The organism is Bacteroides sp. L008 (assembly GCF_040812255.1).
GTDB classification, from domain to species: Bacteria; Bacteroidota; Bacteroidia; order Bacteroidales; family Bacteroidaceae; genus Bacteroides; species Bacteroides vicugnae.
This window is the reverse complement of sequence record NZ_JBFNXO010000001.1, coordinates 403,701-1,326,446: the sequence shown is the minus strand read 5'-3', so window position 1 is coordinate 1,326,446 and position 922,746 is coordinate 403,701. Positions and strand designations below refer to the sequence as shown.

Below are 922,746 nucleotides of genomic sequence, written 5' to 3'. Positions count from 1 at the left end.
AAAAGATGTTTCAAGTAAAACCCAATGTCCTTTTGATTCATTTTCTCAATCACGTTTTTCTATTCGTGATTTTGGTGATTCACCATTAGATATAGATAAAGTTTATGCTGCATTAAAACTTTGTGAACGCACTCCATCAGCTTGTAATAGACAGAGTTGGGTAATTCATGTGTATACAGAAAATAAGTTAGTTGAAAAAATGTTCAAGTTACAAGGAGGGAGCAAGGGGTTTTATGAACAAATGCAATGTGCTATTCTTATATGTGGTGATTTGAGGAATTATGGCTTTTATGAACAAAATCTACCTTTTGTTGATGGAGGACTTTATGCGATGAATCTTCTTTACTCCCTTCATTATAATGGATTAGCTACCATACCATTGACTATGGGACATAAATGGAGAGTCATAAAAAAGATAAAGCAAGAAATGAATATTCCCGGAAATGAGATTCCAGTTCTTTTGATAGGTGTTGGAACGTATAAGGATGACTTTAAAGTTGCAGTTTCGCATCGCTATTCATATAAACAGTATGTAAAATTTAATCAATAAGTGATGAGAATGGGATTACTAACATATCATCATTCTGCAAACTATGGTGCAGTAATGCAAAGTTATGCAACGTGTCGAGCCCTAAAAGAACTAGGTCATGAAGTTGAATTTATAAATTTCCGGCAAGATGAAAAAAGATCGAATAGTTCGATAATCTTTTATTTTAAGATAAAAGCGTTTGATAGATTTATGGAAACATTTTATCCTAGTGAAACAAAGGTGATTCAATCTATGGACGACTTAAATGCAATAGCTTCAAATTATGATTGTTTAATGGTAGGCAGTGATCAAGTTTGGAATCCGGGGATCAGTCAGAGTAAATGCTTGGCATACTTCTTGGATTTTGGAGAATCTGACATTCGAAGAATCTCCTATGCTTCTAGTTTTGGAATTTCAAAATGGCCTGAACAATATCAGAGTTTACTACCGAGCATAAATAGCTCTCTTCATAGATTTTGTAGCATAAGTGTTAGAGAAGAGACTGGAAAATATCTTTTGAATAGCTTATTTAAACTCAACTCACAAGTAGTTTTAGACCCTACGCTATTACATGCTGACTATAATGAAATAACAGGAAGTATAGTGAATAATGATGAGGTGATTTGTTATTTACTCAATAGAGGTAAACTACAATTGGAGAAAACAATCAGGCTATCGAGATCTTTGGGTAAAACACCAAAAATGATTTCAACCATTAGACCTACATTTGGTTTTAGGTATGTTTATCCACCATCGATTGAGAATTGGATTAGGTATATTGCCGGAGCTAAATTTGTAATAACGGACTCTTTTCATGGATTAGCCTTCAGCTTGATTTACAATAAACAGTTTGTTGTGATATCTCCTAGTAATGGGAAAAATAGTAGATTAAAGGATTTACTTAAATCTGTGGGTCTTGAAGATAGATATTTTGATGAAAATGATCCAATTATATACCGTGAACTGCAAAATAAAAAAATAGATTACAATAAAGTGAATTCAAAGCTTGAAATTTTAAAGAAAGTTTCATGGGATTATCTTAAAAATGCTCTTCAATAGAGGTATAGGCTATGGAAAAGAAACGAATTTGCTACTTAGTGTCCTCGCTATGCAACGAAGGACCTGTCAATGTAATGTATAACATCATTAAGAATATTGATTTCTTAAAATTTGAAGTCTCTATTATTACATTTGTTCCAGAGAAAGAAACGACAAGAATGCATGATTTCTCAAAATTACCTATAAGTATATATCAACTTTCGAAGAATAAATTTCTGAATCCAATTTCATTATATTTAAGGCTAAAAGACACTGTTAATGAGATTGAACCGAATGTGTTACATGCTCATTGTCCGCGATCTTTATATCTTATGGCATTTCTTCCAAAGAAATTTATTAAGATATTCACTATTCACAATTATCCAAATGAGTTTCAGATTGTATTATATGGCAAAATTAAAGGTGAAATTGTTATTTTACTTGATCATATTTTCACTCGTTGGATAAAAAATGGGATTTGTTGTGCTCCCAATATTAGAGAAGATTATTTAACTAATAAAGGTTGGGATTTTAAATGTATTCCTAATGGTTCCTCTATGCCTGTTTGGAAGTATAATGACGATGAAAAATCAAAATATCGAAAAGAATTTGGATTGAAAGAGGGGATGAAATATTTCATTTTTATTAGTCGATTCTCACAAGAAAAGAATCCTGATATTATCATCCATGCGTTTCGTTTACTCGACAGATCAGACATTGGACTTGTGATGCTTGGTAAGGGCCCCATGTGGGATGAGCTTAAAAAACAAGAAAGTACAAATATCATAATGCCTGGTTTTTCAAACAGGGTTTATGATTATATAATTGCATCTGATTTTTATATATCGGCTTCCAATACAGAAGGATTGGCGAATACCTTGTTGGAAAGTATGAGTGTTGGACTTCCTATGCTTTTGTCTGATATTCCATCGCATAGAGCAGTAATGAATATGTTGGGAGATGATACAGGTATTCTCTACAATCAACACAATCAGAAAGAGTTGCTTGAAGGGATAACAAGAATACTGGAATTTGATAGTTTAAAGGCTTCAGAAAACATTCAATACGTTTACACTAAAGAGTTTACCTCTGAAGTAATGTCTAGGCGCTATCAAGAAGAATATATAAACCTTTTATAATGAGTAAAAAGTCTAAGAAAATTAATCATATACCTCATTAATGAAAAAGATACTAATTACAGGTGGAAGCGGATTTATTGGTACTAATCTGATAGAACATCTGTTAAAAAAAATAGATGCCGAACTTCTTACTCTCGATATTAATGAGCCTAAAATCGATTCTCACAATAGATTTTGGAAACGCGTGGATATTAGAGAGTATGAAGAGTTGAGGGAGAAAATTGTGGAATACAAACCGGATATAGTGATTCATCTGGCAGCTCGAACAGATTTAAGAGGCTTGACTTTGAAAGATTACGATGCCAATATGACTGGAGTAAGTAACCTGTTGAAAGCAATTGATGAAGCTGGTACAGTCCAAAAAGCAGTGTTTGCTTCATCAATGTATGTGTGTGAACCCGGATACATGCCTAAAGATTTTGAAGACTATGCACCTCATACACTTTATGGAGAAAGTAAAGTTGAAACAGAAAGAAGAATAAAGAAGGCAAATCCGTCTTATACATGGAGCATTATAAGGCCCACATCAATCTGGGGACCATGGTTTGGAGAACCTTACGATAAATTTTTCCATATTGTGATGAATCGTATGTATTTTCATATGGGCAAGAAAGCTTGTAAAAAGACGTATGGATATGTTGACAATGCTATTTATCAAATAGAATCTATCTTGAAGGCGGAGTCTGAAAAAGTGAACAGAAATGTGTATTATCTAGGAGACTACGAAGCCTATTCTATCACAGATTGGGCTAATGAAATAGCAAATATCGAAAGTATTAAAATTCCTCATGTCCCTTATTTTTGCTTCCGATGGATGGGATATGTGGGGGATTGTTTAAAAAAAATAGGAATCGCTTTCCCTATGACTAGCTTCCGACTGCATAATATGACAACGAACAATGTTCATAATTTGGAGCCTATAAAATCAATAGCTCCTCATTTGCCGGTATCTAGGGTAGAGGGTACTAAGGTCACTTTAGATTGGATTCATAAATATGAGTAAAAGAGGCAGTATATGTTTTATTAATGGATAAAGCTATTTTTTATGAAAGTTTCAATTATAACTTCGTGCTACAATCGTGCAGCAACGATTAGGAGTGCTATCGAGAGTGTCTTAGCACAGGATTATAATGACATAGAGTTTATTGTGGTGGATGGCTCCAGTACGGATGGTTCGTTGGATATTATCCGAGAATATGTAGATCGAATTTCGATCATTATATCGGAACCTGACCATGGTATGTATGAGGCTATCAATAAGGGTATTCGTGTGGCTACGGGAGAGATAATTGGATTGCTGCATTCGGATGATTTTTTTTATGATAATGGGGTAATTGGGCGCATTGTAAAACGAATAAAACGGACACATGCTGATTTCTTATATGGTGATGGTCTCTTTGTGAATCCTGATAATACGAACAAAGTGGTGCGCAACTGGATTGGGGGAGGGTATCGTCTTTGGAAAGTGCGTCATGGATGGCTTCCGCTTCATCCCACTTGCTATATACGACGCGATGTAATGATGAGACTGGGGCTTTATAACGAGAGTTATAAAATTGCAGCTGATAGTGACCTATTGGTACGTTATCTGTTGACCGGTGGACTCACGGTGACATATCTCAATGAATATATCGTGCGGATGCGTATGGGTGGGCTTTCTACTGATAGTGCTAAACGTAAGAAGATGTGGGAAGAGGATATTAGGGTGTATGTCTCGCACGGATTATGGCCTACTTTGACCAAATTGGAAAAGATGGCTTGGAAAGTACCGCAATTTGTACTCGCATTACTGAAAAAATAGGTAATTATTCCAGATAAGAATTATAAAAATAAAGTGTATGCAGGAAGTCCAACGTTTTAACAAAGTCCTAAAATCTTTGGTCCTTTTTGGGGATCTTATTTTGCTGAACCTGCTTTTATGGGGATTTAATTTGTTTCTGGGTACCCGTTTCTGGTGTATTCATTGCGGTTCTATCTTTCAGGGTATGACTCTTATCACTCTGTGCTATTTACTTTGTAATATGCATTCAGGTGTTATTCTTCATCGTCCTGTGGTACGTCCTGAACAGATTATGATCCGTGTTTTACGTAACATGGTTCCTTTTGTCTTTTTATCGGTTTGTACGTTGCTTGTTTTTCATTTTCATTTTTCACATTCCCGATATTTCGGACTGTTTTATGTTGCTTTAATAATTGTTATTATCAGCTATCGTTTAATTTCCCGTCACTTTCTGGAGCTTTATCGAAAAAAGGGAGGAAATGTTCGTAAGGTCGTATTGGTTGGGAGCCATGAGAATATGCAGGAACTTTATCATGCGATGACGGATGATCCTACGTCTGGTTATCGTGTACTGGGTTATTTCGAGGATTTTCCTTCGGGTCGGTATCCACAGGAGGTTCCATATTTGGGACAACCCAATGAAGTAAGTGTTTTTTTAGAAAAACATGCGGGAGAGATTAATCAGCTTTATTGTAGTCTTCCTTCTGTGCGTAGTGCGGAGATTGTTCCTATTATTAATTACTGTGAAAATCATTTGGTCCGTTTTTTTAGTGTTCCTAATGTCCGTAACTATTTGAAACGTAGGATGCATTTTGAGTTATTGGGTAATGTTCCTGTGCTTTCCATTCGTTGTGAGCCATTGGAGTCATTGGAGAACCGTATTATCAAGCGTACTTTTGATGTCATTTGTTCAGGGCTATTTCTTATTACAGTCTTCCCGTTCGTTTATATATTCTTCGGAATTGCGATCAAGCTAAGTTCTCCCGGCCCTGTCTTTTTCAAGCAGAAACGCAGTGGTGAGGATGGTCGTGAATTCTGGTGTTACAAGTTTCGTTCGATGAAGGTTAATACGCAATGTGATACTCTTCAGGCCACGGAAAACGATCCTCGTAAAACACGTATCGGAGAGATTATGAGGAAGACTAGTGTGGATGAATTACCACAATTCATCAATGTGTTGAAGGGTGATATGTCTATTGTAGGTCCCCGTCCACACATGTTGAAGCATACGGAGGAATATTCTAATCTGATAAATAAGTTTATGGTTCGTCACTTTGTTAAACCTGGAATAACTGGTTGGGCGCAGGTGACTGGTTATCGTGGTGAGACGAAAGAACTCTGGCAGATGGAGGGTCGCGTGCAACGTGATATCTGGTACATAGAGCATTGGACTTTTTTATTGGATTTATATATTATGTATAAGACAGTGTATAATGCCATACGCGGAGAAAAAGAGGCATATTAAATAATTGACAATAAAAAGACGATAATAAAAACTTAGAAATTAAAGGGCGTTTAATTATGAATTTACGAATTATGATGAGAAGACTTAACAACAGAAATTTATGGCTACTATTGTTGCCATTCCTATTGACTGCTTGTCAGTCTTATAAAAAGGTTCCATATTTTCAAAATGTGGAAGTTGTGAACGAGGTAGAACAACAGGAAAAATTGTATGATGCCAAGATAATGCCAAAGGATTTGTTGACTATTGTGGTATCGTGCACTAGTCCTGAACTTGCGATACCTTTTAACCTGACAGTGGCCAGTAATGCTGGAATAGCTGTGAGTACTTCGTCTTATGTGACTACTCAACCTGTATTACAACCTTATTTGGTAGATAATGAAGGAAATATAAATTTTCCTGTATTAGGAGAATTGAAGTTAGGCGGCTTAACGAAAAGGGAAGCTGAACAGCTGATTATAGATAAATTGAAGCCTTACATGAAGGAGACTCCCATTGTAACGGTGCGTATGGTAAATTATAAAATATCTGTTATCGGCGAAGTTACCAGACCGGGTACTTTTACTATCTCTAATGAGAAAGTAAATCTGTTGGAAGCATTAGCCATGGCAGGTGATATGACAGTATACGGTCTTCGTGATAATGTGAAGTTGATTCGTGAGGACGCAAACGGCAAACAGCAAATTGTAACCTTGGATTTGAATAAGGCCGAAACCATTCTTTCACCTTACTATTGGTTACAGCAGAATGATATTGTTTATGTAACCCCTAATAAAGCAAAGGCTCGAAATTCGGATGTGGGCAACAGTACCAGTCTTTGGTTCTCTGCTACTTCTATTTTGGTATCTATCGTCAGCCTATTAGTAAATATTTTAAAATAATGATTTGCAATGAAAGAAACAGATTTCAACGAAGCACAAGAATCTAAGGAAGAAAATATAGACGTTAAGGAACTACTGTTTAAGTATTTGATCCACTGGCCTTGGTTTGTGGGTGCGGTTGTGGCGTGTTTGATTGCGGCATGGGTCTATCTTTATATATCCACTCCCGTATATAATATTTCCGCTACGGTTTTAATAAAGGATGATAAGAAAGGTGGTAGTGCCGGAATGCTTTCCGGGTTGGAGAGTCTGGGATTGGATGGTATGGTCTCTTCTTCGCAGAATATTGATAACGAGATTGAAGTTCTCCGTTCCAAGACTATCGTTAAAGAGGTGGTTGAAGATTTGGGGCTTTATATTTCCTATACGGATGAAGATGAATTCCCTTCCAGAAACACGTATAAGACTTCACCGGTACAAGTGAGTCTGACTCCGCAGGAAGCTGATTTGTTGGAGGAACCGATGATTGTGGAGATGGCATTGCAACCACAGGGAAGTATGGATGTGAATGTGAAGATTGCCGGTAATAAATATCAGAAACATTTCGAAAAATTGCCGGCTGTTTTTCCTACCGGCAAAGGGACATTGGCTTTTTTCCTGACGCCGGACTCGGTATTATCTTCTAAAAGGACATTGGAAGAAATTACAGATCCGGAAAAGACTACACGTAATATTACAGCAACAATTAATAGGCCTTTGGCTGTAGCGAAATGGTGTTGTAAGAATATGACTATCGAACCTACTTCCAAAACCACTTCTGTAGCTGTCATATCATTGAAAAATTCAAATGTACAACGCGGCAAGGATTTTATCAATAAGCTGTTGGAGATGTATAATATCAATACGAATAATGATAAGAATGAGGTTGCACAGAAAACAGCAGAATTTATCAATGAACGTATTAGTATTATTTCGAAAGAACTCGGTAGTACGGAAAAGGATCTGGAAAGCTTTAAACGTGGGGCAGGTATTACTGATTTGACCAGTGATGCACAGATTGCATTGACCGGTAGTGCTGAATATGAAAAGAAGCGTGTGGAGAATCAAACCCAGATTAATTTGCTGCAGGATTTGCAGAAATATATGCAAAATGAAGGTTATGAGGTTCTGCCCAGTAATATCGGATTGCAAGATGTGAATCTTGCGGCTGCTATCAACCGTTATAATGATGTGCTTGTTGAGAGAAAACGTTTGCTGCGTACATCAACAGAGAATAATCCTACCATCATAAATCTGGATACCAGCATTAGTGCAATGAAAGAGAATGTGCAAGTATCTTTAGACAGGGTGTTACGCGGATTGTTCATCACAAAGGCAGATTTGGATCGTGAAGCGAACCGTTATTCCCGTCGCATCAGTGAAGCGCCTGGCCAAGAACGTGAGTTTGTAAGTATTGCGCGTCAACAGGAGATAAAGGCCGGACTCTATCTGATGCTTCTTCAGAAGCGTGAGGAGAATGCTATCACTCTGGCTGCTACTGCCAACAATGCGAAGATTATAGATGACGCTATAGCGGATGATGCTCCTGTATCTCCTAGAAGTAAAATTACTTATTTGATAGCTTTGATATTAGGAGTCGGAATTCCTGTAGGTGTCATTTATTTGCTCGAATTAACCAAATTCAAGATTGAAGGTCGTGCTGACGTAGAAAGGCTCACTAGTGTACCTATTGTCGGTGATGTCCCATTAACTGATGAAAAGCAGGGAGCTATTGCTGTATTTGAGAATCAAAATAATCTAATGAGTGAAACCTTCCGTAATATTCGAACGAATCTTCAATTTATGCTTGGAAATGATAAGAAGGTGATTTTGGTTACTTCTACAGTTAGTGGTGAAGGTAAATCCTTTATCTCTGGTAATCTAGCTATTAGTCTTTCTTTATTGGGGAAGAAAGTAGTAATCGTAGGTCTTGATATTCGTAAGCCAGGTTTGAATAAGGTATTCAATATATCGAAAAGAGAACAAGGTATAACTCAATATTTGGCCAATCCGGAAAAGAACTTGATGGATTTGGTACAGCTTTCCGATGTCAGTAAGAATCTCTATATTCTTCCTGGTGGAACAGTTCCTCCTAATCCGACTGAATTACTGGCCCGTGATGGATTGGATAAAGCGATTGAGACTCTTAAAAAGAATTTTGAATATGTAATTCTGGATACTGCTCCTGTCGGTATGGTAACTGATACATTACTGATAGGACGTGTAGCTGATTTATCTGTTTATGTCTGTCGTGCAGACTATACCCACAAGAATGAGTATACTTTGATTAACGAACTTGCTGAAAATAATAAATTGCCTAAACTGTGTACTGTAATAAATGGTCTGGATTTAAAGAGAAGAAAGTACGGTTATTATTACGGTTATGGTAAATATGGTAAGTATTATGGTTATGGTAAACGATACGGCTATGGTTATGGATATGGAGAACAATCTGGTAAGGAAGAATAAATCTATTGATAACCAAAATATTTTTAAATTAATAATGTTATAGAGTGGTTTATAATACTTTACACAAAAGTGAGATGAAACATGTAGGTCCCTAACTTCATGCTACACACATGAAGATCCCTACATTTTGTGGTCAGGAAATACACAGCGGTGTATTCCTGATCAACGCCCTCATGTCGGTGTAAATCCGATGTGATTTCTATAATATCAACTGTCTGTGAAGATAGTTGATATTTTTTTTGTAATGCAATGACTGATGGATAATTTTTAGTAGCTTTGTGAAAAATATGATTGATATGGAAGATTTGCAAAGATTATATCCTATCGGGATTCAGACATTCTCGAAGATACGGGAGGGGAATTACCTCTATATTGATAAAACAGCATATGTTTATCGGATGACTCATTCGGCTTCCAGTTATATGTTCTTGAGCCGTCCACGACGTTTTGGGAAATCATTACTTACTTCTACGCTGCATAGCTATTTTTCCGGACGCAAGAACCTGTTTCACGGATTGGCTATGGAGAAACTGGAGAAGGAGTGGACGGAATATCCGGTACTTCACTTCGATATGAGTATGGCGAAACATGTGGATAAAGGAGGATTGGAACGTCTTCTTGATTTTATGCTTGCTGAATATGAACGTACGTTTGCTATTAACACAGTAGAGGGGGATGCCAATCTACGCTTAGTCAATCTTATTAAGCGTGCTTATGAGCAAACAGGTAAGAAGGTGGTAGTGCTTGTTGACGAATATGACGCTCCTCTGCTTGATGTAGTACATGAACGGGAAAATCTGGATGTATTGCGTAACATCATGCGTAACTTCTACAGTCCGTTAAAAGCTTGTGATCCTTATTTGCGTTATGTATTTCTGACTGGTATTACTAAATTCTCACAACTAAGTATTTTTAGTGAGTTGAATAATATAAAGAATATTAGTATGGATGAGCCATACGCTGTTATCTGTGGAATTAGTGAAGATGAGATACGTTTGCAAATGAAGGATGATTTGGAAGGATTGGCAAAGAAATTGGGGATAACACCTGAAGAGGCTTTGATGAAATTGAAAGAAAATTATGATGGTTATCATTTCACTTCTCCTTCGCCCGATATATATAATCCTTTCAGTTTGCTAAATGCTTTTGCAGATGGAAAATTTGGATCTTATTGGTTTGGTAGCGGTACGCCTACGTATCTGATAAATATGTTGAAGAAGTTTGGCGTGGAACCTTCCGAAATTGGAAATAATAGGGTTTCGGTCGAGGATTTTGATGCACCAACAGAAAGGATGACAAGTATTATCCCGCTGCTATATCAAAGTGGCTATATCACTATTAAGAATTATGATGAGGAATTAGACTTGTATACATTGAATATTCCTAATAAGGAAGTGAGAATAGGCCTGATGAAAAGTCTTCTTCCACATTATGTCGGTAGTAAAGCTCCGGAAACCACGACAATGGTGGCGTATCTTTCCCGTGATATCCGTAATGGGGATATGGATACTGCATTACGCCGTTTGCAAACGTTCCTGTCCACTATACCGCAATGCGATAATACGAAATATGAAGGACACTATCAGCAGGTCTTTTATATCATATTCAGTTTGTTGGGGTATTATGTGGATGTGGAAGTTCGTACTCCTCGTGGACGGGTAGATATAGTGCTTCGTACGAAGACTACATTGTATGTGATGGAACTGAAACTGGATAAAAGTGCGGGTGAAGCGATGGAGCAAATTGATTTGAAGAATTATCCGGAACGCTTTGCTTTATGTGGATTGCCTGTCGTAAAGGTGGCTGTCAGTTTTGATAGCGAACGGTGTACGATTGGGGGCTGGGAGATTATAAATGCTTAAGTATGTGAAAAATATGATTGATATGGAAGATTTGCAAAGACTATATCCTATCGGGATACAGACATTCTCGAAGATACGGGAGGGGAATTACCTCTATATTGATAAAACGGAATATGTTTACCGGATGACTCATTCGGCTTCCAGCTATATGTTTTTGAGCCGTCCACGACGTTTTGGTAAGTCATTACTTACTTCCACGCTGCATAGCTATTTTTCCGGACGTAAGGAGCTGTTTCATGGATTGGCTATGGAGAAACTGGAGAAGGAGTGGACGGAATATCCGGTACTTCACTTCGATATGAGTACTGCCAAACATGCGGATAGTGAACAGTTGCTCCAAGAATTGAATCTGAAACTATATGGTTATGAGCAGATTTATGGACGGCTGGAGGAGGAGGTTAATCCCAATCAGCGTTTGATGGGATTGATAAAACGTGCTTATGAGCAAACCGGCAAGAAAGTGGTCGTGCTTATTGATGAATATGATGCTCCTCTACTGGATGTAGTGCACGAATGGGAAAACCTGGATGTATTGCGTAATATCATGCGTAACTTCTACAGTCCGTTAAAAGCTTGTGATCCTTATTTGCGATATGTATTTCTGACTGGTATTACCAAATTCTCCCAACTAAGTATTTTTAGTGAGTTGAATAATATAAAGAATATTAGTATGGATGAGCCATACGCTGCTATCTGTGGAATTAGTGAAGATGAGATACGTTTGCAAATGAAGGATGATTTGGGAGAATTGGCAAAGAAATTGGAGATAACACCTGAAGAGGCTTTGATGAAATTGAAAGAAAATTATGATGGTTATCATTTCACATCTCCTTCGCCCGATATATATAATCCTTTCAGTTTGCTAAATGCTTTTGCTGATGGAAAATTTGGATCTTATTGGTTTGGTAGCGGTACTCCTACATATCTGATTAAGATGTTGAATAAATTCGGAGTGAAACCTTCCGAAATTGGATGTAAACAACTAAAGTCCTCAGCTTTCGATGCTCCTACTGAAACGATGACTGATGCAGTGCCTTTATTGTACCAAAGTGGGTATATCACTATTAAGGATTATAATAAGATGCTAGACCTTTATACGCTGGATATTCCCAATAAAGAAGTAAGGCTGGGACTTATGGAGAGCCTTCTTCCTTATTATGTAAATAACAAGACACCTGAAGCAACTACCATGGTGGCTTATCTTTTTTATGATATTCAGAATGGTGATATGGATGCTGCTTTACACCGTTTGCAGGAATTTCTGTCTACGATTCCCTACTGCGACAATACAAGGTTCGAAGGACACTATCAGCAGGTCTTTTATATCATATTCAGTTTGTTGGGGTATTATGTGGATGTGGAAGTTCGTACTCCTCGTGGACGGGTAGATATAGTACTTCGTACGAAGACTACATTGTATGTGATGGAACTGAAATTGGATAAAAGTGCGGGTGAAGCGATGGAGCAAATTGATTTGAAGAATTATCCGGAACGCTTTGCTTTATGTGGATTGCCTGTTGTAAAGGTGGCTGTCAGTTTTGATAGCGAACGGTGTACGATTGGGGACTGGAAGATTATAGGATGCTGATTATGTTGTTGATTTATAGTTTATTATATACTTAGGTGAATGAAAATAGCTCCGTAAGGGGCTTTTTTCTTTTCTATCCGGAATAAAAGCTTCACCTTTGCATTGTTGATCAACAAAACGTGAATAAATAAACTTGAATTTAAATCTTTAAAAAAACGTAGTATGAGTGTAATTTACAAAGTCATTACGCGGCCAACAGATCCGCGTGTTCCCAATTCTCCTAAGAGATATTATCCGCATCTGATCACTTTAGGTCAGTCTGTCAATCTGAAATATATTGCACAGAAAATGCAGGATCGTTCTTCGCTGTCTGTCGGTGATATTAAGAGCGTAATCCAGAATTTTGTGGAAAAAATGAAGGAACAATTGCTGGAAGGTAAATCAATAAATATCGAAGGTTTGGGTGTGTTTATGTTGACTGCCCGTTCCAAGGGTGCGGAGTTGGCGAAGGATGTTAATGCTAAGAGTGTGGATAGCGTTCGCATCTTTTTCCAAGCCAATAAAGAGTTGCGTGTCACCAAAACTGCTACCCGTGCAGATGAGAAATTAGACCTGATCAGTCTGGATGAATATCTGAAGAAAATTAGTGTTACTGTATCTCCCACAAATCCTGAAAAACCGGGTGAAGGCGAAGATGGTGGAGATGATGGTGATGATGGTGGAGAGGCACCGGATCCCGCAGCTTAATGCCTTGACAATTAATAGTTGACGGTTAGAGTGTGCATTTAGTGTTTAATTTAAAAAAAGAAATGTCTATGAAAAAAACGTGGAGTATTATTTTGAAAGTGATTATTGCTGTTGCCGGTGCGATTGCCGGAGTGGTTGGTGTGCAGGCAGCAACGTTGTAATTGATTATCTTATAAATAGGTATATTTATGAATGAATAACAGGCGGGAGAAATCCCGCCTGTTTGTGTTTAGATATAATAAGAGAGCTACACTTCTTCGCATACTCTCATTTCCATTCCTTTATATACTACAACAATCTTATGCAACTGTGTGGTGCCAATAGCATTTTTTACTGTATCTGTATCAGCATAACGGTTGGTTTGAGCGATACCTTCTAATCGTAATTCATCCACACGATTTTCGGGGTCTTTGTATTTAGCATATTTCAACTCGATTATGTAGCTGTGTTTCATATCCGGATAAATATCTAATAATGGAGATAAGAAGATGTCAGCATATCCTTCTTGTGTATCTGCTTCCGAAATAGGGCGGTAGAACCGGTTTTGTGCAGTCATGGCTAGCGTGAAACCATGCACGAAAAATTCTCCCTTTTGCTTGTCGCGTTGGGAGGCGTAGCGTTTCAGGCAATCAGCTATGTAGTCAAAATAAGCTTTCCAGGTACCTCGATAAGCGAGCGAACTGGATAATTCATTTTTCTCATAATTACTGAAGCTTAAGTTGGCTTCATTGTAAGTGTTCAACAAATAGGTGTAAAGTTGTTCGCGAACTACCTGATTGGGAATGGTGAGTTTGCACTTTCCTTCATGTGTGCCACTAATAGTAAGCATGCCAAAATAATAGAGTAGGCTTATGAAATTGTCCGGATCAATAATACTGGCGGCTGGGAATCCTTTTTTCACTTCTCCAGTGATGTATCCTTGGCTTACTAAAGTCTGTATGATGGAAGCATCGTGCGCAAACTCCTTGTCTTTGCGGATGAGCATACGCAATTTTTCGTAGTCAATACGGATGTTGTCTTCTACCATATCTTTCGGTATTTCACCATATCGAATGTAGTTTTTGACGAAATAAAGTACCATGTTGGAATTGTACATAGTGGTTCGACCATAACATTCTTGTGCAAAGCAGTAATTATCATACCACGGTTTCATAATTTCTATCAATTCATCGATGGTATGGTTGAAGTGTCCTGTGTTAGAATAATAAGTTAACATTTCGCGAACCTCACTTTCTGTGAATCCCATCAGTTCGTTGAATTCTGATGAAAGCGAGTAATTGGTGCCGATATTGAAGCCGCTGGTCAAGTCATCCATTGTCACGGGACTGACACCTGTGATGAAGCAACGTTTAATACTGGAGTCTGTGCCGGATTTTATTTTATTGAAAAAAGCACGTAAATAACCTTCTTTGTGTGTCTCATCAGTGTAACGGTTTAAGCTGTCGACATCAGAGAGTATTGTATTGGTGAAATGGTCGTATTCATCAATGAAGAGATAAATCTTTTGATTGACACGGGCGCACTCCGTAAACAGATATTCGAATTGGCTGACGGCTCCGTCTTTTTCGTCCATTTTTTCTTTGATTCCTTCAGGTAAGTAGTCAGCATAAACGTCGCAGAAATAGTCAAATACGATTCTGCAATGTTCGTCCAGACCTTTGCGGTAGCTGTGTAAATCTCCACTTATTCCCGAGAAATTTAATTTTATTACCAGATAGCTATTGCGATCCTTTGTGGGATGCTTTCCAATATAAAGATCGCCAAACAAAGCGTCAAACTTTTCTTTGGCACGTACATCATAATAATGTTGAAGCATATTCAAAGTCAGACTTTTTCCGAATCGGCGCGGGCGGATAAAAAAGAAAAAACGATCTGATTGCTCTATCAAGGGGATGTAAGAGGTTTTATCCACGTAATAATAATTATCCAAACGGATGTCCTCGAAGTTCATCATACCATAAGGTAACAACTTCCTGTCTGATGATACATATTTCATAATTAATGTCTTTTATATGAATGCACTTTGAATAAGTGTATACAAAGATACTTTCTTTCCGCTATTTTCCCAAACAAACGTTCTTTCTTTTTGTTTCGTGCTATTTGTTAGGAGTATCGCTCTATATTTTAACAAAATAGAAAATCTAATCAAACTCGTTGGCTGAATAGCGGATTTTATCTACCTTTGCACCTTAATTAAATGCGTTATTTTAAGCGAGAAAAAACATGATTCGAAAAATAATAAAAGCTCTTTGGATATTTTTGGCAGTCGTTGTGTTGGCTATTGTTGTCATCTTTGTCTCTATCTCAAAGGGTTGGATTGGCTATATGCCTCCTGTAGAGGAACTTGAGAATCCGAGCTATAAATTTGCAACGGAGATTTTTTCTGAAGATGAGAAAGTGCTTGGTACATGGTCTTACAGCAAGGAAAACCGGGTGTACACGGCTTACAAGGATTTGTCACCCAGCATTATCAATGCTCTTATTGCAACGGAAGATGTTCGTTTTGTCGAGCATTCCGGGATTGATGCCAAAGCGTTGTTCCGTGCGTTTGTGAAACGTGGTTTGATGTTTCAGAAAAATGCAGGTGGGGGTAGTACCTTGTCGCAACAGCTAGCTAAACAGTTGTTTACGGAAAATGTGGCGAGAAATACACTTCAGCGTCTTTTCCAAAAACCGATTGAATGGGTGATTGCAGTGAAACTTGAACGTTACTACACCAAAGAGGAAATATTGAGTATGTATCTCAATAAATTTGATTTTCTGAATAATGCTGTTGGTATCAAAACTGCTGCATATACCTATTTTGGCTGTGAACCGAAGGACTTGAAGGTTGAAGAAGCAGCTACGTTGGTGGGTATGTGTAAGAATCCGTCACTCTACAATCCGGTTCGTTTCAACGAACGTTCCCGTGGCCGTCGTAATGTGGTGCTCGAGCAGATGCGTAAAGCCGGATATATCACAGATGCAGAATGTGATTCTTTGCAGGCTCTTCCGTTGAAACTGACATATAACCGTGTTGACCACAAAGAGGGACTGGCTACTTATTTCCGCGAATATCTCCGTGGCGTCATGACAGCACCGAAACCGGTAAGAAGTGATTATCGTGGTTGGCAAATGCAGAAATTCTATGAGGATTCTATCGCTTGGGAAACTAACCCGTTATATGGCTGGTGTGCGAAAAACAAGAAGAAAGACGGTACAAATTATAACATCTATACAGATGGATTGAAGATTTATACAACTATCAATTCACGTATGCAGCAGTATGCCGAAGATGCTGTAAAAGAGCATTTGGGTGATTATCTGCAACCTGTATTCTTCAAGGAAAAAGAGGGAAGTAAGAATGCCCCGTATGCAAGAGCACTGCCGGAAAAACGAGTGGAAGAGTTGTTGACGAAAGCAATGAAACAAACGGAACGTTATCGCCTCATGAAAGAGGCGGGAGCTTCGGAACAACAGATTCGTAAGGCGTTCGATACACCGGAAGAAATGACTGTCTTTTCCTGGAAGGGTGATAAAGATACGATTATGACACCGATGGATTCAATCCGCTACTATAAATCTTTCTTGCGGACAGGATTTATGTCAATGGATCCGGCAAACGGACACGTGAAGGCTTATGTGGGTGGACCGAATTATGTATACTTCCAGTATGATATGGCGATGGTGGGACGTCGTCAGGTAGGTTCTACTATTAAACCGTATTTATATACATTGGCAATGGAGAACGGATTTTCTCCTTGCGACCAGGCACGCCACGTAGAGCAAACTTTGATTGATGAGAATGGGACTCCCTGGACACCACGTAATGCAAATGATAAGCGTTATGGAGAAATGGTGACTCTGAAATGGGGATTGGCAAACTCCGATAACTGGATTTCTGCATACCTGATGGGTAAGCTGAATCCGTATGATTTGGTACGCTTGATCCATAGTTTCGGTGTACGCAATAAAGCAATTGATCCGGTGGTTTCACTTTGTCTGGGACCTTGTGAAATTTCTGTCGGTGAAATGGTCAGCGCATACACGGCTTTTGCCAATAAGGGAATCCGGGTGGCTCCATTGTTCGTTACTCGCATTGAGGATAGTGATGGCAATGTCATTTCTACTTTTGCACCGCAAATGGAAGAAGTGATAAGCGCGTCGAGCACTTACAAGATGCTGGTTATGCTGCGTGCCGTTATCAATGAGGGAACGGGTGGACGTGTTCGTCGATATGGAATTACCGCCGATATGGGTGGAAAAACAGGAACGACCAATGATAACTCCGATGCCTGGTTTATGGGATTTACTCCTTCACTGGTATCCGGTTGTTGGGTAGGAGGGGACGAACGTGATATTCACTTCGGTAGAATGACCTATGGACAGGGGGCTGCTGCAGCTTTGCCTATCTGGGCGATGTATATGAAGAAAGTATATGATGACCCGACTTTAGGATATGACCAGCAGGAGAGATTCAAACTTCCTGAAGGATTTGACCCGTGTGCCGGTTCGGAAACTCCTGATGGCGAAGTGGAAGAAAGAGGACTGGACGATCTGTTCAATTAAAGAAGTGCACAAGTATATTGTTTGCATAGGGAGTAATTACAATAGGAGAGAGAACCTGACTTTTGCCAGACAGAAGTTGACTGAATCGTTCTCTTCTATTTGTTTTGCTCCCGAACTGGAAACTAAACCTTTGTTTTTTAAGAATCCGGCTCTGTTTTCCAACCAAGTGGCTCTGTTCTATTCCGATAAGGATGAAGAGACGGTGAGGAAAATGCTGAAAAATATAGAACAGAGGTCCGGGCGTCGTCCGGAGGATAAGAAAGAGGAAAAAGTATGTCTGGATATTGACATGCTTTTATATGATAACAAAATATTAAAACCGGAAGATTGGCAAAGGGGATATATACAACAGTCATTATCAGCTTTCCATTCTTCATTATTTATTAAGTAGATGAAATTTCTTGGAATTATACCTGCCCGCTATGCATCCACTCGTTTTCCTGCGAAACCGTTGGCTATGTTAGGCGGAAAAACAGTCATACAACGTGTATACGAACAGGTGGCAGGCGTTTTAGATGACGCTTATGTAGCTACGGATGATGAACGCATTGAAGCTGCCGTTAAGGCGTTCGGGGGAAAGGTTGTGATGACTTCCGTTCACCATAAAAGTGGTACGGATCGTTGTTATGAAGCCTGTACCAAGATTGGAGGTGATTTTGACGTCGTAGTGAATATACAAGGAGATGAGCCTTTTATTCAGCCTTCACAACTGGATGCGGTAAAGGCTTGCTTCGAGGATGTAACCACGCAGATTGCTACATTGGTGAAGCCTTTTACTGCCGATGAACCGTTTGCCGTACTGGAAAACGTGAATTCACCGAAAGTGGTAGTCAACAAGAACTGGAATGCACTTTATTTCAGCCGTTCTATCATTCCTTATCAGCGTAATGCCGAGAAACAGGACTGGTTGAAGGGACATACCTACTACAAGCACATCGGATTGTATGCTTATCGTACAGAGGTGCTGAAAGAGATTACCATGCTTCCACAGTCTTCTTTGGAGTTGGCCGAATCTTTGGAGCAGCTTCGCTGGCTGGAGAACGGATACAAAATAAAGGTAGGTATCAGTGAAGTGGAAACTATTGGAATTGATACGCCGCAAGACTTGGAACGGGCAGAAGAATTTTTGAAGAATAGAAGTTAATCTTATGGATCGTACGATACAACCTGAAATACAAACCCTGAAAAATTTTCGTATACTTCCTCCTGTTCGAATGACGTTGCCAAACGGCATTCCGTTGACTGTTATTAATGCGGGTGAACAGGAAGTGGTACGCATAGATGTGCTTTTTGCCGGGGGACGCTGGCAGCAGTCGCAGAAACTGCAAGCTCTGTTTACGAACCGGATGCTGCGCGAAGGCACGAAAAAGTATACGGCTGCTACCATTGCCGAAAAACTGGATTATTACGGCTCATGGCTCGAATTGTCCAGTTCGTCGGAATATGCATATATCACTGTTTATTCGTTGAATAAGTATTTGGCGAAAACATTGGAGGTGGTGGAATCCATGATTAAAGAACCGCTTTTCCCGGAGAAGGAATTGCATACTATTCTCGATACCAATATCCAACAATATCTGGTTAATACTTCCAAAGTTGATTTTCTGGCACACCGCAGCCTGTTGCAGTCACTTTACGGTGAACAGCATCCATGTGGTAAAATTGTGGTGGAGGAAGATTATCATGCCATCACTCCGGAAGTGCTCCGTGAATTTTATGAACGGTATTATCATTCGGGTAATTGCTCTATATTCTTGTCCGGCAAGGTGACGGAGGATATTATCAGTCGGGTGACAGATACATTCGGCACTTCTTTCGGTCAACATCAGCAGCAGGTGTCGAGATTAAGTTTTCCTTTTACTGCTGTTCCCGAAAAGAGGATTTTTACAGAGCGTGAAGATGCTATGCAGAGTGCTGTGAAGATGGGATATACGACCATTACCCGTAATCATCCTGATTATTTGAAACTTCGGGTATTGATGACTTTATTTGGAGGTTATTTCGGCAGTCGGCTGATGTCTAATATCCGTGAAGAGAAGGGATATACTTATGGTATTTCGGCAGGAATCATGTTTTATCCGGATAGCGGACTGTTGGCTATCTCGACAGAAACGGATAATGAATATGTGGAACCGTTGATACAGGAAGTGTATCATGAAATAGACCGCCTGCATCAGGAACCTGTATCAGCCGAAGAACTGACTATTGTGCGCAACTATATGTTGGGAGAAATGTGCCGTAGTTATGAGTCGCCTTTCTCACTTTCGGATGCGTGGATCTTCATTGCTACTTCCGGGCTGGATGATGACTACTTTTCACGTTCTCTGCTGGCTGTGAATGAGGTTACTTCGATGGAAATACAAGATTTGGCACAGCGCTATTTGTGCAAAGAGACATTAAAAGAGGTCATTGCAGGTAAAAAGTTGTCATAATTTGCTTTCCGAAAGTGGGCTGTTTGGGATAGAAATTGTATCTTTGTCCAAATTGTAATTCTAAAATGAGTAACGACTAAAACCAATGAGGAAATATCTATATACTACACTTTTGCTGGCTCTTCTTGCACAAGAGGGAGTGATGGCACAAGAAAATGAAGGAAAAAAAGGCGGATTTTTCGGAAAAATTAAAGATACATTCTCCACTGAAATAAAGATTGGCAACTATACTTTTAAGGATGGCAGTGTCTATACGGGGGAAATGAAAGGACGAAAACCGAATGGAAAAGGAAAAACTGTCTTTAAAAACGGTGATGTCTTTGAAGGAGAATATGTGAAGGGAAAACGTGAGGGATATGGAATTTATATGTTTCCCGACGGAGAAAAGTACGAAGGACAGTGGTTTCAGGACCAGCAGCATGGAAAGGGTATTTATTATTTTATGAATAATAACCGTTACGACGGTATGTGGTATCAGGATTATCAGCATGGTGAAGGAACAATGTATTATCATAACGGTGATTTGTATGTAGGTAAATGGGTGAATGATAAGCGTGAAGGCGAAGGTACATACACTTGGGCGAATGGTGCCCAATATACCGGTCACTGGAAAAATGATAAGAAGAATGGCAAAGGTATCATGAACTGGGACGACGGCTGTAAGTATGAAGGAGACTGGAAAGATGATGTCCGTCACGGAAAAGGGGTGTTTGAATATACCAATGGAGATAAATACGACGGTGACTGGGCAGATGATATCCAACATGGGAAAGGTACTTACTACTTTCATACGGGCGATCGTTATGAAGGTTCTTATCTCTTAGGTGAACGTACCGGTGAGGGAGTTTATTATCACGCTAACGGTGACAAATATGTTGGTAATTTCAAAAATGGCATGCAAGACGGAAAAGGTACTTTTACCTGGGCGAATGGTGCTGTATATGAAGGAAGCTGGAAAAATAACAAACGTGATGGTAAGGGAGTCTATAAATGGAGCAATGGCGATGTTTATGATGGTGAGTGGAAAGATAACCGTCCCAATGGACAGGGTACTCTGAAAACCGTTGCTGGTATGCAATATAAAGGTGGCTTTGTTGATGGATTGGAAGACGGACAAGGCGTACAAATCGACAAAGATGGTAATCGCTTCGAAGGCTTTTTCAAACAAGGAAAGAAGAATGGTCCCTTTGTAGAAACAGATAAAGATGGGAAAGTGATTAAAAAAGGAACCTATAAATTTGGAAGACTTCAATAGATGATAGGTGATAAATGATAGTGGGCTGCGCATTGCGTAGCCTCTTTTTTATGGTACAAAGAAAAATGGATAATAACCCAAAGCGGTCATTATCCATTTTATAATTTCCTGTTGAAAGTAACTTCAACTATCAACTATCATTTATCACCTATCATCTATTAAATGATGTATTGTGAACTGATAGATTCGTTATTCATCACTCGTTTGATTGTTTCTGCAAACATATCGGCAATGCTTAACTGTTTCACTTTCGGGCATTTCTTTGCGTAAGGGATGCTGTCGGTAAATACCATTTCAGTCAGGGCAGACTCTTGTACACGGAAAGAAGCCGGATCAGACATTACGCAGTGGCTGGCGATAGCACGTACAGATTTGGCACCGGCTTCCAGCATGATGTTGGCTGCTTTGGTGATTGTTCCTGCCGTGTCTACAATATCGTCGATCAATACAACGTTTTTACCTTCTACATCACCGATGATTTGCATAGATGCTACTTCATTGGCTTTTTCACGTGATTTGTTGCAAAGTACCAATGGTACACCGAGGTATTTGGAGAAAGTGCTGGCACGTTTTGAACCTCCTACGTCCGGTGTAGCAATAACCAGGTTTTCCAGTTGCAATGACTGGATGTAGGGGAGGAATACTGCTGATGCATACAGGTGATCTACCGGAATATTGAAGAATCCCTGAATCTGGTCTGCATGCAAGTCCATCGTAATCAGGCGGTCGATACCTGCAACAGATAGCAGGTCGGCTACCAACTTAGCGCCGATAGATACACGCGGTTTGTCTTTTCTATCCTGACGTGCCCATCCGAAATAGGGGATTACAGCCACAACGCTCTTTGCAGATGCACGTTTAGCAGCATCGATCATCAGGAGAAGTTCCATTAAGTTGTCTGAGTTAGGGAAAGTGGATTGAACCAGGAATACGTGTGCGCCACGAATTGACTCTTCATATGAAACAGCAAATTCGCCATCGGCAAAATGGGTAATGTTCATATTTCCCAGAGGACAATCCAGGCTTGCGCAGATTTTTTCTGCAAGATATCTCGAGTTTGTTCCCGAGAATACCATAAAGGGTGCTTTTTCGCTCATTTTGTAATAGATGTTACCTATTTGTTAATTTGCCTGCAAAGGTAGGAATTTCTCTTATTATTTAGAAGGACTTATTGTATAAAAAATATTTTTCTCTCCAACTTATCGGAAATATTTGTAGATTTGCTTTCTGAAAACAGTTAATAGTCAAAAATGAGTTCACGCTTTCCTTTATATATAATAGGTATAGTGTTGTTTGCCTCTTTTTTTTCGTGCACTGATATGGTGCCGACCAAAGAGGTGCGCCTGATTGATTCATTAAACGGGAAAGCGTATGCTTATCGTTATCGAAGCCTGGATTCTTCTTATAAATACGCCAATGAAGCCTATCGGCAGGTGAATTTCTACAAGTCGGGGAAAGCGGAAGCATCCAACAACCTGGGATTCTGTGCTTTTATGGCTATGGACTTTGACCGGGCGGAAGCGTTGCATAAGGAAGTATATAAACTGACTAAAAATGAACTCGAACTGTTGATTGCCGACATCGGACTGATGAAAATCTGTCAGCGGACGGCTATGAACAAAGAATTTTATGATTATCGTAACAGTGCGCTCAAGCGCATGAAACGTATTCGTGAAGAGAGTGACCTGTTTGCTGATCGTCACGAAGCACTCCGGCTGGATTATGCGTTCACCGAATTTTTCATCGTTTCTTCTATTTATTACTACTATCTGCAGCAACGGCAGGAGGCCATCACATCTCTCAACCGGATTCCCGAAGATGAAGCTTTGACAGATACTAATCAGTTGCTTTATTATCATTATATAAAAGGTTCGGCCTCATTGGTAGAAGCAACCAAGCCGGAAGACCGGAAAATGCGTGAGTTCGACCAACTTTATATTACGTGGCGGACAGCTGTTCAGACCAATCATCCTTATTTCGAAGGAAATGGTCTGCAAGGATTGGCTAATCTGATGGTTTCACCCAATAATTTCGAACTTTTCCGGACGAGAAGGGGATATGCGCTGGATCAGTTTGGTTTTCCGGTAGATTCGCTTTTGCCTTTGCGGATGGCACAGCGTGCGCTTGAAAAGTTCCGTGAGTATAATGATTTGTATCAGATTGCCGGTGCGTATGTGTCTATCGGTAAATATATGAATGAGCACGGACGTTATTCGGAGGCATTGGATACGCTTGCAAAAGCGTTGGATTGTGTGAATCAACATCACATGCTCTATTATCATCATGCGGCGGATACATTGGATAAACTATATGTTTTTGTAGAAGGAGATACGACTTATACCGGGGTTCCATGGATTATGCAGGAAGATGTGAGAACGGTACCTGAATGGATTTCAAGGATTCGGGAGCAATTGAGTGTGTCGTATGCGGGGCTCGGGATGAAGTATGCTTCTGACTACAACCGGAATATATATCTGGATATTTTGAATTATACCCGTCAGGATAAGGAGTTGGAGAGCCGTTATCTTTCATTGGAAGCCGATTCACGACAAATGACGCTTGTACTTTCTTTGGTTATTGTCGGACTTGTATTGGTGGTTATTCTTTGGTGGTTTTTCAATAAACGGTCTAAAATAAGGAATCAGGTAGACGTGGAGCGTCTGCAACGGATTCTGACTCTTTGCCGGGACATAACTTCGTCTATTCCGATGAATGTCCCATTAATTCAGCAAGGTATCGATCAATTGTTCGGGAAAGGACGTCTTCAACTGGAAATTTCGGAGGAGGGAAAAGCGGCACTGGTTCCTCTGCATCGGTTGAACCGTGATGAAAAAGCGTTAGTGCATGTGCTTGAACCGTATATTGTTTGGGCTGCGGATAATGAGCAGATGGTGGAAGCGTTGAGTGACGAGCGGATGCAGTTGGAAAAGCAGCGGTATGTTTACGAACAACATATTGCGGGAAATAAACGCCAGAATCTTATAAAGAAGGCTTGTCTGGCCATTGTCAATGGTATTAATCCTTATATCGACCGTATCTTGAATGAGGTGCATAAGTTGACGGAGAGGGGATATATTGATCATGCGAAGATTAAGAAAGAGAAGTATCAATACATTGATGAGCTGGTAACTACGATTAATGAGTACAACGATATTCTGGCTCTTTGGATTAAGATGAAGCAGGGAACGCTTAGCTTGAATATTGAAACTTTCAGTCTTAATGAACTGTTTGAGTTGCTAGGCAAGGGAAGACGTGCTTTTGAAATGAAAAATCAGAAGTTGGAAATTGAACCGACTACGGCTATGGTTAAGGCTGACCGGGCACTGACTTTGTTTATGATTAATACGCTGGCTGAAAATGCCCGTAAATATACTCCGGAAGGAGGAACCATTAAAGTGTATGCTCGTACTACGGAGGATGCCTATGTCGAGATCTCTGTGGAGGATAACGGAAGAGGTATTTCCGAAGAGGATGTGGCGTATATCATTGGTGAGAAGGTGTATGATTCCCGTGTGATCGGAATGAAGAATGCAGCCGATCCGGAAGTGTTGAAAGAGAACAAAGGTAGTGGTTTCGGATTGATGAATTGTAAGGGAATCATTGAGAAGTATAAGAAAACGAATGATTTATTCCGGGGATGCGTCTTTGATGTGGAGAGCGAACTGGGGAAAGGAAGTCGTTTTTATTTTCGTTTGCCTTCGGGAGTGCGTAAAGCGATGGGGGGATTGCTGCTTTGCTTGTTATTTCCGTTAGGGATGGTTTCTTGTCTGCATGATCCGATTCCTCCCATGTTGCAGGATGGCGATTCGATTGTAGTAGTTACGGATTCTGCGTATGAGGATTTGCTGGATGTAGCATCGGATTATGCGAATGCCGCCTATTTTGCTAATGTGGATGAAAATTATGAGTTGGCTTTGCAATATATAGATTCTGCGATGCTTTTTCTGAATGAGCATTATGAAAAATATGCGCGTCCGGATCGTCCACATCGGTATATGAAGCTGGTAGGTGAGGGAACGCCTGCTGAAATCAGTTGGTGGAACGAACTGTTTGATTCGGATTATCATGTAATTTTGGATATCAGGAATGAGGCGTCAGTAGCTTTTCTGGCTTTGAAACAGTTGGATGCATATAGTTATAATAATTCGGCATTTACGGATTTGTATAAGTTGCAGGGAGAGGATCAAACCCTCGAAGCATATTGCCGGCAGTTGGAGCGTTCGAATACCAATAAGACGGTAGGAATTATTTTATGCTTTGTTTTATTGATTATTTCGTTGGTCGGATATTATTTCCTGTACATGAGAAAACGTTTGCAGAATCGTTTGAATCTCGAACAAGTACTTGAGATTAATCAGAAGGTGTTTGCCGCATCTTTGGTGAGACCGCAGGAACAGGAAAACGCAGAGGCGCTTCAACGGGAAGAGAGTACGCTTAAAGAAATTCCACAGCGGATTGTGGATGAAGCATTCAGTTCGGTAAATGAACTACTGACGATTGACCGGATGGGGATTGCTGTTTATAATGAAACGACGCACCGGCTGGAATATGCTTCTCGTCCCGGACAGGAAATGCCGGAGATGGTAGAGCTGTGTTTTAGTTCCGGGAAATATCTTTCCGAACAGCATCTTCAGGCAATTCCGCTGATGGTGGAAGCAGGAGGCGAGCATCAATGTGTCGGTGTGCTTTATCTGGAGCGCAGGGAGGGAACGGAACAGGAGACGGATCGACTGCTTTTTGAACTGGTAGCTCGTTATGTGGCTATTGTCGTGTTTAACGCAGTGGTGAAGCTGGCTACAAAATACCGGGATATCGAGTCGGCACACGAAGAAACACGCCGGGCTTCTTGGGAGGACAGCATGTTGCATGTACAGAATATGGTGCTTGACAACTGTTTGTCGACTATTAAACATGAGACGATTTATTATCCGAATAAGATCAAACAGATTGTAGGACGGTTGAATGCGCAGAATCTTTCGGAAACGGAAGAGCGTGAAGCGGTGGAGACTATGACGGAATTGATTGAATACTATAAGGGAATCTTTACGATTTTGAGTTCGTGTGCTTCCCGTCAATTGGAGGAGGTCACTTTCCGGCGTACGGTGATTCCGGTACAGGAGCTTTTGGATGCTGCCGGAAAATATTTCAAGAAGTTGATGAAGAATCGGCCGGAGAAGATAGAATTGGAAATAGAGTCTATGGAGGCGAAGGTGATAGGAGACGTGAATCAGTTGCGTTTTCTATTGGAGAATTTGATTGATGAAGCATTGACTGTGCGTGAAGATGGAGTGATACGTCTGCAAGCACGCAAGGATAATGAATATATTCGTTTCCTCTTTACGGATACGAGACGCGAGAAGAGTGTGGAAGAGTTGAATCAACTATTTTATCCGAATCTGGCACGTATGACTTCCGGTGAAAAAGGGGAGTTGAGGGGGACGGAATATCTGGTATGCAAGCAGATTATCCGCGACCACGACGAATTTGCGGGACGTAGGGGATGCCGTATCAATGCCGAGCCGGCTGAAGGCGGCGGGTTTACGGTTTATTTCACTATTCCGCGCCGATAGAAGGAAAACACATAAAAGTTATTAGATAAGGAACATGGAAGAACAGAAGTTTAAAGTTATTATTGTAGAGGATGTAAAACTGGAGTTGAAAGGGACAGAAGAAATATTCCGTCATGAAATACCGAATGCGGAAGTGATCGGCACGGCAATGACGGAAAGTGAGTTTTGGCCGTTGATGGAGGCCCAGCTTCCCGATCTGGTATTGTTGGACTTAGGACTGGGAGGTTCTACGACCATTGGTGTTGATATTTGCAAGAATATATTCAAACGTTACAAAGGAGTTCGGGTACTGATCTTCACGGGTGAGATTCTGAACGAAAAATTGTGGGTGGACGTATTGAATGCCGGTGCCGATGGAATCATCCTCAAAACGGGTGAGCTACTGACGAAAACAGATGTACAGGCTGTGATGGACGGAAAGAAATTGGTATTTAACTATCCGATTTTGGAAAAGATTGTAGATCGTTTCAAGAAATCTGTAGCCAACGATGCCAAGCGTCAGGAGGCTGTCATCAGTTATGATATTGATGAATATGACGAACGTTTTCTCCGTCATCTGGCATTAGGTTATACGAAAGAGATGATTGCCAATCTGAAAGGAATGCCTTTTGGTGTGAAATCATTGGAGAAGCGGCAGAATGATCTGATCGGACGTCTTTTTCCGAATGGTGAACGGGTGGGAGTGAATGCTACCCGGTTGGCAGTACGTGCATTGGAATTGCGCATTATTGATCTGGATAATCTGGAGCCTGACGAAGAGTAAATTAAGTATTAGGTATAAAGTATTATATGAAGAATAAATGGCGCATGCCCCATCCCGCTACGATGTTCCTTCTGCTGACAATGGCAGTGGTCTTTCTTTCATGGATATGCGATATCTATGGATTGAAAGTGACATTGCCGCAGACAGGTGAGGATATCCGTGTACAAAGCCTGTTGAGTCCGGAAGGAATCCGTTGGTGGTTGCGGAACGCTATTAAGAACTTTACGGGCTTTGCTCCGTTGGGCATGGTGATTATTGCTATGTTCGGATTGGGAGTGGCACAACATTCCGGTTTTATTGATGCATGTATCCGCATGGGGGTGGGAAACCGGCAGGAAAAGAGGAAAATCATTTTGTGGGTGATTGTGCTTGGTTTGTTGTCGAATGCCATTGGTGATGGTGGATATATCATTTTATTGCCTATTGCTGCTATGCTGTTTCAATGGGTGGGGCTTCATCCGGTTGCAGGGATTGTTACGGCTTATGTTTCCGTTGCGTGCGGGTATAGTGCTAATATTGTATTGAGTACGATGGACCCGTTGTTGGCGCATACCACGCAAGAGGCTGCATTGGCACAAACGGGTTATCAGGGAAATACGGAACCTCTTTGCAATTACTTTTTTATGAGTGCTTCAACAGTAGCCATTACGGCTATTGTGTATTGGATCACTCAAAAATGGCTTCTTCCTACGTTAGGTAAATATGAAGGCAGTATGAAAGTGGTGGCTTACCATCCTCTGTCTCGTAAAGAGCGGCGTGCTATTATGATTTCCATTGTTGTGGCAGCTATCTATGTGGCTCTTATCTTGTGGCTTACTTTTTCTTCTTATGGAATTTTGCGGGGTGTGAACGGTGGCTTGATGCATTCGCCTTTTATTGCCGGTATTTTGTTTTTGCTTTCTTTGGGAGCAGGTATTACGGGAATGGCTTATGGATTCAGTTCCGGGCGGTATCGCACTGACAATGATGTGATTGAAGGACTTACGCAGCCGATGAAGCTTCTTGGAGTGTATTTCGTTATCGCTTTCTTCGCTGCGCAGATGTTTGCCTGTTTTGAATATTCTCATCTGGATAAATGTCTGGCTATCATGGGTGCTGATCTGCTTTCTTCGTTTGAACCGGCTCCTTTGTCTGCTCTTGTCCTGTTTATTCTGTTTACGGCATTGATAAACCTGATTATGGTATCTGCTACTTCCAAATGGGCTTTTATGTCTTTTATCTTTATCCCGATGTTTGCACAGATGGGAATTGCTCCGGATATAGCACAATGTGCTTTCCGTATCGGAGATAGCTCGACGAATGCCATTACTCCTTTCTTATTCTATATGCCTCTGGTGCTTACCTATATGCGGCAGTATGATAAGCAGATTACGTATGGTTCATTGCTGAAATATACCTGGAGATATTCATTAGGCATTTTGGTTGTCTGGACATTGTTGTTTATCGTTTGGTATTTGTTGAAAATACCGATGGGATTGTAGGGCTAAGGAATGATTGCCGGGCTCCGGTTTATCAGATTGGAATTTTGTTTTTCTGAATTAATCGCTATATTTGCACCGTTCCTTAAAGAAAGACAACGAATGAATCTACCAGAAATCTCTGAAAATCTAATTGAACAGTTAAATCACGGTAATACAAAAGCATTTGATAAAATCTATCATACCTACTATCTTTATTTGTGTGCGATAGCCGTTTATTATGTGCATGATAAAAGGGTGGCAGGGGAGATTGTGAATGATGTCTTTGTTGCTTTTTGGCAGAATCGACATCATATTACTCATCCTGCTCTTCCGTATTTGCGGCGTGCCATTCAAAATGCGAGCATCAGTTATCTGCGCTCTTCTTACTTCAACGAAAAACAGATGACGGAACAGATGGAAGAAATCTGGGCTTTTCTCGAAAATCATATTCTTTCTTCCGATAATCCTTTGCAGGCATTGGAGCATAGCGAAATGAATACCATTATCATGAAGAAGGTGGAGGAATTGCCTGCCAAATGCCGTGCCATATTTAAAGCAAGTTTGTATGAGGGGAAGACATATAGTGAAATTGCCGAGGAGCAGAATATTAATGTGACCACTGTAAGGGTACAGATGAAAATAGCATTGACTAAGCTGCGCGAATCACTAGGTACTCCTTATATGATAGCTATTTTGATGTTTCTCTAAAAAAAATCGCTTTTCTTTTAAACGTTTCTTTTTTTATTGCGTATCTAGTTATATACACCCATAGAAAAAGTACGTTTATGAATGACTCTTATCATATAGAAGAATTGGAAATCCGGATAAGCAACTATCTGTCCGGTAACTGCACCGAAGAAGAGAAAGAAGCTCTGCTCGCTTATCTGGCTTCCAATGAAGATGCTGCTAAAATATTTCGGGAGATGTCCGCAGTATGGGCTGTTTCTTCTGTGCCTGCATTTGCGAAAATAGAGGATGCTAATTTATCACAGATAAAAGAAAAAATAGCGGCTGCAGAGATGAAGCCTGTCCGTTCGCGGAAGATAGTTCCTGTGTGGCTGAAGGTGGCTGCTGCAATTATTTTGTTGTTGGGCTGTAATTACTTCTGGTACACTTATACTGAAAATCTTACGGAAGTATATACGAATGCGGATTCTCCTTATGAAATTAAAGTGCCGGCCGGTTCGCGGACGAATATTGTGCTTCCGGATGGAACAGAGGTTTCATTGAATGCGGGTTCTGTGTTGCGCTATTGTCGCGGGTTCGGTATTCGTGAACGTGATGTTACGCTTGATGGCGAAGGATATTTCAAGGTGGCGAAAAATGAGAAGATTCCTTTCTTTGTAACTACGAATGGTGTGCAGGTAAAGGTGGTGGGGACTGTTTTTAATGTCCGTGCTTATGATGACGATAATTATGTAATGGTATCTCTGTTGGAAGGTCGTGTCAATTTAGCCACTTTGTCCGGTTCGGTGATGAAGCTATTCCCTAGCGAACAGGCTTTTTACGATAAGAATACGGGCCGCATGGAGAAAATGAAATCAAATGCTAGTTCTGCCTGTGACTGGTTGGATGGTGGCCTGACATTTGAGGATGCTCCGTTTGCCGACATCGCACACCGTCTGGAGCGCAAATTCCAGGTGAAGATCAGTTTAGAGAGTGAACGTCTGAAAGCGGAACGCTTTTCCGGATGTTTCAATAGTAATCAAAGTATCAATGATATATTGGGAGAAATCAACGTTGAGAAGCAATATACATGGAAAGTTAGTGGAGACACTATCTTTATAACTGACAAGAAAAAGGAGGTAAAATAAGAAAAAGTAAAGTATGATTGAGAACTTAGTCGATAGATATATCGGCGGTTCAGCGTTGTATAGAAAGATATTATGTTAACCTTTAATAGTGAAAAATATGAGATTAATAGTAAAAAGAATATTATTAATGCTTCTGCTTTTGTCTGTAGGAAATGCTTTGACTGGTGGTTTCCAGCTATCGGCACAGGTACAAAGTAAAAGTTTCAGTGTGAAAGTAGATAATATTACTTTAAAAGAAGCCATTGAAGTAATAAAGAAGCAAGGCAATTACTCTTTCCTGATTCGTAATAATGACATTGATTTGAATAGGAAAGTTTCTGTGAATATAAATAACGGTACTATTAATGATGTGATGGGACAATTGCTGGCCGGAACGGACGTCAGGTATGAAGTGAACGGAAACCGGGTGATTATGTTCCATGCAGTGACACCGCAGAAAGAACAGAAAAAAGCGTTTGTCTTAAAAGGACGGATCACTGATCCTACAGGTGAAGGGGTGATTGGGGCAAATGTGAAAGTGGTCGATTCTACGGAAGGTACCATTACGGATATGGATGGCAATTTCTCCTTGATGGTTACTCCGAATGCCCGTTTATCCATATCATATATCGGCTATGCCACACAGGAAGTGGTGGTAAAAGATCAACGTCCTCTCAATGTAACTTTGAAAGAAGATACCCGGTTAATAGACGAAGTAGTAGTTGTTGGTTACGGTGTACAAAAGAAAGCGAACCTGACAGGTGCGGTGAGCAGTGTGAAGATGGATGATGTTTTAGGTGACCGTCCGGTGGTGTCTGTGAGTGACGCTTTGAAAGGGGCAATGCCCGGTTTGCAGATTACAGGTAATTCTGGAAGACCCGGTGAAGAAATGAGTTTCAATATTCGTGGTGTCAACAGTCTGGATAAGAATGGAAAACCGCTGGTACTGGTGGATAACGTGGAGATGGATATTAATATGCTCGATCCGAACGATATCGAATCGGTGACAGTTTTGAAGGATGCGGCATCTTCTGCTATTTATGGAGCACGGGCAGCTTTCGGGGTGATTTTGATTACTACAAAGAAAGGTTCGGATGCAACTAAACTCTCTATTAATTATTCAAATAACTTTTCCTTCAGCAGGCCCGCTAATATGCCTCACAAGGCTACTCCGCTCCAAACGGTACAGGCTTATAAGGACATGGGGACAATCAATTATCAAAGTGGTCAGAACGTAGATACTTGGTTGGGACTTTTGAAGGAATATAATGCTAATCCGTCTGCATATCCGGATGGTTATGCAATGGTGGACGGGCTGCGTTATAGCTTGGCAGAAACTGATCTTTTCGATGATATGATGGAGACTGGTTTCCAGCAAACTCATAATATCTCGGTAGGTGGCGGTACGAAAGATATTTCTTATCGTTTCTCCTTCGGTATGGTGAATGAAAATGGGGTACTGGCTTCGGATAAAGATACGTACAAGCGTTACAATGTGTCTTCTTATCTCCGTTCAGATGTGTTTTCATGGATTACTCCGGAATTGGATATTAAATATACGAATTCCAACTCTTCATTGCCGGAAACTTCCGGAGGATATGGTATATGGGGAGCAGCAGTCGCATTCCCTTCTTATTTCCCTACCGGAACAATGAATATCGACGGTGAAGAATTACCGATCAATACTCCTCGTAATTTGATTGACCTGGCATATCCGACCACTATTCAAAAGAATAATCTTCGTATTTTCGGAAAGGTAACGATCAGTCCTTTGAAGAATGTGAAGTTGATTGGTGAGTACACATTCAATCATCTAAGTAACGAGAAAACGAAATTTGAGAAGAAGTTCTATTATGCACATGGAGGCAATTTTGTGAAAGAGGTTTCCACTGCCAATTCCAAGTATGAATACTCCAATGGTATTACGGATTATAATGCATTGAACTTCTATGCTAACTATAACAACTCATGGGGCAAACATGATGTAACGGTGATGGGAGGTTTCAATCAGGAAAGTAGCGACTACCGCTATGCGGAGATGTCGCGTATGAATATGATTAATGAAGATCTGCCGTCTATCTCGCAGTCGACAGGTGATTATTTTGCTAAAGACAAATTTGAACGTTATACGGTAAGAGGGTTGTTCTATCGCATCAACTATTCGTTTGCCGGCAAGTATTTGCTTGAAACGAACGGACGTTATGACGGTTCTTCCAAATTCCCGAAGAATAGCCGTTTCGGTTTCTTTCCTTCTGTTTCCGCCGGATGGCGTATCAGCGAGGAAGCATTTATGAAACCTTTGAATTCAGTTCTTTCTAACTTGAAATTGCGTGGTTCTTGGGGTAATATCGGAAATCAGAGTATCACTCCTTATGCATATATTCCCGGTATGGATGCTGAACAGGCTTATTGGACTGTTTCCGGTATTAAAGTTACTACTTTGAAACCTGCTGCATTGGTCAGCAATAGCTTTACTTGGGAGAAAGTTACGACAATTGATGTCGGATTCGATCTTGGGCTATTGGATAACAGACTAAATATGGTGTTCGACTGGTATAGAAGAGATACTAAGGGTATGCTTGCTCCGGGTTCTGAACTTCCGGGTGTATTAGGTGCAAGTGCTCCTTTACAAAATACGGCTGACCTTCGTTCTAAAGGATGGGAAGTTTCGGTTGACTGGAATGACCAAATCGGAAAAGTGAAATATAGCTTAGGTTTCAATCTTTACGATTCGAAAACAAAGATTACTAAATACAATAACGAAACAGGATTATTTGGTAAGGACAAGAATGATAATGAAACATATCGTGTAGGAATGGAGCTGGGTGAGATCTGGGGATATGTAACCGATCGTTTGTATACAGTAGATGATTTCGATGCGGAAGGTAAATTGAAACCGGGTATTGCCAAAGTGGAAGGGTATAATCCGAATCCGGGAGATATATTATACAAAGATTTGGATGGTAATAATATTATCAACAGTGGTACCAGTACAACGAAAGATCCGGGAGACCGTAAAATCATCGGTAATAATACCCGGCGTTATCAGTATGGTATTCATGGTAGTGCAAGTTGGAACGGTTTTTCTCTGTCATTCTTGCTGCAAGGAGTTGGTAAACGGGATTTATGGGTGATGAACGATCTGTTTTATCCACATTATGATGCTTGGACTACCGTTTACGATTCACAGTTGAATTACTGGACTCCGGAAAATACGAATAGTTATTTTCCCCGTATTTATGAGAAAGCGGCCGGAAATACAGATGCCAATACACGTGTACAGACTCGTTATTTACAGGATGGATCGTATTTAAGTATTCGTAATATAACACTTTCTTATAATTTCCCGTCCAAGTGGATGAGTAAGATTGGAGTTAATAATCTGGCTGTGTTCTTCAGTGGTGAGAATCTTTATACGTTCGACCACTTGCCGAAGGGACTTGATCCGGAACGTTCTGTCACGGATGATTTAGGACAACGTGGTTTTACCTATCCGTATATGAGACAGTATTCGTTCGGTATAAACCTTTCATTCTGATTGTTTCACAACTTAAAGAGTAATTATTATGAATAAATATATACTATGTGTAAGCGTTAGTTTTTGTTTGTTGATGTCGTCTTGTCTGAATGACGAATTTCTGGAGGTTTATCCTAAAGGACAGCAAACAGAAGCATCGGTCTTTACTACTTATGACAACTTTAAAACGTATACATGGGGATTGTATAACGTGTTCTTCGGATATACGTATGATACAGGGCAAACGGATGAAATTTTCCGTGGTGATTTTGAATCGGATAACATGATAAAAGGATTGGATGGATATGAAGGTCAGTGGGCATATCGCAAAGCAAAGGCTACGGATGAATCTAAAGATTGGGATTACGATTATATCCGCCGTGTTAATCTGATGCTTGATAATATCGATCATTCGGAAATGAATGAAACCGAGAGGGAGCATTGGAGAAGTGTGGGATATTTCTTCCGTTCTTATAAATACTTTCAGATGCTTTCTAAATTTGGTGATATTCCCTGGGTAGAGCATGCTTTGACAGAGGAAAGTCCCGAGCTTTATGGAAAACGTGATAGTCGTGACCTGGTGGCTTCCAATATTCTGTCTAATTTGAAATATGCGGAAACACATATTGGCAGTAATATCGAAGCGGATGGGAAAAATACAATTAATATGTATGTGGTGAAAGCTCTTATTTCCCGTTTTGCTTTATTTGAAGGAACTTGGAGAAAATATCATGGTTTGTCGGGGGCAGATACTTATCTGGAAGAATGTGCCCGTGCTTCTGAAGAGGTGATTAAGCAATATCCGAATGTGCATCCTAAATATGATGAGTTGTTTAATTCGGAAACACTGGATGGAGTGACAGGTATTATTTTGTATAAGGCTTATGAAACCGGACAGTTGATGCATGGTTTGACCCGTATGGTGCGTACAGGTGAATCTTATATTGAGGCAACGAAAGACGCGGTAGACAGTTATCTCTGTACGGATGGACGACCGGTTAGCACGACGACTAGCCATTATGGGGGTGATAAGAATATGTATGGACAATTCCGTGATCGTGATTACCGGTTGTATTTGACGATCTGTCCTCCATATATGGTGAAGAAAGAAAACGGACCCAGTACGGCTGATTGGAAATATACGGATAATGCACAGGACAGAGAATTTATAGATTTAATGGCTACGATTTCCGGTGAAACTTATCATCGTTTGCCGTCTTCCAACTTTAAAGGATTCACTGTGCAAGGACAACCTCACTTTAAGAATATGAACTGGGGACAGGGCTGGAATGCTTCCCAAATGGGCTTCTGGGTATGGAAATATTATAATACACATACTGTAGCTACCAACGCGAATGGGGTGAATACAACAGATGCCCCGCTGTTCCGTATAGGTGAGGTGATGGTAAATTATGCCGAAGCGATGTGCGAATTGAACAAGTTAGACCAGGCTGCTGCGGATAAGTCTATTAACAAACTTCGGGCAAGAGCTAATGTGGCGAAAATGGTGGTAAATGATATTAATGATGCTTTTGATCCGAAGCGTGATCCTTCCGTTCCTGCTCTCTTGTGGGAAGTGCGTAGGGAGAGACGAGTTGAGTTGATGGGTGAAGGTTTCCGTCTGGATGATTTGCGCAGGTGGAAGAAAGGAGACTATGTTAACAAACAACCGCTAGGTGCTTATGTGACAGGGGCTTCGGCCAAGAATTTGAAAGTAACGGGTGGCACAGGTGCTGATGAAGGATATGTTTATTTCTTTGATACCCCGCTTGGATGGCAGGAACATTATTATCTGTATCCGTTGCCTTTGAAGCAATTGGCTTTAAATACGAATCTGGAACAAAATCCGGTATGGACAAAGTAATTTTAAATTAAAATGATGCACAAGACCTGTAATATTTTAGTATATTGCAGGTCTTGAAAATTTAAGGTAGAAAATGAAAAATAGAATATCAGTAAAATATGCGTTTTTTTGTGGAACAGCTTGCTGCATCTCATCTATATTACGGGCGCAACAGGATGTATCTCGAATGAATGTGCTTTTTATAATGGCTGATGATATGCGTCCCGAACTGGGGTGCTACGGGGTGGATGTAGTGAAAACTCCTAATATGGACCGTTTGGCGGCAAGTGGAGTCTTGTTTCAGAATGCGTATTGTAATATTCCGGTGAGTGGGGCATCCCGGGCTAGTTTATTGACGGGGGTATATCCTCATTATCCCGATCGCTTTATTAGTTTTTCCGCCTATGCCAGCAAAGATTGTCCTGAAGCAATACCTATTTCGGGATGGTTCACCCGGAATGGTTATCATACTATTTCGGACGGCAAGGTGTTTCATCATATCAGCGATCATGCGGATTCGTGGAGCGAGGCTCCTTACCGGAATCATCCGGATGGATATGATGTATATTGGGCGGAATATAATAAATGGGAACTTTGGATGAATTCGGAATCGGGAAAAACGATTAATCCGAAAACGATGAGGGGACCTTTCTGTGAATCTGCTGATGTTCCTGATACTGCCTATGATGATGGGAAACTTGCAAACCGGGCTATTCGTGACTTGAAAAGGATGAAGGAGACCGGCAAACCTTTCTTCTTGGCTTGTGGTTTCTGGAAACCTCATTTGCCGTTCAATGCTCCAAAGAAATATTGGGATTTATATAAACGGGAGGAAATACCTTTGGCTACCAATCGTTTCCGGCCTGAAGGATTACCGGAGCAGGTTCGTAATTCGGGCGAGATATATGCGTATGCACGGGTTACGGATACGAGTGATATTGACTTCCAACGGGAGGTAAAACATGGATATTATGCTTGTTTGAGTTATGTGGATGCACAGATCGGCAAGGTATTGAATGCATTGGATGAACTGGGATTATCGGATAATACAATTGTGGTTTTGTTGGGGGATCATGGCTGGAATCTGGGAGAACATGATTTTATAGGTAAACATAATCTGATGGATACTTCTACTCATGTACCGTTGATTGTCCGTGTGCCGGGAATGAAAAAGGGAAAAACAAAATCGATGGTGGAATTTGTTGATTTGTACCCGACTTTATGTGAACTTTGCAAACTTCCTGTTCCCGCTGAACAGTTAAGCGGACAAAGCTTTGCCGGGGTTTTCAAAAATCTGAAAGCTAAGACGAAAGATGAAGTTTATATTCAGTGGGAAGGAGGAGATAATGCTGTTGACCGGCGTTATAGTTATGCGGAATGGATGAAAGGCGACGTGAAGAAAGCCAGTATGCTGTTTGATCATCAGATTGACAGGAAGGAAAACAAGAACCGGGTAGATGAGAAAAAATATAAGAATAAGGTCGAATCATTATCTTCTTTTATCAGAATAAAGAAGTCATCATTAAAGAAATAATATGAGAACAGTTTTTTTACAGTCCAACCGTTTGGTATCGGTTGTTTTATTTATGCTTTATGGTATGTCGATGTTTGCCCAGCGACAGGATATCTTGTTAAATAACGATTGGAATTTCCGGTTCTCGCATCAGGTACAGAAGGGAACAGAAGTAAGAGTTGATTTGCCTCATACTTGGAATGCACAGGATGCTTTGTCCGGTAAGATAGACTATAAACGGGGAATTGGCAATTATGAGAAGAATTTATTTATTCGTTCCGAATGGAAAGAAAAACGTCTTTTTATTCGTTTCGAAGGAGTGAATAACATTGCGGATGTGTTTGTCAATCGTCGTCATATAGGTGAGCATCGTGGGGGATATGGGGCTTTTATCTTTGAGATCACTGGAAAGGTGGAATATGGAAAAGAAAATTCTATATTGGTACGGGTGAATAATGGTGAACAGTTGGATATTATGCCTTTGGTCGGTGACTTTAATTTTTATGGAGGTATTTATCGGGATGTACATTTGCTGATTACTGATGAGACGTGTATTTCTCCTTTGAATTATGCTTCTCCCGGAGTACGTCTGATACAGGATAGTGTAAGCCATAAATATGCTAAGGTGCGTGCTGTTGTTGATTTATCAAACGGAGATAGTGGTAATCGGGAAGTAGAGCTTAATGTACGCCTGTTAGATGGTCAAAGGGTGGTGAAAGAAGGAACAAAGAAAGTGAATCTTTCTGGAAACGCAGCAATGCAGCAGGAATTTACATTTGAAATCGATCAACCTCATTTATGGAATGGCCGTCAGGACCCTTTCCTTTATCAGGCGGAAGTGACTCTTTCCCGGAATGGTCAGATGGTAGATCGCGTCACACAACCGTTGGGGCTTCGTTTTTACCGGATTGATCCTGATAAAGGTTTTTTCCTGAATGGAAAACACTTGCCTCTTCAAGGCGTTTGCCGTCATCAGGATAGGAGTGAGGTGGGCAATGCATTGCGCCCGCAACACCATGAGGAAGATGCGGCATTGATGTTGGAGATGGGAGTGAATGCTGTTCGTCTGGCGCATTATCCGCAGGCTACTTATTTTTATGATCTGATGGATAAGAATGGTATTATTGTATGGGCTGAAATACCTTTTGTGGGCCCTGGTGGATATAATGATAAGGGGTTTGTGGATTTACCTGCTTTCCGTGCCAACGGAAAGGAACAGCTCAAAGAGCTGATTCGCCAACATTATAATCATCCTTCTATTTGTGTATGGGGGCTATTTAATGAGTTGACGGAGTTGGGAGATAATCCGGTTGAGTACATCAAAGAATTAAATGTGCTGGCACATCAGGAAGATCCTACTCGACTTACGACCTCTGCAAGTAATCAAATGGGAGATTTGAATTTCATAACGGATGCTATTGCCTGGAACCGTTATGATGGATGGTATGGTGGCACTCCCGCTGATTTGGGGACATGGTTGGATCGAATGCATAAGGATCATCCGGAAATATGTATCGCTATCAGTGAATATGGTGCCGGCGCAAGTATTTACCATCAACAAGATTCGTTGGTTAAAACTGTACCAACCAGCTGGTGGCATCCAGAAAACTGGCAGACGTATTATCACATTGAAAACTGGAAAACAATCTCTTCCCGCCCTTATGTATGGGGAAGCTTTGTATGGAATATGTTTGATTTTGGCGCTGCACATCGCACTGAAGGAGACCGTCCCGGAATTAATGATAAAGGTTTGGTTACCTTCGACCGGAAAGTTCGTAAAGATGCTTTCTACTTCTATAAAGCTAACTGGAATGGGGAAGAACCAATGCTTTATTTGACAGGCAAACGTAACACGGCGCGTACACAACGTTTGCAAACAATTATTGCTTTCACGAATCAGTCAGGAGCCGAATTGTTTGTAAACGGTAAGAGTTATGGTAAAGCAACACCGGATTCGTATGCTATTCTGGAATGGAAAAATGTGGAGCTACAACCTGGTGAAAATGAAATAAAGGTTGTCTCCACTAATAAGAAGTTACCTTTGAGCGATAGCTTTCATTGTAGATTGTGATAGGTACAATTGCAGCTAAGAGAAAATCAGGCACGTTCTCTCGTACAAATATACGTAATAATTGGGATTTGAGTGCATTGCGTGCTTCATCTGTTGTCCAGGCATTACAGAATATTTATGGTATAAATCCCAAACGCCTGACAGCTGCCGGTCGAGGTGAATTTAATCCGGTAGCCGGTAATGATACGGCAGAAGGAAAAGCTTGTAACCGCCGGAACGAGATTATTATAACTCCTAAACTGGATCAGTTCATGGATTTGATTGATCAGGCTCCTGATAGTTCTTCATCCGATACAATTGCTAATGAGGATGTGAAAGAGTAGAAAAGACCTTCACTTAGAGATAAAATAAAAGCGATGAATTCAAATTCATCGCTTTTATTTTAAGTGGTTAACATAAGATTTTGTAGGATTTGGACTAAATTATAAAACTCATTTTCTTTACAATAAAGTTTAAACATTAAGTAGCACTACTGTATCTGATTGATAGATGAGGTGGTTCAGAGTTGCGGTCCGAAAACGACAAGTGCTTTGGCAGCGTCATTATCGCAATACTGCTTAAAGTTTTCCCTATACATACCAGCCAATTTCTTTGCTTTTTCTTTCCATTCATTGACATCGGTGTAAGTATTACGAGGGTCGAGAATGTCTTCCGATACATTTTTCAATGCTTTGGGTACATTCAGGTTCATGATAGGAATATGAATCGTATCCACTTCATCAATAGAACCATCGATGATGGAGTCGATGATAGCACGAGTGTCTTTGAGAGAAATTCGTTTACCCGTACCGTTCCAACCAGTATTTACAAGATAGGCCTTCGCACCGTGTTCTTTCATCCGGGCAACGAGTGTTTTTGCATACATGGTGGGATGTAATGTCAGGAAAGCTTCACCAAATGCTGGCGAGAATGATGGTATAGGTTCGGTGATGCCCCGTTCAGTACCTGCCAGTTTGGATGTAAAGCCACTCAGCAAATGATATTGAGCTTGGTTCTCGTCAAGGATAGAAACCGGGGGTAATACGCCAAATGCATCGGCAGACAGGTAAACGATTTTTTTTGCATGACCAGCTTTGGAAGGAAGTACAATCTTATTGATATGATAAATCGGATAAGATACACGTGTATTCTCTGTTCTTGATTTATCAGTGAAGTCTACACTTCCATCAGGACGTACCGTCACATTTTCCAACAGTGCATCCCGACGGATGGCACGCCAGATATCTGGTTCACTCTCTTCGCTCAGGTTAATAACTTTGGCATAGCAACCACCTTCATAATTGAATACACCATTTTCATCCCAGCCATGTTCATCATCTCCAATCAGATAACGTTTCGGGTCGGCAGATAAAGTAGTTTTTCCCGTTCCCGACAAACCGAAGAAAATCACCACATCACCTGCCTCGCCCACATTGGCGGAACAGTGCATTGAGGGAATACCTTGCAGCGGCAGGTAATAGTTTTGCATACAGAACATTCCTTTTTTCATTTCGCCACCATACCATGTGCCGCCAATCACCTGCATACGTTCAGTCAGATTAAAGCAGACGAAAACTTCCGAATTCAAGCCTTGTTCTTTCCAATTCGGGTTAACAGTCTTGGAAGAATTTAATACCACAAAATCCGGTTCGCCATAGTTTTTCAAATCATAAAAAGAGGGGCGCATGAACATATTGGTGACAAAATGTGCTTGCCAGGCCACTTCCATAATGAAACGTACTTTCAGGCGGGTATTCTCATTAGCACCGCAGAAAGTATCTACCACATATAACTTTCTTGAAGAAGAAAGTTGTTTTTGAGATAATGCTTTCAAGTCATTCCATATTTCGGTAGAAACAGGCTTGTTTATTACCCCGTCCCACCAAACAGTATTTTCGGTAATAGCATCTTTCACAATATATTTGTCTTTGGGTGACCGTCCTGTGAACTTACCAGTATTCACGGCTACTGCTCCCGTATCAGTCAGATAACCTTTCTCGAAACCTTCATTAGCTGGATTCATTTCGTCCTGAAACAATTGTTCATACGATGGGTTGTGTACAATCTCAAAATTACCGACAATGCCATACTTGCTTAAATCTACATTTTCCATACTTTCAAATATTAATGATTGATATATAAAATTTATTTCTTCATTCCTGATTTATTTATCGACGGCAAAGTTACAGCCTTTCCAAACGATGTCTTATATTTGCATAATTAATACTTTTAATGATATATATCGGAAATAATAATGGAACTGACGCAGCTTAGATATTTTATCCGACTGGCGGAAGTACTCAATTTTACGGAGGCTTCCAAACAATTATTTATCACCCAAAGTACCCTTTCACAAAGTATCCGTCAAACGGAAAGTGAACTGGGAACACCACTTTTTGAACGTATAGGGAAGAAAGTATATTTGACGGATGCCGGGCAGGCATTCTTACCTTATGCTCGGCAGTCGATTATCGAAACGGAAACGGGTATTCAGAAGCTTCGGGATATGCAGCAAATTTATAAAGGTGAGCTCCGTATTGGTGTGATTTACAGTCTGTGTCCCATGCTGGCGGAAAGCATTGTCCGTTTCTCAAAAGAATATCCCGGTATAAAACTGATACTCACACAGTCCACTTCCATTAATGATATGACTACGATGTTGCATAACAATGAGGTAGACTTTGCCTTGGCATATAAGCTGGATGCATTATCGTCATTGACGGAGAAGATAGATTTATGCCCGGACCCTTTGTGTGTGATTGTTCATCGTCGTTCTCCATTAGCTTCACAGCAGAAAATATCAATACAGGCCTTGACACATTATCCGCTCGCTCTGTTAAAGTCTGGGTCATATACCCGCAATGTGATAGAAAATGTAGCATCTCGAAGCGGGATTAGCCTCCAGCCAATGGCGGAAATAAATGATACTAATCTTTTGCTGCAAATGGTGCGCACTGGAGATTGGATTAGTGTTCTTTCACAGCATAGCGTTGATAATCAGCCTGATTTAAAAGCTGTGCCTTTGAAAGAAAAGGGAGGAGAAATGCACGTATACTTGTTTCAATTGAAAGGTAGGTATAAGAAATTGGTTACACGGAAATTTATTGAGATTATTCAAAAAGTAATGTCCCAAAATAACCTTATTCAGGCTTAGTTGGGAATTATATCTGTTCGGAAATGAATGAAACAGTGCGAAAATGAGTGAAACTGTACGGATTCGGTCATACATAGTGGAAAAATATCTATCATATTTATTCTTTTGATAATTAGAATATTACTAAAATAAATGATAGCATGATAGATAGTTTTTTTATTGTGTAATGTTTAGTTTAAACCCCTATACAATGAATTAGTTCAAATCTGGTACGGAAATGAATGAAACACATTCCCCAACTTTTCAAACGGCCTCCGTTTTCGGGGTGACCCTCCAATTGTTTGCATGAAATTCGAGACTCTTTAGATAAAAAGAAAAGGATTGATAATTCTTGAATTATCAATCCTTTAAGTGATTCCGAAGCGATTCGAACGCTTGACCCACGCCTTAGAAGGGCGTTGCTCTATCCAGCTGAGCTACGGAACCAGCCTTATTTGCGGATGCAAAGGTAGTGCTTTTTATGAAAATTCAAAAACTTTCCGGCATTTTTTTATTCATATATTTCTTTGTGACTATGAATCAGTAGTTTATAATAGAGATGAATTTTGTTTATTTATATGGTTTGGGAGTATTAAATAGAAAAACGCCATTTTTACGAAGAATAACGAACGTTATATAGGTTTCAAAAAGCTCAAAAAAATAAAATAGGGTTGTGTTTTTCTATTATAACTTCTACTTTTGAACGATAAACAACTAAAAAACACATAAAGTTATGAAGAAATTGATTTTTTTATTTGCATTTTGTATTGTAGTGACTAATGTTTTTGCACAAACCGACCCAGAGCAATTGAAAAAAGAAGGAAATGATGCATTTAATGCTAAAAATTATCCTGTAGCGTATGCGAAATTCAGTGAATATTTGAAACAAACGAATAATCAAGATTCTGCAACCGCTTATTATTGTGGTATAGCTGCCGATGCTGTGAAGAAGTATCCGGAAGCTGTGAGTCTTTTTGATATAGCAATTCAAAAGAAGTTCAATATCGGAAATGCTTATGCTCGCAAAGCTTTGGCTTTAGATGCACAAAAGAAGACTGCTGAATATGTAGCTACATTGGAAGAAGGATTGAAAGTAGATCCTAAGAATACAACAATGGTAAAGAATTATAGCCTTCACTATTTGAAAGCAGGACTTGCTGCACAGAAAGCCGGAAAAGCAGAAGAAGCAGAAGACTGTTTTAAGAAAGTAATTCCTTTGGATCACAAGCAGTATAAAACAAATGCATTGTACAGTTTAGGAGTTCTGTGCTATAATGATGGCGCTAATATCCTGAAGAAAGCTGCTCCTTTGGCAAATTCTGATGCAGATAAATATGCTGCAGAAAAAGAAAAAGCTGATGGTAGATTTAAAGAAGCATTAGACTATCTGGAAGAAGCTGCTAAGATCTCTCCGGAAAATGAAAATGTGAAGAAGATGCTTCCTCAAGTAAAAGCTGTTATGAAGTAATTTTACCAATCTTATAAATGATAAAGGGTTGCCGATATGACACGTCGGACAACCCTTTTTTATTGCTATCTTTTTCTAATCTATACTTTTTGTGTACATTTGCTTTTTCTAAACGTAGAAGTATTTTATGCACTTATATAATAAGGAACAGGCTATCAAACGAATGAATCAGTTGGGACAACTTCATCGTCCTTTCATTTTCATTATAAATTATCTACAAGATGTGTCTTATATAGAGGAGGTTGCTGCTGTTGATTCTACTGAAGTTTTGTATAATCTGAATGGATTTACCAATCAGACCATATCAGATGAAGATGACATGGCTACTTACTCTGCAAAAGCAATGCCTTCACTACATTGGCAGCCTTTTGCAGAATCTTTCTTTTCCTATCAACGTTCGTTTAATATCGTGCGACAGAACATCCTGGCAGGAAATAGCTTCCTTACAAATTTGACGTGTCGCACTCCGGTAGAGACCAATCTCACTCTGAAAGATATTTATTTTCGCTCAAAAGCGATTTATAAGTTATGGGTTAAAGACCGTTTTACGGTTTTCTCTCCTGAAATATTTATTAGAATTCATCAGGGAAAAATTAGCTCATATCCGATGAAGGGAACCATTGATGCTTCAATTCCCTCCGCTGCTCAATTATTAATGAATGATCCGAAAGAGACTGCCGAACATGCTACCATTGTAGATCTGATTCGTAATGATTTAAGTATGGTTGCCAGCCGAGTGTCAGTTTCCCGGTATCGGTATATGGATAGGTTACAGACTAATCGGGGAGCCATTTTTCAGACGAGTTCTGAAATTCAGGGTATATTGCCCGAAAATTATCAGGAGCATTTGGGAGATATTATTTTCAGATTACTGCCAGCCGGTTCTATTACCGGTGCTCCAAAGAAAAAGACGATGCAGATTATCCAGGAAGCTGAAACCTACGATAGAGGATTTTATACAGGAGTTATGGGATATTCTGATGGCATTGATTTAGATAGTGCTGTTATGATACGTTTTGTAGAACAGGAAGGGGAAAAGATGTATTTTAAAAGTGGAGGTGGGATTACCTGCCAGAGTGATGTGGAAAGTGAGTATAATGAAATGAAACAGAAAGTATATGTACCCATTTATTGAGACTATCCGGATAGAGGATGGACAGATTTATAATCTTGATTATCACACAGAGCGCTTTAATAAAACCCGTGCAGCTTTTTGGAAAGACTGCACTCCGCTGGATTTACGGGAATTTATATCTCCGCCCACTTTAAATGGAATTCATAAATGCCGGATTGTATATGGAAAAGATGTGGAAGAAGTTACGTATGCGCCTTATCAGATGCGACAGGTTTCTTCTTTGCATTTGGTTGTGTCTGATACCATTGATTATACTTATAAAAGTGCGCATCGGGAAGAACTGAATGCTTTGTACGCTCAAAGAGGAATGGCGGATGATGTTTTAATTGTGAGAAATGGCTATCTGACAGATACCTCTATAGCTAATGTTGCTCTCTATGACGGAGATACTTGGTTCACACCGGCTCATCCGTTACTCCGTGGGACGAAACGAAGCGAATTTCTGGACAGGCAGCTCATTGTTGAGAAAGACATTCCGCAAATATGTTTGAAAGACTATTCCCATATCATGTTATTCAACGCAATGATTGACTGGAAACGCATTATATTGCCTATAAATGAGAAACATTTAATTCTATAAACTATAATTAACTGAAATATACAGAGAACTGCTGAACAAATGTCTCTTTTGTACTGTTATATTTATGTGTTTTTCATAGTATTAGATATAAGATTAATTAAAGAGATTGTACTTCACTTGTGAAAGCTAAAGTACGTCAGAGACAGAAGAGTCTGTTTTTTTGATAAATGTGTTAGAGCATCGGTTTTACCAGGCCGATGCTTTTTTTATGTCCTTTTACCCCCTTTTGTAGTTTATATGAAATAAAATTTGTACGTTTGTAGAGTAATAATAGAAAATGATAAAGATGAACATACCCGTTATCTTTCAGTTTTTAAAAGATCTTTCCGCGAATAATAATCGTGAGTGGTTTAATGAGCATAAGGCAGAATATGAAACAGCCCGTGCCGAGTTCGACAACTTTTTGGCAACAGTGATCGCCCGTATTTCCTTGTTTGATGAAACTATCCGGGGGATTCAGCCCAAAGACTGTACTTATCGTATTTACCGGGATACCCGCTTCTCTGCGGATAAAACACCTTATAAAATACATTTCGGAGGTTATATCAATGCCAAAGGAAAGAAGTCCGATCATTGTGGATATTATGTACACTTGCAGCCGGATGGTTCTATGCTTGCCGGAGGAAGCCTGTGCCTGCCTACCAATATCCTGAAAGCAGTGCGACAATCTATCTATGATAATATCGAAGAGTTTGTTGCGATCGTAGAAGATCCGGAGTTTAAGAAATACTTTCCGGTGATAGGAGAGGATTTTCTGAAAACAGCTCCGAAAGGTTTTCCGAAAGATTTCAAGTACATTGATTATTTGAAATGTAAAGAATATGTTTGCTCTTATAATGTTCCCGATAACTTCTTCACCCGACCGGATATGTTGGAACAGATAGACAAAGTGTTCCGGCAATTCAAACGGTTTGCCGATTTTATAAATTATACAATTGATGATTTTGAATAAATAATGCCTAGAATATAAACTTTAAAATTTAACTTATATGGTAGTAGATACTTTAGAAAATCTGGAGAAATATGCGTCTTTAAACCCTCTGTTTGCACAAGCTATTGAATTCTTGAAGTCTCATGACCTCCAAGCCATGGAAGTTGGTAAGACAGAACTGAAAGGAAAAGATCTGTTGGTGAATATTGCACAAACCAAACCTAAAACAAAAGAGGAAGCCAAACTGGAAACTCATAACGAATTTATTGATATTCAAATCCCATTGTCGGGAACAGAAATAATGGGGTATACTGCTGCTAAAGACTGTGTTCCGGCAGATGCACCTTATAACGCAGAAAAAGATATTACTTTCTTCGAAGGATTAGCAGAAACATACGTTGCCGTGAAACCGGGAATGTTTGCTATCTTTTTCCCGCAAGACGGTCATGCTCCCGGTATCACTCCGGATGGTGTGAAGAAAGTAATTGTAAAAGTAAAAGCATAATCCTAATTCAATTCTGATATGGAAAAGACACTTAATCTCATAAAAAACGATCCCTGGCTGGAACCTTTTGCCGGTGCTATTACCGGGCGTCATCAGTATGTATTAGACAAAGAAGCTGAATTGACGAATAAGGGGAAACAAACCCTTTCAGATTTTGCATCGGGGTATCTTTATTTTGGATTGCATCGCACCGATAAGGGGTGGACTTTCCGTGAATGGGCCCCCAATGCTACTCATATTTATATGGTGGGTACATTTAATAACTGGGAGGAGAAAGCTGCTTATAAGCTGGAAAAACAAAAGAATGGCAATTGGGAAATCAATCTGCCGGCAGATGCCATTCATCATGGCGATCTCTACAAACTGAATGTATATTGGGAAGGCGGACAAGGCGAGCGTATTCCTGCATGGGCTACACGTGTGGTACAGGATGAACAGACTAAAATATTCAGTGCACAAGTCTGGGCTCCGGAGAACCCCTATAAATTCAAGAAGAAAACATTTAAGCCCGACACGAATCCGCTGTTGATTTATGAATGTCATATCGGAATGGCACAGCAGGAGGAAAAAGTGGGCACATATAACGAATTCCGCGAGAAAATACTTCCTCGTATTGCTGAAGAAGGATATAATTGTATCCAGATTATGGCTATTCAGGAACATCCATATTATGGAAGCTTCGGCTATCATGTATCCAGTTTCTTTGCTGCTTCTTCGCGTTTTGGTACCCCCGATGAATTAAAAGCACTGATTGATGCTGCTCATGAGATGGGGATTGCTGTGATTATGGACATCGTTCATTCACATGCAGTGAAGAATGAAGTAGAAGGATTAGGAAACTTTGCCGGTGATCCGAATCAGTATTTTTATCCGGGCGCTCGTCGCGAACATCCGGCTTGGGACTCTCTCTGCTTCGATTATGGCAAGAATGAAGTAATCCACTTCCTGTTGTCAAACTGCAAGTACTGGTTGGAAGAATATAAGTTTGACGGATTCCGTTTTGATGGAGTGACTTCTATGTTATATTACAGCCACGGATTGGGTGAAGCCTTCTGTAACTATGGAGATTATTTCAATGGTCATCAGGATGATAATGCGATTTGTTACCTGACACTGGCTAATGAAGTGATTCATCAGGTAAATCCGAAGGCGATAACCATTGCGGAAGAAGTTTCCGGTATGCCGGGACTGGCTGCCAAAGTGGAAGATGGCGGTTATGGCTTCGATTATCGTATGGCTATGAATATTCCGGACTACTGGATCAAGACAATCAAAGAAAAGATCGATGAAGACTGGAAACCTTCCAGCATGTTCTGGGAAGTAACCAACCGTCGCCAGGATGAAAAGACCATTTCGTATGCAGAAAGTCATGACCAGGCATTGGTAGGAGATAAGACGATTATCTTCCGCCTGATTGATGCTGATATGTACTGGCACATGCAGAAGGGAGACGAAAATTATGTTGTCAACCGTGGTATTGCTTTGCATAAAATGATTCGTTTGCTGACCTCTTCGACTATCAACGGAGGTTATCTGAACTTCATGGGAAATGAATTCGGGCATCCCGAATGGATTGATTTCCCGCGTGAAGGTAACGGATGGTCGTGCAAATATGCCCGCCGCCAATGGGATTTGGTGGACAACAAAAATCTGACCTATCACTATATGGGTGATTTTGATAAAGAAATGCTGAAAGTTATCAAGAGTGTGAAAGATTTCCAGGCAACACCAGTTCAGGAAATATGGCATAATGATGGCGATCAGGTATTGGCATACGAACGTAAGGACCTTATATTTGTCTTTAACTTTAATCCGAAGCAGTCGTTCACTGATTATGGATTCCTGGTAACTCCGGGAGCTTATGAAGTGATACTGAACACGGACGATGTTGCATTTGGAGGAAACGGTTTGGCAGACGACTCTGTCGTGCACTTCACTATTACCGATCCGTTGTACAAGAAGGAAAAGAAAGAGTGGTTGAAACTCTATATTCCTGCCCGTACCGCCGTAGTACTTAGAAAGAAAAAATAATTTTATTTTTAAATCAAGAAGCCCCCGCAGATATTCAATAATATTTGTGGGGGCTTTCTCATTTATTACCCTGTTCTATGATTCAGTTCCTAGTTTTCCAGAAAGGTACTTGGCCCGAGAATGTCATACATATCACTAACGTTGCGCGTTTTGAGCAATACCCCTTGTGGAGTATAGAATAACTGATATTTGATGTCAACATTATCTTGCCCTACCTTAATTACTATAATGGCCTGCCATTTGGGAAACTCCACCATTGTCACATTATCTACCACCCAATTTGCGTATGGCCCGGATACAAAGGCATTATAGACTGTTGGGGTGAGCCGGTCGAGACTGACAAGATCTGTCTGCGTCATCACCCATTGTCCCCGGACGTCAAACCACACATTTTTAGTAAATCCATTCATTGGAAAGTTGGCACAATAATATCCATCGTCTTGTGACCAGGCGACGCCATTTGCTTTGGGATACATTTTCTTGAAAGTTGACTGTACATTGCCGGGAGGGGTATCTCCAAAGGCAGATGTAGATAATAGTAGAAACAATGCGATTGCACAAATCATAAATTTCTTCATAAGCTTTGAGTTTAGAGGATTATTTATCTAACTAAACAGCCTTTGAGAATATTTGTTTGAGTGATGTGCATAAAATAATCCCCCGGTCATTCATAAGTGACCGAGGGATGAAGGGTATACAGGTCTTAGTCTTTTTACTTAAAAAGTAATCTTTAAAATCTTTCCGTTATAGCCTCCTACTGAAACATCCGTGGGTTTATAAGGTAATAGGCTGATTTCTTCTTTAGCCCCCGTCATCAAATCAGTGGCCTGATATGATTCCATTTGAGGAATCTGTAAAAAGTCGAAAGCATGTGAAGGCACATTGATAGCAACATCTACCAGTTGACTGTCGAAATTAATAATGAAAAACAGAATCTCATTTTTATATTTTCGCATAAAAGTATATTGCTTATGCTCATTGAAACGCCATCCGTTTATATTGGCATACATTAAGTCAAAGAATACTCCCTTGCTGATTGCCTGCTCTTTGTTACAAATAGTCAGTACTTTTTGGTAGATAGAGTAGAGGTGCTTATGCTCTTCAGTAAGCATCTTCCCGTCAAATTTGCCTCCGTTGCGCCAGCGTCGTATGGTGTCTACGCTCCAATAATCGAATATGGTAGTCCGTCCGTCCCTTCCGCTGAATCCTTCACTATCCATGCCCAGTTCTCCAAACTCCTGACCGAAGTAGATCATCATAGGATTAGTGTTCATACAGGCGGAAACAATCAGTGCGGGAATTCCTTTACGCGGGTTGCCGGCAAAGAAATTAGAAGCGATGCGCTGTTCGTCGTGGTTCTCAAGAAAGTTGAGCATCTTTTTCTCTATTCCATTCAGGCTTTGCCAACAATGAGTGATAGCAGATGCAGATTCATATCCACAAGCTACATTACGTAATGTATCATACAGCCCTACCTTATCATACAGGTAATCAAACTTGCCGCGGAACAGATAGTTGCGGTATTCACCGGGATTGTAAACCTCTGCGATGAAAAGTATTTCAGGATAAGCCTCTTTTACTTGAGGAATAGCCCATTCCCAGAATTCAACAGGAACCATTTCGGCCATGTCGCAGCGGAAACCGTCAATGTCTTTTGATGCCCAGAAAAGAAGAATGTCCAGCATCTTTATCCAAGTATCCGGAGTCGGGGAGAAGTGGCAGGTACCGCCATTCTGGTAATCCACTCCATAGTTTAATTTCACTGTTTCATACCAGTCGGTGATATTGGGAGTAGCATCAAAACGGTTGTTACCGGTGGCTTTCGCCGGGAATTCCCGGTAAGGCTCTGCTGCACCGTCTTTCATATCGAACTGGGCATGAAGTTCCGCTTGCGGAATATAATAGAAATTATTATATGGGCTGAAAGATTGGCTGGAGTCATCATTAGCTCCCAATTCGGTTGTACCGTCCGGTTGTGCATCCGAATGATATTGGCGTGCTACGTGATTAGGTACAAAATCAATAATCACTTTCAGACCTGTGCGATGTGTGCGATGTACCAGATTCTCAAATTCCTTCATACGTCCTTGCACATCGTTAGCCAAGTCAGGATCTACATCATAATAATCCTTGATAGCATAGGGAGAACCCGCTTTTCCTTTTACAACGGCAGGATGATCCGGTCTGATGTTATAACGGCGATAATCCGTTTGAGTGGCATGCTCAATGATGCCTGTGTACCATATATGCGTAGTACCCAGTTTCTTGATTTCACCAAGTGCTTTGAGTGTGAAATCAGCCATTTTCCCACAGCCATTGGTAGCAATGTCTCCGTTGTAGACACAGTGGTTATTATTATTTCCAAACAGGCGGGTGAATACTTGGTAGATAATTATTTTATTTTCGTCATTCATATAGAGTAGATTATTAATATTCGTATTCATTCTTATTTCTGATGGATAGGAGGTTATTTCCATATTTTCCCCTTTTCTTCCAACAGTTGATTAAGTATTTCGTTAGCCATATTATATCCTTGCTCGAAGATTTCTTCAGCTTTCTCCAGTTCTGTGTTACTGTATCCGTATAGGTTGTATGGTTCGATTAATAAATCGCATTTTTCTCTTTCGGGAAAGGTGTTGGCGCGGAACATGAAATGGAATGAGCGCATAGCAATGCTTACAATATTCATTTTGTAATCCTGTGCCATGATGGGACTTACGTTGACAGCTACCACCTTATCGCAAATCCTGCGCAGGGTAGAGACCGGAAGATTCATCATCAATCCTCCATCCACATAGTTAGTGCCTTCTATGTTGACCGGAGAAAACATGACAGGCATACAGCAGGAAGCTGCGACCCGTTCCGCTATGTTTCCCCGATGAAAGTGAACCATGCGACCGTGATCGAGGTCAGTTGCTGTGATAATCAGGGGAAGTTGTAGCTCTTCCAGTTTTTTTGCTTTTAAGTTAGTCCGGAGAAAATCAATAAATTCACAGAGGTCAAATAATCCCTTCTTGGGGATCACCAATTTGGTTAAATCCTGGAATTTATGTCCGGAGAAATAATCAAGTACTTTGTGTGGCTCGTTGCCGTCGGCATAAAAGACACCTGCAAGTGCTCCTGCACTTACTCCAGAGATGATTTCCGGTTTAATATCATGTTCCAGAAGAGCTTGCATGACTCCCAAATGGGCAAATCCTTTAATAAATCCTCCGCTTAGTGCATAGCCAATCTGATATTTCCGGCTATTCCAGTTATTTGTGAATACCTCCATGAATTGCTTTCTTTAGTTCGCCACGAATTTAGTGAATTTATTGAGAGTAGGAGGAATATAATGGATAGTTTTTTTTTAAATCCATACCATCTGTCTTATTCACATTTGAAATAAACCGGCATAGAACATAAAATACGGATGGAAACTCTGCTCCGGCACCATGCCGGTCAGAATCCGAAATCGTCTATCTCAACTTTGTGCTCTTCGCTTTCTTTAAATGGCTTTGCTTCTTTTTGTACAGGATTTCCTTCGATATAGATGGCGCGGAATGGACGGGCGGGGCAAACATATTCACATCCTCCACAACCTACACATATTTCTTGATTTACATGAGGAATTGTCAATCCGTCCTTATACGGCACCATCGCCACTGCTTGCGTGGGACAGTGTTCGGAGCAGGCTCCGCAACTGGTTCCATCAGTATAAACAATGCAATTTTCCTTGATGAAAACAACATATCCCATTTGTGTAAGATGTTTTTGCTCTACACTTATGGGAAGAATTGCTCCATTGGGACAGACATCTCCACAGACAGTACAGTCAAAGTTACAAAATCCTTTCTCAAAGCTAACAGTGGGTTGCATCATGCCTGCCAAGCCATATTCCATGAAAGCCGGTTTCAAGATATGAGAAGGGCATTTGCTGACACAAAGATGACAGGATGTACATTGCTGTTGGAAGTGTCCCCGACTGATAGACCCCGGAGGAGTGATCGGATTCTCCTTTTTGTATGCCTTCTTACCTTCCAGACTTGCTACAGATTCCTTGGCCTGGGAGATGAGTTTGGGGGTTGCTCCGGCAGTAACAAGACCGGCGACCAAAAAACGGCGTTTGGATGAATCCAAATCCGGTGATGATGGTGCAGGAGTTTCTACATCAGACTGTTTTTTGAAAGAAGGGGCGTAGACTAATGCTTTTTGTTTGCATGCTCCCAGACAGTTGAAACAATCTACACAACGGCTATAATCAATAGCGTGTTCTTTGCTATTGATGCAAGCTGCTTTGCATTTGGTGGCACAAAGCCCGCATCCATTACATTTGGCAGTATCAATACGGACTTTGAATAATGAAAATCGACTCAATAATCCCAATATTGTTCCTACGGGACAAATCGTATTGCACCATGTCCGTCCATGTTTCCATGCCATTACAAAGATGATTGCAAGAGTAATAATAGCGATGAGAAGGGAAGAAATGCTCAAGATGGAGGTGTCTACCTGATAAAATGTATAATTGTCAAATCTGGCAAAGAGTGATTCCAGCAGATTATTCCCCAGCATATAGATAGGTTTGAATATGTGCACTACTACACGTCCATACGCACTGTATGGATCGAGCAAACCAACAATAAATGTAAATCCGCATAGAAACCCGATCACTGTCAGTCCGAGCACACCCCAGCGCAATTTGTTTTTTGCAGGACTGTAACTATATCTTTTTTTCTTTTTTCCCGTTGCTTTGGAAATTCGTGCAATCACATCCTGCAAGATACCCATAGGGCAGATTGTAGAACAATATACACGCCCGAATAAAAGCGTTAACACAATGAGAAGTAATAAGATACCTATACTTAGTGAAAGCAAAGCTGGAACAAATTGCAAATGTGCCAGCCGATGGAAACTGTTCGGTAATATTTCTGCGAAATCGAGAAAAAAGAAAGAAATCAGCACAAATAAAAGTGCTGATATTCCAATACGTAGCCTTCTTAACATGGTTGTTTTACATCTTAATTCGCTTGACATTCAATTTGTCAATGTTCATGGTTCCTATTTTCAATGCTTCCCCATTGGCGAGATGTCCTACTGTATCCAGTGGCATCTCACGTACTTGATTGAAGAACTTGGCAGCAGCCGTATCCACGGCTACAATATCCGGTGAGATAAACAATCCTTTTGCCAGTACAACATCGGATGCAGAACGTCCCCGGGGACCGTTTGTTTTCATGATCCGGTAGGCGTCTACTACGTTGAGTACAGCTTTCTTCTGTAATGTACAGATATCTGCGATGCATTGTTGCAAATCGTTCTGGTGGAAGAATCCGCGATCCCACACAATCCCCATGTGATTTTTCATGGAGATAGTCAGATTCGCACCTCCGTGATTCTTCAGAATAGGAACATTGATCCATACATCACAATCCAGAATCGCTTCGTGCACTTTGGCTTTCTTCATCTTTTTGCCTTTCGGCAGATCGATTGGTTTGTAATACGATTCCAGATGTGCAGGCATTACTTTGGCTCCGGCTTTTTTGGCAGCAGCTTCAATACCACTGTTTTTGTAGCATTTCTGCCAATCGTCACAAGTATGGTCGAACACGACCACTTCTTTAGCTCCGGCGGAAAAACATTGTCTGACGATTTCTTCAATCAGTTTCGGATTCGTATTTCCCGCCAGTTCCGGCACTTTGTCCCAACCGATATTAGGTTTTACAACCACTTTCTGTCCCGGTTTGACGAATTGCTTCATACCCCCCAGTTCGCTTATGGCACGGCGGAACATCTCTTCGGGTTCTCCACCCATAACGGCCACCAGATCAGGATTGCTTCCGTTTGCTTTATTGATTGTTTGAGTTAACACCTCCATAGCCTCTGAACGTTGTATAGTCAGGGCGGCTCCGGTGATAGCTACTGTTTTTAAAAAGTCCCTTCTGTCCATCTTTCTATATTAGTTTAGAGTTTTGCAATTGCTTTCAGGAGGGCGTATCCGCCGAACCATTGCAGTAACATTCCCGGAATACCGATACGGAAGTCCTGTACTGCTTCGTAGAAACTTCCGACGATGGCCCATTCAAATGCAGTGCCTATGACCTGATAAGTGAGTACGACACCAAGAATGGCCAGTAATGAAACCGATTTTATAGTACGTGCTGCAAGAGCTGAAGCTCCGGCGAGTAAGGACGATTTGATTAATAGGATGGGAAGTACCGCCTCCGAGGGCATGGCAAACAATAAATGATTGATGACTGGTGAAAGGATAGCAGTCAATAATCCTACAAGAAAACCATATTTATAAGCCGCAATCAGCGTGAAAAAGTAAATAGGTAACAGGGTAGGACCACCATAAGGTATAAGATGGCATAATTGTGGAAGTGCAATGTTACCCACTACGAACAGTAAGGCGAACAGGTAGGTTTTCACATTGCTGTGTTTCAGCGAATAGAGTTTGGCGGATGTTTCCATTTTCGTTGATACTTTAATGTTGAATAGAACGATAATATATTAATAATAAGACTTTTCTCCTGATAAAAGGTTTAATCTGATTGGTATATTATTTTAATCCCGTAGGAAAAGAATTCATTCCCCCGTAGATAACCATAGTTTCCCCGTATGCAAACTGTTGCCTTATGGGAAACTTCCAAAGACAAGCAGGACTACCCATTCATCCTTTCCTTAATCTTTCCCCATGCATGTGTATCAAATAGACAGCTTTTCCGCATTGTCTCATACATCTCTTTAAATCTGGACATAGGTATGGTATAGCTTAGTTTGTCAGCTTCGAAATGAGGGCGAACCGATGGGTCGAAGAAACCGAGGAAAGTACGTTTGCCTCCTTTACGATTCTCTATCGTGGCTTGTGTCACTACGGCACTACAGCCGGAACCAAAGGTAGAAACGACGCAATCTTCTGCGTTATTATCGTAAAAAGCCCAAGTGGTTAATCCCGAAAGCATATCCGGATTTGCCAGAAATACAACTCCTTCCATCTCTTCAAGACTTTCTACCTTATCTATACGTGCAAAATGAAGATACTTTTTTTCTGTTCGGGGAACTCTGATTTGCTGTATAAAGTCGATGACCATTTCGGGAGTCTGTTTGTATTTCTCTTTGAGTGAAACGAAAGTCGGCACATGTTCCGGCATTTCGGTGAAACCAGTATAGAATTTACCGCCGCCACAGCCGATGTTTTCGGCATTCAGGCTGATAATACCACCATCTCTTGCCGTCTTCATACCTTTAAAGAAGCAACCGTTTATCTTTTCTGTCTCTCCTTTTTGCTCATCCGAGTACCAGAAAACAAGAGGCAATTCAGCTTTTTCTCCGAATGCCTCTTTGAAATTTTGAATAAAAGTTTGGATATCCATAAGCTTATCAATTTTAGTTCTGTTGCACGTCTTTCTACAAAGTTAGAATAAAAAAGGATAAGCGCAAGTGATTTATCTTCGTTTTCAATAATAATTACTTATATTTGTCCGGAATGAAATAAGAAGAACCGATATGAAATATTTGTTAATGTGTGCAGGCTTACTTTTCACAGTCTTTCAGTCATGGGGACAGGAGAGGCTTGCAGATAGAATCGCTCCTCCGTCAGGATATGTCAGAGAGACCTGCCCTGCTAATTCGTTTACAACTTATTTGCGCAATTTGCCAATGCTGCCTAAAGGCAGTAAAGTGTTACTCTACAATGGAAAAGAGAAAGCCAATCAGGCAGCTGCATTTGCAGTCGTAGATATGGAGATAGGCAACCGCGATTTGCAGCAGTGTGCCGATGCCTCCTGGCACAAAGCTATATGCCCGCCCAACAAATTCATATCCTGGTCAATCCAACCAGCCGCGACCTTTCTCCCTGGTATGAGCTGACGGAAACGGATACAGGGAAACTATACACTCCGGAATGGATTTTTGAGAAGAAAGACCTAAAGCGTTTTAAATAGGAGAATAGACGTAAATGCAACATAACAAAGAAATAATTAAATCTTTTCTTACTTAATTTTCTATCTTTTCATTATCTTTGGCATTCAACAAACCGTTTTAATCATACAACAACGAAAAACAACCGATTATGAATTATGATTTATCAATGAATGCTAACCAGTTGGTGGCATTCCTTCAAAAACCAACTTCAGAGTTTACAAAAGCTGACATTATCTCATTTATCCAGCAAAAAGATATCCGCATGGTTAATTTTATGTATCCGGCGGGAGACGGGCGTTTGAAAACTCTGAACTTTGTCATCAACAATCAAGCTTATTTGGAAGCTATTCTCACATGTGGAGAACGGGTAGACGGTTCCAGCCTTTTCTCATTTATAGAAGCGGGCAGTAGTGACCTTTATGTGATTCCCCGTTTTTGCACTGCATTCGTTGATCCGTTTGCCGAGATTCCGACGCTGTCCATGCTTTGCTCTTTCTTCAATAAAGACGGCGAACCACTTGAAAGTGCACCAGAACATACTCTTTACAAAGCAAGCAAGACTTTTACAGAAGTTACCGGAATGGAATTTCAGGCAATGGGCGAATTGGAATATTATGTAATAGCCCCGGACACCGGTATGTTTCAGGCAACCGACCAACGTGGTTATCATGAATCGGGTCCTTATGCTAAATTCAATGAATTCCGTACTCAATGTATGTCTTACATCGCACAGACAGGCGGACAAATAAAGTATGGACACTCTGAAGTCGGTAATTTCACGCTGGATGGTTATATCTATGAGCAGAATGAAATAGAATTCCTGCCGGTTCCTGTATCGCAGGCAGCAGATCAATTAATGATTGCCAAATGGGTGATTCGTAACCTGGGATTTAGATATGGATACAATGTAACCTTTGCTCCAAAAATTACGGCAGGTAAAGCCGGTTCGGGCTTGCATGTCCACATGCGTATCATGAAAGATGGAAAGAACCAGATGCTGAAAGACGGTGTTTTGTCGGATACAGCACGCAAGGCAATTGCCGGAATGATGGTACTTGCTCCGTCAATTACTGCTTTCGGAAATACCAATCCTACTTCTTACTTCCGTCTCGTTCCTCATCAGGAAGCACCTACCAATGTTTGTTGGGGAGACCGTAACCGCTCTGTATTAGTGCGCGTACCTCTGGGATGGGCTGCAAAAACAGATATGTGTACATTGGCAAACCCATTGGAAGCTGAAAGTCATTTTGACACCAGTCAGAAGCAGACGGTAGAAATGCGCTCTCCGGATGGTTCGGCAGATTTATATCAATTATTGGCTGGTTTGGCTGTTGCCTGTCGTTATGGTTTTGAGATTGAAAATGCGCTGGATATTGCTGAAAAAACTTATGTAAATGTGAATATCCATCAGAAAGAGAATGAAGATAAACTGAAATCACTGGCGCAACTGCCGGATAGCTGTGAAGCTTCTGCCGATTGCTTGCAACAACAACGGGCAATCTTTGAGCAATATAACGTGTTTAGTCCGGCAATGATTGACGGTATCATCCGCAGACTTCGCAGTTACGAAGATAAAACGTTGCGTGCGGATCTGGAAGGAAAGCCGATGGAAATGCTGGATTTAGTAAATAAGTATTTCCATTGTGGATGATTGAAAGACGATGGTGTGTCGGCGAAATGTGCAGGGTGTTCAGAATATAATTTTGATTGCCAGTGGTAAATCGGCATATTTTCCCCAATTATTGCCGTCACTTTCTACACAATTCCACACTAGTTCTACAATATAATAAATGAGTGTATCTTGTATTTGATTGATTACTAATGATGTATGCTCATTCTGGAACTTTGGTACCTCTTTTGCTACCTATTAAGTGTAAGAAACAAGTTAATAATGATTTAGTAGTTCACACTTAAAAAAATTACGATTATGAAAAAGGTATTAGTAGCAGTAGCATTGGTGATGGGATTGGGTAGCTCTGTAGCATTTGCACAGGAAGTTAGTAACGCTACAACTGTAGAAACTAACGTACAGGCTCCACAGGATGAGTTTACAAAGATTGATGTTAAAGAACTGCCGGAGGCAGTAGTACAGGCGATCGCTAAAAATTATGAAGGTGCTGCCATTACGGAAGCTTATGTCGCTGAAAAAGAAAGCGGTAAGATTTATAAGGTAGTCCTTACTACGGAAGATGTTCAGGTACTGACAGTGCTGATGAACGAAAAAGGTGAAGAAGTAAAAGAATAAAATAAAACTTCGAATGTAGTAATACTCATAAAGAAATCCTGGTTCGTGATGAATCAGGATTTCTGTTTTTATCTGCCAACTTCCCATCCAGTCCGATAAAGTCGTTAAAGGATGATTGGGTTGCGTTCATGATTGATTGTCTTTTATCAATAGTTTTGTATACAGAATGCAGGGTTTCGTCTACAATTTCCCGGCGGTGACTAGTTTTGCTCTATTTTTGTTGCATTCAAACCTAAAAGTAGACAAAAGATGAAGTGTATTTTATTAAGTGCGGTTGTTTTGATTTTATTGTTGCCGGAAGATGCGTATGCGCAAGTGACGGTCAGAACGGGATATATCTCTTCTTCACGATATAAGAATGAAGAGAATCAGGAAACAGACGGTAAAGGCGATATGCGGTTTGTTGAAGGAAACGTCAACATTCCGGTTTCACAGAAAATGAATGAAAGGAGCCAGCCTACTTCTTGGATGTTTTCAGCGGGAGGAAGTTATACAGCTATGAACAATAAGAACCTTCAATCTTATATAGATATAGATCAGATTATAAATTTGCAATTGAGCGTCATTCATATTCGTCCCATCAGCAAGAAATGGTTATTGTTAATGGCAGTTGGCGCAGGAGTCTATACGGCTTCTGATGTAAGACTGAAGAATGTTCTGGGACAGGGGGGAGTTATTTTTATCCGGCAGTTCAAGCCTAATTTATCTCTTGGAGCCGGATTGGCTGTAAATAACACATTCGGTTATCCGATGGTATTTCCGGCTATTTATTTTGATTGGACTACTGAAGGACGCTATCAAATAAAAGTATCTATGTTGAATGCCATGGAAGTGTCGGTCGGAATGAGAATGAATAAATTTCTGAATCTAAGATTGTTGGCGGAAATGAACGGTTCACTGGCCTTGTTGGAGAAGGAGGGGAAAGATACTATGTTTTCCCAGCAATTCATTATTGCAGGTTTACAGCCGGAGTTAAGCATCGGGAACTCTTTTTCTGTTACTGCTACTGCCGGTGTATCGTGCAGCAGAATAGCTTATTACACTACCCGCACTTTAAAAGCCTTTTTCGCAGATATGTCCAGAGAGACTGACCCTTATTTTAAACCGGCAATGTATGTTTCGGTGGGAATGAAGTATAAGTTCTAAAAAAATGGTAACTTTATCGCCTGATGTCAGTTAAGATGCTATTATATACGTTACTGAAGCAAATAGGGATATTTCTTGTAGTCTCCTTTTTAGTGTTCAGAGGCACTTTTGTCGAAAGCGATAGTTTAGGGCTAAATCTTTCTACGGGAGTTAGTCTTTTACTTTCTGTCATCTTATGGGGAATCATAAATCTGCATACTTACTGGTTAATTCCCGGTTATCTGTTTCAGCGTAGATATAAAAAGTATATCATATATTTGAGTTGCCTTGTTGGATTTATGCTGACCGCCATGGTTGGTGCTATTTGTTTTCTAGGGCAATATTATGTTATACCCGAACAGATGCAAAGACTAAACAGTGATCTCCCTTTCTTTCTGTTGATAAATGCATTGGCGCTGATACTCTATTTTCTGGCTTTTTCTTTTACTATTTTTCTGCATCGCTGGGTGGCCTATCAACAACGATTAAACGAATTGGAGAATATTAGCATACAGACTGATCTAAATCATTTGAAAGATCAACTTCAACCGGAGTTTTTTTCGAGAATATTGAATAAGGTGCGAACCTTGTTGGAGGAAGATGGAGAAAAGGCATCATTGCTTATCTTTAAATTAAGCCGGTTGCTTCGATACCAACTTTATGAAAGTGAACGGCAACAGGTATTGTTGGGAGATGATATCGATTTTATGACTGATTATATGAAGTTGGAGAAATTATGCAATCCGGAGTTTAATTTTGAAGTCAACATCCTGAATGAAGTGCGATATATACAAGTTCCTCCTTTATTGTTTATGCCTGTGATAGAATATGTGATTCGGACAACGGTATGTGGAGAGAATGGAAAGGGAGAAAATATAAGGATCGATTTTCAAATGGAAGAGAATCAGCTTCGATTCATTTGTACATACTGTCTGCGAAAAAAGGAAAGTCTGCAAATAGTACCTGCTTTTGACAAGTTACGGCAACGATTGGACTTGTTATATCCGGGAGGTTATCAATTAAAAAGTGGCTATAATGATGGAATGTTGTGTACCATTAGTTTAATGTTGGAATTATGAAAGATACCTGGAATGTATACGATTGGGGGAAGAATCTGGTAAATGACCGTTTCAGGCTTATCAGTAATTTACTATTGCTATTTATTATACTCTTTTTAGGCTTTCAGAATGTATATGGAGATTTTACTGGAGAAGGTTTCCGATATGCATATCCGGTTAGTATATTGGTTTTTGCGTTTCCTATCTATCTGAATATATATTGGTTAGTGCCTCGTTTCCTGTATAAGGCCAAGCGCAAGTTATGGTGTTATTGGATTTCGTTTTTCGGAGTCAATTTGGTGAGTGTATTATTAGGATTTATATTTCTGTCTCCATTATATCAACGATACGGTATTCGTGAGTTTTGTATACAGGATAACCATGCTGTTTCTTTTGATAGTATTGCTTATGGAGTATTAGTACTGCTATTAAGTGCAGGTGGCTGTACGAGCTTTGAACTATTCCGCCGCTGGGTTGTCTCCGATAAAAAGATTCTTGAATTGGAGAAGGCAACTAAGCAGGCAGAATTGCAACAATTAAAGAAACAGATCAATCCGCATTTTCTTTTTAATATGCTGAATAATGCCAATATTTTGGTAAAGGATGCTCCGGATGAGGCTTCACAGATATTAGAGAAACTGGACAATCTACTTCGTTACCAGTTGAATGACAGTACAAGAAGAGAAGTCTTTCTTACTGCAGATATACAGTTTCTCACCAGTTTTCTTGAATTGGAGAAGGTGAGAAGGGATCATTTTGAATATACTATTTTTCAAGAGGGAAATATGGAAAATATCTGTATTCCTCCGTTGTTGTTTATCCCTTTTGTAGAGAATGCAGTGAAACACAATTTGGATAGCGACAATTTATCTTATATTCACCTGTATTTTTCTGTGCATAATAAACAGTTGACGTTTCGTTGCGAGAATTCTAAGCCCCGTGTTCCTGTTAAGCGGGAAGGGGGAATAGGGTTGGCCAATGTGAAACGCAGACTGGATTTACTTTATGAATCACGGTACACGTTACAGATAGAAGATAAAGAAACAACTTATAATGTCAACTTACATCTAAACTTATGAATTGTATTATTGTTGATGACGAGCCGGTAGCTCGCAAAGGTATGAAGTCATTGGTGGAACAGATTCCACAACTGACATTGGTGGGTAGCTTTAATAACGCTATCGCAGCGTCCGCTTATATAAATGAATATACGGTTGATCTGATTTTCCTTGATATTCAGATGCCGGGAATTACCGGAATAGAGTTTGCGCAAAGTATTCCCGTGAATACATTGATTGTCTTTACAACGGCGTATGCGGAATATGCACTCGATAGTTACGAAGTAAGTGCCATTGATTATCTGGTGAAGCCTATTGAAATGAACCGTTTTCTGAAAGCAGTCAATAAGGCAATAGCATATCATAAACTGTTATTGTCGGAAACAGCCGAAAGAGTGGAGGAGATACAGGAAGAATATATTTTCATCAAATCGGAACGACGCTATATCAAGATAAACTTCAGTGATATTCTTTTTATTGAAGGACTAAAGGATTATTCCATTCTCCAATTGGAAGATCAGCGGGTGATAACTAAGATGAATCTGAAAAATATTCATGAGCAACTGCCCGCTAAACAGTTTCTCCGGATAAACAAGTCCTATATTGTCAATACCTCACGGATTGACTCTTTTGATACCAATGATATTTTTATTAAGTCTTATGAGATAGGAATAGGAGGTGGAAACTATAAGAAAACGTTTTTTGAGGAATTTGTAGCGAAGAATCTACAGAAAGACTAATCCGGTAGTTTATATGGAATGGCTTGATATAAAAGAATAAGAACGTTAAGTATTGGCCTATTTTCATAAAAAAGATGTTTTACAAGAAGAAAAAGGAGAGAATATAGTGCAATATCCCCAAATAATGCTTTTCTTTGTACCAACAACAATAAAGAGGTTTATTACGATTTGATTTTTTTACGTGAATCTTCTCATTTATTTGAGCATATCCATCTCTAATTAAGATCTTCCTAAAACTTTCTTATTGAATTATTAATTTTTTATATTTGTATTTTATGAATTTGTACATTGGAAATCTTAGCTATAATGTTAAGGAATCAGATTTGAGACATGTAATGGAAGAGTATGGAACAGTTGCTTCAGTAAAGTTAATCACAGATCGTGAAACTAGAAGATCAAAAGGTTTTGCGTTTATCGAAATGCCGGATGATGCAGAAGCTGCTAAAGCTATCGAACAATTGAACGGTGCAGAATATGTAGGTCGTTCAATGGTAGTAAAAGAAGCATTGCCAAAGAATTAATACTGAATACATATACAGTAATAGAGAAAGGCGCACTAGGAAACTAGCGCGCCTTTCTTCTGTTAATCCTCATTGTTATCTTCTTCATCATCCACCATATTATTGAGTTCCAATTCCAGGTCTACCAGCTCTTGTTCCCATAATTTCAGGATATCCTTCGGTGTATCTTTTGTAGCTTTCTTTATTCTTTCTTGAGCAACAGATACTTCATGCTCTAACTGTCTACGTCTGCTCATATTTCTATTGTTTTGATTATGAAATGATAACAACTCGTGTGTAGAATAGTTCGATAGGATAAAATTAAAAGTAATGGGATGAACTATTCACAAATAAAGGATGTTTTGTAATCTGAAACTTTAAAAAACATACAGTCATGCTCAATTTAATAGCCGTTTTCTTAGTATGTTCAGGTATCGGAATTGCAGTACATATTGCCATAGACCTGACACATCGTCCGCAATCAATGAAGATAATGAATGCAGTCTGGATATTATCTGCATTATGGGGAAGTTATTTAGCTTTATGGGCGTATAATAAGTTTGGACGGAGTGGTCCGATGAAAGTTGAGGATGATGGGATGAAAATGGATATGTCTGATATGAAGGGAATGGATATGTCTGGTATGAAAGATAATATGGCGATGGATATGGTCATGCCGGGAGAAATGTCGATGCAAGGAATGCAACGTCCTTATTGGCAATCGGTAGCTTTGTCAGCGCTTCATTGTGGTGCAGGATGTACATTGGCAGATATCATAGGAGAGTGGTTTACAAACTATGTTCCTGTAACTGTGGCAGGAAGTCAGCTCTTTGGTAATTGGGTACTTGACTTTATCCTGGCTTTGATTATTGGTGTTTATTTCCAATTCTATGCTATTCGGGAGATGGAAAAAATATCGGTAGGTAATGCCTTGGCTCGTGCTTTCAAAGCGGATTTCTTTTCTCTTTTATCCTGGCAGGTCGGAATGTATGGCTGGATGGCGATTGTCTATTTTGTATTGTTCATCAATGAGCCATTACCCAAAGACACATGGATATTCTGGTTTATGATGCAGTTGGCTATGCTTTTCGGCTTCTTCTGTGCATATCCTATGAATGCTCTTCTTATAAAATTAGGTATAAAGAAAGGTATGTAAAATAAATGCAGATTTACTCTAAACGATAAGTATGTAATTACTTATTTGAGGGAGTGAATCTGCATCTATTATGATATGACTACTTTTGTCTTTTATTTCTCTTTTGGATTTTATCTTTTCAATAGCTTCGGTATATCCGAAGGCTCTTGTGCCACCCGGATACCGGCAGCTTTTAAAGATTCAATCTTCTCTTTTGCCGAACCGGAACTTCCTGAAATGATAGCTCCTGCATGTCCCATCTGCTTCCCCGGAGGAGCTGATTGCCCCGCAATAAATGCCACTACAGGTTTGGTTACATTATTGCGGATATATTCAGCCGCTTGTTCTTCTGCGTTTCCTCCAATCTCTCCAATCAGGACGATCGCTTCTGTTTCCGAATCATTTTGAAACATCTCCAGCAGTTGACGGAAATGAAGACCTACAACAGGATCACCTCCGATGCCGATAGCAGTGGATTGTCCCATGCCATTCGCCGTTAAGTGATACACAATTTCGTAAGTAAGTGTTCCGCTACGGCTGATAACTCCGACATTTCCTTCTAAAAAGACCTGTTCCGGTAAAATGCCCACCATACTTTTTCCCGGAGAGATCAGTCCCGGACAGTTGGGGCCGATCAGCATAGCACCTTTTTGTTCGACAAACTGGTGCGCCTTAATCACATCCAGCGTGGGGATTCCTTCAGCAATGCAGGCAATTAACCGGATGCCCGCATCTGCTGCCTCCATAATGGCATCTGCCGCAAAACGTGCCGGAACAAAAATGATAGAAGTATTGGCTTTCGTTTGTTCAACCGCGTCATACATAGTGTTGAATACGGGGATGCCGTCTACATCTGTTCCTCCTTTGCCCGGAGAAGTTCCTCCAACAACATGGGTTCCGTATTCTTTCATCTTCTTGGCATGGAAAAGTCCGTCTCTCCCAGTAATTCCCTGTACAATCAGGCGGGTGGATTTATCTATTAATATGCTCATAATTGCTTTATTTATTAATGATTTGGGTACTTATTACGCTTTCAGAGCCATAAGGGCAGCTTCTTTCATCGTTGTGGCTATTTGGAAACGGCTGTAATTCCGTAACAGTTCCCGTCCGATATGCTCATTAGTGCCTGTAAGCCGTACGATAACAGGTACATTACTGTTTATCTGCTCGAATGCTTGAAGAAGCCCCATTGCTACATCATCACAGTGGGTGATTCCTCCGAAAATATTAATCAGGACCACTTTCACTTTTTCATCCTGCAATAAAAGTTTCATGGCTTCAATTACCTTGACAGGATTGGAACTACCACCAATGTCGAGAAAATTGGCTGGCTGACCTCCATAAAGTTTAATCATGTCCATAGTAGCCATAGCGAGTCCGGCACCATTTACCATACAGCCGATGTTACCATCCATGTGGACATAGCTGAATCCTTTATCTTTAGCGTCTGCTTCTATTTTTTCTTCCTCCGTCGGATCAAATAAAGCATGTACCTCCGGATGGCGATAGAGCGCATTGTCATCAAAAACAATCTTTGCGTCAATAGCCATCAACGTACCTTTCTTGGTTAGTGCCAGCGGATTTACTTCTACTAATGATGCATCATTTTCCATGAAGATCTTATAAAGTTCCTGAAGGATGGCCGCCATTTTACCCGCCTGCTCCATTTGAGGAAAGAGGGAGAAAGCAAAACGCCTTGCCAGATAGTCGGGAAGACCAATAAATGGATGGATTGAATATCGGATGATTTTTTCCGGTGTTTGACGGGCTACCTCTTCGATATCCATACCACCGGATGCACTCATCATCAGAACGACAGAACGTGTATTCCGGTCGATGGTGTAACTGACATAATATTCGGCAGCAATATCTACCGCCTCACTAACCAGTACTTGATTGACCGGAAGACCTTTAATACTCATTCCGAGAATATTCTTAGCTTCCTGATAAGCGTCTTCCGTATTATTTACCAGTTTCACTCCTCCGGCTTTTCCCCGTCCTCCGGTTAATACCTGTGCTTTTATAACCACTCTGTCTGTTCCCATCCTCCGGTAAGCGGCTATGACACCTGCGGCTGTACGGCATAAAGTGTGCCTCTCGACAGGTATTCCGTACTTGGAGAAAATCTCTTTCGCTTGATATTCATGTATTTTCATGGCTCATAAATTTGAGTAAATGATTCCTGTAATAAAAACAATAGCAAGATACGGAAAGTTTGCCGGAAAAGAAAAGTAACGGGGTGTTATACAACATGTTAGTCCGTATGCTATGAATAGGCTTAATATAAAAAAGCGTGTTGGCAATAGTTACCAACACGCTTCATATATTTAAAGATAAACTCTTTCTTACGGATGCTTATGCAATACCGTGAGCGTTGACAGTACCGTCAATTTTCTTAATCAGTCCTTGAAGTACTGCACCCGGGCCACATTCTGTAAAATCAGTAGCACCGTCGGCAACCATATTCTTAACAGACTGTGTCCAGCGTACGGAAGCAGTCAGCTGGGCAACCAGGTTCTTTTTGATTTCTGCAGGATCAGTGTGAGGAAGTGCGTCTACATTCTGATATACCGGACATTTAGGAGTATGAATTTCCGTAGCCTTGATAGCAGCTTCCAACTCAACTTTAGCAGGGTCCATCAATGGAGAATGGAAAGCACCACCTACTTTCAGCGGAAGGGCACGTTTAGCTCCGGCAGCTTTCATCAGTTCGCAAGCTTTTTCGATACCTGGTACAGAACCGGAGATAACGATTTGTCCCGGGCAGTTGTAGTTAGCCGGTACGCAAACTTCACCTTCGGCATTTACTGCTGCGCAGATTTCTTCTACTTTCTCATCAGGTAATGCAATAATGGCAGCCATTGTGGAAGGAGTAACTTCACAAGCTTTCTGCATAGCCATTGCACGAGCATAAACAAGTTTCAGTCCATCTTCAAAACTCAATGCACCGGCAGCTACCAATGCAGAGAACTCACCGAGTGAGTGGCCGGCTGTCATTTCCGGTTTGAAATCATCGCCCATGCAAAGAGCGGAGATAACAGAATGAAGGAATACGGCAGGTTGGGTAACCTTTGTCTGACGGAGGTCTTCATCTGTGCCATCGAACATGATATCTGTAATGCGATATCCGAGGATATCATTTGCTTTTTCAAACAATTCTTTTGCTAAAGCTGAGTTTTCATACAGGTCTTTACCCATTCCTACAAATTGAGCGCCTTGACCGGGAAATACAAATGCTTTCATATTTTTATTATTTAATTGATTTTTAATTGCGGGTGCAAAGTTACGTATTTTTATGATACAACCGCACAAAATGTACACATTTGTGCAACGGAGCCCGGAAAATGCCATAAAGGGCCGTTGCCGTGTCCGACATTCAATTCTTTTCCTGCGATAATAGCTTGCGTGATATACGTTTTAGCATGCTGGATGGATTCTCTCATGGGGTATCCTTTGGCCAGGTAAGTAGCAATGGCAGAGGAGAGGGTACACCCCGTTCCATGCAGGTTATGGCTTTCTATCTTTTTCTCCTCATATATATGGTAGATAGATTCGGACGTGTGCAAAAGGTCGCACATATTGTCTCCCTCCAGATGTCCGCCTTTTAACAAGATGCTAGTATGATAATCGTCCGTCAGCATTTTGGCAGCCGCCTGCATGTCCTGAATGTTGTGAATACTTTTGCCTGTAAGCACCTTCGCTTCGTCGATGTTGGGAGTGATTAATGTCACAAGCGGCAAAAGTTCTTTTTTTATTTCTTCTATAGCTTCATCTGTCATGAGTTTCTTTCCGCTGGTAGACACCATTACCGGATCGTAGACGACGTATGCAGGTGAATATTTTTGTAAACAGTCGGAAATCACACGAACAATCTGAATATCATTTACCATTCCTATTTTGATGGCAACCGGTTGCAGGTCGTCCATCACTGCTTCTATTTGTCCACGAACAATATCAGGGGCGATAGACTGTACGGCACGTACTCCCAGTGTATTTTGTATGGTGATGGCAGTAATAGCCGATGCCGCATAGCCACCTAGAGCGGAGATTGTTTTTATGTCTGCCTGAATACCTGCGCCTCCCGAACAATCGGAGCCGGCAATGGATAAAATGACTGGATGACGTTCCATTTTAGTTTTTTTAATATTTACCCGACAAAGATAGAATAAAAAACGATAAGGTACAAAATGACATATCGTTTAAAATACAATAAGTACCTTTGCCGGTATCTGATGAAGATGATATGAAAAGTACTGATAATAAAGCGTCCATCTAGTTTTTGTACTTTGTACAATTACTCACTCGCGGAAATACTAAAATACATATTGTAATTCGTAAGATAACACTAACTATTCATATTGTAGAATGTATGATATGTATTTATATGAAAAACAATGTTTTATAGCATGGTTCTTATTTTTGTTTTGATGAGTTTTAGCCTCTATATTTGCACCGTATTAAAGAAATGGATATGCAAAATTTACAGAAAAATACACCTTTAGCAAACAATCATATATCAGTGGACTGTGTAGTGATTGGTTTTGACGGAGAACAACTGAAAGTGTTGCTTGTAAAACGTGCAGGTGAAGATAATGGAGAAGTATATCACGATATGAAACTTCCCGGAAGTCTTATATATATGGATGAAGACCTGGATGAAGCAGCGCAACGAGTTTTGTATGAACTGACAGGACTTAAAAATGTGAATCTGATGCAGTTTAAAGCATTCGGTTCTAAAAACAGGACAAGTAATCCGAAAGATGTACGTTGGCTGGAAAGAGCTATGCAGTCAAGAGTGGAACGTATTGTAACTATTGCGTATCTGTCGATGGTGAAGATTGACCGCACACTGGATAAGAATCTGGACGATCATCAGGCTTGTTGGATTGCTTTGAAAGATGTGAAAACATTGGCTTTCGACCATAATCTGATTATTAAGGAAGCAATGACTTATATTCGTCAGTTCGTAGAATTTAATCCTTCCATGTTGTTCGAACTGCTTCCGCGCAAATTTACAGCTGCACAATTAAGAACCCTTTTTGAATTAGTATACGACAAAGCTGTGGATGTACGCAACTTCCATAAGAAAATAGCCATGATGGAATATGTAGTTCCTCTGGAAGAAAAACAACAAGGAGTGGCTCACCGTGCTGCCCGTTATTATAAATTTGATAAGAAGATATATAATAAGGTGAGAAGGTAGACCTTATTCAAGTATTAAGTATCAAGTATTAGGTATTAGGCGTTGAATGTTATAGTATTAATTGTCGGACATTGAGCGTTAAATCGTAAATAGTAAATCGTTTAATCGTAAATAAAATTATGTTTCTATTAGGTTATGACATAGGTAGCTCGTCTGTAAAAGCGAGTTTGGTAAATGCTGAAACAGGCAAATGTGTATCATCGGCATTTTTTCCGAAAACAGAAGCGAATATTATTGCAGTGAATCCCGGATGGGCGGAACAAGATCCGGAAAGTTGGTGGGAAAACTTAAAGTTGGCTACACAGGCTATTATGACCGAATCCGGAGTGAGTGCTGCTGAAATAAAAGCCATCGGTATCTCTTATCAGATGCACGGATTGGTATGTGTCGATAAGAATCAGCGTGTATTGCGTCCTGCTATTATCTGGTGTGACTCCCGTGCTGTGCCATACGGTCAGAAAGCATTTGAAACAATCGGAGAGGAGAGATGTCTTTCTCATTTGTTGAACTCGCCGGGAAACTTTACAGCTTCCAAGTTGGCATGGATTAAAGAAAACGAACCTGCCATCTATGAGCAGATTTACAAGATAATGTTGCCGGGTGATTATATTGCCATGAAGTTGAGTGGAGAGATTTGCACAACCGTTTCCGGACTTTCGGAAGGTATGTTCTGGGATTTTAAGAACAACCGGGTGGCTGACTTCCTGATGGATTATTACGGATTCGACTCTTCTTTGATTGCAGATATTAAACCGACTTTCGCAGAACAAGGACGCGTCAGTGCAATGACTGCCAAAGAACTTGGATTGAAAGAAGGAACACCTATTACTTATCGTGCAGGTGACCAGCCTAACAATGCTCTCTCTCTGAACGTGTTCAACCCGGGCGAAATTGCTTCTACGGCGGGAACATCAGGAGTGGTTTATGGTGTGAACGGTGAAGTGAACTATGATCCGCAGTCACGTGTCAATACCTTTGCCCATGTCAATCATACAATAGACCAGACACGTCTGGGAGTATTGCTTTGCATCAACGGAACAGGTATTCTTAATTCATGGGTAAAACGCAACATTGCTCCCGAAGGAATATCTTATAATGAAATGAATGTGTTGGCTTCCAAAGCTCCTATCGGTAGTGCGGGAATCAGTATTCTACCTTTTGGTAACGGTGCCGAACGCATGCTGAACAATAAAGAAATCGGTTGCAGCATCCGTGGATTGGACTTCAATGCCCATGGCAAACACCACATTATCCGTGCCGCTCAAGAAGGTATCGTATTCTCTTTTAAATATGGCATTGATATCATGGAGCAGATGGGAATTCCCGTGAAGATGATCCATGCCGGACATGCTAATATGTTCTTGAGTTCTATCTTCCGCGATACGTTGGCGGGAGTTACAGGAGCCACTATCGAGCTTTATGATACAGACGGTTCAGTAGGAGCCGCGAAAGGTGCAGGTATCGGTGCAGGCATCTACAAAGATAACAATGAAGCATTTGCTACGCTTGATAAACTGGATGTGATCGAGCCTAATGTGGCGAAACGTCAGGAATATGCTGATGCCTATGCAAAATGGAAATACCGCCTTGAAAAGTCGATGACTGGTAACATACCGGCTCCGGCTCTTTCTTCAGATAAATAATTAACAATCTAAATAATAACCATTTAAAAATAAAAGAATTATGGCAACAAAAGAATTTTTCCCGGGAATTGAAAAGATTAAGTTCGAAGGTAAAGATAGTAAGAATCCGATGGCATTCCGTTACTACGATGCTGAAAAGGTAATCAACGGTAAGAAGATGAAAGATTGGTTGAGATTTTCTATGGCATGGTGGCATACTTTGTGTGCTGAAGGCGGTGACCAATTCGGTGGCGGAACAAAACAATTCCCTTGGAATAGTAATGCTGACGCTATACAAGCTGCAAAAGATAAAATGGATGCAGGTTTCGAATTCATGCAGAAAATGGGTATCGAGTACTACTGTTTCCACGATGTAGACTTGGTTTCTGAAGGTGCAAGCATCGAAGAATACGAAGCTAATCTGAAAGAAATCGTAGCTTATGCAAAACAGAAACAAGCTGAAACAGGCATCAAACTGTTGTGGGGTACTGCCAACGTATTTGGTCATGCACGTTATATGAACGGTGCTGCTACTAATCCTGATTTTGACGTAGTAGCTCGTGCTGCTGTTCAGATCAAGAATGCAATCGACGCAACGATCGAACTGGGTGGCCAGAACTATGTATTCTGGGGTGGCCGTGAAGGCTATATGTCTCTTCTGAATACAGATCAGAAACGTGAAAAAGAACACTTGGCAAAAATGCTGACTATGGCTCGTGATTATGCTCGTGCTCGTGGCTTCAAAGGTACTTTCCTGATCGAACCGAAACCGATGGAACCAACTAAACACCAGTATGATGTAGATACAGAAACTGTAATCGGCTTCCTGAAAGCTCATGGCTTGGATAAAGATTTCAAAGTGAATATTGAAGTAAACCATGCAACCTTGGCTGGCCATACTTTCGAACACGAATTGGCAGTAGCAGTAGACAACGGTATGTTGGGCTCTATCGACGCTAACCGTGGTGATTATCAGAATGGTTGGGATACAGACCAGTTCCCGATTGATAACTACGAACTGACACAAGCTATGATGCAAATTATCCGTAATGGTGGTTTGGGTAACGGTGGAACAAACTTCGACGCTAAAACTCGTCGTAACTCTACTGATCTGGAAGATATCTTCATTGCTCATATCGCAGGTATGGATGCTATGGCTCGTGCATTGGAAAGTGCAGCTGCTCTGTTGAACGAATCTCCATATAAGAAAATGTTGTCTGACCGTTACGCTTCATTCGATGCTGGTAAAGGTAAGGAATTTGAAGATGGCAAGTTGACTTTGGAAGACGTAGTTGCTTATGCTAAAGCAAACGGTGAACCGAAGCAGACTAGCGGTAAACAAGAACTTTATGAAGCAATTCTGAATATGTATTGCTAATAATTAATTCACCACAGAGTAGCACAGGGTCTCGCAGAGTTCATTTTCATTTAATATTGTATTTCTCTGTGAAACTCTGTGTCACTCTGTGGTGAGATTTCCAACTACTACAACACTACTTTATCTACTTATAACCATGATTAATACAACGAACGAGGGTAGTAAACTCTACCTATATTCGATCACCTCTGTCGCCATTTTGGGAGGACTGCTTTTCGGATACGATACAGCCGTTATTTCGGGCGCAGAGAAAGGTTTGGAGGCATTTTTCCTTTCGGCCTCTGATTTTCAATATAATAAAGTAATGCATGGAATCACTTCTTCCAGTGCATTAATTGGCTGTGTACTGGGTGGTGCGATCTCCGGTATATTTGCTTCCCGTTTGGGACGTCGTAATTCCTTAAGGCTTGCTGCCGTACTCTTTTTCCTTTCAGCATTAGGTTCCTATTATCCGGAATTCTTATTTTTCGAATATGGAAAGCCGAACATGGATTTGCTGATTGCTTTTAATCTGTATCGTGTTTTGGGTGGTATCGGAGTAGGACTGGCTTCTGCCGTCTGTCCGATGTATATTGCTGAAATAGCCCCTTCCAATATTCGTGGAACGCTTGTATCATGTAACCAGTTTGCTATCATCTTTGGTATGTTGGTAGTGTACTTCGTGAATTTCCTGATTATGGGCGGTCATCAGAATCCTGTTATTTTGAAAGATGCGGCCGGTGTACTGTCTGTTAGTTCTGAATCTGATATGTGGACTGTGTATGAAGGATGGCGTTACATGTTTGGTTCGGAAGCTTTCCCTGCCGCTTTCTTTGGCCTGTTGTTGTTCTTTGTTCCGAAGACCCCACGTTATCTTGTATTGATACAGCAGGATGAAAAGGCTTACTCAATTCTGGAAAAGATCAATGGTAAGACAAAAGCACAGGAAATCCTTAATGATATTAAAGCTACTGCTCATGAGAAGACGGAGAAAATCTTTACTTATGGAGTGGCAGTAATTGTGATCGGTATTTTGCTTTCTGTATTCCAGCAAGCTATCGGTATTAATGCGGTACTATATTATGCTCCTCGTATTTTTGAAAATGCAGGTGCAGAAGGAGGTGGCATGATGCAAACTGTGATTATGGGTATTGTAAACATTATATTTACACTGGTTGCTATCTTCACTGTAGACCGTTTCGGACGTAAACCACTATTGATAATCGGTTCTATTGGTATGGCTGTTGGTGCATTTGCAGTAGCAATGTGTGACAGCATGGCAATAAAGGGTATCCTTCCGGTACTTTCAGTGATTGTATATGCAGCATTTTTCATGATGTCCTGGGGACCGATTTGCTGGGTGTTGATCTCGGAAATCTTCCCGAATACCATCCGTGGTAAAGCAGTGGCAATCGCCGTAGCTTTCCAATGGATATTCAACTATATTGTATCTTCTACTTTCCCGGCATTGTACGATTTCAGCCCGATGTTTGCGTATAGTTTATATGGCATTATCTGCGTAGCTGCTGCCATCTTCGTTTGGCGTTGGGTACCTGAAACGAAGGGCAAGACACTGGAAGATATGAGCAAACTTTGGAAGAAAGACAAATAAATTAGGTTAGTGTAATTTCATCATGTCATTATGACTTCGGCCTCCTGACATGATTCTGTTGAGATTATGACATCGTACCAATGGTATGGTGTCATAATTGTTTTTATTTGAAGCTTTTAGGAGTAGTTGTAAATTCAGGGGATTTGGTCTAGAGAAACTTTGTCTCATAAGAATATATTCGTAAATGGTACGGATTTGAACTAAACATTACATAATGAAAAAACTATCTATCATGCTATCATTTATTTTAGTAATATTCTAATTATCAATGTAGTATCTATGATAGATAGCTTTTAAAAAATGTATCTATCATACTTTTACCAGTAAAAACGGGTTACCTATCATCTACAAAATAGCCATATAAATATCCTATAAGCATAAAACGGCTTGTTTTTGTCACAATGAAGCCATATAAATCCGAATATCGCAGCTCAAAAATCCCACTTAAACGGCGATAAGTTTATAGCCCACAAGTGTGTGCTGTATAGCCTGCATATGTAGGCTGTATGGTTTACATGCGTGGGCTGTACGGCACACACTTGTGAACTATAGAAATACTGCCGCTCCCCATAGATAATTAAGCTGTCAAATACAGGTTATCATCCTATAAAGTGTGCATTCGTATGTCTTTAAATGGATTATTTCACCTAATGCTACACTAAAATAGATACAGTATAGGAATGATAAATGTAACATCTATCTGTATGACTTAACGGCCAGATATATTCTCCGAAGTTTCGGAGGGTTTGCCGCCCAAGAGCTTTTCCAAGTCACGTAATTGACGTTGATAATCTTGTAACATCTGACTGACAAAACCACGATAGCAAGAAGCTGATATCAGGAAGTTCGACCATTTCGCCCATTCTTCAAAAATCTTTTGACACTCTGTGCGAGGTGAATTTTGTAAAGTAAAAAAATGCAGGCAAGCCTTTTGCATCTCCGGCATCCCATTTTCCCATGGACGGTCGAGGTTGGTCAACGCCTTAATAAAATGCTTGATTTTGTGGTGTAACGCTCCCAGACGTTGTGATTCAGAACGATCGACCGATACGGTAGGGCATAGTCGTCGTGATTGGGCTAAATAAAACTGTTTTAGGTTTTCTTTTTCTTCCAGATTAGGAAATTCTGCTTCCTGCCGATTGCTTCGAACGGCTTTTACAGGTGCACTGTTTTGTTCTTCATGCATGATACAACGGTTTTAAGATAGGCGGGAATAAAAAAACGGTTCCGCCTTTCCCGTTGCATAACACTCCACAGAAGCTGGGGACGCATTAACGTTCCCCACGGGGGTACGAAACCGCGTATCTACGACAGCAACAGGCATAAAAATGCCTGCTACTGGAGTTGAAGCAGGTTCACTGCTTCTGTGAATAAAATGTTATGCGTTGCAAATGTACGATAATTTTTGGAAGTCGCAAATTAAATAGTGCAAGAATCTGTGTAAAAATTATGTGATGTTAAAGCACTGTAGCCATTTCTGAACCGTGTATTAAAATTAAGTATAATGTATTTTCAATTCTGCAATGACAATATATAAAGATAAACAGTACCTTTGCACAGTCTTTATATAAAAACACGTATTGTTATGGAACAACATCCGATTAAAATTAATAAAGTGCAGATACGCAATCTGCAAATAGAAGATTATGTACAGTTATCTCAGTCGTTTACCCGCGTCTATTCAGATGGTAGCGATGTGTTTTGGACTCGTGAGCAGATCCAGAAGTTAATTAAAATTTTTCCGGAAGGTCAGATCGTTACAGTAGTCGATGATAAAATAGTTGGTTGTGCTCTTTCCATCATTGTTGATTATGATAAAGTAAAGAACGATCATACGTATGCACAAGTGACAGGGAAGGAAACATTCAATACACATAATCCTGAAGGAAATATCTTGTATGGCATTGAAGTGTTCATTCATCCGGGTTATCGCGGTTTGCGCCTGGCACGTCGTATGTATGAATATCGTAAGGAGCTTTGCGAAACATTGAACCTGAAAGCTATCATGTTTGGCGGACGTATCCCGAATTATCATAAATATGCTGACAAAATGCGTCCGAAAGAATATATCGAACGAGTGCGTCAACGCGAGATTTATGATCCGGTACTAACTTTCCAACTATCGAATGATTTTCACGTGCGAAAGGTGATGACCAATTATCTGCCGAATGACGAAGAATCGAAACATTACGCCTGTTTGCTTCAATGGGATAATATCTATTATCAGCCACCTACGCAAGAATATATCAGTCCTAAAACTACGGTTCGTGTAGGATTAGTGCAATGGCAGATGCGTAGCTATAAAACGTTGGACGACCTGTTTGAACAAGTAGAATTCTTCGTGGACGCAGTATCCGATTATAAAAGTGATTTTGTTCTTTTCCCGGAATATTTCAATGCTCCTTTGATGTCGAAGTATAATGATAAAGGAGAATCACAGGCTATTCGCGGATTGGCAAAGTATACCGATGAGATTCGGGAACGGTTTATGAATCTGGCTATTAGCTATAATATCAACATTATAACCGGAAGTATGCCATACGTAAAAGAGGACGGACTGCTTTATAATGTAGGTTTCCTTTGCCGACGGGATGGAACCTATGAAATGTACGAGAAATTGCACGTCACCCCCGATGAAATAAAAAGCTGGGGACTGAACGGTGGTAAACTTCTGAACACTTTTGATACGGATTGTGCAAAGATCGGAGTTTTAATCTGCTATGATGTGGAATTCCCCGAACTTTCCCGCCTGATGGCAGATCAGGGAATGCAGATATTATTTGTTCCTTTCCTGACAGATACCCAGAATGCCTACTCCCGTGTTCGTGTTTGTGCGCAGGCGCGTGCTATTGAGAATGAATGTTTTGTAGTCATTGCCGGAAGTGTCGGAAACCTTCCTCGTGTGCACAATATGGATATTCAATATGCTCAATCGGGTGTGTTTACCCCATGCGATTTTGCTTTTCCAACGGACGGAAAGAGGGCGGAGGCAACTCCTAACACAGAAATGATTTTGGTATCGGATGTTGATCTGGATTTGCTGAACGAACTGCATACGTATGGTAGTGTACGTAACTTGAAAGACCGCAGGAATGACCTGTATGAGGTTAGATTCAAAAAATAAAAGAGTGACGCTATACTGTCAAGATAGCGTCACTATGTGCCCTGGATAGCGTCACTATCCGGGGCATATAGTGACGCCCTTTTTATAGAATATTTTTTATTTGGAAGACGTGCCGCTCTCCAATATACTAACGATAGAAAACAGCGTAAAGCATATCGCTCCGAGTCCTGATAACACACGTGCCGGAATGAAGTAATCTGTATTTACAGTGGCAAGCTCGAATACAAAAGCCGCCAAAAACAGACAAGCCAATGCTGTGAATACCGGAATTAAAGGAATACGGTTGGCGAGTTTGAACTCATGCCGCCAAATTTTAGCCAAAAGAATGACTTTACTGGAAATACTGTAACAGACTAAACCTAGTCCAAGCATGATATATCCGGTAGTACCGTTGGCACTGCCTGAATCGGCTAAGATTATAAAAAATCCCCAGATAAAAGAAATGGATCCCATCAATAAAACGAGTTTGGGCCATTGTGAACGTTCTTTTTCCGAATATACATTGCGTATCTGACGGGCTATGGTAGCTACCAATGCGATCAGACTGGTACAAATGCAGGCAAGCCCTGCCATTACATGACCAGCTACAAAATATGCCGGATGCACATGACTGTTAGCCAATAAAACAAACGCCCATATCCATGCGATAAGAGAAATGAGAATGACAATGATTTCCAATGCCCGTTCCTGACCTAAAGTAAATGCTCCTTCAGGAACTTCATTACCCGTGCCTCTGGAGTTTCCCGGAATCAAAGAAAAACGGGTAGAGGAGGTGGCAGCAGTGGCTACACAACCTGTAATAAAACCTACGCCGGTTATTACATGGCCTGCCACAAAAGCTGAAGTACCGTCTGCATTACTGAAAACACAGATACCTCCGATTATAGTCACTATAGCTGCCAGATAGCCGAGTATTGGTAAACCGTACTTCACAGCTTGATTATATGTATGTATGATTTGCCGGATAATAGTGGCAGCCGTGCAGAACAGCGCAATGCATATCATACCTAATGAGAATATCACAGGGCCTGCTACAACACGACCGCCGGCATCTCCATAATCATAAATGAACGCTCCGTATCCGAAGCAAAAAACAGCCATCAACAAAGGGATTGCCCTGAATAAAATACTAATTCCATAATTCATAAGTTAAGTGTTTTTAGGTTTCCCACTAAAACAAGGAGATACCTGTTTTGTTTAGGCTGTAGGCGGTTTATAATCGTTAACTTCACACGAATCCGATTAAAAGTCTTAGCTTTTTGCTCAACTAAACAAATGTTTTTGTAAATTTGCACCCTTAAAAATGGGGATACCCCTCAAATTGTAAATTGTAAATAGTAAAATCGTAGACAGCTATGGGTAAGAGATTTACTGAATATTCGCAGTTTGACCTTTCGCAGGTGAACAAAGATGTGCTGAAGAAATGGGACGAGAACCAGGTTTTCGCCAAGAGTATGACAGAACGTGATGGCTGTCCTTCGTTCGTGTTTTTCGAAGGACCTCCCTCGGCTAATGGTATGCCGGGCATTCACCATGTAATGGCTCGTACCATTAAGGACATTTTCTGCCGCTACAAAACGATGAAGGGTTATCAGGTGAAGCGTAAAGCCGGATGGGATACGCACGGACTGCCTGTGGAACTAAGTGTAGAAAAAGCATTAGGTATCACAAAAGAAGATATTGGTAAGAAAATCTCTGTTGCCGACTACAATGCGGCTTGCCGGAAGGACGTGATGAAATATACCAAGGAGTGGGAAGACCTGACTCACCAGATGGGATACTGGGTGGACATGAAGCATCCTTATATCACGTATGACAATCGTTATATTGAAACACTGTGGTGGCTATTGAAGCAACTGCATAAAAAGGGATTATTATATAAAGGATATACGATCCAACCGTATTCACCGGCTGCAGGAACAGGATTGAGCTCACACGAGTTGAATCAGCCGGGCTGTTACCGAGATGTAAAAGATACAACGGCCGTTGCCCAATTTAAAATGAAGAATCCTAAACCGGAAATGACGGAATGGGGAACTCCTTATTTTATTGCCTGGACAACTACTCCGTGGACATTGCCCTCAAATACGGCACTCTGCGTAGGACCGAAGATCGATTATGTGGCTGTACAGTCTTACAACGCCTATACCGGAGAACCTATTACTGTTGTTCTGGCTAAAGCTTTATTGAATGTACACTTCAATGCAAAAGCGGCGGATTTGAAGTTGGAGGATTATAAAGCCGGAGATAAACTTGTGCCGTTTAAAGTGATTGCCGAATATAAAGGCACTGATCTTATCGGTATGGAATATGAGCAGTTGATTCCTTGGGTAAAACCTGTCGAAGTATCTGAAGACGGTACTTGGAAAGCTAGTGATAAAGCTTTCCGTGTAATACCGGGTGATTATGTAACTACAGAAGATGGTACGGGTATCGTTCACATTGCACCGACATTTGGTGCGGACGATGCGAATGTGGCACGTGCTGCAGGAATTCCGTCACTATTCATGATCAATAAGAAAGGTGAAACTCGTCCGATGGTGGACCTGACCGGTAAATTCTATCTGTTGGATGAGCTGGATGCTACTTTCGTAAAAGAATGTGTGGATGTAGACAAATACAAGGACTATCAGGGCGCATGGGTGAAAAATGCCTATGATCCTCAATTCATGGTAGATGGAAAATATGATGAGAAAGCTGCGCAGGCTGCCGAATCTTTGGATATTGTCATTGCCATGATGATGAAAGCAGACAACAAGGCTTTCAAAATAGAGAAACATGTCCACAACTACCCGCATTGTTGGCGTACAGACAAACCGGTACTTTATTATCCGTTGGATAGCTGGTTTATCCGTTCTACCGCTTGTAAGGAACGTATGATAGAACTGAACAAGACTATCAACTGGAAACCGGAATCTACCGGAACCGGCCGTTTCGGTAAGTGGCTGGAAAATCTGAATGACTGGAACCTTAGCCGTTCCCGTTATTGGGGTACTCCGTTGCCTATCTGGCGTACGGAAGATAATACGGATGAGATATGTATCGAATCTGTAGAAGAGCTTTATAATGAAATCGAGAAATCGGTAGCTGCCGGATTTATGAAATCCAATCCATACAAGGATAAAGGTTTCGTTCCGGGCGAATACACCGAAGGAAATTATGATAAGATTGATCTTCACCGTCCTTATGTAGACGACATCATATTGGTATCAAAAGATGGTCAGCCGATGAAGCGTGAATCAGACTTGATTGATGTATGGTTCGATTCGGGTGCTATGCCTTATGCGCAGATACATTATCCGTTCGAAAATAAAGAACTGTTGGATAGCCGTCAGGTATATCCGGCCGACTTTATCGCAGAAGGGGTAGACCAGACACGTGGTTGGTTCTTTACCTTACATGCTATCGCTACGATGGTATTTGACAGTGTGTCATACAAAGCTGTTATTTCTAACGGTTTGGTGCTCGATAAGAACGGTAACAAGATGTCTAAACGTCTGAATAATGCTGTCGATCCGTTTACTACGATTGAAAAGTATGGTTCCGACCCGTTGCGTTGGTACATGATAACCAATTCTTCTCCGTGGGATAACCTGAAATTTGACGTTGAAGGAGTGGAAGAAGTTCGTCGTAAATTCTTCGGCACTTTATATAATACGTATTCATTCTTTGCACTTTATGCAAATGTAGACGGATTTGAATATAAAGAAGCGGATGTGCCGATGGCAGAACGTCCGGAGATTGACCGTTGGATCTTATCTGTATTGAATACATTGATAAAAGAGGTAGATACTTGCTATAATGAATATGAACCGACAAAGGCAGGACGTCTGATTTCTGATTTTGTGAATGATAATTTGTCCAACTGGTATGTTCGCCTGAATCGTAAACGTTTCTGGGGTGGTGAATTTACACAGGATAAATTGTCTGCTTATCAGACATTGTATACTTGTCTCGAAACAGTTGCTAAATTGATGGCTCCTATATCTCCGTTCTATGCAGACCGGTTATATACGGACTTGATTACAGCAACAGGTCGTGACAGTGTCGTTTCTGTCCACCTTGCCGAATTCCCGAAATATCAGGAAGAAATGATAGACAAGGAATTGGAAGCCCGTATGCAAATGGCACAGGATGTTACATCCATGGTGTTGGCATTGCGTCGTAAGGTGAATATCAAGGTGCGCCAACCGCTGCAGTGTATCATGGTTCCGGTGGTGGATGAGGAGCAGAAAGCTCATATCGAAGCTGTGAAGAACCTGATTATGAACGAAGTGAACGTGAAAGAAGTCAGATTCGTTGATGGCGCGGCCGGTGTATTGGTGAAGAAAGTGAAATGTGACTTTAAGAAACTGGGTCCGAAGTTCGGCAAGCAGATGAAAGCGGTGGCCGCTGCGGTTGCAGAAATGTCACAGGAAGCAATCGGTGAATTGGAGAAGAACGGAAAGTATACGTTAAATCTGGATGGTGCAGAAGCTGTTATCGAAGCATCAGACGTTGAGATCTTTAGTGAGGATATTCCGGGATGGTTGGTTGCCAATGAAGGTAAACTGACTGTAGCACTTGAAGTTACTATTACCGAAGAGTTGCGTCGTGAGGGTATTGCCCGTGAATTGGTGAACCGTATTCAGAATATACGTAAGTCAAGCGGCTTTGAGATTACAGACAAAATAAAAATAACAATCTCGAAAAATACGCAAACAGATGATGCGGTAAATGAATATAATACTTATATTTGTAACCAAGTTTTAGGCACATCTCTGGAACTTGTAGATGAAGTGAAAGACGGAACAATGCTGGAGTTTGATGACTTCTCGCTGTTTGTGAATGTGATAAAAGACTAATACTATATTGATTAACCTTTTTAAATTGTAAAATTATGGCAGAAAAGACTAGATATTCGGATGCGGAACTCGAGGAATTCCGTGCCATTATTATGGAGAAACTGGAATTGGCACAACGTGACTATGAACAGTTGAAAAAAAGTTTGATGGGACTGGACGGTAATGATACCGATGATACATCTCCTACATATAAAGTATTGGAAGAAGGAGCTAACACGCTCTCCAAGGAAGAAACAACCCGCCTGGCACAACGTCAGCTGAAGTTTATCCAAGGATTACAAGCTGCTTTGGTACGTATTGAGAATAAAACGTATGGCATCTGCCGTGAAACCGGAAAGCTGATTCCGGCAGAGCGTTTGCGTGCTGTTCCTCACGCTACGTTAAGCATTGAAGCAAAGAACAGTGGTAAAAAATAACAGATAGCAATAGGCTACAGGTAACGGGCTACAAGTAGCTGCGCAAAATTTACGCACGGCACTTGTAGCTCGTTATGTTTAATTTATAATAAACACATGAAGAAACTATTCACAAAGGGAAGAATTGCCCTGTTCGTTATCTTTTCCGTATTGATTATTGACCAGATCATCAAAATCTGGATTAAAACTCATATGTACTGGCATGAAAGCATACGTGTGACAGATTGGTTTTATATCTATTTCACCGAAAATAACGGAATGGCTTTCGGTATGGAAATTTTCGGCAAGCTGTTCCTGACAACATTCCGTATTGTTGCGGTGGCATTGATAGGATGGTATCTTTATAAAATAATAAAGAAAGGGTTCAAAACAGGCTACATTGTTTGTGTGGCTCTTATTCTGACCGGTGCTTTAGGAAATATCATAGACAGTGTGTTCTATGGAGTTTTCTTCAATGAAAGCACTCATTCGCAGATTGCCAGCTTTATGCCCGAAGGCGGTGGATATTCTACCTGGTTTTATGGAAAAGTAGTGGATATGTTTTACTTTCCGATTATAGATACAAACTGGCCTACATGGATGCCGTTTGTGGGCGGAGAGCATTTTATATTCTTTAGTCCGATCTTTAATTTTGCAGATGCCGCTATCAGTTGTGGTATCATTGCCCTGTTACTTTTTTATAGTAAATATTTGAATGAGTCATATCATTCGTTGGATAAAGATAAAAAGGAAGCTACAGATCATGAAAAGTAAATTTCGGTTTCATCTGTGTCTCATCTGCATGTTCGCTTTTGCAGTAGCCGGGTGTAAAGTGAAAAGACCCAGTGATGTAATCTCGGAATCGAAGATGGAGAATTTGCTGTATGATTATCATGTGGCAAAGTCTATGGGAGATAATTTGCCTTATAGTGAGAACTATAAGAAAGCATTGTATATCGACGCCGTTTTTAAGAAATACGGGGCTACGCAGGCTGCATTTGACTCGTCTATGGTTTGGTATACACGTAACACAGAGATTTTATCGAAAATTTATGATAAGGTGAAGAAGCGTTTGAAAGATGAACAGGAACTTGTGGGTGACCTGATAGCCAAACGTGATAAGAAACCGAAAATGACTAAGCAGGGTGACAGTATTGATGTCTGGCCGTGGCAGCGTATGATTCGTTTGACCGGTGAAATGATGAATAATCAATATGTATTCACTTTGCCGACCGACTCTAACTACAAAGACCGTGATACGCTGGTATGGGAAGTACGCTATCGATTCCTCGAACCGATGCTTGCCGACTCTTTAAGAGGCGTTACGATGGCCATGCAGGTGATTTATGAGAAAGATACGATCAATCATTGGAAAACGGTGACTGAACCGGGTGTGCAACAGATTCGTTTGTTTGCAGATACATTAGGTCCAATGAAAGAAATAAAAGGCTTCATTTATTATCCGGGAGATAGTCTGGAAAAGGGAGGAGCATTATTGGCTGACCGTTTCATGATGACTCGTTATCATTGTACGGACACAGTTTCGTTTGCTGTCCGCGATTCTTTGAACAAGATAAAAGCTTTGAAAGCGGATTCTTTGAAGAAGATATCTGCTAAAGAAAATGCCGACTCTTTGCATAAGATCATAGACAAAGAGAAAGATGACATGCAGCGTCTGACACCGGAAGAAATGAACCGTCGTCGTACGGGAACTCATCGCGAGAAGAAACCGGAACAGATTGAAGTGGAACAACATATCCAGAAGGAAAGAATGGAGCAAAGAAAGGAGCGTCAGATGAATCAACGCAGGCAGCAACAACAAAGACGTCAAAATCGCTGATTGTAATGAAACGTTTTGCTTCTCATTATTTGCTGATACCTGCTGTAGGATTTATGAAGCAGCAGGTGGTGGAGATCACCGGTGAGGGAATTGTCCGAGATGTATTTCCACTGACTGAAGAGATTGAGTCGGTCGAATGGATGCCGGGAGTGATTGCCCTGCTTTCTGAAAACCAAATGGAAGAAATAAAAAACACTAGGATGATTTTTAAAAACATCCCAGTGTTTTCATCCAATCTTCCCAATGTTCCGAATCAATCTTCCCAATGTTTGATGGAGTATCTGCATGAAGCGGAAAAGAAGGGGGAAGCCCTATTTCCTTACTTATTTTATCCTTTTGATTTTACTTCCATGCAGCCTGTCGACGGAACTCGGCACAGATTACTGCGGTAGCGATGGCTACATTAAGAGACTCGGATGTCTCCTGACCTTCCGGATAATTGGGAATATATAATTTTCTGTTAATCAATGCAGCGACTTCTTTTCCTATACCATTCCCTTCATTTCCCATTACTATCAGGCCATTGGCAGACAATGGTTGTTCATACATATTTTTTCCGTCCAGAAAAGTTCCGAATATAGGAGTGTCTCCGAGTGAACGGATAAAATCGGGGAGGGAAGTATAGTGCACTTTCACGCGGGTAATTCCTCCCATTGTGGCTTGTATGGTTTTAGGGTTATATACGTCTACCGTATTCTGTGAGCAGATAATATGTTCGATGCCAAACCAATCGGCCAAACGGATAATAGTACCGAGGTTTCCGGGATCTTGCACATCATCCAATGCAAGGCAAAGTGATTGGCGCACGACTTCCGGATTCAACGTATAGGATGGTTGTTCGAAAATGGCAAGTACCTGTTGGGGAGTTTTCAATAAACTGGCCCGTGAAAGATCTTCCTGTGAAACTTCTACCAGTTCACTTGCATCTATATCGGGATGTTTTTGAAGCCACGAGGAAGTGGCTGCTAAAAAACGACAAGGAAAATGTCCGAGTAAATCACCTACCAATTTAGGACCTTCAGCCAGAAATACTCCCTCTTCTTTGCGTATTTTCTTCAGTTCCAGCGAGTGGATATACTTTATTTTGTTTTTACTTAGTGATGCCATAAATTTGATATTCTTTTGCAAAGCTATAAAGATATTTCCAATCTATCCTTACTTTCCTCTCTTTTTCTTAATTTATTTTTCCCGTCAGAAAATATAATTTATCTTTGTAAGCGCATTTTTTATGCTATCGATGTAAAACCGTATGAGGAGAAATTTTCTTTATTTACTTGCTTCTGCTGCTGTCTTGTCACTTGCTTCGTGTACTACCACTAAGTTTGTGCCGGATGGTTCTTATTTGCTGGATGAAGTTAAAATTCGTACGGACCAGAAAAACATACGGCCTTCTTCCTTACGTATGTATGTTCGGCAAAATCCTAATGCCAAGTGGTTCAGCCTGATAAAGACTCAACTTTATGTCTACAATCTGTCGGGACGTGATTCAACCAAATGGGGAAACAAATTTTTAAGAAGGATAGGGGATGCTCCTGTAATATATAGCGAGGACGAAGCGAAACGCTCTGAAGAAGAGATCACTAAGGCGGTGCATAATATGGGATATATGGCGGCAACCGTGAAGCGTTCGACCAAAATAAAAAAGAAAAAGATTAAGCTGTATTATGATGTAACGGCAGGCAAACCTTACGTTGTTCAATCTATCAAATATGATATTTATGATCCTAAAATAGCCTCTCTTCTCAAACAGGATTCTGCTAGAAGCTTGCTGAAGGAAGGAATGTATTTGGATGTGAATGTATTGGATGCGGACAGGCAACGCATCACGAATAAGTTGCTTCGGAATGGCTACTATAAATTTAATAAGGATTATATCGGATATACGGCCGATACGGTTCGTAATACTTATAATGTAGATTTGACTCAACATTTGCAGATGTATAAAGTGCATGCGAGTGATTCGGCAAGGGCACATCAGCAATATTGGATCAATAAGATTAATTTTATTACGGATTATGACGTTTTGCAGTCTTCTGCTTTGAGTAGTGTGGATATTAATGATTCGGTTCATTATAAGGGATATCCGATTTACTATAAGGATAAGCTCTATTTACGTCCTAAAGTGCTTACGGATAACCTCCGGTTTGCTTCCGGCGATTTGTTTAATGAGCGTGATGTGCAACAAACCTATTCCAGTTTCGGGCGTTTGTCTGCATTGAAATATACGAATATCCGTTTTATCGAGACTCAAGTTGGAGATTCAACAATGCTCGATTGTTATGTGATGTTGACTAAGAGCAAACATAAATCGGTATCTTTCGAGGTAGAGGGAACCAATTCTGCCGGTGACTTGGGAGCGGCGGCTTCCGTTTCTTTCCAGAATAGGAATCTCTTTCGCGGATCGGAAACGTTTATGATAAAATTCCGTGGAGCGTATGAGGTTATTTCCGGGCTTCAAGCTGGTTATTCAAATAATAACTATACGGAGTATGGGGTGGAAACGAGTATCAACTTTCCTAATTTCCTGTTCCCATTCATTTCCTCTGATTTTAAACGGAAAATCAGGGCTACAACAGAGTTTGGTTTACAGTATAATTATCAGTTGCGACCGGAGTTCTTGCGCACGATGGCTTCTGCTAACTGGAGTTACAAGTGGACGCAGCGTCAGAAGATACAACACCGTATTGATTTGATAAATATTGCTTTCCTTTATTTGCCCCGTATCTCTGAAAGGTTTAAGGAAGACTATATAAATAAGGGACAGAACCATATATTCCAGTATAATTATCAGGATCGGCTGATTATAAATATGGGATATAGCTATAATTATAATAGTGTAGGAGGATCGATTATCAATAATACGATTGCTTCTAATTCATATTCCATCCGTTTTAATTTCGAATCGGCGGGAAATGTAATGTATGCTCTGTCAAAGGCTGCAAACATCCGGAAGAACAGTGATGGTGAATATGCTATTCTAGGGATTCCATATGCTCAATATCTGAAGGGAGAGTTTGATTTTGCTAAGAATATCAGAATTGATTATCGTAACTCTTTTGCGTTTCATGCCGGTGTGGGAATAGCTGTACCTTATGGAAATGCGAAGACTATTCCGTTTGAGAAACAATATTTCTCCGGTGGAGCCAATAGTGTCCGCGGATGGAGTGTTCGCGATTTGGGACCGGGCTCTTTTGCAGGAAATGGGAATTTGCTCGATCAATCCGGAGATATTAAACTGGATGCCAGTATTGAATACCGAAGCAAGTTATTCTGGAAGTTTCAGGGGGCGGTATTTATTGATGCCGGTAATATCTGGACCATCCGGAGTTATGCCAATCAACCTGGAGGGGTTTTCAAGTTTGATAAGTTTTATAAGCAAATAGCAGTGGCCTACGGATTGGGTCTTCGCTTGGATTTAGATTTCTTTATTCTGCGCTTTGACGGAGGTATGAAAGCTGTCAACCCCGCCTATGAAACGAGGAAAGAGCATTTCCCCATCATCCATCCTAAATTCAGTCGTGACTTTGCTTTCCATTTTGCTGTGGGATATCCTTTCTAATCAGCCATTTATTATTTACTCTTACTAACTCGAGCGTATCTTGCAGGGAACTTACGTATTCCATTTTTCCTCCGATAGGATGAATGACGAATGCATTTTTGATTTGGCAGACAACTGACGCTTCTTCTAAATTAGCATCTACCTCACTTGAAATAACAGAAACTTTTGCAGCGCCTCGTGTCTTGAGTTGCTCCAGATGGGGTTGACCGACATTGGATGCCAAGAAACTAAGATAAGATTGGGAAGAAGGCGTGCTCCATTCTTTGGCGACCGGATAATTGAAATTATAAAAGGCTTCGCAGAAATCAATGGCTGTCTGTTCTATTTGAGTTTGAGGAGTTTGTTGCTGACAAGATAGGCAGGTGAAGATTAGAACAGAATAGATAAGTGTATGTAGTTTATTCATAGTACAAAAGATTCTTGATAGAAGAAGATAAGATTGAAAAAGGAGATGAAACTCCCGTATGATGTTTCATCTCCTTCGTATTTGTTTTTATTTTTAGCGGGCGGCAAACATAAGATTGCTCATTGTAGCCTGGCGTGCTGCCAGCATGCCTTGAGCATCCAACGTTACATTCATCTTTTCGCCATTTGGCAAGAACAAATCAGCAGTGCCATCATTGTTCATTTTTACTAATTCAGCGCTTTTACCGTTTGCAACGACATTCCATGTATTGGCTTCTTTGTTGTAGATCAGGTCCATTGAAGCAGTTTCGCCCTCTTTAGTAATGGAATATCCATTCTCAAGAGTTTTCACCATGTAGTTGCCGTTTTCTCCTTTTACTTTCTTTACATCACCTACATTAGCCATCGGATTGGAGCCACTCCAGAATTCGATTGAGTTGATAACTAAAGCATCAGCCAGGTAAGCTACACCATAAACCGGAATAATGTTGAAAGCAAGGAATACGAGTTCGTTTACAAACTTGTTTCCAACTGATTGATTCCAGGAAGACAGGCGGTTGAATAAACCGAATGATCCTACACAAGAACTGAATAATAAGCTACCGCTAAGTACTACTGCGACTAAAGTCAGTTTCCCTTTTTTCATGTTAAAATGTTTTTGATTAATAAAAAATATTGATAATTTCTCTCTTATGTGTATGCAAATATAATATTTTTTAATTAATCGGGGCTATTATTTCTAATTTTTGTATGCTCTTGACTTCCGCCGTGACAATTCGTTTCCTATGATATGGTCTATTGAAAATTTACCGGGACCGGCAATATACATCAATATAAATACGACCAAATAGATGAAAGCTAGCTCTTTAACTGCAAAAACGTCATTTGCATGAACTACAAAGAAGGCTACTATCATTGTGAAAATCATCGGGATCATTGCCAAGCGATACAGGAATCCGATGATAAATGCCATCGAACATACGAGTTCGCCAAAAATTGCTAATCCGAGAGATAGGGGACTTCCTATTCCAAGCGGATCAGGAAACACTGCTGACATCTCCTGGAAGTTACTCCATTTCTGGATACCATGGTTCATTAATAATATACCGAAGATGATCCGGACAGCCAATAGCAACAAAGATACCTTCGTTGTATTCGATTTTGTGGGAAATAAAAAACTATAAATCATAAGTTGTTCTATTTTTAAGTTTATATCTATTTATATAAACATAAAAAATCTTGAATTTGTTCTTTATTGATAGCAAAATTTGTTTGGACCTTATTCCTTATTTAAAACATAATGGTCTGCAAGTTCTCCGGTTATTTCTTGTTTATCCATTGTTAGCTTGCGTAAATGATTTTCTCCCACTTTATAATAAGAAAGTTCTCCGCCTTCTTCTTTAAGAGTCAACAGATTGTCTTTTAAAATATATGTACCTTTCTCGTCAAATGAGCTGTCTCTATCGATATATACGGAATGGAGGCTGAATGTTTTGTCCGGATTTAATGTCAGGGTTATTTCAATGCCCGGACAATCGGCAGCAGGGAAAACTCCTTTATAAGTCCCTTCGTAATCAAGTGAATTTTCCGCATTATGGATATCGGTTGCTTCGATTGAGGTGCTGTCTGTACCGGCACTCTTGTTTGTTTTCGCGCTATTGTTGCAGGCTGCCAAAAGGGCACATGAACATACTAAAATGAAAAATTTCTTCATAATTATTGCTTCTATTAGTTAGTCTAATTGAGTATATTGGACGTAAAGGTATAAATTTAAAATGGAATCTTTATAGTAAAAAGAAACGAACAACTTTATTTATGAATAAATAAACTTTGTATCTTTGCGGAAAATTCTAAAGAGATGGCACAACATACTTATGACAATGAAGCTGTTCAGGAATTATTGAACTGGGCAAAAAAGATGATTGAGACAAAGAATTATCCAACAGAAAGATATCAGGTCAATAAATGTACTACCATTATTGATGGTAAATCGTATTTGGAATCTTTGATTGCAATGATTTCGAGAAACTGGGAGAATCCGACTTTTCATCCTACTATTGAGCAATTATGGGAGTTTAGGGAAAAGTGGGAAAATAAAGAAGCATAGTAAATTGCGATTCAATGTTGAATGATAAATCATTTATGAATATGAAAATGCACTCTTATCTGACATGATTAGAGTGCATTTTTATTTATTAATTTGATATTTATCAGCTTCCTAGAAAGGCAGCCATCTTTTCTTCTTTTTTAGGGATGTTTTTTCTTCTTCTCCGCTTTGGCTATAGACATCTGCAAACGTCTTTTTCTCTTTGATCATTTCGTAAATGACTCCCCAGTCCGGCAAACCACCCAGGTTTCGGTCGTCAATGAACATATCGGCTTTCAACTTTCGAGAGAATCCCTGATGGTCTTTCTGCTCTTCAGGATAGTCCTTATTAACGGCATAAAATTCTAAACCTCTGGCTTTACACCATTCGACAGCTTCGTCCAAAAGTGCTCCTTCACGCACACTCCATAGTATTAAACGATGCTTTTCTTGTTGCAATAACTTCAATGTGTCAATAGCGAATGGAATCTCTTCACCAATGCGTGGATAACGATGTTCTACAATCGTTCCGTCAAAATCAACAGCTATAATCATAGTTTTTAATTACCTAATTTGGAACAAAGATACGGACAGTAAGCCAAAAAAACGTATCTTTGTCTCAAATTAACATTTTAATAAAAATATAAATACATGAACAATTCCCCTCAGCGTGCTGCTAAAGGCTTTACGAGAGCATTTTGGGTCAGCAACACAGTCGAACTGTTTGAGCGTATGGCATATTATGCCGTTTTTATCGTTCTCACTATTTATCTATCTTCCATTTTAGGTTTTAATGATTTCGAAGCAAGTATGATTTCCGGGCTTTTTTCCGGTGGATTGTATCTGCTTCCTATTTTTTCCGGTGCTTATGCTGACAAGATCGGTTTCCGGAAATCAATGATTATAGCATTTTCCTTATTATCCATCGGATATTTAGGGTTGGGTGTACTGCCCACTTTGCTGGAAGCTGCCGGTTTGGTTAGCTATGGTGCCACTACTCAATTTAATGGTTTGCCTGATAGCTATACCCGGTGGATTATCGTGCCGGTTTTGTTTGTACTTATGGTGGGAGGTTCTTTCATTAAGTCCATTATCTCTGCTTCTGTGGCTAAAGAAACAACGGAAGCAACTCGTGCCCGTGGTTATTCCATATTTTATATGATGGTAAATGTGGGGGCTTTCACCGGTAAAACGATTATCGATCCTTTGCGTAATGTCATTGGTGAGCAAGCGTATATCTATATTAATTATTTCTCCGGTGCGATGACAATAGTTGCTTTACTTGCTGTTATTCTTCTTTATAAATCGACGCATACGGCAGGTGAAGGAAAAAGCCTCCATGAGATTGGACAGGGATTTATGCGAATCATCACAAACTGGCGTTTATTGATTCTTATTTTGATTGTTACTGGTTTCTGGATGGTGCAGCAGCAGCTTTATGCCACTATGCCTAAATATGTGATTCGTATGGCTGGCGAGACGGCAAAACCGGGTTGGATTGCCAATGTGAATCCGTTTGTGGTGGTTTGTTGCGTTAGTTTTATCACCCGTTTGATGGCCAAACGCAGTGCGATTACTTCGATGAATGTGGGAATGTTTTTGATTCCTATTTCGGCATTACTGATGGCATGTGGAAATCTGCTGGGTAATGATCTTATTACAGGCATGAGTAATATTACTCTGATGATGATTGCGGGTATAGTTGTACAGGCGCTTGCCGAATGTTTCATTTCACCGCGTTATCTGGAATATTTCTCTTTACAGGCTCCTAAAGGAGAAGAAGGAATGTATTTAGGATTCAGTCATTTGCATTCATTCCTTTCCTCCATTTTCGGTTTTGGTCTGGCGGGAATTCTGCTCACTAAATATTGTCCGGATCCGGCTTTGTTCGAGACGAGGGAAGCATGGGAGGCAGCTAGTGGAAATGCCCATTATATATGGTATTACTTTGCTGCTATAGGTCTGATTGCCGCTGTAGCGCTACTATTATTTGCAAAAATCACCGAATCCATCGACAAAAAGAAGGAAGCTTCTCGGTAATTCTCTGCTTTTTTATGTATATTTGCCGTCACTTTGCTGTAAAAGTTGACGGCATTTTGCATTTTAATAAAGAGGATAAAACATGAAAGTAAAATTTATAAGCCTGGCGAGTGGCAGTAGTGGGAACTGTTATTATCTGGGCACTGAAACCTATGGGATACTGATAGATGCCGGAATCGGCATACGTACTATCAAAAAATCACTGAAAGATTATAATATCTTGATGGATAGTATTCGTGCGGTATTTATAACGCACGATCATGCCGACCATATTAAAGCAGTGGGTAATCTGGGAGAAAAAATGAATATTCCTGTTTATACAACTGCACGTATTCATGCTGGAATCAATCGTAGCTATTGTATGACGGAGAAACTTAGCTCGTCAGTTCGGTATCTGGAAAAGCAAGAGCCTATGACGCTGGAAGATTTTCACATCGAATCTTTTGAAGTGCCACACGATGGAACGGACAATGTGGGATATTGCATTGAAATTGACGGCAAAGTCTTTTCTTTCTTAACCGACCTTGGAGAAATTACTCCTACAGCTGCTTATTATATCAGTAAAGCCCATTATCTGATACTTGAAGCTAACTATGATGAGGAAATGCTCAAAATGGGCCCTTATCCTCAATATCTGAAGGAACGGATTGCAAGTAAAACCGGACACATGAGTAACTCTGATACTGCAGAGTTTCTGGCGGAAAATATCACTGAACATTTGCGATATATCTGGTTATGCCATTTAAGTAAAGACAATAATCACCCGGAGTTGGCTTATAAAACGGTGGAGTGGAAATTAAAGAACAAAGGTGTTATTGTAGGCAAAGATGTGCAACTGCTTGCTTTAAAGCGAAATACGCCTTCCGAGCTTTATGTGTTCGAATAAAGACGAAAAAAAGATAGTAAAAAAGCTGCATGATTGTTTGGTCAAATAAAATAAAAGACCTACTTTTGCAACCGCAAACGAGGAATTAAGCACTCTTAGCTCAGTTGGTAGAGCAACTGACTCTTAATCAGTGGGTCCAGGGTTCGAATCCCTGAGGGTGTACAAATTCGATGTTGCAATAAAATGTTGCACTCTTAGCTCAGTTGGTAGAGCAATTGACTCTTAATCAATGGGTCCAGGGTTCGAATCCCTGAGGGTGTACAAAGATTATTAAAAGGAGAACTTAAAAAGTTCTCCTTTTTTGTTTTGTTGAGAGTCTTTTGTTGTTACAGTTCAGTTGTGGGAATAAAAAATGGGACAGTCCGAAAAAATACCGCTACTCAAAGCTATATTCGGCTTTGGGCAGCGGTATTTTTATAGTGTAACTACTGTCTGTTAGAACTTGAAGAAGTTCTTGGCATTGTTGTAGCTGATATCTTCAATCATTTGGTTTACACGATCCATTTCAGATGCCGGAATTTCTCCGTTTTCTACGTCGCGTCCTACCAGGTTACACAATGTACGGCGGAAATATTCATGACGCGGGTAGGATAGGAAGGAACGAGAGTCTGTCAACATACCTACGAAGCGGCTCAAAAGACCGAGTACTGACAAAGCATTCATTTGTTTTTCCATACCATCTTTCTGGTCAAGGAACCACCATCCGGAACCAAATTGGATTTTTCCCGGGATAGAACCATCCTGGAAGTTACCCAGCATTGTTGCAATCACTTCGTTAGCGCATGGGTTCAAGTTGTAGAGGATTGTTTTAGTCAATTTGCCATTAGTGTTCAGGCGATCAAGGAATTTAGCCATTGCTTTGGCAGTTGTGAATTCACCGATAGAATCGAAACCTGTATCAGCACCCAGTAATTTAAACATCTTCGTGTTATTGTTACGAATAGCGCCGTAATGGAATTGTTGAGTCCATCCTTTTTCCCAGTCCATTTCACCGAAGATCACAAGCATTGCCGATTTGAATTTCAGAATTTCTTCCTTGGTCAATTCTGCACCACCATATACCTTATTAAAGATGGCTTTGATTTCAGCATCTGTGTAATCTTCTGCGTAGAATTCTTCAATACCATGGTCAGACAGACGGCAGCCTTGTTCTGCGAAGAAGTCATGACGTTTGCGCAAAGCAGCGATCATATCATCAAAGTTGGAGATGGTAACACCGCTTACCTCTGCCAGTTTTTCTACATAACTGCGGAAATCTGCAGGGACTTCTACAGCCATAGCCTTATCAGGACGCCATGTTGGTAACATCTTGATTTCAAATCCGCTTTCGCGTGTTTTGATATGATATTCCAATGAATCGATAGGATCATCCGTTGTGCAAACAGTTTCTACATGATAACGACGCATCATTCCACGAGCTGAATATTCGGGTTGAGCCAGTTTCTCGTTACATTCATCGTAAATTTCACGTGCGGTTTGTGGATTCAATATTTTATTGATACCAAATGCAGTTTTCAGTTCGAGATGAGTCCAGTGGTACAATGGATTGCGGAAAGTGTAAGGTACTGTTTCCGCCCATTTTTCAAATTTTTCCCAGTCTGTGGTATCTTTTCCCGTACAGAAACGTTCGTCTACACCGTTTGTACGCATTGCACGCCATTTGTAGTGGTCACCGCCCAGCCAGATTTCAGTCAGTGATTTAAACTTGTAGTCGTCAGCTACCATTTGAGGGATAAGGTGACAGTGATAGTCGATAATCGGCATTTTAGCCGCATGCTCGTGATACAACTTTTGCGCAGTTTCTGTTTGCAGCAAGAAGTTTTCGTCCATGAAGTTCTTCATTATTACTGTGTTTTAAGTATATAAAATTATTACTTTCTGTATTTATACCTATATAGTATTGATTTTAAAGCTAATAGGCGTAAATCTCGTTTTAGTTTTATTAACCGTTATCGAACACAAAAATAGAAAATTTACTTGGAGTAACAAAATAATTCGTATATTTGCAGCGATTATTTATAATATTTAAGTTTTAGCACTATGGAGGACCAGAACTATACCATTAAAGACATTGCCCGTATGGCCGGTGTTTCCGCCGGAACGGTTGACAGGGTGTTGCACAATCGCGGTGACGTGTCTCCCAAAAGCAAAGCCAAAGTACAAAAGGTGTTGGATGAGATTCATTATCAGCCCAATGTGTTTGCTATCGGTTTGGCTGCTAAAAAGAAATATTCTTTCCTCTGTTTGATACCTTATTATATAGAGCATGATTATTGGCATTCGGTAGTAGGGGGGATTGAGCGTGCCCGGCAAGAGTTGCGTCCTTTTAATGTGAGTATAGATTATCTGTGCTATCACCATGGGGATGAGAAGAGTTATCAGAAAGCCTGCCTTTCCATAAAAGAAAAGAATGTGGATGCGGTATTGATTTCTCCGAATTTTCGGGAAGAGACATTGGCGCTGACAGCTTATTTACAGGAAAATAAGATCGCTTATGCTTTTGTCGATTTCAATATGGAAGAAGCGAAAGCATTGACATATATCGGGCAGGATTCATATAAGAGCGGATATATCGCAGCGAAAATATTGATGCGCAATTATTCGGCAGGAGAAGGCCAGGAGTTGGTTTTGTTTTTAAGTAACAATAAAGATAATCCGGCTGAAATACAGATGCAACGCCGTTTGGATGGTTTTATGAGTTACATTGCCGAAGAATATAATAACTTGGTAATCCACGAGGTAGTACTCAATAAATCCGATCAGGAAAGTAACCAACAGACATTAGATGAGTTTTTTCAGGCACATCCAAAGGCTTTACTGGGAGTTGTATTTAATTCCAGAGTGTATCAGTTGGGAGAGTATCTTCGTCATGCGGGACGTAGCATGAAAGGACTGATAGGATATGACCTTCTGAAAGCAAACGTAGATTTATTAAAATCCGGTGATGTGCATTATTTAATCGGGCAACGTCCGGGTTTGCAAGGATATTGCGGGGTGAAGGCTTTGTGCGACCATGTCGTGTTTAAGAAGTCTGTTGAACCTGTAAAATACATGCCTATTGATATCCTGATAAAGGAAAACATTGATTTTTATTTTGAATTTGTATAATATCAACTTTATAAATTACAACTAACATGAAAGCATTAAACAAAGAAACTGCTCCTAAAACACAACGTCCGGAGCGTATTATCCAATTTGGCGAAGGTAACTTTTTGCGTGCATTTGTAGATTGGATTATTTATAACATGAACCAGAAAGCTGATTTCAACAGCAGTGTAGTAGTGGTTCAACCGATTGATAAAGGGATGGTCGATATGCTGAATGCACAAGATGATCTTTATCATGTAAACCTTCAAGGATTGGATAAAGGAGAGGCGGTTAACAGTTTGACAATGATTGATGTAATCAGCCGCGCTTTAAACCCATATACTCAAAATGACGAGTTTATGAAGTTAGCAGAGCAACCTGAAATGCGTTTTGTTATTTCAAACACTACAGAGGCTGGCATTGCTTTTGATCCGGCTTGTAAACTTGAAGATGCTCCTGCTTCATCTTATCCGGGTAAGCTGACTCAATTACTGTATCATCGTTTTAAAACATTCAATGGTGATAAGACAAAAGGTTTGATTATTTTCCCTTGCGAGCTTATTTTCCTGAATGGTCATAAGTTGAAAGAAACAATTTATCAATATATTGAATTGTGGAACCTGGGTAATGAGTTTAAAACTTGGTTTGAAGAAGCTTGTGGTGTATATGCAACATTGGTAGACCGTATTGTTCCGGGATTCCCGCGCAAGGATATTGCTGCTATCAAAGAAAAACTGCAATATGATGATAATCTGGTTGTTCAGGCTGAAATTTTCCATTTGTGGGTGATTGAAGCTCCGCAGGAAGTTGCCAAAGAGTTTCCGGCTGACAAGGCAGGCTTGAATGTATTGTTTGTACCGTCAGAAGCTCCTTATCACGAACGTAAGGTTACTTTGTTGAATGGCCCGCATACTGTTCTTTCTCCGGTTGCTTATCTCTCGGGAGTGAATATTGTGCGTGATGCTTGCCAGCACGAAGTGATTGGTAAATATATCCACAAAGTAATGTTTGACGAACTGATGGAAACTTTGAACTTGCCGAAGGATGAGTTGGAGAAATTTGCAAATGATGTATTGGAACGCTTCAACAATCCGTTCGTGGATCATGCAGTAACCAGTATCATGCTGAATTCTTTCCCTAAATACGAAACTCGTGATTTGCCGGGATTGAAGACTTATCTGGAACGTAAAGGTGAACTTCCTAAAGGACTGGTGCTTGGTTTAGCTGCTATCATTACTTATTATAAAGGTGGTGTACGTGCTGATGGTGCTGAAATTGTTCCGAATGATGCTCCTGAAATCATGAACCTGCTGAAAGAACTTTGGGCAACAGGTTGCACAAAGAAAGTTGCCGAAGGTGTTCTGGCTGCAGATTTTATCTGGGGAGAAGATTTGAATAAGATCCCGGGATTGACAGAAGCCGTAAAAGCTGATTTGGATTCTATTCAGGAAAAAGGAATGCTTGAAACTGTGAAAGGTATTCTGTAATTAGAAGACTAAATAAAAAATAGCGCCACTTGTTCAGAGAACAGTGGCGCTATTTTTTATTATCAGTTATTTATAGTTCTTGTTCAGCCGTATGCAAAATAAATGTAGTAGCTCCAATTGTCACAATAGCGCCATCTTCAATACGTACACGGTCTTTATCTCCCAGAATTTCATTCATAAGGAAAGTGCCTGTGAGGCTAGGAGCATCTCGTAATGTGTAGACTAGCTTTCCTTGCTTATTACGCTTTATATTAATGATGCAATGGCGTCGATCCATGCTCATATCACCGCTTTCAATGGGAGTATTAATGTTTGTTCCTACGCAACGGCGGCCTATGACATTGTCACCTTCCTGCAAGGGAAGTAACTGTTTAAAACCAAATACATTTTCGATTACAGTGATATATCCGAACTCTTCTTTATGAGATTCAGCTTCTTCTTCCAGGTTTTCTTCCTTTCTAAGAGCCTTAACTTTACTTTTTCCTAGCCGGATACTGAATTGCTTGCCACAATGTTCGCATTCAAATACCAGTGATTGGCCTTCACTATACTTGGTTTCATCAAAATAAAGATAATTCTCACATTTAGGACAAAGAACTCGTTTCATGCTTTTTAAAAGGGATTTTTATTTAGCCAGTAACCAGGCATTCTTATAAGTTTCGTTTTTTCTTAGCTCAAGTAATTGCTTGGTCGCTTCATCACGGTTGTTGAATGAACTGATACTGACACGTACTTTGCCATCAGTGTTCAGAGCTTTTGCATCTGCAAATCCTTTTGATTTTAATTGGTTCGCAATAACTTCTGCATCTTTCAGGCTGATTCCTCCTGCCACTATGATATGAAAAGGATGATTTGCACTTTCTTGAAATTTCACCGCAGGAGCAGGAGTCGCTGTTTCCTGTTTTACCACTTTCACTTCTCTTACTGTGATCGGTTTGGAAGTCTTGGCTTTATCCGTTGTATGCTTTTTAGCAGAAGAAGTTTTGGTTGAAGCGGAAGAAGCAGAAAGCTTCTTTGCTTGTTGCGCAGCATCGTTCTTAACATAAACAGGAGTTACTGCAACCGATTGCTTTTCTATTTGCTCAAAAAGCTCGCTGGGCAATAACTGTGCATAATTGTTCTTTTGAACGTCGGTATTCTCTACCGGAGTTGAAAAGGCAAAGAACAGTACGATGGCAGCAATCATTGCTGCAGCATTGCGGAGATACGCGCGGTTGATACTAATTTCAAAAGTCTTCTTTTCCTTTTCCTGATAAGTCGGTACCAATACTTTTTCTTTCTGCTGCAGAGCCGAAAGTTCATGTATTTCAAAAGAGTCGAGACCATATAATGAAGGAGTTGTTATCTTATAATCATAAGGTACGAACTCGTAGTTGCCATAAATATTATAATGAATCTCGCCTATATTATCCAGATGGGCTTTCCCTTCTTCATGAAGGAGACCGATAAATTCGTTTACTTCTTTTTCTACTATACGGCTGGCGTCAGCAAAACTTGTGTCGTATACTGACATATAAGATTGCACCAATACACCGTCATTTAGTTTTAATTGAGGATTAAAACCGATTGTACGGGTAGGAGGTAAAAATATATTTTCTTCCTTTACGCGGGTTGCAGGCGAATAATGTGCTACAAAACCACCAAATCCCGGAACAATGACGCAGTCGTTTTCCAGTAGTAAAGTCTCTATATGTTGTGCCAATTCAATCATGTCTGCAAAATTAAGAGATAAATTGAATATATCCCAGAAAACTTCGAAAAATTCACTACTTTTGCATCGTTTTATTTATCACTATCAATAATGAACTATATACAGACAGAAATAGACGGAGTATGGCTGATTGAGCCTAGAGTTTTCTCCGATGAACGGGGCTATTTTATGGAAGCCTATAAGAAAGAAGAGTTTGAAGCTAATATTGGTCCCGTAAACTTTATACAGGACAACGAGTCGAAATCGTCTTTTGGTGTATTGCGCGGATTGCACTATCAAAAAGGAGAACATAGTCAGGCGAAATTGGTTCGTGTTCTTAAAGGAGAAGTGCTGGACGTTGCCGTTGATTTGCGTAAATCATCGCCTACGTTTGGAAAGCATGTTTGTGTATTGCTTAGTGAAGAAAACAAGAGACAATTTTTTATTCCCCGCGGTTTTGCTCATGGATTTGCAGTTTTGAGTGAAGAAGCTGTTTTTACATATAAGGTAGATAACAAGTATGCTCCGCAGGCAGAAGCCTCTATTTTATATAATGACGAAACATTGGGGATCGACTGGCCGTTGGCAGAGTCGCAAATGTTACTATCTGCGAAAGACAGAGAGGGAACTGCTTTCAAAGACGCCGTTTATTTTGAATGAATTTCTAAACAAACAATAGATTAAGTATGAAAATTGCAATCGTGGGAACAGGGTATGTGGGGCTGGTGTCAGGCACATGTTTTGCCGAAATTGGCGTGAATGTAACGTGCGTAGACACGAACAAAGAGAAAATTGAATCTTTGCAAAAGGGGAACATCCCAATTTATGAAAATGGATTGGAAGAGATGGTACTCCGTAATATGAAGGCAAAGCGATTGAAGTTTACTACCTCATTGGAAAGTTGTTTGGATGAAGTGGAAGTTATATTCAGTGCAGTTGGGACTCCTCCGGATGAAGATGGCAGCGCTGATTTGAAATACGTATTGGAGGTGGCCCGTACCATTGGTCGCAACATGAAACAGTATAAATTGGTAGTTACCAAAAGCACCGTTCCGGTAGGCACTGCCAGTAAGGTTCGTGCGGTTATTCAGGAAGAACTGGATAAGAGAGGCGTGAAGGTTGATTTTGATGTGGCTTCTAATCCGGAATTCCTTAAAGAAGGAAATGCTATCAGTGACTTTATGAGCCCGGACCGCGTGGTAGTGGGAGTGGAGTCGGCACGTGCGGAGAAATTGATGTCCAAACTATATAAACCATTCTTATTGAATAATTTCCGTGTGATTTTCATGGATATTCCGTCTGCGGAAATGACTAAATATGCGGCAAATTCGATGCTGGCAACCCGTATAAGCTTTATGAATGATATTGCAAACTTGTGCGAGATTGTTGGTGCGGATGTGAATATGGTGCGTAGCGGAATAGGTTCGGATACCCGTATCGGACGTAAGTTTCTGTATCCGGGCATCGGATATGGTGGTTCTTGTTTCCCAAAAGATGTGAAGGCATTGATTAAAACGGCAGAACAGAATGGTTATACCATGCGGGTACTTACAGCTGTGGAAGAAGTGAATGAGAACCAAAAAAGCGTCTTGTTCGAAAAGCTAGTGAAGCAGTTTAATGGTGATTTGCAAGGTAAGACAGTTGCTTTGTGGGGATTGGCATTTAAACCGGAAACGGATGATATGCGTGAGGCTCCGGCATTAGTCCTGATTGATAGATTGCTCAAAGCTGGTTGTAAAGTACGTGCATACGATCCGGCTGCCACGCAAGAATGTAAGCGTAGGATTGGCGACACCATCTATTATGCTTGCGATATGTACGATGCCGTACTGGATGCTGATGTGTTGATGCTGGTTACCGAATGGAAAGAATTCCGTCTGCCTTCATGGGCCGTTATCAAGAAAACGATGTCCCGGCAGATTGTGTTGGACGGGCGTAATATATATGATAAAAAAGAGATGGAAGAACTCGGATTTATTTATCACTGTATTGGTAAATAAAAAAATAAGAGTATCTTTATACAAAACTAAAATAGATGATGAAAAATGTGGCTGTATCGTTAATGGCAATCTTTTTCGCGGCATGTAGCGGCAATAAGAATCCCCATTCTCTTCAACAAGAGAAGGAGGATCTTAGTGCAAAAGGGCTACTGCAGGGAATTTGGCTGGACGATGAAACGGAGAGCCCGTTGATGCGTGTAGAAGGAGATACGATCTACTATGCAGATGTGCAAAGTACTCCCATTGCATTTAAAATAATACGGGATACTCTTTATACTTATGGAAATGATACTACTTATTACAAGATTGATAAGCAGGCAGAACATATATTCTGGTTTCATTCCATAACGGATGATGTGATTAAGCTACATAAATCCGAAGATGCCAATGATTCAATCTATTTTGTCCGTCAGGAATTAGTAATTCCGGCATATACGGAAGTAACCAAACGTGATAGTGTGGTGACTTATAATGGCACTCGCTATCGTGCATACGTATATATTAATCCTTCTAAAATGAGAGTCATCAAGACGACTTATTCCGAAGACGGGATTAGCATGGATAATGTATACTATGATAATGTGATGCACATTTGTGTGTATGAAGGTAAAAAGAGCCTGTTTGCCAGCGATGTTACCAAACAGATGTTTGACAAAGTACTTCCTGTCGATTTTCTGGAGCAATCCATCCTGTCAGATACAAAGTTTGTGAAAGTAGACCGGAACGGTTTTCATTATCAGGCTGTCTTGGCCATTCCGGAAACTTCCATATATAGCATTGTAAATATGGAAGTAAGTTTTAAAGGAGATTTGACTATCATTTCATCCAAATAAAAAAAGCACCATACATTCAGATCGTATAGTGCCGGATTAAAAAGCCTTGCTTTAATTTTGTCTGGGGGGAGACGGACGGTTATTTCTCTTTCCTCCGTTATTATTATTCCTTTTTCCCCGGAAATCTTTTCTTTTGTAGTTGCCACCCTTGCCCTTGCTAAAAGAACGTGGCTTGTATTCCGGAGCTTCTCCCAATTCTTCAGGAATAGGAATTTTATAAATCTCTTTTTCCAGGAAGTTCTCAATACTTTTGAAGTTGCTTTGCTCTTTCTCGCTGATAAACGTAAGTGCTACACCATCGTTATTGGCACGTGCCGTACGTCCGATGCGGTGTACATAATCCTCGCTATCGTGAGGCACGTCGAAGTTGATAACCAGTCGAATATCATCAATGTCGATACCACGTGCAACGATATCCGTAGCTACCAATATATTGATTCGTCCGGCTTTAAACTCGTGCATAACAGTTTCCCGTTGAGCCTGTTCCAGATCCGAATGCATTTCCCCTACATTCAGTTTCATGGACTTCAAGGCCTTAGCCACTTCTTTGACTTTGATTTTGGAAGAAGCAAAGACGATCACACGCTCCGGAACTTCATCCATAAAAAGACTGCGTATAATTCCCAACTTTTGATTCTCGTAACAAACATATGCCGCCTGAATAATCTTTTCTGCAGGTTTAGAAACTGCAAGCTTTATCTCTGACGGATTATTTAAGATTGTGTTTGCCAATTGCTGAATCTTTGCAGGCATTGTTGCAGAAAACATGATTGTCTGTCGTTCCTTCGGCAGATATTTCGCAATTTGCATGATATCTTCATAAAATCCCATGTCGAGCATCCGGTCTGCTTCATCCAGAATAAAATAAGAAACCTTGGAAAGATCTACATATCCAAGGCTTAAATGGGCGATCAGACGTCCGGGAGTAGCAATAACAACATCAGCTCCTAAAGTGAGTCCTTTTTTCTGTTGTTCGAACAATACTCCATCATTTCCACCGTATACGGCAACACTCGATACCGGCATGAAATAAGAAAACCCTTCCATTTGCTGGTCAATCTGTTGGGCCAATTCCCGGGTAGGAGACATGATGACACAATTAATCGCATCTTCCGGATGTTTACCTTCAGATAATTTATTCAATACAGGCAGTAGAAATGCAGCCGTTTTACCTGTTCCTGTCTGTGCTACTGCGATCAAATCTTTACCCTCAAGTATGATTGGAATTGCCTGCTCCTGTATAGGCGTACATTCGTCAAATCGCATGGCATCAAGCGCCTCAAGCACATTTGCATTTAATTGTAGTTCGGAAAACTTCATTCTTTTATTTAATTTGTCAGCAAAGATAATCTATTTTTTTGTCTAATTACATATTCAAGTAAGAATCTTTGAATCCGAGGAAATAGAGCACCCCATCCAGTCCGATGGTGTTGATCGATTGCTTGGCATTTGCCACCACTTTAGGCTTTGCGTGGAAGGCGATTCCCAGTCCGGCAACCCCTAGCATAGGGAGGTCGTTAGCTCCGTCTCCTACAGCGATGGTCTGTGCAATATCCACCTTTTCCACTTGTGCAATGAGGCGGAGCAATTCAGCTTTCCGTTTTCCGTCTACTACATCTCCCAGGTAACGTCCGGTCAGTTTGCCATCAATAATTTCCAGTTCGTTGGCATAGACGTAATCTATACCGTATTTTTTTTGCAGGTATTGACCGAAATAAGTGAATCCTCCCGAAAGGATGGCGATTTTGTAACCGTACTTCTTCAATACATACATCAGCCGCTCTACACCCTCTGTGATAGGCAAGCTCTCGGCTATTTCCTGCATTACCGATTCGTCCAGCCCTTTCAATAGTGCTACACGGCGGGTAAAGCTCTCTGTAAAGTCTATTTCTCCACGCATGGCGCTTTCTGTGATGGCCTTTACTTCGTCGCCTACACCGGCACGGATAGCCAGTTCGTCAATCACCTCTGTTTCGATTAATGTAGAGTCCATATCAAAACAGATTAGACGGCGCATACGACGGTACATATTATCCTGTTGGAAAGAAAAGTCCATTTCCAATTCGCTGGCCAACTTCATCAGCTTCTCCTGCATCGCAATGCGATCTTTCGGAGTACCTCTCACTGAAAACTCAATGCAAGCCCTGGTACGTGTATCTGCCTGACATTCATCCAACGGGATACGACCTGTCAGACGTTTAATAGCGTCGATATTCATGCCCTGCTCGGCTAAGATGCTTGTAGCGGCAGAAATCTGTCGGGCGGAAAGCTTGCGTCCCAGAACCGTCAGGATATAACGGTTTTTCCCTTGCATACCTACCCAGTTTTCATATTGCTCGGTGGTGATAGGTTCAAACCGGATGGTCACTCCCAGAGAAGAAGCCTTGAACAACAGTTCCTTCATAATGAATCCGGAATGTCTTTCTTCACTCTTGAACAGGATACCCAGCGATAATGTATTATGAATATCTGCCTGGCCGATATCGAGAATCGTGGCATCATATTTGGCAAGGATTTCGGTCACGGAAGCAGTCAGTCCCGGGCGATCTTCGCCGGTAACTCGAATCAGAATCAATTCAGTATTTGATGGTTGCATAAAAAATAGACTTTAACTCTGCAAAAGTAGAGAAAAAAGTTCGTTTTTATGCTAAATAACATAAAAAGTTATACCCCAAAAGTGAGATTTTTGCTTATTTGCTTGGAAGTTAATTTAATATTTACTTACCTTTGCACCCGGTTTCAAAAATAAAGGCTCTGATAATCAGCGGATTCCTCTTCGCCTGATGCCTGAAAAGACAACGTTTCGGGAAGAAACCACTGTTTAAGGACAGGCCCGGATAGTATTAACTAAAACCTAATTACATGAAGCATGTAAAATGGATTTTTGTTGTATTACTGATTTGTTCCTTGACCGCTTTCGTTGAGAAAGACAAACCTACCGGAGGTTTGAGTGAGGGTGACGTAGCCCCTGATTTTAAAATCGAATCTACGTCAGACGGGCAACCCGCCTTTAAATTGGGAAATTTGAAAGGTAAATATGTGTTGCTAAGTTTTTGGGCAAGTTATGACGCGCAGTCCCGGATGCAAAATGTAAGTTTGAGCAATGCGCTTCGTTCTTCTCATAATGTGGAAATGGTTTCTATTTCATTTGACGAATATCAGTCAATATTTAAGGAAACCGTTCGTAAGGATCAAATAGTTACGCCCACTTGTTTCGTGGAAACAGAAGGCGAGGATTCCGGCTTATTTAAGAAGTACCGTTTAAACCGGGGATTCACTAACTATTTATTGGATGGAAATGGTGTAATTATAGCCAAAAACATCTCTGCTGCAGATCTTTCTGCTTATGTAAAAGAAGTCGGTTAACGATTTTAAGAATGTAAGGAGAAAGAGGGATTTTCCAAATCACCGTCAGGTGAAAACAATGGAGAATAGACAAAAGAGGAAATGGATACAACAAAAAAGTTCCGCCTGCACTTGCATTAGCAAGAATAGGCGGAACTTCTCTTTTATACTTTTCGTTTATCCGGTGCATCCAAAACACTAAGATCTTGTATCTTAAAATACTATTTCTTAAATGAAAAAGCCGTGGGTAAGGAATCAGAAAACTTACAGAAATTATCTGCCAAACAAAATATTTCAATAACTTTGCATTCTGTAAATATAGTGATAAAGGTTTGGTATGTGTTTATAATTAGACACTATAAATATGCTACTTTTATTGTTATTCTCCAAATAATCAAATAATTATAATTCGTCGAACTGACGTTATATACGAAAAGGTATGAAATCTAATGACTCCACCCTCTCTGCATGGGAAAAGATGCAACTTGACATGATTTACGATGACTTCGATGAAGATTTGTTTAAACGCCGTGTAGAGGCAAAAAACATCTTCAAGAAGTTCAATCAAACAACCGATGAACAACCCGAAGAGCGTAAGCAGCTGTTGAAAGAGCTATTTGGTAGTATTGGAGAAAATGTGTATATTGAGCCAAACTTTATTTGTGAGTTTGGTAAGAACATTTACATCGGCAATGACGTTTACATCAACTTCGGTGCTGTGTTACTTGATTGCTCACGTATCACCATCGGCAACCATGTTCTCATAGGTCCTAATGTAGGTATGTACAGTGCCAACCACAGTCTTGATCCCGAGGAGCGTGCTCTGGGAGCACTCATAGGCGGTCGCATCACCATTGGTGACAAGGTGTGGATAGCCGGCAATGTAAAAATCATGGCAGGTGTAACTATAGGCGAAGGAGCCGTCATCGGTTGTGGAAGCATCGTCACGCATGATATTCCTCCCCGTACCCTTGCTGCAGGCAATCCTTGTCGTATCATCAAGCAAATAACCGAAGCGGACAAGGTTGGATTCGTGAAATAACGTTCATAAGAAGAAACTGAATGCACCAGATGATAAAGTAAAGGCACGAATCCGTGAAGACTGTGGAAGGCTTGCCTACCTTTTATTTAGGCGCCTTCTGGTACAAGAAGAATGCGATACCCGCATAAAGGATATTAGGAATCCAGACTGCAATGGCAGGCGGCACATTTCCGTTCACGGCAAAGGTAGAAGTAATCGTCTGGAACAGAATATAAGAGAAACTTAATCCTAATCCGATACCCAGATGAAGTCCCATACCACCTTTCGTTTTTCGGGACGAAAGCGATACACCGATGATGGTAAGGATGAAAGAGGCGAACGACATAGCGATTCGTTTGTGATATTCAATCTCAAACTCCTTGATGTTGGCAAATCCTCTTCGTTTCTGTTTGGCGATATAATCGCTCAATTCGGGACTGGTCAGCATTTCCTGCTGATTTTTCATGATAAGAAAGTCAGAAGGTTCCATGTTGATGATAGAGTCTATTCGGTCTCCCTTAGTGATATTTTCCTTTAAACCATCCAGTTCGCGTACCATATAATCGTGGATCGTCCATTTATGAACGGTGGTGGTGTCGTAGGTAATCCGTCGTGCAGTTAAATGCGAAACTAATTTTTTATCCACAAATTTATCCAATGAAAAGCGGTTACCGGTTTTCATTGCGTTGTTATAGTTGTCGATATATGCAATCACTCCGCTATCCACTTCCAGCTGCACATTGCTTACCGAGTTTTGTTTCTTTGGTTTGATATACCGATCTTCAAAATTCAGACGCGTAACACTTCCTTTCGGAATCACATACGAACTTAGTGTGAAGGTGACCAATGCGATGATAGCGGCAGAAATCATATAAGGGCGCATCATCCTTTTAAAGCTCATACCGGTGGAGAACATCGCGATAATTTCGGAGTTTTCTGCCAGTTTGGAGGTAAAGAAAATAACAGCAATGAATACGAACAATGGACTGAACAGATTGGAGAAATAGGGGATAAAGTTCATGTAGTATTCAAAGATGATTTTATCCCATGGAGCTTCATGCTCCATTAGTTTGTCCATCTTTTCGTTGAAGTCGAATACCACTGCAATAGAAATGATTAGTGCAATAGCAAATACGTATGTCCCCAAGAACTTCTTGATGATATACCAGTCCAGCCGTTTTATAAATCGATTGCTTTTCATTTCTTATAATCTAGTTGATACTCTTTTAACCATCATCGGCTTCCAGGTCGAGAAATCTCCGGCAATAATGTGCTTTCTTGCTTCCCCTGCCAGCCACAGATAGAATGCCAGATTGTGTATGGAAGCGATTTGCATAGCCAGTAGCTCTTGTGCATGGAAAAGATGGCGCAAATAAGCCTTGCTGTACAATGTATCCACGCAAGAGGCTCCGTCGGCTTCAATAGGAGAGAAGTCTGTTTCCCATTTTTTGTTCCGCATATTGATAATGCCATCTTTGGTGAACAACATGCCATTTCGTCCGTTTCTTGTAGGCATAACGCAGTCGAACATATCCACGCCGCGTTCTATTCCTTCAAGAATGTTGACAGGAGTTCCGACCCCCATCAGGTAACGGGGTTTGTCTTTGGGAAGTATTTCATTGACAATCTCGATCATTTCATACATCTTGTCTACCGGTTCACCTACCGCCAAACCGCCGATAGCATTCCCGTCAGCACCTTTGGACGCTACAAACTCTGCAGATTGCTTGCGCAGGTCAGGATAAACGCATCCCTGGACGATGGGGAAGAGAGACTGGTTGTAACCGTATTTAGGTTCTGTCTCATTAAAACGTTGTATACAACGGTCGAGCCACCTGTGGGTTAATCCTAATGACTTTTTGGCATACTCGTAATCCGAGTCGCCCGGAGGACATTCGTCAAAAGCCATCATAATATCCGCACCGATAGTCCGTTCAATGTCCATCACCTTCTCCGGAGTGAAGATGTGCTTGCTTCCGTCGATATGCGAACGAAATTCAGCTCCTTCTTCACGCAGCTTTCTGATTCCGGCTAATGAAAATACCTGAAAACCACCGCTGTCAGTCAGCATGGGGCGGTCGAAACCGTTAAAGCGGTGCAGTCCGCCTGCTTTCTCGATCACGTCCAATCCCGGACGCAAATAGAGGTGATAGGTATTACCCAGAATAATCTGTGCCTGAATGTCTTCTTTTAATTCGGTCAGATGTACTCCCTTTACAGTGCCCAGTGTGCCCACCGGCATGAAGATAGGTGTTTGTATCTGCCCGTGGTCTGTTGTTATCAGACCGGCACGGGCATTACTTTTAGTGTCTGTATATTGTAACTCAAATGTCATTCCTGGCTGGGTTTCTTAACAGATAAATCAATAGGATCCGTTACTTTTTCGTTGGTCAATGCAATAGCGAATACCTCTTTTATATCGTTTACATAGTGGAAAGTCAGTCCTTTCAAATAAATATCCTGAATTTCATCTATGTTCTTTTTGTTCTCGGCACTCATGATGATTTCCTTGATTCCGGCACGTTTGGCTGCCAATATCTTCTCCTTGATGCCACCCACAGGAAGCACTTTGCCGCGAAGAGTGATTTCTCCCGTCATGGCAATGTTGGCTTTCACTTTTCTTTGAGTCAGGGCAGAAGCCAGTGAAGTGGCCATCGTGATACCTGCTGATGGACCGTCTTTCGGAATAGCCCCTTCAGGAACGTGGATATGGATATTCCAGTTGTCAAAGATCTCTTCGTCCAGACTAAGGACAGAAGCATGCGCCTTGATATATTCAAGTGCCAGCATGGCAGATTCTTTCATCACATCTCCCAAGTTACCGGTCAATGTAAGACGTCCGCCCTTGCCGCGGCTCAAACTGGTTTCTACAAATAAGATTTCGCCTCCGACAGCTGTCCATGCCAATCCGGTGACTACACCTGCGTAATCATTTCCCTGATACTTGTCGCGTGTATATTCGGGTGCTCCGAGGAAATCATACAAATCTGTCGGTTTGATTTCCGTCTTAGCGAAATAACCGTCCGTAGCATATTGGCGAGCCGATTTGCGAAGAATCTTACCGATCTTCTTTTCCAGTTCGCGAACGCCGCTTTCACGGGTATATGACTCGATTATAGCTTCCAGCGTATCTTTAGGAAGCTTGATATCCGTTTTTTTGAGTCCGTTGGCTTCCAATTCTTTGGGTAGCAGATGCTTGCGGGCAATCTCGACTTTCTCTTCCGTGATATATCCGCTTACTTCAATCAATTCCATACGGTCCAGCAACGGACCGGGGATTGTGTTCAGGTTGTTGGCTGTTGCAATAAACAATACCTTGGAGAGATCGTAGTCTACATCTAGGAAGTTATCATGGAAAGAAGTATTCTGTTCCGGGTCGAGCACTTCCAGCAATGCAGAAGAAGGGTCCCCCTGACGGTCGGCACTGACCTTGTCTATTTCATCCAAGATGAAAACAGGATTGGAAGCACCGGCTTTTATCAAGCTCTTGATGATTCGTCCGGGCATAGCACCGATATAAGTCTTACGATGACCACGAATCTCCGCTTCGTCATGCACACCACCTAAAGACATACGTACATATTTCCGTTTGAGCGCAGATGCGATGGATCTTCCAAGAGATGTTTTACCCACTCCCGGAGGGCCATACAAGCAGATAATCGGTGATTTCATATCACCTTTCAGCTTCAATACGGCTAAGTGTTCCAAAATACGTTCTTTTACTTTCTCCAGTCCGTAATGGTCTTTGTTCAACGTCTTTTCTGCGTTTTTAAGGTTCAGATTGTCAGTTGTATAAGTACCCCATGGGAGATTGAGCATCGTTTGCAGATAGTTGAGCTGTACGCTGTAATCCGGAGATTGCGGGTGAGTACGCTCCAGTTTGGCAAGTTCTTTCATGAACGTGTCTCTGACTTCTAAATTCCAGCGCATTCTTTCTGCCTTCTGGCGCATTTCCTCTATTTCCTGCTCTTGGCCGCCGCCACCCAGTTCATCCTGAATAGTCTTGATCTGCTGTTGCAGGAAGTATTCGCGTTGTTGCTGGTCGATATCTTCACGGGCACGCATTTGGATGGATGCCTTGATTTCTGCCAACTGCACTTCACGGTTCAGAATTTCCAGTAAGTGATAAGTGCGTTCACGCAATGAGTTGATGCTCAACAAGTCCATCTTCTCATCTTTCTTGAACGGCAGGTTTGAGCAGATGAAATTGACCAGGAACATTGGGTTGTTGATGTTTTTAATAGCAAACGACGAATCCTGATGCATCACATCTGACGATTTGATGTATCTCATTGTCAAGTCCTTGCAAGTTTCCACCAAGGCTTGAAACTCTTTATCATCTTTGCCTGGGACATCTTCCTCCAAAAGTTGTATTTCACCTTTCAGGTACGGATGAGTTTCGATGATGTTTGTCAGACTTAAACGTTTCATTCCCTGAAGAATGACAGTTGTTGTCTGATCGGGCATTTCCAATATCCGCACAATTCGTCCTACGGTACCGATATTGTGTAAATCCTCCAGTTTCGGATCTTCTGTATGTGCCGATCTCTGGCATACTACTGCAATATCTTTATGTTTCTTGTCGGCATCTCGTACGAGTTTCAGAGAAGACTTGCGGCCTACCGTGATCGGCAGGAATACTCCAGGAAACAACACCATATTACGTAAGGGGAGTACTGGAAGAATTTCACCAGATTTCACATTTACATCAAATGCTTGTTCATCGTTCCCATCATAGTCTGTGATTAGCGAGAAGCTGTTATCGCCTCCATCTTCCAATAAATATCTTTCTTTCATCTTTTCGTTTTAATTTAGTTTATGTCATACTGATATGCATAAATCGTTTGCAAAGTTAATTGATTCTCTCTAATAATAAAGCACTGCGCAGAATAAAAACACAAAAACAATGCCAAAATATCGGCTTATAAAGGGAGTATTCCATAATTATTATTTATTTTTGGCGATTTGCAATAAAATAATAGTATAAAACGGCTTTAAGATAAACGGATAAAATGTCGAATCCTTATTTTAAATTTAAGCAATTTACGGTATGGCATGATAAATGTGCCATGAAAGTCGGTACGGATGGAGTACTTCTGGGGGCTTGGACTCTCGTTGAGAGTGCGCACCGGATTCTGGACATTGGGACGGGAACTGGGTTGGTGGCTTTAATGTTGGCGCAACGCAGTTTGCCGGATGCAAATATTGTAGCGTTGGAAATAGACGAAGCGGCTGTCGGGCAAGCCAGGGAAAATATCATTCGTTCGCCTTGGAAGGAGCGGGTAGAAGTGGTGCAGGCTGATTTTAAGAAATACAGGTCTTCGGATAAATTCGACGTAATTGTTTCTAATCCTCCTTATTTTGTCGATTCGCTGGAATGTCCGGATCGTCAGAGAGCCGCGGCTCGTCACAATGATTCTTTGACTTATGAAGATTTGTTGGAAGGAGTAAGCGGATTATTGGCAGAAGACGGATTTTTCACAATGGTGATTCCGGCAGATGTAGCTGAACGGGTAAAAAAGATAGCTTATATGAGAAAGCTATATGCAGTCCGTCAACTGAATGTAATCACTAAGCCCGGCGGTATTCCGAAACGTGTTTTGATTACTTTTTCTTTTTCCAATCAAGAGTGTATTGTAGAAGAACTATTGACAGAACTGGCTCGTCATCAATATAGTGAGGAATATATGACGCTAACCCGGGATTATTATTTGAATATGTAAAAGGGTGACGCTATCCGGTAAAGATAGTGACGGTATATGACAGCGATACCGTCACTATCGCGAGCATATACCGTCACTCTTTCAAAGCTGGTTCAAATACGCTATTTTGAGATCTTTGTTTTGTTCTTTTCTAACTCATAATTCAAGAGAGTAATTTCTAGCTTTTGAACACTATTTTTTAGCAGTACTTTCTGAAGTTGCTCTCGAAGTGAAATTATTATTTTGTCTTTTGATAGTCTTAAATTCAATAAGCTGCTGCAATAACTAAACTACTCTCTTAAATTATTTGTTTTGTATATGCTTTATTTTAAATTCTTTCAGTGACTTTTCTATCTTTTGATAAAGGTCTGTCGTTTTTGTTGAGTATGTAGATAAAGAGCCCCTAGGCTCATCTGCAAATCTGAATAATTCATCTGCATCTGCATATATTGATACTAACTCATTATAAGCATCTTTACAATTTGAAGGATAATCATTTAGTTGTGGCATTATAGCCTCAATTGAATCTTTCTTTTGTTTGAGCCTCTTATAGGTGTCTGTTGTGATTATAAACTCCTGATGCTTCGCTAAGGCTTCATTGAAATCAGTACAATATTCTCCATTGTATTCATGATCATAAATCACTTTTCTCCAAGTATCACAATAATGAAGAGCTATTGCTTCACTTAAATCAGCTTCTTTCTCAATCATGGAAGCGGTATTAGAGAGCTTTGCTATATACTCCTTTTCTGAATTACATGAAACCAAAACGATGGCTAGTATCGCACTCAAATAAAAAAACTTTTTCATCATATCGTTACTTTTGTTATACAATCAATTTATTGGAATCCTGTTTGTAATACTGTATTAGAGTATTACAAGGTTGATATTTTATATTCAAAAAAAACATCTATTTTATTACTTGAAGAATATCCAATGATACGCTTATTTGATTTTTCTGGAATTCTAAAATTCAGAAAGGGACTTTGTGAATGCGAATATAATGAAATGAAAATAACAACGAGCATCAGCAGAGTTTTCTTCATGTGTTTAAGTATTTTGTTTGTTATCGTTTTCTCTATAAACAATGTTTGTATTTCCGCTATAAAGTTAACGCAAAACATTGATAACGCCAAAATAAAAGGGGAATAAAGTTAACAAAATAGATTTTTACTCTAAATTAAATAAAAAAATGAAGATAATGCTAGGAATCTGTTCAAAGATATTTCAAAGAATTGCCCTTTTTATTTGTCCCCAAACAGGGATAATTGCACTTATCCTATATATAATAAAAAAGCCAATACTAATTGTACTGGCTTTATTTTGTGAATCTTGACTTGATTTTCTTCGTCGGGGTAGCGGGATTCGAACCCACGACCCCCTGCTCCCAAAGCAGGTGCGCTAACCGGACTGCGCTACACCCCGAAAAACTTTGAACTTAATAACCCTCTTTTTGTAGTCGGGGTAGCGGGATTCGAACCCACGACCCCCTGCTCCCAAAGCAGGTGCGCTAACCGGACTGCGCTACACCCCGAAAACTTTGGGGTTATTATTTCCAAAAGCGGTGCAAAGATAGGGAGTATTTTTTAATTAACAATAGCTAAGCGAATGTTTTTTATTTATTATTTTTCAATACCTTGAATCTCATTGCTTTGCGGCTTCACTTTTTTTTCTTGGCAGAGATCAGAAGCATCATGGGGCGTCGTAGTTCATCTTTCATTCCCGGAATAGTATCCAACAACTTTTCGTCGGGTTGTGGCTCTATCAGTTCGCATATCTCAAATCCGGTTTGAAGGAGGCTGTTTATATAGGTAGTCAATGTTTTGTGGTATTTGACCACTTCTTCGCCCAGAAAGACTGCCGTGCGTTTACCTTCTGTAAAATAACGATCTACCGGCCAATGGATAGGATTCCTCTCCTGGTCGTAATGCCAATCCTGATTGCCGTAAGCTGTAAATATAGGATGCTCGACAGAAAAGACAAAAGCCCCTCCCGGAGTTAAGCAATGATTAATTTTCCGGCATATATCTATAAAAGATTCGAGGTAATGGAAAGTTAATGAGCTGATAACTATATCATAAGAATCCGGCTGAAAATCAAAGTCCTCAATAGCCATACATTGATATTCAATGAGTGGAGACGGGTTTCTTTTCCGGGCTTCTTCGAGCATTTTTTCAGAAATATCAATTCCGGTAACGTGTGTCGCTCCATGTTCTATTGCATAAATGCAATGCCATCCGAATCCACAGCCTAAATCCAACACCCTTTTTCCTGCAAAATTGGGGAGCATTTTCTGTAATACGTGCCATTCTCCAGCACCTTTCAAACCTTCCACCGAACGGGACATTTGCGAATATTGACTAAAGAAGCGATTATTATCGTATTTGTTTTCTTTCATAATTTATTAAGAGGATAAGTGGAATGAAAGCACAAATATAAGATTTAGTTTGTATATGACGGAAAAGATATACATAAATAATCTGCGGGTATGAACCATCTTTCGCTGTTTTCTGTTCTCTAAATAAGAAATTTAAAATGAAAAGTCTTATGAAAACAAAAAAACAAAACGAAGCAAGTGAAAAAGAAGTGCACTTGTTAGAGCAAAAAGGATATGAAAGAATGGTGAATGAGATTGTCCCCGTACAACAGGGGGAAGCATACCGCAAGCCGAGTAACAAAGCAGTCAAAGAGGCTGTAAAGGAGCTGAATCCCGATGCGAATAGCCTGGGTAGCAGAGGATAATTCCTCTGCTGTTACCCTGATTATTACATCAGTCCCAAAGGTTCAGAGGCTTTCAGTGATTCTCATTTAGGGAAAGTAAGAATAAAATAACTTCCTTTCCCTGATTCCGATTTTATATTGATACTTCCGTCATGCAAAGTTATGATTTGTTTGCACAGGCTCAATCCGATGCCCGAACCGGATGTTTGGGTAGTAGAGTATTGGATAGGAGGGGTGAGGTAAAAAACAGAGGTTCCGTTTGCTTGAAACGAAGCCTCTGAATGTATCAAACGGAGCCTCTTCCGCACAGGTTTGGAGCCTTCATTTAGGGGATAAAAAAAGCGTCTTTTTTCTGAACGCATTGCGAAGGACACGGAAAATATTCCGTCGCAAATTGCGAGAACGGTTTGAAGCCATTGATGATGTAGGTTTCCGTGCCTGTTTTGTCTTCTTTCATTATAAATAATTAAATTGTATATCAAACCTGTATTGTCGGCTTAATTTCCCGCAAAAGTATGAAAAGGAATTGATTTATAACTGTAAAATAAATTGATTTTTAAGGACGTGAATTAGGTGTGTCAAAATCTATTTTTAGTTTTGTTTTGTCGAATAAATTCGGCTGTTAAATCAGTAAACAATAATTATTAAAAAAGCTGATGAAGAAAGAAGATTTGGTTTCGTTTATGAAAGAAATCGCTGTCTTGATAAGTTCAACGAGTTTAAAGTGGACAGCGAAAAATATGAACTCACACTAGCGCTTAACGTGAAAAAGGGTGATTATGCCGCTATCAAGGCCGAGCTGACCAGCAGTAAAGGAATGGAAGTAGCTATTGTAAAAGTTACCACTCGTGCAGCTGCTACTCCCTGGGGTGTAGAACTTACCAGTCCGACATTCAAAGAAGATAAGACGATTGATGTTAACGCTAAGGTAACTTTCTCCTACCGGCAAATACAGTCTGCCAGATGGTCGTTAATAAACCCTGCTGCCTGCAAGTGAGCATAACAAATCGTAGCTCCAAAGAATTTAAATCCTCGTTTCTTCATATCCTTGCTCATGGCATCAGATTCGGGAGATGATACCGGAATCTCACTCAATGACTGAAAGGTATTGATGATCGGTTTTCTTTCGGGAAAGAACGACAGTGTATAGTCGTAAAAACTACCGAATTCTTTTTGTATGGCTAAGAACTGTCTTGCATTTGTAATTGTCGCTTTGATTTTCAGACGGTTTTTCACAATGCCATCAAATTGCATCAGTCGTTCAATATCTTCATCGTTCATTTGTGCCACTCGTTCAGGGTCGAAATCACAAAAGGCTTTGCGATATCCCTCTCGCTTTTTAAGGATAGTTATCCAACTCAATCCTGCTTGAGCACTTTCCAGCACAAGAAACTCAAACTGTGTCTTGTCGTCGGTCACTAACTTTCCCCACTCCTGATCGTGGTATTTCACATACAGTTCGTCAGTTCCGCACCAACCGCAGCGTCCGTTTACTATATCTTGCATAATCACACATATTGTTGTAGGCGTAAAGATAATAAAAAAGTCTGATACATTACTGTACCAGACTTTTTTAGATGATTTATATAAATCGGATTATAAAATATCCAGTGCTTTAAATGCCTTAACCAGCTTCTCTACAGCGCGGTCAATTTGATCTTTTGTATGAGTAGCCATCAATGCCACACGCACCAAAGTATCTTGCGGTGCACATGCCGGAGGAATAACAGGATTGATAAATACACCCTCGTCGAAAGCCAATTTAGTGACCATGAATGTTTTCTCCGTGTCACGTACATAAAGAGGAATGATAGGTGATTCTGTTGCACCGATTTCAAAACCTGCTTCACGGAAACGCTTTAATGCATAGTTGGTAGCTTCCCACAGCGCTTCAAGTCTTTCCGGTTCATTCTGGATGATGTGGAGAGCTTCAAGAGCAGATGCGGTAGCAGCCGGAGTGTTGGATGCACTAAATATATAAGTACGTGCGTTGTGACGTAACCAGTTGATGATAGAAGAATCAGCAGCAATGAATCCACCGATAGAAGCCAGCGATTTGCTGAAAGTACCCATAATCAGGTCAACTTCGTGAGTCAGACCGAAATGGTCGCAAACGCCACGTCCTTGTTTTCCAAATACCCCCAATCCATGAGCTTCGTCTACCATGATAGTAGCGTTGTATTTATGTTTCAAGCGTACGATTTCGGGCAAGTTTGCCAGGTCGCCTTCCATAGAGAACACGCCGTCTACTATGATGAGCTTCACTGAATCCGGGTTGCACTTTTGAAGTTGCTTTTCCAGATCCGCCATATCGTTATGCTTATATTTCAGTTGTTGAGAGAAGGAGAGGCGACGGCCATCTACGATAGATGCATGGTCGCGGTCGTCACAAATGATATAATCATTGCGATCTGTCAAAGCAGGAATAACTCCGGAATTCACCGTAAAACCGGTTGAGAAGCAGAGTGCTTCATCTTTGCCTACAAAGGCAGCCAGTTCTTTTTCCAATTGAACGTGCAGGTCAAGTGTACCATTCAAGAAGCGCGAACCTGCGCATCCGGAACCATATTTATGCATGGCCTTGACACCTGCTTCAATCACTCTTTCATCTCCCGTAAGGCCAGTGTATGCATTGGAACCGAACATCAACACTTCGTGTCCGCCCATTTCTACCTCTGTACCCTGTTTTCCTTCTATCTCACGGAAATATGGGTAAACGCCCTGTGCCATAAACTTTTGTGGCAGGTCGTACTTAGCTAACTTCTCTTGTAATAATCCCATGAATTATAATTTATTATACTCATAATCAGATCGTTCGCTGACGATCTAGCATCTTTTTATCTTAACAAGTGTTTAAAAACAGGGGGCAAAGATAACAAAATTTGCTTTTATCTGTTCTTTTTAAGAGAAAAAAGTTGCTTGCATGTGATTAGAAACCTCTAATAGATTAAAATTTAAGATATTTATATTACTTTTGTCGTCTACAATTGACAAAAATGGCATGAACGAAAGGATGAAAAAAATAAAATTCGTCGTCAACCCTATTTCGGGAACACAAAGTAAAGAATTGATTCTTAACTTGCTGGACGAAAAAATAGACAAGGCGAGATACTCTTGGGAAGTAGTGTATACGGAAAGAGCCGGTCATGCAGTAGAAATAGCTGCCAAAGCTGCCGAAGAGAAAACTGATATAGTAGTGGCTATCGGCGGGGACGGGACAATCAATGAAATAGCTCGTTCGTTGGTGCATACTGATACCGCACTGGGAATTATTCCTTGCGGATCGGGCAATGGACTGGCGCGGCATTTGCATATACCGATGGAACCGAAAAGGGCGCTGGAAGTGCTGAATGAAGGTTGCATGGATGTTATAGATTATGGTAAGATTAATGGTGTGGATTTTTTCTGCACTTGCGGATTGGGGTTCGATGCTTTTGTTAGTCTGAAGTTTGCGCATGCCGGTAAACGCGGGCTGTTGACTTATCTGGAAAAGACCCTGCAAGAGAGTCTTAAATATGAACCGGAAACGTATGAACTGGAAACGGAAAACGGAGTTTCCAAGTATAAGGCTTTCCTGATTGCCTGCGGAAACGCGTCGCAATATGGAAACAATGCTTATATCGCCCCGCAAGCTACGCTGACGGATGGCTTGCTGGATGTGACCATTCTTGAACCATTCACCGTATTGGATGTCCCCTCATTGGCTTTCCAGTTATTCAATAAGACAATCGATCAGAATAGCCGTATCAAGACTTTCCGTTGCAAGCAGTTGTGTATCCGCCGCACTTCTCCGGGAGTAGTGCACTTTGACGGCGACCCCATGGAAACGGACGCTAATGTGAACATTGAGTTGATCCAAAGGGGATTGCGCGTAGTGGTGCCGCAAGCGTCGGAAAAGGATGCTGCCAATGTGCTCCAAAGAGCGCAGGAATATATGAATGGCATCAAATTGATGAATGAAGCCATCGTTGACAATATAACAGACAGAAACAAGAAAATATTGAAAAAGCTGACAAAGAAAGTCTGATAAAATAACGGATTACTGACTACGAATTACAAATTATTGCGTACTTTTGCGCAGTTTTGGTTCAATCAAAATAAAAACGCGAGTGATAATCGTTTAAATAAAAAATATATGTTCAGAACGCACACATGTGGAGAACTAAGAATCTCTGATGTAAACAAGCAAGTTACGCTGTCCGGATGGGTACAGCGCAGCCGTAAAATGGGAGGAATGACTTTTATTGACCTCCGCGACCGTTACGGAATTACCCAGTTGGTCTTTAACGAAGAAATTAATGCTGAACTCTGTGAACGTGCTAATAAATTGGGACGTGAGTTCGTCATTCAAGTGACAGGAACGGTTAATGAACGTTTCAGCAAGAATGTAAACATTCCTACCGGAGACATTGAAATTATCGTTTCCGAACTGAACGTACTAAATACTGCAATGACTCCCCCGTTCACCATTGAGGATAATACGGATGGTGGTGATGATATCCGCATGAAATATCGTTACCTGGATTTGCGTCGTAACGCTGTCCGCTCTAATCTGGAACTGCGCCACAGAATGACGATTGAAGTTCGCAAATATCTGGATAGTCTGGGCTTCATCGAAGTGGAAACGCCTGTTTTGATCGGTTCTACTCCTGAAGGTGCACGTGACTTCGTGGTGCCGTCACGTATGAATCCGGGACAGTTCTACGCACTTCCGCAATCTCCGCAGACATTGAAGCAATTGCTGATGGTTTCCGGTTTCGACCGTTACTTCCAGATCGCAAAATGTTTCCGCGATGAGGACTTGCGTGCTGACCGTCAGCCGGAATTTACGCAGATTGACTGCGAAATGAGCTTCGTTGAGCAGGAAGATATTATCACTACTTTCGAAGGAATGGCTAAACATTTGTTCAAAACACTGCGTGGTGTGGAACTGGCTGAACCGTTCCAGCGTATGTCTTGGGCGGATGCCATGAAATATTATGGTAGCGACAAACCGGACTTGCGTTTCGGCATGAAATTCGTGGAATTGATGGATATTATGAAAGGTCACGGATTCTCTGTTTTCGATAATGCTGCTTATGTGGGTGGTATCTGTGCCGAAGGTGCTGCAACCTATACCCGTAAACAACTGGATGCATTGACGGAATTCGTAAAGAAACCGCAGATTGGTGCAAAAGGTATGGTATATGCCCGTGTAGAAGCGGACGGAACTGTGAAATCGAGCGTGGATAAATTCTATACGCAGGAAGTGCTTCAGCAAATGAAAGAGGCATTCGGTGCTAAACCGGGTGACTTGATTCTGATCCTGTCCGGCGACGATGTGATGAAAACACGTAAACAACTTTGTGAGCTTCGTCTGGAAATGGGCGCTCAACTGGGATTGCGTGATAAGAATAAGTTTGTTTGCCTTTGGGTGATTGACTTCCCGATGTTCGAATGGAGCGAGGAGGAAGGCCGTCTGATGGCTATGCATCATCCGTTTACTCATCCGAAGCAGGAAGATATTCCTATGTTGGACACTGATCCGGCAGCTGTACGTGCAGATGCTTATGATATGGTAATTAATGGTGTGGAAGTTGGCGGCGGATCTATCCGTATCCACGATGCGAAATTACAGGCGAAGATGTTCGAGATTCTTGGATTCACTCCGGAGAAGGCAGAAGCACAGTTTGGCTTCCTGATGAATGCCTTTAAGTATGGTGCACCTCCTCACGGTGGTTTGGCATACGGACTCGACCGTTGGGTATCTTTGTTCGCTGGTTTGGATTCTATCCGCGACTGTATTGCGTTCCCGAAAAACAATTCCGGACGTGATGTGATGCTGGATGCACCGTCTGCAATCGACCAGACTCAACTTGATGAACTGAATTTGATCGTTGATCTGAAAGAGGGCGAGTGAAAGAATCTGTACGTATATTCCGTTTTATAGTCATCGGTACAATGAACGCCTTAATTATGGCGTTGGTTGTATGGTTAATGATGAAAGAAATGTCATTCGACGGTGACTATATGGTGGCTAATATAACAGCGTATCTGATAGCTCAAATCCATAACTTTATCTGGTGCAAATACTGGATATTCCCCGTAGAAAATAAAAAGAATAGTATCTGGAAACAGATACTGCTCTTTTGTTCTGCTTTTGCCGTGGCTTACACCGCACAGTTCTTATTTCTTGTGTTATTGGTAGAAGGATTGGACGTGAATGAATATCTGGCCCAATTCCTGGGATTGTTTATTTATGGAGGGGCTAATTTTCTAGCCAACAAAAAAATAACGTTTCAATGAAATAGTTATTTATGATAATATATTGAAAGGGCACAGAGTTCTAAAATTAGATTTGAACTCTGTGCCTTTCTTTTTTTCTTTATTAGATAAACTTTATATAGGAAACTTTATGTGATAAAATTCAGGCAATAAATTTCCTGTAATAAACTTCCTACAATAAACTTTTTGCAGTAAAGTTATGTTGGAGCAATCTTTAATCCAGAAAGCGTTTGGTTAGCCCATCATATTCGTCAATCCGGCGATCACGAAGGAAAGGCCACCAACGGCGAACGTTTTCCGAACGTTCCATATCTATTTCCACTACCATGTTTTCCGGGTGATCGTTTCCGGCTTGTGCCAGAAATTCCCCTTGTGGTCCCGCTACAAAACTGTTTCCCCAGAATAAGATACCGTTTGTTTGTCCGGATGGATCAGGCTCGTGTCCTACACGGTTGACGGAGATAACAGGAAGTCCATTGGCAACGGCATGAGCGCGTTGTGAAATAATCCAGGCATTGAGTTGACGGGCTTTTTCATCGTCCGTATCGCTGCTTTCCCAGCCAATGGCGGTAGGATAAATTAAAAGTTCTGCACCTTTCAGTGCCATCAGACGGGCAGCTTCCGGATACCATTGATCCCAGCATACTAATACGCCCAGTTTTCCTAAGGAAGTTTGAATCGGTTCAAAGCCGATGTCTCCCGGAGTGAAATAGAACTTTTCGTAGTAAGCCGGATCATCGGGAATATGCATTTTCCGGTATTTTCCTGCAATGCTTCCGTCGCGGTCGAATACGACAGCGGTGTTATGATAAAGTCCGGGAGCACGTTTCTCAAAAAGAGAGGTGACAAGGACTACTTCATTAGCTGCTGCCAACTCGGAATAAAAGCCTGTGGAAGGCCCGGGAATTGGTTCGGCAAGATCAAACAGGTTAGTGTTTTCTGTCTGGCAGAAATAAAGTGAATTGTGTAACTCCTGGAGCACAATCAGTTGTGCGCCGTGGGCGGCACAAGCCTCGATACTCTTTGCGAGGTTCATCAGATTGGCTTTAATATCTGCGGTATTGGATTGTTGGATGATTCCGACTTTTATCTTTCTCATGATGAATAATTAGTGGGTTGATTCATTCATTATTTTATAATTCCTTTATAGCTTCTTTGTAATTCTTTTATGACTCCTTTATAACACCCAGCGGATATTGCATGGTGACGCAGTGTAGGGAACCGTGCTGTTTAATCAGGGCGCGACAGTCTATTCCAATTATTTGATAATCTGGAAATGCCTGTTGCAATACTTCTCCTGCTTTTTTGTCATTCGCCGGCTGATTGTATGTCGGGTAGAGAATAACGTCGTTCATAATCAGGAAATTGGCGTAAGTTGCAGGCAGGCGTTCGCCGCCTTCTTCTATCTTGTCTGCCATGGGTAAGGCCAATAGGCGATAGGGTTCTCCTGCTAAGGTGCGGAATGTTTTCAGCTGTTCTTCCATTGCGAGCAGTGCTTCGTAATGTTCATCTTCTTTGTTTTCACATTTCACGTAAGCAATGGTGTCCGTAGAACAGAAGCGTGCCAAAGTGTCGATGTGGCTGTCGGTATCATCACCGGCCAGATAACCGTGATCTAACCAAAGCACCTTTTGCAGGTGGAAGGTTGATTTCAGGTATTCTTCTATCTCTACCTGGTTCAGTTGTCCGTTTCGTTGGGGGGAAAGCAGACATTCGGAAGTGGTGAGCAATGTACCCATTCCATCGCTTTCGATAGAACCTCCTTCAAGAACGAAGTCAAGATGGTCTATATACTGGCCTTTCAAGGCTCCGGCTTCTACGGCATGCTTGGTAATTTGATTATCCAGTTCGGAAGCAAATTTCAGTCCCCAGCCGTTGAAGGTGAAGTCGAGCAGGGAAGGGGTGCCGGTATCTATCATTGTAATGGCTCCGTGGTCGCGTGCCCATGTATCATTAGTGGCACATTCCAGAAAGCGGACGTTATTCATATTGACAGTGGCAGCTATCTGCTTTTTCACTTCTTCCGGTTCGGGAGTGACAATCAATAATAATTCACGCTTTGCTATTTCCCTGGCAATATTGATAAAACACTCTTGCACTTCCGCCAGCATGTAGGCCCAATCTGTACCGGCATGTGGCCATGTCAACTGTATACCGCTTTGCATATGCCATTCGGCAGGCAAATGAGGTGCTCTCATTTCTACCTGTACGGTCATATTTTTGCCGAAGTTCAACTGCAAATCTTTCTCCGAGCCGCTTGGGCTGGGGAGTCCAACCATGATTCCCATTAGACTATATATATTTAGTTATTTATAAAATCAGTTTATTGTCTGCATCTAAAATCTGTTTGTTTTCTGCATCGATGTGACTGTTATACATTGGTTTCCTGCTTCGGTTTCCGGTCAAAGAACGGATTCTTGGAGGATGCGCTTATGGGGATTGCCATTACCATCTTGCAGTCTTTCAGCCAGTTCAGGCGTTGTGCTGCCAATCCGGCGGAGAACATGACGCGTGTGTCTACGCGTAAATCGGCTGCCGTGGCGCATGCGGAACCTATGGCGATACCTACATCTATGCTGTTCAATGCGCAGGGAACTCCATCAGTACGTCCGGCACAGGTAGCAAATCCGCAATGGCCGCAATTCAAGCCCTGTGTCTGCTCGCGTGTTCCTATCAGTACAACACATTCGGCACTTAGGATGTTGTCGGCATCACGAAGGAAGAATTTCATTCCGTGTTCTTCTACCATAGTTATCATAGTGTCCGATAATTGTTTAATCTCTTCATCAGTGATGAGGGCCACTTCAATAATATCGATTCCTTTTCCTTTCGGAGCAGTGCGTGCAGCCGTCATCATCTGACGTGCTACCTGCAATATATGCTCGTGACGAGCGTCTCTTTCGTTCAGTATCATAACTTTCTTGAATTAATTAGTAAGGCAAAGATAAATGAAAATTGGCAAAATTACACTAGATGATGAAATAAATAGGAGTATTAGCAATATTGTTAGTCATGGACTTAGTAGTGTTGTTAGTGATGAACTTAGCACTGTTATTATTAGTGGTGCATTTGAGGCTGTTGTTAGTAGTGAATCTGATTCTGCTATTATACGAATTAAAGGACCTGTTGTATAGATAGATATAAGTACTGATGTTGATAATAATGATGGAGTTGATAGTAGTGTTGTTGATAGAACTTAGAATTCTGCCGTATTTTCTTGTTTTTGTAATCATTTACGCTTAAAATGAGTTGTAATATACTGGTATGTAGTGAATTAAAATAAATATTGCACTATCATTTTGAATTGACATATATAGTGCTATTTTTGTCAAGAAGTCAATTGAGTGACTTCTTGATATAACTATTAATTTAAATATTTATTATTATGGCTATACGCTATAGAAAGAAAAAAATCGTGCTGAACTTTGATAAGGAGAACAAGCAAGAGAAGTACGTTGCTGCTAATGTTCTTATTGGTAGTATTAGTTATGAAAAACTATGTAATGAAGTAAACCAGAGAACTGGTATACATCGTGCCATGGTAGATGTCATACTAAAAGGTGCAGAAGATACCATGATTACTTTCTTGGAAGAAGGTTTCTCTGTGAGGTTTGGTGAGTTCGGTTCATTTCGCCCTGCTATTAATGCTGCGAGCAAGGATAAAGAGGAGGATGTAAATGCTGCTACTATTATTCGAAGAAAGATTGTATTTACTCCTGGAACCAAATTCAAAACAATGCTTGGTAATGCAAGCATTGAATTGTTCTCAGATAGAGAAGTAAGTGCAAGTGCTGGTGACGAAGATGAAACCGGAGGCGAAAAACCAGATGGAGGTGGAGGCTCTGGTGGCGAAGCACCCGATCCGGCAGCGTAGTTTTTATTCTAATCTTTATGAAACAGGGAAAGTCAATAAACTTTCCCTGTTTTTTTGCAATTTTGCATAGAATATGCAAAATTGCCGTTGGCTGACGAACAATTTCCCATTAGGCAATGACGATTTCGCCGTTGCCTAATGGGAAATTGTTTTATAATCAATGGGTGTTGAAGATAGTTGTCTACATAAATATTTTTATAAACCATCATTGTTTTTTAGATGTGACAAAAATATAATTAATAACTAGATTAGTTTATACTTTTTTCATTATATTTGCATCGTTTTCCACGCCGATGCCTTTTCATAAGGTGGATGGGGTGGGGGAATTATTATATTAAAGAAAGACGTTTACTTGACGTTTTGTCTTTGGCTTATCAAAACTTCGAACACTTTGAGCAGCAGTCAAAAACAAAGCAACAGTAGGTGTCTACGGGATATGTTTATATCTATTCAATGTACCTTTTGTATAAAAGGTATGTTAAGTTTATACATATCGGCGTGGGCTTCTGCGTTGCTCGTTCAGACTACTGCGGGCAGTTCGAAGGCCTTGATAAGCGGGACGAGTAACAGGTACAGATTCCCGCGCTTTTTCTTTTTATAATAAATACTTTTCTAAAAATGAATCGTTCGATTCGGGAATCTGCGGGCAAAAAAATAAAGTGATATGCAACATTATTTATTACGAGGGCATATTTTGGATTCTAAAAGAATAATAGTGCCAGTTCAAATGTTTTGGCTATTTGAAAAAGAGAATATATATCCAAAAGAAAACCGGGCATTTAGATTACTCTTAATGTATTATTGGGATCAAATTGCCCAATATCCTAATGTAGAGGAATTTAGAATATCAGAAACTGAGTCAATAAATTATTATTATGCAGTAAAACGTGCCTTAGATTGTAAAGAGAGCGCTTTTATTAACGATATGTATAATATTTGGCGTATCTTGAAAGTAAATGCTTTAAAGTCAAACTTAAGTTCTTATGGAATTGATGTTGAAGATGCATGTGATATTTATGACTTAATAATATCTCAATTGAGAAGTGTTGTATATGATCAAAAAATAGAAATGTTTTGTCGATATTGTCATGAAGACTTTTATAACGAAGCTACTAAAATAATAGAAATAATAAAAAAAATACGTTACGACAATAAAGAAACATGTTTGAAAAAATGGCCGTATATTGGTGCGATAGCTTATTATTGGGATCTCGTATTTAAAAGACCAATGGATTTGAAAAACGAAAAAGAAATAACTAATGAATATGTCTCTTTTAAACAACATTACGAACGCTACGATGATTCTGATTTTTTAGATTTTCAAATTATAAATATAAATCAGAATTATTCTACTTTAAAAGTAAATATGAGTCCTCATGAATTAGAATTTATCAAAGATATACTTTATGCTTTGAGAGATATTAAATTTCATTGAATTATGCGTACAACAAATCTGTTGGATTTACTAAAATCGAGTAAAGAGCTTACTTCAGGTATGATAGCAAGCTCACAATTAGTAGAAAAACTAGAAGTTTACGGTTTTATTCCATGTGCGGAAAATACTAATCCAATACCATTGGATATGAGATTAGGTATCATTGCCTCAGATCGTATTTTATTTTCTGTAGAACAAACCTCTTTGCTTGATCTATCTGCCAAAAAGGAATCTGCAATTTTGCCTATTTATAGAAAGCTGGTCTGTGATAAAGCAGAACATAGCCTCTTATTAGAAAATTTATATATACATGCTTTGAGTACTAATCATTATTATAAAGAATTCAGAAATAGAAAGCAAATAAATCTTCAACAATTAAAAAAGGCATCTTCCCAAATATTCATAGACGATTCTTCAAAGGTTCATTATAGAACATTACCAGAAGAAATATTGATGTATAAAAAAACATCATATTCAACAGATTGTGTATCTGCAGTAACTTCTTGTTTTTTAGTTGTATGTCGCTTTGTAAACTCTGTGACAGGAAATGTGTCATATGTTGTATATTCTCCAGAGGATTTGTTCTTTTCAGCAAAATAGAAAATATGGCATACTTTGAGCATATGGATGATGAGTTCGATTTTGGTAAATATAAAGGTTTGTCGTTGAGTGATGTAATGGATATAAATCCAGAATATATTATTTGGTGTATGCTGAATATTTGCAACAATCGATATTGTAGATTTATTATATCTGATGAAGCTATGGAAGAGTTGAAAGCCATTTACATTAATTTTCCTGTAATTAGACGCATTGAGGATATAAGGGAGAATTATATGTTGTCCGATTATTATTCTAATACTGATGAAATGAGATATGATAATGAATCTTTAATAGAATCCAGTACATATGATCGGTATAGTGGTTCTTATGCTCAGGATGAAATGGGATATAGTGACGATGAGATTGATACTATATTTGATGGCGATCCAAATGCATATTGGAATATTGATTAATGATTTTATGTTAAGTATTTAAATTATTAGATTATGGATAAAATTTCAGAAATAGCTATAGAAGCTGTTAGATATTATGAGAATCGTGATTTATATCACTGTATGGGAGTATTGGGAAATTTGTATAATGTAACAGCGCGTGCTGGTAGCATGGCATTGATTCAAGTGGAAGATAAATTTAAGGTTGGTAAAGCTTTTGCTTTATTTACAATTATGGCTAACGTGCAAGATAAAGATTTGTTAAGTGTAGCAGCCGAAAATGCTTTCTTTTTCCTCTATAAGACTTGCAAAGAGAATGAGGGAGAAATCAAAGCTGTTTCTGCTTATTATATTTGGACAATTCTACAATATTCTCCCGAAACTTTACAAGATAAAATGATAGAGGTATATATTGAGAATTATTCGAGCCATGGTGTTCGTAATTTTAAACCTGGTTTTGGTTTTATGAATCCGTATAATGACAAATCGATTATTGATAATACAATACAATTCATTGTATTTATGAAATCATATTTTATGACTCTGTTCTATAATCCTAATAGTCAACAATTACTATTTAAAGAAAAAGGAATAGTAATGGATGAAGTTTTAGAAAAAGTAATATCAGAATATAAAATGTTACCTATTGAAAAACAAAGTATAGGAGTTACTTTTTCTCAACAATTATTCGATGAAATAGAAGATACTGTGCTTAAGGATTATTCATCTCAACATTAATAATAAAATCATGAATATATTTGATTATTTATTTGGAAATAAAGAAAGTGAGGACAAAATCGATTAAACTCAACTTCAAAGTGCCCAGTCTGAAAAGCCACTAGAATATTCAGACCCAGTCGAGCAGTATGTTATAGAAAGTGTTTCAGATCTGAAGAAAAAAGGTGTGCCAATTGGGACTAAAGAATTAGAAGCAGAAGCTATTTATTTAGCTGCATTTCTGTATATGAAAAATGATCATGAGATTGATTTTGATGTTGACTATTTTTCTGAAGGCTTATTAGATAGTTACCCAGTAAAAACTATCAAGTAGCAGATAAAGTTTTTTTATATATGAATCGACATTATCCATCTTTTTATGGAATAAGTGAGAAAGAGTATGGAATGCAAGGTTATAAAATGAATATCCAATTGGCTTCTAATTATAGCTCCTATATTAAAAAGTATTTTATTCATGTTCATAAGATAAATTCGGGAGAAGATTATCTTTTATTTTCTTCTCCTAGAAATTGTTTATGGGAGGATGGTGTTAAATCGATTGATAGTCCAACTCAAAGAGATATTTATTATAAGATGAATGCAGATAAATTTGAATTAATGATTCCTCCTTTTAATCCTTTAGTACATGGAATAATTATTTCTAAAACAGACACTTCAATTAAGTGTCAGTCCAATGATGGTAAGCGTACTTTTATTTTTAAATACAAAGAAAAAATTGTCTCTGAGAATCTTTTAGAAATAGATATGTATCGTAATGATAAAGGAGATATGGTTTCATACCATAAAAAATAATAGAAGAATTTAAAGATAATAATTAGAATACTTTAGAATAGAGATGACCGAATTGTTGGAACATATCGATATCTACAAACCATCCGAAATACTTGGTATGTTCCAAAGTTATTTGGCTAAGCAAAATACAAGTGCAAAGGTCATCTTTTTGAAAGGAGTGTATCTTAAAAGTGCGAAAAACAATACTCAATGGGCATTTTGTTATGATGTTATCAGAGATGAAGATACACAAGAAGAAATAACTGTTAAGATAACGCCTAAGCAACGAGAAAATTTGAAAGATGGTAATCTTGTAGTGATTGGTGGTATCATTGGCAGGCAAATAAAGCAAAATGGTTTTATTCAGTTAGTTCTCGGTGTCACTCGTGTTGAAGTTGTTAAAGATCAAGTAATGACAGATACAGAGTTAAAAATGATGGAGCTTCGAAATTTAAAAAGTCTGAAGGGATTTAAAAATGTGGATTCTTTGCTTGAAAACAGATTGTTTTCGGGTGAGAAACCAATGATAGCTTTACTGTTTGCTTCAACTTCTATTACAATGTCTGATTTTAATGCTGGGAAAAATGCAGCCTCTTCGCATATAGACTTTACAGAACATAGAGTGTCTTTCGGTAATGCAATCGAATTATCCACCTATTTGCAAAAATTGGACTTGGAACATTATGATGCAATTGCGCTAATTCGTGGTGGTGGAGGTGGCATTGAAAGCCTTGACGATTTATTAGTCCTTGAGACAATTGTGAATCTGCAAACATCTCTTATTTGCGCTGTTGGTCATGTAGATGAGAAGTTATTTATTAAGAATATCGCTGATAAAGTTGCATCAACTCCTAATGGATTGGGAAGTTATTTTAGTGAGATGGTTGAGAATGTCATTCAGAAGAAAAACAGGTCTAGAGCTATTCTTGTGAAACAGGTAAAAACACAGTTTAAAGAGCAAATAGAGACTGCAAATAAACAAAATAAAGATCTACAGGAGAAAATCACAGTATTGACAAAGAACAATGAAATTAGCCAAAAGATGTATGCCGAACAAATTAAAAATGCAGAAAGACAAAATAAAGATCTACAGGAGAAAATCACAGTATTGACAAAGAACAATGAAGTTAGTCAGAAAATGCATGCTGAACAAATTAAAAATACAGAAAAACAAAATAAAGATTTACAAGAAAAAATTACAGTACTGACGAAGAACAATGAAATTGCTCAAAAAATGTATGCTGAACAAATTGAAATTGCGGAGAAACGGAATAAAAGTTTACAAGATCAATTGTCCATCCTAACTAAGAATGCAGAAAATAGCCAAAATAGTCACAAAAATCAGACTGATATTTTGCAGAAGCAGCTTATTTTGATGCAAAAGGAATTAAAAGATTTAAGAGATAGCAATGAAAATCAAACAAAAGATTTTAATGAGAATATATCTAAAATGCAGTCGACGAATTATGAATTACAAAAATCGTTGGATAAGCTAAATGCAGAAAATACTCAAGCTGCAAAAGATTTAACAGAAGCCAAAGTGTATGCAAAGCACTTAGAACAGCAGCTAGCGAGCAGTAAAAAGAGGCCTGGATATTTTGGATTATTAATCGCTATAGTTGTTATTATTGGACTTTTTTGTGGAATTATGTATTTATACTATTTTATTTGCTAATACAGTTTAAATTACATTCTCTAAAAAACAGTTGATTTGTCTGCTATCATTAGAGTCCGGTATGAAAAAACTTTCGTATCGGACTTTGTGTTATTGGGTGGAAAAGGCTATCTTTGTATTTGTCAACTTATAAAGTTATGAGTATATGAGTAATAAAATTTATCCTATCGGCATACAGAACTTCGAGAAAATTCGCAAAGGAGGTTATTGTTATATAGATAAGACTGCTTGGATACTCAAATGTTTAAGATGACAGAACAATTTTGGCAAGATTTTCAAGAGAACAAATAGATGTTACATATTAATAATGCCTGTATTGCTTTTGGTACGGAAGTGCTTTTCTCCGGTTTCAATATGAAGCTGGAAAGGGGAGAAACGGCTTGCATTGTCGGTCAATCCGGTTGTGGAAAGACTTCGTTGCTGAATGCGGTAATGGGGTTTGTGCCTTTGAAAGAAGGATCTATACAGGTAGGGGAAACATTGCTTGATATATCGACTATCGATAGTGTCCGCAGACAGATTGCATGGATTCCTCAAGAATTAGCGCTACCTTTTGAATGGGTCAAAGAGATGGTGGCTCTCCCGTTCGGACTGAAAGTGAATCGTTCTGTACCTTTTTCGGAAGAAAGACTTTTTACTTGTTTCGATGAATTGGGACTGGAACACGAATTATATACAAAGAGAGTGAATGAAGTATCGGGTGGTCAACGCCAACGTATTATGCTGGCTGTGGCTGCAATGCTCAACAAACCTCTCATTATCATAGATGAACCGACTTCTGCTTTAGATGCCGGATCGACCGGTAAAGTCCTGTCTTTTTTCCGGAGACAGGCAGAAAAGGGAACAGCTGTGTTAGCCGTATCACATGATAATGACTTTGCTTCGGGCTGCCATTATTTAATAGAACTGTAATTAATTGAACTGTAACGCAAATCGGATAGAATTGTTAAGAATAAATTGTGGGAACGATTGATATATCATATTATAATCTCTTTATAGGGTTACTATTGCTTGCCATTCCGTTTTTTTACCTTTGGAAATTTAAAACGGGACTGCTGAAACCTGCCGTGATTGGTACACTACGGATGATTATCCAGCTGTTCTTTATCGGCATGTATCTGAAATATCTCTTTTTATGGAACAATCCCTGGATCAACTTCCTTTGGGTGATAATTATGGTATTCGTGGCCGGGCAGACCGCATTGGTACGCACCCAGTTGAAACGTAGTGTTTTATTAATTCCTATTACGGTAGGATTTCTTTGTAGCGTTGTATTGGTAGGCATCTATTTTATCGGTATTGTTCTCCAGCTGGATAATATATTTAGCGCTCAATACTTTATTCCAATATTCGGAATTCTGATGGGTAATATGCTGTCGAGCAATGTAATAGCCTTGAATACTTATTATAGCGGATTGAAACGTGAACAGCAACTATATCGGTATTTATTGGGAAACGGAGCGACAAGGCAGGAAGCACAGGCTCCATTTATCCGGCAGGCCATCATTAAATCGTTTAGTCCCCTGATTGCGAACATTGCCGTGATGGGACTGGTAGCTCTTCCGGGCACGATGATCGGACAAATTCTGGGAGGAAGCAGCCCGAATGTCGCTATCAAGTATCAGATGATGATTATGGTGATTACTTTCACAGCATCTATGCTATCGCTGATGATTACTATTTCATTGGCTTCACGTCGATCTTTTGATGCATACGGAAAGCTGCTGGAGATAACAAAAGAACCCAGGAAATGACTGTTATTGACCAGATATTCCATAAAGTAGCTGAAATAGCTATTCCACACTTCTTTATAACAGTGGATTTTTCAGCATCCGGCACAGAAATGCCGGAACATATCGAAGCTTTCTTGCAGGAAAAATACGAAGCAATTCTTCGTGGAGCCAGTGGACGTAAATTTATCTATAAGGAAGGAGAGTGGCGGCTTATTTTCACTTTCTTCCCTACGGACAGAGTCGTAGACGAACGGTATGCACTGAAAAACAAGGTACAAATGATAAACAAGGTGCAAATGATAAACAAGGTGCAAATGAAAAGCAAAAGCTAACCGGTTTTAGCGTTTTTGTTATTTGCCTTTCAACATTCCCCATAAGCAGCGAAGCTGCACGAATTGCTCTCCGGGTTGCACATAACCACCTTCAAACATCTTTTCCGTTACTTGAAATTTGGAGAGGTGATGGCGTATATACTTCTCTACATCAGGCGATTGTTTCTTGACGAATGACAGCAAATCAACCTTTCCATCTTCGTGAATGAGCACCTTAGCTTTGATTGTGCGAAAACCGTACTCTTTGCAGTGTTTGGTTTCTACTTTATCAATCCAGAAGATAGCGGTAGCTTTGACCGTATCTGCTGCACAATTTTCGATACTGTCAATCTTTGCAGCCTTGGCTACGGACATTTCGATACTATCACTTTTCTTGGGCTGGCAAGAAAACATCATAACTAGTAGGAACAATAAAGTCAAATTTGTTTTCATCGTATTCATTATTTAGATGAAGTAAAAGTACAGAATTTCAATAAATAACGGAAGTTTTAGGCGAAAAATTATAATTAGTTTTTATTCCGGAATCGGTTTTTATCCGAATTTATCCGATGAAAACAGGCAAAAGGCAAAAAGAATATAAACTCTTTTTGCCTTTTGCCTATTGATAAAACTGAAAAATGAAATTAACTGTTTAATCTGAAAATAGTTACGGTTTAGCGGAAGTCTTTCAGTTCTTCCTGTAATTTCTGACGGGTAAAGAAGATCCGGCTTTTTACAGTACCCAACGGAAGATTTAGTTTTTCTGCTATTTCACGGTATTTGAATCCGGAAACGTGCATGGCGAACGGAACCCTGTATTCTTTCGGAAGAGCATTGACTACACGGTGCATCTCTTTCAGGTCGTATGTCCTTTCAGTACTTTCAAACCCTGCATCTTGCGGCAAATTAAGATGATAGAGATTGTCAGTCTTGTCGACAAATGTCTAGTCGCGAACTACCTTACGATAATTGTTGATAAAGATATTGCGCATGATGGTATACATCCATCCTTTGAAATTTGTATCGGGTGTATATTTATCTTCATTATCTAATGCTTTCAATGAGGTTTCCTGCAGCAAATCGTTTGCTTCTTCGCGGTCTGTTGTCAGTTTGTATGCGAAACGTAGTAATTCTTCCTGAACTCCTACCAAATCTTTTCTGAAGCTTAAACTTTTCATATGTGTTGTTTTTAAAATGTGAGTATTCGTTGTAAAAATTTTGATGATGCAAGTTTAAGATATTTTGTCGACCTTGGTAGGGGAGAATCAGACGTAATTTAGGGGAATTTCTATCAACAGATAGTTTTTAGGTCCTTTTTGATAGTTTATGGGTGGTTATTTTATATCTTTTACGGTGGTCTCAAAAAATGGATAACGATAAATTCTCTAAAAAACGATCACTTAGTATATTAATTCCTATTTTATTTATTATCTTTGCAACCAAATTTTCTACCAATAATGAAAATTAAGGAAATAGTAAGCGCCCTTGAACGATTCGCGCCTCTGCCATTGCAAGACGGATTTGATAATGCCGGCCTGCAAATCGGATTGACAGAAGCGGAAGCAACAGGGGCTTTGTTGTGTCTTGACGTTACCGAAGCTGTGTTGGATGAAGCTATCGCGTTAGGGTATAATCTCGTTATATCGCATCATCCGCTCATTTTCAAAGGCTATAAATCTATCACGGGCAAAGATTACGTGGAACGCTGTATGCTGAAAGCAATAAAGAATGATATTGTAATCTATTCAGCACACACTAATCTTGATAATGCACAGGGTGGAGTCAATTATAAGATAGCAGAGAAAATAGGGTTGAAGAATCTGAAAGTGCTCGAACCGAAAGAGAACAGTCTGATTAAGCTGGTGACTTTCGTGCCTGATGCACAAGCCGATAGTGTACGTGAAGCACTGTTTGCAGCCGGATGCGGAAATATAGGCAACTATGATTCATGCAGTTACAATCTGAAAGGAGAGGGAACTTTCCGGGCAAAAGAGGGAACGCATCCTTTCTGTGGAACAATCGGTGAGCTGCATCATGAAAATGAAGTAAGGATTGAAACCGTTCTTCCTATATATAAGAAAGCGGAAGTTATAAAGGCTTTATTGTCTGTACATCCTTATGAGGAACCGGCATTCGACTTGTATCCGTTGCAGAATAACTGGTCGCAAGCAGGTTCGGGAATTGTAGGTGAATTGGATGAATCGGAAACGGAACTCGAGTTTCTGAAACGTATCAAGAAAATCTTCGAAGTGGGTTGTGTACGTCATAACAAACTGACAGGGAGAGAAATACAGAAGGTTGCCTTATGTGGTGGTGCTGGAGCTTTCCTGCTTCCACAGGCAATTCGGACGGGCGCGGATGTCTTTATTACGGGAGAAATCAAATATCATGATTATTTCGGCCATGAAGAAGATATTCTGATGGCAGAGATTGGTCATTACGAAAGCGAACAATATACAAAAGAAATTTTTTATTCCATAATCCGGGATTTATTTCCTAATTTTGCACTCCAATTGAGTAAAATAAATACGAATCCCATAAAATATTTATAAGTAAAATGGCTAGAGAAGCAAAAAAAGATCCGAATGAGTTGACGGTAGAACAGAAACTGAAGACACTGTTCCAACTGCAAACGATGTTGTCTAAGATTGATGAAATCAAGACATTGAGAGGTGAACTTCCGTTGGAAGTGCAAGACCTCGAAGATGAAATTGCTGGTTTGAGTACCCGTATCGACAAGATCAAAGCTGAAGTGGATGAACTGAAATCTGCTATTGCCGGCAAGAGAGTAGAAATCGAAACAGCAAAGGCTTCAGTAGAAAAATATAAGTCACAACAAGACAATGTTCGCAATAACCGTGAATATGACTTCTTGACGAAAGAAATCGAATTCCAGACATTGGAAATCGAACTTTGCGAAAAGAGAATCAAAGAATATTCTGCTGATAAAGAAGAAAAAGAGGCTGAAGTAACGAAGAACGATCAGATTCTTAACGAAAGACTGAAAGACCTTGAGCAGAAGAAGAGCGAACTGGATGAAATTATCTCTGAAACCAAACAGGAAGAAGAGAAATTGAGAGACAAAGCTAAAGATTTGGAAACTAAGATCGAACCGCGTCTATTGCAGTCGTTCAAACGTATCCGTAAGAACTCTCGCAACGGATTGGGTATTGTATACGTACAGCGTGATGCTTGTGGTGGTTGCTTTAACAAGATTCCGCCCCAGAGACAACTGGATATCCGTTCTCGTAAGAAAGTAATCGTTTGCGAATATTGTGGACGTATTATGATTGACCCGGAATTGGCTGGCGTACAAATCGAACACAAGGTGGAAGAAGCTCCGGTAGCTACTACCAAAAGAGCTATTAGAAGAAAAACTGCTGAATAAGGAAAGCTGTGAAGTAAGTAAAGTTACTTTTTGATATATAGTAAGCCCTGCAGCAATGCAGGGCTTTTTTTTGTTTTAGCAAGTGCTCGTATAAAAAAGAATCGATAAACAAACTTACCCTTTAGTTGTTATCTTTTCATTTCATAAAAACCTGAACTGATATGAATATACGAGTGTGGGGCACATCGCTCCTTATGTTTCTTTCAACTGTGACCGCGGTTGGACAGACCGCAAACCGTTATTTGAAAGCTCCGCTTCCTCAAGATTGGGAAGAGAGCGGGGAAGTGTTTCAACAGATACTTCCGGTGGATGACCATTGGTGGAAGTCATTCCAAGATACCAAACTGGATTCTTTGATAGCTTTGGCAGTAGATCGTAATTACTCTGTTGCCATGGCAATCAACCGTATAGCTGCCGCTCGTGCCAATCTTTGGATAGAACGCAGTAACTTCTTTCCTTCCATCGGATTGAATGCAGGATGGACCCGTCAGGAAACCAGTGGAAATACGAGTTCACTGCCCCAAACAACCGATCATTATTATGATGCTTCGTTAAGCATGAGCTGGGAGCTTGATATTTTCGGTAGTATTCGGAAACGGGTAAAAGCGCAGAAAGAGAATTTTGCTGCCAGCAAGGAAGAATACACAGGAGTCATGGTCTCGTTAGCTGCAGAAGTAGCCTCGGCTTATATCAATCTAAGGGAGTTGCAACAAGAACTTGAAGTGGTAAAGAAAAACAGTGCTTCGCAGGAAGAAGTCCTGAAAATCACGGAAGTACGCTATAACACCGGGCTGGTTGCTAAACTCGATGTGGCACAGGCCAAGTCTGTATTATATAGCACAAAAGCCTCCATTCCCCAGCTGGAAGCGGGTATCAATCAGTATATTACAACATTGGCTGTCTTATTGGGAATGTATCCCCAGGACATTCGTCCTGTTCTTGAATCCAGTGGCACATTGCCCGATTATATGGAACCTATCGGAGTGGGAATGCCTGTCGATTTATTGCTGCGACGGCCTGATGTACGAAGTGCGGAATTGAGCGTAAATGCGCAGGCAGCATTGCTCGGAGCTTCGAAAGCGGATTGGCTGCCGAAAGTTTTCTTGAAAGGTTCATTTGGATATGCCGCCCGTGACCTGAAGGATCTCACCAAAAGTAAAAGTATGACTTATGAAATTGCTCCGTCATTGAACTGGACTATTTTCAATGGAGGACAGCTGGTGAATGCAACACGGCTGGCAAAAGCGCAACTGGATGAAGCGATCAACCAGTTTAATCAGACGGTTTTAACTGCCGTACAGGAAACGGACAATGCTATGAATTCCTATCGGAATTCAATCAAACAGATTGTAGCCCTGCGGGAAGTGCGCAATCAAGGTATTGAGACATTGAAACTTTCACTGGAACTTTATAAACAGGGACTTTCGCCTTTCCAAAACGTACTTGATGCACAACGTTCTCTGTTATCTTATGAGAATCAGCTGGTACAGGCACAAGGTAGTTCGCTTTTGCAACTGATAGCCCTCTACAAGGCTTTAGGGGGTGGTTGGAGAGAATAAAAATCAATCTATAAAATATATAACCTAACAGATATGAAAAAACTGATGTATATCCTTCTTGCACTGCCTATATTGACGGGTTGCAAGGAGAAGAAAAGTGCAGGAGCGATGGGAGGTATGCCAACTCCGGAAATTAGCGTGACCAAACCCATAGTGGAGGATATTACTTTGACGAAAGATTATCCGGGTTATCTGACAACAGAAAAGACGGTGAATCTTGTAGCCAGGGTGAACGGAACCTTGCAATCTACCTCTTATGTCGCAGGTGGACGGGTGAAACAGGGGCAACTGTTGTTTGTCATCGAACCAACCTTATACAAAGATCAGGTGGAGCAAGCAGAAGCAGAATTGAGAACTGCCCAGGCGCAATTGGAATATGCCCGTAATAATTATAGCCGTATGAAAGAGGCTGTAAAGAGTGATGCGGTCAGTCAGATACAGGTACTTCAGGCTGAATCTTCTGTGAAAGAAGGTGTTGCAGCTGTCAGCAACGCGGAAGCAGCTTTGAGCACCGCCCGTACAAACTTGGGATATTGTTATGTCCGTGCACCGTTTGACGGCACCATAAGTAAGGCGACTGTAGATATAGGAAGTTATGTAGGCGGTTCATTGCAACCAGTCACATTGGCTACTATTTATAAAGATAATCAGATGTATGCTTACTTTAATGTTACTGATAATCAATGGTTGGCAATGACGATGGATACCCAGCAGTTACCGACTGATCTTCCTAAAAAAATAATGGTTCAACTGGGAAAGGGGGGAACTGAAAGTTATCCGGCTACGCTCGATTATCTTTCACCAAATGTAGATGTGAATACAGGAACACTGATGGTTCGTGCCAATTTTGATAATCCGAAAGGGGTATTGAAGAGCGGATTATATGTAAGCATAACTTTACCTTATGGAGAAGCTAAAAATGCCATGCTGGTGAAAGAGGGTTCTATCGGAACCGACCAGTTAGGCAAGTACTTATATGTTGTAAATGATTCGAATATAGTTCATTACCGGCATATTGAAATAGGGCAGTTGGTCGACGGCACTTTACGGCAGGTATTGGGTGGACTTTCCCCGCAGGAACAGTATGTCACGGAGGCTTTGATGAAAGTCAGAGACGGAATGAAAGTAAAGCCGCTTCCTGATTCTCTTCCTAAAAGAGGGAAATAAGGTCTTTGGGATAACTGATTGATTAACAAATGCAATCAATAAAGGTGATGTACTTAAAACCGATTAATTAACAAAAGTAACTTTCTGCTCCCTCTCTTTGGGAGAAGGCTGTAGAGAGGCTGCTTTTAAACCTATACATTATGTTTTCTAAGTTTTTTATCAACCGACCGATATTTGCTACTGTCCTTGCCCTGCTTATTGTAGTAGCCGGTCTGGTCACACTCAATATATTGCCTGTGGCGCAATTTCCGGAGATCACACCGCCAACGGTGCAGGTCTCTGCCGTTTATCCCGGGGCAAATGCTGAAACTGTTGCTCAAACAGTGGGTATTCCTATCGAACAGCAGGTGAATGGTGTAGACGGCATGCTTTATATGTCTTCCAATTCTTCATCTTCGGGAGCATATTCTCTGACTATTACATTCGCTGTTGGTACGGACATCGATATGGCAACTGTGCAGGTACAAAACAGGGTAAGTATCGCACAATCATCACTGCCGGAACCGGTGGTGGTGCAAGGAGTCACTGTGCAGAAACAGTCTTCAAACATTGTGATGTTTTTGACAATGACTTCGCAGGACTCTGTGTACAACAGCCTGTATCTGACTAATTATGCCAAATTGAATTTAGTGGACCAGCTGACACGTGTGCCCGGAGTGGGTGCTGTGAATGTGATGGGAGCAGGGGACTATTCGATGCGCATCTGGCTCGATCCGGAGGCTATGCGTATACGGAATATTTCACCGCAGCAAGTCTATCAATCCATCCAGTCGCAGAATGTGGAAGTATCTGCCGGATATATCGGTCAGCCTATCGGACAGGATAATAAGAATGCTTTTCAGTATACTTTGAATGTCCAGGGACGATTGAAATCTCCTGAACAGTTCGGAGATATTATTATTCGCCGTGAGCAGGACGGAGCGATGCTTCGTCTGAAAGATATTGCACGTATTGATTTGGGGTCTGCTTCATACAATGTAGTGTCGCGATTGAATGGAAAACCTACGGCTGCTATTGCTATTTACCAGCAACCGGGTTCCAATTCGCTGGATGTTTCAAAAGGAGTGAAAGCTAAGATGGAAGAACTGGCGGAAAGTTTCCCGTCAGGAGTGGCCTATAATGTCACTTTGGATACGACTGATGTCATCCATGCTTCCATTGATGAAGTGATGGTTACTTTCTTTGAAACAACTTTGCTGGTCATACTCGTTATTTTCTTGTTCCTGCAGAATTGGCGGGCAGTGATTATTCCTTGTATCACTATTCCGGTATCGTTGATCGGTACATTTGCCGTAATGGCGGCATTTGGTTTCTCTATCAATACATTAACATTGTTCGGACTGATTTTGGCAGTTGCTATTGTGGTGGATGATGCGATAGTGGTGGTGGAGAACGCTTCGAGGTTATTGGAAACCGGGCAGTACTCACCTCGTGAAGCGGTGACAAAAGCGATGGGAGAGATCACGGGCCCGATTGTCGGGGTGGTTCTCGTATTGCTTGCCGTGTTCATTCCGACGATGATGATTAGTGGAATTTCAGGTCAGCTGTATAAGCAGTTTGCACTGACTATTGCCGCTTCTACCGTATTGAGCGGTTTCAATTCGCTGACATTGACTCCTGCGCTTTGCGCACTGTTTCTTGAAAAGAGTAAACCTTCTAACTTCTTTATATACAAAGGTTTCAATAAGGCTTATGACAAGACGCAAGGGGTATATGACAAAATTGTCAAATGGTTGCTTCAGCGTCCGGGAATGGCTCTTGCTTCTTATGGCGCTTTGACTGTTATTGCTCTATTGCTTTTTATGCATTGGCCGTCAACTTTTATCCCGGACGAGGATGACGGATATTTTATTGCTGTTGTTCAACTTCCGCCTGCCGCCAGCCTTGAGCGTACGCAAGCAGTGGGAGAAAAGATAAACGGTATTTTGGATTCTTATCCGGAAGTAAAAAATTATATTGGTATTTCCGGCTTTTCTATCATGGGTGGCGGCGAGCAGAGTAACTCCGCAACTTATTTTGTGGTGCTGAAAAACTGGAGTGAGAGGAAAGGGAAGGAGCATACGGCTGCTGCCATAGTCAATCGTTTTAATGGTGAAGCGTATATGACTATTCAGGCTGCGGAAGTGTTTGCTATGGTTCCTCCGGCTATTCCGGGGTTGGGTGCATCCGGTGGTTTACAGCTTCAGTTGGAAGACCGGCGTAATCTGGGACCGACGGAAATGCAGCAGGCCATCAATGCCTTGCTTGCTTCTTATCATTCGAAACCGGCTTTAGCATCTGTATCCAGCCAGTATCAGGCAAATGTTCCGCAATATTTCTTGAATATCGACCGTGACAAAGTCCAGTTCATGGGAATTGCCTTGAACGATGTTTTCTCTACATTAGGCTATTATATGGGAGCGGCTTATGTGAATGATTTTGTTGAATTCGGACGTATTTACCAAGTGAAGATTGAGGCACGCGACCAGGCACAGCGGGTAATTGATGATGTCTTGAAGCTAAGTGTGCCGAATTCGGCAGGAGAGATGGTGCCTTTTTCTTCTTTCACCAAAGTGGAGGAACAGTTAGGCCAAGACCAGATTAACCGCTATAATATGTACTCGACTGCTTCTCTGACTTGTAATGTTGCTCCGGGAAGTAGTACCGGGCAGGCTATTCAAGAAGTGGAAGCATTGTTTAAGGAACAGCTGGGAGATGAGTTTGGGTATGAATGGACTTCCGTTGCCTATCAGGAAACCCAGGCTGGGAATACGACTACCATTGTTCTGATTATGGCGTTAATTGTTGCTTTTCTGGTACTTGCTGCACAGTATGAAAGTTGGACTAGCCCGGTAGCAGCCGTCATCGGATTGCCGGTGGCATTATTAGGTGCCATGATTGGCTGTCTGATTATGGGAACTCCAGTCAGTATTTATACGCAAATCGGTATCATTCTGTTGGTTGCACTTTCTGCAAAGAACGGAATTTTGATTGTGGAATTTGCCCGTGATTTCCGTGCCGAGGGTAATTCAATTAGGGAAGCTGCCTTTGAAGCGGGGCATGTCCGCTTGCGTCCGATCCTGATGACTTCTTTTGCTTTTGTATTAGGAGTGATGCCCTTGTTATTCGCCACCGGTGCAGGTGCACAAAGTCGTATAGCATTGGGTGCTGCTGTTGTATTCGGTATGGCCATGAACACTTTATTGGCTACCATTTATATTCCTAATTTCTACGAATTGATGCAGAAATTGCAAGAGCGGTTCAGCAAAAAGAAAGGAAATGAGGATGGTGGGAAAGATACTGTCATATAGAAGTAAAAAACTGTTTGAAGGCTATCTGAAAGGGTAGTTGATATAGTGACGCTATCTGTTTGGGATGGTGTCACCATAGTAAGCAAATAGCGTCACTATCTTGAATGGATAGTGACGCTATTTTATTCTTGCAGGTAAGTACGTTTTTTGTGGCAAATGAAGCGGAACATTTTTATAAAGATTTGTAATCAGGAATATCCTGAAGGAACGTATAACTCTGATTCTCATAATCCATCCGGCAACAATAATGTTGCATTCCGTTGCTGACAATCAGATAATCTACTTTCAATACCATATTATACCGGGTGATCTGATCGAAAACAGCCTGTGTGATTTCGATATGGGGTGCTTTATATTCCACAATCATCCGGGCTGATAAATCCCTCCGATAAAGTACGGTGTCGCATCGTTTGGTAGTACCGTTCAACTTTACCATTACTTCATTGGCCAGAAGGGCAGTCGGATATCCTTTGTGTGCAATAAGAAAGTGAACAAAGTGTTGCCGTACCCATTCTTCAGGGGTAAGGGCGACATATCGTTTACGAATTACGTCGAAAATTACATTTTTTCCGTTTCGTACGTTTATTTTAGTGTCGAATACTGGTAGGTTTAACGATAACATTTATTATTTTTGTAAGTTAAATAATGGTTCCCATTATTGGGAGCACAAATTTAATAGATAATTATGAAAACAAAAGAAGAAATCGTAGCTAATTGGCTGCCCCGTTACACAAAACGTAACCTGGAGGATTTTGGAGAGTATATTCTGTTGACTAACTTCAACAAGTACGTCGAGATTTTCGCAAATCAGTTTAATGTTCCCATCTTAGGAAGGGATGCAAATATGATTTCTGCTTCTGCCGAAGGCATCACTATGATTAACTTTGGTATGGGAAGCCCCAACGCTGCTATCATCATGGACTTGCTGGGAGCTATTCAACCCAAAGCTTGTTTGTTTTTGGGAAAATGTGGTGGCATCGACAAGAAAAATCAGCTTGGCGACTTGATTCTCCCTATTGCAGCTATTCGTGGAGAAGGAACTTCCAACGATTATTTCCCTCCTGAAGTTCCTGCATTACCTGCATTTATGTTGCAGCGTGCCGTTTCTTCATCCATCCGTGACAAAGGCCGTGACTATTGGACCGGTACCGTATATACCACCAACCGCCGTATCTGGGAACATGATGATGCATTCAAAGAATATCTGAAAAAGACCCGGGCTATGGCAGTTGATATGGAAACTGCAACTTTGTTCAGTTGTGGCTTTGCCAATCATATTCCTACCGGCGCATTATTATTAGTGTCCGATCAGCCAATGACCCCCGACGGAGTAAAAACAGATAGAAGTGATAATTTGGTTACCAGAAATTATGTAGAAGAGCATGTTGAAATTGGTATTGCTTCTTTGCGTATGATTATTGATGAAAAGAAAACTGTTAAACACTTGAAATTTGACTGGTAATCCGGTCTTTCTGAAAATTATATATGGCAAAACAAGAACTGACCTGTGATGACATCCTCAAGGAACTGAGAGCAAAGCAGTATCGCCCTATCTATTACCTGATGGGAGAAGAGTCGTATTATATCGACTTGATTGCAGATTATATAACGGATAATGTGTTGAGTGAGACGGAAAAAGAATTCAACCTGACTGTTGTGTATGGGGCTGATGTGGATGTGGCAACGATTATAAATGCTGCAAAGCGTTATCCCATGATGTCGGAACACCAAGTAGTAGTAGTAAAGGAAGCGCAGGCGGTACGTAATATGGAAGAGTTGTCGTATTATCTTCAAAAGCCTTTGCTTTCCACCATTTTAGTGATATGCCATAAGCATGGAACGTTGGATCGTAGAAAGAAGCTGGCTGCCGAGGTGGACAAAGTTGGTGTGCTGTTTGAATCTAAAAAAATAAAGGATGCACAACTCCCCGGTTTTATAGCTTCATATATGAAACGGAAAGGAGTTGATATGGAACCTAAAGCAACTGCTATGCTTGCTGATTTTGTAGGTTCAGATTTGAGTCGTCTGACCGGAGAGCTTGAAAAGTTGATTATCACTTTACCTGCCGGACAAAAACGCGTAACTCCTGAACAGATAGAAAAAAACATAGGCATAAGCAAAGATTATAATAACTTTGAATTGCGCAGTGCTTTAGTGGAAAAGGATATATTGAAAGCAAATAAGATAATAAAATATTTTGAGGAAAATCCGAAAACTAATCCGATCCAAATGACGCTGTCTTTATTATTCAGCTTTTACTCCAACCTAATGTTGGCTTATTATGCACCGGATAAATCAGAGCAAGGGATTGCAAATATGCTAGGGTTAAGAACTCCTTGGCAGGCTCGGGATTATATGGTAGCAATGCGAAAATATAGCGGAGTAAAGACCATGCAAATTGTTGGAGAAATACGATATGCTGATGCAAAATCCAAAGGAGTCCAAAATAGTTCTATGACAGATGGAGATATTCTTCGTGAATTAGTGTTCAAAATTTTGCATTAAGTAGGATTAAGAATTACCTATATAATCAGACATATACTTTTACCGTAGATAGAAACGGGAAGTATATGTCTTTTTTTGGTATTCCCGCAATTACTTCCATTATAAAAAAGACTTTCACAATACCAGTGATTATTTTACAAATAGATTTACTCCTTTTATAGTTTTATAGATTTACCCATTTAACGAACTACACAAAGTCTATTTTTAGAATTTTGTATTGATCTACCTTCAAGGAAACTTTTTCTTTTAAATAGGAGCTTTAATTTTTAAACGAGAAAAATTTACTTATTCTTGAGTTTATCAAAAAAGCATTTTGGATTTTAAAGGTATCGTTTTATAGTGAGAATGGAGATTTTTTCTTTTCTCTAAAATCATCCATTAGTGTCATTTTGATAATCCAGGAGTATATTTGATTACTATAAGCCTATTTTTTCTAGTTTAATAGAAAAATAGAATATGAATTATAGTGGTAAGTCTTTGTCTTTCATTTATTTATGCTAAAAATGAACCTCCTAGAATTGAAAAAAAATAAATAAGTGGAGATCGGTACGGAAATATTGCAAGGATTTTCTTTTTAGAGAAGATTGTAAAGGATGATTAGAAAAAAATAGCAATATACATTGGTAAAGTATGAGTGGCTCCCTTCCTTTTATTGCTTTTGCAACTATCAATATTTACTTTTGTGTATATATGTAATTACAAATGTGTAATATATTTATGTGAACATATTCCAAATGTGATCAACGGTTAGTGTTTACAATAATATATTTGTGTATTTACAAAAATAATACCTGATATACAAATGTAGTTGTTGGGGCATTAACAAATGCTTTTATATCTATTATCTTATTGTAAGCCAGCGTTATATAGTTTATTATGTCAATTTGTACTATAAAAGTCTTCTCTATGTGGTATGTATATTTGTGAATACTCCTATTTGAGGTTTATTTTTATTGTATATGTAGCTGTATATCTGCATTTTGCATTTTACAGTTAAACTGAAACTATATATTTATAATAGCTCGTTTTATTCTATATACAAGCGTAATATTCGATTTGTATAATACTCTATACTTTTGTAATATTAATATTTTTATATTTGTAATTTGCTTTTGTGAATCTAAATATTTACCTTTGTATAATCAATGAGATCGTGCGTATTTTTGTGAAATAGATACATAACACATACAATTGTAATATAAAGAAGGTAGTATGGAAATAAAAGACAGAATCAGAATGATAATGGAAAGAGAAAAAGTTCCTCCTAGAGTTTTTGCTGAAACAATTGGAGTGCAACAATCTACTCTCTCTCATATTTTAAACGATCGGAATAAACCCAGCTTAGAGGTCGTTATGAAGGTTCATCAAAAGTATGACTATGTAAATCTTGAATGGTTGCTTTATGGTAAAGGCGAAATGATGGTGTCTGAAGAAGGAACTTCCTTTTCTTCTTCTAACCACGATTACCTGCCTTCTTTATTCGACGAGAATCCCGTAAATCCGTCCAAAGAGCCGACTCTTCCGGAAAATCGCAAGGAAATGCCGTTAAGAAACGCCGAAAATGCCCCCAAAGAGATTGTAAAACAAGAGATTAGGTATATAGAAAAGCCTGCCAGGAAAATCACGGAAATAAGAATATTTTTCGATGATAACACCTATGAGACGTTTCGACCTGAAAAATGAAGAGTAAAATCGGTGGTTTGAGCAATTTCCTGTATCTTTGCATCCGGAATACGAATTTATACTTTTATATCCATACATGAAGAAATTTATTTTAGATCTGACAGTGACTGAGAATATCAGATTGAATGCAAACTATGTATTGCTAAAATTGACCTCTCAGTCATTACTGCCCGAAATGTTACCTGGGCAGTTTGCCGAACTCCGGGTGGACGGTTCGCCTACTACATTTTTACGACGTCCCATTTCTATTAACTTTGTAGATAAACAGCGAAATGAGGTATGGTTTCTGATCCAGCTGGTTGGTGATGGAACAAGACGTTTGGCAGAGGTTAATCCCGGTGAAACAATAAATGTAGTGCTTCCGTTGGGAAATGCATATACAATGCCTCTGGAGGCTTCTGATAAGCTCTTATTAGTTGGTGGAGGTGTCGGAACAGCCCCTATGCTTTATTTAGGTGAGCAGTTGGCTAAAAAAGGCCATAAACCTACGTTCCTGTTAGGTGCCCGTAGCGACAAAGATCTGTTGCAGCTGGAAGAGTTTGCCAAATATGGAGAGGTATATACTACTACGGAAGATGGTAGCCATGGAGAAAAAGGATATGTTACCCAACATTCTATATTAAATAAGGTACGATTTGAGCAGATTTACACTTGTGGTCCCAAACCGATGATGGTGGCTGTGGCAAAATATGCCAAAAGTAATCAGATAGAATGTGAAGTATCTTTGGAAAATACAATGGCTTGTGGTATCGGAGCATGCTTATGTTGTGTGGAAAATACGACAGAAGGTCATTTGTGTGTATGTAAAGAAGGTCCTGTTTTTAATATAAATAAACTACTATGGCAGATTTAAGTGTAAACATTGGTGAATTACAAATGAAAAACCCGGTGATGACAGCATCTGGTACATTTGGATATGGTGAAGAGTTCTCCGACTTCATTGATATAGCGCGAATAGGCGGTATTATTGTAAAAGGGACTACTCTTCACAAACGTGAAGGAAACCCTTATCCGCGTATGGCAGAGACTCCTTCTGGGATGTTAAACGCTGTGGGACTGCAAAATAAGGGTGTTGATTACTTTGTGGAGCATATATATCCCCGTATAAAAGACATCCAAACGAATATGATTGTAAACGTTTCGGGATCTGCCATCGAAGATTATGTAAAAACAGCTGAAATCATTAATGAACTTGACAAAATTCCTGCTATAGAACTAAACATCTCTTGCCCTAATGTAAAGCAAGGTGGTATGGCTTTTGGTGTGTCAGCAAAAGGGGCATCAGAAGTAGTAAAAGCAGTGCGTTCAGCTTACAAAAAGACACTTATCGTAAAACTCTCCCCAAACGTTACGGACATCACTGAAATAGCTCGCGCAGCAGAAGAAAGTGGTGCGGATAGCGTGTCATTAATCAATACATTGCTGGGTATGGCGATTGATGCGGAACGTAAACGTCCTATTTTGTCAACTATAACAGGCGGAATGTCGGGAGCAGCCGTAAAACCTATCGCATTACGTATGGTATGGCAAGTTGCCAATGCGGTAAATATTCCTGTCATTGGATTGGGAGGTATTATGGATTGGAAGGATGCTGTTGAATTCATGCTTGCAGGTGCGACAGCCATCCAGATTGGTACGGCAAATTTCATAGATCCTGCTGTTACTATTAAAGTGGAAGATGGTATAAATAATTACCTGGAAAGACACGGATGTAAGTCTGTAAAGGAAATAATTGGTGCGCTTGAGGTATAATTGAAAACATACAATAACCCTTCGCATTAAGTCTGCAAGAAAAATGCTATTTCTCTTTTAAATAGAGAAAGGATAAACAGGCAGGTAATAGCAGATGAAAAAGAAGTTCGTGTTTAGAGGAATTGTCTACGGATAGAATCTTTAGATTGAAGACAAAATAAAAACGACGGTGAGGATTTACGTAATCTTCATCGTCGTTTTTATTTACACTTTATTTTACTCCCCTAATAGGTCGGGACGAAGTTTTCTGGTGCGTTCCAGGGACTGTTGCAGTTCCCATTCTTTGATCTTTGCTTCATGCCCGGATAATAGAATATCGGGAACTTTCCAGCCTTTATAATCAGCAGGTCGTGTATATACAGGTGCTGCCAGCAAATTATCCTGGAAAGAATCGGAAAGTGCGGATTGTTCATCGGAAATGACTCCGGGAATGATACGTACGATAGCATCTGCCATCACTGCTGCCGCCAGTTCTCCTCCTGTTAATACATAATCGCCGATACTGATTTCTTTGGTAATCAGATGTTCGCGGATACGGTAATCAATGCCTTTAAAGTGTCCGCAAAGAATAATGAGATTCTGTGCCAGAGAGAGTGTGTTGGCCATCGGTTGGTTGAATTGTTCTCCGTCAGGGGTCGTGAAGATAACTTCATCGTAGTCACGTTCTGCCTTTAGAGCATTGATGCAGCGTTCGATAGGTTCTATTTTCATCACCATTCCGGCAAATCCTCCAAAAGGATAATCATCGACACGGCGATATTTATCTTCGGTGTAATCACGTAAATTGTGAATGTGTATTTCTGCAATTCCTTTATCTTGAGCTCGTTTCATGATAGAACAATTGAAGAAACCTTCAATCATTTCGGGTAAAACTGTTATAATATCAATGCGCATAATCTTTTAATTTTTCGCAAAAGTACAAATATTCAAAGATAAACATGTATTTTTGCCTTAAACAATCGAAGAAATATGGATATAAAAGAAAAAATAGAGGAATTGCGTGCCGAACTTCATCGGCATAATTATAATTATTATGTGTTGAATGCTCCTGAAATCTCGGATAAAGAGTTTGACGATAAGATGCGTGAACTTCAGGATCTGGAACAAGCACATCCGGAATATAAAGATGAAAATTCACCCACTATGCGCGTGGGGAGCGACTTGAACAAGAATTTTACGCAAGTGGCCCATAAATATCCTATGCTGTCATTGGCAAATACATATTCGGAAGCGGAAGTGACGGACTTCTACGATCGTGTCCGTAAAGCGCTAAATGAGGATTTCGAGATTTGTTGTGAAATGAAATATGACGGTACTTCTATTTCGTTGACCTATGAAAATGGGAAGTTGGTTCGTGCCGTCACCCGTGGAGATGGAGAAAAAGGCGATGATGTGACGGATAATGTGAAAACAATCCGTTCTATTCCGCTTGTATTACATGGTGATAATTATCCCGCTTCTTTTGAGATACGTGGGGAAATTCTTATGCCATGGGAAGTGTTTGAAGAGTTGAACCGGGAAAAAGAGGCGCGTGAAGAACCGCTTTTTGCCAATCCGAGAAATGCGGCGTCCGGTACATTGAAGTTGCAGAACTCTTCTATTGTAGCTTCTCGCAAGCTGGATGCTTATTTATATTATTTATTGGGAGATAATCTGCCTTGTGACGGACATTATGAAAATCTTCAGGAAGCGGCAAAATGGGGCTTTAAAATCTCTGATTTGACGCGTAAGTGCCAGACATTGGAGGAGGTCTTTGAATTTATCAACTATTGGGATGTAGAACGTAAAAATCTACCGGTTGCCACAGACGGGATTGTTTTAAAGGTGAACAGTTTGAGACAACAGAAAAATTTGGGTTTTACGGCTAAGTCTCCCCGATGGGCTATTGCCTATAAATTTCAGGCAGAACGTGCATTGACCCGATTGAATAAGGTGACCTATCAGGTAGGAAGAACCGGGGCAGTCACTCCGGTAGCTAATCTGGACCCTGTACAGCTTTCGGGAACTGTCGTAAAACGTGCATCCTTACATAATGCGGATATCATCGAAGGACTTGATTTGCATATCGGAGACATGGTTTATGTGGAAAAAGGTGGTGAAATTATTCCTAAGATTACGGGGGTAGATAAAGATGCACGTAGTTTTATGCTTGGGGAGAAGGTTCGATTCATCGTCAATTGTCCTGAATGTGGTAGTAAATTAGTCAGGTATGAAGGGGAAGCCGCTCATTATTGCCCTAATGAAACAGCGTGTCCTCCTCAAATCAAAGGCAAAATCGAGCATTTTATTAGTCGAAAGGCTATGAATATTGATGGATTGGGACCGGAAACTGTGGATATGTTCTATCGTTTGGGATTAATTAAAAATACGGCCGACTTATATAAACTCACAGCTGATGATATCAAAGGTTTGGATCGTATGGGAGAAAAATCGGCGGAGAACATTATAACGGGGATTGCACAAAGCAAAACCGTTCCTTTCGAACGTGTTATTTTTGCTTTGGGAATTCGCTTTGTTGGTGAGACTGTGGCCAAAAAGATAGCAAAATCGTTTGAGAATATAGATGATTTGCAACAGGCAGATCTAGAAAAATTGGTAAGTATCGATGAAATCGGAGAAAAAATAGCCCAGAGTATACTTGCATATTTTGCGAATGAGTCTAATCGTGAGTTAGTTAGCAAGCTAAAGGAGGCCGGACTACAGCTTTATCGTACCGAGGAAGATTTAAAAGGATATACGGATAAGTTAGCGGGACAGTCTATCGTTATCAGCGGTGTGTTTGTCCATCATTCACGTGACGAATATAAAGAGCTTATCGAGAAAAATGGAGGGAAAAATGTAGGAAGCATTTCTGCGAAAACAAGTTTTATACTGGCTGGGGACAATATGGGACCTGCAAAGCTTGAAAAAGCAAAAAAACTTGGAATAACCATATTAAGCGAAGACGAATTTCTGAAACTTATATCGTAAGATAAGAAAAATATTCGTACTTTTGCGGCTAAATAAATTAGAGATTATAATTAAAACTCATGATACAGACTAAATTGAAAGGAATGGGGGTAGCACTGATTACTCCTTTCAAAGAGGATGAGAGCGTTGACTATGACGCGTTGATGCGTATGGTGGACTATCTATTACAGAATAATGCGGATTTCTTGTGTGTGCTGGGGACTACAGCTGAAACACCGACTCTGACCGAGGAAGAAAAGAAAACTATAAAAAAGATGGTAATTGACCGCGTTAACGGAAGAATTCCTATTCTGTTGGGTGTAGGTGGTAATAATACTCGTGCTATTGTAGAAACATTGAAAAACGATGATTTCACAGGAGTTGATGCTATATTGTCTGTTGTGCCGTATTATAACAAACCTTCTCAAGAAGGTATTTATCAGCATTATAAAGCGATTGCGGAAGCTACGGAGCTCCCCATCGTATTGTATAATGTTCCGGGACGTACGGGGGTAAATATGACTGCTGAAACGACTTTGCGGATTGCCCGTGATTTTAAGAATGTAGTTGCTATTAAAGAAGCATCCGGCAATATTACGCAAATGGATGATATTATTAAAAATAAACCGGAAAATTTCAATGTAATCTCCGGAGATGATGGTATAACCTTTCCGCTTATTACATTGGGAGCCGTTGGTGTGATTTCAGTAATCGGTAATGCTTTTCCTCGTGAATTTAGCCGTATGACGCGCCTGGCGCTTCAAGGAGATTTTGCCAATGCATTAACCATTCACCATCGATTCACGGAATTATTCAATTTATTGTTTGTTGATGGAAATCCGGCAGGAGTAAAATCAATGTTGAATGCCATGGGTATGATCGAGAATAAACTTCGGTTGCCACTGGTTCCTACTCGTATTACCACATTTGAGGCAATACGCAAGGTTTTGAATGAGTTGAATATTAAATGCTAATGCTTCTTCAGCGAGGAATTCATAATAAACATCTAAGTGTTTAAAATAAATATCCCAATGATTGAATTCAATCATTGGGATATTTATTTTAAATCAGCCTATGATTTATTTTAAAACGGCCGCTGTCTATTGTGAAAGAGGTATATTTCTTATTAATTACGTTTTTTGATACAGGTTTTTCACCTTTCTAAAGCATAGCTTTAGGGAACGGAAAGCTACGCTTTAGCCTATCTAAAGCATAGCTATTTGAGGGCTTGATAAGAATTCTAATAGCCATTGACATATTTCATTTCCAAACAAGGTGAAAAGGCTGTGTAAGAGTTGCCCTTCACCCGTAAACGACTTATTTGTAGGGAGCCCGGAAGAAAGGTGAAGGTGAAGAGGGTATTGAAAACAAGGGATATGAGGGGATGTATTGCTTGTTTATAATGGCTGACTTTTGAATCTTTTAGTTTAGTTATAGCTAATTTCTTCGATGAAATGGGGGAAAATAAAAATCCTCCGCATCAAATGCAGAGGATTTCGTGATCGCGACAGGATTCAAACCTGTAACCGGCTGATCCGTAGTCAGCTACTCTATTCAGTTGAGCTACGCGACCTCAAATAATATAACTTGTAAATTTTTCAGTGACCGCGACAGGATTCAAACCTGTAACCGGCTGATCCGTAGTCAGCTACTCTATTCAGTTGAGCTACGCGGCCATTCTGTTAATTCAAAAAAGTGATCGCGACAGGATTCAAACCTGTAACCGGCTGATCCGTAGTCAGCTACTCTATTCAGTTGAGCTACGCGACCGTTATTTTGTTTTAACGGGTGCAAAGATACGGACTTTTCCCGAATTAGCAAGCTTTTCACCGACTTTTTTGTAGAAAATTATTCTATGAACCGATAATTGAATAGTTGTAAACCTATACTTAGTCCGACATTCCACTCCCTTTTCGGTGAGCTATAATGATTTACATATGCAGAGATATCTCCAAAAGGCAATTGACATACAACAGAAATTTCTCCTAAATATTCAAACTTGGAGAAAGCTTTTCCGTAATATGCTTTATTCAACGAGTTTTTTTCGATTGGATAAATAGGCATAAAACCATAGAATTCTCCCCGGAGATGGAACATCTGGCTTAAACGGTAAATAGGCCGAATGCCGGCTCCGACAAATTGATTGGCACGAAAGGCTTCATTGTAGGTCAATTTGCTATGTAATGTAGGGGAAAACTCTCCGGCTTGCATCATTGTTGCCGTATAGTTCTCGGAGAAGTTTTTGGAGGCATACAGGGCTTTCAAATACCATCCTAAAACCCAATGTTCACTCATATTATGATATTTCTCTTTCATATAAGATAATTGCAGCCAGGAGTGATGATCTTTGTTGTTACTGGTCGTACTTCCTTCGCCCGGATAGAATCGTTCTTTTCCAACGAAAATCTGGGCTACAAGGGCTTCTCTGTATCCACGTGTAGGATATTGTTTGGAATTAAGGGTACTTCCATTAAAACTAATTGATCCACCGAACAAATCATAGCGGCTTTTATCAAATTTGTCATTTCCAAAGTCAATGACACTTTTTTGAAAATATTTATCCTCTATTCTTGCAATTCCTACTCCAAACTCTGCTCGTTTGCTCGAAAGGAAAGGTAATCCAACCTGTAATTTCAAGAAACGTTCGTCTTTTTGGTTAAAGGCTGGTTTGTTATTTCGCGAAAAAAGTTTGTCCTTTTTAAAATAGTCGAAAGTGCTGATCGAACCTATGAGACGGTAAGAGGTAGGAATGGCAGTGGCAAAGTCTATTTTTGCCATAAATTGCACGTTGTTATATACCTTTCCAAGCTGTCCGTCAAGAATAAACTCTTTGGCATAGTAGTTTAAGTCCTGATAACTAAGTCCCAGGTAGATCTGATTCGAATTAGAGGTGGATATGTTACCTCCCAGCCGTACAGCAAAGTTGTTTTCCAGTTTGACTTTTAAATGCAGATCATAGGTGTCATCTTCCGGATTATAAATTGCATGCGGTATGATTTCTGAAATCATTTTATCTGATAGCAATCGAAAATAACCTTGTTTTAAATCTTCATAGGTAAATTCTTTGTTATCTGACTTATGAAATTCTTTCTTTATATATGCTTGTTGTTGTGGATTAGCTCCATCAATGATGATATTTTTAAAACGTAGTTCAGGGAAATTACTACGGTATACCATTCTCCTTAAACGAATATTGTCCAGATTCACACGCCGATGGATACGGCTTTTGATAGAATCCATCATGCTGATGGTTCGATTATATCCTATATCATGTAATTCGTCGATGCGTTGAAAATCCATCAAGTTGACATTGTCATATTTGAACGTCATTAAAATCCCCATAGAGTCCGGAATAGAATAATCGGTTTTCTGCATCACCATATTCTCAATTTGACTCATGAGGTCATTTTCCTTGGGTTTAGTGGGATTGGTGGATACAACGCTTCCTATAATGACATCCGGATGAAAATCATCTCTCATGACGTCCGTGGGAAAGTTATTATAGATACCTCCATCGTAGGCCAGTACATTGTCTATTTCAATGGGTTTAAACATGAAAGGGAAGCTCATGGAAGCTCTGACGGCATCTCCTAAATCTCCTTCCTTCATGACTAACTGTTTTTTATTGTACACATCGGACGCAATGCAACGGAAAGGAACAAAAAGTTTATCAAAATCTCCCTTACAAGCGGCCGTAGCACGTGCATATAGGTCAACAAATACGAGATTCATTTGAATCGGGTTGACAACACTGGTAGGCAGGAATTGAGGTTTTAAACTCTTCAGTGAATCTTTGAATGAAAAACGAATATTGAAAAATTCGGGAGTGGGAAGATTCTTTTTGAAATGGTATACATATTTCTCTTCCACCTCTCCGGAATACCATCGTTTAAAGTCCTCCGATTTGAGCAGTTCTACCATGTCATCAGGAGAATACCCCATAGCATACAAAGAGCCGATAATAGCTCCCATGGAAGTACCTGCAATGTAGTCAATAGGGATGTTATTTTCTTCCAATGCGCGAATGATACCAATGTGTGTCATTCCTTTGGCGCCACCACCGCTTAATACAAGTCCTACTTTTTGGGCATGGATAGCCGGAATAATCAGCCATAAAGTAATGAACACTAAAAAAATCTTTCTCATAACCCAAATCAAACAATTGAATTTTTTGTCTATTAAGTGTTCAAATATATACAATACTTTTCAATTAATCGATATTTTGCCGATCGTTTTAAATTGAAAAAGAGCATTACAACGTGTATTTAACGTTGAATGCTCTTTCTTGAAGTATGTGTAATGTTTAAAGGGGCGATATTAAATCAGCTCAATGCTACGTTTTACGAAGTTATTCAAAGCTTCACCTCTTAACATATTGTTTTGAAGTAAGGCCAGATCGATAAGCTGGCGGATAACTTTGTTATTGCTTGCATAGCCGATAAAGATAGCTTCTTTCTTGCTTTTCAGATCATCCCACTTCTTGTCGAGATCGTTTAATTCATCTTTTTCAGCTGTCGGGATGTCTTCTTCTTTTTTATCCTTCTGTTTGTCTTTCAACTCATTACGTTGTTTGTTGACGTTATCCATTTCGGAGAGTATCGGAGCTACTTCTGCTTGACAGGCATTCTCTTCTTCATTCAATACTTGTTTTATCAACTTGTGGTCTGAATTCAGGATCAGATTGAACATGTCAGGCATTTCGCCGTAGAAGCTCATTCCGGCTTGAATATTCGCCATTTCTTTCATACGACGCATATATTCGCTTTGAGTAATCATGACCGGAGCCGAATTTTCTCCCAACGCCTGCGTCATCACATTGAATTCAACCTTATCCATTTTAGGCAATTGGCTCTTGAAGGCTGTTGTGATTGCATCTTGTTTGTTGGCTTCCAGAGTTTCACCTTTCTTGTCTTCTTTTACAATCAGATTGTCAACAACATCACTGTCTACACGGGTGAAACGGGATTTCTCAAGCTTTTGCTCCAACATACTTACCATAGCTACATCTAACTGGCCATCCATGAGTAAGACATTGTAGCCTTTGTTGGTTGCAGCTTCAATATAGCTGTATTGTTCGTCCTTGTTATTTGCATACAGATAGATTAGATTTCCATCTTTGTCTGTCTGGTTATCTTTAATAAGGGTCTGATATTCCTCGAATGTGTAATGTTTGTCATTTGTATCGGTGAAAAGGGCGAATTTTTGCGCTTTATCATAGAAATCCTCTTGTGTGAGCATTCCATAATTGATAAATATTTTCAAGTCATTCCACTTTTCTTCAAACTGCTTACGATCATTCTTGAATATAGACTGCAAACGGTCGGAAACTTTCTTGGTGATATAAGTTGAAATCTTCTTCACGTTTGAGTCGCTTTGCAAGTATGAACGGGAAACGTTCAACGGAATATCCGGAGAATCTATTACTCCATGTAACAAAGTCAGGAAGTCCGGCACAATGCCTTCAACAGAGTCTGTTACATATACTTGATTGCAATATAACTGAATCTTGTTCTTATTTAATTCAATATTGCTCTTTACCTTCGGGAAGTAGAGGATACCAGTCAGATGGAATGGATAATCCACATTCAAGTGAATCCAGAAGAGTGGTTCATCAGACATCGGATATAGCTTGCTATAGAATGATTTGTAATCTTCATCCGAAAGTTCGCTAGGCTTGCGTGTCCACAAAGGAGTGGTATCATTGATTATATTATCTTCAGCCGTTTCTACCTGTTTGCCGTCTTTCCATTCTTTCTTTTTTCCAAATGCAATAGGAACAGGAAGGAAGCTGCAATATTTCTTCAGAAGTTCGGAGATACGTGCTTCTTCGAGGAATTCTTTGCAGTCATCATCAATGTATAAGATGATATCTGATCCACGGTCGGCTTTTTCTATTTCTTCAATAGTGAATTCAGGGCTGCCATCACAAGTCCATTTTACGGCTTTTGCATCGTCTCTGTATGATTTAGTGATGATCTCCACTTTCTTTGCAACCATAAAGGCAGAGTAGAAGCCAAGTCCGAAATGTCCGATAATGGCATTTGCGTCGTTCTTATACTTCTCCAGGAAGTCATTAGCTCCGGAGAAAGCTATTTGATTGATGTACTTCTCTATTTCTTCTGCAGTCAAACCGATACCACGATCAGAAATGGTAATAGTATCTTTGCCTAATTCAACGTGAACAGTTAAGTCACCCAGTTCACCTTTGAATTCGCCAATAGAAGCAAGCGTATTCAACTTCTGAGTGGCATCTACCGCATTGGATACTAACTCGCGCAGAAAAATCTCATGGTCACTGTACAAAAACTTTTTAATGATAGGGAAAATGTTTTCTGTTGTAACCCCAATATTACCTTTTTGCATAATACGTATATTTTTTAGTTTATCTATTGATTAATTTTAATTGATGTTTGTCCATATAGAGACAAAAAAAATGCCAGACCCGAAGGTCTGACATTATGGCATATAAAATTATTTTCTTATTCAGGAAATAACTCTATTCCGGAGAAACAACTTTCATCTCCAATTCGCCTTTTTCTTCATTAAGGGTTACTTGAATAGTATCTCCCTCCTTTAAAGACGAGGAAATGATGAGCTCGGATAAACCATCCTCCAGATAGGTTTGAATTGCGCGTTTCAAAGGACGGGCGCCATATTGTACGTCATATCCCTTGCTAGCGATAAATTCTTTCGCCTTATCTTCAATAACAAGCTTGTAACCAATAGATTCTATTCTATTGTACAATCCTTTTAACTCTATGTCTATAATCTTTGTTATCGCTTCCATAGAAAGTTGATCAAACGTGATAATCTCATCTACACGATTGATGAATTCAGGCGCGAATGATTTATTTAGAGCTTTTTGTATTACACTTCGCGAGAATTCTTTATCATCCAGGCGACTTTGTGTCGCAAAACCGACACCACGTCCAAATTCTTTCAGCTGGCGGGTTCCGATATTGGAAGTCATGATAATAACGGTATTTTTGAAATCTACCATTCTGCCATAACTGTCAGTCAGACGACCCTCATCCATTACCTGAAGCAGGATATTGAATACATCCGGATGTGCTTTTTCTATTTCATCAAGCAATACAATAGAGTATGGTTTACGGCGCACTTTTTCTGTCAGCTGGCCACCTTCTTCATATCCTACGTATCCCGGAGGTGCTCCAACCAAACGTGAAACAGTGAACTTTTCCATATATTCACTCATATCGATACGAATCAGTGCATCGGCAGAACCGAACATATACTTGGCCAATTCTTTTGCTAAGTGAGTTTTACCAACTCCTGTCGGACCTAAGAACATAAACGTGCCAATGGGCTTATTAGGATCTTTGAGTCCTACACGGCTTCGCAAAATGGCTTTGACCAACTTTTCTATCGCTGTGTCTTGCGCGATGACTTTAGCTTGCAAATCTTCTTTCATACCTGCTAACTTGATGCCTTCAGCCTGTGCCATTCGTTGTACTGGAATGCCTGACATCATTGAGATAACATTGGCAATTTCTTCTGCATCAACAGTTTGCCTGTTTTCTTTTAGATTGGCTTCCCATTCTTTTTTCATCTCATCCAATTGGATAGAAAGCTCTTTTTCCTTATCGCGGAAGCTAGCTGCAAGTTCAAAATTCTGCGATTTTACAGCTTCATTTTTCTTATTTTTAGCTTCTTCGATCAGTTTTTCCTGTTCTTCTATCTCTTTGGGTACATTGACATTAGTAAGATGTACACGTGAGCCGGCTTCATCTAAAGCATCAATGGCTTTATCAGGGAAATTACGATCTGTGATATAGCGGTCTGTCAGCTTGACACATGCTTCCAATGCTTCATCCGTATAATACACATTGTGATGATCTTCATACTTATCCTTGATATTACGCAAAATCTGCAGAGTTTCGGCAGCAGTAGTCGGTTCTACGATTACTTTCTGGAAACGGCGTTCCAAAGCGCCATCTTTCTCAATATTCTTACGATATTCATCAAGAGTGGTGGCACCGATACATTGTATTTCTCCTCTTGCCAATGCTGGTTTTAACATATTGGCAGCATCCATAGAACCTGCTGCAGAGCCTGCACCAACAATCGTGTGAATTTCATCAATGAATAATATAACATTCGGATTCTTCTGCAATTCATTGAGAATGGAACGGATACGTTCTTCAAATTGTCCACGATACTTTGTTCCCGCTACAACAGCAGTCATGTCAAGAGCAACGACTCGTTTATCAAACAGGATACGTGAAACCTTTTTCTGAATGATTCTCAATGCAAGGCCTTCAACAATCGCTGATTTTCCTACACCGGGTTCACCAATCAGAATCGGGTTATTCTTTTTGCGCCGACTTAAGATCTGCGCTAAACGTTCGATTTCTCTTTCTCTGCCCACGACAGGATCCAACCGCCCTTCTTCTGCCGCTTTTGTCATGTCAGTACCAAAATTGTCAAGTACCGGCGTATCATTAGACGGCTTCTTGGAAGCGGTTTGCGCCTGTTGGCGTTCATCCGAACCACCTCTGCCGGAACGAGGAGAAGACATTTCTTCGTCATCCTCATCGTCTTCCGAAAAGCCCATACCGGAATTGATATCCGGCTGCAATGTAGCTTGCTCCAGTACTTTCACATAGTTTATATCGTTTGCTTCAAGTACGGAAGCCGCCATATTGTTTTTTTCTCTTAAAATAGCCAATAATACATGTTCTGTATCAGCGATGTTACTTTTCATTCCACGAGCTTCTAAAATACACATTTTTAATATCTTTGCCGCATCATTAGATAACGGTACCTCTGCATCAGGCAATAACATATCATCAGCTTCTGCCTTCAGCTGAGCTTCAATCTGTTGCTTTATAGCAGCCAGATTGGTGTTGAGTTTAGACAATATCTCGATAGCTTTTCCTTCACCGTCACGGAGTATTCCCAGAAGCAGGTGTTCGGGACCTATATACCTACTTCTCAACCGATTCGCTTCTTCCTTACTATAGACGATAATGTCGGAAACTCTTTGTGAGAATTGATTATTCATACTTTTTTCCTCTTCTTCTAAGGGTTATTCACTGGCAAATATACGCATTTAATCAAGTTTGTATTGCAATATTTGCTTTATTTCTTATATCTACAAATGGCGTGCCATAAAAACAGTGTATTTGTATTATATATATAAGGTATAACAAATAACAGGCTCTTTTTTGCCGATGTTATTTATCTTTCCATATTATATTTATCGTTTTTATCTTTTTATTTTCGTATTTTAAAGTTTAGTGGGTTATCGTCCCGGTCATGATAAAACTTTCTTTCTAAAAACTTTCGTATATCGGGGAAAAGTAGTACTTTAGCGTGGTTTTTCACAAACCGTAGAATGTATAATTAATAATCATTTTAAATGCTTGAACAAGACAGAATTATAAAGATTAACATCGAGGAGGAAATGAAGTCATCGTACATTGACTACTCCATGTCGGTCATCGTTTCGCGTGCCCTTCCGGATGTTAGAGATGGATTTAAGCCTGTTCACCGTAGAATTTTATACGGAATGATGGAATTAGGCAATACTTCAGACAAACCTTATAAAAAGTCAGCGAGAATCGTGGGTGAGGTACTTGGTAAGTATCATCCTCATGGGGATTCTTCTGTCTATTTTGCAATGGTACGTATGGCGCAGGAATGGGCAATGCGTTATCCTTTGGTAGATGGACAGGGGAACTTTGGTTCTGTGGATGGTGATAGCCCTGCTGCTATGCGTTATACAGAAGCTCGTCTTAATAAGTTGGGTGAAGCAATGATGGATGACCTGTATAAGGAAACCGTTGATTTTGAACCTAACTTTGATAATACACTGGTGGAACCTAAGGTGATGCCGACGCGTATCCCGAACCTTCTGGTGAACGGAGCATCCGGTATTGCTGTTGGTATGGCTACCAATATGCCTCCTCATAATCTTTCGGAAGTGATTGAAGCATGTGATGCATATATTGATAATCCGGAAATTACGGTAGAGGAACTGATGGAATTTGTCAAAGCACCGGATTTCCCTACTGGCGGATATATATATGGTGTGAGTGGGGTACGCGAAGCATATTTGACAGGTCGCGGACGTGTAATTATGCGTGCGAAAGCTGAAATTGAAAGCGGACAAACACATGACAAGATCGTAATAACAGAGATTCCTTATAATGTAAATAAGGCCGAACTGATTAAATATATTGCTGATCTTGTAAATGATAAGAAGATAGAAGGTATCTCAAATGCCAACGATGAGTCTGACCGTGATGGTATGCGTATTGTTATTGACATAAAACGTGATGCAAATGCAAGTGTAGTGTTGAATAAACTCTATAAAATGACAGCTTTGCAGACCTCTTTTGGTGTTAACAATGTGGCTTTGGTTCATGGACGTCCAAAAACGTTGAATCTAAGAGATTTAATTAAATATTTCATTGAGCATAGACACGAAGTTGTTATTCGTCGTACTCAGTTCGATCTTCGTAAGGCGAAAGAGCGTGCGCACATTCTTGAAGGTCTGATCATTGCTTCGGATAATATTGATGAAGTAATTCGTATCATTCGTGCTGCAAAAACTCCGAATGATGCTATAACAGGCTTGATTGAGCGATTTAACCTGACAGAAATTCAGGCTCGCGCAATTGTAGAAATGCGTTTGCGTCAGTTAACTGGTCTGATGCAGGATCAACTTCATGCAGAATACGAAGAAATAATGAAGCAAATAGCTTATTTGGAAAGTATTCTGGCTGATGAGGAAGTATGCCGTCAGGTAATGAAAGAGGAATTGTTAGAAGTTAAAGCGAAATATGGAGATGTACGTCGTTCTGAAATTGTTTATTCTTCAGAGGAATTTAATCCGGAAGACTTCTATGCAGATGATCAGATGATTATTACAATTTCTCATATGGGGTATATTAAACGTACACCATTGACCGAATTCCGTGCACAAAATCGTGGTGGAGTAGGTTCGAAAGGAACGGAAACCCGTGATGAAGACTTTGTTGAGCATATTTATCCTGCTACTATGCACAATACCATGATGTTCTTTACACAAAAGGGTAAGTGTTATTGGTTGAAAGTATATGAAATACCTGAAGGAACGAAGAATTCTAAGGGCCGTGCTATTCAGAACTTGTTGAATATTGATTCAGATGATAATGTAACTGCATACTTGCGTGTGAAGAGTTTAGAGGATTCAGAGTTCATCAATAGTCACTATGTATTATTCTGTACTAAGAAAGGTGTAATAAAGAAGACATTGCTTGAACAGTATTCTCGTCCCCGTCAGAATGGTGTAAATGCTATAACTATCCGTGAAGATGATAGCGTAATTGAAGTTCGTATGACGAATGGAAATAATGAAATCATCATTGCAAACCGCAATGGACGTGCAATTCGTTTCCATGAGGCAGCAGTTCGTGTAATGGGACGTACAGCAACAGGTGTACGTGGTATTACGTTGGATAATGATGGTCAGGATGAAGTAATAGGAATGATTTGTATTAAAGATTTGGAGACAGAATCTGTAATGGTAGTTTCTGAACAAGGATATGGTAAACGTTCTGAAATTGAGGACTATCGTAAAACGAACCGTGGAGGTAAGGGTGTGAAGACTATGAATATTACCGAAAAGACAGGTAAGTTGGTAACAATCAAATCAGTAACCGATGAAAATGACTTGATGATTATCAATAAGTCTGGTATCACTATTCGTTTGAAGGTAGCGGATGTTCGTATAATGGGCCGTGCTACTCAAGGCGTTCGTCTGATAAATCTTGAAAAACGTAACGACCAGATTGGTTCGGTATGTAAGGTTATGACAGAAAGTCTTGAAGATGAAATTCCGGCAGAAGAGGCAGAGGGTACAATCGTGAGTGATCCGAATGCTGATGCTCCTGATATTGATGATGTAGCGGACGTAAATGAAAACGAAAGCAATAACGAAATTGAGGAATAGACATAATATTAATAATTAATCAAACAACAATCATGAAAAGAGTATTATTTTCGATGGTTTTATTGATGGCTGTTAGCTTCTCATTCGCACAAATGAAGAATGTAAAGGAAGCAAAGAGTATGGCTAATGACGTAAAACCTAATTTTAAGCAGGCTGAACAGCTTATTAAGGAAGCTATGAAGAATCCTGAAACGAAGGATCTTGCTGACACATGGGACGTTGCTGGATTTATTCAGAGACGTATCAACGAGGAGCAAATGAAAAATGCTTTTTTGAAAAAGCCGTATGATACATTGAAAGTATACAATAGTATTTTGAAAATGTATGAGTACTATAATAAGTGTGATGAATTAGCGGAAATACCTAATGAAAAGGGAAAAGTTAAAAACAAATATCGGAAGGCTAATGCTTCCAGTATGTTGGCTGAACGTCCAAATTTGATTAATGGTGGTATTCAGTATTTCAATCTGGACAAGAATAAAGAAGCTTTGAAGTTTTTTGCAACCTATGTGGAGTCAGCTTCTTATCCGATGTTAGCTGATAAAGAATTGGCTAAAAATGATACTCTTATTCCGCAAATTGCTTATTACGCAACATTAGCTGCTGATAGAGTGGGTGATAAAGATGCAATTATCAAATATGCCCCTATGGCTTTATCTGATAAAGATGGTGGCAAATTTGCAATGCAGTTGATGGCTGATGCTTACAAGGCTAAAGGGGATACTGCTGCATGGATTAAGTCTTTGGAAGAGGGCATCCTTAAGTTCCCTGGAAATGATTATTTCTTCGCTAATTTGGTTGATTATTATAATAGTTCTAATCAAGCTTCTAAAGCTATGGAGTTTGCTGATAGAATGTTAGCTAATGATCCTAATAACAAGTTGTATTTGTATGTAAAAGCATATCTTTATCATAATATGAAAGAATATGATAATGCAATCGAATACTACAAAAAAGCTATTGCTGCTGATCCGGAATATGCAGAAGCATACTCTAATGTAGGTTTGGTATATTTGATGAAAGCACAGGATTATGCTGATAAAGCAACAACGGACATCAATGATCCTAAGTATGCTGAAGCACAGGCTGTGGTTAAGAAATTCTACGAAGAAGCTAAACCATTCTATGAAAAAGCCAGAGCTTTAAAACCCGATCAACAAGATTTATGGTTGCAAGGTCTTTACAGAGTTTACTATAACTTGAATATGGGACCTGAATTCGAAGAAATCGATAAGATGATGAAGTAAGATCGTTTTCTGAAAAAATATAAGAAGGCTACTAGAAATAGTAGTCTTCTTTTTTATTCATATAATTTAAAGTAGTAATTGAAAAATCTTATATTTGATATGGACTTGAGTGGGAACAGATCATTTTCTTTATTTAAATAAAAATAGAAAAAGGAGTAAGGTCATTATATTACTCCTTTTTATATTAAACATAATATTAATTATTCCCTAATCTTGGACGCTTATTTTTTGCCTGATCTGATCAGCTGTTAATAACAAGCAATGGTGTATCTGAATGAAAAACCATTTTTCTGGCAATACTTGGATTAAATAATCGAGCAAATATATTCCTTTTGTAAGAAGTCAAAGTGATTATATCTATATGATTATCTTTGATATACTGATCAAGTCCCTTTAATAAATTATCATTCATCACTACGTCATAATGAATTTCAAGCCCCGGATATTGCTTGTGAAAATATTCTTTTATACCTGCCAGTTTTATTTCATTCCAGGTGTCTTTAGAATCTGTAAGGTGTATCAAAGATACAGAAAAATGGAATGATTTCCAAGTATTAAAGAATGCCTCGAAAGCAATTAGATCTCTTTGATCAAAATTGGTAATAAAGGCAATCCGTTTTGCTTCACTAAACTGTTTGAATGGTGTATTTTCTGGAATAGCCAATACAGTCGTGCGACTTCTGTCAATAACTTCAGCGGTTACACTGCCAATTAAATCAATGTCTTTCTGATTTTTACCTCGGGTACCCATAATGATAACCATAGGACGCTGTTCTTTGGCATATCTTAAGATTTCCTCCTCTGGAATACCTTCACGTAAGATGCAGCTATATTTAACGTTGGGAAATTCGCCTGATGCAACTTTTTCTTTTATCTTCTCTGATAAAGCATTGAGATCAGAATGGACTTTTTGGATAATCGTTTTTACAGATTCTTCATCTCCAATCTGGTAATTGAAAACATCTCCATAAGGCAACGACGAAGCATATATAGGCGTAAAATAGACATGCAACAGGATGACTTCCGCATTTTCTATTTTTGCCAGGTTAAATGCAAATTCACATGCTTTCATCGAATAATTAGAGAAGTCGACAGGAATTAAAATCTTATTTGATTTATCTTTCACTTTGGGCTCCTTCTCTCCCACTATACTTTCAGACAGCCATGTAGAACTTTCTGTTATTTTTAAAGCACGTGGCAAATCGCTTTCTTTAATTCTTAAACGCACTCCCGATGAAACAACCGGTTGTATTTGATTAACGTTATGAATGTAGGTTTCTATACCTTCATTTTCCAAGACATTCTTTAAGATCTGCGCTTTGGTGTATGTCAGAATGGCCAGGGTTACTAATTTGTCTTCCATAAATGTACATTTTATAAGGTGAAAACAAATAAGAAATCCCAATTGTTTGATTCAATTGGGATTCAGTTTGTTATATTTTAAACTTGCACAGATTCGGTAGCCTGTTCTTTTTGCATACTCATATTCAATTCATCTAGGATTTTTAAAGCCCGATCAAGAACGGTCGTGTCATCCAACATTACAAGCCCACCATCTGGACCGGGCTCGAGATGTATTCCGACGCTTTTTCCCTCCTTGAAATTGTGTCCTCCGAAGAAGTTTCGCACTGTATCTACGTGCAAACCAAGTTCGTCTGCTATTCTATGCATGCTACCGCTAGGCAATGAATCTTTAATTTTACGAAGTTCATTAAACGTTATTGTTCTCATGTCTCATAAATTTAATGGTTAATACTATGTGATTTTTTTATCACGCTATAAACTTAAGCAAAAAAAAAGATAAAACAAATTATTTGCTTATCTTTTTTTCTTGAATATATAAAATCTATTAATGACCTTTATATCACCTCGATAGCAGAAGCTGGTACCCACCCGACTTTTCCATCTTCCAGTCGAATTTCTTTCCATTCTTTCATGGAGTTGTCTTTGACACTTACCTTTCTCCCTTCATGGAGAATAAACAAGCTAGTTCCACTTTCGCTTGGAGTACTCCGTACTGTTACACTCGGATTCATTACTATCGCCTCACTTCGATTAACCAAATGTTCTTTTTGTTGCGAAGCAAAAAGATTAGAGCAAATGGTGACAATCAGCAAAATGAGTCCTGATATGAATCCTATTTTCTTTAACATAATCTGTTTGGAGAATATAAAGAAATAGAGAGCGATAATCAATAGAATAAAGGAGACAATCCCCCATGTGGCCCATGCATCTACACTCATACTATTTGTCAGAGACTTGATCCATGATACAAAGAACACTTCAGGAACAGGTTCAACCTTGTCTATTGTTTTTGCACGTGCCACTTCAAGATTAGCACGGATGTCACCATTTCCTGGTTGTAATAGCAGAGCACGCTCATAATTTAAAACAGCTTTCGCTATCTCCCCTATTTTATAATAACTATTTCCCAGATTGTAATAGACATCGGCAGCTTCTCCATTTTTCAGTAATGCTTCATATATCTGAATAGCTGCTGCATAATCTTCTTTTATATATGCGGAATCTCCTTCAGCTTTTGTTGCATCTTCCAGTGTATTACTGGAAAATGTGGTATGCGAAGCGTGGATAGAATCAACTCCATTCGTTTGTCTAGTATCAATGCTTAACGAATCTTGTCCGAAACAAGTAAGCGACATTGATAATAATATAAAAAATAATATCTTTTTCATGACATAATCTCTTCTGGGTTAATGTTTTATTGAATTCTCCATTTTGCTTATTACTTCTATTGAAGAAGAATAAACTTTATCCATAGCTTGATTCTCATCACCTGGAGCAAACCGGGCAAATTCACAATCATTCAATGCGTTCAGGAATTCTTTGATCAGTTCCTCATTTACTCCGTGATTTCTTAGTTTTTCTTCAATATTATCTTTAGATAAACGAGATACCGGAATATTCAGTTTGTCACTTATATATCCCCACAATGCCTTTAATACCTCATCGTAGAAAGCATCTTTTTTATTTTCGGAGAGTAATTTTCCTGCAAGCTTCATTCGCTTCGTTGCCACTTTATTTGCTTTTTTCGTACGCATTTTAGCAACATTTGCATTTTCAGCAGCTTGTTTACGATAAATAATGAAGAAAATAATAAAGGCAAGAGCCGGAATGATATAGAACAACCAATATGTCATTGAACCATAGAAGAAACTTCCTTTAGGTTGGAGAGTAACTTCATTCTGTTTGATATAACGGATGTCTTCACCTAATACTTTCAAGTCCTCTTTATTCGTGAAGTTAGCAATTACTTGATCCGCATTACCTGCACCTTTCTCAACATTTACTACATAATCTTCTGTTTTCAGTGTTTTGTAAGACTTGGAGCGAATATCAAAATAGCTGAAAGATACTCCCGGAATCTTATATGTTCCGGCATGTCTCGGAATTGCCAAATATTCAATAATTTTATTGCCTGTGAGTCCTTCCCGGGTTAATCTGACTTGATTGTCTACTTTGGGATCATATACTTCAAAATCATCCGGGAATTTAATTTCCGGATTAGAAATCAACTTCAGGTTACCTGTACCGGATATTACCAGTTTAATAGTAATAGCATCATTGGTTTTCAGTTCCTTACTGTTGATAGAAGAAGATATATTGAACTCTCCCACTCCACCTGAAAAATCTGCAGGTTTACCCGTAGGAAGCGGATTGACATTTATTGCTATCTTAGGAGTGGAAATATTTTTTTTAATTTCAATGACATTACTTCCTCCATTGAAGAAGGCATCAAAAGGATCATCTGATTGCACAGGTTTTCCGATAGTCATCTGGAACTGTGCTGGATCAATATATAGCTTTCCTGATTGTTGCGGGAAGAGAACAAACTGGCGATAAACCGTTGTATAGTAATTACGTCCCTGATAATGCTCCGGAGTCCATCTTGCATTAGTTGTCATTTCTATTTCTTGAGAATGGAAACCTTTAAAGTCGGGCAATTTCGCATTATTAAGTTGTAAGTTGGATTCTCTGGTGTATATTTTATAGGTCAGGACAAAAGCCTCCTGTTCATACACATTTGTTTTACTGGCACTTGCCATAATAAAAAGGTCCTGATTAGAGACACTTGTACTAGATGAGGAATGTATAGAACCACTACTACTATTATTTTGCCCGTTATTGCCACCTTGATCTTGTGGCAATACTTTAATCTTTACTGAGTTTGACACCATTTGGTCACCATCGGCAACAATGGAGGCACCGGGTATTGTGTATTCTCCGGCATTATTAGCCATTAATATGTATGTAAATGTAATACTACTAGTAGATGTAACATTACCATTCACTATTTGAGTACTACTTTGTTGTGAACGGCTTGGACCCATCAATACATCAAAACCTTTGATTGATGGTGCCCGAAAATCTTTCACTTTTTGTGTAGTTACAATATACGACAGCCTGAATTGTTCGCCTACTACCACTGCATCAGGAGCAGAAGCAGTAAAAGACACCTTATCAGCAAACGCATGAGTGCTATATGCTATCAATGCCATCAATATAATAATCAGTTTTTTCATTGCTTATGAAATTTATATCATCAACTTTATATTACCAATCTTTTTCCAAGCGACCGCCTTGCATAACTTTTTGTTGTTTCTTCACTTTATCCTGCACATCTTTCTCGTCCTGCATGACAGAATTCAGTAATTGTTCAGCATTCTCCTTCGACATCTGATTGTCTTGTTTCTTTTCAGATTTCGGTGGTTGCTGCTGATCTTTCTTTTCATCTTGTTTCTGATCCTTCTGTTTGTCTTTATTCTGGTCTTGTTTCTGATCTTGCTTTTGCTGATCTTTGTTTTGGTCCTGATTTTGATCTTGATTCTGCTGATTTTGTTGGTCTTTCAGCATTTTCTGTGCGAGAGCCAAATTGTACCGGGTTTCATGATCGGTAGGATTATTACGCAGTGACATTTTATATGCATCTACAGCTTTGGCATAGTCTTTACCAGCCTGGAAAATTACTCCCATATTGTGGTAAATATGGGCGAGTTTCATTTTATCTTTTTCTATTTTGCTGGCCGATACATATTGTTCCATGGCATCCTGAAACTTTTGCTGTTGCGAAAGGGTATTTCCTAGATTATACATGGATACCGTAGACTTGGGATTAGCTTCCAAGGCCTTCCGGTAGTTCACCTCTGCATCAACAAATACGCTATCATTAAACAGACGGTTTCCCTTACGGATATAGTCGCGTTCTGCTTTCTGAGCCGATACACCAGCTGCCGCTAACAGAAATACAGCGAATAGAATATATTTACTTTTTAACATACGTATAACTATTTCTTATTAGAAAACAGGTGAATGTTCTTAAATAAAGGATTTTTGCGATCCAGAATTAAGATTTCTGCCAATAACAATAGTAGAATAACCCATGCAATAGCCTGGAATTGTTCGTTAAACTCCGTATATACTTTCGACTCTACATCAGACTTCGCCATTTTATTTACTTCTTGATTGATGGCCTTTTGGGCTGAATTAGAATTATCTACTCGTACATATATACCTTTTCCTTCTTTTGCAATTTCCTGACACATAGCTTCATTCAAACGGGTAACGATCACATTACCTTCCCGGTCGCGGCGGTAATCATTCGTTCCTTCCACCGGTATTGGAGCGCCATCAGGCATACCTACTCCCAATACACTTACCTGAATACCCTTTTCTGCCGCAGCTTTGGCAGCTTCCACTGCACCACCTTCATGATTTTCACCATCAGTAATGACAATAATGGCGCGACCTACCCCTTCTTGCGGGGTGAAACTACGGGCTGCCAGATTGATTGCTTCCCCAATAGCTGTACCCTGTTTAGAAATCAACGAAGGACTAATGGATTCTAAGAACATCTTAGCAGAAATATAGTCACTTGTAATTGGCAGCTGTGTAAAAGCGTCACCGGCAAATACAATCATACCTACCTTATCATTATCAAGCTCATCTACTAATCTGGATATTAATCTTTTTGCTTTTTCTAAACGGCTAGGCTGTACATCCTGCGCTAACATGGAGTTTGAAATGTCCAAAGCAATAATTACCTCTACTCCCTTACGTTTAACCGTTTCCAGTTTTGAACCGAATTGAGGGCGTGCCAGTAATACGGAGAACAAACCAATAGCAACAAAAATAATCCAGAATTTTACATCCGGACGATATTTGGATACGTCAGGCATTAACTGAGCCAACAAAGTCGGATCTCCGAAATGTCGGATATTCTTTCTCCTCTTGTAATTGGAATACAAGTAGAAAGCTGCTAAAAAAGGTAATAGCAGCAATAAATATAAATATGTAGGTTCTCCAAATCGAAACATCTTCTTACTATTTTATGATTGGCAAATAACGATTGACAAACATCCTTATGGAATTTTCTTGAGTACCGAATTACGTAATAGTACTTCCAACAAGACACAGAGGAAAGCTGCTAAAGCAAACCAATGATATTCTTCGTCCCGCTTACTATACTCTTTTACATTCAGTTTAGTCTTTTCCAGTTTATCAATTTCTTCATATACTTCTTTAAGCTTCGAGTTGCTAGTAGCCCGGAAATAGTTACCATCTGTCGTTCCGGCGATCTCTGTCAATGTCTTTTCATCAATTTCTACCGGCATACTTACATATTGCACCGTATTTCCGACTGGATAAGGATAAGGAGCCATTCCATTGGTACCTACTCCGATGGTATATACACGAATACCAAAGCTTTTTGCTATTTCTGCCGCTGTCATTGGTGAAATATCTCCCTTATTATTAGTACCATCCGTCAATAGGATAATAACTTTGGATTTTGCTTTGCTATCTTTTAAGCGGGTTACAGCATTTGCAATACCCATACCGACAGCAGTACCGTCAGTGATAAGACCACATTTGATATTATGTATCATATCCAACAATACAGCATGGTCTACAGTCAACGGACATTGGGTAAAAGTTTCTCCTGCAAATAATGTAATACCGATATTATCATTGGGACGTCCATTGATAAACTCTGCAGCTACGTCTTTAGCAGCTTCCAGTCTGTTCGGCTTCAAGTCTTCAGCCAGCATACTGGTAGAAACGTCGATAGCCAGCATAATATCAATTCCTTCTATCTCACTGTTCTGCCACTTATTAGTAGTTTGCGGGCGTGCAAGAACCAAAATAACCAGTACTAAAGCAAGGCAGCGTAATAGAAATGGAACATGCAACAAATAATTCTTATAACTTTTAGGTGTATGTGCATATACCCGGGCATCCGAAATTTGAAGAGTTGCTTCACTTTTCTTTCGCTTCAGGATATACCATACAATATACGGTATAAGCAATAATAGCAAAAACAGATATTCAATATTGGCAAAAACCATTTTATTTATGATTTAACAGTTTACTATTTAGTATTAAGCTATACATCCTTTATACAAAAAGATTGTATAACTGTAGACCTATATATATAAAGGTACCGATCAATGCTGCTGATAACAATGCAATTCCACAAATCAGCATAGCTTTAACACGTAAAGAACGTTTCTCAATAATAGTGATTTCCGTTGGTTGCGGTTTCTGATTTTCCTCTTCCGGTTGTTTGGTCTCATTGATAAAATCAATGGCATTGATCAAATTAGCATCGTTTTCATTCATCTGAGGATTATGCTTCGCGAACTTCACTAAATCAGCAGTCTGGAACAATAGTTTTAGGTCTGATATGGCTTCTTTATCATTCATTTCCAATAACTGATCGATTATTTCAGAAGAAGTCATTTCCAATGCATTAAATCCGAAACGGTCCTTAATATATGTACGAATAGCATCGGTTAGTTCGGTATAGTACTCCTTCGATTGCCCTTTCTGCCATACCTTCTCTGTCTTGATACGTTCTATCTCTTTCATTGCAGCCTGATGTGGCGGCAATTTGGGTTCAACTTTAATTTTACGGATAATCGGCTTATTATCACGTATACGAACAATCAGATAAATCAGTAAACCAAGCAAAGGTAAAGCCAGGAATGAGCAAGCGATCAATCCATACCAGTCTTCCCATGCGAAAGGCGCTTTCATCACAGGTTTTTGTCCGAAGAACTGGTCAGGATGTAAGGTGTCAACCGGCATTGAATATACTTTTAATGCCAAAGCTTTGGAGTTGTACACTTTCCCATCTACGGTAACCGGCATTGGCGGCAGATAATATAGAGCAGAGTCAAAAGAAGTGATAATGTACTCCTGCGTAATCACCATCCGCTGGCGATCGTTCAGGAATTGGGTATCGGGTTTGACTGTTTCTATAATTTCCACACCTCTTACCAACGTATCAGTGTAAGCAGGAAAAATAGCACGCTGTTTGGCATCCATGGCTACTTGCAATTGCACTTTCGCCTGTTCGCCGATCAGTATCTGCAATGAATCAATTTTTGCTTCTACTGTAACAGACTGCGCTACTGCTTTACTGACAAACAATAGACCTAATAATGCTATCAGAATAATATTTCTATTCATCTTTGATTCCATTAATTTCGTTTGGCAAATAAATTCAACAATGCCTTTACGTAATCCTGATCGGTTCTGACGGATACAGCATCTACGTTGCTTTTGGTAAAAGTATCGTTCAGTTCAGTCTGCTTTTGTATCCACCAGTCGCGATGTGCCCGGCGTACAGCTTTGGAAGAGGTGTCAATCCATTGTTCATGCCCAGTTTCTGCATCTTTGATTCGCATCAGTCCTACTGGAGGAAGATCACTAAGTCTCCTGTCGTATACTTGCAATGCTACTACATCATGTTTCCTGTTAGCAATGGTCAGCGCATTCTTAAAGCTTTCCTGGTCAATAAAATCTGATAAGATAAATGCAGTGCAACGTCTTTTCATTACGTTTGTCAAATATTCCAAGGCAAGACGAATATTTGTGCGACGACTTTCCGGTTGGAAATCAATCAATTCTCGGATAATATATAAGATATGTTTACGTCCTTTCTTGGGAGGAATAAACTTCTCTATCCGGTCTGAAAAGAAAATCACACCTATTTTATCATTATTCTGGATGGCAGAGAAAGCAAGAGTAGCAGCGATTTCCGTCACCATATCTTTCTTTAGCTGCTTGATCGTACCAAATTCCAAACTTCCGGAAACATCAACCATTAACATAACTGTCAGTTCACGTTCTTCTTCAAACACTTTCACATAAGGTTTATTGAAGCGCGCAGTCACATTCCAGTCTATGTCACGTATATCATCACCGAATTGATATTCACGGACTTCCGAAAATGACATACCCCTACCCTTGAAAGCCGAATGATACTGGCCTGCAAAGATATTGTTAGACAATCCTCGTGTCTTTATTTCAATTTGGCGAACTTTTTTTAGTATTTCACTTGTTTCCATTTATACAGTAGTTAATTAGTAGGTAGTTAAGTAGTCATGCATAGATACTTATGACTACTTATTGACTGTATTATAACTACAAATTAGGGCACTTCAACCTTATTCAGAATCTTACTGATAATTTCGTCCGAAGTCATGTTGTTAGCTTCAGCTTCGTAGGTCAATCCGATACGGTGGCGAAGAACATCATGTGCTACAGCACGTACATCTTCCGGAATAACGTAGCCGCGACGTTTGATGAATGCATACGTACGAGCAGCTAATGCCAGATTGATAGACGCACGAGGTGAACCTCCGAATCCGATCATATCTTTCAGTTCCTTGAGGTCATATTTATCAGGGAAACGAGTTGCAAATACAATATCTACAATATAACGCTCGATCTTCTCATCCAGATAAACTTGACGAACAACTTTACGTGCTTCAATAATTTCATCCGCTCTTAGAATAGGCTTCACATTAAACTTCTCACCATTGATATTCTGACGAATAATCAATTTTTCTTCTTCCAACTTCGGATAATCAATGACTACTTTCAGCATGAAACGGTCAACCTGTGCTTCAGGAAGCGGATAAGTACCTTCCTGTTCGATAGGATTCTGAGTTGCCAATACAAGGAAAGGTTCCGGTAACATGAATGTTTCTTTACCAATAGTAACCTGACGTTCCTGCATTGCTTCCAGCAAAGCACTTTGTACTTTTGCAGGAGCACGGTTAATTTCATCAGCTAATACAAAGTTTGCGAAAATAGGTCCGCGCTGCACTTTAAAAGATTCATCTTTCTGACTGTAAACCATTGTACCGATAACGTCTGCAGGCAATAAGTCCGGCGTAAACTGGATACGGCTATATTTCGCATCAATCAGAGAAGCGAGTGTCTTAATAGCCAAAGTTTTCGCCAAACCAGGCACACCTTCCAAGAGGACATGGCCATCGGAAAGTAATCCGATAAGCAGTGATTCAACCAAATGTTTCTGACCAACAATGATTTGGTCCATACCTGTCGTAAGATTGGTAACGAAAGCACTTTGTCTTTCAATCCGCTCATTTAGCTCGCGGATATCAATTGATTCAGCCATAAATACTTAATATTTTATTATTTAAATCCCATTAATTTTATGTAAGCCTTGCCTGTGTCATAAGGCTTTTTATTTTGCCCCAAAAGTACGCCATATAATTAACGATTGCAACTAATTTTTATTAAAAAACAATGCGAAATCTTTAGATTAAGGTACTTTCATACGCTTTTGTACATCCATAACACTTCACCCGACCAATACAGGATTTGCATGGTCGGGTGAATGGATTATAACTACTTATTCTTTTGTAAGTTCCGGTATTTCAATAGTTGTGCCATACGGTACATTGTTGGGGTTCTTAATAACCTTCGGATTGTGTTTCACAATGTATGGCCACATTGCCTTTGTACCATAAAAACGCAAGGAAACCCTAGTCAAAGTTTCTCCTTCTTTGATTGTATATTTCGTCTTAGTTCCTGTAATCTTATAAGATGCTGAATCCAGATAGACAGGAGTAGCAGGTTGTTGTGTGACCGTTTGAGGTTCTGCTTTAACAGGAACAGCTTCTTCTTTTTTTGGGGTAACCGGTTGTGTCGTGGTAGCGACTTTGGATACATCAGGCGTTATTGCCTTTGCAGTATCCTTATGTGCAATCGTATCAGAAAGCTGCGCTTCCGGTTGAACGGGTTGGGTGGTTACAGGTGGCATATCCATTGCATTCTTGTCAGATGAAGAAGAAAATAAATCCGGATAATAAATAAAAAGAATGACACCTCCGCATAATAGCAAAACGACTACAATAACAGCTATTAAATAAGGTACAGGAGATTTTTCCTTCACTGGGGCTGTCTTTTTAGAAACCGGTTGGGATACTTGTTCCGGTTGGACCGGTTTTATCATTTCTTTTTCAGCAGGAGACACTATGGGAGTCACAGGTTGCAGATTTGCTTTTAGAAGCTCTTGCTCTATAATCTTTTCGGCAGTGATCTCTTCTTTTTCTTCTTCTATAGATGCTGCTTGCTGCTCATCGATTATCACTTCCTCTTCCGGAACCTCTTCATCTTCCAGCTGTTCTATCTTTTCTTCGATATCAGTCTCTGTAATGGCTTCTTCGGACTCTTTAGGAGACGTCTGTTCTGTCGATTCCTGTGCTATTGCAGATTCCTCAGTAATAGCAGGTTTTTCAATAGACTCTTCCACAGGTGGCTGACTGGCTATTTGCTCTTCCTGAATCGGCTCTTTTTCCGAAAGACCATCATCAGTACCTTCATTTTCTTCTATCACAGTAGTTTTAGAATCACCACCCACCTCATTCAAGACTGCCTGTGCTGATGCTTCCTCTCCTATTTCTTCTTCCTCAGTCTCTTCTATCGGAGTATCTTCCAGAATTGTATTTTCATTCAACACAACAGTCTCAAAGTGTGCAAAAGGTTTATTTATCGTATCCCTTAGATTTGCATCCGGAGAAAATGAGACTTTTGTATGTCCTTTTATCTGGAAACGCTCTCCTGTGTTGACATTGACACTTTCCCGGCTATCTACATCAATAAGTTTGAAAGTTCCCAATCCTTTGATTTTTACAGTCTTTTCGTTTTCCAAGGCTTGCTCTATCAAGAGAAAAAACTCTTTAACAAACGCTTCGGCGTCTTTCTTGGTCATGCTATGTTTGGCTGCCAATAAGTCAGTAAGGTCTTGAATTGTTAGTCTTTCATTCATAACGGGAAATATTTATTTAAACTTATCTTTCAATGTATTGCTAGGTCTATACGATAATACCAATTTAGGTGGAACCAGCATGCGTTGTTTGCTTGCCGGGTTGATTGAGATCCGTTCCGCTTTCTTTTTCACTTCAAAAGAACCGAATCCTTGAATTGCAATCACATTACCTTCTTCCAATTCTTGTGTCATACTGGACAACAAAGAATTCATCAATTCGGAAGTATCTTTGATTGTATATCCCAATCTTTCCGCTAGTTCGGATGTAAATTCCTTATTATTCATAGTCATTTATAATCTTTGCATATAAATCAAAATCGTCCGCATTCACCACTTCTACCTGATAAAACTGTCCGATCTTAAGCTCTCTCTCTGAACGATCAATCAATACTTCCGGATCTACTTCCGGTGAATCAAACTCTGTCCGTCCGATATAATAATCTCCTTCCAGACGATCGATTATAACTTTCATCTGTTTACCGATCTTTTCTGCACTTAACTCTGCCGAAATACCTTGTTGGATATCCATCAATTCATCAAGTCGGGCTTGTTTAACCTCTTGTGGGATAGAATCTTCGTATGTTTCTGCAGCATAAGTCCCTTCTTCTTCGGAATATGCGAAAGCGCCCATCCGATCAAAACGTACTTTACGTACAAATTCTTTGAGATCTTCGAAGTCCTCCTCTGTTTCTCCGGGATGTCCTACCATCAAAGTCGTCCTCAGGTGAATGCCCGGCACTTCTTTACGGAATTGTTCGATCAATTGGTAAGTATCCTCTTTGCTCACTTGTCGGCGCATTAACCTCAACATATTGTCACTGATGTGCTGAAGGGCAATGTCCATGTATTTGCATACATTGTCACGTTCGCGCATAACCCGGAATAAATCTGTTGGAAAATGTGCTGGATAGGCATAATGCAAGCGAATCCATTCCACCCCGGGTATATCAGAAATACGTTCAATCAATTCCGGAAGCATTTGTTTCTTATACCGGTCGATGCCATAATAAGTCAATTCCTGTGCGATCACTTGAAATTCTTTCACGCCTTGCGATACCAAGTATCGTACTTCGTCCAGAATTTCTTCCATTGGTTTGGAAATATGATGTCCTGTAATAATGGGGATAGCACAATAAGAACATTTACGGTCACATCCTTCTGAAATTTTCAGGTAAGCATAATGCTGGGGAGTTGTCAATGTCCGTTCGATATATAATTCATCGTGATAGACCTTTCCCAAGTCCTGTAAAAGCTCCTTCCAATTAAACTTCCCATAAAATTTATCTACCTGTGGTATCTCAACAGCTAGTTCCTTGAGATAGCGTTCGGAAAGACAACCCATCACGAAAAGTTTCTTTAAATCCCCTTCTTCCTTTCTTTCAGCGAACTCCAGAATCATATTTATGGATTCTTCTTTGGCATCACCAATGAACCCGCATGTATTGATTACCGCAATTTCCCCTTGCGGATTTTCAGTGTCATGAGTTACGCTGTATCCGACTTCCTCCAATTGACGCATCAGCTGCTCGGAGTCAACCAGATTTTTAGAACATCCTAAAGTAATAATATCTATCGTCTTTCTTTTCATGCATTTTCTCCAAACAAGGAATCAACGAATTCATTTTTACGGAATACCTGCAGGTCTTCCATGCCTTCGCCTAGTCCGATATACTTAACAGGAATCTTGAATTGATCGGAAATACCAATCACAACACCACCTTTGGCGGTTCCATCAAGCTTAGTGATGGCCATAGCGGTAACTTCCGTCGCCAAAGTAAATTGTTTGGCTTGCTCAAATGCATTTTGTCCGGTGGAACCGTCCAATACCAATAAAACTTCATCCGGTGCATCAGGCACCACCTTTTTCATTACATTCTTAATTTTGGTCAGCTCGTTCATTAAGCCTACCTTATTATGCAGACGACCTGCTGTATCAATAATAACCACGTCTGCGTTATTGGCAACGGCCGAACTAAGAGTGTCATAAGCCACAGATGCGGGATCCGCTCCCATTTTCTGTTTGACTACGGGAACTCCTACCCGTTCTCCCCAAATCATTAGCTGTTCCACAGCTGCAGCGCGGAAAGTGTCGGCGGCTCCCAGATAAACGGATTTACCTGCTTTCTTGAATTGATAAGCTAGTTTGCCAATAGTCGTAGTTTTACCTACCCCATTTACTCCCACAACCATAATGACATAAGGCTTTCTTGCGATGGGTATGTCGAAATCAGCTACATCATCCGAATTATTTTCAGTAAGCAGAGCTGCTATTTCGTCACGTAATATAAGATTCAGTTCCTGAGTATTTACATACTTATCTGCAGCAGCACGTTTTTCGATGCGCTTGATAATATTTAAAGTTGTTTCTACACCGACGTCAGATGTAATCAGCACTTCTTCCAGATTATCTAATACTTCATCGTCTACTTTTGACTTGCCAGCCACAGCACGAGCTATTTTACTGAATACGCTCTCTTTGGTTTTAGATAATCCTTTATCTAAAGTTTCCTTCTTCTCCTTTGAAAAAAAACTAAAAAATCCCATATTTACACTTGTTTGTATAATACATTTGCTACAAAGATATAACAAAGGATTGGAAAAGTAAAAAAAGAAGCAATAAAAAATCCCCTCATTGTTTGCCAATGAGAGGATTTTGCAGTTATAGCGTATATGCTATTTCGATTATTTTTTGAAAAAGTCTTGTACTTTTTCGTTCGGAACCATTTGTTCATCAAAAACGTATGCTCCAGTTTTTGGAGATTTTACCATTTTGATAACCTTGGTATAAGCACGACCTTCTTTAGAACCTTCGTGCAAACTTGCTACTGTTTTCTTTGCCATGGGTTATACGACTTTATTATTTAATTTCCTTGTGTACTGTTACTCTCTTCAGAATCGGGTTGTATTTTTTCAACTCAAGTCTTTCTGTAGTATTCTTTCTGTTCTTAGTTGTGATATAACGAGATGTTCCCGGCATTCCACTGTCTTTGTGTTCTGTACATTCCAGAATCACTTGCACTCTGTTACCTTTTGCTTTCTTTGCCATTGTAAGTTTTCTCCTCTACGTTTAGCCGATTACTTTAATGCTTTTCCAATCACAATAACCTTTAGCCACTGCTTCAGTCAGCGCAGCATCCAGTCCTTTTTTGTTGATAATACGCAACCCGTTAGCACAAATGCTAAGGCTGATCCAACAATCTTGTTCTACATAATAGAACTTTTTGTTAAACAAGTTCAAATCAAAGGTTCTTTTAGTTCTTCTCTTTGAGTGTGAAACATTGTTGCCAATCATGGCTTTCTTTCCGGTAATTTGACAAATCTTCGACATTTCTATCTTATTTTTATAGTTTTATATCTATACTTCTTTCAAACAGGACGCAAAGTAAGCACTTTTATCCGTATAAAACAAGAATTTCCTAAAATAATTCACTTCCAGGCACCTATTTTTCTTTTATTTGAGTAAATCACGGAGCATTAATAGTGCATTATTGCCTGCTCTTTCGATATTCATGCTTCTTCCGCGGTTCGTTTCCTGTTTGTAAGTACAAATTTCGTTTTTATAACCAGCGGCTATCCAAACAGTTCCCACCGGCTTCTCGGGAGTACCACCTCCGGGGCCTGCTATCCCTGAGGTAGCAATGGCGCAATCGGTTTTTAGTGCTTTCATCGCACCTTTTACCATTTCAATCACAGTTTCTTCACTGACAGCCCCATGTTGCTCCAATGTTTCGGAGGAAACGTGTAAAAGTCTCATTTTTACTTCATTGGAATAGGCTACTACACTTCCGTTAAAATATTCAGAACTACCGGCAATGGAAGTCAAACGTGCGGCAATACTGCCTCCGGTACAACTTTCTGCGGTGGAAACGGTCAATTTCTTCTTTTTTAAAAGTTCACCGACTATAACTTCCAAAGGCGTATCTTCTTCACTGAAAATGTCTTCACCAAGTATTTCCTCTAATTTTACTTTTTCACGTTCAAGAAGAACTTTTACTTCCTCCCTGTTTTGTCCGCGTCCTGTCAGTCTAAGACGAATAATACCCAGCTTAGGCAAGTATGCCAATTTGATACATTCCGGCAGAGTGCTCTCCCACGGTTCCAGTTTTTCTGCCAATACGGATTCCGGATAGTTTTGTACGAGAAATGTTTGGTGCATAATCACATCCGTTTGAAACCTCTCGTACAGCTTAGGCAATACACTTTCTGTCATTATGGCAGTCATCTCTTGCGGAACGCCCGGCATGGAAACAAGTACTTTTCCATCTCTTTCGAACCAGCTGACAGAGGCACTTCCTACAGGATTATTTATCACCGTACAATCTTTCGGAACCATTGCTTGGCTTTTGTTGAGTGCATTCATAGGTATTTTCCCTGCCAGTACCCGTTTTACGTTTTCGAATACTTCTTCGTTGAAAACCAGTTCCGTATGAAAGTATTTACATAAAGTTTGTTTGGTGATATCGTCTTTGGTAGGTCCGAGTCCTCCGGTTACTAAAACAATATTCACCCTTTCCATCGCATTATCAATCGCTTCCATGATTTCCTTTTCCCGGTCACGGATTGAAACAATACGAAGAACCTCAATGCCTATTTTATTTAATTCCTGCCCCATCCAGGCTGAATTAGTGTCGACAACCTGTCCTATCAACAGTTCATCGCCAATGGTTATTATTTCGGCAAACATACTTCTTAGTTTTTATCCTATTATATATAAATAAGGTATACCCAATTATAACGTCACACGAGAATAAGCCGGAAGATCAATAGAACAAAAGTCCTTATCCAGATATTTGAAATATCCGGTAATGGCGATCATGGCTGCATTATCAGTTGTATAACTGAATTTAGGGATAAAAATATTCCAGCCATATTTCTCGGCATGTTCCCGAAAAGCATTACGCAATCCATTATTTGCAGAAACTCCTCCGGCTACAGCTATTTCATTAATCTTATATTCTTTGGAGGCTTTTCGTAATTTATCCATCAGAATATCCACTACAGTAGCCTCCAATGATGCTGCAAGGTCTACTTTGTGATGTTCTATGAAATCGGGATCTTCCTTTAACCAGTCGCGTAATGAATATAAAAAGGAAGTTTTCAATCCGCTGAAACTGTAATCCAGACCAGGGATATGCGGTTTGCTGAATGTAAAAGCTTTCGGATTTCCCTGACGAGCCAGTTTGTCAATGATCGGTCCGCCGGGATAACCAAGTCCCATCACTTTAGAGCATTTATCAATAGCTTCACCTGCGGCATCGTCAATAGTCTGTCCGAGAATCTCCATATCATTATAGGCTTTGATCAGTATGATTTGTGAATTTCCTCCGGATACTAGTAAACAGAGAAATGGGAAAACAGGTTGTCGCTCCTCTTCTCCTTCTGCTTTAATAAAATGAGCTAAAACATGTCCTGTCAGATGATTAACGTCAATCATTGGAATATTTAAAGAACGAGCGAATCCTTTTGCAAAGGAGACCCCAACAAGCAAAGACCCCATCAATCCCGGTCCGCGAGTAAAAGCTACTGCGCTCAACTCTTCTTTGGTGACGCCGGCACGTTTTAATGCTTCATGTACTACCGGTACGATGTTTTGTTGGTGTGCCCGTGAAGCCAACTCGGGTACTACTCCGCCGTATGCTTCATGTACGGCTTGACTTGATACCACATTTGACAGCAAATAACCATCCTTGATTACGGCTGCCGACGTATCGTCACAGGAGGATTCAATTCCTAAAATTATTGCACTCATAAGTATTTAAACTATTAAACGGTGCAAAAGTAATCATAAAACTATGATTCGTAACGAACTATTTTATATTTTTGTTCGCAAAATAAAAGTAATCGCATATCAGAACGCTGAAAAAGACTGTACGCTGGGTAGTAGGTATTGTACTGGGAGTATATATCGGGACTATTGTTTTGCTGAATATACCAAACATTCAGCAAGCAATGAGTGTATTTGTAGCTGAAGAACTTTCCGAAGTTTTAAATACAAAGGTAGTGATTGGTAGAATTAATATCGGTCTATTGAACCGTATTATTATTGATGATGTATTGCTTGACGATCAGAGTGGTCAGGAAATGCTTAAAGTCACACGTTTGTCCGCCAAATTCGATATTATGCCCTTTTTTAAAGGAAAGATATCCATTAGCAGTGTTCAGCTTTTCGGATTTAATATCAATCTCCTGAAAGAGACTCCGGATTCACCTCCTAATTTTAAGTTTGTTTTGGATGCTTTTGCTTCTAAAGATACGGTGAAGAAAGAAAACTCCCTTGATTTACGTATTAATTCCATCCTGATTCGTCGTGGAAGGATGTCTTATCATGTGTTGTCGGAAGAAGCAACACCGGGAAAATTTAATGCTAAGCATATTCAGCTTCAAAATATCATCGCTAATATATCGTTGAAGGCATTAAGTAAGGACTCTTTGAATTTAGGGATCAAGCGATTGAGCCTTGATGAAAAAGCATCCGGCTTCTCTTTGAAGAAAATGAGTTTGAAACTGGTTGCCAATAACAAGCAGACAAACATTGATAATTTTACAATAGAATTGCCCGAAACCTTCCTCAAACTCGATACCATTCATTTGGAGTATGATAGTTTGAAAGCTTTTGACCGTTTTACAGAACAAGTACATTTCTCTTTCCGTACTTTGCCGTCGCAAGTTACTTTAAAAGATATTTCTCCTTTTGTTCCTATCCTTTCGCATTTCAAGGAACCGGTGACATTGGATATGGAGGTGAAGGGGACTGTGGATCAGTTGACTTGTTCGCATCTGGAGATTACAGCCGATGGCCGTCAGTTTCGTCTGCGAGGAGATGTATCGCTTCAGGACTTATCGCGTCCACAAGATGCGTATGTATATGGAACTCTTTCCGAACTTTCGGCCAATGCTCGCGGAGTCGGTTTTTTAGTGCGTAATTTAAGCCATAATTATAATGGAGTTCCTCCTCTTCTCGAACGTTTGGGAAACGTGAGTTTTCAGGGAGAAATTTCGGGATACTTCACAGACTTAGTTACTTATGGGCAATTACAAACGAGTCTTGGAAATGTAAAGACCGACTTGAAATTGAGCTCTGATAAGACAAAAGGATTGTTTGCGTATTCCGGAGCTGTCAAAACAGAGGATTTTCAACTAGGTAAATTATTGGATAATGAGGAGTTGGGAGAAATTACTTTCAATCTGGATGTACATGGCCGGCATATTGCTGACCACTTGCCTGCCGTAGAATTGAAAGGACTGATTGCTTCGATAGATTATAGCAGATATAGATATGAAAATATCACACTGGACGGAGAATACAAACAAGGCGGATTTAATGGAAAGATAGCGTTGGATGATCCTAATGGCTCTATTTATTTGAATGGAGACGTAAATGTTGCATCCAAAGTTCCTACTTTCAATTTTCTTGCAGTAGTCAATAAAGTACGTCCACATGATTTGAATCTTACCACCAAATATCCCGATGCAGAGTTTAGTTTAAAACTGAAAGCCAATTTTACAGGTGGATCAGTGGATGAGATGATTGGAGAAATCAATGTGGATAGCTTGGAATTTACAGCTCCGGATAAAGCATATTTCATGCAGAATTTGAATATCCGGGCAACCAAACAAAATGGAGAAAATCAGCTTAGATTGACTTCTGAATTCCTGAAAGCAAGCATAGAGGGAAAATTCCAATATCACACATTACCTGCCAGTATTCTGAATATTATGCGGAAATATGTGCCGTCTTTGATATTACCTCCCAAGAAGCCGATTGAAACCCATAATAACTTTTTGTTTGATATACATATATATAATACGGACATTTTATCTACGATATTTGATATACCGTTAACGGTGTATACTCATTCTACGTTGAAGGGGTATTTTAATGATGCTTTACAACGCTTGCGTGTAGAGGGATATTTCCCCCGTCTGCAATATAAGAACAACTTTATTGAGTCAGGCATGATTCTGTGCGAGAATCCGGCAGATCATATCCGCGCACGGGTTCGTCTGACTAATTTGAAAAAGAAAGGAGCGGTCAATCTATCTCTGGATGCACAAGCTAAAGATGACGATGTCAGTACGACTTTGGATTGGGGAAATAATGCTGCAGCAACATATAGCGGGAAATTAGCAGCTGTTGCCAAATTTCTACGTACAAGCGGAGAAAAGTCCTTATTGAAAGCGATGGTGGATGTGAAACCTACTGATGTTATTTTAAATGATACTCTTTGGAAGATACATCCTTCGCAGGTGGTAGTCGATTCCGGACGAGTGGATGTGAACAACTTCTACTTTAGTCATCAGGATAGATATGTACGTATTAACGGCCGGCTTTCCGAGAATCCTAAAGATACTGTAAAGGTTGATCTAAAGGATATAAATATGGGATATGTATTTGATATTGCAAGTATATCCGACGATGTTAATTTTGAGGGTGATGCAACAGGAACGGCTTATGCAAGCGGAGTGCTTAAAAAGCCTATCATGAATACTCGTTTATTTATAAAGAATTTCTCACTCAACAACGGTCGTTTGGGTGAACTGGATATATATGGTGAGTGGGATAATGAAAACAGAGGTATCCGTTTGGATGCATCCATTCAGGATATATCCCCTTCTCCATCGCGTGTCACGGGTATTATTTATCCATTAAAACCCGAGAGCGGACTTGATTTAAATATTGAAGCAAATGAATTGAATTTGAAATTCCTCGAACATTATATGAAGTCTATTGCCAATGATATTAAAGGGCGGGGAACAGGAAAAGTACATTTCTATGGAAAATTTAAAGGATTGAACCTGGATGGTGCTGTAATGACAGACGCATCCATGAATTTTGATATTTTAAACACGCATTTTGCAGTAAAAGACACCATTCATCTGGCTCCTACCGGATTGACATTCAATAATATACATATTTCTGATATGGAAGGACATTCGGGAAGAATGAATGGATATTTGCATTTCCAGCATTTTAAGAACCTAAACTATCGTTTTGAGATACAGGCAAATAATATGCTTGTGATGAACACAAAAGAATCGACAGATATGCCTTTTTATGGTACGGTGTATGGTACCGGAAATGTATTGCTCTCTGGAAATGCCATACAGGGGCTCGACGTAAATGTGGCCATGACTACAAATCGAAATACTACCTTTACCTATATTAATGGTAGTGTAGCATCGGCTACTAGCAATCAGTTTATCAAATTTGTAGATAAAACACCTCGTCGTACTATCCAGGATTCTGTTCAAGTAATCTCATATTACGAACAAATACAGCAAAAACGTCAGGAGGAGGAAGAACAGAAAACAGATATCCGTTTGAATATTCTGGTGGATGCAACTCCCGATGCCACCATGCGAATCATCATGGACCCTATTGCCGGAGATTATATCAGCGGAAAAGGTACGGGAAATATCCGGACGGAATTTTATAATAAGGGTGATGTGAAGATGTTCGGTAATTACCGGATCAATCAAGGAGTATATAAATTTAGTTTGCAGGAAGTGATCCGTAAAGACTTTATTATCAAGGATGGAAGTACAATAACATTCAATGGTGCACCTTTGGATGCTAACATGGATATACAAGCTTCATATACAGTGAACTCTGCTTCTTTGAATGATTTGATACCGGATGCTTCGGCTATTATACAACAACCCAATGTGCGTGTAAATTGTATCATGAATCTAAGTGGTATGCTGGTACGGCCGACTATCAAACTGGGTATTGAGCTTCCGAATGAAAGAGATGAAATACAAACATTGGTGCGTAATTATATCAGTACGGAAGAGCAGATGAATATGCAGATTCTTTATTTGTTGGGTATTGGCAAGTTCTATACAGAAGATGCCCGTAATAACAATCAGAATTCGAATGTGATGTCATCGGTGCTCTCATCGACTCTTTCCGGCCAGTTGAATAATGCACTTTCACAGATCTTTGAAACGAATAACTGGAATATCGGTACGAATTTGAGTACGGGTGATAAGGGTTGGACAGATATGGAAGTAGAAGGTATTTTGTCGGGACAATTATTGAATAACCGTTTATTGATAAACGGAAACTTCGGTTATCGGGATAATCCGATGGCTAATACTAACTTTGTAGGAGACTTTGAAGCAGAATGGCTGATTACCCGTTCGGGAGATATCCGTTTGAAGGCTTATAATGAGACAAATGACCGTTATTACACAAAAACAAATTTGACTACACAAGGTGTAGGTATCATGTATAAGAAGGACTTCAATAAATGGAGTGATTTATATTTCTGGAATAAATGGCGGTTACGCAATAAGCGGAAACGGGAAGAAGCTGAAAAGGTGAAACCACAACAAACGGACAGCATCACTGATAAAACTGCTAAATCGGCAGTGAAAAGAAAACGTGCACAGGAACAGTAAAAAACAATAAACGATGACATATCCACCAGGAATAATGTCATCGTTTGTTGTTTGTGAGAATTAGGTTTCAGAATTATACACTTTGACCTATGAAAGGACAGTACCGTTCTCGCCTATGTTTACTACTTTATCTACATTCCCCTTCTCAAGTTCAATTCGATAATATATGCTACCATCTGCTTTTTCAACATACTCCGCTTCGTCAAAACGATATTCTCCATATTGATTATTAAGAGTACTTTTTACCGCTTCAGGCAATTCATTCTGACGTACTTCCCATGAAGTAGAATACCAATTTCCAGTCTGGTTGAACAATACATCTTTTGAGATTCCATTATGAATGATATCTACCTCTGTATATCCGAAATCCCAATCATTTCTATCATCTTCTACGTCTACTTCCAAGATTCTTGCATTCGGATACTTTTCATTGATGAAGTTTTTCATAGCTTCAGTCAATTGTACAGGAAGATGTTCGGTGTTATCATCATCAGTGTCTACAATACTTTTAATCAGAGTTCCATCGGCAGAATAATACAAATCTACCTCCTGATTCTGCTTTTCGACTTCAATCACGAAAACAGTTTCAACGCCTGTCCGTTCCAGTTTGTCTATATCATCCCGTTTCCATGAGGCATATTCGCTGCTCTCAAAAGACGTTTTTACGGCTTGTGGTAATGCATTATAAGGAATGTCCGTTTCTGTCATTTGCCATTTTCCATCCTGGGTGAACCATGCAGATGCTTCATATCCGTCATAGAAATCGGCTACATAATATCCGGACTTAGTTTCCCACTTCACATTTGCAGCATTAGGGAATTTGGATGAGAATGCACTTTGAAGTTCGGCAGGAACAGTTATTGAACCATCGTCATCGTTGTCACAACTTTGCAGACTCCATGTGACGCTTAGTGCCAGTAAAAGTGTATAAATCTTTAGTTTCATCTTTGTTCAATTTAAACAGGTTTAGAAATCAATATCAATCAAATTAAATTTCAGGTCAAACTTCAGTTCCGTACGGTTGGATAGTTTTACTTCATAATCTTTCTTATCTCTCTCAATTTTCAGAATTTTAGCATCAGGGTAATTGGTCGTTACATATTTCTGAATAGCTGCCGGAATAATTGCTGTAGGTACAGAACTATATTTGCAGTTTACTTCTTCCCAGTTACCTTTGTTATCAAACTCCACTTTATCACCATTCGTGAAAATCACTTCATAACTTTTATAGAAGAAATCACTTTCCATTTTGGCTAATGCTATTTTGCTATCGGCAAAATGCTGTTTAATGAACTGCTGTGCCGGTTGTGGCATTTGAGTTACCTGGATTGGTTTGTCGTCATCTGCACGAGCTACTGTTTGCAAAGTGAAAAGACATACTAATAAGAATACTAACTTTTTCATAATCGTTGTTTTTTAAATATTGGTTTTTACTATTATTAATTTTATAATGCAAAGATGAGAGGAGAATCTGAAAAGATTTGGGAATTTTGAGAATTTCCCCCAAAAAAAATCGAAAAAATATAGTGACGCTATCCGATTAATATAGTGTCACTATATATAAAGGATACCGTCACCATCCTATAGGGATAGTGTCACTATAATTTCTTTCTGAAATTAGATTCTTTATGATTCTTTTAAAACTACTAATATACACATCATTTATTTTTGCACACACAGATTTGACAATATTCATATTAAACAACCATAAGAACTTTTTTATGACTATGAGAACAAATTATTTTTTATTATTAGCTATTCTATTGGGGATGTTCCCTATGAGTTACACGCACGCCAATGATTCAATACCTAAGAGCGTGATTCTGTACACACCTTACACAAAAATCTCCGTATCTCCCGGAGCGTCAATTGACTACAGTATTGATCTTATCAACAACACAGACCAGTTGACGAATGCGAATCTTTCTGTCAGCGGATTGTCCGCCAGTTGGAAACACGAAATGAAATCCGGTGGCTGGAGCCTTAGCCAACTATCAGTACTTCCCAAAGAGAAAAAGACTTTCAATTTAAAAGTCGAAGTCCCATTAAAGGTGAATAAAGGTAATTATCACTTTGTGGTATATGCCGGAAACGCCAAACTTCCGTTGGATGTGGTGGTTGCTCAAAAAGGAACATACCAGACTGAATTTACTACCGACCAACCCAACATGCAGGGAAATTCCAAATCAACCTTCACTTTCAGCGCCACTTTAAAGAATCAGACTGCCGACCAGCAGCTATATGCTTTGATGGCTAATGCACCCAGAGGTTGGAATGTAGTTTTTAAACCTAACTATAAGCAAGCCACTTCTGCACAAGTGGAAGCCAACAGCACTCAAAATGTAAGTATAGATATTACTCCTCCTGCCAATGTAGAAGCCGGCAGTTACAAAATTCCGGTACGTGCCGCTACAGGTACCACTTCTGCCGAATTGGAACTGGAAGTGGTTGTTACCGGCTCTTATCAAATGGAACTGACTACTCCCCGTGGGCTATTGAGTACAGATGTCACAGCAGGTGATATAAAGAAAATAGAACTGGAAGTCAGAAACACAGGCTCTTCATTACTGAAAGATATTCAGCTATCTGCCAATAAACCTGCTGACTGGGAAGTAACTTTCGAACCTTCAAAAATCGATGCACTAAAAGCTGGAGAGACATCAACGGTTATGGCTACTTTGAAAGCTTCTAAAAAAGCATTGCCAGGCGACTATGTGACTACCATCATGGCAAAAACTCCTGAAGTAAATGCCGATGCGCAGTTCAGAGTTGCAGTAAAAACTCCGATGATATGGGGATGGGTAGGCGTTCTTATCATTATTGCCACCATCGGCGTGGTTTACTACCTGTTCCGTAAATATGGAAGGAGGTAAATTATGGGCGAACAAGTGATCGTACTTACCGATTTGACCAAACAATACGGTAATTTCACTGCTGTAGATCATATTCGCCTGAATATCCGGAAAGGAGAAATCTTCGGATTGCTGGGACCGAATGGTGCTGGAAAATCAACTACTATCTTAATGATGTTGGGATTGACAGAGCCTACTTCGGGAACAGTTGAAATTTGTGGAATCAATTCTACTACACACCCCATTGAAGTAAAAAGGAAAATTGGGTATTTGCCAGAAGATGTAGGATTCTATGATGATATGACTGGACCGGAGAATTTGATCTATACAGCGCGATTAAATGGCATTGCTGATAAAGAGGCAAAAACTAAGGCTATGGAACTGATGAAGCGGGTAGGTCTTGAAGATCAGTTAGCCAAAAAGACCGGGAAATATTCTCGTGGTATGAGACAGCGGTTGGGATTGGCTGATGTACTTATTAAAAATCCGGAGATTATAATTCTCGATGAGCCGACTTCAGGGATTGACCCTGCAGGTGTTCAGGAATTTATCGAACTGATTCGCTGGTTGAGTAAAGAAGAAGGACTGACTGTGCTTTTCTCTTCCCATCATCTGGATCAGGTACAGAAAGTGTGCGACCGGGTAGGTTTGTTCAGTAATGGCCAATTACTTGCTTTGATCGATATGGCAGAATTGAAAGATAAGAAGCAGGAATTATCTGATATTTATAACCATTATTTTGAGGAAGGAGGAGAAAGGCATGAATAAAGTCAATCATCCTTTTTGGGTTATCGTCAACAAGGAAATTTCCGATCATGTCAAAAGTTGGCGTTTTATTATATTAATAGGTATTATAGCACTTACCTGTATGGGGTCGCTATATACGGCACTCACCAATATTAGTGAAGCCATCAAACCTAATGATCCGGACGGTTCGTTTCTTTTCTTGAAGTTGTTTACGGTTTCAGATGGGACTCTCCCCTCTTTTGTGCTGTTTATTAACTTCTTAGGGCCTCTATTGGGAATCGCTTTGGGATTTGATGCAGTCAATTCCGAACAAAATAAAGGAACATTGAGCCGTATGCTGTCCCAGCCTATTCATCGCGATTGCATTATCAATGCGAAGTTTGTGGCTGCTCTGATTGTGATAGGTATCATGTTGTTTGTATTGGGCTTTCTGGTGATGGGATGTGGACTGATTGCTATTGGCATTCCTCCCACGGCAGAAGAGTTTTGGAGAATTGTTTTCTTCATCATTACCAGTATCTTTTATGTAGCATTCTGGTTGAATCTGGCTATTCTGTTTTCACTCCGTTTCCGTCAGGCAGCGACTTCCGCATTAGCATCTGTGGCTGTTTGGTTGTTTTTTAGCGTATTCTATACCATGATTGTTAATTTGGTGGCCAAAGGGTTGAGTCCGTCACAGATGGCATCACCTTATCAGATTATCAGTTATCAGAAGTTTATTCTAGGGTTGATGCGTTTGGCGCCAAGTGAACTGTTTAATGAAGCTACCACCACATTACTGATGCCTTCTGTCAGAAGTTTGGGACCATTGACTATGGAACAGGTACAGGGAGCTATCCCTAGTCCGCTCCCATTGGGACAAAGTCTTTTAGTTGTATGGCCGCAGCTGACCGGATTGATTGCGGCAACGGTTATTTGCTTCGCTATTTCTTATATCATGTTTATGAGGAGAGAAATACGCTCCAGATAACTAACTCATCATAAAAAGACAAAGGACACGGAGAAACAGGTGAATGGATATACCTGACAAATTGGTTTATGATAACCGACAGGTCGTTCACTTTAAATCCGTGTCCTTTGTGTTTTCCGGGTGAATCTTATCATTGGGAAATCTCGAAGCAATGTTCATTCTGCTCGAAGTAATAATTTATATTCAGATGTTGCAAACGACAGATGGAATCGGCTATAGCTAATCCCAGCCCTGTAGATCCTTCCTTTTTGCTACCCTGATAGAAACGTTCGAAGATATGTTCCTTGTCCAGCGGATGCTCCACCCCCGAATTTCGGAAAGTAATACCGTTCTTAGTAACGGTGATTCGGATATGTCCCCCGTCAATATTATGTACAAATGCATTTTTCAGGAGGTTAGTGAGTAAAGCAACAGCCAGAGATTCGTTCATTGTCACCTTGAAAACACCTTGTTCATCTATCGTGACTTCTATGTTGCGATAATCATAAACTTCTTCGTAATCTTGCAGATATTGTTTGAGAAGTACATTGAATTCCAATTCTTTGGTATCGGTAAACTGGCCATTATCAATTTTGGAAAGCAATAATAGAGACTTGTTTAATTTAGTGATGTATTCTAAAGTCTGATGCGTTTTCATCAGTTCTTCCAGTTGTTTTTCTGATAGCGAATCATCTTCCATCAACATTTCCAATCGGTTACGGCAAATAGCAAGTGGAGTTTGTATCTCGTGTGAAGCATTTCCGATAAACTGTTTTTGTTGTTCGAACATTTGCTCCGTACGTTCTACATAACGGATGGCAGCCTCATTTAATTTCCGGAATTCCGTGATTTGAGTATTGTTACTCAAAGGTTTATTCCTTTTCCCTGTTTGATAACCGTCCAGCCAGTGCAGAAGTACATAGAGCGGTCGCATATTCCGGTAAAATACCCATACGGAAATAATAATAATGCAGAATAATAAAGCTACATATAGAAATATAATCCACACCTGGATAGCATCTCTCAAATCATCTTTTTCAATACTGGGGGTCGATACTGTCAGTTCGTGGTATCGTCCTTCATCGTCTTTAAAGATAGTAGTAAGAATACGTGCCGGCTCGGTTTCTCCTTTCTCTTCAATATATACCATAGAGTCTTTATACTGAATATCGTCCTGACTTTCCGCATATTCTTTGCTCACTTCCATCATATAATATTGATTGTTGGAACCGTTAGTTTTAGACGGTAGCTCCTCTCCTGCCAATGCCCGGATAATGATGGTTTCCGAATAATCTTCCAAAGCGTCATCCACTTCATCGTTGACTTCATCGATCATCGTAACGTAAAAAAAGATAGCCCAGACCGTCAGTATAAGGGTCAGAGCAAGTGTAATACGAAGAATGATGTAATATATTAATTTCATGGACAATAATCTCTTTCTTTTTTATTCTACCACCATTTTATATCCAAATCCATAGACCGCTTTAATTTCAATCGTTGCACCCGAATCTTTGAGCTTTTTGCGAAGATTCTTGATCTGTGCATATATGAAATCAAAATTATCAACCTGATCGATATGATCTCCCCATACAGATTCGGCTAAGGTATTTTTATTGATTAATCTTCCGGGGCGGTTGATGAAATATAATAGGATATCATACTCTTTTCTATTTAGTTCCACTTCCAGATCATTCACAAAGACACGATACTTATCCGGTTCTATCCGTACATTGCCCTGGCGGATATCAATCTCTCCATCGTGCTGATGACGGCGGATCACGCTTTTAATACGTGCATTTAATTCAACCAGATGAAAGGGTTTCGGCAAATAATCATCAGCTCCGAGTTCTAATCCCAAGACTTTGTCTTCCAGGGAGTCTTTGGCGGAAATAATAATCACATTTTCCCGTTTATGGAGTGCTTTCAATCGTTCGAGAAGATCAAGTCCGCTTCCGTCCGGCAGCATGATGTCCAATAAGATACAATCATAGTTGTAATCTTCAATTTTGCGTAGAGCAGAATTGAAGTCACCGGCTGTTTCTACCACGTAACGTTCTTTTTCAAGTGAACATTGAATCAGTTCTCTCAAAGAGGGTTCGTCTTCTACAATCAATATCTTCATAATTTTGTTCTCCTTTCTTTTTTTACATACTGCAAAGAAAAGGGATATTTCTGAAATAAAACTGAAATGGAAGGAAAAAAGAAAAGGATGAAAACGATTCAATCGCTTTCATCCTTTTTATAATGATATACAATTTCTATTTAATAAGAACGTGCAAATATGACGCGGCAAGCAGATGGTTTACCTGTAACCATACATTTACCCGGTTCTTTGTCGCCCGGAACAAATGAATCGAACGGAATACAACGAATAGTTGCTTTGGTTTCTTCCTTAATCTTTTCTTCTGTTTCAGTGGTTCCGTCCCAATGAGCCAGAATAAATCCGCCTTCTTCGATTTTTTCTTTAAATTCGTCGTAGGTATCTACTGTTGTTATCTTGGAATTACGGTAATCCAATGCTTTTTTGTAGATATTAGCCTGCATTTCTTCAAGCAGGTTCTGAACGTATGTTTCAATGCCTTCACAGGTAACTGTTTCTTTTTCCAGTGTATCACGGCGCATCACTTCCATCGTGTTGTTTTCAAGATCGCGACCACCCATAACCAAACGAACAGGTACACCCTTCAATTCATAATCAGCGAATTTGAAGCCCGGGCGTTTGTTATCCGCATTATCATATTTCACAGAGATACCCAGTGCTTTCAACTTAGCTACAATGCCTTCTACTTTAGCATCAATTTGTTTCAGTTGTTCGTCATTCTTATAGATAGGAACGATTACTACCTGAATCGGAGCCAAATGTGGAGGTAATACCAATCCGTTGTCATCCGAGTGAGTCATAATCAATGCACCCATCAAACGAGTAGAAACACCCCATGAAGTAGCCCAAACATACTCCATCTTGTTTTCCTTGTTAACGAACTGAACATCGAATGCCTTTGCAAAGTTTTGTCCCAGGAAGTGGGAAGTACCACTTTGCAATGCTTTTCCGTCCTGCATCATGGCTTCTATTGTGTAAGTGTCAAGTGCACCTGCGAAACGTTCATTGGCTGATTTCACTCCCTTTACAACAGGAACAGCCATATATTTTTCTGCAAATTCACCATATACATTCAACATTCTGATTGCTTCTTCCTCTGCTTCTTCACGGGTAGCATGAGCGGTATGTCCCTCTTGCCACAGGAATTCGGCAGTACGCAGGAAAAGACGGGTACGCATTTCCCAACGGAAAACGTTCGCCCATTGGTTGCAGAGAATAGGTAGGTCACGGTATGACTGAATCCAGTTCTTATAAGTATTCCAGATGATTGTTTCTGATGTTGGACGGATAATTAATTCCTCTTCCAATTTAGCTGCAGGATCTACTACAACTCCTGAACCGTCTTCTGCATTCTTCAAGCGATAATGTGTTACTACGGCACACTCTTTCGCAAACCCTTCTACGTGTTCTGCTTCGCGGCTTAAGAATGATTTCGGGATTAATAGCGGGAAGTATGCATTTACGTGTCCTGTTTCCTTGAACATGTCGTCCAATTGACGTTGCATTTTCTCCCAGATAGCGTATCCGTAAGGCTTGATCACCATACATCCGCGCACAGCAGACTGTTCTGCCAAATCAGCTTTTACCACCAAATCGTTATACCACTGTGAGTAGTTTTCACTACGTTTGGTAAGGTCTTTCAGTTCTTTTGCCATTATATTTTTCTATTTAAAGTTTTCTTAAGTGTTAAAACAGGGTGCAAAAATACGAAAAATGCATGAACTGCCCTATTCTTCATGCATTAATTTTCTAAAGTCATGTGCTTCCATATTACATATCTCATTTTTCATATTCGTTATATGGTTGCATCCCCGACTATGTTTGTTCAGCATAGTGCCTTTTTGAGAACTAAAGGCACTATAACCCGATGAAAAGGTTTTATACAAAAGAAATAAGCTTTTCCTACCCAATTATGGTATTTTACTAATGTGGTAACCTCAATCATTTGTTTTCCTGTTTCCAATGGTGTAATGAGAATATCGACATAAAACAATAAATGTTTATCGTCTTTTCTCATAATTGCTTCTTGCTTGTCTTCCTCTATAATAAGTTCTTCACTTTCAATAGCTTTAGTTTCTATACCGAAAGGTTTGACTAAACAGGCCCTTATTGCATACAACATTCGGAGCCAAGCGGGGTTATGAGCAAAGACTTTTAAAATAATATCTTTAGGAGACAGATGGTTTTCTGTAACTTCTATGGAAAAACTGTCACTGTAATCTACGGGGAGATATTTCTCTATTTTCTTAGCCATATTGGTTATTCAATTAGGGTTATTTTACAATATGTTCAGTTTAGGTTTACTCCGATAATAAGTAAAACCATGGAAAAAGGAGGCTTGAAAAATAAAAAAATCAGGCAGTTTATTTAAGATAACCACCTGATTTTCAAAAGAGCGGTAAACGAGGCTCGAACTCGCGACCCCCAGCTTGGGAAGCTAGTGCTCTACCAACTGAGCTATTACCGCATGCTTACTGCATTTCTCGACTCAAAAGCCTTATGAAATGGTGATGCAAAGGTAAACATAATTTTTATATCTCAAATAAAATCGCAGAAATTTTAATGCAAGAAAAAAGTGAAATCAAAGTCTCTTCAACTCTTTTGTGTTGCTGAAAAAACAACCGGATATGAAAAAACGCATATTAGTGACCCGCATAATTAAAAATATACAGACTGACGATAGTCCCTATAGGAAAAACTCCAGGATTTCTGGTTAATAAGATTCAGACACAAACTGATTTAGTGGATAATCTATCAATAGGTTCTAACTAGAGAACAAATATTGAATATGTGAGACTAAAGTTGCTTATATTGTTTCAAATAGATAGTTTTAGTCTCTAGTAAAATAAATAAGATTTAGAAACCAACGGGTGCTTTATGAGCTGTTTGGGAGCTTGCTTTTAAAGGGAGAACACGCTTCTTACCGACCAACGACTGGTTCCATTTAAAGGAACGGAGCTTTTCATTTAAAGAAACGACTCCAATATGTATTTATATTTTGTATATTCAAGTAGTTTATATCCATTAATAACACGTATATTGTATATACTTGCATTATTTTATGCATCATTTTTTCTATCTGATCGAAATGACACAAGCGTGATTCAAAGAGAAGATGAAAAATAGAACATCTTATAAAAAAGCGTTGAAAACTCCTTTTGTTGTATCGCTATATTCTTTCTAATGAACAAACCTCTCTTTTCATCTGTTAGAATATCTCAAATTCAGATATAACCTAACCAGTATGAAAAAAAATAAGCGACTTTTTATACTATTGACTTTGTATTTTTCCATCGGTCAGATAGATGCACAGACACCATTGAGTTTCGAAGAATCACTGCATCTGTTGAATCAAGGAAATCAGAGTCTGAAAATAGCAGATAAGAGTATTGAGATTGCAAAGGCAGAACGTGATAAGCTGAATGCTTTCTGGTATCCCAGTCTTCAGTCTACAGGTGCGTTTGTACACATGTCGGAGAAGATCGAAGTCAAACAGCCTTTGTCGCAGTTTACCGATCCGGCTAAGGACTTTGTACATTCCATTATTCCGGATGACCAAATTATTTCATCTATATTGGATCAAATTGGGGCAAATACCCTTATATTTCCTTTGACTCCAAGAAATCTGACAACTGTCGATTTATCAGCCGAGTGGGTACTTTTTTCCGGCGGTAAGCGTTTTCGTGCCACCAACATCGGAAGAACGATGGTCGACTTGGCACGGGAAAGTCGGGCACAGGTATCGGCCAATCAGCAAAGTTTATTGGTTGAAAGTTATTATGGGCTTCGATTGGCACAACAAATTGTGACTGTCCGTGAAGAAACTTACAACGGATTGAAGAAACATTATGAAAATGCCTTGAAATTAGAGGCGGCAGGAATGATTGACAAGGCAGGCAGGCTTTTTGCCCAGGTAAATATGGATGAAGCCAAACGTGCCTTGGAAGCTGCGCGAAAAGAAGAAACAGTAGTGCAAAGTGCCTTAAAAGTCTTGCTGAATAAAAAGGATACAGATGCCAACATCACTCCTACCTCTCCCCTTTTTATGAATGATTCATTGCCACCTAAAATGCTATTCGATCTTTCTGTAAACAGCGGGAACTATACACTCAACCAATTACAGTTGCAGCAGCATATTGCCAAACAAGAAGTGCGGATTGCTCAGAGCGGCTATTTGCCGAATATAGCCCTTTTCGGAAAGCAGACCTTGTATTCGCATGGTATTCAGAGTAATTTATTACCGCGTACCATGGTAGGTATTGGTTTTACATGGAACCTCTTTGACGGGCTGGATCGTGAAAAAAGAGTGCGGCAATCGAAATTAACGGAACAAACTCTGGCTTTAGGACAGATGAAAGCCCGTGATGATCTGGCTGTTGGGGTAGATAAACTTTACACGCAGTTGGAAAAGGCACAGGATAATGTAAAAGCTTTAAATGCAACGATTGCTTTAAGTGAAGAATTGGTACGCATCCGAAAGAAATCATTTACAGAAGGAATGGCAACTTCTACCGAAGTTATTGATGCTGAAACCATGCTTGCCAGTGTAAAAGTGGCTCGTCTGGCAGCATATTATGAATATGATGTGGCACTTATGAATCTACTCTCGCTTTGTGGCACACCGGAACAATTTGCAAACTATCAACCTAAACCGTAACAAACAATGAAACCAACTAGTAGAACCCTATCATGGGCTTTTGTCATCATTCTTCTGGCTGTCGGTATTTTCACCGGCCTGGGAGTTATAATCATGCATAAACAGCCGCTGGTCTTGCAAGGACAAGCTGAAGCAACAGAAATCCGTATCAGTGGGAAACTTCCCGGCCGTATCGACACTTTCTTCGTTCAGGAGGGAGACTGGGTACATCAGGGAGATACTCTTGTTGTCATTAATAGCCCTGAAGTACATGCCAAGTATCAACAAGTGAATGCCTTGGAACAGGTAGCAGTGCAACAGAACAAGAAAATAGATGCCGGAACCCGTCGTCAGATTGTAGCTACTGCACTTCAATTATGGAACAAAACGAAGAGCGATCTTACTCTCGCCCAGACAACCTACAACCGTATTCTTACTTTATATAAGGACAGTGTCGTTACTTCTCAAAGAAAAGATGAAGTAGAAGCTATGTATAAAGCGGCTGTAGCAGCCGAACGCGCTGCCTATGAACAGTATCAGATGGCTGTAGATGGTGCACAAAAGGAAGATAAAGCGTCTGCTGCCAGCATGGTCGATGCTGCCCGAAGCACAGTGGATGAAGTCTCGGCTCTGCTGGTAGACGCCCGGTTGACCGCTCCGGAAAACGGACAGATAGCAACGATCTTCCCTAAACGTGGAGAGTTGGTTGCACCGGGAACTCCCATTATGAATTTGGTGGTGATGGATGATATACATGTTGTTCTTAACGTGCGGGAAGATCTGATGCCGCAATTTAAAATGGACGGAACATTCGTTGCGGACGTGCCTGCTATCGGTAAAGAAAATATTGAATTTAAAATCTATTATATTAGTCCGTTAGGCAGTTTTGCTACCTGGAAATCAACCAAGCAAACCGGAAGCTATGACTTACGTACCTTTGAGATTCATGCCCGTCCAACCCAAAAGGTGGATGACTTGCGTCCCGGTATGTCCGTGTTATTGACTTTAGATTAATAGACATCAAATAAACCAGAGAATGGATGAATCACAAACATATTCCCCTTTTCGTTCCGTACTGCTCAGAGAGTGGCGGCGAATGACTTCGCGGCGCCTTTATTTTGGTGTCTGCATTGTCTTGCCATTGTTCACCCTTTTCTTTATGGCTACGATCTTTGGCAACGGACAGATGGAAAACATTCCTATCGGTATTGTTGATCAGGACAATACTGCTACTTCCCGGACGATAGTCAGGAACATTTCTGCCGTACCAACTTTTAAAGTGACAAAGCATTTTGTAAATGAAGCAGCTGCCCGTGAATCTGTGCAAAAAAAAGAGATTTATGGATATCTTTCCATACCTCCCCAATTTGAACAGAATGCGATTACCGGAAAGAATGCAACACTCTCCTACTATTATCATTATGCATTAATGTCGGTAGGTGGTGAGTTGATGGCGGCATTCGAAACTTCCTTAGCTCCGGTGGCTCTTTCTCCTGTGGTGATGCAAGCGATGGCACTCGGAGTAGAGCAGGATCAGATTACCACCTTTTTATTACCTGTACAGGCTAATAACCATCCGATATATAATCCTAGTCTGGATTATTCGGTATATTTAAGTCAGCCCTTTTTCTTTGTTCTGTTTCAGGTTTTGATTCTGTTGATTACCGTGTATGCGGTTGGCATTGAAATCAAGTTCCGCACAGCAGATGATTGGCTGGCGACTGCCAAAGGCAATATAGTGACAGCTGTTTTAGGTAAATTATTACCTTATACCATTATATATATACTGATAGGATGGCTGGCTAATTACGTCATGTTCGGCATTTTGCATATTCCTTTTCAGGGGAGTTGGTGGCTAATGAATATCATGACTGTGCTTTTCATCATTGCAACACAGGCTTTAGGACTGTTTTTATTCTCGCTGTTTCCGGCAATATCGTTGGTTATAAGTGTAGTTTCTATGGTAGGTTCTCTGGGGGCTACTTTGTCCGGAGTGACCTTTCCGGTTCCCAATATGTATCCGTTGGTGAGGGATGCTTCCCATTTGTTCCCTGTCCGTCATTTTACGGAAATGATGCAAACCATGCTCTATGGAGGCGGTGGGTTTATCCATCTTTGGCCGTCGGCTGTGATACTCTGTATCTTCCCGTTGCTGGCCCTGTCGCTGCTTCCTCATTTAAAACGAGCTATAGAAAGTCATAAGTATGAAAACATTAAGTAAGTTACAACAGTTGTCATTCATCATTCGTCGTGAATTTCTAGCTATCAGTACCAGTTATGCGGTTTTGCTGGTGTTGATGGGAGGAATCTTCGTTTACGGGTTGCTCTACAATTATATGTATGCACCGAATATTGTAACCGATGTACCTGTTGCCGTAGTCGACAATTCGCACAGTGAATTGAGCCGTAATTTTATCCGTTGGCTGGATGCTACTCCCCAGGCAGAGATCTCCAGTCAGGCTATGGATTATCACGAAGCAAAAGAATGGATGAAAGAAGGCAAAGTACAGGGAATACTCTATCTGCCTCATGACTTTGAAGAGCGGGTGTTCCGGGGAGATGAAGCCGTATTTTCCCTTTATGCAACTACTGATGCCTTCCTGTATTTCGAAGCTTTGCAGGGTGCTTCTTCACGTGTCATGCTGGCTATTAATGATAAATACCGGCCAGATGAAGCGGTGTTTCTTCCGCCACAAGGATTGCTTGCCGTAGCTATGGCGAAACCGATCAATGTGGAAGGCACTGCACTCTATAATTATACCGAAGGATATGGTTCCTATCTTATTCCGGCAGTCATGATGATTATAATTTTCCAGACCTTGCTGATGGTTATTGGTATGGTGACCGGAGAAGAATACAGTAGTAAAGGAATCCGCGCATATACTCCTTTTGGGTATGGCTGGGGAGTTGCCATTCGTATAGTAGCAGGAAAAACGTCTGTGTACTGTGCTCTTTATGCCATCTTTGCCTTTTTTCTATTAGGCTTGCTCCCTCATTTTTTCAGCATACCTAATATTGGAAACGGATTATACATTGTGTTATTATTGATTCCATATTTGATGGCAACTTCTTTCCTGGGATTGGCTGCTTCCAGGTATTTTACGGATTCTGAAGCTCCCCTACTTATGATCGCCTTCTTCTCCGTAGGATTAATCTTTCTTTCCGGGGTTTCCTATCCAATGGAACTAATGCCCTGGTATTGGAAGGTGGCCCATTTCATTTTTCCAGCTGCACCAGGTACGCTTGCTTTTGTGAAACTGAATTCTATGGGAGCCAGTATGGCTGATATCAAACTGGAATATATAACTCTCTGGATACAGGCACTTATTTATTTTACAATAAGTATATGGGTCTATAAGAAGAAACTGGAATCACATTTGATTGGTTAAATTAACAAAAACAAAACATGCGCTAATTATAACATATAGCAAAAGAACACTTTCAGATAAATCAACTTCGCAAGGTGAATAATCAACTTTGGAAATAAAAATGTTTCTAAATAGATGTTTTCTAGTAGAATCTCTCTTATTTCTTTGTATTTGTCATTGCTTTTGTCTAGTTTCGTTAACTGTTATGTTTATATGATCGTTAGAAGTAGTTTAAAAAACAATTGTTTATATGAAATACATTGTATATATTCTTCTCTTTTTTCCTGTTTGGGTTACAGCACAGACATACAAATATATAGGAATAGAAGATGGCTTGAGCAATCGCCGGATATTCAATATTCAGAAAGATGCTCAGGGTTATATGTGGTTCCTTACAAATGAAGGGATGGACCGATACAACGGTAAAGATATAAAACACTATAAATTAAATAAGGAAGGTAATACTTTAGATGCTCCCATACGTCTGGGATGGTTGTATACAGAACCGCATATAGGTATCTGGGTGATTGGCAAGCAAGGGAGAATCTTTCAATATGACGCTAATAAAGATGATTTCCGAATGGTATATAGATTACCGGATACTTCTGAAACAATTAGCTGTGGTTATTTGGACCGGAATAATAATATTTGGTTATGTCGCAAGGATACTATATTGCTTTATAATATCAAAGATGCTCGCATATTCCAATTTTCCAATATATTCCATACTAGTATTACGGCAATAGAACAAGTAGATGAACATCATTTCTTTATAGCAACGGAAACAGGTGTACGGTATGTTAAATTGGAGAATGATATTTTAGAGATTATACCTGTTGAAACATTAGACTATTTCCATGCTCAGGTGAGTGAACTGTATTTTCACCAGCAATTAAAAAGACTGTTTATCGGTTCATTTGAAAGAGGAGTTTTTGTATATGATACGAATACGCAGGAAATTATACGGCCGGACGCTGACCTCAGTGACGTAAATATTGCTTGTATCAGTCCTTTGAATGAAATGGAACTGTTGATTGCAACCGAAGGGATGGGAGTATATAAAGTTGATGTGAACACTTGTAAACTGGAACATTACATTGTAGCCAACTATCAGAGTTATAATGAAATGAACGGAAATAACATTAATGATGTCTTTGTAGATGAAGAAAAGCGAATATGGCTCGCCAATTATCCCACCGGAATCACAATAATGGATAATCGCTATGAAAATTATCATTGGATGAAGCATTCCATAGGGAATGATCAGTCGCTAGTCAATGATCAGGTACATGCAGTCATTGAAGATGAGGATGGCGATTTATGGTTCGGAACCAGCAATGGCATTAGTCTTTATCATTCAAAAACAGGTAAATGGCATTCGTTCCTAAGTTCTTTTGACCAACAGATCAAAGATAAAAACCATATCTTTATTACTTTATGTGAAGTATCTCCCGGTATCATATGGGCAGGGGGATTCACTTCCGGCATTTATAAAATAAACAAGAATACATTGTCGGTTGAATACTTCTCTCCTTACCTGCTTTCCCACGTCAATATGCGCCCGGATAAGTATATTCGTGATATAGTTAAGGATTCGAGAGGATATATCTGGTCGGGAGGGTACTATAATCTAAAATGTTTTAATCTGGCAACCAACAGTGTCCGTTTATATCCGGGGTTGAATTCTATCACATCTATTGTTGAAAAAGACAAAGACAATATGTGGATCGGAACCGTTGGAGGATTGTATTTATTAAATCGAAATACCGGTGAATATCAGTTTATTGAAATGGAAATAGGAGCTGCTTATATCAATACGCTTTATCAGGCGGATGATGGATTGCTATATATCGGAACAAATGGTGTAGGAGTATTTGTGTACAATCATCAAAATAAAACATTCGAGCACTATTTTTCTGATAATTCCGCATTGGTTTCAAACAGGATATTTACAATACTGCCGGAAATGAACGGGCGTATAATGATGAGTACAGAGAATGGAATCACCAGTTTTCATACTAAAGAGAAGATATTTAATAATTGGACCAGAGGAGAAGGATTATTACCTGCCTATTTTAATGCATCTGCAGGAACAGTGCGTCAGAATAAAGGCTTTGTATTTGGAAGTACAGATGGAGTTATTGAACTTCCGGAGAATGTGACGTTTCCCAAATATGAATTCACGAGATTGATATTCAGTGACTTTTATCTTTCTTATCAACCTATTTACCCAGGTGACAAAGGTGCTCCCTTACAGAAAAATATTGATGAAACAGATGTACTGGAACTCGGATATGATGAGAATACTTTTTCGTTCGAGGTTTCTACAATCAATTATGATTCTCCCGAGAATGCATTATATTCTTGGAAGCTGGAAGGATTTTATGAGAAATGGACACTACCGGGAGCTAATAATTTGATTCGTTTCACCAATTTACCTCCGGGCAAATACACCCTTCATGTGCGTGCTGTATCCAAAGAAGAACATGATATTGTTTTTCAGGAACGTAGTATGAAAATTATCATCACACGACCTTTCTGGTCGAGTTGGTGGGCTATTTTATGTTATATCTTGTTTGTAATCGGAGGGTTTTATTTCATTCTACGTGTGATAAATCTAAGAAAACAAAAGAAGGTATCGGATGAAAAAACGCAATTCTTCATTAATACAGCTCATGATATACGTACTCCATTAACTTTGATAAAAGCACCTTTGGAGGAATTGCTGGAAGAAGAGAATCTTACCGACAACGGGATAACCCGTACGAACATTGCATTGAGGAATGTGGAAGTTCTTCTACGACTGGTCAGCAATCTGATTAATTTTGAACGAACGGATGTATATTCCTCTAAAATGAGTGTTTCCGAGTATGAGCTGAATACTTATATGAATGAAATATATGATACATTCTCTTCTTATGCAGCCATTAAGCGCATTGAGTATACATACGAGAGTACTTTCAGCTATATGAATGTATCGTTTGATAAGGAGAAGATGGATTCTATTTTGAAGAATATAATATCGAACTCGCTAAAATATACTCCGGAAAGTGGAAAGGTCAGTATTTCCGTATCTGATACGAATGATTCATGGAAAGTGATCATCAAGGATACAGGTATAGGTATTCCTACCAGTGAACAAAGTAAGTTGTTCAAGCTACATTTTCGCGCCAGCAATGCCATTAACTCCAAAGTGACAGGTAGTGGCATAGGATTAATGCTGGTAGGAAAACTGGTCAGCCTTCATGGTGGTAAGATTAGTGTGGAGAGTGTTGAACATCAAGGAACGACAATCAAAATTGTCTTTCCGAAAAGCAATAAAAACTTTCAAAATACCGGGGAGGAAACACACGCTAAGTTTGAAGCGTTGGCTCCTGTACTCCCCACTCCGAATGTACCTGCAAAGACAACTGTCGTTGTGGATAATCCTAATTCACGACGAATTCTGGTTGTAGAAGACAATGATGAGTTACGCTCTTATCTGGTCAGTTCATTATCTTCCATCTATAATGTGCAAGCTTGCGCCAATGGAAAGGAAGCATTGATTATTATAAAAGAATTTTGGCCGGAACTGGTACTTTCTGATATTATGATGCCGGAGATGAGAGGAGATGAATTGTGTGTCGCTATTAAAAGCGATATTGAGACTTCACATATTCCTGTATTGTTGCTCACAGCTTTAGGAGATGAAAACAATGTTCTTGACGGTCTGTCCATTGGTGCGGACGAATACCTCATCAAACCTTTCAGTGTGAAAATTTTGCGGGCGAATATTGCCAACTTACTGGCAAACCGGGAACTGTTGCGTATGAGATATGTCAATCTGGATATAGAAATGAAATCAATGGTTCCTTCAGCAAACGGTACTAACAGTCTTGATTGGAAGTTTATATCAAATGTAAAGAAAATCGTGGACGAGAATATAAATAACCCTGAATTTACTGTTGATGTGCTCTGTGAATCAAGTGGGATGAGCCGTACCAGTTTTTATTGTAAGTTGAAAGCTTTGACGGGACAGTCTCCGACAGAATTTATCCGGATGATGCGTTTGAAACGTGCTACCGAATTACTGAAAGAGGGTGTATATGCTATTAATGAGATTTCAGACATGGTTGGATTCTCTGAAACTAAGTATTTCCGGGAAGTATTCAAAAAACACTATAAGATGAGTCCGAGCAAATATGCTAAAGAAGGAGGTAATTCCACTACTGCTGATCCGGAAGATGACGATGAAGAAGATTGATAAATAAAAAGCAAATAGATACGTTGTATTTAAAAAAGTTCTCCTCTGTTATAGACACACATAACAGAGGAGAACTTTCTTTTTCAAAGCTTATAACTCTTTTCTGGGAAAAGCGGTTATTGATAAGGAAGTTATTTGCGAATCAAATATCTAATGAATAAATAACCTCCGAATACTTGCAGGCACATTCCGGGTATTGCAATACGGAAATCCTGAATGGCATTGTAGAAATTACCTATATACATCCACTCTCCCAATGTTCCTACAACTTGATAAGTAAGTACCACGCCAACCAATACCGGAATAGAAATACGTCCGAAGCGTTGTGCGGCCCAGCCGGCAGCAATGGCAAGCAACACGGACTTTAATAAAATAGCAGGTAGTACCGCCGGTATCGGCATGCCAAAAAGTAAGGAATTGATAATGGGGGAAAGAACAGCAGTCAGTAGACCGACTTTCCACCCGTACTTATAAGCTCCGATCAGTGTGAAGAAATAGATAGGCAGCCAGGTTATTCCTCCTTGCGGTATGAGATGAAAAAATTGGGGAAAAAGGATGTTTCCAACGATGAATAACGAGGCTGTCAGATAAGTTCTCACATTGCCGTAATTCAGCGAATAGAGTTTTACAGTAGTTGATTCCATATCATTTTATTATTTAAAAGTTCAAATTAATACCACCCATAAACGTAGCTTTGGGCATGGGATAACCTGCATTTATTTCATAACGCTGTGCCAGCAGGTTTTCTCCCTTTATGAATAGGTTAGCGAAACGGCAGATACGATAATTTCCACGAAGATTCCATAAAACAAAATGGTCTTGTTGCTCGCTACCCTTTACAACAGAAGTATAAAGTCCTTTCACATATTGTACTCCTGTCGATACACTCCAACGCCCGGAAGTATAATCCACCCCTGCATACAATTTATGTTCGGGGGCAGCAAGAACGGGATTCTCCATGTGCAACCAGCTATAATTGGCGTTCACATTCCAGTGTGAATTGATATGGTAGCCCATATTCGTTTCAATTCCCCAGTTCTCTATCTCTCCGGAATTGATATTCAATGGAGGCACGAGTCCGTTTGACATAATCAGATTGTCGCCATTAATATAGTAAAGGCTGACTCCGTAGGACAATGCCCCTTCCAGCAGACGTTGTGAGTAGGAAAGTTCATAGTTGATTAGTTTTTCCGGTTTCAATTCTGGGTTGGCAGGAGGAAACATATACATCTCACGAATGGTCGGATTACGGTATCCTTTGCTGACCATTGCTTTAAGTTCTGCATTCTTGGGTAAATGAAAAGCCAGTCCGCCTTGTGGAATCCATTCTGTACCTACGTGTGAATGGTGGTCTACACGAATACCTGCGTCCAGTGAGAACCAATTGCTGATATCCTGACGGAAATCAATGTATCCGGCAAACTCATCCATTTGCTTGTCTACTCCCGGAGTATGTTCACCCGTAGCCAGTACTTTGTTCCATGATTCACCTCCGAAGTGCTGATAATCAAATCCTACGGTTAAACGATTACCGGTAAAGAAAGTAGCACTCTGATACCATGAAACACCCAGCATTTTGTCTTTAGAATTGAAATGTGATTTTTGCGGTTCTTTTCCTATCTGATAGCCATCGTTGATTTTATGCCGTCCCCAGTTATAGAAAAAGCTCAAACCTCCTGAAGTCTTTTCATAACGATTTTCCAAAGCAAATGATGTCATTCCACGGGTGATACGGGAATCGTTGTCGATCAATGGTACTTGGATAGTTCCCGGATTGGAAGCATTAAAATGAGTCACGTTTACATCTCCCCATACTTTCCAAAAAGAGTTGAGCTCATAGCCTAGCTTTGCATATCCACCATATTGCTCAAATCCCATATCGGGACGATGTCCATCTGTACGATTATATGATCCGGTTACGACGCTGCTGAAACGTCCCTTCTTGACACGGTTGGAAAATTCAGTCTGCAACGTGTTATATGAACCGTACCCAACTTGCACATTTGTTTTCACACCTTCTTCCTGTTGCCGACGGGTAACAATATTAATCACACCACCCATGGCATTCGAACCATAAAGTACAGATGCGGGACCTCGCAAAACTTCCACTTTCTCTGCCATCATAGATTGATAAGCGTCTGCTATCGGATGTCCCATCAAGCCCATATACTGTGGATGACCATCAATCAACACCAATAATCCCGCTGTCGGACTACCACCGATACCGCGCAAGCTCATGCCACCTGCAGCCCCGGTAGATACGCCATATCCCATGATGCCACGACTAGTAGTAAATAATCCCGGCACCTGCTCCGTCAATAACGGCAACAGCGAAGACTCATATCTTTTCTCAATCTGTTGCCTGCCGACTACGGAAATCGTCATTGGAAGATGTCGTACATCTGTTTCATTACGTGTTCCGGTAACTACAACTTCATCAATCATATAATTTCTTCCGGCTTGTATGCTATCCTTTTTAGTCTGTGCCATTCCCGAGATGGAAAGCAAGCTACCGAACAGGAATAAACAAGCTGTATTTCTTCTCATACTTTATTGCGTGTTTCAAGTTTCTTCTTTTTACTTTTTATTTCTGATCTTTTCCAGGAAATCGCGGATCAGTGGTAATATTTCTTCTGCTGATTCCGCTTCGCTACACATTGTTTCTACAGGACATCCTCCTGTATGGTTGCGGTTCCAGATAAAAGGTACTTTCTCTGTAAAATCAACTTTTATATCTGATTTCTGAAGTAACTCCAAAGCTTTGGTACTGATAATATCGGTATATAACTCTTTGATACCTCCCAGAATCATCAGGGCGGCAGCTCCCTTTCCGACTACCTTATCAGCAATCGAAGCTCCTTTAAGAAACTCCGGTTCCAGGGTCAGTAAATCATAGATATCGGCCACACCACGTTGAGTGAAAGTACGGATTTCTCCTTTGTTGGCAATAGTACAGGAATATCCTCCTGTATGTAGTAAATTGATTAATTCTTCCATCTTTTCTTTTATAAAGTACCCTGTTTCAATTGTTCTACGAACTGATCTATCCGATGCAGCTCTTTCGGAATATCAATGTTCTGCGGACAGTGTGCCACACACTGGTTACAACCGATGCAATGGCTTGCCTGACGAAGTTTGGGCACGCTACGGTCATATCCGACTAGAAAAGCACGCCGGGCTTTCGCATAATTCTCATCCTGTCCGTTCCTGGGGACATTCCCTTCATTGACACAACGGTTGTAATGCAACAACACAGCAGGTATATCCAACCCATACGGACATGGCATACAATATTTGCAGTCGTTGCAAGGGATGGTAGGATATTTCAGCATTAATTGTGCCGTTTCCTCAAGAAACTCTTTTTCTTCATCTGTCAACGGTTCCAAAGGAGAATAAGTGCGGAGATTATCTTGCAGATGCTCCATATAAGTCATGCCGCTTAATACAGTCAGAATGTCCGGGAATGAACCGGCAAAACGGAAAGCCCAGGAAGCGACACTGTTTTCCGGACGGCGTTGTTTGAGCCGTGCCACCAGATTGTCGTTCAATTTAGACAAACGACCTCCTAAAAGCGGTTCCATGATGATAGATGGAATTCCTCGTTTATGCAATTCTCCATACAGATATTCAGCATCCGTATTCCGGGTATTGGTTTCTTTTGCATGTTTCCAGTCTACATAGTTCAACTGTATCTGTACAAAATCCCATTTGAATTCATCGTGCCGTGAAAGCAGGTAGTCATATACTTCGATATCCCCATGATAGGAGAATCCCAGATTGCGGATACGGCCTGCCTCCCGCTCCTTCACCAGAAAGTCAAGCATTCCGTTATCCAGGTAGCGTCCTTTAAAGGCTTCCATTCCTCCCATTCCGATGCCATGAAGCAGCATATAATCAATGTAATCTACCTGCAGGTCCGCAAATGATTTGTGGTACATCTTGAGCGATGCTTCACGAGACCATGTATCGGGAGAGAAATTGGATAACTTGGTGGCGATATAATATTTGTCACGGGGATGACGGCTCAATGCAATACCCGTTGCCTTTTCGGAAAAGCCCTGTACGTATGCCGGAGATGTATCGAAATAGTTTACTCCGTGAGCGATTGCATAATCAATCAGTCCATTCACGGCATCCTGGTCGATGACTTCACCATTACCGTTGGGAGCAGGTTTGAGAGGCCAACGCATACAACCATATCCCAAGAGTGAAACACGGTCACCGGTAGTCGGAGACGTGCGGTAAGTCATTTTATCGGTAGGCACCTCTCCTTCTCCTGTTGCGCTGCTTGAAGAGGAAGTACCTTTTGAAGAGCATCCGTATAATAGCCCTGTCGACGTGGCTGCACTAATACCTACAATCTTAATGAAATCTCTTCTATTTATATCTTTCTTATTTTTATCTTCCATACTCTTATACTGATTTAGATCAAATAATTCTATGCATCTGATGTCCGGTCACATAAATAGCGCTGAAAGGACGGGACGGACAAAGGTTCTCACACGCCCCACAACCGATACATTTTTCTACATTTACTACCGGAATCTTTGGAGAATCTGTTTTTTCAGGATCGGAAGCTACCATCTGTATGGCACCTGTCGGACAATGGCGGGCACAGTTGCCACATTCCATTCCATCTGCCAAAGGTACACAGTTCTCTTTAATCCATACGGCATGTCCGATCTGAATAGCTGATTTCTCGGCAAGACTGGTGAGATGAATAGCGCCGGCGGGACAAACTTCCGAACATTTAGTACATTCGGGACGGCAATACCCACGTTCGTATGACATTTCCGGTTGCATCAATGTCAATAGGTTGCCTGACGGACGCAATACCTGATTGGGACAAACAGAGACACATAATTGGCAGGCTGTGCAATGTTGAGTGAAATTGCGTGCGCTTAATGCACCGGGAGGATAGATAGGATTTTCTCTTTGGGGAATCTTTTTATCTTCGATAGTAGCCAATCCTCCGTCTACTTTCTTCTCTTGTGCTTTCAGTACAGAAGTTGTTGCAAAAATGGCCGATGCTGAAAGGAAGCTACGACGGGCGTTGTCTACCTGTTCAGTAGTGACAGACTTTGCTTTCGAATCTTCGCTCGTAGCTGTTTCGTTCTTAGGTTTCCGTCTTGTGTATGTAATGGCTCCATGCTTACACTTTCCGATACAATCCATACAAGTCACACAACGGCTATAATCTATTTCATGGGCTTTCGGATTAATACACGATGCTTTGCAATTGCGGGCACACAAACCGCAACTATTGCATTTGGAAGTATTAATTACCGGTTTGAATATCGCATATTTGGATATAAACCCTAATACAGTACCTACGGGGCAGATCGTATTACAATAGGTTCGTCCGTTGCGCCACGCCAGAATGAAAAGAACAACAAGGGTGGCAATGGCAATCAACATCGTCGAAAGACTCTTCATCCATACATCTACCTCATAAAAAGCATAACTATCCATTCGTTCGGCGAAATACGCCAACAGGTTGTTTCCCCATTGCCAGACTGGTGCAAAAAGACTGGAAGCTATCCGGCCATAAGCACTATATGGTGCCAGCAAGATAGCCAAAGAGTTCAATCCTGCAACCATCATGATAATGAATACTCCTAAAACGCCATACCGCAACCATTTCATTGCTGGTGAATAACGGAACCGGTTTTTCTTTTGTTTGCCGGACACCCACGAAACAATGTCCTGAAACACTCCCAACGGACAAATAACAGAGCAGTAGATACGTCCGAACAGGAATGTAAGTACAACTAAAAACAATACGACACCTATGTTCAAGGCTAATAAAGCCGGCAGAAATTGAATTTTCGCCAACCATCCGAACCATGTGTGCAATGTACCCGTGAAGTCGAGGAACAGAAGGGTAATAAGCGTAAAGCACACAATGGCAGTTGTAAGTCTGATAGTACGTAGCATAAACTAATTAATTTTCAATTTATAGTAGTTATATCTAAATGTCTAAAACTGTCAGGATTGAACCATCTATATTTCAACTTTGCAAAGTTAATCAGGGAAATTTGTTTTTCAACTATACAAATTACAGAATGTTTTACCAATTTTACTGATAACAGACGGGAAAACCTTTAGCCGATTGGGTAAAGCACTATTTTTCTAATGCCACGACCTCTCCAATCTCCGGAATCAATACATTCAGAGAATCTTTATTCTTCATCTCTTCTGCATTTTTGAGAGGTTCATCCCAACGATGTTTGGCCAGTGCATATTTAGAATGATGTACGGTCAGAATTCTTTTCGCTTTTAAATCTCTGGCCGTCTGTGCCATATACTGGGGCATCAAATGGATCAAGCTCCATTCTTTGTCGTATTGTCCGTTTTCGAGGATCGCAAGGTCGATGTCCGGAAATCGATTGCCTATTTCTGCATAATGTGTATCATATCCTCCGTCTCCGCCGATGTATATCTTTTGTGAAGGAGCTTCTAACAGGAAGGAAGCCCAAAGCGACTGGTTGGCAGTAACTCCGCGACCGGAGAAATGACGGGCAGGCAAACAATGTATCATAAAGCCCGGAGCGAGGTTTGCCTCTTCATTCCAGTCAAGTTCTATCAGAAGCTCTTTATCAAATCCCCAATATTCGAAATGTTCGCCGACACCCAACGGACAAATCACTGCTCCAATCCGATCTTTCAGTTTTTTGACCGTGTTGTAATCCAAATGATCCCAATGATCGTGACTAATCACCAGATAATCAATGTCCGGCATATCATCCGGTGTATAAAGTTCCGTACCTTTGAATGGCTTGTTAATAAAAGATACGGGAGAAGCCATACAGAATACCGGGTCAACCAATATTCGCTTTCCTCCCGTTTGAATCAAGTAAGATGAATGTCCGAACCATACCAATATTTCTTCATTACGGTCAATCTTCCGTAAATCCGTTTTGATTGCTTTGACAGCCTGTTCGGGGCGCAAACCGTCTATCTTTTTGAAAATGAACTCCCAGATTCCGATAAAACGTCCCCTGTCGGAAGTCATCAATAGGGTTTCATGCTGATTTTTAAATTCTCCGTTTCTGTAATTAGGAGATTTCATGACTCTTTCCAGCCGTTCCCCACGGGGAGTTCTGCCGAAACTGGCTTGATTGATAAAAACAATGACTGACACCGCCAGCAATGCTATTACAGCTAATATACATCCTACAATCATACGTGCTTTGAATTTCTTGAATATGATACGCATATAATTCATCACTAAATTATTTCACGCAGCAAATATACAGGTATTCAGAGAGCTTGTTAGTATATATATTACAGATTGTTATACCATAATTACTGAAAGCAGTTGTCTGTTGGGTGCCAGTCTATTGTGTGAACAAACCTTTTATTATTCAGTTCTTTAGAAATAAATTTTGTAGCTGATGTTCGGAATCAGACCCGCTCCGTCTTTTTCTTCTACTACGCTCGTTCTTTCATTGTATTGATAGAAATGCATTCCGGTACGCATACCCACATTCAGTATCTTCAGAGAAAACTCGTGGGATACTCTTTTCTTATTGATCCGGAAGCTGATGGAAACATCACCGTTTATAGATGGATTGAATCGTTTAGTATATGCTTTGCTCTCGTCAAAGACAATGTCTTTTTCTTCCTGACTTTTTTCTTCATCCACAGGTGTATAGCGTCCTCCTCCCTGAAAGAACAGGCGACCGTTTACACTTAATACATTCTGTTTGAGTCTGCCAACCATCCATTCTTTTCCGGCGAGCAGGTTCACTAAAAAACTTTTATCCAGTCTCGTATTTCGCCAGATACGGTCTCCTCCCCTATATTTCGATTTGAATAATGAAGCTGTAAGCATATAGTAGAAGCCATTCTTCATGTATTGTTCCAGTGTTATATCTATTCCATAGTTTTTGGCTATTCCGGTGTTTGTCAATATGCGGTCTAAATAGAATTCTTCGTAATTGATAATCGAAAAGGAGGAGTTTTCCTCAACCGGTATGTGGAACAAGTATTGATAATAGGGTTCTATTTTCAGATGTAGGCTCTGATTGATATTCCAGTCATAAGTGAATCCGAAATGATGTGCCTTTGAGAAGTCCAGGTACCGATTTGATTTCTTTTTACCATTGATTATCTGTTCAACAAAGTAATAGTCGAGCCTTTCCCGGCGGCTATGCAAGCCGTAAGCTGCTGCTAAAGAATGTGCAGGATTTATTTTCCATTTAAGGGCAACTCTCGGTTCTATCGACCAGTTCTTGTTTAAAGTAAAATATTGTCCGGTAACCCCTAAACTGGTTGTCAGATTGTTGCTCAAGTTTATTACGGAATTACTATATGCCGAGAGGACTGTACTTTCTCCACTGCCTTTCGATATTTGTTCCATAGGTTTGTTTAATCCCAAATAAGGGCTGACTTTGTAATCAAGATCATATTTAAGTTCCGTAATGGTAATCCCTGTTCTGTTGGTATGCCTCGGACTGAATTTCTTATTCAGATATGAATTGAATACTAAATTCCATCTGCTATTCTGAATATCTGCTACATTAATAATAGCGTCGTCGGTATGTAAGTCCGCCAATGAACGGTCTTTGGAATAGGTAGCGGATAGAGAAGAACGGATATAAGTATTTTCATCCAGTACATATTTGTGCGCTAAGCCACCTGCCAGTTTATCCAGTTTATTATATCCCGACGACCGGTCTCCCATCGTTTCCCATTCGGAACGTTCCAAAACATCTGCTTTATTCCTGTCTATCAATCCTAATCCCCAGATCGAAAAGGTTCCGGCTTTACGTGTGGGAAAATTTAGTTTGAAGGCTAAATCCTGATATTTCAGGTTGATGTCATTACCCGATGCTAGTGAAGTAGTAGAAAAGCGATAATTCACCAGATAGGAACTTCCCCGTTTTTTACTGATAGGACCTTCCGAAGCTAAATCTATGCCCATGAGTCCGACCTGAAAGGCATGTTCGTACTTCTGATTATTACCATTGCGCAAATGCATATCGAAAACACCGGATAAGGCATTACTGTATTCCGCTGGGAAAGCTCCATTGTAGAAATCGGAGTTTCCGATAACTTGCGTACTTAAAGCAGACAGGAATCCCCCTCCCAACCCTGCTAAATCGGCAAAATGAGTCGGATTAGGTATTTCAATTCCCTCCAGTCTCCATTGGGTAAATTGCGGAGCATTTCCCCGGATGGCGACCGCATTGGTACCGACATCTCCTGCCACTCCAGCAAATGCAGAACTTAACCGTGCCGGATCATCGAACCCATTGGCAAATCGGGACGCTTCTTCAATACTAATCATACGCCCTCCCGTAATAGCCATCGGGTTGACTGTCCGGTCTTTTTTTATTTCCGGTTTGACAAGCACTTCAGCCAAATCCTGCACATTTTCATCCATAGGGATTTCTACAAATACTTCTTTGGATGATGTGACAGACACTTCGCTAATGATACTTGGGCGATACCCCATAAAAGATGCCTGAATATTATAACGTCCTATCGGGACGTTATTAATCCGGAAATTTCCCCGGTTGTCAGTTGAGCCTCCCAGTGAAGGTTTCTCTGCTATACAGACGGAGGCATATTCTATTGGCGTATTGGTTTTGGAATCAACAACGATTCCTCTTATCGTTTGAGTCAGTTTTTGTGTATCGTCATTGGCAGGCTTTTGCCGGTTATCTTGCAAAGAAATAATAATATGATATCCTTTTATTTTATATACATATCCGGTTTCTTTTAATAGTTGAGTCATCGCTTTGTCGACAGCTACATTTTTAAGAGATAAAGAATGCTTCTTTTCTAAATCCAGATTCGATTGTTCGTAAGCGATGCTATATCCGGTTTGTGATTCAATTTGGGCAAAGGCCTCTTTTAATGAGATTCTTTTATTTTGTATGGTAATCTTTTTTTCTTTATTCTGTGCGACAGTTGTAAGAGAGAGAAAAGTAAAAAATAAAAAAATGGCGAGCTTAGCTGCCCGTTTATTCGTATTAATTCGATTCATTATTCTATATTTGTATGTTGATACTTCATTTTACGTCACTTGTTGAATGAGGATAGACATTTCAGAACTGGGAAGAGGGTCTCAAGCTGCTTCCCGGTTCTTTTTGTTCATAGGCTGTTTCTTTTTATGGTTGGGTTAATACTATTTTATTTTCATGTTGTTGATAATCAAAGCCGATGATATCTTTCAAGATATTCAGTATTTCATCCAGATCTTCATCTTTCAGAAATTTGACAGTATATCGTTTGGACACAGGGATATTTGCCTCATTATCAATCGTGGTGTTATAGTGTCTTTCGAGGGTTCGGAATATTTCTCCGGCAGTAGCATTGGTAAAGATCAATTTTCCCACCACCCAACTGTTGGTATCATTAGTATCTATCACTGATATATGGATGTCTGACGACTTCTTATCGTATGTAAGCTGTTCATTGGGTTTAAGTATCCGGGGAGGTTGAGACTGGACGCTCACTTCTACCTTGCCGCTCGTCAGTGTAGTCGTTATTTTTTCATCATTAGGATAGGCTTTCACGTTGAATTTGGTTCCAAGAACCTTCACGGAAAGTTGGGAAGTTTCCACGATGAAAGGACTTGCAGTATCTTTTTGGACAGAGAAATAAGCTTCACCGTTAAGAATGACCAAACGTTTATCTTTAGCAAAAGTTTCCGGATATACAATGGTGCTTCCCGCATTCAACCAAACTTCTGAACTGTCCGGCAAGATTAGACGCTTCTGTTCTCCGTAGGCAACGGATACCTCTATCATCTCGTTTTGGGGAGAAAGATAGCAGAACATTCCTCCTGCCAATAAAAGCAATGGAACAACAACAGCAGCAACACGGGCAAACCTCTGATAAGAAGCGATACTCGCCAGATGTTCCTTGTTGTATCCGGTTCTTAAATTTACCCGTTCCAGTGAGGCATAAGTGCTCGAATCGGCTTCTACGTCCAATTCATTCCAATAATCCAATGAAGCTTTTGCCTTCGCCTGTTGGTTTTTATCTTTAATGATCCATTTCTGCACTTTCTGTTCCGTTTCAGATGGAAAGCGGGCGGAAAGGAACATTCTGATGATTTTGGTGATATTACTTTTCTTCATTTTTGCTGCACTTTACTATATATACAGTTTGGTGGCAAAAAGCTCAATAAGAAAATGAATATTTTTTATGAAAAAATAAGTAAAGAAGAAAATAAAGTTACAATAATGATAACAGAAAACATGAAATGACCTTCCGTATCTCTTTCAAAGCGAGGCTTAGCTGGCTTTCAACATTTCTTTTGGTAGTGTTCAGTCGTTCGGCAATCTCGGCATTGGATAATCCTTCATTGCGACTTAATGTATAGATCATTCTCCGTTGTTCGGGCATTCCTCCGACAAGTTTGTCAATCAACATTTCCAATTCCTTGGCAATAAGGTCTTCTTCGGAAGTAGAGCTATATCCTGTTTCTTGATTATGGTTCAGGTAGGCATCGGACACATATTTATGTTTCAGAAAGTTGATTGCTGCATTTCTTGCAATGGTGTGCAAATAAGAATTGAATGATTTAGACATATCAATCGAATGACGGTTGATCCAAAGATTGACAAATAAATCCTCTGTCAGCTCTTCTGCATCAGGCTCCGATTTTATATATCCGTCAATAAATGCTTTGGTTTTGTTGTAGTATGCAATAAAAATAGTCTCAAAGGCCTTGTGATTCCCATCCTGAAAGGCCTCCAACGTTTTTATATCAATATTGTTATTCATACTATTTCCCAACTTTCATTTCATTGGGACAAAAGAAGCAATAATTTATTTTATAAAGATGGTCTTTTTTGAAATATTAATGATATTAGAAAGATTTATTCTATTTTAATGACCGATAGAGAATACCAAATACATTCAGCAGATACCCCAATAAACACAATAACGGGGCAATGCGTATACGTGTTCCACTAAATATATCGGGATTATAGGCGGCAGAGGTACTCCCCTCGCCGCTCATTAATATATATCCTATGATAATCAATATCGAGCCGATAATTAAGATGACGTAATTTCTTTTGCCCAATACAGTTTTTATTTCTTCTTCTCTTATTCTTTTCGATTTCATATTCTTTGAATTTAGTTGTGATCATTCATTAGTTGAGTAAAGCGCATATATTTCTTTTCAAATTGCTGATTACTTTGTTCATATCTCTTTTTATCCATATTCTTCAGTAATTCATTGCACTGATTCCATTGCCAGAACCTATACAAACAATCCCGTTGAACCATCTCTATCCGGTTATCTCCCAATGAGAAAGCCCAGTCGATATAATTTTCCGATTCTGCTATCAGATGATTCAATAGATCGGTCGCTCTCTGCGTTTCTCCTATGGAAGCATAAGCGGTGGCTATATCATACGAACCACTCTCGAATACTTCGGGAACATTATATGCCGGAATAGCTTGCCCAGCATATTCCAATACTTTTCTGGCACGGATGTCGTCTCCTTGTTTCACCAGTTCTTTAGCCAATTGTGCAAAGAGCCTTCGATGAGAATAACAGATGCGCAGGGTTGTTTCGTCCAGATAAAGTCCGGGAGTATCCAATCCTCCGTATTTATATCTGTTCATCACATTCTCGTAGAGTTTCTCCGTATCTATGGCATATCCATTGCCTTCTTCTACGTCTCCCCATTCTTTATAGTTGAAAGGAGTAAACCGGAATGCTAACCCTTCCTGAACAAAGTAGTCATCAAACTTCAGTTTACTGGAGTTGCCTACCGAGATAGCCATGTACAGGGGACGTTCCCAGTTACAGTTAGCCAAAATCTCGAGCATGAGTAAGTCTACTTTAGTCAGCAGACGTATATCTTTTAGAGAAATAGACAGTTTATCCGGTATTGCATCTCTTAGTTCTTCCCCTTTTAAATGACGAATGGCTTCAGGCAACATCATTCCCGAGCGGAGTACTGCATCCTTATCAATATGGATATTTATTGTATCGGTAGGTATCACATGGAATTCCTGTTTCTCCGCAAACACCCAATATTTCAGGATATTCTTTATTTCATACGGATCATCTCCAAAACTATCACGGGCTTCTTCGGGATGTTTCTGATACAATGCTTCTATCTGTTTCTTCAATTCCGGACGAACAGCTACATATTCGTTCTTCCCTTCCTGGTATTGATTTTGATCCCAACTGATCGGCAGTCCGGGAGCATCGTACAGAGGACATTGTTGCTGATAAATGTACCAGTCGGTCTGCGCATAACTTAAATTGCAGATACGTACATCTCTGCGTACTTCTTCCGTATCCTGATTATACCACAAGGGGAACGTATCATTATCCCCGTTACAGAATATAATCGGATTTCCTTTGTCGGGAAGTGTCATCAGATAGTTAGCTCCAAAGTCACGACAGGTATACCGGTTGCTTCGATCGTGGTCATCCCAAGTCTGGCTTGCCATTTGTATGGGGACAAACAGGCAAAGCAGCATGAGTAAGTTGACCGGGAGGATTTTTGCCTGTTTTCTGCGAAACATGTCACAGCATCCGGCGGCTCCCATTCCAATCCAGATAGCGAACGCATAAAACGAACCTGCATACGCATAATCCCGTTCACGAGGTTGTCCGGGAGTCTGATTCAGATAGAGCACAATAGCCAATCCCGTCATGAAGAAAAGGAAAAATAAGACACTGAATTGCTGCTTGCCTTTTTTCCCGCGTGTCCATTGCCAATAGATACCGAGTAATCCTAATAATAATGGTAAGCCATAGAACACATTGTGACCTTTGTTCTCACGCAAAGATTCCGGCAAAAGTTTTTGATCCCCCAGCCGCAGATTATCGAGCCAGGAAATTCCTGTAATCCAGTTACCATGTTCCGGTTCACCGCTTCCTTGAATATCATTCTGTCGTCCGACAAAATTCCATAGAAAATAGCGCCAGTACATGTAGTTGAGTTGGTATGTGATAAAATAAGTCAGGTTCTCTTTTTGTGTGGGAGCCTCATTTGCACCTCCTCCGGACCATCCTTTGTAAGAAGCGGCCGAACGATCATTCCACATTCGTGGAAACAACATATTTTGAGTGTAGCACACGTCTTCTTTATAGCGGATAATTTTATACTTGCCTTCCTTCTTATCCGGCCGATAGATGGCAGTCCCTTTTTCGGTCTTTACCTTGTAATAGTCTCCTTCGGGCACATACTCCGGTTCGGATGCATAGGTTCTCCCATAAAGTAAAGGAGCACTTTCATACTGTTCGCGATTCAGGTAGCTTTTGAGCGTGAAAATATTATCCGGTGCATTCTCGTTGAGCGGCGTATTAGCATTGGCACGAATGAGTATGACCGCATAGGTGGTATATCCTATGGTGAGCATGAGTAAACACCACAAACCGGTATTCACAATGCGTTTTCTAAACCGATAAATGGCTCCTATCAGTAAAAACAGGACCAAACCCAGAAAGACGATCAATCCTGACTGGAAGGGTAATCCCATCACATTGACAAAGAATAATTCGAACCACCCTCCTACATCAGCCATTCCGGGTATATAAATAAAAAGAATCAATACAATAAGAATACCGGATAATGCAATGGCCCCAATAACTCCCTTGAGTGATAGAGTCTGATATTTTTGGTAATAGAACACTAATACAATGGCAGGAATACAAAGCAGATTAAGCAAATGCACTCCGATTGAAAGACCTATAATATAGGCTATCAGGATAATCCAGCGGTCACCGGACACAGAATCTGCTTCATCCTGCCAGCGAAGAATCATCCAAAATACCAAGGCTGTAAGGAAAGAAGAGAAAGCATATACCTCCCCCTCTACCGCACTAAACCAGAATGTATCACTGAAAGTATAAGCTAAAGCTCCCACAAAACCTGCTCCCAGAATGATAATAACATCCATGACAGATAATTTCCGTTCATCGCCCACAAGCAAGGCTCTCACTAATCGGGTAATACTCCAGAAAAGAAACAAGATACAACCGGCACTCAATAGTGCATTTAAAAAGTTAACCATTCCCGATACTTGCGAAGCATCGGAAGCAAACTGGGTAAACAGGTTTCCGACAAGCATATAGAAAGGTGCTCCTGGTGGATGCCCTATCTGTAATTTTTCAGCACAAGAAATAAATTCGGGACAATCCCAAAAACTTGCGGTTGGTTCGATGGTTATTCCATACACAAACGCTGCTATCAGAAAGACCAGCCACCCACCGAAATCATTCCATCTTTTAAATAATAAGTTGCTCATTGTTCTGTACTTTTTTGTTTGCAAAGTTACAGGACATGTTGCCAAAACTGGTATTTTTTACCGGACGGTTACGGACGGGAGTTAACGATAAGATGTTGATAATCAACAATAACAAAGATGAAAGAATAGACGAAAACAGACAGAAGATAAATCAGGTACAAATAAAGCAATGGCATAGGATAGTAAATGGCATGAGAATGCCAAGGTGTCACATATGGATTCATTAGGATATTAGGAAAAACAAGTGTCACTCTTGCTTTTTACTATTTAATTTCGTATCTTTAGTGATTTCAATCTTTTTGAAAACAGATAATCATATTACAGAATGACAAATATCACCTTATAAAGTGACATTTGTCACCCTATAGGATGACCATCGTCCCGTTATAACGGGACAACTACCCGACTGCATAAAAGATGACTAATTTCTGTACTAAAAACCATTAATCTCTGCAACGAGAATCCTTAAATGTAGTAAGGAGATAATGAATCATTACCAGATAATAATTAATTGCTGTACTAAAATGAAGGAGCCCCCAATGATTTCACAATATCTTCCAGTGACTCTTTAGAATTTGCCAACATCAGTTTCTCCGTTTTTATTCTGGAGATTCTCCGGGTCAGCGTTTCTGTAGTCAGTTTCATTAAATCAGAAAAGCAAGCAGGTTGGACTCCCTCCCGCAGAAAAGCACATACCCTTAAATCCTCTTCCGTGAGCTTCGGACCTATTTCTTTTAATTTAGATACAAGTCCATAAACATTTTCCTGAAGTCGCAGTAACTCTGTCCAGTCTTTCTCGGAGAAAGAAGGGATCTTAGAAGACAAAACATTCCGTTCTTTAAACTGTCGTACTTTTGAGATAACGGGAGAACTTTCATAGATATGTAGTTGAAGAGACTGATACTTCTCTTCAAGGTGGTTACATTGCAACATCAGCTTATCCGATTCAACATCTTTCTTCAGTATTTCTTCTTTGAAAAGATCCAGTTGGGAAAGTACGTGCCGGTTTTTCTTCCAGAGTAGTCCAAGCAATAAAGACATCACACCAAACATTCCTAAAGCAGAAGAAAGAATCACTGAGGAATCGTTTTTACCGTCATTCAACATCAACTGACTGGCGTATGCCTTTCTTTCCATTTCCAGTGCTTCATCAAAGTTACCGTATTTCTGATAATAAAGACTACATCGTTTGCAGATTTTTGCCAGATGATCGTATTCCTCTGTTTCTTTGGCAAGTTTGATTGCCTCCTTAAAGTGGATTTCTGCCTCCTCTTGCTGTTCCAGATCACTTTCTACACAGGCAAGATAATAATATGCTTTTGATTTTTGATATTCATTGCCATTCTTCTCATAATAAGATGCCGCCTGCCTGATCTGCTTATCAGAAGAATGAGGAATACTTTTGTCCTCGTTGAGTTGGGTACACAATAAATTATATTCTGCCAGTTGAGCTTCATTCATTTGACTTGTCTGAATAGTCTCAAGAATAATAGATGCCGTATCCGGGTCCTGCGCCATGAGCTGTGCGGCTTTGTCTAACCCTTGCTTCACACTCGTTCCTTCCGGATGGCATGCAGCCAATGAAAGGAGCATCATATACAATAAAATTCGAAGGTTATTCATAACTCTATTTCTGTCTTTACAAAGGATTGATTGGATTTGCAAATATAAAAAATAATCGGTATTTATCCTTCCCTAAGTCATACAAAAAGTATAGTGACGCTATCCGCTCCTTATAGCTACGCTATCCGGGTGTGATAGTGACACTATTTGGCAAGGATAGCGTCACCATGTTTTTTTGACAAATATCAAGCCATTGTGCACTGCTAATTAAGAAGATAAGCCGTATCTTTGTAGCAAACAAAAAAATTATATATCATGATTAAAAACATTGTATTTGATTTTGGAGGGGTGATTGTAGATATTGACCGCGACAAAGCTGTTCAGGCATTTATCAAACTGGGACTGGCAGATGCCGACACTCGTCTGGATAAATATCACCAGACCGGCATCTTTCAAGAACTGGAAGAAGGTAAGCTAAGTGCGGATGAGTTTCGGAAACAACTGGGGGATTTATGTGGTCGTCCATTGACGATGGAGGAAACCAAACAGGCATGGCTGGGCTTTTTCAATGAAGTGAATCTAAATAAACTCGATTATATATTGGAATTGAGAAAGTCATATCATGTGTATATTTTAAGTAATACCAATCCTTTCGTTATGTCATGGGCATGCAGCCCTGATTTCTCGTTAAGGAAAAAGCCGTTGAATGATTACTGTGACAAACTATATCTGTCTTATCAGGTCGGTCATACAAAACCTGCACCGGAAATATTCGATTATATGGTGAACGATTGCAATATCATTCCTTCTGAAACTTTATTTGTGGATGACGGCGCCTCGAATATCCAAATCGGCAAAGAACTGGGATTTGAAACTTTCCAGCCGAAAAATGGTGAAGATTGGCGGGAGAAAATGACTGCTATTTTAGAGAAATAACCTTATTGGTTAAAACAAAACATTCGGTTATTCTCTTTATATTTGTCGGAAATACAAGTTATATGCAACCACAAGTTATACTTATAACCGGAGCATCTTCCGGATTTGGAAAGATTACCGCTCAAATGTTATCAGAACAAGGGCACATTGTTTATGGAACAAGTCGGAAACTTTCCGAAGACATGAATGAGGTGAAAATGCTGGTTGTCGATGTTACCAATTCACTTTCTATCCGCCAAGCTGTTGATAGGATTCTATCGGAACAGGGACGGATTGACGTACTGATTAATAATGCCGGGATGGGTATTGGCGGTGCATTAGAACTTGCTACGGAAGAGGAAGTAAACATACAGATGAATACCAATTTCTTTGGTGTAGTGAATATGTGCCGGGAGGTATTGCCTGTCATGCGTAAAAACCGAAAAGGGAAGATCATCAATATCAGCTCTATTGGTGGTGTAATGGGCATCCCTTATCAGGGATTTTATTCTGCTTCCAAATTTGCGGTGGAAGGATATAGCGAAGCATTGGCTTTAGAGGTTCATCCGTTCAATATAAAGGTTTGCGTGGTAGAACCGGGAGACTTCAACACTGGATTTACTGATAACCGGAATATTTCCGAACAGACAAGACTGGATGCCGATTATGGAGAAAGCTTCCGGAAATCATTGGAGATCATAGAAAAAGAGGAACGTAATGGATGCCATCCACAGAAGTTGGCTGCTGCAATCTGTAAAATAGTGGAGCGTACAAATCCTCCTTTCCGAACGAAAGTAGGTCCCTGGATACAGGTGTTGTTTGCAAAGAGTAAAAAGTGGTTGCCTGATGCGGTGATGCAGTATGCTCTGCGGATATTTTACGCAATTAAGTAAATGTGATATAATGCAAAAAGTCTTTCATAGCCATTAAAGCTAGAAAGACTTTTTTGATTTGAATATCTTCTATGTGTTCCGGATCAATTCTTCGGAACTAATTCTAAAAACATGGTAGTAGTCAGCAGCACAGCCAGTCCGACGCAAACGCTTATCAATAGCCAATTGATATATTTGGCTTTCGGCTTGGTGTCGGCATGCAGATTGTTCAGGAAATATTCTCTGAAGAAAAGATACAATCCGGGGATTGTGGCACTTGCCAACAGGAAATCTTCCGGAATCTGGAAGAAATAAGTTTTGGATAATCCGATCAATGACCAGTGGCAAAGGAACAATACCAGAAACATATTGACTTTTTGTGCAAACAGCAGTAATAATCCGATGGTAAACACAACTACCGAACAAGGCATTACCGGAGAAGTCATTTCCGGGAACGAGAGTCCGCGTGCCAGTGAAACCAGAGGATATATAAAAGGCATTGCCAACAAGACGTAAGACAATAGATCATATTTGTGGGTACGCTCGAAGGTCGTATATCCTGTGATTGCATCCCATACCCAAATGACAGCCATAACGCCCCAGAACATTGCCATCACCCCATTATAACTGCGCTCTTCACAATAGATATAATAGTAGACCACAGAAATCCATGTATAAAGACCTATCATATAGAACTTCATCGCCATTTTCACCCACGGGCGTGGTTTACCGATAAGCAATCCGGTCAATGCAATACCAATCAGGATAATAACTATCTGTAAAAGCCAGGTAGCTGAATTATAATATGCAATTGTTCTCCAAAAAATCTCCATAAAAGTAGTTTTTAATGTCTTGTTAATGAAAAGGCCCTATGTGGGAACAGGAACATCGGGAAAGTAGCTCCTACTGCCAACATGAAAATCACTGTACTTGCTATCAGAGTGTTAGAGAAGAACATTGACATGAACTTGTCCAGCTTATCCGGATCATTCACATTCTGCAGGCACATGATGAGTGAAAATACCATGTTGTAGGCAAACTTACCCGGAATCATGGGAAGCAATGCCGGAATGTAAAGTACTGTCATCGGGCAATATACTTTTTTCCCCAGCCACAAACTGCCGAAGCCGATCACTAATCCGGCAAACAAAGAACCTGTGGCAATATCCACACCTAAATAAGTCATTAAACAAAAACGACAAGCGTGCCCCAATGCTGCCAGTATAGCAATCATCTTGAATGCACGCAAAGGAGGATCGGAAATCGCACCAAATCCTATACCTGCTACTGCTGCAAAAAATCCATCAGTAAGAATGTCAAGTGCTATCATATCAAATTAAACTGTTTTTTACCATTAATAATGTGAAGGAAAGTCCGATAGCGATGCTGACAATTAACAAAGAAGCTTCTGTCAGACGGGCAAATCCTGTTAACACGTATCCTTCTACTACATCAATCACGCCATTAATCAAAGGAACACCAGGCACAAGATAAAGTACGCTGGTTGCCATTGCGATCTCCGAGGTTGTATCGAAAATCAGCGCGGTGGAAGCACACAGGGAAGCAACAAAAGCCGAGACAATAAATACGACGTAATGGTTGATCTTCTTCATCTGCATTTGTTGTTTCAGGTAGAATCCTGTAATAGTAGCAGAAAATACAATTCCCATGGAAATTAAATCACCACCGAACAATTTACAGAAAGACGCATTGGCAAATCCTACTAATAATAAAACGAAAAGAGGGTGTATCCGCGGAGCAGAAATAATCTTTTTATATCTATCTTTCAATTCCTCCAATGACAAATGATGGTCTACTGCTTCCCAGCTCAAGGCACTTAACTCTGAATTATGCTCAAAACTGATCGGGTGTGCAGGAATGTCTATAACCTCATTACAAGCCTCGTTTGTGTCTTTGTCTATAATAGTCAGAATGATATTTCTATGAAATACGCTTAATTTTACATCTAACCCGAAAGCCTCTCCGATACGCTTTGTATTGCGTACTACCCGCGAGGTGTGTACTCCGGCTCCCATTAAATGGGCTGAATATTCTGCAATAAATTTACCTATGGATAATAAAGATTCGCCTGTCTTCATGAATATGATATTTTTTAATCGGGCGCAAAAGTACAAAAAAAATAGATACCTTTGCCGCGATTAAAAATAAAAAATGCATGAATAACCAATTTACGCATCCCAAAGAGAGAATACGTTTTGCCATATTGACTTTTTTCTTTGCTCAAGGACTTTGTATGGCAAGTTGGGCTAGCCGGATTCCTGATTTCAAAGATGTTTTTGCTGCAAATTATGCCTTTTATTGGGGATTGATCTTGTTTATGATTCCTGTAGGAAAATTTGTGGCGATACCTTTGGCGGGCTATCTTGTTTCGAAGTTGGGAAGCCGGAGTATGGTACAGGTCAGTATTCTGGGATATGCTTCTTCCTTGCTTTGCATCGGACTGGCTCATGAAGTCTATCTGCTGGGCTTTTTACTATTTTGTTTCGGTGTGTTTTGGAATTTGTGCGATATATCATTCAATACACAAGGGATTGAAGTGGAACGCCTGTATGGTAAAACCATTATGGCAACTTTTCATGGAGGATGGAGCTTAGGAGCATGTGCCGGGGCACTTATCGGTTTTGTGATGATTCTGGCAGGAGTCTCCCCTATCTGGCACTATACACTTATATTCATTGTCATCTTTATAATAGTGCTTTCCGGACGAAACTATTTGCAGGAGAGCGCACCGCAGCAAGTGGAGGTTTTTGAAACGAAGGAAAGAAGTATGGCCAAAGCCCCCAATGGCTTCCGGTTATTGTTTCAAAAACCGGAAATGTTGCTTTTGCAGCTAGGACTTGTCGGGCTGTTTGCACTGATTGTAGAAAGTGCGATGTTCGATTGGAGTGCCGTTTATTTCGAATCAGTAGTTCACGTACCTAAATCGTTGCAGATCGGTTTTCTTGTGTTCATGATTATGATGGCAACAGGGCGTTTTTTGACTAACTACGCTTATCAGCTTTGGGGAAAGAAGAAAGTCTTGCAACTGGCGGGTAGCTTTATTTGTATCGGCTTTTTTATCTCTGCCTTGTTAGGAGGTGTTTTTGAATCTATGGCTATGAAAGTCATCATCAATTCATTGGGTTTTATGCTGGTCGGTTTGGGAATATCTTGCATTGTACCTACTTTGTATAGCTTCGTAGGAGCCAAATCGAAAACACCGGTCAGCATTGCACTTACCATCCTGTCAAGTATCAGTTTTATAGGTTCGCTGATTGCTCCTCTCCTTATCGGTGCCATTTCACAAGCATTCGATATTCGTATTGCTTATATGATTATTGGCATATTGGGTGGATGCATTGTATTAATTGTCAGCTTCAGCAGCGCTTTCGATATTCAGGAATCCACAGGAAAGCCTGAACAGGATAAATAAAAAACACAGTCTTTCACAGTGTTTAAAATTAAACTTCCTGTGAAAGACTGCGTCAATCTTTTAATGCCTTAACTAACCTAACACTTTATCTAACTATCTAACCTATCTACAAAATACCCGAAAAATCTTTTATACTACTAATAATCCTATCTTTTAATTCGTTATTTTCAACTATTGAGAAGTCGCAGACTACATTTGCCGGAGCCAATAACACGGCTTTAGCTTCTTCTGCATCTGCCATCTCTTCCGGGTGCTCTCTGAAATAAGTTTCCCATTGGGAAGCTGATTGTGGAGTTACACCCAGCACATAGTTGATAAAATCATCATCCGTCAAAAAAACTTTTACCTTTGAGCACATATCGCATCCTTTTTAAGCGTTTACATAAATAGGACGACGTTATCCTGTATATGTACTCAACCAGTTTATCTTTTTACTAAAATTAACTTGCCAGAGTACGCAACTTTGTCAGTCCGCGATGCATCAAGTTGCGTACAGACTGATAATTCATATTCATAATCTCACAAATATCCTCGTATTTCTTTTCTTCTATATAATATAAGGTAAGCGCTTCACGCTGGCGGGGAGATAATTGATCCAGCAGACGTCTAACCAATGAAAATTCATTCTTGCGCTGCTCTTCTTCCATATAATCATCTTCTACATCTGTAGGAGTAGCCACGCTAACTTCCTCTACTGCCGTATCAGACATATACATACGTTTGCGAAGTTCATCACAAAGTTTATTCTTTAATGAGATGAATAAGTATGATCTCAAATTATCAATGGTGCCTAATTCATCTTTCTTTGTATAGAGTTTCACGAAAATGTCATGAATACAATCTTTCAGCAACTCTTTATCAGTGGTCAACTTCAATCCGTAATTAAAAAGGACATTGATGTGCAAATTATACAGCTGTGAAAAAGCTGCCATGTTTCCCGCTTGAAAAGAAGCGAGTAAAGTTTCGGTTGAATGATTAGTCTGTTCCATCATAGCATTAATTCGATTGATTTGATGTTGCAAAACTAAGCAGTATCGACCGCAACCTTAGGTAAAATCTGGTTTGTGGATTGAAAAAACAAGTATCATGTTTTATAACACTCTTTTACTAGAATTTACCTATAAAAACCAAAAATCCCGCTGAAGACTCTTCAACGGGATTTTCTGTTTTATAGCTTATGGAACCAATAAATGCCTTCTTTTTTATCAGGCACCTTTAGATTGTACAATCCATTTATTTTCAATGATTTATTTATTGTTTCAATCTTTCCGGAAGCAGGGTGTATGTACTTTAATGCATACTTTCCGGACGATAATTGAGCAGGAATTTCTGTTCCGGACTTGGAATAAATGATACTTCCAATATCAGATTTTACCATTTTCTTGTATTCATCCGTATTCGTTTCTTCCACTTCCATGGCTGCTGCATCCTTCAGGAATGCCTTATCTGTGCATGGAATTACAGGACATGAACCACCAGCCATGAATACAGCCCATCCCATAGCCGGATAATTCTGTGCGTAAAATGTCACTGCCTTCTGGGGAAATTTCTGTCGATACTCATAGACAGCTTTATATGCTTCATTGAAAGTGACCTTTCCTACTTTCATCTTACGCATGTGCTGACGCGGTGCCATATTCTTTCCACCTTCCGGTGCAAAGATCCCATCCGTCTTATAATGCCAGTAACGGATATCAATGATATCTACTATGGCAGCGCGTTTGGGGTCTGCAAGGATAGCATCCTGCACATCTTTCGTGGTACTTAATGCCACTTTGGCTTTCTTTCCGGTTTCAGTCTCCCATTCGGCTATCACATCCAACCAGAACTGTACGAAGTGCAACGGTCCTGTAAATTCAGCACTTGTCAACTGAATTACATTCGAATTGTCTGCGAAGTTATTCAGGCATTGACGTATATATTGCCTGTGCAATTCACGACGAACAGGATGGCTGACGTCATAGAACATATCCGCTACAAAGATTCGTTTGTCACCGGCAAATGGAGCAGGTTCAGGAAATCCGGTCTGATTGATGTTATTGCTGCTTCTCCACGGAGAATCTACCCAATGTGCACCGGCTTCCAGAATGTTGTGTTGGAAATAGTTCTCATGAAACAAAAGCAGTCCGTCTTTATTTCCCTTCTCCGCAAACTCTTTTAAACGACTCCAGTACCATGTATTGGGACGTTTCAAATCATATTTGCTCAATCCTTCCCACGCTGTTTCCTGACCGCTGCGTCCGAATGGCTGCTCATAGAAAGGTCCCCATACATCACCATCCCGACGGCGAATCCGTTCGTGGTCATCGCGACGGCGGTCATACCAAAGACCATAGTTCTGATCGAAAACAAGTATGTTTTTCTGTTTCATAAAATTGATAACAGAATCAATGCGGTCTGTCAATCCCAGTCCCTCGCGTCCCGGAACAAAGCGGGTAATGGCCGGACTTGCCTTTTTTAGATAATTGGTTTTGAGCTTTCCATTCCACCAAGGGGTGGTATGACTGTTTCCAACCAATAAAATACCATCCATTTGGATACGTCCGTTAGTTATAGTTACTTCCGGTTGAGTGTGTGATTGGATAGTAGAAGAATTTGCAGCTAATGAGGCTCCCCTCTTCTCTTTAATGTCATCAACTGATTTTACTCCGGCTGACTCCACCGAAGGAGCAAACTTATGATCGTCTATCCAATGTTCCAACGTTAACCGTGGATGATAAGCCTCTTTAGCCAGTTCCATAGCCACTTCAACTGTAGGGCTACTGGTTGCACTTGTATTTCTAGGCAAGATACGTGCACGTTCTGCACATTCTTTATTCAATCGTTCTTCCAATTGGGCATAAAAGATACTGCGAGGTTGTACGTGATTGTTGGATTGTTCCCATTCACCGTCACCGGAGAACTGCGCCCAACAGCCGTATGCACGGTTCATCGCATCCTTTGCCGGAGCATAACATTCGATTTCTGCTGCGGTACATTGCCAGAACAAGCTGTTTGCCGTATTCCAACCGGCTCCATTTTTATCTTGTCCCAAATTCTTAAAAGTCAGGTTATGACCGTCGATATTTACTACATCGAACAACAGTCCACATGCCCATGCATCGATAGAGCCGCTGAATCCTAAAGATTCGTATGAATCACATTGTACAAAAGCGTTGGGGCCGGCTGCACAATATCCGGCAGCAAAGTCATGAATACCTCGTTCCGAGTAACAACGTTGAAATAAAGTTTGTTGTCCCAGTGTGTGGAAAGTGCAACGACGCATTCCTCCGATTTCTGAAACAGGTTCTCTTGAGATACAGTCTTCGACAGTGATTTTGGAACCTGTACGCTGAACAATCACGGCACTTCCTGCAAAATGTTTGAAATTGAGTTGTCTTACCCAACAGTTTTCCGCATTCTCAATGGAAATACCTGTCCAGCAATGATCTTCATCTTTAGGATAACGCTTGTCGTAATCAGAGATCAGTGTCATATTCTCTACTCCACAATCGTAGATACGTCCGTTCCATTGATAAGTCAATAGAGAAGAAGCACCATATTTAGCATCCAGAGCTACGGTCAGCGGAGCATCCAATGTTATCCGGTTGCCATTTACTTCACTGACTGTTCTGTCCCAGGTCAGATCCATATCTCCTTCTTTCCATCCTAACGCACTGATACCTCCTCCAAAGATGTCACAACCCAAAGAGGCAATCCACTCCTTGCCGGAGGGACGGGCAACCATTACACGATCTCCTTTTTTCAAAGAAATGCCTGAAGCCACTTCCAATGTTCGTGTGTTTACCGGAACATAGTTGGAAAGTACCTGCAAAGTGTCTTGTACATTCAGGTCATCTATTCCTTCCATATAAATAAGGGCACCTCTGTCTACGCCTTTCTTCAGCAGTATTGTTTTTTCTTTATTCGTTCCCCGCAATACAATTCCGGAGGTGGAGATACGAATACTGCCGGATAGGGCAAATTCCCCCTGATCGAGCAAAACCGCTCCACGAAAACCGGAAGCATCAGGAGACAGCGAGGCTACATAATCAATGGCACGTTGAATACGTACAGTGTTATCTCCTGCTTTCCAGGGGACAAACACAACATTGCGGACAGAAGGAATATCCTGTTCGGAGGATTTATATCCGCATGTAGAGAAATCGAGAATACGGTTTCCCCGATCATCATTCAGGTAAGTGATTTGGTCATTCTTAACCTGTAAAGCAAAGGTTTGCGCATAACTTTGCACCAACCCAATGCTCAATAATCCCAGAAGGATCGTTCTTACTTGTATATTCAGTCCAATCATCTTTAATCTTTTTTCATCTGCTTATAACAGACTTTTCCGTTTAGACAATGTATCGTAATTGTTCTTCAAATCTGTCCAGTCCACTTTCTTTTTAGTGTCTATACCATTGATATATTTTTCAATATTGGTATATCCGTCACCATTGCAGTCCATAGTTGCGTCGGTCGGGTCATTCGGATTCAGACCGTTAGCTATTTCCCAGGCATCCGGCATGCCGTCACCGTCCGAGTCTACTACTGCTTCTCCTTTATATTCGGGAAGTCCGCCTACCTGACGAATGTCTGTAATGATACCCTGCTTATAAGAATCAGCCGGTAACCGTCTTTTCACATAAGGAGAGACAAACTCCGGTGCATCTTTCACATAAATGGCTTTTCCTGTTTGCACAGTCTTTATAACACGGGCATCCACAGCGTCCCGTTTGGGGAAAGTAGCTCCTACATTATCCAATACAAAGTTATAAGCTTTTTTGGTATCCATCACAGTAACCGGAGGCATTTTGAAAGCTTCGTCCGATTTAATTAAGGGCAGGAACTTTGTGGCATCCACATCTTCTTTCAGTTGTACGCCTCCGTCCCAGTTATCTTTTGTGACCTTGGCATTGCCATGAATAATATTCCCGTTTACATAAGCTTTTCCGAATGAGAGAGGTCTGCTTTTGTCACGTCCCGCTTCCGGTTTGAGAATACGATAAGAGATCGGTTTACCTAGCGGAGTGATGGGGCCGGGTTTAAAATAATTGTTTATCATGTTGTAGAAGCTGTTGTGGTCACCTCCGTCTACAGAACGATTCCACCAGTTGAATACAACATTATTGACGAAGTTAAAATCACCGTCCATACCCACCGAACTGTTCCGGCTGATGTTGGAAGCAAAGAGATTCCGGCAGAACATACTGTTATGACCACCGATGGTTGCACCAAAAGCATGGTTGTATGTATCCAGTGCTTCAGAGAAAATAGAATTTTGAATGGTAATGTTTACTGTCGGAAGTTTCAGACCGTGTCCGTCTGCCCCTCTGTTATATACATGACGGTAGATAGACATATTTTCATCCAATCCCCAACTGGCGGAGCAATGGTCTACCATGATATTTCCTACTGCATTCCCTCCTACCGCATCATCGCGGAAAGCCACGTCCTGCGCACCGCGACGGAAGCGCATATGACGAATCACGACATCGTGTGTATCGATCAGGAAAGATTGTCCGGTGATACAGATACCATCTCCGGGAGCTGTTTGTCCGGCAATGGTTACATAAGGGGCGCGTACACTGATCGGGCTTTTCAGACGGATCACTCCCGAAACATTAAATACAATAATACGTGCACCTCCTGTTTCACAGGCTTCGCGGAATGTTCCGGGACCGGAGTCTTCCAGAGAAGTGACAACAATCACTTTTCCTCCACGTCCACCGGGAGTATACATACCTCCGCCTTCCGCACCGGGGAAGGCTGGGATATTGCTCTTTATCAAATCTTCGGGTTTGGAGGCCCATGGCTTATAAGGGCGTCCTTTCTTTGCTTCTTCTAAAACTGTCGGCAAAGCTTTTTCCCATGCCGCATCGGATTTCCGTTCGAACTCCGCTTCTTGTTTTGCTCCTCTTTCTTTTACCGAGTCCGGAATTACAGGATACTGGGCTGCCACAGGTAGTACACAGGCAACCAGCATCCACGCTGATAATACTTTCTTCATGTTATTCATTCTTTCGAATCTTAATAGGTTTCTAAAAGGACGATTAAGAAAGCATTTTGTAATCGGTTATCTCTCTCCTTTCCGCCATTCATTCATGTATTCGCGAGGGGTTTGATTATATTTCTTCCGGAAACACTTGCTGTAGTATCCCGAATCCTTGAATCCGACAGCAAAAGCAATCTCGGAAACACTTAAATCCGTGTTCTTAATCAGCTCGACTGATTTATTCAAGCGAATCTCTTTTACCAGATCTACAGGGGCCAGACCGGTAAGACTCTTTAGTTTCTTGAAGAATGCCGAACGACTCAATCCGATACCGGATGCTATGGTGTCAATATTAAAATCACTGTCGTCCATATTTTCTTCAATGACCTGATGTATCTTTTCTAGGAACTGTACGTCTTTCTTTACCAAATATTGTTCGTAGCTGTCTTCTTCGGTCGTTGTCTGGTTTTCCATTTGCTGGCGGATTCGTTCACGGAACAATTTCCGTTCGGCAAGCAGTTGGTCGATACGTGCCAACAGGTATTCCTTGCTGAAAGGTTTGGTGATATAGGCATTTGCTCCTAAAGTAATAGCTTTGGTCTTGGCGCCTTCATCATTTTTCGCGGTCAGGATAATAACAGGAATATGGCTGATCTGGAAATCTTTGCGGATAGATTGCAACATTTCAAGGCCGTCCATTTCAGGCATCATTTGATCGGTCACTACGATATCAGGATGATACAGGTGCACTTTCTTTAAACCTTCTACTCCGTTATTGGCAATATGGATATTGAACTTATCTTCCAACTGAAGTTTTATCAACTGGCAAAGGTCCTTATTATCCTCAACCAACAAAAGGGTCGGTAATGAAGCATCAATTTCCGGTTCTTCTTCTGTATCTTCTTCGGATATGGCATTGGCAACAGGTTCCTGTTCCACAGAAACGGGAACTGTTTCCGTACCTCCCACATAAAAGTCAACTTCCGACGGACGATAATGCTCCTTATCCATCAGGAGTTCCACAATAAACACTGCCCCCTGTCCTTCAGGACTTTCAGCACGAATCTGTCCGTGATGAAGATTAACGATTTCCCTTGAAAGTGCCAATCCGATACCTGTGCCCTGATAATAGGAGTTTTTCGCATTCTCTCCTTGTGAGAAGCGTTCAAAAATCTCGGTCAGTTTATTTTGTGGAATACCTACCCCGTTATCTTCCACCCGTACATAACAACATTTTCCGTCGTCTGTCAATCCGGTAGTTATATAAATGCTTCCACCGGAATGAGTGAATTTGAATGCATTGGATATGATATTACGGATCACAATGCTCAATTTCTCCTTGTCCGCCCATACCATAATCGGTTCATCCGGTAACTGGAAAGTGAAACTGATTTCATTTTCTTCGGAAAGCACGCGGAACTCTTTCTGGAAAGAGGCTATCATCTCATTAAAATCAATCAATGACACATGCAAACGCATTTTCCCGTTTTGAATCTTCCGGAAATCAAGTATCTGATTCACTAATTGCAGCATCTGATTGGTGTTCTTCTCCATCAAATCCACATATTGCAATCCTTTCGGAGACAGCTTTTCACGTTCCCTTAATTCTTGTATCGGACCTTTTATCAATGTCAAAGGAGTGCGCAATTCGTGGGATATATTGGTAAAGAACTTGATTTTCATCTCCGAAACTTTTTGTTCGATATAAATATCGTTCTTCATTTTAATCATGAAGAAAGCCAGACGCAAACTAAAATAGAGGGCTGCCAGACCCAAGATCACATAGATAAGAGTTGCCCACCAGCTTAACCACCAGGGGGGAAGAATGGTGACGGCCAGCGTGCAGTTGGAAACAAGTTCCGGATTGGCTTCATCCATTGTTTCTACACGGAATGTATAATCTCCGGGAGGCACATTGGTGTAGGAAGCGATGCGATTCTTCCCGTTATAATGCCACTCTTTTTCATAACCTTCAAGTATATAACGGTATGACACCCGGTTCTGATTATAGAAATTCAATGCCGCAAATTCAATCGTGAACATGGATTGATTATAGTTCAGCCGGATTGTTTTAGCGTATGTGATGGATTCTTTTAAGATCGGACATTCGCGGAAACTACGCAAATCGCGATTGGATACTTTAAAATCGACAATACGTGTGTCATAATTTGTATGCAGTGTTTCCAGTTTGTCAGGAGAGAATGTCAGGATTCCCTGACGAGTGCCAATCCACAAGTCTCCATTCAATGTTCGGAGTGCACTGCCCTCTTCCAACTCCACGTTCAGGAAACCGTCGTATTTGTCGTAATTGCGGAACTGCTCGGTAGCTTTGTTGAAGCAAGACAAACCTATTTCCGTTGTAAACCACAAGTTGCCGTTTTTATCTTCTACGATGGACTTGACTACATCGTTATTCATTCCTTCACGGATACCATAAGATTTGAAAATAGGTTCCCTCTTTTCCTTGTCATAACGAACCAGTTTATTCAAACCGCCTCCGAACACACTCACCCAGATTTGAGAATCAGTATCTTTGTAGAGTACATAAATATCGTTATCCGCTACATTCGAGTTTTCACTGACTTGACGGTACGTTTCAAACTGAATCTGTTCGGGCGTGGAAAAATGCCCGTCGAAAGACATCAAACCATCCATAGTTCCTACCCAGATACGTCCGTCTTCATCTTCCGTCATGGTACGTACCTCCATATAAAGGCCGTATGCAGGATATTGTTTCAGTCCATTGTATTTATGGATGAAGGTGATGGCTCCATTTTCTTCGGAAATCAAATTCAGTCCTCCACCTAATAGTCCTACCCAGATGCGTCCCCGGCTGTCCTGATAAGTAAAGTATACATCGTTGTTACTGATAGAATTCGGGTTCTTGGGATCATTGATATAACGGGTAAAACGCAACCCGTGCGGAGAATTCATATCTGGTTCAGCTTTGACAAGCCCATTTCCTTTGGTGGAAAACCAAAGATTACCGTCCTTGTCTTCCATAATATGATATACAGTTCCCAATAGATAGTTCTTATCCGAGAAGATCTGTTTCACTTGTCCGTTACGATCCAGACGGTACAACGCCTGCCAACGGGTTCCTACCCAGATATCGCCATTTTGTGCCTGGAAGAGGGCACGTATCCCCTGATTCCAGGAGTTTGATCTCTCGGGTATTAGCGGAGAAGGAGAAACTTCCGTCAACAGTTGGAATTGCTTTTTGGGGAAATTAAGTCTGTATACTCCGCTGCTTGTAGATGCTAACCAGAGGATTCCATCTTTGTCCAACAGAAGATGAAAAAAAAGCTGGTTGGGAAGATCATCCGAGAAAGGTTTTAATTGGTTAATACGGGTCATTTCCAGTTTTTCTCTGTCGAATAGAAGAATTTCTCCTCCCGGGGTCATGAAGAACATACCTTGTTCACCGGCATCCTGCATTTCAAAATTGCCGATGGCATTCTGATTGGGGAATGTAAATCGGTGGTGGCTTCTATTCAGAGGATCATAATAGGTCAATGCCTGATTACCCTCCTGAAACCATACCTTATCATATTTATCATAAAATATGATTCCGCCGTCCTTTTCGGGGATGGTGAATGGAAGTTTGGTCAATTGTTTGTAACCGATATTATACTCGTACGTTCCTTCGTTAGTAGTGATGTACATCAGACCGGACTCTGTTATCAGCAGATTAGAAATCGGGCGTTTGATTTCCGGTATCTCATAACGGTTGACAACTCCATTTTGAGGATCAATACTATAAATGTGTCCTTTCTTATCTCCCAACCATAAGAATTTAGAATTATAGGAGGCACAAGTAAACTGATCCGGATTGGCAGATACCTTTTTCTGTATAAAGTCAGCGGGCTTGTCTTTCAGAGCCGCCCCTTTCCGGAGGGACAAAATCTGATAATCCATACCAATCCAATTGATAAATTCTGCAGTTTCGCAGAATACGTTATGTTTCAGACGCATATCATACACATTCACGTTGGGACGCGAATCGTGCAACTGCTTCATCGTTATTTTACCTTCCTTGTCGGTATATGCACGCAAAAGACTTTTATCTTTTGTCAACAACAATACATCCCCGTCTTCGGTTGTCTGAATCTTAATAATCTGGATGTTCTCCGAATATTCTTTTACATCATCATAGACAGCATGGAAACTCTCGTGTCTTTTATCGAACAGGTAGAGTTTGCGGTCGATGGTCTTAATCCACAGAAAACCATTTTTATCTTCCACGATACGCTGAATCTTACGTGGTGGAATGTCGGTGGAATAAAAACCGTCATGATTATCATAGGAGCGGAATTTGCTTCCATCGAAACTACATAATCCATACCATGTGCCAAACCAGATAAACCCATCCTGTCCCTTTAAAGTGCAGTTGACGATATTATTGGGCAACCCGCGTTCGGCTGTGTAGTGTTCTACAATCATATTCGGATAGGCAAAAGCATAAATGCCTATCATGGATAGTAATAGTATTAGAATATTTCGTTTTCTCATTGGTGGCTATAATTGGAATTAAAACGTACCCCAAAGGTAATCTTTTTTTTGATATAAGCTTATCATCATCATTCGTTTATACCATAAAGTTAGGCACAGATTACACGGATCTCACAGTTTTTGGAAATATTAATGTATAAAGCAACCATGAAATCCGTGTAATCCGTGCCTAATTCTCTGTCCCAAATTCAGTTTGCTGGCGTTCCACCTCATCCAATACCCGTTGACGTTCTTCTTCTGTCAGTTGTATTTTTCCTTCTGATGATTCTTTAAAAGAATTTACTTCCGGAACGGACGATGCAGTTCTGCGTTCTTCGTAAGTGGATTCCTCATAACAGAAAGGCAGTTCTGCCGGAATGCTTTCCAGTTCTATTTCAGTCGCTGTTGGAGCTTGGGTTCCCTCAAACTGTACACGGGCTTTCACTTTCATCTTTCCGGCTTTCCGGGTGGAACGGATCAACACGGGAGCAGAACCGAATTCCACTGTACGGGGATTGGCACCGATAGCAGCATCTCCGATGATTTCTCCTTCACCTTCTATGGTGAAAACAATGTTCTCTTTTGCCAGACGGCGTACATTTCCACTATCATCGGTTACTTCGGCAACAACAACGATAAAGTCGGAGCCGTCAGCTATCAGGTTCACTTTTTGAGTATCTACATAGAGGCGTAGTTTCGTGGAACGCCGGGAAGGCATTTTCTTTTGCGTGCATACTACTTTTCCGTTGATGATCCCTTCGGCCACCATATTTACTTTTTGCCAGTTTTTTTGAGTATAGCTATATCCGCGTGCTTCCCAAAAATCCCAGACATTTTCGAATACAACCGGTGCATTCGGCATATGTCCTTTGGCATGGACTACCGGTTTCGTCCAGGTTTTCGTTCCATCATAAATAGAAAGACGCACAGAATCACAGTTAGTAAATATAGCCACGTCTTTATCGGAGAACTGAGACATTTCATGAGCAATGAATATCATCGGACCACATTCTGCCAATGGATGCTGAAGACCGGCAAGCGACTGGCTACGGAACATTTCGTATGCATATTTCTTCTGACGGAAAGCATCGTAGATGCCACCCCAGTAAGGGTCAGGATGATAACCGCGCTGATGATCGAACGGATGCCATTGCGCACCACCGATAAATAAACCGGTAGTACGATACATCTCGTCATAACTCTTTGCCAGTGAAAGTGCCTGTACCAATAACGGGCGTTCTCCCCAACTGCGGCTGGCACGGTTGTTATTATTGTGAGCATACCAATCATCCACATTCTCTCCAAATTCACGGGTGAAAATACATTGTTCCGGCCTGTCTTCTTTTTCGTCATCACCCGGCCAGCCATAAACAACATCGTAATGTTCTTTCACTCCTGCAGAATGAACATCGGCAGCGGCTACCGGACGTCCCGGATAAGGATATTCCTCTTTGGTGATTTCAAGAGCCTTTAATGCAAAATCAAGTGGATAGCGAGTCTCATTCAATATAGGTTCCCACATTAGTACGGAAGGATGGTTACGGTCGCGACGAATCATTTCACGGGTATTCTGATGAACCAACTCACCGAATTTCGGATCTTTGTTCCAGTACTGCCATCCCGGAGTAGCGACAATCACAAACAGACCGAGTTCATCACAAGCATCCATAAAGGCAGGATCTTGCGGATAATGCGCCACACGAATAATGGTGCATCCGGCATCACGCAGACGTTTGGCATCACGCCATTGCTGTGAGTTCGGTAAAGCATTGCCTACATAGGCAAAATCCTGATGGCGATTTGCTCCTACCAGTTGACCGAAAGGTTTTCCATTCAGCCAGAAACCGTCTTTTCCACGAAATTCTGCCAAGCGAATACCGACACGGGTAATGCCGCCATCCATAGATTTATTTCCTTTTTTAATACGGGATTGTACTCTATATAAATAAGGTGTATCCGGTGACCAGAGTTTTGGATTCTTCACTTCCATCTGTTGCTGGATGGATTTCTTCTCTCCCGGTTTTAAAGACAGCTTTCCGGAACAGTGTTTGATTACTTTTCCGTCAGCATCTGTCAAAGTCGTTTCTACAGTGACCGATTCAGTACGCACATCCTCATTCTGAATTTCCGTATTTACATATACTTGTGCACTCTTTTCACTGATCTTATCAAAATGCACGAATACGCCTCCACCGCCAACGGCTTGTGAATCAATAGCATCGGTGATAGCTACCGGAGATTTGGCAATCATCCATACATCACGATAGATGCCGCCATGATAGGCGAAGTCTAGTGTATATTGGCGTTTTCCGGGGGGATAGGATTTGTCATCACTGTTGTCTGTGAAAACAGCAAGCAGGCAGGAGTCTCCGGCTTGTACGCCATTGGCTGTCAAATCCAGAGTGAAAGGTAGATAACCTCCCAAATGTTCCTGGATGCGTTTGCCATTCAGATAAAGAATCTGTTTACCCATGGCTGCTTCAAAATGAAGAACAACCCGTTGGCCTTTTGTTTCGGCAGGGAGAACAAAATGTTTACGATACCAGGCTGGCCCCTGATAATTACGGCATCCACTTCCTTCGGCAGGCATTAATTCTACCGTATGGGGAGTGGAAATTACTTTCCAGGAACGGTCATCAAAGTTTACTGCTTCTGCTCCCCGGACATCGCCTTTGAAAAATAGCCATCCCGGATTGAAATTATAAACTTGTCGCCCACTACCGGGAAGCTGGATAAATCCGGCAACCGATGTTTCAGGACGGTAAGTTTCTGTCGCCTGTCCTTTTTCGATTCCTAAGAACAGTAACAGAAAAGATGATAAGATGATAAACGGTCTTTTATTCATAGTTCTTTATTTATATATTTCATTCGAGTTTTCACCACAGAGGACGCAGAGGACACAAAGTTTTTTTGTAATATATTATTGGTTCTGTCATTCTGCTTGTCTAAGAATCTCCTCTCTATATGTACACAAAGGGAGTAAATTCTTAGACTATACGTTCCCTTAGACAGATAGATTTACTGTTTAAAAAGCCTCTGTGTCCTCTGCGTCCTCTGTGGTGAAAAAAAACTCATTTTCAATCATTATAATGATATCTTTCTTTCTACTTTCAGGTAGAACTTTCAAGTTTGTTACTTTCCCGTCTTTCAGAGTAGCTTCTACTGTTGTTTCACCAGGAGCATGCAGTTTGAAATGTACATTCCATTCTTTCGGCCATGCGGGGAAAAGAAGTATTTGTTCTCCGTTTGTTTGCAATAACATTTCCTGAAGTCCTATCATGCCGCTGCCTCCCCAATTATGGTCGGGTGTCCAGTCATAGCCCGGTCCCCAAAAGGCTGGGAAGCGGTGCGGTCCGTTGGAGAGTTTGGCAAGGGATAACCTTTTCGCTTCTTGGGTCACTCCCAGGCAAGCCGCCCAAATATTGTCCTGTTTCCATCCGATATGCGAACGGAATTTGATGGCATCCGAATCATAAAAATAGGTATTGCGTGCTATGTCCAGATTCTCCTTTCCTACTCCATAAATACGCCATGGAAATACTGGATAAAGTTGTGGCGTTTCGACATTGTTAATTCGTTCCCAACTTACAGCAGGCGAAATTGTTCGCTTCAAAACCGGAGCAAGAGTAGGATTCAACGTATCTTTTATTTCTATGTACCGCAATGGAATCGGAGGAATTGTCTTTAGCATCTCTTCTTTCTTTCCATAAGTTTCCAATACTGTTTTTAGAGCTGCGATGGTGCTGCTGGCATTATTGGTCATTTTATATGTCTCACAGGCAGAACCCGGAAAAAGAATCAGATGTCCGTTGCCATCCAGCGCCTTCCGTCCCCGACGGGAAGCAAGTTGCCGATAATGTTCGTCGAAGAATGTCAGTGAACTTTCAATCAAAGGCAAATAAGGGGTGATATCAGCATTCGCATAGTTCTTTGTTTCCAGTATCATCTGGCAGAATTCGAGAATCGTATCCCATTCATATTCCAGCCAGGCATTATATTCCAGCCCTTTGTCGAACCAGTCCGGCCGTTTGAAACCATACTCTGCGGGATTGGGCAGACCGAAATTTTCTATTTGTTCGCAGAAGCAAGCTCCGTCATGTTGCCAATATACACGACTCCTCCATTCAGCATTCTTCAACATACGGTTATAGAAATCAAACTGGGAAGGCATCATATCGAAGTCCCCGCTTTTCAGCATCGGCCAATAAACCAGGCGTTGATTCTGTGCTGTCATTGTACCACCTCCCCATTTCCGGTAGTCGGGAGTAAAGGATTGTTTTTCGTCGATGTAACAAGGATCAAAAGTGAACAGTCCGCCATTGAATTTAGTTGGTACGCTACCGTAGGCATTACAACCCAGCATGTAACGGAAAAGAGTGTAGTTTCTGGTTATTTCTTTTGCTTCTCCCTCTGCTTCAATGAAGCTGCGTTGCCAGAAAGCATTCCACCACGAACGGGTTTGCTTTTTATCCTGTATGAGAATCTTCGATGAGACTTTGCCTTGCGGGGCTATTCTTTGCAAAGCAGTTTGCAGTCCCTGCTCCCACTGTTCTATTGTTTCTGTTTGGGCTGTATGCAATACAATACAGAAATGTTCTTTTCTGGACGCTTTGGAAGAACGGAATTTCCAGGCGCGGTAGTCTGTTCCGGCATACACGCCATCCGTGGTGCCTATAAATTCAAGGTTTTCTCCGAACAGGGTTCCTCCGAAAGTTTGATTTTTCAAGGGATTCATCATTTCGGATTTTACCTCGTCCATTCCCTGTTGAGCCACAACAGCATCAAAAACAGTCTGTTCCGGATTGCGATGGTAGAACAGGAGTTGATTGGCAGAATGATTGGTTTTGCCTAAAGAAATAAAGTCAGCCGCTGTCACAGAACCTTTCGGAGGAGCCCATTTGTAAGAACATTGTTGTCCCTCTCCTTTCCTGACAGGTCGTTCCTGATAGCGCCAATTCTCATAAAAAACTTCAGTTTGTAACGCTTGTGTATTGGTTACCTCCACGTGTATAACCGGATGAAAAACATCTACCCAGAATTGTATCTGCGTGTTTCCTGCTGCAACTTCTACATATCCGTCCTTCAGTTTCAATTCTTGACGAAAATCTTTCGTATCTTTAAAAGGATTGGGTGACAGACGGAGACGTATGCGTCCTTGTTTTAGCAGACAGTTGTTTTCGTCGAATGTGCCGCTACGGCTCACATAGAACATAATGTCACCCTTTTCTACCCATATATTCATCCCGATATCTCCGCCACCACAGGGCATGGATTCTGAAGAATTGCGGCTAGGAGTATTCCAAATGACATTGGCATGTTGGCTCCATAGAGCCGACACGCCAACAAATATGAATAAGAGAACAAAAACTCTACGCAAATGATTCATAATTTATAATTTCATTAGCAGTTTACCAATCATCCGAACGAAAAGAACCTAAAGGCAATCCGTCACCATATACATCTCCCTCCACATAGTTTTCAAAACAATATCGAACAGCTACCGGGTGCGGCACTTTATCGCTTTTCACCAGCATCTTGCTACGTTCTATCCATGCTTTAGCCGGATAAAATACTTTATCTTCACCGGCTACCTGAAAGTTTTTCGACTCAAAACAGTTCTTGCCGCTAATCCACATATTTGCACGTTCAAAGCTAACGACTACTGTATCATTCTTTATTTCAATGCTTTTATAGTATGGACTTTCGCCATTCACGCCTTCCACTCCGTAAGTTTTAGTCAGGGCGAGAAGTGCCAAACGTTCTCCGGCAACTTGCTTTTTTGCCGGGTGGATTCCTTTTTCCATACCTGCATCCAGTAATACGGCCATGCCACTGTTGGGTACACGATGTTCTACTTTTGCCTGTGCCTCCCGAAGATAGGCGGAGTTTATCACTTCTTTACCTTTTTCTGTGATAATCCCATAATCATACGGAGCTATTTGGCAATAGTAAAAAGGAAAATCTCCCTGTTTCCATTCAGCGCGCCAGCCATTTATCAATGCAGTAAACATATCCGCATACGTGTGCGCCCGATTCCAATTATCTTCGCCCTGATACCAAATCACTCCTTTCATCGTCATGCCGATAAGGGGATGCAACATACCGTTGTACAGTACGGTCGGAGTACGGTTCTTTGATTTTATATCGGCTTCCGATTGAGGAATCTTTGCATCAGGAAAAGCTTTCAACCAGTCAGCGGTCATCCATGCTTCGCACGCCGATCCACCCCAGGCTGCAACTACCAATCCTACCGGAACCTCTACTATTTCATTGATTAACCTCCCGAAATAATAAGCCGTAGCACTGAAATCACGAACGTTGGCCGGAGTTGCTTCTTTCCATGAACCGATAACATCGGTCTGCGGAGTCAATGTAGAAGTACGTTTTACGGTAAACAAGCGAATTTTCGGATTCTTGCTGTGAAGAATATCCATATTGGCATTCTCCACTGGCTGATTCTTGAATCCTTTCATTGGCATTTCCATGTTACTCTGTCCGGAACATAGCCACAATTCACCTATCAATATGTTATTCAGTGTTTTTTTACTTCCATCATCAAAGGTGACAGTGTAAGGACCTCCTGCTTTGGGAGTAGAAACCGAAAGTTTCCATGCCCCGTTCTTATCGGCAGCTGCCACGTATTGCTTTCCATTCCAGCTAGTAGTTATGGTCACTTTCTTGTTGGGAGTGGCAGTTCCCCAAAGATTTGCATTTGTCTGTTGCTGCATCACCATGCCATCAGAAAAAATAGCCGGCAGTTTTACTTCTGCGTGTGTTGACAGGCAGGCGGCCGCAAGCAGAAAGCTAGCCAACATTGTACCTGTTTTAATAATTGAACTTTTCATTATAAGTATATCTTTATCATTTAAGTACTACATTATGATGAATTAGGCACGGATTACGCGGATTACACGGTTTATAAGAATCGTATTACATAAAGTAACAGCGTAATCCGCGTAATCCGTGCCTAAAAAACTTTCACTCTATGGCAGAAAAACTCAAAGGGCCGAGTAATCCTGCCGGAAGTAGTTTATTTTCCTGTTTCCGGTATTTTGCATTGGTCCAAATGCCTTCAAATGGTGCTTTTCCTTCATCAGCTCCTTTCAAGGCATTCGCCCAAGTGTTCGTAACCTCTATTTCAAGTATATTGATTCCTTTTTTCAGAGCAGTTGTAATATCAGCACGATAAGGAGCTGTCCAAATGGTACCACAGTCTACGCCATTCACACGGACAGTTGCTAAATTACAAACCGTACCCAAATTCAGGTAAATCTGTTGGCCTTTTTTCAGTTTATTCTTCCAGCGGAAAGCCGTCTTATAAGTAGCTGTCCCCGAATAATAACGTATCTGTTCGTCCGGCTCTTTGCTCCAGTCGAAAAGTTCTTTCCGTGTGAGCGTTTTCTTGTTAGCTGCAAAAGTTATCATATATTCCTCTGCTTCCAGAGCTATATTTAAAGGCTCTTTGGCTACCTCCTTTTTCTCTTTCTGTAGTCTTGAGGAGTCCTCTCCATAACCTTCATGTGCTCCCTCCATAGGATATACGATGAATACGGACTCATAAGGAGCCAATGTGAGAGTAACTTCCGTCCGATTTCCATTGATACGGTAAGAAGGACGGCTGTTTATTTCACCCGTCACCGGATTCCAACATTCCGGTTTTCTATCGTTGATACGCATACTTGCGGTAAATGTGCGTGTTTCTTCTCTTTGATTGGCGATAAAGTAAAGTTCGCCAAGTTCACCACGACGATGTGTCCAGGCAATATCTTCCGGTACAATCATGTCACGTTCCAACCCATATACGGAGAAATCATCCGCTGTATAAGGCAAAGAAGGTATCAATACACCCGCTTCTTTTAATTCATTGATCTTCTTCTGCACTTCCGAAGATAATACAGGTTCGGGATTCATCGGACGTGCAAGAGGAATTACCAATGCTTTATAGCTGGCTCCACCCGGCAGTGTCATTCTGCCGTCTTCCACTTTGGCCAGACGTAGTAACGCATCTTTATTAAAACTATCATAAGCGTATCCGCGAAGTGGATTCACCCATTTTTCGGGATCAGCCATATTGGCTGAATGTGTGACACCTACCGGACGCACACGCAAAGGTTGTCCCTCATTCGCCAAACGAATGCGTTCGCTTTCCACACGTTCCGCACCGAAAATTCCCGGAAGGGACGGAACCAATCGTTCCGGCAATATCGAACGTCTTGGCATTTCTTCACCTGTAAATACTGCAATATCTGTCACCGGATGTCCATATTGCAATAATGCCTGACAACGGGTAGCATATTCGGAAAATGCTTTTGCACCTTTATCCCACCAAGTCTGATCGCGTTGGAAGAAAAGTCCGATGCCATCCAATGTCATGCCAGGTTTGCAATCCAGCCAGGGATTATGTACATATACGTGATAGAAAAGACGATTGATTCCTAATGCGTAATTACGATCCAGCAAGGCTTTCAACATAGCAGGATATTCGTCCCACGTGCCGCGTACTTCGGTGAATCCTTCAGCCTGAATGATGTTCTTTCCGTAGATATGTGCCCCACTGATAGCATCCAGCATATCATTCGGTTTATCATGGGTAGGGCTGTTCAGCCAAAATTCTCCCATAGGAAGATCTACCTTTTGGTAATGCAGCAGGCCATCGCTTACCATGGTCGGTGCTACACACTCCGCTGAAAACTGACAATCATATTCTTTGGCACAATCTGCCAATACCTGATAGAATACATCCACCACCAATTCGGCAATCGTTGTACGGACATCTCGCAGAATCTTTTCGCTTCGTTCTGCACTTTCCATAGGAATACCTGCCAATAGTGGTAAATAAGGCATCAGGTCATAACCACGACGTTTCTGAAATTCTGCAGCGAAATTTGGATTCCAGGTCTGGCTTCCACATTCCCAACTATCTACATGCATATATTTCAATACACGACGTGCTACTTCCGGATTCGTCTTTGCAAATGCTTGTGCAAACCAGTTATCAAATTGTTTTCGCACCGTTTTCGGATCGAACTTATCACATTCCAAGCCCTTTCCGCCACCGGCTGTTGCATTGGTATGTCCGGTAGCTGTATGTCCCATGCGGAGCAATTTCCATTTACCTTTAGGGAGAACAGCTGTGATTGTTTTTTCTTTAGAATGACTAGCCGGGGCATTCTTATATTGTTCCGTCAGATTAATAACCTGTGAAAGTGAATAGCAGTCCTCCTTTCCTATCTCCTCTTCTTTGGTAGATTCAGCAACACGCCATACCAGTCCGGTTTTTCCTTCCCACTGATTCAAACGGGCTTCCTGATGCAGGTGCAGTTGTTTGATCTTCAGATTAGGTTTCCATTTTGCGGCATCCATATCTTCACTTCCCGGTTCGCTCCCCTCGGGTGTCCAGTAGAAACGGAAATAACGGGCTGTAGTTGCGGGAATACTATGAGTAGAATTTTCATCTGTATTTTGCCATCCCTGACGGGCAGGGACTAGCTGTTTCACGAAACGATAATTTACGCCATCGTCACTTGCCATTACTTTCAAGCGATGTGCCTGATAATTATTGCCATTTAAAACGATTTCTATATTCCGGCAGGTAAAAGGCTGTTTATATTCATATTGAATATAGCATGGATACGAAGAACGGATAACGCCTGCCGCATCCATATTCACTGTTTGAGCAGATTTTACATTGTTCGCTGTTGCTAAGTTTACGCAAGTGATCTTTGCGGGCATTTCGTCTGCCGCATCCTCTACCGGCAAAGCAAATAGCGCAATATCTTCATAATAGTTTTCATAAGCTTCCGGCTGTGGCAGACGTAATGCATTGAGCTTTCCACCATCAATGATTGTATCGCTCCAAACAACTTTCTGCATTGATTCTTTCGGAGTAATCCAGGGACCTCCTGCCAATGCAAAACCATCACAAATATGCATTCCCAGTTTCAACCCTAAACGGTCGGCTTCCTCCATGCTGAAACGCACCATTTCCCACCATTCAGGAGTCAACTGCTGTGCCTTGCCGTTATATTGTGTACCTTCACTAACCCCTTTGATCGGCATCAGATAAGTACCTCCGAGTCCTGCATGTTTCATCGCTTCCAAATCGGCAGTTATTCCTTCTTTGGACACAGCACCATACATCCAGTACCAAAAGGTCCAAGGCTTCGCTTCGTCAGACGGATTCTGAAATTGGTCGCGAAGTGAGCGTGTTTGTTGTGCATCGACAGGACATACAGCTGTCCATGCCAATAAAGAGAATGCAAATATTTGTTGCTTCAGTCGGCTTTTCATTCCAATACTATATTTTTTCTATAATGAAGACGAAAAAAGGACTGTTTTGTACTCACTATTACTATAAATTCATGACTTATTGTCTCTGTTTTACACAAAACCAACGTTTTGAAAATATATAATATTTTTATTGTTATATTTAAAGTGAAGTATAACTAATACGCAATTCATTAAAAGCTTTTATTTATAATATTATAATCATTTATTTATTACTTATTATTGATATATATTTATATAATTAATTGATAAACAGATTTTTGAAATAAATTACACGTTTTTGTTTTCAAATCAAATATAAGATATTATCTTTGTTCCGGAGTCAAAAGAGTGACTTCTTTATTAGTACTAATATGTAATATTAATTTTTAAAATGAGTCTTAGGTATAAGAAGAAAAAAATTGTATTGTGTTTCGACAAAGAAAACAAAGTCGAAAAGTATGTAGCCGCTAATGTACTTGCGGGAAGCCTTAATTATAAGAAGCTGTGTGATGAAGTCAATCAGCGAACCGGTATTCACCGTTCTATGGTAGATGTGGTGCTAAAAGGACTGCAGGACACTATGGTTTCTTTTTTAGAAGAGGGCTTTTCGGTTAAACTGGATGAATTTGGTTCATTTCGTCCAGCAATCAATGCAGAGAGTCAGGATAAGGAGGATGATGTGAATGCACATACTATCATTCGGCGAAAAATCGTATTTACTCCGGGAAGTAAATTTAAGGCAATGCTTGGTGGAGCAAGTGTTGAACTGTTCGGAGATGGAGCTACAATTACCGAAGATGGCGATAATGGTGGGTCATCAGGAGGAAATTCAGGAGGGGAAGCCCCAGACCCTGCTGCTTAACTCTTTTTTTAGCCTTTTTAAATAAGGAAAGCTCATTGAGCCTTCCTTATTTTTTTTGACATTTCGAACGATAATGAGCAAAATTGTCGTTGCCTGATGGCAAATTCACCGTTGGGCAATGATAAATTTATGGTTGCCTAACGGTAGATTTGCCATTAACATTGATGTTTGAGTAATCTTTTCGGATAAAAAGAATCAGAGACCTGTTTTATATTCCCTTTTACTGCCCTCCCATTCTTTCTACTGTTTTTCTTGGAAAAAGAAAAATATAGTTTAGAAATAATTCTAATTACATTTTTTTGCATATATTTGTAACGTTTCTCACGCCGATACCTCAATTCGTGAGGTTAGGGTGGTGTGGGAAATGGATTATATAAAGAAAGACGTTTACTTGACGTTTTGTCTTTGACACTTCAGAATCTCGCAAGTTTTGAAAAACCTGTCAAAAACAAAGCAGCGGTGGATGTCTACGGGATATGTCTATACCCCTAAGTGTGCTGTGAAATAAAAGTATACTTAGTTTGTTATACATATCGGCGTGGGCTTCTGCGTTGCTCGTTCAGACAGGTTGGGCGATGCGAGAGCCTTGAAGTGTGGGACGAGTAACAGGTACAGATTCCCGCGCTTTTTTTTATATATATTTTGTCAATCTTTTTATTATAGAACCGTCCGGTTCGGGAAGCTGCGGGCATTTATCAGACAATACTATTATGGGAAAAATGTTTATAGCATTTTTTATTTTATTCATGACTATAGTCTTGAATAGTGTTAATGCGCAGGAAAAAGAAGTTACTTATACGTATGATAAATTTGGTATAATCAACCAATACACTAATAACATGGTACTAGAAGTTAATGATGTGTTGAAATTTGTGAAGAGAAAGGGGAATTCATTTTTTATTCAACTTGCCCATCCAATGAATCCTCCTGCTTATTCTTTATTTGTGTCTTTAAAAGGATATGATGAATTAAATGAAAAGTATGTTTATATTGGTGATGCAATAGTGGGTATAGATATTAAAGAAGGTCTGATATATAAAGGTAAATGTTTAATTAAATCCTCAAAGAACTTAGATGCATTTTTGAATAATATAGGATATAACTACGAATACACTTATAGTAAAGATCTTTCGTTTAGTGTTTATTTTAAAAATATGAGAACATCTAAAGAAGGATATATACCACAAATGCCATATACTTTTGTAGAAGTGTTTCCAATAAAGAATAAATCAGAACAAGAAAGAGAAGAGAAGTTACTAAGAGAGAAAAGAAAGCAAGAATGGGAAAAGAGAGAATTTGAGAGAAAAGAAAAAGAGATTAAAAGAAAGGAAGAGGAAGTTATAAATATATTATCAACAGCAAATAGACAGAATATAAAAGAACAGGTTTGTACTTATTTTGAAAATAAACTTTTAAAAGATTCAGAATATTGGGATGTATTGGCAAAGCCGCAAAAGAAAGAAATTAAAACCACTACAGATGTACTAATTCATATAGATTCCCTTCAAACAAATATTGTCCAAATAGATAAAGAAATTATTAATTATGATTTAGATTTTCTACATAGAAAAGCGTCACACTATTGTACAATAAATGGTACGAACTATTATAAATATCAAAATCATATTTTCTATATTGAAAAAGTAGACATTAAGACTAAACCATTAGAAAAAGGAATATATGGAGTTGAGAGGAAAAAAGGTAAGCTCAAATATTATCAGACTGTTCCAAAAGAAATACAGGAGTGGTGTCAAAGTAATATTATCAAAAATGGTTTTCAAGCAATTGAATACAGCAATTATGATGGACAATATACTATAAAGCCTATTACTGTAACTAAAGATGTAAAAAAGACGCTTCAAGGAAAAGATCCTCAAAAAGCTAAAAAGACATGGAAGACTCTTGGTATCATTTGTGGCAATGTTGTATTAATAGGCGGAGCGATAGCTTTAGGGGCTATGTAAAATCAAGTCTAAATTCCAATGCAGATAATTCACATTTATAAAAAAATGTCATGGATACTATTGTAGCATTTTGTCTTATTATATTTCTTATTTATATATTGATTTGCGTTATACCTGCACAAATGGCAGAAACAAGAGGTAGAAGTGTAATGGGTTGGTTCTTTCTATCAATTCTTATAACTCCAATCTATACTGCTTTTATCATTTTTTGCTTAGGGGAAACTGATGAAAAACGTAAAGAGAGAATTTTTCAAGAAGAAGAATGGAGAATTCTCTGTCGGAAATTATACTCAAATAAAAATAATGATGAAAACTAAGTATTTTTTATTAATTATGTTGGTAGGCATTGTATCATGCAAAGATATCAATCCTTTCAAAAAAGAATTAGTTCTTGACGAAACAAAAGAAATTGTTCTTAACGGAACATATATTTCAGATTCAGATAGAGCTCTTTATCAATCTTTTACCTTTAAAGGAAATTCAACAGTTGTAATCAAAGATGGCATCTTTGGATTTGACTTTGCAACCAGTTATGAAAAAGATGGAAATCTGATTCGCATAAAAACAGATCAGTCTGATTTATTGTTAGAAATAGTCACACCTGATTCTTTAGTTGGTGAAGGATTTGCAAAAGGTAGTTTCAAGAAAGTATATAAATAAAAAAAGCCCTCAATGTCTTCGGGGCATTGAAGACTTTGAACTATGTGCATTTTGAAGAATAAAGGGATGTTATTGCTTTAATATTCACTAATGAGTATGAGATACTATACAGAATAATTGGAAAAAAGAAGGAACTTTCCTACCTTTGCTAATATTAATCATAGGATGATTATGATAAGAAAGGAGAAAATTGTATGACCCTTAAAGAAAAACAATTGGAGTTCATCATATATTGTGTTGAAAATACTGCTGAACGATTGGGCCGTTATAGTCCGGAGGTTTTTAATAAACTAAAGGAATTGGGTGCACTAGACGACTATATCAAGACTTTTTATGATACTTTGCACACGCAAGGAAAAGCGTATATCGTTGATTCTTTATTGGAATATATCTATCATCGTGATCCACAATGGTTACCAAAAGATTATAGACCTTTTCAAATATCTACAAACGAAGGAGGCAAATCATGCTAACCATTTATCATGGTTCTACTTGTCGTGTAGAGCAGCCATTGGCAAGGGTATGTCGGCCAAACCTTGATTTTGGGGTTGGGTTTTATCTTACAGATTTAAAAGAGCAAGCTTCCCGCTGGGCACTTCGCACTGCTGATATTCGCCATGAAACTAATGTATGGCTTAATGTCTATTCGTTAGATATAGAAGCCTGCCGCAATACTCTTTATCATTACTTACATTTTACTGCATATGATGCGCATTGGCTTGATTTTGTCGTATCTTGTAGGCAAGGAGGTTCTATGTGGAGGGATTATGATATCATAGAAGGTGGTATAGCAGATGATCGTGTGATACGTACTATTGACCTCTATATGCGTGGCGATTATACCCGTGAAGAAGCTTTATCGCGTCTGGTTCATCAAGAACCTAACAATCAAATTTGTATCACAAACCAAAAAGTGATTGACAAGCATTTACACTTTGTTGAAGCTATTTCCATTCCTATGCCATCCCCTACAAAAGAAGTAGCTAATGCTGATATTGTAATGCAAGGTAAGTATTATGGTATTGTAGAGCAACTGGCTGCCCGTCTACACATTTCAGACATACAAGCATTGGGAATATTCTATAATAGCGACAGTTATCAGCGTATTATTCATCGACTCGGAGATTTGTATCTCATGAGTGATGCATATATTGTAGATGAACTAATGAAAGAGCTACAAAAAAGACAAGGCTGATATTAACCTTGTCTTTTTTATATTAGAATGTTCTGCATAAAGGGAATATTATCCGTTATTGTTTCACGATTTCCTCAATTCTCAATAAAAGGTTAGGATTACTTGGACGAGCAGCAGCACCATAATCAATGATTTGTCCTTTTCTGTTTATCAAGATATAATATGGCAATCTATTAATTTTGAACTGTTTGGTAATCTTCTGATAATTCTCCAGTCCAATATAATCAGCAGCATAGACACATTCTATATCATGATTCTTCATCGAGTATTTATCTAAACACAATTCCCATTGCATTTTGGTATCATTACCGCCCGAACATATGGAATAAATAATCAGATCCTGCGTTGAATATTTGCTGCGCAACTTTTTCAAGGGTTCCATCTCTGCCAAACAAAGCGGACAAGTTGTAGCCCAAAAATCAAGATAAATAACTTTTCCCCGGTTTTCTTCAAGAATCTTATATATGCTCTCCATATACGACATTGGAGTTGACGTATTTGAACTTTCATTGTATTTGCCATACAACAAATTATCAGAAACAGACTGCGGATTCTCCAAGAACGCTTTAGTTTGCCTGTACATCTGTGCTATTTGTCCCTGCAAATGGGGTATTTTTACGATTGAGTCAAATTGCGAACGCTTTCTTGAGAGGGAAATTGTATCATTAGCTTCAAGGCTATTAGCTGTAACTTTAGTATATAAATATTGATTCAATTCATTTTCTCCTGATACCATAGTCACGCATATAATAATATCCGCTTTCTGTAAAAGCCAATATCTCCTGATTCAATTTTTCCGCATCACCTGTTACTTTAGGATGAAACATATCCTTGAAATCAATCTCTAAATGGATACTGTCACCCGGATGCACATATAAATGCTCTGCATAATTACGAATAGAAACCTCCCGTATTTTAGCATAAACAGGAAAAGTAAAATAGAAAGAACCATCCTCTTGAATGGGAGTACGGTACTGATTTTCCATATCTCTGAAAAATGGAATAATAAGTGTCAGTTCTTTTTCTTGTGGATAAAATTCACGGTTCAAAACTTTACCTGTGATAATAATCTCTTCAGCATATTCTTCCGGAAAATCATAAACGGTTTCTGTCTGACTGGAAATATCCGGCTGAAAGTTACTTTGTACTTTTTGCCGACAACTGATAAATAATATAAATATCGGCAAAAAAACGAATAGGCAATGCTTCATTCTCATAGGGCGTTATTTGTGTATCAATATAAATACTTACTTTGCGAATATAGTGATTAAATTCAGTATTTTATAGTGTTTCCTGTTAAAACTTCTTCCCCTATCTTATAGCCAACGCACAAACTTCCTGATATACCAGTTCTTTACTATTTGCGTCAAAATGCAATAAGAAAGCAAAATTCCAATCAGCCAGGGGAAATAGCTCAAAGGAAGAGCTGTCAACCCGATGGAACGTCCGAAAGCGGTGAAAGGAATAAGAATACCTATTGCCATGATTAAGAATGTCAGTCCCATTACAGGCCATGTGGCGCGGCTTTGTATGAACGGTATCTTACGGGTACGTATCATGTGGACAATCAATGTCTGTGACAACAAGCCTTCTACAAACCATCCGGTCTGAAACAGTGTTTGATGTTCGGGACTATTACAGCTGAACACATACCACATGACCAGATAAGTAATAATATCGAAGATGGAACTGATAGGTCCTATATAAATCATAAAACGACTTAGATCGGACGCATCCCATTTACGGGGTTTCTTCAGGAACTCTGGGTCCATACGGTCAAATGGAATGGTTGTCTGCGATATGTCATACAGTAAGTTCTGAATCAACAGATGTATCGGCATCATAGGCAGAAACGGCAGGAATGCACTGGCGAACATCACACTGAACATATTACCAAAATTGGAACTAGCAGTCATCTTTATATACTTATTGATATTGCCGAATGTCTTTCTCCCTTCGAGCACTCCGTCTTCCAATACCATCAAATCTTTTTCCAACAGGATAATGTCTGCGCTTTCTTTCGCTATATCCACTGCAGAATCGACAGATATACCAATGTCTGACTGACGTAAGGCACCTGCATCATTGATTCCATCTCCTAAAAATCCTACTGTATTGCCCTGTTCCTGTAATAGAGAGATGATTTGTGTCTTCTGGAATGGAGTCAGTTTTGAAAATAAAGTGGTATTCTTTACCGCTTCCTTCAATACCGTTTCATTCATATTCTCTATTTCTATCCCGGTAAGAAAATGGCTGGTGTCAATTCCTACCTGCCGGGCGATGGCTTTTACTACGATATCATTATCTCCCGATAATATTTTAACTGCTACTCCATGTGCATACAATTGTTCGATGGCTTCAACTGCAGAAGGCTTCGGAGGATCAAGAAAGGCAAGATACCCGATCAGTACCATTTCTTTTTCATCTTCGATGGCAAAATTACAATCTTTCTCGATAAAACTTTTTTGGGAGACTGCCAACACTCTCATTCCTTGCTGATTCATTTCTTCACTAATCATCTTTGCTTTGATTTTCAAAGCATCAGTCAAGGGATGAATCTGCCCGTTGAACTCGGCATAGGAACAAACGTCGAGAATCTCTTCTACCGCTCCTTTAGTAATGATCTGCCGTTTTCCTTGCTTGTCTTCTATCACAACAGACATTCTTCTGCGTGTAAAGTCGAAAGGTATTTCATCCACTTTGGTGTAGTCATCCTTCAAATGTTCCAGATTCAGCTCTCTTACATGAGAAAGAATCGCTTTATCCATCAGATTTCTTAAACCGGTCTGGAAATAACTGTTAAAGTAGGCATGACGAAGAATACGTTTACTGTTGTCGTCGCTACCATCTGCATTGATATATTTCTCCAGCACGATTTTATCGCAAGTCAATGTACCGGTTTTATCAGTACAGAGTATGTCCATTGCTCCAAAATTCTGAATAGCATTGAGATTCTTTACTATTGTTTTCTTTTTGGACATGGCTATCGCTCCTTTAGAAAGGTTGGCAGTCACAATCATTGGCAACATTTCCGGGGTAAGCCCCACTGCAACGGATATGGCAAAAATGAAAGCCTCGAACCAGTCTCCTTTCGTGAAACCATTCACGAAAAACACAAATGGAACCATTACCAGCATAAAGCGAATCAACAAGAAGCTGACTTTACTAATACCTTTATCAAAAGCTGTAGTGGCACGATGTCCAACCAGACTTTTTGCAATCGTACCCAGATATGTTTTATTCCCTGTTTCATAAACAATACCTTTTGCTGCGCCACTTATCACATTGGAACCCATATAACAAATATTGTCCAACTCTATGACGCTTCCTTTCCGAAACTGTTGGCTCTGTATCTCCGGAAACTTCTCTATCGGTTCGGACTCTCCTGTCAATGAAGCCTGACTGATAAACAAGTCTTTTGAATCGATGATCCGAATATCAGCGGGAACCATATCCCCAGCTGCCAGATACACAATATCCCCCGGAACGAGTTCCGTGATATCAATCTCTTCTTCCTGTTCACCGGCACGTTTGGCAAGACAGGTGTTCTTTACCATCTTCATTAAAGAATCCGTAGCTTCACTTGCTCGCCATTCCTGCCAGAAACGCAGGATAGCGCTGAATATCACCATGGATGAGATAATGATTACTCCTGTCCATTCCTGTTCTCCGGGTTCGGCCATCAGTACATCCAGAAACAAGGATATAATGGCAAGTCCGGTCAGAACACCAATGAAAGGATTGATAAACGTTTTGATAAACAGTATAAACGGGTTCTTTTTTTGTTCATGGACCACTTCGTTTCTTCCATAGATGGACTGCCGCTCTTGCACTTCTCCCAATGTCAATCCGAGCTTTGTTGTCTGCAAGTATGAATAGATTGACTTACCGGGTTGTGTGGCAACCAAAAAGACTTTCTCTGAATTGAATGTGTACTGTGATGAACGCAGTTTTTTCTTCCATACCATACTCTCTAATTTTTTTAAGTTACTAACTGCATTTATTAATTCGATGCAAAAGTAAGAAGGACTTCACAAGGAAGCTGTTAGAGAATGATTAGAGTGATATTAGAAAACGATTAGAATTTCTTAGATATGCGGGAGTTTTACCACAAAGGTAGTGCCCTCATCCTTATGGGAAGATACGGTAAGTTCGCCTTTGTGAAGGTGAATAATCTTTTGTGTCAGGTTCATGCCTATACCATTTCCGGGAGCAATATTCTTGTTTTCTCCACGATAAAACAGTTTAAACAGGTTTTCCTTATCTGCATCGGACATGCCTACACCATTATCGGATAAGCGGATGATTGCCCATTGCTCCCAATAGGCGATCAGGACTGATGAAGTCCGGTTGGAAGAATATTTGCAGTTATTCTCTACCAGATTTACAAAGGCGGTAGTCAGCAGATAGCTGTTTCCGATGACTGTCAGTACATTATCCTCTTCGGCTTCCTGTTCAAAGACTAATTCGATATGATAATCCGGATGCGCTTTCAATACCAGTTCTCTGGCATCCAGCAACAGTTCATCCAGACGGACTTCTTCCATTGTTATCTGTTCCGGCTGATAATCGGCTTTTGCCAAGTTCAATAGTCCGTCAATCAGGTTTACAATTCGGTGGGAGTCTTGAAGAGCATTGCCAATAGCCATCTGATATTGTTCGGAGGTACGTTCTTTCAATAAAGCTAAATCGAGTTCGGCTGTAAGGGCCGCCATGGGAGTACGCAATTCATGAGATACATTACTGACAAACATCTTCTGTGAGTTGAAAGACTTCTCCAGGCGTTCCAGTAGAGCATTGAATGTCGTACTTAATTCCCCCAGTTCATCCTGCTCATTTTTCACGGGCAATCTTTTATCGATATGCGACGCGGTAATTTTCTCCGCTTCTTTGACAATGCTGCGTATTGGTTTTAAAGTGCTTCGAGACAGGATATAACCCACAATCACCAATACACTTAATCCTCCGATAAATGACAGGATGAGTATATTTCTTAACGCATCCCGATTGGCGTATCCGTAACCATCATAGGCGGCAGCGGTAACAACATAATCTTTGCCTTCAAATGGATACACCAATCCTACTGCCTGATATTCGTCCACATAGAAATTGATATCCTTCTGTTTCAGAATTCGCTTTATCATCTCCGGTGTTTCCTTGACAATATCGTTCTGTAGTGCATCGTGATATAATATTTTAAAATCGGTTGTATAGACAGCAACTTCTACTTCATCAATAAACTTCTGATTATTTAGATAAATAGACTGCATAGTTTGTGCATCTACTTGATTTTTAAGGAATAAATGTGCTTTGGTTATAGCTTCACTTTGCAGATTACGAAAGAAAGCATTACTACGCGAATGTTCACTCACATAGTAGACGGCTATGACAAATATGAAGAATACCGCAGCTGTCAGCCCTGCATATTGTAGGGTCAGTGTTGTTCTGATTTTCATAACTTATCAGTCAGTATAAAACCCATTCCGGCTTTGGTATGAATAAGTTTTGGTTCAAAATCCCTGTCTATCTTCTTACGGAGATAGTTGATATATACATCTATGAAATTCGTTCCTGTATCAAAATGGGTGTTCCATACTTTTTCTGCTATCTCAACCCTGCTCAATACTCTTTCAGCATTTTCTACCATATATAGCAGCAAGTTATATTCCTTAGGAGAAAGTTTTATAGATATGCCGTTTCGTTCTACGTCCTTACGTTGAAGGTCAATACGTAAATCTGCATAAACAAGTTCCTGTGGCAATTCCTGTGTATTGCCTGCCACACGTTTCAGGAGTACTTTGATTCTGGCATTCAACTCTCTGAAATCAAAGGGTTTCACCATGTAATCGTCTGCACCGGCATCGAAACCGTCCAGTTTATCATTCGTTGATCCTAATGCTGTCAACATTAATATAGGGATATGGGGATTGGTCTTGCGAATTTCTTTCGCCAGTTCAAATCCGTCCATCTTGGGCAGAACAATGTCGGATATGACCAAATCGAATGTATGGGTCTGGAAAAGCCGTAACCCCATCAATCCGTCATAAGCCACCATTGCCTGATAACCATTTTCTTCCAGCCCGTTCATCAGCAAACTTGCCACTCTGGGTTCATCTTCTATAATTAGTATTGTGTACATAGGAAAGAATTCATTCATCTGGATGTATAAAACGAAACAAAAATAAAATAAAAAAAGGTACCCACATTATATTGAGTACCTTTTTATTATTTATTTATATAAACCGGAAAACGATCCGTCCGGTTTGTGGACCATTTACCCATTTCGGTTGTGAGGAAGGACCACACAAATCGGTAGAGTTTACTTTGTTACGTACCGGAGGAATCACATTCAGAAGAGAAATTCCACTCTCGGGAAGAGTATAAAGCAAACGGTCGCGACCGTCACGAGGCTGATATATTCCGACATAAGCATCGGGAGTTTCGTTTGTTAGGCTGATAATGCCCTCTTTCGTCCGGATATTCATCCAGGAAACATCTCCAAAATATCCTTTGAATTCGGGATAAGTGAAAGTTTCACCAGGAATAGGGTCGTTATAGTCGTTTTCCCATACATCGTATTGCGTACCATGAATACGATTCTGCCATACACGATATGGTCCGGCTCCCAACCAGCGTTTACTGATTACCTGATCTTCCGGATAATCGAAACAAATACCCATTAAATCCACCACACCGGAGAAATTGTAGGTATAATCCAAAACCAAATCCCCACTCGGGCTGATTGTCCATTGAGCTTTATCCAAATTACCCAGTTTGTAATTGGCGGTAACAATCAGATCGCCTCCCTCTTGTTTTACATCCAGTTTCGTAAATACGGCAGCATCGGGGAATTCGCTATATGTACGGTCTTTTTCTTTTGCTTTCTCATCATCATGGTTATAGAATTGATCCAATGAGCGGTCTGCACGACGGGCTCCAATGAAACGGGGACCATTGGCGAAACTAATTTTACGATTATCTACAGATACTCCTTTTAATTGTCCGTCTTTCTTTGAGAAGATGAACGTACGCTTGTTCGCCTTCACTGTGAGATCATTTTCAGTTTCCGTATAGGTAGGGCGGATGGATAAGAAGGAGATCGGTTCAGTTTGCTGGTTCAGTTTATCAACCGGGAAAGTCCAGCGCCAAAGTTCATGACCGTATTTATCAATAGCTGTCAGGTAAAGAGCATCTGTATTGGCGAGGATATTTGTTTTTATATCCAAGACACCCGCCGAATGAGCAGCCACGTCACTACCCTGCACTTCTCCTTCTTTCAACACTTGAGCAGCAGTATTAGAAGCATCCGTTGCCTGTGGAAACTTCACTTGCTTCCAAAGGAAACGACAGGTATTCAGATTCAGATAATCATAACGGTTTTCTACGGAAAATTTGCCGTCAAATTGCCTGTCGATAGAAGTATTCATAATCTGTATTGGGCTCCATAACTGCTTGATAGTATAGTAGCTACCCTCCTTTTCGTGATGTGGTCCTACAATACCGTCGGCTCCAAAGTTTCCCTGATTATCAATGAAGCCATCCATATCCACACGCTTCACTCCTTCGTCTGCCAATACCCAAAGGAAACCACCGATACAACGGGGATGCTTGCGCATCATTTCCCAATAATCATATAATCCGGCACCATGACCTCCATCGTACAAACCATGCAGGAATTCTGTAGGCATAAAGATTTCCGGCAGACGCATATAGTTCTGGCTTTCTCCGTAAGAGCGGTAATGCATTGTTTCAAAACCGGAGAAATTGCCTTGCGGGTGAATAACCGGACGTTTCTGCGGGTCGTATTTATGAAACTCTCCGTCCAATTCAGTATTCCATCCTTTTTCATTACCATTGCTCCACCAGATAATAGACGGATGATTCACGTCACGTTCTATCATGCCTTCAATCAGACGTACTCCGGTGGGCGTATCATATTTGCCATGCCAGCCTCCCAATTCATCCATCACATAAAGCCCGAGAGAATCACAAGCTTCCAGAAATTCCGGGTCAGCCGGATAGTGGCTCAAACGGACAGAATTCATATTCATGTCTTTCATTAAAAGAACATCTTCGATATTCTTCGCTTTACTCAATGTACGGCCACTTTCAGGACGGAAGCTATGACGATTGACACCACGTACATTGATACGCACTCCGTTTATATAAAGTCCGTCGCTTTCACGTACTTCAATGGTACGGAAACCAAAGTTTTCCGTTTCACTATGCAGCACTTTACCGTCCTTATCCAATAGGGAGAATTGGGCTTTATAAAGATTCGGAGTTTCCGCAGTCCATAGTGCAGGGTTAGAGACATTCAGTTGCAGGGAAGTCCAGTCGCCACCCGCTTTTACAGGTACAGTGGTTTCCGCTAACTTCTTTCCTTTTTTATCCAGAATCTGTGTACGAATACTCATGCCGTCATTGGAGATATTGGTGTAGCAGTTGGCACGGAAAGATCCATCCATCTTTGCATCAATAGCAATATGTCGCAGGTTTACAGCAGGTTTCACCTCCAGGAATACCGGACGGAAGATACCTCCAAAATTCCAATAATCAGCACGACGTTCAGCCAGATTCACACTAGCATTTTCACTCTCTTTGGCAACAGTGACTTTCAACAGGTTTTTCTTACCATATTTCAGGAAATCCGTGACGTTATATGAAAAACGATAGAAAGCCCCCTGATGTTTAGAACCCACTTTGCGTCCATTCACTTTCACTTCCGTATCCGTCATTGAAGCCTCGAATACAAGATTCACCTGTTTGCCGCGGAATTTTTCCGGAACTTCAAACTCATACTTATACATACCTTTTTCATTGGCAATGCCTTCAGGAAATGGTTTACCATAGAAAGTGATTCCATACTGATAGGTGCCGAATCCTTGCAGCTCCCAGCAGGAAGGTACACCAATTTTCGTCCATTTCCCGGAATTGCGTCCGTCGGTACAAAAGAAGTCCCATTCAACCATGTCATCGCATCCGTGACCGGAGAGATATTGCCTTTCCGTTTGTGGAAGGTTTTGAGCAGCCAAGGTAGTTGCCAACGCTAAGGTTGATAATAAAGTGGTTACTTTTTTCATTGTTACTTTTATAATTGTGTTAGTTATTTATTTCTATCATTGCTTACTGATACGTAGATGCAGCGTGTGTTCCTTTTTCTCTATGGCATATTTCTTCAATACATCCGGTCCGCAACTACTGTTTCCTAATCCAAGCACGGCAGCATCCATACTTAGAATGACTTCCGCACGTGGTTTTAAATTACAATCATGAGTTTCTTGATAGATATCCTGCACAGTATAGTGCAAAGCAGATGCGGAAAACACATTTTCTACTGCATCAACACGAATACCTTTATTCTGTTTGTCAGTCAGGGTAAGATAGTGTACTTCTTCTTTATTTCCACTATCCTGGGGACGGGGATAATGCACATATTGTTCCGCCACACTTCCTTTCCAAAGCCCTATAGCGGCAGATGTTTTGCGGTCAGGATAATTGTCCTGCGGTCCCCTGCCATACCAAGTAAATGTATTGTAAACAGGTGCCAGACAGAATGCGATTCCTAAACGGGGGATTTCGGGAAGAACTCCTTGTGGTAGGAAAGTCGTCTTTAAATCAATCGTTCCATCTGAAGAAACAGTGTAAACAGAAGTTGTAGTCACTTTTCCTTCTTTATATAAATTGCTTGTTTGGATCCGTACAATTACCGCCCCGTCTGCACGTACTTCATGGTTGAAAGATTCTAAATTTATCTGCGGACTATCCATTGCATGCAATTTCCAGTCTTTAGCCAGCCAATTCCCGAAACTCTTGTCATTGTCTGTCGGAGCACGGAAAACTTGGGTGACGGGTTGAACAGGAAAATCATCTAAATGAGCCAACATCTCTTTGCCATTATATATAAGGGAAGTCATGCTTCCGTTCGTTTTCCTTTCCCACTGAACGGAAAAACCGCGTCCGCTAATCAATAAGGACTGATTATCCTCTTTCACTTGAAGTGTTCCTTTATTGACTAGATCAGTAGAGATCAAATCTCCTTTCTGCAAGCAGAATTGCTCCCAAGTCACTTCATGCCCCGCTTTTGCCCAAAGGGCATCCGATTTCAAAATGATGCTTACTTTTAGCTGCCAATCAGACAGAGCTTTTCCTTGACCTCTCTTTGTTTGATTACTCAAAGAACCGGAGCCTTTCAATGAGCGGAAAGTCGGCAAATCTATCGTCTGACTCCCTCCGGGAGCTATTTCCGGTAAGGTAATTTCTCCCTCCTCTTTCTGCTTTCCATCGATTGACACAGTCCATAGGCAACGATATTGAGACAAGCCGGTGTGGTGATTCCGGTTCGTTACTTTCAGTTTCCCGTTTTCCATTTTTAGTTCGACGGGTGCATACACTTTCTTTACTTCCCAATATTTAGGTGTAGTTTCACGCTCGCTCATCAGCAATCCATTAAAGCAGAACGCTTTTAAATTTGGTTTATCACCGAAATCACCCCCATAAGCCACCATGGTACGGCCATCGGGTAAAGTTTTGTAGATTCCCTGATCTACCCAATCCCATATAAAACCACCCAGCATACGGGGATTGCTATATATCTCATCCCAATATTCCTTGAAATTTCCCAATGCATTCCCCATGGAATGTGCATATTCACTTGTCATTACCGGACGGTCGTCACTGGTGCGTTCCGCAATCTCCAACAACCGTTCCCAACGTGCATTTTCAGCTCGTTCTTTATCCTCTCCTTCGGCAATACCGGGATTCAAGTATTCTTGTTTCACCCGGGTATAAAAGCGGCTGATAACATCGACAGTTTTCGGGTCAGGATCGCCATCCACTCCCTGTGCTCCTTCATAATGTACAGGACGAGTCGGGTCAAAATCATGCAGCCATGCAGAGATAGCGGCAAAGTTCGGTCCATAACCACTCTCGTTTCCCATGCTCCACATGACGATGCTTGGATAATTCTTATCACGTTCTGCCATACGCATTGCACGGTCCATAAATGCTGCATGCCAGTCGGGAGTGCTTGCCAGTGTTCCGCGCAATCCGTGTTCTTCTATATCCGCTTCGTCCATCACATACAGTCCCAAGCTGTCGCATAACTCATACCAACGGCTGACGTTCGGATAATGACTGGTACGTACGGCATTTATATTCGCCTGTTTCATTAAGAGAATATCCTGAAGCATTCGTTCCTCGCTCATGACACGTGCCGTTCGGGGATCATGTTCATGGCGATTTACTCCACGAAAACGAACCGGACTGCCATTCACCAACAGTTGTCCTTTTTTGATTTCTACAGAACGGAAGCCCACAGTTTGTTCTATCTGTTCCACTACTTTTCCTTCCTCATTTTGCAAGGTTAAGTGCAGCTTATAAAGATAGGGCGTTTCTGCCGTCCATCTTTCCGGTGATTTTATAACGGCTGATAAACGTCCCATTTTACGAGGTCCCCGCTGCGGATACCATTCATTCATCCGGCTTGCTTTATGCTCCAAATCAAGTATATCTTCCACATCACCTTTCAATACAACGATTTCTTTGCCTGAAGCATCTTTTAATACTCCTTGCAGGATATAACCTTTACCGGTCATTCCTCTATACACACTGAATTGCGGATCAATCTGCAAAATAAAGTCTTTATAATTACCAGTAGATGCAGGCAGAGTGCGTACCGCATAATCACGGATACGAATGTCCGGAGTATGTATCAGGTGAATGCTGCGATGAATACCTCCAAAACGCCAGAAATCCTGATCTTCCAGGTAGGAACCGTCGCTATACCGGTAAACTTCCAATGAAATCTGATTTTCTCCGGATTTCAGATACTTCGTGACGTTGAATTCACTCGGTTCCATACTGCCTTGGCTATACCCTACCCGTTCGCCATTAACCCAAACATAGAAGGCACTCATTACGCCCTCAAACCGTAGAAAAGTCTGCCCGTTCGCTTCCCATCCGGCTGGCAAAATAAATGTACGGCGATATTGTCCGACTGGGTTCCGTTCTTTATACGTGGTATAGTCAGTTTTGGGTTCTCCCATCACTCGCGGGGGATCTATTTTGAACGGGTAACCTGCTGAAACATAAATAGGCGTACCATATCCGTTCACTTCCCAGTTTGCCGGAACAGGAAAATCCATCCAGCTTTTATCATCAAAGTTTATCTGATAGAAATTCAGGACTCTTTCATTGGGAACAGGAGTCCAACGGAATTTCCAAGTTCCATCCAAAGACATCAAACAGTCTCCTTTCTGGATAGAGAAAGGGATAAAAGCGGCTCTTGCCGGTTCACGATTAATCTGAAGAACATGATGATTCTCCCAATCATGTATTGTTTGTGCCTGTATTGGGCTAACAAACAAGGCACCAAGCAGTAAAGTATATATTTTCATTCGTTCTTTTTTATTGAATATCCAACGCATCAAAAGCAAGTCCTTCCATATTTTCTGCTGAAAGTTCAACTTTATAATGTCCGGCATTGATAAAGGTTCCGGTAGTGGTGCTCATCATCTTCCATTTATCCGGTGTCTCCGGGAAGGTCAATACATCCTCTTTCAATACCACCCCTTTCGAATCTATGAACTTCATTAGGACAGGCATTGGTTTTCCGGAAGTATTCATATACTTAAAGCGAAGAGCATACACTTGAGCCAATCCGGTAGAAACATTCCATTCAATGCTGTTCCCTTTTCCTTTGCCAAAGAACACTCCTGTCTGTTTACGATGTTCCTTCTTCTGATAGTTACCTTTCAATGTAGCAGCTTCCGCTTCATAGGCTACACTGACACGGGCGTTCTTGTCTTCAGGAAGCAACTCTTTCGGAGTCTTTTCCATCACTTCTTTATCTGCCTTTTCCCAACTCCAATCGGATGCAGGGAATACCGTCGGTTTCAGTTCCATATTTGTGGAAGCAATAGCAATGCCCGAAATTAAGGCTTGACCTGCTTTCACTTCCGGGAAATTAATTCTTAACATTCCCCCTTTAACTGTGGCATATACCACCTTCTTGCAAACTCCGTCATGACCGCTTTCTGCCCAGATATCCAAGTCGTCTAATACGACAGAATCATTCACGGCAACATCGAATATACGCAGTCCTTCACAGTCGGTGAAAGCACTTCCACCTGTGCCATGCCAGGGTTCTGTGAAATACAGTTCAATACGATATGTTCCATCTGCCACAGGGAAACGAACTTCCAACTGATGACGTCCGAAACGGAAATGCTGGAATAACTTCCAGTCACGAGTGCCATGAATCGGATCATTGGTAGTACGTTGGCTGGCAAGATATGGATTCAGATCTTTGAAGTTTTCCGCCCATGAATGGGAATAGTTCGTATTGTCCTGCAACCACAACTGTCCGAAACTATCCGTATAATCATCTCCTCCGCAATTAAGACGATATAGATAATTATATCCTGCCTCTCCTTTTAATATCTTTTTATCATCCTGATAAAAAAGTTCGAAGTTGGGAGCCTGTTCCAAACCCTTGAACACTATTAAGTCTTCCGCTACCGGTTTACCTTTATAATATCCCACAGCACGAAGTACGTTATAACGAATATCCCGGTTTTCCCACATAAAATGAGTACCCGTTCCGTTGTTCTTTTTACGTCCGAGGAAGGTTGCCTTTTCATTTGTCATATCATTGTAAAGCAACACTGAATCACAATTACTGTAAGCCTCTATAGTAGCACGGCGACGTCCTTTCTCAAAACGGTCGGTCCATGTATGGGATACGAGATAGACCATCGGATCTTTGGCTGCGGAAACATAGTTGGCACGATACATATAATACACATCCAACGGTTCTTCCCATGGAGTAACCAATCCTTTGTAATTGAACGGACCGACTTTATCTATTTTGCGATATGCTTCATCCGGTTGGCGGCGTCCGGGATTGTCGTGGCTGCTGTATATCCACTGAAACTGTCCGCAAACACTGTCTTTAACCTGCTCCGCCAAGCGGATTTTGGTTTCCATCAGCTGACACATACGGTCTTCACTCCACACTCCATTCACTTGGAAATCTTCCGGTTCCGTATGCAAACCGATGCTTCTCCATGCTCCATATTCCCCATTCAATAATTGGTTAACTTGAGAAAGTTCCCGACCATATTTAGTCACATCTCCCCCATACGTACCGCTCCAATTCTGAATCACATTCCAGTCTGTACCTTCGCCGCCATTACAAGTTGTAATGACACGCATTGTCTTTGCAGTCGGGTCCATCTCACGAATAATATCACTGTATTCCTGTGCAAATTCACGAGGTAAAGTACTTTCATTCTGTAATCCCCACATTACCACTGAAGGAGAATTGCGACGTTCTTTCACCCATTGACGAAGTAACTTCTTGAAGTTCTCGCGAAACTCCGGAGTATCATACCATACATGAGCAGATAATTGTGTCCAGAAGAGGACTCCCTCTTCATCCCAATACTTCTGATAGTCGAGATGATGGGGCTGGTGAGCATCCCGGAATGCATTGAACCCGGCCGCACGTATCTGTTTTACTCTTGCAGCCACCTGTTCATTGCTGAATGCATGGCTCTGTCCGAACTGATGTTCGTACTCGCATACCCCATTAATAAACACCGGTTTTCCGTTCAGGTAAAAACGTCCGTCTCCATCATTCCGTTTGACCGGCCAGCTAATGGTACGGATACCAAACGGTGTTGAAATCTCATCCGTAGTTTTTGCATCACGTTTAATCATACTGGCAAGTTTATAGAGATATGGATTTTCTGTATCCCACAAAACAGGTTTCTCGACAGGAGCTTGCTGGCGAACGACTTTCATTTCTCCCGGAGCCAAAGTTACTTTCTCAACCAAACGGAAAACTTGTTTTCCATCGGCATTACTTAGTTTATTGACCAACTCTATCGTTTCTGTTGCCTTACCATAATTCTTAACCTCCGTTTCAACAAATACGTTAGCAGCCTTTTCATCATTCCAGATGTGTACACCAAAAGGTTCTATACGAATTTCATCGGTCACCTCCAGCACCACAGGACGGAAAATACCGAAGGGCTGTGACCCCTCACTGAATCCCCATTCCGACGAACATCCACCACATACCCAAGGCATATCGGCAATCATTTCCGGATGCTCGGCTTTTACTTCCAGGCGATTTATTCCCTGCTTCATTGCATCTGTAACGTCCAAGGTTAATGTAGTACGTCCAACAGGGTGACGACCGAAGTCCGTTCCGTTTACTTTAATGGTAGCGTATGTACCTACTCCATCAAAACGAAGGAAATATCGTTTCCCGGATTTTATATCGGCGGTGAAGTCTTTCACATACATGGCAGTTCCATGCATATTTCCATGTGTCAACTGGCGATATCCATAATAATCATCCCAATTATGAGGGATATTCACCGTCTTTGCAGGCATTCTGAAATTACCTTTCAAATGAGTAGCCTCTGTAATCCAGGTTTTCCAACCCTCAGTCAATGTAGTGATTAACCGACGATTTTTAATTTCCGGTTTCGGAAAGCGAACCGCCGAACGTCCCATCGGCTTACTAGTAGCGATGGCAATGCCACGTTGCTCTGCGTTGTTTACTGCACAATAAAAATGATAAACCACTCCATCATGCTTTACCACATAACTCTTATGAGCAAACAATTCATCGTAGTTCTTGGAAGGGATGACCAGATCGGCTCCTTTCCAGTCAGTCCAGTTCACCAAATCATAGCTGGCGGCAAACGTATTGAATGCCTTATATTTACGCGAAGGCTCAAAAGCAGAGAAATAGAACATCACATACACATCACCCATCTTCTGGATATGTGCATCTCCTGTAATTGTTCCATCCGCTTCATGCGCAAAGACTGGATTTCCCGGATAACGTTTCCAGGTCTTCATATCCTTGGAAAGAGCGATGCCGACACGTTCTCCTTTTAAATCCGTTTCCGGATGACGACCGCCTGCATTATAATACATCACAAACGGGGTGCCTAATGTTTTATCCTTATCCCAATAAACAGTACTCTTATATTGAGTCAGTTTCTCCCACCATTGGGCATCTTTATCATGGATGCTCAAGATCGGTTTGTCCAGAGATTCCCATTCGTGGGCAGTGGAAATATCTTCTTTTGTTGATGCCAGTCCGATGTAAAGCGGAGCTTTCACTGCTTCGTAGCCGGTGCCTTCGCCACCGATATACGTCATCCAATGGCGGCCTTTATAAGTTTGAAGTTCATAGCTTCCACCCCATTCCATATCCGGTAATGCAGGAAAGCCGCCACGCTGGTTACAGTCCCATTTCCCATCCCGGTAAGAAAGAATTCGTCCCAAAGTACGCCATTCAAGCAAATTGTCGCTTTCCGCTATCCATGTCTCGTATCCGCGTCCGTCCGTTCCACTTTTACCGTTATAGACAACGTAGGTCATCAACCACTTGTCTCCCTGACGGAAAACGGTAGGGCAATCGATCTTATGATGATTGTCTGCCGGTGCGATGGCAAGACCGTACTTATACGGTGTCTTCACTTCCTCATAAATCTGCTCCATCCGTTCCTGCGGAACTTCGCGTTGCGCATACAGAGAGAAAGTAGTGGTTATACTAAAAACAGCCAGCAATAACTTCTTCATGATATTTTTCATCTATAATCATTCATATAATGATGTTCATAATTAGTTTATATGATAATTTAGGCACGGATTACACGGAATTCACTGTCTTTAGTGTTGTCATTATTGCAAAACAACCGCGTTAATCCGTGTAATCCGTGCCTAAAAAGATAGCAATTGATTAGTGGTAAGGACTTAGTAAAATAACCAATCCATTGTTTCTTCATCCCCGGCAAGTCCGGCATTACGCACCTTCATATCTGCAGCAGTAAATCCTAGTACTTGCAGATAACCTTTGGGTAACATCAGCGTATGCTTTCCGGCCGGAAAACTATATGCATGTATATTTGCCAAAGGCATTCCGTTGATACGGACAGCATTCGTCAACACAGGTTCCGCCTGACCGTAATCATTGGCTGATGCATCGATTTCCAGTTTCGGAGCCTTTGCATACTTTTTCTGGTCATCTTTGAAATAGGCTACTAATAATTTCACCGGAGCATCTGTTTCGAAAGTGATACTCGTACCTTTCTCTCTCTGCTCGTTTCCATTGAAACGAAGCGCTTTCATTCCCTTCAATTCAGGGGCTACTGCTTCTATCTTACCCGGAAGATCGACAAATAAAGAAGTGCCCTCCTCCACTTTCACTGCCGGATAATTAGAAATCAGTTTTACGTTTGCAGGAGCCCAGGCAGCAATCTCTACAGTTTCAGCCACCGCATTTCCATTCTGTTTTTCTTTCAACAGGACGAGATTAGCTTTGAAGTTCTCCAATTCTTTTTCGTAGTGTACCAGCAATTCTTTCCAAGTCTTATTCTTTCCATCATCTCCACCGATAGGAATACGACGTTGAGCTGTCTGCATACTGTTGGCATACAAATAATGTTCGTCTGTCAATTCCACTAATTTACGATAATGCTCCAGGCTTTGTTCCATCAAAGGAATGGCTTCTTCAAGGTTTTTGATGTCTTTGCCCCATTGATAATCCAATACCAGCTTGGCAGCTTTCACTTTCAGGTTGAACGCATACGCAAATTCACGATAACAATGCATATCATTTTGTAAACGGGAAAATTCGTCCTTATTTGAAGATACGGAGGCGGCCGCCTTATCAATAGCCGCTACTGCCTTATCCCCGTGCTCTATTACTTGAGCAACAATATCCAAAGGCATTTCACCTACATGAGGTTGCTTTTTCCATTCTTTCTCTACATATTCTATCAGCTTCTCCCCTTCCGGTCCGCAACTTTCATAGAATCCCGGATAGATGGTATATTTATATGGATTGACAAGTTGACTCATAAACATACCCAGCAATAATGTCTGGCGATTTCCCTCTGTGATACCGAAACGACGCAATAGCTTCGGAGCAATCTCACCACTTTCTTCATAAGCTACGCGGATATTGCTTGCATTTTCGTCAGATGTTCCGTAGAATTTGCCTAACTGATGATTCCAGTACCCCATTTCATCTGTACGATCTCGGTGGCAGTTCCATGCATAACGTCCCCATGTCTGATACCAAATCCAGTCACGATCCAATTGGAACTCACGTTCGTTGTTCGGTAATTTATCAGCCGTATAGGGCCAATCCCAATAGGAAGCTTGCGGATAAAGATGTAGTGCATTGGCACCGTGTACATTGTGCATGGCAGTTACCGCTTTCTGTACGAAATCCGGAGAGCCCCAGCGAAACGGTTCCAGATTGGCCAGGATATGTACGTTACTGATATGAATGGAACCCAATGAGCTCAAATCCGTATGTATTTTCGACCAGGGGCCACGAGGTTCGTAAGTTGTCAACGATTCACCATTATATTTATGCATCGTATAAAGATTCTTATAATGCGGCAATGCAGCATCCATCACCAGTTTACAGTCCGTGTCGTGTGCACGCAACAAAAGAGGCGGTTCATCCGTACGTCCCAATGCCTGTAATCCGTCTTTCACTCCCGGAATAATTGTTTTTGTAAACCATTCCACATCATCTTCTACCGTACACATCGCTTCACCCAGACAAACAAGTAGTCCTACATTGGGATATTTTTCTATAAACGCGGCAATACTCTTGCGTGTATAATCGGCAATCAAAGGAGTAATAGGACGATTACGATCCTGTGTTTTCAGCCCGTAATGTTCAGCAAAAGGTTTGGAAAGAATAATATTATAAAACATCTGTATCACAAAGATACCGCGTTTGTCCGCTTCTTCTGTGAGGAAAGAGAACATTTCTTCATTCTTTTTGAATGTTTCTTCATCTACTTCCAGTGCAAACGGATAATCTTCCAGTTTCACCAATGAAGCAAACGGATGTCCATTCCAGAGATACAGTGAATTCATGCGATTGGCAACCAGCATATCCAAGTATTTAATCCACTGTTCTTTATCATAAAACCAAGGGAAACTTTCCGGAGTATACGGATATTCATATACACCATGTCCCGGCAGGTAGGTCATCTTCTGTAATCCTACACAAGCCCCACGCAATACCATTTCAGGAGCGTCTTTCAATTCCTCCGGGAAATTCAACCGACCATCCGAGTCATTCACACGGTCTATCAGTTCGCGACATCCGTAAATGACGCCACTCCCATCCCTGCCGAACACTCTGGTCAGGTTACCGGTCGTCGAAATATGAAAACCTTCTTTCTTGAGTGTCGTGTCATTCACTTCCGTCAGCAAGATTGTTTTGATTTCGGCGTCGGAGAATGTTGTGTCTCCCTGTTGCATCATTACCTGATAACCGGCTTTATCCAAGGTAGCCTGTAACTGCTCCGCACCAAACAAAACACGATTTGACGCATCCGGCGGAGTCATAATCTTCACGGTTTGCCTGCCACACGCTGCTAAAAAAAGTGTGCATGCCGCAAACATGAATAATCTGGTATTTTTCATTCTTCTGATATATATTATAGATTATATAATTCACTTCCTAACTAAGAAGAAGACGAAATAATCCCCTGTTTGTACTCATTTGTCTCTTTTTCCACTTTTCGGCACCAGACTGCCATTTTCCTCCCGCGATGATACACAAACGCCTCATTATTTAAAAGTTATACTTATCTTTGCCAGCTAGTGTCTTAGAATATAAAAACAGAAAACAAGAGCAGACAATATGAAAGAACAAACAAATTATGACTATGAAAAATACGTTCAGATAGCACAAATGGCCAAAATGGGATGGTGGGAGTCAGATTTGAAGAATCAAGAATATATCTGCTCTGACTTTATTGTAGACTTACTCGGTCTTAAAAGTAACCGTATCAGTTTCACCGAATTCCATCAAAGAATACGTGAAGACCATCGGCTACGTCTTAAAAACGAATACCTGTCCTTATCCAATTTACAGACTTACGAACAAATGTTTCCTATCCGGGCAAAAGACGGGGAAATTTGGGTGTACTCCAAAATCAGTTTCCAGAAGCCTGATAAAGAGGGATACAGGAATATGACCGGCTTTCTACAATATATTGACAGACCTATCGATAATTCAAATGGAAACATTGATTTCCTTCAAGTCAGCAGTTTGCTCTATCAGCAGAATAATATTTCATATTCATTGCTTGCGTTTCTGCAATGTGATGATGTGACTCAAGTGATTAACGAGACATTAGGAGATCTCCTCAAACAGTTTCAGGGTGATCGTATTTATATCTTCGAAATAAACAGAAAAAAACAACGCCAGGACTGTACTTATGAAGCCACAGCCGAAGGCATCTCCAAAGAACAGGATTTCTTAAGTAATATCCCTTGGGACCCGTCTACTTGGTGGAATCATCAGATAGCCGAAAGAAGGGCAATTATCCTGAACACTCTGGATGACATGCCAAAAGAAGCAGAAGAATATCGCCGTACATTAGAAATGCAGGATATTAAATCACTGATGGTAGTCCCTTTAATATCCAAAGAAGAAGTATGGGGCTACATGGGAATCGATATGGTAAGAACACAACGAAGCTGGAGCAATGTGGATTATCAATGCTTCTCCTCCCTCGCAAATATTATCAGTATTTGCATCGGATTACGGAAATCGGAGTTGCAGGCCAAAGAAGATCGTATTGCTTTGGACAACAGCGAAAAGATATTGAGAAACATCTACAAGAATCTTCCAGCAGGTGTCGAACTTTACGATAAAGACGGTTATCTGGTAGACATCAATGATAAAGAACTTGAAATATTTGGTTTATCTGACAAAAATGAGGCCTTAGGAGTCAACTTGTTCAACAATCCTAATATTCCTTCAGAGATAAAAGAAAAATTGAAAGCTAAAGAAGATGTAAATTTCTCCATCAATTATGATTTCTCAAAAATAAATCAGTATGTAGACACTCATAGGGAAGGGATTATCAATCTTACTACTAAAGTTACCGCTCTCTATGATTCTCAAAACCGATTTATCAACTATCTATTTATCAATATAGATACGACAGAGACAACCAATGCATACACTAAGATACAGGAATTTGAAAATCTGTTTCTCCTGATCGGTGATTATGCCAAGGTAGGGTTTGCCCATTTCAATGTACAGACAAGAGACGGGTATGCCCAGGATACATGGTACAGGAATTTGGGAGAAAAGGAAGGTATTCCTATGCCGGAGGTTATCGGAGTATATGCTCATGTGGTTCCTGAAGATCAGGCGGTTCTGAAGAACTTTGTACGCGAAGTGAAAGAAGGAAAAGCAACCAGTTTGCGCAAAGAAGTTCGTGTCTGCAGAGAAAATGGTAAATATACATGGACCAGTATTAATGTAATGGTCAGAGATTACCGTCCGCAAGACGGCGTTATTGAGATGCTATGTATCAATTACGACATCACGCCTTTGAAAGAGACTGAACAGAAATTGATTATTGCCCGCGATAAAGCGGAAGAACTGGATCGCCTGAAGTCGGCTTTTCTGGCCAATATGAGTCATGAGATTCGTACTCCTCTCAATGCTATTGTTGGCTTTTCCAGCCTTCTGGCAGAAACGGACAGCAGAAGCGAACGGCAGGAATATATCAAAATCGTACAAGAGAATAATGAACTTCTTTTGCAACTGATATCGGACATTCTCGATCTTTCGAAAATTGAAGCCGGAACATTTAATTTTGTATATACCAATGTAGATGTAAACGAGACTTGCTCTGAAATCATCAAATCAATGGGCATGAAAGTGGGTAAAGGCGTTGAACTGATTTTTGAGGAGATATTGCCGGAATGTTATATTTACGCAGATAAGAATAGATTCACCCAAGTAATCAGTAACTTTATAAATAATGCATTAAAGTTCACCCAGCAAGGCAGTATCACCCTAGGATATGAACAAGTATCTCATCAGAAAATAAAATTCTATGTGCGCGACACCGGAATGGGAATACCGGAAGAAAAGCAAAAGAGCGTATTTGAACGTTTTGTGAAGCTGAATACCTTTGTTCAGGGTACAGGTTTGGGACTTTCTATTTGCAAAAGCATCGTCTCTCAAATGGGAGGAGAAATTGGCGTGGATTCGACCGAAGGAGTAGGCTCCTGCTTCTGGTTTACACACCCGTACCACGCTGCTGACTAGACTGACTATATATGAGAGAGAGGCATTCTGTGAATGATGGTTAGTACTAATAATGAATGGCCTCCAACAAGAATCGGCTGCAGGATCCCGCAGCCGATTCTCTTTTACCACTCTCCTTTTCCTTTTTCCAGCGGAATATTATCACAAAAATGTATACTGGCGTGTGTCCCATCGCAGAAAGGTTTATTGGACAACTGTCCACAACGACACAAATGAACAGGATTCTCCGATGTTTCAAAATGTTTTCCTTTCTGATATACTCAGGAAGAACCTTCTGCATCCGGCATAATGATACGCGTTAAAAAGTGAATTAAATACGTTAACCTTTATTACTAACTCTTCGACGTTCAAAAAAGTTTCTTTCATTCGAGGTTTTATAATAGTGAATTAAACCAAAAGTGGCAGGTGTGACAGAGGAATTGCAACTTATTACTTTTTTATTTCTTCTTCTAAATTTTCTAATAAAAAAAATTGCGAATGTTATAAATCCTCTGTCACACCTGTCACTTCTTCATCGGTTCTTTTCAAAAGACAGCGGGAAACTTGAAAAACACAATCGTCTTTTTCAAATTTCCCGCCACGTTTTAAAGAAACCTAAAATCAGTTTAGCTCCTTATTAATCTGCAGTTTACAAAAGTAATACCCATAAATTTTCATTCCATATTATCTGTTTTAGGTCTTAAAAGGTACAATTGTAATCCTAGTGCAAGCGCAACTACAATACTTAGCATGGCAAATCCTTCACCTAAACTTCCTCCATCTGTCCATTTTCCCAGTAATTGAGTTACGGCTGCTCCTGCAAAGACTCCTGTCATATTCATAATTCCATACGCTGTTCCCCTATATTTAGCAGAAACAAACTGGCATAAAATAGGCATATTATTAGCATCAAAAATACCAAAACCAACGCCAAACAGCAATCCCGCACCTATGACACTGACAAACCCATGTCCGAAACCTAGCAACAATAAGGCGGGAATTGTCATCCCCAGTCCGATGGCTCCCGTATACACACGTCCACGAATATTCTTCAGCACCCATCTATCTGACAAAAATCCACCAAGTATCACTCCGACAAATGAAGACAAAGCAATGGTAATCGTTGATATAGGTCCTGCCTGCGACATCGGAATATCCAGGTTCTCGGCAAATAGAGTCGGCAACCAGTTCTTTGTGGCCCAGCCGGGTAAACTCGGAGCCGCAAAATAAAACAATATCACCCAAAAAGAAATATTAGAAAATAGCAGTAATAACCCTTTCCCTATCGAATCGCCTTTGCTAACACCACTTACAACCACTTTTTCTATTTTCATCCGAATAGGATTCTCATGCAAGAAGAAGATAAGGACTACAGAATAAGCAATACCGACGATTCCAAACCAATGGAAAGTGCTCTGCCAGGAAAAAGCAGCCGCAGCTGTAGCACCAAACCCGCCAATAGCCTGACCGACATATAGTCCGGTCATATGTACTCCAATAGCTAACGAGCGTGATTTATCCTGATGCCAATCGGCAATCAGCGATAAAGCGGAAGGAATATACAATGCTTCACTAACCCCCATCACAGCACGCAAACCATATAATTGTTCGAATGACGTTGCATATCCCATCAGGAAAGTCACGGCAGACCAAACAAATAAACTCCCGACGATTAGCCATTTACGACTGATCCTGTCTGCTATGATACCGGCAACCGGACTCATAAAGCCATATATCCAAAGAAATACAGCCATCAACGCGCCGAAAGCTTCTGCTTTTGTCAGTTCTACAATATCTATTTTCATTGCTTCCTGCATTGTAGAAAGCATTTGTCTATCCATGTAGTTGAGCAACGCTACTACCCAAAGCAACGCAACTACTACCCATGGATAAATATTTTTATTTTTCATGGTAGTTGTATTTAAAAGATTTTTGAGACTGTTTTTTTAGACTCTTACTTTGGCTATCAGTTTGCGTATCCAGCCTTTACCGATAGCCGGAGCGTGGGGGTCTTCCGGGTATACAATGACGAATTGTCCGGGTAAGAGATTGATGAAAGTCGTGGGAACATCACCATAGAGAGCACAATCGCTCTTTTTATCATAAGCTTGCCTTTCCACTTTTAATTCTTCAAGGGCTTTCCAACCAATGGTTTCTGTACCTTCAAGTAAGATGTGCACGTCTATATAATCATGATGCAGTTCTAACAAACGTTTCCCTTCAGCAATACATTCAGGATAGATGTTATTGACAATCAGGTTATCACCATCCAGTCTGATAGTTCCCAGTTCTTCGTGTAGCAGGTCATGTGATTTCACATAATCGAAAAGTTGCTTGAACAACGGGTGAAGTTTCTCCACCCGTTGGCTATGTTGTAAATTGGATACAATCATTTTATTTCTTTTTTTGTTTCAGACATTATTTCCTCACAAAGCATATATCCTTTTGTCATCATGCGGGGAATATGGAAAGGACCTTTAAATAAATTTCCCTTTGCCGGTTGGGCTACCGTACCATCCCGGTGAAGATAACCATACCACTCTCCATATTCTTTATCCGGGAAATGGGTATAGGTCCATTCACTGATTTGCTGATGCATTTCCAAGTACTTATCTTCTTTCGTTATCAGATAGGCATAGAGAGTAGCGATAATTGCTTCTGTTTGCGGCCACCAAAATTTCATGTCTTGAGCATAATCTTGCGAGGGAAGATTTTTGCAATCTTTGAAATTAATAATGCCACCAAATTCTTTATCCCAGCCCCACTCCCATGACCAGTCTAAAATCTGCAATCCCAGTTTTTCTATCTCTTTATCTTCACCTCGCAATTTTGCTTCCTCCAATAGGAACCAGGCTGTTTCAATACAATGTCCGGGATTGATGGTACGCCCCATATTAGTATCTATAAACTCACCGTTCGGTCCTACTGTTTCCAATAAGGCTTTAAATTCGGGATGCAAGAAATCATTTTTTAATTGAGCGATAGATTCATCAATCTGCAGTGTCAGACATTCGTCCTGAATAGCTTCCCGAATCCGGGAAGCTACATTTATCAGTATCATGGTGATGGAATGTCCTTTCATGGGAAGTGTATCCAGATATTTAGGTGCTAACAATCCGGGAGTTTGCAGAAAATACTGCATACGTTTGAACAGTTCGAGCGCTTTTACTGCATAAGTTCTATCTCCTGATGCAATGGAGTATTCGGACATCGCTATGGCTGCAAATGATTCGGAAAAGATGTAACGCCGCTTGCGTAAAGGTCGTCCGTCTGCTGTTACCTCAAAGTACATGTGCCCGTTCGTATCAAAGCAATGCTTCTCTATGAAGTCAAGCGTGCTTTTGGCTGCATGTAACCATGCCGGGTTCTTTTCGATATGATTATAGGCATAAGAACAAGTAAAAGCAAAACGTCCCTGAAACCAAACGGATTTTGTGGTATCCATCAATGTGCCGTTGCGGTCTACGCAAGTATATAAACCGCCATTCACTGTGTCCAATCCATGTTCCATCCAAAAGGACATGATATTATTCTGCATATCATTCTTGTAGGTATCCGCCCAATGCTGTATATATTCACTTATATTCTTCATACTTTCTTCCTATTAGAATTTATTACAACGATCGAAGAAATGTATTTCTTCCAGTTCCGCTTTCATCTGTTTTTCTTCCTCAACAGTCATATTTTGGAAAGGAGTACGGTTACCGCCCAAATCAAGGCCAATCAGCTTCATGATGCGTTTACCGCCAACAATATTTCCACGGAAATGACAGATAACGTTAATCACTTCCTGCGAGAAGTTTTGCAGTTCACGGGCCTTCTCCAGTTCGCCAGCTTTCCATGCATCAATAATTCCTACCAGGTTTATGCCATTATAATTGGTTGTCCCACCAATTCCCCCTTGTGCACCTCCCATTGCCAGGCAAGGAAGAATCGTTTCATCCTGTCCATGAAGCATATCAAACTTACCATCTTTATATAAGCGGCATTGATTGTATTCATACAGACTTTCGAAAGTATATTTAATGCCTGCAAAATTAGGAATACGGTTCTCAACAGCTTTCAGGAAAGCAAGCATCGGCAAAAATGCTCCGTTAAATGCAGGAATATGATAATAGTAGAATGGAAGTTCCGGTGCTCCGGCGGCAATTTCTTCGCAGTACTTTACCAGTTCTTCTATCCGTCCGATTTTAGGGAAAGGAGGTGCCATAGCACCAATTCCCCAAGCTCCGATTTTCTGTGCGTGTTCTGCCAACATCCGACTCGACTTTGCACAGCAACTACCCACGTGCACAATCACTTTAAAATCTTTCGGTGCAACTTCCATCCAGCGTTCCGCCAGTTTCATCCGTTCTTCATCGGTCAGCATATAGCCTTCTCCGGAGGAGCCATTGATAAAAACACCTTTCAAACCATTTTTTATAAGCAATTTTGCATATGCCTCGATAGGTTCATAATTTACTTCTCCATTTTCATAAAACGGAGTAAAAGGGGCATTGATTAATCCTATAATCTTTTCCATCATATAATTTTTTAAGTTCAATATATTTAGTTATTTCTCTATTTAATTCACGGGGACATCTATCCCCTTGTCCGATAAGCCCGGTCCGCCACCGCTTGTGTAACCACAACTTTCACCTGTTTGCCATGCGGAAATCCAAAATGAATATAAATCGGCTTTATTCAGATAAAACTTTAACCGAATCATTCTTTCCTTTAAAGATTCCAGTTCCGAATGCTTCTTCCATGAAATCATTAGTTTTGTCTTATCCGTATTTTTTATCTGTGTGCAATCCTTTTTTGTGAATCCTTCCAGAGGTTGCCCGTTTTCTTCTAAGACTTCCACCGCTAAAGTTCCTTTCACATCTGCATTGACAAACAGGTATTTTCCATCTTTCGGAATCAGAGTTCTTACTATCACATAGCCTTCTTTCTTTTCCGATCTCATAGAGACAAAGCCATCCCGACGGAGTGTTGCCAATCCGGTGGCAAAGTTCGAATCATGCTTGGGTTTGCTATTATAGCGTCCACTGACATAGAAATAAAGAGAGTCTCCCACAATGAGAGGATTGCCCGCAGTGGATTGCACATTACCAGCATTCCATGCATGAAAATCTTCACTTACCGGAAGGAAAGCAGTTTTGTTCTCCCGGTTCCAATGGAAACCGTCTTTGCTCCAGCCTATCAATACTTCATTTCTTTTTTGAATATTCAAACTGTCGCAAATATTATTCTCCGGTCCTTGCCAAACTGTAAAATATCCCAGCATATATCCTTCATAGGGCATTGCTTCATGGTTATATATCTGTGGACGCAATTCCGAAAATTGAGGATGACGCGGGTCATCGTCGTCGGCATGAAACCAATACCGGATAAATTTGTCACTTTGGTTATCATATACCCTGTGTGCCAGACTAACCAACATTTCCGGGTCTTCGTGTTCCAAATAATTACGTGAACGACGGTAAATGTCATTTATTGTTTTCAACGATAAAATATACTTGCCGCGGAACGGATCATAATAAGCCGCACAGCGGTCGTACAGTTCACCTGAAAGTGCTTGGGGAGCACTCCAGTGAATCCCATCGGAAGAATATTTGAGTTTCATACTGACAGTGGAGCGATTATTAAATTCTACAACAAACATTTTATAACGTTTGGCAGAATCTTTCTCAAATTTGTCTAGCAATACCGAAACGCAATCATGTTCCAGCGTATCCACTATATTTGTGCCCGGAACAATAGTAAGTTCCGGCTTTATCCAGTTCTTTCCGTCCGAAGACTCTGCGTAGCAGGTGACAAGTCCTAATAACTTGCCACCACCGGCAGAATACCACATCTTAAACTTCCGATCCGTTTCATCATACCATACCCCGCCGCTGAAAGGAGCGGCATAGGGGTCTCCGTTTATATTCAGTTCCCATTTCTTATCGGCTTTCAGAACAGGATTACCTGAATAATAAAGAGGAAGATGATGTATTCGTTGGAGATCTGTTTTCTCAATTTCTATCGTATCTACAAAAAGTATGCGGCCAGGTTGTCCTTTTATCAACCCTGCATATACGAAGGATAAGAGAATGACCAATGATAAATATCTCTTCATAATTTTCCAGTTAGCAGGATTGTCACTTTTGTAAACCGGTACGTTGGGGATTCTGTCCTTTCATAGGCCATGCAGAGTCAGCATAGGAAGTTGCTCCTGACGAGATACATACCATATCCGATGCACCTGCCACAGCTTCGATTCCCACATATAAATATCCTTTTGAGTCCATCACCGGGCTGGAGAAACATTTGACTCCCAATTCGGCGGAAGCTAGCAAGCTACCATCCTGCTTCACAATATAGTAAACGGCTTTATCCGAAATAATGTGGATATATCCTCTGTTATCAATCACCGGAACGCAGTTGTTTACATCATCTGTCGTAGCGTAATGCCATTTCAGAGAACCGTCTGTATTCAGAGCGACAACACCTGCCGAAACTTCATCGGCAACCGTTTTTCCGCCATTGGCATAAATTGTTCCGTCTGCACCGATTGCAACACCACCGTTGATTATAGCTCCCGGAGTTTTATATACCCATTTTTCTGTTCCATCAGGATTCAAAGCTACTATGGCACCACCTGTAGTCAGTTCGGCTACGGTATAGATTGTTCCGTCCGCTCCTACCGTATAGGAGTTTCCCTTTAATGCTGTACCGCCCAAATCTTTCTGGTACACAAACTGTTGAGCACCCGTAGCGAAGTCATAACCGAAATATCCGTTTTTACCGGAAGAACCGAAATAAATCGTTCCATTCTTAGATAAGGATACACCGGACAATACTTCCATATCCAAAGCTATTTCTTTGATAACATTACCTGCCGGGCTCAAGACAATCAATTTCTTACCTCTATGTCCGAAATAGATATTACCTGAAGCATCAATAGCCGGAGTCACTGCGTATAAGTTAGAATCTGCGGCTTTATATGCCCATTTCATACTACCATCACTTCCTACGGCAAACAGGAATAATGCGCGGGGATGTTCCGCACCCGCCGGTTTCAAGTCACGGACTGTTATGTATATATCTCCATTGGGTCCTACGGTCGGACTTGCATATACCATACTGGCTCCGCCGCCGGGATTCAGTTCGTTCATCTTGGCGGTCACATCGAATGCCCATCTTTGAGCCCCATTGGAAGTATCATAAGCGAACAGTTTCACATCAAAAGCTCCGGTAGAAGTCTGATCGGTTATCATGTAAACAGTCTTGCCATCTGCTGATAATGCAGGTGAAACGGTGTTTTCAATCGGGCCACCCATCTCCTTTTGCCACATCACATTAATTGCTTTTGCGGGGTCCAGAATCGTGAGATCTTTCTTTACACTGGCACGTAATCCGTTATTGTCAGTAACGGTCAGTTTGATGGTAAATGTGCCATCCGACTGATAGATAAAGGTAGGATTCTGTTCCATTGAAACAGACTTTGCCGCATCTCCGAATTCCCATAGCCAAGACACAATCTGATTTCCCTCATCGGGAATGGAAGCATCTTTAAAGACAGCAGTCTGTCCCAATTCGTACATATCTTCACCGATGGTGAAGTCTGCTTTTGCCGCAGTATTATAATAGACTTTATCTTCTTCGCATGAAGAAAACAGAAGGATACAAATCAGTGATACTAAACAAGTTACTTTATTCATAGCATTTACTTTTTAATTGGTTTTATCTATTCCGGAAATATTCAGTCCTAGACCTCCACCCGCAGTATAGCCCATACTTTCCCCATTCGTGGAAGGAGAAATCCAAAAAGCGAAAATTTCACCATTGTCAATATAGAATCTCACTTTTATTTGTTTGTCTTTAAGAGAGGCTAACGAAACATTGCCGGTCCATTCGATCCTGGCTTTTACATTATCACCCTTAAAGACTTTGCAGTCGTCTTTGGAGAAGCCTTCAATTATTTTGTTATCGGAGTCTAAAAGCTCAACTTTCATTTCTCCTGCAACGTTGGCATTCACAAAGAAGTAAGAACCATCAAATTTCAGTAAGGAGGTTTGCAACTCCCCTGTCCCCTTCATAGATGCAAATCCATCCCGGCGAAGCATAGCCAGTCCGGTGGTAGTGATTTCTTGTGTTCCTCTCAAACGTCGGCCACTCAAGTAGAAATAGAGCTTATCGCCCACAATCAACGGAGCTCCGGCCACAGATTGTAAGTTACCTTGATTCCAGGCATCCGATGCGGTCGTGTTCACTGCATGGAAAGGATTCATGTCTTCACGGAACCAACTATATCCATCCCGGCTATACCCTACCATTATCTGGTTTCTCTTAATCACATTATCAGATGCACAGACATCATTTTCCGGACCTTGCCAAACAGAGAAGAATCCCAGCATAATACTTTCATAAGGAGTGGCATCCTGATTGTATATTGCAGGGGCGATATCCGGATAGTCAGGATGACGTTGTTCATTGGCCCATGGACCGAACCAAAACGCACTCAATAAGGCTTCTGCTTTCTTTGTACCAGCCTGTGGATCGATATTTTCATAATAATCTCTGGCACGTACTAATTTGTTTGCATCTACCCGGACATTGTGCCGCATACTATATACCCATACGTTTCTGAACGGATTTTTATAGACTGTAGAACGGTCGGCAATCGGTTCCGATTGGGTTGCAGCACGCCATACTTTACCATCTGAAGAAGTTTTATAATTATATCTCCATTTTCCGGCTTCCCTCGCCACTAAAAACATTTTGTATCTTTTCGAAGCATTACTTTCCTGTTTGTCTACCCAGACAACAGATGCATCACGTTCCGAGTTATAGTCAACAATGTTGGTTCCGGGGACGACCGAAAGAATCGGTTTTGTCCAGTTAATACCATCCGTCGATTCTGCATAACAAGTCACTCCTGCTCCGCTGGTTGCATAAGAACCACCGCCTGCCATATACCACATCTTGTATTTTCCCTCCTTTTCGTCATACCACACTCCATCGCTGAATGGAGCGGCAAAGGCGGCACCTTTTGTTCCGGTTTTCTCCCACTCCTGATCCGGTGTCAATATCGGATTGCCCGAATAATATTCAGGATAATAGAAAGTACGTTTCAAATTGGTAGATTCTATCAGAAAATTATCTACGAACAACTGGCGTCCTATCGAAATATGGATGATAGAAGGTTTGTCCGACAGATAAAAAGGAGACATCCCTTTTTCTAATTCGGACGAAGAGGAACGTACCGGAGGCCATTGCTCGGGTAAACGAATCCCATTGTATAGTAACCGTGGGTCGGTCGGTTCTTCGTCAGGCGGAACTACTACCGGTGGATTGTCACCTCCACCCGGAGTATCATCGCTACCACCACAGGCTATCAGCATACAGGGTAGGCAAAAGAATAATGTATAAAATAAACGTTTCATAGTCATTTATCTTTTATTGATTCGCAGGGACATCTATCCCACTGGCAGACAGTCCGGGTCCGCCACCGCTTGTATATCCGCGACTTTCACCTGTTTGCCATGGAGAAATCCAAAATGCGTAAATATCAGCGTTATCCAAGTAGAATTTCAATCGGATGTTTTTCCCGATGAGCGATGCTATATCCTGGTGTTTCTTCCATGTAATCAGTTGTTTGGTTTTATCTGTCTTCTTCACGGGGACGCAGTCTTTCCGGGTAAATCCTTCCAATGGATTTCCATCTGCATCCAAGACTTCGACGAACATACTCCCTTTTACGTCTGCATTGACAAAGAGGTACTTGCCATCAAAACTAAGATTCTCGGTCAGCAGGTATCCGCCTTTGTCTCCATGCATGGAGACAAAACCATCCCTGCGCAAAGTTGCCAGTCCCGTAGAAGTATAGCTGTCCCACATAATCTCGTTTTTTTGTCGTCCACTGGAATAGAAATAGAGTGAATCCCCCACTACTAAAGGCACACCGTTGATAGACTGCATATTGCCCCAGTTCCACGCTCCATCCGTCTCATTCACTGCCATGAAAGGCTTGAAAGAGGGACGGTAGAAATGGAAACCGTCACGACTGTACCCCAGGAAGATTTCGTTCTTCTTCTGGATACCCAGTTTGGCACAAACTCCATTTTCCGGGCCTTGCCATACACTGTACAGTCCCAGCATAACGCTTTCATAAGCGATGGCATCGAAATTATAGATGCCCGGATCTACTTCCGGGAACTCCGGGTGGCGTGGCTCCTTATCACTTGGAGTAAACCAGTAGACTATATTTTTATCGGGTACTCCTTTTCGGATACGATGTGCAAAACTTACTGCTTCTTCAGGGTCTTTGTTTTCCAGATAGCTACGCGAGCGGGAAGAGACATTGGTTCCATAACGCATACTTAATGCCCAGACATCACGGAAAGGATTGTAGAATACGGATGAACGGTCGTATAAATCACCAGATTGCGCCACTCCTTCTCCCCAATGAATCCCATCGGACGAATATTTCAGGACAAACTGCCACCGACGGTCAGTGGGACGGCGTTCTACATTGAACATTTTATATCGTTTAGACGGATCTCTTTCCCGTTTATCCAACCAAATAGTGGCTGCATCACGATTACAGGTGTCTACGATATTGGTTTGGTCCCAAATATCCAGTGTTGGTTTTGTCCAGTGTTTACCGTCTTTAGATTCGGCATATCCTGTATAGAATGTCTGATTGTCTCCTTTATGAAGAACACCCGCACCTGCCAGATACCACATTTTGAACTTCTGGTCTTTTTCATCATACCATATCCCGTCACTGAAGGGAGCTGCATAGAGTCCGCCTTCGGTTGTCTTCTCCCATTCTTTGTCTGGTCCGAGTACCGGGTTTCCTTCGTAGAACCGGGGAGTATGGATAATCCTTTCCAGATTGGTTTCTGCAATCAGAAATGAGTCAACAAATAACTGTCTACCTACATTTACAGAGATAACTTCAGGTTTCTGCTTTAGATAAGGCACTGGCATATCTTGTGCCTTTTGTGGCTCCCCATAACGGGGAGGCCACTGTTCAGGCAAGTGTATACCATTGTAAAGTACTTCTGTTTGGGCAATAGTCAGGCCCGGTACTAACAAACTGAAGAGTAGTACCGCCATATTTTTTATATTTATCATGCTAGTTCTTTCTTATTTAATATCCCGGATTATTTTCTGTGATATAAGGGTTAGAATTCACTTCATTAATAGGAATCGGCAACCATTCATGTTTGTTGGTGACAAATCCTTTGAAATCATCTGCAGATACGAATTTCTTGAAGTTAGGATCGGATTCCTGCAACTCTGCAAAGCGGCGGGATAGTTTGCCCCAACGGAGTAAATCATAGAAGCGATGTCCTTCTAAAGCAAATTCAAGGATTCTTTCATTCTCAATATCAGTCATGGTTACAGAAGGCAAATCGCTAAGGTTGGCACGTCCGCGTACTTTATTCACTGCCTGCAAGGGAGTCATGTCCGACGCTTGTGCGCCACCGCTTACGACGGCTTCCGCATACATCATCAATACATCTGCATAACGGATATACCGCCAGTTCACACCGTGCGCGCGAGGCTGATTATAGACATATTCTTTGACACCCGCACCTACCCCTATCAGTTTGGGAGTACCATCCGCTTCTGTCTGTGTAGGCATGGAACAATCAATACCTTTCTTTATACCTGCTTTAAATGGATGTGCCAATGGATTGGATACGGTGGCAAACCCTTCTTTTCCGTTCTTTGCCGGGTAAAGTTCTTCCCATTTGTAGCCGCCGGGACCTTTCAGACGTACCGACTGTCCGCCGGCATCTTTTCTCAAATGTATATTCGCGTCCAAGTCATTGAATATCATTGTAGAGAACATACGGATATCAGTGTTACCGTCCTTATCTATGGAATTTACAAATGCATTGTAAAGCCAATTATGCACTACTCCTTCATAACCTACTCCTGCTCCCGGCAGCATCAAACCACGTGAATCGAATGCCAGACCGGAAGTGGCAAGTCCCGGATTGAATCCCGCATTGTCCACATCGCCCAGGAACTGGAATTCAAGAATGGATTCTTCGTTATTCTCGTGGGCGACATCGAAATTATCCGCATAATTATTGGTCAGGTCATAAGCTCCATACTTTCGATCTATAATGTCGGCAAATTCTTTGGCGGCTTCACTGTAAAATGTAGTCTTATCTTCACCATAATATGATTCGATTCCACTACGATAGAGGTAGGCTTTTCCCAATAAAGCGGCTGCAGAAGCTTTTGTTACACGACCTGCATTTTTGCTGTCCCAGTATCCTTTTGCGGGTAGCAATTCTTTGGCATGTGACAGGTCTTCCTGAATAAAATTCCATACAGCGGCAGGTTTCTCTAACGGACGTACATAGTCATCACCATTTCGCGGCATCTGTCTGATCGGAGATATATTCCGGAAATTAATCAATAAGTAATAGTGCGCAAATGCTCTCCAAAAATAGGCTTCCCCCATGTATGCATTCCGTAGTTCCTCATTACCACTGAAGTCAACAGACGGAGCTGTTTCAATGATATATGACGCTTGAGATGCAGTAGTGTACATCAATGTATAAGGCTGTTCGATAGTGTAGTAACTGGCATTGAGGTCTGCCCCGAACATACCCGGTTTCCCATAATCCGAGTTGGATGATGCTTCATCAGAACGGATAATCGTTGTTTTGGAGCCGGAAGCTCCCAGGCAACGCTGCGTAGACATATACCCGTACATAGTCATCACTGCGTCATTTACAGCAGACGGACTGGTGAAATAAGCTCCCATACTCGGCTGATTCGGATTAATTGCCAGTTCATCGAAGATGCCATTACATCCGTGTAATATCAAGCCGCCTGCCAAGATTAATGCGGCATATACTTTCTTATAGTTTTTCATATAAATCATATTTTTAGTTATCAGAATGATGCGTTAAAACCAAAGGTAAATGTTCGGGCATTGGGATATGAACTGATGTCAATACCACGTGAAAACAATACGTTCGAACTAACTTCGGGGTCGTAACCTGAATATTTGGTAAGCGTAAACAGATTCTGTACGCCTGCATACACGCGCAGTTTGTTGAATCGAATCGCTTCCAACCACTTTTTAGGTAATGAATAACCCAACTGAAGGTTCTTCAAGCGTAAATAGGAACCGTCTTCCACATAAAATTCACTGGGCAATGAATTTCCGCCACTTGTATTTTGAGTTTTCATAATAGGTATACCTGTATTCTTATTTGTCTTTGTCCATCCATTCAAGGCATCCTTGACTACGTTGTTAGAGTAGTCGAAGTAATAGGTATACTTTTTCTGATTGAATATATCATTTCCTTGTACTCCCTGGAAAAAGACAGTCAAGTCAAAGTCTTTGTACTCCATATTGATATTCAGACCGTATGTGAAATCAGGGATAGGACTACCCAAAATCACTTTGTCATTGGCATTGACTACTCCATTCTTGTCCGTATCCGCAAAGATGAAGTTTCCTTCCGCATCAAAGCCTTCTATCTTGTAGCCATAAAACGAACCGATAGCTTCTCCCGGCATGGTAATGGAAGGTGCATCGCTGAAGTAACTGGACATTGCACCGGAAGTAATCGGCTGTACGTTTTCTCCCAATGACAACACCTTATTTTTCAACGTTGCGATGTTGAATGTTGCGTCTATATGAAAGTCTTTCGTCAACTGTTTCCTGTAATTCATCATAAACTCCCAACCTGTATTCTTTACGGAAGCTGTGTTTACATACGGTTTCTCACGGGAACTGTTAATTTCAAAGATTTGTCCGGAAGACAGGTTCAAGTCGATTTGTGCCAGCAAATCCACATTTTTCTTCACGAAATAGTCCAGAGATAAAGTCAGGTCATTATTGAAGAAACCCAGTTCGATACCAATATCCGTAGTCTTTGCAGTTTCCCATTTCAGATCTTTCGATTTCAGATAGGCAGCGCGTCCTGTCACATAGCGTTCTCCGCCCACAGTGTAAGGAATAGGTCCATAAGCTATGGCATCGAAATTATAAGGGTTGAGAAAATTAGCTCCCAATTCACCATAACTGGCTCTAATCTTTAATTTACTCATTACGGGATTTTGGAACCACTTTTCCTGATGCACATTCCATCCGGCAGAAACAGAGGGGAAGTAACCTACTCTATTATCTTTGTGGAACTTAGAAGACTCATCGCGACGAACGCTTAGAGACAACAGATACTTATTGTCATAGTCATAGTTCACACGGGCGAAGAAAGAAAGCAATGCCGCATTACTGTCACCTGCCGAAATTTTACCATCCTCATTCTGGAATCCGGTAATATCCGTTCCTCCCAAATCGTTAATCGTGGAGTTAGTCATGTAGCGATAATATTCTCTCATCCAGCTTGTACCCAGTAAAGCGTCTATGGAGTGACGAGCTATTGTCTTATTGAAAGTCAGTAAGTTGTCAATCGTGTAAGTGAATTCTTCACCCCTTGTTTCGGATACGCTATTGCGTGTGTTTCCATAATCTTTATCAGGAGTTCCATCTGAATTCCATTTGGTGTAGTATTCAGGAGTATGCGTATAATTATGCTTATTACTATAATTTCCACTTAATGATAATTTATATTTTAATCCTCCCCAAATATCCAGTTGGGCATTCAAAGAACCGATCAAATCCGTTACTTTATTAAATTGATCCGTATAATGCAATGGAGCTATTTTATTCTGCGCCTTGCCATCTTCAGGATTGATGTAATAATCGGGGCCACCGGAAGTAAATCGTCCCAGCTCGTCGTAAATAGGTAGCGTCGGCAATGCGATGTTGAAAGCCGTTGTAGGAGTCTTGTCCTTATGGGTTAATCCGAGAGTCTCGGTAAATGAGAACCGACCTTTTTTATAAGAGGTATTCAAGCGGAAGTTATAACGTTTGTAATCCGAATAGATTGTCATACCTGTTTGGTCAAGATATCCCAAGCTTGTGCTGAAAGTTGAATTATCACCACCGCCTGCAATACTGGCATTCAAGTTCCATACCGGAGCAAATTGAATCCATTCTTTTGACCAGTCAGTATTCAAGTTCGGATTCGTCGGATTGTCATTTTCCGGTGCATGGGGCAAACCGCTATTATCCGCTACCATATTCGCAAAATTTCTCCATTCTGCTGCATTCAGAAAATCCGGGATGTTGGTAGGCGTTTGGAATGCAAACGAGCCGTCTATCTGAATAACGGGTTTACCGGATTTTCCTTTCTTTGTAGTAATCAAAACTACACCATTGGCTGCACGTGAGCCGTAGATGGCAGCTGCCGCACCATCTTTCAGAACTTCGATGGATTCAATGTCATTGGGATTTAATGAGCTTAATCCGGCATTACTGAATGCACCGTCAATCACATACAACGGTTCGGTAGCACCAAAAGAAGCAGCACCACGAATCACTATATTTACATCTGCTCCTGCCACACCTGCCTGCTGTAAGATGTCCACGCCCGGAGTACGTCCTTGCAAGGTCGAAGCAACATTGGAAGATACTTGTTTGCTAATATCTTGAGAAGAGATGGAAGCGACAGCGCCTGTCAGGCTCGATTTCTTCTGCACACCGTAACCAACTACCACCACTTCATCCAGCACTTCCGTATCGTCTTGCAACTGAATAGAATATGAATTCTTACTTCCTACCCTTACTTCCTGTGTTTTATAACCAATATAACTAACAGCTAAAAGTGCATCTGCCGGGGCATCCAGTGTAAAGTTACCGTCCACATCTGTCACAGTACCTGTCCCCATTCCTTTTATCAAAACACTGGCACCAATCACCGGTTCTCCTTTGGCGTCTGTCACTGTTCCTGTTATCTTCTTATTTTTCTGATTTCCCACTGATGCAATGGAGGCTTCTTTTGCTTTCAGGTATATCTTCTTTTCCCCAATTTCATAAGCCACATTTGTACCCGCAAATAACTCATCTAAGACTTTAGAAAGGTCTTTGTCTTTTGCCTGGACGGAGACAATTCGTTCGGGGTTGACAATCGTACGACTGTAAGCCACCGTAAGTCCTGTTTGTTTGGTAATGAGCGAAAATACTTTCTCCAACTTGACTTGCTGAAGATTCATTGTTATTTTTTGAGCTGATGCCGCAAGGCTTACAGCAAAGCTCAATAACAATACAAGCAATACTCTGTTCTTCATACTTAGTTTGTTTAAAGTTATAAATTGATTCTTAATCTCTTTGTATTTAGTGGACACACGAGATTAAGAAGCGGGTGAGGCAATATACGTTTTTTTTCGAAGTTTTTTTGTTTATCAAAAAGTTAATCCAGCTAGTTTGCTTATTTCCAATGAGATACCATTCATTATTTATGGATAAGAAAAAAAGAAATAGAAACAAAAAAGTCCTTCCGGTTTTCATTCGGAAGGACTTTTTATAATTATTAATTATTATCACTTGGGATGATGTCACTATCCCGATGATATAGTGACGCTATCAGTTAGGGATACCGACACTATCACAACAGGATAGCGTCACTATGTTTTTTTCCAAAATCTAATAAAGTTCCTTGTGTACCAACTCGTCAAAGAGCTTTGCATACTTTTCTGCAACCGCTTCAGCAAATATCTTTCCTCTCTCTGCAGAAGCTCCTCTCGGGTCGCCTACACCAGTATCTTCAGATATCTTTTTCCAGTTTCTCGGAATCCATGCCACTTTCTCATTCAAAGACTCCACGGCAAATGTTTTATATTCACCTGGTCCGGCTTCTTCCAAATTCACCAATTCGGGATGATAATGCATCATTACCGACGTTTCTAGTTCGTCCGCATGGTCGCCCGGATTCTCAAAATAATCTTTTGCTTTCAATACAGTGTACCATTCACTCGATGCAATCAGGAAATCGGGATAGTCTACGGACAGGTCACGAATCATACTCTTGAATGTATTTCCGCCGTGGCCGTTGATAATCACTAATTTCCGAATACCTTGGGCGTAAAGAGAAGACACAATATCAGCCAGTATAGCCTTTTGCGTTTCATAACGGGTATGAATACAGAATGGCAGTTCCCGTTGTCCCGGATTCTGGGAACCCATCCCCACAGGTGGCATTACCATACAATTTACATTATATTTATTTTGAGCTATCAAGGCGGCATCTACTGCTACATCATGAGAAAGAATACAATCCGTCATATAAGGCAGATGTAAGTTATGAGGTTCAGTAGCTCCCCATGGCAATACCACGATGTCATATCTCCTATCTTTTACTTTTCCATAACAAGATACAGACAAATCAACTACTTTATTCATATTATACTTTTTATTTAAGTGCTTATACTATTTCATTTTCACGATGACTTCTTTTTTATCTTCATTATAATCGAATTTCACCGGAGCAATCTTTTCCAGATCCATCAGTACTTTTTCCAGTAAAGTATTGTCGGATGTCAAAGTATACACATAGGTCAAGGCACGTTCATCTTCTATCTTAAAATCCACGTCATACCAGCGGTTCAACACTTTGATTACTTCCGGCAGCGGGGTGTCTTTAAATACGATCACATTCTGTTTCCACATTGACAAACGGCGCATATCATCCATTCTGGAAATAGTGCATTCATTGCTCTCCTTATTATAGATCAATCTTTCGCCGGGACGCACCGGATATTTCTTTTCAGTAGGAAGAGCCAGATTTATATTTCCTTCATCCAGACATACCACAATGTCTTTGTTTTCCGGATAATCCTGTACGTTGAAAGAGGTTCCCACTACCTGAATCGCAGGACCATTCAGATTGACAATGAAAGGACGGTTTTTATTCTTGGCTACCACAAAATAGGCTTCTCCTTCAAGAAAAACTTCGCGGGTGTTCAAAGCAAATTTCTTTGGATATTTCAGCTTCGAATCAGAATTGATATACACCCTTGTTCCATCCTGGAACATGATTTGTATCCGTTCTCCTTTGCCTACAACGACTTCTTCATATTCAGAAGTTCCGAACAGGTCAACTTTAGAGTTCAGTTGTATATAGAATCCGATAATAAATAGTACGGGTATCAACACTGCCGCCACTCTGAAGCAAATGCGTTTCAGTTTTTTCACCCGAATATTCTTTCGTATCTGTTCTAACATCTGCCTGGAAGGAATATCATGATTCACATACAAATCTGCTACTTCATTTTTTATCAATTCCGAATCCCGTGTCATTGCAGCTTCCAGATAGTCACTGCCTTCTTCGGTGGTAAACCATTCGGCTACTAACTTTGCATCTTCCGGGGTAGCAATTCCTGCCAGTACTTCTTCTATTTGTTTATCTGTAGGTCTATTCATCTTTATCACTTTATTAAATGGACACTCAAAACAGTCATCAGAGTGGTAAATACAACAATTATTAACATCTTACTTAAATGAATACGGAGAAGTTTCAAGGCTTCCGAATAATGCGTTTTGATGGTATTTATGGATAAGTTCATCCGTTCCGCTATCTCCTGATTCGTCAGTTCCTCCTGAACTTTCATTAAACAGATTTCCCGTTTCTGTGCAGGAAGCATATCTACTGCCTTATAAAAGCTGGACATCAATTCTTTCTTCTCTAAATTCTCTATCAGATTATCTTCGTAAGGTGAAGCAGCTTGTGCCATCTCATAGTTCTTTGCAATCGCACTGTTTTCATTACGAATCAAGTTTAAGACATAATTTTTTGTCATAGTGAATAGGTAATTCTTCAGGCTGATTCCAACACGCAGTTCTGAACGGAATTCCCACAAACGGGTGAAGACATGCTGTACTGCATCTTCTGCCATATCGGAACTCATTAAATAACGGTAAGCCAATACATACAATAGTTTATGGTATCTTTCATAAGCTTGGGTGAAAGCTCTTTTATCGCCTTGTTCGATCAAGGCAAAGAGTTTTTCATCATCTGTATTAGTATATGGAACAATCTTGTTTTGCATTCTTCGGATTTTGTTTATTTGTTTCCAAAAGAACAAAAAGTGTATTACTTGCTGCTATCTTTATAAAGAGCAAATGTAGCAAATAACTTAGAAAACCTAAATGTATTTACGAAAAAAGTCCCTGATTAACAATCTCCACTATAAAAGAGGATCCGTTAATCAAGGACTACTCCACTAACTAATTAACAATGAATTATAAATGATAGGTAACAATTCTTTCTTCGGGTGAATCAATCCAGAGACGCCACACTCCTTCCGATACTTTCTCCGGTGTTCCGATATTTGCTTTGGGCGGACGACGACTATTGATTGTCAGATAGCCTTTCCCTTCTGTTGCTTTCACTTTCATCATTTTGCCATTCATATAGATATGGATATCGCCATTCGGAGTGGGTACAGTACCCTCCATCCATTTCAGTCCTCCCAATACAGGAGCGATAGTAAACTCCTTATATCCTTCTTTCACTGGTTTCACACCCAAATAATATTTGCCGAGCAGATAGATAGGACTTGCTCCCCAGGCATGACACAGACTCTTGCCATAAGGACGGCCGTACATGGCAAGATGTTGCGTTCCAGTTTCTTCAGGGTTGTATTTTTCCCAGAAAGAGGTAGCACCCTCCTTCAACATACCGCCCCAATAAGCTTTCATTTCCTTCATGACAGCCTCCTGTTCACCCAGAGCACAAAGAGCTTCCAATTCATAAAAACGCATATAAGGCGTTGTGATTTTCAGAATGCTGTCATTCAGAAGAACAGAGTTCTTGATGGCTTGCTGCTTATCTGCGTTCAGATACTGGAAGAATACAGAAAACATATTGGCATAACGCGTCACAGCATCACTTTGCTGACCATTCACACGATTATGTACAAATGCCTGTTTTTGATTGTTCCAGAAAGTAGGTTCTAACTTTGCTTTCAGAGCAGCAGCCAGCTTCTCATACTTCTGCTTCCCAATCTCATCCCCGACTAAATCAGCACACAAAGCCATTGTTTCCAGACTTCTGCAAAATAAAACTTGCTCAAAAGAAAGTTCTCCTTTTTTATCCAGATAGCCGTCCGCCCAGTCCACAAATACCCAGTCACCGGTCATACCTTCCACCATGCCATTTTTATTTGTACGTCCCAATACATAATCCATCATCGTTTGCATACGTGGATACAGTTGGTTGACAAAGTGGCGGTCGCCACTATACATATAATAATCATATACGCTAAGGAACCAATAGAAAGTATAGTCCATGATCGTATTGCTGTGGCTGGTCACAGGATCTTTGCCACGAAGCAGCCAGATCGTACGTTTCACGGATTCACTATCGAAGAAAAGATAATAATTCATCAGATAACTTTGGATAGCATCACCACTCCATACCCAGCGGTCACGTTTGATACCGTCAATAAAGAACTCGCGCGTAGTGAGATGCATAGTATAAGCCCCCACTTCCCAGATACGGTTCAATTCTTCATCATTGCAACGGAAACTTCCACGATACTCTTCAGGAAGATATTCATATTGCATGGATACTTCTCCTATTTGTACACCCGGTTCGTGGGTAACATAGACATATCGAAAAGCTTTACTGTTCTCCAACGTATATTCGTTATCAGAACTATTTAAAGGAGAAGTGCTGCGGATGGCGAGGTCAGTCACTTGTCCCGGCTCTAACAACAGTTTGTCCAAAGTTTCACAATATGCTTTATCTTTTGCTTCTTCCGGACTTTCACCATAATAAATCTCTATTTTTCCTTTTCCGGAAAGATTCTTCAATGTGATGAATCCGAATGTCTCTTTTCCAAAATCATAAAGAATACCTCCTTCAGCCTGTACTGTCTTCGCAACAGGTTGCTTCGGTTCACGCATCAGACTGAATTGGGAAGGAAGTTGGGTAGCCCCGTCAAAGTTCCAGCATCCGGCATCCATATAGATCGTAGCAGATGTATCACTGGCTTTTCCGCTCTCGTCAATCCATTCTTTATCTTCGTATGTCACTCGCCAGGAGGAATCAGAATTCACCGTCTTCCCTTTCACATAAATAGTGGGAGGAGTAGCCTGATTCCAGACTTTGATGTTCAAGCTATGTTTACCGGCAGGAAGAGGCATCGTCTCCGGCATACCGAATTGAAGCTTTCCATCCAGCTTGACATTATACTTTCCTTCCGCAGCAATAAAGATCTCTTCCGGCTCGGAAAGATTCAGTTGCTTGCTGAACTCTACGACTACATAATGACTGTCCGTTTTCCAGAAAGGAGGGAAAAATGCCCCCTGTTCCGTACGACGGTTGTTCATTTGATTTCCCAGCCAGATTTCATAATCTCCCGGATACCAGATCCAGGTCTGGGCAAATGTGCTGCTTGCCAAAGACAAGACACTAAGCAATATCATATATTTCTTTTTCATTATTCTTACTATTATTAACTGACTGTGTTATAAGAAACAATTCGTTCTACAATAGTTGATGTTTAGTTCCACATCTGTTTCCCTTTAGTTCTACAAGTGTTTTCCTTTAGTTCCATATCTGTGGAACGAACCGCATATTGCAGTTAAATGATTTACCAATCACTATCGAATATTCAGCAAATCCTTGTATCCTGCTTCCAATCCTGCACGTTCACGAATAGCATCATCCACTTTCGGACCATTATTCTCCCATACATTTCCGGGACCATTGGCATTTTGCAGATACTTCTCTCCCTCCGTCCAATTGTCACGAACAGTGATGAAAGAAGAACCCTCATCCGTATAAAGATAGAACCAATGATTAGGATCGTGCACGTAACCCGGTTTATAGATACTATGCACACAATTCTCCGTTACATAGCTTTTGGGCTGTGAACCGAGCGTGTAAACACCCGCTACATCATACATGTGTTTCGCATAATGATGAATCAGATTTGCATGAACTCTGTTATTACGCATACAATTCACAGTTTGTGTCCATCCCCAACCAAGACTGATGCCACTATAAGGAACTTCACTGATTTCATTATGCTCGATATTAATATCACTCACATACCCCGCAGCAATGGCGAGACATCCCCAGTCCTCAATCCCAACTTCCGTGAAATAGCAATTATTGATTTGCTGGTGTGTGCATACTTCCCGGCGGTCAGCAGGATCATAAGGCAAATGCGTTTCGTGAGCAGCCGGAGAAAAACTACCGGTCAGCAAACCATTTCCTGCAATATCGCGAAAGAAACAACCACGAACAATACCGCCCTGCACCGCTTCCTCATAATCCAGTCCGGTAGAACCCAAATGTTCAAATCGGCAACGCTCAAAATCAATCTGCCTGGCAGCAGCTATCCGGACAGCAGCCGCAGGACGACCCAACCATCCTTGATTATCCAACGGATGATTCAGATAATCCCGTTGCATCTTCGGATCAATCCGATACCCATCCGTCAGATACATGCCTGCCTGAAGAGGCACATGTCCTTTCTCTGACGGACGCAGCCATGTAGTATAAGAAAAAGTAATTTTCTCAAAACGAATATGACACACAGGACGATCCAAAGTACCTTCTACCTGCACTAACGTCTCAACGGCGGGTACCATCACTTCCGCCTCCTGCATCTTCTCTCCTTCCCGTGGATAATAATACACTTTGCGGGCATCCATATCGTGATACCATTCGCCCGGTACATCCAATAGTTCACGGGCATTCGTCAGATAGAAAGCAGAATTATGTCCGTCTGTCGTCACCATTGGACGCGGCCAAGGGTGTTCAAACTGAATCCGGCTTTCCGGCTGGTGAAAACGTACCGCCGCACTATCTCCCTGCACCTCAATAGACCGAATCCGAAGATTGGCCACACACCACATCTGATGGATTACCATTTCGGCATATTCAGCCTTCATTTTTCCCTTATGATCCATAAGTCTGCGCACCGCAACCGCAGGAACATAAAGAATTTCATTCTTTTCATCCACGCTGCAAATACGGTTCATCTTTTCGAAATCCTCTACATCACGGGCACGGACAGCCTTTTCTCCATTCACCCACAACTGACGGAAATCCAATGGACGCCCATTAAATGCCGGCACATCTGCCACCCAGAGCTTTCCTTGTTTCTTCCAATTCTTAATACAGATTCCTCCACTCAATACCACCTTTTCATCGGCTGCCGAACGGATCACCGTTGGTGATTCCTTTGTCCCACTATCTTCCGGACGGATAAAAACCGGCTCATACAGAGCATACATTCCACCCTCCATATAAACAGTGATTCCTCCCTGCACACGGTCATCTTCCGTCCTCCGCCACTCACGCGCCTGCCGTAAAGCAGCAGTCAGCGTTGCTTTGGGAGACTGACGGGTTCCATCATTCAAGTCATTACCTTTGGGAGAAACCCATATCTCACCGGACCATAACCAATGACTGCACAAAATACATATAGCCGTTAAAAATAACTTTCTCATCCTCATTTCTTCATTTCTGTATCATGATTTATCTGGCAAGAGGCATCCATACGGTCATTTCTCCTTTTCCTCTATTTCCCCAGGCATAATAAGGAATCAAACGAATATCCACCGTCTTTTCAGCCTGAACTACCGGACGATAAAGTACTCCTTCCCAAGAAGTTGCAGATGCCAGACGCGCTTTACCTTCGAGCGCTACAACCGGACTGCCTTCAATCGTAATCTTCTTCGGAGTCAATTTTATATCAGCAGGGATCAATACATCATCAATCTTCTCTCCATTCGCTATGTCCATATTTTCCAGACAATAAACCAACGGTCCGCGCTTTACGACCACCTGATTACGAATCTCCTCTGCCAACGGATGAGCTTCAAGCAAGCACACAGGCATATCCATTGCCAGTTCCACTACATCTCCCTTCTTCCATGCACGATTTACTTCCGCATACGAATTTGCCCTCGCATTGATTTGCAGCGGCTGCCCATTCACCGTAAGCGTAGCCTTTTCGCACCATTCAGGGATACGTAAGAAAAGCGAGAAACTACCCGCCTTACGAGGAACTTTATTCAACGTTACACGTACATTTCCATCCCAGGGATAATCCGTCTCCTGCGTCAGAGCTACTTCTCCCTTCTCTTTCCAAGTCGTTGTCAATGTATTTGCTCCATACAGATTACAATAAATCCCTTCCGGACTCAATGTATATGCATAGTTTTGTGCCTGGCACAGTGTACGCAATGTGTTCGGAGGACAGCAGAAACAACTGATATATTCCGTCCGTTCCTTCGGCCAACGAAGCGTGTAAGGAAGATCGGCACTGATACGAAGCGGATTCGTGTAGAAATACTTCTTTCCATCCAGACTAATACCGCTCAATACACTATTATAAAGACAAGTCTCCACAAGATCGGCATATTTCGCATCCCCTGTCACCTCCAGCATCCGCCAGTTGAACAGCATATTACCGATATTGGCACACGTTTCATTGTGAGCAGTGCTATTCGGCAACTGATAGGGACGTCCATAACTCTGATGCACTTTCTGAATACTATCCGGCTCATAACACGTACCATCAGGCGATGTACCATCATAAAGAGCACCGCAAGCACCGGTCACATACATTTTCCGGGTCACGATATCATTCCAGATACTAGTCAGATTCTTCATTAATTGCTGCTCACCGGTTTCTGCATATACATCCGCTACTCCGGCATACAGATAGTTGGCGCGTACGGCATGTCCCATCGCACGATATTGATCGCGGAAAGGAATACGGTCCTGATTATCGTCTGTACCGTTCTCCACCATACCACGGATATCAATCAGATTCTTTGAAAGTTCCAGATAACGGGGATTTCCGGTAGCCCGGTACATTTCAACTACCCCCATATAATGAGAGGGACAAATAGCATTGCGAGCCAGTTCGGCAGAAGCCGTTTCATAAAAATGACAGAGGAAATCCGTCGCTTTCACAGCAGCATCGAAAAGAGTAGTCTTTCCAGTGGCACGACGATGCACAATACCCGCCATCATCAAGTGTCCCAGATTATAAGTCTCAAAGTTCAGCCGATTGGCAAAAGCTCCTTTTTCATTCTCGTCACCTACTTTCGTTCCAATGACCGTTTGTTTATGCTGATCTCCCAATGCATGAGAGTCAATCCCTTTATTCAGTTCTTCAATAACAACAGGCGTATGTATATAACCGTCTGCACGCTGGGCTTTTACAACACAAGTAATAAAGTTATCCATTAATTTGTCCAGCTCCGGATCTTTATTAACTGCATAGACAGAAGCCACACCTTCCATCCATTTATACATATCTCCGTCATGAAATGGAGGTCCCCAATGCTCTCCTTTGCACACCCCGGCAGCAATCTCAAAATTACGGAAACCGTGAGAGATTTCCGGCGTATTCCAAGTGTTCCACATACTTTGCAGGGAAGTCCGGCTAAATACCTGAAAGCGATCTCCCCAGAATCCATCCGTCCAATGTACTGCACCGATTCCGGTATTCGCCATCTTCGCAAAACGGCTCTGACTCATATCCGTCAATCCATTGCTTTGCGCAAGTGCTCCCGTAACGGAGGCGGAAGCTAAAAGAAGTAACAGTTTTATCTGTTTCATTAATATGGATAATTTAAAATTTACACAATATCTTTATAAAAAGACGTGATTATCCGTATTTTGTACTCAATAAAACAAAAAGCGAAGATTGCCAAGCAACCCTCGCTTTCAGTAAAAAATATCTAAACTAACCTTTTATTTCTTGTTTATCAGGCATATAATTCAATCCTGCCTTCCTCGCCTGCGAATGTTGAAACTGTCGGGCAATCTTGTATTCATGTCCCTCTTTCAGCAAATAACTCCCAGTCTGCTTGAACCAAAAGCCGACATTCGCATCTATACATTGCTGCCGGATATCCAGCACCCACTCATAGTCACACATCCGGGCTTCCTTCCCCGACTCCCCTCCGGCAACCACCTGTTCCACCCAATCTCCCAACTCGCCTCTGAAATCAATCCGGCTAAGAAGCGGCTCGCAGATAATGATTTTATGTTTAATAGGACTTTCTTTATAAATAGGCAGACGATAATCCACCCTATCCTGATTCTCCATTGTACAGCAGATTGTTACGTTCTCATACCCATCACCCCAATCCAGAGGCAGACACTGTTGTAATCGATCGATTCGTTTGGTGATAAAAAGGAAATGCAAGTCCTGCCGTATCCGCATCATCTCCCATGCTTCGGCACGCCATTCGTCGGCATCTTCTATCAGAAAATCCGAAGTAAAACAAGTATATACCAGATTTCCCGAAGGTATCTTATACGTACCATTCTTTTTTCGAAGCAAAGGTAAATCAAACTTCTCCGTCTTTGTCACCACCGAACTGTCTTTTCCATATTTACCATCCGTCCGATATACATAACAATGGCGGCAGCCCTCACTCAATTTGTGACAGCCGTGCCAGAGATTCCACATTGAAGCTTTTTCACCCATCTTCTTTTTTCTTCAAAGATATATTTAATCTATTATATAACCATAAAAAGAGTGCACCTTATTCTTCAACAGAATAAAGGTGCACCAAAACACAAACAAAACAAACAATAGAGCGACCTTCACAGGCAGCCGATCCACGAGGGATCTTTATCTTAGTCAGCCCATCTTGACGATGGCAGCTTTCTTTTACAGCGATACTCCTACTGCCGGCACAAGTGTAGGCAAAAAGCATTCCGTGTATTGCCTTACATGAATCCGGTTTTCCATTTCCTCCCAAAATTCTAATTGCTTATAACGGGTAAAGTAGCACCCAAAAATCATAAAAGAATGTTTCTTTTTATCGAGAAGCCATTTTGCTAATCGACTATTATATATAATCATTAATCCCTAATATTGTTTGTTAGTTACCTTCTGCAAAAGTCCGCATAATCACGAATATGGCAAATTGTATTCATGTCTAAGAGAACAATATCTGTTTACAAACAAGACTAATAGCAAATATTTTAAATAGCCTGTTTCGATATATGCAAAATTCAAACTCAAAAGCTACCACTTTTACGTTATTCACACATTTAGGGCTACACAATCAATTATCACAATAAAAAATTTCGCCCTCATTCTCATTGTATATCCCGATGATGAATATGAATATTATTGAACAATCACTCCATTAAGCCCGATATACCTCTACAAAGATAGTATTATTCTATATATTTCTATGCAAATCCTCAAAAAAGAATTCTCCTCTTTTTATAAATAAAGTAAAGTAACATCAATGCCGATATACTAATTATTAGCATCCAACTTATATTTTTCCTATAATATAAGCTATTCTCTTCCTCCTCACCAACCACTTTATGACGATTCGTGTCGATAAAGGATGATATTTGAGTATCTTCTTTCTCATCTATCCTCTCTTTCTTTTCAAAAACCTTATTCACCGTCTTTCTGCTACCTGAAATAAAACAGGTGGAAGAGAAATCCCCTGTCGCAGTATCTTTCCCCAATACTACCAATATTTGTTCGGTAGACTCCTCCATCCGTTCCAGCATCTTCCTTTCCTGATTAACATCATACGAAGCCACATGGGAAGAATGCCCGGAAGAACTTGAATCCATCTGCACCTCACTGCTCCTACTGATAACTTCCTTCTTAGTCCTGCATCCCGAAAGTACCCCCGGAAGAACGAGACCCAATAATAAAGCAAACAGCAACTCCCTCCCACTCTTCATAAACTCTCTCATATCAAAACAAGGACACACTTTCACATATTCATAAGGTTCGATCACCCCGTCTCCATTCAAATCCGGCGAAGTATCCCGGTGTCCCAATACCTGAAGAATAGTATATTCCCGTTGCAAATCCATTATTACTTGATAAAGCACCCGTTTTTGCGCATTTGTCCGGGTATCTGCCGGATGTCCGTTCTCATCCAATCCCCCGATATAACAGATCCCGACACTTCGCTCATTCCAACCTTTGCAATGCGCTCCTGCCAAATCAATCTCCCTTCCTTTCTCCAGTCTTCCATCCAGGCGGATAACATAATGGTAACCGATACCGTTGAACCCACGTTCCCGGTGCCAACGGTCAATATCTGCGGCGGTAAAATCCTGTCCGGCTTTTGTAGCCGAACAATGTACTATAATAGAATCTATCTTTCTCATAACATTTTATTTTTATCAACTAACCTCATTAATATTCCGAAGGAGGAATGCGTTTCACACACCCTCTGATATCACACTTTTTCACCTCCGACTCTTTCTGTGCCAACTCCACCTCATGGCATTTATGTATCCAGTCGATCTTCTCTTCCTGCTCCTTGCGAAGCTCGATGTAAAGCCCGTCTATTTTCTCGTCCCGCTGTGTCAGGCGATCTTCCAGCCAATCCACTTTTTTACGACGATTTTCTTCTTCCAGACTACTCACGTCTGCCTCTTCTTTCCGTGCATCCGTTTTTCGGCAAGTGATATATCTCACCATCCATTTCACCGCTTCCAAACCGCCCATAGCAGTAATGAAAGCAAGGATTGTAGTTATTTGCATATTGATCTATTTATGTAGTTTAAAGAAAGAATGAGGCCGAAGCCCCATTCCATACAAAGTCGCTAATTTTCATTTCCCGCTTATCAAGCTGCCGGATCGGGTGCTTCACCATTATCTCCCGAACCACCGTCAGGATTCGGTGTTTCCTCTCCTTCACCTGCCCCACCATCAATGATACTTGAGTCGTTGATATGATCCAAATCCTTAAACTTCAATCCATCCGAACGCGTCGAAGTTCCCGTAAAGAGACGGATATCCGAATTAGCACGAAAACAAACCCGCAGGCCGCTGATGTCAGATACAGTAAAGTCTTCTGCCTTTTCTGTTCCTTTGCTTTGAGCCGCAAGAAAAAAGTAACCCAATCCCTTAATGTTCACTGAACGGCCCGAAAGTAATGTCTTACGTAGAAGTGTACGAAAATCTTTCAATACACTAATCGTTTCACCCTCACTGACACCGGAAGTAGAAGAGATTTCTTTCGCAAACTCATCCAGTGTAGCGCTCGTATCGTATTGATAAGAAATTACTGGATACACTTTCTTTCCTGCCTCTTTGTTTGTCGGATCACACAGACGTTGAACCCTTTTAAATCTAATTGCCATAATACTTTTCTTTTTTAAATGAATACTGTTTAATTATTACTTCGCTAACGTTAACGATGCAAAGATGCGGCATATTCAACGGACATGAAACGACAAGCGATTATCGGCACTACAAGGCCTACAAACAATATTTATAGCAAATGTAAGCATCCGATAAAGTACCCGTTTTCTCTGTCATATTTTCATAGCACCTTTGCCTGTGCAATATTGCATGAACTTCTAACATATTTTCATTATGACAAAAGAACAATTTACCTCTTTACAGGAACTGCATCGTTTAAGCGGTCTGAGTCTTCTGAAATTTCTGCAACGTGAACATGTCAGTTACTCCACGTACAATTATTGGAAACGTAAATCTTCCAGTGTTCCCGATCACGAGACATCTGCTCCCCAATCAGTCTTAGCCCCCATCAGCCTGACGTCCCCCTGTATTGCTTCCTCCTCTTCTGTTTCCGGAATGACCCTGTTGTTTCCTAATGGCGTCCGTGCCCATTTGGGTGCCGGTATGGAAGAGGCCGCTTCCCGTTTGATTAACCAATACGCCTGTTGCCATGTTCTGCCTGAATGATACGATGCGGTATTTTCTCTGCCCCGGCAGGACTGATATGCGCAAGGGTATCAGTTCTCTCTGCGGTGTGGTACACGAGCGTATGGGCTGCAGTGTCAGGAACGGTGATGTATTCATCTTCATTGGCAGCAGCCGTAAATTGATGAAGCTTCTCCATGCCGAGGATGGCGGTCTGGTGATGTATGTCAAGCGCCTTGAAGCCGGTCATTTCAAGATTCCCGAATATGACGAGAAATCGTGCAGCTATCCGATGGAATGGCGCGATCTTGTCATTATGGTGGAAGGAATCCGTGAATCTCCCGGGCAGCGTTTGAGACGTCTGAGGGCGGAACGAAATGTATATACTGTATAAAAATAGATGTCGTATTCCTTGTCTGTCCGGGATATATTTTGTACATTTATAGTGTAATTAAAAGAAACGGATTATGACTCAGGAAGAGATGCTTTCACAGATGAACTCAATGCTGCAGTCCCTGCAGCAGGTGAACGCATCCCAGGCTGAGACCATTATCAGGCTTACCCGGCAGAATGAATCCTTACAGAACCGTCTCAATGAGCTGACGGCTCAAGTCGCATGGCTGAACCGCCAGCTTTTCGGTCACAAGTCAGAGAAACTCCCGTCTCTTGATTCCAACCAGCCTGACCTGTTCGGTGACTTTCTTCCTGATAACGCGGCTGAACTGGAAAAAGCGCGTGAAGTAGCGGTGCAGACAATCACAAAAGAAACGGTGGAGAGCAAGAAACGGGAACGGAATAACCGCAGGATAATGGAAGGTCTTCCCGTACTTGAAAGGGTAATCATCGAGCCGGAAGACATTGACCTGGAACTGTACAGGAAGATTGGTGAGGAAGTGACCCGTGTGGTGGAACATAAGCCCGGACAACTTTATATAAAGGAGATTGTACGGCCCAAATATGCCCTTAAAGACAACACTTCACTTCCACCGGTCGGCAGAAAAGGAGTGGAGATAGCCGCCATGCCGCTGTTGCCTATATACAAAGGAATAGCGGGACCTACACTTTTGGCGGAGATACTCCTGCAGAAATATGAGTATCATCTTCCCTTCTACCGCCAGGTGAAACAGTTGCATCACCTGGGCTTCAAAGCTAGTGAAAGTACCATAGACGGATGGTTCAAGCCTGCGGTTGAACTTCTCAAGCCACTTTACGAGGTACTCAGGCAGGAAATCATGAAATCCGACTACATACAGGGGGATGAAACGACCGTACCTGTACTGGACAAGGCAGGACATCAGACCAACAAGGAATACTTGTGGATGGTCAGGGCGGTAGTCGAACGACTGGTGCTTTTCCATTATGACAAAGGATCACGGTCAGGTACGGTGATAGGGCAACTGGCTAAAGACTTCAAGGGTTATTTCCAATGTGACGGCTTTGAGGGTTACGAATCGGCTTTCAAGGTCAACCCGAATGTGCGCCTTGTTAACTGCATGGCTCATATACGCAGGTATTTTGAGCAGGCACTTGCTGAAAACAGGCAGATGGCGGAACATGCCTTAAAAGAAATACAGCTTCTATATCGCATAGAACATGACTGTGACCAGAAGCAGCTTACAGAAAATGAACGAATGGGAAAACGTCAGGAACTTGCCGGACCTATTATGGATGCCTTGAAGCTATGGATGGAAACAGAAGGGATAAAATACAGCCCAAACAGCCTGACCGGAAAGGCGATAACCTATGCCTATACCCGCTGGGAGAATATGATGAGGTATCTGCAGGATGGACGTATCCATATTGATAACAATCTGGCGGAAAATGCCATCCGACCAATCACATTGGGTAGAAAGAACTACTTGTTCTGTGGAGACCATCAGGCGGCCGTCAGCATGAGTGTCGTCTGTTCGTTACTGGCTACGTGCAAAGCGCATAAAGTAAATCCGCGCACTTATCTGAATGACGTTATAGCAAGAATGCCATATATGCAGAAGGCAAATTATGAGGAACTGTTACAAATGTTGCCACACAAATGGAAGGAAAAGAATAAAGAATGATGGAGATACAACGATAGATGGCTGCTTACCAGGAAAGGAGATACAGCCATTTTTTTATAGTGTACTTTATCGGATGCTTACTAGCAAATAATCAACCCAATACCTTGAAAAAAGCGACAAGCAGGGAGACAAGGGAGCATAAAAAAGACCGGCAAACAAAGTTACGCTTTGTACGCCGGCCCCACTACCTAAAAACAAATTCCTTTTCTAATCCTATCGATCACGAGTCCAGGTTAAAAAGAGAATCAATGACTAAATTCATTTTACGTAATGTTCCAATCCTTTCTGTAAAAACTCAATATAAGAAGTAATATCTTCATTATATGCATACGACTTATTCAACGGATTCCCGTCATTATCCAGCAATACATAAAAAGGCTGTGCATTTGCTCCAAACTTCACACGTTGCAGATAGCTCCATTTATCCCCTACCGTGCGTAAGGTACGTTCCGTTCCATTTTCCGTTACTTTGAGCGGCTCATTCAATGGAGTCTTATCATCTACATACAACGAGATAAGCACATATTTATCATTGATGATACCGCCTACCTTACTATCTGTCCATACAGCCGCCTCCATCTTACGACAATTCACACAACCATATCCGGTAAAGTCGACCATCACAGGCATTCCCTGTTGCCGTGCATACTCCATCCCAATATCATAGTCCTTAAATTGGGGATGAACCTCATTCGAGTATAAATTGAAGTCCTGTGTCATCACAGGAGGAGCAAATGCACTGACAGCTTTCAAAGGTGCTCCCCAAAGTCCGGGGATCATATACACAGCAAACGCTAAAGAGACAAGTGCAAGAAAGAAGCGGGCTACGCCTACCCTACTTTCATCACCGTCATGCGGAAACTTGATCTTTCCTAACAGATATAACCCCATCAGTCCGAAAATCACAATCCATAATGCAAGGAAGGTTTCCCTATCCAGAATTCTCCAACCATAGGCTAAGTCCGCAACCGATAAGAATTTCAAGGCAAAAGCCAGTTCCAGAAAGCCCAATGTCACTTTAATTACATTCATCCACCCTCCTGACTTAGGCATTGATTTCAGCCACGAAGGAAAAAGAGCAAACAGTGTGAATGGTAAAGCCAAAGCGATGGCAAAGCCTAACATTCCGATAGCAGGAGCAATCACGCTACCAGTTGTAGAAACCTGTACGAGCAGAAAGCCGATAATCGGCCCTGTACAAGAGAAAGACACCAGAGATAACGTAAATGCCATCAGAAAAATACTTAGCAGCCCACTCGTCGCTTCCGCTTTGCTATCCACAGCATTACTCCATTTAGAAGGCAAAGTAAGTTCAAATGCCCCAAAGAAAGAAGCTGCAAAAACAACCAACATCAGGAAGAAAAGAATATTAAATACGGCATTTGTTGATAAAGCGTTCAATGCACTGGCACCAAATATTAAAGTAATTGCTAATCCCAGTGTTACATAAATCACGACAATTGAAGCACCATAAGTCCATGCATCCCGAATCCCTTTCTTCTTATCCTTGTTTCTTTTCAGGAAAAAACTCACAGTCATAGGAATAATCGGCCATACGCAGGGAGTGAACAAAGCCAATAATCCGCCAAGAAATCCAGTGACAAAGACATACAACCAAGATTTATCCTCTTGAGAATGTTCTTCACCTAACACTTGCAATTCATTGATTACCGGTTTCCAAAGATCACTTTCCGATTGCTTCTCTACCACATTTACCGGAGCCTCTTCCTCCCCTTTTGTAACTATTATATCTGCTTCTGCTTTTTTCCCATATTGAAAAGGAATTTGAGTCGGAGGTAAACAGCTCTCATCGTTACAAGCTCCAAACTCCAGAAACCCATCCATAAAGTAATCATTTCCTGTAAATCTCACTTTTTGGATAAACTGTACCGTATCTTCAAAATAACGCACGTTCATCTCGAACATCTTATCATAGATGCTGATTTCTTTTCCAACAGGTTGCAATTTACCCATTGTTTCTACATGATTACTCGCATTGATGTTGAAAGTAGCGGAAATAGGCCCATCATCCCCTAGCCCGGTCGAATACACATGCCATCCTTTCTCTATCGAAGCAGTAAACACGATTTCCGCTTCCGTTTCAGATGTCATTTTCAACTCATTTTTGAACTTTACAGGCTCTTTGATTTGTGCTTGTATATTTCCGATTGTGTACCAACCCAATAATAAAAATAAAATAATTCTCATTTTTCTAAGTTCTAAATTATAATCTATTATACAACAAATTTATTTCACTGTTTATATTCTATTGTGCTCGTCGGTCTCTTATATCTTTCAGCATCTCTATATATTCTGGAGAAGGATTCTTATTAGAGGTATCTGCATTTGATGGCGGGGGTATCACTTTGATGAATAAGAAGATGCAGAATATTACCCAAATAAGATTTATTGCTAAAAAAATCCAAACTTGCTTCATACGTTGTCGTTGTTTTTCTTTAGTTTCATTACGATATTTATCAGCAATAGACAAATATTGTCCATCGCTAATAAATAATCTATGAGCAACAAAAGTGAATATAACAGCCAAAAGTATACCTAACTCTTCATTGTTTGGTACTTCCAATGAATGTAATACTCCAACTATTGGGCCAACAAAAACAAAAGTAAACAATGAAGTCGGTAGTAATAACCCTGCCACTTCTGGCGACCGCTTTTCTCCCCACAATCTAAGCTGCCATATATATGTTCGATAAAACAGATATTCATATATCTCATATATTTGTTTAAGTATATTCATTCTCAATATATTTTTTTATATGGTTCAACATAAGTATTATCAGATGAACAGAAAGTCGGTTCTGTTATCGGACAAAATATAAATCCATGAGGAGCAAAAGTCATAGAATAATACATTGTTCCCACAATCATTCCAGGAGGTCCACCATAAGTAGAAATATATCCGAAAACAATATTTGCCGAAGATTGGAATATAAGTTCGTAATTATTTTCAGAAGCATTGTTCCAAATTATAACTCCATTAATTACAGCATCAAGACAGAACATATATTTACCAATTTTCTCTAAACGTAAAGCCTTTTTCATCACAGTGCTACGAGCCCCTGTATACTGATTACCTCCCCAAGATGTTTTGTACCATTTACCGTCCATTCCACGCCACATTCCATCATGTACATGCGAGTAAGCTTTTATTCCAGTATATGTCCCTACTGCATAATTTATCATAGAATAAGCATCACCTACACTAGGAAAGCCAGTTTCCTCTTTTTTCGGAAGCTTCCCATGAATTGTGATTTCCCCATCACTTACAGTCCCATAACTACTCAAGTCATAGCTACCATTGTAAGAAAATACAGCAACTCCATATACTGCATAGGCTCTAACAAACTCATCGTGAGTTAGATAAAACCAATCATTACTTACAGAATATGGTTTGCCAAACATATTCTGGCCATCCTTGTATAAATTAAACATCCGGTCTATCAAGTCAGGGTCAGACGTACTCCACATATCTTCTCCTGTTAAATCAATCCATTTTAATGGATTTCCATTACAATAAGTATAAGGATTAATTATATAATTCATGGCAGCGTGAGGATCAACACTAATAAAGCAACCAATTAAAGGATCATAGATTCTCGCATTCATATTAATCAGGTTCATTTCATCAATATGCTCATGAGTTGTAAATCCACGTCGCGTAATACGATAAGAATCTATCAATTCTATAGAAGTCAATTTCTCGCCAGTCAATGGATTGCGGCGTTGCCCCCATGCGTCATACCCCAACTGCTGTACTACATTCCCTTGAAAATCAGTCAAGCATCGAATAGAACCTAAATTATCAGAATAGACAAAATATATAGTCGCCTGATTTTCTGTAGTCTTTCTTAAAGCTACCAAATTTTCACCTGCATAAATATAATCAATATCAGTCGATTGGTTATCTGTACATTCTTTTTCATAATTAGAAAAATAATATTTAGTTAATCGTACAATGCCATTTTCTTCCAACACCGCTTTTGCACGCATCTCATTCACATCATAATCATAAGTCCATATCTTATCTTTTTCTTGTATTGTAGCAATACGATTATTTGTTGAAAATGTTAATATCTGTGAAGGATAATAATCTCTTTCTGACACTGTGGATATGCTATGAATTCGAGATTTATCGCTAGTATATAAATAAGTCCCCATGTCGGATTTTGATGCAATCCGATAACCGGAAGAATATGAAACCTCTTGGCCTGTTTTTCCTTTTCTTTCAGATGCAATAAGCCTTTCATAAGTATCATAGCTGAAATACTCATCAAATCCTTTCCATAAATCATCCGTATAAAACTTTTCTTTACGTGAAAGCATCAAATCACGATGATCATATTGATATAAAAAATCAATAACTCCCGGAGAATAAATATGTGTATATTCTCCACGATTATTATACGTATAATCTACTGTTCGATTATCTCCATTAATAACCTGTGAAATATATCCCAAAGAATCGACCTTCGTGCGTTTCCATAGAATTTTTGAATCGCCTGTAGTTATATCACGAATCTCAACCAATTCACAAAATCTATCATCATATACATTCTTTTGCTTGAAACCAGACGGAGAAGTATACACTGATAAACGTCCAAAGTTGTCATACTGATATTTCTTGACCATCGGTATCCCTAATGTCGTTTTCTTTTCTTCAATAACCCGTCCTATATTATCATATAAATATTCCAGTTTATGTGACAAAGATTCAATTCCTTTTAGCCAACCAGTAACTGCGTCATAAATATAATGAACAGTATTTTCCCCTGTCGTTTTTGTTATTATTCTTCCCTCTTTATCGTAAGCATATTTAATCTTATTTCCTTGACTATCAACCTCTTTAGCTAATTCATTGAAATTGTTATATTCACATGTCGATTTACCTGTAGAATTATTGAAATGAGAAATTCTCAATCCATAATCTGTATATTTATCCTCTGTCGGATATCCTACCGTTTGTACCTTTATTAAGTTATCAGCACTATCATATTGGTAAACTATTGAATCACTATTTTCGATTCTTAATACAGGTAAAGCAGTACGATTATATATCATTATTGTAACAATAGAATCAGTGGTAGATGCATTAGTTATTACAGTTTTTACCTTTTTCCCTCTCCTGACATTTGGATCATAATAAACATAGTCTATAGTTTTTCCATTTTTGCCCACATCTACTGGAGATGATATTTTCTCTTGTATAATGCGATTCTTATTATCATAATACATTTCTTTCGAATTTACTAAAACTTTCCCTCTATATGAATACAACTTTTCTGACAACCCTTTTTTGTTATAATAAATATCAACATGTTCGCATATTCCATTTAATAGAACTTTTTCTTTTCGAATTTCTCTCCCCAGACAATCGTAGTGTATGGCATTATTAAAAATAATACTTTTTTCTGTATTTCCATTCAATATAACATAATTCGCAACATAGAATCCTTGTTTATCACGTCCCCCTCTTATTGCTTTCCGGACTGAAACAGTACCATCGGGAGCCTTAATTTTATAAGGTCTGAATAAATCATCATAAGTATAATATGTTTTCAGATTTCCCGGTCCGGTATGAATAAGAATATTGCCATAGACATCAGTTGTATAAGTTGAGATTAAACCTGTCGGAGATATAGTCTTACTTCGATGTAGAAAGTTAGTATCATATTCATAAATAAACTGTTTTTTAGTGATAGAATCTTCTATACTCTCCGCAACCAAAAGCCCACAAACATTATATTGGTATCTTTTAAAATATGAATTAAATGATTCTAAAGAAATTTTTCCTTGTGGTGTATAATCGTATCTTTTCACCTGAGTGATACTATTAGCTTCATCTCTTGTGTAGACAGTTGTAATTTTTGAAGGTTTCTTCTTATATAATAGATTATCCGGACGTACATATTGATAATTGGTTAAAACTCTTTTTTCTGGTATATTATTTACCCTAGCAAATCCTTGATAACTAACATCAGAAATTATGATATTATCTACTTCATCATAAGTATATTGCTCCACTTTTTCACATTGCTTATCCAAGTCTGTTTCAAAAACGGATGTATGTCTCAAATAATAGCTCCCTGACAAATCATGTAATTCAGCTCCATAGTTAGTAGACGAAACGATTTCATGTCCAACACGATACTCGCTTTTGGCAAGATATAATATACAGGGAGATCCTAATACATTATAAGTATTAACCGTGATAGTATTTAAAAGAGAATCTGTTATTATTTGTTTTTCAAATCCAACAAAATTACCTTTATCCTTTCTATAAAAAGGAGTAGTATATGAATATGACTTCTTACCAATATGAATGTTTTTATGCAAATCGGATGTTAGTACATAATTTACATTTCGAATTAATGCATATTGCTTATTCCAATGAGTATATAATCCTTTTATTAGCGGATTCTTACTCACACGTGATTGTACATGACTATTATATTCAATAGAGCGCCTACCCGCATTACCATCTATGATATCAATCACCACATCAGAAGAACATTGTTCATCAAAAGTTACCAAACTGTATTTTACGTCACGAAAACGTGTAATCACCCCTGGCCCTGTTACTCTGGATTGAGAAATGGCTAATACATCAGCTCTACCATCCCCTGTAAAATCACCGGCAAAAAGATCGTGTTTTATAGGATAAACATAAGATTTTCCCTTATATGAATACACATCATCTAATCTTGTAGTTCCAGGAGAGATATCAGGAGATAGAAATAAATCCGTAACATCAATATTATAGGTATTACTCGTAAAATGACATCCAGGATAACTAACAGTCGCAGCTTTGGTCTCTTTATCTTGGTCAATTGTATAATAACAAGACATTAACTCTGATATACCATCATTATTAAAATCTGCAACTAAGAAAGATAAATTAGGATGTGATTCCGTAATTTCTCCCTTAACAAATTCATTTCCGTTGTAATAATATATAAATTGTTTATATTGTTCCCCGGATTTACAATAAAAAAAGATATCCGCATATTGATCATTATTGAAATACCCGAATTTAATATCCTCGATTTCCCCCTCATTACAGGTAAAATGTGTCAATTTACGAAGATTCCCACTATAATCAATAATAGCATAAGCTGTAAATTCTTTCTTCTTTTTATCATATACAACAATATCATCGTATTTATCTCCATCAACATCTATGACTGCATAACTCCCATTATCTGGTAAAGTTTCTATATTTAGAGAAGTATATTTAACTAATTCATCATCAAAAGAGTAGTATTTATTTCCGATTAGAAGTTGATCTTTTCTATTTCCCTCAAAATGCCCAACTAATACAGGACTAGCAACTCCCCCCAACCTGGTCGTTGTTTTATAACCTAATTTTCCTTCCTCATTCAGATACGCTTTCATAATTGTGAAATGCGTATCATCCTTAGTTAACATAGCTAAATCCAATAAACCATCTCCATTAAAATCCCCAGGAATTACAGTAAAAGAATAGTTTTGGTCATAAATGGTTGTAGTCCATACTTTTTCACGATTTCCTTTTTTATCTATTGTTTGGACTTCTAATACAATATTTATAGAATCCATATATTCTGGAGGTCTCATTATATATTGTTTATCTATTGTCAGAAAATCCTCTATTCCATCACCGTTAAAGTCTCCTTGAATCACATCTGTCGGACGATGTTCAAACGCATATTTTTGCAAACATTTCTCACCTTGATGATTTCCCCAACCTATTATAATAGGATTATAAGCAACATTATTCTTTCCAAACTCTTGTATGCTATTAAGTTTTGGATATATATCTTTCTCATCTTTTATATACTTCATTTTATAGGTACGTACCTGTTCACTTCCTGCAAAAACGGAAATTTCTTTCAATATCTTATCACGTTTAATCCTGAAACCATTCAGGAAACCAGTTGGAACATCTTTCACACGATTATATAAAAAATCAATTCGATTGGTTTGTGTATAATTACATGAATTATTAAATGTATATTCAATTGACTTTAACCATATATCTGCATTTTCAATATCTTGTTGATAATTATACAATATATAATTTCCATAAGGATCTTCTTGACAAGCCAAATACCAGGAAATAATAGTAGTCTGGTCAGCATTAGATAATTGGTATGCTTTGGTATCTTTGTAATCACCATAATAATATTTCATTCCATCTTGAGTGGTCAATACAAAGTAACGTGTAGAGTTATCTCTGGTTATTAAGGAATAATCATTATTTTCTTTATAATAGACTATTTTTCCATCCACCCATTTCTCTATTAGAGGTATACCGTCCAGATAATATTTATTCCAAGAATGTAATTCATTAAATCTAGACTCTTCATTACTACGAGTAATTGAAGATAAACATGACAAATTTATTCCTGTACCTAAAACTCCATCTCCACTATAACTATTGTATACAATTTCCAAATTAGGTCCTATTCCACCATTGCCAACAGGCAACGAGAGAGGAATTGAAAAATTAGAAGCACCATTTGCTGCTATATCAAAAAAATAAGGAGTAGATCCTACTGCTAAAAGTGTATCAAGAGTATGATTATTTACATCAACAGCTACATCATATTCCAAATATGGAATATCAACAGAAGCAGCAATCATTATTCGACGATCTTTACTCTCAATATTATTTGTCCGTGAAATTCGATTTCCATTATTATCATAGTCATAAAACAATCGATTATTCTGTGATAAAACCGAATTGTTTCCTAATAATAGACTTACTAGTGCAATTTTCCAGAATCCCATAATATGTCATAATTATTATATGTGATTTGTATCATACCCATGAGCTGCTAATATTGCTTTATCAGCCTCAAGAATAGAAGAGTACCCATTCTTTTTAGTTAATTAATTATTTACCTGCGTAATAGAACGAAACCACTTATACTCCCCCTCTACTCCTTCTCTCCATACTTTCAATTGATATGGCTTGGTTACAAAATATTTGTTTAAAGTAGGATTGTAAATTCTTACAGCAAAATTATATGTTCCTTCACCACCATATAGTACTACAACAGTCGTATACCAATCAGAATTAAATATTTCCTTCATAGACCCATCGGCAGGTACAGGTCTATATATCCAATGTCCATATTCATAGTATTGATAGACCCCTCTCGGTATGACTATCGGATATTCAGAATCATAATTGACTATTGATATGTATGTATTAGATAAAGGACATTTATCACTCTCCCCAATACATAACAATTCGCTTGAAGGTACTGTTTTTTCGTAATGAGAGGGTGAATACCAACTAGTCACCACATTATCCACCACTTCATATTGTGATTTACTTTCAGAATCATCATCCGAACAACTGCTTATTAATCCTAACATTCCAATGAATATGATTAATTTATATAACGATTTATTCATCATAATATTCCATTTTATTTCTATTCATTTATAGAGCAAAATGGGGATGCCCTCACTAACACCTTACCGAGAAGCATCCCCTTAAACTTAAGAGAAAATTTATTTTACAAGAGATTTAGTCTTACTAATATAAGTTTTCTACTTCCGGCTTGTTATAAATGAGCGAGCCAAAAGTTCCCACAGGGCGTTTCAACGGTACAGACGGTACTCTAATGATTTCATCTTGTTGCGAACGGGTCATTCCTGATCTTCCGCTACGTTTCACCGGTTCACCTGTCGTCGGATCCACCCCTTGAACATCACATAGTGCCCAATATAATGGATAATTGAAATCAAAGTTATCCCAATCTCCGAAAGCATAAGGAAATACGTTATCAATATCATCCTCGTAATCTGAGTTTTGATTGTTCAGCATGACATCCGGATCCATGCCACTAGCATAATCTCCCCAATCTTTTGCATTGAAAGAACGGAAAGTAATCGGAGCAAATTCATAATATTTATTTCCATATTTATACTCTTGCACTTCCATTCCCACGTTCTTTCCCTCCGTGCGGCTACCAAATAATTTCACAGGAAAATCTATTCCTCTTAGTCCATTAATTATCAATTCACTGGCAGAAGCCGTTTCTTCCGAACAGATGATTCTTACAGAATTAAGATTTAGATCATCACCATCTCCAAAACGGATATACTCATCCGCACCGGAATTACGTTGCATTTTCATAAATACATCCGAACGATGTGATGTACCGGCGATAGAAGCGGCTAAATAACGAGCTAACTCAACTGAACCTCCATTGTTGAAACGTAAATCTAAAATCAAATCTGTAATACCTTCCGCCTTGAACTGCTGAATCACATATTTCAAGTCTTCTTCAAAATTCAAATCAAAACTTAGATAAACTAAATAACCGATATTGAATTTATTCTCTTTTTTATCTTTTATAAACATTGAATTCAAGATAGGGCTATTCTTATAACTACCGGTAGTTAATGTAGTAGCTCCATCCACTAAATCGTAGCCGCCCTGTTTTTCATCAAAGATTTTACGCCTATAGCCGATCTTAAAAGTTTCACCTCCACCTGCATAAAACAAAGTGCTCATGTATTGCTGATAATTATTCTTGTTCAAAGTAACCCCATCAACAGAAACAATCACGTCGCCCCGTCTCAATCCGGCTTTGGCAGCCGGAGATTCCAAATACACATAACCAATGGATAGTCCAATAGTTGTTCTATCCGGCATATAAGAAGAGAAAAACGTACCAAGTCCCGATCCTACAACACTTGTTGCACGAGTATTCGCACGGGTTCTACTGGAACCTGTTTCCATAATATAAGAATAGATATAGCGCTTGCCTGCATTGGCCGAAAATGCACGATAAGTTCCACCATCTTCCATATTGGTTTTCATCGGTAAAAGATAAGTCGGCAGGAAATTTTCATAAGATACTGATGCATAATCTATATCCAACGTATTATATTCCTCATTGAACAAATAATGTTCCTTCAAATATTTATCCATATACTCATTCAAAGCCAAGTCCACTGCCGTTCCGGAGCCTGCTCCTTGTGTGATAGTACATACTGTAACGGGAACCTTATATCCCTCCACTTGCACAGCTACAGTCAAGACCCGTTCTTTTCCGGATTCATTTTTATCAACCTTTACCTTTAATCCGCCTTTACCTGCTGTAGCATTACCACTGGTATTAGTGATGGAAGCCCAATCCGCTCCTGCAGAATATTGTAAAGAAGGAGACCATTTTCCTGCCGCAGTAAATGAAATCTCGACAGTTTCCCCATAAAGAGACACGGTCATTTCTGTTGCACTGGCAATCGCAGTGATTCCATTATCCGCACCACCTACTTCTCCGCCGTCATCACCATCCGAACAGTTACTGAAAGCAACCAGACACAAAGCAAGTAATACTACACTATAAAAACTATTAAATAAATTTTTCATCTATCATTTTATTAAATTAGAAAATTAAAAGATTATTGCGCAGGAACGTTTACCACAGTTTTAGAAAGCTCATAAAGCCGTCCCTCCGCATCTACCCAAGTTACATTGATATTAGTTGGCAACGGTCCGTAAATACTTCCAGAATAAGTGGTTGTTTGTTTGACTCCATATTTCATCACATACTTGATTTGTTCATCAAACATACCCGTCAGGTAGTCTGCAGATCCGGCAAATACATAAAACTGTTTGCAACCGGCTTTAGGCTTCACGGTGTACGTAACCGTATAGAACTTATCCTTTTCTATCTTGTCAATCGTTACCTCCGGCTCACCGGCTTTCCACAAATCCGCATCTTTCTCTATTCTGACGAAAGTCGGTTTTGCACTGGTATACTCCTTCTTTGTCATAGTTGTAGAAGGATTACCGTCTGCATCAACTGCTATCATGAATAATACATAGTCAGCTTTAAACTCTATGTCCTCAATAACCAGTTGATTCTTTTTCAAATCAGCAACGGTAACCTCTGTTACATCCTGATTCATTACCAAAGCCTGCTTTACCATTTCATCATCCCCCCAATATGGATAGTTTCTGAAATCATTCAATGGCATATGGACATAACGGTATTTTACCGGACTACCGGTCGGGGTCAACGTCAACGTCGTGGATAAAGCTCCCGGTTCTATCAATACATCGACCGAAATAGAAGAATTATAGGACATTTCCTTAGAATCAGCCTGCACTTTAACCAACGAACCGAGCTGCCCTTTTTTATCCAAAGCTACTGCAACAAGAAAACCTTTCGTGCCTGGTTCCAAAGAAGCCCTTTCAAAATTTTCAGCCTCTTTGGCAGACTTGCCGTTTTTGATAAGATAGGATATCACATCTCTGTCGGTAGCATAATTAGCCATAGCCGTTTCCTTCATGTAAGAATAATAATATTTATAGCAATCCGTTCCGGGAGTAAGAGGCGCACTTACACTTGTAACCGTAGCAACCACATTACCCACATTTACCGTTGCCGTTCCGTCATATGTCAGCGCAGGAACAGGAATTTCAAGCGATACCAGTTCTTCTGTCTTATACTTTCCTTCTTCATTATAAGGAATAGCCCAAAGCACATACGTTGTTCCCGGCACAACTGTCGGAAGGAAATCCAACACCTTACCCTCCAGCGGTCCGTTATAATCCGAATACTGTTTGGTTCCGCCATCATAAAAAGACACGTCTTCGATGACTGCATCAGGTGAATAATTAGACTTATCCGTGATTCCTGTATAATAAATGTCACACCCCTTTCTTGTTGCAGAAACCGTTGCACCTTCAAATGTAATATCCGAAACCTTCAATTCCACAGTCGCAGCAGTCTTAATTGCAGCAGCAATTACATCATCAGACTGATACTTGTCGCCTGTTTCAGATGGAGGTACCGCCCAAATCATATACGTCTTTCCGGGTTCTGGATCCTTGCCCAACAATTCCGCCAAGGGCATTTTTTCAAGAGCGGCTGTTTTCATGTACATACGGGCAGAATATCCATTTACTAATTCAGCTACCATTTCTGCGCTGTATTGATCTATTTCCATCACTCCCAAATAATACATTTCTATTCCATTTTTCAAAGTGGTAGAAACCATCTGCCCTTCAACGGATATAGCCACAGGAGCTTCCCCTATTACTACCGGAATCTCCGAAATAAGACTCTGCCCGTTAGATGCAACAGCTACTATAGCGACCTTACCACCTGCCTCTGCATACTGATTTTCTGCAACAGGAGCAATAATAGTCAACCCCTTTCCAGTCAATGAAACTTTCCAGCCGTCAGGTTTGGTCACGGTATATTTCGAAATACCACTCATTTCAACCGGAAGCAATTTCTCCTCACCGTTCGCAAAATACTGTTTTCCTGTCAATATCTCACATTTCAGTTCTTTGGATTTTACAACCTTCAATATCGTACCATCTTTCAGAGTAAAATAAGCATAATCATCATCCTGGCTTACTCCGCTGAAAAGTGAAGTGTCCCCCGTCCCTTCTCCGGAAGCGTAAACACCGGTCGGTTCCCAGTTTTTTCCATTATCGGTAGAGATTTCCCATTCTTTCGTGTTCGTATTAATACGAACCTTAGGAGCGGCAGCCGTCACAGGCATCATATTCCCTTCTCCATCTTTCAAGAGTGTTTTCTTACCGTCCGTACCGGTGATTCCCCAATAATAAATACCATCTTCTTCATTCTTTATAACGGTTATTTGTGGAGCATCCTCTCCATCTTCACCATTATGAATGGTCACTTCTGTCTGGTCTGAAAATTTGATAGTATAACTTCCATCTTCGTTCTCCAGCACAGAAGCGATCGATTTATTTTGAGACAGGGCATCGGTCAATGTCTTTAATGTAGAAATATCACCTTGTATACTCTGCAATGAAGCCTCCAATTTAGCCATACGATCTTCCAGACCGGAAATCGAATTCTTTAAATCATCGTCATTATAACATGACGAAAACATCACAACACATACTGCCATTAGGAAAAATGTACATTTTCCCATGCTACATAAAAATTGATTTCTTCTCATATCTAAAAAAATTAATGATTAGAGAAAACCGCACGATAGATAACACACTATCGTGCGGAAAAATAGTTCTGCCGATATTTATTTGGCGTGAGGATGTTTTCCTAATCTCTTCAAATCAAGATAAATAGTACTTTCACTTTTCATTGCTCCCGGAACATTCTTTTCCACCTGTTCATTAACAATTAGGTTTGCAGGTATCCGGCTATCTTTCTTCACTACTTGAGATTTAGTCATTCCCATTATTCTCTTCTGCGATTTCGGGGCATCCGGGAATAACACGGAAGGATCGGTAACAATACCCTTGTCTTTATCCCAGAATACAGCATAGAGGTCACCAATCACTTCATTGCCGTCAGCATCAGCACCAATAGGTACACATAAAGCAACCAGACGTTTGGCTTCACTTGTCTTATCATATGATTGAATTGTAGAATTAACAGTAGTCAAACCAGACTCTAAACATTTTTCTTTCCATACTTTCATACAATCCTCATAGCTATAATCGCCACTTGCCGAATACTCATCCTCCACTATCATATGAAAGATCTTGGCTACATCCTTTACCATTGAGAACTGAACAGTAAAATTCCCCAACTCACTCATATAAGCACTCAGTTGCATAGTCGGGTCAGGACCTGCTATAATAGCTTCGGTTGAAGCTTTCACTATTTTCACATCAGTCAGTACACCGTCCCAGTCTTCTGCCATATAAGCAAATATATATTCAGTAGCAGGGTCCAAACCGGTAAACGTATAATCTTCAACCCCTCCGTTTGCATTTGCAGGCCACGTATTTGAATCCTCTGATAACAGATATTGAATCAATTCAGCTTTATTAGCCTCTTCCAGCAAATCAGGCGTCATGATATACTGATGATAAAATACTGCCGCTTCCTGATTATATTTATAATTCAACTTCAGACTTGTCCTTCCCGGATCGGAAATAGTAATATCTATTGTAGCCTTGGATGCTCCCGGATTATCAGTCACACGTTCCTGTGTTGAAAAACGGCTTGTTTTCACTTTTGACAACTCCCCATATTCATTACGACCAATATAAGCGACAACATAGGAACCATTCGGAGCAAGATCATATTGGAATTCGGACTTTGTGTACGAACCTTCCTGACCGATATTTAGATTCTTAATACCCCATCCTTCCTGATCCAGTGCCTGTGCCAATGCTGTCATCGTAGCCTCGTCCGCATTTTCATAAGGGGCATAGTCTGACTCACTGAAGATACGATAGAACATGGCATAACAGGTTTTTTCCAGAGTTACATCCATATTAACAATAGAAGCACCCGTTTTAGTGATTGTCATTGCACATTCTGCTTCGGGCGCATTTTCAGGAATCTGTTTTAATTGAAAGTCCTGACGTACATAATCCCCTTTATTCTTGTTTGCATCCAAGCCGATAGTCGTAGCCGTAATTTTTCTTGTTGCATCGGCAGTATAACCAAAGTCTACGACATAGTACATTTCTTCTTCAGGCACCTGTGCATCTCCTGCCGTCTGCGTCCAATGTCTCATAAAGTCAATATACATATCCTTTCCGTAAGCTTCGATAAACGCATCGATAGGTTCAGCATCTCCGCAAAACTGATAGAAATACTTACAGTCCTCATTCGGAAGGTATTGTATGCCAACCGCCTGATAACTGGGATCAACATCAATATCCACACGAGGATGACCTACTACATCTCCGGAAGGAGTCTTGAGATGACAGATTTTCATATCGGCCGGATTTTGTCCGCCTTCATCATTACAGCCTACCGTTATAATCAGATATTCTGCTCCCGGCACAATCTCCGATTGGGAATACTTGGAATTCGCCCAGTCAAATTCCGCATTCGGATAACTATCCCCTAATGTACTCCTGCTGAAAGTGTAAGCACCGGCACCTTCCGAATTATAAAGAGCTTCCAGAATCAAATCTTCAATTTCTTCTTCGCTTGCACCTACACCTCCACTTTCAAATAAGTAGTTATACATACGGCATAAAGGATAAACATCCAAACGGTAAGATTGCACCTTATCCCCCGGAGTACATTCAAACACAAAATTGTTGGCAGTTCTGCTGGTCACCTTGATGCCCACTCCACGTTCACCGCCATCCACTTCGTTTTCCACCCATCTGATAGGGGTCGGTACAGGAGGAAGCGGAGTATCCGGCTCTTCAGGAGGCGCGGGATCAACTCCCTGTTCATCCTTATCCGAACATGAAATCATCATAGGGCTTATAACTAAAAACAGCCCTAGCAAAAGTAATAAACTAACTAATTTCTTCTTCATAATTAAAAGTGATAAATGTGATTAATCATTTACATATTCATAATCGGCATTGCCGTTTATAGCTTCGCAAACAGCTAGGTTATTCACATAGCCGTTTTCGTCCGTTACTAATGCATAGAAAGAAAGTTTTTCAGCTTTCCATGCATTATCCAATATCACTGTATACTCTTTCATTACTTCCTTATCCTCCGGAAGCTGCCCCAGCTTGTCACCATCAACCGAAGCAGAAAGTAATTTCCTCACTACATGATTGTGCGTATAGTCACGATAGTTGCCACCATCATTCTGTTCATACTTCAAACCGTCTTCCACAGCATATACTATCAGACGATAGTCAGCCGTTTTCTCCGGAGTCACCCTCACCGTAACTTTAGCTTCGGAACCGGCTTCATTATAAAGAGAGCTGATAGCTACCCCACAATGGACAGGATATTTTTCCAAAGACTCATTGAATATTGACCGCATGACAGTATAGTTTTCGGATAATCCCATTTCCTTACGCATATCGACAACACATGAAGGGTAACCGGGGATAGCAAACTTTTTGGAAAGAATTGAGGACTGTTCGATTGCCATCGGATCAGCACTCGTTCCATTTACATGAAAGGACATCAGATAAACAATCCCTTCATAATCCGAATTTATCAGGTAATTCAGGCGAGTCATTCCTGCCGGACACATGGCGCACCATGTTCCGGTAAACTCCATCGCACAAATACGCCTTACAAATCTGGATAGTGTGCCCGACGTACTTTTCGCAACCACTGTCATCAATTTGGATACGTACTTGTCGTAAGATGCTTCAAAAGCATAGGTTCCTGCTTTAGAAGTAGAAAAGGTGCTTCCATCCAAGGTTTGCCCGTCCATCACGGAACGGATGACTGCATCGGCAGTTACATCTATTCCTGCATACATGACCGTAAAAGTTATAACATCCTTTCCGTCGGCAATCAAGGAGTTTTTGCTAACGCTCAAAATCACTTCCGTCTGTTCCGAATCATCGGTATTGCCCGAACAGGAAATCCCGAAAATCCCAATGCCGCAAATGCAGACCAGCAATGCTATTTTATAAATATTTATATACATAAGCCCTCTTTATTCATTATACAGATAATCTACCGATTCTCCAAGCTTGCACTCATTTACGTTATTACACGTATAAGTCTTTCCGCCGTCCAATGTTGTCAGCATCGATACAATCACACGCATATTTTCCACATTCCATCCCGGTTCCAACTGATAAGAACGCTGCATGGTAGACTCTACTCCTGCATTTATTTCACCAGTGAAGCGGTCACCGTTCAACGATGTGGAAAGTACTGCGCGAACTACATTGTTATGGGTATAATCATTTCCACCGTTCGTCTGGAAATATTTGATTCCGTCCTCCACCAGATAGATCAGGCAACGGTAAGTGTTTGCTACATTAGAGGTTAATTTGCCTGTAACTGTCACCGTACGGTCAGAAGCATTATATACAGATTCAATGGCTACCCCACATGACGCAGGATAGTTCTTCAGTTCATTCTGAAGTTCCTCTTCAATCTGACTTTTTATACTGATCATATCTTTAGTACCTTTACGCAGATTGTAAAATAAACGGGGCAATCCCGTGAAATTACCAAGAATATTGGTCCGGTAGTTATTGGTGGCCGCGATAGTCATAGGGTCTGTCATTCCCCCGAAATCCATGTGAAAAGAAGCTACCGCCAATCGTCCCGGCTGTTCTGTCTGGATGGCCTTCAATGTAGTACTAAGTGCCGGACAAGCCTGACACCCGATAGAAGTGAACTGCATCCCCAGCAACTTATGATAATAACTTACCCCGCCTGATGTCGAATTAGCCTGAATAGTCACTTCATTTTCACTGACTATCGACTTACCCTCATAATAACGGGCTTTAAAAACATAAGTACCCGGCACCGAAGTACTGAAAGCACGGATACCATAATCCAGGTTTTCCTCCCCTGATTCTTTTACCAGAATCAGGTTCATCGTACTTTCTTCACTTACATCTTTAGCACCTAGTCTGACTGTAAAAGTCACCCTCTCCACACCATCTGCCTGCATGACTGTCTTATCAGCAGTAATACGCAGAATGCCGTCATCCGCCCCTCCGTTCTCTGTTTCGTCCGAACTTCCGGAACAGGATGACAGCATTGCTAAACAAAGGATCATTACAATTGGTAGAATTGTCAGGTATAATTTCTTCATAAGCCTTAGTCATTATAAATATAATCTACGCTTCCGTCGATAGAACATTGGGTTATATTATCCACCATATATGCGTCATCAACCTTACGTAATGCATAAACCACTACACGTGACGTTGAAGAGTTCAGGTTCGTTGCTCCGGAAATCATAAAAGTACCGGCAGTATGTTCTTCATTCGCTTTTACAGTAAATCTTCTATCGGTTGACATCGCCATGTAATTGTTGGAAATAGCTCTGACCGTATAATCATACGAGGTTTCATTTCCTCCGGATGCGGTCAAGCCATCAGTAACCAAGACATAAACCAGATCATATTCTCCTCCCTGGCTCGACTTTAACGCTGCATTTACCGTAATCTCACCACTTGAAGAATTATAAGACGTATTCACTTTGATGCCGCAAGTGGCCGGATATTTTCTGATCTGGTCTTTCAAGGTTTGTTTGATGGCACTTACATTTCTGTCTATCGACATCACCTTCAAATCATAGATACAGGTAGGAAAACCGGTTGCTCCAAAACGGGTCATAATAGTGCTTGTCTGCGACAAATGGAACGGGTCGGTAGCAGAACTGCTGGAAGCATGAAAAGCCATTTTCACCATACGATCCGGCATTATCTCTTCTACTTTCTTCAATGCCGAAGTCATAGCAGGACAATAAGTACACCAAGTTCCGGTCATTTTGAAAACACCTACCTTACGATAAAAAAGTTCATAGTTTTTCCGATTCTGTACAGTCACGGAGACTTCTTCCGACTCCCAGTCCAGATAATAGGCCTTAAAACGATGTGATCCGTTTTCTACAGCCGAAAATGTGTTGGTTCGTCTATCTAAATAATCACCGGTATTAACATCTTCAAAATACACATTTTTAATATATTCAGAAGTTGTCAGCACTTTTCCATTCGCATCGGTCACCGTGAAAGTTGCCATATCAGTTCCATTGGCTTCAATCTTAGCTTTATCCACAGTCAAAGTAATAGGTCCCGTCACTTCACCGCTATCCGGCACCTCAGTTTCGTCAGAATTGCCGCTGCATGACACCAAACATCCGCACAGGCACATCAGGCCCGGCATAAAAAGCATTGCAAATTTTCTCATATTCTATATTCTAATTAATAAATGATTCACTGACCTCAAAACGAAGTGGTAATAGTCAGGTTAGCACCTGTGTATTTAGGAATCGTCCGGCAAACTCCCCCGGAACATACATATCCTTCCCTGTTACGACCATAACTCAACGCAATACGCGTACGTGATTTTGCATAGCTGGCCCCCACATTGTAATAATGGATTTTATCTTTGCCATGATTATACATATCACTTCCGTAAATGCTCCATGCCGGAGCAAAATTCAGTTCCAGCAGAGCTGCCATCCAGTCCTTTTGATCTTCTTTTGTATTAAGGTATTGTAACTCCATACGAGTGGAAAAAGAAGGAGTGAATTTATATTGCAAATCTGCTACAAAAATATTCGACAGCGAGGTCGTTTTTTTCGCTCCGTAAGAAGGACTATATTCCTGCATGGAATAAAGCAGGTTCATTTTGAATGACTTTGTCCACTGCTTTTCTACATCGAAACTAAAATCACGGAACGCCAAGTTACCCATCTGGGCTGTGCCTTCTTTTTCTAAAGCGTAATAGGTAGAGAAGTTAGCATGTAATTTCAGACCGCGCTTACCTCCAATCACCGTTCCTCTTTTGAAATGATAAAAGACATCCAGTTGTCCCCCCATCTCACCGCTGATTGTATTCGTCACATCTCCCACTTGTGGAGTATGAGGATGTAAATTGGTCAGCATATAGGTATATTGCGTACTCATCGCCGGGACGTAATTCAACAAATTCGAAGTAGAACCATTACCAGCAATAATTTCACTGTTCATCCATTCCAGACGACGTCCAGTCAGATTCACACCTAATCCGCTGCCACTATAGCCCAGTTCCAGCAATTGTGCATTGGCACGTTTCCTTACAAAAGCTTTGTCGTCGTGGATGAATCCATAATATTTATCACCGCCATCTACATATTCCCCCTTCATTGTAAACCCGGAACGTTCAAAATTCACCCGCCCCGAGAAGCCATTCGAATAAGGCTTTCCTCCTTCTTCTTCGAGGTCGATACTGATCTTCTCATACCGGTTCAATGCCCCTCCTTCGATACTCAAGGAGGTATTTTGCCATTTAAGCATTTCAGACAGGGAGAAACTTACATCTACACCACGTACTTGTGTATCAGAAAAATCCATACCAAAACGTGGAGTTCCCCAAATAGCCTTCAACCCTACAATATTCTTGTAATTGTAGGTAAAACGTGCTCCCATCACCGCATTATTTAAACCAAGCATACGGTCCTCCCAGCTACGGAATAGCAGTCCACTACCGAACTGCTCATAAAACGTACCCGCTGTTATGGAGAAATCCTTGTCGGCCCAAGATACGTAATAGTTGGTCAGCTTTGCCTTTTCCAATTCTTTCGGGTATCCCACCAGTACCGGTTCATAGGCTTCCAACTGTACGCCTACGGCAAACTTGCCCTGATAGTAATCCAATTTCAGATAATTATTCGAACCAAAATGATCCTCCGGAGATTCTGCTTCTGTTTTACTATCATCCTTATAGTAAGTCGTATTTGTTTCAAAGCTCCCCGTCAGATAACCCTTCTTGTTATCTTCCTGTGCATAGGTCAGAGTTGATGCTAACGCTAATAAAGCAAACATCCGAAATCTTATTCTAGTCATGTCATTGCGTTTATCTATGAATAATAACAGATTTACTTCTGTAATTTTTTAATCGCTTTCAATAGTTCCAGTTCACTTCCCGGAGCATAGCCGGTATGTGAATAGACAATTTTTCCCTCCGCATTTACCACATATACCTGCGGGGTCAGGCTCACATTCATAGCTCGCATGAACTCCTGATTCTTATCATACAACATGATAAAATCATCCCATCCATGCCCCTCCGCCAGCGCACGCGCTTTGGCTGTAGAACGGCTGTCATCTGTTGAGACAGCTACCACACGAAACTTGGCTTCTTCCAACCAGTCGGGCAACAGTTCATTAATAGCATCCAACTCACGAATACAGGGTTTGCACGTTGTTGCCCAAAAAGAAATAATCATAGGCGTCTTGTGATTAACCAGGGAAGCGGTGTTCACCTGCGTTCCTTTGGAATCTTCAACCTTGACTGACGGTATTTGTGCCATAGCACAAGTTAGAAAAGCAAACAACAGGGTAATGCAGACAATTAATGCTCTCATAAATTCTTTTATTAGTGATGTTTATAATTTTGTTTTTTTATCTGATAAGTTCCATCTTACAACCAAAAAGCCTGAATTTTTGTATCTGTATCTCACCTTCTTTATACATATCGCCTATCAGGTTAGCATTCTCGAAAGTGACCGTTTGTGTTTCAGCATCGTATTCTCCCCGGTAAACATCGGAAGAACTTCCATCCAGAGCAAGTCTCCTGAAACGAATGGTATATAAGCCATAGGAAGCAACATCTTCGTCCGTCACGATAGACAGATAGGTTTTCTGCTTAGCTGCATCATATTCATAGTGCAACCGCCAGTTAAATTCCCACTCAATATCATTATCCGGATCAAACCCATTCTTATTTGAACAAACCATATAGTGTCCGTAAGCCTCCGTACCTTCTTCCGCCGTATTTACTTTTACAGAGAAGCCTATCGGCACATTGGACACATTGGTGGCAGATGCCGTTCCGGTAAATACCCAAGTTCCTGAAAGAGTTTCATAAAGACTGGAATCATTGTCTTCAATAATCACCGTCAACCGCTTGTTTTCACCAATGGACGCCCCTTCCGCACTAGCTATTTCAATATCAAAGGAACGGTCATCATTGACTATTTTGTCATCTACAGTTTTAAACTCAAAATTTATAGTCTCCTGTCCGGCAGGAATAAGTAGTGTTTTGGTGGTGACGATGTAATTTTCATCTTCTTTTGCACTATGATCCTTTAACTCGAATGTCACACGGATAGTTCCGGTATGTTCACCTGTCACTACGACAGGTACAGTGCACAAACCTGCAGATTCTTTCACTGTCATCGCTGTCTCCTGCAAGTTTACCGTAGCCGCTCCGGAGTTAAGCTGTTCCTCGTCATCCGAACAGGCAGTTATTAGAACAGCACACAGAAGAAATGCATATATTTTCAGATAGTTCATTTTACTCAAGTGTTTGATAATTTACTTTATTCAATTTATTAATATCCCGGATTCTGCTGACCTGCCAGTTGAGGATTGGCGTCCATTTCAGCTTTAGGAATAGGCCAAAGCATCCGCTGGTCATCAGCAGGTTTATCCAGTCCGTCAGTGCTTGCCTGTCCCGGGAAAAGTATCAACCCTTTGCTTTGTGCTTTTCCGCGTTTCACACCTTTTCCCCAACGTTTCAGGTCCATCAGCCGGTAGCCCTCACCCACCAGTTCACGTTCGCGTTCGTTCATGACTTCATTAAGCAAAGCCTCCTGATCGTAGGTCGCATCAGCCAGTCCCTCGATTCGTGCTTTCTTTAGTGCATTCAGAGCATCATTCGCTTTTTGCACAGATGCCGCAGTTCCGATCCTTGCATTGGCTTCAGTGGCAATCAGATACATTTCAGCAATGCGGAATGGTTTCGGCTGATTCAAATACCGTGTTTCACTTCCTAATGCATTGTAATACTCATTACCCGGATATTTATTAAAGAAATATATATCCGCTGCATTACCGGACGATACGGTTAAATGATACTTCCCGAAATAAGTGGCCAACCGGATATCTTTCTCATTATATAAGTCAATCAGTCTTTGTGTAGGAATATAATCCTTCTTTGTGGTCGGATAACCGATAAAAATAGTTCCTAAAGGGACACCGGCGTCATCAGCACTGGTCATGGCAATCTGCCAGATGGTTTCCGTTCCTTTGTCATCCTTCCATATACTTTCAAAGTCCTTCGCTGTATTCGACAATGGATATCTGTTTGAATTAACCAGGTCACCCGCATACTTCGCAGCATTTTCATAGTCATCCATCTGCAGGGCAACGCGTGCTTTCAGAGCCGCCACCACATCTATCGTAATATAATTTCCGCAGTTCTTGGGAGCTGTATTCACGGTCACATATCCGCCGTTGATATATCTGTCATAATCAGCAATACCATTTTTGGCCGTTTCTATGCGCTCTTCAGCTTCTTCCAGATCATTTAATATCTGTTTATAAGTATCCTCCAGTGAAGAACGTCCCGGATATTGGGTAGCAGAAAGTTTGGGTTCATATTTCACTTGAAGCGGCAGTCCCTGAGTGCTGCTTGCAGTAGCCACATTGTAATCACGACAAAATAATGTTGCCAGATAAAAGTAGCAGTATGCTCTTGTGAAATAAGCTTCCCCCTCGTAGACATTAATCTGCTTTCTTTGGATTTCAGTCAACTCAATCTCCGGATTCTCATCTATCTTGTCTACTCCGTCGATAAAGAAATTGGCACGTCCGATAGCAGCGTAACAGTTTGCCCAAATTGTTTCTATAGCAGAGTTGGTACTCTCGAAGGTCCAACGGTGCAACTCACCATATTTATTAGAGAAATCCGCCACTGCATTAAAGGCATCCGCCTGAACTTCGGGCACCAGCACATAGCTGCCGCCAGTCAGTCCCAGATATACAGAATAGATACCGGCACGCGCTTCTTCAAAACCGACTATGGTTGTCAATGCTTCCTCTGTCGGAATAGCATCATATGGCATTTTATCCATATCACAGGAAGTCATTCCAAGTGTCAGTACAGTCAATGCTATTATAGATATTTTCTTCATATTCACCATTCTTTATGTTTTTAGAAAGTTAGTTCGACGCCAAAAGAGTATTGCTTGGTATTGGGGTAGTTACCCAACTGGATATTACTGTCCACTTCCGGATCATATCCTTTATATTTAGTCACAGTTAGCAAATTACGTCCTACAAAATAGATTCTGGCATTACTGATTACTCCGGTTTTCTGAATCAGCTTGGTAGGGAAAGTATATCCGACAGTCAGATTTTTCATACGCATAAATGAGGCATTTTCCAACAAATGCGTGTCAAACTGCATCGGAGAATCCGGAGTAGAGATTCTGGTTACGTCTCCCGGTTTCTGCCACATATTAAGCATTTCCACGGTTTGATTGTCCGAACCCGCGAAGGTCGGATTTTCTGTAAAGAAGCGTTCATTATTCAACATATACTGGCCAAGCATAAAGGAAAAGTCCGCGCTGACGGAAATCCCTTTCCATCCGAATTGGGTGCCAAAACCACCTGACCAAGGTGCGTAACGTTGCTTACCGATAAAAACGGCATCTTCTTCGGAATAACTTTTCGTCAGATTTCCATTTTTATCATACCACATATTATATCCGTCACGCGGATCGACTCCCGCCCACTTTACATAGTAATATTCTCCCCAAGGTTTACCGACTTTCATTTTCAAACCGGTATCGGGTAAGGTATATTCATCCAACCCGTTAAACAGTTTGGTTATTTCATTCTTATTATAATTCAAATTTCCGGAAACACTCCATGAAAAGTCTCTTGTTTTCAGAATATCCACTCCCAGTGTAATATCAAAGCCACGATTACGCATACTCGCCACATTTTCCACACTACTGCCATGTCCGGTAGTGTATGACAACGGATACGCCATCAGCATATCTTCTGTCTGACGGTTATAGAATTCCAAATCCACAGAAAAACGGTCAAACACCCTTGTGCTGATTCCTATATTCAGTGTTTTCATACTTTCCCATGTCAGGTTATCATTCCCAACGGTGGAAGGAGCAATACCTGCCTGCCCGTTATACAGCAAACCGGAGCCAACCAATGCCAAAGCGTTATAGGCACTGATACCGGAATTACCTGTTGTTCCATAGCTCGCTTTCAACTGCAAGCTGTTCAACCATGAGATATTCTGCATAAAATCTTCTTTTCTCATATCCCACATGGCTCCTAATGAATAGAAGTTTGCCCATTGGTTGTTTTTGGCAAACAAAGAAGAACCGTCACGTCGTGCTGCCAAATCAATATAGTATCGGTCAGCAAAGCTATAGCTGATTGTACCGAAATAGGAATTGAATACTTTATCATACATTGAGTGTATGGGTACTTCTGATTCGGCTCCTGCTGCCATCAGCATCATCCGGCTGTCTACCATTTTTTTAGAAGTCGCCGAGAAATTCTCATTTTTGGTTATGATGGATTCCTGTCCCGCCAATACCGTAAAATGATGTGCACCCGACAAACTGAACTTATATTCTGCCGTATTGGTAAAAGTAAATGAATAATAACGTTCAAAAGACTCGGATGCTACTCCTGCTCCCTCAAATGGTCCTTCCGGATATGCTTTATGAGAGTTGCGGTAATCAAAAGCATCTACTGCCTGTGAAGTACGGATATTCAATCCTTTTATCGGGTTTATATTAAAGAAGGTATTACCGTTGATACGTACCGTACTCCGGTCGTTAGGCTGAAGCTCTGACAGATAATACGGATTATAGTATCCCATATCGTCTAAATGATCCAGTCGCTTGCCATAACCTGTAAAATTACCTTCTTCATCGGTCAATATTTCATTCATCGTCTGATCGGGACGATAAATGCGGGCAGCATATGCTTTATTATAAACGCTATTGGCTTCCGTACCGAAAGTGGTTGTATTATATTTCTGATAGGAAAGGTTCACATTAATTCCTGCTTTCAGCCAATCGGTCACCTTCACTTCTACATTACTACGCAAAGTCTCACGACGCAGGGATGAATCATCCATAATTCCATCCGTATCATAGTGACCGAATGAGACATAATAGTTGATACCTTCAGAGCCACCGACCACATTTACATCATATTGCTGGGTAGGAGCTGCATCTCCGAAAAAGACGTCCGACCAGTCTGTCGATATACCATTATCTACATAGAACTTTTTCCGTTTTTGGAATGTCGTATCATATACTTTCCCCGGGTCCAACATTTCCTGCAGAGTGAGCCATTGTTCGCTGTTCATCATCTCGATATTGTCTCCCGTCATTTTAGACCAGCCATATTGCGCATTAACGGTTACACGGGCTTTCTGTCCCATTTTACCTTTCTTACTAGTCATTATTACCACTCCGTTAGCAGCACGGGATCCATAAATGGCTGTTGAGGACGCATCTTTCAATACAGTCATGCTTTCGATGTCATTCGGATTTAATGCAGTAAATGCACCGGAGGAGATAGGTGAACCGTCGAGAATAAAAAGAGGTTCTGTATTTGAGTTGATCGAACTTACTCCACGCAATCTCATTACGACAGTTCCGCTCGGTTCCCCACTAGGAGTAAAAACCTGCAAACCGGCAACCTGTCCTTGCAATGCATCCCCGGCATTGGCCACAGGTTTATTGGCTATCTTACTATTATTTACTGTTGTTACAGAACCTACTACCGAACCAAGTTTCTTTGCCGAACCGTAGCCCACCACCACAACTTCGTCCATCAGTTGTGCATCAGATTTCAAAATAACTTTAATAGTCGGCTGTACAGAAACCGACTCCGTTTTCATACCTATATAAGAGATTTGTATTATTTTTGCTGAATTTGGTACATTTAGCAAAGTAAAACGACCATCCACGTCTGTTATTGTACCTAAATTTGTGCCTTTTATGACAATCGAAGCCCCTACAACAGGCTGTTTGTCATCATCGGAAATCACAGTCCCCGTGACTTTCTGCGTTTGAGCTGTTATCAGCCCGATACCTATAAAAAGGTATCCAAATAGCAGCGCTAATTTTTTCTTCATAAATCTCTTTTTAAGTTATTAAATAGCCCTAAAACAATTAAACTCACTTTTCACACTTTATTAAGTTCTATCAGAACTTAATAAAGATTCATTGCTTTTGTTGTGTTTTTACATCAAATATGTTATCTAGGGGAGAAATGTTGCTTGATTTTACTTTTTCGATCAATCCATATAACGATTTCGCAAAAAAAATATGTCTTTTCGTTGTTTTTTGCAAAAAGAATATATACTTTTGTTCCATTAAACGATACCAAAAAGGAATTGTTAATAAATACAACTTGAGAAAGATTGATAATTTACATTTTAATAACTTATACACTTATTTTAATATAAATAGGGTATGAAAAATCACCAAGTTCTGATAGAACTTGGTGATTTTTCTTTTAATGAAGTACGCTATAGCCATTTTAGCTCAATTAACCTCCTATCAAACCTTTCATCAATATTATAATTAAATTTCAAATTGATCTTAAACATAAAATAAAATCAGAATTATAAAAGAGTCTCGTTTAAACTATGTTAAATAGGTACTATCTGAAAATTCTCCATATATGACACTCGGTATATTTCTTTATACAAATAAAAACACTCAAACACATAGCGATACAATTTCTTTACATTGAAATAGATTAGATTATTTCACGATTTCAATTTTTTGAGAGATTTACTATAGTTTTATCTCTTGATTTTAAGGAGCGCCTCGTTGCTTTAAAACCAACGGGGTATTCCTCGGTGTCGAACGGGTCGTTCCTTTTAAAGGAACGACCCGTTGGTTTTAAACCAAAAACCACTTATGTAACCACCTGAAATTCAAATCATTACACAAGCATTCTCTCGTACCTTCCTTTTATAAGAAAATTCTCAACACAATAATGCAAATGCCAATATTAAAAATGGTACTACTCTGATAAATATTTTACAAATAAAATCTAAAAAACAATGATTACAGTTACTTTCCAAATCAAGCCCTATCTAGCGGCTTACATGTACGTGCGCTATAAAAATCACCTTGACGTACCTCCAGACCGCTTTTCCTCCTCGCCTTCCGCCATCCATCTTCTTGACACCCAGCCTCTTTACCACTTCCTCCACCAACTTTCCATCCCACACCCTCCCAATGCCTCATGGCACGAAACCGGAAATATCACCTTTACTCTCCCCCACCCAAGAAACGGAAAAAATCCAAATGTATATAATTATATAGGTCACGACAGTGCACTTATCATTGAAAAAGCAATGGAAGTAGAAATGAAGGCCGAACTTTATGAATTTCTTCTGGAAAATAAATACTGCCACGGCATCATGTTCAAAAAATCAATGGAAACTTTCGTCGCACATTATAATATGGTAGAGTTAGTGGAAGAAGAAAGTTTAATGAGGGCGTTTCAGAGGTGGAGAAAGATAGTGAAGGAGGAGAAAAACATGTGATAATTTATAGGTTCCATATAAAATGGACCGTTTTTTATTATTTTTGTGTGCAACAAAATGTCTAAAGTATGAAATTGAATAATTTTTTAATCGAAATAGGCAAAGTTTGTCTTGTCGAGCAAGAACGGATGAAACAGAAGCAACGAAATGGAGATTACTTCAACGTTTTCAACACGCTTGGACTATGGTCTGATGAGGTAAGATTACATTCCGCATTTCTTGCAGAATTGTTAAATCCTAACGGAAGTCATGGACTGAAAGATGCTCTACTTAAAGAATTCCTTGCAGTTATTGGCTTAAACAAAGATTATATTTCCAATTGTAAAAGCAATATAGTCGAACGATATATTGGTGAGCGAACAGAGTCCACTGGTGGGCGCATTGATATAATCTTAGAGGATGGCGAACATGCAGTTATCATTGAGAATAAAATATATGCTATTGATCAACACCATCAGTTATTGCGATACAACAACTATGGAAAACAACACTTTCCAAAAGGGTTCAAACTGATTTATCTTACACTTGACGGTCATGAGGCAAGTAAAGATTCATTGGGAAACGAAGAGATGGACTATCATTGTATCTCATACGATGAGCATATTCTCCATTGGCTGTCGCAGTGTGTAATGTTAGCATACGACAAACCGTTGGCAAGAGAGACTATTTCCCAGTACATAACACTTATTAAACAAATAACCGGACAAGATATGAATAAAGATAGTAGTGATAAAATAGTAAATTTAGCCATCAATAATATAGAGGCTGTTGTGGCCTTGATGGATAACAGAGCTGAAATTAGCAATAGATTAAGGAATGAATTCGTATTTAAACCGTTAGGTAAATTTGCGTCCCAAATGGGATTGTTTTTTGAAGTCAAAAAAGGGAATGAAGGTCCGGCTATATTATTCAAAAAGCCAAATTGGTCTCACTATATAACGATAACGAGAGATGATGGAAGAGATTCGGATTGGAAGAATCTTTATATTGGTGTCTCAAAATCTTATAACTCTGATGGTAAAGATCGGCCTTTGCCTCGTGTTCAGCTATCATGTTTTTCCGGATAGAATCCAGAGACTTACCCATGTAGTAATTCAAAAAATGGAAGATTGTATGAAAGCTCATGCAAAATAGACGATTATGAAAGTATACACTCAATATGATACGACGAACCATATTATACCTTAAAGACATAAAACAGAATAAGTATTACAATATACTTACTGTTATTGAGAATATTTTGGATGATATGCAGGATTACAATCCATCAATGTCAAGAAAAAGTTTCCTCGATCGTGGTAAAGATGATGCTCCATTCCGTACCGGACTACTAATTGAGGATATTGATACCGACATTCTACCTCAAGCTCCTATGGATGAAATTACTATATACGGAATGCCTCTTTATTTTTTGAATGATTCTTTTGGGCAATACCCCTCTGGTAATCCCCTAGGAAAGCTATTTATAGAATTGGAGAAAAAAGACTTGATTACTTTACCGGATATATTACCTAAACGCAAATGTTCTTTCAGACTGAAAGGTTTCTTTGATCCTAATTCTCAAATGCTGAAGGAACTTCAGTTGAAAGGTTTGCTCCCAAAACTCTCATATCTCACAAAGAAACATTTAGGATATGACATTATGGAATATACCAGCCATATCGGTAATGTATATATCCTACATAATAATGAGATATTTCGGAATATTGACTTTCGGGTATCTGAAAAACCAAATGGACTTTACATGCAAATGAAATTCAGGAAACCATATGTAGATTCTTTAAAGGTGAGAATAACGCAGTATGATAATGAAAGTAACATCATAACCGAAACGGATACAGTTATTGATTGCAGATCTGCGAATATATTTATTCCGCTACCATTCTTCTCACTGCAAGTTGGCATAAAGATATTCAATAACAATGGTGAACTGATTTGGATGAATAAACGTGTCATTTTTCTAGGAAAAGAATTCAGTTATGAAACTTTTTCATCTAAAGAAATAGAACTGGAGAAAAGTGAATCAGATGGCAGCAAAAGAACTGTAACTGTGACAAAAATCGTCTTGAATGGTAAGAAAAAAAGGAAGTCAAATAAAAAATTAAAGGATAATCTCGCTAATGATGAGTCACGTTGTTTAGCTGAATTGAATGAAAAACACATGGAGTTTGTATTTTTTAGTGCAGATACTAATCAGAATAAAGAAAATAAAGAAAAGGCAAGAGAATATGTCATGCAACTACTCGACTCTGCAGAAAACGAATGTCTCATTTGTGATCCTTATTTCAAGAAAGAAGATTTCGAAAAGTACATATTCTTTATGAAAAAACTTGACGTAAAAGTAAAAATTATCAATAGCGAGAAACAGCTAGGTAATATAAGTTCACCGGATTCCGAAGACTATCTATTGAAACTGAACGATTGCATCAACTATTACAATAGAAAAGTGGGAAGAGAGGTGGCAGAATGTCGTTCGCTTACTAAGAATCTGTCTATTCACGATCGTTTCATTATCATTGATGATTGTGGCTGGCTTATTGGTTCTTCATTAAATGAGTTCGGTAACAGAGCATCTTCTATTTGCAAGATACCACAAGGTAGTTTAGAATATATGCGTAAGAACTTCGAACGATGGTGGAATGACACAGAAAACTCGGAGTCACTTGACGGCTATATCCAACGCAAAGTTAAGCTCAATGCAAGCCCGAAAGGGAAACTATTAAAACATATTGCTCATTTGACCAGAGTTTTGAACTCACTGAAATCTCAATTAGCTAAATAAAAACATTATGAATCTGGATATTGAAATTCCGAATAGAAACTTCCATGAATTATGTAATGTCATAAAATGGAAGGAAGCCCCACATACATATAATAAAGAAGAGTTGCAAGCAAAATCAATAGCAGATGTACTTTACAATAACATGACATTCGATTCTGACGATGTACTCAAACATTCCTATTCTTGTGCTCATGGCAAAGAAGGAACGTTCAATTATCTATTATCAGGAAAAAGTGACGAAGAACTGCAAAATGATGTTTCACAAATATATCATTGTTACTCCTGCTATATACTTTTACCTAGTGAATATTATATACTTTCCAACAGGTTACTACGAGAAGGCAACTATTTGCAATGGCTCACTCTACTACAAAACTTAAAACATTTATTTCTGCAATCAGTACTTATTATGGAACTTAAAGCAGAGCAACATTTTCTTGCAATACTTCATAATCTTGAAAAATACCATTTCGAATATCCTAAAACGATGGCTGCCTTGATAAGAGAATATTGGTTCGAATGGAGTCAACAAGTGTCTGTAAATCTCCATTCTTATACACTGAATGAAGACAATGATTATGATAAGAGATTTCTTCAAATTCAAAGACAAGGTGAGCTCAAATACAATGATTGGAAGGCTCATTTAAAAGATCATATAAAAGTGATGTTTGAAAAGTTACAAATATGTTTCACGGAACAGGAACTAACCAGATGGGCAGCAACACTGAAACTGAAACAAAGAGAAAGCAGGAAAGATGTGCATTATGAAGCATATAATAAGTTAACTGAATTAATAAAGGATTATATTATTAATAAGTATAATGCAACCTATTGGGATATAGATACGGGAGACTTTGACTACTTGGTACTCGTGATAGATATACTCCTCAATGATGAAGAGCCAAATGTATCTAAGTTAGAATCGGCTATAAAGACTATCATTAATAATATAAAGAATAATACAAATAAATGGTATCCAACACTGGATTCTAACAGTATTGCTAATCTCAATACAATAATCAATGCAATAACACATATGGGAAATTCTGGCAAATTATTATTAGAAAAGGAATCGAAATTATGCCATATTGTGTATGAGGGATGGAATGCGACGTCAGAGAATAATCTTTATGACAAGTTACAATCAGAATGTTTCATCTTCTGCTGCCAACTACTGCTTGTTAGTGCTTCTGAAGCTTTCAATGATGAAATAGAACGAGAGTTATTTTGGAATAAAGTCACAGAAAGTCTATTTCGCCAAATACATGTCTGCGATAATAAACATTTTATAGAACGATATTACAAACATGTACTGATACTAGCTGCCCTTATCATCAATCAGAAACACAAGGAAGGAGAAATGGAATTCCTGAACAAAATAAAAATGGAAATCATTGATGAGAATATACAAAAAGAAATCATATCGCAAGTTTTACATAAGAAATAGGATTTTCATTTTTTCTGTTTAAAGTTCCTTCTTCTTTCCCATAGTTACAAAAGATTATTCAATAGTACTTAAATAAGGAACGGCACCATAACGTCCTTTTATATAATTACGTTCAAGATTACCATCTCCTCTCGGCTTCGTTCCGTCAGGTAACACTATATGCATCAAACTGTACAAATCTGTAGATTCAGCCTTATCTTTCTCTGTAAACCATAACAGTTTGATTATATGTTGAGAAATCAATGGGTGCATTTTAGCATCCAATTCATCCATCACCAACAACCGACCATGACGTAAAGCTTCAAACAACGGTCCTGCCAGTTCGAAAAGTTTCTGTGTACCTTGTGATTCACAATAATCAAAACGAAAAAGTTGTTTACCTGTTATTTCTCCATCTTTATTATATATATTATGCACAGTAAAAACATCTATCGCTTTTCTGCCTTTTTCTATCTCATGCTCATCGGTTTCTATATCGATGAAACCTAGCTGCAAATCTTTGAAGAATTGTAAAGCATCAACTGATTCTGCTTCTTTATTCAAAAATTGTCTTTCCGTCAAGCCCTCATAACCTTGGCTATTCAATCCAGATATAACATTGTATCCAGAATTAAAAAAATTTAAAACATTTTTGCTGATAGTTCCACCAAGCTGAGCTACCAATGACAGGAACAAACGATTATCATTTGTTCGTTCTTCCCAACCTATACCTTCTGCAAAAAGCATTTCATCAACGCCAATACCTTCTTCATCACGTACGAAATAAGGCAATTCTTTCTTATTCTTTTTACTGATAAACAACCACTCGCGCTCTATTTGTCGCAATGTATAATCAAAGCCATACCTTACACGAGTCTCATCTTATTGGATTTAGAAGCCAAATAATCTCTTAATAAGGCCAGACGTTCATGACACAAAAGCCTGTTGAATTGGGTAGATATCTAATCAGAAAACCCGGGGGATATCATTCTGTATAAAACAAGATTTGCAGTCAAAGAGAAAAAGCGTAAAAAGGTATAAAGAAAAGAGGGTGTACAAGCACCCTCTTTTTCTATACTCTTTTATCCTACAATACTCTTTATATAATCAGACGGACATACATGATAGAAGTCTTTGAACTTCTTTCCAAAGTATTTGGCATCGCAATAGCCCAGTATACCTGCAATATCCGAAATGTTGTACTGCTGGGAGGCCAGCAATTTAAGTGCTTTGTCCATTTTGAATGAATTGATATAGTTTTCGGGAGGGTTGCCCGTAATCTCTCTTATCTTATTATAAAAAGCAGTGCGGCTCATGCCTATATCAACGCTTAATTTATCTATTGTATATTTATCAGTAGAGAGATTTTTCTCCAGGATTTCATTGACTTTATCCATAAATTTCCGGTCGGCATTTTCTGTTTCTATTTCGGCTTTTGTGGAAATCATCGGAGAAATGGCATCTGACAGAAACAGCCTGATCCGTTCGCGTAAGACCATGCGGTTTTCGACAAGCATACGTATGTCTGCCCTAAGTTTACAAATGCTTTCCGTACGCAATCCCAGACGGTCTGCCCCACTCCCTAAATGTGACAAATAGCTTTCGTTATCAAAGGCTCTTAATAGAAGAATGATTGGTATGTATCCTATCGTTTTATCTTCCTTAATTTGAGTGCTAAGTATATCTCCGCTTATTCCATTCACATTGTCGTCAATAATGATAGCATCAGGATTTTGACTGATAGCCGTATCCATTAACAGCTCCGGATTATCAAGAACTGAAACTTGAAAATAGCGTGATAAGGTTTTCTTTAAATAATCACTGAATAACTTATCTGCCATTACTAATAGGATATGGGAAGTTTCTCTCGCTTTAGTGTTTTGTTTATTGCTCTTAGGACTCTCGCAGGAGTCATTTGTTGGAGTCTTCGTTTTTGTAGAAGAATGTCTCAATACCGGGCATGACTGATTCTGACAACGGCAGTCTGTCGGAATGACGATTTGAAAAGTAGCTGCTTTACCATGTCTGCATCCGGTTATTTTTCCGCCATGCAGACGGATGATTTTTCTTACCGTCCATAAATCACTATATCCATACACGGGAAATATAATAGGAATAAAGGGAAACATTTTCTCTGTTCTTTGCCCGGCTATTTCGTTATTGCTAATCTGCAACTGCCAAGAATTTATTGTGTGGGTTACGTTGATTGATATGCAACAGCCTGAATCGGAAATCAAAATCATCTTGTTGATAAGGTGTTGAAGTGCTGCAGTCATTATGTTTTCGTTTATCCTGCAACTGACGCAATCCGAACATTCACCAACAGTCAGCTGTATCTGGCGGGAGTTGGCATAAGCCCGGCATTGATTGACAATGGAAGTAACATAAGTGGAAAGTTCCAAATTTACCGTTGACGTTTTAGGAGGAATTCTCTTATTTACTTTATTTAGAGTTGCAATATTCTGGTTACAATATATGATACATTCGGCATATCCCAGTGCTTCTTCCACTTGTTGGGAAAGAGGTTCAGGGAGGTTGCCTGTTTTGAGTTCTTCCAATTGATTCCGCAGCAATATTAACGGTGTATGTGCTGTATGGAGCATGTTCATGGCAATCTTAAATTTTTCATGCGATAATAACTGCACATTGTATTCTATTATAAGATACGCAAATAGAATCACAAACAGTCCAATACCGAGACTTTCCACAGGGATCGCATATCCAAGCAACGACAAATCGGGTAAAATGATGCCAATAGTTTGTTTGCTGTTTACTAAATTGGCTCCAGGATCTGAAGAGGATAAAGCTCGGAAGCTTACTAATAAATTCAGGTAACAATCATTCATACTAATATCGGATTTGATTAATATTCTACACCTTTCGTAAAACACGCCTGATAATCTTTTAACGTGCTTAAAATCCGATGCAAGTATAAACTTTTCAACGTTCACACAGGAGGTGGTTTCCAACAAAAACAATGGGTGTTTTCTATCAAAAATGGTAACAATGTCTTTTGTTACCGAAATATTAAGAGGGGTATACTATCAAGTCTTCGTTTTACCCCAATAGCCTCTGTTAGTTAATTATTTTCATCATAATAATACGCTCATAATATCATGAAAAAATTAATTGAATCATCAAAACAATAGATTCTATTGAGTCATAAAACTACGTATATAATTAGAAAATTATATATGTAAGTGAGTATCATTTAACCATAAGGAACATATATATCACAGAAATACCTCATCATACAATGAAATATTCTTCGCATCGTAGACATGAGTGACTGCAAATATATCGTCTTTCTTGATTAGTAACCAGTCTCTGTCCTGATCGTCCATATTCGTATGGATAAGGGTAAACAGGCCTTTGAGCTTATGACCATGTAATTTGAATTCAAGTATTCCGTTTTTAATGGCAGCGGAAATGTTACGATTATTACCGACACAAGCATAGGTTCCGCTATCCCATATTTCCACTGTACCCGCTCCATAGTTGCCTTCGGGTATAACTCCCTCAAAGTGTGCGTAACTCAAAGGGTGATCTTCTACTTGTATAGCCAGTCTTTTATCTTTCGGATTCATGGAAGGGCCTTTAGGAACCACCCAGCTTTTCAACACTCCATCCACTTCCAGACGGAAATCGAAATGAAAATGACTGGCTTCATGCTTTTGGACAACAAAAACAGGTATCCGGCTTGGAGTTTCCACTGTATCCGCCGTCGGTTCGGGAGTCTCACTGAATAGTCTTTTTGCCTGGTACTCTTTGAGGTTGCTGAAAGAGGGATCTGCCTGCTTTTCCACCATTTTTGTACTTATTCCTTCATCGGGAGAATTCTTTGCCATAATCTGTATTTTTTCAGGTGAATAAAAAACGAATGATTAATTGTCACAACAATCAGCATATCTGTTTGTTGCCGGAATTCATCTATTTTAATGGCTTTAAAACCGTATTTACGTTTGTTTATAGCAAAAAGCGGGTAAATATGTAACATTGCACATATTTACCCGCTTTCTGCAGGATCTAATTTCTTACTTGCCGGAAATTGAGTCTTTCTTACCTTGCTTATTTACAATAGAAGGACTTCCTTTGTATTCAATATCTCCGCTGCCACTGGCTTTTGCGTCCAACTGTTTGGAAGCGTAACAAGATATATCGCCGGAACCTGAAACTGTAGCAACGACATTAGTAGCCGTCAGCTTGTCGGCACTGATATCACCGGAACCATTCACAGTCAGCATAGCCATTTGAGTGGCACCTTTTATTTTCACGTCACCGGAACCGCTAACTATCGTTTTTACAGTAGTGGCCTTCACATTCTTCACGTCAATATCTCCACTACCTTTTACAAAAGCGGAAAGATTGGTGTATTGCAGATTTTCAGCTTCAATATCTCCGGAACCTGTTATATTCAGATTTAAGTCAGCTCCTTTGATAGTACCTTTCAGATATACATCGGCCGAGCCTTTAATATCGACATTATCCAATGAAGGAGAAGAGGCAATCACTTTCAACCGGCGTTCTCCGCTAAGAATCTTAACGCCTTTCTTTATATTTACCTGTAGCACTCCATTTACTGTAGATACTTCCAACAGGTCAACCAGATTATCCGAACCATATATAGAAACTGTTGTTTTAGAACCATTACTCTGACGATACTCAACGTCGGGACTACCCAGAACTCTGATTGAACTGAAATTGCTCACGTTATTCAGTTCTTTCGTGATATATTTCTTACTAGGAGTAACGGTCTGTGCCTGTATTCCTGTAAAGCACAAGAACATCAGCACCACTAACATAGATGTAACATTAAAACTTTTCATAATTTCTTCTTATTAAATATTCTACTGACAAATATAGGAAGTATATTTCAAAGTATGGCAACTGAAAGAATAATAAATCATTCCTACTTCTTAGTACCTGCATAGTGGGTACAAAATCCCCCATTAAACGTCCTTTTATAAAAGTATAAAAGCAGTTAGATGGAAATGAATAAAAAAAGATTAATCGGGTACCAGTTTGTACTGATGTCTGTGGGCTGCATTCATGCGCAGGAAACGAATGTGTCTGCACAAGAATATAAACTATGGTATGACTGCCCGGCACAGGTATGGACAGAAGCACTACCTTTGGGAAATGGACGCCTGGGAGCCATGGTTTATGGGACACCAGGGACAGAACAAATACAACTAAACGAAGAAACGATCTGGGCAGGACGCCCCAATAACAACGCCAATCCAGACGCGCTGGAGTATATTCCCAAAGTGCGTGAACTTGTTTTTGCCGGAAAATACCTGGAAGCACAGACTCTCGCTACAGAAAAGGTGATGGCAAAGACGAATTCCGGAATGCCATATCAAAGTTTCGGTGATTTGCGAATTGCCTTTCCCGGTCATACCCGTTATTCCAACTATTATCGGGAGTTAAGTCTGGATTCAGCCCGTGTGATGGTGCGTTATGAAGTAGACGGAGTGCAATATCAACGCGAAACGATTACTTCATTTACCGATCAGGTAGTAATGGTGCGCCTGACAGCCAATCGTCCCGGACAAATTACATTTAACGCTCAACTGACTTCGCCTCACCAGGACGTAATGATCGCTTCTGAAGCAGGAAACTGCGTAACTCTTTCAGGAGTATCCTCCTTGCATGAGGGGTTGAAAGGGAAAGTGGAATTTCAAGGCAGATTGACTGCTAAAAATAAAGGTGGAGAAATAGCTTGTGCCGATGGGATACTTTCTGTTGAGAAAGCCGACGAAGCAATCATCTATGTATCTATTGCGACTAATTTCAATAATTATCAAGACATTACCGGTAATCAAGTAGAACGGGCAAAAAACTATTTGGAGAAGGCAATGGTTCATCCATTCATCGAATCGAAAAAGAGCCACGTTGATTTCTACCGGCAATACCTGACACGCGTTTCTCTCGATTTAGGAAAAGACCAATATGCAAATGTGCCAACCGATAAGCGTGTGGAAAATTTCAAGAACACCAATGATGCTCATCTGGTTGCCACTTATTTCCAATTCGGACGTTATCTGTTGATCTGTTCTTCCCAACCGGGAGGACAGCCCGCCAACCTGCAAGGAATCTGGAATGATAAATTATTCCCTTCCTGGGACAGTAAATATACCTGTAACATCAATTTGGAAATGAATTACTGGCCTTCAGAAGTAACGAATCTAAGTGAGTTGAATGAACCGTTATTCCGCTTGATAAAAGAGGTTAGCAATACAGGAAAAGAGACGGCTAAGGTTATGTATGGAGCCAACGGATGGGTATTACATCATAACACGGATATATGGCGCATCACAGGGGCGGTTGATAAAGCTCCTTCAGGTATGTGGCCCAGTGGTGGTGCATGGCTTTGCCGGCATCTCTGGGAACGTTATCTATACACCGGAGATATTGAGTTCCTGCGTTCTGTTTACCCGATACTGAAAGAGTCCGGACGTTTCTTTGATGAAATCATGGTGAAAGAGCCGGTACACAACTGGTTGGTAGTCTGCCCCAGTAATTCACCGGAGAATGTACATTCGGGGAGTGACGGAAAAGCCACTACAGCTGCCGGATGCACCATGGACAACCAATTGGTCTTCGATCTTTGGACAGCAATTATATCTGCTTCTCAAATACTGGACACAGATCAGGAATTTGCCACTCACCTGGCCCAACGTCTCAAAGAAATGGCTCCTATGCAAGTAGGACATTGGGGACAATTACAGGAGTGGATGTTCGACTGGGATGACCCGAAAGATGTACACCGCCACATTTCTCATTTATACGGACTATTCCCCAGCAATCAGATTTCTCCTTATCGTACTCCTGAATTATTCGATGCAGCACGTACTTCTCTGATTCATCGCGGCGACCCGTCGACCGGATGGAGCATGGGATGGAAAGTTTGCCTCTGGGCTCGCCTTCTTGATGGTGACCATGCTTACAAACTGATTACAGATCAGTTGACCCTTGTGCGCAATGAAAAGAAAAAAGGAGGTACCTACCCTAACCTGTTCGATGCGCATCCACCATTCCAGATTGATGGAAACTTCGGTTGTGCCGCAGGTATTGCAGAAATGTTGATGCAAAGTTACGATGGTTTTATTTATCTGCTTCCTGCACTTCCTACCGTCTGGCAGGAAGGTTCTATCAAAGGAATTATTGCACGTGGAGGTTTCGAACTTGATTTGAGCTGGAAAAACGGGAAAGTAAGCCGTCTGGTTGTGAAATCTCATAAGGGAGGTAACTGTCGCTTACGTTCACTCAACCCATTAACAGGCAAGGGTCTGAAGCGTGCCAAAGGTGAAAACCCGAATCCTCTTTATGCCGTTCCCACTATTCCCGAACCATTGATTAACGAAAAGGCAAACCTGAATAAGGTGGAAATTGCAGAGACTTATGTCTATGATCTGCCTACCAAAGCAGGACAAGAATATGTATTGATTGGAAAATAATAACTCGACCGATATGAACAAAAACTTATTAAAACTGATGGTAGCTTGTGGAACGACTTGTTTTCTGGCATGCACAGCACCTCAAAAAGTAGAAACGGAAAAATGGAGTGAACGCATGGCACGCTCCGAAATGAAACGTTTCCCCGAACCCTGGATGATTGAAAAAGCTAAGAAACCACGTTGGGGATATACCCACGGACTAGTAGTGAAATCCATGTTGGAAGAATGGAAACATACCGGAGACAGCACATATTATGATTATGCCAAGATCTATGCGGATAGCTTGATTGATGCCGACGGACGTATCAAAACCATGAAATATCTTTCATTCAATATTGATAACGTCAACGGTGGAAAGATTCTTTTCGATCTTTATGCACAGACCGGAGACGAACGTTATAAAATTGCCATGGATACCTTGCGCAAACAAATGGCAGAGCAGCCCCGTACCAGTGAAGGAGGGTTCTGGCATAAATTGAGATACCCTCATCAAATGTGGCTGGACGGAATCTTTATGGCTTCTCCTTATCTGGTTCAATATGGGGCCACTTTCAACGAACCGGCTTTATTTGACGAAGCAACGAAACAGATTCTTTTAATAAATAGTAAGACTTATGATCCTGCAACAGGATTGTATTATCACGGATGGGATGAAAGCCGGGAACAGAAATGGGCAAATCCCGAAACGGGTTGCTCTCCTAATTTCTGGAGTCGCAGCATCGGATGGTACGGAGCGGCTATCGTAGATGTACTGGACTTCCTGCCACAGGAAACTGCCGGACGCGACAGCATTATACAGATTTTGCAAGGATTGGCAAAAACGCTTGTGAAATATCAGGATCCTCAATCCGGAACCTGGTATCAGGTGACCGATCAGGGAGCACGGGAAGGTAATTATCTGGAGTCATCTGCTACTGCCTTGTTTATCTACACTCTCGCCAAAGCTATCAATAAAGGATATCTTGGCAACGAATATATCGAACCGACAAAGAAAGCCTTTGATGGAATGGTAAAGACATTCACCCGTCTTGAAGAAGATGGTAGCTATACAATCACTAACTGCTGTGCAGTGGCAGGATTGGGCGGAGACTCGAAAAGATACCGTGACGGCTCATTTGAATATTATATCAGTGAACCGATCATAGAGAATGATCCGAAATCGGTCGGTTCATTTATTCTGGCTGCCATTGAATATGAGAAAATGACAGAGAAAAAATAATTTTTAGATACGGATTACACGAATTTCACGGCTTTTGAAATATGACTAGCAACAGCATAATTTGTGTAATCCGTGCCTAATATTCGAAAACAATAAACTAAAAACGATAAAATACAATGAGAAAATTCAAGATTCTTCCTCTCTTATTGCTGTTGCTAACTTTAGTTATCCCGGCAGCGGCACAGAAGAAAACGCAAAAGACGTACATTCCCTGGAACAACGGAAAGCTTGTAGTTTCCGAAGAGGGACGTTACCTGAAACATGAAAACGGTGCTCCTTTCTTTTGGTTAGGCGAAACGGGATGGTTATTACCCGAACGCTTGAACCGGGATGAAGCCGAATATTATCTGGAACAATGTAAACGCCGCGGATATAATGTGATTCAGGTTCAAACATTGAATAATGTTCCGTCTATGAATATCTACGGACAGTATTCGATGATTGACGGATACAACTTCAAAAACATCAATCAAAAAGGTGTATACGGTTACTGGGATCACATGGATTATATTATCCGTACAGCAGCAAAGAAGGGTTTGTATATTGGTATGGTCTGTATTTGGGGAAGTCCTGTGAACCGGGGTGAAATGACTGTTGACCAAGCAAAAGCATACGGTAAGTTTCTGGCAGAACGTTATAAGGACGAACCGAACATTATCTGGTTTATCGGCGGAGACATCCGTGGCGATGTAAAAACCGCCGAATGGGAAGCTCTGGCCACTTCTATCAAAGCTATCGACAAGAATCACCTGATGACATTCCATCCGCGTGGAAGAACAACTTCTGCTACTTGGTTTAACAATGCTCCTTGGTTGGATTTCAATATGTTTCAAAGCGGACACCGCCGCTACGGGCAACGTTTCGGAGACGGTGATTATCCTATCGAAGAAAATACGGAAGAAGATAACTGGCGTTTCGTAGAGCGTAGCTTGGCTATGAAGCCAATGAAACCCGTGATTGACGGTGAACCGATTTACGAAGAAATTCCTCATGGCCTGCATGATGAGAACGAATTGCTCTGGAAAGACTATGATGTACGCCGGTATGCTTACTGGTCGGTATTTGCCGGTTCTTTCGGACATACATACGGTCATAATTCTATCATGCAATTTATCAAACCGGGTGTAGGTGGTGCTTATGGCGCTAAAAAGCCTTGGTATGAAGCACTGGATGATCCGGGTTACAATCAAATGAAGTATCTGAAAAACCTGATGTTGACTTTCCCGTTCTTCGAACGTATACCCGATCAGTCTGTCATCGTAGGACAGAATGGAGAACGTTATGACCGAGCTATCGCTACACGTGGTAATGATTATCTGATGGTATACAACTACACCGGACGTCCGATGGAAGTTGATTTCAATAAGATCAGTGGTGCGAAGAAGAACGCTTGGTGGTTCACTACGAAAGATGGCAAGCTGGAATATATCGGCGAATTTGATAATGGAGTGCACAAATTTCAACATGACAGTGGTTACTGCAGTGGAAACGATCATATCCTGATTGTAGTGGACAGCAGTAAAAACTATATGGAGAAGGACTGGACAGAGTTACCGGATGCACAACAAAAATGGAATAAATAATTATATTATGAGGCACGGATTACACGGATTTCACGGTTGCTTTGCGCAATCATATTTCTAAAAACCGTGTAATCCGTGCCTAAATTTATAGATGAAAACCTACTTATGAATAAAAGAATATTTATATTATTCCTATTTTCCCTTCTGCTCTTTACCGGGTCCATATACGCAGCCATAGGTATCACTGACCTGCGAACAGAACAGTTGAAAAATCCGGCAGGTATCGATGTGCGCCAACCTCGATTGAGTTGGCGCATCGAATCGGATGGACAGAATGTGATACAAACTGCGTATCACATTCTTGTTGCATCTTCCCCGGAGCTATTGGAACAAGGAAAAGGGGATATCTGGGATTCAGGAAAGATTGAATCTGACGCTTCCCAATGGATCGCTTATCAAGGAAAAACGCTAAAGCGTAATGCTCCCTACTATTGGAAAGTGAAAATCGACACCAACAAGGGGACAACAGATTGGAGTACTCCGGCTTTCTGGACTACAGGACTGTTTAATGAAGCAGATTGGCAAGGGCAATGGATTGGTTTGGATAAAGCCGCTCCCGGAGACAGCGAAACACAATGGAGCCGCTTGGCAGCCCGCTATCTCCGCAAAGAATTTGCATTGAAGAAAGAAGTGAAACGTGCCACAGTACACATTGCCGGAATGGGATTGTATGAACTGTTTATCAACGGACAACGTATCGGCAATCAAGTTCTGGCTCCTGCTCCTACCGACTATCGGAAAACGCTTCTGTACAACACCTATGATGTCACATCGTTGCTTCAAACAGAGAATGCTATTGGAGTAACTCTCGGAAATGGTCGTTTCTATACGATGCGCCAAAACTATAAACCGTATAAGATACCGACTTTCGGCTATCCTAAGCTTCGGTTGAATCTGATTGTGGAATATGCAGACGGCAGCAAAGAAACGATTGCTTCAAACACCACTTGGAAATTGACAACTGACGGTCCTATCCGTAGCAATAATGAATACGATGGTGAAGAGTACGACGCCCGTAAAGAGTTAGGAAACTGGACTCAAACCGGGTATGATGACAAAAACTGGATGCCGGCACAACGTGTGAGCATTCCTTCGGGAACATTGCGTGCGCAAATGATGCCCGGTATGAAAGTCACAGAAACGTTGAAACCTGTTTCCATTAAAAAGCTCGGCAATAAATATATCTTGGATATCGGTCAGAATATGGCAGGATGGGTACGTTTCCGAGTTAAAGGACAGGTTGGTGACAGTATCCGCCTCCGTTTCGCAGAAAGTCTGCAAAGCAATGGTGAACTTTACACCAGAAATTTTAGGGATGCCCGTTCTACAGATGTATATGTTGTCAGTGGACGCGAAACAAAAGATGCTACCTGGGCACCTCGTTTTATCTATCATGGATTTCGCTATGTAGAAGTTAGCGGTTATCCGAATGCGAAGGCTGAAGATTTCGTTGCTGAGGTAGTAGAAGATGAAATGGAGCATACCGGAACTTTCAACTGTTCTGACGAGACTCTGAATAAGATTATCCGTAATGCATTCTGGGGAATCCGGAGTAATTATAAAGGTATGCCGGTAGACTGTCCACAACGAAATGAGCGCCAGCCATGGTTGGGCGACCGTACCATGGGGTGTTGGGGAGAGAGTATGCTTTTCGATAATTATGCCATGTACACCAAATGGACGCGTGACATTCGCGAAGCACAACGTGAAGATGGCTGTATTCCTGATGTGGCTCCGGCATACTGGAATTATTACTCGGATAATGTGACTTGGCCTGCCGCTTTACCTATGGCCTGCGACATGCTTTTCACAAACTTTGGAGACAAACGTCCGATCGAGGAGAATTATCCGGCTATCAAAAAATGGGTATCTCATATCCGCGAATACTACATGACAGAGGAATATATCATCACCAAAGATAAATATGGTGACTGGTGTGTTCCACCCGAATCACTGGAGTTGATTCACAGTAAAGACCCATCCCGCAAGACTGATGGAGATTTGATCTCAACCGCTTATTATCTAAAGGTACTGCAACTGATGCACCGCTTTGCAAGTCTGCAAGGACTGGAAGCTGACGCAAAAGAATGGGAAGATTTGGAACATCGCATGAAAGATGCATTCAACGCCCGTTTCCTACACGTAAAAGAAAGCACCTCACTCGTGCCGGGACATGCCTTATATCCGGATAGTATTTTCTATGGCAACAACACGGTTACTGCCAATATTTTGCCACTTGCCTTCGGACTGGTTCCTAAAAATCAGATCAATGCGGTAGCCCAAAATGCTGTGGCTTCTATTATTACGACCAATAAAGGACATATAAGTACCGGAGTAATCGGCGTACAATGGTTATTGCGTGAATTGAGCCGCCGTGGACATGCCGATGTAGCTTATTTACTGGCTACCAATAAAACATATCCTTCTTGGGGATATATGGTTGAAAAAGGTGCTACCACTATTTGGGAATTATGGAATGGTGATACAGCCAATCCTGAAATGAACAGTGGTAATCACGTGATGCTTTTAGGCGATTTATTACCTTGGTGTTTCAATAATCTGGCAGGTATTCGTGCAGACCGCTGGAAGTCCGGTTACAAACATATCGTTTTCCAACCGGCTTTTGAAATCCAGGAGTTAAGCAATGTGGATGCATCATACATGAGCATCTACGGGAAAATAACCAGTCGGTGGGCAAAGACTCCTATTCATCTGGAATGGGACATCGAGCTTCCTGCCAATACAACAGGTGAAGTGCACCTACCGGATGGACGGAAGGAAAAGATCGGATCGGGAAAATATCACTTCAGTGTAGACATCCCTACCCGGAATACGGCTATTCTAAGTGATGAATTCCTGTACGAGAAAGCTTCTTTCCCCGAATGTCACGGAGCTACGATTGTAGAATTGAAGAACGGTGATCTCGTAGCTTCTTTCTTCGGAGGAACCAAAGAACGCAATCCGGATTGTTGCATCTGGGTATGTCGTAAGCCGAAAGGTTCCAAAGAATGGACTGCCCCCAAACTTGCCGCTGACGGTGTGTTCTTGCTCAAAGATTCACAAGCTGCATTGGCTGGAATCGATTCAACTTGTACACCTGTGAAAGATGAGAAAGGAAAACTTATTGCCCGCAGAAAAGCTTGTTGGAATCCGGTTCTTTTCCAGATTCCCGGAGGTGACTTGATTCTGTTCTATAAAATAGGTCTGAAAGTGAGTGACTGGACAGGATGGCTGGTTCGTTCACGTGACGGAGGAAAGACTTGGAGCAAACGCGAACCGCTTCCGGAAGGTTTTCTTGGACCTATTAAGAATAAGCCGGAATATATCAATGGGCGTATCATCTGTCCTTCCAGTACGGAAGGAAGTAACGGATGGCGTATTCACTTCGAGATTTCCGATGATAAAGGCAAGACCTGGAAGATGGTAGGTCCACTGGATGCCGAGTTATCCGTCCCCACCCAAAACCGCAAAAAAGGTGGCATGAATGTGGACGATCAAGAAGGAGGAGAAGCGATCAGAGGAGAAGGAGCCAAACCTGTTTATGCGATACAACCTAGTATTCTGAAGCATAAAGACGGGAGATTACAGGTACTCTGCCGTACACGTAATGCACAAGTAGCAACTGCATGGAGCAGCGATAATGGTGATACGTGGAGTAAAGTAACGCTGCTGGATGTTCCGAATAATAATTCCGGAACGGATGCTGTGACAATGAAAGACGGCAGACACATACTTATCTACAATAATTTCTCTACATTACCCGGAACTCCGAAAGGTCCGCGTACTCCGCTTTGTGTAGCCGTATCAGAAGATGGCATCAACTGGAAGCCTGTTCTTACATTGGAAGACAGTCCGATCAGCCAATACTCTTATCCTAGTATTATCCAGGGAAAAGACGGAAAACTGCATGCCATTTACACTTGGCGTCGCCAACGAATTAAATATGCAGAGATAGATTCGACGAAGTTTTAAATTGAACCGTCATCTGAATAAAATCGACCGCTCCTTTGTCCGCAAAAGAGCGGTCGATTCTTTGTATTTATCCATTTTATATTTTACATTTGCCAATAAATAAAAAAGAACGATGGCAGATAATTATATAGAAAGACAACAGGAACAATATGAAGCCAGAAAGGCTGCTTGGAAACAAGCACAGAAATATGGTAAGAAGAAATCTACAACAGTTCATCCGGCTGAATCGGCTTCGTGTACTCCAATGACCTCCAAATCAGCCCCCTCCAAAAGAAGAGTATTTATAACAGGAGGAGCGGAAGGAATAGGCAAGGCAATGGTAGAAGCTTTTTGCCTGTCCGGCAATCAAGTCGCTTTTTGTGATATAAATGAAATAGCGGGACAAGAGACTGCAAAAGCAACCGGATCTATATTCCATAAAGTCGATGTCAGCGATAAGGATGCACTTGAAAGTTGCATGCAACGTATTCTTTCCGATTGGAAGGATATTGATATCATTGTCAACAACGTCGGTATCAGTCAATTTTCGTCGATCACCGAAACGAGCGTAGAGGATTTCGACAAAATTCTTTCTATCAATCTACGCCCTGTATTTATCACCTCCCGCCTGCTTGCCATACATCGTAAAGAGCAGTCCTCTCCTAACCCATACGGCCGGATTATCAATATCTGCTCCACACGTTACCTGATGAGTGAACCGGGAAGTGAAGGTTATGCAGCTTCGAAAGGCGGTATCTATTCTTTAACTCATGCATTGGCTTTATCATTATCCGAATGGAATATCACCGTCAACTCTATTGCTCCGGGATGGATACAAACTCATGATTATGACCAACTCCGACCGGAAGATCATTCACAACATCCTTCGCGACGGGTAGGCAAACCGGAAGATATTGCCCGTATGTGTTTGTTTCTCTGTGAAAAAAACAATGATTTCATCAATGGAGAAAATATCACGATTGACGGAGGAATGACGAAAAAGATGATTTATCCGGAGTAACTTGAGATGATATTATTACCTCTGTAACAGATATAATAATATCTATTATTGCCCAATATTATATTTATCAGATACAATGATATGTCTTTATCATATCATTAATCACCATGAGACTCTTGCAACACGCTTCGGGTAACTTCCACTCCTGTCTTCACTATCGAAGCTGCATGATGAAACTCCAACATATCATAGGTATCGCCGGACATCTGAATTAAGATATCCGGCTGACAACGCTCTATCTGGTAACGAGTGATTTGTTGCATCATCATTCTTGAAGATTCTGTCAATAGATTATAAGGAGATATTTTCTTTTTCTTTCCGGAATCGAGGGGTGCATTCACATCGACAGCTATCAGGATATCTCCTTCAATGCGTTTTACATGAGCCAATGGAAGAGGATTCAGAATGCCTCCGTCAATCAGAACCATGCCGTCTTTTCTCAATGGACGGAAAAGCATGGGGATGGAAATAGATGCACGGATAGCTTCATGTAAGCTCCCCCTGTCAAACCTCACTTCCTGATCGCGGACAATATCCGTAGCCATTGCTACATAAGGGACAGGCAGGTCTTCAATATTCATGTCCGGAATAATATGTTTCAGTTCTTTGATAAAACGGTCACCTTTCACCAATCCATCCCGGCTTAAGGTAATATCCGCCAATTCCCACATCTTACGTTTATCCCAACTATATAGCCATTCCTTACATTCTTCCATCTTTCCTGAAGCGTACATCGCCCCCACCATAGCTCCCATCGAGCTTCCTGCAATAGAGGTGATCTCAAAATTGTGACGAAGCAATTCTTCAATTACTCCTATATGTGCTATCCCACGTGCTCCTCCCATAGAAAGGACCAATGCTACTTTTTGCTTATCCATATCATCTACATTTCAAATAGTTATCTACAAAATAACACATTTTCAGCGAAAAAGATGTTTAGTAATCGCGAAGAAATAATTTATAGCAGCGTTTTATGAGAGCTAAAGCTATGCTTTAGAGATGATAAAGCTATCCTTTGTCTGTTGCAAAGCATAGCTCTATTATATTCTTCTTTATTGTCCCGGATTATACTCCGATATATAGGAAGGAAAAAGGTCTTACCCCTATTTATTTCTTTTCTTGGGCCTTTTTTTCTGCGTTTCGCTTATTCACATAATCCTTGAACATCTGACGCCAGTTACGACCGTGCTCATTGAAATACTGTTCGCATTTGGTTTTATAAATTTCGAAGATAGCAGAGATCTGCGTCATATTCTTATAGTCAATAGCCTGTTCGCGAGCCAGCTTCAACTGTTCCAAGACGTAAGCAGTTTCCTCCTCTGTCATATTGGGCACAATGGCCTGATAACCTTTCAAGGTAAAAGCAACTTTACCTACTGTATATTTATCAAGGATTTGTTCTATCTGTTCTTCAGTCAATACTCTGCGTAACTCTTTCATTAGCCTTTCATGTACTTCTTTCGGCATAGCAGAATCTGCAATCATTTCACGGTCGAGCTTGGAAAGCGGTTTGCCTGTAAGAGGATTGATACCCTCGGGAATTGTTGTATAGGGATGCTCATTGTGCCAGTCGCGAACTTTACGAAGATGGTTATAAATAGCTGTTGCCGCAAAACCTGCCTTTTTCTCATCATCCAACTTTAAAGAAGCTACCCAGTCCATAGCTTTCTTTTCAAGAGAAGCATCTGATTTTAAATCAGCAAAGGCCTTCTTGTCAAAATAGGCGGCTACCTTGTCAAATGACCGGATTGCACCTTCGGGAAGCAAAGCTCCTTTTTCTCCAAAACTATACATCGCAGATTCCGGTTCAATGGTAACTTTGCTTTCATCCAGCATCTTTTTGTCCAACTTGAACACGTCTGCGAAGAAATCATAAACGGCATTCCGTTTGTTCGGACCAAAGTCATGTTTCTCTTTGGGGAGATGTATATTCGTTACTTTGTCTTTCGCGTTATAGAATCCATAAATTCGTTGCAAATAAGGAAATTCAAGAGTAGGAACACTAGCCGTCCAGTCGCCACCATCAGATACAACGAGTTGTGGACGAGGGGCAAAAGTAGCAGCTAGTTCCGCATTACAGGTTCCTCCCGCAGAAAGTTGAATAGGCATTCCGCTTTCACACGGACAGCCACCGTCAAAGTGAGAAGCAAGGCTCACCACGGGAGCAGAAGCAGTAAAACGGTCATCTAATACACTCAACAAAACAGTATGAGTGCCCCCGCCAGAACCACCATTCGTACCGATACGACTGGTATCAATATCCTTGCGGGAAGCAAGCATTGATTCAAGGATCAATAAGCCATTCATTGCCTGAATAGTATGCGCCGCACTACTACGATGTGCCGCACTGCCAACTTGTAAAGCCGACTCTCCCCATCCGAACAAATCATAATCCACACAAATAGCTCCCATACGTGCTAAAGTGCCCATACGTTGTTGCTGGTCCTCGCGATAACGTCCGCCACCAAAATGTCCGTTAGGACAAATAATCAAGGCATGTTTTCCTTTTGATTGAGGTGTGTAGATAGAACCGCAAACATATAAGCCGGGAAGTGTTTCAAGTGCAAAATTCTGCACTGTATAGCCATCAAATTTACGTATCTTCGAAAGAATAGGTTTGGATTTAACACATTGAGCTAGTAAAGTATCGATACCTAAACGCTGACGCACTTCTTTTTTCAAAGAATCAACACGAAGTTCAAAAGCCTGCCGATCTGCATAAAGAGTATTCAAATAAGCCAGCATCTTTTCTCCGTCTGCATCCGTACGACGTGGATATTCATACGCTTTTAGCTTATACATATTTCCTTTCTGTTTGACAAATTTATAATCGAAAGGTGCCAATACATTCGTCAGGGATTCTTCTACAGAATAAGGACGAATACGAAAGTCGGCATAAGGCAGTACTTTTCCTACCGTATCAATATCATATTTCAGACGGACTCCGAAACGGTTTTGAATATCCGTCAGTACTTCATTCAAGGGACGGGCAAATTCCGTCTCGTATGTCTGTGTCTGCGCTTCAGCCGAAAGAGATGCAGCAAGAAGCATGGTAAAAAGGATTCGTTTCATTTTTAATTATTTGATTCTAAGTAAGTCATCATAAAGACATCAGATGTAGAGCAAGATTACATTTTAATCTCTTCACCATTGACGATCACATCATCCATCGTGATACGCTCACAATTTTCGAAGATACATTTCTGTTTTCCTCCCTGAATATGAATATCACGCAAAACAATGTCAGATATCGGTGCTTCTTCCAAACCCACCATTTTGATTGGAGTCTTTACATCTGTCACAGTCATTCCACTGATATGTACGTTACGGAAGATCGGAGTGCGTTCACTCTTTGGTTCTGCAGGCATTTTACTGTATTTCAAATTCAACACGACCGCCTCCTGTTTAATATTGCTCATAACAACGTTGCTAACGCGAATGTCTTCAACAACTCCTCCCCTTCCACGGGTTGATTTGATGCGGATTCCACGATCCGTTCCATCAAATACGCAATTGGAAATAGTCACTTTACGCACACTCCCACTCATCTCACTGCCGATAACAACGCCTCCATGGCCCGAAAGCATGGTACAGTTGGTTATGGTAATATTTTCGCAAGGTACTCCCAAACGACGGGCCTGCGCATCTCTTCCGGACTTGATGGTTATGCAATCGTCCCCCACTGATATATGGCAGTCACTGATATGCACATTGCGGCAGGATTCCGGATTAACCCCGTCTGTATTTGGTGAAGGGGCATTATCAATAGTTATACCCTTTATTGTTACATTATCGCAAAATTCAGGATTCACCGTCCAGAAAGGAGAATTGATAATTTTCACTCCTTCAATCTTTACTTTCTTACAACGGACGGGCTGGATAAACGGAGGACGGAAAAAGCGACGCTGCAACGTAGTTACATAATCCTTATTCGTTTCAGCATAAATCGCTGTCGTATCGTTTGCCGCATCCCACATCGGCTGATATTTATTCATATCACGCATGCCGTTATCTTTCAAATCAATCATGACACGAAAGAACTCCATCCACCATTTCTTTCCCTGTCCGTCCAAAGTTCCTTCTCCTTTGATGGTAATATTCTCGGCATCTACCGCATAGATCAAAGGCTGGAAACTTTTCATCATCACTCCTTCATGACGAACTTCAACAAAAGGAAGATAGTCATCGAAGTTGTCAGAAAAGAGCAAAGTAGCTCCGGCTTCCAACTCCAGTGTAATGTTGCTTTTCAGATGAATACTTCCTGTCAGGTAAGTCCCGGCAGGAAAGAAAAGAGTACCTCCGCCACCACGGTTCAAACGATCAATCGTTGAATTGATTAGCTTTGTATTAAGAGCCTTACCATTTGCTTTTGCACCGGCCTTCAACATATCCACACGCTCGGCACGAAGAACTGTGGTTGCACAGAAGCAAAGAAAGACGAGAAGAATTGTCCGTAAATTCATAATCGATATTATTAAATTATATTTCATCATTGCCTTCTAAAAAATCATGAATACATTGTTTTTTTAATTCTACAAATATATGCAAAAGGTTCTTTCATTTTGCACAAACCAATTGATATGTTCCACTCTGTATCTCTTTGGGTTCTTTTTCTCCCGGAAGATAAACAACAGCCGTAGTATTCACCGGAACAGATATGTTTAAAGTGAAAGTTCCATTCTGGCTAGTCCAATCCACAACAATAGTACCATATAAAGTTTCATACGATGCTTTGACATATTTCAAATCTCCTACCGGCTGGGGAGCGATGATAAACTTTTGATAAGTAGTAGATGGACGAATACCGACCAGTGAATTAAAGAACCATTCATCAATCTGTCCCATCATAAAATGATTCCAGGAAGAACCTTGGCGGGGATCCCATTGCTCGGTTAAGGTTGTTGCACCGAATTTCAACTGGAAGCCATATCCGGGAGCTTCTTCGTGGTTGAACATCTTATAAATAAGTTCGTGCTGACCATTACGCGCCAGTGTCTGAATCAGATAGCGGTTACCCACATCACCGGTCGTTAAGCGATTGCCATGTGCTTCCACATCTTTAATCAGATTCATAAGTACTTTCTCATCCAACTTTGCATCCGGTTGATAACTGCCTTGTTCATCTGAATCCTGCGTCATCTGGAGGAATAACGGAAGTGCATTACTACATTGGCTCCCTGTACCATACTGTGCTGTCTCTTTATTGAGAAAACATTTATTAAATGCGGCAAGTATTTCATGTGCCAAAGAAGTATAATAATGAATATCAAAGTCATTGCCAACCATTTTCGCAGCTTTTATTAGATACATTACTGTCATATAATAATGCGCGGTAGCCACCAGGGGAATCGGTGTGTTCCTAGAGAATCCGGCACGAAAATCTCCATAATCATACCAATCTCCCAAGCCGAAAGAAAGAATACCCATCTCTGCACGAGTCTTCAAATAATCCACATAACGGCGCATATTCGGATAATATCTCTTAATCAACGAGTCATCTCCATACGTCTCATAGTACATAAATGGGAAAATAACCAGAGAACCACCCCATTCCGGAGATTCGGCAAAAGCATCCATGCCCGGACCTTCAAAAACCACGTATTCCGGAGCAGTTGTCGGCATGGCACCGTTGGTATGTTGCGCATCTGCCATATTCTGCATAATCTGCGGAGCATAAGCTGTCAAATCATAGTTGTATAATAACCCAGGACCATTCAGATGCACCTGTTCCAGCCAGCCTAGTTTTTCACGATGCGGACAATCTGTAAACACAGACTGCATATTGCTACGCACTGCTTTTTCGATCAATCGATGGGCAGCATTAAATATCCGGTTGGATGATTCGAAAGTGGAAACTTTCTTAGCCGAATTAAATACGAAACAGGATTGAATATTCTTCAACACAGGCAACTTCTGCGGATTCTTTTGTCCTTTTAAGACAGCTCCTTCGACTTGAATATATCTAAAACCGTAATAAGAGAAACGAGGATGCCAGGTTTCGTCACCTTCACCTTTCAGTGTATATTCATAATAGTGTTGACGTCCCGTTTGTCGCTGATTACAGGCACCTTCATCCGTCAATGCTTCGGCTACGAGCAGAGTCACTTTCTGTCCACGTTTACCACGTACTGTTATTTCCGGAAAGCCAGCCAGATTTTGCCCCATATCCAACACGAAAGCAGAAGGATCGACAGTTCTTTTAGTCGATTTAGAAGCTGAAGCAACCTGTTCCGCATTTAGTTTGGTTACCTTTTGAATATCATATCGTTCCATGATTTTCACCGGAGGCGCCATCTGTGGACGTAGTATTCCTTTAGGAGCTTCCTGTATAACTACCGGACGCCAATGACTATCATCAAAGCCAACCTGATTCCATCCTTTTTGCTCACGACGCGCATCGTAATCCTCACCTCCATAGATGCAATTGAAGGTCACCGGACTAAAATCATATTTCCAGTCATTGTCAGAACGGAGTGTAGTAGATGTTCCGTCTTCGTAATTAATAACCAGTTCAAATAAAAGTGTAGGAGGCCCAAAACTTATCTGTAATTTGCGATAACGTCCTCCCTGCACATTATAGAATCCATTCCCCAATAAGATTCCCACAGCATTCTCACCATGCCGTAATTGTTCCGTTACATCATATGTGTTATAGTAAACAGTTTTATCATAATCACTCCACAGCGGAGCAAATTCACTGTTGCCCACTTTCTTGCCATTCAAAGAAAATTCATAGAATCCCAAGCCACAAACGTATGCGGTTGCCTCTACTATTTTTTTGCTTGATTGACGGTTTGTATTCCCTTCTGTTGTATCTCCCACCTGGAATGTTCTTCGCAAACAAATACTTTTCTTTGCTAAAGTATCCACTGCTTCCCAAGCTGCCTTTACCTCCGGTTTCTTCAACTCTCCACCGTGAAACTTGCGTCCTTCCGGTAAATGAGCATTCTGGCGAGTGATAGCTCCAATCCATTTTCCTTCGGAAAGTCTTGAGGAAGCAGAGCGGAACTGTGCTTCACGGCTCCATTCAGAGGGTGCATCTGTCTCATCCCAAACACGAACACGCCAACTATAATTGAACGGATTATCAGGACGTATATCTGCTCCTTCTATAGAAACCAATTGGCTCTGTGAAGAATAGACTTTTCCACTATTCCAAATTTGACGTCCTGTAAAAGCTTCCCGAATGTCTATTTCATAGGCTGATTGTCGTGTCCCGTTTTGAGGTGATTCCATCGCCCATCCCAAACGAGGTGCCCCCTCAACTACAACCAAACCTTCCTGCATTTCACAAGTAAGACGGCTGATTGTTATATTCTTCGCCTGCATGAAACATGGCAGACAAAGCAGTATTAAAAGAAAATAATTTCTAAAATTCATCTTTCATATATCTTTATTTGATAAACGATAAATCAGGCACGGATTACACGGATTTCACGGTTTTTAGAAATATGATCGCGTAAAGCTACAGCGTAATCCGTGTAATCCGTGCCTAAAATTTATCATTCAAGAACATTTGTACAAACGATTCTTGTCAATGTATCTGCATGACCGACTTCTTTACCATCCACAAAAATGCGTAAGCCTTTTCCACAATAATAACGATCGCCGTTCTTATCCCAAAGAATCGTCAGATTATGACCGTGATATAGTACATTATCCAAGCAGAACCAATCCCATTTGTCGGCAGGGATCAATGGATTTACTTCAATTGTATTATCCAGACGCGGACGAAGTCCAATCAGCCCTGTAATCATCAGATCGTTGAAAGTAGAATGATTATAGTAACGGCTACGTTCCTGATCCCCTTTCAACCAATAACCGGTCACTTCATCCAGATATTCGCCAATGTAAGGACGACCACGGTGATACTGTGATTCCACATACAATTCCATCTGACGGAAATATACACTGTCAGACAATACGGTCTGCGGATAATTATTCATAAAGTTAGCCATTGCTGTCAATGTCTGTGCAGAAGCAAACGGCCAGATAGCTCCGTCCCACTCACACTTACCCACTCCACGTGTACGGAATTCCGGATGACGACGTTCTGCAGTAGTTAATCCGTAAGGAGCAGAGAAACCTTTTTCATCCAGAATCTCTTTCCAGGCAACTTCATATTTCTTTGTCGTATCCGGCAGGTTGAAATACCAGGGAATATATCCGATTGCTTCACGGACATTTGCTGAAGAGTCTGTACGCATCGTTTCAAAAAACTGGTGACAGGTATTCCACAACTCATTTTCTACCAGATTTCTTAACGTGTCTGCTCTCATACCATATTTCATAGCCATCCCCTCGTCACCGGAAAGAATTCCCATACATGAAAGTGCTTTGGCATTGCCATACATATAACTATTGATTGTCGGGCGGGCATATTTTTTCTTCCGTCCACCACTGATAGATTCCTCCATACCATCCTGTACATCCCCCTGCCAGTACAATCCATTCTTCAAACGGTTCGTACGTTCCCAACGTTGATATTCAGTTTCCAGATCTTTTTTCATATCCAGCATAAAATCTTTATCCCCATCTACCATATAACGGGCCAATACAGCATCCGCATTCCATGAGCTGAACTTATCCATTTTCTTCATCGGACCGCCGTCATTGCCACGATACCATGTATGAATAATCTGATCCAGATATTTCGGGTCACGTAACCAACGGCTCTCATAAATATGATGTCCGATCGCACAAGCGATCAGGTTATATTTATCAGAATAGGAACGCTGAACGAGGAACTCCGTCATACCATATCCCACAGGAGTCTCTTTGATATGCTTGCGTAATGACCACCAACGATAATAATACATTTCTTCAAAATTATGTTGCGGGCATTCAAACAAAGGTATATTTTTCTCCATCCATTCCGAAGCTTTTGCATTAGGAATGGCCTGAATGATGTTCTCATCTTCCATACTGTTGAAATAGTCGGCATAATGACTGAAGTCGGCATACTTTAAGAAAGCAGAAGACGCGTCTTTATCTGTAGAAGATGTTTTCACATTGGCAATACCATATTCTGTCAATGAGTCTTGTGCACCTGCATTTGGCAGATCATAAGTCTGATCGGCAGGAGTATCTACAGTCGGGAATGTACGAGGCGTACCAGTACGGAATACGATCCGTTCAATAGCAGCCACAGGTGCGTAGAACATACGCAGCCCTACTCTTTTACCATCTACATATACTTGAATATTACGATCGGCAGTAGAAAGGACCGCTTCTACATGATAAACCTTTCCTGCTTCATATTTCATCATGTTGGCAAACCGCGAGCCACCTTTCATTCGGAAAATTCCATTATCAGTAAGTTCCATACGGGAACATGCTATTCCGTTCTCATCCAGGAATTCAATCTGAAGGATGCCTTTATCATTTTGCCCGGCTTGCAAATCGAATGAGACTTTCAACTCTTTAGAAGCCGGTATTTTACGTTCCACTTTAGCATAATCAAACGGGTCTTTATCTTGCAGTTTCAGCCATTGACCTTCCAGAGAAACCGGAGCCCAAACCGGAGAATAAATATTCCAGTCAGTCAGTTCTGCAATTGATTTATTGTTTGAGAAATCATCGTCCGCATGTGCTGAAGCATTTATCTCTACCGGAACAGGAATGCGGGAAATCCACATATCTTCCTTATTCACACTGTAAGAAACCCATAAATCACCATCTGCAGGTATTCCATTACCTTCCTGAATACCACGTGGATATTGGGGACCGTATGATTTATAATTTCCTCCATAGCGCATGGGAGTGATTTCACCATGTACCAAATTTAATGTCTTATATTCCAATCCATCTTTACTCAAAGAGATGGCTAGCGGCCAACGAAATTCCGACGGATTATATACGGTAGCATACGTTCCGTCACTTAGACGTTGTCCCCAGATTTTTGCATTGCTATTGACAAAACCTTTTGCACGAAGCACCGGTTCCGCCCAGGTATGTCCGCCATCCTCACTGATAGAAGTAAGTGCGTGTTTCCAAAGACTGGCAATACGTCCATCCGGCAATGTATAGCAATTGAATGCTTTATATCCTTTCTTCAGCGGAATGATAGGATCTTCACGGTCGGCTTCTTCCACCCACTGCATCATATACAGCGGATTATCAAGAATTTCCTGACAAGCTTTTACAAACTCACGATCCTTACTTTTTTTAAAATATGGATAATCGGTATTCTTTTCATTAAATCCATGATTATAATAAATGAAATAGATCGGTCCGAAAGAGCCGTCTTTCTTTATTTCACGAACTACGCGGCCAATACCGTTTCCATCATTGGGGTCATCCTTTTTATCCAAAGCAACTCCATAATTCCCCATTGTAATCAGTTTGCCGGATTTAGAGACATAAAATCCAACACGTTGGTGCATAATGGCAATCAGATCTTTGGCCTGCACACCCGGACGAGACTCTTTGGTATATCCATCGGGCACTTTATAAGGAGGAAATACAATTTCCGGATTCGTCCAGTGATATCCATCCTTCGAAGTCATCAGAAAAGTCTGTGAAGGCGGTACGTGCTCATCAGAAGGATCTGCCAGATATTGATAGAAAAATTGCCCATTCCAATAAGCGAGCATCGGTTGGTGATTATAAGTCCATCCATTACCGTTCGAAGCATCCGGATGTTCGCGATTAGCACGCACCAATTGAATATTATGTACTCCGACTACCGGAGACAGTTGCCCGTCGTGATAAGCAGGATTCGATAATTCTTTTCCTGTATAATGGATTCTATCTTGTGCAAAGGCTGTAGTAGTCAACCATCCGGCAGCCAGTACAAAAAGAATTTTAGCAGAGTTGTTCATGATTTATTTCTGATTTTAAATTAGTTCCGGATTTATTTCTTTTCTTCCAGCAATGCCTTTACTACTGATTCCGGAGCTTTGAATATTGTTCCATGCTTATGCCCCACAGGGATGCTTACTTCTTCTGTTACGTCTGTAAAGTTCCGGAAATCCTTTGTACGCATAGCACCATATATTTTTTTCTTATACACATCAAAATAGATTAAATAATCATCGCCCAACTTCTCTACAGACGGTCCTTCTACAAAGGATTCTGTAAAAGGCTGTGATGCCGGCGAATAAGGTCCGGTCATAGAATCGGAAAAAGCGATTTTCAGATTGCGCTCCGGACGGGTATTATCCTTAAGCACCATGACATAGTCATTCTTCGCCCGTTTCACGATGACAGCATCAATGGTGCTGAATCCCGGGTCGTACAGAAGTTTTGCTTTCGAAACTGTCTTAAAATCTTTTGTAGTGATATAGTATAAACGATGATTGTTATTCTCTTCCTCTATCCCCTTTTCAAAACGCCCGGGGACACAAGAGGCCCATACAACCATAAACTGTTCACTCTCGTCGTCATAGAAAATCTCCGGAGCCCATACATTAATGGTAGTCGGTTCGTCTGCCATTACAGGAATCATCTGTTGCTCCGACCAATGAATCAGGTCTTTGGAATGTGCGTAACCAAATCCCAAATCGCCTTTCCAACTGGTAGTCCAGACCAAATGGTAGGTTCCATCCGGAGTGCGCACCATTGAAGGATCCCTCATTAGTTGATGCTGCCCCAATTCCGGTTTCAACCAGATTCCCGGAATACTGTCCCAATGTATTCCATCCTCACTATATAAGTATCTCAATCCCTCATCAGCCGGTTCATGAAATGAAGTGAACATATAGTAGTCTTTGTTACCTCCACAAGAAGCCAAAAACAGAAGACTTATTGCAGCTAATGTATTTCTTAACTTTTTCATTTCTATATTCTATAATTGTATCCTTTATACAGAGGAGACGATAATAAGTCTAATTTGTACTCAAATATAACAGAAGAATCATTAGATTCAAAATTTATATATGATAAAAGGGCGACTCTCCGAGCCACCCTTTCCACCATCAAACAAACTAACCATTTACAATGGGAAAGAATTTCGCTTCTTTTTATAGTATCTTATTTTTTTATTATAGAGAACCTCCACGGGCTTTTACACGTTTATACCATTCCTCACGTTCTTTCTTCAGATCATATCCACGTTTAGCCAGATAATTATTGATACGTCCTTTGTACTTTCCGAAAGCAGCATGTTTCTTGTTCGAATTTTCGGCATCCAATGCGAATTCACGTGCCTCTATCAGCCAAGCATATATCTGGGCTTTTTCTTCTTCTTTCAAAGTCGGAATCATGTCCAGATGTGAGTCATAAGTCACTTTCACCACTCCATAAGTCATGTCATCCTTCACTGCCTCTATTTGCTTTTCATCAAGAAAGAGGGATAAATCGGCAGGAAAAGCGAAATGTGAACGGTATAATGCCGCATCTTTTTCATTTTCGGCAGCTTTCAGTGCTTCATTTTTAGCATCACCAGTCAACCCTGAATCTTTTACCTTCTTGACTTTTGCATCCCGTACTTCATAAATATCATTTAATTCGAAGTAACGATTGGCTATGATATTCCGAACGTCTTCGGCTATTTTCGCATCTGTAAGCCCAAGTTTATCAACGATCTTCTGTGACCGACCGACAATAGACTTCACATATTCAGGATCACGATTCTCTTTATTCAAGTCGACTGTCTGTGCGGACATCCAACCGGAAATAAAAAGCAATGATAGTATCAGTATCTTTTTCATTGATATTGTTTTTAAAGCAAGATGCCGAAAGAAAACTTGCCCCCGGCACCTTACCTGCGATTACATTAATTTTCCTTTTTCAGCCAATGTATCGTAGTTGTTCTTCATATCTCTCCAATCTACTTTGTGCTTTGTGCTGATACCGTTGATATATTTTTCAATATTAGTATATCCGTCACCTGTACAATCCTTATTAGCATCACTCGGATCATTCGGATTCAAGCCATTGGCAATTTCCCATTCATCCGGCATACCGTCACCGTCTGTATCTACATAAGGAGTACCTTTATATTCAGGGAATCCACCCATCTGACGGATATCAGTAATAATACCCTGCTTATAAGAATCTTTAGGCAAACGACGATATTTAAATTGTCCGTCTTCACCCATTGATTTAGGAGACAGACCGGTTAGATCGCCATAAGCATCTTTCGGAAGTTTCTTTTCATAGTAAGGGATGCCCGTTTTCACTTCTTCAATCACACGTTCATCTACAATATCACGGCAAGGGATAGTTGCACCTGCATGTTTCAATACATAATCATAAGCATCATTTGCACCCATAATATTAATATACGGCATTTCAAACGGTTGATAGCTCCGTATGTTTTCAGTATACCCGTCAGTATTTGATTGGTCTTCAATCTGAATACCACCTTTCCAGTTGTCTGCTGTAATGGCAGGATAACCTTCCATAATGTTTCCATCAGCATAAACTCGTCCGTAGACGTGATGATCCAGTTTGCTGCGTCCTGATTCCGGCTTCAAAATACGATGTCCTACATTAGAGTCTTTCGGTGTAGCAGGTCCCGGTTTGTAGTAGTTATTAATCATATTGAACATAGCGGTATAATCACCACCATCAGAAGAACGGTGAACCCAGTTGAACACTACATTATTGACAAAGTTGAATATTCCATTCCAGCCAATAGAAGGGTTACGTCCTGCATTACTAGCCCATAGGTTACGGGCAAATGCACAGTTTTCACCTCCCAAAGTGCTACCAAATGCATGGTTGTATGTATCCAATGCTTTTGCAGAGATTGTATTCTGAATAGTCACATTTACAGTAGGAAGTTTTAAATCTTTGCTTTCATATTGACCTTCACTAGGATCATACATATGACGGTAGAAAGATATATTTTCATCCAACCCCCACGTACAAGAACAGTGGTCAATCATAATATTACCAACCGGATTTCCTCCGAAAGAGTCATCACGATGCCAAACCTTTGTTTCTCCACGGCGGAAACGCATATGGCGTACAACAACATCATGCGTATCTACCCAAAATGATTCGCCGGCAATGCAAACGCCATCACCGGGAGCTGTCTGTCCTGCAATAGTAACATAGGGAGCACGAACTATAATCGGAGACTCCAAACGGATAATACCTGCCACATTGAACACGATAATACGAGCGCCCCCTGTTTCACAAGCTTCACGGAAAGAACCGGGTCCACGATCATTCAAATTAGTCACAGTAATAACTTTACCGCCGCGACCACCGAAACTATACATACCGCCACCTTCTGCTCCAGGAAATGCCGGAATATTCGCTTGTGGCAAATCACATGGACGGCTAGCCCAAGGAATATAAGGACGTCCCTCCTTTGCTTCTTTCTGCACTATTGGCAGTGCCTTCGCCCATGCTTCATCAGAGCGCTTCCGCTCTTCAGTCATCATCTTTTTATAGTTTTCTTTGGCTTCGTCGGTTATTTGTGGGTATTGAGCCCATGCAACAGTCGGAGTCAACATTGCAGCAGCAAAAGCTGCTAATAATACATGTTTCTTCTTCATTTTTATTTGGTTTAGTGAAGTTGTTAATTCAAAAATACAATAATAAGACGAAAGAGAAAAAGATTTGTAATCAGTAGAGCAGAAATTATTATTCAAAATATGTTTTTCTACATAACTCAAATCTTTATAAAAGAATAACGTCTCTAATCCTCCTATTCAAGAGGTATTAGAAACGTTATTATATAGACAAATTGGAGATTATGAACTTATTCTGCTAATGGATCGAAAGTACCATTAGCACCACCATTGTTATAATCTGCCCAACCAATAGTTTGTGGCAATGTTTGATTAGCTTTTTGAGCTCCTTCTGCAAAACCCAGGAAATAATACCGAGGAAGGAAATTCATATATTTCGGTGTATGATCAGTAGTATATGCATCTCCCTTCTTCATTTTACGTGTTAGATAAGTATTATAAAACTCAACTAACTTATTCTGTTGACTTGAAATATCCGCCTGTCTCAAATCTAATGCATCCGGACGTGTTACATCTTTTAATGGATCTGGATTTACCCCATTTATTTCCCACGATGTACCACCAAGTCCTTTACTCTCATGAGCGCTGCTTACACGGAATTCAAGATTATCGCGACGCTGTCCATTTAGTTGTCTAAAACCTAAATAAGTACAAGTATTTCCATTCCAACCAGATGGGAGCCATGTGTCAGGTGCTCCTTCTGCTCTTTCCGCACCACCATCAAACAACATCCAACGACGTAAGTCATCAAAACGTTTACCTTCATAAGCCAACTCAATCTGACGTTCATACAAGATGGCGGCAAAACATGCAGACTGATCACTTGACAAATTGGTTTGCAGGCCAAAATTATTTGCTGATGTATATCCCACACGAGCACGTATCTTCTTCAACTGTTCAACAGCTACTCCCATTTCACCGGCACCACATGCTGCTTCCGCATAATTCAACAACACTTCAGCATAACGAATTTCCAAATATGGACTACCACTAAATTTAAAGCCGTTTGCTTGGCTAAATTTGTATCTGGCATTTGAATTTACATCTAAATCATCCGAACGTTTACGTATATAAAAACCTTTGGCATTCGTCAACAGGTTATCTGCACCATATGTATTGGAACTACTAGCTTCCTCATTATCTCTATCATTTTCATTAGCATACCAAACATAGTTCCACAAATTATACTTATCTCCTGTATAAGGATTATTATTGCTTGAGTTCTTTGGATCACCACTGAAAGCCCAACGTACTCCCGGAAAAGCAAATGTCCTATAAAAACGAGGATCACGATTAGCAAACGGAACATTTTTATCATAAACGATAGAAGATTGCTCTAATGTAGTATAAGTATTGCATGTAGAAGGTCTCTTACCATCAGCCATAGGGAACATATCAACCATCATGGCTGAAGGAGTTTTACCACCTCCTCCCATAGCATTTGATGGTCGAATACCATGTTCCCATGAATTATTTTTGCTAAAATCAGGTACTCCCCCCGTCGCTATGTCATTATACAACGTTACAAATACCGCTTCTGTATTACCATCAACCATAGAAAATACATTCGCCCAGCCTGAAGCATTCGTTCCGACATTACTTTCATTAACTAAACCATAGCCACAAGCATTTATTCTAGGTAGATCAGTCGTAATTTCATTATAAGCTTTCCTCCAGCGTTCTACGTCATTTTTACGATTAAACAGTGGACTTGCATATAACAAAAGAGCCCGTCCTTTCAATGCAAGTGCTGTACCAGAAGTAACACGTCCAAAATCGCTAGAAGGCCATCCGCCATTTTCTGTAAATGAAGCAAGTAACTGTGCAGAACGTTCCAAGTCTCCACAAATAAAATCAATACAAGCTTTTGTCGTAGAACGAGGAACAATAGCTCCTGCCACTGGCTCCTGCACTTCCGTAATTATGGGCACTCCACCATACCACTTCACTAAATTATAGTAACACCATGCACGAAAGAAATAGACCTGTCCTAATAGTTCATTCTTTTCTTCTTCTGAAAGAGTACTATTCTCTATACCATAAATAACATCATTGCAATTACGAATACGCCCCCAAACACTTGCCTGAATATTATTACCACTATTATGGAAATAATCAGGAACCGTATTATTTCCACTTTGGCTAGTCATCGGAGCATCAGGATCTACAAATGATCCAAACCCACTGTACTCTTCTGTAGACTTAGATTGGAGATCAGCTGCTCCTGTACTGTTATATTTCCAGCTTGGTTCTGAACTCGTATTAGGCAAGCACCAAGCATATATATCATCCACACGTGCCTTTGCGCCACTAAATGTATTATATGTACTTGCATCAACATAATCGTAATTTTTTTTATCTTGTAGAAACTCATCACTACATGAAGTGAAAGTGCCTATTGCCATTAAAGCAACACTGAAAGCTATTATATTTTTTCTTTTCATCGCTATTTCTTTTTAGAATGTCACATTTACACCAATAGTAAACTTACGCAAAGTAGGATAACTACCATAAGAAGTCATTGGGTCTATAAAATTATCAGGATAAGGATTATAGAAACTAAATAAATTCTGCCCCGTCACATTGAAACGACAACTTTCAATACCTATTAATCTTGTAAACTTAGATGGTATACTATATGCAAGTGTCAAACGATTCATACTAACACGAGTTCCACTCACTCTCCAATATGTAGAATTCACACTATTAACACTACCCCATCTTAAGTTTGGATATTTTGCATTGCGATTAGCTTTTACAACCACATTCCCTGACGCATCAACTACATCATTATAAACGAACATATTATCTGTGTTCCAGAAAGATGGCATATTGGTATATTCCAAATCTGTATAAGAACTCGATCCAGAGCCGACCATATTGCCGATCTTAAGTGCTGATGTTGGAATAAAACTATATCCTCCCCAACTTGCGCTTATCTGTGCAGATAAAGAAATTCCTTTCCATTCCGCACTCAAATTGGTAGTGAAACCATAAGGGTTATTTCGGTTTGATAAACGAACTTGATCATTTTCATAACTTACAACTCCATCTGGTCCGGCATAGGTTCCATCAGTCTGTTCTGCACCACGAATATCTTTATAGATCAACATACCAGGCTTTACATTATCTTTGGTCATACCCATATATGATGTAATATTATATTTAGCAAAATATTCATCAATATCTTGATAACTGCGAAACATGCCAAGACACTGCATTCCCCATGTTCCCATATCCGTACGACTTCCCTCATGAATCTTCATATAACGTTGATTGGTTTCCCAGTCCATCATAAGCACTTTATTATCCGTATACCCTGTATTAACAGACACCTTATATTTAAAATCTTTCCCTATTCTATCTCTCCAAGTCACAGACAATTCCATACCATATGTATTTAACTCTCCGTAATTAAAATTCGCTGACTGTGTTCCTACCGTACCTGGAATAGAAGCAGAATATGGAAGTAACATTTCTCGATTCCACTCATAATAACCATCAATATTGAATGACAAACGATTATTCAAGACGTTGAAGTCCAAACCAAAATTTGCCTTATATGACTTATCCCAATGTGCATTACGGTTAACAGCAGAAATCTCCTTATTAATTGTTATATGATTACCAGCATTTGTTGATGTGTTGACACCAAATATAGGTCCTTTATCTTTATCAACTGCATAATTTTGCATCCATTGCCATGCTTTCGTATTATCTCGACCTGTCAAACCAAACGAAGCACGTACTTTCAAATAGTCGACCCACTTCACACTCTTCTTAAACCATTCCTCTTGTGATATTATCCAACCTGCAGAAACGGAAGGAAAAACACCCCAATAATTTTCAGGAGCAAACTTGGTTGATGCGTCTGAACGAAGCAAGAACTCTAACAAATACTTGTCAGCATATGCATAGTTCACACGACCAATATATGATAATGTTCCAGACTCCGCACGCTTGAATTCAGTAGTAGATGCACTATTATATTGAACAAGATTGGATTGTCCATTTGTAAATTCATAAGGATTAGTAACCTGTCCTACCAAATATTCACTTTCAGCCTCCGACTTTTCAATAGAGAATAAAGCACCTATATGATGATTACCAAAGTCACGGTTATAAGTTGCCGTAAAGTTCATCTGATAATTATCGGCACGACTCATCGTACGAGATAAATAGGGATCTCCACTGGCATTATTGATAGCAGAACCATTATTAGCAAGTAAGAAATTATTTTCTCCCAGTAACTCTTCATATAGAGATTCCTGTCCTTGAACAGGTGTATATAAATGATTTCCACTTCCTGCACGTTTGGACATATAATAAAGTTCATATGATGAACCATATTGATTATTTTTTGTTGAATTGATACTCTTTGAATAAGAGAATTTCAGTTTTAATCCTTTCAGCCATTTATTCCATCCAAAATCATATTCCAAACCGGCATTAATATTCATATTCGATGTTTCTGTCCTATTATAATCCCCTGCATTCTGAAGTAGAGAAAATGAATAATTCTGTGAAGAACTTATTTGCGAATTACTAATACCATAAGGCACAATTGGAATACCATTTACTTCTTCAGGAATATAATACGGACGAACTAATAAAAGATTATAGTCTTTCTCATCATTACTACCTCCTACCTTTACATTCGGTTTGTTTTTCTTTCCATAATCACCAGAAACCTGAAGACTTGCTTTTAACCATTTACTAATCTTCACATCAACACCAGCACGATAGTTCCAACGGTTATAATCCAAATTTCCTAGATTACCATCTTGATCAAAATAAGATATTCCCCCAAAATAATTAGCTCTTTCCGAACCACCGGTCATATTAATACTATGCTTTTGTGTCAATGCTGCTTTCCAATATTTATCCAACAGGTCGTAATTCAGCCCTCTCATTGCATTCAACTCATCTGCCTGAAATAAATCATTCTGCAAATTAATAGATACGTCAGTCGGATCAGCCGCACGCACGGCATTCCAAAGTTGACCATATTGATAAGCATTCAACATCTTAGCACGCGAAACTTCATCCACAACGCCAAAAGTTCCACTATATGAAATCTTAGGTGCACCTTGTTTACCCCTCTTTGTGGTTACCAATATAACACCATTAGCAGCACGGGCACCGTATACTGCAGCTGCAGCATCTTTCAAAACTGAAATACTCTCAATTACAGATGGGTCTAAATTATTAAATGCTGTTGCTCCCAAGTTTTCTGTCACATCACCAATCTTCACTTCTACCGGATAAATATACCCATCGATAACATATAATGGTTCTGAAGCTGTTCCACCAATATCTGATAAAACATCATTCTGACGAATGTTAATCCGTGCATTTTCACCAGGGCGTGCATCTCCACCACTAACACTTAGTCCATTTACCATACCACTCAATGTACTTGCCAAGTTACCAGAAGCAAGGTCCTGAATATCATCCATTGGCACAGTAGCAATGGCTCCTGTTAAATGCGCTTTTTTCTGTGTACCATAACCGACTACCACTACCTCATCCAACTGTTGAGTATCTTCTTTCAGTTCAATCTTAGTCTGCTTAAAATCTGATAATACCTGCGTTATATATCCTATATAAGATATTTCAACCTGTTTCCCTGATGGAACAACTACCATAAATTTACCATCCAAATCAGTTATTGTTCCAGTAGCTGTTCCTACCACTTTCACAGAAGCCCCAATGATAGGTTCTCCCGTCGTATCTACTACTACCCCCTTGAATGTCATGTTTTTCTGGGCCAAAGCAGGTAAAGCTATCACAAAAACCAGAAATATGCCAAGACACAATTTGATTATGTTATTATGTTTCATTATTATAGCATTATAATTTATACTTTATATTTATTTATACCAACGAGGATCACCACTTTTATTTTTTACAGCTTCTGCACCCTTAGGCTCAAAATTAACACCACCGTTAATTTGTGATAAGTCCAATTCCTGTAAGAAAGGACCTACGAACTCTGGGTCTTCAAGTGTAGCAAACGGATTTCCATTATCATCTTTTCGTCCTCCTGTATCATTACCGTTAGGAGTTCCACCATCAACTCCCCAAATAGTATTACCAACAGTTGATTTCTTATTATTACTTTGAAGATATTGATATAAACGATATACATCATAGAATATATTATATTCAACCTTCTGGGTTATTGAAGTCTTATCATTAGGTATATTATTACCAAAATCTTTATTTGAAAATGTTTTGCAAAATGTATTATTAATAATAATATGAGTTGAAGTATTATCGCTCTTTCCAAAATATTTCCAAGGTTGTGAGTTGTTTTGATAACGAATAAAATAAGCTGAACTATTTTTTACTAAATTATAGAATGTACAGTTCTTTATTGTCATATCTTTAATTGTACCTGTAGCACCATATAAATTAATAACCCCATTAGAACCAGAATTATTCATTTGTACGATACAATCCGTTATACGGAAATCACGTAAAGTCCATGGTTTCTTATTGCCATAAAGCAAGCTATTTTGTAGGTTTTTGATATTACATTCTTGAATAATTACAGGTTTATTGATGATATAACCATCTTGATTAGCTTCATCCTTATCATAACCTAAGCTCTTTATTGAGATCGTTTCACTTGGTTCCCCACTAAGAGTCAAAAAACCAGCTCCAGTCATTTCCGAGCAATCAAAATTGATAAATTTAATTTTCAATCCAGCTTGCGTTACCAATCCTCCATTAGCACCAATTTTTACTATTGGTCGATTCTCTTTATCAGTACTACGAAGCGTTATCACATTCAATCTAAAATCAACTACACCATTCAGGACATAAGCTTTACCAGCTTCTAAAGCAAAAGCTTGCTCTTTATCACTATCTTTCAATTGATTATTAATATACTCTGCTATATCTTCCCCTACAGGAATTGTTGTAGCAGGTACCAATGCTACATATTTAAAATCAGTGCTCTCTTGCGCTTCCTTATTATTCAGTTTTTCATTTCCAAGAGTCTTAATCTTTATTTTATAGGTGGCATCTTCCGTTTTCGTAAAAACGACAGACGAACCATCTACAATACTATCCTGCATCACAACTATAGGATTTTCTGCAGTTACTGTAGGATCTGCCGGATCTTCTATAAGAGATACATTAAGCAAATATCCTCCTGCTCCCATAACTACTGGCCATGTTATCTTTACACTTTCCGAGCCATCAGAGTTTGTCAAAGTTGAAAAGCTATTATCGTCGAGAATGGGCGATTCTAACTGTGTATTTGTCACACCTCCAGAAAAGGTTTCATTATCGTTAAAACCTTTAGCACAAGAAACAAATAAAAGAATTGCTGATAAGCCCCATAACTTCCCGGCAATCTTCATTTTAATCTTCATCTTACTCTTCATAGATTAAATTTTAATTTAAACAAAAATAATATATTATATCTTCAAAATCCAAAAGTTCTTTTTAAGGAAAGACGTACAATCAAAAAATATGTAATCACTTAAAAGGATAAAAAATAGATTTTGCGCTTTTTTCTCTCTCCTTGTAATATTAACTATATCATAATCATCCTCCTATCTTTACTGAAACACTTCTTTCAAATACTTAATATTCGTGCCATAATTCTTCTTCACGTTTCGTACATCATCCTTATCACGTGAACGTTCTACTACTAGCCATCCACTCCATCCCATCTTGTCCAAAGTCTTTTTCACCTTATTCATGTCCAATCGTTCATTAAAAGGTAGAGTCACTCCATCTGTATCCGTACAGTGAATCTGGCAAATATTCTTTTTCCCCAGAATCTTCAATTCCTTACATAAATCCCTTCCATTCTCCAATGCATTTTGAAATTTAAAATAGATCTTGATTCCCGGAGAATTAATTTCTTTCAGCAGTTTCACATCTCCTTTAGCATCCAGTTGAGTTTCAATGCCGATAACTACTCCTTCAGAAGCAGCCATATCTCCCATCTCCTTCAAACGTTTTATAACTTCAGTTCGAAGTGCCGGATTCTTTTCCCATCCAGTTTCGATTCCCCCCAAAGGAAGAAAAGCTACTTTAGTATTCATTACTTTCATTGCATGAAAGCAGTCTTGAACCAACTCTTTATAATTAGCACGTTCCAGAAAAGACTGCCCGTAGAAACCGGACATAGCAATGGAAGAAACCTCTAATTGATATTTTTGAGCAGTTTCACGAAACAGTTGCTGAAAATGAGGTTCCCGCAATTTGTTATCAAACATTTCTCTCTTGCCAAGGCCACCCATATCCAACTCAACGCCGTCACCATTCAATTCGTGTACCAATTGAAATGAACCGATTTTCTGACGCTTCAAAATCATCCAGTCACATACAGCTATTTTATAACGTTGTTCCTTTTGCTGCGATCCGGCAATCGCTAATAGAGGGAAACACTCTGCAAGTATTAATATCCAAAGGATATGTTTGAATAAATTTCTTCTTATTTTCATCTTATTGCCTACAATTTACATAGTAGACGTATGAAAGAGATTTTTGTAATCACCTATAAAACAGAGAATAACTATAAATGTGGCAGAATGTGGCCTAATGAAAATAAGATAATGACGGTATCCGGAAGAAATAGTGACGCTATCATAGCCGGATACCGTCACTATCCCGAGCATATGGCGTCGCTATTTTCCGAGAAGTAATAATAAAAGTAAATGTAAAAAAAATAGGCTGCCGGACCATAAAAGTCCGACAGCCCTGTCAACCCAAAAACGATACCTATGAAACACTGTGTGTTATTTCAATTCAAATTTTAAATATTTGCCGTGAACAAGTTCATCATGTGTGATATGATATTTATTGAACTTTTTGCCATTCAGCAGTACCTTATCAATATATAAAGTTCCTGGTTGAGTGCGATTAGCTTCAATAATTAACTCTTTCTCTTTATACCATTTCGGATCTAACCGAATCGTTACCTTATTAAAAACCGGAGTCGTCAATGTGTATTCAGGCAGTCCGGGACAATCAGGATAAAAACCAATCATATTGAAAATAGCCCAAGAAGACATCGTTCCCGTATCATCGTTTCCCGGGATACCATCAGGTTTGGTAGTAAAGTACTTGTCTATTAAACGTTGCGTCTCTTTCTGTGTGCGCCATTCTTCACCTTTAAAGTATGAGAATAAATGGGCATAAGCAATATCCGGTTCATTTGCCGGGTCATAAAGCCCTTCGTCAAAAACCATTTGTAGCTTATCAATAAAAGGTTTCTTCCCACCCATTAGTTTTGCCAGACCATACACATCATGTGGCACATAGAATGTATAATTCCAGGAATTACCTTCATGGAAACCGGGATTCGGTTCAAAGTTCTCTCCTTGTCTCGGATTGAACGGACTGTAAAATGTTCCATCAGGAAGAATCGGACGGAAAGTACCAAATTCTTTGCTATAATAATGTTTATATCCTAAAGAACGCTTGTAGAACATCTCTGCATCTTTCTTTTTGCCTAAAGCCTCTGCAAAACGGGATAGTGCAAAATCGGCAATATAATATTCCAATGCATGAGATACAGAATTGTCATACTGTTCGCGAAGGGGCACATATCCCTTGGACATATAATCATCATTATCGGGACGCATCAAGTTTTCCGCTCCCGGTAACGTAGCAGACTTGTACATTGCTTCATAAGCCAGATCAACATCAAAATCACGCAAACCTTTCATCCAGGTATCTACAATCACCGGAATACTCGGGTCACCTTCCATTGTCAATGTTTCCCTGCCATATAACTCCCACTTAGGCAACCATCCATGTTCACGATACATATCAAGCATTGTACGTACCATTTCCATCTGACGTTCCGGATAAACCAAAGTCAACAATTGATGAACATTGCGGTAAGTATCCCAAAGAGAAAAGACAGTATAGCGATCTCCTTTTGTTGTCAGAATCTTATCACTTTCCATTGCCGGATATTCTCCGTTTACATCCTGCAAAATATTAGGATGAATCAGCAAATGGTAAAGTGCTGTATAAAATACAGTCTTTTGAGCATCCGTACCACCTTCTACAGTTATACGTGATAAGTCATCATTCCATTTGGAGCGTGCTTCAGCATGAATCTGCTCGAAATTCTTTCCAGCCTGTTCACGATTCAGATTCAACCGGGCATTTTCTATACTTACAAAAGAAACTCCCATTTGTACTTCTACCTGTTCACCTTCTTCTGTGTCGAAGGAGAAATAAGTACCGATGTCATCTCCTGCTATTTCTTTTCCGTAGCGAGTATAAAGTTTATATTTTCCCTGATCCGGATCCCATTCAGCCTCAACACCCGTCATCGCACGTTGTTTCTTCCAATACCCTGTTGCAGAAGGGCTCTTTTTAACTCGTAATACAAAGTAAATAGGAAATACAGCTTGAGGGTTATAACAGAATGTACCAAGCAATTTGACTCCTTCCACCTCACAATCGCTTACACGACGAAGCATGGCACCACTCTCATTCGTTAATCCTTCACCTAAATTCAACAATATATGACTTTTTCCTTTTGGAAAAGTAAAACGGGCAATGCCGGTACGTGGAGTAGCCGAGACTTCCGTTTTTACATTATATTTAGTCAGATAATTAGAATAATAACCCGGTGAAGCCTGTTCATCCTTATACTTACTACCATATTCTTTATAATCCACATTCAATTCTCCGGTAGTAGGCATCAGCAATAAAGAACCTAATTCCGGACAACCGACTCCACTCAAATTCACATGAGCATATCCGGTAAAGAAACAGTTTGTATATTCATAAGGCGTAGACCACCACCGGGCGTCTTTATCATAGGTATTTTCAGAAGATCCCATCACATTGAAAGGAACCACAGACATCATACCATTCGGACAAATCGCTCCGGGATTGGTAGTCCCGAAATTAGTAGTTCCGATAAAAGGATCTACATAATCTATCAAAAGACTTTTATCCGTATTTTTTAGGGGAGGGCTTCCCCCTTCCCCCGCATAAGCGGAAAGAAGGGAAAAAGCAAGTGTGTAAGTTAATATAATACGTTTCATATCTTAATTAAATGATACTCGTTCGTTTAGTAAAATCGATAATCTCTTTTATATATCCGAAAGCCATACCTACCACCGTATCTGCTGCACCATAATAAACAGCCACACGTTCACCATCCTGCAAAGCAGCACAAGGGAATACCACATTGGGAACATCACCTTGAAGTTCATAAGGAGCAGCCGGACCAATCAGGTATTCACGTGTACGGTAAAGGACTTTTTCCGGATGATCTTTATCTAGTATAGCAGCTCCCATAGCATAACGGAAACCGTTGCAGGTAGTAATAACGCCATGATAAAACAGCAACCAGCCTTCGTCAGTGAGGAAAGGCACTGATCCTGCACCAATCTTCGTACACTGCCAAGCACTTTCCGGGAAAGGAGTCACTTTCATTACACAGCGATGTTCACCCCAATATTTCATATCCGGGCTATAACTGATATATATATCACCGAACGGAGTATGTCCATTGTCACTCGGGCGACTTAACATCGCATACTTGCCATCAATTTTCTGTGGGAAAAGTACGCCATTACGGTTGAAGGGCAGGAATGCATTCTCACATTGGAAAAATTCCTTAAAGTCAAAAGTGTATGCAATACCAATTGTAGGACCATGATAACCATTGCACCAAGTCACCCAATAGCGATCTTCAATCCATGTAACACGGGGATCATATTTATATTCCGACTCAATCATTTCTGTATTACCAGCCTTAAACTGGATAGGTTCATGATTGATATCCCAATGAATACCATCCTTACTGAAACCTGTGAAGATATTCATTTGCACCGCTTTGTTATCACAACGGAATACGCCGGCAAAACCATCCTCAAAAGGAACAACAGCACTATTGAATATACTATTAGATGAAGGAATATGATAACGTCCGATAACCGGATTTTGTGAGTAACGCCACATAACGTCCGTACATCCGACAGGACGATCTTCCCAAGGAATTTGAATTTTATTCATAATCGTTATTTTTTATATTATTATTTTTTTGAATCATCATACGTGAAAGGGATGAAATAAGTAATCAGGAAAGCTGGAATAGTTGCAATTAATACATAAATAAAGAAATTTCGATACCCAAGCAAGTCGCTAAGATAACCGCTCACCATTCCCGGAAGCATCACTCCCAGGTTCATGATCCCTGAAGCAAATGCATAATGCGACATTTGATGTTTTCCTGGAGCAATCTGTTGCATCATAAACAACGTCAGTCCGACAAAGCCAAAACCATAACCAAAATATTCCATTGTTATACAAGTTCCGATTAGATATACATTAGTAGGCTGTGCAACTGCCAAAAAAGTATAGGCTACGAACGGAAGATTAAAAATACAACAGAGAGTGAATAGTGTCTTTTTCAGTCCGAACTTAGAGACATAAATTCCTGCCAACAATGAACCTAGAACGAAAGCTGCAGAACCAAAGATACCATTCAGCGTACCGATCTCGGTTAATGACAATCCTAAACCACCTACATCTCTTGAAGCACGCAAAAACAGCGGAGCTATTTTCATGATAAATCCTTCTGCCAGTCGATACAAGATAATAAAAGCGATGTAATAGAAAATATGTTTCTTAGTAAAGAAATTCCCTATTACTGCTATCAATTCTTTTTTTATTTCCGAAGTCGTCTTTTTAGTTGTTACGGGCACTTGTGTAGAAGGCAAGATTCTGATATGATAAATACCGATCAGTACCATTATTGCAGCAATCACGCCGAAAATAATCATCCATGCAGATGAATATGCCCCTTTATTAGCATCTATTGAAGCACCTTCTATCGCTCCAAAATGTTCTGCCAATGCTCCTGCCATAGCAACCAATCCTCCATTAGCGACCAATTTGGCTACATTATAAAAAGCACCTTGCACTCCGATATATTTTGCCTGATCTTCTTTGTTCAATTCAGCCATATATACACCATCACAAGCAATATCGTGTGTGGCTCCACTAAAAGCTATCACTGCCATCGTAGAGATACTTATAGCGAAAAAATAATCGAAGAACAAAGAAAAGGCTACTACTCCAAACAGTACACCGCTCAACAATTCTGTAATTAATACGAAGAATTTTTTCGTTTTATACATTTCAAGAAAAGGGCTCCACAAGAACTTCAATGTCCAAGGCATCATAATTAGAGAAGTCCAGAATGCAATTTGCGTATCCGAAATTCCCAGATCCTTAAACATGAAAACGGAAACCAAATTAATAGCAATAAAGGGAAGTCCCATTGCAAAATAAGCGGTAGGCACCCAGCAAGCCGGGCTAATAGTGTTTCGTTGAGAAGCAGTTTTATTCTGTTGCATAAATCATAGTATATAGATGAAAAAATCCATTTTTCTAACCCATCTATATATAATACAACTAAAAGGGGGAAACTACTAACGTCTCCCCCCTACTTTTTTTATTTTATTATCACTTCGTCTATAAAGAACCACGAAGGATGTCCTACACCGTAATGCCAAGTCGGGCATTCTTTCGTCCCGGTAACTTCTACTTTTACATAACGAGCTTTTACCGGTTCAACTGACTCTGCCTTGACTCCACGGAATTTCACCTCCCCCGTACGCTCTTCCGGCAAATCAATCGTTTTCCAATGTGTATAATGCTCACCGTCATCAGTATACGAATAAACCACCTTTAAAGGGAAAAGAATCCATGCCCCTATTTGATGAAGAAAATCCGTTTCCACACTATGTATTTCTTTCGTTTCACCTAAATCTATAACAAATGCACCATCCGTTCCTTCCCAACCAATCCAACTATCAACAAAGGTTGCTCCACCAAACAAACCGTCAACCAATGCAGTCTTTCCTAACGCTGCATATTTTCCGGTAGGGGGAGTTATATAAGTAACCTTTGCTCCCAAAGCCAGACTATTCTCCTTTTGTGGCATGTAACGTTCCCGATACAATTTACAGTAGTCTATCGGTGAATTGGAACGCTCATTCAAGGTCGGGACTTGAAACTCTTTCACACGTTCCTCAAAAAGATCCAACTTCTTATTTATATCTGCCAAGTCTTTTTCAGTCTCTGTCCGTGCGATCTCCAGTTCTGAATACTGAATTGGCAGACGTGCCCGTTGAACTCGCTTCAAGAAATCCGGATCTGTTGCGACAGCCTTTTCGGCCAAATCAAATAAATGATTATAACGACGCATCAAAGCAGGCTTCAACATGCCATATTTATGTGATACAGGAGAATCATAAATCCATAATCTCTGTCCGCTACCTATTAATGCACCTTCCATAACCTTTATGTATTGATAAAGATGTGGCGCAGCTTCACCATAATATCCATGTAGGAAATGTTGCATCAAAGAATCTACATTAGCTTCGGGATTCCACATTAACTTTGAAACTAAATAGGCACGAAGTTCGGCAAAATCTCCTCCCCTGCTCCCTGCAATTTGAGAGAAATGCATAGTGGCATGATTCTTCTTGAAAAGACGGATATTATCCTGTAAAATATGGAAGTTAGGAAAAGGGGCCAGATAATTATCAAAATTAATACCATAATCCCATACGAAAATATTATTGGTTATTTTAGACCATCCCTCCATGGCTTTCACAAATTCCTTTCCCGAAGCATTCTCTGTCAAGGTTACCTCACGATCGCAGTCAATATCACACAACATAATATTCACATTCGGCAAAGGCTTCACATGCTTCGGTGGATTCATCGTATACAGATAAGCCAATGTAGAAAACTCCTTATCCGGAAAACGAGCTGCCAACTTATTCAGAAAAGTAATCACACTTCCCGATAGTGCCCCTTCATAATCATCAATTGCCTTACAATCATCACAGGTGCAATTCGTATAATTACCATCATTCTGACTAACGGACATGATATGTTTATCGGGATTAGCTTTGAAAATAGAGTCAACACGTTGAGCTACAATCTCAAAAACTTCCGGATTACTCAAACACCACTGACTGGCTTTTCCCGGATGACGTTTTCCTTTAAAATAAGAATAATACTCCGGATGTTCTTTCCCATAAACAGATGAAGGCAGAAGCTTGTCAAAGGTATGTACCCAATAACCGGCAGCAAATACTTCATTTGGTTCCTCTAAACGATTCCACCACTTATAAATAGAATCTGTACGGATAGCATAACATTGTGTCTGACGATAACGAAAGGCTGGATTTTCGACTTTATTAATCAAGGGCAAGGTCACCGTCTTTTGAGGAGTAAAAGAATATTCATTCTCTCCCCAATAATCGACTCCCAGATATTGTTCCAACAAAGTGACAACTCCATATACAACTCCTTTTTCTTTTCCTGATATCCCTAAAATACCATTTTGAGTAGAAATAGAGAAACCATCTTCCGTCACTGTTTGAGGAGTTTGACCGCCAATCAGTATATCTCCTTTTCGAGGCGTTTTATCATATTCAATAGGAAGCCTGCTTTTCGAAATATGATAGAGAAAATGTTGTAAGAGCTCCGCTGATGTCTTACTATTTGGCATTTTGTCCTGCACAATGATACGAGCATTACTCTTGCCATCTTTTACTAGTGTTATTTGTGCTGAAACAGTACTACATACCATCAGCAAAACAGATAATAACCAATGTTTCATGTTTGTTAGAAATTAAGTTTATACGAGTATTTATTATAAATACAGTTCAGAAGAATAAAGTTCTAATAATTTATGAATACTTTAACATATAAAAAAAGGATATGCCCTAAACTGGACACATCCTTCTCTTTTATATAAATTATTTACCTAGTACATTCTATTTATCAAATCTGATATTATGTTCCCACTTTTGAAGAGCACCATTAGAAGTTGCATCATGTCCGTTGCCTGTTGCATCTCTAAAGGAAGTGCCATCTCCTTCATCCATTGGCCAAAGAGCTATCAAATTCGGATTCTTAGGATTTACCTCAAAATACATATTGTTCACGATCTCCGATTCTGTACGCGCTACTTTCCACAGACGAACCTGGCTCATAGCACAATTATTACGGAAATAGCTACCACTATCAACTATTTTCATAAAATCAAAACGAACGTTTCCACCTTTTGGTGCAGGAGGGTCAAAGAATGTATCTTGTTTTCCATTTCTATAAATAGTAAGTGTTGTTCCATTATAAACGAAAGCCCAATGATACCAAGTATTTGCCTCCAAATCACTAGCTGTTTGTTTCTGTCCTCCCAAGGACTTTATCTGTAGATAATTGTATGGTCTATTAGCATCCCCAAAACGGATATAAATTTCATGATCATTACTGCCGGATGTGAAAATAGCTTGGTTATTTATACTATAACCATCCATACGTACCCAAGCTTCCAATGTCCATGCATCCACCGTAATACCCCAATCTGTTTCAGGCAATGTTGTTACATTTCCGGCATTACCACGTAATACTGGAACAGAAACATTCAAAGGTTTTGCCAATACATAAATGAATCTACTCTGAACTTTTGATTTTGGAATATCACCTTTTAGAACATTTCCTAATGTGAGAGGAATGGCATAAGTGATACCATTAGTCACAAAATCATCTACATGAAGTCGATAACTGGCACTAATTTCACCTGCCGGAATCGTCACTGTAGCATTCTTCGGAAGCATATTTTCGGGCAACACTTCATATTCTGTACCGCTGGTTTCATTGTACTCGGCCAATAATTCAGGAGAGAACTGAATTTCCACTTCTACGTCTTCCTCAACTTTTTGGGCCAAACGCACGACAACGTTAATGTCTGCACCGTCATCCATAGTAACAGTAGTGGCAATGTCTGTACCAGCTGCATCTGTTATGTAAAGACTATTTGCCTGTACCTTGTATTCTGCATTCTCACATCCTGTAAGAAAGAATGCTGACAATACAATCATAAGACTTGATAAATAGATATATTTCATAATTTTCATTCTTATAAAATTCATTTAATCATTATTCCTCACTAACCGCATTCATGCGATCATAGAAATTTCTGTATATATTCGTAATTCCCTGGCGTAAGAAGTAATATTCCGGTGAGCCATCATAATCACCCTTACCCTGTGCATAGTCAAATCCTACCCTATAAAGACCACATCCGCCAATCAATTGATCTATCTCATAAGGTTTTCCATTAACGGTATAAGTACTTTTATATACGTAATTTGACATACCGAGGAATCCTCCTCCAGAATTGGCATAGGATTCAAAATTTTCGGTTGCTATGGTTCTGCGGACAATTTCATCCGGAGTGATAATCCCTTGCTGTATCCAATCATCCATATCACGTAACACTCCCGTCATTCTGTAATCTGCCATTCCACCATAAGCCTGCAATACAAAATAGTCTACATAATATGAAAGCCATTCTTTATCCATACCGGTTCGGATTCCGACCTCACCGTCAATTAAGAAAAGGAGACGTTTCTCTGGCATAGGACGGTCTCCACGATCGCGATTAGGATCCATAGCACCATGTCCAAACCAATAAGAGAGTTCCTCTACAAAGATGGTTCTCTGTACTTTATTTGACCAAAGCGGACCTACTCCCATTCCACCACCCGGTTCATAGTCCCAATCATAGCCATCATAGCCACATTCGAGACAAGCTCTGTAAAGATCTTCGGCATAGGCTTTAATTGCAGGTCTTACTTTTTCCGGATCACTGCTAGTTCCGGCTTCGTGATAAATTTCTTTATCCGGAAGGTCATCGCCAATGTTTTGAGAAAATAAAGTAACGACCACCTTTGTACCTTTCACTTTTTGCACATATTCCATATCAGCCTTTCGTTCCGGAGTCAATTCAAATTTCGGATGTCCCCCCCAGTTGGAAGCAATGGTGACGGAATCAGGCAAACCTCTCAAGCTATTTTCACCGGTAGGAGAAGTTCCCGTCCAATTGTCGAACCATACAAACACTTGTGGAAGGCCCGGTGTCTCTTTCCATTTACGCAAAGCAGCAAAATATTCATCAGTCTTGACGGTTTGATTCAAATCAACATCATTAATAGATTCCACATCCGTACATCCAACGAAGAATGTTGCGGCAAATGCAAATCCTAATGCATTCTTTATATGCTTTATATTCATATTCTATATTTTATCAGGTTAAAAATTAGTTCTTTTTTGCCCACCACAAATCCGTAGCTCCAGTGTCCGGACCACCTAACATCGTTGCAATAGCTGCCGATACATTAGCAGAATTACTGGATTTTTCTGTTGTAGGATATGGCAAACGGCGAACCATACGTTTACTATCAATGTCACCTATATAGCCAACAGAGCTTAGATTGTCACGTGCAGTGAACAGCTCAGGATAGCCGGTACGACGATAATCACACCAAGCTTCAATTCCCAATGGATAGTTGGCAATCCATTTTTGAGTAATAATCTTCTGGAGCTTATTACTTCCGTTTTCCCACGCAACAGTAGGTACATCAGTAAATGAAATATTGTTTTGAGAATTCCATCGATCTGTATACCCTTGAGGAACAACTGTGCTTGAAAGGTAATCACCAATCTCTACACCATGTTGATTCATTGAAACCTGAATGCCCTGTTCATAGTAACTCTTAGCCGCTGCTGCTCCACCTGCAATCCATCCCTGTAAAGCTGCTTCCGCTTTCAAGAAATATGTTTCTGCCGCATAGAAAACCGGCATAGGAGAAGCTTCTGTAACAGCTGGTTTGGAATACCTTGCGGCACTACCTTCAACACTTTTACTTGTATCTTTAATGCCCATACGTACACCACGATACTCTCTATATGAAGTCGAGGTATTCATATATTTGCTAATACGCGGATCATTATATCCATTCATGTATGCGGAAAGTGTCGCATTGATAGCTAAGTCACCCCAATCAGAAGCGATCCAGAACGGATTATATGGCATAGAGGGGAAAAAGGCATTATCCTCATTAGATTCTATTACTCCCCCGTTAATCGCTTCCGCCATCATTTGTTTAGCATATTCCGTATCTTCAGTATTAGAGGCAATACGCACAGCCATGCGAAGTTTCAAAGAATTAGCATATTTGATCCATTTGCTAAAATCACCATTATATATGATATCATATTCGGCAACAGGCACTTCTTTTCCTTCATTTTCTTGAACAAAAGCCGAAAGCACATTAATACTACGTGTCAAATCATCAAACATATTATGATAGAGTGTTTTCAAATCATCGTATGCCACCTGAAATTCTCCTTTTCCCATTTCAGAATAAGGAATAGGACCATAAATATCGGCAACACGAAGCATAACGCCTACCCGAAGAATAGATGCCCACGCATAAATATACCCGGTACCCCCGGTAGATTCTTTTATTGTCTGAAAATTTGGATAAAATTCCGTAAACATATCTTTGTAAGGAACATCTACCCAGTCGGCACTAGGATTGAATGTTCCGAAATTAGTGCCATTCCAAGGAGCAGTTGTCGCGAAATACCCGCCATACTGTCCCACCATTTGTTCGGTGTGCTGACTGTTATTTTCCTGGCAGGCATTCAATAAACGAGTCATAGACACAAACAACGTACCTACCCGCTCTGTCGGAGTCATATCCTCTGGATACACGTCCGTTGGATGTGTATTTAATTCATCAAAGTTTCCCGTACACGAAGCGAATAGCAGAGTAGTAGTAAAAGCTGCCACGCTTACAGTCTTGATTATCTTGATTTTTTTCATTATTCGTTGCTTTATTAGAATTGTACTTTTATACTAAATCCCATGTTTCTCAAGCTAGGCTGCATGAAATAATCCACACCAGTATAGAAAGTGCTGGTAGATGACGCAACCAATTCAGGATCGAACGGTGCCTTGCAATATATCATAGCGAGGTTGTTTCCAATTAAACCTAATGTCACATCAGCAATGTTATATAACCATTTTTTAGGAAGTGTATATTCAAGACTAACCTCCTGCAAACGGATATTGGTTGCTTCGTACACATAATGGTCACCTTCACCAGTACCAGCCGCTACTATACCCAAATAATCTTTAGCAGACACATTTCTGTTGTTGATCATTACACCTCCAGCCTGACGAAGTTGCGCGCTATATTCGGAAACGCCACAACGGTCAAGAAACGCTTGTGTATTAGACACAACCAAACCACCAAAACGTCCACTTAACAATACATTCAGACGTATACCTTTATAAGTAAATGAATTTCTCCATCCTAAATTAACTTTTGGAAGCAATGAACCAATTTTCCGATATTCAGTCTCCACCATACTCGGCAAACCAGTCTTGGCATCCAAATAAATATAACCATTATTATCGCGTTTGAAGTCACGGTTGATATACAAGTCTCCCATAGAACCACCCTCTGTCAGACGTACTACCGGTGAAGTTGATCCTCCTAATCTAGCTTTGTCTACATAAGGCATTTCAATCGGTTCACCTGTTATTCTATTAGTTACACCATCTGCCAGCCTTTTGATTTTATTTTTATTATAAGTAAAAGTAAAATTACTGGACCAACCAAAATCACGCCATTCATTTTTGTATCCCAAAGCCATCTCTATACCCTGATTCTGTACACTACCTGCCTGGATGTTGACAGCTGTATAACCAGAACTTGCCGGAAGAGGTGCAGCAAACGTTTGGTTACGCGTATCAGAGTTGTAATAGGTAATATCAAAATTCAATGTATTTTTGAAGAAACGCATATTCAATCCCGCCTCATAAGATTTGGTAATTTCAGGTTTCAAATCAGAGTTCGGATACAGGGATTCTGCTTTGTATTGATCTAGTTGGTCGTCATACGTATAACGCACCTTTGTTAAATATGGATCATAGGCATTACCCACAGAAGTGAAAGAGAAACGCGCTTTCAAGAATGAAAACCATTCGGGCAAATCAATAACTTCACTCAAAATACTTGAAATACCAATAGAAGGATAGAAGAATGGTTTATTTCCTCTTTCTGAAAGAGCTAGAGAAGAATCCCAGTCAGCACGTCCGGTAAGACTTAAGTAGAGAAAACTTCTCCATCCAATTTCCGCATTGGCAAAAACTGATTGAGTCTGACGCTTTAAACCATCAGCATTTACTTTATAATAACCGCTGCGTGTCAGATTTTCGATAGTAAAATGGTTAGTCACATTATTCAAGTCTCCATGTAAAGAAGTCAATTCCATACGGAGATCTTTAATAGAAGCACCCAAATTGGCTGTTACATTAAACTCATTGAATGTTTTGTTGAAGTTCGCCAATACATCCGCATAAACTTGTCTGTCCAGACGGTTTTCTTCTTTATATCGCCCTTTCGAACCAGCAAAGTTACCAACTGTACCAGCGTGGAATTTTTCTGTATATTTACTTTCGGTATTATCAATGCTCACACGTCCTTGCACATTTAACCCATCAATGATGTTATATTGTAGGCTGGCAGCCAACTTATAACGTCTTCTATCATTCTCACGGTTCATGCGATTCATAATCCAATAAGGATTCTGAGATGAAACACCTCCTAAATCACCATATGGCCAATACTGTGTATTTACCCCCGATAAATCATCATAACGTTCATATACAGTTACATCAGAAAAGTCTTCACCACGTGGAAACAAATACAAAGAAGTAAGCGGGTTGAAATACTGTCCTTGAGATACCATATTCTTATCGTTTTGAATAATATAGTTGGCACTTGTATCCAAAATAAACTTATTATTCAGAAAATTGGTAGTATTACGAAATGAGAAATTATATCTATCGTAGTCATTATTAGGCATAATGCCTGCTGCATTAGTTGTAGCTACAGAGATATAACTTTGACTCTTATCATTGCCAGTGGAAAGAGAAAGTGTATTAGATACATTACTTCCTGTGTTAAAGAACTTTGCAGGATCGTATCTCTTATCCGTTTCCAATCCCCAGCTCATCACTTCCCCCGTCATATTACCATAAGTATTCTGAAACTTTGGCATCATCATAGGATCGCTGAATGTAGTATTATTACTATAAGTCACAGTTGTCTTGTCAGCACGCCCTTTCTTAGTAGTAATTAAAACAACTCCATTAGCCCCTTCATATCCATATAACGCAGCTGCAGAAGGTCCTGTCAGCAATGACATACTTTCAATATCATCCGGATTAATGTCAGCAATTGATTCACTGCCCGGTTGCGTTGCCATCGCTCCATCACCACCAGAAGAAGCGCGATTGTACATTGGAATACCATCAATCACATAGAGTGCATTATTGTTTTGCGTGATAGATTTAGCGCCTCGCATTACCACCTTTACACCACCACCAGGACCTGAAGCACTAGAATTAATCTGCACTCCCGCTGCCTTACCAGCCAGTGCTCCCATAAAGTTTGTACTTTTTACAGTTGTAAGTTCATCCCCTTTCACCTGTTGTACATTATACGTCAAAGCTTTCTCCGAGCGCTTGATACCCAATGCAGTAACAACAACTTCATCCAATACTTGCGTATCTTCTCCTAAAGTTACTTTCAGAGGTTGAGCATTGGCAAGCGTGATTGCTTGGGAGAAACTGTGAAATATAAATATCTACCATAAAAAAATGATACAATATTACTACTGCGGCGATTTCTCTGCTGTCTCAAAAAAAAAATTATATTAATTGGAATGCACGATTATTGTCAAACGCAAATATTTACATTCTATCAGGTCGTGTAAAGTTGGATAAAACGATAAGAGTCCGGCAAAATGCCGGACTCTTATTTACAAATAACCGATTTTTTAATCAATTATTTTTTTAGATACTCCATCTATTATTCAGCAGGGAATACATACATTTCACCATTGTTGTCATCAAACTTTCCAACCATTGGAAGGTCTAGCTTACTCTTGTCTCCATTATAGTAAGTAGCCCAGTTCCATATTTTAGTTGCATCGTCACTGATAACACCTGTCTCGTGATCGCGTTTTTGTCCATTACATGGATAGTAAAGTAGTAATCCTTGTTCGTCCGGATTTACCATCTTCCATGTATATCCTTTTATTTGTTGTGCGGTACGGGCAATATCCCAGAAACGGACTTCACGTACAAATTCATTAGAACCTCCCAACCAGAAACCTGTCAGCCCATATTCTCCGATTCTAATTTCACGTGATGCCACTAAGTCACCATTTACGTATACTAAGGTCATTTTGCCATCATAAACAAATGTAAGCATATACCATTCATTTGCTTTAGCTGCAAATTTACTTGATGGTACATCAATTTGTGATGCGCCTGTTTTTATTTGCAACTGATTAGGATTAATCGTCACATCTCCAAAACGAGTAAATATTTCATCAAGAGGACTAGAGTTAGGTGCCACTTTTGTTCCCCCAATGGATTTATTATTTGCATTATATGCAGACCGTTTAATCATAACCTCCATAGTCCACTGCTTAACTTTAAAGTCTTGTGGAAACATATCACCACTTTCACTTCCGGCATTATTCATAAGAAGTGCTTTGGTACGTGTACGTTTTTCTAAAATGATTAAAGCTTCCTCTTCATTTGGAACAAGAGTGACAGAGCCTTTAGACAAACGAATTGGTAATGCATAGTCTCCTTTCAAAGAAAATTTTAGGTCTTTCAATGAAACAGGAATAGACTGCATAGCCAAATTCGGCTTAAAAGTCATCACTGAAGGTATTTCATACATTTCAGACGGTAACATCAAATAGGATGTACCATTCTTTCTATTATATTCATCAAGCTGTGCCTGATCACCAACTTTCAAAGGAACTTCACATGCTTTATTCTCTTTTACAGCTAAGCCTACTTTTATATCTTTGATAAAATATTCCTTACCCTCTTCTACAAAAATCTGAATGGGACCATCAGCAGCTATATACGCACCTTGATCACTTCCGAAATCTTTTTGAGTATCTGTATACAATTCGTTCTGGCAACCTGCTAGAAGCAACGTACCAAACAGAGTCATAACTATTTTTTTCATTTTTCTTTCTGATTAAAATGTTTATTCAAATGTACCCGGATATACTTGGTTACCGTAATAAAGAGCGGTTCTAAGCCATTTATAAGAGGGTTCGTTAGCAAAGTCATATTCCATATGGAACGTACCAATGCCACCTATTCGTTTACCACTCGGAAGATTAAGTGTTGCATAATCAAATATTTGTGTTCCATTTTTTCCATTGAACTCCGTTCTAACCGAAGTATATCTTTGATTTGCGCTCCAATTAGCAGCATTATTCCCGGGATCAATACCTCCGCATCTCCAACACTGCTCAAATTCAACCGTGATAATTGTTTTGCGCTCCCAATCATCCAAATTAGGTTTATTGATTTTATTAATTACAGTGCTCGTATTTCTTTCCCAATAACACTGGTAAATATAATGGTCTATCAATTTGGATGTTTCTGTAGACAAAAGATCCGGCTGACCATCCATAACCAACATTCTTCCAGCAGGACGTAAACGAGCGCTTAGTGTCTCAATAAAAATCTGCATATTATTATTGCCAGTAGGGCTAATTGTCTGAGAAGTTGCTAAAGTACCACGATGACCATATCCTGGTTCATAGTCTATGTCAAAACCATCCAGATTAAATTTTTCAATACTATCACAAATGGCATTTGCATACGCTTTAACTCCCTCTTGAAAATTGCCTTTTCCTTTATCAGTTACCCAATATTCTGTAGCTGTCAATCCTTGAGGAGTCAACTGATCTCCCAAGTCTTGAATAATCCAGCATAATAAAGCCTTTCCTCCTTTCACTTCCTGGAAGAACTTTAAATCATTTTTTTGTTCATCAGATAGTCTTCCTCTTGTTCCCCAAAGAGATACAAAATCTACACTATCGGGTAACATCTTCAAATAATTTTGGGCATTTGTACCTTTTCCTGTCCAATTACCAAACCAACCAAACCCTTTTACATGAGGAGTCGTACGGTATTCTCTAAGTTGGCGGTAATATTCGCGTTGCGAAGGCATCAAATCCGCTTCGCTTTGAGCATCAATAAGAGGAATAAAACGATTTATTTCCTCTTGTTCTGGAAACACTTCACGTTCGGTGTCTGTCCAGTCAGAACATGCTGTAAAGCCAAGGACTGCAATACCGATGTATATATAATTACGTAAATTCATACTATTAATTGTTGTTTATTGATTATTAAAACAATTGATTGATTAATTTTGGACAGGTCTGTTAGTACGTACCCACCAAAGTTTAGTACCACCTTTATCCGGACCATTCAACAATGTAGTGATGGAAGACATATTGGGATTACCACTATATTCTTTTGCTGCAAAACTGAAACGTTCTGGAGCTCTGGTTTTCTCTGTCGCACCTATCTTATTGTACAGAGTATTATCAAATACACTAGCCAAATAAGGAAATCCAGTCCGACGATACTCTGTCCAAGCTTCTACCCCATTAGGATAAAGAGCCAGATATTTCTGTGTGATAATCCGTTGCAGTTTCGTTTCCTCTGAAGCTGCATCATCCCATTTAGGAGTTATATTTCCTGCAGTAATATCAGAATTATAGGATTTGCCACCAGCATAGTAATAGTTACTTGGCGAATTTAGTGTTGCAGGTTGTGCACTATTGTTTAAATAGGTAGTGGCTGCTGCTTCTGCAATGCCCCATTCATCCATAGACAGTCTTACTCCTGCCTCATATAAGTCTTTCACATTTCCTTCAGTTAAACCATACAATGCAGCTTCGGCCTTCAAAAAGAAAGTTTCGGAAGCTCTGAACCAGTATAAAGGATCTGCGTTTTCTACTTTCGGGCAAGAAGCGAACTCTGCGGTATTGTCGCCTTCGGCCTTGCCTAAGGTATTACCGGGAGCAATACAATAGTATCCACTAACCTTGTTGTATGTACCCTTTGTGTAATATTTGTCTATTCGGGGATCGTTATAACCTGTTAAGTAAGACCAAGCTGTGGCACCCATGCGGTTTTCTTTGTAATCGATTGTTGCGATTAAAGAGTTTAATAATGGGAATTTACTTGTATTACCAATTTTTGCTTCATCTGTTTTACTTTCAATCACGCCTCCATTCCTCGGATTCAACGCTTTCTGAATATATTCTACAGCTAAATCTTTGTTGACAAAGTGAGTACGAACTGCCATTCTCAACATTAATGAGTTGGCCAATTTAGTCCATTTAATCGGATCTCCGTCATAAATCAAATCGTACTTCGGCATAATCTTAGAAGTCGATTTGTTCAGAATATCAGCACAAGTAGCTAAATCTTTCAACATAGCTTTATATACGTCTTCCTGCTTATCCAACATTGGAGCGATGTCACCATTTCCTGCGTTAGAATATACAATAGGGCCAAAACAGTCGGTAGCTCTTAACCAACCAGCAACTCTTACGACATTAAATATTGCCATAATTTCTTGTTTCTCTGGTTCTTCGCTATTTCCAATCTTTTGATATATTTGCACCCAAGGCTGATATACTTTCATATAAAGTTGTTCGTATGCATAACTCATTCGATTGTCAGCAAAATCCCATGTAGCTTCTGTACTTAGTTTCCAGTTATTATTCATGCCAAAAAAGCCGATATATTGGGCTGATGACATCACATCTGTAACTGCCAGATCATTACCCGGATCAGTTGTTTTACTTGGCGAACCGATGGGAATAACACGTTGCTGCATTTCCATCAACTGAGTTCCGTAGATTAATCCACCTGCTTCCAGTTCTTCGTCTGTTACACCAGTAGTACTTTTATTGATATCTATATAATCCTCGCAAGCTGTTAATAAGCCTAGCGAAAAGACCACTAATAAGTATTTCTTAAATTTCATAATTTCAATTATTAATAAATAATTAGAATCCAAATTTCAAACTAAAACCATACGTACGACTGCTAGGCAGCATAAAATAGTCATAGCCTTGACCAAATGTACCTGTAGATGCTGTTAATTCAGGATCATAAGGAGCCTTATTATAGATCATCCATAAGTTAGTACCATACACGGAAATATTTACGTTCTTCACTACATCACCGAACCACTTGTTAGGTAGGGTATAACCGATACTAGCTTCTTGTAGACGAACGTTTGTTGCAGAATATACATAATATGAGTCTAAGTCATAAATAGTCCCATAATAATCTTCCGGTTGCATCTTTATATTACCTAGCATTACATAACCTGCGTCGCGAGCATTAGCTGATGCTTTAGATACACCAAAACGGTCTAAGGTGGCTTGGGTCTTTGAGATTACGTTACCACCGATTCTTGCAGTAAACATGACATTAGCATTAATACCCTTATAGTTGAATCCATGTCTCCAGCCTAAGTTCCATTTAGGATTGACTGACCCGATCTTAAACGGTGTAGTCTTTTCTGTAGCCAAGGTCTGTCCTGGATTGTAGAGAACATATCCTTCTTCATTCCTTTCAACTCGGCGGTCGGCATATAACGCACCCACTTCACCTCCTTCACGGAGACGGAAGCGTCCCAGTTGAATATCACTTAAATCCAGCAATTCGCCATTAACAGGGTTCTTTACATTAGAAGCTAACTTCTTAATTTTGTTTCTGTTGGCAGTAGCTGTGAAAGTAGTATTATAATTAAATTCACCGAATGTCTGATCATAGCCTAATGTCATCTCAATACCTCTATTCTGTACATTACCAGCTTGAACATACATATATTTATATCCACTGCTTCCTGGCATATCAGCTTTCAATAACTGATTGTAAGTATTAGAATGATATACTGTCACACCCAAAGTAATTGTATTGTTAAACCATCTGGTATCGATTCCTAATTCGTACGAACGAGTACGTTCAGCTTTCAAATCACTCAAAGGATAGTATTCGAAAGGAGATACAGTACCATTTTCTAGTTTATGAGTAATCGTTCCTGGTGTCAGACCTGTAAATGGAATCGGAGAACCTACTTCTGTAAATGAGCCTCTAACTTTGAAATAACCTAATACAGGATTGATACTTTCACGAATATTATCAGGCAAAAGCTCGGTAACAATAGCAGAAAGACCTACTGATGGATAGAAAATCCATTGCTCTTTACTATTAACCAATTGCGATGGTTTATCTGCACGCCCAGTTAATGTTAAATACAAGGCTGAATTCCATGCAAGTTCTGCGGATGCGAAAGTTGCAAAGTTTTGCGTACGAGAATCACCTCCTGTTTCAAAAGGACTGGCTACAGATGGATTTACATTTCCATAAGTGAATTTGTTGGGTACCAATAATAAGTCTCCACCATATCCATGTCCTTTGGTATCATATTCTTCGAAAGATACACCCGCATTCACTGTAGCATGATAAACTTGGGCAAACTGTTTGTCAAAGTTTATCATGATATCTGCATATTTCTGTTTGTAAAATTCATTTGAGTATTTATAACGGCCATTTTCTCCGGCAAAAGTACTGGTAGTAGATGCATAGCGTCTGTCTTCTGATTCGGAATATGTATTATCCATACGGAGACGACCTGCAACATTCAAAAAACTTGTTATATCATATTTCAAGCTCGAATACAACATGTAGCGGTCTTTAACTTCAGGACGCAAGTTACGGTAAGCAATCCAATATGGATTCTGTACATCCATACCCATACTACCTGGTTGCCAACTCTGTGCATTATATCCCAATTCATTATCATAGCGTTCGAAATACTTTTCACTTTCAAAGTTCATACCTCGCGGATATAGATAAGCTCCTACGATAGGGTTAAAGTATGTACCAAAAGATACCATGTTATTGTAGTATTCGCGAACATAGCTAGCAGATACATCTAATGTTAACTTATCATTCAGGAATTTTGCAGTATTGCGGAATGTTACATTATAACGGTGATATTTATTATTTTCAACCATACCATTAGAGTTCACTGCGGAAGCAGAAATATATGTCTGATTTTTCTCTGTTCCCATTGAAAGGTTGAACGAATTATTGAAAGTAGCTCCTGTATTATAGAAGTCTCTAGGCTCCCAGGAATATGGATTCTCCATTTTTTCTCCCCAAGAAAAGTAATTACCCGAAACATTTCCATAAGTGTTCTGAAATTCCGGCATTACGAATGGATTGGCAAATTCTACTGAAGAGGATACATTCAAACGCATAACGCCTTGTGCACCTTTCTTTGTATTGATTAAGATAACACCATTAGCTGCGTTTGCACCATACAACGCAGCAGCTGATGGCCCGGTCAATACAGATAAGCTTTCAATATCATCTGGATTGAAATTAGCTATACCTTCACCGGAGGTCATTCCTACAAAGCCTGTACCGTCTCCCGAACGATCAGCTTTATTTCCGATAGGTACACCATCCACTACATATAGTACATTGTTCTGACCTGCAATGGATTTATTACCGCGCATCACAACGCGAGTACCACCACCCACACCGGATGCACTACGTTGGATGTTTACACCAGCAACTTTTCCATTCAAACTATTCATAAAGTTGGCGTCTTTCACTGTTGTCAGTTCATCACCTTTTACTTGCTGTACATTATAGCTTAATGCTTTCTCGGAACGTTTGATACCTAATGCTGTAACAACTACTTCGTCCAGCACTTTTGTATCTTCACCCATTGAGATTTTCAGAGGTTGAGCATTGGCAAGCGTGATTGCTTGGGAGGCATAACCGATATAAGATACTTCAAGTACATCACCTTTGGCAGCCTGTATTTTGAAATTTCCATCCATATCAGTGATAGTACCATTTGAAGTTCCTTTTACCAGAATACTAACTCCGATCAATGGTTCTCCTTTTGAATCGGTAACAGTACCACTCGCCATAATTGGAGCTTTTTTCTGCTGATCTTCTTTATTACTCTTTGCAGAAAGTACAATATGATTATCTACTATTGAAAAACTGACATTAACTCCTCTGAACAACTGATTCATTACATTATTCAGAGATTCTTTTGTTACCTTGATGGATATGATGCGATTTATATCAACATCATTTGTGTTATAGACTACTGACATTGAGGTTTGTCTCTCAACTTCTTTCAAAGCAGTATTTAAGGGTACTTTTGATAGATTAAGAGTGATCGTTCGTTCTTGCCCATAAGCTGAAGCAAAACACGAAGCCAACAAAAGGAAGAATAACAAGTATGAGAACTTGTGTTTTATAATTTCTTTCATCTTATTCTTTTTAATTAGAAATAGTTTTTAGAGAATTTAATTAGGAACGGTAACTAAAATTACCGTTTTCACACAAAGGTTTCATGTATCTCTGTTTCTCATAATTAATAAATTTAAAGGTTACACTTAAAATAAATTCCATAAGCGCTTATTCAATAGTAATACATTCTATGTTGTAACCTTACTAAACGAAGATAAGATTTTTTTTGAAAAAAAATAATAAAAGCAAATTCCTAATTGAAAAATAAATACTCAAATATTTGATAAATAGAATCTTATACACTTATTGAAATCAGGCTGATTTATTATATTTGCATACATTTTGCATACAAATCATGTATATTTCAGTTAATGTATAGATATAAACATTCATTTTTATGTTCAAATATTCAAGAGATGGAGTCTCTGTATTAACCATATTAGATACCAGAAGAGTGAAAAAGAACGGGTTGTTTCCTATTAAAGTTCAAGTGGTATTCAGAAGAAAACAAAAGTATTACTCAACAGGAAAGGAACTTTCAAAAGAAGATTGGAACCGACTGCTAAAAGCGAAAAGCAGGTTATTGACAGAGATACGAAGTGATATAGAAAGTAGTTTTTCTAATGTAAAACAGCATATTAATGAACTAATACAAAAGGGTGAATTTAATATTGAGACTTTAAGTATTAGGTTAGGAAGACAAATGAAAGATATGAACCTGCATAATGCTTTTAATCTGAAAATGAAAGAACTAAAAGACAATGAGCAGGCAAGTACTTATCTAAGTTATCAGAGTGCACTAAAAAGTTTAGAGAGTTTTGGCGGAACATATATTCCTTTAGAAAGAATTACAGTAGATTGGCTCAAACGATGTGAGCGTTTCTGGCTTTCAAAAGGTAAGAGCTATTCAAGCATTAGTATTTATTTCAGAGCTTTAAAGTGCATACTAAATCGTGCTATACAAGATGGCATATTAAAAGAATCATCATTTCCTTTTGGAAAAAATAAATATGAGATTCCTGAAGGCTGTGGACGTAAATTAGCACTCACTCTTGCTGATATAAAAAAAGTAATGTCCTATCAAGATGGAACAAAAGATATAGAAGAGTTTCGAGATCTATGGGTATTTTCTTATTTATGCAATGGTATCAATTTCATGGATTTACTATTTCTTCAGTATTCAAATATTGTAGATGGAGAGATATGCTTTGTACGTTCTAAAACTTCGAGGACAGCTAAACATAGTAAAGAAATACATGCAATAATAACTCCGGAAATGTGGAATATCATTCATAAATGGGGGAATCCTAGAATTAATCCACAAACATATATCTTTAAATACGCTGACGGAACAGAAAATGCGTTTGAAAGAGTTAGGCTAGTGAGGCGTATTGTTACTAAATGCAATAGAAGACTCAAAAAGATAGCTCAAAATACAGGGATTTCTCAATTAACAACCTACACCGCTAGGCATTCATTTGCAACAGTTCTAAAACGTGCAGGTGCTAAGACTTCTTATATTTCAGAAAGTTTGGGGCACTCCAATTTAGCTGTCACAGAAAACTATCTAGCCTATTTTGAGAAAGAAGAAAGAATAAGAAATGCTCAATTGCTTACTGACTTTAATATTTAAATTAGAATAGTGCATGCAAATTGTATGTACATTCTTTATTTTCTCTAGTTTTTCAATACAACAATTTGTGAAAAAACAGAAGAGATAAATGGACTTTTCATATTTATTTTTAATTACAGAAAAATCATGTTATATATCAATTAGACAGCTTTACGTCAAATTTTATAAATAAGCCATTTGCATGATGATAATGTTTATAAAGTCTATAAGTATCTGTTCTACATTTTACTTACTTGAAGCATAGCTTTAGGGAACGAAAAGCATAGCTTTAGAGAATTGGTAAAACAATATTTGATTTTCCTACATATATGTTTTTTTCTATCCCCTTTCACCTTTTTTATGAACACCCGGTGACTAGGCCGTTTATGGGTGAAGGGGGACTCTTCATCGTTACATTCATATCGAAAGAATGTTGTAACAGTACTTTCTAAAATCATTGCGTTAATTGTAAAAAACACTGTGATGTTTTTTACAATCATCCCAATGTTTTAAAAAAACATCCCAATAAAAAATAATCTATGAGCATATTTCATTTCCAAGTAAGGTGAAAGAATCGCCCTTCACCCGTAAACGTCCTGTTTATCGGGAGTCCGGAAGAAAGGTGAAAGATAATAAATATTATTGGTGGTGATGAATTGTAGAGACAAGACACTGCAATCATATGCATAATGCTGTTTAATTTTGAACAATTACTTATTGATAAATAATAAAGGTGTTATATATTTTATTCCCTAATCATAATAATGCACAGTTTCTCCCAAGCAATCACGCTTGCCAATGCTCAACCTCTGAAAGTAACTTTAGGAGAAGATACGCAAGTATTGGATGAAGTTGTTGTTACTGCATTGGGTATCAAGCGTGCAACAAAGGCATTAAGTTATAATGTACAGGAAGTAAAAGGTGATGAATTGACAGCTGTAAAAGATGCCAATTTTATGAATTCACTATCAGGAAAGGTTGCCGGTGTTCAGATTAATAGTGGTGCAACCGGTGCTGGTGGTGCCACACGTGTTGTTATGCGTGGAATGAAATCTCTGACTAAAGATAACAATGCATTGTACGTGATTGACGGTGTACCTATTTTTAATACAGGGAAAAGCGGTGGTGAAGGGTTATTCGGAGACATGGGAGGATCAGATGCCGTTGCTGACTTAAACCCGGATGATATTGCTAGTATCAGTATGATGACCGGTCCTTCAGCGGCAGCATTATATGGTTCTGCTGCGGCAAACGGTGTTGTTTTAATTACTACTAAAAAAGGCCAAACAGAGAAAACTACCATAACAGTATCCAACAGTACTACCTTTTCTAAAGCATATATCATGCCGGATATGCAGAACCGTTATGGCACAAGTTCCGGATTATTCAGCTGGGGAGAATTGACAAACCGTCGATATAACCCATCTGACTTTTTTGAAACAGGATCCAATGTTATCAATTCGGTAGCATTATCTACAGGAAATACCAAAAACCAAACCTATCTTTCTGCTTCTACAACTAACTCTGGTGGTATTCTTCCGAACAACTCCTATAACCGTTATAATTTTACGGCACGTAATACCACCCATTTTCTAAATGATAAGCTTACTCTGGATATCGGTGCACAATATATCGTTCAGAACAACAAAAACATGGTTTCTCAAGGACAGTATTATAACCCTCTCCCATCACTGTATCTATTCCCTCGTGGAGACAACTTTGACGAAATTCGTTTGTATGAACGTTATAATACTAACTACGGCTATATGGAGCAATATTGGCCTTATGGTGATGCAAGTTTGTCATTACAAAATCCATATTGGATACAAAATCGTATCAACCGTACTTCCAACAAGAAACGTTATATGATGAACGCTTCTTTGAAATGGCAGGCTACAGATTGGCTCAATGTTGTCGGTCGTGTCAATCTGGACAACTCCGACTACCGGAATAAAAACGAAAAATCAGCTTCTACATTAACAACATTCTGTGGTGTAAGCGGTGGTTTTGAAGATGCTATGCGTCAGGAACGTTCTTTATATGCCGATTTCCTGGCCAATATAGATAAAACATTCGGTGATTTTCATTTAACAGCCAATGTTGGTGCTTCCATATATCATACTTCAATGGATCAGTTATATATTGCAGGCGACCTGGTTATTCCCAACTTCTTCCAGATCAACAATATTAATTTCTCCGCCAACTATAAACCGGACCCTACCGGATATGAAGATGAAATTCAAAGTATTTTTGCCAGTGCTGAATTAAGTTGGAAAAATCAACTGTATTTAACTGTAACCGGACGTAATGACTGGGATTCAAAACTCGCATTCTCCAAACAGAAATCTTTCTTTTATCCGTCAGTCGGTTTATCGGCTTTATTATCAGAAATGGTTAAACTACCAGAGGTGATTTCTTATGCTAAAATACGCGGTTCGTATACAGTGGTAGCCTCTTCCTTTGATCGTTTCCTTACTAATCCGGGTTACGAATACAACAGCCAGACACATAACTGGGCGAATCCGACCGTATATCCGATGGACAATATGAAACCTGAAAAGACTAAATCCTGGGAAATCGGTTTGAACTTGAAATTCTGGGGAAATCGGTTTAATTTAGACGCTACTTACTATCGTTCTAACACATTAAACCAAACATTTAAGGTGGATATCCCCTCTTCTTCCGGATATAAACAAGCGATTGTACAGGCCGGTAACGTGCAAAATCAGGGTATTGAATTAGCTTTAGGATTCAGTGATAAATGGGCAGGATTCGGATGGTCTTCTAATGCTACCTTCACTTTAAACCGTAACAAGGTGAAACGACTGGCAAGCGGCAGCGTGAATCCTGTGACAGGAGAAGCTATCCAAATGGATGAAATGAATGTGGGTTGGTTAGGTAAAGAGAATGTAGCTCCCCGCGTCATCCTGACAGAAGGAGGTTCCATGACCGATATCTATGTATACAACCAACTGACAAAAGACAATAACGGTAATATAAAAGTCGATCAGAATGGTAATCTGGGTATCACTTCATCAAACACTCCGGTAAAAGTCGGTAATCTGGATGCTGATTTCAACCTCGGATGGACCAATCATTTCAATTACAAAGGAATCGACTTGGGAATTGTATTATCAGCCCGTGTAGGCGGATTAGCTTATTCGGCTACTCAAGGTATTTTAGATTATTATGGAGTGTCGGAATCATCTGCAACAGCTCGTGATAATGGTGGTATTCCTATTAATAACGGTAAAGTTGATGCCCAAAAGTATTACCAAGCTATCGGTACGGGTGAAGGTGGCTATGGCCGTTATTATCTATATAGTGCAACCAATGTACGTTTGCAGGAATTGAGCTTAAATTATACACTTCCTAAAAGATGGTTTAAAAATGTGGCGAATATTACTTTAGGTGTTGTAGGACGTAATTTATGGATGATCTACTGTAAAGCTCCATTCGACCCGGAATTGTCTGCCTCTACCTCCAGTAACTATTATATGAATGTAGACTACTTTATGCAACCCAGCTTGCGTAACTTCGGTTTTAATGTGAAAGTTCAATTCTAAAAGAAAAAGCTAATGTTATGAGAAAATATTTAAGAAATATCACAGTCGGTGCCGCTCTATTGTTACTGGCAGGAAGCTGTACCGATAAATTTGAGGAGTATAATACGAATCAATATCAAATTCATGATGCAGACCCTGCTACTTTGATGAAGTCTATGATTGAAACAATTGTGAATATTCAGCAGAATGACTCTCAAATGCAGGATCAGATGGTGGGACAGTTAGGTGGCTATCTATGCTGTTCTAACACATGGAGTGGTACAAACTTCAGTACATTCAATCAGAGCGACGCCTGGAATGCCACCCCTTGGAACACTCCGTTTGAAAAAATATACGGAAACTTTTTCCAGATACAGGAAGCAACTAATTCTACCGGACATTATTATGCTTTCGCCTGCATGATACGTGCCATAACGATGCTTCGCGTTGCAGATTGTTATGGACCGATGCCTTACAGCCAAGTAAAGAAGGGGAATTTCTATGTATCTTATGATACCCAGGAACAGGTCTATACTAATATATTAAGTGATTTAGCCAATGCAGCTGATGTTTTGTACAACTATTATGTAGAAACAAATGGTAATGCCCCATTGGGAGCCAATGATCCGGTTTTCGATGGAAATTATTCAGGCTGGGCTAAGCTAGCCAATTCAATGCGTTTACGTGTTGCAATGCGAATCAGCGGAACATGGCCAAGCATTGCTCAAGAGGCAGCTGAAGCAGCAGTAACACATAAGGCAGGATTGATTGAAAGTAACTCGGATAATGCTATGCTTTCTTGTGGCACACAAAGTAATCCATATCAACTGGCAGCTGTAAGTTGGGGTGATCTGCGTGTGAATGCAAATATTGTAGACTATATGAATGCATATGACGATCCACGTATGCCGAAGTTCTTTAATAAGTCTACCCTTACCGGAAAAACAGATGAATATGTAGGTATGCGTACTGGAGATGCTGATTTTAAAAAGGCAGACGCAGCGGGATTCTCTATTCCTGCATATACGGCAACTTCTAAATTAATGGTTTTCTGTGCTGCAGAAACGGCTTTTTTACGTGCAGAAGGAAAATTGCGTGGTTGGAATGTCGGTTCTAAAACAGCAAAAGCCTATTATGAAGATGGCATTAATTTGTCAATGGAACAGTATCAGGTTTCAGCCACTGAATACTTGAAGATTGACGAGGCTCCTGTCGTATCACATGAAAGTGATGCTGTGCAAAATGCTACTGCTACAATTACCAATACAGTAAGTGTGATGTGGGATGACAACGAGGCTGATAACGTAAATGGAAAAAATTTCCAACGTGTCATTACTCAAAAATGGATCGCCAATTATCCATTAGGATTGGAAGCATGGGCTGAATATCGTCGTACAGGTTATCCGGAACTTTATCCTTGCATTGACAATCTATCTGATTGTGGTGTGAGCAGCCAACGCGGTATGCGTCGTCTAAGCTTCCCTTATACAGAGGCACAAAACAATAAAGCCAATTATGATCAGGGAGTAGCAGAACTTGACGGTGCTGATAATGAAGCTACTGACTTGAAGTGGGCTAAGAAGAACTAATTTATATAATGCATAAAAAGGACTTTTATGAAGAAAATTTATTTATTATACATTGTACTCATATCACTGGCAACGACCTCATTGATCGGTTGCAGTGACTGGACGGAGTCGGAAGCAAAAACTTTTCCCGAATCGATCGTATCGGATGAATATTATGCGGCCTTGCGTGCCTATAAGCAGACAGATCACCAAGTTGCCTTTGGCTGGTTTGGCGGCTGGAGTGGTGAAGGTGCTTTTATGAAAAGCTCTCTAGCTGGTATTCCGGATAGCGTAGATATTGTTTCTATTTGGGATAATGGAACAAATCTTTCTGAAGCTCAACGCAAGGATATGGCTTTTTGCCAGAACATGAAAGGTACAAAAATTATATACTGTTCAATTATCGGTGGTGTAGGAGACAAACTGACTCCACAGAACATACTGGATAATTGGAAAGAAATGGGATATAATAGTAAACAGGAAGCTATTAATGATTTTTGGGGATACCCGTCAGACGAGAGTAATATAGAAGCAGTAGAAACTTCAATCCGCAAATATGCAAAAGCGATTGTAGATACTTTAAATCTATATGGTTATGATGGATTTGATATAGATTACGAACCAGTGGCCGGACCCTACACCGGAAATATTGTCAATTCAGATGAACATTTGTTTTTCTTTATTGACGAATTAGGCAAGTATCTGGGACCGAAATCCGGGACTGGAAAACTATTGGTCATTGATGGTGAACCTCAAAGAATTAGTACCAAACCTGAAATTGGGACTTACTTTGATTATTTCATTATTCAAGCCTATAATCCGGGTGGTGATTCTAATTTGGATGGAAGACTTATTGATGGTAACGTATGGGGACCGGCATTAATAGCTACTTTTAATGGGGTGATGAGTGAGGAAGAAATCACCAGAAGAACTATAATGACTGAAAACTTCGAAGCGACCGATGCTGCGATGGATGGCGGTTATCCCTATACCGACCGTTATGGGAATAGTATGAAATCTTTGGAAGGCATGGCACGTTGGCAGCCTAGAAATGGTTTCCGTAAAGGTGGGGTAGGAACTTATCACATGGAAGCAGAATTTGGTACTTCACCGGAATATAAGAATATACGTCGTGCCATCCAGATTATGAATCCATCATCACATTCATTACTTAAAAATTAATGTAAACTATGAAACGTATGAATTATATAAGAACTTTATACTTCTCTGCAATTATAGCAGGCTTAGGAAGTATGGTAAGTTGCGGAGATGCGAAATATGATGCTTTAGACACACATGCTTATATTGAAGAAGCACTTTCAAGTACAAGCCAAAAAGTAACTGTACAAGCCTCTGGCGAAAGTTTTACTACTCTAAATGTGCATCTTAGCAATCTTTCTTCTACAGACAACCATTATAAGTTGGTCACGGACCAATCTGTATTGGATGCTTATAACCACATTAATGGAACCGGATATATAATGTTGCCCGAAGGATATTATACACTACCGGAAACTATTACAGTGAAAGCCGGACAGTATGCCACTGATGCCCTCTCTATTGCCTTGAAAGCTTTTAGCCAAGAAATGATGAAGTCAGGAGAATCATATGCGCTGCCTGTAAAACTTGTATTGCAGGATGGAAGCATTTCACCAATGGAAAATACCGGAACTTTTGTTATTTTAGCTGAAAGTATTATTGAGTTTTCAGCCCCGATGTTTACCGGTTCTGCTAATTTAACTTCTAATAAATATGCAGAATCATCTGAAACGTATGCACAATATACGATAGAGGTTCGTTTTCAAGTAAGTAATATGAATAATCGAAATCGTGCTATTTTTAGTAATGGTAACGGTGATGCCCTGAATAATATCTTGTTGCGTTTTGAAGACCCGCAGTCTGATAATGAAAATTTCAAGGCTCATTCATTAGTACAAGTTGTGGGTCGTAATAGTCTTTATTTGAATCCAAGCAATTCTTTTAAGCCTAATGAATGGCAACATCTAGCTCTAGTATGCGATGGTTCATCTTACCGTCTTTATATTAACGGAATAGATTCAGGTGTCTTGAGTATTCCATCGGGACCCACTATTTTTTCCAGTATAAGTTGGTTTTCTGCCGATACATGGTGGAGTGGTTGTAAGATCTTGATGAGCGAAGCACGTATTTGGTCTGTAGTTCGTTCCGCTTCTCAAATTCAGAATAACATGACTCAAGTTAGCCCAAAATCTGTGGGTCTGGAAGCTTATTGGCGATTCAATGAAGGACAAGGCAATGTATTCGAAGATGCAACCGGCAAAGGTCATACTTTGACTACTTCTGTTACTCCTACCTGGATTGACGGTATTTTATCTACAGATAAATCTACCGAATGGAAATAGTAATAATTTAATCGTATGTACATATGAAAAATATATTTCAATCACTATCAATAGCAACTCTACTCGGCTTGTTTGTACCGTTCATTTCGTCCTGTAGCGATGATGAAGAAGTTTTTAACGAGTGGAATGCTACGTATGTGTCTCTACAGAGAAATGACTACTTATCGGGGAATGTAAAAAAGTTCAATCTGACTCATGATGCGAATGGAATCGGAGGAGATGAAATTAAGATGGCTTTTACTGTAAAAACACAGAAAGCAGTCTCTACAGATATCGTTATCACATTAAGTGCAAAAAGTGAAACAGAAGGGCTTGACGCAAGCCAGATCGTTTTAAGTTCCTCACAGGTTACTCTCAAAGAAGGACAGATGACTTCTGAAGAAATCACAGCAACGGTTGATCCGACGATATTTGCCAGTATCATGGAAAAAACAAGTTTCTCTTTCAGTGTCTCAATCAGTAATGTAACGACCAATGATAAGAACACTGTTATTAGCAGTAGCTTAAGTACATTACCTGCCATTATTAATAAAGCTGCCTACTGCAATCTAAAAAGTGGTACTCCTGACAATAGCCAACTTATCAATAATCGTGCAGGTTGGATTATTAATGTAGAAGAAGGAGTAGAAGGCGCACCCAATAATTTAATCGATGGCAAGACTGGAACTGACGTTGCTCTAAATAATAAAGGATTCTGGTTTACCGTTGATTTAGGAGAAACTAAGCTTTTAACAGGTATCAAAACGAATCATTGGGGATATGCATTTGCTCCTAGAGAAGTGGAAATATTACAGTCTGAAAATGGTACGACATGGAAATCATTGAGTTCATTAACAATACCCAGTAATAGTACACAAAATATTACGTTCATCTCTCCTATTACTACGCGGTATCTGAAATATCAGATTATCACTATCTCTACAAACGGTCGTACGGATGTTACAGAATTTAATGTTTACGAACCCAAAAGTGAATAAACATAATGAATAGATAACATAGAAATGATAGAATAAAGGGTAACCCATTGGATTACCCTTTTTCTTAGAAACATACCTCACAAACATACAGGTCAGTCCGAAAACCACGCTTTAGTTCAAACCCGTACCGATTTGAACTAATTCATTGTGTAGGAGTTTAAACTAAACATTACATAATAAAAAAACTACCTATCATGCTATCATTTATTTTAGTAATATTCTAATTATCAAAAGAATAAGTATGATAGATAACTCTAAAAAAATGTATCTATCATACTTTTACCAGTAAAAACGGGTTATCTATCATCTACAAAATAGCCGTATAAATATTCTATAATAAGCATAAGACGGCTTGTTTTTGTCACAATGAAACTATATAAATCCGAATATCGCAGCTCAAAAATCCCACTTAAACGGCGATAAGTTTATAGCCCACAAGTGTGGGCTGTATAGCCTGCATATGTAGGCTGTATGGTTTACATGCGTGGGCTGTACGGCACACACTTGTGAACTATAGAAATACTGCCGCTCCCCATAGATAATTAAGCTGTCAAATACTGGTTATCATCCTAATAAAGTGTGCATTCGTATGTCTTTAAATGGATTATCTCACCTAATGCTACACTAAAACAGATACAGTACAGGAATGATAGATGTCCCTTTTTGCTGATAAAAGTATGATAGATACATTTTTTTAGAGCTATCTATCATACTTATTCTTTTGATAATTAGAATATTATTAAAATGAATGATAGTATGATAGATATTTTTCCACTATGTATGACCGAATCCGTACAGTTTCACTCATTTTCGCACTGTTTCATTCATTTCCGTACCGTTATGAGTGAAATTATAAATAAGGAATTAGGCACGGATTTCACGGTTTTAGCGTAGTGAGTGCGCAAAGCTACCGTGTAATCCGCGTAATCCGTGCCTAAATTTATGATCTGTTTAATTCAAAACGGTACAGTTTTGAGCATAATTGTGATATGTATTCAGCGACAAAAAAACTTTATTATCTTATTTCTTCATCATCCGGACAATCCGTCCGTCTTTCTTGTAAGAGAAATGATTGGTATGCATTAATACATTCAGTATTTCATCAGCAGTGCTATCAGTAGAGAATTCACCGGTAAACCGTTCTGATTTCAATGTTTCATCCTTATAGATAAATTTGATGTCGTACAACTTCTCCATAATATTGGTTATTTCCAATAAAGATTGTTGCTTAAATTCCAACTTGCCATTAATCCAGAGAAGCACATCTGTAGGCTGGTTATATTCAATTAACTCCGCTTGATAAGTATCCGTATTCACATTCAATGTCTGTCCCGGTTTCAACAAATAGCCATTCTCTTCCGTTCGCGGAGAATCTACCCGTACCAGTCCTTGAAGCAAGGTAGTCACTACCCTATTCTCATCTTGGCGTGCACGCACATTAAATTTCGTACCAAGCACACAAGTCTTGATTTGCTTACTATTTACTATAAATGGAGCATGTTTATCATGAGACACTTCAAAATAGGCTTCACCCGACAAATCGATTTGACGATCCGAACTCCAGAAAGAATTATGATAAACTATTTTTGAAGATGCATTCAGCCATACCTTACTACCATCCGGCAACACAGTCTGCGCTCTCTGTCCGGCAGCAGTTATCACCTCATAATCCGAAAGCTTATTAGAAAGTAATCCCCAGGCAATTCCACCGGCAAAAACGAGTCCGGTAAGAAAAGCAGCCGCCACAGTTGCATAACGTCCCCAACGGATCGAGATACTTTTCCGCTTAGCCTTTTTCTCCTTTTCTCTGATAGCTGATTTAAATTGCTCCAATGACGCCTCTGTATCTACAGTATTCATCACCGCTATACGCTCACCTACAAAAAAAGTGTAATAAAGTTGCTCCAAAGCTTTCCGGTTTTCCGGTCCTTCCTCGCACCAAGCCTCCACCCGAGCAGCTTCTTCATCATTACATTCGCCTTGCAGGTAATTCACCAAGATAGTTTCATCCATGCTCTTTTATCTTTTTACAAAAAAAACTATAATACCTTTGTAGTAATACAGTTGTGAGTACAAATATACTAAAGAGAAAAAGAAAAAAATATTTTTTCTCGCATTTTTATTTCATTTATCTACTTCTTTCATTATTTTTGTCTTACATAAATTAAAAGAGAATGTCACAATCTCCGATATATTTGGATATTAATAATAATAAGTCCGTTATCACTGCCCTAAAAGCAGGAGAAGAAAAAGTTTTTGACGTCGTCTACAGACATTATTTCCGTAGGCTATGTGCTTTTTGTTCCCAATATGTAGGCGAGCAGGAAGAAATAGAGGAGATTGTACAAGAAACGATGATGTGGCTGTGGGAAAATCGTTGTACTCTTATGGAAGAGCTGACACTCAAAACACTTCTTTTCACAATTGTCAAGAACAAAGCTCTCAACCGTCTTTCCCATTTTGAGATCAAACGAAAAGTTCATCAGGAAATCGTTGATAAATATGATAGTGAGTTCAATAACCCGGACTTCTATTTGAGTGATGAGCTTTTCCGTTTATATGAAGAAGCACTAAAAAAACTTCCGAAAGAATATCTCGAAGCTTACGAGATGAACCGCAATCAACATCTGACGCATAAAGAAATTGCCGAGAAGCTGAATGTATCTCCACAAACGATTAATTACAGGATTGGACAAGCCTTAAAGTTATTACGAATAGCTTTAAAAGACTATCTACCCTTATTCATACTTATTTTCGGACCTAATTTTTTCGAACAATCATGAAATCAAAATTCGTATTTAGTAGTTCAAGCCTGTTTATCGGACTTTTTCTTTTCTTCTTCACTGAAAACGTGTGTTCACAAGAATCCGCAGATAACTGGACTCTTAAACAAGCCCGTCAATGGACACAAAAACAAGAATGGGCGAACGGATTGAAGGCAATGCCTCATAAAACGACCGATTATCAGGAATTTGCGTCACAATATCATAAGAACAAGAAAGTATGGGACAAGACTTTCCAATGGCTAGCTACCCACGACCTTGTGAATATGCCTGCCGGACGATACGAAGTGGATGGCGAACATTGTTACATCAATGTACAGGATGCAACAACGCAAGATGTCAGTAAACGTAAAATCGAAGCACACCGCCATGGTATTGATCTGCAATATGTAGTAAAAGGCACCGAACGTTTCGGAATTACTTCAGCAGAATATGCAGAGCCTATCACTGAATACAAACCGGATGTTACTTTCTACAAAGCCAAGAAAATAAAATATGTAGATTCCACTCCGGATACATTCTTCATGTTCTTCCCCAAAAACTTCCATCAGGCATTGGTAAAAGCTGGGAAAGAACCGGAGGACATACGGGTCATTGTTGCTAAAATCAAATATATCCCATAAACAGAAACATGAGTGAACTTTTAGTCTATAAAGCCTCCGCAGGTTCGGGTAAGACATTTACCTTAGCAGTGGAATATATCAAACTGTTAATTCTCAATCCCCGCGCCTACCGGCAAATTCTCGCTGTCACCTTTACCAATAAAGCAACAGCAGAAATGAAAGAACGTATTCTTAGTCAGCTTTACGGCATACAGATAGGCGATAAAGATTCCGAAGCCTACCTCAACCGAATTAAAGAAGAGACAGGAAAAACCGAACAGGAGATACGGGAAGCGGCAGGCGTCGCCCTTAGCTATATGCTGCATGATTACAGCCGGTTCAGGGTAGAGACTATCGACTCATTTTTTCAATCTGTCATGCGCAATCTCGCACGGGAACTGGAACTTAGCCCGAATCTGAATATCGAGTTAAATAACACCGAAGTTCTTAGCGACGCTGTAGATAGCATGATTGAGAAACTAGGACCCACTTCTCCCGTCCTCGCATGGTTGCTCGATTATATCAACGAGCGGATTGCCGATGATAAACGTTGGAACGTGTCGGACGAAGTAAAAAGTTTCGGACGCAATATTTTCGATGAAGGTTATATTGAAAAGGGAGAAGGACTCCGGCAACGGTTACGAAACCCGGATACCATCAAAGAGTATCGCAAGCAACTGAAAGCTCTGGAAACGGAAATACTGGAGCAAATGAAAGGATTCTACGACCAATTCGAAGGAGAACTGGACGGACACGCACTGACTGCCGATGATCTGAAAAACGGTTCACGCGGAATCGGAAGTTATTTTCGTAAACTTAATAATGGTATTTTAGGCAATGATATCCGTAATGCCACAGTAGAAAAATGTCTGGAAGACGCAAAGAACTGGGCAACCAAGACTTCTCCCCGCTACGCGGACATCATTAATTTAGCCAACTCCAGTCTCATGCAAATTCTGGAAGATGCTGAAAAGTTACGTTCCAAGAATAATTTGTTACTGAATAGTTGCCGATTATCCCTGCAACATCTCAACAAAGTGCAACTCCTCGCCAATATCGATGAAGAAGTACGTCAGTTGAATCACGACAACAATCGTTTTCTATTATCAGATACGAATGCCCTGCTCCATCAACTGGTGAAAGACGGTGACTCTTCTTTTGTATTCGAAAAGATAGGAACGAATATCCATAACGTCATGATAGATGAGTTTCAGGATACCAGCCGGATGCAATGGGGAAATTTCAAATTGCTCTTACTGGAAGGATTGTCTCAAGGAGCAGACAGTTTGATTGTAGGAGACGTTAAACAATCCATTTATCGTTGGCGAAATGGCGATTGGGGAATTCTCAACAGCCTGAATGACCACATCGAACATTTCCCGATCCGCGTCAAGACACTGGCTACCAACCGGAGAAGTGAAACCAATGTGATCCGGTTTAATAACCAAATCTTTACAGCTGCCGCCAACTATCTGAACGGAGTATATAAGCAACAGTTAGGCAAGGATTGTGAGGATCTGCAGAAAGCCTATGCCGACGTTGTGCAGGAATCTCCACGAAGTACAGAAAAAGGATATGTAAAAGTCTCTTTTCTCGAACCCGACGAAGAACATGATTATACCGAACAGACATTAATTAGTCTGGGAGAAGAAGTAAAACATCTCCTCACCTCCGGAGTACGACTTAATGATATAGCCATCCTGGTACGGAAAAATAAAAGTATTCCCCGAATCGCCGATTACTTCGATAAGGAGCTACATTATAAAGTGGTATCAGACGAAGCCTTCCGTCTGGACGCCTCTCTTGCCGTTTGTATGATGCTGGATGCACTGCGATTCCTTTCCGATGAAAACAATAAAATAGCACGTGCCCAACTGGCCGTAGCCTATCAAAACGAGGTTTTACAGAAAGGACTGGATTGGAATACTCTCCTACTCCTCCCTGCCGGGAATTATCTTCCCGCAGCTTTTCTTGAAAAGATAAAGGAACTAAGGCTAATGCCTCTCTATGAGCTTTTAGAAGAACTTTTCAGCATATTCGAGATGAATCTTATTAAAGATCAGGATGCCTATTTATTCGCTTTCTTTGATGCCGTGACCGATTATCTGCAAAGCAATTCTTCCGAGCTGGACGGATTCATCCGGTATTGGGACGAAACATTATGCAGTAAAACAATTCCAAGTGGAGAAGTAGAAGGTATCCGGATTTTCTCCATACACAAATCCAAAGGATTGGAATTCCATACCGTGCTCCTTCCTTTCTGCGACTGGAAGCTGGAGAATGAAACCAATAATCAGCTTGTATGGTGTGCCCCGCAAACAGCACCGTTCAATGCATTGGATATTCTTCCTATTAACTATTCCACCCAAATGGCTGAATCGATTTATGGTAACGACTACCTGCAAGAGCGTCTTCAACTTTGGGTAGATAACCTCAATCTACTATACGTTGCTTTTACCCGCGCAGGGAAAAACCTTATTATCTGGAGTAGAAAAAGCCAGAAAGGCACCATGTCCGAACTATTGGCAAACACCCTACCGATAGTAGCCCAAGAAGAAGGGATTGACTGGGAAGAAGACTGTTACGAGCAAGGGAAACTGTGCCCTTCAGAAGAAGAAAGAAGAAAGACATCCACAAACAAGCTAACCCAGAAACCAAAAAAACTCCCTATCCGAATGGAATCCATGCGGCATGATATTGAATTTCGTCAGTCCAACCGCTCTGCTGACTTCATTCAGGGCATTGAAGAAGAAGATTCGGACGACCGCTTTATCAACCGCGGACGCATGTTACATACTTTATTTTCTGTCATCGAAACGGCAGAAGATATCGATCCGGCCATCGAACGGCTTATTTTTGAAGGAGTTATCAGAAATGATGAGAAAGAGAAGGTGGCTCGTGAAGTTGCAAAGAAAGCTTTTTCTTCCCCTGAAATTCAAGATTGGTATTCCGGAAAATGGACGCTGTTTAATGAATGTGCTATTATCTATAAAGAAAAAGGAGTTTTGCAAACCCGTCGTCCGGACCGTGTAATGATGAAAGACGATCAGGTTGTTGTAGTCGATTTCAAGTTTGGTAAGGAAAATCCTAAATATAACAAACAAGTGAAAGGATATATGCAACTTCTTACCAAGATGGGATATAAAAATATCACCGGCTATTTGTGGTATGTGGATGAAGAAAAAATAGAAAAAGTATGAAAGCTGTTCCTCTCATCGGCATTGCCCGCCATCGACTAACGATTGACGGTGAAGGAGTTACAACATTAGTTGCTTTCCATGGCTGTCCGTTGCGTTGCAAATATTGTCTCAATCCAACCTCTCTACAACCTGATGGCGTTTGGGAGAGATATGATTGTAACCAACTCTACGAGGAAGTACGTAAAGACGAACTTTACTTTCTGGCGAGCTGCGGAGGAGTCACATTTGGAGGTGGAGAACCATTATTGCAAAACGAGTTCATCCGGCAGTTTCGCCAACTTTGCGGACCGGAATGGAGAATCACTGTCGAAACGTCTCTCAATGTTCCACTACAAAATGTAGAAGAGTTGATTTCTATTGTAGATAATTATATCGTCGACATCAAAGACATGAATAATGACATTTATCAGCGATATACCGAAAAAGGTAATGAAAGGGTTTTATGCAATCTCCGGTATTTAATCGAAGAAGGCAAAGCCGGGAAAATTATCATTCGGACACCGCTCATTCCTTCTTATAATACAGAGAAAGATGTAGACTACAGCATAGAGCTTTTGAAAGAAATGGGAATCACCCAATTCGACCGATTCACCTATAAAACCCCTAATGATTAATGCCATGGCACGAGGAAAACAAACCTGTAAAATTTTAAAAGAGATTCGTCGGCAAATAGCCGAAGCGAATGATATTGAATTCATCACTTCTGAATGTCAGTATCAGGGAGATTGTTTGGGTACTTGCCCCAAATGCGAAGCTGAAGTTCGATATTTGGAGCAACAACTTGAGCGAAAACGCCGTGTAGGTAAGGCCATCACTCTGTTTGGACTATCAACTGGCATACTTACAATAATACCTCCTACTTCATTGAACGCAGAAACACTACAATGCCCTAAAATGAATTGGACCATTACTGTTGACAGCCTGATACAAGAAAAAGACATGAAAGGGGAAGCTCCCTTTTATGGTCCGGAGAAGCTACCGGAATTTCCCGGAGGAACAGAAAAATTTATAGAATTTCTGAAAGAAAATCTTCGTTATTCAGAAATAGATAGTATTGCTAATAATACATATACTGATGTACAATTCACTATAGATCATGACGGACAAGTTATCAACCCAAAGATTACTCGCAAGATACATCCCAAAGTTGAAGCTGAAATATTAAGAGTCATGTCTCTCATTCCTCGTTGGACACCCGGCATGTTGGCAAATGAGACAGTACAAGTGACATACAATCTGATGCTCTCATTCAGTGCGATGTATGGCCCAGAATTGAAAATCACTTATACTCGTATAAACTATCCTGACGTTTACGAGAAAGTACCTGTTATGCCTGATTTTCCTGAAGGCCAGCAAGCTCTCATGGAATTTCTTGCAAAAAAAATTCAATACCCTAATACAGGAACAGAAGGTAATGGTGTACAGGGGCGTACTATTATTCAGTTCATCGTTGATAAAGAAGGAAATGTAGTCAAGCCAAAAGTTTTACGTGGCGTAGATCCTTATCTGGATAAAGAAGCTTTACGCGTCATTAATCAAATGCCTAAATGGAAACCGGGAGAACTGGAAGATGGTACTAAAGTTGCTGTTTATTTCACTGTTCCTGTTATGTTCCGACTACAATAAATATATGAATTAGAAAAAACTTAATCAATATGCAATCATTTCTCCAACTAGTCGCTCATGATTTATATACCAAGATAGGAAACGACCTGTCACGTACAGCACTCATTTTCCCTAATAAACGTGCTAACTTGTTCTTCAATGAATATTTAGCAGGAGAATCCGATCAACCGATCTGGTCACCAGCCGCCATGAGTATCAGCGACCTGTTTCAGAAACTATCCGTACAGAAAAGTGGTGATCCTATTCGATTGGTATGCGAACTTTATAAAGTGTTCAAAGAGGAAACACAGAGTCAGGAAACATTGGACGATTTCTACTTCTGGGGAGAGTTGTTGATTAGTGATTTTGATGATGTAGATAAAAATATGGTCGATGCCGACAAATTATTCAGTAATCTACAAGATTTGAAAAATCTGATGGACGACTATGAATTCCTTGACAAAGAGCAGGAAGAAGCCATACAACAGTTTTTTCAGAATTTCTCCATTGAAAAACGGACCGAACTAAAAGAAAAATTTATTTCCCTTTGGGACAAGCTAGGTACTATCTACCATCGTTACCGGGCGAACCTGACAGAGTTAGGCATTGCTTACGAAGGCATGCTCTACCGGAACGTGATCGAACAACTTGATACTGACCAACTCAAATACGACAAATACATATTTGTCGGGTTCAATGTATTGAACAAAGTAGAAAATGACTTTTTCAGAAAACTGAAAGATGCGGGCAAAGCACTCTTCTATTGGGACTATGATATTTTCTACACCCAACAAATCAAAAAACATGAGGCCGGAGAATTCCTGAAACGTAATCTCGGGGAATTTCCGAACGAACTCCCGGAAAGCTTTTTCAACACCTTCAAAGAACCGAAGAAAATACGATCTATTTCCGCTTCTACCGAGAATGCCCAGACACGTTTCCTTCCCGAATGGATTAAGGCGATAACAAACGATCATTCGCAAATTGCCATAGAAAAGGAAAAAGAAAATGCCGTAGTGCTTTGTAATGAAGCTCTGCTTCTCCCCGTGCTTCATTCCATTCCACAGGAAGTGAAAAACGTCAATATCACCATGGGATTCCCATTGGCACAAACTCCCGTTTATAGCTTTATCAATGCCGCAATGGAATTGCAAACCAATGGTTACCGCTCCGACACCGGCCGATTCACTTACGAGGCAGTATCTGCTATATTGAAACATCCCTATACCCGGCAATTATCATCTCATGCCACTCCCCTGGAACATGAGCTGACCCAAACCAACCGTTTTTATCCACTTCCATCGGAACTTAAACAAGATGATTTTTTAGCTACCCTCTTCACTCCCCGTAATGGTATAAGAGAGCTATGCGATTACCTGATTGAATTAATCAAAAACATTTCAACCATTTATCGCAAAGAAGGAGAATACAATGATATTTTCAATCAACTATATAGAGAATCGCTCTTTCAAAGCCATACCAAAATCAACCGTCTCTACAGTTTGATTGAAAGTGGAGAGTTAAATATACGCACCGATACTCTGAAACGACTGATTACCAAAGTACTGACATCTTCCAATATTCCTTTCCACGGAGAACCGGCTATCGGAATGCAAGTCATGGGAGTATTGGAAACACGTAATCTGGACTTCCGGAATCTCATTATATTGTCTCTCAACGAAGGACAACTTCCAAAATCCGGAGGAGATTCCTCTTTTATTCCCTATAATCTCCGGAAAGCATTCGGCATGACCACTATCGAACACAAAAATGCAGTGTATGCCTACTACTTTTATCGACTGATACAACGGGCAGAGAATATCACGCTACTCTACAATACTTCTTCGGACGGTCTCAACCGTGGAGAAGAATCCCGTTTCATGCTGCAATTACTTGTAGAAGGTCCGCATGATATCACTCGCGAGTATCTGGAAGCCGGACAATCTCCGCAAAGTACCCAAGAGATACGAGTAGAAAAAACACCTGAAGTACTAAGACGACTCTATCGTGCTTACGATAGCACTAATCCAAATTCAGTGATTCTCTCTCCTTCCGCCCTTAATGCTTATCTGGATTGCCGGTTGAGATTCTACTACCGCTATGTAGCGGGCTTGAAAACACCGGACGAAGTTAGTGCAGAAATTGATTCCGCCCTATTCGGAACCATTTTCCACCTCTCCGCCCAATTGGCATACACCGATCTGACCGCAGCCGGAAAAACGATACAGAAAGAAGATATCGAACGCTTATTACGCAATGAAGTGAAGCTACAAAACTACGTTGACCAAGCTTTCAAAGAAGAATTATTCAAGGTCTCTCCCGAAGAAAAACCGGAATATAACGGCATACAACTTATCAACTCCAAAGTAATTGTTTCCTATCTGAAACAATTGCTGCGCAACGACCTTTTATATACTCCTTTCGAAATGGTCGCTATGGAAAAGAGAGTTTCAGAAGAGATAACTATACAAACAGGACAAGGACCGTTCACTCTCCGTCTGGGTGGCACAATAGACCGTATGGATGCAAAAGAAAGTACCCTGCGGATTGTTGACTACAAAACAGGAGGAAGTCCTAAAATACCTGCTAATATCGGCCAACTGTTCACCCCATCGGAAACACGCCCGAACTATATCTTCCAGACTTTTCTGTATGCCGCTATCATGAGCCGGAAACAATCATTAATGGTAGCTCCTGCCCTACTCTACATTCACCGGGCAGCATCGGAAAGCTATTCGCCTGTTATCGAAATGGGAGAACCCCGTAAACCCAAAATACCGGTAAACAACTTTGCTTTCTTTGAAGATGAATTCCGCGAACGCCTGCAAGCATTATTAGAAGAAATATTCAACGAAGAAGAGCCTTTCACGCAGACAGAAGATACTAAAAAATGTTCATATTGCGATTTTAAGGCTATCTGCAAACGATAGGCCGAAAACAGAGTATACCCAATAATAAGGGCACGATTTACATATTCATGCAAACCGTGCCCTTATTAATTCTAATCCGTATTATCTATAGTTATTCTTATTTCTCCAACAATGGGATTGAGAAACTAAATGTAGACCCGTCTCCCTTTTTTGAAGTAAACCACAGTTTACCGCCATTCTTGACAACAAAGTCCTGGCACAATAATAATCCGAGTCCCGAACCTTCCTCATTGTTTGTACCAAAGGTACTGAAATGAGTATCGGTATGCAACAACTTCTTCTGATTTTCATCATCGATACCGCAACCGCTGTCTTTCACACTTACGATTGCCATACCGTCTTCTTCTGCCAATGACACCACTACTTCCGAACCTTCATTGCTAAACTTAATCGCATTACTGATTAAATTACGGATCACAGTCTTAATCATGTCAATATCAGCACGGACAGCCATATTTTCCACAGTCACATCCTGTACAATCTTAATATTCTTCAGACTGGCCACCATCGTAAAGATTTCGCTTACGCCCTCTACCACTTCTACCATATCAATATCCTGATAAACCACTTTCAGTTTACCAATCTGGCTCTTCGTCCATTTCAGCAGGTTATCAAGCAATGAGAATACATCTTCAGTTGTCTGATTGGCCATCGTTAGCAATTCATACATCTCCTCACCAATCGTTTCGCTTGGCAGATTCAGAATCAGCATATTCAATACCATCTTGATAGATCCCATAGGCGAACGCAAGTCATGCGCAATCACAGAGTAGAGCTTGTCACGTCCCATAATAGTCTTACGCAACTCTTCCGTTTGTGCAACAATGATTCTTTTCGCTGCGACTAACGAAATCTGGTGTGTCACACGAATAATCAGCTCTTCTTTGTTGAATGGCTTTGAGATAAAGTCGTTACCACCCACCTGAAATCCTTTGACGATATCCGCCGTACTGTTAAGAGCAGTCAGGAAGATAATGGGAATTTCAGCCATTTCGGGATCCGCTTTCATTTGTTGAGCCACCTCAAATCCACTGATATCCGGCATCATCACATCCAGCAATACTAGATCCGGATTTTCCTTCTTCACTTGTTCCAACGCCTGTGTCCCATTACCGGCAGTCACAATTTTGAATTTCTCGTTGGTCAAAAGTACCTTTAATAAAAGGACATTTGATATTACATCGTCCACAATAAGGACTTTATATTCGGAAGGATTAATTTCCATATTCATAATTTTCTTTTTTTATGCTTCAGACATTTTTAAAATATTCAATCATACGCTTCAGCCCCTCTTCCAGTTCAATGGTAGGCTGCCAACCCAGTTTCTCTTTAGCCAATGTAATATCCGGTTGTCGCTGTTTCGGATCATCATCCGGCAAAGACTTAAATACAATTTTCGAAGATGAGCCAGTCAGACTAATGATCCTTTCCGCCAGTCCCAACACCGGGAACTCATTCGGATTCCCCAAATTCACAGGTCCTGTAAACCCATCCTCCGTATTCATCATTCTTATCATTCCCTCAATCAAATCATCAATATATTGGAAACTACGTGTTTGTTTTCCATCACCATATATAGTTATATCCTCATTATTCAACGCTTGAAGAATAAAATTAGAAACAACCCGGCCGTCGTTCGGTAACATTCGCGGACCATATGTATTAAAAATACGGATAATCTTCACACGCACACTGTTCTGACGGTGATAATCCATAAATAACGTTTCTGCGCAACGCTTCCCCTCATCATAACAAGACCGGTAACCTACCGGATTCACATTCCCCCAGTAGCTTTCCGGTTGCGGATGAACGATCGGGTCTCCATATACCTCGCTCGTGGAAGCTTGCAAAATCTTGGCATCCAGCCTCATTGCTAATCCCAACATATTAATAGCCCCCATCACAGATGTTTTAGCTGTTTGAATCGGGTCATGTTGGTAATGGATAGGAGATGCGGGACATGCCAAATTATAGATTTCATCTACTTCTGCCGAATAAGGATAAGTGACATCATGCCTCACCACCTCAAAATGATGATTATCCATCAAATGAATGATATTATCTTTCGAACCCGTAAAAAAATTATCCAGGCATATCACGTCGTGACCTTCGTTTATAAGCCGAGTACAAAGATGAGAGCCTATAAAACCGGCTCCGCCACTTACCAATATTCTTTTCATTCTAAGTTTTTCTATTGTTTACTAAAGAGACGCTGTCTCTTCGTTTTGTTTATGGACACAAATGTAACCGATTTGCTTAAAATAAACAATTTTCGGAGAGGATATTTTAAAAAAAAGAAGATTTAAATAGTTTCAAATTCCGAAACAACTTGCCACAGTGAAATGTTTATAATACAAAAGTACATTTTATTTAGACTATTATGACGATAAATGACCCTAATACAAACCTGATAGAGGCGATGAAAGAAAAGCTTCCGGCAAAAGGTAAACTGGCAGATATACTAATGGATACACTATACATAGGCAAAGAAGCCGTATATAGAAGATTACGCGGCGAGGTACCTTTCACACTACAGGAAGCAGCCCTTGTTTCAAGGAAACTTGGCATATCGCTGGATAAGATTATAGGAACCAGCTTCAAATCGAATGCAATGTTCGACATAAACATCGTAGATTATGATGATCCGTTTGAAAGTTACTATAATATCTTATATAAATATGCATCATTGATCAATACGATGCAGGATGATCCGGAGTCTACCATGGGGACTTCTTCTAATATTATCCCCCAGACTTTCTATCTGAAATATGACCTTTTGGCAAAATTCCGTTTTTTCAAATGGATGTATCAAAACAAATATATTCAGTGCAACAATTTCGATGAACTGGAGATTCCGGTAAAATTACTCAATATCCAGAAAGACTATGTGGATATGACCCGTCATATTCATTCCATAGATTATATCTGGGACAGCATGATTTTCCAGCATCTCATCAATGATATCCAATACTTCTCTGATGTTCATCTCATTTCGGATGAAGCGAAAATGCAGATTAAAGAAGAGTTGTTTCTACTTACAGACGAATTGGAAGAACTCGCTATGCGAGGAAAAACCAAAGATGGCAATACAGTCCGTATCTATGTGTCTCACATCAATTTTGAGGCAACATACAGTTACGTGGAAACCAATTCGCTACAGCTTAGTCTGATACGCATTTATTCCATCAATTCTTTGACTACCCTGGACCATGAGATATTCCATAGTTTAAAAGAATGGATTCAGTCATTAAAGAAATTCTCTACCCTGATATCCGAAAGTGGTGAAATGCAACGTATCCATTTCTTTAAACAACAACGGGAAATCATTGATACTCTTTAATTTCCATTTTTTCGTAAAACAGAAGCAAATAAATTATAGAATTACAATAAATGAAAGTAGATAACCTCATTATCTACTTTTTTTCATTATATGCCCCCGCTCTTTTATTTTCTTTCCAATCAGAAAATAAGCATATAACTCATAGCCGTTTTTCCACACTAATCTTTCACTTACAAGCCTTAATTTTGCATAAAATGTATCACAGTGATTATTAATATTAAATGCGAGGAACAGACAATGAAAAATGGTATTCTAAATGAATTAATAACAGTTATGAAAGAGAGGGTTCCCAAAGGGCAAAATCTTGCCAGTAATTTGGCGGATATCCTATGTATGGGCAAAGAAGCTGTATACCGCAGACTTCGGGGTGAGGTGTCTTTTTCGATAGAAGAAGTAGCCATCATATCTCACAAATTGGGAATTTCTATCGATCAGGTAGTCGGCGATCACCATTCTAACAAGGTGACTTTCGACCTCAACCTGCATCATTCTTCTAATGCGATAGATAGCTATTACGAAATACTTAATCGTTATCTACAGATATTTGATTTTGTAAAAGAAGATAATAGCACGGAAATATATACAGCTTCCAACCTTTTACCTTTTACACTTTATTCTTCCTTCGAGAATCTGTCTAAGTTTCGTCTTAGCCGATGGATCTATCAGCACGGACAAATCAAGACTCCACACTCTTTGGCGGATATGCAGGTAGAGAAGAAAATCGTGCAGGCGCATAAGAAGTTGAGTGAAAGCGTGAAGCAATGTCCTAAAACCTTTTTTATCTGGGACACCAGTATTTTCCATTCTTTCGTCAATGAGATCAAGTACTTTGCCAGTTTGCATATGATTACCCCAAATGATGTAGCGAACCTGAAAGAAGAACTATATCAACTACTGACGTATATAGAAACGTTATCAAGTAAAGGTGAATTCGGCGAAGGACGGAAAGTGTATTTCTATTTATCCAATATAAACTTCGAAGCGACTTACAGCTACATCGAAAAACTGAACTACCAGATTAGTCTATTGCGGATATATTCGATCAATTCTATGGATTCACAAAGCCCGCATATCTGTCAGATGCAACGTGACTGGATTCTATCTTTGAAACGTCACTCCACTCTGATCTCGGAAAGCGGAGAAGCACAGCGTATCATATTTCTACAAAATCAAGAAAGTATAATTGATACCTTGTAAAAAAGAACCGGCTAAGTTAATTAACTTAGCCGGTTCTTTTTTTATCCCTTACTATACTTATGCATTCTTTCAGGGGTTTCTCTCTATTTGTTGATATTACAATTCTCCTTCTGTCTGCGAATAAACAGTCCATCCGTTAATCACGATTCTCATGGCAAGCCATGAATCAGAGATGAAGAAAACGATATGATAGTTACTTTGGCGATCAAAATATTCCTGCATTCCGATTTTCTTATCCTCCATATTAGTCATAGCAAGATAATCAATCAGATTAATATCGAATACCTTTTTTGCAGAAGATTTCTCCGTCACCACTAACCGGGTTTTCCGGTCCTTCATCAATCGCATCGTATTAAGGTCTACTGAAGCAGCAGCAGAATTCACCTGATCTCTGCGATAAGGCTGGAAGCTAAGCATATCATCCTCCAACAAAGAGTTATCATGCCCCAGATACCCATTGGATTCCCGAATCTCATAATCATAATCATCCACGTTGAGTTCCCAGTTATTGGTATAACCCTGGAATATAAAACGTACCCGTTTTGTATCCCTTATCAGGTTAACCGTCTCTGTCTGATGACTTTTTCCTGTAAAGTTTACATCGATAATCTCACCATACCAAAGCGTTTCCAACTCTTTATTGATGATAAGAGACTCTTCGCGTTTCAACTGCAATCTTAGATCGGAAATTGTAGAAACACCGGGAGTTAACGAAGTAATATCGTATGAATCACGTGCACCTGCCCATGCCATAAACTGATACTCGCCTACAGGCAATGCTACCTCCATCAGATAATTTCCCGTCGATAATGAACTTCCTTCTTCTGCCTGTTTAAATAAAAACTTTCCGTCCTTATTAAACACATAAAGCTCTACTTTATCAACCTGCGTATGGAAAGCGTCTGCAAATTCCATATTATAGTCATATTTGAACTTTACAAACAAACGGCATTCCGGCAAGTCTTCATTAAAGTTATCACAAGAAGTCATTATCCAGGAGCTAATGATGAGAATCCCGAAGGTGACATGGCGTACAAGGCTTTTTAGGTTCATATTTCTATTCTTCTAATTCTATCAAACTATAAAGTTTTCTATTGTTTGTTTTCTATTTTCTATTGTTTGTTTTGAAGGTAAAGAGAGTGTCCCCTCTTTACCTCAAATTATATTAAAACAATGAATTTCATATTATAGTGGTTCAACTTGACTGTACCAAGTCCATGGATTAACCTCAATCTTGATAGACAAGTAACGGTCTTCTTCTTCATCCGGTGCACTAGGATCCGGATCGGGGATGATTGGATATCCCGGATTATTTATTTTATTTACAGTAATATCATAAACAGAGTTACGAACGACACCAAACTCACCCAACTTATTCATGATGGTAGGACTATCATCATGCTTAATCATGACTTTATAGTAACAAATACCTTCTGAATAGTATTCAACACCTTTCAGGTTCTTGCCCCCTTTACTTGCTGTTGAAATTTGGGTAGCAAGATTGCTAAACTCCAGTGTAAGTTCCTCTGCCATTTCTTCTGCTGTTTTAGCATCATCCTTATCAGCAGGAATCGTTACTTGGGTATTAAGAAGTGCGTTTATATACTCATTATAAGAATCTGTGATATCCGTAGCATATTCAGACGGTTTACCATGTTTATATTTACCGACCAATTCTTTTTCAATATAAGTCAATATCGAAGCTTGAGTATAGAATATACCATTCATGTTAAACCAATCCGTTCCATTAGCTAAAGTCACCTTTGAACCATCCTCGTTAGTAATAGTAGTAGGAGCATAACCTACTTTCAGTAATACCTGCGTTGTATAGGCATGTACATTGAAGTTTACAGCATCAGTTTGATTCTGTGTATTTTCAAGACAGTATTTAACAGACGTATTTACTTTATTCCAATCTATATCCTCTTTTTTAGTAGCAGATGACACATAAAAATAGTTGCCAGCATACACCGTTTGATCATCATCATCCCATGCGCCAATGTCATTGACTACCCCAAAATTCGGATCTATTCTGTACGAACCGAGACTATACTGGTCATAAGGAGTCCATGTATTCATGGCTGTCTTCATTCTTTTTGATGCAGGATAGAATTTCTTGTTCGTCACGTTCAAATACCACTCTGTTTCATCCGAGTCTATAGTTGCCGTTTCACTAAGTTCTTCACCACTGTCAGGTTTCACATATACCCGCACTTTTGCCGATATACGGTCAATTCTAATTGCCAGAGGAGAGCTTGTTGCTGCTGTTGGCGTATTATACAAAGTCAATACTTCCGGATCTCCATTCGTTTTTGAAGGTTCCAGGTCACCTTTAGCATTTGTCATAACAAATCCGCCTGATTTTGCTACCCCAGTAGTCACCTCGGTTTCTGCCGTAAGCGTTATTACCTTATTTACATTCTCATAAGTATCACCTTCCTGAATGGTCCGACCCAGATTCTGCGGATTAGCAATAATCAATACAGCCTCCGAGCTAGAAGGTATTTTAAATGCATTTGTTCTGTTAGGCAGGTTATTGATGTCCTCTGTTCCAAAATCTATAATTTTCGTTACGATACTTGCATCAGTATGTCCATCAAAGAAAACCGCATAAACCTTAGTAATCGTACTTTCATCGGGCGTACCATTTTCTTGATTGGGGTTGTTCAATGCACGTGTTTTGGTTGATTGTACACTTAAAGCCACCCATGCATCTCCATCAGAGTTAGTTACATCAGTCCCGTTTTCCCCATCAGGAACGATGTCCTCATTACTACATGCTGCAAATGCAATAGCAGCAAGTGCCAGCATAAAAAAGTTTTTTTTCTTCATTGTTTTTTTACAATTTAATAAAAGCGTTTGTAATTAATTTATTTATCCCTATTTTTATTTTCAATTTCAGCTGCATTTGTTCTCTTCCTAGCCAATTCTTCCAAATTATGTCCGGCAGCTTCCAAACCCGATCCGGCAGCTATTTTTAAATACTTTTCTCCTTTCTCATATTCTCCTTTTAATAACATTAGTACCCCGATGGCATTATTATATTCTGATAAATTAGTATTCGAGTATACCATACCCAGATAACGTTCTGCCGATGACAGGTCATTACGCGACAAGGCGGCAGCAGCGGCATTCATATTAGCAATCTCATCTTTCGGATAGAGCCGGACAGCCGTCTCGAATATATCAATGAAATCTTGCGAACCAACCGGATAGGTATTAGCTACCAAAAACATCTCATTCAGACTTAAATTCTGCGGACGGCTTTTAATGACCTCTTTCGCTTCATCTATATTAAAATTCTTAACCTCATAATTCACTTTACAGATAGCTACACGAAGACTCGGAAAAATATATTTCAGCATATACCGGTAAGGCACTCCCCCATGAAGTTGCATCAACTTGGTCTCTCTTCCTTTCTCTATAGGTATATTCCTTATAATGTCCAGCACTTCATCTTTATATTCCATTTCCATTGTATTCAGCGCTTCTTCCAAACCTTCCCAGTTCTCACCGCCAAAGATGATATAATATTGGTTTCTTGGGAAGTCATATCTGGACGCCAGATACTCCCGGAGTGCCATGGCACGTCCTTCAGACAAGCGTTTGTTAGTTGCCAATGTCCCTTCCGGAGAAGCATAGCCTATGATGTCCAAACGATTAACCTTCACACTAGGATCAGACTTCAATTCGTCAATCATCTTACGAATTTTAGCCAACTCTTGAGGATTGTTCATATATTCGGGACGTATGTTCACCTTATTCACTTCAAAATCAAGGAAACACTCTGCCTGTATATCACGACGTTTGATCTCTTCAGCCTTTGGTTGCAAATATGCCAATTGAGGTGATACCACGTATGGCAACAATACACGTTCCAACGTAACCTTATCAAACTGCTCCACATCCATCAATGCTGTTTCACCACAACCACACTCATCACGCTGCACATCCAGACGCGCATCTTCCATCCAAGGTTCAAAACGCACCACATATCGATAGTGAATCGTATCATTTCTCAATTTGCTTCCTTTTTCCACCACATAAGGCTTCTCATAGGTCTTCTTCTCTTTGGCACTCATCACAGCAAGTTCACGTTCATAAGCCAGATATTCATCACGACCTTTAATAGATACCTTCGGAAGATTCAAAGTACGTCCCGGAGATACCAGTTGAGGAATAAAATCCACTCCGCGCGCCGATTTAACCTTCACATTATTCAAGCTAAAGTCTATATTGATATGAAGAAAGTTTCCTTTTTGTTCCAGTTGAACCGGCTTCACTGCAATGTTGCCCTCATAAGAGCGGGATTGTGCCATGACATTCTTTATATTCAGGCTGCAAACCACTAACATACATACGATAAAACCTATATTTCTTTTCATCATCATTCTATTTAATTATATAAATAAGCGACACACTTGCTTTAGTAGGTCCAAAGTAATTCTTACTACTTTCTTTCTCCTTCGTACCGCAAGTGGTACAGGGATATTTATCATATACAATATGGGCATATCCCACTCCAACAGATGCTTCAATACTCCATCGTTTTTTCAAGATCCAAGAGTGTCCCACTGAAAAACCGCCTCCATATAAATGTCCCTGATAGCGATTCTCTTGCATATTTTTGCTGATGAAAGACCAATTAGGCCACCCTCCCACATTGAAATCCGCATAATGCCCGTGTATTCCGATAAACGTACGGCGGAAGCGTTCGCAAAACCAATAACGAACTTCGGGTTGTATTCCCCAATGACGCAACCGTTTGCCATCGGAAGGTTTCCATGGATTATAGTTGACCGGGATATCCAGTGTCCATTTACGTGCCAATCCCAACTCCAGCCCTAAGTTCATGGTAGCGGTAGCGTCATACAAAAGGTTGCTTTTAAGAGCAACTTTTTGTGCCTTACTCTCGGAAAGAATACATCCGAGCATGAATAAAATGAGTAAACTTACTTTCTTCATTAACACCATGTTTACTTCCCTAATTGAGTAATATCTAATTTTATACGTTGCACGGAGTTTACACTAACACCACCAACAGACGCCATGGTAGTTAGATGCACAATGCCGGATCTGGGAGTTGCGCTTGTATTAGGTAACACTTCAACATATATTCTCCCGTCTTCTACGATAATATGATCTTCTCCTGTATGTCCTTCCGGCATTGCAGAAGAGTATAAACGAATCCACTCCTTAGGATTGTCAGTCCCCTCTTCTACCTGGCCAGTAAGACAGAAATAGTTTATTTCGCTTACTACCGGATCGGTATTATTAGTAGGCATAAACTTAAGCGTGCTTCCTCCTGCGGAAATCGCTTTTCTTTGTCTGATATGAACTTTTTTTTCCAAGTTTCCAAGTTTTAATGTTATATACGCATTTTTCTTATCATCAATTCCCTCTTCATAACCCATCAACTGGTTAGTGACTCCAACTGTTACCGGTGTTATTACCGGATTTGTTCCATTGGAAGTTACTATCGGCACTTTAAATGGTCCGCTTAGCTGAAAGGCTCCTGATACTTCCTGTTTATTATCTGTTATTGTCCGAGCATCCGGAAAATCCTTTGTACAGTCAGTAATCACACTAAAGGCATCATAATCCTTCACATTTTCACCACTGTAATAGGCTATAAAAACCGAGTTGCTCACACCCAGATAATAGTCATTATTGGCCAGGATCTCATAAGATTCACTATCATCTACCATAATCTCAAAATCAAGACCAGTATTAGACGGCTTCGCAATCTTCGCATCACTTACCGTATCGTAGCCGGGTCCTTTAGCTCTGTTAATCGTAAATGTGTATGAATGATTACGCTCTATATCCATCGCCTGCAGGCTACTATTGAGCAGTGACATCTTATAATAATAGTCTTTATTGTCATAAGTACCCTGAATAATAAGATATGTATTATTCTGCACATCGGACTCATACATATATATGGGGAATTTCTCTGTACTCTGCACGTCAGTTGCAATCGTTTCCGCTTTTATCAAAGGAAGTGAGTAAGCAGCATCATATTGGTACTCTGTCAGATTGGCTGTATTATTCATTAATGCTCCATCAGCATCATGCAATTCACCCTGCCGGGGTACATTCATGACAGCAGTCACTCCTTTCAAAATAAAGTTAGATGCTTTATTGACAATGACAATCTTAGCAACCACACGGGTAAGCAATAATGAACTTCCATCAGTATTGGCTATCTTCGTGGTATTGTCTATTTGATCCACTTCCAATCGGTAACTCATCGGAATCGTCTCTTCATCACCACTATACGGTATAGTAGTAAGCGGATTACTATCCAATGGTTTAGTCAGTAACTTGCTACAAGCTTCCCCATAAGTAGTCACTCCCGGAGTTAACTTGGAAAGCAAAGCTGCCTGGTTAAAATCATATCCCGTAGATGCATTTCCATAATAGAACTGATCCAACGGATTAGCAAGTATTAGTAATTGGTATTTGTTACCAGCAGGCTGTCCAGTCAATAACACATATCGCTTGCTTATCATTTCAAAAGCCTGTACAGCTTCTATAAAGGTGGCTCCTGTCCCCTGTCCCTTAAAGACCAGTATCCATGGAGTTTTACCGACCTCACTTTCCAAAGCTCTGGTCGGAGGCAAAGAGTACGATTTTGCCCTGGCAAAAATCTCTATTTGCACTTTTTCTTTCAGTACTTCCTCTTCATTCTCTTGGCCCATTGTGCTTACATCATGCTCACACCCAACCATAAATAGAAGAAGAATCAAATAGAAAAAAACAGTTATATATCTCTTACTCTCTCTCATTACCTTATTAAACACCTCTTAAACACCTCATTCCTGGCGATATCAAATTTTATCCAAATCTCATATTGCAAATTTCGGAATATTAAAGGAGATACAAAATTGTATTCATTTCTGATACAGATAATCAGATTCCAGAAGTAAGACTATTAATGCTATTTACAGTCGAAGGGGTTACGCATTATAAAAGAAGAATGTTGATGGAAAGTATTTTTTGCGATATGCGTACCTTTTTAAAGAAAACAGTTTCGCTTATTGAAACTGCACTAACAAGATATGCTAATAGTTTTTTATGTCATTTAGATATAATTCAGGCACAAATTAAGCAAGACAAACGACCATTTTATACAATAAAACAGCTTAATAACTTGTATAATTTGTGCCTAAATGACAAAATGTTCAATTTCTGTATATATATAGCTATCAGATTATAAGCTTTTGCGTTCTGTTTCCGTAGGAGCCACCTCATCAGGAATACTGAATTCGCGATTGGCAAACAGATCGGCAAGTCCTGAAATTTGTTTCAGGCGCAACAATTCATCACGATCCATACCGATATTTTTCATAATCCATTGATCGGACATACCTGCCTTGTCAAGCTCTGCAACGATGTTGCACATCAATTCAATGTTATGCATTCCGCGGGCACGGTTGTGCCGGATTGTCGAACTCATACGGTTAGACAGGTCCTTGTCTATCACCACAATCGGCAATAAACCGTTTTCACGCTTATAGATTCGTTGGGAAGTTTTCAATACCGTATAACGATGGTAACCATCTACCAGGATATAATTGTCCGCCTCCTTATCATAATAACATACACAAGGCATCGTAAAACCATCTTCCCAAATAGAAAGTTCCAGCAACTTCATTTCGGGTGGTGCTACGACATTCGGATTATAATCGTTCGCACATACTTTTTCTACGGGTACCGCTTTTACCTCGTAAACAGGGCTTTTATCTACACTCATGATACTATGATTCTATATTGTTCCATAACTTGACTTCTTTTACTCATCTCCTCTTTTGTCGGTGAGAATCCCATGTATTTGCAAGCATGGTCATTCTTGAGGATACAGACACACATCCGCTTATACGTGGGTATTTCCTTGAACTCCGGAATATCAATATCATCCTGATATTCCATACGCACCGGTTTCTTCAATGTTTTGTAGTTGCTGTTGTCCATAACGATGATCGGCACTTTCGCATCAATCAGCTTTTGGATAGTGGCATCACTTAGACATCCGCCTTTTGTCCGCCAGAAATTCACACTCACCGAAAGTTTCCGGAGATAATTCTTCCTCGCCCGCTCCGGCAGAGTGGACAACAAAAAATACATAAACTCGCGCCATGTATATCCTTCGGGAAGTTTCACCGACTGCCATCCCATTGCATGAGTACCACCATACATACCGGTAAAGTTCACACCGTTCACCCTTCCCACCATTTTCCCCCAGGTATTGGGATCAAGCACCCGGTAAAGCTGTAAACTCTCTTGTGCCTCATTAATAAAGGGACTTGCTACACGCTGACGCTCCAGATTGACTCCGGCACGATAATAAAGATCGTATAAAACATTATAATCCCACTGGAATTTTCCATTGGCAGTCCATACATCCGTTGTCTTCCAGTCATAAATAGGGTAGGCATTGTAAATATCATTCCCCACTTTTGAAGTCCATTTGTATTTATGATACATCTGGAATTTACGGCTCATATAGATACATCTCCACCGATTGAAACTTTCCTGTGTACGAATCCCGATCAGACAACAAGTGCGCACTGCATCATTTTTATTATGTATCCATTGCGCAAAACGCATCTGAAATTCATAATCCCACATGGTTGTATTATAAAAAGGAAAATCTTCTTTGGTCATTGCTTTTTTAGGCATGGAACGAACCCATATATTCTTTTTGCTGTCCTCCCACGGACGCCAAAAAGATTGATACATCGAGGTGCAGGTAGCCACACGGAAAGGGATGCACACCCGGTATACATCCAAAATATCCTTATTGGCCTCCAGCATCCGGTCTACATAGTCAATAGTCATTTTATACTGGATTTCATAATCCATGTGAAAAACTCCCAAACGTATCTTCAAATTATTCTTCCGGATATAATCGATGCACATATTCAGCAATACCCCACTGTCCTTACCTCCGGAAAATGACACATATATATTATCGAATTCATTAAATATAACTTTCAGTCGTTCTTGTGCTAGTTCATATACATTCTTTGTGCCTAATATTTTCTTTTTCGCCATAAGTCATCTATACATTTTAACATACCGTGTCCACTTCTTGTCCATGGATACAAATTCAAACTTTTCAAATGTTTCTTTATCTTGTACCAGTGTGACCGAATTGAGTAACCAACTCTGGGGTCCGAACTCCGCAACAATGGCAGGCAACAGATGCGACAGGATTTCCTCCCGTACGGTGCCTTCTGCCTTCACGTAATAATTATTGATTACAGCTTTCTTCCGGTTTTTCTGTTCCACGGGGACAAAGCCCACCACTTCTTTATCTTCAATCGCAATGAACCACACATACTCTTCGCCCGTCTTGAAAGGGTAATTATTGTTTGCGCGTATCACTTCGGGATCCATCACCATCGGCGCTAAAAGCCGATATAAATGTTTGTCTTTTCCTTTTAATCGTATTATCTGTATCATATCATTCAAAAATGGACACACAAAAATAAGGAAAAAATATCAAATCCGTCATTTCTGTTCCTAAAACATTTGTTTTTCACACTATTATCTCTATATTTCAATATTTTTGAAATCACCCATACGCCATTCCTCTTTCACGTTTAAAGTAAGTCAGTATAGTGGCAAAGCTTAAATATTCCCGTCCGGGAGTATGCAACCGACTTTTAAACTGATAGCGGGCAAAGATGACTTCGCATGCCAATTTATATTTGAAATGCAGTTTTAAACGGTGCTGCAAAAACTCAAACACCCGGCATAGATATGCAAACACCTCTTCCACCCGGGCATTGGGAATCACTCGTGGCGCACGATTTGCATCCGCTATATGCTCCATCTCACTAAGCACATATTCCAGTTGCTCAATTTCCTCACTGGTGTTTTGCATTGTACACTTCATTTGTTCCATTTTCTCTCTCTGATGGATGTATTGCTCCCGCTTTCGTTGTAAACGATCTTTTATTAGACCTATTCCTTTCAACATTATAAAATTTAGTTATATATAAATGGTTTTACATTACTGATTATTAATCGACAAAATCGCCGTATAAAATCTAATTTCGAATGCAAATATAGAGAAGATTGTTTAAATAATTAGATTTTTATTTAAAAATATTCGTACTTATTTCACATTTAAATTACCAGTATCAGAAAAACGGTTTTTCCATCCAATGAAATGAGTTGTATTTTTGCGGCGTACTAAAATATTTTAAACAATGGATAATCAATCTTTTGACTGGCTGCTTCACGGTTGCCACGTACTGTCCGAGGTGGCAGTAGCTTATTTCCCCAACTATCAGTATAATTGTTCAGCGGTGAAAGCATTCCGCCGGACCATCAAAGAACATGCGGTATTACTGTCCCAACTCACGGAAGCGGGATTCACCCCGCATACTACGACACTCACTCCGCAGCAAATTGCCATTATTGTAAGGTTCTGGGGAATGCCTTCATTAGTATCTGAAATGATAAAAAAGAATTCATATCTCGCTGTCCCGAAAATGAAGAAAAAGATATAATGTATTTTAATACATTCTTTTCTTATTTATATATTAATGGACTAAGGGGTGGTCGAAGTGCAGAAATAGCAAGTCGGCTTCCCCCTTTAGCAGGGCGTTTAAAGAGAATGCAGGAGGGCGTTCTGGAAGGTTCAAAATATTGGCACACAATCAGAGCAATCGTTACATGAGCCAAAATTACAATATTTAGCCATTTATAACCTGAAAATTGTACAACTCAACCGACCAGGCTACCTTCGCAGCGAATTAAAATAATATGAAGCATGATTAAATCTACAGCAGAAATGCTAAAAAAGGGATATCTCCTCTTCCCTAAAGTCTTATTCGAGGAGCAAATAAAAGTGACTAAAGGTGCAACGGGTTATTTTGACGCGTTTATTCTGGTATTAACCCATGTCAATTATAGCACTGTAGAGTGCCACATCCACCATTACACCTTTCAATGCCGGCGGGGTGAATCTATAATCTCCATTGCCCACTGGGCAGAACTATTTGGGTGGAAACGCAGCCGCACACGGTATTTTTTTAATAAGATGTATGATGAAGGTATTATTGAAAGGGTGGTTAATCCGTATATCACTCATATCCGTATACCCGACTACGATCTGCTGGTCGGGCAGAAACGCCGCGAGAGCATCCGTGCCGAAGCTGACGGCATCACTTTCGATGCGTTTTGGGAAAAATTTCATGAGATTACCCGGAAGCCTAAAACCAATATCGGCCGTGCCCGCCGGGAATGGAAAAAGTTATCTGTCAACGAACGTTGTCTTAGCCTGAATCATATTGATGAGTATTATGATAATCTAACAGATATCAAGTATTGTATGCAGGCGGCTTCCTATCTGTCAAATAAAGCATTTATGAATGAATATGATTATTAGAAAAGAAAATGAGTGAAATAACAAACCCGCAGGACGTCGAACTCGAGGAAATCGTACTCGGCGCCTGCTTGCTGGAAAGTAAAGCCATCACACTGGTTGTGAGCATATTGCGACCGGAAGTGTTTTATACTGAAACGAATCGTGAGATTTATGCTGCCCTGCAGAGTCTGTATCATGCCGGTCAGGCAATTGACATCATGACTGTAAAAGAAGAACTTGCCCGACGTGGCAAGCTCGAATTGATAGGAGGACTTTATACACTGGTGCGCATCAGTTCACGTGTAGTGTCAAGTGCACACTTGGAATATCACGCACGGATTCTCAAACAGAAATATATCCGTCGTGAAGCAATTTTGGGATTCCACAAACTGCTCGCACTGGCAGCCGATGAAACAACTGATATAGACGATACGCTGACAGATGCCCATACCCTCCTCGACCGGTTAGAAAATGAATGTGGTACTGCCGAACATCTCCGTTCCATGTTGCAACTTATGGAGGATACCATAAAATTGATAGAGGTCCGCATGGCCAATAACAAGAACGGTGTTACAGGACTGCCTACAGGATTTGCCGACCTTGACCGGCTGACATGCGGCTGGCAACCCGGTGAGGAGATCGTTATTGCTGCCCGTCCTGCAGTAGGTAAAACGGCATTCGCGCTGCATCTGGCACGTACCGCTGCTTCTGCCGGTTATCATATCGCTGTGTATAGTCTTGAAATGTTAGGTGAGCGTTTGGGAGATCGCTGGTTATTGGCTGCTACTACAGGAGTGAACCCCGACCATCTCCGCAGCGGACAACTGACTCCCAGTGAACTACGACAAGTACACGAGGCATCCACCGAACTTTCCCGTCTACCCATCCATATTGACGACAATCCGTCTGTAAGCATGGATTACGTTCGTTCTTCTGCAAAACTGCTGCAAAGCAAAGGTAAATGCGATGGTGTCATTATCGATTACTTGCAACTCTGTGACATGAAAAGCGACCAGCACAATCGCAATCGTGAACAGGAAGTGGCACAAGCCAGTCGCAAGGCCAAAATGCTGGCAAAGGAGTTGAATATACCTGTGATACTACTCAGTCAATTAAACCGTAATGTAGAAGGACATCCCGACAACCGTCCCAACTTAAGCGATCTTCGCGAGAGTGGAGCTATCGAACAGGATGCTGACGTCGTATTGATGCTTTCCCGTCCTGCCCTCTCCGGACGTACTACAGACCGTAAGAGTACGTACCCTACCGAAGGGCTGGGTGTAATGGATATTGTCAAACACCGTAATGGGACAACACGTGAGCTTTATTTCAGACATGACCCGAGTATGACGAAGTTGGAAGATTACGTGCCCGGAATAGATTGGATGAAAAAGAACACGACTGCTGAACCCGTAAAATAGCATAGTGCTTTGTAAGGTCTAAAGCTAAGCTTTAGAGGTCGTAAAGCTATGCTTTAGGCCATGCAAAGCGCCGCTTTACGATCTCTTCATTTTTCATGTTTCAACTGTCCTTTTTTACAGGTCTCATGGTTCTCCCAATGCATCTATAATGACTCTTACTTCCAGTGGTGTGTAAGAGCGGCAGTTAGGCTGGTAGCCCAAGTCATACAGGCGTTGTAAAAGCCCCGGACATAATTGGATCCATTTTTTCATTTTTCGGTAAGCAGCGATGTCGGTAAGTTCGGGAGAATAAAGTAATGCCAGTTCCATACGGCCATAGGCACGTATTGTGAATTCTTTCATGATGAATATGCTTTGATTTATATCTACAAAATTAACAAAATATTTTCACATATACAATGCTTTTCCCGATGAATAACTGACTATTACTGCACATTACTTTTAACAAAAATCGCCTGCTAAAAATAAAACGAAATTTGGTCAAATATTCCTTTTTATTAATTAAAAAGGCTACAGTTTCACAAACTACTATTGGAATTCGGTCTCTTTTCCATATATTTGCGCCCGCATTTTTATTCTCAGAACAAACCTCCTTTTTTCAATTTACCAAAACTAGATAAAACGAATGGAAAAAATAAACGCAGTAATTACAGGAGTCGGAGGATATGTACCCGATTACATTTTGACCAACGATGAGATTTCCAAAATGGTAGATACTACCGACGAATGGATTATGGGGCGTATCGGCATTAAGGAAAGACATATTTTGAAAGAGGAAGGACTGGGAACTTCTTACATAGCTCGTAAAGCTGTCAAACAGTTAATAGAACGCACCCAAACAAATCCGGATGATATTGATCTGATAATTGTAGCCACAACAACCCCTGACTATCGTTTTCCTTCCACGGCTTCTATTTTATGTGAAAGACTGGAGCTGAAAAGAGCTTTTGCTTTTGACATGCAAGCTGTTTGCAGCGGTTTCTTATATGCACTGGAGACTGGAGCCAATTTTATCCGTTCCGGAAATTATAAGAAAGTGGTAGTTGTAGGCGCTGAAAAGATGTCGTCAATAATAAACTATACCGACCGTGCAACTTGTCCTATTTTCGGTGATGGCGGAGCAGCTGTCATGCTTGAACCTACCACTGAAGATTTAGGTATTATGGATGCTGTGTTAAGAACAGATGGTAAGGGATTGCCTTTTTTGCACATTAAAGCGGGTGGCTCTGTATGTACTCCTTCTTATTATACATTGGATAATCAAATGCATTATATCTATCAGGAAGGGCGTACTGTATTCAAATATGCAGTATCCAACATGGCTGATGCCTGTGAATCTATCATTGCAAGAAACCATCTTAGCAAAGACAACATCGACTGGGTAATTCCCCATCAGGCTAATCAACGTATTATCGCTGCCGTAACACAACGTTTGGAAGTTCCTGTCGAAAAGGTCATGGTCAACATTGAACAATATGGTAACACTAGCGCCGGTACTCTCCCACTCTGCCTCTGGGATTTCGAAGATAAACTCAAAAAAGGAGATAATCTAATTCTTACAGCATTTGGAGCAGGATTTGCATGGGGAGCCATCTATGTGAAATGGGGATATGATGGAAAAAAGGGATAGCGATATTCGCTATCTTCAAAATAAAAAATCCTCTGATTTCTAGTAAATCAGAGGATTCTTTTATTTCCTAATGCGGTGCGTACGGGACTCGAACCCGTGACCCCATGCGTGACAGGCATGTATTCTAACCAACTGAACTAACGCACCAAAATATTCACTTTAGCATCTCTCTCGATTGCGGATGCAAAGGTAGATATTTTTTTGAAACCTGCAATAGCTTCAGTATCTTTTTTCTGAAAAAGTGGGTTTATTAAGAATTATCGTGTACATTTGCAGCTACTAATAAAATAGAAAATAGAATGAAAAATACACCAATTGAGCGACATCTGATTGATGAAACCATCAATGAGTTTCAAATTGTCGATTTTTCCAGAGCTACCATTCGTGAAGTGAAAGCTATTGCTTCAAAAGCAGAAGCAGCATCGGGAGTTGAATTTATTAAAATGGAAATGGGTGTTCCGGGACTTCCCCCTTCCGCAGTAGGCGTGAAAGCGGAAATTGAAGCGTTACAAAATGGCATTGCCAGCCTATATCCCGATATCAACGGATTGCCGGAACTAAAGAAAGAGGCATCCAACTTTATCAAAGCATTCATCAATGTTGATTTAAGTCCGGAAGGTTGTGTGCCTGTCACCGGTTCCATGCAAGGTACATTCGCTTCATTTCTTACTTGCAGCCAATGTGACGAAAAGAAAGATACGATTTTGTTTATCGATCCGGGGTTTCCGGTACAGAAACAGCAGTTGGTTGTAATGGGACAAAAGTTTGAAACATTTGATGTGTATGACTACCGTGGAGAAAAACTGAAAGAGAAACTGGAAAGCTATCTGAAAAAAGGAAATATATCAGCCATCATTTATTCAAATCCCAATAATCCCAGCTGGATTTGCCTGAAAGAAGAAGAATTGAGGATTATCGGTGAATTGGCAACACAGTATGATGTGATTGTTCTGGAGGATTTGGCTTATTTTGCCATGGACTTCCGCCAAGATTTAAGCAAGCCGTATCAACCTCCTTTCCAACCATCGGTTGCCCATTATACGGACAATTACGTATTGCTGATTTCCGGCTCGAAAGCATTCAGCTACGCCGGGCAACGTATCGGTGTAAGCTGCATCTCTGATAAACTATACCACCGAAGCTATCCGGGACTGACCCAACGATATGGTGGCGGAACTTTCGGAACAGTTTTCATTCACCGTGTGCTTTATGCGCTTTCTTCAGGAACCAGCCATTCTGCACAGTTCGCCATGGCCGCCATGCTGAAAGCCGCCAATGAAGGACAATATAATTTCCTCAACGAAGTGAAGATATATGGTGAAAGAGCACAGAAATTAAAAGAAATCTTCCTCCGTCACGGTTTTCATCTGGTATATGACAACGATCTGGGCGACCCGATTGCAGACGGATTTTATTTCACCATCGGATATCCGGGAATGACCAGTGGCGAACTGGCGAAAGAATTGATGTACTACGGAGTAAGCGCTATCTCATTAGTAACTACAGGAAGCCATCAGGAAGGATTACGCGCGTGTACCTCTTTTATTAAAGAACACCAATATGCTCAACTGGATGAAAGAATGAAACTATTTGCTGAAAATCATCCGATAGCCTGATTATTTGATATGAGATATTCATAAAAGCCATTCTTAAAATGAAAAAAAACGGAAAGAACGATTGTTATTCCGTTTTTTTTCTTACATTAGTGGCATGAATATCGACTCTGACATATTTAAGATTCAATCGAATAATGTGTTGCCATCGAGAGGAAAGATTTTAATATCGGAACCTTTTCTGCGTGACGCAACGTTTGGCAGATCCGTAATTTTACTGGTCGATCATACGGATGAAGGAAGTATGGGATTGGTGATCAACAAGCAACTGCCATTACTCCTTAATGATATCATCATGGAATTTAAATATTTGGATGAGATTCCTCTATACAAAGGTGGACCTATTGCCACTGACACCTTATTTTATCTCCACACATTATCTGATATACCAGGATCCATTTCTATCAGTAAAGGGCTTTATCTGAATGGAGATTTTGATGAAATAAAGAAATATATATTACAAGGGAATAAAATCAGTGAATGCATTCGTTTCTTCTTGGGATATTCCGGCTGGGATAGCGAACAATTGAGTAACGAAATCAGAGAAAACACTTGGCTGGTGTCCGAGGAAGAAAAATCATATCTGATGAAAAACAATATTAAAGATATGTGGCGGAAAGCTTTAGAGAAATTGGGCAGCAAGTATGAAACGTGGTCACGTTTCCCACAAGTGCCCACCCTCAATTAGTATCTCATTTCTTAGGATTCAAACATTGGAGAAGCAATGCGTCTTTGTAACAGCCCTCCACCTGCAACCAGTTTTTTAAGATTCCGCATTGAACGAAACCACAAGAGGTGAACAGTTTTACACATACTTCATTATCCGTCATGACATGTGCATAGAGCTGACTTAAAGACAGAAAATCAAAAGCGTATTCACAAAGTAATTTCAATGCGTCAGTAGCATAACCTTGTTGCCGATAATCCTTATGGACGGCAATCCCTACTTCTCCCCGCGAATGAAGAGGTACAAAGTCTGTAATATCAATTGTACCGAGTATGCACTGGTCAGATTTGCGTACAATCATCAGCCGCAATTGCTTATCGGCAAACACATCGCACTGTGAGCCTTCGATGTATTGACGAAGCACATAACGGGAATAGGGAACCGTAAAATTGCTAATGTCCCACATGGAAGGGTCATTTTCCATCTCGTACATAATATCCATATCTTCCGGTTCCACTGCACGAAGATAAATACGTTCGTTCATTAAGAAAGACTGTCTCATCGTTTTTCGTCTTTTGCTATGTGAAGCTCGTTACGTAATCTTTTCTCACTGGGAAGACAAAAAAGTGATGCCGTCAAACCAATCAGCATACAGAGATTGCCCGTACTGCTTAATGTCAGATAGTAACACAAAAGATTCACTACAATAGCTACTTCAAGCACTCCCAAACGAACAATATTCCATTGCACATATCGCTTCAAAGCAAGCGTGATAGTCATATAATCTATCTTCTTTTTAAGCACCAAGCTAAACAATTTGAGAGAAAGAGGCACACACAAAGCTGTGAGCAAAATGCCGATTGTCTCAAAATAGTAGATAGCTTGTGCATTATCTGCCAAACCTCCTACGGGAAAGAGTTCAAACTCTCCTGCTCCAAGCAAAAAAGCCGGGAGCACCCAAAAGAAAACATAACTAATATTCAAATTTCTAACAGCTCGTTTTATCTGTTCTTCCATGTTCGTTCTTAAATAATTAATAATGATTATACTGTTCCGGTAAAAAGTGTCCGGTTCACAATGCTGCGTCCCAGAGTTACTTCATCGGCATATTCAAGTTCATCGCCAACAGATATACCACGGGCAATTACACTTAGTTTCACGCCCAGCTTATCCAACTTGCGATAGATGTAGAAGTTGGTAGTATCACCCTCCATCGTGGTACTTAAAGCCAGAATGACCTCTTTGATTCCACCTTCAGTTACCCGCTGCACCAGACTTTCAATCTGAAGATCACTCGGTCCGACTCCATCCATTGGAGAGATAACTCCTCCCAAGACATGATAAAGTCCGCGATACTGCTGGGTTGCTTCCACTGCCATTACATCACGAATATTTTCCACCACACAGACAGTGGAAGCATCCCGTTGCGGATTGGCACAAATCTGGCAAGTTTCAGTATCGGATATATTATGACATACTTTGCAATACTTCACCTCACGTTTCAAAGTAATGATAGAATTCCCGAAAGCTTCCACAGTAGCCGTATCCTGACGGAGCAGATGCAGGACAAGCCTCATGGCTGTCTTACGCCCGATACCCGGAAGTTTGGAAAATTCGCCGACTGCCTTTTCAAGCAGTATAGAAGGATATTGTTGATTCATAGATAATAATTGCTGTTCTATCGATAAAACCTTGCAAAGATACAGATTATTGTTTTTAATACCTACAAAAATTACTACCTTTGCATCTGTTATGATGATACTTGTCACTATTATTTGCTACTTTGCGGTATTACTACTAATAGCCCGTATCACCGGACGCAGGGGCGGATCGAATGCAGCGTTCTTCAAGGGAGAGAACCAATCACCTTGGTATATAGTCTCTTTCGGAATGATTGGCGCCTCTATCTCCGGAGTCACTTTTGTCTCTGTACCGGGAATGGTGCGCGGAATGGATATGACTTACATGCAAACGGTACTCGGATTTTTTTTCGGGTACATGGTTGTGGCTCACGTCTTACTCCCTTTATATTATAAACTAAATCTGACAAGCATCTACGGGTATATCGGCAACCGTATCGGATTGCGTGCTTATCGCACAAGCTCTTTTTTCTTTCTATTATCGCGCATGCTGGGAACCGCAGCCAAACTTTATCTGGTCTGCCTCATTCTACATACTTATGTATTTCAAGAAATGCATGTCCCTTTTTGGCTGATTGCTGTCGGCTCTGTTACACTGGTTTGGATATATACTCATAAAAGCGGAATAAAGACCATCGTGTGGACAGATACCTTACAAACATGTTGCCTGATTGCCGCCCTGATCTTTATCATCTATTTTACGATCCAAAGATTAGACCTTGACTTTAACAGTATTGTCCAAACAATCCAAAGTAGTGAACATAGCCGTATTTTTGTATTTAACGACTGGGTATCGCGGCAAAACTTCTTCAAACAGTTTTTCAGCGGTATCTTCATCGTTATCGTGATGACCGGACTGGATCAGGATATGATGCAAAAAAATCTTTCTTGCCGGAACCTTCGGGAAGCACAAAAAAACATGTATTGCTACGGCTTCTCATTCATCCCACTAAATTTCCTTTTTCTATGTCTGGGAATTCTATTGATAGCACTAGCAGGACAAATGCAGCTCGAGCTACCGGCAATGAATGATGATATACTACCCATGTTTGCAGCACAAGGTTATCTAGGTCAACCCGTATTAATACTCTTCACAATCGGTATTATCGCAGCAGCTTTCAGTAACTCGGACTCCGCTCTGACAGCAATGACAACCAGCGTATGTGTAGACCTGCTGAATACGGAAAAAGACACAGAAGAAGTGGCACGTCGCAAAAGGGATAAGGTACATTTACTGCTATCAATCTTATTGGCATTCTTCATTTGCCTGGTAGAAATGCTCAATAACAAAAGTGTAATTGACGCTATATATATCATCGCCTCCTACACGTACGGTCCCCTACTCGGAATGTTTGCCTTCGGACTCTTTACCCGAAGACAAACAAATGACCGATGGGTCCCTCTGATAGCCATCCTTTCACCACTACTCTGTTATCTTGCCGACTGGTGGATTGGAAAAGAAACCGGATATAAATTTGGTTATGAATTGCTAATGTTAAATGGAACGCTTACCTTTGCGGGCTTAGTGTTTATGTCTAAAAAGGAGCTACAAAGAAATAAATGACAAGAAGATGGAAATAACAAGTGCTGAATTTGTGATTAGCAATACGGACGTGAAGAAATGCCCGGCCGGAATTTTCCCGGAATATGCCTTTATAGGCCGTTCAAATGTGGGAAAATCAAGTCTTATCAATATGCTGACTAACCGTAAAGGACTGGCTATGACTTCCGCCACTCCGGGAAAAACAATGTTAATCAACCACTTCTTTATCAATAAGAACTGGTACCTCGTTGACCTTCCTGGATATGGCTATGCCCGACGCGGACAAAAAGGAAAAGACCAGATACGTACCATAATCGAAGATTATATCCTGGAACGGGAGCAAATGACCAATCTTTTCGTCCTGATAGACAGTCGGCTGGAACCTCAAAAAATAGACCTGGAATTTATGGAATGGCTGGGCGAGAACGGTATCCCTTTCTCCATCATCTTCACCAAAGCCGACAAACTCAAAGGTGGACGCTTAAAAATGAATATCAATGCCTACTTACGTGAGTTGAGTAAGCAATGGGAAGAACTCCCTCCTCACTTCATTTCTTCCTCGGAAGACCGTTTGGGGCGTACAGACATACTCAACTACATCGAAAACATAAACAAGAATCTCAACACTAAATGAAAAAAAAGAATGAAAATGAAAAAGAGTTTTTTATCGATTGCCTTAATGGCAGTATTTATGCTAATGGCGACTAACAGCCAAGCACAATCATGGTCAGACTTATTGAATAAGGACAACATTTCAAAGGTAGTGAATGCCATAACTGGAAATACCGAGTCTATTGATATGACCGGAACATGGAACTACAAAGGTTCGGCTGTAGAATTCGAATCGGACAACTTGCTGATGAAAGCAGGAGGAGCAGCCGCAGCTACTATGGCTGAAAGCAAACTGAATGAGCAATTAAGCAAAATAGGTATTAAAGACGGTCAGATGAGCTTCACCTTCAATGCCGACAGCACTTTCACCAGCACAGTGGGTAAGAAAACATTGAAAGGAACTTATTCTTACAATGCTTCAACCAAACAAGTAGATCTGAAATATCTGAAACTGCTGAATCTGCATGCAAAAGTGAATTGCAGCTCCAGTTCACTGGAATTACTGTTCAACTCGGACAAGCTACTGAAACTGATGACTTTCATCGGCAGCAAAAGCAACAGTACCGCACTGAAAACAGTTAGTTCACTCGCTGAAAATTACGACGGAATGATGCTGGGATTCCAACTCTCAAAATAGCAAAAGAGAACCGTTTAATACTATTTCGCACTCTATAAAGTATATTTTAGGGGAAAAAGCATTATCTTTGGCATTCGTAATCAAAAAGAGAAGGAAAAATGAAAAAGATACTTTTTTTAATGACCCTGTTAGTAATGGGTGTAAGCTTTGCATTTGCGCAAACAAATGCAGATATCAAGTTTGACAAAACAACTCACGATTTCGGTAAGTTTTCTGAAAACAGTCCGGTTGTCAGTTGCACATTTACCTTTACTAACATCGGTGATGCTCCTTTGGTAATCCATCAAGCTGTAGCCTCATGCGGATGTACAGTACCTGAATATACAAAAGAGCCCATCATGCCGGGCAAAAAGGGAACAATCAAGGTGACTTATAACGGAACAGGCAAATATCCGGGACATTTCAAAAAATCAATCACCTTGCGTACCAATGCCAAAACAGAGATGGTAAGATTGTATATCGAGGGCGATATGACAGCAAAAGATGCAAAGTAGGAAAAAATAGACTATTACATAAAGGAGAATCTTTCGGTTCTCCTTTTTTTTTGTTTACTTTGAGGACGGAAATGTAAATTGACACATTAGCAAATTATAAAAACTATGAAACAAGAAGAAGACAAATTCACCGGGTTACCCGAGAATGCGTTCAGAGAGTTGAAACCCGGGGAAGTGTACAACCCGTTGATGGGTCCCTCAAAAAATTATCCGGAAGTTAATATCTGGTCAGTTGCATGGGGCATTGCCATGGCAATCCTTTTTTCAGCCGCCGCTGCCTATCTGGGGTTGAAGGTCGGACAAGTATTTGAAGCCGCTATTCCGATTGCCATCATTGCCGTAGGAGTTTCCGGAGCCGCAAAAAGAAAAAATGCGCTGGGAGAAAATGTAATTATCCAGTCTATCGGAGCTTGCTCCGGTGTCATTGTTGCCGGAGCGATCTTTACCCTCCCCGCTCTTTATATTCTTCAAGCCAAATATCCAGAAATGACGGTTACTTTCATGCAGGTATTCATCAGCTCCTTACTGGGTGGCGTATTGGGTATCTTGTTCCTGATTCCTTTCCGAAAATACTTTGTTAGTGATATGCATGGAAAATATCCTTTTCCGGAAGCAACAGCCACTACACAAGTGCTGATCTCCGGAGAAAAAGGGGGCAGTCAGGCTAAACCATTGTTGATGGCAGGTATGATCGGTGGACTATATGACTTCATCGTAGCTACCTTCGGATAGTGGAACGAGAACTTTACCACCCGTGTTTGCAGTGCCGGAGAAATGCTCGCAGAAAAAGCGAAGTTAGTATTCAAAGTAAATACCGGTGCTGCTGTACTCGGTTTGGGATATATCGTCGGACTGAAATATGCTTCCATCATTTGTGCCGGTTCATTGGCTGTATGGTGGATTATCATTCCGGGAATGTCTGCTATCTGGGGAGACAGTGTATTGAATGCCTGGAACCCGGAAATTACATCTACCGTAGGAATGATGAGTCCGGAAGAGATATTCAAATATTATGCCAAGAGCATCGGTATCGGTGGTATCGCTATGGCAGGTGTGATTGGTATTATCCGTTCCTGGAGTATCATCAAAAGTGCTGTCGGACTAGCTGCTAAAGAGATGGGTGGTAAAGGAAATGTAGAGAAAAGCATTATCCGTACGCAGCGGGATCTTTCAATGAAGATTATCGCTATCGGTTCGATCATCACATTGATACTAATCGTATTATTCTTCTACCTCGACGTTATGCAAGGGAATCTGTTGCATACGTTGGTAGCTATCGTTTTAGTTGCAGGCATCTCTTTCCTGTTTACTACAGTAGCCGCTAATGCCATTGCCATTGTAGGTACTAACCCGGTTTCGGGAATGACGTTGATGACACTGATTTTGGCCTCCGTAGTAATGGTAGCTGTCGGTCTGAAAGGTCCTTCGGGTATGGTTGCCGCATTGGTGATGGGTGGTGTGGTATGTACTGCACTGTCAATGGCAGGAGGTTTCATCACCGACTTGAAGATTGGGTACTGGCTCGGAAGTACACCCGCCAAACAGGAAACATGGAAGTTTCTGGGAACGATCGTATCAGCTGCAACAGTGGGTGGTGTAATGATTATCTTGAATAAGACATACGGATTTACAAGTGGTGCACTGGCTGCTCCACAAGCCAATGCAATGGCAGCCGTTATCGAACCGTTGATGAGTGGTGTAGGCGCACCCTGGTTGTTATACGGCATCGGTGCTGTCTTAGCGATTATTCTGACTCTTTGTAAAATTCCTGCATTAGCTTTCGCGCTGGGTATGTTTATTCCATTGGAACTGAACGTGCCGTTGGTAGTGGGTGGAGCTGTTAATTGGTTTGTGACCACCCGTAGCAAAGACGCAACCCTGAATACGGAAAGAGGGGAAAAAGGAACCTTGTTGGCATCCGGTTTCATTGCCGGAGGTGCATTGATGGGAGTAATCAGTGCTGCAATGCGCTTTGGCGGAATCAATCTGGTCAATGAAGCATGGTTGAACAATACTTGGTCTGAAGTGTTGGCATTAGGAGCATATGCATTATTGATTCTTTACTTTATAAAGGCTTCAATGAAAGTTAAATAATTAATTATGAGGAGACTCTTATCCATCATAGTATCGCTTATAACTGCAATAACATTTGCACAACAGCCCGTCGAGCTACCTTTGTGGCCCGACGGTGCTCCCAACTCCAGTGGGTTAACCGGAGAAGAGCAGGAAGTACGTCCTCATTTTGTCACAAATGTCACATACCCCACTATGACGGTCTACCATCCGGAAAAACCAAATGGGATGGCCATTATCATGTGTCCCGGAGGCGGTTATCGTGGACTCGGTATGGATGGAGAAGGGTATGATATGGCCCCTTGGTTTTGCGGACAAGGTATCACCTATATTGTATTAAAATACCGGATGCCGAACGGACATAGCGAAGTCCCCATATCAGATGCTGAACAAGCAATTCGCATGGTACGGCAACATGCCAAGGAATGGAATGTCAATCCTCATAAGGTAGGAATAATGGGAGCCTCTGCAGGGGGACATTTAGCTTCTACAATCGCCACTCATTATAATTCGGAAACACGTCCGGATTTTCAGATATTACTTTATCCGGTGGTCACGATGATGCAAGTCACCCGGGGAAATACAAGAGAGGCATTGCTCGGCAAGAATCCCACGATGGAACAGATACAGAAATTCTCGGCCGAACTGCAAGTAACTCCCGATACTCCTCAAGCATTTATAGCTCTTACCTCCGACGATCCTTCCGTACCGCCTTACCATGGAGTAAACTATTACCTTGCTTTACAAAAAAATAAAGTTCCGGCCACTCTCCACGTCTATCCTACCGGAGGACATGGCTGGGGATTTCAGGACAGTTTTAAATATAAGCAACAATGGACACAAGAATTAGAGAAATGGTTGCGCGACGGTGTTGTATTCCCGGAAGATTCGGAACCGATGTTACGGATCGGGAAATCTTACCTGGGAACCAAATATGTGGCCAACACATTAGACCAAGACGAAAAAGAAACGCTAGTGATTCGGACTGATGCGGTAGATTGCCTCACTTTTGTAGAATATACACTTGCACAAGCACTCGGCTCTTCCTTTGCTAACAATCTGCAGAAAATACGCTATCGGGATGGCATCATCAACGGATATCCTTCCCGGTTGCATTACACTTCTGAATGGATTGAAAACGGCGTTCGCCACGGATTCCTCACAGATATTACTGCCAAGAACAGTCTACATACAAATAAATTAGCTCTTTCATATATGTCCGCTCACCCCTGGCAATACAAAAAAATGGCTGATTCGCCGGAAAATGTACTACAAATGGCCGAACATGAAAAAGCTATTTCCGGAAAAGTGGTACATTGGCTGCCGAAAAACGAATTGCCGGAAGCCGGATTGCCTTGGATCATGAATGGAGATATTATTGCTATTACAACGAAAATGTCCGGATTGGATATAGCTCATGTGGGAATAGCAGCATATAGACATGGAAAACTACATCTGCTACACGCTTCTTCTACATTGGGAAAAGTAGTTGTCAGCGATGAACCTCTCAATCACATGCTAAACAACAATAAATCATGGACAGGCATACGTGTTGTCCGGATGTCTCACTCTAAAAATAACTGATTATGAAACGAGTAAAACATTTCCTTCTCGTCTCGTGCTTATTCCCCACTTTGCTGGGAGCACAAGAAATGGCAAACGCCTACTTTCTGGAACTTACTCCGGACGCCCAATCGGCAGGTATGGCAGGTACAGGATTAGCTACCACCGATAACGGTAGTACAGCTATCTTTCATAATGCTTCTACCATCGCCTTCTCACAGGAAGTGATGGGGGCGAGTTATTCATACGCTAATATCAACAAAGACTATGCGCTACATAGTGCCTCCCTTTTCTATCGGATCGGCAGGGAAGGCATACATGGATTTGCTATAGGTTTCCGGCATTTCAAAGATCCCAAAGTATTTGATTACCGTCCGCATATATGGGATCTGGAAGCTGCCTATTTCAGAAATGTAGCCAAGAATCTATCTATGTCATTAACGTTCAGATACCTGCAAGCCAAAGCCTCAGAAGGTGCAGACACCAAGAATAGTGTTTGCCTGGACTTCGGTGCGACTTACTATCGCAGCATGGCTCTGTTGGACGAAATGGCTTCCTGGAGCATTGGTTTCCAAGCTGCCAACTTAGGCAAAAAACTGGATGGACAGAAGTTACCTGCCAGATTAGGCTTAGGAGGTACGATCGACCTGCCATTCAGTATAGAAAATCGTTTGCAGGTTGCGCTCGACTTTAATTACCTGCTTCCTTCTGAAATCCGTCATTTACAGGCCGGTATAGGAGCCGAATATAATTTCCTGAAATATGGTGTTGTCCGTGCAGGATACCATTTTGGAGACAAAGACAAAGGAATAGGTAACTACGGCACTTTAGGCTGCGGAATCAACTTCTGGCCGATACGTGCAGACTTCTCTTATGCTTTGGCTGACAAGGATTGCTTTATGCACCGCACTTGGCAGCTGGGAGTTGGAATAGTTTTCTAAGCTCATCTTCGAGGCGTTGCTTCACTTCGTCCATCGGCACATCGTGCTTTAATTCCTGACGAAGAGAAGTGACGCCTTTATCTATAAACCCACAAGGGTGGATATAGCTGAAATAACGCAAATCCGTATTCACATTCAAAGCCAGTCCGTGCATAGTGACAAAGTGACTGCTCCTCACTCCGATAGCACAAATCTTACGTGCACGGGGCGTATCACCCTCCAGCCACACTCCTGTCGCTTTCTCTAAACGTCCGGCTTCAATGCCATAAGAAGCACATACACGAATCACCGCTTCTTCCAACAGATGGACGTATTCTTTCAATCCTAACTGAAATTCTTCAAGATTCAGTATCGGATAGCATACCAGTTGTCCGGGGCCATGATAGGTAATATCCCCTCCCCGATCAATATGATAAAGAGTAGCGTCAATAGCTTTCAGCTGTTCACCACTCAACAGCATATTATTTTCTTTCCCGCTACGCCCTAATGTATAAACATGGGGATGCTCGCACATTACAACACGATTTTCATAACTCCCGCCCTGAACTTTTGCCCGGACAATCTCATCAAACCATTCTGTCTGCCGTTGCCATGCTTCGGCATATGGGATAAAATTCCAATCAATAAAAACTGTTTTCATGAAAACAAAGGTAAGAAATAAAAAGAAAATGTGTACATTTGTTGGCCTAATATAACAAACACAACTATGAAAATGGACTTTCCACAGGTAGACTTGCCTACCGAAGTATTAGCATGGACGAATGTTACGGAAGACATTCTCAATATTTATAAGCAATCGTGCCGGTTGCAGGCATGTATTGTTGCCATCTGTACCGAAGGTTCGATGAAAGCCTCCATCAATCTGCTTGATTATGAAATTCGTCCTAATGACCTGATAACATTGTTACCGGGAACAATCATCCAGTTCCGGGAGAGAACAGAAAAAGTATGTCTTTGCTTTGCCGGCTTCTCTGCCCATTGTGCCGGACGAATCAATCTGATGAAGAATATCGGTAATGCATATCCCAAACTGATAGAGCAACCGGTGGTTCCTCTTAATGAAGAAGTAGCCAGTTATCTGAAAGACTATTTTGCTCTATTATCACGGGCCAGTTGCAATGAGAACTTCGAAATGGATTCCGAATTGGTTGAATTATCCCTTCAGACTATCCTGACAAGCATACGACTGATATATCATAAATTTCCGGGTGAGAACAGCAGTTCAAACCGCAAAAAGGAAATCTGCCGGGAATTGATTCAAGCCATCACCGAGAATTATAAAAATGAACGTCGTGCACAATTCTACGCCGATAAACTGGGAATCTCACTTCAACATCTAAGCACAACTGTGAGACAAGTAACAGGTAAAAGTGTATTAGATACCATTGCTTACATTGTAATCATGGATGCCAAAGCGAAACTGAAAGGCACTAATATGACTATCCAAGAAATAGCTTATTCTTTAAACTTCCCCAGCGCCTCATTCTTTGGTAAGTATTTTAGGCGGTACGTAGGAATGACACCATTGGAATTCAGAAACAGATAATTCTTATGAAGAGCGATAGAGGATAAAATTATAAACAACGAATTACAAAAAAACGAACGGTGAACAAATTGCGCATGATCCGCAAAGTATTCACCGTTTATTATTTACTTACAGTTTGTTTTCTTTTACAGTCGCTTACTTATTTTCTTCCCAAGCTCAATGAATTGAGCACTACACTCACACTGGAGAAGGCCATTGCAGCACTTGCCAACATCGGATTCAATAACAACTCATTCAATGGAAATAAGATACCGGCAGCAATAGGAATCCCGATCAGATTATAAATAAACGCCCAGAAAAGATTCTGATGAATCAGTTTGACCGTCTGCTTTGACAGCTGAAAAGCTTTAGGAAGCAGCAATAAATCCGATGTCATCAAGGTTACCATAGCTACGTCCATAGCAATATCAGTTCCTTTCCCCATGGCAATGCTCACGTCAGCCAGTGCTAGAGCCTGCGAATCATTGATACCATCTCCTACCATAGCGACTTTCTTTCCCTGCATTTGAAGCTCACGCACAAATTCGGCCTTATCGTCCGGCAGAGCGTCAGCAACAAAACGTTCAATTCCTAAACGGGAAGAAACAGCTAATGCCGTCCGCTGCCCGTCACCCGTCAACATACAGATGTCAATACCTTGACGTTTCAGTTCTTTTACCGCTTCGGCAGAAGTAGCCTTTATCGGGTCAGAAACAGCAATGATAGCCAATAACTCGTTTTCGCGTCCAAAGTAGATAATACCATTGCCATCCGATTCATAGCGAACCAGCATTTCAGCCATCACATCATTTACTGTCGCACTGAAATCTTTTAGGAGTTTATGACTACCTACCCAGTAGGTATGTCCTTCATAAGAGACTTTGATTCCTTTTCCCGTAATACTTTCGAAACTATCCAACGTAGCAGGTTTTATTTTCTCTTCATCCTGAAGTGCAGAAACGATAGCACCGGCAAGCGGATGCTCCGATTTCATTTCTGCGGCTAAAAGCACATCTTTGAAATGAGGTTCCTGCGATTGTGCCCATAACCATCCGGTAGCAGTAGGGTGTCCTTCAGTCAATGTCCCGGTTTTATCCAGTACAACGACATCCACTTTACGCATTTGTTCCAAAGCTACTGCATCTTTAATCAGAATATGCTGGCTGGCAGCTTTACCTATTCCCACCATCAATGCAGTAGGCGTAGCAAGTCCCAAAGCACACGGACAAGCAATGACAAGAACAGAAACAGCCGACAGAATACCATAAGAGATATATTCACTACCACCGATGGCAACCCATAAAACAAATGTCAGGATGGCAATACCCAATACGACAGGTACGAAAATTCCAGTAATACGGTCGACGATACGTTGCACGGGAGCTTTGCTACCCTGTGCTTCCTGCACCATGGAAATGATGCGGGCAAGCACCGTTTCACTACCTACCTGTGTGGCGTGTATGATAAATGAGCCACGCTGGTTGATCGTTCCTGCCAAGACTTTATCGCCTTTCTTCTTTTCTACCGGAACCGGTTCACCACTAATCATGCTTTCGTCAACATACGAATCGCCTTCGGAGAGTTGACCGTCCACAGGTATCTGTTCTCCCGGACGTACAACAACCATATCACCTATCTGGAGGTTCTCGATCAAAATCTCCTCTTCCACTCCATTGCGCAGAACCCGGGCAACTTTAGGCTGCATTCCCATCAACTTGCGAATAGCAGTCGAGGTATTGCCTTTAGCACGCTCCTCCATCAATTTTCCGGTAAGAACGAAAGCGATAATCACTGCAGAAGCCTCATAATAGACGTGCGGTTCCAATCCGCGAGCATACCAAAATTCGGGGAAAAAAGTATTGAACAGACTGAACAGAAAAGCAATGGAAGTACTAAGTGCAACCAGTGTATCCATATTGCTCCGTCCCAGTTTAGCCTGTTTCCAAGCCCCGGTAAAGAAACCACCTCCAAAAAAGACCATGACAGGGATAGCAAGTAGCATTTGAATCTCATTAGAGTATGGTACATGCATCAGTATCATGGAAAATACCAACAACGGTACTACCAAAATCCAAGCCCCAATCACTTTCCACTTCAAACGAGTGTAACGCATCTGCTGCTCCTCTTCCCGGCGTTCCTCTTTGTGGGCTTCTTCCACAATCAGATCATAACCTGCCGCAAGCACAGCCGCACGGATTTCTCCGGGAGTCAGCTGGTCTTTCTCATAAGAAACGGTCAATGTATTGGTAGCAAAATTAACGGAAGCCTCAATGACTCCCGGCAATTTTTTCACTGTTTTTTCTACATTATTGGCACATCCTGCACAATGCATATTAAGCACAGGAAATGCCTTTTTTATTGTGTTACCCATATAATTATTATTTATGGTCTTCCCTTCCTCTCGGAAAGAAGTCGGGGAAGAACCATTGTTTGTTTATAGAAACAAGCTAATACAGGTATTTGTTCAATTACTTCTTATCAGTCTTCTGATCGTCTTTCTTTGTTTCTTTTACAAATTCAGCTTCATAATTAAACTTGTTAAATCCTGCTTGCAAGTTCTTTACATTCGTTTTTTCAGCATCATACGTGATAGTCACCAATTTAGTTTTTACTTCGGTCGCAATATCCTTCAATCCTTTTTCAAAACGCATATTGTCTTTTACTTTCTTTTCGCATTTCTCACAATGCATCTGGGACACTTTAAATACGACTACACGAATATCTTTTGCCAATACAGCTGCTACACTCAAAAGAGCCACCACGCAAGTGGCCATCCATCTTTTTGTTTTCATTTTTCCTATCAGTTTAAAATTAGTATTCTTTATTTTCTATGCGATCGTTTCGCTACTCACTATTCTTCTGTTTTTACTCACTATTCCTAGCTAAATTAAAACGTATTCCGATATATCCTTTTGCCCCGTGTACCGGTCCCCATATCATCGTGGAATCAAAGTTGCTTCCCCAAGGATTTGCCGCATCGATAATCGGATTCTTTTGTTTGAAATTGGTCAGGTTCTCGCCTCCTACATAGATAGACCAGCGGCGGAAGTAACGTGTCACCTGTAAGCTCAACTGCTCAAAACTACCATAACGGCGTTCCCAAGACAACTGTCCATCTCCCAATTCATAAGGAGTAGGCATCCTACCTCCACCATTCAGTTGCAGTGTTGCATCAAACTGCCAAATTCCCAGCGGAGTCTGGTAGGAAGCAGTGAGCAAGCCTTTGTATTTGCTGGTTAGAGGTTTCTCCATTCGCACTCCCTTGTAAGTCGTTTTTGCATCCGTGAGTCGGTAAGCTCCTGTCAAGGTAAATCCTTTAAAGAAAGGATAACTTGCTTCCACCTGAAATACATGCGAGTAAGAACGTCCATCCAAATTATAGAAAGCCACTTCATGAGGGTTGCTATCCATATCCACTATTACTTGTTTCAAGAAATCCGTGTAATAGTATTCCGCATTTACATTCAGCGTCTTGCCGAATATAGGAATATAAGTAGATACACTAGCACCGTAATTCCATGCTTCTTCCATATCCAGATTCTTAGCTATTTCTACCCTACGACTACTGGAAAGCAGATAATTGTTTTCTGCCAGCACATGATTGGTACGATACCCTTTTCCGGCAGAAAGACGGAAGTTCACATAATCATTCGGATTGTATTTAAGATGTGCACGCGGAGTCACAAAGAAACCATGTTCGTTACTGTAGTCTCCACGCAAACCCGCCATCACCATCCATTTATCATTCAGGTTCAACGTATATTGCACGTATGCACCGGGAACAGCTTCCTTTTCAAAAGCTTTGAGAGGATTATCCGTATTATTCTCCAAACGATAATGCTGGTCGTAAGCGTCATAATTGAAGCTTAATCCTGCAGAAAAGCTGTTCTGCGGATTAAATTCCGTTTCAAACATCAGCGAAGCATAAACGTTGGTTTGATCCACATTATACAGTTTGCGCCCATACGTAGCATCCTGATTGTGCAAAGTAGCGGAAAGAATCAAAGCCAGATTCGTATTCTTCTCCTTATTAAATATGTACGCATTCTTGGTGAAGAATTCATAACGTTCCGTATCAATCCCCACTTTATATAAATCACCGGAGTGTATTGCCCCTCCATGATTGGCTTGTCCGCTGGTACGTGTTTCGGAAAGAGCTTTGATACCTGCCTGAAAAACATAATGGTCGCCCATATATGCCCATCGGTTCCACACGTTATACTGCTCTACTTGAGGAATATCCACAAATCCGTCATCATTACCATCATGTGCTTTAGTCTCATTTTCATAATGCGCCAGCAGAGAAGTGCTCCACCGTTTGGAAAGTTTCAATGTAGCATCTGCATTGGCTTCATACCGGTTGGTAGTGCTTGCAAAAAGATTGGCAGATACCCAGTCGGCTTCCGGCAACTGCGGCTTCTTAAATTCCACGTTAATCTGTCCCGTGATGGCTTCATAACCATTCTTTACTGAAGATGTTCCTTTGGAAACTTGTATACTCTGCATCCACGGACCCGGGACATACCCTAGTCCATAAGGAGAAGCCGCCCCACGATAATTCGGAATATTTTCCGTCAACATCTGCACATAAGTGCCGGACAGTCCCAACAATTTAATCTGCTTGGCCCCTGTTGCTGCATCAGAATAGCTCACATCTACCGAAGGATTGGTCACAAAACTTTCACCCAGATTACAACAAGCAGCTCTACTCAGTTCAGCACTGCTTATCATATCTTCGTTCATCACGCTACTGCGTAATTTCATCGTTCCTAATTTGCGAGTGACAATATTCACCTCATTCAATTCCACTCCATCACGAAGCACAATATCCAACTGCTGATTTTTACTGCTCACATGAATGGTATCATTCTGGAAACCAATAAAACTGATTATTAACATGTGGCTTTTGGAAGGTTTTACAATAGAAAAACTACCATCTTCCTTAGTTGTCACTCCTTGTCCTGTATTCATCCAAAACACATTTGCACCCGGAATAGCCTCCCCAGCACTATCTTTCACTGTTCCCCGTACTTGCGCATATATATTACCGGCAAATAACAGGAACAGCCCTATTATCATATATTTCATTCTTTCTAAAGTTACTTTCGAGATACAAAATTAATTCATTTCTCATGCAACTTAGTTGCATTCAGTTTTGCTTTACTTTCATATTCAATAGAAAGCAAAGGAATAAATAAGAAAGAAATAGTGGCTAAATAATATAAGTGGAATATAACGCCAACTTCTGCCTCGAACAGAGAGGTGGCGGAGAGGTCAGACTATCATATTCTACCGGTTTATCCGCATAGGTCGGAGTCAACAGATAGCAAAAATGCTCACACAAAAGATCGACTACCAAAGCAGATGTTGTCAGTTCAGTAGCATGTTTCATCAAATCGAGCTTATAGATAGTAGCTGTACAACCTTTATCTTTACAACCTTTTTTTGAATCACAAGTATGAGCCTTTTTACACTTCGGACAGCCTGTATCACAACAGCTCTGCACCGTTTCACAACGGGCACAGCAATAACGCACAATAGAGACTCCGCCTCCTGAATAGATAATCAGGAGAGAGAGGATGAGTGCTGTTATGTAGGCTAGTCTTTTCATTTCAGAGGACAAAGATAAGAATAAAAACAGATTTTCCTATAATTTTTCGTAATTAAGATTCAATCAATCCGTTACAGACACCATTCCCTTTCCTTTATTTGGCTATTTTAGAGTCATATCAGCACTATTAACTCTTTTTACTCAACAATAAAACCTATCTTTGCCCCAATAATTCCTCTGATTTTTAAGTAAACACTATGCTTACATATTTACTGATTATTATCACTCTTTATCTGGTAGGTAATGCCTACATATTTATCAGAGCAAAACAAGCTCTGAAGGTTAAATCTCTCGGAGTAAAAATATTCCTGACCGTTTTATTCTGGATATGTGCTTTATCCTTTTTCGGCACGATGCTGGCTCGTAACCTTGAGATACCTGTCTTTATCTCCCATTCGATGTACACCATTGGAACAAGTTGGCTGATATTTACTTTATACATGGCATTATTCCTACTTTTGTTTGATATCTTGAAATTATTCAAAGTTGTCTGCAAATATAGGTTCTATCTGTCTTTAGTGTTCACGTTGGGACTGCTGGGATATGGAGTGTATAACTATCATCATCCGGAAACCAATGTAGTCAGCATTTTAACCAACAAACAATATGGAGATACTCCCCAAGCAATTAAAATCGTTGCAATCAGCGATATTCACTTGGGAAATGGTACAGGGAAAGCCGCATTAAAAAAATATGTGGAAATGATAAATGCACAGCATCCCGACTTGATACTGATTAGTGGCGACTTGATTGATAATAGCGTCGTACCTCTTTATACAGAGAATATGGCGGAAGAATTGGGCGACTTGAAAGCTCCTATGGGTATCTATATGGTTCTCGGCAATCACGAATACATTAGTGGTATCGATGAAAGTATCCGATATATAAAAAGCACTCCAATACAATTATTGCGCGATTCAGTAGTCACACTTCCTAATGGCATACAACTGATAGGACGTGATGACCGCCATAACCGAAAGCGTCGTTCCCTGCAAGAATTAATGGTGAATGTCGATAAAAGCAAACCTATCATTTTATTGGATCATCAACCTTTTGATTTAGAAGAAACAGAAGCTGCCGGCATCGACCTGCAATTCAGCGGGCATACACACCACGGACAAATATGGCCTATTAGTTGGGTGACCGAATCTATATTCGAGCAAAGCCACGGTTATCGCCAATGGGGAAACAGTCACGTGTATGTATCTTCCGGATTATCTCTTTGGGGACCACCTTTCAGAATAGGAACGTATAGTGAAATGGTTATTTTCAATTTTCAATGAATATTATGCAGTTTTGTCACATATGTTACAGTTTCTGAGTAATCTCTGCCCTATCTTTGCAGAAAAAAAAGATTATGGAACAATTACATGCTCATGAAGTCCTCCACATGATGGAAGGAAATAGCTACTCGGAATCATCATTGCGGGAAGCAATCATTAAGAAGTTTGGCTCACAGCAACGTTTTTATACTTGCTCGGCAGAAAACATGGATGTAGATACCCTTATCGAATTTCTCAAAATGAAAGGGAAGTTTATGCCTGCTGAAGATGGATTCACAGTAGATATCACTAAAGTTTGCAAGCATTGATTGGCGGATAATATCCGCCAATCCCATTTTAGGGGATAAATAGCTGCAAATTTTTCTGTTTTTATTAGCCCGATTCACGAATTTCATCTATATTTGTCAATAGTGAATGATAAAACAAATGTTGAATTTACAGAAAAAACGGGTATGAAAAAACAATATGTCAGTCTGCTTGCAATTATACTTTCGGTAAGCGGCTTTTTGTTTTCTTGTCATGACAAGATGAACAAAAACACAGGTGCGTTACAGTTTGATAGCATTCAAGTGAATAAGACAGCGCACCTCTTCAATGATACAGCCAAACCGGCCTGCAATATTATTATTAATTTTGCTTATCCGGTAAAATCATCGGATGATATGCTGAAAGACAGTCTGAATACTTATTTCATTTCGGCCTGTTTCGGTGATAAATACATCGGTGAAAAACCGGAAGAAGTTGTAAAGCAATATACCGAGAATTATATCAGCGAATACCGACGCGATCTCGAGCCTATGTATACCGAGGATGAGAAAGACAAGGAAGACGAATCTTCCATCGGTGCCTGGTATTCTTATTATAAAGGTATAGAGAGCCATGTGCAACTGTATGATAAAGACCTGCTTGTATACCGCATCGACTATAACGAATATACCGGAGGTGCACATGGTATTTACATGGCAACTTATTTAAATATGGACCTCACCCTGATGCGTCCGCTCCGTCTCGATGATATTTTTGTCGGAGACTACAAAGATGCATTGACCGACCTGATCTGGAATCAGCTCATGGCGGACAACAAAGTGACCACTCACGAAGCATTGGAAGACATGGGATATGCTTCAACCGGTGACATCACTCCGACAGAGAATTTCTACCTAAGCAAAGAAGGAGTCACCTTCTATTATAATGTATATGATATCACTCCTTATTCTATGGGACCTGTAAAGGTAACAATCCCATTTGCTATGATGGAACATCTATTAGGCAGTAACCCGATTCTGGGAGAGCTGAAAAATTAAAATTCATAAAAAGCTGAACACCAATGAATACCCTGTTGTTATCACTTCCATGTGACAAAATAGGATATTCATCCACATCTATCATTCAAAACTTATAATTCAAAATTCAAAAGTGGAAATCATACTGAAATATTTTCCTGATCTGACGGAAGAGCAGCGCAAACAATTCGCAGCTCTATACGCCCTCTACACTGACTGGAATTCAAAAATCAACGTTATCTCCCGCAAGGACATTGAGAATCTATATGAGCATCACGTGCTCCATTCATTAGGCATTGCCAAAGTCATCCAATTCCGCCCCGGAACCAGCATCATGGACTTGGGTACAGGAGGAGGTTTTCCCGGCATTCCTTTAGCAATCCTGTTTCCCGAGGTAAAATTCCACCTCGTAGACAGCATCGGCAAGAAAGTACGTGTAGCAACCGAAGTGGCAAATGCCATCGGACTGAAAAATGTGACTTTCCGCCATGCCCGTGCAGAAGAGGAGAAACAAACGTTCGACTTTGTTGTCAGCCGTGCCGTAATGCCTTTGGCGGATTTGATTAAGATTATCAAAAAGAATATCTCTTCGAAACAACAGAATGCATTGCCCAACGGACTTATCTGTCTCAAAGGCGGTGAACTGGAGCACGAAACAATGCCGTTCAAACATAAAACGGTCATTCATAGCTTGAGCGACAACTTCGAGGAAGAGTTCTTTAAAACAAAAAAAGTGGTATATGTTCCGATTTAAACAAGACTATATGTTCTGATAGATGATAAATCATAGAGAAACCATGAAAATAAAAAGATTTGAATTTAATATGTTTCCCGTAAATTGCTACGTATTATGGGATGACACTAAAGAAGCAGTCATAATTGATCCGGGCTGTTTCTATGAAGAAGAAAAGCAGGCACTGAAAAAGTTCATTCTGACCAATGAACTGAATGTAAAGCATCTGCTGAATACTCATTTACACCTGGATCATATCTTCGGAAATCCGTTCATGCTAAAAGAATTCGGATTATCGGCAGAAGCAAACAAAGCAGACGAGTACTGGATTGACGAAGCACCGAAACAAAGCAGAATGTTTGGTTTTCAGTTGCAGGAAGAACCTGTACCACTGGGCAAATACCTGCATGACGGAGATATCATCACTTTCGGACATACCAAACTGGAAGCGATACACGTGCCCGGACATTCACCCGGCAGCTTGGTGTACTATTGCAAAGAAGACAACTGCATGTTCTCCGGCGACGTCCTGTTCCAAGGCAGCATCGGCCGCGCTGATCTCACAGGAGGTAACTTCGATGAACTGATAGAACATATTTGCAGCCGTTTATTTGTTCTCCCCAACGAAACAGTCGTTTATCCGGGGCACGGTGCTCCCACGACTATCGGAATGGAGAAAGCTGAAAACCCATTTTTTAGATAATAAAAAAAGAATAAGTATCAAGTATTAGGTATTAACAAGGTGAATCGCCCATTAACTGCGGTAATACTTAATACTTGATACTTAACACTTAATTTAATACTTGATTATTATGAAAACCGATTTGTTAGCTAGCCGTCACATCGGCATCAATGAACAAGATACAGCCATAATGCTCCGCAAAATTGGCGTGAACTCACTGGACGAACTGATTAATCAGACAATTCCCGCCAATATACGGCTGAAAGAGCCACTAGCATTGACTAGTCCGCTGACGGAATACGAATTTGGAAAACACATCGCTGAACTGGCAGCTAAAAACAAACTATATACTACATATATCGGTTTGGGATGGTACAACACGGTCACTCCGGCCGTTATCCAGCGGAATGTATTCGAAAACCCGGTATGGTATACTTCTTACACTCCGTACCAGACAGAGGTATCGCAAGGACGTCTGGAAGCATTGATGAATTTCCAGACAGCCGTATGTGACCTTACTGCCATGCCACTCGCCAACTGCTCACTTTTGGACGAAGCAACTGCCGCCGCCGAAGCCGTAAGCATGATGTATGCCTTACGCTCTCGCGCACAACAGAAAGCCAATGCGAACGTAGTCTTCGTAGACGAGAATATTTTTCCGCAGACATTAGCTGTTATGACTACACGTGCCGTACCCCAAGGCATCGAACTACGTGTAGGCAAATATAAAGATTTTGAACCTTCACCGGAAGTGTTTGCCTGTATTCTGCAATATCCGAACTCACATGGAAACGTAGAGGACTATTCCGAATTTACCGAAAAGGCACATGCTGCAGACTGCAAAGTAGCTGTTGCCACTGATATTTTAAGTCTCGCCCTGCTAACTCCTCCGGGAGAATGGGGAGCAGATATTGTATTCGGAACCACACAACGCCTAGGTACTCCAATGTTCTATGGCGGTCCATCGGCTGCTTTCTTTGCTACCAAAGATGAATATAAACGGAATATGCCGGGACGAATCATCGGATGGTCCAAAGACAAATATGGCAAGCTCTGCTACCGAATGGCTTTACAGACACGTGAACAACATATCAAACGGGAAAAAGCAACTTCAAATATCTGTACCGCACAGGCACTATTAGCTACTATGGCAGGCTTTTATGCTGTTTATCACGGTCAGGAGGGTATCACTACAATTGCATCGCGTATACACAGCATTACTGTATTTCTTGAAAAGCAATTAAAGAAATGCGGATATACACAAGTCAACGCTCAATACTTTGACACCTTACGTTTCGAATTGCCCGAACACGTTTCGGCACAGCAAATCCGTACGATAGCACTTACCAAAGAAGTTAATCTGCGCTATTATGAAAATGGCAATGTCGGTTTCAGCATTGACGAAACAACAGACGTGGCAGCTGCCAATGTGTTGCTCTCGATTTTTGCCATTGCCGCCGGAAAAGATTATCAGAAAGTGGACGATATTCCGGAAAGAAGCAATATCGACAAGGCTTTGAAACGTACAACGCCTTTCCTGACACACGAAGTATTCAGCAAGTATCACACGGAAACAGAGATGATGCGTTACATCAAACGTCTGAACCGCAAAGATATTTCTCTTGCACAATCTATGATTTCCCTCGGTTCATGTACAATGAAGCTGAATGCAGCCGCGGAAATGTTGCCTTTAAGCCGTCCCGAGTTTATGGGTATGCACCCGCTGGTCCCGGAAGATCAGGCAGAAGGTTATCGTGAATTAATCAAGAACCTAAGTGAAGATTTGAAAGTTATCACCGGATTTGCAGGAGTCAGCCTACAACCCAATTCGGGTGCCGCGGGAGAATATGCAGGCCTTCGTGTGATTCGTGCCTATCTCGAAAGTATCGGTCAGGGACACCGGAACAAAGTCTTGATTCCGGCTTCGGCTCACGGAACAAATCCTGCGTCAGCTATACAGGCAGGCTTTGTGACTGTTACCTGTGCATGCGACGAGCAAGGGAATGTAGAAATGGCCGACTTGCGTGCAAAAGCAGAAGAGAATAAAGATGATTTGGCTGCACTGATGATTACTTATCCTTCTACACATGGTATCTTCGAAACCGAGATAAAAGAGATTTGCGACATCATTCACGCCTGTGGTGCACAAGTATATATGGATGGAGCCAACATGAATGCACAAGTAGGATTAACCAATCCGGGATTCATCGGTGCGGATGTCTGCCACTTGAATCTTCATAAAACATTCGCTTCCCCTCATGGTGGCGGAGGTCCAGGAGTCGGTCCTATCTGCGTAGCCGAACATCTGGTTTCTTTCCTTCCCGGACACGGAATCTTCGGCAACTCACAAAATCAAGTATCAGCAGCTCCATTCGGCAGTGCAGGTATTCTGCCTATCACATATGGATATATCCGTATGATGGGTGCGGAAGGACTGACACAGGCAACTAAAATTGCGATCCTGAATGCCAATTATCTGGCTAGTTGTCTGAAAGATACCTATGGAGTTGTTTATCGGGGAGCCAACGGTTTCGTAGGACACGAAATGATTCTGGAATGCCGGAAAGTACATGAGGAAGCAGGTATCTCGGAGAATGATATTGCCAAACGTCTGATGGATTATGGTTATCATGCTCCTACCCTCTCTTTCCCTGTCCACGGTACGTTGATGATTGAACCGACAGAAAGTGAAAGTCTGGCAGAACTAGACAATTTCGTAGATGTCATGCTGAATATCTGGAAAGAAATTCAAGAAGTAAAGAATGGCGAAGCGGATAAAGATGATAATGTATTGATTAATGCTCCTCATCCGGAATACGAAATTGTAAGTGATCGTTGGGAACACTCATATACACGCGAGAAAGCAGCCTATCCTATAGAAAGCGTACGTGATAATAAATTTTGGATAAATGTAGCTCGCGTAGATAACACCTTGGGAGACCGCAAACTGTTGCCAACCCGATATGGATCTTTTGACTGATATGTCCTTTTGAAACAGGGCAGACAGTCTACCTAAATCAGGAAAGATAGTATAAAAATAAAGCGGCGTTTTAGGAGTCCTAAAGTGCCGCTTTAAGTATCGTAAGACACCGCTTTAAGCGTATTGAGGTGTCGGACCAAGAACATCAAGATACCGCTTCAAGAATAATGAAATGTCGTTTCACAAATAGAGTGCCGGGTATTTCTATTCCACGATGGTTATCGCACCGGCTTTTATCTTTTTCTCTTTCATCGGAATCTTAGGATCGGCATATCCCAGAGCTACACAACCGTAGACTTTATGATTGGCAGGAACACCTAAAGCAGTAATAAATTCACGAACCTCCGGATCGTCACATGTTGTTCCCAACTGATTGATCCAACAAGAGCCGATACCTAAAGACTGGGCAGCCAGAAACATATTTTCTATAGCACAGGCACAATCCATACCAGCCCACCATTGAGTAGGCTCATTAGATACAATCACTAAAGTCGGAGCATGATAATAGCAACAATAAGTCTTGCTATGTCCACGTTCCTGCAAACGAGAATCGTCGCTTTTTGCAAAAGCTCCTTTAATCCGTTCATTCAGTTCTGTCAACTTATCCATATTTTGAATAGCTGTAAAATGCCATGTTTCCAAATGCATTCCACTCGGTGCATAAGTTGCAGCTTCCAAAATAGCCTGCAAATCCTCTTCTGAAACTTGCTGGCCTGTATAAGCCCGTACGCTACGGCGTGCTTTCATGTTCTCTAAAACTTCATTTGTTTTCATGGATAACAAGTATTTTATATAAGTATGTCATCATTATTAGTTTGACTCATCAATGCTTCGTACTTTTCTACCGTTTGACCAGCCCAATCTTTGCATTCAGTTTGAAATAATAGACTCCATTCTCCCTCTCCAAAAATCCGTATTTGTCTTTCTCTAAAGATCCTTTTTCTAAACGAGTATTTAGAAACAAGAAATCCTCCATTATTTGCTTTTCCGATTTATGATAACAGAGCACTTCTCCACTTCCATCCACCAACAGAATACCTTCCACAGCCGAATCCAATCCATTGTAAATCTTTGCAGGACGCATTCCCAATGCTAATGCCATCAAGAACTGCTTCATCTTGAATTCATAGAACTTATGCTTATTGATTAGTTCATCTTTAATCTTCAACGGATTCATTTGTTTGATAATTTCTGTCAACTCACCAATACGGGAGATGCCATCCAAATGCATGATACGAACCATTTCTGTCAGTACACGTGGAAAATGCAGATCAATCATCAACAGATTACTGCGGAACACACGGTCGGCTACATCAGCGTATTTAAGTACGCCACCCAAACGTTCGATCATCATCATCCGTTCGGCAACCTCATTCGGAGATTCAGGCAAAGCATTGATTTTATTCACTGTTGGAGTAGCAAATTTGATTCCGCTCTGTTCCAATTTAAGATTCGCTGCACGTCCTCCGTCCAGCAACGGATTCATTGCGCCCAATCGTGAGCGGACATTGAACCCTCTTAACGGAGCTTTCGGATGCCAAAATGCAACGGAAAAATCTGTACGATCTTCTGTTTTTGCTTCCAAATCGAAAATGGCAGCTTCGTCTAAAAACTCTTCTACTCCTTCCGGAGAAGCAACATCATTTTCCGAAGAAGATTTCACAGCCTGCAATATCAGATCAGCTACAATACCAAAATCTTCACGAGGCATGGACTTACTCCCATTCTCTCCTTCTATACGAATCGTATCTTTTTCAATATAATATTGACGTGTTCCATCATGTTCTTCCCGTTGAATCATTGCAACAGGCCAAAATGTATCTCCCGCCTTTGCTTCTGCCGTGCCTAACACTACTTTTCCGTCTGCTAAGAGACGAAAGAAAGAATAGAGTTCGCACCATTCTTTTTTGGTTGCTTCAAATGCCATATATTTTTGTTCTTCTTTATTTTACTACAAATGTTTTATCTTAATCCTACTACTGAATTTTCCTAACTATGAGTTGCTTCTACTGATTGATAACCTGCGGTAAGGCTACAGACGACACAACCGGAGGAACTATATGAGTCACCTCCTCCAATGGAGGGAGCTTGCCTACTTGTGCAAACAGGGAATTTCGTATCCATTCTCTAGGAGTGACTATGATAAATCGTCCCGTCCAACAACCATCAAAATAGGAAGGGTTACCCGGCTGTTTCTTAATAGGATAACAGATGTTTTCTCCTTTAGTCCGCATCTCCGGCGAACGTCCGGGATCATTCACCCACACATGTTTATCATCAATGCCGCGAAGTACCATCCAATGCCCTCTCGGACCGGGACGCAAACCACGAACTGCGCCTGTATATCTCACATTCACAAGCACAGGAATGCCACGATCAATATAATCTTTCAATATCCGGTAATCTTTCTGCTGGAAATGTTCGGCACTTATCATGTTTTCATAATAACGTGTCAACGAATCAATTTCAAAAGAATAATATCCTCCCTGCCCTATCGAAGTACGGCGACGGAAAGGAGCACGTTTTTTCAGAAAGTAATTCCGCTGATATTCAATTAGTTTCTTTTCTGCATCCTGGGCTGTACGTTGTGTATCAGCCGTCATTCCCTTAAAATAATCAAAGACCATTAACGAAGAAGCCAGAGAGCAATGCGAGTAAGGACATCCCGCGATTTTCTGCGAATACCACGGAACAGGAATATTATTAGGAGCCAGTTTTTGAGCCTCCTGTACTTGTGCTTGCGCCTGAACGCTTATCCATACAAAGGAACTTAAAAACAGACTAAAAAATATGTGACATTTATTTATCATGCGATCCACTCTCTATCTTTATTACCACTCTAATACTTTACCTACAACATATTCTCATCATCAAGGATCCGCGCTGTCTCCACCTTCTCCAAACGTGCACGCAACTTAGACATCATCGAACGACGAATCCGCAATGTCATGCTACAATCCATATCATACGACTGATTAAGAATCTCCGGTTCTTCTTCTTTCACAATGCGCATAACATCGTTCATAAAAGGATATTCAAACATTACCGTCACCTCCTCATCTACCGTCTTTTCTATAATGGTAGCGGCAGCAATAGCTTCAGCAGCAGCAGCCTTGTAAGCAACGATCAATCCGCTCGTTCCCAATTTGATTCCTCCAAAATAACGGACTACTATAATCAGTATATCCGTCAGTTCATTCGAGTTTATCTGTCCGAGAATGGGTTTACCCGCTGTTCCGGAAGGTTCTCCATTATCATTGGCACGGAAATCCTTTCGTGCAGCTCCCAACATATAAGCATAGCATACATGCCGTGCATCATAATACTTTTTCTGATACGTTTCAAGATGCATCTTTATCTCATCGAGAGTACGCACAGGAAGGGCTATAGCAATGAACTTGCTTCGTTTTTCCGTATAAATACCTTCGGAAGGCTCAATGATGGTTTTATAAGTATCTTCAGCAGTCATGTTGCAAAGATACGGCTTTAATAAGAAAAGTCAATCTATCGTTTGGAAATATTAATGTTCCACTTATCAATGACAGGTAGTTGGAGGGATTGAAAATAGTGACGCTATCCAATAAAAATAGTGACGGTATACCACAACGATACCGTCACTATCCCGGGCATATCCCGTCACTATTTTTTCTACATCAATCAAGCGTCACATCTATTGATATAATTCCCGTCAACAATGATTTTCGCATAACAGATATTTCTTAATCTAACTTATGAATCACCAGCCCTGAACGGAGTTTCGGTTCAAACCAAGTAGTCTTCGGCGGCATAATATTGCCTGTATCTGCAATATCCATCAACTGTTTCATAGATACAGGATAGAGAGCCAAAGCCACTTTCATTTCACCACTATCCACACGCTTCTTGAGCTCTCCCAATCCACGGATACCACCTACAAAATCAATACGTTTATCAGAACGCAGATCCTTTATGCCTAAAATTTCATCCAAAATCAGGTTGGAAGAGATTGTAACATCAAGCACCCCAATAGGGTCGTTATCATTATACGTACCGGCCTTAGCGGTCAAGCTATACCATTTACCACCCAAATAGAGTGAAAAATTATGCAAGCCGGACGGTTTATAGATGTCCGCGCCTTTTTCTTCTACTACAAAGTTTTTATCAAGTGCAGCCAAGAATTGTTCAGGAGTCAAACCATTAAGATCTTTCACCACACGGTTGTAATCAATAATGGTCAACTGATTTGCCGGGAAGCAAACAGCCATAAAGTAATTATATTCTTCATCACCGCGATGATTTGGATTCAGTTTTGCTTTCTCTGCTCCCACCAATGCAGCAGCGGCAGAACGGTGATGCCCGTCAGCAATATAAAGGGCAGGCATTTTAGCAAATTCGGCAGTAATTGCAGCAATATCTGCCTCCTGGTCGACAATCCAGAAAGTATGTCCAAAACCATCACCCGGAGCGATAAAGTCATAAACCGGCTTATTTGCTGTATATTTCTTTATTATAACATCCAACTTCTCATTGTCAGGATAAGCAAAGAAAACAGGTTCAATATTAGCGTTGTTCACACGTACATGTTTCATACGATCCTCTTCCTTGTCACGACGGGTAAGCTCATGCTTCTTGATAACCCCGTTCATATAATCCGGGACATAAGCACCGACTACCAACCCATATTGTGTTTTCCCGTTCATCGTCTGGGCATAGATATAATAGTTTTCCATCTTATCCTGCACCAACCAGCCTTTGTCCTGAAACAGTTGGAAATTCTCGGCAGCTTTAGCATACACCTGTTCGTCATGTTCATCCGTACCAACAGGGAAATCTATTTCCGGTTTAATAATATGATAAAGAGACTTCTCGTTACCTTCCGCTTCTGCGCGGGCTTCTTCAGAATTCAATACATCATAAGGACGTGAAGCGACCTGTTCTACAAGGTCTTGCGGAGGACGAATGCCCTTGAAAGGTTTGATTATTGCCATGATATTAGTATTTTATATGTAAAAAATTAAAGCCACAGACTTCTTGAAAATCTGTGGCTCAAATATACTACTTATTTCTAAAAAAGACATTCTGCAACGGATTGTTTTTATTCAGATACTACCATAGTTATCCTAAAAAATCCGGCTGACTTATTCAGAATCTTATTTGTTTACTCTAAATTTCTCGCAACCATCTTTCAAGAAGCCAACAATTTGTTGAGCGGCAGCAATACCGGCATTGATATTTGCTTCAGCAGTTTGAGCCCCCATCTTCTTGGGAGTTGAGAAATAACGTCCGGCAAACTTTTCTGCAAACTCTGCGTTAGCAGCAGGCATGATATCTGTGATATATTTGAAGTCTGCACGATCTTCCATCAATTTAATCAGTTCTGCTTCATTAATCACTTCCTTACGGGCAGTGTTTACCAACATAGCACCTTTCGGCATATCTTTCAACAGAGCATAATTGATAGAGTTCTTTGTTTCGGCAGTTGCCGGAATATGAAGAGATACCACCTGGCAAGTCTTATACAATTCTTCTGCAGAATCAAGTGCTTTCACACCATCTTTTTCGATTACTTCTTTCGGACAGAATGCATCATAAGCATACACTTCCATTCCGAAACCTTTGGCAACACGAGCTACATTGCGACCTACGTTTCCATAAGCATGAATACCCAATTTCTTGCCCATCAATTCCGTACCGGAAGTTCCGTTATAGAAGTTACGGACAGCATATACCATCATACCCAAAGCAAGTTCGGCAACAGCATTAGAGTTCTGTCCCGGAGTATTCATCACACATACATTGTGAGCAGTGGCAGCAGCCAGGTCAACGTTGTCATATCCTGCACCGGCACGGACTACGATTTTCAATTCTTTAGCAGCATCCAGCACCTCTGCATCAACAATATCGCTACGGATAATGATAGCATTAGCATCTTTTACTGCATCCAGCAATTGAGCCTTATCAGTATATTTCTCAAGTAAAGCAAGCTCAAATCCGGCTGCTTCTATTTCTTTACGGATACCATCTACTGCAACTTTAGCAAACGGTTTTTCAGTAGCTACAAGTACTTTCATAATCTAATTCTGTTTATAAAGACTCACCACAGATTACCCAGATTCTCACAGAATTAAAAAATCTGCGTCCGTCTGTGTAATCTGTGGTGAAAATATTATTAATGAAGTTTTTCAAATTCCTGCATGCAGTCGATCAAAGCCTGTACGCTTTCTTTCGGCAGAGCATTGTAGCAAGATGCACGGAAACCACCTACAGAACGGTGTCCTTTGATACCTACCATGCCTCTTTCAGTAGCAAACTTTAAGAAGTCCGCTTCAAATTCCTTGTATTCAGGAGCCATTACGAAACAGATATTCATGCGTGAACGGTCTTCTTTGGCAGCAGTACCAACAAACATTTTGTTACGATCGATTTCAGCATACAGCATATCAGCCTTTTCGATGGCACGACGTTCCATTTCTTTCACACCACCCTGTGCTTTGATCCAGCGCAGGTTCAACAATGCAGCATAGATAGGCACTACCGGAGGAGTATTGAACATAGAACCGTTATCAATGTGTGTCTGATAGTTCAGCATTGACGGGATGTAACGGGAAACCTTACCTACAGCGTCATTCTTAACGATAACGAATGTAACACCTGCAGGAGCCAGATTCTTTTGTGCACCACCATAAATACAGATATATTTAGAAACGTCGATCGGACGTGAGAAAATATCAGAAGACATATCGGCAATCATCGGAACTGGAGAATCGAGGTCTTTCTTCAATTCTGTACCGTAAATTGTGTTGTTAGTCGTGATGTGGAAATAATCTGCGTCTGTTGGGATTGTATAATCTTTGGGGATATAAGTATATGTAGCTTCAGCAGAGGAAGCAACTTCTACAACTTCACCAAACCCTTTAGCTTCTTTCATTGCTTTCTTTGCCCATACACCAGTGTTCAGGTAAGCAGCCTTTTTTTCGAGGAAGTTATAAGGAACCATGCAGAACTCCATACTAGCACCTCCGCCCAAGAACAGTACCGAATAGCCTTCGGGGATATTGAGTAATTCCTTGAATAATGCCTCTGCTTCGTCAACCACAGGTTGGAAGTCTTTGGCGCGGTGGCTGATTTCCATCAAAGAGAGACCAGAGCCGTTGAAATCTAAAATAGCCTTCGCTGTATCCTCTATCACCTCACGCGGAAGAATGGAAGGTCCTGCATTGAAATTATGCTTTTTCATTTGAAGTTTGTTTTTGGTTTAACAATTTCGTTACTTTTGTCTTTTGACCTTGCGAATTTACGAATTTATTTCCGCTGCACAAATCTTTCCTTATAAAAATACTGTTTTAAAGCAGATTTCCCTTTCTTTTTATTGGTTTATACAGGATATATACACCATTTTGTTATCCATAGATGTCAAGTAAGGTATCTTACAGAAAAGATCTTTACTTCGCTTCTTCTATAATAGTCTTCATTCCTTTGATTTTCTCCCCCTGAATCAGATTCAAGAGCTGCTTCACCTTAGCCCGGCGAATAGCAACGAAAGCATAATGCTCTTTGACGTCAATCGCTCCGACATCTTCGCGGGTCAGATTTCCTTTTTTATATAAGAATCCGGCAATATCCATCCGGCTAAGTTTCTCCTTTTTTCCTTTACCTATATAAATGGTAGCCCAAACCGATTTCGGAGGACGGGGAGGATTTTCAGGTAACACTACTGTTTCCATATCTTCCGGAATATAAGGAGGAAGTTTCTCTTCGGCATGCAAAATCAGATAGGACGTTCCGGTAGCATCCCAACGTGCTGTTCGTCCATTGCGGTGCGTAAAAGCTTCTTCATTCACCGGCAAATGATAATGAACAATATGTCCTACCTCCGGAATATCCAGTCCACGGGCAGCCAAATCGGTAGAAATCAACACATGACAACTGCCGTTACGGAATTTGTAGAGCGCACGTTCGCGGTCCGGCTGTTCCATACCACCATGAAAACGTTCTGCAGACAGTTTTTTATCCGCCAATAACTGATGCACACGATCCACTGCATCCCGATGATTACAGAATACGATGCTCGAACTGCTTCCCAATGTACAAAGCAGATTATATAAAGTATCAATCTTATCTTTGGAAGGAGAAAGTACCTTCATCAGTTTCAAACGGGCCCCCTGTTCTTCAGAAGCGTCCGAAAGAAAATCCAACTTCACCGTGCGGTTCAATCCTGTAAATTCAGGAATCTCTTCAGCATCGGTAGCCGAAAGTAATATACGTTTTTTTAATCCCGGAAGCTGCGTGATAATCTCTGCCATTTCATCATGGAAACCAAACTCCAAAGATTTGTCAAATTCATCGATAATTAAAGTCTCAATGGTTTCAGGATTGAAATTTCCTTTCGACAGATGGTCGGTGATACGTCCCGGAGTACCGATGATGATAGCAGGATGATTACCCACTATACTCTTCTTTTCTTCAGCGATAGGATGTCCACCATAACAACAACAGGTTTTCCAGGGAGTCCCCATTGCTTTGAACACAGAGTCAATTTGTAATGCCAACTCACGTGAAGGAACCAGAATCAGCACCTGCACGCTGTCATCATTCGGTTTTAGGGTAAGAAGCAAAGGCAACAGATAGGCCAATGTCTTGCCCGATCCTGTCGGTGACAACAGTATAACGTCTTTTCTTCCGGTAGCTTGTTCAAGTGATGCTTCCTGCATCGGATTCAGCTCTTTAATCTTCAAATTGCGGAGAGCCGACTGTATAATTTCATTTTTCATACAATTAAACTTTAGCCATGCCGGTCAATATATAATAACCTTTCAGGTTGTTCTCTTTCATGTAAATGGTTACTTCTGTCCTACAAGCTGTTACTAATGCATATCCCGTTAAGTTCGAACTCATTGCTTTAACAAATGAATACTCTGTATCATTGTGGATGAAAGATATACGATGATATTCCATAACCTATTGTGTTTAAAAATTCTATTGTGTAGCCAAATATACGAATATAATAGATAAGTACAGATAAAAAAGGAGAACTATCTTTTAAACAGACATAAAATAGATAGAAAACATAGCGGAAAGACATCATGGAATACCCTAAAAAAGAAGCGGGAAATCCAAGAAGCACTACTGCTTTTCAGATTTCCCGCTCTGTTTTATATATTCTTTCCGGTCATTTTACCGACCGATTGTTCTCTTCCGCGAATTATCCTCCGAAGTTATCGAACATCAGGTTCTGTGCCGGAACGCCAAGATCGTCAAGCATCTTCTCAACAGCTTTCGACATCGGGCCAGGACCACACATATAGTATTCAATATCTTCAGGAGCTTCGTGATTCTTCAGGTAAGTTTCGTAGATTACGTTGTGAACGAATCCCGGAGTATACTTCACGCCTGCAGCATCAGCAGCAGGATCCGGACGGTCGAGTGCCAGATGGAAAGTAAAGTTCGGGAAATCCTTTTCGATCTGCAGGAAATCTTCCAGATAGAACACTTCATTCAATGCACGAGCACCGTAGAAGTATGACATCTTACGATCAGTAACGTGCAGCGTCTTGGTCAAGTGCATGATTTGTGCACGCAACGGAGCCATACCGGCACCACCACCAATCCACATCATTTCCTTGTTAGAATCCAGAATCGGGTGGAAGTCTCCGTAAGGACCGCTCATTATTACCTTATCACCTGGTTTCAGGGTAAAAATATAAGAAGAAGCGATACCCGGCATTACGTCCATAAATCCAGGACCCTGTTCTTTCGGTTTGAACGGCGGAGTAGCGATACGTACTGTCAACATGATACGGTCACCTTCGGCAGGATAGTTGGCCATAGAGTAAGCACGAATTGTTTCTTCGTCATTCTTACATTTCAGTCCCATCAAACCGAATTTCTCCCATGCAGGCAGATATTCGTCACCGATCAATTTTTTATCAATGTCCTTGTCATAATCCATTGAGAATTTAGGAATCTTGATTTGTGCGTAAGAGCCCGGGATAAAGTCCATGTGTTCGCCTTTAGGCAAAGCAACGATAAACTCTTTGATAAACGTAGCCACGTTCTTGTTGGAGATTACTTCGCACTCCCACTCCTTCACACCCAAGATAGATTCGTCGATCTTGATAGCCATATCACTTTTCACTTTCACCTGACAGCCCAGACGCCAGTGATCTTGTTGCTGTTTACGGCTGAAGTGAGGAACTTCAGAAGGCAGGATTTCTCCACCACCTTCGAGTACCTGGCATTTGCACTGTCCGCAAGAACCCTTACCACCACAAGCAGATGACAGAAATACTCCGTTTACAGACAGCGTATTGAGCAAAGTAGAACCGGAAGCCACTTCCAATTCCTTTTCGCCGTTGATTGTCAGTTTCACGTCTCCTGATGGCACCAAGAAATTCTTGGCAACCAACAAGATTACAACAAGCAACAGAATAACCACAAGGAATACCCCAATGCTCGCTAATATTAAATTCATATCCATTGTCTTATTCCTTTCTTTTTAGATGTTCAAACCAGAGAAACACATAAATGCGATTGCCATCAGACCTACTGTGATAAATGTGATCCCCAATCCTTTCAACGGAGCAGGTACGTCAGAGTAAGCCATTTTCTCGCGGATAGCAGCCAGACCTACGATAGCCAGTAACCAACCGATACCGGAACCCAATGCATAAGAGAGAGCATCCCAGATATCTCCAATGTATTTCGGATCGCTTGGAGCGAGATTGATACGTTGCTGCATAAACAGAGAAGCACCCATGATAGCACAGTTAACGGCAATCAACGGCAGGAAGATACCCAGTGAAGCATACAGCGACGGACTGAAGCGCTCTACCACCATCTCCACCAACTGCACGATACCGGCAATAACGGCAATGAAAAGAATAAAGCTCAAGAAACTAAGGTCGACACCTTCAATGATAGCATTAGCAGCCAGCACTTTGGTTTGCAACAAGTAGTTCACCGGAAGCGTTACCAGTAACACGAAAGTCACAGCAATACCCAGTCCTACGGCAGTCTTCACATTCTTCGAAACAGCCAGGTATGAGCACATACCCAAAAAGAATGCGAATATCATATTGTCCACAAAGATAGAGCGGACGAATAAACTTAATAAATGTTCCATATCTTTTAATTAAGAATTAAGAATGAAGAATTAATTACTTTCTTCTTGCAGTTCTTTGTGACGTGCACGTTGATACCATATAATGCAAGCTACGATAATCAATGCCATCGGCGGCATCAACATCAAACCGTTATTTACGTATCCGATATTCCGGATAGGCTCATAGTTCAGGATATTGAAACCGAGCAATGTTCCCGAGCCAAGCAGTTCGCGGAAGAAAGCGACGATTATCAAAATTTTGGCATATCCCAAACCATTACCTACACCGTCCAAGAAAGACTCCCAAGGACCATTCTGCATGGCAAATGCTTCCAGACGCCCCATCAGGATACAGTTAGTGATAATCAAACCTACATATACAGAAAGCTGAACACTTACATCATAAGCATACGCTTTCAGAACTTCACTTACAATAGTTACCAAAGCGGCTACCACTACCAACTGAACGATAATACGGATACGGTTAGGAATGGTTTTGCGCAACAATGAAATAACGACGTTAGCAAATGCAGTAATCACTGTTACTGAAAGTCCCATTACAATAGCAGGCTCCAGTTTTGCAGTGACAGCAAGTGCAGAACAGATACCGAGCACCTGTACGGTTACCGGGTTATCAATTCCCAACGGAGCAGAGAATACTTCTTTATTTCTCTTTGAAAACAGTTGTCCCATATTCTATCTTTCTCCTCCTTATTATTTAGTTAAAAAACTCAAGTAACTATTCAGGCAAGTCTTCAGCATGGCATCTACACCTACAGAAGTGATTGTACCACCAGAGATACCGTCCACCTGATATTCAGGTTTTTCCACCTTGCCATTCTTCACAACTCCAAGAGCAATAGAGCCATCCTCCAAAGTCTTCTTTCCAACGAATTCATTCTGGAAATGTTCGGTTGCAATTTCAGCACCCAAACCCGGAGTTTCACTAGCGTGTGAGAAATAAGTACCGTAAACGGTATCTTTATCCTCGTTCAGTGCAACATATCCCCAGATAGCTCCCCAAAGACCGGCACCATAAACAGGAACCACATATTTGGTCTGACCGTCCACTTCGCATACAAACACGTGCAGACGTTGTTGTTCTTTCGCTTCTTTCTCGTAGTTGGTAGCAAATTCACCTGTATTTTCAGTCAGCGTACCGTCTACGTTCATCAGCATGTCCCCTTTCACATATTTCTTATATTCAGCATCCGCATCTTCCACATTTTTAATGTTCAATGCAGCGAGTATCTGTTTCTTAGTGTCCAACTGCACATTCTTATCTTGTGTAGATTTCAATGAAGAACTAACGAATGCCAGCAGGAATGCTACGATAATAACCATTACCGAAGCATAAATGATAGTATAACTATTACTATTCGTATTCATTTTCTTTCGGTATTTATTGGTTAGACTTGATAGCGCGTTTTTCGCGACGGCTGATGTTACCCTGTACTACACAGTAGTCGATCAGCGGAGCGAAGATGTTCATCAGCAGGATGGCAAGCATCATACCTTCCGGATAACCCGGATTCAGTACGCGGATAACGATAGCCATCACACCGATCAGGAATCCGAAGATATATTTACCTCTTTCCGTACGAGCGGAAGTCACAGGGTCAGTAGCCATAAATACGGCACCGAAGCAGAAACCACCGAGAACGAGGTGTTCGTACCAAGGCATTTGAGCCATTGTGTTGTTTTCCATGCCGATTGAGTTGAATACCCATGCCATAAATGCACCACCGACAAATACGGAAATCATTGTCTTCCAACTAGCAACGCCTGTCCAAAGCAAGATAACCGCACCAATCAGAATAGCGATCACGCTGGTTTCACCGATAGAACCCGGAATCAGACCTGTAATCATATCCATGTTGAATGCAGGAACACTACCAGATGTAGCAGCTTGTCCCAGCGGAGTGGCAACGGTAAGTCCGTCTACGCTTTGTCCCAGACCGAAAATGCTGTCGCCTGATACCCAAACGGCATCACCGGACATCTTAGTCGGATATGCGAAAAACAGGAATGCACGCGTAATCAACGCAACGTTGAATACGTTCATACCTGTACCACCGAATACTTCTTTTGCAAAGATAACAGAGAATGCAGTAGCTACGGCAAGAATCCACAGCGGACAGTCAACCGGAACGATCATCGGGATCAAGATACCGGAAACGAGGAATCCTTCCTGTATTTCTTCTTTCTTCCATTGAGCCACCACGAACTCAATACCCAAACCTACTACATAAGATACGATAATTTTAGGCAGTACTGCCAGGAATCCGTATGCAAACATTTCGATAAAGCTGCCAGTAGCACCCGTGTGAGTGAAATGCTGGTAACCTACGTTATACATACCGAACAGCAAAGCCGGTACCAACGAAATAACCACAATCGACATGATGCGCTTGCTATCAATTGCGTCATGTATGTGCGTTCCCGTTTTCGCAGTCTTGTTGGGCACGAACAGGAATGTTTCGAAGCCGTCAAACACCGACTGGAATGCGTGGAATTTGCCGCCCTCTTCAAAGTTCGGCTTTATCTTATCGAGATAATTTCTTAACGCTTTCATTTATTAAATTGAGAATTGAAAATTGAGAATTGAGAAATAGCTACGCTGTGTTTACCAGAAGACAATTTCATAAAGTCTCAACTATCATTTTTTAATTTTTAATTTTTAATTCTTAATTCTCCTATGCCATTTCCGAACGGAGCATATCAAGTCCGGCACGAACGATGCGTTGCAGTTCCATCTTCGAAGAGCAGACGAATTCGCAAAGAGCGAAATCTTCAGGAGCCACTTCATAGATGCCAAGTGCTTCCATACGGTCGATGTCACCGGCGATGATTGCTTTAATCAGATATTCGGGCAGGATATCCATCGGGAATACCCTATCGTATTCACCCGACATAATCATGTGACGTTCGCCACCTTTGATGCGGGCATCCAGCGTATATTCCTTCTTACCCATCAACCAGCTGAAATAAGAATGGTTGGCACTGAACTGGTTGAAGCGCGGCATGATCCATCCGAGCATTTCGTGAATGTCGTCACCTTCGGGGATCACAGTCAGTTGGCTGTGGAATGCTCCCAAGAATCCGTTCGGAGATACTTGCTTTCCTGTCAGCACATTACCGCTGATATAGCGTAAGTCTTTGTCTTTTGTTACATTACCGGCAAACACGTTGGTGAGCAATGCGCCTACCCGGAGTTTGCAGTATGCAGGTTTCAACACTTCGGAACCTGTCACAGCTATTGTACGGGTGAAATCTACACGACCTGTATTGAAAAGGCGGCCAATGAAGATTACGGCTTGCGGATCAATAGTCCATACCGTTTCTCCCTTGGATACGGGGTCGAGATGGTTGATCTGAACACCTACATTACCCGCAGGGTTCGGTCCGTCGAAAGCGGTGATTGTAACATTCTTAGCCTGTGTCAGTGCAGCAGCGTTCTGTTTCACACTGATATTCAGATAGGTTTTTGCCAGTTTGGCAAGAGCATCAAGTCCTGTCTGGAAGTTTGTTTCTTCACCTTTGAGGGCAAACTCAAAATCCGGAGCTAACGGATTAGTGTCGAATGCGGATACAAAGATTCCTTTCGGAGTGACCGTCGGATCAGCAATGATGTCATAAGGGCGCTGTTTGATAAACGCGAAAAGTCCGGCTTCCAACAAAGCGGTTCTCACAGCTTCAGCATCCATCAAAGCAACATTCTTTTTTCCAAAATCTTCATAGTCCTGCTCTGCAGCAGCTTCCACTACGATGTTCAACACCTTACGACGAGCACCACGTTCAACACTCGTCACCACGCCGCTCACCGGCGAAACAAATTTCACTTCAGGATGATACTTGTCGATAAACAAGGGTCCACCAGCCATTACATACTCCTGCTCTTTCACGACTACCTTAGGCGTCACTCCAGGAAAGTCATCGGGTACGAGTGCGTAGAACCCCGGTTCTTTTACTGTTGCGTACGTTTCAGCAGCTTTACCTTTCAGGTTTATGTCAAGGCCTTTACGTAACTTTATTACATTTGCCATGCTAGATAAAATAATGGTTTCATAAATTTGCCGCAAAAGTAATAAATAAGATTGGGATTCGGGAGGAAAAAAGAAAGGAATTACGGAAAAATATCCGTAATTCCTTTCGTGTTCGTGCACGTTCTTTCTTTTGTCTCTTTGAAGCAAAAGAAAGAACCAAAGAAAAATTGGAGACCTCGCGGCATACAGGTCTATGCAAAGTGGTTATTCCTCTCCGGCAAACATAGGGTCCCAGGCAGGAAGTCGAATAGGTTTCTGTTTCAACACCTCAAGAGCTTTTTTCGATGCGTATTTCGTTTCTACTACCAGACGGAACATATATTCATCAAACCAGTCATCCGTCATGATGAGATGTCCTTGATAACCGGAGGTTGCTCCCCAACTATTTTCAACCATCCATTTCGTCGGTTTTCCGTTTTTGTCAAGATCGACGGCCATAAGAGTCATGGCGTGACTGGAGCCACTGGCGAAACTTTGGATGCGTTGCTTCTTGTTCATGCCAAAAGAAGTACCCATAAGGGATTCGTAATCGTAGTTTTTGACATCCAGTAAACCACGATCGGAGTTTAGGAATTTACCTACATCGCAAGAAAAATACATCATTGTGCTATCCTTGAGAGAAGAAATAGCCATTTCTTTGATGTCCTCGATGGGGAGATTGACATACGTCCAGTTTTTGCCGTCGTAACGGTGGCGGTCGTAGTCTATCTCATAACATTTATAATATTCACGGCTCGGATCGTTCATTAACATGACATAATTGTCAATCAGTTTTTCGTCACCATACTTCTTCAGGAAAGAAAGCGGAGTGTAAGTTTCGGTAGATACAGGCTCGCCTTTAGCGTTGTATTCAGTCCAGGTAAATTCAGTGGGAGGAACACCGAGATTCAGCACTAACATGCGATAGATGGTGCTCAACATTTCTGTTTTTGTTTTCTCAAGGGCAGCAGGTTTGGCACCTTGCGCAGCGAGATCACGGAGTTGAAGCCCCTGCTCACGAAGTTTTAGGGCGATCAGACCTGCCATGCGGGAGGTATTTTCACTGCTATTGGTTTCCGGCATCACATCTTTGGGAACAAGCCCGTATTTACTGACGATATCGGCTACACCGGTGAATGTTCCACCGTCACTCAAAGGATTGCGTAAGAGCCATTCCACCATTTTATCGTCCATCGGCTTACTGCTGGTGTCGATAATACCTTGTAGAAAGAGATTAGCTTTCTCCAGCTGATCGAAGAAGAAAGGATAAGTTTGCGAGAATTCGAACGAGCCGAGGTTATGCTTGGCAATCGCTTTGGCACGCATCACATTCAGACCAGTGAAAAGCCAGCAACGACCGGAAGATTTCTGATCGGTAATACCTTTGGAAGGCACTTTGATGGAGAAATGTGTATCCATCCCCTTCAGGTTATCCTGGTTGAGAGCCAGTTTACGGATGTCGTTGCTGCCGATAGCGTTGCGGATAGCCTTGTCGGCAGGAGTGTTTGCGTAACTCTGCTTGATTTGTTGCATCATGGAGTCGCTGATGCCACCTTTCACTTCTTGCGCTTGTGTAGAATAAGAAAAAGCACAGAAAACAAAAATTGATAAAATCTGTTTATTCATTGATATAAGTAATTAATTAATAGGCTGACGGATCATGATACACTAATAAATACAGTTTGAATGTATGAGATTAAATCATGCGATTTTATTTATCAGCATATCGGAAAACATCATATTCCGCAAAAATACGATTCTTTTTTAGATTTATTATCTAAGAATATCAAAACTAATTGGAATAAAAGAGTTTTCTTTGCAGTCAAATTCCTCACAGAGAAATTATGAAGAAATATATAATAGGAATATTGATGATGCTTCCATCCATCAATATGATGTCAGCCGCGGCTAACAGTACGGCAGTAAAGAGCGATGTAGATATTGAAGACATCCCGTCAGATACCATTCCTGCCCTTTCAAAGCGCGAGTTGCGCCGCCAGCGTGTAGCAAAACGAAATTTGCACTATAACATATTAGGTGGTCCCAGCTACACACCGGACTTCGGTGTATTGGTAGGCGGTAGTGCCTTGATGACGTTCCGGATGAATCCGAGTGATACCACCCAACGACGTTCGGTAGTGCCAGTGGCCATTGCCTTGATGTTCAAAGGTGGGCTGAACTTAATGACAAAACCACAACTTTTTTTTAAAGGAGACCGCTTCCGTATCTTCGGAACTTTTTCTTATAAAAATACGATTGAGAACTTTTATGGCATCGGCTATTCCACTAATAAAGATTATGAACGTGGAGAAGATACCAGCGAATACCGTTACAGCGGCATCCAAGTAAACCCCTGGTTCCTGTTCCGTCTGGGAGAAAGCAACATTTTTGCAGGTCCCCAAGTCGATTTGAACTATGATAAAATTACCAGGCCGGCTGCCGGAATGGTTAATGAACCCTCGTATATGGCGGCAGGAGGTACAGAAAGCGGATACGAAAATTTCAGCTCCGGACTCGGTTTCCTGCTGACGTATGACACACGTGATATTCCCGCAAATGCATATAACGGAACCTACCTCGACTTCCGGGGAATGATGTATAATAAAGTATTCGGAAGCGATAATAACTTTTACCGTTTGGAAATCGACTATCGTCAATACAAAACAGTAGGCCGCCGCAAGGTGATAGCCTGGACAGTGCAAAGCAAAAACGCATTCGGAAATGTGCCCCTAACAAAATATGTACTTAGCGGAACCCCCTTCGATCTTCGCGGTTACTACATGGGACAGTTTCGCGACAAGTCCTCGCATGTCATGATGGCCGAATACCGCCAGATGATAAATACGGACAAAAGCACTTGGGTGAAAAAGATGTTAAGTCATATAGGATATGTAGCCTGGGGAGGATGCGGATTCATGGGCCCCACTCCGGGCAAGATAGAAGGTGTGCTTCCCAACCTCGGACTGGGATTACGCATTGAAGTTCAACCCCGTATGAATGTACGTCTCGACTTCGGAAGGGACATGGTGAACAAGCAGAATCTGTTCTACTTCAACATGACAGAAGCCTTCTAATACCATTTTAGCAACGATCTGTGCACAATTTACACGCAAGATTGCAAAATAGATAATAAAAGACTGTACATAAATGAAATTAATCCTTATATTTGCGCAAGCTATAACACAGCAAGAGCAAATAATAGGATTTTTTTATGAAGCAATTTATATGTTTTTTTTCGGGGCTATTACTTCTATTCATCTCTACCACCCGTGTAGTTGCACAAGAAGTGTCTGACTATTCTCAACTAAATGAAGAAGATTATAGTAAAATAATTCTCCCCCCACTATCCGTTTTATTCGAAAACGCCAAGAACAGCCCTATTTATGAGATGGCGGACGTAAAAGCGAGAATCGAGCGCAAACTACTCCAAAAAGAGAAATGGTCATTTCTAGGTTTCTTCAGTTTACGGGGAAGCTATCAATATGGAATGTTCGGCAATGAGTCCACTTTTACGGACGTGGCAGTCGCTCCATACCTCACCTACTCCACCCAGGCACAGAATGGTTACACGGTAGGTGCAGGGCTAAGCATCCCTTTAGATGACCTATTCGACCTCAAAGGGCGAGTCAGCCGACAAAGGCTTACATTACGCAGTGCAGAATTGGAACGGGAAGTGAAGTACGACGAAATCAAGAAGAATATTATTGAGATGTATGCGATGGCTACCTCACAGATAAGAGTACTTAAAATGAGAAGTGAAAGTTTGGTACTTGCTAATGTGCAATATGAAATTTCTGAAAAGAATTTTGCCAACGGAACCATAGAATCTTCCGATTTGGCCGTAGATAAAGAAAGACAGTCAACTGCACGTGAAGCATATGAGAATAGCAAGTTTGAATTGACCAAAAGCTTGATGATACTCGAGGTTATTTCGCGTACTCCTCTAATACGAAAATAAAAGAATAAGATATGAACTTCATCATTTCTATCATACGAACCCTCTTTCGCCACCGCTGGCTGATACTGGTAGGGACTGCTATCTTCACATTACTCGTTTTCTACTACACACGCCACATGCGGGGTGGATACGATGTGAAAGCAACACTTTATACCGGAGTAGCTTCGGGATATAACTTGGAGAGCGATAAACGCACAGACTGGGCGACAGTACAAAATTCGATGGATAACCTGATTAGTATCATGCAAGCCGAGAGCACTCTGAAAAGAGTATTCCTGCGATTATTTGCCCGTGTACTTATCCAGGGAAATCCGGATAATGACAATGACGGAATCACTCCATCCAGCTACAATTACACCTACAACCACTTAATAAACAGTCCGCATGGACCGGAAATATTAAAGCTGATCGACAAATCGAGCGAAGATAAAACAGTTGCCAATCTGGAAGCATATATGCGTCCGAAAAAAGGTAACTATATCTATGAAATGTTCTACTACAATCACCCATTTTACAGCTACAATGCTTTGAAAAACATCAAAGTGCAACGTCGGCTCACAAGTGACTTGCTGGACATCAGTTATACTTCCGGCGATCCCGGCATAGCCTACAACACGGTAAGCATTCTGATGGACGAATTTGTGGAAGAATACCGCCGTATCCGTTACGGAGAGACAGACAAAGTCATCAAATACTTTGAGGAAGAGTTGAAACGCATCGGCAAAAAACTCAATTCGGAAGAAGAGGACCTAACTAAATATAACGTAGAAAAACGTATCATCAACTATCTGGATGAGACCAAAGAAATCGCGGCCATCAGTAAAGAATTCGAGCTGCGGGAACAAGATGCACTTTTTGCCTACAACAGTACCAAGTCAATGCTCGAAGAGCTGGAAAAGCACATGGATAGCAATGCCAAACAAGTGCTCAAGAATATGGAATTTGTGGACAAATTAAGAGAAGCATCCAATATCACCGGCAAAATCTCAGAAATGGAGGCCATGAGCGACTCCAAGCAAAAAGATACCGAATCTCTAACAGGTGACAAAAAACGATTAGGCGAACTTAAACAAGAATTGAATGATTTATCCACTTCCTACGTAAGTCATAAATACACTAAAGAAGGCGCTAGCCGAACTAATATCATCGACCAATGGCTAGAACAAACTTTATTGTTTGAAAAAGCCAAAGCCGAACTACAAATTGCGCAAAATGCCCGTCAGGAATTGAACGAACGTTACGTATTTTTTGCCCCTGTAGGTACCACCATCAAGCAAAAAGAACGCTCCATCAACTTCACGGAACGCAGTTACCTGACCGTGTTGCAGAGCTACAACGAGGCTCTGTTAAGAAAGAAAAATCTGGAAATGACTTCCGCCACATTGAAAGTGCTCAATGAACCTACCTATCCGATAGGGTCCAACTCAACCAACCGAAAACAGATTGTTATCGCCACTTGCATAGGAAGCTTCCTGATAATCATCGCTTTATTATTACTAATCGAAATGCTTGACAGAACTTTACGAGATGCCAGTCGCACCAAAAGAGTGACCGGATTTAAGGTAATAGGAGCAGTTCTCAATACAAAGTCCTCCCGTTATGGCGGACTGACCAAGACTTATGTTCAACTTTCCATAAAAGAATTGAGCAATTCGCTACTCCGCTTTCTAACTAAGCGCAGGTCCCCTGGCGTATTCATCATCAACCTGTTCAGTACGAGTGAAGATTCCGGAAAAGAAGAATTGGGAAACCTTATCTGCGGATATATGCAAAGCCGTATGCTGAATACAAGATTTATTATATACGGACAGGATTTTAATACGGATTCTACCCAATATCTGCTGGCAAAGAATATCACAGATTTCTATACTTTGCAAGGAGAGGACATACTGATAGTCGCCTACCCTCCATTATCAAAAAGTAACATTCCGAGTACTCTGCTACATGATGCCAATGCAAATGTTCTAGTGGCCCCGGCAGATCGTGGTTGGAAAACTATCGACAAGCAACTCTGCGAACAACTTATGGCGCAACTAAATAAGGCAAACGTCCCACTCCGCATATGCCTCACAAATGCTAACCGTGAAGCAATAGAGGACTTTACGGGACAACTTCCACCCTATACATTAGTGCGCAGAATCGGCTATCGTTTCAGCCAGTTATCATTAACAGAAAAAATCATATTCAATTTCAGAAGAAAAGCCAAAGAAGCCGAAGACGAGGACGATGACGAATAGAGTAACCACTTTCCACCTCCTGCTTGCTGTGCAGTTCATGTTGATCGCAGCAAGTATGTTTGTAAACATCAAGATAGGCCTATTCTCAACGGCACTTATTTTATTGTTTTCTACTATCTGTCTGATACAGCTCAGTAACGATGAAAACACTAACTGGAAGCCCGGACAAAATATAATGACCTATTTCTTCATTGTCTGGTTATTGTATTATATACTGGAGATACTGAATCCAAACAATGTGATGGAAGCTTGGAATATCAATCTCACACCTTATGCTCTCACCCCTTTGATATGCGCATTCGTCGTTCCAGTCATGATGCGTACCAAGAAAGATATTGAACTCCTACTAATTATATGGTCAGTATTTGTTTTGATATTCACCCTAAAAGGTTATTGGCAGAAGAATCATGGATTCAGTGCTAAAGACCTTTATTTTTTACACGCATTGGGAGGCGCACGTACTCATATTATCTGGTCGGGTATCCGCTACTTCTCCTGTTTCTCTGATGCAGCCAATTACGGTGTCCACGCTGCCATGTCTGCCGTAACTTTTGCCGTTGCTGCATTCTTTGTCGACTCCAAATGGAAACGTATCTATTTTCTTTTAATCGCTTTCTGCGGCATTTATGGAATGGGAATCTCCGGAACTCGCGCTGCTATGGGCGTTCTTATGGGTGGTATGCTGATGATAACCATCATAGCGAAGAATTGGAAAGCATTGCTGGGAGGCATATTCGTATCTATCGGTATTTTTGTATTTTTCTATTATACCAACATCGGGAACGGAAACCAATACATTCACAAGATGCGCTCCTCTTTCCATCCTACCGAAGATGCTTCATATCTCGTACGTGTAGATAACAGGATGCGAATGAAAGAATTGATGGCAAAGAAACCTATCGGATACGGTATCGGACTTTCTAAAGCCGGAAATTTTGAATCAAAAGAGCAAATGCCTTATCCTCCGGATTCATGGCTAGTCAGCGTATGGGTAGAAACAGGAATTGTCGGACTCATTCTCTATCTGGGTATACATAGCATTCTATTCGCTTGGTGCTCATGGCTACTGATGTTTAAAGTACGCAATAAGAGCTTGCGCGGATTAGTGGCAGCCTGGCTTTGTATGGATGCCGGTTATTTCATTGCGGCCTATGTCAACGACGTAATGCAATATCCCAATCCACTGACTGTATATATAGGATTCGCACTCTGTTTTGCCGCTCCTCATATAGACAAGCGCATCAGTGAAGAAGAGAAAGAAAAAGAACTAGTATCCACTCAAAAGACTGACGAACAAATGTGACAAACAATATGCCAGACATATCATTTATCACAATCTGCTACAATGGATTCAAAGACACATGCGAACTGATAGAATCACTACAGAAAAAAGTACATTCTGTAAGTTATGAAATCATAGTCGTAGACAATGCTTCACACGAAAACGAAGCAGCTAAAATACGCCACCTGTATCCCACCGTTGTCGCTATCCGCAGCAATGAGAACAGTGGTTTTTCCGGCGGAAACAATATCGGCATCCGGGCAGCAAAAGGCAAATATATATTCCTTATCAATAATGACACCTACATCGAATCCGACAACATCGCATGCTTAATAGAACGATTAGAAAGTCGTCCGGAAATAGGAGGTGTATCTCCCAAGATACGCTTTGCATTTCCACCGCAACACATACAGTTTGCCGGCTTCACCCCTTTGTCACGAATCACGCTACGCAATAACATGCTGGGCTTCGATTGTCCGGACGACGGAACATTCGACACTCCCCACTCTACCCCTTACCTGCATGGGGCAGCCATGATGCTCAAACGGGAAGTCATTGAAAAAGCAGGAATGATGCCCGAGATATTTTTTCTCTACTATGAAGAACTAGACTGGAGCACAAGCATGACCCGTGCCGGATATGAGCTATGGTACGATCCTCGCTGCACCATTTTTCATAAAGAAAGCCAGAGCACTGGACAACTTAGTAAATTGCGTACTTATTATCTGACACGCAACCGTCTGTTCTATGCCCGACGCAATCTGAAAGGGTTCAACCGCATCGCCTCCATTGTTTATCAGAGTACCGTGGCTGCTACAAAGAATAGTCTGGCTTTCATACTCAAAGGTCGTTTCGACCTGGCGGCAGCCATATTTTATGGAATAAACTCCGGACTTTTTCGCCCGTCATCCGATAAAAAGAGCATTGTCTCACCTGATAAATAAAACGTTGTGTCATAAATTCCAACTACTATGAATATCGTCGATTGGATTCTTTTTGTACTTTTCGCGCTTTGCGTATGTTATCTGTTGCTATACGCCATTGCTTCCAAGTTCTACCGGGCACCTCAATTTTCAGAAGCCCGTACCCTCCGACGTTTCGTCGTACTCTTCCCGGCTTATAAGGAAGACCGGGTGATCGTCTCTTCCGTACGCAGCTTCCTGGGACAGGAGTATCCGAAAGAGATGTTTGATATCATCGTTATCTCTGACCAAATGCAGTCTGCCACCAACGAACTCTTACGCTCCTTGCCTATCCGACTGCTGATAGCCGACTATAAAGACAGCTCCAAAGCCAAAGCACTGACAATGGCAATGGATGCCATCGACGGAATACCTTACGATGTAGTAGTTATCATGGACGCTGATAATCTGACTTCCCCGAACTTCCTGACAGAGGTAAACCGTGCATTCGATAGCGGTGTGCGGTGCATACAAGCCCACCGGACCGGCAAAAATCTGAATACAGACATTTCTGTTCTGGATGGCATCAGCGAAGAAATCAATAATGGCATCTTCCGCAGCGGACACAACGCACTAGGACTTTCAGCTGCATTATCCGGTTCAGGAATGGCTTTTGAAGCCGACTGGTTCCGACAAAACGTCCGACTTCTTGAAACAGCAGGCGAAGACAAAGAACTAGAAGTACTTCTTCTGCAACAACGCATTCACACCACCTACTTACCGGAAATTCCAATCTATGACGAAAAAACGCAGAAAGAAGAAGCCATCAGCAATCAGAGAAAACGCTGGATAGCTGCCCAATTCGGCATTCTCCGCAGTTCATTTTCCGGATTACAGAAAGCAATCCGCCAAGGTAACATTGACTACTGCGACAAGATAATTCAGTGGATGCTTCCTCCGAGACTGATCCAAATGGCAGGTGTTTTCGGACTGACATTCATTTTCACAGCCATCGGTATCTGGTCAAGTCTGAAAGGCGATTCCGGAAACGAATGGATGATAGCCATAAAATGGTGGATATTATCCATAGCCCAGATAGTAGCGATGATATTGCCCATACCAGGAAATCTGCTTAACAAACAATTGGGTAAAGCGGTCATAAAAATCCCGATGCTGGCGCTCACTACCATCGGCAATTTGTTCAAGTTGAAAGGAGCTTATAAGAAGTTTATCCATACAGAACATGGAGAAAACCATTCTTAAAGAAAATTTTCTTGAGAAACAGGAGAATATTTATAAAGAAATGAGACTCCCTAGAAACAAAAAACTTATATAAAAGAGAAAAACATCCCCACCACTAAAAAAGAAAGAATATGAAAATAGCCATTGAAGCCCAGCGTATTTTCCGCCCCAACAAGCATGGAATGGATTTTGTCGCTCTTGAAACAATTCGGGAACTACAAAAAATGGATCATGAAAATGAATACTTCATCTTTGTCAGTCCCGGTGAAGACAAGTGTCTGGAAAGTTCCGACAACCTACATATCATCGAGCTAAAATGCCCTACTTATCCATTGTGGGAACAGGTAGCCCTGCCGCGTGCAGTAAAAAGCATCAGGCCCGACTTGCTGCATTGCACCAGCAACACGGCTCCTCTGCATTGCCCTGTGCCTCTGGTTCTAACATTGCACGATATAATCTATCTGGAAAAGCGCCAGTCGTCCAGCCTGTCGTGGTATCAGGAGATGGGATGGCATTATCGCCGGTTAGTCGTTCCGCGCATACTCCCCAAGTGTGAGAAAATTATTACCGTTTCGCAGTTCGAACGGAAACGGATTCTTGAAGCGTTACATCTGCCGAAAAAGCAATTAGTGTCTGTATATAACGGTTTCAACAGCCATTTCCATTTGCAGCCCAAAGCTCCGGAAATTACCCGGAAATATATCGATGCAGACGAATATCTGTTTTTCCTGGGAAACACGGATCCGAAAAAGAATACTCCGAGAGTACTGAAAGCGTACAGCGAATATTTGAAAAAATCAACAAAGAAGTTACCATTACTTATTGCCGACCTTAAAGAAGATGCCATTGACCGGATATTGGAAGAAGAAAAGATGATGGATATCAAAAGTTATCTCCGCTTCCCCGGATACATTGCGAATACAGACCTTGCAGCGCTCTACGGTGGTGCATTCGCATTTCTATATCCCTCACTTCGCGAAAGTTTCGGTATCCCGATGCTGGAGGCGATGGCTTGCGGAACACCAATCATTGCAGGAAATACTTCAGCAATGCCCGAAATTGCAGGCGATGGGGCTTTATTGGTTGATCCATTCAGTCCCGAAGATATCACGGCAAAAATTTTGAAACTAGAAAATGATGAGACATTCTACCAGCAACAAGTAGAATACGGGCTTAAACGCAGCCAGATGTTTTCGTGGAGAAACACAGCAGAATCGTTATTGAATATATATAAGGAACTTTCTTTATCAAACATATGCCCCGTGTCTAAGTAAGACTCACTGTAAGATAACCTAAGAAACGATAAAACGAGAAAAGACTTGTGACCGAGTATATAAATACTTGTCACAAGTCTTTCTGTAGAGTACATTACATTTTTGAGCAGAATTCTTTCACCTCAAAACACGGACAAGCCTTAATCCACTCTTCGGGTTCGATCTCTCCGTTTCCGTTCAGGTCCGGACTCAAATCCCGATGTCCGCACACTCGGCAGCCGGGATAATCGCGCAAGAGCGTAAGGATCAATACGTGCATTGAATGAATCTGCCATTCGGTGCGGGTATCGGCAGGGCGACCATGGCAGTCGAGTCCGCCTTCATAGCAGATACCTATTGAATGAGCATTGTATCCCTTTGCATGCGCACCGATTCGTTCAATCTTGCGGGTAGTCTTTATATCTCCATTTTTGCGGATATAAAAATGATACCCCGTCCCGTTGAAACCACGCCGACGGTGGCACACTTCCAAATCTTCTTCCGTAAAATCCCTGTCCGCCCTTGAGGCGGAACAGTGGATCACAATCAAGTTGATGGTTCGCATAAACTCATCCCTCCGTTTCAGCAACCATCTGTACTCGTTGCACACATTCTTTGCTGCTACACTGCAGTGCCGCAGCCTGCGTCAGCTGTCCTCTCAACGAAAAGATCTCCGCATGCATTTCTTTCACTTTCGAACTAAGGTCGAAATAATCTTTCAACACTTTCTCCAACTGCTGCATCAAAAAAGTATATTGATCTTTCACCAGTTCGCTGAACTCTTTCACTTCTTGCGCCATCATCTGGCGCTTCTTGCGACTACTGCCCAGAAAGGGCAGAATCGTCATAATGATTTCGATGATTTTATCTAACATTTTAATAGATTGAGATGATAAATTGATAAATGGAGCACAAAGTCAATCAAAGCAGTTTATGCTGCCGGATCCGGAGCTTCTCCACCGCCGGAACCGCCGTCTCCCTCACCGTCGTCACCGGAGCCGCCACCGCCATCCCCAGCGGCGGATTTCTTATCCGTATACAATTCGAACATCATGTTATTATCCCCTCCACGAGTAGTTGCCGTGCTGTCATTGGCAAGGCGCAATGAGTTGTCGACTTTGAAACGAAGATTGATGCGAGTGATATTTTTCACCGTACAATCCTTTTCCTGTTCCACACCCGGACAGGTCAGCGTGGTATAAAAAATACCCAGCCCATCCACTTTCACCTTATTCCCCGCCACAAGCACTTTTTTCATCGCACGGACAAAGGACTTCATAACGTGCGACACGTCTTCCACCGAAAGCGAGCCGATAGATTCGATTTCCTGTGCCAGTGAATCGATTGAATAGATTTTCGACTCCCCAGCCTTGGGCTTGAGAAGATACATCATCGGTGATTTATCATCACCAAGCCGTTTTCTGCGCTTGTAGCGCACAACTGTAACTGTTGCCATATTAAAAAAATGTTTCTACGAAAAGAAGTACATTCTCCTTTTCTGTTGGTAAAACAAAGATACGACAACAGAATAGCGACCACCGGATTACAACGGACTACAACGGATTCTGCCGGATTAAAACGGATTATACCGGAATATATAGGATTATCTCCTAGTTTTCGAGAATCGGTATTCTATTATTTTCAATTCTTTTATGAATACACCCGAACATCTGCTCCCAAAATTTGCCTATCCCACTAAAAATGAGTAACTTTACTTCAAATACAGTAATCCAAAAGCACAACTATAAATGAAAACAAAAAACAAGATTCTCCCCGAACAAGAAGAAGAAAAAACATTCCAATACCGCACCTATGGGAAAGGCGAACTTGCCTTGTTGTACCTCCCCAATATCCTGCAACAAAGCGCAGTAGACCGATTCAACGAATGGATCGAAGCTGCACCCGGACTAAAAGAACGGCTCCTGGCCACCGGCATGAATCCACGTAGCAGATACTACACTCCCGCACAAGTAAGACTCATCGTCGAAGTACTCCAAGAACCTTAAATTAGATGATAGGTGATAAATGATAGGTGATAGTTGATTGAGCGACATATAGCTGATAATCGGTAAGCTCTGGCTATTGACATGCTTATCCCGCATAACTATTGTCTATTGCTTATTGTCTGCCATCTATCATTTATCAACTATCACCTATCATTTATCACCTATCCCCCATTAAATCTTTTTCCGGTAGCCAGCAGGAGTTGTCGAACATCGTATTTCGGACACGCTGGTCAACGGAGAGAGAAGGGTCATGAGATTCTTCACAGGGCAGGTATCGTCCGCTTACGGGATCGTAGATGAAGGATACCATTCCACCGACACCGAGATGCTTGAATTTCACCTTGTCCACATATACGCGGGTGACGCCGACCTCCTTATCGCGCTCCACAATGATGCCGTAATCCGCTTTGTTATAGAAATCGGCAGAGCCGTTGATGTCATACATTTCCACACGAGGGGTAATGCCCGTGACAGGGTTACGGTTCATTTTACGAGGATGGACTACGACCACAAGCAGGCAATTATGTTGCACGGCAAATTCTGTGAATTTATTCAACAGGTTGGAAATATATTGCGTTTCCGTCTGTCCCGGCTGCGGGTTGTGGTCAAAACGGTTGAGCGGGTCGAAGACAATGATGCGGCAGCCACGGCGGACAACGAGTTCATGAGCCTTGGCCAGTACACGATCCGGAGAAACATTACCTTTCAGAGAGATATGAGAGACATTTTCAGTCAGAAAATTTTCCGAGTTTGCAAGAAGCCCCTCCGTCATGCCACATCCGTTTTGAAAACGGTGTCCGGTGAGTTTCTCAATCAGTTTGCGGAGATGATAGACGATAGGAGTATTTTCCGGGCTAAAGAACCCGATTTTCCATTGATGCCGCAGGCAAAGACGCAACACTAATTCGTCCACCCATTCGGATTTCCCTGTACCGGGAACTCCGGTGACGTAGACACTTCGCCCACGTTCATACGTGCAGATCTTATCCATTTCCTCCCATCCCGTTTCCGCTCCGGGACCGAAGCCATTGTCGAAAAGAGCCCGCAGGTCGTCATGCAAGTCGGCAGCGGTGAAGATACCTTCGAGCGGAACTTCTGCTGCCTGTTCGATGGCGATACGGAGACTGGCGATACCATATTTACAGAGATGCTCGTTGGCATCTTTGCACTCCGGACCATAAGTCACCACCCGGCAGCGTTCAGCTCCCAGCCGGTTGATGAGTTCATTGCGCAACCGGATTCCGGCAGAATCGGCGTCGACAGCAATGATGATTTCTTCCAGATCCTCGAAGTGCGTCTCCATGAAGCGGTCGAGCCAGGAGAGGTTCGAATTGGCTCCGGCCGGCACGGAGATGACACTCTGAAATCCGGCGGCGATGGAGGAAGCAGCATCCAATTCACCCTCGTGGATGATGCAGGAAGTCTGCCCCAGGATGGAGTCGATGTTGTAGGGAATCAGTTCGGCACCCTGCACCATTTTGAAGAGTTTCGGGAGAGCACGAAACTTGGTGTTGATCAGTTGCTCCCCCTCAAAGTAGTTGAAACAGATGCAACGTTCCTTTTTGCCGGATTGCGGCATAAATTCCTCCTGTTCGGTGATGCGCAGGGCGGCTATGACGGACTGCGGGATGCAACGCGTCTCCACCAGCCAACGCTCCGTTTCTTCGGAAAGCGTGGTTTTCGAGGCATCAAACACCGGACGCTGGAAATGCTGCGGAATGGCTGCCGCACGACGTTTGCGAGCTGCCGCACGCTCGGCATTCTTACGCTCTTCCACATCATCGGGAACATAGAAATCAGCTCCACAATGGTAACAGTGGCAATGTCCCGTGTCGACGTTGACACGTAGCGAACGGTCGCGCTTGTTTTTCCGGGTAGGAAGACATTTTTTACAAATCGTTTTGAGGACTCCACTCGATTTACCGTGGATGTCGACATCATAGTTGGCAAAATTTCTCATAATTTTTTTCCTTTTTTCATTAAAAAAATAGTTTAAAATAATCATTCACACGCAGAGGACTTACCTGCCGGACGAGTGTCTGCCACCTGACGGACGAGCTTCCGTTACCTATCAGACGAACATCGGCCACCTGCCGGACGAAACCAGCCATCTGCCGGATTAATGCGCCCATCGTTTCTTCACATCATCCCACACAGCCGACGCATCGGGACGTGGCGGCGCATCAGCCGGAATGAGATGTCCCAGATACGTTCGCTGCCCGTCGACGACGCTTTCAAAGCGGTTTACACCCTTGTCGACCGTATTCTCAAGCTCTTTCAGCAAGGTTTCCCTCAACGTGCGGCAAGTAACGGAACCGGCTGCGATATAATTTGAAAAATACCGTTTCACGTCCTCCGGGAAAAGCAGTCCGGCTCCCTTGTCATAAAGGCGGATATGTTTTTTGAAGATTTCCAGAATAAGTTTTTGATGGTCAACAAAGAGCTTTCCCAAACCGGAATGTTGCCCGGCCAGCTCCATATATGACTGGAAAGTAGAAAGTTGATCCACCAACTTTTCCCAAGGCAACACGGGTTGTAACGGACAATGATTGCCTTCATCCGTCAAACGGCTCACACGGGACGTTTTTTTTATATTACTACTGTTATTATTTACAACAGAAATATTTCCTTTACTCTCCTCTTCTTTACTCTCCTCTTCTCTACTCTTCTGGTTTTCATTGGCTTTTCTCCCTTTATCGACGGGCGTTTCAGCACGTTCTACCACCTTTTTCGGACGCCCTCCTTTTTTACCGTTTTCGCTATTCGTTTTCCGCTTCTCTTCCAAGCTTTTCATCACCCTATCCAAGTAGGAAGAACGAAACATCTGCCGTTCCTCATCCACTTCGAAGAGATCGAATTCGCGAAGCACCCGCTCCACCGCCACTTCATCCATATCATACCGCCGGGCCATAGCCTTCAGTAAAACCGGTTTGCACGACGCCTCGTAAGCATCTTTAGTGCGCAGATGCAACAGCAACATCACATAAATTCCGAGTGCTTCCGCAGCATTCATCTCCGACATCATACTGGCAATATTGTCGTCATTCAACAAATTTACCTCCAAATTGAAATACTGATCTTTCTTCATTTTCAATCATCATTTATTCATTATTCCACATTTAATACTTCCGGGGCGCAAAGGTGCGAAATGTATTTTATTCCAGCTATCGCAAAAATGAGAGGGAGATTATATATTTTTTATCAGATCTTTGCCAAAAATTATTAATAACCCCAAACAATATGGATACAAAACGCAACCAAACTTTGGAAGAAATAGAAGAAAATAAAATAGTAAGCGAACATTACCAGAACAGAATAATGCTGATAAAAAAGCTCCTGAATACGTCACAGCTAGCCACAGTAGACCTATGCGTGCATATCAACATCAGTGAAGCCTCCTACTACCGTTACATAAATTTCACCAGTTATATGAAAGCAGACATTTTCATACATGCTTGCCTCTTCCTCAAGCAATATATCGAAAGCAACCACATTCCTTATACCCAAGAAGAAAAACGGCTTATAAAAACATTAGACCTGTTTCAGAGTTCCTCAAATAGTAACTTAAACAGCAATTAAAACACAGAAAAGAAGAAACTTATCATAAGTTTTATTACATTTGCCGATGTAATAAAAGTCTTTAAAACTCAAAAAATGAACGATAGCGAAACAGACAGCCAATCAATAAACGCACTGATCGTTTTCAGAGAAAACGGAGAAACCGACAATCTATTTGTTCCTATCTTATGCGATGCTATCAAAATGGCTGGAATTGATGTGAGATGCTCCCAAAAAGAATTCTGGGAATCGGACACGACTTATGACATCATCCATTTCCAATGGCCGGAGGAGGTAGTGGGATGGACATGCGAAGACCCCGACGTCATCCGCCGACTGAAAGAACGTATTGCCTTTTTCCGCTCGCGGGGGACTCATTTCATATACACACGGCACAACATCCGCCCCCACTATGCAAATGATATCATCAGCCGGGCCTACGACATCATCGAATCGGAAAGTGACATCGTGGTACACATGGGACATTACAGCCAGACGGAATTCATGCAAAAATATCCTGACAGCCGGAATGTCATCATCCCGCACCACATCTACCAATATACCTACAAGGAAGATATCAGCATAGAGCGCGCGCGCCAATATCTGAACCTGCCACAAGAAGCATTCATCGTCACCGCCTTCGGGAAGTTCCGCAACTGGGAAGAAATACGCATGGTGCTCGGAGTGTTCTGCAAATGGAATAAAAAAAACAAACTGCTGTTAGCTCCCCGATTCTACCCTTTTTCCAGATACAACAGCTATGGCAGAAATATCCTCAAGCGATGGGCTTCAAGAATAGGATATTATCTCGCCATACCATTACTCAACCGTATGTTCAACTTACAAGCCGGAGCCAATGATGAACTGATAGACAACTGCGACCTGCCTTATTACATCGCTGCTTCAGACGTGATATTCATACAACGGAAAGATATTCTGAACTCCGGCAATGTCCCCCTTGGCTTCCTCTACCACAAAGTGGTAATGGGTCCTAAAGTAGGAAACATCGGTGAACTGCTCTCCGAAACCGGTAACCCGACTTTCGATCCCGACAACAAGCAAGACATCCTGCGAGCACTCAAAGAAGCCCGTCGGCTTGCCACATGGGGACAAGGGGAAGTGAATTATGCGTACGGTATGGAAAACATGAGCATCCGCAAAGTGGGACAAGCATACGCGCAAACATATAAACAAGCAAGCAATGGCTAACAACATTAAGAGTCAACTATTTTCGGGGGTGTTTTACACAGCACTGGCCAAATACAGTGGCGTCGTCATATCCCTTGTCGTGGCAGGAATTCTGGCCCGTCTGCTATCACCGGACGACTTCGGCATCGTAGCTGTTGCCACCGTAATCATCGCCTTCTTCAACCTTCTCACCGACATGGGAGTGTCTCCCGCCATCGTGCAGCACAAATCACTGACTAAAGATGATTTGTCAAACATCTTCTCATTTACCATATGGACAGGTATCGGAATCAGCATCCTGTTTTTCGCTTCTTCGTGGATCATCGCCGATTACTACCAAAGCGACACCCTGCGCGTCCTGTGCCAACTGCTATCCGTCAACCTGTTCTTTGCCTCCGCCACCATCGTGCCGGGAGCCATGTTCTACCGGAACAAAGAATTTAAATTCATTGCCATCCGTAGCTTCATCATCCAGATTTCGGCAGGCGCAGCCGCGGTAACCGCCGCCTTCTGCGGAGCGGGACTGTACGCATTAATTATAAATCCAATCGTATCCAGCGTACTGATATTCGTGATTTCCTTTCAGCGTTACCCGCAACGGTTGCGTTTCACTCTGGGATTGACGGTGCTCCGGAAGATATTTTCCTATTCCGCCTATCAATTCCTGTTCAATGTCATCAACTATTTCAGCCGCAATCTGGACAAACTGCTGATTGGTAAATATATGAGTATGTCCGATCTGGGATATTACGAAAAATCGTATCGCTTGATGATGTTGCCCTTGCAGAATATCACGCAGGTAATCACTCCGGTGATGCACCCTATTTTCAGCGATTTCCAGAATGACAAGGGAAAGCTGTTGAGTTCCTACGAACGTATCGTCCGTTTCCTCGCCTTTATCGGTCTGCCGCTTAGCGTGCTGCTTTTCTTCACGGCAGAGGAAGTGACGCTTATTATTTTCGGCGATCAATGGATGCCGTCCGTACCCGTGTTCCGGATACTGTCGCTCTCCGTAGGGATTCAGATTATACTCTCTTCGTCCGGCTCCATCTTTCAGGCGGCAGGCGATACACGAAGTTTGTTTGTGTGCGGAGTGTTTTCGTCCTCGTTCAACGTAGCGGGCATCTTGCTCGGCATCTTCCATTTCAGAACGCTAACGGCAGTGGCCAGTTGCATCGTAGTGACATTCACCATCAACTTCATACAATGTTATTGGCAGATGTACCGGGTGACCTTCCGGCAAAGTGCCTGGACATTCATCCGTCAGCTTATTTCTCCGTTGGTAATTAGCATTTTGATAGCATTAGCCCTCATTCCAATGCAGTATGCGCTGGAAGAGATGAACATTTTTGTGACAATTATTGCTAAAAGTATCGTTAGTTTTATTATCTTTGGCATTTATATACAGATGACGCATGAGTATGACATTATCGGTAAAGTGCAGTCGTTAAGAAAAAAACAGTTTAAGAAAGAAAAAACAGAATAAACAACTATTGAATACAGAAAAAAAGAATGAAAGCTCTTTTCCTTATATTTCATGGCTTCAATGAGGCTAACGGAATTAGCAAGAAGATACATTATCAGGTGAAAGCACTCAAAGAATGTGGAATGGATGTTCGCTTGTGTTATTATGATGTGACCTCTTATGGCAAACGGCGTTGGATAGTAGATGACGAAGTGATCGCCGATTTCGGCACAGGTTTTGCTGCAAAGGTATGGAAACGTGTCTACTACTCTCCTATTGTTGACTATGCACGCTGCGAAGAAATCGACTTTGTATATATACGCTCTTTCCACAATGCCAGCCCGTTCACCCTGCGACTAGTGAAATCGCTGAAACATATAGGTGCAAAAGTGGTGATGGAAATACCCACTTATCCTTACGATCAGGAGTATGTCACCCGTTCAACAAAACTTTATCTAACTATCGACCGCTGCTTCCGCCATCAGCTCGCAAAAGCTCTGGACGGTATTATAACTTTCTCCAATGCAAAAGAAATTTTTGGCGGAAACACCATACGCATCTCCAACGGAATTGATTTTGAAGCAATCCCGATGAAACAACAGCAGAATGACACTTCGAAAGAGTTGCACTTGATCGGAGTGGCGGAAGTGCACTATTGGCACGGATTCGACCGCCTTGTGTGCGGATTGGCAAATTATTACCGCAGCAATCCGGAATACAAAGTATATTTCCATATTGTAGGCCCGCTGTCCGGCGAACGCGAACGGGCGAGCATCTTGCCTATCGTCCGTGACAATCATCTGGAACCGTATGTTATTCTGCATGGTCCTTTGCATGGCGACGAACTGGATGCGATGTTCGAAAAAGCCGATTTTGCCATTGGCAGCCTAGGACGCCACCGCAGCGGAATTACATATATAAAAACGTTGAAAAATCGCGAATATGCCGCACGTGGCTTCGCGTTCACTTATTCGGAAATCGACGAGGACTTCGACCACATGCCGTATGTGTGGAAGGTGACTCCCGACGAATCTCCGGTGGATATTCAGAGACTGATTGACTTCCGGAAGACCCTGAAAATGACACCGGTCGAGATACGAGAATCGGTCTGCCCGCTATCATGGAGGGCGCAGATGCAAAAAGTGATCGACGCAATAAAGACAATAGACAAATAAACAAATACTAACAAATAAACAAATACTAACAAACAATATTCTGATAAACATGAAAATAGCCTATTGCATCCCCGCCCTCTACTACCCTAGCGGTATGGAACGGGTATTGACACTGAAAGCAAATTATTTTGCCGAAGTATTTGGTTATGATATACGCATTATCCTAACAGACGGAAAAGGCAAAAAACCGTATTACGAACTGCATCCGTCCATCACTCTTCATCAGCTCGATATTGATTATGATGAATTGAACGGAATGTCATTCTATAAAAAACTACCCAAATATATCGCTAAACAGGAACGGTTAAAAAAGAAACTCAACGAATGTCTGCACCAGATTCGTCCGGACATCACCATCTCCCTGCTCCGCCGTGACATCAATTTCATCAACCAAATGACGGACGGTAGCCTGAAGCTAGGTGAAATACACTTTAATAAATCTAATTACCGGGATTTGAGCAACAGTCGTTTGCCAGCATTCTTACAGACAATCGTAAGCAATTATTGGAGAGCGCAATTATACCGGCAGCTTCGCCAGCTGAAACGTTTCATCGTATTGAGTCACGAGGATGCCCGGGAATGGACAGAACTGGATAATGTTGAAGTGATTCATAACCCTCTTCCTTTTTTTCCCGATCAAATCTCTGACAATAGTCATAAGCAGGTAATAGCAGTAGGACGATATGTTCCACAGAAAGGATTCGACCGCCTGATATCAGCCTGGCAACTTGTTGCCAGAAAGCATCCGGACTGGATATTACGTATCTACGGAGATGGTATGCGTGAGCAACTGCAACAGCAGATTGACTCTTTAGAAATTACTGCCAGTTGTATATTAGAACCTACTGTTTCCAATATTGTTGAAAAGTACTGTGAAAGTTCAATTTTTGCCCTTTCATCACGTTTCGAAGGGTTTGGAATGGTCATTATAGAAGCAATGGCATGTGGTGTACCACCCGTATCATTCACCTGTCCCTGCGGTCCGCGGGATATTATCAGCGACGGAAAAGATGGCTTGCTGGTAGAAGATGGGGATATCAAACAGTTGGCAGAGAAAATCTCTTTTTTAATAGAGAATGAAGATATACGTAAGAAAATGGGACAGCAGGCGCGTATGAACGTCCAACGTTTCCGGATAGAAAATATTGCCGAACAATGGAAGCAACTATTTGAAAGTCTGATTACCCCCGTTAATAAAAACAAATAAAGCATTCAATATCTATGGAATGGTATTCTAAGTATTTACAGGTTTATGAGAAACCTTTTGCGGAAGCTCCGCAAAAGGTTATCGAGGAAGTACGCCACAATCTGGCCGGACTGCAGAGTAACGAACCGCTCATCACTGTATCGCTCATCGGATATAATGAGGAAAAACATCTGCTCGCCTGTCTTTGGTCGTTGAGTGAGATGCAATGTAAATATCCTGTAGAAATCATTGGTGTGGACAACGAATCGAAAGACCGCACAGCGGAGATTTACGAAGCCTGTGGAGTACCTTATTTCACGGAAACGCAACACAGTTGTGGGTTTGCCCGTCTTTGCGGTCTGAATCATGCCCGTGGAAAATATCATATCAATATTGATTCTGATACAATATATCCGCCAAAGTATGTGGAAACAATGGTGGATGTGCTCGAAAAGCCGGGGGTAGTGGCTGTCAGCTCGCTTTGGAGTTATATTCCCGACAAAGATCACTCTTGGATGGGGCTGAAAATCTACGAGGCTGCACGCGACTTGTATTTATGGTTGCAGTCTTTCAAGCGTCCCGAACTAAGTGTGCGCGGATTGGTATTTGCTTATCGGACGGACTATGCGAAGAAAATGGGAATCCGCACAGATATTATCCGCGGTGAAGACGGGTATCTGGCTTTACAGCTCAAGCAATTTGGAAAGATTGCATTTGTACGGAAAAAGCGTGCGCGTGCCGTAACCGGGTATGGAACGGTGGGAGCCGACGGAACTCTGTTCAATAGCTTCAAGGTGCGTGTCGTCGGCAGATTGAAAGAAATCGGAGGACTTTTTACCAAGAAGAAGGAATATAAGGATGAAGAGAGTAATCTTGTAAAAAAAAAGTAAAATAAGATATTCACATAAAGCTCAAAAGAAAAACAGTCACAGAAAAAGAATGGGAAGCTTATGAATAAGAAATTCAATATTAATATCGTTTTATTATTAATCATCAGCTTGGCAATGTCCGGTTGCATTCGTAAGTTGAACCTGTATAAGGAAGACGAAGATGACATACCAAGACAGGATCTCATCAACAAAACAGAATTCATGTACCCTTTCGGCGACGAGACAATCAATAAAAAGGTCGAAATTACCATTCATCTGAAAACCGACAGATTAATAGGCTATCTATCCACGGAAATACCTGCACTGAAATACAACAAAGAGTGGCTATTGCTAATGACACAAGATGATTGTAGACAGTCAGCCTTTTCGTATACATGGGCTGCTATCAACGGCAAACCTCTATCTTATAATTATTTTTACGACTTAGCTCATCTTCAGAATGACGATTTTCCATCCGACTGTTATTCCTTAGGCAAAACGTTAGGTAGCACAGATGGAACGGAAATCGAACCTGGAATCAGACGAGAAGTAAGATTTTCTTTCGGAACCACCGTAGCTGCCGGATGGAATGCCATGAATGCTCTCACTTGGGTGCAAAAAGGATTTACGAAAAACGATTTCCGCTTTTCCCAAAAAGATATGTTAGTATGGGGCAACTTACAGGAAATGACGAATTATGGAGTAGCTATTGCTTTTCATGATCTGAATTTAGCGAAAGAGGATAGAGTGGAAGACAAGTTACTGGCACAACTTCGTATCGATCAAAATATCATTCGTGAAAAATTGAATAATCGCACATGCAAAATGCTCGCAGAGCCAAATGGAGAGAAAGAGTATGTAAAAGCCGCCATACAGGATGAACAGATTAGCACGATATGTGTACAAAGTGGAGGTATAAAGCTATACCCATTCAAAGAGATAGGAGATCTTAAAAAGGTTTTGATTGAAAGGTCTTTCCATGAACCACCCAAAGAAAGTACACTGACAGCCCTAGATATAATGAAACCTTTCATTCTTGAAAAACTTAAATATGATAAAAAAGAGCGTGAGGCCATTTCTATCGGCATTCATAACACAGACACCGGCTGGATAAATTTCTTTGAATGGCTGAACGACACGTATGGAAAGGATGGCGACGACTCTGTGTGGTTCACCAGCCAAGAAGAATATTACGAATATTATTATTACCGATTGCACAGCAAACCAAAAATTGAAACAGTAGATACCAACACCCAAAAGCTGACTCTAAAACTGGATGGAGAAGAATACTTCTACTACCCTTCTGTGACTGTAAATATTATGGGACTTAGAATGGAGGACATCGAAAGTATAGAATCGAACGAAGACGTGACCGGCCTGTCTTATGCAAACTACGAAAACGGTATCATGCTAAATATCGACTGCCGGAAATACCTGGCGGAACACGCCGAGAATTTCGTGAAACGATATGAAGCGAATCCGACAAATGCTTCTGCCAAAGCGGACGCAAACTACTTTGTGAATATGCTGAAAGATTCGGATAAAAAGACGGAGTTGAAGAAACGAGCTGAATAAAATGAAATAAGAGGCTAATAAGAGCTGAATGTAAACGATACAAGAAAAATAAACAAATATAGCTATGAACGAAACCATTACCCCTTGTCTTGAAATTATTTTCTGGCTTGCCCTGTTCGTTGTGTTCTACACCTATTTGGGCTACGGAATTGTGCTTTATATTCTTGTCAAGTTGAAAGAGCTTTTCGTGAAGCCTGTGAAGCGTTCGTTGCCGGCATCGGACGCAGATCTGCCGGAAGTTACCCTCTTCATTACGGCATTCAACGAAGAAGATGTAGTGGACGAAAAGATGGAAAACAGTCTTGAGCTGGATTACCCTGCGGACAAGCTGCACATCGTATGGGTGACGGACGGAAGCGATGACGGTACGAACGAACGACTGCAGACCCGTTGGCAGGGAAAAGCGACCGTATATTTCCAACCGCTCCGGCAAGGTAAGACGGCTGCAATGACACGTGGAATGACGTTAGTGGACACTCCGCTCGTTGTCTTTACGGATGCCAACACGATGGTGAACCGGGAGGCCATACGGGAAATCGTGCTTGCTTTTCAGGATCCGAAAGTGGGCTGCGTGGCTGGTGAAAAACGGATTGCCGTGCAAACCAAAGACGGGGCGGCTGCCGGTGGTGAAGGTATTTACTGGAAATATGAATCAACCCTGAAAGCACTTGATGCACGACTCTACTCTGCCGTAGGAGCAGCAGGCGAACTGTTTGCCGTGCGTAACGAGCTATTCGAAGCGATGGAACCGGATACGTTGCTCGACGATTTTATTCTTTCACTCCGGATCACAATGAAAGGTTACACCATCGCTTATTGTACGAATGCTTATGCCATCGAAAGTGGTTCGGCAGATATGCGAGAAGAAGAAAAACGGAAAGTGCGCATCGCTGCGGGAGGATTGCAGTCTATCTGGCGGCTTCGTCCGTTGCTGAATCCTTTCCGTTACGGGATACTTAGCTTTCAATATACGTCGCACCGGGTATTGCGATGGTCTATTACTCCGTTCCTGTTGTTTGCCCTCCTCCCACTGAATATTGCGATTCTGCTGTTAGGCGGTTCCACGATCTTTTACGGAGTGCTGCTTGCCATGCAGGTTCTTTTTTACGGGTTAGGATATGGGGGATATTACCTATCTACGAAACAGATAAAAAACAAGTTGCTCTTTATCCCCTACTACTTTTTATTCATGAATATCAATGTGCTGAAAGGCATTCGCTATCTCAAGAAGAAAAAAGGAAGCGGAGCTTGGGAGAAGGCGAGGCGTGCCGAAAAGTAAGAACAAATAAAAAAACAGACATGGACAGAATATTACATGATGCGAATAACGCACAAAGAATATTGAAACTGACGGCAGATACAATGCTATTGGTTGACAGACATGGCGTCTGCGTAGACATTGAGCCTCATTGTGATCTATGGTTTCTGCAAGAGGATATACTTTTAGGAAAAAATGTATTTGAGCTTTTACCGGAATATACAAGAGAGAGGGTGATACCCATCTTTCAGATTGTACTCGAAGAGCAGCGAAGCATCAGCAAGAACTTCAAGCTGGTACTGAATGACGAAATTTTCTACTTCAAATGTCTCATGTTTCCGTATGACGGCATGGTGCTTTGCCAATATCGTGACATCACGCAAAGAAGTAACGTGAAACGTCAGTTGGAGCAGGCGAATCTTACTCTAAGGGCCATCCAGAAGGTTGCCCAGATAGGACAATGGACATATAATACGAATCAGAACGTTTTCCATTATTTGGGTTATACAGGCGTTTTGTGTGAGGAAAGTGTGCAGAATCTCGCCATTGAAAAATATGTGGAGCTGATTGTAGAAGAAGACCGTCAGAGTTTCAGGGAATGGTGTCGCATGAACGGGAAGGAACTCAACATGGAGAGCATCAGCTATCGTGTGCGTCTGAACGGGGAAATCTTCTATATGCGTATCCAGACTTATCTGCGTGAAGAGTGCTCCGACGGTAGTTTCAACATCGAAGGGTATATTCAGAACATCACGGACATACAGCATCGCCGAAATGACATCAACACGCTGACGCACGCTATCAACAATGCCAAAGAAAGTATCTTTGCCGCCAAGCCCGATGGCACGATCATCTTCGCCAACCGTCGTTTCCTGCACAATCATGGTATTCCCGAAAGTGAGGATATCAGTCAGTTGAAAATCTACAACATCGCCGCAGATATGCCTACGCAAGAGGCTTGGGACAAACGCTGCAAAGATGTCATACATGGTGGCAGCAGTAACTTTATGGCTCACCATCCGTCGAAAATCAATAGAGAGATATTGGCTTACGAATGTACAATGTACAACGTTACCAATGATTCCGGTGAAGAGAGTTACTGGTCGTTTGCCCATGATATTTCCGAACGGATCCGGTATGAGGCCCAAATCAAACGGCTGAACCAAATCATGGATACGACGATCAACAATCTCCCCGCGGGGATTGTTGTGAAGGAGATCAATAATGATTTCCGGTACATTTACCGGAATCGGGAGGCTTACAACCGTGATCTTTACAAGAACGATCCTGTCGGCAAGAATGACTTCGATTTCTATCCGCCTATCGTGGCCGAGAAGAAGAGACAGGAGGATATTCAAGTGGCCACCAGCGGAAAAGGTATGCACTGGACGGTGGAAGGAAAGGACCGGAACGGAAACCTGATTATCCTCGACAAGCGGAAGATCCGGGTGGACGGAGACGAATTGTCTTCGCCTATGATCGTCAGTATCGAATGGGATGTCACGGAACTGGAAATGATGAAGCGGGAGCTACTGTCTTCGAAGGAAAAAGCGGAAATGTCTGATAGTTTGAAATCGGCTTTCCTTGCCAATATGAGTCATGAGATACGTACTCCGCTGAATGCTATTGTGGGGTTCTCGCATCTCATTGCCGAAAGTGATGATGCGGAAGAACGAAAGACGTACTACAACATCGTAAACGCGAACAACGAGCGTCTTTTGCAACTCATCAACGAGATTCTCGATCTCTCGAAGATTGAATCGGGGACTATTGAGTTTTCTTTCGGACCTGCCAGTCTACATAATCTCTGCCGGGAAGTGCACGATGCGCATATATTCCGTACTCCGCAGGGAGTGAGTCTTGTCTATGAGCCTTCGGACGAGAGTCTGGTGATTGAAACGGACAAGAACCGGGTGTTCCAGGTGATTTCGAATCTGATTGGGAATGCTGTTAAGTTTACGAAAGAAGGAAGTATCTGTTATGGTTACAAGCTGGTGGATAACCAGATTGTTTTCCACGTAACGGATACAGGAACGGGAATTGAACCGGAGAAAGTGGGACGTGTGTTCGAACGTTTTGCCAAGCTGAACAATCATGCACAGGGCACTGGATTGGGATTATCTATCTGTAAATCTATCGTTGAGCGTCTCGGGGGCAAGATTTCCGTCAGCTCCGAATTTGGTAAGGGAACGACGTTTACATTTACTCTGCCGTATACGGTTGCAGAATCTGTGAGCGTAGATTCGGAGAAAAAGAATGGTGATGAGACGAGTGAAGGTATGAGCAGTGCTGCAAATACACGGCATGCCTGTATTTTGGTTGCCGAAGATACGGACAGTAACTTTGATTTATTGGAGGCTATCTTAGGTAAGGAGCACCGGATTATACGTGCACATGACGGAATGGAGGTTGTCACGATGTTCGATGAGGTGAAACCTGATCTTATCCTGATGGATATCAAGATGCCGAATTTGGATGGATTGGAGGCTACGAAGATCATTCGGGAGCTGTCTGCCACTGTGCCTATCATTGCTCAAAGTGCCTTTGCCTATGAGCAGGACCGGAAAGCGGCGAAGGAGGCCGGATGCAACGATTTTATAGCTAAACCGATAGTGGATGATAAGCTGAAAGCTATGATTCATAAATGGCTGTCGCCTCCGTAAAAAGGCACATATTGTAGAGTACATATTATATAGAAAACGATTTAATAGTGATATAATTACCCAATAATTCAGATTAGATGAAAGCCTTTTACAGACTGTTTTATTACATATCCATCGTGCTGACCAGTATTTTGGCAGGAGTTACCATTGCGGGTGCCTTCGTCGGTAATACCGCACCGGATAGTTTCAAATTTATGCCTTTCATCGGTTTGATATTACCGATACTTTTGTTGGCTAATCTTGCTTCTGTCATTTACTGGACGATCCGTTGGCGGTGTTGGGTTTTCATCCCTCTGATTGCTATATTTAGTAACTGGAGCTATATTAGTTGTGTGATTCAATCTCCTTTTTTCAGCCCGGCTTCGGCTCCAATGGTCAAAATGAACGCGTATACTCCTGGTATTCTAACTGTTGCTACTTACAACGTTGATGCTTTTAATCATGAGCATACCGGTTATTCATGCAAAGAGATAGCCTCTTACATGAGAAATCTGCAAGCAGATATTCTCTGTTTTCAGGAGTTTGGCATTAACGATGAGTTTGGTGTAGACAGTATAGCTGCGGTTCTTTCTGATTGGCCGTATCATTTTATTCCTATTTCTCCCGAGGGAAAACATTTGTTGCAGCTGGCTGTTTTCAGCCGCTACCCCATCAAGGAGGAGAATCTTATCGTCTATCCTGATTCGAAAAATTGCAGTCTCTGGTGTGACATTGAAGTCAGTGACCGCACCATCCGCCTGTTCAACAATCATCTCCAAACAACGGAAGTGAGCCAAAACAAGCGCAAACTGGAAAAGGGACTCCGCACGGATGATTCTCAAAGGGTGGAACGTGCTGCTGTGGGATTGATTGACGGATTGCATGAGAATTTCCGGAAACGTGCCGCACAAGCTGATATCCTAAAACAACTGATAGCTGCCTCCCCCTATCCTACTATCGTCTGCGGTGACTTTAACTCTCTGCCGTCTTCGTATGTTTATCACACTGTAAAAGGTGATAAGTTGCAGGATGGTTTTCAGATGAGCGGTCATGGGTATATGTATACTTTCAAGTTTTTCAAGCATCTGTTAAGAATCGACTATATTCTCCATTCACCGGAACTGAATAGTACGGATTACTTCTCTCCGGATCTTAATTATAGCGATCATAATCCGGTGGTGATGAGGGTGAAGTTATAATTTATCTTCCTGCTTTAACCTGTTATATTAAAAACTAAGTTGATAAGGGATTACTATATAATTATGAATATTCTGTAATATGTCCCTAAGTATATAATCAATTACTGATAATAAAAAAAGCTGCCTCGTTTTCACGAGACAGCTTTTTTATATTAAGAACTTCAATAATAGTATATTAATTGAAGATATAACGCAAACTAAACATCACACGATAAGTAGAAGCTGTACTTGCATAATTCTTATATGTGGAGTTTAATATTTGACCACTAGCTTTTTGCATGGTAAATGTTCCATCACCATTATCTGCTAACGGAGTAATAGAATTTACAGTCTTATACAATCCCCAGTCCTTATTTAGTAGGTTAGCCAGATTCTGAATATCTATACCAAACTGCAATAGATTCTTCTTACCACCTATCATCATATAGAAATCTTGATTAAATTTGAAATCCAACTGATGATGCCAAGGCATCACTGCACCACCACGCTCTGCATATTTGCCTAAACGTTTTTTCAAATATTTGTCCTGTTGAACAAAGTTCCAGAAATCTTCTTTCTGCTGTTCAGCTGAATAAGTCACTTCACCAGTCTTTGAGGTTACATCTTTAAATGTCAATTCATCTTTAGTAGCAGGAACATACAGCAAATTATTAGCACCACCATCACCTACTATATTTTTAGTGTAAGTATATGAATAGCGGGAATAAGAATAGCTTCCACCTGCATATCCTAATGGAGCGCCCTCATAAATAAATGAAACGCTTGATCTAAAGTGTTTAGCATAAGCTTTTGAATAACCTAATGATGCAATTATACGGTGAGGTGCCACGTAAGTACCATAACCCAATTCATGGTCATTAATACCATTGACAGCATAAGTATTGGTTTTATATGCAGAAGTTACTTGGTCACCAATGCCGTCTCCATAAGAACGTGCGCGAGAATAAGTATAAGCGAATGAAACATCCAAACCAAAATCAAAATTCTTATGCAATTGAGCAGTCAACGACAGATAGTATGCTTTTGAACCACCATTTTCAATCAAATAGGCACCTGTACCAGCATTATAGCTCTTATAAGCAGTACGTATGTCATTTTTGCTAATTGTTTTTGTTCCATCAGCATAAATATTAGCATTGGAAATAACAGCCGGATTAAAGTCGCGATTGTAAATACCCTCTAATGTAAAGTCAATATCACCTGGTAACTTGGTATCAAAAGCTAATGAAGTTTTCCAAGTAGCAGGCATCTTCAAATCTTTATCAATGATAGTAGGAGTACTAGGAATACTAACTTGTGGAGTAAAGTTGCCTTGATAAATATCCTCCAGCATATCTTTCGCATCTGTATAGAAATTAGGAGCAACTGCACCTGGAGTAGAACTTTGACCAATATTATAACCATATTGTGTCTGCCCTACACCTGAATTTCCTACAGCCGAAACTAACCACACAAACGGCATACGTCCTACAAAGTATCCTGTACCTCCACGCAACACATATTTACGCTCCCCTGTAATATCCCAATTGAAACCAATACGGGGAGAAACAGATAAGGAATTGCCCGGTACCTGATCCGTAGTAAATTTACGACCACCGAAATCCAACTTGGCATATTCAGCATTATAGTTATCTTTTAAAGATGGATACACTGGCAACTCAAAACGAAGACCTGCTGTCAACTTAAAATTCTCACTGATATTCCATTGATCTTGAATATATGCAGAATATTGTGTTTGTCTCATCTTAGAGGTAAACTGTGACAAGTCTGCAGAATTAGAGTGGGTAATCAAAAATGAAAACGGCTTCTTTCCTGTTACAAAATCATCCCATGAACTATAAACATAGGCACCATTTGCACCTTGCATATATCCATTTAAAGCTTTGTTGGACTCAAACTGTAAGCCAGCCATAAAATTATGATTACCCCATGTCCAAGTAGCTTCATCAGTAATAGTAAATGACTTCACTTGACGAATATTTCCCTCGGTAAATAATTCGGTACCGAACATTGCATATACCGCACCATCCTCCAATATATAAGTAGTTGGGAATATACCGCCATCATAAGAACGAGGTTCATCCTGATATGAATAGGTTCCACGCAAGGTATTATTCAACACTCCCCATTTTGAATTCCACTCGGCAGCAATAGATGTAAATCTCTGTTCTTGACGATAACGCGTATTCCTAAAATACAAACCCTCGTCAGAAGTAGCTCCTTTCTCCGCAGAAATACCTGCTGTAGTACTACCCGGAAAAATCGTACCCGCTGTCATCGGATTGACAGAAGAAGATGGAGAAGCGTCATATCTATTATTAGTTTTAGAGAAACGAACATTCACTTTATTGTTCTCATTAATATTCCAGTCCACACGTGCCAGAAACTTATATGATGGCACCTTTACATTATATCCTTGATATACTCCCGGATCATAATCATAGGTATTAATCAGATAATCACGAATTTCATCCATTTTGGAAGCAACAGGACGATGTATACCGTTCTCCCCATATTTCTCACCATCATTATTACGTGCACGTGCAACGGGACCTGCTGTCAAGTCATCTTCATATTCTCCATTCACGAAGAAAAATAACTTATTTTTAATGATAGCACCACCTAAAGTTGCACCATAAGTATATTGATGAGATTTTTCAAGTTCAATTGAACCATCACCTACTCTATCACCTATCAAATTGTTGTTTGTTAAGAACGTATAAGCAGAACCAGTCAATTCATTTGTACCGGATTTAGTAACAGCATTGATAGCTGCACCAGTAAAACCACTCTGACGGACATCATACGGAGTGATAGAAACAGAAAGCTGTTCCAGTGCATCCAAAGAAATAGGAGCCCCACCTGCCGGTAAGTTAGAACCGATACCGAAAGCGTTATTAAATGAAGCACCATCCACTGTTACAAATGACTGACGATAGTTACCACCACCAGCTGCAAAACCATTAGATGTTGTGTTGGATTGTGGAGATAAACGCATGATATCATTCATGCTGCGGCTCACTGTAGGAATGGAAGCGATTTTTGCACTGGTAAGGTTAGTTACAGCACCGGCTCTGTCAGACTTCATATTACTCTCTTTAGAAGCAGTCACTACTACTTCGTCCAACAGTTCTGAACTCTCTTTTAAAGAAACATTTAAAACATAATTCTCTCCCAATAAAAGATTAATTCCCTTGTAAATTGCTGTTTGATAACCAACATAAGAAATTTCTACTTTGTAAGGGCCGCCGGTACGCATACCCTGCAGATTAAATTGACCACTGACGTTAGTCACTGTACCATAACGAGTGCCTGATGGTTCGTGAACCGCAACGACTGTTGCTCCAATGATTGGTTCATCTTGTGCGGTCACTTTACCACTCATCGTGGCTGTTGTAACCTGCGCGCTCATCGTGACAGCAATAAACAACATTACTAGCACTAAGAAAGATCGCATTCTCTTTAACATAAATGTAGTTGATTAGTTAATATAAATTGTTTGCTTTTAAAAACTGTGCACAAATATAATTAATAATATTTAGAACTACATTACGATTATACTACAATTTTTTAAGAGAGATAAACGTTTTACTACCTTATAAAATGATAAAGGCTCTACAATATTTGCAGAGCCTTTTATTTTGAAACAGAAAGCATTAGAAATGCTTCAATCTATTACTTTATACTAGTCAGTCATTAACTTTCTATAACGAACACGCTTCGGCTCTTCATTTCCCAAACGTTTCATTTTATTTTCTTCGTATTCTGAATAAGACCCTTCGAAGTAGAATACATTGGAGTCTCCTTCAAAAGCCAGAATGTGTGTACAGATACGGTCGAGGAACCAACGGTCATGCGAGATAACTACGGCACAGCCGGCAAAATCTTCCAGACCTTCTTCCAAAGCACGCAGTGTGTTTACGTCAATATCATTGGTAGGCTCATCGAGCAACAGTACATTGCCTTCTTCTTTCAAAGCCATCGCCAAGTGTAAACGGTTTCTTTCACCACCGGACAGTACACCGCAAAGTTTTTCCTGATCGCCTCCGGAGAAATTGAAACGGGAAAGGTATGCACGCGCATTGATGTCACGTCCTCCCATGCGGATCAACTCATTGCCACCGGAAATTATCTGGTAAACACTCTTATTCGGATCAATGTCTCTGTGTTGCTGGTCTACATACGCCACCTTTACAGTCTCTCCTACTTCAAATTCTCCTTTATCTACTGTCTCCAATCCCATAATCAGACGGAACAGTGTCGTCTTTCCCGCACCATTGGGACCGATCACACCGACAATACCATTAGGAGGAAGCATAAAGTTCAAATCGTCAAACAACAGTTTATCGCCGTATGCTTTAGCCACCTGTTTCGCTTCAATGACTTTATTACCCAGACGCGGACCATTCGGAATGAAGATTTCAAGTTTTTCTTCTTTCTCTTTCACGTCTTCATTCAGCAACTTGTCATAAGAGTTAAGACGTGCCTTACCCTTTGCCTGACGGGCTTTCGGAGCCATGCGCACCCATTCCAACTCACGTTCCAGTGTTTTGCGACGTTTGCTGACGGTCTTTTCTTCCATTTCCATACGTTTTGTCTTCTGCTCCAACCAGGAAGAGTAGTTACCTTTCCAGGGAATACCTTCACCACGGTCTAGTTCGAGAATCCATCCGGCTACATGATCGAGGAAGTAACGGTCGTGCGTCACGGCAATAACCGTACCTTCATATTGCTGAAGATGTTGTTCCAACCAGTCGATAGATTCTGCATCCAAGTGGTTGGTAGGTTCGTCCAGCAAGAGCACATCCGGTTTCTGCAACAACAAACGACATAAAGCTACCCGGCGACGTTCACCTCCGGACAGGTTTTCTACCGGCTGATCTTCAGGCGGACAACGGAGAGCATCCATCGCACGTTCCAGTTTGCTATCCAGATTCCATGCATCAGTCGCATCAATGATATCTTGCAGTTCGCCCTGACGAGCAAAAAGAGCATCCATCTTATCCTGATCCTCGTAGTACTCCGGTAAACCGAACTTCTGATTGATTTCTTCGTATTCTGTCAGTGCGTCAACAATGGGTTGCACACCTTCCATTACTACTTCTTTTACTGTCTTTGTGTTGTCTAAATAAGGTTCCTGTGCCAGGTAACCCACGGAATATCCCGGAGAGAACACCACTTCTCCCTGATAGGATTTCTCCAAACCGGCGATGATCTTCAATAACGTTGATTTACCGGAACCGTTCAAACCGATAATACCGATTTTCGCTCCATAGAAAAACGACAGGTAAATGTCTTTCAGCACATTCTTATTGGGGGTGAAAGCCTTGCTCACTCCCACCATCGAGAAGATAATTTTTTTATCGTCAGCAGCCATATGTATGATTATATATTGTTGATAATGGCACAAAGATAAGAAAAATGTTTGAATTCTTTTGGAGTTATAAAAAAATGTTCTACCTTTGCACCCGCATTCGAAAGAAAGCACTGAAGGACCGATTCGCTAGCTCAGCAGGTAGAGCACAACACTTTTAATGTTGGGGTCCTGGGTTCGAGCCCCAGGCGGATCACTGAAACACAGAACAGAAAAAGATAACTCCTACAATATCAAGGTATTGCAGGAGTTTTTTTTATATTATATCCGTAATCAATAATCACTATCATATTTTCTAAAAATGATAGTCACACTTTTCTCTGCAACTCTTTCACCATATGAAAAGGTGCGTCCTGATAAAGCCCTGACTTATCTAATGCACTACTTATATGCTTATATCCGCATTTTTCATACATAGCAACAGCATTTCCAAACTCGTGATATGAAACAATATACATATGTGTATATCCTGCCTTTATTGCTCGTTGTTCTATTAGTTGCAGTAGACGTTTTCCAATTCCTTTTCCCCTAAGTTCCGGTTTAAAATGGAATTTTGACAATTCAGCATACTCTTGGGGCAGGCCTTTAGTTGGATAAAAGCCGGCACCACCCAATATTACACCGTCACATTCAACCACCCAATATTCTGCATTTTTTATATTAAAAGTCTGAAACATCATATCTGTATGTGGATCATCATAAAATGTACCGACTTTAGGAGCGTCATGTTCTTCAACTGAAGCACGAAGTACACAAGCAATTGAAGTATTATCTTCTTCCTCTATTGGACGTATAACAATGGGCGCAACCTTCTTAACTGCAAGATTTGTTTCCTTTTCGTTCATTGTATTATAAATGAAGTCCATACTATTTATTATCTTTTGCAGTTGGTTATCATTCAGGTGTGCAAAAATTTCCTCCACAGATTGATTAGCGGCAGCATTTAAGCGATGATAAATTTCACATCCTTTTTGTGTGAGATTTATCAGCCCCATGCGACTATCTCTTTCTGTTCCTTTTCGACATATATACCCTTTTTGTTCCAGTTGTTTTAATAAACGGGAGAGCAAACCTTTATCCATGTTTAACTCACTGGATATATCTTTGGAACTTCTATCAGGGTGCAAATAAACATCCTGAATAATGCGAACCTCGGGAAGTCCAAATTCACTTTCTAAATAATACTTATTAAGTACGCCTAACAACTTTGTATAGAACCTATTAAAGGCTCTTATACTATTCAAATGTTCCTGTTTCATGACGCAAAGATACGCCCTTTAGTTGACTTTGTCAACTAAAGGAAGAAATATATTATTTATCACAAACTTTCATGGCAACAGTCATGAACAAAGGGGATCTTTCTTTTTTATATTTTCCCAATATACTTATTCAACAGGCATAGAATGGCACGGTAATTCGATTACAAAAGTAGTACCTGTTCCCAGTTGGGAATCTACTATTATCCGTCCGTTCATCTTTTCGACAATCAACTTACAGATGGATAAGCCCAAACCTGCCCCTTGAGCAAAAGAGTCCAACTTCTCAAACCTTTCGAATATCTTTTCAAGCATATTCTGCGGAATACCCCGGCCGGTATCTTTAACACCGATTCGGACAAACTGCCGGTCTACCTCATAGAAGACTTCCACATATCCGGTGGTGGTGTTCTTTAAGGCATTCGAGAGGAAGTTTCTCAATATCAGCTTAATGCGCGGCCTATCCAGTTCCGCCAAAGAATCATGCTCCGGATAGTGGGTCAGGAGTTCAACACCGGAGGGTACTTGATGAATGTGCTCCGCTACACTCTCGTCAAGAAGTTCGGTAAGATTGACCCAATCCGGATGCAGTTCCAGATAACCGGACTCTATCTTAGAAAGATCAATCACATTATTAATCAGATCAAGCAGAAGTTTGTTGTTATGACTGATCTGGGAATTATAAAATTCTTTTTCCGCCGCATTTTCCGTACTGCCCAACAAACTTGAGAATCCAATAATGGCATTTAAAGGAGTACGGATCTCGTGGCTCATATTAGCCAGGAAAGCAGACTTTAAACGATCGGATGACTCGGCTTTATCACGTGCTTTGACAAGCATTTCTTCTGTTTTTTTTAGCTCTGTAATATCATAATTAATGCTGATAATTTCAATCATCCGGTCTTGCGGAGCGTATCTCTTTACTAACAGATTGACATACGTCCATGTGCATGTGCCGTCCTCCCTAAGGATACGCATCTCTTTACCTAGTTTGACAGCAAGTCCCTTTCGTGCATCGTCCAGAAACTGAATCAGCAGGGCACGGTCGTCGGGATGAAAATGCCGGTATGTACCAAGAATCTCGGATAACGGAGTTCCATCCGATTCACCCACATTTCTGTACCAGTTTTTTTGGGCATAGCCGTGTCCATTCAAAATATTAAAGTGAGCATAACCGACCTTGGCATAATCGCCAACCAGTTCGAAAAACTCCTCAAACTCCTGTATTTTATTATAGGCTATGGTTGTTTCTGTCTTATCTGCATTAATCAACAAATAATTGATCGGTTGGCATTTGCTATCATATAATGTAGTCACTTTAGTCACCAAATCAATCGTGCCTTCCTTTCGGGAGCTCTGATAATAGGTTCCGACTTTCGAGAAGTCATAACGAAAAGTAAAGTCGGCATCCTCATACATCTTCAACCGTTCTTTCATCTCCTTCGGGAAAATTGGGTTCTCGAAAATATTGATACCCAAGATGTCTTCTTTCTTCTCCACATGAAACATCTCCAATTCCCTATCGTTCAAATCCACCAACGTCCCATCCATATCATACAACTCGATACCAATGGGTAAATGCTTGAAAATGTTATATAAGAGACGTTCACTGTATTGCAAGGCCTGATAAGCAGATGCCATATCAGGACCATCCTGCACTTCGGCTATTCCATAAACAATTTCATTTCCGTCTTCGTCTGTTTCTCGAAAGCAAATCTTACTGCGTATCCAAACGGCTCCTTTTACTGTATCGAGCAAATATACCGTTTCCGGTCTTTGATGCACACCAAAAGAATGAACAGTTGTAGGAGGTTGCTCTTCTTTCAGAATACGTTTATTGAAATCTTCAAAACTGATCATTCCGGTCTGATCCAGACCTAACAACTCCAATATAAGTTCAGAACATTCATAACTTGCAGTTGATAAATTGGCTTTCCACCACCCCATGTTAGCGTTAGCCATCAACTGCGAGAAAAAAGTAAAATCTTGTAGTCTATTCATAACGCTATTTATCATTTTAATATTTTTCGGGCGCAAAAATAGATATTACCGCCAAACCGGACTTTCAAAAAGATACTTTTTTAGCATATTATAAGAAGATTATTCGTCATTAAACTAAAAAACAAACGGTTGGAACAATCTCTTTGAGAGAAAGTCCCAACCGTTTGTTTGGGGTAGTTCTCGCGTTTCTGTTTTACTTTTTCAAGGACTGATAAACGGCTTTTGCCATCACTTTAGCGCCTTCTTCATTCGGATGAATCTTATCAGGGAACAAATCAGGCATTCCGTCCATTGCCGCATGAAGATCGATAACAGGCAGGCCATTTTTCTTAGCAACCTTCCTTATCATCGGAATAATTTCTTTAGAGATAATATCATCGTTAATATTATCTCCTGTCTGATAGGCTTTGGAAGGATAGCAAAGATAAATCTTCGGTTGAGCAGGCAATGCTTTGAAAGCATCTACCATCGTCTGCAAATCTTTCGTGAAGTCCGCCTTATACTTCCAATTGAATGATTTACTGTCATTTGTACCCAATTTGATAACAACGATATTGGGATTGAAAGCCAGTGCATCCCGATAAGCCTTCTCATTCATATAAGGATGATCGCCCTTGTTCAACAGAGTGCGTGCACTTACTCCGAAATTCTTTACCCAATAAGCCTCCCCCAACATACGACTTAACACAGCCGGATAACTGTCACGATTGCGATTCTTGATACGTGCCCCATACGTAATGCTATTGCCGATGCAAGCTACACGGATAGCATCTTTATGAGGCACTTTGAAACTACGGAGCCAGGATGTCAGTTCATTCAGCATTTCATTCTTGTAAAGAAAACCTTCACGAATCCCCCATCCATGCCCGCCGGAAGGATAGATATGAAGTACTGAAGGAACATTGTTCTTGTTCAGAGCCAGATAATAATTAACTCCATTAGCAGGTGGAACGACCTTATCGTCATCACTATATACGATAAAAGCACGCGGCGTATCTTTCGTCACTTGCTTTTCATTGGAATATTCTGTTTCCAGTTCGGCAGAAGCATCTTTACCAAATAGATTATCATGAGATCCCATGTGGGTATATGACTTATCCATCGTAATCACAGGATAGAAAAGAATCTGGAAATTCGGACGAAGTTCCGGTTTAGCATGAGTGGCAATGGTGGATGCCAGATGTCCGCCGGCAGAAGAGCCCATAATACCGATGTCATTCGGATTCAGATTCCATACATCAGCACTGTCACGCACAGTTTTCATAGCAGCTTCGGCATCCGAGATTGGCAGTGTGCGGTCGCCTTTCGGCATCCGGTATTTCAAAACAATCAACGCAATTCCTTGTTTGTTGAAATAGGGTGCCCAATCATCCCCCTCGTGGTTGACTGCCAAACCGCTATATCCGCCACCCGGACAAGCGACCACGGCACGCCCCGTTGCCAGTTCCGGTGCAGGAAGGAATACGCGAAGTGAGGGCTGTTCGATATCAAAAGGTTTCGGAGCATTCTGTGCTACCACTTGTGAACCTGCCAGTAAGATAAATAACAGGAGAAAAATAGTAGAAAATTTCTGTTTCATAGCATCTATATACTTTGTTTAATGAATAATTAGACGTGCGAAGATAGTAATTTTACGTATCTTTGCACCTCATTTTGAATAGAAAAATTATATGCAAGGAATAAAGAATCTGACAAAAGGCCCCATCAACCGTCAACTGTTTAATCTGGCAATGCCAATCATGGCAACGTCGTTTATTCAAATGGCATATAGTCTCACAGACATGGCATGGGTAGGACGGTTGGGAAGTGAAGCCGTAGCCGCCATCGGTTCCGTCGGAATCCTGACGTGGATGTCCGGTTCTATTTCCTTATTAAATAAGGTGGGATCTGAAGTGAGTGTCGGACAATCCATCGGTGCACAAAGCCAGGAAGATGCCCGCCACTTCGCGTCCCATAATATCACGATTGCTTTAATTATTTCCATTTGCTGGGGCGGGCTCCTTTTTATATTTGCAGAACCTATCATACGTATTTACGAACTTGAAGAACATATCACGGCCAATGCCATTCAATATCTGCGGATTGTTTCTACCGGATTACCTTTCGTTTTCCTTTCCGCTGCCTTCACCGGAATTTATAATGCAGCAGGACGTAGCAAAATCCCGTTCTTTATCAGTGGCACAGGATTGATTTTGAATATCATTCTGGACCCACTCTTTATATTCGGTTTCGGACTGGGAACAAACGGTGCGGCATATGCCACTTGGATTGCGGAAGCAAGCGTTTTCCTGATTTTCATCTATCAGTTGCGTTGCAGGGATGCCCTGCTGGGCGGTTTCCCTTTCTTCACCCGGCTAAAGAAAAAGTACACGCGGAGAATCCTTAAACTGGGATTACCCGTAGCCACCTTAAATACACTGTTTGCCTTCGTCAACATGTTCCTCTGCCGCACTGCCTCTGAACAGGGAGGACACATCGGCTTAATGACGTTCACCACCGGGGGACAAATCGAAGCAATCACCTGGAACACCTCACAGGGATTCTCCACCGCACTAAGTGCCTTCATCGCCCAAAACTATGCTGCCGGACGAATCGAACGGGTACTTAAATCCTGGTACACCACCCTATGGATGACGGGAATCTTCGGTACACTCTGTACTTTGCTATTCGTTTTCTTCGGAAACGAAGTTTTTGCCATATTCGTGCCCGAACAGGCAGCCTATGAAGCCGGAGGTGTATTCCTTCGGATCGACGGATATTCCCAACTCTTCATGATGCTCGAAATCACCATGCAGGGAGTTTTCTACGGCATCGGACGCACCATACCTCCCGCCATTATCAGCATCAGTTGCAACTATATGCGTATTCCGCTTGCTATCCTGTTTGTGCGGATGGGCATGGGAGTGGAAGGAATATGGTGGGCAGTCTGCGTCACCACCGTTGCCAAAGGTTTAATTCTTTTGAGTTGGTTCATTATTATTAAAAAGAAGTGCTTAAGTATTCCTTCAACGATAAAAGGATAATGATCATTTTCCTTTATTAACAAACAAGGGGATTCATCCGAGTTATTTTAACTTAAAAAGTACACGCTTGCCAAATAATATGTATCTTTGCATTGTTATTTATAATACGAAGCGATTCGTATAAAAACATTATTTATAAACCAATTTAAAAAAACATCAACATTATGAACAAGATGAAATTTATGGTTCTCTTCATGAGTATTGCCATGATTTTTGGTAGCTGTGGAAGTATGAACAACACTGGTAAAGGTGCTGCTATCGGTGGTGGTTCGGGTGCTGCACTGGGTGCAATCCTGGGAGGTGTTATCGGTAAAGGTAAAGGCGCCGCTATTGGTGCTGCTATCGGTACGGCAGTAGGTGCAGGTACGGGTGCTCTTATCGGTAAGAAGATGGACAAAGCAGCAGCAGAAGCAAAACAAATTGAAGGCGCACAAGTAGAACAGATAACAGACAACAACGGATTGCAAGCCGTGAAAGTAACATTCGATTCGGGTATTCTTTTCACTACCGGTAATGCAACTCTAAGTGCTGCTGCTAAATCTGCTTTAAGCAAGTTTGCCAACAATGTGCTCAATCAGAACCGGGATATGGACGTGTCTATCTACGGATACACCGACAACCAGGGCTGGAAAAACAGCACTGCCGCACAAAGCCAGCAGAAAAATCTGAACTTGTCACAAGAACGTGCACAGAGCGTGTCCAGTTATTTGTTGAGCTGTGGTGTTTCCACCAATCAAATCAAAGGTGTACAGGGAATGGGTGAAAGCGATCCCGTTGCAAGCAATGACACTGCTGCCGGTCGTGAACAAAACCGTCGTGTAGAAGTATACATGTACGCAAGTGAACAGATGATTAAAGATGCACAGGCAGCTGCTAATTAAAAAAATTCTGCGCTATACGCGCAACCTGCTGATTTTCTTCTTTGCATCCACCCTGTTGGCAGTGATTGTGTATCGGTTTATGCCGGTTTATGTCACTCCGTTGATGGTTATCCGAAGCGTTCAGCAGATTTTTTCAGGAGATAAACCCACGTGGAAGCACACGTGGGTTTCTTTTGATAAGATATCTCCCAACCTGCCGATGGCGGTCATAGCCTCCGAAGACAACCGTTTTGCCGAACACAACGGATTCGATCTTGTAGAAATCAAGAAGGCGATAAAAGAGAACGAAACACGCAAACGGAAACGCGGAGCAAGCACCATCAGTCAGCAGACAGCCAAGAATGTGTTCTTATGGCCGCAATCTTCATGGGTACGCAAGGGACTCGAAGTCTACTTTACGTTTCTCATCGAACTGTTCTGGTCGAAAGAACGGATCATGGAAGTCTATCTCAACTCTATAGAAATGGGAAATGGCATCTACGGCGCACAAGCTACCGCAAAGATCAAATTCGGAACAACAGCCGCCCAGCTGACCCGGGGACAATGCGCACTTATCGCCGCTACCCTGCCCAATCCGATACGGTTTAACTCGGCGAAACCTTCGTCATACATATTAAAACGACAAAAGCAGATATTACGGCTGATGAATCTGGTTCCAAAATTTCCACCTGAAGAAAAAGCCGTTGAAAAGAAAAAAGGCAAAAACAAGAAAAGCAAGTGACAATTGAATCATAAATAAAAAGAAAGGAGCAACGAGGATCTATCCCCTTGCTCCTTTTGCTTATAAGCTTGTTTGTATGCGTTATCCTCATTTATACAAAATCTTTCAACTCTTGTTGTAAACGTTGACGGGTGAAGAATATACGGCTCTTCACTGTACCTAATGGTAATCCTAATTTTTCTGCAATCTCACGGTATTTGAAACCTGATACATGCATGGAGAAAGGAATCTTATACTCCCGGGGGAGTGCGTTGACGATGCGATGCATCTCTTTCAGGTCATAAGCACCTTCGGTACTTTCAAATCCTGAATCTTGTGGCAGATTTAAGTGATAATAATTATCAGTGGTATCAACAAAGGTCTGATCGCGTACTATTTTGCGGTAGTTATTAATAAAGATGTTACGCATGATTGTGTACATCCATCCTTTGAAATTTGTGTCCGGAACATATTTCTCTTCATTGTCTAATGCTTTTAAAGATGTTTCCTGCAATAAATCATTTGCTTCTTCACGGTTGGCCGTTAATTTATAAGCGAAACGAAGCAACTCCTCCTGTACTCCAATTAAATCTTTTCTGAAACTTAAACTTTTCATACTTTAATGGTTTTATGGTTAATATTTCGTTTTTCTCGACGTTTGCAAGTTTAAAGGTTTTTTGTGTATCCAACAGGGGATAATTCGTCATTTTTTAGGGGGTTATTCTATCAAATGATAGATTTTAGGTGCTTTCTGATAGTTTTTAGGTGGTATTTAGTAAATATATTCTCTATCTCTTGGTTAAAAGAACCAAATAGATTACTTTTGATTTTATATTACTAAATAAAACAAAAGGCTATGACCATACTTATTATTGTAGGAATTATTGTATTGCTGGGCATTATTTTCGCCTCCATGTACAACTCATTAGTGAAATTGAGAAACAATCGTGAAAACGCATTTGCCGACATCGATGTGCAGTTGAAACAACGTCATGATCTCATTCCACAACTGGTAGACACTGTGAAAGGATATGCCGCACATGAGAAAGAAACGCTCGACCGGGTGATTCAGGCACGTAACGGTGCAGTCAGTGCAAAAACGATTGACGATAAGATAGCTGCCGAAAACCAATTAAGCTCCGCTCTTGCCGGATTGAAGATTACCCTCGAAGCTTACCCCGATCTGAAAGCTAATCAGAATTTCCTGCAATTACAGGAAGAAATTTCTGACGTAGAAAATAAACTGGCTGCTGTCCGCCGCTACTTCAACTCGGCCACTAAAGAATACAATAATGCCGTGCAGACATTCCCGTCGAATATAATAGCAGGAATGACCGGATTCCAAAGAGAAATAATGTTCGACTTGGGAAAAAACGAACGTGCGAATCTGGAGCAGGCACCTAAAATTAGTTTCTAAAACCTTTATTTACACCGTCCATCCAATTACAAAAGTCGAACACGCATGCAATACGTCGGAATCCAAACACAGCAGAGCCGGAATAATCTGCGCTCTGCGTTTCTGCTATTCCTGTTTCCTTGTCTCGTAGCGGCACTCCTCTATTTATCCTGTTACCTGTTGGTTCTTTTTGGATACGGAAAGAGTATGGAAATAGAAATAATGCCAATGGTCAATCATTTCTTCTTCTCTTCGTTGCCATATACCATGGGGATCGTATTAATTTGGTTTCTGATTGCCTATTGGGCTAACACAAGTATTATCAATTCCGCCACCGGTTCCAAGCCGTTGAACCGTCGGGAGAATAAACGAGTTTATAATCTGGTGGAAAACCTTTGTATGTCTCAAGGCATGAAAATGCCGAAAATCAATATCATCTATGACAGTTCCCTGAATGCATTTGCCAGCGGTATCAACGAACGCACATACACCGTTACCCTATCGGAAGGTATCATCCGGAAACTAAATGATGAGGAACTGGAAGCGGTAATTGCGCACGAGCTAAGTCACATCCGTAACCGTGACGTGCGCCTGCTGATTATTTCCATCGTCTTTGTCGGGATCTTTTCCATGCTGACAGAAATCACATTTTATGCCATCACGCACATACGCGTGCGTAGTAACAATAAAGGTAGCGGCGGCGTGTTTCTCTTTATTCTTATCGCTTTAGTGATAGCCGCCATCGGCTATCTCTTCGCAAGCCTGATGCGCTTTGCCATTTCACGCAAACGCGAATACATGGCAGATGCAGGTTCGGCAGAAATGACGAAAAACCCATTAGCACTGGCCAACGCTCTCCGCAAAATATCGGCAGACCCTGCCATCGAGGCAGTAGAAAGGAAAGACGTGGCACAATTATTTATTCAGAATCCCAAAAAGAATTCTAAAAGTATATTCAGCGGACTTAGCGGGTTGTTCGCCACTCATCCTCCTATCGAAAAGCGAATTGAAATACTGGAACAGTTCTAAATCGGGCTAAACTTATAAAAGACAGGGATTTCTGTTTAATTTTCATTAAAAGAAACAGAAGTATCCCTGTCTTTTTAGTATATTTGGTTGTTATACATATATACATCAACCTAAATACAACTGATATGAGAACGAAGAAACAAATCTTTATGCTGTTATTAGCCTTATTAATGGGAATCCCTACCCTTTCGGCTCAAAGTAAGAAGGAAAAGAAGGAACAGAAAAAAGAAGCGGTAAAGAAACTGATTGAATCAGAAAATTACAAGATAGATGTCAACACTGCCATGCCGATGCGCGGACGCTCCATCCCTTTGACGTCTTCCTACTCACTGACAATCAGAAATGATTCTGTTATTTCTTATTTGCCTTATTATGGACGGGCTTATAGCATCCCGTATGGCGGAGGTGACGGACTGAATTTCAAAGCCATCCTTAAAGAATATAATATGGAAATGGACAAGAAAGGGAATGCCGTTATCAAATTCGTTGCACGTAATCCTGAAGACAGATATGAATTCAGAGCCAAAGTCTTCCCCAACGGTTCGGCAAGTATCGATGTCAATATGCAAAACCGTCAGTCCATTAGTTTTCAGGGAGAACTGGATATAAAGGAGGAAAAGTAATGCCGTCCTTATTCTTCCGGCTCTTCACTACCTTTTAATATAGGCAGGCAGATATGATATTTGACAGCTAAGATGCGGGTCAGGAATACCGCCAGTCCGCCAATCAACTGACAGGCGTATGATTCCAGACCTGTGGCGTCGCAAATCCAGTATGCAATACCACCTACGACGCAGGCCATTGCATAAATTTCTTTTCGGAAAATGAGAGGTATTTCATTGATAAAAACGTCACGAATCACTCCACCTGCTGCTCCCGTAATGCTACCCATGATAATCGCCACCCAGAAAGGATAGCCTAAAGCAATGCTCTTGCCTACACCTACCACGGTAAACAATGCCAAGCCGATAGTGTCGAAAATAAAGAAAGTATTATTGAGCCGTATGAGCGAACGTCCGAAACAGATCACCCACAGCAAAGCCAGTCCCGTACAAATCAGATATATAGGATCAGTCATCCATCCCGGTGTCACATCGAGCAGGACATCACGGATGGTACCGCCACCGATAGCTGTAGCAAGTCCTACCACATAAGCACCGAACCAGTCGAAACGTTTCGCCGAAGCCAGCCGGATGCCACTAATAGCAAAGGCAAATGTGCCTATAAAATCAAGAATTTGAACGAATGTGGGCATATATTTGTTATTTTGTATGCAAAGTAACAAATAAATTCCGTAAGAAAATGTACTTTTGCTTCACGAATTAAACCGAATAAGATAGAAACAATATGAAAATAACAATTGTTGCGGGGGCACGCCCCAATTTTATGAAGATAGCTCCCATTACACGCGCTATTGAGGCCGCACGGGCGCTGGGTAAAAGTATCTCTTACCGACTGGTATATACAGGAAGGAAAGACGATACAAGTCTGGATGCTTCTCTCTTTTCGGACCTTGATATGAAAGCTCCCGATGTTTATCTGGGAGTGGAAAGCAGTAATCCAACGAGTTTGACAGCCGGAATCATGATAGCCTTCGAACAGGAACTGACGGAGAATCCGGCACACGTAGTTCTCGTGGTAGACGATCTGACTGCCACCATGAGCTGTGCCATCGTTGCCAAGAAACAAGGAATCAAGGTAGCGCATCTCGTAGCCGGAACCCGTTCTTTCGACATGAAGATGCCGAAAGAGGTCAACCGCATGATTACAGATGGAATATCCGACTATCTATTCACTGCCGGCATGGTTGCCAACCGCAACCTGAACCAGACAGGAACGGAAAGTGAAAATGTATATTATGTAGGCAACATTCTCATAGATACCGTTCGTTACAACCGGAACCGTTTGCTCAAACCGATATGGTTTTCCGTATTGGGACTGCAAGAGGGAAATTATCTCCTGCTCACCCTCAACCGTCGCGTATTGCTGAACAACAAAGGAAACCTGCGTCAGTTGCTGAAAACAATCATTGAAAAATCTGCCGGTATGCCTATCGTAGCACCGCTGCACACATACGTACGAAATGCCATCAAAGAATTAGGCATCGAAGCTCCGAACCTCCACATAATGCCGCCACAGAATTACCTGTTCTTCGGTTATCTGATAAACAAGGCAAAAGGAATCATTACGGATTCGGGCAATGTGGCCGAAGAAGCAACATTTATGGGTATTCCATGTATCACGCTCAACACGTATGCCGAACATCCCGAAACATGGCGCATGGGAACCAACGAACTTGTCGGGGAAGATCCTGCCCTGCTTGCCAAAGCAATGAACACCCTGATGCAAGGTGAATGGAAAAGAGGCGAACTTCCCGAGCGTTGGGACGGGCGTACAGCAGAACGTATCGTGCAGATATTGACTGATAAAAAATAGTACTGCTACAGGGATACATTTCATCTTCCGGCACGTTACTTTCCATTTCATGCCGGAAGACTTTATTTACCCCGTAAGGGAACTGTTGTTCCCCCGTAGAGAAACAAGAGTTTCCCCATAGGGGGAACAAAGGTTTCCCATAGAGAAACAATCACTATCTACGCGGGAAACTAATTTATCGAAAGGTGAATTGCCCCATTCCCTTTCATTGACGGACAACCAAAGCTTGTAAACAACAAAAAACGATGGGTAAAAAAAGTTATATATTCTGTTATCCTTAGAGTTATTTGTTAACTTTGCGCCCTACTACGTACGTTATGAAACAACAATATAGCAAAATACTTATACTGTTCTTACTCGTATTGGCAGCTTCAAATGCTTTTGCGCAGCAAATAAAAGGGGTAGTCACTGATTCTGTTACCCACGAGCCATTGATGTATATCTCTGTTTACTATCAGGAAAAGAGAGATATGGGTACCATCACCAATATTGACGGAGAATACAGTCTTGAAGCCCGCAGAAACGGAGGAACTCTTGTGTTCTCCGCTGTAGGTTATATCAGTAAAACAGTTAAAGTCGGTTCCAACAATCAGACGGTAAACGTTAAGCTGGCTCCGGATAATGTGCTCCTGAACGAGGTTGTAGTGAAACCTCAAAAGGAAAAATACTCCCGTAAAAACAACCCGGCAGTCGAATTCATGAAGAAAGTAATCGAACACAAAAAGGCACAAGTCCTTGAAGTGAATGAATACTATCAGTACGACAAGTACGAGAAAATGAAGATGTCTATCAACGACCTCACGCCGGAAAAACTGGAAAAAGGAATCTACAAGAAATATTCATTCCTAAAAGATCAGGTGGAAGTTTCGGAAACAACCAATAAATTGATTCTCCCGATTTCCGTACAGGAGACGGCTTCGCAAACCATCTATCGCAAAAATCCCGAAAACAAAAAAACGATCATCAAAGGCAAGAACTCCAATGGTATAGAAGAATTCTTCTCCACAGGAGATATGCTCGGCACTGTACTGAAAGACGTATTTGCTGACATCAATATCTACGACGATGATATCCGGTTGCTCCAACAGCGCTTCGTGAGCCCTATCGGTAACAATGCCATCTCATTTTATAAATATTATCTGATGGACACATTGATGGTAAACAGGCGCGAATGTGTCCACCTTACGTTTGTTCCGCAAAACTCGCAGGACTTCGGATTCACCGGACATCTTTACGTATTGAACGACTCTACTTATGCCGTTCAGAAGTGTACGATGAACCTGCCTAAAAAGACAGGGGTAAACTTCGTCAACCGCATGGACATCGTGCAACAGTACGAGCAACTTCCTAACGGCAACTGGGTATTGGCGGATGATGACATGACCGTAGACCTATCCTGGAATTCCAACAAAACGGCAGGCGGATTGCAGGTGGAACGAACTACAAAATATAGTAATTATAAATTCGATCCTATCGAACAACGACTGTTCCGGTTGAAAGGCAGCGTGATAAAAGAAGCGGATATGCTTTCGAAAAGCGATGAATATTGGGCAAGTGTCCGTCAAGTACCGCTGACGAAGAAAGAAAGCTCGATGGATGTATTCGTCAACCGCCTCGAACAGATACCGGGATTCAAGTACATCATCTTCGGAGCGAAAGCACTGATTGAAAACTTTGTGGAAACAGGAAGCAAAGGCCATCCGAGCAAAGTGGATATCGGCCCTATCAACACCATGATTTCGAGCAACTACATTGATGGTACCCGTTTCCGGTTGAGCGGCATGACAACGGCTCATTTCCATAAACACTGGTTCTTGAACGGATACGGAGCTTACGGTCTGAAAGACGAACGCTGGAAATATAGCGGTACGGTGACTTATTCGTTTAATAAACGCGATTATGTAGTCTGGGAATTCCCGAAACATTATCTTTCGGCTACGTACAGTTATGACGTAATGTCTCCGATGGATAAATTCCTGTTCACGGATAAAGACAATATCTTCCTGTCGGTAAAAACAACGACAGTAGACCAAATGTCGTATATGCGCGACGCTACCATTAATTATGAACTTGAAACGCTGACAGGATTCGGAGTGAAAGCCATGCTGCGCCATCGCAACGACGAACCTACCGGCAAACTGGAATATCTGCGCAATGATGCCGCACAAACCCGTGTACATGATGTCACGACTTCGGAAGCAAGTCTGACGCTGCGTTATGCTCCGGGCGAATCATTTGTCAACTCCAAACAACGCCGCGTGCCCGTATCGCTGGATGCTCCTATCTTTACATTGACTCACGCCATGGGTTTCAAAGGAGTACTAGGCGGAGATTACAGTTTTAACCGTACGGAAGCAAGTGTGTGGAAACGTTTCTGGCTTCCCTCTTCCTGGGGAAAGATTGACTGTAGCTTAAAAGCAGGTGCTGAATGGAACACGGTTCCTTTCCCATTGTTGATCTTGCCGGAAGCTAACTTGTCCTACATCACCCAGCGCGAAACGTTCAACTTGATTAATAACATGGAATTCCTGAACGACCGTTACGCTTCCATGTCATTATCTTATGATATGAATGGAAAACTATTCAACCGTATTCCCCTTATCAAGAACTTGAAATGGAGGGAAATGTTCCGCGTACGTGCCTTGTGGGGAACATTGACGGATAAGAATAATCCGTTTAAGAGCAACAATCCCGATTTGTTCCGTTTCCCGACACGCGACGGTAAGTTCACCAGTTTCGTAATGGACCCGAAAGTGCCGTATATCGAAGGAAGTGTAGGTATCTACAACATTTTCAAGTTGCTGCACATTGAATATGTACATCGTTTCACTTACCGTGATAATCCGGGTATCAACAAAAACGGTATTCGTTTCATGGTATTAATGGTATTCTAAAAAATTATGCAACCTTTAGCAGAACGGTTACGGCCAAAAACTTTGGATGAATATATCGGTCAGAAACATTTAGTTGGACCGGGAGCCATCTTGCGGAAGATGATTGACGCAGGGCGCATCTCTTCTTTTATTCTCTGGGGACCTCCCGGAGTAGGTAAAACGACTCTTGCACAGATCATTGCCAACAAACTGGAGACGCCTTTCTATACTTTGAGTGCTGTAACTTCCGGTGTGAAGGATGTGCGCGAAGTGATAGACCGTGCCAAGAGCAACCGTTTCTTTTCGCAGTCCAGTCCGATTCTGTTTATCGATGAAATCCATCGGTTCAGCAAGTCACAGCAGGATTCACTGTTGGGAGCTGTAGAGAACGGAACAGTCACGCTGATTGGTGCAACAACGGAAAACCCGTCGTTCGAGGTCATCCGCCCTCTCCTGTCCCGTTGCCAGCTTTATGTACTCAAATCTTTGGAAAAAGAAGATTTGCTGGAACTTCTGCAACGCGCCATCACTACGGATACCGTGCTGAAGGAACGAAAAATTGAATTGAAAGAAACAACAGCCATGCTGCGCTTCTCCGGTGGAGATGCCCGCAAACTGCTTAATATATTGGAACTTGTTGTACAATCGGAGACGGAGGAAACAGTTGTCATCACCGATGAAATGGTGACCGAACGCTTGCAACAGAATCCACTGGCTTATGACAAAGATGGAGAGATGCATTATGACATTATCTCGGCTTTCATCAAGTCTATCCGCGGCAGCGATCCTGACGGAGCGATCTACTGGCTTGCCCGTATGGTAGAAGGAGGCGAAGATCCTGCTTTCATTGCCCGCCGGCTTGTGATCTCTGCTTCCGAGGACATTGGTTTGGCAAACCCGAATGCATTGCTTCTCGCTAATGCGTGCTTTGATACATTGATGAAAATCGGTTGGCCCGAAGGACGGATTCCTTTGGCTGAAACAACGATTTATCTGGCTACCAGCCCTAAAAGCAACTCGGCATACAGTGCAATTAACGATGCATTAGAGTTAGTCCGGTCAACTGGTAATCTGCCTGTCCCCTTGCATCTGCGCAATGCTCCGACCAAACTGATGAAACAGTTGGGATACGGACAGGAATATAAATATGCACACAGCTATGAAGGTAACTTTGTCAAACAGCAATTTCTTCCGGACGAATTGAAAGACAAACGGATATGGCAACCGCAAAACAATCCGGCAGAGCAGAAACATGCCGAGCGAATGATACAGTTGTGGGGAGACAAATTTAAAAAATAAGTGTTCGTAAAATAAGTCACTCCCTTCTGTAAGAAAAGCTAAAAGCAAAATAAAGCAGTAGGAAACATTATAACATATTAATAATATTGAAATTAAAATGAAGATTGTAGTTTTAGACGGCTATGCCGCCAATCCCGGAGATTTATCCTGGGAGGGTATGAAGGTGCTTGGAGAATGTACAATTTATGACCGTACAGCTCCGGAAGAGGTATTAGAACGTGCAGCCGGTGCAGAAGCAATTCTGACTAACAAGGTAATCATCAATGCAGACCACATGGCTGCACTGCCCGAACTGAAATATATCGGTGTGTTGGCTACCGGATACAATGTGGTAGACACAGCTGCTGCAAAAGAACGGGGAATCGTCGTTACTAATATTCCTTCATACAGCACCGCTTCCGTTGCTCAAATGGTATTTGCGCATATCCTGAACATCACTCAACAAGTGCAACACCACTCTGAAGAAGTGCATAAAGGTCGTTGGACCAACAACAAGGATTTCTGTTTTTGGGACACTCCGTTGATGGAACTGCGGGAAAAGAAAATCGGTCTGGTAGGACTGGGAAATACCGGATATACCACAGCGCGTGTTGCGATCGGTTTCGGTATGCAAGTGTATGCATTGACTTCTAAATCGCACTTCCAGTTACCACCGGAAATCAAGAAGATGGATTTAGATCAGTTGTTCAGCGAATGTGATATTATCAGTTTGCACTGCCCGCTTACTCCGGAGACACGCGAAATGGTAAATGCACGCCGTCTCGCCATGATGAAGCCGACAGCTATCTTAATCAACACCGGTCGCGGCCCGCTTATCAACGAACAAGACCTTGCAGACGCTTTGAACAGTGGCAAAATTTATGCAGCCGGAGTAGACGTGCTTTCTACTGAACCGCCTTGTGCCGACAATCCATTACTAACTGCAAAGAACTGCTACATCACTCCGCACATTGCCTGGGCAACCATCGAGGCTCGTGAACGTCTGATGAATATTGCAATCAGTAACCTTCAGGCTTATATCGCCGGAAAGCCGGAGAATATAGTCAACAAATAAAAAGCGATCTATTTGAAAAGATAGAAAAGGCTTATACATAAAAAAACTCCCCTCATTTAACTTCTCTACCATGACATAGAGAATTAAATAAGGGGAGTTTATTTGCTCCTGCAAGAATCTCAATGTTGAAATTCTATACAGACAACATATTATGAGTCGAACAAAGTATTAATATGAGTGTCCTCCTTCATCCATTTCCTTCTCGGTTATTTTGTGACGATCGATACTACGCCAAGCATAGAAAATATATGCAATTACGAACGGAACAAGAATAGAGACATAGGCCATTGTCTTTAGCGTAAATTCGCTGGAACAGCTATTGGCTAAAGTTAATGAGCTTTGCAAGTCTGTATATGACGGATAATAAGCAGTATTGTTGTACCCTGCTACCAGCAATAAAGATAAAACAGTCAGTACCGTACCGATTCCCGTAAACCAGATTCCTTTGTCAAACGTCTTTTTAAGCAATGTCTTTCCAATGCCGAAAAGAACCAGTACCACACCAATCAGGAATAAAGCCAGCACTACCGGCATTTCGATAAAGTTAGTGAGATACTTATATGGTTGCATATAAATTTCCTGTGTATCCGGATTAACGGCAAAACCATCAGATACCAATGTACGAATGACAAATGCCAAAAAGAATACAAGGAACAAAACTGTATTATTGCGTACTGCACGACGACATTTATCGGTCAACTCTTTATCATCAATATTATTAATGAAGTAGAGCGATCCCAACACACGCGCAAGGAAGAAGACAGCCAATCCAAGAATTACATTCCAAATGTTGGTCAACGCATCCAATCCGTGCCAGCCATTTCCCCAATGACTGATTACCGGCATAATGGTATCCGTCATATTAGCCTTATTAATATAGAAATCAGAACCGGTAAAGAATGTAGCCACTGCCCCACCAAGTAACACAGGACCTACCACTCCATTAATCACCAAAAAAGTCCGGTATGTCTTTTTACCTAACAGATTTCCGGCCTTACTCTGAAACTCATAACTGACAGCCTGCAATACAAAACTGAAAAGTATAATCATCCAAAGCCAATATGCACCACCGAAACTGGTACTGTAAAACAACGGGAAAGAAGCAAAGAAAGCTCCCCCAAACGTAACCAATGTAGTAAACGTAAACTCCCACTTACGTCCGGTAGAATTCACCATCATCTTACGATGTTCTTCGGTTTTACCCAGACAGAACAACAATGAATTACCTCCTTGTACAAACAATAAGAACACGAGTATGGCCCCTAACAAGGAAACGACAAGCCACCAATATTGTTGCAAAAATATATACATATAGCTAAAATATTAAGTAATAAGTAATAGGTAATTATCAATTCTCCGGTCCTTTTTTGATAGCCTTTACCATAATTCCGACACCTGCAATCAGCATCACTGTAAACAGGAGCAGGAAGATAAAGAAAGTCGTTTGTACAGAGCTTACATCCAGCTTGGAGATGGCAGCCATTGTCGGCAGCATATCGCGGATCGCCCACGGTTGACGGCCACATTCGGCAACCACCCATCCGGCTTGTCCGGCGATGTATCCCAAAGGAATCGTCAGCAGAGCAATCCAGTGCATCCAACGCATCTGGCTTAAATCTTTCTTATAGATAAAGAAGAGAACGACAATAAAGAACAGGATGAAGTATCCGCCCAAGATTACCATTACACGGAACGCATAGAAGTTCAGAGGAACATTCGGAACCAGTTGGTTCACATCTTTGATATATCCGTAACCGAAATATGGAATATTCTCCTGCAATACTTTATATGCAATTTGAGCATCCTCCTCGTGTCCTGCACTCTTTGCAGCACGATAGGCAGCCAATGCACCGATAGCCGTTTTTCCACGTTCTATCTTCTCGGCAGCAGAAAGAGCTGTCGATCCGTCTTTCTGTTGATAACCACCCTCGATGATATTCGTAATGCCCGGAACGTAGCCGTTTACATCACGTTCTGCAAGGAAAGAAAGCATGCTGGGGATTTCAAAACGGAAGAGGAAAGGATCTTTTCCATCATTGTAAGTCTTCTTTTCCGGATTCAATACTCCTATTCCAACCAAACCTACATGGGTGCCGCCTTCATACAAACCTTCCACAGCAGCCAGTTTCATCGGTTGCGTCTGGGCAATCTGATAACCGGAACCGTCACCTGTCCAAGCAGAAAGCAATGATGCCACTAATCCGAAAATAGCACCAATCTTGATGCTGGCAAGCGCAAACTCACGATTACGTTTCTTCAGCAGATACCAACAACTGATGCCGACTACAAAAACAGCGCCCAGCACCCAGCCGGACAATACCGTATGGAAGAATTTATTGACCGCTACGGGTGACGTAGCCACTGCCCAGAAATCTACCATCTCATTACGAACCGTATCGGGATTGAATTCCATGCCTACCGGATGCTGCATCCATGCATTGGCTACGAGAATCCACCAGGCAGAAATCGTAGCTCCCAAGCCTGTCAGCCAGGTGGAAGCCAAGTGGAAACGTTTACTTACTTTTCCCCATCCAAAGAACATGACGGCGATAAATGTGGCTTCCATAAAGAATGCCAAAATTCCTTCTATAGCCAACGGAGCACCGAAGATATCCCCTACAAACCACGAATAATTGCTCCAGTTCGTACCGAACTCAAACTCCAGAATCAAACCGGTTGCCACACCAATGGCAAAGTTTATACCGAAGAGTTTCATCCAAAACTGGGCAGTCTTTTTCCAAAATTCATTGCCTGTTTTATAATACAGCGTCTCCATGATTCCCATCACCACTGCCAGTCCGAGTGTGAGAGGAACAAAAATCCAGTGGTACATGGCTGTCATCGCAAATTGGGCTCTCGACCAATCGATCAGCGAGGTGTCAATACTTTCAATCATAATCCTATGTAGTTTAAGAGTTAAAAATCAGTAGATTTACCGGGGATGGCACGTTCTATCAGTTCGTTTCCCACGTATGTTCCCTTGTCGTCATCCGTAGGATGGTCACGGAGGAAATCAGGGAAAAAGAACATTTTAAGGATGAAGAACATGACGAATAATTTCAGCAGAATGATAACCCAAAGGGTACGCCCCAAGGTCATACTACGGAAGCCCTCCAAATAGAAGTTCCAGATCGTAAGCAGTGTATTCTTCATATGTTGACGTTATAATTTGTAATGAATACAAATATACATTTTTTATAATTAAAACAAACAACTAGTCAAAAAAGTTGTGTGATTTGTTGTGTTTTTCTTCAAAAACCTGCCTATCGACAGAAAAAAAACATTTAACGGCGAAAATCCGTCATCCGTCTATCGTTTTTGCGGCATATATAATATGTACGTACCTTCGCCAACAGTAAATCAATAGAAGTATGAATATGATAAATGTAAGAAGATTGACAGTGATGACATTTCTTGGAGCAGGTATGCTGTCCGGCATATCCGCCCAAGTTTCTCCGCTGCAAGTCGATACGCTGAAAGAAACGAAGATTCCGGCTCAATGGGATTTGCAGTCATGCATCGACTACGCAAAAGAGCAGAACATCACGATTCGCAAGAACCGGATCACTGCGGCTAGCACGCAGATTGATGTGAAGACAGCTAAGGCTGCCTTGTTTCCCAGTCTTTCGTTCTCTACCAGCCAGCAAGTGGTGAACCGTCCGTATCAAGAGACGAGTAGCCGGGTGAGTGGCAGCGAAATTATCAGTAGTAACAGCAAAACAAGCTACAATGGTAATTATGGACTGAATGCGTCGTGGACTCTATATAATGGTAACAAAAGACTGAAAACCATCCAACAGGAAAAGTTGAACAATCAGGTAGCCGAACTGGACGTAGCGACTTCCGAAAATAACATTCAGGAATCTATCGCCCAAGTGTATATCCAGATTCTTTATGCAGCCGAGTCTGTTAAAGTAAACGAAAGTACCCTGCAAGTTTCTATTGCGCAGCGCGACCGCGGACAGGAACTTCTGAACGCCGGAAGCATTGCCAAAAGCGATTTTGCCCAACTAGAAGCACAAGTGAGCACAGACCGATACCAACTTGTCACAGCGCAAGCCACTCTTGAAGATTACAAATTACAACTGAAACAACTGCTCGAACTGGATGGGGAGAATGAAATGAACATCTATCTCCCCGCCCTGTCCGACGAAAATGTACTGGCTCCATTGCCTACAAAAAAAGATGTGTACATTAGTGCATTGAGTCTTCGCCCCGAAATTGAAGCGAGCAAACTTAATGTAGAAGCTTCCGAACTGGGTATCGATATTGCCAAATCGAGTTATTTTCCCACGATCAGCCTTAGCGCCGGAATCGGCACCAACCATACCAACGGCAGTGACTTCACTTTTGGAGAGCAAGTGAAAAACGGATGGAACAATTCCATCGGATTATCTGTCAGTGTGCCGATCTTCAATAACCGTCAAACTAAAAGTGCCGTACAGAAAGCTAAACTGCAATACGAGACGAGCATGTTATCCTTGCTCGACGAACAAAAGACGCTGTACAAAACCATTGAAGGACTCTGGCTGGATGCTAACAGTGCACAGCAACGCTATGCAGCAGCAAACGAGAAGTTGAAGAGTACACAAATCAGCTATGAGTTGATTAGCGAACAGTTTAATCTGGGAATGAAGAATACCATAGAACTTCTTACTGAAAAGAACAACTTGCTGCAAGCACAGCAGGAACAGCTTCAGGCTAAATATATGGCCATACTGAATATGCAACTGCTGAAGTTCTATCAGGGAGATCAATTAGCAATCTAAATAAAAGCATAATAAACGAATGAAAACTAAAAAGATTATCTTAATCGCTGTGGCAGTCGTTGTGGTAGCAGGTGCAGGAATCTGGTTCTTTGCAGGTTCACCGGCCAAGCACAAAGTCACCTACGCCACTGCCAACGTGAGCAAAGGCGATATTTCAAATTCGGTGACTGCTACCGGAACCATCGAACCGGTGACGGAAGTAGAAGTCGGTACACAGGTTTCCGGTATCATCGACAAGATTTACGTAGATTACAACTCGGTAGTAACCAAAGGACAGTTGATTGCCGAAATGGACCGTGCCACATTGCAAAGTGAACTGGCATCACAACAGGCAACGTACGATGGTGCAAAAGCCGAATATGAATATCAGAAGAAGAATTATGAACGCAGCAAAGGCTTACATGAAAAGTCACTGATTAGTGATACGGATTTCGAACAGGCCCTCTACAACTACCAGAAAGCAAAAAGCAGTTATGACAGCAGTAAGGCATCGCTCGCAAAAGCGGAACGTAACCTGGCTTATGCTACTATCACCTCACCGATTGACGGAGTAGTCATCAGCCGTGATGTGGAAGCAGGACAAACCGTTGCTTCCGGATTCGAAACTCCGACACTGTTCACCATCGCTGCCGACCTGACACAGATGCAAGTGGTAGCCGATGTGGATGAAGCCGATATAGGCGGCGTAGTAGAAGGCCAGCGTGCCAGCTTCACGGTAGATGCTTATCCGAATGATGTATTCGAAGGTGTAGTTACACAGATTCGTCTGGGAGACGCAAGCAGCACGAGCAGCACAAGTACCACTACTACAGTGGTTACTTATGAAGTTGTAATCTCTGCTCCCAACCCTGATCTGAAACTGAAACCGCGTTTGACGGCTAATGTCACGATCTATATTCTTGATAAAAAGGATGTGTTGTCCGTTCCGAACAAAGCACTGCGATTCACACCGGAAAAACCTCTAATCGGCAATAATGACATCGTAAAAGATTGCGAAGGCGAACACAAACTCTGGACTCGTGAAGGAACTACATTCACCGCTCATCCGGTAGAAATCGGAATCAGCAACGGTATATCTACAGAGATTATCAGTGGTATTTCCGAAGGAACAAAAGTTGTGACAGAAGCTACCATAGGAGCAATGCCCGGTGAAAATGTAGCCGCTGAAGGGAATCAGGAAAGTGGCGGAGAAAGAAGTCCGTTCATGCCTAGCCGTCCGGGAAGTAAGAAGAAATAATAATTATTAAAGAGGGTGCCATAATGAATAATAAAATGCAGATTAACGCGATTTATCGCAAAAATAATTGTATAAGTCATTGATTAATATATCAATATAATTGAAATAATCTGCGATAAATTGCGTTAATCTGCGTTTTGACACACTCTCTTAACACATTATTTACGATGAAAAAAGTAATTGAAATACAAAATATCAAACGTAACTTTCAGGTAGGCGACGAAACTGTCCACGCATTGCGGGGCGTTTCGTTCAATATCAATGAAGGGGAGTTTGTCACCATCATGGGGACTTCCGGTTCGGGGAAATCCACGCTGCTTAATATATTAGGCTGTCTGGACACCCCAACCAGCGGAGAGTATCTGCTCGACGATATTCCTGTACGTACGATGAGCAAGCCTCAACGTGCGGTACTAAGAAACCGGAAGATTGGCTTCGTGTTCCAAAGCTACAACTTGTTACCTAAAACGACGGCTGTAGAAAATGTGGAACTACCGCTTATGTACAACTCTGCCGTGAGCGCTTCCGAACGCCGTCGCCGTGCCATCGAATCCTTACAGGCTGTAGGATTGGGAGACCGCTTGGAACATAAATCCAACCAGATGTCCGGTGGACAGATGCAACGCGTTGCCATTGCACGCGCATTGGTCAACAATCCGGCAGTGATTCTTGCCGACGAAGCGACCGGAAACCTCGACAGCCGTACCTCTTTCGAGATACTTGTACTATTTCAAAAGCTTCATGCAGAGGGACGTACGATTATCTTTGTCACACATAATCCCGAACTTTCGCAATATAGCAGCCGGAATATCCGTCTGCGTGACGGTCAGGTTATAGAAGATACGACCAATCCGAAAATTCTGTCTGCCGCCGAAGCGCTGGCTGCATTGCCGAAAAACGACGAGGATTAATAATTATTCAATGTGCCGATATACTAATGTGCCGATTGCTGTACAATAAACAGCTTGGGTGACTATACCTTCAGGAAATTACCCCATTAGTATATGGACAAATTAGCAAATTATTCATTATGAATGGAACTAATTTATTTAAGATAGCTCTCCGGGCATTGGCGAACAATAAGCTGCGTGCTTTTCTAACCATGCTCGGTATCATTATCGGTGTTGCTTCCGTCATCACGATGCTGGCTATCGGACAAGGTTCGAAGAAAAGCATCCAGCAGCAGATTTCCGAGATGGGATCGAACATGATTATGATTCATCCGGGAGCCGATATGCGTGGAGGTGTCCGTCAGGACCCGTCTGCCATGCAGACTTTGAAGCTTGCCGACTACGAAGCCTTGCGCGATGAGACAAGTTTCCTGTCCGCCATCAGTCCCAATGTTTCATCATCGGGACAACTCATTGCCGGAAACAACAACTACCCGGCTTCCGTGAACGGTGTCGGAACAGAATATCTCGACATCCGCCAGCTGACTGTTGAAAACGGAGAGATGTTCACAGAAGCCGACATACAAAGTTCGGCCAAAGTGTGTGTGATCGGAAAGACGATAGTAGACAATCTTTTTCCGGACGGAAGTGATCCGGTAGGTAAGATTATTCGTTTCAGTAAAATACCGCTTCGTGTGGTAGGTGTGCTCAAAGCCAAAGGCTACAATTCTATGGGACAAGACCAGGATGCAGTAGTGCTTGCACCATACACCACAGTGATGAAACGTCTGCTTGCCGTTACATATTTGCAGGGAGTGTTTGCCTCTGCCCTCACCGAAGATATGACGGATTATGCTACTGACGAAATCAGTACGATCCTGCGTCGCAACCATAAACTGAAAGCTTCGGATGATGATGATTTCACCATCCGTACCCAACAGGAATTGAGCACGATGCTCAACTCAACCACCGACCTGATGACAACCCTGCTGGCTTGTATCGCAGGCATTTCGCTGGTAGTGGGTGGTATCGGAATTATGAATATCATGTATGTATCCGTTACGGAACGCACCCGTGAAATCGGTCTGCGTATGTCCGTCGGTGCACGTGGAGTCGATATTCTAAGCCAATTCCTTATCGAGGCCATCATGATTAGTATCACGGGAGGTATCATCGGAGTAATTATCGGTTGCGGGGCCAGCTGGATTGTCAAGAGCGTAGCGCATTGGCCTATCTATATCCAGCCGTGGAGCGTATTCCTTTCCTTCGCAGTATGTACCATTACGGGCGTCTTCTTCGGATGGTATCCGGCTAAGAAAGCAGCAGATTTAGACCCGATAGAAGCCATCAGATACGAATAATTGATTGACAACCGTCGGTTGTCAATTAAAAAAATTATCTTTGTCTTTATGAAACAAACCTTTACATCCGCACGTCGTCCCCTGGAGATACTGATACACATTATCAGCTGGGGGATTATGTTCGGTTTCCCGTTCTTCTTCGTTGAACGTGGAAACGGGAACATTAACTGGATGGCCTATATACGCCATCTTGCTGTACCACTCTCTTTCATGATTGCGTTCTACGTGAATTATTTCATTCTTGTTCCCCGTTACCTGTTTCAGAGTCAGGCCAAAAGATATATCGTCTACAACATTATCTTTTTATGTGTCATCGGCATTTTGTTACATCTCTGGCAAAGCCTGACATTCGATCCGTCATTTATGCCCAAATCCAAAAGACCGGGGATGCCTCCGGGATGGTTGTTCTTCCTTAGAGATATGTTGAGCCTCGTATTTACTATCGGCCTAAGTGCCGCTATCCGTATGAGCGCGCGATGGACGCAGAATGAAGCTGCCCGCAAAGAAGCGGAACGAAACCGTGCGGAAGCGGAACTGAAAAATCTACGGAACCAACTGAACCCTCACTTTCTGCTGAATACGCTGAATAATATCTATGCACTGATTGCATTTGATTCGGACAAGGCGCAACAAGCAGTTCAGGAGTTGAGCAAACTGCTTCGTTATGTGTTATATGATAATCAACAGACATACGTTCCTCTCTGCAAGGAGGTTGATTTTATCCGGAATTACATTGAACTGATGCGCATCCGCTTGTCGGCCAATGTACAGATGATTACTAAATTCGATATTCAGCCCGACAGCCAGACGCTTATAGCCCCGCTTATCTTTATCTCATTGATAGAGAATGCTTTCAAGCATGGCATCTCCCCTACTGAATCGAGTTTCATCAGCATTCATCTTTCGGAGAATGATAAGGAGGTGATTTGCGAAATCCGCAACAGTAATCATCCAAAGACAGTGGAGGATAAAAGTGGCTCGGGTGTGGGACTGGAGCAAGTCAGCCGCCGGTTGGAGATTCTTTATCCCGGGGCTTATACTTGGTCGAAAGGCATCTCAAAGGATGAAAAAGTATACGAATCGAGATTAAGCATCAAGATCAAAGAGTAGATTTCAAAACATTGGATATAAGAACTTTAGATATAAAATAGTATGATGTTACGTTGTGCAATTGTTGACGATGAGCCGTTAGCTCTTAGCTTGTTAGAGAGTTACGTGAATAAAACCCCGTTCCTGCAACTCGTAGGAAAGTATTCCAGTGCGGTTCAGGCAATGAAAGAATTGCCTGGCGAAGAGATTGATCTCCTGTTTCTGGACATCCAGATGCCTGAGCTTAATGGTTTGGAGTTTTCGAAGATGGTAGATCCGCACACCCGCATTGTGTTTACCACTGCTTTCGGACAGTATGCCATCGACGGTTATCGTGTCAATGCACTCGATTACCTGCTGAAACCGATCTCATACGTCGATTTCCTGCAAGCCGCCAACAAAGCCCTTCAATGGTTCGAACTTGTGCAGAAACCGGAAGAGATAGACAGTATCTTTGTGAAAAGTGACTACAAACTGGTGCAAGTGGACTTGAAGAAAATCATGTATATCGAAGGACTGAAAGATTATATTAAAATATATACGGAAGATGCTTCCAAACCCATTCTATCACTGATGAGTATGAAAGCAATGGAGGAACTTTTACCTTCCAGCCGTTTCATACGTGTGCACCGCTCATTCATCGTACAAAAAGATAAGATACGCGTGATCGACCGCGGCCGTATTGTTTTTGACAAGACATATATTCCTATCAGCGATAGTTACAAACAAGTTTTTCAGACTTTTCTTGACGAAAGGAGCTGATTATTCATGAATTTATCGGTAAAAAAGTGATTTTTGTCGATTATAGTTTGTCAAAACCCGTTTTATATCTACCTTTGCAAAGAACAGAAAGGGATTGTGAAATTCCAAGAATAGAATAGTTTAGTTAAGTCTAGTTTAGTTTTTGTGTTGATAGCTCCCTCGTCGGCGGACGAACTAGGGAGCTATTTTTATATCTGATAATCAACTAATTACAGTATAAACCGAACTAAATTGTATTCATATTAGTAGCTATATATGAGACTCAAAACGTCACTTTTGACGCTATTTAATGGTCGAAAAATGGTCGGATTATGGTCGGAAAATAACCGTATTAAAATCTGATTATGAATAGATTACAGTAAAATAAATTTCGGATTATGGTCGAAAACCCCATTTTCCAATAAAAAACACAAATTATGGCTACATTATCGTTAGTAATTATTCCCTCGAAAGTACTATCTGACGGAACACATAAAATAAGAATCAGAGTCGCACATAACTCTGATACAAGATTTATCACAACAGACATTACGGTTCACGAAAACGAATTTAAGAACGGGAAAATAATACGACGTCCGGACAAAGATTTCCTTAATACTAAATTACAACAGCAATACAACATATATTTTAAGCGATATATGGAACTTGAATACACCGATTCTCTAACCTGTGCACAATTAATCAAAATGATAACTACCCCACGGTCAGGGGAAAAGCATCGCAAATTTGAGGACATCGTAGATGAATACCTTTCTCAAATCGACGAAGAGGATCGTGAAAAAACTTACAAGCTCTACAAATTAGCGACAAACAAGTTTCTTCAATTCGTGGGGCCTGGTTCTCTCATGGAGCATATTACTCCTATTCGAATAAACCAATACATATCATGGCTGACAAAAGCAAAGCTTTCGAGTACGACAATCAACATCTACATTACACTTTTAAAGGTTATCATCAACTATGCAACGAAAATGAGATATGTCAGTTATGATGTAGATCCTTTCATTACAGCAAAGGTACCATCGGCAAAGAAGCGAGAAACACAAATTACGGTAGAAGAATTGAAAACAATCAGAGATGCGAATCTGGAACATTATAATCTCAATGTAACACGGGACATCTTCATGCTAACATATTATCTTGCCGGTATGAACCTAGTAGACATATTAGCGTATGACTTCCGAGCAGATGAGATAAACTATGTACGGAAGAAAACAAAGAATACAAAAGAAGGCGAATGCCTGATTTCTTTCTCAATACCTGAAGAAGCTAAACCCATCATCAACAAGTATATGAAAAAAAGCACTGGAAAGATTGTTTTCGGGAAATATAAGAATTACGTATCTTGTTATAACCTGCTGGCCAGGAAGATTAATAAACTAGGGAAAGTTGCAGGAATCAAACATCGGTTCACCCTATATTCAGCTCGCAAATCTTTCGTCCAACATGGATACGACCTCGGAATCCCTCTTAGTACACTGGAATACTGTATCGGTCAATCTATGAAAGAAGATCGCCCAATTTTCAACTATGTTACTATTATGAGGAAACACGCAGATAAAGCAATCCGGGAAATACTTGATAATTTAAAATAATTTGTATCTTTGCATCATCAAGATAATACGGACATAATTCGGATTATTTTGGTTTGACTTGGTGAGGGGGTGGTTCCCCTCACTTTTTTTATGTACACACCGAACTTTATTCTCAATTCGATAGTAACACCTATGTAACCCTTCCAAAGAGTTTGTTGATTGTGTGCTGTTGATGGGAAAGGAAACAATGAAGGAGCTTAATAGCTCCTTCATCCCTTATACCATATAGCCATTCCTTCACACCATATCACCAGTAGTAGAAATATAAAAGATTCATTTTAGTTATCTTCGTTTCAAAATCCACATGAGCAAATCCCATCTGCTTTTTGTTATTAGCAGAGAAAGGGGATTAATTATGAAAAAGCAAATAAGAATACATAAGATAGATGTCAGTAGCAACCTTCCACTGCAATTTGCAGATGAAGGTATCAAAGCCGGTTTCCCCTCTCCTGCTCAAGACTATCTGGAACAGGCTATAGACTTGAATAAAGAACTTATTCGCCATCCGGACAGTACATTTTACGGGCGCGTAGTCGGAGACTCAATGAAGGATGAGGGAATAGAAGAAGGTGATATACTTGTAATTGACAAGTCACTTGAATTACTGGATGATGATCTTGCCGTGTGCTTTATAGACGGGGAATTTACTGTCAAAAGAGTAAGATTAGAACCTGATGCGGCTTGGCTGGTTCCCTCCAATCCTGATTATCCCTTGATTAAGGTAACAAAAGATAATGAGTTCATGGTATGGGGAATAGTAACTTATACAATTAAAAAGAATCGGAGGAAAAGATAATGTTCGGATTGATGGACTGCAATAACTTCTATGCAAGTTGTGAACGGGTATTCAACCCGTCACTTAATGGAAAACCTGTCGTTGTGTTATCAAACAATGACGGATGTGTTATTGCGCGAAGCAACGAAGCCAAGGAACTAGGGATAAAAATGGGAGTTCCGGCATATCAAATTAAAGATCTGGTAAACGCTCATAGAGTTGCTGTATTCAGTAGCAATTATACACTATATGGTGATATGTCCGGACGCGTAATGTCTATTTTGGCAGGATTAGTACCCGAACTGGAAGTTTATTCTATCGACGAAGCATTTATCAACCTTGACGGTATTCAAGATATTCAATTACTTGGAACAAAAATAGTAAACCAGGTAACACGTGGTACCGGTATCCCTGTTAGTTTAGGTATTGCCCCTACCAAGACGCTTGCAAAGGTAGCTAATAAGTTCGCAAAGAAATATCCTGCATACAATCGGCTATGTATCATTGACTCCGAGGAAAAAAGAATCCGTGCACTTGAACTTACCGAAATTGGCGACATTTGGGGAATCGGACGTAGACAAGCAGCAAAGCTCGAAAAGCAAGGAGTGAAAACAGCCTATGACTTTACCCTATTGCCTGGCTCATGGGTACGCAAGAATATGACGGTAGTAGGTGAACGTACATGGAAAGAACTTCGCGGTATCTCGTGTATTGACATGGAATCAGCTCCACCGGCCAAGAAGCAAATTTGTACTTCACGGAGCTTTGGCAAGATGATAGAAGACATTGACACGATGGCTGAAGCTATTGCTACTCATGCTTCCACCTGTGCTAGAAAACTTCGTAAACAGAAGTCTTATGCAATGTCTCTGATGGTATTCATTCACACAAATAACTTTCGAGAAGATCTTCCTCAATATTGGAAAAACACCGTTCTACATCTTCCGGTACCAACAAACGACACGCAAGAGATAGTACATTATGCGCTAGCCGGATTAAAGACAATATTCATGCAAGGCTATCAATATAAGAAAGCTGGGGTTATCATCACTGAAATAACTGAAGGTGCCCAGCTTGGACTTTTTGATTCTGTGAATCGAGAAAAGCGGGAAAAGCTTCAGCAGGCAATAGATAAGATTAATGGAGAACACAGCCAGCTAGTTAAATTAGCAATCCAGGGTACAGGAAGAGATTGGAAGCTTAAACAAGAACAACTCTCTGGGCGTTATACTACTGACATCAATCAAATTATAAACATTAATTGCCTATAACATGTGCTTTCATAATAGTATGAGTGCTAAGGCTATCAAATTAGCAGCCCGGTACGGCCGTAAATCGGACATCGTTGAAATATACCAAGATATACTCAACGAGCAGTATCACGTGAATGCGTTCAACTTCCCCAAATATCCTATTATCACCACTTCAGACGAAGTGCAGGTTTTCAACTGGGGATTAATACCTTTTTGGACGAAAGATGAAACTAATGCTGATGAGATACGGAGAATGACACTTAACGCACGGGCGGATACTATTTTTGAGAAACCGTCTTTCCGGGAGCCGGTCATGAAGAAAAGATGCATCGTACCGAGTACAGGGTACTTTGAATGGAGACATGAAGGGAGCAAAAAGATTCCTTATTACATCTACCTGAAAGATGAGACTATATTTTCAATGGCAGGAATTTATGACCGATGGCTAGACAAAGAGACAGGAGAAGAATATGATACATTCTCTATTATTACCACTGATACCAATCCTCTTACTGATTACATTCACAACACCAAACATCGGATGCCGGCTATCCTATCTAAAGAGGACGAAGAAAAATGGCTAAGTCCATCTCTGACAAAGGAAGATCTTGAATCATTACTACAGCCTTTTAATGATGACAAGATGGATGCTTATCAAATTGAGAATAACTTTATAAAGAAAGCTCCAAACGATTCGAGTATTCTGCAGAGAGCATAAAAATAGGTAGCATATAAGCTACCTATTAATCATATTTTACTCAAAAATACTCCCAACCCTCAAATGTATTTCTTTCAATTCTCCGTCTTTCAACCCTACTATAAATAGCTTCTATTTGGGCTGCTGTTAATTTCTGAATTTTGTCTATTAGAACTTTTAAATCAACACTTAAATCTGTAGTCAGAGATGGATTCAACTTTTCGGCATCTCTACAATACGCTATTAATGACTCGGGATTATATCTAAACGGACCTTCAGGAATAATCTTATCCGTTGCACGTAAAAAGAAAAACCATTCATCTGGTGTAAATTTACCTCTAATCTCTTCCATGCTATAAGCACAAAGATATTGATATCTATCAATTGCACGCACAATAGTCACATTCATACTATCTTCTCCTTGAATTGCTTCCAAAAAAACAGAAGAACCAAACGGAATTCGAATTGTTATTGTCTTTGTATCTACCATAATATATGCCCGTAACCGATAGCGCAGATTTTAATTTATTTCCAGCAAAAGTAAAGCAATAATATTTAATTGCAAAATAATTGCAGCCTTTTTCTCAAATTAAAATATACCCACTCTACTATTACAATACAAGTATTATTTAATGGCAAATTTTCTCTTCACAAACATTTTACTGTGAGCAAAGTCATGAAGGTCAATTAGCATCGCTAATCTCTTTATTTCCTGTTCATTTCTCAACACCTTTATTACTCTTGTAAAGTCTGAATATGTAAATCGCAACCAGTGACAATAAAACTCTTCATCAATTATCCAAGGAACATCTGAATTAGTTCGATTACCGCTCCTATAACAAGTATATATGCGTTTAAGGATATCCTGTTCGAAATTCCACCGATATTCCCATTTTAACTTTTCTGTGGTAATAACCTCCATTTCGTGCAAGTATTCAAATACGTCTTTTACAGATACGTATATTACTCCATCCTTTTCAATATATCCAATCTTCTTTGCCATAATGTTTAATTTTAAAGTTGCACAAACTTACTCATATCTTCAAGAATAGTACTTTTCAAAACATATAAATAAGTTAAATTAAACTATGAATACATATTTTATATATATAAACATAAGAAGATAAGCACAAAATAAAAAAGCCCCGACTACACTTAGTCGAGGCTCATTCTTTTTGGAGTATATAACGTATTGTCTCCCGCTTTCGAAAATTAGCAACTTTTCCGTAGAGAGATGATACAACAGACATCCACGTCTGTACACAAATATACTATTATTTTTTTAATTTGAATACTATTCTGCTAATTATTAGAGAAAATGAAGATTAATGACTCTAGCATTTTACAGAGAACATAAAAATAGGTAGCATATTAGACTACCTCATTCGTTCTTTTATTACAAGCCAATCAATCTATTATACATTTCTAAATTCGGGCGACGGAGTTCATTTTTTATTATCTGGGCCTCAAAAAGCATGCTATTAGAAACAAAAGTATTAGCTTGTAAGCATTTACCATTTATATACTCACCTAGAATCATGCCATCATTTATAGATGAAACATACCTCTTAGACTCATCGTTATAATCGATAGAAGAACCCGGGTTATGGCTCATGTAATATTCAATAATATCTATTCCTGATAAATTTATACCATTAGGTTTTAAAAAACGCTCATTATATCTACTAAAGAAATGAGGAGTAATATTCTCTATAGTCATGTCATCCCAAAGACGTAACATGACAGCTCCTAAGCCATAGCTTTGATAAAGTGCATAATGAAGAACTGCGGTTTTCTTACGATATGAACGGTTCATTGCAAAAATGCAAATTATCCATTTAGTATGAGTTTGAGGTGAATTCCATTCTAGACGACGATAAGCTGGGAAAATCTCAGTTTTTAGAAAAAATCGTTTCGAATCATCCACAAAACGGCGAGTACGATCCCAAAGAAGATCAGCATCCTTCTCTATTTCTTTTTGCATCTCCTCTATACTCATTGTATTTACTATCATAACTTATTTTTAATGGCAAAGTTATAAAAAATCTGCTTATACTAAGTTTAGGCACAAATGTTATCAATAATATTTTCTAAATATTCTAATTGTATAGGCAAAGAAAAGCCCTGAATCTTTCAATCCGGGGCTGCTACCTACCCGCTGACAAGTAAACTTCTACAATGCGAAGATAGTGATAATTGCTGGATAAGCAAAAGAAAGCCCCGTTGTTGAGACGGGGCGAATGATATTATTCAGATGATTCTTCTTGATGATTCTGTTTGGATATACTATTTGATTTATCATTTGCAAGGAAATGCCCCTTTAGCACAATCAACCCCAAACCTATAATGTTAATTGTCGTCGTTGAAAGAATTGTTATCATAATGGGTTCCGTGATATGTATATCTATATATCCTGATATCAAAGGAATAGCAATATAGTTACAAGTAACAATGGAGAGTACGATAAACAAATATATTGCTATCACACGTAAAGACCATTTTTCAAGCCTGCGCCTAGCTTTAGTATTCTCCACTATTCTATGAAGGTGAACAAGTTCTTTACATTTTTCTATGTTTTCAGGAGTCGTTTCTGATTCTAAAAGAGAACCAACAGTATCAAGTATATTTATATCCTTTTTCTTCTCTTTGAAAGGTGCAGAAAAGAAAAATCTTACCCAGTACGGTATATAATATCCCAAATGAATTAAATAATGATACCATCTAATAACCTTACCAGATCCAAATAAGGTATTAAAAAAATCATCATCTGCATGAAAAGTGATTTTCTTATTCATTATTTAATTCTATTTGCAGGATTAGAAAAATATTCTTTTATCAACTCAGTAGATATTGGAGTATTCCATTTATTTTGTTCTACAACTTTTCCTTCTTTATCCTTAATATAAAGAGTATTATACCAAGGAGAACCTTCTTTATGTGACCATTGGGTTAAAGAAACCGCACTCATTGAGTGCATCATATCAACAGCGGACTTTACTAACCCTAATGCTTTAGAATGCTTATTAAACTCGCATAGAACATCATTAGGAAATGCTTTTATAATTTCATCAGGATTTGTCTTTTTGTTGACAATAGGAAATACTGGACCATACGGCCATGCTTTGGGAGAATCATCATCAAAAAGCAGCTTACCAGTTTCAGCATAATATACACCGTACACATAAAACAAAATCTTATTGATTTGAGTTTTGTTTAAACGAGTCATATGCAACTTTTGAGCTGCATATTGAATCAATCGTGCGTAATCTATACTAGTTAATTTCATAATCATGCTAATGTTACTGCAAATTAAACGTTTTTTATTCAAAAACAGTTCATTTTCGGCTGTTTTTTATCAATTTCACTCTAAAAACAGTATAATATTGCAATATTAGCATTGAAATAACGACATAAAATGGATGTATAAATCCTACATAAAATAGAATGATATCCGAATCTCTCGACACGGATATCATTTGTTCGCTAACAAGTAAACTTCTACTTTTTTCTAATCCGGTAAACTAACCATCCAACAACAAGCAAACCAATAACGCAACAGTAAACATTATCCTTATGTAAATCCAACCACGATAATTCAACTATCTTTTCCTTTTGACTCAATATAGCGTCTACCTTATTACTAAGAGTATCCAATCGACTAGAGAACTGCTGCATGGTAATAGATAGTGTTTCATCAATTTCACTCCTTTCCTGTTCTAGCTTAGAAGCCTTAGTTGTACTTTCTTTGACTACGTGCTGCTTACCGGTTGAATCCGGTGCTGAAAGATAAACAGTCGTATTCTCAATCTTCAGATCACTCAACCGGTCATTCACAATCTTCGTTTGCTTATTTAAGCCTATACGTAACTCTTCCACTACCTTCCGTAGATATTGAAAGTCTCCGGAGTAATCCACCTGCTTATGCGTCTCAATATTGCGAGAAGACTTGCAGGACGATAACCATATTGCTGACGCCAGCAAAATGATAATGTAGATTGATCGCTTCATGGTCTTACAACTATATTACGCAAGAAGTTGGTAAACTCGGAGCGTACATCGAAGCACGGGCACGCCTTGATATACTCTACAGGCTCTACCTCACCGCTACAGTCTAAGTCAGGCGAAGTATCACGGTGACCAAGTAATTCTATAATTTGATATTCTTTACAGCATTTTGCCACCAAATCATAGAGAGCTTTCTTTTGTGCATCCGTCCGAGTGTCTGCAGGTTTTCCACTTGCATCCAGTCCGCCAATATAGCAGATACCTATACTATGTTTATTATAGGATGCTCCGGAGAATCCTTTGGTGTTACAATGCGCCCCGTCGATAGACAACGGCCTACCATTCTCCACAGTGCCATCAAGGTCAATGACGAAGTTATAACCGATCTGACTGAATCCCCTTTGTCGGTGCATCCGGTCAATGTCCTTTGCACGTAAATCCTGCCCGGCAAGTGTGGCCGAACAATGAATGATAATCGAATCAATAGTTTTCATTTCTCTTCCTCCCATTTTAATTAATAATCACTTGGCGGCTGTCGACTAGAACATCCGCGAACATCACACTTCTTTATCTCTGATTCTTTCAGCCGTAATTCCAATTCATGTTTATCGTGAATGAGTTGGAGTTTCTCCGCTTGTTCCTGCCGGAGTTCTACATAGATAGTATCAATCTTCGCATCCCGTTGAGCAATTCGTTCTTCCAACCAGGCAACCTGTTTTCTCTCATTTTCGTTCTCTGCTGCATCTGCTGCCGCATCTTCCTTGCGGGCATTCGTTTTCCGGTTAACATAGAAGTTTGCTATCCATTTAATTGCTTCCAATCCGCCTAGTGCTCCAATCAGAGCCAGCCACTCATTTAAGCCCATATCCATACTAAATATTTTATCAAGTGAATACTATTTAGCAGAGAAATCTATTTTCCCTGCAATCAAAGCAGCAAATTCCCTCCATTCCTGCATTTTCTGATAATACATAGCATCTTCTTCGCTCGCATCCTTATTCAGCATGATAGCGATCTGGTCATCATTAGAGTATCGTGAATGTATAATACTCGTCTTGACTCCATCTCTCGTCATGCGGTCCGGACGGTTAGCGAATTTCCGGTTATTCCAAAAGACCATTTTTCCGAATATTTCCACATCCAGAGGATTATTCATTTGAAACTCTTCATAATCATCTGCACTACCCTTAATGGATAGTGCAATGACATTTCTTTCTTTATGTTTCAGATACTTGAAAGCATCTGCATAGATTATATTTCCTTTTGTAAACATGATTATTAGTTTTAAAGTGTATAACTGATGGTGAAGCCGCATTTTTCAGCATTGCAGAGAGGGTCGAGCCACACGCCAGTGTCATATCCAGTCGCTCCGGCAGGAACATAAAGAATGTTAGTGCCTTGGTCATAGGTATTACGCCCAGTGTAATTGGAAGATGAATTACCAAAAATATTACTATTAGATAATTTCGGAGCAATATGTCTATTTATTGTAATACTAGTCAAATTAGAACAACCATGGAAACAACTATTCCCCAGACTAGGTACACCTTCAGGAATATTTATGCTATCCAAATTAGAACAAGACAGGAAACAATAATGACCCAAAACAGTTACACCTTCAGGAATATCAATGCTAGTCAATTTTGAACAACCATCAAAACAATAATCACCCAGACCAGTTACACCTTCAGGAATATCTATACTAGTCAAATTTGAGCAACCTTGGAAACAATAATCACCCAGACCAGTTACACCTTCAGGAATATCTATACTAGTCAAATTTGAGCAACCTTGGAAACAATTACTACCCAGACTAGTTACACCTTCAGGAATATCTATACTAGTCAAATTTGAGCAACCTTGGAAACAATAATCACCTATACTAGTAACACCTTCAGGAATATCTATACTAGTCAAATTTGAGCAACCTTGGAAACAATAATCACCCAGACTAGTTACACCTTCAGGAATAATATATTCGTTAGACCTAGCACTAGGATAAGTGATGATAGTAGTCTTGTTCTTATTAAATAAAGTTCCATCTATGCTAGAATAATTAGTATTATCATTTGAAACTTTTATGTTATCCAAATTAGAACAACCATAAAAACAACTACGACCTATACTAGTTACGCTACTAGAAATATCAATACTAGTCAATTTAGAACAACTTCGGAAACAAAAATTACCTATACTAGTTACACCTTCAGGAATATCAATACTAGTCAATTTAGAACAACCTTGGAAACAACTATCACCTATACTTGTTACACCTTCAGGAATATCTATACTAGTCAAGTTAGAGCAACTTTGGAAACAAGCATAACCTAAACTAGTAACACCTTTAGGAATATCAATGCTAGTCAAATTTGAGCAACCTTGGAAACAATAATCACCCAGACTAGTTACACCTTCAGGAATAACAATACTAGCCAATTTTGAGCAATTACGGAAACAACTATCACCTAGCTTCGTTAATCCTGTAAAATACCGCAATTCCTCAAATGTTTTAACATTTTCATAATAAAATGTTTTTCCTATATCAGATACAGCTTTAGCCTCTAACTCTGTCATATAATCCTGACTAGCGCACCACCCCGCATTATAACACAATTGTAGAACTTCAGGATTCGACTTTTTAGTCATAATAACCCCTGGAATGAATAAATCAATAGAAGAAGTAACACTAGCTGTTACTTGACTATTGTAATCTTTCTTTAGAGTAGCTATCAATTCAAAAGTAGATAATTCGGATGGAGTAGACAACACGTTCAATATACAATAACTTTTATATTGAGCACCTATTACGACCAATCCTTGTTCAAAAGCATCCCCAGATAATGACCATTCTGTTGTATATCCACCATTAACATTTTGTGTATTTATCTTCAGATCATATCTGGCGTTTCCGGTGGAATTTAGCAGTTGTTGGCCGGATATGGTAGCACTTGTAGGGAAAATCAACTTATTGACTTTAACCTGCATTTCTCCGCGTACTATCGCTCCCTGTGTTGGCAGATGTTTTACCCGTACAGTGATGGTTCTATCACTTCCTGTAATAGCAGTAGTCATATATCCAGTAGCCTTATCTATCGTGACTCCATTATAGGAAGATACTTCAGAACTTCCATTGTAGATATAATACTCAACAGTTCCAACATTGTCTGAAAAGACAGACGCACTATATTGAGCAGAATTTCCCTCTAATAGTTCGACAGGACCGGTTACAAAAACACCATCAGGAGCCTTAATATAAAGTTCGCTGCCTAAAGTGGTGCAATCATCGCCGAATATGCGTTTAATGCTATTCAACTGGTCTTGTGTTACAGAGACAAGTGCAATCATACCTTTCAAAGAAAGAGTACCACCAGCATCTTTTATACTACCCAAAGAAATTAAATCATTCGCATTCACACCAGCCCATGATATCCCTTCTAAAGTGATGATACATGAAGCACCATCACTCAACCGGTTAGCATTCCAGTTAAAGATAAAGTCCTTCGTATTCAGTCGGCTGCAATTGCGAATAAAGATGCTATGGACATTCCTACCGAAATTCTTGATGCTGAATCCGGAACCGAGATTGGGAAGATTATCAAAGTAGATCGTCTGCATTGTGTCCGGAAGTTCTAACGTATTAACCGATGCTCCGGAAGCAAAGGTTGCAGAAGTTAACCCACTCTCAAACGCTTTCAATACTTTGAAATATGCGTGTGCCGATAAATCCAGACTGGTTATGTTCTGATAACCGCTAATATCAAGGTATTCAAGCCTCTTTGCCTGTAACAATCCTGATATATCAGACAATGAAGTGTTTCTCCGATTATCAGTTGCAGTATTCACACCCATCACAAGTTTTTTCAACTTCGTACCAACCGTGGAATTGAATACCTCTGCAATATTTAGTGTCGAAAGATATTCTATGAAATTATGAATATCCAGCTCCTGAACATTGACAGCCGAATAGATACGGACAGGGTCACCCACATTAATGACTTGTTTACTAGTGAATGTATGAGACTGACTGACCGGAAGACGTACGCCTGATTCTACAACTTCGTTATTCAGACCATACCCATAGAAAATGTCGTTTCCGGACATGATACTAAATTCAAGTCCAGCCGGAGCGTTAGCAGCTTTAAACTCGATTGATTTTGCTTTATATGCTCCGGACACGAATTTGCTATCAAGCAGGTCGAAACGGTGACTCAACCACCAGCGACGGTGTGCGGAACGTGCACCCTGAAGCATATATAGGTTATTGATACCACTATCTGTATATGGTTCAATGTACTTATATTGAGCATCCTGATTATACACCCGTTCACACCACTTACCGGATTGCTGATTGTCGAACATATCAATCGTCTTTTCATAACTCAAGCCTGCAATATATAATGCATTATCTACTTCTGACACAATACGCATGAACTCGTCATCAGCTTCAAGGTTATTCCAAAGAGTTGATTCATGCCCGGCATAGGCGTATACTAGTGCAGAGAAGGAAGTGTCGATTGTCTGACGGTCAATATCATAATTATAAATCAAAAGACCATCATTACGCACACCTATGATAGTGTCATTATCGTAGTTGATAAAGAAGAATCTCATGCCATCCTCTGACATAAGCATCGCATTTTTAATCACCTGATCGACGGCTCCAAATCGCATCAGATAGATATAGTAGGCTGCTACCTTGTACACGTCCAGGTGCTCCCATTTCTCTGTCTTAAACTTCTCAATATCCCCCTTAGTAGATACCACCCATTCACAGAACGTCTTTAAGTCCGTGACATTGGTGTTCTTGTCCGGATAACGGGCTTCATAAGCCTGATCCCATTCAGTATCGAAGTTGTCCATGTCCTGAAAGAGTGCAAGATGGTTACCGTTATTTAAGACCTCCCAACATTGCACCTTTGAATTGTCGAATCCCGGAATATCGCGAAAGCCGAAGACACTCTCCGTTGATTTGTCATTATTGAAATTATATTTCCCTATGTAAATCAACTCACTGTCTGCCGTCAGACGGTAGAATACATTCACCGGGAAACCGTCTACGGTCGTCCGGACATCATAAGGATAGTTGTTAGCGATAGCCGTTTTTTGGGCTTCTGTGCGAAGGACATACTCACCATTGATCTGTGCGTTCGTCATAACCTGATTCCATAGACGGGCAATACCGGTATTATGTGTACCGGAGCTTTCGGCATAATCGGCTTTCAAACAAAACACATTTACAGGTTGCGCACGGTCAACAAATGAATACAGTCCGTCAACGATGATATTTCCCATGTTATCCCACATTTGTCCATATCCGGTGTACGGTCGTAGATTCTTTTTCGGATAACCCATAGAGGATGTACCTTGCGGGCGTAGCCGAATATCTTTTGCTGTGAAAGACCGCCATGTTTCCTGCATATTGATATAGTCAACATCTACATAGATAGTCTTATTCTTGTCAGTCGTATTTTCCAGAGCGGGAATATCTCCTGTAAATATCATAACCGGGCACTGTCTGGCCAGCTTATCGACAGAGAGACTCTGTGTACCCTCTTCATAAACATCGTTTCTCTCATAGAGAAATAACATCTCACTAGTCGTGTCACGATAAAGGATGTGGTTATTCAGCACTTGGTCAGAACTAAGTACTGAATTATAGAAACGGAGTGCTTTCAAATGTATATCTGCCTTAATAGTATCACCAATACGCAGGACTCTATCACTCGTTAAATTGTCCGAACTGGAGTAGTTTACCGAACCGGAAAACTTACCGTTGATATAAATGAAGAGTAAACCCTTATTGGTCGCTCCCGCTTTCTTATTGATAACAAACGTGATACGGTAATTCTCACCGCTTTTAAATTTTGTACCTACCCTACTACCTCCGGCACTGGTTAGGATTGCTTCTGATGCGGTTATCAGCAGGCCGGTTCCGGCTTCGTTACGAAGATCACAGATTATAGCGTCATCATCCGACACGTTTTCAGTAGAAAATTCAAATTCAAGTGTGCGACCCAGGTTGATGGGATCGGATGCGAGTGGGGAAATATTGATATCAACATAAGCACCTGCATTGATAACCAACCGATTATTCACCCAGCCAGAAGTATTATTCCAGTTGAAACCTTTGAAGGTAGCGGAATAAAGACCATAAAGCCACTCTTCACGGTTGACGTCATTATTCGATTTGCCAAGAGCCATCAGGTCAAGTTGAAGGCCGTCTGTAATCGGTGCGAGGCTAATGGATGATTTAGTGATATTCAGGGTTACTGTATATACCGTTTCCCCTGCTGTGATGGTAAGTGTTTTCAGACCATATTCATCAGGACGAAGAGAGTAGATAGCTTGTTCTCCGTTGTGTGTCTGTACCACTGAAGCCGTATTACCGTCGATGGCGACCGTTGCATTTGTTGAAGCGACCGTTTGAGGATTATAGACTGCAAAGTTTAGCTCATACGGGATATACTGTGTAATGCCAAAGAGCTGAAGATTGCCCGTGACAATATCGTTACCCACCGGAATGATGGCAGATACACCTATAACAGGGTTCTTGTTAGCACCTGTTATTACAATCAGATCGTGATAGATAATGTCTGAATAGAACTTCTCACCGTTCAGTATCGTGTATGCCCGGTACTGGAGACTATGAGCACCTTGTGAAAGATTAGCTAGAGGAATATATTTGGTTCGGGTAGTTGATACATCGACTATTTCATCTTCTACCTTTACGTAGTCAAGTAACTTGTAATCAAGATACCACTCCATGACCTTTGTTCCATATCCGGACACCGCATACGGGATAGCGGCGGTAGAGGATGGATTACTCACAAGATTATAAGATTGGGAAATATCATAGGTATCAGACAACTTCAAGTCGACTACCTGATAAGTAATACCTATTGCGGTGGCAGCAAGAGTATTCTGGCCTACAATACCGACAGTAATGGCGTTGGCTCCTGTTGATATGTAGTCATCCACTTTAAAATGTACCGCTTGACCATATCTGTATTTCTCCGTTACGATCTTCTTGTTCCCACCTTTGATGAAAGTGTAAGTACAGATCACATCTTCTCCTACTGATTGACCACTTTTGTTCATCGTGTCGAACGTAAAGTCTATGTAGTTGTTCTTCGTATCTGCGAGAATTGCCACATAGGTAGGAGAAGACATCGTTATTTGTGCCGAGTAATTGAATGGAGCATCGAATGTTCCGATTATCAAATCCGTCTTGGTTGTATCTGCCAGATACGTATCCCGGTTCTCTGCATCAGAAAAGACGATATAACGGTTATTAGAGCTGTCGTAATAGAAGATGCCAGCTTTTCCGTTTAATTGCTCTTTGATAAATTCCTGCACACGGCTACCGGCAACGGGTAAACCACCTGTACTATCGTCACCTCCCCAGTCTTGGTGCTTATCTATTTTTTCATTATATACCTTATTTGCCATAATTTAAAATTTTATTTTATTCTTCCAACCATCTTCATTGCTCCATGACTTCTCATTTATCCAGAATCCCTTGCCAAAGCAGGAATTTATAGCCTCCCAAACAAGAACAGTCCCTTTATATACAGCAGATATTGTACGCCCAACTATAAAAATTGCTGTAATTTCTTTCCCATTTTTGTAAATCATGTATCTCCCTCCTCAAATGTATAATAGAAAGTTTCTGAATCAGGTGAGGATAAAGCATCATATTCTTCTTCGCTCAAAATCTCATATTTTTGTCCGTAACGTTTCCACTTCCCCCATGTACCACGAGATATTGATAAATTAGCAGAAATATTATATATTCGGTACATAATAGAAGCTTCCCCATCTTTAGCAGATAGACTTCCTTTTTCATTTTCTATAAAGTTCCCAAACAGAAATTGTACTATTGTATGTCCAGACGAACCACTTGATACAACTAATTCTGCAAACGGTTGCTCATCTTGCAAAACATGATATACCCCAACAGATTTGATTGAATTAAGCGAATTCAGCTGGGATATATCTATATTATTTATTACTCGTCCATTTACCTGCTTAGTGAAGAAGTCTTGGCAAATAACGGCATCTACACGATTACCAAATGAGCATAATACATCAATGCCGGGCAAACATGATTCAAACATGTTCATTAAAGTGGTACTTGATATTTTACGTCCGCCACTTATCTCAATATATGCGTCATCAGGTAAACGATCAATATCTGTCAGCTGATTTATTGATAGACTATTTGTCTTTAGTGCTTGTAGTACAAGGTTAACAATTTGTTGTTTCTCCGACTCTGTCATTTTATTCTACTTTTATTGTTCTAAACCATTTTATTACATATCAAATTGATCCCGGAACAGAAGTTTCATCAGGAGCAACAGGGAACGTATCAACAAACTCACCATCCCAAGTCACCTCGTAAAAAGTACTGTCATCAGTCTTTTTCAAGAATTTCAATATATCTCCAGGTAATAAATTGACATTGTAGGATATCCTTTTTTGCGAGAATGTAGCTTCATCTGAATAATAATTCAAGGTAATGGTAATCTGATTAATCTCTGGAGTAATAACTTCTCCACTGATCTTATTAAATGGTATTATAAATGTCACATCACCATTGGCAGGCTTATCCAATATTACCTTACAATGATAATTGTGAGAGGTATAATTACCAGTCATAATCTTTATATAGTTGATATACAGTTTACCCGTTATTACATCCGTATATTCTTCTACCATTTCACTTCCTGATTTTATACTTCTCAATTCTCCATCATTTGATGTTATCCTATATGCATCCGCATCGGCTCTTCTCATAGACACTTGATTAGTCCATTCTAAAACGGGGCTCATCGTTCTTACTTTCTGTAGAATCTGATTGAATACAAAACTTTTTAACCCCTCGATCTGTTGATTCAGTTCCGGAACATTACTTTCCTTCCTGGCAAATCGAATCCCATCGAAATAGACATAATTACAGCATAGGACACGATTTAATAACTCTGCAAACCATACTGGACATCCCATAGCATTCCCCAAAGTAAATAGCATGGTGGTGTATTCATGACTGTATAACTCTACAATATCCTCATCTGAAGTAATGAACTGCTCGTTATCAACCCCAAATGTCCAACCTCCATCCTTGAAGCCTCCGGGTACACGAAAATCAAAGAAATATTGCATACCATCAATCCACCAAACAGTATCAAGGCGCTGCTTATTGTCTTTCATCGAATACTGGATAAGAGTTGTTTCGGAAAGCTCGTGTTCATCATCTGTAATCTTAAACATCTCGCTGGTTTTCCCATTTACAGCTACATTATAGTATCCACATGGAAGCAATGATATATTATAGAAATAGATAATCTTATCATCGTTCATCTGCCATGAGCTTAATATAATGGGGGTAGATGCGTCATTTAGAAGATTATTAATATAAACGACAGGTTCCTGCTCTTTAGGATTAGAAATCAGTTCAATAAAAATGCGATCTGTACGGGCGAATAATTGTACATATTTACTATTCGCACCAAATTTATCGGTAGACGGAGAAAAAAACAGTGGTGTAAATGGACTTATAATCATATTCTAAGATTTTGATATTGAACGGACAAATAAATCATACTTCACTCCATCGTTTCTCTCAATCACACTACTCACTTCTTTGATGTAGCCCTCGTAGACTAAACCGTCTTTTTGAATTTTAATCGTTTCATCATCCGTTTGAGGAATATCATCATCGAAAGTTGTAAAAGAAACATCCCCACAAGTAATGATACCATCCTTTATGTTAAAATCATCTTTCATTCCTACACCATTAACAGAAACATCACTGTTACCCTCTGATGAAGAATAACGCAATATTTTCGTGAACATACCAATATAACCGGCATTGGCTTTCAACATAGCCCCCTGCCAATACATTGAATTGAACATTGTTTTAGGATCAAGTACACCGCTTACATCCCAGCCAGTTCTAATCAACATATACTCTTTACCAGTGAGGTTTGCTCCTACAAAAAAAACATCATTATCACTCTCATCATCCGTAGTATCCTTACCTCTCTTTTGTACCAAGAATTCAATACCATAAGCATCTGCACGATAAGGGCTAATGAGTTCGTATACATTATCTGTAATGGTTATTCCGGTTGAATATTCAGTTGTAAACCGAAATTCATCACGTCCATTCGTATTCTCATAATCTTGCTTATCATATCCTACTTTAACACGAGAATACATTCTGGACTCTTCTACCTTATATTCGAAGTCAGAAAAGTCACTCCCCAGGTCTTTTGCATTATTATTGCTGAATAAATCGTCTCGATGCACAAATAATACAGTATTGCCCTTAATCACTTGGACAAATCCAAATTCTGCCTCCATCCAATTGACAAACTTAGTGTAAGAAGTATATAGTTTGGCTTCAGGTATTCCACGAATACTTTCAGCAGCCAATATAAGACTATCATCTAAACGAGAGTCAACACCTGAAGCTATTTCACCTAAAATACCATCCTTTCCCTCATTCATACTTTTCAGTAACCTGTTCAAGATAGTAATAGGTTTTATTGTATCTATAGGAATAGGCAATCCCTTTGAGGGAAACGTCATTGTTACATCAAGTTTCGTAAAATAAAGTTCTGCGAACTTTGATTCATAATAGCCTAGTAAAACAATACCATCACCAGCAGATAGTGCAACATCACTTTCCCAACTCAAAGAAATAGAGTCTCCATCCCAGCCGCCTTTCCATTCTTTCAAAAGTGTACCGGATTTCGTTTTTAACTGAACACCAGCAGCAAGAGAAGATCCACTCCACCAGAACACACCTTTTATTGAGACTTTGACAGACATACTTTTGGAAGAAGAAATCAGACACGATTCCAAGTTACTCCCAGCACCTACGTCTCTTACCTCTATCCCACTGCCGCTTACTATCTCACTACTTCCAACGTACATTGGAAGAGTCATAAAATGATCTCCTCCACTTACAGGACTTACATACTGATTACCATTTTCAAGAGTTCTTCCTCCTAAATAGTGAGTAACATTACCAACATATGGTAATCTATCATAATAAAGTTGGTATGTTTCTTTTATTTCACTTACTGCATACTCATATTGTGTTCCTTTACTAGCTTTAATAATATTCGCAATACTATCATCTATTGAATTCATATTAATCACCCTGCCATCATAAGACAGAGAGGAAAAATCAAGCATACAACTGAAGAGCTCCTCATAGGTATGAGTATTGGTTATAGTATAAACGGTAATACCGGCACTTGAAGCTAGATATTTACTTAAATACTGATTTAACAGAAGGCTATAAGCTTCACCGACAAATTGAAACTTTGAAGTAAAAGACCTAGTTATTCCCTCTAACTCTGATCGTTTACGGGAAAATTTTATTTCATCCCAATTCTGAATACAGGATTGCGGAATATCATAAGGGATATTATCAACAGTTAGTACGTATTTACAAAGCATTTTAACTCGTTTTGAACGTTCACGAGCAAATATATAGAAAAAGCCAACCGGTTTCCCGATTGGCTAAAATCTTGAAAATTGCGTTTTGCAACATTCCATCATAAACACTTATATATCAAGGCATTTAGTGTTAATTCAAATAAATAGTAACTTTTGGTTTTATCTGTTATGTTTAATCCATTCTACCTCTTTTATCCTATTTGTAGGATATAATTTTGCACTAATCGAATCAACTTGAATGATTACATATTTAGTTCCAAAAAAGATCAAGTTATGTTGGTCATCAGTTTCGATAACTTCTCCATCAGTTAATTCCAACTTTACATCATTAGAATATAAAGTGTCAGACTTATTTTTAGTATAATTACAAAATATAATCATAACAATAAAAACTAAAGACAACAATATAATGTCTAAGATTCTATATTTATAATAAGCAAAACCTGCACCAAATAAGATTACAGGGAACATAATATAGTCTGAATATGGCTTATACCACATATTAAAAACAAAGAAAAGTACAAAAAACAATGCTGCAATATAAATAATTAGCAACTTATTCTTCTGACTCACCGTTTTTTTAGTGTTATTACAAGAATCTAAAATAGGTATTAATACAGATGATATCCCTAAGTATGAAAGAAAAAGAACAAAAATAAGCTTTACAGTTATTGAAGCTATTGAAAATTGAATATCTTCCCATGAGATTATACTCACAATATCTAAATCAAATCGACCTAAAAAATGCCAGATTAAATCAAGGGAACAATAATAGTGCATAAAAATAAATATACCAACTAAAGAAAAAATGTAAGTAAGCCTTTTATTATCCATCTCTGTTTGTTTATTTTAAATTTGCGTAATTCACAAAAATAGACATTATTACAGCAAATAAATCTAAATCTATAAAAAATTAACATTTATTTCATTGATAGATAACCAATTTCTTGAAGTATCAACCTTCGACCGGAGAAAATACGACTTCTAACGGTTCCAACAGGAATATTCAGGATTTCACTTATCTCATCATAAGAATATCCTTCAGCATAATACATCACACTGTCAATACACCGTGACTTCTGTGCACATCTACTTATTGCTAATAATAGATCATTAAACAATACGGATTCATAGGTATAATCAAGTGCTATACTTTCCTCAACCGAATCATACCCGGTAAAATGAATAAGGGAGTTTCGATTATAACGAGTTATGTAAGTATTCTGCATGACAGCAATACACCAGGGTTTCATTGGTTTAGAGCAATCAAATTTATCTTGGTTTTGAAGTATCTTATACACAGTGTCACCCGCTAAATCTTCAGCATCTTGTATTGATGAGCAAAACCTTTTCGCTACACGAAATATCCAGGGATATATTTCTAATAATGTTTGTTCAAAACTCATTATCAGCCCTCCCAATTATGTGTAGCTTGTTCCCATTAAGACATTGTTCAACGTACTTTCGATGATTAACACTCTGCTCATACATCTCTTGAGCAGTGCGCTCTATCGAATCAATAAGAGTATCTACCTCGCTAGGGGGCAAAGAGGTGATTAGGTTTTTCACTTCGGATAATTGTAGACTTATCCGGTCACACTTGTTTTCTAATGTTTGCAGTTTTGACAATAAATTACAGCATAAATGCTGATTTATGCAACATGCTCTGTTTTTTTTACTCATAAAAAAGGTCGTTTGTGATTCTAAAAGGGAATTACTAACGACCGCATGAAAAATTCGCTTTAATTAAAAATTAATTGAATCAACATGAATATGTAACATGATTTGCTATGTCTGTCTTTTTCGAATTGAGATATCAACGTCAGCCTGATGGACGATATTTGCATATACAGCAGCATTGATTATCCGGGAATCAATATTCATTTTAAAGTAAGTCATAAGAAAGGCTATTTCAGTATCAAATGAAGAACGAATTTGTTCAGGAGTGGCCTTCTTCTCTTCTCCCTCTTCTTTCCGTCTTTCTTCGTTCCTCTTTCGCTCGAAGATGGCAGAACGAAGCATATTATCTATTTTAAATATTAGCTGTTCTTCGGACATATTCCGGGTATCTACATCAAACAGCTTTAGAACTTCACGAACATCATCAAAGCAATTTATAGAAATGAGTGTTTGACAAATGCGAAGGCTTAATAACCGGGCGCGTTCCTTTACCAAATCTTCTTTATCAAGTATAAGAGCTTTCATACCGGAAGGATTAACAATGTTCCTGTAATCTACAATCAACTTTGTGGCTCTCTCCTTCAGTTCTTCTTTGGTCGCAGCTTCGCCATCAAATAGCAAACAATTATAGTTTCCACAAGACAACTCTATAAAATCATTCAGTGATATTTGGTTTAATCTCTCTATCATATCTATTTCATTTTAGATAACATATACATTTCAAATTCGCGGTTACTAGCATCCTGATGCTGCATTCTCATAGTTCGCAATAAAAGAGCATTAGTTTTGTCGAGTCTCTTTTCTAACCGGGAATAATCATTAAAAACAATGGTATTACTGGAATCCGCTGAACTAAAGTATGACGGTGAGAATGTAGGCAAATCCCAATCCGGGAAATCAAAACTAGAAATATCAACCTTATCAACATCAGGGAATACTTGCGCTCCTTTGGGGATATCCACTAATGTAGGAATATCAGGAGTAATCCACGCCTTTCCGGAATACATGATAACTTCATGCTTTCCGCCATCTCCTACAAGTGCAGTACCACCACAATGGCCGGAAGAATCTTTCGTACCTTCTACATAAGAAGGAATAGGAGTTGCGAGGATAGTTGCTATTTGAATGGCACCTATGGTGGCAGCAGCAGTAACAAATGGAATAGCAAGGGGCATACCCATATTAGCAATAGTTGTCATAATAGCTTCTGCTGTGGCAATTCCTGTTTGAGCAGCACTCGTGGCCTTATCCCAAACAGCCTGTTTATGAGCCATCTCTTGCTTTTGTCTTTCCAAATCCTTGTTCTTTGCTTCAGTCTGCACTTTAGCTGCACGTTTACGAGCTTCTGCTTCTTCCTCTGAAATAGCTCCAGTCTCTGCAAGATTTTCAATACGTTCAACATCCTTTTCATATTTCTCATCATTAGCATCCTGTTCCTCTTCTATTTCATTTATCTGACCGTCGTAAATCGTTGAAACAAGGTCGCCAATAGCACCAATAGCCTGCGATGCTATTTGAAGCCATTTTTGAAGATTACGAATGCGTTTCTTTTTCGCTTCATCATCAGCTTTTGTGACACTTTCAATAGCAGCAATTTCAGCATCTGCTTCTTTTTTAGCAAGGTCAGCTTTCAACTTCGCCAGTTTCTCTTCTATACTAGCTCTTTCTTCCACACTCAAATTATCAACAGCCAATTCTGCTTCCAAAGCATCAATCGCCGCTTCTATAGTTTTCCTCGTATACTCAAGGGTTATCCGATACTTCTCTTTTTCGTATTTTTCTTTAGCTTTTACAGAATCCTTACCTAACTTCAAATCATTAGCATACTGATCAGCAGCAGCAGTCATTTCCTTTTGATACCGCCTATCACGTATCACTTGCTCTGCTGCCGCATTATCAGCAATCAATGTGATTTGGTCTGAAGCATATTTTTCGTAAACAGTCTGTTTTTTCTTCGCGTACTTTTCATCAATGAGAAATACATCCTCACCTGTTTTTTCAGCAGCAGTGATTTCAGCTTCACGCTGAAGGTCTAATTGCCGTAACTTTAAGTCTAATTCTTCCTTAGAGCCTTTTTTGACGATGGAAAGAGCATTATCCACATCTTTCTTTTCACGATCGGAGTTGTACTTGATTGCATATTCATCTAGCTTATCCTGCATTTCTTGTGCCAGGTTCTGACGAGTAGCAATTTCTTCTTTACTATAACCTTTGACAGCAGCCATTTTCTTAGAATAGGCAACACCTATTTTAGCCAATTCTTTCTCTAAGCCTTCATCCATGAGAGCGAGTTCTGACTCTTGATAGGTTTCCTTAATCTTTTGTTTTTCCTTAGCAGCTTTCTCCAGTTCACGTTTTTCTTTATCAGTGAGAATCTTCACTCCTGGATTATCTTCATCGTTACTTTGTGGACGAAACTTCTCTGCAATTTTATCAAGTCCACTATTAAAGTCATCACTAGATGCTATTCGGAACAAGTTTTTAGAGAACTCCAACTGTGCTTTATCAGCCTTTTCAGCTTCTGAAGTATAATAGCTAAACATTTTAGCAGCACCGTTTTTAATCCAAGACATATTTTCAAATTCAGATGTCGCATATTGAGCACCTGTTTTCATCCGTTTTAAAGCTTCTCGCTCCTGGGCTGTTACTTCTATACGTTTATTTTTCATTTGAATAACAGCCTTCGTATATGCTTGCTCCTCTGTATCTCCAGCATCAATAAGTCTCTTATATTCTGCCTGGAACTCTTTTTCTACTTCTAATAACTTTTTGTTCGCATCCTTTTTGGCAAGTGCTCTAAAATTATAATCTATTTTTTCAATTTTTTCTTCAGGAGATTTTAAATCATTAGCAATACTTCTTATCTTATCAGCCATCCAATTGAGAAATTCTTTAGCAGGACCTGTTGATTCAGAAAAAGAGAGCATAAAGGCTTCCCAGGCAGAGCTCAAATTAGCAATAGCTCCCTGAACATTATCTCCCATTGTATGAGCCATATCTCCTAATTCACTTTCTACCCCTGTTATCTGTTCTCTAAGTGGCAATATTTTATCAGCAGCAGTGAGAAAAGCATTAAAAGCAGCAACACTACGCTTATCTGTCAATTCAAGAGTAGTATTCAAGTCTACTCCTTTTTCTCTTAGCAACTTCAATCCATCAACCAACTCGGGTAATGTTTTAACAGGCTTTCCTAATGCTTTTGCCAACTTTCCATTACTATCAGCCAAGTTTAGAAATACATTACGGGTAGCAGTAGCAGCCATCGAAGCATCAAAGCCGGCATCAGATAATTTACCTAACAAAGCCAAAGTATCTTCAATGCTGAAATTAAATGCTTTTGCAACCGGTCCAACAATTGGTAATGCAGTAGCTAAATAAGAAAACGATAATGCACTTTTTGTTGTTGCGACAGCCATCGCAGACACATATCTTTCAGTTTCGCTTGTATCAGCATTAAACATACGAAGCGAAGCACCTGCCAAAGAAGCTGCTTCTGATAGTTCGGCACCAGTGGCCTGTGCAAATTTTAAAACATGTTCAGTCGCATCTATTATTTCTTTTCGGGTAAATCCGAGTTTGGCTAACTCAATTTGCAATTCAGTAGCTTCAGATGCAGTATATTTTGTCGTAGCACCTAAACGTTGAGCGTCGGCTGTTAACTCTTTTATTTTATCAGAAGTAGTACCTAATATTGCAGAAAGACGACTATTAGCATATTCAAATTTCACAATATCACCTACTCCCTCACGAAGTTTTGTAAAGAGAGCAACAACACCGCTTACAACAGCTTGTGCACCAATATAACCGGCAGCCCATCCTTTCAATCCGGCACCGACCTGGCTCAATCCTTTGCCCATATGTTGTTGAAGCATCATACCTGAATTTCGAGCAATAATTCCCATGTTTTTCATAGATTTATTGCCATTCTCCAACTCGATAATAGCTGCTTTAATTTCTTCTCTATACGCTCCGATAGTCATTTTCTGTTGTGAGTACCGGTCAGAGTTACGTTTTATGTAATCGGTATTGATTCCGATTGTAGAATTGAGACGGGCGAGAGTGCGAATGTAGTTTTCATCTGTATCTTTCAGTACATCAACCGCTTTTTGTAGCTGCTTGTTTACTTCTTTAGCCTGGGATCGGCTATGTACTTCCTGATTAGTTAGAGAAATAGCACTCCGGATAATCCTTAGCCGTTCTTCTTCCGATAAAACAGCTTTCTTACGTGTAGCATTACCTGTGTTTTGGGCTTTTGTCAGATTTGCTTCCGCTTTAGCTGCTTTTTCCAAAGATGTAGCATTGTCCGAGCTCGCTTTAGTAAGTTTCTTCAGTTCAGCAGCAGACAACTTCTCTACATTCAACTTTTCCTCTATCTTCTTGCTGACAGTTTGAGTAATTTCAGACTGTTTTTTAAGAGCTTCGGTTAGTTCAGCGGATGCAGAGCTAGCTGTTTTAGCTTGAGTATTATACAATGTACCCAACTTCTCCAAGTCAGCAACTCCTTCGACATTCAGCTTTAGCCCTTTAGCCAATTCCTGTGCCGCATGAGTATAGTTAGCCCTGACACGCTCAATAGTGTTATCAAGTTCTATCAACTTCTGTAAGTCACTCTCATCAACGAAATCTTTTAATTTTAATTCAGCCATATTACAGATAATGTCTATATTCTACAATCTTCCCTTTTATCTCAACTCCGATTTTATCAAAAGCATACGTTCCATCTTCCTTCTGATAAACGACATACATACAGCCATCCAGGATGGCCGCTTTTTTTGCAAGGTCACTGACACGTTCCAGTTCACTTTGCATTTTCTTTATCTCGCAACTACAAGCCATTTTTATCTATATCCACATTCAGAGAAGAAGCGTTCCATCCAGGGACGGAGATACATAATACTGAAATACTCTTTAGCTGTATCTCCAACTCCTAATATCTGCTCGCCATATTTTTTCTCAATAGAAGTACCGTCCGTGAAACCTTTCGTTGAGAAACGAAGCCCGGAATCAATTCTATCGGCAAATATGCTATCATAGAAGGTACCGGTTATAAAAAGGTTTGGAACTTCAACTGGACGCGGTGGTAGATAGAGTTTTTCACTTCTTAACGGCGGAGTTATCTTCTCTTTCCAACGTTTATACTGTTCAGCACGATTTTGCCACGGGCCGGGCTCATTGAAATAAGTATCAGTATCATAATCTGGATTCAAGAGGTGTTCAGTACCGTCCAATCCTGAATACAACTGTTCCTGAATGCAGTCTACGAGTACATTCTTATGCTCTTCCATGCACTTGACTACCTCTTCCTTGAAACCGGAAGAAATAGAATGAACAACCCTATATAATTCGTCAAAATCCGCCATGTAGTGAAAATAAAATAGGCCGGGCTGCAATTACACCCCAGCCCGTTGGTTATTGAGTTATCGTATCATACACTTCGGAGAGCTTCTTCTTGCGGTCAGCTTCCTTCAATCCCTTCCACACGACTTTAATGTGTGCGTTAATAAACTCTTCCTTCGTCATACTCTTTACAGCAGCTTCGACGAACGTAACGTTATCTACTTTCATGCTACCTGCTCGATACCTTTGATTCCTTTCTCAAACAACACAGAAGGAGCTTTCAACGAAGGAACCGCTCCAGCTTTAGGAACAATGGTAATGATACCATCTGAATATGTAGCAGAAGTTACATTATTCATGATTTCGGCTGCACCATCAGCAATAAGACTACCGAATTCTTCTGTACGGTCATAGCCGCCGACAACTTCGATAATCTTGTACGCATTTTCAGTCTCCATCTTCTCAAGTACAACATCGACCACACCTTTAAGGAAATTCTTTGGATTGAAATCCAACTGAACATAATCAAAGTTCAACTGGCTATCTTCAGCATCTTCGTGTGAGAAGCTGACAGTCATTGAAGATTTAGCACTACTGGTCGGATACTGTGTCACTGTCGGATAAACAGTAGACATCGGGATACCGGCAAGAATATCCGTGCCGTCATTATAGCCAATCAGCATATTATCCTGATTCCAAAAGTAAACATCCCAACCTTTATTAGCGCACTTCAAAAGCTGGGCATTAAGAATCTCATCGAATTTCTTCAATGTGAAGGTATCTGTTTGAGCACTCAAGCCGTTATACTCACTTGCTCCGTAACCAATAGGGTTAACCTGGGGTTCTCCACCGTTCTTGGCATACTCCAGGAATGGCAAAATAGGGTAAATACGTCCGGGGCGGTCTGCATGGCACAATTCGGTCAACTTCTCACCTGTTATATCAGCAGGGAGTTTAACGCCATGTTCTGCAAGGATAGCGCCTTTGACTTTTTTCCAGTCGATGCTGCAAGCAGAACTACCGGTGTTCATCCGGGAACCCTTACACGTTCTAATCTTTCTCATTTTCTTCTACAATTAAGATTATTAATTTTTATTTCCATCGAGCGTATGTTTATGGCGTCAATCGGCTCGCTCACAGCCTTACCGGAATCCGTATAGGCTCCGTATCTGCCATATGAATAATTCTCTGAATAAGTATGTTTCACATTCTCGTCACAGTCGCAGTCAAATCGGGAATCTTCATATAATACCTCCAACAAACGTTTATAAATTGGCCGGAGAATATTTTTGAAAGAAGTGGTTCTACGTTCTTCATTACTCCACTCTTTGCAGGAAGAACAAGCAATAATCAACGAAACCTTTGCTTTTGAAAAATAATCCGGATCACCTCTATCTTCATTTATTGGAGTAAATAGCGCAACTAGTGGGAACTTCTTTTCTGACTGGGTAGTAGACTGACTGTATTCATCTAAAATGTCCTTGACATATTGACTATTGCCGAAGATGTAATTCAACTTCGGAGACTTCACAACCTTAGTGCCCCCTTTTCCATTAGGATAGAGAATTTCAAGCCTTTCAGGAAGTTTTTTAACCACTTCTTCAAACAGTTCTGTTATATCTAAGTACATCATAAATTGAAAGTATTAATAGGAGTCAATAGATTCTTATTTATTTTCATGCCGGTGAAAGGACAATCATCTGACAATGCCCACTCAACAAACAATTTATTCTTCTTGACCATACTATTCCAGGTACTAACCTGTCTCTTGAAAGGAGCAACATATTCATTAACACATTTCAAGCGAACAAGCCCGGTTATTGTAGCCTGGGTGTTTGCATCACGAAGAATATGATAAAATACATAGTCAGCGAACGGTTCACACAGCTTCTCACACAATACTGCATATCCTGACTGTGATTCTTCCTTTTCTTCTGAAATATCGACTTCATCAGAAGCAGCTTCTTTTTCCTGCTCGATAATCTCCAGGTAATCAGTAATAGCTTGCGAAAGACCGGCACCAACTACATTACGAAGAAATTCGGGTTGAAAAGCCTTGATATACCCGTTTATAACCTCATTAACAGCAAGCGATTGGGGTGAAGGCATTTCAGCGACCGAAGCGTTTTCGATGTGTCTAGGCCCTGACGTAAAATATGAAACATCAATCAGCATAACGATTATTGTTTAGAAGCCTTACCCTTTCCGGTTTTCTTTTCATCTTCCCCGGAAATGGTTTTATCATCAACAATTGCTACTTCCTTAGCATCTCCAACAGGCAACTCTTTCGAGTCGGCAGCCGGAAGATTCTTATTATCAGAAGGAACAAAGGCTTCAAGTTCTGCAATACGAGCTTTCATTGTATCACGTTCATCTGTCAGTTCAACAATAGCTTTATCTTTCTCTGCAATGGATTCAGTAAGCTCACCGATTTTCGCATTTTTCTCTGTGAGCATACATTCCAATGTCTTTCGAGCGTCTTCTTCTGTCACCAATCCGCATTCGGAAATGGGGATGAGTTGAATCACCCCTCTATTAATCCGAATGCGTTGCTCTTTAAACACATTGGTTACATCCTTGTCGTTACCTCTAAGTATGTAATCCATAATCTTACGCTTTAGTAATTGCAGCTTTCAATGCAGACAAATCTCCATAAGCAAAAGCCCATGGCATATAGATTGGGAAGATTACTTCTTCCTGTGCCATCAATACAACCTCATTACAGAGCTTGGATTCCACATCTTCAGCCCATTCAAGCGAAAGAATAGTATAATCTACCAAATTTGCAGCCTGGTTGAAGTCACCCATAAGATACTTACCGGGAAGAATACCGCCATACTCGATAATCGGACGACCTGCAATATGCTTCACGCCATTAACCATTTTAACGATATCGAGATTACGCCCAGTTGTATCTTTCTCCGATTCCATACCATTGACGGTCATAGGATTAAGAACAATAGCGTTCGGGAAATACTGGGCGTATGTCATTGCAGCAAAAGCGGTTTTCACCACATCCTCGGAGTTGGGTTCTTCGATGTTCTTGAAACCTGCTTCATGAACGCTGAATGTCATTTTATCAGCAGCAGTTTCAGCATCAGTGAAAGCAACACCTGGAATAAGGATACGACCATCTTCCATTTTTACAAGAGCGTGCGTTTTATTCAGTTCAGTAAGAACAGCAGCATTTGCAAAAGTGATACTCATACCATCAAGAATCAAATCTTGTGGTTCATTAAATTCAACGATTACATCTTTGTCACCGTTATACCCGGAAATTGACTTCACAGCACCGGCGGCGCCTGTAAGAATAGCGGTACTGATAATCTTCTCAACAGAAGTTACACCTGTATGATTTACAATACCCAGCAAATTTTCACCGTTACCGTCACCAAACAGAATGTTCCAATCTTCAGCCATCCAAACAGCTTCAGGAAGCATATTCAAGATATAAGAGCGAATGTACACTCTTGACTTCAACATACGTTTTGAAATACGGATATGAGTACCAAGTCGCTTTGTACCGGTCTGTACTTCTTTAACCTTGATGCTTGATTCCGGCAAACGACCGTTTTCTGTTACAAAACGGGCATTGCGGTTGAAAGCATATACTTGAGCATATGCAAGTTGAGGATAAGCAGGGTCACCGCTTAATGTCGTCAAGACATCACGCATATGAATCTTCTTATTCGCCACCTGGGAAACTACACGATTCTGCTGCTGGGTAATCAACAAGTCACCGGTATAGTTGTCTGTCATGGAAACGACATCTTTCAAAGAGAAACCATCAAACTCTCCTGATTTACGCGTCTTACCTTCAGCAAAGTCCTTGAACTTCTCCGAATCAAGCATTTCAGACAATTTTTCATCAAACTTGTTGATAGTAGTCATTGACAATCCCTTTTGTTTCATCTTTTCGATACTATCACCAAGGTTCTTCACCTGCTCAACAAGTGCTTCATTATCCTTAACCAGTTGAGTGAACTTCTCACCGTCATAAGCCTTCAACAAGTTATTAATATCCCCAAACTGTTTAGTCACATCTTCCGGTGTTGCAATACCTTCCAATGACTTGTTGACTACTTCACACATCATACCAGCAATGTTTTCCATGAAAGCTTTCTGTTCTGCTGGCAAACCGTCTGTTTTCAGATTAAAATCTGATACTACAAATTTTCTAATAGGCATAAAATTCAAATTTTAAGTTATTTATTTTCGAAACAGCTATTCAAACTCTTGAAAAAAGTGCCATTATCGGCGGCTTTAGTCGTCACTCCATCGTTACCATTTTCTCCGTCATTCTTTTCTTGAGTGTCAACAGACGGCTCATTCTTTCCGGTAGTATCTTCTGGAGTATTTTGTAGAATAGCATTCGAACGATATACTTTTCCCCAACAATGGGGACATCTTACATAATTCATGAGGTCTTGCAGACTCTTTTCTGTAAACTCCTTATCAACAGACTTTACAGAATCAATAAGAGTGATAACCTGATTTCTAATCTCCGGAGTAAGTTTCTCCATTTCTTCTCTTACGATGTCCTGTGTTATCCATCTTTGATAATCAGCAGCATAATCGAGTACCTGTTGTGCAAAGGTATGTTCTGTTTCTGCATCATAATCAAACTGATAACCGCAATGAGGACATGAGACAACGGCACCACCGTTGAGACTCTTCAGCAATAAATTTAATTCCATATCGTAATTTTTTAAACGTTCATCGCTATATCCATGCTGCAAGAACGCTTTACGAACGAAATCGACAGCTTCCTTTATCTGCTCATCAGTAGCAGATTTGATATTCACCAGGAACGTTTGAGGATTACTTCCCCAACCTGTCAATGTAGAATACTCCATCATTCGCCATTCGAGCACTTTACAAGGATCAAGTGAATCCCTTTTAATAGCTTTGACACCAATAGAGTGTTCTAATGTGCGACCATGCTCTGCATACAGTTTATAATCAGCCAAGATATCCAGCGACATCTGTTTTTTGAGGTTCATTTGACCGGCCATAATCAGATTACCGTCTTTTTCTTCACCGCTCAATGGCACACCTAACAACTGGTCTGTACGATGATTCAGAAACCAACGCATTCGACCAATATTCTCTTTCAATGTCTTGTTGAATGATCCGGGCATGGATATGTCATTCTGTGAGTCCTTCACACCGATACCGTTAACCGCAACGGTAACGACACCTTTCTCATCAACGTCATTTGCCTTTGTCTTGTACTGAAGGCTTTTGATTTTCTCTTCCATTTTCAACTTCACTTTTTGTGTTAAGACTAAATATTTGTTTAACTATCTCTCGTTCCTGGTCCGACATTTCAAATAATGTTTTATCGAACATAGGTTCTTCAAATTTACTTTCACCAATCTGTGCCCGCCAATCATTGTATGTTATCAGGCCACTAAGAAACTGGTCTTTGCACCTGGCATTCACATTGGTTTTAACTTCCTCGGCTTCTTTTAATCCTTCTTGCAGACAATCCACATCGGAGAAATCACAGTCCAAATAATAGCCGCTTGTTTCAAGTCCCAAGAATTGGGTAAACTCACTACAAAACTGTTTTGCTAACGGAATGATAACAGAGGAATAGGCGCTCTTCTCTGCCGTAGATTGATTGCTAAAAGTAGACTGGTCTTTGCGAGGAACCAATACAGCAGGAATACCGTATGCACCTGCAATACTAATAGCATCTGCAAGTGTTTCCTCAAAAGGTTGAAGTTCTGCAATAGTAAGATTGGTACGTACAAAGCTTAATGGAATATCAGACAAACCATATGGTAATTGATTCTTGCCTACCCCATACTTACCGTAATGTTGTTCCAATATTTCTTTCTTCTCATCATTAGTCATTGCAATAGGCCCGGATTCATCTTGTTTCATGTTGATAAGGAATCCTAATCCACCGCGTTTTACATAAATCACATTACGGGCTTCATACACAGCAATAAGGTTTGATATCGGCTTCATTTGCGAAAAGAGACGGCTTCGCGATTTCATAAATCCACTTCCTGAATAATAATTCACAAGTCCATCCCTATCATGCCATATTTGATGAGCAGGAATGTTCACAGTACTCAAGATACCATAGCCCAAGCGATATCCGCCGATTATTTCATCTTGATCGGCTATGCCAAATAACGGAATACTACTTCCTAAAACAGGAAGTACCTCTACACAATCAGCAGGAAGTTCCCAATAGTTTGAGCAATAACGCCATTTTTCTGCATTCGAGAAGCTGTCAGACATTGCAGCACGTGTAAAGCTGTTACCAAGACACAGTTTATACACGAAATGCTGATAAACATTTTGTTTCCATGTCATCAGGCAGTTAGGTCTAAGAAGTATCTGATTCAGATTCTTATTGTTCCAAACAATACTATCATCCTTCACTTTCTTAAACTGAAAGTTGGCACTAGCAATACGGGAAGCAATATAATCGATTGGGAAAAAGACTTCTGGAACAGAGTCAAAAAGAGACAGTAAGTTCCGAGAACAAACAAACGGAGAAGAAAATAAATCTTCAACAGTTATTTTTATCCCTTCAGGAAGTTTCTTTTCCTCGCCTGTATCACTAATGACTTCTACATTAGTATCCAGTACAGGTTCTTCTTCAGACTTAGATTTTTTACGAAACCAGCTCATTTAATTTTTATTTGAAACAAATGTAGGGATATGAATAATTGGTTTTTCAAAACCCTAAAATCTTGAAATTTAAGAGGAATACAAAACACACGATAACACACTATAATACAACAAATTACAGCAAATCCGATTATGAACACAATTTTATTATATAATATGCAAGGCCACTTAAAATTATACTTGCACTCTTGTTTTCACTGTTTATATTATAGTCCATCAGGTTGGCGATGAACGCATTGTAATCCTGCGATTCTTCAAGCATTTTAGAAGATAACAGAATATTGTTTCTTATAAAGTCAGAGGTAGCAGCTATTCGTTTATCTACGTCCGGGAACTCTTTCCTTACTCTGACTTCAGTTCCTTTCATTACTTCCCTCAACTCACGTACAGTTTGATAATAAGCAGATGAACATTCAAACAAACATATATTTGCTTCATGGCCTGTACAAGCCGCCTTGATTTCTTCAATAGAAGATGATTCCCTGAACAGAGCATCAACTAAGTGCCATTTATCACCGCATCGGAAAGCCTGGACAAATACAAATGTTCCTTCTATATTCGGCATGACATACAAAAGCCGCTGCGTGTACACATTTTGCGCTTCCGGGTTGAAGAAACCAAGCATTCCTTTACCGGCATACAAGTTTCTCTTTCGCCGGTTACTAAACTCGATGTACTGCTCATTACATAAATCTACAACCACATACCGGAATGTGTCGGATAGGTGCCCGTGTTCCTCATAGCTCTGCAAAGTTGTTTTATTCTTCACCTTAGTTTTGAGAATGGCACCATTGGCATCTTTCTGTACACTCATGTAATCCTCAATGGATACAGAACATGATTCGTCGATGTATATCTCTATGCCAGGAACAGTACTGTCAAAGATGGCATTGATAAACTCACCGGTCATCGCTACACTCGGATTCTTGTTACCTACCTTATCCTCAATCTCGAATCCTTCTTTCTGTAATGTATCTATGAATAAGTCCATCCAGGAACGTTTCTCATCATCGAAACTATTAGCGGATTTCGTTGAGGCGTCACCGTGTACGTATAATATGTTAGAATATTGAATGAATTTCAGATACTTGGCTACGAGTTTAGAAGATTTCTTCACTGTGTTGTTCGGGCTTTCGGCACACGTCTCATGGAATTGCCAAATTCGGGTACCGGTAGTAAAATCTACTTGCCAATACGACACACTGATATATGGCAGCACGTTATTATCTACTGATATATGAATAGGTAGGCCCGGAACATACATATGTTCACCGGAATGTTTTCCACGGTTGAAGGAGCCGAAGAACTCACTACCGGTACGAATAACACCCCACTCTCCCAATGCATATACATTGTAATAGTCCGGGTCATGAACTCTATCATATTCAAAGTCGGCAACACATTGCTCATCGTAAAAACCGTATGTACCATCAGGAGAACCAACAACCCAAAAGTTATTCAGGTAGGTAGATTGAATAATAACTGTATTTGAGTCCTGTTCCTCGATTTGCTTTGTACGAGGATTAAGTATTTGCCGGGGTGCATTCTTCTTTACTGATTTGACCTTAGTAAGCTCTTCCGGTAACTCTTTGCCGGCAATGGTTACAGACATCGGCACATCATGCCATTTGTCTTTATCAATGAACTCTTTCTTTATCCAGTGGCTTTCACTGATCGGGTTAAAGGTACAAATAATCTGCTGGCCTTTCTTACCACGCAAACGCTTACGTAGTTGTTTGAAATCCGGATGCTCGAACTCTGACCATTCTTCTAACTGAACACGCTTGTAGTTGGAGATACCTTTTATCTTCTCCGGATCATCAAGACCGGAAAAATCTATCTTAGCTCCATTAACCAGGCATTTGATTGTGTTCTGCTGGAACTTAAACAAATGGGATATGCCAAGGCCTGCCGCAGCGACCTTATAATCTTCATAAATGGTTTTGAGTATAGAAGCTCCTACTTTACGCATGACTAGAGTATTCTCACCGTCCTGTAATGTCTGTATCAGTATAGTTTGTGCCACACTGTACGATTTACCGGAAGATGAGCCACCATACAAGATAATGAAACGGATAGTCTCATCATTCAAGTACTTCAATAGATAGAATCCGTTAGGATTTAGCTTCTTATAATTTATAACCATATTGTTCTAAAAGTAAGGTTTATCCGTAGGGAAAACATAGGAAATAGCCTATAAAATTGTTCTATTCGTCCGATTTATCATTTTCATCAAAGCCAATACGAAGTTCACTTACCTTGTTTCCGTCTCCACCTTTGATGTTGACATTCTTATCGGCTTCCCATCCGTTCCAGGCACCAAGCAAACGAGCTGCTTCCGTTTTACCGTTGAACTCATAGGTAACTTCTCCTCTCTTATTCTGAATCTTCTTCAATGCATTGCGTGTACGCTTTGGAAGCTGCGAAGGACTTTTCATCTTTACCTTACCTGTCAGTTCATCGACAATATACAAGTCATTGGGGTCAGCAATAATGATATCCATCAGTACACGTTCCACTGTTTCACGTTTAACTTCAGTTTCTTTCGCCCTCTTTTCTCTTATCTCTTTTATCCTTGATGAAACCTTGATGTTTTGCATAAGGGCATGAGCATTGCGCCAAACACTCTCCTGCTTCATCTTAGAACAGTCGTAAGCCATTCGGTATGCTTCACTTGCATTGCCATCTATATCAACGTAATACTGGCAAAACTTCTCCTGTTTTAATGTTAATGACCTCTCTTTACTCATAGCTTCAAATTATTAAATTCCTGCATGGAGAAACAATGATAGTCACTCGACATGCAGGAATAAATTAGAATGGTTGTACACTCATAGGATTTCTATTTCTCCGCCCCCGCATTTTTTAGGAATTATCCTTTCTCCGCACGGCGAATATTTTTCTTACTCCGTCCTCGACTGACGTATAGGACAAAGGTACTAAATAGATACCCCGGTTCACCGATTGCTCGAAATTGTCAAATTCACGTTTCTCGTTAATCAACTCTATTTCAAGCGGTTTGTAGTATTTTACTAAAGATGCAAAATACATAGTAGTCACAGGCTGGACATTACAAATATTGATGAGCTGCCGGTTACATCCTATCGCATAGATAAGCCCCTCGACGACATCATCTATGTAAGTAAAGCACCGGATATTCTGACCGCTGTTGTATAAAGACACCTTTTCCTCGTTTAGAAGAAAACAGAGAAGAGTTCTTTCGCGTGGGGTTGGCCCATATACATTATGCAGTCGGCAGCCGGTTGCTGTCTTACAATAGATAGATGCGTACTGTTCATCGAAATATTTACTTATTCCATACATGGAAGTAGTATTCTCCGGATTCGCCGTTGACGAACTGGCATATACCAACTTCACATGATTTTGATTGCAAGCATCAGCTACTCGCATGAAGGTATCAATGTTATCTTTCCTGATTTGTTCCAGGTTTCCATTAAACACACTGGTTTGCGCCGCCAAATGGAACACACAATCAATACCCCCATTTTTCAGGAGCTCACATACTTTTGTGGCTTCAGTACCAGACTTTCGATCAAGTCCTATGACTTCAACACCTCTTTTTGTCAATTCGCAGCAAAGGGCTTTGCCTATAAACCCCTCACTACCGGTTACAATTATTTTCTTCATCATCACAAAAAATAAAGGATATATCAAACTCTCATATATCCAAATTCAACATATTGTTAGCAAAAAACTCAAAAAAACATTAACTTCAAACTAGAATACACTACATTTGTAGCTGTATAAAATATAAAATCAAATAAAATGAAAAGACCGCAGATAGATATAATCAAATACGCATTAATTGCAACAGTCATATTTACTCTAATACTAATATTAGTATATGTATATAGATTTCATCACGGACTATCACATAATCATAATGATTTTGCTGATTTCGGCAGTTATTTAGGTTCAATTACAGGATTACTTGCTTTCATTGGAGTACTTTATACAATAAAAGACTCACAAATAAATAGACAAATTGATAATGAAAGGTCAACATTTTATAATTTGTTGGGATTATATCAACATCAAGTCGATACCAACAAATATACTGAACACCAAATTGAGAAAACAGGAATTGAAGCATTCAAAGCATATGCACATGAAGCGCGTTCATTATTCTATGCTTATGTAATATATCATTTTATAAAAGATGGAGAAAAATTTCCATCAGAATTAACACAAGTCAGTAAGTTAGACGAGCAAGCATTTCAGGAGATCTATACTAAGTTTGGAGTTCACTCAACTACAGAATTAAATGTATTATTAAAAAGTAGGAATCCCAAATATTATTATGATACTATATACGAAATAAAAGGCATAATAATGTCAAGCAGAATTCATGAAATGTATCGCATAATTGTTGCATCAATATGTAATAGAATATGTATAGAAAAAAGATACCAACAGCTCTATAAGTTCATAAGAAATGTCGGAGATTATTTATATGGGCAATATGGACAATATTTAGGGCAATACCATAGAAACATATATTATCTGTTGGATTCAATCCAAAATTTTAAATACCCCAATGACTATTCTAAAATATTTAGAGCACAATTATCCTCAGATGAGTTAACAGTCATACTATTCAATTCAATGAGCTCGCAATCAACTCTCAAAACAATTTCTTTATTAAAGAAATTTGATATATTCAATAACATTATTGCCCTCGAACTTCCTATATCTGGATATGATACAGAAAAAGAAATCGTAATGCAGACTATTAACTCTCTTTTTCATGAATTTATAGCTGATTCTACAAACAAATAATTATATACCCAACTATTAATCACACTCCATTATCGTACACTCGTATTTATTGCAACTGGACAAAAATATAGGGAAAAGAGCGGTTGTATAATCCTCAAGTGTTATCTCTATACTTCCATTCAGAATATTCTATTTCTACTTATTTGATGCCAAGATAATCCCAAAAAGAAAGCCTACCTTTTACATTCTCAATAGGACTTTCAAAAAGTATTGGATTAGCTAGCACCCAGTTATAAATAGGATTTTCATAATAACCTTTACTATCATCTGTTTTCTCTGCCCATTTAGAAGAATGATTGATAGAGCATCCAATTATTTCTACACTTCCAATGATAGCAGAATTGATAATGCCCTCTGCACATATTATTTTTCGTTGAAACTCAATAGGCAGACTATCCCATTGAGCTTTTGTAAATATACTATTGGGATTTCTCATTTCTACAGGTTTTCCACTCGCATGGATTAACACTCTATGCCCTATGTATCTCTCAGGACACGCCCAAGTACGGTTTTCGATATCCTTGATACCGTGGACTATCAAAGAAGCCCATGGCTGTTTTATTGTTATTGCTTTCATTTTTGCACTTATTTGAGTGTTGGTTTATCTGATGTGACATCAGGGGGAAGAGAGCTAACCTTATTAGCTATTCTACTGTTCCATTCTTGCTCTACATCGGATATGGCTTTCATAATCTTGCCAAAAAGGCGGACAGGCATTTCATCACAACAAGGGTCTATGAAAGATACATATCCTTTTTCATTTATTCTATACCGTATCAAAAGTTTCTTACGGTCATCTATGGTTCTCTTTTTACTCATTTTTATTATCATTTTAATGCATTCAAAATTCTATTCAGTACCAATAAAATGTAGGATAGTATATTCACTACAATAATAAGTAACGCCACTTCTTTTGATGTATCGGATATAAGGGTTGTTGCTGCAATGAAGAAAACCGTTATAAGCAGTAACTTAACTTCATGTCCTTTCATATTTGCCTCCTTTCTTATTGTTACATACTCTTACATGATGAACAGAATTTAAACTTCTCACAATACTTCACAACATACTTGGAATAACGGTCAGCAGTACAGTTTAAATGATATTTGCAGTTATAGCAAGTTCTTTCAAATTTATACTTTTTCTTTCTTTTAGGATATTTCATACATACTTTGTTATTAGTTAAAATACTCATTACAGACAAAACCCTTTCGAGGGGTAAAGTCCTTAAACTCACAACTTCTAAAAATCCACTTCTTATCAGCCCATCCGGCTAAATCCTTTTGCCATTGAGGGATAATTTGATGCGGATTATTTAAATCCCGGTAAGGCTGGCAATGTGGTAAAAATCGACCGCCTTTTATTCTCCAATGATTAACACGGGTAAATGCTTCCTTAAAATCATTCAACAGAATACAGTAGAAGAAGTATTCGCCTTTATATCCGTACTTATCAATCAAAGCCGTAGCGCGTTCACATTCTGCAATTTGTCCCGGTGTATCACAACCGAATCTTATTCGCTTTATCCACTTTACTTTAGCGAGTAACCGGGCAATATCATCTGTCACTAAGCGGGCATCTAATCCCTGATTGAAGTCTACACGTACTCCCATGGAGACAATCTTTTCAATCTGTTGCAAACCGTAGTCGGATGCAAGTACGTTGTTATCCATGAGAATTACATTCTTTCGTCCGGCGCATACTTCCGTTATATCCATGCAAGGGGTGATGTTTCCTTCTTTGGCAGGTACAACGCACCATTTGCACTTATTCGGACACCCACGGGTGAGAAAACCATAAGCTAAATTCTTATCAACATTATACAGATCGTAATCAGGAATCATTCTATCAATTTCCGGTAGAAGAACCTTTTTTATATCATATCCTGTACCTCCTCTTTCGACCTGGTCAGCGTTGATGTAATAGCCGTAATCCGGAGTAAATGAAAAGACTTTCGCCGCATAAACTTTATCATAGGTACATAGAGGATTATACCACTCTACGTTATCACCTCTTATCTTATGATAGCTGCTTATCTTCATCAAAGCGAGATTGGGATAATTACTATCAACTGCTAATAGTCCAATGTTCATTACTATTCTGTTTTACGTTAATTGCTTTACCTTAACCTCTTTGAGAACATAAAGAGGACTTTCTTTACTACATTCAGCCAGTATTTCTTGTATCAATCTTCCGTGTGACCTCTCCAAAGAAATAGGCGAGAATGTTCCATCAGAATTTTTCTGAAATAACAGGATTGCGCCATCTTTCAGATTTTCAAATGCAGTGTTCAGGGGTGAAACATCTATCTTACTCATATCTATTCTGATTTGAGGGTTAATACTTCTTCCCGTGCATCTTCTCGCGGTATTGGTTATACTTCATTTTCTGCTCGATATGCCAAAATAGGTCTATTTCAAGATGCTTAGAGAGTCCAAATATTGATAGTATCATATCATTCACGGTAGTAGGAAAATCAAACAGTCCGTCATATCTAACAGGAAGTGTAGAGATAGCGTATATAGTCTCTGTGAATGTCTCACTAGCACAGGAATCAGCGGAATCATCTATGCATTCAGAATTAATATCTTGCATTGCAGATTCAAGGCTTATATTCCGAAGTCCAGCCAAGTCAAGCAAACGAATAACAGCATCAGCCAGTTCTTCTTCAATGGTACCTTTGATATAATAACAAAATGAAACCTCATTGAAGTAGTTTAAATTGCCAGTCCTCTCAATACTTGCGGTTGAGAGCAGTTTATATGATTCGACCTCCGCTCTCTTTCCTTTCCGGTCTGCTTCCACAGCTTCCATCAACTCACTTATGACAAGGCAAAAGCAATGTTCGTTACTCAATTCTTCATTGTGAAAACCATGCTCACAGGCGATTTTATATGCTTTATCCCGTAATTCGTTTAAATTCATTTTATTCATATCTAATAATGTTATTAATTAAATGATTACCATAACATCACGCTCACGGACAAAGATTTTATCTGTCACATAGTATGCTATGGCATTATTTTCTGCATCTCTTAATAAGTCTTTTTTATTTATTCGATAATATGCATTAGTATGTTCAGCGTAAACCACCACTTCACGCACTCGTTTTAAATCATCCAGAAAAGACTGTGGATTGTACTTCTTGATTTTCTTAATGCTCATTTCTGATTTATTCTATTTAGTTTCTTTCTCAAAATGGCACTTCATCTCAAACAGCAAACAAGGTGTTGCTGATGATTTGTTACATAATTCTTTCACTGCACAACAATCAGGACAATCATCCTCGCAATCTTCGATAGCATTGTAAACTACGCCATTTATTATTACCTGGTTAACAGGCTTTTTTTGATTATCAATATACTCTTGAATAGGGCCTTTATTTACCATGTGCTCCTCTTGTTCTATATTCTCAAACATATCACAAAAGCAAATAGGATAGTTTCTCGAACATTCACACTGGAGAGAACAAGTATCGCAAACAGAGTCATCGTTACAGTTTTCAAATTGATGAAAGGCATCATTGAATACTACACCTCTCAATTTTTCGAAGTTACCATTTACATATTGAAAGATTATTCTTCCTTCAAATTGACATATTTCACGGTCTACCTCACAATCTATGTATTCAATTTTATTTTCAATGATTTCGCAATAGAAACATTCTCTATCAGGAACAAATAAGACTGCGAAATCATAGTCATCATCGCTATTACCTACAATTATTAAAGTAGTTTCGATAGTTGATATAGCAGAACTATTCCACTTTGCACCTTCAATTTGTTCATTCACATATTCTTGGATTCTTGTGATATTCTGCTCTATTAAATCTTTTTTACTCATAAATTCTAATTGATTAAGTTCGATTATTTTTTTGCAATATTCTCCCAAAAAGCAACGCCTTCAGGAGTATTATTAAAAGGGAATGAAATGACTAGAAATCGTTGAAAGCAGCAATCGACATCTAGCAAATTTTGTATCCGTTCTTCATTTGTCATTGAGAAATCAGAGCACTCAATATTAAACGTCTCATTTGCTCTTTCTGTATTATATTTCCATTGATTATAAACACCCAGTTTTTCCAATTTTGCTATCTTATCATTCTTATTCATATTGAGTGACTTTTAGTTCTTTACATCTATAAAGGTAATCGTTATTGACAAGTTTAGCAAACAGAAACTTCGCCATTTTAACGCCATTTTAGTGAGTATTTTTCTTCAACTATTCAAGTACAATTCTTTCCCTTTCTTATAATCCATCAATGCAAACTTTTACATCAGCTTTACATTATTTCTTAATTACGACTGCTACAGTAGCAATAGTTGTTCCGCTCTCTTTAAACTCACCAGCACCTATTTCAAAAGTTTTTCCACCTACAGAATCAAGCCAGGCACGGAACTCTGCACATTTTTTTTCTTGTCCCAACTTCCAATGTGGGCCAGTAATAGCAGCAAGTGTGCCGCCTTCTGCCAGACGATCATACATCAACCTCACATGTTCAATATCCTGATTATTCGCAAACGGAGGATTAGCTATAATCTTTGTATATGTACCTACACTATCTTTCGTAAAATCTTCATCAAGCAGTATCACATTGCCAAGTGTATGAAGAAACTCCCTGTTTTCCGGCATCAGTTCGTAACATTCAACTATAACAGAGGGACAAGCCCGGTGAATTGCTCTTATTAAAGCACCGCGCCCAGCACTTGGCTCCAATACAGTATCAGTTTCATTTATTCCATCGGCAAGCATTACCAACCAATCAGCAACAGCAGCAGGAGTTTCAAAGAATTGAAAATCTTGTTGTAAATTACATCGCTTTCCTTCCTTCAGGATAGAAAATACACGTTCAGGGTTAAAGGGAAATGTAAATCCCTGAACTTTCCCACCTTGCCAGGAGCCACCGGCTTCCTCTATCCATTTTTTAGCTTCAGCATAGGATTTCTTATTGAACTGCACTGCCGGAAGTTTGAGAATGTCGTTTTCAAGGGTACAATGTTTCAAGATTTCTTCTACACTCCACTTTTTACCTTCATCTGATTGTTTCTTTTTCTCATCATCCGGAGCGTCCGGAGCTAATAATGAGGATATCTTTGTTATGACCATGTTACTTGCTTCCATGAATGCATTAACGCAAGTAAGAGATTCCATGAGGAAATCTGTATCCACATAACCAGCATCGTTAAATACGGTAATACCTTCAGCCATTTCAGCCAACCCGGTTAATTGCTCTACGCTACCACGTAACGTTTTTATTAAAGTCTCTTTGTTGTTCATCATAACTTTTCTGTAAATAAATTCTTGTTGTATCTACACTACCATGACCGAGAAGGTCTGCCAATTGAATTACATCTTTTGTTCTCTTTAAAAACATCTTGGCAAAAAAGTGTCGAAATGCATGCGGATGCATCTTTTTAGAATCAATGCCACAATGCTTCCCCCACACCTTCATAGACTGCGCTAGCCCACGTTGAGTAATTGGACCATATCTACCTACCGCAAATAACCCAGTCTTACTATTCTCCTTCACATAAACCTTCACCTCTCGTTGTAACTGTTTTTGAAAGAAAAAACGCCTGTACTTATTTCCTTTACCTCTCAAAGTCACTTCACCGGCGACTATATCCTCCCAGGTAAATTGCAAAAATTCAGAAAGGCGTGCGCCAGTAGTACCTAAAACCTTAATAAAAAAGTAATAGTCTTTATTTGATTTGGTTTCAAGATATTCCAGTAATTTGTTATACTCATCTTCTGTAGGGACATTAGAGACATCTAATTTCCGTTTCATTTTAGGTCTCTTTAATTCGATAGGTTTCTTTATCCATTTGGAAAACCTTTCGATAGCTGTAATACGCAAACTTATAGTAGCCGGAGAATACTTTTCTTCCTCAAGCATTTTAATGAATCGTCTACAATTGTCCATATTAACCTCATTTGCATATTCGAAGAATTTCTTCAAAGAAGTATAATATAAATCCACAGTATGAGACGAGTAATCATTATTATCTGTCAACTGAACTATAAATGCATTAATCAAAGCCTTATTTTTTTCAGAAATAGCACTTAATTTCTCTAGCGGCTTTACAACTTTCTCTTTACGTCTATATCCAATACCAAGAAACGATAATAAATCAAGTATAGCGTCACACATCAGTGGATGGCGGATCATCCTTTCCGCATTCTTCTGCTTGTAAGCAAGATATCCACGACGATTTATACAGATTGCGTCCTCAAGGAAGTCATGAACGTATTTGATATACTTCCCTATAAAATCATAGCTCTTACCTGTTGTATATAGATAGGATATATAATCTAAAAAAATCTGTTTTCTTTTATCATCCATGTTTACTTATTATTAATTCACACCAAGTATTATCATTCTCAAAGAACCACTTAAAGCCACTAGCAGTATGCTTTCCGGGCTTTTTATTGCAGACGTAACTAATTAGAGCAGCATACAATTCACTCATATTCTATTTCATTTTTCTTTTTGTTCTTTCATTGTTAACTTCAGACATACACATACGGCACCAGGAAGTCAATAGGTGATACTCTCTGCCTTCTCTCACAACTACACGGTTGTAGAATCTATATAGATAGAAATAATGTCCACAATGGGTGCACTTTTTCATCTCACGTCCTGAAGCATCTATAATACGATTGCGAGGTTTGCGATGAATAAGAGTACAGTTTTTACACTCACCATCCTTATCACGGTACCGCCGGCAATGTGATAAGGATTTTACTCCACATTTAGCAAACATCCTACAATCTCTACGAGGTATTGATTGATACACATTCATGGCTTCCTCGCATTCAAGAATTTATTTACTACGCGAGAAAGTACATCCTCATTCTCCGGCATTAGCCATTCTTTCTCAACGTTCCATGCAATACTCATAGTCGGATTGAAGTTATCCTTCCTGACAGTGTGATGAGACAAACGTCCTTCAGTGGGCTTCAAATCCTTATCGTGTAAGATGCACAGTCCATTTTCGAAGAAAGCACAAAACTCTTTGCCGGAGACAGGTTGAATCATTGGAACAGCAATATCAATGACTCTTAAAAATATACCAGCAGCCCAGTTTGTCAGTGCTAATCTATCGGCGTAACCTGCATCAATAATTCGTTCAATATCATCAGGAGTACCCAGGCATGGAGTATGACATTGTTGTTTACAGATACTACATGAACACTGAACAGGTACACGACCCGTTGACCTCATTATCCTTTGCAATGAGGTTCTTCTTGATAACTCTCCCATAATTATTCAGATACTGGATTCAATATTGATTTCGCACGTTCAATCTGCCAACGATTGAAGTATGATTGCCAACAACCATTAAACCGAGACCACCGAAAAGCATTATGTTTTAATTGGGACCGGATTTCCTCACTTGGAATACCTGTAAAGAACAGTTGCAATTGGTTCTCTTTAGCGTTCTCAACTACACGCACACCGTTAATTGTATATTCCTTAGTAGCAGTTTCTTTCAACTGTCTTGCACGTTCCAAGCGTTGTTTAGCATCGCGAATACGTGCACTATTATTGGTAAGCGTGTAAGAGGGAAAACCGTACTCACCATAACAATCAGGTTCAATAAGTTTAACTGCTTTTTCCTCCGAAAAGCCTAATTCCTGAAGCTGTTCAACCTTAGCGATATCCTTTATTTTTTTACTCCGGATTATCTTATTAGCAGCTTTCATCATGTTTTGAGCTTTCTCTAAAGATTCAACTTTTTCCTGTAGGCGGTCTACTGCATCATCATCTCCTAAATAGATGGAATTGTTATTCTCGGCAGCTTCCGCCTTTTGTTCATAGTATTCAGCTTTCTCACCAAGTTTTACAGACTTTCCTAAAGTATTCCAGGAACGGTCTAGCAACCGTCTATGTGCACCCTCTGAATAATGTCCTACAAGTATAGGTTGTCCTGCCGGAATGTGTTCAACCATTTTGTAGCTTTGATTATAAGCCGCTGTTGATTCTCTCCTCGCTTTTTCTGCAAGTTCTCTGCACCTGTCAGCTCTTGCTTCCTGTTTTTCTTTTCTGTTCATAATTCTCTGATTTAATTTTGGTTTGACTTATTTTAAAAAGAAACCACAGCTACTTAGCCGTGGTTTCTTCATTGGATAATTTTGATTCATCGGTAACTACAAGGTCGTCGAATAAACCAGGAACACGAGGTTGCAACGCCTTAAATTCTTCCTGGAAAAACTCTTCCTTGGTTCTACCATGCTTCTTCCCTTTTCTCGTATGTACATCGAAGGTGTATTCAGGAATGGGAATTGGGTAACGTCTAACATCATCAATCCACTTCTCTATGTCGATATTTCTTCTATCATAGATGAAGTTTTGCAAATGGTCGGCATCCCGGTTCTTTCTACATTCACAAAGAAGGATAACAGCTTTGCTGACAAATATCCGACCTTTAGGTTCGGAAGCAGTCTTATTTACAAGTTCATGCCCTTGCCATAATGCTTCAACCTCTTTTGTTATGATGCCAAAGCAATCCTCTGCGCTGATGGTGAATAAACGCTTCCAAACATAATCTCTATATCCACTAGCCCACAACTCCAATGCAAAAAAGCCGGCTACCCCGGTATCGGCTCGCCGGATTGCTTTTTGCATTGCAGAACTCACCTCGAAGAAATCATATCCGCAAACTGTTCTAATAATCATAATTCTAATTTAATGGTTTGACTTTTAATTGATTACATCAGTAAATTTAGCTAAAAAAGACGAATATGGCAAACAGAATGAACGCCATTTAAACGCCTTTTTCACAGGTTCTTAGAACTTGAATTTGCATGATATATTATACTGCACAAGCTGCTTTGTCTTGTCCTTCCCATTAGTGGTAGCACTCTTTAGCAAAATGGTATCTCCGAAATTCTTCTTGATGAAAAGGATAGATTTACGTTCTTCTTCCTGGTTCCTGATAGCAGCAAGTCCACCGGCATTCACAAAAGTGTTCTTTTGCTCAAAATTATACCGCAAATCGGTTAAAATCTTACGTTCTTTGTACTTCATGTAACAGGAAATCCAAAAATCTTCCTTCAAACGTATTTCTTCATTCCACCAAGTATTTTTGTTATAGATTACCCCATAGCTGCAACCGGTTATCATTTTTGATAAGGAAAGAAAACCGGTTTCATCATACATCACAGGGGATATCCGGGCGGTGAAACCGAAAAGATGAACGTCCATCATGTTGGCCATCTCAAATAATGACTGAATGATGTTAGTGATTCTATCCTTATCTTTCACCCGGCAGGGCTCACCCTTATCTGCATAAATAGCTTTACAGGCGTGAACATCATCATCGAGCATGAAGAGCTCGCCAAAATGTTTCGCCATCCAATTACGTTTAGGGATGAGGCCTATTACATCATCAGGATGAGTTACGATTTCACATTCAGGATTAAATTGCTGATATAAGTCTGCTTGGCTTTCAGCAACACATATGATCGGTTCGTTCACCAACTTCTTAGCAAACACTCGGTCATGGCGTTTATGACTTGGTATTACTATCTTGCAGGGCATGGCGAACGTCTTTTACATCAATTACATTAGATTTACTTACTTTCCCGGTCTTATACGACTTCATGTGCTGCATATCCAGTCTTTCACGGAGCCAGTTGCTATCAACCTCATTGCTTGAAGTTATGATAAATAGCTCGTGTTTTTCGTCGTATTTTGGGATAAGAGGATAAATGGCCGTATCATCAGTGATAGTATCGAAACGCTCCTTAAACTCATCCTCTTTCTTTTCCGGGCCGAACTCGATACCCCAGTCTTGGAGTTCTGCTTTATTCCACTCATTTTCCATTACGTCCAAATCGTTCTCACCGAAATTGACGTTGTCTTTTGTGGCATACTCTCTCAACTTCTTAACGGGGGTATCAGGTGCCAGGACTTTGCAAGGCAGTTCTTTATATCCAAGCTCCTTACAGGCACGCAAACGTAAATTGCCACAAACGACAATATATCGGCCATCATTATAGGGGAAAATTATAAGTTCCCTAAGTTCAAGCATTTCAGGCGAATCCTGAATACTTTTTTTCATCGCTTCAAAGCGGTAATCACGGAAAAAACGAGGATTTTTCGGTAATCCCGTGAGCTGCCCCTTGTTAAAATCAAGCAAGCAGACTTGAATTGTTTCTGTCATAACAAACTGCATTAAAATCAACAACACAAACAGTCAGCAGGCAGACTTGAATTGTCTCTACCATAACAAACTGCATTAAAATCAACAACACAAACAGTCAGTAACAACACCTAATCAGTCTTTTTATCATTGAACTCTATCTTATCCTTGATAAGCTGTTCAACATCCTTACAGCCAAACCTTTTCAGGTAAGCAACAAGGTAAATTATCATCTCGGCTGCTAATTCTTCATCCTCTGAATATTTTGGAAGATTATCACTCTTATATTTTGATGAGGCATCGAACTTTCTCCAAATAGCACCAACCCGTAAGCTGAAAGCCTTTCGTGAACTATGTTCATTCATTCTAAATCGCCTAACCATAACATCTAAGCATTTTTGAGCAAGCCTATTCAATGTTATCATATTGATCGGGGTAAATTGTTAGACTAAGAATAATCTCACACTACTAAATTACGGTTGTCCTCTAATAAGAACCATACCAAAAACTTTCTGATACATATTCCAAATGATTAAATACATTCTCCAGTAGCTATTTTTGTAAAGCATCTGTTGTATCCAAATACTTCCTGTACTCCAATTCTGTTTTAGCAAGATTGATTACGGTATTAACACCTTGGAAAACTTGCTTTGCTTGGTTTACTCTGCTAGGGTCCTCTTTCACATCCTTAATTTGTTGAAGAACTAAATCCCTCAAATCTTGCAGAATGGTGGGATTCACAGTTGACACCTTATTTAACCGCTCATTGGCCAACACAATTACAGTATTAGTCAGTGGACGGAAACGGTTCAACTTCGAAGCCAAATCAAACATACTAAAGATTAATACCTTTCCGTTATTCAAGTATATTTCGACTTCGGTACCATCATCACCGGTGCAATCGCAATAATTAAGGATAACAACTTCTTCGTTCTGATAAAGGAACGATTTATTAACCATTTCTTTCAATCTATCTATTGCTCCATCATTCATAATGATTCATTTTTTTTTGTTACTTTATTAATCTGTCTACTCAAAGCTCCTTTCAATTTTATAAGGTACTGGACATCTTCAGGATACCGGGCATACATCGAATTTTCGTTTTTTAATTGTTCAGAACGACTAATCATGTAAAGGTTCTCAATAGAAACATTCTGCCTGTCACCGTCCTTGAACTGAATATTGCAACCTTTTGGGATTGCACCGTTGTGCTCAATCCATACAAGGCGATGTTTTAGTTCAAAGACATTGGGTTCAGCAGTTTTCACTTCGATATATCCATCACGAGTTATACGCTCATAGCCAACCGGTTTATGATTCTTCGGGGTATGCCCTTTTTTAAATTGCGTAGCTTTCGTTTTTTTAATTTGGGCATCAGACATGTATTCAGTTTGCTTGAGCCCTTTATTCATCGGTTGGTGCCCTTTGGGAAAGAAACCTTTTGAAGAATGTTCGAATAAGAACTCGGCAGACTTTCTCAATTTTAATTTGAAAGCCATGCCGGAAACAGCACTTTCAGTTGAACCAAGCATCGAAGCTATTTCAAGATTTGTATGATTAGGGTAAAGAACTATCAGTTTTTGCCTTTTCTCCGGACTCCAAACCCTCACGTCCGGAGAACGTTTCAGTTTACGAATCAAAGCTTTGGATTTAACAGCTTCAGGTGTTTTACTAAGTCGCCTGGCAAGTTCTTTTAAGTCAGCAGTTGGATACTCGCTATCAAGGATAGCGAGATGTTCATTAGTCCAAGTTTTCATAAGCATATCAATAAAGAGAGGAAACCGTTAGGCTTCCTCTGTGTTATCGTTATTAAGCTCTTCCAGTTGTTTTTTGAGCTTCATCTCTTTCTTGCTATATGAATCTGCAAGTTTCTTTGTAAGTGCATTGTAATCATCAGGATATTGTTCTGCAAAAAGGATTTTCTGACACTTTTGTAAGTAAGAGTAGAAATTTACATTATTCGATGATAAACATTCAGCGATAAAGGCTCTATACCATTGATGCCGGTTGGCTTGGTTATTCTTGACATAATTTACAAAGTCACTATCAGCATTCCATTTCTTCAAGTTCAGCTTTTCAAGATAAGTACTGCTACAACTACTAAGAATCATTACATCAAAAACAAGCTGCTCATTTTCTGAAAACTCTTTTGTATTCTGATAGTATGGTTTCTCTTGTGCCCATTTGCGCATTTCTTCAGCAGATTTCTCTTTAACTATATCCTTCGCTCTTTTTAATTGAGCACTAATCTTATCCCTTTCTATTTCTTTAGGGTCGGCAACAGCGGCAGTACTAGAAGCCAGCTCTTTCTTTATGTAATAGAATTTTATATTAAATTCCGGTTTATAGCACCCAAAAAAAGAGATACAGCGATAAACTTCGCCTTCATCGAGCATTTTTAGCGTTCGTTCATCATCAGCATCATAATAACATGAGTATCTAAACACTTCATCAGGATTAACGACTTCAAATCCAAGTTGCTTAACGGCTTCTAAAGCATTCTCATACTGCATCTTCCTTTCATCACTCCAATAAGAATCGGCTTTTGCTACAATTACAGTTTTCCCAAATGAAAGAGGTTCACCTACTTTGACAAGATTCTCACTCTCAAGCAGAATCTTTCGTATTACATAAGCTATCCGTTTCTTATCAAAACAGGTAGCATTGATGCACCGGGCATTTTTATTGTTCATCTCATAGAACAAACAACCATGATTACAGGTATTAGACTCACATTGAGAGCATTGCTTAAATTCGCCATTTTCCCAATTATCAGCATCCTCTTTAATCCAATCCGCTTTATCTAGTTCTAAAAAGGAATTACTCACATAATCACGTATCATAGATACCGTGCATTGTTCATCTTCTTCCTCATTGAATTCTTTTTGAGTTTCTTCGTCGAGCTTCGAAAGAATCATAGCACCGGATAACGGTATATCTCCATTTCTTACACGCTCTTTCAGTTCCGGGATAAGCCCGTTTAGCTTTATACGGTCAAAGACAAAGCGAGTGGACTTTCCAAATTTAAGAGCAATATCTTCCAGGGAACGCCCTTTCTCTGTCAACTGCGCAAAAGCAAAAGCTTCTTCGATGGGATCAACATCTTTTCTTTGAAGATTCTCGGTAATCATAGCTTCAAAAGCCTCATCATCTGTCATTTCTCTGACAATGCAGGAGATTGTTTGAAATTTTTCAGACTTTTTCCGATGGGCCTTGATTTTTGCAACATTCTCTTCATCTTCCTTTGCTTTCAGAAGTGATACAGCACGGAAGCGGCGCTCACCGCAAACAATCTCATACGAACAGGGAATTGTTGTGACATCACCAGTCTCTAAGTCGGTCACATCTTCGGATTTGGCTACCCTGACAGTGATAGGCTGTAATAAGCCTTGTTTCTCTATGTTACTTGCAAGCTCATTCAGAGCTGCTTCATCAAAAGTCTTTCTCGGATTCAAAGGAGAAGGACTAATCAGGTTGATTCTAATGTTTTGTAATTCCATAATTCTAATTTATATTGGTTTGACTTTTAGTTCCTTACATCAGTAAAGTTATCGTAAAATGACAAGTTGTGCAAACAGAAACTTCGCCATTTTAACGCCTTTTTTACTGGGGTTTGAAGCGAAGTTGTATAAATCCGCGCTTCTCTGTTTCACGCAACAATTCAACGTCCTCATCCTTTATTTCAGCATACGTTTCACCATTGATACTCGTATAATTATCAATATCGAAACGCTCTCTAATCCGCTTACGGAGATTTTCGTCTTTTGTTACCCAGTAAATTGTAACTCTCATCATTCCATTTCGATTTTTAAGATATTGTTCAAGTGTGACAGAATGACTAGCACGTTCTTTTATGCTATTCTCCATTTTTATAGCATCAATAGCTTGCTCGGCTTTAATCATATCCTTTCTTCTGTCCCGGCAGAATGTATCAAGCGACTTGAGAATTTGCATTGGATCAACAGAACCAAAGAACTCTTCATACTTACCGGACCGGAGACGACCAAAGAAACAACATAGTTCAGCAATGTTTAAATACGGATACTCGCAGGTAATCTGATCACTCAAATCGATTAACTGCTCATCAGTTAATTTTAGTTTTGCACCAACGAAGCAATTCACCTTGAGCAAATGACACTTTAGCCACTCCTTGGCACCTGCAATGCCGTAGGCAAGACTTACATCACCTAACTTCGGGCATCCGTCAATCATAGACAGTTCTGCTATTGATTTGACAATCATTAATCGGGATTGTAAGTCCGGATTATACGTTTCACAAAAGAGCTTTGGACTATACGTGCTAGCCAACTTCCTGCTCAATACCGTGCTCTTCCCTCCACCTTCGGTCAAGTTCTTCGAGATTGCGAGTGACATCAAACTTTTGGCGGTCGCTATCTGAGTTTCTTTCTTGTGTATCAACTCCATATTTCTTCCGGTTTTCTTTGACATGATCCAATATCCAAAGGTTGGCCTTAGATTCCCAACGTTCAATTTTCACCCCACTGGCATTCTTCCACCCTATTGAATCAAAGTGATTGAAGAATATTTCTGCCTGTTCCTGCCAATCGTTCAACCGTTCCGGAGCACTTTGCTTGATGAAGTATTGAATAACCTCATCAAGCGTAGGAGCTAAAAACTCCTTTGCTACTTTTTTAGGTTTCTCCAGTTTTGAAGGTGGGAAAAGCTCGCCAGAGCTACTTTCTTTCTTACCCCCTTTAGGGGGTTCTTTCTTTGTCTTTGTCTCTGTCTTATATTCTTCTTTAGGGGGTATGGGGGAGCTTTCTTGAAAAGGTGTACCTAAAGGGTGCCCTAAAGGTGTACCTAAAGGATGCCGTAAAGGTGGTATATTTTGCATACCTTTTTGTACACCTTTAATAGAATACGTTGATTTATTACCTCTTCCATTGCCTTGTTTACATTCAATAAGACCTGCTTGAACTAATCTATTTCGGGCAGACTTGAATACTTTTACAGACACTCCCACGTCAGATGACACCTTTGTATCACTACGTGTCCAGTTATCCTCCCAGCCTAAACGATTCGCAATTTTTAGCAAGTAAAAATAAAGCCTCGTTTCACAGCAGGAAAATTGCCAGCTTTCATCAAGTTCCCAAAACCTATTGATAAGTTCAATATAAGTCATATCAATTTATAATAATTCCGTAAGACATCGTTTATGTACGGTTGTGGATCAGCTTTCAAGTAATCACAGACACTATGAATAAACTCAATCAGTCCATGACAGACAACATATACACTACCATTACTTTCAATCAGTTTTTGCCACTCTTTTTGCGCAGGTGATTGTGCACCGGCACTCTTTCCCTTTATACGTGGAGTTTTCATCTCTATACAAAGACTACATTTTCCACCACGAGGAAAAAGAAGTATCAAGTCTGCAATACCAGCTATAGCACCTTCATATTTACGCATGAAACCACTTTTCTTTGTTCTCATTCCACCGTTAGGTATGGCAAACAACAGTCCGGCTACATGGGGGAATGTAGTTCTGAACCACTCAACACATATATGCTGAATCTTTGTTTCAGAATATTTTGCTTCTTGTATCTTTATATCTTCTTCAGTCATTTTTATGATTCTTATTTGAGATTGCATAACATTCATTGAGAAGGTCTACAATCTGTTGACATCTATTTTTACAACCAACAAAGGATATTATAGTAACCCATTCCGGACCAAATAACAATTGAGTCTGATACTCTTGAATATGAGTATTACGTCCGTTCTCAACTAACCGGTATGGCTTCATAGTTTATCCCTAAACAAGTCCATTGCAAGATTCACCATATTCTCTTCTACTTGATCGTCCGTACCGGTAACACCGTTGGCAATGTTCTTCTTTGTTTGAATCACATCATACATATACTTGTCGATAGTATCCTTACCTAAGAAGTAATAGCAGTTTACGTTGTTCTTTTGACCGTTACGGTGTGCTCTATCCTCTGCCTGTTCACAATCACTGAACGTCCATGGGAATTCAATAAATGCTACTCGACTGGCAGCCGTCAAAGTAAGCCCGGTACCACCTGATTTGAAGTTCAAAATAATCAGTTTACAATCCGGATTATTTTGAAAAGAGTCAACGGCATATTGCTTTTGGTTGACATTATCGGAACCTGTCACAGTAACAGCTTTAGGAAATTCCTTTTTCAGTTCTGCTACAACTTCTTTCAAGTAACCGAAAAGAATTAGCTTCTCACCACCGTCAATAACATCATGGACAAATTCACAAACAGCCTTGATTTTACCTTTAGCAGATATCTGTTTTAAAAGTTGCATTTGCACCATGACGGCACCGTTCATTGATTTCTGCACCTGTTCATCCGAAGCGTTCTTGTACTTCTTCAAGTATTTTACCATATCAGCCTCGGCAGCTTTGTACTCTTTGGTAGTAGTGATATCAACTGTTAAGTATTGGCGAGTCTTGTCCGGAAGCTGTGTTAGTACTTTCGATTTCTCACGACGGAAGAAACAAGTGTTCCATAGCCGCCAATTCAGTTCCTTAACATTGGATGCCTGTTTAGGACCATCACAATACCTTTCAACATACCGGCTATAACCTCCAAAGTCCTCTAATCGACCTAATATTTTCAACTGCTGTATCAAGTCTGTATTATTGTTGACTACAGGAGTACCGGTCAACGCGAACACATATCGTTTTCCTTTGCAGATACCTTCTACAAACTTTCCCTGCTGTGTCTTACTTGATTTGCATTTATGAGATTCGTCAATGATAACAGACTTGAACAAAGAGACACGCTGATCGAAAGCAATACTTTTCATTGTAAATTTAGATTCCTTATTTACAGCTCTTACGAAAAACTTGTTAAGCGATTCATAATTAGTAATGAATACCTCGCAAAGTGGACTACCATCAAATTTCTTGCACTCGTAAAATGATTGCCAGGATTGTCGGTTCCTGTCATCAAGTATAATCGCATTCATACCTGCAAACTTTTTAAACTCACGCTGCCAGTTTACTTTCAATGCAGCAGGGCAAATTACAAGTACAGGAAAAGATTCACCGTATATAGGCGCTTCCTTATGTGCCTTAACAACTGCGCATATAGCTTGTAATGTTTTGCCTAAACCGGGCTGATCACCAAAGAAACAACGTTTGTGTTCTATTGCGTACTGCACGCCTTCAAGTTGATATTCGTAAGGTTGAAGTAACATATAATGTTCACCGACAAAAGGTTTCATCGGAGGAATATCATAATTTATATCTTCAGTAACCTCACGTTCCTTAACAGTAGAACAAAAACGCATTTGAACGGCCCATTGTGCAAAAGCTCTCACATACCAATTGGCATCACGTTCAGCAGGATAACGCGCATCATTGATACTAACAAGCCACGCCCGGTCTGTCCCGTCATAGCGTGGCTTACTTGGTATCGTCTTTATGACCTCGACCAGCTTTGGGTGATACTCGAATTGAATCCGGTACAGATTGGGCGTCTTAGTCACATAGATTGGTTTCATGAAGCAGGTTCTAATACTAATTCTTGATGTTCAACAGTTGAGAGTATCTCATCATCTTCACCCTCATTCATTGCTTCAGTAGCTTCATCTGTCTTTTCAAATGGGTCTTCACCATCTTTAAACTCGAATTCTTTTTGAATCTCTGAACATTTATTCTCTGTAACATATTGTTCAGCCTCATACAAAAAATTGTAAACCGCATCACGAAACTCCTCACAATGCACATATGATTCATTATCAGGATCGAAACCAATACCAGGAGAACAAAGATTTAAGACTTTGCTCGTCATAAGGGTTCGCTTACCTGTCAGCACACAGACTTCAAATGAAGAGTCGCCACCAATACTAACGCCGGTTACATTGAATTTCTTGAAAAACTCATCTTCAAGACATGACTCCGGACGTTCCCAGTTAATGTACCCAGCTTCTTTCTGTTCTGTAATATCGACAATGTAGGGTATGAGCTTGTTAAGCGAATCCTTCAAATCCGGATGAACAGGATTAATTCCCTTGAAAACGATATCGTTTCCTTCCTTGTCTGCATAGACCACTTCAAGACACCCCTTTTTGGTCAATTTTGCTTTTGAAATATTCAAATCCATTTTAATTAAACTTTTAGTTAATACTTACCTATGTTGGTATTCATTAATAAAATCATTGTAGTACAGGTCGGAAGGTAATGGCAAATTGATTCCAAATTCAGTAGCAGCATCAGCTTGTACTTTATCTAAAAATATTTTCATTTGTATAGTATTCAATTTGGAAGTACTACCAACAACCATTTCTTCCAAGCCATTCATATACACTCTACGTAGCAAGAACTTCTTACAATAAAAGTCATGTACATCTAACTTATCAGTGCCTGTTTCCCTTTCAATACAAGCGAACCACAACCACATCAGTGCATTCTGTGACAATGTACGCGGCTCTACCTTTCTCTTGATACTTACAGTGTAAGTTCCATTTTTGAGCGTGGAACAGAGGTAGTCAAACGACTTGTCCATTGTGACTACCCCGTTTTGTTTTGTTAGAATAGCTTCTGCCATATTTTAGAATGGTAAATTATCAGGCGGTGGTGTTTGTTGATATGGCTGTTGTACCTGTTGTTGCTGTCTCTGTGTAGGCTGTTGTGTTGGTAATGGTGGAGGTACAGGAGCAGGCTGTTGCTGAACTTTCGGTGTAAGCATCTCGATACTATCGACAAAGACTTCGGTTATATAACGCTTAACTCCTTTGCTATCGTCATAGTTACGAGTACGTAGTTTACCTTCTATATACAACTTATCTCCTTTATGGACGTACTTCTCAACTATTTCAGCAGTCTTATTCCAAAAAATAAGATTATGCCATTCTGTACGTTCAGGCACCTGGGTTCCATTTTGCAAAGTGTATGCCTTATCTGTTGTAGCAAAAGATAAAGATGCTACTTTTGCTCCACCATCCAATGTTCTCACGTCTGGGTCTTTACCGGCATGCCCTATAAGAATTACTTTATTGACACTCATTTTCCTTCCTCCCTTATAGTTACGCGAATACTATCCGCTTTAGTTGACGTTTTTAAATATTGAGAATATAGGTCCGGGTGATCTTCTTGAAATTTCTTTGTATCAAAGCTTTTACCTGTTGAAGAAGGAGTATAGCTAACACGCAACCGGCCAGAATCCCATGATTTAACACCATTCTCACGCATGGCACTTTTAAGCTGTTCCTTGTAACCTTTCTGCACTTCAGCGATATAACTCGCCTGTTCCTCTATATCAATAATAGTATCTACTAATTGCATAGGAATAAGCTGCTTCTCACAAGTTGGAACAGGAGCATTAGGTAAGAAGTGTTCACCTTTAATTTCACACTCCAACAATCTCTTAACCTCTGCATCCGGTTTACGCTCAATCTCGACTAATTCCGACTTATCCCCACGTAACCAAATGCCAAACAATTTATCAACTTTGATAAGTGGATTTTGAAGTTCAAACAAATAGGCATAGATTGATAACTGCCAACTCAAATACTCACGGTCAAGAGTTGCAGTAGTCTTGATGTCTCCAAGGCTGATTTTCTCGTCCTTTTCCCAAACACAATCAATGTTTGACGCAAAGTATTCGTTATCAGACACCGTGTACTCATTGGCAAAAGCCTTATATCCAGCATTTACTCTTTCCCTGATATAATTAATAGCTTCAATACTCTCGGGTGGTAACCCTGTTACATCAGCAAACTGGCATTGTCCATGAATACGACTACCTTTTTCAGCAGCTTTTTTCAATATGCATTCTGGAATATCCCTATACTTATTAGGAAATAGTTGCCGGCTTATCATTCCGGTAATACCTTTCAGTTGCTTTTCACCAAGAAAATATGTGTGGTTCTCTTCTGAGAAAACCACACTCGATTTAACTAACTCTATCATGATGCAGGATAAATTTTGCCCATTTCCATACAAGCATTTACAAACTCTTTATCATTTTGCATAGCCGGATTACCATACCATACTTTTTCAAGTTCAGCTCTGCTTTTGGCAGCAAGCATGTCGGCAATAGCCTTTTTCAGTTGGGTACCAGTATAAACTGGATTCTTCATACTAGCCGGTGTTTTTGCAGGCTGTTGCGTCTCTTCTTTATCATGAGTATTGGTCGAATCGCTGTCTTTCGCATCATCAATGCAAAACAGACCGTTAAGAGCGTACTTTCTTGCATAAGAAGATGAAGCTCCGGTAATTTGACTTCCATCCATTCCCTTCTTTGTTTCTTCTTCCCTTGCAAAAGCAGTAGTTACTTCTTTTTCTCCTTCGGCATTAGTCAAAGTAACAGTCGCTTTTACATAAATCCTGTCACCTACTGCAATCATCTCATCACTTAGAGTTAATGTGCATTTGGTTTCAGCAAGAACAGGTTTTACTGATTCAAGAATGTCCTCACAACTACGGTACTTATATTTACCAAAATTGTTAAACTGCCCTTTGGGGGCTTTCAGCTTTTGCTGAATCGTTACTAATTCTCTCATAATTCTGAAATTAATGGTTTGACTTTTAGTTTATTACATCTATAAAGGTAATCGTTATTGACAAGTTTAGCAAACAGAAACTTCGCCATTCTAACGCCATTTTCTTAACAAGAAAGCTGCCTGTACGGTATTGTACAGGCAGAAAAATAAGAAAATGAATAATCCAATGTACCTTATGGAACGGCTACGCTTGAAGGGTGTACGGCTCCCTTGACCTATGCAAATAGATAGTGGACGGAGAAGGAGTCGAACCTTCCTCTCGGACTATTGGTGCACCTCACCGAAGTTTCATCCCACGAAAACATATCCGCCCGATTAATTAAAAAGGTGCACTATCTTCACAGACCGTACACCCAAAATCACAAACACAAACAAAACTTATAAACTACTATAATTTTAATAGAATTAAAAGAGTGGACGGTACGGGATTCGAACCCATGTCACGTATGCCTACGCCTGCTAGCCACTACACCAACCGCCCGATTAAGGTGCACTATTCTCACGAACCATACACCCATGCACAAACACAAAATAAAACACGACTATAATTATTAAAGACATCACTCTCACGAGCTTTGTGGAGAAGCCCGGATTCGAACCGGGATGAACTTTCTGATTTGAGTACCCCTTCCGGCTGGGTAAAGTTCCAGTACTCGTCGTGCGTCTAACCAATTCCGCCACTTCCCCTTGTTGCCACACCAACCTGTGATGTGGATCAATTAAATAAAACAAAATATTATGGTTAAATCAATTCACTCTCACGAGCTACTTTGTTCCCGGATAGCCGTTCAAAGCACACCGGGATAGATGTAGAACACTTAAATCAAATAAATAAGGGGCTTCAACCCTACGGCGTCCTTTTCGCCGGCATCATTGGTTAAACATAAAATAAAAAACTCCTGTAGGACACGGTGGTATCGAACCACCCCAGACAAAGATCAGCCTTCCGTACTCTTAGGGAAACCCGGTTGTTTTATGCCCTGTGTCGTAGCCAGACGCTTCCGGCTACATTGATTGAATTGTTATTGATACAAACATAATTTTCCCCCTCACGGGTTACTTAACTCTGATTGAGTTGAGCCAGGAAACGGATTCGAACCGCTGACCTCATGTAAAAACATGCGCTCTAACCAACTGGGCTATCCCGACAGATGCCCGGCGAACCGGGCTAAATAAACATGACAAATACTAAAATTAAGCAATGCAGACCTTCACAGGCTATCTTTATTTTGTTTCCTATCTTCGTAGTATCGAAAACAGATATAATTCACTGATACGACAGTCACCAATACAAAAGCAGCAATAAATTCTTTCTTGCTAACTTCAATGCTATCTATAAGATACAGTGTTGTCCATAAGGCAATGAACATCATGGCATACTGTATCACTTTAATCTTTTTCATTTCTTCCGCTTTTTAGATTTAACCTTTCTTCTCGCACATCGGCAATGAAGCAATACTTGAGCAGCATTACAGTGCCATTTACCATTTTGAGCGTTCGTAGGCTTATCACTTTCAATCTTACCTGCTTCAATGAGATTAATCAACTTTTTCTCACCACCTACATAATATGATGACCTATCTTTTCCAAATATCTCTGTCGAAAATAAACGGAGAATGTTATCAAGTAGTATCTCCGCCATCTCACCTCTAATAGTTTCCATAAGTTCAAATATTATGCTATTCTAGTAACAAGGAAAGTCATCTCCTCAACATTGGATTTTGTTTTCCAAACCATACCATTAGCCTTTTCCTTATAAAGCCTAAAACTCAATGTATTGCTTACAGATGTTTTTTGAGTAATAGGAAATATCTCCGTATCTCCAACATCCATATTACGTAATACATCAATTACATTACGTCTTTCTATTTCTTTTTCCATACAATTAAATTTTAAATTAAACCAGGAGTGATGAACGGATTCGAACCGCTGACCTCATGCAAGGCATGCGCTCTAGCCAACTGAACTACATCACCCTTATATGCTATTTTCATTAATTATATCTATATACTTACCGAAACCCTCTGCTATTCGGTTGCAGGGCAATTTTTGAACCTCGCCTTTATCGCTAACCACGGTTCTACACCGGTGTACCAAACCACCGTCTTACTACAGCCCACTACCTACTCTCACGAGCTTCGTATTCCTGCTACGTAAGCCATATATGTTTTCACAATTTCAAAGAACTCTTCTCTGTTGTTCCCAGTCTCCTTTCAAAGGCAGGCTCAAAGACCGGACTGGGTACCGGATAACCGGCGGTTTGGTTTGACTTAGTGAGGGTTAAAATTTAGCTTCAACTTGCTTAGTTATCATGTTAGCGATGGTAATGATAGCCTTAACTGATTCTGCTAATTCTTCATTCTTTTTATCCGCTATTCTCCACCAATTTTCATACATAGCCTTATCCTTACTAAGCTGTTCATTCTCTTTTAGCAATTCCCCTACTCGTTCTTCAAGAACCTGCTCACGTGATCTCTTTTGCTCTTCCATGACACAAATATTTATTGGTTATTAATCTCCGACGTAATGTGCACCGTATTGAGTGCTATTAGGGTTGTAGTAAGCAGAAGCGGGAATATTGGGATTATTGTATTCCTGGCTAGGAGTAGCTTTAGCAGCCTTGCTTATTGCTTCGTGTCTTTCAGCTAAGAATTTATCCGTTCTTGTTTTCACAGCTTCCGGTGAAAAGCTTTCTTGAAGCTTAGCGAAGCTCCATGCAGATTTTAAGCACTCTGAAAATGTTTTTCCACCCTTCTTATAATTGCGGTGTGCCGACTTCATTATTTGTGATAAATTGTAGCTCATAATTCTCTGTTTTTAAATTGTTTTTATCAATCACTTTTTGTATGTTTGTGTGTGTGATTGATTTATGATGCAAATGTAATCCCATTTGGTATTATATGCAAATTTAAAACCTTCTAAGTAATCCCATTTGGTATTATTTAACTTTTGATTGATTTAATATGACTAGTAGAATTAAAGAAATTATAGCCTATTCGGGATTATCCGATAGAGCTTTTGCCATCAAATGTGGAGTTGCTCAAAATACACTTAACAGGCAGCTAAACGGTGTTAGAGAACTTAGTCTAGTAACTGTGAATGCAATACTAAGCACTTTTGAGGACATATCAACAGAATGGTTATTGAGAGGAAAGGGCGAAATGCTAATCTCCGAATCTATAAAGAAAGATGAAAGTACAGAACGCATAACACGCCTTGTTGACACAATAGCAACCCTCCAGGGAACTATAAATGAACAGATGAAAACAAATCAGCTCCTCACAGAAGAACTTAAAAGAACAAAGGGTGAATTGGCCATGCTAAAGAATGAAAGAAATATTGGATAACTTTAAATTAATACACACTAATGAAAAAATTACTATTTATCATTGCATCAGTTGCTATATTATTTAGTGGATGCAAATCTAAAGAAGAAAAAGCTAATGAACTAATTAAGGACGACATGTTTAAATCTCTATATGATTTTGCTAGTTATGAACCTATTGAAACAAAGATAGACAGCGCTTTCACAACTATCTACAGAGATACAATTATTGCTAATCACGGTTACATCATCAAAATAGGGCTTGATAAACTAAACGAATATTTAGATAAAATAGACGATGCCCAACAAACCATGAATATTTGGAGCGATGGATATTCTTCTTATAGTAACTCTAAGTATTATGAAGCCAAAAACAAGTTCAATGAAAATCTTGAAAAGGCTAAAATATACTCTAATATGTTAACCTTACATTCAGACAGTATAAAGGAGAGAGCAAAACTAATTAAAAAAGAATTTTGTGGTTGGAAAGCCACACACAAATTTAGATGTAAAACTAAAGGAGGTAGTCCAGACATAGGAAATTATGAATATATACTCGACAAGGATTTAAAGAAAATAACTCATAAAATAGATTTGGACGATGAGGATTATATTAAAATCCAAAAACTTATTGATGAAGCTTTAGAAAGCAAGAAAGAAAGCGATGAAACTGATTCTGAAAATAACAATGAAATATAATTAGTTACATTAAAGAATGAACTAATAAGGATAATAAAGAGTTTAACCTCATTCATAAAAACAGACACTGAGAAAAAAACAAGTACTTCAATTGTTTTTTGGTGATAATGATATTGAAATATTAAACAAGTAGAGATATGGACGTTCTTCCTTTTAATATAATAGAGAAAATGATTCAATGCTTTGGTAGATGCTTTTACTATAAAGATACTATGGAATCTTTTTTAATATCGGCTGGCACTCCTCCACAGCAGGCTAGAAAATATAAAGATGAGTATAAGTTCGTTTGGGCAAAGAAATTGTTAAACGAATTAAGTGAATCAAGTGAAGGGATTGTAATTCAGCATAAAATTCTTAGATCTTTTTATGACCTCAGAGACTTGCCAGACAAAGCATTGGCAGGAAAAGAGAGGAATGAAGGCTTAAAGGAACTATGTAGCTTAAAGGAGCTTATTCTTGAGTTAAAATTGGTTGAAGAAAAAAGAAAAGAAGATAGCAATATAAGAAAAAAAACACTTGAAGAAAGATCGAAAATAATAGCTCAACGTAGTGAAAGGCTTTGCAATCTAAAAGATGTGTTCTTTAAAGGGCTTACATCTTCTAATAGACAAGAAGCAGGGTATAATTTAGAGGATATTCTAATGAAGTTATTCTCCCTATCGGAAATAGAGTATAAAAAATCATATAAGACATCAACTCAACAAATTGACGGTAGTTTTAGTTTTGAGGGATTTGATTATTTAGTTGAAGCGAAATGGAGAAAAGATCAACCAAATGAAGGAGAAATAGGTTCATTTCAGCGGAAAGTGAATACAAAATTAAAAAGTACAAGAGGAATTTTTATTTCTGTAAATGGATATAGGAATGAAGTTATTGAAGCATTCAATAACAACACCAATATTCTCCTAATTGACGGAGTTGACCTAACACACCTACTGGAAGGAAGGATAGAACTGAAAGAGCTATTAACAATGAAAATAAAATATGCCGCTCAATATGGAAAATGCTATTGTCCTGATAGTATTTATTTAAAATAAAGACATTGAAGTATTAAATAAATCACAAACAATGAAGAAAATCACATTAATCTCATTTGCATCTATGCCAATGGCACTATTTGCACAAGCTCCAGCACCGTCTTCATCATTCGATGGTTTCGGGTCAGTACTTATGGTATTACTTATCTGCGTTATAATCTTCATCGTATGCAGAGAATTACTCTGTTGGTACTATAAAATAAATAAGATGGTATCTAATCAGGAAGAGATTATTAGACTTCTTAAAAAGATTGCTAATGAAACCAATGCACCAACAAATAATACTAAACTGCAAGAGGAGAAGAAAGGGGTTCTCAAAGAATTGGCGGATAGCACTAAGTTTATGGTAACAGGAAAATAAATACAATACAACAATATGCGCCCTATTAGAACAGCACCACCTAAAGATGAAAGAGAATATCCTTTAGTTATAACGGCTGAAGAAAAGGATAAAATATTAAATTATATTCTGGTTGTAGCAAGCGGAAAAAGAACAGCTAAACTAGACTATAAAGATATACCCGACCTTAGGATCAGTAAAGAACAATATGAAATAGTTTTAGAGGAGTTCAAAAATAGAAGATTTATTGATTATAAAGGATATGGTATTGAATATCTCACGTTGAATTTTGAAATATTCAATTTTGCAGAAAAAGGGGGATTCACAGTTGAGAGAGATTTATATATACTAAATTTTGATACCTTTCAAATGCAACTAGAACGATTAGAAAAGGAATTAAGCCCTAATACAGCAGCGAAAGTTGATGATATTGTCGGAAAAGCCAAAAATATAACTGAACTACTGATAGGGCTCTCTGCTCTAGCTGAAAAAATGAATCTCTAAGATTTATCATCAGGATCAGTTAAGAGGAACTCCAATATAGAAACAGCACGAAGCAGTCTTGAAGCATATAGAGTTGCATCTGCATCCGGGTTGTATTGATAACGTTTAGCCCTATACTTTTTAAAAGTAACAAAGCCAGTAGGCATATCATTAGCTAGCGTTTTCAAGCTCGATATAGTTTCTTTTACATTTTGGTCATAAGACATTTTTATACGCATACGAGCGGAATCATCCACTTTTGCACAACACTGGGGATAAAAAGATGTCGCATTATCTTCATTAGAAGATTGCTTTTTACTTATCCTTTTCAGGATATTTTTTAATAACAATTTCATAAACGCACTATTTTAGTTTAACAATGCGCAAATATAACATTTAAAATAATACAAAAGATGAATCACAAAAATCTCAATAGTAGTTAAGTCTGTAAATGGTCGAATTATGGTCGAACGCTAAAATATAACGTAGCTATCTAACAGAATTACAATACACTAGCTCCATTTTGAAAGAATATGTCTAGTTTAGTTTTTGTGTTGATAGCTCCCTCGTCGGCGGACGAACAAGGGAGCTATTTTTTATTTATTACAGGAATATAATTGCATAAAATATACATATTTTCCATAACTTTGCAGTGACAAAGGATCACACAAATGGAATATAGTGTAGAAGAACTAAAAAGTGAATTAATAGAGAAATGCAAGAGCGAAGGTATCCTGTATGCAACGGTTGCAATGGACCGTCATACTAAAGAAATGATTCTTCCTGATACTTTACAAGGAGCTCTGAAACATCCGGAATTCTTCGTATGTACTTGCAAGAAAGTAAAAGACCAATATGTAGTGGAGGAGATTACCAAAGTGTAATCCTCCTCCAGTCTTTTATTTTTTATTCGCCCAGTTCACCCAGTAAATCGTAGGAAGGAGCAAAGAAAAGTGTTCCCGTTACTGCTGTACTAAAGTCCAGTAAACGGTCGGTATTGCCTACCGGATTGCCAATAAACATACTTTCCAACATCTGCCGGGTAGTAGTGAACGTACTTGCATAACCGATGAAGTAGGTACCATATTCTCCTTTAGACGTATTGGCGAACGGCATATTGGCACGCACTATTTTCAGGTCATCACCAATATTAGTGACGGCATTATGCGCATTTTGAGGTTTCTCCTCGTCAGACAGTTCGACATCGTTAAACTTGCGACGCCCGATCACTTTCTCCTGTTCTTCCACAGGCAAGGAGTTCCACGCAACCATATCATGAATATACTTCTGCACAAAGACATAGCTACCTCCTGCAAAATCAGCATCTTCCTCTCCTACAACTGCAAAATGATAGGGATTTTCATCAACTGCCGGATTCTCCGTTCCGTCTACAAAGCCGATAATGGCCTTGCCGTCCATATATCTGAAACCGTGAGTTTCATCAACAGGCTCAACTACGCCTTGAAGTTTCTCATCAATGATGGAAGCAAACTCAAAACATAATCCCATCTGTTTTGCACGGATATGAAACAATAAGTCGCCCGGAGTAGAAACTGCCGTATGCTTCTCGCCTTTTATCTCTTCGAAAGTGTTCAGTTCTTTGGGTTTTCCCTGTTCCGGGAAAAGACGGCTCCAGGCATCAGCTCCAAATCCCATGGTACAACTGAACATCATATCGGGAAAACGGTTACGCATACTGCGAATCAGGGCCGAAAAATTGGCACACACATCTTTTACTTTGTCAAGAGTTTCAGGCGAATCTTTTAAAGCATAAACAATAAAGATAACATTTTCGCCTTGTTTCCCAGCTACGTCTTGCGGGATATTACCACCAAATGAATGTTGATAAGGATTCATATTCTTCTTTTTTTCTATTAGTTTCGTCAATGAAATAGTTATGTTCTAACTCTTCTTTTTATTAGGATCTTCAATACATGCGGCAGCCCCTTTATCCATAAACAATTCTACATTTTGAGCATGATGAGCTACATAGGCTGCGGGACCAGTGTCTCCCGAATGGCAGATTTCTTCTACTACATCGGCTTTGTTTTTTCCGGTAATCAGGAAAATGACATAGCGGGCATTCTGAATGGGATATCCCGTCATCGCGATACGCTTCTGCCCGTTACGGGGATGTGCACTGACCACATAAATAGAGTTTGAAGTCAGCAAATCTTCTTGTCCGGGAAAGATGGAAGAAGTGTGTCCGTCATCTCCGGCCCCCAACAGTATAATATCGAATTCGGGCCAACCACGTTTAAACGGCACTTGCTGCCGGACTAACTCCGAATAGCGAACCGCCTCTTTCGCAGGCTTTTCCTCTCCACGGATGCGGAATACATTCTCATAAAGAATAGGAGTTATGCCCAGAAGAAGGTTGCGCATCATTCCGTAATTACTGTCCGAATCATCGGGAGGCACACAACGTTCATCCACCCAATAAATCCGCATACGGTCCCAAGGGGTGATTTCCAGATATTCATTCGCCCATAAATCGAACATCAGAGCAGGGGTATTACCACCGCTGACTGCGATATTGAACACTCTGTCCGGCTCTTCATTCATGATTTCCACCAGGCGGAGTATCAATGCTCGTGAAGTTTCAATAGATGAGGGAAAAACTGATATTTTCATAATTCACAATATTGATCTGTATTTGTCAAATTCTTACAAGGATTCGTCCAGTCGGCCCCATGTTCATGCATCATCGCTTCGCTTTCCAAAGGCCCCCACGTACCTGCGGGATAACCGTAAAGAGGCGCGTCGGGATTATCTTTCCAATAGCGCAGCACCGGATCGAAAAATTTCCATGAGGCTTCTACTGCATCACTTCGAGTAAATAAAGTCGGATCGCCCTGAATACAATCGTCTATCAGACGGGCATAAGCGTCGCCACTAGGCACACCGCCCAACTGTGCATAACTGAAATCCATCGTCACCTGACGGACTTCGAAGCCTGCACCGGGGACTTTCATTCCGATCTTGAGCACTATTCCTTCATTCGGTTGCAAACGAAGAATCAATTTATTCGCCCGCGGACAGTTGCCACCGGCACAATGAAACATCTGATGAGGTGTTTCACGAAAATGAACAACGATTTCCGTTACTTTCGTCGGCATTTGTTTTCCTGTACGAATGTAGAACGGAACGCCACTCCAGCGCCAGTTACTGATGCCCAGTTTCATGGCAATATAAGTTTCCGTGCGCGAATCGGGAGCCACTCCTTTTTCTTCACGGTATCCCTTTTTACTACCGGAGGCTGTATATTGTCCGCGAACAATATGTTCGTTCAAATCGACATCGTTCAATGGAGTAAGAGATTCGTAGACCTTCACCACTTCATTACGGAAATTGTCTGCATTGAAAACAGCAGGCGGTTCCATAGCCGTAAGGGCTACAAGCTGTATCAGATGGTTCTGCACCATATCCCGCAGCGCACCTGCCGTTTCATAGAACCCGCCACGTTGCTCGATACCCAGATTTTCTACGGCTGTAATCTCAACGTAGTCGATATAGTTACGGTTCCAGAGAGGTTCGAAGATACCATTGGCAAAACGGAAAGCCAGTACATTCTGGGCCGTTTCCTTACCGAGAAAATGGTCGATACGGTAAATTTGATGCTCATTGAAAACAGAGGCATACGTTTTATTCAGTTCAAGTGCCGATTCGAGATCATAGCCGAAAGGTTTTTCGACGATGATGCGCGAATGGGGAGTGTTAAGTCCGGCAGCTTTCAAGTAGATGGGCACTACTCCGTAAAGTGATGGCGGAGTGGCAAGGTAGAACAGCAAATTGTCCGGATCTACCTCGTTAGTCAATTCCACCAGACGTTGGCGGAGTTGTGGGTAACCTTCTTCTTTTGCCGGGTCCATCGGTAAATAGTAGAGATGGGAGACAAACGAAGCCATAAGAGCTGCGTCCTGTTCTTCGGACTTGACGAACTGTTGCAGTTCTTCTAATATATAGGAACGGTAGTTATCGTCAGAATAGACCGTACGCCCGATACCCAATATGGAAAACTCTCCGGTCAACCGGTTTTCACGGTAAAGGGAGTAAAGGGCAGGCATCAGCTTACGCTTGGTCAAGTCACCCGACGCACCGAAAATTATCATTGCAAATTTATCCATCATTCAAGAATTGTTTTGATTTATGTTTTGAAATGGTAAATAATCATTTATGAGTCCACCACAGAGGACACGGAGAACACAGAGTTCTTCTCTCTCTTTCTGCAAGTAAAACAGAGCGATAAATACAATTATAAATACGTGAAACTCTGTGTTACTCCATAGTAAATAAAAATATAAAACCTCTGTGTCCTCCGTGTCCTCTGTGGTGAAATATAATTTATCATTTCAAAACTATTTTTCTATTTAAACATTATATGTACCCGATTTCGTATCTCCTCCGTGGCCTGTCCAGTTCTCGTGGAAGAACTGTCCGCGCAACTCATCCTTACGCTCAAAAGTGTGCGCACCGAAATAATCGCGTTGTGCCTGCACAAGGTTGGCGGGCAGATCGGCAGAAGTGAGCGAATAGAAATAGTTCAGGGCAGAAGAGAAAGCAGGAACGGGAAGTTCTTCTTTCATGGCTTCCGCCACCAGACTCTTCCATCCGGAAAGCAATGTCTTCATTTCTTCTTTAAAATAAGGAGCCAACAACAAGTGTTTAGGCTTGTCGGTGGCTTCGAAGGCAGCAGCAATATCGTTCAGGAATATACTGCGGATGATGCATCCCCCACGCCACATACGTGCAATGGAAGCCAGGTCGAGATGCCAGCCGAAAGCGTCGGAAGCACGTTGCAACACGGCGAATCCCTGGGCATAAGAGACGAGTTTGGAAGCATAAAGAGCAGAAAAAATATTCTTTACGAGTTCCGCCTTATTATATATAGGTTGTGTATGTTGACACTGGAATTGCTTGGAAGCCAAGTGACGCAAGTCTTTCTGTGAAGAAAGGCTTCGTTCGAATACCGCCGTGGCAATTAGCCCTAACGGCATACCGAGTTCCATCGCATTGATAACCGACCATTTACCGGTTCCTTTCTGTCCGGCTGCATCCAGAATTTTATCAATGAGATAACCTCCGGATTTGTCTTTATGCCGCAGAATGTTGGCGGTGATTTCAATCAGATAACTGCGAAGTTTGCCTTCGTTCCAACGGGCAAAGACATCAGCCATTTCCTCATTGGTCAGATCAAGCAACTTTTTCATCACCCAATAGGCTTCGGCAATCAGTTGCATATCACCATATTCGATACCGTTGTGAATCATCTTCACAAAATGACCGGAGCCGGCAGGACCCACCCATTGACAACAAGGAGTGCCGTCCGGAGCTTTTGCCGCAATACTCTGAAGAATCGGTTTCACTTCCGGCCATGCTTTTTCCGAACCGCCGGGCATAATAGAAGCGCCATTCAAGGCTCCCTCCTCACCACCGGACACACCGCTACCGACGAAAAGAAATCCCTTTGATTCCGCCAGTTGGACACGACGGTTGGTATCTTCGTAATTAGAATTACCGCCATCAATAAGAATGTCTCCCGGTGAAAGCAACGGGAAAAGCTGATCCATCAGTTCGTCTACCGGACTTCCGGCACGAACCATCATCATAATCTTACGGGGAATAGCTATCGAATCTACAAATGCCTTTATATCCGTGAATCCTTCGATGTTTTTACCTTTTGCACGACCATTCAGGAAGCGCTCTACCACCCCCTCTTCTACTCCGGGAACAGTACGGTTATATACCGACACGTGCCATCCCTTACTCTCCATGTTTAAAGCAAGATTCTCGCCCATCACAGCCAAGCCGATAAGTCCGATATCTGTTTTATTCTGATTTGCCATAACTTGTATATTTTGAATATTCTTTATCTTAGTAACATTTAAAATGCACATTTGTTCGCAAGATTTTAGATTAAAACATTATTTTTGTAGTCTACAAATAAAATCAAGGATGAAGAAGATCAAAATCGGTTTGCTGGCACGCATCGTTATCGCCATCATTTTGGGTATTGCCATCGGCACAGTTTTCCCGGCTCCGCTAGTGCGAATATTTGTTACGTTCAATGGCATTTTCAGTGAATTTCTCAATTTCTCTATCCCATTGATTATCGTCGGGCTGGTCACTGTGGCTATTGCCGACATCGGGAAAGGTGCAGGAAAAATGCTGCTCCTGACTGCTTTGATCGCTTACTTCGCTACTCTTTTTTCCGGCTTTCTCTCCTACTTCACAGGAGTTACAATATTTCCCTCACTTATCGAACCGGGTGCGCCACTAGAAGAAGTAAGCGCAGCGCAGGGAATCCTCCCCTACTTCTCCGTTTCGATTCCGCCGCTGATGAACGTGATGACAGCCCTGGTTTTAGCTTTCACACTGGGGTTAGGACTGGCGTCACTCAACAGCGACGCATTGAAAAATGTGGCACGTGATTTTCAGGAAATTATCGTACGAATGATAAGTACCGTCATTCTGCCTTTGCTGCCGCTTTATATTTTCGGCATATTCCTCAACATGACACATTCGGGACAAGTATATTCTATCCTGATGGTGTTTATTAAAATTATCGGAGTCATCTTCGTTCTTCATATTTTCCTGTTGGTTTTTCAGTATTCCATTGCGGCATTGTTTGTGCATAAAAATCCATTCAAATTGCTTATCAAAATGCTGCCGGCTTACTTCACGGCATTGGGCACACAATCATCCGCAGCCACCATCCCCGTGACGCTGGAACAGGCCAAAAAGAACGGAGTATCTGCCGAAGTGGCCGGATTCGTGATTCCGCTATGTGCCACCATCCATCTATCGGGCAGCACATTGAAAATCGTAGCCTGCGCACTGGCATTGATGATGATGCAGGGAATGCCGTTCGACTTCCCCCTGTTCGCCGGGTTTATCTTTATGCTGGGTATCACAATGGTAGCCGCTCCGGGAGTTCCGGGTGGAGCAATCATGGCTTCCCTGGGGATTCTGCAATCCATGCTCGGTTTCGACGAATCGGCACAAGCTTTGATGATTGCGCTTTACATCGCCATGGACAGTTTCGGCACTGCCTGCAATGTGACGGGAGACGGAGCTATCGCTTTGATTATCGACAAAATAATGGGGAAAAACCGTGCTGAATGACTGTGCTGAAAAATAATTGGAAAGTCACTTGGATGGGTCACAAAAAATGCCGACATTTGCACCCACATTTTCAATTATATAAATAATTAGCGTATGAAAAAAGCCCTAATTTCAGGCATCACCGGACAAGATGGTTCTTATCTTGCCGAATTTCTATTGCAAAAAGGTTACGAAGTACACGGTATACTCCGTCGTTCTTCTTCGTTCAATACAGGACGTATTGAACATTTGTATTTTGACGAGTGGGTGCGCGACATGAAACAGAAACGTACGATTAATCTGCATTATGGGGATATGACAGATTCTAGTTCGTTAATTCGTATTATTCAACAGGTGCAACCGGATGAAATCTACAATCTCGCAGCTCAAAGCCACGTGAAGGTTTCGTTCGACGTTCCGGAATACACTGCCGAAGCAGATGCTATCGGTACGTTGCGTATGCTCGAAGCTGTACGCATCCTGGGACTGGAAAAGAAAACCCGCATCTATCAGGCTTCTACTTCCGAATTGTTCGGTAAGGTGCAGGAAGTTCCACAAAAAGAGACAACTCCATTCTATCCCCGTTCTCCGTATGGGGTAGCCAAACAATATGGTTTCTGGATTACTAAAAACTACCGCGAAAGCTATGGTATGTTTGCAGTAAACGGTATTTTGTTCAATCACGAGAGCGAACGCCGTGGTGAGACGTTCGTTACCCGTAAAATTTCGCTTGCTGCCGCACGTATCGCACAGGGCGAACAGGACAAACTGTATCTGGGTAATCTGGATGCACGCCGCGACTGGGGATATGCCAAAGATTACATCGAATGTATGTGGCTGATCCTGCAACATGATGTTCCCGAAGATTTCGTTATTGCTACTGGAGAAATGCACACGGTGCGCGAATTCGCAACGTTAGCATTCAAAGAAGCAGGGATCGAACTTCGTTGGGAAGGTGAAGGCGTAAATGAAAAAGGTATCGACGTAGCTACCGGAAAATCTCTGGTAGAAGTTGATCCGAAGTATTTCCGTCCATCAGAAGTAGAACAGCTGCTGGGCGACCCGACAAAAGCTAAAACACTGTTGGGTTGGGATCCGCGTAAAACATCATTCGAAGAACTGGTAAGCATCATGGTTCGCCACGATATGGAGAAAGTGAGACGAATGATTGCTACCAAACACTAAATGAATTTCATTTCACCACAGAGGACACCGAGGACACAGAGGAAAAAATAAAATCCTCCGTGTCCTCTGCGTCCTCTGTGGTGAACTAATAAAAGATAGAATGGAAAAGAATGCAAAGATATATGTGGCAGGACACCGCGGACTTGTGGGATCTGCTATCTGGAAGAATTTGCAGGATAAAGGATACACCAATCTGGTAGGCCGCACTCACAAAGAGCTTGATCTGCTGGATGGCGCGGCTGTCCGTAATTTTTTCGATGAAGAACAACCGGAATATGTATTCCTTGCTGCTGCCTTTGTGGGTGGTATCATGGCGAACAGCATCTACCGTGCCGACTTCATCTATAAGAATCTGCAAATTCAACAGAATATCATCGGAGAGAGCTTCCGCCACCATGTAAAGAAGTTGCTCTTTCTGGGTAGCACGTGTATTTATCCACGTGACGCCGAACAGCCGATGAAGGAAGACGTATTGCTTACTTCACCGTTGGAATATACCAACGAACCGTATGCAATCGCTAAAATTGCCGGACTGAAAATGTGCGAAAGTTTCAACCTGCAATATGGAACGAACTACATCGCTGTGATGCCGACAAACCTTTACGGACCGAATGATAATTTCGACTTGGAACGCAGTCATGTACTGCCTGCCATGATCCGTAAGATTCATCTGGCACACTGTCTGAAAGAAGGAAACTGGGAAGCTGTACGTAAGGATATGAATCTGCGTCCGGTGGAAGGTGTGAATGGCGACAGTCCGAAAGAAGAGATCCTGGCTATTCTTCAAAAATACGGAATCAGCGAAACGGAAGTCACTCTTTGGGGTACAGGTACTCCACTCCGCGAGTTCCTTTGGAGCGAAGAAATGGCGGATGCCAGTGTCTTTGTTATGGAGCACGTAGACTTCAAAGATACCTATAAAGAAGGTAGCAAAGATATCCGCAACTGCCACATCAACATCGGCACCGGTAAGGAAATCACCATCCGCCAACTGGCCGAACGTATTGTAGAAACTGTAGGGTATCAAGGAAAACTGACCTTCGACAGCAGCAAACCGGACGGCACTATGCGCAAGCTGACCGATCCTTCGAAACTGCACGCTTTGGGGTGGCACCATAAAATTGAAATCGAGGAAGGCGTACAAAGAATGTACGAATGGTACTTGAAATAAGAATCTAAAGAATCAATCAATATGCTATGAGCAGAATTATTTTTGCTTATAGCATATTTTTTTTGGATTATAGCATAATGATTTTTGGTTATAGCATAATGAAATTAGCTATAATCATATTCTTTCCTCCTACCGGCCTGTCGCAATCTCACCGCATCGCCCTTCCCCCATTTCCAAAAATTCTTCCCTCTTAATTCTTCATTCTTAATATAATTGCTATATTTGCACAAATTAATACCAAATGTGCAAAACAATGGAACAAAGTTTTATAGCCTACATTGAGAATAGTATCAAAAATAATTGGGACTTGGATGCCCTGACCGATTATAAAGGTGCAACATTACAGTATAAAGACGTAGCTCGCAAGATCGAAAAACTCCATATCATTTTTGAAGAAAGTGGAATCCGCAAAGGAGACAAGATTGCTGTTTGCGGAAGAAACAGCTCTCATTGGGGAGTCACTTTCCTTGCTACACTGACGTATGGGGCAGTTGTTGTACCCATTCTCCATGAATTTAAAGCGGACAATATACATAACATCGTCAACCATTCCGAAGCAAAATTACTGCTTGTAGGAGATATGGTATGGGAAAACCTGAATGAGTCGGCAATGCCGCTACTGGAGGGTATCCTGATGATGAACGACTTCACCCTGCTAGTGTCACGCAGCGAACGACTGACTTATGCACGCGAGCATCTGAACGAAATGTTCGGCAAAAAATATCCGAAGAATTTCCGCACAGAGCATATCGCATATCATAAGGATGAACCGGAAGAACTGGCTGTTATCAATTATACTTCAGGAACAACAAGTTACTCGAAAGGAGTAATGCTCCCCTATCGCAGTCTGTGGTCGAATACCAAATTTGCTTTTGAAGTGTTAGACCTGCAAGCCGGAGATAAGATCGTATCCATGCTCCCTATGGCACATATGTACGGACTGGCTTTCGAATTCCTTTATGAGTTCTCCGTGGGTTGCCACATCTACTTCCTTACCCGCATGCCGAGTCCGAAAATCATTTTCCAAGCTTTCGAAGAGGTGAAACCGAATCTGATTGTTGCCGTACCGCTTATCATCGAAAAAATCATCAAGAAGAGCGTACTTCCGAAACTGGAAACTCCTGCAATGAAGATCTTACTAAAAGTACCTATCATCAATGACAAGATAAAAGCAACGGTACGCGAAGAAATGATTAAGGCATTCGGCGGAAACTTCAAAGCTGTTATTGTAGGAGGTGCTGCTTTCAATCAGGAAGTAGAACAGTTCTTGAAAATGATTGATTTCCCTTATACAGTAGGATATGGAATGACGGAATGTGGTCCGATTATCTGCTACGAGGATTGGAGAAGATTCAAACCGGGTTCATGCGGAAAAGCTGTGCCACGTATGGATGTGAAAGTGTTGTCATCTGATCCCGAAAACATTGTTGGCGAAATCGTATGTAAGGGCCCGAATGTGATGTTGGGATATTACAAAAACGAAGAAGCTACCCAAGAAGTTATCGACAAAGACGGATGGCTGCATACAGGTGACCTGGCTTTGATGGATGCCGAAGGAAATGTTACGATCAGAGGACGCAGCAAGAACCTGTTATTGAGTGCCAGCGGACAGAATATCTACCCGGAAGAAATTGAAGATAAATTGAACAACCTGCCATACGTGGCTGAAAGTATTATCGTTCAGCAAAACGAAAAACTTGTCGGACTTGTTTATCCTGATTTTGACGACGCTTTCGCTCACGGTCTCAAGAATGAAGACATCGAGCAAATAATGGAAGAAAACCGTGTGGCACTGAATGATATGCTACCGGCCTACAGCCAAATATCCAAGATGAAAATCTATCCGGAAGAATTCGAAAAGACACCGAAGAAGAGCATCAAACGTTATTTATATCAGGAAGCAAAAGGCTAATATAAAGCTGCATAGAGATATAACTTAAACCGAAAAGAGAAAGGAATGAAGATAAAGAAAACAATATTCACGGCAGCTATACTAATGGCTGCCGTTTGTTTACCGGCACAGAACAAGAGTGCAGGTATTAATATATCCATCTGGAAAGATATTTGTACGCAACCGCATGACAGTACACAGACGACTTATGTGAACATCGGTCTCCTGTCTACAATGAACCGTCTGAACGGTGTGGGCATCAATGCATTGGGAAGTGTGGTACATGGTGACATGAACGGAGTACAGATCACCGGATTAGCCAATCTGGCAGGTGGAACAATGAGGGGTGTCCAGCTGGCCGGTATCAGTAATATCAGCGGTAACAACACCGTAGGGCTTTCTGCTGCCGGATTGGTAAATATCACCGGTGACAGAACGCAGGGAGTAATCATATCCGGCTTAACCAGCATCGGAGGAGATAATACCTCGGGGGTAATGATGAGTGGTTTCATGAATGTGACGGGCAACATGGCTTCGGGGTTACACTTTTCCGGAGCGGCAAATATCACAGGACAGAGCTTCGGCGGTTTGATGGCTTCCGGACTTTTGAATGTGGTAGGCGAACACATGAACGGCTTGCAGATTGCAGGAATTGCCAACATAACCGCATCGAAACTGAATGGGGTGCAAATAGCATTATGTAATTATGCAACGCAGGCACGCGGGCTTCAAATAGGCCTTGTCAATTATTACAGGGAAGATATGAAGGGGTTCCAACTCGGACTGGTGAATGCGAATCCTGATACAAAAGTGCAAATGATGGTATATGGTGGAAATGCTACGCCTGCCAATATAGGTGTACGCTTTAAGAACCAATTGTTTTATACTATTCTGGGAGTCGGCTCCATGTATCAAGGATTGAATGATAAGTTTTCGGCAAGTGCATCCTATCGTGCCGGTCTGTCATTTCCTCTTTACAAAGGCTTATCCATCAGCGGAGACCTTGGCTACCAGCATATCGAGGCGTTCGATAACAAAGACGAGGTGATTCCGAAACGTTTGTACGCATTGCAAGCACGTGCCAATCTGGAATATCAATTTACCAAGAAGTTCGGTATCTTTGCGACAGGCGGTTATGGGTTAACCAGATTCTATAATAAATCAAGCAATTACGATAAAGGAGCGATTATAGAAGCAGGTATTGTTCTTTTCTAAACAAGAATCGGGCAAGATATACTGCTGAAAAGATTAAAACACTAATATCAAGATATTGCTTTACTAATGATAATTCGTTCCACCTGGATGTTTGTTTCGTTCCACCATGGTTTTCCTTTCGTCCCATCCGGGTCACCGTTTAGTCCCACCTAGGTGGAACGAATCACTCAATGCACTAAAAGTTATTGAATTTCATATTGCAAAGGAATAACATTCATTTCAAACCTTCTCCTTTATCAGACCAGTACGATAAGCAACAAGCAATTTCTTCAAATCCTGTATTTGAGTCACCAGTTCTTTTCCCTTATCGGTATCTTTCACCATCATTCGTTGCGAATTAAATTCGAGAACAAAGTTGGTCGATTTGATATCAAGCCCCTCTTCAATGGCTTTCTGACGAGACTGGAACGGTTCATGCTGTACGAGCTGCATACCATGAGAATGATAAACAAGTGTATATCCCGCAATTCCCGTTTCCGGCTGATAAGCTTTCGAGAAGCCACCATCGATAACGAAAAGCTTGCCATTGGCTTTCATGGGTTGTTCTCCCTGAATCGTTTTCACAGGCACATGACCGTTGATAATATGCGAATGAGGCCCTAAAACTCCAAACTCTGTCAAAATCTGGTCACAAATATCTTCCCGGTTACGCAATGTGTAATAATAGCCCTTCTTTTCTTTATGTAACTCTTTATCTTCTAGGAAATAACGCTCAAAAGTCGCCATCTTATCCTTATCAAACAAGGGAGCCTCCGGACCACACCACATATACCAGATATAATCCATAGCAAATTCCTTATCCTCCTCTCCTTCTTCATCGAAGTAAGCGGTACGGATCAGTTGATCGGCTTTATCCAGCAATTTATGTCCCCAGTATTCCTTTCCACGTATTTTGACATGCTTAAAACTGCCATCCTCATTCAGAGGAACAGAAGCATGATAAAGAAGATTCGAGTTTGAAACCAGATACATGCCGCCATAGGTAAACAGACAACGCATATGCTTCTTCAATTTCTCGCTATTCATAAATGAATAATGAATCTTTTCTACCAATTCGCGTTCTTCTTCAGTCAACCGGTAAGGATCTGCCGGGTCTACAGTCGGGAAGTTGGTATCGCGCAAAGCATATTCTTTTCCTTCGTACACAAAGACACCACGTTCAAAATCAATCTTCTCCAGAAGTTTACGATTAGCCATTCCGAATTCCGGACGGCGGTCGATGATTTCAGCTTCCAGCTTAAACTGGATAATGGTAATGGCTTTATGCATTTGAGTAATCAGACGCAAAGTCTTCTCATTATAATGAGCATCGGCAAAGTTCATTTTCGGCATGAAGATCGTGCAAGGATCATCGGCATACGTATCCATTGCAAAAGTAGCCAATGGAAGCAAATTGATTCCGTACCCGTCTTCAAGCGTACCCAGATTACCGTAGCGCATGGACATACGTATCACATTAGCGATACAACTATCATTACCGGAAGCTGCTCCCATCCAAAGAATATCATGATTTCCCCATTGGATATCGAAGTTGTGGTAATTGCACAATGTATCCATAATGATATGCGCACCGGGACCACGGTCGTAAATATCTCCTACGATATGAAGAGAATCAATAGTCAAGCGCTGAATCAAATTACACATAGCGATAATGAAATCGTCGGCACGCTTCGTAGTGATAATCGTGCTGATAATTACATTAATATAAGCATGCTTGTTCGGTTCGATAGACGATTCGTGCAATAGCTCCTGAATGATATAAGAGAATTCGGCAGGCAGTGATTTACGAACCTTCGAACGGGTATATTTGGAAGACACGTTCTGACAGACCTTCACCAGTTGGTTCAGCGTAATCAGATACCAATCGTCCAGATCCTTTTCACGGGCCTTCACCAATTGGAGTTTCTCTTCGGGATAGTAAATCAACGTGCAGATTTCTTTCTTTTCAGCTTCACGGAGAGTATTGCCGAATATTTCATTTACTTTACGTTTTACCGCACCGGAAGCATTTTTCAGTACATGCTGAAAAGCTTCATATTCTCCATGAATATCAGTCAGGAAATGTTCCGTCCCTTTAGGTAGATTTAAGATAGCCTCTAAGTTGATAATTTCCGTACTGGCATCGGCAATGGTAGGAAAACTTCGGGAAAGCAGTTGCAGGTAACGGAGATCACTCACAATGCTTTCAGGAGTTATGTTACTTTGAGCAGTCATTCTATTTACTATTTTACTATTTACAATTTATTAATTGGCAACTTATTATTCGTTGACAACTTACCATTTAGTAACTCAAAAAAGGAATTTATTAACTCCTCTCCTTTTCTAGTTACAAATTTATCTATTTTAAACGATTCCTGATTAAGAAATGACTTCTTTTTATTTACAAATCCATCATTTCTCAATTTTCAATTCTCAATTTAACAAGAACATCAACAACACTTGAGCGATAATTACCCGCAGGAACATACACAGCGGATAAACAGTCGCATAGGCTACGGATGGATTGTCGCTGGGAATGGTATCGTTCACATAGTTCAGTGCCATCGGATTTGCCATACTTCCGCACAACATACCGGATACAGTACCGAAATCAATCTTCATCATCTTGAAAGCTACAAATCCGACCAACACGGTTGGAACAATAGTCAATCCGGCCCCCAAAGCAATCCATAACAAACCTTCCGGACGGAATACGGTGTCGAAAAAATGAGCTCCGGCATCCAGTCCCAGACAAGCAAGATACATGGAAAGCCCCAAGGCACGCAGCATCAGATTCGCACTACGGGTGGTATAGGTAATCATATGTATCCGCGGTCCAAAAGTTCCCAGAAGGATACCAACGATAATCGGTCCACCCGCCAATCCCAGCTTCACAGGAGTACTGACACCCGGAAAGGAGAAAGGAATAGCTCCCAATGCCAAGCCAAGTACGATGCCGATAAACACAACAACCAGATTGGGTTCTTTCAAGCTTTTTACAGCATTTCCCAATACCTTCTCCACATTCTGAATAGCAGCAGCCTCTCCCACTACCGTCAGGCGGTCTCCTAATTGAAGTACCAATCCCGGAGTAGCAAGCAACTGCACACCCGACCGATACACGCGGCTGATGTTAATCCCATAATGGTTTCTCAATCGGAGTGACCCGAGTTTCTTACCATTCAGTTCGGGACGGGTAACGACAATACGCTGCGAAATCAATTCACTATCAATCGCATTCCAGTCAATGTCCTCTTTATTCCAATCCGTATTTTCCTGTTCACCAAAAAGCACGGTCAAGGCCAAAGCATCTTTCTCCGCAGTTACCACCAGCAAACGGTCACCTTCCTTCAATATCTTGTCAGAAGTCGGAATACTGACATGTCCGTCACGCCATAAGCGGGAGATGACAAACTTCGGGTAGCTCATGCGAGCTATATCCTTGATGCTTTTATTGAAAATAGCAGGATTGTGTACTTGAAACGCTGCAATGTAGGTTTTGTTCGCATCGTCTTTCTCTTTTATCTCCAAGTCTTCTTTGCGAACCAGCACTTTGCGAATTAATAAAACGGCAAGGATTACACCAACGACCCCCATCGGATAGGCTACCGCACATCCTAAAGCAGGAGTACTGCTGTCCATTCCCATCTGTTTCAGCGTCTGTTGTGCGGCTCCCAACGCCGGAGTATTCGTGGTTGCTCCACAGAGGATACCGACCATATCAGGAAGAGAGACGCCTGTTGCATAACTGGCTACCACCGTCAACAAGGTTCCCAACAGAACAACTCCCATTGCCAACATATTCAACGTCACCCCTCCTTTGCGGAAAGAGCTGAAGAAACCGGGACCGACTTGCAAACCGAGAGAATAAACGAAAATGACCAGTCCGAAACTTTCTGCGTAGTTCAACATCTGCGGATCGACCGAAAGCCCGAGATGTCCGGCGAGGATACCTGCAAAAAAAACAAAAGTGACTCCCAGGGAAACTCCCCAGAAATGCACTCTTCCCAAGCCCAGACCAATGGCAGAAATCAGTGAAAGTACCACAACAGCCTGTAAGGCAGAATGTTCGATAAATAGACTATATAACCACTCCATGTATATAAAAACTAATAGGGCGCAAAGATAAAAACTATTTAGTCCGGTTCAAAACTTTTAAGCTTTCATTTCACGCCCTATTGATACCCTGATTCATATATCCTGAAATCTTATTGATTACCCTTTTACTTCGTTACCTATTATTTTGTTCCTAATAACTATCCTATTTCTATCTTAACTTCCTTATCCTTCTCTTTTCACCTGCATCTTGTTATCCTTCAAACGATCTTTTCCCTCTGTTTCTTTCCTCTTTATCTTTCATCATTTCCCCTGAAACTCTACAAAGTTATTTCGTCCGTCCAGATAACCGCTTAACCTGTTTCCACCGATGTACACATCATCCAGGTATGAAACATCATTCGGTCCGTATGACATACGAATGGAAGTCTGCGCATAATTCTCCCAGCTCCAACGGAAATTATATTCATATTGCTCTACTGCTCCGTTAGGATATTCCACCCGTATATAGTCAATTCCGGTACGATCTAAAAAGAAGTCCAGTTCCTGACGGCAATAGTTACCGTCCATGTCCCGGTAGAAACTAACCCAAGTACGGCTACATAAATCAGCCGAACGATTATAGTACCCTGCACCATTATGATCATCATCATAGAAACTATCTATTTCCACTTCGCAAGAGGTAAAACTTACCATCAATACGGCCATCAAAGCCAAACCGAAGTATTTAAATGTGTTCGTTTTCATATTCCTTTATTTTTAACGGTTCTCTAATTATTATCTATCATTAATCTTTCGATAGAACAAAAGTAGAGAATGAATTTTCCTTATAAAACTGAAAACTCCTACTTATCGGGAGGAAATTGCCTAAATCTGTGGGTAAATCCCCCCAATGAAGTCTATTTCAAAGAATTCTTGTATCTTTGCCTCCTGCTAACAACACATGAAATCATCTGTCGCATGAAGTCAATCAAATCCCATATCACCCAACTACTGAAATCCCTCAATGAGGGAGTATTCGAAAAAGAACATACCATCGCACTCTCCCTATTATCTGCCATGGCAGGTGAAAGTATCTTTCTATTGGGCCCTCCGGGAGTAGCCAAGAGCTTAGTGGCGCGCAGGCTCAAACTGGCATTTAAAGATGCGGATGCTTTTGAATATCTGATGTCCCGTTTCAGTACACCGGATGAAATATTCGGTCCCGTGTCCATCTCAAAGTTGAAAGATGAAGATACATACGAACGTATTACACAAGGATACTTGCCGACAGCATCAATTGTCTTCCTGGATGAAATATGGAAAGCCGGTCCTGCCATCCAAAATTCTCTTTTGACGGTAATCAATGAAAAGATATATCGCAACGGACAATTTACGGTGCGTGTTCCTCTGAAAGCGCTGATTGCCGCATCCAACGAACTACCCGCAAAGGGTGAAGGACTGGAAGCCTTATACGACCGTTTCCTGATCCGCCAGTTTGTGGGATGCATTGAACAGGAATATGCTTTCGACCAGATGATCTCTTCTACACGGGAGGTAGAACCTGAAATCCCCGCAAAACTCCAGGTAGACGATGAATTATACAATCAAATACAAGCTGAAAGTGAGAAAGTAGGTATTCACTATACCATCTTCGAGCTGATTCACAATATCAAACGAGAAATCGAACAGTACAATACGGGACGGGATGAAAACACCCCTCCCATCTATATATCCGACCGCCGTTGGAAAAAAATAGTAGGTCTGCTCCGCACCTCGGCCTATCTGAATGAATCGCCGGGGATTCACTTCTCCGACTGCCTGCTGATGAGTGCCTGCCTGTGGGATGAAGTTTCACAGCTCCCCATCATCGAAAACATAGTGGAACAGTCGATTGCACGGGGAATCAACACCTATTTATTGGGAGAAAAACGGCTGGAACAGAAACTGGATACGTTGAAAGAAAACATGAAGTCCGAACACAGCTTACGGGAACTTAGCGATCCGGGAATCCAGGTCGTAGATACCTTCTATCATCGCATAGAAGGTTACCACATTGCCGGAAATTTACTCATCTTTGCTTCAGATTACCAGTCTTTGAAGAAAGACAGTAACCGGCTGTTTTATATCCAGCAGGATAAATTCCGTCCGGTCAACAAAATCCTGAAAGCCTACGATTTTGTAAAGAACAGAAATATCGCACAAAAGAATATTTATTCCCTCCGAAAAGGAAAACGATCTGTTTTCATCAACAATCAGGAGTATCCACTACTATGTTATGACAATTGCGAACCTTTGCCAGCACAGCAGGACGACAGCACTCCGTTCGAATTTACATTGCAGGAAGTGATAGATTTACTTCAGCAAATGGAAGTAGAATATAAAACAATCTCCGAGCGGGAAACAGCATACACCAAGGAACATCTTTTCTTAAGTTCATCGCAAAAAAGCAAGATTAAGCGAATCTTAGGAGAGACTGCACACGTCATAGAGAACTACCGGAATGAACTTCGCATCATCGCTCATGCCCATGAACAAGAGAACAGAGAGTATTAGGCTCAAACACCTGCAAGACATTTATTACGAAAAATTGCAGGGAATAGCCTATGATGTATACAACGAACAACTGCACAATCAGATTATCCGTCCCGAAGAACTGGATGCGGACATTCACCTATATTTTCGTCACACACAACCCTCCCTGCAAGATTTCTACTCCCGCTATGCATCGCAATGGGAATACTTTCATGAAATGAATGAAGCATCGGACGCAAAGTTTCTTCAATTCCTGAAAAACAGCGCATACCCCTTCTCCATGAAATATCACCTGGTAGACCTCAACGTAAAATACTATCTCCAACGTTTTGATGTAATCAGCCCGCGTTCCAAAGAATGGAAAGCGTTGCGGACTCTCTTTTTCGACAAGTGGCATACGCTGCTCTCGAACAATGAGTTCAACTATCAGATGGAACATATCGAGCAACTCTGTGAGGATTTCTACCGCATTCAACTGTCATTAGCCAAAAATCTTCCGGTACGCGGTGGCTCACGCCTCGTCTGGCTGCTTCGCAATCATAAACAGATAGCGGAACAGATTTTAGAATACGAAGAAACGATCAAGCGGAATCCCGTTATCCGCGAACTGGTAGAAATCTTAGGCAAGAAACACCAAAGTAGCCGGAAACGTTTCAAAATGACCGCAGGTATTCATCGGGAACAAATTATATCTCACGCCACCCGAAGCGATATTGCAGGCATTTGTGAAGGTAATGATTTGAATAGTCTTCTCCCTCTGGAATATTGTTATCTGGCGGAAAAGAGCCTGCAACCCGTATTTTTCGAGCGTTTCATAGAGAAGAGACTACAAGTCATCGATTATCAATCGCACGAGAAGCAAACCATCAATGATAAGAAAACAGCAGGAAATGAAGTTTCCGAAGAAGCTGAAGGCCCTTTCATCGTTTGTCTGGACACTTCCGGTTCTATGGCAGGAGAACGGGAAAGAATCGCGAAATCTACTCTACTTGCCATTGCCGAATTGACAGAAGTACAACATCGGAAATGTTACGTCATCCTTTTCTCCGATGATATCGAGTGTATTGAAATAACCGATTTAGGAAGTAGCTTCGACCGCCTTGTCGATTTCCTAAGCCAATCTTTTCATGGTGGAACAGATATGGAACCGGTCATCACGCATGCTCTGCGAAAAATCAGCGAAGAAGGATATATGGAAGCAGACATCATCACCGTATCGGATTTTGAGATGCGTCCCGTCGATAAACTGCTATCCCGGTCCATAGAACATGCAAAAGCAAAACAGACAAAGATGTATGCCATTTCTTTAGGAGGCAAAAGTGCCGAGACCAGTTATCTGAAATTATGTGATAAATATTGGGAATATAGTGTTCAAAACGCTGAAAATCTTAATAAAAATAGAATTGAGGAATCAAATATTTAATCAATGTTATAAAACATCTCTTTTTTCTTGTTTTATTTGCAAATTCACCAGAAGTCCGTATATTTGTACTGTGTTTTTCATAGTATTAGATTTAAGGTTAACAAAAGATTGGCTGTCTGGGATAGATAGCCTTTTTTTATGCCCTTTTCCAAGGTTAAATATACCGTCACTATAATGAACGGATAGCGTCAATATGTTTCAAGTCGTCCGCCCATCGATAAAATTTAAAAGCTTTCGAAAAAAAAATTCCTCCGTTTAACATTTGAAACATAGCAGGTTATCTCATTTTACAAAAAACAGGTAAAAAAAATCTTGCTAAAAGATTTGCGTAGTCCAAAAGTTCCCCCTATATTTGCACCGCATTTGAGAGAGAATGCGGGTTCAAGGAAGTTTGGGTGAGTGGCTGAAACCACCAGTTTGCTAAACTGACGTACTCGTAAGGGTACCGGGGGTTCGAATCCCCCAGCTTCCGCAAAATCTCAAAATAAAAAAGAGCTAAGTTTTGTAGACTTGGCTCTTTTTAAATCTATCAAATTCCGGTGGGTTCGTCTAACGGTTAGGACACATGCCTCTCACGCATGTAATACGAGTTCGATTCTCGTACCCACTACCACTTGATTATCAGCCTCTTACAAACAAGTAAGAGGCTTTTTTATTGCCTTATATCTATATCAAAGTATCGTTTTTAGGCGTTATAAATGGGTATTATTAAAAAAAATGGTGCAAATTTTGCGTAAATTTTCATCTCGCATAATTATCGCGCTATCCCATTAATGGACTCTCTTTTTCTTTATAGATCTCGAAGTAAGATTCCTTATCAATCCTCAACCGGACTCTGTCCTCCCTTTTCTGACCTGCCAGATTCACAAACAGATTGAAATACAGTTGGCTGAAAGAAAGGTTGGAACGGTCATAAGTTATATCGAACGTCCAAGTTCTGCGGAAAGAATCGAACGTAGCATACGATTGTTCACCCCCTTTACACATAAACACTTCCGGGAAAGACGTAGGAGGATAAGGCTGGAATAAGCCGGCTAATTGAGCATAAATATAATCAATCATCCATTCATCTCCTGTTAAGGTCAATTCTCCTTTTAAACGGAGTTTGATGGCATAACTGGCAGTCACGTCGGGCGAAGTATAAACAGGGACCTGGCTTTCTGCCGGATAGTTGCCGTCTTTATATCCAAGACTCATCGTTAGTTTGGATTGACCGACACCATTAAAACCACTCACCTCCTGATCAGTCAACCGGTTTCTCAGACTAACCATAAATGTCAATTTACCGAGCGTCGGATCACCCGGATATTGCGCGAGCGTGTCCAGTACATAATCTTCGGTATTATAACTACGGGCTATCAAATCACCCTTTCCAGCCTCCAAAGCCGGACCGCCTCTTTCCACATCCACGTTGCCAACCGGATAATAAATAGCATCATTATCCCTTACACAACCACTAAAACAGAACAGCAACACTGCCAACTTTATTATCTTATTCATTATCAACTACATTTTGATTTTGCGGACAAATATACATCTTTTTTGTACCACACATGATTTATGTCAACCGTTTTTAGTATTTTTGCACACACCAAGACAAAAAGACATGGATACACTATTAAGAGATACCGTAAATGCTGTTGTTAATTCCCGCTTTCCGGAAATGAGCATAGAAGGAAGACGGCAGATAGAAAACATATTGATCCGTGAAGAATTTCCCAAAGGAGCAATAGCACTGAATGAAGGAGAAGTAGCTCACGAACTCGTTTTTGTTGGCAAAGGTATGCTTAGGCAGTATTATTACAAAAATGGAAAAGACATAACCGAACATTTCTCATACGAAGGCTGCATCGTGATGTGTATCGAAAGTTTCTTGAAACAAGAACCTACGCGGCTGATAGTGGAAACTCTGGAACCTTCCATCATTTACCTATTCCCCCGTGATATGATACAAAAGTTGGCAAGAGAAAATTGGGAGATCAATATGTTCTACCAGAAGATACTGGAATACTCCCTAATCGTATCGCAGATTAAAGCAGACTCCTGGCGTTTTGAATCCGCCCGCGAACGCTATAACCTCCTGCTCGAAACACATCCGGAAATCATCAAACGTGCACCTTTGGCGTACATCGCCTCCTATCTTCTAATGACACCGGAGACATTAAGCCGTGTACGTTCCGGTGTTTTATAAATTTAGCGGTTTTTCCGGTATTCCTTAGGAGACATACCGGTGTAATGTTTGAAGTATTTTCCAAAGAAAGACTGGTTTGCAAAATTCAGCCGGTCGGCAATCTCTTGTATATTCATACTTGAAGAATTCAGAAGTGCTTTCGCCTCCAGAATCACCAATTCGTCAATCCACTCTCCCACTGTTTTTCCACTGACCTCTTTCACTACTCCCGAAAGATGCTTCGGTGTCAGACATAACTGATCGGCATAGAATTTCACACTGCGTTCAGACTGGTAGGACTCTACTAAAAACTCATAGAAACGTTCAAAAATATATTCTTTCCGACTTTTATTCTTCACTGTGACAGTATTGGCAGGTACATGGTTATTAAGAATATTATACAGTTCGAAAAAGAACCCCTGCATCAATCCCATCACAACCTCTTTACGGTACACCCCCTCCTTATTTCTCAATCTCTTCCTGATAAACATATGATATTCCTTCACAACCTCCTGCTCGTGCGAGTGAAGGGCGAGACACGGATAGTCTTTCAGATAGAGAAATAAGGAAAGCACATTCCCGATTTTAGGCAACACCTCCAACATATTCTTTGACACAGCAAAAAATATTCCCTTAAAATCGGGACTAAAGCACCGCTGTTCAATAATCTGGCTGGGCAACGCTATCACCATCAATCCGGGAGACAACTCAAATTCACGCAAACTAATATTAAATGCACCAGTACCTTCCAGGCAAAGCCCTACAGTCAGCACTTCCAGTTTGGTAGGTCCATTATACAATGATATAACGCTCTCCGTATCGAAAAGTGCTATATCATTATCCATAACATCAATATGGTCGGCATCTATATGTTTGGAATGAACTACCGAAGAAATACCTATTTTAGGAACACTCTGAATATCCATACTCTCTCTTTTTTGCGACAAATATACCAGCATTTAATCAGATACACAAGCCATTCAGGAGTATTATCGGACATAATGAACACTTTTGACTACTTATTGAACAGACCGGAATAGATATTCATAATCACGTCTGGCAGCCGGCACTGTCCATTTCTCCGGAACAAACTTCCACTGATTCAGGGCTTTGGGGTCCATCTTACCTTTCTTTTCGATATAATTCATCAAATAGAAACGAAGGTCTTTATCCGTAGAGAAAATAATACGGTCTTTCAATTTCTCCTGCGGAATACCCGATCCTTTCGTCAACAGTTCTCCACCGCCATTACCACGATAAGAATTTAAGGCCACTTTATATATCTTATCCATACGGAAAGGAGAACCGTCGGCCATACTCGTAATCGTAATCTTTTCTCCCTGCGGTTTAGTCACGTCCACCGTATAAATAATGCCGGAAGCCGAGTCGAAATTAAAACTGAAGTTCCGGAAAGAAGCCCTGTCTTCCGCACCTTCCCGAGGTTTCTCCTTGAACCAGAGCAGATGATCTTCCGGTGACTTCATCCGGTTCGTCCACATATAATAAGACATCTCCAGAAAATCCTTAATCTCCTTCCCGGACAACGTCATCACGTACAACATATTCTCGTACTTATATAAATTGAACATATCACTGACAAACACATCCCCTTTCTTTATCTCCGCATCAAACGAAAGCGGAGCGGCAAAAGAGATGTCAGCTCCGGTAATGTCGAGCTGTAAGGTATGTATCAAGTCGATAAAAGCGGAAGGACCGAAGAAAGCAGGACGAGTAGAGATACTCTCGGTAAAAGTTCCGATCTTCTTGGATACAAACTTCTGCACCGCCTCATATTGCGGAGCAAAATACTTCATGAAATCCTCGCTGATTCCGTAAGTTTCCGTCTCCGTCAACTCCCCCTTGATATCCTTGCTCTGCACCTTTCCATCTTTCAATTTCAAGGTCACATCGATATTAGACAATACAATTCCATTGCTGGCCGGATCGATAATCAACACCGAATCTCCGGCCACGTTCATCACCTTCTTACATTCGCGGGCATGATCGTGTCCCATCAATACAATATCGAATCCCGGGACATTCTTCGCAACGTTGAGAGAAGCATTCTCATTGTATTTACCCGACATTTTGAAAGCCTCCTGTCCGGCATGAAACAATCCGATCACTACATCGGGATTCTCTTTTTCATGGATAATCTTCATCCATTTGCGTGCCGTCTCTTCCATATCGTCGAAACGCAACCCTTTCCACAGATTTTCAGAAAGCCATGCAGGGATGGCAGGAGTAATCATACCCAATACCACAATCTTCACGCCATCACGTTCCAACACCTTATAAGGAGCCAGATGGGGCTTTCCCGTAGACGTATCAATGATGTTGGCACCCAACACAGGGAAGTCACAAGTGGCTATCCAACGGTCGAACACGGCACGCCCCGTTTCCACATCATGGTTTCCCATATTGCCGGCATCATATTTCATATAATTCATCATTTCCGAACAAAGATGAGGAGACACCGTATCTATATAATTATAGTAATAGGCAGTAGGCTGCCCCTGCAAAATATCACCATTATCCAACAATATCAGATTCTCTTTATACTGTTCGCGCTCCTTCTGCACGAAAGAATAAATACGTGCCAGACTCCCCTTCCACTCGTGACGGGTTATAAAATTGTAAGGATAATAATTACCATGTACGTCACTTGTTTCCACAATCTTCAGCTTCACTACTTTTTCCTGCGCCGCAACAGACAGTACGAGACAGAAAAGCAAGCCATAAATAAATCCTATTCGTTTCATTCTTTTTCTATATTTAGCGGATGCGAGAATACGAACCGTGCCCCACCGGTATAGTCAGGGTCGATCCATATACTTCCTCTCCATTTATGCACAATCAATTTACAGATAGACAATCCCAATCCGGTTCCCTGGGCATACTCATTCAATTTTTCAAAACGCTCGAACACAAGTCCCTGTTTTTCTTTCGGGATGCCGCATCCGGTATCCGTTACCGAGAAAATAGCCATTTGCTTTTCCTCATTCACAGAAAAGTCCAATGTAATCTTCCCGCCTTTCGTAAATTTGTCAGCATTGGACAGCAGATTAATGATTACCTGTTGCATACGCTGCACATCCGTCACCATCCGGAAAGTTTCAAAAGAGGTGGAAAACAAAAACTGATTATCCGACGACTGCCGTGAAAAACTAACAGAGGCAACCACCTGACTACACAACTGCACCACATCACATTCCTCCCACGTCAAAGTCACCCGATTGGCCTCCAGACGTGAAAGATCGAGAATATCATTAATCAGACGAAGCAACAAATCCGAATTGGTTTTGATAATCTGATAATAAGACTGCTGTTCATCCTCCGTGCTATCGCCCATTGCCAGTACATCCGAGAAGCCGACAATCGAGTTCAACGGTGTCCGTATCTCATGACTCATATTGGCAAGGAAAGCACTCTTCAGACGATTAGACTCTTCCGCCCTGTCTTTCGCTACACGCAAATCCTTCTCCGATTTCAGAAGCTCGTCTTTCAAACGTTTCGTACGGAAATAATAGAAGAGAGAGATACATAAGCCAAGTACCAGAATCACGAACAAAGCACAAGCAGACCATATCTGATAAGTATATTGCTGATAGAACGAAACCGACTGGTTGACAAGCTGCACTTTAAAAGGCAACACATTCGGGTGCAGCCCCCACTCTTTCACCTTCCGGCTATCCAATACCGCTTTGCAGCCGATGACCGAAAGATGCTTTTCCGTATCCTCCGGATGCTGATCCATCCGTATAGATTCCAGAGCCATTTCTCCTCCCACTTTCCGATAATCGGGCAGCACTCCTCCTATCGCCCAATAACCGAGGCTCACCGATGAAGGAGTAAAAGCCGGGATGGTAGGAGTAGCTTCCATCATGGCATACGTAGCATTTCGCATGAAATACCCTTCGTTCATGTCCACACGCCACGTTCCCACCAAGATAACTGTGTTTTCGGGCAGCTGTCTCAATTCCTCAACGATGGTATAAATAGAATGTGTCCGGCCGTCCATCAGAATCAAATCCAGATCGGGGAAGTTCTTCATTTCTTTTCGCACCAACGCTTGCATGGTCACCCCGCCATAAGTATTGTCCGAGATAAAAGCAATGTGTTTCGTTTTCGGGTAGAAAGCTTGAATCATGCGGATATTACCTTCTATATTATATTGGTTGATAAATCCCGATTCCAGTTCGGGAATATCCAGATGATCCTCAAATATATCGATAGATTCGGGCATCCAGCGATCAAGGTTTTTCACCGTATCTTTCGGCAATATCACCACATTGCTACTGGCCAGACTGCACATCACAGGCACTTTCACCTGCATTTCATCCCTCTGCGACAAATAAGCAGCCCATGCCTCCTGTCCCAACAGGATAATTTGCGCCGGATGCTTTTCCCCCTGATATTTAGCCAGAATCTGCGTCATCATTTCGCTCCATAACGGAGCTTCCGAGAAGCTTTTACAGTTCATGTTTTCGATGATAATGTCGCGCTGTCCCCCCAATTTACTATATTCATCCATATAATCGGAAATAGTGACCGAGGTTTGATGCGCAGCCGGATTATAAGAGCAAATAATCAGAATAGGTTTCTTATCTTTAGAGACAGCCAATACTTCCGTTGACTGCAGAAGCCAAAGGAAACAGATAAAAAGATATCCAAGACGTCCCAGCATAATCATGCAGTTTTGATGTGTTAATTCATTAATTAAGTTGCAAATATAGTAAAACTTGTCGGGTTTAGCAGATTAATATGTATTTTTGTCGCTCATTTACTCTCAAAAAATACAAATTATGGAATTATTTCACAAGATGATTTCCGGTTTTTTGGGTATACCGGAAAGACAAATAAGTAGTACACTCCATCTTTTGGGTGAAGGTGCTACGATTCCCTTCATCAGCCGTTACCGTAAAGAAGCCACCGGCGGACTGGATGAAGTGCAGATAGAGCAAATCAAAGAGCAACACGATAAGTTGTGCGACATAGCCAAACGGAAAGAAACGATTCTCGGCACCATCAACGAGCAGGGAAAACTGACTGCCGAACTGGAGAAACGTATCAACGACACTTGGAATCCTACGGAACTGGAAGACATTTATCTTCCTTATAAACCCAAGCGGAAGACACGTGCTGAAGTAGCCCGCCAGAAAGGGTTGGAACCGCTTGCCATCCTCCTGATGTTGCAAAGGGAAAACAACCTTAGCGCCAAGGCTGCCTCCTTCGTGAAAGGAGACGTGAAAGATGTGGAAGATGCCCTGAAAGGCGCCCGTGACATCCTTGCAGAGCAGGTGAACGAAGACGAACGTGCCCGCAACGCGGTACGTAATCAGTTCAGCCGCCAGGCAGAGATTAGTGCCAAATTGGTGAAAGGAAAAGAGGAAGAAGCGGCGAAATACCGGGATTATTTCGATTTCTCCGAAGCACTGAAACGCTGCACGTCCCACCGCCTGTTGGCCATCCGCCGGGCAGAGTCGGAAGGCCTGCTAAAAGTATCCATCAATCCCGACGACGAGGCATGTATCGAACGTCTGGAACGTCAGTTCGTACGTGGCAACAACGAGTGTAGCCAACAGGTGGGCGAAGCTACGGTCGATGCTTACAAGCGTCTGCTCAAGCCCTCCATCGAAACAGAATTTGCCGCTCAATCCAAAGAAAAAGCCGATGAGGAAGCGATTCGGGTATTCACCGAGAACCTCCGCCAACTTCTTCTCGCCCCTCCATTGGGACAAAAACGGGTGCTCGCCATCGACCCCGGATTCCGTACGGGATGTAAAGTTGTCTGCCTCGATGCGCAAGGCAATCTGTTACATAATGAGAATATCTATCCGCATCCTCCGGTGAACAAAACAGGAGAAGCTGCTTCCAAACTCCGTAAGATGATTGAGGCCTATCAGATAGAAGCCATCTCCATCGGCAACGGAACGGCAAGCCGTGAGACAGAAGATTTCATCAACAGCCAGAGCTTCGACCGTCAGATACCCGTGTTTGTAGTCAGTGAACAGGGAGCTTCCATTTATTCGGCTTCGAAGATTGCCCGCGACGAGTTTCCCGATTATGACGTAACGGTGCGTGGAGCAGTCTCCATCGGCCGCCGCCTGATGGACCCGTTGGCAGAATTGGTGAAGATAGATCCTAAATCCATCGGTGTAGGTCAATACCAGCACGATGTAGACCAGACAAAGCTGAAAAAAGCGCTCGATCAGACCGTAGAGAATTGCGTGAACCTGGTCGGTGTAAACCTGAATACGGCAAGCAGCCATCTATTGACTTATATCTCCGGACTGGGACCGCAACTGGCTCAAAACATCGTCAACTACCGGGCGGAAAACGGAGCTTTCGGTTCGCGGAAAGAATTGATGAAAGTTCCGCGCATGGGCGCCAAGGCTTTCGAACAGTGTGCCGGATTCCTCCGCATCCCCGGAGCCAAGAATCCGCTGGACAACACCGCCGTGCATCCGGAAAGCTACCACATCGTAGAGCAAATGGCCAAAGACCTGAAATGTACCATCGACGAACTGATAGCCGACAAGGAACTCCGCCGGAAGATTAACATCTCCGCCTACATCACCCCTACCGTCGGCCTGCCCACCTTACAGGACATTCTGCAGGAACTCGACAAGCCGGGACGTGACCCGCGTAAGGCTATCAAAGTCTTTGAGTTCGACAAGAACGTGCGCACCATAGCCGATTTGCGCGAAGGAATGATTCTTCCGGGCATCGTAGGCAACATCACCAATTTCGGGGCGTTTGTCGATATAGGTATTAAGGAGAACGGGCTGGTGCACCTCTCGCAATTAGCGGAACGGTTCATTTCCGATCCGACGGAAGTGGTATCCATCCATCAACACGTCATGGTCAGAGTGATGAATGTAGATTATGACCGGAAACGGATTCAGCTTAGTATGATCGGGGTACCGCAAGACTGATTGCTTCTCTTTTTTCTCCCCACCACACAATCAGAATCGTAAAAACAATCATAAGTACTGTGCAAATGAGCGAGCCTTCAAAACCGAAGGCTCCGCCATTCAGTACGTTTTCTTCGGGCATACGCAAAGTCAGCATGCTCGTCGTGAAATTATTTCCGCTTACCTGATAACCCAGAATCGGACCCTGAATCCAATTCCAGAAAAGATGAAGAGAGATAGGGAAACACAGATTACGGGTATATAGATAGGAAGCACCCAGCAGCATACCGGCAAGCAATAGATTTAGCATCGGCAGGAAAGCTATTTCCGGATTAAAGATATGCATAAACGCGAATAATGCCGACGAGATGAAGAGTGCCAGGAATTTATTCATATTGGTATGAAGCAGACGTCCGAGGATATAGCCGCGCATCAGAATTTCTTCAAACAACGCCACTAACAGGAAAAACACCCACGACCCCAATAAATCCAACGGCTTAAACTGGAAACCGGTGACTTCTATTTCTCCCAAAACAACAGAGATTCCGAAACCCAGCAAATAGAGCAAGATTGCCACCAAGAGACCATACCACAGTCCGTTGGCATGTCCTTTTAGGGAAAGTCCCAAATCAGAAAACGGACGACGTTCGAGACGAAGCAAGATGACGGCGGCAGTAAGAACGGCCAAAAGCATACCGGCCTCCACGAAAATATACCCTACTACTCCCGGATGGCGAGCCTCCACTCCAAGAACCAACGACAGGCCTCCGCTGACCAATGTCCCATACAATCCAATAAATATGAAAAGTACCACAATAAACAGCGGGATACATGCCCACACAGGAAGTCTTTTGGGTTCTTTCTTCCCATCTATGTTGTCTGCCTCCATTTTTACAATTTGTTAATCCGGCTACAAAATTAGATATAAAACATAAAAAAACATCATGTATTCTCTATTTTTCCTATATTTGTCAGAACAAATCTACAAAATTATGAAAATTAAACTACTATTGATAAGTTTCTTACTGGCCGCTAATGCATTAGGAGCCGCCGCCCAAGTGAGTAAGACGTATTATGTGAGTAAGCCCGGTACGCTGATTTCCATGATGACTGAAGAGGAAGCCAACAGTGTCACCCACCTCACACTGACCGGAAAACTGAATGCAGAGGACTTCCGGCATCTCCGTGACGAATTCGATAATCTGAAAGTATTGGATATTTCGAACGCGGAAATCAAGATGTACAGCGGAAAAGCCGGTACTTATCCCAATGGAAAATTCTACATTTATATGCCGAACTTCATCCCTGCCTATGCTTTCTCGAATGTGGTAGGCGGAGTGACCAAAGGTAAAGCCACACTGGAAAAAGTGATCCTTTCCGAGAAAACGAAGAATATCGAAGATGCTGCCTTCAAAGGCTGTGAGAATCTGAAAATCTGCCAGATCCGGAAAAAGACAGCTCCCAACCTGCTGCCGGAAGCATTGGCAGACAGCGTTACCGCCATCTTCGTTCCTCTGGGCAGCAGCGACGCTTACCGCTACAAAGACAGATGGCAGAATTTTGCTTTCATCGAAGGTGAACCGGTTGAGACTACCCTGCAAGTGGGTGCAATGGGCAAACTGGAAGAAGAGATCCTGAAAGCCGGACTGCAACCCAGAGACATCAACTTCCTCACCGTTGAAGGGAAACTGGATAACGCTGACTTCAAACTTATCCGCGATTATATGCCGAATCTCGTATCGGTTGATATTTCCAAGACAAATGCAACGGCTATCCCCGACTTCACTTTCTCGCAGAAGAAGTATCTGCTGAATATGAAATTACCTCATAACCTGAAATCAATCGGACAGCGTGTATTTAGTAATTGCGGCCGTCTGTGCGGCACGCTGGAATTACCGGCCAGTGTAACGGCTATCGAGTTCGGCGCTTTTATGGGATGCGATAATCTTCGCTACGTATTGGCTACGGGGGATAAGATTACAACGCTGGGAGATCACTTGTTCGGGGAGGGAGTTCCGAGTAAGTTGGTTTATAAGAAATAAAAAAGCTACCCGATCTAAATAAAAAATTATATACGCTTCAAAAACACAACAGTAGACGTACGAAACTTGAATTACATTATTGTTTTATAATATGTATGAATATGAATAGGCAAGATTGCCAATAATATGAAAACTAAAAAATAAATACAAAAATCAGTAACTAAAAAGGGCGGGAAGTAGTGCACGTACTTCCCGCCAAAATATAGGTTACAGATTCATCGCATTCGCACCAAATACGCCTGCTACTGCCGAAGCCACCGCGATGACTACCTTCAAAATAGTATCCCAAAGGGATCTTTTGACTGCCATAACTTTACACACCTCCTTTCCACGCTCTTTAGTTGACCACAGAGGACACAGAGGGCACAGAGGAATATTTATTTCCCTTCTCCGTATACGCTGCGGTGGTTTGTTTTTTTATACTAATTTTCCTCCGTGTCCTCTGTGTCCTCTGTGGTGAAACCTTCCGCTTTCACCTCAAAACACGGACACGCTTTGATCCATTCTTCCGGTTCAATTTCCCCGTTTCCGTTGCGGTCGGGACTTAAATCCCGGTGACCGCACACCCGGCTACCGGGGAAAGTCTCAAGCAATTGATGTACAAGCAAATGAAGTGTTGCCCGTTGTTCCGGTGTCCGCGTGTCCGCCGGACGACCATGACAGTCCAGCCCACCTTCATAGCAGATGCCTATCGAACAAGCGTTGAATCCTTTCACGTGCGCACCGATGCATTCAATCGGTCGGGTGATGTGCACCGTTCCGTCTTTGCGGATGTAGTAGTGATATCCTGTTCCGTTAAATCCACGCCGACGGTGTTGCGTTTCCAGATCATCCGGGGTGAGCGAACGGTCGGCACGGGTGGCGGAACAGTGAATCACGATCAAATCAATCTTTCTCATCATAGTGCCACTGTTTTTCTTATCAGTTGTAAGCATTATCTACGCTCTATGGCTCAAGCTGCCGGATCCGGAGCTTCACCGCCACCATCACCGCTACCTCCACCGGAATCTCCACCTTCGGTTTTCTTTTTCTTAAGTGCATCGAGGTCAAGGAACTCGATTTTCTCACCGGCACGGGTAGATGTCAGATTAGGACGGACGCTGCTGGAAGGACGGAAATTGATATTCACGCTCCTGATGTTCTTCATCGTACACTCTTCTTTCGTATCCACCCCCAGTGTGGTAGCGGAAAGACTGAATACACCGAAGTCGCGGATATTGACGGACTTACCGTCGAACAACGCTGCACGCATCGCTTCAACAAGATTGGTTAGCACACTCTGGATATCGCCCAGCGACAAGGAACTTTTCTCTTTCATCGTGTAAGCGAGTTTATCCAGGTCTACACTCTGTCCCTGCGTCACAAGTTGTGGGTGATACTTCACCACCCCATCAACCTCTCTCGGATCTTTACGACCCATTCTTTTAAATGGTATTGCCATGATAAATTAAAAATTGAGAATTAAAAATTAAAAAATAAATGTTACAGATTGCGGTTAGCGCAATGGTATCGGAAGAGAGGAACGAGCTCTGTTTCTTTTCTTTCGATACCTCAAAGGTAGTGTATTACAGGGGAATGGAATGACGTACTTTGTCTCCGATTGGCTTACTTCGTCTTACTTTCATTTAGAATGTATTTACTTTCATTCAGAGTGATTTTATTTTACTTATACATTTGGAGTTCCTATGGATTTTTTGTATATTTGGAATACTATAAACATAATTTCCCGAAGATATGAAAGCTGAAACTGAAGAGGCGGCGGAAGAGCCGTTTGTCATACGTCCGTATTTGAAATCGGAGCTGGCGCATTTATATAATCCTTATGTACCGTTGGTGTATGCCATGCGGAAAATGAGGGAGTGGATCAGAAATAACAATGAACTATATGACGCAATGTATAGTGGCGGTGAAGGAAAAAACGACCACGCTTACAGCGCAAGGCAGGTACGGCTCATTGTGAAGTATCTCGATGAGCCATGAATCTCTTTATGGCAAGTGCTGATTAGCTATAATGAAAATAAAATTAGCTATAATGAAATCGAGATTAGCTATAATGAAAATGAAAGCGGCTATAAGGGATTCTGTGCAACACACAGCATCTTGAGGATAAACAGGCCATATGAGTTTTCTTTATATAATAATGTCCACGTGCGCAGGCGCGGGAGAATATTCTTTTAGATAGAAAAAAGCGTGTATTTGAGGGTGAGGGGTTCACCCTCAAATACACGCTTTTTCCATCAAATAAAATCTATAAAGAGAATAAACAACATAAGTAAATGATAGGAACAAAATAAAATGTACCTTTGCGTCTTTTTAAAACAACATTTTTTAACAACATTGAAATAACACTTAAAATTATGAGAAAAAAGACATTTTTTCCGAAGGCTTCGTTTACCTGAACAAGCAGGCTATAACGCTCGAAAAGGGAGAATTCCCCCAAGTATCCCAGTTTATCACACAAACGCTTGACACCGTCAATAATTTGTATAACAACAGGATAGATGTAAGTCCGCGCGACCGCAAGAAGTATCTCCTTCCCTTTGTCCATCTCTGCTATGATCACGATTCTCCTTTTAACACTAAAGGTCCCAAATTCTTTGCACAATTGTTGTTTATGGCTGTTAATTTCAAGAAATATGATGATTCGGACGAATCATTAAGCGTAGAAGAGATTGACTATGAGATACAAAGACTAAAAAGAACGCTTTTTGACGATTAACATTTAAGAGCCGACTGTTAAAAAACTGCTTTTTGAGTACCAAAAGCAGTTTTTTTTATCTACAGGAAAAGCCGTCCTTTGCAGTGTGTTAATATTGACACGACTTAAATTCATATCAACAAATCAAATGGAAAATATCGTAATAACCACATACAGAGGATTATCACTCGTATCAGGAAATATCAGCATCCGGCAACTGTTCGAATTTATCCGGGGAGATGTCTATCGGGACAGAATCCGGAGACTTCGGGAAGCAATGGAGGCAGGAGACACGGCGAAAGCAGACCGCATGAAGAAGCAACTGCCCTACCACACCATCACAGCCACTTACGTAAAGGAAAGACTGGCTTACAGCCTGGACAAGTATCAGGACATCATCACGGTAGACTGTGACGATATGCCGGCAGAAAAGCTCCCGGAATTCCGCCAACTGGCGAACGATTGCCCCGACACATTAGGAAGCTTCATCAGTCCCCGCATGCACGGGTTGAAAATCTTCGTCTACCTCACCGGCAAAGAGGCGGAAGCCTTACGTGCCGAACTGAACGCGCTGGGAACCGTCGACTTCCCTACCCTCGAACGATATCACCACCGAATGTACGCCCTGGCAAGCAGCAAATACGAAACACTGCTCAATACCAAAGTAGATACAAGCGGAAGCGATCCGGGACGCGGATTCTTCGTGTCGCATGATCCGGACGCTTTCTTCGCTCCCGAACGACTGGAAAACGTAAAGCCGCTGACCGTAAAAGTGACACTGCCCACCGAGGAAGAGTGCAAAAACAAGAAACGCAAAAATCCGGCAAAACGATCTCCCCTCCTTCCCGTGCAGGAGAACGCGTCGCCCATCGACCTGCAAGTGCAACTCGACTTCCGGAAAGCGCTGGAATACACCCAACGCAAAGAACGTCTGGAGACAGGCAACCGGGACAATTTCTTCTATTGTCTGGGCAACCAGTGTTACCGTCGGCATATCACGGAAGAGGAAGCCGTCAGTCTGGCACACAGCCATTTCGGCGAACTCCCCGATTTCGACCTCGAACTCCCCCTGCACAATGCTTACCAATATACCTCAAAGACTGACTGTGCGGAAGAAGAAGAGAAAACACCGAGAATCTGCCAGGTAATCAAATTTATGGATGAACACTACGAAATCAGGAGAAACGTAGTGAAAGAGCAAATCGAGTTCCGGAAACTAATACCCGGTGTTCCCCCCACAGAGCTGCCGCCTTTCAGCACACTTCGCGTAAAGGATGTCAACACATTCTATATCAACGCGCAGATGAAGAAGATATACGTCTCACAAGCTAATTTGAAAGCGCTGGTAGACTCGGACTATGCCAAGCCGTTCAACCCATTTGTCCATTATTTCACCTCACTCGAGGCATGGGACGGGAAAACAGACCACATCGGTCAACTGACAAAAACAGTAAAAGCGGCAGATCAGGCTTTTTTTGAAGACAGTTTCCGCCGCTGGCTGGTGGGAATGGTGGCATGCGCCATCAATGACGAAGTGCAAAACCACCAGTTGATGTTACTCCACGGCGCACAGGGAAAAGGCAAGAGTACCTTTATCCGCCGTCTCCTCCCGCCGGAGCTCAAGGGTTATTATCGCAACGGCATGATTTATCCCGAAAACAAAGACCATCTCCTGCAAATGTCGTCCTGCCTGATCATCAATCTGGATGAGTTTGACACGCTCTCTCCCGCACGGATGCAGGAGTTGAAAAGTCTCATCACGCAAGATGTGATGAACGAACGGAAGGTTTACGACATCCAGAATTATACGTTCACCCGCCGCGCCTCGTTCATCGCCAGCACCAACAACCCGCACTGTCTGCCGGACATTGGTGAAAACAGGCGTATCCTGTTCAATACGCTTCTGAAAATAGACTATCACACGCCTGTCAACCATCAGGGGATATATGCACAAGCATACGCACTCTACCGGCAGGGATTCCAATATTGGTATGAGAACCAAGAGATTACGTTTCTCAACAACCGCAACGAGGCGTTCCGCCAAAAAGATCCGATGGAAGAGAATCTTTTCTTCTATTTCCGGGCTGCCAGGCCGAACGATATACAGGCGCAATGGTATCCCGCCTCCTACCTGCTGTCGGTATTAAGCGTGAACGGGCGTACACAGGCCAACGCACAGATGAAACAAATGCTGGTCACGGTACTGGAGAACAACCATTTCCACTCACGGAAGACCTCCAACAATGTCACAGAATATTGGGTGGTGGAGTATACATCCCAGGAACGTACAGAAAATTCAATACGACCGCAAGTTCCGGTTCAAAAAGGATTAGAGTTATAATCAATCTGCCAAGCAGCAGTTTTTCCATAAAATAACGGATAAACGGATAAATTAATGGCATTAACGATGTCACATTCATCCGTTTTCCGTATATTTGCTACGATATGAATTAAAGAAAGGAATCGCAATATGATGAAACAAATACCATACGGATTGACGGATTTCGGAGCCATCATCAAAGATAATTTCTATTATGTAGATAAAACCATGTTTATTGAAAAAATAGAGAAGCAACCCCGTTATCTGTTTCTGATCCGTCCCCGACGCTTTGGAAAAAGCCTCACGCTGGCAATGCTGGAAGCTTATTATGACGTTCGTTACGCTGACCAGTTCGACGAATTGTTCGGCCAGCTGTATATCGGGCAACATCCTACGCCGATACATAACCAGTTTCTCATCATGAGATTCAATTTCTCGGAGGTGAGTTCGAATATCAATGAGGTGGAGGAATCTTTCCGGCTGCATTGTTGCGGGAAGCTTTCCGATTTTGTTTACAGGTACGAACATCTGCTGGGAAAAGATATCTGGAAAGTGCTGGATGAAAAAACAAAAGAAGAGCCCGGCGCTTTTTTGTCAGCTATTAATACCTACGCTACCCGCAAGGGAGACATCAAAATTTATCTCCTGATTGATGAATACGATAATTTCACGAATACCATTCTCTCGACTTACGGCACGGACTTATATCGGAAAGCGACGCATGGCGAGGGATATATCCGGAGATTCTTCAATGTAATCAAAGCCGCCACGACGGGAATGGGTTCTGCCCTCAATCGTCTGTTTATCACGGGAGTAAGTCCGGTAACAATGGACGACGTGACAAGCGGATTCAACATCGGCACGAATATCACCACCGATCCCTGGTTTAACGACCTTGTAGGTTTCAGCGAGAAGGAACTGCGCGAGATGCTGGCGTATTATAAGGAGCAAGGCGCTCTTTCCATGTCAATAGATGATGCGGTGGCAATGATGAAACCCAACTATGACAATTATTGCTTCAGTGAGAATAAATTAACGGATTGCATGTTCAACTCGGACATGGTGCTCTATTGCATGAAGTCATTGATATTGCACGGAATCAAGCCAAAAGAGATTGTCGATCCCAATATCCGTACCGACTTTAACAAGCTTGCCTACCTCGTCCGTCTTGACCACGGACTGGGAGATAACTTCTCCGTCATCAAGGAGGTTGCGGAAAAGGGAGAAATAATAACCGAAATTGTCACTCATTTCTCCGCACTGGAAATGACGGACGTGAGCAACTTTAAATCTTTGCTGTTCTATTTCGGACTGCTTTCTATTAAAGGGGTCGATATGATGGGGCGTCCCATCCTGCACGTTCCCAATCTGGTGGTTCGCGAACAGCTATTCAATTTCCTGATTCAAGGATATGCCCGTCATGATATCTTCAAGCTCGACGTGAACCGGTTGCTTACGCTGTTTGAGAATATGTCTTTCAAGGGAGAATGGGAACCGTTGTTCGAATTTGTAGCAGAGGCCATTCGGGAGCAGAGCCGCATTCGGGAATATATAGAAGGGGAAGCTCATATCAAAGGATTCCTCCTAGCCTATCTAAGTATGTTCCGCTATTATCAACTGTATCCGGAATATGAAATGAACAAGGGTTTTGCCGATTTCTTCTTTAAACCCAGTCCGGCGGTACCCGTATCTCCACCCTACACTTATCTGCTGGAAGTGAAGTATGCGAAAGCCGATGCACCGGAAAAGGAAATAAGGGCCCTTGCCGATAATGCGCGGGAACAGCTGATTCGCTATAGCAAGGACGAATGCGTGGCGGAAGCTCGTGAGAAAGGGAAACTGAAACTGATTACGATCGTGTGGCGCAGCTGGGAATTGGTGCTGATGGAAGAGGTGTTATAGGGTTATTTGTCGCATGAAATGTGCGGGTGAGTCTTATTAATAAATATAATTGGATATAGAAAAACATACCTAGTAGTATTTTTCGATTCCCCCAAATCCTTTTATCATTTTATTTTCCTTCGTTTTGTGGATGAAGTTGTTCAATCGCTTTTCAAATTCTTCCGGCCGTTTCCTTGCGGCTTCAATGTAGGCAATTCGGATGCGCCTATACGCATCGGAAAATTGAAGGTAATTCTCCCATACTGTTTTATCCTCTTTCAGTTTTCCGATGATATCATTCGGAAAAACGAAAGGAGCTGACAATACTTTTCGTATATTATCTTCCCAATCAGGGTGAATCATTTGATGTTCCAGCAACCATTTCAGTCTCTCTTTGTTGGCTTGCGAATAGGAACTTTTAGGGTTTCTGGGCGTGAAATGCTGGATTTTATGTTCCTTGTCGAGCGCCTTTATAGTGCTGTCGATCCATCCGAAACAAAGGGCTTCTTCGACGGCGTCGTTGTATGTAACACTTTTTTCGCCCGAAGATTTGGAGGGGAATACAAACCAAACGTCACTGGCGGTTTCAAAGTTGTCCGCCAGCCATTTTCGCCAATCTCCTCTATTTTCAAAATATTTTATTTCCATAGTGCTAAAAAGAACAGCAACCCATTGTTGAGAATAGGTTGCTGTAAAAATAGGTTATTCATCAGACTTCATGTATGGGAGTCAGGGGTCTTTATTCGTCCGGTCACTTATTTGTCTCCGTACATCTTCGCCCGCAATTCCTTAATATGGTCGGAAGTGATATATTCGTCATATTCCATCATCTTGTCGATGATACCGTTCGGTGTCAGTTCGATGATGCGGTTGGCAACGGTCTGGATAAATTCGTGGTCATGAGACGAGAAGAGGATATTTCCCCTGTACGTCTTCAGGTTGTTGTTGAATGCCTGAATAGATTCCAAGTCCAGATGGTTGGTCGGAGTGTCCAGAATGAGGCAGTTGGCATTGCGCAGCTGCATACGGGCAATCATACAACGCATCTTTTCACCTCCGGAGAGTACGCTTACTTTCTTCAGCACCTCTTCGCCGGAGAAAAGCATACGGCCGAGGAAGCCTTTCATATATACCTCGTTGCCTTCTCCAAACTGGCTCAACCAGTCTACCAGATTCAGGTCGGAATTGAAGAAGTCGGTGTTATCCAGCGGCAGGTAAGCAGTGGTGATGGTTACCCCCCAGTTGAAGGTCCCTGCATCCGGTTTCATGTTTCCGTTGATAATTTCGAAGAAAGCAGTCATCGCGCGCGGATTGCGTGACAGGAATACCACCTTGTCACCTTTCTCTACATTGAAGTTCACATCGTTGAAGAGCACTACGCCTTCTTCCGTCTTCTTGCTCAATCCGGACACTTCCAGAATCTGGTTGCCCGGCTCGCGTTCGGGAGTGAAGATGATGCCCGGATACTTACGTGAAGAAGGTTTGATTTCTTCTACATTCAGTTTCTCCAACATCTTCTTACGGCTCGTTGTCTGCTTGCTCTTCGCTACGTTCGCGCTGAAACGGCGGATAAATTCTTCGAGCTCTTTCTTCTTCTCTTCAGCCTTCGCCTTCTGGTTCTGTTGCTGACGGAGAGCCAACTGGCTGGATTCGTACCAGAAACTATAGTTACCGGCAAACATATTGATTTTTCCGTAGTCGATGTCTACGGTGTGCGTACATACAGAGTCGAGGAAGTGACGGTCGTGGCTTACCACCAATACGGTATGCTCGAAGTTGGCAAGATATTCTTCCAACCAAGTCACTGTTTCCATATCCAAGTCATTGGTAGGCTCATCGAGCAAGAGGTTGTCCGGATTTCCGTACAATGCTTGCGCCAGCATGACACGCACTTTTTCCTTACCACTCAATTCACCCATCAATACGTAATGCTTATCTTCTTTCACGCCCAGTCCGCTCAACAGCATGGCTGCGTCGCTTTCCGCATTCCATCCGTCCAACTCGGCAAATTTTTCTTCCAATTCGGACACTTTCAGTCCGTCTTCGTCTGTGAAATCTTCTTTTGCATACAATTCTTCGCGTTGCTTCATGATGTCCCACAACACGGTATGACCCATCATGACGGTATCCATGACGGTATATGAGTCCCACTTGAAGTGGTCCTGGCTCAACACCGAAAGACGTTCGCCCGGTCCGAGCGCAATCGTACCTGTTGTCGGGTCCAGATCTCCGTAAATCGTACGAAGAAACGTAGATTTTCCCGCACCGTTCGCACCGATAATACCATAACAATTACCACTCGTAAACTTCAGGTTTACGTCATTAAACAACACTCTTTTACCAAACTGAACCGATACGTTCGAAACTGTAATCATCTTATTATTTACTATTTTACTAGTTACTATTTACTATTTGAGCGTGCAAAGGTAGACATTTAAAATGAATTATGAGCTATCTGATATGTGCCAATCTGACATAAAAGTGTTACCTTTGCTGCGTTTTTTGGCAAAACGGCCAACTTGGCAAAGTTTTTGCAGACAAAATCTGTGACATCCGGTCAGTCCGGTATGTTTATAAGCGGTATCTTGCATAGATAACGTGTGTTTCTAAATAGTAAATAGTAAATAATAAAATAGTAAATACCAAGATGGATCCGAAAGAAAAAAAAGTGAAGGAAGAGGAACTGAATGTGGAGGAAACTCAAAATCCTGCGGAAGACCAACCGCAAAACGAACAAACGGAGGAGTCTGCTCCGCTGACTCATGAAGAGGAGTTGGAAAAGGAACTGGAAAAAGCTCAAGAAGAGATTGAAGAGCAAAAGGATAAATATCTGCGCCTGTCTGCCGAGTTCGACAATTATCGTAAACGCACTTTAAAGGAGAAGGCCGAACTGATCCTGAATGGTGGCGAGAAGAGCCTTGGCAGTATTCTTCCGGTAGTGGACGACTTTGAACGTGCCATCAAGACGATGGAAACGGCAACGGATGTCAATGCCGTAAAGGAAGGGGTAGAATTGATTTACAATAAATTTATAGCTGTCTTGGCTCAAAATGGCGTGAAAGTCATCGAGACGAAAGACCAACCGTTGGATACTGATTACCATGAAGCCATCGCGGTAATCCCCGCACCGTCGGAAGCACAGAAAGGTAAGATTCTGGATTGTGTGCAAACGGGATATACACTGAACGACAAAGTGCTCCGCCACGCCAAAGTGGTAGTAGGGGAATAAGGATTGATTACGGATTATGAATGATGAAAAACGAGGGACTTCCCGCAATAATTCATCATCCATAACCCGTAATTCGTAATTCATCATTCATAATTTTAAAAGAAGCATGGCAGAAAAAAGAGATTATTACGAAGTATTGGAGGTGACGAAGACAGCCACAGTAGAAGAAATTAAGAAAGCGTACCGTAAGAAAGCAATCCAGTATCACCCTGACAAGAATCCGGGGGATAAGGAGGCTGAAGAGAAATTTAAGGAGGCGGCCGAGGCTTACGATGTGTTGAGTAACCCGGAAAAGCGTTCGCGTTACGATCAGTTCGGTCATGCGGGAGTGAGCGGTGCGGCAGGTAATGGCGGTCCGTTCGGTGGTTTTGGTGGCGAGGGGATGTCGATGGATGACATTTTCTCTATGTTTGGCGACATCTTCGGTGGCCGCGGCGGCGGTTTCGGGGGAGGCTTCGGAGGTTTCAGCGGATTTGGTGGCGGTGGCGGTTCACAGCAACGGCGGTATCGCGGCAGTGACCTTCGTGTGAAAGTGAAGCTGACGTTGAAGGAAATCTCTACCGGAGTAGAAAAGAAGTTTAAACTCAAAAAATATGTGCCGTGTGACCAGTGTCATGGCACGGGTGCCGAAGGTGATGGCGGTTCGGAAACTTGTCCTACTTGTAAGGGTAGCGGCTCGGTGATCCGTAACCAGCAGACCATTCTGGGCACTATGCAGACTCGCGTCACTTGCTCCACTTGTGGCGGTGAGGGTAAGATTATCAAGAACAAATGTAAGAAGTGTGGTGGCGACGGAATCATTTACGGTGAAGAAGTGGTGTCGGTGAAAATCCCTGCCGGAGTGGCAGAGGGTATGCAGCTCTCTATGGGTGGCAAAGGAAATGCCGGCAAACACAACGGTGTGGCAGGCGACTTGCTGATTCTCGTAGAGGAAGAACCGCATCAGGACTTGATTCGCGACGAGAATGATTTGATTTATAATCTGTTGCTTAGTTTCCCGACTGCTGCCCTGGGTGGAGCCGTGGAAATTCCGACTATCGACGGCAAAGTGAAAGTGAAGATTGATTCGGGTACTCAACCGGGTAAAGTACTTCGTTTGCGCGGCAAGGGATTGCCGAATGTGAACGGGTACGGAACGGGGGATTTGCTCGTCAATATCAGTATCTATGTGCCGGAAGCGCTCAATAAAGAGGAAAAGAGCACGCTCGAAAAGATGGAGGCTTCGGACAATTTCAAACCTAACACGTCGGTGAAGGAGAAGATTTTCAAGAAGTTCAAGAGTTTCTTCGACTAATTTTTTGCTATGAGTATGGGTACATAATTAGTTTATATAGTAATTTAGGCACGGATTACACGGATTTCACGGTTTTTAGTGTTGTCATTACTGAAAAACAACCGCGTTAATCCGTGAAATCCGTGCCTAAAAAAGATAGAAATTTATTAGTGACAAGTACTTAACATATAAAAGTGAGCTGCAATCTTTATTTGTAGCTCACTTCTGTTTTTGGGCTTATCCTTCCTTTTTCACTCTGTTCGGTTAAATAAGTCGATAAAGAATTGTCTTTTTAAAAAAAGGGCATATATTTGTGTAGCAAATAAATAGATACTAAATATAGACTTCAAGTATGGCAGAACCTTTTAAGAATATGTATAACGAGCAATTTTTCGATCTATTTACGAAAGATTTGAAACTTGTTATCGATGATTTTGATGCTCACGGGTTTGTTTCTCAAGTTATGGATGATGAATGGGAAGGCAGGGAACTTAAACAGCGCTGCATACATATCACTACCATTCTGAAAAAGTTTTTGCCGGCAGACTACAAAGAGGCAATCGCTAAGATTCTTGAGTTGTTGGATCATGTAAAAAGTACGCGGCCTGATTTTTCGGTGATAGACGATACGAAGTTTGGATTGATGCTGGAGTATGGGGCGATTCTGGATAATTATGTCGAGCAATATGGGTTGGATGATTATGAAACGTCTGTCAAAGCGATAGAGAAAATCACGCAGTTCACAAGTTGCGAGTTTGTGACTCATCCTTTTATTATAAAATATCCGGATGAAATGATGAAGCAGATGTTGGTTTGGTCGAAACACGAGCATTGGGGAGTAAGGCGGCTTGCGTCAGAAGGTTGCCGTCCGCGTTTGCCTTGGGCGATGGCTTTGCCGAATCTGAAAAAAGATCCGACACCTATTATTCCTATTTTGGAGAATCTTAAAAATGATCCGGCAAGATTTGTACGGTTGAGTGTTGCCAATAATTTGAATGATATTGCGAAAGATAATCCGGAAATAGTCATTGATTTGGCAAAGAAATGGAAAGGTGAGTCGAAAGAGGTAGACTGGATTATAAAACACGGTTGCCGGACGCTCTTAAAGCAAGGGATTCCGGAGGTGATGGAGTTGTTTGGCTTTGATTCTATCAGAAATAATATTAGTGTGGAGGATTTTCAGATTTCAAGTCCTAAGGTTAAAGTCGGGGATTCGTTGGAGTTTGGTTTTAACTTGTTGAATCATAGCAATAAGACGATCAAAATACGGCTTGAATATGGTATTTATTACCAAAAAGCAAATGGAACGCTGACGAAGAAAGTTCATAAAATCAGTGAAAAAGAATATACCGGAAATTCTACCACACGAATAACGCGAAAGCACTCTTTCCGTGTGGTTACGACGAGAAAATTCCATCTCGGGCTTCATCAAATTGCTATAATAATCAATGGGAGTGAATTTGAAAAATATGATTTCGATTTGATTGAGTAATTCGATTGCTGCAACAAATAATATAAATCCTCGATTCTCCGGATGAAAATCGAGGATTTTTTATTTGGGTTCGTCTTTATCTCACACTAGCTGGAAGTTGAATATATAGCACTCTATATATTACAATAAATTGATTGCCGATAATTCCTTTGATAAAGCCTGAATACCTTTTTGTATTTTTTCAAGTTGTTGCCTGCGAGGCTTATGCACTCCAGCAGCATAATGCCATAATTGCCGTTCATTAATACCCGTAATCCGACTCAATGCAGCTTTAGTGAAGATGTTGCTATAATAGTTTATAAATGTAGCAGCATCAATCTTGAATTTTAATTCAAACTCTCCGGACAATACTTCACAGGGATTGGAATTATCTTCCAAATACAATTCAATCGCCTCTCGCATGTTGTCCTCAATCTCTCTCATGTCATTGCCAACAGTGATAACCGGAGCATCTTCAATATAAGCACTCAAGTTCTTTCCTGCGTGTTCCACAATTACTTCTACTGTTTTCATATCTCCTCCTATATTAAATTACAGAAAACAAGATTCGGTACAATAACTACCCTACCGTTCTTCTCAAACTTCATGTGGCTACCTTTCTGACCTTTTAGAACAAAACCGTTTTCCAGCAACATAGTTACAACGTCTTTAACTGATTTGTAACTCATAACGCTTTGGACTTAATTACTGCACAAATATAGTAATTATATGAACACTACCAAAAGAAGTATTCATATTTTCACTATGATTTCTTCCTAATACCCCGGATTCTGTTTCAACCTCTCATTCATCACCCGTATTTTCTCCGGTATAGGAAATACAGTTGTATATCCACTTGCCTCATCCGGCAGTTGCGGGCGGCTGCTGTAAGCTCTTGTAAACTTCCCGAAGCGGACTAAGTCCTGTCGTCTCCATCCTTCCCAAGCCAGTTCCAGCTGACGTTCGGCAAGGATATTCTCTAAAGTGGCAGTGCGGGGAGAAGCGTTGACACGGCTACGAATTTCATTGAGTTCTTCATCTCCGTTTGCTCCGTTCCGGACTTTCGCTTCACTTTTCATCAATAAAGCGTCTGCATAGCGGAACAATACAATGTCATTCTCCATCAACTTACCGTCTTTTGTGGCAGTCGGGTCGACTTCATACTTTTTCATGCGGGCTCCTGCGGTTTGTTCGTATGGGGTATCTGTTATATCCAGAGATACTTTCCAGGGCAGATATTCCAGTACCGTTCCATTATCCAGTTTGATTATGTTTCCTTTCAGGTCGTGGACAATTCCTGCAAAATAGCAAATATCAAAACGGGGATCTTGTTCCGCGGTTTCATAACCGAAAGTTTCAAGGGCTTCAATGGTGGCGCTGGGACCGTTCTCACCGCTTAGTCCGTAAGCCTTGGCGTGATTATAGTGGCGGGAACGGAAGAGATATTGCATCTGGTTGGTATACAGAGTTTTGTTCATCGGGATAGTGAAGACATTCTCTACGGACGGTTCGTTGAATATGGAGAAATTCGTTTCGTATTCCGGTTCCAGTTTGTAGCCCATAGTCTTGAGTTGGTCACAGTAGTAGATGACTGTTTCCCAAGCATTGAGTTCGCTGCCGTTCACTGCGAACTTTATATTTTTCCCATCCGGGCGTTGTCCGTCCGTCCAATCATTGTCTGTATAAACTTCGGAGTTCAAAGCCAGTTTGGCCAGTAAGAAACTTACCACGGGGCGAGTGATACGGCCATAGTAAGGGCCGGACTGGTTGCTATGTGCATCGCTCAACAAAGGAGCCGCCTCTTGCAATTCCTTGACAACAAAGTCAAAGACCGTTTTCCGTTCACTTTGCACTACATCTTTCATTGCTACGGAAGAGGATTGAACTAGCGGGATGCGTCCGAACAAATCCATCAGGTAATAATAATACATAGCCCGCATGGCACGTACTTCAGCACGGTATGCCGGTAGTTCGGTAGCGGAATGAGTTTCGGCGAATTTGTCTATCCGCTCCAGTGATTTGTTACTTAACATGACGACTTTATAGAGATATTCCCATGTAGCCTGAATGGCATCATTCTCTATTCCCCAATCGTGCAGGTAAAGTCCTTGCCAAAAACCACCGTCATACCAGTCACCTCCACGGGTGGGGATAATGGCTTCGTCGGAAGTAAAGGTGTTCAGGTCGTAGACTCCCCTACCCGTTCCCTGCAATCCCTGACTATCACTATAACCGCCTACGTATGTATAAAGCGAAGCTACTGCATTGAGATATACTTCCGAGATCGTATTGTAAACGTCATCTTCGGGTAACTTATCTTTCGGATTTTCCTCCAAGAACTTATCACATGAGAATAAGCCCAGACACGCTATAAGAAGGAATACCAACACTTCCGAAGGACGTAAGTTCTTCTTTGAAAACAGTTCCGCTATCCTTGAAAGCTGTTCTTCTTTCTGCAAAAAACGACTTTTATTTTTCATATATTGTTTCATCATCTCCTCCTCCATTAAAAGTTAATACTCAATCCCAATGTGTACGTCCGCGCCAACGGATATCCCCGTTTATCATCCACGCCTAAAGTGGAGTTCACCGTGGAACTGTTAATCATGGGTGAAAGTCCCGAATAACCGGAAATGGTTGCCAGGTTGTTGACTGTAAATGCCAGACGCAGGGAACGGACATATTTCTTCAGTTTCTGCACTTTCTCAATCGGAACGTTCCAACCCAGCGTCACATAGTCGAAGTTGACATAATCTCCCTTTTCCAACCAATAGTCGGTGGCGGTTTGATCCTTGATGTTCTGTTTCGGGGCTTTCTTCATTACGTTATAGTCGGGAAATATATTCATGTTCATATAGGTCAGGGAAGTTCCGTTGTAGATTTTATGTCCGAAAGCTCCGTTAATCTGCAAAGACAGGTCGAAACGCTTGTAGCGGAAACTGATGTTGGAGCCAAGAATCGTTTTAGGTACGGCTTGTCCTGCCACGTAGCGGTCTTCACCATCTTCAAGGCTGACACCTCCGCCATTCAGGTCGGCGATGCCATAGGTGTATCCACCGTTTCCATCGGATTCGAGTCCCGTACTGTGGGGAAGATAGAACACGCCCAACGGTTGACCCACCATCTGATATACGATGTGGTTGTATCCTCCGTGAAAGCCGGCTCCGTCAAGGCCGGCAAGACTTTTATATTCGGGGGCAGAAAGCATTTCACCATTGTGCATACCGCTTAAAGAGAGCAGTTTGTTGCGCTGGAAAGTGATATTGGCATTGATATTCAGTTCCATATCCTTCGTCTTCAAAGGGGTGATGCCGATGGCGATTTCCGTACCCCAGTTGCGCATGGAACCGATGTTGGCAAGCAAGGTGTTATAGGTGAAAGGCGGTACGCTTACGTTGTAAAGGTAAAGCATGTCTGTGGTTCGGGAGTTGTAATAGTTGGCGGAAAGCAGCAGGCGGTTGCCGAAAAGAGCTATGTCGATACCGGTATTAAAGGTATGTTTCACTTCCCATTTCAGGTCGGGATTCGTGTTCCGCAAGTCTCCTAAAGATACGACGGCGGAGTTTCCGACGGGGACTACACCGTTCGGCTTTACAAGGTTCAACGTAGTGTATGAGTCAATCCCGCTCTGATTGCCTGCCAGACCATAGCCGATACGGAATTTCAGATTGTCTACCATCGGCAAGTGCTTCATAAATTCTTCCTCACTAATCACCCATGCGGCAGATGCGGAGGGGAAGAATCCCCATTTATGGTTCGCTCCGAATTTGGAGGAAGCATCTGTACGGGCGTTCAGCGTCAATACGTAGCGGTCGGCATATGTATAGTTGAAACGTCCCATGAAGGATGCCAGACGGGGTTGGTCGTAGTATGAATTAGTGCCTTCCCACAAGCGGAGTGCGCCTGCCTGAAGATTATTATACCCGAATTTGTCGGTGCTGAAATTGCTTACTGTCGTATAATATCCCGTGTAGGTTTCTTTTTGAAGTTCGGCAAGTGCCAGCACGTCAAAGAAATGTTTTTTCCAGTTTTTCTTATAGGTCAGCATCATGTTGCCCAACAAGGATTCTCGCTTTTTGGTTCCTTTGTAAGCCTGACCGTTCGCCCAGACGGAGGTGGGGAGGTATTGCGAATTTTCCACGATATTATAGGTATAGGCGCCGAAGAGGTTTAGTTTCAGTCCTTCCAGCAGATTGAAAGTCAGACGGGCGTGCGTGCTGATGTGCGAAGTGGCATCATCGTCCTGCACTTCCATCCATGCCAATGGATTGGTGATTTGGCTGGCGGTTGTTATTCCGTCCCAGGAATTGGTGACGGGGTCTTTATGGTTGGGATAGGTGGGGTTGAATGTGGCTGCCGAATAGAACGTTTTCTGATAATCCACCAGATTATGATTCTTCTGAATGGAACCGAACATTCCCAGCTCGCAGTTCAGGAAGCCGTCGAACATCTGCTGATTCATGTTCATATTCGAAGTGAAGTTCTTCATGTCTTCATTCAGAATCACTCCCTGACGGTCCATGAAACCGAGGGAAACACGATAGCTGGATTCACTGGAACCACCATAAAAGGCGACGTGATGGTTTTGTTGCAGTCCTGTCTGTTCAATCTCTTTCTGAAAATCGGTGTTATTTCCTTTGTCCAGAATGGAAATGCCACGCTCCGAAGCCACACGACGGAATTCATCGCCGGACAGCATTTTCAGATTCTTGTAGACGGTGGAAACTCCGAAGCTACCGTTGTAGGCTACCTGTGTTCTGCCGCTCATTCCTTTTTTGGTGGTGACTTCAATCACACCGGAGGCTCCTCGTGAACCGTATTGTGCGGTTTCGGAAGCGTCTTTCAAAATGGTGAAGCTCTCAATATCCGTAGGGTAAATGGAGGTGAGCATACTCAAGTCGCCAAATACTCCGTCAACAATTATCAAAGGGTCGTTGCCACTGGTCAGTGAGGTGGTTCCCCGCAGGCGTACCGCATCCAAGGCTGCCGGACCGTTTGATCCGCGTTGGATGGTCAAGCCCGGCACGCGTCCGCGGATTGCTTCCAAAGGGTTCGTTATCTGGTCTTTATTCATCTGTGTCTCCGTAATCTTCTCTACGGAACCGGAGAGGTTTTTCAAACTTCCGGTGGCATATCCAACTGTTATCAATGAGTCTATGGGCGTGACGGGAATCTTCTGCGCCAAGGTGCTCTCGCACGGGATTACCAGAAGAAGAAGGCTGTAGAAAATGAGTCTAGCGTGTTGTACCATATTCTTAGTTTTTAAGGTAATAATACAAATATAACAATAAAAGAGGGAATCTGGTTGAGTAGATTCCCTCTTTTATTCATAAATGATATTGACAATGTCTATTTCACGATTATCTCATCCGTAAATATCCAGCCTCCGAGTTCGCTTCCGGCCTGTGCCTGGTAACGTACGTATCTTCCTTTGGCTTCTCCCTGCCATGAAATATCCGTAAACCGGATGGGTGTTTCTTTGCTCACTTCAAAGTGTTGTTTTTGCAACTCCGTGAAGTTTATTCCATCATCGGAAATGAAAATAATCACTGTCTCCGGCAGAAATACTTCCGCGCCGACCACTTGCATAAAAGCGGCGGTGACGGAATGGATAGGGGTTTCTTTTTCCATATCAATCGTCACATCGAGACGATTGTCCGAGATAAATCCTTGCCATGAACCGTCACCATAAGTCCAGTCACCACGTATGCCGTCTGTCAGGGCTGTGTTGCCTTGTGCGGGATAATGGGGGCTGTAGGGGGAGTTATAGATCACTTTTTTACCGAGTGCCAAATGGCTGACTGGCTGAAGAGATTCGGGACGGCTGCCGATTTCTTTGCTCAAATCGAAAGGATGGTATCCTTTTTTCTGTAAATCGGCCACTGCTGACAGTGCACGGGTATGGAAATCGGACCATGACTTACGTTCCGGAGCCGACCAGGCTACTTCCGCCAATGCCAGTATACGAGGGTAAATCATATATTCCACGTGTTCGGGAGTGGGGATATATTCCACCCATAGGTTGCCCTGCACACCGTAGACTAACTTTGCCTGCTCCGCAGTTAAGGAAGCGGGAACAGGATCATAGGTATATACTTTCTTCAATGGCAGGTAGCCGCCGATAGCTTCCGGCTGGGAGTATGGGGCGTCCTGATAGCTGTCCAGATAACAGTATGCACCCGGCGTCATGATGGCATGATGGCCGGAGGTGACGGCAGCGATACCACCCTCTTCTCCACGCCATGACATGACGGTTGCATTGGGCGCAATGCCTCCTTGCAGAATCTCGTCCCATCCCAAGAGACGGCGTCCGTGATTGTTGAGGAATTTTTCGATGCGGTGTATCAGATAGCTTTGCAGCTCGTCTACATTGGTCAGATGCTCGTCTTTCATTCTCTTCTGACATTTCGGACAGGTCTTCCAAGCCGATTTGCCGGCCTCATCACCTCCTACATGAATGTATTCGGAAGGGAAAAGTTCCATAACTTCCGTCAGTACATTCTCCAGAAAGGTGAAAGTTTCTTCATTGCCGACACAGAAATCGGAGTTCTTGTAAGGTTCTCCCGAACAGGATAGCTGCGGGTAGGCAGCCAGCACTTCTTCCGAATGGGAAGGCATTTCAATCTCCGGAATCACCGTGATATAGTGCTGACGGGCATATGCCAGTATTTCACGAATATCGTCCTGGGTGTAATAGCCTCCGGAAGCTCCGGGTTCATCGTAACGGAGGTATTTACGTCCGCCGTTCCACCATTTCTTCCAAGTGGGGTCTGTACGCCAAGCTGCAAAATCGGTCAGTAAAGGATATTTCTTAATTTCAAGCCGCCAGCCTGCCGCATCGGTCAGGTGCAGGTGCAAACGGTTGATTTTGTAATATGCCAATGCGTCTATCTGCTTCTTTATAAACTCTTTGGTAGAGAAATGGCGGGATACGTCCAGCATCAGTCCGCGGTAAGCAAAACGCGGGGTGTCTTCTATCTCGACAGAGGCTACGGAATAGCTGCCTGTGCCCGCCGGTTGCATCAGCTGTAACAGGGTTTGCATTCCATAGAATAATCCGGCTCCCGAAGTTGCCCGGATCTCAATTCGTTGAGGGGTGACGGAGAGTGTGTAGCTTTCCGGTGATGGCAATTGGGGGGTCTTGGGGGTTATCAATAAGAAAAGCATCTGTTTCCTGTCTTTCATTCTCGCTTCTTTCAATTGAACAGGCAATGCTTTCAGGTAATTCTCCCAGAGTTCCGCTTCTCCACCTTGCAGGTTTGTATAAAGTTTAGTCTTTTCTGATAGTAAAAAAGAGCCCGTCCCCTGCTCCATTTTTAATGGGACAGGTATGACGGACTGTGCCAGAATGGGATGTGCATGGAAGCACATCCCCAATATCCATAAGAAAAGACAAACTTTAGGGTATTCTTTTCTTATATTCATTAATCAATTTTGATTTCGTCTACAAATAAAAATGCGTTTTTACCTTTTCCTCCATGCCATGCCGGAAGTGATTTCTCCGGTGAAGCAATGACTCTCACGTATTGGGTGGTCACAGGATCAAAGGTTAGTTTATGCTCAACGATTCCGTCTTTGTCTGTCTCTTTCATCTCCGGGTATTCTTCGGAAGCAATCTTTTTGAAGTTCTTGCCATCATCTGAAGTTTCTACGGACAGGTTTCTGGCATCAAATACCCAGTCTCCTTTTGCTACATTGGTAGAGATTGCCACGCTTGAGATTTCAGTAGGTTGCTGGAGGTCGATAGTCATATCCATGTCATTTCCGTTGAAAGCGATCCAACGACCTGACCTGTAGCTGCTATTTCCTTTCAGACCGTCTACCAAAGTGGAAGCTCCTTTGAACAGGTATTGTTCATTAATAGGCTGATTGGCTACAATCGGCTTCATGCTGGATTTGCTGAAATCAATCTTCTCCGTCACAGTCTTGCTTTCGCCGTTGGGACGGATGGCTTTAGCGGACAGGGTGACATTTTCCTTAATTTTCAATACTCCTTCGTAAACGGGGGAAGTGGCAGTAGGTTCTGTGCCGTCTAACGTATAGTAAATAGGAGCACCGTCGATGGTAGACAGGGTAACGTCCATTGTTCCTTCTGCCGGATTCGGGTCAAACTCGGCTTGTACGTCAAATACGTGTTTAGCGTAATTGTATCCTTCTGCATCGTACCACTTAATCAGTTGTGGAAGACGGGACAGGAAGTCGGCATAGTTTTTCTTTTCGGGGCTGGACCACTGAATTTCACACAAAGCAGCCCAACGAGGCAATACCATGTATTGTGCATGTGGGAAAGTAGCGATGTATTCTGTCCAGAGGTTGGCTTGCACTCCCTTGATGTATTTCTGTTCTTCGGGAGTAAGAGAAGCCGGCATCGGCTCGTAGCTATACACTCTTTCCATGGGCAGATAACCACCGATACCGAACGGTTCGTTTTCTACGTCTTTAGCTTGGTAGTAGTCGAAATACAGGTAGGTGTTCGGTGTCATGATGACATCATGTTGCTGCTTCGCAGCTTCGATACCACCTTTCTCACCACGCCATGACATCACGGTAGCATTCGGAGCAAGTCCGCCTTCGAGGATTTCATCCCAACCGATGATTTGACGTCCATGGTCGTTCAGGAATTTCTCAATATGGTTGATGACAAAGCTCTGCAAACGTTCTTCTTTGCTGTGGTTCTGATCTGACTTCAGTCCCAATGCTTTGATACGTGCCTGGCATTTCGGACATTTTTCCCATCTTACTTTCGGGCATTCGTCGCCACCTACATGAATATATGGTGATGGGAAGATTTCAATCAATTCACCATAGACATCTTCCAGGAATTTCAAGACCTGGTCGTTTCCGGCGCATAGCACATCTTCGGATACACCCCATTGTCTCCATACTTCGTACGGACCACCGGTACAACCCAATTCAGGGTAAGCGGCAAGGGCAGCTTGCATGTGTCCCGGAAGGTCGATTTCGGGAACAACGGTGATGTAGCGTTCGGCTGCATAATCTACGATTTCTTTGGCTTGTTCCTGGGTGTAGAATCCACCGTAAGGTTTGCCGTCGTATTCGCCGGAGTTACGTCCGATGACTGTTTCTGTTCTGTTAGCACCGATTTCAGTCAGTTTCGGGTATTTTTTGATTTCCAGACGCCAGCCTTGATCGTCGGTGATATGCCAGTGGAGGCGGTTCATGTTATGCAAAGCCTGCATGTCGATGTAGGTCTTTATTTCGTCCACAGTAAAGAAATGACGGCTGGTATCGAAATGCGCGCCACGATAGCCAAAGCGGGGAGCGTCATTGATTTCTACGGCTGGCATGGCAATATCCGCACCGACAGCCACAGGCAATGATTTGCGCAGGGACTGGATGCCATAGAATACACCGGCTTCCGTAGGACCGGTAATCGTGATTCCGTCACCGGTAACTTTCATCTGGTAGGATTCCGGATTTTCGTTCCCCGTGCCTAATGCCAGTATGATTGCGTTTTTACCTTCTGTTCCGGCTTCAATGGCGAAATCTTTTCCGGTAGCCGTTTTCAGGTAGTCTGCCAGAAATTGTGCGTTGCGTTGCATCTTCTCGTTTCCTTCCGGATAGAGAATCTTCACACTGCTCTTCAGGATGAAGGGACTTCCTTGAGCGGTTACAATCTCTTGTGGCATGGGGATGATCTGGTAGTTGGCTTCCTGTTGCGCCGATTGGCAAGAGGCAAAAAGTCCTGCTAGTGCCAGACATCCGGTTAATTTAAAGAGTTGTTTCATAAACTAAAAAATTAGGTGTTAAGTTATTAATAGATTAATTATAAGTTTCACGAATATGTTTGATTGTCAAGGGCAGCTCCTCTCCTTTCTTTATTTGGGGAGAAGTGATGACGACCGTTTTACGTTCCCCGGGAAGAAGGTCGAAAAAGTTGTCGCTGAAACGGGCTCCCTGCAAAGGAATTTCAATAAAGACATCTTTTGCAAGAGTGGGAGAAAACAATGTCAGTTCACACATGCCGTCTTTCTGTTTCATCTTGCAGGAAACGGTTGTTTCAGGCAGAAGCAGGTCTTTTGTTTTTCTAAAGAAGTATACGGTTTCGGCAAGAGTATTTCCTGCCTTGTCTTTCAGGGTCAGTTGCATGAAACAGCGTTGCTGTTCTTCCGGCGATAGCCAGATATCGGGTTTTATACGGTACACACATTGGGAAGTGTTAGCCGGAACTGACAATGTGTTGAGTCGTATCGGCTTGCCTTGTTTCTTTCCGTCAAAGTCTGTTACTTTCATTTCCAACGTCAGGTGGTCTTTGGTGTCCGGACAGTCGGAAATCAGGTAGATATTGAGGCTGTCGTTCTGCCGGATAGGATTGATGAGGATTGGAGCAAAGGCTCGTTTGGCTTGGTAATGCAGGGCTTTCCAGTTACCGTAATAGTCGATGCTCGACCAGGATACTACCGGCCAGCTGTCATTCAGTTGCCAATACAGGGTGCCCATACAGTAAGGACGGTTCCGGCGGTGTGCTTCCAGTCCGTGACGCATTCCTTGTCCTTGCAGCACTAGTCCGACATAGACAAAGTCTTCAAATTTTTCGGGGATGATATAGTCGCGCTCCATGTAGGTACGAATCAGGGCGTTGCCGATGCTGCTTTTCTGATGAGCATTCATCACTTCCGATTCTATCTGATAATCTTCCGGAGCGGCGAAAGTGGAGATGGTCTTCATTTCCGGGAAGGACTGGAAACCGAATTCGCTCATGAAACGGGGCAGGTCTGTATCAAGTGACTCGAATGTTTTTTGACCATACCAGACTCCCCAGTTATGGCTGTCTCCTATCCCCCAGGATTCGGGACGCCCCCAGTTGGCAAAATATGGGGAGCTGTGTATGTAGAAACGGTCGGCATCCAGTTCCTTCACCTTGGCAGGAAGGAGCTGATGGAACAGTTTGTCGTAGCCTCGAAACATTTCCTGATAGATTTCGGGCGGGAAGTTCTTGTCGAATCCCCAATATTTTAAGGCTTCCAGTATTTCGTTATTGCCGCACCACATCGCCAGGGAAGCATGATTACGAAGGCGGCGGATGTTGTAGCAGGCTTCCGCCTCTACCCTTTTCAGGAAGGTGGGGTCGGACGGATAGGGAGTGCAGGCAAACATGAAGTCTTGCCACACCAGTATTCCGTTTTCATCTGCCAGGTCATAGAAGCGGTCATCTTCGTACGTTCCACCTCCCCATACACGAATGACATTCATGTTCGCTTCGCGGATGTCGCGGAATAAGGTTTGGTAGCGTTCGGTAGTGACGTTAGTCAAGAGTGCATCCTGGGGGATGTAATTGGCTCCTTTGGCAAACATCGGTACACCGTTTACTTCAAAATAGAAGGATTCTCCGTCTTTATCTTTTTCATTAACGAGGCGAACGGTACGCAGTCCTATCCGGTGCGATTGCTCGGCTACGACTTTATCTTCTACTATGATTTGAGCGGAGAAATCATACAGGGCGGGCTTTCCCCATCCATTCGGCATCCAACGTACGGGGGATGCCACTTCGGAAGGTATGGAAACATGATTGATTCCGGGCTGTAAGGTGATTGCCTGGCTGATGCTTTTTTCTGCACTTCCTTCGAATGAGGTATTGATTCTCACCTCTGCCTGAAGTGGGCGGGGGAGTATGTTGTTTATTTCTAACTCATTAGACAGGTTTGCGAGCTGGTCGGTCAGTGCGAGTTGCTTTACATGGTAGTCACTGATAGAAGCTGCGTCATAAAAACGGATGGTCACCGGACGCCAGATGCCGCTGGTCACCATGCGGATTCCCCAATCCCAGCCATAGCTGTAAGGGGCTTTACGGGAGAATATGCTTAAATGTTTTTCGTGATGGTCGTTGTCTGCCGGATAGTTGAATCCGTTCGAGTTATATTGAGGCAGTGTCTGCCGGATGGGGGAATGAAAATAGATGTGAAGAAGGTTTTCTCCGATACGGAGTTGGGACTTGACGGGTATGGTATAGCCGACAAACATGTTATCGGCTTTCAGCAACAGTGCTCCATTGAGGTATACATCGGCGTATGTGTCAAGGCCTTCAAAAACCAATTGGGCGTCATCCCGTTTCAGTTGTTCGGGGGTAACTGTAAAAGCAGTCCGGTATTCCCAGTCTTCATTTTCCACCCACTGAATCTTTTGTTCATTGATGCCATAAAAAGGATCGGGTATTTGTTTATGGTAGATAAGGTCCTGATGAACGGTGCCCGGAACCTGTGCCGATTGCCACAGCTCTGTTCCTGCCTGGGAAAATTCCCAACCTGTATTTAGAACGACAACTTCGGAATTGTCATTGCTCTGTGCATATGCCATACTGCAACAGCATAGTAATCCACATGCTATTTGAGCCTTTTTTCCGATCAAATTAATCATCATAGTGGGGGCATTAGATATTAACGGATTCAAAGATATTGTTTTTTCAGCAAATTTCACTGATAATTTAACAAAATATGTTGTTTACATCTGTTATTCTTTTTATTATTCGACCGTTATCCTAATTATTTCAGAAGTACGGACGCCCGGCTTCAATTCTCCGTTTATGTTGTAATATGTTTTGTTCCATCCTACCAATGACGCTCCCGCACGTGCCGTTTGCGGTGTACGGGCAACTTCCTGCCATGTATTCTGATGGATGTCATATACTAATATCCGGTCATTGAATTTGTACCACTCGGCGGGATGGAGAAGATAGTCCTTTTCAGGGTGTCGAAGAGCAGCGAGGAATATATCCTTATTCACTCCACCGGTACAAAGAATCAGGTTTTCATTGATGGCAATGGCTGTCCCGCCACCCAAAGATATGGTTTCACCATTGTTTCCCGTCGGAGTGGCTATGCGAGTCCATTGCCGGGACGTGGATGAATAGCAATAGCCGTCAGTGGAAAGTGTGGCAGGATTGCCATCGGTGGAAGCGGCAAATCCGCCCCACAGGTAAATACGGGCTTCGCCATCCTTGTACTCCCCGGCACAGACGGGTTGCAGACGCGGTGCTCCGGGAAATTCGGGAAGTTGTTGCCAACCTGCCGCGGGATTGTTTAAGTCAAGGCAAAGAAAAGAGTTTGAAGGCTTTCCGTTTCTATTTGTTTTTTTTTCACTTCTATTTCCACCGGTGATAAAAAGTTGGCTACCGGCTAGTGTTCCGTACATATTGTCTAAGGCGTAGGGCAAATCGGGTAGAGTTTCCAGGAAGACTTTGCCTTTCTTTTCGTCCCACCGGATTTTGTAAACGCCGGTCAATGCGCCGTGGTCGTTCATTCCGCCTGCACAGATAATGCCGTCGGGACAAGATACGGAAACTCCGTATGCGGCAGGTGCAGGAAGCCCGCCTACTTTTTTCCAAAGAAGCAGCGTGTCGGGATTCATTTCCGCTACATAAATGCCTTGGTAGTATTTCTTTTTTCCACCTTCACTGGCAGGTGTTCCGGGAAAGTTACAGCCGCCGGCTATCAATAGCTTTCCGCTCAGGATTCCTGAATAGCAGGCAGAAACACCCGATTCAATACCTTTCTCTGATTTCGGGAATCCTTTCATTTTCTGCAAGTCAATGCTTTTGACGAACGACTCCGGTGCTTCGGCTTTGAAGGTAGAAGCAGGTAGCCCATCTTTATTTACCAGATTCGCCCGCGTGAAAGGCTGCCAGCCATACCGGACATATCGCGGATGCTTTACCTGTTCGCTATATACTTTTATCCGTCCCGTTTCTGCCCCGCAAGTTCTCCCCTCTTCCACTTCGGCAACTGCGGGGTAATAAACGCCATCCGTTTCGGCTACTTCAAACGTACACAAAGATTGACCGTCGGAACTTCTCAAGCCTTCGCCATAATCAAAGGTTATATATACAGCGCCTTCCCGAAAATCGGCTTGGCGGAATAACGGGCCGGAAGGCAGTACATGGCACATTCCATACGTCTTGTTCAATGCCCAACGAGCCAAGCGTTCTCCCACCGGCTTCTTATTTCTGGGATGTACATCCAGTGAATCGCCCCAATCACTCGATACCGCCATACCCGTATTCAGTATTTCGTTCATCATCCTGCGCTGGCTGTCGCGGAACCACGGCCATGAAGGACGGGCAATACCGGAAAGTTGTACATAGTAGAAGGGCAGCGTCTCACTCCCCCAGTTTTTACGCCAACTGCCGATTAACAACTTAAAAAGTTTCTCGTGAGTTTCGTAATTATGAGCATTCGATTCTCCCTGATACCAGATAACACCCCTGACGGGATACTGCGCCAACGGACGGATGCCCGATTCGTACAGATAGCAAGGTTCGTAAGGGTGGCGCTGGAGTTTCTCTTCCGACTGTTTGATATTTAATGCAGCCCGTCCGCGCACCCAGTCTTGTATAAAATCATTATGCGTCCAATCTTTTAATATAGCCGGGAACTGGTATTCCAGTGTATTCCGGTCAACCCACGATTCGGTAGGCGAACCACCGATAGCGTTACATATCAACCCCACCGGAACTTTCAAGCTATCCCGCAACATCTGGCCGAAATAATAAGCGATGGCCGAGAAACGGGCAGCATTGGCGGGAGTACAGATTGCCCATTCAGTATCTTTATAATATTGGAGATGATTCAGGGAATCAAGGACGGAAGCGTCCCATTGCACCGCGTCCGTGCGCCAGCGTGCTTTCATATCATACAGACGCAACTGTTCATCGGCGGCTTGGGGGATGTCTTTTTTGCCCGTAGTGGCCTGCCGCAACATAAATTCCATATTCGACTGACCGGAACACAGCCACACTTCCCCTGCCAGCACATTTGTATATTTCAAGATTCTTTGAGAAGTGGAGATGGTCAGCGTGTAAGGGCCACCGGCTTTCAACGGTGATAATTTCACCGACCATTTTCCGTCTAGTGCAGCCTTAGTAATCCACTGCTGACGGTCAATGCGGACTGTCACTTGTTCGCCCACATTCGCTGTCCCGTGAATCAGCAAGGGGGTATCGCGCTGGAGAACCATATTATCCGTGTAAAGCGGAGATAACTGCAAGCCGCCATAGTCTCCGGTGATGGCGGAATAAACTGTTTGCGCCATTATCGCAGCCCCTTCGGCAGTAGGGTGAACGGCGTCCGGGAGCAAGGAAGGGTAAGGATAAAGCGGTTCGTGGAAATCTATTAACTGCACACCGGCATAACGTGCTACTGTTTCGATAGCTGTCTGTATCTCGCCGTGCCAGTCGCGGGTTCCCGAAAGGAAACGGTTGTGACGGTCGGCAATCGGAGTCATCCGGGCGATGATAATCCGGACATCGGGATTGGCCTTGCGGAATGTATCCATCAGATTCAAATAGTCTGTCACGAAAGAATCACGATAGTTGGGCCAGTCACGAGGGTCGGTGTCATTGATTCCCAGATGGATGACCACAATATCTCCTGCAAAATCCAATGCTTTGCGGTATTCTTCCTGTCGGGTATATGGACGATGTCCCTGATTGAGCAGGGTGGCGCCGGGCTTCCCGAAGTTTTCAACTTCATAATGCTCTCCCAACAATTTCTGTAACTGTACGGGGTAAGATTGCGTTGCACGGTCGGCCAGTCCGGTTCCGTAGGTGATACTGTTTCCTACACAGGCCACTTTCATCCGTTGTTGCTGAGCAGGCAGTGCCCAACAAACGAACAGACAGACGGATAATATCAGAATCTTTTTCATTTATTTCTTTCCGGTATGTATTTCTTTTCAGTATGTATTTCTTTTCAGTATGTATTTCTTTTCAGTACGTATTTCTTTTCGACTTTTCTTTTCTTCCGGCTTTTATTTCTTTCCGATGTAAAGTTTTACAATCTCCACCCATTTCCGATATCCTTTTCCGAGAAGATGCAGTCCGTCATTCGTGTAGGCAGTGTTCATCTTTCCGGTTTCCTCGTCTACAAAATGAGAGTACAAATCTATATAAGTCGCTCCTTCTTTTTCTGCCAGACGGACTAATCCTTTATTGATTTCGGGAATGACCTGCCAGCGCGATGTATGCCCTTTGAACATACCGTAATGGTCGGTCACCGGAAGAACACTTTGCAGATATAGCTTCGTCTTCGGCGAATCCGCCTTTATCTTCTGAGCAATCATGCCGATATGGGCTACAATGGTATCGGCAGAAGTTCCCCGGCTTACGTCGTTTATGCCAATCAGAAGAAATATCTTAGCCGGTTTACCTTTCAGGATAGCATCCAGACGGTCATATACTCCCATGCAGATATCACCGCTGATTCCGCGGTTCTTGATATGTTTGTTATGAAACAGCTCCGACCATTCGCCGCCGTTCGTGATACTGTTTCCTAAGAAGATAATGTCATTGGACGTGACAGGCAACTCTTCAAACAACGTGGCACGCTGGTAATAAAACGTAGAATATTTGCGTTCCTGCGCATGGCATGCCAAAGACAGGGTCAATATGACCGCTAAAAAAAAGTTCTTCTTCATGGCTATTCCTTTTATTTACTCATTAGTATATCTTTTTTTTCATTATAGCATATCTAGTTTTCATTATAGCATATTTGTTTTTCATTATAGCATATCCGTTTTTCATTATAGCATATCCAAATCAGCTCATGGCATATTCATAAATATCTCCCTTCTGATTGACAGGTCACTTTAGTGTTTTATCCGGTGAGTAAATGAGTCCGTCCACCGCCTTCTGCCCGTCGGGAGTGACAAAGACAGTGGTGAACATCCATTTCACCAACCGTACTTCGGGGGTAACGAACTTTCCTACCGGTAATTTCAGAAGTACTTTGTTCCATCCTTTTTGCAGATGCACTTCCAAAGGGGGACGCGCTACACAATTCTCGTTGCCTAAAGCTATTTCATTACTCTTAGTCCGGTGGGTAGCTGTCCAGACAGGCGGGATTATTTCCTTTTCATTTATCCAGATACGACTTTCCTTATAGTCCCATTTTCCCTGCAAAGGGGGAAGGTCGGCTTCCGAACGTCCGTAATTCTGAAATTCAGCCCACAGGCCTACTGTCTGTTCTTTCGGCGAATAAACATAGGTATAGGCATAAGCTGTATGGTTCTCTTCCGGTTCTTTATAAAATCCGGGGATAAGCGTGCCCCACACATGACGGAGATAGATTCCGGCACCAATAGCGGGACGTACCCGGTAGGTCTTTCCTTCATAGCTGTAACTATCCTGCAAGGCTTCTTCCGGCGGGAAGACCTTTGCCAAATCTCCTTCATTTGGAAAAGCGTCCGTAATGTTCCATTTCACATTTGTCTGACGGACATAGGCAAAGGGATAACCGGCAAAGGTATGTTCCTTATGCCACAACAGACGGCGCTCAAAATCGACGAAGTTCCTGAACAGCTCCGATTGCTCGTCGGTGGGAAGCAGCGTTCCGTTCTTATCAAAATATTCCGTTCCGCCGCCTTTCCAGGCACGTTCTGCCATAGCCAGCATGTTGGGATAGAAATTATTTTCAATAATCATCTCCCACTCGGTGCTGACCAACCGGTCATTCCAGATAGCCAGAATGGTTCCTGCAAGGTCATCGCTTCCTTGTTCCTTATTATATATACGGCTGTTGTACAATGCGATGATATCACCGAAGGTATCAAAATGGTTCAGATAATGGAAACGTGAATCAATGGCGGGAATACCTTCCTGCGCCTTTCCGCGGTAACTCCAAAGCTGGGTCATGTCTATTTCTCCGGGTTTGTAGTGCCAGCCCGGATTCCAGGAAATCACTTTCTTGCCTTTGGAACGTACGTAGGCCACCATTTCGGGTACAAAACGGGGATTGGTAAACTGCACTTCATCCGTGCCGATATGTAAATAAGGTACATCAAACGTTTCACAGACTTCATCCAACAGGAGTTTCAATATCTTCATCCCTTCGGGGCTTTGCATATCGTGGCGGAAGGTACGTATAAAGGCAGCGCTGTGTCCCGGCATATCTATTTCGGGAATCAACATCATGTGGTGTGCCTTACAGAATGCGACCAGTTCTTTGGCTTCTTCCAGCGTGTAATATTTGCCGGGCATCCGGGTGGTGTTTGCGCTATCGTTCAACATCGGGAATATCTTGCTTTCCAGACGCCAGGATTGATTCTCGGTCAGATGCCAGTGGAAGACGTTGATTTTGAACTTGGCAAGTACGGCGATTTCACGTTTGAGTTCTTCGAGTGAAATGTAACTCCGTCCTACATCCTGCATAAATCCACGAATACGGAAAGCAGGCCAGTCGATGATTTCTGCTCCCCGAATCTGTGTTTTCGAGTTTCTTGTCTCTGCCAGTTGCCTCAAAGTCTGCATGGCCCAATAAATGCCGCGTTCAGTCACGGCCTCAACGGTTATCCGCTTCTTTGTGATGTTCAGCCGGTAGGCTTCCTCCTGATTCATCGGTATTCCGGGGAGAGAAGGCAGCAGTTTCACATCAATGCTACCGGTCGCCTTGGGCGAGACAGTCCCTCCCATTTCAGAGACAAAAGCTTCCCACTCCTGCTGAAGCACAGGAGTGGAAAGCCGCACATTATTCACTTGAAACCAGGTATGAGAGGGGGTAAACTTTTGTGGCTGGGGGAGCAGGTGACAAGCACCTGCTTTTACCACTGAAATTGTGTATAAGTTAATTGTAAAATATATGAATAATATTAATTTGTTTTTCATGATTACAGGTCGTGTGTATATCTCTATTTTATTATATCCTTCAGCCGGACAGCCTGGAAAGTCATGTGGGCTACACTACTTTCATACAGTATGCCAACCGTCTCTTTATCAATCATCGTCAGACAAGAATATCCCCATCCTTCACCTTCGTCCAACATCACCTGATGTTCGGGCAGCCAAGTGATGCCACCGTCCAGACTGGCCTTGATTGTGATATGGTGACGGCCTTTTACCGTATTCGGATTGGAGAATAAGAGAATATCCTTATTTAATGCATTGTCTTTCGCTTTTACGCTAATCAGGCTTGCCATACAAACCGGTTCCTGCAAAGCTTTGCGGGAAGAGGGATGTTCCGTCCAAGTCTTACCGAAATCCTTAGTAGTGGAAACAGCACGGCTACCACCCCGGTTATCTCTCATATTCAGCATCAGTACGCCCGGTTCTACTTCCGCCACTTGGGCTTCTGTAGTATTGGTACGTGCATAGTTATGGATTTTCCATGTCTCGCCACGGTCTTTGCTATACATGATTCCCGCATTCGGAACACGGGTAGAGTCAATAAACTGAATCGGGAATACCAGTGTGCCATCCTGCATGGTGATACCGCGTCCAGGCCCTTGCAGTAGGAAATACCAGGAAGGGTCTTTCACCTGTTCTGTTATATTGATGGGCTTAGACCACGTTTTACCGTCATCCGTACTCTTTGACAACACTAACTGGGCTGTATGATTCATATCCATTCCCGGATAGGAGCTCCACCAGGCACGCTGATTACCCATTCCGTGTGTCCAGGCTGCCACTACCCATACTGTGTTGGTCTTGGTATCTACCAGAATCGAAGGGTCGCCGACACCATTCTGTGCAGCAGGCAGGTCGCCCGTTTCACCGAAAGCCAGAGGCAAACGCATTTTCTCCCAACTTTTGCCACCGTCTACGCTACGGCTCAAGCCTACGTCTACATGTTCCTGCAAATCAACGCTGCTATTGTAACGTACATCATATACACCCAGCAATGTCCCCTTATTGGTAGTTACCAATCCCGGAATGCGGAAGGCTGCCGAACCGTCGTCACCGGCATGACGTACTCCTACTCCTACCCTATGAGCTATATTTTCCGATGAAACGGAATGTACAAGGGCAGCTTTACCATCCACCTTGACTGTTACAATATCAACCGAAACCTTATTGAGCAAGGAAGCACCCAGCTTCATCTGCAAACTAATCCAGAAATAGTTGATTCCGGAGAAAAGTTTCTGGTCGGCTTTCAATGTAACTTTCCGCTTTGGGTTATCCACTTGCGATTTATGAACCGAATAGGAAGGATTTGCCGCCAATGTCTTCCCCGGCGTATGACTGGAAATATAGGACACGGGAGCAAAGAAATTCTTTCCATTATTCTGTCTGGCTTCCGTACCGCTATAATATAACTTGACAGACTGTATATCCGCCACATTCACATCTTTGCCAAAATTTAAAACCACTTCATCCAAAACACGACTCTCTTTTGCGTTCAAACGCAACATAAACAATACATTGTCTTGTCGTTCAATCAAAACTGGAATCTGAGTTTCACGCACAAATACAGTATCCGATGCAACTGACTGCAAAATCACACAGAAAGAAAAGATAATGGATAGAAATAGATTCTTTTTCATGGTATTATTTAAATGTTTCATGCTGCAAATATATAAAATTATAACGAATTTCCTCCATATTTAATAAAATAATTTATTATAAAACACACGATTAATAAACTATCTATTACAAAAGCGAGAACGCATATGCTAAACCACACATACGTCCTCTTGTTTTTATTCGATTATCAACCTGAAGTATTATTATTCTTCACCTTCTCCACTGGTGAGATAACCTTCAGTCTGCCCCAGCTCTCTATTATTGGTCAGTGTATTGGCATCAATCGGCCATAGCAGCCGCTTTTCATTTGCTGTAGAATATTTTGCCGTATAACCCAAAGTACGTATATCATACCAGCGTTTTCCTTCATACATCAATTCGCGCAAACGTTCTTTCAAGACTGCTTCAATAGGGTCATCATCACCTGCCACAAACGGATTGCCGGAATAAAATTCACCGCCTTTTTCATTCGGATAGGCCACCGTTGCTTTATTTGCCTCGAAATAGGTTTCACCGTATGCACGTCTACGAACAGTGTTAATTTCCGTAGCAATATCTTCACCTAACAAAGCTTTAGCCTCTGCAAGAAGTAACAAACAGTCTGCATAGCGATAAATAGGGTAATCATCTAACCATGCACGCTCTGAACCACCGGGCAACATTGTTCCTTGAAATTTATAAGGGATACAAGCCTTATATACCAAGTTTTCCCCCTCTTTCATATAAACAGCTTTCACAGAACCTGCTTTACGGGTATCGCCTTCACGGAATACCTTATTATAAAAATCTTTTTTAATCTGAAATCTTATCAAACCATTCAGTTCAGCATCTTTCGTTTCGGCAAAAGAAACTCCGTTCTCATCAAAATAACTGCCGGAAGTCATGTAAGCTTGCTGAGGGACAAGATTACCTCTAAAACTACCATTCCACATGTTATATTCATCACGTCCATTATGAATGGTGAAGATTATTTCTTTATTTTTCTTGTTCGCATAGGCGAAAACATTGGTAAAGTTGTCTTCCAAATCGATACCCGGACAATTATCCACTTCCTGCAAAGCCGTTTTAGCAGTACGGTAGTCGGCTTCACCACCACCCATCTGCTTGCCACTCCACAAGTATACTTCACCTTTCAACATTTTTGTAGCTCCCAACGACCAGTAATGTTTTCCATATTTGTAGGAATAATCACCATTAAATGCCGTCTCAGACGCAGTAATGTCTTCTTTGATATGGGCCATCACTTCCGTTGCCGGCGAAGCAGCCTTTTGGATATTTGCCAAATCAATGGTCGAACCACTGGTGTAAGTCAAATGCAGAATGACATCTCCCCATGAGCGGAGCAAGTGAAAGTAAAGAAAAGCACGCATCCCATAGGCCTCTCCCAAATAATATTTTTTGGTGGCTTCGGGCAGCAATCCAGTATCTTCCGTTTTGGCAATCATCAGATTTATCTGATTGATAACTCCGTACAAATTAGCAAAATTACTGAGCCCTACGTTCTCCCTGTTCAGCGAATTGGCGGGGAAGATTTCCATGCCCTGAGTTGCCTCACCACCGAACGGTGCATCACCATAGATATCAGCACGAGGTTCACCTAATATAAAGAAATTGTACGAACGCTCTCTGAGTTGTGCATGCAGACCAACGTTGAAAGCACTGAAATGCGTGTCACTCTTCCAATAGTTGGCATCGGTTATCGTACTTTCCGACTCCAGATCCAAAGAGTTACATCCTGTCAGGAAAGGCAGCAAAGCTGCACTTACCCATAAATATTTGAATATATTTTTCATAATTCTATTCCTTTTTAAGTCCTGTTAAATTAGAATGTTAGAGATAAACCGAACAAAAATGTTCTCGGAGTAGGATAACGTCCATTGTCAATACCACGACCATATGTAGTCGATACAGCTGGTTCAGGAGATACACCATCATATCCGGTGATATAGAATAAGTTCTGTCCGGTGACGTACACAGACGCTTCTGTCAAGTGCGCCTTGCTAATAAGCGATTTCGGCAACTGATAGCTCAATGTGATTTCGCGCAAAGCCAGATAATCACCCTTTTCATAATAACGGGAGCTGTTGTTGTCGGCTGCAGTAGAAGCATTATTCGAACGGGTAATATTCTTCTTTGCCAACTGGTCGGCATAGTAGAACTTCGTAAGGTCTGAGTTCGGATTTGCTTCGCTCCACATATCTTTCACATCCGTAATGATATTGAATTGCCCCTGATATTGTCCCAACGAACGCGCTTTCAAGTCATTGTATAAGGTGTGCCCCAAAGCATAGTCGAAACGGGCATAGAGTGACAGACCTTTATATCCGAATGTAGTAGAGAAACCACCCGTGACATTCGGGAAGATGTTACCCATTACGGAACGGTCGTAACCGTTAATAATATTATCACCGTTGATATCCTCCCAACAAGCGTCACCCGGCTCAATAGGTTGCCATCCCGAAGATTCCTTATAAGTCTTTCCGGTAGCGGGGTTGATCTGATCAGCCAGTCCGGGACCATACAAGTTGGCAACTTCATCCACACGTAAATTTGCGTGTTGCTTTACGTCATCCCAGTCTTTGAAAACATGCTGCTGTCTGTATCCAACCAGTTCTCCCAGTTTACCGCCTTCCTGACGACCGGCAATCCATTTGGTCGGAAACTTGCCATCAGCATCTACTTTACCAGCCGCTACTTCATAACCGCCTACGCGGTTGTTCTCAACATTGTTATAAGGTAATGAAATTATCTTGTTGGCAACAGAAGTGATATTCGCAGTCATATCCCATGTGAAACCACCCTTGTTGATGATATTTGCTTTCACTTCCGCTTCGAAACCGGAGTTGCGCAACGTACCCATATTCGTTACAATATCCGAGAATCCGGTATATCCAGGCAATGCTTGTTTGGTCAGCAAATCCTTTGTCCGACGGCTGTAGAAGTCGAGAATAAAAGAAAGTCTGTTCTGCAGGAATCCGATATCCAATCCCACCTCAAAGGTCTGACTCTGTTCCCACCGCAGGTTGGTATTGAGCAATTTTTTATTATAAAGAGCTGTCGCCCCACCATAAGTTTTAGCATCCACCTGTGCGTATTCTCCATAGACTTCATAATTTCCGATACCATTTACATTACCATTCACACCATAACTGAGACGCGGTTTCAAATTAGAAACGATGTCGGACACTTTGGATTCTTTCCAAAAATCTTCTTCCATAATATTCCACCCTACAGATACTCCCGGGAAGAATCCCCAACGATTGTCTTTCAAACGAGAAATTCCGTCATAACGAGCTGTAAAAGACAACAGATATTTCATATTGTAGTTATAATTGACACGACCGAAACCAGAAAGAATGCGATAAGCCGTTTTTTCGGTACGAGTGAAAGTCCTTTCAGAACCAACATTCAAGGTCGGGACATCGTCCGTAGGAGAACCTTGTGTCTTAGCTTCAAAATCAAATTGATTGTAAGTATAATACTCTCCGCCAATCATTGCATCCAAATTATGCTTTTCGGCAAACGTCTTGGTATATGTCAATGAAGCATTAAGCTGAATCTGATTGTATTTTTGAATCCAAGCTTCCGCATTGCGAGTTGTATTGGGCGTAGAAGCTGTCTGTGTTTGATAGGCCTTGTCAAATTTTTCTCTCTGATACTGATAGTTCAATAAAGAAGCGTTTCCGTTCAAAACCAGTTCCTTTGGAAGAATATCCAACGTAAAGCCGATATTGTATGTGGCACGTGCTGTACTGTTCTTTTGGGTCAGCAAATCACGATAGTAAGCCGGATTACCATCCCCAGTGCCACCCCCTGAGGCAGGAGTTCCGTCTTCCATCCAAGGATTCCATGTAGGACGCTGCGAACGGGTACGATAAAAGAATTCATAAGTACCGATCCATAATTCCGGTCGGGTAGACCATACATAAGAAACACCGGCTTTGATATTTAATATCGGAAAAATCTTATACGATCCGTTAAACGATCCACTGAAACGTTTGAACCCCGTTCCTTTAATCATACCATCTTCATTATAGTACCCCAAGCTGCTCGCAAAGGTGCTTTTATCATTACCACCTGTAATATTAAGGTAATGGTCTTGCGTAATGGCACTGCTGCTAAATACCTCATCATCCAACTGCCCGTTGTAATCTCTAAATAAAATCTGCTTTCCGTCATAGTACGGGTCGTTCATTACAGACCATCCTTCATTCTGAAGATGGGCTGTTTCATCCGTCAAATAACGAATATCGTACAATGCATTCCCTACGCCATATCCAGCTTGTGCATCTACATTGTATGTGCCCATACGTCCATCCCTTGCCTGGTTGGTACGAAGCATACCCAAACGATTATAATAGATATAATCTTCCGCATTTACAAATTCATATCCCTTACGAGTGAAATTTTTGCCTATCTTGAACTTATAATTAACTAAAGTTTTTCCTTCCTTTCCACTTTTCGTTTCAATCAAGATAACACCACCGTTCGCGCGAGCCCCGTAAATAGCCGTAGAAGCCGCATCTTTCAAAATTTGGATAGATTCAATATCAGAAGGATTAACATCCGACATACTATTACGTACTATACCGTCCACAACAACCAAAGCATTACTGTTGTCACCAGTGATAGTCGCCCCACCACGTAATGTAATATCCGGATTCGTACCCGGTTGACCGGTAGTGTTTACCACCCGAAGCCCTGTTACAGATCCTTGCAAAGACTGCCCTGCATTGCTGAACGCTGCATTTTTCAAAACAGAGTTGTCCAGTTTTGAGATTGCAGTCGTCAACGTCGCACGTTTCTGAGAACCACCATAACCTGTAACCACCACTTCATCCAAAACTTCTGTGTCATCGTGTAAGATGACATTCAACGTTTGTCCGGCAAACTTAATTTCCTGCGTTTTATAACCGACAAATGATATTTGGATAATATCTCCGTTTTTCACATTGCCTAAGGTAAATTTACCATCAAGATCCGTAATGGTACCGTTCGTGGTACCTTTCACAATCACGGACGCACCAATAACGGCCTCACCCGCCTGATCAGTAACCACACCTGTAGCAGTTTTAGTCTGCGCCATAGCCCCTATCAAGCCAAATAAGCACAACATCAACAAAAAGATGTTTCTTTTCATAAGTATTACTTTTAGTTAATAAAAAAGGTTTGTTCACACTTCTCACCTAAGTTCGATTAGAACTTATCTTCCGGAAATACTTATGGTTTCTTCATACAAATTCGACTATTATAATTGCAATATGAAAAAATAACTTCAAAAGAAATACCTATTATCTACTTGATGTATGAATATTTGTTTAGCGTATTAGCAAGGTGATTTATTAAACAAAATGATGTTTAACAGCATATGTAAATAAAATAATTTATTAATTCATTTGCTGTTATTAATAATATTTGTATATTTGCAGCGTCTTAAGAAATAGATGCTGAAAGTTAACAATAAAATTGTCAATGAAGCAGAAGTAATTCTAATATATAAATCACTTAAGTTCTAATCGAACTTAGGCATTTATCAGAAACCGCCATCCATTAAAACTTATCAAGAAAACCATTTATACATTAGAAAAACTATGCCTATTAGATTCTTAGAAAGACAAAGCTAATGAGTTCGATTACTCGTATAATGACAAACAGCATAAACAGAACCGCATCATTAATATGAGCCAGTAGAAATAAACACCACAAATCTCATATATTACCAACGTTTAGCTACTTAATAATCTATTAGAAACGGTCGTCTTTTTATAGCCCACATATGCAAACTGAACAGCACACATATGTAAACCATACAGCCCACATATGCAGGCTCTACAGCACACAACCGTGGGCTATAAACTTAGCGCCACTCAAATCGGGTTATTAAGCCATTATAATCCGCTTTATATGGATTCATTTCAACAAAAACAAGCCATTTTATGCTTTTTCTCCTTCCATTAGACTGTTTTATTAATGATAGATACCCTGTTTTTACTGGAGAAATAATGATAGATACCTTTTGATAAATGTATCTATCGTATGTATTGTTTTAATAATGAGAACAATATAAAAATGAATGATAGTATGATAGATATTTTATTACCTTAGTGATAGATATCACAATCTATTCAAGATGTTTTTTCAACCAAGGAAGTATCAACTCCGACTTAAAATAATGATTGGCCCCGTCCACATTCACCAGTTTATAAAACTCATTCCTATCGAGCCCTTCCGGCAGTGCCTTTATGTCTGTTCGATTATGCGGATCAGCGTATTTTGGATAATGATGTATCTCGACATTCTCCAAACGTCCGGTCATCTTATAAGCGGCACGTACTAAATCCAAATCGCGATCCAGTCCGCCTTCCGTTAATATAACAGGACGGGGAGCCAAAGAGGCTACAATATCCGGGAAATTAAATTTACGCCAGAAGTCCGGTATCAAATGGCGGATAGAATTTGGAAAAGGTCGTATACCCGTCTTGTCTGGAGCAGTCATAACCAATGCCCGTTCTTGTGTATGACACAGAAAATCATTATAAACAAAGGCGTAGATGGATGTATCCAGTGTCCCTAATACAATCAAAGGTTCTGTCCCCAAAGAAAAACCGCTTACAATAATCCGGTCTTTACGGATATAGGACTGCGTTTTCATCCATTGAAGAACTTGCATATCAAGATAAGAAGTATATCCGAGATAACTCCACCCCAATTCCAATAAGATGCGTGACACTAAATCATAGTTATAATTCCTTCCGCGTGCATAGCGTTCCAAATCCGAGGATTCACCGGCTGCCGGATTGTCTACGGCTACTGCTACATAGCCCGCCTTCGCAAAGTTGCGTGCCATTGTTACCTTGGGATTCTGATAATCATCATTCAGTTTCGGAGCAACTCCCGGTTCTCCCGCCAGCCCTTCTTTACTACCACCTGAACCGGGGATACATAGAATGGCGGGAACAGGCCGCTGTAAAGAATCGGGTATCAGGACTAAAAAGGTGGATACACATTGGGACAAAGGATAAAATTCCCATTTCTCCAGTTTGTAACCGTCACGTTGTTTGCTGTACAGCCGTTTAGGCGACGGCATATCTTTCACTTCGGGAAATTTCATGATTTCCTGCATTGACTTCCGTACTTTATGCTGCCATTCACGGAATTCTTCGGCAGTCATATCCGGCTGAAATGCACATTCCGGTTTTATGTTCGCGAGCATTGCATGGACAACTCCATAGGTACTCAGGAATCGTCCGTCTTGTCTTTCTGATTGAATGATAGTATGTTCGCTTCCTGTCACATCAGGAATTTGAGCAAGACTGTTGGCATGCACCAATAGTAATAACAAAACAGCTATTATGTTCTTTTTCATTGTAATGCCTGTATTATAAAAGTTATCTTATCATCCTTTATACTGAAATCGAGTAGGAGGAAAACGAAGTAGTTTTCTTCCTACTCGATTTCCGACCTCTCACACCACCGTACATGCGGTTCCGCATACGGCGGTTCCTATTTTGGGTACCATTCGAGATAATAATCCATTAGGCTAGCATAACCTGCTCTGCGCAACTTATCGTTAGACATTGCGAATGTAAGCAGACGGCTGAGTGCTACACGCCAATACCCGAGTCGAGTGTTACCCCATTGATACGCCTGCCAGTCAAGGACACCGCATTTCTTTAGATTTGTCACTCTGGTCTTGGCTCACAACCCTTCCATCCTTTATAGTGTGGCTGAGTATTTCTCTCAGCTTGCTATGGCTGACTGTATCAAAGAAACGCTCTAGATCAAGGTCAACTACATATCTGTAGCCCGCATCCACTATCTTCTGCGCTCTTCGTAGTGCGTCATGGCAGCCCCTTTTCGGACGGAACCCATAACTTGTCATGGAGAACTGACGCTCGTAAATTGGTGTCAGAACTTGGTGTATGGCTTGTTGTACCAGTCGGTCTACCACGGTAGGAATACCCAAAAGGCGTTTCTTGCCATTATCCTTAGGGATTTCAACCCTGCGGACAGGATTGGGACGATATGTCCCGTTTTACAAGGAAATTATAAGCTCATCCTTATTAGCCAAAAGCCATGGAAACAGTTATTCGCATGACATCTTGTCGATACCGCCACACCCTTTATTGCTGACTACTGCTTTATAGGCTTTATTCAGATTAGAGGGACTAAGAATAAGTTCAAACAGATGTTCCTTGTCGAATGGTACTTCCACGATGTTGTCTTCGGTCATCCACATGAAAGTCTGCACCCCCTCATACCATTCGGATTCCGTCCTATCTCTTTGATAACTCCACTACTATAACTTCTGCTGACTTCTCACGGCAAGCTTTACTCCGTACATTTCGTAAAAAAAACTAGTCCGTGAGACCTCCTCGGATAAAGGCATTATCTTTCCATCTTATACCTGCTTCATTTACACCAACCGTTCCGAATAGCTATAGGGCTTTGGTTCGCTTTGCAACCTTACCCCCAGTCAAATGCCTTATATAAAGTTTCTGTTCGTCAGGTCAGATGTTTGCTGCCGACTTCCTTCTGATTCCAACTCGCAATGGACACCATTGCCATAGGCTATGTAATTCCCGCTATTAGGGCTTACTCGGGACTTACACCCGTTAGATAATGCTCATGCCGAGCGTACAAAGAATCCTTGGCATGATTCTTCAAAAACATGCCAAGGATTTATGGAAATGAAAAGTAAGTGTCTAGTTGGCAGTATTGTCTCTCATGCAACGAACACCAAAACCAAATGTACGCTTATTTCCTTTAGGTGTATTACAATTCGTAGCATCGTAATAGAACTGTGCCCCGAAGTCTTTTTTAGTTGCGGCATTGCTCCATAGACTGATGCATCCATTACCTGCAGGAGCTACCCGCTGCAATGCTCCGTTATTGATAAAACCGGTACTAGGATAAATAGCCGTTCCGCCATTTGCAAAAGTAACGCCACCCTGTTTCGTTATATCACCTGAAGCACTGGTAGTCACAGCACCAGTTTTATGATTGCCACCGCTGACTGTCGATGTAAATCCACTCCACACATAAGGATGAGGAACACGATAGCCCGGCGGACATGGATCATAGATTGACTTTGAACCGGTAGAGCCGTCTCCACCGCTAGTAGCATACACTGTTGAATTTCCCCATAAATCATAAGCGTCTTCATTCAACCAATTATCTCCCTTAATATATTTCATCGGATATTTAGCTATATCTTCTCTTGAAATCAATGTTGTAACTGTAAAGTCCCAACTTACAACCTCATTATCCTTATCATAAACTGTGGCGTGTGCATTTGCCGCATCATCACTCGGGCCGATAATCGGGTCTTTACGCCCCCATTGATAGAACAAACCATGCGAACCTTTAGGATCAGTAGCTGCCGACCACAGCTTGTCATCCGTTGCACCCAAGTTACGATCCATCATCACAGGTGACTGAAAAGTGGGGTATGTGTTATAATCTGCATGCACAGTATACGTTTGCACTTTAGTATCCAAATCCACATCTGTAACCCAAATATGCCAACTCCATACAATCGTTCCTGCGCCATCATAAGCGGCAATAACCGCATTACCTGCCTTTAACGCCGTTTCTTCCGAACCGTTCAAGGTAAAATAGATATAATCATTTTTCAGTTTCACACCGGATATCAGGCTTCTTTCGCTTTGCCAAAGAATTGAAGCCGATGCAGGAGCTAACGGCGAAGGAGTGATACCTTTCTTTGTATCATCACCTTCTACTGCCGGAGTAATCGTTCCATTACCCATAACGGTAGCCTTAAAGCGATATTCCTGCCCTGCCTTTCCTGCCACATAGCAGTTTGCCGTTTCCGTTGCACTCAAATCAATGGATAAGTCTTCCAAAAGTGCGGCAGTCAGATTGTCCAGTTCCAAATTCAATGTGTTAATGTCACCTGCAAGTATATTGACAGAAGCAATCCTGCCTGTCAGGCTAAGATCGTCCTCCCCTGCTTTTTCAATCGCTACCTTTACGTTACATTGTTTCGCTGACAAGTCCACAGGATTCATAGACATATATCCGTGAAATACTCCGTTCGCAACGAGTGCCGGAGCATTGTCTACTCTCAACTCTATTTTTGAAGAGCCATCGGCTATAGCAAACTGACCGGTAGTAAGGTCAAATTTATAATCACCCGCCAAAGCAATGCCATCCTCCGTAGAAAACTCGATGGACTTCACTTTCCAACCGACATACTTGACCGATGTCTTACAACTGATGTCTAAATATCCCAATGCATGTCTAAAGGTCATCGGAACAGCAGTTTCCACCTCAGCAGACTTAGCCGTCGCATACATCAAGGCAGTGTTCGTCAAATGAGCGTTTGATGTGCCCGACTGTAATTGCGAGTTACTCAAAACTCCGGCCACTGCTTTCGCTGACGTATTATCCTTATTATAAGGAATGTAAGCATAGAAAGTGTGTTCTCCCGTTTCTTTGCCCCACACTACCTGTGTGTAGAACATTCCCTCGGTCTGTCCCACATAAGGAGCTGCAACTCCCACAACAAGATTGACTGTTTTTGTCTGTTCGCAGAAGAAACCAATTTTACTATCTGCCGCCCAAACTGTCTTGTTATCACCCAACTGTGACTGGCAACTGAGGAAGATCTGATTTCCTCCCGCCGGACGCGTAAAATCCGTCTGGGCATAGTCATCGTCACTGCATGCAGTGACAAGAAACGCTGCACAAAATCCTAAGACTGGAAATATATATTGTTTTTTCATCTTTGTATAATCTAAATTTTAATGAATGATATGAATCCGACAGGCGGATTAGTAACCCGGTGTCTGCTTAACCAACGGGTCTTTCGACATTACCGTAGCATCTACTGGCCACAACAAGTGCTTCTCGACAAGATCGCCCGAAACGCTAATCTGAAGAGCCTTAGCCAACTCTCCATTCTTCATACGGCGAATGTCATACCAACGCTTACCTTCACCTACAAACTCTTTGGAGCGTTCTTCCAGAATTGCATCTTCCGCTGTTTCACCACTACGGGGGTATTTATTGGCAGCATAAGCGGAACCGTATGCACGCTCACGGACACTATTGATGTAAGCGGCAGGATCACCTCCCTGCAATGCCACAATTTCGGCCAGTAGTAACTGCAAATCCGCATAGCGATAGACAGGCCAGTCGTTTGTAAACTTGCGTATGTCATTGTCCAACTCCCCTTTATATTTATTCAAGAGTATGGCTGCCGCTCCTCCGTCTACCTTATATACATCAAAGAAAGTGGCGCTACGACGGATATCGTTTTCACTGAATGTATCAAAAAAATCTTTCGCATACTGGTAGTTGGATGCAGTACCATTCAGTTTCAATGGGTTCACATTGTCACCTTTGTACTCTACACCGTCCGCATTTTCAAAACCGACCAGATTGGTATTGGTAGGATACATGAACTTGCTGAAGAAGTTTTCTTTCTCATTCAGCATATAGCGGATAACGAATATCATTTCTTTGTTATCTTTCTTCGTTACATCAAAAACGTCCTCAAAGCTGGTCTTGGAAGCAAAGCCATACTTGCCGCAATCAATGATATCCTGCAACGCTTGCTTGGCTGCTGCCAAATCGGCCGATATATTTTTTGAGTAGACGCTTGTACCGCCAATAGGTTTTACTTTACATCCCCACAACAGGATTTCGGCTCTCAACATTTTTGTTGCCGCCTTGCTCCAATAAGAACTTTTGTCTGTAGAATTGATGGTAAATGCGTCATCTGCGAAATAATCTTCCGATGCCTTGATGTCCTTTACAAGGAAATCATAGACTTCTTCTTCCTTGGCCCGCGGCTGATTCAAGTCGGAAGGAGTAAAGCTACCATCCATCACGCGTGCTGTTTCAATCAGAGGAACTCCGCCATAGGTACGGAATAGATGAAAGTAATAAAAACTTCTCAATCCGTGTAACACGCCCATATAATAGTTCTTTTCTGTTTCATTCAAGGCAGAACTGCCGGGGACGGACTGGATGGCATGGTTAATCTGCATAATGTCCATATAGAAATTGCCCCAGTTGTTTATCACATAATTAGCTTCAGTAAGATTGTTTGTCACAGCCGGCACATCGCTAATAGTCTGATTAAACAAAGAAGAGTTTGAGCCGTAAAAAGTCCCGCCTCTAAGTTCACCCATCTTGAACAATACTTCCTGACGCTCACGGACACGATAATGCAAGCCACGCACAAAGCGTTCCGCCTGATCTTTGGTACTCCAGTAATTACTGATACCGTAGGAGTCTACCGGACTCAAGTCCAAATAACCGCAAGACTGCATAGCTCCTATCAACAACACTAATAATGTATATTTTATTTTTTTCATAATACATCTTTCTTTATGATTTTAGAACATAACCTTTAATCCCATCAGAACTGTCTTAGGTAAAGCATATCCGCCCTTGTCGCCACTGGTGGTTCCATACTCGGGAGTGTAGAGACGATTGTCCGTTATGTAGAATAAATTCTGTCCGGTAAGCGTCACCGTCACTTTATCCATGAGGGCTTTTTTAGTCCACTGCGAAGGTAAATCGTAGCTCAAGGAAATCTCACGGGCACACAGGTAAGAAGCATCTTCCCAAAACAATGAAGTGTTGCGGGTATAGTTCTTTTTAAAGTTAGTGTCGTTAGTCATCAATACCGGAAGTTCCGCACCCGGATTATCTTCCGTCCATGTCTTTTTAGCCAAATCCGGAACATTGAAGTGACCGGAAGTGATACCCATGAAATATTGATAACCGCTATTCCACTTCTTGTATCCCAACGCATAGTCGAATCGGGCAAACAAGGTCAGCCCTTTCCACGTAACGGATGTATTGAAACCACCCATCCATTTTGGAATTTCATTACCAAGCTTCACCTGATCATACGTGTCGATAGTTCCGTCACCATTCACATCGTACCAGACAGCATCACCCGGAGCTAACTGCTGCGCATTTTTCTGCTGCTCAACCGTCAATTGTGCATAAGCTGCCGGACCATATACCGGTTTAGAGGGAATCTTATCTACGTAATAAGCATAGTTTGCCAAATCGGCTTCGTCACGCACAACACCCATCATTTTGAATCCGTAAATATCACCGTAAGACTGTCCTTCCTGTATTCCACCTTTCCAAACGGTTTCATTACTACCTTTGCCTTTGTAAACTTCCGTTCCGCCTTGACGGTTGTTCTCATTACCATTATCAGGTAATTGCAGGATTTTGGATTTCACAAAAGTAATGTTGGCACCTATATTCCACTTAAAGTCCTTACGGTCAAAAATACGGTAATTGACTTCAAGCTCCATACCCTGACTACGCACAGCGCCGTTGTTTGTCGTCATTGAGCCTACGCCGGATGAAGAAGCCAAAGGTACATTGGCAATCAAATCGGTAGTTTTCTTGTTGAAATAACCTACTGTCAAATCTACTTTATTAAACAGTCCTAATTCTATGGCAGTATCAAAAGAGGTGGTTTTCTCCCAACGCAGTCCGGGATATGCAATATCGTCAATCAACAGGCCGTAGATGCCGTTGTAGTTACCGGCTGTTCCATAACTACCTTGTAGTTCGTACAGTCCGATACCATTCACGTTACCATTCTGCCCATATCCCATACGTACTTTCATGTTGGAAAATATATCCAGATATTTCTCCATGAATTCCTCACGATATACGTTCCATGCGGCACTGACACCGGGGAAAAATCCCCAGCGGTTGTCCACCAGTTTGGAGTAACCGTCGTAACGTCCGGAGAAAGAAAAAAGATACTTGCTCTTATAGTCGTAGGTAGCATTCAGGAAACCGGACATGATGCGCTCCTGTGTGTGAGTGGTAGACATGTTACGGGTGGATTTTCCGTTTGCGTCCAACGGGGCAGTGAACTGCAATCCGATAAAATCATCGGAAGTAGCTCCCTGACCTGATGCCGAGAGTCCGTAGTTGTATTTGTCTATCATTTCAAAACCACCGACTGCACTGACGTTATGGTCACCGAATGAGACATTGTAATTCAGAATGGCGTTATAAGTCTGATCCAGTTTGCGCGCATAAGTAGCAGAAGCTTTGCGGTTAGAATTCAACTTACCGGGAGCGGTAGGTAACTCTTTATCAAAAGATTCAGTTTCCTTCATCCAAAGATACCACATACCGCTCAGTTTCAAGCTCAGTCCTTTCATCAAATCCACTTGGAAAGAAGTTCCCAGCGTAGTCTTGTAAGCCGTATTTCTGCGATAGTAGTAGTTCTTCATCTCATTCCAATTGGCATTTTGAGTATTATTGAGTAGTGTGATAACCGTTCCGTCCAAATTAGCTCCTTTAAAGGTCGGGGGAGCAGCAGCTACCACGCTCCAGAAATTAGCGTCGCTCATGTAGTTAGGATTGGTTTCCGAACGTGAGAAATTCACGAAACCGGAAGCTTTCAGCCAGCTCTTGATCTTATATTCACCGTTCAGGTTGAAAGACAGACGTTGGTATCCCGACTCCAATGGAAAACCTGTTTCATCATAATACCCGATACTTGAGTAGTATTTGCCTTTGTCGTTTCCACCGGAGAAAGAGACATTATAATCCTGCGTCCAGGCATCCTGCGTGTTCAACTTCATAAAATCAGTTTCCTTGAACAATAGATAATTGTCTGATGCCGGATCTTTCATCGATTGCCAACCATAATCCAAAAGATATTTATTCTTATCTGTCAGAATAGAGGTACTATAGATACCGTTGCTGCTTTTATTTCCGTCGGCAGTGATGTCATTTCCTGTACCCCATCCGTTCACAAGATTCATGTCGTCTCCGCTACGCTTTGCCGCCATACGTTCCCAATACAGATAATCGCGGGCATTCATAAAATCGTAGTTGTCGCGGGCAAAACCTTTACCGATATTTACGTTCAATGTTACGGTTGTTTTCCCCACATGACCGCTTTTTGTGGTCACTAGAACTACACCATTATTGGCACGTGCACCATAAAGTGCTGTCGCAGCAGCATCCTTCAAAACCTCAATAGATTCAATATCGTTACTGTTGATGTCGTTCATATCGTCTTTCTGCACACCGTCAATAATATACAACGGACTACCGGAACCGTTCAAAGAAGCACCTGCACGTACCTGAATGGAGGGCCCTGCTCCCGGCTGACCGGAAGTCTGCGTAACACGTACACCAGTAACCGTACCCGCCAAAGCAGTCAACGGATTGGAGCGTACACCTTTCTCCAAAACTTCGGAAGAAACTTTGGATATAGCCGCAGTCAGCTTATCTTTAGTTACGGTTTTACCATAACCTGTGACAATGACTTCCTGCAAACCTATGGCATCATCTTTCATCACTACCGTAATATTCTTACGTCCATCCACGTGAATATTCTGTTGAACATAACCTATGTATGAAAAAGCAAGAACTGATTTACTCTTTGTCAATGTTAACGTATATTTTCCATCCAAATCTGTAATAGCACCATTTGATGTGCCTACTTCCAATACGGAGACACCAATCAAAGGCTCTCCAGCAACATCTTTCACAACGCCACTTACCGTTTGCTCGACTTGTGCATATATGCTGCCAATGGAGCAAAGCATGGCCACTACCACGAATATTACTTCCCGGCAGTACTTTAAATGTATTTTTCTCATATTAAAAGAGGTTATTTAGTAGATAATATAAATAATTCCAATCTCATCCATCCGGCCGGACGAGTTGATAGTTTTTGGAATCCCGGTTCATTACCGAGTTCGGCAACAATAGCCATATCACCATCAGGCAGAAGTGCCATACATGTGTATCCTGCCGCTTTATCATAAAGCACCATATGATCTGCCGGCTCAAATGTATGCGAATGGCCACCAAAGAATTTAGCTTTGGCCAAATATAGTATACCACGATCATCATGAGCTGTTGTCTCGGTAATCCCTTTCGCCCCACAGTAATACATCCAGCCATCCTTTACGATAACACTTCCCGCACAGCCTTGGGCTGGAGTTGGTAGTGCTGTCGGAGCATAATCAGAAAAAGAAGGCCATTTGGCTCCACCATCTGTACTTACATAGTTTTGACGGTGTCCATTATAACGGATATTTCCAATTAATGCACCATCAGGAGCTTCCGTTACCGTCCATTCACCAGACTTATTAGGTTGCCCGGTTTCCCATGTCACCCCGTTATCATCCGACCACATAGCTGTATTCCCGCCATTTGAAACGGTCCCAGCAGCTTCATTCACTTTGAAAGTGCGTATAGGGACAATCAAACGATTCTTATATTGCTCACTTGATGTCATTTGCACACCGGAACCGGGACCGAAGCTACCAATCATTCTTGTCGCACCGCTAAAAATTCCAATTTCCACCTCGTCTGTGAGATCTTTTCTTGTCCAATTTAATCCATCATCTTCCGAAGTGTACATGATAGCTCTATTATTATAGCCTTGTTTGGCAGACTCCTTGCCTACAGCATCCCACAAAGAGGTAAACAAAAAGATTTTCCCCGTAACTTGGTCGACGACAACAGTCGGGTCCATATATGACAACTTTGATGAAGTAGCTTGACTGGTTAAATTCTTTTCAGTCCATGTTACCCCTTTATCGGTACTACGCTTCATTAGAATATCCGTCCGCCCAGCTTTATCTTGCCAAGTTCCATAGCGAGCTTCACAAAAAACGAGTATGCTGCCTTTCTTTGTAACCGCGATGGCAGGAACACGATATGAAATGTCATTACTTGCTTTTGAATTGAATACGGTAATTGTTGGAGAAGTTATCTTCCATATCGGTTTCGAGTCAGGATCAGGGTCGGGATCTGGATTTGGATCCACAACTTCATCTGGATAAGGCACCGGACTAAAGTCATTAACATTATCATCCGAGCAGGCAATAATAGCAAACAAACTCAGAATATAACAAAACACATTAAATATACTCTTCATAAATAAAAAAATTAAAGATTAATAACAGGCACTAAAATTAAATCCAACTTCATCCAGTCATCCGGACGCTTAAGAGGTTTCGTATTAGGTAATGATTTACGAGTAAATGATTGAGTATCTGCTGTTTCAAAGATTATAGCCATTCGTCCGTCCGGTAAGAAAGACATACAGCTATATCCGGCAGCCTTATCATATAACAGTAACCCATTATCCCATTTTCTTCCACCATCCTCACTTTTATATAAAGTAAGTTTTGCACGTTCATCATATTCGGATGTCTCCGGTATTCCTTGTATCCCAGAGAAATAAAGCGTTTTACCTTTTCCCAATACACTTGCCTGACATCCTTTAGATACACCAGGCAAAGCAAGTTCCTTTACAGCCTTGCTCCATGTCTCTCCCCCATCTACACTGAATGACACCATTCGCGCTTTGGGAACACGAGCATTATAAACCAAAACTCCGGCAGGTGACTCTGCAATCTGAAATTCATCATCATTATCACCATTGCCACCCATCTTCCATGTTTTACCATGATTATCGGAATAAATAGCTACATCATGGGCTTTCTCACCAGTGACTTCAGATACACGAGCCGGTAAAATCAGTCTTCCTCTATATTTTTCACCCACCATTTGCAAACCTGCTCCCGGTCCAAAACCATAAATACGACTTCCTTTCGGCATTAATGTACCAGTCACATCAACGGGAGCAGCCCATGTACAACCATTGTCATCTGAAGTCAGCAAAATTGCCCGATTTTTGGCACCTGTGTGATCATCTGCCGGCCAAAAAGTGGTAAAAAGAAAAATTCTACCGGTAGCTGAATCTAAAAGAGGAGTCGGATCCATATAAGCGCCGGTGGTTCCCTGAGTCAAATCTTGCATAGCTGACCATGTCCGCCCATTATCTGTACTACGTTTCACTACTATATCTGTACGGCTTTTATCCTTCCAACTTTCTCTACGTGCTTCACAAAACACAAGTAAAGAGCCGTCTTTCGCTGTCAACAATGATGGAATACGATAACTATTCACATTATCATCTCCTGCTGAAAACACAGTATATTTAGGAAACTCCGGGAATTTTTTTTTTGCACCGGACTGCGCTTCTCCTTTCATACAAGAAAAGAAAAGCATAAGTCCCGCAAATAATATGTTTTTCATAATACACATAGTAATAGTTTTAGATTTTATCAGAAGAGTTACATATTACTTCACAAAAGCTCCTTGCAAAGCATGTAACTACGAATCATCATGCGAGGTATATGGAAAGGACCTTTAAAGAGATTTCCCTTAGCTGGTTGTGCCACAGTACCATCACGGTGAAGATAACCATACCATTCTCCATATTCCTTATCGGGAAAATGAGTATACGTCCAGTCACTGATTTGCTTATGCATCTGAATATATTTCTCATCCCCCGTAGCCTGATAGGCATATAAAGTGGCAATAATAGTCTCTGTTTGCGGCCACCAGAATTTCATATCCTGAGAATAGTCCTGAGCCGGAAGATTACGGCAATCACGGAAATTGATTATGCCACCAAACTCTTTATCCCATCCCCATTCCCAAGACCAGTCGAGAATCTGAAGAGCCAATTGCAGTAAATCCTTATCCCAATTGCGATATTTAGCTTCTTCCATAATGAACCAAGCGGTTTCAATACAGTGGCCCGGATTTATGACACGTCCGTTACACGTGTCAATAAATTCACCATTAGGTCCTACCATTTCAAGTAAAGCCTTAAACTCCGGATGGATAAAATATTTACGCAATGCGGCAATCGAAGCATCTATCTGCTCCGTCAATACAGGATCGTCAATAACCATCCGGATGCGAGAAGCTGTATTAATCAAGATCATCGTTATAGAATGCCCTCTTGAAGACATAGCCGGCAAATATTTAGGTTCAAGCATTCCCGGAGTATCCAGGAAATGCTGTGTACGCTTGAAGATTTCCAATGCTTTCTCAGCATATTCCTTTTCACCGGTTGCCAATGAATATTCAGCCATTGCTATTGCCGCAAAACCTTCTGAAAACACATAACGGCGCTTACGTAACGGGACTCCATCTTCTGTGACTTCAAAGAACATATGTCCATCCGTATCAAAGCAATGCGCTTCGATGAAATCAATACAACTCTTGGATGCTGCCAACCATTGGGGATTTTTCTCTATATTATTATATGCATATGCAGCTATAAACCCGAAACGTCCCTGAAACCAGACAGATTTCGTTGTATCCATCAAACTACCATCCCGATTAACGCATGTATACACCCCTCCATGTTCTTTATCCAGCCCGTACTTCATCCAGAACGGCATAATATTATTTATTATATCGTCTTTATAGGATATGGCCCACTTATTCAAATATTCTGCTGTATTCATGCTATGCGTTTTTAAAGTTTATTGCATCGGTCAAAAAAATGAATTGCCTCAAGCTCCGTTTTCATCTGAACTTCTTCTTCATCTGTCATATTCTGGAAGGGAGTACGGTTCTTACCTAAATCAAGTCCTATCAATTTCATTATGCGTTTTCCGCCAACAATATTCCCACGAAAATGGCAGATCACATTTATTACTTCCTGTGAGAAGTTCTGACGTTCACGGGCTGTTTCGATATCACCTGCCTCCCATGCTTTGATGATACCGACCAGTTCTTTACCATTATAATTGGTTGTTCCGCCGATGCCGCCCTGAACACCACCCATAGCCAGACAAGGAAGAATTGTTTCATCCTGTCCATGCAACATATCATATTTTCCGTTTTTATATAAACGGCATTGGTTGTATTCATACATGCTCTCAAAAGTATATTTAATACCTGCAAAGTTAGGAACACGTCCGTCTACCGCTTCCAGTAATTTAACCATTGGCAGAAAAGCACCGTTGAATGCCGGAATATGATAATAATAGAAGGGAAGTTCGGGCGCACCGGATGCTATCTCTTCAATATATTTCACCAATTCTTCAATACGGCCAATCTTCGGAAAAGGAGGAGCCATAGCACCAATTCCCCATGCGCCTATTTTTTGTGCATGTTCAGCCAACATACGGCTGGCCTTTACACAGCAACTACCGACGTGCACGATTACTTTAAAGCCTTCGGGAGCGACAGCAACCCAACGCTCTGCCAATAACATACGTTCTTCTTCAGTCAGCATATAACCTTCACCGGAAGAACCATTGATAAACACTCCTTGAAGTCCGTTCTTTACCAACATCTTGGCATATGCTTCAATAGGTTCCAAATTCACTTCACCATTCTCGTAAAAAGGAGTAAACGGTGCATCGATAAGTCCTTTAATTCGTTCCATCATTTTATTTTTTATAAAGTTATTATATTCTTAATCTACCATATTATCTGTCTTCGGTCTTAAGAAATAGATTTGAAGTACCAATGCTACAGCTACCACGATACTCAGCATTGCAAATCCCTGTCCTAAACTTCCTCCGTCTGTCCACTTTCCAAGAACTTCTGTCACGGCAGCTCCCGCAAACACACCGGTCATATTCATAATTCCATAAGCCGTCGCACGATGTTTTGCTGATACAAACTGGCATAGAATAGGCATATTATTTGCGTCAAAGATTCCAAAACCAATACCAAAGAGCAATCCCGCTCCAATCACACTAACAAAACTATGTCCAAACCCAAGCAGGAGCAGAGCCGGTATAGTCATCCCCAAACCGATGGCTCCGGTATAAACACGCCCGCGAATATTTTTTTGTACCCAACGGTCAGATAAGATTCCACCTAAAATAACACCGATAAAAGAAGACACGGCAATTGTTATAGTAGATATCGGTCCCGCTTCGGACATAGGAATATTCAAGCTATCCGCAAACAAAGTCGGAAGCCAATTCTTTGTTGCCCACCCCGGAAGACTGGGAGCCGCAAAATAGAAAAGAATAATCCAAAATGCCCAATTAGTAAACAGCAGGGAAAGCCCACTTATAATGGAAGGTTTCTTCTCTTTAGGAGCATCATCTATTTTTTTGATAGATATATTATGAATAGGATTTTCTTTCAAAAACAATATAAGTACCAAAGAATAAGCAATACCTACAATGCCAAACCAATGAAAAGTAGCCTGCCAAGAAAAAGCGGCAGCAGCCGTAGCCCCAAAACCACCGATAGCCTGCCCGACATACAACCCTGTCATATGAACTCCTACAGCTAAAGAGCGGGATTTTCCCTCATGCCAGTCAGCAATCAACGATAAAGCCGAAGGAATATACAACGCTTCACTGACTCCCATGACAGCACGCAACCAGTAAAGCTCGTGAAAGTTATGAGCATACCCCATTAAAAAAGTAACCGCCGACCAGACAAAAAGACTACCGACCACCAACCATTTACGATTTACCCTATCGGCGATAATTCCCGCAACAGGACTCATAAAACCATATATCCATAAAAATATAGCCATTAAAGCTCCAAAAGCTTCAGCTTTGTTCAACTCTACGATATCTACTTTCATAGCTTCCTGCATCGTAGAAAGCATCTGACGGTCCATATAATTAAGTAGCGCTACTATCCACAGCAGACCGACAACCACCCATGGGTAAATACTTTTGTTTTTCATATAAAGTAATTTTTTATGTTTCACTCGTATTAAATCATTGCAAACATAATACTATTTTTATTTTCCTCCAAACATTTAATTAAATATTTTATTATATATTCGCTTATTTATAAATCACGTAAGAAGATATAATACTTTATATATATCAAAAGGCAGCATCTCATTAATAAGAGACACCACCTTTTCCATGTTATTTTCGATACTACAAAATAAAAACAATAACAATTTATAGCCGTACTTTAGCTATCAATTTACGTATCTTGCCATGACCAATAATCGGGGCATGGGGATCTTCCGGATACACAATTACAAATTGCCCCGGAAGCAGATTAACATAAGTAGTCGGAGTATCTGAATATAAGGCGCACTCGTCCTCTTTAGAATATGCCTTAACCTCTTTTTGTAAGTCCTCCAAGGCTTTCCAACCAATTGTTTCCGCACCTTCCAACAAGATATGCACATCAATATAGTCATGATGTAATTCTAAAACTTGCTTATCAGGAGATACACATTCCAGATTTACATTATTGATAAACAAATTCTCACCATCAATCTCAATACGCCCCAAATCCGTATGAAGCAAATCATGGGTTTTCACATAGTCAAACAAGGGCTTGAACAAAGGGTGGAGCCCTTCGATACGCTGACTGTTTTGCAGATTAGATACGATCATATTTTTCCTTTCATTTATAATTAAATAATAGAAGGGCAAATATAAAAGAAATATTTAATATAACAGACGTTATTAATAAAATTATTAAATATATAGATTCTTGATTTATATATTATTCGTTTTAATACAATATTCAGAAAGAGGGATAAATAAAGCATCTACTAAATTCAAATCAAACAAATCTCCATTAATAAATAAATTTATTATCTTTGCCTCAAACAATAAAGAAGGACTAAGATGAAACAACATTTACTGAAAGAAATAGAAGCAGGAACCAAGAACGCTCTTCTCAAAAAGAAGATTATTACACATTATATATATAATGGTAGTTCTACTATTACAGATTTAGCAAAAGAACTGGATCTCAGTGTCCCGACTGTCACAAAATTCATTAGTGAAATGTGCGAAGAAGGATATATAAACGATTATGGCAAATTGGAGACGAGCGGAGGACGCTACCCCAGCTTATATGGACTAAATCCCGAATCCGGTTATTTTATAGGAGTAGATATTAAAAAGTTTGCCATTAATATAGGACTGATTAATTTCAAAGGCGATATGGTAGAATTAAAAATGAATATCCCTTTTAAATCAGAAAACACTTCACAAGCACTGGAAGAGTTATGCAAACTTATTCTGCAATTTATAAAGAAAGCAGATATAGATAATGATAAAATATTAAATATCAATATAAATGTGTCCGGCAGAGTCAACCCAGAATCTGGATATAGCTTCAGCCAATTTAATTTTGAAGAGAGACCCTTGGCGGAAGTATTAACTGAAAAAATCGGATTCCGGGTAACAATAGACAACGATACACGCGCTATGACTTACGGGGAATATATGAAAGGATGCGTAAAAGGGGAAAAAGACATTATTTTTGTAAACGTCAGTTGGGGATTAGGCATAGGTATTATCATTGATGGGAAAATATATACCGGAAAGTCCGGTTTTTCCGGAGAATTCGGGCATACAAATGTATTTGACAATGAAATCATCTGCCACTGTGGTAAAAAAGGATGCTTGGAAACGGAAGCATCAGGTTCAGCTCTTCATCGAATATTAATAGAACGCATCCAGAAAGGAGAAAGTTCTGTCCTATCCAACCGGATTTTAGCCAAAGAAAATCCTCTTACTTTGGATGAAATTATAGCTACCGTAAACAAGGAAGACCCACTCTGCATTGAAATTGTAGAAGAGATCGGACAAAAACTGGGAAAACAAATTGCAGGGCTAATTAATATATTCAATCCTGAACTGGTAATCATAGGCGGAACCCTATCTTTGACTGACGACTATATCACCCAGCCGATAAAAACAGCAGTACGCAAGTACTCGCTAAATCTAGTCAATAAAGATTCAGCCATTGCGACATCCAAGCTGAAAGACAAAGCCGGTATCATTGGCGCTTGTATGCTGGCACGCAGCCGGATGTTTGAAAGTTGAATTTATCTTCTGCGCTGAGAGAAAAAGTTATCTATAAAACGAACAATATAGACCACGACAACTCCTGCGACGACTAAAACAATAATGCGACTCAACATAAATTTCGTTTTTTATATTTCACATAAATTCCATGTAAAAAAGATACCACACTCATACGAAAGAGATTCTATAGAAAAACAAAACGCTGATTATTAGTCAAATAATCAGCGTTCTAATTTGAGAGCCGCTAGCCAGACTTGAACTGGCGACCTACGCGTTACGAATGCGTTGCTCTACCAACTGAGCTATAGCGGCGTTTGTCTCTCGTTTACGGCGTGCAAAATTACAGCTTTATTTGAGAAAACAAAAAGAATCCGATTATTTTTTGAGCTTATTTTTTAAATCAACTTTTGTTGACGTAATCTAAAACTTTTCTTTGCGCTCAAATTTCCCGTCCTCGGTATAATATTTCCATGTACCTTTCGGTTTATTATTTGCATACTTTCCACGAAGTTTCAAGGTACCATCTTCATAATATTCACGGTAACGGCCGTGACGTTTCCCTTCTTTTACTTCCGCTTCACTCTTCAATGCGCCTTCCGGATAGAACTCCCGCAACACATTCCCTTCAAACTTTTCGACATAGAAACGTTTCAGTTCGCTCATCTGCTCTTTCTCGGTTTCAGCATCTTCGTTCATTTCCTTATCATCTTCATCAGTAGCAATAGCAACGGCAACCTCTTCCGGTTGATATGGGCTATAATCCATCACATACTGCAAAGAAGCCGAGTGATCCTCTCCTATAATCTGCATAGTCCAGTAAGGGAATGAATACAAAACGTCTTTGTTTGATTGTATTTCATTCCATGTGGCAGGATTCATCATCGGTTTCAACTGGGAATAAAACTTGCGCACATCTGTATATAAGAAAATAGTAGAACTTGATTTTAAATATGACAGTGCATTTTCAAAACCCGGATTATTTTTCAATAAATTCTTCTGCTCGTAATCTTCTACAAAAGAAAGTAAAGAAGCAGCTTTATTACTAAAAACTACATAATCGTCAACATAAGTATAGTATGGCTTCTCAAATTTATCAAATAGCTTCCCAAAAAACAAGCGGAAAAAGCCTTTCATCTCGATATAATTAATCTCGAAATCCTTATAATTAGCAGTCTTAATCTTAACCGGAGTACGTCGCTTAATCTTCTTTTCAATGAATTCCATGTTCTTACGGGCATCTTTAATACTTTTAGCCCTGATAGCCAGAATCAGTTCGGGATCATGCCCTAACAAACCTGGTTCGGATTGCGTAATAGCAAACTCTCCTGACATCCAACTCAAGAAGTTTTCTTCCAAAGATATACCGAATAACCCTTCTATCTTTTTCCGGGAACTTTGATAAGAATCATACAACTGTTTATTGTGAACCGACAGTGCATTCTCCAATTCCTTTACAAAAGTTACCGGACTATTGAAACCTATATTCGTATAAAGAGCTGTCCGCCCGGACAGAATCTCATGCGCTTTCATTTTATGTTTTCCCGAATTCAACAAAGCAGTGACATAAGGATCGGCAGAATCTTTTTTCAACGTATATCCTTTCACCTCCATCCTTTCCTTATTCGTATTTAAATAAAGTCCCGCAAAATTCATGGAATTGCTAAACAGATCGATATACTCATTTCTTGTACCTAAATAAATAGACATAAATTGAGGTACACGCGCATAATTGATAAAGACCCTGACAAGCCCCTTACCGGAAACCAACTTCTCTGTTTCAATAAAAGACTGATCAAGCCCGATTTTAGGTTTATTACGAGAATCAATAGCCGACTCGACAAGTCCGGATGTATAAGAACCGACCAAATGATTATCGACAAAAGCAATATAGAAAATATCCCTCGTCTCGGGATCGCGCATTTCAAGGATATTAATGCCATTATGCATCCGGTTAGTCACAGTAAAACCACTCATAACCAATACAGTTTCAACCTGGTCTTTCAATAAGTCCATCTTTGATGTCTTCTGCATATCCAGGATAAGTAGAAAATCCCAATTAGTGGGACGAGTCTTATGGAGCGAAATAAGCATATCCCGCTCACCAACAAGCGACAATAATACCTTATTGCTTTTGACAACGGAATCCAGCTTCTCCACACTTTGCGTCACCTCCTCAAAAGATTTCGCTTTCTTCAGGCATTGCCACGTCTCGCTTCCACTAAACTTCTCCCAATCTTCAATCGGAGCCGATGACTGAATAATAAATGCCGCATCTTCCGGAACCAGATAGATCTGCTGAATATTCCGATCAGGTGAGACAAATAAATAAACCACGGAATATACAACATATACCGCCAAAGCCAATACAGCCACAACTAAAGTTCTCTTCACTATTTTCGAGGTACTTTTTTTCTTCTCCGGGCCTAAATTTTGTTCTTCTTGCCCGCAATTTAATTCATCCATTATTGAGTTGTTATAAACTTGAATGGACAAATATACTAAAAAAACTATTCTGAATAAAACATAAACCATTGACTCGTATCGTAAATATGTACTAACTTTACAGCATGAAAAAGAAATTCCAACTCGAAGTTCCGGGAGGAGCCGATAAAGTCTTACTTCATACCTGTTGTGCTCCTTGTTCATCAGCCATTATTGAATGTATGATGCAACATCACATCACCCCTGTTATCTATTATTGCAATCCTAATATCTATCCGCTGGAAGAGTATATGATAAGAAAAGACGAATGTACACGCTATGCCCAATCATTGGGATTGGAGATAATAGATGCTGATTACGATCATGAAAACTGGCGATGTCATATAGCAGGAATGGAGCAGGAACCCGAAAGAGGAGGACGCTGCCTACGTTGCTTTAAACTACGCTTATTGGAGACCGCCCGTTATGCACACGAACATGGCCTTTCCGTAATAACCACAACGCTTGCTTCCAGTCGTTGGAAAAGTCTGGAGCAGATTAATGAAGCCGGACAATATGCCACTGCTTCATACCCGGATGTCACATACTGGGAGCAGAATTGGCGGAAAGGCGGACTTAGTGAACGACGCATTGCCATCATTAAAGAGTATAACTTCTACAACCAACAATATTGCGGTTGCGAATTCAGCATGAGAAAAGAAGAATAAAACGAACCCGACATCAGCAGCTAACCAATGAATCGAAGTAAAAAAGGTAAAAACAGAAAGCTATTCAAAAAGAAATTACATTCCAATAACAAGTTAGGATGTATCATCGCCATCATTGTGCTCATTCCTATTCTTTTTGGCGTCTATTTGTATTGCCAACAGATTAATATCCAGAAAAATAATGAACTGCAAACCGATGCTTCCCTTCAAATTCCACTTGGCAAAGATCTGGAGACACCCATATCATTAGCTCCCCGGCAAGAACAAATCATCCGGCATAGCGGATATACCGTATCATATAACAAAGATTTAAAGATCCCCAACTGGGTCTCTTACGAATTAACCCGGGAAGAAACCAGAGGAAAAGAAAAAAGAGGCAATCGTTTCATTGCCGATCCATTAGCGACAGGTCCGATTGCCACGAATGCCGACTATACCCGTTCAGGATATGATAAAGGCCACATGGCTCCTGCAGCAGATATGAAATGGAGCCCCGAAGCCATGAAGGAATCATTCTATTTCAGCAATATGTGTCCACAACATCCACAGTTAAACAGAAGAGGGTGGAAAAATCTGGAAGATAAAATCCGGAATTGGGCCATAGCAGATAGTGCCATTATTATTATATGTGGACCTATTATTGAAAAACAGCCTAAAACGATTGGAAAAAATAAAGTCGTAGTACCTCAACAGTTTTTCAAAGTAGTCCTATCCCCTTTTGTCAAACCGATACGGGCCATCAGCTTCTTATTCAACAACGAGCAGGCAGTAGAACCTCTATCTTCATATGTAGTCACAGTGGATAGCATCGAGAGCCTGACTAATATGGATTTCTTTGCCCCCCTGCCCGACGAAATAGAAAACAGGATAGAAGCGGACGCTAATTATTCCTTATGGCCGAACTAACTTGCAAAACTCATTCAGCTGAAACGAATTTATCTCCATACGCCAATAGTATTCTGTTACAACAGTCCTTCACCTTATTATAAAGGGATGCCGTAGCGATTCTAACGGTTTCACACGGTATCATCAAGTAATTCAATTAGTCCCACATATTATGGGAAAGTATTCTTTTATATTGTGGGAAAGTATTCCCACAATATATGGAACTAATGGAGTTACTATACAAAAAAGGAAATACTCTAAAGATCCGGATAAATCAAGAAGGGTGAAACGCAAGATGAAGAAACAGCTTCATAAACCGCACCAAAAGAAAACAAACTTTTGATGCGGCCGCCCTGTGATTCATCATGTAAAGAGAACAATCCTATCCAAATTCTTTTTATCTTTGGCGAACTTTTTAAATATACCTCAAAAGATGAAGAGAAAAAAGAGAAACATTCTATTATCCATTCTAATCGGAGCATTCCTCCTTTGTGCAATTGCCGGAGGCACCTTTTATTACTATCTGTTTGCTCCTCAATTTCATCCATCTAAAACTGTATATATTTATGTAGACCGGGATGATACAGCCGATTCTATCTACCATAAAATAAAAGAATTCGGGCACGTCAATAAGTTCGCCGGATTCCGGTGGATGGCAAAATACAAAGATTTCGATCAGAATATCCATACCGGACGTTATGCCATTCGCCCCAATGACAATGTCTATCATGTATATAGCCGCTTTTCCAGAGGTTATCAGGAAGCGGTCAACCTTACTATCGGAAGTGTCCGGACATTAGACCGGTTAGCACGAAGCATTGGGAAACAACTCATGATAGACTCTGCCGAAATCGCCAGCCAGTTATTCGACTCTACTTTCCAGGCTCAAATGGGATACACAACCATAACACTCCCCAGCCTTTTCATACCTGAAACCTATCAGGTATATTGGGACATGAGCGTAGACGACTTCTTTAAACGAATGAAGAATGAGCACGAACGCTTCTGGAACAAAGAACGTCTGGCACAAGCCACCGCCATCGGCATGACACCGGAAGAAGTCAGCACTCTTGCTTCCATCGTCGAAGAAGAAACCAACAACAATGAAGAAAAGCCAATGGTAGCCGGATTGTATATCAACCGTTTACATCAAGATATGCCTCTGCAGGCAGATCCTACCATCAAATTTGCACTGCAGGATTTCGGTCTGCGCCGAATCACCAATGAGAATTTGAAAGTCAACTCCCCCTATAACACCTATATAAATACCGGACTGCCTCCAGGCCCCATCCGTATCCCTTCTAAAAAGGGAATAGACAGCGTATTGAACTATACCAAACATAACTATATCTACATGTGTGCCAAAGAGGATTTTTCCGGAACTCACAACTTTGCATCCAATTATGCCGACCACATGGCAAATGCAAGAAAATACTGGAAAGCCCTGAATGAAAGAAAGATTTTCAAGTAAATTTGTAATAAAACGAACGGAAAAGCCTATCTTTGCCCGATAGATTAACAAACTGTGATCAACACTAAATAAAAGAAATATATATGAGCAAGCAACTCTTACTTGGCGATGAAGCCATTGCACAAGCTGCACTGGATGCCGGACTTTCTGGTGTTTATGCCTATCCTGGTACTCCTTCAACTGAAATTACGGAATATATTCAAATGGCCCCAATAACGACCGAACAGAATATACACAGCCGTTGGTGTGCCAATGAAAAAACAGCGATGGAAGCTGCGTTGGGTATGTCATTCGTTGGTAAACGGGCATTAGTTTGTATGAAGCACGTAGGTATGAATGTAGCTGCCGACTGTTTTGTCAACTCTGCCGTCACAGGCGTGAAAGGCGGATTGATGGTGATAGCAGCAGACGACCCCAGTATGCACTCTTCGCAGAACGAACAAGACAGCCGTTTCTACGGAGATTTCTCACTGATCCCCATGTACGAACCCAGCAATCAGCAGGAAGCGTATGATATGGTATACAGTGGCTTCGAATTCTCTGAAAAATTGGGCGAACCTATCTTGATGCGTATGGTAACCCGCCTTGCACACTCCCGCTCCGGAGTAGAACGCAAAGCACAAAAACCACAGAATGGCATCTCTTTCAGCGAAGATCCCCGTCAGTTCATCTTGTTGCCGGGAAACGCCCGCAAACGCTACAAAGTATTGCTTGCCCGCCAAGACGAATTTATCAAAGCCTCGGAAGAATCACCTTATAATAAATATACAGATGGTCCTAACAAAAAGTTAGGAATTATCGCTTGCGGTATAGGTTACAATTATCTGATGGAAAACTATCCTGAAGGTTGCGAATATCCGGTACTTAAAATCGGCCAGTACCCATTGCCTAAAAAGCAATTACATCAATTGATTGACTCCTGTGACGAAATCCTCGTTCTGGAAGACGGACAACCATTTGTAGAAAAACAATTGAAAGGTTATCTGGGCATCGGCGTTAAAGTAAAAGGACGCTTGGACGGCACTCTGTCACAGGATGGAGAATTAAATCCGGACTCTGTAGCCCGCGCCGTAGGCAAAGAGAATAAATCGGAATTCGGCATTCCTTCTGTCGTAGAAATGCGTCCGCCTGCACTTTGCGAAGGTTGCGGACATCGCGATATGTATATCACATTAACCGAAGTTCTGAAAGAAGAATACCCATCTCATAAAGTATTCAGCGACATCGGCTGTTACACGCTAGGTGCGAATGCTCCTTTCAATGCAATCAACTCATGCGTAGACATGGGCGCCTCCATCACGATGGCAAAAGGTGCGGCTGACGGAGGTCTTTTCCCGGCTGTAGCTGTCATCGGAGACTCCACATTCACCCATTCCGGAATGACCGGACTATTAGATTGTGTGAACGAGAATGCCAGTGTAACCATCGTCATCTCCGACAATGAAACTACCGCCATGACAGGCGGACAGGACTCTGCCGGAACCGGACGTATCGAAGCGATCTGTGCAGGTATCGGAGTAGATCCGGCTCATATCCGTGTCGTTACTCCGCTGAAGAAAAACTATGAGGAGATGAAGCAAATCATTCGCGAAGAGATCGAATATCGCGGTGTATCTGTCATTATTCCACGCAGAGAGTGTATCCAGACATTAGCACGCAAAAAAAGAAGTAAGTAAGCCATGAAGAAAGACATTATATTATCAGGAGTCGGTGGACAGGGAATTCTGTCTATTGCTACAGTGATCGGCAAAGCTGCCTTGAAAGAAGGATTATATATGAAACAAGCAGAAGTGCACGGAATGAGCCAACGCGGAGGAGATGTTCAATCCAACCTCCGTATCAGCGACCAGCCGATTGCTTCTGACTTGATCCCATCAGGTAAATGCGACCTTATTATTTCATTGGAACCCATGGAAGGATTGCGCTACCTCCCCTATCTTAGCCCTAACGGTTGGTTGGTGACTAACGAAACTCCGTTTGTCAATATCCCCAATTATCCGGAAACAGACAAAGTAATGGCAGAAATCAATAAGCTACCTCACAAAATTGTGTTGAACGTAGACAAAGTAGCCAAAGAAGTAGGCTCCGCCCGTGTTGCCAACATTGTCTTATTGGGAGCAACGATTCCATTCCTCGGCATCAATTACGAGAAAGTGCAAGACAGCATCCGGGAAATCTTCCAGCGCAAGGGAGAAGCAATTGTAGAAATGAATCTTAAAGCATTGGCCGCCGGCAAGGAAATTGCAGAAAAGCTAATGTAATAACAGACATTATCATGAGTACACAATACTGGGAAGAAGAACTAGAAACCATGAGCCGGGAGAAGTTGCAGGAATTACAACTTCGACGGCTCAAGAAAACAATCAATATAGCTGCGAACTCCCCATATTACAAAGAAGTTTTCAGCAAACATGGCATCACAGCAGATAGCATACAATCATTAGACGATATCCGCAAATTGCCCTTTACTACCAAAGCCGATATGCGTGCCCACTATCCTTTCGGGCTGGTAGCAGGTGATATGAGCAATGATGGTGTACGTATTCACTCTTCCAGTGGTACTACCGGAAACCCGACAGTTATTGTTCACTCACAGCACGATCTCGACTCCTGGGCCAACCTGGTAGCCCGTTGCCTATACGCAGTAGGAATACGCAAGACCGACGTCTTCCAAAACAGCTCCGGATATGGTATGTTTACAGGGGGGTTAGGCTTCCAATACGGTGCAGAACGCCTGGGCTGCCTGACAGTTCCCGCTGCAGCAGGAAACAGTAAACGACAGATTAAATTCATCAACGACTTTAAGACTACCGCTTTACATGCTATCCCCAGCTATGCCATCCGCCTTGCCGAAGTCTTTCAGGAAGAAGGACTTGATCCCAAAGGAACCACACTGAAAACGCTGGTTATCGGTGCCGAACCTCACACCGACGAACAACGCCGGAAAATAGAAAAGATGCTGGGCGTAAAAGCATACAACAGCTTCGGTATGACAGAAATGAACGGCCCCGGCGTTGCTTTCGAATGTCAGGAACAAAACGGAATGCACTTCTGGGAAGACTGTTATCTGGTAGAAATTATCGATCCGGAAACAGGAGAACCCGTTCAGGAAGGAGAAATCGGAGAATTAGTGCTTACAACTCTCGACCGTGAGATGATGCCGTTAATCCGCTATCGCACCCGCGACTTAACCCGTATTCTTCCGGGGAAATGCCCCTGCGGCCGCACGCACATCCGTATCGACCGTATCAAGGGACGCAGTGATGATATGTTCATTATCAAGGGAGTAAATATCTTCCCGATGCAAGTAGAAAAGATACTCGTACAATTCCCCGAATTAGGCAGCAATTACCTGATTACACTGGAAACGGTCAACAACCAAGACGAGATGATCGTCGAAGTAGAATTAAGCGACCTTTCCACTGACAATTATATTGAACTGGAGAAGATCCGCAAGGATATAACCCGCCAATTAAAGGATGAAATATTGGTGACTCCCAAAGTTAAACTGGTAAAAAAAGGCTCTCTCCCACAAAGCGAAGGAAAAGCCGTCCGAGTGAAAGACTTAAGAGACAACAAGTAACGATTCAAAATTCCATGTGCTAATATACCAACCGCTGTTCACCATGCGGAATGGAATATTAGCACATTATTTAATTAATATCATACAGCATGCAATTACTTAAAAAAAGAATTCTGCAAGACGGAAAGTGCTACGAAGGAGGTATCCTGAAAGTAGACGGTTTTATTAATCATCAAATGGACCCTGTCCTGATGAAATCAATTGGAGTTGAGTTTGTCCGTCGTTTTGCAGCCACAAACGTAAATAAGATTATGACGATCGAAGCCAGCGGTATCGCTCCTGCTATCATGACAGGCTACCTGATGGATTTACCAGTTGTATTTGCAAAGAAAAAGTCTCCTAAAACCATCCAGAATGCACTAAGCACTACCGTGCACTCATTCACCAAAGACCGTGATTATGAAGTCGTTATCAGTGCAGATTTTCTCACTCCGAACGACAATGTTCTTTTCGTGGATGACTTTCTCGCATATGGAAATGCCGCATTGGGCATTATTGACCTCATCAAGCAATCCGGAGCAAATCTGGTAGGAATGGGCTTCATTATTGAAAAAGCCTTCCAAAATGGCCGTAAAATGCTCGAGGAACAAGGTGTCAGAGTAGAAAGTCTGGCCATCATTGAAGACTTATCCAACTGCTGTATTAAAATCAAAGACGAGTAGATTGATTGGGGTTGAAATACTGCCCCTTATCTTTCGTCCTTTTTCCATATTGCACCGCATGCTGCGGACAAACATGATAACATGCCAGGCATGAGGTGCAATCCATTCCCCAAACAGGCCTTCCGTCCACAACTTTAACATTCTCCACCGGACAAATCTTCTCACAACGCTTGCACCCAATACAAGCATCAGTAGCATAAAAATGCTTGGGAGACATCTGAAAACGATTAAACAACGGATTTATAATCCTCGTCTTGATAAAAGGCATACTCCCTTCATGACAGAGAAACATCTCTTCCCTCTTACTTATCAAAGCATTTATTTTACTGACAGTCGAAACAGCCTCCGCTAGTTTTTTCTCTTCCAACTCTTTATTATCCACGTCAAAACCGGGAAGCAAGACATAATTATTAGGCATAGTCACCGAAAAACCAGCGTGACATTCCCAACCTTTACTCTTCAATGCCTTCGCCAGCACTTGCTGGATAAGCCCGGTATCATCACCACAGGAACAAACAAAAAACAAATATTGTCCTTTATATCCCTTTAAAGAAAGTTGTCGAACAAAGTTCAATACAATTTCAGGAGGTCCCCACGAATAGATAGGAAATACAAAGCCGATCTTTTCATCTGCCTGCAAACTAAACTCCAATGCTCCATTCTTTAGCGCATCGGGAATAAAAACCAACTCTTCTTTTTGCTCTTTGGAAAGCTGATTTGCAATCCACTTAGAATTACCTGTACCGGAGAAATAAAATATCATAGAAAAGTATATAAAAAAAAGCCGCATCGACGATGTGATGAAACTCTGATAGAACAAGATTTGAGCGCTCGCCCTCTTTGTAATCCACCGGCTTAAAGCTGTCCCGAAGGATGTGGCCCGCCATTGAAGAACGAAGCTTTCTCGGTGCATCAGATTAATTTGAAGAGTTTCCCGATCCAGTCGATACGGCTAATATTTTTGTATCACAAATGTAATAAGAATCTATGAGACTAACAAGAAAAAAAAGGAATTTGTTTACCTACTAACATTTTTTTCACTCCCTTTTATCCGCCTAACAAAAGAAAAGTGTCAGTTACTGGCTTAGTAACTGACACTTTGTAACTCGTAAACTATTGATGCTTAAGCAGCTTTAGCCTTAGCAACTACAGCTTTGAAAGCTTCCGGGTGATTCATAGCTAAATCAGCCAAAACCTTACGGTTTATTTCAATACCGGCTTTGTGCAGACCGCCCATCAATTTAGAATAAGACATTCCTTCAAGACGTGCAGCAGCGTTGATACGTTGTATCCAAAGAGCGCGGAAGTTTCTTTTCTTATTTCTACGGTCACGGAACGCGTAAGTCAAACCCTTTTCCCAAGTGTTTTTAGCTACGGTCCATACATTCTTTCTTGCACCAAAGTAACCTCTGGTCAATTTCAAAATTTTCTTTCTTCTTGCTTTTGAAGCAACATGATTTACTGATCTTGGCATAGTTTTACTTTTTTTGAATGTTAGCGCCGCTACTTCACGCAGCGAACTTCAGGCTAATGCATTCGGTTAATACTTTAATAATACTTTTACGCTTTTGATTACTTCATTGCTAAGAGTTCCTTAACCTGGCTTACATTTGTTGTATCAACAGTTGTAGAGTAGCACAGATTTCTTTTTCTCTTCTTGGATTTCTTAGTCAAAATGTGACTGTGAAAAGCGTGCTTTCTTTTGATTTTACCTGTTCCGGTAAGGGTAAACCTTTTTTTAGAACCGGAGTTAGTCTTCATCTTTGGCATCTTACTTGTTTTTAAATTATTAAATATATAATGGCAACGCACTATACCTGCGCGTTACGCATCCTTTTCTTATTCTTCGCTCGTTTCCGGCTTCTCTGCTTTTTGTGCAGGAGCAGCAGGTTTCGGTGCTCCGGCTGTTGCAGGCTTTTTAGGAGCTTCTTTCTTCTTCGGAGAAAGCTGTATAGTCATACGCTTACCTTCCAGTATCGGCATCTGATCTACTTTAGCATAGTCTTCCAAATCATTCGCAAAACGAAGCAACAATACTTCACCTTGTTCCTTAAAAAGGATAGAACGACCTTTAAAGAATACATAAGCCTTCACCTTATCACCGTCTTCCAAGAATCCTTTAGCATGCTTCAACTTAAAGTTGTAATCATGGTCATCTGTCTGGGGACCAAAACGAATCTCCTTCACATTTACCTTCACCTGCTTCGCTTTCTGTTCCTTCTGACGTTTCTTTAATTGATAAAGAAATTTAGAATAATCAATAATACGACAAACAGGGGGTTGAGCATTAGGAGAAATTTCCACTAAATCCAATTCTTTTTCTTCAGCCATTTTCAGAGCCTGAAAGATTGGATATACTTTCGGTTCAATATCATCGCTTACTATGCGAACTTCCTTGGCACGAATCTGTTCATTGATTCTGTATTGCCCTTTTAGAGTGTCATTCTTCATTAAAAACGTTTACTTCCTGGTTTGATCTTTTTATTGTTATACTAAATATTTTATTCTGAAACGGCTGCAAAGTTACCATTTATTTATCATATTCTGAACTTCTTCGTTCAAAATTTTAGCAAATTCTTCAAATTTCATGGTTCCTTTGTCACCTTCGCCTTGTCTACGAACAGAAACTTCACCATTTTCAGCTTCTTTTTCACCGACAATCAGCATATAAGGAATGCGTTTCATTTCATTATCACGAATCTTACGACCGATCTTCTCGTTACGATCATCTACAATCGCACGGATTTCGTGTATTTTCAGATACATCTTCACCTGCTCTGCATATTCATTGAACTTCTCACTGATCGGCAGAATAACTACCTGTTCCGGTGTCAGCCACAATGGGAATCTACCGGCAGTGTGCTCAATCAATACGGCAACAAAACGTTCCATTGATCCGAACGGAGCGCGGTGAATCATCACCGGACGGTGCTTCTGATTATCAGAGCCCATATACTCAAGTTCAAAGCGTTCCGGCAAGTTGTAGTCAACCTGAATTGTACCCAGCTGCCAACGACGACCAATAGCGTCTTTCACCATAAAGTCGAGCTTAGGACCATAAAAAGCAGCTTCTCCATACTCAATCTTAGCAGGCAAGCCCTTCTCCGCACAAGCCTCGATAATAGCCTGTTCCGCTTTTTCCCAGTTATCATCGCTACCAATATACTTTTCACGGTTCACCTTATCACGCAAAGATATCTGTGCTTCAAAATTCTGGAAATCCATAGAACGGAACACAATAGATATAATATCCATCACACGAAGGAACTCATCTTTCACCTGTTCCGGACGACAGAAGATATGCGCATCATCCTGCGTAAAGCTACGAACACGAGTTAAACCATGTAACTCTCCACTTTGTTCATAACGACAAACCGTACCAAATTCAGCTATACGCAACGGAAGGTCTTTATAAGAACGTGGGAAGTTCTTGTAAATCTCACAGTGGTGAGGACAGTTCATTGGTTTCAAGAAATACTCTTCCCCCTCTTCCGGAGTATGGATAGGTTGGAAGGCATCCTTGCCATATTTTGCATAGTGGCCCGAAGTCACATACAGCAACTTATTACCGATTGGCGGAGTAATCACCTCCTGATAATCGTAACGTGTCTGGATACGACGCAAGAACTCCTGCAGACGCAAACGCAATGCAGTACCTTTCGGCAACCACATAGGAAGCCCCTTACCTACAGTTTCGGAGAACATAAACAACTGCATCTCCTTACCGATCTTACGATGATCACGCTTCTTCGCCTCTTCCAACAACACCAGATACTCATCCAGCATTTTCTTCTTCGGGAACGTGATACCATAAATACGTGTCAACATCTTACGGTCTTCATGACCACGCCAGTAAGCACCAGCCACAGAAGTTAATTTAATAGCCTTGATCGGAGCAGTCGTCATCAAGTGAGGACCACGGCAAAGGTCAGTAAACGCACCCTGTGTATAAGTCGTAATGTGTCCGTCTTCCAGTTCGGAAATCAATTCACATTTATATGTTTCGCCACGATCACCAAACATTTTCAGAGCATCCGTTTTTGCGATGCTTTTTCTGACTACGTCTTCTTTCTTTGCAGCCAGTTCCAACATTTTAGCTTCAATGGCAGGAAGGTCACTTTCTTTTATTACCGCCTCACCCGGATCCACATCATAGTAGAATCCGTTTTCAATAGCCGGTCCGATACCAAACTGGATACCCGGATAAAGTTCCTGCAAAGCTTCCGCCAACAAGTGTGCACTTGTATGCCAGAATGCATGCTTACCTTCTTCATCATCCCATTTATAAAGAACAAAATTAGCATCTTCATTAATAGGACGTCCTAAATCATAAGTCTCGCCGTTCACGCCACATGCCAGCACTTCCTGTGCCAGACGCGAGCTGATACTTTCAGCAATCTGTAAACCGTTCACTCCTTCGTTATACTCACGAACGGAGCCATCGGGAAATGTTATCTTTATCATAATATGATGATGTTATATTTTCATAATTTGAACGCAAAAGTAACTAAATCTTTTGAGTTTTCTGTTTTTTATCAAAAAAATGTTATTCCGATTGATCCGTAAAACGTTTGATAACATTATAAGCGGAAACAATCCCCAACTCACCGGCTTTACTCAAATCTGAAATACCCAGCTTATTATTTCCTAAAAAAATATGAGTCAGTCCACGGTTGAAATAAGCATCCGCAAAATCAGGATTCAGCTCAATCGCCTTATCGTAGTCGATAATTGCGGCACGGTAATCTTTCAACATAGCAGAAACATTAGCACGATTATAATATGCGTATACAAAGTCCGGAGCCAGATTAATCACCTTATCCAAGTCTTTTCTGACCACTTCATAATCTACCGCAGTAATCTCTTTACGCTTATTATCACCCGGAACAACATCTGTTTCGACAGCTTGTTCAGCCTTCTGATATTCCAACTGTTTACAACGGATCAGTGCACGCATAAAATATGCCGGGAAGAAATCACCATCCAGCAAGATCGTCTGGGTCAAATCGGAAACCGCACTCGAGAAATCCTGCACCAGATAAAAATCAATCGCACGGGCAAAACGTTTCGAAGCATTCTTATCATCTTCCACAATCGCCGATGTATGCGTATCAATCAAGGCAAAATGAACTTTCACCTGTTCTTCCGTCAACGGAGCTTCCATATTTGTGATACGAAGACGTTTCGGAAGTATACCTGTACGGTTCATGTCTTCAATATATTTGTGGAAGTTCACCGAACGCTTCACGTCACTCATCTTCTCATAATAAGTCAAAGCGAACATCGGTTCCAGCGTTATATTTACGTTCTTATCCTGCACACGACCACGATAATCACTTGTATAGCGTTGTTCGGCTTCAGAATCATCCGCAATCACTATCTTACGATAGTTATTCATATTCTTATCGGATTTCTTACGGGTCTTCTCTCCGCCTTCCTCCTCATTTTCCTTATCCTTGTTCTGCGCTACATCTTTATTTGTCACACCATTCTGCTTGTCGATCTGCGCCTTCATGACCTTAAACTCGTCCTGCTCCGCACCCTTCTTATCTCCAATCTTTCTGCGAGCTTCCGAACGCTGATAATATCCGGCCAAGAAGTTCGGATACTGATTGATAACGGTGGTGTAATCTTGTATAGCTCCGCGATAATCACCCGTTTGCGCGCGAAGCAAACCACGGTTAAAGACAGCCATCATATTATCCGGTTCCATCTTGATGACAAAGTCGAAGTCTTCGATAGCCCGGTTATCATCTCCTACCTGTGCACGTAACAATCCGCGGTTATAATGACCGATAAAGTTATTCGGGTCAATATCCAATGCCAGATCATAATCGCTCATGGCCCCTCTTAAATTATTCTGATGAAAGCGTGCCAATGCACGGTTTATATAATTTCCTGCATTCTTAGCACTCAACGGAATAGCACGGTTGAAATCCGCTTCTGCTTCCGCATACTTAGCCTGCTGTAATTTAACAATCGCTCTTGCAGCCCAAGCATCCGGATCATATTTATCCAGTTCAAGCGCCTTATTGAAGTCATTCAAGGCAGCAATTGTATCTTTCTGTTGCAAAGACACTTCCCCCCTCATCAAATAAGCACGGGTATAGCGTGGAGACACCTTCAACAAGCTTTCCAAATCCTCTTTCGCAGAATTATAATCCTTCTTCTGGATATGAGATAATGTCAGGTTATGCCATAAGGTAATATTCTCCGGATCATAATGCAATGCTTTCTTATAATCCTCAATCGCCCCATCAAATTTACTCTGACGAATCCTTGCCAAACCACGAATCTGATAAGCACCTACCACAAACGGATTGCGTTGGATAGCTGCATCACAGTCCGCTTCAGCACCCTGAAAATCCTCCAGATTCAGTTTGGCCAATGCCCTGAAGAAATAAGGTTCATACAGATAAGGCTTAGCGTTAATGACCTGGTTAAAGTACTGAATAGAAAGCACATAGTCCTCAAAATAAAGAGCATTTCGGGCAATAGTCATCACCCGATCCGTATTTATTTGAGCACACACCAGCGTTGGGAACAGTAATAAAACTGTTAAGATTCTTTTTACCATTGATATTTTATGCTTGTAAACGAAGCAAAAATAATGCTTTTCGCTTACTTAACAGGGATATAAACGTTTTTTATCTTTATTTCACCTGTTTCATCTTATATGAACTGCGCGCTTTTCCCTTCAACATCGTATTCAGCTTTCCTTTAATCATCTGCTTACGAAGCGGTGAGATATGGTCGATGAACATCTTACCATCCAAATGATCGAACTCATGTTGCATCACCCGAGCCAGATAACCTTCCACCTCTTCCTCATGCTCCACAAAATTCTCGTCCATATATTTCACGCGAATTTTATTACCTCTTTTCACTGTTTCATGAATACCGGGAAGGCTTAAGCATCCCTCTTCCATATTCACTTCTTCCCCCCCAACTTCCAATATGTGGGGATTGATATAAGCCTTATTGAAGTCTTTAAATTCAGGATATTCCTCCGAAAGCGGATCCAATGTAATCGTGACCACGCGAATAGGCAAACCGATCTGTGGAGCAGCCAATCCTACGCCGTCCGCATGTACCATTGTTTCGAACATGTTCTCAATCAACTCTTTCAGATTCGGATAATCCGGTGTTATGTCCTCTGCAACCTTTCTCAATACAGGTTGACCATATACATAAATAGGTAAAATCATATTTTTATACTCTACTAAAAAATTAAGTTATTCTTATGTTCTATACTAAAAACGTTTACTCTCCAAATATGTTTGCAAAATAATAGTAGCACTTATCTCGTCCACCAATGCTTTATTTTGCCGGTCCTTTTTCTTCAAGCCGGCCTCCAGCATGGTACGGTGTGCAAGAACAGAAGTGAAGCGTTCGTCCACATATTCGACCGGAAGGTCCGGATAGCGTTTTTTCAGCGAACGAACAAAAGGCTCTATATTCTTCATATTCTCCGAAACCTCATTATTCATTTGCTTGGGCAATCCAATAATAATCCGCTCCACCGGTTCTTTAGCTATATATTCACCGATAAAGTTCAGAAGTTCATGCGTGGGCACCGTTGTCAATCCGTTTGCGATCAACTGCATTGTATCGCTCACAGCTATTCCGGTACGCTTTCTTCCATAATCTATTGCTACTATTCTGCTCATGGGGTACAAAAATACAAAAAAGACGCTTCCCATGAAAGGAAACGTCTCTTTTATTCTATTATTTCAAATGTATATTATTCTTCAACAATAGCTACACGGCTCAACTTAGCATCATCATAGAACATGTTGCCTACGCCACCCTTGTAATCAACCTTCAATTGAGAAGCAGGAACACCAAATTCATTAACCATCAGGTCACGAACAGCTTCAGCTCTCTTCTTACTCAACTTCATGTTGTATTCAGCAGAACCAGTACCCTTATCAGCATATCCTGTTACAGTAAATACTTTATCAGTTGCTTTGATACCCTTAGCCATAGCTTCGATATTCATGTATTCTCTCTTGCTGATGTTGCTCTTTCCGATATTGAATACAACAACCAGACGTGGAACGAATCCAGCTTCTTTCTTAACGATCACTTCCGGTTTCTTGTTACGAGCTTCAACCAAGTCACGTTTCAAAGATTCGTTTTCACCCTTCAGGGCGTTCACTCTGTCTCTCATGTCGTTCAACTGGCTTTCCGGAACCATTGGTACAGTAGGAACAGCATCCCAACCACGTTTCTTAAACTTGTAAGTAACACCTACAGTCAGACCGGCCAATCCTTCAGGACCTGAATTGCCGAATGCGCCTTTCATCAAAAGTCCGCGCAATTCAACGTTGAGATCCAAAGCAGAAGACAGGCGGAAACGGTTGATCAAACCGGCATTGATACCCAATTCGTCATAACCCGAACCTTTTCCTGAATGAACGAATCCAGCTCCTACATAAGGAATGAATGAATACAGACGATCTTCTCTATAACCACAAATCATATTGGAAAGATTCAGCATTACATCTCCATGGAAGTTCATCACATTCCATTTTTCTTTGTAATAGCCATTAGAATACTGTCCTCCGTCTACAAGCGGACCATTAGCATCAGGAGTAGCACCTTTAGCCTGAAGACCGTTATAAGCAACACGTAATCCGATACCCGGAGTAAACCACTTACCTACAGCAATGTCAAGTGCCGGAGCAAGACGTTTTCCGAAGTCAGCTTTACCATCATTGTCGCCAAAATACATTTGTGCGCCAACGCCACCACTAATAAACCAGTTAGCACCAAAGCGATTCGTTTCCACTCTATAACTCTTTGCTGCATTTTCTTTTTCTTGTGCAGGCAGACATACAGAGACTGCTGCCAATAAAATAAACAATAAACCCTTTTTCATCTCAATTTATTTTAGTAAATAATATATTTCAATTGTCTTACAGGATAGAAGCACAACCCAAATGCTCTACACCTGACTAAGAGACAATAAACATCATCCTTCTTTCTAAATTTAGTGCAAATATAGATATTTAATATAACACAAACAAAAAAACACGTAAATTTTCATTCATCCATAGTTTTTTATAGAACGATAAAAGTGTCATATAACACCAGGAGGCATCTGAAGGCATTTATAATAGAAGAATTAAAACAAAAAAAAATAGTCAATGATAAATTATATCACTGACTATTTCCATTCTTCAACTATATACCTTATTAATATACCAGTTTCACATTGTCAATCCATAGCGTATTTCCCGGAGAACCAATATAGGCTCCTCCATGACTGGACGTGAACTGAAGACACATATGAGTCGGAACATCATTTTCATCTCCCCAGGCCACCTCATGAATAGGCACACTTTCACCTTTGCTGTTCACCGTATAGTTTTCGGTCACTTGCAGACGCATCATATGAGACTTATATTCCGGACGGTTCGTTATGTCACCATACATAATCTCATAGGTTGCATTATTTTTCCAATCCGTAGAATGATAGTAATAAGTCACCATTGTCCCTATCCGTTTCGCATACACATTACCATTGGCATCCTCCCAGCGTTTTTGCAAAAACAGGATAGCTGCCGGATAATCTTTTCCGGGAACATCCGTAATCTTGCTGAAACCGGTAGCACGAATACGATTCTCCCGGTCAGACATCTTCACTTTGTAATCAAACTGAAGGGCAACCGGTTTCTTTGTAAACGGAATGCCGGTCTGCAACATTTTCTGCGGATTTTTAGTACCCTTAATCGGCTCATGCACCGAACCAGTGAAAATAGAACCGGCCGCCAGTACTGTGATATTAACCAATCCCATCACTTTCACACTTTCCATGCGCGTATCCAAACGTGCACAATATCCATCCCCCCGTTTCTCCGGGAATACCGAAGTATTAGTTTTCGTTATACCGGCAACCTTCGCCATTACATTTGAAGTGCCCCAAGGCGATCCGCCCATATTCTTATAAACCTGATCTCCCTTAATCACCGTCGTCGGCCCTATCGCATATACATTCTTTGTATTTCCACCAATAATGCTCGACTCCTTTATCTGACGGTCCACCCATTGATCCATGTCCCCAAAAGGAAGCATTTCAACTTTATGTTGCGCCATCAAAGACAAGGAAGAAATAAATGCAACGAAACCTGTCATCAACAGGCGATGAACGTTTTTCTGAATCATCAATACTTTTCCTTTCTTTTTCTTCTTATAAATTATAATCCCATTGTTTCAAAGCAAAATCCCAGTTCTCTTCTACCAAACGAATCGTACGGTCGTCATATTTATACTTATTCTTCTTATATCCCTTCTTTCCGCCCACATATTTTTCTATATCACTACGTGCTTCGGCAAATCCGGGGATAGAAAGAGACTGATAAATATTCTCCGTCATTCCCATCGCATCCGCTTCGAAATCTTCAAACTTCACTTCCATCAAGTTACCTTCCGGAATAAATTTCTTATCCGATTCATACTTATGATAAAGCTTGGCATAAATAGAAAGGATATTTTCCTCTAATTGTTCATTGCTGACATCCTGCAATTTCAGCGGCTGAATCGTATTTGTAAAGAAACTGCGTGTAGATTCGAATACAGTATACGGATTACGCATCAGGTAGATAAACTTAGCATTCGGGAACATTTTCACCAGTTCCTTCACCCTGCCGGTATGCGGAGGATTCTTGCTAAGGAATTGAGTACCATGGGTATTCCACAAAGAGATCTTAATCAACTTCGTAAACACCTCTTCAAACACTCTCAATTCAGCATCCGTTATATCATCAAATAAAAGATATTTATCAGCATATTCCTGTTGATATTTCGGCAAAAACCAGAAATTATAATATGTATAAGGCATCATGTTCGACAAAGCAAACTCCTCCTCCTGGGGAAGATCCACTGCCAGCTCCATATTATCCGTCGGACGCTTATCCGGCATCAGCCAACTCATATTCTTTTTGAAGAAAGGCTGTCCCCACATCATCAGATGAGGAAATACAGTCTGATAAGTAGTGTTATACCCAAAATGCTTGTCACAAGAGAACACATTATGTACAAATGTAGTTCCACTCCGCCAGTGTCCCAAAATGAACACCGGATCATGCTCCAATGGCTGATCAGCCAGCAACTTCTCGTAACGCCTGTCTTGTAATGACGCCAATGGAGAAAGCAATCGGCACACAGCCTTCGTCAATCGGTATTTACCTTTGTAGGCTGCGTCAATTTCACGACCGGCGGTGATAGCCTTGAATGTCTTCCAGTCGGCACCTACCAATGTATTAATCGGAAGTTTATTAAATTCGAGTAATCCCACTTTATTAATTAGAAATTAAAAATCAAAAATTAAAGACGACAGGATACTGTCATTTTCAGTTTTCAATTTATTGTTGAACAATCTATTTTATTAGTCGCACTGCAAGACCCTGGCGTTCCAGTTCCTTCACAGCTTTTTCTACCGCTTCGTAATGTTCCGGAGCAATTCCCAGTTTTGCCATATCCAATACCGGAATACCCTCCGTGTCACTCATATCTTTCATTTCCACACGGTCGATAATCATACCTACTGCCGAAGTATTATTAGTGATCGGGTCAATCAGGATAAATGAGCCACAAGATTTATTCTTCTTATAAGGATCAAAAAACAATTCCTTAGCCGTAGTCAGCACCACACGGGCAATCTGATTCAACTGCAAAGGCAGCGTTTCTTTAGTCAGCTGACCATTCTCCAGAGACAGATGCTCCATGGTATTCACGTCCACCTTATATTTTATCGTATCAATTCGCGTACGGCTCAAATTGGTAGTCTGCTTGATAAAGAACGACTTATTTACATCCATCGGTTCTTCATCCATCCAGACCATCATAGCATCAAAGTTACGATCCACCGTCGGCAGATTATCAGGATGCACCAACATTTCGCCGCGCGACACGTCGATCTCATCCTCCAAAGTCAAAGTCACAGACTGCGGTGGGAAAGCGTAATCCAATTCCCCGTCATAAGTCACGATACTCTTCACCTTAGACGTTTTTCCGGAAGGAAGTGCCATCACCGTATCCCCCTTGCGAACGATACCGGATGCAATTTTACCACAGAATCCTCTGAAATCCAGATTCGGACGAAGCACATACTGAACCGGGAAACGGAAATCCGTAAAATTATGGTCATTATCAATCTGAACCGTTTCAAGGAAATCGAGCAAAGAAATCCCCTTGTACCATGGAGTACGTTCAGATTTATCCACCACATTATCCCCATCCAATGCAGAAAGTGGAATGCAGTTGACGTCAGGAATACCTAATGGAGCAACAAACTTCTTATAGTCAGCCACAATCTCGTTAAAACGCTCTTCCGAGAAATCCACCAGGTCCATCTTATTGACAGCCAATACCACATGCTTGATTCCCAGCAAAGATACCAGGAAAGTGTGGCGACGAGTCTGGGTTATCACTCCGGTACGGGCATCCACCAGAATAATAGCCAAGTTAGCCGTAGATCCTCCGGTAATCATATTGCGGGTATATTGCTCGTGTCCCGGAGTATCCGCGATGATAAACTTACGGCCATTCGTTGAGAAATAGCGATAAGCCACGTCAATCGTAATCCCCTGTTCACGTTCAGCCTTCAATCCATCGAGCAATAACGCATAGTCAATATGCTCACCTGCATTTCCCACCCGTTTGCTATCACGCTCCAGCGCATCCAACTGATCCTCGTACAGTTTCTTACTATCAAACAACAAGCGTCCGATCAACGTTGATTTTCCATCATCTACCGAACCCGCAGTCAACAGTCTCAACAAGTCTTTCTGTTCATCCTTGTCCAGAAAAGCTTTTATATCTAATTTATTATCTGCCATTACTTCTTAAATTAAAAATTGAGTATTGAAAATTGAGAATTAAAAACTACACACTATTATTTTTTAATTTTTAATTCTCAATTCTCAATTTCCTAAAAGTATCCTTCACGTTTCTTTTGTTCCATGCTACCCTCCTGGTCAAAGTCAATCACACGGGTAGTACGTTCACTCTTCGTTGTAGTCATCATTTCCTCCACAATCTCTTCAATCGTAGCAGCTCCACTTTCCACCGCCCCTGTCAGAGGCCAGCAGCCCAATGTACGAAAACGAACCATCTTCATTTCAATCTGGTCACGGTACTTTTCAGGCAAACGGTCATCATCCGCCATAATAATATTACCATCCAAATTAATCACCGGACGCTCCTTAGCATAATATAGCGGAACGATCGGAATATTCTCCAAACGGATATACTGCCAAATATCCAACTCAGTCCAGTTGCTAATCGGGAATACACGGATACTTTCCCCCTTATGCACGCGGGCATTATAAATATCCCACAATTCAGGACGCTGATTTTTCGGGTCCCATTGGTGAAACTTATCCCGGAAAGAGAAAATACGTTCCTTCGCACGTGACTTCTCCTCGTCACGACGTGCACCACCAAATGCAGCATCAAACTTATACTTATCCAGCGCATGAAGCAAAGCCTGTGTCTTCATCAAGTCCGTATGCACCTTACTTCCATGCGTAAAAGGTCCTACCCCTGCATGAAAAGCCTCCATATTACTTTCAACGATCAGATTCCATCCATACTTCTTCGCATATTCATCACGAAACTGAATCATCTCCTTGAACTTCCATTTCGAATCGATATGCATCAACGGGAATGGCACTTTACCTGGATAAAACGCTTTTTCAGCCAAGCGTACCATCACCGAGGAATCCTTTCCGATACTGTAAAGCATCACCGGATTCTCAAATTCCGCCGCCACCTCGCGGATAATATGAATAGACTCGGCTTCGAGCTCCTTCAAGTGGCTTAATTTATATTCTTCCATATTTATTTCATTTTATACACTTCACTTTTGGCAAAACAAGCTCCAACAAACGGTTCACCGACTCCTCCAAAGTCAATTTGGAAGTATCCAGTGACAAAGCCGGATGTTCGGGAACCTCGAAAGGTGCGGAGATTCCTGTAAAATTCTGAATTTCCCCTTTCCGTGCCTTCGCATACAACCCTTTCACATCACGTTTCTCACATTCCTCCAGCGGAGTACTAACGAAAACCTCCAGAAAATCATCCTTACCAATAATGTTTGCAGCCATTTCGCGAATATCATTATTAGGGCTGATAAATGCAGCAATCGTAATGATACCGCTATCCAGAAACAACTTCGACACTTCCGCTATGCGACGGATATTTTCCACCCGGTCCGTTTCGGAGAATCCCAGGTTATTATTAATTCCACTACGGATATTATCCCCATCCAAGATACGGCAAAGCAATCCGCGCTTATGAAGTTCACGTTCCAATGCAATGGCAATCGTGCTCTTTCCGGAACCGCTTAATCCGGTAAACCAGATCATCACACTGTGTTGCCCCAAAAGCTCTTCTTTGTCCTGCCGCGTCATCATGCGGTCAAATATCGGATATATATGATTCTTTTCTTCCATTTACAAATTTATTTATTAAAAGTTCCAGATCAACGGGATCAGAATAATAGAGATTAAGAAAGTGATGATATTAAGCGGCAATCCGATACGTACAAAATCCGTAAACTTATAGTTACCGATACCTTGCACAATCAAATTAGTCTGATAACCAATCGGTGTCGAGAAGCTGGCAGATGCAGCCATACAGATCACCACAAAGAAAGGGGTAGGACTAACTCCCAATTGGGCAGCAATCGACAATGCCAACGGGAAAGCCAAGGCAGCAGCTGCATTATTCGTTATCAGTTCCGTAAACAAATTCGTAATGATAAACAACATTGCGAGCAACACATGCGGGCCATAATCATCGCTCAACCCGATAATAAACTTCGCAACGCTATCTGCCACACCGGAGTTCACCATCGCCTTACTGATGGCAAAAGCACAAGCAATAGTAATCAGAATATCCCACGAAATATATTTAGTATATTTACGGGCAGGGAACAGATTCGTCCATGCCATAATAATAGTAGTAATAGACACAAAGAAAAACATATCCAGCTTGATATCCGGAAACATCTCCTTAGTTACCGGAAGCTCACCCACCGTTGCGCCGACAATCATCAGAACCAGCAACAGCAAAGCAAACCAACGCTTCTTCTTCCCGGTAGTATCCGGCTCATTCCCGTTCGTCAACAAGACAAATACAGAAGATTCCCCCCATGTCGGGATAAACGTATCATCAGCCATCACAACCAATGTATCTCCTTCGTGAAGCACCACATCCTCCAGATTCGACACAAAACGCTGTCCGTTACGTGTTTTAATCTCTTTTACCTCCGCACCGTAATGACGCTGGAAATTAAAATCCTTCAGTTTCTTATTGATACCGGGAAAACGGGCCCCCAAAACAGCCTCTACCCGATGTAACTTCTCCCCTTCCTCTACTTCCTCATCCGGCACAGCCGTATCCGGACGTGCATCCGGCAAAAGACGTTTGGAGAAAAGAAATATATAAACGATTCCGGCAATAGCGATAAAAATGCCCACCTTTCCGAGTTCGAACATCGAAAAGCCTTCAAATCCGGCCTCCAATATCATTCCATGCACCACCAGATTGGTAGAAGTACCGATCAAGGTACAGATACCTCCCAAAATAGTCACATAAGAAAGAGGAATCAGAAACTTCGTAGCCGGGAGATTCACCGACTTAGCCCAATGTTTGATAATCGGTGCAAAAATAACCACCACAGGCGTATTATTCAGAAAGGCGGAAATAAATGCCACCGAAGGTAAGATACGCAACTGTGCCTTAAATACGGTCGTCTTTCCTTGCGGAAGCAACTTTTTAATCACTTGTCCCAATGTGCCCGACTGGCGAATCCCCTCACTCACCAGAAACAGCAGAGCAACGGTAATCATCCCTTTATTACTAAACCCTTCCAGCATCTCTTTAGGAGTCAGGATGCCGGCACACAGAAACAAAACCACTACCGAAAAAAGTATCATGCCCGGACGCATCTTATCTGCTACCAAAGCCGCTACCATTCCTAATAGGGATAATAGTACAAATACAATTTCAAATGTCATATAAACATTATTTAGTGTTCTCTTTTTGGCTCAACGATAAACCACGGATTCAATAAATCCTCCTTATTATATCGTAGAGGTTCTTCCTCTCCAGCCTGATATACTTCCATCCCTGCAGCACGGGCTATCGCATGCCCGGCAGCCGTATCCCACTCCATCGTCGGAGCGAAACGCGGATATACATCAGCCTTACCTTCAGCAACCAGACAGATTTTAATAGAACTTCCGCTCGAAATCAACTCCACACTGCCGTGTTTCTTCTTCAAATCTGCAATATATGATTCAGTTTCAGGCGACAGGTGCGAACGGGAAGCAACCACGATCAAATGATCGTGCACCTCCTTCAAAGGTATCTGTTCCGACTTCCCAATCAGCTGTTCCAATGCCACGCCGTCATCTTCCAGACTGACAATACCGGAACATTTATAAGCCCCTGCACCTTCGATCCCGAAATAAAGTTCTTTTTTAACAGGCACATAAATAACACCGAACACAGGTACAGCGTTCTGCACCAAAGCGATATTTACCGTAAATTCTCCATTGCGCTTAATAAACTCCTTCGTTCCATCCAGCGGATCTACAATCCATAAAGTATCCCATCCTCGACGGATCTCATACCCTAAATGCTTCCCTTCTTCACTAAGAACAGGAAAAGGAGTATCGTTCAGAATAGCCACAATCGCTTCATGCGCTTTTCTGTCTGCTATAGTTAACGGAGAGTTGTCAGCCTTCCTCTCTATCTCAAAGTCCGATGCCGGATCATTATAAATAGAAAGAATCTTTTCACCCGCTTTTAGAGCCGCATCAATAGCAGCCATAACATATTTTTGTTCCATTCAATCTCTAAAATTAATGCCCTATTCACATTCAGGCAATACATCCTCCAAATTAAGAGTTGACAAAAGTAAAAACTTTCTTTGCTATAAAAGTTTCCCCACTATCATTTATAACTTCTTTTAGTAGAAAGATAAAAATATCTAAACGAAAAAGCCACTCATTTTCAATAAAAAAGCAGTAACTTCCCAGTTACCGCCTTCTTATTCGGAAAAAAACGTTCGTTCTTTCCAATATATATTACCAAAAAGAAATCAATATACACGATACAGCAACCAAGCACCCTGGAAATCCGAACGGTTCGGATATTTAGCCTTGAATGCATCGCGAGCTTCAGCAGCAGCAGCCTTGTCAGCAAAAGAGTTCACAATCACACGATACATTGCCTTATCAGCATTAAATGCAATCGTAGAGTGATATCCCTGTCCGTCCAACCAATCTTTCAGGCCTTCAGCATTCGCTTTCACACCAAAGCTACCTGCTACAACGCTATAATCTTTCAATCCTTCGTTACCGGAAACCACTGTAACCTTTTCCTGACGAACGCCGGATGTATCTGCCACTTTAGTAGTTGTCACAGGAGCTGCAACCACCGGAGTAACCTCTACCGGAGCTTCCACCTGCGGTTCTGCCAATTCTTGCTGTTTTGCTTTTTCGTAAGCTTTCTTATAGGCACTTTCGCTGGATTTACAAGATGCAAATGCCAGCACCAAGCATACTCCCATTCCTAATACGACTAATTTTTTCATAATCCTATACTCTGTTTTAATTAATAATTCAATATTCTCGTCTATTATATTTAGTTTCGGGCAACAAAATAATAGAAATTTTATCATCCGACAAAGAAATCCGTCAAAAAAACGTCTATTCCGGCTTCTTCTTATACGAAATAGTGCCTGTCGCCTGATAAGTAGGCATCAAAAGTACCTCCGCAATCTGAATATGTGCAGGAGCCGACGCGGCAAAATAAACCGTTTCTGCAATGTCATCTCCCGTCAACGGACGAATCCCTTTATAAAAATTATCGGCAGCTTCCTTGTCTCCCCGATAACGCACCACTGTAAAGTTTGTCTCCACCATTCCCGGTTTGACATTCGTCACTCTCAACGGAGTATCCACCAGATCAATCCGGAGTCCGTCCGAAAGAGCTTTCACGGCAGCTTTCGTTGCGCAATACACACTTCCACCCGGATAAGCGGCATCCCCCGCAATAGATCCTATATTAATAATATGTCCGCGTCCGCGTTCCACCATACCGGGCACCACCAAACGCGTCATAGCCAGCAGTCCCCTTATATTCGTATCGATCATGATATCCCATTCATCCAGGCTACCCTCGAATTCCTTATCCACACCGATCACCAGTCCGGCGTTGTTCACCAACACATCAATCGCCTTCCATTCTTCGGGCAATGATTCCAAAGAGGCGGCAGCCAATTTCCGGTCACGCACATCAAAAGGCAATAAATAAACCCGGACACCATACCCCCCTTCCAGTTCATCTTTCAGTTCTTCCAGTTTCGATACGGTACGGGCATTCAGAATCAGGTTCCATCCCTCCTTCGCAAATTTACGGGCACAACCTTCACCAATTCCGCTACTGGCACCGGTTATAAAAACAATCTTAGCTTCCATTATGTTTTGATTTACAATATTCGAAAGCAAAAGTACGCCTTAACCTTCAAAGGATAGCTACGAAAGTCAGTTAAATAAGATTAAACCATAAAAGAAAAAAAGAATTATAAAACGAGGCACTTTTTTTCAGTTTTCACGAACAACCTTTCGATAAAAATGTTATGTTTGTTGTATCATAATCATTTTAAACATTATACATTATGAAAGGATTGAATGTTTTAGCAGCTTTTTTGGGTGGTGCAGCCGTAGGTGCAGCCCTTGGTATTTTATTTGCTCCTGAAAAGGGAGAAGATACCCGTCATAAAATCGCAGAGATTCTTCGTAAAAAAGGAATCAAGCTTAACCGCAGTGAAATGGAAACTCTCGTTGACGAGATCGCTGCCGAGATGAAGGGAGAAATAGCAGAATAAGTGAGTAACCAAAGACTAAAAACAGAGCGACCATGTTTGCAGACGATAAAAGTATTGAGAATTTTCAGCAGTTGTTTTTCGAGTTCAAGAAATATCTGGAGCTTCAAAAAGAATATACCAAATTAGAATTGACGGAGAAGTTAACCATACTTTTTTCCACGTTAATTATGATATTAGTACTTATTATCCTTGGCATGGTTGCCCTGTTTTATCTGCTTTTTGCTCTTGCTTATATATTGGAGCCTTTGGTGGGCGGTCTGATGTCGAGTTTCGCCATCATAGCAGGCATCAATGTTGTTCTCATCGCCCTGGTTATTATTTTCCGCAAGCAGCTCATCATTTCTCCAATGGTGAACTTCCTCGCTAATTTATTTTTAACCGATTCAAATAAATAAATTATGAATGCGCAGACCCCGCAGAAATTTACATTAGAAGAGATTGCCGAACGTAAAAAGAAGCTTTTAAATGAGATCCATGCTCAAAAAAAAGCCATGACAGCTACTACACGCGAAATATTTGCCCCACTTGCTCCGGCAACCAACAAGGCGGATGCACTCATGCGTTCGTTCAATACCGGTATGGCTGTATTTGATGGCGTAGTGATGGGAATCAAGATTATGCGGAAGATACGGGCGTATTTTAAGAATTTGAGATAAAAAGAGCTACTCTTCCACTATCCATTTTTCTATATTTCTTGTTTGCGAACTAAAGTTCACACCTACTTTAAAAAGCTTACGATTATCCGCTTCAAAAGGAAGTGAATAATGTTTTTCATTAATCTGCTTCAAGGCTTCTTCTGCCGTGCCATTCAGTTTAAATTCCATGACATATATGAATTTGTCCGTCTGCAAAACAAGGTCGATGCGCCCTTCGCTTATATGATATTCCACTTTAGTATAAAAGCCTACGAGTTTGAAAACGATAAAAAGCACATTTTCGTAGTGCAACTCCTGCTCGCGAATCACGTCATAGCCTGTATCTGCAAAGAAACTTTGCAAACGACGGAAGAAAGAGTTATAATCACCAGATTCAACTTCACGGACAAACTTCTGAATTTCAAACGAAGACTCCACCTTATTCACGTTCGCATAATAAGGAAGCAGGAAACGAACAAACCCCTCTTCCACTTCACGATTCGGAAAACCTAAACGATATATACCAAAACGTTCGTCATACCCCTTAATGGTGAGATATCCGCTCTGATAAATCACTGGAAGGGGATTACTAGATTCCGAGTCAATGCTGTTCAGCACCTGTTCGTCTGTTTCCTCATGAGCCATCCGTTCCAAATCATAGTGATGCTTCTTCAACAAGTTCACCAGATAAGTGGGTGTCCCCGTCTCAAACCAGTAGCTGCCGAACTTCATCTTATCAAACGTGTTCAACAGACTGAAAGGGTTATAGATTCCTATAGTATGTTCCACAAAGTGGTAACCATCATAACATTCTTTCAATTCTGCGCACACCTGCTCATAACTCATCTTCTGCTTTTCTGCCAACTGATGCAATTCCTCCTCCAGATTGTCATGTATTTCTTTCTCCGTGATACCGCAAATATCCACAAAGCGTTCATCCATTGAAATATCCTTCAAATTATTCAAGTCACTGAATACGCTCACCTTGCCAAATTTTGTCACCCCGGTCAACAACGCAAACTTGATGCAGCCGTCCATCGTCTTCAAAGCCCCGTAGAAAGGCTTCAATGTATCCCGGAATTGCTTCTGTAAGTCCTCATTGCCAATTGCCTGCAACATCGGCTTGTCATATTCATCCACCAGAATAACTACCCGTTGTCCGGTCTTTTCATAAGCGCGCTCTATAATACCGGCAAAGCGTAGAGAGAACGAACGTTCCGATGGTTCGGCACCATAAAGTTTTTCCCAAGCGGTCAACGATTTATCCAGAATATTATCCAGACTCTCCGGAACATCATACTTCTCAATATTAAGGTCGAGATGCAAAATTGGATGTTCTATCCAATCTTTTTCGAGCTTCTCCACCATCAGTCCAGCAAATAGTTCCTTCTTCCCTTGAAAATATGCTTCCAGGGTAGAGATCAGCAGACTCTTTCCAAAACGGCGCGGACGACTCAAAAAGTAATAACTCCCGGTCTTTACCATCTGATACATCAAGGCCGTTTTATCAACATAAAAATAACCGTCTTGACGGATTTTCTCGAAGTTCTGGATACCAATAGGATATATTTTATTGCTCATACATGTACAACCTTTTAATTATGGTGCATACAAATATACAGCTTTCATTCTATAACACAAAGCTAGCAGTGATTTTAATTCTATGATAGAAGAAACTTTGGGGTGAATTATATTCAGATGCAGAAGGTACGGACATATTTTAGAAATTTGAAATAAAAAATCATTTAGTCAATCGCTTGATTGGATACTTTCAAATCGTCTATGATTTGTTGTAACACATCTTTTAACTTCGGCAAATCATGTTTTATCACGTCATAAACAATTTCAGCATCTAAATCAAAATAATGGTGTGCGATTATATCCCTCATTCCCATTACACCTTTCCAATCCATCTCTGGATACAATGATTCTATTATCTGACTTTTACACATAAATTCCATCTTTATTGATACACCCCCTCAATAATTCATCCATATTATTTCGCAACCGAACCACATCAACAGGGCATTTCAATAGTTTTTCCAATTCTTCTTTAATATGAACTAAAGTAAAGATAGAAGGTCTATCAATTTCAACACAAATATCGACATCACTACCCTCATGTTGTTCACCACGAGCAACGGAGCCAAATATCCCCATGCGAGAAATACCATATTTAGCAGCATTCTTTCGCATATACTCACGAAGCAAAGATAAATATTCTACAGTAGTCAACATAATAAATTGTTTTTATCTATACTACAAAGAAATGCATTTTCTTTCAAAAACACAATAGATAATCAATAAAAAACATTCTAATTCTTTCTATTATACAAAACTAGAAATCTGAATATTATCTTTAATCAATAAACATGCTATTAAAAAGTAATATATCAACGATCTTCACAGACAGTTGATATATTTAGAATACATATCAGCATTTGCCAATATGAGGGGACAGATCAGGAATATACCGCTGTATTTTTCCCAACCTGCAGAATGTAGGGGATTCATGTGTGTAGCATGAAGTTAGGGACCTACATATTTCGTTATTATTATATGCTATTTATATAAATCCTCTCCATACAGAAATGGAGATTCAAAATCTTTCAATAGTGGATGCTTAGTGTCCTTCTCACTTAAGATAGCCTTGCCTGTAGGAATTCTCCAACAAATTCCAAGTGATTCATCTAATATGCTGATGCCTCCATCATGCTGTGGAGCATAAAAGTTATCACATTTATATTGAAACACTGCTATTTCACTCAATACTGTAAAACCATGAGCAAAGCCACGAGGAATAAAGAATTGACGATGATTTTCCCCTGTCAACTCTACCGCTACATGCTGACCATAGGTAGGTGAACCCTTGCGGATATCAACAGCCACATCCAGCACTGCACCCTTTACGCAACGTACCAACTTACTTTGGCTGTAAGGCATAGTTTGAAAATGCAGCCCCCTCATCACTCCATACGAGGACATACTTTCATTATCCTGTACAAACTTAATAGGACGTACCTTTTCATCAAACTCCCTTTGCGAAAACGATTCGAAGAAATACCCCCTATCATCCTTAAAAAGACGCGGTTCAATGATCACCACCCCTTCAATATTTGTCTTAATAACTTCCATACAGATACTTATCTATTCTTATACATATCCTCGTAGTAGCTCTCATAGGCACCACTGGTGATATTATCCATCCACTCCTGATTATCCAGATACCACTGCACCGTCTTCTCAATACCCTCTTCAAACTGTAGACTAGGCTCCCACCCCAATTCATTCTTCAGTTTCGTAGAGTCAATAGCATAGCGTAAGTCATGTCCCATGCGGTCCATTACATAAGTAATCAGTTCCTCGCTGTGTCCTTCCGGATTACCCAGTAATCGGTCCACAGTCTTAATAATCACATGGATAATGTCTATGTTCTTCCACTCGTTAAAGCCACCGATGTTATACGTATCCGCTACCTTACCTTTATGGAAAATCACGTCTATGGCCCTTGCATGATCTACCACATAGAGCCAGTCGCGCACATTCTCTCCCTTACCATATACAGGTAACGGTTTGCGGTGGCGAATGTTGTTAATAAACAGCGGAATCAACTTTTCGGGAAACTGATAAGGTCCATAGTTGTTCGAACAGTTTGTCACAATAGTCGGCATACCATAAGTATCATGAAAAGCGCGTACAAAGTGATCACTACCCGCTTTCGAAGCCGAATAGGGGGAGTGTGGATTATACTTTGTTGTCTCTTTGAAGAACTCATCGCCATATACTTCGTGTGCAGATATATCCGAAGACTTGCCTTCCGGGTGCGTCAATTCCAATGCTCCATACACCTCATCAGTTGAAATATGATAGAAACGCTTACCCTCATAGCCTTCCGGAAGATACTCCCAAGTTAACCTGGCAGCTTGTAATAAAGAGAGAGTTCCAAGAACATTAGTACGAGCAAAAGTAAACGGATCTCTGATACTACGATCCACGTGACTTTCGGCAGCTAAATGAATAACCCCATCTATATGATACTGTTTAAAAATCTTCAGCATCATCTCAAAGTCACAAATATCCGCTTTTACAAAAGTGTAGTTTGGTTTATTCTCTACATCTTTTAAGTTAGCCAGATTTCCCGCATAAGTCAACTTGTCCAGATTGATAATATGGTAATCGGGATACTTGTTCACAAACAAACGTACCACATGGCTGCCTATAAATCCGGCTCCACCGGTAATGATAATATTTCTTTTATTCATAAATTACTCTTTCCTGTGCGTTCCACTTCCTCTACCACCTGCAACAAATACTGCCCATATTGATTCTTCAGCATCGGTTGGGCCAACTCACACATCTTGTCGGCATCAATCCAACCTTGTCTAAACGCTATACCTTCCAGACAAGCAACTTTCAGTCCTTGTCGTTTTTCAATCACCTCAATAAAGGTCGATGCTTCACTCAACGAGTCGTGTGTACCCGTATCCAACCAAGCAAAGCCACGTCCCAGTGTCTGTACTTTCAACTCACTATCCTCCAGAAATCGCTGGTTCACAGTGGTAATCTCCAATTCCCCACGAGCTGACGGTTTGATGTGCTTCGCTACATCTACCACCCTATTAGGATAGAAATAAAGCCCCACTACCGCATAGTTCGATTTTGGCAGTACAGGTTTTTCCTCAATGCTTAGGCAATTACCCTCGTCATCAAACTCCGCCACACCATAGCGTTCCGGATCACTTACCCAATAGCCAAACACAGTAGCTTTTTGTTCCTTTTCTGCCATGTACACCGCCTCTTTCAACATGGTACTGAAGCCATTCCCATGAAAGATATTATCACCTAATACCAAACAGACCGAATCACTGCCAATAAAATCCTCACCAATAATAAAAGCTTGCGCCAATCCATCAGGTGACGGTTGTTCTGCATATTCAAACCTCACGCCATAATCACTTCCATCACCCAGCAAGCGCTTAAATCCCGGCAAGTCATGTGGAGTAGAGATAATCAATATCTCACGAATACCCGCCAACATCAAAACCGAAATTGGATAATAAATCATCGGTTTATCAAAAATAGGAATCAGCTGTTTGCTAATGCCTTTGGTAATAGGATACAAACGCGTACCGCTACCACCAGCTAAAACAATACCTTTCATATCATTGTATAATCTATATCTCTTTACAAATATTCCATAAGAACAACACATTACCAATCAAGTACCTACGCCACATTCGCTTAGGTTCTTTTATCAATCGGTAGAGCCATTCCAACGAATGTTGTTGCCACCATAATGGAGCCCGTTCAGTAGTACCAGCGTAAAAGTCAAACACCGCCCCTACGGTACCCACATGACAATGAATATTCAATTTTTGCCAATTACTGTAAATCCATTTCTCCTGCTTGGGAGCCGTCATACCAATCCATAACAGATCTGGATTTGCCTCATTAATAGCCGCCACAATAGCCGCATTATCTTCCTGTGAAAATTCCGGTTTATAAGGAGGTGAATAAGTCACCACTTCCAGGTTCGGATAATCCACTGCTGCCCGTTGTTTAATCAATGCCAAAACATACTCCGAGCTACCCATAAACATACATCGCCCTCCTTTCTCATTAAGGCGATTCATCTCAAGAACAAAAAGATCCCAACCTGCTATTCGTTCTCGCGGTTGGCTTTGCATCTTTAGCCATTTACAAACTTTCACAATGCTTGCCCCGTCAGGGATGAGCGCATCTCCTTTCATCAATGCATTGGCAAAGAGTGGATCCTTTAGGGCAGTGTTGTAAGAATGTGCATTAATTGTGTTTATTAGCAACTTACCTTGCGGTAATGCTTTTAGTTGATTTATACTCTCCATGATAGAGAGTTCTTTTAACTTAATCATATGAAATTAAAAAATTAGAGGATTAATTTCATTCACTTATTTTGCGGATTTTGCGGAAATTATTTCTTAGCTCTCATCAAAACGTATCGCTATACAGTGCGAGAGCATGATTTATACAATTCCAACATCTGTTTTGCCTTATTATCCCAAGATAATTCCTCCTGTCTTTTACGGCAATTCAATGAAAGTTGTTTTAGCAATTCCCTATTTGTTTCAAGTCCATTCAGCACCTTTGCAAAATCTTTAACCGACTGTGCAGGAGTAGATAATGTAATCTTACATCCAACTAACTCATTGACCGAATCCCCCTGTCCACAAACATCAAAACAAACCACAGGAAGATTATTACCAATAGCCTCCAACACTACATGCGGAGTACCCTCCGCTACGCTGGTAAAAAAGAATACATCAGCCACCTGCATCAAGTGCTGCACCTCATCATGCATCACTAATCCATGCCATACACACTGTGATGCAATACCTAATGACTCTGCCAACTGCTGATAGAAAGAAGCATCCCCACCACCTACTATATGCAGCTTCACAGAAGAATTATTCATCTGCGCCACTGTGCGGATAGCTAATACCAACTGTTTGCGAAAATCCAACTTTCCCACCCATAATAAATCTAATTCTTTCTTCTGCAATTTATTTTTTAAATCATGCACTTGAGGATAGCATCCTGTTTCGTTCAATAGCGGTGAATCAATATCAAAGTACTTCTTAAAGCTCTTTTGTGATTCCGATGAAGCAGACACCACTACTGAAGCATACTTCGCCGCATTTCGTACCCGTAAGCTATATTTCAGTTGCAATCCCGTCAAGAAATTCTTAAGCCTCATAAATAGCTGCTGTTTCAACCCCGCGCCTTGTAAATAAGCTATGGGAAATTTCTCCTTAGCGTCCACAGGTCCCCATACAAGCGGCACTTCCTTAATCTTCCATAAATACCCCGGTTCACGAAACCCAATCATGTTTAGCTGATGTATTATATCAATATGATGTGCCGTCATTATATTAAGAGCAATCTCATACGTGCGATACTGCCAAACACGATAGTGCTTATAAAAGCGCCAATCTCCTTGGTTCCAGCACATACGTCTTACTTCCTCTAATACAGGATTATAGTAAAAGTGCATATTTCTACCTTGTGGCAATGTAGACACCATCGCCTCTATTTTATCTCGGAATTCACCTTCAGTAATGATGTATAGTTCGCAATAGTTAGCTAAATTCACACACCAATTCCAAGCCATTCCCGGCTCACTACCCATATCAGGAGAACAGGCGTAGGCGTTAATTAAAATAGAAAGCATATCGTATATTATTTATTAGGAAGATAATGTCTACACAGAGCATATGAGGCTAAAAAAGTATCGTCAATTCGGATATCCAAAGCACAACCTATACAGAGGTTCCACTTTTCTGAATAAAGCCTCTATAAGTAAACAAGTTCCAAGTATTACTAAAGAAAGAATTAAAGAGAGACATGAAACCCACTATCCAACCACAATTGTTTTGAATGACAGGAACGATAATTCCTAGAGCAACTCCGCCCAATAGGAAATAATGAGTAAGCTAAATGAGTAATGTACGCTTACCAATTTTGAAAAGTATAAAAAGTCACTCAAGAAAAAAACAGTGGCATTCTGAAGATTGGGAACACATTGTTGTAAAACAAATTCGTCATATATACACTTAAGCCCAAATAGGCATAAACCACCAGAGTCATGCAAAATCCACGCATTGCATCCAAATATTCTATTCTGTTTTTTGTCTGTAAAACATCCATATTAATAAATCATTTATATATCTTGCTATTTTTATACCTTAAACACCGCCCGCCAATCATAATCCATATCCTTGAATGGCTGTGCAAAAATCCTTGCACCGCAACGCAAGATATACGCCGCAACCACAATAATGACAAACATTACAATTAAGTTAAGTGAAAAGACAACATTCATCTTATCTGTAAACAGAGACGTTTGTACCAAATATATTTCTAAACACAAGCTACCAACCAGTTTGATAATCCAACCGACCAGACGATGATAATAGGCTTTCTTCATCCATTCCGAATTGCAAACTTTATAGAAATAGAACACAGTGCCCAACAATGGAATCCAAGTCAACATTTGAAGTTTATTACATATTGCAACATCTTTAAAAGCATATAGTGCATAAAATACTACAATGCATTCTATTAGTTTCAATCCATCCCATACAAAATGATATTTGTGAAATACCCATCATCGCTCCCATCAGCATAAACATAAAGAAATGAAACCACTTAAAATACCCCTCTCCATACATATTAAAATCTATCAGAGTATCAATTAATATAAAATAACTAGCACATGCTACCCCTACCAGCATAAATACCAACTTCAAATGTCCTAGCAAATAACGCTGTATGAAGTACAGCACCACATAATATATCATTATGCAACTAATGAGCCAGCTCCCGATGAAAGGATTTTATTTATATCACTATGATAGTTGAACAATAAAGAAGCCCATAACCCATGCAAAGACAGTAGGATAAATACGGTTAATACGTCGTTTATACCAATTATCAAACCGTCCCATTCTGCCCAAGAATAGAGTAAACCCGGAGCAGAAGAAAAAAGAGCATCACCAATTGCACCACCAGCTGCCAATGCACCAAGCTTTGGATAAAGTATGTCCATGTGCGAATTGGTAATAACGATTGCAGCAAAGCATTTCAAAATATCAATGCCTATATTTCATTGTTTCATAGAAGTTTTAAATGATATTTTTTCTCTTCTTCCGTTCCAAACCGATCACGAATCTTCTTCGCTGGTACTCCTCCCCATATCTCACAAGGCGGTATATCTTTCGTTACCACCGATCCGGCAGCGACAATACTCCCCCTGCCTATCGTAACTCCACTTATGATGATAGCAGCAGTACCAATCCACACATCATCCTCTATAATAGTAATGCCATTATCTCCACGCCCACCACTCCAGATTGTCTTGCCCGGAGTAGAAAATGTATGGTCTTGACGCCCCACAAAACACACACGACCTGCCATCAGAATATTATTCCCAAAATATACATTGGAAGCCACATTGCAGTAATCACCGAATTGTACATTATGTCCTATCCGTACATCCATATTCTGTGCAAAGCCCGTACCTTTCATCATTCGTACAAATCCCTCATATTTCACCCATGGATAACGCACATGAAACATATACCACGTACGCAACTGATTGAAGATATAGCGCAATACAAAATTTAGTTTGCTTGCCCCATTGGGCATATTACTATAATCAATCTTCATCGCTTATATACTTTTTCACAAGCCTCAAAAATACGGGCTGCCGCCTTATCAGGTGTATAATTACCTTCTATTTCAATTGCCTTTTGTCCCATAGCCGACAAATCTGCTTGATGGAACTTTGCCAATATATCTATAATGGATTCAGGCTTCAAAGGATCGAACTTATACCCATTCACCCCATCTTGCACCAATTCATAATGACCACCATTATAAATAGAGCAAGCCACAGGTTTACCACATGCCATTGCCTCCGGTATCACTAAACACCAATTATCTTCAAGTGTAGGCATGATAAACACATCACAGAGCGCATAGTATTTATAGAGTTCATCGTAGTCGATACCACCCATGATATGAATAGAATTATCCCCCGCATATAACTCTTTCAGTGACTTTTCCAAAATCCCCTTACCTATTACCAATAAGTTATCGTTTGGATATTCAGTAATATGCCGCCCCCATACTGCAAGTAATTCCTTGATACCCTTGCGTTCCACCATCTGCCCCACGAAAAGGAAAGTCAGTCCATCTTTTAATTTTAGTTTTTCGCGCAGAGCGTCTTTGTCTGCCCTAGTTACTTTTTCAACTGCCTGTGATAAGCCAAAACTATCCGCACACATACAACCTTTTACTTTCGGAATTCTCTTAAAGTGCAAGCCCTCATTCAAATATTCCTCTGTAAGCGTACCATTAATTAGAAAATAATCCACAGGTATACCTACCAATCGGCGATACATCGACCGCCATGTAGGAGAGTTACGTTCCACGTATGCTGTGCGTTCATAGAACATACAAAGTTTTTTTCGATGTGTCACCGCATAGCAAATACCAGCGGGAGCCCAACCACCAAAACCTTCGGTAATAACCACATCTGCCCTCACAGACTTTATAGCCTTGTACAACCCCGGTTGCTTCTTTATCACCAATGCACTATTGGCAAAATCCGATTCATCACTACCCATTGTCATGCGTTGTTCACCACTCATCACAATAGCATGATTATCCAACGCCGCTTTCAACTTCCCTCTTACCAGTTCTGAAGTATTCTCTTCTGAACAAATCAAGTAGAAATTACCGCCACTAAGTTTATTCAAATTTTCATATACCGGTATTCGGTAATTGCCGAACCACGGTGAAATCCAAAGTATCTTCATTGCTTTTTCTTATAATCTTCTATCACTTCTTTATAATAAGCTATCTGCTGCTTCATAATCGCATCCAGGCTGAAAGCATCTTTGATACGCTGTTGGGCACTTAATGAAATATTAGTCTTTTCTTCTTCCGATAAAGTAAATATCTGCTTTATTTTATCAGCTAAACGTCGAGGATCACGAGGTTCTATCAGAAATCCATTCTTACCATCCTCAATAATCTCATTCATGCCCCCCGAACTACTACCCAATACAATTCCTCCGCAAAGCATTGCTTCAATACAAACCATAGGCATATTCTCCCACCACGAAGGAAAACAAATTACATCAGCGGTAGTATATCTTTCCATCAACTCCTCACGTTGTACCTTACCTATCAAATTAAACCACGATTCATGCCCATATCTAGCTTGCAATTGTTCCGCAAAAGTCCCTGTTTTTCCTACTAAACTTAAACGAAACGAGCAAGAAGCATCCTTTTGATGAAGGATTCGGCAAGCTTCCGCTAAATCACCGCTCCCTTTCCAATCACAAATAGTACCAGCAAAAAGAATCTCTTTCACCTCATGCTGTTCTTCTTTCCGCTGAAAATTCCTCCATGCATTCACGTCGATAGGATTATAAATCACCTGCGTTCTGTCTTTCATTACTCCTACATACTGTTCTGCCCATATTTTGAGCGAGGTACTGCATGATGACAAATAGGCAGCCTTTATCATCTCTTGGAGCTCCTTTTTTCCTTGCCAGTAGTAATACCAATTATCCTTCGAGAAAGGCTGAAGAGAAAATTTATAATGATCGAGTAGCATCGGTGTATGCAATCGTACCACTACTGGAATATTCAGTTGATTTAAGAAATACCCCTCTGCTCCATATTCAGGCACTTCTACTATATCCACATCACCTAACTTCTTTATAGCTAGCACAATGCACTTACGATAACTATAAAAACGATATAGAGGACGAAATTTCTTCCATAAAGAAGGCTTCTCGACTTCAGGAATAAGAAAATCCCCCCCTCTAAGACGTATTACGCATATACCTTCATCATCATACATTGATTTTTGACATGTATTATCCGATGCACAAATCACTGTAATTTTATGTCCAACTGCATGCAGACCATGTGCTACTTCTTTAATATACGAAGCTATCCCACCACCTCGCTGTGAAGGTGGATATTCACGACAGACAAAACAAATATGCATATCTACTATACCGTATAATAATTACCAAATAACAGTAAAATCGGACTCTTAATAATAATATCCACTAGAGAAGCATAATCCCAAACAATTAGTTCGAACTGATAATAGAACCACAAAATCATCACTACTGCAATCACTTTAAGCAACACATCCCTATTTCTAATATTATTAAAAGCAAAAGGATAAATAAAAGGCATGAAAGCAAACAACATCATAAAATAGCGATACTGTGCTAATGGCTGTCTAAACATTGCTACTATAGTAAGCAATAATAAAAGAGTAATATTCAGAATAAAGGCGTTACTATCAGAAAGCGTTTTACGATCTAGCCAAAGTTTTCGGAATGTAATCAATGCCATGGGAAGAGCTATAACAAAGACTTGAGACCATACAAGACCAAACTCTGTATCATTACGAATTTCACTGGCCGCTAGGCGAGACACACCATACGTCAAAGTAGAACTACTATCTGTTGCCATACCTGATGCTAAACTAGGCCCCATTACAATTAGCATAGCGAAAGCTGAACCAATAAAAAACAATCCCTTTTTCGTTAACCTACTATGCAAAGGCTTGAAAACTAAAAAGGGCACCAAAAGTAGCGTTGCAGCATGAGTAAACACAGCACAAGCAGCCATAATCCAATCTTTCTTTCTCATTTCACCATAATAGGCATAATTTCCTAAAACATACATCATAATACTTTGTGCTAGAAACTGCTTCTGAATTTGTAGCGTATAATTAAAAAAGAGATAGAAAAATGATAAAGTAGTCACACCACAAACTATCGGAATATGTGGTTTCTTCATTGTTAAGCAGAACTTATACAACCCCAAGAAGATAAGAAAATAATCTGCGAAAGTGAGTAAAGCCGCATATAGAGGATAATACCCTAAAGTGACGTAATAACCTATATAATTGAACACACCATTCATGAATTCACCAGATATCCGACTCTTGGTTGGTTCAACATAATAATCTATGCCATAGATATAAATTAAGGATTTAAGAAATCCAAGATGAGGCACATTCTTATAAGCATAATAATACTGAACTTGATCACCTCCTGGTATTTTTGTTGAGTTTATCGCTGCAAAATAGACAGCTATACAGAAAAACAAACAATAATAGTCTGTTTTAGTAGTATGCGACTTAGACAATATCATACCAATAATAATAGGTAAAGCCAAGAAAGGAGGGATTATTAGAAAAACCAAAAGCATTAGTACAATGCGCCCCCAGCTCACTCCCTCTGTTGACAATCTATCAGATACTACACTTATCATATCCTATCCAATCTATAAATAACATATGTTATCAATTTGTTTAAAATTAAACAACATTTCGCAACAAAAAGTCCCAAATTAGCATTAATCCGTGCACATTGATATGGAAAATAGTTAACTGACAAATTCCAAAGATTCTCTGTTCTATCGGTTTTTCTTTTTAATTCCAAAACAGACATAGATATCCTACTTAAAAAATTCTGTACTATACAATTATTATGATACAAAAAAAGATGATTAAATATCGCCTCTAAATCTGTAGAATAATCTTTTGTGGCAACAGTAGCAGTAGTTGCATACTTTCTATAGCCATAAATTTGTTCCTGTACATAGAAGTTACGATTAGCAACCATTAAGTATCTTATCATAAAATCAGCATCTTCCATCAATCTGCAATAAGGCAAAAAGTATAGTTTGTTCTCTCTTATAACATCTATTCGAAACAAACATGTCCACAGAAAATATTCATTCATTAATACTTTATGGTAGAATTTTTCGCTAGTCCACGCACCCCCTTTATATTTACTCCGAATATAATATTTTTTATTCACAAAGATCTCCTCATCTTGTTCATCAATAGCTTTAAAGTCAGCTTTTACCATTGTAGCTTCATGTTGGACAGCACAAGTTACTAACGTTTGCAAAGCGTGTGAATACACCAAATCATCAGCGTCCGCAAAATATACGTATGTTCCCTTGGCAAATTTTAATCCTGTATTTCGAGCAATAGATACCCCCTCATTAACTTTAGAAATTATCTTGATACGATTATCCCGCCTAGCGTAATCTTCCAATATATTTCGACTGCTATCTACACTCCCGTCATCTACCGCTATCAATTCCCAGTTACTATAAGTCTGCTGTAAGATACTATCTAAACAAGGCCTCAAGTAACGTTCGGCATTATATATAGGGATAATTATTGAAATTAATTCCATTTTTGTTATTAGCTTTTACAACCAGTTAGCTTGAAGTATTTTGTTAGCTTTTCTATCTTTTTTTATTTGTTTCACTTTACAAAACAACCTAAAATAGTCCTCTATAAAGTTGCGTAACATTGACCATTTACCCATAAATAAATACATGAACCACAGACCAAAGTCATCATAAAACTGTCGTCCTATTTTTTGAATAATAAAACTAGCACTTTTTGTTTGATCCATGCTGGCAATAAGCAAATTTCGAAAAAACAGTTCTTTATTGTAAACCTTTTTATTGCCTATCGTACCCACTCTATCGTGTTGTACACGTGCATTAGTAATAAACACGATTTTGCGTTGGTGGTATCGCACCCTTGAACAATAATTATCATCCTCACCATAATGATAAAATAGAGGATCAAATCCACCTATTTCCTCTACCGTTTTACGAGGTAAAAGCCAAGCTGCAGCTGGTATAAACTCACTTTCAAATACAATTCGCCCATTAAATCCTACCTGCGTAGCATCAAGATAATCTGGGCATTGGGCCAATACAAAATCACGAAAATAAAAATCTACAGCAGTAGCATCACCATTGAGATGAATAGGGCTGATAATTCCATAATCTCCATCACTCCCTCCCCTTAATAAGCAATTAATTGTATCAGGCTGTAAATAAGCATCCTGATTTAATAAGAAAAAATAGTCAAAACCTGCATCCATAGCCTGCCTTATTGCCAAGTTGTTAGCTTTTCCGAACCCCAAATTTTTATCCGAGCGAGTGAGTTCCACCTCAGGAAAGTTTTTTTCAATATAATCAGGCGTTTCGTCTGGACTATTATTATCTATTATAAATACAGTAGCAGGATATAGAGAGTTACGGATGCTGTTCAAACAAGTATCAATCCATTTCATCCCTTTCCAAGTCACAATGATTATTGCAACTTTTTTATTTATATCACTCATTATTTCTTATACTTTTTCCCTAGGAATAGTAGAGATAAAAATTTATTTCGATTAAAGACACTAGCAACCAAAAGAGTAACAGTGAGTATCACCACCGTTAAAAATAAGGCTATAAGCGTTTGATAGCCAAATGATATTATTTCCAATCCTTTCAAAGGAAACAGGTATACAAAATAGAAATGAAAGACATATACAGCTAAACTATTATAACCAATATACTTCAATAACTTCAAAATCCGCGGATGTATAATGTCTGTTATGCTATATATCATTATAAACAAAGATAAGCAAAGTAATATCTGATAAATAGTTATAGGAATATGATCGATAAGTACACTTTGTGTCATTATGCTTATACTTATACTGGAAAACACCACCACAGCAACCGCTATGATTATTTCTTTTCCCCCTCTCCAAAATACATTATAGAAATTCAAATATTCTTTTTCCCTATTAAAATAAACTTTTCCCAAGAAATACCCTAAGACAAAAAATCTATAATTCGAAAAAGTAAAAGAAAATGTGGAAACCTTCAATAATACATTCGGTAATTGTTCCATCAAAATATTACCTGCAAAAAAAGGAATGATAAGAACAATTGCTTCAACAAACATATTACTCCCTATTTTAGCTGATTTAAGAATATATATCAAGGGAAGAAAGATGAGCCAACATGTAAATAACGAAAGTAAAAACCAATAACCAGCATGAGCCTCAGTAGTAATAAACTCATTTAACTTATCAAAACTTAAAGCATAGGCAAATCCACCAATAACAAAAGGGACTAAAAGAGTTATAACCTTGTTTTTCAAGTTATTCCAAAACATTTTCTTAACAGTATGAATAGCTAAAAAACCAGATAACATAAAGAAAAAAGGCATGTGAAATTGATGAAGCCAATTGTTTACAGGTTGATTAAATAATTGCATATTATTCAGAACATGTCCAAGAACAACTAAAATCATAGTAATACCTTTCATTACATCAAGCCATATCAAACGCTGTTTCATCATTGGAACATTTGTTTATAGTCTTTCATTATTTCTTTCACCTCTCCACTATATATCTTAGCACGCTCATCTAATATATCATTATTATCATGCCGATAAAAATCATCGATGGGTCGAGGTTTATTCACACCAGTACTGCACTGTCCCATGGCACGACGTTTGATCCATTGATTTTTGCTTTTTGTAAAGTAGTGACAAATCATCATACCCTCGTAATCTCTTATTTCATTCTCCCACATCTTCACTATATTTCCATTATAATCAATAGCATCATAACCTAAACGATACACAGGATAGTGTGGATGCGCCCACATTAAGCAGTATTCAGGACGAATCACAGATTTTATAATCTGCGTACCCGGTTTCCCAACATTCGCTCTCCACACAAAATTATCAATCAGCATACCCTCGGGTTTATCTTCCAAATGAGAAGAAGCATACATACACCAATTCACCGCTAAACCTGCTGCCTGCGGATATTTCTCAAAAGTCGTATCCAATAAATCGATAAGCTTGTCGCCTTGCTTACAAGGAGTAAGGAATTCATCACAATCAATGAACGCCATGTATTTGCATTCACAACCATAATTATGTAATGCATGTGTATATGCATTACCCTGTTGTTTGTTTCCATGAATCTGGTGATACACAACGAAACCAACATCAATATAGGATTGAATACACTCTTTCATCATGTCTGTCGAGTCATTATCATATAAATAAATGCGTTCAAATCCCTGTAATTTATGATAAGCCATCCACTCGGAAATATATTCAGATTCGTTCTTAGCTATCACTACAGCCGCCAGCCGAATAGGACGTTCAGACGGAGCACCATAAACCATTATTTTTTTAATAGCATTTATACGAGAAAAACCCACCACTATATCGTAGAACATTAGTCCAACTCTATAAACTAATTGAAGTAAACGTTGCGAATGTTTTTCATTAAACGAGTGAAGTTTTTTTATACCACCACTCAATACATTAAGCCGAATTAAATCATCGTGAAAACTCATTTTAATATTCTATTAATTATTACCGTTTTATTATCATCTATGATCGCATTCTTAATTAAATGAGACAATATCTTAAGTGCATATTTTCGTAAAAAATTATAAGTCATAATACATAACATTACAATATGAAATATGCTATCCAATCATTTATAACAATAATTTATTTCATAGTATAAAAATTATCTAAATTTTATCCAGTTATAAAGTTTAAGAAGTTGCAATCCAACACAAGGATTGAGCCTGACAGCTTTATATTTTATGGAGTTTCCCACTCTACTACATTGCTTAGCTATTGTATCAAGTAACACACGGATATTAACTAAATCATCACTAGTATGATTCCCATAAATATGACTTCGATAATAATATTCCACTAATCTGTCTATTTGTGGAGCTACGATTTTTATATCAACACCTTTTTCTACGCAAAAAGCCAATAAATCTATTGCACCGTATAAGGGTCCTAATCGCCACTTAACAGTCCTATTAGTATGTGATGCCGAACTTTCATTCAGGTGGTTATAGTTGTAAATAGGAATATTGATTGAATAAACTCCATTACTACAACAGATACATTTAATATTAAATACTTGATCTTCAGTATTCACAACTCCTATAGGAAAACGTATACCATTCTCTTTTATTATCTGCAAAGGAAAAAGGTAATTACATGAAGATCCTTGAAAAAGAATAGATGATAAATATTCTTTTATAGTAAATGCTCGTTCATTAGGTACTGGATGCAATACTACTCCAGCAGGCGCAGGTTTCACAAAATTCATGGCCGCCAAGAATAAAGTCTTACCATCCGACATCTCAGCTCTATCCACAATAACCGAAAGATTCTCTGCATCTATCCAGTCATCAGAATCACAGAAGAACACCCACTTACCATGGGCATGTTCAATACCCAAGTTTCTAGCCGCACTCACACCTGCATTAAATTGAGTATACACATATAAATTAGAATACTTTGTTTTTAGAACATTACATACCTGCAACGTATTATCCTTGCTACCATCATCCACCACTATTATTTCTACACTATGTCTCATTTCATTGACTTTCTCAATAGTACGTTCAATATATTTTTCAGCATTATACGCAGGTATGATGATGGTAATTATGTATGAATCAACATGATTGATTTGGTGTATCATTAATCAACTATTTTTTATTTATTGAAGATATGATAAGAATTTCATTTTCGGTTGTTATGATAACAGATTTTTGAACTCATAAAAAATCTATTTATTTTTAATAAAGAGAGAATACAGCTTTACCAATTTCAACAATTTAACACTCTTATATCTGATTATTGCAACTAAATCACACAACCAATATAATCTTACATATTCGTTTTTCTTACAGAAATAGTTAAATCGGCAGGTCAAAGGTAATCGAATAATATCTTTCATACCATCAACAATTCTCTCCCAATCATTAATATGAGTCCTACACAGCCAATCTACAAGAGCCACTTGAGTCTCATAAAAAGTCAAGTGGTATTTACCCTTACTAAAATTGTCGAACCCCTTTAACATCACAATCTGTGATTTCCAACCAGAGACTTGTTCTACAACCTTTTCCGTTTCAGATTTCATTGTCCAAGAACCTACTGATTGATAACGATACACTGCAGTTTTCTCATGCATATATCTCACTTTACCTTCTAATGAAGAAAGTATTTGCATACAATAATCACCAATCATACACTTCATACAAAAATCTAATGAACCATACAATTCTAAGACCTCCTTTTTATACATCTCTGTACAAGTCATAATAAGAGATCCTCCACCTCTTACCATCTTGTCAATAGAGATGTCGCAATCTTCCTCAAATCGTGTCCATTCAAGTTCCCCTTGTGGTGATTGTATCACTGCATTTGTACAACACATTGAATATTCGGGATGAGATTCAAGAAAATCGACCTGCTTTTGCAGTTTAAAGGGATCTATCCAATAATCATCTCCTTCACATAAAGCCACATACTTTCCTCTTGTTGCTGATGTCATAATCCGATTTAAGGAACCGTCATGTTTAGAATACTGATTTTCTGTCTCTAATATAGGCTTTATTATCTTGGGATACTTTTCAGCATACTCGCGAATGATATTAGCTGTATTATCAGTTGATGCATCATCATGTACAATAACTTCAAAATTGAAATTAGCTACTTGCATTACAAACCCTTCTAAAGTATCACGTATATATTGCTCTTGATTATAGGCTATACATCTGATAGACACCATTATATTTCCATTTTCCATTCCTATTTGTTCTATTTCAAGATTTTACGAGAACTACATTTTCTCCTTATTATCCAAAAGAGCAAACAATATACCCTTGTATATAAAAAATAAATAAATGGTAAATGGATAAAACGTACATATGAAGGAGCAATATATTTTATACCCTTTAGATTATGAATAGAGTCATCCACTTGCTTCTCAATCAGTCTATATTCTTTCCAATTGAACGAAATCTCTGGTATAAAAAAATATCTCAGCTTATTTATACAAGAAACTCTCTGTCCGAATAGACGTATCGATTCGGGAAGCTGACTATTATAAGGTAAAAGAGCTCGTTTTGTGCGTTCTTGATACTCCCAGCCACGAATTGAGGTCTTCATGATACCACTCGTATTCACACAATATACGTACACAGGAATATTGATAAACAAAACTTTCTTCACCTTATCTGCTATCAAATAACTTGCAATCCAGTCTTCGCCAACATTTATATTATATTCCACTGATGGCATGAAAGTTTCACGACAGAATAAATTTGCTCTATATATTGCACAATGAAGATAGGGAGCGATATTGTCAACTATCATAGCTTGCAAATATTCTTCTGAACCAATAATAGTACCTGACTCAATGGGATAATGTTCTATCCAGTTATTACCATTTACTCCTTGCCTGTATACACAAGTACGTACAATGTCATACCCTTTCTCTATCTCATTAAACAAAACTTTGAGACCTCCAGGAAGAAGATAATCATCCGAATCTACAAAAACAAAGTATTTACCACTTGCTTCATCATATCCACGAAGCCTAGTTTTAGCAACACCTTCGTTTGGTTTGTGGATTACTTTGAAACGACTATCAATAGAAGCATACTCATCACAAATTACTGGTGAGTTATCAGGGCTTCCATCATTCAAAAGAATCACTTCATAATCAGTAAAATCTTGTGACAATATTGAATCTAGACACCGCCGAAGATATGCCTCTACTTTATACACGGGCACAATAATCGATATACTTGGTTCGTTCATATATATTAATGCTTTAGGTATACCATACTCCATCCATCATTTCTTAATCCCAGTACGTTAAGCCAATGCTTTACAATATATCTCCACGAAGGCTTTCCAAAATGAGAATCACAGCTAATAAATTTGTAGGATTTGTAAGGAGTAGCTTTGAGATATTTTTTATAAAGATACCTATAAGGATGCCTACACTCTTTAAACCAAGGTTTAATAGGCTCACAAAAATGCACAATAAAAGGATGGTTACGGACTTCATCAACAATATCCATGTATTTGTCTAATATACGAGGCTTTCGTTCAAAATAATAAGTCGTAACATTCCATCTCTGATGAATAAATATGATTCGATTCTTAAAATAGAGTGCAAACGCATCTTGGTCATTGGTAATGGTATCCTTATTGGTCTGCATAAAATCAAACATAGGAACTTCTAACTCCAATTTCCTCCAAGCATCTAAATCAATCATCATTACCCCCGAATTTACATAATAGTCATCTTGCGCCAATCCTATACGTTCTTTATGCAAGACTGAATACTTCCAGTCTTCAGCAGCTGCTATTATATTCCCTTCAAATTCAGTATTATACAATGTTTTCAAATCATGGTTTACTACTAAGTCTACATCAAGAAACAAAAATCTATCTATATTTTGGGGAAGGAATTGGGGTATAAACAACTTCATGTACATGACAGGACTCCACTGTTTGCCATAATTTCCTGTTTGATACTCATCTAAATTTAACTTTTGAGCTGTTTTCTCTACAAAAATTATTTGCGATTTACCATCTTTCTCAACAACGACCTTTAAAGTATCCTTAATATCTGCCTTTAAAGATGTTGTAATACAAAATATACGGAAATATTCTCCCTCACTTTTTGTAGCATGAAGAGATTCAAACATAACAGCAGCATGCTGTGCATAATTCTCATCTGTTATACACACTATATTAAACATATTTTCATTTATTTCTAGTCAACATATATTTCACCTCATCAAGTTCTTTTAAATTAAGCAACAATGCTCCCCCAAGATAGACTAATCCACCTACTATAGCACCTACAATTATTTGTATAAGCATATTTGTCATAAATAGGTTTGATATATAAATTACAATAAAAACAAATAAGCTTAAGATCAGTATAGGCATAAGATCACCTAATTGCTTATAAAAACCCACATTAATAAGCTTACCTGTATAATAGGTATTAATAACTAATGAAAACAATGAAGAAACTACAGCTCCATAGCAAAATATAGCTAATCCATGTGTCAAAGTCATAGCTAGAACAAAAATGCCTACTAATTTCTTAATTATTTCAAGACGCAAAGTCAAATCAGAACGTCCCATAACCTGTAATAGATTTAGATTTATTGAATGTATGGGATACCACATCATAGAAAAACATAGTATTTGTAACAGGATAATGCAATCCTCCCATTTAACAGTTATTATTGTTATAACTAAAGGGCGTGAAAGAGCAGCAAGCATCATCATCATAGGAAAAACTATAAATGCTGTAACTCTCAACATTTTTCTATAATTACGAGCAAGAGCTTCTTTATCATCTTGCATTTTACTTAAAGCTGCGTATGTTACTCCTTGTAATGTTGCAGAGATATTTTGAGAAGGCATCATAGCATATCCATAAGCACGATTATATAGCCCCAATTGAACAGGAGTATAGAATTTTGCAATAAACAATGGCGTGAAATTATAATATATTGTATCAATTAAGCTAGCAAGCATTATTTTATTACCAAATCCCCATATATAACGAAAAGAATCTTTGGACCACCTTGTTGTTGGATACCACTTTACTACATACCAATTCAATAATAGTCCCAAGATACTTGATAAAACACCTGAAGCTACTAAAGCCCAAACACCATATCCATTATAAGCTAATGTGATTCCGATAAAAGCAGAAAAAAATTTAGTATATATAGACACTTTTGTCTGAGTTTTAAAATCCAATCGCCGCTTTAATATAACATTTTGAACTGTATTTAAAGGTCCCCAAAGAAAGCTTAATGCCGTAACCCGAATTAATGGTATCAAAATAGGAATTTCATAAAATCCAGCTATCCAAGGAGCTGAAATAAATAACATAAGATATAAAACAATACCTATAGCTATACTATAATAAAAAACAGTTGATAAGTCCTCCTCTTTCAAATTCTTCTTTCGAATCAAGGCATCACTTAGTCCGCCATTTTGAAAGATCCATGCTACAGACATAAACACTGCAGGTAATGCCGTAATACCGTAGTCAGAAGGTGAAAGCAATCTTGCCATAACTATACCCACACAAAACTGCATTCCATAATTGGCAAACTGATTGAAGAAACTCCAATAAAGTCCTTTCTTAGTTTTCTCTTTTAAATTTTCTCTTGAGTTATCCGTCATTAATTCTATTTAATAAATACCTTTAGTATCAAGCCATTTAAAGAAATAATTCTCTATAATTTTTATTCTAATATAATCTATTACTATACATACTACAAATACAACAACTACACTCCCTACAGCATGAAGCACAAAGGTTGACGTTCCATATTGTCCTTCATTATCCAAAATATCTTGCCACAACCATTTCCTCATAATATTACTATTCGCATGTATCAATAGAACTCCAAAAGTACTAGCTGCTATGGTATTAATAATTCGACTATTCTTCAACTTCATATCTTTAAAATACATGAAAGAACAAACAGCTGTTATCACCGCCATAAGATGATTGGAGTCTGCCACAAAAAAATGGTAAGGAATAGGTTTCCCTATCCATACACTTACGTATGGTATGGCAACCACAGTTGTCATAGACACAATCATAGAAATAACTGTCATTACCCCCTACTTCAGCTCTTTACCCTTATATGTAATGTTATAGAATCTTAAATAAGAAGCTATTAAAAATAATACGCTAAACCAAGACACATAATTCATCGACACTTGATATTTATAGGAAGTTCCCATAATAGTATAAATGAATAGCATTAACAAAATCAACCATTGATGCATCTTTTTATCAAGATGTCGTACCAATATATTCAAAAATGGTATACAGAGATAAAATAGTAAGAAACAAGTAACAAAATCAGATGCTATATTATGAACGGGCCATAATATCCAAAACCAATCAATTAGCGAAAAAGAGGCATATCCTGAAATAGCAAATATTGCATTAATTACTACATTATAAAAAATCACCTCAAAAATCAACTTCAAATATTTCCGTAAAGTTATCCGGCTCTTACACATAAACCATCCGGTAATCATGACAAAGCAATTAATCCCTGTTTTTCCCCACATCCCAAAGAGATAGTAAAATACGGAGTCTGCATTGTAGGGATATGAATCGATAATGGATGGTAATCCACTATTCACGACATAGTGATGTGCCACAATGAGTAACATTACGATAATTCGGTATAGTTCCAAGTTAGAATTTCGTTCTTTGGACTTTATATCAGGTTTATAGGGGAATTTTTTCATACATATCTTATTCCAATATATGTGTAAACACAAATATGCGCGTTAGTTATTTTAATTTGAGATTTTTCTTATTATTCGTGCCGGATTGCCTGCCACTATTACATTTGCCTCAATCGGTCTGGTGACAATACTTCCAGCCCCAATTATGGAATCGACTCCAACAGTATCCACCTTTCCGGAAACCAAAACGGAAGCTTGACCAATAAAAGCATTTCTTCCAACATGGATATAAGCACCGACCAAGGCTTTAGGACCTATAAAACAATTCTCCCCTATTTCTGAATTATGGCATATTACCACATTAGTCCATATAGTCACATTCTTATTTATGACAATATCATTCTGTATTTCCGTCAATACACCAATCACTACTCCAGTATTAGATATTTTGCTAAAGCGCGAGATGATGGCAGTGGGATGAATTAAAGTAAGAGCATGGTGACCTATGATCTTATGTTTCCAAATATTTTATTATTCGTGCCGGTTGTCCACAAACGACAGCCTTTGATGGAACATCTTTAGTTAACAAAGCGACTGCTCCAATATAAGCTCCATCACCAATATCGACAACCTTACCGGATATACTTAATGCGCCTTGCCCGAAAAACACATCTTTGCCAACATGAGTGTAAGCTCCCACAAAAGCCTTGCCCGCAAGAAAGCTATGGGCTCCTACCACATTGTTATGACTAACGATTACTTCCGATAATATCGTGACATTATCCTCAATGACCGTATTTGCCTGGATGTGACTAAATGCATTAATCAATACCCCGCATGCGGATATTTGAGCAAAGCGTGATATGACTGCCGTTGGATGTATAAGAGTAGGGATTACCCCTCCTATTTTTAACAATCGTTCGCACATATCCTTGCGGATTTGGATATCGCCCATAGTCAAAAGAAAATTCTTTTGATGGATATCCTGTTGAAACAAGTCATTAAAGGAACCAAGAACTTTGTAGCCATAGTTCATTTCACCCGTCCGTTCATCATTATAATGATACAAACCTGCTATGTGATAACCACAGTCTAAGGCCAAATCCATGAATACAGGTGTATTGTGGCCTATTCCTAATATATATATTTGTTTATCCATCTTACTTCACAATACAATGTAATATCCTCTGTATATCTTCGTCTGTTAACGCATGATGCATCGGCAAACAAATAACACTATCAGCCATTTTATGCGCATTCGGTAAATTAGAAGGAGAAGCACTCTCTAATCCTTTATAAGTAGAAAAAGTACTTATCAGCGGATAGAAATATCTGCGCCCCAATACCCCCTGTTCTTTCATCTTGAAATAGAGTTCATCTCGAGTCATACCATATTTATTCTCATCAATAAAAATAGGGAAATAAGAATAATTGTGCTTCACTCCCGGCATATCATCGAAGAAGGTAATACCATCTATAGGACGCAACGCTTCACGATACTTGACAGCTACTTGATGGCGTGCTTCAATGGCAGTATCTACCTGCTTCAAATTGAGCAAGCCGTAAGCAGAACGCATCTCGTCCATTTTACTATTAATACCCGGAGCTACTACAGTGACTTCATCCGCAAAACCAAAGTTTTTGAGATAATCAATGCGTTTCTTCATCTTCTCATCGTGCATCACCAATGCCCCACCCTCAATGGTATTGTATACCTTAGTAGCATGGAAACTCAACGTAGACAAGTCGCCCGCATTCAGGACGCTTTCTCCATTCACCTCGACACCGAAAGCATGAGCAGCATCATAGATTATTTTCAATCCATATTTATCTGCAATTTCTTGAATAGCTTCAGTATCACATGGCTTTCCGTATACATGCACCGGCATAATAGCGGTAGTGTTGGGAGTGATAGCTGCTTCAATCTTATTCGGGTCAATATTGCCCGTAGCAGGATCTATATCAACAAATACAGGCTTAATGCCGTTCCACCACAAACTATGAGTAGTAGCAACAAAACTATAAGGAGTAGTAATTACTTCACCCTTAATACGCAATGCTTGAAGAGCGGTAATAAGTGGTAAAGTACCATTGGTAAACAAACTAAGATAAGGGACTTTCAAATAAGCCGCCAACTCTTTTTCGAGCTGTCTATGAAAGGTTCCATTGTTTGTGATCCATTTGCTGGCATATATGTCAGCAATCATCTTCTGAAACTCTTCCAAAGGAGGTAGAAGAGGAGAAGTTACTGTAATTAATTTATTTTCCATTCTATTTTATTTCTCTCCAATCCGTGTATAACTAAATCCCATTTCCTCCAGCTCTCTCCGATTCCAAATGTTACGTCCATCTACAACGTACTTACCAGTCATAACCTTCTGAATCACGTTCCAGGTGGGTAAGCGGAATTGTCTCCATTCAGTCATTAATAGCAACGCATCAGCACCGTCGGCACAGTCATAGAGATTTTCAGTATAGGTCACGACATCACCGATACGACGTTTACATTCAGGCATAGCGATGGGATCAAACACTTTCACGGTAGCACCAGCCTTTAGTAACTTATCAATCACGACCAAAGCCGGAGCCTCGCGCATATCGTCTGTATCAGGTTTAAAAGCTAAACCTAACATAGCGATATTTTTACCTTTTACATCACCCATCAAACGGATAAGTTTATCATAAACAATACTCTTCTGACGGTCGTTAACACGTTCCACCGCTTCAATCACCTCCATGTGATAACCGTTGTTGATACCTGTATGCACCAAAGCTTTCACATCTTTCGGAAAGCAGCTACCGCCATATCCACAACCGGCATAAAGGAATTTTTGCCCGATACGTACATCAGCTCCAATACCTTTGCGCACGTGATCTATGTTAGCCCCCACCCGCTCGCACAAATTGGCAATATCGTTCATAAAGCTGATACGGGTGGCCAGCATAGCATTGGCAGCGTACTTAGTCATTTCAGCAGAAGGAATATCCATAAAGATTACACGGAAATTCTGAAGCAAGAAAGGTTGATAGAGCTTGGTCATTACCTCTTCGGCTTTCTTACTCTCAACGCCAACCACCACCCGATCAGGACTCATAAAGTCTTTGATAGCGGCACCCTCTTTCAAGAATTCGGGGTTACTAGCTACATCGAAGGGGACATCTGCCCCACGCTTGTTCAACTCCTCTTGAATGACAGCCTTCACCTTTTGAGCAGTACCCACAGGTACAGTAGATTTTGTGACCAGAATGGTATATTTATTGATGTTTTGTCCAAACTGACGGGCTACGGCAAGCACATACTTTAGGTCGGCGCTACCATCTTCGTCAGGAGGAGTTCCTACTGCGGAAAAGACTACTTCCACATCATCCAAAACTTCGATCAAATCCGTTGTGAAGTGAAGACGCCCATAGCCAACGTTGCGTTTTACCAATTCTTCCAACCCTGGTTCATAAATAGGCATTTCACCGGCTTTCAACTTGCTGATCTTATTGGTATCTACATCAACACAAGTCACAGTGGCACCCATTTCTGCAAAACAAGTACCGGACACCAAGCCTACATAGCCTGTGCCTACAATTGCTATATTCATATATTATTATTGTTGAGTACTTACTATTTTAGGTATTTATTCTTCCTTTACTTTATGTTCTCCATAGCCGTAACCATAGCCATAACGCTTACCATAACCATAATATTTACCATATTTGCCATAACCGTAGTAATAACCATATTTCTTCTTTTGAAGATCAAGACCATTAATAACAGTACAGATATTGGGAAGCTTATTATCAGCAGCCAACTCATTAATCAAGGTAAACTCTGCTTTTCGGCTATAATCAGCACGACATACATAAACAGATAAGTCAGCCACACGACCTATGAGCAAAGTATCTGTTACCATACCAACAGGGGCAGTATCCAAAATTACATAATCAAAGTTCTTTTTCAATGTTTCAATCGCTTTATCTAAACCATCACGAGCCAGTAATTCCGTAGGATTAGGTGGTACTGTTCCACCTGGAAGAATATATAAATTCTTACTAACATCCGAAGGCTGAACGAAATCCATTAGATTCTTCTCCGGATTTGACAGGTATTGAGTAATTCCTTGCTCCTTTCGGGGGATATTAAAAATTTTATTCAAACCGGGTTTACGAATATCAAGCCCTACAATTACTACCTTCTTTCCTAACAAAGACAGACTAATCGCAAGATTTGAAGAAATAAAAGACTTGCCCTCACCACTAACTGTCGAAGTCACTAAAATTACTTTCTGGTTATTCTCAAGCATAAACTGAAGGTTAGTACGGATATGACGGAAAGTCTCACTCATTAAAGTATTTTGATTCTCAAACACAGCAATAGAACCTGCTTTCTCGTCGGTTAACGGTACATCACCGACAATAGGTAACCTTGTTAATTTCTCCACATCACCACGACCTTCAATCTTGAATTTTGTTAGACCTATCAGAAAAATAACGCTGACAGGCAAACCTACTCCTAGTACCAGAGCAATCATATAAATCATGTTAGGTTTTGGAGAAAGCGGTCCTCCTGTCGCCACTGGTTCGTCAATAATCTTGGCATTATTCGCAGTAGCAGCTAACGTAATAGCATTCTCTTCACGTTTCTGCAAAAGCATCAAATAAAGCCCTGCCTTGATTTCCTGTTGACGTGCAATACTCACATATTGACGTTCCTGTCCTGGAGCGTCACTGATACGACGGGAGAAGCGGCCCGCCTCACGCTCCAAATCAGCCTTGACAATAAGCAAGCCCTGCAAAGTTCCATTAATTGCAGCCTGCACGTTTGACTTCATTGCACGAATACTTGTATCCAGATTCACAATCATCGGGTTACTCTCCGTAGAAGTACGAAGCAAACGTTTACGTTCGATTATCAATTCATTATAACGTCCTATTTGGGTGGTCAATCCAGCGTCAGACAAACCAATATTACCAGGCAACAGCTCATACTCATTCGACGGATTATTGATGTATTTAATGAGATCACGAACTAAATTTATCTGTGTTCCGTTATCCACACGCCTCTTCTCATATTCTGCATTTCCGGATACGGCCAATTGAGCGTCACTGCTAATGTCCGTCAAGCCCGCGTTTCTTTTAAAAGCTTCCAGCTTATCCTCCGTACTACCCAGTTCCTCGTCTATAATTTTAATACGCTCATTGATAAATTCCCTCGTCTTTTCAGCCACCTCATTCTTGTCATTATTCGTATTCCGGTTATACATCTCCATTAACTTATTGATAAAGTCACGGGCACGTTGTATATTCGTATTCATCAATGAGACCACGGCAACAGAAGTGGCCTTGGAAGTCGGGGCTATACTTAACGCCCCCTGATATCCCTTCGCCACTCCAAATGGCCGGCTGACCACCGCGCGGATATGCCGTTCACCTTTATGCCCCTCCATCTGACCACCTGACAATGAATCTTTCAACGCAAATCCAAACGTACCCGCGTCAGTAGGTAAGACGGCAGGCAGTTTTTCAAAACGCTGATTATATTCTTTCAAACCGACTTTCAGGTTTACATCCAGAACGCCTTCGGGAGACAATTTCATAGCAAGCAAAGCAGAACCCGGCAATTTATCCGCTTCTTGGGCGGTCAGGTTTACTATGACCGGAGAAGTCTGATACAGCTCTTTTTTCGGAAATTCATCCTCGTCATAATAGGTGATATATAGCTCCAGATTATTGACCACTTCTTTCAATATCGTTTTTGAGCGCAGAACTTCTATTTCATTATCAATACTTTGCGTGGAAGTAATTACTCCGCCTATTCCCAAGTTCTCCAAATCTGTAGAACCGCCGCCCTTCTTGTCATCCTTAATCATGATGGAAGCAGAAACCTGATACACGGGAGTTTGAAAATGTAAATACACCCAAGCACCAATCAGACAGACCAAAACAGAAGCGACAAACCAAGGCCAATGGATTATATATCTGAAAAGAAGTTCCTGATAATTGATTTTCTCCTCATCCTGTTCATTCATATTATTTTCGTATGGGTTTTCTTTCATTGTTGATCAATTATTTTATTAATTTTATCGTAATATACTTATTAATAAATTGGCTATTGACATCAAAATTGAAATGCCAGAGAACCACAAGCCAGTACTAGCCCCTATATCCGAATTCTTAGCCTTAGTCTTATTAGGTGTCACATAAATTATATCATTCTGCTGTAACTGATAATAAGGAGACAGTACCGTTTCAGCCTTATTCAAGTCCATAGTAATAATTTCCTGTTTATTATCTTGCCCTGTTCGGATTAATTTCACATTATCACGCATACCATAAATGGTCAAATCACCTGCCATTGCAAGGGCTTCCAACAAATTAATCTTCTCGTTAGAGACTACAAAGCTGCCTGGCTTTGTAACTTCCCCCAATACTGAAATCCGATAATTAACAATACGTACAGTTACAAGCGGTGCTTCTTTCAAATAAACTTTCAATTTCTCTATAATCAAGTTTTCTATTTCCAGTTTAGTCAATCCACCTACATGAATCTCACCCAATACCGGAAAGTTGATATTTCCCTGATTATCTACCAAATATTGCTGTGGAGCATCAGTACCCGAATTTACCAGATTGAAAGGTGCAGCCAGTTCCGGAGTGGAACAAGACACGGCAATCGTCAACAAATCCTTTGGCATTACCTTCACACCTGTCTGATGAACACTCTGTTCTGTATCATTCACAAAAGCTGTATCTTGCAAATAAGGCACTTTCTTGTATGCTTGGCAGGATACCAGCAAAAAAGTAAGTAACAAGCAAAGAGTCAATCCAGCCATTTTTTTCATAACCGCCTATAATTTTTAGTTTTTAATCTTTAATTATTTCAATAAGCCTCTTTATCCCCGCGGATGACATTATACACAGTTTTATACATGATATATAAATCCAAAAGAAACGTCCAATGCTCAATATACCAGATGTCGCGTTGCACGCGTCCTTCCATCTGCCAAAGCTCTTTTGTTTCTCCACGAAAACCTGTCACCTGTGCCCAACCTGTAATACCCGGTTTCACAAAATGACGAACCATATATTTATTTATCAAATGGGAATATTCTTCTGTGTGCTTCAACATGTGCGGACGGGGACCCACTAAAGACATATCCCCTTTCAGTACATTAATAAATTGAGGAAGTTCATCCACATTCGTCTTACGAATCAAATCACCGATTCGGGTTTTACGAGGATCATGTTCGGTAGCCTGTAATGTATCACATAGAGCATTCACCCGCATCGAACGAAATTTATAGCACCAAAATTCACGACCATCTTCACCACTTCGTTTCTGTTTGAAAAAGACAGGTCCGGGAGAACTTATCTTTATAGCCAGTCCCACAATGACATATATAATCGGGAAAAGGGTACAAAGGAACAGTAGCGAGCAAATAATATCAAAGCTACGTTTCACAATGCGATTTTCCAATAACTCTAGTGGCTCACGACGGATAGAAAGTACCGGAACATTACCTAGCATTTCAAAATGCATTCTCCGTTTCAGATAGTTCCGGACATTGGGAACGCTGAAAAAACGAATCAGATGGTTCTCACAATAGTTGATAATCGGCACAATTTCAGCACTACGGGCGGAAGGAAGACTGCAATAAAGCTGGTCTACTTTTCCCGCATTACGGGTCAAATAATCAACGGCTTCGCATGGCTGTCCCAAATATGCTACATTCATAGGATAGCGGTCTGATGGATAATCTTCAAAATATCCCAGTACCCGAAATCCGGATGTCGGATCATCCGTCATGGAATGATAAAGTTCCTGCATATTTTCATGGCTACCCACCAGTACTACCTTTCGGACATTTTCCCCACTTTTGCGATAAAGCTCCAGAATATAACGAAACGTCAGGCGATAAGAAATAATAACGATAATGAGAACTACGTAAAATGCCCCCAGCTGACGCAGGTTAACACATTCAAAATGGAAAATGTATGAGAGTCCCAGCACCATCAATACAAAAGGAATCATGTTCCGTGCCACTCGAAGCATGATTTGCTCCGGACGAACCACCGGACGATGAAGGATCACTCCGGAACGAATGTTGCAAACCAGATAACATAAAGTCATCAAAGCCATGCTCTGGAAAAGAGGCATGGAAAACTCAAAAAGGGAACGGTTTCCCCAAAGAGAATCGAATACCCACAACAGTAAGTTCAGTAAGATAATGTCCCCTAAAAGGACAAAAGATTTTAGGACTTTATTAAAACGTTGGACTTCCTGCATAATATTATTTTTTTCTTAATCAGATCCCCCCCCTATTATCCGTGTTTCTTCCTATACTTGATATAGAACTCCACACATTCATTTGCTTTTTTCCGAAACTCTTCTTCAGTAGAAACGTCATAGAAAAAGTTCAAAAGACGGATATAATGACTCACGACCTTATCGTCGCCCTTTTTAATTGTTCATAGGTGTCCGAACTCATATGCATCTCCTTAAGCATATCTTTCACAGTTACACCTGTATTCTTAAGCAGCCTACCCATTACAAAACCAAGCACATAATGATGCCATTTTCTTCTCATTCTTAAACTCTTATTAATTGTTAAAATATTGAATTATATATTATTTTCACCCGCTGAGTTTCAGATATGTCTGAAACCTCTATTTCCAGTTTTTCCTACTTTCGCACCGCGTTTTGAAAATTCAAGGCGATAACTTCAAATAATAAACATTATGACAAACGATTTCAGAATGTCTTACTTCATGCCTCCCATTGCTCCCATCAAAAATGAACAGGGACGGATTGTTACTCCTGCAACACTTATTCCCTCCTGCGAAGTCTCCGTAGAGCAAGTTTTTCAAATGATAACCTGCAACGAGAATCTCAAAATTCTGACCGGACAAGTACGCAATTCCGAAGATATACGGACCGCAAAAGCATCACTATTGCCGTATGTGACTCCCTGTGGTACGTTCTCGCGTCGAAACAGCAAATGTTTCGTAGCTTCTTCACATCTGGTGGTGGTAGATATCGACCATCTCGACTCCTATCAGGAGGCAGTGGAAATGCGCAGCGCATTGTTTAATGACCACCTTCTGCATCCTGTACTCACGTTTATCAGTCCCAGTGGACGGGGTGTGAAAGCATTCGTACCCTACAATCATTTACCCATGGCTAACGACACAAACAGTATCATCGAAAATATGAAGCTGGCAATGATGTTCACCGTGCTGCTCTATGGTACGGAAACACCTTCTCCATTCGGAGAAAAACGCAAAGGGGTAGACTTTTCCGGTAAGGACATTGTAAGGTCTTGCTTTCTTAGTCATGATCCGGGAGCGTTGTTTAGAAACAGTAAATAATCAAAATTATAAATTACAAATTAAAATTATGGACGAAATTGAATCGTTATGCCGCCTCTGTGAGGCGGTTGAAACTGCAGGAGCGGATATTGCCCCTACGTATGCTGAATATGTACAACTGGCGTTCGCCATTGCAACGGATTGCGGAGAAGCGGGACGCGAGTTTTTCCATCGGTTGTGCCGGGTGTCTGCCAAATACGAACGGGAACATGCCGAACGGATATTCTCCAACGCACTTACTACCCGGCATGGAGATGTCCATCTGGGCACTGCATTCCATCTTGCTGAAAGGACGGGTGTAACTCTCTGCAAAGAGGAAGTGATGAACCACCGGAAAAATGCAAAAAATGCAGAAAATACACCGGCCAAAAATCTCACACACACGCACGTATATAATAAGGTGGACAATGAAGAACCGGACGAATCCGAAGAGCTGCAGGACGGTAGTGAACCGAACCAGCCATTGCCCTCTTTCACCGAAGCGGACTGGCCGAAAATCCTGTTGCTCATCATGAGTTATGCCACCAGCCCCACACAACGCGATGTCATGCTGCTCGGAGCATTGACCGCCATAGGTGCCAGCATGGAGCGATATGTGAGATGTCCATACGCTGGCAAACTCCAATCTCCTTGCCTGCAAAGTTTTATTGTAGCTCCTTCCGCCTCGGGTAAGGGAATTCTTTCGTTCATCCGTCTGCTTGTGGAGCCTATTCATGACGAGCTCCGCCAACAAGTAGCGGAAAAGGTCAAGGCCTACAAGAAAGAGAAAGCCGCCTATGATGTCATGGGAAAGGAGCGCTGCAAAGTGGAAGCTCCTCAAATGCCCAAGAATAAAATGTTCCTCATTTCGGGTAATAACACCGGAACGGGTATTCTGCAAAATATCATGGATGCCAACGGCACAGGGCTTATCTGCGAAACCGAAGCGGACACCATCTCTGCAGCTATCGGCTCTGAATACGGACACTGGAGCGATACGCTCCGCAAAGCGTTCGACCACGACCGTCTGTCGTACAACCGACGCACCGACCAGGAATACCGGGAAGTAAAGAAAAGCTATCTTTCCGTCCTGCTTTCCGGTACACCCGCACAGGTAAAACCACTTATTCCATCGACAGAGAACGGTCTCTTCTCGCGCCAGCTGTTTTATTATATGCACGGTATATGGACATGGATCAACCAGTTTGAAAGTGGCGAAACCGATCTGGAAGCTGTCTTCACAGACATAGGTCTGGAATGGAAAAAGCAACTGGACCTGATGAAAGCACACGGGCTTCATACGCTCCGGCTCACTGATGAACAAAAGCAAGAGTTCAATGCTCTCTTTGCCGATCTGTTTTTCCGTTCGGGACTCGCCAACGATAACGAAATGAGCAGTTCCATAGCCCGACTGGCTGTCAACACGTGCCGTATCATGGCAGAAATAGCTATGATGCGTGCACTGGAATGCGACCAGCCTTATCAGTTCAAAGGTTCTTCCGCCCCTCTGCTGACTCCTGACAAGGAGATTGCTGCCGATAATATCAAAGACAGCATTATCACCCGTTGGGATATGACAATCACCGCTGAAGATTTCCATGCGGTGCTGGAGCTTGTAACTCCGCTCTATCGTCATGCCACACATATCTTATCTTTTCTTCCTTCCACAGAGGTCAAACATAGAGCCAATGCCGACCGGGATGCACTTTTTGAAATAATGGGCAACCAGTTCACCCGCACACAGTTGTTGGAACAGGCTGAAAAGATGAAAATCAAACCTAACACAGCTCTTAGCTGGCTGAACCGTCTGATAAAAAAAGGACTGCTTATCAATACAGACGATAAAGGCGTTTATACGCGCACGCATGTGTGCGTGTGTTAGGGAGCCCCCGGAAAAAGTGCCTTTTTTGCATTTATATAACAACAGGACGTTTCATGAAATCTAAAGCGGCGCTTTAGAGGTGGTAAAGCATAGCTTTACGATTGCTAAAGCGGTGCTTTACTTTTCCGCTCTTCTAAGGTTCTCCCAAGGCGTCTACAATCACTCTCACCTCCAACGGGGTGAATGAGCGGCGCTTTGATTCGTAACCTAAGTCGTGCAGACGTTGCAGAAGTCCGGGACATAAAGAGATCCATTTCTTCATCTTTCGATATGCAGCAATGTCAGTTAGTTCCGGAGAATAAAGTTGAGCCAGTTCCATGCGGCCGTAGGCACGTATTTTGAATTCGTTCATAATGAATAAGTTTCTGATTTACAGTTACAAAAACAACAAAATATATCCACATATCCTACGTTTTTCCATTGAATAACCGACTGTTACTGCGCATAATTGACAACAATCGTACGCAAGCGCATACTATTGATTTTTCAAGGTTTGAGGGTAGTATCTTTGTATTGTCGAAAGGGAAAAGAATCCCTCGGACACGATGTTTAACCCTTTAATTTATTGTTTTATGATCCGTTACAAAATTTATCAAAACCAACAACAGAAAGGCCTGAATGCAGGCAAGTGGTTCGCCCGTGCAGTAAGCGACGAGACGTTTGATTTGGCAAAGCTTGCCGAGCATATGTCGAAGCACAATTCACCGTATTCCGGTGGTGTCATCAAAGGTGTGCTTTCCGACATGGTTGACTGTATCAAAGAACTGCTGCTGGATGGCAAATGTGTGAAAATCGACGACCTTGCCATCTTTGGTGTGGGCATCCGCAGTAAGGCGGCTGATACGCTGGAAGATTTCTCACTGGAGAAAAACATCACTGGTATGCGTCTGAAAGCCCGTGCTACCGGTAATTTGTCAACCACCAACCTGAAACTCGACAGCCAGTTGAAACAACAGGCCGAATATCAGAAACCGACAACTGCCGGAGGAGGTTCTGATTCGGGTGACAACCCTGATCCGAAACCGGATGGTGGCGGTGAAGCGCCTGATCCGGCTGCTTAAGGGATTCACCACAGAGGACACGGAGGACACAGAGTTTTTTCACCACAGATTATTTCTTTCCTCTGTTTCCTCTGTGTCCTCCGTGGTGAATAAAAAAACTATTATCAATTTATTTAAAACTTCTTATCTATGAGTAATTCATCATCTCCCCGCTCCGTATGGAGCTTCATCATCAAAGTGATTATCACCGTTGCCACCGCTATCGGAGGTTTGATCGGAGTACAGAGCTGTATGTAGTCCTATGCGTACCATCACTCTGATTATCATTCATTGCAGTGCCACGCCGGAAGGAAAGTCCCTTTCGGCGGAGGCTTGCCGACAAGATCATATCTTGCACCGGAGATTCCGTGACATCGGCTATCATTTCTACATCACCCGGGACGGAGAAATCTGCCAGGGTCGTCCTCTGGAAAAGGTCGGGGCACACTGCCGTGACCATAACACCCATTCGATAGGTATTTGTTATGAAGGAGGGCTGGATATGGCAGGACGTCCCAAAGACACGCGTACATTGGCACAACGGGCTTCTTTGCTCGGTCTGCTCCGCGAATTGAGGAAAATATTTCCTAAGACGTTGATTGTAGGCCATCATGATTTGAATCCGATGAAGGAGTGTCCGTGTTTTAATTGTACGGAGGAGTATCGGGAATTAGGTGGTATTATCTAAGTATATTGACCAGCAAACTGGCAATAGATACCAGGATGGAAAATCCCGAAACCCACATCGTCGTACTTGTTCCTATGTCTGCGCTCTGCGCTTTGGTTTTATTAGGAGTGACATACAGGATGTCATTCTGTTGCAACTGATAATAAGGAGAGATTAACAAATCCGCGTCGTTCAGATTGAGTGTAACAAACTGTTTATGCCCATTCCTGTCTTCGCGGATTAGTTTTACATTATCACGAACACCATAAATTGTCAAATCTCCTGCCATGGCAAGTGCCTCGAGCACATTGATCTGCTCATTCACCACCGGATAAACACCGGGGGAAGCCACTTCTCCCAAAACCGAAACTTTAAAGCCGGACATACGGACTACTACCGTAGGACGTTCTTTCACGTAAGATTTCAGTCTCTCCGTTATCAGGTTTTCAGCTTCACGACTTGTTAAACCGGTTAAAGAAAGTTTACCTAAAACCGGATAGTTGATATTCCCCTGGTCATCCAGCAGAAATGTACTGCCTTGTTCATTGAATGGCTGCGAAACAACCGGATCGGAAGTGGAAACAAAAATGGAAACCTCATCGCCCGGTATCAGTCTTGCGTCCTGAACAGGTGCAACTTGCGTATTCGCCTGTTTCAAAATCTCCGCATCCTGTAAATAAGGTACTTTCTTATAGGACTGGCAAGCCGAGAAAAAGAAGAAAAAGAATATCAGTGCAAAAGCACAGGATAATTTCGTATTCATGTAAATGGTGGATAAATAATGACTGACGGGTATTAGTTTTTCTCGCAGATAGCCTCGACATAACCAATAGGCATATTAACACAAGCGCATCCCAGCATATTCAGCCGGACAGCAATCTTGCTTTTGCCATCGACATTGACCAGTTCACCAACCAGCCCGGTCAGAGGTCCTTTCACAACACGGACCCTTTCACCACGTGCCAAAGGAGAACTGTTCATACAAATAGCTTCCTCTGAATAGTCGAGCATGAAACGGAAACGAGCCATCTGCTCATCAGGAATCACCGCCGGAGAACTCTCACCGCGCATCACCATATAACGGCTAACAGTAGAGAAACCCAGAACTTCTTTGCGTTCTTTCGGATTTACATGCACAAACACCATCATGGGCAGAAGAACGGACTCAACCATCTTGCGCCGGTCACTCCACTGGTGAATTTCTTGTTGGACAGGAACGAAATTCTCAATCCCCATTTTAGATAAACGCTCGGCTACTTTCTTCTCGTGGTGCATACGAACCAGAGCGACATACCAGCGTTTAGAGTGTGCTACGCCTTCCCCTGTCCCATCACTAGGCCCAGCACTAATTGATTTTGGTTTTGTTAAAATCATGTTTTTTTACCCCATGTTATTCCGTTACTTCTTAGGTAACGGACAATACATACACAAGGCACGCATCTCAATAAAAATGGAAATCACATATAGGAATAGGGCACAAGAATGGAACTGCCTAATACTCAACAGGAAAAATCCAGAGATTAGGCAATAAAAAAGTATAGAGCATGAAAATTAGATTATTTCATGTTCGGATAGTTTTTTTCCTTATATTTCAGATAAAACGAAAAAAAGTGGAAGAATATTTGCTTACTATCTATGTTTTTGTCTATCTTTGCGTCAAATTTAAGTTCCGTTACCTAAGAAGTAACGCACATATATCAATACTGACTACTAGCACTTTACACTTTTCTTTCTGTCTACACAACAGTTTCTGACGTAAGATAAATTCCCTTTATTTACCTCTGTACGTTCTTTAAGTCCAAAGCCTTTTAAATAGATTTGTGTGGTTTTTATAGATTTATGGCCCAATGATTCACTAATCATTTCAATAGGTACTCCCCGATACTTCGCTGTCGTTGCCCAAGAGTGGCGAAGTGTATAGGAAGTGACGGGAGATTGCAGACGTAAAGCTCTAGCCAAGTCTTTCAAACAATTATTGAACTGACGGAGAGCGGACTGATATTCCCGATACCCTTTTTCATCCTGACGTTTCTGTTTGCCGCTAAGAATGTCAAACAGATAATCCGGACGATCGGGTTGGGCATCTTCCCTGTTACGGAGCTGGTTGATCATTTCCCTGGCTGTATCAAGCACTTCCACACTCATCGGAGTTTTTGTTTTGATACGATTATACCGCAACACATTCTGATCCAAAGCCGATTTCTCCAAATGAGCCAAATCGGCAAACGACATTCCACAAAACTGGAACATCAGGGCAGCAATAGCCTGTGTACGACGCAATCGCTCCGACTTTGGATCTTCATATAGAAGCTTATGCAATTCGACAGCAGGCAGGGCTTTTTTCTGGCGGATATCCACACCTGTATAAACATCATGAAACAGTCGCGGCACATAAGACGCAATACCTGCTTCCACTCCCCGGTTGTAAATGCTACGAAGCATACGCATATACGTAGAAATCGTGTTGGGCTTCAAACCACACTCGTAAAGGTACTGCCCGTAACGCCGTAAACTTTCCCGGGTGACTTGTCTGAACGACACATTGAGCGTGCCGCAAAACTTGCTGAAAGAGAAGAGAGCATTCTTGTAAACATGTGCTGTAGAATGGCGTCCCTCCTTTCGCAAACGGCCGATGTAGAACTCTGCACACCGGCTAAATCCATTTTTGTTCCTCATTACATCATTTATTATTTTATATATTTCAAAAAAAATCATCCGGCTTTGTCCATCATGAGAACGGAACAAAGTCGGATGAATTCCATTTTGTACGATATTATCTTACACGTATGTTTCCAGCAGTTTCACATTTCCTCCTTCGGGAGTGATTGTGACATCTTGCGTGGTAGCAGGCAACAGGATAGATTCTCCTGCACTGACAGTCAGATCATTACCTTCATTGTCTCTCATCTTGCAGGATCCTTCCATACAGATAAAGATTACGAATGAATCGAGTTCGGAATAGTCGCAACTGATTTCTTCAGTCATGTCATACAGAGAAGTCGTGAAGTAAGTGCAAGCAACCAATTCTACCGGTTCGTCCTTCAACGGTTCGTATTTAGTGCGATAGTCATCCAATACCTCATAGTTGATGGCTTCACGGGCTAAATCGGTGTGAAGTTCGCGGGTTTTGCCATTCGCATCTTTACGGTTGAAATCGTAGATACGGTAAGTTATATCAGAGGTCTGCTGAATCTCGGCGATGAAAGAACCTGCCCCGATGCTGTGCACACGTCCGGCAGGAAGGAAGAATACATCACCCGGATGAATTTCATATTCCTGCAATACGTCGGTAATCGTATTGTTCAACACGCGTTCTTTATATTCTTTCGGGGTAATCTGTTCAGAGAATCCTGAACGCAATTTAGCTCCTTTGTCGGCATCTACCACATACCACATCTCGGTTTTTCCCATCGAATTGTGGCGTTTCTTCGCCAACTCATCTGTCGGATGTACCTGGATTGACAAATCCTGTTTGGCGTCGATGAACTTAATGAGCAGTGGAAATTTATTGCCGAAACGAGCATAATTCGCTTCTCCAACCAGCTCCTCGCGATACTTTCTGACCATATCGGCCAAGGTTAGACCTTTATCCGGACCATTAGCCACTACGGATTCATTGTTCTCAACGCCAGAAATCTCCCAGCTTTCTCCTACTCCTTTCAAGTCTGAATTCAAATGCTTGAATGGAATAATTTTGTCGCCCCCCCAAAGCGTCTGCTTCAGAATAGGTTCGAATTTTAATGGATACATTTTTGTTTTTCTTGTTATAAACTTAGATTAAATTCGCTCGGATTGTTACAATCCGGCAACAAACATACAAAAAATAGTTCAGTTTTTAAGAAAAGGAGGATGAAAATTCATTTAAGAAAGCATCTTTTATTCTTGCATTCGAAGAAGATGAAGTAATAAAGCTAAACTTTCCTAAAGCATCTACTATATTTAGCCGGAATAATTTGTGAGTAAGAAAGAATTTCCCTTTATTTGCAGGAAAATTTTAATAATACCAGACATGAATAACACATTCCCAACAGAAGGGAATCTATCAGGGCTTAGCCGGAAAGATTTCCAAAAGGATATAAATGATAAGAAAACTGATTTATTTATCCTCAAAAACGCAAAGGGAATGGAAGTAGCTGTAACCAATTACGGATGCGCCATTCTTTCTATCATGGTACCGGACAAAAACGGTAAGTATGCCAATGTAATCCTCGGACACGACAGCATCGACCACGTCATCAACAGCCCGGAACCTTTCTTAAGCACTACTATCGGACGCTACGGCAACCGTATTGCGAAAGGAAAATTCACTTTGTTCGGCGAAGAACATGAACTCACGATTAACAACGGACCTAACTCTCTGCATGGTGGACCTACCGGTTTCCACGCCCGTGTATGGGATGCTGTCCAGATTGATGAGAGTACGGTGCAATTCAACTATGTTTCTGCCGATGGCGAAGAGGGATTCCCCGGCAATCTGGAAATAGAAATGACTTACCGCCTGGACAACGAAGTAAATGCACTGAATATCGAATACCGAGCTACCACCGACAAAGCTACAGTCGTTAACTTGACTAACCACGGTTTCTTCAACCTCGCCGGTATTTCCAACCCTACTCCTACCGTCAACAACCACATCGTTACGATCAACGCTGATTTCTATACGCCTATCGACGAAGTTTCTATCCCTACCGGTGAAATTGCCAAAGTAGAGGGTACTCCGATGGATTTCCGTGCCCCGCACACTGTAGGCGAACGTATCGACGACAAATTCCAGCAACTGATTTTCGGTGCAGGATATGACCACTGTTACGTACTGAACAAGTTGGAAAGCGGTTCGCTCGATCTGGCTGCCACTTGCAAGGATCCGGAAAGCGGACGTATCATGGAAGTATATACCACCGAAGCGGGTGTACAACTCTATACAGGCAACTGGCTCAACGGATTTGAAGGTGCACACGGAGCTACATTCCCTGCCAGAAGCGCTATCTGCTTTGAGGCACAGTGTTTCCCGGATACTCCGAACAAACCGCATTTCCCATCGGCTACTTTGCTGCCGGGTGATGAATACCAACAGATCACTGTCTACAAATTTACGGTAGAAGAATAAGATTTGAAAAATAACTAACCTAATTTTATAAACTAACATTTTTTTGAACCATGACACAAGAAAAAAAGAATGGAAAAATCATTGCGATCATTACGATGATTTTCCTTTTCGGTATGATTTCATTTGTTACTAACCTCGCTGCCCCTATGGGTATCGTATTGAAAAACCAGTTCGACGTATCAAACGCATTAGGTATGCTGGGAAACTTCGGAAACTTTATTGCTTATGCAGTAATGGGTATTCCGAGCGGCATCCTGTTACAACGCGTGGGCTATAAGAAAACAGCACTTATCGCAGTAGCTATCGGCTTCATAGGCGTAGGTATCCAGTTCTTATCCGGCCATTCAAGCCCGGAAATGGCTTTCGCTGTTTATTTGATCGGTGCATTCGTAGCAGGTTTCTCTATGTGTTTGCTTAACACTGTTGTGAACCCGATGCTGAACAAACTTGGTGGCGAAGGTAACAAAGGTAATCAGCTTATCCAGGTAGGTGGCTCTTTCAACTCTGTAATGGCTACCATTACTCCGATGTTTGTAGGTATCCTTATCGCCGGATCTATCGAAAAAGCTACTATTTCTCAAATATTCCCTGTGATGTACACCGCTATGGCTGTGTTCGCTTTCGCATTCTTCGTGCTTTTGTTTGTACGCATACCAGAGCCTAACGCCGCTACCGCAACAGAACCTATCGGTAAATTGATGAAAGGTGCTTTGAAGTTCCGTCATTTCGTCCTGGGAGCTATTGCAATCTTTGTATATGTAGGTATTGAAGTAGGTGTACCGGGAACTTTGAATTTATTCTTGACAGACCCTGTAGAAAAAGGTGGAGCAGGTATCGCTTCTACAATCTCGGGATTCGTAGTAGGAACATACTGGTTCCTGATGTTGATCGGACGCTTGACAGGTGCTTCTCTTGGTGCTAAAATCTCCAGTAAGGCTATGCTTACATTTACTTCTGCTTTAGGTTTGATTCTGGTATTCCTTGCCATCTTCTCATCTACAGAAACAATGGTTGATCTACCTGTACTTCAACAAAGCGCTACCGGTAGTTTGTCATTCGGATTTGCAGAAGTTCCTATCAATGCCATGTATCTGGTATTAGTGGGCTTATGTACTTCTATCATGTGGGGTGGTATTTTCAACCTTGCTGTAGAAGGTTTAGGTAAATATCTGGCTGCTGCTTCCGGTCTGTTTATGGTACTGGTATGTGGTGGAGGTATCTTACCTGTAATTCAGGGATTAGTAGCCGATATCGCTGGTTTCATGCCTAGCTATTGGGTTATTATCGCCGCTTTGGCTTACCTGTTGTTCTACGGTCTGGTAGGTTGCAAGAATGTAAATAAGGATATTCCTGTGGAATAAACAATCACATAGAATAGAATTCAATTTATTCACCTTTAAAATATAAATATCATGGATACAGAATACGTAAGAAGTCGATTCATTAAACACTTTGACGGAACTACCGGCTTTCTATATGCTTCTCCGGGCCGTATCAACCTGATCGGCGAACACACTGACTACAACGGTGGATTCGTTTTTCCGGGAGCGGTAGATAAAGGGATGATTGCTGAAATCAAACCGAACGGTACTGACAAAGTAAAGGCTTACTCTATCGACTTGAAAGATTATGTGGAATTTGGCTTGAATGAAGAAGATGCTCCACGCGCCAGCTGGGCAAGATATATTTTCGGTGTATGCCGTGAAATGATCAAACGTGGCGTTGACGTGAAGGGATTCAATACTGCTTTCGCAGGTGATGTGCCTTTGGGTGCAGGTATGTCTTCTTCTGCTGCTTTGGAAAGTACATATGCTTTCGCATTGAACGAACTGTTCGGTGAAAACAAGATAGATAAGTTTGAATTGGCTAAAGTGGGTCAGGCTACAGAACATAACTATTGTGGTGTGAACTGCGGTATTATGGACCAGTTTGCTTCCGTATTCGGTAAAGCAGGCAGCTTGATCCGTCTGGATTGCCGTTCACTGGAGTATCAGTATTTCCCATTCCATCCGGAAGGTTATCGCCTGGTTCTGATGGATTCAGTGGTGAAACACGAATTGGCTTCTTCTGCTTACAACAAGCGTCGCCAAAGCTGTGAAGCTGCTGTTGCCGCTATCCAGAAAAAACATCCGCACGTAGAATTCCTGCGCGACTGTACAATGGCTATGCTGGAAGAAGCAAAAGCTGATATCAGCGCTGAAGACTATATGCGTGCAGAATACGTAATCGAAGAAATCCAACGTGTACTCGACGTTTGTGAAGCATTGGAAAAGGATGATTACGAAACTGTAGGTAAGAAGATGTACGAAACTCATCATGGTATGAGCAAGCTGTACGAAGTAAGCTGCGAAGAACTCGACTTCCTGAATGACTGCGCTAAAGAATACGGTGTTACCGGTTCACGCGTGATGGGTGGCGGATTCGGCGGTTGTACGATCAACCTTGTCAAAAACGAATTGTATGACAACTTCGTTGAAAAAACAAAAGCTGCTTTTAAAGCTAAATTCGGCAGAAGCCCGAAAGTGTATGATGTAGTAATCGGCGACGGTTCCCGCAGACTGGAATAAGAATTCATTCGAAATTAAATAAGTAAAAAGGGCGGCTTCCGTGAGGAAGCCGCCCTTACTTTTACAATTAACAAAAATTTAAAACCTATTACTTGGTATTCTGAGCTAACACATCTATTTATTTCTTCTTAAATTTATAAACAGCAAATGTAGTCGGTTCCAGTTCGGCAACAAACACGTTGCCTTCAATCGATACCGGAGTTTCCTGTGGAGTGATGGCGGAAGGTTGTTCAAGCGTGTTATCCTTGTCAAGATCAAGCGAATGAAGTTTGATGCAACGGCCGTCGGAAAGTACATCCTGTTTTTTCAAACCTTCAAAGTTCAATGAAATCGGTTGGGCCGTGGCGGAAGTGTTAACCACCTTAACAATCAATTCATTCTTATCCTTATCATAAACAGCACTGGCAAAGAGTCCGTTTTGCCCTTCAGCTCCTGTTACATTTTTCTTATTCATGGTAAGCGGAAGCACGTTAGTTCCTTTGTTATGTGCAAACAACTGCTGTACATAATAGCTTGTAGTACGCACGGAATTCAGGTTATCAAACCAAATCATATCCGGACGCCATTGCCATCCTTCTACGTGAGCGAAAAGAGGAGCATAAGTAGCCATGTGTACGATGTCAGCGTTACGTTCCAACCCTGTCATAAAGGCAGCTTCAAGCAGAGCAGCATGGTAATGATTCCATTTTTTGCCTTTTCCGTGGCAGGCATATTCTCCGGCAAACACTTTCGGACCTTTACGGTCATAGTTGTCATAGCGTGCGCCTTGTGTCAGAAACCAGCTTTCAGGACGATAGAAGTGTTCGTCCACCAAATCAGCTTTCAGACGTTTCATTTCAGGCCACAAATAATCAAACTCTTTTCCTTCGGAATTCGGACCGGAGCTACCTACGATTTTGATTTCCGGATGAGCCTTACGAATGGCTTTGATAAACGGTTCAAGACGTTCGGGATATTCTTTTCCCCATTGTTCGTTACCGATACCGATAAACTGCAGATTAAATGGAGCAGGATGTCCCATATCGGCACGTACCTTCCCCCATGTAGTATTGACGTCACCATTGGCAAATTCTATCAAATCGAGTGCATCCTGAATATAGCTATCCAGATCACAAACTGCAACGTGAGCTTTCGAATCATTATTCTGATATTGACAGGAAAGACCGCAATTCAGAATCGGAAGAGGCGCTGCACCCATTTCTTCGGACAACAGGAAGTATTCGTAGAATCCTAATCCATAGCTCTGATAATAATCCGGGAAGAAACGATGGGTAAAGGTATATTGCCAACGGTTCTCATTCAAAGGGCGGTTTTCTACGGGACCTACCGATTTTTTCCAGTCATAACGGGTATCGAGGTCAGTACCTTCTACGATACAACCACCGGGGAAGCGGAAGACTCCGGGATGAATATCCGCCAATGCTTGTGCTAAATCTTTGCGAAGACCATTTTCATGTCCTTTCCAGGTATTGACCGGGAAAAGAGAAACGTGCTCCAAATCAACCGTTCCTTTAGAAGTAAGGAAAATGCGGAGTACGGATTTTGGATGGGTAATGCCGGACTTCAAGATGACTTGATACTTTTTCCATTCGTTGGAGTCAATCGTCAGATTCTCTGCGGCAAAAGCCTGACGTTCACCCATTGATTTAGTATCGACAAGTTCGATCCTCAATGTTTCTTTCGTACTTCCTTGCGGCAAACGCGCCCAAACAGAAAAGCGATACTCCTCTCCTTTCTTGACGCCAATACCGAAAAAGCCTTCGTTATCCAGGCCGGTATGTTTGTGTCCGTGTCCCGGATCGGAAAGGCGTACATAATGCGGATTACGTTCAAAAGGTCCGTCATCCATCAGTGTCACTTTGCCATAGGTATTCCATCCCATCAGATGCTGGGGGAACTCGAACGAGCGGTTCTTTACCAGTTCCGCGTATAATCCGCCATCAGCAGCATAGTTGATGTCCTCAAAAAAGAGTCCGTACATAGTAGGTTGGATTTCCGCTCCCAGCTTCTTCGTTTGTATCACCAACTCATTGGTTTGCGCATGAAGTGCAAGGTTAGTAAACAAGGCTAATACTGCCAATAAATTTGTGTATCTTCTCATGGTTCTCAATAAAAAATTATATATAGTTAAAATGCAAAGATAATCAGATTCTCAATTTTCCGCGTACCCGATTTTATCATAAACAGGTGTTTATCGGTCAAAAAGGATCAAATTCCATTCATTTGCACAAATTTCCATCTGGTATCCGTATTTATAATACGAAATCAGATAAAAAAACACCTATTTATTACAATCATATAATACAAATATGAACTGCAGGAAAGCGTATATTTATATATATAATAAGGTGTGGAAAAAATTATAAAACATACCTTTTATGCTGCATAACATATAAGAGTGTATTTGATACACCAAACAAAAGTGTTACTTTTACACCCAAAATAAGATAAGCATCTCATTTACATTAAAAATAAAACCATGAAAAAACATTTTCTACTTGCAGGAATTGCCGTGCTGATGCTGGCTGCGTGCAATAACAAACCGGCTTCCGAGCTGACCTTGTCCGGTCTTGATCCGGTAAAATTTCAAACAGAAGTGAATAATGCCCAAACAGCTCTTTACACACTAAAGAATAAGGCAGGCATGGAAGTATGCATCACTAACTTCGGAGGACGTATCGTGTCTGTCATGGTACCCGACAAGAACGGTCAGATGCAGGATGTAGTTTTAGGTTTTGACAGCATTGCTGATTATATCAATATTCCCAGCGACTTTGGCGCTTCTATCGGACGCTATGCAAACCGTATCAACCAGGGACGTTTTGTATTGGATGGCGATACGATCCAGTTACCACAAAACAATTACGGACACTGTCTGCACGGAGGTCCGAAAGGCTGGCAATACCAGGTTTATGAAGCCAATCTTATCGATCCGACAACACTGGAGCTGACTCGTATTTCACCGGATGGAGATGCTAATTTCCCGGGCAACGTAACAGCTAAAGTGACTTACAAACTGACTGATGACAACGCTATCGACATCAAATATAGCGCAACTACTGATAAAAAGACGATCATCAACATGACCAACCACTCTTATTTCAATCTTTCCGGTGATCCGTCTAAAATTTCAACCGACCATATCATGTATGTGAATGCAGACTACTATACTCCGGTAGACAGCACCTTTATGACTACAGGCGAAATTGCTCCGGTTAAAGACACTCCGATGGACTTTACTACTCCGAAAGCCGTGGGTAAGGAAATCAATAACTATGATTTCGTTCAATTAAAGAATGGAAACGGATATGATCATAACTGGGTATTGAACACTAAGGGAGATCTTTCTCAAGCAGCCGCCAAACTTACTTCACCCGAAAGCGGCATTACTCTGGAAGTATATACCAACGAACCGGGTATACAGGTTTATACAGGTAACTTCCTCGATGGAACCGTAACCGGCAAGAAAGGTATCGTTTACAACCAACGTGCTTCCGTTTGTCTGGAAACACAACACTATCCTGACAGCCCTAACAAGGCAGACTGGCCGTCTGTTGTTCTGGAACCGGGACAAACTTACAACAGCGAATGTATTTTCAAATTCTCTGTAGAGAGATAATATTAACTCATAAATCATTTTTATCGTGGAAGCATTAGATTGGCTAGTAATCGGAGTCTTTTTTCTGGCTCTGATTGGTATTATTGTTTGGGTAGTCAGACAAAAACAAAATGACTCGGCAGATTATTTCTTAGGTGGACGTGACGCAACATGGCTTGCGATCGGTGCCTCTATCTTCGCATCGAACATTGGCTCGGAGCACTTGATCGGACTGGCAGGAGCCGGAGCATCCAGTGGTATGGCTATGGCTCACTGGGAAATTCAAGGATGGATGATTTTGATTCTGGGATGGGTGTTCGTGCCTTTCTATTCACGAAGCATGGTATATACGATGCCGGAATTCCTGGAACGCCGCTATAATCCTCAATCACGTACTATCTTGTCTGTAATCTCTCTGGTTAGTTATGTCTTGACCAAAGTAGCCGTAACTGTATATGCCGGTGGTCTGGTGTTCCAGCAGGTATTCGGCATCAAAGAACTTTGGGGAATTGATTTCTTCTGGATTGCAGCTATCGGTCTGGTAGTGTTGACCGCAATTTATACCATCTTCGGAGGTATGAAATCCGTTCTTTATACTTCTGTTCTTCAAACTCCAATCCTATTGTTAGGCTCCTTAATTATCCTTGTGCTTGGTTTCAAAGAACTAGGCGGATGGGACGAAATGATGAGAGTCTGTGGTGCTGTGACCGTAAATGATTATGGTGATACCATGACCAACCTGATTCGTAGCAATGATGATGCAAACTTCCCATGGTTGGGTGCTTTGATCGGTTCAGCTATCATCGGATTCTGGTACTGGTGTACTGACCAGTTTATTGTGCAGCGTGTACTTTCAGGAAAGAATGAGAAAGAAGCTCGCCGTGGTACTATCTTCGGAGCTTACCTGAAACTGTTACCTGTATTCCTTTTCTTGATTCCGGGTATGATTGCATTCGCATTGCACCAGAAATATATCGGTGCCGGTGGTGAGGGTTTCCTTCCGATGCTGGCTAATGGAACTGCAAATGCCGATGCCGCTTTCCCGACATTGGTTGCCAAATTACTTCCTGCCGGGGTAAAAGGTCTGGTAGTATGTGGTATTCTTGCCGCTTTGATGAGTTCTCTTGCCTCTTTGTTCAACTCATCGGCCATGTTGTTCACTATCGACTTCTACAAGCGTTTCAGACCGGAAACTCCGGAAAAGAAACTGGTTGGTATCGGCCAGGTTGCAACAGTTGTAATCGTTATTTTAGGTATTCTTTGGATTCCTATCATGCGTAGTGTAGGTGATGTACTTTACACTTATTTGCAGGATGTTCAGTCAGTCCTGGCTCCAGGTATCGCTGCTGCGTTTTTACTGGGGGTCTGCTGGAAACGTACTTCTGCTCAAGGTGGTATGTGGGGACTGATTTCCGGTATGGTCATCGGCTTGACGCGTCTGGGTGCTAAAGTATACTATAGCAACGCGGGTGAAGTGGTTGATTCTACATTCAAATATTTGTTTTATGATATGAACTGGCTGTTCTTCTGCGGATGGATGTTCCTATTCTGTATGATTGTAGTAATCGTAGTTAGTCTAACAACAAAGGCCCCGACAGCAGAAAAGATTCAGGGACTGGTATTCGGTACAGCTACTAAAGAACAAAAAGCGGCTACCCGTGTCAGCTGGGATCACTGGGATATTATTCATACTGTAATAATCCTGTCTATTACAGCCGCTTTCTACTGGTATTTCTGGTAATTAAATAATTCACTACGACAACAATGAACAATTATTATAGCTCAAATCCGACTTTCTATGTCGGCATCGACTGTATCATCTTCGGTTTCTCCGAAGGGGAAATCAGCCTGCTCCTGTTGAAGAGAAACTTTGAGCCGGCAATGGGTGAATGGTCTCTGATGGGAGGATTCGTGCAGAAAGATGAAAGTGTGGACGATGCCGCCAAACGTGTATTGCATGAGCTCACCGGACTGGAAAACGTTTATATGGAACAGGTGGGAACCTTCGGAGCGATTGACCGCGATCCGGGTGAACGGGTAATCTCTGTGGCTTATTACGCGTTAATCAACATCAATAAATATGATCTGAATCTGGTTCGGAAACACAATGCTCACTGGGTGAAAATAAACGAGCTTCCCCCACTTATTTTCGACCATCCTGAAATGGTGGAGAAGGCACAGGAACTGATGAAACAGAAAGCGTCCGTGGAACCTATCGGATTCAATCTGCTTCCGAAACTCTTTACGTTGACTCAACTGCAAAGTCTATATGAGGCCATTTATGGTGAGACGATGGATAAACGGAACTTCCGTAAAAGAGTGGCTGAAATGGATTATATAGAGAAAACTGATAAAATTGATAAACTAAGTTCTAAACGCGGCGCTGCCTTGTATAAGTTCAACGGCAAGGCTTACCGCAAAGACCCGAAATTTAAAATCTAATCATTATGCTGGAAGAACTAAAAGAAAAAGTATTTCATGCCAATCTCGAATTGGTAAAGCATGGATTAGTCATCTTTACCTGGGGAAATGTTTCTGCCATTGACCGTGAAAGCGGATTGGTAGTAATCAAACCCAGTGGTGTAAGTTATGATGACATGAAAGCCGAAGATATGGTAGTAGTGGATCTGGATGGCAAGGTCGTTGAAGGACGGCTGAAGCCATCTTCAGACACCCCAACTCACGTAGTGCTTTACAAAGCATTTCCGGAAATCGGAGGAGTGGTACATACACACTCTACCTATGCAACAGCATGGGCACAAGCCGGATGTGACATTCCGAATATCGGAACCACTCATGCAGATTACTTCCATGATGCCATTCCCTGCACAGCGGATATGACGGAAGCGGAAGTGAAAGGTGCTTACGAGCTGGAAACCGGTAATGTAATAGTGAAACGTTTTGAAGGCTTGAACCCTGTACATACACCGGGAGTATTGGTGAAAAATCATGGTCCTTTCTCTTGGGGAAAAGACGCATACGACGCCGTACACAATGCTGTGGTTATGGAACAGGTAGCTAAAATGGCAAGTATCGCTTATGCGGTAAATCCCAATTTAACAATGAATCCGCTGCTGATAGAGAAACATTTCAGCCGCAAGCATGGCCCGAATGCTTATTATGGACAGTAAAACAATTAAAAATTATAAATTTAAACTATAACATGATGAATAACGTATTTGATCAATATGAAGTATGGTTCGTAACAGGAGCACAGCTTTTGTACGGAGGTGACGCAGTAATCGCAGTAGATGCACACTCTAATGAAATGGTTAACGGATTGAACGAATCCGGTAAACTTCCTGTAAAGGTGGTATACAAAGGAACAGCTAATTCTTCTAAAGAAGTGGAAGCTGTTTTCAAAGCAGCCAACAATGACGAAAAGTGTGTCGGTGTTATCACTTGGATGCATACGTTCTCCCCTGCTAAAATGTGGATTCACGGTTTGCAACAGTTGAAGAAACCTTTGTTGCACCTGCATACTCAATTCAACAAGGAAATTCCTTGGGATACCATGGACATGGACTTCATGAATCTGAACCAGTCTGCTCACGGTGACCGCGAATTCGGACATATCTGTACCCGTATGCGTATCCGTCGTAAAGTGGTGGTAGGTTACTGGAAAGAAGAAGAGACTTTGCATAAGATTGCCGTTTGGATGCGTGTTTGTGCCGGTTGGGCAGATTCACAGGATATGCTGATTATCCGTTTCGGCGACCAGATGAACAACGTAGCTGTAACCGATGGTGATAAAGTGGAAGCTGAACAGCGTATGGGTTACCACGTAGATTACTGTCCGGTAAGCGAATTGATGGAATATCACAAAGATATCAAAAATGAAGATGTAGATGCATTGGTAGCTACTTACTTCAAGGAGTACGATCACGATGCTTCTTTGGAAGATAAATCAACTGAAGCTTACCAGAAAGTATGGAATGCTGCCAAGGCTGAACTGGCTATGCGTGCTATCCTGAAAGCTAAAGGTGCGAAAGGGTTTACTACCAACTTCGACGATTTGGGCGACATTGAATACAATGGTTTCGATCAAATCCCGGGTCTTGCCTCACAACGTCTGATGGCGGAAGGTTACGGATTCGGTGCTGAAGGTGACTGGAAATCGGCTGCTCTTTACCGCACTGTATGGGTAATGAATCAGGGACTTCCTAAAGGCTGCTCATTCCTGGAAGATTACACTCTGAACTTCGATGGTGCAAACAGCTCTATCCTTCAGTCACACATGTTGGAAATCTGTCCGCTTATCGCTGCCAACAAACCTCGTCTGGAAGTACACTTCCTCGGTATAGGTATCCGCAAGAGTCAGACTGCACGTCTGGTCTTCACTTCAAAAGTCGGTACTGGCTGCACTGCTACTGTTGTAGATATGGGTAACCGTTTCCGTCTGATCGTGAACGACGTAGAATGTATCGAGCCGAAACCGCTGCCTAAGTTGCCGGTTGCTTCTGCTCTCTGGATTCCGATGCCAAACCTTGAAGTAGGTGCAGGTGCATGGATTCTGGCTGGTGGAACTCACCACTCTTGCTTCTCTTACGACCTGACAGCAGAATATTGGGAAGATTATGCTGAAATCGCAGGTATCGAAATGGTACATATCAACAAGGATACTACAATCAGCTGTTTCAAGAAAGAACTGCGCATGAACGAAGTTTATTACATGTTGAATAAAGCACTTTGCTAAACCTTAAAATATTGATTTCAACATGAAATTAGATGCAAAATCAACCATCGAGGCAGGTAAAGCTATTCTTGGCATAGAACTCGGTTCAACACGAATAAAAGCTGTCTTGATTGATCAGGAAAACAAGCCTATTGCTCAAGGTAGCCACACTTGGGAAAACCAGTTAGTTGACGGACTTTGGACGTATAGCATTGAAGCCATCTGGTCAGGGCTGCAAGATTGCTATGCCGATCTTCGTACGAACGTAAAGAATGCATACGGCATAGAGATCGAGACGCTGGCTGCCATCGGTGTCAGCGCCATGATGCATGGTTATATGCCATTCAACAAAAAAGAAGAAATCCTCGTGCCTTTCCGCACTTGGAGAAACACCAATACAGGCCGTGCAGCGGCTATTTTGTCCGAACTATTTGTCTATAATATCCCTCTGCGGTGGAGCATTTCCCACTTATATCAGGCTATTTTGGACAACGAAGCACATGTGAATGAGATTGACTTCTTGACCACTCTGGCAGGTTATGTGCATTGGCAGATCACAGGCAAAAAGGTGTTGGGAATAGGTGATGCATCGGGTATGCTTCCTATAGATCCGACTACTAACAACTATTCTGCCGAAATGGTGGCTAAGTTCGATAAGCTGATTGCTCCGAAAGAATATAGCTGGAAGCTGCAGGATATTCTGCCTAAAGTATTATCGGCAGGTGAAAATGCAGGTGTCCTCACACCGGAAGGTAGTAAAAAGCTCGACGTATCGGGCAATTTGAAAGCAGGAATACCCGTTTGTCCTCCGGAAGGAGATGCCGGCACCGGTATGGTTGCAACCAATGCTGTGAAACAGCGTACCGGAAATGTATCGGCAGGTACTTCTTCATTCTCTATGATTGTATTGGAGAAAGACTTGTCCAAGCCATACGAAATGATCGACATGGTCACAACTCCTGACGGAAGCCTTGTAGCCATGGTACATTGCAATAACTGTACTTCTGATCTCAATGCATGGGTCAACTTGTTTAAGGAATATCAGGAACTTCTGGGCATACCTGTAAATATGGATGAAATCTATAGTAAACTCTACCATATCGCACTTACCGGTGACACAGATTGCGGAGGTCTCCTTTCATACAACTATATTTCAGGCGAACCTGTAACAGGACTTGCGGACGGAAGACCGTTATTTGTACGTTCTGCCAATGACAAGTTCAATTTGGCCAACTTTATGCGGACTCACCTATATGCTTCAGTAGGCGTTCTCAAGATTGGTAATGATATCCTGTTCAACGAAGAAAAAATCAAAGTGGATAGAATTACAGGTCACGGAGGACTGTTCAGAACAAAGGGAGTAGGTCAAAGAATCCTTGCAGCAGCCATCAACTCGCCTATTTCGGTAATGGAAACAGCCGGTGAAGGTGGTGCCTGGGGGATTGCCTTGTTAGGTTCTTATCTCGTGAACAACGAAAAGAAACAATCTCTTGCCGACTTCCTGGATGAAAGTGTATTTGTCGGAGATGCCGGTGTCGAGGTATCACCCACACCCGAAGATGTAGCCGGTTTTAATACATACATCGAAAACTACAAGGCAGGATTGCCCATCGAAGAGGCAGCGGTCAAATTTAAATAGTTGACAATTGGTAATTCCTTGTTATATATTCACCAAGAAATTGCCGACAAATCGCTGTTTAGCAAGAACCAATTCTCACTAAATATTAACATTAACTATCCCCACCCCTCTCCTCTTTGGGAGAGGGAAAAGGGGAGACTATTACCATGAAAACCACCTCGTTCATACTTGGCCTTGTCCTGTCCGCCTCACTGGCTAAAGCACAAAATGCTCCACAGGTGTCTTACTTCCCTTTACAGAATGTAAAACTATTGGATAGCCCGTTCCTGCAAGCCCAACAGACTGATTTACATTATATACTTGCCTTAAACCCCGACCGTCTGCTCGCTCCTTTTCTACGCGAAGCAGGTTTACAACCTAAAGCTCCTGGCTATACCAACTGGGAAAATACCGGATTGGACGGACATATCGGCGGACATTATCTATCCGCCCTCTCCATGATGTATGCCGCTACCGGAGATACTGCTGTCTACAACCGCCTCCACTATATGCTGAATGAGTTGCATCATGCACAGCAAGCTGTAGGTACAGGATTCATCGGAGGAACTCCGGGAAGCCTCCAACTTTGGGAAGAAATAAAAGCTGGAAAGATACGTGCCGGAGGTTTCGACCTTAACGGCAAATGGGTACCTCTATACAATATACATAAAACGTATGCAGGATTACGGGACGCTTACTTGTATGCAGGAAGCGATCTGGCACGTCAAATGCTGATTGACCTTACAGACTGGATGATTGACATCACTTCCGGTTTGAGCGACGAACAAATGCAGGATATGCTTCGTAGCGAACATGGCGGATTAAATGAGACTTTCGCTGATGTGGCTGAAATCACAGGCGACAAGAAATATCTGGAACTGGCCCGCCGTTTCTCCCACAAACTTATCCTCGACCCGCTTATCAAAGATGAAGACAAGCTGACAGGTATGCACGCCAACACACAGATTCCCAAAGTGATCGGTTACAAACGAATAGCCGAACTTTCGCAAGATGACAAGAGTTGGAATCATGCTGCTGAATGGGATCATGCCGCCCGTTTCTTTTGGAATACGGTAGTCAATCACCGTTCCGTCTGCATCGGAGGAAATAGTGTCCGTGAGCATTTCCACCCGGCGGATAACTTCACGTCCATGCTGAACGACGTTCAAGGACCGGAAACCTGTAATACTTACAACATGCTCCGTCTTACTAAAATGCTTTACCAGAATTCTCACAATCCCAACAATACACAGGAGCCTGATCCCAACTACGTAAACTATTACGAACGTGCGCTTTACAATCACATTCTTGCATCGCAGGAACCGAATAAGGGTGGATTTGTCTATTTCACTCCCATGCGCCCGGGACACTATCGTGTGTACTCACAACCGGAAACATCCATGTGGTGCTGTGTCGGTTCTGGCTTGGAGAATCATACCAAATACGGTGAATTTATTTATGCACATCAGAAAGATACGCTTTATATCAATCTCTTCATCCCTTCACAACTGACCTGGAAAGAGCAAGGCGTAACTTTGACACAGGAAACCCGATTCCCAGATGACGGTAAGGTAACTTTGCGAATAGATGAAGCTCCTAAGAAAAAACGTACTTTAATGATACGTATTCCGGAATGGGCTAACCAATCCAAAGGTTATAGCATCAGCATCAATGGGAAAAGAAAAATATTCATTATGGCAAAAGGTAATCAGTATCTTCCTCTCTCCCGCAAATGGAAAAAAGGAGATGTCATTACTTTCAACCTGCCTATGAGAGTCAGCATGGAACAAATTCCTGATAAGAAAGACTATTATGCTTTCTTATATGGCCCTATCGTTCTTGCAGCTTCCACAGGCACTGAACACCTCGATGGTTTATATGCCGATGACAGTCGTGGCGGACATATCGCCCATGGCAAACAAATTTCGTTACAGGAAGTTCCGATGTTGATAGGAAATCCCGATTCCATCCGTAAGTCTCTTCACAAAGAACAAGGCAGCCGGATCGCTTTCAGCTACAACGGATATGTTTACCCTGCACAAGGCAAAGCATTGGAGCTTGTTCCCTTCTTCCGCCTGCATAATTCCCGCTATGCCGTTTATTTCCGGCAGACAAGCGAAGAGCAGTTCAAAGCCATTCAGGAAGAAATGGCAACGGCTGAACGAAAAGCAACCGAATTAGCTAATCAAACCATTGATCTTATCTTCCCCGGCGAACAGCAGCCGGAATCCGACCATGGCATCCAATATGAGCAGGCAGAAACCGGAACGAACACAGACCGCCACTTCCGTCGTGCCAAAGGTTGGTTCGGCTATCAACTGAAAGTAAAAGAAGAGGCAAGCCGCATACTGATTACAATACGGAAAGATGACCGTAACAAAGTAGCTATTCTACTGAATAATGAAAAGTTGGCTGTTAATCCAATGATCAGTGAAACAGATAAAGATGGTTTTATCACCCTTTCTTATGTCCTGCCTCAAAAACTGAATACAGGCAGCTGTCCGATACGTTTCATCCCTGACGGAACGGAATGGACACCTGCAATTTACGAAGTACGTTTACTAAAATAAACGTTCAAAAAGAAATAACCATCATCAAAATCAAACATCTATATAATCATTAAACAAATACCATTTATGAAAGCAAAACTATTAGTCAGTACGGCCTTTCTGGCAGCATCAGTATCTCTTTCCGCGCAAAAGAGTGCTACCATAACCGTACATGCCGACCAAGGCAAAGAGATTATCCCGAAAGAAATCTACGGTCAGTTTGCCGAACACCTGGGTTCATGTATCTACGGTGGTCTTTGGGTAGGCGAAAAGTCAGATATACCCAATATCAAGGGATACCGTACAGATGTATTCAATGCATTAAAAGACTTGGCTGTTCCCGTTCTACGCTGGCCGGGTGGCTGCTTTGCCGATGAGTATCATTGGATGGACGGCATCGGTCCGAAAGAAAACCGTCCGAAGATGGTGAATAACAACTGGGGCGGAACGATTGAAGATAACAGTTTCGGTACACATGAGTTCCTGAATCTTTGCGAAATGCTGGGTTGTGAGCCTTACGTAAGTGGAAATGTAGGTAGCGGTACCGTAGAAGAACTCGCCAAATGGGTGGAATATATGACCTCGGACGGGGACTCTCCCATGGCCAATCTCCGTCGTAAGAATGGTCGTGACAAAGCATGGAAGCTCAAATATCTGGGAGTAGGAAATGAAAGTTGGGGCTGTGGTGGCAGTATGCGTCCGGAATATTATGCGGACTTATACCGTCGTTATTCTACCTATTGCCGTAACTACGACGGCAACCGTCTGTTCAAAATTGCCAGCGGTGCAAGTGATTATGACTACAACTGGACAGACGTATTGATGAATCGTGTAGGACATCGCATGCAGGGACTTTCTCTCCACTATTACACCGTAACCGGATGGAGCGGCAGCAAAGGAGCAGCCACTCAATTCAACAAGGATGATTATTATTGGACAATGGGGAAATGTCTGGAAGTGGAAGATGTGCTCAAGAAACATTGCGCCATCATGGATAAATATGACAAGGACAAAAAGATCGCTCTTTTACTCGACGAATGGGGAACCTGGTGGGATGAAGAACCGGGAACCATCAAAGGACACCTGTATCAGCAGAATACATTGCGCGATGCTTTCGTTGCTTCTTTAAGCCTTGACGTATTCCACAAATATACAGACCGCCTGAAGATGGCAAATATCGCGCAGATAGTCAATGTACTTCAATCCATGATTCTGACGAAAGACAAAGAAATGGTGCTCACTCCTACTTATTATGTCTTCAAGATGTATAAAGTACATCAGGATGCCACTTATCTTCCCATTGAGCTGACTTGCGAAAAGATGAGTGTACGTGATAACCGCACCGTTCCGATGGTAAGTGCCACAGCTTCCAAAAACAAGGATGGAGTGATTCACCTTTCTCTTTCTAATGTAGATGCTGACGAAGCACAGGAAATCACCATCAATTTGGGTGATACGAAAGCAAAAAAAGCAGTCGGAGAGATTCTGACCTCCGCCAAACTGACCGATTACAATTCTTTTGAAAACCCTAATATTGTAAAGCCGGCACCTTTCAAAGAGGTAAAAATCAATAAAGGAACAATGAAGGTAAAACTTCCTGCTAAGTCCATTGTTACTTTAGAGTTACAGTAATTTTAGGGGATTTACTTATTGTATCGCAAACAAGAAGACCGTAAAATTGTCGATAAAAAAGATAGCTCTTTTGGATTGTTAAATCCACATAAAGAGTTATCTTTGCGAACAATCTGACAGAAATCAATTAAATTTTAATGATATGAACGATAACAAACTTATGAATCGTGCAGCGGATAACATCCGTATTCTTGCTGCTTCAATGGTTGAGAAAGCCAATTCCGGTCACCCGGGTGGCGCCATGGGTGGTGCTGATTTTGTAAATGTACTCTTCTCTGAGTTTCTAGTATACGATCCTGAAAATCCCCGTTGGGAAGGACGTGACCGCTTCTTCCTGGATCCGGGCCATATGTCTCCGATGCTTTATTCTACACTGGCATTGACCGGTAAATTCACTCTGGACGAACTGAAAGAATTCCGTCAATGGGGAAGCCCTACTCCGGGACACCCAGAAGTGGATATCATGCGGGGCATTGAAAATACTTCCGGTCCGTTGGGACAAGGACACACTTTCGCTGTGGGTGCTGCCATCGCTGCCAAATTCCTGAAAGCCCGTTTCAACGAAGTGATGAATCAAACAATCTATGCTTACATCTCTGACGGTGGTATCCAGGAAGAAATCTCTCAAGGTTCCGGACGTATTGCCGGTGCACTGGGACTGGACAACCTGATTATGTTCTATGACTCCAACGATATCCAGCTTTCTACTGAAACGAAAGATGTAACCGTTGAAGATACTGCCATGAAATATGAAGCATGGGGATGGAACGTACTTAGCATCAACGGTAATGATCCTGACGAAATCCGCGCAGCAATCAAAGAAGCACAGGCTGAAAAAGAACGCCCTACACTGATTATCGGCAAAACGGTTATGGGTAAAGGTGCACGCAAGGCAGACGGCAGCAGCTATGAAGCTAACTGCGCTACACACGGTGCTCCTCTCGGTGGCGACGCTTATGTAAATACAATCAAGAATTTGGGTGGTGATCCTACTAACCCGTTCGTTATATTCCCGGAAGTAGCCGAACTGTATGCAAAACGTGCAGAAGAGCTGAAGAAAATTGTAGCTGAGAAATATGCTGCAAAAGCTGCATGGGCGAAAGCAAACCCGGAACAAGCTGCCAAACTGGAACTTTTCTTCTCGGGCAAAGCTCCGAAAGTGGACTGGGCTGCTATCGAACAGAAAGCTGGTAGCGCTACTCGTGCTGCATCTGCCACTGTACTGGGCGCACTTGCCACACAAGTAGAAAACATGATCGTTGCTTCTGCCGACCTTTCTAACTCTGACAAGACTGACGGTTTCCTGAAAAAGACTCATTCTTTCAAGAAAGGTGATTTCAGCGGAGCATTCTTCCAGGCAGGTGTATCAGAATTGTCGATGGCTTGTATCTGTATCGGTATGTCACTCCACGGTGGTGTAATCGCTGCTTGCGGTACATTCTTCGTATTCTCCGATTACATGAAACCTGCCGTACGTATGGCTGCTTTGATGGAACAACCGGTGAAATTCATCTGGACACACGACGCATTCCGCGTAGGTGAAGACGGTCCTACTCACGAACCGGTAGAACAGGAAGCACAAATCCGCCTGATGGAAAAACTAAAGAACCACAAGGGACACAACTCTATGTTGGTACTTCGTCCGGCCGATGCAGAAGAAACAACTATTGCATGGAAACTTGCCATGGAAAATATGTCTACTCCGACAGGATTGATCTTCTCTCGCCAGAATATTGCCAACTTACCGGCAGGAACTGATTACGAACAGGCAGCTAAGGGTGCGTATATCGTAGCAGGTTCTGACGAAAATCCGGATGTAATCCTGGTAGCTTCAGGTTCTGAAGTGGCTACATTGGTAGCCGGCACAGAATTGCTGCGCAAAGATGGCGTAAAGGTACGCATTGTATCCGCTCCGTCTGAAGGTCTGTTCCGTAACCAACCGAAAGAATATCAGGAAGCTGTTCTCCCGGCAGATGCAAAGATTTTCGGTATGACTGCCGGTCTGCCTGTTAATCTTCAAGGTCTGGTAGGTTGCCACGGTAAAGTTTGGGGATTGGAATCTTTCGGTTTCTCTGCTCCTTACAAAGTGTTGGATGAGAAACTTGGATTTACTGCCGAGAACGTATATAACCAAGTAAAAGCAATGCTCTAATGAAAACAATCGGATTAGCATGCGACCATGCCGGTTTTGAACTGAAAGAATATGTTCGCGGCTGGCTGGAAGTAAAAGGCTGGGCTTACAAGGATTTCGGAACTAACTCTACCGCTAGCGTAGACTATCCGGATTATGCTCATCCGCTGGCTCTTGCAGTGGAATCGGGAGAATGTTATCCCGGTATCGCTATCTGCGGCAGTGGAAACGGAATCAATATGACGCTGAACAAGCACCAGGGAATTCGTGCTGCTCTCTGCTGGAATGCAGAAATTGCGCATCTGGCCCGTCAGCACAACGACGCTAATGTTCTGGTCATGCCGGGACGCTTCATCAGCACTGAAGAAGCGGATATGATTTTGACAGAGTTCTTCTCTACAAAGTTTGATGGCGGTCGTCATCAGAACCGTATTGACAAGATTCCGGTAAAATAAAGCCTGAAGATAAATCAAACATGAGTAAAGCTGTTCTTCTTTTTGAAGGGCAGCTTTATTTTTATACTGATATCAGAGTTTCTTGTATATGAGGTTATGAAAGGAAAGTACTTATCGCACCAACCCCACAATAAACTGATAACAAAAATAACCGCAAACAACAAACTTTAGAAAAGTTCCGAATATAAATCCGATTAATGAACCTACACCGGATTTGAGTGCTTGGAAAAACTCTTTATTTCCCAATAATTCACCAATCACCGCTCCTAGAAAAGGACCAAGAATAATTCCCCAAGGCAAAAAAAGAAGGCCGACAAGAGTTCCTATAATACATCCCCAATTTCCCCATTTACTACCGCCACTATACTTGCTCCCCAGCATCGGCATGAAGTAATCCAATACTTGCAAAACGACCACAATCAAAAGCCACACAATTAATTGTGTTGTAGTATATTGCACTTTATCGGTAAGATCCAGAATGACCAGCCCTAAATAAGCAATGGGAGTACCGGGAAGAAACGGAAGGATACAACCCGCCAACCCAGCTATCATACAAAGCACGCCAATTACAATCAAAATAATATCTAGCATAGTCTGTTCTTTTTTAATTCTGCACAAAAATACCGTATCTTTCAGTAAAAACAAGCTAACATCAAGAATTTTTCTACCCCTTTCCCCTTCACTGCCTGCTTAATAATGACAAGAGCGTGTAGCATATCAGAGGATAATCCGCCTCTACTATACAATATACAATAAAGTCCAAACGTTGTAAATTTCCGTCTTCATTTGCCCCATTTACACAAATAAAAACTATCTTTGCGTTTCAGAATCCCGAAAGACGAAAGAAATGGAGCAAATAGACAACCTAAAAGAGCTTATCAATCAGGGGGATGTGGACACAGCGATTAAGCAATTGGACCAGCTTCTCCAGGACACTTCTGTCGAAAAAGAGAAAGATACTCTTTACTATTTACGGGGAAATGCCTACCGAAAAAAAGGAGATTGGAAGCGGGCACTGGACAACTACCAGTATGCCATCGAGCTCAATCCGGACAGCCCTGCCGTTCAGGCCAGGAAAATGGCAATTGATATCCTCAATTTCTACCACAAAGATATGTTTAATCAATAATCGAACTCAAAGATAACGTAATAAAATAAAGATTATGGCAAAAATCAAAGGAGCAATCGTAGTCGACACGGAGCGTTGCAAAGGATGCAACCTGTGTGTAGTGGCATGTCCGCTCGATGTAATCGCCCTCAATAAAGAGGTAAATATGAAAGGCTATAACTATGCCTGGCAAGTAAAAGAAGATACCTGCAACGGATGCAGCTCGTGTGCAACGGTTTGTCCGGACGGATGTATTTCAGTGTATAAAGTAAAAGTAGAATAAAAGAAAAGAATATGGCAGAAGAAGTTGTATTAATGAAAGGAAACGAAGCCATCGCCCATGCAGCTATCCGCTGCGGTGCGGATGGATACTTCGGATATCCTATTACTCCCCAATCGGAAGTGTTGGAAACGCTGGCCGAACTGAAACCGTGGGAAACAACCGGCATGGTAGTACTCCAGGCAGAAAGTGAAGTGGCAGCTATCAATATGGTATATGGAGGTGCAGGTAGTGGAAAAATGGTTATGACATCATCCTCAAGTCCTGGTGTAAGTCTGAAACAGGAAGGTATCTCTTACATCGCAGGTGCCGAACTTCCTTGTCTGATTGTGAACGTGATGCGTGGCGGTCCCGGACTGGGAACCATCCAACCGAGCCAGGCAGACTACTTCCAGACTGTAAAAGGTGGTGGTCATGGTGACTACAGACTGATAGCACTCGCACCGGCATCCGTACAGGAAATGGCGGATTTCGTAGCACTGGGATTCGAATTGGCATTCAAATACCGTAATCCGGCTATTATTCTTGCTGATGGTGTGATCGGACAGATGATGGAAAAAGTAGTTCTTCCTGTTCAAAAAGCACGCCGCACGGAAGCGGAAGTAATCGAACAATGCCCATGGGCTACTACCGGAAAGGCGAAAGGCCGCAAACCGAACATTATCACTTCTCTGGAACTGAAACCGGAAGCAATGGAAATCAACAACCTCCGCTTCCAGGCCAAGTATCGTAAAATCGAAGAAAACGAAGTACGTTTTGAAGAAATAAACTGCAAAGATGCAGAATATCTGATCATCGCCTTTGGTTCAATGGCACGCATTGGCCAAAAAGCAATGGAACTGGCTCGTGAAAAGGGTATCAAAGTAGGTATTCTGCGTCCGATCACCTTGTGGCCATTCCCGACAAAGGCAATTGCCTCTTATGCTGATAAAGTAAAGGGCATGCTTGTTACGGAACTGAATGCCGGACAGATGATTGAAGATGTCCGCCTGGCTGTTAACGGTAAAATAAAGGTAGAACATTTCGGACGCCTCGGCGGTATTGTGCCCGACCCGGATGAAATTGTAACTGCCTTGGAAGAAAAAATAATGTAATTAGACGATTTACGATTAAAGTAACTATGGTAAGTCGCAAAATAATCTTAATCGTAAATCGTAAATAAAAAATAGTAAATAAAGCGATGAATCCCGATAAAATAAGAAACGTACTGAATATCCTCTTTATGATATTGGCCGTCGCAGCCATCATCATCTATTTTGTAGCCAAAGAAGATTTCAAAATGTTTATCTACGTATGCGGCGCGGCAATCTTTGTCAAGCTGATGGAGTTTTTTATACGGTTCACCAACAGATAAGGAGAAGAAGTTATGACTAAAGAAGAAATAATCAAACCCGAGAATCTGGTTTACAAAAAACCGACTCTGATGAACGATAACGCCATGCACTACTGTCCGGGCTGCAGTCACGGCGTGGTACACAAACTCATTGCCGAAGTAATAGAGGAAATGGGCATGGAAGATAAAACAGTGGGAATCTCTCCGGTAGGATGTGCGGTTTTCGCCTATAACTATCTGGACATTGACTGGCAAGAAGCAGCACACGGGCGCGCTCCTGCTGTGGCAACCGCTGTCAAACGCTTGTGGCCGGACCGTCTCGTATTTACATACCAAGGCGACGGTGACTTGGCCTGTATCGGTACAGCTGAAACCATACATGCTTTGAACCGTGGCGAAAACATTACGATTATCTTTATCAACAATGCCATCTATGGTATGACAGGTGGTCAAATGGCCCCGACTACACTGGTAGGAATGAAGAGTTCGACTTGTCCTTACGGACGTGACGTGGAACTTCATGGCTATCCGCTGAAGATTACTGAAATCGCTGCCCAATTGGAAGGAACCGCTTACGTAACCCGCCAGTCCGTACAATCCGTACCGGCTATCCGCAAAGCTAAGAAAGCAATCCGTAAGGCGTTTGAGAATTCCATGAGCGGTAAAGGTTCCAACCTGGTGGAAATCGTTTCTACTTGCAGCTCCGGCTGGAAGATGACTCCCGAAAAAGCAAACAAATGGATGGAAGAACACATGTTCCCATTCTATCCGCTAGGTGATTTAAAAGATAAAGAATAACGCTAAAAGTCAACAGAACAATGAAAGAAGAAATTATTATAGCAGGCTTCGGTGGACAAGGCGTATTGTCTATGGGTAAGATTCTGGCATATTCCGGTCTGATGGAAGGCAAAGAAGTGAGCTGGATGCCGGCTTATGGTCCTGAACAACGAGGTGGAACGGCCAACGTTACAGTTATTGTAAGCGACGACAAGATATCTTCACCGATTCTAAGTAAATATGATGCTGCCATCATTCTGAACCAGCCTTCACTCGAGAAGTTCGAAAGCAAAGTGAAACCCGGCGGTATCCTGATTTATGACGGTTACGGAATTATCCACCCTCCTACTCGCAAGGATATCAAAGTATATCGTATTGACGCAATGGATGCAGCCAACGAGATGAACAATGCCAAAGCATTCAACATGATCGTACTTGGCGGTTTATTGAAACTTCGTCCGGTTGTAACTTTGGAGAATGTGGTTAAAGGATTGAAGAAAACCTTGCCGGAACGCCACCACCACTTGATTCCTATGAACGAGGAAGCTATCAAGAAAGGGATGGAGTTAATCCGTGAGGTTTAATAAATTAAAAATTAAGAATTGAGAATTAAGAAATAATTGCTCGCCAAGTAAAGGATGCAACATATTTTTCAATTCTCAATTCTCAATTCTCAATTAAAGTAAGTATCTTTGCCTCCAATTATGAGACGAATCTTACTATTATATATATTACTTTCCGTTATAGGTTTGACGACTGTTCAGGCACAGTTCGATAATGGTCGCCAGAGAGTAGACGAAAACGGATACGACCAATACGGAAATCAGGTAGACCCTGCCATGATTCCGGACAGATTGGATAGTGCAAATGTCGAAGTACAGGGATTGCCTCCAAAATTGTATATGTGGCGTATCAAAAACCAGTTGGGCGACCGGACCATAGTACCGGCAGATACAGCCTTTCATCATTTCCAGAATTCAAACCTGACCGAAGGACTTACCGGACATTACAATTATCTGGCCAATATGGGTTCTCCCCGTATGTCACGCATCTTCTTTGACCGCCGTGACCCGGAACCGACTATTTTCATGGAGCCTTTCTCCAGTTTCTTTATTCGTCCTACGGAATTTAATTTTACCAACAGTAACGTACCTTATACGAATCTGACGTATCACAAAGCCGGTAATAAAGTGAACGGGGAAGAGCGTTTCAAATCTTACTTCTCTGTCAATGTAAACAAGAAACTGGCTTTCGGCTTTAATATAGACTACCTGTACGGACGAGGATATTACAATAATCAGAATACGGCGTATTTTAACGCAGCTGTTTTCGGTAGCTATATCGGCGACAAATATCAGATGCAAGCTATATACAGCAACAATTACCTGAAAACAAACGAAAACGGAGGTATTGAGGACGACCGCTATATCACTGCACCGGAAGAAATGGCGCAAGGTCAAAGAGAATATGAGTCAACCAATATTCCTACCGTACTAAATGCAACGACCAACCGTAACCATGACTTTTATGTCTTCCTGACCCAACGATATAATCTGGGATTCAGTCGTGACATACCACAGGCTGAAAATGACACCACTCCCGCCAAACAGGAGTTTGTCCCCGTTACCAGTTTTATACACACCATCCAGGTAGAACGGGCACGGCATACCTTCAACTCGAATGATGATATGCGCGAGAAGAATTATTATCAAAACACTTATTTAGACCCAGATAATCCTACGGCCAGAGACAGTACCACCTATGTAGGAATCAAGAATACCATAGGTATTGCTCTATTGGAAGGCTTTAATAAATATGCCAAAGCCGGATTGACGGCATTCGCTTCCTATAAAATCAGCAAGTATACATTGATGAATATGGAAGGAAATCCGTTGCCCGACAAATACAACGAAAATGAAATATTTGTTGGAGGAGAATTATCCAAACGTGAAGGAAATGTACTTCATTACCATGCTATCGGAGAAGTGGGATTGGCAGGAAAAGCCATCGGACAATTTAATGTAAAAGGAGATATTGACCTGAACTTCCCGTTATGGAAAGATACCGTCAGTCTGATAGCCCGTGGTGAAGTCAGCAATAAGCTTGCTCCTTTCTATATGCGCCATTATCATTCCAAGCATTTTATGTGGGACGACGATATGGACAAGGAATTCCGTACCCGTATTGAGGGGGAATTGAGCATTGCACGTTGGAGGACACGCCTGAAAGCAGGAGTTGAAAACATCAAGAACTATACTTACTTCAACCAAGAAGCAACACCAGAACAGAACAGCGGAAGTATACAGGTATTATCTGCAAGTCTTAATCAGGACTTCAAGTTGGGAATCTTCCATCTGGACAATGAAGTGACCTGGCAGAAATCCAGTGACCAGACTGTACTTCCCCTACCTGATCTCTCGCTATATCATAACTTCTATATGCAGTTCAAACTGGCGAAGAAAGTACTTAGTGTGCAATTGGGAGCCGACGTGCGTTATTTCAGCAAATACAATGCACCTGCCTATATGCCGGCCATTCAGAATTTTCATCTGCAACCGACAGACGACCAAGTACAGATAGGAGGTTATCCGATTGTGAATGTATATGCAAATTTACATTTAAAGCGTACACGTTTCTATGTAATGATGTATCACGTGAACCAGGGCATGAGCAGTCCGAATTACTTTTTGTCTCCGCACTACCCCATCAACCCACGTGTGCTGAAATTCGGTCTTTCATGGAATTTCTATGATTAACAAAAACTATACGGCTTATGGTATCACGCCCCAAATTGAGACTGTTCAGATATTTAGTGCCAGTGATTGTTGTATTGGCATTTATCTCCTCTTTCCGTCAATGCGGCAAGCAGGAAAAACCTGCGGGACATCCGCGTGATTATGCTGCCATTGCCAAAGAGGGTATCATACGTGTAGCCACTGAATATAATTCCATCAGTTTTTATGTAGACAGTGACACTGTTTCCGGTTTTCATTACGAACTGATCCAGGCATTCGCCCGGGACAAAGGGCTCAAAGCCGAAATAACACCTATCATGAGTTTCGAAAAGCGGTTGGAAGGATTAAGCGAGGGACGTTATGATGTGATTGCTTATGGCATATTAGCCACCAGCAAGTTAAAAGACTCTCTGCTTCTCACCTCTCCCATTTTCCTCAACAAGCAAGTGCTGGTGCAACGCAAAGAAACTGGAGAGAATGATTCGCTCTATATCCGTACCCAGCTGGATTTAGCCCAGCGAACACTTCATGTCGTAAAAGGTTCTCCTTCTATTTTGCGTATTCAGAATTTAGGCAATGAGATCGGAGACACGATCTATATCAAAGAGATTGATAAATACGGTTCCGAACAATTGATATCAATGGTAGCGCATGGAGACATCGACTATGCCGTTTGTGACGAAAGTATCGCACTGGCAGCAGCAGATTCGTTGCCGCAAATAGATATTAATACAGCTATCAGCTTCACGCAGTTCTACTCATGGGCAGTCAGCAAACAATCCCCCGCCTTACTCGATAGTTTGAATACATGGCTGGATAAATTCCAAAAGGAAAAGGAATACCAAAAGATTTATAAGAAATACTATGATAAAGAATAACCTTATTTCTATTACACAAAAACTTCGATTCCATATACGTTCATTTTCTTTTATTGCTTTCTTGATTCTCCTGACTATCTGCTTTCCACGGACCCATGCCGCAGAAAGCGGGATATTCAATTTCTCGAATATCAATCTCAAGAATGGCTTGTCGCAACTATCAGTCCTTGCCATTGCCCAAGACTCCAAAGGGTATATCTGGTTTGCAACCCGCAATGGATTAAACAAATACGACGGGGAGAAATTTACTGTATACAAGCATGATAACGATGATCCTCATTCATTGTCGGACAATCATATCACCTGCCTGTTGCCGGACGATGCAAATGACGGATTGTGGGTAGGCACCAATAACGGGCTTAATTATATCAATCTCAAAACCAATCAGATTACCAAATATCAAACGGACGATTATCCAAGCATGGCAGGAAACAACATTGCCGTTCTTCAATTTGACCAGTCCGGAAATCTGTGGGTTGGTACCCGAACAGGGTTATGTATATGGTACCCCCGTTCCGGGGAATTCAAGAAGAAATATTCCGACCATATCCCGGAGAATGAAGCAATCATGCAGCTTTATATTGATGCAGAAAAACGGCTTTATATTGGTACCCACCGTCACGGATTATTTATCTGTACGCCTGAAATGGAGTTGATTCAGCAACTCAATAAAAGCACACTGCCTGCCCTGTCGGACGACGCAATCAGTTGTATTTTCGAAGACTCCCGGCATCAGATATGGATAGGAACAGAAACCAGGGGACTGAATAAATGGAACCCGAAGACCAAAGACTTATCCATCTACAATCAGAAAAACAGCGGACTGACAAATGACTATATCCGTTGCATCACCGAGCAGGACCAGAAATTGATTATCGGGACGTTTGACGGACTTAGTATTCTGGATTTAAGAAACGATGATATATCCAAGTACAACCGGTTCGATGCCAACCAGAACAGCCTAAGTCATTTTTCCGTCCGCAGTATCTACATCGACCGGGAAAAAACGCTCTGGGTAGGTACCTACTCCGGTGGTGTGAACTACTATAACCCGCTCAATAACCGATTCATCTTTTACCATCCGGTAGAGAATAACAACCAAAAGTTATATAATATCTTTGGCACGATGGTGTATGATTCCACTTCATTGTGGATTGCAACAGAGGGAGGAGGATTAATGCAGTTCGATCCCATCACCAAGAAATATACCAACTTCCTGATTGAACAGACCTCCCAAGGATTGTTCAACAAGAACATCATCAAATCCCTGTTACTGGACGGAGATTACATCTGGTGTGGCACAAGTACCGGAGGAGTCTATAAATTCCATATTCCCTCCAGAAAGTTCACATTAGTATATTCATTCGACCGGGAAAAAAATATAGCTATCTATACTTTTTATAAAGATGCAGAGAATAATCTATGGATTGGAACGACAGCCGACAAAGGACTGGTGAAACTGTCTCCGGACGGAAAAATCACGAATCAGTTCCCGTATGGCAAAGAGAAGAAGGAGTTTGTCAACTTTACCAGTCTCCGGAGTTTCCTGCCACTAAATACCCATACCTTTCTGATAGGAACCCGGTCGTTCGGGCTCTACGAATATGATATGCAAAAAGGAACGGTGCTCCGTTGCAATATGTCAGAGACAAATCCCAATCAGAAACTCGAAAATAACTACATCACTTCCATGGTGCGCAAAGCGAACGGTGAAATCTGGTTCAGCACTTTCGGAGGGGGAATATACCTGTATAAACAAGGAACAGGCGTCGTCAAACATATTGGCAAGAAAGAGGGGCTACCCAATAATGAGGTATATGCCATGGTGGAGCACAATAATAACTTATGGATTAGTGTCGATAAGGAAATAGCCGAGCTGAATACCAAGACCGGGCAGATACGTAGTTATGACTGTTTTGTCGGTTCTGAAACGTTGGAGTTTACACCGCAGGGAGTCATTAGTCTGCCCCACGGTGAGGTCTACTTTAGTGGAAGCAATGGTTTCCTTTCTTTTACTCCCGGCTCTCTTCTAAAGAATAACACCATGCCACCGGTAGTACTTACCCAACTGACGGTAAACAATAAGGTAATCACACCGAATGATGATACTCATCTGCTGGATAGTGCCCCGGACGATACGCAAACATTGGTTCTTGCCTACAATCAGAATAATTTTTCCATTGCATACAGTGCTTTGAACTATATTCTGCACGAACAGAACCAATATGCCTATAAACTCTCCGGTCACGACGAAGACTGGAATTACGTAGGTAGTCGTAAAGAAGCATTCTATACCAACATCGCTCCGGGAAAATATACATTCCAGGTCATAGCATCCAACAATGACGGCGTATGGAATGAAACCGGAAAGAAAATGGAAATCATCATTCGCTCTCCGTGGTGGGGAACACCGCTGGCCTATATCCTTTATGTCCTATCCGCATTGGGAATCATGTTTACTATCGGCTATTATATGTACAGCAAACATAAACTGGAACTGGACCTGCGCATGAAGCAAATGGAGAAACAACGCATGGAAGAATTCCATCAGACAAAGTTGCACCTGTTCACCAACTTCTCGCATGAGTTACGTACTCCGCTGACACTTATCATCAGCCCGCTGGAAGAGTTGATGAAACGGGCAGAAGTTCCCCAGTTTATCAGAACACAACTGGACATGATTCTGAAAAATGCCCGCCGATTATTACTTCTCGTCAATCAATTGATGGATTTGCAAAAGAACCAGAGTGGTAATCTCACTCTCCAACTGTCTCAAAGCGACCTGAATGCTTTCCTGCTCGAAATATTCTACACATTCAGGCAGATTGCCGAAAGCAAACAGATTCATTTTGAATATCAGGCTCCTCAAGGCGAGGTGACAGCCTGCTTCGATCAGGGCTTACTCGAAAAAGCCGTTTTCAATTTATTGTCGAATGCTTTTAAATTCACAGTACCGGGAGATACAATCACACTGCGTTTATTGCTGATTACAGATATAGACACTCTACGCCAGGAGCATAGCGACTGGCTATCAGAACATTCTCCGCTTATCACCTCTCATCAGGGAAGTTATTTAGTGATTCAGGTAGCAGATACGGGAAAAGGAATTCCAGAAGATGAACGTACCCAAATCTTCACTCCCTTCTACCAGGTCGGTCACACGACAGGTAGCGAGAATATGAATGGCACAGGTATCGGATTAAGCCTGACTCAATCTGTTGTTCATCTGCATCACGGAGAAATTGGAGTCACAGCCAATACCCCCAAAGGAAGCGTATTCACTATCCTATTACCGAACCACACCATGACAGAAGAAGAGGTGGCGAATACTGCCGTTCTCTCGGAAAAAAACAATGAACAAGTAGAAAAAGGTATGTCCGGAGCCATTGATTCCGAAAATACCGTTTCCGGAGCCACTCCATCCCTACCCGGCAAAACAGTTCTATTGGTAGAAGACAACGAAGAGATACGAAGTTACGTAAAAGGACACTTGGAACAATATTACCATGTACTGGAAGCCGACAATGGTTCGGATGCTTTTGAAATTATCCTGAAAGAATTTCCCGACCTAGTGGTGACGGACATTATGATGCCCGGTATCGACGGACTGGAACTTTGTTCACTTATCAAGAACAATTTGCAGACAGGACATATTCCCGTTATTCTACTCACTGCCCGCACGATGGTGATGCATGTCAAAGAAGGATTCTTGTCGGGAGCAGACGATTATGTGGTCAAGCCATTTAATATTGATGTCCTGCTGGTACGTATCTACAATCTTCTGGCGCAGCGGGAGAAGCTAAAATCCGTATATAGCAAAAATTTCTCCCTGCAATCCATGGGAATTGAAGTGGAAACGACCTCCGCCGATGAGAAATTCATGCAGAAACTATTCAAAATCATTGAAAAGTATCTCACTGACCCCGATTTGAAAGTAGACAAAATCTGTGAAGAGATGGGATTCAGCCGGAGCAACCTTTACCGGAAACTGAAAGCTATCACCGACCTGCCGTTGAATGACCTTATCCGTCATAAACGTTTGGAAATAGCTACACAAATGCTGAAGCAAACAGAAATGAACATTACCGAAATTGCAACGGCTACGGGATTCAATACTCTTGCCTATTTCACGAAATGTTTCAAATCAGCTTACGGTGTTTCTCCATCGGAATATCAAAAGTCACATTCAGGCCATACAGATATTGATACCATCCGGAAATAGCCGATTTACAAAATCGTCCCAAACAATAAAAAATGTCCCAACAAGGCTTACAGAACGGATTTTTTTATTTGTTTGGGATGAAAATGCAAACATCTGGCATCATTAGACAAACCGATTCTACTCTGTTTCCATACATTTGCAATGTTGTTCTACTTAATATAATCATATGGAAACAAAGATTAAAAACTACTTGTTGGTCTTCGGACTTGGAATCATCACACTTACCAGTTGTAATCACTCTAAAGAGCAAGATATCGTTGCTTCTAACTTCGCATTTGCCGAACAGCAATTAAAATACGCACTGACTCAAATAGACGAGGCACGTGCCAATGAATCACAAGAGAGTAGAGAAAAGAGAGAAAACAAAGGCTGGGGGGAATTAACCAATCCCCGCAGTATCAAACCGGACGGTTCACTGGAACTGGTTGTTTCTAAAGACTGGACCAGTGGATTCTTCCCCGGTGAGCTTTGGTATCTATATGAATACACGCACAATCCATATTGGAAAGAGCAGGCGCAGAAACATACAGAAATTCTGGAACGCGAAAAAAATAACGGAAAAACACACGACATGGGCTTCAAGATGTATTGCAGCTATGGAAACGGTTATCGTCTGACCGGAGATTCCACTTATAAAGATATTCTGTTGCAATCCGCACGCACCCTGATTACCCGTTACAAACCGATAATCGGCTGTATCCGTTCCTGGGACCACCATGCAGACAAATGGCAATTCCCCGTTATCATCGATAATATGCTGAATCTTGAACTTCTGTTCTGGGCATTCCGCGAAACAAACGACTCCACCTATTATAATATAGCAGTCAACCATGCACTCACTACCATGAAGAATCACTTCCGTGAAGACAACAGCTGCTATCATGTAGTAGAGTACGATACCATCAACGGAACGGTACGCAGCAAAATGACGCATCAGGGATATTCCGACGAATCGGCATGGGCACGCGGACAAGCATGGGCCTTATACGGATACACCATGTGCTATCGTGAAACCGGCAGACCCGAATTCCTGCAACAGGCGGAGAAAGTAGAGAAATACATCTTCAGTAATCCGACCCTGCCGGCAGACCTGATTCCTTATTGGGACTTCAACGCACCCGGAATACCGAACGAACCCCGTGACGCATCCGCTGCATCCTGTATGGCATCCGCTCTTTATGAACTAAGCACATACGTTCCCGAAAAGAAAGAACAATACAAGCAGGAAGCCGATAAGATTCTCCAGAATCTGACGCATAGCTATCGTGCGCAACTGAACGGGGATAAAGGATTCTTGCTGCTGCACAGCACAGGTTCCAAACCACACGACAGCGAAATAGATGTCCCACTTTCATACGCCGACTATTATTTCCTGGAAGCCTTGCTCCGCAAAGCTAAATTGGAAAAGGAAGAAAGTCTTTTCTAAATCTTCCGGCAACTCTCACGATCACATCACTTTACTATTTATCCTTATTAGTACATTACTAATTATGAAAAGATTATCTTCCATATTCATCCTGTTCATTCTGCTGATACTCCCGTTGAATGCCATGATTCCGACTCAACAAAGAATCCGGCTGACAGACTCATGGGAATACCTGAAAGGTGACTTGGGAAGCATTTGGGAAGCAATACGTCCCGCCGACCCCGGTTCTTCCGAAGCAGTGCCTATCTGGCAACAGGTTACCCTGCCCCACTGTTTCAATGCAGAAGATGCAGTAGACCCGGATATCAATTATTATCAGGGCGCAGGATGGTATCGCACGCAGCTTTCTATCAAGAATCCATATCTCAATGGACGCATCCTGCTGGAGTTTGAGGGAGCAGGACAAAAAACGGAAGTGTATGTCTATACATATAAAGTAGCCAGTCACACAGGAGGATACGACGGTTGGAGTGTTGATATCACCGAAGCTGTTCAACAAGCCCTTGCCAACCCGGATTGCGCAAAACGCTTCAATGGCAGAATTCCATTATCCGTTCGTTGCGATAATACCAGAGATACGGAGATGATTCCGTCCGACCTGTCGGATTTCAACTTATACGGTGGTCTTTACCGCTACGTGAATCTGATTTACCAGCCCGAAGTGTCCTTCAGTAATATACAGATAGAAACCCCTGTAGAGAAAGATATGAAAAGCGCTTCTCTAAAGATACAAGGAACATTTCATAACCCGAATGATATTCGCCAGGCAAGCATTCACCTTTTATTAAAGGCACCTAATGGAGAAAAGGTATGGGAACAGACAACAACGATTCTTCCGTTGGGAACAAATCCTCTGTTCGAAACAACGATTAAGAATCCGATTCTGTGGAGTCCCGACCAGCCTCAACTCTATACCTGCGAACTGACATTGACTACTCCTCAAAGCAAACAGACTATTACAGAATCCGTCGGATTCCGTCACTTTGAATTCATTGAAAACGGACCTTTCCGGTTGAACGGAGAACGTCTGCTGTTAAGAGGAACCCATCGGCATGATGACCATGCCGGAGTAAGTGCCGCTATGACAGAAGAACAAATGGAAGCGGAAATGAAACTGATTAAAGAGATGGGAGTCAACTTTATCCGTTTGGGACATTACCAACAATCGGACATCATTCTCCGTTTATGCGATCAGTTAGGCATTTTGGTATGGGAAGAAATCCCCTGGTGCAGAGGTGGACTGGGAGGAGAGAAATATCAGGCACAAGCCCGCCGGATGCTGACCAACATGATTACCCAGCACCACAATCATCCCTCCGTCATCCTTTGGGGATTGGGAAATGAAAATGACTGGCCCAATGATTTCTCAACATTCGAACAATCGGCCATCCGTGCTTTCATGAAAGAGTTGAATGACTTGTCACACCAACTCGATCCGTCACGTATGACTTCCATCCGCAGATGTGATTTCTGCAATGATATTGTAGATGTCTACTCTCCCTCCATTTGGGCAGGCTGGTATCGCGGACAATTCACAGACTACAAGAGCATTTCGGAGAACGAGATGAAACGGGTGAAACATTTCCTGCACGTAGAATGGGGAGGTGACTCACATGCCGGACGTCATTCCGAATATCCTTTCAACCCGCTACAGGCAATTACGAGTGGAAACAGTGCCGACGAACGGGCAGGCGACTTCGCCCTGCAAGGCGGAGATCCCCGTGCTTCCAGAGATGGCGACTGGTCGGAAACTTACATCGTAAAACTATTCGACTGGCACTTGAAAGAGCAAGAAACAATGCCTTGGCTGACAGGAACCGCCTTTTGGGTATTCAAAGATTTCTCCACCCCTCTCCGCCCCGATAATCCGGTGCCATACGTCAATCAGAAAGGAGTGGTAGAACGGGATCTCACTAAAAAAGAGGCCTACTACGTCTTCCAGTCTTACTGGACTAAACAGCCTATGATTCATATTTACGGTCATAACTGGCGGACTCGATGGGGCAAAGTGAACGAAGAAAAAGAGATTCTGGTATATTCCAACTGTGCAGCAGTAGAACTGTTCGTGAACGGCGTCAGTCAGGGAGTCAAGCAACGCAACAGCCAGGACTTTCCGGCAGCGGGACTTCACTGGAACTGCCTACTGAAAGCAGGAGAAAATAACATAAAAGCGGTCGCTGTGAAAGGCCCTGGTAAAGGTAACATGAAAGCAGCCATTACGGATGAAATAAGTTTCAACTACCAGACAGAAGAATGGGGCAATCCGAAACAACTGAAGTTGAAGACATACCCCGATAAAGGTTCTATCGTATGGGTGGAAGCCCAGCTGACTGACGACAAAGGGATCCCCTGCCTGGATGCTGCAAATGTAATCTCATTTGAAGCTGCGGGCGACGGAAAACTGATTCAGAACTTAGGAACATCCACCGGTTCCCGAAAAGTACAGGCTTATAATGGCAGAGCTGCGATTCGCGTTGACTTGAACGGTACATGCCAGATAGCCGTAAAATCACCGGGCATTCAAACTGCTTTCATCGAAGTGAAAGCTGAATAGCAGTGAAAGCTGAATAAGAAAAGGAGAAAAGTACCATGAGAAAGACAATAGTTTCAATAGGTTTCATTATATTCTTTGGCACTGCTACGGCAGTTGCCGGAGAAAACACAGCCGAACAGATCCGTCACCTTTTAGAAAAAGAAACGATACAACGGGCAGATGCCGCGCTTCATGAGAAACCGGTCACAGTGACCGCTACCCGCGCGACAAGAAGTGCCGGAGGTATCCATGACTTCTATTCGGAGGGTGACTACTGGTGGCCGAATCCGGAAGCTCCCGACGGTCCTTATATCCGCCGGGACGGAGAAACCAACCCGGAGAATTTCACAGCACACCGGCAGACCATGATTCGCATGAGCCAACTGGTAGGCGACCTTACTTCCGCCTGGATACTTACGGGTAAACAAGTATATTCCGATGCAGCCATGCAACATATCCGGGCATGGTTTATCACCCCGGATACACAGATGAATCCCAATCTGCTGTATGCACAGGCCATCAAGGGAGTAGCGACAGGACGAGGAATAGGAATTATCGATACGATTCACCTGATCGAAGTAGTGCAGTCGCTCCGGCTTATGGAAGCGAAAGGGATAATTGACAAGGAAGAACTGGGGACTATCAAACAATGGTTCTCCGATTATCTGACCTGGATGTCCACACACCGTTACGGAATCAAAGAAATGGAAGCGAAAAACAATCATGGTACCTGCTGGGTCATGCAAGTCGCTGCCTTTGCGTTGTTCACGGACAACCGGGAAATGATTCGTTTTTGCACGGAACGCTATAAAACAGTACTTTTACCTAATCAAATGGCTGCAGACGGCAGTTTCCCTTTAGAACTGGAACGCACCAAGCCCTATGGTTATTCTCTTTTCAACCTTGACGCAATGGCCACTATCTGCCAACTGCTCACTACCGAAGAAGAAAACATATGGAACTATACCACACCGGATGGCAAAAACATCGATAAGGGTATCGCCTGGCTTTATCCATACGTAAAAGACAAAAGTAGCTGGAAGAGACAACCCGACATCATGTTCTGGGAAGAATGGCCGGTGGCGCAACCGTTCCTGTTATTCGGCACATTACATCATTTCAACAAAGAATATTTCAAAACATGGATGCAACTGGAGCATTTCCCCACCAACGAAGAGGTGGTACGTAATCTTCCCATCCGTCACCCGTTATTATGGATTCAATAAACTAGAAAATCAATAGAATATGAAAAACTTATTAGTATGCACATTATTGTTCGCCTCTGCTTTCACACTGAACGCACAGGTAGCCAACACCCGCATCTATGCTGCGGAAAAATTAGCTAAAGTAAAAGAAAAAGCCGATTCACCTCTATATGCCCCTGCCGTCAAAACTCTTTTAAGAGATGCCGACAAGGCTTTGAAGATGACTCCGCCGTCCGTAATGGATAAAACGATGACAGCAGATAGCGGAGACAAACACGACTATATGAGCATGGGGCCTTATTGGTGGCCGGACCCATCCAAACCGGACGGTTTGCCCTATATCCGTAAAGACGGACTAAGAAATCCGGAATTGGATAAGCTCGACCGCAACAAACTGGGAGATATGTCGAAAGCAGTCACCACACTGGGACTTGCCTATTACTTCTCCGGTGATGAGAAATATGCGCAAAAAGCCGTAGACTTCCTGAATGTCTGGTTTCTGGATGCCAAGACAAAGATGAATCCGAACCTCACTTACGGACAAACCATCCCCGGAAAGAATAAAGGCATGGGACGTGGTGCAGGTATGATTGATATTTACTCATTCACAGAAATGATTGACGCCATGACATTGATGGAGAACTCGAAAGCATTTACTCCCAAAGTAAAGAAAGGGATGAAAGAATGGTTCACGCAACTAGTGGAATGGATGCAGACCAGTCCCGTAGCTGCCGAAGAACAGAGAGCAAAGAACAATCACGGTCTGGCTTATGACGTGCAACTGACAGCTTATGCTCTATATACAGGCAATCAAGATCTTGCAATGAAAACCATTCAGGAATTTCCCGAAAAGCGTTTGTTCGCGCAGATAGAACCGGACGGCAAGCAACCGTTGGAACTTGCACGCACCACCGCCCTAGGATATACCATCTTCAATCTGGGACATATGCTCGATATGTGTTCGATCGCCTCCACTTTGGGACAGGATATTTACACCGCCACCAGTCCGGACGGACGTTCCATTACGGCAGCACTGAAATTTCTGATTCCATATATCGGCAAACCACAGAGCGAATGGCCTTACCAACAAATCAAGGAATGGGACAAGAAACAGGAAGAAGCTTGCTGGATTCTTCGCCGTGCCTCCTTCTTTGATCCGAAAGCCGGATATGAAGCCATCGGCACTCAATTCCGCAAGACACCTGCCAACAAAAGAATTCATTTAATCTATAGTTTAGAATAAGAAACACTTAAAATACTAATCAGATGAAGAACAAATTTATTCATTACCCTTTGGTAATGGCATTGATGCTGTTATTCTGTGTTCCGTGCGTTACCGTCACTTATGCACAGTCGTTTACCGTCACCGGAACAGTGACCGACAGTCAGGGTGGAATCCCCGGAGCGAATGTGAAAGTAAAAGGTGGTACCGCAGGTACAATCACCAACATGGACGGTCAGTTTACGTTGAGTGTCCCCTCCTCCAAGTCTATCCTGGTGGTTTCATACATCGGATACATCCCACAGGAAGTTGCCATCAACGGTAAAAACAAATTGGATATTCACCTGCTGGAAGATACCAAGACACTGGATGAAGTGGTAGTCGTAGGTTATGGTGTGCAGAAAAAGTCCCACTTGACGGGATCTGTGTCCAAAATGGATATCAACAACCTGACAGATATTCCCGTGACCCAAGTAGACCAGTTATTACAGGGTAAAATTGCCGGTGTCAATATCCAGAACTCTACTTCCGAAGCGGGAGCCGCCCCACAAATCCGTGTGCGTGGTATGGGTTCTATCAGTGCCGACAGTTCTCCGTTGATTGTCATCGACGGCTACCCCACACCGGACGGTCTTTCCACACTCGATATGGCGGATATTTCTTCCATCGAAGTATTGAAAGATGCCGCTTCGGCAGCCATCTACGGTTCACGTGCCGCCAATGGCGTTATTTTGGTTACTACCAAGACAGGAAAAGCCAGTAAACCAAAATACAGCGTGAAAGCCTCCACTGGTTTGAAATGGGCTTATAAGTTACATCCCATCATGAGTTCACAGGATTATTGCAGCATGATCGGATATGAATCGGTATTGAAAAATAAAACAATATCACAGACAGAGGAGGCTTTCGGCCTCATTGATAACTACACCGACTGGCAGAAAGAGGGATTGAACAGCAGTCCGCAGATTCACCAGGTGCAGCTCTCCGTATCGGGTGGCAAGAATGACATCACTTATTATATTTCGGGCAACTATGCACAGGAAGACGGTATCATGCTCAACAGCAACTATACCCGCCTGAACCTGCGTTCACGCATCACTGCCAAACTATCCAAACGGGTAGACTTCAGCTTGAATCTGGCACCGTCGTACACCAAGACAGAAACTCCTGCCACCAACTTCATGGATTTCTATCGTACGCCCTCTTTCATGCCTGTACGCCATACAGCCGCCACCTCCGCACTGACCGGCAAACCTATCGGTTCGTATGCACGAGGCAGCGACTTCAGCAATGTTACTTATACCCGTGAAGACGGAACCACTTTCACCCCGACCAGCAGTCCTTTCGGTTCGAGCAACAACAATCCACGTTCACTGATGGATACGGAAGAACGTTTCCGCGAGGATTACAACCTGCAGGCGAATGCCTCTTTCAATGTCCAACTGATGAAAGGACTGGTATTCACCACTTCCAACGGTTTCTTTATCAAGTATCGCCAGAACAATCAATATCGCGATTATGCAGCGAAGAAAGATGAAGAATCAGCTATGGGTACTTATACCAACCGTCTGTATATCGACTTATTGAGCGAGAACACGTTGAACTATACCGGAAAGACAGGGAAGCATGACTACTCCGTACTGGCCGGCTACACAGCGCAGACTACTTCTGAAAGAACTGCCGGTATCGTCGGACTGGGCTTCCCCACCGACTATATCCATACATTGAATGCCGCAACATCTTTCGACCTTGACGGAACTTACACCCAGAAATACCGTACGGCAATGATGTCCCTATTGGCACGTGCCACATACAGTTATGATGAGAAATACCTGTTCTCTGCCAGTATCCGTACAGACGGAAGTTCTCTCTTCGCCGACGGGCATCAATGGGGCTACTTCCCCTCGGTATCTGTGGGATGGCGTGCTTCGGAAGAGTCTTTCCTGAAACAATTCGGTTGGCTGAACCTGCTGAAAGTCCGTGCCAGTTTCGGTGTGACGGGTAATAACAGTATTCCCGCCAATTCATTCTATGACCTGCTCTATCCCAGCAACTATGCATTGGGAGAGGGAAACGGCAACCTGATCTCCGGACTCGCCAAAACTAGCGAAACCAAAGGTAACAACCGCATCACCTGGGAACAGACTTACGAATACAACGCCGGATTTGACTTGAGCATCCTGAACAACCGCATCAACCTGACAGTGGACGGATACTACTCCATCACCAAACAGTTATTATTCAAACAGCCGGTTCTTTCTTTCACCGGATTCAATAACTACTGGAATAATATCGGACGCATCCGCAACAGTGGTATTGAGATAGAACTGAACACTCATAATATCCGCACCAAGAATTTTGAATGGGAAAGCTCATTCAATATCTCTTCCAACTTCAACAAGTTACTGGAACTTTCGGGAGAAGAACGACTGATCTCTACGGGTGAACGTAACGAAACATATCTGGCACAGGTAGGCAAGAGAGCCATTTCTTTCTTCGGCTACAAGACAGACGGCATTTACAAAAGTCAGGAAGAGGTGGACGCTGTTCCCCACTTGGCCAGCGCCGTACCGGGCAGTCTCCGGATTGTAGATATCAACGATGACGGAGTGATTAATGACAAAGACCGTACAGAAATAGGCAACCCATTCCCGACAGCAACATGGGGATTCACCAATACACTGACCTGGAAAGGATTCGACCTTTACGTCATGATTCAGGGAGTTCACGGACTGGATGTATTCAACGGTGACGGTTACTTTACCGAAACCAAGAAGTTCAACCGCAACTACGTGAAAAACCGCTGGATCAGCGCAGACTACCCGGGTGACGGAAAAACTCCCTCTTTCGCAGCAAACGGCGGTGTCGCCTGGGAATTTACGGATTACCTGATCGAAGACGGCTCGTATGTGGCATTGCGCAACGTGACTTTAGGTTATAAGTTCAATAAGAAGCAATTGAAAAAGATCGGAATCAACTCACTCCGTCTCTATGCTTCAGGACAGAACCTGTTCTATATCTGGTCCAAGGACTACCGTGGTATTAATCCGGAAGCACGCAAGACGAGTGGTTCTTACAGTTCTCCCCTTATCAACGGTTACCAGTCCGGAGGGTTCCCCCTGCAATCGACAGTCACTTTCGGATTCGAACTTAATTTCTAACTCCTTAAAGACAAATAACAATGAAACTAAAACATACATTCATCGGTATTCTCTCGACCTGTGCGTTGGGACTCGCCTCCTGCGACTTGAACATCATGCCAGATTCTTACATAGCCGATATCAACTTCTATAAGAATGAAGCGGAAGTGAATACTGCTGTCATCGGCTGTTACGGAGGTATGCACAATCCGTTAAATATAGAATGGGCGCTGACGGAACTCCGCTCGGACAATACCCGCATGAACAGCACCCGTTCCAGTAATGACGCATTCATGCAACTGCTGGCACTGGACCTCGGAACAATGGACGCCAGCAACCCGAATATCCGTACTTACTGGGAGGCTACTTATCAGAACATCAATAACTGTAACTCAATACTGGTTCCCGAAGTGTTGAACGTAGTGGAGGACGAAAAGAAGCGTGCACAATTCGAGGGTGAAGCACTCTTTATCCGTGCTTATCATTACTTCAATCTGGTGCGTCTTTTCGGTCCCACCTTTCTGGTGACGGAAGAGATCAGTATGGAAGAATCATTAAGAAAAGACCGCAGTTCGGTACAGGCTACCTACTCACAAATCATCGACGACCTGAAACGTTCTGTCACGGACTTGCAGGATGTTACGTATAGTTCCAATGACTTGGGACGCGCCACGGTACTGGCAGCCAAGTCACTACTGGCAAAGGTTTATCTTACCCTCGGACAGTATGAAGACGCCAAACCGTTGCTAAGCGATGTAGTGACTGTTAAAGGCGAAACGCTGAATGTCAAATATGCCGATGTGTTCGACACGACCAAAGAAATGAACGATGACATTATCTTCACTGTACGCTACAAAAGCGGCAGCCTGGGTATCGGTTCTCCGTTTGCCAATACATTTGCACCGCAGAACAGTGGCGCGAATGTAATCACCGGTAGCGGTGACGGTAAGAATTACCCGACGAAAGAAATATCCGCTGCTTACAGTAAAGAGGATTTAAGAAAGGACGTCAGCATGGCAGACAGTTATTATGATAAGAGCAAAGAGATGGAAGCACAGGTTGCTTATGTCAAGAAGTTCCTTTCAGAAGTATCTGTACGATACGATGCTGAAAATGACTGGCCCATTATCCGTTACGCAGATGTGCTGCTGATGTATGCGGAAGTATTGAACGAAGTAGACGGTCCTTCTGCCGGATTGAAATACCTGAATCTGGTACGTGAACGTGCCGGACTAAGCAAAATCGAGAGTAACGCTGTGACTACCCGTAACGTATTCCGTACCTATCTTGAGAAAGAACGTCGTTTGGAACTGGCTTTCGAAAATCAACGCTGGTTCGACCTCTTGCGTTGGGGCAAGGCCATAGAGGTGGTCAACAAGCATATTCAGGAAACGGAATGGGATTTCTATGCTGGCTATACCCAACAGATCAACAAGTTGCAGGATTACCAATTGATACTGCCGATTCCACAAAGCGTGATCGACAACAATCCGGGCGTCATCACACAGAACCCTAACTATTAATACTAAAAGACACTGAATCATGAAAAATAAATTCTATAGCCTATTCATCTTCTTCGTTCTCACTGCGCTGGCAGGTTGCAACGAACAAGAATCGACTGATGTCACCGAACAGGGTGATCCTCAAATTATAGAGTTCACCCCGACGAGCGGTAAGTTCGGACAGGAAATCACTGTCAAAGGAGAATTCCTGCGCGATATACAAAAAGCAACGATTGGTGGCGTAGAAGCTACGATACGCTATAAGCTCTCTCAACAGGAGATTGTTATTGTAGTTCCCGCCAATGCCGGAAACGGGAAAATCGTTCTTAGTACGAAAGAAAAAAAGACGGAAAGTGAGCAGTCATTTACGATTGTATATCCGGTTCCCCAAGTGAAGAATGTTCCTGCCGGGGCGCACGTGGGAGATCAGATTGAAATACAAGGTGAGAATCTGGACATCGTGTCTAAAGTTTGTTTCGGCGATAAAGAGGCTTCCATCTCCTATCAGTCCGAAAGAGAAATTGTAGCAACCATTCCTTTCGTCATCACGGATACCGCTCCTATCTCCCTCTATTATCTTGACTCTACAGGAGAGCAGTTCACTCAACCGGAGGGTCCTGCTTTTGAGATCATCAAAGATATTCCGACCATTGACGCAATGGCAGAACGGGTGACCGAGGGAAGTCTGATTACCCTCAACGGAACTTTCCTGAATCTGATTGAAAGCATCCATTTCGGGGATGAAGTGAAAGTGACTAACTTCGTTGAGAAAACTGCCAACAGCATTGTATTCCGTGTTCCGGAATTGCCGGAGAGTGCTACTGTGGACGTTCTGGCCAAATATTATGAGGGAACAGGCAGTCTGACGCTACGGAATGACTGTTATGTATTTATTCCGAGAGTATTCAGCTATCCGAATCTGAAGATGGGTGCACACCGCAATGAAGATTTTGGTAATATGATTAACGGAACTACCGGACAGGTTTCCACCACTTGTATCCTGAAAGATGTTGATTCCCGTGCCCTGATTGATTTTGCAGCGGTACACAACAGTAATAATGACTTTGCATTGAACGGTCCGCAGAACATAAAGGCTAATTTGAGAAATTACTGGTGTAACGGTACTCCATTACCTCCATTGAAGAGTTCTTCTACGGAAGCCGAAGTCAACGAAAACTTTGGTGAGTTTACTTCTACTGTCACCAAACTTCTTGTACTTCAGGAAAGCAAAGGATATGGCGAACTGATTAGAAACATTAAAGAAGGAAACATCGAAGAAATATCTCCTACCGACGAGATTACCAAAGCATTATTCAATATTGATATGGATGCGGAAGGCTCCAACTCGGTACGCAGCCGTCAGAAAGCGGAAGCGGAGGATAAGGAAGCATCGAATATATACAAGGCAGGCAGTGTCGTTGTGTTCAAGAACCTGAAGAAGAATAAATTCGGTATTATGATTATCCGTTCTGTCAATGTAGACTTTGACGCTGTTAAGGCGACGAATGATGCCAATGCAACGATTACTTTCGACCTGTATTACCAACGTTACTAAAAAAGACGAAAGACAATGAAAAGACAATATAAATTTACCGCATTATCGGCAGTCCTGTTCTGCCTGATAGGTTTGTTGTACGGATGTACCCGTGACAATGAAATCATAATTCCGGAAACATCTGTCAATCCACCGGCTACGGATTATTCCGTAGCAATCGGTGACGAGGTTACCTTTACCGGACAGAATATGCATCTGATCTCTAAAGTGGCTTTTGACAATCAGGTGGTCAACATCACTACCGAGCCATCCAACCGTTCGCAAACCACACTGATAGTGGCGGTGCCCGATAATTTCGAAGTGACACAACATATCTCTGTCGTTGCCACTTACAATTCTGTACACAAACTGACTTTAAGTGATGCTTTCGAAGTGGTAGTGCCGGGTGTCACCACTGATATGAGTTCTGCTACTATCGGAGATAAGATCACACTTACAGGAAAGAATATGCACCTGATTACTAAGGTAAACTTCGGAGATCAAGTGGTATCTTTCGATCCCAATCCGGACCGTTCGCATACTTCACTGATGGTAACTGTGCCCTCTACTTTCGATATAACTAAAAAGGTTCAGTTGAGCGTTACGTATACCACCCATACCGTGAATGTATCTAATGATTTTGAAGTAATCGTGCCACCGGTTATTCCTACTGTCACCACTGTTCTGGAAGGAGAAGTGGGCACAGGAGCCACTATTACGCTGGCCGGAACCAATCTGAATATTCCCAAGAAACTAATGGTAAACGGACAAGCATACGAGTTTACAGCTACCGCTACCAGTCTTTCTTTCAAAGCTCCCGAAGACATTACCGAAAATTTAGTAATCGACAATGTAGTATTAGTGTATGACAATGTGCTGGGGGATAATCAGGAACTATCTGTATCGGGAAGCGTAACAGTGAAACCGACACCTACCCTGCCATACATCCTTTGGGAAAATATCGAACTGGGAAGTCATGGAACGGAGAATGCTTTCTTTGATGTTACGAATGGACGGACGATGACTCCATGTGATGTAGTCGAACATAAAGAATGGGTTACTTTCGCAATGGATAATACTAGCGGTGCACCCACAGCGCGTCTGTTGAACCCGGCCAATATCGGAACCAATCTTCTGAACAGTCAGTTTTGCAATGGTACAGCTTTGAATCTGAATGATTATGCCATCTGGAAAGAATCCACACAGACAACTCCGTTCAAGAAAGTCACAGATGACGCACTGATTACCAAAGTGACAAACGGTGAAATCACCAATATCCGGGATGACATCGGAGATGTGAAAGCGTCTGATATCAAAACAAATACTCCGACTGTTGCAGCAGGAGAAGTGTATTACTTCTATCATAAGGAGAAATTCGGATTGATTTGGGTGAAACAGCTGAATATTCAAACAGACAGAAAACTGAACACCATCATTATGAATGTATATTACGAGAAATAGACAATACAATAAAACGAGTACCCAAAAAGTTATATTATCCCATGAATCTACGAGCGAACTACTCCAAGAGAATCCGTTTGTCACTGGCTTTCAGCATTGTTGCAATGACTGTTTGCGCCCAGAGCATCTGGAATGCGGAACATCTGGAACAAGTGAAAAAGTCTCTCAATCAAGCCGCATACAGCGCCACTTATCAGAACTTACTAAAGCAGGCAGACAAGGCTTTGAACGCCCACTATCTTTCTGTTATGATGAAAGATAAAACGCCACCAAGCGGAGACAAACACGACTACTTGAGCCAGGCACGCTATTTCTGGCCGGACCCGACCAAGCCGGACGGTAAACCTTATATCAGCCGCGATGGTGTATCCAATCCGGAACTGGATAAACTGGACCGTAACCGCTTGGGAGAGATGGCAAATAATGTCACGACACTCGCACTTGCGTGGTATTTCAGTGGCAAAGAACAGTATGCACTGAAAGCAACCAAACAGATTCGTGTCTGGTTTCTGGATAAGAAAACCTGCATGAACCCACATCTGAAATATGCGCAGGTTGCGCCTGGACATAATAATGATCTTGGCCGTTGCTATGGTGTGATAGATACTTATTCGTTAGTGGAAATGCTGGATGCCGTCCAGCTTCTTGAAAAATCCCGTTCGTTCACCTCGAAAGATTCAGAGCAGCTAAAAAAGTGGTTCGGGCAATTACTGGACTGGATTCTGACTAGCGAACAAGGAAAAGAAGAAGCCAGCCGCCCCAACAATCATAGTACTGCTTATGATGCACAAGCCATCGCATTTGCACTCTATACAGGCAATCATAAAGTAGCCGAACGGATACTTCGGGAAGTTCCCGAGAAGCGGGTATTCAAACAGATTGAACCGGGCGGCAAACAGCCCGAAGAATTACGCCGGACATTGGCTTTCGGATATTCAGAATTCAATCTGCAACATCTGATAGATATTGCGGCTATGGGAGAAAAAGCCCATATACCTGTTCTTTCTGTCAGCTCTGCCGACGGACGAAGCATTTACAAAGCTGCCGATTTTCTGAAGCCATATCTCGGTAAAGGAGTCAAAGAATGGCCTTACAAGCAAATCAGCGAATGGAACAGTAAACAACAGGAATTATGTAAAGACCTGTATCGACTGTATCTGCTCGATTCCACTCGCACCGATTATTTAAAGGCATATCAGCAGTTCCGGAAAAAGAACTCCAAAGAGCTTTTCAATCTTCTTTTCCTGAAAGAGAAAGATGCATTGTAAAAAAGGAGAATATACTCCGGAAGCTTACCCATCCAATCCGGTGGAATAGAGAAATAAAAAGCAAATAAAGCCTCAAAGACTTGACTTTCGCTTCCGAATATCGTATCTTTACAGAGTTAATGATAAAGTAGCTTCAATTAAACTACACGCAAAGGAGGGAATTGTGATTCCCTCCTTTCTTTTTATATATCAAAGGAAAAATCATATTCATAGAGGGGAAAGTTCCCCCCACCCCGGCTTTCCCCTCTGTTTTGCCCGGTATTCTTTCTCCTTCAACCCGGGGCATAGCGGTCTTCACCTTGCTTCTTACCGGAATTAGAGTGTGCGTTGCCATCTTTTAGAGGCTCTGTTTTCACCAAACAGACCGTCTGTTCAGGTAAAGCAGAGCCTCTATTGAAGTAAAACGTAATGTCTGTTTTCCCACTGTCTCTGCCAAGTTAATAATCAATAAAGTTGCTCTTGACAAAAAATAGCTTTATCTTTGGGGAGTTGTTAAAGCAGACACAATAGGTATATATTATGAGTGAAAAGATTATCAAATGGGGCTTTATTGGTTGCGGAGAAGTAACCAAGACAAAAAGTGGTCCCGCTTTCCAGAAAGTAGAACATTCGGAAGTCGTAGCCGTAATGAGTCGTGACGGTGCGAAGGCGAAAGCGTATGCCAAAGAGAGAGGAATCAAAAAATGGTATGACGATGCACAAGAACTGATCGATGATCCGGAAGTAAATGCTGTCTACATTGCCACTCCTCCTTCTTCACATGCTACGTATGCCATTATGTCCATGAAAGCAGGCAAACCTGCTTATATTGAGAAACCAATGGCTGTGACGTACGAAGAATGTACACGCATCAACCGCATATCCAATGAAACGGGAGTTCCTTGTTTCGTAGCTTACTATCGCCGTTATCTCCCCTATTTCCAGAAAGTAAAGGAATTGGTAGAGAACGGGACTATCGGTAATGTCATCAATGTGCAGATTCGTTTTGCCCAACCGCCACGCGATCTGGATTACAATCGCGATAATCTTCCCTGGCGTGTGCAGGCTGACATTGCCGGAGGTGGCTACTTCTATGACCTTGCTCCGCATCAGATTGATTTGTTGCAGGATATGTTCGGCTGCATCCTCGAAGCAAGTGGTTATAAGAGTAATCGGGGTGGACTTTATCCTGCTGAAGATACATTAAGCGCCTGTTTCCAATTTGATAACGGATTGGTTGGTAGCGGTTCCTGGTGTTTCGTAGCCCATGACTCTGCCCGCGAAGACCGTATTGAAATTATCGGTGACAAGGGAATGATTTGTTTCTCTGTTTTTACTTATGAACCTATAGGCTTACATACCGAAAAAGGACGGGAAGAAATCTGCATCGGTAACCCGGAACATGTGCAACAACCTCTCATTCAAGCAGTGGTAGATCACTTATTGGGTAAGTCCGTTTGCTCCTGTGACGGTGAAAGCGCAACGCTTACTAATTGGGTAATGGATAAAATTTTAGGCAAACTATAACCCCAAAAAGCAAAAAAAGTATCATTCTTCTCCGCAGTTTACCGATACTGTAAAAAAATTAATAGGGATATTCCATTGTATATTGTTAGTTTTTTCTATCTTTGTATAAAGAAGAGAAGGAAAAAATGAAACTAACAATATACTTTTTTGTACCATGACTAAAGAAGCCTTAATGAGGAAAGCAATCGAGCTTTCCAAAGAGAATGTTAAAAATGGTGGAGGTCCTTTCGGTGCTGTGATTGCCACGAAAGAGGGGGAAATAATTGCAACAGGAGTGAATCGTGTTACGGCATCATGTGACCCAACTGCTCATGCCGAAGTGAGTGCAATACGTGCCGCAGCTGCCAAACTCGGTACTTTTAATCTTAGCGGATACGAAATCTATACTTCCTGCGAACCTTGTCCCATGTGTCTCGGTGCTATTTACTGGGCACGTTTGGATAAAATGTACTATGGAAACAATAAGACCGATGCCAAGAATATTGGCTTCGATGACTCTTTTATTTATGACGAACTGGAACTGAAGCCTGAAGACAGAAAGCTTCCTTCCGAAATCTTATTGCATAATGAAGCCCTTACTGCCTTCAAAGCTTGGGCGGCCAAAGAAGACAGAGTAGAATATTAAAAAACCTCTCACTATTATTAACCTATTAATTATCCCTCAAATGAAAAGAAAAAGCCTTTTATTTGTGATGGCATCAGTATGCCTGTTCAGTTGTCAACAACAAGACGAACTGCAAGCCCCCAGTAAAGAAGGTATCAACTTTCTTACTACTGTCGACAATGAAAGTATCACTGACGCTGTTACTCGTAGCAGCAGTACCCTGTCACTTCCTTTAAAAAGTAGTTTTTCAGCCGGAGATGTCATTTCAATGTCCGTTTCCGAGCAGGAATATCAGCCTTTTACCTTGGGAGTAGATAACCAAAATTGGAGCGAGACAGCTACAGATTCGGAAGCTGTAACTTTCTATGCTCATTATCCTGAATTGTCCGGTGATGTAACGACTAGATCCCTCTTTAGTCGCTACCGTGATATCAAAGGCGGTTTAGAATATTTGTTCGGCACAGCCCAAGCCCGCAAAGGTTCTAGCAATGTAGCCCTTACATTCAAGCGAATGACTGCGCCCGTTATTCTACTTGATGAAAAAGGCAACCCGTACGAAGGTAAAGCAATCGTTAAACTTTTCCTGAAGAACAAAGGTGTGCAGGATCTTTTCAACGGTAAAATCGAAGCTGACAAGAATGCAACCCCGGAATATATCAGTATCCGGAAAATTTCAGAAGGTATCCTGACTAACTTGATTCCACAAATAATCAAAGCTGGTGAGAAGATTGGTTCTGTAATCGTAGACGATAAGGAAGAACCTATCATCGCAGATCAGGATATTACCATAGAAGCCGGAAGTCCTGTTACGATGAGACTTTACGGAGGTCGCGGAATTATTGATGAACGTACTCCGTTACGCAGATAAAACAAAAGAATAACAGCGATACTAATAAAAATCCCCGGAACCGCTGTAGACACTCAGCATTCCAGGGATTTTTTACACACAAAAGTTATTATTGAAATTGAAAACTGTCTCTTTATTAGATTAGAAGCGCATACCTACGGTAAACAACACTTGGCTACGTGTATTCGTCACTTTCGTTGCTTCCGGTGCACCAATAGTTACACCACCATCTTCATTTGCATATCCATTTACAAACGGATAGAAGTCTTCCTTATACGTAGAGAATTTATAGGCTAGATCGGCATAGAACATTGATCCGCGATAACCAATACCCAATGTATAATTACTCATTGATTTAGAGTTGGCAAAATCCGTGTCTGTCTGAATAGAGTTAAACGGCAGATCCTTGAAAGCATCCTTATGGAAAGCTGCAGTACTATAATTGTAACCAGCCCGAAGAGCAAATTGTGGAATCACCTTATATTCTAAACCTAAACGAACTGTATTAACTCCTTTCAACATAGGCGTTGTGCTATTCTCAAACTCAAAAGAAGAAGAATAACCATCCGGATCTTTAAACTTCATAGAAGAATAATCCTGGTATTCATATTCAGCTCCTAAAGCCAGACTATTCCCTACTGTATAACCTAAACTTACATTGTAAGTCCATGGGGTTTGGAAATTAAATGAACGAACCATATCAGCCTTTCCGGGAACATGATCCCAAGTCTTTACTACATCTCCACCCATCTCACCGGTTTCCTCATTAATCACATCTGATGCAATCTGTGCGCTTGTTTTATAATCAAGACTATAGAAGATCGGAGTATGAACAGCCAGTCCGATACGGAAAGGCGAATATTCAAACGGACGAATGATAGCTCCTAATTTCACATCAAAACCAGAACCTGTGATCTTGTTCCAACTTTGTAAGTCATACCCTTCATTACTTTCATAGACTTCTTCATAAAATGTGTACTTACTGTAATCAACAGAATATGCACCAAGAGTCAATCCTAAATACACCCGGTCATTAATATTGAACGAAACATTAAAATCATATTGGTCAATACCACCGCGCTCTTCAGAACGGAAATTAGCATTCCCATAAGGGAACATTCCTTTATAGTTTCCAGGAGAAACATACAAAGGTTTACCTTCAAAATTATTAATTTGGTTTCCGTCCTTATCAGTATAAATATTATTGGGCTTACCTGTTGCCGGATTAATCTTATCCGTCGTTATATCTGTTATCACCCAACCATCATATCCTAAAACAGAAAGCCAGCCGATATTCGGATCATCATAAGGGTTGTTTCCCCATCCCTCAATACCTCCAGCTTGCGAAGCCATCAGGAAAGTTTGGGAATAGTCTCCCAGATTACCCTTCATATCCATATTCTTATAGAAGGACTTTGCCTTATGATAATTAAATCCAAAATTCACAAAACGCAGAGGAGTGTTATTCCCGATCTTTGAAGAAAACACAAATCCAATATTATCAAACGAAGCTCTCGATTTATCTGAATTCAGTTTGTTATTCAAGTATTTACTTTCGGTTCCATAAGCTGAAAATCCGAAGGAAGTCATAACATCGCTACTACGAAATAGTCCAATACCGGCAGGATTCGTGCCCATGGTGGAGATATCTCCACCTAAAGCTCCCATGGCACCGCCCATACCTACAAAACGTGCAGTTCCGTTTAAATCTTTTCCGGTCAGTTTGGCACCATCATAAACTGTCTGTGCCACAACCGGAGTTGCCGATGCCAATAACCCCAATACAGCTATAGTAAATATCTTTTTCATACCTTTCATTCCTTTTAATTAAACATCTGACTTCCTATCTTCTACTACTACGGGAGGAGCCGCCACCACCTGAAGATCTGGTAGAACCACCACCGCCACCGGAAGAATAACTGCCACGTGAACTACTGCCGGAAGAAGCCGGTGAATAACTCCGTGAAGAAGAAGAGGAACGAGAAGTTCCATAAGAAGAAGAGGAAGAACTACGGCTTTCGCCAGAATAACTACTACGCGGAGCAGTTGAACTTCCACGACTATATGATGAAGATCTTGTTGTACTGCTGCCGGTAGTGCTTCTTGCTCCAGATGAAGAACGAGAGTAAGTAGAACTTGCTCCACTACTCCGCGTACTGCTCGGACGGGAATAAGTACTGCTACTACGACGCGACGACCCTTCTACCCGATTAACAGAACTGCTACGTTCACCTGAAGTACGCGTACCCACTACACGTCTTGCAGAGCTTTCTCCTCTACTATAAGAAGAAGATGCGGAAGAACGAACAGAAGAGCCACTACCTGAACGGGGAACACTTGAACCATATTGACGAGACGAATTTCTGTAACTGCTTTGTCCGGAAGAACGACGATTCGTATAGGTAGGACCTGTCCAATGACTGCTTCCACCTCCGCCCCAGCCCCAGCTAGGACCACCGTGCCAGTGGTGGTGATGTCCCCAATAACCGCCGCCATACCAGCCACCCCAGTAGCCGCCATACCAGCCGCCCCAATAACCCGGAGAATATCCCCAAGCGTAATAAGGACGATTCCATCCCCAGCCATAGTTCCATCCCCAGCCGTAAGAGCCATAACGCCAATCCCACCAGAGCGGATTACTGAATGTCGGAAATGCATAAGCATACATACCATCGGTATATACGTTCCAGTCCCATGAATTCGGACCGTAAACTACATCCCAATACAACGGACTGCTGATGCTGATAGCAAAACGCGGATTGCGGAAACGGATGATACGTTCAGCGTATTCATAGTCGTCTTCCGTACCATTGAATTCACCTGTCACCCATTCTCCGTCCAAATCCGGATTAGATTTTTCTTTTATATATAAGGTATCATTATCCATTACGAATTCATTATCACGTGCATCGTAACGGCGGTTATATTCATCCACATCCCGTGTTCTTCCCTTACGGTCCTGAACCACTACTGTAGTACCCGGTGAAGTATAGATGTTGGTCACCTGTTTCTTCGGTTCCTTCTTAACCGGAGTTTCTTTCTTCTCCTGTTTGTCTTTTGAAGGAATGAAGTAAAGGTCGTCATCAACGCTTTGTGCCATCAAGCCTATCGGGAGGCACAAGGCAAATAGCAAGAAATAAACAATCTTTTTCATATCATCTCGGTTTATGTAATTACTTAAACTTATTCACGTTACAAAGATAAGGAAGAGATTTTTCGTTCGAGGGAGATTTTCCCCAAAGGATAATAGGGAAATCCCTATTTCACTACTTTTATAGAGAAAAAGAGGTGTTTGATTCTATCGAAATACGTCTATTTAACTTATGATATCAAAGGTATGGTAAAATTCACATACGATATATACAAATCAAAGAAGTCCATTTGGAGCTTTTGTTGATAGCAACATATACTTCATTAAAAAACTTCGTCAAGACTTCGTTTTTGAGTATCTTTGTCCCATCATTATTCAGATAAAAAGAAAGATTATGAAATATTTTGAGTTTTCATTTCAGACACATCCTTGCACCGAAACGGTGAATGATGTATTGGCTGCAGTATTAGGCGAAGCCGGATTCGAAAGTTTTGTTGAAAGCAAAGGCGGATTGACTGCATACATCCAACAATCCTTATGTGACGAAACTGTTATAAAAAATGCGATAGATGAATTTCCTATACCCGACACAGAAATCACCTATACTTATATTGAAGCAGAAGACAAGGACTGGAACGAAGAATGGGAAAAGAATTTCTTCCAACCTATTATTATTGGCAACCGCTGTGTGATTCACAGTACTTTCCATCAGGATGTTCCCAAAGCGGAATATGACATTGTTATCAACCCGCAAATGGCTTTCGGCACCGGACACCACGAAACGACAAGCCTTATTATTGAAGAATTACTGGACAACGAACTGAATAATAAATCCCTGCTGGATATGGGTTGCGGAACTTCAATTCTTGCCATTCTGGCACGAATGCGAGGTGCACGTCCTTGCACGGCTATCGATATCGACGAATGGTGTGTACGCAACTCCATCGAAAATATCGGATTAAATCATGTAGATGACATTGTGGTTTCACAGGGAGATGCTTCGTCACTGACCGGAAAAGGACCTTTCGATGTCATCATTGCCAATATCAACCGGAATATATTACTGAATGATATGAAACAATATGTTGCCTGTATGCATACTGATTCTGAAATCTATATGAGCGGATTTTATGTAGACGACATTGACTCCATCCGGGAAGAAGCCGGAAAAAACGGACTGACTTTTGTCCATTATAAAGAGAAAAATCGTTGGGCAGAGGTGAAGTTTATTTATAAAGGGGCAACCGAAAATCATGGTTGATATACACTATTAATAAACACAAAACTCTTGATTGATATAAAAAAAATAGTGACGCTATATGACAATGATACCGTCAGTATCCCAATCATATACCGTCACCATTTTTATTGGATAGCGTCACTATCTCGTAGAAGAGAGGAGATCAGATTATTATGAACGAGGTCTTCACATAGTTGTTACGCGAACTCCCTCTTTATCTGTTGGCACCATTCCTTTATTTTCTCTTCCGCATGTTCAGACTGATTATCCAAATCAACAACCAGACCACACCATTGCCCGCCACGCAAAGCTTTGGAACGTTCGAAAGTGTAACCCTCGGAAGAAGTAAAGCCGACTAGCGTAGCTCCATCCTCTTCAAATACCTCTGCCAATAATCCGATGCCATCCGCAAAGTTTTCCGGATAACGTATCTGATCTCCTAACCCGAAGATTGCAACTTTCTTTCCTTTTAAATTCATTGTCCGTAACTCCGGCAACAATTCATCCCAATATGTAGGAAGTTCTCCGTCAAACCAAGTTGAAGCACCGACAATGAAACAGTCATAAGCTTCAAAGTCATTTTGCCAAGCCTGTTCAATAGGCACTGTTTCTATCTTTTCCTTACTAAATTCTTTCTGTATTTTCTCTGCCACCCAACTCGTTCTTTCAGCTTTGGTAGCATAAAATAAGCCTATCTTTTTCATAATCCACACTATTTAATATTCCAATAATTTCCGGGCAGCCTCGTATATCTTGGTCTCATCCGGCAGAATTTCCTTTTCCAAAATCGGATTAAAACCGACAGGAGTAAAAGTAGACCCCACACGCTGCACCGGTCCATCAAGATAGCGGAACATCTCTCCACTAATCATAGCAGCAAGCTCCGCACCAAAACCGGAGAAAACTTTATCTTCATGAACGACCAATGCCTTGCTCGTTTTCTTGACCGATTCGAATATCGCCTCTTTATCCAACGGAATCAAGGAGCGAATATCAATGACTTCCACTTTCCAGCCACCTTCTTTTTCCAATCGTTCTGCTGCGTGCAGGCAGAAATGGGTGGTATTGCCATAGGTAATAATGCTCAAATCTGTTCCCTCACGACGAACACGTGCTTTCCCGAAAGGTACTTCAAAATCTTCCGGCACTACTGCTGCCGCTTCTACCGAATTATACAATGCTTTCGGTTCGAGGAACAGCGTAAAGCCTTTGGATCGCATACTGGTACGAAGTAATCCGGCAGCATCATCCGCAAAAGATGGACAAACAATACGTGCCCCCGGTAAAGTAGTCAAAGCTCCTTCCAGGTTTTGAGAATGATACAAGCCTCCACCGATATAACCACCGGAAGCCAGACGCAGAGTTATATTCGGAGCAAATTTCCCATTGCTACGCCAGTACTCATGAGTACACTCCACGTATTGCTCTATGGCAGGCCAGAAATAATCGGCAAACTCCGCTCCCTCAATCACCACATGAATTTTAGGATCAAAACGACTCATTCCATTGGCGGTGCCTACAATATAATCTTCCGCAATCGGTGCACTGAATACACGGGCCTCGCCGAATTCTTGCTGCATACCTTTGGTTACATTAAACACGCCTCCTTTTTCCCTGTTTGCCACATCCTGCCCCCAAATAAAGGTATCGGGATTATGGCGGAATTCAGCTTTCAATGTTTCATTAATGGCATTGACCAGAAAAGTCTTCTCCCCTTCCGCCTCATGTGTACCGTCTTTATATTTCTGTGGCTGATAAGGTTCGGGCATTACAAAATCATAAATGCTTTTAGGATCGGGATCGGGAGCAGCCAAAGCCTTCCGGTTGGCAGCAGACAATTCTTTCTTTGCATCAGCTTCTATTTGTTGCAATTCTTCCTCGGTCAGACGTTTATAACGCAGCAGCATCCGGCGGAACTTCATCAAGGGATCAGCATCTTTCACATATTCCAATTCATTCTCATCCCGATACAAGGTGTGTTTATCTGAATTGGAGTGCGAACCGATCCGGACACAATTCGCCTGCACAATAACCGGATTACGGGTACTGATAGCATATTCCCGTGCTTCGGTCATAGCATTCATCGAATCGAATACATCCTTTCCGTTGCAATAGATAATCTTCAGGTTCTTGAAGCCCGAGAAGTTCTCAGCCACTTTACGGTTGGCAGTCTGTTCCGATTTGGGTACGGAAATACCATACCCATTATCTTGTATTACAAAAATCACCGGAAGACGTTCGAGACTGGCACCATTGATAGCTTCGTAAACGAATCCTTCGGAAGTAGCCGACTCTCCGTGAGAAGTGATAGCCACCCCTTTATGTCCATAATATACCATTGCTCTGGCCACACCTGCTGCATGGAGGTCGTGTGTACCAGTAGCAGAGGAGATATTTTCAATGTGCCATTCCGGTTTGGCGAAATGGTTCGACATATGACGTCCTCCGCTACCCGGGTCCGTCGCTTTGGAAATACCGTTCAGGATCACTTCTTCAGCGGTCATTCCGGCAGAAAGCACGGTTAACATATCCCGGTAGTATGGGAACAGGAAATCTTCACCGAGGGTGAATACCTGACCAACGGCAAGTTGAATACCATCATGTCCTGCATAGGGAGCATGATAAGACCACCCCAATGATTGCAACAGGTAAGACGGTGCCTTTTCGTCCAAGGCACGCCCCAATGTCATCAGATGATACCACTTTTTCAGGGTTTCTACATCTGTAGTCTTTATATCATATTTCTTTTTCATGAGTAATGAAGTTCTTAATGAATGAAACAATCAGTTATCAGCCTTTCCAATTTTCGAGATAGTCGGCTATAAAATGCAGGAAGTTACCTCCCAACATTCCGTCTACTACCCGATGATCGTAAGACAAAGACAAGTACATTTTATGCCGGATTGCAATCGTATCACCCTCCGGAGTCTCTACAACAGCAGGTTTCTTCTCGATATACCCTACTCCCAGGATGGCTACTTGCGGCTGATTAATGATTGGCGTACCGAACAGGCTCTTGAATGTACCAAAATTGGTTATCGTAAATGTGCCCCCATCAATATCTTCCGGCATTAATTTGTTATCCCTTGCTTTCAAGGCCAGAGAATCGATAGCAACAGCCAACCCGTTCAGATTCAGATGATCGGCATCATGTACCACAGGAACAATCAGGTTTCCATCATTCAAAGAGACGGCAATACCGACATTAATATGCTTTTTGAAAAGAATATTATATCCATCTACCGATACATTCACCTGTGGATAGGCAGCCAATGCTTTTGCCACGGCTTCTGTTATCACAGGCATATAAGTCAGTTTCACTCCTTCGCGACGAAAGAAAGCATCTTTATTCTTTTCACGCCAACGTACCAATTTGGTAACGTCTACTTCTACTACATTGGTCACGTGAGGAGATACTTTCTTAGACATAACCATGTGGTCGGCAATAATCCGGCGGACACGATCCATCTCTTTGACTTCGACTCCAGGCATTGCTACAGGAGCAGACGATTTAGATAAAGTGGCAGCCGGCTGGGCAGCAGCGGCAGATGTAGCCGGAGCAACCTTCGGACTTGCCTGTTCAGAAGAAACAGCAACTGATGGTTTGCTTGCGGCCGGAGCAGCAGATGCCGGCTTCGGTTCAACGCTACCTCCTCTTTTCTTCTTTTCAATATAATCTTTTATATCTTTCTTACTCAATCGCCCTTCATAACCGGTTCCTTGTATAGCATCCAGCTCTTCTTTCGGAATCTTAGCTTCCCGCGCCAACTGAATCACAACAGGAGAGTACCAACGTTCTTCCTCTGCAACAACAGGTTTCGATGCAGTATTCGCTGATTCGTTCTTAGCAGTTTCCGCTGACGATGGTGATGTTTCAGAAACATTTACCGGCTCCGTTCCTGAAGATTCTTCTCCATCCAAATCAATTATAGCTACTACTGTTCCTACAGCAACCGTATCACCTTCCTTATATAAAATCTCCACCACTTTTCCCGCTACGGGAGAAGGGATCTCCGCACTTACTTTGGCAGTATTCACTTCAAAAAGCACATCGTCTTCCTGAATCATATCACCTACCTTTACAGACCAAGAGACGATGGTCCCTTCGGTTATACTCTCGCCCAACTTAGGCATTTTTATTTCGAATTTCGACATAGACAGTTAATTTATTATTCAACCTTGAGATATTACAACAACGGGCTGAAATAGAAAGTTTTAAGTTAAGTAAATTTTAACCGGATACTGACAAAGCCAGTCCGGACATCAACGACTATATATCCACTCTTTCTGAATATATTTCTCTTTCCGGAGCTGATTGACAGCCTCTATTTCCTTCCCGTTAAAAGCACTGACAGATTGGGACTTACTGAAATACTGAAAAGCCTTCTCTTTAAAATCAGTTACAGTTCCCTCCGGCAAGTGACTCCGAATATTGGTTACCTCACTCCGAACGGAAGGAACAGCATATACTGACGATAAAGTTTCATCATCAACCATCGGTTCCGGATTCAAAGCTTTATACAAGGCAGTCAGATCCGTATCATACAACAGAGTGCAATGATACAACACCCGATTCTTATGTACGCATTGCGCACTCCCTGATATTTTCAATCCATTCAAATAAATCCCCAATCGTTCATCTCCTTTTACCATCAGGCCTATAGAATTCAAGAAATTCAATGTCCGCTGCAAATAAGTAACAAATTCCGGCAGACGGGGAGCCGTTTCTATAAAAGTCAGATTGACATTACCCAAATCATGATACACCGCTCCCCCACCCGAAAAACGACGGGCAATATGTACTCGTCCCTGTTCCGCCCATTTCTTATCGACTTCCGACCGCAACCGCTGATGCTTACCTATTACCACAGAAGGAGTATCCTGCCAAAGCATGAAAATATCTTCATTTCCCTGCTTCAACAGATATTCCTCTGCTGCCAAGTGAAAGTAAATATCAGTAAACGGACTATAGATACATCGAATCATAGATCAAGCGGAATAAGAGTTAAAACATTATTTCGTGATAAATCTCTCCGACCGTAGGATGCGGAAACACAGTCTTCTGGAATTCCTCCACCGTGTACCCTCTCTGAATAGCAATACCTGCTATCACAATAAGTTCTGATGCCGGATTTCCCAACATGTGACAACCGATAATCCTCCCGTCTTCATCCTGGATCAGCTTACAGAGTCCGTTTCCCTGTTCATTCTCCGCAACGAACCGTCCGGAATAAGCCATCGGTAATTTTGAAACACGGTAAGGAACTCCTGATTTTACCAGTTCTTCTTCTGTCTTTCCCACTCCCGCCACTTCAGGGTTGGTATAAACGACTCCCGGAACACAATCGTAATTCATACGGTCTTCCACTCCTAAAATATGATTGATAGCGACTTCCGCTTCACGGATAGCGGTATGCGCCAATAAAGAATAGCCTGTAATATCACCACACGCATATACACGAGGATGCGAAGTCAACAGATGTTCGTCTACTTTCACCCCATTCCGATGCAGTTCTATATTCAGCTTGTCCAGTCCTACCTTGGATAGATTTGCCTTACGTCCTACACTAAGCAAAATCTTCTCCGCTTCAATAGTAGACGTCTTGCCTTCTTTTTCTATCACAACTCCATGAGGATTTACTTCCACCACTTTCGTATTCAAATAGAAAGTGACTCCACGTTTGGCATATTCGGCACGAAGCATACCGCTGGTTTCCTTATCCATCGCTCCCAGAATCTCCGGCATCATTTCTACCACATGCACTTTCACACCCATACTGTTGAAAAAAGAAGCAAACTCCATCCCGATCACCCCGCCGCCAATAATGACCAGCGTCTTTGGAAGTTCCTTTATTTCCAATGCCTCCTTGGAAGTCCAATAACTGATTTCTGACAGTCCCGGTATAGGAGGAATCACTGTATCAGAGCCGGTACATACCAGCAAATATTTCACGGAATAGGTTTCTCCATCACAAATGATTTGTATTTTCCCATCTTTTTCTCCTTCTATCAGAGCTTCCTTTTCTACAATAGTCACTCCGTAAGAACTCACAGTCATCTTCACACCGCCCGTCAACATTTTTACTGTTTTATCTTTACGGCTCATAATCTTGGATAAATCGAACGAAGGAGATTCGGCAGAAACGCCATATTTGGAAGCATTCTTGATGCTATCCAGTATTTTAGCAGAATATAACAAAGTTTTAGTAGGAATACACCCCTCATTGAGACATACTCCACCCATTGCCTTTTTCTCAAAAAGAACGGCCTTTAATCCGTTGGCCCCTGCCCGTTCGGCAGCTGTGTACCCGGCCGGACCACCACCAATAATAGCTATATCAAAGTTCATAATCGTATCTTTTAAGTAATAATACGATTATAACAAATATGAGAAGAGATAAGTTGTAGGGAAAAGAAATACCCGTTACTTAATTGTCAGCTTTTTAAGTTCCTCTAACGAGCCATTGAATACATTCAAATCTACGTCTTCTTTAATACCGGGAACACTTCCCACATCCGTATGTTGCCAAAAGTGCCATTTTCCCTGATACCTTACAGAGTCCACATAATAATGGGCAATCCAATAAGGGTATGCATTGAAGATAGAGTCGTCCAGATAACGGGTTTTAAATTTATAAGAGGTATAAAGAATAGGCTTCACCCCATAATGAGATTCCACCCGGTCCAGCCAGCGTTTGATGCCTTGCTGTAATTCCTTTTTCTCTTTTCGTCCGGTCACTTCCACATCGAGAACCGGAGGCAGGTCACCGGAATCCAGTTTTACCGTGCGAATAAAGAAGTCCGCCTGTTTCAAAGCATCCGTGCTCGGAATATAAAAATGATAAGCGCCACGGATAAATCCATGATTACGGGCATTGGCAAAGTTTGCCTCAAATGTAGTATCGTTATGATCTCCTCCTTCTGTTGCCTTCATAAAGACAAAATGCAAAGGAGTAGCCGTCTCTTTATTCTGCAACAGCTTCTTCCAATCAATCTTTCCCTGATAGTGAGAAATGTCAATACCATGAATATCATATCCGTCAGGGATGCAGACACCGTATTCCTTTAAGCCATGGCAAGGTTTCCATCGATAAGCATAAGGACGGATAAAGAAATAATAGAAAGCTGCGGAGAAACAACCGACAATCATCACTGCCAGCATATTACGGAGCCAGGTAGGCATCACAGTTCGATGCTTCACCTGTTCCTTTTTTGAGGTACGGGAAGTTTTGGAAGAAGAGGTCGTTCCCTTTCTTTTAGTGGTGGAAACAGTTCTTTTCTTCTGTACGGCAGACATCGGGTTGTTGCGTTGCGGCATTTACTTTAAACGATCAATATTTTTAGAGATAGGCACGGATTACACGGAATACACGGTTTATTAAGAAATAACTAAAAAACCGTGTTAATCCGCGTAATCCGTGCCTGAAAGAACCCTTCATTGCAGCTGTTATTGCAACTATTACATTAACAACTGCTCTGAAGTGTATTTATTTAGCTTGTTCCAGTTGCAAAGTCTTAGTTGCCTGGTCGCAAACTTCTGTAGGACCGAAGTATTGGATCGGACCCGGATATACATAATCCGTTTCGATAGCCCAACGTTCGCGTTGTGAAGCAAATGCTTTGAAAGGAGCACCATCCAGTTTTACCAATGCTTTCTGGATAACCGGCTTCATTTCACCGTGACGACGTTCCATGTTCATCATCATGGTAATAGGCACACCACCAGCAATCCATTCAGCAGCAGGAGCTGTTGTGTTACGTACAGAAGACATATAACCAGTCTTACCGTTAGCAATCAACATAGAAGCTGTGTAACCCAAAGAGTAGCAATAGTCAGCGTCAAAGTTTGACGGAGCAGCACAACGTCCTTCATAACCGAAGAAGTGGTGTTGAGCAGCAAATTTACCAACATACTTGCCTTCTTCTTTCCATGCAGCCAACTTAGTAGCTACCATTTCAGACAACAGTTTTTCAGTTTCGATCAATGATACCTGAACGTTTCCATGCGGGTCACGATCCAAAGTCAACTGACGGGCAACACCTTCCGGCAGACTTGCATAGATAGCAGAGTTTTCCGGAGAAAGTTTGCGGATGATATAATCACGTTGGTGAGATTTCTTAATCTGACCGAATTCTTCAGCATTAGCAGCCAGGAAGTCATTCAATTCAGCAATCAGACGTTTCATGGCAGGAATGAACTCAACCAGTCCTTCCGGAATCAATACTGTACCGAAGTTGTGTCCTTGTGCTGCACGGTCTGCTACCACTTTAGCGATGTAAGTCACTACATCATCCAAAGACATATCTTTTGCTTCCACTTCTTCTGAAACGATACATACGTTAGGCTGTACCTGCAAAGCACATTCCAGTGCAATGTGAGAAGCCGAACGACCCATCAATTTGATGAAGTGCCAGTATTTACGTGCAGAGTTACAGTCACGTTGGATGTTACCGATTACTTCAGCATAAGTCTTACAAGCTGTATCGAAACCGAAAGAAGTTTCAATCATATCGTTCTTCAAGTCACCGTCGATTGTTTTCGGACAACCGATTACCTGTACACCATACTTCTTAGCAGCATAGTATTCAGCCAATACACAAGCATTTGTGTTAGAGTCGTCACCACCAATGATAACCAGTGCCTTGATACCCAATTCTTTGATGATTTCATAACCCTTTTCGAACTGGCTTTCAGCTTCCAGCTTCGTACGTCCGGAACCGATAATATCGAAACCACCCGTATTACGGTATTCGTCGATGATATCAGCAGTCAGTTCCATATAGTTGTGATCTACCAGACCACCAGGACCCAAAATAAAACCATATAATTTGTTTTCCGGATTCAATTTCTTGATACCGTCGAACAAACCGGAGATTACATTGTGTCCGCCCGGAGCCTGACCACCGGAAAGAATTACACCTACGTTCATAGCAGGAAGAGCAACAGCTTCACCGGCTTCGAATGTAATCAACGGCATTCCATACGTGTTCGGGAATAATGCTTTGATAGCTTCCTGATCGGCTACAGATTGAGTAGCAGCACCTGCTACAGCCTTAACAGCTCCTGATGCCAATGCTTTCGGAAGTTTGGGCTGGTAAGCAGCCCTTGCGATTTGCAATGCACTTTTAGTCATTTTCTTTAATTTTTTATTTAAAGGTGTTAGTAAGTTTCTTGTCAAACTTGAAAAGCGTTGCAAATTTCGCACTTTTTTCCGAATTATGAAAATTCTTCTTCTGTTGTTTTTAAGACAAAAGGAAGAAGAAAGAAAAATTAAGGCTATCTCCCGACGTGGGAGATAGCCTTAACGTTTTCTTCAGCGAGCTAATTTATAATATAATTCTAGGGATTCTGCTCCCAGCCTCCGCCAAGAGCCTTATAAAGTTGAACCACCGCAATCAACTCGTCACGAATGGCATTACTCAATCCGATTTGGGCATCAAAGTATCCACGTTGGGCATCCAATACATCCAGATAGTTGATGACCCCATTGATGTACTGCAATTGTGCCAGGTCCATGTAGCTCTTGGCCGAACGTTCCAGATTGGCACGAAGTTCGTATACTTCCTTGATCTTGTTGAAGTTGACAATCGCGTTACGTGTTTCTTTGAAAGCTTCCAGTACGGATTTCTCATAACTATGTACTTCAGCCTCATAAGCGGCCTTCTTCGCTTTCAATGCCGCACGGTTCTTTCCCCAACCAAAGATAGGAGTTAATAAAGCTCCTTCCATAATTGCGTAGGGAGATTTCAGGAGTTCCGACAAAGAAGTACTTTCACTACCGAAACCGCCTGTCAAGGCAAGACGCGGGAACATATTCGTATAGGCCACTCCCACTTTTGCATTGGCAGCAATCAGTTTCTGCTCTGCCTGACGAATATCGGGACGGCGTTCCAACAAAGTAGACGGTAATCCTACGGGAAGTGTTTCCGGAGAATTAAATTCCTGAAGCAAACGGGAACGGGCTATCTTATTAGGATATTCACCCGCAAGATAAGCAATATCGTTTTCTTTCAGAGAGATTTTACGTTCCAAGTCAGGAACCAGAGTGGCCGTACGTGCCAACTCCACTTGTGCCTGTCGATAGGAAGTCTCGGAGGTCAATCCACCGGCAAACCGGATACGTGCCAGACGTACCCCTTCTTCACGGGCTTTCAACGTCTGTTTGACAATATCAAGCTCTGTATCCAAAGCTACCAGTTCATAGTAAGCCTGCGCCACTTCAGCCACAATCGTCATCTGCAATGCACGTTGCGCCTCAATAGATTGCAGATACTCGGCAATGCTGGCCGAACGTGCCCAACGCAGATTTCCCCAAAGATCGAGTTCCCATGAAACAAGAAATTGTGCTTCAAAGGTATCTGATCTCTTGAAAGCGTCTCCTCCATGATTCTCAAGTTCACGTTCCCCTGTCACTTTTCCTTTAATATCCGGAAGCAATGCCGCCGTAGAAATTCGTTTCTGTGCAGCCATTTCTTTCACACGGGCAGCAGCAATCAGCATATCTTTATTATGATCCAATGCACGCTCTATCAGACTTCTCAATGTAGCATCCGTATAAATATCCCTCCAGTCCTGAGCACCGAAGCTGACCGAATCCTGTGATCTTTCCAAGCTGTCGGGTAAATGAAGATCAGGACGGACATAGCTTTTCCCTACCTTGCAGGAAGTCAGTACTCCGGCAAGTAACAGAATAGCAATATATAGTTTCTTTCGTTTCATTATTTCTTATGTTTTAAGATTTTCGACTTTGTTTTATACACCATCACAAAGAAGAACGGCACAAGAATGATACCAAATACGATGGCAAATATCATTCCGAAAAATACACCTGTACCGATTGCCTGCCGGCTTGCCGAACCCGGACCACTTGCCAGTACCATCGGAAGCATACCGAGCACAAAGGCAAGAGAGGTCATCAGAATCGGACGGAAACGCAATTTGGCTGCGTATATGGCCGACTGCACCAAGTCTTCACCTTTATCTACCTGCACCTTTGCGAACTCTACAATCAAAATTGCATTCTTAGCGGCAAGTCCGACCAACATAACCAAGCCAATCTGGAAATAAACATCGTTTTCCAATCCGCAAACCCAGACTCCCAAATAGGCTCCCAAAGCAGCCACAGGTAAAGAAAGCAATACGGCAATAGGCACTGTCCAACTTTCGTATTGTGCGGCAAGGAAAAGGAAAACGAACAAGAATACCAGTGCCATCACCATACCTGTCTGACCTCCCGCCTGCTTCTCCTGATAGGAAAGACCGCTCCATTCCAGACCGATATTATCGGGGAGATGATCTTTGGCAATCTGTTCCATGATCTCCATCGCCTGTCCGGAACTATATCCTTGCGCAGCTGCTCCACGAATAACGGCCGTAGTAAACATATTGAAACGTTTGATACTTCCCGGTCCTGTGGTATATGATGCATTTCCCAGAGAAGTCAACGGTACCATCGCTCCATTGGAGGCTTTTACGAAAAATAAATTAATATTGTCTTTATGTTCCCGGTAAGGAGCTTCCGCCTGAATATAAACCTTATATATACGGTTGAACATATTAAAGTCGTTCACATACACCGAACCGGTATAAGCCTTCATGGTAGAAAACACATCAGCCAAAGGCACACCCAGCATCTTCACTTTATCTCGATCCACATCAAAATAGAGTTGTGGGATTTCCGATTGCAAAGAAGATGACAAGCCGGCCAGCTCTTTACGTTTGGATGCATAGTACATTAATGTATCTGCTGCGTCTACCAAATTATCAAAGGTGGCTTCTCCGCGAGCTTCCAGCTGCATCTCAAAACCTCCCGAACTACCCAGTCCCGGAATCACCGGAGGGGTGGACAGATAGACTTTACATTCCGGATATTCCTGAAGATGTTTTTCCACCGTATGCATGATTTTCTCAATAGTAGTACTCTTCCGTTCTTCCCAAGGTTTCAGGATCACCGTCAGTTCAGCACGTCCCTGGTTACTTCCGACACGCGGACTACTTCCCGTTACATTCTGTATATACTCAATGTACGGGTTCTTTTCCAGATAAGCAATGGCACGCTCTGTCACGATACGGGTACGTTCCAGAGTAGCTCCTTCCGGTAGTTCCAATTCAATCTTGAAATATCCCTGATCTTCTACAGGTAAGAAACTGGTCGGAATAATACGATGAATCAACATGATAGCAATCAACACCATACCAAAAGCACTCAAAACTCGACGAGGATGCTTGATTGTACGAGTTACGGCAGCTACATACTTATTACTACCGATACCCAGCCATTCATTAATCTTCCGGAAAACGATATTCTTTTTCTTCCCGCTATCCGGTTTCAGAATCAGCGAACACATCACCGGACTCAATGTCAGAGCCACTACCGTAGAAATAAGTACGGACACTACAATTGTCACCGTAAACTGGCGATACAACTGTCCTGTAATCCCACTTAAAAAGCTAACCGGGACGAACACAGCCGCCAATACCAGTGAAGTGGCAATCAAAGCACTGGAAAGTCCGTTCATCGCTTTTTTCGTAGCTTCATAAGGGCTTAGGTGCTCCGTTTCCATGATATGTTCTACACCTTCCACCACCACAATCGCATCATCCACCACAATACCGATGGCAAGGATCAATCCGAGCAATGTCAGGATATTCAGTGAGAAACCGAAAATCAGCATGAATCCGAAAGTACCGATCAATGAAATAGGTACCGCCACTACCGGAATCAACGTTGCACGCCAGCTCTGCAAGGATAGATAAACCACCAGAACCACCAAAACCAACGCTTCAAACAACGTCTTATATACTTCATGAATAGATTCGGAAATATAGGTCGTCATATCGAACGGAATCTCATAGCTCAATCCCTCCGGGAAGTTCTTGCTAATCTCATCCATCGCCTCTTTTACTCTCTCGGCCACTTCCATCGCATTGGCACCCGGTAACATATAAATACCAAGCACGGCAGCATTCTCACCGTTAATACCACTCTCTGTATTGTAGGAAGAAGCTTCCAGCGATACACGTGCCACATCTTTCAATCGAATGATAGAACCATTCGCATTAGCACGCACTACGATATCTTCAAATTGTCCTACAGTGGAAAGACGTCCCTGTGTCGTGATAGGAATCGTGATATCCAATCCCTGTACAGGCTGTTGTCCCAGCACCCCCGCTGCCGATTCACGATTCTGATCTTTCAATGCATTCTGCAAATCCTGTACGGTCAGTCCGAAGTTTGCCAGCTTATCCGGCTGCGCCCATATCTGCATGGCATAATAACGGCTACCGATATTGGATACACGCCCCACTCCGGGAATACGGCGAATCACATCGAGCACATTGATAGTAGCAAAGTTACTCAAGTAAATCTCATCGAACTTTGGGTCAGTAGAAGTCAGACAAAGCGTCATCAACTGACTGGGAGCCTGTTTCTCTACCGAAATACCATTCTGAATCACTTCCGCCGGCAAACGGGATTCTGCCAGTTTCACACGGTTCTGAATCTCAACAGCTGCCAAATCCGGATCAGCAGATACATCAAAAGTAACTGTTGCCGAAAAGCCTCCGGAGTTAGAACTATTTGATTCCATATAAAGCATCCCCGGAGTACCATTGATTTCCTGCTCAATCGGAGTAGCCACTGCCTGTGATACAGTAAGTGCACTCGCACCCGGATAGGAAGCACTGATCTTCACTACCGGAGGGGTAATCTGCGGGTATTGATCCACCGGAAGCATCGTCAGACCGATAATACCGACAATCACAATCACGATGGAGATTACAGCCGAAAAGACCGGCCTATCTATAAAAAAAGTAACTTTCATCGTTTATTCTCCTTTCGCATTATCCTTCATTCCGGTAACATTTTCTTTCGCCCCGACCACTTCATTTTTTGTCGCAGTTATACTATCCTGGGCCTCTGCATCCGATTGGCTCACCCGTACTTTCATACCTGGAGTCAACTTATGGAATCCTTCCACAACAACCATTTCTCCTTCTGCCAATCCTCTTTCTACCACCACATTATTCCCGACTTCCGGTCCTAATTCAATAAAACGTTTCTCTACAGCATTATCCTTACGCATGGTATAAATATATGCTCCACCCTTTTCGATGGTAACGGCTTTCATCGGAACAACGAGTGCTCCTTCACGAACATCCAGCAACAATTTCACCTTTGTAAACTGCCCCGGCAATAATACCTGTTTCGGATTAGGCATTTCTGCACGTACGGAGAAAGTACCGGTTTGAGGGTCCACCTGCGGTTCGGCAAAATCCACGTATCCTTTGAATGGATAAACCGTGTTATCCGCCAATGTAATGGTTATATTGGGCTGCCAGGAACGGGTAGAGTCCTGTTGTCCCAAATTAATATTTCTTTCTTTACTCTTCAGATAATCGAGTGCCGTCATACTAAAATCAACCAACACCGTATCACTCTTCACAATAGTAGCAAGCAACGATTTCCCCCCGGGTCCCACTAACGTGCCCAAGTCCACATTTCTTTCACTAATGTGCCCCGACAAAGGCGAACGGACAATGGTGTAGCCCAACTCCAGTTCAGCCTGTGCCAGATCCGCCTCACTCATGGCTACCGTTGCCTCGGCGCTTTCATAAGCAGCTTCCGCATTATCCAAATCCAACTGGCTTGCAGCATTCTGTTCAAACAACGGACGGATACGTTTTAAATCACGCTCCGCCTTCAAAGCCTGCGCTTCGTCTTTTTTCAACTGCGCCCTGGCCTTATCAGCTTTGGCACGATACTGGTCCTGATTAATGACAAACAAAACCTGATTCTTATTGACATATGTCCCCTCGGCAAAAAGCATATTTTCCAGATAGCCTTCCACCCGGGCACGGACTTCGACGAACTGCTGGGCGCGAATACGCCCTACATATTCCCCGTATATCTCTACATCATCTTTCACTACCGGTTCCACAATGACTGTCGGCATTTCCGGTGCAGCCTTCTGAGGTCGGGTCAGTATCCAATATACACCCAACACAACTACCGCACAGATTATAGCAGCAATGGTTCTCTTTCTCCTCAGTTTCAACTCATGTTTCGAAAAGAATAATCTCATATCGAATCTTATTATTTAATTTAACTTATGTTTGTTCTTTACTCCTATATGCAATTCACATACCAAAAATGCGTCGCAGACATTATTAACTTACAATCAAAGCATTACAAATTCTTCTTCTTTTTGCAAAAGTGTGGAAATCCGCTGTATTGTGTAGAAATTATCCACATTTCCGACTTTTGGAACATTTTTTTTAATTCCCATTTCAACAACTAAACAAATTATGCTCTACATTTGTATTATATTAAACATCAACACTAGACCATGTCCTAATGAAAAAACAAATCTTTTCAACATTAGTTTTATCAATTGGCTTATTATTGCCTTTTTCTTTGCATTCTCAGGAGCAAAGAAAAAAAGTAGGTGTCGTACTGAGCGGCGGGGGTGCCAAAGGAATGGCACACATCAAAGCACTGCAAGTGATCGAAGAAGCCGGCATTCCTATCGACTATATAGCCGGTACCAGTATGGGAGCTATCGTAGGTGGTCTTTATGCCATCGGCTATACTCCGGAACAATTGGACAGTATGGTACGGAAGCAAGATTGGACGTTCCTGTTGAGTGACCGTATCAAAAGAAGCGCCATGTCATTAACAGATCGTGAGCGATCTGAAAAATATACAGTCTCTATCCCTTTCACCAAAACTCCCAAAGATGCCGCTACCGGAGGAATCATGAAAGGAGAGAATCTGGCCAATCTGTTTTCAGACCTTACCGTGGGATATCATGATTCTATCAATTTTAATAAACTTCCCATTCCTTTTGCCTGTGTGGCTGCCAATGTTGTCAACGGAGAGCAAATCGTATTCCATGACGGAATACTTTCTACTGCCATGCGCGCCAGTATGGCCATCCCCGGTGTATTTACTCCGGTACGGCAAGACAGCATGGTGTTAGTGGACGGTGGTATTGTAAACAACTATCCGGCGGATGTAGTGAAAGCAATGGGGGCTGATATTATTATCGGAGTAGACGTGCAAAACGCTCTCAAAAAGGCCGACAAGCTCAATAGCGTCCCCGACATTCTGGGACAGATTGTAGACATTACCTGTCAGTCTAATCATGAAAAGAATGTAGACCTCACAGATACTTATATCCGTGTCAATGTAGAGGGATATTCATCCGCCAGTTTTACTCCGACTGCTATTGATAGCTTGATGCGAAGAGGTGAAGAAGCGGCAAGAGACCAATGGGATTCGTTGCTTGCCTTAAAAAAGAAAATAGGAATAGCCGAGGATTATACTCCCAAACAACACGGCCCTTATTCTTCCCTATCCAATGCACGTACTGTTTATGTGACCGACATTTCATTTTCGGGTGTAGAAGTGGATGACAAAAAATGGCTGATGAAGAAATGCAATTTGAAAGAAAACAGTAATATCTCCACTCTACAAATAGAACAGGCCTTGTATCAGTTACGCGGTAGCCAATCCTACTCAAGTGCCAGTTATACATTGAAAGAGACACCTGAAGGCTATCATCTCAACTTCCTGTTGCAAGAAAAATATGAAAGAAGAATCAATTTGGGCATCCGTTTCGACTCGGAAGAGATCGCATCGTTGTTGGTCAATGCAACGGCAGACCTCAAAACTCATATTCCTTCCCGGTTGGCTCTTACCGGTCGGTTGGGTAAACGATATGCCGCCCGCATAGACTACACGTTGGAACCCATGCAACAACGTAATTTCAACTTCTCGTATATGTTCCAATACAACGATATCAATATTTACGAAGAAGGTGACCGTGCCTATAATACAACTTACAAATATCATCTGGCCGAATTCGGTTTCTCTGATGTATGGTACAAGAATTTCCGTTTCGGACTCGGTCTTCGTTTTGAATATTACAAATACAAGGATTTCCTGTTTAAGAAACCTGAAATCTCCGACCTGAAAGTAGAATCGGAACATTTTCTAAGTTATTTTGCCCAAGTACAATATAATACCTATGATAAAGGACGTTTCCCTTCTAAAGGAAGTGACTTCAGAGCTGCCTATTCGCTCTATACGGATAATATGGCACAATACAACGAACATGCTCCATTTTCAGCACTGAATGCTTCGTGGGCAAGTGTCATTCCAGTGACCCGCCGCTTCTCTGTCATTCCTTCCATTTATGGACGTATCCTGATCGGAAGGGATTTTCCTTATCCATTACAAAATGCTATTGGCGGTGATGTCCCCGGTTTCTATATTCCACAGCAATTACCTTTTGCCGGGGTTACCAATCTGGAATTAATGGATAACACCATTATGATCGCCTCTATTAAATTCAGACAACGGATGGGAGCCATTCATTATCTCACATTGACAGGTAACTACGGGCTAACGGATAGTAATTTCTTCGATATATTGAAAGGGAAGCAATTGTTCGGTGTTAGCGCAGGTTATGGTATGGATAGCATCTTCGGACCATTGGAAATATCATTAGGATATTCTAATCAGACAGATAAAGGAAGTTGCTTTGTGAATTTAGGATATTATTTCTAATGGATTACAGTATTTCCAAAAAGCAAAAGAGGAGACCGCTTCACAGTGACCTCCTCCCTCTATACTCTATATGAATATGCTAAAAAGGGTTTATTGAAAAAAAGAAGCATATTCAAAAGGGTTTTATTAAAAAATATTACATAGCGATTCAATGAATCGCTTTAAAATCATATCAACAATCTTCACAGACAGTTGATATGTATGGGAAATATGTATCAAATTATATTTTGGTACATGGATCAATTTACATGCTACCACCTTTACCACCACTATGTGTCGGGTTATAAGTTACCGTCTTATATTGCTGGTCAGCACCTGTATAACGTTTTGCAGAGATAGATATCGTTTTTGTCTGCCCGTTATAGATGACTGTTGTAGTCAATGTAGTTGTACGAGTCTTGGCATAACAAGCATAATCCATCGTAGTATAGCCATTTACATTTACCGTATTATATAACACACAATCGAGAACAACCGAAATGAAAGCAGAGAAAAACATCGACAATTACAGTAATAGAAGAGTTTTGGCCTTTAGCGAAGGGGCAAATTCTTTTTTTAACAGGATATATAAATCATAGGGCAAAAACGAAGGTATCCAAAGAGGGCTGTACAAAGCGCTGAAACGCCCACCAGTAAAGGGGGAAAAGCCAACGAAAACCAGTAGAGTAGAGAAGAGAAGAGAAAAGTATTATTTCTGTTATAAATAATAGCAATAATATAGGGCAGAGAAAATGGCTTTAGCTGCTACCGCTGTCGGTTCGGATCACTTCGTCGGTGCCGTTTCTGTACCCGCGTCCCTCATGAGTTATTCGTCCGGCAGATGACCGGCTTTCGTCTGGCAGGTTGTTGATGCTCGTCCGGTGGGTAACGGACATTCACACGGTAGATAACGTACGTTTGTCCGTTAGGTAAATTCTATATTATTTTTCGGGTTACCGCTTCACTAAAAAATAATATTTGGCTCATACATAACCAAAATACTATTCAGGATCACAATCAAACCTGTTATTCCATCAATAATAGCCTGTGAAATTATTTAAATAAAGGGATAGAGTTAAGAAGATGAAGGCCTGAATAATGTTTTTCCCTATATTATTCGCTAGAATCAAAGAAAGTGCCTATCTTTACCGCAAATATTTTTATTATTCACCATTAAATATAAAGATTATGGCAAGTAGAAGAGAACTCAAAAAGAACGTAAACTATATCGCAGGAGAATTATTCACCGAGTGTTTAATTAACAGCATGCTTATCCCCGGCACAGACAAAGCGAAAGCTGATGAACTGATGGCAGAGGTACTGAAAATGCAGGATGAGTTTGTTACTCGTATCAGCCACACAGAACCGGGCAACGTGAAAGGTTTTTATAAGAAATTCCGTGCAGACTTTAATGCAAAGATTAACGAGATTATTGAAGCTATCGGAAAATTGAACTAAAAGCAGAAATGAAAAAAGCAATTTATAGCTTTATCTATTACCGCCTGTTAGGGTGGAAGACAAACGTTACGGTGCCTAATTATGATAAATGCGTGATATGTGCCGCTCCACACACAACAAATCTTGATTTATTTATTGGAAAACTATTTTATGGTGCTATAGGCCGTAAGACAAGTTTCATGATGAAAAAAGAATGGTTTTTCTTTCCACTCGGAGTTTTTTTCAAAGCTGTTGGCGGAATTCCCGTTGACCGCAGCCGAAAAACTTCGCTAGTAGATCAGATGGTTCATAATTTTGCTAAATATAAAAAGTTTAATTTGGCTATCACTCCCGAAGGAACCCGCAAAGCGAATCCAAACTGGAAAAAAGGATTTTATTTTATAGCCTTGAAAGCCCAGGTTCCTATCGTTCTGATTGGCATTGATTACAGCAAGAAAACAATCTCTGCAACGAAAGCCATCATGCCATCAGGAGATATTAATAAGGACATGAAAGAAATCAAACTTTATTTCAAGGATTTCAAAGGAAAACATCCGGAGAATTTTGCTCTTGGAGAAATATGATTTTAAGTATTAAGTAATAAGTATTAATCGTAGCTTCTGACATACCTATCCGCACGGTTTAATACTTAATACTTGACACTTAATACTTATTTAACACTTAGTTAGTATGGAGTCTATCCGTATTTCCATCATACAAACCGATATTGCTTGGGAAAATAAACAAGAAAATCTCCGTTTGCTCCACGAAAAGCTGCAAAGTCTTCGTGGAATAACGGAGATGGTTGTTTTACCGGAGATGTTTTCCACCGGATTCAGCATGCAGAGTAAAATGCTGGCAGAGCCGAACTCCGGAGCGACCATTACAACACTCAAGCAATGGGCTGCCCAATTTCAGCTAGCCATTTGTGGAAGTTATATAGCAACTGAAAACGACCAGTTCTATAATCGGGCCTTCTTCCTGACACCGGAAGGAGAAGAATTCTATTATGACAAACGTCACCTGTTTCGTATGGGAAGGGAAGCTGAACATTTTTCGGCTGGTGATAAACGACTTATCATCCCTTACCGTGGATGGAATATCTGCCTGCTGGTTTGCTATGATCTCCGTTTTCCTGTATGGAGCCGGAACGTAAACAACGAGTACGACCTTTTAATATATGTAGCCAACTGGCCTATCCCCCGCCGTCTGGTTTGGGACACTCTACTCCGGGCACGTGCCTTGGAAAATCAATGCTATGTATGCGGTGTCAACAGGGTAGGCATAGACGGATATCAGCTTACATATAATGGAGGAAGCAGAGTTTATTCTGCTTTCGGAGAAGAAATAGGCTCATTTCCAGATGAAAAGGAAGGAATAGCTACTGTGAGCCTTAATCTGAATACTCTTAACCAATTCAGAGAGAAGTTCCCGGTATGGAAAGATGCAGACGAATTCCATCTGTAACATTGGCAAAACAACAAATGTTAAAAACAGATTATTGCAGCAACAATACCTATAACTCGGTAGTTAATTATATAGACTTCTTTTGTATCTTTGTCGTGAAAATACAGTCGTAAGGACGCTAATCTTACATAACTTAATTAACAACTTTATGAAAACAAATCTTAGTTCTCAAATCAGTCTCCACCGGGTCTCCCCCAGATACTACAGACCGGAGAATGCATTTGAAAAATCAGTCTTGACAAGACTCGAGAAAATCCCTACGGACATCTACGAATCCGTAGAAGAAGGTGCTAACTATATTGCGCGCGAAATAGCACAAACCATACGCGAAAAACAAAAGGCAGGACGTTTCTGTGTATTGGCACTTCCCGGAGGTGACTCACCCAGCCACGTATATACCGAACTTATCCGTATGCATAAGGAAGAGGGACTTAGCTTCCGCAATGTGATCGTATTTAATATGTATGAGTATTATCCGTTGTCTCCCGATGCAATCAACAGCAACTTCAACGCTTTGAAGAGTATGTTGCTGGACCACATCGACATTGACAAGCAGAATATATTCACTCCCGATGGAAGCATTGCCAAAGATACTATCTTTGAATATTGCCGCCTGTATGAACAACGCATTGAAAGCTTCGGAGGTATTGATATTGCTTTGTTAGGTATCGGTCGTGTAGGTAACATTGCGTTCAACGAACCGGGTTCCCGACTGAACTCTACCACTCGTCTGATTTTGTTGGATAACGCATCACGCAATGAGGCATCCAAGATTTTCGGAACGTTGGATAATACTCCGATCAGTTCTATTACAATGGGAGTAGCCACTATTCTTGGTGCAAAGAAAGTGTATCTGCTTGCCTGGGGTGAGAATAAAGCAGCTATGATTAAAGAATGTGTGGAAGGTGCGATCACTGACACAATTCCTGCTTCTTACCTGCAAACTCACAACAATGCGCATGTAGCTCTCGATCTTTCGGCAGCCATGAACTTAACACGTATCCAACGTCCTTGGTTAGTCACTTCCTGCGAATGGAACGATAAGTTAATCCGTAGCGCTATTGTTTGGCTGTGTCAGCTGACCGGCAAACCGATTCTGAAATTGACCAATAAAGATTATAACGAAAACGGGTTAAGTGAGCTTCTGGCACTTTATGGTTCTGCATACAATGTAAATATCAAAATTTTCAATGATTTGCAGCACACCATTACCGGATGGCCGGGTGGCAAGCCTAATGCTGATGATACCTATCGTCCGGAACGCGCAAAACCATATCCGAAACGTGTAATCATCTTCTCTCCGCATCCGGATGATGATGTTATTTCCATGGGTGGTACACTTCGCCGTTTGGTAGAGCAGAAACACGAAGTACACGTAGCTTACGAAACTTCCGGTAATATCGCTGTAGGTGACGAGGAAGTAGTTCGTTTCATGCATTTCATCAATGGATTCAACCAACTCTTCAATAACAGTGAAGACTTGGTTATCAATGAAAAATATACAGAAATACGCAATTTCTTGAAAGAGAAGAAAGACGGTGATATGGACAGCCGTGATATTCTGACTATCAAAGGTCTGATTCGTCGTGGTGAAGCCCGTACGGCTTGTACTTATAATAATATACCGTTGGAACGTTGCCATTTCCTTGATCTGCCCTTCTATGAAACAGGTAAGATTCAGAAAAACCCGATCAGTGAAGCAGACGTAGAAATTGTACGCAACTTGCTCCGTGAAATAAAACCTCACCAAATTTTCGTTGCAGGTGACCTAGCCGACCCACATGGAACTCACCGTGTATGTACAGACGCTGTATTTGCTGCTGTCGATCTTGAAAAAGAAGAAGGTGCCAAATGGCTGAAAGACTGTCGTATCTGGATGTACCGTGGTGCGTGGGCTGAATGGGAAATCGAGAATATTGAAATGGCAGTGCCTATCAGTCCGGAAGAACTTCGTGCAAAACGTAACTCTATCCTGAAACATCAGTCGCAAATGGAAAGTGCTCCGTTCCTGGGTAACGACGAACGTTTGTTCTGGCAACGTAGCGAAGATCGTAACCGTGGTACAGCTACTTTGTACGATCAGTTGGGACTGGCTTCTTACGAAGCAATGGAAGCATTTGTAGAATATGTTCCATTATAAGAGTAATCATTCTTAATTAAGAGAATATAAAACAATGAAAGAAGAGTGGGAAGTTTCGATACTTCTCGCTCTTTTTTGTTTATTTTTGCGGGAGAATTCACCACAGAGGAAAGGAGGACACAGAGTTATTATGAACAACCATTTTATATCGCTATATCGCTTCATAGATTTAACCTCTGTGTCCTCCTTTCCTCTGTGGTGAAAATGAAAATAAAAGCATTGAATGATGAAAAAGATAATAGTGTTTCTTCTATGCCTCACTATAGGCGCAAACTACCTTTTCGCTCAAGACATTGAAAGAAATGTAAAAGAGCGGCTGACGGATTACTTCAACCAATATACCGCAACAGCCAAAATCAGCACTCCTAAACTGAATAGCTTCGATATTAATTACGACCGTAAGACGATTGCAATCTATGCATCGGAGAGCTTCGCCTATCAGCCTTTCCGACCGGAAACTGTAGAAAATATTTATAATCAAGTAAAAGAGTTGCTTCCGGGTCCCGTTCATTATTACCAGCTCACCATTTATGCGGATGGGAAACCCATTGAGGATTTGGTACCTAATTTCTACCGGAACAAGAAAAAGGATAAAGGACGGTTATCCTTAAATGTAGATTATAAAGGAGCTCCTTGGGTGAAAAACACTTCACGTCCTAATGAAATCTCACGCGGACTACAAGACCGCCACATTGCAATCTGGCAAAGCCACGGCAACTATTTCAAAAATGACAAAAACGAATGGGGATGGCAACGCCCCCGATTGTTCTGCACCACAGAAGATATGTTCACTCAATCTTTTGTCCTTCCTTATGTGATTCCAATGCTGGAAAATGCAGGAGCGATTGTTTACACTCCCCGCGAACGGGATACACAAAAGAATGAAATCATCGTAGATAATGATACTCCCAACGCTTCTCTTTATTTGGAAGTGGGTGGTAAAAAGACTAATTGGACAAATGCTCCGGTAAGAGGATTTGCTCAAAAGAAAACAATCTATAAAGAGGAAGAAAATCCTTTCACTGACGGGACCTGTCGTTTTATTCCAACAGAGAAAAAGAAAAAGAAGAATAAAGACCAGGTATTTGCCGAATGGGTGCCTACTCTACCGGTAACAGGCAAGTATGCAGTTTATGTTTCCTACCAGACATTGCCCAACAGTGTAAGCGACGCCAAATATCTGGTATTCCATAACGGTGGAGTTACCGAATTTAAAGTAAATCAAAAGATAGGTGGAGGCACATGGGTTTATCTCGGTACTTTTGAATTCGACAAAGGGAACAACGACTACGGCATGGTGGTTCTTAGCAACGAGAGCAGCGAACATGGAGTTGTATGTGCCGATGCAGTACGTTTTGGAGGAGGAATGGGTAACATTGCCCGTGGAGGAAGAATCAGTGGGCTACCGCGTTACTTGGAAGGAGCACGCTACTCTGCTCAATGGGCGGGAATGCCATACGAAGTATATGCCGGACGAAAAGGTGAAAACGACTATATAGACGATATCAACACACGCTCTAACGTTATCAATTATTTATCGGGCAGTTCCGTCTATAACCCACAACAGTCGGGTCTGGGCGTACCTTTGGAAATGACGATGGCATTGCACAGTGACGCCGGATGCAGCAAAACAGACGAACTGATCGGATCACTCGGCATTTACACCACCGATTTCAATAATGGCAAACTGAATGCAGGAACAGACCGGTATGCCTCACGTGATCTGGCAGACATTCTGCTGACACAGATTCAGAAAGATATTTATTCAAGCTATAGCTTGCCGTGGACACGCCGCAGCATGTGGAACCGGAATTATAGTGAAACACGTCTTCCGGCTACGCCTTCTACAATTATTGAACTACTCTCCCACCAGAACTTCGCAGATATGCAATTAGGACATGATCCGAACTTTAAATTTACAGTGGGACGTGCCATCTACAAAGGAATTTTGCAATTCATTACCAGCCAGCATGATAAAGAATACATCGTTCAGCCTCTGCCTGTGAGCAATTTCGCCATTCAATTCGGAAAGAAAAAGAATACATTAGAACTTTCATGGAAAGGCGAAGACGATCCGCAAGAACCGACTGCACGACCACGGGAATACATTGTATATACCCGCATCGGTTATGGAGGTTTTGACAATGGCACTTTAGTCAGCAAAACGTCCCATACCGTTAAGATAGAACCGGGACTCGTTTATTCATTCAAGGTAACTGCTGTAAACCGGGGCGGGGAAAGTTTTCCTTCTGAAATCCTCTCCGCTTATAAAGCCAAACGTGAACAGGGAAAAGTCATCATCATCAATGGCTTTGACAGAATCAGCGGTCCGGCGGTCGTTAACACTTCTGAAAAAGCCGGATTCGATCTAATGCAAGATCCCGGCGTTCCGTATATATCGAATATTTCATTTTGCGGAGCACAAACCAGTTTCGACCGTACACAAGCCGGTAAAGAAGGAAAAGGAAGTCTGGGGCATAGTGGAAGCGAATTAGAAGGAATGAAAATTGCAGGAAACACGTTCGACTATCCTTTTATTCACGGAAAAGCGATTCAGGCAGCCGGAAAATATAGCTTCGTATCATGCAGCGACGAAGCGGTAGAGAACGGATTAGTTACGTTAGAAGATTATCCGGTGGTAGATTATATTTTGGGACTGGAAAAAGAAGATCCTGCAAGTAAAGCATATTACAAGACATTCTCTTCGGCTATGCAACGGATTATGACCAGCTATTGCCAAGCGGGAGGTAACCTGTTTGTCAGCGGTGCTTATGTAGGAAGTGATATGAGTGGAACACAAGGAAACCGGGAATTTACGGAGAAGATACTGAAGTATGGTTATCAAGGTAGCCTGACGGATAAAAGTTCGAATCAGATTAAAGGATTGGGCCGTACTATTACAATCCCACGTCTGCCTAATGAAAGCAGCTATGCTGTGCCTGCTGCGGATTGTATTGTTCCCGTAGATACTGCCTTCCCCGTATTTACGTATGCACCCGGCAATCAGAGTGCAGGTATTGCCTACAAAGGAAACTACCGTACTTTTGTATTGGGCTTTCCTTTTGAAAGCATCCAGTCCGAAGCGGACCGGGCAACCATTATGGCAGGCATCCTGGGATTCTTTACTCAAAAATAAAAAATATCCTTTTTTTTAATCCGTTTTTCATTTTAAATTCTATCTTTGCTACTATAATAACCTTTAAAACTAAAAAACAATGTATACTATACAAGCAAATCCCAGCGGTACACGCAGCATAGAAGTATCTAATGAAAATTTGAGAACGATTGAAAAATATGCTCTGTTCCGTCATCTTATCGACAGTACCGGTATTGTAGATGAAGCAGTTTTGGATAAGTTGAAACTTAATGTCCGTTCCCTTATCGCCAGCCAGGAGGAAGATAGCAAAGACTTGCTGGACCTTTGTATCGACGTGATTTATCACAATAATATGAAGGCATTCGGCTTGCAACAGCTCATCAAGCTCTATCTTACCTGGCTCTCCAGTCCGGAAGCGGAAGAAGAGGAGGAATAATGATTACGGTAGATACCTGCGGAATAACAGCATACAGTCCGCTGATTCCTGCAATAAAAGCGATGTGCACTGCCTCTCCGGGTGAAACGATAGAGATTATCATGAACCATGCCGATGCGTTTCAGGATCTAAAGGAATATCTGTCCGAGCAAGGTATTGGTTTCCGTGAAATCTATGACGGTGAACAAATGACATTACAGTTCACAATCAACGGGAAGTTAAAAAAATATCCTAATAATTGAAAGAAAACATCCTAATGAACGAAGTGAAACATCTCAATGAATAAAAAAATCATTGGGATGTTTTTTATTATCCGTATCTTTGCGGCATGAAAGAATATCGATTGACCGACTGGTTACCCACTACTAAGAAAGAAGTAGAACTTCGAGGATGGAATGAATTGGATGTCATTCTATTCAGTGCTGATGCATATGTGGATCATCCTTCTTTTGGTGCTGCCGTTATCGGACGCATTCTCGAAGCGGAAGGTTTGAAAATAGCCATCGTTCCCCAACCTAACTGGCGTGACGACCTGCGTGACTTCAGGAAGTTGGGACGTCCACGGCTATTCTTCGGTATCTCCGGCGGATGCATGGACTCGATGGTTAATAAATATACCGCCAACAAACGACTACGCAGCGAAGACGCCTATACTCCGGACGGCCGACCGGATATGCGTCCGGAATATCCTTCCACGGTTTATAGCCAGATACTAAAGAAACTCTTTCCGGATGTTCCGGTAGTCATCGGAGGAATCGAAGCCAGTTTAAGACGGTTGAGCCATTACGATTATTGGCAGGACAAAGTGCAAAAGAGTATTTTGTGCGACAGCGGGGCAGATCTGCTCATTTACGGAATGGGGGAAAAGCCTCTTGCAGACCTGGTGAAGAATATGAAAAGTCTGCTCACCGCTGAAGAACCTGTACTGACAAGCAGCAAATTCAGAACAATTATCGGTTCTGTACCCCAAACAGCCTATCTTTGTCGTGCAACAGAATGGACATCTGCGGAAGATGACCTTCAACTTTATTCACACGAAGAATGTCTGGCAGATAAAAAGAAACAGGCTAGTAATTTCCGACATATCGAAGAAGAATCCAATAAATATTCGGCTTCACGAATCACACAAGCAGTAGGAAATAAGATAGTAGTTGTCAATCCTCCCTATCCTCCGATGAGCCAGAAAGACCTCGATCATTCGTTTGATCTACCATATACCCGCCTGCCTCATCCAAAATACAAAGGGAAACGGATTCCGGCATACGATATGATTAAATTTTCCATCAACATTCACCGAGGATGTTTTGGTGGCTGTGCATTCTGCACCATTTCCGCCCATCAGGGAAAGTTTATTGTCAGCCGAAGCAAAGAGTCTATACTGAAAGAGGTAAAAGAGGTTATTCAGTTACCCGATTTCAAAGGATATTTAAGTGATTTGGGAGGTCCTTCCGCTAATATGTATCAGATGAAAGGGAAAGAGGAAGCTATTTGCAAGAAATGCAAACGACCGTCATGTATTCACCCGAAAGTTTGTCCGAATCTAAATACCGATCACCGCCCTCTACTGGATATTTACCATGCTGTGGATGCCTTGCCCGGAATCAAAAAATCGTTTATCGGTAGCGGTGTACGCTATGACCTGTTACTTCATCAAAGCAAAGATGAAGCTATCAACCGTAGCACTGCCGAATATACTCGTGAATTGATAGTCAATCATGTGAGTGGCCGGTTAAAAGTAGCTCCGGAACACACCAGTGACCGGGTATTATCCGTAATGCGCAAACCTTCTTTTGAGCAATTTGAAACATTCAAGAAGATATTCGACCGTATCAACCGGGAAGAGAATCTGCGTCAGCAACTGATTCCGTATTTTATCTCTTCGCATCCCGGATGCAACGAAGAAGATATGGCGGAGCTTGCCGTTATCACTAAACGTCTGGACTTCCACCTGGAACAAGTACAGGACTTCACTCCTACTCCGATGACAGTGGCTACCGAAGCCTGGTATAGTGGATTCCATCCATACACGCTAGAACCGATCTTCAGTGCCAAAACCCAACGGGAGAAACTTGCACAACGCCAGTTCTTTTTCTGGTATAAACCGGAAGAACGAAAAAACATCATCAATGAGTTGAGACGTATCGGACGTTCAGATTTGATAGACAAGTTATACGGAAAAGGAAAGGACATGGAAAGAGGGAAAGGAAAAAGATAGAATGAAATAAATTATAAATCAAGCATAAGGCATGATTATGAATCAATTATAACTTATGATTCTATTGGCTACTTTTAAGTTAGCGCTCTCCAATTGATATATATTTGATTACCTAGTAAGTTTTCGTTTGACTATAGTCAAACGATAGTTCAATTATTGTCGGGCGTTAGTTCAACTTAAGTCAAACGAAAACTCATTAGGCAATCGAAAAAATAATATAGGTAAGAGAAAGAAATAAAAGCTACATAGTGATGAGTTGTTGCCAATAATAGCATCTTCAACTCATTTATGCTTCCTTTACCGGCAAAGCCACAATCTCCTGCAACACACTGACTGCCGTTTCCACATTAGTAACATCCTTAATCAGCATACTCCGTCTGCCGTTCTGTTCACGCAAATCACAACGACGGGTATATTTCATCATATAATCTATCACTTTACCAAAAGCCTTACTTTGATAGAACGGACTATCCGGATTGGAAACAAAGAACAAGGTCATCCGCCCACCTTTCAGGAAGATTTTCTCTGCACCCAAACGGGCTGCGAGACGGCGTAGAGGCACAATACGGAGTAGTTCTTCCGTTTCCCGGGGAACCGGTCCGAAGCGGTCTTCCAGACGAGCACGGAAAGCTTCCACATCTTTGTCCAATGTCAGTCCATCCAGTTCACGATATAGCAACATGCGTTCGCTGCTGCCAGTTACGTAGTTGGCGGGCAATAATAGTTCGAGGTCGCTTTCTACCTGACACTCGTCTACAAACTCTTCTCCACTAATTTGACCTTCGCCTTTGATTTCATCCGCATACAACTCTGCAAACTCGTCTGTCTTCAACTCATGGACAGCTTCGGTCAGAATTTTCTGATATGTCTCATATCCCAAATCGGCAACAAATCCGCTTTGTTCGGCTCCAAGTAGATTTCCGGCTCCACGAATATCCAAATCCTGCATGGCAATATGAATACCACTTCCCAAATCACTAAAGTTTTCAATCGCTTGAAGACGTCGCCTTCCTTCGGCTGTCAAACTACCCAACGGAGGAGCCAGCAGATAACAAAAAGCTTTCTTGTTGCTACGTCCTACCCGTCCACGCATCTGATGGAGATCACTCAATCCAAAGTTTTGCGCCTGATTGATAATGATAGTGTTGGCATTCGGAATATCAATACCACTTTCGATGATTGTAGTTGCCAAGAGTACATCATAGTCGTAGTTGACAAAATCCAGAATAATCTTCTCCAGCTCTGTCGGCTCCATCTGTCCATGTCCAATTGCTACACGGCAATCCGGGATATGACGTTCGATCATCGCTTTCAATTCCGGCAAGTTCGCAATCCGGTTATTGACAAAGAAGACTTGACCGTTGCGGCTCATCTCAAAATTGATGGCATCCGTTATCACTTCTTCATTAAAAGTATGCACTTCGGTCTGAATCGGATAGCGGTTGGGTGGCGGAGTAGAAATCACACTCAAGTCGCGTGCACCCATCAATGAAAATTGAAGGGTACGGGGAATTGGAGTAGCAGTCATCGTCAGTGTATCCACATTTACTTTCAACTGACGCAGCTTTTCTTTGACAGAGACTCCAAATTTCTGCTCTTCGTCCACAATCAACAATCCCAAGTCTTTAAACTGGACATCTTTTCCCAAGATACGGTGGGTACCTATCAGAATACCGACATCTCCCTCTTTCAATCCTTTCAATACAGCTTTGGTTTGTGCGGCAGTACGTGCGCGGCTTAAATACTCCACCCGGCACGGTAACCCTTTCAGACGCTCACGGAAAGTCTGAAAATGCTGGTAAGCAAGCACTGTTGTCGGAACCAAAACGGCTACTTGTTTATTATCGGCAACGGCTTTGAAAGCCGCACGGACCGCTACCTCGGTTTTTCCAAATCCTACATCTCCGCAGACCAGACGATCCATCGGACGGTCACTTTCCATATCCGCCTTGACATCAATCGTCGCCTTGCTCTGATCCGGTGTATCTTCATAAATAAAGGATGCTTCCAACTCACGCTGCAAAAAACTATCGGGACTATAAGAGAAACCTTTTTCCTGACGACGCTGCGAATACAATTTAATCAAATCGCGGGCAATATCCTTGATTTTACTCTTCGTACGTTCTTTCAGTTTCTCCCATGCACCTGTACCTAATTTGTTAAGGCGGGGAGCCTCTCCTTCTTTACCTTTATATTTGGAAACCTTATGCAGGGAATGAATAGAAACGAACACCACATCTTCATTTTGAAACACCAGTTTCAAAACCTCTTGCGTAGTATCACCATTCGGAATACGTACCAAGCCGGAAAAACGTCCGATACCATGATCCGTATGCACCACATAGTCTCCCGGAGTAAACTGATTCAGTTCTTTCAAGGATAGTGCCACTTTTCCCGAACGGGCTTTATCACTTTTCAGATTATATTTATGGAAACGATCAAACAACTGATGGTCTGTGAAGATACAGAGCTGCAGTGTATTATCTACAAAACCTTCGTGAATAGTACGTTCTACGGGAGTAAAATTAATCTTATCACCTCGATCTTCAAAAATCGCTTTGATACGATCTGTTTGCTTCATGCTGTCACTACAGATATATAGCGAATAGCCCTTTTCCTGATAATCCTTGAAAGAAGAAGCTACCAGATCGAAATTCTTATGAAAAATAGGCTGGGCAGATGTATTGAAAGTAACGCTGGCATTGGGCGTTCCGGTCGGTTTATTACCAAATTCCAACCGACGGAAATCGAGTGCCCGTACAGTAAACTCACTACCGTCTATCAATTTCCCTTCCAATGTAATGCCACCATTCTCTTCGGCCTCCTGAACAGCTATTGCCTGTGGCGTCAGCGCCTCATCGTGTACTACCTGGATTCGTTCGCGCAACCAAAGAAAATCGCGCATTGCCAAAGTAGTCTCTTTCGGGATGAAATCCAGAAAAGAAGTCGTTACGTCACCTGTCACCGCCAAATCGGGAACAATAGACACTCCATCTTTCTTCTCACGGGATAATTGGGATTCCACCTCAAAGGTACGGACACTTTCCACTTCATCACCAAAGAAATCAATACGATAAGGATATTCCGAAGCAAAAGAGAAAACGTCGATAATACTACCGCGAACAGCATATTGTCCCGGTTCATATACGTAGTCTACATATTCAAAACCATAACTATGCAACACATCGGTGATGAAAGTGGTATCCACTTTCTCTCCTACATTCAGCTTCAGCGTTTTATTACTCAATTCCTTGCGCGACACCACTTTCTCCGCCAATGCATCCGGATACGTAACGATACATAATCCCTCTTCCCCCTTTTGCAAGCGGCTAAGTACTTCTGTGCGCAAAATCTCATTGGCCGCATCTTTTTGTCCATACTTGATGGAGCGACGGAATGAAGATGGAAAGAACAAGACTCTTTCCGTACCTAATATCTGCGTCAAGTCATGATAGAAATATCCGGCTTCTTCAAGATCACCTAAAATAAATACAAACGGGCAACCACCCTCTTGCACCAGTACAGAAGAAAAAAGAGAAGCGGCGGATGCACACAGTCCTCCGCAAAAAACAGTCTGAACGGAAGTGTCCTTCAACAAGCGCTTCATTACTGCCATATTGGGGTGGGCAGCATATTGTTGTTGCAACTCAGTTATTGTCATACCTATAAAATTTCCCCGCAAAATTACAAAAAAGATTGGGAGTATACACCCAAAGAACAGAAGTATTATAATAAGGTATCTGCCGGACATTACTTAGATGTGGGGCGAGTGCTGTTAAACCGTGGGCTAAACATCCGTGAGCCGTGGGATGAGCACTGCTAAGGCGTGGGCTTAGTTCCGACAACATGCCGTCTTATTCCGAATGGGGGTATGAAACACGTTAAATTTTCCTTAGTTCAGCTATAACTAAAGGAAAAGAACTACTTTTGTTTCTAAATTTTATAGTATCTATATGCAGACATCGGATAGCATTGTAATTATCCCCACCTATAATGAACGGGAGAACATAGAAAATATCATCCGTGCCGTTTTCGGCCTTCCCCAAGTATTCCATATTCTGGTCATAGAAGACGGCTCTCCGGACGGGACGGCAGCCATCGTAAGAAAACTGCAACAAGAATTTCCCGAACGGCTTTTTATGATTGAACGTAAAGGAAAACTGGGACTGGGCACTGCCTACATTACCGGATTTAAATGGGCACTAGAGCACGCATACGAGTATATTTTTGAAATGGATGCAGACTTCAGTCATAATCCGAATGATTTACCCCGTTTGTATCAGGCTTGTTCGGAACAAGGAGGAGATGTATCTATCGGTTCCCGTTATGTCAGCGGAGTGAATGTAGTGAATTGGCCGATGGGACGGGTATTGATGTCATACTTCGCCTCTAAATATGTGCGGTTTATCACCGGAATACCTGTACATGACACCACTGCCGGATTTGTTTGCTACCGCCGTCAGGTATTGGAAACGATCGATTTAGATCATATTCGTTTTAAAGGATATGCCTTTCAGATTGAAATGAAATTCACTGCATCCAAGTGTGGTTTCAAAATCATCGAAGTTCCCGTTATCTTCATTAATCGTGAATTAGGGACTTCTAAAATGAATAGCAGCATCTTTGGAGAAGCCATATTTGGTGTGATAAAATTAAAAGTAAATAGTTGGTTCCATAAATTCCCACAAAAGAAATGAAACGTACACTGATTCAAAATGCCGTTATTGTCAACGAAGGAAGAAAAGTTCTGGGTTCAGTAGTAATCGAGAATGAAAAGATAGCCGAAATATGGGTCGGTGAAGAAAACGCAACTGCCCCCTGTGACGAGATAATAGACGCAACCGGATGTTATCTTTTGCCGGGTGCCATCGACGAACATGTGCATTTCCGCGATCCCGGACTGACTCATAAGGCAGATATCACCACAGAAAGTCGTGCTGCGGCAGCAGGAGGTGTCACCTCTATCATGGATATGCCCAATACCAATCCGCAAACTACTACATTGGAGGCTTTGGAAGAAAAATTTATTCTGTTGGGTGAAAAGTCGGCTGTCAACTATTCCTGCTATTTCGGAGCAACGAATAATAACTATACCCAGTTTGCACAACTGGATAAACACCGGGTTTGTGGAGTGAAGCTATTTATGGGGTCAAGCACCGGCAATATGCTGGTAGACCGGATGGCCAGTCTGCGTAATATATTCGGTGGAACTGATCTGCTCATCGCTGCTCATTGCGAAGATCAGGGAATTATCAAAGAAAATACGGATAAATATAAGAAAGAATACGGAGACGATGTACCTTTGGCTCTTCATCCGCTCCTTCGTTCGGAAGAGGCTTGCTATCGTTCTTCCGAACTGGCAGTGCAGTTGGCACGTGAGACAAACGCCCGCCTGCACATCATGCATATTTCCACAGCTAAAGAGTTGAGCCTGTTTTCTAATGTACCTTTGGTACAAAAAAAGATCACGGCAGAAGCCTGTGTTTCTCATCTGCTCTTTACGGAAGAGGACTATCAGACACTGGGTGCCCGCATCAAATGCAACCCTGCCATTAAGACAGCGCAAGACCGGAAAGCTTTGCAAGAGGCTGTCAATAGCGGTTTGATTGATGCCATTGCCACAGATCATGCCCCACACTTACTTAGCGAAAAAGAAGGCGGTGCCTTAAAAGCAATGTCCGGAATGCCGATGATTCAGTTCTCACTCGTCAGTATGTTGGAGTTGACAGAAAAAGGAGTGTTTACTATCGAAAAAGTAGTAGAAAAGATGGCTCATGCTCCTGCGCAGATGTATGAGATACCAAACAGAGGATTCATTCGCAAAGGCTATCAGGCTGACTTGGTATTAGTCCGTCCCGGAAGCGAATGGACGGTAACAACCGATTGTATTCTAAGCAAATGCAAATGGAGTCCATTAGAGGGACACACATTCGACTGGAAAGTAGAGAAAACATTTGTAAACGGACATCTGTTATATAACAACGGAGAAATAGACGAGACTTATCGCGGACAGGAATTGTTCTTTGAGCGATAAATAATATTTCAGGCACGGATTACACGGATTTATTTCACGGTTTTTAGAAATATGACTATATAAAACAACAGCGTAATCCGTGTAATCCGTGCCTAAGAACATCAATATCCTGAAGGAAATCTTGCCAGGCACTACGTTGCCGCCATTAAACTCCTATTTAATTGCATAATTTATGATTTTATCTTATAAAATACATACAGTCACTCCCTACATCAACTGGATTTACTTTTTCCACGCATGGGGTTTCCAACCGCGTTTTGCAGCCATCGCCAACATTCACGGATGTGATGCCTGCCGTGCTTCGTGGCTGACAACTTTCCCGGAAGAAGAGCGTAATAAAGCTTCCGAAGCAATGCAGCTATTCAAAGAAGCCAATCGGATGCTCGATCTGCTTGACCGGGATTATGAAGTAAAGACCATCTTCAAGCTTTGCAAGGCAAACTCTGACGGGGATAACCTGATTATTGAGAAAGAAAAAGACCGGTTCATCACCTTTCCTTTACTGCGCCAACAAACGCCGAAAAGAGATGGTAGTCCTTTTCTTTGTCTAAGCGACTTTATCCGTCCGATTTCTTCCGGCATCCCGGATACCATCGGTGCTTTTGCTTCTTCCATTGATGCGGACATGGAAGGATTGTACGAACAGGATCCTTATAAACACCTGCTTGTCCAAACTCTCTCCGACCGACTGGCAGAAGCAGCAACAGAAAAGATGCATGAATATGTACGCAAAGAAGCATGGGGATATGCCAAAGACGAGAATTTAGGCATAGCGGATTTACTGGTCGAGAAATATCAAGGCATCCGACCTGCTGTCGGCTACCCGTCCTTACCGGATCAATCTGTCAACTTCCTGTTGGATGAACTATTGGATATGAAGCAAATAGGCATTTCACTAACCGAAAACGGAGCTATGTACCCGCACGCTTCTGTTTGCGGACTTATGTTCGCGCATCCTGCTTCCGAATACTTCTCCGTCGGAAAGATTGGACAAGACCAACTCGAAGATTATGCCCGCCGCCGGGGAAAAAGCATCGAAGAAATGTGTAAGTTTCTGGCAGCCAATCTTCAATAGTCCTTATTCTCCTGTGATTTTTCTCCTTTTCTCACGACTAACTAACCAGAAAAGTAATCATAGACTCCATGAGAGAACAAACAACAGAGGTCAGCGCCCCTATTGAGCAAGAGTTTTTGTCGGTGATCCGCGAATATGAACGAGTGATCTATAAGGTATGCTATCTGTATGCCAATCCCAATGCTCCTCTCAATGATCTGTATCAGGACGTGGTATTAAACCTTTGGAAAGCCTATCCCAAATTCAGAAAAGAATGTAAGGTTTCCACCTGGATTTACCGTATTGCCCTCAACACCTGTATCAGCTTCTATCGTAAAGAAAAGAATGTGCCGGAAATAGTCAGCCTCACCAAAGATACCGACTGGGCCATAGAAGCACACGACCCGATCAACGAAATGCTGAAACAGCTCTATCAGATGATCAACCAACTGGGACAACTCGACAAATCAATTATCCTGCTTTATCTCGAAGACAAAAGTTACGAGGAAATAGCAGAAATCACCGGACTGACGGTTACCAATGTAGCGACCAAACTAAGTCGTATCAAAGACAAACTTAAAAGAATGAAAAAGGAGGAATAAGATATATGGAACTGGAAGAACTGAAAAAATCTTGGAATGCCCTGGATGAACACTTGAAAGACAAAAAGTTCATTAAAGAAGAAGAGCTTGAAAAGCTGATAAGGCATGCGGACAAAGGTATCCACGCCATTGCCAGCCTGAACATCAAGCTTATCCTGATTTCTCTGCCGATACTGATCTTATTTTTAGCGGAGGTACTGTTGCACAACAGATTGAACCCGATCTATATCATTATCATTTTCGCATGGATTCCTGCTCTTTGCTGGGATATCGTCACCACCCGTTTCCTCCAACGGACACAAATAGACGAGATGCCTTTGGTAGAAGTAATCAGCCGCGTGAACCGTATCCATCGATGGACCATCAGGGAACGATTGATTGCTATTGCCTTCCTCCTAGTCCTGGCTATACTTTCATTTATCTACTGGCAAGTGTGGCAATATGGAATGGGTATGATAGTTTTCTTCATCCTGTTATGGGGCGGAGGACTAGGCCTGATCTTATGGGTTTACCGCAAGAAGTTCTTAAATCGTATCCACGAAATCAAGAAGAATTTAAGCGAACTGAACGAATTAATGTAAAAGAATCTAAGCTGAATAATTCATATACAGTAGGCTAAGGAGTGTGCTTACCCCACCACGGTAAGCACGCTTTTTCCATTCACTTTTTTATGTACCTGCACCTGAACAGAAATCCGTTCACTCATCTCCTGCACATGAGAGATGACTCCTATTTTCCGTCCCTGCATCTGTAATTGCTCCAATGCTTCCATGGCTGTACGCAAACTTTCCGCATCCAAAGAGCCGAAACCTTCGTCAATAAAAAGAGATTCAACTTTCAGATTATTACTTGACAAGGAAGACAAACCTAAAGCTAGTGCCAAAGAAATCAGGAACGATTCACCTCCGGAAAGAGAGTATACAGTCCGTATTTCATCACACATATCGCAATCTATTACCTGAAGTGCCAACGTATCGGGCACCTGTTGTAGCTTATAACGTTTAGAGAGATAAGATAAATGTTTATTGGCATGAAGCAGCAGCAAATTCAAAGTGTAACTTTGAGCAATCACTTTAAATTTCGCCCCATCCGCACTGCCAATCAGTTTATTCAATTTTGCCCAACGTTCGGCAACCGTCTGTTTCTCTGCCAGTTCCTTCGCAATCTGTTCCACAGTCAGTTTATTCTTTGCTTGTTGTAGCAGGCGGGCTTCCATGGTAGAAAGGGCACGTTCGACATTCATATTTTCTTCTTGTTGCTTCTTTATTATTTCGGGAAGCAGTTCGGGAGACTCTATCTTTTTATACTGTTCCTGCAACTCTCCTATAGCCAGTGCAATTTGCTTCATCTCTCCTTGCAAACCGGAGAGCCGGTTGTGTACCGCCTCTACTTCTTTACGCGCTTTCTCCAAAGCGAGATTCAGCTCTTTCTCTCTTTTTGCTACGACAGCTTCCGCTTCATCCGCACTTTTTCCTTTCAATAGCTGCGAACGTTCCTGACGAAGCACATTCAGCGCTTTTTCTATCACTTCAAATCTCTTTAGCTCGGCCGAAGCAGCATTCTGTAAAATTACCAGCTGTTCTTTGGCTGACGATACTTTCTGCATAGCCAAACGACAGAGAGAAACATTCTCACGGAGGGCTTCACAATGTGCACGCATCTTTTTAATTTCTTCATCGCCGCGCTGCCATTCTGCGTAAAGATTGCGATATTCCAAAATACGTTCTGCCAGTTCCGCCAAACGATGTTGTATCTGCTCTTCGTTTCCGGCTTCAATCCCTGCTTTATATAATGTTGCCAACTGTTCTCCGATTTGTCCGTCCACCGTTTTTTGATGTGCCAAATCACGTTGCAGGGCAATGCTCCGGTTATTCATCTGCTGACAGTTGGCTGCTGCTGCATTATACTCCTGCTCTATACTCCGGAAAAGAGTATCTACCACCTCCTGCCCCTGATGATAAGGATGCGCTGTGCTTCCACAAACCGGACAAGCCTCCCCTTGCTGTAATTGTCGGCGCAATGCTTTTACATCTTTTCCCACTGCCATACGTGCATTTTCGTAAAGACGTTGAGTAACTTTCAATGCGGTTTCTTGCTCCGTCAATTGTTTCAGACAATCGGCCACTTCTTTCTCTAGTCTTTCTATTTCCGTCTTTGCTTTCGTCTGCGTTTCCGTTAATTGCCGGATATTCTGCTGACGAGTCAACTCTTTTTGCAACTTCACCTGTTCTTCGGCCAATAACGGATATCCGAAAGAATTTAAGCGCAATAAACGTTCCTCATTCGTACTTGTAGCGGCAGCCAGTTTGCTTTCTTCTTGCCGTAGAATCTCTTCCACCTGTTCAAGTTGCAGTGCTTCTTCTATCCCTACATGGCTTAACAAACGGCTCAGAGAAGAATAAGACACCTGTAATTGTTCCGCAGCCACCCGCATTTTTTGTTCCTGCTCCGCCACCTGCCTATTAGCCGCCTGTAAAATCTGCTGCGACTGTGTATAACTGCTTTGCTGTGATTGTATCTGTACATCCAATTGACGTGCTTTCTTCAAGTCCGGCTGTATGGCCTCCCATTGTGCCTTAAAATGCACCAATCCTTCCTCTTGGGAAGCTAATGCACCCTGCAGTACTTTCTCCCTGGCCTGTTCCTCCTGTTCTTCCTGCAGCTTTTTCTTCCAAAGTTCTTCCTGTATTTTTAATGAACGAACCACATTCAGTTGTTCATTCTGTTCTGCCAGCAGTTTAATCCCTACTGCACGCTTTTCAGTCGATAGTTCTTTCTCTTTTTGCAGAGCAAGCAGCTCTTCTTCCGGCATCAGTTCGATCACATTCATTCGATTCTGAATCAAGGTCACCTCTTCTTGTGCCGCCTTATTCCGGGCATAAACCTCTTGAGAAATCCGGGAATAAACACCGGTTCCTGTCAACTTCTCCAGTAATTCTGCTTTCGCCGCCCCTTTTGATTTCAGAAATGTAGCAAAATCATTTTGTGCCAATAATACTGTACGGGTAAACTGTTCATACGTCAGGCCAACCAACTCCACCAACTGAATCAACAACTCTTTCTTGGTACCTTGAAATTCTTTCTCCGTATCCAATTCTTTCACTTCCAGCGTTTGTGGCTGCAAAGAACCGTTTATCTTGTTTCTTGTCCGCCTCACCGACCAACGAGAGCGGTAACGCCGTCCGTCAATACCTAAGAAATCGACTTCCGCATAACCGTCACTTGTCCCCCGGCGCAACAAATTTCTAACATCAGACTGATTAATCTGATTATCTCCCACATCTGCCAGGTTCACATTTTCCACTGAAGTAGCGAAGCGGGGAGCCTTATCATACAATGCCAGACATAAGGCATCTAATAAAGTAGACTTACCTGCACCGGTAGGTCCTGAAATGGCAAATATACCTGCAGAATGTAATGGTTCTGCCATAAAATCCACTTCTACCGTCCCTTCTATCGAGGTCAGATTCTTCAATCGTATAGCTAGTATTTTCATTCTTCTTCCTCCTCTTCTTTACGGGTAGCAGCCAAATAGGCCTCTTCAAACAAACCTGTCAGTTCTACAGGCATTTCCACCTGATAAATCTTCTCAAAGGCAGACTGTGCAATCTGTAAGGGAGACATCTCCTGCAACCCCCTCTTCCAGTTTTCATTTTCTTTCACCGTATTTCCGATATCAGTGTGATAGGTAGAAACAATACGCGCCAACCGATAGTTTTTATCTGCCAGTGCCTCTTCAATCTCCTGTCGAAGCATGGGTTCCGGTTCCTCCAACAATACCTTTACTTCCAGATATGGGGCTACGGCTTCTGTCTCGGGTAGTTCCTTCAAGGCTTTCAAGATAGCTTCCGGTGAGACGGGTTCTCCATTCGGCACACTCACCAAAGGTATTAATTTCGGGCATTCCAACCGTTCAATATCCACCGCACAGCCTCCGTCGAAAGTCACCATCACGACTCCATGATGATAATGTTTCTCGGCAAAAGACATCGGAATGGGGCTTCCGGCATATCTCACATTCTCTCTTCCGGACACTCGTTGCGCTTTATGTATATGTCCTAATGCCGTATAAGCTATCTGTTCGGAAAAAGCTTCCGGAGATACACACTCCAACCCGCCAATCACGGTACGCTCGCTATAATCCTTCTCTGCAATCTCCGATCCTGTGGCCTGCAAATGACCGATGGCAAGAATCGCCTGATTCTCCGTCCTTCGCTTCCATAATCTTTGCAAAAGTTGTGCATAAAGTTCGCGAACTCCTTCCGCATACGGATTACCTTCCGTTTGCACGGCCGGATAATCTCCCTGACGCAGAAAAGGAACTGCCATGCAAAGCAATTCTACTTCCCCTTGCCGGTTCTTCAGTTCTACAGTCAGATGGTCATAATCGATCTCTCCGCCTTCGAGCTTGCGAACTACCCCTCTGACTTCCGTCCGCATAGCTTGCAACAGAGGCAAAGGAGCTTCCAGGCGTGCTGCCGAATCATGGTTGCCGGCAACAATGACAATCTGCAAATACGGATTCTCTGCTGTCACCCGATAAATAAACTGATAATACATGCTTTGGGATGCAGCGGAAGGGTTGGAAACATCAAAAACATCTCCGGCTATAATCAATGCATCAATCTCTTTCTGACGAATTTCTTCTGCCAGCCAATTCAGGAATACTTTATGTTCTTCCGTGCGATCATAACCAAAAAAGGTTTGTCCTAGATGCCAGTCGGCAGTATGCAATATACGTATCATAATTTTGTAACTATCTCTAATAACAAGAGGCAAAAATAACACAATCGAAAAGATTATATCACATCTGCCCCTCTTTTTTACCAATAATCATGTATATTTGCAGGATAAAAATCCAACCCTATGAAGATACTGTATTATATTTATCAGATTTGCATCGCTTTGCCTATTTTATTAGTGTTGACCATCCTCACGGCAATCGTCACTATTGTAGGTTCTCTCTTGGGAGGAGCCCACATCTGGGGATATTATCCGGGGAAGATTTGGTCACAATTAATTTGTCTGTTTCTGTTGATTCCCGTGAAGATTGAGGGACGTGAAAAGTTGCATGACAAAACTTCCTATATTTTCGTACCTAATCATCAGGGTTCATTCGATATTTTCCTTATTTATGGCTTCATCGGAAGAAACTTTAAGTGGATGATGAAAAAAAGCCTGCGTAAACTGCCGTTTGTAGGAAAAGCCTGTGAAAGTGCAGGACATATCTTTGTAGACAGATCCGGCCCTAAAAAAGTATTGGAAACAATCCGGCAGGCAAAAGACTCATTGAAAGATGGGGTTTCTCTCGTTGTCTTTCCTGAAGGAGCGCGTACATTTACAGGACACATGGGATACTTTAAGAAAGGAGCCTTCCAGTTGGCGGATGATTTACAGCTGGCGGTTGTACCCGTCACCATTGACGGCTCGTTCGAAATTCTGCCACGCACAGGCAAATGGATACACCGTCATCGCATGATTCTGACTATTCATGAGCCTATTCCTCCCAAAGGGAAAGGAATGGAAAATATCAAGGCAACCATGGCAGAAGCCTACGCTGCGGTTGAAAGTGCCCTGCCGGAACAATACAAGGGAATGGTGAAAAACGAAGATCAAGACCGATAATCAGTACATAATATTTATATAAATATGAGGATGCTCACGCACCCCCATATTCCTAACCAGTTTTATGCATCAAACTATTAAATTAAGAAATTCAGATATTTAGATGTTTTGCAAGGTTATGGTTTGGTTTGACATCATTTGTAATTCTTGAAAAGTCAAATTAAAACTTTTATAAATTTCCTTTTCTAAATTCTCTAATGGGAAAGATTCATTTCTGACGCCATTAATCTTCCCTCTAAACCGATTGTTATAATGCTTGCGGAATGTATCCGGAGTAACCAGACCTCCCAAGCCATAATCCCCCACTACAATCACCGGCTTTCGGCGCAATACCCCTTCGTAAGCGGTAATTCCCGCACCAATAATCAAGTCGGCTTCTTCAATCAGTTTACCGATTTCACTCTCGGAGGATATATAATCCACCTGATACTCTGAATATTTACTTAATAGAACTCCTATCCTTAACCTGGTGCGAGAATTAGCTATTCCGACAACAATGCTGACTTTTTGTTCTATTAACTGCAATTCGTCACCTCTCAAAGAAGAAGCGGCAGATAATTCATTAGGATTTTTCATATAGCTATTTGGTTTTTGTTGTGTCAAAAGTACGGCATGCATCCGAAAACACAAAAAAAGTCACCCGGACAAAATCAGCGCGCCTGATTTTCCGTAAACACCTACATTTCAATAAAATACAGACTATCGTTCTATTAATGACCCGGACAATTCATTTTTTATTTATCAAAAGTCCCTTAAAAACACATTCAAATCTTCTTGTGGAGAAATGCCTAATCGACCTTTCAGCCTCCCTTTTGCTTTAGTGACAGAATCGGAAGAGGTCTGAAAAATACGTGCCAGTTCTTCATTGGTCAGTCCAAATTTAAGAAAGCAACAGATCTCAAGATCATGTTTAGTCAATAAAGGAGTTTTGTCAAGCAACCGGGTAACGTAATTAGAATAGAGTAAATCAAACAGGCTAAACAATTTATAGCGTTCTCCATTAGACAATTTGCCTCTTAAGGTTCCCTCTTTGATAGCAAGCAGCAGACGAAAAGCGGATATGTACTGTTCAGAAGAGGGTCCGACAGTTAATTCTCCTCCCAGTTCTTTCAACAGTCCCGATAAGGTTTTGTTCTGCATACTCAAAAGAACAATCTTTCCATTCAACTCGCCTACCTTCATTCGATTTTCTTCCAGTATGCGGTTCTCTTCCAGTACTTGATCTTTCAACTCCTGAATTTCTTCCATCTCCTGCTGGTATCGCTTTATCTCCTCTTCATTATCTCTAATCTGGGATTCGATTTCGGCAATCTTCTTCCTGTGATTCTTACTTTTATAGTAGTAATAACACATATAGAAGGCCACAATCAGGAAAATAACCGTACCGCAAAATATAAAAACCGTACGGTCCACTTTCAGTTGTAAATTATCATTCCGGAGCTTCTCGTTCTCGTACTGCTTTTGCAGTTCTGTTATCAGCTCCTGCGAATCGACTTCATCCAATACATTCACGATAGAGTCCGCTTTTTCATGGTAGATAATCGCTTCCTCAAAATTATCAATATCTTTTTCCAGAAAGTATAAATTGTTATATGCGTCAATACGGGTATATTCTTTAGAAGAATTGATACTCATCTTAAAATATTTCCGGGCGTTCTCTACATCGCCCATCTGTATATACAAATAACCGAGAGACATACACTCCACGTATTTCCTTTCTTCATCCGTTTCTTTTTCATAAGCAGCAAGAAAATAGCGTTCTGACTTTTTCAGTTCTCCCATAGAACGGCACAGTATCCCCAACTCATGTAAAATGGAAACTTCAGACGAATATTGCTTTTCCCTGGCTAGTGCTAAAGCATTAATATAATAGAAATAACAGCTATCCCATTTATTCTGAAACAAATAAGCCCGGCCTATATTTTGCCCGGCTCTGACAAGACTCAAAGAATCTTTCAACTCTTCATAGATTGTATATGACTCCCGAAAATTCTCCAACGACTCCTGATACAATTTCTTTTTCCGGTTAATCATCCCTATCTCATCAGTAGCCATTGCAAACATCTTACAACATTGAATATTCCCGAACATTTCTTTTGCCGAAGACAGGAATGTCAAAGCCTCTTCATCTTTGCCCAGTTCACGCAACACTCTTCCATAATAATACTGTGCTTTAGCACGTGTTGCGGAGTCACCACGCTCTACAGTATAGTAATTCAGTGCCAGTGCAATCAATGAGTCAGAAGTAAACTTCACATAGTTCCGATCCATCGCCTGCGTCAATAAAAGTGCATAATCCGCCTGCAACTTTCCACGTAGTTTTTCAGTATGAGGTATTGACTTTAATAGATACAGAGCTGTATCCGGAAGAGATTCCATGCACATTTCGATCCTCCGGAATGCCACATCAGGGGCCTCCGAATCTCTATGACAAGAAACCGATAAGACTAAAATAAAAAAGAAAGCGGCGTATACCGGAACAGTAGTCGTTTTCACTTTACTTGAGTTTTGTACAAAAATACACAAAAAACTCAAGTATTACTTATTTGTTGAAGCATTTTGTTCCAATCGTTGATGTTCTTCTATCAACTTCATGTTTTCTCTTGCTTTAGACAGGAATTCTCTAACCAGCTTATTATCTTTAAAAGAATAAGGAGCATCCTTGATTATATCATCAATTTGCGGAGTCATAATCGGATAAGGCAAAGAGCTGCAGAGCATCATAAACACACTGGGTCCCAGCACATTTTCATAATTATCGGAGATGAACGTTTTTACATACTGATTCATCGCTTTCATCAGTGAGTCTCCTTCCACCACCAACTGACCGTGAATTTCATCCAGATCGCCTCCATCCAGTACCATACGGGTTTCCTTCTGCTCCAGTTCACCAATGCTTTCTTCCAATTGGTTTCTTTTGCTGATAAACTCATACAGTGCATTATTTAAAGATGTTCCGACTGCCTTGAGGTCCGTATTGCTAATGGTAACTGTTATCTTCCCACTTTCCAGCACAATCGGCATAATGCTTTCTTCATCCATGTAAAGTGTCACCATCTGTACGGAATCTATTTTCCCTTTCATTGAGAACAGACCATGCACTACTTCAGCTGAATCCAGCTTCACCCACTCTCCATCCCGAAGGGATTTAAGATACAGCATCTTTCCATCCAGACTATTCACTGAAGAGGTTCCTTCAATCTTGTACTTACTGGTGCAGGAAGCAAAAAACGGAAGCAAAAGTAAAAAAGGCAAAATTTTATTCACGTTCATCTATTCATTAAATTCTGGGTACAAAGGTACAACTGATTCAGAATTCAAAGAAACATTTTATCAATATTTAAATCTTGTAAGACTCTTTTCTTTAATAATCCTTATAAACATAGGTACAAGGCTCTTTTTTTCATTTAGTTTATCTAATTTTGCAGTCATGAAAACATCAACATTTGCCCCTTTTGCCAAACCGCTTTATGTAATGGTAAAGCCTGTAGGTGCCGTATGTAATCTAGCATGCGATTACTGCTATTATTTGGAAAAGGCCAACCTATACAAAGACAATCCGAAACACGTAATGAGCGATGAACTTCTGGAAAAGTTTATCGACGAGTACATTAACTCACAAACCATGCCACAGGTGCTTTTCACCTGGCACGGAGGAGAAACGCTGATGCGACCGCTCTCCTTCTATAAAAAGGCAATGGAACTACAAAAGAAGTATGCCCGCGGACGAACGATCGACAACTGCATCCAAACCAACGGAACCATGCTCACCGACGAATGGTGTGAATTCTTCCGTGAAAACAATTGGCTGGTAGGAGTCTCTATCGATGGTCCCCAGGAGTTTCATGACGAGTATCGTAAAAACAAAATGGGAAAACCCTCTTTTGTGAAAGTGATGCAAGGCATCAATCTTTTGAAAAAACATGGGGTGGAATGGAATGCGATGGCAGTCATTAATGACTTCAATGCCGACTACCCACTAGACTTTTACCATTTCTTTAAAGAAATCGGTTGCCAGTATATCCAGTTCGCTCCTATCGTTGAACGTATTCTCTCACATGAAGACGGTCGTCACCTCGCTTCTCTTGCAGAAAATAAAGCCGGAACTCTTGCTGATTTTTCGATCACCCCGGAACAATGGGGTAACTTCCTTTGTACTCTTTTCGACGAATGGGTGAAAGAAGACGTAGGCAAATACTACGTACAAATATTCGATTCGACTTTGGCGAATTGGATGGGCGAACAACCCGGTATATGCACAATGGCAAAGACCTGTGGTCATGCCGGTGTGATGGAATTCAACGGAGATGTTTATTCTTGCGACCACTTTGTATTCCCCGAATATAAATTAGGTAACATTTACAGTAAAACTCTGGTGGAAATGATGCATAGCGAACGTCAGCACAATTTCGGGAACATGAAATATCAGTCTCTCCCTACTCAATGCAAGGAATGTGAGTTCCTGTTTGCCTGCAACGGAGAATGCCCGAAAAATCGTTTCAGCCAAACGGCCGAAGGCGAACCGGGGTTAAATTACTTATGCAAAGGGTATTATCAGTTCTTTAAGCATGTAGCTCCTTACATGGACTTTATGAAAAACGAACTAATGAATCAACGCCCGCCTGCTAATATCATGGAAGCACTGAAAAACGGAGATTTAAAAATTGAATACTAACCAATCATATATTGTAATTTTATCATTTAATAATGAACAGATTAAGACTTTATCTATTAGCGCTGACCGCGCTTTTTGTATGTTCCGTTAGAGCGGATGAGGGTATGTGGCTATTGCAACTGATGCAACAGCAACACTCCATAGACATGATGAAAAAACAGGGATTAAAACTGGAAGCACAAGACCTATATAATCCGAATGGCATTTCTCTTAAAGATGCTGTAGGTATATTCGGAGGAGGGTGTACCGGAGAAATTATCTCACCCGAAGGTTTGATTCTAACCAATCACCACTGTGGCTACGCTTCCATCCAACAACATAGTAGTGTTGAACACGATTATCTGACTGACGGTTTCTGGGCTACTTCCAGAGACAAAGAGCTCCCTACTCCGGGACTGAAATTTACATTTATCGAACGTATCGAAGATATTACGGATATTGTCAATGCTAAGATTGCGGCGAAAGAAATCACCGAATCCGAATCATTCAGCAATATATTCCTTCAAAAGCTGGCTCATGATCTTTATTTTAAAAGTGACCTGGCAGACAAAAAAGGAATTGTTCCGCAAGCTCTTCCGTTCTATGCCGGAAATAAATTCTATCTTTTCTACAAGAAAATATATCCGGATGTACGTATGGTAGCCGCTCCCCCCTCTTCTATCGGTAAGTTTGGCGGTGAAACAGACAACTGGATGTGGCCGCGTCATACCGGCGACTTTTCCATGTTCCGTATTTATGCAGATGCAAATGGTGAACCGGCAGAATACAGCGAGAGCAACGTCCCACTGAAAACCAAGAAACATTTGTCTATCTCTATCAAAGGATTGAAAGAAGGAGATTATGCAATGATTATGGGATTCCCCGGAAGTACGAGCCGCTACCTGACTGTATCAGAAGTAAAAGAACGTATGGAATCGGAGAACGATCCACGTATCCGTATTCGTGGTGCACGTTTGGCTGTCCTGAAGGAAGTAATGAATGCCAGTGACAAAATCCGTATTCAGTATGCTAACAAGTATGCAGGTTCCAGCAACTATTGGAAAAACTCCATCGGCATGAATAAAGCCATCATCGATAATGATGTATTAGGAACAAAAGCTGCACAAGAAGCCAAATTCGCAGAGTTTGCAAAAGCACAAAACAATGCTGAATATGCAGCAGTAGTGAAGAATATTGATGACCTGGTAGCTAAGACAACTCCTCTCAACTATCAGTACACCTGTTTGAGAGAGACTTTCTTCGGAGCTATCGAATTTGGCAATATTATGTTGGCTAAAACACGCGAAGCATTGCTTGAGAAAAACGATTCAGTAATCGAAGCACGCATGAAAGCCTTGGAAAGCACTTACGAAAGCATCCATAACAAAGATTACGATCATGAAGTAGACCGCAAGGTAGCGAAAGCCTTGTTCCCCTTATATGCTGAAATGATTCCGGCAAACCAACGTCCTTCTATTTATAAGGTTATTGAGCAGAAATATAAAGGCGATTATAACAAATTCGTTGATGATATGTATGACAACTCTATTTTTGCCAACCGGGCAAACTTCGAGAAGTTTACAAAGAAGCCTTCAGTGAAAGCGATTGACAATGATCTGGCACTGCAATACTGCCAGTCTAAATACGACTTGATGGATACACTGGCTTCCCAACTCAAGGATATGGATAAAGAACTGGCTTTGCTACACAAAACTTATATCCGTGGTCTGGGTGAAATGAAGTTGCCTGTACCTTCTTATCCGGATGCAAACTTTACCATTCGTCTGACCTATGGTAACGTGAAACCTTATGATCCGAAAGACGGCGTACACTACAACTACTATACGACCACTAAGGGAATTCTTGAAAAAGAAAATCCGGAAGACCGTGAATTCGTTGTACCTGCCAAACTGAAGGAACTGATTGAAAAGAAAGATTATGGCCGTTACGCTTTACCGAATGGTGATATGCCAGTCTGCTTCCTGTCGACCAACGACATCACCGGTGGTAACTCCGGTAGCCCGGTACTGAATGAAAACGGAGAACTGATCGGTTGTGCTTTTGATGGCAACTGGGAATCATTAAGCGGTGACATCAACTTCGACAACAACCTGCAACGTTGTATTAATTTAGATATCCGTTACGTCCTGTTCATTCTGGAAAAATTAGGAAACTGCGGACACCTGATCAACGAAATGACAATCGTAGAATAAATGAGAAAACAAATCCTATTTGTCCTATTTTCATTGGCAACTCTTAGCATCCACGCCGACGAAGGCATGTGGATGCTAACCGATCTGAAAGCACAGAACGCTGTTGCCATGCGCGAACTTGGTCTCGAAATTCCGATAGAGGAAGTATACAACGCAAATGGTCTTTCTCTAAAAGACGCTGTTGTACACTTCGGAGGAGGATGTACGGGAGAAGTTATCTCTTCCGAAGGACTGGTACTGACTAACCATCACTGTGGTTATGGAGCTATCCAGCAACATAGTAATGTAGAACATGACTATCTGACAGATGGTTTCTGGGCTATGAACCGTGATGCGGAACTTCCTACTCCAGGATTGACCGTCACTTTTATCGACCGTATTCTCGATGTGACCGATTACGTCACCGAGCAACTGAAAAAAGATCCGGACCCGGATGGTGTTAACTATCTATCACCAAGTTATCTTGGCAACGTAGCAGAACGTTTTGCCAAAGCCGAGAATATAGAAATAACTCCTGCAACAAAGTTGGAGCTCAAGGCTTTTTATGGAGGAAACAAATATTACCTGTTCATCAAAACAGTGTATAGTGATATTCGTATGGTAGGGGCTCCTCCTTCTTCCATCGGTAAATTCGGAGCTGATACCGACAACTGGATGTGGCCTCGTCACACAGGCGACTTTTCTCTCTTCCGTATTTACGCGGACAAGAATGGAAAACCGGCAGAATATTCTAAAGACAACGTTCCTCTGCAAGTGAAAAAACATCTGAAGATCAGCCTCGCCGGAGTTCAGGAAGGAGATTTCACCTTTGTCATGGGATTCCCCGGACGTAACTGGCGGTATATGATTGCCGACGAAGTGGAAGAACGGATGCAAACGACCAATTTCATGCGCCAGCATGTACGCGGAGCCCGTCAGAAAGTACTTATGGAGCAAATGCTGAAAGATCCGGCAGTGCGTATTCATTATGCAAGCAAATATGCTTCTTCGGCCAATTATTGGAAAAATGCCATCGGCATGAATGAAGGACTGATACGCCTCAATGTACTGGATACCAAACGTGCACAGCAAGAAGAACTGTTAACCCGCGGCCGTGAAAAGGGAGATGATTCGTATCAGAAAGCCTTTGATGAGATTCGCTCTATTGTATCTCACCGACGCGATGCGCTATATCATCAGCAGGCTATCAATGAAGCATTAGTCACTGCCCTTGATTTTATGCGTATTCCTTCCACGACAGAATTGGTTACCGCTCTGAAATCGAAAGATAAAGAGCAGATAAAAGAAGCAAAACTAAAACTGAAGAAAGAAGGAGATAAGTATTTTGCTTCTGTCCCCTTCCCGGACGTAGAACGGATGGTAGCCAAAGAAATGTTGAAGACTTATGCCAACTACATTCCGGCAGAACAACGAATCAACATCTTCGAAATCATCAATTCCCGTTTCAAGGGAAGTATTGACGCCTTCGTTGATGCCTGTTTCGAACATTCCATTTTCGGCAATCCTAAAAACTTTGAGAAGTTTATCAAGAAACCAAGTTTGTATAAAATAGGATATGACTGGATGGTATTATTCAAATATTCTGTTACCGACGGAATCCTGAAAACAGCCATTGCCATGAAAGAAGCTAATCAGAACTATGACGCAGCTCATAAAGTATGGGTGAAAGGCATGATGGACATGAGACAGGAAAAAGGAACGCCGATTTATCCGGATGCGAACTCTACTTTACGATTGACATACGGCCAGGTGCTTTCTTATGAACCGGCTGACGGTGTGGTATATGATGCTCATACCACCCTCAAAGGTGTGATGGAAAAAGAAGATCAGGGAAACTGGGAATTCGTAGTGCCTCAAAAACTAAAAGAACTATATAACTCCCAGGATTATGGACGTTATGGCAAAAACGGTGAAATGCCTGTCTGCTTTATCGTAAACACCGACAATACAGGAGGAAACTCCGGCAGCCCGGTATTTAACAGCAAAGGGCAGTTGGTAGGAACTGCTTTCGACCGCAACTTTGAAGGCTTAACAGGCGACATTGCTTTCCGTCCTTCATCGCAACGAGCCGCTTGCGTCGATATCCGCTATACCTTGTTTATCATCGATAAATATGCGGGAGCCTCTCATATCATCAATGAACTTAGCATTGTTGAGTAAATTGAGAGTTGAGAATTAAAAATTGAGAAATATGATGCCAGATGGCATAACTTTTATTTCTCAATTTTTAATTCTCAACTCTCAATTTATATAAATTCTTCCACCATATACATCTCGTCAATCATCTCATTCATTATATTCTGTAAATTCTGAACTGCTTCTTCAGGAGATTCCCCATAAGCATTACATTGCATATTTACAGTCAACCAGGCATAATAGCCACCATCTGATGCGCGTTCAAGCACATAATCCGTTCTGTTTAGCTTCATATTGGTAAATAATTAGTGAATGTTGGTATTGAAGTTATTTCTGAATGTGAAGCTGCCGGTTTCTCCAGTTCACGGATCATCCGACGTTCACAGCTGCGAACCCAATAAACGAAATGACGGTTCGGAGTATATTCTCCTGCAAAGCGAAGCAGCGGCTGCAAATCAAAGGAATCACTGATTATTCCTGCCCCCGCTTTCATTGCATCATAGGCATTGCAGTCTTGTTCAATATGTGCCGGAACCATTAATACAGGTTTTCCAAGATACATTGCTTCGCAAATGGACTCGAAGCCTGCCGTACTGGCATAAGCCTTGCAACCCGCCATCGCATTAAGAAACTTCACATCATCTATTTGATGGAAACTCAATGTTTCGTCAATCCGTGTCACCTCTTCGGCATCCGATCTATCCCAGAAAAAAGTTAAAGGAAGTCCCGGATGCTTTGCATGAAAGTTCTCTACGCTATCGGCAAACCCGGAATTAACCATATATCCATGAATATAATCACCCTCTTCCGGACGGATAGCTGTCACTTCCGGACGAATCAATGGAGGAACGGTCACTATTTGATTCATATCATCCTGTTCCATTTCCAGAAAAGACAAAGCCAGTTTCTTCGAAGATCTTAGAGCGGTCATCCGGGTAAAGAAACGCAGCATCCATAACTGGCACGAATTTTTATCCGGAAACTCGAAATCACGATGTAAAAACAAATACTGATGTCCAACACAAATATACGGAACGGAGGGACGGAAGAGTGCATAGGTAAGTCCGGTTAAAAGTTCGTAGAAGTTGATGACGACTTCCGCCCCTGTCTCCCTGATCCGCTGATTTATATAATACATGCTACGAAGATACTCCGGTAATCTTAATAAATTGTATGCAACGCTTTTCGTCAGGTTCGCCCGTTTATTGTCTGCTGCAGGCAGAAAGTTCGGACTAATGAATCGCTTCACCGGTGCATGAATACTCCGATTGAAAAATCCCGGCAAAGTACGTGTCGAACTTTTCCCGACCAAGACTTCCACTACTTCATGCCCATTGCGCAATAACATTTCTTCGAGGGTGATTGCTTGTGTAAAATGCCCTCTCCCCTCACCTTGAACAATAAATAAGAATTTCATAGTTCCATTATTTTTAGATACGCAAAGTTCCCTCTTTCACATTACAAGATGATGACTCTATGATTACTATTTCATGAACAAAATCTGCTTTTTCTCGTTATATTAATAAAATAGAAAATCTATTTGCGGTCTTCAAAGACTGCTTTTTAACTCTAAGAAAGAAAAGATTATGGAAAAATTTGAAGATTTAATACAGTCACCAGTGCCCGTTTTAGTTGATTTCTTTGCAGAATGGTGTGGACCTTGCAAAGCAATGAAACCGGTTTTAGAAGAACTAAAACTTATTGTGGGAGATAAAGCACGTATTGCAAAGATAGACGTTGACCAGCATGAAGACCTGGCTACTAAATATCGCATACAAGCTGTACCGACCTTTATACTGTTTAAGAATGGAGAGGCTGTCTGGAGACATTCCGGTGTAATCCATAGTAGCGAACTACAAGGGGTTATCGAGAAGCATTATACATAAAAAGATAATAATAACGAATGAAGAAAGTATTAGTAATGGTAGCCCTCGTCATGATAAGCGTGATTGTATACGCATTCAACGACAGTAGGGAAACTAATCAAGGTGAAAAAGAGGTAACAGGTAACGGTGAAGTCGTCGTAATGAACAAAGAAATGTTTCTGAAAGACGTCTTCGATTATGAGAAATCAAAGGAGTGGAATTATAAAGGTAATAAGCCCGCCATCATCGACCTATATGCAGATTGGTGCGGACCATGTCGCCAGACAGCTCCTATCATGAAAGAACTGGCAAAGGAATATGCCGGAAAAATTGTCATCTACAAAGTCAATGTAGATAAACAAAAAGAACTGGCAGCTTTATTTAATGCAACAAGTATTCCATTGTTTGTATTCATTCCCATGAAAGGAGATCCACAGCTTTTCCGTGGAGCTGCTGACAAGGCAACTTACAAAAAAGCGATTGATGAATTTCTCTTGAAGTAAAGAAGAAAATATAGTGACGCTATCCGGTCGGGATAGTAACGCTATACTAGGAAAAGAGTGACGGTATCCTTGCGGGATACCGTCACTCTTTTGTATATCTTGCCAATCCTTATTTGAAGTATCCCACAGGATGATTCATCATTGGCATTTGGCTATCTTTCAATTTCAAAACTTTCTTCAATTGTTCATTGTCCATCGAGGCGCGTGGCACTGTTGCTATGTTAGCAGCGGAACAGAATATTGAAATATTTTGAGAAACGATGCCGGAATCCATAGCGCCCATCAACTGGCTGCGTGCACTCTTCGCATCTCCAAATCTGGAAAGATCACTGATTAACACCAAAGACACCGGAGCTGTTTTCACAAATGCCTGTCCACCGGCTACTGCTCCACGATGATCTCCTTCAGCAACCAGAGTCAACTGGTGATTTTTAGCATCATACAGATAACTTCCTTCAGGTAATACTACATATACATCCACATCCTGCTTATTCAACGCTGACGGAGCTGTTCTCATTCCAGATTCCTTACGGTTTATCCCATTAGCAGCCCATAACAAATCAGACAGATCCGACAAACTCAATGATTTAGAAGCATACTCGCGAGTTGAATGTCGTTCAGACAATGCCTTCATCACCGCACCGGTACGGTTTAAATTAGGCTTCGGCAATTTAATCACTTTATCAGCAGCAAAAGCAGCAGCCGAAAGCATTAAACAAACTAACAATAGTTGTACTTTTCTCATAACTGTGGTATTTAAAAATTGATAGACAAATATAAATAAAAAAGGTCTGTATTCGTTGCAGAATACAGACCTTTTAAGAGTTTATTAGGCTTAATTATTTCTTATCACCGAAATAACGGTTGTACAATCCTTCAAAACCTTTACCGTGACGAGCTTCGTCTTTGCACATTTCATGTACAGTGTCATGGATAGCATCCAGATTCAGAGCTTTAGCACGAGTTGCGATACGTTTTTTATCTTCGCATGCACCTTGTTCAGCATCTTTGCGTTTCTGCAGGTTTGTTTTAGTATCCCACACGCAGTCGCCCAACAATTCTGCAAACTTAGCAGCATGTTCAGCTTCTTCCCAAGCGTAACGTTTGAAAGCTTCAGCTACTTCAGGATAACCTTCACGGTCTGCCTGACGGCTCATAGCCAAATACATACCAACTTCAGTACATTCTCCCATGAAGTGATTGTTCAAGTCCTTAATCATTTCTTCGTCACAACCTTTTGCCACACCAATAACGTGTTCGTCAGCAAAAGACAATGCGCCACCTTCTACCTCAACCACTTCTACGAATTTGCTGGCAGGAGCTTTACACAAAGGACATTTTTCAGGAGCTGCGTCACCTTCATGAACGTAACCGCATACAGTACATCTAAATTTTTTCATTTTCTTCTCAATTTTAAATTAATTAGTCAATACGTGTTTCTTTATCTTTACTTAAGCAATTCTTGCAAATACCTTTATAATAATAATGAACTTCTGATACCTGATGACCATCCATGTCTACATTCTCCACTTGTTTTATGGCTTCCGGGCATTTCAAATCATAAATGTGTCCACAACGCCTGCACAAAAAATGAGAGTGTACGGAAGTGTCAGCATCAAAGTTTGTATTCTTCTCATCAATCGTAAGCATCAAGGCCGCTCCTTGTTCAGAAAACAATTTCAGAGTATTGTAAACCGTAGTTTTTGAAAGTGTCGGCATCGAAGGAGATAGTGCAGTATATATATCATCAGCTGATGGATGAATCGGATTATCCATCAGATATTCCATGATAGCGATACGCTGCATGGAAGGCTTGATATTATGCTCTAATAATCGTTCGTATGGTTTCATTATATCTTCCTTCTTTTCAAAATTGTATTCATTACAAGTATAAATTTAATGCAAAGATAAATACTTCTTTAGAATAAACAAATAATTTATGAAAAAAATTATCTAAATAAATCATCATAGCTACAAAAGCAGATATAAAAAAATCCGGATGATAAACTGAATGTAGTTTATCATCCGGATTTCTATAATACAATTCAATGATCAGTGAGATACAGCCCGAGTTCCAACTACAATATCAGCCGGCACTTCACCACAACGAGTGTAAACACGCACTTCTTCAGCATCATCTTCAGCAGTCCAAATCATTGATTTATCATCCAAGCCGGTAATAACATATATATGTTCCCATCCATCATTTGTGCTCAAGGTATAATCGTATGTTCCACTGATAATATCTTTTGAATCATCATTAATACCTAAATTGAAAGCACCACTAACACGTTCTGACACGGCACTGTTTAAATTAGTATACATCATGAATGCACGTTTTCCATCTTCAGCTTTACGATTAAACGTAATATAAGAATAACGCGGCTCATCTATTTTCTCACCGTTCCATTCGGTAAGACGCCATGTTCCTGCTATATTGGCATAATTCACTTCCATTGATTCCGGAGCTACTTCATCGTCATCCCCACAAGAGGATATGCAAAATAGAAGTGTAAAAAGCGCTATCATTCTGAAAAGAGTTTTCATATTCTTCTTTTTTATTAGTTCATTATATTATTCATTTCTGTAAGGAAACTTTCACACGAATAGTACGTTCCGAAGGTTTTGAATCAATTCCCTCTATAACAACAGGAAACGTAAAATCATCTTTCACAACAGAAGGCAATAATCTACCATCTATTGTTATGACAATATCTGCCTCTTTACCCGGTTCAACAATTTCCGGTTCGGTACGAAACTTTGCGTACCGAGGAATTATCAGTGCTGAAAGGCGTAAAGAAGTCCGACTACTATTAACACAAACCAAACGTTCAACGCGAGTTGCGCTACGTGGCAGTCCATGGAATAGAATAGTCGTTTGCCTTAATCTCAATACATTTCCCATTGAATAGGGATAGTTCCTCCACTCATTAGAAGTAGGAGTTACTTCCCCGGACAATGTGATTTTTTCAGTAGGATATTTCTCTGAAAGATTGGTATAAATAAATGCTTTTTTATTCAGCTTCCCGACCTGTTCGAACGGATTAAAGGTCAATTCTATTATCCCTTTTTCTCCTGGTTTCACAGGATTTCGAGTAAATGAAGCCGTTGTACATCCACATGAAGTGGAAACTCTTGTTAATATAATCGTTTCTTTACTTGCATTGCAGAAATAAAAACGAGAAGTAACAGGCTTATCATCTTCTGACAAACGTCCAATATTAATTGTTGCTGCGTCAAAACATAAAGCTCTTTCCCCTTCCAATAAGGACGGGTTCATTATCGAATCTACTTCTGCTCGGGAGGCTAACCTCCCCTGTGCCATTGCTGACACAGAGGTTGCTAGTAGCATCAAGCTATATATCCACATTACTACTTTCATCATATCCACTTACTAATTTCTACATCCAACTACTATTTTTACGTACCGTGATATAGAATTCCTTCGTTTTTCCTCCTCCTGTTACAGTTGCTTTCGTCGAACCAGCTTTTAAGCCTGTTATAACAAAAGTTTTACCATCCGTAGTTTCCATAGTTGCCACTGTTTTATCAGCTACGTCACCAGTAAATGAAAGCCTCTCTCCATTTTCAAAGAAACGGGTATAATTTACTGTAGCAGTACCGTTTACCAACACGAAAGTATTAGGAACTTTCGTGTTCATATCCACTCCGGCACCGCCGGCAATAGCATTCAATAACTCGGCAGCACTAATTAATCCGGAACCCATTTTACCAACATATGCGCTCCGTTCCATCTGCATCTGCGACATAGAACCAGCAGCAGAGTAGTTCATCCAGAATGTTTTTGTTTCTCCTATAAAATAGTCCTCTATTTTTGCACTGACAGATTTATACACCAAGTCACGGAAATCTTCTGCACGGAAATGACGATGTTGTTGAGCTGCATATGAAAGTCCCAATGCAATAACACCTGAAACATGAGGACAAGCCATAGAGGTACCTTCCATATATCCGTATCCTTCTTTTTCTCCATCCGATTCATGTTTATCTCGGTCAACAGCCAATGGAGGTAAAGTCGAATATATCTTACCCAAATCACTTCTGTGATATTCACTATCTCCACCGGGAGCTGAAATATCAATGGCATCTCCGTAGTTTGTATATGCAGAAGGAGTACCATCAGCAGCGACGGCAGCTACAGAAACATAATCAGAATAAGCCCCTGGATATCCCGGCATTGCAGCGTACTCATTACCACCGGCAAAAACAGCAATACCACCATCAATGACTCCATTGGGAGAACCTGCATTGTGAATAAAATAATCTAACGCCTCTTTTTCAAGCGGACAAGTAGTTAACCATTGTTTATCATCAGTATATCCGGGAGAATAATTCAACGGATTGGCTAATCCTGAATTATATCCCCAACTACACTGCAACACTACTGCACCATTATCAGCAGCATATTTTATGGCTTTCGCTTCCTGATACAAAGTAGAGCCTGCATCTCCGGCAAACACTTGGCATGACATGATTTTCACTCCGCTATTAGGAGTCCCGTCACCGCCTGCGATACCACAAACACCGATACCGTTATTATTCACTGCAGCAATTGTTCCAGCTACATGCGTTCCGTGTCCGGTATCATTTACATCATCATAGGAAATAAATCCCATATCGTTCACAAAGTTATAGCCATATTTATCGCCATTATAACCATTATTATCGGCATCGGTCCGCGCACCAAATGTTTCCTCCGGATTTTCCCACATATTCGCCTGCAAGTCAGCATGATCCCACATTACACCTTCATCCAGTACAGCAACGATAATTGAAGGATCGCCAGTACATTTTTGCCATGCTTCTTTACAACCGACATCTACTCCCGGTACAGCTTGAGCTACAAGATCACCATTATCAGCCTTCACTCCGTCGAGAATCGTTCCATCATTGATATACCCCCATTGTAAATCCCAATAAGGATCAGTAAAATCTTCATCCGAAGCAACAGCACGTGTCTTTGCTCTCTTTCCAAGCGCATCAGCAGTCAGATATGTTGGTTTATCCGCTGGATCATAAGCTCTTTTGATACAATGGCTATATTCTATTTTAGCCACTTCATTCAACTTTGACAGGCTCTGAGCAACTTTCTCTATATCAACAGCCTTGTCAAAATGAATCACATACCAAAGATGCAATCCGGATTCACGGGTAAGCTCCTCTTTCCGGTTATCCACCGGAAAGATTCTTTCAAATTTATAAGTACCAATATTATCAAGTACATCATCTATCGAGGAAATACCAGAACGAGTTGCCACGCCGCCCATAGCCCGCGTAGCAAGTTGATCGAGCGTAGTAGTTACTTCCTGTTTAAATTTCACCATAATCTCACCTACATTGGCACCATCAGGAGAGTTAATAACCGGAGCTTCCGGTCCTTCAGGTATAACATCTCCTACAAGACCATTGTCCGTACACGCACCAAATGTTACTGCAAATGCAGTCATTAAAATTAAATATATCTTCTTCATACTTATTCTACTTTTTCAGGTCTACGCATAGGATACCACTGATAATATTTCTCCAAATTTGCAGGAATAGCATCCGAATCAAATCCGACAACCTTTCCCGTCTTATCTATTCTTCCATCTTCTTGAATATAAATGAAAGTAAAAGGATCCCATTTTGAATAATAAGGATGGTTGGTAATCCAATCAGGCACAGTTCCACTCAAGAAGTTCAGGTTAATTGCAAATACTTTAGTATGAGGTAATACTCTTGGAGTCTTTGCCAAAATCCCGTTCTCTCCTGTTACATCCTCAAAGCCTTTATCTCCTCCCCATGCTACTTTCAACGTATCGCCCAAGGCGGATTCTCTAACATCGTTCAAAGTATAGCAAGGAACATCTTTCATATCAGGTAATTGTCCATAAATCAAGTTACCAGTCAGACTGAGTCTCTCCAAATTATTCCATTTTAATAATTTCTTAAATGCAGCCGTATTTTTATCATAACTGCTATTCAGATTAATCACTAATCCTAAATGCTCCCTTGTATCTGTCTGCAAATTAGTAACAGCAGAATAACGTTGCATATTCGTAAAGCCCAAAGATTTTAACTTAGGGAAGTTTTCAGGACTCAACACCTCCGGTATTTCCTCAAAATTATTACTGCCCAAATCTAACGTCTCCAACGATTTTAGATTTTTAAATTCATCCGGCAATTTAGATATACCGTAAGCTGCTACCGTCAAATTCTTCAAGTACTCCAGATTACATACTGAAGAACCTAGTTCCAAATCATATAATAACATGGTGTTCTCATTACCATAGAAAGTCAATGACTCTACATAAGTCAATTTGGCGACTTCTGACGGAAGACTTTCTTTAGTTGCCAACATTCGGAATTCTGCAGAACGTACACGACCAAGTAATTCAGGTTTTGCCTTCACTTCAGGATCTTTCTTTTCCCATAATTTGATACCAGTCCAATAGTCCAGTTTTTCACTTGTATCCCAAGATGTCATACTGCGTACCTTTTCACGAATTATAATCAATGCTATTGAATCTCCCTCGCGAGTATCTTTAATTTCAGGAGCAGCTTCCTGTTTAACCAATAATTCTGCAGTCTGTGTTTGCTCCTTATCTTCCTCATTCAGCGGTAAGAATTTAACTTTCATATTTCGCTTTTGGGGATCCGTGTTCATGTTCCAAGTAAAACGAACCTTAGTAGTACGGGGACGAGCACCGGCAGTCAAATTTTGTTCATAGATATCATTCTGAATCCACGTCTTAGCAGCAGCATTCAATGCAAATGTATTTCCTTCTTCAGCTTCTTCTTCATACTGAATCCTGAAGGGAACATTTGCTGTTACAGATAGATAAAAAACGCGTTTGTCCAATGCCTCCATATTCGGAATTTCGACTTCCTCTTTACTAATGCCAATCATTTTTCCGTAACCAGTCTGGTGTACCTCTAATTTCTGAGCAGCAGCACCTTCCGGCATAAATGTAATTGCAGCATGTCGCACTTTGTTACTTAGTGTTGTATCTACCACAATTGTACATTCAGCAGAACCGATCCCATTTGCCGGCATAACTTGTACCCAAGGTTGATCCACCTTAGCGATCCATTTTGTCCCTGCAGCGACATTTACTTTTTCAGTTCCTCCTTCAGCACCCAAAGTTATTTCTTCGGTGTCAATTGATAAACCAGAAACAGCATTATCGTCAGAGTCATCGCAAGCAGCGAATATGCACATACCGGCAACAATGCTGAAAGCTATCTTTAATAACGATTTCATATTCAAATTTCTTTTTATTATCATAAACTTATCATTCTAAATCCAAAGCATCACAGCCACGAATAGCCTGTGTACGATCATAAATCAATAATAAATAACCGGACTTGATATAATTACAAGCAGCTGATACATCAATCATTAGGTTCGGATTATCTTTGATTTCAACTATTCTAAACCCTGTCAGACTTTCTTCTACCTTTCGGAAATCGTTACCACCTAAATACACTGCTAGCAAACTCGGACATTGAGATATACCTGTCGGCCAGACAGAGACAGTACGGTTACCCTGCTCGTCACGTTGATTCCTAAATGCGTATACATTCAAGTGATCTACATTTAACGGACCTGTGGCGACTTTTTCAAAACTATTATTACTTAAATCAATACCATAAAGGTAAGGTACTTTTGTCGCATCAAAATCATCCGGTAACTTTTTCAATTTATTATAGCTTAAATCCAAACTCTGCAAATAATTAGTATACTTTCCATCTAAAGCCCCCTTGGGGAAGTCTGTAATACCATTACCAGCTAAGGCTAATGTGGATATCTGAGAATTTGTTTTGAACAAAATGCCTGGGAAAGTCTTTAACTTATTATAAGCTAATGACAAAGTCGATGCATTAATTCCCTTAAAGGCGTCATCTCCAGTCCCATTTTCCCCTGCAAATCCTGTAATTTCATTGTACGAGAAATCTACTGAAGACATGACATACACTGATTTAGCATTGAAAATATTAGGAAACGTCGTTATCTTATTATGAGCAAATGAGAAAGATTCAACATCCTCATATCCACAAAAATCATTCGGTACCTCCGTTATCTGATTATAGTCCATAGTCAACTGCACCAGATTCACATCCTTACCCAACGGATATACTTTGGTGATTTTGTTGTTATTGCAATCCAATTTCCCAAGTTTCTTCAGGTTTTTAAATTCCACCGGAATTTCTGTCAAATTGTTATTACCCAGATAAAGCATCTGAATGGTCTTAGATGCCGGACTCTTTTCATCAGCTAATTTTTTCAATCCCCCCAACAATACAGCTGACTCGAGTTGAGGATTATTAGCCAAATTCAACAACTCTAAATTTGGTAGATTACAAATTTCTGTCGGAAACTGTTTCATTGAAGGACAGTTATAAATTTCGACATCCGTCAAAGATTCAAGTTTAGACAAGTCAGTGCCTTCCTCAAACCCTTCAAATTTACCATTGGCAATAAAGAATTGACGTAAATTAGTTAATTTACTAATTGATGCTGATATTTTGCAAATACCATTCGTTAATCTTCCAGGAGAAACATCTTTCAGAGAAATTCCAGAACGAGTTTGAATCTGACTGCCAGATGACTGAACCGGATATCTCAGATTGGGTTTCTGCTCTGTATTGACTTTATCTATAACCTGTAATAAAGGTTCCGAGAAGCCCATTTTCTTCCAATCTCTTTTCAAGTCCTTTCTCAAGAATGTTTCATAATAATCAGCACGAACAGCCTTTTTCTCTTCGACACTCATATAAGCCTTCAGATTTTTTTCCAAATATCCACCAACTTGATCCGAATGTGTACCAAATGTCAGAACCTGTAATTTTTCCAAATCACCGATTGCATCAGGAACATCTCCTTTAGGCCCGAATGAACCTAAATTCAGGGATACAACGCGACCTTCCGTATCTAATTCCACACCCGGTTGATCACCCCATAGATCCATATCCTTATCAAAATTCCAGTTACATCCAACAGTATGCGAAATACCGATATAGCTCCAGTGTTCTCCATCTAAAGCATCCCAGATAGCTTTTAAAGCTTTATAATCTTTCAACTTTGGTGAGTTAGTTCGCATATAAACAGGAACCTCAACCTCTGTTGTTTCATTATCCTTCACTACAAACTGGTTTTCCTTGATATTACCCACATTTACTTCAATAGACTTTTTATTTCTATCCAGTAAAGTATACTTTGAAATTTTATATGTTCCGGCCTTCAAATAAAGCAGAGAATCACTAACTGAAACAGAATAAATATATGTTTTTTTCTCACCATCTGCTGTAGTAATCTCTTTTCCTTTTTCTTGATAAGTAACAGGAATCTCTTTTAAAGGAGGTATTATTTTACCCGTCAAATACAGATCTTTTACCTCTATTGTCACATATTTGACATTTTCCAATAAATAAGCAGCATCACCAGCAGCACGGGTCGTAGTGGTAATATCCTTCACTAAAGTAAATTTTACACTACCACGTTCTACTACATTCACAGTGATATCTCGTAAAGACAAGCCACCCTCAACTACCCGAATAACTGTTTCTTTTTCCGGTTCGCCAGAAATAACAGGTACTAATTCTTGTCCTTCTATTTTATAAAGATAGAATCCTACAACTGTATATTCTCCTGCCAACATTTGCATCTTCTCACTACGCATACCAAATTCTGCGTCTTGATCATTAATGGCATCCAAACCTACAGTTTGCGAAATTTCTGTTCCATCTTCATTGTTTATAAGAACAATTTTCATTTTTTGCGCCTCACGCAAATATTCCAATTCATTGGTTCCGGCACGAGTCTTTCCTGACTCTCCGTTTCCGTACGATGCGCTCTTATATAGTCTGAATTGAGCGTAACCGTAGCCAGATTGCAGTTCATCGTCATCATCAGAACATCCGGTTACAGATATTCCCATGGCCATAAGCAGGCATGAAATGAAAAGCATCTTTGTGAATAATACTGTATATTTCATAAGTTGAAAATATTTTTATTTCTTAAAGTTCAACCAAAACGGGAGATAATCAATACACTAACTATATTCCCATTAGTTCCATCCATAATAGTAACAACCATCTCACCTGCTGTATTTTCACCAATTCCATAAATAGAAACCGCAGCAGAATCAACCCAAGTACCTGTGACCTCAACGCCATCCCATTTAGTCTCAACTCCATTCAGCATTGTATTGGCTTCGAGAGACCATCCTGTGAATCCACCAGGAGTAACTATCAGATTATATGACCGATTATTCTCCAGATCTAACATATATACTGAAGCAGTACCATATTTCTCTATTAATTGTTCTTCTGTCAATTCACCTCCTGTATCGGCATACGAAAACACCTCTAATTGTTCTCCTGTTCCATCAACAGATACACTCAAACCACCTTCAACTTTTTGTCCTTCCTGAGTCAACCTCATTACTATATAATCATCATAATCTGATCTCATCATATAAGGCTTATCTGTACCCTCCTCAAGATAAAAAACATTATCATCAAAGGCATCTTTAATCATATCATACTTAAGAACAGGAAAAGCCATTAGGTAACCAGATCTCTCCTTTCCTACATTCTCATCCACATGAAGTTGGATATTACCTTTTTTATCATCTTCCACATTGAACCAAGTTGTACCACCATACTCTGTTTGTACGCGCGTACATCCCCATTCAGGATCATCCTCAACGAAAACAATCACATATTTATCATTTTTCGCAACAATACTAATATTCAATGGCATGGGTTCCAAATTTCCTCCCCCACTTACGCCAGAGTTAGAATAAAATTGTCCATCAACAGTGAAAGACCAATTCCATTTATTATCATCTGTTGAAAATTCTATTTTATCTTCAGGTATCCCTTCATACTTCACCGGAACGGTAGCCACCTTGTCACCAGCCTCATTCACAAAAGTAAGAAAACCTTCATTAGCATTCTTAGTATATTCAGTCTGTATATTTACATAAAGTTTATTAGTGCTTTGTTCACCAGCTTCGCCGGAAGTTATATCAGCATCAATCCAATCGGGCCACTCTGCTAATTGCCAGTCAAAATTAGCACGTACATAAAAAGAAGAAGATTTATAAGCAATAGTTGCCGGATTATCTTCCGTATAAGGATTATCATTTTCATCTAATAAAGAAACTTCATATCCGGTAGATGGGCGAGTAATCTCATAAACAACCTTTTTATCAGCGCCCATCCACAAAGAGATTTCCGCTTTATAAGATTTATTCAAAGCAGTAGCATCATCTCCTATACTAACTGCCACTGTCTGCTCACCAGTCTCACCGGAACAAGAATTCATCAGTTCACCACCAACAACGAACTTACACCAAAGAGCAGACGAACTCAGTTTCCAATTCATATTTGCATTGAAGGTAAGCTCTACTGTTTCCCCAACCGCACATGATATTTTCTGCACTTTTGGGAATATCGGATCACCTTGCTTCTTGTCATCGTCATCCGAACATGCCACAAAGACAAGACAAAATGCCAATACTACAAATCTCAAAAAATATATTTTATCTTTCATATAATCAATATTTTAAATTCTCAAAAGAGATCAGTTCTGACCTGCTTGCAAACGCTCTGCTTCTTCGTCACTAATCCACTCAAGAATATTAATATAGGTACCAACCGTATCTACATCCTTCACATAGACAGTGATATACTGCAAAACAAAAGTCTGACAGACATTATAATAGGAAGTATAAATTGTAGGTTGTTTTACCATTAATTTCCCATTTCCGTAAATAGTGCCAAAAACTTCGGAAGTACTGCCCAATATCTGATCTTCCATTTCTACAAAAGGTTCCATAGGATCAGACGGATCAAACTTTAATTTTAAATCATACCCCTTATAGAAGAAGTCATGCATGATAATCGTATTTTCCTCTTCCTTATCAATTTCAGTCTGTATCAGACGGAAGTCGATATTATTCATATAATTCTGATAGAAAGATGAAGACACCTTACACCACCCTGTAAAAACATTCAGATCAAACGGACAAGATTTCATCATTTCCACACGCGTCTTTGTTCCATATATATCCCAACGTGTTTCATCATTAGAAACAAGACGTAACGTAATCGAAAGTGAATCTGTTTTTCCGATATTCTCATAAATACCTCGAATTTTCAAATCAGCAGCACGTTCACCTGCTTTGATGGTCACTGTATTTGATTCAATGACATAATGCTTCTTTTCAATCGCATTACTTGCTTTTTCGTCCACTTCCACTGCAAATGTACGATCATAATCACAAGCCACGGTAGATGCCACAGGTACAGTAAAATAGTCTTGGCTATTCTGTACCGGGAAAAGAGACATCGTATCGGCGAACATTACATAGTCGGGACCATTATACGTAGTTTTAGCCATATCACCACAACCGGACAAACCGACTGTGAGTGCTATCACTACACCCATTCCTATAAATAATCGTTTCATTATCGTATTTTTTTCTTTATACATCATTTATTACTATCATTTGGTTTGATATCAGCTCCCGGAGCTTCCAATTCATGCTGTGGAATAGGCCACACAAAATATGGATCATCTTTATCAACTTTCAATTTATTCCCCGGAGATACAGTCAGATTCTGTTCCTTACGCTCAAATCCTTCATGCCAACGTTTTAAATCATTAAGCCGAAAACCTTCCATGTAGAGTTCTTTCACACGTTCCTCGCTAATTGTTTTCAACCAATTATCTTTAGTGATATTTGTAGCACCACCATAAGATGAATAACGAGCTGTACGCAAAGTTGAAATATCTTTTCCGGCTTTTCCATAATAAGCTGCTCCCATCTGGCAGTAAGCTTCGGCCCGAATTAAGTATTGCTCAGCCAAACGGAAAGGTTTAGGCATAGTAACAAACAAAATTTGTTTTGCTATAAAATCCATGTTTCCTGCATATTTGATCAAAAGAGGGCAAGTTAGACCATGACTATAGCCGGTTGTAGCATTAGCAAAATAGGCATTATAACGCAAATCTGTTGTAGCATAAGAATCAAGTACCCATTGAGCAGGTACATAATCAGGTTTATAGGATGTATAATCATAATTTAGAAATACACTTCCTAGTGCTCCACCATAAGAAGTTACCTCAAACTTTACTTTCCATATAATTTCCGTAGCATCATCATACTGCCACATATACTGAAAATCATTATAGGTATTTGAGTAATTCTTCTTCGTTGCATCTGCCAGAATGTATTTTTTACTATCTATCACTTTACCAGCATACTCAACTGCCTTATCCCACTTCCGCATATACAAGTATAAACGAGCATAAAGAGAATTAACTGTACCAATGTTAAAATAGCCTGTATTGTAAAGTGTAGTATTATCATCATCATCTAATGCCAAATATTCAGCAGCCTTTTCCAAATCATCCAATACAAACTGATATGATTCCTTCAGAGATGCACGTTTCAATGGTTGAGAATTAACATAGCTGGACTTCAAAACTACCCCCAATTCATTAGCAGCCTGTTCATCACTCTCGTATGCTTTACAAAAACACTTTAGTAACTCGGAATAGGCTAAAGCACGAGCAAAATAAACTTCTCCTTTGTAGTTATCTAATTTATCCAATTTGGCATCATCAGTAGTATTCGCCTCTACTTGATCAACGTTATCAAGTATGAAATTACAACGACCAATAATGGTATACAAAGCGCCATAAATGTCTTTTATTTCCGGGTTTGTCGCCAATATCTCATTACGCCATATATTGCCATATACATTTGTATATCCCTGAACGGCATATACCAGATCCGTCTGAATATCCGGAAGCAAAGTTAAATACCCACTGTAAAGAGCAGTTGCTTTAAATCCGGCATAAATACCAATTATAGCTTGGTCCACATCCTCTACCGTTTTAATGGCATCCCCTTGCGGAATAGCATCTTCCGGATACTTATCAAGGCAAGCCGTTGATGAAAATATTATGGCAGCCAAGGTTATGTATAATTTTATTCTTCTTATCATCGTTATATCTTTTTAAAATGACAACTCTAATCCAAATGAGAACTGACGCGACATTGGGTATTGAGCCTTATAGATATTTGAACTAGATTCGGGATCCATTCCCGTAAACTTAGTAAATGTTAATAAGTTTTGACCTTGAACATAAACGCGGGCAGTATTCAGAAAATTTGTTTTACGCATCCATTTTTGTGAGAAAGCATAGCTTATCATCACATTCTTTAAACGCAGAAAAGACGCATCTTCAAGAAAACGTGAATCCATCTGTGGGGATACACCATGACGTGGAATATCCGTCAAATCTCCCGGCTTCTTCCAACGATCATAAAGTAAACGGTTTGACTGATTATAACCATTAAAAAGTCCATTTCCTTCTTCGAAATAACGGTCATTATTAACCATCCAACGATCGGCAACCCAGCTAAACTGCGCATTCAATGAAAGCCCTCTCCATGAAAGGGTCGTACCAAATCCACCTTGCCACGGAGCAAAGTAGGTTTTACCCATCATCACTTTATCATTTTCATTATATTCCGTAGTAATCTCTCCATCCTTAGTATACCACAATGCATCACCATTAGCAGGATTTACTCCGGCATAACGATTTAAATAGAATTCTCCTACAGGATGCCCGACTACCATTTTGCGTGCAGTAGTGCCATCTTCATATTCAGTTACCCCATTATAAAGTTCTGTTATCTTATTCTTATTATAAGAAACATTAGCACTGATATTCCAAATAAAATCTTTAATCTGGAGTACATCTGCATTTACAGCCAATTCGACACCACGATTCATCATCGCGCCGACATTATCCCAACGATAACCAAAACCTGTATCTGAATAAGAACACGGCACACTCATCAACATATCAGTTGTCTTCTTATTATAGAATTCAAGATCTACATTAAAACGATTAATGAAGCCTAAGTGCAAACCGACATTTGTTGTCCATAACTTCTCCCAACCTAATTTCTCATTACCAATTTGAGCAGGAGCAATACCTGCATCTCCTCCATAATTCAATCCACCGGATACGAGAGCCAAATGCTCGTAATCGCTGATAGATGAGTTACCGGAAGTACCTGTACTCAATGTAATCTGCGCATTTGTCAGCCATGAATATTTCTCCATAAACTTCTCTTTACGCAGATTCCACATTAAACCTACTGACCAAAAAGTTCCCCAGCGCTCATTACTACCAAAACGGGAAGAACCATCTGCACGAACTGAAAAGTCTGCATAATAACGATCATCATAATTATATTCACCACGAGCGAAAAAAGATAAATATGAGTAAGCGGTACTAGTATCACTCCAAGAAGAAGAGGTGGTTCCGGAACTGATATTTGTTAAGAAATCATTTGTCTGTCCTCGTGAGGTCACATGAAAAGCCTCATAACGATAATCTACTCCTTCTTGACCAAGCATGAAATTAAACGAATGTAAGTCTTTCAACATAAAACGATAATTTGCCGTATTCGTAATCATGAGATTCAGCATATCCGTTGAAGTTCGTCTTGCCGCACCATAATTATTATTAGGTTTATAGCTGGGAAAAGATTGAAGAAAGGAAGTAGAATGTGAATAATCAGCACCTAATTGCGAGCGCACTGTCAATCCCTCTATCGGATTAATTTCCGCATAAAAAGTTGATATTGCTTTATATTTCTTATTGCCTAATGGATTGTTTACCATCCAAGCCAGAGGATTCTCGCCTGTACCTGCCCAACTGCCATCGTCTTGCAAAGCCAGACTTCCATTTTCCTTATAAGGATCCCAGTATGGCATCATAAAATGTGCCGCAGAAATAGGAGCCCACAATGCATATTCACCGTCATCACTCTGTTCTACTTCTTCATAAGCCAACATAGAGTTCGTTCCTATTTTCAACCATTCATTTGCTTTCGCTTCGACATTGGCACGGAAATTAAAACGCTCAAAAGTAGAGCCGACCGCAACACCATCCTGGTTGTAATATCCACCGGAAACAAAATAATTTATTTTTTCAGTAGCCCCGCTTACTGATAACTCATAATTTTGCAAAGGTGCGCTACTATTATAAACTTTATCAAGCCAGTTAATATCTATCTGACCCAACTTATCATAATTTTTGCCCGCATCCAGTCCTAGTTCTTTTTCATATTGGATTCGCTCGGAAGTATTCATCAGATTCCAATCCTCATTAGCCAGCTGTGAAAAACCAAGTTGTGTGCGGAAGGTGATTTTAGCAGCTTCTGACATACGTCCACGCTTTGTAGTTATTACAACCACGCCATTAGCCGCACGAGCACCATAAATAGAAGTAGAAGAGGCATCTTTCAACACAGAGATATTTTCAATATCACTGGGGCTAATTGTATTAAAATCCGCATTTGAGATAGGAACTCCATCTAATATAAATAAAGGTGCAGTACCTGAATTAATAGAGTTAGTACCACGAATCTGAAATGTAGCAGCCTTGCTAGGTTCACCAGAATTAGATAATACCATCAACCCCGGTGTCTGACCTTGAAGAGCCTGATCAAAGCTCGGTGCTGGTACATTTTCCATTTTTTCAGCTTTTACCGTAGAAACAGAACCGGCAATGGTTCCTTTCTTACGTACACCATACGCTACCACTACCACTTCGTCCACCAGCTGCGCACTACTTTCCATCGTCAGATCAATACGGGCAGATGCAGTAACCTGCCTTTCTACCGTTTTCATTCCGATATAAGAAAACTGCAAAGTGGCGGGAGATTTCGTCACTATGATTTTGTAATTACCGTCAATATCGGTAATTACACCATTTAAAGTACCCTTCTCCAAAACAGACACACCAATCATCGGCTGATTATCTTCCGCCGAAATAATATGTCCAGTTACCTGATATCCACCCTGTGCAAAAAGCAATAGGGGGATACTTGTCAGAGCGAAGAGTACAAACAAGAGAATTGATCTTCTCATCTTTGATACTTGAATTAAAAATTAATATAATTGATTTATTTTTATAAAATTTCTATAATAAGGAATACACTTATCTTCGCGTATGAAATAATAATACGCTCCTTCCCCCAATCGGTTACAAACATATCTTGCATCGATTTGGGGTAGATTATATTTTCTATAAAATACAATAGGAGTTAGACTAACTTGGCAGATTTTTTATATTACGCCAAATATCCAAATAGATTTTTCGTGTTACTGCTGTGTGAATTAAATGTTTGACCATCTGCTCTCTTAAGTTATAAATTAAACACTAATATTACTTGTTCTGTTTTAGGTTTATGTACTTTCAATGTTGTCATATTTCGGTTACAAATATATATATTATATTTAAACAAAAGAAACAATATGTCGCATTTTTTATACCATATTTCCACTTCTATCTTTTTGCTACATATTTAAGTCTATATAATCCTTTTAAGAAACAAAATCAAAATATATTCCAGCATAAATTAGATATTCACATTCATTTTGATAGTTTAATTAATTGTTTAAACAACAAATACCATAACCCATAAAAATAGCTTATTGAGAGGATTCAATACAGAAAAGAAAAATATTCAAAACTATTTCCTATTTTTGCACCCATTATATATAAAAAGGTATAAGATGAACTACGGATTTGTGAAAGTAGCTGCAGCTGTGCCACACATAAAGGTGGCTGACTGCAAATTCAATGTAGAGAAGATAGAAAGCTTGATTGCAGTAGCCGAAGGCAAAGGAGTGCAAATGATCGTATTTCCGGAAATGAGTATTACCGGATATACTTGTGGCGACCTGTTTGGACAGCAGCTTTTGCTTGAAGAGGCAGAAATGGGGCTGATGCAAATCCTTAATAATACTCGTCAATTAGACATTATTTCTATTGTTGGCATGCCTGTTATTGTCAATTCAACAGTAATCAATGCAGCCGTAGTGATCCAGAAAGGGAAAGTATTGGGGGTTGCCGCCAAGACTTATCTGCCGAATTATAAAGAATTCTATGAACAGCGCTGGTTCACTTCGGCACTTCAACTGACAACCAATAACGTACGGCTTTGCGGACAAGTAGTTCCGATAGGTGCCAATCTGCTTTTTGAAACTTCGGATACGACTTTTGGTATCGAAATATGCGAGGACCTTTGGTCTACCATACCTCCCAGCTCTTCATTGGCATTACAAGGCGCAGAAATTATTTTCAATATGTCTGCTGACAATGAAGGCATCGGAAAAAACAAGTATCTCTGCTCTCTTATCAGCCAGCAATCTGCACGTTGTATTGCCGGATATGTATTCTCATCCTGCGGCTTCGGAGAGTCTACTACCGATGTCGTTTTTGCAGGTAACGGACTGATTTACGAAAACGGTTCGCTTCTTGCGCGCAGTGAACGTTTCAGTATGAAAGAACAACTTATTATCAGTGAAATAGATGTTGAACGTATCCGGACTGAACGTAGAATCAATACGACTTTTGCCGCCAATCAGGCAAATCTGGGAGATAAAAAAGCTGTTTCTATTGCAACAGAATTTGTTAATAGCAAAGAACTGGAATTAACCCGGAAATTCAACTCTCATCCTTTTGTACCACAGGGAGCAGAATTGAACGAGCATTGCGAAGAAGTATTCTCCATTCAGATAGCCGGACTGGCACAAAGATTGGTTCATACCGGAGCTAAAACTGCCGTAGTCGGCATTTCCGGTGGATTGGATTCAACACTGGCACTGCTTGTTTGCGTGAAGACTTTTGATAAGTTGGGATTGTCCCGGAAAGATATCCTTGGAATCACAATGCCGGGTTTCGGAACAACAGATCGTACTTATCACAATGCCATTGGTCTGATGAAATCGCTAGGTATTTCTATTCGTGAAATCAGTATAAAAGAAGCCTGTATCCAGCATTTTAAAGATATAGACCATGATATAAATGTACACGACGTTACATACGAGAATTCGCAGGCACGGGAACGTACACAAATATTAATGGACGTAGCCAATCAAACTTGGGGAATGGTGATCGGTACAGGAGATTTATCAGAACTTGCACTGGGATGGGCAACCTACAATGGCGATCATATGTCGATGTACGGAGTAAATGCAAGTGTACCGAAAACTCTGGTGAAGTACCTGGTACAATGGGTAGCGGAAAACGGCATAGATGAAAATTCAAAAGCGTTTTTACTTGACATAGTAGACACTCCTATTAGTCCGGAACTGATTCCTGCAGATGAAAACGGAGAAATTAAACAAAAAACAGAAGATTTGGTAGGTCCTTATGAGCTGCATGACTTCTTCCTTTATTATTTTTTACGTTGTGGTTTCCGCCCATCCAAGATATTCTATCTGGCCAATATTGCATTCAAAGATGTCTATGACGAAGAAACCATCAAGAAATGGCTCTCTACCTTCTTCCGTCGTTTCTTTAATCAACAATTCAAGCGTTCTTGCTTGCCGGATGGCCCCAAAGTAGGAAGTATTTCTATCAGTCCAAGAGGAGATTGGAGAATGCCAAGTGATGCTAGTTCAGCCATGTGGCTTAAAGAAATAGAGGCTCTATAAGGCAGCCTACCGATATGTTTGTGCCACCGCATTGGCACAACTGTGCCAACAGTATGGCATGGTTGTGCCAATGCGGTGGCACAGTTGTGACAGAGTGATGGCACAGACGGGAATATTAGAACTCTCCGCCTGCCATTACTTCTTCTCTTATTAGCTCCACATTGGCTTCTTTAATTCTTCTAATAATATTCTTATAGATTCGATGAAAGCCATATCCCCCTTTTGTCATCTCATGGATGGCATCTTCTTTCGAAGCATTTTGAAAAACGATACGATAAAAGGCACAAACAGCCCCTGTGCGATCAGAACCATGATGACAATGGAAAACAATAGGGGCCGTACGATTTTTAATAATGCGCAATGCTTGTATCAATTCCTTTTCACTAATCGAATGTGCTTTGGTTTTTACCCGGTGAAGTTTTAGACTTGTTCCTTTTGCTTCATCATCATCGCTGTGTCTGTTCCGTAGATTAAGAACTTCCCCAATCCCATACTTTTCCAAAGCTTTAAAATCATCTTTAGAGGGTTGTTCCGAGCGGTATACCCCGGAATCAATCTTATACAGATTGGTCAACTCGCTATCGGGAAGAGTAATCTTCTCTACTTTCAAATTCTGACTAAAAACAGATATAGAGAAAATTACTCCCCAAAGTAGGCTTAACAAGATTCTTTTCTGCATAAGTCTATGTATCATCATTAGAAAATTACAGAACCCCTTTACTGGATGGAAGTTCAAAATGATAGATATCACGTTTCAATGCCATCTTTAATGCACGTGCAAGAGCTTTAAAAATTCCTTCTATTTTATGATGTTCATTCTGTCCTTCGGCTTTGATGTTCAAATTCATCTTCGCTGCATCGCTTAACGATTTAAAGAAATGAAGAAACATTTCTGTTGGCATCTCTCCTATTTTCTCTCGCTTGAATTCAGCATCCCAAACCAGCCAAGGACGACCGCCGAAGTCCAGACAAACCTGACAAAGACAATCATCCATCGGCAAGGCATAGCCATAACGTTCAATCCCTCGTTTGCTACCTAAAGCCTGATAGATACATTCGCCCAATGCAATAGCGGTATCTTCGATCGTGTGATGTTCATCTACTTCCAAATCTCCTTTTACACGGATGGTCAAGTCCATGCCGGAGTGTTTTCCAATCTGCTCAAGCATGTGATCGAAAAAGCCAAGACCGGTAGAAATGTCACAAGTTCCATTTCCATCCAGATTCAAAGCAACATAAATATCTGTTTCTTTTGTAGTACGGCGTACTTCCGCCTTCCGTTCTCCGGCAAAAAGGAATTCAGTTATCCGGTCCCAGTCAGTAGTTGCAAGGGCACAGACTTCTTCTAATCCTTTTTCTTTCAGAGCTTCGGTTGAGTCTTGCAAATAAATTGCCCGGCAACCCAGATTTTTGGCAAGTTCCACATCCGTAGGACGATCACCTATCACCAAACTTCCGGCAAGATCATAATCGGGACTATTCAAATACTTCGTCAACATTCCCGTACGTGGCTTGCGGGTAGGCGCATTGTCTTCAGGGAAGCTACGGTCTATCAGAATTTCATCAAAAGTAATCCCCTCTCCTGCCAATGTTTTAAGCATCAGATTATGAGCAGGCCAAAATGTCTCTTCCGGAAAAGAGGATGTACCCAATCCATCCTGATTGGTGACCATCACAAATTCAAAGTCAAGTTTACTACGGATGAAACCCAAGTTACGGAATACCTTCGGATAGAATTCCAGTTTTTCCAATGAGTCGAGCTGATAATCAACGGGAGGTTCGATTACCAACGTACCATCTCTATCGATAAATAATACTTTCTTCTTCATAAATTATCCTTGATAGTTTTTAAGGGCAGCCAATAGGGTATTATTTTCTACACGGGTACCGACAGTCACACGCAAACAGTTGCAACAAAGTGAAATGTTATGACGATTACGCACAATGATTCCTTCACCGACCAAATAGTTGTAGATTTTCACAGCATCTGTCACTTTAGCCAAAAAGAAGTTGGCATCAGAAGGAAACAGTTTGATAGTACATGGGAGTTTTTCAAATTCCGCTTCCAGATAATCACGCTCTTCTTTCAACGTTTTCACCCAACGTTCTATCTCATAGTGCTTATGCAACATAGAAATAGCTTGTTGTTGAGTCAACTGATTGACATTATAGGGATATTTGATTTTGCTAAGGATATCTATAATTTCTTTGGAAGCAAAAGCCATTCCCAGACGGATAGCAGCACATCCCCAAGCCTTGGAGAATGTTTGGAATACGACAAGGTTGGGATATTTATCCAACTCTTCGAGGAAAGACGGAGCTTGGGAAAAATCATTGTATGCCTCATCCAGCATCACTAATCCTTCGAACTGGCAAAGTACCTTTTCAATTTCGGAACGGAGCAAATCATTTCCTGTCGGGTTGTTAGGCGAGCAAAGGAAAATCAATTTGGTGTGTTCGTCGGTAGCCTCCAGCAGTTTATCGGCAGAGAACTGGAAGTTATCATCCAGCAATACTTTCCGATATTCCACATCGTTCACATCGGCACAAACCTGATACATACCATAAGTAGGATCGATGGCTACGACATTATCTTTTCCCGGTTCGCAGAATGCACGAAAAACCAAGTCGATGGCTTCATCGCTACCGTTTCCAAGAAAAATATGCTCGGGGGATACTTTTTTGATTTTCGACAACAGCGTCTTCAGTTCACACTGCATAGGATCCGGATAGCGGTTATGAGGTGTATTGTAGGGGTTCTCGTTCGCATCCAGGAAAACAGAGGCTGTAACTCCTTTATATTCATCTCGTGCCGAAGAATAGGGTTTTAATTTCCAGATATTCGGCCGGGTTAGTTCTTGTAATGTTTTCATCTTCATTTATTATTTATTGAAACGCAGATTAACGCAGATAGACGCAAATTAAATTTTCCTTTGCGAAAATTCGCGTAAATCTGCGTTTCATATTAATTAATTATTAAGCTAAGCTTTTCAGACGAACTGTGACAGCATTTTTATGTGCATCCAGCTGTTCATTAGCGGCCATTTCTTCTATAGCAGGGCCAATCGCTTTTATTCCTTCCGGGAGAATTTCCTGAAATGTAATCTTACGGATAAAACTATCCAGACTTACACCGCTATAGGCTTTGGCATAACCGTTGGTCGGCAGAGTGTGATTCGTTCCGGAAGCATAGTCGCCGGCACTCTCGGGAGTTAACGAACCTAAGAAGACAGAACCTGCATTTATCACACGTTCGGCCACTTCCATATAGTTTTCCGTTTCTATGATTAGATGTTCCGGAGCATACGCGTTAGTCAGTTCCAATGCTTCATCAAGATCCTTCACTAAAATCAATTTACTATTCTCCAGTGATTTCGCTGCAATTTCACGACGGGGAAGTTCTGCTAATTGACGCTCTACTTCTGCCATCACCTCTGTTTGAAGTTTCTCGGAAGTGGTAATCAATATAGCCTGACTATCTATTCCGTGTTCTGCCTGTGACAAAAGATCTGCTGCCACAAAAACCGGATTGGCAGAGGCATCGGCCAGAACTTCCACTTCAGAAGGACCGGCAGGCATATCGATAGCTACATCACGCAGGCTCACCAATTGTTTGGCAGCTGTCACATATTGATTGCCGGGACCAAATATCTTATATACTTTAGGTACACTCTCCGTTCCATAAGCCATAGCAGCAATCGCTTGCACCCCACCAGCCTTGAATATTTTGCTGACACCTGCCAGTTGCGCGGCAAAAAGGATAGCCGGATGAATATCCCCATTTTTGTCGGGAGGAGTGCAAAGAACGATTTCCTTGCATCCTGCAATTTTAGCCGGAACAGCCAACATTAATACAGTCGAGAAAAGCGGTGCTGTTCCACCCGGAATATACAACCCGACCTTTTCGATTCCTACAGATTTTTGCCAGCAAGTTACCCCATTCATTGTCTCTACCTTCTTCCCGACAAAACGCTGGGAAGAGTGGAATGTTTCAATGTTTTGTTTAGCTAAAGAAATGGCAGCTTTCAGTTCATCGCTTACCAATGATTCGGCTACCTGTATTTCTTCAGGAGTGACAGCAAGTGCAGACAAGGTCACTTTATCAAAAACAGCCTCATATTCCAATACTGCTTTGTCGCCTTCTGTCTTTACCTTATTTATAATAGAACGAACAGTATCGAACAAACTTTCCGTATTTAGTGCCGGACGTTTCAAAAGTTCCGTCCATTGCTCTTTTGAGGGATATTTAATCAATTTCATGGTTCATATTTTATTAAGCACGGATTTCACGGATTACGCGGTATCTAAGATTAGTGACTACATTATCTGTGTAATCCGTGTAATCCGCGCCTATATCTATTTATACAATCATCTTTTCAATCGGCAGTACCAAAATACCTTCCGCTCCCAGTCCTTTCAGTTTTCCGATGATTTCCCAAAAACGTTTTTCATCAAGTACTGTATGAACAGAACACCAGCCTTCCTGTGCCAATGGCATCACTGTAGGACTCTTCATACCCGGCAATACAGCAATGATTTCTTCCAGTTTGTCTTTGGGAGCATTCATCAATACATATTTTTTATCTTCGGCTGTTTTTACTGCATTCATACGGAACAACAGTTCTTCAAGCACTTCTTTTTTCTCGTCGCTCATGTTCTTGTTGCCAATCAACAATGCTTCCGACTTCATTACAACTTCCACTTCTTTCAAACGATTGCTGACCAAAGTAGAACCGGAACTTACAATATCAAAAATGGCATCAGCCAATCCAATACCCGGAGATACCTCCACCGAACCGGTTATCACATGTATTTCGGCATTTACATTATTTTTTTTCAGGAAGTTACGAAGAATCACCGGATAAGAGGTAGCAATCTTCTTGCCTTCAAACCATGACAGACCGGGATATTCAATATCCTTCGGCATAGCCAGTGACAGACGGCATTTGCTGAATCCGAGACGTTTGACAATTTCAGCATCTTCCTCCTTTTCCATAAACTCATTCTCACCCACAATTCCCAAATCAGCTACCCCGGTAGCTACCGTCTGCGGAATATCATCATCACGAAGAAATAGAACTTCGATAGGAAAGTTAGAAGACTGTACCAACAAGGTACGTTTAGTAGTGCTTAACTTGATATCTGACTCTTCTAAAAGTGCCATTGTCTCTTCGAAGAGACGCCCTTTGGCTTGTACTGCGATTCTTAACATGACTTTATTTAATTACTAATTTATTAATTACAAATACAATCTGCGTTGAAAAACAAAAAAGGCTTACCGTATTCGGTAAGCCTTCGTTATCGTTTATATAGTTATACACAATATCATCCACGCCCACCGATTATTCGTTAGGAAAATGATGATGATGATGTGTAGCTGTATATTTCATATTTCTTCTATTAACTGCGACAAAAGTAAAGTATTTGTTTGATACTACCAAACATTTATCACAAAAACTTGAGTTTTTATTTCAAATTAATGGTAATATCTCCTCCGATTCTACATCGCATTTCGAAAAATGCATTTCATCTTTCGACTTTTCTTTCGAGAAAGTAAAGTAAGTACAAACTGATTCTGTACAGACTTCTCCATCCTTATTATATAACTTTGCTTCAACAATAACGATGTTCCGCTTTACCTCTTTAATAGACGCACGCAGTACTATATGAGAATCCTTAGTATCAATCGATTTCCGGTAACGAGTTTCCATCTTCGACGTCACTCCCGTGGTTTGTAGTTTACGAAGTATAACCCAGGCACAGATTTCATCCATCAAGACAGCTTGAATACCGCCATGCAAGGTATCAATCCAGCCTTGATATTCGGGACGTGGTTTCCAAATGCTGACCACTTCGTCACCATCTTCGTAAAATTCCATTTTTAATCCGGCTTCATTATTGGAAGCACAACCAAAGCAGTTGTACCCCTCCAAACCCTTCCAAGGGTTTATTATCTTCTTCATAATTCTCTCTTTTTAGTTAGTTTTACTTCCCAAATATAAGCAATTTATGGAAAAGAGAAACCTTTTTCGCCGATTTACTTTCTTATGCAACGAATGGCAAAGGCTTTTGTATCAACGCCTGCGTTAGATTCTTCAATAATATCCGTATCGCTTTTCAGATAGAAAACCTTGGTGTCGATAGCGGCATTTGCATTATCCAGTGTCCAATATGCCAGATGTTTTTTCTCGTAATCAGTTTGAAAAGCCCCCACATACATTCCTACAGGTATTCCATTAAAACCGGATAAATTAGTTGCAGGCTGTACCTGTTCTCCCGCTTTCAAAGGTAACCAAGTACCTGATTTCAGCAAAGAAGCCTCTCCATTCAGATAGTCTTTTAAAATGTTCCAGTCTTTCCAATCCGGTATACTCCAATGAATAGGTAGAATTTTATTAGAAAGTGCTACATTAGCTGTATAAAAATAGTGTTCCGTAGCAGATTGCAGATATCCGAGAACATTCGCTGTCACTGCATCCAGTCTGGGAAGTGCTTCACCGTCGACATACGAAGATACCTCCAGATTATCCCGCATCCAATATTGAGTTCCGATCTTCACTAACGGATAATTATGAATGATTCCTCCACGTACATCACGAGCGATATCTTCCAATGCCAAAACAGATAGTATGTCATCTGCCGTTGTAACGGATAAAGAAACGGTTCCGTCTGCCATCACATATACATTATTACGAATCGGCAAAGTTCCGTCAACATAGACCAACGAGTGATCTTCCATATTCCATGATACACTTCCTCCATTCACTTTTCCGGTTTTTCCTAGCAACTGTGCCACAACGCCTTGAGATAAGTCCACACTACCATTTTCTCCCATCGGATAGGCAACGATTGCCTGCGAAGAAAATTCCGGAGTAACAAGATACTCCTTACATATTTCGGCTACTTGCTTTCCCGAATGTAACACTTTATACACATTCGACTTTTGAAAAGTCAACTTCGAAACATCTATGTATTTATGAAGCGTGACCGATTCAGTATGATCTATTTCGGTTCCATCCCAATCTCCGATTTCCCCATTCACTTTGCTCATTAATACATCTTCGGCTGATACAAACTTTATTTCCAATTCGCGCTGCTTTCCACTTTTTAATTGTAGAGTAGATGGTAATAGACTTGTATATAACTTTCCTGCAGCTTCCAACGTTATGTATTGGTATCCCGGAGTCGCCTCCTGCGGTATCAGAATAAATTCCTTTCCTATCAGTCGACCGTCTTCTATCCCCCATTCTCCTGCAGGAATAATATCCTTCTCTTCGGAATAACCAGAGAAAGTTTTTTTCTGAAAATCATAACTTGTTTTAGTATAAAAGCCACTCACCGAAAGTGTAGGCTTAATGGATAACATATCTTCCAAATTCTCTTCCTCTCCAGGAACAAGAACAATTTTCAGACGAAAAAACTGATGATTATAGGTTAAAGCGACCGCCTCCTTACTGGCTGATACATCTTCTTTAGAAGCAATCAGGAAATCAGAATGTGAATAATCATCAGAAATATTTTGAGTCGTTGAAACCGCTACCTGCATGATACTCTCCCCTATCCCCACTCCACTCTTTTGGTAAGGATAATAACTGATTAAATCCAATGTAACTCCATCATCCGGATAGTATACCGACTCGTTAGATTCAAACTCACCATTAGATGAACGTATGAAATGAAGATTATCCACATAACGTTCTTCTTGCATTGTAGTAGTTCCGGCAAGAGCGAACAGACCGACTTCATCCCCTTCGGCAAAGTTATTATTTGCCATACGGGTATCAACCGACTCACGAATATCAGCGATAAACTTCAATGGAATATCTCCATCATTAACAATATCCCCCTCTTCCTCCGAAATATGGTTCACACAAGCACCAAGCAAGATAGAACAAAAAACAAGTAAACCCACGCCCCTTTGTAGGTTATAAAATAGTTTCATCACATTTATTTTTTAATTTCCCAATAGAAACTTTTGATTGAACAGAAAGAATGGCATAAGAGGAAGTATTCGCTTTCAGTTATGGGATACTGAACAACACGTCTGTTGTACTGTGGAATCATCAATTTCAAGATATCATTTTGATGTCTTGAAAACAAAAGTATATAATTATATTAAACCGAAGTATAGTTTCTATAGGAAAATTTTACATTTCAAATTAAAACACAAATAACCAATAAGTTATAAATAACCAGTCAGAGATCAAGGATTAAGCTCTCACATTATTATATTAAGAGCCTACCAATTTCAGAAAGAGTACCCCACTTCTATTCCGGCAATGTGTCTGCCTTGTGAAGATGCATATTGATAACAATAGAATGCATCCAACGACCAACGCTTGGCTAAAGCTATTTCCACTCCGGGACGATAGCGCATACGATCGGCTCTCCAAAAAGAAGCATCATCCAGACTCTGATAGATTTCAACAGAGAAATAGGGAGAAACAATTCCTTTTGTAGGAGCATAAGACAATTTCAAGCGGGAACGCAAACGAGTTTCAGAATTTCCACGATCAAAAGTCTGCTGAAATCTTTCCCTTACAGCTACTTTCAGCCATTGATAGCGAAAACTGGCAGTAGCAGTTATATGATAGCGATGCCTGAATTTCCAGTCCGAGTCACCCAAATTCCGAAGATGGGTTTCATAGCCAACACCCAAATTCAAAAATGAATAGGGCCGGTAACTTCCACCAACAATAAGTCCCCAACGATCCAACTTTCTCACATCATCTTTCATGCGCAATTCCAAATCACCTGAAACTGAAAACCGGGAATCTATCTTATGATTTACCTTGAATTTAGTCCATGTATTGAAATCGTCACTTTGTGCCCATGCAGAAAATGATATTCCAAACAACAGCACAAATAATAGCCAAGTCTTAGTATTTAATATTATTCTACTCATTGATTTTCGGGTTAAAGTAGCAAAGATAGTAAATTATTCTACGCAAAGAAAAATCATGATACTGAAAAGATTCTGAAAAGATTATGAAAAGATTATATTCGTATTCTGTCTAAATTCTCATTTGCATATTGTATCTTTGCGTAAGAAACTCTAAAATCATCGGATATGGACAACTTGATGCGTAAACTTCCTATTGGAATACAGACATTCGAAGGGATACGGAAGGATAATTATCTTTATGTGGATAAAACAGCACTTGTATGGCGTATGGCTAACCTAGGAAAGCCATATTTTCTAAGCAGGCCACGTCGCTTTGGTAAAAGCTTATTAATTTCTACATTCGATGCTTATTTTCAAGGAAAAAAAGAACTATTCAATGGTTTGGCTATTGAACAACTGGAGACGAAATGGGAACAGCATCCGGTTTTACATCTTGATCTGAATGCCAAAAAATATGAAACGGCAGCAGATTTAATTGCAATGCTAAACCAATATTTAGAAAAATGGGAAGCTATTTATGGTGATGAGAAAAAAGACCGTAGCCCTGAGGAGCGCTTTAGTTATGTAATCGAACAAGCTTCCTTGAAAACAGGAAAAGGTGTCGTCGTATTGGTAGACGAATATGACAAACCTCTTTTGCAGGCTATTACCCGTCCGAAATTGTTCGAAGAATATCGTCAGACATTGAAAGCCTTTTATGGAGTATTGAAAAGTGCTGACGCATATCTCCGTTTTGTTTTCCTGACCGGAGTTACGAAGTTCTCACAAGTCAGCGTATTCAGTGACTTGAATCAGTTGAATGACATTAGTCTGGACTATTCTTACGCCACGCTTTGCGGTATCACCCGCGAAGAACTAAAAAGTACTTTCAAGCCCGAAATTGAAACTTTCGGCCGCAAAAACAATCAGACACCGGAAGAGGTGGTCACTGCAATGGAACGCAATTATGACGGTTATCATTTTCATCCGAATGGCGAAGGAGTATTTAACCCGTTTAGTGTATTGAATGCTTTCAGCAAATTGGAGTTGGGTAGCTATTGGTTCCAGACTGGCACACCGACATTCTTGGTTGAATTATTGCAAAAAAGTGAGTATGATCTCCGTACTTTATTAAATGGTATAGAAGCACCCGCCTCTTCTTTTGCAGAATATAGAATGGATGCTAATAATCCCGTACCGCTGATTTATCAAAGTGGATATCTGACTATTAAGGATTACGACAGAGAGTTTCAGAACTATCTACTTGATTTTCCGAATGATGAAGTGCGCTATGGATTCATTAATTTCCTTGTTCCGTTTTACACTCCAATGAAGAACAACGATCAGGGATTTTATATCGGAAAATTCATTCAGGAATTACGCACAGGTAATTATGAATCTTTCCTCACTCGTCTGGAGGCTTTCTTTGCCGATATTCCGTATGAATTGAATGACCAGACTGAACGTCATTATCAGGTTATCTTCTATCTCGTATTCAAACTGATGGGACAATTCACGGAAGCAGAAGTACGCAGCGCCCGTGGACGTGCCGATGCTGTAGTTAAAACACCGAAATATGTCTATGTGTTTGAGTTCAAATTAAATGGAACCGCAGAAGAAGCAATGAAACAGATTGATGAGAAAGGATATCTGATTCCTTATCAGAAAGACCACCGGGAAATAGTGAAAATTGGTGTGGAATTTAGTGCGGAAACCCGTAATATCAATCGTTGGCTGGCAGAAACGACATAAATATGATAAAAACATTTCGGGAAGAATCGTAGTTACGAACTTCCCGAAATAAAAACCGATACCATTGAAAATAAACATTTGTCATCCTCTTTTGGAAACAAGTTTTTTCAATCTAACCTAATATACCTGATATATCTAACATACCTGAAACTAATCAGCCTCTTTTGATTTTGCATTCCAAACCAATAATGCAAAGAGTACTGACAGCAGAGCTGCACCAATCCAGAACCAATTGATGTATGTGAAATCATAAACATCGACTCCGTTCTGAACCGTCTTCTGACCATCTATCAGAATACCACTCATTACGTCCTGTAATCCGGCTCCAATATAACTGGCAATACCCACCACTCCCAAAGCAGCACCCGACGCATTGCGGGGAGCAATATCCACTGCCATCAAGCCACCTAGAAAACAGATCAAAACTCCGATACCCAACCCAAAAAGAACCATGGCAAGTACATCTATCCAGAAGTGTACACCCGGCACCAATAGGAACAGGCAAAGCGCAAAAACATTCATCAATCCGAATATCAGTGCGGGCACATTACGACGACCGCCAAACAGCTTATCAGAAATCACTCCCGAAAACATGGTACCGATAATTCCACAGACCGGACAGATAGAAATAATAAAACTGGCATCCAAGGTGGAATATCCTTTTTGCGCTTCCAGATAAAAAACGCCCCAACTATTGATGGCATAACGGCTAATATACATAAAAGCACTCGAAAGAGCCAGTATCCAGATAGCAGGCATCAACAAGACCTGCCGCTGCGCCTTATTGAAATCAGCCGCTTCCGTAACGCTCATCTCCTTTTTCTCCTTGGGAATATTCACTGGAAGAAAGCCCTGACTTTCAGGAGTGTCATGAAAGAACTTCCAGACGATCAATGTACCAATCAACCCCACGATACCTGCCCCAAAGAAACCGTAACGCCAACCCAATACACTAACGATAGACGCAATAATCAGAAAGGTCAACGCTTCACCGATATTGTGGCTGGCAGACCAGAATCCATAATAGGATCCCCGTTCTTTGTCCGTGAACCAGCGGGAAAGTCCCACGACACAAGAAGCGGCTCCCATAGACTGGAACCATCCGCTAATTCCCCAAAGTATGGCAAACAGGAGGAACGAATTAGTAAAACCTAAACAAAGGTTGACCAAAGCCGTGACCAGTAAACCGGTAGTCATAAAGCGATTGATATTGCTACGGTCGGCAAGGAAACCATTCGTGAATTTCCCAATGGCATAAGTAAAGAACAATACCGAACCGATAATTCCCAGTTCCGTTTCGGAAAAGATCCCTTCATCTACTATGGGCTTCTTCACGACATTCAGACTAAGGCGGCAAACATAGTACATACCGTAACCGAAAGTGGCTGAAAGGAAAGTAGACCATTTCAGGTATTTCAGACGACGGGCCTCGGAATGAAGATGCTGTGAGTCGGATGAAGACAAAGCTTCCCCGTTACAAGGTCTCGGTGAAGAGACCTTGTAAAAGTTTATAAGTTGTTTCAACATGAGAAAGTCTATTTAGTCGTGAAGCTTCTTTTTGCGCAGATACTCCAATAAGAGGGCAGGACGGTCAGTTTGAATTAATTTGGCTCCCTGATTAATGATCCATCCCCAGCTTTCATCCGGTTGATGAAGTTCTACTGCACGGTCGTCATCATGACCACCGCATAATTCAGGCCAAAGAGAATTTATGAACAATTTAGAACCTGTATCACGCACTTCTTTTATCAGATTAAGCACCTCCGGACTATCATTATCAAACACTAACTCATAAGCAGCAGGCTTCATGTGAGTCTGATAACTGTCAATAATAGCTTCGGCTCCTTTTTTATGCAACTGTACTATAGGCATAAAAATCACTTTGTCCAATACAGCACCGTTTTCGGCTTTCACCTGTTCATAAGGAAGACCGGCTTTGATAACACATTGGTCAACCGTTCCCGTCTTTTCGAGTATGATATAAGCTTCCTGAAAATAGTCATACCCCTTATCAATATTTACCATAATCTTACCTTTGCAGAGCAACATCACTTCTTCCAATGTAGGAATCTGATGTCTTGTCTTACAAGCCACTCCATTTTTAAGACGCATTGCTTTCAATTCAGCCAATGTATAATCTTCCACCAGTCCTTTTCCGGACATGGTACGATTGATCGTTTTATCATGCATCACTACTAAATGTCCGTCTTTGGTTCTTTTCAAATCGATCTCCACCATATCGACACCCATATCAATGCAATTCTGTATACCTTGCAATGAGTTTTCCGGGGCATTACGCCAGTCAGCCCGGTGGGATACAACCAATATTTTATCCGGATGATTTCCCAGCAGATTTTCTCTGATTTCAGCTATTCTATTTTGGGCAACAGCCAATTGCACCAAACACAGAAGAAGTATGAAGTTACATATCCGTTTCATAAGTTCAAACATTAAGTATTTTAATTCAGTTTATTGTTTTTCCAGACCAGTTTTTCTCCCCACATTGGTACATAAGTCTGTTCACAGTTAATCTTCGAAGCCCGTTCGAGTGCCATATCCAATGACCATCTCGATTCATCAACACCTGCATGAGCCAGTTCCAAGATATGTGATAACAAGACATAATCCGGTTCCACCTGTCCTGCACCTGAACCCAGAATATTATTTTCGGTCAGAGCATTGGGAGCATAACGCGGTATCAAGACATTCACATGAGAAGCCAAATTCGTATATTGTTCCGGTTTATAGTTGGAGTCTCCTACATGCATAAAGACGAAGTTACCAGTATCTTCCCCGCAATCAATCGAAAATACAGTCACAAAATTAGATAAGCCGGAATTGTTGTGATCGGTGATACAAGTTTTAATCTTGAATTTTCCAATTTCATAATCTTTATCCCCCTTTGCAGTATAAGGATATGTCGTGTCTTTCAGATAGTTGGACAACACCGGTTTACCTAAATCAAACATAGCCTGGATAAGATCATTATTATAATGATCGGAGTGTTTGTGGGTAACACAGAGAAAATCAATATAAGGTGCCAGTTCTTTCGCCCAACGATGAGAAATGTCAATAGCAAAACATCCTGACGGAGTTTTTACCACATATCCCATATTATAGAGTAACCAGATCGCTGCCGTACCATTTTCTACTTTTGAGTTTTTAATTCCATCCATCACACGATCAAATGCACTCCGATAAAAATAGATAATCGGATCACACTTTTCCATACTCGTACTCGCCTGATCGAAGCCATTCAGATAACTGACGAAATAATCATCTTTACATTGATCCGCATATCCCTGAATCTTGGTCAAAGTAGTGGTACGTCCGGCATTGACAATCAAAGGAGAAGAACTCCACAACTGTTCCGCAGTGGCATCTACTTCCTCTGCCAATTGCGTAAGAATTCCTTCATGACCTGTTTCGGTACTGTTGCTGTCATCATCACAAGCAACAAAACCTATTGCCAAAAGGCAAAACAGTAAATATTGTATTTTTCTTATTATATCCATCTTATTTCTGATTTTTATAGTCATTAATTATTTTATTGAAAGTCTCAACCACCCGTTCCGGTGTCGGACGCGTGTTGCCGTTTTCATGGTCTTTGGTAGCTTCATACATGAAAACTCCTTCATAGCCGATTCTTTCGAGTGCATGCATTAACTTTCCCCATTGAATGTCACCTTGTGTAGGAAGCCAGTGACACTCGTTGACAAAGTCAAAGTCCGAGGCATGTATAGTACCTATACGTTCACCAACGGTTTTTACAAAATGCTCTGTCGTCCCTTTAGTATAATGATTGGTATCAAAACAAACCTTCACACCCGGAATATCTTTGATTATCTCCAAAAGCTCTTCTGGAGTATTACCCAGACAAGTTCTCGGCAGATTTTCGATGCACAACTGTGCTCCTATTTGATCCGCATATTTTTTCAGATAAGCGATAGACCGGGAAGCATTAGCTATTCTTTGTGCCCGAATACTGTCAGCGATAGGTTCGGAACTAGGATGCAACACTAAACACTTCGGCTGAAATTGAGCGCACTGTCCAATCATCTCCGCCATAAAATCTACATTTTCTTTCCTTTTCTTTTCATCCAGCACCGATATGTCCAACGTGCGTGAGAAAGGAAGATGTATAGACCAGACCTTGATACCGGCACTATCAATTTTTGCTTTCATATCCCGGATACGAGGGATGACTTCACCTGCCGGAACTCCTCTATAACACTGGTTAAATGCTACTTCCACATACTCCACCCCCACAGACCGGGCTTGAGAAAAGTCTGTGGAAGCAGGTACTTTCCACAAAGCTGTAGTCGTACCTACTTTATATTTCTGTGCATATAACCCCATTGTCATCGCCATAAATAAGATAAAAACAGAAACTCTCATTATCGCTTACTTTTGACGGTTTGTACCTTGAATATCACCACCACGAATACTCCATGAGTCTGTTGCTAATGTCTTATTGACAGCAAAAGCCTTTACTGAACCGATATTATTAGATCCGATTGTTCCGCAATAAAGCCGTTTGTCCGGACCGATGGTAACAGCTGCCATGACCTGTTGCCCCACAGTCTCTTCAAAAACAATGTTGCCATTAGTAATATCGAGTCCCAGCACTTTGTTATTCGATTGGGTACCTACATAAAGAATACCATCCGTACTCAAAGCACCTCCACTGTAATTCAAATTATTACCCACATTTTTCTCCCAGATTTTAGATCCGGCGACATTTACTGCATGAACAGTCTGCGATCCTTTTTCCGTAAAGTAGATATTGCCATTTTTATCAGCAATCGGGAAATAAGCATCCCCTTTCGTAGTCGGATACGTCCATTTCTTTGTCCCGTTTGTCATATCAACAGCAACAAGTCCGCCCCCTTTCAAAGTCGCATAAAGCACCTGCTCCTTCAAAGCAAACGTAGCCTGTTCCGTCACATTTACTTCTTCCAATTTCCATATCTGATCCTTATTCGGTTTAAAAGCATAAATAGCAGCACTTGTACCTGCATAAACATTTCCGGCTTTATCGATAGCCACAGCACTACCAGTTGCTCCGTCAAGTGATTGTTGCCATTTAATAGCACCACTGGATGCATCCAACGCATACAGCGTACTCTTATTGGTGAGACAGTAAAGAATACCATCAACCGACAATGCAGGAAAAGCTCCTATCGCAGCATCCAATTTTACTGCCCACTTTTGAGTTCCATTCGGATTAATAGCATATACATTATTAATAGCGGCATTTCTTACACACTGATAGATTGTACCATCAGGAGCCACCAACGCACCTCCACCATAGGTTATCTGACTGATAGCAAACACCCACTTGAATTCACCGCTCACTACGTCAATAGCAAACAAATGACCTGCAGGAGTAGATGTCGGGATATACATTGTTTTTCCATCTGGAGAGAACACCGGATTGGAGGTCTTTACATATCCGGTAAGTCCACCGAAGTTCAAATCGACAGAATTCCATTTATAATTGCCGACCGTGACAGTCAGACTGCCCGACTCGGTGGTATTATTAACATAAGTCACCGTTACGGCCACTGTATAAGTACCGGTAGTAGCAAAAGCATGCACCGGATTGTTTTCTCCCGATGTCGTACCATCACCAAAATCCCAACTTACCGATTTCACTTCACCAGTCATGAAATACATATCGTTATAAGCAAAGGTAGAAGGTTCCCACACAACCAGTTCCGTACTAGCAAGAATAGGATAGATCAACCCAGGAGTAGCAGAAGTTTCCACCGCAATAGAATTGCCTGTAGGATAAACACAGACTACATTGAATGTATATTCCTGATCGTTAGTCAAACCATCAACGATGTATTCCTCCAATGAAGTATCATCCAGATTGATAATCTGATTACCGGGATTCACGCTAACCTGATAGCGAGTGAAACGTTCACTTGCAGGTTTCGTCCATCTCAAACGCACTCTTTCATTGCCGGCTGCTGCCGTCAGATCAGAAATCGGATATCTTGCATTCTTCGGTGTACAGGCAGCAGTAGTTTTACTGGCCAATCCTCCTGCATAACGAGGTTGCACAGAAAAAGTGTAAGCAACATCATTCACCAGATTATTGATAGTGGCAGTCATTGTTTTTGCATCCACAGTCATCTCGCCTCCTTCCGCTTCTGATGATCCGGAAGTCCAAAGAATCAAATATTCATTCGGACGGGCATTCTCGTATGCTTCCCAGGAAAGAGTCACATTCATATCTCCGGCTGTTGCCGTTAGTGACTTCAGTTCATATAAATCAAAACTTGCCTTTGGCAGATCTTCTTCACAAGCAGTAAAGACTACCGTGAAAATAAACAACAAGCTATATAGTATTTTTTTCATCGTTTGATTTCTTTTAGTTTAATCCTATTAATATCCCGTATTCTGCCACAACAGTTCTGTGTTGTTTATTCTTTCCAACTCCGTTTTTGGAATAGGATACAGGAATTGGTAGTCCTGAATAATATGTCCTTCTGCTTTCATAGCCTCCTTAGCACCTCCCATACGTACCAAATCGAACCAACGCTGTCCCTCATAAGGAAACTCCTGTTGACGTTCCAACATAATCGCTTTACGGAAACTATCCTGATCAGGAAGCTCTGTTATCTGAAGCGGAGACAATCCGGCACGGGTATGTACGGCATTCAAAGCAACCATAGCTTCTGAATTCTGCAAATTACTATAACTGATTTCATTCAAAGCTTCGGCGTACATCAACAACACATCGGCATAACGGAGAATAATCTGGTCATTACCGACCGTATTATAGGTCGCACTTTTGACATCTTTAAATTTATTCATCACGCATACTTTATCTTCCACCTTTACATAGGTAATCAGATCTTTGCGCTTATCTCCCTCTTTGTAACACTCTTTCAGAGACTTTGTCTGATTGGTATCATCAGTCAGGTTAATAATAGAGAACCAATATCCATGTCCTTCTCCTTCGACATCTTTATTAAAGCGAACAGCAAAAATAATCTCATCATTCATTTTATTGTTCACGTCAAACACCTGTTCGGGGGTAGTCATTAAAGAATACCGACCCACTAGTTGGGATAGCACATTGCGGGCTTCCGTCCATTTATGGAAAGTCAGGTAAATCTTGCCGAGCAATGCCATTGCAGCACCGGAAGTCACACGTCCCATATCGGCACTTGTATAAGAAGACGGCAACATATTTTCATTAATAACCTGATTCAAATCACCGACAAGAAAATCATAAACCTGTTGATCGGAACTGCGCCCGATTTTAAGACCTTCAGCCACTGTCACCACCTTATTAGTCATCGGTATCCCTCCCCACAAACGATACATATTAAAATAAGTAAGGGCACGGATGAAAAGAGCTTCGCCTTTATATTGTTTTTTCAGAGTCGCATCGAAGTTGGCCTCATCAATTCTATCTAATACAAGATTGCAACGATAGACTCCATTATTAAAGTTCGCCCAAGCATCTTCCAGAATTCCGTTAGAGGCTTTATCTGCAAACTGATCGATATCATAACGGTCTTGAGTTCCGGCGGTGGGCGCACTCAATGTCAGATTATCACTCCGATATTCGCAACACTCTGTAAAATAGGAAACTTGTGTCTGCAATTTGGAGTAACATCCTATCACGGCTACATTAAAATCTTCCGCTGTCTTATATACCTTGTCGGTAGGCACACTGCTACTCGGTTCCAAATCGAAGAAACTATCTGTACAAGCAACTGATAACAAGGCAGTTGATAGGAGTAGTATTAGTTTATATTTTTTCATATAACGTGTATTTTAAAGGATGATTAAAGTGTTATGTTCAGCCCAAACAAGAATGTTTTAGCCAATGGATAAGTTCCATAATCCTCACCCGGTGAAAGAGAATTACTCGGACGTGCATTTACTTCCGGATTATATCCGCTATAGCCAGTCGAAGTCCACAAGTTTTGTCCTGAAACGTAAACTCTCAATTTTTCCACGAAAAAGCGTTGAGTCAGGTTCTTCGGCAAGGTATATCCTAGCGTCACATTCTGCAATCGCAGATAAGAACCATCTTCCAGATGCCAAGTTGAAGTACGGCCATTATACCCCTTTGACTTACGATTGGCGCGGTTCACCTGACCGTTTCCCGGATCTTCCGGACTTTTCCAACGGTTCAAGGCTATAGTGGTGCCATTGGTATTACCTTCCAGATTATCAATGTAACGACGATTCAGATTCAGAATCTCATTACCATATACTCCTTGAAAATTAAAATCAAGGTCAAATCCCTTAAACCAGACTTTACCACCAAACCCATAAGTAAAATCGGGCATATAGTTACCTACGATCGTACGGTCTTTATCCAAGTCCATCACTCCATCCCCGTCGACATCCACAAAGCGGAAATCTCCCGGCTGGGTATTGCTAAAATGAGGATACTTCTTTAATTCTTCTTCATTGGAGAAAATTCCATCCTGCACCAACAGATAATAACATCCGATAGGTTCACCGACTTTCGTTATGTAATAAGCATGATCTACGCTACCGGTAGATATGATAGGAGCATTACCCGGACCGAGTGCCTTCACTTCGTTCGTATTAGTGGCATAATTGGCATTGAATGAATAACCGAAATCTTTAGTTATATTCTTCTGCGAGGTCAAGGCAACTTCCCATCCCCTATTATTCACTTTACCGATATTCATCAATGCAGTGCTATATCCGGTCAGGTGAGGAACCGGTACATTCAATAACATATTAGAGGTATTGGTATTATAATAATCCACAGTCAGTCCCAGCAATCCTTTGAACATCTGTAAATCGATGCCCACATTCACCATCGCATTCTTTTCCCAACTCAAATCTTCATTCTTTATGGTACTTGGCTTGTAACCATTCACTAATTGTCCGTTTCCTGTACCAAGCACATAATTATCCAAAGCCATCAGAGACAAATGATCATAATTGCCAATCTGGAAGTTACCGGTCACTCCATAACTCGCTCTTAACTTCAAATCATCAACAAACGACAGATACCTAGCCTTCGTAAAGAAGTCTTCTCCGCTTATTCTCCACGCCAAAGAAGCTGAAGGAAAATATCCCCACCGATTGTTCTTTCCAAAACGGGAAGAACCGTCTGCACGAATAGCTGCCGAAGCCATATATTTACCTTTATAGCTATACTGCATACGCGCCAGATAAGAAGCAATCGTCCATTGGGTTTTATCAGATGCACCTTTCGTCACCGTACCTCCGGAAATTGTTTGTATATAGTCGTTCGGGAAATCGGTCGCCGTCACATTATCTCCTTTATATGTCTCTTTTTGAGCCGATTGTACTAAGACCACATTGATAGAATGAGCATCTTTAATCGTTGTGTTATAATTGATTTTATTCTCCACCAACCAGTTGAAATAAAAGCCTGATGAACTGTAAGCTGTCGGATTTGACTTTACATCATAATACTTCTGTCCCAATAAAGGAAGTTCCGAAGAACGATATTGGTCATTATGCGAACCATAATAATCGCCACCAAAAGAAATATTATAAGTAAGCCCCTTATACAACTCCAATTCAGCAAAAACTTTTCCGACAATCGCCATACGGTCTACTACATCCGATTGTAAGTTTGCCATGGCTACCGGGTTCAATACGGCATTATGCTGATAGTCATTTCCAATTCTCCAATAGCCGTTTCCCTGATAATTATAGCTGCCATCCGCATTATACACCGGCCATACCGGAGGCATCATCAATGCCGATTGCACAATACCATTAGATCCGGAAGCATCTACCCGATTGGAAGTAGAATAGGAAGGCGAGAAATTCAGACCGAATTTCAGTCTTTTATATTTCCCGTCCAAATTCATACGCATACTATATTTCTTAAAGTCGGAATTAATTATAATACCCTCTTTATCATAATAGTTGGCAGAAATGAAATAGCCGACTGTTTTTCCTCTGCCGGAAATAGAAACATTGTGGCTGGTAGTAGCAGCAGTACGAAAAATAGCATCTTGCCAATCCGTATCCGTCAACCCCTTATCACCATTCAGATAGGGAAAGAGTTCGGTAGGAATACGTTCCCATGAGTTCGGGCGCATTCCGTTCGGGTCATCCGGTGACCCTCCGGGATTAGCATCCAGATAAGCGTTGTCATGACCATCCTTTGCAAATTCGGCAAACTGATATGCATTCATCATTGAAAGTTTCTTCGAAACACTCTGGATGCCATAATATCCATCATACTGCACTTTCATCTTTTCCGATTGTCCCTGCTTGGTCGTGATAATAATGACACCGTTGGAACCGCGACTACCATAAATAGCTGCCGACGAAGCATCTTTCAAAACTTCCACAGATTCGACATCATTATTATTCAGATTGGCAAATCCACGTTCTACCGGCACGCCATCAATAATATAAAGAGGATCACTACCGGCATTAACCGTACTGATACCACGAACACGGATACTTACACTTCCCTCCGGATCACCACTTGGCTGTGTAACCTGTACCCCCGGCATCTTACCCGCCAACGCCTGACGAAAGTCTGAAGCAGAAACGTCCGCAATTTGTTCAGCTTTCACGGAAGAAATAGAAGTAGAGACGTCTCTTTTCCTCTGAACTCCATATCCCACCACTACTACCTCATCAATCATCTTACTATCTTCTACCAACGTGATTTTCGCCGTATTTTTATCCTTTGCAGAGATATTTACCGTTTTATATCCAATATAAGAGATGGTCAATGTTGCAGACTCCGGTACATTCATGATTGAGTAACGTCCGTCGATATCGGTAATCGTACCACTACCCTCTCCCTTAATCTGCACACTGGCACCAATCACCGGTTCTCCTTTATCATCTGCAACAATACCTTGTATAGTACGTGTACGTTGAACAGTTTCTTCTTTCTTAAGCGGCTGTTTGCTAACAGCAATTGTATGATCGGTCCTATTGAAATAAAGCTTGGCCTGGGAAGTAATTTCTCCCAGAATCTGTTTTAATGAAGCATTTTTAATGTCGAAAGAAACTCTCGGAGCCTTGTTCACCGTCTCCTGATCATAGAGAAACTTAAAATTAGTCTGTTTGCTGATTTTATTGAAAACACTCTCTACCGGCTCGTTTTGCACACGAAGCGTAATATCATGCTCTTTCAATGTCTGAGCAGCAGCCGGAGCTATTAAAATGAAGGTGAATAGTAAAAAAGCTAAAAACGAACAGCTATTTTTACTTATCCCTTTACAAATAAGAAGATTATTCATAAATTTGTGCGTTTTAGTAATTGACTAAAGTTATTAAAAACAAGCAATGCGCGATACGTTATTCATTTGGGTCGAAGCTTATGAATATCCGTCCGGATTGCGGATAGAGGCATTCCTTTGGAGTGCTTCTATCATTTTGGGGAGGTTCATGAAGGAGCTGTTTTCATCTATTATTTTTTAAAAGGTTAAACATTATCTATTATTCATCTCATTCTTTATAAAGAAGCACATGGATGCCCTCTTTCTTATATTTGATATCACCGCTGATAAATTCAATGGATTTAAGTACCGCTTCCAAACTCTTGTTATCATGTTCGCCGGTAATCAAGTTGTTGAAATCCTGACCGGAAGCAAAAGTAATCCGGCAATTATATACCCGTTCCAGTTCCTTTGCCACGTCGCGGATAGGTGTACTGTAAAAACGTAACCCGCCTTTCATCCAGACAGCCACTCCCCTATCCTCCGTTTTCTTACTATATTCTCCGGAAACAGTATTGATAAGCACCTGTTCTTTAGCAGTCAGCCTCATCATCGCTTCCGGTAAATCAACCTGTACCTTACCACTCTCCACACTCACAGACACTATTTCATCTGTTGAATAGGATTTTACATCAAACCGGGTACCTAACACCTGAACATCCAGTCGCTTCGTCCTCACAATAAATGGCATCTTTTCATTGCGGGCAACACGGAAATATCCCTCACCTTCAAGTTCCACTTCACGGAGATCTCCAACAAAACGATCCGGATAACGCACTTGCGAACAAGAGTTCAGAACCAAAAGAGTTCCGTCCGGCAAAGTCACTTGTCTTTTCTCACCAAAGGAAGTGGTGATTTCAGCCAGTGTGACCTGTTGTGCATTCATATACCGGAAAAAGTTGACACTCCCTATGATAATGGCTATTACAGCCGCTGTACTGACTGCCACCACAGAAGCCCGGCGGAACCATGTACGTTTTTTGTGTTCAATACGCTTCAGCAATTGGCGTGCTTCTCTCTTATATTTCTCCCGCTCCAAATCATTACCAGGTTGCAGATTCCCGGATTCTTCCCAAACCTCTGCTGCCAGTTCGTCCAATATATCTTGGTTTTCTGAATCCTTAATACTTTGCAATAACTGTGAAGCATCTTCCCGGGTATAAAGATCATCCAAGTAGCGATGCAATTTATCTTTTTCTGTCTTAGTATCTTTCATCATATATTCAAAATAAGGATATTAATTTCCTTCCCTTTGTATAAGTAATACACAAAAGTAAGAAAGAGCTAGGGTATGATTAACATTTATTATAAATTCAAGCACAATAGAATCAAAAGTACATCGGCTGATGTACTTGAATATTTAGTCAAATAGGAACGAATCACTTTTAGAGAAAGAGAAATATGTTCTTGCACCGTATGAACAGAAACACCCAATGCTTCGGCTATTTCTTTATGAGACATCTGAAGTTCACGGCTCATTTTGAATACCTCACGCTGGCGGGGCGTTAATTGCTCCAACGCACGGGCAATAATCTCTTTCAAATCATTGAGCAGAACATGATTATTCGTTTCGTTCGTTGAATCAATCGCTTGAGAAAGAATCTGTTCTTTCAGCTGATCTTCATTAGCCATGTCCCGCAATTGATTCAAAATACGATTACGCACAATAGTATAAAGATAGGAAGAGAAAGAGGCTTCGGGATTGATGAAACGACGAGTTTGCCAGACTACTGTAAATGCATCCTGGAAAATATCTTCCGCAAATTCACGCGACTTGACGAATTTCAGAGCAAAGTAGAGCAAACGATTCTTATAAGCGGCATAAAGTTCGCAAAAGGCCTCTTCATCTCCGTCTATCAGGCGAAGAACTAATTCCCGATCATCTATAAGAGTGTCTGTTGCGTACATATTTTCTTTATTTTGGGCACAAAGGTATTGTTATGATGTTACAAACGTATGTATTTTTTCTGAAATAAAAAAATAAAAGCGGTCTCACCGTTTCGATGAGACCGCTTTTATTTATCCATTATTCAAGACCAGACATTATCAGAGCAATCGTTATTTCCCTTTCTTATAATTCTCCAATCCGGTCTGTAAGAATTCAATATACTTAGGAATATCTTCGTTATAAGCATACGACTTATTCAACGGTTTACCCTGATTGTCCAGCAATACATAGAAAGGCTGGGCATTAGCTCCGAATTTCACACGTTGCAGATAGCTCCATTTATCGCCTACAGTACGCAAAGTACGTTCTGTACCGTTTTCGATAATCTTCACGGGTTCGGTCAACGGAGTTTTATTATCTACATAAAGTGTAATCAATACGTAGTCGTTATTAATCAAATCACTCACTTTCGGGTCAGTCCATACCGCTGCCTCCATCTTACGGCAGTTTACACAACCATATCCGGTAAAGTCGAGCATAACCGGTTTTCCATTCAGACGGGCATATTCCATTCCTAAATCATAGTCATCGAATTTCGCGTGTACATCATTCTTATGCAGATTGAAATCTTGCGTCTGCATAGGCGGAGCAAATGCAGATACGGCTTTCAATGGCGCTCCCCACAAACCGGGAACCATATATACGGCAAATGCTAAAGAGATTAACGCCATAAAGAAGCGGGTGACTCCCACCTTATTATCATCGTCATCGTGCGGGAATTTGATCTTGCCCAACAGGTAGAATCCAAGCAAAGCAAAGATGACAATCCATAAAGCCAGGAATGTTTCGCGGTCAAGCAATCTCCAACCATAAGCCAAATCAGCAACTGACAAGAATTTAAGTGCAAATGCCAATTCGAGGAAACCCAGCGTAACCTTGATAACATTCATCCATCCGCCGGACTTCGGCATCGATTTCAGCCAAGACGGGAACAGGGCGAAGAGTGTGAACGGCAACGCCAAAGCAATGGCAAATCCTAACATACCGATTGCCGGAGCAACTACGCTTCCTGTTGTAGATACCTGTACCAGCAGGAACCCGATAATCGGACCTGTACAAGAGAAAGATACCAACGAAAGCGTGAAAGCCATCAGGAAAATACTTAGCAATCCGGTCGTAGATTCAGCCTTGCTATCTACCGCATTTCCCCACTTCGACGGCAGCCTGATTTCAAACGCTCCAAAGAATGAAGCAGCAAAAATCACCAGCATCAGGAAGAAGAGAATGTTGAAAATAGCATTGGTAGATAAAGCGTTTAATGCACTGGCTCCGAAAATCAAAGTAATAGCCAAGCCCAATGCCACATAAATCACTATGATAGATGCACCGTATGTCCACGCATCACGAATTCCTTTCTTTTTGTCTTTACTACGTTTTAAGAAGAAACTGACTGTCATTGGAATAATCGGCCATACACAAGGGGTAAACAATGCCAATAATCCACCCAGAAAACCTGTTATGAATATATATATCCAGGACATGTCTTCCTGGCCATGCTCTTCTCCTAAGGCTTGTAAATCACTGATTACCGGTTTCCAAAGATCACCCGATGCTACAGCAGGCTGAATATCCGTAGCAGCTTCGGTGGTAGTTGCAGGCACCAGTTCCATCATTGCAGAAGAATCTTTCGTAGCAGCAGGAACGGGTTCTTCTTTTTGCTTATCCGCTACCTTTTGCTCCGGTTGCTCTGTTTTCGTTGCAGCAGTATTTCCGGCTTTTGCTACTCCGGAATACTTGAACGGCACTTGAGTAGGAGGCAGACAACTCTCGTCATCACAAGCTCCGTATTCCAGATAACCTTCGATTGCGTAAGCTCCACCCGTAAATTTTACTTTCTGCACAAACTTTGCTGTGTTCTCGAAATAACGTACCTTCATTTCGAACAATTTATCGAAAGTAGATACTTCTTTGCCTACAGGCTTCAGCTTGCCAACAAGCTCGACACCCGACTTATTATCAACATTGAATGTTGCGGAAATAGGACCGCCATCTCCCAGATCGGTAGAATAAACATGCCAACCTTTATCTATGGTAGCTGTAAACACCACCTCTGCCTCCGTATCGGAGAGAGGTGTCAACTCTGTTTTAAACTTTACCGGATCTTTGATCTGCGCTTGCAATGCATATACAGCAAAGCTTAAAAGCAGGAAAGAGATTATTTTTCTCATCTTTATCTTGGGGTTTATAATTCATAGTCCACGCACGCACGGCTTTCCTTCGTTTCAGCCAAAATCTTTCCGGCAGCCACGTGGTCGGGATGTGTTGCGTAGAATTTAACATCTTCTAGTGTATCAAACTCACTGTAAAGCGCAATATTCCATGTTTCACCAGGATTCATATTCAATCCGACCTCTACTTTGCGAATTACAGAAATTTTAGCAGGAAGAGCTTCTATCGCTTCCTTGAATTTAGTCATGACTTCCAGTTTCTCTTCAGCAGGAACTTCGTCTTTTAACTTAAATAATACAATGTGTTTTACCATTACGTTGTTATTTTAATGAATTGTTTCTATATTTGTCTTGTTAATGTGTTTACCACATTAATAGTAATGCAAAAATACTCTATTTGGTTCAAATATACACTTAAAGAGATGTTAATTATAGGAATAGCAGGCGGAACGGGTTCCGGAAAGACCACCGTCGTACGGAAAATTATAGAAAGCCTCCCCGCAGGAGAGGTAGTACTCTTACCACAGGATTCATACTACAAAGACAGTAGTCATGTCCCGGTTGAAGAACGCCAGAATATCAATTTTGACCATCCGGATGCTTTTGAATGGAGTCTGCTTTCCAAGCATGTCATGATGCTGAAAGAAGGAAAGAGTATTGAACAGCCCACTTATTCTTATCTCACATGTACGCGTCAGCCCGAAACGATTCATATCGAACCTCGTGAAGTGGTTATCATTGAAGGAATCCTTGCCTTATGTGATAAAAAGCTGCGCAATATGATGGACCTCAAAATATTTGTTGATGCCGATCCCGACGAACGCCTGATACGTGTCATCCAAAGAGATGTCATTGAGCGCGGACGTACTGCCGAAGCTGTAATGGAACGTTATACACGGGTTTTAAAACCTATGCACCTGCAATTTATCGAACCTTGCAAACGATATGCCGACCTTATTGTACCCGAAGGAGGCAGTAATAAGGTAGCTATTGATATACTGACCATGTACATCAAGAAGCACCTTAAGAATTAAAAATTGAAAATTAAAAATTAAGAAATGAATGTCAAGACACTGAGTATTCCTTTATTTCTTATTCTATTTTGTTGTATGCTCGGATGCCGGAATAAGCATCATAACAAGATGGATGAGACAGCGCGTGATCTTCCACAAATAAAAGATAGTGGCGAACTCGTTGTATTGACATTATATAGTTCTACTTCCTATTTCATTTACCGGGGACAAGAAATGGGGTTCCAGTATGAACTTAGTGAACAGTTTGCTAAAAGTCTGGGACTAAAACTTAGGATTGAAGTAGCCAACAACGTCGACGAAATGATCCAAAAATTATTGGCAGGCGAAGGAGACATGATTGCCTATAATCTGCCAATCACCAAAGAATGGAAAGACAGTCTTCTTTATTGTGGCGAAGATGTAATTACTCACCAGGTAATTGTTCAGCAAGGGAGAGGAAAACAGAAGCCGTTGGAAGATGTAACCGAACTGGTCGGAAAAGATATATACGTAAAACCGGGGAAATATTATGACCGTCTCGTCAATCTGAACAGTGAATTAGGAGGAGGTATCCAGATTCATGAAGTCACCAATGACAGTATCACTATTGAGGACTTGATTACGCAAGTAGCGCAAGGAAAAATTCCGTATACGGTGGCCGACAATGATTTAGCCAAACTTAACAAGACCTACTATCCCAATTTAAATATCGATCTGTCCATCAGTTTCGATCAACGGTCTTCATGGGCGGTACGAAAAGACAGTCCCGAACTGGCAGCCGCCGCTACCCAATGGCATCAGGAAAACATGACTTCTCCTGCTTACACAGCCAGTATGAAACGTTATTTTGAGAATAGTAAAATGATGCCGCACTCTCCTATCCTCTCCTTAAAAGAAGGAAAGATATCCCATTATGACCATTTATTCAAAAAGTATTCCAAAGATATCGGATGGGATTGGCGTATGCTTGCATCATTAGCGTATACAGAATCCAATTTCGATACCACAGCTGTATCTTGGGCAGGCGCCAAAGGACTCATGCAGTTGATGCCTGCCACAGCACGTGCAATGGGAGTACCTCCCGGCAAAGAGCAGAATCCGGAGGAAAGTGTGAAAGCAGCTATCAAATATATTACCGCCACCGACCGGAGTTTCAGCATGATTCCCGACAAACAGGAGCGGCTCAACTTTATCCTGGCATCTTATAATGCCGGTTTGGGACATATATATGATGCAATGGCACTAGCCGAAAAATACGGGAAGAACAAATTAGTATGGAAAGATAATGTAGAAAACTTCATCTTGCTTAAAAGCAATCAAGAATACTTCAACGATCCTGTCTGCAAAAACGGATATTTCCGTGGCATCGAGACTTACAATTTCGTTCGAGATATTAT

The 922,746-nt window shown here is 41.0% G+C and carries 721 protein-coding genes, 19 tRNA genes and 15 pseudogenes (2 of these 755 running past the window's edge); 303 read left to right on the top strand and 452 right to left on the bottom strand.

The genetic code is table 11. From position 1 onward, the window contains the following. From AB3G73_RS05365 to AB3G73_RS05310, 12 genes are all read left to right on the top strand, one after another. A protein-coding gene (locus AB3G73_RS05365) for a nitroreductase family protein (protein ID WP_004295809.1) crosses the window boundary here: on the top strand, nucleotides 1-550 show its 3' portion. Its footprint begins 437 nt before the window's first position; 550 of the gene's 987 nt are visible here — the last part of the coding sequence; the start codon falls outside the window, past its left edge; it ends in the stop codon at nucleotides 548-550. 9 nt (nucleotides 551-559) lie between these two features. Beyond that, on the top strand, nucleotides 560-1,588 hold the full coding sequence (locus tag AB3G73_RS05360) for a polysaccharide pyruvyl transferase family protein (protein WP_367743416.1): 1,029 nt from the start codon (nucleotides 560-562) through the stop codon (nucleotides 1,586-1,588). 11 nt (nucleotides 1,589-1,599) lie between these two features. Beyond that, on the top strand, nucleotides 1,600-2,706 hold the full coding sequence (locus tag AB3G73_RS05355; RefSeq protein ID WP_004308889.1) for a glycosyltransferase family 4 protein: 1,107 nt from the start codon (nucleotides 1,600-1,602) through the stop codon (nucleotides 2,704-2,706). A gap of 40 nt (nucleotides 2,707-2,746) precedes the next feature. Next, nucleotides 2,747-3,709, top strand: a complete 963-nt coding sequence (locus AB3G73_RS05350; protein WP_367743409.1) for an NAD-dependent epimerase/dehydratase family protein — start codon at nucleotides 2,747-2,749, stop codon at nucleotides 3,707-3,709. A gap of 42 nt (nucleotides 3,710-3,751) precedes the next feature. Then, nucleotides 3,752-4,507 (top strand): glycosyltransferase family 2 protein, encoded by a 756-nt coding sequence (locus AB3G73_RS05345; protein ID WP_004295813.1) that lies wholly within the window; start codon nucleotides 3,752-3,754, stop codon nucleotides 4,505-4,507. Nucleotides 4,508-4,544: 37 nt separating this feature from the next. Next, nucleotides 4,545-5,951: an undecaprenyl-phosphate glucose phosphotransferase gene (locus AB3G73_RS05340; protein WP_004295814.1), complete on the top strand. Its 1,407-nt coding sequence runs from the start codon at nucleotides 4,545-4,547 to the stop codon at nucleotides 5,949-5,951. 56 nt (nucleotides 5,952-6,007) lie between these two features. After that, the gene (locus tag AB3G73_RS05335; RefSeq protein ID WP_004308893.1) at nucleotides 6,008-6,832 is read left to right on the top strand and encodes a polysaccharide biosynthesis/export family protein; all 825 of its coding nucleotides are present in this window, start codon (nucleotides 6,008-6,010) and stop codon (nucleotides 6,830-6,832) included. A 9-nt stretch (nucleotides 6,833-6,841) separates the two neighbouring features. Then, a complete protein-coding gene (locus tag AB3G73_RS05330; protein WP_367743394.1) occupies nucleotides 6,842-9,280 on the top strand; it encodes a GumC family protein in 2,439 nt (812 codons plus the stop codon). A gap of 296 nt (nucleotides 9,281-9,576) precedes the next feature. After that, nucleotides 9,577-11,142: an ATP-binding protein gene (locus AB3G73_RS05325; RefSeq protein WP_367743390.1), complete on the top strand. Its 1,566-nt coding sequence runs from the start codon at nucleotides 9,577-9,579 to the stop codon at nucleotides 11,140-11,142. Nucleotides 11,143-11,155: 13 nt separating this feature from the next. Then, nucleotides 11,156-12,730 carry an ATP-binding protein gene (locus AB3G73_RS05320; protein WP_217723487.1) on the top strand — a complete coding sequence of 525 codons (1,575 nt, stop codon included), beginning with the start codon at nucleotides 11,156-11,158 and terminating at the stop codon, nucleotides 12,728-12,730. Nucleotides 12,731-12,892: 162 nt separating this feature from the next. Then, complete coding sequence (locus AB3G73_RS05315; RefSeq protein ID WP_122138472.1) at nucleotides 12,893-13,417, top strand: HU family DNA-binding protein; 525 nt, start codon at nucleotides 12,893-12,895, stop codon at nucleotides 13,415-13,417. Nucleotides 13,418-13,485: 68 nt separating this feature from the next. Continuing rightward, nucleotides 13,486-13,578 carry a smalltalk protein gene (locus AB3G73_RS05310; RefSeq protein WP_004295819.1) on the top strand — a complete coding sequence of 31 codons (93 nt, stop codon included), beginning with the start codon at nucleotides 13,486-13,488 and terminating at the stop codon, nucleotides 13,576-13,578. Between the two features lie 86 nt (nucleotides 13,579-13,664). Here AB3G73_RS05310 and AB3G73_RS05305 read toward each other — a convergent pair whose 3' ends face one another. Next, nucleotides 13,665-15,413: an AAA family ATPase gene (locus tag AB3G73_RS05305; protein WP_195650665.1), complete on the bottom strand. Its 1,749-nt coding sequence runs from the start codon at nucleotides 15,411-15,413 to the stop codon at nucleotides 13,665-13,667. A 227-nt stretch (nucleotides 15,414-15,640) separates the two neighbouring features. Here AB3G73_RS05305 and AB3G73_RS05300 point away from each other — a divergent pair, with 227 nt between their 5' ends. From AB3G73_RS05300 to AB3G73_RS05280, 5 genes are all read left to right on the top strand, one after another. Then, nucleotides 15,641-17,965 carry a transglycosylase domain-containing protein gene (locus AB3G73_RS05300; RefSeq protein WP_367743376.1) on the top strand — a complete coding sequence of 775 codons (2,325 nt, stop codon included), beginning with the start codon at nucleotides 15,641-15,643 and terminating at the stop codon, nucleotides 17,963-17,965. Between the two features lie 4 nt (nucleotides 17,966-17,969). Then, nucleotides 17,970-18,356 carry a 2-amino-4-hydroxy-6-hydroxymethyldihydropteridine diphosphokinase gene (locus AB3G73_RS05295; protein ID WP_320979015.1) on the top strand — a complete coding sequence of 129 codons (387 nt, stop codon included), beginning with the start codon at nucleotides 17,970-17,972 and terminating at the stop codon, nucleotides 18,354-18,356. Further along, a complete protein-coding gene (kdsB, locus tag AB3G73_RS05290; protein WP_148367397.1) occupies nucleotides 18,357-19,109 on the top strand; it encodes a 3-deoxy-manno-octulosonate cytidylyltransferase in 753 nt (250 codons plus the stop codon). A 4-nt stretch (nucleotides 19,110-19,113) separates the two neighbouring features. Then, nucleotides 19,114-20,397 carry a pitrilysin family protein gene (locus AB3G73_RS05285; protein WP_148367395.1) on the top strand — a complete coding sequence of 428 codons (1,284 nt, stop codon included), beginning with the start codon at nucleotides 19,114-19,116 and terminating at the stop codon, nucleotides 20,395-20,397. Between the two features lie 85 nt (nucleotides 20,398-20,482). After that, entirely contained in the window at nucleotides 20,483-21,652 is a 1,170-nt protein-coding gene (locus tag AB3G73_RS05280; RefSeq protein ID WP_148367393.1) for a phosphatidylinositol-4-phosphate 5-kinase, read from the top strand. A 158-nt stretch (nucleotides 21,653-21,810) separates the two neighbouring features. Here the strand turns inward: AB3G73_RS05280 and AB3G73_RS05275 are convergent, their stop codons facing one another. Further along, nucleotides 21,811-22,749 carry a ribose-phosphate pyrophosphokinase gene (locus AB3G73_RS05275; protein WP_167511898.1) on the bottom strand — a complete coding sequence of 313 codons (939 nt, stop codon included), beginning with the start codon at nucleotides 22,747-22,749 and terminating at the stop codon, nucleotides 21,811-21,813. Nucleotides 22,750-22,902: 153 nt separating this feature from the next. Here AB3G73_RS05275 and AB3G73_RS05270 point away from each other — a divergent pair, with 153 nt between their 5' ends. From AB3G73_RS05270 to AB3G73_RS05225, 10 genes and pseudogenes are all read left to right on the top strand, one after another. Continuing rightward, the gene (locus tag AB3G73_RS05270; RefSeq protein WP_367743368.1) at nucleotides 22,903-27,222 is read left to right on the top strand and encodes a DUF5113 domain-containing protein; all 4,320 of its coding nucleotides are present in this window, start codon (nucleotides 22,903-22,905) and stop codon (nucleotides 27,220-27,222) included. 34 nt (nucleotides 27,223-27,256) lie between these two features. Further along, on the top strand, nucleotides 27,257-27,985 hold the full coding sequence (locus tag AB3G73_RS05265) for a DUF5932 domain-containing protein (protein WP_004295828.1): 729 nt from the start codon (nucleotides 27,257-27,259) through the stop codon (nucleotides 27,983-27,985). 26 nt (nucleotides 27,986-28,011) lie between these two features. Then, nucleotides 28,012-29,466 (top strand): AbgT family transporter, encoded by a 1,455-nt coding sequence (locus AB3G73_RS05260; RefSeq protein WP_217723460.1) that lies wholly within the window; start codon nucleotides 28,012-28,014, stop codon nucleotides 29,464-29,466. A 99-nt stretch (nucleotides 29,467-29,565) separates the two neighbouring features. Beyond that, on the top strand, nucleotides 29,566-30,153 hold the full coding sequence (locus AB3G73_RS05255; RefSeq protein ID WP_004308903.1) for an RNA polymerase sigma-70 factor: 588 nt from the start codon (nucleotides 29,566-29,568) through the stop codon (nucleotides 30,151-30,153). A 77-nt stretch (nucleotides 30,154-30,230) separates the two neighbouring features. Next, on the top strand, nucleotides 30,231-31,259 hold the full coding sequence (locus AB3G73_RS05250; RefSeq protein WP_148367385.1) for a FecR domain-containing protein: 1,029 nt from the start codon (nucleotides 30,231-30,233) through the stop codon (nucleotides 31,257-31,259). A 127-nt stretch (nucleotides 31,260-31,386) separates the two neighbouring features. Beyond that, nucleotides 31,387-34,776 carry a TonB-dependent receptor gene (locus AB3G73_RS05245; protein ID WP_167511905.1) on the top strand — a complete coding sequence of 1,130 codons (3,390 nt, stop codon included), beginning with the start codon at nucleotides 31,387-31,389 and terminating at the stop codon, nucleotides 34,774-34,776. Nucleotides 34,777-34,804: 28 nt separating this feature from the next. Next, a complete protein-coding gene (locus AB3G73_RS05240; RefSeq protein ID WP_195650660.1) occupies nucleotides 34,805-36,619 on the top strand; it encodes a RagB/SusD family nutrient uptake outer membrane protein in 1,815 nt (604 codons plus the stop codon). Between the two features lie 73 nt (nucleotides 36,620-36,692). Further along, complete coding sequence (locus AB3G73_RS05235; protein WP_367743358.1) at nucleotides 36,693-38,132, top strand: sulfatase; 1,440 nt, start codon at nucleotides 36,693-36,695, stop codon at nucleotides 38,130-38,132. A 1-nt stretch (nucleotide 38,133) separates the two neighbouring features. Then, nucleotides 38,134-40,182, top strand: coding sequence for a glycoside hydrolase family 2 TIM barrel-domain containing protein (locus AB3G73_RS05230; protein ID WP_367743355.1), 2,049 nt, complete (start codon nucleotides 38,134-38,136; stop codon nucleotides 40,180-40,182). 38 nt (nucleotides 40,183-40,220) lie between these two features. Next, nucleotides 40,221-40,505 (top strand): annotated as a pseudogene (locus AB3G73_RS05225) (flagellar motor protein MotB); the annotation flags it as partial. A 176-nt stretch (nucleotides 40,506-40,681) separates the two neighbouring features. On the opposite strand, the gene pckA reads toward AB3G73_RS05225, so the two are convergent. Next, nucleotides 40,682-42,274, bottom strand: coding sequence for a phosphoenolpyruvate carboxykinase (ATP) (gene pckA, locus AB3G73_RS05220; protein WP_367743353.1), 1,593 nt, complete (start codon nucleotides 42,272-42,274; stop codon nucleotides 40,682-40,684). Nucleotides 42,275-42,415: 141 nt separating this feature from the next. On the opposite strand from pckA, the gene AB3G73_RS05215 reads away from it, so the two are divergent. Beyond that, a complete protein-coding gene (locus AB3G73_RS05215; RefSeq protein WP_148367375.1) occupies nucleotides 42,416-43,315 on the top strand; it encodes a LysR family transcriptional regulator in 900 nt (299 codons plus the stop codon). Between the two features lie 352 nt (nucleotides 43,316-43,667). Here AB3G73_RS05215 and AB3G73_RS05210 read toward each other — a convergent pair. Then, nucleotides 43,668-43,741: transfer RNA gene (locus AB3G73_RS05210), tRNA-Arg, on the bottom strand. 286 nt (nucleotides 43,742-44,027) lie between these two features. Between AB3G73_RS05210 and AB3G73_RS05205 the strand changes: the two genes are divergently transcribed. The 6 genes from AB3G73_RS05205 (at nucleotide 44,028) to AB3G73_RS05180 (ending at nucleotide 49,944) form a co-directional block, all read left to right on the top strand. Then, the gene (locus AB3G73_RS05205) at nucleotides 44,028-44,762 is read left to right on the top strand and encodes a hypothetical protein (RefSeq protein WP_148366614.1); all 735 of its coding nucleotides are present in this window, start codon (nucleotides 44,028-44,030) and stop codon (nucleotides 44,760-44,762) included. Nucleotides 44,763-44,889: 127 nt separating this feature from the next. Then, nucleotides 44,890-45,897, top strand: a complete 1,008-nt coding sequence (locus AB3G73_RS05200; RefSeq protein WP_217722888.1) for an aminodeoxychorismate synthase component I — start codon at nucleotides 44,890-44,892, stop codon at nucleotides 45,895-45,897. Continuing rightward, nucleotides 45,881-46,477, top strand: a complete 597-nt coding sequence (locus AB3G73_RS05195) for an aminotransferase class IV family protein (RefSeq protein ID WP_234133956.1) — start codon at nucleotides 45,881-45,883, stop codon at nucleotides 46,475-46,477. Before AB3G73_RS05200 ends, AB3G73_RS05195 begins: the two co-directional genes overlap by 17 nt. 277 nt (nucleotides 46,478-46,754) lie before the next feature. After that, the gene (locus AB3G73_RS05190; RefSeq protein WP_004295842.1) at nucleotides 46,755-47,429 is read left to right on the top strand and encodes a DUF2461 domain-containing protein; all 675 of its coding nucleotides are present in this window, start codon (nucleotides 46,755-46,757) and stop codon (nucleotides 47,427-47,429) included. 37 nt (nucleotides 47,430-47,466) lie between these two features. After that, nucleotides 47,467-47,913 carry a YhcH/YjgK/YiaL family protein gene (locus AB3G73_RS05185; RefSeq protein ID WP_004295843.1) on the top strand — a complete coding sequence of 149 codons (447 nt, stop codon included), beginning with the start codon at nucleotides 47,467-47,469 and terminating at the stop codon, nucleotides 47,911-47,913. An 18-nt stretch (nucleotides 47,914-47,931) separates the two neighbouring features. After that, on the top strand, nucleotides 47,932-49,944 hold the full coding sequence (locus tag AB3G73_RS05180) for an alpha amylase C-terminal domain-containing protein (protein ID WP_148366617.1): 2,013 nt from the start codon (nucleotides 47,932-47,934) through the stop codon (nucleotides 49,942-49,944). An 89-nt stretch (nucleotides 49,945-50,033) separates the two neighbouring features. Here AB3G73_RS05180 and AB3G73_RS05175 read toward each other — a convergent pair whose 3' ends face one another. The 7 genes from AB3G73_RS05175 to AB3G73_RS05145 form a co-directional block, all read right to left on the bottom strand. Further along, complete coding sequence (locus tag AB3G73_RS05175; RefSeq protein ID WP_148366618.1) at nucleotides 50,034-50,522, bottom strand: PepSY-like domain-containing protein; 489 nt, start codon at nucleotides 50,520-50,522, stop codon at nucleotides 50,034-50,036. Between the two features lie 138 nt (nucleotides 50,523-50,660). Continuing rightward, nucleotides 50,661-52,358: an alpha-amylase family protein gene (locus tag AB3G73_RS05170; protein ID WP_217722890.1), complete on the bottom strand. Its 1,698-nt coding sequence runs from the start codon at nucleotides 52,356-52,358 to the stop codon at nucleotides 50,661-50,663. Between the two features lie 53 nt (nucleotides 52,359-52,411). Continuing rightward, the gene (locus tag AB3G73_RS05165) at nucleotides 52,412-53,218 is read right to left on the bottom strand and encodes a patatin-like phospholipase family protein (protein ID WP_148366619.1); all 807 of its coding nucleotides are present in this window, start codon (nucleotides 53,216-53,218) and stop codon (nucleotides 52,412-52,414) included. A gap of 167 nt (nucleotides 53,219-53,385) precedes the next feature. Then, the gene (locus tag AB3G73_RS05160; RefSeq protein WP_367743338.1) at nucleotides 53,386-54,930 is read right to left on the bottom strand and encodes a 4Fe-4S dicluster domain-containing protein; all 1,545 of its coding nucleotides are present in this window, start codon (nucleotides 54,928-54,930) and stop codon (nucleotides 53,386-53,388) included. 7 nt (nucleotides 54,931-54,937) lie between these two features. Further along, nucleotides 54,938-55,873: a DUF362 domain-containing protein gene (locus AB3G73_RS05155; protein ID WP_148366621.1), complete on the bottom strand. Its 936-nt coding sequence runs from the start codon at nucleotides 55,871-55,873 to the stop codon at nucleotides 54,938-54,940. Nucleotides 55,874-55,887: 14 nt separating this feature from the next. Beyond that, nucleotides 55,888-56,397, bottom strand: coding sequence for an ECF transporter S component (locus AB3G73_RS05150; protein WP_217722885.1), 510 nt, complete (start codon nucleotides 56,395-56,397; stop codon nucleotides 55,888-55,890). Between the two features lie 191 nt (nucleotides 56,398-56,588). Further along, nucleotides 56,589-57,299: a DUF169 domain-containing protein gene (locus AB3G73_RS05145; RefSeq protein WP_148366623.1), complete on the bottom strand. Its 711-nt coding sequence runs from the start codon at nucleotides 57,297-57,299 to the stop codon at nucleotides 56,589-56,591. Nucleotides 57,300-57,432: 133 nt separating this feature from the next. Here AB3G73_RS05145 and AB3G73_RS05140 point away from each other — a divergent pair. The 8 genes and pseudogenes from AB3G73_RS05140 (at nucleotide 57,433) to AB3G73_RS05105 (ending at nucleotide 64,596) form a co-directional block, all read left to right on the top strand. Next, nucleotides 57,433-57,869, top strand: a pseudogene (locus AB3G73_RS05140) (DUF4846 domain-containing protein). A gap of 128 nt (nucleotides 57,870-57,997) precedes the next feature. Further along, nucleotides 57,998-59,500 carry a glutamine synthetase family protein gene (locus AB3G73_RS05135; protein ID WP_367743335.1) on the top strand — a complete coding sequence of 501 codons (1,503 nt, stop codon included), beginning with the start codon at nucleotides 57,998-58,000 and terminating at the stop codon, nucleotides 59,498-59,500. Nucleotides 59,501-59,776: 276 nt separating this feature from the next. Next, nucleotides 59,777-60,094 (top strand): hypothetical protein, encoded by a 318-nt coding sequence (locus AB3G73_RS05130; RefSeq protein ID WP_148366625.1) that lies wholly within the window; start codon nucleotides 59,777-59,779, stop codon nucleotides 60,092-60,094. 249 nt (nucleotides 60,095-60,343) lie between these two features. Further along, a complete protein-coding gene (locus AB3G73_RS05125; RefSeq protein ID WP_367743332.1) occupies nucleotides 60,344-61,240 on the top strand; it encodes a DUF6268 family outer membrane beta-barrel protein in 897 nt (298 codons plus the stop codon). Nucleotides 61,241-61,497: 257 nt separating this feature from the next. Then, nucleotides 61,498-62,298: a sensor histidine kinase gene (locus tag AB3G73_RS05120; protein WP_258980718.1), complete on the top strand. Its 801-nt coding sequence runs from the start codon at nucleotides 61,498-61,500 to the stop codon at nucleotides 62,296-62,298. Next, on the top strand, nucleotides 62,295-63,356 hold the full coding sequence (locus AB3G73_RS05115; RefSeq protein ID WP_320979562.1) for a histidine kinase: 1,062 nt from the start codon (nucleotides 62,295-62,297) through the stop codon (nucleotides 63,354-63,356). The genes AB3G73_RS05120 and AB3G73_RS05115 overlap by 4 nt, the downstream gene beginning before the upstream one ends. Beyond that, nucleotides 63,353-64,075: a LytTR family DNA-binding domain-containing protein gene (locus AB3G73_RS05110; RefSeq protein ID WP_008777003.1), complete on the top strand. Its 723-nt coding sequence runs from the start codon at nucleotides 63,353-63,355 to the stop codon at nucleotides 64,073-64,075. The genes AB3G73_RS05115 and AB3G73_RS05110 overlap by 4 nt, the downstream gene beginning before the upstream one ends. Nucleotides 64,076-64,350: 275 nt before the next feature. Then, complete coding sequence (locus AB3G73_RS05105) at nucleotides 64,351-64,596, top strand: RNA-binding protein (protein ID WP_004295865.1); 246 nt, start codon at nucleotides 64,351-64,353, stop codon at nucleotides 64,594-64,596. A 62-nt stretch (nucleotides 64,597-64,658) separates the two neighbouring features. Here AB3G73_RS05105 and AB3G73_RS05100 read toward each other — a convergent pair whose 3' ends face one another. Beyond that, nucleotides 64,659-64,832 (bottom strand): hypothetical protein, encoded by a 174-nt coding sequence (locus AB3G73_RS05100; protein WP_195650717.1) that lies wholly within the window; start codon nucleotides 64,830-64,832, stop codon nucleotides 64,659-64,661. 137 nt (nucleotides 64,833-64,969) lie between these two features. Here AB3G73_RS05100 and AB3G73_RS05095 point away from each other — a divergent pair, with 137 nt between their 5' ends. Further along, nucleotides 64,970-65,731, top strand: coding sequence for a DUF4396 domain-containing protein (locus AB3G73_RS05095; protein WP_367743323.1), 762 nt, complete (start codon nucleotides 64,970-64,972; stop codon nucleotides 65,729-65,731). A gap of 110 nt (nucleotides 65,732-65,841) precedes the next feature. Here the strand turns inward: AB3G73_RS05095 and sucD are convergent, their stop codons facing one another. From sucD to thiD, 4 genes are all read right to left on the bottom strand, one after another. Further along, nucleotides 65,842-66,702 (bottom strand): succinate--CoA ligase subunit alpha, encoded by an 861-nt coding sequence (sucD, locus tag AB3G73_RS05090; RefSeq protein WP_367743319.1) that lies wholly within the window; start codon nucleotides 66,700-66,702, stop codon nucleotides 65,842-65,844. 33 nt (nucleotides 66,703-66,735) lie between these two features. Then, nucleotides 66,736-67,866 carry an ADP-forming succinate--CoA ligase subunit beta gene (gene sucC, locus AB3G73_RS05085; protein ID WP_367743315.1) on the bottom strand — a complete coding sequence of 377 codons (1,131 nt, stop codon included), beginning with the start codon at nucleotides 67,864-67,866 and terminating at the stop codon, nucleotides 66,736-66,738. A 199-nt stretch (nucleotides 67,867-68,065) separates the two neighbouring features. Then, nucleotides 68,066-68,953: an ACP S-malonyltransferase gene (fabD, locus tag AB3G73_RS05080; protein ID WP_148366631.1), complete on the bottom strand. Its 888-nt coding sequence runs from the start codon at nucleotides 68,951-68,953 to the stop codon at nucleotides 68,066-68,068. Between the two features lie 50 nt (nucleotides 68,954-69,003). Next, the gene (gene thiD / locus AB3G73_RS05075; protein ID WP_234133464.1) at nucleotides 69,004-69,840 is read right to left on the bottom strand and encodes a bifunctional hydroxymethylpyrimidine kinase/phosphomethylpyrimidine kinase; all 837 of its coding nucleotides are present in this window, start codon (nucleotides 69,838-69,840) and stop codon (nucleotides 69,004-69,006) included. A 341-nt stretch (nucleotides 69,841-70,181) separates the two neighbouring features. Between thiD and AB3G73_RS05070 the strand changes: the two genes are divergently transcribed. The 4 genes from AB3G73_RS05070 (at nucleotide 70,182) to xylE (ending at nucleotide 75,504) form a co-directional block, all read left to right on the top strand. Next, complete coding sequence (locus AB3G73_RS05070; RefSeq protein ID WP_117513002.1) at nucleotides 70,182-70,913, top strand: NUDIX domain-containing protein; 732 nt, start codon at nucleotides 70,182-70,184, stop codon at nucleotides 70,911-70,913. A 119-nt stretch (nucleotides 70,914-71,032) separates the two neighbouring features. Beyond that, nucleotides 71,033-72,556 (top strand): xylulokinase, encoded by a 1,524-nt coding sequence (locus AB3G73_RS05065; RefSeq protein ID WP_367743313.1) that lies wholly within the window; start codon nucleotides 71,033-71,035, stop codon nucleotides 72,554-72,556. Nucleotides 72,557-72,596: 40 nt separating this feature from the next. Further along, on the top strand, nucleotides 72,597-73,913 hold the full coding sequence (xylA, locus tag AB3G73_RS05060) for a xylose isomerase (protein ID WP_148366633.1): 1,317 nt from the start codon (nucleotides 72,597-72,599) through the stop codon (nucleotides 73,911-73,913). A 136-nt stretch (nucleotides 73,914-74,049) separates the two neighbouring features. Continuing rightward, nucleotides 74,050-75,504 carry a D-xylose transporter XylE gene (gene xylE, locus AB3G73_RS05055; protein ID WP_148366634.1) on the top strand — a complete coding sequence of 485 codons (1,455 nt, stop codon included), beginning with the start codon at nucleotides 74,050-74,052 and terminating at the stop codon, nucleotides 75,502-75,504. A 709-nt stretch (nucleotides 75,505-76,213) separates the two neighbouring features. Here xylE and AB3G73_RS05050 read toward each other — a convergent pair. After that, nucleotides 76,214-76,690 carry a hypothetical protein gene (locus AB3G73_RS05050; protein WP_148366635.1) on the bottom strand — a complete coding sequence of 159 codons (477 nt, stop codon included), beginning with the start codon at nucleotides 76,688-76,690 and terminating at the stop codon, nucleotides 76,214-76,216. Between the two features lie 399 nt (nucleotides 76,691-77,089). On the opposite strand from AB3G73_RS05050, the gene AB3G73_RS05045 reads away from it, so the two are divergent. Next, nucleotides 77,090-78,628, top strand: a complete 1,539-nt coding sequence (locus AB3G73_RS05045) for a carbon-nitrogen hydrolase family protein (RefSeq protein WP_074558559.1) — start codon at nucleotides 77,090-77,092, stop codon at nucleotides 78,626-78,628. 96 nt (nucleotides 78,629-78,724) lie between these two features. Here the strand turns inward: AB3G73_RS05045 and AB3G73_RS05040 are convergent, their stop codons facing one another. Then, nucleotides 78,725-79,774: a DUF2776 domain-containing protein gene (locus AB3G73_RS05040; RefSeq protein ID WP_195650286.1), complete on the bottom strand. Its 1,050-nt coding sequence runs from the start codon at nucleotides 79,772-79,774 to the stop codon at nucleotides 78,725-78,727. A 209-nt stretch (nucleotides 79,775-79,983) separates the two neighbouring features. Between AB3G73_RS05040 and ileS the strand changes: the two genes are divergently transcribed. The 5 genes from ileS (at nucleotide 79,984) to AB3G73_RS05015 (ending at nucleotide 86,099) form a co-directional block, all read left to right on the top strand. Beyond that, the gene (ileS, locus tag AB3G73_RS05035; RefSeq protein ID WP_234133454.1) at nucleotides 79,984-83,472 is read left to right on the top strand and encodes an isoleucine--tRNA ligase; all 3,489 of its coding nucleotides are present in this window, start codon (nucleotides 79,984-79,986) and stop codon (nucleotides 83,470-83,472) included. 35 nt (nucleotides 83,473-83,507) lie between these two features. Continuing rightward, nucleotides 83,508-83,888, top strand: coding sequence for a TraR/DksA C4-type zinc finger protein (locus tag AB3G73_RS05030; protein WP_004295883.1), 381 nt, complete (start codon nucleotides 83,508-83,510; stop codon nucleotides 83,886-83,888). A 96-nt stretch (nucleotides 83,889-83,984) separates the two neighbouring features. Next, the gene (locus AB3G73_RS05025) at nucleotides 83,985-84,641 is read left to right on the top strand and encodes a lipoprotein signal peptidase (RefSeq protein ID WP_148366639.1); all 657 of its coding nucleotides are present in this window, start codon (nucleotides 83,985-83,987) and stop codon (nucleotides 84,639-84,641) included. Continuing rightward, on the top strand, nucleotides 84,631-85,707 hold the full coding sequence (locus tag AB3G73_RS05020; protein WP_367743302.1) for a DUF4296 domain-containing protein: 1,077 nt from the start codon (nucleotides 84,631-84,633) through the stop codon (nucleotides 85,705-85,707). The genes AB3G73_RS05025 and AB3G73_RS05020 overlap by 11 nt, the downstream gene beginning before the upstream one ends. Before the next feature lie 5 nt (nucleotides 85,708-85,712). Beyond that, nucleotides 85,713-86,099 (top strand): hypothetical protein, encoded by a 387-nt coding sequence (locus AB3G73_RS05015; RefSeq protein ID WP_367743300.1) that lies wholly within the window; start codon nucleotides 85,713-85,715, stop codon nucleotides 86,097-86,099. On the opposite strand, the gene AB3G73_RS05010 is transcribed toward AB3G73_RS05015, so the two are convergent. Further along, the gene (locus tag AB3G73_RS05010; RefSeq protein WP_148366642.1) at nucleotides 86,050-86,814 is read right to left on the bottom strand and encodes an RNA methyltransferase; all 765 of its coding nucleotides are present in this window, start codon (nucleotides 86,812-86,814) and stop codon (nucleotides 86,050-86,052) included. The genes AB3G73_RS05015 and AB3G73_RS05010 overlap by 50 nt on opposite strands. Before the next feature lie 142 nt (nucleotides 86,815-86,956). Here AB3G73_RS05010 and AB3G73_RS05005 point away from each other — a divergent pair, with 142 nt between their 5' ends. Then, nucleotides 86,957-89,266, top strand: a complete 2,310-nt coding sequence (locus AB3G73_RS05005; RefSeq protein ID WP_148366643.1) for a BamA/TamA family outer membrane protein — start codon at nucleotides 86,957-86,959, stop codon at nucleotides 89,264-89,266. Here AB3G73_RS05005 and AB3G73_RS05000 read toward each other — a convergent pair. The 4 genes from AB3G73_RS05000 to AB3G73_RS04985 all read right to left on the bottom strand — a co-directional run bounded on the left by AB3G73_RS05000 (nucleotide 89,220) and on the right by AB3G73_RS04985 (nucleotide 91,385). Beyond that, complete coding sequence (locus tag AB3G73_RS05000; RefSeq protein WP_298045686.1) at nucleotides 89,220-89,672, bottom strand: hypothetical protein; 453 nt, start codon at nucleotides 89,670-89,672, stop codon at nucleotides 89,220-89,222. The two genes, AB3G73_RS05005 and AB3G73_RS05000, sit on opposite strands and share 47 nt — an antisense overlap. 93 nt (nucleotides 89,673-89,765) lie before the next feature. Then, entirely contained in the window at nucleotides 89,766-90,317 is a 552-nt protein-coding gene (locus AB3G73_RS04995; RefSeq protein WP_367743294.1) for a DUF3332 domain-containing protein, read from the bottom strand. Nucleotides 90,318-90,410: 93 nt separating this feature from the next. Further along, complete coding sequence (locus AB3G73_RS04990; protein WP_004303298.1) at nucleotides 90,411-90,860, bottom strand: DoxX family protein; 450 nt, start codon at nucleotides 90,858-90,860, stop codon at nucleotides 90,411-90,413. 90 nt (nucleotides 90,861-90,950) lie between these two features. Beyond that, nucleotides 90,951-91,385 (bottom strand): copper resistance protein NlpE, encoded by a 435-nt coding sequence (locus AB3G73_RS04985; protein WP_258980696.1) that lies wholly within the window; start codon nucleotides 91,383-91,385, stop codon nucleotides 90,951-90,953. Nucleotides 91,386-91,529: 144 nt separating this feature from the next. On the opposite strand from AB3G73_RS04985, the gene AB3G73_RS04980 reads away from it, so the two are divergent. Beyond that, nucleotides 91,530-91,778 carry a hypothetical protein gene (locus AB3G73_RS04980; protein WP_004295894.1) on the top strand — a complete coding sequence of 83 codons (249 nt, stop codon included), beginning with the start codon at nucleotides 91,530-91,532 and terminating at the stop codon, nucleotides 91,776-91,778. A gap of 111 nt (nucleotides 91,779-91,889) precedes the next feature. Here the strand turns inward: AB3G73_RS04980 and AB3G73_RS04975 are convergent, their stop codons facing one another. After that, entirely contained in the window at nucleotides 91,890-92,312 is a 423-nt protein-coding gene (locus AB3G73_RS04975; RefSeq protein ID WP_148366648.1) for a BT0820 family HAD-type phosphatase, read from the bottom strand. 96 nt (nucleotides 92,313-92,408) lie between these two features. Here AB3G73_RS04975 and AB3G73_RS04970 point away from each other — a divergent pair, with 96 nt between their 5' ends. The 4 genes from AB3G73_RS04970 to AB3G73_RS04955 all read left to right on the top strand — a co-directional run bounded on the left by AB3G73_RS04970 (nucleotide 92,409) and on the right by AB3G73_RS04955 (nucleotide 94,944). Beyond that, nucleotides 92,409-93,797, top strand: a complete 1,389-nt coding sequence (locus tag AB3G73_RS04970; protein WP_004295896.1) for a peptide MFS transporter — start codon at nucleotides 92,409-92,411, stop codon at nucleotides 93,795-93,797. Between the two features lie 82 nt (nucleotides 93,798-93,879). Then, the gene (locus AB3G73_RS04965) at nucleotides 93,880-94,683 is read left to right on the top strand and encodes an MBL fold metallo-hydrolase (protein ID WP_148366649.1); all 804 of its coding nucleotides are present in this window, start codon (nucleotides 93,880-93,882) and stop codon (nucleotides 94,681-94,683) included. A gap of 89 nt (nucleotides 94,684-94,772) precedes the next feature. Further along, nucleotides 94,773-94,845, top strand: a tRNA-Lys gene (locus tag AB3G73_RS04960). A gap of 26 nt (nucleotides 94,846-94,871) precedes the next feature. Further along, nucleotides 94,872-94,944, top strand: a tRNA-Lys gene (locus AB3G73_RS04955). 174 nt (nucleotides 94,945-95,118) lie between these two features. Here the strand turns inward: AB3G73_RS04955 and uxaC are convergent. Beyond that, nucleotides 95,119-96,525 carry a glucuronate isomerase gene (gene uxaC, locus AB3G73_RS04950; RefSeq protein WP_148366650.1) on the bottom strand — a complete coding sequence of 469 codons (1,407 nt, stop codon included), beginning with the start codon at nucleotides 96,523-96,525 and terminating at the stop codon, nucleotides 95,119-95,121. A gap of 198 nt (nucleotides 96,526-96,723) precedes the next feature. Here uxaC and AB3G73_RS04945 point away from each other — a divergent pair, with 198 nt between their 5' ends. Together AB3G73_RS04945 and AB3G73_RS04940 are read left to right on the top strand one after the other, a co-directional pair. Further along, nucleotides 96,724-97,791 (top strand): substrate-binding domain-containing protein, encoded by a 1,068-nt coding sequence (locus AB3G73_RS04945; RefSeq protein WP_367743278.1) that lies wholly within the window; start codon nucleotides 96,724-96,726, stop codon nucleotides 97,789-97,791. 26 nt (nucleotides 97,792-97,817) lie between these two features. Further along, on the top strand, nucleotides 97,818-99,257 hold the full coding sequence (locus tag AB3G73_RS04940; RefSeq protein ID WP_122137190.1) for a tagaturonate reductase: 1,440 nt from the start codon (nucleotides 97,818-97,820) through the stop codon (nucleotides 99,255-99,257). Between the two features lie 70 nt (nucleotides 99,258-99,327). Here AB3G73_RS04940 and AB3G73_RS04935 read toward each other — a convergent pair whose 3' ends face one another. Then, nucleotides 99,328-99,864, bottom strand: a complete 537-nt coding sequence (locus AB3G73_RS04935; protein WP_217722865.1) for an FHA domain-containing protein — start codon at nucleotides 99,862-99,864, stop codon at nucleotides 99,328-99,330. A gap of 18 nt (nucleotides 99,865-99,882) precedes the next feature. Next, nucleotides 99,883-100,968: an SPOR domain-containing protein gene (locus AB3G73_RS04930; protein ID WP_367743275.1), complete on the bottom strand. Its 1,086-nt coding sequence runs from the start codon at nucleotides 100,966-100,968 to the stop codon at nucleotides 99,883-99,885. Between the two features lie 90 nt (nucleotides 100,969-101,058). Here AB3G73_RS04930 and rfbC (AB3G73_RS04925) point away from each other — a divergent pair, with 90 nt between their 5' ends. The 3 genes from rfbC (AB3G73_RS04925) to AB3G73_RS04915 are packed head-to-tail and all read left to right on the top strand — an operon-like array spanning nucleotide 101,059 to nucleotide 103,780. After that, nucleotides 101,059-101,607 carry a dTDP-4-dehydrorhamnose 3,5-epimerase gene (gene rfbC / locus AB3G73_RS04925; RefSeq protein WP_004303149.1) on the top strand — a complete coding sequence of 183 codons (549 nt, stop codon included), beginning with the start codon at nucleotides 101,059-101,061 and terminating at the stop codon, nucleotides 101,605-101,607. Between the two features lie 26 nt (nucleotides 101,608-101,633). Next, the gene (locus AB3G73_RS04920; protein WP_148366658.1) at nucleotides 101,634-102,947 is read left to right on the top strand and encodes a UDP-glucose/GDP-mannose dehydrogenase family protein; all 1,314 of its coding nucleotides are present in this window, start codon (nucleotides 101,634-101,636) and stop codon (nucleotides 102,945-102,947) included. 35 nt (nucleotides 102,948-102,982) lie between these two features. After that, on the top strand, nucleotides 102,983-103,780 hold the full coding sequence (locus tag AB3G73_RS04915) for a DUF4738 domain-containing protein (protein WP_148366659.1): 798 nt from the start codon (nucleotides 102,983-102,985) through the stop codon (nucleotides 103,778-103,780). A gap of 51 nt (nucleotides 103,781-103,831) precedes the next feature. On the opposite strand, the gene AB3G73_RS04910 is transcribed toward AB3G73_RS04915, so the two are convergent. Beyond that, nucleotides 103,832-105,100 (bottom strand): DEAD/DEAH box helicase, encoded by a 1,269-nt coding sequence (locus AB3G73_RS04910; RefSeq protein WP_148366660.1) that lies wholly within the window; start codon nucleotides 105,098-105,100, stop codon nucleotides 103,832-103,834. 46 nt (nucleotides 105,101-105,146) lie between these two features. Then, entirely contained in the window at nucleotides 105,147-106,376 is a 1,230-nt protein-coding gene (gene serB / locus AB3G73_RS04905; RefSeq protein WP_004311666.1) for a phosphoserine phosphatase SerB, read from the bottom strand. A 266-nt stretch (nucleotides 106,377-106,642) separates the two neighbouring features. On the opposite strand from serB, the gene AB3G73_RS04900 reads away from it, so the two are divergent. After that, nucleotides 106,643-107,146: a thioredoxin-like domain-containing protein gene (locus tag AB3G73_RS04900; protein WP_148366661.1), complete on the top strand. Its 504-nt coding sequence runs from the start codon at nucleotides 106,643-106,645 to the stop codon at nucleotides 107,144-107,146. Between the two features lie 418 nt (nucleotides 107,147-107,564). Continuing rightward, nucleotides 107,565-108,167 (top strand): sugar O-acetyltransferase, encoded by a 603-nt coding sequence (locus tag AB3G73_RS04895; RefSeq protein ID WP_195650299.1) that lies wholly within the window; start codon nucleotides 107,565-107,567, stop codon nucleotides 108,165-108,167. 82 nt (nucleotides 108,168-108,249) lie between these two features. On the opposite strand, the gene AB3G73_RS04890 is transcribed toward AB3G73_RS04895, so the two are convergent. The 3 genes from AB3G73_RS04890 to lon are packed head-to-tail and all read right to left on the bottom strand — an operon-like array spanning nucleotide 108,250 to nucleotide 112,943. Next, a complete protein-coding gene (locus tag AB3G73_RS04890) occupies nucleotides 108,250-109,347 on the bottom strand; it encodes an LptF/LptG family permease (protein ID WP_259022948.1) in 1,098 nt (365 codons plus the stop codon). A gap of 3 nt (nucleotides 109,348-109,350) precedes the next feature. Continuing rightward, nucleotides 109,351-110,481, bottom strand: coding sequence for a tRNA guanosine(34) transglycosylase Tgt (gene tgt, locus AB3G73_RS04885; protein WP_004295910.1), 1,131 nt, complete (start codon nucleotides 110,479-110,481; stop codon nucleotides 109,351-109,353). Continuing rightward, nucleotides 110,478-112,943 carry an endopeptidase La gene (gene lon, locus AB3G73_RS04880; protein ID WP_195650301.1) on the bottom strand — a complete coding sequence of 822 codons (2,466 nt, stop codon included), beginning with the start codon at nucleotides 112,941-112,943 and terminating at the stop codon, nucleotides 110,478-110,480. Before lon ends, tgt begins: the two co-directional genes overlap by 4 nt. Before the next feature lie 215 nt (nucleotides 112,944-113,158). Between lon and AB3G73_RS04875 the strand changes: the two genes are divergently transcribed. Further along, on the top strand, nucleotides 113,159-113,869 hold the full coding sequence (locus tag AB3G73_RS04875; RefSeq protein ID WP_099147034.1) for a tRNA1(Val) (adenine(37)-N6)-methyltransferase: 711 nt from the start codon (nucleotides 113,159-113,161) through the stop codon (nucleotides 113,867-113,869). Between the two features lie 282 nt (nucleotides 113,870-114,151). Here the strand turns inward: AB3G73_RS04875 and AB3G73_RS04870 are convergent, their stop codons facing one another. From AB3G73_RS04870 to AB3G73_RS04855, 4 genes are all read right to left on the bottom strand, one after another. After that, a complete protein-coding gene (locus tag AB3G73_RS04870) occupies nucleotides 114,152-114,661 on the bottom strand; it encodes a hypothetical protein (RefSeq protein ID WP_229128677.1) in 510 nt (169 codons plus the stop codon). Between the two features lie 537 nt (nucleotides 114,662-115,198). Further along, nucleotides 115,199-115,273 (bottom strand) — tRNA-Pro (locus AB3G73_RS04865). 34 nt (nucleotides 115,274-115,307) lie between these two features. Then, nucleotides 115,308-115,382 (bottom strand) — tRNA-Pro (locus tag AB3G73_RS04860). 126 nt (nucleotides 115,383-115,508) lie between these two features. Continuing rightward, nucleotides 115,509-116,246: a bifunctional 2-polyprenyl-6-hydroxyphenol methylase/3-demethylubiquinol 3-O-methyltransferase UbiG gene (locus AB3G73_RS04855; protein WP_217722862.1), complete on the bottom strand. Its 738-nt coding sequence runs from the start codon at nucleotides 116,244-116,246 to the stop codon at nucleotides 115,509-115,511. Between the two features lie 149 nt (nucleotides 116,247-116,395). Between AB3G73_RS04855 and AB3G73_RS04850 the strand changes: the two genes are divergently transcribed. Continuing rightward, entirely contained in the window at nucleotides 116,396-116,590 is a 195-nt protein-coding gene (locus AB3G73_RS04850) for a hypothetical protein (protein ID WP_074558541.1), read from the top strand. 62 nt (nucleotides 116,591-116,652) lie between these two features. Here the strand turns inward: AB3G73_RS04850 and AB3G73_RS04845 are convergent. Continuing rightward, nucleotides 116,653-116,796 (bottom strand): annotated as a pseudogene (locus AB3G73_RS04845) (ATP-binding protein); the annotation flags it as partial. 497 nt (nucleotides 116,797-117,293) lie between these two features. Between AB3G73_RS04845 and AB3G73_RS04840 the strand changes: the two are divergent. Next, the gene (locus tag AB3G73_RS04840; RefSeq protein ID WP_367743255.1) at nucleotides 117,294-117,566 is read left to right on the top strand and encodes a hypothetical protein; all 273 of its coding nucleotides are present in this window, start codon (nucleotides 117,294-117,296) and stop codon (nucleotides 117,564-117,566) included. Here the strand turns inward: AB3G73_RS04840 and AB3G73_RS04835 are convergent. After that, entirely contained in the window at nucleotides 117,509-118,075 is a 567-nt protein-coding gene (locus AB3G73_RS04835; RefSeq protein ID WP_367743253.1) for a DNA-3-methyladenine glycosylase I, read from the bottom strand. The genes AB3G73_RS04840 and AB3G73_RS04835 overlap by 58 nt on opposite strands. Before the next feature lie 90 nt (nucleotides 118,076-118,165). Continuing rightward, on the bottom strand, nucleotides 118,166-119,350 hold the full coding sequence (locus AB3G73_RS04830) for an aminotransferase class I/II-fold pyridoxal phosphate-dependent enzyme (protein WP_148366667.1): 1,185 nt from the start codon (nucleotides 119,348-119,350) through the stop codon (nucleotides 118,166-118,168). A 220-nt stretch (nucleotides 119,351-119,570) separates the two neighbouring features. Between AB3G73_RS04830 and AB3G73_RS04825 the strand changes: the two genes are divergently transcribed. The 3 genes from AB3G73_RS04825 (at nucleotide 119,571) to AB3G73_RS04815 (ending at nucleotide 122,854) form a co-directional block, all read left to right on the top strand. Further along, nucleotides 119,571-120,596, top strand: a complete 1,026-nt coding sequence (locus tag AB3G73_RS04825) for a diacylglycerol kinase family protein (RefSeq protein ID WP_167511853.1) — start codon at nucleotides 119,571-119,573, stop codon at nucleotides 120,594-120,596. A 108-nt stretch (nucleotides 120,597-120,704) separates the two neighbouring features. After that, complete coding sequence (gene aspS / locus AB3G73_RS04820; RefSeq protein ID WP_148366668.1) at nucleotides 120,705-122,468, top strand: aspartate--tRNA ligase; 1,764 nt, start codon at nucleotides 120,705-120,707, stop codon at nucleotides 122,466-122,468. Further along, complete coding sequence (locus AB3G73_RS04815; RefSeq protein ID WP_004295929.1) at nucleotides 122,465-122,854, top strand: GtrA family protein; 390 nt, start codon at nucleotides 122,465-122,467, stop codon at nucleotides 122,852-122,854. The genes aspS and AB3G73_RS04815 overlap by 4 nt, the downstream gene beginning before the upstream one ends. Nucleotides 122,855-123,047: 193 nt before the next feature. Here the strand turns inward: AB3G73_RS04815 and AB3G73_RS04810 are convergent, their stop codons facing one another. The 3 genes from AB3G73_RS04810 to AB3G73_RS04800 all read right to left on the bottom strand — a co-directional run bounded on the left by AB3G73_RS04810 (nucleotide 123,048) and on the right by AB3G73_RS04800 (nucleotide 125,747). After that, nucleotides 123,048-123,932, bottom strand: coding sequence for a carbon-nitrogen hydrolase (locus AB3G73_RS04810; protein ID WP_099147040.1), 885 nt, complete (start codon nucleotides 123,930-123,932; stop codon nucleotides 123,048-123,050). A gap of 67 nt (nucleotides 123,933-123,999) precedes the next feature. Further along, nucleotides 124,000-125,121 (bottom strand): agmatine deiminase family protein, encoded by a 1,122-nt coding sequence (locus AB3G73_RS04805; protein ID WP_367743245.1) that lies wholly within the window; start codon nucleotides 125,119-125,121, stop codon nucleotides 124,000-124,002. An 83-nt stretch (nucleotides 125,122-125,204) separates the two neighbouring features. Next, nucleotides 125,205-125,747, bottom strand: coding sequence for a ferredoxin domain-containing protein (locus AB3G73_RS04800; RefSeq protein ID WP_367743243.1), 543 nt, complete (start codon nucleotides 125,745-125,747; stop codon nucleotides 125,205-125,207). Nucleotides 125,748-125,781: 34 nt separating this feature from the next. Here AB3G73_RS04800 and AB3G73_RS04795 point away from each other — a divergent pair, with 34 nt between their 5' ends. From AB3G73_RS04795 to AB3G73_RS04740, 12 genes and pseudogenes are all read left to right on the top strand, one after another. Beyond that, complete coding sequence (locus AB3G73_RS04795) at nucleotides 125,782-125,967, top strand: hypothetical protein (RefSeq protein WP_367743241.1); 186 nt, start codon at nucleotides 125,782-125,784, stop codon at nucleotides 125,965-125,967. Between the two features lie 251 nt (nucleotides 125,968-126,218). Further along, complete coding sequence (locus AB3G73_RS04790; protein ID WP_122138117.1) at nucleotides 126,219-126,707, top strand: HU family DNA-binding protein; 489 nt, start codon at nucleotides 126,219-126,221, stop codon at nucleotides 126,705-126,707. A gap of 664 nt (nucleotides 126,708-127,371) precedes the next feature. Next, nucleotides 127,372-128,142: a hypothetical protein gene (locus tag AB3G73_RS04785; RefSeq protein WP_367743239.1), complete on the top strand. Its 771-nt coding sequence runs from the start codon at nucleotides 127,372-127,374 to the stop codon at nucleotides 128,140-128,142. Nucleotides 128,143-128,145: 3 nt separating this feature from the next. After that, the gene (locus tag AB3G73_RS04780) at nucleotides 128,146-128,742 is read left to right on the top strand and encodes a hypothetical protein (protein ID WP_195650726.1); all 597 of its coding nucleotides are present in this window, start codon (nucleotides 128,146-128,148) and stop codon (nucleotides 128,740-128,742) included. Between the two features lie 5 nt (nucleotides 128,743-128,747). Continuing rightward, nucleotides 128,748-129,158 (top strand): hypothetical protein, encoded by a 411-nt coding sequence (locus AB3G73_RS04775; RefSeq protein WP_229128715.1) that lies wholly within the window; start codon nucleotides 128,748-128,750, stop codon nucleotides 129,156-129,158. Between the two features lie 33 nt (nucleotides 129,159-129,191). Next, nucleotides 129,192-129,875, top strand: coding sequence for a hypothetical protein (locus AB3G73_RS04770; protein ID WP_367743231.1), 684 nt, complete (start codon nucleotides 129,192-129,194; stop codon nucleotides 129,873-129,875). Nucleotides 129,876-130,208: 333 nt separating this feature from the next. Continuing rightward, on the top strand, nucleotides 130,209-130,667 hold the full coding sequence (locus AB3G73_RS04765; protein WP_367743229.1) for a hypothetical protein: 459 nt from the start codon (nucleotides 130,209-130,211) through the stop codon (nucleotides 130,665-130,667). Nucleotides 130,668-130,710: 43 nt separating this feature from the next. Continuing rightward, a complete protein-coding gene (locus AB3G73_RS04760) occupies nucleotides 130,711-132,321 on the top strand; it encodes an exodeoxyribonuclease VII large subunit (RefSeq protein ID WP_367743226.1) in 1,611 nt (536 codons plus the stop codon). 145 nt (nucleotides 132,322-132,466) lie between these two features. Beyond that, nucleotides 132,467-132,568: pseudogene (locus AB3G73_RS04755) on the top strand (AAA family ATPase); the annotation flags it as partial. A gap of 44 nt (nucleotides 132,569-132,612) precedes the next feature. Continuing rightward, nucleotides 132,613-133,233, top strand: coding sequence for an ATP-binding cassette domain-containing protein (locus AB3G73_RS04750; protein WP_195650730.1), 621 nt, complete (start codon nucleotides 132,613-132,615; stop codon nucleotides 133,231-133,233). A 47-nt stretch (nucleotides 133,234-133,280) separates the two neighbouring features. Beyond that, complete coding sequence (locus AB3G73_RS04745) at nucleotides 133,281-134,075, top strand: ABC transporter permease (RefSeq protein WP_148366671.1); 795 nt, start codon at nucleotides 133,281-133,283, stop codon at nucleotides 134,073-134,075. Beyond that, nucleotides 134,072-134,386: a hypothetical protein gene (locus AB3G73_RS04740; protein ID WP_320979564.1), complete on the top strand. Its 315-nt coding sequence runs from the start codon at nucleotides 134,072-134,074 to the stop codon at nucleotides 134,384-134,386. Before AB3G73_RS04745 ends, AB3G73_RS04740 begins: the two co-directional genes overlap by 4 nt. Before the next feature lie 18 nt (nucleotides 134,387-134,404). Here AB3G73_RS04740 and AB3G73_RS04735 read toward each other — a convergent pair whose 3' ends face one another. Continuing rightward, entirely contained in the window at nucleotides 134,405-134,818 is a 414-nt protein-coding gene (locus tag AB3G73_RS04735) for a DUF4891 domain-containing protein (RefSeq protein ID WP_320979565.1), read from the bottom strand. A 221-nt stretch (nucleotides 134,819-135,039) separates the two neighbouring features. Next, a pseudogene (locus tag AB3G73_RS04730) lies at nucleotides 135,040-135,543 on the bottom strand (RNA polymerase sigma factor). Nucleotides 135,544-135,822: 279 nt separating this feature from the next. Between AB3G73_RS04730 and AB3G73_RS04725 the strand changes: the two are divergent. From AB3G73_RS04725 to AB3G73_RS04705, 5 genes are all read left to right on the top strand, one after another. Next, nucleotides 135,823-136,917 carry a Nif3-like dinuclear metal center hexameric protein gene (locus tag AB3G73_RS04725; RefSeq protein WP_367743222.1) on the top strand — a complete coding sequence of 365 codons (1,095 nt, stop codon included), beginning with the start codon at nucleotides 135,823-135,825 and terminating at the stop codon, nucleotides 136,915-136,917. Nucleotides 136,918-136,922: 5 nt separating this feature from the next. Beyond that, entirely contained in the window at nucleotides 136,923-137,753 is an 831-nt protein-coding gene (locus AB3G73_RS04720; protein WP_004295942.1) for a zinc ribbon domain-containing protein, read from the top strand. A 161-nt stretch (nucleotides 137,754-137,914) separates the two neighbouring features. After that, entirely contained in the window at nucleotides 137,915-139,312 is a 1,398-nt protein-coding gene (locus AB3G73_RS04715; protein WP_004295943.1) for an efflux transporter outer membrane subunit, read from the top strand. 33 nt (nucleotides 139,313-139,345) lie between these two features. Further along, the gene (locus AB3G73_RS04710) at nucleotides 139,346-140,479 is read left to right on the top strand and encodes an efflux RND transporter periplasmic adaptor subunit (RefSeq protein WP_234133416.1); all 1,134 of its coding nucleotides are present in this window, start codon (nucleotides 139,346-139,348) and stop codon (nucleotides 140,477-140,479) included. A gap of 140 nt (nucleotides 140,480-140,619) precedes the next feature. Further along, complete coding sequence (locus tag AB3G73_RS04705; protein ID WP_367743213.1) at nucleotides 140,620-143,769, top strand: efflux RND transporter permease subunit; 3,150 nt, start codon at nucleotides 140,620-140,622, stop codon at nucleotides 143,767-143,769. Between the two features lie 172 nt (nucleotides 143,770-143,941). Here AB3G73_RS04705 and AB3G73_RS04700 read toward each other — a convergent pair whose 3' ends face one another. Next, nucleotides 143,942-144,391 (bottom strand): type I restriction enzyme HsdR N-terminal domain-containing protein, encoded by a 450-nt coding sequence (locus tag AB3G73_RS04700; protein ID WP_004295946.1) that lies wholly within the window; start codon nucleotides 144,389-144,391, stop codon nucleotides 143,942-143,944. Nucleotides 144,392-144,454: 63 nt separating this feature from the next. Here AB3G73_RS04700 and AB3G73_RS04695 point away from each other — a divergent pair, with 63 nt between their 5' ends. The 5 genes from AB3G73_RS04695 (at nucleotide 144,455) to AB3G73_RS04675 (ending at nucleotide 149,709) form a co-directional block, all read left to right on the top strand. Further along, complete coding sequence (locus tag AB3G73_RS04695) at nucleotides 144,455-145,231, top strand: AMP nucleosidase (protein ID WP_004295947.1); 777 nt, start codon at nucleotides 144,455-144,457, stop codon at nucleotides 145,229-145,231. A 23-nt stretch (nucleotides 145,232-145,254) separates the two neighbouring features. Then, the gene (holA, locus tag AB3G73_RS04690) at nucleotides 145,255-146,274 is read left to right on the top strand and encodes a DNA polymerase III subunit delta (protein WP_074558529.1); all 1,020 of its coding nucleotides are present in this window, start codon (nucleotides 145,255-145,257) and stop codon (nucleotides 146,272-146,274) included. Between the two features lie 1,212 nt (nucleotides 146,275-147,486). After that, entirely contained in the window at nucleotides 147,487-147,957 is a 471-nt protein-coding gene (locus tag AB3G73_RS04685) for a helix-turn-helix domain-containing protein (RefSeq protein ID WP_074558527.1), read from the top strand. A gap of 76 nt (nucleotides 147,958-148,033) precedes the next feature. Then, entirely contained in the window at nucleotides 148,034-148,810 is a 777-nt protein-coding gene (locus AB3G73_RS04680; protein WP_004295951.1) for a dihydroorotate dehydrogenase electron transfer subunit, read from the top strand. Continuing rightward, nucleotides 148,798-149,709, top strand: coding sequence for a dihydroorotate dehydrogenase (locus tag AB3G73_RS04675; RefSeq protein WP_148366677.1), 912 nt, complete (start codon nucleotides 148,798-148,800; stop codon nucleotides 149,707-149,709). The genes AB3G73_RS04680 and AB3G73_RS04675 overlap by 13 nt, the downstream gene beginning before the upstream one ends. Before the next feature lie 216 nt (nucleotides 149,710-149,925). On the opposite strand, the gene trmD is transcribed toward AB3G73_RS04675, so the two are convergent. Continuing rightward, entirely contained in the window at nucleotides 149,926-150,603 is a 678-nt protein-coding gene (gene trmD, locus AB3G73_RS04670; protein WP_367743198.1) for a tRNA (guanosine(37)-N1)-methyltransferase TrmD, read from the bottom strand. A 75-nt stretch (nucleotides 150,604-150,678) separates the two neighbouring features. On the opposite strand from trmD, the gene ligA reads away from it, so the two are divergent. Beyond that, nucleotides 150,679-152,679, top strand: coding sequence for an NAD-dependent DNA ligase LigA (gene ligA, locus AB3G73_RS04665; protein WP_148366679.1), 2,001 nt, complete (start codon nucleotides 150,679-150,681; stop codon nucleotides 152,677-152,679). Nucleotides 152,680-152,738: 59 nt separating this feature from the next. Then, complete coding sequence (gene dapA / locus AB3G73_RS04660; RefSeq protein WP_004303039.1) at nucleotides 152,739-153,632, top strand: 4-hydroxy-tetrahydrodipicolinate synthase; 894 nt, start codon at nucleotides 152,739-152,741, stop codon at nucleotides 153,630-153,632. Nucleotides 153,633-154,157: 525 nt separating this feature from the next. Here dapA and AB3G73_RS04655 read toward each other — a convergent pair. The 6 genes from AB3G73_RS04655 to AB3G73_RS04630 form a co-directional block, all read right to left on the bottom strand. After that, nucleotides 154,158-154,231, bottom strand: a tRNA-Arg gene (locus AB3G73_RS04655). Between the two features lie 29 nt (nucleotides 154,232-154,260). Continuing rightward, a tRNA-Arg gene (locus AB3G73_RS04650) sits at nucleotides 154,261-154,334 on the bottom strand. Nucleotides 154,335-154,354: 20 nt separating this feature from the next. Next, nucleotides 154,355-154,428 (bottom strand) — tRNA-Arg (locus tag AB3G73_RS04645). Nucleotides 154,429-154,506: 78 nt separating this feature from the next. Beyond that, complete coding sequence (locus AB3G73_RS04640; protein WP_167511855.1) at nucleotides 154,507-156,804, bottom strand: patatin-like phospholipase family protein; 2,298 nt, start codon at nucleotides 156,802-156,804, stop codon at nucleotides 154,507-154,509. A 171-nt stretch (nucleotides 156,805-156,975) separates the two neighbouring features. Then, nucleotides 156,976-159,021 (bottom strand): molecular chaperone HtpG, encoded by a 2,046-nt coding sequence (htpG, locus tag AB3G73_RS04635; RefSeq protein ID WP_004306065.1) that lies wholly within the window; start codon nucleotides 159,019-159,021, stop codon nucleotides 156,976-156,978. A gap of 133 nt (nucleotides 159,022-159,154) precedes the next feature. Next, complete coding sequence (locus tag AB3G73_RS04630; RefSeq protein ID WP_195650134.1) at nucleotides 159,155-161,683, bottom strand: ATP-dependent Clp protease ATP-binding subunit; 2,529 nt, start codon at nucleotides 161,681-161,683, stop codon at nucleotides 159,155-159,157. A gap of 357 nt (nucleotides 161,684-162,040) precedes the next feature. Here AB3G73_RS04630 and gyrA point away from each other — a divergent pair, with 357 nt between their 5' ends. After that, nucleotides 162,041-164,617, top strand: coding sequence for a DNA gyrase subunit A (gene gyrA, locus AB3G73_RS04625; RefSeq protein ID WP_148366682.1), 2,577 nt, complete (start codon nucleotides 162,041-162,043; stop codon nucleotides 164,615-164,617). Between the two features lie 32 nt (nucleotides 164,618-164,649). Next, nucleotides 164,650-165,864 (top strand): M48 family metallopeptidase, encoded by a 1,215-nt coding sequence (locus AB3G73_RS04620; protein ID WP_074559631.1) that lies wholly within the window; start codon nucleotides 164,650-164,652, stop codon nucleotides 165,862-165,864. Nucleotides 165,865-166,105: 241 nt separating this feature from the next. Here the strand turns inward: AB3G73_RS04620 and AB3G73_RS04615 are convergent, their stop codons facing one another. The 19 genes from AB3G73_RS04615 to tsaD all read right to left on the bottom strand — a co-directional run bounded on the left by AB3G73_RS04615 (nucleotide 166,106) and on the right by tsaD (nucleotide 183,716). Beyond that, on the bottom strand, nucleotides 166,106-167,227 hold the full coding sequence (locus AB3G73_RS04615; protein ID WP_148366689.1) for a universal stress protein: 1,122 nt from the start codon (nucleotides 167,225-167,227) through the stop codon (nucleotides 166,106-166,108). A gap of 77 nt (nucleotides 167,228-167,304) precedes the next feature. Further along, nucleotides 167,305-167,595, bottom strand: a complete 291-nt coding sequence (locus tag AB3G73_RS04610) for a hypothetical protein (RefSeq protein WP_004295969.1) — start codon at nucleotides 167,593-167,595, stop codon at nucleotides 167,305-167,307. 128 nt (nucleotides 167,596-167,723) lie between these two features. Beyond that, nucleotides 167,724-168,557 (bottom strand): tetratricopeptide repeat protein, encoded by an 834-nt coding sequence (locus AB3G73_RS04605; RefSeq protein WP_074559635.1) that lies wholly within the window; start codon nucleotides 168,555-168,557, stop codon nucleotides 167,724-167,726. 18 nt (nucleotides 168,558-168,575) lie between these two features. After that, nucleotides 168,576-170,405, bottom strand: a complete 1,830-nt coding sequence (locus tag AB3G73_RS04600) for a BatD family protein (RefSeq protein ID WP_259022943.1) — start codon at nucleotides 170,403-170,405, stop codon at nucleotides 168,576-168,578. Between the two features lie 31 nt (nucleotides 170,406-170,436). Then, nucleotides 170,437-171,159: a tetratricopeptide repeat protein gene (locus tag AB3G73_RS04595; protein WP_004295972.1), complete on the bottom strand. Its 723-nt coding sequence runs from the start codon at nucleotides 171,157-171,159 to the stop codon at nucleotides 170,437-170,439. Between the two features lie 8 nt (nucleotides 171,160-171,167). Next, nucleotides 171,168-172,196 (bottom strand): VWA domain-containing protein, encoded by a 1,029-nt coding sequence (locus AB3G73_RS04590; protein WP_258980655.1) that lies wholly within the window; start codon nucleotides 172,194-172,196, stop codon nucleotides 171,168-171,170. Nucleotides 172,197-172,241: 45 nt separating this feature from the next. Further along, nucleotides 172,242-173,225 carry a VWA domain-containing protein gene (locus AB3G73_RS04585; protein ID WP_148366691.1) on the bottom strand — a complete coding sequence of 328 codons (984 nt, stop codon included), beginning with the start codon at nucleotides 173,223-173,225 and terminating at the stop codon, nucleotides 172,242-172,244. Between the two features lie 49 nt (nucleotides 173,226-173,274). Beyond that, complete coding sequence (locus AB3G73_RS04580) at nucleotides 173,275-174,351, bottom strand: hypothetical protein (RefSeq protein WP_004325925.1); 1,077 nt, start codon at nucleotides 174,349-174,351, stop codon at nucleotides 173,275-173,277. An 11-nt stretch (nucleotides 174,352-174,362) separates the two neighbouring features. Continuing rightward, nucleotides 174,363-175,232 (bottom strand): DUF58 domain-containing protein, encoded by an 870-nt coding sequence (locus tag AB3G73_RS04575; protein ID WP_148366692.1) that lies wholly within the window; start codon nucleotides 175,230-175,232, stop codon nucleotides 174,363-174,365. An 83-nt stretch (nucleotides 175,233-175,315) separates the two neighbouring features. Next, nucleotides 175,316-176,311 carry a MoxR family ATPase gene (locus AB3G73_RS04570; RefSeq protein WP_148366693.1) on the bottom strand — a complete coding sequence of 332 codons (996 nt, stop codon included), beginning with the start codon at nucleotides 176,309-176,311 and terminating at the stop codon, nucleotides 175,316-175,318. Between the two features lie 237 nt (nucleotides 176,312-176,548). After that, the gene (locus tag AB3G73_RS04565; protein ID WP_195650130.1) at nucleotides 176,549-177,967 is read right to left on the bottom strand and encodes an HU family DNA-binding protein; all 1,419 of its coding nucleotides are present in this window, start codon (nucleotides 177,965-177,967) and stop codon (nucleotides 176,549-176,551) included. Between the two features lie 12 nt (nucleotides 177,968-177,979). Further along, on the bottom strand, nucleotides 177,980-178,252 hold the full coding sequence (locus AB3G73_RS04560) for an HU family DNA-binding protein (protein WP_004306073.1): 273 nt from the start codon (nucleotides 178,250-178,252) through the stop codon (nucleotides 177,980-177,982). Continuing rightward, nucleotides 178,245-179,555 (bottom strand): 30S ribosomal protein S12 methylthiotransferase RimO, encoded by a 1,311-nt coding sequence (rimO, locus tag AB3G73_RS04555; protein WP_148366695.1) that lies wholly within the window; start codon nucleotides 179,553-179,555, stop codon nucleotides 178,245-178,247. Before rimO ends, AB3G73_RS04560 begins: the two co-directional genes overlap by 8 nt. Continuing rightward, nucleotides 179,552-180,511, bottom strand: coding sequence for a signal recognition particle-docking protein FtsY (gene ftsY / locus AB3G73_RS04550; protein ID WP_148366696.1), 960 nt, complete (start codon nucleotides 180,509-180,511; stop codon nucleotides 179,552-179,554). The genes rimO and ftsY overlap by 4 nt, the downstream gene beginning before the upstream one ends. Before the next feature lie 138 nt (nucleotides 180,512-180,649). Next, nucleotides 180,650-180,808: a DUF4295 domain-containing protein gene (locus tag AB3G73_RS04545; protein ID WP_004295982.1), complete on the bottom strand. Its 159-nt coding sequence runs from the start codon at nucleotides 180,806-180,808 to the stop codon at nucleotides 180,650-180,652. Nucleotides 180,809-180,824: 16 nt separating this feature from the next. Next, nucleotides 180,825-181,013: a 50S ribosomal protein L33 gene (rpmG, locus tag AB3G73_RS04540; protein ID WP_002560155.1), complete on the bottom strand. Its 189-nt coding sequence runs from the start codon at nucleotides 181,011-181,013 to the stop codon at nucleotides 180,825-180,827. 21 nt (nucleotides 181,014-181,034) lie between these two features. Next, nucleotides 181,035-181,295: a 50S ribosomal protein L28 gene (rpmB, locus tag AB3G73_RS04535; RefSeq protein ID WP_004295983.1), complete on the bottom strand. Its 261-nt coding sequence runs from the start codon at nucleotides 181,293-181,295 to the stop codon at nucleotides 181,035-181,037. A 123-nt stretch (nucleotides 181,296-181,418) separates the two neighbouring features. Next, a complete protein-coding gene (locus AB3G73_RS04530) occupies nucleotides 181,419-182,651 on the bottom strand; it encodes a competence/damage-inducible protein A (RefSeq protein WP_367743161.1) in 1,233 nt (410 codons plus the stop codon). Nucleotides 182,652-182,696: 45 nt separating this feature from the next. Then, complete coding sequence (gene tsaD / locus AB3G73_RS04525) at nucleotides 182,697-183,716, bottom strand: tRNA (adenosine(37)-N6)-threonylcarbamoyltransferase complex transferase subunit TsaD (RefSeq protein WP_367743157.1); 1,020 nt, start codon at nucleotides 183,714-183,716, stop codon at nucleotides 182,697-182,699. A 200-nt stretch (nucleotides 183,717-183,916) separates the two neighbouring features. On the opposite strand from tsaD, the gene AB3G73_RS04520 reads away from it, so the two are divergent. Continuing rightward, nucleotides 183,917-188,371, top strand: a complete 4,455-nt coding sequence (locus AB3G73_RS04520) for a translocation/assembly module TamB (RefSeq protein WP_195650129.1) — start codon at nucleotides 183,917-183,919, stop codon at nucleotides 188,369-188,371. Nucleotides 188,372-188,458: 87 nt separating this feature from the next. Here AB3G73_RS04520 and AB3G73_RS04515 read toward each other — a convergent pair whose 3' ends face one another. Beyond that, complete coding sequence (locus tag AB3G73_RS04515) at nucleotides 188,459-189,316, bottom strand: PepSY-like domain-containing protein (RefSeq protein WP_195650128.1); 858 nt, start codon at nucleotides 189,314-189,316, stop codon at nucleotides 188,459-188,461. Between the two features lie 21 nt (nucleotides 189,317-189,337). Then, a complete protein-coding gene (locus AB3G73_RS04510) occupies nucleotides 189,338-189,775 on the bottom strand; it encodes a PepSY-like domain-containing protein (RefSeq protein ID WP_148366701.1) in 438 nt (145 codons plus the stop codon). 317 nt (nucleotides 189,776-190,092) lie between these two features. Here AB3G73_RS04510 and AB3G73_RS04505 point away from each other — a divergent pair, with 317 nt between their 5' ends. Genes AB3G73_RS04505 through AB3G73_RS04495 form a run of 3 tightly spaced genes read left to right on the top strand, consistent with a single transcriptional unit; the run spans nucleotide 190,093 to nucleotide 192,940 of the window. Further along, nucleotides 190,093-191,244 (top strand): NEW3 domain-containing protein, encoded by a 1,152-nt coding sequence (locus tag AB3G73_RS04505; RefSeq protein WP_367743155.1) that lies wholly within the window; start codon nucleotides 190,093-190,095, stop codon nucleotides 191,242-191,244. Nucleotides 191,245-191,247: 3 nt separating this feature from the next. Beyond that, nucleotides 191,248-191,991, top strand: coding sequence for an ABC transporter ATP-binding protein (locus AB3G73_RS04500; RefSeq protein WP_195650127.1), 744 nt, complete (start codon nucleotides 191,248-191,250; stop codon nucleotides 191,989-191,991). After that, nucleotides 191,984-192,940, top strand: coding sequence for an ABC transporter permease (locus tag AB3G73_RS04495; protein WP_004295992.1), 957 nt, complete (start codon nucleotides 191,984-191,986; stop codon nucleotides 192,938-192,940). Before AB3G73_RS04500 ends, AB3G73_RS04495 begins: the two co-directional genes overlap by 8 nt. A 130-nt stretch (nucleotides 192,941-193,070) precedes the next feature. Here AB3G73_RS04495 and AB3G73_RS04490 read toward each other — a convergent pair whose 3' ends face one another. The 5 genes from AB3G73_RS04490 to AB3G73_RS04470 all read right to left on the bottom strand — a co-directional run bounded on the left by AB3G73_RS04490 (nucleotide 193,071) and on the right by AB3G73_RS04470 (nucleotide 197,487). Continuing rightward, the gene (locus AB3G73_RS04490) at nucleotides 193,071-194,342 is read right to left on the bottom strand and encodes a cell wall metabolism sensor histidine kinase WalK (RefSeq protein WP_148366704.1); all 1,272 of its coding nucleotides are present in this window, start codon (nucleotides 194,340-194,342) and stop codon (nucleotides 193,071-193,073) included. Nucleotides 194,343-194,363: 21 nt separating this feature from the next. Further along, nucleotides 194,364-195,041 carry a response regulator transcription factor gene (locus AB3G73_RS04485; RefSeq protein WP_148366705.1) on the bottom strand — a complete coding sequence of 226 codons (678 nt, stop codon included), beginning with the start codon at nucleotides 195,039-195,041 and terminating at the stop codon, nucleotides 194,364-194,366. A 140-nt stretch (nucleotides 195,042-195,181) separates the two neighbouring features. After that, on the bottom strand, nucleotides 195,182-196,675 hold the full coding sequence (gene proS / locus AB3G73_RS04480) for a proline--tRNA ligase (protein ID WP_004306082.1): 1,494 nt from the start codon (nucleotides 196,673-196,675) through the stop codon (nucleotides 195,182-195,184). 170 nt (nucleotides 196,676-196,845) lie between these two features. Next, the gene (locus AB3G73_RS04475; RefSeq protein ID WP_148366706.1) at nucleotides 196,846-197,274 is read right to left on the bottom strand and encodes a DUF2867 domain-containing protein; all 429 of its coding nucleotides are present in this window, start codon (nucleotides 197,272-197,274) and stop codon (nucleotides 196,846-196,848) included. Nucleotides 197,275-197,414: 140 nt separating this feature from the next. Further along, a tRNA-Gly gene (locus AB3G73_RS04470) sits at nucleotides 197,415-197,487 on the bottom strand. 777 nt (nucleotides 197,488-198,264) lie between these two features. Between AB3G73_RS04470 and AB3G73_RS04465 the strand changes: the two genes are divergently transcribed. From AB3G73_RS04465 to AB3G73_RS04445, 5 genes are all read left to right on the top strand, one after another. Continuing rightward, entirely contained in the window at nucleotides 198,265-199,677 is a 1,413-nt protein-coding gene (locus AB3G73_RS04465) for a TolC family protein (RefSeq protein WP_148366707.1), read from the top strand. A gap of 6 nt (nucleotides 199,678-199,683) precedes the next feature. Then, nucleotides 199,684-200,670, top strand: coding sequence for an HlyD family secretion protein (locus AB3G73_RS04460; RefSeq protein WP_148366708.1), 987 nt, complete (start codon nucleotides 199,684-199,686; stop codon nucleotides 200,668-200,670). 22 nt (nucleotides 200,671-200,692) lie between these two features. Further along, complete coding sequence (locus AB3G73_RS04455; protein ID WP_148366709.1) at nucleotides 200,693-201,877, top strand: ABC transporter permease; 1,185 nt, start codon at nucleotides 200,693-200,695, stop codon at nucleotides 201,875-201,877. Further along, a complete protein-coding gene (locus tag AB3G73_RS04450; RefSeq protein ID WP_148366710.1) occupies nucleotides 201,861-203,045 on the top strand; it encodes an ABC transporter permease in 1,185 nt (394 codons plus the stop codon). The genes AB3G73_RS04455 and AB3G73_RS04450 overlap by 17 nt, the downstream gene beginning before the upstream one ends. A 229-nt stretch (nucleotides 203,046-203,274) precedes the next feature. After that, a complete protein-coding gene (locus AB3G73_RS04445; protein ID WP_195650123.1) occupies nucleotides 203,275-207,267 on the top strand; it encodes a two-component regulator propeller domain-containing protein in 3,993 nt (1,330 codons plus the stop codon). 131 nt (nucleotides 207,268-207,398) lie between these two features. Here AB3G73_RS04445 and AB3G73_RS04440 read toward each other — a convergent pair whose 3' ends face one another. The 12 genes from AB3G73_RS04440 to AB3G73_RS04385 all read right to left on the bottom strand — a co-directional run bounded on the left by AB3G73_RS04440 (nucleotide 207,399) and on the right by AB3G73_RS04385 (nucleotide 224,130). After that, nucleotides 207,399-207,911 carry an ECF transporter S component gene (locus AB3G73_RS04440; protein WP_195650122.1) on the bottom strand — a complete coding sequence of 171 codons (513 nt, stop codon included), beginning with the start codon at nucleotides 207,909-207,911 and terminating at the stop codon, nucleotides 207,399-207,401. Between the two features lie 13 nt (nucleotides 207,912-207,924). Next, complete coding sequence (locus AB3G73_RS04435) at nucleotides 207,925-209,814, bottom strand: TonB-dependent receptor (protein ID WP_167511857.1); 1,890 nt, start codon at nucleotides 209,812-209,814, stop codon at nucleotides 207,925-207,927. 30 nt (nucleotides 209,815-209,844) lie between these two features. After that, a complete protein-coding gene (locus tag AB3G73_RS04430) occupies nucleotides 209,845-210,264 on the bottom strand; it encodes a DUF1893 domain-containing protein (protein WP_148366713.1) in 420 nt (139 codons plus the stop codon). Nucleotides 210,265-210,272: 8 nt separating this feature from the next. Next, a complete protein-coding gene (locus AB3G73_RS04425; RefSeq protein ID WP_367743134.1) occupies nucleotides 210,273-211,676 on the bottom strand; it encodes an aldo/keto reductase in 1,404 nt (467 codons plus the stop codon). A 19-nt stretch (nucleotides 211,677-211,695) separates the two neighbouring features. Beyond that, nucleotides 211,696-213,204: a 4Fe-4S dicluster domain-containing protein gene (locus tag AB3G73_RS04420; protein ID WP_367743130.1), complete on the bottom strand. Its 1,509-nt coding sequence runs from the start codon at nucleotides 213,202-213,204 to the stop codon at nucleotides 211,696-211,698. A 187-nt stretch (nucleotides 213,205-213,391) separates the two neighbouring features. After that, a complete protein-coding gene (locus AB3G73_RS04415; RefSeq protein ID WP_367743126.1) occupies nucleotides 213,392-214,495 on the bottom strand; it encodes an MBL fold metallo-hydrolase in 1,104 nt (367 codons plus the stop codon). 147 nt (nucleotides 214,496-214,642) lie between these two features. Next, entirely contained in the window at nucleotides 214,643-217,264 is a 2,622-nt protein-coding gene (locus tag AB3G73_RS04410; RefSeq protein ID WP_367743122.1) for a carboxypeptidase-like regulatory domain-containing protein, read from the bottom strand. Between the two features lie 124 nt (nucleotides 217,265-217,388). Further along, nucleotides 217,389-218,363, bottom strand: coding sequence for a FecR family protein (locus AB3G73_RS04405; RefSeq protein WP_367743118.1), 975 nt, complete (start codon nucleotides 218,361-218,363; stop codon nucleotides 217,389-217,391). 97 nt (nucleotides 218,364-218,460) lie between these two features. Beyond that, nucleotides 218,461-219,012 (bottom strand): RNA polymerase sigma-70 factor, encoded by a 552-nt coding sequence (locus AB3G73_RS04400; RefSeq protein ID WP_074559032.1) that lies wholly within the window; start codon nucleotides 219,010-219,012, stop codon nucleotides 218,461-218,463. Between the two features lie 100 nt (nucleotides 219,013-219,112). Further along, nucleotides 219,113-219,358, bottom strand: a complete 246-nt coding sequence (locus tag AB3G73_RS04395; protein ID WP_074559031.1) for a DUF3098 domain-containing protein — start codon at nucleotides 219,356-219,358, stop codon at nucleotides 219,113-219,115. 11 nt (nucleotides 219,359-219,369) lie between these two features. After that, nucleotides 219,370-222,507 (bottom strand): DUF2723 domain-containing protein, encoded by a 3,138-nt coding sequence (locus tag AB3G73_RS04390; protein ID WP_367743115.1) that lies wholly within the window; start codon nucleotides 222,505-222,507, stop codon nucleotides 219,370-219,372. Between the two features lie 519 nt (nucleotides 222,508-223,026). Beyond that, the gene (locus AB3G73_RS04385; RefSeq protein WP_074559028.1) at nucleotides 223,027-224,130 is read right to left on the bottom strand and encodes a tetratricopeptide repeat protein; all 1,104 of its coding nucleotides are present in this window, start codon (nucleotides 224,128-224,130) and stop codon (nucleotides 223,027-223,029) included. Between the two features lie 255 nt (nucleotides 224,131-224,385). On the opposite strand from AB3G73_RS04385, the gene AB3G73_RS04380 reads away from it, so the two are divergent. Both AB3G73_RS04380 and AB3G73_RS04375 read left to right on the top strand, forming a co-directional pair. Continuing rightward, nucleotides 224,386-225,006 (top strand): HAD family phosphatase, encoded by a 621-nt coding sequence (locus AB3G73_RS04380; protein WP_195650115.1) that lies wholly within the window; start codon nucleotides 224,386-224,388, stop codon nucleotides 225,004-225,006. Between the two features lie 62 nt (nucleotides 225,007-225,068). Then, the gene (locus AB3G73_RS04375) at nucleotides 225,069-225,878 is read left to right on the top strand and encodes an SDR family oxidoreductase (protein ID WP_367743112.1); all 810 of its coding nucleotides are present in this window, start codon (nucleotides 225,069-225,071) and stop codon (nucleotides 225,876-225,878) included. An 83-nt stretch (nucleotides 225,879-225,961) separates the two neighbouring features. Here the strand turns inward: AB3G73_RS04375 and AB3G73_RS04370 are convergent, their stop codons facing one another. From AB3G73_RS04370 to AB3G73_RS04360, 3 genes are read right to left on the bottom strand one after another with little or no spacing between them, the layout of a single operon-like run. After that, entirely contained in the window at nucleotides 225,962-226,690 is a 729-nt protein-coding gene (locus AB3G73_RS04370; protein ID WP_148366723.1) for a DUF6064 family protein, read from the bottom strand. 11 nt (nucleotides 226,691-226,701) lie between these two features. Then, nucleotides 226,702-227,187, bottom strand: a complete 486-nt coding sequence (locus AB3G73_RS04365; RefSeq protein WP_004318282.1) for a threonine/serine exporter family protein — start codon at nucleotides 227,185-227,187, stop codon at nucleotides 226,702-226,704. Between the two features lies 1 nt (nucleotide 227,188). Then, a complete protein-coding gene (locus AB3G73_RS04360; protein ID WP_217723518.1) occupies nucleotides 227,189-227,956 on the bottom strand; it encodes a threonine/serine exporter family protein in 768 nt (255 codons plus the stop codon). Between the two features lie 77 nt (nucleotides 227,957-228,033). On the opposite strand from AB3G73_RS04360, the gene AB3G73_RS04355 reads away from it, so the two are divergent. After that, a complete protein-coding gene (locus AB3G73_RS04355) occupies nucleotides 228,034-229,290 on the top strand; it encodes an MFS transporter (protein WP_122137857.1) in 1,257 nt (418 codons plus the stop codon). Between the two features lie 106 nt (nucleotides 229,291-229,396). Here AB3G73_RS04355 and AB3G73_RS04350 read toward each other — a convergent pair whose 3' ends face one another. From AB3G73_RS04350 to AB3G73_RS04310, 9 genes are all read right to left on the bottom strand, one after another. Then, nucleotides 229,397-229,648 (bottom strand): hypothetical protein, encoded by a 252-nt coding sequence (locus AB3G73_RS04350; protein WP_367743096.1) that lies wholly within the window; start codon nucleotides 229,646-229,648, stop codon nucleotides 229,397-229,399. 82 nt (nucleotides 229,649-229,730) lie between these two features. Next, entirely contained in the window at nucleotides 229,731-230,282 is a 552-nt protein-coding gene (locus AB3G73_RS04345; protein WP_167511858.1) for an RNA polymerase sigma factor, read from the bottom strand. 176 nt (nucleotides 230,283-230,458) lie between these two features. Beyond that, nucleotides 230,459-233,575: a DUF6298 domain-containing protein gene (locus AB3G73_RS04340; RefSeq protein WP_367745415.1), complete on the bottom strand. Its 3,117-nt coding sequence runs from the start codon at nucleotides 233,573-233,575 to the stop codon at nucleotides 230,459-230,461. A gap of 30 nt (nucleotides 233,576-233,605) precedes the next feature. Continuing rightward, on the bottom strand, nucleotides 233,606-235,288 hold the full coding sequence (locus AB3G73_RS04335) for a polysaccharide lyase (RefSeq protein WP_234132137.1): 1,683 nt from the start codon (nucleotides 235,286-235,288) through the stop codon (nucleotides 233,606-233,608). Between the two features lie 57 nt (nucleotides 235,289-235,345). Next, nucleotides 235,346-239,776 (bottom strand): two-component regulator propeller domain-containing protein, encoded by a 4,431-nt coding sequence (locus AB3G73_RS04330; RefSeq protein ID WP_367743094.1) that lies wholly within the window; start codon nucleotides 239,774-239,776, stop codon nucleotides 235,346-235,348. Between the two features lie 169 nt (nucleotides 239,777-239,945). After that, complete coding sequence (locus tag AB3G73_RS04325) at nucleotides 239,946-242,600, bottom strand: glycoside hydrolase family 2 TIM barrel-domain containing protein (protein WP_367743091.1); 2,655 nt, start codon at nucleotides 242,598-242,600, stop codon at nucleotides 239,946-239,948. Nucleotides 242,601-242,780: 180 nt separating this feature from the next. Further along, complete coding sequence (locus AB3G73_RS04320) at nucleotides 242,781-245,132, bottom strand: DUF5703 domain-containing protein (protein WP_367745413.1); 2,352 nt, start codon at nucleotides 245,130-245,132, stop codon at nucleotides 242,781-242,783. A gap of 31 nt (nucleotides 245,133-245,163) precedes the next feature. Beyond that, nucleotides 245,164-246,600 (bottom strand): sialate O-acetylesterase, encoded by a 1,437-nt coding sequence (locus AB3G73_RS04315; RefSeq protein ID WP_217723527.1) that lies wholly within the window; start codon nucleotides 246,598-246,600, stop codon nucleotides 245,164-245,166. Nucleotides 246,601-246,733: 133 nt separating this feature from the next. Then, a complete protein-coding gene (locus tag AB3G73_RS04310; RefSeq protein WP_367743086.1) occupies nucleotides 246,734-250,045 on the bottom strand; it encodes a glycosyl hydrolase in 3,312 nt (1,103 codons plus the stop codon). Nucleotides 250,046-250,415: 370 nt separating this feature from the next. Here AB3G73_RS04310 and AB3G73_RS04305 point away from each other — a divergent pair, with 370 nt between their 5' ends. The 6 genes from AB3G73_RS04305 to AB3G73_RS04280 all read left to right on the top strand — a co-directional run bounded on the left by AB3G73_RS04305 (nucleotide 250,416) and on the right by AB3G73_RS04280 (nucleotide 254,705). After that, nucleotides 250,416-250,886: an HU family DNA-binding protein gene (locus AB3G73_RS04305; protein ID WP_148366731.1), complete on the top strand. Its 471-nt coding sequence runs from the start codon at nucleotides 250,416-250,418 to the stop codon at nucleotides 250,884-250,886. Nucleotides 250,887-251,479: 593 nt separating this feature from the next. Beyond that, nucleotides 251,480-252,850 carry a hypothetical protein gene (locus tag AB3G73_RS04300; protein WP_367743082.1) on the top strand — a complete coding sequence of 457 codons (1,371 nt, stop codon included), beginning with the start codon at nucleotides 251,480-251,482 and terminating at the stop codon, nucleotides 252,848-252,850. 50 nt (nucleotides 252,851-252,900) lie between these two features. Further along, nucleotides 252,901-253,167 carry a hypothetical protein gene (locus AB3G73_RS04295; RefSeq protein ID WP_148366733.1) on the top strand — a complete coding sequence of 89 codons (267 nt, stop codon included), beginning with the start codon at nucleotides 252,901-252,903 and terminating at the stop codon, nucleotides 253,165-253,167. Beyond that, nucleotides 253,154-253,510, top strand: a complete 357-nt coding sequence (locus tag AB3G73_RS04290; RefSeq protein ID WP_148366734.1) for a hypothetical protein — start codon at nucleotides 253,154-253,156, stop codon at nucleotides 253,508-253,510. The genes AB3G73_RS04295 and AB3G73_RS04290 overlap by 14 nt, the downstream gene beginning before the upstream one ends. A gap of 194 nt (nucleotides 253,511-253,704) precedes the next feature. Continuing rightward, nucleotides 253,705-253,983, top strand: a complete 279-nt coding sequence (locus tag AB3G73_RS04285; RefSeq protein ID WP_148366735.1) for a DUF3791 domain-containing protein — start codon at nucleotides 253,705-253,707, stop codon at nucleotides 253,981-253,983. Next, on the top strand, nucleotides 253,977-254,705 hold the full coding sequence (locus tag AB3G73_RS04280; protein ID WP_148366736.1) for a DUF3990 domain-containing protein: 729 nt from the start codon (nucleotides 253,977-253,979) through the stop codon (nucleotides 254,703-254,705). Before AB3G73_RS04285 ends, AB3G73_RS04280 begins: the two co-directional genes overlap by 7 nt. 55 nt (nucleotides 254,706-254,760) lie before the next feature. On the opposite strand, the pseudogene AB3G73_RS04275 reads toward AB3G73_RS04280, so the two are convergent. From AB3G73_RS04275 to AB3G73_RS04240, 8 genes and pseudogenes are all read right to left on the bottom strand, one after another. Next, nucleotides 254,761-255,916, bottom strand: a pseudogene (locus tag AB3G73_RS04275) (TlpA family protein disulfide reductase). Nucleotides 255,917-256,021: 105 nt separating this feature from the next. Continuing rightward, a complete protein-coding gene (gene mgtA / locus AB3G73_RS04270; protein ID WP_148366737.1) occupies nucleotides 256,022-258,673 on the bottom strand; it encodes a magnesium-translocating P-type ATPase in 2,652 nt (883 codons plus the stop codon). Nucleotides 258,674-258,793: 120 nt separating this feature from the next. Next, nucleotides 258,794-260,161, bottom strand: coding sequence for a HAMP domain-containing sensor histidine kinase (locus AB3G73_RS04265; RefSeq protein ID WP_195650331.1), 1,368 nt, complete (start codon nucleotides 260,159-260,161; stop codon nucleotides 258,794-258,796). Beyond that, on the bottom strand, nucleotides 260,158-260,844 hold the full coding sequence (locus AB3G73_RS04260; RefSeq protein WP_195650330.1) for a response regulator transcription factor: 687 nt from the start codon (nucleotides 260,842-260,844) through the stop codon (nucleotides 260,158-260,160). The genes AB3G73_RS04265 and AB3G73_RS04260 overlap by 4 nt, the downstream gene beginning before the upstream one ends. Before the next feature lie 94 nt (nucleotides 260,845-260,938). Continuing rightward, nucleotides 260,939-263,788: a glycoside hydrolase family 2 TIM barrel-domain containing protein gene (locus AB3G73_RS04255; protein WP_367743065.1), complete on the bottom strand. Its 2,850-nt coding sequence runs from the start codon at nucleotides 263,786-263,788 to the stop codon at nucleotides 260,939-260,941. Between the two features lie 36 nt (nucleotides 263,789-263,824). Then, a complete protein-coding gene (locus AB3G73_RS04250) occupies nucleotides 263,825-267,103 on the bottom strand; it encodes a glycoside hydrolase family 2 TIM barrel-domain containing protein (protein WP_367743063.1) in 3,279 nt (1,092 codons plus the stop codon). Nucleotides 267,104-267,113: 10 nt separating this feature from the next. Beyond that, a complete protein-coding gene (locus tag AB3G73_RS04245; protein ID WP_367743061.1) occupies nucleotides 267,114-271,313 on the bottom strand; it encodes a malectin domain-containing carbohydrate-binding protein in 4,200 nt (1,399 codons plus the stop codon). 174 nt (nucleotides 271,314-271,487) lie between these two features. Further along, nucleotides 271,488-274,187 carry a hypothetical protein gene (locus AB3G73_RS04240; protein WP_367743060.1) on the bottom strand — a complete coding sequence of 900 codons (2,700 nt, stop codon included), beginning with the start codon at nucleotides 274,185-274,187 and terminating at the stop codon, nucleotides 271,488-271,490. A 220-nt stretch (nucleotides 274,188-274,407) separates the two neighbouring features. On the opposite strand from AB3G73_RS04240, the gene AB3G73_RS04235 reads away from it, so the two are divergent. After that, nucleotides 274,408-276,840: an ATP-binding protein gene (locus AB3G73_RS04235; RefSeq protein WP_367743058.1), complete on the top strand. Its 2,433-nt coding sequence runs from the start codon at nucleotides 274,408-274,410 to the stop codon at nucleotides 276,838-276,840. 104 nt (nucleotides 276,841-276,944) lie between these two features. Here the strand turns inward: AB3G73_RS04235 and AB3G73_RS04230 are convergent. The 22 genes and pseudogenes from AB3G73_RS04230 to AB3G73_RS04125 form a co-directional block, all read right to left on the bottom strand. Continuing rightward, nucleotides 276,945-277,082 (bottom strand): annotated as a pseudogene (locus AB3G73_RS04230) (CDGSH iron-sulfur domain-containing protein); the annotation flags it as partial. 411 nt (nucleotides 277,083-277,493) lie between these two features. Continuing rightward, a complete protein-coding gene (locus AB3G73_RS04225) occupies nucleotides 277,494-278,729 on the bottom strand; it encodes an MFS transporter (protein WP_195650325.1) in 1,236 nt (411 codons plus the stop codon). A 36-nt stretch (nucleotides 278,730-278,765) separates the two neighbouring features. Further along, nucleotides 278,766-279,212: a YhcH/YjgK/YiaL family protein gene (locus tag AB3G73_RS04220; RefSeq protein WP_007760210.1), complete on the bottom strand. Its 447-nt coding sequence runs from the start codon at nucleotides 279,210-279,212 to the stop codon at nucleotides 278,766-278,768. After that, entirely contained in the window at nucleotides 279,209-280,411 is a 1,203-nt protein-coding gene (locus AB3G73_RS04215; protein WP_259022917.1) for an AGE family epimerase/isomerase, read from the bottom strand. Before AB3G73_RS04215 ends, AB3G73_RS04220 begins: the two co-directional genes overlap by 4 nt. A 12-nt stretch (nucleotides 280,412-280,423) precedes the next feature. Continuing rightward, nucleotides 280,424-281,341 (bottom strand): dihydrodipicolinate synthase family protein, encoded by a 918-nt coding sequence (locus AB3G73_RS04210; RefSeq protein WP_259022916.1) that lies wholly within the window; start codon nucleotides 281,339-281,341, stop codon nucleotides 280,424-280,426. Nucleotides 281,342-281,383: 42 nt separating this feature from the next. Next, nucleotides 281,384-282,922, bottom strand: coding sequence for a hypothetical protein (locus AB3G73_RS04205; protein ID WP_259022915.1), 1,539 nt, complete (start codon nucleotides 282,920-282,922; stop codon nucleotides 281,384-281,386). Between the two features lie 22 nt (nucleotides 282,923-282,944). Next, a complete protein-coding gene (locus tag AB3G73_RS04200; RefSeq protein ID WP_259022914.1) occupies nucleotides 282,945-284,507 on the bottom strand; it encodes a PKD domain-containing protein in 1,563 nt (520 codons plus the stop codon). Nucleotides 284,508-284,519: 12 nt separating this feature from the next. Beyond that, nucleotides 284,520-286,232 carry a hypothetical protein gene (locus AB3G73_RS04195; RefSeq protein ID WP_259022913.1) on the bottom strand — a complete coding sequence of 571 codons (1,713 nt, stop codon included), beginning with the start codon at nucleotides 286,230-286,232 and terminating at the stop codon, nucleotides 284,520-284,522. Between the two features lie 13 nt (nucleotides 286,233-286,245). Next, nucleotides 286,246-287,928: a hypothetical protein gene (locus AB3G73_RS04190; protein WP_367743041.1), complete on the bottom strand. Its 1,683-nt coding sequence runs from the start codon at nucleotides 287,926-287,928 to the stop codon at nucleotides 286,246-286,248. 16 nt (nucleotides 287,929-287,944) lie between these two features. Then, nucleotides 287,945-289,693, bottom strand: a complete 1,749-nt coding sequence (locus AB3G73_RS04185) for a RagB/SusD family nutrient uptake outer membrane protein (RefSeq protein ID WP_259022911.1) — start codon at nucleotides 289,691-289,693, stop codon at nucleotides 287,945-287,947. 20 nt (nucleotides 289,694-289,713) lie between these two features. Next, entirely contained in the window at nucleotides 289,714-292,962 is a 3,249-nt protein-coding gene (locus tag AB3G73_RS04180; protein WP_259022910.1) for a TonB-dependent receptor, read from the bottom strand. Between the two features lie 355 nt (nucleotides 292,963-293,317). Further along, nucleotides 293,318-294,073, bottom strand: coding sequence for a creatininase family protein (locus AB3G73_RS04175; RefSeq protein WP_367743021.1), 756 nt, complete (start codon nucleotides 294,071-294,073; stop codon nucleotides 293,318-293,320). A 27-nt stretch (nucleotides 294,074-294,100) separates the two neighbouring features. Then, on the bottom strand, nucleotides 294,101-295,093 hold the full coding sequence (locus AB3G73_RS04170) for a FecR family protein (protein WP_195650315.1): 993 nt from the start codon (nucleotides 295,091-295,093) through the stop codon (nucleotides 294,101-294,103). A gap of 5 nt (nucleotides 295,094-295,098) precedes the next feature. Continuing rightward, nucleotides 295,099-295,719 carry an RNA polymerase sigma factor gene (locus AB3G73_RS04165; RefSeq protein WP_195650314.1) on the bottom strand — a complete coding sequence of 207 codons (621 nt, stop codon included), beginning with the start codon at nucleotides 295,717-295,719 and terminating at the stop codon, nucleotides 295,099-295,101. A 193-nt stretch (nucleotides 295,720-295,912) separates the two neighbouring features. Then, a complete protein-coding gene (locus tag AB3G73_RS04160) occupies nucleotides 295,913-298,117 on the bottom strand; it encodes an alpha-L-rhamnosidase C-terminal domain-containing protein (RefSeq protein WP_367743017.1) in 2,205 nt (734 codons plus the stop codon). A gap of 162 nt (nucleotides 298,118-298,279) precedes the next feature. Next, on the bottom strand, nucleotides 298,280-300,139 hold the full coding sequence (locus AB3G73_RS04155) for a right-handed parallel beta-helix repeat-containing protein (RefSeq protein ID WP_259022907.1): 1,860 nt from the start codon (nucleotides 300,137-300,139) through the stop codon (nucleotides 298,280-298,282). 28 nt (nucleotides 300,140-300,167) lie between these two features. Beyond that, a complete protein-coding gene (locus AB3G73_RS04150) occupies nucleotides 300,168-302,264 on the bottom strand; it encodes a glycoside hydrolase family 127 protein (RefSeq protein ID WP_148366745.1) in 2,097 nt (698 codons plus the stop codon). 127 nt (nucleotides 302,265-302,391) lie between these two features. Continuing rightward, a complete protein-coding gene (locus AB3G73_RS04145; RefSeq protein WP_259022905.1) occupies nucleotides 302,392-303,141 on the bottom strand; it encodes a phage Gp37/Gp68 family protein in 750 nt (249 codons plus the stop codon). A 189-nt stretch (nucleotides 303,142-303,330) separates the two neighbouring features. After that, a pseudogene (locus tag AB3G73_RS04140) lies at nucleotides 303,331-303,522 on the bottom strand (hypothetical protein); the annotation flags it as partial. 347 nt (nucleotides 303,523-303,869) lie between these two features. Then, nucleotides 303,870-304,808: an N-acetylmuramoyl-L-alanine amidase gene (locus tag AB3G73_RS04135; protein ID WP_259022904.1), complete on the bottom strand. Its 939-nt coding sequence runs from the start codon at nucleotides 304,806-304,808 to the stop codon at nucleotides 303,870-303,872. A 28-nt stretch (nucleotides 304,809-304,836) separates the two neighbouring features. Then, nucleotides 304,837-305,187 carry a hypothetical protein gene (locus AB3G73_RS04130; protein WP_195650309.1) on the bottom strand — a complete coding sequence of 117 codons (351 nt, stop codon included), beginning with the start codon at nucleotides 305,185-305,187 and terminating at the stop codon, nucleotides 304,837-304,839. Nucleotides 305,188-305,270: 83 nt separating this feature from the next. Continuing rightward, a complete protein-coding gene (locus AB3G73_RS04125) occupies nucleotides 305,271-305,789 on the bottom strand; it encodes an HU family DNA-binding protein (RefSeq protein ID WP_258980584.1) in 519 nt (172 codons plus the stop codon). 235 nt (nucleotides 305,790-306,024) lie between these two features. Here AB3G73_RS04125 and AB3G73_RS04120 point away from each other — a divergent pair, with 235 nt between their 5' ends. The 3 genes from AB3G73_RS04120 to AB3G73_RS04110 all read left to right on the top strand — a co-directional run bounded on the left by AB3G73_RS04120 (nucleotide 306,025) and on the right by AB3G73_RS04110 (nucleotide 308,372). Next, nucleotides 306,025-306,357 (top strand): hypothetical protein, encoded by a 333-nt coding sequence (locus AB3G73_RS04120; RefSeq protein WP_217723764.1) that lies wholly within the window; start codon nucleotides 306,025-306,027, stop codon nucleotides 306,355-306,357. Beyond that, a complete protein-coding gene (tnpB, locus tag AB3G73_RS04115) occupies nucleotides 306,341-306,709 on the top strand; it encodes an IS66 family insertion sequence element accessory protein TnpB (protein WP_195650752.1) in 369 nt (122 codons plus the stop codon). The genes AB3G73_RS04120 and tnpB overlap by 17 nt, the downstream gene beginning before the upstream one ends. Nucleotides 306,710-306,782: 73 nt before the next feature. Next, nucleotides 306,783-308,372, top strand: a complete 1,590-nt coding sequence (locus AB3G73_RS04110; protein WP_195650751.1) for an IS66 family transposase — start codon at nucleotides 306,783-306,785, stop codon at nucleotides 308,370-308,372. A gap of 258 nt (nucleotides 308,373-308,630) precedes the next feature. Here the strand turns inward: AB3G73_RS04110 and AB3G73_RS04105 are convergent, their stop codons facing one another. From AB3G73_RS04105 to AB3G73_RS04035, 15 genes are all read right to left on the bottom strand, one after another. Then, on the bottom strand, nucleotides 308,631-310,580 hold the full coding sequence (locus AB3G73_RS04105) for a cytochrome c biogenesis protein CcdA (RefSeq protein ID WP_234132188.1): 1,950 nt from the start codon (nucleotides 310,578-310,580) through the stop codon (nucleotides 308,631-308,633). Between the two features lie 58 nt (nucleotides 310,581-310,638). Then, entirely contained in the window at nucleotides 310,639-311,130 is a 492-nt protein-coding gene (locus tag AB3G73_RS04100; protein WP_032848910.1) for a hypothetical protein, read from the bottom strand. Nucleotides 311,131-311,132: 2 nt separating this feature from the next. Further along, nucleotides 311,133-317,162 (bottom strand): FG-GAP-like repeat-containing protein, encoded by a 6,030-nt coding sequence (locus tag AB3G73_RS04095; RefSeq protein WP_259011470.1) that lies wholly within the window; start codon nucleotides 317,160-317,162, stop codon nucleotides 311,133-311,135. Between the two features lie 102 nt (nucleotides 317,163-317,264). After that, nucleotides 317,265-317,798: a hypothetical protein gene (locus AB3G73_RS04090; protein WP_234132190.1), complete on the bottom strand. Its 534-nt coding sequence runs from the start codon at nucleotides 317,796-317,798 to the stop codon at nucleotides 317,265-317,267. A 121-nt stretch (nucleotides 317,799-317,919) separates the two neighbouring features. After that, entirely contained in the window at nucleotides 317,920-319,764 is a 1,845-nt protein-coding gene (locus tag AB3G73_RS04085) for a S41 family peptidase (RefSeq protein ID WP_259022902.1), read from the bottom strand. Between the two features lie 32 nt (nucleotides 319,765-319,796). Continuing rightward, nucleotides 319,797-322,340 (bottom strand): PL29 family lyase N-terminal domain-containing protein, encoded by a 2,544-nt coding sequence (locus AB3G73_RS04080; protein ID WP_367743011.1) that lies wholly within the window; start codon nucleotides 322,338-322,340, stop codon nucleotides 319,797-319,799. 78 nt (nucleotides 322,341-322,418) lie between these two features. Next, nucleotides 322,419-324,635, bottom strand: coding sequence for a hypothetical protein (locus AB3G73_RS04075; protein ID WP_367743010.1), 2,217 nt, complete (start codon nucleotides 324,633-324,635; stop codon nucleotides 322,419-322,421). A 21-nt stretch (nucleotides 324,636-324,656) separates the two neighbouring features. Beyond that, nucleotides 324,657-325,721: an Omp28-related outer membrane protein gene (locus tag AB3G73_RS04070; RefSeq protein ID WP_234132194.1), complete on the bottom strand. Its 1,065-nt coding sequence runs from the start codon at nucleotides 325,719-325,721 to the stop codon at nucleotides 324,657-324,659. A gap of 9 nt (nucleotides 325,722-325,730) precedes the next feature. Continuing rightward, the gene (locus tag AB3G73_RS04065) at nucleotides 325,731-326,849 is read right to left on the bottom strand and encodes an Omp28-related outer membrane protein (RefSeq protein WP_258980571.1); all 1,119 of its coding nucleotides are present in this window, start codon (nucleotides 326,847-326,849) and stop codon (nucleotides 325,731-325,733) included. Between the two features lie 5 nt (nucleotides 326,850-326,854). After that, nucleotides 326,855-327,949 carry an Omp28-related outer membrane protein gene (locus AB3G73_RS04060; protein ID WP_234132196.1) on the bottom strand — a complete coding sequence of 365 codons (1,095 nt, stop codon included), beginning with the start codon at nucleotides 327,947-327,949 and terminating at the stop codon, nucleotides 326,855-326,857. Nucleotides 327,950-327,984: 35 nt separating this feature from the next. After that, on the bottom strand, nucleotides 327,985-329,589 hold the full coding sequence (locus tag AB3G73_RS04055) for a DUF6029 family protein (protein ID WP_234132197.1): 1,605 nt from the start codon (nucleotides 329,587-329,589) through the stop codon (nucleotides 327,985-327,987). Nucleotides 329,590-329,621: 32 nt separating this feature from the next. Further along, nucleotides 329,622-330,110 (bottom strand): TlpA disulfide reductase family protein, encoded by a 489-nt coding sequence (locus tag AB3G73_RS04050; protein WP_143260131.1) that lies wholly within the window; start codon nucleotides 330,108-330,110, stop codon nucleotides 329,622-329,624. A 37-nt stretch (nucleotides 330,111-330,147) separates the two neighbouring features. Then, nucleotides 330,148-331,041, bottom strand: a complete 894-nt coding sequence (locus tag AB3G73_RS04045; protein WP_234132198.1) for a Calx-beta domain-containing protein — start codon at nucleotides 331,039-331,041, stop codon at nucleotides 330,148-330,150. Between the two features lie 38 nt (nucleotides 331,042-331,079). Beyond that, a complete protein-coding gene (locus tag AB3G73_RS04040) occupies nucleotides 331,080-332,663 on the bottom strand; it encodes a RagB/SusD family nutrient uptake outer membrane protein (RefSeq protein ID WP_342988638.1) in 1,584 nt (527 codons plus the stop codon). A gap of 20 nt (nucleotides 332,664-332,683) precedes the next feature. Beyond that, nucleotides 332,684-335,653 (bottom strand): TonB-dependent receptor, encoded by a 2,970-nt coding sequence (locus AB3G73_RS04035; RefSeq protein ID WP_234132200.1) that lies wholly within the window; start codon nucleotides 335,651-335,653, stop codon nucleotides 332,684-332,686. A 939-nt stretch (nucleotides 335,654-336,592) separates the two neighbouring features. On the opposite strand from AB3G73_RS04035, the gene AB3G73_RS04030 reads away from it, so the two are divergent. The 4 genes from AB3G73_RS04030 (at nucleotide 336,593) to AB3G73_RS04015 (ending at nucleotide 341,310) form a co-directional block, all read left to right on the top strand. Beyond that, entirely contained in the window at nucleotides 336,593-337,081 is a 489-nt protein-coding gene (locus tag AB3G73_RS04030; protein WP_234132201.1) for a hypothetical protein, read from the top strand. A gap of 68 nt (nucleotides 337,082-337,149) precedes the next feature. After that, entirely contained in the window at nucleotides 337,150-338,148 is a 999-nt protein-coding gene (locus tag AB3G73_RS04025) for a PD-(D/E)XK nuclease family protein (protein ID WP_259022898.1), read from the top strand. Nucleotides 338,149-338,240: 92 nt separating this feature from the next. Continuing rightward, nucleotides 338,241-339,863 carry a VPA1262 family N-terminal domain-containing protein gene (locus tag AB3G73_RS04020; RefSeq protein ID WP_342988636.1) on the top strand — a complete coding sequence of 541 codons (1,623 nt, stop codon included), beginning with the start codon at nucleotides 338,241-338,243 and terminating at the stop codon, nucleotides 339,861-339,863. Between the two features lie 7 nt (nucleotides 339,864-339,870). Then, the gene (locus tag AB3G73_RS04015) at nucleotides 339,871-341,310 is read left to right on the top strand and encodes a hypothetical protein (protein WP_367743003.1); all 1,440 of its coding nucleotides are present in this window, start codon (nucleotides 339,871-339,873) and stop codon (nucleotides 341,308-341,310) included. A 54-nt stretch (nucleotides 341,311-341,364) separates the two neighbouring features. Here AB3G73_RS04015 and AB3G73_RS04010 read toward each other — a convergent pair. From AB3G73_RS04010 to AB3G73_RS03995, 4 genes and pseudogenes are all read right to left on the bottom strand, one after another. Further along, a pseudogene (locus AB3G73_RS04010) lies at nucleotides 341,365-342,156 on the bottom strand (ATP/GTP-binding protein); the annotation flags it as partial. Nucleotides 342,157-342,371: 215 nt separating this feature from the next. Further along, nucleotides 342,372-344,135, bottom strand: coding sequence for a helix-turn-helix domain-containing protein (locus AB3G73_RS04005; RefSeq protein WP_367743001.1), 1,764 nt, complete (start codon nucleotides 344,133-344,135; stop codon nucleotides 342,372-342,374). 387 nt (nucleotides 344,136-344,522) lie between these two features. Next, complete coding sequence (locus AB3G73_RS04000) at nucleotides 344,523-345,137, bottom strand: DNA polymerase ligase N-terminal domain-containing protein (RefSeq protein ID WP_367742999.1); 615 nt, start codon at nucleotides 345,135-345,137, stop codon at nucleotides 344,523-344,525. Nucleotides 345,138-345,323: 186 nt separating this feature from the next. Further along, nucleotides 345,324-346,115: a head GIN domain-containing protein gene (locus AB3G73_RS03995; protein WP_195650385.1), complete on the bottom strand. Its 792-nt coding sequence runs from the start codon at nucleotides 346,113-346,115 to the stop codon at nucleotides 345,324-345,326. Nucleotides 346,116-346,280: 165 nt separating this feature from the next. Between AB3G73_RS03995 and AB3G73_RS03990 the strand changes: the two genes are divergently transcribed. From AB3G73_RS03990 to AB3G73_RS03970, 5 genes are all read left to right on the top strand, one after another. Then, nucleotides 346,281-348,749 (top strand): glycoside hydrolase N-terminal domain-containing protein, encoded by a 2,469-nt coding sequence (locus tag AB3G73_RS03990; RefSeq protein ID WP_367742997.1) that lies wholly within the window; start codon nucleotides 346,281-346,283, stop codon nucleotides 348,747-348,749. Between the two features lie 13 nt (nucleotides 348,750-348,762). Continuing rightward, nucleotides 348,763-349,968 (top strand): glycoside hydrolase family 105 protein, encoded by a 1,206-nt coding sequence (locus AB3G73_RS03985; protein WP_367742995.1) that lies wholly within the window; start codon nucleotides 348,763-348,765, stop codon nucleotides 349,966-349,968. 116 nt (nucleotides 349,969-350,084) lie between these two features. Further along, entirely contained in the window at nucleotides 350,085-351,551 is a 1,467-nt protein-coding gene (locus tag AB3G73_RS03980; protein WP_217722575.1) for a glycoside hydrolase family 140 protein, read from the top strand. 105 nt (nucleotides 351,552-351,656) lie between these two features. Continuing rightward, complete coding sequence (locus AB3G73_RS03975; protein WP_367742991.1) at nucleotides 351,657-355,523, top strand: family 78 glycoside hydrolase catalytic domain; 3,867 nt, start codon at nucleotides 351,657-351,659, stop codon at nucleotides 355,521-355,523. A 112-nt stretch (nucleotides 355,524-355,635) separates the two neighbouring features. Then, on the top strand, nucleotides 355,636-356,523 hold the full coding sequence (locus AB3G73_RS03970) for an SDR family NAD(P)-dependent oxidoreductase (protein ID WP_367742989.1): 888 nt from the start codon (nucleotides 355,636-355,638) through the stop codon (nucleotides 356,521-356,523). Nucleotides 356,524-356,621: 98 nt separating this feature from the next. Here the strand turns inward: AB3G73_RS03970 and AB3G73_RS03965 are convergent, their stop codons facing one another. The 12 genes from AB3G73_RS03965 to AB3G73_RS03910 form a co-directional block, all read right to left on the bottom strand. After that, entirely contained in the window at nucleotides 356,622-357,401 is a 780-nt protein-coding gene (locus AB3G73_RS03965) for a patatin-like phospholipase family protein (RefSeq protein WP_367742987.1), read from the bottom strand. Between the two features lie 229 nt (nucleotides 357,402-357,630). After that, a complete protein-coding gene (locus AB3G73_RS03960; protein WP_367742986.1) occupies nucleotides 357,631-359,595 on the bottom strand; it encodes a DUF3826 domain-containing protein in 1,965 nt (654 codons plus the stop codon). A 56-nt stretch (nucleotides 359,596-359,651) separates the two neighbouring features. After that, on the bottom strand, nucleotides 359,652-360,986 hold the full coding sequence (locus AB3G73_RS03955) for a glycoside hydrolase family 28 protein (protein ID WP_258980535.1): 1,335 nt from the start codon (nucleotides 360,984-360,986) through the stop codon (nucleotides 359,652-359,654). Nucleotides 360,987-361,080: 94 nt separating this feature from the next. Further along, nucleotides 361,081-363,903, bottom strand: coding sequence for a glycoside hydrolase family 78 protein (locus tag AB3G73_RS03950; RefSeq protein WP_367742984.1), 2,823 nt, complete (start codon nucleotides 363,901-363,903; stop codon nucleotides 361,081-361,083). A 122-nt stretch (nucleotides 363,904-364,025) separates the two neighbouring features. Then, complete coding sequence (locus AB3G73_RS03945) at nucleotides 364,026-367,346, bottom strand: exo-alpha-sialidase (RefSeq protein ID WP_367742979.1); 3,321 nt, start codon at nucleotides 367,344-367,346, stop codon at nucleotides 364,026-364,028. A 32-nt stretch (nucleotides 367,347-367,378) separates the two neighbouring features. Then, entirely contained in the window at nucleotides 367,379-368,302 is a 924-nt protein-coding gene (locus AB3G73_RS03940) for a glycoside hydrolase family 43 protein (RefSeq protein ID WP_167511862.1), read from the bottom strand. A 205-nt stretch (nucleotides 368,303-368,507) separates the two neighbouring features. Beyond that, complete coding sequence (locus tag AB3G73_RS03935) at nucleotides 368,508-369,176, bottom strand: DUF3826 domain-containing protein (protein ID WP_367742970.1); 669 nt, start codon at nucleotides 369,174-369,176, stop codon at nucleotides 368,508-368,510. Nucleotides 369,177-369,236: 60 nt separating this feature from the next. Further along, nucleotides 369,237-370,976: a thrombospondin type 3 repeat-containing protein gene (locus tag AB3G73_RS03930; RefSeq protein ID WP_148366780.1), complete on the bottom strand. Its 1,740-nt coding sequence runs from the start codon at nucleotides 370,974-370,976 to the stop codon at nucleotides 369,237-369,239. 206 nt (nucleotides 370,977-371,182) lie between these two features. Continuing rightward, nucleotides 371,183-373,396 (bottom strand): RagB/SusD family nutrient uptake outer membrane protein, encoded by a 2,214-nt coding sequence (locus AB3G73_RS03925; RefSeq protein ID WP_367742963.1) that lies wholly within the window; start codon nucleotides 373,394-373,396, stop codon nucleotides 371,183-371,185. 12 nt (nucleotides 373,397-373,408) lie between these two features. Continuing rightward, the gene (locus AB3G73_RS03920) at nucleotides 373,409-376,795 is read right to left on the bottom strand and encodes a TonB-dependent receptor (RefSeq protein WP_195650373.1); all 3,387 of its coding nucleotides are present in this window, start codon (nucleotides 376,793-376,795) and stop codon (nucleotides 373,409-373,411) included. A gap of 30 nt (nucleotides 376,796-376,825) precedes the next feature. Continuing rightward, complete coding sequence (locus AB3G73_RS03915) at nucleotides 376,826-378,349, bottom strand: DUF4992 family lipoprotein (RefSeq protein WP_195650372.1); 1,524 nt, start codon at nucleotides 378,347-378,349, stop codon at nucleotides 376,826-376,828. A 177-nt stretch (nucleotides 378,350-378,526) separates the two neighbouring features. Further along, complete coding sequence (locus AB3G73_RS03910) at nucleotides 378,527-379,414, bottom strand: sugar phosphate isomerase/epimerase family protein (protein ID WP_167511867.1); 888 nt, start codon at nucleotides 379,412-379,414, stop codon at nucleotides 378,527-378,529. 36 nt (nucleotides 379,415-379,450) lie between these two features. On the opposite strand from AB3G73_RS03910, the gene AB3G73_RS03905 reads away from it, so the two are divergent. After that, nucleotides 379,451-379,621: a hypothetical protein gene (locus AB3G73_RS03905; protein WP_165860938.1), complete on the top strand. Its 171-nt coding sequence runs from the start codon at nucleotides 379,451-379,453 to the stop codon at nucleotides 379,619-379,621. A gap of 93 nt (nucleotides 379,622-379,714) precedes the next feature. Here AB3G73_RS03905 and AB3G73_RS03900 read toward each other — a convergent pair whose 3' ends face one another. From AB3G73_RS03900 to AB3G73_RS03845, 12 genes are all read right to left on the bottom strand, one after another. Then, the gene (locus AB3G73_RS03900) at nucleotides 379,715-381,988 is read right to left on the bottom strand and encodes a GH92 family glycosyl hydrolase (RefSeq protein ID WP_148366784.1); all 2,274 of its coding nucleotides are present in this window, start codon (nucleotides 381,986-381,988) and stop codon (nucleotides 379,715-379,717) included. Nucleotides 381,989-381,995: 7 nt separating this feature from the next. Beyond that, nucleotides 381,996-382,964 (bottom strand): 1,4-beta-mannosyl-N-acetylglucosamine phosphorylase, encoded by a 969-nt coding sequence (locus AB3G73_RS03895; protein ID WP_117933585.1) that lies wholly within the window; start codon nucleotides 382,962-382,964, stop codon nucleotides 381,996-381,998. Between the two features lie 20 nt (nucleotides 382,965-382,984). After that, on the bottom strand, nucleotides 382,985-384,310 hold the full coding sequence (locus AB3G73_RS03890) for an MFS transporter (protein WP_195650371.1): 1,326 nt from the start codon (nucleotides 384,308-384,310) through the stop codon (nucleotides 382,985-382,987). A gap of 98 nt (nucleotides 384,311-384,408) precedes the next feature. Further along, the gene (locus AB3G73_RS03885) at nucleotides 384,409-386,592 is read right to left on the bottom strand and encodes a DUF4838 domain-containing protein (protein WP_321019727.1); all 2,184 of its coding nucleotides are present in this window, start codon (nucleotides 386,590-386,592) and stop codon (nucleotides 384,409-384,411) included. Nucleotides 386,593-386,749: 157 nt separating this feature from the next. Next, the gene (locus tag AB3G73_RS03880) at nucleotides 386,750-387,883 is read right to left on the bottom strand and encodes a DUF1735 and LamG domain-containing protein (protein WP_148366787.1); all 1,134 of its coding nucleotides are present in this window, start codon (nucleotides 387,881-387,883) and stop codon (nucleotides 386,750-386,752) included. A 31-nt stretch (nucleotides 387,884-387,914) separates the two neighbouring features. After that, entirely contained in the window at nucleotides 387,915-389,051 is a 1,137-nt protein-coding gene (locus tag AB3G73_RS03875) for a glycoside hydrolase family 18 (RefSeq protein WP_148366788.1), read from the bottom strand. A gap of 25 nt (nucleotides 389,052-389,076) precedes the next feature. After that, nucleotides 389,077-390,648, bottom strand: a complete 1,572-nt coding sequence (locus AB3G73_RS03870; protein WP_148366789.1) for a SusD/RagB family nutrient-binding outer membrane lipoprotein — start codon at nucleotides 390,646-390,648, stop codon at nucleotides 389,077-389,079. Between the two features lie 14 nt (nucleotides 390,649-390,662). Further along, nucleotides 390,663-393,428 (bottom strand): SusC/RagA family TonB-linked outer membrane protein, encoded by a 2,766-nt coding sequence (locus tag AB3G73_RS03865; protein ID WP_254883847.1) that lies wholly within the window; start codon nucleotides 393,426-393,428, stop codon nucleotides 390,663-390,665. Nucleotides 393,429-393,706: 278 nt separating this feature from the next. Further along, on the bottom strand, nucleotides 393,707-394,888 hold the full coding sequence (locus tag AB3G73_RS03860) for a DUF1735 and LamG domain-containing protein (protein ID WP_234132224.1): 1,182 nt from the start codon (nucleotides 394,886-394,888) through the stop codon (nucleotides 393,707-393,709). 21 nt (nucleotides 394,889-394,909) lie between these two features. Then, nucleotides 394,910-396,040, bottom strand: coding sequence for an endo-beta-N-acetylglucosaminidase family protein (locus AB3G73_RS03855; RefSeq protein ID WP_234132223.1), 1,131 nt, complete (start codon nucleotides 396,038-396,040; stop codon nucleotides 394,910-394,912). A gap of 42 nt (nucleotides 396,041-396,082) precedes the next feature. After that, on the bottom strand, nucleotides 396,083-397,720 hold the full coding sequence (locus AB3G73_RS03850) for a SusD/RagB family nutrient-binding outer membrane lipoprotein (RefSeq protein WP_234132222.1): 1,638 nt from the start codon (nucleotides 397,718-397,720) through the stop codon (nucleotides 396,083-396,085). 22 nt (nucleotides 397,721-397,742) lie between these two features. Beyond that, nucleotides 397,743-401,045, bottom strand: coding sequence for a SusC/RagA family TonB-linked outer membrane protein (locus tag AB3G73_RS03845; protein ID WP_367742914.1), 3,303 nt, complete (start codon nucleotides 401,043-401,045; stop codon nucleotides 397,743-397,745). A 377-nt stretch (nucleotides 401,046-401,422) separates the two neighbouring features. Between AB3G73_RS03845 and AB3G73_RS03840 the strand changes: the two genes are divergently transcribed. The 6 genes from AB3G73_RS03840 (at nucleotide 401,423) to AB3G73_RS03815 (ending at nucleotide 411,108) form a co-directional block, all read left to right on the top strand. After that, complete coding sequence (locus AB3G73_RS03840; protein WP_367742910.1) at nucleotides 401,423-402,658, top strand: phage integrase SAM-like domain-containing protein; 1,236 nt, start codon at nucleotides 401,423-401,425, stop codon at nucleotides 402,656-402,658. A 743-nt stretch (nucleotides 402,659-403,401) separates the two neighbouring features. Then, nucleotides 403,402-406,203 (top strand): SusC/RagA family TonB-linked outer membrane protein, encoded by a 2,802-nt coding sequence (locus AB3G73_RS03835; RefSeq protein WP_229128685.1) that lies wholly within the window; start codon nucleotides 403,402-403,404, stop codon nucleotides 406,201-406,203. Nucleotides 406,204-406,220: 17 nt separating this feature from the next. Next, nucleotides 406,221-407,771, top strand: coding sequence for a SusD/RagB family nutrient-binding outer membrane lipoprotein (locus AB3G73_RS03830; RefSeq protein WP_148366793.1), 1,551 nt, complete (start codon nucleotides 406,221-406,223; stop codon nucleotides 407,769-407,771). A gap of 27 nt (nucleotides 407,772-407,798) precedes the next feature. Next, a complete protein-coding gene (locus AB3G73_RS03825) occupies nucleotides 407,799-408,932 on the top strand; it encodes a glycoside hydrolase family 18 (protein ID WP_234132225.1) in 1,134 nt (377 codons plus the stop codon). 8 nt (nucleotides 408,933-408,940) lie between these two features. Further along, the gene (locus AB3G73_RS03820) at nucleotides 408,941-410,131 is read left to right on the top strand and encodes a DUF1735 and LamG domain-containing protein (RefSeq protein WP_148366795.1); all 1,191 of its coding nucleotides are present in this window, start codon (nucleotides 408,941-408,943) and stop codon (nucleotides 410,129-410,131) included. A 23-nt stretch (nucleotides 410,132-410,154) separates the two neighbouring features. Next, nucleotides 410,155-411,108 (top strand): DUF4999 domain-containing protein, encoded by a 954-nt coding sequence (locus AB3G73_RS03815; protein ID WP_148366796.1) that lies wholly within the window; start codon nucleotides 410,155-410,157, stop codon nucleotides 411,106-411,108. A gap of 1,020 nt (nucleotides 411,109-412,128) precedes the next feature. Here the strand turns inward: AB3G73_RS03815 and AB3G73_RS03810 are convergent. Continuing rightward, entirely contained in the window at nucleotides 412,129-413,121 is a 993-nt protein-coding gene (locus AB3G73_RS03810) for a FecR family protein (RefSeq protein ID WP_297284596.1), read from the bottom strand. Between the two features lie 161 nt (nucleotides 413,122-413,282). Here AB3G73_RS03810 and AB3G73_RS03805 point away from each other — a divergent pair, with 161 nt between their 5' ends. From AB3G73_RS03805 to AB3G73_RS03780, 6 genes are read left to right on the top strand one after another with little or no spacing between them, the layout of a single operon-like run. After that, nucleotides 413,283-413,891, top strand: coding sequence for an RNA polymerase sigma-70 factor (locus AB3G73_RS03805; RefSeq protein ID WP_234132227.1), 609 nt, complete (start codon nucleotides 413,283-413,285; stop codon nucleotides 413,889-413,891). Beyond that, a complete protein-coding gene (locus AB3G73_RS03800) occupies nucleotides 413,888-414,514 on the top strand; it encodes a YhcH/YjgK/YiaL family protein (RefSeq protein WP_367742889.1) in 627 nt (208 codons plus the stop codon). Before AB3G73_RS03805 ends, AB3G73_RS03800 begins: the two co-directional genes overlap by 4 nt. 8 nt (nucleotides 414,515-414,522) lie before the next feature. Then, a complete protein-coding gene (locus AB3G73_RS03795) occupies nucleotides 414,523-417,693 on the top strand; it encodes a UvrD-helicase domain-containing protein (protein ID WP_367742884.1) in 3,171 nt (1,056 codons plus the stop codon). Then, nucleotides 417,690-418,307 carry a radical SAM protein gene (locus tag AB3G73_RS03790; RefSeq protein ID WP_148367171.1) on the top strand — a complete coding sequence of 206 codons (618 nt, stop codon included), beginning with the start codon at nucleotides 417,690-417,692 and terminating at the stop codon, nucleotides 418,305-418,307. The genes AB3G73_RS03795 and AB3G73_RS03790 overlap by 4 nt, the downstream gene beginning before the upstream one ends. Beyond that, nucleotides 418,300-419,319, top strand: coding sequence for an energy transducer TonB (locus AB3G73_RS03785; protein WP_322019230.1), 1,020 nt, complete (start codon nucleotides 418,300-418,302; stop codon nucleotides 419,317-419,319). Before AB3G73_RS03790 ends, AB3G73_RS03785 begins: the two co-directional genes overlap by 8 nt. Before the next feature lie 29 nt (nucleotides 419,320-419,348). After that, on the top strand, nucleotides 419,349-422,228 hold the full coding sequence (locus tag AB3G73_RS03780; protein WP_367742876.1) for a PD-(D/E)XK nuclease family protein: 2,880 nt from the start codon (nucleotides 419,349-419,351) through the stop codon (nucleotides 422,226-422,228). 97 nt (nucleotides 422,229-422,325) lie between these two features. Here the strand turns inward: AB3G73_RS03780 and AB3G73_RS03775 are convergent, their stop codons facing one another. Beyond that, nucleotides 422,326-423,459 (bottom strand): hybrid sensor histidine kinase/response regulator, encoded by a 1,134-nt coding sequence (locus AB3G73_RS03775; protein WP_148367175.1) that lies wholly within the window; start codon nucleotides 423,457-423,459, stop codon nucleotides 422,326-422,328. Between the two features lie 19 nt (nucleotides 423,460-423,478). Continuing rightward, complete coding sequence (locus AB3G73_RS03770) at nucleotides 423,479-424,408, bottom strand: UDP-glucuronic acid decarboxylase family protein (RefSeq protein WP_148367176.1); 930 nt, start codon at nucleotides 424,406-424,408, stop codon at nucleotides 423,479-423,481. A 200-nt stretch (nucleotides 424,409-424,608) separates the two neighbouring features. Between AB3G73_RS03770 and AB3G73_RS03765 the strand changes: the two genes are divergently transcribed. Then, entirely contained in the window at nucleotides 424,609-425,568 is a 960-nt protein-coding gene (locus tag AB3G73_RS03765) for a hypothetical protein (RefSeq protein WP_148367177.1), read from the top strand. Nucleotides 425,569-425,805: 237 nt separating this feature from the next. Next, complete coding sequence (locus tag AB3G73_RS03760) at nucleotides 425,806-426,765, top strand: hypothetical protein (RefSeq protein WP_195649788.1); 960 nt, start codon at nucleotides 425,806-425,808, stop codon at nucleotides 426,763-426,765. Between the two features lie 96 nt (nucleotides 426,766-426,861). On the opposite strand, the gene AB3G73_RS03755 is transcribed toward AB3G73_RS03760, so the two are convergent. The 9 genes from AB3G73_RS03755 to AB3G73_RS03715 all read right to left on the bottom strand — a co-directional run bounded on the left by AB3G73_RS03755 (nucleotide 426,862) and on the right by AB3G73_RS03715 (nucleotide 436,756). Beyond that, complete coding sequence (locus AB3G73_RS03755) at nucleotides 426,862-427,818, bottom strand: FimB/Mfa2 family fimbrial subunit (protein WP_258980500.1); 957 nt, start codon at nucleotides 427,816-427,818, stop codon at nucleotides 426,862-426,864. Nucleotides 427,819-427,950: 132 nt separating this feature from the next. Beyond that, nucleotides 427,951-429,597 (bottom strand): Mfa1 family fimbria major subunit, encoded by a 1,647-nt coding sequence (locus AB3G73_RS03750; protein WP_148367181.1) that lies wholly within the window; start codon nucleotides 429,595-429,597, stop codon nucleotides 427,951-427,953. Between the two features lie 38 nt (nucleotides 429,598-429,635). After that, nucleotides 429,636-431,153: a DUF3868 domain-containing protein gene (locus tag AB3G73_RS03745; protein WP_367745412.1), complete on the bottom strand. Its 1,518-nt coding sequence runs from the start codon at nucleotides 431,151-431,153 to the stop codon at nucleotides 429,636-429,638. Between the two features lie 4 nt (nucleotides 431,154-431,157). Further along, nucleotides 431,158-431,730 carry a DUF3575 domain-containing protein gene (locus tag AB3G73_RS03740; RefSeq protein ID WP_148367183.1) on the bottom strand — a complete coding sequence of 191 codons (573 nt, stop codon included), beginning with the start codon at nucleotides 431,728-431,730 and terminating at the stop codon, nucleotides 431,158-431,160. Nucleotides 431,731-431,741: 11 nt separating this feature from the next. Continuing rightward, the gene (locus AB3G73_RS03735; RefSeq protein ID WP_367742863.1) at nucleotides 431,742-433,556 is read right to left on the bottom strand and encodes a DUF4906 domain-containing protein; all 1,815 of its coding nucleotides are present in this window, start codon (nucleotides 433,554-433,556) and stop codon (nucleotides 431,742-431,744) included. A gap of 425 nt (nucleotides 433,557-433,981) precedes the next feature. Next, nucleotides 433,982-434,524, bottom strand: a complete 543-nt coding sequence (locus tag AB3G73_RS03730) for a ParB/RepB/Spo0J family partition protein (protein ID WP_148367187.1) — start codon at nucleotides 434,522-434,524, stop codon at nucleotides 433,982-433,984. Next, nucleotides 434,521-435,825, bottom strand: a complete 1,305-nt coding sequence (locus AB3G73_RS03725) for a DUF3440 domain-containing protein (protein WP_148367189.1) — start codon at nucleotides 435,823-435,825, stop codon at nucleotides 434,521-434,523. The genes AB3G73_RS03730 and AB3G73_RS03725 overlap by 4 nt, the downstream gene beginning before the upstream one ends. A gap of 3 nt (nucleotides 435,826-435,828) precedes the next feature. After that, a complete protein-coding gene (locus AB3G73_RS03720) occupies nucleotides 435,829-436,236 on the bottom strand; it encodes a hypothetical protein (protein WP_148367191.1) in 408 nt (135 codons plus the stop codon). Nucleotides 436,237-436,348: 112 nt separating this feature from the next. Beyond that, nucleotides 436,349-436,756 carry a hypothetical protein gene (locus AB3G73_RS03715; RefSeq protein ID WP_148367194.1) on the bottom strand — a complete coding sequence of 136 codons (408 nt, stop codon included), beginning with the start codon at nucleotides 436,754-436,756 and terminating at the stop codon, nucleotides 436,349-436,351. Between the two features lie 232 nt (nucleotides 436,757-436,988). On the opposite strand from AB3G73_RS03715, the gene AB3G73_RS03710 reads away from it, so the two are divergent. The 3 genes from AB3G73_RS03710 (at nucleotide 436,989) to dnaB (ending at nucleotide 439,572) form a co-directional block, all read left to right on the top strand. After that, the gene (locus AB3G73_RS03710) at nucleotides 436,989-437,291 is read left to right on the top strand and encodes a DUF4248 domain-containing protein (protein ID WP_148367195.1); all 303 of its coding nucleotides are present in this window, start codon (nucleotides 436,989-436,991) and stop codon (nucleotides 437,289-437,291) included. Nucleotides 437,292-437,554: 263 nt separating this feature from the next. Then, nucleotides 437,555-438,172, top strand: coding sequence for a hypothetical protein (locus AB3G73_RS03705; RefSeq protein WP_367742859.1), 618 nt, complete (start codon nucleotides 437,555-437,557; stop codon nucleotides 438,170-438,172). An 8-nt stretch (nucleotides 438,173-438,180) separates the two neighbouring features. Continuing rightward, a complete protein-coding gene (gene dnaB / locus AB3G73_RS03700) occupies nucleotides 438,181-439,572 on the top strand; it encodes a replicative DNA helicase (RefSeq protein WP_148367199.1) in 1,392 nt (463 codons plus the stop codon). 123 nt (nucleotides 439,573-439,695) lie between these two features. On the opposite strand, the gene AB3G73_RS03695 is transcribed toward dnaB, so the two are convergent. Then, the gene (locus AB3G73_RS03695) at nucleotides 439,696-439,914 is read right to left on the bottom strand and encodes a DUF4248 domain-containing protein (protein WP_148367201.1); all 219 of its coding nucleotides are present in this window, start codon (nucleotides 439,912-439,914) and stop codon (nucleotides 439,696-439,698) included. A 283-nt stretch (nucleotides 439,915-440,197) separates the two neighbouring features. Between AB3G73_RS03695 and AB3G73_RS03690 the strand changes: the two genes are divergently transcribed. Next, nucleotides 440,198-441,202 (top strand): beta-ketoacyl-ACP synthase III, encoded by a 1,005-nt coding sequence (locus AB3G73_RS03690; RefSeq protein WP_148367203.1) that lies wholly within the window; start codon nucleotides 440,198-440,200, stop codon nucleotides 441,200-441,202. 73 nt (nucleotides 441,203-441,275) lie between these two features. On the opposite strand, the gene AB3G73_RS03685 is transcribed toward AB3G73_RS03690, so the two are convergent. Next, a tRNA-Asp gene (locus AB3G73_RS03685) sits at nucleotides 441,276-441,349 on the bottom strand. A 152-nt stretch (nucleotides 441,350-441,501) separates the two neighbouring features. Here AB3G73_RS03685 and AB3G73_RS03680 point away from each other — a divergent pair. Both AB3G73_RS03680 and AB3G73_RS03675 read left to right on the top strand, forming a co-directional pair. After that, entirely contained in the window at nucleotides 441,502-442,818 is a 1,317-nt protein-coding gene (locus tag AB3G73_RS03680; RefSeq protein WP_320978472.1) for a pyridoxal phosphate-dependent aminotransferase, read from the top strand. A 94-nt stretch (nucleotides 442,819-442,912) separates the two neighbouring features. After that, a complete protein-coding gene (locus AB3G73_RS03675) occupies nucleotides 442,913-443,503 on the top strand; it encodes a YqgE/AlgH family protein (protein ID WP_234132232.1) in 591 nt (196 codons plus the stop codon). A 4-nt stretch (nucleotides 443,504-443,507) separates the two neighbouring features. On the opposite strand, the gene AB3G73_RS03670 is transcribed toward AB3G73_RS03675, so the two are convergent. From AB3G73_RS03670 to recR, 3 genes are read right to left on the bottom strand one after another with little or no spacing between them, the layout of a single operon-like run. Then, entirely contained in the window at nucleotides 443,508-444,044 is a 537-nt protein-coding gene (locus AB3G73_RS03670) for a GNAT family N-acetyltransferase (protein WP_148367209.1), read from the bottom strand. Continuing rightward, nucleotides 444,041-444,499 (bottom strand): hypothetical protein, encoded by a 459-nt coding sequence (locus tag AB3G73_RS03665; RefSeq protein ID WP_148367211.1) that lies wholly within the window; start codon nucleotides 444,497-444,499, stop codon nucleotides 444,041-444,043. The genes AB3G73_RS03670 and AB3G73_RS03665 overlap by 4 nt, the downstream gene beginning before the upstream one ends. A 26-nt stretch (nucleotides 444,500-444,525) precedes the next feature. Beyond that, nucleotides 444,526-445,143 carry a recombination mediator RecR gene (recR, locus tag AB3G73_RS03660; RefSeq protein WP_195649733.1) on the bottom strand — a complete coding sequence of 206 codons (618 nt, stop codon included), beginning with the start codon at nucleotides 445,141-445,143 and terminating at the stop codon, nucleotides 444,526-444,528. 91 nt (nucleotides 445,144-445,234) lie between these two features. Between recR and AB3G73_RS03655 the strand changes: the two genes are divergently transcribed. The 7 genes and pseudogenes from AB3G73_RS03655 (at nucleotide 445,235) to AB3G73_RS03625 (ending at nucleotide 452,985) form a co-directional block, all read left to right on the top strand. Then, entirely contained in the window at nucleotides 445,235-446,686 is a 1,452-nt protein-coding gene (locus tag AB3G73_RS03655) for a sodium:solute symporter (RefSeq protein ID WP_367742840.1), read from the top strand. 7 nt (nucleotides 446,687-446,693) lie between these two features. Next, nucleotides 446,694-447,299: a ribosome biogenesis GTP-binding protein YihA/YsxC gene (yihA, locus tag AB3G73_RS03650; protein WP_148367218.1), complete on the top strand. Its 606-nt coding sequence runs from the start codon at nucleotides 446,694-446,696 to the stop codon at nucleotides 447,297-447,299. Nucleotides 447,300-447,314: 15 nt separating this feature from the next. Then, complete coding sequence (locus AB3G73_RS03645) at nucleotides 447,315-447,914, top strand: DUF4923 family protein (RefSeq protein WP_148367220.1); 600 nt, start codon at nucleotides 447,315-447,317, stop codon at nucleotides 447,912-447,914. A 98-nt stretch (nucleotides 447,915-448,012) separates the two neighbouring features. Beyond that, nucleotides 448,013-448,408 carry a DUF1573 domain-containing protein gene (locus AB3G73_RS03640; RefSeq protein WP_004300420.1) on the top strand — a complete coding sequence of 132 codons (396 nt, stop codon included), beginning with the start codon at nucleotides 448,013-448,015 and terminating at the stop codon, nucleotides 448,406-448,408. A gap of 105 nt (nucleotides 448,409-448,513) precedes the next feature. Then, nucleotides 448,514-450,502: pseudogene (locus AB3G73_RS03635) on the top strand (OPT family oligopeptide transporter). A gap of 6 nt (nucleotides 450,503-450,508) precedes the next feature. Continuing rightward, a complete protein-coding gene (locus AB3G73_RS03630) occupies nucleotides 450,509-452,065 on the top strand; it encodes an N-acetylmuramoyl-L-alanine amidase-like domain-containing protein (RefSeq protein WP_367742829.1) in 1,557 nt (518 codons plus the stop codon). A 2-nt stretch (nucleotides 452,066-452,067) separates the two neighbouring features. Continuing rightward, nucleotides 452,068-452,985: a PorV/PorQ family protein gene (locus tag AB3G73_RS03625; protein ID WP_367742826.1), complete on the top strand. Its 918-nt coding sequence runs from the start codon at nucleotides 452,068-452,070 to the stop codon at nucleotides 452,983-452,985. On the opposite strand, the gene lipB is transcribed toward AB3G73_RS03625, so the two are convergent. Continuing rightward, nucleotides 452,942-453,625: a lipoyl(octanoyl) transferase LipB gene (gene lipB / locus AB3G73_RS03620; protein ID WP_074557218.1), complete on the bottom strand. Its 684-nt coding sequence runs from the start codon at nucleotides 453,623-453,625 to the stop codon at nucleotides 452,942-452,944. The genes AB3G73_RS03625 and lipB overlap by 44 nt on opposite strands. A 66-nt stretch (nucleotides 453,626-453,691) precedes the next feature. Here lipB and AB3G73_RS03615 point away from each other — a divergent pair, with 66 nt between their 5' ends. Then, complete coding sequence (locus tag AB3G73_RS03615) at nucleotides 453,692-454,531, top strand: helix-turn-helix domain-containing protein (RefSeq protein ID WP_074636520.1); 840 nt, start codon at nucleotides 453,692-453,694, stop codon at nucleotides 454,529-454,531. A 139-nt stretch (nucleotides 454,532-454,670) separates the two neighbouring features. Here the strand turns inward: AB3G73_RS03615 and AB3G73_RS03610 are convergent, their stop codons facing one another. The 4 genes from AB3G73_RS03610 to AB3G73_RS03595 all read right to left on the bottom strand — a co-directional run bounded on the left by AB3G73_RS03610 (nucleotide 454,671) and on the right by AB3G73_RS03595 (nucleotide 460,121). Beyond that, on the bottom strand, nucleotides 454,671-456,881 hold the full coding sequence (locus AB3G73_RS03610; RefSeq protein ID WP_148367229.1) for a heavy metal translocating P-type ATPase: 2,211 nt from the start codon (nucleotides 456,879-456,881) through the stop codon (nucleotides 454,671-454,673). A gap of 97 nt (nucleotides 456,882-456,978) precedes the next feature. Then, on the bottom strand, nucleotides 456,979-457,302 hold the full coding sequence (locus AB3G73_RS03605; protein WP_074557212.1) for a heavy-metal-associated domain-containing protein: 324 nt from the start codon (nucleotides 457,300-457,302) through the stop codon (nucleotides 456,979-456,981). Between the two features lie 73 nt (nucleotides 457,303-457,375). Further along, nucleotides 457,376-459,598 carry a TonB-dependent receptor gene (locus tag AB3G73_RS03600; RefSeq protein WP_195649738.1) on the bottom strand — a complete coding sequence of 741 codons (2,223 nt, stop codon included), beginning with the start codon at nucleotides 459,596-459,598 and terminating at the stop codon, nucleotides 457,376-457,378. Between the two features lie 124 nt (nucleotides 459,599-459,722). Then, nucleotides 459,723-460,121 (bottom strand): hypothetical protein, encoded by a 399-nt coding sequence (locus AB3G73_RS03595; RefSeq protein ID WP_074557273.1) that lies wholly within the window; start codon nucleotides 460,119-460,121, stop codon nucleotides 459,723-459,725. Between the two features lie 197 nt (nucleotides 460,122-460,318). On the opposite strand from AB3G73_RS03595, the gene AB3G73_RS03590 reads away from it, so the two are divergent. The 6 genes from AB3G73_RS03590 (at nucleotide 460,319) to gcvP (ending at nucleotide 467,082) form a co-directional block, all read left to right on the top strand. Next, nucleotides 460,319-461,404, top strand: a complete 1,086-nt coding sequence (locus AB3G73_RS03590; protein ID WP_321020316.1) for a metallophosphoesterase — start codon at nucleotides 460,319-460,321, stop codon at nucleotides 461,402-461,404. 74 nt (nucleotides 461,405-461,478) lie between these two features. Further along, the gene (locus tag AB3G73_RS03585; protein WP_074557207.1) at nucleotides 461,479-461,712 is read left to right on the top strand and encodes a YecH family metal-binding protein; all 234 of its coding nucleotides are present in this window, start codon (nucleotides 461,479-461,481) and stop codon (nucleotides 461,710-461,712) included. Between the two features lie 144 nt (nucleotides 461,713-461,856). Further along, nucleotides 461,857-462,708 (top strand): DUF3298 and DUF4163 domain-containing protein, encoded by an 852-nt coding sequence (locus AB3G73_RS03580; protein WP_074557205.1) that lies wholly within the window; start codon nucleotides 461,857-461,859, stop codon nucleotides 462,706-462,708. Nucleotides 462,709-462,820: 112 nt separating this feature from the next. Further along, the gene (rsmG, locus tag AB3G73_RS03575; protein WP_217722242.1) at nucleotides 462,821-463,441 is read left to right on the top strand and encodes a 16S rRNA (guanine(527)-N(7))-methyltransferase RsmG; all 621 of its coding nucleotides are present in this window, start codon (nucleotides 462,821-462,823) and stop codon (nucleotides 463,439-463,441) included. A 43-nt stretch (nucleotides 463,442-463,484) separates the two neighbouring features. Beyond that, nucleotides 463,485-464,123 (top strand): MBL fold metallo-hydrolase, encoded by a 639-nt coding sequence (locus AB3G73_RS03570; RefSeq protein ID WP_367742820.1) that lies wholly within the window; start codon nucleotides 463,485-463,487, stop codon nucleotides 464,121-464,123. A 109-nt stretch (nucleotides 464,124-464,232) separates the two neighbouring features. Further along, a complete protein-coding gene (gene gcvP, locus AB3G73_RS03565) occupies nucleotides 464,233-467,082 on the top strand; it encodes an aminomethyl-transferring glycine dehydrogenase (protein WP_367742818.1) in 2,850 nt (949 codons plus the stop codon). 204 nt (nucleotides 467,083-467,286) lie between these two features. On the opposite strand, the gene AB3G73_RS03560 is transcribed toward gcvP, so the two are convergent. The 16 genes from AB3G73_RS03560 to AB3G73_RS03485 all read right to left on the bottom strand — a co-directional run bounded on the left by AB3G73_RS03560 (nucleotide 467,287) and on the right by AB3G73_RS03485 (nucleotide 483,813). Then, on the bottom strand, nucleotides 467,287-467,856 hold the full coding sequence (locus AB3G73_RS03560; protein ID WP_074636536.1) for a nitroreductase: 570 nt from the start codon (nucleotides 467,854-467,856) through the stop codon (nucleotides 467,287-467,289). Between the two features lie 67 nt (nucleotides 467,857-467,923). Beyond that, a complete protein-coding gene (locus AB3G73_RS03555) occupies nucleotides 467,924-469,009 on the bottom strand; it encodes an HpaII family restriction endonuclease (protein WP_148367240.1) in 1,086 nt (361 codons plus the stop codon). 79 nt (nucleotides 469,010-469,088) lie between these two features. After that, nucleotides 469,089-469,892, bottom strand: coding sequence for a C39 family peptidase (locus AB3G73_RS03550; protein WP_229128642.1), 804 nt, complete (start codon nucleotides 469,890-469,892; stop codon nucleotides 469,089-469,091). Between the two features lie 41 nt (nucleotides 469,893-469,933). Beyond that, entirely contained in the window at nucleotides 469,934-470,551 is a 618-nt protein-coding gene (locus AB3G73_RS03545) for a YigZ family protein (RefSeq protein ID WP_074636540.1), read from the bottom strand. A 250-nt stretch (nucleotides 470,552-470,801) separates the two neighbouring features. Further along, complete coding sequence (locus AB3G73_RS03540; protein WP_148367242.1) at nucleotides 470,802-472,049, bottom strand: DUF1015 domain-containing protein; 1,248 nt, start codon at nucleotides 472,047-472,049, stop codon at nucleotides 470,802-470,804. A 162-nt stretch (nucleotides 472,050-472,211) separates the two neighbouring features. Then, complete coding sequence (locus tag AB3G73_RS03535) at nucleotides 472,212-473,132, bottom strand: NAD(P)-dependent oxidoreductase (protein WP_099145779.1); 921 nt, start codon at nucleotides 473,130-473,132, stop codon at nucleotides 472,212-472,214. Nucleotides 473,133-473,230: 98 nt separating this feature from the next. Next, nucleotides 473,231-474,298: a 3-phosphoserine/phosphohydroxythreonine transaminase gene (gene serC / locus AB3G73_RS03530; RefSeq protein WP_099145780.1), complete on the bottom strand. Its 1,068-nt coding sequence runs from the start codon at nucleotides 474,296-474,298 to the stop codon at nucleotides 473,231-473,233. A gap of 205 nt (nucleotides 474,299-474,503) precedes the next feature. Continuing rightward, the gene (locus tag AB3G73_RS03525; protein ID WP_195649742.1) at nucleotides 474,504-475,832 is read right to left on the bottom strand and encodes a DEAD/DEAH box helicase; all 1,329 of its coding nucleotides are present in this window, start codon (nucleotides 475,830-475,832) and stop codon (nucleotides 474,504-474,506) included. Nucleotides 475,833-475,836: 4 nt separating this feature from the next. Beyond that, nucleotides 475,837-476,016 (bottom strand): hypothetical protein, encoded by a 180-nt coding sequence (locus AB3G73_RS03520; protein WP_148367246.1) that lies wholly within the window; start codon nucleotides 476,014-476,016, stop codon nucleotides 475,837-475,839. A 247-nt stretch (nucleotides 476,017-476,263) separates the two neighbouring features. Next, nucleotides 476,264-477,538 (bottom strand): NADH:ubiquinone reductase (Na(+)-transporting) subunit F, encoded by a 1,275-nt coding sequence (nqrF, locus tag AB3G73_RS03515; RefSeq protein ID WP_148367248.1) that lies wholly within the window; start codon nucleotides 477,536-477,538, stop codon nucleotides 476,264-476,266. A gap of 18 nt (nucleotides 477,539-477,556) precedes the next feature. Continuing rightward, nucleotides 477,557-478,183 carry an NADH:ubiquinone reductase (Na(+)-transporting) subunit E gene (gene nqrE, locus AB3G73_RS03510; protein ID WP_148367250.1) on the bottom strand — a complete coding sequence of 209 codons (627 nt, stop codon included), beginning with the start codon at nucleotides 478,181-478,183 and terminating at the stop codon, nucleotides 477,557-477,559. Nucleotides 478,184-478,213: 30 nt separating this feature from the next. Beyond that, entirely contained in the window at nucleotides 478,214-478,855 is a 642-nt protein-coding gene (locus tag AB3G73_RS03505) for an NADH:ubiquinone reductase (Na(+)-transporting) subunit D (RefSeq protein ID WP_148367252.1), read from the bottom strand. A 21-nt stretch (nucleotides 478,856-478,876) separates the two neighbouring features. Further along, on the bottom strand, nucleotides 478,877-479,551 hold the full coding sequence (locus AB3G73_RS03500; RefSeq protein ID WP_148367254.1) for a Na(+)-translocating NADH-quinone reductase subunit C: 675 nt from the start codon (nucleotides 479,549-479,551) through the stop codon (nucleotides 478,877-478,879). Nucleotides 479,552-479,564: 13 nt separating this feature from the next. After that, the gene (locus tag AB3G73_RS03495) at nucleotides 479,565-480,737 is read right to left on the bottom strand and encodes an NADH:ubiquinone reductase (Na(+)-transporting) subunit B (RefSeq protein WP_004306321.1); all 1,173 of its coding nucleotides are present in this window, start codon (nucleotides 480,735-480,737) and stop codon (nucleotides 479,565-479,567) included. Nucleotides 480,738-480,858: 121 nt separating this feature from the next. Further along, nucleotides 480,859-482,208, bottom strand: coding sequence for a Na(+)-translocating NADH-quinone reductase subunit A (locus tag AB3G73_RS03490; protein WP_367742803.1), 1,350 nt, complete (start codon nucleotides 482,206-482,208; stop codon nucleotides 480,859-480,861). A gap of 204 nt (nucleotides 482,209-482,412) precedes the next feature. Beyond that, on the bottom strand, nucleotides 482,413-483,813 hold the full coding sequence (locus AB3G73_RS03485; RefSeq protein ID WP_234132242.1) for a C1 family peptidase: 1,401 nt from the start codon (nucleotides 483,811-483,813) through the stop codon (nucleotides 482,413-482,415). Between the two features lie 218 nt (nucleotides 483,814-484,031). Between AB3G73_RS03485 and AB3G73_RS03480 the strand changes: the two genes are divergently transcribed. From AB3G73_RS03480 to AB3G73_RS03450, 7 genes are all read left to right on the top strand, one after another. Further along, a complete protein-coding gene (locus AB3G73_RS03480; protein ID WP_167511893.1) occupies nucleotides 484,032-485,261 on the top strand; it encodes a BamA/TamA family outer membrane protein in 1,230 nt (409 codons plus the stop codon). Nucleotides 485,262-485,398: 137 nt separating this feature from the next. Beyond that, nucleotides 485,399-486,145 (top strand): TolC family protein, encoded by a 747-nt coding sequence (locus AB3G73_RS03475; protein ID WP_195649747.1) that lies wholly within the window; start codon nucleotides 485,399-485,401, stop codon nucleotides 486,143-486,145. 11 nt (nucleotides 486,146-486,156) lie between these two features. Next, nucleotides 486,157-488,382, top strand: a complete 2,226-nt coding sequence (locus tag AB3G73_RS03470; RefSeq protein ID WP_217722252.1) for a hypothetical protein — start codon at nucleotides 486,157-486,159, stop codon at nucleotides 488,380-488,382. Then, nucleotides 488,372-489,685: an O-antigen ligase family protein gene (locus AB3G73_RS03465; protein WP_367742793.1), complete on the top strand. Its 1,314-nt coding sequence runs from the start codon at nucleotides 488,372-488,374 to the stop codon at nucleotides 489,683-489,685. The genes AB3G73_RS03470 and AB3G73_RS03465 overlap by 11 nt, the downstream gene beginning before the upstream one ends. Then, a complete protein-coding gene (locus AB3G73_RS03460; RefSeq protein WP_148367264.1) occupies nucleotides 489,682-490,608 on the top strand; it encodes a glycosyltransferase family 2 protein in 927 nt (308 codons plus the stop codon). The genes AB3G73_RS03465 and AB3G73_RS03460 overlap by 4 nt, the downstream gene beginning before the upstream one ends. Before the next feature lie 27 nt (nucleotides 490,609-490,635). After that, entirely contained in the window at nucleotides 490,636-491,829 is a 1,194-nt protein-coding gene (locus AB3G73_RS03455) for a glycosyltransferase family 2 protein (protein ID WP_148367266.1), read from the top strand. 110 nt (nucleotides 491,830-491,939) lie between these two features. Beyond that, nucleotides 491,940-493,082, top strand: a complete 1,143-nt coding sequence (locus AB3G73_RS03450; RefSeq protein WP_367742791.1) for a glycosyltransferase family 4 protein — start codon at nucleotides 491,940-491,942, stop codon at nucleotides 493,080-493,082. 94 nt (nucleotides 493,083-493,176) lie between these two features. Here AB3G73_RS03450 and AB3G73_RS03445 read toward each other — a convergent pair whose 3' ends face one another. Genes AB3G73_RS03445 through AB3G73_RS03435 form a run of 3 tightly spaced genes read right to left on the bottom strand, consistent with a single transcriptional unit; the run spans nucleotide 493,177 to nucleotide 494,517 of the window. Continuing rightward, nucleotides 493,177-493,626, bottom strand: coding sequence for an N-acetylmuramoyl-L-alanine amidase (locus AB3G73_RS03445; protein WP_258980444.1), 450 nt, complete (start codon nucleotides 493,624-493,626; stop codon nucleotides 493,177-493,179). 4 nt (nucleotides 493,627-493,630) lie between these two features. Beyond that, nucleotides 493,631-493,936, bottom strand: coding sequence for a hypothetical protein (locus tag AB3G73_RS03440; protein ID WP_032852146.1), 306 nt, complete (start codon nucleotides 493,934-493,936; stop codon nucleotides 493,631-493,633). Nucleotides 493,937-493,992: 56 nt separating this feature from the next. Beyond that, on the bottom strand, nucleotides 493,993-494,517 hold the full coding sequence (locus AB3G73_RS03435) for an HU family DNA-binding protein (RefSeq protein WP_117933107.1): 525 nt from the start codon (nucleotides 494,515-494,517) through the stop codon (nucleotides 493,993-493,995). Nucleotides 494,518-494,809: 292 nt separating this feature from the next. Between AB3G73_RS03435 and AB3G73_RS03430 the strand changes: the two genes are divergently transcribed. After that, the gene (locus AB3G73_RS03430) at nucleotides 494,810-495,067 is read left to right on the top strand and encodes a DUF4248 domain-containing protein (RefSeq protein WP_004311607.1); all 258 of its coding nucleotides are present in this window, start codon (nucleotides 494,810-494,812) and stop codon (nucleotides 495,065-495,067) included. Nucleotides 495,068-495,224: 157 nt separating this feature from the next. Here AB3G73_RS03430 and AB3G73_RS03425 read toward each other — a convergent pair whose 3' ends face one another. The 3 genes from AB3G73_RS03425 to AB3G73_RS03415 are packed head-to-tail and all read right to left on the bottom strand — an operon-like array spanning nucleotide 495,225 to nucleotide 498,155. Further along, the gene (locus AB3G73_RS03425) at nucleotides 495,225-497,027 is read right to left on the bottom strand and encodes a bifunctional DNA primase/helicase (protein ID WP_148367276.1); all 1,803 of its coding nucleotides are present in this window, start codon (nucleotides 497,025-497,027) and stop codon (nucleotides 495,225-495,227) included. A gap of 19 nt (nucleotides 497,028-497,046) precedes the next feature. Next, nucleotides 497,047-497,199, bottom strand: coding sequence for a hypothetical protein (locus tag AB3G73_RS03420; protein WP_258980441.1), 153 nt, complete (start codon nucleotides 497,197-497,199; stop codon nucleotides 497,047-497,049). Next, on the bottom strand, nucleotides 497,187-498,155 hold the full coding sequence (locus AB3G73_RS03415; protein WP_148367280.1) for a DUF4373 domain-containing protein: 969 nt from the start codon (nucleotides 498,153-498,155) through the stop codon (nucleotides 497,187-497,189). Before AB3G73_RS03415 ends, AB3G73_RS03420 begins: the two co-directional genes overlap by 13 nt. Nucleotides 498,156-498,307: 152 nt before the next feature. On the opposite strand from AB3G73_RS03415, the gene AB3G73_RS03410 reads away from it, so the two are divergent. The 10 genes from AB3G73_RS03410 to AB3G73_RS03365 all read left to right on the top strand — a co-directional run bounded on the left by AB3G73_RS03410 (nucleotide 498,308) and on the right by AB3G73_RS03365 (nucleotide 511,182). Beyond that, a complete protein-coding gene (locus tag AB3G73_RS03410) occupies nucleotides 498,308-498,646 on the top strand; it encodes a hypothetical protein (RefSeq protein WP_148367282.1) in 339 nt (112 codons plus the stop codon). Nucleotides 498,647-498,721: 75 nt separating this feature from the next. Further along, nucleotides 498,722-499,834: a glycosyltransferase family 1 protein gene (locus AB3G73_RS03405; RefSeq protein ID WP_217722264.1), complete on the top strand. Its 1,113-nt coding sequence runs from the start codon at nucleotides 498,722-498,724 to the stop codon at nucleotides 499,832-499,834. Beyond that, nucleotides 499,827-501,299 carry a lipopolysaccharide biosynthesis protein gene (locus AB3G73_RS03400; protein WP_217722266.1) on the top strand — a complete coding sequence of 491 codons (1,473 nt, stop codon included), beginning with the start codon at nucleotides 499,827-499,829 and terminating at the stop codon, nucleotides 501,297-501,299. Before AB3G73_RS03405 ends, AB3G73_RS03400 begins: the two co-directional genes overlap by 8 nt. 26 nt (nucleotides 501,300-501,325) lie before the next feature. Then, a complete protein-coding gene (locus AB3G73_RS03395) occupies nucleotides 501,326-502,453 on the top strand; it encodes a glycosyltransferase (RefSeq protein ID WP_217722267.1) in 1,128 nt (375 codons plus the stop codon). A gap of 49 nt (nucleotides 502,454-502,502) precedes the next feature. Continuing rightward, nucleotides 502,503-503,660 (top strand): glycosyltransferase family 4 protein, encoded by a 1,158-nt coding sequence (locus AB3G73_RS03390; protein WP_217722269.1) that lies wholly within the window; start codon nucleotides 502,503-502,505, stop codon nucleotides 503,658-503,660. Between the two features lie 14 nt (nucleotides 503,661-503,674). Beyond that, nucleotides 503,675-504,529 carry a glycosyltransferase family A protein gene (locus tag AB3G73_RS03385; protein ID WP_217722271.1) on the top strand — a complete coding sequence of 285 codons (855 nt, stop codon included), beginning with the start codon at nucleotides 503,675-503,677 and terminating at the stop codon, nucleotides 504,527-504,529. Between the two features lie 60 nt (nucleotides 504,530-504,589). Then, on the top strand, nucleotides 504,590-506,083 hold the full coding sequence (locus tag AB3G73_RS03380) for a hypothetical protein (RefSeq protein WP_320978459.1): 1,494 nt from the start codon (nucleotides 504,590-504,592) through the stop codon (nucleotides 506,081-506,083). A gap of 64 nt (nucleotides 506,084-506,147) precedes the next feature. After that, nucleotides 506,148-507,362, top strand: coding sequence for a glycosyltransferase family 2 protein (locus AB3G73_RS03375; protein ID WP_320996049.1), 1,215 nt, complete (start codon nucleotides 506,148-506,150; stop codon nucleotides 507,360-507,362). A gap of 20 nt (nucleotides 507,363-507,382) precedes the next feature. Continuing rightward, nucleotides 507,383-510,004: an ATP-binding protein gene (locus AB3G73_RS03370; protein ID WP_297284571.1), complete on the top strand. Its 2,622-nt coding sequence runs from the start codon at nucleotides 507,383-507,385 to the stop codon at nucleotides 510,002-510,004. A gap of 77 nt (nucleotides 510,005-510,081) precedes the next feature. After that, a complete protein-coding gene (locus AB3G73_RS03365) occupies nucleotides 510,082-511,182 on the top strand; it encodes an endonuclease/exonuclease/phosphatase family protein (protein ID WP_367742783.1) in 1,101 nt (366 codons plus the stop codon). Nucleotides 511,183-511,357: 175 nt separating this feature from the next. Here AB3G73_RS03365 and AB3G73_RS03360 read toward each other — a convergent pair whose 3' ends face one another. Both AB3G73_RS03360 and ettA read right to left on the bottom strand, forming a co-directional pair. Further along, nucleotides 511,358-514,651: a TonB-dependent receptor gene (locus AB3G73_RS03360; protein WP_148367306.1), complete on the bottom strand. Its 3,294-nt coding sequence runs from the start codon at nucleotides 514,649-514,651 to the stop codon at nucleotides 511,358-511,360. 216 nt (nucleotides 514,652-514,867) lie between these two features. After that, nucleotides 514,868-516,559, bottom strand: coding sequence for an energy-dependent translational throttle protein EttA (gene ettA / locus AB3G73_RS03355; protein ID WP_148367308.1), 1,692 nt, complete (start codon nucleotides 516,557-516,559; stop codon nucleotides 514,868-514,870). Nucleotides 516,560-516,679: 120 nt separating this feature from the next. On the opposite strand from ettA, the gene AB3G73_RS03350 reads away from it, so the two are divergent. Continuing rightward, nucleotides 516,680-516,752, top strand: a tRNA-Lys gene (locus tag AB3G73_RS03350). A gap of 112 nt (nucleotides 516,753-516,864) precedes the next feature. Here the strand turns inward: AB3G73_RS03350 and AB3G73_RS03345 are convergent. The 3 genes from AB3G73_RS03345 to AB3G73_RS03335 all read right to left on the bottom strand — a co-directional run bounded on the left by AB3G73_RS03345 (nucleotide 516,865) and on the right by AB3G73_RS03335 (nucleotide 521,392). Then, a complete protein-coding gene (locus AB3G73_RS03345; RefSeq protein WP_217722283.1) occupies nucleotides 516,865-517,815 on the bottom strand; it encodes a helix-turn-helix domain-containing GNAT family N-acetyltransferase in 951 nt (316 codons plus the stop codon). A 126-nt stretch (nucleotides 517,816-517,941) separates the two neighbouring features. Then, the gene (locus tag AB3G73_RS03340; RefSeq protein ID WP_367742772.1) at nucleotides 517,942-519,813 is read right to left on the bottom strand and encodes a PAS domain-containing sensor histidine kinase; all 1,872 of its coding nucleotides are present in this window, start codon (nucleotides 519,811-519,813) and stop codon (nucleotides 517,942-517,944) included. A 193-nt stretch (nucleotides 519,814-520,006) separates the two neighbouring features. Next, on the bottom strand, nucleotides 520,007-521,392 hold the full coding sequence (locus AB3G73_RS03335) for a GDSL-type esterase/lipase family protein (RefSeq protein WP_367742768.1): 1,386 nt from the start codon (nucleotides 521,390-521,392) through the stop codon (nucleotides 520,007-520,009). A gap of 91 nt (nucleotides 521,393-521,483) precedes the next feature. Here AB3G73_RS03335 and AB3G73_RS03330 point away from each other — a divergent pair, with 91 nt between their 5' ends. From AB3G73_RS03330 to mtgA, 3 genes are all read left to right on the top strand, one after another. Next, nucleotides 521,484-522,836, top strand: coding sequence for an MATE family efflux transporter (locus AB3G73_RS03330; protein ID WP_148367312.1), 1,353 nt, complete (start codon nucleotides 521,484-521,486; stop codon nucleotides 522,834-522,836). Nucleotides 522,837-523,000: 164 nt separating this feature from the next. Beyond that, on the top strand, nucleotides 523,001-523,717 hold the full coding sequence (locus AB3G73_RS03325; protein ID WP_148367314.1) for an OmpA family protein: 717 nt from the start codon (nucleotides 523,001-523,003) through the stop codon (nucleotides 523,715-523,717). Further along, on the top strand, nucleotides 523,695-524,438 hold the full coding sequence (mtgA, locus tag AB3G73_RS03320) for a monofunctional biosynthetic peptidoglycan transglycosylase (RefSeq protein ID WP_367742765.1): 744 nt from the start codon (nucleotides 523,695-523,697) through the stop codon (nucleotides 524,436-524,438). The genes AB3G73_RS03325 and mtgA overlap by 23 nt, the downstream gene beginning before the upstream one ends. A gap of 91 nt (nucleotides 524,439-524,529) precedes the next feature. On the opposite strand, the gene AB3G73_RS03315 is transcribed toward mtgA, so the two are convergent. Continuing rightward, the gene (locus AB3G73_RS03315) at nucleotides 524,530-525,033 is read right to left on the bottom strand and encodes an RNA polymerase sigma factor (RefSeq protein WP_004300346.1); all 504 of its coding nucleotides are present in this window, start codon (nucleotides 525,031-525,033) and stop codon (nucleotides 524,530-524,532) included. A 240-nt stretch (nucleotides 525,034-525,273) separates the two neighbouring features. Between AB3G73_RS03315 and AB3G73_RS03310 the strand changes: the two genes are divergently transcribed. The 3 genes from AB3G73_RS03310 to AB3G73_RS03300 all read left to right on the top strand — a co-directional run bounded on the left by AB3G73_RS03310 (nucleotide 525,274) and on the right by AB3G73_RS03300 (nucleotide 527,465). Continuing rightward, complete coding sequence (locus tag AB3G73_RS03310) at nucleotides 525,274-525,834, top strand: LemA family protein (protein ID WP_074557147.1); 561 nt, start codon at nucleotides 525,274-525,276, stop codon at nucleotides 525,832-525,834. Between the two features lie 45 nt (nucleotides 525,835-525,879). Continuing rightward, the gene (locus AB3G73_RS03305; protein WP_074557146.1) at nucleotides 525,880-526,842 is read left to right on the top strand and encodes a M48 family metallopeptidase; all 963 of its coding nucleotides are present in this window, start codon (nucleotides 525,880-525,882) and stop codon (nucleotides 526,840-526,842) included. Between the two features lie 125 nt (nucleotides 526,843-526,967). Then, a complete protein-coding gene (locus AB3G73_RS03300; protein WP_074557144.1) occupies nucleotides 526,968-527,465 on the top strand; it encodes a DUF4251 domain-containing protein in 498 nt (165 codons plus the stop codon). A gap of 8 nt (nucleotides 527,466-527,473) precedes the next feature. Here the strand turns inward: AB3G73_RS03300 and AB3G73_RS03295 are convergent, their stop codons facing one another. Beyond that, a complete protein-coding gene (locus tag AB3G73_RS03295) occupies nucleotides 527,474-528,097 on the bottom strand; it encodes a trimeric intracellular cation channel family protein (protein WP_074557143.1) in 624 nt (207 codons plus the stop codon). Nucleotides 528,098-528,189: 92 nt separating this feature from the next. On the opposite strand from AB3G73_RS03295, the gene wecB reads away from it, so the two are divergent. The 4 genes from wecB (at nucleotide 528,190) to AB3G73_RS03275 (ending at nucleotide 534,504) form a co-directional block, all read left to right on the top strand. Further along, the gene (gene wecB / locus AB3G73_RS03290; RefSeq protein ID WP_074557142.1) at nucleotides 528,190-529,278 is read left to right on the top strand and encodes a non-hydrolyzing UDP-N-acetylglucosamine 2-epimerase; all 1,089 of its coding nucleotides are present in this window, start codon (nucleotides 528,190-528,192) and stop codon (nucleotides 529,276-529,278) included. A 317-nt stretch (nucleotides 529,279-529,595) separates the two neighbouring features. Then, nucleotides 529,596-532,172 (top strand): DUF5686 and carboxypeptidase-like regulatory domain-containing protein, encoded by a 2,577-nt coding sequence (locus tag AB3G73_RS03285; protein ID WP_259022834.1) that lies wholly within the window; start codon nucleotides 529,596-529,598, stop codon nucleotides 532,170-532,172. 6 nt (nucleotides 532,173-532,178) lie between these two features. Continuing rightward, entirely contained in the window at nucleotides 532,179-533,450 is a 1,272-nt protein-coding gene (locus AB3G73_RS03280) for a replication-associated recombination protein A (RefSeq protein WP_148367318.1), read from the top strand. A gap of 97 nt (nucleotides 533,451-533,547) precedes the next feature. After that, nucleotides 533,548-534,504 (top strand): D-2-hydroxyacid dehydrogenase, encoded by a 957-nt coding sequence (locus AB3G73_RS03275; protein WP_099145810.1) that lies wholly within the window; start codon nucleotides 533,548-533,550, stop codon nucleotides 534,502-534,504. Between the two features lie 168 nt (nucleotides 534,505-534,672). Here AB3G73_RS03275 and cydB read toward each other — a convergent pair whose 3' ends face one another. The 3 genes from cydB to AB3G73_RS03260 are packed head-to-tail and all read right to left on the bottom strand — an operon-like array spanning nucleotide 534,673 to nucleotide 537,657. Continuing rightward, the gene (gene cydB / locus AB3G73_RS03270) at nucleotides 534,673-535,815 is read right to left on the bottom strand and encodes a cytochrome d ubiquinol oxidase subunit II (RefSeq protein ID WP_004300336.1); all 1,143 of its coding nucleotides are present in this window, start codon (nucleotides 535,813-535,815) and stop codon (nucleotides 534,673-534,675) included. Nucleotides 535,816-535,852: 37 nt separating this feature from the next. After that, nucleotides 535,853-537,400: a cytochrome ubiquinol oxidase subunit I gene (locus tag AB3G73_RS03265; protein ID WP_074557140.1), complete on the bottom strand. Its 1,548-nt coding sequence runs from the start codon at nucleotides 537,398-537,400 to the stop codon at nucleotides 535,853-535,855. A gap of 20 nt (nucleotides 537,401-537,420) precedes the next feature. Then, nucleotides 537,421-537,657: a DUF4492 domain-containing protein gene (locus tag AB3G73_RS03260; protein WP_004300334.1), complete on the bottom strand. Its 237-nt coding sequence runs from the start codon at nucleotides 537,655-537,657 to the stop codon at nucleotides 537,421-537,423. A 218-nt stretch (nucleotides 537,658-537,875) separates the two neighbouring features. Between AB3G73_RS03260 and AB3G73_RS03255 the strand changes: the two genes are divergently transcribed. The 10 genes from AB3G73_RS03255 to AB3G73_RS03210 all read left to right on the top strand — a co-directional run bounded on the left by AB3G73_RS03255 (nucleotide 537,876) and on the right by AB3G73_RS03210 (nucleotide 548,953). Further along, on the top strand, nucleotides 537,876-539,273 hold the full coding sequence (locus tag AB3G73_RS03255) for a TolC family protein (RefSeq protein WP_167511894.1): 1,398 nt from the start codon (nucleotides 537,876-537,878) through the stop codon (nucleotides 539,271-539,273). Between the two features lie 19 nt (nucleotides 539,274-539,292). Further along, entirely contained in the window at nucleotides 539,293-540,510 is a 1,218-nt protein-coding gene (locus AB3G73_RS03250; protein ID WP_148367320.1) for an efflux RND transporter periplasmic adaptor subunit, read from the top strand. Nucleotides 540,511-540,677: 167 nt separating this feature from the next. Next, on the top strand, nucleotides 540,678-541,421 hold the full coding sequence (locus tag AB3G73_RS03245) for an ABC transporter ATP-binding protein (protein WP_004300330.1): 744 nt from the start codon (nucleotides 540,678-540,680) through the stop codon (nucleotides 541,419-541,421). A 119-nt stretch (nucleotides 541,422-541,540) separates the two neighbouring features. Further along, nucleotides 541,541-542,761 (top strand): ABC transporter permease, encoded by a 1,221-nt coding sequence (locus AB3G73_RS03240; RefSeq protein WP_099145813.1) that lies wholly within the window; start codon nucleotides 541,541-541,543, stop codon nucleotides 542,759-542,761. A gap of 48 nt (nucleotides 542,762-542,809) precedes the next feature. Continuing rightward, nucleotides 542,810-543,871, top strand: coding sequence for a sensor histidine kinase (locus tag AB3G73_RS03235; RefSeq protein WP_099145814.1), 1,062 nt, complete (start codon nucleotides 542,810-542,812; stop codon nucleotides 543,869-543,871). Between the two features lie 42 nt (nucleotides 543,872-543,913). Then, nucleotides 543,914-544,612 (top strand): LytTR family DNA-binding domain-containing protein, encoded by a 699-nt coding sequence (locus tag AB3G73_RS03230; protein WP_148367324.1) that lies wholly within the window; start codon nucleotides 543,914-543,916, stop codon nucleotides 544,610-544,612. Nucleotides 544,613-545,028: 416 nt separating this feature from the next. Further along, on the top strand, nucleotides 545,029-546,207 hold the full coding sequence (locus tag AB3G73_RS03225; RefSeq protein WP_367742735.1) for a phage integrase SAM-like domain-containing protein: 1,179 nt from the start codon (nucleotides 545,029-545,031) through the stop codon (nucleotides 546,205-546,207). Between the two features lie 355 nt (nucleotides 546,208-546,562). Further along, nucleotides 546,563-547,003: a LexA family protein gene (locus tag AB3G73_RS03220; RefSeq protein ID WP_367742731.1), complete on the top strand. Its 441-nt coding sequence runs from the start codon at nucleotides 546,563-546,565 to the stop codon at nucleotides 547,001-547,003. Between the two features lie 11 nt (nucleotides 547,004-547,014). Further along, nucleotides 547,015-548,253, top strand: coding sequence for a Y-family DNA polymerase (locus AB3G73_RS03215; protein ID WP_367742726.1), 1,239 nt, complete (start codon nucleotides 547,015-547,017; stop codon nucleotides 548,251-548,253). Nucleotide 548,254: 1 nt separating this feature from the next. Further along, the gene (locus AB3G73_RS03210) at nucleotides 548,255-548,953 is read left to right on the top strand and encodes an SOS response-associated peptidase (protein WP_367742721.1); all 699 of its coding nucleotides are present in this window, start codon (nucleotides 548,255-548,257) and stop codon (nucleotides 548,951-548,953) included. A gap of 40 nt (nucleotides 548,954-548,993) precedes the next feature. Here the strand turns inward: AB3G73_RS03210 and AB3G73_RS03205 are convergent, their stop codons facing one another. The 30 genes from AB3G73_RS03205 to AB3G73_RS03060 all read right to left on the bottom strand — a co-directional run bounded on the left by AB3G73_RS03205 (nucleotide 548,994) and on the right by AB3G73_RS03060 (nucleotide 581,731). Continuing rightward, nucleotides 548,994-549,422 carry a hypothetical protein gene (locus AB3G73_RS03205; RefSeq protein ID WP_367742718.1) on the bottom strand — a complete coding sequence of 143 codons (429 nt, stop codon included), beginning with the start codon at nucleotides 549,420-549,422 and terminating at the stop codon, nucleotides 548,994-548,996. A gap of 135 nt (nucleotides 549,423-549,557) precedes the next feature. Then, on the bottom strand, nucleotides 549,558-549,935 hold the full coding sequence (locus AB3G73_RS03200; protein ID WP_367742714.1) for a hypothetical protein: 378 nt from the start codon (nucleotides 549,933-549,935) through the stop codon (nucleotides 549,558-549,560). Nucleotides 549,936-550,328: 393 nt separating this feature from the next. Continuing rightward, the gene (locus AB3G73_RS03195) at nucleotides 550,329-550,946 is read right to left on the bottom strand and encodes a hypothetical protein (RefSeq protein ID WP_367742712.1); all 618 of its coding nucleotides are present in this window, start codon (nucleotides 550,944-550,946) and stop codon (nucleotides 550,329-550,331) included. Between the two features lie 232 nt (nucleotides 550,947-551,178). After that, nucleotides 551,179-551,727 carry a hypothetical protein gene (locus AB3G73_RS03190; protein WP_367742710.1) on the bottom strand — a complete coding sequence of 183 codons (549 nt, stop codon included), beginning with the start codon at nucleotides 551,725-551,727 and terminating at the stop codon, nucleotides 551,179-551,181. Next, complete coding sequence (locus tag AB3G73_RS03185) at nucleotides 551,727-552,218, bottom strand: Panacea domain-containing protein (protein ID WP_367742706.1); 492 nt, start codon at nucleotides 552,216-552,218, stop codon at nucleotides 551,727-551,729. Before AB3G73_RS03185 ends, AB3G73_RS03190 begins: the two co-directional genes overlap by 1 nt. A 212-nt stretch (nucleotides 552,219-552,430) precedes the next feature. After that, on the bottom strand, nucleotides 552,431-552,940 hold the full coding sequence (locus AB3G73_RS03180) for a histidine kinase (RefSeq protein ID WP_367742704.1): 510 nt from the start codon (nucleotides 552,938-552,940) through the stop codon (nucleotides 552,431-552,433). Continuing rightward, entirely contained in the window at nucleotides 552,937-553,431 is a 495-nt protein-coding gene (locus AB3G73_RS03175) for an N-acetylmuramoyl-L-alanine amidase (RefSeq protein ID WP_367742702.1), read from the bottom strand. Before AB3G73_RS03175 ends, AB3G73_RS03180 begins: the two co-directional genes overlap by 4 nt. Nucleotides 553,432-553,451: 20 nt before the next feature. After that, the gene (locus AB3G73_RS03170) at nucleotides 553,452-553,802 is read right to left on the bottom strand and encodes a hypothetical protein (RefSeq protein ID WP_367745411.1); all 351 of its coding nucleotides are present in this window, start codon (nucleotides 553,800-553,802) and stop codon (nucleotides 553,452-553,454) included. A 30-nt stretch (nucleotides 553,803-553,832) separates the two neighbouring features. Next, nucleotides 553,833-554,210, bottom strand: a complete 378-nt coding sequence (locus AB3G73_RS03165) for a hypothetical protein (protein ID WP_367742700.1) — start codon at nucleotides 554,208-554,210, stop codon at nucleotides 553,833-553,835. Between the two features lie 11 nt (nucleotides 554,211-554,221). Continuing rightward, nucleotides 554,222-560,386 carry a leucine-rich repeat protein gene (locus AB3G73_RS03160; RefSeq protein WP_367742695.1) on the bottom strand — a complete coding sequence of 2,055 codons (6,165 nt, stop codon included), beginning with the start codon at nucleotides 560,384-560,386 and terminating at the stop codon, nucleotides 554,222-554,224. Nucleotides 560,387-560,568: 182 nt separating this feature from the next. After that, entirely contained in the window at nucleotides 560,569-561,216 is a 648-nt protein-coding gene (locus AB3G73_RS03155; RefSeq protein WP_367742693.1) for a hypothetical protein, read from the bottom strand. 40 nt (nucleotides 561,217-561,256) lie between these two features. Continuing rightward, the gene (locus AB3G73_RS03150) at nucleotides 561,257-562,501 is read right to left on the bottom strand and encodes a hypothetical protein (protein ID WP_367742691.1); all 1,245 of its coding nucleotides are present in this window, start codon (nucleotides 562,499-562,501) and stop codon (nucleotides 561,257-561,259) included. Between the two features lie 3 nt (nucleotides 562,502-562,504). After that, nucleotides 562,505-564,409, bottom strand: a complete 1,905-nt coding sequence (locus AB3G73_RS03145; RefSeq protein WP_367742689.1) for a hypothetical protein — start codon at nucleotides 564,407-564,409, stop codon at nucleotides 562,505-562,507. Nucleotides 564,410-564,568: 159 nt separating this feature from the next. Next, nucleotides 564,569-565,243 carry a hypothetical protein gene (locus tag AB3G73_RS03140; protein WP_367742687.1) on the bottom strand — a complete coding sequence of 225 codons (675 nt, stop codon included), beginning with the start codon at nucleotides 565,241-565,243 and terminating at the stop codon, nucleotides 564,569-564,571. 86 nt (nucleotides 565,244-565,329) lie between these two features. Beyond that, nucleotides 565,330-565,815 (bottom strand): RNA polymerase sigma factor, encoded by a 486-nt coding sequence (locus tag AB3G73_RS03135; protein WP_367742685.1) that lies wholly within the window; start codon nucleotides 565,813-565,815, stop codon nucleotides 565,330-565,332. Nucleotides 565,816-566,197: 382 nt separating this feature from the next. Further along, entirely contained in the window at nucleotides 566,198-566,779 is a 582-nt protein-coding gene (locus tag AB3G73_RS03130; protein ID WP_367742683.1) for a hypothetical protein, read from the bottom strand. Between the two features lie 2 nt (nucleotides 566,780-566,781). After that, nucleotides 566,782-570,735: a phage tail tape measure protein gene (locus tag AB3G73_RS03125; protein WP_367742682.1), complete on the bottom strand. Its 3,954-nt coding sequence runs from the start codon at nucleotides 570,733-570,735 to the stop codon at nucleotides 566,782-566,784. Between the two features lies 1 nt (nucleotide 570,736). Then, nucleotides 570,737-570,925 (bottom strand): hypothetical protein, encoded by a 189-nt coding sequence (locus AB3G73_RS03120; protein WP_367742680.1) that lies wholly within the window; start codon nucleotides 570,923-570,925, stop codon nucleotides 570,737-570,739. Between the two features lie 2 nt (nucleotides 570,926-570,927). Next, nucleotides 570,928-571,449, bottom strand: a complete 522-nt coding sequence (locus AB3G73_RS03115) for a hypothetical protein (RefSeq protein WP_367742678.1) — start codon at nucleotides 571,447-571,449, stop codon at nucleotides 570,928-570,930. A gap of 49 nt (nucleotides 571,450-571,498) precedes the next feature. Next, the gene (locus tag AB3G73_RS03110) at nucleotides 571,499-571,654 is read right to left on the bottom strand and encodes a hypothetical protein (protein WP_367742676.1); all 156 of its coding nucleotides are present in this window, start codon (nucleotides 571,652-571,654) and stop codon (nucleotides 571,499-571,501) included. Next, nucleotides 571,651-572,490, bottom strand: a complete 840-nt coding sequence (locus AB3G73_RS03105; protein ID WP_367742674.1) for a hypothetical protein — start codon at nucleotides 572,488-572,490, stop codon at nucleotides 571,651-571,653. Before AB3G73_RS03105 ends, AB3G73_RS03110 begins: the two co-directional genes overlap by 4 nt. Next, entirely contained in the window at nucleotides 572,487-573,059 is a 573-nt protein-coding gene (locus tag AB3G73_RS03100) for a hypothetical protein (RefSeq protein WP_367742672.1), read from the bottom strand. The genes AB3G73_RS03105 and AB3G73_RS03100 overlap by 4 nt, the downstream gene beginning before the upstream one ends. Beyond that, the gene (locus tag AB3G73_RS03095; protein ID WP_367742671.1) at nucleotides 573,056-573,601 is read right to left on the bottom strand and encodes a hypothetical protein; all 546 of its coding nucleotides are present in this window, start codon (nucleotides 573,599-573,601) and stop codon (nucleotides 573,056-573,058) included. The genes AB3G73_RS03100 and AB3G73_RS03095 overlap by 4 nt, the downstream gene beginning before the upstream one ends. Nucleotides 573,602-573,606: 5 nt before the next feature. Next, the gene (locus AB3G73_RS03090) at nucleotides 573,607-574,032 is read right to left on the bottom strand and encodes a hypothetical protein (protein ID WP_367742667.1); all 426 of its coding nucleotides are present in this window, start codon (nucleotides 574,030-574,032) and stop codon (nucleotides 573,607-573,609) included. A gap of 4 nt (nucleotides 574,033-574,036) precedes the next feature. Then, nucleotides 574,037-575,614, bottom strand: coding sequence for a phage major capsid protein (locus AB3G73_RS03085; protein WP_367742662.1), 1,578 nt, complete (start codon nucleotides 575,612-575,614; stop codon nucleotides 574,037-574,039). 17 nt (nucleotides 575,615-575,631) lie between these two features. Continuing rightward, nucleotides 575,632-576,687, bottom strand: a complete 1,056-nt coding sequence (locus AB3G73_RS03080) for a phage prohead protein (protein ID WP_367742657.1) — start codon at nucleotides 576,685-576,687, stop codon at nucleotides 575,632-575,634. Beyond that, entirely contained in the window at nucleotides 576,641-578,080 is a 1,440-nt protein-coding gene (locus AB3G73_RS03075) for a phage portal protein (protein WP_367742652.1), read from the bottom strand. The genes AB3G73_RS03080 and AB3G73_RS03075 overlap by 47 nt, the downstream gene beginning before the upstream one ends. A 130-nt stretch (nucleotides 578,081-578,210) precedes the next feature. After that, entirely contained in the window at nucleotides 578,211-580,226 is a 2,016-nt protein-coding gene (locus AB3G73_RS03070) for a PBSX family phage terminase large subunit (protein WP_367742649.1), read from the bottom strand. Nucleotides 580,227-580,287: 61 nt separating this feature from the next. After that, nucleotides 580,288-580,830, bottom strand: coding sequence for a terminase small subunit (locus AB3G73_RS03065; RefSeq protein ID WP_367742645.1), 543 nt, complete (start codon nucleotides 580,828-580,830; stop codon nucleotides 580,288-580,290). Nucleotides 580,831-580,945: 115 nt separating this feature from the next. Beyond that, nucleotides 580,946-581,731: an NAD-dependent epimerase/dehydratase family protein gene (locus AB3G73_RS03060; protein ID WP_367742639.1), complete on the bottom strand. Its 786-nt coding sequence runs from the start codon at nucleotides 581,729-581,731 to the stop codon at nucleotides 580,946-580,948. A gap of 135 nt (nucleotides 581,732-581,866) precedes the next feature. Between AB3G73_RS03060 and AB3G73_RS03055 the strand changes: the two genes are divergently transcribed. Then, nucleotides 581,867-582,880, top strand: a complete 1,014-nt coding sequence (locus AB3G73_RS03055; RefSeq protein WP_367742634.1) for a putative phage abortive infection protein — start codon at nucleotides 581,867-581,869, stop codon at nucleotides 582,878-582,880. 139 nt (nucleotides 582,881-583,019) lie between these two features. Here the strand turns inward: AB3G73_RS03055 and AB3G73_RS03050 are convergent, their stop codons facing one another. The 39 genes and pseudogenes from AB3G73_RS03050 to AB3G73_RS02860 all read right to left on the bottom strand — a co-directional run bounded on the left by AB3G73_RS03050 (nucleotide 583,020) and on the right by AB3G73_RS02860 (nucleotide 606,339). Further along, nucleotides 583,020-583,457, bottom strand: coding sequence for an ASCH domain-containing protein (locus AB3G73_RS03050; protein WP_367742630.1), 438 nt, complete (start codon nucleotides 583,455-583,457; stop codon nucleotides 583,020-583,022). Nucleotides 583,458-583,465: 8 nt separating this feature from the next. Further along, nucleotides 583,466-583,699, bottom strand: a complete 234-nt coding sequence (locus AB3G73_RS03045) for a hypothetical protein (protein WP_367742625.1) — start codon at nucleotides 583,697-583,699, stop codon at nucleotides 583,466-583,468. 359 nt (nucleotides 583,700-584,058) lie between these two features. Continuing rightward, nucleotides 584,059-584,973 carry a radical SAM protein gene (locus AB3G73_RS03040; protein ID WP_367742620.1) on the bottom strand — a complete coding sequence of 305 codons (915 nt, stop codon included), beginning with the start codon at nucleotides 584,971-584,973 and terminating at the stop codon, nucleotides 584,059-584,061. A 12-nt stretch (nucleotides 584,974-584,985) separates the two neighbouring features. Next, nucleotides 584,986-585,198, bottom strand: a complete 213-nt coding sequence (locus tag AB3G73_RS03035; protein ID WP_008647651.1) for a hypothetical protein — start codon at nucleotides 585,196-585,198, stop codon at nucleotides 584,986-584,988. A gap of 19 nt (nucleotides 585,199-585,217) precedes the next feature. Then, complete coding sequence (locus tag AB3G73_RS03030; RefSeq protein ID WP_367742614.1) at nucleotides 585,218-585,814, bottom strand: hypothetical protein; 597 nt, start codon at nucleotides 585,812-585,814, stop codon at nucleotides 585,218-585,220. Nucleotides 585,815-585,832: 18 nt separating this feature from the next. Beyond that, a complete protein-coding gene (locus tag AB3G73_RS03025; protein ID WP_367742610.1) occupies nucleotides 585,833-586,045 on the bottom strand; it encodes a hypothetical protein in 213 nt (70 codons plus the stop codon). A 12-nt stretch (nucleotides 586,046-586,057) separates the two neighbouring features. Next, the gene (locus AB3G73_RS03020; protein ID WP_367742605.1) at nucleotides 586,058-586,723 is read right to left on the bottom strand and encodes a hypothetical protein; all 666 of its coding nucleotides are present in this window, start codon (nucleotides 586,721-586,723) and stop codon (nucleotides 586,058-586,060) included. 23 nt (nucleotides 586,724-586,746) lie between these two features. After that, nucleotides 586,747-586,992 (bottom strand): hypothetical protein, encoded by a 246-nt coding sequence (locus tag AB3G73_RS03015; protein WP_367742601.1) that lies wholly within the window; start codon nucleotides 586,990-586,992, stop codon nucleotides 586,747-586,749. A gap of 175 nt (nucleotides 586,993-587,167) precedes the next feature. Continuing rightward, on the bottom strand, nucleotides 587,168-588,160 hold the full coding sequence (locus tag AB3G73_RS03010; protein WP_367742595.1) for an SAM-dependent DNA methyltransferase: 993 nt from the start codon (nucleotides 588,158-588,160) through the stop codon (nucleotides 587,168-587,170). Next, nucleotides 588,117-589,223, bottom strand: a complete 1,107-nt coding sequence (locus tag AB3G73_RS03005) for a tyrosine-type recombinase/integrase (RefSeq protein ID WP_367742590.1) — start codon at nucleotides 589,221-589,223, stop codon at nucleotides 588,117-588,119. The genes AB3G73_RS03010 and AB3G73_RS03005 overlap by 44 nt, the downstream gene beginning before the upstream one ends. 456 nt (nucleotides 589,224-589,679) lie before the next feature. Further along, nucleotides 589,680-590,144: a hypothetical protein gene (locus AB3G73_RS03000; protein ID WP_367742586.1), complete on the bottom strand. Its 465-nt coding sequence runs from the start codon at nucleotides 590,142-590,144 to the stop codon at nucleotides 589,680-589,682. 2 nt (nucleotides 590,145-590,146) lie between these two features. Further along, a complete protein-coding gene (locus AB3G73_RS02995; protein ID WP_367742581.1) occupies nucleotides 590,147-590,935 on the bottom strand; it encodes a DUF3560 domain-containing protein in 789 nt (262 codons plus the stop codon). Nucleotides 590,936-590,984: 49 nt separating this feature from the next. Beyond that, nucleotides 590,985-591,560: a hypothetical protein gene (locus AB3G73_RS02990; protein WP_367742577.1), complete on the bottom strand. Its 576-nt coding sequence runs from the start codon at nucleotides 591,558-591,560 to the stop codon at nucleotides 590,985-590,987. 111 nt (nucleotides 591,561-591,671) lie between these two features. Then, nucleotides 591,672-592,424 carry a hypothetical protein gene (locus tag AB3G73_RS02985; protein WP_367742573.1) on the bottom strand — a complete coding sequence of 251 codons (753 nt, stop codon included), beginning with the start codon at nucleotides 592,422-592,424 and terminating at the stop codon, nucleotides 591,672-591,674. After that, a complete protein-coding gene (locus AB3G73_RS02980; protein WP_367742571.1) occupies nucleotides 592,393-593,049 on the bottom strand; it encodes a ParB N-terminal domain-containing protein in 657 nt (218 codons plus the stop codon). The genes AB3G73_RS02985 and AB3G73_RS02980 overlap by 32 nt, the downstream gene beginning before the upstream one ends. A 110-nt stretch (nucleotides 593,050-593,159) precedes the next feature. Then, nucleotides 593,160-593,453, bottom strand: a complete 294-nt coding sequence (locus AB3G73_RS02975) for a hypothetical protein (RefSeq protein ID WP_367742570.1) — start codon at nucleotides 593,451-593,453, stop codon at nucleotides 593,160-593,162. A 127-nt stretch (nucleotides 593,454-593,580) separates the two neighbouring features. Further along, nucleotides 593,581-594,021, bottom strand: a complete 441-nt coding sequence (locus AB3G73_RS02970) for a hypothetical protein (RefSeq protein WP_367742567.1) — start codon at nucleotides 594,019-594,021, stop codon at nucleotides 593,581-593,583. Continuing rightward, on the bottom strand, nucleotides 594,018-594,785 hold the full coding sequence (locus AB3G73_RS02965) for an HNH endonuclease signature motif containing protein (RefSeq protein ID WP_367742565.1): 768 nt from the start codon (nucleotides 594,783-594,785) through the stop codon (nucleotides 594,018-594,020). Before AB3G73_RS02965 ends, AB3G73_RS02970 begins: the two co-directional genes overlap by 4 nt. A 27-nt stretch (nucleotides 594,786-594,812) precedes the next feature. Further along, nucleotides 594,813-596,528, bottom strand: coding sequence for a ParB/RepB/Spo0J family partition protein (locus AB3G73_RS02960; RefSeq protein ID WP_367742562.1), 1,716 nt, complete (start codon nucleotides 596,526-596,528; stop codon nucleotides 594,813-594,815). Between the two features lie 103 nt (nucleotides 596,529-596,631). Further along, nucleotides 596,632-596,820: a hypothetical protein gene (locus AB3G73_RS02955; protein WP_367745410.1), complete on the bottom strand. Its 189-nt coding sequence runs from the start codon at nucleotides 596,818-596,820 to the stop codon at nucleotides 596,632-596,634. A 24-nt stretch (nucleotides 596,821-596,844) separates the two neighbouring features. Beyond that, a pseudogene (locus tag AB3G73_RS02950) lies at nucleotides 596,845-597,240 on the bottom strand (DUF6633 family protein); the annotation flags it as partial. Nucleotides 597,241-597,328: 88 nt separating this feature from the next. Continuing rightward, nucleotides 597,329-598,171, bottom strand: a complete 843-nt coding sequence (locus tag AB3G73_RS02945; protein WP_367742557.1) for a hypothetical protein — start codon at nucleotides 598,169-598,171, stop codon at nucleotides 597,329-597,331. Beyond that, complete coding sequence (locus tag AB3G73_RS02940; RefSeq protein ID WP_367742552.1) at nucleotides 598,168-598,617, bottom strand: VRR-NUC domain-containing protein; 450 nt, start codon at nucleotides 598,615-598,617, stop codon at nucleotides 598,168-598,170. The genes AB3G73_RS02945 and AB3G73_RS02940 overlap by 4 nt, the downstream gene beginning before the upstream one ends. A 177-nt stretch (nucleotides 598,618-598,794) precedes the next feature. Beyond that, nucleotides 598,795-600,531 (bottom strand): DEAD/DEAH box helicase, encoded by a 1,737-nt coding sequence (locus tag AB3G73_RS02935; RefSeq protein ID WP_367742549.1) that lies wholly within the window; start codon nucleotides 600,529-600,531, stop codon nucleotides 598,795-598,797. After that, a complete protein-coding gene (locus AB3G73_RS02930; protein ID WP_367742544.1) occupies nucleotides 600,528-601,133 on the bottom strand; it encodes a hypothetical protein in 606 nt (201 codons plus the stop codon). The genes AB3G73_RS02935 and AB3G73_RS02930 overlap by 4 nt, the downstream gene beginning before the upstream one ends. Before the next feature lie 24 nt (nucleotides 601,134-601,157). Then, nucleotides 601,158-601,577, bottom strand: coding sequence for a hypothetical protein (locus tag AB3G73_RS02925; protein ID WP_367742539.1), 420 nt, complete (start codon nucleotides 601,575-601,577; stop codon nucleotides 601,158-601,160). Between the two features lie 3 nt (nucleotides 601,578-601,580). After that, on the bottom strand, nucleotides 601,581-602,036 hold the full coding sequence (locus AB3G73_RS02920) for a single-stranded DNA-binding protein (protein WP_367742534.1): 456 nt from the start codon (nucleotides 602,034-602,036) through the stop codon (nucleotides 601,581-601,583). Continuing rightward, nucleotides 602,033-602,941, bottom strand: a complete 909-nt coding sequence (locus tag AB3G73_RS02915; protein ID WP_367742530.1) for a hypothetical protein — start codon at nucleotides 602,939-602,941, stop codon at nucleotides 602,033-602,035. The genes AB3G73_RS02920 and AB3G73_RS02915 overlap by 4 nt, the downstream gene beginning before the upstream one ends. After that, entirely contained in the window at nucleotides 602,938-603,534 is a 597-nt protein-coding gene (locus AB3G73_RS02910) for an ERF family protein (RefSeq protein WP_367742528.1), read from the bottom strand. Before AB3G73_RS02910 ends, AB3G73_RS02915 begins: the two co-directional genes overlap by 4 nt. Before the next feature lie 231 nt (nucleotides 603,535-603,765). After that, nucleotides 603,766-603,847, bottom strand: a tRNA-OTHER gene (locus AB3G73_RS02905). 101 nt (nucleotides 603,848-603,948) lie between these two features. Continuing rightward, nucleotides 603,949-604,015, bottom strand: a tRNA-OTHER gene (locus tag AB3G73_RS02900). A gap of 97 nt (nucleotides 604,016-604,112) precedes the next feature. Then, nucleotides 604,113-604,221: transfer RNA gene (locus AB3G73_RS02895), tRNA-OTHER, on the bottom strand. Between the two features lie 391 nt (nucleotides 604,222-604,612). Beyond that, nucleotides 604,613-604,683, bottom strand: a tRNA-OTHER gene (locus AB3G73_RS02890). 62 nt (nucleotides 604,684-604,745) lie between these two features. Continuing rightward, entirely contained in the window at nucleotides 604,746-604,937 is a 192-nt protein-coding gene (locus AB3G73_RS02885; protein ID WP_004300202.1) for a hypothetical protein, read from the bottom strand. After that, entirely contained in the window at nucleotides 604,934-605,197 is a 264-nt protein-coding gene (locus AB3G73_RS02880; protein ID WP_367742524.1) for a hypothetical protein, read from the bottom strand. Before AB3G73_RS02880 ends, AB3G73_RS02885 begins: the two co-directional genes overlap by 4 nt. Before the next feature lie 11 nt (nucleotides 605,198-605,208). Beyond that, on the bottom strand, nucleotides 605,209-605,415 hold the full coding sequence (locus AB3G73_RS02875; protein ID WP_367742523.1) for a hypothetical protein: 207 nt from the start codon (nucleotides 605,413-605,415) through the stop codon (nucleotides 605,209-605,211). A gap of 25 nt (nucleotides 605,416-605,440) precedes the next feature. Then, nucleotides 605,441-605,510 (bottom strand) — tRNA-Lys (locus tag AB3G73_RS02870). A gap of 304 nt (nucleotides 605,511-605,814) precedes the next feature. Beyond that, nucleotides 605,815-606,024, bottom strand: a complete 210-nt coding sequence (locus tag AB3G73_RS02865) for a hypothetical protein (protein ID WP_367742521.1) — start codon at nucleotides 606,022-606,024, stop codon at nucleotides 605,815-605,817. A gap of 21 nt (nucleotides 606,025-606,045) precedes the next feature. Beyond that, nucleotides 606,046-606,339 carry a hypothetical protein gene (locus tag AB3G73_RS02860; protein WP_367742519.1) on the bottom strand — a complete coding sequence of 98 codons (294 nt, stop codon included), beginning with the start codon at nucleotides 606,337-606,339 and terminating at the stop codon, nucleotides 606,046-606,048. 158 nt (nucleotides 606,340-606,497) lie between these two features. Between AB3G73_RS02860 and AB3G73_RS02855 the strand changes: the two genes are divergently transcribed. From AB3G73_RS02855 to AB3G73_RS02835, 5 genes are all read left to right on the top strand, one after another. Then, nucleotides 606,498-606,881 (top strand): XRE family transcriptional regulator, encoded by a 384-nt coding sequence (locus AB3G73_RS02855; RefSeq protein WP_367742517.1) that lies wholly within the window; start codon nucleotides 606,498-606,500, stop codon nucleotides 606,879-606,881. A gap of 20 nt (nucleotides 606,882-606,901) precedes the next feature. After that, a complete protein-coding gene (locus AB3G73_RS02850) occupies nucleotides 606,902-607,558 on the top strand; it encodes a hypothetical protein (RefSeq protein ID WP_367742515.1) in 657 nt (218 codons plus the stop codon). Between the two features lie 137 nt (nucleotides 607,559-607,695). Next, nucleotides 607,696-608,595, top strand: coding sequence for a restriction endonuclease (locus AB3G73_RS02845; RefSeq protein ID WP_367742513.1), 900 nt, complete (start codon nucleotides 607,696-607,698; stop codon nucleotides 608,593-608,595). Nucleotides 608,596-608,626: 31 nt separating this feature from the next. Then, a complete protein-coding gene (locus AB3G73_RS02840; RefSeq protein WP_367742511.1) occupies nucleotides 608,627-608,956 on the top strand; it encodes a hypothetical protein in 330 nt (109 codons plus the stop codon). Nucleotides 608,957-608,971: 15 nt separating this feature from the next. Beyond that, on the top strand, nucleotides 608,972-609,439 hold the full coding sequence (locus AB3G73_RS02835) for a hypothetical protein (RefSeq protein ID WP_367742509.1): 468 nt from the start codon (nucleotides 608,972-608,974) through the stop codon (nucleotides 609,437-609,439). Here the strand turns inward: AB3G73_RS02835 and AB3G73_RS02830 are convergent. Continuing rightward, the gene (locus tag AB3G73_RS02830; protein WP_367742507.1) at nucleotides 609,436-609,774 is read right to left on the bottom strand and encodes a hypothetical protein; all 339 of its coding nucleotides are present in this window, start codon (nucleotides 609,772-609,774) and stop codon (nucleotides 609,436-609,438) included. The genes AB3G73_RS02835 and AB3G73_RS02830 overlap by 4 nt on opposite strands. 315 nt (nucleotides 609,775-610,089) lie before the next feature. Here AB3G73_RS02830 and AB3G73_RS02825 point away from each other — a divergent pair, with 315 nt between their 5' ends. Further along, nucleotides 610,090-610,302 carry a hypothetical protein gene (locus AB3G73_RS02825; protein WP_099145872.1) on the top strand — a complete coding sequence of 71 codons (213 nt, stop codon included), beginning with the start codon at nucleotides 610,090-610,092 and terminating at the stop codon, nucleotides 610,300-610,302. A gap of 22 nt (nucleotides 610,303-610,324) precedes the next feature. Here the strand turns inward: AB3G73_RS02825 and AB3G73_RS02820 are convergent, their stop codons facing one another. The 4 genes from AB3G73_RS02820 to gnd form a co-directional block, all read right to left on the bottom strand. Then, complete coding sequence (locus tag AB3G73_RS02820) at nucleotides 610,325-611,275, bottom strand: Dyp-type peroxidase (RefSeq protein ID WP_148367326.1); 951 nt, start codon at nucleotides 611,273-611,275, stop codon at nucleotides 610,325-610,327. Nucleotides 611,276-611,320: 45 nt separating this feature from the next. Further along, nucleotides 611,321-612,052, bottom strand: coding sequence for a 6-phosphogluconolactonase (gene pgl / locus AB3G73_RS02815; protein WP_167511895.1), 732 nt, complete (start codon nucleotides 612,050-612,052; stop codon nucleotides 611,321-611,323). Next, complete coding sequence (zwf, locus tag AB3G73_RS02810) at nucleotides 612,049-613,545, bottom strand: glucose-6-phosphate dehydrogenase (protein WP_148367371.1); 1,497 nt, start codon at nucleotides 613,543-613,545, stop codon at nucleotides 612,049-612,051. The genes pgl and zwf overlap by 4 nt, the downstream gene beginning before the upstream one ends. Before the next feature lie 243 nt (nucleotides 613,546-613,788). Beyond that, nucleotides 613,789-615,264, bottom strand: a complete 1,476-nt coding sequence (gene gnd, locus AB3G73_RS02805; protein WP_320979171.1) for a decarboxylating NADP(+)-dependent phosphogluconate dehydrogenase — start codon at nucleotides 615,262-615,264, stop codon at nucleotides 613,789-613,791. A gap of 109 nt (nucleotides 615,265-615,373) precedes the next feature. On the opposite strand from gnd, the gene AB3G73_RS02800 reads away from it, so the two are divergent. The 5 genes from AB3G73_RS02800 (at nucleotide 615,374) to AB3G73_RS02780 (ending at nucleotide 621,984) form a co-directional block, all read left to right on the top strand. Continuing rightward, on the top strand, nucleotides 615,374-616,543 hold the full coding sequence (locus tag AB3G73_RS02800; RefSeq protein ID WP_367742493.1) for a dicarboxylate/amino acid:cation symporter: 1,170 nt from the start codon (nucleotides 615,374-615,376) through the stop codon (nucleotides 616,541-616,543). A gap of 93 nt (nucleotides 616,544-616,636) precedes the next feature. Beyond that, nucleotides 616,637-617,707, top strand: coding sequence for a GDP-mannose 4,6-dehydratase (gmd, locus tag AB3G73_RS02795; RefSeq protein WP_117933029.1), 1,071 nt, complete (start codon nucleotides 616,637-616,639; stop codon nucleotides 617,705-617,707). Between the two features lie 100 nt (nucleotides 617,708-617,807). Further along, on the top strand, nucleotides 617,808-618,878 hold the full coding sequence (locus tag AB3G73_RS02790; RefSeq protein ID WP_074559690.1) for a GDP-L-fucose synthase: 1,071 nt from the start codon (nucleotides 617,808-617,810) through the stop codon (nucleotides 618,876-618,878). Between the two features lie 253 nt (nucleotides 618,879-619,131). Beyond that, a complete protein-coding gene (locus AB3G73_RS02785) occupies nucleotides 619,132-620,790 on the top strand; it encodes an AMP-binding protein (RefSeq protein WP_148367330.1) in 1,659 nt (552 codons plus the stop codon). A gap of 45 nt (nucleotides 620,791-620,835) precedes the next feature. Beyond that, complete coding sequence (locus tag AB3G73_RS02780) at nucleotides 620,836-621,984, top strand: hypothetical protein (protein WP_074559694.1); 1,149 nt, start codon at nucleotides 620,836-620,838, stop codon at nucleotides 621,982-621,984. A gap of 219 nt (nucleotides 621,985-622,203) precedes the next feature. Here AB3G73_RS02780 and AB3G73_RS02775 read toward each other — a convergent pair whose 3' ends face one another. The 3 genes from AB3G73_RS02775 to AB3G73_RS02765 all read right to left on the bottom strand — a co-directional run bounded on the left by AB3G73_RS02775 (nucleotide 622,204) and on the right by AB3G73_RS02765 (nucleotide 626,766). Next, the gene (locus AB3G73_RS02775; RefSeq protein WP_074559697.1) at nucleotides 622,204-624,198 is read right to left on the bottom strand and encodes a fructose-1,6-bisphosphatase; all 1,995 of its coding nucleotides are present in this window, start codon (nucleotides 624,196-624,198) and stop codon (nucleotides 622,204-622,206) included. Between the two features lie 198 nt (nucleotides 624,199-624,396). Further along, nucleotides 624,397-626,061, bottom strand: a complete 1,665-nt coding sequence (locus AB3G73_RS02770; protein WP_195650425.1) for a putative transporter — start codon at nucleotides 626,059-626,061, stop codon at nucleotides 624,397-624,399. A gap of 261 nt (nucleotides 626,062-626,322) precedes the next feature. After that, on the bottom strand, nucleotides 626,323-626,766 hold the full coding sequence (locus tag AB3G73_RS02765; protein ID WP_195650426.1) for a hypothetical protein: 444 nt from the start codon (nucleotides 626,764-626,766) through the stop codon (nucleotides 626,323-626,325). Between the two features lie 213 nt (nucleotides 626,767-626,979). Between AB3G73_RS02765 and AB3G73_RS02760 the strand changes: the two genes are divergently transcribed. From AB3G73_RS02760 to AB3G73_RS02745, 4 genes are all read left to right on the top strand, one after another. After that, the gene (locus AB3G73_RS02760) at nucleotides 626,980-628,554 is read left to right on the top strand and encodes an AAA family ATPase (RefSeq protein ID WP_367742472.1); all 1,575 of its coding nucleotides are present in this window, start codon (nucleotides 626,980-626,982) and stop codon (nucleotides 628,552-628,554) included. Then, complete coding sequence (locus AB3G73_RS02755; RefSeq protein WP_195650428.1) at nucleotides 628,529-629,956, top strand: VWA domain-containing protein; 1,428 nt, start codon at nucleotides 628,529-628,531, stop codon at nucleotides 629,954-629,956. Before AB3G73_RS02760 ends, AB3G73_RS02755 begins: the two co-directional genes overlap by 26 nt. Nucleotides 629,957-630,341: 385 nt before the next feature. Beyond that, nucleotides 630,342-630,428, top strand: a tRNA-Ser gene (locus AB3G73_RS02750). A gap of 66 nt (nucleotides 630,429-630,494) precedes the next feature. Continuing rightward, nucleotides 630,495-630,569, top strand: a tRNA-Glu gene (locus AB3G73_RS02745). A gap of 149 nt (nucleotides 630,570-630,718) precedes the next feature. Here the strand turns inward: AB3G73_RS02745 and AB3G73_RS02740 are convergent. After that, nucleotides 630,719-631,456: a DUF3845 domain-containing protein gene (locus AB3G73_RS02740; protein ID WP_148367340.1), complete on the bottom strand. Its 738-nt coding sequence runs from the start codon at nucleotides 631,454-631,456 to the stop codon at nucleotides 630,719-630,721. A 106-nt stretch (nucleotides 631,457-631,562) separates the two neighbouring features. Between AB3G73_RS02740 and AB3G73_RS02735 the strand changes: the two genes are divergently transcribed. Further along, nucleotides 631,563-632,147, top strand: a complete 585-nt coding sequence (locus tag AB3G73_RS02735) for a Crp/Fnr family transcriptional regulator (protein ID WP_074559707.1) — start codon at nucleotides 631,563-631,565, stop codon at nucleotides 632,145-632,147. A 2-nt stretch (nucleotides 632,148-632,149) separates the two neighbouring features. On the opposite strand, the gene AB3G73_RS02730 is transcribed toward AB3G73_RS02735, so the two are convergent. From AB3G73_RS02730 to AB3G73_RS02720, 3 genes are all read right to left on the bottom strand, one after another. After that, nucleotides 632,150-633,052, bottom strand: coding sequence for a helix-turn-helix domain-containing protein (locus AB3G73_RS02730; RefSeq protein ID WP_302825294.1), 903 nt, complete (start codon nucleotides 633,050-633,052; stop codon nucleotides 632,150-632,152). 93 nt (nucleotides 633,053-633,145) lie between these two features. Beyond that, the gene (locus AB3G73_RS02725; protein ID WP_148367344.1) at nucleotides 633,146-634,888 is read right to left on the bottom strand and encodes a bifunctional UDP-sugar hydrolase/5'-nucleotidase; all 1,743 of its coding nucleotides are present in this window, start codon (nucleotides 634,886-634,888) and stop codon (nucleotides 633,146-633,148) included. After that, on the bottom strand, nucleotides 634,885-636,813 hold the full coding sequence (locus AB3G73_RS02720; protein ID WP_074559723.1) for a HAMP domain-containing sensor histidine kinase: 1,929 nt from the start codon (nucleotides 636,811-636,813) through the stop codon (nucleotides 634,885-634,887). The genes AB3G73_RS02725 and AB3G73_RS02720 overlap by 4 nt, the downstream gene beginning before the upstream one ends. A gap of 118 nt (nucleotides 636,814-636,931) precedes the next feature. Between AB3G73_RS02720 and AB3G73_RS02715 the strand changes: the two genes are divergently transcribed. Further along, nucleotides 636,932-639,064, top strand: coding sequence for a Tex family protein (locus AB3G73_RS02715; RefSeq protein ID WP_234132265.1), 2,133 nt, complete (start codon nucleotides 636,932-636,934; stop codon nucleotides 639,062-639,064). Here AB3G73_RS02715 and AB3G73_RS02710 read toward each other — a convergent pair. Beyond that, entirely contained in the window at nucleotides 639,036-639,932 is an 897-nt protein-coding gene (locus AB3G73_RS02710; protein WP_195650430.1) for a CPBP family intramembrane glutamic endopeptidase, read from the bottom strand. The two genes, AB3G73_RS02715 and AB3G73_RS02710, sit on opposite strands and share 29 nt — an antisense overlap. 103 nt (nucleotides 639,933-640,035) lie before the next feature. Between AB3G73_RS02710 and AB3G73_RS02705 the strand changes: the two genes are divergently transcribed. After that, complete coding sequence (locus AB3G73_RS02705; protein ID WP_099145883.1) at nucleotides 640,036-641,085, top strand: leucine-rich repeat domain-containing protein; 1,050 nt, start codon at nucleotides 640,036-640,038, stop codon at nucleotides 641,083-641,085. A gap of 207 nt (nucleotides 641,086-641,292) precedes the next feature. Here AB3G73_RS02705 and AB3G73_RS02700 read toward each other — a convergent pair whose 3' ends face one another. The 3 genes from AB3G73_RS02700 to AB3G73_RS02690 all read right to left on the bottom strand — a co-directional run bounded on the left by AB3G73_RS02700 (nucleotide 641,293) and on the right by AB3G73_RS02690 (nucleotide 642,526). Beyond that, a complete protein-coding gene (locus AB3G73_RS02700) occupies nucleotides 641,293-641,394 on the bottom strand; it encodes a smalltalk protein (RefSeq protein WP_167511929.1) in 102 nt (33 codons plus the stop codon). A gap of 113 nt (nucleotides 641,395-641,507) precedes the next feature. After that, complete coding sequence (locus AB3G73_RS02695; RefSeq protein ID WP_367742446.1) at nucleotides 641,508-641,987, bottom strand: N-acetylmuramoyl-L-alanine amidase; 480 nt, start codon at nucleotides 641,985-641,987, stop codon at nucleotides 641,508-641,510. 50 nt (nucleotides 641,988-642,037) lie between these two features. Beyond that, complete coding sequence (locus AB3G73_RS02690) at nucleotides 642,038-642,526, bottom strand: HU family DNA-binding protein (protein WP_367742444.1); 489 nt, start codon at nucleotides 642,524-642,526, stop codon at nucleotides 642,038-642,040. A gap of 293 nt (nucleotides 642,527-642,819) precedes the next feature. Between AB3G73_RS02690 and AB3G73_RS02685 the strand changes: the two genes are divergently transcribed. The 4 genes from AB3G73_RS02685 to AB3G73_RS02670 all read left to right on the top strand — a co-directional run bounded on the left by AB3G73_RS02685 (nucleotide 642,820) and on the right by AB3G73_RS02670 (nucleotide 648,005). Beyond that, nucleotides 642,820-643,065 carry a DUF4248 domain-containing protein gene (locus AB3G73_RS02685; protein WP_148367949.1) on the top strand — a complete coding sequence of 82 codons (246 nt, stop codon included), beginning with the start codon at nucleotides 642,820-642,822 and terminating at the stop codon, nucleotides 643,063-643,065. 502 nt (nucleotides 643,066-643,567) lie between these two features. Continuing rightward, nucleotides 643,568-643,804: a hypothetical protein gene (locus AB3G73_RS02680; protein ID WP_367742442.1), complete on the top strand. Its 237-nt coding sequence runs from the start codon at nucleotides 643,568-643,570 to the stop codon at nucleotides 643,802-643,804. 127 nt (nucleotides 643,805-643,931) lie between these two features. Continuing rightward, on the top strand, nucleotides 643,932-646,124 hold the full coding sequence (locus AB3G73_RS02675; protein WP_367742440.1) for a VapE domain-containing protein: 2,193 nt from the start codon (nucleotides 643,932-643,934) through the stop codon (nucleotides 646,122-646,124). Nucleotides 646,125-646,253: 129 nt separating this feature from the next. Continuing rightward, nucleotides 646,254-648,005, top strand: coding sequence for an AAA family ATPase (locus AB3G73_RS02670; protein WP_342989242.1), 1,752 nt, complete (start codon nucleotides 646,254-646,256; stop codon nucleotides 648,003-648,005). Between the two features lie 69 nt (nucleotides 648,006-648,074). On the opposite strand, the gene AB3G73_RS02665 is transcribed toward AB3G73_RS02670, so the two are convergent. Next, entirely contained in the window at nucleotides 648,075-648,632 is a 558-nt protein-coding gene (locus AB3G73_RS02665; protein WP_234132270.1) for a YdeI family protein, read from the bottom strand. Nucleotides 648,633-648,739: 107 nt separating this feature from the next. Beyond that, nucleotides 648,740-650,359 carry an ABC-F family ATP-binding cassette domain-containing protein gene (locus AB3G73_RS02660; RefSeq protein ID WP_195359096.1) on the bottom strand — a complete coding sequence of 540 codons (1,620 nt, stop codon included), beginning with the start codon at nucleotides 650,357-650,359 and terminating at the stop codon, nucleotides 648,740-648,742. Between the two features lie 272 nt (nucleotides 650,360-650,631). Between AB3G73_RS02660 and AB3G73_RS02655 the strand changes: the two genes are divergently transcribed. The 3 genes from AB3G73_RS02655 to AB3G73_RS02645 all read left to right on the top strand — a co-directional run bounded on the left by AB3G73_RS02655 (nucleotide 650,632) and on the right by AB3G73_RS02645 (nucleotide 653,978). Then, the gene (locus tag AB3G73_RS02655; RefSeq protein WP_148367944.1) at nucleotides 650,632-651,213 is read left to right on the top strand and encodes a nucleotide exchange factor GrpE; all 582 of its coding nucleotides are present in this window, start codon (nucleotides 650,632-650,634) and stop codon (nucleotides 651,211-651,213) included. Nucleotides 651,214-651,319: 106 nt separating this feature from the next. Then, nucleotides 651,320-652,507, top strand: coding sequence for a molecular chaperone DnaJ (dnaJ, locus tag AB3G73_RS02650; protein ID WP_195650546.1), 1,188 nt, complete (start codon nucleotides 651,320-651,322; stop codon nucleotides 652,505-652,507). A gap of 331 nt (nucleotides 652,508-652,838) precedes the next feature. Continuing rightward, nucleotides 652,839-653,978 carry a DNA alkylation repair protein gene (locus AB3G73_RS02645; RefSeq protein WP_008999257.1) on the top strand — a complete coding sequence of 380 codons (1,140 nt, stop codon included), beginning with the start codon at nucleotides 652,839-652,841 and terminating at the stop codon, nucleotides 653,976-653,978. A gap of 120 nt (nucleotides 653,979-654,098) precedes the next feature. Here the strand turns inward: AB3G73_RS02645 and AB3G73_RS02640 are convergent, their stop codons facing one another. The 24 genes and pseudogenes from AB3G73_RS02640 to AB3G73_RS02525 all read right to left on the bottom strand — a co-directional run bounded on the left by AB3G73_RS02640 (nucleotide 654,099) and on the right by AB3G73_RS02525 (nucleotide 696,395). Continuing rightward, complete coding sequence (locus tag AB3G73_RS02640) at nucleotides 654,099-654,491, bottom strand: type II toxin-antitoxin system HicB family antitoxin (RefSeq protein WP_004297896.1); 393 nt, start codon at nucleotides 654,489-654,491, stop codon at nucleotides 654,099-654,101. Nucleotides 654,492-654,523: 32 nt separating this feature from the next. Then, nucleotides 654,524-654,646, bottom strand: a pseudogene (locus AB3G73_RS02635) (type II toxin-antitoxin system HicA family toxin); the annotation flags it as partial. A gap of 87 nt (nucleotides 654,647-654,733) precedes the next feature. Beyond that, nucleotides 654,734-656,452 (bottom strand): RagB/SusD family nutrient uptake outer membrane protein, encoded by a 1,719-nt coding sequence (locus AB3G73_RS02630; protein WP_309569423.1) that lies wholly within the window; start codon nucleotides 656,450-656,452, stop codon nucleotides 654,734-654,736. 11 nt (nucleotides 656,453-656,463) lie between these two features. Beyond that, nucleotides 656,464-659,208, bottom strand: a complete 2,745-nt coding sequence (locus tag AB3G73_RS02625) for a SusC/RagA family TonB-linked outer membrane protein (protein ID WP_321020267.1) — start codon at nucleotides 659,206-659,208, stop codon at nucleotides 656,464-656,466. Nucleotides 659,209-659,306: 98 nt separating this feature from the next. Then, a complete protein-coding gene (locus AB3G73_RS02620) occupies nucleotides 659,307-661,382 on the bottom strand; it encodes a family 20 glycosylhydrolase (RefSeq protein ID WP_367742435.1) in 2,076 nt (691 codons plus the stop codon). Beyond that, on the bottom strand, nucleotides 661,382-663,706 hold the full coding sequence (locus AB3G73_RS02615) for a family 20 glycosylhydrolase (RefSeq protein WP_367742433.1): 2,325 nt from the start codon (nucleotides 663,704-663,706) through the stop codon (nucleotides 661,382-661,384). The genes AB3G73_RS02620 and AB3G73_RS02615 overlap by 1 nt, the downstream gene beginning before the upstream one ends. A gap of 34 nt (nucleotides 663,707-663,740) precedes the next feature. Then, on the bottom strand, nucleotides 663,741-666,335 hold the full coding sequence (locus tag AB3G73_RS02610) for a glycoside hydrolase family 2 protein (protein ID WP_367742432.1): 2,595 nt from the start codon (nucleotides 666,333-666,335) through the stop codon (nucleotides 663,741-663,743). 102 nt (nucleotides 666,336-666,437) lie between these two features. Continuing rightward, on the bottom strand, nucleotides 666,438-669,617 hold the full coding sequence (locus tag AB3G73_RS02605; protein ID WP_367742430.1) for a cyclically-permuted mutarotase family protein: 3,180 nt from the start codon (nucleotides 669,615-669,617) through the stop codon (nucleotides 666,438-666,440). A gap of 102 nt (nucleotides 669,618-669,719) precedes the next feature. After that, nucleotides 669,720-670,385 carry an SGNH/GDSL hydrolase family protein gene (locus AB3G73_RS02600; RefSeq protein WP_217722764.1) on the bottom strand — a complete coding sequence of 222 codons (666 nt, stop codon included), beginning with the start codon at nucleotides 670,383-670,385 and terminating at the stop codon, nucleotides 669,720-669,722. A 166-nt stretch (nucleotides 670,386-670,551) separates the two neighbouring features. Continuing rightward, the gene (locus tag AB3G73_RS02595; RefSeq protein ID WP_298045336.1) at nucleotides 670,552-672,570 is read right to left on the bottom strand and encodes a family 20 glycosylhydrolase; all 2,019 of its coding nucleotides are present in this window, start codon (nucleotides 672,568-672,570) and stop codon (nucleotides 670,552-670,554) included. A 23-nt stretch (nucleotides 672,571-672,593) separates the two neighbouring features. Beyond that, nucleotides 672,594-674,225: a sialidase family protein gene (locus AB3G73_RS02590; RefSeq protein WP_032851126.1), complete on the bottom strand. Its 1,632-nt coding sequence runs from the start codon at nucleotides 674,223-674,225 to the stop codon at nucleotides 672,594-672,596. Between the two features lie 183 nt (nucleotides 674,226-674,408). Beyond that, nucleotides 674,409-675,998: a SusD family outer membrane lipoprotein NanU gene (gene nanU / locus AB3G73_RS02585; protein WP_009039370.1), complete on the bottom strand. Its 1,590-nt coding sequence runs from the start codon at nucleotides 675,996-675,998 to the stop codon at nucleotides 674,409-674,411. 29 nt (nucleotides 675,999-676,027) lie between these two features. Next, nucleotides 676,028-679,345 (bottom strand): TonB-dependent receptor, encoded by a 3,318-nt coding sequence (locus AB3G73_RS02580; RefSeq protein WP_298045339.1) that lies wholly within the window; start codon nucleotides 679,343-679,345, stop codon nucleotides 676,028-676,030. Between the two features lie 981 nt (nucleotides 679,346-680,326). Continuing rightward, nucleotides 680,327-681,571, bottom strand: a complete 1,245-nt coding sequence (locus AB3G73_RS02575; protein WP_099147238.1) for an alpha/beta hydrolase family protein — start codon at nucleotides 681,569-681,571, stop codon at nucleotides 680,327-680,329. A gap of 137 nt (nucleotides 681,572-681,708) precedes the next feature. Beyond that, a pseudogene (locus AB3G73_RS02570) lies at nucleotides 681,709-682,492 on the bottom strand (reverse transcriptase domain-containing protein); the annotation flags it as partial. Between the two features lie 418 nt (nucleotides 682,493-682,910). After that, nucleotides 682,911-684,953 carry a fimbrillin family protein gene (locus AB3G73_RS02565; protein WP_149945415.1) on the bottom strand — a complete coding sequence of 681 codons (2,043 nt, stop codon included), beginning with the start codon at nucleotides 684,951-684,953 and terminating at the stop codon, nucleotides 682,911-682,913. A gap of 48 nt (nucleotides 684,954-685,001) precedes the next feature. After that, nucleotides 685,002-686,552: a RagB/SusD family nutrient uptake outer membrane protein gene (locus AB3G73_RS02560; RefSeq protein WP_009039366.1), complete on the bottom strand. Its 1,551-nt coding sequence runs from the start codon at nucleotides 686,550-686,552 to the stop codon at nucleotides 685,002-685,004. Between the two features lie 21 nt (nucleotides 686,553-686,573). Next, nucleotides 686,574-689,840, bottom strand: a complete 3,267-nt coding sequence (locus AB3G73_RS02555) for a TonB-dependent receptor (RefSeq protein ID WP_009039365.1) — start codon at nucleotides 689,838-689,840, stop codon at nucleotides 686,574-686,576. An 11-nt stretch (nucleotides 689,841-689,851) separates the two neighbouring features. Beyond that, on the bottom strand, nucleotides 689,852-691,129 hold the full coding sequence (locus tag AB3G73_RS02550; protein ID WP_320979853.1) for a sialidase family protein: 1,278 nt from the start codon (nucleotides 691,127-691,129) through the stop codon (nucleotides 689,852-689,854). 11 nt (nucleotides 691,130-691,140) lie between these two features. Next, nucleotides 691,141-692,295, bottom strand: a complete 1,155-nt coding sequence (locus tag AB3G73_RS02545) for a sialidase family protein (RefSeq protein ID WP_320979854.1) — start codon at nucleotides 692,293-692,295, stop codon at nucleotides 691,141-691,143. 50 nt (nucleotides 692,296-692,345) lie between these two features. After that, nucleotides 692,346-693,521, bottom strand: a complete 1,176-nt coding sequence (locus AB3G73_RS02540) for an AGE family epimerase/isomerase (RefSeq protein ID WP_055235426.1) — start codon at nucleotides 693,519-693,521, stop codon at nucleotides 692,346-692,348. Between the two features lie 11 nt (nucleotides 693,522-693,532). Continuing rightward, on the bottom strand, nucleotides 693,533-694,450 hold the full coding sequence (locus tag AB3G73_RS02535) for a dihydrodipicolinate synthase family protein (protein WP_367745409.1): 918 nt from the start codon (nucleotides 694,448-694,450) through the stop codon (nucleotides 693,533-693,535). A gap of 30 nt (nucleotides 694,451-694,480) precedes the next feature. Next, nucleotides 694,481-695,722, bottom strand: coding sequence for an MFS transporter (locus AB3G73_RS02530; protein WP_009039360.1), 1,242 nt, complete (start codon nucleotides 695,720-695,722; stop codon nucleotides 694,481-694,483). Nucleotides 695,723-695,948: 226 nt separating this feature from the next. Beyond that, nucleotides 695,949-696,395, bottom strand: coding sequence for a YhcH/YjgK/YiaL family protein (locus AB3G73_RS02525; RefSeq protein ID WP_009039359.1), 447 nt, complete (start codon nucleotides 696,393-696,395; stop codon nucleotides 695,949-695,951). Between the two features lie 237 nt (nucleotides 696,396-696,632). Between AB3G73_RS02525 and AB3G73_RS02520 the strand changes: the two genes are divergently transcribed. Continuing rightward, nucleotides 696,633-697,841 carry an ROK family transcriptional regulator gene (locus tag AB3G73_RS02520; protein WP_009039358.1) on the top strand — a complete coding sequence of 403 codons (1,209 nt, stop codon included), beginning with the start codon at nucleotides 696,633-696,635 and terminating at the stop codon, nucleotides 697,839-697,841. Nucleotides 697,842-698,062: 221 nt separating this feature from the next. Here AB3G73_RS02520 and AB3G73_RS02515 read toward each other — a convergent pair. Together AB3G73_RS02515 and AB3G73_RS02510 are read right to left on the bottom strand one after the other, a co-directional pair. Continuing rightward, a tRNA-Thr gene (locus tag AB3G73_RS02515) sits at nucleotides 698,063-698,135 on the bottom strand. Between the two features lie 108 nt (nucleotides 698,136-698,243). Further along, a complete protein-coding gene (locus tag AB3G73_RS02510) occupies nucleotides 698,244-700,286 on the bottom strand; it encodes a toxin-antitoxin system YwqK family antitoxin (RefSeq protein WP_367742392.1) in 2,043 nt (680 codons plus the stop codon). Nucleotides 700,287-700,390: 104 nt separating this feature from the next. Here AB3G73_RS02510 and AB3G73_RS02505 point away from each other — a divergent pair, with 104 nt between their 5' ends. From AB3G73_RS02505 to xpt, 7 genes are all read left to right on the top strand, one after another. Beyond that, a complete protein-coding gene (locus AB3G73_RS02505) occupies nucleotides 700,391-700,972 on the top strand; it encodes an epoxyqueuosine reductase QueH (RefSeq protein WP_004297549.1) in 582 nt (193 codons plus the stop codon). A 27-nt stretch (nucleotides 700,973-700,999) separates the two neighbouring features. Next, nucleotides 701,000-701,878, top strand: coding sequence for a DNA/RNA non-specific endonuclease (locus tag AB3G73_RS02500; RefSeq protein ID WP_367742384.1), 879 nt, complete (start codon nucleotides 701,000-701,002; stop codon nucleotides 701,876-701,878). Between the two features lie 412 nt (nucleotides 701,879-702,290). After that, nucleotides 702,291-703,328 carry an endolytic transglycosylase MltG gene (mltG, locus tag AB3G73_RS02495; RefSeq protein WP_074637065.1) on the top strand — a complete coding sequence of 346 codons (1,038 nt, stop codon included), beginning with the start codon at nucleotides 702,291-702,293 and terminating at the stop codon, nucleotides 703,326-703,328. Nucleotides 703,329-703,411: 83 nt separating this feature from the next. Beyond that, complete coding sequence (locus AB3G73_RS02490; protein WP_217722784.1) at nucleotides 703,412-705,004, top strand: thiamine pyrophosphate-dependent enzyme; 1,593 nt, start codon at nucleotides 703,412-703,414, stop codon at nucleotides 705,002-705,004. Between the two features lie 3 nt (nucleotides 705,005-705,007). Beyond that, entirely contained in the window at nucleotides 705,008-705,589 is a 582-nt protein-coding gene (locus AB3G73_RS02485) for an indolepyruvate oxidoreductase subunit beta (protein ID WP_148366351.1), read from the top strand. A gap of 14 nt (nucleotides 705,590-705,603) precedes the next feature. Further along, nucleotides 705,604-706,911 carry a phenylacetate--CoA ligase gene (locus tag AB3G73_RS02480; RefSeq protein WP_148366349.1) on the top strand — a complete coding sequence of 436 codons (1,308 nt, stop codon included), beginning with the start codon at nucleotides 705,604-705,606 and terminating at the stop codon, nucleotides 706,909-706,911. 89 nt (nucleotides 706,912-707,000) lie between these two features. Beyond that, nucleotides 707,001-707,573 (top strand): xanthine phosphoribosyltransferase, encoded by a 573-nt coding sequence (xpt, locus tag AB3G73_RS02475; protein ID WP_008999223.1) that lies wholly within the window; start codon nucleotides 707,001-707,003, stop codon nucleotides 707,571-707,573. On the opposite strand, the gene AB3G73_RS02470 is transcribed toward xpt, so the two are convergent. The 18 genes from AB3G73_RS02470 to AB3G73_RS02385 form a co-directional block, all read right to left on the bottom strand. After that, the gene (locus AB3G73_RS02470) at nucleotides 707,560-708,336 is read right to left on the bottom strand and encodes an EFR1 family ferrodoxin (protein WP_367742367.1); all 777 of its coding nucleotides are present in this window, start codon (nucleotides 708,334-708,336) and stop codon (nucleotides 707,560-707,562) included. The genes xpt and AB3G73_RS02470 overlap by 14 nt on opposite strands. A gap of 360 nt (nucleotides 708,337-708,696) precedes the next feature. Continuing rightward, the gene (gene rplT / locus AB3G73_RS02465) at nucleotides 708,697-709,047 is read right to left on the bottom strand and encodes a 50S ribosomal protein L20 (protein ID WP_004297540.1); all 351 of its coding nucleotides are present in this window, start codon (nucleotides 709,045-709,047) and stop codon (nucleotides 708,697-708,699) included. Nucleotides 709,048-709,145: 98 nt separating this feature from the next. Further along, complete coding sequence (rpmI, locus tag AB3G73_RS02460; RefSeq protein WP_004297539.1) at nucleotides 709,146-709,343, bottom strand: 50S ribosomal protein L35; 198 nt, start codon at nucleotides 709,341-709,343, stop codon at nucleotides 709,146-709,148. A gap of 69 nt (nucleotides 709,344-709,412) precedes the next feature. Then, nucleotides 709,413-710,024 carry a translation initiation factor IF-3 gene (infC, locus tag AB3G73_RS02455; protein ID WP_004307244.1) on the bottom strand — a complete coding sequence of 204 codons (612 nt, stop codon included), beginning with the start codon at nucleotides 710,022-710,024 and terminating at the stop codon, nucleotides 709,413-709,415. 72 nt (nucleotides 710,025-710,096) lie between these two features. Beyond that, nucleotides 710,097-712,037 (bottom strand): threonine--tRNA ligase, encoded by a 1,941-nt coding sequence (gene thrS, locus AB3G73_RS02450; protein ID WP_195650686.1) that lies wholly within the window; start codon nucleotides 712,035-712,037, stop codon nucleotides 710,097-710,099. A gap of 82 nt (nucleotides 712,038-712,119) precedes the next feature. Beyond that, complete coding sequence (locus AB3G73_RS02445) at nucleotides 712,120-714,150, bottom strand: tetratricopeptide repeat protein (protein WP_148366344.1); 2,031 nt, start codon at nucleotides 714,148-714,150, stop codon at nucleotides 712,120-712,122. A 76-nt stretch (nucleotides 714,151-714,226) separates the two neighbouring features. Continuing rightward, nucleotides 714,227-714,781, bottom strand: coding sequence for a peptide deformylase (def, locus tag AB3G73_RS02440; RefSeq protein ID WP_074559540.1), 555 nt, complete (start codon nucleotides 714,779-714,781; stop codon nucleotides 714,227-714,229). A 45-nt stretch (nucleotides 714,782-714,826) separates the two neighbouring features. Continuing rightward, nucleotides 714,827-715,243: a Holliday junction resolvase RuvX gene (gene ruvX / locus AB3G73_RS02435; RefSeq protein WP_004307247.1), complete on the bottom strand. Its 417-nt coding sequence runs from the start codon at nucleotides 715,241-715,243 to the stop codon at nucleotides 714,827-714,829. Nucleotides 715,244-715,317: 74 nt separating this feature from the next. Further along, nucleotides 715,318-716,457 (bottom strand): OmpA family protein, encoded by a 1,140-nt coding sequence (locus tag AB3G73_RS02430; RefSeq protein ID WP_167511826.1) that lies wholly within the window; start codon nucleotides 716,455-716,457, stop codon nucleotides 715,318-715,320. A gap of 317 nt (nucleotides 716,458-716,774) precedes the next feature. Further along, nucleotides 716,775-717,743: a PCMD domain-containing protein gene (locus AB3G73_RS02425; protein WP_148366342.1), complete on the bottom strand. Its 969-nt coding sequence runs from the start codon at nucleotides 717,741-717,743 to the stop codon at nucleotides 716,775-716,777. 25 nt (nucleotides 717,744-717,768) lie between these two features. Further along, nucleotides 717,769-718,875 (bottom strand): sulfotransferase, encoded by a 1,107-nt coding sequence (locus tag AB3G73_RS02420; RefSeq protein ID WP_087318915.1) that lies wholly within the window; start codon nucleotides 718,873-718,875, stop codon nucleotides 717,769-717,771. 82 nt (nucleotides 718,876-718,957) lie between these two features. Beyond that, the gene (gene cysN, locus AB3G73_RS02415) at nucleotides 718,958-720,418 is read right to left on the bottom strand and encodes a sulfate adenylyltransferase subunit CysN (RefSeq protein WP_195650687.1); all 1,461 of its coding nucleotides are present in this window, start codon (nucleotides 720,416-720,418) and stop codon (nucleotides 718,958-718,960) included. 92 nt (nucleotides 720,419-720,510) lie between these two features. Beyond that, a complete protein-coding gene (gene cysD / locus AB3G73_RS02410) occupies nucleotides 720,511-721,419 on the bottom strand; it encodes a sulfate adenylyltransferase subunit CysD (RefSeq protein WP_004297523.1) in 909 nt (302 codons plus the stop codon). Between the two features lie 7 nt (nucleotides 721,420-721,426). Next, nucleotides 721,427-722,035, bottom strand: a complete 609-nt coding sequence (gene cysC / locus AB3G73_RS02405; RefSeq protein ID WP_004297522.1) for an adenylyl-sulfate kinase — start codon at nucleotides 722,033-722,035, stop codon at nucleotides 721,427-721,429. A gap of 15 nt (nucleotides 722,036-722,050) precedes the next feature. Further along, a complete protein-coding gene (locus AB3G73_RS02400; protein ID WP_148366340.1) occupies nucleotides 722,051-723,604 on the bottom strand; it encodes an SLC13 family permease in 1,554 nt (517 codons plus the stop codon). Between the two features lie 11 nt (nucleotides 723,605-723,615). Further along, nucleotides 723,616-724,440: a 3'(2'),5'-bisphosphate nucleotidase CysQ gene (cysQ, locus tag AB3G73_RS02395; RefSeq protein WP_167511825.1), complete on the bottom strand. Its 825-nt coding sequence runs from the start codon at nucleotides 724,438-724,440 to the stop codon at nucleotides 723,616-723,618. Between the two features lie 252 nt (nucleotides 724,441-724,692). Further along, nucleotides 724,693-725,187: an SPOR domain-containing protein gene (locus tag AB3G73_RS02390; protein ID WP_004307254.1), complete on the bottom strand. Its 495-nt coding sequence runs from the start codon at nucleotides 725,185-725,187 to the stop codon at nucleotides 724,693-724,695. A 115-nt stretch (nucleotides 725,188-725,302) separates the two neighbouring features. Next, nucleotides 725,303-726,073, bottom strand: coding sequence for an SDR family oxidoreductase (locus AB3G73_RS02385; protein ID WP_367742344.1), 771 nt, complete (start codon nucleotides 726,071-726,073; stop codon nucleotides 725,303-725,305). A gap of 200 nt (nucleotides 726,074-726,273) precedes the next feature. On the opposite strand from AB3G73_RS02385, the gene AB3G73_RS02380 reads away from it, so the two are divergent. From AB3G73_RS02380 to AB3G73_RS02370, 3 genes are read left to right on the top strand one after another with little or no spacing between them, the layout of a single operon-like run. Then, a complete protein-coding gene (locus AB3G73_RS02380; RefSeq protein WP_004297513.1) occupies nucleotides 726,274-726,483 on the top strand; it encodes a YtxH domain-containing protein in 210 nt (69 codons plus the stop codon). 32 nt (nucleotides 726,484-726,515) lie between these two features. Then, nucleotides 726,516-726,878 (top strand): phage holin family protein, encoded by a 363-nt coding sequence (locus AB3G73_RS02375; protein WP_004297511.1) that lies wholly within the window; start codon nucleotides 726,516-726,518, stop codon nucleotides 726,876-726,878. Between the two features lie 3 nt (nucleotides 726,879-726,881). Continuing rightward, nucleotides 726,882-727,139: a hypothetical protein gene (locus AB3G73_RS02370; RefSeq protein WP_367742340.1), complete on the top strand. Its 258-nt coding sequence runs from the start codon at nucleotides 726,882-726,884 to the stop codon at nucleotides 727,137-727,139. A gap of 6 nt (nucleotides 727,140-727,145) precedes the next feature. On the opposite strand, the gene AB3G73_RS02365 is transcribed toward AB3G73_RS02370, so the two are convergent. From AB3G73_RS02365 to AB3G73_RS02210, 32 genes are all read right to left on the bottom strand, one after another. Next, complete coding sequence (locus AB3G73_RS02365; RefSeq protein WP_367742338.1) at nucleotides 727,146-728,699, bottom strand: ATP-binding protein; 1,554 nt, start codon at nucleotides 728,697-728,699, stop codon at nucleotides 727,146-727,148. Between the two features lie 164 nt (nucleotides 728,700-728,863). Continuing rightward, nucleotides 728,864-729,070: a DUF86 domain-containing protein gene (locus AB3G73_RS02360; RefSeq protein ID WP_367742337.1), complete on the bottom strand. Its 207-nt coding sequence runs from the start codon at nucleotides 729,068-729,070 to the stop codon at nucleotides 728,864-728,866. Then, on the bottom strand, nucleotides 729,063-729,356 hold the full coding sequence (locus tag AB3G73_RS02355) for a nucleotidyltransferase family protein (protein WP_148366332.1): 294 nt from the start codon (nucleotides 729,354-729,356) through the stop codon (nucleotides 729,063-729,065). Before AB3G73_RS02355 ends, AB3G73_RS02360 begins: the two co-directional genes overlap by 8 nt. A gap of 324 nt (nucleotides 729,357-729,680) precedes the next feature. Next, nucleotides 729,681-730,253, bottom strand: a complete 573-nt coding sequence (gene rfbC, locus AB3G73_RS02350) for a dTDP-4-dehydrorhamnose 3,5-epimerase (RefSeq protein WP_148366330.1) — start codon at nucleotides 730,251-730,253, stop codon at nucleotides 729,681-729,683. Nucleotides 730,254-730,261: 8 nt separating this feature from the next. Further along, complete coding sequence (locus tag AB3G73_RS02345) at nucleotides 730,262-731,380, bottom strand: dTDP-glucose 4,6-dehydratase (RefSeq protein ID WP_074637047.1); 1,119 nt, start codon at nucleotides 731,378-731,380, stop codon at nucleotides 730,262-730,264. Continuing rightward, a complete protein-coding gene (rfbA, locus tag AB3G73_RS02340) occupies nucleotides 731,377-732,279 on the bottom strand; it encodes a glucose-1-phosphate thymidylyltransferase RfbA (protein WP_143257435.1) in 903 nt (300 codons plus the stop codon). Before rfbA ends, AB3G73_RS02345 begins: the two co-directional genes overlap by 4 nt. Nucleotides 732,280-732,292: 13 nt before the next feature. Beyond that, entirely contained in the window at nucleotides 732,293-733,009 is a 717-nt protein-coding gene (locus AB3G73_RS02335; protein ID WP_367742333.1) for a WecB/TagA/CpsF family glycosyltransferase, read from the bottom strand. A gap of 89 nt (nucleotides 733,010-733,098) precedes the next feature. Further along, nucleotides 733,099-734,325: a glycosyltransferase family 4 protein gene (locus tag AB3G73_RS02330; RefSeq protein WP_367742332.1), complete on the bottom strand. Its 1,227-nt coding sequence runs from the start codon at nucleotides 734,323-734,325 to the stop codon at nucleotides 733,099-733,101. 507 nt (nucleotides 734,326-734,832) lie between these two features. Then, entirely contained in the window at nucleotides 734,833-735,147 is a 315-nt protein-coding gene (locus tag AB3G73_RS02325) for a hypothetical protein (protein WP_367742330.1), read from the bottom strand. 306 nt (nucleotides 735,148-735,453) lie between these two features. After that, nucleotides 735,454-735,702 carry a hypothetical protein gene (locus tag AB3G73_RS02320; protein WP_367742328.1) on the bottom strand — a complete coding sequence of 83 codons (249 nt, stop codon included), beginning with the start codon at nucleotides 735,700-735,702 and terminating at the stop codon, nucleotides 735,454-735,456. Nucleotides 735,703-735,767: 65 nt separating this feature from the next. Next, nucleotides 735,768-736,322, bottom strand: a complete 555-nt coding sequence (locus AB3G73_RS02315) for a DapH/DapD/GlmU-related protein (protein WP_367742324.1) — start codon at nucleotides 736,320-736,322, stop codon at nucleotides 735,768-735,770. Then, complete coding sequence (locus AB3G73_RS02310) at nucleotides 736,319-737,476, bottom strand: glycosyltransferase family 4 protein (protein WP_367742320.1); 1,158 nt, start codon at nucleotides 737,474-737,476, stop codon at nucleotides 736,319-736,321. Before AB3G73_RS02310 ends, AB3G73_RS02315 begins: the two co-directional genes overlap by 4 nt. Continuing rightward, nucleotides 737,473-738,681 (bottom strand): glycosyltransferase family 4 protein, encoded by a 1,209-nt coding sequence (locus tag AB3G73_RS02305; protein ID WP_367742316.1) that lies wholly within the window; start codon nucleotides 738,679-738,681, stop codon nucleotides 737,473-737,475. The genes AB3G73_RS02310 and AB3G73_RS02305 overlap by 4 nt, the downstream gene beginning before the upstream one ends. A gap of 5 nt (nucleotides 738,682-738,686) precedes the next feature. Continuing rightward, complete coding sequence (locus AB3G73_RS02300) at nucleotides 738,687-739,967, bottom strand: EpsG family protein (RefSeq protein ID WP_367742313.1); 1,281 nt, start codon at nucleotides 739,965-739,967, stop codon at nucleotides 738,687-738,689. Beyond that, nucleotides 739,964-740,905 carry a glycosyltransferase gene (locus AB3G73_RS02295; RefSeq protein WP_367742311.1) on the bottom strand — a complete coding sequence of 314 codons (942 nt, stop codon included), beginning with the start codon at nucleotides 740,903-740,905 and terminating at the stop codon, nucleotides 739,964-739,966. The genes AB3G73_RS02300 and AB3G73_RS02295 overlap by 4 nt, the downstream gene beginning before the upstream one ends. A 15-nt stretch (nucleotides 740,906-740,920) precedes the next feature. Then, entirely contained in the window at nucleotides 740,921-741,853 is a 933-nt protein-coding gene (locus AB3G73_RS02290) for a glycosyltransferase family 2 protein (protein ID WP_367742308.1), read from the bottom strand. Continuing rightward, on the bottom strand, nucleotides 741,853-742,866 hold the full coding sequence (locus AB3G73_RS02285) for an acyltransferase family protein (protein WP_367742306.1): 1,014 nt from the start codon (nucleotides 742,864-742,866) through the stop codon (nucleotides 741,853-741,855). Before AB3G73_RS02285 ends, AB3G73_RS02290 begins: the two co-directional genes overlap by 1 nt. Next, complete coding sequence (locus AB3G73_RS02280) at nucleotides 742,863-743,762, bottom strand: glycosyltransferase family 2 protein (protein ID WP_367742304.1); 900 nt, start codon at nucleotides 743,760-743,762, stop codon at nucleotides 742,863-742,865. The genes AB3G73_RS02285 and AB3G73_RS02280 overlap by 4 nt, the downstream gene beginning before the upstream one ends. 299 nt (nucleotides 743,763-744,061) lie before the next feature. Continuing rightward, complete coding sequence (locus tag AB3G73_RS02275; RefSeq protein WP_367742302.1) at nucleotides 744,062-745,042, bottom strand: glycosyltransferase family 2 protein; 981 nt, start codon at nucleotides 745,040-745,042, stop codon at nucleotides 744,062-744,064. An 87-nt stretch (nucleotides 745,043-745,129) separates the two neighbouring features. Beyond that, nucleotides 745,130-746,155, bottom strand: coding sequence for a glycosyltransferase family 2 protein (locus AB3G73_RS02270; RefSeq protein ID WP_367742300.1), 1,026 nt, complete (start codon nucleotides 746,153-746,155; stop codon nucleotides 745,130-745,132). Between the two features lie 11 nt (nucleotides 746,156-746,166). After that, on the bottom strand, nucleotides 746,167-747,171 hold the full coding sequence (locus AB3G73_RS02265) for a glycosyltransferase family 2 protein (RefSeq protein ID WP_367742298.1): 1,005 nt from the start codon (nucleotides 747,169-747,171) through the stop codon (nucleotides 746,167-746,169). A gap of 5 nt (nucleotides 747,172-747,176) precedes the next feature. Further along, on the bottom strand, nucleotides 747,177-748,124 hold the full coding sequence (locus AB3G73_RS02260) for a glycosyltransferase family 8 protein (protein ID WP_367742295.1): 948 nt from the start codon (nucleotides 748,122-748,124) through the stop codon (nucleotides 747,177-747,179). 4 nt (nucleotides 748,125-748,128) lie between these two features. Further along, nucleotides 748,129-749,577: a lipopolysaccharide biosynthesis protein gene (locus tag AB3G73_RS02255; protein ID WP_367742293.1), complete on the bottom strand. Its 1,449-nt coding sequence runs from the start codon at nucleotides 749,575-749,577 to the stop codon at nucleotides 748,129-748,131. Nucleotides 749,578-749,586: 9 nt separating this feature from the next. Further along, nucleotides 749,587-750,018, bottom strand: coding sequence for a hypothetical protein (locus AB3G73_RS02250; RefSeq protein WP_367742291.1), 432 nt, complete (start codon nucleotides 750,016-750,018; stop codon nucleotides 749,587-749,589). Nucleotides 750,019-750,024: 6 nt separating this feature from the next. Further along, nucleotides 750,025-750,666, bottom strand: coding sequence for an acyltransferase family protein (locus AB3G73_RS02245; RefSeq protein WP_367742289.1), 642 nt, complete (start codon nucleotides 750,664-750,666; stop codon nucleotides 750,025-750,027). A gap of 51 nt (nucleotides 750,667-750,717) precedes the next feature. Further along, on the bottom strand, nucleotides 750,718-751,035 hold the full coding sequence (locus AB3G73_RS02240) for a hypothetical protein (RefSeq protein WP_367742287.1): 318 nt from the start codon (nucleotides 751,033-751,035) through the stop codon (nucleotides 750,718-750,720). Nucleotides 751,036-751,117: 82 nt separating this feature from the next. Beyond that, complete coding sequence (locus AB3G73_RS02235; RefSeq protein WP_367742283.1) at nucleotides 751,118-751,765, bottom strand: transferase; 648 nt, start codon at nucleotides 751,763-751,765, stop codon at nucleotides 751,118-751,120. A gap of 1 nt (nucleotide 751,766) precedes the next feature. Beyond that, the gene (locus AB3G73_RS02230) at nucleotides 751,767-752,876 is read right to left on the bottom strand and encodes a DegT/DnrJ/EryC1/StrS family aminotransferase (RefSeq protein ID WP_367742281.1); all 1,110 of its coding nucleotides are present in this window, start codon (nucleotides 752,874-752,876) and stop codon (nucleotides 751,767-751,769) included. Between the two features lie 6 nt (nucleotides 752,877-752,882). Beyond that, nucleotides 752,883-754,196: a UDP-glucose/GDP-mannose dehydrogenase family protein gene (locus AB3G73_RS02225; protein WP_320978500.1), complete on the bottom strand. Its 1,314-nt coding sequence runs from the start codon at nucleotides 754,194-754,196 to the stop codon at nucleotides 752,883-752,885. A 36-nt stretch (nucleotides 754,197-754,232) separates the two neighbouring features. Further along, on the bottom strand, nucleotides 754,233-756,650 hold the full coding sequence (locus AB3G73_RS02220; RefSeq protein WP_367742277.1) for a GumC family protein: 2,418 nt from the start codon (nucleotides 756,648-756,650) through the stop codon (nucleotides 754,233-754,235). A gap of 24 nt (nucleotides 756,651-756,674) precedes the next feature. Further along, nucleotides 756,675-757,436: a polysaccharide biosynthesis/export family protein gene (locus tag AB3G73_RS02215; RefSeq protein WP_367742274.1), complete on the bottom strand. Its 762-nt coding sequence runs from the start codon at nucleotides 757,434-757,436 to the stop codon at nucleotides 756,675-756,677. Nucleotides 757,437-757,474: 38 nt separating this feature from the next. Then, on the bottom strand, nucleotides 757,475-758,881 hold the full coding sequence (locus tag AB3G73_RS02210) for an undecaprenyl-phosphate glucose phosphotransferase (RefSeq protein ID WP_259022754.1): 1,407 nt from the start codon (nucleotides 758,879-758,881) through the stop codon (nucleotides 757,475-757,477). A 452-nt stretch (nucleotides 758,882-759,333) separates the two neighbouring features. Here AB3G73_RS02210 and AB3G73_RS02205 point away from each other — a divergent pair, with 452 nt between their 5' ends. Next, nucleotides 759,334-759,963, top strand: a complete 630-nt coding sequence (locus AB3G73_RS02205; RefSeq protein WP_195650656.1) for a BT4734/BF3469 family protein — start codon at nucleotides 759,334-759,336, stop codon at nucleotides 759,961-759,963. 28 nt (nucleotides 759,964-759,991) lie between these two features. Next, nucleotides 759,992-761,824 carry a DUF3987 domain-containing protein gene (locus tag AB3G73_RS02200; RefSeq protein ID WP_367742271.1) on the top strand — a complete coding sequence of 611 codons (1,833 nt, stop codon included), beginning with the start codon at nucleotides 759,992-759,994 and terminating at the stop codon, nucleotides 761,822-761,824. A 133-nt stretch (nucleotides 761,825-761,957) separates the two neighbouring features. Here the strand turns inward: AB3G73_RS02200 and AB3G73_RS02195 are convergent, their stop codons facing one another. Continuing rightward, nucleotides 761,958-762,176, bottom strand: a complete 219-nt coding sequence (locus tag AB3G73_RS02195; RefSeq protein WP_367742269.1) for a DUF4248 domain-containing protein — start codon at nucleotides 762,174-762,176, stop codon at nucleotides 761,958-761,960. 220 nt (nucleotides 762,177-762,396) lie between these two features. On the opposite strand from AB3G73_RS02195, the gene AB3G73_RS02190 reads away from it, so the two are divergent. From AB3G73_RS02190 to AB3G73_RS02180, 3 genes are all read left to right on the top strand, one after another. Next, nucleotides 762,397-762,885 carry a DNA-binding protein gene (locus AB3G73_RS02190; RefSeq protein WP_148366283.1) on the top strand — a complete coding sequence of 163 codons (489 nt, stop codon included), beginning with the start codon at nucleotides 762,397-762,399 and terminating at the stop codon, nucleotides 762,883-762,885. 129 nt (nucleotides 762,886-763,014) lie between these two features. Then, on the top strand, nucleotides 763,015-763,122 hold the full coding sequence (locus AB3G73_RS02185) for a smalltalk protein (RefSeq protein ID WP_004297473.1): 108 nt from the start codon (nucleotides 763,015-763,017) through the stop codon (nucleotides 763,120-763,122). A 4-nt stretch (nucleotides 763,123-763,126) separates the two neighbouring features. Next, nucleotides 763,127-763,552 carry an N-acetylmuramoyl-L-alanine amidase gene (locus AB3G73_RS02180; protein WP_148366281.1) on the top strand — a complete coding sequence of 142 codons (426 nt, stop codon included), beginning with the start codon at nucleotides 763,127-763,129 and terminating at the stop codon, nucleotides 763,550-763,552. Here the strand turns inward: AB3G73_RS02180 and AB3G73_RS02175 are convergent. From AB3G73_RS02175 to AB3G73_RS02160, 4 genes are all read right to left on the bottom strand, one after another. Then, nucleotides 763,545-764,294 (bottom strand): polysaccharide biosynthesis/export family protein, encoded by a 750-nt coding sequence (locus tag AB3G73_RS02175; RefSeq protein WP_234133809.1) that lies wholly within the window; start codon nucleotides 764,292-764,294, stop codon nucleotides 763,545-763,547. The genes AB3G73_RS02180 and AB3G73_RS02175 overlap by 8 nt on opposite strands. A gap of 32 nt (nucleotides 764,295-764,326) precedes the next feature. Next, nucleotides 764,327-764,905 carry a UpxY family transcription antiterminator gene (locus AB3G73_RS02170; RefSeq protein WP_148366277.1) on the bottom strand — a complete coding sequence of 193 codons (579 nt, stop codon included), beginning with the start codon at nucleotides 764,903-764,905 and terminating at the stop codon, nucleotides 764,327-764,329. A gap of 336 nt (nucleotides 764,906-765,241) precedes the next feature. Then, a complete protein-coding gene (locus AB3G73_RS02165; protein ID WP_195650653.1) occupies nucleotides 765,242-766,207 on the bottom strand; it encodes a tyrosine-type DNA invertase cluster 3b in 966 nt (321 codons plus the stop codon). A 102-nt stretch (nucleotides 766,208-766,309) separates the two neighbouring features. Continuing rightward, the gene (locus AB3G73_RS02160) at nucleotides 766,310-767,281 is read right to left on the bottom strand and encodes a type I phosphomannose isomerase catalytic subunit (RefSeq protein ID WP_367742251.1); all 972 of its coding nucleotides are present in this window, start codon (nucleotides 767,279-767,281) and stop codon (nucleotides 766,310-766,312) included. Nucleotides 767,282-767,540: 259 nt separating this feature from the next. On the opposite strand from AB3G73_RS02160, the gene AB3G73_RS02155 reads away from it, so the two are divergent. Genes AB3G73_RS02155 through galK form a run of 3 tightly spaced genes read left to right on the top strand, consistent with a single transcriptional unit; the run spans nucleotide 767,541 to nucleotide 771,205 of the window. Further along, the gene (locus AB3G73_RS02155; RefSeq protein WP_074556472.1) at nucleotides 767,541-768,638 is read left to right on the top strand and encodes an aldose epimerase family protein; all 1,098 of its coding nucleotides are present in this window, start codon (nucleotides 767,541-767,543) and stop codon (nucleotides 768,636-768,638) included. A gap of 50 nt (nucleotides 768,639-768,688) precedes the next feature. Continuing rightward, on the top strand, nucleotides 768,689-769,999 hold the full coding sequence (locus AB3G73_RS02150; protein ID WP_074556471.1) for an MFS transporter: 1,311 nt from the start codon (nucleotides 768,689-768,691) through the stop codon (nucleotides 769,997-769,999). A gap of 51 nt (nucleotides 770,000-770,050) precedes the next feature. Further along, on the top strand, nucleotides 770,051-771,205 hold the full coding sequence (gene galK, locus AB3G73_RS02145; RefSeq protein WP_195650654.1) for a galactokinase: 1,155 nt from the start codon (nucleotides 770,051-770,053) through the stop codon (nucleotides 771,203-771,205). 118 nt (nucleotides 771,206-771,323) lie between these two features. Here galK and AB3G73_RS02140 read toward each other — a convergent pair whose 3' ends face one another. Further along, complete coding sequence (locus AB3G73_RS02140; protein ID WP_367742248.1) at nucleotides 771,324-773,306, bottom strand: alpha-L-arabinofuranosidase C-terminal domain-containing protein; 1,983 nt, start codon at nucleotides 773,304-773,306, stop codon at nucleotides 771,324-771,326. Nucleotides 773,307-773,684: 378 nt separating this feature from the next. Between AB3G73_RS02140 and AB3G73_RS02135 the strand changes: the two genes are divergently transcribed. The 10 genes from AB3G73_RS02135 (at nucleotide 773,685) to rpiB (ending at nucleotide 787,863) form a co-directional block, all read left to right on the top strand. Then, nucleotides 773,685-774,824, top strand: a complete 1,140-nt coding sequence (locus AB3G73_RS02135; protein ID WP_367742246.1) for an aldose epimerase family protein — start codon at nucleotides 773,685-773,687, stop codon at nucleotides 774,822-774,824. Nucleotides 774,825-774,849: 25 nt separating this feature from the next. Continuing rightward, the gene (locus AB3G73_RS02130) at nucleotides 774,850-776,544 is read left to right on the top strand and encodes a sodium:solute symporter (RefSeq protein WP_367742244.1); all 1,695 of its coding nucleotides are present in this window, start codon (nucleotides 774,850-774,852) and stop codon (nucleotides 776,542-776,544) included. Between the two features lie 23 nt (nucleotides 776,545-776,567). Then, the gene (locus AB3G73_RS02125; protein WP_074556461.1) at nucleotides 776,568-777,245 is read left to right on the top strand and encodes an NUDIX domain-containing protein; all 678 of its coding nucleotides are present in this window, start codon (nucleotides 776,568-776,570) and stop codon (nucleotides 777,243-777,245) included. A 5-nt stretch (nucleotides 777,246-777,250) separates the two neighbouring features. Next, entirely contained in the window at nucleotides 777,251-777,934 is a 684-nt protein-coding gene (locus AB3G73_RS02120) for an L-ribulose-5-phosphate 4-epimerase (protein WP_074556460.1), read from the top strand. A 35-nt stretch (nucleotides 777,935-777,969) separates the two neighbouring features. Next, nucleotides 777,970-779,499, top strand: a complete 1,530-nt coding sequence (gene araA / locus AB3G73_RS02115) for an L-arabinose isomerase (RefSeq protein ID WP_148366378.1) — start codon at nucleotides 777,970-777,972, stop codon at nucleotides 779,497-779,499. A gap of 22 nt (nucleotides 779,500-779,521) precedes the next feature. Further along, entirely contained in the window at nucleotides 779,522-781,117 is a 1,596-nt protein-coding gene (locus AB3G73_RS02110) for a xylulokinase (protein WP_148366264.1), read from the top strand. A gap of 146 nt (nucleotides 781,118-781,263) precedes the next feature. Then, the gene (locus AB3G73_RS02105) at nucleotides 781,264-783,666 is read left to right on the top strand and encodes a beta-L-arabinofuranosidase domain-containing protein (RefSeq protein ID WP_367742241.1); all 2,403 of its coding nucleotides are present in this window, start codon (nucleotides 781,264-781,266) and stop codon (nucleotides 783,664-783,666) included. A 66-nt stretch (nucleotides 783,667-783,732) separates the two neighbouring features. Beyond that, on the top strand, nucleotides 783,733-785,277 hold the full coding sequence (locus AB3G73_RS02100; RefSeq protein ID WP_148366260.1) for an alpha-N-arabinofuranosidase: 1,545 nt from the start codon (nucleotides 783,733-783,735) through the stop codon (nucleotides 785,275-785,277). Between the two features lie 142 nt (nucleotides 785,278-785,419). Further along, entirely contained in the window at nucleotides 785,420-787,429 is a 2,010-nt protein-coding gene (locus AB3G73_RS02095) for a transketolase (RefSeq protein WP_074556456.1), read from the top strand. Beyond that, nucleotides 787,429-787,863: a ribose 5-phosphate isomerase B gene (gene rpiB, locus AB3G73_RS02090; protein ID WP_004309178.1), complete on the top strand. Its 435-nt coding sequence runs from the start codon at nucleotides 787,429-787,431 to the stop codon at nucleotides 787,861-787,863. Before AB3G73_RS02095 ends, rpiB begins: the two co-directional genes overlap by 1 nt. A gap of 111 nt (nucleotides 787,864-787,974) precedes the next feature. Here the strand turns inward: rpiB and AB3G73_RS02085 are convergent, their stop codons facing one another. After that, on the bottom strand, nucleotides 787,975-788,454 hold the full coding sequence (locus tag AB3G73_RS02085; RefSeq protein ID WP_074556510.1) for a DUF456 domain-containing protein: 480 nt from the start codon (nucleotides 788,452-788,454) through the stop codon (nucleotides 787,975-787,977). Nucleotides 788,455-788,710: 256 nt separating this feature from the next. On the opposite strand from AB3G73_RS02085, the gene AB3G73_RS02080 reads away from it, so the two are divergent. The 21 genes from AB3G73_RS02080 to AB3G73_RS01980 all read left to right on the top strand — a co-directional run bounded on the left by AB3G73_RS02080 (nucleotide 788,711) and on the right by AB3G73_RS01980 (nucleotide 817,465). After that, nucleotides 788,711-788,992, top strand: a complete 282-nt coding sequence (locus tag AB3G73_RS02080) for a tol-pal system YbgF family protein (RefSeq protein WP_008999149.1) — start codon at nucleotides 788,711-788,713, stop codon at nucleotides 788,990-788,992. A 34-nt stretch (nucleotides 788,993-789,026) separates the two neighbouring features. Then, the gene (locus AB3G73_RS02075) at nucleotides 789,027-789,254 is read left to right on the top strand and encodes a ferredoxin family protein (protein ID WP_004297419.1); all 228 of its coding nucleotides are present in this window, start codon (nucleotides 789,027-789,029) and stop codon (nucleotides 789,252-789,254) included. A gap of 11 nt (nucleotides 789,255-789,265) precedes the next feature. Then, nucleotides 789,266-790,345: a 3-methyl-2-oxobutanoate dehydrogenase subunit VorB gene (locus tag AB3G73_RS02070; RefSeq protein ID WP_367742227.1), complete on the top strand. Its 1,080-nt coding sequence runs from the start codon at nucleotides 789,266-789,268 to the stop codon at nucleotides 790,343-790,345. Nucleotides 790,346-790,431: 86 nt separating this feature from the next. Further along, complete coding sequence (locus AB3G73_RS02065) at nucleotides 790,432-790,605, top strand: hypothetical protein (RefSeq protein ID WP_008999147.1); 174 nt, start codon at nucleotides 790,432-790,434, stop codon at nucleotides 790,603-790,605. A gap of 12 nt (nucleotides 790,606-790,617) precedes the next feature. Further along, nucleotides 790,618-791,382 (top strand): thiamine pyrophosphate-dependent enzyme, encoded by a 765-nt coding sequence (locus tag AB3G73_RS02060; protein WP_005677852.1) that lies wholly within the window; start codon nucleotides 790,618-790,620, stop codon nucleotides 791,380-791,382. A gap of 20 nt (nucleotides 791,383-791,402) precedes the next feature. Beyond that, nucleotides 791,403-791,945 (top strand): 2-oxoacid:acceptor oxidoreductase family protein, encoded by a 543-nt coding sequence (locus AB3G73_RS02055; RefSeq protein WP_074556452.1) that lies wholly within the window; start codon nucleotides 791,403-791,405, stop codon nucleotides 791,943-791,945. A gap of 120 nt (nucleotides 791,946-792,065) precedes the next feature. Further along, nucleotides 792,066-794,117, top strand: coding sequence for a putative porin (locus AB3G73_RS02050; protein ID WP_195649081.1), 2,052 nt, complete (start codon nucleotides 792,066-792,068; stop codon nucleotides 794,115-794,117). A gap of 17 nt (nucleotides 794,118-794,134) precedes the next feature. After that, complete coding sequence (locus tag AB3G73_RS02045) at nucleotides 794,135-794,974, top strand: transporter substrate-binding domain-containing protein (protein ID WP_148366225.1); 840 nt, start codon at nucleotides 794,135-794,137, stop codon at nucleotides 794,972-794,974. Then, nucleotides 794,961-799,196: a two-component regulator propeller domain-containing protein gene (locus tag AB3G73_RS02040; protein ID WP_367742210.1), complete on the top strand. Its 4,236-nt coding sequence runs from the start codon at nucleotides 794,961-794,963 to the stop codon at nucleotides 799,194-799,196. The genes AB3G73_RS02045 and AB3G73_RS02040 overlap by 14 nt, the downstream gene beginning before the upstream one ends. 166 nt (nucleotides 799,197-799,362) lie before the next feature. Then, nucleotides 799,363-800,622 carry a glycoside hydrolase family 88 protein gene (locus AB3G73_RS02035; RefSeq protein ID WP_298047241.1) on the top strand — a complete coding sequence of 420 codons (1,260 nt, stop codon included), beginning with the start codon at nucleotides 799,363-799,365 and terminating at the stop codon, nucleotides 800,620-800,622. Nucleotides 800,623-800,686: 64 nt separating this feature from the next. After that, nucleotides 800,687-803,176, top strand: coding sequence for a glycoside hydrolase family 2 TIM barrel-domain containing protein (locus tag AB3G73_RS02030; protein ID WP_217723297.1), 2,490 nt, complete (start codon nucleotides 800,687-800,689; stop codon nucleotides 803,174-803,176). Between the two features lie 35 nt (nucleotides 803,177-803,211). After that, entirely contained in the window at nucleotides 803,212-804,381 is a 1,170-nt protein-coding gene (locus tag AB3G73_RS02025) for an alginate lyase family protein (protein ID WP_367742202.1), read from the top strand. 19 nt (nucleotides 804,382-804,400) lie between these two features. Then, nucleotides 804,401-805,603: an alginate lyase family protein gene (locus AB3G73_RS02020; protein WP_074637162.1), complete on the top strand. Its 1,203-nt coding sequence runs from the start codon at nucleotides 804,401-804,403 to the stop codon at nucleotides 805,601-805,603. Nucleotides 805,604-805,626: 23 nt separating this feature from the next. Beyond that, on the top strand, nucleotides 805,627-808,743 hold the full coding sequence (locus AB3G73_RS02015) for a SusC/RagA family TonB-linked outer membrane protein (protein WP_367742195.1): 3,117 nt from the start codon (nucleotides 805,627-805,629) through the stop codon (nucleotides 808,741-808,743). A gap of 20 nt (nucleotides 808,744-808,763) precedes the next feature. Then, nucleotides 808,764-810,245: a RagB/SusD family nutrient uptake outer membrane protein gene (locus tag AB3G73_RS02010; RefSeq protein WP_148366213.1), complete on the top strand. Its 1,482-nt coding sequence runs from the start codon at nucleotides 808,764-808,766 to the stop codon at nucleotides 810,243-810,245. 19 nt (nucleotides 810,246-810,264) lie between these two features. Next, nucleotides 810,265-811,779, top strand: a complete 1,515-nt coding sequence (locus tag AB3G73_RS02005) for an IPT/TIG domain-containing protein (RefSeq protein WP_074637166.1) — start codon at nucleotides 810,265-810,267, stop codon at nucleotides 811,777-811,779. A 15-nt stretch (nucleotides 811,780-811,794) separates the two neighbouring features. Continuing rightward, complete coding sequence (locus tag AB3G73_RS02000; RefSeq protein ID WP_367742192.1) at nucleotides 811,795-813,219, top strand: hypothetical protein; 1,425 nt, start codon at nucleotides 811,795-811,797, stop codon at nucleotides 813,217-813,219. A gap of 41 nt (nucleotides 813,220-813,260) precedes the next feature. Continuing rightward, on the top strand, nucleotides 813,261-814,487 hold the full coding sequence (locus tag AB3G73_RS01995; RefSeq protein ID WP_367742190.1) for an alginate lyase family protein: 1,227 nt from the start codon (nucleotides 813,261-813,263) through the stop codon (nucleotides 814,485-814,487). A 519-nt stretch (nucleotides 814,488-815,006) separates the two neighbouring features. Beyond that, complete coding sequence (locus tag AB3G73_RS01990) at nucleotides 815,007-815,993, top strand: Gfo/Idh/MocA family protein (protein ID WP_004325616.1); 987 nt, start codon at nucleotides 815,007-815,009, stop codon at nucleotides 815,991-815,993. Between the two features lie 154 nt (nucleotides 815,994-816,147). Further along, on the top strand, nucleotides 816,148-816,618 hold the full coding sequence (locus AB3G73_RS01985; RefSeq protein WP_148366205.1) for a nucleoside deaminase: 471 nt from the start codon (nucleotides 816,148-816,150) through the stop codon (nucleotides 816,616-816,618). A gap of 40 nt (nucleotides 816,619-816,658) precedes the next feature. Then, nucleotides 816,659-817,465, top strand: a complete 807-nt coding sequence (locus AB3G73_RS01980) for a fimbrillin family protein (RefSeq protein ID WP_195649072.1) — start codon at nucleotides 816,659-816,661, stop codon at nucleotides 817,463-817,465. A gap of 120 nt (nucleotides 817,466-817,585) precedes the next feature. Here AB3G73_RS01980 and AB3G73_RS01975 read toward each other — a convergent pair whose 3' ends face one another. Further along, nucleotides 817,586-819,253 (bottom strand): OmpP1/FadL family transporter, encoded by a 1,668-nt coding sequence (locus AB3G73_RS01975; RefSeq protein ID WP_367742186.1) that lies wholly within the window; start codon nucleotides 819,251-819,253, stop codon nucleotides 817,586-817,588. 34 nt (nucleotides 819,254-819,287) lie between these two features. Beyond that, on the bottom strand, nucleotides 819,288-820,598 hold the full coding sequence (locus AB3G73_RS01970; RefSeq protein WP_367742184.1) for a hypothetical protein: 1,311 nt from the start codon (nucleotides 820,596-820,598) through the stop codon (nucleotides 819,288-819,290). A gap of 331 nt (nucleotides 820,599-820,929) precedes the next feature. Between AB3G73_RS01970 and prmA the strand changes: the two genes are divergently transcribed. Beyond that, complete coding sequence (gene prmA, locus AB3G73_RS01965; protein ID WP_074637181.1) at nucleotides 820,930-821,796, top strand: 50S ribosomal protein L11 methyltransferase; 867 nt, start codon at nucleotides 820,930-820,932, stop codon at nucleotides 821,794-821,796. Nucleotides 821,797-821,972: 176 nt separating this feature from the next. Here prmA and AB3G73_RS01960 read toward each other — a convergent pair whose 3' ends face one another. From AB3G73_RS01960 to AB3G73_RS01915, 10 genes are all read right to left on the bottom strand, one after another. Continuing rightward, complete coding sequence (locus AB3G73_RS01960; RefSeq protein WP_234131984.1) at nucleotides 821,973-822,479, bottom strand: flavodoxin; 507 nt, start codon at nucleotides 822,477-822,479, stop codon at nucleotides 821,973-821,975. Between the two features lie 12 nt (nucleotides 822,480-822,491). Next, nucleotides 822,492-824,528 (bottom strand): thiamine pyrophosphate-dependent enzyme, encoded by a 2,037-nt coding sequence (locus tag AB3G73_RS01955; protein ID WP_258980182.1) that lies wholly within the window; start codon nucleotides 824,526-824,528, stop codon nucleotides 822,492-822,494. Between the two features lie 37 nt (nucleotides 824,529-824,565). Next, nucleotides 824,566-825,930 (bottom strand): dihydrolipoamide acetyltransferase family protein, encoded by a 1,365-nt coding sequence (locus tag AB3G73_RS01950; RefSeq protein ID WP_258980180.1) that lies wholly within the window; start codon nucleotides 825,928-825,930, stop codon nucleotides 824,566-824,568. Nucleotides 825,931-826,038: 108 nt separating this feature from the next. Continuing rightward, nucleotides 826,039-826,761: a lipoate--protein ligase family protein gene (locus AB3G73_RS01945; protein ID WP_148366191.1), complete on the bottom strand. Its 723-nt coding sequence runs from the start codon at nucleotides 826,759-826,761 to the stop codon at nucleotides 826,039-826,041. Nucleotides 826,762-826,780: 19 nt separating this feature from the next. Beyond that, a complete protein-coding gene (gene lpdA, locus AB3G73_RS01940) occupies nucleotides 826,781-828,124 on the bottom strand; it encodes a dihydrolipoyl dehydrogenase (RefSeq protein ID WP_234131987.1) in 1,344 nt (447 codons plus the stop codon). Between the two features lie 75 nt (nucleotides 828,125-828,199). Further along, nucleotides 828,200-829,093, bottom strand: a complete 894-nt coding sequence (locus AB3G73_RS01935; RefSeq protein WP_234131988.1) for a glycoside hydrolase family 25 protein — start codon at nucleotides 829,091-829,093, stop codon at nucleotides 828,200-828,202. Nucleotides 829,094-829,262: 169 nt separating this feature from the next. Continuing rightward, complete coding sequence (locus AB3G73_RS01930) at nucleotides 829,263-830,909, bottom strand: diphosphate--fructose-6-phosphate 1-phosphotransferase (protein WP_074556442.1); 1,647 nt, start codon at nucleotides 830,907-830,909, stop codon at nucleotides 829,263-829,265. A 206-nt stretch (nucleotides 830,910-831,115) separates the two neighbouring features. Further along, nucleotides 831,116-832,495: an efflux transporter outer membrane subunit gene (locus tag AB3G73_RS01925; protein ID WP_074556441.1), complete on the bottom strand. Its 1,380-nt coding sequence runs from the start codon at nucleotides 832,493-832,495 to the stop codon at nucleotides 831,116-831,118. Next, nucleotides 832,495-835,599 carry an efflux RND transporter permease subunit gene (locus AB3G73_RS01920; RefSeq protein WP_195649064.1) on the bottom strand — a complete coding sequence of 1,035 codons (3,105 nt, stop codon included), beginning with the start codon at nucleotides 835,597-835,599 and terminating at the stop codon, nucleotides 832,495-832,497. Before AB3G73_RS01920 ends, AB3G73_RS01925 begins: the two co-directional genes overlap by 1 nt. Nucleotides 835,600-835,602: 3 nt before the next feature. Further along, nucleotides 835,603-836,859, bottom strand: a complete 1,257-nt coding sequence (locus AB3G73_RS01915; RefSeq protein ID WP_074556439.1) for an efflux RND transporter periplasmic adaptor subunit — start codon at nucleotides 836,857-836,859, stop codon at nucleotides 835,603-835,605. A gap of 272 nt (nucleotides 836,860-837,131) precedes the next feature. Here AB3G73_RS01915 and AB3G73_RS01910 point away from each other — a divergent pair, with 272 nt between their 5' ends. Continuing rightward, a complete protein-coding gene (locus AB3G73_RS01910) occupies nucleotides 837,132-839,348 on the top strand; it encodes a patatin-like phospholipase family protein (RefSeq protein WP_148366183.1) in 2,217 nt (738 codons plus the stop codon). A gap of 244 nt (nucleotides 839,349-839,592) precedes the next feature. On the opposite strand, the pseudogene AB3G73_RS01905 reads toward AB3G73_RS01910, so the two are convergent. Continuing rightward, nucleotides 839,593-839,805, bottom strand: a pseudogene (locus AB3G73_RS01905) (carboxypeptidase regulatory-like domain-containing protein); the annotation flags it as partial. A gap of 710 nt (nucleotides 839,806-840,515) precedes the next feature. Here AB3G73_RS01905 and AB3G73_RS01900 point away from each other — a divergent pair. The 8 genes from AB3G73_RS01900 (at nucleotide 840,516) to AB3G73_RS01865 (ending at nucleotide 850,119) form a co-directional block, all read left to right on the top strand. Then, complete coding sequence (locus tag AB3G73_RS01900; RefSeq protein ID WP_074556508.1) at nucleotides 840,516-840,785, top strand: hypothetical protein; 270 nt, start codon at nucleotides 840,516-840,518, stop codon at nucleotides 840,783-840,785. Nucleotides 840,786-840,793: 8 nt separating this feature from the next. Beyond that, entirely contained in the window at nucleotides 840,794-841,348 is a 555-nt protein-coding gene (locus tag AB3G73_RS01895) for a 1-acyl-sn-glycerol-3-phosphate acyltransferase (protein WP_074556433.1), read from the top strand. A gap of 106 nt (nucleotides 841,349-841,454) precedes the next feature. Further along, entirely contained in the window at nucleotides 841,455-842,231 is a 777-nt protein-coding gene (locus AB3G73_RS01890; protein WP_074556432.1) for an amidohydrolase, read from the top strand. A 148-nt stretch (nucleotides 842,232-842,379) separates the two neighbouring features. Beyond that, nucleotides 842,380-844,371, top strand: coding sequence for a glucosamine-6-phosphate deaminase (locus AB3G73_RS01885; RefSeq protein ID WP_074556431.1), 1,992 nt, complete (start codon nucleotides 842,380-842,382; stop codon nucleotides 844,369-844,371). 226 nt (nucleotides 844,372-844,597) lie between these two features. Continuing rightward, nucleotides 844,598-847,507, top strand: a complete 2,910-nt coding sequence (locus tag AB3G73_RS01880) for a xanthan lyase (RefSeq protein WP_321020774.1) — start codon at nucleotides 844,598-844,600, stop codon at nucleotides 847,505-847,507. A 79-nt stretch (nucleotides 847,508-847,586) separates the two neighbouring features. Then, nucleotides 847,587-847,904 (top strand): hypothetical protein, encoded by a 318-nt coding sequence (locus AB3G73_RS01875; RefSeq protein WP_074556429.1) that lies wholly within the window; start codon nucleotides 847,587-847,589, stop codon nucleotides 847,902-847,904. Beyond that, nucleotides 847,904-848,146: a sulfurtransferase TusA family protein gene (locus tag AB3G73_RS01870; RefSeq protein WP_074556428.1), complete on the top strand. Its 243-nt coding sequence runs from the start codon at nucleotides 847,904-847,906 to the stop codon at nucleotides 848,144-848,146. Before AB3G73_RS01875 ends, AB3G73_RS01870 begins: the two co-directional genes overlap by 1 nt. An 86-nt stretch (nucleotides 848,147-848,232) precedes the next feature. Then, a complete protein-coding gene (locus tag AB3G73_RS01865) occupies nucleotides 848,233-850,119 on the top strand; it encodes a YgiQ family radical SAM protein (protein ID WP_148366180.1) in 1,887 nt (628 codons plus the stop codon). Between the two features lie 286 nt (nucleotides 850,120-850,405). On the opposite strand, the gene mfd is transcribed toward AB3G73_RS01865, so the two are convergent. Next, nucleotides 850,406-853,780 carry a transcription-repair coupling factor gene (gene mfd, locus AB3G73_RS01860; protein ID WP_367742140.1) on the bottom strand — a complete coding sequence of 1,125 codons (3,375 nt, stop codon included), beginning with the start codon at nucleotides 853,778-853,780 and terminating at the stop codon, nucleotides 850,406-850,408. A 292-nt stretch (nucleotides 853,781-854,072) separates the two neighbouring features. On the opposite strand from mfd, the gene AB3G73_RS01855 reads away from it, so the two are divergent. The 4 genes from AB3G73_RS01855 to AB3G73_RS01840 all read left to right on the top strand — a co-directional run bounded on the left by AB3G73_RS01855 (nucleotide 854,073) and on the right by AB3G73_RS01840 (nucleotide 857,809). Next, nucleotides 854,073-854,816 (top strand): polyprenol monophosphomannose synthase, encoded by a 744-nt coding sequence (locus AB3G73_RS01855; RefSeq protein ID WP_148366176.1) that lies wholly within the window; start codon nucleotides 854,073-854,075, stop codon nucleotides 854,814-854,816. Next, complete coding sequence (locus tag AB3G73_RS01850; protein WP_234131996.1) at nucleotides 854,813-856,153, top strand: dihydroorotase; 1,341 nt, start codon at nucleotides 854,813-854,815, stop codon at nucleotides 856,151-856,153. Before AB3G73_RS01855 ends, AB3G73_RS01850 begins: the two co-directional genes overlap by 4 nt. Nucleotides 856,154-856,325: 172 nt before the next feature. After that, complete coding sequence (locus tag AB3G73_RS01845; RefSeq protein ID WP_099146416.1) at nucleotides 856,326-857,228, top strand: vitamin B12 dependent-methionine synthase activation domain-containing protein; 903 nt, start codon at nucleotides 856,326-856,328, stop codon at nucleotides 857,226-857,228. A 68-nt stretch (nucleotides 857,229-857,296) separates the two neighbouring features. Then, complete coding sequence (locus AB3G73_RS01840; protein ID WP_074637383.1) at nucleotides 857,297-857,809, top strand: RNA polymerase sigma factor; 513 nt, start codon at nucleotides 857,297-857,299, stop codon at nucleotides 857,807-857,809. Between the two features lie 72 nt (nucleotides 857,810-857,881). On the opposite strand, the pseudogene AB3G73_RS01835 reads toward AB3G73_RS01840, so the two are convergent. The 3 genes and pseudogenes from AB3G73_RS01835 to AB3G73_RS01825 form a co-directional block, all read right to left on the bottom strand. Further along, nucleotides 857,882-857,926 (bottom strand): annotated as a pseudogene (locus AB3G73_RS01835) (hypothetical protein); the annotation flags it as partial. A 511-nt stretch (nucleotides 857,927-858,437) separates the two neighbouring features. Further along, the gene (locus tag AB3G73_RS01830) at nucleotides 858,438-861,305 is read right to left on the bottom strand and encodes an AAA family ATPase (RefSeq protein ID WP_367742131.1); all 2,868 of its coding nucleotides are present in this window, start codon (nucleotides 861,303-861,305) and stop codon (nucleotides 858,438-858,440) included. Beyond that, nucleotides 861,302-862,555: an exonuclease SbcCD subunit D gene (locus AB3G73_RS01825; RefSeq protein ID WP_148366167.1), complete on the bottom strand. Its 1,254-nt coding sequence runs from the start codon at nucleotides 862,553-862,555 to the stop codon at nucleotides 861,302-861,304. Before AB3G73_RS01825 ends, AB3G73_RS01830 begins: the two co-directional genes overlap by 4 nt. Nucleotides 862,556-862,675: 120 nt before the next feature. On the opposite strand from AB3G73_RS01825, the gene AB3G73_RS01820 reads away from it, so the two are divergent. Then, the gene (locus AB3G73_RS01820) at nucleotides 862,676-863,434 is read left to right on the top strand and encodes a 1-acyl-sn-glycerol-3-phosphate acyltransferase (RefSeq protein ID WP_004297350.1); all 759 of its coding nucleotides are present in this window, start codon (nucleotides 862,676-862,678) and stop codon (nucleotides 863,432-863,434) included. A gap of 99 nt (nucleotides 863,435-863,533) precedes the next feature. Here AB3G73_RS01820 and AB3G73_RS01815 read toward each other — a convergent pair whose 3' ends face one another. The 3 genes from AB3G73_RS01815 to AB3G73_RS01805 all read right to left on the bottom strand — a co-directional run bounded on the left by AB3G73_RS01815 (nucleotide 863,534) and on the right by AB3G73_RS01805 (nucleotide 866,707). Then, nucleotides 863,534-864,010: a polysaccharide deacetylase gene (locus AB3G73_RS01815; protein WP_148366165.1), complete on the bottom strand. Its 477-nt coding sequence runs from the start codon at nucleotides 864,008-864,010 to the stop codon at nucleotides 863,534-863,536. Between the two features lie 165 nt (nucleotides 864,011-864,175). After that, complete coding sequence (locus AB3G73_RS01810) at nucleotides 864,176-865,930, bottom strand: hypothetical protein (RefSeq protein ID WP_148366163.1); 1,755 nt, start codon at nucleotides 865,928-865,930, stop codon at nucleotides 864,176-864,178. 42 nt (nucleotides 865,931-865,972) lie between these two features. Further along, complete coding sequence (locus tag AB3G73_RS01805; protein WP_074637391.1) at nucleotides 865,973-866,707, bottom strand: DUF4369 domain-containing protein; 735 nt, start codon at nucleotides 866,705-866,707, stop codon at nucleotides 865,973-865,975. Between the two features lie 157 nt (nucleotides 866,708-866,864). On the opposite strand from AB3G73_RS01805, the gene AB3G73_RS01800 reads away from it, so the two are divergent. Genes AB3G73_RS01800 through AB3G73_RS01790 form a run of 3 tightly spaced genes read left to right on the top strand, consistent with a single transcriptional unit; the run spans nucleotide 866,865 to nucleotide 872,461 of the window. Further along, nucleotides 866,865-868,109 carry an anaerobic sulfatase-maturation protein gene (locus tag AB3G73_RS01800; RefSeq protein ID WP_074637393.1) on the top strand — a complete coding sequence of 415 codons (1,245 nt, stop codon included), beginning with the start codon at nucleotides 866,865-866,867 and terminating at the stop codon, nucleotides 868,107-868,109. Nucleotides 868,110-868,141: 32 nt separating this feature from the next. After that, nucleotides 868,142-870,301 (top strand): S46 family peptidase, encoded by a 2,160-nt coding sequence (locus tag AB3G73_RS01795; RefSeq protein WP_217721526.1) that lies wholly within the window; start codon nucleotides 868,142-868,144, stop codon nucleotides 870,299-870,301. Beyond that, entirely contained in the window at nucleotides 870,302-872,461 is a 2,160-nt protein-coding gene (locus tag AB3G73_RS01790; RefSeq protein WP_320979905.1) for a S46 family peptidase, read from the top strand. 86 nt (nucleotides 872,462-872,547) lie between these two features. Here AB3G73_RS01790 and AB3G73_RS01785 read toward each other — a convergent pair whose 3' ends face one another. Continuing rightward, nucleotides 872,548-872,730, bottom strand: a complete 183-nt coding sequence (locus AB3G73_RS01785) for a type II toxin-antitoxin system HicB family antitoxin (RefSeq protein WP_004297339.1) — start codon at nucleotides 872,728-872,730, stop codon at nucleotides 872,548-872,550. Then, nucleotides 872,727-873,854, bottom strand: coding sequence for a glycosyltransferase family protein (locus tag AB3G73_RS01780; RefSeq protein WP_217721525.1), 1,128 nt, complete (start codon nucleotides 873,852-873,854; stop codon nucleotides 872,727-872,729). The genes AB3G73_RS01785 and AB3G73_RS01780 overlap by 4 nt, the downstream gene beginning before the upstream one ends. 169 nt (nucleotides 873,855-874,023) lie before the next feature. Between AB3G73_RS01780 and trxA the strand changes: the two genes are divergently transcribed. Both trxA and AB3G73_RS01770 read left to right on the top strand, forming a co-directional pair. Continuing rightward, on the top strand, nucleotides 874,024-874,323 hold the full coding sequence (gene trxA, locus AB3G73_RS01775) for a thioredoxin (protein WP_004306008.1): 300 nt from the start codon (nucleotides 874,024-874,026) through the stop codon (nucleotides 874,321-874,323). A 17-nt stretch (nucleotides 874,324-874,340) separates the two neighbouring features. Next, the gene (locus AB3G73_RS01770) at nucleotides 874,341-874,805 is read left to right on the top strand and encodes a thioredoxin domain-containing protein (protein ID WP_297284666.1); all 465 of its coding nucleotides are present in this window, start codon (nucleotides 874,341-874,343) and stop codon (nucleotides 874,803-874,805) included. A 109-nt stretch (nucleotides 874,806-874,914) separates the two neighbouring features. Here AB3G73_RS01770 and AB3G73_RS01765 read toward each other — a convergent pair whose 3' ends face one another. The 12 genes from AB3G73_RS01765 to AB3G73_RS01710 form a co-directional block, all read right to left on the bottom strand. After that, on the bottom strand, nucleotides 874,915-875,550 hold the full coding sequence (locus AB3G73_RS01765) for a SagB/ThcOx family dehydrogenase (RefSeq protein ID WP_004312035.1): 636 nt from the start codon (nucleotides 875,548-875,550) through the stop codon (nucleotides 874,915-874,917). 94 nt (nucleotides 875,551-875,644) lie between these two features. Beyond that, nucleotides 875,645-876,205: an NADH peroxidase gene (locus tag AB3G73_RS01760; protein WP_004297333.1), complete on the bottom strand. Its 561-nt coding sequence runs from the start codon at nucleotides 876,203-876,205 to the stop codon at nucleotides 875,645-875,647. 22 nt (nucleotides 876,206-876,227) lie between these two features. Further along, nucleotides 876,228-876,656 carry a Fur family transcriptional regulator gene (locus AB3G73_RS01755; RefSeq protein ID WP_148366155.1) on the bottom strand — a complete coding sequence of 143 codons (429 nt, stop codon included), beginning with the start codon at nucleotides 876,654-876,656 and terminating at the stop codon, nucleotides 876,228-876,230. Nucleotides 876,657-876,857: 201 nt separating this feature from the next. Beyond that, nucleotides 876,858-877,352 (bottom strand): lipocalin family protein, encoded by a 495-nt coding sequence (locus tag AB3G73_RS01750; protein WP_320974266.1) that lies wholly within the window; start codon nucleotides 877,350-877,352, stop codon nucleotides 876,858-876,860. Between the two features lie 31 nt (nucleotides 877,353-877,383). Further along, nucleotides 877,384-878,190, bottom strand: coding sequence for a DUF1573 domain-containing protein (locus AB3G73_RS01745; RefSeq protein WP_320974267.1), 807 nt, complete (start codon nucleotides 878,188-878,190; stop codon nucleotides 877,384-877,386). A 16-nt stretch (nucleotides 878,191-878,206) separates the two neighbouring features. Then, nucleotides 878,207-880,297, bottom strand: a complete 2,091-nt coding sequence (locus AB3G73_RS01740; protein WP_367742115.1) for a S8 family serine peptidase — start codon at nucleotides 880,295-880,297, stop codon at nucleotides 878,207-878,209. A 2-nt stretch (nucleotides 880,298-880,299) separates the two neighbouring features. Next, entirely contained in the window at nucleotides 880,300-882,069 is a 1,770-nt protein-coding gene (locus AB3G73_RS01735) for a hypothetical protein (protein WP_320974269.1), read from the bottom strand. Nucleotides 882,070-882,100: 31 nt separating this feature from the next. Continuing rightward, nucleotides 882,101-884,803 (bottom strand): DUF4458 domain-containing protein, encoded by a 2,703-nt coding sequence (locus AB3G73_RS01730; RefSeq protein ID WP_367742109.1) that lies wholly within the window; start codon nucleotides 884,801-884,803, stop codon nucleotides 882,101-882,103. A gap of 29 nt (nucleotides 884,804-884,832) precedes the next feature. Continuing rightward, nucleotides 884,833-886,368, bottom strand: a complete 1,536-nt coding sequence (locus AB3G73_RS01725) for a DUF5003 domain-containing protein (protein WP_367742107.1) — start codon at nucleotides 886,366-886,368, stop codon at nucleotides 884,833-884,835. A gap of 30 nt (nucleotides 886,369-886,398) precedes the next feature. After that, entirely contained in the window at nucleotides 886,399-887,286 is an 888-nt protein-coding gene (locus tag AB3G73_RS01720; protein ID WP_367742103.1) for a DUF4984 domain-containing protein, read from the bottom strand. 23 nt (nucleotides 887,287-887,309) lie between these two features. After that, nucleotides 887,310-888,830, bottom strand: coding sequence for a RagB/SusD family nutrient uptake outer membrane protein (locus AB3G73_RS01715; RefSeq protein ID WP_367742101.1), 1,521 nt, complete (start codon nucleotides 888,828-888,830; stop codon nucleotides 887,310-887,312). 12 nt (nucleotides 888,831-888,842) lie between these two features. Further along, a complete protein-coding gene (locus AB3G73_RS01710) occupies nucleotides 888,843-891,776 on the bottom strand; it encodes a SusC/RagA family TonB-linked outer membrane protein (protein ID WP_367742098.1) in 2,934 nt (977 codons plus the stop codon). Between the two features lie 648 nt (nucleotides 891,777-892,424). Here AB3G73_RS01710 and AB3G73_RS01705 point away from each other — a divergent pair. Further along, nucleotides 892,425-894,350, top strand: coding sequence for an NAD(+) synthase (locus AB3G73_RS01705; RefSeq protein WP_367742094.1), 1,926 nt, complete (start codon nucleotides 892,425-892,427; stop codon nucleotides 894,348-894,350). A 115-nt stretch (nucleotides 894,351-894,465) separates the two neighbouring features. Here AB3G73_RS01705 and AB3G73_RS01700 read toward each other — a convergent pair whose 3' ends face one another. The 8 genes from AB3G73_RS01700 to AB3G73_RS01665 form a co-directional block, all read right to left on the bottom strand. After that, on the bottom strand, nucleotides 894,466-895,029 hold the full coding sequence (locus AB3G73_RS01700; protein WP_217721515.1) for a tyrosine-protein phosphatase: 564 nt from the start codon (nucleotides 895,027-895,029) through the stop codon (nucleotides 894,466-894,468). A gap of 25 nt (nucleotides 895,030-895,054) precedes the next feature. Then, nucleotides 895,055-896,179, bottom strand: a complete 1,125-nt coding sequence (hisB, locus tag AB3G73_RS01695; protein WP_298045778.1) for a bifunctional histidinol-phosphatase/imidazoleglycerol-phosphate dehydratase HisB — start codon at nucleotides 896,177-896,179, stop codon at nucleotides 895,055-895,057. 3 nt (nucleotides 896,180-896,182) lie between these two features. Then, nucleotides 896,183-897,223, bottom strand: a complete 1,041-nt coding sequence (gene hisC, locus AB3G73_RS01690) for a histidinol-phosphate transaminase (protein ID WP_148366130.1) — start codon at nucleotides 897,221-897,223, stop codon at nucleotides 896,183-896,185. Nucleotides 897,224-897,326: 103 nt separating this feature from the next. Next, a complete protein-coding gene (hisD, locus tag AB3G73_RS01685) occupies nucleotides 897,327-898,610 on the bottom strand; it encodes a histidinol dehydrogenase (protein WP_234132009.1) in 1,284 nt (427 codons plus the stop codon). 100 nt (nucleotides 898,611-898,710) lie between these two features. Next, nucleotides 898,711-899,562 (bottom strand): ATP phosphoribosyltransferase, encoded by an 852-nt coding sequence (gene hisG, locus AB3G73_RS01680; RefSeq protein ID WP_148366126.1) that lies wholly within the window; start codon nucleotides 899,560-899,562, stop codon nucleotides 898,711-898,713. 259 nt (nucleotides 899,563-899,821) lie between these two features. After that, entirely contained in the window at nucleotides 899,822-900,313 is a 492-nt protein-coding gene (locus AB3G73_RS01675) for a PaaI family thioesterase (RefSeq protein ID WP_004296910.1), read from the bottom strand. Between the two features lie 74 nt (nucleotides 900,314-900,387). Next, nucleotides 900,388-902,292: a fimbrillin family protein gene (locus tag AB3G73_RS01670; protein ID WP_321020466.1), complete on the bottom strand. Its 1,905-nt coding sequence runs from the start codon at nucleotides 902,290-902,292 to the stop codon at nucleotides 900,388-900,390. A 306-nt stretch (nucleotides 902,293-902,598) separates the two neighbouring features. Beyond that, the gene (locus AB3G73_RS01665) at nucleotides 902,599-903,255 is read right to left on the bottom strand and encodes a DUF2490 domain-containing protein (protein ID WP_320979913.1); all 657 of its coding nucleotides are present in this window, start codon (nucleotides 903,253-903,255) and stop codon (nucleotides 902,599-902,601) included. A gap of 165 nt (nucleotides 903,256-903,420) precedes the next feature. Between AB3G73_RS01665 and AB3G73_RS01660 the strand changes: the two genes are divergently transcribed. Continuing rightward, nucleotides 903,421-904,986, top strand: a complete 1,566-nt coding sequence (locus tag AB3G73_RS01660) for an ATP-binding protein (RefSeq protein WP_148366122.1) — start codon at nucleotides 903,421-903,423, stop codon at nucleotides 904,984-904,986. 150 nt (nucleotides 904,987-905,136) lie between these two features. Here AB3G73_RS01660 and AB3G73_RS01655 read toward each other — a convergent pair whose 3' ends face one another. The 11 genes from AB3G73_RS01655 to AB3G73_RS01605 form a co-directional block, all read right to left on the bottom strand. Next, the gene (locus AB3G73_RS01655) at nucleotides 905,137-906,513 is read right to left on the bottom strand and encodes an MFS transporter (RefSeq protein ID WP_148366121.1); all 1,377 of its coding nucleotides are present in this window, start codon (nucleotides 906,511-906,513) and stop codon (nucleotides 905,137-905,139) included. Nucleotides 906,514-906,525: 12 nt separating this feature from the next. After that, entirely contained in the window at nucleotides 906,526-907,425 is a 900-nt protein-coding gene (locus tag AB3G73_RS01650; protein ID WP_217721512.1) for a glycerophosphodiester phosphodiesterase family protein, read from the bottom strand. A 20-nt stretch (nucleotides 907,426-907,445) separates the two neighbouring features. Then, on the bottom strand, nucleotides 907,446-908,501 hold the full coding sequence (locus tag AB3G73_RS01645; protein WP_367742067.1) for an MBL fold metallo-hydrolase: 1,056 nt from the start codon (nucleotides 908,499-908,501) through the stop codon (nucleotides 907,446-907,448). Between the two features lies 1 nt (nucleotide 908,502). Beyond that, nucleotides 908,503-909,384 carry a sugar phosphate isomerase/epimerase family protein gene (locus AB3G73_RS01640; protein ID WP_367742063.1) on the bottom strand — a complete coding sequence of 294 codons (882 nt, stop codon included), beginning with the start codon at nucleotides 909,382-909,384 and terminating at the stop codon, nucleotides 908,503-908,505. 6 nt (nucleotides 909,385-909,390) lie between these two features. Then, complete coding sequence (locus tag AB3G73_RS01635) at nucleotides 909,391-911,355, bottom strand: PQQ-binding-like beta-propeller repeat protein (RefSeq protein ID WP_367742059.1); 1,965 nt, start codon at nucleotides 911,353-911,355, stop codon at nucleotides 909,391-909,393. Nucleotides 911,356-911,382: 27 nt separating this feature from the next. Next, nucleotides 911,383-912,774 carry a RagB/SusD family nutrient uptake outer membrane protein gene (locus AB3G73_RS01630; RefSeq protein WP_367742055.1) on the bottom strand — a complete coding sequence of 464 codons (1,392 nt, stop codon included), beginning with the start codon at nucleotides 912,772-912,774 and terminating at the stop codon, nucleotides 911,383-911,385. A 23-nt stretch (nucleotides 912,775-912,797) separates the two neighbouring features. Then, nucleotides 912,798-916,241: a TonB-dependent receptor gene (locus AB3G73_RS01625; RefSeq protein ID WP_297284660.1), complete on the bottom strand. Its 3,444-nt coding sequence runs from the start codon at nucleotides 916,239-916,241 to the stop codon at nucleotides 912,798-912,800. A gap of 208 nt (nucleotides 916,242-916,449) precedes the next feature. Then, the gene (locus AB3G73_RS01620) at nucleotides 916,450-917,439 is read right to left on the bottom strand and encodes a FecR family protein (protein WP_195649034.1); all 990 of its coding nucleotides are present in this window, start codon (nucleotides 917,437-917,439) and stop codon (nucleotides 916,450-916,452) included. 86 nt (nucleotides 917,440-917,525) lie between these two features. Next, entirely contained in the window at nucleotides 917,526-918,128 is a 603-nt protein-coding gene (locus AB3G73_RS01615) for an RNA polymerase sigma-70 factor (RefSeq protein ID WP_099146403.1), read from the bottom strand. A gap of 150 nt (nucleotides 918,129-918,278) precedes the next feature. After that, nucleotides 918,279-920,336, bottom strand: coding sequence for a cytochrome c biogenesis protein CcdA (locus AB3G73_RS01610; RefSeq protein WP_167511814.1), 2,058 nt, complete (start codon nucleotides 920,334-920,336; stop codon nucleotides 918,279-918,281). 14 nt (nucleotides 920,337-920,350) lie between these two features. After that, nucleotides 920,351-920,650, bottom strand: coding sequence for a Dabb family protein (locus AB3G73_RS01605; RefSeq protein WP_004296927.1), 300 nt, complete (start codon nucleotides 920,648-920,650; stop codon nucleotides 920,351-920,353). A gap of 108 nt (nucleotides 920,651-920,758) precedes the next feature. Here AB3G73_RS01605 and udk point away from each other — a divergent pair, with 108 nt between their 5' ends. Further along, a complete protein-coding gene (gene udk / locus AB3G73_RS01600) occupies nucleotides 920,759-921,370 on the top strand; it encodes a uridine kinase (protein WP_148366109.1) in 612 nt (203 codons plus the stop codon). Nucleotides 921,371-921,394: 24 nt separating this feature from the next. Then, nucleotides 921,395-922,746: the 5' portion of a transporter substrate-binding domain-containing protein gene (locus AB3G73_RS01595; protein WP_074637414.1), read on the top strand. Its footprint extends 40 nt past the window's final position; only the first 1,352 of its 1,392 coding nucleotides appear in the window; the start codon lies at nucleotides 921,395-921,397; the stop codon falls past the right edge of the window.

Excerpts from the sequence above, each read along its gene's own strand:
- AB3G73_RS05360 (WP_367743416.1), top strand. The coding sequence starts at position 560 with ATGGGATTACTAACATATCATCATTCTGCAAACTATGGTGCAGTAATG.
- AB3G73_RS05355 (WP_004308889.1), top strand. The coding sequence starts at position 1,600 with ATGGAAAAGAAACGAATTTGCTACTTAGTGTCCTCGCTATGCAACGAA.
- AB3G73_RS05350 (WP_367743409.1), top strand. The coding sequence starts at position 2,747 with ATGAAAAAGATACTAATTACAGGTGGAAGCGGATTTATTGGTACTAAT.
- AB3G73_RS05345 (WP_004295813.1), top strand. The coding sequence starts at position 3,752 with ATGAAAGTTTCAATTATAACTTCGTGCTACAATCGTGCAGCAACGATT.
- AB3G73_RS05340 (WP_004295814.1), top strand. The coding sequence starts at position 4,545 with ATGCAGGAAGTCCAACGTTTTAACAAAGTCCTAAAATCTTTGGTCCTT.
- AB3G73_RS05335 (WP_004308893.1), top strand. The coding sequence starts at position 6,008 with ATGAATTTACGAATTATGATGAGAAGACTTAACAACAGAAATTTATGG.
- AB3G73_RS05330 (WP_367743394.1), top strand. The coding sequence starts at position 6,842 with ATGAAAGAAACAGATTTCAACGAAGCACAAGAATCTAAGGAAGAAAAT.
- AB3G73_RS05325 (WP_367743390.1), top strand. The coding sequence starts at position 9,577 with ATGGAAGATTTGCAAAGATTATATCCTATCGGGATTCAGACATTCTCG.
- AB3G73_RS05320 (WP_217723487.1), top strand. The coding sequence starts at position 11,156 with ATGATTGATATGGAAGATTTGCAAAGACTATATCCTATCGGGATACAG.
- AB3G73_RS05315 (WP_122138472.1), top strand. The coding sequence starts at position 12,893 with ATGAGTGTAATTTACAAAGTCATTACGCGGCCAACAGATCCGCGTGTT.
- AB3G73_RS05310 (WP_004295819.1), top strand. The coding sequence starts at position 13,486 with ATGAAAAAAACGTGGAGTATTATTTTGAAAGTGATTATTGCTGTTGCC.
- AB3G73_RS05305 (WP_195650665.1), bottom strand. The coding sequence starts at position 15,413 with ATGAAATATGTATCATCAGACAGGAAGTTGTTACCTTATGGTATGATG.
- AB3G73_RS05300 (WP_367743376.1), top strand. The coding sequence starts at position 15,641 with ATGATTCGAAAAATAATAAAAGCTCTTTGGATATTTTTGGCAGTCGTT.
- kdsB (WP_148367397.1), top strand. The coding sequence starts at position 18,357 with ATGAAATTTCTTGGAATTATACCTGCCCGCTATGCATCCACTCGTTTT.
- AB3G73_RS05285 (WP_148367395.1), top strand. The coding sequence starts at position 19,114 with ATGGATCGTACGATACAACCTGAAATACAAACCCTGAAAAATTTTCGT.
- AB3G73_RS05280 (WP_148367393.1), top strand. The coding sequence starts at position 20,483 with ATGAGGAAATATCTATATACTACACTTTTGCTGGCTCTTCTTGCACAA.
- AB3G73_RS05275 (WP_167511898.1), bottom strand. The coding sequence starts at position 22,749 with ATGAGCGAAAAAGCACCCTTTATGGTATTCTCGGGAACAAACTCGAGA.
- AB3G73_RS05270 (WP_367743368.1), top strand. The coding sequence starts at position 22,903 with ATGAGTTCACGCTTTCCTTTATATATAATAGGTATAGTGTTGTTTGCC.
- AB3G73_RS05265 (WP_004295828.1), top strand. The coding sequence starts at position 27,257 with ATGGAAGAACAGAAGTTTAAAGTTATTATTGTAGAGGATGTAAAACTG.
- AB3G73_RS05260 (WP_217723460.1), top strand. The coding sequence starts at position 28,012 with ATGAAGAATAAATGGCGCATGCCCCATCCCGCTACGATGTTCCTTCTG.
- AB3G73_RS05255 (WP_004308903.1), top strand. The coding sequence starts at position 29,566 with ATGAATCTACCAGAAATCTCTGAAAATCTAATTGAACAGTTAAATCAC.
- AB3G73_RS05250 (WP_148367385.1), top strand. The coding sequence starts at position 30,231 with ATGAATGACTCTTATCATATAGAAGAATTGGAAATCCGGATAAGCAAC.
- AB3G73_RS05245 (WP_167511905.1), top strand. The coding sequence starts at position 31,387 with ATGCTTCTGCTTTTGTCTGTAGGAAATGCTTTGACTGGTGGTTTCCAG.
- AB3G73_RS05240 (WP_195650660.1), top strand. The coding sequence starts at position 34,805 with ATGAATAAATATATACTATGTGTAAGCGTTAGTTTTTGTTTGTTGATG.
- AB3G73_RS05235 (WP_367743358.1), top strand. The coding sequence starts at position 36,693 with ATGAAAAATAGAATATCAGTAAAATATGCGTTTTTTTGTGGAACAGCT.
- AB3G73_RS05230 (WP_367743355.1), top strand. The coding sequence starts at position 38,134 with ATGAGAACAGTTTTTTTACAGTCCAACCGTTTGGTATCGGTTGTTTTA.
- pckA (WP_367743353.1), bottom strand. The coding sequence starts at position 42,274 with ATGGAAAATGTAGATTTAAGCAAGTATGGCATTGTCGGTAATTTTGAG.
- AB3G73_RS05215 (WP_148367375.1), top strand. The coding sequence starts at position 42,416 with ATGGAACTGACGCAGCTTAGATATTTTATCCGACTGGCGGAAGTACTC.
- AB3G73_RS05205 (WP_148366614.1), top strand. The coding sequence starts at position 44,028 with ATGAAGAAATTGATTTTTTTATTTGCATTTTGTATTGTAGTGACTAAT.
- AB3G73_RS05200 (WP_217722888.1), top strand. The coding sequence starts at position 44,890 with ATGCACTTATATAATAAGGAACAGGCTATCAAACGAATGAATCAGTTG.
- AB3G73_RS05195 (WP_234133956.1), top strand. The coding sequence starts at position 45,881 with ATGTACCCATTTATTGAGACTATCCGGATAGAGGATGGACAGATTTAT.
- AB3G73_RS05190 (WP_004295842.1), top strand. The coding sequence starts at position 46,755 with ATGATAAAGATGAACATACCCGTTATCTTTCAGTTTTTAAAAGATCTT.
- AB3G73_RS05185 (WP_004295843.1), top strand. The coding sequence starts at position 47,467 with ATGGTAGTAGATACTTTAGAAAATCTGGAGAAATATGCGTCTTTAAAC.
- AB3G73_RS05180 (WP_148366617.1), top strand. The coding sequence starts at position 47,932 with ATGGAAAAGACACTTAATCTCATAAAAAACGATCCCTGGCTGGAACCT.
- AB3G73_RS05175 (WP_148366618.1), bottom strand. The coding sequence starts at position 50,522 with ATGAAGAAATTTATGATTTGTGCAATCGCATTGTTTCTACTATTATCT.
- AB3G73_RS05170 (WP_217722890.1), bottom strand. The coding sequence starts at position 52,358 with ATGAATGACGAAAATAAAATAATTATCTACCAAGTATTCACCCGCCTG.
- AB3G73_RS05165 (WP_148366619.1), bottom strand. The coding sequence starts at position 53,218 with ATGGAGGTATTCACAAATAACTGGAATAGCCGGAAATATCAGATTGGC.
- AB3G73_RS05160 (WP_367743338.1), bottom strand. The coding sequence starts at position 54,930 with ATGTTAAGAAGGCTACGTATTGGAATATCAGCACTTTTATTTGTGCTG.
- AB3G73_RS05155 (WP_148366621.1), bottom strand. The coding sequence starts at position 55,873 with ATGGACAGAAGGGACTTTTTAAAAACAGTAGCTATCACCGGAGCCGCC.
- AB3G73_RS05150 (WP_217722885.1), bottom strand. The coding sequence starts at position 56,397 with ATGGAAACATCCGCCAAACTCTATTCGCTGAAACACAGCAATGTGAAA.
- AB3G73_RS05145 (WP_148366623.1), bottom strand. The coding sequence starts at position 57,299 with ATGGATATCCAAACTTTTATTCAAAATTTCAAAGAGGCATTCGGAGAA.
- AB3G73_RS05135 (WP_367743335.1), top strand. The coding sequence starts at position 57,998 with ATGAATTATGATTTATCAATGAATGCTAACCAGTTGGTGGCATTCCTT.
- AB3G73_RS05130 (WP_148366625.1), top strand. The coding sequence starts at position 59,777 with ATGAAAAAGGTATTAGTAGCAGTAGCATTGGTGATGGGATTGGGTAGC.
- AB3G73_RS05125 (WP_367743332.1), top strand. The coding sequence starts at position 60,344 with ATGAAGTGTATTTTATTAAGTGCGGTTGTTTTGATTTTATTGTTGCCG.
- AB3G73_RS05115 (WP_320979562.1), top strand. The coding sequence starts at position 62,295 with ATGAAAGATACCTGGAATGTATACGATTGGGGGAAGAATCTGGTAAAT.
- AB3G73_RS05110 (WP_008777003.1), top strand. The coding sequence starts at position 63,353 with ATGAATTGTATTATTGTTGATGACGAGCCGGTAGCTCGCAAAGGTATG.
- AB3G73_RS05105 (WP_004295865.1), top strand. The coding sequence starts at position 64,351 with ATGAATTTGTACATTGGAAATCTTAGCTATAATGTTAAGGAATCAGAT.
- AB3G73_RS05100 (WP_195650717.1), bottom strand. The coding sequence starts at position 64,832 with ATGAGCAGACGTAGACAGTTAGAGCATGAAGTATCTGTTGCTCAAGAA.
- AB3G73_RS05095 (WP_367743323.1), top strand. The coding sequence starts at position 64,970 with ATGCTCAATTTAATAGCCGTTTTCTTAGTATGTTCAGGTATCGGAATT.
- sucD (WP_367743319.1), bottom strand. The coding sequence starts at position 66,702 with ATGAGCATATTAATAGATAAATCCACCCGCCTGATTGTACAGGGAATT.
- sucC (WP_367743315.1), bottom strand. The coding sequence starts at position 67,866 with ATGAAAATACATGAATATCAAGCGAAAGAGATTTTCTCCAAGTACGGA.
- fabD (WP_148366631.1), bottom strand. The coding sequence starts at position 68,953 with ATGAAAGCATTTGTATTTCCCGGTCAAGGCGCTCAATTTGTAGGAATG.
- thiD (WP_234133464.1), bottom strand. The coding sequence starts at position 69,840 with ATGGAACGTCATCCAGTCATTTTATCCATTGCCGGCTCCGATTGTTCG.
- AB3G73_RS05070 (WP_117513002.1), top strand. The coding sequence starts at position 70,182 with ATGCAAAATTTACAGAAAAATACACCTTTAGCAAACAATCATATATCA.
- AB3G73_RS05065 (WP_367743313.1), top strand. The coding sequence starts at position 71,033 with ATGTTTCTATTAGGTTATGACATAGGTAGCTCGTCTGTAAAAGCGAGT.
- xylA (WP_148366633.1), top strand. The coding sequence starts at position 72,597 with ATGGCAACAAAAGAATTTTTCCCGGGAATTGAAAAGATTAAGTTCGAA.
- xylE (WP_148366634.1), top strand. The coding sequence starts at position 74,050 with ATGATTAATACAACGAACGAGGGTAGTAAACTCTACCTATATTCGATC.
- AB3G73_RS05050 (WP_148366635.1), bottom strand. The coding sequence starts at position 76,690 with ATGCATGAAGAACAAAACAGTGCACCTGTAAAAGCCGTTCGAAGCAAT.
- AB3G73_RS05045 (WP_074558559.1), top strand. The coding sequence starts at position 77,090 with ATGGAACAACATCCGATTAAAATTAATAAAGTGCAGATACGCAATCTG.
- AB3G73_RS05040 (WP_195650286.1), bottom strand. The coding sequence starts at position 79,774 with ATGAATTATGGAATTAGTATTTTATTCAGGGCAATCCCTTTGTTGATG.
- ileS (WP_234133454.1), top strand. The coding sequence starts at position 79,984 with ATGGGTAAGAGATTTACTGAATATTCGCAGTTTGACCTTTCGCAGGTG.
- AB3G73_RS05030 (WP_004295883.1), top strand. The coding sequence starts at position 83,508 with ATGGCAGAAAAGACTAGATATTCGGATGCGGAACTCGAGGAATTCCGT.
- AB3G73_RS05025 (WP_148366639.1), top strand. The coding sequence starts at position 83,985 with ATGAAGAAACTATTCACAAAGGGAAGAATTGCCCTGTTCGTTATCTTT.
- AB3G73_RS05020 (WP_367743302.1), top strand. The coding sequence starts at position 84,631 with ATGAAAAGTAAATTTCGGTTTCATCTGTGTCTCATCTGCATGTTCGCT.
- AB3G73_RS05015 (WP_367743300.1), top strand. The coding sequence starts at position 85,713 with ATGAAACGTTTTGCTTCTCATTATTTGCTGATACCTGCTGTAGGATTT.
- AB3G73_RS05010 (WP_148366642.1), bottom strand. The coding sequence starts at position 86,814 with ATGGCATCACTAAGTAAAAACAAAATAAAGTATATCCACTCGCTGGAA.
- AB3G73_RS05005 (WP_148366643.1), top strand. The coding sequence starts at position 86,957 with ATGAGGAGAAATTTTCTTTATTTACTTGCTTCTGCTGCTGTCTTGTCA.
- AB3G73_RS05000 (WP_298045686.1), bottom strand. The coding sequence starts at position 89,672 with ATGAATAAACTACATACACTTATCTATTCTGTTCTAATCTTCACCTGC.
- AB3G73_RS04995 (WP_367743294.1), bottom strand. The coding sequence starts at position 90,317 with ATGAAAAAAGGGAAACTGACTTTAGTCGCAGTAGTACTTAGCGGTAGC.
- AB3G73_RS04990 (WP_004303298.1), bottom strand. The coding sequence starts at position 90,860 with ATGATTTATAGTTTTTTATTTCCCACAAAATCGAATACAACGAAGGTA.
- AB3G73_RS04985 (WP_258980696.1), bottom strand. The coding sequence starts at position 91,385 with ATGAAGAAATTTTTCATTTTAGTATGTTCATGTGCCCTTTTGGCAGCC.
- AB3G73_RS04980 (WP_004295894.1), top strand. The coding sequence starts at position 91,530 with ATGGCACAACATACTTATGACAATGAAGCTGTTCAGGAATTATTGAAC.
- AB3G73_RS04975 (WP_148366648.1), bottom strand. The coding sequence starts at position 92,312 with ATGATTATAGCTGTTGATTTTGACGGAACGATTGTAGAACATCGTTAT.
- AB3G73_RS04970 (WP_004295896.1), top strand. The coding sequence starts at position 92,409 with ATGAACAATTCCCCTCAGCGTGCTGCTAAAGGCTTTACGAGAGCATTT.
- AB3G73_RS04965 (WP_148366649.1), top strand. The coding sequence starts at position 93,880 with ATGAAAGTAAAATTTATAAGCCTGGCGAGTGGCAGTAGTGGGAACTGT.
- uxaC (WP_148366650.1), bottom strand. The coding sequence starts at position 96,525 with ATGAAGAACTTCATGGACGAAAACTTCTTGCTGCAAACAGAAACTGCG.
- AB3G73_RS04945 (WP_367743278.1), top strand. The coding sequence starts at position 96,724 with ATGGAGGACCAGAACTATACCATTAAAGACATTGCCCGTATGGCCGGT.
- AB3G73_RS04940 (WP_122137190.1), top strand. The coding sequence starts at position 97,818 with ATGAAAGCATTAAACAAAGAAACTGCTCCTAAAACACAACGTCCGGAG.
- AB3G73_RS04935 (WP_217722865.1), bottom strand. The coding sequence starts at position 99,864 with ATGAAACGAGTTCTTTGTCCTAAATGTGAGAATTATCTTTATTTTGAT.
- AB3G73_RS04930 (WP_367743275.1), bottom strand. The coding sequence starts at position 100,968 with ATGATTGAATTGGCACAACATATAGAGACTTTACTACTGGAAAACGAC.
- rfbC (WP_004303149.1), top strand. The coding sequence starts at position 101,059 with ATGAACTATATACAGACAGAAATAGACGGAGTATGGCTGATTGAGCCT.
- AB3G73_RS04920 (WP_148366658.1), top strand. The coding sequence starts at position 101,634 with ATGAAAATTGCAATCGTGGGAACAGGGTATGTGGGGCTGGTGTCAGGC.
- AB3G73_RS04915 (WP_148366659.1), top strand. The coding sequence starts at position 102,983 with ATGATGAAAAATGTGGCTGTATCGTTAATGGCAATCTTTTTCGCGGCA.
- AB3G73_RS04910 (WP_148366660.1), bottom strand. The coding sequence starts at position 105,100 with ATGAAGTTTTCCGAACTACAATTAAATGCAAATGTGCTTGAGGCGCTT.
- serB (WP_004311666.1), bottom strand. The coding sequence starts at position 106,376 with ATGCAACCATCAAATACTGAATTGATTCTGATTCGAGTTACCGGCGAA.
- AB3G73_RS04900 (WP_148366661.1), top strand. The coding sequence starts at position 106,643 with ATGAAGCATGTAAAATGGATTTTTGTTGTATTACTGATTTGTTCCTTG.
- AB3G73_RS04895 (WP_195650299.1), top strand. The coding sequence starts at position 107,565 with ATGAAATCTAATGACTCCACCCTCTCTGCATGGGAAAAGATGCAACTT.
- AB3G73_RS04890 (WP_259022948.1), bottom strand. The coding sequence starts at position 109,347 with ATGAAAAGCAATCGATTTATAAAACGGCTGGACTGGTATATCATCAAG.
- tgt (WP_004295910.1), bottom strand. The coding sequence starts at position 110,481 with ATGACATTTGAGTTACAATATACAGACACTAAAAGTAATGCCCGTGCC.
- lon (WP_195650301.1), bottom strand. The coding sequence starts at position 112,943 with ATGAAAGAAAGATATTTATTGGAAGATGGAGGCGATAACAGCTTCTCG.
- AB3G73_RS04875 (WP_099147034.1), top strand. The coding sequence starts at position 113,159 with ATGTCGAATCCTTATTTTAAATTTAAGCAATTTACGGTATGGCATGAT.
- AB3G73_RS04870 (WP_229128677.1), bottom strand. The coding sequence starts at position 114,661 with ATGATGAAAAAGTTTTTTTATTTGAGTGCGATACTAGCCATCGTTTTG.
- AB3G73_RS04855 (WP_217722862.1), bottom strand. The coding sequence starts at position 116,246 with ATGAAAGAAAACAAATACGATAATAATCGCTTCTTTAGTCAATATTCG.
- AB3G73_RS04850 (WP_074558541.1), top strand. The coding sequence starts at position 116,396 with ATGAAAACAAAAAAACAAAACGAAGCAAGTGAAAAAGAAGTGCACTTG.
- AB3G73_RS04835 (WP_367743253.1), bottom strand. The coding sequence starts at position 118,075 with ATGCAAGATATAGTAAACGGACGCTGCGGTTGGTGCGGAACTGACGAA.
- AB3G73_RS04830 (WP_148366667.1), bottom strand. The coding sequence starts at position 119,350 with ATGGGATTATTACAAGAGAAGTTAGCTAAGTACGACCTGCCACAAAAG.
- AB3G73_RS04825 (WP_167511853.1), top strand. The coding sequence starts at position 119,571 with ATGAACGAAAGGATGAAAAAAATAAAATTCGTCGTCAACCCTATTTCG.
- aspS (WP_148366668.1), top strand. The coding sequence starts at position 120,705 with ATGTTCAGAACGCACACATGTGGAGAACTAAGAATCTCTGATGTAAAC.
- AB3G73_RS04810 (WP_099147040.1), bottom strand. The coding sequence starts at position 123,932 with ATGAGAAAGATAAAAGTCGGAATCATCCAACAATCCAATACCGCAGAT.
- AB3G73_RS04805 (WP_367743245.1), bottom strand. The coding sequence starts at position 125,121 with ATGGGAATCATGGTTGGACTCCCCAGCCCAAGCGGCTCGGAGAAAGAT.
- AB3G73_RS04800 (WP_367743243.1), bottom strand. The coding sequence starts at position 125,747 with ATGATACTGAACGAAAGAGACGCTCGTCACGAGCATATATTGCAGGTA.
- AB3G73_RS04795 (WP_367743241.1), top strand. The coding sequence starts at position 125,782 with ATGAAAATTGGCAAAATTACACTAGATGATGAAATAAATAGGAGTATT.
- AB3G73_RS04790 (WP_122138117.1), top strand. The coding sequence starts at position 126,219 with ATGGCTATACGCTATAGAAAGAAAAAAATCGTGCTGAACTTTGATAAG.
- AB3G73_RS04785 (WP_367743239.1), top strand. The coding sequence starts at position 127,372 with ATGCAACATTATTTATTACGAGGGCATATTTTGGATTCTAAAAGAATA.
- AB3G73_RS04780 (WP_195650726.1), top strand. The coding sequence starts at position 128,146 with ATGCGTACAACAAATCTGTTGGATTTACTAAAATCGAGTAAAGAGCTT.
- AB3G73_RS04775 (WP_229128715.1), top strand. The coding sequence starts at position 128,748 with ATGGCATACTTTGAGCATATGGATGATGAGTTCGATTTTGGTAAATAT.
- AB3G73_RS04770 (WP_367743231.1), top strand. The coding sequence starts at position 129,192 with ATGGATAAAATTTCAGAAATAGCTATAGAAGCTGTTAGATATTATGAG.
- AB3G73_RS04765 (WP_367743229.1), top strand. The coding sequence starts at position 130,209 with ATGAATCGACATTATCCATCTTTTTATGGAATAAGTGAGAAAGAGTAT.
- AB3G73_RS04760 (WP_367743226.1), top strand. The coding sequence starts at position 130,711 with ATGACCGAATTGTTGGAACATATCGATATCTACAAACCATCCGAAATA.
- AB3G73_RS04750 (WP_195650730.1), top strand. The coding sequence starts at position 132,613 with ATGTTACATATTAATAATGCCTGTATTGCTTTTGGTACGGAAGTGCTT.
- AB3G73_RS04740 (WP_320979564.1), top strand. The coding sequence starts at position 134,072 with ATGACTGTTATTGACCAGATATTCCATAAAGTAGCTGAAATAGCTATT.
- AB3G73_RS04735 (WP_320979565.1), bottom strand. The coding sequence starts at position 134,818 with ATGAAAACAAATTTGACTTTATTGTTCCTACTAGTTATGATGTTTTCT.
- AB3G73_RS04725 (WP_367743222.1), top strand. The coding sequence starts at position 135,823 with ATGAAAATTAAGGAAATAGTAAGCGCCCTTGAACGATTCGCGCCTCTG.
- AB3G73_RS04720 (WP_004295942.1), top strand. The coding sequence starts at position 136,923 with ATGGCTAGAGAAGCAAAAAAAGATCCGAATGAGTTGACGGTAGAACAG.
- AB3G73_RS04715 (WP_004295943.1), top strand. The coding sequence starts at position 137,915 with ATGAATATACGAGTGTGGGGCACATCGCTCCTTATGTTTCTTTCAACT.
- AB3G73_RS04710 (WP_234133416.1), top strand. The coding sequence starts at position 139,346 with ATGAAAAAACTGATGTATATCCTTCTTGCACTGCCTATATTGACGGGT.
- AB3G73_RS04705 (WP_367743213.1), top strand. The coding sequence starts at position 140,620 with ATGTTTTCTAAGTTTTTTATCAACCGACCGATATTTGCTACTGTCCTT.
- AB3G73_RS04700 (WP_004295946.1), bottom strand. The coding sequence starts at position 144,391 with ATGTTATCGTTAAACCTACCAGTATTCGACACTAAAATAAACGTACGA.
- AB3G73_RS04695 (WP_004295947.1), top strand. The coding sequence starts at position 144,455 with ATGAAAACAAAAGAAGAAATCGTAGCTAATTGGCTGCCCCGTTACACA.
- holA (WP_074558529.1), top strand. The coding sequence starts at position 145,255 with ATGGCAAAACAAGAACTGACCTGTGATGACATCCTCAAGGAACTGAGA.
- AB3G73_RS04685 (WP_074558527.1), top strand. The coding sequence starts at position 147,487 with ATGGAAATAAAAGACAGAATCAGAATGATAATGGAAAGAGAAAAAGTT.
- AB3G73_RS04680 (WP_004295951.1), top strand. The coding sequence starts at position 148,034 with ATGAAGAAATTTATTTTAGATCTGACAGTGACTGAGAATATCAGATTG.
- AB3G73_RS04675 (WP_148366677.1), top strand. The coding sequence starts at position 148,798 with ATGGCAGATTTAAGTGTAAACATTGGTGAATTACAAATGAAAAACCCG.
- trmD (WP_367743198.1), bottom strand. The coding sequence starts at position 150,603 with ATGCGCATTGATATTATAACAGTTTTACCCGAAATGATTGAAGGTTTC.
- ligA (WP_148366679.1), top strand. The coding sequence starts at position 150,679 with ATGGATATAAAAGAAAAAATAGAGGAATTGCGTGCCGAACTTCATCGG.
- dapA (WP_004303039.1), top strand. The coding sequence starts at position 152,739 with ATGATACAGACTAAATTGAAAGGAATGGGGGTAGCACTGATTACTCCT.
- AB3G73_RS04640 (WP_167511855.1), bottom strand. The coding sequence starts at position 156,804 with ATGAGAAAGATTTTTTTAGTGTTCATTACTTTATGGCTGATTATTCCG.
- htpG (WP_004306065.1), bottom strand. The coding sequence starts at position 159,021 with ATGCAAAAAGGTAATATTGGGGTTACAACAGAAAACATTTTCCCTATC.
- AB3G73_RS04630 (WP_195650134.1), bottom strand. The coding sequence starts at position 161,683 with ATGAATAATCAATTCTCACAAAGAGTTTCCGACATTATCGTCTATAGT.
- gyrA (WP_148366682.1), top strand. The coding sequence starts at position 162,041 with ATGCTTGAACAAGACAGAATTATAAAGATTAACATCGAGGAGGAAATG.
- AB3G73_RS04620 (WP_074559631.1), top strand. The coding sequence starts at position 164,650 with ATGAAAAGAGTATTATTTTCGATGGTTTTATTGATGGCTGTTAGCTTC.
- AB3G73_RS04615 (WP_148366689.1), bottom strand. The coding sequence starts at position 167,227 with ATGGAAGACAAATTAGTAACCCTGGCCATTCTGACATACACCAAAGCG.
- AB3G73_RS04610 (WP_004295969.1), bottom strand. The coding sequence starts at position 167,595 with ATGAGAACAATAACGTTTAATGAACTTCGTAAAATTAAAGATTCATTG.
- AB3G73_RS04605 (WP_074559635.1), bottom strand. The coding sequence starts at position 168,557 with ATGAAAAAGATATTATTTTTTATATTATTATCAATGTCGCTTACTTGT.
- AB3G73_RS04600 (WP_259022943.1), bottom strand. The coding sequence starts at position 170,405 with ATGAAAAAACTGATTATTATATTGATGGCATTGATAGCATATAGCACT.
- AB3G73_RS04595 (WP_004295972.1), bottom strand. The coding sequence starts at position 171,159 with ATGTTAAAAAGTAAATATATTCTATTCGCTGTATTTCTGTTAGCGGCA.
- AB3G73_RS04590 (WP_258980655.1), bottom strand. The coding sequence starts at position 172,196 with ATGTTTCGATTTGGAGAACCTACATATTTATATTTATTGCTGCTATTA.
- AB3G73_RS04585 (WP_148366691.1), bottom strand. The coding sequence starts at position 173,225 with ATGGTTTTTGCCAATATTGAATATCTGTTTTTGCTATTATTGCTTATA.
- AB3G73_RS04580 (WP_004325925.1), bottom strand. The coding sequence starts at position 174,351 with ATGAATAGAAATATTATTCTGATAGCATTATTAGGTCTATTGTTTGTC.
- AB3G73_RS04575 (WP_148366692.1), bottom strand. The coding sequence starts at position 175,232 with ATGGAAACAAGTGAAATACTAAAAAAAGTTCGCCAAATTGAAATAAAG.
- AB3G73_RS04570 (WP_148366693.1), bottom strand. The coding sequence starts at position 176,311 with ATGGCTGAATCAATTGATATCCGCGAGCTAAATGAGCGGATTGAAAGA.
- AB3G73_RS04565 (WP_195650130.1), bottom strand. The coding sequence starts at position 177,967 with ATGAATGAAAGACTAACAATTCAAGACCTTACTGACTTATTGGCAGCC.
- AB3G73_RS04560 (WP_004306073.1), bottom strand. The coding sequence starts at position 178,252 with ATGAATAATAAGGAATTTACATCCGAACTAGCGGAAAGATTGGGATAT.
- rimO (WP_148366695.1), bottom strand. The coding sequence starts at position 179,555 with ATGAAAAGAAAGACGATAGATATTATTACTTTAGGATGTTCTAAAAAT.
- ftsY (WP_148366696.1), bottom strand. The coding sequence starts at position 180,511 with ATGGGATTTTTTAGTTTTTTTTCAAAGGAGAAGAAGGAAACTTTAGAT.
- AB3G73_RS04545 (WP_004295982.1), bottom strand. The coding sequence starts at position 180,808 with ATGGCAAAGAAAACAGTAGCAAGTTTGCACGAAGGTTCTAAAGAAGGT.
- rpmG (WP_002560155.1), bottom strand. The coding sequence starts at position 181,013 with ATGGCAAAGAAAGCAAAAGGTAACAGAGTGCAAGTGATTCTGGAATGT.
- rpmB (WP_004295983.1), bottom strand. The coding sequence starts at position 181,295 with ATGTCGAAGATTTGTCAAATTACCGGAAAGAAAGCCATGATTGGCAAC.
- AB3G73_RS04530 (WP_367743161.1), bottom strand. The coding sequence starts at position 182,651 with ATGTTTGCCGAAATAATAACCATTGGCGATGAACTGTTGATAGGACAG.
- tsaD (WP_367743157.1), bottom strand. The coding sequence starts at position 183,716 with ATGAGTGCAATAATTTTAGGAATTGAATCCTCCTGTGACGATACGTCG.
- AB3G73_RS04520 (WP_195650129.1), top strand. The coding sequence starts at position 183,917 with ATGAGTGTATTTGTAGCTGAAGAACTTTCCGAAGTTTTAAATACAAAG.
- AB3G73_RS04515 (WP_195650128.1), bottom strand. The coding sequence starts at position 189,316 with ATGAAACTAAAGATTTATACACTTTTACTGGCACTAAGCGTCACATGG.
- AB3G73_RS04510 (WP_148366701.1), bottom strand. The coding sequence starts at position 189,775 with ATGAAAAAGTTAGTATTCTTATTAGTATGTCTTTTCACTTTGCAAACA.
- AB3G73_RS04505 (WP_367743155.1), top strand. The coding sequence starts at position 190,093 with ATGACTATGAGAACAAATTATTTTTTATTATTAGCTATTCTATTGGGG.
- AB3G73_RS04500 (WP_195650127.1), top strand. The coding sequence starts at position 191,248 with ATGGGCGAACAAGTGATCGTACTTACCGATTTGACCAAACAATACGGT.
- AB3G73_RS04495 (WP_004295992.1), top strand. The coding sequence starts at position 191,984 with ATGAATAAAGTCAATCATCCTTTTTGGGTTATCGTCAACAAGGAAATT.
- AB3G73_RS04490 (WP_148366704.1), bottom strand. The coding sequence starts at position 194,342 with ATGAAATTAATATATTACATCATTCTTCGTATTACACTTGCTCTGACC.
- AB3G73_RS04485 (WP_148366705.1), bottom strand. The coding sequence starts at position 195,041 with ATGAAGATATTGATTGTAGAAGACGAACCCTCTTTGAGAGAACTGATT.
- proS (WP_004306082.1), bottom strand. The coding sequence starts at position 196,675 with ATGGCAAAAGAACTGAAAGACCTTACCAAACGTAGTGAAAACTACTCA.
- AB3G73_RS04475 (WP_148366706.1), bottom strand. The coding sequence starts at position 197,274 with ATGGCTAAGAAAATAGAGAAATATCTCCCCGTAGATTACAGTGACAGT.
- AB3G73_RS04465 (WP_148366707.1), top strand. The coding sequence starts at position 198,265 with ATGAAAAAAAATAAGCGACTTTTTATACTATTGACTTTGTATTTTTCC.
- AB3G73_RS04460 (WP_148366708.1), top strand. The coding sequence starts at position 199,684 with ATGAAACCAACTAGTAGAACCCTATCATGGGCTTTTGTCATCATTCTT.
- AB3G73_RS04455 (WP_148366709.1), top strand. The coding sequence starts at position 200,693 with ATGGATGAATCACAAACATATTCCCCTTTTCGTTCCGTACTGCTCAGA.
- AB3G73_RS04450 (WP_148366710.1), top strand. The coding sequence starts at position 201,861 with ATGAAAACATTAAGTAAGTTACAACAGTTGTCATTCATCATTCGTCGT.
- AB3G73_RS04445 (WP_195650123.1), top strand. The coding sequence starts at position 203,275 with ATGAAATACATTGTATATATTCTTCTCTTTTTTCCTGTTTGGGTTACA.
- AB3G73_RS04440 (WP_195650122.1), bottom strand. The coding sequence starts at position 207,911 with ATGGAATCAACTACTGTAAAACTCTATTCGCTGAATTACGGCAATGTG.
- AB3G73_RS04435 (WP_167511857.1), bottom strand. The coding sequence starts at position 209,814 with ATGAGAAGAAATACAGCTTGTTTATTCCTGTTCGGTAGCTTGCTTTCC.
- AB3G73_RS04430 (WP_148366713.1), bottom strand. The coding sequence starts at position 210,264 with ATGGAAGAATTAATCAATTTACTACATACAGGAGGATATTCCTGTACT.
- AB3G73_RS04425 (WP_367743134.1), bottom strand. The coding sequence starts at position 211,676 with ATGGAAGATAAAAATAAGAAAGATATAAATAGAAGAGATTTCATTAAG.
- AB3G73_RS04420 (WP_367743130.1), bottom strand. The coding sequence starts at position 213,204 with ATGCTACGTACTATCAGACTTACAACTGCCATTGTGTGCTTTACGCTT.
- AB3G73_RS04415 (WP_367743126.1), bottom strand. The coding sequence starts at position 214,495 with ATGAATTATATGCGTATCATATTCAAGAAATTCAAAGCACGTATGATT.
- AB3G73_RS04410 (WP_367743122.1), bottom strand. The coding sequence starts at position 217,264 with ATGAATCGAATTAATACGAATAAACGGGCAGCTAAGCTCGCCATTTTT.
- AB3G73_RS04405 (WP_367743118.1), bottom strand. The coding sequence starts at position 218,363 with ATGAAGAAAAGTAATATCACCAAAATCATCAGAATGTTCCTTTCCGCC.
- AB3G73_RS04400 (WP_074559032.1), bottom strand. The coding sequence starts at position 219,012 with ATGAATAACAATATTGATATAAAAACGTTGGAGGCCTTTCAGGATGGG.
- AB3G73_RS04395 (WP_074559031.1), bottom strand. The coding sequence starts at position 219,358 with ATGAAATCGAAAAGAATAAGAGAAGAAGAAATAAAAACTGTATTGGGC.
- AB3G73_RS04390 (WP_367743115.1), bottom strand. The coding sequence starts at position 222,507 with ATGAGCAACTTATTATTTAAAAGATGGAATGATTTCGGTGGGTGGCTG.
- AB3G73_RS04385 (WP_074559028.1), bottom strand. The coding sequence starts at position 224,130 with ATGAATAACCTTCGAATTTTATTGTATATGATGCTCCTTTCATTGGCT.
- AB3G73_RS04380 (WP_195650115.1), top strand. The coding sequence starts at position 224,386 with ATGATTAAAAACATTGTATTTGATTTTGGAGGGGTGATTGTAGATATT.
- AB3G73_RS04375 (WP_367743112.1), top strand. The coding sequence starts at position 225,069 with ATGCAACCACAAGTTATACTTATAACCGGAGCATCTTCCGGATTTGGA.
- AB3G73_RS04370 (WP_148366723.1), bottom strand. The coding sequence starts at position 226,690 with ATGGAGATTTTTTGGAGAACAATTGCATATTATAATTCAGCTACCTGG.
- AB3G73_RS04365 (WP_004318282.1), bottom strand. The coding sequence starts at position 227,187 with ATGATAGCACTTGACATTCTTACTGATGGATTTTTTGCAGCAGTAGCA.
- AB3G73_RS04360 (WP_217723518.1), bottom strand. The coding sequence starts at position 227,956 with ATGAAGACAGGCGAATCTTTATTATCCATAGGTAAATTTATTGCAGAA.
- AB3G73_RS04355 (WP_122137857.1), top strand. The coding sequence starts at position 228,034 with ATGAATAACCAATTTACGCATCCCAAAGAGAGAATACGTTTTGCCATA.
- AB3G73_RS04350 (WP_367743096.1), bottom strand. The coding sequence starts at position 229,648 with ATGTGCTCAAAGGTAAAAGTTTTTTTGACGGATGATGATTTTATCAAC.
- AB3G73_RS04345 (WP_167511858.1), bottom strand. The coding sequence starts at position 230,282 with ATGATGGAACAGACTAATCATTCAACCGAAACTTTACTCGCTTCTTTT.
- AB3G73_RS04335 (WP_234132137.1), bottom strand. The coding sequence starts at position 235,288 with ATGAATAACATGAAGAAAGTATTATCAGCGTGGATGCTGGTTGCCTGT.
- AB3G73_RS04330 (WP_367743094.1), bottom strand. The coding sequence starts at position 239,776 with ATGAGAAAACGAAATATTCTAATACTATTACTATCCATGATAGGCATT.
- AB3G73_RS04325 (WP_367743091.1), bottom strand. The coding sequence starts at position 242,600 with ATGAATAAAAGACCGTTTATCATCTTATCATCTTTTCTGTTACTGTTC.
- AB3G73_RS04315 (WP_217723527.1), bottom strand. The coding sequence starts at position 246,600 with ATGAAAAGTTCAATTATTAAAACAGGTACAATGTTGGCTAGCTTTCTG.
- AB3G73_RS04310 (WP_367743086.1), bottom strand. The coding sequence starts at position 250,045 with ATGAAAAGCCGACTGAAGCAACAAATATTTGCATTCTCTTTATTGGCA.
- AB3G73_RS04305 (WP_148366731.1), top strand. The coding sequence starts at position 250,416 with ATGAGTCTTAGGTATAAGAAGAAAAAAATTGTATTGTGTTTCGACAAA.
- AB3G73_RS04295 (WP_148366733.1), top strand. The coding sequence starts at position 252,901 with ATGGATACTATTGTAGCATTTTGTCTTATTATATTTCTTATTTATATA.
- AB3G73_RS04290 (WP_148366734.1), top strand. The coding sequence starts at position 253,154 with ATGATGAAAACTAAGTATTTTTTATTAATTATGTTGGTAGGCATTGTA.
- AB3G73_RS04285 (WP_148366735.1), top strand. The coding sequence starts at position 253,705 with ATGACCCTTAAAGAAAAACAATTGGAGTTCATCATATATTGTGTTGAA.
- AB3G73_RS04280 (WP_148366736.1), top strand. The coding sequence starts at position 253,977 with ATGCTAACCATTTATCATGGTTCTACTTGTCGTGTAGAGCAGCCATTG.
- mgtA (WP_148366737.1), bottom strand. The coding sequence starts at position 258,673 with ATGGTATGGAAGAAAAAACTGCGTTCATCACAGTACACATTCAATTCA.
- AB3G73_RS04265 (WP_195650331.1), bottom strand. The coding sequence starts at position 260,161 with ATGAAAATCAGAACAACACTGACCCTACAATATGCAGGGCTGACAGCT.
- AB3G73_RS04260 (WP_195650330.1), bottom strand. The coding sequence starts at position 260,844 with ATGTACACAATACTAATTATAGAAGATGAACCCAGAGTGGCAAGTTTG.
- AB3G73_RS04255 (WP_367743065.1), bottom strand. The coding sequence starts at position 263,788 with ATGAAAAAAGTAACCACTTTATTATCAACCTTAGCGTTGGCAACTACC.
- AB3G73_RS04250 (WP_367743063.1), bottom strand. The coding sequence starts at position 267,103 with ATGAAAATATATACTTTACTGCTTGGTGCCTTGTTTGTTAGCCCAATA.
- AB3G73_RS04245 (WP_367743061.1), bottom strand. The coding sequence starts at position 271,313 with ATGAAGAAGTTATTGCTGGCTGTTTTTAGTATAACCACTACTTTCTCT.
- AB3G73_RS04240 (WP_367743060.1), bottom strand. The coding sequence starts at position 274,187 with ATGAAAAATACCAGATTATTCATGTTTGCGGCATGCACACTTTTTTTA.
- AB3G73_RS04235 (WP_367743058.1), top strand. The coding sequence starts at position 274,408 with ATGAAAGAACAAACAAATTATGACTATGAAAAATACGTTCAGATAGCA.
- AB3G73_RS04225 (WP_195650325.1), bottom strand. The coding sequence starts at position 278,729 with ATGAAAAATAAAAATATTTATCCATGGGTAGTAGTTGCGTTGCTTTGG.
- AB3G73_RS04220 (WP_007760210.1), bottom strand. The coding sequence starts at position 279,212 with ATGATTGTATCCAATTTACAACATAGCCAACGGGTGGAGAAACTTCAC.
- AB3G73_RS04215 (WP_259022917.1), bottom strand. The coding sequence starts at position 280,411 with ATGAAGAATATAAGTGAATATATACAGCATTGGGCGGATACCTACAAG.
- AB3G73_RS04210 (WP_259022916.1), bottom strand. The coding sequence starts at position 281,341 with ATGGAAAAGATTATAGGATTAATCAATGCCCCTTTTACTCCGTTTTAT.
- AB3G73_RS04205 (WP_259022915.1), bottom strand. The coding sequence starts at position 282,922 with ATGAAGAGATATTTATCATTGGTCATTCTCTTATCCTTCGTATATGCA.
- AB3G73_RS04200 (WP_259022914.1), bottom strand. The coding sequence starts at position 284,507 with ATGAATAAAGTAACTTGTTTAGTATCACTGATTTGTATCCTTCTGTTT.
- AB3G73_RS04195 (WP_259022913.1), bottom strand. The coding sequence starts at position 286,232 with ATGAAACGTTTATTTTATACATTATTCTTTTGCCTACCCTGTATGCTG.
- AB3G73_RS04190 (WP_367743041.1), bottom strand. The coding sequence starts at position 287,928 with ATGATAAATATAAAAAATATGGCGGTACTACTCTTCAGTTTGTTAGTA.
- AB3G73_RS04185 (WP_259022911.1), bottom strand. The coding sequence starts at position 289,693 with ATGAAAAACTATAAGAAAGTATATGCCGCATTAATCTTGGCAGGCGGC.
- AB3G73_RS04180 (WP_259022910.1), bottom strand. The coding sequence starts at position 292,962 with ATGAAGAACAGAGTATTGCTTGTATTGTTATTGAGCTTTGCTGTAAGC.
- AB3G73_RS04175 (WP_367743021.1), bottom strand. The coding sequence starts at position 294,073 with ATGAATAAAGTAGTTGATTTGTCTGTATCTTGTTATGGAAAAGTAAAA.
- AB3G73_RS04170 (WP_195650315.1), bottom strand. The coding sequence starts at position 295,093 with ATGAATAGACCTACAGATAAACAAATAGAAGAAGTACTGGCAGGAATT.
- AB3G73_RS04165 (WP_195650314.1), bottom strand. The coding sequence starts at position 295,719 with ATGCAAAACAAGATTGTTCCATATACTAATACAGATGATGAAAAACTC.
- AB3G73_RS04160 (WP_367743017.1), bottom strand. The coding sequence starts at position 298,117 with ATGAAAAAGAAATATATGATATTGCTTAGTGTCTTGTCTTTGGCAAGC.
- AB3G73_RS04155 (WP_259022907.1), bottom strand. The coding sequence starts at position 300,139 with ATGAGAAAGTTATTTTTAACGGCTATATGTATTTTGTGCAGTCATTGG.
- AB3G73_RS04150 (WP_148366745.1), bottom strand. The coding sequence starts at position 302,264 with ATGAAACAGATAAAACTGTTACTTCTTTTAGCTTCCGCCTCCGTTACG.
- AB3G73_RS04145 (WP_259022905.1), bottom strand. The coding sequence starts at position 303,141 with ATGGGTGAAAAAGCTTCAATGTGGAATCTCTGGCACGGCTGTCACAAA.
- AB3G73_RS04135 (WP_259022904.1), bottom strand. The coding sequence starts at position 304,808 with ATGAGAAAGATAGATTCTATTATAGTACATTGTTCGGCTACAAAAGCC.
- AB3G73_RS04130 (WP_195650309.1), bottom strand. The coding sequence starts at position 305,187 with ATGCAAATAACTACAATCCTTGCTTTCATTACTGCTATGGGCGGTTTG.
- AB3G73_RS04125 (WP_258980584.1), bottom strand. The coding sequence starts at position 305,789 with ATGGCAATTAGATTTAAAAGGGTTCAACGTCTGTGTGATCCGACAAAC.
- AB3G73_RS04120 (WP_217723764.1), top strand. The coding sequence starts at position 306,025 with ATGACAAAAGAACAATTTACCTCTTTACAGGAACTGCATCGTTTAAGC.
- tnpB (WP_195650752.1), top strand. The coding sequence starts at position 306,341 with ATGTTCTGCCTGAATGATACGATGCGGTATTTTCTCTGCCCCGGCAGG.
- AB3G73_RS04110 (WP_195650751.1), top strand. The coding sequence starts at position 306,783 with ATGACTCAGGAAGAGATGCTTTCACAGATGAACTCAATGCTGCAGTCC.
- AB3G73_RS04105 (WP_234132188.1), bottom strand. The coding sequence starts at position 310,580 with ATGAGAATTATTTTATTTTTATTATTGGGTTGGTACACAATCGGAAAT.
- AB3G73_RS04100 (WP_032848910.1), bottom strand. The coding sequence starts at position 311,130 with ATGAATATACTTAAACAAATATATGAGATATATGAATATCTGTTTTAT.
- AB3G73_RS04095 (WP_259011470.1), bottom strand. The coding sequence starts at position 317,162 with ATGGGATTCTGGAAAATTGCACTAGTAAGTCTATTATTAGGAAACAAT.
- AB3G73_RS04090 (WP_234132190.1), bottom strand. The coding sequence starts at position 317,798 with ATGATGAATAAATCGTTATATAAATTAATCATATTCATTGGAATGTTA.
- AB3G73_RS04085 (WP_259022902.1), bottom strand. The coding sequence starts at position 319,764 with ATGAAAAATTTATTTAATAGTTTTTATAGTGTAGTATTACTTGCTTTG.
- AB3G73_RS04080 (WP_367743011.1), bottom strand. The coding sequence starts at position 322,340 with ATGAGAAGAAATCAATTTTTATGTAGCATGGGAAAATGTACATTTTTC.
- AB3G73_RS04075 (WP_367743010.1), bottom strand. The coding sequence starts at position 324,635 with ATGAAGAAGAAATTAGTTAGTTTATTACTTTTGCTAGGGCTGTTTTTA.
- AB3G73_RS04070 (WP_234132194.1), bottom strand. The coding sequence starts at position 325,721 with ATGTATATAAATATTTATAAAATAGCATTGCTGGTCTGCATTTGCGGC.
- AB3G73_RS04065 (WP_258980571.1), bottom strand. The coding sequence starts at position 326,849 with ATGAAGAAATTATACCTGACAATTCTACCAATTGTAATGATCCTTTGT.
- AB3G73_RS04060 (WP_234132196.1), bottom strand. The coding sequence starts at position 327,949 with ATGAGAAAATTTGCAATGCTTTTTATGCCGGGCCTGATGTGCCTGTGC.
- AB3G73_RS04055 (WP_234132197.1), bottom strand. The coding sequence starts at position 329,589 with ATGACTAGAATAAGATTTCGGATGTTTGCTTTATTAGCGTTAGCATCA.
- AB3G73_RS04050 (WP_143260131.1), bottom strand. The coding sequence starts at position 330,110 with ATGAGAGCATTAATTGTCTGCATTACCCTGTTGTTTGCTTTTCTAACT.
- AB3G73_RS04045 (WP_234132198.1), bottom strand. The coding sequence starts at position 331,041 with ATGAACTATCTGAAAATATATGCATTTCTTCTGTGTGCTGTTCTAATA.
- AB3G73_RS04040 (WP_342988638.1), bottom strand. The coding sequence starts at position 332,663 with ATGAAGAAAATATCTATAATAGCATTGACTGTACTGACACTTGGAATG.
- AB3G73_RS04035 (WP_234132200.1), bottom strand. The coding sequence starts at position 335,653 with ATGAAGAAAAAATTAGCGCTGCTATTTGGATACCTTTTTATAGGTATC.
- AB3G73_RS04030 (WP_234132201.1), top strand. The coding sequence starts at position 336,593 with ATGATTACAGTTACTTTCCAAATCAAGCCCTATCTAGCGGCTTACATG.
- AB3G73_RS04025 (WP_259022898.1), top strand. The coding sequence starts at position 337,150 with ATGAAATTGAATAATTTTTTAATCGAAATAGGCAAAGTTTGTCTTGTC.
- AB3G73_RS04020 (WP_342988636.1), top strand. The coding sequence starts at position 338,241 with ATGATACGACGAACCATATTATACCTTAAAGACATAAAACAGAATAAG.
- AB3G73_RS04015 (WP_367743003.1), top strand. The coding sequence starts at position 339,871 with ATGAATCTGGATATTGAAATTCCGAATAGAAACTTCCATGAATTATGT.
- AB3G73_RS04005 (WP_367743001.1), bottom strand. The coding sequence starts at position 344,135 with ATGAATGATTGTTACCTGAATTTATTAGTAAGCTTCCGAGCTTTATCC.
- AB3G73_RS04000 (WP_367742999.1), bottom strand. The coding sequence starts at position 345,137 with ATGGCAAAGAATTCTCCCGATGAAGGAATAAGTACAAAAATGGTGGAA.
- AB3G73_RS03995 (WP_195650385.1), bottom strand. The coding sequence starts at position 346,115 with ATGAAAAGTTTTAATGTTACATCTATGTTAGTGGTGCTGATGTTCTTG.
- AB3G73_RS03990 (WP_367742997.1), top strand. The coding sequence starts at position 346,281 with ATGAATAAAAAAAGATTAATCGGGTACCAGTTTGTACTGATGTCTGTG.
- AB3G73_RS03985 (WP_367742995.1), top strand. The coding sequence starts at position 348,763 with ATGAACAAAAACTTATTAAAACTGATGGTAGCTTGTGGAACGACTTGT.
- AB3G73_RS03980 (WP_217722575.1), top strand. The coding sequence starts at position 350,085 with ATGAGAAAATTCAAGATTCTTCCTCTCTTATTGCTGTTGCTAACTTTA.
- AB3G73_RS03975 (WP_367742991.1), top strand. The coding sequence starts at position 351,657 with ATGAATAAAAGAATATTTATATTATTCCTATTTTCCCTTCTGCTCTTT.
- AB3G73_RS03970 (WP_367742989.1), top strand. The coding sequence starts at position 355,636 with ATGGCAGATAATTATATAGAAAGACAACAGGAACAATATGAAGCCAGA.
- AB3G73_RS03965 (WP_367742987.1), bottom strand. The coding sequence starts at position 357,401 with ATGGATAAGCAAAAAGTAGCATTGGTCCTTTCTATGGGAGGAGCACGT.
- AB3G73_RS03960 (WP_367742986.1), bottom strand. The coding sequence starts at position 359,595 with ATGAAACGAATCCTTTTTACCATGCTTCTTGCTGCATCTCTTTCGGCT.
- AB3G73_RS03955 (WP_258980535.1), bottom strand. The coding sequence starts at position 360,986 with ATGAATTTACGGACAATTCTTCTCGTCTTTCTTTGCTTCTGTGCAACC.
- AB3G73_RS03950 (WP_367742984.1), bottom strand. The coding sequence starts at position 363,903 with ATGAATTTTAGAAATTATTTTCTTTTAATACTGCTTTGTCTGCCATGT.
- AB3G73_RS03945 (WP_367742979.1), bottom strand. The coding sequence starts at position 367,346 with ATGAACAACTCTGCTAAAATTCTTTTTGTACTGGCTGCCGGATGGTTG.
- AB3G73_RS03940 (WP_167511862.1), bottom strand. The coding sequence starts at position 368,302 with ATGAAAAAGTTAAGAAATACATTAGCTGCAATAAGTCTTCTGTTTTTG.
- AB3G73_RS03935 (WP_367742970.1), bottom strand. The coding sequence starts at position 369,176 with ATGAAAAAGATACTGATACTATCATTGCTTTTTATTTCCGGTTGGATG.
- AB3G73_RS03930 (WP_148366780.1), bottom strand. The coding sequence starts at position 370,976 with ATGAAGAAGAAACATGTATTATTAGCAGCTTTTGCTGCTGCAATGTTG.
- AB3G73_RS03925 (WP_367742963.1), bottom strand. The coding sequence starts at position 373,396 with ATGAAAAGAAAAAATATAATAGCTTTCAGTGTTGCTTTAATGGCAATA.
- AB3G73_RS03920 (WP_195650373.1), bottom strand. The coding sequence starts at position 376,795 with ATGAAACATAATAACATAATCAAATTGTGTCTTGGCATATTTCTGGTT.
- AB3G73_RS03915 (WP_195650372.1), bottom strand. The coding sequence starts at position 378,349 with ATGAAGAGTAAGATGAAGATTAAAATGAAGATTGCCGGGAAGTTATGG.
- AB3G73_RS03905 (WP_165860938.1), top strand. The coding sequence starts at position 379,451 with ATGAAAGAGATTTTTGTAATCACCTATAAAACAGAGAATAACTATAAA.
- AB3G73_RS03900 (WP_148366784.1), bottom strand. The coding sequence starts at position 381,988 with ATGAAACGTATTATATTAACTTACACACTTGCTTTTTCCCTTCTTTCC.
- AB3G73_RS03895 (WP_117933585.1), bottom strand. The coding sequence starts at position 382,964 with ATGAATAAAATTCAAATTCCTTGGGAAGATCGTCCTGTCGGATGTACG.
- AB3G73_RS03890 (WP_195650371.1), bottom strand. The coding sequence starts at position 384,310 with ATGCAACAGAATAAAACTGCTTCTCAACGAAACACTATTAGCCCGGCT.
- AB3G73_RS03885 (WP_321019727.1), bottom strand. The coding sequence starts at position 386,592 with ATGAAACATTGGTTATTATCTGTTTTGCTGATGGTATGTAGTACTGTT.
- AB3G73_RS03880 (WP_148366787.1), bottom strand. The coding sequence starts at position 387,883 with ATGAAATATATCTATTTATCAAGTCTTATGATTGTATTGTCAGCATTC.
- AB3G73_RS03875 (WP_148366788.1), bottom strand. The coding sequence starts at position 389,051 with ATGAATATAAAGCATATAAAGAATGCATTAGGATTTGCATTTGCCGCA.
- AB3G73_RS03870 (WP_148366789.1), bottom strand. The coding sequence starts at position 390,648 with ATGAAAAAAATCAAGATAATCAAGACTGTAAGCGTGGCAGCTTTTACT.
- AB3G73_RS03860 (WP_234132224.1), bottom strand. The coding sequence starts at position 394,888 with ATGAAAAAAATAGTTATGACTCTGTTTGGTACGTTGCTTCTAGCAGGT.
- AB3G73_RS03855 (WP_234132223.1), bottom strand. The coding sequence starts at position 396,040 with ATGAATTTACGTAATTATATATACATCGGTATTGCAGTCCTTGGCTTT.
- AB3G73_RS03850 (WP_234132222.1), bottom strand. The coding sequence starts at position 397,720 with ATGAAATTTAAGAAATACTTATTAGTGGTCTTTTCGCTAGGCTTATTA.
- AB3G73_RS03845 (WP_367742914.1), bottom strand. The coding sequence starts at position 401,045 with ATGAAAGAAATTATAAAACACAAGTTCTCATACTTGTTATTCTTCCTT.
- AB3G73_RS03840 (WP_367742910.1), top strand. The coding sequence starts at position 401,423 with ATGTTCAAATATTCAAGAGATGGAGTCTCTGTATTAACCATATTAGAT.
- AB3G73_RS03835 (WP_229128685.1), top strand. The coding sequence starts at position 403,402 with ATGCACAGTTTCTCCCAAGCAATCACGCTTGCCAATGCTCAACCTCTG.
- AB3G73_RS03830 (WP_148366793.1), top strand. The coding sequence starts at position 406,221 with ATGAGAAAATATTTAAGAAATATCACAGTCGGTGCCGCTCTATTGTTA.
- AB3G73_RS03825 (WP_234132225.1), top strand. The coding sequence starts at position 407,799 with ATGAAGAAAATTTATTTATTATACATTGTACTCATATCACTGGCAACG.
- AB3G73_RS03820 (WP_148366795.1), top strand. The coding sequence starts at position 408,941 with ATGAAACGTATGAATTATATAAGAACTTTATACTTCTCTGCAATTATA.
- AB3G73_RS03815 (WP_148366796.1), top strand. The coding sequence starts at position 410,155 with ATGAAAAATATATTTCAATCACTATCAATAGCAACTCTACTCGGCTTG.
- AB3G73_RS03810 (WP_297284596.1), bottom strand. The coding sequence starts at position 413,121 with ATGGATGAAACTATCTTGGTGAATTACCTGCAAGGCGAATGTAATGAT.
- AB3G73_RS03805 (WP_234132227.1), top strand. The coding sequence starts at position 413,283 with ATGTCACAATCTCCGATATATTTGGATATTAATAATAATAAGTCCGTT.
- AB3G73_RS03800 (WP_367742889.1), top strand. The coding sequence starts at position 413,888 with ATGAAATCAAAATTCGTATTTAGTAGTTCAAGCCTGTTTATCGGACTT.
- AB3G73_RS03795 (WP_367742884.1), top strand. The coding sequence starts at position 414,523 with ATGAGTGAACTTTTAGTCTATAAAGCCTCCGCAGGTTCGGGTAAGACA.
- AB3G73_RS03790 (WP_148367171.1), top strand. The coding sequence starts at position 417,690 with ATGAAAGCTGTTCCTCTCATCGGCATTGCCCGCCATCGACTAACGATT.
- AB3G73_RS03785 (WP_322019230.1), top strand. The coding sequence starts at position 418,300 with ATGATTAATGCCATGGCACGAGGAAAACAAACCTGTAAAATTTTAAAA.
- AB3G73_RS03780 (WP_367742876.1), top strand. The coding sequence starts at position 419,349 with ATGCAATCATTTCTCCAACTAGTCGCTCATGATTTATATACCAAGATA.
- AB3G73_RS03775 (WP_148367175.1), bottom strand. The coding sequence starts at position 423,459 with ATGAATATGGAAATTAATCCTTCCGAATATAAAGTCCTTATTGTGGAC.
- AB3G73_RS03770 (WP_148367176.1), bottom strand. The coding sequence starts at position 424,408 with ATGAAAAGAATATTGGTAAGTGGCGGAGCCGGTTTTATAGGCTCTCAT.
- AB3G73_RS03765 (WP_148367177.1), top strand. The coding sequence starts at position 424,609 with ATGACGATAAATGACCCTAATACAAACCTGATAGAGGCGATGAAAGAA.
- AB3G73_RS03760 (WP_195649788.1), top strand. The coding sequence starts at position 425,806 with ATGAAAAATGGTATTCTAAATGAATTAATAACAGTTATGAAAGAGAGG.
- AB3G73_RS03755 (WP_258980500.1), bottom strand. The coding sequence starts at position 427,818 with ATGAACCTAAAAAGCCTTGTACGCCATGTCACCTTCGGGATTCTCATC.
- AB3G73_RS03750 (WP_148367181.1), bottom strand. The coding sequence starts at position 429,597 with ATGAAGAAAAAAAACTTTTTTATGCTGGCACTTGCTGCTATTGCATTT.
- AB3G73_RS03745 (WP_367745412.1), bottom strand. The coding sequence starts at position 431,153 with ATGATGAAAAGAAATATAGGTTTTATCGTATGTATGTTAGTGGTTTGC.
- AB3G73_RS03740 (WP_148367183.1), bottom strand. The coding sequence starts at position 431,730 with ATGAAGAAAGTAAGTTTACTCATTTTATTCATGCTCGGATGTATTCTT.
- AB3G73_RS03735 (WP_367742863.1), bottom strand. The coding sequence starts at position 433,556 with ATGAGAGAGAGTAAGAGATATATAACTGTTTTTTTCTATTTGATTCTT.
- AB3G73_RS03730 (WP_148367187.1), bottom strand. The coding sequence starts at position 434,524 with ATGAGTGTAGATAAAAGCCCTGTTTACGAGGTAAAAGCGGTACCCGTA.
- AB3G73_RS03725 (WP_148367189.1), bottom strand. The coding sequence starts at position 435,825 with ATGGCGAAAAAGAAAATATTAGGCACAAAGAATGTATATGAACTAGCA.
- AB3G73_RS03720 (WP_148367191.1), bottom strand. The coding sequence starts at position 436,236 with ATGATACAGATAATACGATTAAAAGGAAAAGACAAACATTTATATCGG.
- AB3G73_RS03715 (WP_148367194.1), bottom strand. The coding sequence starts at position 436,756 with ATGTTGAAAGGAATAGGTCTAATAAAAGATCGTTTACAACGAAAGCGG.
- AB3G73_RS03710 (WP_148367195.1), top strand. The coding sequence starts at position 436,989 with ATGGATAATCAATCTTTTGACTGGCTGCTTCACGGTTGCCACGTACTG.
- AB3G73_RS03705 (WP_367742859.1), top strand. The coding sequence starts at position 437,555 with ATGATTAAATCTACAGCAGAAATGCTAAAAAAGGGATATCTCCTCTTC.
- dnaB (WP_148367199.1), top strand. The coding sequence starts at position 438,181 with ATGAGTGAAATAACAAACCCGCAGGACGTCGAACTCGAGGAAATCGTA.
- AB3G73_RS03695 (WP_148367201.1), bottom strand. The coding sequence starts at position 439,914 with ATGAAAGAATTCACAATACGTGCCTATGGCCGTATGGAACTGGCATTA.
- AB3G73_RS03690 (WP_148367203.1), top strand. The coding sequence starts at position 440,198 with ATGGAAAAAATAAACGCAGTAATTACAGGAGTCGGAGGATATGTACCC.
- AB3G73_RS03680 (WP_320978472.1), top strand. The coding sequence starts at position 441,502 with ATGAAAAATACACCAATTGAGCGACATCTGATTGATGAAACCATCAAT.
- AB3G73_RS03675 (WP_234132232.1), top strand. The coding sequence starts at position 442,913 with ATGAATATCGACTCTGACATATTTAAGATTCAATCGAATAATGTGTTG.
- AB3G73_RS03670 (WP_148367209.1), bottom strand. The coding sequence starts at position 444,044 with ATGAGACAGTCTTTCTTAATGAACGAACGTATTTATCTTCGTGCAGTG.
- AB3G73_RS03665 (WP_148367211.1), bottom strand. The coding sequence starts at position 444,499 with ATGGAAGAACAGATAAAACGAGCTGTTAGAAATTTGAATATTAGTTAT.
- recR (WP_195649733.1), bottom strand. The coding sequence starts at position 445,143 with ATGAATCAACAATATCCTTCTATACTGCTTGAAAAGGCAGTCGGCGAA.
- AB3G73_RS03655 (WP_367742840.1), top strand. The coding sequence starts at position 445,235 with ATGATGATACTTGTCACTATTATTTGCTACTTTGCGGTATTACTACTA.
- yihA (WP_148367218.1), top strand. The coding sequence starts at position 446,694 with ATGGAAATAACAAGTGCTGAATTTGTGATTAGCAATACGGACGTGAAG.
- AB3G73_RS03645 (WP_148367220.1), top strand. The coding sequence starts at position 447,315 with ATGAAAAAGAGTTTTTTATCGATTGCCTTAATGGCAGTATTTATGCTA.
- AB3G73_RS03640 (WP_004300420.1), top strand. The coding sequence starts at position 448,013 with ATGAAAAAGATACTTTTTTTAATGACCCTGTTAGTAATGGGTGTAAGC.
- AB3G73_RS03630 (WP_367742829.1), top strand. The coding sequence starts at position 450,509 with ATGAGGAGACTCTTATCCATCATAGTATCGCTTATAACTGCAATAACA.
- AB3G73_RS03625 (WP_367742826.1), top strand. The coding sequence starts at position 452,068 with ATGAAACGAGTAAAACATTTCCTTCTCGTCTCGTGCTTATTCCCCACT.
- lipB (WP_074557218.1), bottom strand. The coding sequence starts at position 453,625 with ATGAAAACAGTTTTTATTGATTGGAATTTTATCCCATATGCCGAAGCA.
- AB3G73_RS03615 (WP_074636520.1), top strand. The coding sequence starts at position 453,692 with ATGAAAATGGACTTTCCACAGGTAGACTTGCCTACCGAAGTATTAGCA.
- AB3G73_RS03610 (WP_148367229.1), bottom strand. The coding sequence starts at position 456,881 with ATGGGTAACACAATAAAAAAGGCATTTCCTGTGCTTAATATGCATTGT.
- AB3G73_RS03605 (WP_074557212.1), bottom strand. The coding sequence starts at position 457,302 with ATGAAAACAAAAAGATGGATGGCCACTTGCGTGGTGGCTCTTTTGAGT.
- AB3G73_RS03600 (WP_195649738.1), bottom strand. The coding sequence starts at position 459,598 with ATGAAATATATGATAATAGGGCTGTTCCTGTTATTTGCCGGTAATATA.
- AB3G73_RS03595 (WP_074557273.1), bottom strand. The coding sequence starts at position 460,121 with ATGAAAAGACTAGCCTACATAACAGCACTCATCCTCTCTCTCCTGATT.
- AB3G73_RS03590 (WP_321020316.1), top strand. The coding sequence starts at position 460,319 with ATGCTTACATATTTACTGATTATTATCACTCTTTATCTGGTAGGTAAT.
- AB3G73_RS03585 (WP_074557207.1), top strand. The coding sequence starts at position 461,479 with ATGGAACAATTACATGCTCATGAAGTCCTCCACATGATGGAAGGAAAT.
- AB3G73_RS03580 (WP_074557205.1), top strand. The coding sequence starts at position 461,857 with ATGAAAAAACAATATGTCAGTCTGCTTGCAATTATACTTTCGGTAAGC.
- AB3G73_RS03570 (WP_367742820.1), top strand. The coding sequence starts at position 463,485 with ATGAAAATAAAAAGATTTGAATTTAATATGTTTCCCGTAAATTGCTAC.
- gcvP (WP_367742818.1), top strand. The coding sequence starts at position 464,233 with ATGAAAACCGATTTGTTAGCTAGCCGTCACATCGGCATCAATGAACAA.
- AB3G73_RS03560 (WP_074636536.1), bottom strand. The coding sequence starts at position 467,856 with ATGAAAACAAATGAAGTTTTAGAGAACATGAAAGCACGCCGTAGCGTA.
- AB3G73_RS03555 (WP_148367240.1), bottom strand. The coding sequence starts at position 469,009 with ATGGCATTTGAAGCAACCAAAAAAGAATGGTGCGAACTCTATTCTTTC.
- AB3G73_RS03550 (WP_229128642.1), bottom strand. The coding sequence starts at position 469,892 with ATGATAAATAAATGTCACATATTTTTTAGTCTGTTTTTAAGTTCCTTT.
- AB3G73_RS03545 (WP_074636540.1), bottom strand. The coding sequence starts at position 470,551 with ATGACTGCTGAAGATACTTATAAAACCATCATTGAGCCTTCCGAAGGT.
- AB3G73_RS03540 (WP_148367242.1), bottom strand. The coding sequence starts at position 472,049 with ATGGCAATAATCAAACCTTTCAAGGGCATTCGTCCTCCGCAAGACCTT.
- AB3G73_RS03535 (WP_099145779.1), bottom strand. The coding sequence starts at position 473,132 with ATGAAAGTACTTGTAGCTACTGAAAAACCGTTTGCTAAAGTTGCAGTA.
- serC (WP_099145780.1), bottom strand. The coding sequence starts at position 474,298 with ATGAAAAAGCATAATTTCAATGCAGGACCTTCCATTCTTCCGCGTGAG.
- AB3G73_RS03525 (WP_195649742.1), bottom strand. The coding sequence starts at position 475,832 with ATGAAAAATGAAATTATACAGTCGGCTCTCCGCAATTTGAAGATTAAA.
- AB3G73_RS03520 (WP_148367246.1), bottom strand. The coding sequence starts at position 476,016 with ATGGAATATCATCGTATATCTTTCATCCACAATGATACAGAGTATTCA.
- nqrF (WP_148367248.1), bottom strand. The coding sequence starts at position 477,538 with ATGGATATGAATTTAATATTAGCGAGCATTGGGGTATTCCTTGTGGTT.
- nqrE (WP_148367250.1), bottom strand. The coding sequence starts at position 478,183 with ATGGAACATTTATTAAGTTTATTCGTCCGCTCTATCTTTGTGGACAAT.
- AB3G73_RS03505 (WP_148367252.1), bottom strand. The coding sequence starts at position 478,855 with ATGGGACAACTGTTTTCAAAGAGAAATAAAGAAGTATTCTCTGCTCCG.
- AB3G73_RS03500 (WP_148367254.1), bottom strand. The coding sequence starts at position 479,551 with ATGAATACGAATAGTAATAGTTATACTATCATTTATGCTTCGGTAATG.
- AB3G73_RS03495 (WP_004306321.1), bottom strand. The coding sequence starts at position 480,737 with ATGAAAGCGTTAAGAAATTATCTCGATAAGATAAAGCCGAACTTTGAA.
- AB3G73_RS03490 (WP_367742803.1), bottom strand. The coding sequence starts at position 482,208 with ATGGCAAATGTAATAAAGTTACGTAAAGGCCTTGACATAAACCTGAAA.
- AB3G73_RS03485 (WP_234132242.1), bottom strand. The coding sequence starts at position 483,813 with ATGAATAAACAGATTTTATCAATTTTTGTTTTCTGTGCTTTTTCTTAT.
- AB3G73_RS03480 (WP_167511893.1), top strand. The coding sequence starts at position 484,032 with ATGAAGAAATATATAATAGGAATATTGATGATGCTTCCATCCATCAAT.
- AB3G73_RS03475 (WP_195649747.1), top strand. The coding sequence starts at position 485,399 with ATGAAGCAATTTATATGTTTTTTTTCGGGGCTATTACTTCTATTCATC.
- AB3G73_RS03470 (WP_217722252.1), top strand. The coding sequence starts at position 486,157 with ATGAACTTCATCATTTCTATCATACGAACCCTCTTTCGCCACCGCTGG.
- AB3G73_RS03465 (WP_367742793.1), top strand. The coding sequence starts at position 488,372 with ATGACGAATAGAGTAACCACTTTCCACCTCCTGCTTGCTGTGCAGTTC.
- AB3G73_RS03455 (WP_148367266.1), top strand. The coding sequence starts at position 490,636 with ATGAATATCGTCGATTGGATTCTTTTTGTACTTTTCGCGCTTTGCGTA.
- AB3G73_RS03450 (WP_367742791.1), top strand. The coding sequence starts at position 491,940 with ATGAAAATAGCCATTGAAGCCCAGCGTATTTTCCGCCCCAACAAGCAT.
- AB3G73_RS03445 (WP_258980444.1), bottom strand. The coding sequence starts at position 493,626 with ATGCGAACCATCAACTTGATTGTGATCCACTGTTCCGCCTCAAGGGCG.
- AB3G73_RS03440 (WP_032852146.1), bottom strand. The coding sequence starts at position 493,936 with ATGTTAGATAAAATCATCGAAATCATTATGACGATTCTGCCCTTTCTG.
- AB3G73_RS03435 (WP_117933107.1), bottom strand. The coding sequence starts at position 494,517 with ATGGCAACAGTTACAGTTGTGCGCTACAAGCGCAGAAAACGGCTTGGT.
- AB3G73_RS03430 (WP_004311607.1), top strand. The coding sequence starts at position 494,810 with ATGAAAACAAAAAACAAGATTCTCCCCGAACAAGAAGAAGAAAAAACA.
- AB3G73_RS03425 (WP_148367276.1), bottom strand. The coding sequence starts at position 497,027 with ATGAGAAATTTTGCCAACTATGATGTCGACATCCACGGTAAATCGAGT.
- AB3G73_RS03420 (WP_258980441.1), bottom strand. The coding sequence starts at position 497,199 with ATGGGCGCATTAATCCGGCAGATGGCTGGTTTCGTCCGGCAGGTGGCC.
- AB3G73_RS03415 (WP_148367280.1), bottom strand. The coding sequence starts at position 498,155 with ATGAAGAAAGATCAGTATTTCAATTTGGAGGTAAATTTGTTGAATGAC.
- AB3G73_RS03410 (WP_148367282.1), top strand. The coding sequence starts at position 498,308 with ATGGATACAAAACGCAACCAAACTTTGGAAGAAATAGAAGAAAATAAA.
- AB3G73_RS03405 (WP_217722264.1), top strand. The coding sequence starts at position 498,722 with ATGAACGATAGCGAAACAGACAGCCAATCAATAAACGCACTGATCGTT.
- AB3G73_RS03400 (WP_217722266.1), top strand. The coding sequence starts at position 499,827 with ATGGCTAACAACATTAAGAGTCAACTATTTTCGGGGGTGTTTTACACA.
- AB3G73_RS03395 (WP_217722267.1), top strand. The coding sequence starts at position 501,326 with ATGAAAGCTCTTTTCCTTATATTTCATGGCTTCAATGAGGCTAACGGA.
- AB3G73_RS03390 (WP_217722269.1), top strand. The coding sequence starts at position 502,503 with ATGAAAATAGCCTATTGCATCCCCGCCCTCTACTACCCTAGCGGTATG.
- AB3G73_RS03385 (WP_217722271.1), top strand. The coding sequence starts at position 503,675 with ATGGAATGGTATTCTAAGTATTTACAGGTTTATGAGAAACCTTTTGCG.
- AB3G73_RS03380 (WP_320978459.1), top strand. The coding sequence starts at position 504,590 with ATGAATAAGAAATTCAATATTAATATCGTTTTATTATTAATCATCAGC.
- AB3G73_RS03375 (WP_320996049.1), top strand. The coding sequence starts at position 506,148 with ATGAACGAAACCATTACCCCTTGTCTTGAAATTATTTTCTGGCTTGCC.
- AB3G73_RS03370 (WP_297284571.1), top strand. The coding sequence starts at position 507,383 with ATGGACAGAATATTACATGATGCGAATAACGCACAAAGAATATTGAAA.
- AB3G73_RS03365 (WP_367742783.1), top strand. The coding sequence starts at position 510,082 with ATGAAAGCCTTTTACAGACTGTTTTATTACATATCCATCGTGCTGACC.
- AB3G73_RS03360 (WP_148367306.1), bottom strand. The coding sequence starts at position 514,651 with ATGTTAAAGAGAATGCGATCTTTCTTAGTGCTAGTAATGTTGTTTATT.
- ettA (WP_148367308.1), bottom strand. The coding sequence starts at position 516,559 with ATGGCTGCTGACGATAAAAAAATTATCTTCTCGATGGTGGGAGTGAGC.
- AB3G73_RS03345 (WP_217722283.1), bottom strand. The coding sequence starts at position 517,815 with ATGAAACAGGAACATTTGAATAGTATAAGAGCCTTTAATAGGTTCTAT.
- AB3G73_RS03340 (WP_367742772.1), bottom strand. The coding sequence starts at position 519,813 with ATGAATAGACTACAAGATTTTACTTTTTTCTCGCAGTTGATGGCTAAC.
- AB3G73_RS03335 (WP_367742768.1), bottom strand. The coding sequence starts at position 521,392 with ATGAAACAGAAATTTTCTACTATTTTTCTCCTGTTATTTATCTTACTG.
- AB3G73_RS03330 (WP_148367312.1), top strand. The coding sequence starts at position 521,484 with ATGCAAGGAATAAAGAATCTGACAAAAGGCCCCATCAACCGTCAACTG.
- AB3G73_RS03325 (WP_148367314.1), top strand. The coding sequence starts at position 523,001 with ATGAACAAGATGAAATTTATGGTTCTCTTCATGAGTATTGCCATGATT.
- mtgA (WP_367742765.1), top strand. The coding sequence starts at position 523,695 with ATGCACAGGCAGCTGCTAATTAAAAAAATTCTGCGCTATACGCGCAAC.
- AB3G73_RS03315 (WP_004300346.1), bottom strand. The coding sequence starts at position 525,033 with ATGAAAAGTTTAAGTTTCAGAAAAGATTTAATTGGAGTACAGGAGGAG.
- AB3G73_RS03310 (WP_074557147.1), top strand. The coding sequence starts at position 525,274 with ATGACCATACTTATTATTGTAGGAATTATTGTATTGCTGGGCATTATT.
- AB3G73_RS03305 (WP_074557146.1), top strand. The coding sequence starts at position 525,880 with ATGCAATACGTCGGAATCCAAACACAGCAGAGCCGGAATAATCTGCGC.
- AB3G73_RS03300 (WP_074557144.1), top strand. The coding sequence starts at position 526,968 with ATGAGAACGAAGAAACAAATCTTTATGCTGTTATTAGCCTTATTAATG.
- AB3G73_RS03295 (WP_074557143.1), bottom strand. The coding sequence starts at position 528,097 with ATGCCCACATTCGTTCAAATTCTTGATTTTATAGGCACATTTGCCTTT.
- wecB (WP_074557142.1), top strand. The coding sequence starts at position 528,190 with ATGAAAATAACAATTGTTGCGGGGGCACGCCCCAATTTTATGAAGATA.
- AB3G73_RS03285 (WP_259022834.1), top strand. The coding sequence starts at position 529,596 with ATGAAACAACAATATAGCAAAATACTTATACTGTTCTTACTCGTATTG.
- AB3G73_RS03280 (WP_148367318.1), top strand. The coding sequence starts at position 532,179 with ATGCAACCTTTAGCAGAACGGTTACGGCCAAAAACTTTGGATGAATAT.
- AB3G73_RS03275 (WP_099145810.1), top strand. The coding sequence starts at position 533,548 with ATGAAGATTGTAGTTTTAGACGGCTATGCCGCCAATCCCGGAGATTTA.
- cydB (WP_004300336.1), bottom strand. The coding sequence starts at position 535,815 with ATGTATATATTTTTGCAACAATATTGGTGGCTTGTCGTTTCCTTGTTA.
- AB3G73_RS03265 (WP_074557140.1), bottom strand. The coding sequence starts at position 537,400 with ATGATTGAAAGTATTGACACCTCGCTGATCGATTGGTCGAGAGCCCAA.
- AB3G73_RS03260 (WP_004300334.1), bottom strand. The coding sequence starts at position 537,657 with ATGAAGAATACACTGCTTACGATCTGGAACTTCTATTTGGAGGGCTTC.
- AB3G73_RS03255 (WP_167511894.1), top strand. The coding sequence starts at position 537,876 with ATGAATATGATAAATGTAAGAAGATTGACAGTGATGACATTTCTTGGA.
- AB3G73_RS03250 (WP_148367320.1), top strand. The coding sequence starts at position 539,293 with ATGAAAACTAAAAAGATTATCTTAATCGCTGTGGCAGTCGTTGTGGTA.
- AB3G73_RS03245 (WP_004300330.1), top strand. The coding sequence starts at position 540,678 with ATGAAAAAAGTAATTGAAATACAAAATATCAAACGTAACTTTCAGGTA.
- AB3G73_RS03240 (WP_099145813.1), top strand. The coding sequence starts at position 541,541 with ATGAATGGAACTAATTTATTTAAGATAGCTCTCCGGGCATTGGCGAAC.
- AB3G73_RS03235 (WP_099145814.1), top strand. The coding sequence starts at position 542,810 with ATGAAACAAACCTTTACATCCGCACGTCGTCCCCTGGAGATACTGATA.
- AB3G73_RS03230 (WP_148367324.1), top strand. The coding sequence starts at position 543,914 with ATGATGTTACGTTGTGCAATTGTTGACGATGAGCCGTTAGCTCTTAGC.
- AB3G73_RS03225 (WP_367742735.1), top strand. The coding sequence starts at position 545,029 with ATGGCTACATTATCGTTAGTAATTATTCCCTCGAAAGTACTATCTGAC.
- AB3G73_RS03220 (WP_367742731.1), top strand. The coding sequence starts at position 546,563 with ATGAAAAAGCAAATAAGAATACATAAGATAGATGTCAGTAGCAACCTT.
- AB3G73_RS03215 (WP_367742726.1), top strand. The coding sequence starts at position 547,015 with ATGGACTGCAATAACTTCTATGCAAGTTGTGAACGGGTATTCAACCCG.
- AB3G73_RS03210 (WP_367742721.1), top strand. The coding sequence starts at position 548,255 with ATGTGCTTTCATAATAGTATGAGTGCTAAGGCTATCAAATTAGCAGCC.
- AB3G73_RS03205 (WP_367742718.1), bottom strand. The coding sequence starts at position 549,422 with ATGGTAGATACAAAGACAATAACAATTCGAATTCCGTTTGGTTCTTCT.
- AB3G73_RS03200 (WP_367742714.1), bottom strand. The coding sequence starts at position 549,935 with ATGGCAAAGAAGATTGGATATATTGAAAAGGATGGAGTAATATACGTA.
- AB3G73_RS03195 (WP_367742712.1), bottom strand. The coding sequence starts at position 550,946 with ATGATAGTAAATACAATGAGTATAGAGGAGATGCAAAAAGAAATAGAG.
- AB3G73_RS03190 (WP_367742710.1), bottom strand. The coding sequence starts at position 551,727 with ATGAATAAGAAAATCACTTTTCATGCAGATGATGATTTTTTTAATACC.
- AB3G73_RS03185 (WP_367742706.1), bottom strand. The coding sequence starts at position 552,218 with ATGAAATTAACTAGTATAGATTACGCACGATTGATTCAATATGCAGCT.
- AB3G73_RS03180 (WP_367742704.1), bottom strand. The coding sequence starts at position 552,940 with ATGAAGCGATCAATCTACATTATCATTTTGCTGGCGTCAGCAATATGG.
- AB3G73_RS03175 (WP_367742702.1), bottom strand. The coding sequence starts at position 553,431 with ATGAAAACTATTGATTCGATTATCATTCATTGTTCGGCCACACTTGCC.
- AB3G73_RS03170 (WP_367745411.1), bottom strand. The coding sequence starts at position 553,802 with ATGGGCTTAAATGAGTGGCTGGCTCTGATTGGAGCACTAGGCGGATTG.
- AB3G73_RS03165 (WP_367742700.1), bottom strand. The coding sequence starts at position 554,210 with ATGTTTACAAAAGGAAATATAATCTATGCAGATGCTTTCAAGTATCTG.
- AB3G73_RS03160 (WP_367742695.1), bottom strand. The coding sequence starts at position 560,386 with ATGGCAAATAAGGTATATAATGAAAAAATAGATAAGCACCAAGACTGG.
- AB3G73_RS03155 (WP_367742693.1), bottom strand. The coding sequence starts at position 561,216 with ATGACAGAGTCGGAGAAACAACAAATTGTTAACCTTGTACTACAAGCA.
- AB3G73_RS03150 (WP_367742691.1), bottom strand. The coding sequence starts at position 562,501 with ATGATTATAAGTCCATTTACACCACTGTTTTTTTCTCCGTCTACCGAT.
- AB3G73_RS03145 (WP_367742689.1), bottom strand. The coding sequence starts at position 564,409 with ATGCTTTGTAAATACGTACTAACTGTTGATAATATCCCTTATGATATT.
- AB3G73_RS03140 (WP_367742687.1), bottom strand. The coding sequence starts at position 565,243 with ATGGATAATAAAAGGCTTACTTACATTTTTTCTTTAGTTGGTATATTT.
- AB3G73_RS03135 (WP_367742685.1), bottom strand. The coding sequence starts at position 565,815 with ATGAGTTTTGAACAAACATTATTAGAAATATATCCCTGGATATTTCGT.
- AB3G73_RS03130 (WP_367742683.1), bottom strand. The coding sequence starts at position 566,779 with ATGATAGAGAGATTAAACCAAATATCACTGAATGATTTTATAGAGTTG.
- AB3G73_RS03125 (WP_367742682.1), bottom strand. The coding sequence starts at position 570,735 with ATGGCTGAATTAAAATTAAAAGATTTCGTTGATGAGAGTGACTTACAG.
- AB3G73_RS03120 (WP_367742680.1), bottom strand. The coding sequence starts at position 570,925 with ATGGCTTGTAGTTGCGAGATAAAGAAAATGCAAAGTGAACTGGAACGT.
- AB3G73_RS03115 (WP_367742678.1), bottom strand. The coding sequence starts at position 571,449 with ATGGCGGATTTTGACGAATTATATAGGGTTGTTCATTCTATTTCTTCC.
- AB3G73_RS03110 (WP_367742676.1), bottom strand. The coding sequence starts at position 571,654 with ATGAAAGTAGATAACGTTACGTTCGTCGAAGCTGCTGTAAAGAGTATG.
- AB3G73_RS03105 (WP_367742674.1), bottom strand. The coding sequence starts at position 572,490 with ATGAGAAAGATTAGAACGTGTAAGGGTTCCCGGATGAACACCGGTAGT.
- AB3G73_RS03100 (WP_367742672.1), bottom strand. The coding sequence starts at position 573,059 with ATGATGTACTTAGATATAACAGAACTGTTTGAAGAAGTGGTTAAAAAA.
- AB3G73_RS03095 (WP_367742671.1), bottom strand. The coding sequence starts at position 573,601 with ATGCTGATTGATGTTTCATATTTTACGTCAGGGCCTAGACACATCGAA.
- AB3G73_RS03090 (WP_367742667.1), bottom strand. The coding sequence starts at position 574,032 with ATGGATTACATACTTAGAGGTAACGACAAGGATGTAACCAATGTGTTT.
- AB3G73_RS03085 (WP_367742662.1), bottom strand. The coding sequence starts at position 575,614 with ATGCCTATTAGAAAATTTGTAGTATCAGATTTTAATCTGAAAACAGAC.
- AB3G73_RS03080 (WP_367742657.1), bottom strand. The coding sequence starts at position 576,687 with ATGGAAGAGAAAATCAAAAGCCTTCAGTACAAGACAAAGGCAAATGAC.
- AB3G73_RS03075 (WP_367742652.1), bottom strand. The coding sequence starts at position 578,080 with ATGAGCTGGTTTCGTAAAAAATCTAAGTCTGAAGAAGAACCTGTACTG.
- AB3G73_RS03070 (WP_367742649.1), bottom strand. The coding sequence starts at position 580,226 with ATGGTTATAAATTATAAGAAGCTAAATCCTAACGGATTCTATCTATTG.
- AB3G73_RS03065 (WP_367742645.1), bottom strand. The coding sequence starts at position 580,830 with ATGAGTAAAGAGAGGTCATTAACATTAAAACAGGAGAAGTTTTGCCAG.
- AB3G73_RS03060 (WP_367742639.1), bottom strand. The coding sequence starts at position 581,731 with ATGATGAAGAAAATAATTGTAACCGGTAGTGAGGGGTTTATAGGCAAA.
- AB3G73_RS03055 (WP_367742634.1), top strand. The coding sequence starts at position 581,867 with ATGAAAAGACCGCAGATAGATATAATCAAATACGCATTAATTGCAACA.
- AB3G73_RS03050 (WP_367742630.1), bottom strand. The coding sequence starts at position 583,457 with ATGAAAGCAATAACAATAAAACAGCCATGGGCTTCTTTGATAGTCCAC.
- AB3G73_RS03045 (WP_367742625.1), bottom strand. The coding sequence starts at position 583,699 with ATGAGTAAAAAGAGAACCATAGATGACCGTAAGAAACTTTTGATACGG.
- AB3G73_RS03040 (WP_367742620.1), bottom strand. The coding sequence starts at position 584,973 with ATGAACATTGGACTATTAGCAGTTGATAGTAATTATCCCAATCTCGCT.
- AB3G73_RS03035 (WP_008647651.1), bottom strand. The coding sequence starts at position 585,198 with ATGAGTAAGATAGATGTTTCACCCCTGAACACTGCATTTGAAAATCTG.
- AB3G73_RS03030 (WP_367742614.1), bottom strand. The coding sequence starts at position 585,814 with ATGAATAAAATGAATTTAAACGAATTACGGGATAAAGCATATAAAATC.
- AB3G73_RS03025 (WP_367742610.1), bottom strand. The coding sequence starts at position 586,045 with ATGAGCATTAAGAAAATCAAGAAGTACAATCCACAGTCTTTTCTGGAT.
- AB3G73_RS03020 (WP_367742605.1), bottom strand. The coding sequence starts at position 586,723 with ATGAGTAAAAAAGATTTAATAGAGCAGAATATCACAAGAATCCAAGAA.
- AB3G73_RS03015 (WP_367742601.1), bottom strand. The coding sequence starts at position 586,992 with ATGAATAAGAATGATAAGATAGCAAAATTGGAAAAACTGGGTGTTTAT.
- AB3G73_RS03010 (WP_367742595.1), bottom strand. The coding sequence starts at position 588,160 with ATGATGAACAACAAAGAGACTTTAATAAAAACGTTACGTGGTAGCGTA.
- AB3G73_RS03005 (WP_367742590.1), bottom strand. The coding sequence starts at position 589,223 with ATGGATGATAAAAGAAAACAGATTTTTTTAGATTATATATCCTATCTA.
- AB3G73_RS03000 (WP_367742586.1), bottom strand. The coding sequence starts at position 590,144 with ATGGGAGAGTTATCAAGAAGAACCTCATTGCAAAGGATAATGAGGTCA.
- AB3G73_RS02995 (WP_367742581.1), bottom strand. The coding sequence starts at position 590,935 with ATGAACAGAAAAGAAAAACAGGAAGCAAGAGCTGACAGGTGCAGAGAA.
- AB3G73_RS02990 (WP_367742577.1), bottom strand. The coding sequence starts at position 591,560 with ATGATTATTAGAACAGTTTGCGGATATGATTTCTTCGAGGTGAGTTCT.
- AB3G73_RS02985 (WP_367742573.1), bottom strand. The coding sequence starts at position 592,424 with ATGCCCTGCAAGATAGTAATACCAAGTCATAAACGCCATGACCGAGTG.
- AB3G73_RS02980 (WP_367742571.1), bottom strand. The coding sequence starts at position 593,049 with ATGACAGAAACAATTCAAGTCTGCTTGCTTGATTTTAACAAGGGGCAG.
- AB3G73_RS02975 (WP_367742570.1), bottom strand. The coding sequence starts at position 593,453 with ATGATAACATTGAATAGGCTTGCTCAAAAATGCTTAGATGTTATGGTT.
- AB3G73_RS02970 (WP_367742567.1), bottom strand. The coding sequence starts at position 594,021 with ATGAATGATGGAGCAATAGATAGATTGAAAGAAATGGTTAATAAATCG.
- AB3G73_RS02965 (WP_367742565.1), bottom strand. The coding sequence starts at position 594,785 with ATGAAAACTTGGACTAATGAACATCTCGCTATCCTTGATAGCGAGTAT.
- AB3G73_RS02960 (WP_367742562.1), bottom strand. The coding sequence starts at position 596,528 with ATGGAATTACAAAACATTAGAATCAACCTGATTAGTCCTTCTCCTTTG.
- AB3G73_RS02955 (WP_367745410.1), bottom strand. The coding sequence starts at position 596,820 with ATGAGAGTTACAATTTACTGGGTAACAAAAGACGAAAATCTCCGTAAG.
- AB3G73_RS02945 (WP_367742557.1), bottom strand. The coding sequence starts at position 598,171 with ATGACTTATATTGAACTTATCAATAGGTTTTGGGAACTTGATGAAAGC.
- AB3G73_RS02940 (WP_367742552.1), bottom strand. The coding sequence starts at position 598,617 with ATGACTGAAGAAGATATAAAGATACAAGAAGCAAAATATTCTGAAACA.
- AB3G73_RS02935 (WP_367742549.1), bottom strand. The coding sequence starts at position 600,531 with ATGAAACCAATCTATGTGACTAAGACGCCCAATCTGTACCGGATTCAA.
- AB3G73_RS02930 (WP_367742544.1), bottom strand. The coding sequence starts at position 601,133 with ATGGATTTGAATATTTCAAAAGCAAAATTGACCAAAAAGGGGTGTCTT.
- AB3G73_RS02925 (WP_367742539.1), bottom strand. The coding sequence starts at position 601,577 with ATGGCAGAAGCTATTCTAACAAAACAAAACGGGGTAGTCACAATGGAC.
- AB3G73_RS02920 (WP_367742534.1), bottom strand. The coding sequence starts at position 602,036 with ATGAGTGTCAATAAAGTAATTCTTATAGGGCATGCCGGTAAAGACCCA.
- AB3G73_RS02915 (WP_367742530.1), bottom strand. The coding sequence starts at position 602,941 with ATGATAGAGTTAGTTAAATCGAGTGTGGTTTTCTCAGAAGAGAACCAC.
- AB3G73_RS02910 (WP_367742528.1), bottom strand. The coding sequence starts at position 603,534 with ATGAGAGAATTAGTAACGATTCAGCAAAAGCTGAAAGCCCCCAAAGGG.
- AB3G73_RS02885 (WP_004300202.1), bottom strand. The coding sequence starts at position 604,937 with ATGAAAAAGATTAAAGTGATACAGTATGCCATGATGTTCATTGCCTTA.
- AB3G73_RS02880 (WP_367742524.1), bottom strand. The coding sequence starts at position 605,197 with ATGGAAACTATTAGAGGTGAGATGGCGGAGATACTACTTGATAACATT.
- AB3G73_RS02875 (WP_367742523.1), bottom strand. The coding sequence starts at position 605,415 with ATGGAAAAAGAAATAGAAAGACGTAATGTAATTGATGTATTACGTAAT.
- AB3G73_RS02865 (WP_367742521.1), bottom strand. The coding sequence starts at position 606,024 with ATGGAAGAGCAAAAGAGATCACGTGAGCAGGTTCTTGAAGAACGAGTA.
- AB3G73_RS02860 (WP_367742519.1), bottom strand. The coding sequence starts at position 606,339 with ATGAGCTACAATTTATCACAAATAATGAAGTCGGCACACCGCAATTAT.
- AB3G73_RS02855 (WP_367742517.1), top strand. The coding sequence starts at position 606,498 with ATGACTAGTAGAATTAAAGAAATTATAGCCTATTCGGGATTATCCGAT.
- AB3G73_RS02850 (WP_367742515.1), top strand. The coding sequence starts at position 606,902 with ATGAAAAAATTACTATTTATCATTGCATCAGTTGCTATATTATTTAGT.
- AB3G73_RS02845 (WP_367742513.1), top strand. The coding sequence starts at position 607,696 with ATGGACGTTCTTCCTTTTAATATAATAGAGAAAATGATTCAATGCTTT.
- AB3G73_RS02840 (WP_367742511.1), top strand. The coding sequence starts at position 608,627 with ATGAAGAAAATCACATTAATCTCATTTGCATCTATGCCAATGGCACTA.
- AB3G73_RS02835 (WP_367742509.1), top strand. The coding sequence starts at position 608,972 with ATGCGCCCTATTAGAACAGCACCACCTAAAGATGAAAGAGAATATCCT.
- AB3G73_RS02830 (WP_367742507.1), bottom strand. The coding sequence starts at position 609,774 with ATGAAATTGTTATTAAAAAATATCCTGAAAAGGATAAGTAAAAAGCAA.
- AB3G73_RS02825 (WP_099145872.1), top strand. The coding sequence starts at position 610,090 with ATGGAATATAGTGTAGAAGAACTAAAAAGTGAATTAATAGAGAAATGC.
- AB3G73_RS02820 (WP_148367326.1), bottom strand. The coding sequence starts at position 611,275 with ATGAATCCTTATCAACATTCATTTGGTGGTAATATCCCGCAAGACGTA.
- pgl (WP_167511895.1), bottom strand. The coding sequence starts at position 612,052 with ATGAAAATATCAGTTTTTCCCTCATCTATTGAAACTTCACGAGCATTG.
- zwf (WP_148367371.1), bottom strand. The coding sequence starts at position 613,545 with ATGGATAAATTTGCAATGATAATTTTCGGTGCGTCGGGTGACTTGACC.
- gnd (WP_320979171.1), bottom strand. The coding sequence starts at position 615,264 with ATGGCAAATCAGAATAAAACAGATATCGGACTTATCGGCTTGGCTGTG.
- AB3G73_RS02800 (WP_367742493.1), top strand. The coding sequence starts at position 615,374 with ATGAAGAAGATCAAAATCGGTTTGCTGGCACGCATCGTTATCGCCATC.
- gmd (WP_117933029.1), top strand. The coding sequence starts at position 616,637 with ATGAAAAAAGCCCTAATTTCAGGCATCACCGGACAAGATGGTTCTTAT.
- AB3G73_RS02790 (WP_074559690.1), top strand. The coding sequence starts at position 617,808 with ATGGAAAAGAATGCAAAGATATATGTGGCAGGACACCGCGGACTTGTG.
- AB3G73_RS02785 (WP_148367330.1), top strand. The coding sequence starts at position 619,132 with ATGGAACAAAGTTTTATAGCCTACATTGAGAATAGTATCAAAAATAAT.
- AB3G73_RS02780 (WP_074559694.1), top strand. The coding sequence starts at position 620,836 with ATGAAGATAAAGAAAACAATATTCACGGCAGCTATACTAATGGCTGCC.
- AB3G73_RS02775 (WP_074559697.1), bottom strand. The coding sequence starts at position 624,198 with ATGACTGCTCAAAGTAACATAACTCCTGAAAGCATTGTGAGTGATCTC.
- AB3G73_RS02770 (WP_195650425.1), bottom strand. The coding sequence starts at position 626,061 with ATGGAGTGGTTATATAGTCTATTTATCGAACATTCTGCCTTACAGGCT.
- AB3G73_RS02765 (WP_195650426.1), bottom strand. The coding sequence starts at position 626,766 with ATGAAAACGAACACATTTAAATACTTCGGTTTGGCTTTGATGGCCGTA.
- AB3G73_RS02760 (WP_367742472.1), top strand. The coding sequence starts at position 626,980 with ATGAAGTCAATCAAATCCCATATCACCCAACTACTGAAATCCCTCAAT.
- AB3G73_RS02755 (WP_195650428.1), top strand. The coding sequence starts at position 628,529 with ATGAACAAGAGAACAGAGAGTATTAGGCTCAAACACCTGCAAGACATT.
- AB3G73_RS02740 (WP_148367340.1), bottom strand. The coding sequence starts at position 631,456 with ATGAATAAGATAATAAAGTTGGCAGTGTTGCTGTTCTGTTTTAGTGGT.
- AB3G73_RS02735 (WP_074559707.1), top strand. The coding sequence starts at position 631,563 with ATGGATACACTATTAAGAGATACCGTAAATGCTGTTGTTAATTCCCGC.
- AB3G73_RS02730 (WP_302825294.1), bottom strand. The coding sequence starts at position 633,052 with ATGGATATTCAGAGTGTTCCTAAAATAGGTATTTCTTCGGTAGTTCAT.
- AB3G73_RS02725 (WP_148367344.1), bottom strand. The coding sequence starts at position 634,888 with ATGAAACGAATAGGATTTATTTATGGCTTGCTTTTCTGTCTCGTACTG.
- AB3G73_RS02720 (WP_074559723.1), bottom strand. The coding sequence starts at position 636,813 with ATGCTGGGACGTCTTGGATATCTTTTTATCTGTTTCCTTTGGCTTCTG.
- AB3G73_RS02715 (WP_234132265.1), top strand. The coding sequence starts at position 636,932 with ATGGAATTATTTCACAAGATGATTTCCGGTTTTTTGGGTATACCGGAA.
- AB3G73_RS02710 (WP_195650430.1), bottom strand. The coding sequence starts at position 639,932 with ATGGAGGCAGACAACATAGATGGGAAGAAAGAACCCAAAAGACTTCCT.
- AB3G73_RS02705 (WP_099145883.1), top strand. The coding sequence starts at position 640,036 with ATGAAAATTAAACTACTATTGATAAGTTTCTTACTGGCCGCTAATGCA.
- AB3G73_RS02700 (WP_167511929.1), bottom strand. The coding sequence starts at position 641,394 with ATGGCAGTCAAAAGATCCCTTTGGGATACTATTTTGAAGGTAGTCATC.
- AB3G73_RS02695 (WP_367742446.1), bottom strand. The coding sequence starts at position 641,987 with ATGATGAGAAAGATTGATTTGATCGTGATTCACTGTTCCGCCACCCGT.
- AB3G73_RS02690 (WP_367742444.1), bottom strand. The coding sequence starts at position 642,526 with ATGGCAATACCATTTAAAAGAATGGGTCGTAAAGATCCGAGAGAGGTT.
- AB3G73_RS02685 (WP_148367949.1), top strand. The coding sequence starts at position 642,820 with ATGAAAGCTGAAACTGAAGAGGCGGCGGAAGAGCCGTTTGTCATACGT.
- AB3G73_RS02675 (WP_367742440.1), top strand. The coding sequence starts at position 643,932 with ATGGAAAATATCGTAATAACCACATACAGAGGATTATCACTCGTATCA.
- AB3G73_RS02670 (WP_342989242.1), top strand. The coding sequence starts at position 646,254 with ATGATGAAACAAATACCATACGGATTGACGGATTTCGGAGCCATCATC.
- AB3G73_RS02665 (WP_234132270.1), bottom strand. The coding sequence starts at position 648,632 with ATGGAAATAAAATATTTTGAAAATAGAGGAGATTGGCGAAAATGGCTG.
- AB3G73_RS02660 (WP_195359096.1), bottom strand. The coding sequence starts at position 650,359 with ATGATTACAGTTTCGAACGTATCGGTTCAGTTTGGTAAAAGAGTGTTG.
- AB3G73_RS02655 (WP_148367944.1), top strand. The coding sequence starts at position 650,632 with ATGGATCCGAAAGAAAAAAAAGTGAAGGAAGAGGAACTGAATGTGGAG.
- dnaJ (WP_195650546.1), top strand. The coding sequence starts at position 651,320 with ATGGCAGAAAAAAGAGATTATTACGAAGTATTGGAGGTGACGAAGACA.
- AB3G73_RS02645 (WP_008999257.1), top strand. The coding sequence starts at position 652,839 with ATGGCAGAACCTTTTAAGAATATGTATAACGAGCAATTTTTCGATCTA.
- AB3G73_RS02640 (WP_004297896.1), bottom strand. The coding sequence starts at position 654,491 with ATGAAAACAGTAGAAGTAATTGTGGAACACGCAGGAAAGAACTTGAGT.
- AB3G73_RS02630 (WP_309569423.1), bottom strand. The coding sequence starts at position 656,452 with ATGATGAAACAATATATGAAAAATAAAAGTCGTTTTTTGCAGAAAGAA.
- AB3G73_RS02625 (WP_321020267.1), bottom strand. The coding sequence starts at position 659,208 with ATGGTACAACACGCTAGACTCATTTTCTACAGCCTTCTTCTTCTGGTA.
- AB3G73_RS02620 (WP_367742435.1), bottom strand. The coding sequence starts at position 661,382 with ATGAATATAAGAAAAGAATACCCTAAAGTTTGTCTTTTCTTATGGATA.
- AB3G73_RS02615 (WP_367742433.1), bottom strand. The coding sequence starts at position 663,706 with ATGAAACAACTCTTTAAATTAACCGGATGTCTGGCACTAGCAGGACTT.
- AB3G73_RS02610 (WP_367742432.1), bottom strand. The coding sequence starts at position 666,335 with ATGATGATTAATTTGATCGGAAAAAAGGCTCAAATAGCATGTGGATTA.
- AB3G73_RS02605 (WP_367742430.1), bottom strand. The coding sequence starts at position 669,617 with ATGAAAAAGATTCTGATATTATCCGTCTGTCTGTTCGTTTGTTGGGCA.
- AB3G73_RS02600 (WP_217722764.1), bottom strand. The coding sequence starts at position 670,385 with ATGAAGAAGAACTTTTTTTTAGCGGTCATATTGACCCTGTCTTTGGCA.
- AB3G73_RS02595 (WP_298045336.1), bottom strand. The coding sequence starts at position 672,570 with ATGAAAAACAAATTAATATTATTCATATATTTTACAATTAACTTATAC.
- AB3G73_RS02590 (WP_032851126.1), bottom strand. The coding sequence starts at position 674,225 with ATGAAAAAGAATCTATTTCTATCCATTATCTTTTCTTTCTGTGTGATT.
- nanU (WP_009039370.1), bottom strand. The coding sequence starts at position 675,998 with ATGAAAAATATATTCAAATATTTATGGGTAAGTGCAGCTTTGCTGCCT.
- AB3G73_RS02580 (WP_298045339.1), bottom strand. The coding sequence starts at position 679,345 with ATGAAAAGAAACATCTTTTTGTTGATGTTGTGCTTATTTGGCTTGATA.
- AB3G73_RS02575 (WP_099147238.1), bottom strand. The coding sequence starts at position 681,571 with ATGAAAAAGAACATAATAGCTGTTTTGTTATTACTATTGGTGCATGCC.
- AB3G73_RS02565 (WP_149945415.1), bottom strand. The coding sequence starts at position 684,953 with ATGAAAAAACAATATATATTTCCAGTCTTAGGATTTTGTGCAGCGTTT.
- AB3G73_RS02560 (WP_009039366.1), bottom strand. The coding sequence starts at position 686,552 with ATGAAAAAAATAAAATATACATTATTAGTGTTGTTGATAGGAGCTATG.
- AB3G73_RS02555 (WP_009039365.1), bottom strand. The coding sequence starts at position 689,840 with ATGAGAAAAATACATTTAAAGTACTGCCGGGAAGTAATATTCGTGGTA.
- AB3G73_RS02550 (WP_320979853.1), bottom strand. The coding sequence starts at position 691,129 with ATGAAGAGTATATTTAATGTGTTTTGTTATATTCTGAGTTTGTTTGCT.
- AB3G73_RS02545 (WP_320979854.1), bottom strand. The coding sequence starts at position 692,295 with ATGAAAAACATATTATTTGCGGGACTTATGCTTTTCTTTTCTTGTATG.
- AB3G73_RS02540 (WP_055235426.1), bottom strand. The coding sequence starts at position 693,521 with ATGAATACAGCAGAATATTTGAATAAGTGGGCCATATCCTATAAAGAC.
- AB3G73_RS02535 (WP_367745409.1), bottom strand. The coding sequence starts at position 694,450 with ATGGAACGAATTAAAGGACTTATCGATGCACCGTTTACTCCTTTTTAC.
- AB3G73_RS02530 (WP_009039360.1), bottom strand. The coding sequence starts at position 695,722 with ATGAAAAACAAAAGTATTTACCCATGGGTGGTTGTCGGTCTGCTGTGG.
- AB3G73_RS02525 (WP_009039359.1), bottom strand. The coding sequence starts at position 696,395 with ATGATCGTATCTAATCTGCAAAACAGTCAGCGTATCGAAGGGCTCCAC.
- AB3G73_RS02520 (WP_009039358.1), top strand. The coding sequence starts at position 696,633 with ATGAAACAACATTTACTGAAAGAAATAGAAGCAGGAACCAAGAACGCT.
- AB3G73_RS02510 (WP_367742392.1), bottom strand. The coding sequence starts at position 700,286 with ATGGATGAATTAAATTGCGGGCAAGAAGAACAAAATTTAGGCCCGGAG.
- AB3G73_RS02505 (WP_004297549.1), top strand. The coding sequence starts at position 700,391 with ATGAAAAAGAAATTCCAACTCGAAGTTCCGGGAGGAGCCGATAAAGTC.
- AB3G73_RS02500 (WP_367742384.1), top strand. The coding sequence starts at position 701,000 with ATGAATCGAAGTAAAAAAGGTAAAAACAGAAAGCTATTCAAAAAGAAA.
- mltG (WP_074637065.1), top strand. The coding sequence starts at position 702,291 with ATGAAGAGAAAAAAGAGAAACATTCTATTATCCATTCTAATCGGAGCA.
- AB3G73_RS02490 (WP_217722784.1), top strand. The coding sequence starts at position 703,412 with ATGAGCAAGCAACTCTTACTTGGCGATGAAGCCATTGCACAAGCTGCA.
- AB3G73_RS02485 (WP_148366351.1), top strand. The coding sequence starts at position 705,008 with ATGAAGAAAGACATTATATTATCAGGAGTCGGTGGACAGGGAATTCTG.
- AB3G73_RS02480 (WP_148366349.1), top strand. The coding sequence starts at position 705,604 with ATGAGTACACAATACTGGGAAGAAGAACTAGAAACCATGAGCCGGGAG.
- xpt (WP_008999223.1), top strand. The coding sequence starts at position 707,001 with ATGCAATTACTTAAAAAAAGAATTCTGCAAGACGGAAAGTGCTACGAA.
- AB3G73_RS02470 (WP_367742367.1), bottom strand. The coding sequence starts at position 708,336 with ATGATATTTTATTTCTCCGGTACAGGTAATTCTAAGTGGATTGCAAAT.
- rplT (WP_004297540.1), bottom strand. The coding sequence starts at position 709,047 with ATGCCAAGATCAGTAAATCATGTTGCTTCAAAAGCAAGAAGAAAGAAA.
- rpmI (WP_004297539.1), bottom strand. The coding sequence starts at position 709,343 with ATGCCAAAGATGAAGACTAACTCCGGTTCTAAAAAAAGGTTTACCCTT.
- infC (WP_004307244.1), bottom strand. The coding sequence starts at position 710,024 with ATGAAGAATGACACTCTAAAAGGGCAATACAGAATCAATGAACAGATT.
- thrS (WP_195650686.1), bottom strand. The coding sequence starts at position 712,037 with ATGATAAAGATAACATTTCCCGATGGCTCCGTTCGTGAGTATAACGAA.
- AB3G73_RS02445 (WP_148366344.1), bottom strand. The coding sequence starts at position 714,150 with ATGGTAAAAAGAATCTTAACAGTTTTATTACTGTTCCCAACGCTGGTG.
- def (WP_074559540.1), bottom strand. The coding sequence starts at position 714,781 with ATGATTTTACCTATTTATGTATATGGTCAACCTGTATTGAGAAAGGTT.
- ruvX (WP_004307247.1), bottom strand. The coding sequence starts at position 715,243 with ATGAGCAGAATAGTAGCAATAGATTATGGAAGAAAGCGTACCGGAATA.
- AB3G73_RS02430 (WP_167511826.1), bottom strand. The coding sequence starts at position 716,457 with ATGAAAAAGGGTTTATTGTTTATTTTATTGGCAGCAGTCTCTGTATGT.
- AB3G73_RS02425 (WP_148366342.1), bottom strand. The coding sequence starts at position 717,743 with ATGATTCAGAAAAACGTTCATCGCCTGTTGATGACAGGTTTCGTTGCA.
- cysN (WP_195650687.1), bottom strand. The coding sequence starts at position 720,418 with ATGGCAGATAATAAATTAGATATAAAAGCTTTTCTGGACAAGGATGAA.
- cysD (WP_004297523.1), bottom strand. The coding sequence starts at position 721,419 with ATGGAAGAATATAAATTAAGCCACTTGAAGGAGCTCGAAGCCGAGTCT.
- cysC (WP_004297522.1), bottom strand. The coding sequence starts at position 722,035 with ATGGAAGAAAAGAATCATATATATCCGATATTTGACCGCATGATGACG.
- AB3G73_RS02400 (WP_148366340.1), bottom strand. The coding sequence starts at position 723,604 with ATGACATTTGAAATTGTATTTGTACTATTATCCCTATTAGGAATGGTA.
- cysQ (WP_167511825.1), bottom strand. The coding sequence starts at position 724,440 with ATGGAACAAAAATATGTTATGGCTGCTATTGATGCGGCTCTAAAAGCG.
- AB3G73_RS02390 (WP_004307254.1), bottom strand. The coding sequence starts at position 725,187 with ATGAAAAAATTAGTCGTATTAGGAATGGGAGTATGCTTGGTGCTGGCA.
- AB3G73_RS02385 (WP_367742344.1), bottom strand. The coding sequence starts at position 726,073 with ATGGAAGCTAAGATTGTTTTTATAACCGGTGCCAGTAGCGGAATTGGT.
- AB3G73_RS02380 (WP_004297513.1), top strand. The coding sequence starts at position 726,274 with ATGAAAGGATTGAATGTTTTAGCAGCTTTTTTGGGTGGTGCAGCCGTA.
- AB3G73_RS02375 (WP_004297511.1), top strand. The coding sequence starts at position 726,516 with ATGTTTGCAGACGATAAAAGTATTGAGAATTTTCAGCAGTTGTTTTTC.
- AB3G73_RS02370 (WP_367742340.1), top strand. The coding sequence starts at position 726,882 with ATGAATGCGCAGACCCCGCAGAAATTTACATTAGAAGAGATTGCCGAA.
- AB3G73_RS02365 (WP_367742338.1), bottom strand. The coding sequence starts at position 728,699 with ATGAGCAATAAAATATATCCTATTGGTATCCAGAACTTCGAGAAAATC.
- AB3G73_RS02360 (WP_367742337.1), bottom strand. The coding sequence starts at position 729,070 with ATGTGTAAAAGTCAGATAATAGAATCATTGTATCCAGAGATGGATTGG.
- AB3G73_RS02355 (WP_148366332.1), bottom strand. The coding sequence starts at position 729,356 with ATGTTGACTACTGTAGAATATTTATCTTTGCTTCGTGAGTATATGCGA.
- rfbC (WP_148366330.1), bottom strand. The coding sequence starts at position 730,253 with ATGGAAGTTATTAAGACAAATATTGAAGGGGTGGTGATCATTGAACCG.
- AB3G73_RS02345 (WP_074637047.1), bottom strand. The coding sequence starts at position 731,380 with ATGAATAAAAGAAATATTATCATTACCGGTGGAGCCGGATTTATAGGC.
- rfbA (WP_143257435.1), bottom strand. The coding sequence starts at position 732,279 with ATGAAAGGTATTGTTTTAGCTGGTGGTAGCGGTACGCGTTTGTATCCT.
- AB3G73_RS02335 (WP_367742333.1), bottom strand. The coding sequence starts at position 733,009 with ATGATTAAGTTAAAAGAACTCTCTATCATGGAGAGTATAAATCAACTA.
- AB3G73_RS02330 (WP_367742332.1), bottom strand. The coding sequence starts at position 734,325 with ATGCTTTCTATTTTAATTAACGCCTACGCCTGTTCTCCTGATATGGGT.
- AB3G73_RS02325 (WP_367742330.1), bottom strand. The coding sequence starts at position 735,147 with ATGTTGACTTGGATTCCATTGTTGGGCACTGTGTTCTATTTCTATAAA.
- AB3G73_RS02320 (WP_367742328.1), bottom strand. The coding sequence starts at position 735,702 with ATGGACATACTTTATCCAAAGCTTGGTGCATTGGCAGCTGGTGGTGCA.
- AB3G73_RS02315 (WP_367742324.1), bottom strand. The coding sequence starts at position 736,322 with ATGAAGATTGATTATAGTAATATGCCCAATGGGGCAAGCAAACTAAAT.
- AB3G73_RS02310 (WP_367742320.1), bottom strand. The coding sequence starts at position 737,476 with ATGAAGATACTTTGGATTTCACCGTGGTTCGGCAATTACCGAATACCG.
- AB3G73_RS02305 (WP_367742316.1), bottom strand. The coding sequence starts at position 738,681 with ATGCATATTTGTTTTGTCTGTCGTGAATATCCACCTTCACAGCGAGGT.
- AB3G73_RS02300 (WP_367742313.1), bottom strand. The coding sequence starts at position 739,967 with ATGATAAGTGTAGTATCTGATAGATTGTCAACAGAGGGAGTGAGCTGG.
- AB3G73_RS02295 (WP_367742311.1), bottom strand. The coding sequence starts at position 740,905 with ATGGAATTAATTTCAATAATTATCCCTATATATAATGCCGAACGTTAC.
- AB3G73_RS02290 (WP_367742308.1), bottom strand. The coding sequence starts at position 741,853 with ATGAGTGATATAAATAAAAAAGTTGCAATAATCATTGTGACTTGGAAA.
- AB3G73_RS02285 (WP_367742306.1), bottom strand. The coding sequence starts at position 742,866 with ATGATGAAACAGCGTTTGATATGGCTTGATGTAATGAAAGGTATTACT.
- AB3G73_RS02280 (WP_367742304.1), bottom strand. The coding sequence starts at position 743,762 with ATGTTCTACGATATAGTGGTGGGTTTTTCTCGTATAAATGCTATTAAA.
- AB3G73_RS02275 (WP_367742302.1), bottom strand. The coding sequence starts at position 745,042 with ATGATACACCAAATCAATCATGTTGATTCATACATAATTACCATCATC.
- AB3G73_RS02270 (WP_367742300.1), bottom strand. The coding sequence starts at position 746,155 with ATGGAAAATGGAAATATAATGGTGTCTATCAGATGTATAGCCTATAAT.
- AB3G73_RS02265 (WP_367742298.1), bottom strand. The coding sequence starts at position 747,171 with ATGAACGAACCAAGTATATCGATTATTGTGCCCGTGTATAAAGTAGAG.
- AB3G73_RS02260 (WP_367742295.1), bottom strand. The coding sequence starts at position 748,124 with ATGTTTAATATAGTGTGTATAACAGATGAGAATTATGCACAGCATGCT.
- AB3G73_RS02255 (WP_367742293.1), bottom strand. The coding sequence starts at position 749,577 with ATGACGGATAACTCAAGAGAAAATTTAAAAGAGAAAACTAAGAAAGGA.
- AB3G73_RS02250 (WP_367742291.1), bottom strand. The coding sequence starts at position 750,018 with ATGACAGTTATTTCTATGATTGTGTCTATGACAACTGTGGTTGCCATA.
- AB3G73_RS02245 (WP_367742289.1), bottom strand. The coding sequence starts at position 750,666 with ATGAAAAAATTCCCCTATAAACCTGATATAAAGTCCAAAGAACGAAAT.
- AB3G73_RS02235 (WP_367742283.1), bottom strand. The coding sequence starts at position 751,765 with ATGGATAAACAAATATATATATTAGGAATAGGCCACAATACACCTGTA.
- AB3G73_RS02230 (WP_367742281.1), bottom strand. The coding sequence starts at position 752,876 with ATGGAAAATAAATTAATTACAGTAACTTCTCCTCTTCTACCTCCTTTG.
- AB3G73_RS02225 (WP_320978500.1), bottom strand. The coding sequence starts at position 754,196 with ATGAATATAGCAATTGTAGGCACAGGCTATGTAGGCTTGGTGTCCGGT.
- AB3G73_RS02220 (WP_367742277.1), bottom strand. The coding sequence starts at position 756,650 with ATGAAAGAAAACCCATACGAAAATAATATGAATGAACAGGATGAGGAG.
- AB3G73_RS02215 (WP_367742274.1), bottom strand. The coding sequence starts at position 757,436 with ATGAAAAAAATGGCTGGATTGACTCTTTGCTTGTTACTTACTTTTTTG.
- AB3G73_RS02210 (WP_259022754.1), bottom strand. The coding sequence starts at position 758,881 with ATGCAGGAAGTCCAACGTTTTAATAAAGTCCTAAAATCTTTTGTCCTT.
- AB3G73_RS02205 (WP_195650656.1), top strand. The coding sequence starts at position 759,334 with ATGACAAACGATTTCAGAATGTCTTACTTCATGCCTCCCATTGCTCCC.
- AB3G73_RS02200 (WP_367742271.1), top strand. The coding sequence starts at position 759,992 with ATGGACGAAATTGAATCGTTATGCCGCCTCTGTGAGGCGGTTGAAACT.
- AB3G73_RS02195 (WP_367742269.1), bottom strand. The coding sequence starts at position 762,176 with ATGAACGAATTCAAAATACGTGCCTACGGCCGCATGGAACTGGCTCAA.
- AB3G73_RS02190 (WP_148366283.1), top strand. The coding sequence starts at position 762,397 with ATGATCCGTTACAAAATTTATCAAAACCAACAACAGAAAGGCCTGAAT.
- AB3G73_RS02185 (WP_004297473.1), top strand. The coding sequence starts at position 763,015 with ATGAGTAATTCATCATCTCCCCGCTCCGTATGGAGCTTCATCATCAAA.
- AB3G73_RS02180 (WP_148366281.1), top strand. The coding sequence starts at position 763,127 with ATGCGTACCATCACTCTGATTATCATTCATTGCAGTGCCACGCCGGAA.
- AB3G73_RS02175 (WP_234133809.1), bottom strand. The coding sequence starts at position 764,294 with ATGAATACGAAATTATCCTGTGCTTTTGCACTGATATTCTTTTTCTTC.
- AB3G73_RS02170 (WP_148366277.1), bottom strand. The coding sequence starts at position 764,905 with ATGATTTTAACAAAACCAAAATCAATTAGTGCTGGGCCTAGTGATGGG.
- AB3G73_RS02165 (WP_195650653.1), bottom strand. The coding sequence starts at position 766,207 with ATGAGGAACAAAAATGGATTTAGCCGGTGTGCAGAGTTCTACATCGGC.
- AB3G73_RS02160 (WP_367742251.1), bottom strand. The coding sequence starts at position 767,281 with ATGTATCCATTAAAATTCGAACCTATTCTGAAGCAGACGCTTTGGGGG.
- AB3G73_RS02155 (WP_074556472.1), top strand. The coding sequence starts at position 767,541 with ATGAATAACACATTCCCAACAGAAGGGAATCTATCAGGGCTTAGCCGG.
- AB3G73_RS02150 (WP_074556471.1), top strand. The coding sequence starts at position 768,689 with ATGACACAAGAAAAAAAGAATGGAAAAATCATTGCGATCATTACGATG.
- galK (WP_195650654.1), top strand. The coding sequence starts at position 770,051 with ATGGATACAGAATACGTAAGAAGTCGATTCATTAAACACTTTGACGGA.
- AB3G73_RS02140 (WP_367742248.1), bottom strand. The coding sequence starts at position 773,306 with ATGAGAAGATACACAAATTTATTGGCAGTATTAGCCTTGTTTACTAAC.
- AB3G73_RS02135 (WP_367742246.1), top strand. The coding sequence starts at position 773,685 with ATGAAAAAACATTTTCTACTTGCAGGAATTGCCGTGCTGATGCTGGCT.
- AB3G73_RS02125 (WP_074556461.1), top strand. The coding sequence starts at position 776,568 with ATGAACAATTATTATAGCTCAAATCCGACTTTCTATGTCGGCATCGAC.
- AB3G73_RS02120 (WP_074556460.1), top strand. The coding sequence starts at position 777,251 with ATGCTGGAAGAACTAAAAGAAAAAGTATTTCATGCCAATCTCGAATTG.
- araA (WP_148366378.1), top strand. The coding sequence starts at position 777,970 with ATGAATAACGTATTTGATCAATATGAAGTATGGTTCGTAACAGGAGCA.
- AB3G73_RS02110 (WP_148366264.1), top strand. The coding sequence starts at position 779,522 with ATGAAATTAGATGCAAAATCAACCATCGAGGCAGGTAAAGCTATTCTT.
- AB3G73_RS02105 (WP_367742241.1), top strand. The coding sequence starts at position 781,264 with ATGAAAACCACCTCGTTCATACTTGGCCTTGTCCTGTCCGCCTCACTG.
- AB3G73_RS02100 (WP_148366260.1), top strand. The coding sequence starts at position 783,733 with ATGAAAGCAAAACTATTAGTCAGTACGGCCTTTCTGGCAGCATCAGTA.
- AB3G73_RS02095 (WP_074556456.1), top strand. The coding sequence starts at position 785,420 with ATGAACGATAACAAACTTATGAATCGTGCAGCGGATAACATCCGTATT.
- rpiB (WP_004309178.1), top strand. The coding sequence starts at position 787,429 with ATGAAAACAATCGGATTAGCATGCGACCATGCCGGTTTTGAACTGAAA.
- AB3G73_RS02085 (WP_074556510.1), bottom strand. The coding sequence starts at position 788,454 with ATGCTAGATATTATTTTGATTGTAATTGGCGTGCTTTGTATGATAGCT.
- AB3G73_RS02080 (WP_008999149.1), top strand. The coding sequence starts at position 788,711 with ATGGAGCAAATAGACAACCTAAAAGAGCTTATCAATCAGGGGGATGTG.
- AB3G73_RS02075 (WP_004297419.1), top strand. The coding sequence starts at position 789,027 with ATGGCAAAAATCAAAGGAGCAATCGTAGTCGACACGGAGCGTTGCAAA.
- AB3G73_RS02070 (WP_367742227.1), top strand. The coding sequence starts at position 789,266 with ATGGCAGAAGAAGTTGTATTAATGAAAGGAAACGAAGCCATCGCCCAT.
- AB3G73_RS02065 (WP_008999147.1), top strand. The coding sequence starts at position 790,432 with ATGAATCCCGATAAAATAAGAAACGTACTGAATATCCTCTTTATGATA.
- AB3G73_RS02060 (WP_005677852.1), top strand. The coding sequence starts at position 790,618 with ATGACTAAAGAAGAAATAATCAAACCCGAGAATCTGGTTTACAAAAAA.
- AB3G73_RS02055 (WP_074556452.1), top strand. The coding sequence starts at position 791,403 with ATGAAAGAAGAAATTATTATAGCAGGCTTCGGTGGACAAGGCGTATTG.
- AB3G73_RS02050 (WP_195649081.1), top strand. The coding sequence starts at position 792,066 with ATGAGACGAATCTTACTATTATATATATTACTTTCCGTTATAGGTTTG.
- AB3G73_RS02045 (WP_148366225.1), top strand. The coding sequence starts at position 794,135 with ATGGTATCACGCCCCAAATTGAGACTGTTCAGATATTTAGTGCCAGTG.
- AB3G73_RS02040 (WP_367742210.1), top strand. The coding sequence starts at position 794,961 with ATGATAAAGAATAACCTTATTTCTATTACACAAAAACTTCGATTCCAT.
- AB3G73_RS02035 (WP_298047241.1), top strand. The coding sequence starts at position 799,363 with ATGGAAACAAAGATTAAAAACTACTTGTTGGTCTTCGGACTTGGAATC.
- AB3G73_RS02030 (WP_217723297.1), top strand. The coding sequence starts at position 800,687 with ATGAAAAGATTATCTTCCATATTCATCCTGTTCATTCTGCTGATACTC.
- AB3G73_RS02025 (WP_367742202.1), top strand. The coding sequence starts at position 803,212 with ATGAGAAAGACAATAGTTTCAATAGGTTTCATTATATTCTTTGGCACT.
- AB3G73_RS02020 (WP_074637162.1), top strand. The coding sequence starts at position 804,401 with ATGAAAAACTTATTAGTATGCACATTATTGTTCGCCTCTGCTTTCACA.
- AB3G73_RS02015 (WP_367742195.1), top strand. The coding sequence starts at position 805,627 with ATGAAGAACAAATTTATTCATTACCCTTTGGTAATGGCATTGATGCTG.
- AB3G73_RS02010 (WP_148366213.1), top strand. The coding sequence starts at position 808,764 with ATGAAACTAAAACATACATTCATCGGTATTCTCTCGACCTGTGCGTTG.
- AB3G73_RS02005 (WP_074637166.1), top strand. The coding sequence starts at position 810,265 with ATGAAAAATAAATTCTATAGCCTATTCATCTTCTTCGTTCTCACTGCG.
- AB3G73_RS02000 (WP_367742192.1), top strand. The coding sequence starts at position 811,795 with ATGAAAAGACAATATAAATTTACCGCATTATCGGCAGTCCTGTTCTGC.
- AB3G73_RS01995 (WP_367742190.1), top strand. The coding sequence starts at position 813,261 with ATGAATCTACGAGCGAACTACTCCAAGAGAATCCGTTTGTCACTGGCT.
- AB3G73_RS01990 (WP_004325616.1), top strand. The coding sequence starts at position 815,007 with ATGAGTGAAAAGATTATCAAATGGGGCTTTATTGGTTGCGGAGAAGTA.
- AB3G73_RS01985 (WP_148366205.1), top strand. The coding sequence starts at position 816,148 with ATGACTAAAGAAGCCTTAATGAGGAAAGCAATCGAGCTTTCCAAAGAG.
- AB3G73_RS01980 (WP_195649072.1), top strand. The coding sequence starts at position 816,659 with ATGAAAAGAAAAAGCCTTTTATTTGTGATGGCATCAGTATGCCTGTTC.
- AB3G73_RS01975 (WP_367742186.1), bottom strand. The coding sequence starts at position 819,253 with ATGAAAAAGATATTTACTATAGCTGTATTGGGGTTATTGGCATCGGCA.
- AB3G73_RS01970 (WP_367742184.1), bottom strand. The coding sequence starts at position 820,598 with ATGAAAAAGATTGTTTATTTCTTGCTATTTGCCTTGTGCCTCCCGATA.
- prmA (WP_074637181.1), top strand. The coding sequence starts at position 820,930 with ATGAAATATTTTGAGTTTTCATTTCAGACACATCCTTGCACCGAAACG.
- AB3G73_RS01960 (WP_234131984.1), bottom strand. The coding sequence starts at position 822,479 with ATGAAAAAGATAGGCTTATTTTATGCTACCAAAGCTGAAAGAACGAGT.
- AB3G73_RS01955 (WP_258980182.1), bottom strand. The coding sequence starts at position 824,528 with ATGAAAAAGAAATATGATATAAAGACTACAGATGTAGAAACCCTGAAA.
- AB3G73_RS01950 (WP_258980180.1), bottom strand. The coding sequence starts at position 825,930 with ATGTCGAAATTCGAAATAAAAATGCCTAAGTTGGGCGAGAGTATAACC.
- AB3G73_RS01945 (WP_148366191.1), bottom strand. The coding sequence starts at position 826,761 with ATGATTCGATGTATCTATAGTCCGTTTACTGATATTTACTTTCACTTG.
- lpdA (WP_234131987.1), bottom strand. The coding sequence starts at position 828,124 with ATGAACTTTGATATAGCTATTATTGGTGGTGGTCCGGCCGGGTACACA.
- AB3G73_RS01935 (WP_234131988.1), bottom strand. The coding sequence starts at position 829,093 with ATGCCGCAACGCAACAACCCGATGTCTGCCGTACAGAAGAAAAGAACT.
- AB3G73_RS01930 (WP_074556442.1), bottom strand. The coding sequence starts at position 830,909 with ATGACTAAAAGTGCATTGCAAATCGCAAGGGCTGCTTACCAGCCCAAA.
- AB3G73_RS01925 (WP_074556441.1), bottom strand. The coding sequence starts at position 832,495 with ATGAAACGAAAGAAACTATATATTGCTATTCTGTTACTTGCCGGAGTA.
- AB3G73_RS01920 (WP_195649064.1), bottom strand. The coding sequence starts at position 835,599 with ATGAAAGTTACTTTTTTTATAGATAGGCCGGTCTTTTCGGCTGTAATC.
- AB3G73_RS01915 (WP_074556439.1), bottom strand. The coding sequence starts at position 836,859 with ATGAGATTATTCTTTTCGAAACATGAGTTGAAACTGAGGAGAAAGAGA.
- AB3G73_RS01910 (WP_148366183.1), top strand. The coding sequence starts at position 837,132 with ATGAAAAAACAAATCTTTTCAACATTAGTTTTATCAATTGGCTTATTA.
- AB3G73_RS01900 (WP_074556508.1), top strand. The coding sequence starts at position 840,516 with ATGGCAAGTAGAAGAGAACTCAAAAAGAACGTAAACTATATCGCAGGA.
- AB3G73_RS01895 (WP_074556433.1), top strand. The coding sequence starts at position 840,794 with ATGAAAAAAGCAATTTATAGCTTTATCTATTACCGCCTGTTAGGGTGG.
- AB3G73_RS01890 (WP_074556432.1), top strand. The coding sequence starts at position 841,455 with ATGGAGTCTATCCGTATTTCCATCATACAAACCGATATTGCTTGGGAA.
- AB3G73_RS01885 (WP_074556431.1), top strand. The coding sequence starts at position 842,380 with ATGAAAACAAATCTTAGTTCTCAAATCAGTCTCCACCGGGTCTCCCCC.
- AB3G73_RS01880 (WP_321020774.1), top strand. The coding sequence starts at position 844,598 with ATGAAAAAGATAATAGTGTTTCTTCTATGCCTCACTATAGGCGCAAAC.
- AB3G73_RS01875 (WP_074556429.1), top strand. The coding sequence starts at position 847,587 with ATGTATACTATACAAGCAAATCCCAGCGGTACACGCAGCATAGAAGTA.
- AB3G73_RS01870 (WP_074556428.1), top strand. The coding sequence starts at position 847,904 with ATGATTACGGTAGATACCTGCGGAATAACAGCATACAGTCCGCTGATT.
- AB3G73_RS01865 (WP_148366180.1), top strand. The coding sequence starts at position 848,233 with ATGAAAGAATATCGATTGACCGACTGGTTACCCACTACTAAGAAAGAA.
- mfd (WP_367742140.1), bottom strand. The coding sequence starts at position 853,780 with ATGACAATAACTGAGTTGCAACAACAATATGCTGCCCACCCCAATATG.
- AB3G73_RS01855 (WP_148366176.1), top strand. The coding sequence starts at position 854,073 with ATGCAGACATCGGATAGCATTGTAATTATCCCCACCTATAATGAACGG.
- AB3G73_RS01850 (WP_234131996.1), top strand. The coding sequence starts at position 854,813 with ATGAAACGTACACTGATTCAAAATGCCGTTATTGTCAACGAAGGAAGA.
- AB3G73_RS01845 (WP_099146416.1), top strand. The coding sequence starts at position 856,326 with ATGATTTTATCTTATAAAATACATACAGTCACTCCCTACATCAACTGG.
- AB3G73_RS01840 (WP_074637383.1), top strand. The coding sequence starts at position 857,297 with ATGAGAGAACAAACAACAGAGGTCAGCGCCCCTATTGAGCAAGAGTTT.
- AB3G73_RS01830 (WP_367742131.1), bottom strand. The coding sequence starts at position 861,305 with ATGAAAATACTAGCTATACGATTGAAGAATCTGACCTCGATAGAAGGG.
- AB3G73_RS01825 (WP_148366167.1), bottom strand. The coding sequence starts at position 862,555 with ATGATACGTATATTGCATACTGCCGACTGGCATCTAGGACAAACCTTT.
- AB3G73_RS01820 (WP_004297350.1), top strand. The coding sequence starts at position 862,676 with ATGAAGATACTGTATTATATTTATCAGATTTGCATCGCTTTGCCTATT.
- AB3G73_RS01815 (WP_148366165.1), bottom strand. The coding sequence starts at position 864,010 with ATGAAAAATCCTAATGAATTATCTGCCGCTTCTTCTTTGAGAGGTGAC.
- AB3G73_RS01805 (WP_074637391.1), bottom strand. The coding sequence starts at position 866,707 with ATGAACGTGAATAAAATTTTGCCTTTTTTACTTTTGCTTCCGTTTTTT.
- AB3G73_RS01800 (WP_074637393.1), top strand. The coding sequence starts at position 866,865 with ATGAAAACATCAACATTTGCCCCTTTTGCCAAACCGCTTTATGTAATG.
- AB3G73_RS01795 (WP_217721526.1), top strand. The coding sequence starts at position 868,142 with ATGAACAGATTAAGACTTTATCTATTAGCGCTGACCGCGCTTTTTGTA.
- AB3G73_RS01790 (WP_320979905.1), top strand. The coding sequence starts at position 870,302 with ATGAGAAAACAAATCCTATTTGTCCTATTTTCATTGGCAACTCTTAGC.
- AB3G73_RS01785 (WP_004297339.1), bottom strand. The coding sequence starts at position 872,730 with ATGAAGCTAAACAGAACGGATTATGTGCTTGAACGCGCATCAGATGGT.
- AB3G73_RS01780 (WP_217721525.1), bottom strand. The coding sequence starts at position 873,854 with ATGAAATTCTTATTTATTGTTCAAGGTGAGGGGAGAGGGCATTTTACA.
- trxA (WP_004306008.1), top strand. The coding sequence starts at position 874,024 with ATGGAAAAATTTGAAGATTTAATACAGTCACCAGTGCCCGTTTTAGTT.
- AB3G73_RS01770 (WP_297284666.1), top strand. The coding sequence starts at position 874,341 with ATGAAGAAAGTATTAGTAATGGTAGCCCTCGTCATGATAAGCGTGATT.
- AB3G73_RS01765 (WP_004312035.1), bottom strand. The coding sequence starts at position 875,550 with ATGAGAAAAGTACAACTATTGTTAGTTTGTTTAATGCTTTCGGCTGCT.
- AB3G73_RS01760 (WP_004297333.1), bottom strand. The coding sequence starts at position 876,205 with ATGAAAAAATTTAGATGTACTGTATGCGGTTACGTTCATGAAGGTGAC.
- AB3G73_RS01755 (WP_148366155.1), bottom strand. The coding sequence starts at position 876,656 with ATGAAACCATACGAACGATTATTAGAGCATAATATCAAGCCTTCCATG.
- AB3G73_RS01750 (WP_320974266.1), bottom strand. The coding sequence starts at position 877,352 with ATGAAAACTCTTTTCAGAATGATAGCGCTTTTTACACTTCTATTTTGC.
- AB3G73_RS01745 (WP_320974267.1), bottom strand. The coding sequence starts at position 878,190 with ATGATGAAAGTAGTAATGTGGATATATAGCTTGATGCTACTAGCAACC.
- AB3G73_RS01740 (WP_367742115.1), bottom strand. The coding sequence starts at position 880,297 with ATGAAGAAGATATATTTAATTTTAATGACTGCATTTGCAGTAACATTT.
- AB3G73_RS01735 (WP_320974269.1), bottom strand. The coding sequence starts at position 882,069 with ATGAAATCGTTATTAAAGATAGCTTTCAGCATTGTTGCCGGTATGTGC.
- AB3G73_RS01730 (WP_367742109.1), bottom strand. The coding sequence starts at position 884,803 with ATGAAATATACAGTATTATTCACAAAGATGCTTTTCATTTCATGCCTG.
- AB3G73_RS01725 (WP_367742107.1), bottom strand. The coding sequence starts at position 886,368 with ATGAAAGATAAAATATATTTTTTGAGATTTGTAGTATTGGCATTTTGT.
- AB3G73_RS01720 (WP_367742103.1), bottom strand. The coding sequence starts at position 887,286 with ATGAAACGATTATTTATAGGAATGGGTGTAGTGATAGCACTCACAGTC.
- AB3G73_RS01715 (WP_367742101.1), bottom strand. The coding sequence starts at position 888,830 with ATGATAAGAAGAATAAAATTATACATAACCTTGGCTGCCATAATATTT.
- AB3G73_RS01710 (WP_367742098.1), bottom strand. The coding sequence starts at position 891,776 with ATGAGAAGATCAATTCTCTTGTTTGTACTCTTCGCTCTGACAAGTATC.
- AB3G73_RS01705 (WP_367742094.1), top strand. The coding sequence starts at position 892,425 with ATGAACTACGGATTTGTGAAAGTAGCTGCAGCTGTGCCACACATAAAG.
- AB3G73_RS01700 (WP_217721515.1), bottom strand. The coding sequence starts at position 895,029 with ATGCAGAAAAGAATCTTGTTAAGCCTACTTTGGGGAGTAATTTTCTCT.
- hisB (WP_298045778.1), bottom strand. The coding sequence starts at position 896,179 with ATGAAGAAGAAAGTATTATTTATCGATAGAGATGGTACGTTGGTAATC.
- hisC (WP_148366130.1), bottom strand. The coding sequence starts at position 897,223 with ATGAAAACATTACAAGAACTAACCCGGCCGAATATCTGGAAATTAAAA.
- hisD (WP_234132009.1), bottom strand. The coding sequence starts at position 898,610 with ATGAAATTGATTAAATATCCCTCAAAAGAGCAATGGACGGAACTTTTG.
- hisG (WP_148366126.1), bottom strand. The coding sequence starts at position 899,562 with ATGTTAAGAATCGCAGTACAAGCCAAAGGGCGTCTCTTCGAAGAGACA.
- AB3G73_RS01675 (WP_004296910.1), bottom strand. The coding sequence starts at position 900,313 with ATGAAGAAGATAATAAACCCTTGGAAGGGTTTGGAGGGGTACAACTGC.
- AB3G73_RS01670 (WP_321020466.1), bottom strand. The coding sequence starts at position 902,292 with ATGAAACTATTTTATAACCTACAAAGGGGCGTGGGTTTACTTGTTTTT.
- AB3G73_RS01665 (WP_320979913.1), bottom strand. The coding sequence starts at position 903,255 with ATGAGTAGAATAATATTAAATACTAAGACTTGGCTATTATTTGTGCTG.
- AB3G73_RS01660 (WP_148366122.1), top strand. The coding sequence starts at position 903,421 with ATGGACAACTTGATGCGTAAACTTCCTATTGGAATACAGACATTCGAA.
- AB3G73_RS01655 (WP_148366121.1), bottom strand. The coding sequence starts at position 906,513 with ATGTTGAAACAACTTATAAACTTTTACAAGGTCTCTTCACCGAGACCT.
- AB3G73_RS01650 (WP_217721512.1), bottom strand. The coding sequence starts at position 907,425 with ATGAAACGGATATGTAACTTCATACTTCTTCTGTGTTTGGTGCAATTG.
- AB3G73_RS01645 (WP_367742067.1), bottom strand. The coding sequence starts at position 908,501 with ATGGATATAATAAGAAAAATACAATATTTACTGTTTTGCCTTTTGGCA.
- AB3G73_RS01640 (WP_367742063.1), bottom strand. The coding sequence starts at position 909,384 with ATGAGAGTTTCTGTTTTTATCTTATTTATGGCGATGACAATGGGGTTA.
- AB3G73_RS01635 (WP_367742059.1), bottom strand. The coding sequence starts at position 911,355 with ATGAAAAAAATACTATATAGCTTGTTGTTTATTTTCACGGTAGTCTTT.
- AB3G73_RS01630 (WP_367742055.1), bottom strand. The coding sequence starts at position 912,774 with ATGAAAAAATATAAACTAATACTACTCCTATCAACTGCCTTGTTATCA.
- AB3G73_RS01625 (WP_297284660.1), bottom strand. The coding sequence starts at position 916,241 with ATGAATAATCTTCTTATTTGTAAAGGGATAAGTAAAAATAGCTGTTCG.
- AB3G73_RS01620 (WP_195649034.1), bottom strand. The coding sequence starts at position 917,439 with ATGATGAAAGATACTAAGACAGAAAAAGATAAATTGCATCGCTACTTG.
- AB3G73_RS01615 (WP_099146403.1), bottom strand. The coding sequence starts at position 918,128 with ATGTACGCAACAGACACTCTTATAGATGATCGGGAATTAGTTCTTCGC.
- AB3G73_RS01610 (WP_167511814.1), bottom strand. The coding sequence starts at position 920,336 with ATGAGAAAAATAATCTCTTTCCTGCTTTTAAGCTTTGCTGTATATGCA.
- AB3G73_RS01605 (WP_004296927.1), bottom strand. The coding sequence starts at position 920,650 with ATGGTAAAACACATTGTATTATTTAAGTTAAAAGACGAAGTTCCTGCT.
- udk (WP_148366109.1), top strand. The coding sequence starts at position 920,759 with ATGTTAATTATAGGAATAGCAGGCGGAACGGGTTCCGGAAAGACCACC.